Below are 922,746 nucleotides of genomic sequence, written 5' to 3'. Positions count from 1 at the left end.
TCAAAAGCTTTATAGGCTATAATATTATTTAAAAAATATATACTAGCAATAGGACCCTTATTGTTATAAGACTTTTTACTATTCATATCATAATAATAAAATGTCCCATCCCATAATAGAATTACGATATTTTTAGTAATTGTTTGATTATTGAGGTCAATAAACTTCTTGTTTTTTTCAACACATCTTTCTTTATTGAGAAAAATGAGAGTATTGGGTATTGAACTTGAATCTATGTGAAATTCTGTATTACTAATTTCTTCAAATTCAATCCCAATACTATTCAGTTTATCTGCGTAATCAGGTACAGTTGTCTTAAGTATTAAAGTATTATTAACGTCATCACATTCATCTGATGACCACTGTATTAACCCAAAAACAACTTTAATCTTATCTAGTAACATATTTAATCGTATTGTGCTCTTTCAGAAATAATATTCTGAATAAGTTCAGGAGAATCAATCACTATAGTACCAGTCTCTAAATTATAAGTTATTTTTTCCGAATCCAAATAATTTAATGGAAAGTTCATACGGATTTTATCAGCGACTATTTGCAAATTAACCAACCTTTTCAATTCAACTGCATGAGCTTTAAATTGATGATCAATATCAATTTGGTTTTTGAGCGTATAATTTGTCATATACTCGGAATCATTATAAAAAAAATCACTAATCTTACGAAGATCTATTTCACTCTTATGAGCCCTAACAAAGTCTACTACTTTGTTTCTAAATTGCTCTCTAGTTAATTGGCTACCGTCTTCAACTGGCAAATCAATACTAGCTATCAATTTATTAAATACTTTTGTTTGATCTAGACTTTTAGCCGTTTCATTTGCACAAATCCATTTTTTAAAGAAAGAAGAATGTTTTGCTCTTTTACCAATAAATGAGAGGTATCTTTGATTAGTATTATATTTATTCATAGATATTCTCGCAGCCATAGCCATTTCTGCTGTATCAATGAATATAGAATCATCTAATTGATAAATGCTATCTATATCGTTTCTTTGGATCATAACTCCATCCTTATTTCTAATAAAGAAGATCGCAACATAATCATATATAGACACTTTGTAATGGGCATATAGAAGATACCCATCTTTTGTATTTAAATTTTTCATCAACTTCAAAACTTTTTCAGAAGTATCATGTGAAAAATTGTAAAAAACATCGTCAGTTTGTTTTTTATAAAATTGTTCAAAGTGATGTTTCATCATACTGTTTTGAGAATCATCAGGATCTTCAAATACAGCAAGAGTTTGTGAAGATTTAGTGTACTTTTCTTCGAGTTCTTTAACTATTTTAATAACTCTATTATCAATAGTTAGTAATCTGGCTGACGGTAATTTTCTTGCACTTCCATCATCATTTTTAATAAGTTGGTGGACTACCGCTCTTTTTACTTCAATCATGGGTTTGTTTGATTAAATGGGTTAATTCTTAGATGAAAGTTTATAGTGGATACATTCACTTGCTTACTTCCTAATTGGCATACTCCGTCACTCGTCCATCAGGCCCAACATTGATAGTAATCACTTTCTCTTTGTTCATGTTGAGTAACGCCATGATTAGCCATACGGTTAGCCAGAGCCCACACGTAACCAAGGACAGAATGATGTGAAGGGTGTTGTTGATGGAAGCTTTCTTTTTGACGACGGCCGTTACGGCTTGTTCATCTTTGTAGCTCAAGGCATAGCCTCTGGATGCATAGGAAAGTACCGCCTGGTTCAATATTGACAGGCGTTCGGCATCCGATTTCGGATTGGCATTCATACAGTTAAAGGGTTAGATAAATTTTGACAACTATTAAATATCAATTTATAGTATTTTTACTTAATTCACACTTTTAGGTGGTGAGTGGGGTTGGGATACAACACCTCCTAATTGACTGCTATTATAATACACTTCCCGGATTAAAGTTTTTGGCTTTCTTCTTGGGCTTTCTGTTTCTCAGCCTTCTCTTTTTCAAGCAGCTGATCTTTCAAACTTATAATTTCGTCTTTCTGAGCTACTAAGGTTTCAAGTGCTTTCATGTACTTAAGCTCAATTTCTCGCGTATTGATATCTTCATGCTTTACACTACCATTACCTTTCTCTCCTACACCCTTGGTAAGCCAGTCCATACTACAACTATAAGCTTCTGAAATCTTGATAGCTAGATCCATTGAGAGCTTTAGCCTCCCTTTTTCAATTGCACTAATATTTGATGCTGTAACATCTAATGGCAATGCAAATTCTTCCAAAGTCTTGCTTCCCCTCAATTCTCTAATTCTCTGACTTATAGACATATATAGATTTATTTCAAGTTATTGTAAATTTTATATGTTCATTTACTTGATATTTTAAAGCACATGAACATATATTTGTCTCAACATTACGCAAATTAGACGCAAACACAGACTTAAGCAAACGTTTCAGGGCTTGTAGCCCTGAAACGGGGTGAACGGCTATGGACAATGATGAAAAATTGAGCTTCCGGGTTTTATACTTCAAACTGAGTTATCAGATGCGGCAAAGCCTGAAGGTTGATTTCTGTCGTCATTTTGACCTATCGGTTTTTTCTTTCAGAAAACGACTGGAAGGCAAGGTATCCGTTTCCGAAGAAGAGCGTCTATGGGTCGAGAAATTTGTTACCAATCGTCTTGAAAAACAGGAGGCAGTAGCATGAGTACGTTAAAGTTTGAAATCCCCGATTTGCCCAATCTACTGGAGGCCATTGAAGGCCTGAATAAGAAGCTTTCAGCTTACGAATCGGCTCAGCAGGAAGGCATCTGGCTGGATGACGCGGCGGTCATGACGCGGCTGGGTATTTCTAAGAGTACCCTTCGGGAATGGCGGGATTACTATGATTTACCCTTTTGCCAGCTCGGCGAAAACCGACGTTACAAGCCCGCAGAAGTCGATCAGTGGTTTTCTAATTTCCGGAAAGGCAACAAACAGGCCGTGCAGATTGTCAATAATGCCCTGGCTAAGAAAGCTCAGAAAGTAGCATGATTCTCCTACCCTTGTTATTCATCGCCAGTGCCTTTTTAGGCGGGTTCCTGCTGGGTATGATGCACGAGCGTAGGTTCCGATAATGATAATGTACTGATTACCATCAATGTTTTAACCAGAATTTTTATGAAACACGTAAACCTGGGGCTTCTGTCCCACCAATGGACTATGCCCGAAGATTCGAGTAAGAAGGTCATGTTGGCCTTCACGATGGCTGAAATCAAGTTTTTGTCGAATCACCTGATTAGCCATCACAACGACAACGTGGAAGTGGGCCAGTACTGCCCCACCACCGAAGGCCTGCTGGAAAAACTCTCCATGGATGCTAACCTGGAACTCGAGGAGCGATGAAAGCAGAGCAAAACGAACCGGAGGTGCTGAAGCACCGCAAAAAGGAGCTGGTAGCCTCTATCAATCAGCTAATTAATGCGACGGGCCTGCGTACCAGCCGTTTGGCTGAACTCACGCGGGAGCTTAAAGAAACAAATACCCGGCTATTAAAGGCTCAGGGATAGGTATTACACCGATAGGTGTGGGTTGGATTATCGGGGTGCAAACAGCCTTATTCTGTTGCCGGTACTGCCGTTAAACGTTTGAATGGGTAGCTCAAGGGCAGAGCATCCGGTTGAGCGGAAGGCCGGAGGATGTAGGTTCGATTCCTATCCTATTCGCAACCAGACAGGGGCAGTCCTGATCACTAGTCCTCTCTGGTAAGTAACACATTAGGTTAAAGGTTGAAGGTTACGATACGCCCTGGCTCTGCGGGGGCCGTACGTAGGCTTAGCACTCAGGTTCTATGCGTCATCAGGGTAGAAAGCTGGGTAAGAGGTGTCGCTCACCTCCTAAGCCGCCAGCTATCGTATAGGTGCATACGTTAGTTAAAATCGGGTTCGAAACCGGGATGGAAGCACCGCCAGCCCGGTTTTGGAACCGGTCGCTCAAAAACTGGTCTGACAAAGGCCGGAGGGTATTGTTATGTCCCAAAAATCCATTTTTTACCCATTACGCTTTCTATAGAATTTCTATAGAATTCTATCGATAGAACGTTAGAACTATAGAACGTTAGAATATTTTTTATTTTAAATACTTTAGAAAGCGAAATTTTGAAAATTTCATGATTCGCACCAAATCCTCACGTTCGGCGGTTAAAAGTCACCCGGAACAAAGCCTGTTTAAGTTCTCGCTATCCTTCCACCCCACCAGCCAGGAGGCCCTACGCAAGCAGGGAAAACCGTGGATCTGGTATAGCTTCGATCTGCCCGAAGAACGAGCCTTATTTCTGCCTGCCCTGCCCCAAACGCTCCGCTCGCAGTGGCTCGATTTCCTCAGCAGGCTCTTCAAGTACGAAGATCTGTATCTGTTCTTTCGGGATTGTTACCCGCAGGAGGAAGACCAACGGCTCATCATCTACTTTGCCACGGTACGTGCCCCTGAGATTCGTTCGCTTTCGGTTAGTTACGGCGAGTACGTCAGCAGGTGCCTGGCCCAAATGGGATTCAGTGACTTTACCCTTCGACACCAAATCGACCCCGTGCAGATTCCCGGTAAATGCCCTAGCCGTCTGGAAAGAGACTTTTACGGTATTCGGGCTTTCGAAACCAACCCCAAAGTAGTGCAATGGCTGTCCAGCCAAACCCTGCTCAGCGTAAAGATCTACGACAACCGCTGTTATCACCCCGAAAATGAGTACGGAGTAATTCAGGCCCCGCCTCAGCAAGCCAGCAAGGAGAATGAAGGACGAATCATTGAAAATGCGTTCCGCAAAGCCGTATGAAGCCCGTTACGATTATTGCCCAAATCGCTTTTAAAACCCGCCCTATTTACCGGGATCAGGCCAGTAAAGGCATTGTGTTCAGTATCCTCATCCCGGATGATCTGAAGCCCTTCCTGAGCAATCCTAACGCCCGGCAACTCAGTTGCGAAGCCCGGATGTGGAAGGGGCTGAAATGGGGGCAGATGGGCACGGGTGCCGAAGTAGAGCTAACCGGGGAGATCATCACGGGCCCCAAGGGCGGGCAGAAGTTTCACTGCACTAAAATCGGGATCCTGAACGGCGTACCCCGAACCCCTCCAACCGCGAAATTACCCGCCTTCCTGAAGAAACTACAGAAGGAAGCCAAAGCCTTCGATAAGAAGCCTGAAAGTCCACAATTAACCATGTTTTAACCAGTAGAAAATGAAAGAAAAGCCCTCTCGAATGATCCGCTATGGCAAGGCCATCGTGTTCGTGCCCTTTATCCTGATAGGATTTCTGGCCATGGTATTTACCTACCTGGCCACGGGTAAAACGCCCGTTCCAAAGTATTACCGCAAGCGGGAAGGAGGTATGTGGTGATACTTGTTTTAACCCTATACACCGAGGAGTACCATATTAAACTAGGGATAACCGTTGCTACCGATTTCATCAAGATCATGGCCGATCAAACCGATGAAAACGCCCCTATCAACTGTCTACAAAAGTTGACTCAGGAACATTTAGAAGCCGCAAAACAGCTTAAGACGGATGGCACAGCATGTGGATTTTCGGAGGAGTTTAAAGCGAAGTTCATTCAGGTTTTGTCAGCGGCTGTCGGTAAGCATATCTATCTAGACCTTGGCTTTCCACGCCCTGAAGACCAGAGGAATACCATATACGAGCATTTACAAAAGCTAAATGCGGAAGGAGGTAAACTATGAGTCTACTGGAAAAATGCCTGAAAGAAGGCTTAAACGCGGATTTGATAGCTAAAATCAGAAAGGCGATCGCCAGCCGTACGCTTGAAGATTTATGTGGTGAGGAATTCAGGGACATCCGCTGGATTGATCACTTCGAGTTACTGGCGGTAAAGTCAAAAATGGAACAGATGTTCAAAGATCGAATTGTGATGGGCCAGCTTGCCGGTTATCTCCAGCAAATTCTGAGAACCTTACCCAACTTGCCTACGCCTAATGGTAGCTCATGAACTAATTAAGCTGGAGAAGGTAACGTTTTACCTGACCGCTTTCGAATTACGCCACCTGCACCATTACCTCCGCATTTACTTGAAAAGCCATACCAGCCCGGTAAAGGCACACTTGGCCAATCAGCTCATTTACGAGGCCCTGGAGAAAGTACAGCTACGACTGGAATCCTTCCTGCGATCGGAACGATGGCGAAAACTGGAAAGCCAACCGGAAAAGCTCGTGGCCATTAAGCTGCCACTTACGACGGTCTGGCTGATTCAGAGCTTCTTACAGGCGGTGTCGCTCTCTGTACTAACCCGTTTGTCAGGTAATTTAACCGAAGTTCTACGCAACTATTCAGACCTTTTCATTTCCTAATTTTTCACCCTAATTTGTTTGATCAACATGCAACAGTTTGAAGATTTAAAAGCCCTGATTGCCACCACGGAAGTAGACGTTCAGAAATTCAACAAGGGTAACAAAGCCGCTGGCGTGCGGGTAAGAAAAGCCATGCTTAGCGTTAAGAAAGTAGCCCAGAGCGTCCGGGAAGGGGTTCTGGAAGCCAAAGAAGCTTAGGGAAAATCAGCCCGGCAGTAAAACTGTCGGGCTGATGCTATTATGCTCTTGTAAAGCAGGAATCAGGTGAGTTTCAAAGGTATTAATTTTCCTGCACATAGAATGATTAAGACTCGTGTACCCATAAGGGATCCTTTTGTCCGCCGTTGGGTAATGAACCGCTACGGTGACGGTACGGCCGTCATTGACGTCACCAAAAAATCGTTTCTCGGCATCATCGTAGAATTGGGCTCTGAAAAGATTGCTCATCAGCACGTACTACCTAAGTCCATGGAAGATGAATCCATCTGCATTACGCTACTCATGCCCGATTCGTTGAAGTCCAGCTTCGTCAACCCGGACAAAGCCTTTGTGATGGCCCGGGCCTTCGAACGGATGTACGAGGAGACTTTCAAAGAGGTAGTGTCGGCTTTTGTGCGAGTGGGCTATTCGGATTACGACGCAGTAACCATGTTTGTAACCACTTACTTTGGCAACGGAGCCGAAGACGATAAACTGGCCGAAAAACTTCGCAAAAAATGGAGGGATCACCAGAACTGGTTGCGGAAGAAAATTGCAAAAAATTTAGCGGCTTAGTTCGTCAGTTTTCGGCAGTGTTCACCCCTTTTCAGGAGTACTTCACCAGTTTAGGTGAGTTCTTCACGCCGGAAAACCCGTCCTGAGATACCCTGGAAAGGGTTTTCACACTTTATACCCCCTCGAAAATCGTCCTAATCGTTCACCCGATCAACGGCTACTTTTGAAGCCTATGAAACGGATGAAGGGCATCAGAAATCAGCCAGGCGAAGCAAACGTAGACGGCCTGCTACAGTTGAAAGTAATCGACACTTTCGATGTACTGGCATTTCATGACCCGGCCACGTACCGGGACGTGGCTATCCTGATGGGTGAAGGTCCACTGCCAGCCGGCACATTTTTCCTGAAACCGGGTGCTTCTTTCAAGGAAATAAAGTTTCCGGCCTATCAGGGATCATTCAACGAAAAGCTAACCGAAGGTGAGGTTTGGATGAAAACCATTACCGTAACCGTTCCTCGCGACTCACTTAACGTACACTACGAAACGAGTCGCTACCGGGGACGCCGGCTGATGGCCATCCTGCTCGACGCTAACGGCTACGCCCGGCTGGTGGGTTCTCCTGAATTCCCCCTGTATGTATCCGTTGAAGTCAAGACCGCTCAGGCGGTGTTGACCCTTACGGGTACCGCTCCTACCCGTTCCTGCTTTCTGCCTGGCTACTCCGAGCCGGAGTTCTTAGGCCCGAGCGATTTTAACTCAGACTTTTCATTCGATTTTGCTTTATAAATGGCAGCACCTACCTACGCTCAGATCATGGCCGAACTGGCCGACTGGGAAGCCAACCCCAATAAACGGTACATCACCGGGCCGAGACTCATCAGCCTGATGAAACAATACCTGAATCACCTGACCAACAACGGGGCCTACGATCCGGGAACGTTCATGCAACAGGTGGTGGGGGTCATTGGTGACTTTCCTAACCGATTCAGTTCGCTTTCAACGACGCTGTATGTCAATCAGGCGACGGGTAATGATAACAATACGGGTACTGCAGCGGCACCACTCAAAAGCCTGACACGGGTGTCCCAGATCGTAAACGAAAAATTTCAACGGGTTACGGTTTTCGTGATCGGGAATTATACCCTAAGCGAGAATGTCGGATTCAATGTAGAAGAACTGTATATCCAGATGCAGGCGAATTGCTCTTTTACCTTCGCTAAGCGGGTGTATCAGGGTGGATTCGTGGGAGAGACCAACTTTTGTGTAATGTTCATAGGTCGGTCTATATGCTTGGCAGGTACGGGTTCTAGTAATATAATCGTAGAAAATAACGCGGGCTATTCGTCTGGGGACTTGTACACTTGGAAAGACAATCAGGGAGTCATCAAGGCAGGCTATAACAACCGCCTCAGCTTTTACGAAACGACCGTAGTTTTCTGTGTGTTCAATACCATTCAGATAGGGAACAACGCCAGCCTGGTCACCGGAATGAAAGGGCTGAATTATCTGGATGAGAAGCCCCGGTTCACCGTTGATTTTCAGTATATCAATAGCTATCAACAGGGTACCAATTCTTTCATCAATCCTTTTGCCCGCCGTGGCATTTTCCGAAAATCCATTCTGTTTAATAATTCCGCCGCATGGAAAACCGTAGCTGACCAGACTGAACTGAATCTCGAAACGGGGACCTACGCCCTTCGCTTACTCCTATCTACCTCTGGTAATGGTGGTTCCATTTTCGCGGGGGTCTTTTCGGGGGTTTTTAGCTGGTATGGTGACGTAGCGGGCGATTCGAATTCCACCCCGGCCGAAATCACGCTCCACAGTATGGCCCACAATCTGAATAGCAAAACCATACGCTTGCGAACCATCAACACGCCTAACGGCGTACCACAACGAATTGAAGCCCTTCTAAACGAAACGTTGTCTTCGGCTTGCCTTCTGCAATTTTCATTCACCAAACTAGACTAGAAACATGGAGCTCTTAAACCGCCTCACTACTCCAGAACAGGTAGCTGCTGTATTCAGCGTATTGACCGAAGCCGAACTGGAAGCGAGGGGCTTTCGCCGCGACTTCCGGGGACGGCTCATCATCGACCTTTCCCGCCAGTTTCACTCCGGTAGTGTTCAACTTGAGAAAATATGGAAAATGCCGATCGGCGAAGGCGAGAAACAGCACTGGCAACCCATAGCCGCTGAACCTTCCGACGAATCGGAAGTACCCGCAGACTTTGTGCTCTATATATTCGGAGCTGCCTGCCAACACCCCTGGTTCAAGGCTCGTCTGGAAGCCTATTACGGAGCGATCCCCGAGGTTGATCTATGAAAATCAAGGTTGAATACGATACCAAACACCCGAAACCAGATCAGTTTCGGGTGACAAAAGCGTTCAGGCTTCAGGCAGACGATGGTCAGAAATTCACGGTTTGGGCTGGCATTCTTACCGATGGTGCCAGCATTCCGAGCCTTTTTCAGAGCCTGGTGCATCCCATCAGCCGTGATTTTCCGGCTGATGCCTTTCACGATGCCTATTATATGCTTAATAATAGTCATCATTTTTCGCGGCTTCAGGTTGATCTCTATTGGCTGGAATTCATGAAGCGTCTGAACCCCAACCGCCCCTTTCGCACCTACACGAAATTCCTGATCGTGCGAATCTTTGGCGGGTGCAACTGGCGTTACTACAACAGACTGACGCTGAAACAACAGATTGATGAAGCCTTCGAGTAATCGAGGGCTTTTTTCGTCCTATCCTGTTGCGATGAAAGAGTGAATCATTGTACCGTGATTATTTGAAACGAAACGATGAACGCACTATGTGAACGATACTGGGCTATGCAACCGGGGGCTGCTGCCGCCCTGATGCTGGGTGTACAAGCCAACGGACTGAAAATTGAAAGCCGGAAAGCCAACATGAAAACCCTGAGGGTTGCTCAGGACAATGAAACCGTTGGTGGGAATGCCATCCAGGGCAGAGCAGGGCAAGTAGCCGTGATTTCAATGATGGGTGCCATGACCCGGTACGGTGATCTGTGTGCGTTTGGTACCGACGAATACATTGACCAGATCAACCAGGCCAACGCGGACGATTCGGTTTCTGCAATCGTAATTCGGGCCGATTCGCCCGGTGGTACTGTGAACGGCATCGAGACGCTCGCTCTGGCCGTTCGCAATTCTGCCAAACCCGTGGTAGCCTGGGTAGCCGGAGGTTCTTTCTCCGCCAATTACTGGGTTATTTCTCAATGTGCTGAAATCTTTCTGGAATCCAAAATCTCGTCTGAAGTAGGCTCCATTGGCGTCTATAGCATTCAAGAAGATTGGACAGAAGCCCTGCAAAAACAGGGTCGGAAAGTTACCATCGTGCGAGCTGAAGGATGCGACGAAAAAGTAGCCCTGAACCCCTTCGAAGTTGCCCCTGAAGGTGCGTTAGAAGCCGAACGAGCCGTGGCAACGTCCATTTTCAAACTGTTCAAAGCCCAGGTAAAAGAGGTGCGTCCGCAGGTGGATGACGAAGCCATGAAAGGCCGTACTTATCAGGGCTTCGAAGCTTTGAAAAACGGGCTTGCTGATAAAATCGGAACATTGCGGGAGGCCATGAAACGGGCCGATCAGCTCGGACGGCAAAAGCGACGCCAACATTCTTAATTCATTTATACCCATGTCAACTACGACAAAATTCGCATTGCTGGCCGCACTGTTAGCCGGAACGGAAGTTACTCTGGAGGAAGGCTTAGCGGCTGAAACCATCGAAGGTGGTTTACAAGCTCTGACCGATCAGCTCACCGCTGAGAAAGAAGCTCATACCACTACCAAGAACGCTCTCACTGAAAAAACTAACCAGTTAGCCACCCAAGACGACGAGCTGACGCAGCTTCGGGAATGGAAGAAAAATCAGGCTGATTCCTTGAACTTACCTCCTAAAGATGACTTAGCACAGCAAAGAGGTGGCAAGACTGCTGAAGATGAAAAAGACGAAGCCCGTGCTGAAGAATACGACCGTCTGAAAACTCAGTATCCTGGCTTAATGAAAGGTTTATAATAGCCTTTTAATCAGCATTTAAAACACACTTCATCAACAAAATCAACATCCGAAGCGATGGCAAATTTAGTGAACGTTGAAGCTCTTTCCCAAAACCTGAAAGAGTCGAAAAAAGACTACGAAAAAATCTTCAGCTTGAAAGTGGCCAATGGCTTTGATGCCAAGAAAGATTTTGTGGTAGCCCCTGTCAAACAGGGCATGGAGCTGATTCGGGATGAACTCCGCACGTTAACTCAGCCTGGCCGTACGAACCAGATCAACCCTACGCCCGGCCCGATCTTAACTCAGAAAAGCCGTAAGCCTGTGCTGGCTCCTGCAAAAGTGGATTTACTGCTGGACGAACAGCAGTTGTATCAGTTGTCGATTTCGTACCTAGGCCAGCGTCAGCCTGGTGATCCATCTGATTTCGCCAGCTTTGCCGGTCGTGCCTATTTGATGGGTCGGATTTTCGACGGTATCGGACAGGAGGTCAACAATGCCATTTATGGAGGTCAACTTGGTTATCAGGCATCTGGTAATGCTACGGCATTTCAGGGTGGTTTGAACTTGTTTGACGGCTTAGGGCTAAAATTCCTGACCGGCTATGCAACCTCTGGTACCGGTGCGGTGGGTGATATTCCAGGAGTGAACAAAGTAACCAATCCCGTTGCTACCCTAACGGAAGCCAACATTTTAGGTGAGCTGAAGAAGATCGTCACGCTGATTATTTCTAACAAAACGCTCGTCCGCTATAAGAATGCTCCGGCTTCTTTCTTCATTTCGGATACCCAGGAAATGTTGATCCTGAACGCTCTGGACAACCTGCCTTATAAGGCCGATCAGGTGGTAACGTACAAGGATGGTGTACTGAAAATTCAAGCTGTTACCTAACACGGAAATCAAAGCTCGTGACTGGATGGCTGACGCGGGTGACCAGATGTTCTGGACGCTGAACGACAACATCTTTTACCTGCACGCCGACAATACCGCCAACGGCGATATTACTTCAATCAAGTTCCAGGAGGTGGGCCGTGGCGTTCAGATCCTCATGGACTGGGAGAACAGTATGGATTACGCGGATGGCCGTTTGATCGTGCTGTACAAGTAATTTCCTTTCCCCATTACCTGACAAACCGGGGTACTCCCTTCTTAAGTGAGTACCCCTTCTTTCTAAAAAGGTTTTTCACTCAAAAAATATAAGGCTATGCCTAGTTCATTTTCAGCCCTTAAGTACCGTGCTCGTGGCGAGGCCAATATTGGCGGCATTGCCTCGATCCTCGTATTCTCGACGGAAGACCTAACCGCCGAATGGCCTACCAAGGCAGTGATTGCGTCAGGTAAGATTACCACGCTCCCCCCTTTTGTCACGGGTAAGTTTCCCGCAACACTTACGGGTGATATTGATTCAGCGAACATCAAACATGCCCGTAAAGGAGCTTTAGGCTATCAGAATCACTCGCACGAAGGGGGTGTAAAATTCGCGGGTATTTCTGCCGAGCAGATTACCGCTGCCGAAGCTACCTTCAACACCGGGGGTATTGTGATTGCCATCGACATGGAAGGCAGACGCTGGGTGTTAGGATCTCGCCTTCGTCCGCTGACCTTCGAATACGACACACAGACGGGAGCGAAGGCCGATGATGCCAAACAACTTGACTTAAAATTCAAGGGAGACGGTTACGCCTGGCCTATTCTGGAATTAACGGATACGCTGGTCATCCCAACTGCTTAACATTTTTAGAGTAGGTGATTCGATAGTTTATAGCCAATGAGTAGCGAACTGGCCGGCAGTAATATCGGTCAGTTCTTTAATTCGAAAGATTATGTACCAAGTGATTGAAGGACAGGAAGGCGTAACGTTTCCATTTCAGGAAAACCCCGTTACCCTATCGAAACATACCTCTCAGGAGGATTTAAAGCGGGTGTATGAACATCCGCTTGGACCAGGCTTCGTTCAGTTCTCCGAAGAGCAGGAACCCGTTTCTGCTGATTCGGCCACCGAACCCCTGACGCCCACGCCAGAGCAGGTTCAGGAGTTTCAGGAAGCAATCAACGAAATTCTAACCGAGCCTAAAAAAGCTAAGAAAGGAGGTCAGGCGTAATGAGTACGACAATAGCTATTAGCCAGGTCAAAAAGACAATCAGCACCCTGAAAATGGCGGCTAAAAATGCCGGTAAGCTACTAGCCGATTTGAGCGGCGGTGAATACGAACCCGGCGAAGATGTAGTATCTGAGGTTCCTCTGATTGCTCACCAGCTTCAGCGGTACGTGGATCACGACGCAGAACAGCAGCAATACGCGGGCAAAGAGCCGCACGAAATCGCGGCTGAGAAAGAGCAGGAAAGAGAGGAAGCTATTGCGAAAATGCAGCAAGCCGCCGCCGAGCAATTGAATGCTCGTGTACAAATACCAGAACCCGAGGTTGAGCCTCAAGAGGATACAGAAGAAAGCGGTGAGGATTTAAACGAGGATACCGAGAAAGAACCTACCGACGAAAATTTAGGTCAAGATAATGGGGATTCAAACGAGAACCCCGAAGGCGATCAGCCGGAAAATTCGGACGGTCAAAAACAGGGAGATGCTGAAACCCCTGTAGAGTAAGCTGTAGGCGGGAAGTAGTAGAGTTTGCCGACTGAAACGGAGTTTAAAAGCCTGTTCTTGCTTAAAGGACAGGCTTTTTGCTTATATTTGTAACGCTAACAATAGTTTAATTACCATACATACAACGCTGTCTGGCAGGTCTTGCCGGTAAGCGTACCGGTGAAAGTCCGGTTGCAGGCGTTGTATGTATATATGACTATTGTTAGCAGCGACTTACCGGCTCTATTATGCCCTGTGTTCCTGCTCCCAAACGCTTCCCGGATTTTCGAGACTTCCTGAAACAGAACGGAATTAAACCTTCGTCTCTGGCATCCCTGTTAGATTATTATTTGAGTTTACCCGAAACATCACCGCATGAATTGCGTGATGACTGGATGGAACACTTTGAACAGGTTGAGTACCGAAGAGTCATTGAAGATTTCAGAAGTTTTCTCTTCACTAGCAAAGAACAGGAAGAAGAAGAACTATTATCCGAGGCAGATTTCATCGCTCAGATTCATTTTCTTGCCGACAGAGGAGACATTGACTAGCTCCAGATCATGAAGTGAATCCTGAGTCCTTTTCGAAGGTTTCTTGCCAGGATAATGTTGCTTCATGAACACGATTCTCATCCAGCAAAAGAAAGCGGCTGTATCCATGCTTCAGGCACTTGTTCGCACAGGCCGGGCTAAACAGGCCGATTTGGACAGGGCTGAAATTGAGTTGGCTGATCTATTGAAAGAACAGCCCAAGGTTTTACTAAAAACACAGGAAAATTATTCCCAAAAAACGGAAAAAATTATTCCTAAGCCTGTAAATCCCTCGAAACCAGCTACTCTGAGCCAAACGGCTGAAATCAGTAAAGAAATTGACCGTCTGCAACGTCAGATGGCTGAACTCTCGAATGAGCTGCACAACATTCCTGAGACCGTCCCCTGCCCGGGACTAACTGGGCAGATTATTGCTTTGAAAACCCAGATTGAAAACCTGTGGACGCAAAAGCTATTGATTGAACGTAACCGAACTGCTGCACCCCTACCCAGTACCGTGGCAGAACCTGAAACAAATCCTGATGACGAAGTACTATTACTCCAGCTCACCCATGAGCGGCAACGCCTGACGGATAAGCGTTCCAAACTTCGTAAGAAGCTATCGGACCCTAAAAAGTCAATCGCGAACACTACCAAATGGGAAATTGAGCTGGCAAAAGTTGAGTATGAACTTAATGCCAAGGGCGTAGACATCCAGTTGGTGAGATCGCGATTATGACAGATTTAATTCCCCTTCAGTGGACGACTGAAAAACGCCGGGTCTCCGATCTGGTGGAATACGAGCATAACCCTCGTAAAATGACGACTCAGCAAATGAAGAAGCTGAGAGAATCCCTCGAAAAGTTTGGTTTGGTAGAAATCCCGGTGATCAATCGGGACGGCGTTTTGCTGGCCGGGCATCAGCGTTGCAAGGCCATGATTGCTCTGGGTCGGGCCGATGAAATTATTGACGTGCGGGTTCCGAACCGCCAGCTTACTGAACTGGAACTGAAGGAGTACAACATTTCCAGCAATGCCATCCATGGAGACTGGGTGGATGAGATCCTGAAAGAACACTTTCAGGAAATTGATCTGGCCGGGTTTGATATTCAACTGGAATCGCTCGAATCGGCACACGCTGCGGCCATGGAGGAACCAGCGAAAGCCCCGGAAATGCCGATCGTACCGAAGTTCTCAGAAAAGTACACGGCCTTCATTATCGTGACTAACAATGAGATTGACGAGAATCACATTGCCGAATTATTGCAGGTAGATCAGGAGAAATGCTACAAAAGCTCGAAGATCGGCCGTACTCACGTTTTACTAGGTGAAGAATTCATTCAATTATGGAAATCTGCAAAGTCGTAATTCCCTCGCATAAGCGTGCGACGCGGGTGCTGACCACGCAGGCCGTCGATAATGCTATTATCTGCGTTGCTGAAAGCCAAGCGGCCCTATACCGGGCCTGTAATCTCGGTATTGAGATTGTAAGCCATCCCGATTCAGTGATCGGCTTGCCTTTGAAACGTGAATGGATCAGAAAACATTTCGGCTCGGTATTCATGCTCGATGATGACATTACCGATTTAAAAAGAGTGTACACGGGTAAGGGCGAAGACGCTACGGTTGATCCCGACGTCGCCTATGACATTATCCAGATGACCGCCGATGCAGCACGCCAGGCCGGAGCCTTCGCGTTCGGCTTTGGCGTCTCCCCTAACCCGATCAACTACAATTCGCTGGCCCCGATTCGCATGAGCGGTTACCTGACCGGCTGTGCCCATGGGATTTTGGCCGGCAGCCGGTTGTGGTATAATCCGGAAGTGTTCAACGAAGACTACTGGATTTCGCTCCTGAATGCCTACGAGCATCGCATGATCTGGAGGGACGAGCGGTTTTACTGGGCCCAGAAAGATACATTCGTCAATCCCGGTGGATTGAGCGAGTTTCGGAATATGAATGTGGAAGAAGAAGACTTCAAAACTTTACAAAGAATCTTTGGAAAAGAGGTAGTTACCTTGAAAAAGCAAACAACAAATTCTAAACTGAAGCATCCATTTCAAAAAACGCTCAAACTTCCTTTCTAGTGAAAGATCCTTTAGTGGACTAATTTTGGGTATTAACATAGAAAGTTATCCACTCATAAAAAGCTCGGTGTAAATCCAGGCTTTTTTGTTTTAGTTTGGTACCAATTATTATACTGATATAACCAGACTTCGAATGCGTAACTTACTTATTGCTTTAGGACTATCAATACTTGCATTTATAATCTACCTGTTGACTGTCCACTATTTCGCAACTCATTTTTATAATACAACCATAGGCAAAAATGTAACTGCCACAGGATCACTTGGAGATACTATTGGAGGCTTGATGTCGCCTTTCATTGGCATAGTATCTGTAATATTTATTTGGCTTTCTTATAGCGAGCAATTGGAAGTTAATAGAATGTCAATAAATAACGACAATTATCAGATCGTTAAAGAATCAGTCGATGATTTGCTTAGAAGGCATACGGATGATTTTGATATTACAGCATTTGATATTTTGCAAAGAATCTATATTGGCTGGACTGAGCCTGCCAATATTCTTGACCCACCTGGTTCAGATGGACATTTCATCTTTCCTGATACCACAAGCATAGTTTCTATCCACTGGAATTTCAGAGAAGTTATAGCTAGGATAATTAATGATTTGACCTTTGCACAAGCCATATCAGAAAACTTACGAACGCTTCCTGTGAATCCATTGCAGCGTAGCACTATTGAAAACAAACTGGACGAATATTTAAATTCAAGAACAATATCGACTTTAGTTGAAAGCTTATTAGTAAATGGTCGTAGATTCACTAGAGAAGGCTATTTACAAGCTTCTGCTGGTGATGGTCTAGTAAAATTTGGAGCTATGTTTAATAATGATTTCCCTCAGACAGTATTAGAGAGAGAAGATTTGATAATTAGGCTTTTAACACAGCTTAGGTCAAGACCAAGAGAATAGAGAAAAACCTGGTAATAAGCCAGGTTTTTCTTTTTAAACCCAGTGTGAAAAAGTTGATGTAATCATATATTTTTTCTCAAAAAAAACGATTTTCTGCTTTTTATTCTTGCCAATCCGTAAGAGGTTTACAGCACAATAAGTCATTAATAATCAATGCTTTAACCACTTAATTACGGATTTATGCACACTGCGACTGTAGTACCCACGACCCCCCAAATTTCCCGCAAAAATATAGATCGCTTCATGGCCGCGACCGGCAAGACTGAAGCGGAGTACTATGCCTATGCCACCGAGGTTGGTCAACGCATGCACATCAACAGCCTGGATAAGTTGATCTGTGCCAAATACGAGCTTTACACCGTCAGTCACCTGGCCTTCCGCACGCTATCTATTCCTGAAGGCATCGACCCTGACAAAATAGATGAGTACATTTTAGAGAATAGCCAGAACCCTCTGGAACTGGCGGTTCTCTGGAAAAAAACGAAGGCAAATGCCGAGTCATGGATCAGTAAAGAAAGCGAGCTGAGTGATTTACTGAAGCCATTCCCAAAAGGTGATTTTGAAACCCACGGCGACCCCAACTGGCTACCTGACGTTAGCAAGAGCTGGTTTAAAAAGCAGGGTGCCAATCTGGATGTGCAGCTGATGGAAATCAACGATACCAGCAGCCTGCTTTTTACCATGGACGAAGTGATTGCCTTCGTGAGAGCCTACCGACCTGCCAGCTACGTGAATCCTGAGCAACAACGTTTACAGGTGATCGAGGAGAAGTTCAAGGAACTGACCACGTTTCGAATCAAGCCTTACTACGTGGAGCACCTGATGAAAAGCTGCAACTACTCCGAAACCATCGCTTCCGAAGATCTTCCGTTCTAAACCACTGAGCCCCGCCCGACAGCGGGGCTTTTTCTTTCCTACATCATGCCAAAATCAACCGAGGTACCGGCTGAACTCAAGGAGTTTAACCGCGTATTTGAAGAACTATGCTATCACTTCCAATATGCTGATACATTCAATGACTTTCTTGATTATTCCATCGCCTGTTTTCTGCCTACTGGCGATAAGGAATTAGTCGCCCGTCTTGAGAAAAAATACGCTCACCGGTATACGCTATTCCGTCAGCTCTTCAGCGACTGGATAATAACTACCAATCGAGTCCTGCAAAAACGCGAGTGGTATGATGCCCTGGGCTGTTACTACGAAGTGCTGTCCAGTGAATCCAAAGCTAGTGCCTTAGGGCAGTTTTTCACTCCACACGAACTCTGTGACGTCATGGCCGGCCTTCAGTATTCAGGCGTAGAAGCAGGTAAGACCGTGTACGACCCTGCGGCGGGTTCTGGACGCTTACTGCTGGCCGTAAAGGTGCTTTCGCCCGGAGCCGTGTTCTACGCCTGCGATATCGACTATCTGTGTGCGAAAATGACCGCCCTGAACATGGTGATTCACGGTTGTCAGGGGCAGGTAGTATGTGGCGATAGCTTTTGGCTCGATCAGGATTGGCGGTTCGGCTACCAGATCAACGCCTTACTGAATATAACCGGCTACCCACACCTGGCACCCATTGAAAAAGAACAGTGCAGACAGGTAAAAACGCTTCAGGGCATGGTCAAGGAGGCTAAAGCTCAACCCAAACCTTCCGTCAAACCGCCCGAATTCCAGCCCTCTAAAACCACGTTTGGCGAGCAACTTTTTTTATTGTAAAACGCTGAAAATAAACGACTTAACGCTTTTTATTCTTGCTTTTCCGTAAGAAGTTTATAGTACAATAAGTCACTCATTATCAATGTTTTAATCAGTAAAAAAATGCAAGAATCAACACAAGCTCTGTTCAAATCTTCAACGGATTTTGCCATCGGACTAATCAACGGTGCTTTAGCCCTAGGCCAAATAGATGAAAAGGTAATATTCGTAATTACCGAGGCCGTTATGAAAGCTTACGGGATGGAAATGGACACCGCCCTATTGGTAGTTGAATACGCTTCAAAAAACTACTAATCATGAAAGCATCTCTTCGTAACCGCCTTAGCTCCATCATGCATAAAGCCTGGACATTGTTCAGAAACGGAATAGTGTCTTTCAGTCTATCGCTGAAGCTTGCCTGGAAAATTGATAAAAATCAGATTCCTCGTAAACACCGGGAACGCTTACGCCAACTCCTAAAACCATGAAAAAGAAACCGAAACGTACCCCATTGGAGCAACAGTTGCTTCGGGAGCTAGCTACTACGCAACCCCTCCGGGTTGGTCCAGCACGTAGTCAGTATAAAGGGTGGAGTGATACGCCCCTATTTAAATCAGCCGCAGAAGACCGACAAACCAACCTATTCTAAAAAGAAAGCCCCGACCGAAAGGAAGGGGCTTATCTGGCAATCAATGTTTTAACCAGTATGTAAATACTGATCTCTGTAAAGATACCATGAGTAAGTACGAAATCAAAACGAAACGAGGGTACGACTTCTATGAAGTAAGTTCAGCCTTTCAAAAATCAATCCGTCGGGGACTGGAAGAAGATGCCATCTTCTGGGCCGTAGAACTGTTTGAAAGCGGCTTCGGTGAGTACGTGATGAAACGCATTCGGATTATTAGTTCCGAGGATATTGGACTAGCTGAACCGAACATCAGCAGCCAAGTCTGGGCCTTATACGAAATGTACCGGGAGCAGGCCAAGAAGAAAGACGATAAAAACCACCCTGAGCGGCTATTTCTAATTCACTCAGTCTTGCTACTAAGTAGATCCCGCAAAAGCCGTTTGATCGACTGGACATTGATTTGGGCTTGGTTCACTCATGCTTTCAGACGCTTAACTATCCCTGATTTTGCTTTTGACAAGCATAATGAAAAAGGCCGGAGGATGGGCCGCAGTTGGCATCACTTCTTTTCAGAGGGTACCCTTTTACATCCTCATTTTCCTATTGAAAAAGAGGAAGAAATGAGGGAACGGGCTCGCAGGGCTATATCTGACCCATCAGGAGTCAGTTTGTTCTAATGAGATGGAGTTCATTATATGTTGTGAACTCCATCTTATCAACTCACATTATTCAATTTTTTACTAAATCTTTAAGCTTTTCAATATTAAATGTTTTTGATAAATAAACATTATATAGATAACCAGAATTCGTATTCTGTCTAAAGTCGACTCCTAATGTTAAGTCTAATGTACTTTTTCTTTCAGTAAGCTCAACGTTAAACCAATTGGAAATACCTACTTTAGGTAATATTATCATACCCCGATCGGGAGATGAATTTGTAGAAATTAAGTATCCAAGTTGATATTTAATTCTAAAATCGGCAATTTCATTCGTATTATCAATAGTAAATCCTATACCACCGTAAAGCTCATTGTTAATAACTACCCTTTTTGTCAAAGTAGTTATTGATGGACGTATAGGGTTATAGATACCCCTTATAGTATCTGAATCTACTAATTCGTAATTATAATTGAGGTCATACGTACGTTTCACATATTCAAACCCCAAATTCAGAAAATATTTTGTATTCCCCATTAGATTATTTTCACCTAAGCATTTTAGGTAGCTTAATCCAAAACCAAATACTTTATTATTTTGCTGTGTTACTCTATTGTATATACCTCTCACATATTTAGCGGAATCGTTAAAATTCAAGCCTTGGCCTGGAACCCTGTAAATATCCGAAATTCTGTTACCTTGACCTAAGGAATCACTTTTAGATGTATTAAAATTATTTTGATATAGATAGAAATGCACTCCTTGTTTACTATCTAATAATTTAGGTATAAATGCATCAATTTTAAAATAAGAAATAACTGCATTTTTTGTTTTATTATCCTCTAAGAAATCGAAAGAGTGACCCATCAATATTCTTATATTGCTAAGTTTTTTAACCTTATCGTTAACTATATTTTCTTTCTTTGTAAATATTATCTTCATGTGATCTAAAATACCCTGTGAGTCCAAGATCAATTCTATTGAATCTTCTTTAGCTTGACTCTTATTTACTGTAAATGGAATTTCAAAACCAGATACCCCAGGTTTTATAGTAATATTAACATCATTAAAATCATATACTGATTTTAAAAGATTATTCTTTTTTATTTTTACATCAGTATCAATTTTAATGTCACTAATTTTTAATTTTATATAGTTTGTAATATCTTTTTCTTCACTCACTATATACGTAACTTGCCTATTCTCAAATTTAATTGTTTGCGAATATCCAATGCATGATGCAGTAAACCAGGCAATGATAAATGTTGTGAAAAAATAGATCTTCTTCATAAGATTAAGTTAGTTTTTTAAGCAAATCTATCTTTCATCCATTCTTAATGATATACCTATAAATGGTAACATTTTTCGTACAATAGAGAACGTATGTTTTTGTTTGATGATTTAATGTTTCCTTTTTAGTCCTATACAGAGACTAAGCCTGTTCAAATATTCGTAGCATAGCATTTTCTGTACTATGAATACCCCTCTGACTTTAGTTGAGAATGATTTCGAAAAAAAATCGGAACATCGGCTCGACAAATACTTAGATTACTTCAACCCAGCATCCGCAAAGAAGGAGTTGAAGAAAAAGGAACTGGATTATGTAGAGAAGATGCGAAAGGCATTTGCTCTACGTACCCGCCTCTTCTCCCCTGAGCACGTCCGCAAGGCTATTGAGACGGAATACAGCCTGAGTTATAGCCAGGCTTGCCAGATCTATTCGGATATGGAGTATGTGTTCGGAAAGCAGGAAGAAACCGACAAAGCAGCCCTAAAACGCTTTCTAACCGAACATTACTACACGGCGATCGCCCTGGCTGTCAAGCACACAGTTGACGATCCTTTGAAAGCCGCTGAAATGATCATGAAAGCCTCGGAGAAGCTGGGAAATCTGCATGGCTTGAATGACGGCACGTCTGCCCTAACTCCAGAGCAGCTCATGCCCCCTCGTAATGTTACCTACGTCATTCAAAACGCTGTGATCGGGGGCGACGTAGCAAAGGAGGTGAGTAATGGCTGATGTAACCGAAAATCTGATTGTCAAGCGGAATCCCAAGCAATTGGAGTTCCACATGACTGTTATGAACAACACAGCCGATGGAAATGAAAAAGGCGAAAAGTACTCTGGTGGATTTAGGGGAACCTATCAAGCAGGTCGTGGTTCTGGGAAAACCAATGAATTGCTCCAGCTTATTACTGACAGTGCTTTCGCCTTGCCTCGGGCCACGGCAGGTTTAGCGGGTCTTACGTACCGTCAGATTCAGGATATCATCCTGAGTCAGAGCCAAGCTCTTTTCGAGGCCAACCGGCTGTATGAGTACAACAACCAATCGAAGTACGGACATTACGTGATCAACCGGCGTCCGCCCGATCATTGGTATAAAGCCTGGAATGCTCCAAAATCCTACGAAAACTGTATTGCCTTTGCCAACGGGTACACGGTTCAGATGCTTTCTGCCGACCGGCAGGAAACCCTTCGCGGGATGAACCTGGATCAATTGTTCATTGACGAATCAGCCACGTTAAAGGAGGATTTTTTCAACAAGATTCTCCGACCAACCCTACGAGCTAACAAAGGGAGGTACCGAGATCCACGCAAAGGAAGGGAAGGCTACAACCACCCCTTGCACTGGCTGGCAGTTGATTTTACCAGCTCACCCTGGCTACCCGAAGGGCAGTGGATTTTCAAGACTGAGGAACTGATGCTCAAGAATCCACGGAAGTATTTCTTCATGGAGTCCACGGCCTTAGATAACCTTGCCTTTTTACCAGCCGATTACATCAAGGAACAGCAAGAACTCTATAATCCGCTGGTCTTCGATGTAGAGATTATGAATAAGCGTTTAACCAAACTACCTAACGCTTTTTATAGCTCGTTCGAGGCTTCTGTACATACCTTCTCACCCGCCTACAATTATGAGAGGGATGAAAAAACGGGTATCCTAACTTCTAAACGTAGGGACTATGATCCGTGGAAGCCGCTGGAAACTGCGTGGGATTTCAATGCCTATTTTACTTCCCTATTAGTAAGTCAGGAAATAGATAAGGAACAGCGATTTATTAATAACCTATATGTCAAGGATGCGAATGGCAGTACCCTTGTGGAACGCCTGGCTAATGACTTCTGTGATTATTACCAGCACCACCTAAAGAAGGAGGTCCACCTATACGGGGATAGAGGGGGTAACAATAAGGATGCAGGACGCAAGCCTTTCTTTGACACTATCAAAGATATCTTCCATAAGCGTGGATGGAGAACCATTGACTATACCGAACGCTCATACCCAAAGTATCAAGTTCGTTATCAAGTTGTCAACGCATTGCTCCAACGAGCCAACGAACGCTTGCCTAAAATCACCATCAATCAGACTGAATGTAAAGCTTTGATTATCTCACTCCAGAACGCACCATTGGATGGATCGACATTTGAGAAGGACAAGAAGAGCGAGGGCAAAGCAACGATCGCTCAGGAGTATGCAACACACTTGTCTGACTGTTTCGATTACATTCTATTCAAGAAGTTCGCACGTTTCATCGAAGTAGGATCCACTCGAAAATCTGGAATGCGAATGGCCGGCTGACCCCTAGCCCGATCAGTTCAGGTACCCACCTACCAAAAGGGCAGGTCCCCCCTTTCATATAATCTCTTTTTCCGATTGGCGATCGCCGAAACGTTAAAGGGCGGGCCATGACTATAGTGTACACCGGAATAAAAAGGGGTGGTTTTCGGGATAAGTCGTTGACCTCTTGAAAGTTGCCCTTTTTGCTCACCGGAATCACCCCAAAAAACTGACCCTATTTTTTTCCGTCCTACTCATCGTCCTGTCTTCCCCGGATCATTGTATCAAAAAAGTGAATGGTTTTCGGAATTTATCTCAGCCAGGTATGGGCTGAATATCGTCAGCTCGGAGTGAATGGCCGTGATACTCCGATCTCCATCACCTACCGCAAAGCCGGTGGGGAATTTGGAGAAAAGCACAACATCACCCGCAGGGCTGGTAGTGATCCTTCCGGCACAAAGAAGGATCATTCCTCGGTACAGCACGAAGTGAAGACCGCTGGAAAAATGCACTTCACCGTGAACGGTCAGCCCTTCGAAATCTGGATACCACTCCTGTTAAGCTGGAACGGAAAAAAAATTGATCATCGGTTTTGATGGAAAAGTTAGGAAACACACGATTCAACTTCGAGCGAAGTGCTGAAGTCACAATCACGGGCGAGCAGTTCGATGACAATACCGGCGTAAAAGGCAAGGGTGGCAGTACGGTCACCATCGCAAAAAAGACCTACGACGTATACAAGTGGGGTTCTAACAACAAGCTACCTAACGAAATGATCGCGTTGCTCCGTTCAAACGGGGATATAGCCAACTTGATCGACACGTCGATTGACTTCTTTTTCGGTGCCGGCGTAGGTGTATTCCAGCATACCGTGGACAGCACCGGCACGCTGATCATGACACCCAAAGACGATTGGGAAACGCGGGAAAAATTGATCGAGGCCGAAATCCCTACGCTCGTGGATGCCTTCGGCACTTCGATTTGGGAGACTGCCAATGCGTTCATTAACGTATCAAACGATACAAAGGGCACAATCAAGCGGAAAGTAAAGGTTCTCGACCCGCTCACCGTTCGATGCGAGAAAGTGAAGGAAGGCTCGAAAAAGAAGATTTTCCTCACGTCTGCCGATTGGACGGGTTGGAACAAAAACGCCAACGCCGTTCCGGCATTTGACTATTCAAATCCGAACGCTCAGGTCGAATCCATCCTGCAATGCCACCGCTTTCAATCAGGCCAGTTCTACTATGGCTACGCCCGATGGTGGGCGGCGGCTGACTGGATTAAGCTCGCTAACCGTATCCCGAAAACGCACAATAATAGCCTCGATACCGAGTCAAACTTGGGTTACATCGTTCGGATTGCCAATGATTACTTCGATACCATGTTCCGCATTGAGAACATTTTGGACGATGAAGAAGCCCAAGCCAAATACCGGGACGCTTTTTATGCCATGTGTGACACGCTTCTACACGGTGGCGACGGAAAGCTTCGGATCATTTACGATGAAGTACCAATGGGCATCGATGGTAAACTACAGGAATACATCCGCTTTGACGCCATTCCACGGCTGATGACCGGTAAGGAATACACCGAGCTATACAGTGCCGCCGTGATGGCCTTCGCTAACGCCGGGGGCATTCTATCTAGTCTAGCCGGAGTTTCAGATGGAAAGATGATGGGCGGTTCCGGCTCCGAGCTTCGGGTTGCCGCCGAATACCAGCAATTCTACCGTACTCCTCGCAGTCGTCAGATGCTGCTCGACGTGCTGAACCGCATCATGCGAAAGCCGCTCGGATTGAAAGACAACGAATTTTTCGGCTTTAATAACATCCTGCTGGAAACCCTCGATAAGAGCCCGACCGGCTCCCGCACGGTAAAATCTAACAACGCATGATCGTAAAAGACATCGATGAAATTCGCCTGTACCTGGGCGGTTCCATATCCGCAGGAGCTACGTTCGCTCGCTTTGAGGCGGCAATGAAGGACGGTGAACGCACGATTCGCAAAATCGTTGGCGATGCGATCATGAACAGCCTCACTCAGCAGTACCAAGCCGGCACCTGGACTGATCCCAAATTCGGAATTCTGTTCAGCTACGTTCAGCGGGCTACCGTCTGGTGGGGGTATGCCGACTTCTTACCCATGTCTGCCGGGACGGATGGAGATAACGGCCTCGTAGAAAATACGACAGCCGACAACGGCCCGATCCGGCAAAGCGTGCTAGAAAAACGCATCAATAAAGCGGCTGATAAGTCGGCCGAAGCCATCGAAGAATTGCTCCAGTACTTATTCAACAACGCAGACAAATTCGACGACTGGCGTAATTCATCAGCTTATGCAGATGCGACGGAGTTGTTTGTCAATTCGGGTACCGCTCTAGCTCGCTATATGCCTCAAAGCAACGGTTCTTACCGAATGTGGCTAACGCTCAAATGGTACCTGCGTGAATCGGAAAGCTCGGTTCTGGCCTTAACCGGACGGCCCCAATTCGATGATCTGAAGGCTAAACTGAAAGCTCAGTCTTTGCTTACCAGCGTTGAAAAGGAACTGATAGAAAAGATTGGCAGGGCGTCAAGCTGGGTGGCCTACAAAAACGCTCTCCCTTATCTCCGAATCGTTTCGCTTCCCACGGGCGGTTTGCGGGTTTTATCGGAATTCGACGGAATCAATAACGCCAAAGCCCCTACCAACGAGCAGTTCCAAGAGTATAAAAATCTGGTGAAAAGTGAAGCAGAAGGCGAATTGAGCGAATTGAAAAAATTCCTCCTGGCAAACGCCGACCAGCTCCCTCTCTATAAGAATTCGACTGCTTACAAGCCCCCTTCCAATCAGTCCATTTTCGACAAAAACAAAGACTATACGCAGGTCATCCGAATGCGTTAACCCATGCACAATCACAAACACCGGTACCACGGGCCTCAGGTGCTTCGCGGTTCAGACCAAACAACTATGGAATCATCAAATCAATTTCCTGAAAACAAGCCTGTAACCTTAGAAGAGTTACAAGCTGAGTATGAGCAACAGAAGGTTCAAATTGAAGCCCGGCTTCAGCAAGAAGCTCAGGAGCTTCGCACCAAAAACATTAATCGCCGAAATGAATGTATTTCGAAAGCAGAAACCCTTCGTCAGTTAGCCCGCGAAACGAAAGATCCTGAAACGGCTGTCAACTACGTCAACGAGGCTAAAACTGCGGAAGCCGAAGCCGCCCTACTTGCATCAAACCTGGGAATCATCATCCCGGAAGCCCCTGAAGAAATGCAAGAAGAAGAATCGACTAGCCTTCTTTCTACCACCAAAGGCATTTGGGGATTGATCGCCTGGGTGATCGGCACGGCCATCTTATTCTGGATGGTAGGGACAAGCCTGGTCCAGTCGGAGGACAATGATTCGGCTTCACGGATGATGAACAGCGTGGGTTTGCGGCTAATCACCAACATCCTGCCTTTCGCTCTCACGTTTCTGGCCGTAATCGTTACCCTCAAACTGCTTTTCCCGGATCAGTATCGTTACTGGAATAACCGCCTTCAGTCTCCTTTCTCACTCCAAAACGACTTACAACAAGTTGAGCCATGGCAACGTATCGCCTTCTTTTCCTTCTCGGTAGCCTTGCCTGCCTGGGTTTTCACTATGCTGATGCAGGTAATCTTCGGATAGACCCCGATTCGGCACGGGCAAAAGTTGTAAAAACCGCCAAATCCTTACTCTACGTAAAGGAAAAGCACAACCACAACGACCATCCCATGATTACCGAGATGTTCGACAAGATCGGTTATCCGGGTATGAAGAAGGCATCCTGGACGTCCCGTATGTGGTGTATGGCCTACGTAACCTATTGCTTTACCGAAAACGGCATCAAGACCGGCATCCCCGGTCCCGCTGCGGTTCGCAACTGGAAGGCGGCCAAATCCAAACGGGTACCCACAGGCAAAGCCATTAAGCCCGCCGACGTCGCCATTTTCACCTGGGGAAGCCACGGGGGGTTGGTCGTCGAAGCTCACCCCAATCCGGGCTTTCCATTCGTCTATACTTACGAAGGCAACACCGGAGCTCCCAGGGGTGAACTGAATCAGAACCAAGGCGTATGGCCTAAAACCCGGCTGAGACGGGAAATTCTCTGTTTCATCCGCATCATTAACTAATCATGAGACGCCTTTGGATTAAGTATAAGGAAATCGTTCTCGTATTCAGTGCGATCGCTGTTCTAATTGCCCTGGTTGCTGGCGTACAAACCTGCCGGAGCATTAATAAAATCGGCGATCGCATCGCTGATAAGATTGAAAAGGAAACGTCTCCTACTGTTGTCGTTCACAAATATGACTCCGTTACCGCTAACAAAATCATTCAGATCGAGGTGGAAAGGAAGTTGGATCATGCTCGCGTGGATAGTCTGCGTGATACTCAGCTTCAAGCCGCCCTCGATAGCGTGTTCAACTATCGCCGTCGCTGATTCGCTCCCCCCAACTACGTCCAGCCTTCAGAAGCTCATGCCTCGAGGCTTTTACGTCATGACGGAAGAAGGAGCCAAAGCCGCCCTTAAAGCCAAAATTGATGCAGACGCGAACTGGGCTTTAAAAACGGAAGCGGAAAGAGCATTGCTACAGGCAAACGGTACCATCGTTGTTTTGACCATCGAAAACAACAAATTCAGGGAAGTGGTACGGGTAAAAACGGAAGAGTTCAAAGCCCTTCGCTGGGTCTTGCTTAAAGCAAATCTTTGGAGATGGGGTTCGGTTGCCCTCAATATCTTTCTGGCCGGGAAGCTGGCTAAATTCTACTGACGTTTTCGTCCTATTCACACGTGCATGAGGAAAGTAGGTTTGTCACCACACAAAACTCTACTTTCCTCATGCTTTTTATCCCATTCCTGGACGGCCTTGCTCAGCTTATCGGCTATTGTATCATAATACCAATAATCCTCCTTATTGTCGTTTTCGGCATTTCTTATACTTCTCATAGTGTCCGGCACGCACGATACCGAAAAGAGCTTCAGACCCAACACGCCCGCATGGTTCAGCTTCATAAAGAGCTGAATCTGGACGCTCTGTCTACCAGTGATCTGGTATCCATTCTCCTGCGTTTTCAGGAGACAATTAAAAATATGCCAGAGTCTGACCCTTCGTATGCAGACCTCCAGGCCCGAATTGAAGTGACTCAGAATAAACTTTCAGACCTTCAGCGGCCATGGGTAAAAAAATAAAGTTCGTCAACAAAGGCAAGTCTAACACCTTTCTGGTACCGGAAAGCTGGCAAGAGTGTAAACCTGAACAGCTTCGCAAACTGGCTCCCTTCAATATGTTACGGGAAGAACTCCGAAACCGGCAAATATGGGAACACGTCGTACAGATCATGCTTCGATGCAAGCCCAATTTCTGGAAGAAACTCGTCATGAGTCTCGACGAATGGTGGTGGCTCAAGGAGCAGTGCAAATGGATTTTCGAGGTGCCTTTACAGCAGCAACCCTTTGCGTTTTTCACGATCAAAGGCGTCAACTATCACCTGCCCGCCCCGGCCTACGGCAATACATCTGCTCTGGAATTGGCCCTGGCTAACATTGCCTTCACCGAATACGCTCACCCGGACGAGCCTAAAAAAGAGGCACTCGATCAGCTCATTTTCATTCTATGCCGACCCGAACGGAAGAACCTAAAAAAATTCAGGGCTTCTAACGACTGGAACGGCGATGTGCGGGAACCCTTCAATGAGGCAAAAATGCTCGATCGCTCCCGCCGTCTGGCATTGCCCCTCGATGACAAAATCGCCATTCTCAACTACTTCGTCCAGATGAATAACGGATTTCTGGAAATGTACCCGGAATTTTTTGGCAAGAGCGGCAAAAAAGAGCCTCGGTATAAAGACGGTCGGGGTTGGGTGCTGATGCTCAAAAACGTAGCAAAAGAGGGTGGTTTTGGCGATTTTGATAAGGTTTGTGAAATGCCTGTACACCTGCTTTGGGCGTCCCTGCTGGATGATTTCATTACCAACGAAGAACTACAGGCCGAAGCCGAAAAACAATACCAATAATGCCTCTTATCACCGATCTGGTTACGCTCGATGCGTACCTCAAAACCGTTCAGGAATCCATCCCTGAGCTGAAAGATTACCAGTACCTCGATGCCGGCGACGACTTCGAAAAGGAACTTCAGGGGTATTTCAATCAGCGTTACAAAGGCCCCGTCCTGTTCTTGGGTATGTTCGAGGCTACCCTCATGAACAACCAGGCTCAATACTGGGAGAACACCTTTCAGGCTCACCTTTCCGTGCAGGTCAAAGCGGCTGGCGAAAAACCGGCTGACAAACTCAAAGCTCGCAACGATGCCTGGGCTTTGCTCCTAAAGGTGATCGGAAAAATCCGCATGGATTACGAAGACTCGGTTCGCGTTCCCGGCCAACCAAAATACATTTTTAGAATCTACGAGGATACCCTCCGGGTTACCGATCGCGTCGGTACCATCACCGCTTACGGCTGGGACATTGATTTTCAACTAGGGATTCCCGTCAACACGCATTTATTCAGCTAAGTATGGATTTGATTGCTAACTACCTGACTTACCTGCCCCTGCGGTTATCGCGAAACCCGATTGACGTTGTGGTAGATGCCGCCAGCGAAAGCGTCGTGGATCGCAGTGGGCTTTCTTACCTGCTTGAAATCTGGAAACCCCGAGCCTTTCAGTCAGGAGCCTATGAACTGTACAATACGCTCACCGGCTCCGAAATCCCACCCCGAAACGACAACGGCCTGATGATTCTGGAAGGCTGTCGATTCGAGATCCACTCGTTTATCGATGCCCTGCTCGACTGGAATCCCCCCACGGCCAACCAGACCGCCATCACGGTTTGCCCGGGGCTGACCATGCCGTATTTTCTCTATTCGCAGATTAATCCGGTACCCAGTTCGGAAGTGTTCGGCGATATGGAAATTGCGATCAAGGCCAAATTGCACGAAGACCAGTTTCCCGGCTGGAAGGATTTGTTTTTCGTCAACTGGATTGGTGAAGGCAAACGCTTTCTCACCTGGCAGGAAGATAACAAGCTCGTCGAACGCGATCAGCCGGAGTTTCTGTACTTTCTCATCAACATGCAGCCCAAGCCCGAAGAGCTGCGGTTGCGTTGCCGGATTCAGTACACCGATGGTTCCTACGAAACCCGCACCGTGAAGGTCGCAAAGGACATCATACAAAACTGCGTGTACTGCATTCCTGTGGGCCTTCAATCCCTGTCGCTTGAGACCTGGGCGTTGAGTGCAAATAAGCAAATCGACTCCTACGAAGTGTGGCTTAACAATGAAAACGACGATCGCATTTCAGAAATCCGTACCTATATCCTCTCGGATGAATACAACCGGAATGTGCGTTACCTCATTTTCCAAAACTCCCTGGGCGGTTTTGATACGCTGCGTTGCTACGGACAGGCTTCAACCTCGCTTAACGTAACCACAAATCTGGCTCAGAAAACACTGGAATCGGGTTATTTACCCAGTTCGGAGGAATTATTTGTAACCAGCAAAAACGGCGATCGCACGATTACGCTGAATACCGGATACCAGAAGGGAATCGCCCTTGATTACATGGAAGAACTGGTCTGGGCCGAAAAAGTCTACCTCGTTACACAGGAGGGCTTCATACCAATCATAGCGTCTAGCCAGAACTACCAACCCCAACAGGACGACGAACACCTGAACGGGCGTAGCTTCACCTTTCGCCACGCCAAAGAAGCCACAGCCTTCAGCAAGCTCCCCCTCGCTCAGGCATCCAGCACCCGCCCCACGGTGTGGGTTCCCGAACAACCCTACTGCCAGATTGATTCGAGTACGGGCCTGCGGAACGGATATCAGGGAGCCGCCAAACTGCGGCTGTACTATCAGGACACCATGCAGCCCGTTAAATCGGTCAGCACCAAGCCTAACGTACCCGGCACTGAAGGCTATTACCCGCCCCAAAAGTCGCCCGCCTGCGACGCCGGTACCACGCCTTTCAAGAATGCGGAAATTCGAAAAGCGGGCACCTTCGTGCGAAATAATTGCACGAACGCTACGGGTACTGTAGGCGAAGTGTTCGTTCTGGCGGGACGTTTCGGCTCGGAAATCAGCCAGGCCGATGCCGACAAGAGAGCCAGCAACGAGTGGGATCGCATCAATACGCAGGATTGGGCAAATCAGTATGGTTCTTGCCTGGCCGGGCCTGAATTCTACGAAATGTCGAATATTCCTGCGAATAAATTCAATGCTCGTTTCGGCTATATCTCAGGCGTTAACTGTGGTATTTCAGCAGGGCAAGCAATTATTACGGGCTCGCCCGATGCAGTGATTTACTCGAATGCGTGGTTTGCCGGCTACAGCCAGAACCCTAATTCGATTATCTATCCGGTTGGATCAAACGACATCAAACTACCCTGCGACCCCGGAACGGCTTACCGACTGAACATGACGACCAACAAGCCCATACGGATTCAGGTATACGTCAACGGTACCGAGATTTTCAATCGCACGTATCAGACCGACGAAAACGTGATTATGATTAATGAATCGAACGGGCCAAACCCACCAACGATCGCTAATCAGGGAAAAATGTACATCAAATTCACGCCCTTATGATGAATTTTGAAGTGCGAATCGACGGCAAAACGGTCGATCTGGACCCGAATACGGGCTATGATCTGGAGATTCTCAACCCCATGTCGGGTTGGGATTCGTTCACCGGATCAAAAGCGACCAACATTCAGCTCCCCTTTCACTCCCAGCGAAACCACGAGATCATGCACTGGCTGGCCGATACGCAGGTACAAACCAGCCGGGAGTTCTTTTTATGCGAAAAATACCTCAATACCAGCCTGATTGAAAAGGGCTGGGTAATCCTGCGAGATGCGACGGAATCCTACAGCCTTGATTTTACGGTAAATCTGAAGGAATTTTTCGGTACCCTGCAATCGAGATCTCTTTCCGAAATTGATCTGGGAAGCATTCCGGTACCGGCCTCTTATTCGGCTACGTTAGAAAATAGCTGGAATAACGGAGGTTTTGTTTTCCCGACTGTCCTCAACCCGGATTATTTTGGCGGGCAAAACCCTGGTAATTTTACTGGAAAAGTGAATGAGTATGGCTCTGGCGACTACACAACTTCGGTAAAAGTACCCTACTTCTTTGCCAAATGGGTGCTGAAAAAACTCGCTAATCTGGCCGGAATCACCCTTCACGGAGCAGCCTGGGAAAGCGAGCTGCTCAACCGGGTTCTCATCGGCAACACGCGGGCCATCGAAGGAGCTACGATTCAGCCCCGTCTGCACCTGCCTAACTATACAGTAGCCGGGTTCCTCGTTAATCTGTTGAAGGTCTTTCGGATTGTGCCTTTTTTCGATACCCACCGGAGAAAGCTTCGGCTGGAATTTGGTGCAGAACGGCTTCGGGGCATCACGGCTCTGGATTGGACGGAAAAGATGCAACGCAAACAGGGGGGTACCCCTTCCGGCGTGTCGGGTCTGGAGATCAGCTATACCCTGGATTCCAACGATGCCATGACGAAAGACGAGTACTTCTTTCCTTACACCACCCCCGGCATAACCGCCAACGACGTGGCTGGCAGTCTGCTCAAAATCCAGATCGGTTTTGCACCGTATCTGATGCAAAACGGACTCCCCTACTCCAAACAACCCGGCATCGTCAACAGTCAGAGCGATAAAACCTTTGGCCCCCGGATTGCCTTCTGGCACGGACTCGTGAACGGCGTTCCGCTGGCTTCTAACACTTGGAATGGCTATGATTTGCGGCTAACGGGGAGTAACGGGTTGGCTCAAAAATGGTGGTCGGTGGAAGAAAACTTCCAGATCAACGCCCTGAAAATCGTCCGGGACGTAGCCCTTTCGCCCGCTGATCTGGCCAAACTCTCGTCCATTTTCCGGGGGGAGTCTGCCGAACGCCCGATCGTGTACGCCCACGGACGCAACTGGTTCATTGAAAAAGTAGTGGTCCCTTCGGACGATCCCAAACTCTCACAGGTAACGCTTTGCAGATTATGAGTGGCATTTTAGAAATCACCAAGCAGGAATTTGACGACGCGATCAATGCCGAGCTGGAGGGCATCACCAAAGAGGCCGAACGTCAGTTTGCCGCAAAAATCGAGCTGTACGGCATCCGGATGACCGACGAGCTCCTGAAATCCTTCCGCCATTTCATCCTGAACCAGTCGGTATCCATGGTAGCGAAAGTCTCGATCGAGTTCTCAGCCTATGGCCGGATGAAGGACATGCGAAGGCTCCAGTGGCGAAGCCATGCCCCGCCCGTTTCGGAGATGGAATGGTTCGTCGCCAAGACCGGTCTCGAGAATTTCCAGTTCTTAAACGGCTACAAGCGTCACCACGCGGGCTGGTTTGCCACCGACCGCACGGCCATTCGCCGCTTAGCCTGGTCCATCGCCATGTCCCGCAAACGCTTTCCCAGCGTCAAGCGAAAGTACCGGGGAAGCTGGTACAATGCCGAAAAAGGCCGATTTATGGCAAATGTCCGGGATCGGCTACGCTGGCGAATCCAGTCGGCTGTCACTAATGCTTTAAAGGACGAGTATACTAGAGCATCTGCAAAATATAATTAGACAGCATAGTAAACTTTAAATAGTATTTTAAAACAATCAGATGTCTATTATATCAAGTCGAGTATTATAAGATTCAGGATAAGTGATTCCTTCAATAAAATATCTCAAAATGTATTTATCAAAATCGTCTAAAAAATACGAATTAATAAGTTCATCTTTATTTAAGTTATTGAAAAACTCTATTACTGAATGTATTGTTAAATGTTCATCTTCAAAATTTATTATTCCATGTAAATGCAACTTTCTAGAAATCATCCTTGGAAGACCATATTCTTCCAATTGATAAACAACAGAGGGCAAAAATACATGAGACAATCTAGAAACAAATGGTGATATATCTACATGATAGTCCAGTATTTCTTTTTGAAGTATATTAACATCATTTGCAATTGAAGAAAACTTGAAAGATATAATTCTTTCTAATTTAAAAAATCTATCAATACCAACATTAAGATTTTCAGATTGCTGCAAAAGTATTGGTATAGGATGAATCCAATTATTGGTAAGTATTTTTAAAAATCCTAAAAAATCTCCATACTTAACTTCGAACTCTTTTTGTAACTGCCATATTCTGTACAACAACGATGATTTCCAATCATTTGGATTATTTGAGTTTAAAGTTCCTAATCCTTTCCAAAAAGAAGGATTTTTAAGCATGTCTGTAGCTAGAGATTTAATAAATTCTGAATCAGAATTTTGAAACACATTTTGTTTCAAAAGTTTAATATACTTTTCTTTACCTAACAAATCAAACATTTCTTTCTTAAAAGAAACTATTTTATCAATATGCTCTTTAGATAAATTGTCTTTATATATTTCTTCATCTAAATCTCCTACTATACTATTTGAAAACGTAATATTTAACTGTGTTTGTGACTCAATTGGAGGTTTTTCGAGCAGATAAACTTTACCAACAAAATGTTTAAACATCCTACCGCTTCGCCCTATAATATTTTTGAATGTAAACTCATTTAGATTATGATTACCATCTTTATTTTTCCAAATAATGACATTTTCTGCTGAAGTATTAACACCTTCAACTATTGAAGAAGTAGATATTATAGTATTCAAGCCATTAACTTCTTCAAAAAGCTTTATTTGAATTTGACTTATGGATCTATGCAATTGACCATTATGTATACCTACCCCTCTTTTCACTAAATTAGAAAGTTTCCAATTTATATCATAGTTAGAAGACAGCCAATTAGAAAAGTTTAACAATAAAAATTCCTTTTTGGTATCTAGTTTTTCAAGTAATAAATTACCAACTTTTTCAATATTACTAAAATTACCGGCGTATATTAAACTCTTAGCTTGTGAATTAATTAATATACTTACAAGTGCATCACTCTTTTTTATTTCGTCACCATTAATATTTTCGTAAGAATTAATTCTATCTAAGAATACTGTATTAAAGTTTAGCTTATCTTCAAAAATAACATCTTTAGTAAAAATATTATCCTTGATATGAGTAATATTAGGAGCAAGAAAATATTTCTGCTTAGCAATTTTACCAAGTTTAATTAAAGCTTTTAATAAAATAGGTGATCTTTCTTTATCAAAGTCTGAACTAATTTTATAAAATTCATCGATAATAAGTATATCAATATCTTTAATTTTTCCTATGTAACTAATTGCTCTCTCTTGTGGAAAAATAAAAATATTTTTATTTGATAGCTCAACATCTGTTGTAGTAATAATTTTATACTCATTAGAAAATTTTCTAAAAATTCTTCTACGAGTTTCATCCGTTAATGCTATAGTTGGAACTATTACTACTACATTTTTAGGTTTACTTAGTGCAATAAATGCATCTATAACAAAACTTTTTCCAAAACTTGTAGGAGCACTTACAGCAATATTACTACCATTAATTAACTTTTTAAGGAGTGATGATTGTTCTCTGTGCAATGTCATAACGTTACCGCCGCCAACATCTACTTTGAAAGCTTCATAAACAAATCTATCTTGCCAGGAAGCTTGCTCGTAGTTCAAATAAGGATATAGTCCTGTTTCCCGTATTAAATGATTTATTAATAAATCATAAGGTATTTCATTTATTTTTAAAAAATTTAAAAGTTTTATTAATACATCTCGAGCTTCGTTTTCATTATCAGATACTAATAATGAATTTATCTTTCCGCATGTTTCGAAAATATCCATATTAATTATTTTTATAAAATTCTAAATTTCTATTAAATTTTTCAATAATTTTATCTTTTTCAGGAACAGGAAATAATATTATGTGAAATGAAATTTCCGAGTATAGATGAACAGATTTAGACATTTTGTTAACTTGTTTTTTAAAATACGAATTAGCTCTGTCTTTATGATAAGCAATAATTTCATCTTTATAATTCTGAGTCATTAAAGAAGTTTTATTAGTTATACTACACTCATGCAACAATAAGATAGGAATATGAAGTTTTGCTTTATATAAATCAATAGAAGTCTTTTGGTCTAAAATATCTAAGATAGATTTCCTCATGTTTGTATCTTTAACTAAATCATCTAGATCTTTGACTCTAGATATAATATAGTTTTCTTTTTTCAGTTTATCGGCATTTACAGAGTCACTTACAGAATTGACAATATCGTATAATCTACTATCTTGTATATCATTATAAAATTTAGCTTCACCAAGCCAAATTGAAAAATCATTACTATTATCAATTACAATATGAACACTGTCAGCACCTTTTGCATTATCACTATTGTTTTGTTTATAATAAATTTTTGGCACTACAGGTAAAGCCCCATAATGATGTTTCATTATGCCGTAAAGTAATACTTCTGCAAGCTCACTTGCTTGACCTATTTTAGCATTTTTATCTATAAATCTTAGATTTTTAGCTGCCGCAAGTAACAAAGATTGATTAATTAGACTTTCCCTTTCTCTTGAAGAAAGAGCTGTCTCTGCAATATTATCCCATATAAAGTTTTGAAAATCCTTATAACGCCATAGCCCTTCTTCCCATCCATTGATTAGGCTCAGAACCTTTTTTTTAGATATCGGAGTTAATTTCGCATCTATGTTGATATTTGTAAAGAAATCATCTATCAATACATCAAAACATACGTTGTTGGATATTTGCATATAAAAGTGGGGGTAGTTAATTACATTTCGACTGTAACGGATTGTTTTTAGAACATGCATCCCGGCACTAATTTATCGATTGTAAAGCAAAAAATTTATATTATTTATTTATTTATATACATTCAATTAATTACAATTACTTATTATACAAGATAAATTAGGTAGTTATAATTAATTAAATTTACATAACGTAGAAAATTAATATTAAAGAACAGATTCTTTGCTTTTCACGTCCTATCTATTTATGTTTTAATTAAGTCTTTTAGCCATCTATAACTACAAATAGATGGAACTAAGGGACAAATCAACGTTGGACCTGTACATCAACGGCGAAGCTGCTATCTCCCAACTCAATAAGCTCGATCAGGAATTTACTACCCTGAAACAGAAGCAGAAGGATTTAGCGGATGCCATGCGGGCCGAAGGCACTGATGAACAGACCATTAAATCAAGCGAGGCTTACCGGGAATTGGGCAAGCAGATTGCCGCCAACCGTAAGGAACGGGAAGCCCTACGCAAGGAAATGGACATCGAATCACTCTCCGTTAAGGAATTAACGGGTTTGATGCGTGACCTGAAAAAACAATATGATTCTGCCGTCGATCCGGCCGTTCGCGAAGAACTCGCCAAACGGATTGGTGCCGTTAAAGACCAGCTCGATGACATCAAATTGAATGTCAACAAACAGGAAAACGTTTGGGGTAGTCTCAAGCAATGGATCATCGGGGCGTTCACTGTGACCGCCGCCATTGAGGCCGGACGGGCCATTCTTTCTTACCTGGGCGATGCGGTTACCGCCGCCCGAAAAGCCGAAGATGCGTATGCCGACATGGCAAAATCGACGGGTCTGTCTGCCGATGAAGTCAAAAAGCTCGATACTAATTTAAAAAGCATCGATACTCGCACGTCCACGGAGGACCTGCGTGCCATGACCATAGTCGCGGGTCAGCTCGGTATTGGGTTAGATAGTGCCGGAAAAGTTACCGCCCAAACCCGAACCGAGATTGAAGGCTTTACCCGTGGAATCGACAAAGCAACGGTTGCCCTGGGCGATGAATTCTCGGGAGGAGTCGAAGAAGTAGCAAAGGAGATCGGCACGGTTCAAAAACTCTTTAAGGAGACAAAAGATATGAAGGTGGAAGAAGCGATCGAGAAGATCGGTTCGACCATTAACGAGCTTGGTGCGGCTGGTTCAGCTCAAGGGCCGCAGATCACGGACTTTACCCGAAGAGTGGCTCAGATGGGCGAACTCGCACCAAAGTCCGTAGCAGAAACGATGGGTTTGGGTGCAGCCATGATCGAGTTGGGTTCTTCCGCTGAAATTGCGGCCTCTGGTTACAAATCTGTTATGGGAACTGCGGCCTCCAGTACGGCTGACTTTGCCAAGCAGGTTGGTTTGACGGAGAAGGAAGTCCGCAACATGATCAATACCGATCCGAACAAATTCCTTCTAACGCTGGCAAAGTCATTTGAAGGGGCCACTCCTACCAACATGGCCGTGCAAATGGGTAACCTGGGTATCAAGAGTCAGGAAGCTCAGGGCTTCATGATGATGCTCGCTACGAAAACTGAGTTTGTTGCTCAAAAGCAGTTGTTAGCTAATGACGCCTTCAAAGCAGGTACCTCTCTCCAGGACGAATTCAATAAGAAGAACGAGAACGCGGCGGCTCAATACGAGAAGTTACAAAAGCAACTGGGTAACATTCAGGAGGAAATTGGTCAGGCTCTCTTACCTTCTGTTGGGAAACTCATCAGTGGTTTTTCGGACCTTATTAACTGGTTTAAATCTGCCACCACAGAAGGCCAACCGCTAAGTGTGGTATTCAAAAGCCTGGGAGATGTTGGTAAAATACTCTGGCAGATCATTACAGGAGTTTGGGACGTTTTTGTTGATTTGATCAGCATTTTCAAACCACTCACGGGTGGTATGGACGGAACGACCCTCGTCATTAAACTTCTGGCAACCGCCCTTCTTACCATTGTATCCACAACCAAAGCCGTATACAGTGCCATTCTCGTCATCATTGATGGTTTTAAGGTTCTCATTACGGCCGTCGAATCGGCTTATGGCGTTCTGAAAGGAGACATCAGCGTAACCCAGGGTATCAATAATATCATGGGTGCGGTCGGTTCACTGACCAGTCATGCGAAAACTAACTTCGGAAGTATTGCAACGGACTTTAAGAAAATCTGGGCTGATAGTGCCGCTGAATCTCAGAAAGCCACTTCTGCGGTAAATGCTCACGGCAAAGCGGCCGCAGACAATGCGAAAGCCCAGACTGCCCTTACTAAGGTAGAACAGGCTGCTCAGACCGCTAATCACCTCGAAGAACTCAAAAAACGGGGCGATAACGAGACTACTAGTGATGTAAAAATTCTTTCGGAAAAGGAACAGCGGGCTATTAATACCCAGAACGCCAGGGAAAGGCGGGAAGATGCCAGGCGAGATCGGGAAGAGAAAAAAGAGCAGGAAAAAGACGAGAAGATTGCCGCCGAAGCCATCAAAAATCATCAGGAAACGCAGGCCAAAATTGATCTGGCTAATATCAAGCAGATCGAGGATGAGAAAACCCGTAAAATCGTTCAGTTGGGCTGGGAGTACGAACAGAGCTGGATTAAAAACCAGAAGGAAATCAAGGACAAAGAGCAGTTTCTGGAATGGGAAAAAACCGCTCAGGCACAATTGAACTCGGATATCGCCCGGGTTAATGCCGAAATGAACGAGAAGAAGCGGAAGGAAGACGAAGCGACTCTGAAAAAGCAAAAGGAGAATGCCGAAGAGTTGGCCCGTACCGAATTCGCTACTTCCAAATCCATCATCGAGCGTCAATTACTTGATAAAAATCTTTCCGTTGACCAACGAAAGCAGTTGGAGATGAGTCTTCAAAATCTTCAGACCAACTACGAGCTGGAGCAATTGCGAATTCGTCATGAAGCTGCCGTGGCAAAGGCCAATCAGTCTGGTCAGGACACAACCGCGTTGACTGCCAAATACAATGCTGAAAAAGAATTGCTGGAAGCTCAGAGCCAGGCTAAGAAAAAGGACATCGAAGCTCAAAATCTGGAACAGCGGAAGCAGAACCAGCAGGCTTTTTTCTCAGCAATTAAAGGGTTAATGGATGGCGATTTTAGTGGATTCATGGATATTCTGAATAAGAAATTCGCTAATGAAAAGGCTAAAAACAACGCTGAACTTCAGCAATTCAACGCCAAAACGCAGGAAATCGGGGCGATGGCCGTGCAGGGTATGCAGCTTTTGCAGGGTCTGAATCAGAAGTTTCTGGAGTCGCAATTGGCGAAGATTGCTAAGGAGAAGGACGCTCAGCTCAAATCGTGGGAAGCTCAGTACAAATCTGGGAAAATCGACAAGCAAACCTACGAAAAAGAAGTCGCCCGAATTAACGACGAAGCTCGTGAAAAGGAGAAGGAAGCTAAGTTGAAAGCCTGGAAACGGGAACAGGCGTTGAACATTGCCATGGCAATCGTAAACGGTGCGATGGCAGCACTGAAATCACTAGCAACAATGGGCTTCCCGCTCGGTTTAATTGGTGTGGCCGGAGCCGCGATTGCAACGGGTATCCAGATTGGTATCATTAAGGCTCAGAAACCTCCGGAGTTCAAGGAGGGCGGCATTTTGCGGAAAATCTACGAAAAAGGTGGTAAGTACATTCGCAACGGTGGTGTCCCCGAAGGTCCCCGGCACGGAAGCCGGTACGGTGAATCGGGTATTAGCCTGGTACGCAGGGATACGGGTCAGGAAGTGGGAGAAATGGAAGGCGACGAACCTATCATGATTCTAAGTCGAAATACCTATCGAAACAACCGGCCTGTTATCGACAAACTACTCGACAGCTCCCTGCACAAAAACGGGGCCCCGATCTACGAGAAAGGCGGCTGGATGGGTTCAGACGGCGGCGACTACCGCGATTATCTGGAGAAACCGCAATTTGGTCAGCAATATCTTTTCGGTTCAAAACGAAGGAAGGCAGAAAGAGCCGCCCGCGAAGCTGAAGCCCAGGCCAATGCGGCGGCCGCAGAAGCTCAGGAAGAAGCCGACGCGGCTCTGGCCGAAGCTCAGTCCGCAGCAAATTCAGCGGGGGCAGCAGGAGGCGAAGCCTATGATGATGCGGTGGCGAGTAGCCAAGCAACGATGGATAACGTAGACTCCAACACCGGCGAAACCGTTGACCTTCTGAAACAGGTAAATGAAAAACTCAGTGAAATGGCTTCACGGCAGTCTTCACAGTCAGATGTAATCATAGGTTCACTGAACGGTATTATTAACAAGATCGGCGAAAGCAATTCGGCCCTGTGGAGCATCAACAGCAAGCCTTCGGTATCAAGTAGAGAAATCTCAGACGCGATCAACCGAAGTTCGGCTACGGCCAGCCAGAGTACGTTTGGTTAGTTTATGAAGAGCGGTTATCGGTTATTAGATAACCGCTCTATTTTTGTAAGTATCCATTCATTCTTAACCTGCTCAAATGAAGAAGTATTTACTGTTCATCTGTTTGTCCACCCTATTGTTTAGTTCTTGTAGAAAAAAGAAAGATGATCCTAAACCCCCTGTTAATGAAACCATTATAACAACGTCAGCTCTCGGAAGGATTTATTCATTGAATGCCCATACATGGAATGTAAATTGGTCAACAGAAGAATATTATACCAATACGGAGCCAGCTATCTTTAACAATATTGTATATATAGGAAAACAAAACTATTATGGTCCTAGCTATGTAGTCGGATATGATTTAAGTACAGGAAAAGAAGTCTTCAAAGTTTTTTTAGAACCTTCCTTACGTATCAGAACATCTTCTTCAAATTTAACAGTAACCGATAAATACATATTTGTTCATACAGAATTTAATCTAGTTGCCATCGATAGAGTTCAGAAACAGATGGTTTGGAAATGGACTTCCGAAGAAGGAAGGGGGGTAAGAATCATTTACAGTGATGATACAGTATATGCTGATACCGGTTATTTTCTATATGCGATTAATCCCCACTCAGGCAAGACAATCTGGAAGTCCCAGGGTTATGTAGGAAGTAATCACCTAGTAGGTAATTATAAAAACCTACTTTATGTAAGCCCTATATCAAGCGACAACGAACCTTTATACGCTTTCGATAAACAAACAGGAGCTTTAAAGTGGAAAAAAAGTGAAGCTAACAATGCAACATCAGTTGTATTACACGAAAATTCACTATTTGTTGGTACACGTCAGGGGGATTTTTACGCACTTGACCCCCTTACAGGTTCAACCCAATGGAGTATTCATTTGACAGATAACGAATTCAATAATGCTCCTTGTGTTACTGGAAATTACGTTTTCATCGCGAATAGTAAAACCACCTACGCCATTGACATAAAAGCTCGAAAAGTTAAGTGGACCTATGATATCATAAGTCCCCCAAATCATATTTATTCTATATCAGACCCCGTGGCTGCTAATGATAAAGTATATCTCAAAGCGGGTAAACTCTTTGCTTTTGATATCAATACAGGACTGCCAGAAATCATCTCTAGTCCTGATACTGAGGAGTTTTACGGGACCGTTCCAATAATAGTTATTGATTCTAACAAAAAAATTCACTGTTCATGGAACAGTGAAATGAAATCTCAATACTAAAGCGTACTTGATTTATTTTTTTACGGGAGCTACAATCTGCGATAGTTTGTCAGCTCCCGTTTTCAATTCTTTATTGAAGTAACCTTCTGTGATGCTAACCGAGCTATGCCCTAAACCCGCAGAAATAGAATAGATATCGTTACCCGTCAGCTCACGCGATACTTCCGCAAAACTATGGCGGGCTACGTGTGTACTGATGTGCTTCTCAATTCCTACTTCCCTAGCAACCTCTTTCAGCAAACCATTGATTTCTGCCGTCCAGCTCTGCACCAGTTTATGATGCTCTAACTTTCTCGGATTTTGTGATAGAAAGGGAAATACGTAATCGCCGGGTTTTACCTGCTGTGAAAAGTACTCCTCCAGAATTTTCCGAATGGGTTCCGTGATCAGGATATCCATTTCTTTTCCGGTCTTGCTCATCACGTAAGTAAACCGGCTTTTATCCGGTTTGACCATCTTCCATTTCAACTCCAGAGCATCCCGAATCCGCATGCCCCGCGAATAAAACATCAGCACGAAAATATTGCGGGCATGAAACAGTGACTTCGCATCCGAAAAATCTTCGGCCGCCATCCGTTCCACTTCTTTCAGGGTAAGCTTCGCCTTGGGAGTCACTTTCCCACGGGTGAATTTTATTTTAAGCCAGGGATCTTTCGGAGGATCGAAGACATCGGAATTGACGGCTTCGAAGTAGATCACTTTGATATTCTCCAGATTTTTCGAAGCCGTAGACGCCGAGTTTCCGAGAGTATGAACCATATACCGCTGGTAGCTGCTGATAAACTCGTAGGTGATTTCAGCAAACAGAAGATCCTGCTGATCGAGGTACTTTTTAAGTTTGTTCAGTACCGACTGCACCTTATCACGAGAGGACGCATTGGCAATACGTTTTACATACTTCTCGGCAAAGGTTAGAAAGCTCTCCCCTACTACTTCATTCCGGGCTTTCCGCTGAAGATCGCGAGCAGATATACTTTTATTCTGCACATCCGCCTTACTCACCTCAGACATCAGCTTGTTTACCTTCTCGCGAATGGCGGCATTGATAGCGGATGCAATGGGATGGCCTTTCCGGACTTCGTGCTTATCGGTATTCCAGAATTTCTCGTGGACGCTGTATTCGGTAGCTACTCTGCGGTGTTTTTTATTCTGGGTAATGCGAAGCTGGATGCGTTGGGTACCGTCTTTAAGTTTTTTACTATTCAGTTCGGGGGTAATGGATATATCACTCATGAAGGTTGGTAGATTGGGTGTAACAATTAGGTGTAACTTTTCCCCAATTGTGGCAAACACTGGCAATCGCAAATAAACAAAAAAACGTCCTAGAAACTTAATTTCTAGGACGTTAGAATGTGTGACCTTTCGCGAGTAATCTAGGAAGTGATCCCAGCAGGACTCGAACCTGCAACCTACTGCTTAGAAGGCAGTTGCTCTATCCGGTTGAGCTATGGGACCAGACTCAGCCGGTTTCAGCAATGGTTCGCAGTATTTCTGAGAACTGGTACTGGTCAATGTGTCGGGGTGGCCAGATTCGAACTGACGGCCTTCTGCTCCCAAAGCAGACGCGATACCGGGCTACGCTACACCCCGAAAAACTAAACGTACTCTAATTTACTTGAGAGACTGCGGAGAGGGCGGGATTCGAACCCGCGGTACGCTTTAGGCGTACGACAGTTTAGCAAACTGCTCCTTTCGGCCACTCAGGCACCTCTCCTGTTCCGTTTCGGTCTGCAAATATAGGGTTATAAAATCGCCGAACGCAAGTATTTCTTAAAAAAAAATCCGTCTTTTGTGTTTTTCACTGCCTGCCACCCTATGATTTTTAACCGCGATTGGAGCCGGACTGAGCTGATTTTCATTGCCTTATTTGTCATTTTTTACCTCATTTATTTAGGTAGAACTTTTTGGTATGCTTATCAATTAAAAACCTCTGCCCGCTCTGCTGCCCTGAAGTTTTTCCTACGTTCTACCGCCATGGGTGCTCTCATCATTGGTTTGCTGGAACCTTCCTTCGGTGATCCCGAACGCGAACTCCAGGCTGTAGGTAAAGATATTTTTCTAGTCGTAGACGTTTCTCGCAGTATGGATGCCACGGATGTGCAGCCCTCCCGACTGCAACGCATCAAGTTTGAACTGAATCGGCTCATCAATACCTATCCAAGCGACCGCTTCGGGATGATTGTTTTTTCGTCGGGAACGTACCTGCAATGTCCGCTTACCTTCGATCGGAATGCTCTGACCATTTTCATTGAATCGCTCAATACTCAAATGCTCACCGATCAGGGAACGGCTTTTCAGCCCGCTTTGGAAATGGCTCTGGACAAGCAATCAACGGATACGAGATCCAATGCTTCCAAAGTAATCCTGCTCATTAGCGACGGCGAAGATTTTAGCAGCGTCAATACTAAAACGCTCCGGGCCATTCGTCGGCAAGGCATTCATTTGCTTTGCCTGGGCGTAGGCACTCGGGAAGGCAGCCGAATCCCATCCAACGGGAGTTACGTTAAAGACGAGGACGGCAATTTTGTGCGAACAATGTTGCAGTCCGAATCACTGGAAAAAATCGCAAGCGAAGCGGGGGGTTCTTACTTCGAAATCACTTCGGTTCGAAATGATTTTCCACAATTGAGTCAAAGCATTCAGCAAATTGCCGGGCGACTCATTGACCAGCGAAAGGTGTCTATTACCTCCAACCGTTACTATTATTTCGTAATTCTGGCCTTAATTTTGCTGAGCTTCGATATTATGATTACCGTTCGAACGTTCCGACTATAAGAACTGCGAGTTATGAATATATTCTGGCTGAAAATTGCCATCTGGCTGACGACCCTGGGCTGGCCCAACCAGATCATCCAGCGAAACCAAGCCAAAACCATTGCTGAAAATGCCTATCGTCAAAAAGATTACGATCAGGCTCTGGCGTATTACGAGTATCTGGAACGCACACAACTTGTTCCCGAACCGGATGTCATCCTGAATCTGGCTCATGCGGCTTTTGCTAAAAAAGACACGGCTTTGGCTATCAGCCAATACCGCCGGCTGGCTCGCGTTTCGAATGCGGGCATTGCATCAACAGCTTTGAATCAGTTGGGCGTTTTGTTATGCTTTTCCGGCGATACCCTCCAGGCCGAAGCTCAGTTCCAGGAGGCGATGGTTCGTAATCCAGACAACGACCAGGCCCGGTTTAATTATGAGTTGGTTCGAAGAAAACACCTGACTCCACCGCAAGGGAGTCCGCCGCCAGAAACTCCGAAATCTTCCGAGACGCCACCTCCACCCACTCAATCGGCAGAAGTAAAGGTTTCTACCCGAAAGGAACAGATTTTAAAATCCCTGACGCAGTATAACCTCACGGAAGAACAGGCGACACGATTGCTGGAGGCTTCCCGAAATCAGGAAATCCAGTACATCCAGCAGCATCCGCATAAACCCGAGAACACGATGGAAACCAAGGAGAAATGGTAACCGCCTTCTTTTTTCCAAACGTTCATCAATCAGGATTACGGCTGTTTCCTTGCTAAAGTTGGCATTTGACGCTCCGCTGGTTAATTTTGCAGCTTGTAACTTATTTTCAGGTTCATGCCTATCTCCCGTACTGATTTCCAATTTCCCGGTCAGACCGGCCTGTATCATGGCAAGGTTCGTGACGTATATTTTTTCGAAGATTACTTACTGGCCATCGCCTCCGACCGGATCTCGGCCTTTGACGTAATTCTTCCCCACCCCATTCCTTATAAAGGACAGGTGTTGAATCAGTTAGCGGCTCATTTCCTGCGAGCTACGGCGGATATCGTTCCGAACTGGTTACTGGAAGTCCCGGATCCGAACGCTAGTTTCGGCTGGCGTTGCGAAGCGTATCCCGTTGAAATGGTAGTTCGCGGTTATTTAGCCGGACACGCCTGGCGTACCTATCGTTCCGGCAAGCGGGTGCTGTGCGGCGTTACTTTGCCCGAAGGGCTAAGAGAAAATGATCGCCTTCCCCAGCCGATTATTACCCCCACCACGAAGGCTCACGAAGGTCATGATGAAGACATCTCGCGGGAAGACATTCTGAGCAAAGGCTTAATTTCCGAAGAGGAATATACGCAACTGGAGCAGTATACGCTGGCTTTATTTGAACGCGGCACGCAAATGGCCGCCGACCAGGGGCTGATTTTGGTGGATACCAAATACGAATTTGGCAAGCGTGGTACGGAGATTTACCTGATTGACGAAATTCATACACCCGACTCCAGCCGTTACTTTTACGCCGAAGGTTATGCGGAGCGGCAGGCCGCGGGTGAAGCTCAGCGACAACTTTCCAAGGAATTTGTTCGCGAATGGCTCATTGCCAATGGATTTCAGGGACAGGAAGGCCAAAGCGTTCCTGAAATGTCTGAAGAGTGGATTAATCAGATTTCTCAACGATATATTGAGTTATTTGAAAAAGTAGCGGGTGAAACGTTCACGCCTACGCCCGATCCAAATCCACTGGCCCGTATTGAAATGAATGTGAACCAGTTATTAGCTTCAAGAGCATAATTGTTGTTTGTTGTTTGTTGTTTGTTGTTTGTTGTTTGTTGTTTCTACAAATAAGATTTTATAGCATTATTAACCTGACAACCATCAACTAAAAACTATATAAAGAACGATGGATTTAAAAATTGAAAAAAATCAGCAGTACGTATTAATTGACATCCCACAGGCGACGATTGATACCGAAGCTTCTCAGGCTCTTTCCAAAAGCGTTGCTTCACTCTGGAAAGAAGGATATACTAACATGGTTATCGATTTAGCTCAGGTTCAGAACATTGAACAGGACGGATTCTCTGTACTTCGTAAAGCCAACGAACTGTGCTTACGGGATGGTGGTTTGTTTGTTCTGGTCACCAAAGACGATGAGCTTACGGAAGAACTGGACGGGGCCAAAATCCGCGATCTGACGATTCTGCCAACCGTTGAAGAAGCCGTTGATGCCGTCTTCATGAATGAGCTGGAAGGCGAATTTCGCGAAGAAGAAGACGATGAATACGATTACGGCGGAAGTGCCGATGAAGAAGGCAGTTCCAGCAGCAAGGACGAAGAATATTAAGGGAAAGCCGACCGCTGGGTCGGCTTTTTTGATTCAGGAATAATTCTTTTCTTGCCTTTTGCAACATAAACGAAAGGAAGACGCTTTGCAATTTCAGGTCACGATATTAGGAACAGGTTCTGCCACACCAACGCTTCACCGAAACCCAACAGCCCAGTGGATTACGTACGAAAGCGAGCATTTTCTGGTGGATTGTGGAGAAGGTACACAGTTGCAGTTACTTCGGCATAAAATGCGGCTCAGTCGGCTGTATAATATCTTTATTTCGCATTTACACGGCGATCATTACTTTGGTTTATTTGGGTTATTAACCAGCATGAGTTTGGCCCAACGGCAGGAGCCACTGGCAATTTACGGTCCCCATGGGCTGGACGATATTATTACTACCCATTTCAAATATTCCGATACCCGGCTTACCTATCCGCTTGAATTTCACACCACGAATCCGCATCAGCAGGAACATATTTTCGAGAATGAACACCTGACGGTCGAGACGGTTCCGCTGAAGCATCGCATTCCGTGTACCGGTTTTATTTTCAGGGAAAAACCCAAGAAACGAAATCTCATCAAAGGCTTGGTTCCAGAAAAAGCCCTGCCGGAAGAGCTTATACAGCTTAAGTCAGGGAAAGACGTTTATGATGCGAATGGGAATCTCAAATACAGCTTCGAAGCCCTGACCACGCCGCCACCACCGTTGCGGAGTTATGCTTTTTGCTCGGACACTTTATACCTGCCCGATTTAGCCGAAGTTGTTAAAAACGTAGATGTACTATATCATGAAGCCACCTTTGCGAACGACCTGCATGAACGGGCCTTACGAACGAATCATTCGACGGCGGGACAGGCGGCTCAGGTAGCCAAAGATGCTCAGGCGGGGCAGTTACTATTAGGACATTTTTCTTCCCGCTACCGGGACGTTACCCAAATTTTGCTGGATGCTCAGGAAGTCTTTCCTGCATCCATTCTGGCAGAAGAAGGGAAAACGTATGAAATCGGAATTCACCCGGTCAGCAACGATCATCAGATTTTTTAATCCTTCTATTTCAGTACAGTCAGAGACTAACCCATATCTCTTCCAATCAGATGTAACGTTAGCTGTTTCTAAAAAGGAAAAAATTAGAGTTGAGCGTGGGGTCCTGGGAAGTCGGTCTGATTTCCCATAAAACTAGCAGGCCATCTACTTTTCAGCTTCAGATCACTCGAAAGCGAAGTATAGAGAAGATCATCTTTAAAAGCATTCGGCTTCCCAAGTATTATTTTATGAAAAAGACACGGCCTGTTTGGTCGTGTCTTTTCGTATGCGAAATCCACTAAAATTTCAGATTTGAACTCATTTGCCCACTTTTTGTTAGGTACAGCAAGAGATTTTATACAGAAAAGATAGATTTTTTTACAAAAAACTTACTTATAAGCTTAATGAAACATTAAATCGGAGATTTCACCAGTTTTATTTTAATTTCTATTAAATCCGAAACCTCTAAATCAGTATTTTCAATTTTTCAATAATTAATTCTTCAAATTGAAAACCTGTAAATGTAATTATCAAATTTTTAACGATTTTAGTGTTTTGTTAATAATATGATAATCCTAACTGAAAATTTCATTATTTCTGCACTTCAGAAAAAATCCAAATTTTATATGGCTAACACTATTTTTTACCAATTATTTTTTGCACTATCTTAGCAGACCAGTTTAATATCTGTGGTACTTATTCTTATTTACACAGATTTTCTTCTGAACCTTTTTTCCTTATTGCATTACCGATTTTTGAATTTTTACCGAGCAAACCGTTAGGGATATGTCAAACCAGCCTAACCAGCAACCTCTGGGCCTCTATCGCCCTGAATTTGAGCACGATGCCTGTGGCATTGGCTTTATTGCCAATATGAAAGGCCGTAAATCGCACCGCACGGTTCGCGATGCCATCCAGATTCTGGAACGCATGGATCACCGGGGTGCCTGCGGCTGTGATCCAAACTCCGGTGACGGAGCGGGTATCCTGTTACAGATTCCTCACGAGTTCTTTCTGAAAGTATGTGCCAAAGAAGGCATCAGTCTTCCCGCTTCCGGCGATTATGGCGTTGGGATGACCTTCTTCCCGAAAGATGACGCTGTACGCAAAGAGTGCAAGGAAGTGATTCACCGTCAGGCTCTTGAGTTAGGGCTTGAGATTTTAGGTTACCGCATTGTTCCCGTGAATAACACGGACATTCAGGGTGCCGATTCGGGGGACTCCGAGCCTCAGATGGAGCAGTTATTCATTCGTAAGCCCGCCCACCTTACGGGTGAACTGGACTTCGAGCGAAAACTGTACGTATTCCGTCAGTTAGTTACCCGCGTGGTTAACGAAGCCGTGCGTGGCGTTAACGAGAAGTTTTATTTCTCGTCACTTTCCAGCCGCACGATCATTTACAAGGGTATGCTCACGACGATGCAAACCCTGCCTTATTTCCTGGATTTACAGAACGAATCGGTAACGTCAGCATTTGCTATCGTTCACAGCCGTTTCTCTACCAATACATTCCCTGAATGGAAGTTGGCTCAGCCCTTCCGTTTTATCGCTCACAACGGCGAGATTAACACCGTAAAAGGGAACGTAAGCTGGTTCAAGGCAACTTCAGCCCTGTTCAAGTCAGACGCTTTTTCGGATGAAGAACTGAAAATCATTCGCGAAGCCCTCTGTCCTGCCGGGCAGTCGGATTCGGCGAACCTGGATAATGCCATTGAGTTACTTTACCTCGCGGGTCGTTCATTACCTCACGTAATGATGATGCTGATTCCCGAAGCATGGGACGGCAATACCGAAATGGACGAGCAACGCAAAGCATTCTACGAATACCACGCAGCTCTGATGGAGCCCTGGGATGGGCCAGCTTCGATCTCGTTCACGGACGGTAAAATCATCGGTGCTACGCTGGATCGTAATGGTCTACGTCCGAGCCGTTTCTGGGTGTTGGATGACGATACCGTTATCCTTTCTTCGGAAGCCGGGGTTCTGGACATTGATCAGTCAAAAGTAGTTTCGAAAGGCCGTCTGCAACCCGGTCGTATGTTCGTAGTGGACATGGAGCAGGGTCGCATTATTCCTGACGAAGAACTGAAATCAGAAATTTGTGCGTCTCAGCCTTACCAGAAGTGGCTGAACAAGTACAAAATCACGCTGAACGATCTGCCCGAGCCTAAAACGGAGTGGAATACCCCTTACGATAAAGATCTGGTTACCAAGCAACAGGTATTCGGAATGACGACGGAAGACGTTCGGATCATTCTGACTCAGATGGTAGAGACGGGTAAGGAAGCCCTTGGTTCGATGGGTGTGGATACGCCTCTGGCCATCCTTTCGGATCAAAGCCAGCACCTGAGCCATTACTTCAAGCAATTGTTTGCTCAGGTAACCAACCCTCCCATTGACCCCATCCGCGAACGTACCATTATGTCGCTGATGAGTTATGTAGGTGGTTACGGTAATATTCTGACGGAATCTCCCGAACACTGCAAGGTGCTGGAATTGCGTCAGCCAGTACTGGATAATACCGAACTCGAAAAGATTCGGAACATTGATACCCGTCACTTCACGAACAAAACGGTTTACATCACCTTCCGGGCTAATGGCGGCGAAGGTGCTCTGAAAAAAGCCCTGAAACGCATTTGTGAAGACGTGGAATACGCAGTTAATGATGACTACCAGATCATTACGCTGTCGGACCGTGGCGTTGATTCTAACCACGCTCCAATTCCATCCTTACTCGCTACTTCAGCCGTGCATCAGCACCTGATTCGCAAGGGATTACGGGCAAAAGTTGGTCTGATTGTTGAGGCTGGAGACGTATGGGAAACGCATCACTTTGCTACGCTGATTGGTTTTGGTGCGGCGGCTGTGAACCCTTACATCGCTTTCGAAACCATCTCGAACATGCGGGACAAAAATCTCGTGTCGGTTCCTTACGATTTCGATAAGCTCTGTGCCAATTACACGAAGGCGGTTAATGGAGAATTGCTGAAGATTTTCTCTAAAATGGGAATCTCAACGCTTCAGAGTTACCAGGGTGCTCAGATTTTCGAAGCACTGGGTATCTCTAAAGAAGTGGTGGATGAATATTTCACCGGCACCGTTACCCGCATTGGCGGACTGAATATCGAAGGTATCCAGACGGAAGTATTGATTCGTCACCACCAGGCTTTCCCCGAAGTTCACGTGGGTAACCCTCGCCTGGAAGTAGGTGGTTTCTACCAGTGGAAACACCGCGGTGAATTCCACTTGTTTAATCCCGAAACCGTTCACGCTCTGCAACAGTCGACGAAAAAGAATGATTTCGAGTTATTCAAGAAATATACCAAAGCCATTGACGATCAAACGCAGAAAACGGCTACGTTACGTGGTCTGCTTGATCTGAAATTACTGCCCCAATCGGAATGGCTGAAAGACGAAGAAGTAGAGCCGATTGAAAGCATCATGACTCGTTTTGCTTCGGGTGCGATGTCCTTCGGTTCCATTTCATGGGAAGCTCACTCTACCCTGGCAATTGCCATGAACCGGATTGGCGGTAAGTCCAATACGGGTGAAGGCGGTGAAGATCCGAAACGTTTTTATACGGTATTCGAAAACGGTGATTCGATGAACTCTGCCATCAAGCAGGTAGCTTCTGGCCGTTTTGGAGTAACAATGGAATACCTGACGAACGCCAAAGAATTACAGATTAAAATGGCTCAGGGAGCGAAACCTGGTGAAGGTGGACAGTTACCTGGTCATAAGGTAGATGCCTGGATTGGTAAGACGCGTCACTCTACGCCCGGCGTAGGTCTGATTTCGCCTCCTCCTCACCACGACATTTACTCCATTGAAGATTTAGCTCAGCTCATTTTTGACCTGAAAAATGCCAACCGTCAGGCTCGTATCTCGGTGAAACTGGTTTCTGAAGCCGGTGTAGGTACCGTAGCTACGGGCGTAGCCAAGGCTCACGCCGATCACATCCTGATCGCCGGACACGATGGAGGTACGGGAGCTTCTCCCCTGTCATCCATCCGTCACGCAGGTCTGCCCTGGGAGCTTGGTTTGGCTGAAACTCACCAAACGCTGGTTCGGAACCGCCTGCGTGGTCGCGTAACGATTCAGACGGATGGTCAGTTAAAGACGGGGCGAGACATTGCCATCGCCGCTCTGTTAGGTGCCGAAGAATTCGGTGTAGCCACGGCTGCTCTGGTAACGATGGGTTGCATCATGATGCGTAAATGTCACCTGAATACCTGTCCGGTTGGGGTGGCTACGCAAAACCCTGAACTCCGTGCCTTATTTACGGGAGATGCCGATCACGTGGTAAATCTGTTCCGCTTCCTGGCGACTGAAGTTCGTGAATACATGCGTAAGCTTGGTTTCCGCACGATTTCTGAAATGGTAGGTCACGTAGAGCGACTGAAAATGCGGGAAGGCGTTCAGAGCTGGAAAGCCAAAACGGTTAACCTCAAGTCCATCCTTTACCGCGATCCAATGTACGATACGGAGCCGATGGTGAAAGTAGAAGAGCAGGATCACGGCCTGGACGTTCAGCTCGACTGGGCGATGATCGAAGCAGCGAAAGCCGCTCTTGACAATCAGGAAAAAGTAACGGGTGAATTCAGTATCATCAACGTAAACCGTACCGTGGGCACCATGCTCTCGAACGAGATTACGAAAAAATACAAAGCCAAAGGATTACCTGCGGGCACGATCCACTACAAATTCCGTGGTACAGCCGGACAAAGCTTCGGAGCTTTCGGTACAAACGGGATGAAACTGGAACTCGAAGGTGACGCCAATGACTACGTAGGAAAAGGCCTTTGCGGAACGGAGTTGATCATTTACCCCGACCGTAACATCCGTCCCGATTTCATTCCTTCGCAAAACAGTATCGTGGGTAACGTTTGCTTCTACGGAGCTACTTCGGGTGAAGCCTACATTCGCGGAATGGCTGGTGAACGGTTCTGCGTTCGTAACTCCGGTGCGAAAGTTGTGGTTGAAGGAATCGGTGATCACGGTTGTGAGTACATGACGGGTGGTCTGGTGATTATCCTGGGTAATACAGGCCGGAACTTCGGTGCCGGTATGAGTGGTGGAGTAGCTTACGTCTGGGACAAAAACGGAGACTTCGCCGAGAAGGTTAACCCTGAGATGATTACGCTGGAAAAATTATCCAGCGAAGATCACAGCATCGTACGAATGTTTGTAGACAAGCACCTGACTTCTACCAAATCCAAAGTAGCGGCAACGGTATTAGATAGCTGGGACGTCATCGCCGATCAGTTTGTGAAGGTAATGCCAACCGATTTCAAAAACGCTCTGGCTAACAAGGGTATTTCCCTTAGCGATCAGATTGCTAATAAAGAGATCGTATACGGTGACTTTGTAGCTGACGTGCTGGCCAAATAGTTTGGACGGAGCGGATACGCTAATGTATCCGCTCTTCTCCTCCCCTCATTTACTTTTCCAAATTGATCATTCCTTACTGCCTAGGCAGTGATTACAATATAAGACAATGGGCAAACCAACTGGTTTTCTGGAATTTACGCGTGAAGTACCCACCAAGCGTCCGGTTGCTGAGCGTAAACTTGATTACAAGGAAATTGATATTGATCTGTCTTTTGAGCAGGTGCAGACGCACAACGCAGCCCGTTGTATGGACTGCGGAATCCCTTTCTGTCATAATGGCTGTCCGCTGGGAAACATCATTCCTGAATTCAACGACGCTGTGTATGAAGGCAACTGGGCTTTAGCGTACGAAATTCTGAGTTCAACGAATAACTTCCCCGAATTTACGGGCCGTATCTGTCCTGCTCCCTGCGAGTCAGCTTGCGTTTTGGGAATTAACAAACCCGCCGTTACGATTGAATACATCGAGAAATCGATCATCGAATATGCGTTTTTACATAATCTGGTAAAACCGAACATTATCGATGAAAAAGACCGTACGGGCAAATCTGTAGCAGTAATCGGTGGTGGTCCTGCGGGTCTGGCAGCCGCTGCTCAGCTTAATAAGGCGGGTCACTGGGTAACCGTTTATGAACGGGCCGATCAGGTAGGTGGCTTATTACGTTACGGCATCCCCGATTTCAAACTGGAGAAATGGACGATTGACCGTCGTGTGGAAGTAATGAAAGCCGAAGGTATCGTCTTCAAAACGGGTGTTAACGTTGGTGAAGATGTTTCCGGCTCTGAATTGCTGGAACAATACGACTTAGTATTACTCTCGGGTGGTTCAACAGTAGCCCGTGGCATCAATAAAACCTGGGATGGCAAGGATGTAATTGGCTGGGATACGTACCTGAACAAAGGTGTTCATCCTGCCATGGAATTCCTGAGTCAGCAGAACAAACGCGTGGCCAACATCGACCGCGTGTACGATCACCGGGGAGCGAAATACCAGAATGGCGAATTAATAGCTACGGGTAAAAACGTAGTAGTAATCGGTGGTGGTGATACAGGCTCTGACTGTATCGGAACTTCTAACCGTCACAGTGCGGCGAAGGTAACGCAGGTAGAAGTAATGCCTGAGCCTCCAAAAGATCGTCACCCAGGTACGCCCTGGCCGCTGTGGCCCAACATGAAACGTACCAGTACGTCCCACGACGAAGGTTGTGAACGCCACTGGAGCATTTCAGTGAAGGAATTCATCGGCGATGGCGAGAAGTTAACGCATTTACGTATTGCTGACATCGTACTTACTGTAGTTGACGGAAAAGCTCAGAACGTTGAGCAAAACGAACGCGTGATTGAGTGCGACCTAGCTCTGATTGCGGCTGGTTTCTTACATCCTCAACGCGAAGGTTTATTAGCTCAACTGGCAGAAAATGGCTTAGAGTTCGATCCTCGCGGAAACGTTCTCTCAGAAAACTATCAGACGGGTATTGACAAAGTATTCGTCGCGGGAGATATGCGTCGCGGACAATCGCTGGTAGTTTGGGCCATTTCCGAAGGTCGCGAAGCAGCCCGGGCGGCGGATTGCTACCTCAATGGTGGTACCTCCAAACTCGAAGCCAAAGCGAAATCTATGTTCTCAGTAGTGTAGTTTTCTAAGATTAGGAATAAAAGAAAAGCGGTTAGCAGAATCTTCTGTTAACCGCTTTCTTTGTAGGATGGTACCAGGAAAACTCTTCTTCTGTCATCCAGAGCGAAGGATCTTACTCCTCTAGCAAGTTCTTTGCCGAAGACGAAACCACTTGGTTATTCCCAACTCATCTTATACAATCCGTAAAGTCTCTCAATGTGTTCAACAGGGCAGGCGGAGTTAACCCGAAGTTCATAGTAGGTTGCTGTTAACTTTCTTTGAAGGAAGATGTCTAATCCATGCACCTGTGAAGCAAAATGAATCTGCCATTCCTGTTCGGTGTTGCTGTGAATTGAGAAGCCTCAGAGTGACCTTTCTGCAAAGCCTTTTTTCATTGAACTATCTATTTACTATGCCTGTCTAATAAATTAGTTTACATCTCCTTTGATGGTTATCTTAAACTAAAAAAGGAACGGCTAAGTTTAGCCATTCCCCGATTATCCCGTAACTTTCAATGACTGTATAAATCCATCTTTTATTTCTAACTGATAATTTAATACCGCAGGACTTCCATTAAATTTTCCGGAAATCTCTGCCTTTAAAAGGCTTTCCGTTTCTTTTTCTTCAAAGCTGACAGGCTTCATAACAGCCTCATATCGCTCGTTAGCATCCGCAATCCAATGTTCTATTTCCTTTCGGCCCTTATGCGTTTTGCCTTCATCAAACACTACTGCCGTTTCTAAAAAACAATTGGCATAGGCCACACTATCAAAGTTGTTTTGTGCTGTTACTAAATCTGTCAGTACTTTCGGTAAATTCATGGTTTTGTCTTTTAAAAGGTTATTAAACGGTAGGAACAGTTCCACCATCAATTACAAATTCAGTTCCGGTGAGATAGCTCGCTCGAGGTGAAACCAGAAATCCAACCAACTCTGCTACTTCTTCGGGCTCTGCCGGTCTTCCAAAAGGTATTCCTCCCAAAGCATTCATAACACTTTGCTCTGCCTCTTCCACAGAAGTATTGGAAGCATGGGCAAGTCGTTCCAACCACACTTTGACATTTTCCGTCCGGATCCATCCCGGCGAAACCGTCAGCACGCGAACGCCCTTGGGCGTAACTTCATTGGACAAACTTTTGCTGTAATTGATCAGTCCTGCTTTGGCGGCGGCGTAAGGCAACGTAGAAGCATACAGGGGTAATTTGCCCTGTATGGAAGCAATGTGAATAATAACGCCACTTTTTTGCTCGATCATTTGCGGGAGGAATCCCCTGTCCAGTCGGACGGGAGCAAGCAGATTGGCCTGCAGGGTTGACTCCCAGTTTTCATCCGATAATACGGCGAAACCACCCGCGGGTGTTTCAGAAGCCCCCAAGTTGTTTACTAGAATATCTAGCCTCCCGTACGTTGAGAGTACTTCATTAATTACCTCTTGTGCTTCGGGTGCCTTGCTTAAATCAGAGGCAATGAAATGCAGCCTGCTGTCCGCTTCTTGCGGTGCGTTTCTTGCGGTGATGATAACGGTTGCACCCGCCTGTAAAAGCCTTTCTGCAATGGCTTTACCCGTTCCCTTTGTACCGCCGGTTACCAGGGCAATCTTGCCCGATAACTCATTGTTGAAATTAAATGGCTCCATTTATTTTGTCCTATTCAAAAATTGTTGATAGGACAAAATTGAACCCTAATTGAAGTTTACACAAGTACGGAATCAGGATTCATATAGGGATAAGTTTTTCCCCTATTGCACAAATTCAGCCATACGTTTACTTTCGCAGTATGTATGAAAGAAAAATAATACCGAACCTGAATTGTGGACTTGATCTGATCGGTGAAGTGTTGTATGGCAAGTGGAAAATTCGTTTGCTATGGTTTATCAATCAAGGTTATAAACGGCCCAGCGAGCTGCAACGTAAAATTCCCGACGCTTCACGCAGAGTCTTGAATATTCAGTTGAAAGAACTGGAAGAACACGAATTGGTTGAGAGAAAAATTTATCCTGTTATACCACCTAAAGTAGAATACAGCCTAACTGAATTCGGACATACGTTAATTCCCGTAATTGCCACTTTAGGACAATGGGCCGATGAACACGAAGAACATTTACGGGAGGTAATTATAAAGCAACTGGTAAGTTTTGATTCGGCGAATATTTCTAATTAACTAATTGCCTGATTATTGATGTATTTATAGAGTTACAATTATTATTGAAATTTATCCTCTTAGTTTTTCTACTTAAGCCTATACCTAAACAACACTTTTGATACGCTGTTCGTCCGCTTAAAAAATGCGGACGAACAGCAAGCTACAACACCGGAGCAGCGGGTTGTCGCGTGAAGATCATTTTTGACTGCACATAAGGAACCGTAGCAATGGCCAGCATAGTAACGCCAATAAGGGCCGCAATCACCAGGTAATAATCCATAGAAAAACGTAATTGCGTCTGTAAATCTACCGTTTGTCCGAGTAACTTATTCGCCATCAGTCCCGCCTGATCAGCCTGCACTCCCCGGTGAATCAAACTTTCCTTATAGGCCGTCAATCGTTGAACCGTATACGGATTGGTGGAAGTAACTGCATCTTGTAATCGGTGGTAGTGTATGCTTTTCGAGAACAATCTGGTGAAATTCAATAAGGCCATACTTAGACTAAAACCCGTATAACGCACCAGAATGCCTACCGCCGAAGCCGAACCACTGATAGGTGCCGGAACCGATGAGACGTAATAGTTAATAATGGGCACCATTAAAGTTGCCGCCCCTAGTCCCTGTAGAAACAAGGGAATTACGTAGTAAACAGGCTCAGCGGTATCAGAAAAAAGGCTATACATCCAAAGATGAAAGATTCCTAAAAAGGCAAAACCTGTCAGCAAAATCATCCGTAGACTCTTGTTCTGCAATACAAAACGGGAAACGACAAAAGATCCCACCACAATGCCGACCAGGTTAACAAGCATCAGTTCAGCTACGTGAATAGGGTCCATTTTTAGAGCCGTCCCGAAATACGAAGAGGTCAAGCCCAGGGCTCCCCGGCATACGTAGAATACCAGCAGAATTAACAGTCCCAGATTAAAAGCCGAACTTCGGAATACGGCCAGATTGATGTAAGGACGTTTTAATGCTCGCTGACGCAGTATGAACAGAAGTATTAATAACAGATTGAAAGCCAGGCAAAGAACTATTTTCGGCGAATCCAGCCAGTTTTCCTGCTGACCATACACCATCATATACGCCCAGCTAATCAGGGCTGGGACGAGCAAAACAAAACTAATCCATTCCACCTGCACCAACGGAATTCGGCGTTTCAGGCGAACGTTATTCATGATTCCGAGTAATAATAAAGCCCCAGGAATCTGAAGGTAAATCATTAGTTTAAACAGCACATTGAACTCCACGTATTGCAAGGCCCAGGACACAAAAACGGTAGATAAGGGAGCCGAAGCCAGTAGCATGCCGTAAAAAACGGTATAACCCATTACCCGAATCCTTTCGGAAGTCATCCGGGAAAAGATCAGGTTCATGGACGTGGCAATTACCCCACTGATGCAGATTCCCTGCAAAAATCGAAGCACATACAGATAAATCGGTTCTCGCACAAAGTAGAGCAGAACATTTAATCCGATGGTTAGACAAAGGCCCATCAGGAAGTAATGTTTGGCCATGAAGTAACTCACCAGTCGTTGTTCAAGTGAGAAAAAACTGGCCAGAGCTACGTAATACACCAGCACCGAGAATTGTACATCGGCAGGCTCAATTCCGTAAAATCCGACCGTTTCATTTACGTTTCCGGCAAAGATTCCCAGTAAAAACATGCCGGGCATAATAACGGTGAAAATCGTCCCACGAATGAGCCATTCAGGCACCCAGCCTTTAAAAACGGGCATTTTCTCGTTCATCTCAGACTCCTTTCTTAATCGTTACCACGGCGTTCATTCCCGCCCGCAGCACCTGCGTTTTCTTTACATCATCGGTCAGTTTGATACGAACCGGAACCCGTTGGATAATCTTCACGAAGTTTCCTGTTGCATTATCTGGGGGTAATAGGGAAAACCGGGAACCCGTTGCCGCCGACAACGATACGATTTCACCGTGGAAGACTTCACCGGGAAAGGCGTCCGTCTCGATATCTACAGTCTGCCCCAGGTGCATGTGCCGAATCTGGGTTTCTTTATAATTGGCTACCACCCATTTTCCTTCTTCGGAGTCTACCATAAAGGCCAGCGTTTGTCCGGCCTGAATCAATTGCCCTTTCTGTATGGTTTTCTTACCCATTTTTCCGTCGTAAGGAGCCGTAATGACCGAATAGGAAATTTTTAGATTAATCTCATCCAGCACTGCCTGCCGACGCTTGATTTCTGCCAGGGCTACGGCCTTTTGGGCGGTAATATCATCCGTTTTTGACAACGAAGTTTCGTAGGCTTTTTGCAAAGCTTCGTATTCTGACTTCGCTACATCCAATGCCATTTTTACGTTCTCAAACTGCTGCTGCGTGATGGATTCCGTTGCTAATAACTTTTCGTACCGTTCAAAATCCTGCTGCTGTTTCACCAAGCGGGCCTTCGCCGCTCCGATTTGCAATTGATTCACTACCGCGTTTTTATCCGAGGTAACGGTATTACTACTGAGCACCCCAATCTGGGCTTTGGCCGTCATTAAAGCCGCTTCGGCTTCCGCTTTCTGAATCCGGTATTCGTCATCATCTATCACGACCAACGTATCTCCTTTTTTTACTTCCTGGTCATCCTCGTAATATACTTTTCGAACATAGCCCGTCACCCGACTGGTTACGGGGTTGATGTACTCATCAATCTGAGCGTCATTCGTAGCTTCGAAATGGTATAAATCCCACACGGTAAAGCCGCCCCAAGCTACTAATCCAATGATAATAAGTCCCGCAACCCAGGCCGTGATCCGGGTGATTAACTGATCAGTACGGGTATATTTTGACGTGTTCATGATTAAAGTTTTCCTAAGGTATTTAAGAGTTGATAGTATTGAAGACGAGCCGCTAAACGAGCCGAAGCCAGGTCGTATTGACTTTGGAGTAACTGCGTATCTGCGTCCAGTAAATCGGTCAATAAAGACAGTTGATTGAAGTACGTGTTATGAACAATGCGGTAATTTTCAGCCGCCTGTCTGGTACTTAATTCCGAGACTTCAATACGATGTAAAGCCTCTCCATAACGCACATAAGCTTCCTTAACCGCCTGCCTTACCTGATCTTCCCTGTCAGATTCAATTACTTGTTGCCGCTGGATTTCAACCATAGCCGCTTGTTCACGGTGCTTATTATGATAAAGTGAAGAAAGTGAATACGAAGCTTTCAACCCCGCCATGCCAAAGCCGTATAAAGCTCCGGCGTAAGGGTAAAAAGTAATCTGGGGATAAGCATAGGTATACTCCGCAAAAAGTCCGACTTTAGGTTTATAATCCGCCCGAACTTCTTTCAAGTGTAATTCACTTATTTCTTTTTGCTTACTGGCAATTTTTAGCTGGTAAGCGTGATCAAACGCTTCATCCAGAAAAGATTCATATCCTTTTGCCAGAGAATCGCTGGCGGGAAGCGGTGCTGGTATCACGATAGTAGTATCAGGCAATCCAATCATTAAATCCAATTTTTGATTGGTAATAAGGATGGAATTTTCAATTTCATGAAGCGTCATTTTCTGACGGGAAAGCTGTAACTCTGCCCGTAATAAATCGCTTTTCAAGACTACTCCATTTTTATTCAACTCCCTGATTTCAGTCAGACGCTTTTCGGCTTCTTCGATGTTCTTCAGCATCAAATCTTTATAAATCAGATTTCGTTGCAAATCCAGATAAACCGCCGCTATCCGAAGCTTAACTTCAGACTCCGTCTGCTTTTTTTCTTCTTCTACCAAGGCATGTTCCGTCTCTTCTGCTTTAATTTTTGTCTGAAGTTTTTTGCCTTCGTACACCTTAAAATAAGCCTCCGTTTTCAGTTGAAAAAAGTTGTGTAAAACGGGATATTGAAAAGGCGTATTCAGAATACCCCGCTCGTAAATGGGTAGGTTACTGACCCGGGCGTATTGCGTACTCGCTCCTAATTCGGGGAGCCGTTCGCTTTTCGTTTGCTCCAGTCTTTCATGACTAATCTTAAGGCGAAGATCTTGTTCCAGAATCGTCTTGTTGAACTTTTCAGCTTTTTGCCAGGCTTCAGGAAGTGACAAGGTTTGTTGCGGGGAAGGAGTCTGGGCCTGGATAATCCCCAAGGTAATCAGCCAGATTACGATGGTTTGGGGTACTAACTTCATTGCATTTTTTCATTTACATCCGATATGCAAAATTAGAATAATGCAAAACGCTTCTTTTTGTATAAATTGCCAATTATTTGTTCATTCCAGCCAAGCCCTTTTTACTATGAATCTCTATACTGCTGACTATCTGAGTAACATTGATTTATTCAAAGATTCAATTTACTTGGTCAATCAAAAACAAGAACAGACTTTCCCCTACCATAATCATCAAAAAGGACAATTTACGTACATCGAAGGTGGGATTTCTTATCTGAATACCAGAGACAAAGCCTATTTTTTGCCCGCCCGACATTACATCTGGATTCCTCCGCAGCTTGAGCATTTTGTATTGCATACTTCGTCTACTCTGAAGGTAGCTAACATCTATTTTACGGATGAACATGATTTGGAGCATCCCTTTTTCAGTAAAATGGGCATTTATCCCGTTAATGATTTATTGCTGGAGATGTTGGTCTTTACGGAACGATGGAGCAGAACCATCCGTCCCGGTGGATTTGATTATGAATTTCTGATGACGCTAAAGCATCTATTACCGGAAATTAGCCAGCATCCCCTACCTATTGCCCTTCCTACCACGCATCACGAACGGCTGACGCCGGTACTTGAGTATCTGCAACGGAACGTTTCACAGCCTTTGCATTTACCAGAAGTAGCTCACGAATTCGGCTTAAGTGCCCGAACGCTCTCCCGAATTTTTCATCAGGAATTAGATATGTCTTTTCTTCAATACGTGAAAATGTATCGCATCATTCGGGCCATTGAAGACTTGTTACAAACGGATAAATCAATTACTGACATTGCTTACGATGTAGGGTATACGAGCTTGTCAACTTTTAGTAATACCTTTCTGCAAATGGTGAATCGACGACCCGCAGAGTTTAGAAGCAAAAAGGCCTAATGATGAAACAGAGATTTACGACACTTGATATTTTCAGAGGGATTTTAGCGTCATTCATTGTATTATTCCACATGTCTTTTTTCTCAGATACGCTCGTTCTTAATAATCCATTTATGCAAGGAACTGACTTATTTGTTGATTTTTTCTTTATCCTAAGTGGCTTTATCATTCGTTACAATTATTCAGAAATTACTAACCTGCAACCGCTTATTACTTTTCTTAAAAAGCGTCTTTTACGAATCTACCCTTTACACGTCATCCTCCTACTCATTTATTTAATTCTTGAACTGACTAAATATTTCTTTTCTGGAAGCAATCTTATCAATAATCATTTCAATACAGATAATACAATCACAACATTTATTACCAATTTATTTCTCCTTAATTCTATTCCATGGTCTGGTATTACTAATGTAAGCTGGAATAATCCTAGTTGGTCAATCAGTGCGGAGTTACTATCCTATTTTCTGTATGCGATCGTTACTTATCTGATTCTCTCAAATGCAAAAATGCGTTTCAAATCTGCCGTCTATATAAGTATTATTCTCTTATCCTTTTCTATATTGTATGGCTTAACTGGTTCAGCGAGTATTGTTTACACATATAACTATGGATTTCTTAGAGGCTTCATCGGATTCTTCACGGGCGTAATCTGCCTCAATACTTATAGTTACTTGTATAGGTATTTTAATAAATCAAGTGACTATTTTTTTACTTATTTAGAAGTAAGTATTCTTATAATTTTAGGTCTCACTATTCCTTTAAAAGAAAAACTAGCAGACATTACTGTTATTTATGAAGCTCTTTTCTTTATAACTATTCTTATTTTTTCCTTTCAAAAAGGATTCATATCTCATTTTTTAAACAAAAGCAGAGTATTAAAAAACATAGGAACCTACAGTTACTCCATTTATTTAACCCACGGATTAATTAATACTTTCTTTAATGTCTTATTCATTCGAATATTAAGGTTTGCTCCTAGTGACTATTCTTATTTATTTGTATTGAATTACATCCTGGTTTTTTATATCTCGCGTTGGACCTACACTACTATTGAAAGACGTTTTTATAAACCTCAGACCATTTATACTTTGTAACCGGAAACGGCCCACTTTCGCGGGCCGTTTCCGGTTACAAAGTATCGTTTATTTGTTATAGACGAACAGGCTCACCCGTTCGAACAGATTCGTCACAGGCAAAGGCAATGCGTAAGCTGTTCACCGCATCCTGCAAGTGATCCGTCAGATCCGTATTTTCCTCGATTGCTTTCAAAAAATACTTCTGCTCCCGCTCGCAAAGTTCGTTGTGATCAGGTTCATCGGTCAGGTTAATCCATTCATCCTCCTGCACAAACTCATCGTCTTTGTTCAGATTCGCCCGGTGCACGCGTAAAGATTCCGTTTTGGTGTGCGAATCCACATCATCCGATTTCCCCGCAGCTCCTGCATTTTTGGCTACAATGGATACACAACCCTTCGGCCCGATGACGTCTTTCACAAAAAAGGCCGTTTCACTCATCATCGGCCCCCAGCCCGCTTCGTACCAACCTACCGAACCGTCTTCAAAGCGAATCTGTAACTGACCGTAGTTATAGTTGGAATCGGGTATTTCATCGGTGAGACGAGCTCCAATGGCATTCACCTGAACGGGTTTCGAGCGGGTCATCTGACACATGACATCAATGTAATGCACGCCACAATCCACAATGGGACTCAGACTTTTCATCAGATTCCGGTGAACCGTCCACATATTGCCGTGGCTTTGCTGGTTCAGGTTCATCCGCATCACCAAGGGCTTGCCCATGTCCTGAGCAATTTCCACGAATTTTTCCCAGCTTGGATGGTGACGCAGGATATAGCCTACCACCACTTTTTTACCTGCCTTCTCCGCTGCGGCCACCACTCGTTCAGCCCCTTCAACGGTATCCGCCAAAGGCTTTTCAATGAAGACGTGAGCCCCCTGCTCCAAAGCCAGAATAGCGTAGGCTTCGTGGGTATCGGGATACGTCGAGATACAAACCGCGTCGGGCTTGGTTTCTTTCAGGGCCGTTTCGTACTCATTGTATAAGGCATACCCGCCACCCAGCTTTTCGTTCAGCACTTCCTTGCTCTTGCCCGTCGATACAATCCCACAAATGTCGAACCCTTCCAGATTCTGATAGGCTAGGGCGTGGGAGGTTCCCATGTTGCCGCAACCCACTACTAAAACGCGAATGTTACTCGTTGTTGATGCCATAAAAGATTAGAGGTAATAAGCACAATTTCAGGGATTATGTCCCTATGGTGAATAACTTCAAATGCCTTTCTGATGGTTCCAGCACGTTTCCGACAAAATATTCTACTGATTTTATAGAATATTCTGAATGAATCGCTTCATCTTTCCCCAAATGTCGCGAAATTGCGAGCCTCATCCGAAGTTTTGAATACATATTTTAAAATAATTTAGTTTCTCGGTTCGTAACCTGAAAACTAAATTTTCAGTGTCCTATTACCAGACTTTTGCCGCGTATGGCTTTTTACAAATCGACTCGACTGGATAGTTTGCGATATGAAATTCGTGGACCCGTGTATGAAAAAGCTCTGGAGCTGGAAGCTCAGGGCTACAAAATCCTCAAACTGAACATCGGTAACCCCGCCCCTTTTGGGTTTGACGCTCCCGACGAAATCATTCACGACATGATCGTGAACATTCGGGATGCTCAGGGTTACTCGGATTCCCGGGGACTTTTCGCGGCCCGTAAGGCAGTCATGCACTATACGCAAAGCATTGGCATTCCGGGAGTCGGCATTGACGACGTGTACATCGGTAATGGCGTGAGCGAACTGATTCTGCTTACCATGCAGGCATTGTTAGACGACCAGGATGAAGTGCTAATTCCTTCGCCCGACTATCCCCTATGGACTACGTCAGTTGCCTTAGCGGGTGGTAAACCCGTCCATTACATCTGCGACGAAGAATCCGATTGGAATCCTGACATTCAAGACATTGAACGTAAAATCACCCGTCGCACGAAAGCGATTGTGTTGATTAACCCTAATAACCCCACGGGAGCCGTTTATTCCAAAGACGTGCTTACCCGCATTGCCCGCATCGCAGAAGAGCATCAATTAATGTTATTCTCCGATGAGATTTACGATAAAATCCTTTACGACGGAGCCGTCCATTATCCGATGGGCACACTCGCTACGGATACGCTTTGTCTGACGTTTGGTGGCTTATCGAAAAATTACCGGGCGGCTGGTTTTCGTGGAGGCTGGCTGATTTTGAGCGGTGCCAAGTATAAGGCAAAATCCTACATTGAAGGGTTGAATCTGTTAGCCAGTCTGCGGCTTTGCGGTAACGTTCCCGCCCAATTCGCCATTCAAACGGCTTTGGGTGGTTATCAGAGTATCAACGATTTGGTAATTCCCTCGGGTCGTTTATACCAGCAAATGCAGTTCATTTATGATCGCATTACGTCCATTCCAGGGATTACCTGTGTGAAGCCCAAAGGAGCCTTATACCTATTTCCGAAACTGGACCTGAAACGCTTCAGTTTCGCTAATGATGAACAATTTATTTATGAATTGCTGGTGAATGAGCGGGTCTTACTCGTTCCGGGCACAGGGTTTAATTATGGTAAAGACGATCACTTCCGCATTGTTACGTTACCGCCCATCGAGCAGTTGAATCTGGCCGCGAATCGAATTGAGAATTTCCTGTTAAACGGATCCGAAAAAAAGGCCGTACTAGAACCACAGGAGGTTACTCCACTGGCCTGATTTCTGAATTATATCCATAAACGTTCGCGTCTTTTTACAAGATATTTTGTAAGAAGACGCGAACGTTTTTTCAGGAAAAATGGCTTTCTTGTCAGTTCAGACCGCTTTTCTCAGCTCCCATTTGTATATGAAAGACCAGGCTTTATTTAGCTCTAAACGACAAATTCTTTTCTTCGTTCTGTCGGGATTTTTTATTTGTAACGCCCTGGTTGCGGAAATCATTGGTGGTAAAATTTTCTCCGTCGAAGCCGTTCTGGGCATGAATCCAGCTAATATTCCAACTCCCTGGGGCGATAAATGGTCTTTCAATCAGGCCGCAGGAGCGTTAAACTGGCCCATTGTCTTTATCATCGGCGATATGATTAATGAATACTTTGGTCGAAAAGGCGTTCGCTGGTTATCCTTTCTGACCGCGGGTTTAATTACCTATTCATTTTTCATTATCTACACCGCCACCACCCTACCTCCCGCTCAGTTCTGGATGGATATCAATAAGGGCGATACTAATTTCAATATTGACTTTGCCTACAAAACGATTTTCCGGCAGGGACTCGGCATTATTATCGGTTCAATTACGGCGTTCTTATTAGCTCAATTTCTGGACGTTACGGTCTTCCAATACCTTCGCAAACACACCGGACACAAGCATATCTGGATTCGGGCGACGGGTTCCACACTGGTTTCCCAGCTCATTGACAGCTTCGTTGTCGTTTTCGTAGCCTTTTACATTTTCAGTAACTGGACGGCGAAGCAGGCCCTCTCGGTCGCTCTGAATAATTACCTCTATAAGTTTATTATTTCAATTTTGATGATTCCGGTTTTATACGTTGTACACTACCTGATTGACCGCTGGCTAGGTGAAGATAACGCCCGCAAAATGGCCGACGATGCCGCGACAGAAATGCCCGTTTCGTTTTAGAAAGGAGTTTTGGGGATTACCGCCTATCTCGGCAGTCTCCCGCAGTCGCTCGGCTCTGCCGAGTGACTAACTAGCTCATAGGCCTCTAGCCGGTCTCAGCTAACTAGTTATCTTAATAAGAGCAAACTCCCCAATCCAAAATTAACTTACAGAAGATCCCGCCTGAGGACTATAGTTACGGCTTCACTCCTCGCCGCCAGTTATCCAACACAATCGCCGTTGCAATACCCGCATTCAGCGACTCCGCTTCTCCGAAACGGGGAATTGTTATTTTCTTCGAAACAAACTTCTCATTTTCAGGACGAATCCCATTCGCCTCATTACCGATAACAATGTATCCTGAATCGGCGAATGTCAAGTCATAGATCGACTCTCCACCCAGAAAAGTACCGTAAATAGCTTTCGTCTGTTCCTGCTCTAAAAAAGACTGTAATGATACGTAATACGTCTGAACGCGGGTAAACGATCCCATCGTTGCGGAAATTACCTTGGGATTATACACATCCACGCAGGTTTCCGAGCAAATCACCTTCTTTATACCGTACCAATCCGCAATCCGAATAATAGTGCCCAGGTTTCCGGGATCGCGAATATCATCCAGAATTAAAGCAAATTCCGAGCCTTCCACACGCAGCGGACGGTTCTCTTTCGTTTTAGCAATGGCCAGGGCGGCGTTATTACTTTGCAGCGTTCCAACCTTCTCCAGTTCCGATTCCTCAACCAATTCAAAGGAAAAGGGTTGCTCATCGAGCAGCTTTTGGTTTTCTTTGTAAAATGTGTCCGTGAGAAACAGAGCCTGAATCGTAAAATCAGCCTTTAGTAACTCCAGAACGCTCTTGCCGCCTTCCACTAAAAAAGCTCCCAGCTCCTGCCGGTGTTTTTTTTGTTGAAGTAAGCGAATTTGTTTTTGCCACTTTTGTGAGATCATTATCCCGTATACTTATGCCATTCCTCCAAAGGAACTCTGTTCTTCAGTTTTTGATGATAGGAATGGCTTTTATTAGTTTTTTAGCCGCCTGTACGCGAGGTACCGAATTGCGTCGGGGCGAGTATTTACTCGCCAAACAGACGATCAAAGGTAACAAGGAAATTCCGAATGAAGAGCTGGAGGCCCTGTTACCCCAGGAATCCAACCGCGTGCTGATTACCCAACCCATTACGCCTTTCCTATGGGTTTATCAAATTGCCCGACCTGATTTTCTAAAGTATAAAAAGCCTCGTTTCGAGCAGGAAATTCGGGAGTATCAGGCTGAAATGAATCAACTCCGGAATGGCCCGGATTCCATCCAGTCCAAAAGAACTCTAAAGAAAATTGATCGCCTAAGTCGAAAAATTGACCATAATCGACTCGCCATTGAACAAGGACACTGGTGGATGCGGGTAGTGGGCGAACCTCCGGCCATTATCACCGAAGAAGATGCCCGTCAGAATGCAGCCAACATTCAGGCCTTTTTACGAACCAACCGTGGAATGTTCGATGATTCGGTTCGTTATAAACTGGATACCGTTAAGTTTCGCCGGGTAAAGGTTTTGTACGAAGTGGAGCAGCATAAACCTTACCTGATCGACTCGATTCGTTTAGTTACCCAGGATGCCCGCATTGATAGTCTGATTCGTAATACGCGGGGTATTCGTTTTTTAAGAAAGGGTACCCGCATTGACGAGCGTAATTTCAGTGCCGAACGGGATCGCATCGAAGCCCTCCTCCGCGATCAGGGATACTACGGATTCACAAAGGAAAACATCACCTTCACGGGCACCTACGACACCTCGCTGGCCGAGCCGATGAAACACCACATGCAAGTGACCATGGTGATTGATTCGATGCCCGCTCAGTACCCGTACTTCAAGATTAATGCGGTTACCTTTGTTGTGGATGGCCGGGACGGAACCGAAACCAATCCGAGTATTGACTCTACCAGCTTCCGGGGGATTCGGTACATCTTTGCTGGAAGAAAATATTCTACTAAACTGCTGGATAGTAAGGTCAAGGTAAGACCTAACATGACCTATAGCCAGACCTTAAACAACGAAACCCTGCGGATGCTGGGGACGCTGGATCAGTTTAAATTTCCCAACATTACCTACGATACTACGGCTGACGGTACCTTAAATGCTCTGATTTTTGCTCAGTCTTTGCAACGCTATGAGTTATCCTCGGAGGTGGGTATGAACGTGTATCAGGGACTGCCGGGCCCCTTCCTTAACGGAGCCTTACGGATTCGTAATATTTTTCAGGGACTGGAAACCCTGGAAATTGCCGGGAAAGCGGGGTATGACGGACAGCCAGGCTTCACCCAAAGCTCTCAGAACCTGGCCTTTAAAGATCAGAACTTTGAAGCAGGCATTAATACTTCGCTCATTTTCCCGCAGCTGTTATTACCCGCCAGCATGCGAATTCGGTATGCGAACAGTACACCCCGCACACAGGTCGGGATTGGTTATTCGTTCAGTGATCGAAAAGATTTTCGCCGGACGGGTTTGAAATTGGCCGTGAACTATTCCTGGCAGATTTCACCGAAGGAGACCTTCTATTTCAGCCCGATTGACATTAACCTGATTAATACGAGCCGCCAGTCATCCGAATTTGAAGCCTTTTTAAGAGAGCAGCAACTTGCGGGTAATAACCTGATTTACACCTTTAATCGCTCTTTTGTTTCGAGCATCAGTGGTTCTTACGTTTATAATGATAACAACCTGAACCTGAATACGTTTCGAAAAACAAAGTACCTGCGAATTTTCATGGAATCGGGTGGAACGACACTTAATTTGCTTTCACAAAAAGCTCAGCAGGCACTAACGGATAATGAAAACTTACGCTTTTATAAATTCCTGAAAACCAGCGTCGATTACCGCCTTTACGTGCCTTTGCGTCGTCGGGGGCGTTCGATGTTTGTCTTCCGGGGCTTCGGGGGCCTGGGCTGGGAATATTCGAAAAACGGCGGCATTCTCCCTTACGAAAAAGCCTTTTTTGCCGGTGGAGCCAACTCCATGCGGGGCTGGAATCCGCGTAAATTAGGTCTGGGCGGACGGGCGGCCAGTTACGATACGCTGAAATCGGGAGTTGTAGTGCCAAGCTATAAATTCGAACGTCCGGGCGGTTTGCAGTTGGAGTTTAATGCGGAATGGCGATTCCCCTTATTTAAACTTTTTGGCGATTTCAACGGAGCTTTATTCGTTGATGCGGGTAACGTCTGGTTACTACGTCAAGGTCAGGAAGAAGAAATTTTCAAAGTAAAATCTTTCATTGGTCAAACCGCTCTGGACGCGGGTTTTGGCCTCCGTTTTGATAAATCATTTTTCATCCTGCGAGCCGACTGGGGTATTAAACTCTACGAACCTTCCCGCCCCCGTCTGGATGGTGGCACGGGCCAATGGGTCATCAAAGATTTATTCAGCGAACGTCTGGAAAACCGATATAGGCCTCAGTTGCGATTTGGGATTGGGTATCCATTCTAAACGCATGATCAATCTGAAAACTGATATTACTTAGCGATTGCTATTATCCTGCGTTTTACTATTGCGTTTATGGATCATACGCGGATTGCCTTCCTAGTAAGTAATAGCATTGCCATTAGTATGGCTGTGTGCAGTTTAAAAAATGTCACCCTGGCTCGCTATTGTTACGCCGTTATGTTTTTTGCGGCAGCGATAGTTAATGCCTATACTGCTTTCACCACGCCCGAAGCTTACCAATCTTTTGCTGATTTTGCTTTCTTCTCTTTCTACAAAGTCTTTATCAATGGCTTTTTTAAATCGCACGCTACTACCCTTTTGCTATTCATAGTCGCAGGTCAGTTGGTTATTGCTATTTCATTAGTGAAGAAATCTTTAACCATAGGTTGCTGGGGAGGTATTTTATTCTTCTTTTGCATCTCCCCCCTTGGCTTTGCGGCTGCGTTTCCTTCGCCTTTATTCTGGATAGTGGGGTTATTTATTATTTACCGGAAGTCCTTATAGCCTTCTTGGGAAAGTATTTTGTTCGAGCGAATTAACCCTTGGTTATGACGAGCTTTCGTTGGTAATTCCAGATCACATTATCCAGTAATCTTGGATTCATCTCGTACCCCTGCTCACACAGCAAGTTCGACGCCTCTGCTAGTAGGTTCTGAGATTCCGTAAGTGTACATTTTCTACCAACTATATCCTCAAGAAAGGCTTCTACCATTCGGTCAGGTTTAATAAGCGTATCGTTACCAGCCAGCATGAAAAAGTAAGAAAGGCAAATTCCACTAGCTTGACCGGGAATCCTTTTTATATCCTTCTTAAAATCCCCGTTACCGATCAGCTTAGTTACATCCTGAAAATAGTCAACTTCATATTTTACTAATACCTCAAGGAAAAGGTTAACCGCTTCGGCTTTTAGAATTCCGTTTTGACTAGAGGTGCGTTGCTTGTTACCATATACGTGAGTTGCCAGTTCTTCAGGGGTGTGATTTGCTAACTTTCTCCGAAATTCAGTAATCGAAATCTGATCGGCAGTACTTTTAGGTTCAGATCCAAATTCGCGGTAGGTGGTATTATGGAAGAAACCTTTTATTCGAGTCACAACATTACGCACCGATTCATATTTTACTCCCATAGAAAACACACTATCAACCACGCATAAAGGCAGATGAGCATAATAGTATTCCCGGTCCAATTTTGCTTGATCTAAGTCAGTAAAGTTGTTTAGGCAAAAATTAGCTACCAATGCAGGAGATGTAGAGTGATTCATCGTAAAGTTGCGTTTTGCTTAGTATGGTACAAAGTATTCGAAGGTTATCATTCAAGCTATTTATCCTCTGAATACCTAATCAGCCTTCCGCTTTTTTAAACAAGTATTTAAAAATCACTTCCTCCTACTGTCTGACAGATTGTCAGTTTTTTTGTAGCTTTGTGGCTTCGTCTGAACTCCATATTTATCACATAAGCCGAAAGCCTGAGGCTCAAGGCTCCGAGCATCCATGAAGACCTTAGAAATTCTAACTCCCGAAGATAAGCAAGGCATTGATCTTCCCCGTTTACTGGAAGATGAACAAGGTGCCCAGGGCAAAAAGAAGTTATATATTGAAAGTTACGGTTGTCAGATGAACTTCTCTGATAGCGAAATCGTAGCTTCCATCATGCGTGAAAAAGGCTTCGCCACGACTTCCAGTCCAGATGATGCCGATTTAGTGTTACTGAATACCTGTGCCATTCGCGATAACGCCGAACAAAAAGTGCGTAATCGGTTAAGTACGTTTGTCAGTCTCAAACGTCGCAAGCCTGATACTACCATTGGCGTGTTGGGTTGTATGGCCGAGCGGCTGAAAGCTAAGTTATTGGAAGAAGAAAAAATTGTGGACATGGTGGTAGGCCCCGATGCTTACCGTGACCTGCCCCGCTTGCTGGAAGAGGTAGAGACGGGCCAGAAAGCCGTGAACGTTTTTCTTTCCAAGGAAGAAACCTACGCCGACATTGCTCCCGTTCGTCTGAATACCAATGGGGTCACCGCGTTTATCAGCATCATGCGGGGTTGTGACAACATGTGCAGCTTTTGCGTAGTGCCCTTTACCCGGGGCCGCGAACGTTCGCGGGATGCTCATTCCATCGTAAAAGAAGCAGAAGAACTGTTCAACCAGGGTTACCGCGAAGTAACACTGCTGGGACAGAACGTAGATAGTTATAAGTGGACTTCCGAAGATGGAACCGAGCACGTCAACTTTGCCCATCTGCTGGAAAAAGTAGCTTTGGTTCACCCTGATTTACGCGTTCGTTTTAGTACCTCGCACCCTAAGGATATTACCGACGAAGTGTTGTACACTATGAAAAAGTACGACAACGTTTGTAACTACATTCACTTGCCCGCTCAAAGTGGTAACTCCCGCGTGCTGAAAATCATGAACCGGACTTATGACCGGGAATGGTACATGAATCGGGTGGATGCCATTCGTCGGATTCTGGGTGAAGACTGCGGTATTTCTCAGGATATGATCGCTGGTTTCTGCACGGAAACGGAAGAAGAACACCGCGATACCCTGACGCTGATGGAGTATGTGAAGTATGACTACGGTTATATGTTCGCTTATTCCGAACGCCCCGGCACACCAGCGGCCAAGAAATTCGTGGACGACATTCCCGAAGAAGTGAAAAAGCGTCGTCTGAATGAAATCATCGCTCTTCAGCAACAACATAGCATGGAGCGTAACCAGATGGCCATTGGTAAAGTACACCGCGTGCTGGTTGAAGGCACATCCAAGCGTTCCACCGAACATTTGCAGGGACGTAACGACCAGAACAAAGTAGTCGTTTTCCCGAAACATCATTTTGAGAAAGGACAATACGTCAACGTATTGGTAACCGATTGCACGGCAGCCACTCTGTTAGGCGAACCCGTTTTATCAGAGGATTGAGTTTGAATAGAGCGGACCGAAAACGCAGGAAGATTTCCGGTCCGCTCTCCCTGTATTTTCTGCTCCTTCACTCTTTACACTATTTGCATGTCGCCTCAAGAAATTCAATCTATAAAATCCCGGTTTGGGATCATTGGCGATTCTACTTCCCTGAATTATGCCATTCAAATTGCGGCTCAGGTGGCACCAACCGACCTGACCGTTCTTATTACCGGTGAAAGTGGTAGTGGGAAAGAATCTTTTTCAAAAATTATTCACCAGCTTTCTACCCGTAAACACGGCCAGTTTATTGCCATCAACTGCGGAGCTATTCCCGAAGGAACCATTGATTCTGAATTATTTGGTCACGAAAAAGGGGCATTTACCGGGGCAGTCGATGCCCGGAAAGGCTATTTTGAAGTAACCGACGGCGGAACTATTTTCCTCGACGAAATTGCAGAAATGCCCCTGAGTACGCAGGCTCGTCTGTTACGGGTGCTGGAAAACAAGGAATTCATTCGGGTAGGTTCGTCCAAAATTATGAAGACGGACGTTCGCGTAGTAGCCGCAACGAATGTGAACCTCATGCAGGCCGTCGAAAAAGGACGTTTTCGGGAAGATTTGTATTACCGGCTCAATACCGTTCCCATTTTTGTTCCGCCGTTGAGAGATCGGGGGAATGATGTTCTCATGTTATTCCGAAAATTCACGGCTGATTTCAGTGAACGCCAGCGGATTCGTCCCATTCAGTTAACCGAAGATGCTCGTGAAGTATTACTAAGTTATCGGTTTCCCGGTAACATTCGTCAACTGAAAAACCTAGCCGAGCAGGTTTCAATTCTGGAAGAAGAGAGACTCGTGAATGGACGTACGCTTCTGAAATACATTCCTGACGCTCAACGCTCTTCGTTACCCGACGTCTTCCGGGATCAGCAATCGCAGAATCAGGATTTCAGTGAACGTGAAATTTTATATAAAGTCCTTTTCGATCTGAAACGCGACGTTACCGAACTGAAAAAGCTTTTCGTTGAAATGGCTCAGAACGGTACCGGAGATGGTGAAATTTTGCGTCAGCACGCCAATCTTTTTCAGGGTGTTCACGACGAACCTGTTAATTTTAGTGAACCCAATACCCCAACGCGGTATTTACCCGTTTCTACTACCAGCAATCAGAGCCCGAGCGTTTTTTCGATTGACTCTTCCAACGAACCGTCCTTTGTGGATGTAACGGAAGAAAGCGAGGACGAATCGCTTTCCCTGGAAAAGAAAGAAAAAGAAATGATCATTAAAGCTCTGCGAAAAAACGGTAATAAACGAAAAAATGCAGCTCAGGCTCTTGGCATCTCCGAACGTACCTTATATCGGAAAATCAAACAGTATGAAATCGACGAAGAGTAAGAGCTTTCGCTCGCTTATCATGGTCCTTTTAATCCCGGTTCTGTTTTCGGGTTGTGGCCCTTATTCCTTCTCTCCGGGCGGGAAGTTATCGTCCGATTTGAAAACGATCACGATTAATAACTTCGTCATGAATGCTGCCGGTGGGCCCGCTACGCTACCAACGACATTCACGGAAAGTTTAAAAGAATATTTCCAGCGAAACACGAGGTTACAATTACGGCCTGAAGGCGACGGAGATCTGGTTCTGGAAGGGGCCATTACTAACTACGAAGTAACGCCTCAGGCTCCAACGGCCCAAGATAAAGCGGGTCTGAACCGGCTGAACATAACGGTAACCGTTCGGTTTACGAATAACAAGGACGAGTCCAGTAACTTTGAACAGCCCTTTTCTTTCTTTCGGGATTTCCCCCAGAATCAAAGTTTAAATCAGGTCGAAGCCCAGTTAATTCCACCCATCCTGGATCAGATTATTCTGGATATTTTCAGTAAAACGGCTGGAGACTGGTAGAAATAGTTATTTTTATTTAAAAAAAGTTGTCCGAAGAATTTTCGGACAACTTTTTTATTTTTAGCTGTTTATAATTTCTTAAATAAACTTTAACTTTAGAATATAGAAGTTTAGTACACAAGCAGACTATTGATTATCGATTCGTGAATGATGTATCTTAGAAGTTAATCTTTTCGAATTTTCCCTGGTGCGGTAGGCAATTATGCAACGTGATACTTTTTCATACCTCGTAACAAATCCGAGCGAACTCTCCTCTGATGATCTGGTTTATCTGGAGCAATTGGTGGAACATTACCCTTTTTGTCAGACTGGACACGTCCTTCTGGCAAAGGGTTACACGCATGACTCGAAGTCAGCCGAGGCGAGCCTGCGTAAAGCAGCGGCCTATGCTCTGAGCCGAAATGCGTTACGTAAATTCATGGAAGGCGATTTTCCTCAATCCACCCCAACGACGGATCAGGCCCTACCCTTCACCCGCCGCCACGCCCGGGAAGTGGTGGAAGTAAGTACCAAACCATTTTTCGAAGAAATTAATCCGGTTCAGGCCCTGCGGGGTCTCGATTATTCGGAAGTCTTGTTAAAAAAGAACGAAGAAAAACCAGAAACCGAACCCCAGGAAAGTAATCCTCTGGATCAGCTTTCTATTATTGACCGCTTCATTCAGGCTGAGCCACGCATTGGGCCCTTACGGGCTAAACTAGGTCAACCCGAAGAAATTCAGGTGGATTTAGCTCAAAAACCACAGCAATCCCATAGCACGCCAGTTACAGAAGCCTACGCGAAAGTTTTGGCTCGTCAGGGAAAAACTGAAAAAGCGATTGAAGTTTATGAAAAACTACAGTTGAAGTTTCCCGAAAAAAAGACGTACTTTGCAGAAAAAATAGAGGCCCTAAAAAACAACCCGCCTTTATCCTAACCGGACATTAATTTTTTACTTTCATAAAATGTTTGCTACTCTGATTATTGCTTCCATCGTATTTGCCGCTTTACTGGTTCTGGTGGTGTTGATTCAAAATCCTAAAGGTGGTGGTCTTTCTCAATTTACGGGAGCAGGTTCACAACAACTTTTTGGTGTAAAGAAAACGGGTGATTTGCTCGAGCAACTGACCTGGGGTTTCGGTGGTGCCATTGCTGTTTTCGCTCTGGCTTCTGTATTCTTCCTGAATGGTCAAAGTGTTTCTTCAGGTATGGATGATGGCCTGGGTAACGTAGCTCCTGCGGCTACCGTACCAGCTCCCCGCCCAACAACGCCTGCTCCGGCAACAACGCCAGCACAACCTGCTCCGGCTCAGCCCGCACAGCCTCAGAAGTAATCGTAAGCTTTCTAGATATAAAGAAAAAGCCCTCGCAAGGAATTGTGAGGGCTTTTTCTTTAGGTGCTTATTCTACTTCCTCGGCGATCTTCTGCCGGGCAATGGGTAATAACGTTTCATCGATAGGATAACCCAGCCTGCTTTCCACCAGATACGAAGCCGGGTTTGGCAGATTCCGATTTTTACGTACTAACTCCAGCTTTATACTCTCAAACGTAGTCGTATAATTCTTTCGTCGAGCTTCCACCAAAGTCGTTTCAACCCGACGTCGGGGTGGAACGTGCGATTCGAAGAGTTGTACGTTATACTGATAAATGCGTAAATCCCGGTTGGTACTTTCGTACACAAACAAATACCCTTCTTTACGAAAAAGCGGCATGATCCCAATCGGTTGAATGGATAACTCCTGCTGAACCGTCTCCAGCAATTCCGTTCCTTTCGAAAGCGTTGAACCGAGTCGCGGGATGGCGTAACTAAGAATATCGTCTAATTCCTGCAACGGAGCTAGTTCTTCAAATTCGCTGGCGTAGGTCAATTGCAGTTTTTCCGGATCGATTCCGATTAATTTTTTCTGAATCTGAGTTGACCATTTCAGTTGCTGTTTCTGCAAAGTCACACTTTCCTGGTAATGATTCTGCAAATCTGACAGTTCAGGGTATAATTTTCTGGCCTGAAACGAGTCGTTGACATGCTGTAGATACCCCAGAAGCTGATATTTTTTGTACTCGAAATCAAGTAATCCATCAGTAATCCAGGTTTTTTGTAACTTTTTCATAAACTCCTGGTTTTCGTTTATCCTTTTCGAAGCTACTTCTTTTTCAGTAATATCCAAATTTTTCTACTTCATCTTTCGAAAGAACTAGGTATTCCTTTGGTTTATAGGCAGTTTTGTGATTTTGGCAGAAGGCTCTGCAAAATTGACAGACTATCTGGTTTGGCACGACAATCATAGGAATGCATACCATAACCAGATGGTTAATCAAAAAAGTTAACAAATCTATCTTACACACATATGTCAGTAAACGTTAAACCTTTGGCAGACCGCGTTCTTGTTGAACCCGCTCCAGCAGAAGAGAAAACTGCATTTGGAATCATCATTCCCGATACGGCCAAAGAAAAACCTCAACGTGGAGTAGTTGTAGCCGTAGGTCCTGGTAAAAAAGATGAGCCTGTTACTGTAAAAGAAGGCGATACCGTATTGTACGGTAAGTATTCTGGTACCGAGATCTCTTCGGACGGCAAAGACTACCTCATCATGCGGGAATCAGACATTCTGGCGATCCTGACTGCTTAATTTTATTTTCCTTTTTACATCACAACGTGAAGATTGCTTCACATTCCAACACATTATAAATTCATTTTAGCTATGGCAAAGGAACTCTTTTTTGACACCGAAGCCCGTGACCGTCTGAAGCGTGGCGTTGACGCTTTAGCTGACGCAGTTAAAGTTACCCTCGGACCTAAAGGCCGTAACGTAATCCTCGATAAAAAATTTGGCTCCCCTACCATTACTAAAGATGGTGTTTCGGTAGCGAAAGAAATCGAGTTGAAAGATGCTCTGGAAAACATGGGTGCTCAGCTCGTGAAAGAAGTAGCTTCTAAAACGGCTGATCAGGCAGGTGACGGAACGACTACTGCAACGGTATTAACGCAGGCGATCTACTCGATCGGGGTTAAAAACGTAGCTGCTGGTGCGAATCCTATGGATTTGAAACGCGGTATTGATAAAGCCGTTGCAAAAGTTGTAGAAAACCTGAAGTCACAATCACGTGCCATCAGCACTTCTAAAGAAATCGCTCAGGTAGCCACTATCTCTGCTAACAACGACCACGAAATCGGTACTATGATTGCTGATGCGATGGACAAAGTTGGTAAAGAAGGGGTTATCACTGTTGAAGAAGCTCGCGGTACTGAAACGGAAGTAAAGACCGTAGAAGGTATGCAGTTTGATCGCGGTTACCTGTCACCTTACTTCGTGACTAACCCCGACAAAATGGAAGCTGATCTGGAGCGTCCTTTCATCCTGATCTCTGAGAAGAAAGTTTCTTCTATGAAAGAACTTCTTCCTGTACTGGAGCAAGTAGCTCAAACCGGTCGTCCTTTAGTAATCATTGCGGAAGACGTGGATGGTGAAGCTCTGGCTACCCTGGTAGTAAACAAAATCCGTGGTGCCCTGAAAGTAGCAGCTGTAAAAGCTCCTGGTTTCGGTGATCGTCGTAAAGCTATGCTGGAAGACATCGCGATCCTGACGGGTGGTACGGTTATCAGCGAAGAGCGTGGTTTCAAACTGGAAAACGCTTCTATCGAATATTTAGGTCAGGCTGAGAAAATCATTATCGACAAAGACAACACGACGATTGTAAACGGCGTGGGTGGCAAAGACGATATCACTGCTCGCGTGAACCAAATCAAAACTCAGATCGAAAACACTACTTCTGATTACGATCGTGAGAAACTTCAGGAACGTCTGGCGAAACTGTCAGGTGGCGTAGCTATCCTGTACATTGGTGCTGCTACTGAAGTAGAAATGAAAGAGAAGAAAGATCGCGTTGACGATGCTCTTCACGCGACTCGTGCTGCGGTTGAAGAAGGTATCGTAGCCGGTGGTGGTGTAGCTCTGATCCGTGCCGTATCGGCTCTGGAAGGTTTCAAAGGCGAAAACGACGACCAAACGACAGGTATCAACATCATCCGTCAGGCGGTTGAATCTCCTCTTCGTACCATTGTAGGTAACGCTGGTGGCGAAGCTTCTGTAGTAATCAATGCCGTGAAACAAGGTACGGGTGACTACGGTTACAATGCTCGCGAAGATCGTTACGAAAACATGATCGAAGCAGGTATCATCGATCCTACGAAAGTAACTCGTCTGGCTCTGGAGAACGCTGCTTCTGTAGCAGGTCTGCTGTTAACTACCGAATGTGTAGTAGCTGACAAGCCTGAAGATAATCCTGCTCCTGCTGCCGGTCCTGGCGGAATGGGTGGCATGATGTAATCTCAGCTTTCCAATATTAATAAAAGCCCCTTCAGAAAACTGAAGGGGCTTTTTGTTGGCTAATATCTAGGTTAATTCAGTCGATACCACTGATACCCATACCCCTCCAGCGTAACCGGATAGGTATCATTGGAAGTGGAGGGTACCGATGCATTACTCATCAGATTTTGCAGCTTTTTACCTTTCCATTCGCTCAAACCCAGCGTAATCGATTTTTTGTCTTTACTGAAATTATGAGCTACGATCACTGATTTTCCTTTCCAGTCGTATTTCATCACCAAAACCTGATCCGTTGAGGCGGGCAAAATCGTCCATTCCCCCAAAGCAATTTCTGGACATTCTTCACGTAGCTTCACTAACTTCTTCACGTGATTCAGTAACGATTTAGGATCTTTTTCCTGAGCACTTACATTCACTTTCTGATAACCATATTCGCCCTGGTTAATAACCGGATGAAAAGGCTGATTAGAAGTAGAAAAACCTGCGTTTTTAGCCGTTGACCATTGCATTGGCGTTCGTACTGAATTTCGTTCTTTCAGACTAAGGTCATCTCCCATGCCAATTTCTTCGCCGTAACGCAAACTAGGTGTGCCTGGTAAAGAGAATAACAAGCTGTACGCCAGATCAATGTGTTTCCGATCATGCAGCATCGGAGCCAGTCGCCGACGAATCCCCCGATCGTATAACTGCATATTCTTCTGAGGTCCAAATCGAGCATAGACCTTTTCGCGGTCTTCATTACTCAGTCGTCCTAAATCAATTTCGTCATGATTTCGCAGGAACCAGGCCCATTGACTCGTCGGAGCAATCTGACGGGTATCCACCAGAGCCTTGATAAATTTCTCGGTATTCTCCGTAGCCAGAGCCGCAAACAAATACTGGTTTGCGTAAAAGTTGAAAATCATCTGAATACCTTCACCATATTTACCGATAAATTTTTCAGTTTCTTTCGGATCGACATTGGCTTCGCCTAAGAGCACAGCCTGCCCATTTTGCCATTGAATAAATTGCCGCAATTGATACAGCAGATCAAACTGCAAGGTTGGATTCTTGATATTGGTTTTGGGGATTTCCATGTAAAATGGCACAGCATCAAGCCGAAACCCAGCAACGCCTAAATCCAGCCAATGCTTGACGATTTTTCTGATCTCCGTTTCAACTTCTGGATTCTGAGCGTTCAGATCCGGTTGAAAATCGTAAAATCGGTGAAAGTAATACTCCTGAGCCAGTGAATCATAAGTCCAGGTTTCTTTTTGCACGCCGGGGAAAACCATTCCGTCATCCGCATCTTTCGGGCGTTCCTTCGACCAAACGTACCAGTTACGATACGGAGAGTTTTTATCCTTCCGGGCCGATTGATACCAGGGATGCTGGTTGGAAGTATGATTAATGACCAAATCCGTAATAATGCGGATGTCACGCTTTTTTGCTTCCTGAATGCACTGTTTAAAATCCTCTTCTGTACCCACTCTGGGGTCAACTTTATAGTAATCGGCAATGTCGTACCCATCGTCTTCCAGTGGTGAAGGATGAAACGGGGCTAACCAGACAACGTTCACTCCCAGTGATTTCAAGTAATCCAGTTGTTGGGTTAATCCTTTGAAATCTCCAAAGCCGTTTCCATCTGAATCTTTAAAAACTTTCACATCCAGGTTATAGATCAGAGCCTTTTTGTACCATAATTCCTGCATGAAATCGGTAGGCAAAGGTGCCGGAGGAGCCGAAGGTTCAGATTGCGAAAAGGCAAGCGTACGGGTAAGAACTGACAGTAGAACTATCCATTTTTTCATAGAGTGCGGAGAAACAGGGTTAAGACCTTTTTTTCATGATTGATTTATCATTTCTCTATAAAAAAATGATACGAACGGTCTTTCCCATACTAATGAAGAGCAAAGAAGGGTGGCTTCGTTACTTGACTTTGAAGAGGCTTATTTTAAGTCTGAATCTTTTGAATATACGGCCCTCTCCTGCCAGCGTGACCGCTGCCAGCTTTTTTCTAGGAGCATTAACTCAGACCATGAAATCATAGCATTGTGAGGAAATGGTTGCTACCAGCAGAAAAGCTGGTCGGGCCACGTTGGTAGCGGCATGACCTACCTATTCTTCCTGCAATAATTTAGATGGCCGCTGCCAGCTTTTTCGCTGGCAGCACTAACCCAGGCCATGAAATCATAGCTATCATGAGGGAGTGGTTGCTGCCAGCATGCCCCGACCAGCTTTTCCGCAAAAAATGAATAGAATTAATTGTTCGCTTACAATCAAAAACTAATGGCGAGTCGTAGAATGCTTTGATTTGGTCGAATTAAATCTTTTTCTTTTCCTCGTTTTTCCTTATTTATGGGTATGAAACGGGTTATTTTCTTCCTCAGCACTTTCTTTACTTGGTCTATGGCCTCCGCCCAACAAACTATTTTCGAGCAGTCGAAAGGAGCCGAAACCCCAACTTACGAGCAGGGTATGGCTTATTTTCAGCAACTGGATCAGCAGTATCCACAGGTTCAGATGCGAACCATGGGGCCAACTGATTCGGGCGAACCCGATGGTGTGGATGCCTGTCAGTTATTACTTCGGAATCTATTAACCGAAAAAGATGGATTAAGGCTGCCAGACCATCTGGTGCTGTGTATAATTCCGTTCTACAATATCGACGGAGCTTTGAATCGGAATTCCTTTAGTCGAGCGAACCAGAATGGGCCTCATGCGTACGGGTTTCGGGCCAATGGGCAGAACTATGATTTAAACCGGGATTTCGTAAAGGCAAATAGTAAAAATGCGACCTCCTTTGCCGAAATTTTTCATCAGGTTGATCCTGATGTATTTGTAGATACGCACGTAAGTAACGGAGCTGATTATCAACACGTCATGACCTTGATTGCCACGCAGCATAGTAAAATGGGCGGTGTTTTAGGGGAGTTCCTGCATACGAAAATGGAGCCTTACCTCTATCAGAAAATGCAGGAGAAGGGTTATCCCATGACTCCATACGTGACGAATTTCGGCCCCAATGTTACCAAGGAAGGATTCAGCGGATTTATTGATTACCCTCGCTACTCAACGGGTTATGCCGCTCTGTTTCAGACGCTGGGATTCATGCCTGAAACACACATGCTGAAGTCTTACGACCAGCGGGTAAAGTCTACGTATGAGTTATTAAAAATCTATCTGGACTTCACAGTAACAAATGCTAACGAAATCCTAACCCTGCGAAAACAAGCCAAAGAAGCCGTGAAAACGCAGCAAATCTTTCCTTTAGCCTGGAAGAAGGACACTACCCGTTCGCGTACGATTGAGTTTCTGGGTTATGAGAATGGGTATAAGCCCAGCGAAGTTTCGGGTCAACCCCGGCTGTATTATGATCGCTCCAAACCTTTTCAGATGAGCGTGCCGTATTATGATTATTTTGTACCGACGGTTACCGTTCAAAAGCCCAAAGCCTACCTTATTCCCCAAGCGTGGTGGCCTGTGATCGAACGTTTGAAAATGAATAAGGTAGTCATGAAGCGTCTGGAAAAAGATCAGACGATGTCTGTGGAAGCCTATCGTATTGAATCTTACCAAACTTCCCCACGAGCGTATGAGGGCCATTACCCGCACACGGACGTGAAAGTGAGTTCAAAAACGCAGGAAATTCATTTCCGAAAAGGTGATTATTACATCGAATGCAATCAGGACAAGAATCGGTATATCATTGAAACGCTGGAACCTACCAGCCCCGAAGGTTTTTTTGCCTGGAACTTCTTTGATTCCATTTTACAGCAAAAAGAAGGGTATTCAGATTATGTTTTCGAAGACCTCGCGGCGGAGTTCCTCAAGACCCATCCCGAAGTAAAAAAGCAACTAGAGGAAAAGCGGGCGAATGATCCTGCCTTTGCTAAAAATGGTCGGGCTCAACTGGATTTTGTGTATCGGCTTTCGCCCTACTACGAACCCGAACACCTCCGTTATCCCGTATATAGAGTACTCCGTTAAAGTCAAAGTTATCGTTATAAAGGTTGAAACCGGGGAAAACATCCTCGGTTTTTCTTCGTTCAGCCTAGTAACTACACGTTCGTTTATCTTCGCTTGCATCCGTCAACACTTACTTATTTAGTGCTTATGAAGTTATTTTCGATCTTACCTTTTCTTCTCATTTCGATGGGCGTTTTTTTCAATGACGCCACCGTTTACGCTCTTGATTTTAAGTCATTACCCGATTCCAGTGCTAATACGAAAGGCGATACCTTACCCCCTGGCGTTGAAAATTTCCCGAGTCTGGTACAGGTAACTCGTCCACCAGCAGATACACTCAAGCATTTTACCTACGCCGTTACACTCGGTGGGGATTATCGTTCGGGTAACGTACAGCGTTCGCTTTATACCATTAATACCTCTTTAGACTACCTGAATCCGAAATCTATCGTTGGATTTTACAGTTCGCCCCGGTATACATACGGACGCATCAGTGGCGAACTTCAGGAACGAGAGTTATTTGTCGATTTCAACACGACGCTCTGGTATAGTCAGAATGATGCCTATTTGATGGCTTTCGGGGTGCACGAAGAAAGTAACCTGCGACAAATTCCAGCTCGGTGGTATGGGGGATCGGGAATTGGCTGGCGAATTTTTGGTGGGAAAAAACGCCCGAATACACTAATTAAGCTTTCTATGACCAATGCTATCGTTTTCGAATATACCGATTTTATTACCATGCAGGACATTCGGGTAATCCGAAACTCAACCCGTGTTCGGATCGGAACGACGCTTAACAAAATGGCTTTCAATAGTACGCTTTTCGTCCAACCCGCTCTGAATGAAGCCAACCTTCGCTGGAGTTCGCTAAGCACGCTGGCGTATGCTTTGGGCAAAAGACTGGCCTTGTCTTTAACTGCCGATCACACCTATGAAAGCGTAGTATTGCCCGGTCGAAGACGAACCGATTTTCACTGGGCCATTGGCTTAACGTTTAAAAACTAGAAAACCGAAGGGCGGCAGATACAAATCTGCCGCCCTTCTTTATTGGTAGAGACGCGACTTTATTGCGTCTGGGTAGAGGTGATTCCTCGCAGTCGCTCGGCTCTGCCGAGTGACGAAATAGATTATAGGCCTCCGGCCGGTGGTATTGAAAATCAATTAGGTCAGGCAATTATTTAGGTTATCCATATTTTTTTTGAATGAGACGGCCAGAGGCCTACAGCTACGTAGTCACTCGGCAGAGCCAAGCGACTGCGGAAGGCGAACCGATTTTCACTGGGCCATTGGCTTGACGTTTAAAAACTAAAAAACCGAAGGGCAGCAGATACAAATCTGCCGCCCTTCTTCATTGGTAGAGACGCGACTTTATTGCGTCTGGGTAGAGGTGATTTTCAATACCACTTAGAGCTTATTTATAGATGTTGCTTCCCCGGATTTCATCCGGGGCTATCCTTGTTTAACCCCTCTGGGGTTATGGATCGTAAACCTATTGTAATAACAACCCCAGCGGGGTTCAATATGAAGAGCCCTGGTCTGGATGGACCCAGGCTGGATAGCCCCGAATGAAATCCGGGGACACGGTTGGTAATTAGGTCCATTCCCGCAGTCGCTCGGCAGAGCCAAGCGACTGCGGGAATTAAATTAAATTCTATCTCCTACCCAGACGCGATGAAGTCGCGTCTCTACCATATTAGGATTAGGCAATCTATTCAGAAACAATTCTTCCGTCCAGCATTTCCAATTTCCGGTCAGCCATCTGGGCTAATTCTTCGTTGTGGGTTACCAATACAAAAGTCTGATTGAGTTCGTCGCGAAGCTGGAAAAATAATTCGTGTAATTCACGAGCATTTTTAGAATCAAGATTACCCGAAGGTTCATCCGCAAATATGACTGCTGGTGCATTAATCAAAGCCCGAGCTACGGCAACTCGTTGTTGCTCGCCGCCCGAAAGCTGGCTGGGGTGATGACTCTCCCGTTGGGCCAATCCAAGCTTCGCTAATAGCATCCGGGCACGCTCTTCGGTTTCTGCCGTTTTCCCAGCAATCCAGGCGGGCATGCATACGTTCTCCAGGGCCGTAAATTCTGGTAACAGATTGTGAAACTGAAAAATAAACCCAATGCGACGATTGCGGAATTCCGCCAGAGCCCGGTCCTTTAGGCTACTAATTTCCTGCCCATCCAGGAAAATCTGACCAGAATCAGGCCGATCCAGGGTGCCTAACAGGTGGAGCAAGGTACTTTTCCCGGCCCCCGAGGCTCCCACGATAGAAACGATTTCTCCGGGCTGAATCTGTAGATCAATTCCTTTCAGGACGGGTAAGGAACCGTATGTTTTTACGAGTTGACGAGCTTCAAGCATATTAAATATATCAGGCAAAAATAGGCCGTAATTCCTCTGTTAATCAGTTCGTTAAATGAATTACACCCGAACCGACGAACGAAGGCAGCTATAGTTTGTTGAGCAAAGTTGTAAAACTTTGTCCAAGATAACTCAAAGACTTTATCGATTTCTGCCTAATTTTCGGGCTGTAAAGTGAAACCTCACTCAACTTCCTAATGAACATACACGAATACCAGGCGAAAGAGATCCTCAAACGTTACGGAGTACGTATTCAGGAGGGCATCGTCGCTGACACACCCGACAAAGCGGTAGAAGTAGCCCGCGAACTCAACATCAAAACGGGTACGAAATGGTTTGTGGTAAAAGCTCAGATCCATGCCGGTGGCCGTGGTAAAGGCGGTGGCGTAAAGCTGGCTAAGAACTACGAAGAAGTCCGTGAGAAATCAGGACAGATTCTGGGCATGCAATTAGTTACCCACCAAACCGGTCCCGAAGGTAAGAAAGTACATAAGATCCTCATCTCTGAAGATGTGTATTACCCCGGAGCTACGGAGCCCAAAGAATTTTATCTGGCTATTCTTTTAGATCGTACCAAAGCTTGTAACGTCATCATGGCGTCTACTGAAGGTGGTATGGATATCGAAGAGGTAGCGGAGCATTCTCCCGAAAAAATCATCAAAGAATGGATCGATCCTAAAGTGGGTCTTCAGGGCTTCCAGGCTCGGAAAATCGCTTTTGCTTTAGGTCTGGAAGGCGATGCTTTCAAAGAAATGGTGAAATTCATCGGCTCTCTCTACAAAGCATATATCGATACGGATGCGTCTCAATTCGAGATTAACCCCGTGTTGAAAACGTCTGATAACAAAATTCTGGCCGTTGATGCAAAAGTTAACCTGGACGACAACGCTCTGTATCGTCACACGGATTTAGCTGAAATGCGTGACGTTCGCGAAGAAGATCCTCTGGAAGTAGAAGCTGGTCACCACAACCTGAACTACGTGAAACTGGACGGCAACATTGGCTGTATGGTAAACGGTGCAGGTTTGGCCATGGCTACGATGGACTTAATCAAGCTTTCCGGTGGTGAGCCTGCTAACTTCCTCGACGTAGGGGGTGGAGCCAACGCTCAGACCGTAGAAGCTGGTTTCCGTATTATCCTGAAAGATCCTAACGTAAAAGCCATCCTGATCAACATCTTCGGTGGTATCGTTCGTTGCGACCGTGTAGCTACGGGTATCGTTGAAGCTTACAAAGCAATCGGTAATATTCCTGTACCTATCGTCGTTCGTCTGCAAGGAACGAACGCGGAAGAAGGAGCAAAAATCATCGACGAGTCAGGTCTGGAAGTACACTCTGCGGTACAATTAAAAGACGCTGCTGACCGTCTGAAAGACGTTTTAGCTACCCAATTCTAAGAAGCTTTCAGTTTGCGGTTCTTAGTTTTCAGTAACTGCAAATCGGATATCTTCAAAATAAAGAAGGCCACTCTTGGAGAGTGGCCTTCTTTATTTTGAATCGTTCGCAATTTCCTTTTTCTACCCAAACCACATTATTCCAACCACTGAAAACTACAAACTAACCCTATCTGCGAGCGTAATACTTCTCCGCTTCAGGTAACAATTTCTTCAAATCGTTAATCCGCTGCTGATCCGAAGGGTGTGAAGATAATAACACGGGAGGTTTCTGAGCATTTTTGCTGGCTTCAGCCATGCGTCCCCAGAAAGTAATAGCCTCTTGGGGATCGTAACCCGCCATCGCCATAAAGATTAAACCCAAGTGATCGGCTTCGCTTTCGTGCTGACGGCTGTATCGCAGAATGGCTAAGTTAGCTCCAATAGGTGCCGCTACGTTAAAAACCGAACTCCAGATGTTATTAGCTCGGGAAGGATTGCTGGCATTTGCCACACCTAAGGCTACCTGTCCACCCGTTAATAACCCCTGAGCTACGTATTGCTGACTTACCCGCTCAGAACCATGCTTGGCAATGGCGTGAGAAATCTCGTGTCCCATTACCGTAGCCAGACCTGCCTCTGTCTTCGTGACAGGCAACAGACCCGTGTAAACAACTACCTTACCACCAGGCATACACCAGGCGTTTACCTGATTATCCTGAACAAGGTTAAACTCCCAGTGATACCCGTCCAGGTATTCAGGGTGTTTGATTTCGTTGAAGTACTTCGTAGCCGCAGCAGCAATTCGCTCCCCTACTTTCTTGACTAGCTGGGTATTAGCGTTACTGTTGGAGATGACTTTGTTAGTATCCAGAAACTGCTTGTAACTTACCAGAGCCTGCTGGTTCATTTCAGCGTCAGATACTAATAATAATTGATTCCGGTTTGAAATAGGGACACGACTACAAGCCCAGACAGTGGCTGCCAGTACAATACCCAGGGCGAAGGTTCTTTTCATGTTGTGGAAATGCTAAAAATGTTACTTACTCATAGAAAATCCTGTACCGAGCCTGTAAAGTATATTTGTTCGCTTAGCTTTGCAGGATGTCTCAGTTAAGGCCGCAAAATTGAGGAATAAAACTCATTCAATTACGCTGGGTTAGTACTGTAATTAAACATTTTTATACTATGCGAATTTTTTGCATCGGGCGAAACTATGCGGAGCATATCGCCGAACTTCAAAACGAACGTCCGACCGATCCTGTCATATTTACGAAACCAGATTCAGCATTATTACGAGAAAACAATCCTTTTTATTTGCCGGACTTTACCGAAGACGTGCACCATGAACTGGAAATTGTTCTTAAAATCAACAAATTAGGTAAGAATATTCCCGTGCAATTCGCGGATAATTATTACGAGGAAATTGCACTGGGTATTGACTTCACTGCCCGGGATATTCAGGCCAAACAAAAGGCCAAAGGTCTGCCCTGGGAAATTGCCAAAGGCTTCGATGGCTCGGCTCCTATTTCGAAGTTCGTACCCAAGAGTCAGTTCGCTGAGTTCCCGAAACTCACCTTCGATTTGAGCGTGAACGGCGAAGTTCGTCAGCAAGGAGACACAACCATGATGCTGTGGTCATTTGGGGAAATCATTGCCTATCTTTCTAAATTCTTTACCCTGAAAATCGGTGACCTGATTTACACAGGAACACCCGCGGGTGTAGGTCAGGTGCATATTGGAGACCGCCTCGTCGGTCGTCTGGAAGGGCAGGAAATGTTCAATTTTGAAATCAAGTAAGCGTTGTAGGTTTTCAGTTAAGTTGCTTTCTATTCTTAATAAGTTAACGTATAACCCAACTTCCCGAAAGTTCAGAACTTTCGGGAAGTTGATCACCTAAGCCTTAACACTTACCTTAAAGGTAAACTTAGGCAACAGGGACATAATGTTGCCAGCAAAAAAGCTGGCAGCGAGAGGCCTGTAGTGTATTTCGATCACAAACCCCTCGGTAATGGATTTATTATCCGTCAATAATTGCTATAAACCAGCCCAACTCTAAACCTTTTATCGTCACTATTCCCTTGGTTATTCGTTATATTCTTTTCTTTGCTTTAGTTAGTCTGTCTGCTCAGGCTCAGCATTCTTATCTTTTTCCGATTCTTCCCGGTGAAAACGCTCTATTAGCTGGAACCTTCGCCGAGCTACGTCCGCAGCATTTTCACGCCGGAATGGACATTAAAACCCAGCAACGGGAAGGCCTCTCGGTCAAGTGCATTGAGCGGGGTTACGTATCCAAAATCATTGTTAGCCGAACCGGTTACGGAAATGCGATTTTTGTAAAACATACCACAGGCGAAACCAGCGTTTACGCCCACTTACAGCAATTTAACTCCCGCATTACCCAATACCTCAGACAGCAGCAATTAACTCAGGGCACGACCGAAATCATGGTAAACCCGAAAGCCAATCTATTACCGCTGCAACGAGGAGAAGAATTAGGGCTGTCCGGTAACTCCGGCGGTTCGATGGGACCGCATTTGCATTTTGAAATACGCAATGTTCAGGGACTTAATGTAGATCCGTTGAATTACTCTTTCAAAGAAATTCAGGATGATATTCCTCCCGTCATGGAAGCGTTGGCTATTCGTACGCTTTCAGGCGACTCTCGTATCCAGGGAAGATTTGGTCGAATGGAATACAGTCTTGTTCGGGAAGAATCGCCTAAGCCCTCGGTACACCTGTACCGCATGCGGGATACCCTTCGAGCCATCGGCGAAATAGGGCTGGAACTACTGGCTTACGATCAAAGTAGTGGTTCGTCTTCCAAAAATGGAATCAGTTGTCTGGAAATTCACGTCGATGGTCGGGAGTTACATTACCACCAACTAAGCCAGATTCCAGAGGCCTTTACCGATGATATTAACATTCATACCGATTATGCGACCTATTATGAAACGGGCAAATTCTTCCAGCGGTGTTACAAAGCCGACGGTAACGACCGGGTTCCGATTTATTCTACGGGTTCGGGGAGATTGAGCGTGACAAACAAGGCCGTTCATCAGGTTACTTTAACCATTTGGGATCATTTCCAGAACAAAACGCAATTACACCTGATCGTAAAAGGCGAAGCAACGGAAGGAAATTCCCCCGATCCTAACCTGCGTTGGTCGGTGGAAGAAAACTGGCTGGTCATCAAAGGATCATTACCTGACTCCCTTAATGTATACTTACCGAAAGGGCAGCAAACCTTAACGGCAGTTTATCCGGGGTGTTACCTCTGGGATTTGAGAAAAGGGCTTCCCGATTCGCTTGACGCGGGGACTAAACGCATTCGATTCAACTTTGTTGGGACGGCTTATCCTCAGCAACAAGGAAAGATATTGAATGATCGGCTAACGCTGGAATGGAAGCCCGGCAGTTTATACGATACGCTTTACGTTATGCTTCAGGAAAAGGATGGCAAGTTACTCGTTGGTGAGCCGACCACTCCATTGAAAGGTAAAATAACCATTCATTATCAGCCCAAGTCGCCCATTTCACTCTATGAGAAAACGGCTTTATACCGGGAAGATAAACAATCCGTTTTTGTGGGTGGACACTGGAAAGACGGGCAGTTACACGCCGAAACCAGGTTCTTTGGTACTTATTACCTTGCTACCGACACGCTAGCTCCCACCATTACCCCTGTAAGTATTTCCAGCCGTCAGTTGCGTTTTAAAATTAGAGACAATCTTTCGGGTATAAAATCCTGGAAAACCCGTATAGGTACTGAAACGGTAATTCTGGATTATGACGAGAAGAATAATTTGCTCTTTTCAGAAATAAGAGAAGAAAATCGCCCTTTCCGTGGTGAATTGAAGCTGGAGATAACGGACAATTCAGGAAACAAAGCTACTTTTGGCAGACCGAATCTGAACTAGAAGACAGGTTAGCTTTTCGGAGCTGATTCCAGGAATCTTATTCGGAGATACGTCGTTCTGATAACACATTACTTTCAGCATCCAACCTATCGGACTGCTATCAATTAATAAACTTATGTCTCTTCAAAAAGGTGATCTGGCTCCGGCCTTTGAAGCGGTTGATCAAGACGGTAACCTCGTCAAGCTCAGCGATTTTACTGGCAAGAAAGTCGTTTTATATTTTTATCCCAAAGACGATACGCCCGGTTGCACGGCTCAGGCCTGTAACCTTCGCGACAACTACGAAGCTTTATTAAAGTCAGGTTTTGTGGTATTAGGCGTAAGTGTCGATGATGAGAAGTCTCATCAGAAATTTGCCAAGAAATACGAGTTACCTTTCCCCCTTTTAGCGGATACTGACCACAAAATTGTGGAAGCTTACGGCGTTTGGGTGGAGAAAAATATGTACGGTCGCCAGTACATGGGTACTGCACGGACTACTTTCGTTATTGATGAATCAGGACTTATTGCTGAGGTAATTCAGAAAGTAGATACCAAAGAGCACACCAGTCAGATTTTAAAGTAACGTAGCTTTTCTGCTTTTAATTATTCCAGGGTAATCGCCTAAATTTAACCTCTTTCTTTAGAGATACCCTTTATTGTTTCGCTTATCTATACTTATGAATCTTCAGGACATCGCTTCTCAAGTTCGCCGTGACATCGTACGGATGGTACACGGAGTCAAATCAGGCCACCCCGGTGGATCCCTCGGCTGTACTGATCTGCTCGTGAGTCTTTATTTCAAACACATGGAATTAAAGACCGACGATCAGGGTCAGGTTGTTTTCGATATGGAAGGCAATAACGAAGACGTTTTCTTCCTTTCAAACGGTCACATTTCTCCCGTTCTCTACTCTGTTCTGGCTCATCGCGGTTACTTCCCCGTACCCGAACTGGCTACGTTCCGTAAGCTGGATTCCCGCTTGCAGGGTCACCCAGCAACGGCTGAGCACTTACCCGGCATTCGTATTGCTTCTGGTTCGCTGGGTCAGGGGCTTTCGGTAGCCACCGGAGTTGCTCTGGGTAAAAAACTCAAAGGCGATTCGCATCTGGTATACGTCCTGATGGGCGACGGCGAGCAGCAGGAAGGCCAAGTCTGGGAAGCAGCGACGTTTGCTCCTCACCACAAAGTAGATAACCTGATTGCATTCATTGACTTCAATGGTCAGCAGATCGATGGTCCTACGGAAAAGGTAATGAACAATCGCGACCTCGGAGCTAAATACGAGGCGTTTGGTTGGGAAGTGCTGCACATGGATGGTAACGATTATACTTCACTCGATACCGTTCTGACGCAGGCCAAAGGTTTAGCCGGACAAGGCAAACCCATCATGATCATCACGAAAACTGAAATGGGTCAGGGTGTTGATTTCATGATGCATACGCACAAATGGCACGGCACCGCTCCCAACGACGAGCAATTAGCCAAAGCCCTCGCTCAACTTCCCGAAACTTTAGGAGATTATTAATAAGTTGTCAGTTTACGGTTGTCAGTTGTCAGTTCATAAGCTGATCATCAACTGAAAACGGTAAACAGAAGACTGAAAACTGACTATAATGAAACAATATCCCTATACCGATAAAAAAGATACTCGTTCTGGTTTTGGTGCGGGTATGACCGAACTGGGTCGCACCAATCCTGATGTGGTTACCCTTTGTGCTGACTTAGTGGGTTCGTTGAAAATTGATACGTTTATTCAGGAAAACCCCGAGCGTTTTTTCCAGTGCGGTATCTCTGAAGCAAACATGATCGGCGTTTCGGCAGGTCTGGCCATTACAGGAAAAATTCCTTTTGCGACGACTTTCGCTAACTTCGGTTCCAGCCGCGTGTTTGACCAGGTTCGTCAATCCGTTGCTTACTCTAACAAAAACGTAAAAATCGCCGTTTCGCACGCAGGTCTTACCCTGGGTGAAGATGGAGCCACCCACCAGGTACTCGAAGATCTGGCCATGATGAAGGCTCTGCCCAACATGACCGTGATTAACCCCTGCGATTATAACCAGACCAAGGCAGCCACCATCGCCAGTGCGAACTACGAAGGTCCCGTTTACCTGCGTTTTGGTCGTCCGGTTATTCCCGTATTCATTCCTGAAGATATGCCTTTCGAAATCGGTAAGGCTATTACCCTGAATGAAGGCACAGACGTGAGTATCTTCGCTACAGGTCACCTGGTTTGGGAAGCTCTCCAGGCGTGCCAGCTTCTGGAAGATGAAGGTATTTCTGCCGAAATCATTAACATTCATACCATCAAGCCCCTCGATACGGAAGCCATTCTGGCTTCGGTGAAAAAAACGGGCTGCTGCGTAAGTGCTGAAGAGCACCAGATTAACGGTGGTTTAGGCGAGAGCATCGCTCATACGCTGATAACGAATTACCTGGCTCCTCAGGAATTCATTGGCGTGAAAGATACCTTCGGTGAAAGCGGTACGCCCGATGAACTGATGGAAAAATACGGACTGAAAGCCGCCAGCATTGTAGAAGCTGCGAAGAAGGCAATTGCCCGTAAGTCAAAATAAGATATCGTTCTTCCAACGATTTCAGAGCTAGAGATTAAAGAAATTCTAATCTCTAGCTCTCTTTTTTTCCATTTACTTTACGGTCTGTTTTTCCCTTATTTCACTGATTTTAACATTTCGACAGGGATTTTGCCCGAAACTCGCTTGCAGTGAGGGGTCGTAAATGCATATAATTGCTTTTCCATCACCAATTACCAGACCATGACCGATCAGGAACTGCTTGATAAATTTGCGAACCCGGAGACGCGGAACTACGCGTTCAACCTGCTGGTTCGTAAGTATCAGCAGAAGGTGTATGGGCTTATTCGTAAAATGGTGATCGATCACTCCGATGCGGATGATCTTACTCAGGAAACCTTTATTAAAGTCTGGCAACACCTCGAAACCTTTCGGGGCGATTCGCAGCTGTATACCTGGCTTTACCGAATTGCGACGAATGAAACCTTCAATTTCCTGAATAAAAAACGTCGTCGCTTCTTTTTATCGCTGGATTCGGTAGACCATGAGCTGGAAGCTAAAATTGACGCCGATCCCCTACTCTCGGGCGACGACATTCAGAATAAATTGCAAAAAGCCATTCTTCGGTTACCTGAAAAACAGCGACTGGTCTTTCATCTACGGTATTACGATGAAATGCCTTACGAAGAAATGTCCGAAGTGACCGGCACCTCCGAAGGAGCTCTCAAGGCTTCCTATCACCATGCGGTAAAAAAAATTGAAGAATTTTTAAACGGTAATTAAACTTTAAGAGCTTAGTTTGTTCCAAAGGCAAAATATCAACAAACTGATAATCAGTCATTTCATTTTAATTATCCGCTGATTTTATTGGATATATACAATGGATAATAAAAGAATTCGTTTGGAAGACATTCCAAAAATTAACCCCGTCCATACACCTGACCACTACTTTGAAGATTTACCGCAACGAATTCAGGCTCGTGTGCAGCAAAATCCCACCAAAGTACTCAAACCTCACTGGACGGCTCGCCACAGCTGGCTTACCGCAGGAGCGGCCGCTTCAGTTGCTATTCTGATGTATCTGAGCTGGCCCACCCGGCAGGATTCCATCGGCGTAGAAACGCTTAGCCAGCTCAAAACCGAGGACATTGTTCAATACCTCGAACACGAAAATGTTTCTTTGCAGGATCTTTCCGATACGGAAAAGAACAAAATGCTGATTGATAGTTTAGGTAACCAGCCTTTACCTCAGGTGAAGATTTCCAATAAAGAAATTATGGAACAGCTTTCGCTGGAAGATTTTGAAGACGTTATTTAGTACCATTACCCACCGTTGCCACGGTTTTTCCCTAAGCACTATGAAACTCTGGATCGCAGGTAGTTTATTTTTCTTTTTGTCGCTGACGCTTCAGGCTCAAAACAAGGGTAGAGAAGGCCAGCAACAAGTCCGGGCCGCCAAAATCACGTGGATTACCAACCGATTGAATCTTACGCCCGATCAGGCCAAAGATTTCTGGCCTTTATTTAACGAATACGAAGACAAGCGTCGGGAAGTTCGTCACCGCATTCGCCGATTAAATGGTGAAACGAATAATTTATCCGCCAGTGATGAAGCCATCCGCAAGAACCTGAAAGAGATCATCGATCTACGCCAGCAGGAAGTGGATCTGGAGCGGGAATATCAGGCTAAATACCTGAAAGTGATTAATGTAAAACAGTTATCTGAGTTATATAAAGCGGATCAGCGATTTACCCAGATGCTAATCGAACGCCTTAATCATAATCGACAACCCCGGGAGAAAGATTCGAACTAGGCCCATAATGAATACCTTTGAAGCAATGCATTTTGAAAATGCATTGCTTTTTTTATACAACAAAATAGCCCGAAAACCAGTTAGTTACCGTTAATCAAAGCCTGCATCCGAAACAATTTTTATGTATGGTAAAGTCTGTTGCGTGTAAACTTACGTTCATATGTAAAATGAAAGGCTTTACCTATATCTGCGTTCACTTTATGTCAGGAATTACCCTACCATCTTATCTCAACCAATTCTATCACATGCGTTCGTTATTCATTGCTCTAGGTCTGTTGTGGGCCGGTGTAGCTTCCGCTCAAAGAGAAAATATTTCCATTGGCCCTATGATTGGAGGGACTTATTCAACGCTTCCGAAGCTGGCCGGTAACGGTCTGACGACTAAATACAAAGCAGGTCCAGCCGCTGGTGTTTTCATCAACTATAGTATTAAAGAACATTTTGGTTTATCGGCCAATGTCCTTTACATGCGATGGGGAACAACCATCGAAACGCCCGCACCATCAGCAAATCTAAATCTCGATTATGTTCATGTTCCAGTGTTGGCGACTTACTACTTTGGCAATGACATGGGTCCCGGAGCTGTCCGCCCTAAAATTTTCATTGGCCCATCGGTAAGTTTTCAGACGGGCCAATCAGGAAGTGCTATAATAAATAATTCCGCTTTCAATAAAGTAGATGTTGGAGCAACTGCCGGAGCTGGTTTAAATATTGGTTTTGCTCGTCAACAATGGTTAAATATTGACGTTCGATACAACCTTGGCTTTAGTAAGGTCTATAAAAATATTCCTATGTATAACGATGTTCATAACCAGTCCTTCTCTTTACTCGTAGGCTATAGCTTCCCTCTGGGTTCTTACGATAAAAAGAAGAATTCCTTTTCAGGGAAAAGACGTTAGTTATTCGTGCTTAAGCAAAAACGACCCGGTGATGAGCCGGGTCGTTTTTGCTTAAGCACGAATATTAGTTTAATCTGGGATCGGTAGGATAATGGGAAAGTACACGGTAAGCTCCCCCCATATTCCGTAGCGTAACCCGCCAGAGCTGATCTGTTGACGTATCAAACAGATCGTTTGTATTAACCTTTGAGATAATCCAGGAATCGCGACTTAACTCAGAAGTAAGCTGTCCGGCATTCCAACCCGAGTAGCCGATGAAAAATCGAATGTCTTCGGTTTTCAGCGTACCCAGATTCAAGAGTTTCTTTATCTGTTCAAAGTTTCCACTCCAATATAAATTTCCATCCAACTGAATCGAATCTTCAATCAGATCAGGCCTCCGGTGAATGTAGTGAAGCGTATTTTTCTCCACCGGGCCTCCTACAAACAGAGGGATATCGGGGTAAATGTCTTCTTCAATTACATCATCCAGTAAAAGCTCCGTCGTTTGATTTAACACCAGTCCGAAAGAACCTTGCTCGTTATGTTCACAAATCAACACCACACTTCGCTCAAAATTTTCATCGCCCAAAAAAGGTTCAGCCAATAACAAACAGCCCTTGGTAACCTTCGTTTGAGCATTGTTTTTTCCGGGTAGAAAGTCGCTCAATTCCTTCATGGTCAGTTCTCATTTAAAAATCACTGAAAAACGGTGCTTAAGCAAGATAACTTAATTTTTCAGCATAAACGTGTGTGATATCCGTAAAAAAATCTGCCAAAAGCGAAAAATGGTTATGCGTTTGAAGTTTTGGGTTGGGAGTTAAGCGTTTTGAGTTTTTAGAATTACGCCTCCCGCAATCGCTCGGCTCTGTCGAGTAACGAAATAGATGAACAAGCCGGTGGCATTGAAAACATTTAGGTCAGGCAAACATTAGCTCCCCTATCTCTTTTAAAAAGACAGCCAAAGCCTACAGTTTATATGATAACCCCAAAAACATGCGATTCTTCACGTAGAGACGCGACTTTATCCCCTTTATGCCGTGGTTGGTGAGACACCAACCACAATTTGCGTATAAATGACTGGTGAGGTGAGACATTAGCCACGGCAGGGAAAGCCAGACGCGATGAAGTCACGTCTCTACCTAATGATTTCTCTCGTAGTTGCTCGGCTTTACCGAGTGAGGAAATAGATGAATGGGCCAGTAGAATTGAAAAATGGCTGGATTTGGTAAATCATTTAGCTTACCTCTATTGTCTTTGGGAAACACGGCCACAGGCCTACAGTTAAGTCGTCACTCGGCAGAGCCGAGCGACTGCAAAAGACAGAAATGTAATAAAATCAGTATTCAATCATTCATTCCCTCAATCATTCAAAACTGAACCCCTCACCAGATTTCTACGCCTTTATTGAGGTAAGATGACAAGTTTTCGGTAGGAGCCTGCGACGAGGTTATTAATAAATCCAGCTCTTCGTAATCGCACACTTTACAGGTTTCTGCGGTATTAAACTTATCCTTCCAGGCCGTTGCGATCACTTTCTTGGAAACCTGAGTCATTTTCTGTTTCACCAGAGCCTCTTCCCAGTACGGCGTCGTCACACCGAGTTCATGATGAATGGAACAAACACCCATGATGCACAAATCCGGGCGAAGTCGTTCGATCATATTAATCACTGCCGCTCCGAGGGTTACCTGAGCCCGTTTGAAAATCCAGCCCCCCATCAAATGAACTTCCACATTGGGGTGTTCGCTCAGAATTTGAGCAATGGATAGACTATTCGTAAATATCTGAACCTGAAGTTCTGGTGGTAACGACCGGGCAATTAACATGTTGGTAGATCCATTATCCAGAATAATCGTTTGCCCGGATTCAAATAAGGCCAGTGCTTTTTGTGCAATCTCCTGTTTTTCGGTTTGAGCATAGGCAATCCGTTCCGTCAGTTTCAAGGGAGCTGGAGCTTTAGGAACCGCCGGAACCGCCCCGCCGTGGACTTTTTTCAAAAGGCCATCCTTCGCCAGTTCATTCAAATCCCGGCGAATGGTATCATCCGAAACGTTAAGCTCCTGACTTAATTCCACGGAACTTACCCGTTGTTGCTGAACCAGTTTCTGAAGGATGTATTGAAGGCGTTCTTCGCGGAGCATTTCGTTTTTATTCGTTTTTCTTCCCAAAAGTAACACATATTTAATTTGGAAGTATGCGTTTTGTTACGGTTTTTTGTTGAACCAAATCGTATTAACGAAAAATAACGCATGAAGCTAGTCATATTCGATATGGATGGGGTTTTGGTTGATAGTGAACCCATCTATCATCATTTTCATCCTTATTACTTTGAAACTCAATTAGGCATTACCTTGAGTCAGTTGGAGCTGGATAGCGTCACGGGCGTGGCTCCGAGAGAAATTTTCGGACGGTTTAAAACGATTTATCCCGATCTGCTTCCTGAACCAGCCGTTGTGTACGTTGAACGGGAGTATGATTTGTTGATGGAAAAATTCGCCCGTCTCGATCCACTTCCTTTAGTAAATGGCATTTCAGACGTTCTGAAAAGGTTGGATGAAGAGAATATTCCTATGGTTCTATCCTCCTCCAACCAACGGCGGATGATCGAACTATGCCTGGATCGCTCGGGTTTTCGACCCTACTTTCAGAATATTCTAAGCGGCGAAGATGTACCCCGGTCCAAACCGGATCCTGAGATTTTCCTGCGGCAGGCCGCTTTTTACGGAGTAAAACCCGAGGAATGCCTGGTAATTGAAGATTCTACCAACGGCTGCCGGGCCGCCAAAGCTGCCGGAATGGCTTGTCTGGGTTATGTCAATCCCAATTCCGGGAACCAGGATTTATCGTTAGCCGACTGGCGAATCGACTCCTGGAATGAAAATACCATTTCTCAGTTATTAACCATTCTAAAAAGGGCCGATTTACAAACTGCTTTGTAGGATATGAAACGAATTCTGATTGACATGGACGACGTTCTGGCAGATGCTTCTGGACGTTTCATCGAATATTGTATTAATCGAGTAGGAAAAACGGTTACCCGTGAGTTGTTGCAAGGCTCTAATTGGGCAGAAGCGGTTGATATTCACGCCGATACTGTTAAAACCTGGGTTCATGAACCAGGCTTTTTCCGGGGAATGCAGGTTATGCCCGATGCTCAGGAGGTGGTAAAAAGATTGATGGATCACTACGAAGTTTTCATCGTTTCTGCCGCGATTGAGTTTCCCAATTCACTCAAAGAAAAAGTGGATTGGCTGGCAGAGTATTTTCCTTTCATCGATTGGCGGTATATTGTCCTCTGTGGGCACAAATGGATGATTGAAGCGGATTACCTCATCGACGATCACGAGAAAAATCTGAATACCTTCCGTGGCACTCCAATTTTGTTTGATGCCCCACATAACCAAACGCTGGAAGGTTATCAACGCGTAAAAACCTGGCGTGAAGTAGAGCGGTTACTATTACCTGCTCCCATTGAAGCGTAGACCTTACGACATAAAAACGACCCTATGGTTTCGTCTGAAATCACCCAAACAGACCCATTGAATTACCCGGCAGCTCGCCTATCAGTAAGCACCTTTTTCTTTTTAATGGGACTGAGTTTTGCTAGCTGGGCCGCCCGTATTCCCGACATTCAGCAAGCCATGCACCTTAGTCCGGGGCAGTTAGGTTCTGTTTTATTGGGTATGCCGCTGGGTTCGCTGGTAGCCCTGGCTCCGGCGGGTTGGCTGGTAACGAAAATTGGCAGTCGGACGGTAACCTTATGGTCATTGATTTTTTACGTGGGTATCCTCCCCTTCCTGGGATTTATGGATACGGGCTGGCAACTGGCTCTGGCCTTGTTCTGCTACGGAGCCGCTGGTGATGTAGCCAATATCGCTGTAAACACGCAAGTAGTAAGTGTGGAAGCGGGGTTTGGCAAACCCATCATGTCTTCCTGCCATGGTTTGTTCAGCCTGGGAGCTTTCGCTGGTTCTGCTCTGGGTGGTATTGCGGGGGCCCTGCACATTACTCCCTTTTATCATTTTCTGGGAGTCATGGCTCTTTCGATTTTAATTGCCTTATTGGCTTACCGATCATTGATTAGTACGGATCGGAAAGAGCAAACAAGTTCAGAAAAGACACCCATGTTTGTCCTGCCCGACCGTGCTTTATTACTGCTGGGATTGATTTCGTTCTGCTGCATGCTGACCGAAGGAGCCATGGCCGACTGGTCGTCCATTTATTACCGTCAGAGTGGTGGAGCAGTGGCCTCTATGGGTTACACCGCTTTTACCATCACCATGGCTACGGGTCGGTTTATGGGGGACTGGTTAACGGTTCGATATGGTATTCGAAAAATGCTGCAAATGAGTGGATTAGGCATTGCTCTCGGCATGGCTCTGGCCGTAGGCGTATCTTTCCCGATTGCGGTTATTATCGGTTTCTTAATCATCGGATTTGGGGTCGCGGCAGTCGTTCCCCTGGTGTACTCAGAAGCGGGTCGCTCCGAAACCATGTCTGCGGGAATTGCTCTGGCGGCGGTTTCTACTGTAGGTTACACCGGATTTCTGATGGGACCGCCTCTCATTGGTTTTATTGCCGAAGCGGCTACCCTACGAATAGCTTTATTCTTGGTCGTGATACTGGGTTTAGGCATCTGGTTTTTAGCTCATCGAGTCAAACGCTAGGAGATTCTAGCTGAAAACGCTTGGGTACATCAGAAGCTTAACAGCGGTAAAATGCCCGTACGTTTTTCTGAAAATACTATCGTAGCTGTTTTTTCATGCCTGCTGATAAAGAAAAAACTCCGCTCAAACGAGCGGAGTTTTTCAACCTTCCCACTATAAACTACTCTGATAAAATCGTGTATATCGCGAAGAGCCGAAGCTCTATTTCTCTTCTTAGGGTCATAAGCTCAGAAAAGCCGTTTCCTGATGCTAGGTTTGATGATTTATGGACGAAAAAGTCAATTGAGAAATCTGCTTTTAATCTCGAATGATTGATTTTTGATGCCTCATCTACATCTTCGAAAACCCCTTCCTTCCTTCAACTAATCAAAAACTAATTGTCACAATACCAGACCGGGTTTGAATTACGCAAGGAGCCTTTTTTTAACAAAATCTCTAAGTCGATTTTAATCCTATTTTAAGTTAAGCATGACTTAAAATATACGCTTTCTCAGCGGCTTCATCGGCAATCTAACACGTACTCCCTGTGGATTCCTGTACCTTTGCTTCGCTTTTTTCAATGCTATGAATCACACGTCTACTCTGAAAATCTGGTCAGGATTACTTTATTTATACCTGGCCTGGGGAAGTACCTATTTGGCTCTTCATTACCTCGTTGAAACCGTTCCTCCGCTAATGGCTTCTGGCATTCGAAATTTTTCGGCGGGGATTATTATGATGATTTGGGCAAAAGTTACCGAACCCAACGTTCGTCTGAGTTCCAAAGCCTGGCTTACTTCTCTCCTCATCGGAACCTTGTTGCTGGGTGTAGGGAACGGGGGTGTAACCATCGCTTTGGCCTGGGTTCCTACGGGTTATGCAGCTCTCATTGTCGCAGCCGTACCGATCTGGCTGGTTCTGTTGCAGTGGCTCTGGCTAAAAAATATCCCAAGCCCCATGGTCATCATGGGCGTATTAATCGGGCTCGTCGGCGTCGGTTTATTACTTGATTTCAATTCATTCTCGCTGGAAGGCGATTCGGCTCAGTTCACATTGGGCATTATCGCGTTATTAACGGCTACGTTTTGCTGGAGCCTGGGGATGGTTATTTCTCAGCGAGCTCAGCTACCTTACTCGGCAGCTTACCTTTCGGCCATGCAAATGTTGGGCGGCGGGACTGTAACCTTATTAGGAAGTTTGGTGGCAGGTGAGTTTCCTCTTTTTAATCCATCGGGTTTGAACGCCAGCACTTGTTATTCCTTTTCATACCTGCTTATTTTTGGTTCGCTCGGTGGATTTACCGTATTCAGTTGGTTATCCCAACGTACGTCACCCACGTTACTGGCGACTTATAACTACGTTAACCCGCTGGTTGCTTTGCTATTAGGTTACTTATTTGTTAACGAACCTCTGTCATTAAAAGTAGTATTGGCCGCAGGAATTATCATTTCGGCTGTCATTCTGATTTCGGTGGGGCAGCGATTGAAAAAACGAGCAGAGCCTGTTTCTCAGGAATCATAAATTCAGGATCATTTGAAAAGTGGCGTTCGTAAGGTTAATTGCCCCCTAGTATCGTCTCATTTCAGATGCATTGAACAGAACTTTAATCTCTATTGATCCTATGAAAAAACCATGGTTGGTTTTATTAAGCAGTATGCTCTTTCTAAACGTGCAGGCTCAACAGGTTATCCCTCTTTACGACTTCAGCCCGATTCCGAATCAGGGCCCCAAAGCTTCTCTGACCGATGAAATTGAGGAAGGGTCCGGGAAAGATTCTTTCCATCGAATCAAAAATATAACGAAACCTTCCATTACCGTTTACAAGCCCGCCAAACCTAATGGTACGTCAGTTATTATTTGTCCCGGTGGTGGTTACTACATTCTCGCCATTGACCACGAAGGCGTTGACGTAGCGAAAATGTTCAATGAAGCGGGCGTTACGGCTTTCGTATTGAAATATCGACTTCCTTCTACGGCGAACCTGATGGAGGTAAATGAGATTGGCCCTTTGATGGATGCCCAGCAAGCCATCCGTCTGGTACGTTCCCGAGCGAAGGAGTTCGGGATTAATCCTGATCGCATTGGAATTATGGGCTTTTCAGCGGGGGGTCACGTAGCGTCAACGGCTGGAACACATTTCGAAAAACCCGTGGGTAACTGGAAAGGTCGGTCAGACGTTTCGGTTCGCCCGGATTTTATGATCTTGTTATACCCCGTTATTACCATGGACCCATCCTTTACGCACATGGGTTCACACGATGCCTTGCTCGGTAAAAAGCCAACGGCTGAACTGGAAACGGAATATTCTAACGAAAAGCAGATTACTTCAAAAACGCCACCAACGTTTCTGGTTCACGCAGCGGATGACAAAGCCGTTCCGGTTAATAACTCCATCAGTTTCTTTCAGGCTCTGGAAAAAAACGGCATCCCCGTCGAGCTACACGTCTATCCGAAAGGCGGCCATGGGTTTGGAATGAATAATAAAACCACTCCCGATCAATGGACTGAACGGCTGAAGAACTGGATGAGTACACTCTTCAAAGACTAGTCATAGCGTAATAAACCAGAAAGGCTCCGACGTCCGAACGTCGGAGCCTTTCTGGTTTATTAACTCCGTTGAGAAGATCGCCGGACCACCAAGTCGGTTTGTAAAATCCGGGTTTGGTAACGAATGGGCTTCCCCTTCTTTTCGATCAAATCGATTAATAATTCCGCGGCCTGTTGCCCCATTTCAAAGCCGGGCTGAGCCACCGAACTCAGCGGCGGATCTAACAAGGGAGCAATCGGAGGATCTGAAAAGCCAATCAATGAAACCTGATCGGGCATTTTCATGCCTACCTCCCGAATGGCTAAATGGGCACCCAGAGCGATGCTCGTACTCGCGGCCAGAATTCCGTCGGGATGATCTGTCAAGTCTGAAAATAACTCCTTCGTTAACTGATTCCCACTTATTTGCCGAAAGGGCCCTTCCACCAACCATTCACTTCGGATAGGTAAATTATGCTTTTGTAAAGCAGCTTTAAAACCCGCCGTTCGTTGTTGCACAATAGGTAAGTGCTGAGGTCCGGTTAAGCAGGCCAGTTTTCGGCATCCCTGTTCAATCAAGTGTTCCGTGCCCCGAAAAGCTCCGTCAAAATCATCGACAATCACCTGATGCGTTTGGAAGTTTTCTACTTTCCGATCGAAGAAAACAACCGGTATGCCCTGCTCCTGTAACGTATGAAAATGATCCAGATTACGAATTTGGCTGGCGGTAGAAACGATTAACCCATCCGCCCGACGCACCAGAATGTTTCGTACATCGGTTACTTCGCGTTCCACTGAATCATGGCTTTGATAAATCATGATGTAATAACCCATCCGGTACGCCACATCTTCAATCCCGCTAATAACTGAGCTAAAAAACGAATTCGCAATTTCAGGAACGATAATGCCAATCGTCTGGCTACGACTTCGTTGCAAACTCAAAGCAATAGGGTTAGGCGTATAACTCAGCTCCCGGGCTAGTTCCAATACACGTTTTTTGGTTTCGGCTCCAATCTCACTGCTGTCTCGCAAAGCTCGGGAAACGGTCGATTTAGATAAGCCCAAGCGTCGGGCAATTTCTTTCAGTGTAATGATGGGTGTATTCGCCATAGGAGAAAGCAGCCTTTCTATAAATAATACAATTTATTTCCTACCCATTAAAAGGGCTATTGTTAAAGGCTTTTGAATTGAAATTGAACTTTACCAAAAAAAAACTGAAGTAAATATAGTTCCGGGAACGGTTTCGGGAACGGTTGCGTGAAAATATTTTCATATTCCTTTGGTAGACGGTTCATCACTCCGCTAATATCATTCCATGATTTCGCCAGAATTTGATTCGGTAAAAATCAGATTTCCAGGAATAATCGAATGTGATATCTACTAACCTCAGGTCTATGAACAGCACGTCCCGCCGTCCTACTTTACGCTCAACAGTGGCAAAATCGAAGGTCACTACTGCTCAACTGTTCGAACGTTTCATTCAAAATGCCGACGCTACCGCTTTCTCCGACCTGTACCATCGGTATCACAAGCGGTTATTGGTGTATGCAACCAAGATTCTGAACTCAACTGAGCTGGCTGAAGAAGTCGTATTGGACGTGTTTATGCACTTCTGGACGAATCGTTCCCGTTTGCAAATTCATACCTCATTTGAGTCCTATTTATTCCGTTCGGTGCGTAACCTGGCTTTCGATTATTTAAAACATTACCGTCACGAATTACATTTACACGAAATTACTCCAGAAGTAGCCAATTCGCTGCCTCTGTCTGAAGACCGTCTGGCAGATCAGTACGATTACCAGATTGTTAGCAATTTCATTGAAACCAATATTTCAGCTTTGCCTAAACGCTGCCGCTTGATTTTCCGCATGAGCCGCGAAGAAGGGTTGATGTATCGGGAAATTGCAGAAAAACTAAACCTCTCGATTAAAACCGTAGAAGCCCAAATGGGCCGGGCACTGAAGATGCTACGTTCTGCCTACGAACAACAATTTCAGGCCGTATAAGCATACCAACCCACTGTAAGATTGCCCAAAAAGCCGTTGCCTAGTAACGGCTTTTTTGTTGTTTATTCACTTCCTATAACCTAACCTGTCCTCTCGAACAAAGTAACAGAATTTTTCCACACCTGGTTGGTGTCCTCACCAACCAATAGGCTTTTTCTAATGGCTGGTGAGGACACCAGCCAGGGTGAAACCTGTTATTTCGGACGAAATAAGAGAATTCATGAAGGAATGGGAATACCTGTGGTTTACGAAAGTCTTGTATAAAAGGAATGGGTTACTTAAAAGACGAAAGGGCCTTCGCTACGCTCTGAATGACAGATGTAGGCAAAAACTCCTCTGGGGTTAAATTTAAACGTTTGCCTAGGTTATCACTTGGGTCCATCCAGATCGGATTTATCTACCTTGCATCTCACCCCGGGTTGCACCCGGGGCTATTGATAATTAAACCCCGCTGGGGTTATACCTTCCATTTCCAAACGTCTTGTCTAACTTTACAGGTTCTCCCTTTCCAACTCAAAACTCAAAACCGTAGCGACGGTCGCTCAAAACTGAAAACTCAAAACCGCAGCGGCGGCCGCTCAAAACTGAAAAACTAAAAATAAACCGGATGCACCTTTATTTTGAACTTGGGAGGAACCTTAGAAACCCGGAATTCTACCGCTGGAGCCGGGATTTTGAAGCAATTGGCAATAAAAAGCAAACTGCGGAGAAGGTTAGAATGCGTAGGAATTCGGGTTAAATCCAGGTCAGGAGAGATGAAAAACTGCCGAACCGGGCGACGGCCCATCGCCACACTTTTCTCGTAATCGGCAGAAATCATATTATCAATGCCGTACCCTACGGCGATGTTCATCAGCTTAGGCCAGCGAATCTGACGATCATCTAGTTTCTGAAAAGAAGCAGGATTTACGGACAGCCAATACGTTTGCCCGTTGTAATCTTTCAGCCAGCTTTCATTCCAGCTTCTTCCTAATAATTCTGGACGTTCCCGGGCGAGTTTAGTGGAGTGAACACTCCACTTGGGCGTGAAACGAACTTCTCCCCAGCTTAACTGCTGAGCAACCAATAGGGCCGGGCCCGTTACATTCGCCGCAATGTCACCCAGAGAAAAACCGTATTCGGGCGAAAACCCATCCAGGACTTCGATGGGTAACATGAAGGTAATTCCGCTGGTAGCTCCCGAAACGGCAGCCTGCTTATTATTCATTCCCGCCCATTGGTAAGCCGCCATTCCGATGCGGGCGATCTGGTAAGCGGTATACGCATGGCCGGCCTTGTCAATCTGCAACCACTCCTGATTGTCGTTGAACGTATGGAAGTTTTTCAGCGGCTTTTTATACCAAGCCTTACTCAACCCATAAATCGTTCCGGCGAAACCTACCCCCTGCCCGATTAATAATCCATTCAGTCGATCCTGCCGAATCTGGCCGAAAACCGATGATGTGGTCACTAAAAGGATCAGGAAAAGTATACGCATAGGAAACATTCTGAGTTGCAAATAAAATACATCCCAGCCAAGTGCCTGCGTATTATTCAGAATTGGCCTCTTTTAGAAGTTAGGAAAAGGAATGAATCAAGTATTTATAAACAAATAATCTCAAACCCACCCCTAATAACTCCCAAGGTATTTCCGAACGCCCCATTCCAAAGCCAACAGCGTAATAAGAATGAAGAAAATCCAGCGTAAGTTAATGGGTTCACGGAGGTCTTCCGTACTGGTAAGTTTATCGGGTAAATCGCGGCTTACTAATGCTTTTTCAAGGTTATCTAGTTGACTAGCCGTAAAAAACTGTCCACCTGTCTGCTGGCTCAACTGGCGTAGGCCATTATAGTCAGCGGTGGTATTGGCTAGCTCCAGTTGTTCATCCCGAATGATAAATTCACCCGAAGCCGTTTCGTCTTTGCCCAACACTTTTGCCGTTGCCGTATATTTGTAAACCCCAACGGGTAAGTTACTGATTTCAAATCGACTGGCAGAAGAAACATAGGTATACTTGCGAGTCTGTCCTTTTTCATCCGTTACACTTAGGGCTACTTCCGGACCATAAATTCGCTCGTAGAGATCGTTATAAATTTCAGTTTCCAAGGACACTCTATCTTCAATCTGGAACTGATGCTGCGTGGGATATATCCGCAATTTTCGCTTATCGTCTTTTGCCGATAAAAACTGAATAATTTTCGTAAAAAGATCATCTACGGCTTCCTGTTTTTCGGTTAACCGATACTCCTCCAAACGCCATTCCCATAGCCCTTCTCCTAGTAATATTGCCCCGCGTTTAGCCCCCGTATTCAACACTAACAGAGGTTTCGTGGTCTCGATGTTATTCTTTTTCTGATACAGTACGACTTCCGAATTGGCCAGCGGCTTCACTTCCCCAAAAGGCACCGTCATAGGTGGGAGCCGACGCAGTAACTCCATCGTTTCAGGGTTCAGATTCAATCGGGTAAAATTACGGTTGTAGAATCCGGTTACCTTATCCACCTGTCCCGGTTGCGACTGAATCTGAGCAATCTGCTGAGCATTATTTAAGGGCGTTGTACCCGTTTGACTGGCCACAATCCAGAAAGCTGGAACACCCGTATCCAGTAATCTTTTGATATACGGTCCAGCCGAATTAAAGGCATCCGGTTGCTGATGAAAGATTATTAAATCATATTTTTTGTCAGAAGGCTGAGCCGGAGAGCTAGGGTTAACAATCTGAAAATCAAATTCAAAATTGTCATTTTTTTCAATAATACTACGAATGGCTTTAATGTCCGGGTGCGGAGCAGAAGCCACTACTAATATCTTTTGCCGACCATCAATGACTTCGATGTAAACATCTTTTCGGTTATTCCGAGTATTGAATTCACCAGGTAATGGCAGTACTTCTACCGTCAAATGCTGAACGCCTTTGGCCGAAGCCTGAGTTGTGAAATTAACCGTCGCTAAAGCATTTTCTTTATCAAAGCGAACGGTTTGCTGGCTTAAGGTTTGCCCGCCTTTCCGAAGGAGAACGGTCGCCGTTTTTCCGGCATACCCATCCGCTACTACATCCGCTTGTAACGGAAACTGATTTCCCAGATAAGCAATTTGATTAGCCGAAAGAGATTTCAGATTAACGTCGCGTTTTGGAGTCGTATCTCCTACCGCCAAGGCATGAATGGGAAAGGGGTAAGAATTGAAAGTCGGTGAAGCTCCGCGATTAATAATGCCGTCTGAAAGCAGCACTACGTCCGTCACGTTTCGGCCTTCAAGATTGGTTTTGACATGACTCAATAAGCCGGAAAGATCCGTCGATTTTTGGGTAAATTGCACAGAGTCCAACGTTGAAACAGGCGTTTCCCGTAGGGTTTGCAGGGCGACGGTATAGCCCTTATCCTGTAAAGATTCACTCAGTTTTTTCAGTCCTGCCTTCAGATTTTCGCCCAGTTTTCCTACCGAAGCGGAATTATCCAGAGCTAGAACCACCGTTTTCTTTTCTATACTAACTTCCGTTTGCCTCAGTAATACATTGAGCAATAACAAACATAGCGTAGACACTACTACGAACCGAAGCCCGGCTAAAGCCAGATTAGCAGGTTTACTCCAGGAAGACTTGGGTTGATAAAGAAGAAAAGCGTAGAGTCCACCCACCAAAAGGCATAACGGAATCCACCACGGCGACGACTGAAAAACGAAGTTCAAATGGGTTAGCGTTTTGGGTTTGGGGTTTTGAGTTTCGAGTTTGGGTTATTAGTTATCAGTACAAGACGTGGTGGCAGCCTTTATCTACTTTTAACTAATAACCCAAAACTCAAAACCTATTAACTCCCAAACACATTTCCTAGGTCAATAAACCACCGTTTACGTGGATCGTTTGACCTGTAATATATTTTGACATATCAGAACCCAGGAATACGCAGGCGTCGGCCACTTCTTCAGGCTCGCCACCGCGTTTCATAGGGATTGAGTTCATCCATTCTTCTACGGCTTTCTCGTTTACTTCACCCGTCATTTCGGTAACGATGAAACCGGGAGCAATGGCATTGGAGCGAACGTTACGGCTGGCTAATTCCAGGGCAACTGATTTCGTAAAACCAATGATTCCCGCTTTAGAAGCCGCGTAGTTAGCCTGCCCTGCATTTCCACGAACGCCAACGATAGACGTCAGGTTGATGATTGAACCGCTCTTGGCTTTCATCATAGTGCGAGTAGCCGCTTTCGTCAGGTTAAATACGGACTTCAGGTTCACCCGGATTACTTCGTCCCAAGCCTCTTCCGTCATCCGCATCAACAGACCATCTTTCGTAATACCAGCGTTGTTAACCAGCACATCCAGCGTTCCGAAATCAGCCACAACCTGTGCAACGAGTTCTTCCGCCGCCTTGAAATCAGAAGCATCTGAACGGTATCCCTTGGCTTTAACGCCCAGAGCGGCCAATTCTGCTTCAAGAGCCTGACCTTTTTCTACACTCGACAGATAAGTAAAGGCTACGGAAGCACCTTCCTGAGCGAAGCGTGTGGCAATGGCCCGGCCAATTCCCCGGGAAGCTCCCGTAATCAGGGCAACTTTTCCTTCTAATAAAGGCATAACTAATAAAAGTGTTTGAAGTACAAGTAACAAAATTAACCGCACAAAATTAGAATTCAGTTTGGAGTTAGCAGTTTTCTGTTTTCTGTTTACGATTTACCCTTCGTCCCGAAAAGAAAATCCACCAGTAAAGACGTAGATTTCTCACTTGATTGTGGATGGTTTTTTATCTCTTATTTCATTAAAGCTCCCTGACGTGCAGGCCATACTATCCCTGTACTCAAATGTCATTAATTAAAATTTCTGGATGACCCGGGGCTATTCATGTATGATTCCCACGGGGTTATTACTTGCCTTTTCAAAACGCCATTACGGGTTTCTCTTTCTCTGTTTTTGTAACACCAACCCCGGCATTCTCCCCAGCTCGTCATCCATCCGCCATGGTTGGTGTATAGTGATCAGTGACGGATCGTTAGGGTCGGCCCAGTTATGATTCCATCACCCTGGTTGGTGAGGACACCAACCACTATGCTTTATATGGATGGCTGGTGAAGATACCAGCTAGGGGGAGGGTCCATCTATAGGGAACCCCGGATTGTTATCCGGGGCTATTCAGGTTCAACCCCTCTAGGGTTATGGTTCCCTTTTCAAACCCCTTCCCTACCTTTATAGGTTTCCGCCCTGGTTGGTGTCCTCACCAACCACTATGCTTTATACGAATGGCTGGTGAAGACACCAGCCAGGGGCAGGGTCCGTCCATGGGGAACCCCGGATTGTTATCCGGGGCTATTCATATTAAACCCCTCCGGGGTTAAGATCTCCATTTCCAAACGTCTTGCCTACCTTTACAGGTTTCTCTTTCCAAACTGAAAACTGAAAACTGAAAACTGAAAACTGAAAACTGAAAACTGAAAACTCAAAACTCAAAACTGAAAACTCAAAACTCAAAACTCAAAACTCAAAACTCAAAACTGAAAACTCAAAACTCAAAACTCAAAACTCAAAACTCAAAACCGCAGCGGCGGCCGCTCAAAACCCCTTACCTTTGCTATTTCAAGTGAATACTACGAATTACTATGAATATTGGAGATCGAGTTCGGTTAGTGCATGGCCGCGAAGAAGGCATTATTACTAAATTCCTGGCGGGAGATTTGGTAGAAGTAGAAATTGAAGCCGGTTTCCGGATTCCCGTGCAAAAGCGGGAAGTATCGCTGATTTCACCAGAAGAGAAAAACCGGTTCCGGACCGTTCCTGCTCAAAATACGGATGCGATTAAGCCTCGTCATTCGGAAGTTGTCGCCAACAAAGGCTTATACCTGGCTTTTATTCCCGTAAATGACCGGGAAATGACGATGTATATCGTTAATAATACGGATTGGGACGTTCCTTTCTCAGTTATCAATGGTTCTGAACCTCATTTCAAAAGCCTGGGATCAGGCATTCTGAAAGCTCGCAGCAGCCAGAAAACGGGCGACTGGCAGGTAAAGGATTTTGAAAGCTGGGGCGTATTTACCGTTCAGGCTTTATTCTCTCGCCTAGCCTTTATGCAGGTACGGCCGCCCTTGGAAAAGAAAATCCGTTTCCGGGCAGGGACTTTCTTTAAAACGAAGCAGCGGATTCCCGTGCTTGACCAGGTCGGACACTTATTTCAACTGGATGAAGAAAATATCCAGCCCGAAAAACTGAAAGAAAGTCTGACAGAGAAGAAAGTGGAAGAAGTAAAGCCGGTACTCGAAAAACCCGAAACTACGGTTGATCTGCACATTGAAAAGTTAACCCGTCATTTCCTGGCGATGGATAATGCCGAAATGCTGGAGCTTCAGATGAAAACGTTTAATACCGCCCTGGAAAACGCCGTTGCTCACGGTCTGGACGAAATCATTTTCATTCATGGCGTTGGTAATGGGACTCTTCGCACGGAGATTCACCGCAAACTGGGTCGTCACCCCCACGTAGCGTTTTTCTCTGATGCTCAGAAAGAGAAGTTTGGATATGGAGCTACCCGGGTGAAAATTAAATAGTTTCCCATTTACTGTTTTCAGTTTTCAATACAAGATAAAAGTAGGTTCGTCGTGGCTGATTCTTTCCTACGTTGTTCTGGATTATAAATCCCAAACAGATCGCTTTCGGATTACAAATCCGAAAGAGCGTGCAGCCACGACAACAGCGTTTTACACTCAATGCATCGCATCTTTACCCAACTGAAAACGGTAAACCGACAACTGAAAATTCAAAAATTTACTGCTGGTAAAATCTTTTAGGGAATAAATGTATTGATTCATTCGTACTCCTATCATATTCATTATTCCATCATTCCGAATTCCCTAAGTAATGCATCATTATCAGTGCCGTTTTCCTTTTTCCAGTGGTTTTTGGGCGGCAATTGGATTCCTTTTTTTGATTTCGCTCGGGGGCTGTCAACCGAAACGTTCGGTGTCCAGCAATCCGCCAGCCCCCAAGGAATCGTATCTCTACACGAAGAAACAAGTGGAAAGTCGTCGATACCTCTCAACTATTAATCTTCCCGTTGACATTTCATTACTGGAAGTAGAACGTCAGATTAATGCCAATTTAACAGATTTGATTTATGAAGACCTGAGTTACGAAGATCAGGATGATCTCATGGCCCGGGTCTGGAAACGAGGCCGTATCCTGGTTACACCCGGAGCCAGCGTCGCGAATGAAAGTTCTTTGAATCTGAAGGTTCCGCTAAAAATCTGGATTAAAACCCGTTATAGCGTTTTGGGGTTATCTACCGAAAAAGAGCTTAATTTCGAGATTGACGTTCGTTTGTCGACGCGGTTTATGATTGCTCCCAACTGGGATGCCCATACGACCACCAAACTAGAGGGGTATGACTGGGTGACCAAGCCCGTTTTGAAACTCGGCCCCCTTTCCATTCCGGTCGCAGGATTGGTAGAAAAGGCTCTGAATTCAAAAAAATCTACGCTTGAGAAAGGTATTGATGACGCAGTTGCGAAGAATATTGAAGTAAAAAAATACGTCATTCAGGCCTGGAATGCGGCTTTACAACCCTACCAGGTATCCGAAAAATACAGAACCTGGTTAAAAATAACACCGGTTTCCATTCAGATGTCACCCCTGCGGACGGTGGGCAAGACGATTCAATCGACCATCGGTATTCAGACCTATACGGAGACCGCCTTTGGTGAAAAGCCTGTTATTCAGAACGTCACTCAGGTTCCAGATTTAAAATTGGCGACTCAGGCAACCGATGAGTTTAAAATTGGTTTAGTTAGTGAACTCTCCCACGCCGAGGCCGAACGAATGGTATCAGACACCGTCGTGGGACAGAAGTTTACGTATGGTAACTATTCCGTGGAAGTGACTTCCATTAAGCTTTATGGAGATGCCAATGCATTAGCCATTCGGGCTGGCTTGAAAGGAAGCATTGATGGATTTATCTATTTCAAGGGTATTCCTTATTATGATCCAGTAAGCAAATCGGTTACTTTGCGAGACATGGATTACGATCTGGAGACACGTAGTTTCCTCTTTAAGACGGCGAACTGGTTATTGCAAAGTCGTTTGCGGAAAACGTTACAGTCAGCTTTAACTTTTCCCGTTGGCGAACCCATCGTAGAAGCTCAGAAGCAAATTCAGGCTTTATTAACGAAAAATCAGGTAGCCAAAGGAGTAACCCTAACGGGTAAAATTGAGTCCATTACCCCCGATCAGGTGTACCTGACTTCGGGATCGATATACGCCGTAGTGTTTGCAAAAGGAAAAGTCCAATTGCATGTCGACGGACTTTAGTTTAGTGATTAGTGGACTGTTTTCCGTGGTCATTTTCAGGTAACATCATACATTTTCACTCCTTTACTCTGTGGTTAATAGAACAGCGTACTACTGAAATTAACGGAAAACTGGAAATCGAAAACTGAAAACTAACCACTCACTGCTTACCTTTGTAGGCAGCAAGCCATCTTATCGCTTCCTTTTTAACCGAAGGAAGAGGAAAGTCCGGGCAGCGTAGAGCACCGTGCTACCTAACGGGTAGGCAGTTAACTGGCGACGGTTAACTGACAGCTAGTACCACAGAAAAGATACCGCTTTTCTTCGGAAGAGTAAGGGTGAAAAGGTAGGGTAAGAGCCTACCGCTCCTTTGGTGACAAAGGAGGCAGGGCAAACCTCACGGGCTGAAAGACCAAATAAACCAGCGGTACCCGCAAGGGTCGAAGGGCTGCTCGTCCGGTGCTGGTGGGTAGGTCGTTAGAGGCGTCGGGTGACTGGCGTCCCAGATAAATGATAAGACGTTTTTGTGTAACAGCAAAGATGACAGAACCCGGCTTATCGGCTTGTTTTTTTCTAGTAAAAAGAAGTGAGTTCAACCTGTTCAAAAGCTATTCATAGCTCCTGGTCAAGCATTCTCCTCAACCGGAATCGCTTTCTATTTAATGTGCACATGAAAAGAACCCTTCTGTCGATTACGCTTTTAAGTTTATTGGTGCGGCCCCTGATGGCTCAAACACCTGACAAAAAATACCAGACTCCTCAGACTCTGGAAGAGCAAAACCAGCAGAGAGTATTAGCTGAAGCTGAAAGTAAACGGCTGCATCGCTCCTATGAAGGTTTCAACAAAATGAATACCTGGTCGGTAAGCGTGCATGGCGGCATCAGCAAGTTTTACGGTGACTTACAAACGGGTAATTTCTTCGCTAAAGGTCCCGGAGAGAAAGTACCTTTCTTTGGGGGCGTTTCCGTCAATAAACAGCTTTCGCACATTTTCGGCGTATCCGCTGAATTTGGAATTGGACAGCTCAGTGGTAGTAAGGATCGTACTACTTATACCGATCACAATAGTGTTTCCCCCAGCATTTCTTACGTACCGAGTTATTTCAACTCTGATGTTATGCAGGGAGCCTTGACGGGAAGTGTGAACCTTAAATCGCTTCTTTTTGGTACGCGTAAACTTCGTCGGCTGAAATTCGACGTTTTTGCGGGTGTGGGTTTCCTCTATTATAACACTCGGGTCTATTCTATTTATGCCCAGTCGTTTGTTAACTCACTGGGTGAGAATATTACCTACGAACCCAATGATCAGATTCGGTTTTCTAACGGCCCTAACAGTTCAAAAACTGCCGGGGTCTGGGGTGGCTCAGGCTCTAAATATACCCGTGATCTGGTGATTCCTACGGGTGTTCACCTGGTGTATGAATGGTCCCCTAACCTGGATTTAGGTATTCGCTACTCCTTCAACCATACATTCTCCGAAAAGCTGGATATGACTTTGGGTGGATATGATAACTCATCAGCCAGTCAGGTTTTCTCTTCGGTTAATAATACCTCTTTTCGTAAGGGAGAATCTGCCAACGATACGTACGGTACCCTGGGAATTGAGGTTACCTATAAATTTGGTCGGAAAGCGGGTCGGGTAAAATCAGATGGCACGTATGAAAAAGACAAAGTCTATCATTTACGCTGGACGGACCCTAAAGATCTCATTGAAGCACCTTATAACCCTACACTTGATACCGCTCTGGCTCGGGTAAAGGCCATTATGCCGGGCGAAGTGGATCCTCGCCTATACACTGATTCAGATGGCGATGGTGTGGCGGATCTATTTGATAAAGAACCAGACACGCCCGCCAATAGCATCGTTTCAGGCTCTGGTGTGGCCATGAATCTTCAGGAATTATTGCAACCTTTTGTGGACGCCAAGGTTCCGAAAGACGTTTGTACGCAGATTTTCGGTAACGTAGAATTCAAGACGGATCAATCGACGCTTTTACCCGAAGCCAAACGTCTGCTGAATGATGTAATTTCGTATTTGAATAACGCAACTGATTGCCGTATCGTGGTTGTTGGTCACACCGACCGCCGGGCTTCTGACGCCTACAACATGAAATTATCCCGTCGGCGGACGCAGGCTGTGAAAAAATATTTGACGAGTTATGGTTTGAAAGATCCCAGCCGGGTAACGGTCGAATGGTACGGCGAATTCCGCCCTGTAGCTCCGAACGATCGTCCGAACGCAGGTATGCAACGCAACCGCCGCGTAGAGCTGAGAATTTTACCGCTGAATAACTGGAAGAATTACCCAGGGAATTAGGTTAGTTTTCTGTTGACAGTTTTCAGTTTAGGGTTTTGGGTTGATTTGTTCAGCTCAAAACCCTTTCTCTTTTAGGTACATTGTTGGGTTTGGAGTTTTTTGTTCAGCGTTTTGGGGCTTATTCAAAATCAAAACCTCTAGTGTGAGATTCCCTTTTGTTCCTACTCTAACGGCAGTTTCCTACCTGCCATGATTTCTGTTGAACGGTCATCCACAGCAAAGCGAAGGACCTCATTCTCCCCGGGTTACACCCGGGGCTATTCGTATTCAACCCCGCTGGGGTTATTGTTCTCTTCTCAAGCAACTCTTCTACCTTGTATAGGTTTTCCATCCGCCCTAGTTGGTGTCCTCACCAACTTCTACGCTTTTAGTAAGGGCTGGTGAAGACACCAGCCAGGGCGGGAGAATAAGAACTGTGAAATCAAACAGAAACCCCGGATTTTCATCCGGGGCTATCCAGCCTGGGGCTATCCATGTTGAACCCCTCCAGGGTTATGATTCTCATTTCCAAACCTTTCCCCTACCTTTACCAGTTTTTCCTTTCCAAACTCCAAACTCCAAACTCCAAACTCCAAACTCCAAACTCCAAACTCCAAACTCCAAACTCCAAACTCCAAACTCCAAACTCCAAACTCCAAACTCCAAACTCCAAACTCCAAACCGCAGCGGCAACCGCTCCAAACTGAAAAACTCCAAACAATAAACTGAAAACTGAAAACTAAGTCTTATCTTTGCGATCCGATTCGGAAACCGGGGGACGGGTTCCCCCACAAACCCAACTATAATGGTAAAAATTCGCTTAGCTCGTCGCGGTCGCAAAAAACATGCAATGTATGATGTCGTTGTTGCAGACGCTCGTGCACCCCGTGATGGTCGTTTCATCGAGAAATTAGGTACTTACGATCCTAACACTCAACCTGCAACTATTAACCTTAACGAAGCTAGTGCTGTTAAATGGTTATTAAACGGTGCTCAACCTACGGATACGGCTCGTGCCATTCTTTCGTATAAAGGTTTGATGCTGAAGAAACACCTTCAGGTTGGTGTAAACAAAGGAGCTATTTCTCAGGAACAAGCTGATGAAAAATTTGCTTCATGGAAGCAATCCAAAGATGCTCAAGTAGTTGCTGCTACAGAAGGTATCGCTGGTAAAAAAGCAGAAGACAAAAAATCTCGTCTGGAAGCTGAATCTAAAGTTAACGCTGCTCGTGCAGAAGCTTTAGCTAAGAAAAACGCTCCAGTAGTAGAAGAAGCTCCTGCTGAAGAGGAAGCTGCTACCGAAGAAGCTCCGGCAACTGAAGGTGAAGCTACTCCAGAAGCAGCTGAATAAGCTTCTTCCCTGGTAAACGATTTTGGCAAGTCTGGCGGGTTTCCCGGCGGACTTGCTTTATTTTTGAGCTATAGAAAATCGCTCACTGGTTATAGATCGCTTTAAAAGAGCATGACAAAAGAAGATTGTTACGAATTAGGACGGATCACCAAAGCCCACGGCCTGAAAGGCGAAGTGCAGATGCTTTTTGAGGTGGACGATCCATTTGAATATGAAGAACTGGACAGTGTGTTAGTCGAAGTGAAAGGGCAGTTAATTCCTTTTTTCATCGAAAACATCAACATCCAGCCCAACCGTATTATCACCAAGTTTGAGGACATCAATACCATCGAAAAGGCCATGCCTCTCGTAGGGGCCAAACTTTGGTTGACGCTCGATAATCTCCCCGATCTGGATGACGATCAGTTTTACTTTCATGAAGTAGTGGGTTATCAGGTTATTGACACCAACTTAGGGCCTCTGGGTAAGGTTCGTGAATTTGCGGCCCTCTCCCACCAGGATCTGATGGTGATGGATTACGAAGGGAAAGAAGTTCTGATCCCTGTTATTGATGAAATGATTGGTGGAGCCGATCATGAGGCTCAGACCTTAACCGTTACCCTTCCTGAAGGCCTGCTCGATATTTACATGAGCGAAGCGAAAGACTCGGAAGAACGGGATGACGACGAAGAGGAAGAAGACGTTTAATTTCGTTGTTAGTTCATTATTACTTGTTGTTAGGCTATGCTGATTGAGGATAGTTCCTTTTTCAGTTTCAATGATTATTACCATGCGTTTGGATATTATTAGTGCCGTTCCTGAATTGCTGGATAGCTTTTTTCAGAACTCGATTGTAAAACGGGCTCAGGAAAAAGGCCATGTCGAGGTTCATATTCATAATTTGCACGACTACGGCATTGGTAAATACAAGCAGATTGATGATTATCCCTTTGGCGGCGGTGCGGGTATGGTCTTGATGATCGATCCCATTGCTCAGCTGATCCGCAAACTACAATCTGAACGTACTTACGACGAGGTCATTTACACAGCCCCCGACGGAGAGCGTTTCAACCAGCGAACGGCGAATACGCTTTCCATGACCGAAAATCTGATCATTATCTGTGGTCATTACAAAGGCATTGACGAACGGCTGCGAGAGATTTTTGTAACCAAAGAGATCAGCATTGGGGATTACGTTTTATCGGGTGGTGAATTAGCAGCTTCGGTAATTTCAGATGCTATTATTCGTCTATTACCCGGCGTTTTAGGCGATGAAACCTCAGCACTGACGGATTCTTTTCAGGATAACCTTCTTGCCCCTCCCGTCTATACGCGGCCCTCGGAATGGGAAGGGCATAAAGTCCCGGATGTATTACTCTCCGGACACGATGCCAAAATTCAGGACTGGCGACATGAACAGGCCATTGAACGAACCCAACAAAGAAGACCTGATTTGTTAGCATAAAAAGAAAATCCTCGACCTAACTTTTAGGCGAGGATTTTTCTTTTTATATTATTTTAAGGTTTTCATCCTTTGCAAAAAATTGGTAACATTGACCTTAATAACCTACGAAAGTTAATCTACCATAATCGTCTTTAATCTTACACGCCATGAATCTTAAAGATCTTCTAACTATTGCTAAAAATGAACTTAATGGTTTGTCTACTCTCGCTAATCCAGATTTCAGATTAGAACAGGCAGAGTATAAAGAAGATGAATCTATCTGGGAAGTCGTTGTTTCTTATCTAGTTGAAAATACGAATAAGCGTGTAGCTGCCACACCTCTTGCTCAACTAGCGTCTGATTTTCAGTACCATAGAATTTATAAAAAATTAAAAATCAATGCAAATAAGGAAGTGGTAGGTCTGTATATATACAATAATTGAAATGATTTTAATTGATACCAATGCTTTGGTTCTGTTGATAGTTGGGTTAATTGATAATAATCTAATTGGAAAACATAAACGAACTTCTATATACGACGAAGAAGATTTTCAATTACTGCTACAGGTAATTGGTGATCTCAATCAGTTAGTTGTTTTACCCAATATATGGACAGAAGTCGATAACCTTTTGAATAATTTCGGTGGAACCTATAAGTACCCTTACCTAGAAAGAATTACAGAAATCATAAGCGTTACTTCAGAAAAGTATCTTGATTCTGTAAGTGGCACAAAAACTCATTCATTTTATGAGCTGGGGTTAACCGATTCTTTGATTTTAGAATATGCAAAAGAATGTAAATTTCTAATAACCTCTGACTCTAAATTGTCTGATTACGCTACAGCCAGTGGTATAAAAGTATATGATATGGTAAAGCAGAAAAACACACGAATAGAAAATTATTAGTAATGTATCGAAACGGATTGTGGTTAGGTAGAGATGCTAACCACAATCTATTTATCAATAACGAACACCTATTTCATCTTATACACTTCGCTTCCCGCCAGTAAAAAACAGCCTAAGCCATAATCTTCAAAATCAGGCTTACTGCTTACCGTTACGGGTTGACCGTCTTTGGGTTCTTTGCCCGTACCCTGGACGTACCCTAAAAATCCGTTAGGCTGAACGGATTCTTTTACCAGAGCATTCCAGGCTTTCAAAACAACGGGCCGATAGGTTTTTGCTGGAATAATCCCCTGATTAATGCCCCAGGCCATGCCATATACAAAGAGAGCAGTTCCGGTTGCTTCTTTTCCACCGTAATTAGTAGGGTCATGAAGGCTGGCATTCCAGAAACCGTCCGTCCGCTGAATTTTTGGTAAGACACTTAACATATCTACCAGCATTTTCTGGTATTCTTCGCGGTGGGGAGCATTTTTAGGAATGATTTGTAATACCCGAACTATTGCGGCAACAACCCAGCCATTGCCGCGTGACCAGTAACAATCTTCGCCGTTGGGTTCTTTGTAGGGAGGCACAAAGTCCTTATCCCGCCACCAAAGTTTATCCTGTGGATTATACAGTCCCTTCCCTCCTTCTACGTCTTTAGAATGTTTGTACATTTCATACATGCGTTCGTAATACGCTGGGTTATTGGTCAGTTGCCCCAGTTTGGCAAACACAGGCATCGCCATTTGGATGGCATCAATCCAGGTCCAGTCGTTTACTTTGGATGTAGCCATCATGCTGTCGATACTAGCCTTGATGTCATGCATACATTCCTTTTTCGAAGGATTCATTTCATACAAAGCCAGGTACGTCTGACCGCAGCACTGGTTATCGGCATTACGGGTTTTGATCCCGCCACGCAGGCCCCATTTGTGGGATTCTCCCCAGGCATAAGCATAATCCAGATACTCTTTTTTCTTATCGATTTCGTGTAAGGCTAATAACCCTTCGTAGTACACCGCCCGAGTCCAGATGTTACTGGGGCGAGCTATATTCGTTACTATTTCTTTACCCGTATCCGGCCATTTTTGCATAAAATAGGCATTCGCCCGCTGCATGGGCTCCAGAATATCTTTAGTCTTCGAAAGCTTCTGAGCCTGCACACTGATGCTTAAGGCAAACAAGCCAATCGTGGCTAGGAATCTTTTCTTCATCATCTAATAGGTTTAGAATAAGACAGGAATCGCACTAGGTTAACCCGTAGGAATCGTTATTTTTTACTTAAGAATTGATCCAGTTTTAATCCTTTTGCAGCTTTTATTCCTTCCACTAACGAAGTTGCGTTAAGTCTCGCTCCTTCCAGTGACGTATGCGTGTGATCGATTTCCGTAAAGTGTTGCTTACTTACTTTCTCCTGCCCCGTTTCTTCGTAATGCTTTGCCACTATTTCATTCAGGTCAATGAACGTAGCTCCAGTTTGTTCGGCCACTTGTTTCGCCCAAAGACCATAATCTGAAGAAGCCCGAGTTACTTTCCCATCTTTCCAGTTATTACGAGGCACCAGCGATAAAACCACCGGAATGGCCCCTTTGGCCTGAGCTTCGGTAATGTACTTCTTCATGTACCACCCATAGGTATGCACAGTCTCAGGTCGTTTCTGAATAGGGTTATAAATGTCTTGGGTCTCCTCTGCGATACCCCGAATACTGCCACGAGCACGAGCAGTATCGTCCAGAGCTCCGGCATCGTTATGACCGAATTGCATCAGTACATAATCACCGGGTTGCAAGCGAGCGACGATCTTTTCCCAACGGCCTTCGGTCTGAAACGTTCGGCTGGAACGGCCACCAATGGCGTGATTTTCGATGTAAAGACGAGTAGTATCAAAAAATTCCAGCAAAAAATGACCCCAGCCCCAGAGGCCTTTGTCTCCATTATCAGAACCATTTTTTACGGTAGAATCTCCAATCAAATACAGGGTGGGTTTTACTTTGGAATGGGCCGCCAGAGCAACCGTTAACACCAAAGCAAAAAGAAAAAGTCGCTTGAGCGTTTGCATAGTATTAGGTAGATATCGAACCCTCGTCCAGCCATTAGAAGATGTTTAATAAATGGATTGCAGATTAATTACCGTCAGGTTGGATCGTCTCCACCAATGGACTGGCCGGGAATTTCCATTGCTCAGCCAGCGGCGGATGAGCTGGATCAAACCCGGGCAACTCTGCTACCAATTCTTTCGCCAGATCCAATTGAGCTGATTTTATTCCGTTCACCACACACTGAGCAAGTAGATAAGCTCCGTAGTTACTAAAATGAGTATTATCATGAATGTCCTTCGTTACCCCCGGTAAGCTACCTGCCGCAATGTGGACAAACGCCTTTTCGGATTCCCGAGGTCCGAGAGCTTCCCATAGTGTTTTACTCATGGCGTTCAGATCAATCAGAGGAACGTTTTCCTCCTTCGCTGTCTGTCGCATGGCTTCGGGAAAATCCCCCAACGTATTAACAATCTGACCTTTCGCATCAAAATTTCTTCGATGCATGGATGTAATCAAGACGGGCTTCGCTCCTTTGTCACGTGCGGCAGCGATGTACTTTTTCAGCAATTCTTTATACCCCACAAAAGGCAATAAGTCTTTCTGTTTCTGATCGTTATGAGCGAATTCAATAAAGAGGTAGTCATTTGGTTTGATTACACTCAATATCTTTTCCAGTCTTTTTTCTGCCAGAAAACTCCGTAACGATTCGCCCGACTCTGCGTAATTGGCGATCACAACTTTGGCTGGCTTGAAAAAACGGGGAATCATCTGTCCCCAGGCCGCATAAGGTTCCTGAGGCTGATCGACTACGGTAGAGTTACCTGCCAGAAAAATCGTTTGGGCCTTTGTGTTTCGGCGGATTTCCAGAGCGGCCACTTTGGGTAAGGCATCCGTAAATTCGAAGGTTAACTGATTATCCCAGTGCCTATAGTCCTTTTCGCGAGGCTTCAAACGAACCGAATCCTGATCCGAAATTCGGGCAGATTTAAGGTTAACCGTGAATTCTTTCCAGACGAGTTTGCGAGGTTTTGTTTCCACTTTTTCCAGCATCAATCGACGATTTTCGACTTTAATGGTTGTATAGGAAGCATCTTTTTCATCGCCCAGTAAAACCTTCACATCGTAGTTACCTTCCGGCAGATTCACCGAAAAAAAGAAAGGCTGAGAGCTGGTAATGTAATCCCGCAGGTAACGAACAGCGTAAAAACCCTGCACGGACGAGCCGGGCAGAAATCCATACCCTCGTTCAGAGGTATACTTCATATCCGCTGTTACTTTGGTGTAGCCACGAGCTGCCGGACCCGCCCCAAAATCAAAGCGATACGACTGGGCAGAGGTCGTTCCTAGCCCAAGAAAAAGAATTCCGGCAAGTACGGAACGTAACATAGGTTTTTCAGTAACAGACACAATGGTAGAAAAAATAAGGGGTTACTAGCAACCCGTACTATCAGGGCTTCGGTTTTAACTAAAAGAGTATGCTCCATTAGATTATACCTAAGAAAAAAGCCTTAATCTTTCGATCAAGGCTTTTGATTTTTTGATTATAGATCAAAATGACAATTAATCCATTCTTCATCCAGCTTGGCTCCGAACTTTTTATAGAATTCAATGGAAGGTTCGTTCCAGTCAAGCACCTGCCACATGAGGCCGGAACATTCGGTTTGTCTGGCTTCTTCTACCGTGGCTTCCAGCAAACGTTTTCCTAAACCATACCCTCGGAAGGCTTCTTTGATGATTAGGTCTTCCAGATATAATCGCTTGCCTTTCCAGGTAGAATACCGATAATAATACAAGGACATTCCCACTACTTCTCCTTTTACTTCGGCTATGATTGCTCCGAATAAGGGATTTTCGCCAAATCCGTCTTTCAATAATTGCTCCGGTGTGTTAATGACTTCATGTAAGGCTTTCTCGTATTCCGCTAGTTCTACAATTAACTGGTAAATGGAGGGAACATCTTCGGGCGTCGCCTTTCTAATGATGGTACTCATGGGAAAACGTTTGAGTTTAGGGTTTTATGTGTATTGAGTTATTACAGACATCCGATCTATCCAGACTGGGTCGATCCAGACTGGGTCTATCCAGACTGGGTCTATCCAGACTGGGTCTATCCAGACCGGGTCCATCCAGTAGGTAACCCCGATGCAACCCCGGGTTTTACCCGGGGCTATTCAGGTTTAACCCCTCCGGGGTTACATCTTCCATTTCGAAACGTCTTGCCTAACTTTACGGGTTTATACTTTCCAACCAACAACCAACAACCAACAACCAACAACCAACAACCAACAACCAACAACCAACAACCAACAACCAACAACCAACAACCAACAACCAACAACCAACAACCAACAACCAACAACCAACAACCAACAACCAACAACCAACAACGTTAAACTTGGCTATACGCTTCCCACTTGTCCATAACGGCCTTAATATCCGGGGCTAACTCGGAATCAAACTGAAGCCATTCTTTCGTTTTAGGATGCTCGAAGCCGATGGACTTGGCGTGTAGAGCCTGTCTGGGACATAGGGCAAAACAATTTTCAACAAACTGGCGATACCGGGTAAAGACCGTTCCTTTGACAATTCGATCGCCGCCATACATGGTGTCATTAAACAAGGGATGCCTCAGGTATCGCATATGAGCCCGAATCTGGTGCGTGCGTCCGGTTTCCAGGTTACATTGAACCAGACTGACGTATTTCAAATTTTTCAGTACTTTATAGTGGGTAACGGCATGTTTACCGTATTCTCCATCGGGAAACACATCCATTACTTTCCGATCGCGGGAGCTTCGACCAATATGCCCCTGGATGGTTCCGCTTTCTTCTTTAGGTTCGCCCCAAACCAATGCATAGTAGGTACGTTCGATGCTGTGTTCGAAAAACTGACGAGCCAGGTGACTCATCGCATAATCGTTTTTTGCCACAACCATTAATCCCGACGTATCTTTATCAATACGGTGCACCAGACCGGGCCGGATGTCACCATTTCTGCCCGTCGGTAAATTCTGAAAGTGATAAATTAAAGCATTCACCAATGTGCCGTCCCAGTTCCCGTAAGCCGGATGCACCACCATGCCGGCAGGTTTATACAACACCAGTAAATCGTCGTCTTCATAACGAATATCCAACGGAATATTCTGAGGGATTAACTCCGTTTCGGCTCTCGGGGGTTGAGGTAAGGAAATAACGATTTCATCCAGCGGTTTTACCTTATAACTCGCTTTGATTGCTTTCCCATTGACCTTTACCCCTTCCGTTTCAATACCCGCCTGAATTTTGGATCGGGTAGCATTCGGAATTTTTTCTGTTAAAAACTGGTCAATCCGGGCTAGTTTCTGACCCGCATCCACCAGAATTCGGTGATGTTCAAATAACTCGTCTTCTAACTCTTCTGCTTCTGTATTCATACGTTACAGGTATTGTTAAAACAAAACCCCACCTTCTGAAAAGGTGGGGATGTTTACTGATATCAGGAAAGAGCATCAACTAATGCCCATTACGTGACTGTAAAAGATCAATAACCATGTCCATTTTACCGGATAGACCATCAAATTTACCAGACAGATTATCTACGCGGTCGGTTAATGTATCCATCCGATCCGATAGGGTGTCCATTCGATTTGATATGGAATCCACCCGGTCTGATAGGGTATCCATCCGAACAGACATCGAATCCATTCGGTCCGACAAAGTATCCATCCGATCCGATATAGAATCCACTCGGTCTGATAGCGTATCCATTCGAACAGACATCGAATCTACGCGATCCGATAAAGTGTCCATTCGGTCTGATATGGAATCCACCCGGTTAGATAACGTACCCATCTGAATGGACATCGAATCTACACGATCTGATAACGTAGCTACTTGATCTGACACAGCATCCACACGACCAGATAATGTATCTACTTTGACTCCAATAGAATCTACCCTACCAGATAACGTATCTACTCGATCCGTTAAAAAACCAAGCTTTACGTTAAATTCAGCCTGAGCAATGACCAGTTGATATTGACCCGCTTCCAGGCGATCCAATCGGTTTTCTACCCGATCAAATCGTCGGCCCATGTCAGTAGTCAACTGACCTAAGCCGTGAGCGATGGTGTCTATCTGTTTAACGTGGTCCACAGTTAAATTTTCTAGTTGTTCTACTCTTTGTTCCAAATACATTGAAGGTCCGATTGATTGCATTACACGTTCATGAACTGGCGGTATAATCTATAAATCGGGCGGTACAACTAACTAGTAATCCAATTAACCTACACTTCCTTCCAGGCTGATTTCAAGCAGTTTTTGTGCCTCAACAGCAAACTCCATCGGAAGCTGGTTCAATACTTCTTTCGCATAACCGTTTACAATCAGAGCAACGGCTGCTTCGGAAGGAATACCCCGCTGGTTACAATAGAATAACTGGTCTTCGCCAATCTTCGAAGTCGTTGCCTCGTGCTCTACGGTTGCGGTATTATTTTTAACTTCAATATAAGGGAACGTATGTGCTCCACATTTATCACCTAATAACAGGGAATCACATTGGGAGAAGTTACGAGCATTTTCGGCTCTCTTCATTACCTCCACTAATCCCCGGTACGAGTTTTGCGAACGTCCTGCTGAGATACCTTTCGATACAATACGGGATTTAGTATTCTTCCCGATGTGAATCATTTTGGTTCCGGTATCTGCCTGCTGGAAGTTATTCGTAACTGCAACTGAATAAAACTCACCAATGGAATTATCGCCTTTCAGGATGACCGAAGGGTATTTCCAGGTAACAGCCGATCCCGTTTCTACCTGAGTCCAGGAAATTTTAGAATTCGCTCCATCGCAGATTCCGCGTTTGGTTACGAAGTTATAAATACCCCCTTTTCCTTCTTTGTCTCCGGGATACCAGTTTTGTACGGTTGAGTATTTAATTTCAGCATTTTCAGCTGCGATCAATTCTACTACCGCCGCGTGAAGCTGATTTTCATCCCGCATGGGAGCGGTACAACCTTCGAGGTAACTCACGTAACTTCCTTCGTCCGCCACAATCAGCGTACGCTCAAACTGACCCGTTCCAGCCGCATTGATACGGAAGTACGTAGACAGTTCCATCGGGCAACGAACGCCTTTGGGAATATAACAGAACGAACCATCCGAGAAAACAGCCGCATTCAACGCTGCAAAGAAGTTATCTTTAGGAGGAACTACCGATCCCAGGTACTTTTTAATCAACTCAGGGTGTTCCTGAATCGCTTCCGTCATCGAACAGAAGATAATACCTCGTTCGGCCAGGTCTTTCTTGAAAGTAGTAGCAATTGAAACCGAGTCAATCACTGCATCCACCGCTACGCCTGACAGACGCTCTACGCCCGCGATACGCTCCTGCTCTTTCAGGGAAATACCCAAACGCTCGAACGTACGACGTAATTCTGGATCAATATCATCCAGGGATTCAACCGTTTTTTTCTGTTTCGGAGCCGAGTAATATTTTACCGACTGGTAATCTACTTTTTCGTAATGCACGTTCGCCCACGCGGGTTCTGTCATTTCCAGCCACATGCGGTAGGCTTTCAATCGCCACTCCAGCATCCACTCGGGTTCATTCTTTTTTGCGGAAATAAAACGCACTATATCTTCACTAAGCCCCGCCGGAGCTTCGTCAGCTTCGATCAGGGTCTCAAACCCATATTTGTATTCGGAACTGGTGATTTCGTCTAGGATATCTGCTTCCTTCGCCATGTTTGCTTGTCAGAGATTTATGCAAAAATATAACAAAACCTGCGGTGGAACGTTCAATGCAATGGATAAATTTACCCATTTGTTAATTCTGCAAAGGGAACGGGTCTGGAAACACTCTCTTCCAGAGATATAAAGGTCTCGGTTCGCTGAATACCGCCTACTTTCTGAATTTTATCGTGTAACACTTCCCGCAGGTGTGTCGTATCCCGGCAAACGATTTTCGCGAAAATAGAATAGATGCCTGTGGTATAATGAATATTCACGACTTCAGGAATAGCTGCCAGTTTTTCGGCTACCTCAGCGTATAAAGAACTTTTATCCAGATAAATCCCTAGAAAAGCGGCAATGTCCCACCCTAGTTTGGTGTGATCAATCATCAACGTAGAACCCCTCACAATACCCATTTGCTCCATTTTACGCATCCGAACGTGTACAGTACCCCCGGAAACGAAGATTCTCTTACCAATTTCGGTATAGGGCATGGTGGCATCCTGCATCAGCAGACCCAATATCTTCAGGTCTACGTTATCAATCTCATAATTTTTATCCATTGCTTTGGCGTTTCTATTTAAAACTAAGCAATAATACAGACCAATTATTAATAATATCGTAAATTTTTTAATTTTTTTATACAACTCTTGCAAAACGGCACTTCTGTACATTACCTTTGTAACATCAAACGCGATAACGCTGTTCCACACTGTAGGGTGATGAAATTGGCAGCCATGCCCTCCTGTCTCGGGGGTGAAGAGTCCAGGAAAAAATCAGTATAAAGCCGGGCAAGTCCGACTGGGGTTGACCACCAAATTTTGTGCTGTATCTAACTGCTTCGTGGAGGTTCGAATCCTTCTCCTACAGCTCTAAGTACCATTTATTCCCATTCTTTCAAGGCTAGGCTTCTACGGATCATTGATCCGCCTAGTGTTTTTTTATCCGGTGAAAGCGGGATTTCGAAGAAATGGCAGTATTTTTATTTGGTTTTTAGTTTGTTGATGAAGTGTAATTCTGACACGCAACCTTTCTGAGGATTGCGTGTTTTTTTTGGAATGATTTCTTATCTTTTCCTGGTTTCGCCAAACATTTACCAATCCTTTCCCGTTATTTCGCGTTTTTTATTTCCCCATTGACGTCTTCATCAAATGGTATCAAACTACGCGGTTGTTTTAGGCATTTTATGTTCGGTTCTAGGATTGATCTTCTATACCTCTACTTTTCCTTCCCTCAAAAAATTTTACGATATCATCCCCCCAGTTCTTCTGAGCTATTTCATACCCGGTTTATTAACTACTGCAGGGGTCTTTGCACCCGAAGTGGTCGGTGATGATTCTGCGATTTATAAAGTCGTTTCGCAATACCTGCTTCCCGCCACGCTGGTATTATTTACCCTGTCAATGGACCTGAAGACCTTAAAACGACTCGGCTTTAAAACGGTAATGGTTTTCCTGGCGGGTATCATCGGCGTCGTAACTGGGGGGCCCATTGCCGTCTGGATTGTCAAGCAATTTTCGCCCGCAACGGTGGGCGGCGAAGGAGCTGATGCCGTCTGGAAAGGCCTAGCCACCATTGCCGGAAGCTGGACCGGCGGCGGAGCCAATCAGGTGGCATTAAAGGAAATTTTCAAACCGTCCGAAAAACTCTTTTCCCAAAGCGTTTCAGTAGACATTATCGTTGGTGAACTCTGGATGGCCCTCATGATTTATGGAGCGGGAAAATCCCTTGCCATCGATCGATTCTTTAAAGCCGATGCCTCAGCCATTACCGAAGTGCAGGTAAAACTGGAAGCGTACCAGGCCCAGAATCAGCGAACTCCGCAGCTTCGCGATTTACTGATGATCATTGCCATTGGTTTAGGGGTTACGGGCTTTGCCCATGCCATTGCGGATACTATTGTGCCCATTTTAAAAGAATACCCTGGCCTCGAACGCTTTAGCTTAACTTCTAAAGTTTTCTGGATTATTTCCATGGCAACGATCGTGGGGATTACTCTTTCCTTCACCCCAGTTCGTCAGCTCGAACACGTAGGATCCTCCAAAATTGGCAGTGTTTTTCTGTATTTGTTAATTGCCACCATCGGACTAAAAATGGACTTATGGGCCATCGCCGATAACCCCGGGCTTTTCGCTGTTGGCGTGATCTGGATTCTGATTCACGGCGTTTTTATTGTCCTGGCAGGCCGACTTTTCAAAGCACCATTTTTCTTTATGGCCGTCGGATCGCAGGCGGCCATCGGTGGCCCGGCTTCGGCTCCCGTCGTAGCCGCTGCCTTTCATCCTTCGCTGGCCCCCGTTGGAGTTTTATTAGCCATTCTAGGTTATGCCATTGGTACGTACGCAGGCTATATTACCGGGTTACTTATGCAATGGGCCGCCTATTAAGCTCAGATTACAGAATAAGGGAAAGGCTCGTCAATAAGCTTCTTTATTAGAAAAGCGATCGTTACCTGTTAACTAGAATATGCAATCCTCTAGACTTTTACTTAGCCTTCTGGGAATTCTGCTGGCGGCAACCACCTGGGCTCAACCACTTCCCTGGTCTGAACGCATGGCTAATTCCATCATGACTACCCGCCTGGATTCTGCTGAAATCAAAGCAGGTAAGCTTACGCAATGGGGTTACGAAGAGGGGGTTATTCTGTATGCCCTAAGCCGGATGGCCGAGCGTTCTGGGGATGGAAAATACTTCCATTACATGCAGCGGAATATTGATTCTTACCTCAATGACCAGGGAGAAATTCGAGGCTATCGTTTCGAGGATTATAACCTGGATAACATCCCTTCCGGGCGTTTACTGCTGAAATTGTACCTGGACACGGGTAAAGAGAAATACTGGAAAGCTGCTCAGTACGTGCATAGTCAGTTGGAATCTCAGCCTCGCACGAAAGAAGGCGGTTACTGGCACAAAAAGCGGTACCCCAATCAGATGTGGCTCGACGGCCTTTACATGGCAGAGCCTTTCTCCGCCGAATACGCCCTGATTGCCAAAGAACCTAAGTATCTCGATGAAGTTGCCAATCAGTTCATCTGGATGGAGAAAAACGCCCGCGACGCTAAAACGGGCTTGTTATACCACGCCTACGACGAAAGTCGCGAACAGAAATGGGCCCATCCACAAACCGGCGTTTCGCCGCATTTCTGGGGTCGTGCCGTAGGCTGGTACGTCATGGCTCTAGTCGACGTGCTGGATTATTTCCCGAAAGATCACCCCAAACGCGGTCAACTAGAGGAAATTTTCCAGCGATTAATGCCCGCCGTTGTCAAGGTTCAGGATCCTAAAAGTGGTTGCTGGTGGCAAATCCTGGATAAAGGCACCGAAAAAGGGAACTACCTTGAAGCTTCGGCTTCCAACATGTTTGTGTATGGACTAGCCAAAGGCGTTCGCAAAGGTTTACTGGATGCCTCTTTCCTGAAAGTGGCACAAAAAGGGTATCAGGGTATCCTGAAAGAATTCATTACTACGGATGAAAAAGGATTAGTTCATCTCGACAAAACGGTAAGCGTAGGTGGATTAGGTGGGGATCCCTACCGCGACGGCAGTTATGCCTATTACATGAGTGAGAAAATCCGTCTGGATGATCTCAAGGGCGTAGGGCCGTTCATTCTGGCGAGTATTGAGATGGAAACCCTTCCTGAATTGTCCTATGCGAAAGGCAAAACGGTAGGCTTGGATTATTTTTTCAACAACGAATACACCAGTAAAGGCGAGCGGTACCATTATACCTGGGACGATTACCGTGATTCAGGTTATTCGTTATGGGGTAGCATTTTCCGCGATTATGGAGCCAAAACGGTATCCGTTCCTGAGGCTCCTACGGCGGCATCGCTGAAAAAACTGGATGTGTACATCATCGTCGATCCTGATACCAAAAAAGAAACGGCGAAGCCTAACTACATGACGGAAGCTTACGCCAAAGTCATTGCCGACTGGGTGAAAGCGGGTGGAACGCTGGTATTGTTAGCTAACGATACCTCTAATGCAGAGATTAAAAACTTCAATATTCTGGCAGGGAAGTTTGGTATTCAGTTCACAGGCCAAAACGTGAACATGGTCAAAAACAACATATACGACCAGGGGAAGCTTCTTTTTGATGGTAACCACCCGATTTTCGGCGATGTAAAAAAGGTGTTCATCAAAGAATTAGTTACCTTAAAAACCAAAGCTCCTGCCAAATCGGTATTAACGGCCAACGGCGATGAAATTATGGCCGTAGCTCAGCTTGGCAAAGGTCGTGTTTTTGTCCTTGGCGATCCCTGGATTTACAACGAATACCTGAACGGTAAACGATTACCAATGGAATACGAAAACTTCAAAGCCGCAAAGAATCTGAGTAAGTGGCTTTTGAAGAAATAAGCATCCACACTAACAGAAGCTTTTCCGACGTGCAAGTCCGATGCCAGCAAAACTATCTGGGCCATACTGACTGCGGTTACTCCATTCCGCAACTTATGCGAGATTACTGTCTCGTACTTACCTCATACTTACTTTTTGTATGTTGTTGTAGAAATGCGATCAATCGCGGCTCTATACCGTGGCTGGTGTCCTCACCAGCCACAGGGGTAGCTTTTCTTCGTTCTGGCTATCCCTCACGCTGATCACAATTGTTTTCGTTACCTCTAAATTAATTCCATTCCTAAGCCAGACGCGATCAATCGCGGCTCTACGTTCTTATCCTTTTAAAAATAATCTGCCGTGGCTGGTGACGACACCGTCCACGGGGTAACTCCCTTACTGATGTCCTCACCAACTACTAAATCCATCAGTTATTTTTTCAAATGACATAAATCACAGCTAAACTCAAAAGGCTTTGGTATTTTTGTAGGAAATGACTTTCCCCGGTTAGACCGGCTCTATTTTCTGCGTATGACACTGCCTCTTGATTCTATTCTTACGCTACGACTCGTGTTGGGTGAGATTTTAGCTGAACAATTACCCCAAGCCGGTCGCCAATGGCTGGATACGAAAGTAAATCTCACGAACCCCGTCAGCATTCAAACGGCTTTTGTAGCGGCTCCGCGTTTTACGGGGAAACAGCCGGTCTCCTTAAGCCCCGAACGTCGCCAGCAAATCGCTGAGCTGCGTTCCCATTTCAGTATACTGGCCTGGCCTCTGGATCGGGTTACTCGCTTATACCTGCTTTTGCACCTTCCTCTGGAGCAAAAAGAGTTATTCATTCAATCCATCGAAACCCTGTTTGAAACGGCGGAGATGAATGAACTCGTTGCCCTATACGCTTCACTTCCCGTATTACCTTACCCCGAAGCCTGGGTTTTTAGAGCCACAGAGGCCGTTCGTTCCAACATGGGGTTGGTTTTCGATTCACTGGCCCTGGGGAATTCCTACCCTTCCGAGCAGTTTTCCGAACTGGCCTGGAACCAGCTAGTCATGAAAACCATTTTTAATGATAAATCAGTAGGTGGTATTTTAGGGCTGGAAAAACGTAGTAACCCTGCGTTAGCACGCATTCTAGTGGATTTTGCCCATGAACGCTGGGCCGCTGGTCGTTACGTACCCGCCAGAGCCTGGCAGGTGGTGGTTCCTTTTGTCAATGAATCTATGTTAGCTGACATTCGGCATTTGTTCCACTCCAATCGAGCCATTGACCGCGAGGCGGCTTACCTTATTTGTACGGAAACGAATTTTGCCCCGGCCCGCCTGTTACTACAGGAATATACCAGTGACGTTCCTGAACATCTTACCTGGCATCAGCTCGATACGCAGGTTGCTTAATTCATATTTTATCAGGTTTTCAAAGCCGCTATTTCTATGTGCCAGCACGAATTAAATCCTTCTCATTTCGAAGAAAATAAAGAAGAAGTTACGCATAGTAACCTGGAATTCACGCAGTACCGGGATCTGATCAAGGGCATGAAGTTCTTTGATCCCCACGTACACATGACTTCCCGCACGACCGACGATTATCAGGCCATGGCCGATGCCGGAGTAGTAGCCTTGATTGAACCCGCCTTCTGGCTTGGGCAACCCCGTACGGGCGTGGCTTCGTTTAAAGATTATTTCAGCAGTCTGGTGGGTTGGGAACGTTTTCGTTCGTCACAGTTTGGGATTAAGCACTACTGTACCATCGGCCTCAATTCCCGCGAGGCTAATAACGAAGCTCTGGCGGAACAGGTAATGGAAGTATTACCCTTGTTTGTGTACAAAGAGGGCGTGGTAGGCATCGGCGAAATTGGTTTTGACGACCAGACCGCTGCCGAAGAACGCTTTTATCGCCTGCAACTGGAACTGGCCAAAGAAGCCAATCTTCCCGTTCAGATTCACACGCCTCACCGCGACAAAAAACAGGGTACCGAACGCAGTATGGCTATCGCTCTGGAACACGGTCTGGACCCTGGTATGGTCATTGTTGATCACAACAATGAAGAAACCGTAAAAAGTGTGCTGGATCAGGGCTTTTGGGCAGCTTTCACCATCTACCCTTTCACTAAAATGGGAAATGAACGTATGGTGGAAGTCGTAAGACAATACGGCCCTGAGCGGATTATGGTGAATTCGGCGGCAGATTGGGGCATCTCCGATCCGCTGGCGGTTCCCAAAACGGCGGCTCTGATGAAAATGAAAGGCATTTCTGACGAAGCGGTTCGACTGGTTACCTATCAGAATGCCCTCGATGCCTTCGCCCAAAGCGGACAAATTGATGAAGCTGATTTCGGACAGGAAATTGACCAAAGTCAGAAATTCAATGGCAATACCATTCTTCGCGGTGGTCAGCAGCCCCGCATTGACAAAGATTCAATTTTTATTAAGTAATACCTATTGCATTACGTTCTTCTAATTATTCAATACTATATGGTTCGGTTATAAAATACTGACTATCCATTGGTCCACTGACAACCAAAAACGGTCAACTATTTACCTTTGCTACCGTGGTCTGTAACACGTAAGAATGCGTCCTATCATTCTGCGTGCTACGGACCACGTTCGTGTTCAGAAAAACAAACTTATTTTTATGGACCTTTAGGAAACTATTAAGTCTTATTGAAATCTTAATTTTGTCGATAGAGATGAATTCCGGTACTGCTTTTGTTAACCATGTTGACTAAATTGCCTGTCTGTTTCTGAAAAGGATTTTTCGAAACCTGCTTTATCACTGCTTTTCTAAGCTCTAGAAGAATACTATTTTGAACATCAAGGCATTTATTCAGTTAATGCGACCGGCGAACCTCGTCACGGCAGTCGCTGATGTCTGGGCCGGAGCAGCCATCGCCGGAGCTATTCCTCCCGCGTTTGACTGGCGTTCTTTTCTCACCCTCAGTGCAGCCACGGTTGGTTTATACGGAGGCGGTGTGGTTTTTAATGACGTTTTCGATGCTCAGCTCGACGCTGTAGAACGTCCCGAACGTCCCATCCCTAGCGGACAGATTTCCATCGAAGCTGCCATTTTTCAGGGAACCGTTCTGCATTTATTAGGCATCGGAGCCGCCAGCTTATGTAGCCTTGAAAGTGGTATTATTGCCGCCGCCATCGCTATCCTTACCCTAAGCTATGATCGTTTTGCCAAGCATGACGCTATCCTTGGGCCTTTAAATATGGGCCTTTGCCGCGGACTAAACTTATTATTAGGCGTAAGCTTAATTCCTGAGTTACTCAGCGATTATTACGCCGTCGGTTTTCTACCCATTATTTTCATTGCAGCCATTACCATGATTAGCCGGGGTGAAGTGCACGGCGGCCACTCCCGCACCATGCTTTTTGCCGGGATATTATATGCCGTGGTAGAAATAGCTCAGTTGGCCTTTGGCTACATGCAGGGACATTTACTGGAAGCTCTACCTCTGGTTCTGATTCATGCCTTTATGGTTTTCAAGCCCTTACTAACGGCCTATCAGAATCCTATTGGCCCCAATATTGGTAAAGCCGTGAAAGCCGGTGTATTGTCTTTAATTATTATGAATGCTGCCTGGTGCATGGCTTTCGGAGCCTGGCCGCTGGGACTGGCAACTCTCCTCTTGTTACCTTTTTCGCTACAGTTAGCCAAATGGTTCGCCGTAACGTAAGCGTTGTAAGTTTTGGGTTTGGAGTTTAGGGTTAGGGGTTATTTCAACCCTAAACTCCAAACCCAAAACTCACAACGCTAAATCATCCACTAAAGTCCATGGAAACCATACAGCAGAGATTCACGGTCACGTTTTCGTATCCGGTTTTTTTTACCCAGCAACTTTTCGATCCTGAGAATTCCCAGCTTCGGGATTTTCTTAGTCAATACGGCGAAAGCGATTTCCACAAGAAGATTTTCTTTTGCATCGATTCCGGCGTGCTGGAAGCTCACCCTACGTTACCCGATCAGATTGCCCATTATTTCCGTTCGGTGAAAGGTATTACCTGCGTTCCCGAATGGCTGGTTATTCCCGGCGGGGAAGCCTCTAAAAACGATCCTGATTTATTCGAACAGATTGTCGATGCTGTGGATCGCTTTGGCATTGATCGTCACTCGTTTGTAGCCGCCATTGGGGGAGGTGCCGTTCTGGATTTGGTAGGTTACGCTGCCGCCGTTTCGCACCGGGGCGTGAAACACATTCGGATTCCTACGACCGTACTTTCACAGAATGATTCGGGCGTAGGTGTGAAGAACGGTATTAACTACAAAGGCAAGAAAAACTTTCTGGGCACTTTTGCTCCACCAATTGCCGTTTTCAATGACAGCGATTTTCTGCGTACGCTGAACGACCGTGACTGGCGTTCAGGCATTTCGGAAGCCATTAAAGTAGCTCTCATTAAAGATAAAGCCTTTTTTGAGTGGATTGAAGCGAATGCCTTTGCTCTGTCTCAGCGGGGTACCGAAGCAATGCAATACCTCATCCACCGTTGTGCGGAGTTACACATTCAGCACATCAGCAGCGGAGATCCCTTTGAAAGTGGCTCGGCTCGGCCGCTCGATTTTGGGCACTGGTCGGCTCATAAACTGGAATATCTGACCAATTTTGAAATTCGTCATGGCGAGGCCGTAGCCATTGGTATAGCTTTAGACACGTATTATTCCTTACTCGCGGGTCGGTTAAATCAAGCAGACACGCAGCGGGTGTTAAGCGTATTAACGCAGCTAGGTTTTGAATTATACCATCCGGCACTGGCAGAAAATGATTCGTTCCATCTGATTAACGGACTCCGGGAATTCCAGGAACACCTCGGTGGACGATTAACCATTACCTTGCTCGATGCGTTGGGTAAAGGCGTAGAAGTGCATGAAATGGATAACGAATTAATTCAGAAATCCGTAGCGGCCCTACAGGGAAATACGTTTGAAAACGTAAGCGAAGTACTTTAAATGAATACTAGCCCGGGATAATCACCTGGGCTTTCTCAATAATCCTCTAACCCAAAACAGGACCAGTCTATGAAAACATCTTTGGGTCACTTAACTTATTGCAGCAATATTCACCCCGGCGAACGTTGGGATGACCATTTCGACGCTTTAAAAGCCAGCATTCCCAGCATCCGGCAATCCCTGGCTCCGCACAAACCTTTCGGCATAGGCTTACGAGTGGCAGGTCTGGCAAGTAAGGACTTGTTACTGGAAACCAATCTCAGGCCTTTTCAGGAATGGCTGAAAGATCAGAACGCCTATGTCTTTACCATGAATGGGTTTCCCTATGGCGGTTTTCACGATACCCGTGTCAAAGAAAATGTCCACGCTCCCGACTGGATTCAGCCCGAACGCCGCGACTATACCCTTCGTCTGTTTCAGATTCTTTCGAAGTTATTACCCGAAGGCATGCGGGGCAGTATTTCGACTTCACCCCTGACCTACCGCCACTGGTGCCCGCAGGAATCTACCCGGACGGAAGCCTTTCAGCAGGCGACGCATCATATTTTGGAAGTGGTGCTGGCTTTAATTCAGATCAATCAGGAAACGGGCCAGGTTTTACACCTCAATCTGGAACCCGAACCGGATGGATTACTCGAAAACTCCACCGAGTTCATCGCCTGGTTTAACGATCAGTTACTATTCGACGGGGTTCCTTACCTGGTTCAGAAGGCCGGATTAAACGAAGCCGAAGCCGAGGCAGCTCTTCGCACGCACGTGCAGGTTTGTTACGATGTCTGCCATTTTGCCGTAGAATTTGAGAACCAGACTCAGGCCATTGATCTATTTGAACAGGAAGGCATTGGTATTGGTAAAATTCAGATTAGCTCGGCCCTGAAGGTTGATTTTGAGGATCAAATCGAAGAGAAACTGGAGTTACTCCAACGTTTTGACGAACCTACGTATCTGCATCAGGTCGTAGCTAAACATCAGGATACATTACTCAAGTATCCCGACCTGAACACCGCTCTCTGGGAGGCCGATCCAACCGGACAATGGCGAATTCATTACCACGTTCCCCTATTTCTGGAACAATACGGATTGCTGCAATCGACGCAGCAGGACATTATTCAGGTGCTCAATCGGCAGAAACGTAAGCCTTTTACGGAGCACCTCGAAGTCGAAACCTATACCTGGGGCGTATTACCCTCCGAATCGCAATTACCCATTACGGAATCGATTACCCGCGAAATGAAATGGGTGCTCGATCACATTGAACTCGGCACGCGGATTGATCTTAATTAAGCCCCGACCTTATTGCCTAACTCCTGTTGAAAATCATGCAAAAGACGGTTGTCATTGACGTAGTTGCCCTGAGTCAGAGTGTGATCGGGGAACATACGCCTTTCCTAAGCAATTACCTCAAAACCAGAAATATACAAACCATAACTCCCGTTTTCCCGGCGGTTACCACCACTGCACAAAGTGTGTATGTTACCGGAAAATGGCCGAGTGAAAACGGTATCGTCGGCAACGGCTGGTACGACCATCAGGATGCCGAAATCAAGTTCTGGAAACAGTCGAATCACCTGGTAAAAGGTGAGAAAATCTGGGAAGCGGCCCGCAAAGTCGATTCCAAATTTACCGTTTCCAAGATGTTCTGGTGGTATAATATGTACGCTTCGGCAGACTGGTCGGTTACGCCCCGCCCCCAGTATCATGCCGACGGCGTAAAGGCTCCCGATTGCTATAGCTACCCCCCGGAACTACGAGATCAGTTACAGGAACAATTAGGGCAATTTCCGCTCTTCAGCTTCTGGGGCCCGAATGCGAATATTAAATCAACGCAGTGGATTGCCGACGCTTCCATCTGGGTAGACCAGCGGAATGATCCCACATTAACCCTGATTTACCTGCCGCACCTGGACTATTGCCTGCAAAAATTCGGCCTGGATTTTGATCATATCAAGCAGGAACTCGGTGAAATTGATCGGGTATTAAAGCAATTGATTGAGTATTACCAGCAGAAAAATGCGAAGATTATTCTGCTTTCGGAATACGGTATTAATGATGTGAGTCGTCCCGTTCACCTGAACCGCATTTTGCGGGAAGCCGGGTTAATCTCAGTGCGAACCGAACGTTGGTACGAGTTACTCGACGCAGGTGTATCCGAAGCCTTCGCGGTGTCCGATCACCAGATTGCACACGTGTATGTGAAGGATAAATCGCGAATTCCTTTTGTGAAGCAGTTACTTGAAAAAGTACCGGGCGTAAAGCTGGTATTAGACGAAGCAGGAAAACGCGAGCATCACATCGATCATGAACGTTCGGGAGATCTGGTACTAATGGCTGAAACGGATAGCTGGTTTACCTATTACTACTGGTTAGACGATAAAAAGGCTCCCGATTATGCTCATCTGGTGGATATTCACCGCAAGCCGGGGTACGATCCGGTAGAGATGTTCATGGACCCCAAGAATCCATTCATCAAGCTTCGGGCGGGGTATAAGCTGGCTCGCAAGTTATTAGGCTTCCGGTATCTGATGGATGTCATTCCGCTGGATGCGACGCTGGTTAAAGGTTCTCACGGAGCCATTTACGCTCCTAAAGCATTCCATCCCGTGTTTATCTCGGATCAGCCCACGGGAAAAACTGAAATACTGGCTACCGATGTTTACGATTTAATCTGGCAGCATTTGAATAGCTAGAAGGGGAAACCTTGGCTACTTCATTCCTAACCGCAGTCGCTCGGCTCTGCCGAGTGACCACCTAGCTATAGGCCTCTGGCCGATCTCATTCAAGTACTATATAAGATAAAGCACATACTTATCTATAAAAGCCATAAGCCCGATAGTTAATCGGGCTTATGGCTTTTAAGTGAATAACCGTTAGTATCTACTATAGAGTTGCCAATACCTTTCTCTAAGACTTAAGCTGATAGATCTTCCCTTCAATAGAATAACTCAGGCTTCGGCACCCTGAAGTAAAAGTTTTCCAGGACTGTCTCATCATCCATAAGTAAACATAAGCAAAGCTAACCGCCTTATCTTTTTTTAATTCTTAATCACAAATACTTTTCGTTGATTTTAAGTAGGACCACTAGAAGAACTTCTACGATAGAAATAAAAAGATTTTCTATCGACAAAATTCTAAAATTTCTCTACACAAACACAGCCTCAGCCGTTACCAGGGCTAGTTGACCAGATTTATACTACTATCTGGCAAAATATCAACCCATCCATTCCTGCACTTTTCCTGAATATTGCATCTATTATCCAATGATAATTTTGCATGGATTTATTCCGATCCTCCATTGAAATAAGCATAGATACCTTTCTGTACCCTTTATCCATCCCTGTAATCTATTATTCTATCGCATGAACTAACGCTAGAATCTACATTCATCTACCTCAGGGCGTGATTTTTCACTGACCCGGAGTAGCAATAAATAAGTTAAAATAGCTAGAGCTTACCCCTATTGAACTCCGTTGACTTTTATCCCTGTACAGCAGCGTTTCTGTTTTCCGTATAAATAAGCCCCAACTATCACCCTTAAGACTGTTACAGACACGACCCTTGTTCAACCTGAAAACTCTTCAACTATCCCACCCCCATCAAACAGCAGCCAGGGGCTTGGTAGAATATCCTTATCCTTCCATCATCGTAAACCCGAAAGCTATCGACTGAACATATACATCCTCTCTACCCAGGCTTGAGCTGAGGCTCTCCGATCACCCCTTCCTCGGTAAGCTTCCCAGAAGTTCGGTAGTCTTTTCATCCGGCATAGGCCCATTCCTTAGTGACAAGGGTCTTACACTTTTTCGTAACAAGAGCTCGGTTCTAGCAAAACTCTACTAGCTCTCTGACAGGTAGCTCCCTCATTCATTTATCACCTTTTTTAATCCATTTCATACTACAGTAACCCAACTCAGCAACCATGAGAAAACTTAGAATCACTGCCCTATCAGCCATGCCGCCGATGGCCAGACTGGCCGCACTGGCATAACCCACCAGACAGGAAACCGTGAAAACCCCGGCCGGGGAGGCAATAAACCATCTGATCACCGTATAATGAATGCATTTAAACACAAAAACACGATGAAAAAAATCATACAACAGCTAATCGGTTACGTGGCTGCGATGCTGCTCGTGCTTTCCACCACGAACACATTTGCCCAGTATATCAGTAACCCGAGTTTTGAAACACCAGCCCCCCCCTATGATCATGCTACCGGACATGATCAAGTGGACAGGTGTAAAGATTGGTTTAGACCATCATATGCAAGTTCAGACTATTGGGACAAAGGAGGCCACTTTGTGATGCAAATTTCTCCCAACATCAACGCTGGACCTTATTCATATAAATATGCTCAACATGGCGACCGCCATGTAGGGATGTTTATGGAAACAGATGGTCATAATCAGAAAGAATATGTCGCCACCATGCTTCCTCAGACACTGACTGCAGGTGTTACATATACCATCAAATTCTATACACTGCATGTGTACCAAAGCATGATAGACGATAATGGCAACTTCCAGTCAGACATTGAGTATAGGGACTTACCTACATCACTCCGAGGCTATCTGGGGGTTGGTTTTTCTGCAACTAGTCCCGAAGCAGGTGGTGTATTTTCAGCAACTTTAGGGGGGGTGTTGGATTCATGGAACCCAACTAAGAGGGCCCTGGTTCCGGCAAGTAACCAGCAAGTGTATGGGACAGCAAGCCGCAATACCTGGGTGCCCGTAACCTTGACATACACCGCCGATGGTACGGAAAACTACATGATGGTAGGGCAATTTAATCAACTAACCGCAACCGGACTGAATGGTGGTGTCGTATACTACGCTTTCGATAATTTTTCGATGGAGCCAGCGGCAACTACCCCCGTAGCTACCGGCACGAATCCCACCACCCCGACTGGTACGGGTAGCGTCAGCCTGAGTGCCGCCACGGGTTCCTATCCCGCCAACACGCCTGTAACGGTTACGTATACCAAGCCTGACAACACCACAGGTACCTATACGGGCACTACCGATGGCACAGGCAAGATTACCATTCCCAATTTGCCTGTAGGTACATATCCAGGGTTTGTTGTATCAGTCAATGGTGGTCCCGCGTCCAACCCGTCCAACTCGGTCACCCTGGTTGCACCACCGGCCACACCTGTGCCAACAGGTACGAACCCCACCACACCGGGTGGTACGAATGGCAGCGTGAGCCTGAGCCCCCCTTCCGGTTCATCCTACCCAGCCAACACGCCCGTGACGGTCACCTATACCAAGCCTGACAACACGACTGCTACCTATTCGACTACCAGCGATGGCACGGGTAAGGTTACTATTCCAAACCTGCCGGCCGGTACGTATACTAACTTTACGGTCGCATTTAATGGTGGCCCAGCTTCCGCTCCATCTAATTCGGTAACGCTGGTTGCACCACCGGCCACGCCCGTGCCAACCGGCACAAACCCTACCACACCGGGCGGTACGAATGGCAGCGTGAGCCTGAGCCCCCCTTCCGGTTCATCCTACCCAGCCAACACGCCCGTAACAGTCACCTATACCAGACCCGATAACACGACGGCTACCTATTCAGGTTCCAGCGATGGCACGGGTAAGGTTACTATTCCAAACCTGCCGGCCGGTACGTATACTAACTTTACGGTCGCCTTCAATGGGGGTGCAGCCTCTGGCCCGTCTGGTCCGGTCACGCTGGTTGCACCACCAGCCACACCCGTGCCAACAGGTACAAATCCAACCACACCGGGCGGTACGGATGGCAGCGTGAGCCTGAGCCCCCCTTCAGGTTCTACCTACCCAGCCAACACGCCCGTGACGGTCACCTATACCAAGCCTGACAACACGACTGCTACCTATTCGACTACCAGCGATGGCACGGGTAAGGTTACTATTCCAAACCTGCCGGCCGGTACGTATACCAACTTTACGGTCGCCTTCAATGGGGGTGCAGCCTCTGGCCCGTCTGGTCCGGTAACACTGGTTGCATCTGCAGTAGCCACCGTCGATTGCCCCAAAACACAGATCACCCCAGCTCCCGTGCAAGGTACCCCTAATCAAATGTTCCTGATCGTGACGGCTAACGTCACTACCGCGGGGACGTTCCCCGTTTCGGTTTCGGGTAGTGGATTTAGCCTTTATGGCGTGAACAGTGTTTCTACAACCACGACGGGTGTACAAACCTTCAAAATTCCCGTTCAATACGACGGTTCTACCCTGGGTACCCTTACGTTCAACTTTGGCTCTGGTTCCTGTACAGCCAACCTGAATCAGAACGAGGTAGTCAATACCAATTGTAATACCTGGACCTTGGATAAATGTACGCCTCAGGTAGTTGCACCGGTTCTCAAATAGTACCTGCCCGCTGTAGTAGCTTTTTGCTTTCTTCTTACCAAAGAGAGCCTCTATCACTATTGCTGAACATGTACTTAACCCATTAGACAATGAACCGACTCATCAAACATACCCTCTTTCAGGCTTGGCTGGCGTGGGCTATTCTCCCGCTTTCCGTCCTGGGTCAGGCCACGATCAATCTCAATGATCATGCTCCTACCACCGCTGCTCCCGTGGCGGGGGCTACCCTCAACTGGTATACCGATGCCGCAGCAACCACGCCGGTAGCCAATGCAGCCAGTGCCCCAGCCGGGTTATATTACGCTGCTTACACCTTCACGGGCCTAAATGGCTGCGTAGGTAAATCAATAGCAGCTCCGTTACGCTATGTGACTAAGGCCTGCGGAAGCTCGTCGGTTAATCTGGCCGATTACGTAGAAACTACGGGTATGCCCACAGGCTATACCCTGAGCTACCACTCGGGCGTGCCCGCTTCAGCCAGCAATGAGCTACCCAGCTCTACTGTGAACCCCAGTAGCCTAACTACCTATTACGTAGCCTACAAAAGTAGTTCCTGCTACCATGCGGCCAGCCCCATCGTGGTAGGTTTTGCCTCCTGTACCATCACCATATCAGGAACGGTTTTCTCGGATGGTAATGGCAATGGCCTCATCGACACCGGCGAGATGGGCTCCAACCTGGGTTCTTCCTCCCTCACCGTTTACCTGGTCAATGCCGCCGATCAAGTCGTTGACAAAGCCTCCGTCAACGCCAGCACCGGTGCCTATACCCTCAGCGGTGCCCTCAACACCGCTTACAAAGTCGTGCTGAGTAATGCTTCGGCGGCCAACCCCGGAGATAACGCTCCAGCGGCCTCCCTGCCCAATGGCGGTACCATGCCCTACCTCAACACCCGCGAAAACTACGGCACGAACAACGCCGCCGGCTCCGGCGTGGAAACCCCCAACACCCTTCCCGGTGTAATTGCCGTCAACCCCTCGGGTAATGTCACTACCCTTACCTTCGGTATCAACAGCAAGCCCCTGGTGCAAAACGCCACCGCTGATAGCTCGCCCAATCCCGGCGGGACCCTTCAGGCCGCTCTGGCTAGCTCCCTCTTCACCGGTCAAGACCGCGAAGACGCCCCAGCTGGCTATGCCTCGAACCTGACGGGGCGGAGTGTGATCCTCTATTCCGCCACGGGTGGTACGCTCTACTACAACGGTAACGCGATCACCAGCACCAACCAGACCCTGAGCAGCGGTTCCCTTCGCGTGAGCTCCGTTAACGATGTCTCTGCCATCGCCGGTACCACCAGCATCCCTAACTTTGATCCCTCCAAGCTAAGTGTCGATCCCACCGATCCGGGGGCGACCCAGACCACCTTTGACTATGCCGTCATCGATAATGCCGGCGTGGCCTCCGATCCCAAAACCGTGACCGTGCCCTTTACTGATGCGTCCCTGCCCGTGACCCTGGTCAGCTTCCAGGCTAAAGCGGTCAACACGGTGGCTCAGCTTACCTGGGCTTCTTCGGTGGAAACGAATACCGACCGCTTCGAGATTCAAACCAGCACCGATGCCGAACGTTGGCTGACCCTGGGTCAAGTCAAAGCCGCCGGAGGCAGTACTTCAATGAAGTACTACGCCTTTACTCACGCTCAACCGGCCCCGGGCCTCAACTACTACCGACTCAAGATGATTGACCTGGATCAGACCTTCGCCTTCAGTCGGACCCTTAGCGTTGCCTTCGACAAGCTTATGGCGAGGTCCTTGGTCTACCCCAACCCGGCTACCGACCGCCTCCAACTCGGCGGAGTCGAGCCAAGTAGAGTTAGTAAAGTCGAGCTCATCAATGGGCAGGGCCGAGTCCTCTACTCGGCCCCGGAGTGGAGCCCCGAGGGCTTGAAGGTCACGGCCTATCCCAGCGGCGTCTACCTGCTCAAGCTTTCGCTCTCCGACGGCTCGGCTCATACTCATAAAGTACTCATCGCCCGCTAGGGGAAAGCAAAGAGATCCTTAGATTTTTGTCTAGTTTTTTCACCTTTCCAGTATCCAGAGCCTCGTCGTTTCGGCGGGGCTCTTTTTGCGGGCTTGGTTCACTCAAAACCCCTTTTCGCCAACAATGGCGTTTCGCCCCCAGCCCGCTAAGAAGCCAAACCGTAACCTGTTTATCTATTTTTCTTTAAACCCCCGCCCCGCTTGCCATCAAACTTTCATTAAAACCCCATTTTTTAAACCTAGACAAGATTTTAGTACTAGTTAGGCAATTTTATCCCTATTCCCTTCTAAAAAAATGCTGGAACATTGTCTCACGTTTAAAAGGGCCTTGCCTGATTGCTAGGCTCTACTCACCCAACGATTGATTGCTCATCCCCAACCCTACTTATTTTTTTCATCATGCCTGGCTATTCCTCTCTCCTGCCTCCCCTCACCATTGCCATCCTCGACAACCGGCCCATGTTCACCAGCGGACTGAAACAGGCTCTGGAAAGGGAGGCCCACTCCGTGCTCGAAGCCAGCGACTGGGCCGAGCTCGAAGAAAAGCGAAGCGATACTCCTTTGGACCTGCTCTTGTTTAGTGCCCATGCCTGCTCCGATCAGCAGATCTCCCTGCCCCTGGACTCCTTTCGCCTCCACAACAAATCCTGTAAAGTGGTCATGTACGGCTACCGTAATCCCATTAGCTCGCTGCTGCCCTTTTTTCACGGACGAATCCAGGGCTACCTGCCCGAGACTTTTACCCCCATCGACCTGGAGGCCTGCCTCCGGCAGCTCCAAAGCGACCAGCTCTACATCAATACCGACCTGGTCTATGACCTGCTCTTGACCCGGCTTGCTGACCCCACTAAAAAAACCGTCATCCTCAGCCGCATGGAAAACACCGTCGCCGACTACCTGTTGAAGGGCATGAGCATTTCCAAAATTGCCGAGCTCATGAACCGCAAGGCTCCCACCATCAGCACCGTCAAGAAAAATATCTTCCGCAAAACCAACGTCGATAACATCCTCGACCTGGCCAGAATCCTCAAACCTCACTAAATACCGCTTGGCAATCACTCTGCTCTACCAAGCGGTTATCAAAATAAAGGCTGGTGGGAACACCAGCCTTTATTTTGTTATTATAAATAAATTACAAATAATAATTTCAATAATTATAAATTATACTTATCATTGTCATCGGTTACCTGTTCCTCTACTTCTATTTATTGAGCTATGGCACAAATCAAAGCTTATCTAATGTTTGGCGGTAATTGCCTGGAAGCGATGACTTTCTATAAGCAATGCTTCGGTGGTGAATTTGATTGTATGACTTACGAAAACTCGCCGATGCCTATCCCGGATGATGTTAGATCGAAAATCATGCATTCGCGGTTAAAAAATCATTCACTCGAACTGATGGCGGCAGATGACGTACAGCACAAATCGGTTCATTCAGGCAATATGGTTACTCTGAATGTCACCTGTGGTTCGCAGGAAGAGATCAAGCGAATTTTCAAAGGCTTGTCTCAGGGTGGGCGTGTGACGATGCCTTTACAGGATACCTTCTGGGGTTCGAAATTCGGAACCCTGACGGATAAATACGGCATCAAATGGATGCTTAATTGCGATTAAACCTCTAATTACCTTGATACGAAGTTCTGGATAGCGACTGATTAGTCGCTATTTTTTTTATTCAATAACTACATAAAACAATCATTTTGTCTACATAACTGATTTTTTGATCTGTTTTTATATACATTTGATCAAAATTTACAGCCATGGGTATGAATGATTACCTCAAAGGTCGCGGAGCTCAGCTCAATACGGCCAATCGATTTTTGAAACAGCGTTTGGAAGCAGAACCGGATGAGGAAATACAGCCTTCGCCGCAAACGCAATTTTTTACCGAAACGCCAAAGAAAATCATCAGTACGTTTTCGAGCCCTGACTTACCCATCGGCAAATCCATCAATCCCTATCAGGGTTGTGAGCACGGCTGCATTTATTGTTATGCCCGTAACTCGCACGAATACTGGGGCTTTTCAGCCGGACTTGATTTTGAGACAAAAATCATGGTGAAGAAAAATGCGGCACAGTTGCTGGAAGAACAGTTTCTCAGGAAAAGCTGGGAACCCGCCCCCATTGAGTTATCAGGAAATACGGATTGTTACCAACCCGCCGAAAAGAAATTCGAGTTAACCCGAAGTTTGCTGAAGGTGTTCCTGAAGTATCGAAATCCGGTGGGAATGATTACCAAAAATGCCCTCATTCTAAGGGATATTGATTTGTTAAGCGAGCTGGCCGCTCATCGGCTGGTTCACGTCTACATTTCCATTACCAGCCTCAACGAAAATCTGCGGCAGGCGATGGAACCCAGAACGGTAACGGCTCACAAACGTTTGCAGGTAATCGAGCAGTTAACCGCGGCAGGTGTGCCCGTTGGCGTTATGTCGGCCCCGATTATTCCGGGGTTGAACGATCAGGAGATTCCTAAAATTCTGGAAGCTGCTGCTCAGGCCGGAGCTTTGACGGCGGGTTATACCATCGTGCGACTAAACGGAGCCATTGCTGAGTTATTTGAAGACTGGATTCATAAAACCTTTCCCGACCGGGCCGAAAAAGTATTAAATCAAATTCGGGATTGTCACGGCGGACAGTTGAATGACAGTCGCTGGAATGTTCGGATGATGGGGGAAGGAAAAATAGCTGAGCATATTCGACAATTACATCGCATTTCGCTGCATAGGTACATGGCCCAACGGGTAATGCCTCCCTATGACATTACTCAATTCCGTAAGGATGGCATGCAAATGAAGTTATTCTAACTAAAAAAGGCCACAAACTTCCGTTTGCAGCCTTTCCCATAAAATCTAAGATAATTACTTAGGAACAACGTAGAAATTCAGGTAAGAACCTGCTGGTAACGATTGCCCAAAAGCTTGTGCTCTTGCCACAATTAATGCATCAATTCCGGTAGGATTTGTTACGTTAATATTGTATTTGAATGTAGCACTATTAGCTGTCACAGGATCTGCTACGTAAGTCAAGGTCGCTCCAGTCGAAGTAACCATGGTAATCGTTTTGTTGTCAGAACCTAATGTCCACGTTCCTGTTTCAGGTTGTGTAGAGCTTGGGTCTAATGAGCTTCTTTCAAACTTACCGTCGCTTTTGAATGTCACGTAAAATGTACCTAAAGCATCAATTAAATTAGTAGTACTTCCTTTAGTGTACACATTAAGCGTAATTCCCGCTGGAGTTTTCCCCTCCACTTTTTGAGCTTGCCAGCTTTTGGTAAGATTTGCTTTTACTGTTGCTGACGAATCCGTTTCGTTATCCTTCTTGCAACCAAAAACTAAAGCGGCTGATAAAGCCAGGAACATTAAGCTCTTTTTCATCTAATTTTTTGTTTCGTTTGTGGGGGATTGGAGATCAATCGCTAGCGAACTGAAAAGACTTCCTTTCCGGGGTTTGAGTTTAGTATGTACGTAAAAAGCTTTGAAATAGCTTTAAGGCTACCCTATTCAGTTAAAAACCTCATAAGACAGTCGATTGACGACCAACCTTTCAGGTCTTTAACGTTTGGTTGAGCCCGCTTATTGAATGGGTTAGTGGGCTTCCAGCCAATTTTGTCCAACGCCCATGCCTGTTTCCATTTTCACAGATAACGGTAAGGCATGAACCATCAAATCATTAACCCTTTCCCGGAGGTACTCTAGTTCGCTTACATGTGCGTCGAAAACCAATTCGTCATGCACGGTGAGAATCATGCGGGATTTCAGTTTTTCTTTTCGGATAAAATCCTGCACTTTCACCATGGCGACCTTCATAATGTCCGCAGCCGAACCCTGAATGGGAGCATTAATGGCGTTACGCTCGGCATACCCCCGATCCGTCTGATTACCGGAGTTAATGTTTGGCAAATAACGGCGACGACCTAAAATGGTTTCGGCAAAGCCCGTTTCGCGAACTTTACTGATGCTTTCATCCATGTATTCCTTAACCGCCGGAAATTCACGGAAATAGTTATCGATCAGTTCTTTAGCTTCCGTCCGAGATACCTCTACCTGCTGTGAAAGTCCAAAGGCTGACACGCCATAAATAATACCGAAGTTTACCGTTTTGGCTTTCCGCCGCATGTCTGAGGTAACCTCTTCCAGCGGCACATGGAATACCTTACTGGCTGTGGCCCGGTGAACGTCCAGTCCTTTGTTAAAGGCGTCGGTCATGCTGGCGTCGCCCGAGAAAGCCGCCATGATGCGTAACTCAATCTGCGAATAATCGGCAGAGAGAATAACGTGATCGGCATCGCGGGGAATAAAGGCTTTTCGAATTTCCCGACCTCTTTCCGTCCGAATCGGAATGTTCTGCAAGTTTGGATTCGTGGAAGAAAGCCGTCCCGTAGCCGTCACGGCCTGATTAAAACTGGTATGTAGCCGTCCCGTTTTGGGAGAAATAAGAGCCGGCAAAGCATCGACGTAAGTGGATTTTAATTTCTGCAACTCACGGAAATCCAGAATCTTACGTACAATTTCATGCTTGGACTCCAGACTTAGCAGGACATCTTCCCCCGTCATGTATTGACCCGTTTTGGTCTTTTTCGCTTTAGGGTCAAGATGCAGTTTTTCGAATAGAATTTCTCCTAATTGCTTCGGGGAGGAAATATTGAACTCTTGTCCGGCCAGCTCCCAGGTTTTTTGCTGCGTGTCCCGAAGGTCGGTATCGAGTTGATGGGAAAGCTCGCTCAGGAAGTTTAAATCCAGCCGAACCCCTTCCGATTCTACCTCAGACAGCACCCGGGCCAGCGGCATTTCCACTTCTTCAAATAGCGAAACCAGTTTCTGATTCTGTTTGAGTATGGGATTTAAGACTTCCTTCAGTTGCAGGGTAATATCTGCATCCTCAGCGGCGTATTCCTTGATTTTTTCCAAGTCAACGTCCCGCATATTCCCCTGATTCTTGCCTTTCTTGCCAATCAGTTCTTCAATGGCAACGGGTGTATAATTCAGATACGTTTCGGCCAGAATGTCCATACCATGCCGTTTTTCCGGCTCAATCAGGTAATGGGCCAACATCGTATCATAGAGCTTTCCTTTTACCTCAATGCCGTAGTTGGCCAGAACGGTCAAGTCGTACTTGATATTCTGAGCAATTTTCTCGACTGCTTCGTTTTCAAAGACCGACCGAAAATCTTCTACAATGGCCTGAGCCTCTTCCTGATTTGTGGGAACAGGGACGTAGAACGCCTCCCCTACGCGATAGGAAAAGGATATACCGATTAATTTCGCTTCGATGGCTGACAGATCGGTGGTCTCCGTATCAAAGCAGATCGCCTCCTGTACATTCAGGTAATGAGCCAGCGACTGGCGTAATTCGGGCGTATCGATTAACTGATAATCATGAACCGTATCGTGAACGGTTCGGCGAACGGTGGAAGTTTCCCATTGCGTAGCGACTTCCGCACTTGCTACTTCCGTTACGGGGGCGGCTCCAAACAGATCCATCTGAGCCGTGGGAGCTTTGGCTTTGGGTGCTTTCGCAGCAGGCTCAGGGGAGGGTGTTTCATCGCCTAACATCCGTTTGCGAAGCGTTCTGAATTCCAGTTCGTCCAGTAAAGCTGACAGCATTTCCCGATTGGGTTCGCAGATTTTCAGAGCTTCCGCATCAAACTCAATCGGCACGTTTTGCTCGATTAACGCCAGTTCTTTCGATAATAAGCCCTGCTCCGCAAACGTGCGTACATTTTCCGCCATCTTGCCTTTTAACTGGTCAACGTTCGCAATTAGGTTTTCAACGGAACCATATTCGGCAATCAGCTTTACCGCCGTTTTTTCTCCAATGCCCGGAATGCCCGGAATGTTATCAACCGCATCGCCCATTAGGCCCAATAAGTCAACTACCTGATCGACATTGGTAATGCCCCAGCGTTCACAAACCTCTTTGGGACCCATGATCTCGACATCCTTACCCATAAAGGCAGGTTTGTAAAGCTTTACGTGCTCCTCCACTAACTGACCATAGTCTTTGTCGGGAGTCATCATAAATACCTCAAAATCGCCAACGGCTGAAGCTTTTTTTGCCAGCGTTCCGATGATGTCATCTGCTTCGTACCCATCCAGAATCAGAACCGGAATGCAAAGGGCTTCACACAAACGCTTCACGTAAGGAATGGCAATGGTAATATCTTCCGGCTGTTGCTGACGCTGAGCTTTATAAGCCTCAAAACGCGTGTGCCGAAAGGTGGGTTTGGGAGTATCAAAAGCAACGCCCAGGTGCGTTGGATTTTCTTTACGGATAACTTCTAATAAGGTGTTTGTAAAACCAAAAACGGCACTGGTGTTCATGCCGGAGGTGGTAATACGGGGAGTTTTGGCGAAAGCGAAGTGTGCCCGGTAAATCAGGGCCATCGCGTCCAGAAGAAATAGTTTTTTCATGCAATCGCTGCGTTTCTGGCTTGCAAGTTAAGGTATCCCAAGCCGCTTTCAGTTATATAGATGGGAATGAATTTCGTGAGGCTTTGGTGATCTTTTTCAGAAAAGAAGGGGTTCTGCCCTTACCTATCTTTTATTCGAATGAAAAATACCCACCAAATCCTTGCCATTTCTGGCAGTTTACGTGCTGCTTCAGTTAATAATCAGATTTTAGAGAAACTCTCCACTCAGATTCCGGCAACCATTACCTGGAATAGTTATAAGGAATTAAAGCAGATCCCAGCTTTCAATCCTGATTTACAAGTATTACCGGAGTCGGTTGAGCGTTTCAGAAATCAGTTATTACAGGCCGATGGTATTCTGATTTGTACGCCTGAATACGTATTCGGTATTCCCGGATCACTCAAAAATCTACTGGACTGGACGGTCGGTTTTTCATCGGGCGAATGGGCCGAAAAACCAACCGCTTTGATTACAGCCTCAACTTCGGGTGAAAAAGCTCATGAATCACTTCAGTTTATTCTGAATGTATTAGGAACGCAGATTTCTGAAGAGACCAGCGTATTAATTTCCAACGCTCGCAAGCGATGGAATGATGCGGCTGTCGAACAGCAATTAACTTCCGTTTTAGATACATTGATTCAGCATATACAGAAGCGATAAAGTCAAAGAAAAACCCCGACCAGCAGGCCGGGGTTTCGTAGTAATGATCGGGAAGCCTTACTTCTTCGGTAATGCCTCCACGTGTATATCTTCAAACTTAGTAACCCCACAGGAACCACAGCCTTTCGCACAACCGCCCGACTTTCGCAGGCTAAACTGCTTTCTGAACTGATTACCCATGTAGGCTAAAGCTCCCAGAAATAAAAGGATAATGATAGCGGTTTCCATAGTCTTCTTAATTTTTCAGACAACGTTCAAAAGGATTCTTTTTGTTCAGAAAAAGGTAATAATCTTCAAACACCTCAGAATTCAAACCTTTTCAAACCCGATTACTCTCCTAAACTTTCCCGAATCATGCGAACCAGCTCGTCATGCACCAGGCCGTTCGAGCTGATGATTTCGCCGTTGGCCAGGTAACTGTCGCCGCCTTTCATATCGGTTACTTTACCCCCTGCTTCTTCCACCAGTAACACCCCAGCCGCAATATCCCAACTATTGATGTTATACTCAAAATAACCTTCAAACCAGCCCCGAGCGGTATATGCCAAATCCAGAGCCGCCGAACCGATGCGACGGAACCCGTGCGATTCGCGGGTGATTTTCAGAATCATGTCCATGTACGCATCCGTTTTCTGATTCTGGCGGCTGGGGAAACCACAAGCCAGCAGGCTATGACGAATTTCGCTTACTTTCGAAACCACCAGTTGTTGCTTGTTCATCCAGGCTCCGCCGTCTTTCCAGGTATAGTACATTTCATCGCGGAAAGGCTCGTAAATTACGCCTGCTACGGGTTTACCACCCTGCAATAAGCCAATACTCGTACAAAACTGCGGATAGGCGTGCAGAAAGTTAGTCGTGCCATCGAGCGGGTCGATTACCCACACCAGATCCTGATCTTTGGCCTGCTCTACGGTGCCTTCTTCGGTAATGAATCCTGAACCCGGAATCAGCCCCGATAACCCTTCTACCAGACGCGTTTCAGTTTCTTTATCGACGTAGGAAACCAGATTAAAGTTCTCGCCATATTTATGCTCAATTCGGGTAGAATCAAAATGTTTCAATTCGGCTAACATGAACTCCCCGGCAGCTTTGGCCAACTTGGTGACTTCCAGGGTAATTTTCTCAAAACTCATAGGGTATCGTGATTTAACAATTGCTTGCGGCGTGTCTTTAAGTTCTTGTCATTATTTAATGATAGATGGTTCAGTTGTAAAACCTGAATATCAATCCATTAACAACCGCAGCGGCGGCCGCTAAAAATAATTAACTATTTAGTATCGCTGGTAACGAATCATCCATCGACTCGTTTGTAAAGACAAAGTAACGATTATTCAAATGAACCTGCCCTTTCCGAATCGTATTAAGTTAAAACCAGGTATTGTTTTTTAAGAAATCGTACTGCCCTTATCATTAAAAATGGTAAGCTTTGCCCGTCTGGCCATTCACGAACGTTATTCCTTCAATTCTACCCCTTATGTCATCCATATATACCCCCAAACAGCAGCGTTATCTGCTTATTTTTAGTCTGATCGTTATTTCAGGATTTATCATTGCCGGGTTACGTCAGTATATTACGGCTTTCTTCGGAGCCGCCATCCTATACGTTATTTTTCGTCCCTGGCTTACTAATCTGGTTAATAAAAAGAAGCTTAACCGTACGTGGGTTTCCGTAGGCTTATTACTCTTTTCAATCATCGTCATTATCATTCCCTTTCTGGTGCTGAGTTTGTTACTGGCCGACCGGGTGAGGTATTACAGTCAGAATTATGAAGATATTCTGAAACTGGTAGAAAAAATTGAGGATCTGACGGGGATTTCCATTACTGATCAAAACAATATAAAATCCCTCATTCAACAGGGAGCTGGCTGGGCCAGTCAGCAGTTTCCCAGCATCATTGGAGGCACGCTGGACGTATTGATTATTCTTGGCCTACTCTTCTTTACGCTTTACTACATGTTTACGCAGGAAGAAAGTTTTCTCAATGGCCTGAAGCGTTACCTTCCCTTTGACTCCAATACCGACCAGGAACTAGGCGAAAGCTTGAAGAACATGGTGAATGCCAACATCCTTGGTCAGGGCCTGATTTCTCTGATTCAAGGGATTTTAACAGGAATTACCCTCTGGATTTTTGGCACGCCCGACGCTGCTTTCTGGGGAACCGTTACTTTCTTTTTGAGCTTCATTCCCGTTTTAGGAACGCCTATTGTCTGGGGACCTGCCGGGTTAATCGCCATCTCTCAGGGTGATACGGGCCGGGGCATTGGAATTTTGTTGGTAGGAGCGATTGTGTTAACGAATGTCGATAACGTCTTACGCATCATTCTGGCTAAACGGATGGGCGATGTTCACCCCCTTATTACCCTGACCGGCGTGGTATTGGGCGTACCACTTTTCGGAATTCTGGGATTGGTTATTGGTCCCCTTTTAATTGCATACCTGATTGTTTTATTCAAGGTTTTTGAGCGAACGAATCGGCAATTAATCGCGGAAGAAAAGCAGGAAAGGACTATTTTTAAGGGGCGAGATGAATGAGAATAATCCTAACTGTTGCTTATGAAGCCCTTATATGTTTTACTGATCGTCACGTTACTTACCTTACTTGTGCTCTGGCTGGCCTCGGGAGAATGGCACCTTCGCTTTGCTGGTAATGTAGGCATGAGCGTAATGCTCCTCTTTACGGCACTGGGACATTTTATGTTTCCGAAAGGCATGGCGGAGATGTTACCTCCTTTCGTTCCCTATCGGGTTCCGCTGGTTTATGTAACGGGCGTTATTGAAGTAGCCGCGGCCATTGGTTTGATGATTCCCAGCTTTCGTCACTTGACTGCTTTGTGGCTTATGCTGTTTTTCATTCTGATTTTACCAGCCAATATTTACGCGGCCTTTCATCGTATCGACTACCAAAAAGGCACAACCGACGGCCCCGGCCTTGCGTATCTTTGGCTCCGAATGCCGCTGCAATTGTTCTTCATTGGCTGGGTCTGGTTTTTCAGTTTTTAGTTTACGGTTTTCAGTACCCTCTAAATAATAATCAGAAACCTTAGAAATAAGTTGATTGTCAGATTTTTTCAGTACCCTCTAATAATAATCATAACCCTGGAGGGGTTTAATCTGAATAGCCCCGGGTGGAACCCGGGGAATCTCGTAACAACAAACGCATTACCCCAGATTGTTATTTAGATTGGTCTTATTTACAGAAACCCCGGTCTGAATGGAACCCAGATTATCATCCGGGGCTATTCATAATTAACCCCTTCCGAGGTTGTCTATTCTCTAACCCAAAGAGGCCGGTTTTCACCGGCCTCTTTGGGTACCAACGCAATTGAAAACTGAAAACCGTAAACGGAAAACTACTTCAATTTCCACTCCAGAAACAGGTTTGGTAACTCCAGATCCTGGTGCGGGGAAGACGGGTCGTGCAATTGCCAGCTTACGTCATTACTCAGTTCCAGAGGAATCCGATCCAGTCGTTTCCGATACATGACCTGTGGTACCTGATCGGTAATGGACAGCGGTACCTGCTCATGGTAACGATTATAAAGTTTCACCAGTAACTGATTGGAACCTGTTTTCAATTTAAGTAAAACCAGATCACGGGTAGAGTCGGTTTTGGCCCGGTTGCTATGGAGTAAAAGCTGCTCGCCGTTCAGCCAAACCCCGATACCATCACCGCTTAAAATTTCAACCATCAAATTCTGAGGGCGGTCGGTAGTTAACTCCTGTAGTACGAACCAGCTTTGTGAAGGTTCGGCAGGAAGCTGACGTACTTCACTCCGGTTAATTTCCTTCCAGATCGGACCTTCCCGCAGGGGCCAGCCCTTGGATGGATCGATCGTTAATACACTTCCCCAGCCAATGCCCGTTCCTTTGGCCTGATTCAGATACGTCGGCCCCCAGGTTACCTTTCCGGTTTTGGCCATCTGATAAGGCTCACCATCGTCAAGAATGATGGAACGACGTACCCCATTTACATCCAGATCAATGCTTTTTCCTTTTTCTTCATCCGAAAAAACAACCAGGGGATGAACGGCAGTAGTTTTTGGAATTTCAAATCGCCAGGATTCCTTAACCGTAGTTCGGTAATAACTGTTGTAATCTACCCCACCAATGCTGTACTCATGCTGAGCATTGGCATGGGATAAAACCAGATTTTTCTGAATGGCATTCACCTGAATAACATTAGCCGGAGCTACCTTAAAGTCATCGCTAAACTCAACCACTACTACCGGAATATCTTTAACCGACTTGATTTCAGCGGGTAAGATGATCTGAATATCGTTACCAACGCGTTTGAAAGAAGCTGTCTCACGGGGTTTGCCGAGCACATGGATAATCTGCAAATTTCCCGTAATTCCGGGCAGAGTAATCGTTCGGCCAGCGGGCATGCCCAGCAGCGACAAATACAGCTTACGTCCTTTCGTCGTTACCTCACCCCACTTGAATGGATTCGGGAAGGGATCGGCCTTAGTGCCATACACCGCCTCGCCATTTTGACGGAGCCAATCCCCCATTTTCAGTAATACGTCCCGCTCAAATTCTACTACGGTTCCATCGCCACGAGGCCCGATGTTCAACAGATAATTTCCGCCCCGACTCACTACTTTCAGTAAACTCACCAATTTTTCACGAGCTTTATCATCCGCCGAGCCGTGCTCCTGCCAGGAACGATACCCCCAGGTTTCATCATAGATCGAAGCGGGCGTTTGCCAGGGCGTCGCGATTTTATAGTTCGGGTATTCATTATCTCCCATCACGCAGAAATCCCCGGCCTCATTACCAATGCGACCACTAACCATACAGTCCGGCTGTAGTTCGTGCACTAAGTCGGCCAGTTCCTGGCTTTGAGTCGGGGTTTGCGAACCCATGTCAAACCATAACTCGGAGATAGGTCCGTAATGGGTTAATAGTTCGCGAACCTGATTTTTGTTGTACTCGTGATGAGCCGCCGGAATGGGATCAGAGTTACTGCTGGAAATGGGATAAGCTGCCGGAAAATGCCAGTCAATGATGGAGTAATAAAGCCCAAACTTCATGCCTTGGCGTTCACAGGCCTCGGCCAGCTCTTTCACTATATCACGTTTATACGGAGTAGCATCCACGATGTTGAACTTCGTGAAAGCGGATTTAAACATACAAAAACCATCATGGTGCTTGGATGTTAATACCACCGAACGCATCCCCGCGGCTTTCGCCAGAGCTACGACTGAATCAGGATTCCAGAGTTTAGGATCGAAGTTTCGGACCACGCCTTCATACGTATCGCTGTATAAGCCAGGTGCATGGGCCCTAATTTGTTCACTATATCCCCGGGTTACGGGCTTTCCTTCCCAAACACCCCCCAAAGCCGAATAAGCCCCAAAGTGAATGAACATGGAATATTTGTCATTCTTCCAGGTTTGCAAGGCCTTCGACGCCTGCTGGGCCCAGGAACTAAAGCTGCAACAAAGGGTTAAAACAATCAGTACTATTCGGTTCATAAAGACAGCAGGTTTAATGGGTTTGAACTGGTTTGAAGGCTTCCTTTCGGGTTAAATTGCTAGCATTGCGGTGGTTACAATTACATCCGCAAAACCTAAGAGCTGGATGTACATGAGGTCTGATTAACTAATGATCAGTCCTTTCCAACCCCATCAAACTTCAAATTAACGCTAACCTCCTCAAACTAAATCAACCCATCTCCACAGGCGGAGTGGTTAGTATTGTAGGTAATCGAATGGCGTATGCTTTGTTTAATTAATTCGTGAATTACCGATTTATTTTCATCTCTTGGAACATTTCTTTTTGCTCTGTTCTCTTAGAATCTGCCTCTATTATGAAAATCAGCCCTTTCTTACTCTCTATTTTTTTGTTCTTGCTGGTTGTTTCGGGTTACGCTCAGGAAATTCAATACCCCTACCCCGTCCATATTTTTCGCGTTAATCAGGAACAGAAAACGGTAGACATGGCCTACATGGACATTCCGGCCCAAGGAAAAGCAAATGGAAAAACGGCCCTGCTTTTTCACGGAAAGAACTTCAATGGTATATACTGGCGGGAAGTGATTGCTTTTCTAAGTCAGGCAGGTTACCGTGTTATTGTTCCCGATCAGGTCGGTTGGGGTAAATCCAGTTATCCCGATTTGCATTACAGTTTTCATGCTTTGGCGAGTACGAATAAACGATTACTGGATTCGCTGAATATTACTAAGGTAACCCTGATTGCTCATTCCATGGGTGGCATGCTGGCTACTCGCTTTACGTTGATGTTTCCTGAAAAAGTGCATCAGCTCATTCTGGAAAACCCGATTGGTCTGGAAGATTACCGAACCATGGTGCCTTATGCTCCGCTGAACGAGTTATATACCAATGAATTATCGGCCACTTACGAGTCCTATAAAAAATACCAGCAGAGTTATTACCCGCAATGGAAACCCGAGTATGAAGAATGGGTGAAGGTGCAGGCTTCGGCGTTGAAAGATCCCCGCTTTAAAGAAATTGCCTGGGTTAATGCTTTGACCTACCAGATGATTTATGAGCAACCCGTTTGTTATGAATTCAACCGCATCCGTGTGCCGACGTTATTAATCATCGGTCAGGAAGACCGAACGATTGTGGGGAAGAATCGCGTCCCCAAAGAGCTTGTGAGTCAATACGGACAGTACCCGGCTCTGGGCAAGCGTACGCAGCAGCAAATCAAAGGCAGTAAGCTCGTGGAGTTGCCCGGCGTAGGCCACATTCCGCACATCCAGGACTTACCAGCATACACGAAAGCCGTTTTAAGTTTCCTAAAGTAATCAATTAAATTCCTGAAGTTCTTCTTTAGGAATTTGTAAACCTACTCCACATGAAAGTTATCATTACAGGAGCTACCGGAATGGTGGGCGAAGGCGTTTTGCATGAATGCCTGCTTCACCCAGCTGTCACGAAGGTTTTGATTATTAACCGAAAACCTTCGGGCATCAGTCATCCGAAAATGCAGGAGATCGTTCATCCAGATTTTTTTAACCTTGCTCCCATCGCTCCACAGTTGAGCGGTTACGATGCCTGCTTTTTTTGCCTTGGCGTGTCGTCGCTAGGCATGAAAGAACCGGAATATCGACGAATTACTTACGACTTAACGATGCACTTTGCGGAAACGCTGGTGCAACAATCACCGCATCTGGTCTTTACGTATGTTTCGGGGGCAGGTACGGATCGCTCGCTGATGTGGGCCAAAGTCAAACGCCAGACCGAAAACGATCTGGCGAAGTTGCCCTTCAAGAATACCTACGCTTTTCGTCCGGGTTTCATGAAACCCACACCAGGGCTCAAAAATACGATTGGCCTCTATACGTTCATCAACTGGCTTTATCCCGCCATGCGGAAGTTTTTCCCAGACTCCGTAAGCACACTGGCCGAATTAGGTCAGGCCATGATTAATTCCGTTTTGAAGGGTTATCCTGCTCGGGTATTAGAGGTTCGGGATATCGTAAAACTGGCTCACGCTTAGCCAACTCGTTGTTTTTCAGGATCGAAAATCATTCCCGTACACAAACAATAACGTCCCTGGGTGCGAGTCAGGATGTCGTAATTTTTACAAATCTGACAACCCTTCCAGAAGGCGGGATCATGAGTTAGTTCATCGAACGCAACAGGCTGAAAACCCAGTTTCGTATTTACTTTCATTACGGCGGTTCCGGTCGTAATCCCGAAGATTCGGGCTTTAGGAAAAAGCGAGCGACAATACCCAAACAGTTTGGTTTTCAATAACTCGGCCAATTTTTTACCCCGAAATTGTGGAGCTACAATCAGGCCGGAATTGGAAACAAATTTTCCCTCTTCGTACATTTCCCAGAAACAAAATCCCGCCCAACGCCCCTGCGAGTCTACGGCGACTAAGGCCTGATGCTGCTGCATTTTCTGACGAATATCTTCCGGCGAACGATCACCAATGCCCGTACCCCGAGCGACGGCACTTTCCCGCATGGCTTCACAAATTTGTTCGGCCCAAACGAGGTGTTTGGTGGAGGCTTCCTCTATTATAAACGGTTGGTCTTCCATAATTTTAAGGTAATGAATGCGTAATCTGACGGCGGTATTCTTCGTGTAAAGCGTAAGGCATGAGCCGAAGTAATACCTCACGGGAGTTGGATTGGGTATACAGAAGATTCTCCAGACCGTATACGTAAACTGAACATACAGCGTTCTGAGTAGAGCTGGAACCTTCGGTTAAAAGATCATTGGCCACCAGAAAACAATGCCGAACGGCGATGAAATCGTGCGTATCGGCATAATGCCGGGTGAGCTTTAATAGTTGAGTAGTAAGTCGATAGGCACTCAGGTGACACGAGTCATTCTCGAAATCGGGAAGATGCGTTTTCAGCAGATGCCATAAATCCAGTTGCAAAGCTTCCATCGTAATTAACTTTGATTTGCCTCTACTCTTACCAAACAACAGCCAGCCCGCAGTAAATTTTATAAAACGTTATTAGTCAATTCATTACTCTTTTCTTTAGTAACCAATGGCTTTCCGTTTTGAAAGGTTTTCTTTTTCAAAATGAAAAAAAGAAGGAGTCACCGCCAGGACAGCCTTACTTTTGAAATCCATTATTAACACTTCTGTTCTGTGAAAAAACTGATTGCACTGCTGGGTTTGCTAGCCTCCAGTCCACTCTTCGGACAAGATTATCTTCCCTCGACGGATCGTATCTCAACCCATATTAAAACCTTGGCCTCGGATCAGATGAAAGGCCGTGGAACGGGTAGCAAGGAAAATGATAAAGCCGCTCAGTACATTACCAAAGAGTTTCGAAAACTGGGCTTATTACCCATGGGGTCAGAGGGGTATTGGCAACCTTTTACGGCTCGAGTGAAGAAAATAGTGGTAACGGATAGCTTGCGTAAAGCCAAGAACGTCATTGGTTTTATCAATAATCGGGCGGCGAATACCATTGTCATCGGTGCTCATTACGATCACCTCGGCATGGGTCGGCAAGGCAGCTCGCTGGAACCTAACCCCGAAGGTAAAATTCATAACGGAGCGGATGATAATGCTTCTGGTGTGGCGGGTTTGCTGGAACTGGCTCGTTATTTCTCGAGAAATGGGGTAAAAGAAGAATATAACTTCCTGTTCATTGCTTTTGGTGCTGAAGAGCTTGGCTTGCAGGGTTCGCGTTACTTCCTGAATAACCCTACGGTACCCCTCGATCAACTCAATTTCATGATCTGCATGGACATGATTGGTCGCTACAATCCCGAGCGAGGTGTAGGCGTGGGTGGTGTAGGCACCAGTGACGCCTGGCCGGGAATCTTTGAAGGCCAGGAGGCTTCCATCAAATATTTCACGGATCGGGCCGGAAATGGCGGCTCGGATAATGCGGCTTTTTATGCGAAAGGCATTCCAGTTTTATTCTTTCACACGGGCGGTCACGAGGATTATCACAAACCTACCGACGATCCCGAAAAGATTGATCTGAAATCAGAAGCGGGCATTCTGGATCTGGAGATTAAGGTTATTGAAAAGGCCCTAAAATTGCCAAAAATGACCTTCACCACAGTTCAGTAATAAAAAACGGGAATCGATCATACCTCGATTCCCGTTTTTGTAGAGACGTCCATTTATGGCGTCTTTGCCGGGAAATGGCGATAATACAAAAGGTAACCAAAACCGCCTTTCTATCACTAGTGCAAGATGGGAATCTCGCACTAGTGAGTGTTTTCAAACGTAGAGACGTCCATTTATGGCGTCTTGTCTGGGAATAATATTAGTTTAAAAATACCCAAACCCGCCTCTACCCAGACGCGATGAAGTCGCGTCTCTACCTTAATATTTAACCGGCAGGTGAATCTCCGCAATCATGCAACGAGCCGAACCGCCACCGTTGCTTTCGATGATGCTCAGGTCCGTGTGTAAAATCTGGCAGTAGTCGTCAAGCGAATCAATCTGTCGGGGCGTCAGGCTTTCATAGGCCTTCGTCGACATCATCAAAATCTGCTCTCCTTTCGTATTGCGAATCTGGAGCATATTACCCGCAAAATGCTTCATCTGATCCAGTGTAATTTCAATAATCTGCCGACCGGATGTTTCCAGTGAACTCCGTACGATAAACTTCTCGTCAGGATCGGGAATCGCATCCAGACAAATGACTGCGAACATGTCACCAATGCACATCAATACGTTGGTATGGTAAATGGGGCGACCCAGCTCATCTACAGCGTGGAATTTTACCACTTCGTAGTTCATCTGCAAGGCAAAGGCATCCAAAACTTCTTCGTTCGTACGAGGAGAAAGGCAGGCATAAGCAATCTTGTATTTCCGATCCAGAACCATCGATCCGGTACCTTCCAAAAACTTGCCTTCGTTCTCAAAAGCCGTTAAATCTACCCGGCGATTGATGTAAAAATGCTCTTCAATCTGTTTCAGAATATCCTCCCGTCGCTCTAGCCGACGGTTTTCCGCCTGCATCGGATAGGTAATCACCGTTCCGTTGAAATGGAAACTCACCCAGTTATTCGGAAAAATGGAGTCGGGCGTGTAGGGTTCAACCGTATCCTCAATGACCAGCACGTTTACGCCTTTGGCATGTAATAAACGCACCATTTCGTCAAACTCTTCGAGAGCTTTCTGCTGGGCAATTTCTTTGGTTTCATCCGCCGCGTGAACATCCTGAAAAGCGTTGGAAGACGCGGTTTGTTCGTTAAATCCAAACCGTACGGGCCGGATCATTAATAGGTTACTTGTGGACTGCGTTCTCATGGTATTAAATAAGTGCTAGCTACGCAATAAAGGCATTGACATACAGTGCGAACCACCCCGGGCCCGGGATAATTCGGCACTGGGTAACATAATAAAGGTATCCGTCAGCGTGTCGGGTGAAGTAATGCCCTGCTCAAATTCCTGTAATAAATCAGCCGCCCGAACGGTACGAAATCCCTGCTGACGGAACGCTTCAAGGGTTTTATCGTTACGATCGTACCCAATCACTACGCCTTCTTTCAAGGCCAACAGGTTGCAGGAGTCCGTCCATTGCTCACGGGCCCCGTAAGGGAATTCGTTATTACCCGAATAGATAAACCTTACCTCCTCCGGCGAGCAGCCTAAATCTTCAACGCTGATTTGAATGAGTAACTCTTCCAGACTAGCCAACTCGCGGGTAGCCGTTTCTCCTTTAAAAAACTGAACAATTTTTACGTCATCATCTAACTTAGGCGGAATCAGCCCACTCATGGTGGGATCAATCTGATCTTCGCCGTGGCGGCCTTGCTTGAGTAAGGACCCTAACACCACCCAGACGTTTTTCTTTACCTGCGTACAAACCGTATCGAGGTGCATATAATCCCGCTTGAAGGGAATTTTCACGACGGTAATCTTATCGACTACGTGCTTCTCAAACAGAATTTTAATGGCCTGCTGAGCCGCAAAAACCGTCGTCCGTTCCGAAACGCCAATGACCAGGTGATTTGGTGCAACGATCATTACGTCGCCGCCTTCCAGCGTGGTTTTGTTGTAATTCTTTTCGTTATCGGGTAACAAAAAGTACAGTTCATTGTCGGGTAACTCAATAATTTTCCCGCGAAGATCGGCGAAAACCGGGTGCGTATAAAAGATATATTGAGCTAGTAAGGCTTCCCGCGTGCGGGCCTGTTTGGCCGGTTTATTCAGCAGAAAATGGTCATTGATGGTAATACCAATGTCCCGCGTAAAAATGAAATTTGGTACGGGAGCAAAAAGCATTTCGCCTGCGGGTGTTGTTCCCGAAATCAGCGTTTTGGCCAGTTCCACGGAAGACAGTTCACTCAACTCATTCTGCGTGGTGTACCATTCGTGTTCAACGGCACAAATCGCCGCGATGAGTTTGGTTTTTACCTGATCATTATCCAGGATATCGGCCAGCAGTTTCTGAAATTCAATGACTCTGCTGGAATTGAAATATTCAGGATGATCGGGTTTATAAAAGGATCGCTTGGGGTCAGCATCAATAGCGGCAAGTTTGCCCTTGATTTTCTCAGGATCGAGAAAGTATAGAAGAATTTTAACGTAATAGTCGTACTCGTCTTTTCGCATCGTATCCAGATGCACAATGTCTTCGAATAGCCAGTCCTGAGCCTTGGAAGGGACTACCTTCCCTAATCCTGAATCTGGACTGTGAATGAGCAGGCGTTTTAAGGTTCCTACTTCACTCGAAACTGAAATGGATTGCATACACTACATTTTTGGACGGGAATCAGGCGGTGATTAAGGACAAGATTTGCTCGTCGGTTTATTAGGTTTTCGTTGATACCATCTTTGACTCCCTATACATGGTTGGCCGCAAGTTAAACGCTTTCTGCAAAGTGAAAAATTTCATCTCCAGCTCAAATCGCCAAAAATGGGCCTATTGCTTTTAAACCCAGAAAAAAGTTTTCGGGATGATCATTCTTAAAAGGCCGAAATTCGCCTACTGAGGGGATTTTGGGGTCATTTGGCTAACGCTTGCCAGCCCTGTCGGGGCTTAATCTGAATGGCTCATATGCCAAGCAACACGGTTACTTGGCGAAACCCTTATTGTTTTTCTTTATTCAAAACCCCAGCGGGGTTAAACTATGGATAGCCCCGGGGAAGACTGTCAGTGGCCCGCATTACATACGGGTCCTCCAAATGGAGGTTATGAGAACAGAATAAATCAAGGTTATCAGGTAGATCATGGTATGGGTTTCCCTTTCCCCGCTTGAATAACCCCGGAGGTGTTATACTTCTATTGTAGGAATACCCCCTAAAAATCTTCATTTAATCCCCCCCTATTTTTCTCTTTATCCACCAGTAACTTCCTGATTTTAGGAGAACCAATCTTTTCAAAAGCAAGTTATCCTTTCACAAACAGCGTTCTTTTAACTGAGAACCTGTACCTTTGCAGTTTAGAACCACTTACTTGACACAAAGCAGCTATGCTTAAAATAGAGAACCTTCAGGCATCCATTGGGGAAAAGCAGATTCTGAAAGGCATCAATCTGGAAGTGAAACCCGGTGAAGTTCACGCGATTATGGGCCCAAACGGCTCGGGTAAGAGTACCCTGGCTTCTGTTTTGGCGGGTCGTGAAGACTACGACGTAACGGGCGGTAGCGTACTTTTTGAAGGCAAGGATTTGCTCGAACTGGCTCCTGAAGAACGGGCCGCGGAAGGTATTTTTCTGGCATTCCAGTATCCAGTAGAGATTCCCGGTGTATCTACCACCAACTTTTTGAAAACGGCTCTGAACGAGATCCGAAAATATCAGGGTCAAGAGCCACTCGATGCGGTAAGCTTCCTGAAACGCATGAAGGAAAAAATGAAGCTGGTTAATATTGATCAGTCTTTATTGAGCCGTTCCCTGAACGAAGGCTTTTCCGGCGGTGAGAAAAAACGCAATGAAGTATTCCAGATGGCAATGCTTGAACCCAAGCTAGGCATTCTGGACGAAACGGACTCTGGTCTGGATATCGATGCCCTGCGTATCGTGGCAGAAGGCGTTAATACCCTCCGCGATGGCGAACGCTCGTTCATCGTAGTAACTCACTACCAGCGTTTGCTAGATTACATCGTCCCTGACTTCGTTCACGTTCTTTACAAAGGCCGTATCGTGAAATCCGGTACGAAAGAACTGGCTCTCGAACTGGAAGAAAAAGGTTACGACTGGATCAAGGCGGAAGTCGACGCTCTGGTTTAATTGATTATGAAGAATGGACCGTGGAGAGAACTCTCCATTCAACATTCTCAATTTTACATTCAACGATAGTAATGACTACTCCGATTGATTTTAAAGCCCAGTTGATCGCCGAATTTCAGCTCAACGAAACCCGACTCAACGGTGAAAGCCGCAGCTCGCTTCATCAGCGACGCCGGCTCGCCCTGTCGCGTTTCGAGCAGTTAGGTTTTCCGACGATCAGACATGAAGAGTGGAAGTATTCGAACGTCAAAAATCTCGTTAGTCAGGAGTTTAATATTACTCCTTCGGCTGAGATCTCGCACGACCATCTGACTTCCCTCGAAATCCCGAATCTGGCAGGAAATATACTTTACTTTATCAACGGTCAGTATCAGCCCCAGCTTTCGACCATCGTGTCGCCCGCTGACGAAGTGGAGATTCTGACCTTTACCGAAGGATATAAAAAATATCCCGCGTTAGTTGAAGAGCACTTCGCCAAATATGCCGACGATTCAAATGATGCTTTTACGGCTCTGAATACGGCTTTTGCTCAGTACGGTGCTTTTATTCACGTGACCAAAGGCAAAGTTGTAGAAGCCCCGATCATTCTGCGGTTCATTTCTGATGCCCGTACCGAAAATGTAGCGGTTCAACTGCGTAACCTGATTATCGTGGAAGAGCGAGCTTCGCTGAAAGTAGCTGAATCGTTTCGAACGTTGGGAGAATTTGCTTCATTCACGAACACCGTTACGGAAGCCTTTTTAGGCAAAGAAGCCAATTACGATCACTACAAGGTTCAGGACGAATCAGAAAAAGCCTTCCACATTGGCACCACTCAGGTTCACCACAGCGATAAAGCGTTGAGTTACGATACAACCGTAACCCTCAACGGGGGCTGGGTTCGTAATAACCTGAATCTGGTTATGGGTGGAGAGTACGTAGAAGCTCACCTGACGGGCCTGTACCTGCCTAATGGCAAACAACACATTGATAACCATACCCTGGTAGATCACGCGATGCCTAACTCCTACTCAAACGAGTTGTACAAAGGCATCATGTTTGATAAATCGACGGGTGTTTTTAACGGTAAGATCTTCGTTCGCGAGGATGCCCAGAAAACCAACGCCTACCAGAGCTGTAAAAACGTGCTGGCTTCTCCAGATGCCACCATGAATACTAAGCCTCAGCTGGAAATCTACGCCGACGACGTGAAATGTTCACACGGAACGACGACGGGTCAGATGGACGAAGAAGCGTTATTCTATTTACAGTCCAGAGGTATTCCTAAAGACAAAGGTCGTGCTTTATTAATGCTGGCTTTTGCAGAAGATGTAGTGGAGAAAATCAAAATCCCAGCCATCCGGGAATATCTGGAATCCGCTATTGCTAAAAAAGTAGGCGAAGTCTAATCACCTGATTCCTTTGTCTTGTGACCGAAACGATGGATTTTCCCAATCACCAATCGTTTCGGTCATTTTTTTAGAAAATAGGTTACTCTAGTAAAAAGATAGACTCTTACAGGTAATATCTTCACCTTTCGAAACTCTTTTCAAGCAATCTTGATTAGTAGAGTTAGGTTAGTGGAGTTTAGAGTTTTGGGTTAATTTTATAAGCCATTACCAAGCGTTCTTAACTCCAAACCAACTGTAAAGTAAAGAATCTTGATTAAGTGTAGGGGGTTCATAGCGTTCGCCGCTGTGGTTTTGAGGTCTTGGGAAAATTAACTCAAAACACGAAACCTTTAACCCCAAACGCATCAGCAACCAATTCCCAGTATGATGACTACAACCTCCGCAGTTAGTTTTGATATTGAACGCATCCGGGCTGATTTTCCCATTCTGGATCAGGAAGTAAACGGCCGCAAACTGGTTTACTTTGATAACGCCGCTACGACCCAAAAGCCCGTCGCGGTGATTGAGGCTCTGATGAATTATTATCGGGGCTATAATGCCAATATTCACCGCGGTATTCATACGCTGGCTGAAAAAGCTACGGCTGATTTTGAAGCGTCCCGTCGGGCCGTTCGTGATTTTCTGAACGCTCCTTCGGCAGAAGAAATTATTTTTACCTCCGGCACCACCATGGGGATTAATCTCGTGGCTCAAACGTATGGTCGTCACTTTCTGAAAGCAGGTGACGAAATCATTATTTCCGGGCTGGAGCACCATTCCAACATCGTTCCCTGGCAAATGCTGGCGGGTGAAAAAGGGTTAACCGTTCGGGCGATTCCCGTTCTCGAAAATGGAGAACTGGATATGGAAACGTTCGATACCATGCTTTCCGACCGCACGAAGATCGTTGCGGTGAACCATGCTTCCAATTCATTGGGCACGGTGAACCCCGTTAAGGAAATCATTGCCAAGGCTCACGCCGTCGGTGCGGTGGTATTAGTAGACGGAGCCCAGGCCAGCAGCCACCTTGAAATTGACGTCCAGGATCTGGATGTCGATTTTTATGCTTTCTCGGCTCACAAACTCTACGGCCCTACGGGCATCGGTGCCTTATACGGCAAGCGGGCTTTACTCGAAGCCATGCCTCCATACATGGGTGGCGGGGAAATGATTAAGGAAGTAACGTTCGAGAAAACGACTTTCAATGATCTTCCTTATAAGTTCGAAGCCGGTACCCCAAACATTGCCGACGTAGTTGCTCTGAAAACCGCTCTGGAATACATTAATTCCATCGGTAAATCTACTATTTCGGCTTATGAAAATCATTTACTGACCTATGCAACAGAACAGGTAAGTCAAATAGAGGGTGTTCGGATTATTGGTCAGGCGAAAGAAAAAATCTCGGTATTGTCCTTCGTTCTGGAGGGTATTCACCACCAGGACATCGGTATCATCCTGGATCAGCAAGGCATTGCCGTTCGAACGGGTCACCACTGCACCCAACCAGTCATGGATCGTTTCTGTATTCTGGGAACCACACGGGCTTCGTTCGCTTTTTACAATACCATTGAAGAAATTGACAAATTAGTAGCGGGTTTACACCGGGTGAAAAAGCTCATGGCTTAATTTAGTTATTGGTTGATAGTTGTTTGTTATTGGTTTTTCAAACAACTGTTAACTAACAACCAACAAATTAGTAGCGGGCTTACACCGCGTAAAAAAGCTCATGCTTTAATTCAGTTATTGGCTGATGGTTGTTTGTTACTGGATTTTACAAACAACTATTAACTAACAACCAACAACAAAATATGACTATTAACGAAACCCAGGACGAGATCATCGAAGAGTTTGAGTTATTTGATGATTGGGAAGGGAAATACGAATACATCATTGATTTAGGGAAAAAACTGGCTCCGTTTGAAGAGCAGTTCAGAACTGAAGATCACATCATTAAAGGTTGTCAGAGTCGGGTTTGGTTACACGCTGAACTTAACGGCGACAAAGTTGTTTTTACCGCAGACTCCGACGCTATTATTGTGAAAGGTCTGATTTCGATGCTGGTGAAAGTTCTTTCCGGGCATACCCCCGAAGAAATCATCAATGCTGATCTGTACTTTATGGAGCGTGTGGGTCTTCAGCAACACTTAGCCCAAACCCGTTCCAACGGTCTGGCTTCGATGCTAAAACAAATGAAAACCTACGCACTGGCTTTCAGTGCATTGAAGAACTAAATTAGTTTTCAGTTTTCGGTTTGCAGTTTTCAGTTAAAACTTACTGAAAATGAGTAACTGAAAACAGAAAACTCTAAACTGCAAACGAAAAAGATGAATGAAGAAGAATTACGGGAAAAGGTGGTTGCGGCTCTGAAGACCGTTTATGATCCCGAAATTCCGGTGGACATTTACGAACTGGGTCTGATTTACGACATCAAGATTTTTCCCGTTAATAACGTATACGTACTGATGACGCTCACCTCCCCCGCCTGCCCATCTGCGGGTGAAATTCCGGGAGAAGCCGAGCAGAAAGTTCGCGAGATTGAAGGGGTTTCGGATGTTTCCGTGGAATTAACCTTCGATCCTCCTTATTCGCAGGATATGATGTCCGACGTAGCGAAACTCGAACTAGGATTCATGTAATTTTTTAGTTGTTCGTTGATGGGTATTCGTTGTTCGTAAAATTCCAACAACCATCAACAAACAACCAACAACTATACTATTTCAAACTAAAAAAAATAAAGCAATGTCAATGTACCCTGCTGAACTCGTACTTCCCATGCGTATGGACATCACTGAAGGTGGTTTCCAGGAATTACACTCGGCTGAAGATGTAAATAAGGCCATGGCTGAAGCGGAAGAAGGAACGACGCTGGTCTTCATCAATTCTGTTTGTGGCTGTTCAGCCCGCACGGCTCGTCCCGGTGTAAAATATGCAGTGAATAATTCTCAGGCTAAACCCGACCGTCTGTATACTGTATTTGCAGGGGTGGATATGGAAGCTACAGCTAAGGTTCGTGAGTTTACGCTGCCTTATCCTCCAAGCTCACCAGCTATTGCGTTATTTAAAGACGGTGAACTGGTGCATTTCGTAGAGCGTCACCACATCGAAGGTCGTCCTGCTGAGATTATTGCTCAACACCTGGAAATGGTTTTTGATGAATTTTGTAATTCCGCTGAAGCCTAAGAAAATCAGCAATAAAGATTGGATAAAATAAAAGAAGCCCTTTCGAGTTAATATCGGAAGGGCTTACTTTTTGACGGGAAGTGTTAACTTCGCCCTCATCCGCCCGCTAGGCAGGAATTTTACGCACACATGGAAAAAATTCGCGGCTTTTTCAGGACGCTCTGGAAGATCATTACTTTCCCCTTTATCTGGGCTTTTTCGAAGCTCTGGAGCCTGATTCGTATGGCATTAGTACGAATTTTCGGTACCTCTTATACTCGAGTTGAGACCAATGTTTCTGACTTCTGGTTTCATCGCATTCGAGCCCCTTACCGGGCCTTTCGCCGGAAGCATCCCTGGCCCGGCCGAATTGTTGGCTTTGGCCTAAATCTATTCGTTTTATTACTAGCCTACTGGTTTGTACTGGAAACGAACTTTCTGTACCTCACCGGGGAAACGCCTAGTACAGAAGAATTGGCGAACCCAAACCTAGCTGTAGCTTCCGAGATTTATACGGCTGACGGAAAACCGCTGGGTCGTTTTTTCACTGAAAACCGGACGCCCGTCCGCAATTTTGAGGAACTTCCCAAACATACGGTTGAAGCTCTGATTGCTACCGAGGATGCCCGTTTTTACGAACACGGTGGCATTGACTGGCCTGCGATGGGTCGGGTGGCTTTTGGAGTCATTACCGGCAACCAACGCGGCGGTGGCTCAACCATTACCCAGCAGGTAGCCAAAAACTTATTCAAAATCCGCAAGAAAACGGGGATCGCCCGTAAAGGCTTACTAGGCTCTATTCCAGTAGTAGGGCTTTTTGTGATTAAATCCAAAGAGTGGCTAACGGCCCTGAAGCTGGAGCGGCAGTATTCAAAAGATGAAATTTTGCTGATGTATTTCAATACCGTAGATTTTGGTTCTAACACCTACGGTATTCGGACCGCGTCACGGGTTTATTTTGGAAAACAGCCCCAGGAATTAAGCGTACAGGAAGGAGCCGTTCTGGTTGGTTTACAGAAAGCTACTACTACCTATAATCCCTACATCAATCCCGAGCGGTCCAAAGAACGCCGGAATGTGGTATTAGCCCAGATGGCTAAGTACGGTTACCTCACGGAACCCCAGGCCGACTCCATCGCCCGTCTGGATTTAGGCGTGAGAACTGACCGCGAGAAAGCTCTTCAGGAAGAAGAAGCCATTGGTTATGAAGGTTACTTCAAAAAATACATTGCCGAAGCCGTTGCCAAATGGGCGGAAAGCAATGACGAGCGTATTGATTTATACACCGATGGGTTGAAGATTTATACCACCATCGACTCCCGGATGCAGGCGGATGCCATTAAGGCTCTAGTAGGAAATATGCGGCAGACGCAACGGGAATTTAAGAATCACTTGGGCTCGCGTAATCCCTGGATTTACGAGAACGGCCAGGAGATTCCAAACTTCCTGGATTCGGCCATGAAACGTACCGAAGCCTATAAAGCTTTAGCGAAACGTTTCCCCGGACAGCCGGATTCGATCCGTTATTACCTGACCAAGGTTAAACACCCCGTTCGTGTGTTTGCCTGGAATGATAAGGCCAAAGAAGGTGACCCTCAGATTACCCGCCGTCAGGAAGAGTTTACTTCCATGGATTCGCTGGGTTATTACAAGCGGATGCTTCAAGCCGGTATGATGGCGATGGACCCTCAAACGGGTTACATCAAAGCCTGGGTTGGTGGACTGGACTATAATTATTTCAAGTACGATCACGTTCGTCAGGCCAAGCGTCAGCCGGGTTCTACGTTTAAGCCCATTATGTATTGTGCCGCTATCGATGGCCCACGTGACTTGAGCCCTTGTTATACCGTGAGGGATCAGCCCTTCACTAAAGAATATGAAGAAAACGGGGAGAAGAAACGCTGGTCTCCGCAAAATGCGGAAGGTTACTTCACTTACCGTGAGATGACCTTACGCGAAGCAATGGCTCGTTCCATCAACTCCGTAGCGGCTCAGGTAACGGATCTGGTAACCCCAGACACCGTTTCTCAATACGCTCATAAATTAGGCATCAAGAGCCGAATTCAGGCTGTTCCTTCTGTCGGACTAGGATCGGAAGACGTTTCGCTTTATGAAATGGTAGAAGCCTATTCAGCCTTTATTAACGGTGGTTATCGCATTGAACCTCAATTGATTCTTCGAATTGAAGGTCGTGATGGTGAAATCATTGCCGATTTCAAGGATATGGCTGTAAAAAACCGGACGCAGGTCATTCGTCCAGAATCAGCTTTCTTGTTGCGAAATATGCTTCAGGGTGGCGTTTCAGGCGGAGGAACCTCTTCTCGCCTCCTCTGGCAATTCAGTCCTAAAGGCGTTTCCCGCCAGACGTTATATGATTCCTTTGGTGGAAAAACCGGAACTACTTCCAATTATTCCGACGGCTGGTTCATGGGAGTAACCTCTGATCTGGTGACCGGAGTCTGGGTGGGAGGTGATGACCGAAGTATTCACTTCAAGGGTCGACGCGGCGAAGGAGCTCAAACCGCACTTCCGATTTATAAGGACTTCATGTTACGAATGCTGAACTCGGGAGCCTACACACTGAAGCCTTTCCCAACGGCGGAAGAAATGAATCTGTCGATTTCGAAAGAATACAAATCCTGTCAGTCTTATTACGCTCCGATTCAGAGTGATACTACTAATTATTTTGAAAACGATTCACTGGAAGATCTGTTCGCACCTCCCACTATCGATATACGACCCGATTCATTGAATCTTTAAAGACAAATTCCGGCATGGCCGTTATAGATAAACAGGAAATTTCCGAGTATTTTAAAGGATTACAGGACCACATTTGCCAGGAACTAGAGAAAGCCGATGGCCTCGCCAGGTTCCGGGAAGACCTCTGGGAACGCCCCGGCGGCGGCGGCGGTCGCTCCCGGGTCATTGCCGACGGTGTTGTTCTGGAAAAAGGGGGAGTCGGTTTTTCAGCCGTATCGGGAGAAATTCATCCCAAGATGCGGGCTTCGCTGGGAGTAGAGGAAGGGACCGAATTTTTTGCCACGGGCGTGTCCATCGTTCAGCACCCGGTAAATCCAAACGTACCGATTATTCACATGAATGTTCGGTATTTTGAATTGTCTACAGGCACCTGCTGGTTTGGCGGCGGTATTGATTTAACGCCTCATTACGTCGTTGAAGAAGATGCCCGCTGGTTTCATCAACAGTTAAAGTCGGCCTGCGATCGCTTTTCGCCAGACTATTACCCCAAGTTCAAAACCTGGGCGGATGATTACTTCTTCTCTCCTCACCGGGACGAAACGCGGGGCATCGGGGGTATTTTTTATGATTACCTGAAGCCCTCCGAAACGCAGTCGAAAGAGCATTTATTCGAGTTTACGAAAGCCATCGGCGAATCATTTGCTCCGATTTATACGAGCTTCATGGCAAAGCATAAAGACAAAGCCTATACCGAAGCTCAACGCGACTGGCAGTTGTTACGCCGGGGACGTTACGTTGAATTTAACCTCGTTCACGATCGGGGTACTAAGTTTGGTCTGGAAACCAACGGTCGAACGGAGTCCATATTAATGAGTTTACCGCCACTGGCTCGCTGGGAGTACGATCATCATCCTGAGCCAGGTAGTGCTGAAGAAAGAACCCTGCAATGGTTACGTAAGGGTATTGACTGGGCTTAATACTTACCAGCTCAACTCTTCCGGGTTGAGCTTTTTTCTTTTTCCGTAGAGACGCGACTGATCGCGTCTGGGTAAGAGGCAGTTTTGTTACCTTCAAATTACTCGCATCTCTACGTTTGTTTTAATGGTGCCATTGATCCTTAACCGTGTATACACTCCTATGAAAAAATTTACCCTCCTTGCTTTGGGTTTGCTTAGTTACCAGCTTTCGGCCCAAACGGTTTTGTTTGATAGCACTGCCATGAAGTTAACCGAAGCCGGAGCGTCTCACCTGGCTCAGTTACCTTTGCATTGCATTACGCAGGTATTACCAAACAAACCGAACCATACCTATGAGTTTGAGGCGGACATGAGCCTGACACCTCAGCAGTTACACCCTTCGTTTTATGGCTGTCTGGATTGGCATTCGTCTGTTCACGGTCACTGGATGCTGGTGCGATTACTGAAAATGTACCCAAACCTAAGCGAGCAAAAGGCCATTCGTGAGGTATTGAATACCAGCTTTCAAGCCGAAAAATTACAGGCCGAAGCCGCTTATTTTGATAAATACAAAATTGCCAAAGGTTTTGAGCGGACGTACGGTTGGGCCTGGTTACTGAAACTGGACGAAGAGTTACAGGCCTGGAATGATCCACAGGCAAAACAATGGCACCAAAATCTGAAGCCCTTAACGGCCAAGATTCTTACCTTATGGAAAAACTTCCTCCCCAAACAAACCTATCCCAACCGTACGGGTGTTCACCCCAACACGGCGTTTGGTTTGGTTTTTGCTCTGGATTACGCCCGTTCTGTGAAAGACACCGAGTTTGAGGCCTTAATTATTCAACGCAGTAAGGATTATTACCTCGCCAATAAAAACGCTCCGGCCATCCAGGAGCCCGACGGAACGGATTTCCTTTCGCCTTCGCTGGAAGTGTGCGACTTGATGCGTCGGGTCCTTTCACCGAAAGAATTTCTGACCTGGTTCAATCAATACATGCCCGCCGAAGGACTGGATAATGTCATGAAGTTACCCTTCGTAAGCGATCGAACAGATTATTCCATCGTCCATCTGGATGGGCTAGCGTTAAGTCGAGCCTGGTGCATGAAAGGCATTGCCTCGGCTTTACCCGAGAAAGACAAACGCCGGAAGAAGTTACTGGCGAGTGCTCAGGAACACCTCAGCAAAACCTTACCTCAGGTAGCTGGAGGTAACTATGGCGGCGAGCACTGGCTGGCCTCTTTCGCGGTGTACGCTCTGAGTGTCGATTAATTTTGGGAAAGACTGGCTGGTAAATCGTACAACAGCCAGTCTTTTTTTCTGATAGAACTGGCGTTGGTTTTAATTAACTTAATGAAATCAGCGATGCCTACGGGTTCGTTTCCATTGGGGTGAATTAATACAATGCTGCCCGGTTGCACCTTCTGCCCTTTCGCCAGCCAGGCGTCACTACCCAGGGGTAATAATCCCAGATTAAGGACATCATCAAAAATTGATTGATCAGAAATTAGGCCGGGAAAGCGAAAAAAGATGGAAGGCAGCAATCCGTTCTGAATCATGGCCTGCTCGTTGAGTAATACCTCACTCGCCATATTGGTACCTTTGGATAGCAGGAAATTACGAGTCAGCGGCAACTTCGGATCGTACTGGTGATGAAAGGAATGATTAACCCAAGTTATTCGTAAATCTCCACGTTTTTCCAGATTTTTCAGCCATTGCAAATCATCCGCATGGCTCTGCATCCATAAACCCGTGATGGTAATTGTGATCGGTACGGGCTTTTCTTCGGGTTCGAAAGCCGCTATCAAATCTTCGAAAACGGTTCGTGTCAGAGGTTTGTGCGAGGGGCATAAGTCCATTGTCAGGCTAAAGCCTTTCTCGTTGGGTTGCGTTCGGGTTAACCCGGCATCCTGCAAAGCTCCAGCCCTCGTTTGTTCTGTATACAAAGCTCGACCATAAGGCGTTCGACCTACCCAGCTCCGGGCTTCGTTTTTATCCATTGGCTTGACAGTAACGTTTTCCAAAACCATCGTTTGCAAGGTTTTCGGATGCACCGCCCAGTATTTTTCCGTCGAACCTTCTTTCCATTTCCGCAGGATCAGGTATTCGTTAAACTGAGCGATAAAAGGTTGATATTCGCTGAGTTGAGCAAAACTCAGCGTAACGCTGAAGAATAGAAACAGGGTGGTAATAAGGGCCTTCATGAACTAGTTTACCGTTGTTGGTTTTACTTGGGTAATGGTGAGGTAAAGTAGTGAATTGTTGGTAATAAACACTATCGTTTCATTTTCTAAAATAACCAATCCTTCATCAAATCTGATCATAGCTTGTGGCCAAACCTTTAGTCAGGTTATCAGGCCGCATCTCGATAAACGCAAAACCCTGGGGATAAACCGGGGAATCATCCTGGATTTCACAGGGCACTTATCAAGGGCTATCTTCCCTGAACTTGACCATTGATTGTACGATCTTAGCTTTTTCAGAAAGAAAAATTCGCACTCCTCCCCTACTTCCCGTAAGTTTGAGTTTATCTATTCTATTGCAACGTACTCATGAGCCAATTACGACCCATCCGCGAAAACGAACGAACCCTGATTCATTACCTGCTGGAACAATTGAATCTGAAACGCGAAGATTATCCCTTCAACGAACTGGTAGATGAATACGAGGGGGGGAAAATGGGTAGCATTTCACTCGGCGGCGACCCTAATGCGTACGATGGCGATCTGATTCAGGTAGACTATACGGATTCTGACGAAACGCCCGTCGTAATTACCCTTACCAAAGACACACAAGGCCGTCTGCTGGATTTAGATTTCTGGAAAGTAGACTTTTCTAAATTGCTGGAATACCCAACGCCGGAGAAGGTTAGCATTAAGTCCTAGATGAAAGCTTTAACTATCTTTAATCTCATTGCAGATCCATGCCTAAACGTCTACTACTGTTTACTATTCTTTATTTTTTTATTGTCCATACTTCTTACTTCTGGTCAGGCAGATTGAACGTATTTTTTCTACCTGTATTTTTATCTTTAGTCATATCTTATGTTGTTTTAGTTGTAAACTTATTTATTCAGATTTATAAATCAATTAGCGAACGATTTCATAACAAAATCAGAATTCAAGTCATTGAAATTATGTTTCCCTTACTTTTTCTGACTTTTATTTTTCCTGAAGGAGTTATCGATTTTAGTAAATATGAAGGCGTTGATGTATTAGTCGCCACTTATGAAGGAGTTGCAAACTGTACCGACACAATTACCCTAAAGGATAGCGGTTTAACTAAGTCCAAAAGTGTCTGTTTTGGAATAACTGAAGATATTGGTGAGTATTCTTTTATTAATGACACTATCTACATATCGTATAAAAAATCCATATTTTCGAAAGAACGGACTTATAAATTTGGAATAATAAGGCGTCATCCTTTCACTAAAGAGAAAGATAATCTTATTGTTTTTAGTGATAAAAAAGATTCAGTTGGAATGACTTATTTAATACGTAAAAACCTTTTATCGACAAACCAATAACTCCCCCCGCAATCGCTCGGCTCTGCCGAGTGACGTAATAGCTATAGGCCTCTGGCCGATAGTATTGAAATACATGGGGGTAAAATCAGCTCTCGCAGTCGCTCGGCTCTGCCGAGTGACGCAATAGCTATAGGCCTCTGGCCGATGGCTACAAGTATAGTTTGTTTAGGAAAGGTTTCTAGTAACTAGCTACTGGCTCGCATCTTACCGGCCAGAGGCCTACAACCAGGTAGTCACTCGGCTAGAGCCGAGCAACTGCGGTAGGATCAGCTCGTACGTTTCTCTGGATGACAGGCTTTGGCCGCTAACGGCAGGTTCTCACCTGTCGTTAGAGTAGGAACAAGATGGAATCTCGCACCAGAAGTGACTGCACATTCCTTACTCCCCCCAGTCGCTCGGCTCTGCCGAGTGACGTAATAGCAATAGGCCTCTGGCCGATAGTATTGAAATACATGGGGGTAAAATCAGCATTTAATTACCTTGGCTTTTTTGAGTCAGACGGGCAGAGGCCTGCAACCAGGTGGTCACTCGGCTAGAGCCGAGCGACTGCGGTAGGATCGGCTCGTACGTTCCTTCTCTGGATTCACTCCGGGTGAAACAAAAAATATTACTTAATAATCTAACAGTCAGAATTTTAACGCAAAAAATTCCATTACTTACTCAAAGTATACGCAAGGAATATTCCCATATGAATACTGGGAGTTATGATTTTCCCGGATTCTTTTTCGAATCTGCTTGTGCTTATATTGTTATACTGGGTTATGTATAGGTATTCTTTTGATCGAAGTCCGAAACCTCCGAAAGGCGTATAGTATAATTTATGTCCATTAGGCAAGGATAGTAATGGACTATTATATCCGATCAGTAGTTTTCCTCCCCTTACGTCCATGTGCTCGCTTTTTATACTTCCATAACTATTAGTCGTTTTGTGATAATCGGATGGTACGTTATTGAACCACCAGTATCTCACAAAAAGCTCCGCTGAAATAAAAAGTGTTTTACGAGGATTTAAGTAATAACGGGGGGCAATAGACAATCTAAGTCCATGATAAGGAGGATTAACCACGTTTCGAAAACGATAATCGGCGGCCATCATACTAATTAACTCTCCAATCTCTGATGGTTGACCTCTCTTCGGAAATCGATAGCCGGCTCCTAGTCCAATAGTTAATCTTTTTGCGACTGTTTGTTCATATTGCAGAGCCAATTCCCGGAGTAACACCTGCGATGGTTGAATTCTCAGGTAATTATTTTTTAATGTATCTACCTGAGCAAAACAGTTACAGGAAATCAATAGAAAAAATAGAAATACTGACTTTTTCATAGCTGAAAGTGGGGTTAATACCAGATTACCGGGTGAGCAATATACCTTTTAAAGATTATTCTGCCATGCTTTTTTGACAGTGGTGTATTGACTAGATTTGGACGTTTATACCTCATACATTTCAGATCACTATGCTTTCCTCTACCCTACGCACATGTACCTTACTTACCGCCGCCTTCGGCCTGGTAAGTTTTATGACTTTCGCTGACGATCAAAAGCCTGCTCCTACCGCCAGCTCGCTCGAAGGCCGCTGGGACCTTTCGGTGCAGTCCGAAGGCAAAACCCTACCTTCCTGGCTGGAAGTAACACACTCGGGTCATAGCACGCTTGTGGGCCGCTTTGTGGGGAGTAGCGGCAGTGCCCGCCCCATTTCGAAAGTCAATTTTACGGATGGAAAGATTAGTTTCTCCATTCCTCCACAGTGGGAAAGAGCCGACCAGGATTTAGTGGTGAATGGCATGCTGGAAGGCGACAAACTTACCGGAACCATGGTAAGTCCCAACGGAAAAACCTTAACCTGGACGGGCGTCCGTGCTCCTTCGCTGGCTCAAACCAAATCGGTTACCTGGGGAAAAACCACTGAGTTATTCAATGGTAAAGACCTCAAAGGCTGGCACGCCATGGGCGAAACGAATCAGTGGGTCGTGGAAAATGGCGTTTTGAAAAGTCCCAAGTCAGGCTCCAACATCCAGACCGATCAGGCTTTTTCTGACTTTAAACTGCACATTGAATTCAAGTATCCAAAAGGTAGCAACAGCGGCGTTTACCTGCGGGGACGGTATGAAGTACAAATTGTAGACAGTAAAGGCATGGAACCGCAAATAGATATGCTGGGTGCCGTGTACGGTTTTCTAACCCCCAACGAGCTTCCCGACAATAACGCCGACGAATGGCAGAGTTACGATATTACATTGGTAGGACGCCGGGTAACCGTAGCTTTGAATGGCAAGACGATTATTTGCGACACCACGATTCCGGGCATTACTGGCGGTGCTATCGACAGCAAAGAAGGCGAACCCGGCCCCATTTACCTGCAAGGCGACCACGGACCGATTGAGTTTCGGAACATTCGGATTACGTTACCGAAATAAGCCATAAGGATTATTGTTCGTTTACAAACCACGGTAGCATTACCGTGGTTTTTTAGTTAGAATTAGAAATTAAATTCTACTCTTGCCAGAATATATCTTGCAACTAACTGATAGGTAGACTGGCTGATTAAAAAGTTACTTAGCTGACTATACGTAGCCGTTGGGCTGCCTAATAAATTCTTTCCGGAGAGTTCATATACGACCCGTTTTCTCAAAGGGGTAAAACGAACCAGAGCATCGAGGAAGTAAAACTGGTTTTGAGAGGTATTATTCCGCAGATCAGTCCATTCGGAAGTCGTAATGAAATACCAGCTTTTCGAAGGCGTCATTTTGATTCCCGCTATCGGTTTTCTCAAACGATTATATCCCAGTGAAATTCCTGATTCCTGAATATCCGACCAGTGGTCTTCATACCCCACTTCAAAATTAACGATACCATCAAAAGCCGTTCGCAGGGTTAGTTTTCCTCCCAGCGAACGAATCGTACCTTTGGAAATCAGGGCTGAGTTCAGAGCACTTTGGTAGGAATTCCAACCCGCATTTAGCTGAAGCGTGCTATTAATTTCCAGGGCTGACAGGTATTTGCTCAGGTCAGAAGCCAGCTCATACGATTCATTACGGGCGGGTGAAGGCACTTGCCCCATGAACGTAAACTGATCATTGACAAGAACCTGACTTATAGAAGGAGATTTTTCCGAAAGGTACGTGACACTGGTGTGCATGGAAAACTGCCGGAGCCAGTCTGAGTTGGAATAACTGAATGTAAATACATCTGACTGAGGGCGATTAAGCCCGGCATACCCCCGCTGAAAGGCCCGGTAATTGGTCAGGACATAGCCATTACTCAAATCCATTGCATTCGGCTGGCTCTGGTTGCGACTGTAATAAGCCCTGAGTTTATTTTCCTGATTAATGCGGTAGGTAAATCCGATCATCGGATTCAGGAAAACAAACTTCGCACGCAAACCAAGGGATTGCTCCTTTAACTGAACAAAGTTCAAAGAAATTCCTGCGTAAAAATCCAACCGTCCCAGCGGAATCGCGGTATTGGCTTCCAGCGACCCCTGCCACTTCTGGTAGTTCAGTTGATTCCTATACAATGAATCGGTCACTGAACCAGCTTCCGTATTTAATCCTGAAGTAAAACCTTCGCTCAGATAAGACCCTTTTCCTAGAAGTGCATACTTTTGTTTGCTGGGTAAAGCCCCCATCCACCGGGTTTGTATACCGTAGGTTTGAACCTCATTACGAACCCTTTGAGTCACGTTTCCTTCAGTAGTCGGGAAAAGTGAGCGAAACCTTCCCGATTCTACCAACAATTGCTGGGGCCGATTTTGATGCTGGTAATAAGCATCCAGCGTTAAAGCCCGGCTCCGGGGAAAGCGATGAATATAACCCAACTCTTGCTGAATACCCTGCTGACGAGTTGACATCCGTTGCTGTAGCTTCTCGGAAAAATCAGGGTTATGAGAGGCAATTTGATAGAAAGATCCATCCCGCTGGCCCTGCCAGTTCCCCCGCCATTTGAGTAAGGTTGTTTGGTTGGGAGTATACTCCAAGGCAACCTGACTTACCCGCAGGGAGGGTCGAATTTCCAGTCGTTGGGTATCACTAACCACCAATGACTTTCCTTCCAGTAAATATTCGTAACGGTTACTGATTTGCTGCGTATTTCGATCGCTTAACTGATAAGTAAAGGCCTTTACCTTCAGCTTTGAGGTAATGTTAAGATTTAGATTAACCGCTCCCAGCCAAACCCGATTCTGGTTAAACCGCTCTTCAGAAATGCCCGGAACAGCAATGGGCTGGGCCTGCAAAAAAGGTCTACTCGGATGCTGGCTCTGCCCATCGGAAACGTCCGGGTTTTCATTACCCAAATCATAGTTTAGCTCCGGTACCGGGTTTTTCCCCGTATTGTTAGCCGATCCAATAATACCCAGTTTCAGCCGATCTACCAGCGAAAAAAGAGTGGCCCGACCTTCGTACCGACGGGTAAGCCCAGCGGCCAGATCAGCCGTTCCAAAAGCGGTTTTACGACGATCTTCCTTCAACTTTAAATTCAGAACCGTTTTATCCGACCGTTCAATTCCTTTCAGTAAAGGCGTGTTGGAAGCATTTTCAATCGCCTCGACTTTATCCAGTAAATCAGCAGATAGGTTTTTAGAAAGGATCCGATAATTTTTCGCAAAAAATTCGTCTCCTTCCAGCAAAATTTTGTCGATGGGCTTTCCCTTAAACGAGATTCCGCCCTTATCGTCCACCCGTACACCGGGCAGTTTTTTAAGAATATCTTCTACCACCCGCTCGGTTCCATCGGCAAATTTCTGAACAGAAAATGATGTAGTATCTTCATTCACCCGAATGGGCAAAAGATCCCCTTTCACCGTAACCTGACGGAGCTGCGTAGGCTCTTGCTCCAATTGAAAATGCTGCGTTTGACTTCGGGCCATAATCCATCTACTCTGGCTGATATAACCCAGGTTATTCACCGTTAATAGGTAATGAGAAGTATCGGCCTCTAATTCAAAGGTATACTCACCTTTCTCATCTGTCGTGGTATAACTTACAATGCTTGAGTCTGCCTTGGAAATAATAAGTATCCCTCCAGCCAAAGGTTGGCTGGAGGAATTTGTCACTTTTCCCTGAATACTAAAAGTAAGTTCTTTATGTTGACCGAAAGTTTCCTGTAAAAAAGCCATCAAACACAAGCCCAAAATCAGGAATCGTAGCGTCATTGGCTAAGAAAGTTTTCTTTAGAAAATGTATTTACATTGAATTCATACCCGCCACCAAACTGAGTCATCTTACTTTCAAATGATTTTTTTGTATCTCGAAGTACTTTTTTTCTAATTTCTACGAAATCAGCCAGCGTCATTGGTTTCCCATAAGTTTTGAGGATGGCAATCTTTTCGTTTTTAGGATTGAATATCAAAGATTCGAAAAGGAATTTCACTTCTCCATCTTCTGATTCAGCTTCGAGTATCAAACCGGGTAATCCCTGCAGTTTCCAGGGGCCAGCCAGACTCGGAATTTCAGTAGTAAACCAGGCCATATAATTTCTGTCTCGGTAAAAAGCCTTAGCTTTCTGGCACTTGAAAGACCCTATTTTTTTATACTCTTTCGTAATTACCCATTTAGGAACTACTATTTTTTCTTGTACAAAGTATTTCCTTGAAAAAATAGCTTCATTAGATGACAACTTTTTTGATTGATAATCTTGATAATTAAAAAACACTAAACCGTCATTTCCCGAATCCAATTCAATATTTTCGACATTATCATCTGCCCCTGATTTTAGATTAGAAACTCTATTTTTAGAGGTCTCGTAGTATAAGCTCTGGGAAGAATTAAATAAGAGGATGCAATCCACATCCCTTTTAGCCGCTGCATTTTGCTTGGGGATTTCCTGTTGTCTATACAAAACTTTCGCAACGACATTCTGACCATTACTTTTGATACATACAAGCAAATAGATAATTAAAAATAATACCTTTTTCATAAGCTCAAAAAACAAAGATTCATATACCATTCAAAAATAATAATACTCGTTAACAGGTATTTTATCTTGTTTTTTTATAAACCCCATTAAGCAAACTCTAAGAAGAGAAATTTAAGCGTCATTCGTTAGGGAAATTTTCCACGCTAAACGTATTCCATACAGTCACCCCATTATTCTTAAAACTTCCAGTGGCCATACCTGCCTTCTTTAAACGGTTAAATTTTTCTTTTCTAAACGTTACAAACTGAGACAGTGTCACGGGCTTTCTACTCTCTTTAGGAGCATTTAACGCTGGCCCAGCGGGGGTTAACTGGATTGATTGAAACAAAAACCGGACAACTTCGTCACTGGAAGTAGCTTCCAGAATTAAACCCGGCAGTCCCCATAATTTCCAGGGACCGGCACTGATGGGTATCGCCGGTGTAAACCAAGCAGTGTAGGTTCTATTTCGGAAAGTAGTTATGGCTTTTAAGCAATCATAATTACCGATTTTACGCTTCCCCGGAACCATCTTCCAGTTAGGCTTAATAAGAGTATCTTTTACAGGAAAATACTTAGCTAAGATTCGCTCATTCGAAAGGATTTGCCGGGATGAAAAATTGGTATATATATAATCTACATTAGATGTAGAAGGTTTACTATATACTCGCGTTTCATTCGTCTCCCCATTTGTTTCAGAGCCTTCTTTGTCAGCCAGTACACTCTTCTCCGTATACATCGAATTTGTTTTGGAGAATTTCAATATTCCATTTCCTGTATAGTCAGGATCCGATGGTTGTTTTTCTAATTGTAAATAATTCACCATTCCCAATTGAGATTGGGCGTATGAATAAGTGCTTAAGAGAATAAAGTATACAATCAGACATTTCATACCCGCCTTTTTAAGTTTTATATTGGTAATCAACTGATAAAATCGAACCTTGATCCAGTGGGACCAAAGTTCGATTTTTTAATTAACAGTCTGCATCATGTAAAATAGCTCTACCCCAAAGCTGTCCTTCAGTGTATGCTTTATTACAATCTTCTGCATACCCTGTATGACTTCCTACTTGACGTCCATTACAATAAGCTCTTACTGTATACTTACACAAATATTTTTCAGATGATTTTGTAGTTGCACTTGCAAACATTGATACAAATGCCATTGCTAACAATGTGAAAGTTGTCTTCATTTTGAAAGTATTTTAAAAGGTTTACAATAAAAACTATCACACCTCGGCCGCCGTGTAATCATGCAAATATTTAGTATTAAAACATTAAAACAAATACCCGTTAACAAGTATTTTAGCCCATAATTAAGTTACTTATTGTCTATATTGCTGTGCCTTATTGCATACAAAGCCAAAGCATTTTTCTTACCCGTAAGTCCCAGCTTTGCTTTGATATTCCTTCGATGCGTATCGACTGTGTTTTTACTAATAAAGAGCCGGTCAGCAATGGCCTGGCTGTCTAACCCAAGTGAAAGCAGAGAAATGACATCTTTTTCACGCTCTGATAAGGTTGGCGATGAAGTTGAGGTTGTCATAAATTAAGACAGGTTAGGTTGACATATGAATTATTTTATCAATCAATTGGGAAAAGGTTATGTAACCATACAACTACGAAAATTCATATGAATATCCTTAAAAATAAGTAATTTTTTTTAAATATTTATACTCAAATATAGCAATATAATATACTTAATTGTTATCAAATTTAGCTTTTACACAATAATGCAGAGCCTGAGACAACAGCTAGGTCATGCATAAACCCCTATCACTGGATGCCTCAGGATTATCCCTACCGTCCTCTTCATGTATTTATTACAAAGGTTTCGGGAGGAAATTCCTGTTTCTGGCATCAAAATTTATATTTTCACAGCGTTCAACTTTAAAACTTCAATCTATGCGTTGGTTAGGTGGTCGCGAAAGCGATAACGTCGATGATCGTCGGGGCAGTGGCCGGGGCGGTCTGATTGTTGGTGGCGGTATCGGCACCATTGTTATTGCCCTGATTGTTACTCTATTAGGCGGAGATCCTTCGAGTATTTTAACGACTCAAAACGCCACGGAGCAAGCTCCTGTAAACCAGCAGGCCGACGATGCCGCAGCTCAGTTTACACGAAAGGTATTAGCCAGTACTGAGGATGCCTGGACCCAGATTTTCGCTGAACAAAATTCTCAGTATCAAAAACCGGTATTGGTCATGTATCGCGGGGTTACTTCCTCGGGTTGCGGAACGGCTCAAAATGCCATGGGCCCGTTTTACTGTCCGGCTGATGAGAAGGTATACATCGACCTTTCCTTTTATGACGAACTCGCTCAGCAATTCAAGGCTCCCGGTGAATTTGCCATGGCTTATGTCATTGCCCATGAGATTGGTCACCACGTGCAGCATCAGATGGGCATTACTGACAAGGTAGATGCCATGCGGCAACGCCTCAGTGAAAAGGAATACAATAAACTTTCGGTTAGGCTTGAATTGCAGGCGGATTTCTTCGCAGGGGTTTGGGCCAATCGGGCTCAGGGGCAAAGCGTGGCTTTGGATGAGAAAGATATTGAATCGGCCATTCGGGCGGCAAATGCCATTGGTGACGATAAAATTCAACAGGAAACTCAGGGACAGGTCGTTCCCGACGCTTTCACACACGGCACTTCCGCCCAGCGGGTGTACTGGTTCAAAAAAGGCTTAAAAACGGGCGATATTAACCAGGGAGATACGTTTACTAGTAAAGAAGACGCCAATCTTCAGTAAGTATAAAGTTTAATTAGTCAGGCTGATATGGATTTTTTGAAGAATCTGTATCAGCCTTTTTTTATGTCGGCAAACCCCTCGGTTTTGCGTGACTGAAAAACGCCTGTTTTTTCTATCTTGTAGCTATGAAAAAACACTTCCTCTTAAGCCTTACCTGCTGGTTCGCAGCTTTGCACTTCGGTTCCGCTCAAAACAATCTCCCTCGCGTCGCCATTGCGGGCCTCGGCATTGAGTCCAGTACGTTTTCTCCCGCCGTTACCCATGAAGAGGCCTTCCATGCCAAAACCGGCGATCAGGTGTTTACCTCCTACCCTTTCATGAAGGATGAGTCCCCTTTGAGAAAACAGGCTCAGTGGTTTCCTTCGCTGGTCGGGAAATCCATTCCCGGCGGTGCCGCTACGCGGGAAGCCTACGAGTCTTTGGTCACGAAAATGCTGGATTTATTGAAGAAAAATGCTCCTTACGACGGTCTTTACCTGGACATTCACGGAGCCATGAGCGTACAGGGTCTCGACGATCCCGAGGGCGATCTCATTACCCGAATCCGGCAGGTGGTCGGTTACAAAACCCTAGTATCCACTTCAATGGACTTGCACGGTTGCGTAACCAAACGGCTGGCTCAAAATACGGATTTAATGACCTGTTACCGCATGGCTCCGCACGAAGATGCCATGCAAACCAAGGAACGGGCCGTGCAGCACTTACTGGATCGCCTGAAAAGTGGAAAAGGAAAACCGGCTTACAAAGCCTGGATTCCGGTTCCGATTCTGTTACCCGGCGAGCAAACCAGCACGCGTATTGAACCGGGCAAAAGCCTGTATGCCGAAGTATCGCCCATTGCCGATAACAACGCAGGCATTGTGGATGCAGGCATCTGGATTAGTTATGCCTGGGCCGATGCTCCGCGAAATCACGGGGTGGTGATGGTAGTCGGCGACGACAAAGAAAAAGTGGCTACATCGGCTGAAAAGCTGGCTAAACACTTTTGGGATGTTCGCTCAAAATTTGATTTCGTTGCTCCCGTGGGTAAGCTGGACGAAGTCCTGAACAAAGCCGTTGTGAGTAAGAAGAAACCCTTTTTTATCAGCGACACAGGCGATAACCCCACGGCAGGAGCCGCGGGTGATGTAACCTGGACGATTACCGAAATTCTCAAACGTCCTGAGTTTCAGAAAGCCGATGGACCCGCATTAATCTATGCTTCGATTCCTGATCCAGAATTTGTGAAAAAAGCTCAGGCGATTGGTGTGGGTGGAACCATTGAAGGCACCGCCGGAGCCATTGTGGATCATCGTTTTGCTAAACCCGTTCCTTTGAAAGGAACGATTGAATCCATCGTAGAAGGCGACCGGGATGGCGTGGTGGAAGTGGTAGTCAAGGTGGGCAGCGTTCATGTGATTGTCACCCAGAAACGGAAACCTTACCACAAGGAAAAGGACTTCGAACGCCTCGGACTCAAGCCCCGCGAAGCAGACATAGTGGTGGTGAAAATCGGTTACCTGGAGCCAGAGTTATATAACATGCAAAAAGACTGGATCATGGCCTTAACACCCGGGGGCGTCGATCAGGATTTGTATCGCCTCCCCTATAAACACATTCAACGCCCCATGTATCCGCTTGACAAAGACATGAAAACGCCGAATTTATCGGCTCAGTGGATTCCAGTTTCGGGAAAATAATCCTATTGATCGCGTCTTGTTTCTCAGTCAAACTGTTCCTGTCTCGCCCATTAATTTGTTTGTCAAGGCCAAGCCATTTTAGCCGCAGAGAGGATGAGACGCGATCGACGCCCGTGGCTGGTGTCCTCACCAGCTACAGAAACGGAGAGATTAGATACGGTAAATCTAAAAAGCGGCTGGTGATGACACCAACCACGGGAACGGGCAATGGTTGTTAAATCCGTAGAGACGTCGATTGATCGCGTCTTGTTTCTCATTCAGACTGTTTCTGTATTGTACATTAATTCGTTTATAAGGCCAATCCATTTTGCCTAAGATGAGACATCAACAAAAGTGGCTGGTGAAGACACCAGCCACGAAAAAGAGAAAATCGACGTCTCTACGAGGTGTTATTCTGATTCCACAAAGCGATTTTCAAATCGCTGATATTGTTTTTCAAACTGACTTTCGTAGGATTTCGCCAGCTTTTCCTGTTTGGCTTCCTGCAATTGCTGTACGACCCGATTCATTTGAAAAAGATTCATCCGTATGTCTTCCCGGTCGCCGCGAGTGGCGTAGTAATAATTTAGGTTTTCGTCGCAACGCCGCATAATCGTCTGAGCCATTTGCAGGGCTTTAGATTGCTCTCCCACCGCCATCAGCGGCCCAATGAAGCTTACGGAGACCTGATCGTAGGGAAGTGAACGATCAGGCATTACTTCCAGACAACGATTAAGGGCCGCTTTGGCCGTGTCCAGCTTGCCTTCCTGAATGAGTTGGGTTGACAGGCGGTAAAAAGCCAGTCGGGCCGAAACCACCGGAGCCCCGCGAATGGTATCATCGTAATAAACGTCAGGGTTATTCATTTCCCGCCACGACATTTTATTCATCATCTTGTCGTACATGAGGTCCGTATTCACAAAGCCGTCGGTAGCACCCGACACTTTAAACGGCATCAGCCGGTATGCGTATCCTTCAATCTGCATGTATTCTTTCAGGCCCAGGTAATTAGCCGAAGCCAGCGTTGAGGCAAAGTAAACGGGCCGTTTAAACTGATTTTGAGCGATAATATCAAGCTGGATGAGTCGATCTTTGATAAGGTCGCTCGTGCCGAAATCCCAGGTCATGCGATCTTCGGTGAAGAAAGGTTCCATGCCCTTAGCAATCACGCCTGACTTTTGAATGGTATCCCGATCCAGCTTCAATGAAAAAATTCGCGACGGTAACACATTCAGCGAGCCGATACTCGTCTCTACCTGAATAGCTGGGTTATTTTCCTTGACCAGCTTCAGGTATTCCACCAGATCAATACCCGCTTTTACGTTCGGATTTTCCGCAAACATAATCTGGTCGTTAATGCCTTTGCGGTAGTTATCCATTTCCAGTGAAATGGGCAAAGGCTCCGAACCATCGGCTTTTTCCTTCATTTGCTGAATGTACCATTCCGTACCTAACAGCGACAGACAACACACCCGAACATCCTTCCGAAAACCTTCGACTTCCTGCACGTACCAAAGGGGAAAAGTATCGGTATCTCCCCCCGTAAATAAAATGGCATTGGGAGCACAGGAGTTCAGCAAATTACGAGCAAAATCAGCCGCCGCATAACGATGGGAACGGTCGTGATTATCCCAGCTTTTCGCCCCCATCAACATAGGCACAGTTAACGCCAAACCTCCCGCCAGCGAAGCGGCCAGCATTGGTTTTTGGGCTATTTTCTGTAACAGATTTTGCAGAGCCAATACGCCCAATCCCGCCCAGAGAGCAAAGAAGTAAAACGAACCCGCGTAGATGTAATCCCGTTCACGTGGTTCAATGGGTGGAGCGTTCAGAAAAAAGACCAGGGCCAGACCCGTCATCAGGAAGGCCAAGGCAAGAACTAACCCATCTTTTTCCCGTTTCATAAACTGGATACCAAAACCCAGTATACCCAAAATCAGCGGCAGGTAATAAAAGTTATCATGCCCTTTATTGGTTCGGATGCTTTCGGGTAAGTCTGAAATTTTTCCCAGTCGCGGATACCAGTCTGCCCAGATGACATCACTTTCACGGCCCACGAAATTCCATAGGAAATATCGCATGTACATAAAGCCCATCTGGTGACTGAACATATACTGAAGGTTTTGAGCGAAGGTGGGTTTGACGTAACGAGACGGGTCAGTCGGGTCTTTGGGTAAGCCCAGCGAAGCCGCGTAGGCATCATCATGGCCGGGTTGGTTTGAACCTAAGCGAGGCAGAAACGTCAGTTGATCTTTTTCCCAAACGTAAGCGGGTTCGTAATCGTAGATTTTATAGCGATTCCCGTCCTGTTTGTACTGCGGCGTTCCGCGTTTAAAATCCGTTACCCGAGCCGTAAACTGTGGCCCGTACAACAATGAGCGACTTCCGTACTGATCCCGATTGAGGTAATGCAGGTAGTTAATGAGATTTGAAGGATCGTTCTCATTAATTGGTGGGTGGTAATTAGAGCGAATCACAATCGACGTGTACGAACCATAGCCAATCATAATAAAAAGTACGGATAACAGGGCCGTACTGAGCAGGGATTTCTGTCGCTTTTGCGTGAAGTAAATGCCATAGCCCAAGATTCCAAAAAACAGGATGACCGTTAACCAAACGCCGGAATTAAAAGGCAGTCCCACGGAGTTCACCAGGAAGCGATCCATCGCAAACATCACCGCACTGAGGCCGGATAATAAGCCTCCATTAATCAGTCCCAGCACGAGTACTCCGGTAATCATCGCCAAGATGCTTTGAAAAAAGGATTGATTGGGCTTTTTGCGGTAATAATACATCAGAGCTAAAGCCGGGATAATGACCAGATTAACCAAATGAATACCAATGGAGATACCGGTAAGGTAAGCCACCAGAATGAGCCAGCGGTTGGCGGTGGCTTCGTCCTGAATTAACTCCCAGCGAAGCATGGCCCAAAAGACCAGAGCGGTCAGGAAAGAGGATAAGGCATACACTTCCGTTTCAACAGCGGAGAACCAGAAGGTATCACTGAAGGTATACACTAATGCCCCAACCACGCCTGCTCCAAAAATGCCCAGGGCTTCGCTGGTGGTCAGATTTTCAGCCGTTTTTCCAACGATCTTCTGTCCCAGCAGCGTAATCGTCCAGAACATGAAGAGAATGGTAAAGGCACTGGCTACTACCGAAACCATATTAATCCAGTAGGCTACCTGCGTGACGTCATTCCCCGCAAGTAAGGAAAACAATCGTCCAAGCATCAGGAAAATGGGGGCTCCGGGCGGGTGTGGCACCTGTAGCCGAAAGGCACAGGAAATGAATTCGCCGCAATCCCAGAAACTGGCCGTAGGTTCTACGGTAAGGGCATACGTAAGAAGGGCAATGCTAAATACCAGCCACCCAAGCAGGGTGTTTGTTCGTAAAAAGTTTTTCATAAAGAGGAGTTAATCTGATCGGTTTTAGAAAGGCTTCATAAAAGCACCGAAAGTATAACTCTACTTTAAGCCATTAAAAATCAGAATGTTAATAGTTGTTAAGGAGAGTGTTAAAAGTTGTTAGAAGTGGCGGATTACAAATCCTTAACAGATGGCTTTCGGATTGCAAATCCGAAAGAGCAGAAGTAGCAATTACGGCTAACGGTTTACGTATTGGCGATGGTGCGGCATTTGAAAAACGTCAGCTCAACATTTTCACAAATGCCCGATAGAAGCACAAATGTTGAGTTTATTACTGCCAGCCCCACTATTGCCAATACGATGTTAGCCACAGTGCATTTTTGTTGCGTATCTTTTTCTTTATTATAAGTTGTCAATGTAGCAGTCAAAAAAAGGTCGCTCTCTATGAATTACAGCATCTTTATAATCGTCAGGGTGTTCAAAAAATGGAACTTTATGGCTTCTTAATTCTCCTGTTTTTAAAACGTAGCTGTGATTAATGATTTCTTCAATGTCGTCAACCGAATAGCCGACTGGCATTTGAAAAAATTCCCAATGGAAAGTAGTTCCAAAACCAAAATGTTTTCCATCTTTCATTTTAGCAGCAAAACCTGTCCAACCCATTGTGGTCTCGCCACGAATTTGGCTTTGTATTGTCAATGGAAATGCATACTTGCTTTTTTCAACTCTGTCAATGTCGTAGTCATTAATGCAATTTCCTTTTGTTACAAATGTTTTTACGATGTCATAATAACCAAGTCCCAATGAACGGCTAAAAATGCTTTTGCCTGTGTGTTCTTCCTTAAATCGTCTAATAGCTAAATTCACAGTTGTCTTTGGATTGCGAAAGATGACGCAAGGCAAAAATGTTCCGTCTGTCAAATACACAGAAGCTCTGTAACCAAGTCCATAAGCATTGTCGTCCAATGGCTCAATATTGGCTTTTAGGAATTTGATAATATCTTCAGTCTGTTGTTGTCTCATTGCATTGTGGCTAACGTTAAAGCATTGGCGATGGTGGGGCATTTGAAAAACGTCAGCCGAATATTTGCACAAATGACCTTAGAATTACAAATGTTGAGTTTAAAACTGTCAGCCCCACTAATGACAATACGATGTTAGCGGTTCGGCTTTTTGTCAGTATGTCTTTATTTTTTTCCAAGAAACTTAAATATGTTGTTTATGTTTACTCCGAGTTCCCGCAATGTTCGGTTCAAGAATTATTGTGTCGTTCAATATTTTTCCGATACCACCTTTCAACTCCTTTTTCACCTTAAAGTCTTTTATTTCCTTTTTGTCTTTAATGTCTTTAAACACCTTTTCAATCAGTTTGATTACGTCTTGAGGTGTCTTACAAACCTTGGCAATTTCAATAAATACTAATTTGTCCTCTGGAATTTTTCCTCCGATTGATTGATTGTCGTTTCCCTCTAAAAAGTATTTCGGGTGAATTGTTGTAATCATCAAAGCAGGAAGAAGTTCTTTCGGGTCAATTCCGTTCACAGATTCCCAAGACATAAGTTCGGAATAGAAATGACTTTCAGGAATTGCTTGTACAGCTACAGACTCTTTTTCTGCAGCGAGTTTTGCAATCTTGTCAAAACTAAACTGTCACGCAATGTCTTACTAATCGGTTCATCCCAATTGTAATAGTCAAGAATATAGAGATAGTAATTTCTTTCTATATTCTCTGGAATCGCTGCAATTGTGCTAATTTTTAGTCCCATTTCTTTTTGTATTGTCTGTTCCTAAGCTGACCGCTAACGAGCAGGGCTTTATGCAGGTTGGGAATTAGCAATCCGTCAGCCGACAACCGCTGCCGATTGAAAATATAAAGTTGAATTTAAGAACTAAAGTTGAGATATATTCGTCCAGCCCGACCCACAGCCTGGATTTGCAATTCGTTGATGTTTGCTGGTCATGCCCAACTTGCATAAAACCCAATGTTGCCTGCAGGTTTAGTCCACAAGGCTAAACCTTTTTGTCCTAAAGTCAATTATTACTATGTGGTCAAGGAAAAGTTTATTCCCAATAGCACCTGCTACTTTTGCCTCTTCAAATATGTCTGATTCTCCTTTCTCCAAATAAACAGTCATGTTCTTATATGTGTTCCCTAAAATTTTTACTTGCTTGTCTGTCTTGCCACCTACTGCGTTATAAACCGTGCCAGATTCTCCGTTGTTGATATTATAGAGTGTATCTGTCAGTTGCTTGGGTGCAAACGACTTTGAATATTTAGGAGTTGCGTTCAGAGTAAACATACTTGCACCGCAGTCATACATGAAATTTATTTTTTCATTTCCGATTTGCACTGGCAAAATAATTCTGTTTTTATAAAATTGAAATGGGGAAGAGCTTATTTTTTGTTTGTAAAATCCCTTTGTTAAATTATCGCAGTAACCAATTTTTTTATTTTTAAAGTCAAGAATTAACACTTTGTCTTTAAAAATGTCAACACCAATTGTCCCAATACTAAACCCTTTGTATTTATCAAGTAAGTCTTGTGAAAAACCTCCACCAATTTTATCATTTTTTAAAATTATAGATGGCAAAATTTGTTTTTCAAATTTGAAAGGTGGTGTAAATATCTTATACCAGTTACCATTGCAAACTGTGTCCACGCGTTTTATTTTGTCAGCTAAATATGGAAACTTATTAGTGAATTTTTTAAAAGTTCCACCTTCAAGATAAGTGTAAGGACTGCCCGTGTCAAGTTGCCAACGAAAAAAATAGTCGAGTGTGTCGAGCCTTGAGGTAATGAGCATTACATCTTTGTAATCAGGGTCAGCCCAGTCAAAAGCTACCCAAATAACTTTCTCCTTTTTAAACTTAGATTGTCCAAATGAAATTCGTCCGAGAAAAAGTAGTAATGTTATTACAGTAAAAATTTGTTTCATTTTGATGGTCGTTAAAACTTGCAGACAACGGTTCGGGGCTTGCCGAAGGCGGGGATTTTTAGCACAAAAGTTCAATAGAATTACTAATGTTGAACCTTGCACAAATACTCAGTCGAAGAACTTCAGCCCCGCTATTGGCAAACCCTTGTTAGTGGCTGATGATTTTCCTTGCATCGAGATTCGTTTTTTATCCCGCCTTTACTCCTGGCATTGAAACCTCTTTTATTCTAGTGTTATATAATTCCGTGTAGATTTCCATATAATGAGCTTTTTTTCTTCTTTATTAAAATTTTCTGGCATATTTCCATAGAAGGAAATTTCCGCTAGAATAATTAGGTATTCGTGTCGCATTTGTCTGTGATAAATCCACCGTGCTCCCCAATTTAATGCTCGGTCAATTGCAACTAACATTGCTGCAATGCCTGATATTATTTTTAGGTAGAATATGTCTATTGGCAGCAATGCTGCTAAAGATGTCATAACTATAGCTAAAATAGTTGTACTGTTATAGATAAACCCTCCCAAACACCATATTTATTATACTCTACAATACTGTCATTAATTTCTTTTCTTAGGTCTGTAAAGTCGTAAGTTATTACCTTGTCCATATGGTCATTTGTTAAATTGATTGTTTGTTTCAGTTGTCAAATTTTTACTTAGATGGTCGCTTTGCGTTCGGGCGGGTTTCGAAGCACAAAGTTTCAATTTATTATTAAAGTTAATTAGAAGAACTCAGTCTCAATTTTGCACATCAGCCCGCCTGACGCAAAACCCATGTTAGGCGTTCGTTATTTTACTTTCGCAGCAATTTCATCGAATTTTTCATTCAATAAAAATCCATAAAATTCTGAAACTTCCTTCCAATCTTTTACCCGATGTTTGATTTTCTGTCCTCCGAAAATTAATGAAAGTGTTAAATCTTTATTCACTTCAATCACATTTTCGTCATCGGTTATAACAGAAACCCAAAATGCTCCGTGTTCGTCATCCATTAGTTGAATGTCAGCAATAGCTTTTGCTATATCTGTTTCATCAATATTATCTTTTTGATAACCGCTAGCATATTGTATATAGTTTTCTATCATTGCGTTAACTCATATGATTCCAAAACATGCTCAGGTCATTGTCCATATAGGATTTCAAAAGAATTCGAAAATCTTCGTTGATATCAAGATTGAGTAAGTCTTTTGATAGATCGGGTCTTATTGCCCATATCCAGCAATAAATTTCCTCTTTAAGTGGCGGTTCATTGTATGGAATAAACTCGATAATGTCTTCTGAAACTCCTATCGTATTTACAACTAAAGTGTCAACAGCTGAAAGTCTTTCGTCAAAATTGTCGAAATCAATTATGTCTGTATAATTAACAATCGTTGGATATGATTCTAATATTTTATTTAGTTCTGTCTCCATATAATGACGCCTAACGTTGAAGCATTGGCGATGTGGCAGTATTCTGTGTTCCGTCTGCCCGGTGCCGCTGCTGATTAAAGATACAAAAGCTCATTGTTTATTCTATTGTTCGGAGTTATTCGTCTGCCAAAACCGAAGCTAATTAGCAAACAAAAAGCTGAGAATATATTCATCGCCCTGCCATATTGCCAATACAATGTTAGCGGTTTTTCTTCTTCTCAGGTGGTCTTGTCGCTATCAAAGCAGCCTCTGGTGTTGCATATGGAACAATCCAAAAATTGGTTCATGTGTGAATTTTGGAAATTTAGAATACGCCGTTTCTATTGTTTTACCTATGAGGTCATCAAACTTTTTGACGCCTTACAATTCAAAAGAGCAAATCCAATTTTGTACAAACACTTAAAACTTTCTTCTTCTGGATTCGACTTCTCTCTGCCATGAAGATAATCACTTACCAAATCGTAAATCTCGTTTAAGTAAAGATATGATTTAGCAGGAAAGTTATCATAGCTAACTGAACCTGCCATTTCAATACCTACGCTGTTCTGGATTTGCAATCCAGAACCAGTCTGTTACGGATCTGTGATCCGTATGTGGGGATTATAAATCTATAGCCTCGCACTTTCGGATTGCAAATCCGAAAGTGCAAGGTTTTGATTCTCTACTAACCATTTCTGGTAGGTAAATGCGTCCATCCTCCCAACTCAAGCCATTGCTAGTTACCCCGTAGAAACGCCTATGAATCGACGTCTCTACGGAGTAACTGCCTACCAGTAACTACAAAAAATACAACTCATATAAATTTATACAAGAATATACAATTAGCAAGAACTGGATTTTCTAATTCCCAGCCAACTTCCATATTCGTAGATCAAAAAAATAAAAATATGGAAATAAAAAAATGCTTACTGACCGATACTAATGAAATCTTGTCACTACATGAAGCAGCAAGAATTCTTCAGATGCAAAGAAAAATGGTAGTGTGGCCTTTATTTGATAAATCATTTATTGAAAATGGCATAAAGGAAGATCGGCAGTGGAAAATTGTAGTTGAAAATGTAATGGCTTGCAGTTGGGCTATTACTTTTGAAGATAAGGAAATTTGGGGTAATAAAGACCAGAATAATTCCATATACATTCACCGAATATGTAATAATCCTACCCTTCGAGGAAACAGATATATTGACAAAATTGTTGAATGGGCTAAAGAATATGCGTTACAATCAGGTAAACGATTCGTACGCCTTGATACCTTAGGAAACAATACAAAATTGATTGAGCATTATACTTCCGCAGGATTTAATTTTCTAGGAATATTTAAACTAACAGAAACCTCAACCCTCCCCAGTCATTACCATGACGAACCTAACTGTTGTCTGTTTGAGATTGATTTACAGGCAAACGTGAAGGGCAATAGTTAACCTAAGTAATTTATAAACCGATGGATTGGGTTAATCTTGTAAAAACAAAAAGTGGCTGGTGTCTCCACCAGCCACGAAAGTAAATCATTACTTCACCTCATTTCTCGGATCAGCCACGCTTTTAATCAAATATTCTTTCGGTGGCTCGGCTCCCAGCAAATGCCGCACAAAGTAATCCCAGCGGCGACGCATCATGTAGTTGGAATACGCTCCAAACCCATGACGACTATTGGGGAAAATCACCAGATCATAATCTTTATTCGCTTTTTCCAGAGCTTCAACCACCAGCAGGGTGTTATATGGTGGTACGTTATCGTCTAGCATACCATGAGCCAGCATAAGCTTACCCTTGAGGTTCCTAGCGTGCACCTGATTGGCCTGATTTTCGTAGTTTGACTTGCCATCTTTACCCTTCGTTTCCAGACCAATGTATCGCTCGCCCCAGTCGTCTTCGTAGTTGCGGTTATCATGGTTCCCCGATTCTGAAATGCCTACCTTAAAGAAATCAGGATACCTGAACATGGCACAGGCCGTTGCAAAGCCACCGCCCGAATGCCCCCAAATCCCGACTTTGCTGGTATCCATATAAGCATAAGTTGACGCGAGTTGCTTGATAGCCGAAATCTGATCGGGTAAGGTATTTTCTGCCATGTTTCCATAACTCATGTCATGGAAAGACTTCGAACGTTTGGGGTTACTGGTGCCTTCGAGTTCCACCACAATAAAGCCTAACTCAGCCAGGGCCTGGTTATCCCGACGGGAAGCCGCAAATCCCCAGTTACCTACGCTACCGCCCTGCGGACCGGGGTAGATGTAATCAATCACCGGATATTTCTTATTCGGGTCCAGATGAGTCGGTGTGTAGAGCAAGCCGTAGACATCCGTTTTGCCATCATGAGCTTTCGCTGAAAACGGAATCGGAGCTTTCCAGCCCGCTGCTTTCAGTCGGGTTACATCGGTTTTTTCCAGTTGGGCTACCAACTTGCCACTGGTGTTTCGAACCGTCAGGACGGAAGGAACATCGGGCTGAGCGTAGAGGTCGCTGAAGTAATTACCCGACGGGGAAAGTGAGATCTGGTGATTACCCGGCTCAGGAGTTAAGGAAACCAGATTTTTTCCATCAAAACCTACCTTATAGAAATGAGCAAAATACGGATTACCCGTTTCCTTGCCACCCGCCATAAAGTAAATCGTCCGGTTTTTCTCATCCACATCGGTCAGGCTTAATACGACCCAGTCCCCTTTGGTAATCTGGTTTTTAAGCTGCCCGGTTGTGGCATCGTAGAGGTACAGATGGCCCCAGTTATCGCGTTCGGAATACCAGATGAGTTCTTTCGTTTTCGGCAGGTACTTCCAGCTAATGGCCGTTTGACCCGATTCGAATTGCGTGGCTGACGTTTCACCGAAAACCTCCCGAACGGCACCCGTTACCGCGTCGGCAATTCGTACTTTTTCCTGCTTATGGTCACGAGACGTGGACACAAACGCCAGTTGAGAACCGTCTTCACTCCATTGCACATCGTTCAGCTCTCCTCCCCGACTAATGTCATCACCCAGGGTCGAACGGTGTGGGTCTGGACTCACCTGCAATCGAATAACTTTCGGATTTTCTACCTCAATGATTACCCGGTGAATCATCGCAATGGCACTATCGCCGGGCAAAGGATATTTCCAGGCTTCGAGCGTGGGATGGCCTACGTTTGTTGTAGCCAGATACATATCCCCCACGGCCCGCTCGTCCTGCTGGAAGGTAGCAATTTTTCTGGAGTCAGGTGACCACGTTACAATGGCCCGATCCGAATGTTTCCAGCCCGCATTGTCCGTTGCGTAGCCAAAATCCTTTACGCCATCTTTAGTAAGCTGGGTTAGTTGCCCAGTGCTGAGGTCCCGAAGCCAGAGGTTATAATCTTTGATAAAAGCGGCCTTTTTTCCATCAGGAGACAGCGTTTCATTGCGACGGTCAGCCCGGTTTTTCGGGGTCGTATCAGCCGTAATCTGATACGATTTCAGATCACATTTCCAGGACTTTCCATGGGCAGAAAACGTGATAAACTTTTCATCCGGTGCATACGTAAACTCCTGAAAGGGTAACATCCATGCCGTGTACTTTGTATTCGTAACACCAGAAAGACTTTCCGCCAGTTTCTGTTGATCGAAGGCGGGCGTTCGCGTTCCTTTCGCGGCATTGACCAGTATAAATTCGCTACCCTCAGCGATCAGGTTTCGGTACCAGAAACGATCTCCCGAAAGCCAGGTGGGACGTCCCGGCACATGATCGACGTACTGTTGCGTAGCCGTCAGAAAACGCTCGGCACGAGCGTAATCCTGCGTGGTCATTACGGGCCTCTGCTGGGCATATACACTACCGAAAAGCAGTGCTGGCACCAAAAAAGTACTCCATTGTTTCATACAGCGGGGAAAAGAATGTTTGGTTAATGAAGAAGCTAACGATGCAAAATACGCTTTAAGGAACAACTTGCCTATCTATAATAGATGAAATCGCCAGATTCATCGCAAGCTCATTTATATTGCCAGACGATCATCCCATTCGTAACTCATGAATTCAGAACCAGTCCGCTATTTACTAGCCACCTTACCTCCTGAAGACCTAGCTCAACAGGTCTGGTTTTATAAACGTCACGTAGCAGAAACTTACGGCAGCGTTCGCGGTATGCGGGTGTTGCCTCACATCACTTATATTCCGCCTTTTACACTGCCTGAACAAGATGTGACAATGGTGGAGCAAGGCCTTGCAGGACTCATTCAATCGTTTCAAGCCGAGTCTGTCAGCCTGGAGGGATTTGGGTACTTTTCAGGAAAGAAAAGTCATGTCATTTACGTAGCTGTTGAAAAGACGGAATTCATGCAGCAGCAGTATACAGAGCTAATGGCTTATGCAGTCGAAAACTCACTCTTGTCAGAATCCCAGCTTCGCCCGTCTTTCACCCCTCATCTGACGATTGCTTACCGTGATTTAAGTGAAGAAAAATTTCAACTAGCCTGGCCTTATTTCAAAGATCGTCCCTTTTCAGAAACCATATTTTTGGATCATCTCTGGTTATTGAAGCACGAAGGAAAGAACTGGGAACCGATGACTCGGTTTGATTTTCGTGGGTGATGAATTTGTTACTAATGTCTCTTCAAACGTTGGGAAAATTCGACCTTCCATCCAGAATTTACCAATGTCAGGTACCGCTTAGAGTTAGGGCAATACCCGTAAAACTAAAACCGTCCCGTTTCCAAAGAAGGTCTCTCTCTGCGTTCGAGATGACAGGAAGAGAAAATGAGTAAATAAAGGGTTTGGGTTATAATGGTACCCATCGCGATGTAAGACGTAACCCCTGCTCTGCTATCCCGAGTGAAGCGAAGGATCTCATGGGTGTTAGGAACGTACTTAGGTTTAGGAAAACGTTCATGTGACTAAACAGGGAGGTTATGACTCCGCTTTCGAGCTGACGGCATTAGTTTTTACTTTATTATAATCCGAACAGCCTCAGTACCCCTTATCACTCCTTCTACAATGACAATTCTCTAAACACCTACGCTGTTCTGGATTTGCAATCCAGAACCAGTCTGTTACGGATCTGTAATCCGTATGTGGGATTATAAATTTCTAACAAATCGCTTTCGAATTGCAAATCCGAAAGAGCGAACAAACGTAGAGACGCCGATTCATCGCGTCTTATTTCTCTATCAAACTGTTTTTATTTAGGCGAATTCTATTCATCCGTCCAAAGTGAAGCAGTTTTGCCTAAGAGAGCGAGACGCGATCAATCGGCGTCTCTACGGTAGATTTAGAAACGTGTTTTCTGCCCAAACAAAACGTGGCTGGTGAATACACCAGCCACGGAAATAATAAATACCTTTACTCTTCAAACATTAGCGGAGAATCTCTTCCAAGGCACTTCTATCTTTTATTAACGATATCCATTCAATAGCTCCGGGTTTGTAAGTCCCTTTTTGGTCAATAAAGGCATAACCGGGATACCCGGTAAACGAAAAGTATGCGGCAAGCTCGGCATCCAAGGCCTCATCAATAAAGAAGTGAATGCCCGGCAATTCTAATTCGAAAATTTTTCGCTTCCATTTTCCTTCATCTGAACTACTAGCTGTACAGGCATAGATAAATACCACGGGTAAGTCCTGAGCTTCCTGCTGAAGTTTTTTGCTATGAGGCATCTCTTCCAGGCAGGGTCCACACCAGGTGGCCCAACGATCCAATATGATGGCTTTCCCCGCAAAACTGCTTTTGAGTTTGGCCAGAAAGTCCGTAGCCCTCACCCCCGATACTTTGTAGAGGGTCGCTCCAAAGCTGGTTTTCTCTAAGACCTTACCCAATGCATCTGAGGTCGCAGAGGAACGATCTGAAGCAGCCAACGCCTGGTTTACCTGGTCTACCCTCGCTATCGTTTGAGCGTATTCTTTCTTAGCTATCGCTCGGCACCAGGGTGTAGACATACTTGGAACGATTTGCTGTAAAGCTATTTTCTGCTCCTCGATGTCCTTATCCTGATTAAATAATAATTTTATTATATCTGCCTTGACGGGGGTAAGAAGACTGTCGGCTAAGCGAATGTTTCGCTGCAGTTCCCGCTCGCTAAGCACTTTCAAAATTCTGGGTTTTACTTCTTTATACCACTCAAGCGTCCTGGGATGAGACCTAGCATAATTCTGGGTAGCTCGTAAGGAATCAATGGCCGCCTGTTCCACCTGGGTAAGATCAGGGAAATGAGCGACTTCTTTCCAGCCAACCATAATCTGTGGACCTGGGTAATGACGAATATAATCACACAGATATTGATAAAAGAATCTACTATTACCGGACAATATATACGTCTTATAGTCTCTAATCTTATTAAAAAGACTATCCTCCATCACATAATCTTTAGAACTTAAGCAAATCTGTGCATAGAAACCTAATTGGTGTTCATGTTCCAGTATCCAGCTATAAGGAGACGGATGCTCATGTATAAATTCCTGCTGGATGGTTTTTAGTGAATCAAATACAGGTTTGTAAACAGAAAGAATCTTCTTAGTATCAGGGTACTTTAATTCAGAGAGTTGACTTAAACGTTTTTCAAGAGGCATTTTTTGTTCTACCTTGAAAAATAAATCTTCAAGACAATAGCTATTCAGAGAGGCATCCGTTCCTGTATAAGTGATTCCTTCAGCAAAAGAGCGAAATGAGGACGTTGGTAGTTTTTTCTTACTCTTATCAAACGTGACATGAAGATCACTATTAGCATAGATGCCAGTAGTAAAAAGACCACCAATACCTATAAAAACCTGCTGATAAGGAAGCGGATTTTCTAATTCTAAAGTAAAGCGACCATCGGCATTGATACGAGCCGTTTTCATTTTCTGACCCGTAAGGTTACTAATTGCATATTGAATGGTAAGCTTTTGTAGCTCTTCTTTGCTAACGTGAATAAGCTGGCCCGTCACTTTAGGAATAGACCGTTTAGCAAACTGTTGGTTAAAAGCGGGATCTTCAAAAGCAATGGGTTTAGGGGATTGAGCTATTCCTGTAAAGAAAGGAAGAAGGAAAAGAATGGTAATTAAATTTTTCATAAGCACAATTATTAAGTAGATAAGTAGATGGATTTAAGCGAAGGTATTCTGAATTTTATCAAAACAATACATTATCTAATTAAAATTCATAAAACGCTTCTATATAACTATAAATCAATACTTTACTAATCAATTTTTATTTAAACTTAAAGCGTAAAACAAGCATATCAATAACTTTAATTTGCAACTATTTCAGTATTTTTATTAATTAAAAAATTTAATATTAACCCAATCATACTTATTACCTAATAGAACACCTTTGTTATGATTACCTTCTAAAATAAATGTTATAATCCAGCTCCTACGCTGTTCTGGATTTGCAATCCAGAACCAGTCTATAACGGATCTGTAATCCGTATATGGAATTATAGATCCCCAACAAATCGCTTTCGGATTGCAAATCCGAAAGAGCGAACAAACGTAGAGATGCCGATTCATCGTGTGTTATTTCTCTATCAAACTACTTTTATTCAGGCGAATCCTATTCATCTGTCCAAAGTGAAGCAGTTTTTCCAAAGAGAGCGAGACGCGATAAATCGGCGTCTCTACGGTAGATTTAGAAATATGTTTTCTACACTAAAAGTGACTAATGAAGAAAACAGAGAGATGGTTGATATAGAGAGAGAGATGCTACACTGTTCTGTATCTATCTGTGATCCGTATATGGAATTATAGATCCCCAACCAATCGCTTTCGGATTGCAAATCCGAAAGAACAGAAAGACTTATTACAATAAAACCCGTAACAAACATTACGGGTTTTATTGTAATAAGTCTTATATTCTACTACTCTTACTGCTGAATAAACCAACTAGCAGGAATGTCCTTCGGTTCTGAACCATTGAGGCTGTATTTCAGCTTGAGAGTAAAACCACCCCCACCTTCGATAAAGTCAGCTTCGAAAGGATGAGCCCCTTTACTTAAGGCTACCTGCCCACTTTTTTCGATAGGGAAATGGTTACCGTCGTTATCAACTACCATTCGGTCAGCGATGCGGAGAATTCCGCCGTCGTCGCAGGTATAAAAGAAGCTATACACGCCCGTTTCGGGAACGTTAATCAAACCCCGGAACTGAATTCCGAAACTTGGAGCGGTTACCGTTTGGGGCACCTCCACATTCGGAACCGTAAACGTGCTGTCCGATTTCTCACGCTGCATCAGCTTCGTTGATCTGAACGCTTTTTTATATAAACTTCCTTTTAAACCAGCCGTTTTGCTCGTTACCGTCACGGGCTTGGCATAGGCTTGTTGCTGATACTTCAACGTATACATATCTCCGCGTAAACCCGTCGAAGTAAAAGCCGCCAGCTTAATGGTTTGGGGTTTCGTAATCGTCAACCCTTTACCCAGTTCAGGTGAATTTTTCTCCGGGAACGAACCATCCGTGGTATAGCGAATGGTGTAACTTTCCAGCGGCTTTTTGATGGTTAACGTCGCCTTGTCTACGAAAACGTTCTCTTCCGTGAAACCCGTCAGGTCAGGCAGGCGGTAATGAATGTTGCTTTTCTCCATCATCGGGTAATGCTGCAACAGGCGTTTCTGAAATGAATCGTAGTTCTTCTTATTCGTCCAGACTACTTCCGAGAGGGCTGTCATGCGGGGCATGTAGAGGTATTCAGCCCGGCTTTCGGTGGGAACGTATTCCGTCCAGAGGTTGGCCTGAGCACCCAGGAAAAGTTTCTTCTGCTCGGGCGTAATGCCTTCGGGAATAACCTCCAGATGATACACATTCGATACAGACTGAATGCCTGGAGGGCTATCAAAGTAGAGCGTACTTACGGGCGTCATGATGATTTCATTCCCATTTTTAGCCGCTTCGTAAGGAGCTTTTTTCACCCAGGAACGCCAGTACATTAAAGTCGCCGAAGCATCAATGCCGCCTTCCAGTATTTCATCCCAGCCAATGAGTTTTTTACCCTTGGACGTAAAGAATTTCTGCATGCGGTGAATGAAGTAACTTTGCAATTCCTCCACGTTTTTGATGCCCTCTTTCTTCATCAACTCTTTACAAGCCTCCGAGTTCGCCCAGGTTGTTTTTTCCACTTCATCCGCTCCGAGGTGCACGTATTTACTTGGGAATAAGTCAAATACTTCACTAAACACATTTTCAGCGAATTCATACGTCTGTTCATTACAGGGGCAGATGGGCGTTGAAAACGTTTTGCCCCAACTGGCATCCGTCGTACAGCTCAGGTAAGGATATTGCTTAATGGCCGCCATCATGTGACCGGGCATATCGATCTCAGGAATGACCTCGATGGAGCGTTCCGCTGCATACGCTACAACCTCCTTAATTTGTTCCTGCGTATAATACCCTCCGTATACCTGCTTCCCGTCTTTCATTTTGAGGAAGCGGGGATCAATGATAAAATCTGGATTGTCTTTTGACTTGGCAATGCACGAAGAATCCTGATTATTGAGTGTCCGCCAGGCTCCTTCCTGAGTTAATAAAGGATATTTTTTGATCTCTATCCGCCAGCCCTGGTCGTCGGTGAGGTGCCAGTGAAACTTGTTGAATTTATAGAAAGCCAGTTGGTCAATGTATTTTTTGATGAAATCTACGGTAAAGAAGTGCCGCGACACATCCAGGTGCATACCCCGCCAGGAATACGCGGGCTGATCCTTAATGACTAACGAGGGAATTCGTTTCGCCGCTCCAGCCGAAACAGGCAGTAACTGACGTAGGGTCTGAATACCCCGGGTTATACCTACTGGGGTTTTACCTAATAATTTAATGGTTGAAGCACTTACTTCCAGCGAGTAAGCTTCGTCGTTCCCTAATGAAGCATCAAAACCTAAAACAATCCGATTAGCCGAACCAGCCGCGTTCCCGCTAATGCCTAACAGCGACTTCAGTTGACTAACCTGTGAGGTTAAGGGAGCATCTGCCGGAAAAATCAGGCTGGTTGAAGCCTTCACTTCAAAAAAACCGGCTCCGGGCTTGAGCGACGCTGGGTATGGAATAAGCGGATAAGAATTCGTTTGAGCATGCGTCAACCCGCTAAAAAGCAGGCAGGCAAGCACCAGCAGTTTTTTCATTACATTCGTTTAATGGTAAAACAAAACCCTGGAAGGGGCTTATGGTGGAGGAAGACCCAAAGATCGGGATCATACTCCATCATCGTTTAAAGAATGCAAAGAAAGGGTTTCTACGGCCCGAAACGAGCATTATTACCTGTGTTTTGTTACCCCTACCTGCTCACAGAATTCCAGCACCGGGCATTTGGAACATCGGGGTAAGGTTCCTGTACAAATATGTTTTCCGAACGGCATCAGCAAGCGGTTAATATCAATCCATTGACTCTGAGGAACTTTATTTTCAAGTACGTTCAGCGTTTTTTCGGGCGTGGTGGTTTTTACAAATCCCCAGCGATTCACCACGCGATGTACGTGGACATCCACACTAATAGCGGGGACTCCCGTGGCTACGCCCAGAGCCAGATTGGCACATTTGGGACCGACGCCTTTCAAGGCAGTTAACTGGTCATAATTCGCAGGTAACTTACCGCCGTATTGTGTAATAGCAATTTGGGCAATGGCCCGCATCGTCTCCGCCTTTTGTCCGGGGTATTGACTACCCACCAGCATTTCGGCCAGTTCTTCAAAGGGTATGGCTACTAACTGCTCCGGCGTTCGGGCTCGATTAAAGAGTTTTAACGAAAGCGGAATCGTCGTTTCATCGAGTGTACGGATGGAAATCAAACAGGAAATGAGCTGCTCAAACAGGGTATTATAGCCCCGCTCGGCCAGTTCAAACATAGCGGCTTTGGGATAAGGGGCAATGGCTTTTTCAATGCGGGGTAGCATTTCATTTAAATCAAAGGCACGTTTCATAGGGTTGCTCGTTTCAGATCACCATAGAAAAACCTTTGCCAGTCCTGATTTGGAGAGGCGGCTTTTGTTACGATTCAAATGATTCGCATTTCCCAGCTAGACGCGATGCAGTCGCATCTCTACCTATATCAGGCATGAATGGCGTGATCCGTGGGCAGGTTTTCGCCTTTCTCCCAAATGCGGCGACTCGTCCAGTCAGTCGCTGGATTAGCCCAGAAAGGATCGGTGGTGGGTAATCCTAAAGGCAATAAGGCCGTTGCCGTCAGGTATAAACTTCCGGTAGAAATATATCCTTCACCCAAATCGGGCTGATGGCCGTTAAGGCCAATATACAACCAGCCTTTGCTGTCGTAATTTTTAGGGTTGTCGAGGGTTTTATGCAGAACAGCGGTTAACGCACTGCGAACCTGAGCGGGTATTATTTCAGGAGGTAACTGCTTTAGAAAAGCCGTATTAGCCAGGTGATGGAAAGCCCCGGCCCGGTAACAAATGGAACGTCCAATGACGGGAAAAGTACCATCCGTGGCAATCAATCGCTCTTGAACAGCGGCGTAACGGGGGGCGATTTTATCCATCCGTTTTTTCAGGAAATCGTAACTGTTACCGGGTAAGGTTCGCAGGATATCCACCATGAAAGGCTGGATTACGTAGCTGTTGTAATAATCCCAGTGAAAGTCCGGCCCGTCTCCGAAAATACCGTCGCCTTTGTACCATTGCTCGTGCTGACGCAGAGCATAATCTAGTCGCATTTTGTCGTACTCTTCTCCAATAAAAGCAAAGAATGCTTCGATCATAGCACTGAATAACAACCAGTTACTAAAATAAGGTTGAATCGTCCGGGTTTGTCTGAAAGCGGTCAGTACCTGTGTTTTTACTTCCGTAGGTAAGCTTTGATAGAGCTTCGGACAACGGATTAAACCCTGAGCCAGAAAGGCAGCATCCACCAGCGGCTGACCGCCCTTGGTATAATTCAGGTAATCTTTCGCATTTGGATTGACGGCATTTGCCAGCCCTTTCTGGGCCAAAGAAAAATACTTTTGCCGTAAGGCTTTTTCTTCGGCTGAATCCAGCTCTAACCAGGGACCTATGCCCGCTAACAAACGCCCAACAGCTTCCAGATAGGAGTAATTTTTGCGGTCTGCTTCCTGACCTGGTTTCGATTCCACCGGCATTCGAACTTTCAGCTGATCTTCCGCCAGGGCCGTTAAGACGGGTTCCGCCAGTTTTTGCAAAATACTAACCCAGTACGCCCGATCAGAAGTGGGAGCTGCTGTGGCAGGACTGGCTAAAGTTTCCAACGGATTCAGGGTGCTGACTAATCCCACCCCGCCCAACTGGCGAAGAAAAAATCGACGAAGCATAGGTTACTAGTTTAGTAGTTCCGGGCTTGGCCGGAGGTATTATTGATAAGACCACGGGTTTCTTCATTAACCCTAAACTATTTTTCGGGTTAACTGCCGGAACCGTGATCGTCTCTCGTTAAGCCTAGCGGGCTTGAATATGAATAGCCCCGGATGTCAATCCGGGATAATGGATTTGCAAAACAACCTCCTTTACTCTCCCTTCAGAATTTGCACTGGACCAAGTAACCCGCTCTCCAGCAACTCCCACTCGGGGCGAATCAGGATATTGGTTTGAGTGAATCGCTGGCTTTGCGGTTTGCCACGGTCCCCTACCAGTCGGTTACGCCAGGAGTTTGTGACATCGATTTCCAGCATGTTATTTTTGGCTCGCAGATACCCCTTCACCGAAATTCGATACGGAGGGCACCAGAGTACGCCGAGATCCTTGCCATTCAATCGTACGTGAGCCACCCCTACGTCCTGCACATCACCCAAATCCAGGTAAGGGTTAGCGGGCGTTGGGCTATCAAACGTAATCTGATACGTCGCCTTTCCTGAGTAATACGTAATGCCCTCTTCGGGCCGTTTCGTCCAGCTCGTCAGGGTTTTGAATGCTGCTTTTTCCGGACCACCCCACTTCTGATTAAAGCTTACGTTCCAAGTTCCTTCAATTGTTTTTACGGGCTGGTAACTAATGAAATTTGAAACAGCATTACCCTGTTTGGTTTCAGGAATGGGCGTACGGAATAACACAATCCAGGAGCCATTCGGCGTAAACTCCAGCGGAATGATGGTCCTCCCTTTCTCCTGACGAAAATTTGTTATCGGACGAATTTCGCCCGTTACGGCATTCCAGAGTTCAGGCTGTTTGCCAGTCATACGAAATTCTACTTCGGATTTCTGAGCTTCTTTCTGTTGACTTGAAACGAAATACCAATCCGCCTTACCCCATTGGTAATGAATGTAATCCAGCTTTTTATCAGCAGAAAAATCGGGCTGAATGCCATCCTCCTGCAAGACTTCCCGAGCCGTTTTTCCCCAGATTGTCCGACCTTTCCCGAAGGTATGCTGACCCGAAGAAGTCGATGCCGCCCCCCATAACTCGTCCGCCAGTTTTTTCACTTCGGTTTCGCTGGCGGGGTAATTTTCCAGACTCACGGTATGGGTCGTTTTGCGCCCCAGAACGGTCGCTCCATTTTTCACTAACTCGTGAATCTTACGAAGGGCTTTCAATGATAGTACTCCATGATCGGGAATTACCAGTAAGCGGTAATGCTGACCGTGCTCAAAGGTAACTTGGCCGTCTTTCACGGATAATGCCAATAACCGATCTTCATTGGTCAGATCGTAATCATAACCAGGTAATACTTTCGCCGGATCGTCTTCTTTCAGGCGACCAATATTAGGCACATGGTCGCCATAGTAATACAACACATCGCCCACAAAACGGCTATTTTGAGCCATATACTGAATCCGACTCAGGTACTTTACAAAAGCCCCGGATTCATTCCACCACGTTACGTTCGGATTAAAGTGCGTTCCAGCAAAATATTCCTGACCCGGCAATCCCATTTCGCGGGGCGAGCAGGTAAAAGTATGCAGGAAAATCAGGTTCAGTCCCGAGCAGAACTCATGGTCAGCACTGGGTTTCATCGAGGCCCAGATCACATCATTCCAATGCGGACCGATGGTTGTGAACGACTCCGCTCCAACGAACGGTACATTATAAATGTGAGCGGCACTGGCGGCCTGTTTCACAAAAAAGCGACGTTCAGGCGTGGGTCGGTGCGGCGATGGAGCCCAGAATTCACTCATCATCAGCGAGCTATGTCCGTAGTTCTTCAACCCATCAAACGGACCCGCGTGTGGTCCGGCTGATTCGGGCTGAATGCCCATTCCAAAGGCCCTCGCCCGTTTGGCAAATAACCCGTAATGATGTTCGGAGATACAGTCACTGACCGTTTTACGAAAATCCGCCAGGAATCGGGTCGTTACCTCTCGATTCTCTATAATTTTTCCCGCCAGAATCGGCAAGTAAGGCGTGATCTCATACCCCCGAAACTTTTTGAATTCTGCGGCGAAATCTTCCGTCCAGTTAATACCACCCAATTCCCAGCTATCGGTCTGTAGATACTTAACCGTCTTGCCTGCCGCCGGGCCAATTTCTTTCAGTAAGGGTTCTACGTGCGTATCCCAGTAACGATTGAAATGTTTTTCACTCATGTGATCCAGCACGCGGCCCTTCCACTGGCCGCTCGACGTAGAAACCTCGGCTTCTGAAGGCGTGTACCCCAACCGAATTATGGTCCACTCACCCGCTGGAGCATCCCATTCCAGCACGCCGTTTTTTACCTTATCCGTCAGGGTAATGACATTTTTCAACGTAGCGTCCTCTTCACCGAGCACCGCAGGTTCGTCGGTTAATAAGGGCCGGGTATCCGGAATATTCGACCAACCCACCTCTTCGGAAGCATTTTTAAACTTAAAATCTTTAATGGGTTTGCGGTTATGATTCGCTTTAGCGGGGTAAGCCATTACCGAAATTTCGCGGTAATAGCCATCCTTGATTTTCGGCATGGGTAACTCCTGACGAATCTTGCCGGGCCCTTTTACTTTCGTTTCGGACCAGGTTAGGTGTTTGGTAGCTTCTTCGGGGGTAATATCGGGGCCACCCAGATTCCAGCCACTTTGAATACTCAAACTTAGGGTTAGTCCCAGCCGACTAGCCTCTTTTACGGCATGACGGTATAAATCTCGCCAGGCGGGTGTTCCGAACATCGGGCCTTCAGGTACATCGGCATTATCCCGCTGATTTTGCCCACCGGCATCAAACAAACAGGCTCCACTGAAGCCCTTGGCTTTCATTTCTTCCAGATCACGGGTGATGGCTTCTTTGGTTACGTTGCCATTCAGCCACCACCACCAGCAACGAATGCCGTATGATTGAGAAGGATTTTTAAACTGTTCGTCAGAAGGCCCGGAATCGGGTTTGAAACTTAATGCGGTGAGGAGAAGAAAAAGAGAGAGGTACAGACGGTTAATCATTTCGAAGTAAAGGAATAGCTACAGAAGAGACGAAAGATAACAGGTGCGGCCCGTATCCGCTAACGCCTTTTCTCTAAAACTGTCCTGCTTCATCCTTGTCTAAACCCATTCATTGAACCAGACCTTTCAGTTGAAAAAAGGTCTGGCAATCCTTTCACCGATTCAACAACATTGAGATTCAGACTTTACTAACCTCTTGAATAAAGATTGTATTGGTGATGTCTATTCCTCCTCTTAAGGCTTACCCGCTCAATGCTTATTAAATAGTATGAAAAAAGGGTAACAGTTTTTGACTGCTACCCTATCCAATTAATTCCTATTCGTTACGTCGTCACAGGTGTTTTCTTTGCCATGACTCGTGTGGCTTTACTCTGAGGTTTCTTTTTGTTACGTCTGCCCCACCAGAGAAGCGTTCCGGTAATGGGTAAGCTGGCACAGATCAAACTGGCAAAAAAGGCCAGAATCTTACCGGGTAACCCCCAGATGGCTCCTACGTGAATATCGTAATTCATCCGGCGGAGTAACTGAGCGACATTGGCATCGGCGTACTTACCGCTGTACGGACCAGTAGCCGCGATTTCTTTGCCTGAATGCTGATCAAAATAGTGATAATCCACTTTATAGTAAGTTCCAGCCCGGTAATTTACGTAAGAGAAAATCGAGCTTACCTTATCTTCTGGAAAGGAAATATTAAGTCCCTGATGATTGGGATGCTTCAGGCTATAATCCCGCCAAATCTGGTCGACGCGACCCATTAATGGCGTAGTGGCCAGTGCCGTGGTATCAGAAGGAGGAATGAGATACGCGTCGGACCCTTTCCCACCCGTGGCGGTGTACAGTCCCTGCGAAAACCACTGAAAACCCCAGACTAATCCCGTAATGGCAAAGACCATCCCCAGAGCCATAACGTAGAAACCCAGCACATTATGCAGATCGTAGTTTTTACGTCGCCAGGCAGCATTCCATTTAATGGTGAAGCGTTGTTTGGCTGCACTTTTGTTTTTAGGCCACCATAATATCAATCCGGTAATGGTTAATACCAGAAAGATCAGGGTTGCGGAAGCTACAATGGGCTGGCCGATTTTCTCGGGCAACCATAGGTAATAATGGCCGTGTAAAATGAAGTGGAAGAAATCGTCGTCTTCATTCCATACGTGCAGAACTTTACCCGTATACGGATTGATGTAAACGACGTAATAATATTCAGGATCGAAGTTATAAAAACCGACTTCAGCACTGCGATTGGGCAATCCATACAATACGCCATCGGCGGCTTTTCCAGGTAGAGCTTTCTCGGCGATGGTTCGTAAAGCAAAAGGAGCTAAGGGAACGGCCTGAGCAGGCTTCTCAACGAATCGATAGGGTTGTGTTACATTCTTAATTTCCTGTTCAAAGGCTAGTATGCAACCCGTAATAGCCACTACAAAAACCACTAAACCGGAGGCTAACCCCAGATAAAGGTGTATCCAGCCTATCCATTTTTTAAAGCTCATTGCGTTCGGTCTGATTTTACAAATCAGGACAAATTTATCAATTCTGATCTATTTATAATTGGTCTAAGAAAGATTTATAATAATAAGGACTGGATAACTGGATACGAGAGGGTCGATTTGTCAGCCATTCAGCCGAAGCAACAAGTAATCGAAAGAGATTCCCGCATTCGCTTGGCTCTAGCCGAGTGACTAACTAGCTCTAGGCCTCTAGCTGGTAGAATGCAAACTCATAATTAGTTACAAAACAGCTTTCCCAAGCAAAAACAAGCTTGCAGCCATCGGCCAGAGGCCTACCAGACTACATCATAGCTCGGCTAGAGCCGAGCGACTGCGGGGAAGTAATCTAATGAGACATACTAGTAGAGAGTACACCATAACCATACATTAACCACCGATCCAGGTTTATCAATTGGTAGTTAATACTTATTTTTCGGTACGATTACTTCTTAGGGTATCACGTAATTTTCGGTTCAAACGCACCTAAGATGACCGAAGATTTCATTCATTACCTCTGGCAATTTCAGAAATTTGATCGTACTGATTTACAGACCTGTGCGGGTGAAAAGCTGCAAATTCTATCAGTGGGGCAAGCTCATACCCACGCTGGACCCGATTTTCAGAATGCTCAATTGATTATCAATAGCATCAAATGGGCTGGTACCGTGGAAATTCACAGGCGATCTTCCGACTGGATCAGACATACCCACCAAACCGACGAAGCGTACGAAAACGTCATTCTTCATGTCGTCTGGATTCATGATCAGGCTATTTTCAGGAAGGATGGATCGGAAATTCCAACGCTTGCTCTTCAAAATCGTACGGATGAAACCTGGCTACAGCGTTATCGCTCGCTCATGGATGGAAAGGAAACCCTGGCTTGTGGAGCTCAGTTTGCTTCCTCCAACGAGCTCTCCCGACGAATGATGCTGGATCGCACGCTGATTGAGCGGTTATCCGTTAAATCACAGAAGGTGCAACAAATTTTGGAATCAACTCAAAATGATTGGGAAGAAACGAGTTGGCAAATGCTGGGAAGGTCGATGGGAGCTTCGCTCAACGCAGATCCGATGGAATGGTTAACTCGATTGGTGCCCCTGAAAATTCTCCGCAAACACCGCAATCAGCCCTTTCAAATGGAAGCTTTGGTGTTTGGAGCCTCTGGATTGATTCCTGAAAATCCCACCGATACCTACGTGATTCAATTGCAAAAAGAAGCCCATTTTTTGATGAAGAAATATCAGATTGAACCGCTTCCTAAATCAGTGTGGAAATTTTTAAGATTACGCCCCGCCAGTTTTCCTACCGTTCGTATGGCTCAGCTCGTTCAGTTAGCCATTGAGCCCCTACCTCTATTTTCATTTATTCTTAGCTGCAATGAAACCCTTAGCATCGAAAAGCAATGGCAAGTCCGCCCTTCGGCCTACTGGCAGTCGCATTATACCTTCGAAAAACCTACGAAACAGGGCATTACTCAGCTCGGGAAAGACACTATTCAGCGGATGGTTATTAACGCCGTTGTTCCCTTACTAACCGCGTTCAGCCACTACAAAGACGACCCTACCTTTCTGGATCGAGCCATTGAATTACTGGAAAAACTACCTTCAGAAACGAATACGTGGATAGATACCTGGAAAAAATACGGTTTGAAATGCCAGAATGCTGCCGATTCACAGGCCGCTCTGGAATGGGTGCAATCGTACTGTAACCAACGCAAATGTTTGAATTGCAGCGTGGGAATAGGTGTCTTAAAAGGATAATCCATTTTCTAACCCTGTAGAGACGAGATTGATCGCGTTTGGGTAGAGGCGGTTTTATTACGTTTCACTGACTAAAGGGCAGTTTTGTTACCTTCTAACTCATTCCCCGGCCAGATGCGATGAAGTCGCGGCACTGCATAAAAAAACGGCTCTAACTGGAAAATCCAAGTAGAGCCGTTTTTTAACATCCAATCACTAAAACTTATACTGTTTCGAGAATGCGACCTTTGCCGCCATTTTCTACAACTACCTGATTAGCAAATTCTTCTGCTTTACGGGATTTATAATTCCACCAGCGTTTACCGAAGTTTTTCTTCATTAAATCATCGAACGTCCGCATGGCCGTGATGTTGAAGATCCCTTCTGCACGCGTTGAAATGGATGGATCGAAGGCACGAACGGCCAGAGCATATCCCCCTTCCAGGTAATTCATGTAATGCCACACGCCGGAAGGAATGTATAACATATCCCCATGTTCCATGATGCAATCGTATCCTTCCAGATAACGCATGGCCGGGTGTTTCTCGTAATCAGGGTTTTCGGGATCCACGTAACTCAAGATACCGTAGGGCATCCGATAGAGGTGTTTCGAATATTTCTGATCAAACAGGATTACCCGTTTTTTACCGTGAAACTGCGTCAGGAATACATTCGACAAGTCCATATCGTAGTGCAAATACACGATTGAACCGGCACCACCGAAGAACATCATCGGATACTTCTTGAGGAAGCCTTTCATGAGATGTTCAGGGAAGGTAAAGTCATTACACAGATCAGGGATGTGATCAAAGATATTGAACAGGAACATTCGCAAATCTACTGGTCCTGAAGCAATTAAGTCCAGATATTCTCCAAACTTCATCACCTTGTCAGGCTGATTCAGCTTCGAACTCGGCGTAGGTTTGGAGTTATCGTACAAAGGTACTTCGATATTTCCCGCCAGGGTCTTGAAGTAATCCAGACGCCACTTTTCAAAAGCAGGCCACTTTTCGGTGATACCCCGCAGAATAACCGGGCGATGGGTTTTTAAATATTTTTCGCGAAACTCTTCACCAGAGATGTCCGTAACAATGTCGACAGGCTGCAGCTTCATATTGGTATTACTAAATTGAATTTATCGGATAGAAATGGCAAAAGTAACGCATTTTCATTGCATAATTCCAATACGTTTTTTGAAAAGATTGTTCCCTTTTCAAAGTAATTATTTTTAAAAGACGCTGTTCTTTAGAAAACGTCAACTCTAACTTTTCAATTCTGCCCGTTGATTCAATTCAATCTATACTTAATTCCGCATCATGTTAACCCCCGTAATGAGAAACACGGTTCCTACTAAAAAAGGCACTAGCGATTCCCATTGGGAGATTTTCCAGCCCAGCGTGGTCTTCCCATCATTAAGAAAAGCAACACAGGCGAAAAGAATAATCATGGTTCCTAAAATCGTAAAAAAAGCCCCAAAAAACCGAGTCATGGGATTGGGCGTGGAAGGCTGCATGGATGTGATGAGTTAATGGTTTACTTACGAATTCTTTTGGACAACGTATTGATTTATCGACGGTTATCATCGCCCTGTAACATTCCCAGATAACTGTGATAACGGCTCAGGGCAATCGTTTCAGCCTCTACAGCATCCCGCACCGCACAGACGGGTTCATTCACATGAAGGCAGTTATGATACTTACATTCATTGAGTAACTCCCGCATTTCCGGAAAGTAATGACTGATTTCAGACGGAGCCATATCAATTAACCCCAGTTCTTTAATCCCCGGTGTATCAATCAGATACGTACCCGATTCGAGTTCAAACATTTCGGCGAAAGTCGTGGTGTGCACGCCTTTATTAGCGAAAGTAGATACTTCGCTGGTGCGTAAATCCAGATCGGGAGCGATGGTATTCACCAGCGTTGATTTACCCACCCCCGAATGGCCGGAAATCAATGATACTTTGTCTTTCAACAAAGCTTTTAACTCCTCGATTCCTTCACCCGTCAAGGCCGAGGTACGCAAGGTACCATACCCCAGATTAGCGTACATGTCCATGATGGGCTGATGCTGATCGCGGCCTTCTTCATCGAAAATATCCTGCTTATTAAAGACGATTAATACCGGAATTCGGAACGATTCTGCTGAGACCAGAAACCGATCAATAAAACCAAGCGACGTGCGTGGGAAATCAAGGGTAACAATCAAGACGGCCTGATCGACATTGGCAGCCAACAAGTGAGCCTGACTAGTTTTATGAACCGATGCCCGGGCGATGTAATTATCCCGATCTTCTATCTCGTTAATGATGGCCGTATTTTCATTCTCATTTTCAATGTCCATCCTAACCCGATCTCCCACCGCCAACGGATTGGAGGTTTTCAGACCTTTGAGCTTAAATTTCCCTTTCAATCGAGCCTGCCAAACATGGCCTTCTTCATCCCGTACATCGTACCAGGAGCCCGTTGATCGTATGACTATTCCTTTTTCTGACATCTATTTCATGACTATAAAGTAAGTTTGATCTGGTTTGAGGAGGTTTGATGGAAAACGTTTGAGACTCCTATCGAACCGTTCAAACCTCATCAAACAATTACCTAACTCCTACTTCAAACCCTATTCAAACTTTCTCGAACTAACTTCAAACTTCTTCAAACCTACTATTAAACTACTTTCAAACAATCCATTCATACTTCAAACCCCATTCAAACCTCCTCGAACCAATTTCAAACCCAGTTAAACTTTTAAACTACGCATAATCTGCTCCGTAGCTCCGATTTTGCTGTATACATACGCTCGGCTGGTTTTGGCTTCGTGCTGGTATAGATCAGGCTGTTGTAATATGTTTGTAAATATCCTCGTAAATTCCGTACCATCCGCTACCGCATGAGCCGAACCTAAAGCTAGTAAATCGTGAGCTTCCTGAAACTTTCGGTATTTCTTGTCACCAAAGAACAGCGGCATGCCCCAAACGGCGGCTTCTACGATGTTGTGTAACCCATTTTTATAAGCCCCACCCACAAAGGCAAAATGCCCATACCGGTATAAGCTCGCCAGCATCCCAATGTTATCAATCCACAACAAATCGGCCTGCTGAACGGCTTCGGTAGTTGCCTGAGAATACCGAACGGATTTTACGGACACTTCATTACTCCATTGCTCTATTTGTTGAATATCAATCTCGTGCGGAGCTATAATACACTTTAGTTTATGTTTCCCAACGTATTCATTTATGCAATAAGCTATCGTTTTCCAGTCTTCCGGCCAGACCGACCCACCGACTAATACCTTTGCCTCTCCACAAAATTGCTCAACAACAGGAAAGCTTTTAGCCTCCCGGGCAATCTCCACCACGCGATCAAAACGGGTATCTCCCGATAAACTAACATTGGTAATAGAAATGCTTTTGAGTAATTTCAGCGACTCTTCATTCTGTACGAAAAGATGCGAAAAGCATTTCAGAATCGTTCGGTAAAAACCGCCGTACGACTTGAAGAAAATTTGATCGGGACGGAAAATGGCGGAAAATAGAAGGACTGGAACATTCCGTTTTTTGAGTTCATGCAAGTGATGATACCAGAACTCATACTTCACCCAAAAGGCCATTTTGGGTTGAATAATGTCTACAAATTGTCGGGCATTTTTGGCGGTATCCAGTGGCAGGTAACAAACTAAATCTGCCTGGTTATAATTTTTCCGAAGTTCATAACCCGAGGGTGAAAAAAACGTCAGAACAATTTTCCAATCCGGGTTTTCTTTCCGAAACGTCTCGAGTACGGGCCGGGCCTGTTCAAACTCTCCCACTGACGCACAGTGAAACCACGCGGTTTGAGGTGACGGCTGGTAATGCTCCAGTTGACGCCAAAGCTGTTTTCGTCCCTCAATCCACAGCCGGGCTTTGGGATGAAAAAAAGCGGCCAGGCGAAACCCCAACTGCATAAAAAAGACAGAAATAGTATAAAAGAAAGAATACAAGGTCTGGAATAAACTTTTTACGCACCAAAAATAGAACTTTGTCGGCGTATTCGAACGTTCGAGGTTGAATACAAACTTATTCAAAGACATCTTTTTATATTCTTAATTTCCTATGAACTGGCAAGCCATTACTGAACTGGAACAATTAGAAACGATTGCACAAGCGTCTTTTGATCATCCGGTTCTCATTTATAAACACAGCACAACCTGCTCCATCAGTGCCACAGCCAAGTCCCGACTGGAACGTCAATGGGATGACAGTCAAGGCATTGAAAGTTATTACCTAGACTTATTACGCTACCGTCCTATTTCGCAGGCTATTGCTGAAAAATTTGAAGTACAACACGAATCGCCACAGGTATTACTGATTCGCGATGGCAAATGTGTTTATAATGAATCGCACTTTGCCATTCAGTTTGGCGAGATTCTGGCGAATGCTTAGAATTGATATTTTTGATACAAGAAGAACCTGCATGGCATTTATTCCCATGCAGGTTCTTCTTGTATCAACCCAAAAGGCTGTTCAATTCTCTCATCGTCGACCTTTATCTTTTGCTCAAGATAACAAACATCCAAGCTGTCAGCTCGAACACAGAAAGAGAACTTAGGCCGGATGGGGCGACTTTTACGTTTGCTAAAGGTCCCTCAGGTTCAAGTAAATTCGAGACGGTAATTAGGTTCTTCCCTTCACTCTGGATGACAAGGTCAGGGGTATAACGGCAGGTGAGAACCTGCCTTTGCTTTAGGAACGAGATGGAATCTCGCACCAGAGGAGTATTTTATTTAAAGACAGCTTCTCTTAGGAAACATTTTTTCGATAGATCAGGTTATATTCTTCCCTCCTTACAAATGGTCTATGAAAAAATTGCAATTACAGGTAAATCTGACCTCCTATTCTTCTGAAAATGAGCTCCCCGAAGCGGAGCAAAAATTGGTTCAGCAAGCAAAAGAAGCGACTTATAAATCTTACGCTCCTTATTCAAACTTTCATGTAGGAGCCGCTCTATTACTGGAAGATGGTAACATTATCACCGCTAATAACCAGGAAAATGCGGCTTTCCCATCGGGTTCCTGTGCAGAGCGTTCGGCTATTTTCTGGGCTGGAGCGAATTATCCAGATATAAAAATCAAGTCGATTGCGGTATTGGCTCGCCCCGGCGAAGGCTCTGTTTTTCAGCCCGTGTCCCCTTGTGGTAATTGTCGGCAGTCAATGCTGGAATACGAACATCGGCAGAAAGAACCCATCCGATTGCTCATGCTCCAGCCCGGCGGTGGTATTATTGCTACAGAATCCATTGCCGATTTATTACCCGTGAAATTTGACGCGGATGATCTCTTTGGGAAGTAGCATTCACCCAAAAGCTACTCAGCGTTTTTGCACAGAGGTTACTAAGTTTCGCTATTCTTTGCTTCATTGCTATTCCAGACTTGCCATCTGGAGTCGATTTGTCGCAGATTGATGGTCTGTATGCGGGGATTATCCATCCCAAAAGTAACCCCATCGGGGTTGCATAGGAAGAGCTCCAGGCTGGATGGTCCTGGGCTAGATAGCCCCTCCGCCTTGGTTGGTGTCCTCACCAGCCAGGGCGGGGGAATTAATAAGTGCATCAACCTACCCGCCCGTCCCCCGGATTTTCATCCGGGTCCATCCAGACCGGGGCTATCCATGTTGAACCCCTCCGGGGTTATGCCTCACATTTCCAAACCTCTTCCCTACCTTTACGCCTTGATTGGTGTCCTCACCAACCTCTATGCTTTTAGTAAGGGCTGGTGAAGACACCAGTCAGGGTGGCAGAAATGTCCAGACTGGTTACCCCGGATTATCATCCGGGGCTACTCATATTAAACCCCTCCGGGGTTATCACTTCCATTTCCAAACCTCTTCCCTACCTTTATGGGTTTTCTATTTTCAACTGAAAACTGAAAACTGAAAACTGAAAACTGAAAACTGAAAACTGAAAACTCAAAACTCAAAACTCAAAACTATTTATAAATAACCACTGGCCCCAATAAGCCCGAAGGTTCTAGTTCCCATTTGGAAGCGTCGAATGGCTTATACTGAATGCTTACAAAATTGATATCGTAGAACTTCCGCCAGGGAAATTTATCCGTATCCAATTTTCGAATTCGGTTAGCCGAGCTATTGGTTACGTCTACTTCCAGCGTATTCTGGGCTTTCAGTAACTGGGCAGGAATCTGAATTCGGTAAGGCAAGCTCCAGAGTTTGCCGAGTAACTGACCATTCAGACGAACCGTGGCCGTTTCCCGGACGGAGCCTAAATCCAATACTCTATTTTCTCCCGGTTCCCAGTTAGCAGGTAATTTGAATTGAATAGAATAGCGGCCCGTTCCACTAAAGCTCTCACTTTCAGAATGGTCCAGCTCCGTCCAGGAAACCAGTCGGGACGTAGCCAATGGCGGCGGCATTTGCGGCTGACCTTCCAGAAAATCAATTTTCCAGATGCCCTTAATGCTTAACGTATCTTTCGCCAGCGGATATTCTGGCCAAGCTTTTCCTTTTCGCATGGAAGCAAAAGTTTGCAGAAATACTGACTCTCCGGGTTCCAGAGCCAGTTCAATTTCCGATGTACTATCCGCCTGAGCCCTTACCGGAACATACCCCTGACGATTTCTCAAGGGATCCGTTACCTCTACGGAACGAGCCGCACTGGCTAACCGCAACGTTCCCCGATGAAATTCATTCCCTAAATTAGTAACGAAGTATAAGGTCCCTTCTGCATTTTTTTTCCGAATGTAGGAAAGCCCCAGCTCAGCCATATTTTCCTGACGAATCTTCCATGCTTTCAGCTTTTGCAGGTAATCCGCCGCTACGAGTGGTTGTAACGGTTTGGAAAGCTCGGTCCATTGCTGTTTCCGCGTTTGCCCGTTGTGGTAACCGCTGGCCTGAGCAGGTAATGCCTTCACAAAAACAATTTTCGCTCCCTGTTTACTTAGTTCCTGAAGCTTCGCCAGCGTTTCAATCGGCATGTATTTCGTTTCTGGAATAACCAGAGCGGGATACACCGTTCCGGCCTCGGAAACAAGTTTTCCATTTTTCACCGAAAAGCGATGTAACAGACTATCCGACACAAAATCGGACTGATACCCGTGCATCCGAAGTTCGGAAGCTGTAGCACCAAAAGGCGTATCATTCAGCCAGCGACGGGCATTTGCATGAACATCCAATAAAAAGGGAGCCTCGCCCGCTGCTACGCCATGCCAAACGTCCTGAATCGGGAAGTATAGCAATACACTGGCATCAGGTTTGGCGGCCTGTAATCGCTCCTGCCCTGCGGTAATGTATCGGTTCAGTTCCGGTAAATCTTTCCAGAAATGGCTTTGCTGGTTATAATTAGTCGAAGCATAAAATAGCCAGCCGGGCCATTTTTCTTCGGGTGGGGAATAGGGTATGCCGTGATAGAAGATGTGATTAACTCCGCCCGTAAATAACTCATCCACAATGGGTTTAATCTGCGAAAGTGATACCCGAAAATGTTCAGCCAACCAGGTTGAGGTTTCGGAAGATACCAGCGTTTTTCCCGTCAGGTGAGCCGCTGATGAAGCAAACTGCATGGTTAAGGTTCCGGGAACGCCAAAGCGGGTAGAATCATAGTCGGGGTCTAAACGGTAATTAGGAATTTTATACTGTTTGCTACCGAAGTATTCCGTTTCAGGTATGTCCGCCAGAGCGTATAAATCAATGATATTTCCGGGAGAACCGTGGGCCTGATCGCGGGTAATTTTTCCATTTCGCGTCGACCATTTCGTCCATAAACTAGTAAAACGATCCCTTAGCAGTTCGGATAAAGTCGTATGGTAATCGGCCCACTGCTGGCGTTCTTCCTCTGTTAAATTCTCTTTTCGTTTTAAAATCGCCGGATTAAAGTCATAGCCTCTGCGACGTTTGAATTCAGGTAAGAAATCATTGGTCCAGGTAGCCCCGTATACTTCGTACGAGTCGTTATAATAGGAACGTACTTTGTTGTTTTTGAGAAGGTTCTGCTCAAAATGAGTCAGGTAATTGCGAATGGCCGTTTCGTCGAAAGGGTTAACGACGAGTCCTTCGCCACCGGGAGCCGCCCGTTTTACCTGTTGTTTTGTGGGTAAGTTTAGTAAGCTATCCCCTTGAAAGTCAAACTTCCGGGCCCCATCGCTTTCCCTTACCCAGGGGCCTCCATAAGGCCAGCCCGTCCCCAAGCTTAAGTCAATGCCCAACCCTAATTTTTCGGCTTCCTTCAAGGTAATGTCCAGAGCCTTATTCCATGATGGACTCAGAAAGGGCAGGAATTGCTGCTCGTACCCCTTCACTCCGTAGATGGGAATGATGTGTAAACCTCCCAGCCCCGCGTCAGCGTAGTCTTTCAGGTTTTTACGGATTCCCTCTTCGGTGACCGCACTCCCCATCCACCACCAGTACGCCCAGGGTTTTGCCGTATTGATCTTGGTTTGTGCCAGGGAAGAAAGCGGCAGCAGCAGCAAGCAGGCGTAACGAATAAACTTCATTATATTCAAATTAATCCTCTAAAAAACACAAAATAGAGCAATTGCCCTTGGGTTTTCTGGTTTTCTTTTGGATAAAGACGATTTGAACGTTAGTGCCTCGTACGATTGCTTACAAAAAAAGCCCCTGTTCTTTCCAGAAAGGGGCTTTTCAACGATGAAATCTAACTTCAACAGCTTATCCTTCAGCTCCGGCACCGTCCTGCACGTCGAAGCACAGGGAAGCAGCACCCAGAAGTCCGGCATCATTTCCGAGCGTAGCCCGTTTGATTTCCATGGTTTCCAGGTTATAAGGAGTCAGCCAGTATTTGAGTTGTTTCCAAACAGCAGGCATAATGAAATCGAAAGAGGCCGATAAACCACCACCGATCAGGATCAGGTTAATATCTAGGATCCGTACCAATGAAGCCAGACCATCTCCTAAAATTTCGCCTACGCGTTCGAAGATTTTCAGAGCCAGTTCATCATCAGCCGCAGCCGCAGCTACCAGACCTGTCGTTGAGATCGTGCCATCACCGGGTAATTGCGTCGCTCCGGCGTAGTCTTTCCGCATGCCATTGGCCAGGTTGAGTAACTCGTTTTTACCGATGTTACGCTCCAGCACTTTCCCATTTACGGAAGGAATATGACCGGGTTCCATAGCGTTTCCGTTCCCGCCCGTGAATACACGACGGTTCAGAATAGCCGCTCCACCTACTCCCGTTCCGAGGGTAATGAAGATATAGTTCTCGTCGATTTTCTCTTCGCCAAAGTAAAATTCGCCTAACGCAGCCGCATTAGCATCATTTTCCAGATAGAAAGATACTCCGGCAAAACGACCGCTCAGGTACTCAACCAACTTAACGTTATTTAATTCAGGGATAGCTGTAATCTCGAGGGGTACAGTACGCTTATTATTAATCATTCCCGGCAGGCCAATACCTACTTTCGTCAGAGAAGGATTATCAAGTAATTGCAGCGAAATGGCATCCCCCAGCCTTTCTTCAAAGTGGCCAGATTGCCGCCAACTCAGTGTATCGTGGCTGTAAAAGTTGGAAATTTTACCCGTGTTTGCGTCTACGATGCCCATTTTGACGTTCGTTCCGCCCACGTCTATGCCTAAGTACTGGTTATCAGCCATGAAAATTGGAAACAGGTTTTGGTAAACAATTGCAGAAAACTGGGGCGAAAATAAGGTTTCTCTTTCTTAATTTATTCTTTTTATCCCCATTACATTCATTAAAAAATAAAATTTTTTAAAAACAAATCTTTTCGAAAGAGAATTACTGTGTTTTCCGTTTGCTATTGTCTGTTTTCAATGCATATCTATCCTGTAAATACGAATTATTGGCCCTCAACGAGTTTCGTCAAGTATAGCTAGTATTTCCTCTCGTATTACAAATTTACAATCCGGCTTCACACTAGTGGAATTCTACAATACGCAAAAGCGTTAAGCTCATGATCTGTCAAATTACAGGTTTGATTGGAATCCACCCCAATTGAAAACGGCAAACCGAAAACTGACCACTCATCAAATATCCCCTAATTGTGGGCGGATCAGGATTTCTTCTACTACTGCCGAAGGTGACAGGTGGTAACTTGTCCAGAGTAATTCGGCTACGTCTTCAGGTTGCATAAAGCGACTTTCGGGTAGGTCTGTCCCGGCCCAGCTGTTGGTGTATACGGCTCCGGGTAATACGGCAGTTACTTTAATGCCTTTCGTTTTGAGTTCTTCCCGTAGCACTTTGGTCATCCCTAATAACGCAAACTTGGAAATGCAGTAAGAACCCCCGTTGGTATACGCCGTAATACTTGCCGTTGAACAAACATTCACAATATACCCCCGCTGGCGTTCCAGCATGTTTGGTAACAAAGCCCGCGTCAGGTGGTAAGCAGACGCGACGTTTACATTCATCAGAAATTCAAAGGTTCCTTCTTCTTCCTGATGGATTTCGCCCGGCAGAAAAAGCCCAGTGTTATTCACCAGTAATTCCAGTGGTCGATTCTGGCTTTTCACGTAGGCTACGAAGGCTTCCAATTGGGAGCGTTCCCCCAGGTCTGCGGTATAGGTTAATAAGGTACTGCCGGGAAACTCCTGCTCCGTTTCTTTTTTGAACTGTTCCAGGTCTTCGGCGTTGCGTGCTACGGTAATGGCATCAAAACCATCCTTCACAAATCGTCGAATGATTGCTTTTCCAATTCCTTTGGTTCCACCCGTTACCACAATCCAGGGTCTTCCAAAATGACTTCCTACCGAAGTGTGCATGGCATTATCAGATTTCAAATCACTCATTATCAGCAAATTATTAATTCCGTATACGAAAAAAAGAAAAAGAACCTTTTCTTTACCGCATACAGTCAGGTGTTCTGGTGCTTAATTCGTAAAAAATTTATATTCCCATGCGAAAATACGCCCTGCTTTTGGGTTTCCTCCTAATCGGTACCTTTCTACACGCTCAAACTCCGTTTTACGTGAAGGTTGGCGTGGGGCCAAGCATTCCTTATGGGAAGTTCGAAGATTCTGATACGCAGGAATTAGCCGAGTTGGTCAATATCGGCCCTAACTACGGATTGACGCTTGGACATGACTTTTCGCCACATTTCGGAATAGCCCTGACCGGAACCTACTGGACGCATTCGGTTAAACAAGCCCAAATGACAGAATATCTGAGGAATCGGTATCTACCAGCAGGTTATGCTCCGCTGGTTAGCGAACTTCGGGCAACGGCAGAAAATTTCAGATTTGCTTCGGCTTATCTTTCGCCTTACTATACTTTTGAGCTGGGATGCCGGTTTCGCGTTGACCTGCGATTAAATGGGGGCCTCCTTTTCGTGAAATTTCCCGGCATTGTGGGCGAAGGCAGAGCCGTTTTTCCGCTGGATAATAATACGTACGATTTACGGGTTTCGACCCCTCAAGTCAGTTCACAGGCTTTAATGTATGGAGTCGGAGGAAGTCTTCATTATGAACTAACACCAACAGTTAAGCTGTTCGTCGATGTGGATGGTTTGCGTTCGCGTCCGGTTTTCGATGATATTCCCATTCAAGCGACGCTTGGCCCGGTTAGTTTAAACACAGCTCGGCCCGCCTTTACGCAAACTGCCGGAACACTCAGTGCCCGATTGGGCGTTGGTTTGTTTTTTTAATTAAATCAGTAACCTGAAATTTGGGAACCGTGCTTCGCCGCCATTCCTGATTTCTACCCTTTACTTTAGCTACGTTTCAGCCATGAATTTACTTACCCGACTCGGGCGTTACTTCATCTTTATTAGTTTGCTTTTCACCCGCCGCGAGAAAGTGAGCGTATACGTAAAGCAAATACTAGAAGAAGCCGTTGCCATCGGCATCGATTCCATTTTTATTGTCTCCATTGTGTCAACCTTCATTGGAGCCGTAACCTGCGTTCAAACAGCCTATAACCTCGTCAGCCCCTTCATTCCGGATTACGTCATTTCATTGATTGTTCGGGATATGACCTTACTGGAGCTTGCTCCTACCATTACTTGTATCGTTCTGGCCGGGAAAGTAGGCTCTAACATTGCCAGCGGTTTGGGCACCATGCGAATTTCAGAACAGATTGACGCACTCGAAGTGATGGGCCTTAACTCTGCTTCATACCTGGTATTACCCAAAATCATTGCCGCTGTACTGGTCTTTCCCATGCTTATTACCATGGCAGGTTTTCTTTCCATTTGGGGAGGTTACGTAGCCGGCACGCTTACAGGAGCCATCACGCCGGAAGATTACATCTACGGTATCCGGGCCGACTTTATTCCTTTCAACGTACCATTTGCTCTGATTAAAACCGTCGTTTTCGCCTTCCTGATTACCTCCATTTCGGCTTTCAGAGGCTATTACACCGAAGGAGGAGCACTGGAAGTAGGAAGAGCCAGCACTACCGCCGTTACTAATAGTTGTATTGCCGTACTGGTGGCCGATTATTTACTGGCTCAGTTACTGCTTTAAGTTTTTGAATGCATTCCGTTGGATGATTCCAATTATGATGGAATCGTTCGGGGAAGGGAGAAATGATAGTCATGATCGAGATAAAAGATATACGCAAAGAATTTAATGGTCGGGTCGTTCTGGATGGCATTTCAGGCAAATTTGAACCCGGTAATACCAGCCTGATTATCGGTGGTTCGGGTACGGGGAAATCCGTATTGCTGAAATGTATTGTGGGATTGATCAAACCCGAAAGTGGTCAGGTTCTTTACAATGGCCGCGATTTCTGGTCGGGAGATGCGGATACCAAGCGGGACATTCGCCGGGAAATGGGCGTACTTTTTCAGGGTGGAGCTCTATTTGATTCGAAGACCGTGCTTGAAAACGTGAAGTTCCCGCTGGATATGTTGACGGATCAGTCAGAAGAAGAAAAAACTGAACGGGCTGAATTCTGTTTGAAACGGGTGGGCCTAGACAACGCCGCCAAACGGATGCCTTCCGAGATTTCGGGTGGGATGAAGAAACGCGTAGGTATTGCCCGAGCCATCGTAATGAATCCCAAGTACTTATTCTGCGATGAACCCAATTCCGGACTAGACCCTTTAACCAGCGTTAAAATCGATGAATTGATTCAGGAAATTACGGATGAATATCAGATTACGACGATTGTGATTACCCACGATATGAACTCGGTGTTAGGCATTGGAGAGGATATTAAGTTTCTGCACAAGGGCGTGAAACTTTGGGAAGGAACTAACGAGAATATTCTGGATACGACGGTGCCCGAACTGGAAGAGTTCCTGTATTCGAGTCAGCTCATTCGTCGGATGAAACAATCCAAGAAATAACTCCCTACCAAACCTTTATTCTACCTACCTGTATGTTACAGTCCATTCATCACGTTGCCATTATCTGCTCCAATTACGAACGTTCCAAGCATTTTTATACGGAGGTATTAGGACTGGAAATTGTGCGGGAAGTCTATCGAGCGGAACGTAATTCCTATAAGCTTGATCTGGCCGTTAATGGTCTGTATCAGATTGAATTATTCTCCTTCCCTAATCCGCCAGCCCGACCCAGTCGGCCCGAAGCTCAGGGTTTACGACATTTAGCCTTTGCCGTGACGGATCTGGAAGCAGCTATTACCAAGCTAACGCACCAGGGTGTAGAAACCGAACCCATCCGAATCGACGAATGGACCCAACGCCGCTTTACCTTCCTGGCTGATCCAGACGATCTGCCCATTGAACTGTATGAGGTTTAGTTATTATTGTTAGTTGTTAGCGGCCGCCGCTGCGGTTGTTAGTTGTTTATTCAACTTCCCGAAAGTTTTAAAACGGGACACGAAGTTTTTAGGTAGAAACGCGACTTCATCGCGTCTGGGTAGAGGCGGTTTTGGTGACGATTGAAATGATTTTCATTCCCCGGCTAGACGTGATAAAGTCGCGTCTCTACCCCAACATCAATCCCTGAAAGCTCTATCATTCTATCATTACAAAAAATCCCCGGCGAAACGAATCGCCGGGGATTTTGTACTATGAGCACAAATTAATTATTTCGTTGTAGCCAGATTTACGTCCAGTTCGAAATCATCATTGATGGCTTTGTCTCCAAGGTTATCGAAGAAGCTTTTTGAACCGTAACGGATGTCATATTTCGCACGGTCAATTTTGATTTTCGCGGTACCTACACCCGTTTTAGGATCAACCGTTGCGGGGAATGTTACTGGGTTTGTTTTTCCTTTGATGGTCAGGTCGCCCGTTACTTCGTAGTTGTTACCGCCTTTAGGAGTAACTTTTGTAATTTTTAATGTAGAAGTAGGGTGAGTAGCTACGCTGAAGAAATCATCATTTTCCAGGTGACCTTTCAGTTTGGCGTTCATTTTTTCGTCTTTTACGTCCGTAACTTTCAGGGTCTTCATGTCCATTGTGAAGTTACCACCTACCAGTTTACCTCCGTCGAGTATCAATTGGCCATCTTTCAGAGCAATCGTTCCTGAGTGTTCTCCAGTTACTTTTTTACCCAACCAGATTACTGAAGATTTTGCTACATCTACTTTAACAGGCGTAGGCTTTTTAGCAGCATTTACGAACAACATACCAGCTGCAAGAGCAGCAACGAAGAATTTAACTGTTTTCATTTTTGATTAATTGATTTGGGAGAATAATTTTAGTTAACGGACTCGTGTTCAGGAACAACTTCATTTCCATCGCAATCGGTGCTGGTGGAGTTTCCACGCATTTTATCCAGCAAATGGCTTAATAATTCGGCTTCTTCGACCGTCAGTCGACCCGTAATTTCGCTTTCCCAACCCGACATACCCTTGTCAATCTCACTCAGGAGAGCCAAGCCTTTGTCGGTAATCCGAACATCCACTGCACGGCGATCATTCGGACAAACCAGGCGACTAACCAGGCCTTTAGCTAAAAGCTTATCTACTAACCGACTGGCATTTGACATTTTGTCGAGCATCCGGTCAATGATGGCGTTCACTGTAATGGCATTTGGATGTTGCCCACGGAGAATACGTAATACGTTGAACTGCTGAATGGTTAATCCAAACGGTTTTAAATCTTCTGAGTTTCTCGAAGTTATCCAGTTATTAGTATAAATCAGGTTTACCATAACCTTATGAAAAGGACTGGTAAATGCCGCTCGTTGTTTTATTTCCGTTTCAATTGACATGGTGTTACTGAAATACGTTGCAAATATATTCAACTACATTTAATGTATATACATACTTGTTAACTTTTATTTCGACTTTAACGTTCATTAACACTTAAAAGTCTTGTAGCGAACCTTCGAAGATATAGTCTTTTTTCGAAAAAAATATATCCTATTAGACTGTTATCCAGTTTATTATGTTCAACTAGGTTATTTAAACGTTTCTACATTTATTACAATCCTTTTGCTTTCATTAAAATCTTCCCCTAATAAAATTCTAGTTTTGTGTATGGAAGCAAGAATCACTCCCCTGACTTTATCAGAAATCTGGATTTATCCTATTAAATCGCTCGCTGGTATTTCCCTGACGGAAACGGAACTGACTTCCCGGGGGCTGAAATATGATCGCCGCTGGATGTTGATAGACGCAAATGGTAAATTCATGACTCAACGGAGTTTGCCTGCTCTTGCCCTGATTGATGTAAAAATTGAAGGGGAATCCTTACTCGTATCGCATCGTCAGAAAAATCTCCTTCCTTTGTTAATCCCTTTCAAGAATGACAGCTCCGAACCATTAACGGTTCAGGTTTGGGACGATACTATGGAAGCCCTTTCTGTTTCTGCGGAAGCGGATCGCTGGTTTAGTGAAGCATTACAACCTTGCCGCTTGGTTTTCCAGCCCGAAAGCACCCAACGGAAAGTAGACTCCCGCTATGCTTCTCACGGAGAGATTACCAGTTTCTCGGATGGTTATCCTTTTCTGTTGATTGGTCAGGAATCGCTCAATGATTTGAACGCTCGTCTGGAATCGCCCGTTCCCATGAATCGCTTCCGGCCTAATCTGGTTTTCACGGGGGGAACTCCGTATGAGGAAGATACCTGGGCAGCATTTAAGGTAGGTCCGCAGGATTTTTTTGGAGTAAAGCCCTGTGCCCGCTGTGTGTTAACTACAATTGATCAGACAACGTCTGAAAAAGGAAAAGAACCGCTGAAAACGCTGAGTAAATACCGAAACTGGAATAATAAAATTCTCTTCGGCCAAAACTTACTTCCCGGAAGTATTACTCAAAGCATTAAAGTCGGTGATTTGATTGAGGTATCAAAAGTTAAGGAAGCTCCTCTTCAGGTGGAAGTTTAATGAATTGCTCTGCTCTTTTGTATTGGCAATTCCAGCACAGCCCATACCAACACCTTGCGTGGAGAAGCGACTTCATCGCGTATGGGTAAGGGGCGATTTTTTGGCTTATAAACATTAAGAATAACTGAACACATCCCACCCCCGAATTAACATAGAGGGTCTATCCAGACCGGGTTCATCCATTAGGTAACCCCGATGCAACCCCGGGTTTTACCCGGGGCTATCCATGTTAAACCCCTCCGGGGTTATGATTCTCATTTCCAAACCTCTTCCCTACCTTTATAGGTTTTTCCTTCCCAAACTCCAAACCGCAGCGGCGGCCGCTCCAAACTCCGCTTAGCTTCTTTTATAGGCCGACCAAAATGAATGCGATGTTATCATCCTCGACGTAAATCTCCCGGTCGTTTGCAGCTCTATCTTACATACGCTTACCCATCCAAATTCAGCAATTACCCAGAGCGGAGTGGTCTGAATTTGTGGCCAGTAATAACCCTTCCGACACAGCTCCGTTCTTATTCTTGAATTTTATTAAAACATATCTCCCCTTTTTCGACTTTCTGGACTAAAAAGCTTTCTACTTTTGGGCTTTGAAAAGTATTAGTTGTGGGAGTACGATCTGTATTACAAAGAATTCATTGGCTTAACCTGGATATAGTAGCCGGTGCCGTCTTAAGTGCCGCTGCCGGTAGTAGATTACCCGACGGAAGAGGAGAAGTTAACTATTGGGCCTTAGCAAGTCTGGGCCTGACAACCTGGTTTATTTATACGCTGGACCGTTTACTGGATATTCGCAGAAAACCAGTCCCTAACACCCCTCGCCACCAGTTTCACTTACAAAATGCCGCCCTTTTGTGGAAGGCTACTATTGCCGCTGGAGTATTGGCGGCAGCGATCACTCCTTTTTTACCCCTTTCGCTCATTCGCTGGGGTTTGATTTTAGCCGGAGTAGTAGCCTTGTATTTATTTATGGTCAATCGCCTTGGCCCTAAAAGCAAATGGTACTTCCTGAAAGAGCCCCTTACTGCTCTGGTTTACACGGGCGGCGTATGGGGAGTGGCCTTTGCCAATCAACCCGATATTTCCTGGCAGGATAAAAGCTTGTCTGTTATTTTTGGCCTGATCGCCTTTCAGAACCTCCTGTTATTCTCCTGGATGGAAACGAAAGAAGGTAAGTTGTCCTCACCCAATTTTTCCAGCATCTTCCGGGATGGCTTACCCAACATTGTCAACTTCCTAATTCTAGCCAGCATTCTTATTCTATTCCTGAGCATCAATTTTACCGATCTGTTTCCTTATCAACGTCGGTTTGCATTTACAGAAATCCTGATGTGTCTGGCCTTACTCCACATCCGCTATGACGCTGATTTTTTTCTAAAAAACCAGCGGTATCGGTGGATAGGTGATGGTGTTTTTCTCTTTTCTCTGTGGTTACTGTAGAGTTCCGCAGTCGCTCGGCTCTGCCGAGTGATCACCTGGCAGTAGACCCCTGGCCGTCTGAGGCAAAGCACATAGGAGTATATTCGTTTATCACAGTCTTTTGGTAAAGCCGAGCGACTGCGATAGCCTTAATGCCGTATTTCTTTCGAAGGCTTTCGTTCTTCGGGAATCGGTCCGGTGATGGTAAGTTTAACGGTATCGATTCGGGCATCTTTCATCTCCATAATCTGGAATTGAAAAGGATACATCACCACGACTTCGTTGGGCTGGGGTAAGTCTTCATTGATGGTAATGATCAACCCGCCGAGCGTATCATAATCACCTTCGGGGAAATTCCAGGCGTATTTATCGTTCAGGTAGTCGATTTCATGACGGGCCGAAAGCAGATACGTGCGGTCATCGATTTTCTTTTCCACCCAGTCTTCCGAATCATCATATTCATCCTGAATATCGCCAAAGATCTGTTCGATAATATCTTCCAGACTAACCAATCCCGAGGTTCCCCCAAATTCATCGACAACGAGAGCAACACTTTTTCGCTCCTGCGTAAACTTGATCATCAAATCCTGAGCCGACATGGCTTCCGGCACAATCAGAATCGGATTCAGAATACTTTCAATGTCTTTCGGTTTTTTGAACATCGCCAGCCCGTGACAGTAGCCAATGACATCTTCAATGGATTCTCGGTAAATCAGAATTTTTGAGTGTCCGCTGGCCTGAAGCATCTTTTTCAGGCCTTTCATGCCTTCTTCAATGTCTATCGCAACGATCTCCGTCCGGGGAATCATACAATCCCGCACTTTGACCTGCCGAAACTCCAGAGCGTTATTGAAAATCTTGGTATCCACGTCGGCTACTTCTTCTTTTTTGCCTTCGGGAACGTTAATATTCTCGAGGTAATTCGATAAATCCGTGACGCCAAAAATGGGTTTTACTTCCGAATATTTTAACCGTAATACATTAATAATGAACCATTTGGAAGCCGAAACAATGGCATATACCAGTGGATACATCAGGTAATAAACCAGCCATATTGGAATGGCTAATACTTCCAGAAAAACATCAGGATTAAGCAGGAATAATGATTTGGGCGTAAACTCCGCAACGGCCAGAATCAGGATTGTTGCCAGTAAAGACGGCAGAATAATTTGAACGAAATCGTTATGCAGAAAACTCAGAGATTCCGGTAACTGAGAAAGCCAGATTTCGAACTCATGGTGGAGGAAGCCCTCCATGTAAATCCCGTAAATCACCAGAGCCAACGTGTTTCCAATCAGCATGGTGCCGATAAATTTGGAAGGCTGCTTCAGGAAAGCAGAGATGATCTGCCCGGTGACAATGCCTTGTTTGGCCTGAAGCTCAAAGTATAATTTATTTGCTGACACATAAGCCATTTCGATGCCCGAAAAAAAGGCAGAGGCCAGCATGGAAAGTAAAATGATGAGAAATTCCTGGGAAGTCATCCGTTAGCACAGGCAGTCGCCTGCAGAAGTTTGCTGCAAAATAGTCATTTTTTAGTTTACAGTTTTCGGTTTGCCGTTTTCCGTAAGATTGATTTAACCTACCACTGATGTAAGATTGCTAGCCCACTGGTGCGAGATTCCTACCTCGCACTTATAATTCAGCAGTTTTTAACTGCCTTTCACAGGGTTAACAGATAGAAATCGGTCCTATTTTGGGTACGAGATTGGAATCTCGTACTAGTGGTTTTCTCATCAATTGTTATTAATAAAATCGACTTTTACCCAGACGGGATGAATCGCGTCTCTACGGAGGTAGGGTCATAAAAAAGCCCTGTTCTGAGAACAGGGCTTTTGATTACTTTTTCTTACGAGGCTTAACCTCTGGTGCCGGAGGCGTCTGGTTTTTCTCCCGCATCACCCGCTGGTTTTTGTAGTACTGAAACCCCAGCAAGCTTACCACCGAGAACATAAGCCAGAAATAGGAATCCCGCCAGTTGACCCGACCTGAGATGATTTCTCCCACCCAGATCATCAGAAAACCTACGGATGCCGATAGTAAGAGTATTTCTTTGAGTGTGAACCCTTTCATGCGTATTCCTTATTTGCTCTCCTTAAAACGGCGAGTCGTCGACAGGAACATCCCCACCACTAGCAATCCTGTACCAATCCACAGTAGGTTAATATGTGGTTTTTCCAGAGCTTTCATGACAATGTAATCCCGTTGAGAGGTATTAATATTGAAGGTAAACTGACCCGTTTTAGGATCAATCTGAGCTAGCTGTAAGCGTAACCCTAGTTCATCACTGGTAGCCGCTTTCAATCCTACGGTGCGGTCTTTAATAAAGTAAATAGGCTTCACTGCCACACTACGTCCGCTCTTATCAAACACTTCAACGTCCGCCTGTACGGCTGCGTCCTGAGGACCGAGCGTTACCCCATCCACTTCACGAACGGGTTCTACACCGCGGAACATGGCTACGTAATCATTGAGAATCAGGGTGTCCCCTACTGATACGGTTTGCGTCTCCGTGGCACTCCATTGTTTCTCCTGATTGGGCATCGGAGCATCCGTAATGTGCGTGTAGACATCGCGGGTTAACTCATGACGAATGGAAGGCGAAACCGCATTTCCCATCCTTGGATTCACCTGAACACGAGGGAACAAACTGAAAATCTTTCCATCCTGCTGACGGTATTCTACTTCGTAATACGTGTTTTCAGGGAAAACCGCCAGCGTATCGCCTTTCTTGTAATAGGTTTTACCATCTTTCACGATGTCCTGTTTCGCTACGGCATAAAAGTCGTTTTCTATCAACTCTACCCAAGATTTAGGTAAATAACCCGGCACTTCCCGTGCTTCCAGGAACTGACCTTTATAGGTTACCAGGTATTTGTCCAACTGTTGTGGCTGATTCATCCATAGCAACTGATTATCAACGTTTTCTTTGGTATCAACCTTTTTATCGTTAAAAATAATCAGTCCTGATCTATTCTGAGAAACGACCTTAGAATACCCCGAAGAGAACAGAACGCCAATCAGCATTAAGGCAATGCCTATGTGCGAAACGGCTCCACCAGAGAGTTGCCATTTACCTTTCAGTACCGTTAGAATCGTAGAAAAGTTAACTACTAGCGAGAAAATAGCCGCTAGTAATAAGACCAGATAGATCCAGTTCCAGGCTCCTACCTGCATCGCTACAATCAGAATTGCCGTTAAGACAAACGTGATCATCAGAGGTGTTGAGAATACTTCCCAGGCACCCAGGTTGAAACTCATTCCGCGAGTAACCAATACGTTCCCTTCGACTTTAGGTTCCGTCTTTTCAACCTTTACTTTACCCCACCAGAAGTATTGTCCGATGGCATTCAGAATTACGATGACTACGAAGAACCAAAGCTGGAAGTCCGTATAGTGCTTCACCTGATCGGCGGGTAAAGCGATGTTTGACTTAATACCAAAGTTGGCTAATAATGCATTGTAAACCGGAATAGACGTCGTGGTAATCACCTGGAATGCTGCCAGACAGATAACCGTTGCTCCGCAGAAAATCCAGAATTCACGGCTATAGGTCGAGATTTCTTTATCTGAACTCGGCATGTCTTTCCAACGCCACGATAATAACCCAATGGATAATACCGTAAACGTCAACAGGTAAATCAACAACTGACCCGAAAGTCCTAAATCCGTAAAAGAGTGCACGGAGGCATTCCCCAGAATTCCGCTTCGCGTCATAAATGTCGCGTATAAGACGAGGATGAACTGAGCAATCACCAGAATGCTGGAAATCTTAAGGGTACTCTTATTGTTTTGGTAAATAATGAGCGTGTGTAAAGCCGCTACCAGTACTAACCAGGGCACATAAATGCCGTTTTCAACGGGGTCCCAGTTCCAGTAACCGCCGAAGTTTAGCGTTTCATACGCCCAGATGGCACCCATCATGATACCCACCCCCAAAATCAACGCTCCCAGAGCCGTCCAAGGCAAGGCAGGCTTGATCCAGCTTTTGTATTCTTTTCTCCACAAACCGGCAATACAGAAAGCAAAAGGCACCAGCGTTAGGGCATAACCCAGGAACAAGGTCGGTGGGTGAATAACCATCCAAGGATTCTGGAGCAGTGGGTTCAGCCCATTCCCATCTTCAGGGATAAATTCGGGCTTTAAGGCCCAAACCGGCCACTCCGGGTGAGCTTCGCGTAGCAACAGAAAGGGCGAAGAACCAATTTTCATTTCCAGGCCCGGAATCACCACACCCAGAATCATCGAACAAAGGAATGCCTGTACCAGACCGAAAATAGCCATGGTCGGAGCTTCAAATCTTACCTTCTGTTCGAGTTTATTATTTTTAAAATAAGTAATCAGCGAAATTCCAATGACCGCCAGCCAGAATATCCAGAGCAGGAAGCTTCCTTCCTGATCCTGCCAGAAACTGGAAATTACATAATATGCTGGTAATGAACGCGATGAGTTATCCCAAGCGTAGTGATATTCGTAATAATGATTGTAGATAATCCAGTACAGACTGGCTACCACGGTAACTACGGCTGCGGCGTGAGCGTAGAAGGAATACCGGGCAAATCGCTGCCAGGAGCTGGCCTCCAGCGTATTTTGTGATGCCTTCGTGTAGGCAAACGTCGCCACCAGTGCTGTCACGAACGATGTCAGGATAGCCAGGTGACCCGTATTTCCAATCCAGTAATGCATAATTCAATGATTGAATGCGTGAATGATTGAATAAGGGAATAACCCACTTATTCAATCATCAATTTATTTCATTGCCGTTGGGGCTTTGGCGTCGTTGTACTTCGAAGGGCATTTGAGTAATACCTGATCGCAAACGAAGATTCCGTTTTCCATACGGCCTACGACAACCACTTTCTCCGATTTCTCGATGTCCTGTGGTTTAGGCTCGTGGTAAATCACTTTACGCTCCACTCCCAGATCATCTACCAGCGAAAACGTTAATAGATTGGCATTCACTGCAGGATTGTATTCCATGTCCAGAATTTTTCCGGCCATGTCCTTTTTAAGGTTACCTACTACGTGTACTTTACTGTCGTCACCACCTTTTGCCATCTCCTCAGCCTTTGCGAAATCAACATACGTACTGGCGTCACCCGCCGTAGAAAGAAGAATGAAAATAGCCGCAGCAATAACGGCGATACCTAAGAGGTGTATTTTTTTCATCGTGATGCTCGAAATTATTGGTAAATCAGGGGTACTACTTTTTAATTTCTTTTTCCAGTCGGGTCAGCTTCCGATCTAGATTCAGGAGGTAAATGATCAAACCGATCAAAACAACGGCAATTACGGCTACAACGACGTAAATTTTGCCGTTTGAACGCATGGTATCGGCCATTTCAACGTCCTGTTGAGCAAAAAGGTTGCCTGAGAGAAGAGTTAACAGTAAAAATAATCCTGCTTTTTTCATGTATTCAGTGGCTGGAAATCAAGTCTCCTAACCTTAACTTTTTAAAATAGTCAGCTTAGCTGAGTGGATGTAAAAAACAAAGAGACAACACAAATCCGGCTTCACCAATGATTTTGCTTAGTTCTCTTCTACAATGGCGTTCAGACGACGGTAACGAATCCGAAGCGTTGAAATCCAGTAACCTAATAGGATCATCCCGATGATCGCCGGATAAAAAACGAACTTCATGGTATGATCAGAATCGTAAATCTTAAAACCGGGGTTGCCACCGTTTCCAGGATGCAACGAGTTTGTCGATAAACGGGGTAAAATGATAGTCAGAGGAATGAAAGCGGCAAAGGCGAAGATGTTATACACCGCCGAAATACGAGCCCGCTGCTGATCGTCGCGGAAAGAACCTCGTAAAACCCAGTACGCCAGGTAAATCAGCATGGCAATTTCGGTCGATAATAACTTGGGATCTTGCGGTAACGGACTCCCCCAGGTGTAATTTCCCCAGATGGCTCCGGTAATAAATCCTAAAATTCCAAAAACCAGACCTGTGTTCGCTAACTCAACCGACTGAAGATCATCATCCATATTACCCTTACGAAGGTATTTGATGGCGTACCAGACCGATAACACCAGCAACAGAATCATCGCAAACCATAAAGGAACGTGGAAGTATAAATTCCGGGCTGTTTCGTAGAGGATCGGTTGGTGCGGTATGGGTAACAGCAAACCTCCCGTGTAGACGTAAAACAGCAAAAACATACATACATATTTCCACCAAGCCATAGCAATCTAGATAAGCAATTAATTAAAAATTCAGTTTGTTGAATGTTTCCCAACATTCGGGATGATGATAGAGCTACACTGGTTTCAGTAACGTAACTAATGATTATTCGCAGAGAGATTTCCTTGAAAATCAGCTTTTCCAAATAAACGGGAATAAAATCAGGGATAGTATCCAGACAATTCCATTCAGAGCCAGTAGGGTTAATATTTCGTCGCTGCTGGAATTCCAGTCCAGACCATCCAGGGCATTTTTGGAAAGTTTCAGCAACATCAGTAACATGGGAAGGATAATGGGAAAGCTTAACACGGACATCAGTGTAGGCGAGTTTTCGGCTTTGCTGGCTATTCCTGCTACCATAGTCAGCGTTCCGGCAAAACCCATCGCACCGAGCACAATCGACACCAGATACATTCCCAGATCGCCGACGGGATTTCCCATCACAAAAGCGTATACGCCAAATCCTACCAGCGACAAACCCAGCATCAAAGCCGTGTTATAAATCATCTTGGAGAGGATCACTCCTACCGGACTCGCCAGGGTATAATAATATAACAATCGACCAGCTCTTTCCTGCGTAAAACTCTTGGCGATAGCACTTACCGCCGTGAAAAGCTGAATAATCCAGAAGAGCGTATTCCAGGTAATGGGTTCGAGTTTATTCACCTTCAAACGAAAACTCAGGTAGCACACGAAAATCGTACTCACCAGATATAACAACATCCCATTCAGGGCATGACGCTGCCTCCATTCGAGACGTACTTCTTTCGCTATCAGGGCATTAACTTCCCGCATACTTTACTAATTACTGGTACGCTCCGGTTCCTTTTTCCGGTGGCTTTTTACCTTCCTGTACTTTCCCGCAAAGGTACAGCACAATTCGGCTGGTTGTTTTTATTTTTTAGAAAACTCATAGCTGGCATCAGAAATAGTTATCTATTTATCAGGCTTCGTTATATGCGTAATTATCAAAAAAACTGGTTCACGTTAGGAACTATTTCCTACTTTTGAGATTCTTTTAGAATGAATATAAATAACAAGTAGACGTTTTTCATTAACGAAGTGCTATGGCTGCTCGGAACTTATCGCAATTGAAGCTTGGAGAAAAAGGGGTAATCGCCGGTTTCCATGATCCTAATCTCGCTCTTAAGTTACTCGAAATGGGTTGCCTCCCAGGCACAGAAATTCGTCTGACGGCCATTGCTCCACTCGGCGACCCCATTTGTCTGCAAGTGGGCGATTATACGCTTTCACTACGACTGGATGAGGCGTCTGTTGTTGAGTTACAATAGTTTAGTTCTTCCGAAACCCTTCGGATTTCATTCGAATTACCCATTGTAAATGAATAAGAATCCCAAAATTGCTCTGGTAGGTAACCCCAATTGCGGCAAGACCTCGCTTTTTAATGCACTAACGGGCCTTCGACAAAAAACCGGAAACTTTCCCGGTGTTACCGTCGATCGTAAAATTGGTGTTACGCGTCTGGACAAAACTACCGAAGTTGACGTTATCGATTTACCCGGTACGTATAGCTTATATCCTAAATCGCTGGATGAGCAGGTGGTACTTGATATTCTGGCGAACCCCGCCAGCAAGGATTACCCGGAAGTAGTAGTCATGGTTGCCGATGCTTCTAACCTGAAGCGTAACTTGTTATTATTCAGTCAGGTATCTGATCTGGGTTTTCATACCATCCTGGCTCTGAACATGGTTGATGTGGCGGAAGCTCACGGTTTAACCATTAATGCCGATCTACTTTCAGAACGACTGGGCGTTCCCGTTGTACTGATTAATGCCAAGTCAGAAGAAGGATTGGAGAACCTAAAATTTGCCATTAAAGGTGAGTTGATCGAGCATTCGGAGTTACCCAAACCTGTGCTTCGATTAGATACGGTATCGAAAGAATTTATTCAGGAAATCAAATCCCAGTTTAAAGTTGCGAACGATTACCTGGCCATGCTCATGGCAGGTCAGATTGAAAAGTTACGCTTCCTGACTTCCGAAAATCGTACCTTATTAGTAGACATTAACCGTCGGCATAGCTTTCAGCAAGTTGATTTTCAGACGAAAGAAACGGTTAATCGATACAAAATTCTGGGAGCCATTGCGGATGAATCCATTCGCAAGAAAGACAATAAGCCTCAAGAAACGTTCACCCAGAAACTGGATAAAATTTTATTACACCCCATCTGGGGCTATGCCAGCTTTTTCGCCATTCTTTTCCTGATCTTTCAGTCCATTTTTTCATTAGCGGAATATCCGATGGACTGGATTGATTCTGGCATGGCTTCGCTAAATGAGTGGCTGAAATCAAACTTACCCGAAGGCTTGTTAACCAGCTTATTAACCGATGGGCTCGTGGCCGGCATTGGCGGCGTGGTGGTGTTCATTCCTCAAATCGCCTTCCTCTTTACCTTCATTTCCTTACTGGAAGAATCAGGCTACATGGCTCGGGTCATGGTTTTGATGGATAAACTCATGCGGAAAGTCGGGTTGAATGGCCGAAGCGTTGTGCCCTTAATCTCAAGCGTAGCCTGTGCCGTACCAGCTATTATGGGTAGCCGAACCATTCAGAGCTGGAAAGATCGGCTGATTACCATCATGGTTACTCCATTGATGAGTTGCTCTGCCCGTCTGCCCATTTTTACGATTATGATCGGCCTGGTGATTCCTGAACGAACCATTTTAGGAATTTTCAATTTACAAGGACTTGCCTTGATGCTACTTTACCTACTCGGTTTCGTTTCAGCTTTGTTATCCGCCTGGGTAATGAAGAATTTAATGAAAGTGAAAGAACGCAGTTTTTTCATCATGGAAATGCCTGTGTTTCAGTTACCTCGAGTTGATCACGTTGTGATGGCCGTTTGGAATGCCGTAAAAGCCTTTGTACTGGAAGCTGGGAAAGTGATTGTCGCCATTTCGATTATTCTCTGGGTATTAGCCAGCTACGGCCCCGGCGATTCAATGGAACAGGCTGAACAGCAGGTCATTAAGGAAAATCCGACTTTAAGTCAGGAAGAGTTAGGGAATGCGATTGCCTCTGCTCAGTTAGAAACTTCGTACGCGGGTCGCTTTGGTCACTTTATCGAACCAGCCATTCGGCCACTGGGGTATGACTGGAAAATTGGGATTGCTTTATTAACCTCTTTCGCTGCTCGTGAAGTATTTGTCGGAACGATGTCCACGATTTATAGTCTCGGCGGCGACGATGATACGGATACAGTAAAAAATAAAATGAGGACGGAGATTAATCCCGAAACGGGCGGTCCACGCTTTACGCCTGCGGTGGCTTTCTCGTTATTGATCTTCTACGTTTTCGCCATGATGTGTATGAGTACGCTGGCAGCCACTTACCGCGAAACCAAGTCGTGGTTCTACCCTGCCGTACAATTTACGTATATGACGGCCATCGCCTACGTAGCTGCCTGGATTACATTTCAGTCCCTGTCTTAAGTTAATTCGTTTGGGATTGAGCAACCCTTATAAAAAAGCCAGATCGATATAACACGATCTGGCTTTTTTATTTTCCAGTTAGTTATAAATGAATGCTATAAATCTGAAGCACCAAGACTTTCCAACGTGGCCGCTGCCATCGAAAAGCAGGCAGCACTACCCTAGGCCATGATATACCAATCCTCAACAGATGAGTTTTGGACTATTAATCCAACAAAAGCAAGGTTAACCCTTAGTTATTTCCATCTCTAAGCCAGAAGCGACTAATCGATTCTCTATGTCAGGGTTGTCTTTGTTATTTTCTTTATAATTTGAATAGGAAAGGCTATTCATTTATTCTATCATTCACTCCTTCTCTCATTCAAAACTGATATATAAAAAGGAAAAGTGGTCAGTTAACACTGGCCACTTCTCGAAAAAACCTAATGTCTGGAAAAGTAATAAGAGTACTCGTATTAGTTACCCATCTTTTCCAATTACGCTCGAAACTTGATTTTCCGGAAATACATTCTGCATTGTTTTGCTCTCAGGAGTCGAATTAACAGTTTCTTATGTTGAACATATAATCCTGTGTAACTCGTGAACAATACAGGGGCTCCAGTTTTCAAACCATCTTGTAAACGTTATTACCTTTCTATGGCTTGACGAAAATCCTTATTTAGCCTCTTTTGAAATTCCTCAGGGATTTTCTCAGGATAAATAAGTGTTTCTTTTTCGTTTTATAACATCTGGTTTACGATTCTATAGTATCAAAATGACGTGCCAAACCAAAAACCAACTTACAAATTCTATAAAATACTGATTATCAATGTAAAAATTAGTAATTATCAAATCAATTGTAGGAAACCGTCTACAGAATAGCCTAAGCTTTTTCTCATAATAAGTAAAATTTTTCCTTTTATTATTACATCAAATAACTCCTATAGATTCTAGCTCTATACCCTCTATTTTCTGCAAACGGCCTGCCACGGATTCGGACAAAGACAGCCGAATGGTAAACTCAATCAGGCACTGGTTATCGAATTCCTGCTTTAGAATGGCTACGGATTCTTCCTTCATCACCCGCATCACATCATTCATCTGTAAATAATCAAATCGAAGAGCGTACTTTTGCTTAACCTGTTTTTCAACCACTTCCGCTGCATTTAAAGCTTCCTGGGTAGCTGCTTTATAGGCATTAATAAGTCCGGGTACTCCCAACAGAGTGCCGCCAAAGTAACGAACGACTACGACCAGAATATTCGTAACATCATTCGACAATAAGGTATTGAGGATTGGCTTACCCGCTGATCCTGACGGTTCCCCATCGTCATTGGCCCGAAAAATGCTGCGGTCGGGCGTTAAACGATAAGCCCAGCAATGATGCCGGGCTTTGGGATGTAAATCTTTTAACTCGGCAATGCGGGTTTTTAGCTCTTCTTCGTCCGTGAAAGGATAGGCGTAGGCAAGAAACTTACTTCCTTTATCCTTAAATAACCCTTCAGCGGGCTGCTCTATTGTTTTATAGGTATCTCCCAACTTGATCTACAACTGAAAAATTTTATCCATAATTACCCACTTCTCACCGGGCTTGGCAGCGGGAATCGCCTGCTGATACTTCCACATGAGCTGTTCCCACTCCTGCACTTTCGGATTCGCCGAATCGGCTGCCGATTTTTTCTCGAAACTAAACGTTTCATCCACTTCCATGATCATAAACAGACGATTCCCCGCCCGATAAATTTCCATGTTCGTAATGCCCTGACTGGTAATGCTTTCGTGTATTTCCGGCCAGATGGTTTCATGGTATTTTTCGTATTCAGCGATCAATTGTGGATCATCAACGAGGTCTAGAGCTAAAGCGTAACGGGACATATCTTAATGAATGGAATGTGATTTAATGAGCTCCTGAGCCAGTCGGCGGGTTTCCGTGTCCGTTTGCACGTAGTCTTCATACGTCGGACTTTTCACGAAGGAAACTCGATTCATACAGTCTTCAATCAGGTCCGACATTTCCAGAAATCCAATCCGATCGTTTAAAAACTCAGCTACGGCAATTTCATTGGCTGCGTTCAGAATGCAGCAGGCATTCCCTCCGCGTTCAAGGGCCTGGTAAGCCAGAGCCAGATTTCGAAACGTCTCGGCATCAGGCTGTTCGAAACTTAGCGTCGGGTAGTCAAGGAAACTAAATCGGGGAAAATCAGAAGGCATTCGATTGGGATAACCCATCGCAAACTGAATCGGTAATCGCATGTCAGGTAAACCTAACTGAGCTTTGATGGAACCGTCCTGAAACTGTACAAGCGAATGAATGATACTCTGCGGATGTACCACTACATCAATCTGCGGCGTATCCAGTCCAAACAGCCATTTGGCTTCGATTACTTCCAGTCCTTTGTTCATCAGACTGGCGGAATCGATGGTAATCTTCGCCCCCATTACCCAGTTCGGATGTTTGAGAGCCTGAGCTTTGGTAACGGTTTTCAAAAACTCCCGGTCTTTTCCACGAAAAGGACCGCCCGAAGCCGTCAGGATAATTTTTTCGATCGGGTTATGAAACTCTCCTACCAGACATTGAAAAATAGCCGAATGCTCGGAGTCGACGGGGTAGATATTGATGCCTTTTCGGCGAGCGGCTTCAGTAACCAGCTCTCCCGCCACCACCAGCGTTTCTTTATTCGCCAGAGCGATGGATTTGCCCGCTTCAATCGCTTTCAGCGTGGGTAACAAACCAGCATATCCCACCATTGATGTTAGCACCAGATCAATCGTGTCCATCTGTACCACATTAGCCAGAGCTTCAATGCCGCAGTAAACTTTGATATCCAGTGAATCAAGGGCCGATTTTACCTTGTCGTATACATCTTCATTACCAATTACCACCACATTCGGACGAAATTCGACCGCTTGTTCTATTAATAAGGTTGCATTATTCTGAGCGGATAACACTTCAACCTGAAAGGATTCGGGATTAGCCCGAACCACGTCCAGTGCCTGTGTTCCAATCGAGCCCGTCGAGCCCAGTATAGCAATACTTCGTTTCTGCATGGGGGAATTATTGGTATTTTCTGTTGGCGTTTTTTTGTTCTTACGCACCTAAACCCACCGTGGTTGGTGTCTTCACTAATCACTTCCTTTTACAATTGGCTGGTGAGGACACCAGCCAAGGCAGGAGAGTTACTCTGGGGGAAACGTTGGGTTGATTCTATTTTATCATCCAGATCCATCCAGACCGGGGTAATTTAACTTGTACCTTACCCCGGGTTGCACCCGGGGCTATTCGTATTCCCCACCGTGGTTGGTGTCTTCACCAACCACTTCCTTTTACAATTGGCTGGTGAAGACACCAGCCAAGGCAGGAGGTTCTTACTTTTGCGTTCGTTCTAATCTGGGACGGGACGGGTTTACCCCCTGTTCTGGTGGCTTTAGATTTGGTTAAAAAAAACTAACCCCGGCCTTCTCCCCGGATTATCATCCGGGGTTATCCAGCTTGGGTCCATCCAGACTAGAGCTATTGATATTGAACCCCTCCGGGGTTATGTTTTCCTTTACGGGTTTTTGTTTTTATGTTTTGTGACACAAACCCCGGATTGTCATCCGGGGCTATCCATATTGAACCCCTCCGGGGTTAGTATTCTCATTTCCAAACCTCTCCCCTACCTTTGCGGGTTTTCTCTTTCCAACTGAAAACTGAAAACTGAAAACTGAAAACTGAAAACTGAAAACTGAAAACTGAAAACTGAAAACTGAAAACTCAAAACTCAAAACTGAAAACTGAAAACTCAAAACTCAAAACTCAAAACTGAAAACTCAAAACTGAAAACTCAAAACTGAAAACCGTAGCGACGGTCGCTCAAAACTCAAAACCGTAGCGACGGTCGCTCAAAACTCAAAACCGCAGCGGCGGCCGCTCAAAACTAGTGAAACCTGCCTAATTCGTCGGCGATCTTACGGTCGTTTGCCAAACGAGGTACTTTATTTTGTCCGCCAAGTTTTCCCTGACTCTTCATGAAGTCAATGAACGCTCCCTGACGCAGACTATTAATCTTTAAAGGCTGCAAAATGTTTCCCGTAATCAAATCGTCATAATAGACATTGAGCTTGGTTAACTGCGTATCCAAATCCTGCCGAAACTGTTCAGGGTTTTGAGGAGGATTAGCAAACTCAATCAGCCATTCGTGATAAGGCAATCCCCCTTCGGTGGGTGTTACCTGCGGAGCTACTGTAAATTCCACCACCTGCGTTTCGGGCTGGCGACTCACGGCATAAGCCATGGCTTTCTCTACTTCTTCTCCAATCACGTGTTCGCCAAAGGCCGAAATGAAGTGCTTGATCCGGCCCGTTACCAGAATGCGATACGGATCTTTGGAAACAAATTTCACAGTATCGCCAATGTTGTACCCCCAAAGTCCGGCATTGGTATTCATAATGACTACGTAATTCTTGCCCAACTCTACCTCGCCAATTGTTAACCGGCGGGGGTTTTCATTATAGAATTCCTCTACCGGAACAAATTCGTAGAAAATACCCTGATTGAGAAGCATCAATAAGCCGGGATTCGTCTGAGAATCCTGGTAGGCGATAAAACCTTCTGAAGCAGGATAGGTCTCGATGGAGTCTACCTTCTTCCCAATAGAATCGAATAACTTCGCCCGATAGGGCTCGAAATTTACGCCACCATATACGAAGACCTGAAAATCAGGAAAAACATCCTTGATTTTTTTCCCTGTACGAGTTTGAATCCGGTCAAAATACATCTGCACCCAGGGCGGAATGCCGGAAATTAGCGACATGGGTTGATGAATGGTTTCGTCAATAATACGATCCAGTTTGGTTTCCCAATCTTCAATGCAGTTGGTTTCCCAGCTAGGTAACTGATTGGTGCGAAGGTAAGACGGAACGTGGTGATTGGAAATTCCCGAAAGCCGTCCTACGTGAACGCCATTTTTCATCGTCATTTCCGGACTTCCTGAAAGAAAAATCAGCTTTTTGTCCAGAAACTCGGCTCGTCCTGTTTCGTGAATGTAACTCAGCAGAGCATCACGGGCACCGGAGATGTGGTATCCAATGGATTCTTTGGAGATGGGAATGTATTTAACCCCTGAAGTAGTACCCGAAGTTTTGGCGAAGTATAAGGGCTTTCCGGGCCATAGAATATCCTCTTCCCCGTGGGTAACTTTCTCAACGTAAGGCTTTAGCCCTTCATAATCCCGAATGGGAACAGCCTGACGAAAATCGGCGGGGGTTCGAATATCTTTAAAATAGTGATTCCGCCCAAACTCGGTGTTCCGGGCGGAATCCAGTAAGTTTTTAAACCATACATTCTGCGTTTCAGCGGGTTTTAACTCCCACTGACGACGCTTTGATATAACCCAGGCCGCGAAGGGCTTTGCTAATACTGACCGAATGGGTACCATGCATTAATGATTTCTCAGACTGCAAAAGTACGACAAACTTTAGCTAGTTCGAGCGGCTAGGCACAATTCCCTGTCAGTTGCGAAGCTAGCTGATCCAGGGTCGCCGCGTCGGTGAGGCCTTCGTGCCGCCAGATTTCGCGACCTTTTCGAAGCCCCAATACCGTCGGGTTCGACTGAATCTTATAGCGTTTAAATAACTCATCTTCTCTTCCACAAGCCACTCGCAATAAACGGGCTTCTCTGGGGTGCTGACTAACAAAGCTTTCCAACACACGTTCTGATTGGCTCACTTGGGGGTTGTATTGCTGAAACACCAGCATAAGAACGCACCCATCGCTCTGAAGAAATTCTTCCAAAGTCATAATCTTTCCGGATTAAACTGATTTGACTACTAAAACTGAACTCTGCCAATGAGGCTTTTGCTGGTCATTCCGGGTATGATGCGACCTTATCATGCCTGATAGAATGCCTTCAAAGCCATCAAGAGTAATTCCCCGCTTTTCGGCATTAAGGAATACAAACGCTGGTTAACTAATGAACTCGACTAATAGTTAATACGTGCTTTCTCTAAATTTCGTTGGATACCGATGATTTAGATGTTTTAGTTTTAATGAGGGAGAGTACTGGAGCTAGTTTTATAAATCAGGCAGCCGATTTCAGGAACTTCGCTACGCGTAATCAATAGTAATCCGCCACTACCTACCTAGCAGCGTTCTAAAAGTAATACAAAAACAATCGTAATAAAAGTTTTTTATCATTTTATCGCACAATAATTACATTTTTAATGAGCTTATAATCCTTTTTTAAGCTTAGATTTATAAATTATCTAAGACACTGTATTTTTAATAAGCTGATAATGAATTATTCCCCATAAAAACATTGGCATAAATCGGAAATGATTGCAGTTGAGGCTTGCCAATTGCTGATCCATGCCTAATTTTGAAGGTCTTTACGAAGACTTTCAAGCTGGACATACGACAGAAACTCTGAACATGAGAGAATTACAATTTCGGGAGGCTCTTCGCGAAGCTATGAGCGAGGAAATGCGACGTGATCCCCGCGTTTTTTTAATGGGCGAAGAAGTTGCTGAATACAACGGTGCGTACAAAGTATCTCAAGGGATGCTGGATGAATTCGGACCAGAACGCGTAATCGATACTCCCATTGCCGAATTAGGTTTTGCAGGAATCGGTGTGGGTGCAGCCGCCAATGGTCTGCGTCCTATTATCGAGTTCATGACGTTCAACTTCTCATTAGTAGCGATTGATCAGGTGATCAACTCAGCGGCTAAGATTTACGAAATGTCAGGCGGACAATATAACGCTCCTATCGTATTTCGTGGCCCCACCGGTAACGCGGGTCAGTTAGCGGCTCAGCACTCGTCTAACTTCGAAAGCTGGTACGCAAATACACCCGGTTTGAAAGTGGTGATTCCCTCAAACCCCGCCGATGCCAAAGGTTTATTGAAATCAGCCATTCGCGATAACGATCCCGTGATTTTCATGGAATCGGAGCAAATGTACGGTGACAAAGGTCAGGTACCCGACGGAGAATACCTCATCCCCATCGGTGTGGCTGATGTAAAAAAAGAAGGAAAAGACGTTACCATCGTAAGCTTTGGTAAAGTAATTCCTCGCATCGTAATGCCTGCGATTGAAGAACTGGAGAAAGAAGGTATTTCGGTTGAGTTAATCGACTTACGCTCTGTTCGTCCAATCGATTACGGTACGGTAGTTAAATCCCTCAAGAAAACGAATCGTTGTGTGATCGTTGAGGAAGCAGCTCCTCTGGCCTCTATTTCTTCGGAGGTGGCCTATCACCTGCAACGGTACGCATTTGATTACCTTGACGCTCCCGTCGCCCGTGTAACCAGCCGCGATGTACCTCTGCCTTACGCTCCTACGCTGATTGAAGAGGTATTACCCAATCCTAAGCGTGTAGTATCAGCGGTGAAGTCCGTTTTATACCGGAACTAGTCGCTCGCTCCATCACTTCATACAAAAAGCTTCGATCTGACATCAGGTCGAAGCTTTTTCTTTGTAAGTAGTTGATAGTTTATGGGTCGGCAGGTGATCGATGCTCTTTAGCGTTCTACCACTAAACAATGTATCATCAGTTACAAGAGCTTACTATCTTAAGATGGTATTTTGAATAAAACCAGGAAGAAGTGCATAGGCTTGTCCTTCGTTGAAGCGGGCCATCCGAAGTGTCGTTACCCTGCAAGCCTGTCATCCAGAGTGAAGGGACTTTCTTGTCTTTGCGAACTCACCTGGTCATTAGGTGTACTTAAAATGTATCCCTTTCTACACCCTGTTCTCTCACTTCGTCCAAGATAACAGGTATAAAAATTCATTCATACCTCGATCATTCGAATGAAGATACAAATAATTGCAAATTTTAGAAAGTCTCGTGTAATAAGAATATTCACCTTCGCGAAAAAGGAGCATTTCAAGACCCAAAAATGAAGGAGAGTAAAACTGGAAAGGCTATAAAATAAAAAATGGCAAACCACGAACCGCTACAACCGTCTACCCTTGCTTCGGTCAAGACCTGGGGGATTCAACAGGAGCTGGCCTGATTTGCCGCTGCAAAGATCGTTTTATTTTGACACGATGTCAAGTCAAAGCGTAAATTGCAGCATGAAAAAATTTCGTCTGCTCCATCTACCTGCCCTTATTTTAGGTCTATCTCTTTGCATATCAGGCTGTAACTCTTCTAATAAACATTTGGAAGAAGGGCGAAAATTACTGCGGGAAAATAAATTAAACGAAGCCATTCTGGAATTAAACCAGGCCGTAGAGGCTAATCCGAAGAATGCCGAGGCTCTCAATGCCCGTGGCGTCGCCCATTATCAGCTTAAAGATTTCAGTAACGCGATGATGGATTACGATCAGGCTATTCAGGCGGATTCGTCCTTATACCTGCCTTTTTTCAATCGTGCCAAACTTCGCATGGCTCAAAGCGATTTTGAGGCGGCTATTCATGATTTAACGAAAGCAACTACCCTTGCTCCCGACTCGGCTGAGATTTATCTGAACCGTGGCTTTATTTATGCTGAATTAAAGTTACCCCAAAAAGCCACGGTCGATTTTGATAAAGCCGTTCAGTTGGCTCCTAAGAACGCCGAGACGTATTTCGTTCGAGGAAATCTCTATCTGGAACAAAAAAACTACCCCTCCGCTATCCGCGATTATGAGCAGGCGGTTGGTCTGCGTTCTGAATTTCCACAGGCCTTTTTTAACATGGGACTGGCTCAAAATCTGGTAGGAAACCGGGAGGCCGCTTGTCTGAGCTTTCAGCAATCTAAAAAACTAGGCTATGCCGAAGCCGCCGATGCGGTTGACACTTTCTGTAAATAATTTCGTATGAAGTACTTCGCATTACTACTCGTTCCCCTTTTCATTCTGTTTGCAGGCTGGCAATACAACGATCCCGATCCTTTGCTTTGGGGTACCATTTACCTAATCGCTGCCTACACAGCCTTACGGGCTTTTCAGGGTAAGTTTAATCAAGAGCTCTTACTAGTGCTACTGATTTGGTCAGCGGCCTGGGCTATTAGCTCCTGGACACAAATGACCGCCTGGGAAGGTTTCTTCAGCGAAAATGAAGGATTAACGATGAAAACGCCTAATCAGGAATTAGCCCGCGAAGCCTGCGGTTTGGGTATTGTAGCCGTGGCTTATTTGCTGTTTTTAGGAATGAGTTATTCGCAGAGAAGACGTTAGTTACCTAATCGTCTCATCTATCATTTCTCACTACGTTCGAGATTTTCAGTAAAAATGGGACGAACGTTGGGATAGGTTAGTAACCCTCTGTTACTAACCTATCCCAGTCCTAAAATAATGCTCTCCACTTCTCTCTATCTGGCTGGAAGAATAAAGGGATTCATGTAGCTTTGTTACCTTTCATTGATTTCCATCTCCCGGCCAGACACCATGAAGTCGCGTCTCTCCATTTGAAGGTCCTCATGCTGAAACCCCAGCCTTCTTCATCGTCCCGGTTGTTGCTAAGCGGGTATGCCAGCTAAAAGCTTCTTCCAGTACGTGCGGCGTGTGCCCCCCGCGTTCGCAAGCTCGATCAAAGTACGATTGTAATTCTTCCCGATAGTCAGGATGCACGCAATTGGCAATAATGGCCTTCGCCCGTTCTCTGGGAGCCAATCCCCGTAAATCCGCCAAACCCTGATCCGTCACCAGTATATCTACATCGTGTTCGGTATGATCCACGTGCGAAACCATTGGTAATACGTGAGATATAGAATTATTCTTCGAAGCCGCCTGCGTCACGAAAATGCTCAGAAAGGCGTTGCGGGCAAAGTCTCCCGAACCACCGATGCCATTCATCATTTTGGTACCGCTGATGTGCGTAGAATTCACGTTTCCGTAAATGTCAAACTCGATGGCCGTGTTAATACCAATTACGCCCATCCGACGGATTACCTCGGGAGCATTACTGATATTCTGGGGACGCAGCACAATCTTATCACGATACTTATCAATATCCTTCATCAGTTTCGTATACCATTCATCAGAAACGGTAATTGACGAAGCCGACGCATAAATCATTTTTCCGGCATCCATTAACTCAAACGTACTATCCTGTAACACCTCTGAGTACATCGTGAGATTCTCAAAATCACTATTGATAAAGCCCGATAACACAGCATTTGCTACTTTGCCAATACCGGCCTGCAAGGGTAATAATGATTTTTTAAGCCTCCCCTGGCTGACTTCCCGATTGAAAAATTCCAGTAAGTGCGAAGCAATAGCCGTCGTCTTTTCATCGGGCGGTACGATTTGAGCCGGACTATCTTTGACGCTGGTTATAACGATTCCCACGATTTTCTCTGGATCAACCGGAATGGAAGTGCGTCCCACGCGGGAAGACGGCGAGGTAATGGGAATAATAGAACGGTCTGGATATACGCCTGCCATAAACACATCGTGTAGTCCGCAAAGCGAAAGTGGCATTGACAGGTTAACCTCTACAATAACTTTATCGGCCAGAGCCGCAAAGTGAGCGGAGTTTCCCACCGAAGTAGTCGGCACGATGCTGCCATCTTCTTCAATGCGGGCGGCCTCAATAACGGCTATATCTAATGAAGGTAAATGCTGGTTTTGCAATAGCTCAACGGTCTCACACAAGTGGTGATCCATGAACATAACCTCCCCTGAGTTAATACTCTTTCGTAATACCGGATCTACCTGAAAAGGCATCCGGCGATTCAATGCGTGGGAGTTCGCCAGGGCGGCGTCGGTATCCTGGCCCAGTGAGGCCCCGGTAATCAGAGTGATTTTCAGAGGTTCTGTTTTCGCTCGCTGGGCTAAGGCCAGTAATACGGCTTTGCTGTCTCCAGCCTTGGTAAAGCCGCTGGTTCCCACCACCATTTGATCTTTGATAAACGAGGCGGCCTCATCTACGCTTATAATTTTGTCACGCAGATCTGCTCGTAATATTCGGTCTTCATACATACGCGTACTTGTGATTGAATGGGTACTACATGATTCAACATATACTTTCCATGACCAATGGGGTACGGGCAAATGTATTCTTTATTAAGTGTACTTATATGATAAAATCGTTTTATCTATAATAAATAACCAAGCTTTCGTAGGAGTTTAGTTTGAGGTTTTGATTTATGCGTTAAGAATCTTAAAGTATTGCTGTCGCATAAAAAAGCCTTTCCAACTTTCGCTGAAAAGGCTTTTTTGTTACTAAGGTTGAAATCTTAGTGCTTAATTTCGCGGATTTTGATATTACGGAACCATACCGTATCTCCGTGATCCTGAAGGCAAAAATGACCCGTTGCAAACTTGGCAAAATCAGGCATGGTTTTGAATTTAGACTTTGCAACCATCTCGGTAAACTGAGGCGTGCTCATGTCCGTTTCTACCACTTTTACGTCGTTTTGATAGATCACGAATTTACCCTGATCCAGCACTACCCGCATGGAATTCCATTGTCCGGCTGGTTTCGCGTTTTGAGGATTAGCCGGGATCAGATCGTATAAACTACCCGCCCGGTGGCTTTCCAGTTTGCTATCCGAGTGACGTTCGTTGTCAATCACCTGAATTTCGGGACCCGTCAACCAGGGGTATTTGTATTTATCACTTTCAACAACGTGAAACATCACGCCGCTGTTACCGTTTTCAGCAATTTTGGAATCGTATTTCAGTTCAAAATCCTTGTATTCACCGTCGGTAACGATATCGCCAGCCGTCGCTCCACCTTTGCGGGCGTCAGCATCCAGTTTTAGGGCACCTTCTTCTATTTTCCAGGCCGTACCTATGCCTTCACCGTTGTATTTATGCCAGCCATTAGTGGTTTTGCCATCAAAAAGTAATTTGAAACCTGCTTTTTTTTCCGCTTTGGAAAGAGAATTGGGGGATTGGGCAAGACAGGTAACTGTAACCAGCGACAGAATACCGATGAGTGTCTTTTTCATGAATCTGAGGTTAACTTGTTGAAATGTACGGTTTTACTGAAAATTATTTACTTAGGGAAACTTGTTTTCACGAAATTGCCTTACCCTAAGCAAATGATAGTCAACAAATCTAGTGGCAAAAATGGAATTGGTCGTTTTGCAAATCTATTTATTAATCAATAGTAGCAATCCGGTACTTCCAACTCACTTTTTTGAATTGGTTTTAAAAACTATCTGGCTTACGCCATGAGCTTTAATCGAAGAAGTCTATCTTTACAGCCCTTCTTCTTCGTTTCTCATTGTAAATTTTCGCCACGGAAACTCGTTAACGGAAAGAGCATCAGGCACCGTTCTTTCATTACCCATACATATTTATTTCGTTTATGCCATCATCCCAGACTTTTAACCATAAACATATATTAGTTTGCCGAACTGACGCCGTAGGAGATATGGTGTTAGCTATGCCCGTCTGCGGTCTGATTAAGGAAAAATATCCCGATTCGAAAGTTTCTGTTTTAGGAAGAACGTATACGCGTGACATTGCTCTGGCCAGTGAGCATATTGACGGTTTCGTGAATTTTGATGACTGGACGGGAAAAACGTCAGAAGAGATCAACCAGTTACTAGCCAAGGAAAAGATTGATGTAGCAGTTCATTTGAAAGATTCGGATGTGGTGGCGAAGCAATTGAAAAAAGCGGGTATTGAGCGAAGAATCGGTACCATGAATCGTTTTTTTTTCTGGTATACCTGCAACAAACTGATCCCCTTAAGTCGCAAAAACTCTGGTCTGCACGAAGCTCAGTTAAATGTGAAGTTATTAAGAGGATTAGATATTTATCGGCAGCTTTCCTGGAATGAAGTTACGGACTATTATGGACTGACTCGCTTCCAACCTCTAAATCCAGAGTTTAAAGCTTTATTATCAGACGATCGCTTTAATCTGATTATTCACCCCAAGTCGCATAAAAACAGTAAGGAATGGAGTTTGGAAAACTACTCCCAACTCATCCGGCAAATTGATCAATCAAAATTCAAAATCTTTATCAGCGGGTCAGCCAAGGAGCATGAAGAACTGGAGCCCTGGCTTGCTCAGCACGCGGAAGAGGTAACTGACATTAGTGGTAAAATGCCGCTGAGCCAGTTTATTACGTTTATCAGTCAGGCTGACGGGTTAATTGCCTGTAGTACGGGCCCCGTTCACATCGCCGCCGCTTCGGGCATTTATACGCTGGGTTTATACACGGATATCCATACCAAAGATGCTGGTCGCTGGGGACCGGTTGGTAAAAAAGCGGAATCTCTTACTTGTGTAAACGCAGATATGGATACGATTAAACCAGAAGACATTTTAGGCAGGATTAATGCCTGGTTAGAGCAGAATAAAGTACACGCCTGATACGCTATAATTAACTATAAAAAGAGCCTTTCTGATGCTGTCAGAAAGGCTCTTTTATTTTCGCTACCAGCCGCAAAACTGGTAGTGGAACTATAAACCTAATACCTTCTTATTGAAAGCTTCATCAGCCCCCGTTCCAGCGAAATCGTCGAAGGCCCGTTCGGTTACACGAATCATATGATCGGTAATAAACTGAGCTCCTTCAGCGGCACCTTGCTCGGGGTGTTTGATGGCACACTCCCACTCCAGCACAGCCCAGCCATCGTAGTCATACTGAGCCATTTTGCTGAAGATGGAACTGAAATCTACCTGACCATCCCCTAAAGAACGGAAGCGGCCTGCCCGCTCTACCCAACCCTGATAGCCACCGTATACGCCTTGCTTGCCAGAAGGATTGAATTCAGCGTCTTTTACGTGGAATGCATAAATGCGATCGTGGTAGAAGTCGATGAATTGCAGGTAATCCAGTTGTTGCAACAGGAAGTGGCTGGGGTCATAGTTAATACCGGCCCGTGGGTGATTATTTACTTTTTCGAGGAACATTTCGAAAGTAATTCCGTCGTGTAAATCCTCACCGGGGTGTAATTCAAAGCCTACGTTCACGCCTGCTTCATCAAACGCATTCAGAATTGGAGTCCAGCGTTTAGCCAATTCCGTGAATGCCATGTCCACTAGTCCAGCCGGACGCTGAGGCCAAGGATAGACAAAGGGCCATAATAAGGCTCCAGAGAAAGTTACGTGTGAAGTAAGGCCCAGATTCTGACTGGCTTTAGCCGACCAGATTAACTGTTCTGTAGCCCATGCCTGCTGGGCAGCCGGATCATTCGCTACTTCTTTCGGCCCAAAGCCGGAGAACATCGTTGAATAAGCCGGGTGAACGGCTACTAACTGACCCTGTAAGTGCGTAGAGAGTTCTGTTACTTCCAGACCAATGTCAGCCAGCTTGCCTTTATACTCGTCGCAATACGTTTTGGACTCAGCGGCAGTTTTCAAATCAATCATCCGGGGATCGCCTGAAGGAACCTGAATTCCTTTGTAGCCCAGATTTGCCATGTATTTGGCAATACTATCGATTGAGTTAAACGGCTCCGCATCACCAATAAATTGAGCCAGAAATATTCCGGGACCTTTTAAGCTTTTCATGGTTTAAAGATTAGTTATAGAATAATGGTAAGAGGATATATTTCAAGTAATCCTATTTCCAGTTCTTTCGTAATAAAGTGCTGAATTCTCTCTTTTTGTTGTATTAAAATACGAGCAATTTCATCGGTTTGACTGTTGCCGATCTTTAACCAAACTACTTTCGGTGGAGCCCCCCAAACCAAATGAAATTTCTCGAAATCATCATCCTTAGTTACGATCGTATAATCGAATTCTTTGGCATATTCCCAAATTACCCGATCCGTTGCATCCCGCAGTCCGACTTCACGGACATGCGTAGCTTCGGCAAAATCAGCACTGATTTTGGCAATGATCCGGTGAGAAATATTCTGATCGAATAGTAATTTCATATAGCAATTCGATGGCTATGCTGCTCTTTTGCTGCTGCAAACGCCAGCACAGCCAGAATATCATCCTGGGTAAGGTCTGGATAATCATTCAGAATTTCTTCAAAAGTCATTCCGGCAGCTAACCAGCTCAATACGTCACCTACAGTAATACGCATCCCACGAATACAGGGTTTTCCACTCCGTATTCCTGGTTCTATGGTTATTATAGATCGGTAGTCTATCATTTTATTTCAGCTAAAAAGGATAGCGATGTTTTTACAAAGCTATCCTTTCAATCATTCAAAACTAGATCTGAACCCAAGCTTGTTTCTGATTTGATTCGAGGATTTTCTCGCAAATCAGTAACTCACGGTAGCCGTCCGCGAAGGTCGGGAACGTTGGATTTTCGGGCATTTTACCGGCTTCTACTGCTGCATATACCTCTTTGAACATTTGCTTGGAAGTATCGGCAAAACCTTCGTTATGACCACCTGGGAAGGTAATGATGGAACGAACTTCGGGGTGAACCAATGAAGGATCACGCATCAATACTTGGTTATTGCCATCCCGCTTACCAATCCATAACTCGTTAGGAGCTTCAGAATTCCAGGCAAAAGTTTGTTTCGAACCAGCAATTTCCAGTTTCAACTGATTTTTACGACCAGCCGATACTTGCGATACCGTAATTACGCCACGATTTCCGTTATTGAAACGCAACAGAACGTTCGCGTGATCTTCCGTAGTAATGTCGATATCTGCGTAATCTTCGGGCTGAAGCATTTTACCTGAATAGGTCTCAACGGGCTTCAGAGGCTTCTTACGCGTTTTGTGGATGATGTTAAAGTCAGCCAATACTTCCACCGTTTTTAGTCCGGTGATGTACTCGATGATGTCCATCAGGTGAGACCCGATGTCCGCAATAGCCCGGCTGTTTCCTGACTTATCGGGCTCCAGACGCCAGCTATAATCTGTTTCGTAGAACAGCCAGTCTTGCAGGTAAGAACCCATGATGGAATAGACTTCACCCAGTTCACCTTTTTCCTGCATGGCTTTCATCTGACGAGCCAGAGGGTAGTAACGCAGGTTGAAGTGCACCGCATTCACCAGACCTGTCTGAGCAGCTAACTCTACCAATTCTTCGGCTTCGTGCAAATCTTTTGCCAGAGGTTTCTCGCAAACCACGTGCTTACCCGCTAACAAAGCAGCTTTAGACTGCGAGTAATGCAAAAAGTTGGGGGTACAGATGTGTACTACCTGGATGTCTTCCTGCTGTAATAATTCATCAAACGTATACGAACGGGCAATACCTAGCTGAGCAGCTTTGGCGGCGGCTAATTCAGACGTTACTTCGCAGAGAGCAGCTACTTCTACGTTAGGCAATCGGCGTAAGGCTTCGATGTGAGCGGGGCCAATAAATCCTGTTCCAACAACGCCTACTTTAATTTTTGTCATCAGTGAAATGAGCTATTGAGAAGGTTTAAAAATGTTTAATTAAGAGTTAAAATGTTTGATTATTTGAAAAGGTTTGAATCCGTTTATACTTCAGTAAAAAACTGATTTTCAATATTCAAAGTCTGATTATTTCCATAAGAAGTCCTATCCTCCTGAACTTTATACCTAATTCCATTCATTTCCGACTTCTTTAAATGTTCGATGAAGGAATAAAGCATTTTAGCCAAATTCAAGCATTTGCTTTGGGCTGATTCAAACGCTTCAGTAGTTAAATACTTTGCATCAAAAGCCCGATAAAGCTGTGAGCGAGTTTCGCCAATAGAACCTTTTGCAATAGTTAAAAACTGAATAAACTCTTTTCGACTACCACGTTCAAAGCCTTCTGCAATATTATCCATTCCAGAACCAGATGACGCACGAATCTAATTTTTTAAAGTATAATCATGGTTGAAATCTGCCCGGTTCGTGTATGAATAAGTATCCTGTCACAATTCGCGAGCTATTTTCCAAACTAATAATTCTTCAAAACGATGGGCTGTCGGCATCTGAGATTAGTTAATCTACAAGATTAGTAAGGTTTGAAGACGTTTACCAACTTCTTCAAACCTTTTCTAACATTAATCAAACTTTATCTAACTATGTCCAATCTTATCAAACTACTCAAATTTAGTCCAGACGGCTCCGTTAGAGCTGGATTTTAAAGCAGTGTTAATGAAGGCCATGCCCCGAATACCTTCCTCAATACCCGGAAAATCATAATCAGGATCGGGTTCCTGACCAGCTTCTTTGGCCCGAACGGCGAAAGCGAAGTTCCGATAGAGGCTAGCGAACGTTTCTACATACCCCTCGGGGTGACCCGCTGGCTGACGCGTGTGCACCTGAGCCGCTCTCGATTCGGCATTTACGCCCGTACGGATGATTCTTGATCCTTTTTCCTGATTCGTCCACACCAGTGTGTTTGGCTCCATTTGTCGCCATTTCAGTCCGCCAAGTTCTCCGTATATCCGGATGTTCAGATCATTTTCCTCACCATTGCAAATCTGACTGTTATGCAGAATTCCCTTCGCTCCGTTCTCGAAATGAAGTAACATATTGGCATCGTCGTCCAGCCGACGGCCTTCAACAAAGGTGGTCAGGTCAGCGAGTAACTCCGTAATTTTTAACCCTGTAATATACTCCGCCATATTTTCAGCGTGCGTTCCAATGTCACCTACGCCACCAGCCGCTCCACTTCTAGCGGGATCAGTCCGCCAATCGGCCTGTTTATTCGTACCTGAGCTTTCAACCATTTTGTACAGCCAGCCCTGCGGATATTCCACAATTACCTTGCGAATCTTACCAATAGCTCCCGATTTAACTAAATGGCGGGCTTCTTTCACCATCGGATAAGACGTGTAATTATGCGTCAGGCAGAAGACCAAATTCGTTTTTTCCCAAATGGCTTTCAGCTCTTCGGCTTCGGCCCGGTTTAGGGTAATGGGCTTCTCCAAAACAACGTGAAACCCGTTCTCAAGAGCCATTTTGGCGGGAGGGAAATGGGCGTGGTTGGGAGTAACAATCGACACGAAGTCCATTCGTTCGCCTTCAGGAAGTTCTTTTTCGCGAAGAATCATTTCTTCAAAACTTCCGTATACGCGATCTTCGGGTAAATAAAGGGCTTCACCCGTTGCTTTTGACTTTTCAGGATTTGAACTGAACGCTCCGCATACCAGCTCAATTTCGCCATCTAAAGCAGCTCCCCGACGGTGAACGGAGCCAATGAAAGCGTCCAGGCTTCCACCGATCATTCCCATTCTGAGTTTTCTGGCCATGGTTAGAGGTGTTTTTAAGACGTAATGAATAGTTAATGGAAAGACGGAATAGGGTCGGTTGTGCATTGCCTACACCCTTTTTCTTCAAGACCTGATTTATCCGTAAATGTTCAGAAAACCACGTATTTAAGCAAAATACATTCCGTCCCCCGCCTAAATTAAGGCTGCCAAAGTTTGACAAGAAATTGCAGATTTCAAATGAAGAATCGACATAAGCCGGAGAAAGTAGTATACATTCCAGCCGCATCCCCCCTTTTTAGCTCAAGAATAAACCCCATAAATTCTAGCTAAAATGTATATATTTTCGTTTTTTAGCCGAAAAATTTAATAACCCTCCCAGCGTTTATTACGCTAACTACGTCATTACAAACACCATAAACCCTATTTCTAAACCTCAATAGCTATGACCCAATCCATTAACCGGAGCCGCTTATTAGTTGCAAGCTGTTTTGGGATTATTACTACCGCCATGATTTTCGCCATTCGGGCGGGTGTCCTTACCCAGTTAGGTACTGAATTTAATCTTACCTCCAAAGAGCTGGGCTATGTCAATCAGATGGCATTCCTGGGTTTTCCCATCGCTATGATTTTTGGTGGTCCTTTATATAACATCATTGGCCCCCGTAAAATCATCTGGGTAGCGTTCGTTACTCACCTGATTGGGATCATCTCCACCATTTTCGCGGACGGTTTCTGGACTTTATTGCTTTCTACTTTCTTCGTTGGTTTAGGTAATGGTACTGTAGAAGCCGCTTGTAACCCCCTGGTTGCTGACATGTATGAAGGCAAACTGAAAACACAAATGCTGAACCGTCTCCACATGTGGTTCCCCGGTGGTATTGTGATTGGTAGTTTGGTATCAAAATACATGACCGAAGCGAGCTTAGGCTGGCAATTACAAATGGGAATTATTATCATTCCTTTGGTGATTTACGGTCTCCTGTTCGCGGGACAGGCCTTCCCTGAAACAAAAGCAGAAGAAGGCGTATCGAACGTTACGAACATTAAGGCAATGCTAAGCCCGCTGTACATTTTCATGCTGCTTTGCATGGCTCTGACTTCCATTTCAGAATTTGGTACTACCCAGTGGGTAGAGCCTATCCTGGGTAAAGCAGGAGCTAGCCCACTATTGATTCTGGCTTTAGTAACGGGCTTAATGGCCGTTGGACGTTACTTCGCAGGCCCACTGGTGCATAACCTGAACCCAACCGGTGTTCTGTGGACTTCCGCTTTAATCACGACGATTGGTATTGTCTTGATGAGCCAGTCTACCGGCACGATGGTGTACGTTTCGGCCGTAATTTTCGCGATTGGCGTGTGTTATTTCTGGCCAACCATGATTGGTTTTGTGGCTGAATACATTCCCAAATCAGGAGCCTTCGGACTTTCCATCATGGGCGGTATGGGGATGTTCTCGACTTCCATTTTCCAACCTATCATTGGTGGCTGGATTGATGATGAAAAACGTAATGCTGCCGCTCGGGGCCTTACTGGCGATGCAATGGAACTGGCCGCTGGTCAGGAAGTACTGGACAATATGGCCATCTTCCCCGCCATTCTGATCATCGCTTTTGGTGTACTTTGGTTCATGATGCGTAACAAAAAACCAGATCACCAACAGGACGAAACCCTAGTTGCGGAACAGCCTCAACTTTAATTTTTGACTGATTAGTAATACGCACAGAAAGGCTGGTGAAGGAAACTTTTCCAGCCTTTCTTTTTCAACCCTAATTCATTCTACGTATGAAAAATCTTCTGGCCGCAGGCGGTTTATTACTGGCTCTATCCAGCTCTGCACAAACCCGACTCGAAAAGCTTTGGGAAACCGACAGCAATCAGTTTCTCACTCCAGAATCTGTTCTGGTTGATTCAAAAACCAATTCCATTTATGTGAGCAATATTGACGGAAAACCCTGGGAAGCTGACGGTAAGGGATTCATTTCGACCCTGGCCGCCAACGGAGCCGTACAGACATTAAAATGGGCCGATGGACTGAATGCCCCCAAAGGTATGGGGATTTCCAAGGGTAAATTATACGTAGCGGACATTACCGAAGTAGCCGTAATTGATGTCCGAACGGGCCAAATCAAAGAGAAAATTGCCCCGGCTGGAGCTGTTAACCTCAATGACATTGACGTAGCTCCCAACGGCGAAGTTTATGTAACCGATTCGGGCTCCGACCGGGTCTATGTAATAAAAGGCAAAACTGCTTCCGTTTTTCTGGAAAGTCCCGAACTAAAGCGTCCGAACGGCATTAAGTTTGTTGGAAACAAAATGTACATTATTTCCGCAGGCGGTGGCGATTTCTTTGAAGTTAATCCCGATAAAACGTTAAAAAAACTGGCCGAAGGAATGCCGTCTGGCGATGGCATCGAACCCGACGGGAAAAACTTTTTCCTTTCCCGCTGGGAAGGCGTTTTACATTATTGGCACGCCGCCGATGGAAAGCTGGATCAATTACTGGATACCCGTCCCGATAAAAAGAACTGTGCGGACATTGGCTTTGATAAAAGTAAGCGAGTGATCTACGTTCCGACGTTCAATGGGAACACGGTAGCGGCTTATCAAATCAAGTAATTTATTCGGGAGAATTGCCTAACGGGGGATTCTCCCTTTTTTTGTTCAAAACTGCCGTCCCTACTCATTTTTATTAGACAAAACCTATAAATCGAATAAACTTTAAAAGAATATCATCTTTTTTCAGGCCAACACTTGCGTTCGCTTTCAAAAAACCTCTATATTTGCACCACGTTAAACGAAACGACAACAAAATCGCCGCTTAACAACATAAAATGGTCCGTTCGTCTAGGGGTTAGGACGTATCCCTTTCACGGATAAAACACGGGTTCGATTCCCGTACGGACTACTGGCAAGAGCTAAATAACTTCGGTTGTTTAGCTCTTTTTTCTTTCCTACCTTACCCTCCCTTTTGCTTCTTTTGAATTCAATTATTTTCGGTTTATAAACCGTGATTGATTGGCTGTTGATCCCTCTATTCCTATGAAAAAGTTCTTACTTCTTTATCTGTTACTCCTGTTGGGTTTAAGTTCTTTCAAAGGCCCGGCTCCAGTCAAAGTGGACGGCGGCTTGATTTTGGGAAGCCTGCACGAAAAGATATGTATATACAAAGGCATCCCTTTCGCGGCTCCTCCCGTTGGTCCATTACGCTGGAAAGCTCCGCAAGCCGTGATTCCCTGGAAAGGCATTCGGAAATGTACGCAATTTGGTCCCAGTCCCATGCAGGCCTCTCCGGCCCCATTCAGTATGTGGAGCGAGGAATTTTTAATTCCTAAACAACCCATTCGTGAAGATTGCCTCTATTTAAACGTCTGGACGGGAGCCCAATCAGCCCAGGAAAAGCGTCCGGTTTTGGTCTGGATTTATGGCGGTGGATTCATGGGTGGTGGCAGTGCCGTGCCCATTTATGATGGCGAAGCGATGGCTAAAAAGGGTATTATTTTCGTCAGCATCAATTACCGGGTGGGAAACTTCGGCTTCTTTGCTCACCCCGAACTGACCCAGGAATCGGGTAATCATGCTTCCGGGAATTACGGATTAATGGATCAGATTGCCGCTCTAAAATGGGTTCAGAGAAACATCCGAAACTTCGGTGGTGATCCTGACCGGGTAACCATCGCCGGACAATCGGCGGGTTCTATGAGCGTCAATGCACTAGTAGCCAGTCCACAGGCAAAGGGCCTTTTTAAGCAGGCTATCGCCGAAAGTGGAGCGAACTTCACCTCCCCTCATCCAAGTCTGGCTCAGGCGGAAGAAGCCGGTATCAAGTTCATGCATTCGCTCGAGGCAGCATCGCTAGAAGAATTACGTAAGAAACCAGCGGAAGCCATTCTAAAAATGGATGCAGGCCTACGCGGCCCCATTCTGGATGGGTACATCTTACCCGAGCCGATCGCTCAGATTTTTGCTTCCCATCAGCAAAACCCCGTTTCGCTGTTAACCGGGTGGAATGAAGAAGAAGGTATCCTGCGAGGCCCCTTACTAAAGGCAGAAGATTACCAGCATTACTTGTATCAGCAATACGGTTCTGAGGGCAATGCCTTTCTCAGGCATTACCCCGCCTCAAACGAAGCAGAAGCTACTAAATCCCAATATGAGCTGGCACGTGATTTAATTTTTGGCGTACAGAATTACGCCTGGGCAAATGCTCAAAGTCGGCAGGGCCAGCCCGTGTACGTGTATCGCTTTACCAGAAAAGTACCCGGAACGGGCGAATATGCGAAGTATGGAGCCTTTCATACGGGTGAAGTCGCGTATGCCTATGATAACCTTGCCTTCCTCCATCGTCCGTGGCAATCCACAGACCGCGATCTGGCCCGGATCATGTCTACCTATTGGCTGAATTTTATTACGACGGGAAACCCAAACGGAAAAAACGTGCCAAACTGGCCCTTGTACACCACTCAGGATAAAAAGATTATCAATCTCGGTAAGGAAGTAAAAGCAGAGGTTTTGCCTGATGCGGAGCGGCTGGATTTTTTGTTTGAGAAGGTAAAGAAGTAACTGATACGAGGCTTTGGTTGTATTGCCTTTTGAGTAATACTCTGCTCTTTCAGATCTGCAATCCGAAAGCGATCTTTTGGAGATTTATAATCCCCACATACGGATCACAGATCCGTAACAGACTGGTTCTGGATTGCAAATCCAGAACAGCGTAGGTACTCGTTTTGTTGAGGTAGGCCATCTTGATTAATAAAGCCTCTTAGACGCTTTCCCTGCAGTCAAGTGAATAGCTGGCCTCTAGCTGATAGGATGGGAAACACTGTCTCGTCAGACAACACCTTTTCCCAAACGAAAACATTCCTGCTACCATCAGCTAGAGGAATACCAAGCTATTACGTCTCTTGTGTTGTTTTCGACACGTTTTCAGGCAATGCATATTCTAAATACCTAAAAAATTGATACTTATGCATATACATGAATGGTATGCATAAGATATATATTTGAAAGATAGATGCAAGTATTACGTCTATTAGATAGTTAGCAGTAATTTAAACGAGCAGACGTACACAATGACTAAAAAGGCCCTTTGGATATTATTTGCAACAATGGCAATACTTATTGGACTGTATCCAACGCTATATTTATTCTTGGATAAAAAATTTGGACTACTTAACACAAAGGATAATGGGCTATTCAAGAACATTTTTTGGAGCTTATCATTTTATATTCACATCATTTCAGGAGGGCTTGCGTTACTTATCGGTTGGACACAATTCAGTACAAAAATAAGAGTAAGAAATTTAACTATACATAGACAGATAGGTAGCGTTTATGTAATCTCCGCATTAATAAGTGCATTGACAAGCCTTTACATTGCCCTATACGCAACAGGCGGACTTTTTACATCTTTGGGGTTTATTTGCTTAGGCTTTATATGGTTTTACACAACCCTGACAGCATTTCTTCAGATTAAAAAAGGAATGATTGCTAATCACGAAAAAATGATGTTATACAGTTATGCTTTGTGTTTTGCAGCAGTAACTCTTAGAATTTGGCTTCCGCTTTTAGTAATTTTATTTAATGACTTTATATCCGCTTACCAAATCGTTGCTTGGCTCTGCTGGATTCCCAATTTATTGATTGCGTTTCTAATTATTAAGAGAATTGAGAAACGAGAAACAATAAGCTACCGTTAACACGAGTTTTGCATCAGACGAGCTGAATTGTAAGATTCAACAGTAGTTTTCAATTGAACCTCAGTACTCATATCAGCCTTTATCCTTCAATTTTCTGCTCAAACATAAAACCCTATTCGTTACAATAATTCTACAAAACCATGAGAGCAAGATGCTCCCGCAGTCGCTCAGCTCCTGCCAAGTGACTACCTAGCTATAGACCTCTGGCCGGTAGGATGCGAAACATTATCTCATCAAACAACACCTTTTTTTCAATGCATTTAAGATTTTTAATATGGTAAATATTCAATCGTGAGTGCTTTGTGGTATGAGCTGTACAAGGGAATGTCATGAAAAGATGTATATTTGAGAGTATAGATGTCCGAGTTGCGTTTAATTGGATGATTGTATGGTAATTTTAAACTACAACCATAATTGAAATTCATAAAGTATTCATTTTAATGTAAAAACGGAAAATGAACAAAGAAAAACCTAAATTATTTAGAAAAGTAAACACTAAAGCATTTAATGTTGATCATTATATTGGTGGAGATTTTAAAAATACACGACACAGTAAAAGAGAAACTTTAGAACAAACTAAAGGAAAAATGTTTGGGAAAAAGGAACGAGGGTTAGACTATACTCCACTTTATAGATTTTTATTATCAAAAGTTGGCTCTAACTGGGACGAAATTTTTAGTGAAGCCAAAGCTAGACTGGATAAAGTTGAACCAATATATGGGATGGTTGCCTTAATAGAAGATAAAAAAAGAGATTTCATAAGAACTGGCGAATCGTCCTATTTCTCTGGCTTGTTTGTTGATGATAATAATATTTTACAATTATCAAATCCAGATCTAAAAGCAAAAGATATGAAACCATTTTGTACTTGTTGCACTCATACATTTAATGGAAAATTATTTGGAACTGAATAAAAACTACAACCATCAGTAGCTAGTAACAAGACCCCTTTCCCGAACTTATGCTTGCTAACTTTGGCCAGAGCAAAGCACAAAACCTTATTTAGAGTTTAGAAATTACCCATACTCTTGCAGTCCCCGCAGTCGCTCGGCTCCTGCCGAGTGACTACCTAGCTATAGACCTCTGGCCGGTAGGATGCGAAGCACTGCCTAGTTAGACAACACCTTTCCCAACAAAACCTCCTTGTTGACATCGGCCACATTACATCCTCACTCGGTTCTAGCCGAGCGACTGCAAGGATTACATAAGCCCTCCCTACATTCGAGAGGATAAACGGAATAATCAACAATATCTTACATCTATCTTCATACCAAAATACATATATAATTTTTCCATGAATTTATTAAATATACTTCAAGTAGAATATAAACATTCAAATAATTTATTAATCAATTTAGGGTAAATGGCTGGGTTAGCGTACTTACACTATGAACACGCAAGCATGCCTTTTCTCTTATGAATCTGGTTGAATTCCGCACCCTGCTCCGAAACTACCTGAACGGCCAGCAAAGCCCTCAGGAAGATCGTCGCCTTGACCGATGGTATGAGGAAATGGGGGCAGACCTTGAGCTTTCCGAAGAAGAGCTAACTGCCGCCCGGAAGCGGATGAAAGCAGTCATTGACACGAGAACGCAGGAAAAAAAAACGCTCTGGCTTTTTACCTCTACGGCTCGCTGGGTTTCTGCTGCCGCTGGGCTTTTTATCGTGATTAGCCTGGGCATTTTCTGGAGCATGGATGATTCCGTTACCTATACCAATACGTCCTCGAAGCCCGTTACCGTATCACTTTCCGAGGGAACAACGGTTGAAGTAAATCCTGGAGCTACGCTGGTGTATTCCAAATCCTTTCCTTCGGATCGGCGGGAAGTTTCGCTGGCAGGTCAGGCCTTTTTCAAGGTATCGAAAGATCCCTCGCGGCCCTTTCGGGTGTACGCCTCAGGAACCATTACGGAGGTACTTGGCACCAGTTTCTGGGTAAGAAGTTCGGAAAAGCAGCTTCAGGTAGAGGTTCGGACGGGAAGGGTGCAGGTTTCTCAACAAGCCAAGCTTCAGCCCATTTCGGTTTTATTGACCCCTAACCAACAGGTCGTCGTAAACCTTCGTACGCAACGCTGGGTCAGTGGGCTGGTAGAGCAACCTCAGACTACCCTGCCCTCGAGTTTTAGTTTTTCCAATGCTCCAGTGAAAGCCGTGATTGATTCGTTAGAAAAAGCCTATCATATTCCGGTTCTTTTGGCTAAGACGCCTCTGGAACGTTGTACGTTTTCAGGCACCCTGGCAGACTCTACCTTCTACGGAAAGCTGGAGTTACTCTGTAAAACCCTTAAATGGTCGTATCGCATCGAGCAAAAAACTATAGTTATTGACGGACGACCCTGTCCTACTTCCCCATAAAAACCCCGAAATAGACTTTATACTTTAATTTACGCTGATACCGTTGAGGTTGCTTTGGTACCCGTGGACACGCTGTAGAATGCCTGTTTTTCAACAGGTCCTGATACTTATTGTCTTTAGCTGCACCTTAACTTATGCCCAAGAGTCTCCGTTAGAAGAATCGATTAGCCTGCGTATGCAGGATACGCCACTCCAAACCGTACTAACGAAAATGGAAAAATTGACCTCTGCCCGTTTTCTATATAATCCTGATGCCATAGGCGTACGCCGAAAGGTTTCTGTACGGGCCCACCAGGAGCCGTTACGTTTGGTGCTGGATCGCTTATTCAGGCCTTTGTCGATTCATTACGAACTCATCAGGGGGAACCTTATTCTCACGGCTCAGGACTCCGTTCCTCAAGTACAGGAAACGTTCTTTAGGGGAATGGTCAAAAACTCAAAAGGAGAGCCGATCTCCGATGCTTTTATACGAATCAAGGGAAGTTTGCAGGGCACCACCACCCAGGCAGACGGTTCCTACCAGTTATCAGGTTCTGAACCCGCCACCCTCCTGTTTTCTCATCTAAGTTATCAGTCTACGCAGATCATGGGAAAGCCCGGCCTGGTGCCGACGGTCATTCTTCAGGAAACGACGGTCGCTCTTCCTGAAATTGCGATTGTGGTGTTCTTACGCGAGCCCCCGCTTGCGTCTGGATCGGTCCGTTCCCGTAGACGTGCTCACTTCAGATCAGTTACAGGCTACAGGTCAGTTGGAACTGGCTCAACAGTTACAGTTTACTTCTCCTACGGTTCAGACTCTGAAAACGGGAATCAACGGCGTGGCCAATTATGCCGACCCGATTACCTTACGCGGACTTGCTCCCGATCAGGTGCTGGTTCTCGTGGATGGCAAACGCCGCCATCCTTTTTCCGGCATCAATCTTAACCAGACGGTAGGATTGGGTACCGTAACAACCGACTTGAATGCCATCCCAACCCTGGCTCTGGAACGCGTGGAGATTCTTCGGGACGGAGCCGCAGCTCAGTACGGATCAGACGCTATTGCGGGCATTATTAATCTGGTTTTGCGAAAAGAAACGCAGGGAGGGTTAATTCGAAGTTCCGTAGGGAGTACCAGCCGAGGAGATGGGACCTTCTTTACAACGGGCCTCCGCTGGGGAACGGGGCTGGGAAAAGCGGGTAGTAACCTGACCCTGAGCTTACAGGTGCAATCCGTTGGCGTTACTAATCGGTCTGATGCTTATACCGGGCGTATTTACGCCAGCGACTCTACCACTGATAACCGCATTCGTCAGAACCGAGGGGTTTGGCAACCGCCTTTCAGAGTGGGAATCTACGGCAGTAACGGCTCTACCACGGTGCAGGGTTTGTACAAAATTAGTTACCCGGTTCATAATTACTGGACCTTTTATCAGACCGGAAGCTATTCCAACAAATACATCGTGGCTTATGGTTTCTTCAGAAATGCCATCCCTGACAACGCCAATTCAAACCCCGACTTATACCCGGATGGCTATACGCCGGAGTTACCGGGCAGGACCGTCGATTTTTCACAGGTCATCGGTCTGAGTCGCCAGATCCCTCAGGGATGGCAATGGGATTTTAGCGGTAGTTACGGTTCCAACCGACTAGACCTGTGGGCCAATCACACCAGCAATCCTTCGCTGGGAGCGATTTCCCCCACTGATTTTTACGTAGGTCGAAGTTACTTTGCTCATACCCTCGTGGATGCAACGGCAACCCGGCTGTTTCATGCCCCCAACACGAGCTGGAATGTGGCTCTGGGGAGTCAGTTTCGGCGGAGTGAATTTCAGTTACGGGCGGGAGACGCGGCAGCTTCGGAACAAGGTCCACTGATGAATAAAGCTCCCGGAGCAAGTGGTCGGCCTGGAATCGCCAGGGCCGACGAAGTACGGGCGTTCCGTTCCAACTTGGGTTTGTATGGCGATGTAGAAGGCGAATGGAAGAAACGAATCCTGGGTAGTATAGCTTTACGGCTGGAGTCCTACAGCGATTTTGGCAGCAATCTCTCGGGTAAGACTTCCATTCGTTATCGGATGAATTCCCGGCTTTCCGTACGAGGTTCCATCAATCGGGGGTTTCGGGCTCCCTCCTTACAGCAGAATTTCAATCGGCTGGTTACGTCTACGGTTCAGGCTGGATCCATTGCTCTCACCCGTCAGATTTCGAGTCAGGATCCCCGAATGGCTGAACTAGGCTTTCCTCCTATTCAAGCCGAAAAATCCTGGAATTATACCCTGGGCCTAGCGGGAGAAATACAACCCTCATTCACTTTTGCCTTGGATGCCTATCAGATTTCTATTCGTGACCGGATCATCCTGAGTGACCGACTTTTCGTTGCTTCCATCGCCTCGCTCCAGCGGTTGTTTCCTGAACTAACGGAAGTTCGGTTATTTACGAATCAGTTGTCCACCCGAACGAAAGGCCTCGACGCACAATTAACGTATAGCAACAACCGTAAGAAAAATACCTTCCTGCGAGTCTCGGCTATTTTTTCCTATAACCAAACCCAGATCACCCGTATCAAACCCACGCCCGCTGCTTTTCAGGAAGGTACGGCTTCGGCTATTTCTCTGATTGATACCATTGGCCGAGGGCTTATCGAAACCGCTCAGCCTCGGGAAAAATTTACCATTTCCGGTGAGTATCGACACCATCATTGGAGCGGGTCGGTGCGGGCGACGTACATTGGAGCGGTGACGGGCTGGATCAAACCGCTGACCCAACCTTATGAATCTCAGACCTTTCGGGGAAAAACGTTGTTTGATGTCACCATCGAATATACTCCTACCCAGCACTGGCAGTTTAGTTTGATGGGCCTGAACCTGCTGAATACGTATCCAGATCGCATTTTGAGCAATCAGGCGGCCTATTCTAATGGACAAACCCCTTATCCAAGAAATGTAAGCCAGTTTTCAGCGAACGGAGCTTCCGGCCAGCTTCAGGTAGCATACAGATTTTAATCCCTGGTACTGACCCCATTCCATTTCTGTCATTTTTAACACACAAAACTTTACATGCCTCATCAGTAGTGACGGGTAACGGCCCGGTTAGCTGCTCTTTCACAACTAAACATATCCTATCTATGAAATTTGCTTCAGCTGTACCCATAGCCGAACGGGATCGTCTTGTCCTGAAACAAGCCGGCTTACCAGAAACGACGAAAGTTTATTTGAACTTACCTGCGGAAGCATTGGTCGAAAAAGCCCTGCTGAACGGGGAAGGCGTACTAGCCAATACCAAAGCCCTCATGTGTGACACGGGTGTTTTTACGGGTCGCTCGCCAAAAGATAAATACATCGTTCGGGATGAAATGACCGCCGAAACCGTCTGGTGGGGCAGCGTTAATCATCCTTTGGAAGAATCGCATTTTGAGACCTTACACCAGGATATGCTTACGTTCCTGGACGAGAAAACTGTGTATGTTCGCTACGCTCAGGCTTGTGCACTGGCCGAAGAACAGGTATCGGTTTGCATCATTACCACGCAAGCCTGGCATAACCTCTTCTGCCACCACCTGTTCATTCGCCCGGATCAAAAGGCTATTGCCCAGTTTTCACCCGAATGGACCATTTTGAATATTCCAGAATTCAAAGCAGATCCTGCCGTTCACGGCACCCGTAGCAGCAATTTCACCATCATTGATTTCAGCCGAAAAATCGTCCTGATCGGTGGTACGGGCTACGCGGGTGAGATGAAAAAGGGCATTTTCTCCGTGCTGAATTATACCCTTCCCCAGAAAGGCATCTTATCCATGCACTGCTCTGCCAATGTAGGAGAGAAAGGAGACACGGCTCTATTTTTTGGCTTGTCAGGCACAGGAAAAACAACGCTTTCGGCAGACCCCAATCGTCAGTTAATCGGGGACGATGAGCATGGCTGGGCCAAGGAGAAGGTATTTAATATCGAGGGCGGCTGCTACGCCAAAGTCATTGATCTGACGCAGGAAAAAGAACCGGAAATTTTTGGAGCCATCCGGGAAAATTCTATTCTCGAAAACACCCGCTTTTTTCCGGGAACGAAGGAGGTCAATTACGAGGATAATTCCGTGACGGATAACACCCGTACCGCCTACCCGTTGCCTTTTATTGACAATGCTCTCATTCCTTCCGTCGGAAACTCGCCCCAGCACATCTTCTTTCTTACGGCGGATGCCTTTGGGGTACTCCCGCCGATTTCACGCCTGACGACCGAACAGGCGATGTATTATTTTATTTCAGGATTTACTTCCAAACTGGCCGGAACCGAAGTCGGTGTGAAAGAACCGCAACCTACATTTTCGGCCTGCTTTGGGGCGGCTTTCCTCCCGCTGCATCCTTCCCGTTATGCTACGTTGCTGGGGGAAAAATTACAGCAAAATCAGGTCAATGTCTGGCTGATTAATACCGGCTGGGTAGGTGGCTCGTACGGGGTTGGCGAACGGATTAAACTCCGCTATACCCGAGCCATGATTACGGCAGCGATGCAGGGCGAGCTGGATCAGGTAGCCTTTCAGTCTTTCGCTCCTTTTCATCTGTCCATTCCGCTCGAATGCCCCCATGTTCCGTCCGAACTTTTGAATCCCCGAGAAAACTGGTCCGACCCGATTGCCTACGATCATCAGGCCCGTCTGTTAGCTCAGGCTTTCCAGGAAAACTATCAGCAATACCAATCGGATACTACTCCGGCCATTACTCAGGCAGGGCCCATCCTTGATTAATTCTACGTCTTCGCACGCCGCGGCGACTGGTCGCAAGCTTTTCAATTCTAATCCTTAATACTATGAAAAAGTGGTTCAGTAATTTGACATTCTGGGTTTTAACGGCCATTACGGCGGGTATACTTCTGGGTCATTTCAAACCGGAATGGGCCTTGCTAAAAGTACTCGATGAACCGCTCAAGGGCCGATTCATGGGACAAGAGTTAAGCATTGGCATTACCCTTAGTGAGGTATTCAGTGGCCTTTTTATCAGTACCGTCAAACTCTTCATTAACCCTATTATTTTCCTGACAATTACCCTCGGCATCGTCAGTATGGGTGACCTGAAAAAAGTAGGCAAAGTAGGAGCCAAAGCCTTGCTGTATTTTGAAGTAGTTACTACCCTGGCCCTGGTGATCGGCGTGGTGATTGCAAATCTCATTAAGCCGGGTCATGGCGTGGTGACCAATCAGGTCAAAGGTGGGGATATTTCGAAATACACCCAGAAAAGTGCGGACTTTAGCTGGCTCCATTTTCTCCAGGATAACGTAACGCTGCAAGTATTGATTGTAGCGATTCTGGCTGGCGTTCTGTTCAGTCAGTTACGTTCCAAGGACGTGATTGTGGCTGGAATGAATCGGGTGTCTAAAGTTGTTTTTAAAGGACTGCATAAAGTCATGTTATTGGCCCCCATTGGAGCGTTTGGTGGAATGGCCTATACGATTGGCAAGTACGGGCTGGAAACCCTCTTTCCTTTAGCCAAACTGATGGGTACGGTTTATACCACGATGGCCTTGTTTATCTTCGGTGTGCTGGGTATGATTTTACGTTCGTGTGATATCCGAATCGTGGATTTTCTCCGGTATATCCGGGCGGAATTGCTAATCGTACTGGGGACCTCCTCGTCGGAATCTGCCTTACCCTCATTAATGGAAAAACTGGAAAGAATGGGCTGTGCCAAACCCGTGGTAGGGCTGGTCGTGCCTGCGGGTTATTCATTCAACCTTGACGGTACCACGATTTACCTGTCGATGGCGACCCTGTTCCTGGCTCAGGTGTTCAACGTTGATCTAAGCCTGACTCAACTCCTCACGATCATCGGTATTCTTATGGTTACTTCCAAGGGAGCCGCTGGGGTTACCGGAAGTGGATTTGTGGTGCTGGCTTCTACGCTGACGGCGGTAAAAGTGATCCCCATTGAGGGACTGGCTCTCTTGCTTGGGGTGGACCGCTTCATGTCAGAAGCCCGCAGTATTACCAACTTTATTGGTAATGGCGTAGCCACCATCTGGATCGCTAATCACGAAAAAGCTCTGGACCGTGAGCAAATGAACCGGGCGTTTGGGCTTATTCCTGAAAAGGCATCCACGGTTGCGTCTGACACGCCCACCCGTCCTTCGGCAGTGGTGTTGAACAAATAGAACGGTATTGACTTTCACCCAAAACTTAACAATAGTTGTATGCAAGCTGCTGTAACCGTACCTTCCGTAGGCATCACCCTGGATCGGTTTATTCTCCGAAAACAGAAAACGTTTCCGTCTGCCACCGGAGATTTATCCCAGGTACTGCGGGATATTGCCCTGGCCGGTAAAATCATTAATCGTGAAATCAATCGTTTTGGTCTGGCTGATATTACGGGAGATACGGCTACCGATAACATTCAGGGAGAAATTCAGCAAAAGCTGGACTGGATCGCTCACGTTCGTTTCATCCGGGCACTCGTCAACGGCGGCGAAGTATGTGGTATCATTTCGGAAGAAGAAGCTGGTATTATAGACACGGGTAACCCGGAAGGGAAATACGTTATCGCGATGGACCCCCTGGATGGTTCCTCCAACATTGATGCAAACGTAGCCATTGGTACAATCTTCTCGGTCTATCGACGGGTTTCGCCGCTGGGTACTTCGCCCACCGTCGAGGACTTTCTGCAAGGCGGTCGGCAGCAGGTAGCCGCAGGGTATATTCTCTATGGCTCTTCCACGATGCTGGTGTATTCAACCGGTTGCGGAGTCGATGGATTTACCTACGAACCTACGTTGGGGGAATACATCCTTTCGCACCCCAATCTGACTTTCCCGGCTTATAGCAAAACTTTTTCCTGTAATGAAAGTAACCAGCGGGATTTTCCACCCTTTGTGATGCAACGGATTCAGGAATTTTACGAGCAGCGATTCAGCAGTCGTTACATCGGTTCATTTGTGGCTGATTTTCATCGAAATCTAATCAAAGGAGGCATTTACCTATATCCCCCTACGCAAACCCATATTCAGGGAAAGTTACGATTGATTTATGAATGTTACCCCATGGCTTTTCTCGCCGAACAAGCCGGAGGGAAAGCCATTGACGGTCAACAGCCCATTCTAGACATCATCCCTAACCGATTCCACCAGCGTACGCCCTTATACATTGGCTCCTCCCACCTGGTAGACTATTTCGAGATTCCTTCCTAACGATAATCCAATCGTTTTACTGCCATTTGTTGCTGGCACCTCAGACGAGCGTGTCGCCGTATCGCTTTATCTAATTAAAAATATAATTTATCAAATATTTAATATAATTATTATGAAATACATTTTTCTTCTTCTACTGACTTTCAGTGCATATACGGGGATGGCTCAACTGGCCTTGAATTCCGTAGTGTCTCTGGACACACTTCACTCGTCGAGACCCATTCAGGCTGTTTCGGGCAAAGATACAACCCGCGTGAAACCATCCATTCGCCCTGTCACTCCCCCCTACGAAGGGCTGAAAATCAAACTTAGCCCCGATGGAGCCAAGTACCTGGCCTTTAATCTGTGGAGTCAGGTATGGATTCGTTCCATTGAAAACAATCCGGGAACGCTCGTAAATGGAATTCCGCAGGATCATGTCTGGGACGTCAGCCTTCGCCGTACCCGGGTTCGGGTCATCGGGCAGATGTCGCCGCGTTATTTATTTGTGATTCAGTTTGGGATGAACAACCAGTCTTTTAACAGCGGTGGTGGCAGTGGTACCGGGGCCAACGGTTTAGGTAAAAAGCCTCCGCTTTTCTTTCAGGATGCTTACAGTGAATTTGTGGTGGTTCCCGCTCTAAACCCGGTTACTAAAAAACCGGCTGACTTTTCACTATCCATGGGAGCCGGGTTGCACGCCTGGAATGGCGTCAGCCGCCTGACCAGTCCGGGTATCACCAGCAGTCTCACGCTGGACGTACCCATTTTCCAATGGCCCAATATTGAAGTCTCTGACCAGTTCAGCCGTCAGCTAGGCGTTTTTGCCAAGGGCATGTGGAAGAATGTAGCATACCGTTTTCATGTCAACAAACCTTTCACCACTACGCTGACCCCCAGCGTTGGTGGGGCAGCCGTTGATAACAATCAGGATGGAAAACCGGCCTACGGAGGCTACGTTAATTACCAGTTTAAGGATAAAGAAAGTTTGCTGACGGCCTTTTTCCCCGGTACGTATCTGGGTTCCAAAAATATCTTCAACATTGGACTCGGCTTTTACTATAATAAAAATGCAACCCTCTCCCAACCCGAAGCGAATGTTTTCAGGAAACACGATGAACTGACGCTAGCGATGGATGTCTTTTGGGATCGACCCATTGGCGATCCGGCCAAACGGATGGCCGTGTCGATTTACGGCGGCCTGTATCGGTACGAATTTGGGCCCAACTACATTCGCACTTCAGGTATCATGAATCCCGGTACAGTGAATCCAAATTTTACTGAACAACGAGCCGCAGAAGGCCCCGGCAATGCCCGGTATCTATCCGGCACGGGTACGCTTACTTACACCCAGCTAGGTTTTGTTCTTCCACAATTCACTTCAGCCGTGCGTGTTCAACCTTACGTTGCTCACAGTTACAAAGATTTGCAAGCTCTTCGGCAGCCGGGCCACTACTATAACATTGGTACTGCTTTTCTACTGGACAGTCATCAGGCTAAAATTACGGTCGAATACAATAGTCGTCCGCTGTACAGCCCGGTAACCAAACAGATCTTTTCCCGAGCGGGTGAACTAATCGCCATGGTGCAGGTATCGCTGTAAGACTTTAGCTACGGTTTACTTTAGGGTTAGTTTAGAACTTGAATGCTAAAACGTCAAACCTGTAAGAACCTTACAAACCTGCTATACTCAGCCTATGTAATGGCGATTTTATAAGTTGCGGGAAGCGTGTATTTTTCATCACAAAGCATGGAAATATTTACTTAAACTTCTTAAACTATAGTACTATTTGCATATTTAGTTTACATTTAACGTCATAATCAAGTATGTAAACTTTTTCAACTAGTACGTTGGCAGCCCTGAATCGCTGGAGTGATGCAGAATTATCGCAAGCTCTGCAAGAAAATAATCGAGCCGCTTTTTCTGAAATTTACGAACGGTACTGGAAGCCTCTCTACCGAGCGGCTTACCAGAAAACACGTTCCAAAGAAACTGCTGAGGAATTGGTCCAGGATCTCTTTGTCAGCCTTTGGCAACGCAGAGAAACGGTTCAGATTCAGGAGCTGAAACGTTATTTGTTTACCGCCCTTAAGTTCTCAATCATCCGACTGATTGAATCCGAGCAGGTTCACGAAAAGTTTGTTAACTATTATCAGTCCTTTCTGGCTACGGAAGACCGGGATACGGAAGAACTACTGGATTTCCAGGATTTGTCAGAAGCCATTGAACGAAATCTTCGGGAATTGCCTGAGAAATCACAGGAGGTCTTTCGACTCAGTCGTTTCGAACAGCTTTCCATACCCGAAATAGCCCAGCGACTTCAGGTGAGCGAAAAAGCCGTTGAGTATCACCTTACCCGGGTACTCAAGCACTTACGCACGCACTTACACGAAATAGCTTTGGGGCTGATGCTCGGCCTTTGGAGATAATCCCCTTTGCTGATCCAACTCTTGGTATTGGATTTATCTTTTACAGGGTTTTGATTAAACATACGATTCGGTTCGCTTCTTCAAAACCAAGCTTCTGGTGGAAGGCCAGACTTTCTGCATTGTCCAGTTCCGTATCCGAAGCCATTTCCTGGCAGTGTTTTTCCCGAGCCCAGCCCTCCCCCGCCTGCATCAGGTACCGACCGATGCCCTGGTGCTGAAATTCCGGTTTTACGTATAAGCCTTCTACATAAGCCACTGGTGAGTGCGAAGCTCCCTCCACGTAATCCGTTCGGAGTGTCAGATGAATGAATCCGAAATAGCTCGTTCCTTCTTTCGCCAGGTAACAAACTTCATCGGTAGCCGTAAGCAGACGCTGGTAACTCTCCCGCTCCTCTTCAAACGAGCATTCCGGCCATAGGGCTACTACTAGGTTGACTAATTCGTTAAGGCTATCGGCAGAAACGGGTTCGATGGACATCAGGAGGATAATTTTTATGAAAGACGACCGAAGGTAAGGATTTAGAAGACATTCGCGACATCAGTTGCGGACGAACGGAAATCCGTACTTCAGACGGGCTTCCCTTGTGACCTGGTTACCTGACGCATATACCAGATCATCATCACCATTCCCAATATCGAAGGGCCTAGCTGGCTATAGGGCTGACATTGTGGTAACACGTTTCCCGCAAAGGCAGATAATAAGGCACTAAAGGCCGAGAGCATTTTATAAATGTGTTCGTACAGCCACCCGCCTTTCAGGGATTCATGCAACCAGTAATGTTTGACCAGATCGTAAGTAGTCACCAGCGATAACGCTCCAAAGGTGGAGTAAATCACGGACGGATTCCAGCTCGCGTCCGAGGTTTTGGCAATACCTAGAAAAAATAATCCAGAAGTAAAGGCCAGTAATGCACAAGCCACATCACGCGTGGAACTACGCTTTTCGCGAAGCCTGACGATCCGCCATCCGGCATAACTCACGTAACCCGCCAGCAGCGTAAGCATGACCAGAAACGGACTGGCTCGAAATAGAATTGCCCCCATTAATCCCGTTTCCAAGACTACACTGATGGCATACAAAAAGTAACGACCAAACCGGGTATGCGGCCCCCGCTTTTTAGGAGCCCTTAGGGCAACTACGCCGAGTCCCATCGCGGCCAGACCAAAAGAGATGTGAATGATTAGGTTAATGGAATGAAGAGTCTCCATCGAAAAGCTTTAAAAGTGAAAGCCCTAAATTGCCGTCCTTTTCTCCTGATTACCTGTTTTCTGTGACCAGATGATTTAGCTAGTGACCAAGTTATTTCGTCAATATTTACTTCCAAACCACCCAGACCAGCTGTAACTTGCCTGCATGGAGAAAGTCTTTCGTTCAGTCGTCGTTCGTAACCTGCTGGGTCTGCTGGCTTTGTTGGGTGTCCATTACGTGTCAGACCGGTATTACTTACAGCAACGAACGGGCATGAATCAGTTGCTACCCTACCTTTTTCTGCTGGGCTTATACGGTTGGCTGGTTTTTCATAACCGAGTCCTCTTCGAACGTTTTTACCTCCAGCAACGCAAACGCCAATATATACGCTGGACGCTGCTCATTATGAGTCTTAACACGCTAAGTATGTATGGCTTTCTAACGCTGCAATTTCAGGTTACCCACCCGCTTCCCCCGATCCTCAGCTTCTGGGTACATACCCTGGCGGGCTTTGGCATTTACGCTTTTTATCGCAGTACGCTGGCTGTTTCAGCTCCCCTGAAATCCAATCTGCCGAAAGTAATACCCCCAGTGGATTTGGGTGAGTTCATCTGTACGGTGGACGGCGAAAAGCAGGTGATTCGCTACGAAGAAATCCGGTATCTGGAAAGTCTGGAAAATTATGTAAAGGTCGTCACACCCCGAAAAACGCACGTAACCCGACTGACGATGAAGGAAGCCGAGGAGCGATTACCCAAACCAACCTTCGTACGCATCAGTCGCTCGCACCTGATTAATACTTCACACGTGGAGATACTGGAAGCGGATAGCATCACCGTTAGCGGAAAAAGTTTGAAAATTGGAAAGGTTTATAAACGGTACGTGAGCGAGTTACTGACGGAGACTGGGGTAAGCTGAGCGGGAGTTGCTACAATGAATCCTATTTTTCTTTTCGTGCTCTCATCTACTTAATTCCCTTGATTTCGTAATTGCTCGGTTCTGCTGAGTGACGAACTAACAAGTAGGTGTATACTATACCTAATGGGTCACGAAAAGACCTGTCTTATCTAATTTTTCGGGGATACTTCACTAATCGGCAGTAATGGTAGAGGAACACCTTTCCCAGCCTGTCATGCACAGCCAAACGATGCAGCTTACCTTCGAATAGCTAATCACTTCGTTAGCTTTAGATTCATACTTATTATCTTACCACTAATCAATCATCCCATTACTTAGGCAATAAAATAAATCTACCTAATCTATTTATCCTATTGATACATAGCATTAAATAAACACTATCATCAAATGATGAATAATTAGTATACTACCTATTAGAGCAATCCAACCAAACCATTTTTAGAAACTAAAATATAATTATTTAAGGACTTATTTGACCTACTTTTAACTAAGTATTTTTACATAAAAAATTGGTGGTAAAGTACCAAACTAGCCTCTATAGTCATATTAAAATTGATTTAAAATATATTTTTTTGAATCTAATAAAGCACGTTAAGTATATTTACCTACTTCAATTTATGTGTAGTACTAAAATAGTTATTTAGTACTTCTACTAAGTAAATGTTAGACCTATGAAAAACCTATTTATAATCTGTAATTTTAATAATTACTTAATATAAATTTAGAGTTAACTATTCATAACTTTACAATTCCCAAAACTGAATTTTATAAATTAATCACAAACATGTGTTTCTTCACAAAAGTTGTCCGCTATGTTCTTTTCTTTTTACTTGCTTTAAACGGAACCATACTAGCACAAAGTTTACCCGTAGTTAACGTAGATGTATGTGTGTATGGAGGAACCTCTGCTGGTATTATTGCTGCCTACACGGCCCAGAAACTAGGCAAATCAGTCATTTTAGTGGAACCTACTACCCACCTAGGAGGTCTAACGACAGGAGGACTTGGTTCCACTGACGTAGGCAAAACTGAAAGTATACAAGGCCTAGCCAGAGATTTTTATAATAGGGTTGGAGCTATTTATGGTAAGAAAGTAGCACAATTTTCGTTTGAGCCTAAGGTTGCAAAAAAAGCCTTTTCTTATTACTTGCAGGACCTGCACGTTCAAACAAATTATCGCTTGCAAAGTGTTATAAAATCAGGAAATACCATAAAAAGCATTACAGTACAGAACGTATTGGTATCGAGTAAAACCCAACAAATTAATGCTTCAGTATTCATGGACTGTAGCTACGAAGGCGATTTGATGGCAAAGTCAGGAGTAAGTTACACATACGGCCGAGAGGCAAATACCACCTATAAGGAAAAATACAATGGAGTACAAATAACAGGTGGTCACCAGCTTCCAGACCACATTGATCCTTATAAAACTCCAGGTGAAGCCTCTTCAGGCCTAATATGGGGAGTAAGTAACAAACCTTTGGCGGCAAATGGTACAGCTGATAATAAGATTCAGGCATATAATTTCAGGGTCTGTTTAACCAATAACTCTGCCAATTTTATTCCCTTCTCTCAACCCTCAGATTACGATGCTAGTAAATATGAGCTACTAGTGCGACTAATGTCGGTTCAGCCAGAGAAATCATCACTTCATGATTACTTCATCTGGAATGTATTACCTAATAAAAAAGTGGATCTAAACAATTTCGGTGGATTTTCTACGGATATGATTGGCATGAATTACAACTACGTGGAAGGCTCTATTGAAGAAAGAAAAGCGGTAATAGCAGCTCATGAGTCCTATACAAAGGGGCTTTTATACTTCTTTGCAAATGATTCAAGGGTGCCCGTCAATTTGCGAAAACAGATGCAACAATGGGGATATGCAAAAGACGAGTACACCGACAACGGCAATTGGACCCCTCAACTTTATGTCAGGGAGAGTCGACGGATGGTAAGTGACTATGTCATGACCGAAGCCAACTGTATGGGTACTGTAAGTGTAAATGATGAGATTGCTCAAGGTTCTTATACAATGGATTCTCATAATTGTCAACGAATTGTATACGTGAAGGGGGGGAAAACAATGGTAAAAAACGAAGGGAATGTAGAGATTGCCGTAAAAAATCCGTATGGTATTTCGTATCGATCAATTATACCTCGTCAGAAAGAATGTCAGAATTTATTGGTTCCCGTTTGTCTTTCAGCAAGCCATATTGCTTATGGATCTATTCGCATGGAACCCGTATTCATGATGCTGGGGCAGGCGGCAGGCGTAGCGGCAGTGATAGCCGCTTCTAAGAAACAACCCGTCCAGTCTATTGATATACAAACCTTACAGGAAGAAATTACGACAAATCCGTTGGTGGAACGTACATTCGACAATCCGGCTCCTCTTCCTGTACGCTGGCTTTATTTCAATGCACAACTTAATTCAGAGGGTGTTTTATTAAAGTGGGCCACTACTTACGAAAAGAATACACAGAAATTTTTTATTCAATATTCATTCGATTCCTTAAACTTTGAAACTATTGATGTAATTAATGGATCTGGCAATAGTATTATGAAAGAAGAATATTCATATTTAGATAAAAAGACGGCATGGTATAATAAAAAAGTAATTTATTATAGATTAAAGCAGGTAGATATGGATGGTAAATTTACTTATTCAAATATGGTATCCATAAATCCAGCGATTGATAACGAGGCAATATCTATCAAAGCCTACCCTAACCCATTTAATGATAATATTAGTATTGAACTATCTCGTGCCCCTACAAGCCTGGACGATAATAACGTAACTCTATTTACTCAGGATGGCAGACAAGTATACTATAAAAAAATAAATGAAATAACATTACCAGCAATTTCAATAAACGATTTATCAACACTAAGGCCTGGTTATTATTTAATGAACGTCATAATAAATCAAAGGAAATACACTTTAAGGATGGTTAAAATATAAAATCGTTAACTTATTTAAAATTCCAAGTGCTTTATTTGTAATATAAAGCAGGATAACATCAAAAGTTAAACTTTATTATCCAAACTTATTGACTGATATAGTTATTGAAACATACCTAATTTATAAGACAAAGCCACTTATTTTGCAATAGTAAGTGGCTTCGTCTTATAGAAAATAACTTTCTAAAGCTTAAAGAACTCAAGAATAAGGACAGTTATTAGCTATTATTCAGTAAATTATTTATAAAATAATTTACTGAATAGTTTGAGGGAACAAATCACCTAAGAAGTAATAAATTGCTATAGTAAAGCCCTTCATGACAGATCTATTATTAAATCAAACAACCCAAAATCAGCTCCCTTGATAGATTTTATCCTTTTACCATTGCCCGTAACATATTAAGTACCTAGCTATTTATGCTTCTAGAAACCACCCCTAACAAAAGATAAACAACCTTTCTTAGGCTACCCCGAGTAAAAGAATCTACCCAATTCTGGACTTATATTATTTGACAGCGAATTGCTTAACTACCTAATATTCACCCATTTCCCAATAGTATCTCTTGCTACGTTCGCAATGACAGTTTATTAAAGACAAATATTTTCCATTCGCATTCACTCGGTTCTGCTGCGTATCGAAATAGCTTTACACCTCTAGCCAATGGACTACGAGATAAGTTATTGATGAGACGTTACTAAATACCAACGACGAAGCGAGAAGATATTTGTGACCTAAGTTTCCCCCATGACTGTCATTCCTGAGCAGAGCGAAGAACCTTATCTAATTTTACGTATATAAATGATGGGAAGAGAAATTATTTGTTCCCCTCTAAGATCAATAGTATTATCCAATAAAGTCTCGCACTTCGGTTGAGATGACAGTTTGTTAAAGAATCTAGCAGTTTACCATGCCCAGCTACTTTGCAGTCGATCAGCTCTGCCAAGTGACAAAGTAATAAACATGCCTCTAGCCAGAAGGTTACGGAATGAATTATTGGTGATGCTTCTCTAATAATATCAGTTACCTTAATGCATACAGCACCTAATATTAGCTTATTTAACCCATCCAATTTAATCATTCTAATTTCATAATGAGCAAAGAAAAAATATTTAAAACCAAAACTGGATTTTGCCATATTCTTCCAGATAAAATAATCCTTACACGAGGTGGGTTATAAAAATATACAAATAACTAAAAATAATATTTTCAGTTATTTATTAATTTACTGTATAATTTCTGCCATAGCACTCTATCAATCCTATTTTTATTGTTTAAAGAATGAATTAGTTCCTTCTATTTTTTTTGGAATTATAGGAATTTATTTGATATATGGAACAATAATAAGTTTAAATAACTCTACTGCATCAATTATCGATCGAAGTAGTATTGTAAACATAAAATTTAAGAGAGCGATTATTGGTTTAACACGTTCTAGATTCGAAGTATTATTTAAAGATGATCAGGGAAAAATAAAGAAGCGATTAATAATGTTACCAGGCTCTTTATTTGATGGCCAATCAGTCACCCTAATAGCCCTAAAAATTATGACTGAAGAAAGGCTATTAGTGAATAGCGAAACATCAAAACTATAATGCCTATATTGAGCAAGCCCACTCTCCTTCAAATGTTAGGCAAAATATCATTTAGAATTGCCGTTTGCAAAGTCATCAGTTATAGACTAAAGTCTATCCATCGTTTTAAGTGAGACCAGTTCCAAACAAAAAGGTAATCGCAGCCAGCTACGATTACCTTTTTTATTACCCTAAACTCAATTCTTTAATACGTATACCGAATCGTTACCCCATACATCCGTTGATCACCTACGATGCCAGCGTATTGGCCGTAGCTACCGGGAGCGGCTAGTAACATTTCGTAGTAATTCTTATTGAATACGTTGCGAGCCCAGGCAAAGAACGACAATCCATTAGAACCGCGGAAGCCTAAACGGCCATTAGTCAGCGAATACCCGTCAATGTTTAGGTATTCCGAAGGCGAAGGACTCGACGAGAATTTCGAGCGATAGAATACGTCGATGCCCAGGAAGTAGTTACCCTTCAGGCCAAGGAATGTACCATTCGTATGGGTCTCACCCCCTACTGATCCCGACCATTTTGAGATGCCCGGTAACACTCCACCCGAAATGTCCTTGAAGGCTTGAGCTCCGCCCACTTCTTCCAGTGGCACGGGAGCGTTCGTGAATTTCAGGTATTTACCATCCGTATACGCCAGAGCAGCATTCAGATTTAATTTCGTAAAACGGATGCTTCCGTCCAGTTCCGCACCCTGCACACGAACTTTCTCGGCATTCGCCAGATACCCCCGGTTTACCCCTGGTTCCGGTGTTTGTACTTGCGTCTGGAAATCGCGGATGTCCGAACGATAGAAGGTCAGGTTCAGAATGGAGTTTAATGAAGGCTTCGTTTTTACTCCAAATTCCTTATGATCTACGTATTCGGGCTTTACGTTGGCCAGTTCAATCAACGTCTGGCCGTTCGCCGTTGGCAGGCCACCTACGTTTACGCCAATGGGCTTATAACCAATGGAATAAGTGGCATATGCATTAAACTTACTATTGGCTTTATACTGCAAGGAAATCTGCCCTGAGAAATTACCCTGATCGTAATCGGTGTTAAAGGCCTGATCGGTGTATACCAGCCGTTTCAGAGCCAACAGAGCAGCATCCGTCGTTTGCAGACCACCGTAAGTCACACGGTTATAATCCACTACTTTTTTATCGTAGTTGTACCGAACGCCGGGTTGCAGGTGTAACTTATTGGTAATAGACCAGTCGGCCTGAGCAAATACGGCTAAGCTGGTGCTACGAATGCGGTTTGTTGTACGGATACCGAAGTTATCAAACAGACCGGGTGTTTTCCAGAGGGCACTGGTGGTGCTTTGGGCAAACCGCCACTGAGCCGAACCTGCCTCTTCCGTCTGTACGGGATCGGATTTCAGATCCTGCCACAGGCCGAATAAACCTACTACGCCACTCAGTTTCGGTGAAATTTTACCCGAATAGCGAATCTCCTGCGACCACTGATCATGGGCTGAGTTACCCGAAGAAATTGTAAACACGGGCAGACCGATGTAATCGCGGTCGTTCAGGGGTACCCACTTCCAATAACGCCAGGCCGTAGTAGAGGTCAGCGTTCCGTTTCCGATTTTAATATCCGCATTGACCGAAACACCCCCTAACTGGTTGTCTGCTTTGGAAGGCGTATCAAGGTCCACTTTACGTTCAAAGGCACTCTTGTAAGGTAAGGCATAACCCAGATCAGCAATGATGTTATTGAACTGACGATAAGCCGCCCGTTTTGTCGGAACAACACCCGCTACGGGCCAGCCGTATCCATTGGGTTTTTGATCCGAAATGTCACCAATCAGCGTAATTTTTACGTTATCCGTCGGCGTGTATAAAAACTGGCCACGAACGCCAATGTTATTGATGTCGTTGATGGGAAGTTGCGTATGTACGTTGTAAAATAAGCCATTCCGCTGCGTTCCGGTAAACGATAAACGAGCGGCCAGTTTCTTACTCAGTGGCCCCGTTAAAGAGGCTTTAGCTTGTACGAAACCGTAGTTACCGTAGCTTAATTCGGCATTAGCTCCGGGCGTGAAGCTGGCTCCGCGAGTGGTAATGTTAAAGGCACCCGCCGTAGTATTTTTGCCAAACAGCGTTCCTTGAGGGCCGCGTAATACTTCAATACGGTCAATATCAATGAAATCCAGAGCCGTGGCCGCCGGACGAGCATAGTATACTCCGTCTACATAGAAGCCCACGCCGGGGTCAATACCATCGTTTGTTAAGCCGTAGGTAGAACCTAAACCCCGGATGTTTAGCGTAGTATTACGAGCATTGGATACGTATAACTGTACCGTAGGCACCAGCTCTTTCAGACGGTTTACGTTAAAAGCTCCCGCGTCTTCTGCAGTAGATCCACGAATGACCGAAATGGGGATAGGCACTTCCTGAGCCGATTCCTGCCGACGGCGAGACGAAATAATCACGTCTTCGAGTTTATTCGCTGCCTGTTCGAGGGAAATGGTCACCTGCCGATCTCGAACGACTATTTCTTTCTGAGTATAACCAATGAAGGATACGATCAGTGTGAAAGGTAATTTTTGGCCGGTTCTTAAATTAAACTGACCATTCCCATCGGTGCTGGCTCCATTGGTGGTGCCTTTGATAATGACCGTAGCTCCTACTAAGGGCTCGCCCGAAGTGGCATCCAGAACAGTACCCGAGACGGTGGCGTTAATAATGGGCTGTTCCTGAGCTTGGGAATAAAAAAACGTCAATACTAAACTGACGGTTAGAAGTATAGTTGTAGCAATAGCTCTCATAAGAGAATGAAACGTCGTAAGGACAGATGATGATTGGGATGAAATAAGGAAAAGGCTGAAGGCTCAGCAATGATTTCAGAGTGTGCTCAACAATAAGGTATAATTCGTGGCTTCATGAATGGCTTTTGAAAGGTCCGGCACAAAACTAACAATTTAAATTATAAAGTATATAGATTTAGTAGACTTTATAATCTAAATTATGTTACTTTTATCCATCCATTATTTTCGATTACTACCATTCTGGTGCAGGATTCTATCCTGTACCAGATGCTAGCCCATCACCTTATAATTTATATGGGTAGTATCACCTCTAATAATAGGATGTCCTTTTCCATAATAATTCCGAGCTGAACTGTATAACCAATCCTCCGAACGTTCTACAAGAACCCTGCAATCGGATGTACCCCGTTCTGCCAGAACTGATACTTCATATTAGAAGAATTCTTGCGTCCAGCTCGTTCAAACATCCATAACATCCAATCCTTTCGACTTTCCTTCGGATTTTTAGAAATGGCGTTTAAAATTTGTTTAGCCGTAAACTTTTTTAAGCCCCTGAATATACCGTCCAGCCTTTTTTCTTTCGAGCCAACGATGACATGTACATGATTAGTCATGAGGCAAAAGGCCTATAACTCCAGCCCTTTCTTGTTCTGACAATACCTCGAACTTTCAATAATAATATCCCGAGCTCAGTGGAGTCTTGAAAGTTGTATTTCCTACTCATTTTTATAGTCAAAGTTGAAGCTCCTGAAAATAGCTCTTCTTTTCAGCCTCCGTAATGCCGTTTGATAAGTTAGGCTCTAGGGCAAACTGGACACTGCTTTATAGAGATTCTTAAAATGACACCTTGCACCAGTAAACGCTGACTTGCACACTCCTTTGAATTTTATACTTTTACCTCCATGAAAAGAGAAGATTTATCGAGCTTCTACGAGCGAATTAATTATACCACTCAGGAGCAAGTTTCTGCCGAACGTTCGCACATCAATTTATTCGAACGGGCTAGTTGCCAGGGCATGCATCCCTACTCCCGGCGGGATTACTATAAGGTTACACTCATTATTGGAGAAGGTCGACTGGAATACGCCAACCGTACCATTAATATTGACCGTCCGGCTTTGCTGTTTTCCAATCCGCTGATTCCTTATCTGTGGCAACCCTTATCGCAGGAACAGGAAGGGTGGTTCTGTATTTTCAATAAGGCTTTCGTTCATCAGCGGGACGAACTTCTGACGGAATTGCCCATGTTTCAGTTGGACGGACAGCATATATATTTCCCCGAGGAATCAGTCGTCAACGAAATTTCGGAGCTTTTCCGAAAGATGATGGCTGAAAATCAGTCAACGTATCCCTTTAAACAGGATGTGTTGCGTAGTTATCTTCACCTTATTGTCCACCAGGCTCTGAAAATGCAGCCTGTGAATGACTACGAGCCACCGCTGAATGCTTCTTCCCGCATTACGTCCCTTTTTCTGGAATTACTGGAACGACAGTTTCCCATCGACTCCATGCAAAACCAGCTTCAGTTACGCTCGGCTACGGATTTTGCCCGCCAGCTTTCTGTTCACACCAATCACCTGAACCGGGCCGTTCGTGAAATAACAGGCAAAACCACGACCGAACATATTGCCTCCCGAATCATCGTGGAAGCCAACGAACTGCTCACCCACAGCGACTGGTCCGTAGCCGAAATTGCCAGTTCACTGGGTTTCGAATATGCCAGCTACTTCAATAATTTTTACAAGAAAGCTACGGGAAAAACACCCCGGGAAGTTCGAATGGGCTGTGTTTGAATTTTATAATTTTTCGTTTGAATCTTCTTTTTCTCCCGTTGTAATCCGCTCTACTTTTGCCGCAGTCACTACAAAACACATAAGTCATGGATTACAGAGCTTTAGGAAACACCGGAGAAAAACTATCCGCAATTGGACTAGGCTGTATGGGGATGAGCTTCGCCTACGGCCCTACCGATGAACAGCAAAGCATCGCTACCCTGGAGCGAGCCCTTGAAAGGGGTATCAATTTCTGGGATACGGCTGACATGTACGGCAATGGAGCTAACGAAGAGTTGCTATCAAAACTGTTGACTTCGCACCGCGATCAGATTTTCATCGCTACCAAGTTTGGTTTTCGCTTTAAAGACGGAATCGCCCGCAGCAGTGCCGCAGCAGGAACCTATTTTGATGGATCGCCTGAGTGGGTAAAAACTGCCGTAGAAGCGAGTCTGAAACGTCTGAAGATTGATACCATCGATTTATACTATGCCCACCGCGTGGACCCGAACGTACCCATTGAAGAAACGGTAGGTGCCATGGCAGATTTGGTGCAAGCGGGTAAGGTACGCTACATTGGTCTTTCGGAGGCTTCAGCGGCATCCATCCGCAAGGCCCATCAGGTGCATCCCATCACTGCCCTGCAATCCGAATATTCGCTTCTAAGCAGAGATTTGGAAACGGAAATTTTACCAACCATTCGTGAACTGGGCATTACACTGGTTCCCTACTCGCCACTGGCTCGGGGCCTATTTGATAACATTACCCAAGCCGATCAGCTCGCTCCAGATGATTTTCGTCGTTCCATCCCTCGTTATCAGGCAGAATACCTGGACAATAACCGCAAGTTGGCCGAAGGTTTACAGCAACTCGCTGCCGAGAAAGGGTTGAAAGGCACGCAGTTAGCTCTAGCCTGGGTATTAGCTCAGGGCGAGGATATCATACCTATTCCCGGTACCAAACGGATTAGCTATCTCGAAGAAAACATTGCAGCTTCCGAAGTACAGCTTTCCGCCGAAGATTTACAACGCATCGAAACGCTCCTCCAACAATACCCTAATACGGGTGAGCGATACAGCGAAGGGTCGATGAAACTGGTAAACCATTAATAGTTACTCCATCGTAACCAACAAAAAAGGATAATTGCAGACGATGCAATTATCCTTTTTTGTTTACTCCATTCGACAAGTGTAAAAATACTTTATTTTCACTGGTACAGGATTGGAATCCTGTACCAGTAGTTCGCACTTCCATCCTACGGTTTCCCAATCACTACTTCATCAATATAAAACCGTGTGGGTGACGTGGGAATATCTGCATTGGGTAACGGCGGATCGTTAGTTTCATTAGGCGTTTGCCGATTGGGTAAATTTCGGTAGGCTCCCGTTCGAAGCGATAGACGTTCAATGGATTTCACTGCCTCCGCTAGCTGAGCTTTTGCAAGCACGATTTTTCCATTGATTTTTACCGAAAAATGGCCCTTCAACGTCGCCAGGGTTTGTACTTCCAGGTCATACCACTGCCCTTTCTGGTATTCCTGTAGCACTTTCTCGGTACTGCCGTCGGTGGCGATGATCTGATTTTTTTCGTTAAACCGAATGCGAACGGGACGATTGCCGTACTGATCCGTCAGATCAATTTCCAACACCCCGGTATTACTGGGGTCTGCGTATACTTTTAGTTTCGTCGTTAGATGCGTGCCTTCTTCGAATACCCGAATGGCCCGGGCATAATCGTACAAGTCCTTGTCTTCCAGTAACAGACTTTTACCCGATTTTCCGGGCGTCTTCGCTACTGATACCGGAGCCCACTTCGGAGCATAGATGTTCCAGTTTGGCACCGCCCCATCCAGTTCCAACTGGTCAAAGTGATCTTTAACGGTCCCTTTCACTGCGTAAGTAACGGGCGTTGGAATTCGGCTGATCCAGATATCTTCTTTATTCATGCTGTAACTCAGCCACATATCATTTCCCGGCGGGTTACCATTGCCTTCCTCAATGCCCCGCATGTAGCAGGGCCCAAAATCTTTCCAGCGACCCGTAAACCGACGGACGGGTAACTCCCCCTGCACCAGTAACATATCATCGAAAATGATTCCATCGTCACCCGTAATCACCACCAGTGGGAAACGATACTGCGTCTGTTCGATGGGGTTATAACTAATGGCATAACGACCATCGTCCGTTTTCTGTCCCCATTGTTTCCCCCCTGACATAAGCAGAGTCGGTACTTTTACGGGTTTGGAAAAGGTTTTTCCTTCATCGGAAGAAAGAGCCGTTAATGATTTTTTCCAGAGAGCCACTACTTTCCCGTCTTTGCGGTGGTAATAGGACAAAGCTTGTCCGGCTTCCTTTCCTCCATAAAAACCATCCAGTCCATGATCCTCGTCATACCACTGAAAAGTCATTAACTGATCTTTCAGCAGATCGTCGCAGGCTTTGACAAAACCCGCATCCGTCGATTTTTTATAGAAGGGATAACTTGTGTTTGACTCATTCCAGTCAGCGTGGCTCGTGTAACGAATGAAGTAAATCGGGCCGAAAGAACCGTCTTTATAGACTTCCCGTACCACCCGGCCAATGCCGCCTTTTCCGAAGGGATCTTCCGTGTGACCGTAAAAAGCCAACATTAATAAACGCCCATCGGGGGCAACGTAAAAGCCCATCCGCTGATGCATCATGTAGCCTTTGTACCCCTTAGGAATTTCTACACCTTTCGGAGCCTGATAGGGCGGAAAAACTACCTGTGGCTTATTCCAGTGGCGACCATCGCTGGAGGTCATCAGAAGCGTTTGTCCCGGAGCCACATGCTCGTCTACGGGGTTACTGAGGTATTGCTGAAAAAAGGTATTGTTCCAGTAACAGAGGTTTGAAGCATGGTTATACGTCCAGCCGTAACCATCGGATTCTTCGGGATGGGTGCGGTTAGCCCGCATGGTTTGTCGATTTTCGGTGCCGATGGCATACCGAAGTCGGCCTTCGTGCAGACTGGGATCTACGGTTACTCCACCCACATAACGAACCGGCTCCTGCGGGCTCCCCGTCTGAGCCTGTCCCAACTGAGTCAGGCCCAGGGCCGCTCCCAGCATCATAACTGAACGTTTCATAATCAGGAAAGAACCCTAAAACGGCTTTATACTCGATTCAGGGCATTTTTTAATCACAAAAAAAGCCCTGACTGAATTCAGGGCTTTCTACACAATCGTCTTGCTTATATCTTTCGCCAACCGACTTTCTTGAGGTAATTTGCATACTTGCGAAAGGTCGGTTCAGTCACTTCACTTAGTCCTAAAGAACCTCTGAGCATACCGGATCGATGATTGCCTTCCACAAAATACTCGCAACCGGGCTCTACATCCAGGGTTACCTGTTCACGTAATCTTGGCACAATGGTTAAGCCGCTCAGGGCTGTCTCGATATGCACCGTACCCGGTTCCAGTTTTAGGGCCATGCTGCCCCAGTTGTCCAGTTTACCGATGTACTTACCATTAATCCAAATCTTGAAACGACGGAAAAAAGCTTTTTTCTCCCCTACTCGATACAGATAGATGGTCGCTTCCTGGGCGGGCAGATCCTCTTCAGGTTTGCCCCAAACTAAGCCCGAAAGCCAGGAAAGTGGATGAAGCGTCTCGTCCATACTCGTTATGATTAATTCTATTCGTCATTTAAAGGTACAAAGTGGGAATGGGAATAAAAAAATATTCCTCTCTATAATACCAACGAACCTTTCTGAAGAATGTTTGCCTAACGTTGAATCCGAACGCTGCTCATGCGTCTGATGAGCGAATCAGCCGCAAAATAGTTAGCTTCAGGTTCGAGATCAGGCAGAGCCTTAGGAGTGGTAGCTCCGCCCAGGCGTAAAATACGGATGGTCACCTCGCCAACACCTTTTCCCAGAAACCCAAGCAATCTGGCCCCTGTTTCCGATAGGTCAATCAAACGATGATGCCTGTAAGGCCCTCGATCATTGATCCGAACAATAATCGATTTTTTGTTATCGGGATTAATGACTTCAATGAGCGAATTAAACGGTAAGGTTTTGTGGGCGGCGGTTAGGAAAGACTGGTTAAAGAGCTCGCCCGCGGCGGTTTTCTTACCTTCAAACTTTGAGTGATAAATTGACGCCAGGCCCGTTATCTCCGCCACACCCTGAGCTTTTGCTTTGCAAAAAGTCATACAACTCAACAGAGCCGAAATCTTCAATACTGGTAGTTTCATGCCAAATATGGGGGTTTCGGTAAGCAGCACAAAAATGGCTCGGATTGACTGAACTGCCAAATTATTATTCCGAGCATTCTTTATTACGCATGGTAATTGCCTTAAATTCAGCTATATACTATAACTGATTCTGGACCTATTTAGTATAATTAACTTTAAAATATTCAATTTTCTTTGTAATCATTCATTCTCGCATTCAAAACCTCCTTTTTGCCATTCATATAATTATTACCATAAATTATTTACCTGTGATTATAATTAAATTCCGTAAAAATCATATTTAGCAAAATATTGTCCCGTTTTACATAAAAAATAAACTTCATAATTTGGTTTTTATAAAAAATACATATAACGTTGTACCTATAAATAGTTCAAGAATTAGAACTCTCTTCTGAAGTAAGTTTGCCTGGCCGCACTATGGAGAGCTTGCTTTAGTCAGGAAGGAAAGAAATCAGTTGATGACGGATTGATTTACTACGTGAATCAACTAACGTATAACCTATGCGTTAGTGTGGTTACCTGACTAGTATAGAAATTGACTTATACTTTACTAATGAAGTAACGTAACACGCCGCTTGTTACGCTCTGACACTGAGTGACATGTTTTCCGGAAACATGATCACGCAGTTTACGTTACGGTTCCACAGGTCAATCGGAAAGATTGCGGCCCTTTCCCTGACCTGTGGCCGTACGTATGAAATTTGTTTCCGCAATCGTTTTTTCCACTATAACTAACGCACTACTCGGAACATCTACTCATGCAATACCTCTTTTATCCCAAGTTTTAGGTTCTGACGCTACATCCTTTCCAGCGGCAGTGGGCCTTGATTTACCTGCCCTTTTCTGTACACCCGTGTATTCTTTTTGTTCAACTACAAATGGTTGAATCTCCCATTTATCACGCTTGACCAAAATTATTTATGAAGAAAAATCTACTATGGCTTCTGGCCTTGTTGATGGGCTGGTCTTTTACGGTTTCGGCTCAGAGTCAGATTCTTAGCGGAAAAGTATATTCGGATGATGACAAGCTGGGGCTACCCGGTACGTCCGTATCCATCAAGGGTACTACGATAGGCACTACCACTGACAGCGATGGACAATTTAAACTGACGATTCCCGCCGGTGGAGCCACTCTGATCGTTTCTTTCATTGGTTACATCAAACAGGAAGTAACCATCACCACCCAAACCTCACTTGAGGTGTATCTGAAACCAGAAGCGGGGCAGTTAACGGAAGTAGTAGTAACGGCATTAGGGATTCAACGGGAGAAAAAAGCTCTGGGCTACGCCCAGCAGAGCCTCAGCGGAAAAGCCGTAGCCGAGGTTCGTCCTGCAAACGTGGCCAATGCCCTTTCGGGAAAAGTGGCGGGGTTACGCATACAATCTGGCACCGGGCCGGGCTCGGGTTCAACGATTCAGATTCGGGGAGCTTCTTCAATTACCAATAACAACCAGCCACTGATCGTTGTGGATGGCGTTCCGATTGAACAAAGTTTCAGCAAACGCCTGGGCGGTGGCATTGCGGATATTAACCCGGAGAACATCAAGGATATTTCGGTTTTGAAAGGCCCTTCGGCCTCTGCCTTATACGGCTCACGAGCAGCGAATGGCGTGATTCTGGTCACAACGAAAGATGGCTCAGGGCAACAGGGTATTGGTATAGAAGTAAACACGAACTACACCGTCGAACGTCCCTGGATTTCTCCAAACTTCCAGAATACCTACGGCGGCGGCAACGGCTACCGTACCTGGTACCACGACGGCTGGAGCGGTGCCATTACCGATCCGAATGAGATTGCCCAGTACCGGGCTGCCTATGGCCCTTATGCTCCATTGACCGGAACGGAAGGCACCGATGAAAGCTGGGGTGCTCCGATGGACGGTCGACTGGTTCGCCAGTGGTGGACGGGCACGGACGTAGCTCCTTTGGTCCCCATGCCTCATAACTATCAGGACTTCTGGCAAACCGGAAGTACCTGGTCAAATAATATTGCGATTTCGGGCGGTAATGACAAAGGCAGCTTCCGGCTGGGCTTAGGTCGGCTGGATCAGAAGGGCATTATGTATTACAATGATTATCACCGGAATAATTACAAACTCAATACCAATTATAACTTCACCCCAAAACTTAACGTATCACTTTCTGCGGAATACATTCAAAGCGGCTCTGGCAACCGGGGTTACTCGGGTGGCCAGGAATTTATTTGGTCACACCGCCAGACCGACTGGAATAAGATTCGCAACTGGCGGGATTATACCAGCGTCCATATCCAAAAAGCGGGCGACGGTAACCCACCCAACTGGCAGCATACCTTCTTCACGAACCCTTATTACATTCAGGAAATGTTACCCAGCAGCGACACCAAAGATCGGTTAGTGGGCAATATGGCGATGACTTACAAAATTCTTCCCGACCTGAGTGTGATGCTTCGTTCCGGTACGGATTTGTGGACGCAAACCGCTATTAACGTCGGTAATTTCGAACGCGTTCGAAACGGTACACGAGTATACGGAGCCTACTCGGAGGAAGTTATTCGCCGCCAAGAGAACAATACCGATGTCATTTTTACCTACAAAAAAGACATTACCGAAGCTTTTTCGCTGAACGCTACAGCGGGTGCTCTTTTACGGACGAATTATTACAAACGAAATTATACAAACGTGGGGCAGTTGGTCGTGGACAGGGTGTATAACCTGGCCAATTCCATCGCCACGCAAAACACAGTTGCCAGCCGCATTGAGCGAAAAGAAAGTCAGTCGGTATTTGGAGCCGTGAACCTCGGCTGGCAAAACATGCTCTTTCTGGATCTTACCGCCCGGAATGACTGGTCTTCTACACTGCCCGCCAGTAATCGCAGTTACTTCTATCCTTCGGCGGCTTTAAGTGCGGTAGTTTCCGACATGGTGCCTTCGCTGAAGAATGGCGTGCTTTCGTTCCTGAAAGTTCGGGGTAGTCTGGCTCAGGTAGGTAACGACACCGATCCCTATCGCCTGATGCCAAGTTTCACACCAGCTACGTCCTGGAACGGCTCCTTACCCGAGTTTTTTGAACCCACCCGTAAGCCCAATAACCTTCTGAAACCTGAAATCACAACGGGTCAGGAAGCCGGTCTGGAAGCCCGTTTCTTCCGGGGACGTCTGGGTCTGGATGTAACGTACTACTCTCAAACTACAAAAGATCAGATCATTCCCGTTCAGTTATCAAAAGCAACGGGTTACAACGAGGCCATTCAGAACATTGGTAAAATGCGAAACCGGGGTATAGAAATCAGTATTACCGGAACGCCGCTGAAACTCAAGAACGGCTTTTCCTGGGACGTGAGTCTGAACTTTGCCCGTAACCGTAACATGGTGATTGAGTTATTGCCAGGCGTCCTTAATAACCTGGTTATCAACGAAAGAAGAGGATTAACGCTGGAAGCACGGGCCGGACAGCCTTATGGCACCCTATATGGCTATGGGTTTGAACGTGTACAAAGCTCTGACCCTTCAGCGGCTTATTATGATCCCAGCGGTCAGTATACCGGGCAGTTGGTGCTGAATAATGGCTTACCTGTCCGCTCAACAACGCAGAAAATCCTTGGTAATGTTCAGCCTAAATGGACGGGCGGTTTCTCAAATACGTTCTCCTTCAAAGGATTTATTCTCTCCGCACTGATTGATGCTAAAATCGGCGGCGATATGTACGATGAAGGAACGGCCAACGCCCGCTGGACGGGTCAGTATGCGGAAACTGCGATAGGTCGGGAAGAAGGCGTGATTGGTCAGGGTGTTAGTGCCGTTCGCGGAGCAGACGGCGGCTACACCTTTACCCCAAACTCAACCATCGTGGCAGCCAATCAGTATTATGGCTATAACAACCCCCGTAACTATCACGAAGCCGCCATTTTTGACGCTTCCTATGTCAAGCTTCGGGAGGTTTCTTTCGGGTATCAGATTCCTTCGGCAATTATCAAACGGCTTCGCTTGCAGTCCGCCCGCCTCTCCGTGGTGGGTCGCAATGTGGCGATGTTATTCCGAAATCACCCCCACGCTGATCCTGAAATTGATGCCAATGGCGGCAATGCCCAGGGCTTTGGTTATGGTGAACTGCCCTCTTCCAGAAGTATGGGCTTTAACCTGAGTCTTGGATTCTAACGAGCGGATCACCCGTAACTCGCTTGATGATTAATCACCGATAATCACTGAAAAATGAAGCTACTTTCACTGAAAAATATAACCCTAGCAGCCGGAATTGCCCTGATCTCTTCCGCTTGTACGAGTCGATTTGATAACATTAACAAAGACCCCAACAGTCCTACTACTATTTCACCCCAGTATCTGTTAACCTACGGTCTGGAGAAATCTATTGATCGCTATTGGGGCACTAGTACCCGTTTTGAACGACTGAATCTAGATGCGGCTGAGTTATGGATTCAACACCTGGGCCGGAATATTTATTCCAATGAAGGCGATAACTACGAAGCTTCGCAGGCCCTGATGCTCAATAACTGGCAGTCGTTCTTCAATGATTCGCAGTTGAATTTTCAGCGAATCCTAACGATCACCGCCGAAAATGGCAGCCAGCCTCATACGAATTACTACGGCGTGGCTTTGGTGATGCGAACCTGGGTTTTCTCTTTATTAACGGATACGTTTGGAGCTATCCCTTATTCCGAAGCTCTCAAAGGCGGCACTGACTCCCCGATTTTAACACCTAAGTACGATTCGCAGGAAGAGATTTACACGCAAATGCTCGCGGATTTGAAAACGGCAAATGAAAAGCTTTCGGTTACGGGCCCGGCTATTTCGGGAGATATTGTTTACAGTGGCAGCATTCTGAAATGGAAGAAATTTGCCAACTCCCTGCGGTTGCGGTTAGCAAATCGTCAGGCGGCTAAGAAACCTGCCGCCTCCCGGGCCATTATGAAGGAAATTCTGGCTGACCCTACGACGTACCCCATTTTCACCAGTAATGACGATAATGCGACTTTAAAAACCACCACGTCTCGCCCTTCCAATAACGAATGGAATGAAACCATGATTTGGGGGAGCCGGACCGACTGGAATTTATCGAAAACGCTGGTTGATAAGTTAGTTTCCCTGAATGACCCCCGGCTCGATGTTTACGGTACCCAGCAGGGTAATGTCTGGCAGGGCGTTCCTAATGGCTTACCCGATGCCATCGCAACGACTTACCTTTCTACAGCGGCTAAAATTGGAACCACGTTTACCAAAGCCGATGCTCCAGAAGTAGTAATGACGCTGGCCGAACTCAACTTCATTCTGGCAGAAGCGGCCATCGACGGTGACATTGATGGTGGAACAGCGACAGCAAAAGATTACTTCGAGAAAGGCGTGAACGCCTCCATGGCCCAATACGGCTTAACTACGCCCGCCAGCTATTTCACGACGGTGGGAACAGTTACTCGCGAAAAAATTATGGAGCAAAAATGGATTAGTCTCTTTGCCAATGGCGTAGAAGCCTGGGTAGAATGGCGTCGGACGGGCTTGCCCGTTTTCCCCGCCAAAGATCCTCGTTCAGTTTTTGCGAATGATGGTGTCTTACCCACTCGCCTGACGTACCCTGGCTCGGAGGCTTCTCTCAATGGTGTGAACATGAAAGCAGGTATTGCCCTCAACGGCGGTGCCGATGACTTCAAAACCAAACTCTGGTGGGCTGAAAAGTAAACAACTTTTCAGCAGGTATTAATCTCAGCAATGAAGCTTAAGCGACAGATTTCATGAAAAAATTCTTCACTCCCCTCACCTTCCTGATTGGTTTTGGTTTCATAACGGCTTGTCAAAAAGCGGAAGATCCCTTTGTTCCCCGGGTAGTTTCGCCCGTACTGGTGCAGGTAATGGGAGCCCCTTACCAAATGGATTTTGCCACCGAACCTACGGTAACACTGGACGGTACCAAAGCTACTACGCTAATCGCCCGAATTCTGGAGCTGGACAAGACGAATATTCTGGATCATACCAAAGGCATTGATTCCATTCCGGTAGCCAATTTACCTGTCAAATTAACCCTTCGCAATGGCACCCAGATTGGCGAAGCAACGACCGATAGTAAAGGTATTGTAACCTTTGCAATGACCTGGGCTCAACTGGGCATTTCGACTCCGGCTTCGGGGAATCGGGCGGCTATTAGCTGGAAGGGCGAATACAAAGGGCAGGCCTTTACGCGTCTGTCAGCCGTTCAGGTCAAGTAAAATACATCAATCTAACATACACGTCTAAACTTATGCATCGATGAACCGTCGTAACTGGCTTAAATCCGGGGCTTTAGCTATTGCCGGAGCCACCGTACCTGATTTCTGGCGACCCGCCGAAGCAGCGGAAGTCGGCTTGCCTCACCTGGCAGGTATGGCTGTGAAGGCTCGTCTGAATAAAAACGAAAACCCTTACGGTCCTTCTCAAAAAGCTCAGAAAGCTATTGCCGATGCCGTTTCCAGCGGCTGGATGTACCAGCACGAAGCGGCGATGGCCTTCCGTAAAATGATTGCTAAGGAAAACGGCGTTACGGAAGCACACGTCATGCTTGGGGCTGGCTCGGGTGAGTTACTGATGGCTTCGGGGATTTATTACACGATCAAAGGCGGTTCGGGCACCAATATCGTCGGCGGCGACCCAACGTATATGCAATTACTGCGGGCCGCTTCTGATCTGGGTAATACGTTCAAGAAAGTCCCTGTTACCAAAGACTTCACTTACGATTTCAACGGAATGGCGGCGGCTGTGGACAGCAAAACTTCACTGGTTTATCTCTGCAATCCGAATAACCCGACGGGTGTGCTGGAAGATGCTTCTAAAATGTCGGCTTTTTGTGAAGATATGGCTAAGAAAAAACCCCTCTTCATCGACGAAGCTTATATTGACTACGCCGCTGACCCCAAAGCCAGCAGCATGATGGAACTGGTTCGCAAAGGCCATAATGTCCTCATCGCCCGCACTTTCTCAAAAGTTCATGGTTTTGCAGGACTACGCATTGGTTACCTTATTGGGCAGCCCGAAACGTTGAGAGAAATTAATAAATATTGCACGGGCGGCGGCAGCATTTCAGCTACGTCCATGAAGGGAGCCATCGCCAGCTACCTGGATGAGGATTTTATTACTTACTCCAAAGCCAAGTGCAAAGAATCGAAAGAATATCTGTATAAAGTCTTGAAAGACAAAGGGTATGAATACCTGCCTTCGTCTTCCAACTTCGTGCTTTTCCCACTCAAATCGGACGGTAAATCGTTCGTTGAAAAAATGGCTCAGAAAGGGGTTGCCATTCGAAACTGGGAATTCGCCGGCCAACACTGGTGCCGCGTCTCCATGGGTACGCTCGACGAAATGAAGGCGTTTGGAGAAGCGTTCGATACTCTTGCTTAATCAACCTCTGCTCTATATGTCTGAACCGCTCTGTTTTCAGGGCGGTTTTTTTTCATTTACTGTTTTCGGTGGTCTGTTTTCAGTTTTTACTCAGTATGACAATAACCCCAGAGGGGTTGAATACGAGTAGCCCCGGATGATAATCCGAGGATTAATATAGGAATTACATCAAAATAAACGGTTTCGATTTTTACCTCAACTTCTATTCAGCCCCCCGGGTTGAATATGAATAGCCCCGGTCTGGATGGACCCGGTCTGGATAGACCCAGGCTCCATTCACAGAGGTTACTTACAACAACCTCTGGTGGGGTAGAAATAACCGACTAGTCCCCCGGATTATCATCCGGGGCTATTCATATTGAACCCCTCCGGGGTTGTCTTTTCAGGGTTGTTGTATAATACCTCAATTTTTATTACGAACCATTAATTAATTCACCTATCCGCTTAGTTTTCAAAACTTTATTACATATTGCAAAAGTTAATTTCTCAAATCAAGCGGTTCATTTTTCACTAATAAACCGTGTCTCAACCTAAATCTCCTAACCTTCTATGAGTACTGTACCACCTTTCCCAACCGATTCCTCTTTCAACACACCACCCAAGCCCTATAACTGGCTGGTTCCGGCAATTTTGGTTACTCTTTTCTGCTGCAATTACCTAGGCGTTGTAGGGGTAGTTTATGCAGCCCGGGTTGAAACCAAGTATAATCTGGGTGATTATGCAGGTGCTGACAGTGATGCCCGTCAGGCTAAACTCTGGACACTCGTTCCGCTGGCCGTTGGCGTGGTATTATGGCTAGGTTTGGTGATTTTCTACGGAGCACTTATATCAAGTACCCTCAAGAGTGGTGGCGTTCCCAGCACTTACTAATCCATGGTTTCTACTTTACGACTTTTTATTTACTGGATAATGGCGGCTATTCTGGTAGCCGTCATTTTTCTCTATTATGAATTTAACCCGGTAGAGCACGCATTCTTTCCGCCCTGCCTCTTCTATAAATATACAGGTCTTCACTGTCCCGGATGCGGAGCTCAGCGAGCGTTGCATCAATTACTACACGGTAACTTTCGGGAGGCATTCCGATTTAATGCTTTGCTGCTACTGATGATCCCTTACCTCAGCCTTGGATTCGTACTGAGTATCCGAACGCACCTCCTCGGTTTAGGATTTGAAACCTTACCCCAAGCGTACCGAAACCCCAAGGTCATTTCAGGTTTACTGACGCTGGTTTGTCTTTTCTGGATTCTTCGCAATATTCCTATGGCTCCCTTCAACTGGCTGGCTCCTCAGTAAATGAAATGCCTTAGCTTCTCTGGCAAAAGTTCATTACCAGTTGCCATTCTATATTCCACCTATTCGCACATTGCCAAACTTTTCTTTCATATTCCAATTCATACACCTAATTTTATACGGATAATTATTCATCCGACTGATTAGTTATTTTACTATTCCCTTGATCTCCTGATCTCTCTTTCCAATGAAAAATCTACTATTACCTCTCCTGGCCTTTGGTGTTACGGGGCTGGTTCAGGCTCAGACCTTAACGGGATTTACCCCCGCCCGCGAAGCCACCGAACTTAAAATGGAAGCGGAGTTCAAAAAGCTACAGTCTTCAGCTGCCTATCGCAAACACCTGGAAATGCTGACTAGCACTCCGCACGTGGCCGGAACACCCGAGAACGAAAAAGTTCGGGATTACATCGCCGAAACCATGCGGAAAGCAGGCTGGCAGGTAGACATTTATCCGCATGATATTTACTTACCAAAAGGTCCGGGAGACGTAGCAGTAGAAGTAGTGACTCCGATTCGTCAGCCACTGAATATCAGAGAATATCTTTTCCCCCGAAGATAAATACGCCGCCGATCCGCGACTAATGCCCGGCTGGAATGCGTACTCCGGTTCGGGTGATGTTACTGCGGAAGTAGTATACGCCAATTATGGTCGGAAAGAAGATTTTGAGAAGCTCAAAGATCTCGGCATTTCCGTCAAAGGCAAGATTGTTCTGGCTCGTTACGGCGGAAATTTCCGGGGCTATAAAGCTCAGTTTGCCCAACTCCACGGTGCAGCCGGAGTCATCATTTACACGGACCCCGCCGATAATGGCTACATGAAAGGATTAACCTTCCCCGAAGGCCCTCAGCCCAGTGAAAGCGTGATTCAACGGGGTTCGTTACTAACAGTGAACTACACCGGCGATCCCCTCACTCCCTTCGAACCAGCCTTACCGATAGATGGGAAAGTAAAGGTTAAACGCCTGGACCCTAAAGATGTTGATCTGCATAAAATACCCGTCACTCCCATTCCTTATGCTTCAGCTCTGGAAATCATGAAGCAAATGAAGGGAGTAAAAGCCGTTCCCGGCGGCTGGCAGGGCGGCTTACCATTTACGTATCGCCTGGAAGGGGGAGCGGATTTGAAAGTGCGTTTGAAAGTAAAACAAGATATTGCCATTACCCGAATTTACGAAGTGGTAGGAACGCTCACGGGCACCGATTATCCCGACGAATGGATCATTGCGGGTTGCCATTACGATGCCTGGGCTTACGGTTCTACGGATCCCAATAGCGGAACAGCGATGCTTTTGGGCCTGACAGAATCTTTAGGAAAGCTGGCGAAAAACGGACAAAAACCCCGCCGCACCATCAAGGTGGCTCACTGGGATGCTGAAGAATTTGGAGTCATAGGTTCGGCGGAATGGGCGGAACAATTCCGGGATGAACTGACGCAGAAAGCCGTCGCTTACATGAACTTCGATGCAGCAGTATCGGGTAAGGTTTTCGGAGCAAGTGCTTCGCCTTCTCTTAAAAAGCTGGTAATCGAAGCTGCCAAATCCGTCGATTACCCAGACTCTAATAAAACAGTATATCAGCACTGGATGGCTCAGGGCACGCCCAAAGGCGGCAGCACGGTAGGCATTGCCTCTTCTGCTCCGGCATTGGCAGCCAACGAACCCATCATTGGTAATCTTGGGGGTGGCTCCGACCACATTGGCCCTTACATGCACGTAGGGGTGCCTTCGCTGAGTGCGGGCGTGGGCGGTCCAACGCTTTACCACTCTTCTTATGATGATTTATTCTTCTATCATAAGTTCGTGGACTCGACTTACAAAATGGGCCCAATGGTGGAGCAGGTAGTAGGGACCATGGCCTTACGACTGGCCAATTCAGATGTATTACCCTATGACCTCGTTCGATATGCCAGTGATTTAACCACGCACCTGAAAGCTGCTGAAAAAGCCATCAAAGCTTATTCGCCAACTTATACGATTGATCCTATTCTTTCTGCCGTGACTGAATTGAAAAAAAATGCTGAAGCGGCGGAGGCAGCTCGGCAACATTACCTGGCAGCCGGACGTAAGGATAAAGTTGCTGAACTTAACAAGGTCATGCAGCAATTAGAACAATCCTTCATTGATAAAAAAGGCATGGCTTTTGGTCCTTGGTACCGCTCCTTATACGCTTCTTCGGATCCGTACAGCGGCTATGCTTCCTGGATGTTACCCGCTCTGCTTTACGAAGCTTCCCTTAAATCAACGGCTAATTTGCCTGAGCTAGAAGCCCGTCACATCAAAGCCATTCAAAGTTTAAGTACGAAGTTGGCTACCCTTACCAATACGATGGAAGGTACGGGCGGATCATCCGTGGGAGGTAAACCCTAACCTATTCCAGCTACTCACAAAAAAAGGCAAGCAGAAGCTTGCCTTTTTTTGTGAGTAGTAGTATTAATAACCAGCCATACCATACGTGTGCAAACATTAAATGTATATAAATATCATGTTATTATAAAGTATTTGTTACAGATCATAGAGCAATACAAACCTTTTAGAGTAATAAACTTACCATTTATCTAAGCATAATCACTCAATTATTATCCCCTTATACATTTGTAAAACGATTCACAACAGAAGTCCCGAATACGGTCTATTGGTCACCTTCAACCTTAATACGTAGTAACTAGTGCCAACTCATCATTGCATGCATATGAGTCCTGCGTTTTTCAAATCTATTTTCCATACATTCTGCCTATTCTGAAAATAGATTTGAAACTCGGCTCCGTCTACCAACTCACGTTAACGATTAACCGGCGGAAATCTAATTAATAGAAACTATTCAACCTTCAATTTTATTAAGACTAAAGGAGCTTTTACTCATCCAACCCAGGGTAAAAGCTCCTTTTTATTCATTTTTGCCAAGAAGTAATACGCCAGTCTCCGTAAACAGGGTCTTTGGCAGGTAGCTCAAGTGCAGCTATGTTTTGATCTGCTTGAGGTCGTTCGCCTTTTTCTCCCTTCAGTAAATCCCAGTCTTTCCCTTGCGGATACGCTCCTACCACTCCGAAATCGGTACTGGCTTCTATCTTTTTATGGCCCGTTCCCGCCGGAAGAATCAGCACATCTCCCGCTTGTACGCTTAATACCTGGCCTTTTTCGCCCCCCAATTGCAGTTGAGCCTGGCCTGAATAAATACCCAGAACTTCGTGCGAAGTGCTATGGTAATGATGAAAGGGATACACGCCATTCCTCCACGAGTTGGTCCAATCATGACTGGCAAAACGATCTTCGAGCCATTGAGCGGCTCTATTCCCGGTTTCTTCAGTTACTTTTCGATAAATAACTACGGGGAGTTTGTTATTAGGAATCACGCCGTCGTCTTTGAAATACAGCAATTCTGGTTCCATAAGCATCTTTTTAAAAAGCAGATTTAACGACTCCGCCATCTACCCGCAAAGCCGCCCCATTGGTTGCCGATGACAAAGGACTCGACACATACGTAACTAGATTGGCCACTTCTTCGGTCGTTGCGAAGCGTTGTAACAATGACGTAGGACGGTATTTTTTAAAAAATTCCTGCTGAGCTTCCTCAACGGTAATGTTCTCTTTCTCCGCGGTTTGTTTGACTCCCTTTTCATTGCCTTCCGACCAGGTCGGTCCGGGCAAAACGGCATTAACGGTCACCTCCGTTCCCTTGGTTAACTCCGCCAAACCTCGGCTAATCGCCAGCATAGCTGTTTTTGTCATCCCGTACTGAATCATGTCTTCCGGTATTTGAATGGCCGATTCGCTGGAAAGAAATATAATGCGGCCCCAATTCTGAGCCAGCATTTTAGGGAAATAATATCGGGACAGTCGAACACCACTCAGCACATTGACTTCGTAATAGTTCATCCATTCTTCATCGGTAATTTCTGCGAACGGTTTTTGTCCGAATATGCCGACATTATTAATCAGGATATCTACTTCCGGGACTTCTTCCAGCAGAGCATTCACCTCCTTTACTTTGGAAAAATCAGCGGTAACACCTTTCAGTTTCGCGTCTGGAATAGTGGCTTTGATCGTTGAGATCGCTTCTTCGACCCGCTCCTGCGTTCGGCCATTTACGTACACGGTTGCTCCTTCCCGAGCTAATCCCTGAGCAATTGCCAGCCCAATGCCCGCCGTTGAGCCCGTCACCAAAGCTACTTTTTCAGTCAACTTTAAATCCATTGTATTACATTTTAAATGGTAGAAAAAGATAAGGTACTGGTATGGCTTCCTCTTATGCTTTCACTCTTTCAGCGAAAGAAACGTACCAGTCCATCGGATTGAGTACGTAGCGAATTTTAGGGTTCCCATCGCCAAAAGTTTCCTTTCAATCCCTAAGCCGTAGGCGACCTCAACGCCTTCGCGTGAATCGGCGTATGGGCTGTTAAATCATTCCAACGAAAACCGTGAAAAGAAGAACTGCTCCCCTATTATTAGCTCTGTGCCTTGGAATGGGCCTTTTTGCCTGTAAAAAAAATACCGAAGATGCCACTCCCGACACTAACTCAAAGGAGCATGTAGCCGGTAATCAGTGGATTTATGAACAAATGGCGAGTTACTATTTCTGGGCCGACAAGCTCCCCAGCGAAGCTAATACTGACCAGACGCTGGAGCCAGAATCGTATTTCACCTCTTTACTAAACACTTACAATGCCACCTCCAATCCCGATGGAGATCGCTTCTCTTATTTCTCCTCGGACGCAGCAACGCTGGAAGCGGCTTTGAATGGCGAAAGCCTCACCACGGGCATGCAATTTCGATTGTTCTATCGCGATAATGCTCGGGTAAATATCGTTGGACAGGTATTATATGTGCTGAAAGGTTCTCCGGCAGCGGCGGCGGGCTTCAAACGCGGCGACGTTTTCACGAAAGTTAACGGCACCACCCTTACCACTACCAACTATGAGTCGTTACTGTACGGGTCAACCACTTCTTACTCGTTTACCCTGGGAACCGTCAGTACCAGTAACACCATCGAGGATACCAGCACGATACTGGCCGTAACCGCCACGACTTTTCAGGAAGATCCGGTGTTTTTGGATTCCACCTATACGGTTAATGGAAAGAAGGTGGGGTATCTGGTCTATAACCAGTTTGTTTCCAGCCCGAATAACTCTTCCAGCAATGCCTACGACAATCACCTGCGTCAGATTTTTGGAGATTTTAAATCGGCGGGCGTTCAGGAATTAATTCTGGACTTGCGGTATAACCCCGGCGGTTCAGGTGCGACGGCTACTACTTTGGCGAGTCTGATTGTGAAGTACAGCGGAGCTTCGCAGATTTTCTATAAAGAAGAGTATAATAGCCAGATGAATCAGTACCTCCAGCAACAATATGGCAGCGACGCTTTCAACGCCTATTTTACGAATGAACCCAACAATGTTGGTAATCAGATTAGTAAGGTTACGATTTTAACTTCGGAGTGGACGGCCTCTGCCAGTGAGCTGGTTATCAATGGGCTCAAGCCCTACATGACGGTTAATCTGATTGGAGAAACCACTTATGGGAAAAACGTAGGCTCTACCACTTTAACCGACGATACAGGTAAATATTCATTCGCATTACAGCCCATTATCGTGAAGGTATATAATAGTCTCGGGGCATCCGATTATACGGCTGGTTTTACGCCTAATACCTCCCTTTCAGAGCCTTTTAATCTGTATGCCTTAGGAAATACGCAGGAAACTTTACTGAATGCAGCCTTGTACGGTACCACTACAGGAGGCCGGCAGGCGGCAGGAGTGGCTAGTCTTTCTTCGTCGATTACGAAGAAAGCGACTTTTGGAAAGCTACTCATCCGCGACAAAGACACTGCGGTAAAGAGTTTTATGAAGAAACAAACTTCTGTTTTATAACCCATACCACACGTATTTAGTAAAACAAAAGCGATGGACTCTTCGGAATCCATCGCTTTTGTTTTACTCAGCTTTTATTAATTCAACACGACAACTTCAGGAGTGGCCGTATCAGCTGGTTTTTCTTTCTCATCAGGGAAAACGAACTTGATCGGACGATCCACTTTTTCTTCCAGTAAGGCCGCCTCCAGTACTTCTTCTACGCGGTCTACATAATGGAAAACCAGATCCTGAACGTACGAAGGGTTAATCTCTTCGATGTCTTTGCGGTTTTTCTTGCAAAGAATAATCTCCTTAATACCTGCTCGCTTCGCCGCCAGAATTTTCTCCTTGATACCGCCTACGGGCAATACTTTACCCCGAAGTGTAACCTCTCCCGTCATGGCCAGGTTAGATTTGACTTTCCGTTGCGTAAAGACTGAAACCATCGACGTAATCATCGTAACCCCGGCAGAAGGTCCATCTTTCGGCACCGCCCCGGCAGGTACGTGTACGTGCAGGTTGTAGTGTTCGAATAAACGGTGGTCAATATTCAACTCGTCGGCGTGGGCCTTGATGTAACTCAGAGCAGTAATAGCAGACTCTTTCATTACATCACCCAATTGTCCTGACAGGGTAAGCGTACCACGACCCCGGTTCAGGCTAGATTCCACGAAGAGGATTTCACCTCCTACGCTAGTCCAGGCCAGACCCGTTACCACTCCGGCGGTATCGTTATTATCGTATTCGTCTTTATCGAAAAATTCGGCTCCCAATAACTTTACCACGTCTTCCGTACGCAGTGTCTTGGGATACTCCTCTTCCAGAGCAATGGCTTTGGTAATCTTCCGAACGATGGAACCAATCTTCTGTTCCAGCGAACGAACGCCCGATTCACGCGTGTAGCCTTCGATTACTTTCTGAATGGCCGCATCCGTGAAATTCAGCATTTTTCCTTCCAGACCGTGCTCCTGTTTCTGTTTAGGAACCAGGTATTTTTTAGCAATCTGTACTTTCTCTTCCATCGTATAGCCCGTCAACTCAATGATCTCCATCCGATCCCGAAGGGCGGGCTGAATGGGTTCCAGCGAGTTAGCAGTAGCAATGAAAAGTACTTTCGATAGATCGTACTCTACTTCTAGGTAATTATCCTGAAAGCTACCGTTCTGTTCAGGATCAAGTACTTCCAGCAATGCCGAAGAAGGATCACCCCGGAAATCGCTCGATACCTTATCTATCTCATCCAGAATAAATACGGGATTGGAAGATTTTGATTTACGAATGTTCTGAATCACCTTACCGGGCATCGCACCAATGTAGGTTTTCCGGTGACCCCGAATTTCCGATTCGTCATGCACGCCACCCAGAGCCATTCGAACGTACTTGCGTCCCAGAGCTTTCGCAATGGAACGGCCCAGGGATGTTTTACCTACCCCCGGAGGACCGTAGAGACACAAAATCGGGGCTTTCATATTTCCCTTCATTTTCAGTACGGCCAGGTATTCAATAATCCGTTCCTTGATTTTCTCCAGTCCGAAGTGATCCTGATCGAGGATTTTCTGGGCTTTTTTCAGATCAAAGAAATCTTTGGTATAATCATTCCAGGGTAAATCAACCATCAATTCCAGATAGTTCATCCCAATCGGATACTCCGGCGACATGGGGTTCGTCCGGCGTAGCTTACTGATTTCTTTCTGGAATTGGTCATTTACCTCTTTACTCCATTTTTTCTGAGCCGCTTTGGCCTGAAGAGCATCAATTTCCTGCTCGGGCGAATCAATACCCAACTCTTCCTGAAGCACCTTGATTTGCTGACGGATGTAATAATCCCGCTGTTGCTGATCAATTTCGCTGCTGGCTTTGGTCTGAATTTCCCGCTTCATTTCCAGTAACTGAATATCCTTCAGCATTACGGCCAGCAATTTTGTGGCCTGCTCTACGGAATCAAACGTTTCCAGCAGCCCCTGTTTTTCGGGCTGATCGGCGTTGGTATTGGCAGAAAGGAAATGAATGAGGAAGTTATTCGACTCAATGTTGTCCAGAGCGATCTGAGCTTCTCTTGGAATTTCAGGATTCAGATTCAACGACTTATGAGCGGCATCCCGCAACGACTGAATGAGAGCTTTGGCTTCCCGATTCGGTTTTGCTGGAAAATTGTCGTCGATGTAATTTACCTGAGCCAGAAAATGAGGCTCTTCTTTCAGGAATTCCTGAATCTGGAAGCGTTTTTTCCCCTGCACAATGATCGTAACGTTCCCATCGGGCAACACAATCATTTTCAGAATCTGGGCGAGCGTTCCTACGCGGTAAAGATCTTCCGGTGTAGGTTCTTCCTTTTGCGGGTTAGCCATAGCAACCACGCCCACTACCTTATTTTTAGCTTTGTATTGCTTCTTTACCAGACGGATAGACTTCTGACGCCCGACCGTTACCGGAATCACCATCCCTGGAAACAGCACAATATTGCGAATGGGCAATATGGGTAACTGTTCGGCATAATCCGCAGGATCATCATTTTCATCAAAATCGCCAGCTGACAGAGGAATCATCTCCATGCTGTCAAATTCAGACATTTCGACTAGTTGTAGGTTGGTGAGTGAACTGGGCTTCTTTTTATTCATATAGCAAAGACCTGTCATGTTGGCAGGCAAATATTCAATAGTGAAACGAAACTACTACAAAAGTTTCTGATAGGTAATAGGTGAAAGGACTATGCCAACACTTAATTATTATTTGGTTCATCTAAACTACACTTTAAACCTATACTTCATTCTGACAAGAGAAAAATTTTATCTTACTTTTTTTGAAAACGATGCACAGGTAAGCTTTTCGGTTGCCGTATCTTTACTCGATGCCTTTAATTACTCATTCTTCCTATAAAGCCCCCAAGGGATTCAGAAATCCACATTTGTCGACGATTTATCCCAGTACGTTCAGACGGGTGCAGGGGGTAACGTATGTACGTGAACGTTTAGAATTAACGGATGGTGATTTTCTTGATTTAGACTGGAGTTATGCTACCGGAGATCACCTAGATAACACACTGATTTCCAGCACCAAAAGGCCATTAGCAATTATTTCACACGGTTACCTCGGAAATACTACCCGTCACTATGTGCTGGGCGGTGTTAAGTCCTTTAATCTGGCAGGTTATGACACTTTGGCTTGGAATCATCGGGGCTTGGGGGGCACCTGCAACCGACTGGAAAAGATAACTACTCACGGCAGCACGGATGAATTAAAGGAAATCATAAGCTATGCTTTAACGCGAGGTTACACCTCCCTGATTCTGGTAGGCTATAGTAAAGGGGGTAATCAGATTTTGAAATACGCTGGCGAACTGGGGGCTGCTCTCCCCAAGGCTATTCAGGCAATGGTGGCCATTTCTACCCCAACCGATATGGCGGGTAGCATGGCGGTGTGTCGGGGGACGTTTTATGAATGGTATTTTATGCGGAAGCTTCGGAAATTCATGGCTACCCGTCAGCATTTAATACCCCCAACGCAATACGCCGAATTTGCCCGGTATCGTACGCTCGACGACTTCACGAACGAATACGTTTCCCCTTTGTTAGGCTGGAAAAATTACGCGGAAGCCACCTCTGCCCTGCCTTTTGTCGAACACATTCAGGTTCCAACGTTGTTATTAAATGCTCAGAATGACCCCATTCTTTCGCCGAGTTGTTCGCCGGAAGCCTTAGCCCGAAAATCGGATTACCTCTGGCTGGAAACGCCTCAGATGGGCGGTCACTGTGGCTTTTATGAAAAACCGACCGACGGCCTGTGTTGGGCAGATCGTCGGTCGGTTGAGTTCGTTTCGCAACTCATTTATTCCAGGTAATCCAGCTCTTTGCCAAACGTCTCTTCAACGCTCCAGTTGGAAAGGAAGGCCAGTCCCAGGCAAACCAGACCAACCGTCAAAGCCGAACCAATCAGGCCCAACGAAGGAATAAAGCTCTTGAATAACAAACTAATAGGAATAACGGCTCCGCGAACGAAGTTTGGGATCGTGGTGGTTACCGTTGCCCGAAGGTTAGTGCCAAATTGCTCCGAAGACATCGTCACGAACATGGCCCAGTACCCGGCAAAAAAGCCCAACACGAAGCAGAGCCAGTAAAACTCCTGCGAGGAAAGTCCTTGCGAATACATATAATACACCACCAACACCGTCAGCGAAGACAGGTAAAGGTAAATGGCTTTTTTACGACTCCGAATCTGCTGACTGATTAACCCTACAACCAGATCACCGATGGAAAGTCCGGCGTAGAGATACGCAATGGTCAGGTTGGGACGAATGTGCTGAATACCTAAAGCCTTTACCAATTCTGGTGCAGAAAGGACTAATACCGAAATAACATACCAGATTGGAATACCGATGAAGATACAGGCCAGGTACTTTTTAAAGCGTTTCTGATCGGTAAACAAACTCAGAAAATCGCCTTTCTTGACGTTACTATGCTCCGCTTTTTCGAATAAACCGGATTCGTAGGTTCCAATTCGCAGGGTTAATAGAGCCAGTCCCAAGCCACCGCCAATGAAATAGAGGATTCGCCAGTTGGGAATAAATTCGGGTAATAGAGCGGCAAAAACGGCTCCTGAAGCTCCAAAACCCGCCACAATCAGCGTACCATACCCCCGTTTTTCTTTCGGCATGGTTTCATTAATCAGGGTGATTCCTGCTCCCAGTTCACCAGCTAGCCCAACCCCGGCAATAAAGCGTAAGGCGGCATAAATGGTAAGATCGCTGATTAATCCATTGATCGCATTGGCCAGCGAATACATTAAAATAGAGCCAAACAGAACCGACTTTCGGCCTTTCTTGTCTCCAATAACACCCCAAAAAATTCCGCCCAGCAGCATACCAGCCATCTGCCAGTTAAAGAGCGTAGTGCCCTGAGCAAGTAACTGATTTTCAGGAACTCCTAAATCTAATAAACTGGGGTTACGGATGACTCCAAACAGAATCAGGTCATATACATCGACAAAATACCCCAGGGCCGCCACCAGAATGATGGTATATGCGGAACGGGTGGTGCTCGTCGTCAGAGAGCTGGAACTAGACATACTTTTAAGAAGGGGGATGTTAAAATAGCCGCTAAAATTACATGATCTGTAAAGTATTATCCAAGCCGATATTCTTTTTTATTCACTCTTAAGTCCTACTTTTTATTTGGTCAATACTGATTCCCGGATACACTTCCTTCCGTCTCTAATCTATTTGGGTAGTAAACAAAAATCGCCGTGACTAGCTTAATCACTAATCACGGCGAGCCTTATCAAACCTGAGTATTACCCCATATTACGTCGGGAAATATCCAGGTAGCCCAATACATTTAAAACGATGAAATATCCCAGACTAACCCATTCGTGAAGAACCAGAAAATCGTTGGACTTTCTCATAGAGGATAACAAGGGAAATGCATACGGAAACCAGTCCACGTATTTCCATTGCTGCATTATTAACACACTGGATAATACGATACCCATCAGGGCAATACCAATAGGCACAATGATATTTTTGATACGGGTAGCCAGCCAGTAATGAATGCCTGAAACTCCCAGGGTGGCAATAAAGGTTTTAACAATAAATTTCAAAATGATATCAAAGCTGGGTATATGATTCGCAAAACCATAGTTAGAATCTATGAGAGCTAAAATCCCTCCGGCTACCAGCGTTAAGCTATTAAAAACCAGAAAATGCAGGAGAATCAAGCTTTGGATGAGGAGTATCTTCCCAACCCAGACGGAACTTTTCGGGAATGGTTGCGTGAATACATACTTCCAGGTGTTGGAACGATGCTCGATATTGACAATCAAGCTGTTCATAAGTACCGCGTAAAAAGGGATAAACACCGCAATTTCAGCCTGCCAGCAACGCCCGATGAATAAATCCCAGGCATTTATTTTCGCTCCAACGTAACCAATTTCAGGTTTGGACAAGTATCCGATAAAGAGAATTGCTGGAGCAAAAAGTGATCCAATAAAGGTTAGCCATAGGGCCGAAGTATTTCGCGTTTTCAGGATTTCAATCCGAAAGGAAGCAGGTATATAACTTAATAACATCGTTTTGTGAAGGTGAAAGATTGATAATCAGCGGGTAATATTCAGGAACATTTCTTCCAGGTCAGCTCCCTGAATGTTTAGTTCGTACACATCAATTCCAGCCGTTACTAGTGAATGATTAAGAGCCGCGACCTGAGCTTTACTTTCAAAAGGAACGGTTAACTTACCTGCCACTAGCTGAGGTTTCAGTTCCGACAAAATTGACTGAGCCTGTTCGTGATTATTGGTATCAATATAAATCATTCGCTGCTGTGCCTGAGCCGTTTGAAGCTCCTGAATACTTCCCTGAAAAAGCAGATTACCCTGATGAATAATTCCTACATGCGTACACATCCGCTCGACCTCTGCCAGCAGGTGACTTGACACGAAGAAGGTAATTCCTAAATCCCGATTCAACTGTTTAATCAGCTCCCGCATTTCAATGATTCCACCCGGGTCGAGGCCATTGGTAGGTTCATCCAGAATCACTAACTCAGGTTGATGAAGTAAGGCCATGGCCAGCCCCAGCCGCTGTTTCATTCCGAGCGAATAGGCCCCGGCTTTTTTAGTAGCCGCGTGCTCCAGCCCTACCATTGCCAGTACTTCGTTAATTCTGGATGCGGGCTTCTGCGTATAGTGTCGGGCAATTTCAAGATTTTGTTTACCCGTCAGGTGCAGGTAAAGGGAGGGCGATTCGATGAGGGAACCTATTTTCTGAAATAAGGCACTTCGGTTGGATCCCAACTCCTGTCCGAAGATTTCAACCGTACCAGATTTTGCCTGCAATAGTCCTAATATCAGCCGGATGGAGGTGGTTTTACCGGCTCCATTGGGTCCTAAAAATCCAAATATGGATCCTTGCGGCACCTGGAGATCAATACTCCGGACGATGGGCTGATCTTTTCGAAAATAAAATTCAAGTTGTTGAGTTTGAAGGATTACCATAGGTATAACGGATTGTACATGCCATTATACAAAGATCCTCTATAGCTGAATATTCCTTTGGGCTGAAAGGCTCCATAAAAGTTCTGACGGCAAGCCTCTAAACCCGAGACATAATCAGTGAACGCTGGGAGTCGAGTTTTAAAAAGATGAAAAGCAGGATGGTAAACGACCATAACCCCGAACCTCCATAACTAAAAAAGGGCAGCGGAATACCGATCACAGGCATGAGTCCAATCGTCATGCCTATGTTAACCAGAAAGTGAAAAAAGAAGATGGATACTACCCCATACCCATACACTCGGGCGAACTTAATTCGCTGTCGTTCAGCGAGAAATATTAAACGAAGAATTAAAGCTATTAACAAGCCAATGACCACGAGGCTCCCGAAAAATCCGTGTTCTTCCCCTACTGTACAGAAGATAAAGTCCGTACTTTGTTCGGGCACGAAATCAAACTTCGTTTGTGTGCCTTGCAAGAAGCCTTTGCCAAAAACGCCCCCCGAACCAATTGCAATTTTTGACTGAATGACGTTCCAGCCCGCCCCCCGTTTATGGCTGTTGGGATCAATTAATACCTCTATCCGTGAACGCTGGTGCGGAGCGAGAACATTATGGATGAAGAAGTCGGTAGCCCAGACTACGGCCAGACAACCCACATAAATAAGTCCTATGGTAACATACGTTTTCCGAGTTCGCTCATACCGGGGCATAAAGAATAAGACCATACCAGCAATGACAGCAAGAACAATGGCGATAGTCAGGGTATCGACCGTAAGAGCCAGAATCAGTAAGGTCGCTGAAACGATAATAATGGAGGGGTAAATGCCCGGTAACCCTTCCCGATACAGCATCAATACCAGCCCAACAATCACCAGCGTTTGTCCCGTTTCTCTCGATAACAGAATCAGCAGAATGGGAATTAACATGAAAATCGCCACCGTAAACTGATCCTTAAACTTGGCTAAATTCGTTCCCGGCGTGCTCAGATACTTGGCAATGGCCAGGGCAGTAGCCATCTTGGCAACCTCCGCCGGCTGAAAGCCAACCGGCCCGATTCTAAACCACGAGTGCGAACCTTTAATATCAGCCCCCAGAACCAGAACGCCAACGAGTAATAAGAGAATAAAGCCGTAGATATAAAAAGCAAACGTCTCCCAGAATCGGTAGTCAATCACCAGAATGGCGATAATAAGTAATACCGAAAAACCCGCAAAGACCAATTGCTTACCTGAGTTTGTCTCAAAATTAAAGATACTTATGGGTTGCTCGGGGTTATATACGGCGGCATAGATATTCAGCCAGCCGATTACCACACAAGCCAGGTACAGGGCTATCGTAACCCAGTCAATTCGATTTAAAATGCTATTCTCGCGAGAAGCCAATTTCGTAGGGTATTAGAATCAGTGAAGTACCTGCGGCGATCAATATAAATCGGACAGGAAATCGTTAACTGAGAAATTCGGTAGTGCCTTGGGGGTTGCCGGAATGGCAATTACTTTACCGTTTTGCACGATGAGCGTTTGCTTCCCTGCTTCAGGCTTTGCCAGCAACTTTTTCTTTTTTGACGGTTCGGGTAAACGTAACAAATACTTATTCATCATTTCCCGTTCCAGGCCTTTGTGCGTTACCGTGCCTTTGATATACTTCTCGGCTACCATCATGGCAATGGGAGCAGAAGTTGTCCCTCCCCACCGGCCATAATCGACGATGGCCGCGATAGCTATCTTGGGGTTATTCCGGGGGGCGAAGCAGATAAAAACCGAGTTATCATCCTGACCGGGGCGGTTTTGAGAAGTACCCGTCTTTCCACAGATTTCCAGATCAGGAATCACTGCCGCCCGCATCACCGTACCGTTCCGCACCGCGTCTGACATGCCTGCAATCAGCGTCTCGAAGTGCCGGGTGTCGATGTCCACTGAATGTTTTTCCCGGTATTGCGGGAGCGGATCGTTTTTCGGAGAACCCACGGCCCGCACCAGGTGCGGGGTAATATACCAGCCTCGATTGGCAATAATAGCCGCTACATTAGCCAGTTTAGTGGGGGTAACCAGCAACTCACCTTCCCCAATCCCTACGGAATAAATATTGGAAAATTTCCAGTTATTCTCCCCTTTGTTTCGCTTGTTGTAGTAATCAACGTCGGGTAATAAGCCCGTTTTTTCGTAAGGTAAATCTACCCCCAGCTTCTGACCGATTCCAAATTTTGCAACCCGATCATGCCAGCGGGTTAAGCCCACTTTCGATTTTTTGTAAACGTCTTTTTCGTCGTTGTTATAGATAATCCGACGAAATACGTGATAAAAATACGGGTTACAGGAAAGCTGAATGGCCCGGTGCAAGTTACTCGAACTTGCACCACAGTGGCAGTTCATCCGAATGCCGGAGTGACCTAATACCGTACTGGGGCTAATGGCCCCATCCTGTAATCCGACCAGTGTTTCAATGGTCTTAAAAGTTGACCCCGGACGATACGTTCCCTGTAAAGCCCGGTTTAACAAGGGATTAAAGGGATTCAAAGCCAACTTGGCGTAATTCTTCGAATAGTTACGTCCTGACAACAATTTAGGGTCGTACGAAGGCGAGGAAACCATAGCCAGAATCTCTCCCGTATTGGGCTCAATCGCAACCAGACTTCCTGATTTATTCTGAAATAAACTATCCGCGTATTGCTGTAAATCCAGATCGATGGAAGTATAGAGGTTTTTTCCGGCGATGGGCGAAATATCCGCACTTCCCCCCTTCCAGGGCCCTTTCACAACACCGTGTACATCCTTCATGATGTACTTCATGCCGCGTTGCCCCCGCAGGGTTTCTTCGTAATAACGCTCCAGTCCACTCTGACCGATGTAATCCCCCTGACGGTAGTAACTCTCACCTTTTTCTTCCTGGTCTTCCAGTAATTTAGGACTTACCTCCGCTACATACCCCAGGGCATTAGCCATAGTGGAAGTATTATACGTTCGGAAAGCACTGGTTTCAAAGGTAAAGCCGGGGTAGTCTACCATCGCATCCTGAATGCGGGCAAAGTCTTCTACCGATAATTGACGCATGAATAAAGACGGCTTGAACTTGGAATACGTCCGAGCCACCGAATACATGCTATCAAACTGCATTTTCGTAACACCCAGCAGATTACATAACCGAAGCGTATCCGGTATTCGGGCTTTTTTAGGCGTGATGTATAAGTCATAGGTAGGGGTGTTATACACAATCAGATTACCCTTACGATCATAAATTTGACCACGATACGGGATCTGTACTACCTTCTCAATTGCATTATTCACGGCAGCTTCCGAGTACCCCTCGTCCACCACTTGTAAGTAAAATAACTTCGCCAGATATACAAGGGCCACCAGCACTACTACCCCTTGTATGATTCCTCTTTTAACTTCTTGCATATTTCCCCGAAAAATTCTCGGAATCAGTCAATTTCCTTTACAAAATTTGTAGTTTTTAAAGGATTTGGCAAGTGGAAAGTTCAAACTTTATAAAATTTAATTTGAACACCCTAAAGCCGATCTAAGCTCTAACGAAGAAGGTACTTCCGTTATTTCAGAGTTATTCCTCATCCGCGTTTCGCTCGCCCGTGCTTTTCTACTCGACAGTAACGGTTCTCCAGGCTTTTCCTGACAAATTTTCCGATTTACAGTTTGAATTTACTTACTTTAAAAAAGTTATTGAAAGAGGCCACCAAACAACCATAACAAACTATTATTCAGTTGTTTACCAATAAATCCTCATCAAGTAAATCCTCAAAATTTTGACCATTTAAACAAAAATAGTGAGGTATCCAGGTTGCTAGAATAATATTTGTAAGTAAAAGTGAATATGTGAAAGAGTCAGGCTTTGCCCTGGGCTCATGGAAAGAAAACAGCATTGGAATGTCAAAAAATCTCGAAGCTCTTACGCCCCGCCAGATTGTAGCGGAATTGGATAAATACATTATTGGACAACACGAAGCGAAAAAGAACGTAGCCATTGCCCTGCGAAATCGCTGGAGACGCATGAACGCTCCGGCAGAAATGCAACGGGAGATCATGCCGAACAATATTCTGATGATTGGACCCACGGGTTGCGGTAAGACCGAAATTGCCCGCCGTCTGGCTCAACTGGCTGATGCTCCTTTCACGAAAGTGGAAGCGTCCAAATTTACCGAAGTAGGGTATGTAGGCCGCGATGTTGAAAGCATGGTTCGCGACCTCGTAGAGCAGGCCATTCATATGGTTCGGGCAGCCAAGAAAGAATCCGTAAAAGAGCGGGCGGCTCAGGCTGTGGAAGAAGTGATTCTGGATGCCCTCATTCCTTCGGTGAAACAACCCGCGGGCTTCCACCCTCATTCGGCTTCTATTACTTCCGAAAACATTGAAAATGCGTCAGACGCCGAACTGAACGAACGCACGCGGGAACGTTTTCGGGAAAAAATCAGATCCGGCGAGATTGATGAACGCAAGATCGACATCGACGTACAGCAAAGTGCTTCGCCGAACATTGGCGTCATGGGCGGCCCGATTGACGATAACTCCATGATGAACATTCAGGAGATGATTTCCGGCATGATGCCCAAACAGCGGAAGAAACGCAAGGTAACCATTGGCGAAGCCAAGCGAATTCTGCTGGACGAAGAAGCCGCCAAACTCATCGACATGGATGAAGTGAAGGACGAAGCCATTCGCAAAGCAGAAAATCTGGGAATTATTTTCATTGATGAAATTGATAAAGTAGCGGCCAAAAGTGGCGGCTCCGGCCCGGACGTTTCCCGCGAAGGGGTGCAACGGGATTTATTACCCATCGTAGAAGGCTCCACTGTCAATACGAAGTACGGGGTTATTCACACGGATCACATCCTGTTTATTGCCGCCGGTGCCTTCCACGTTTCGAAGCCCAGCGATCTTATTCCTGAGCTTCAGGGTCGTTTCCCGATCCGCGTAGAATTACAGCCCCTAACGCAGGCCGATTTTGTTCGGATTTTACAGGAACCCCGCAATGCCTTAACCCGTCAGTATGAAGCTATGCTTCGGGCCGAAGGCGTGGGATTAACCTTCAATGACGAATCACTTCAGGCTCTGGCGGAAGTCGCCTTCCAGCTTAATACCGAAGTAGAAAACATCGGTGCCCGCCGATTACAGACCGTAGTAAGTCAGTTGTTGAATGATGTATTATTTGACATTCCCGACCAGATTGGTCCCAATGCTCAGGTAGTAGTTACGAAAGAACTGGTCGATCAACGGCTGGCCGGACTGGTGCAGAACCGCGATTTGAGTCAATATATTCTTTAAATCAAAAGGAGAGCACCCCTCTCCTTTTTTACCCGACCATGGTTGTTTTTGGAGTTATCATTATTATTCTCGGAGGCATGGCCTTCATGATTGGCTGGACGATTTTGAATAAACGTCGGGACTGGATGAAAAACACCGCCCGCGTATTAGGACTGGTTGAAGAAGACCGGATTGTCTATGAAGTGGATGGAAAAAGCTATGCTCTTCGGGTAACCAGCACCAATATCAAAGGCCGCAGTTTACCCATTCGGTATTCGCTTCAAAATCCGGGTCAGGCTCGGGTGGATGCTCCTTTGGCAACCTGGCTGGCTCCGGCCTTTTTTATGTTACTCGGCTCAGGCTTACTCCTGACGGGCATTGGCATGGTGAAGGGTTAATCACATGCATCACCTAACAAAAGAGCCGGCTGAGAAATCAGTCGGCTCTTTTGTTTATCTCCTTTTATTCTTCAGAAAACCAAAAATTCCTCTCTTCTCGGTTTCAGGGTAACACTTCAATTGTGATTCTGGCGGTTTGCGGTAAATCGGAATCTGTAGGCCGAAGTGAAATTCCATGCCTTTGGGGTTACCAATATTGAACGTAGGAAGGATGTTATCAGAACCCACATACAAAATTCCGGCTCTCGCTCCAATCCCCATTGCTACCCGGCTGTAGTTGTCGGTTAATGAAAACGGTACGGCTACTTCAAACCATTTGGCTTCATATCGAGGCGTAACCGCCAGTAGAGACGGCATCGTAAAGTTTACATTCCTGTTCGAAACAAATCCTTGTATAACCATTGCATTTACATAAACCTTGTCCTTTACCAGATAGTCCACGCTGGCCTGCAAACGGGTTGGTAGCAGCGTTCGGTAAACAGAAACCTGATCCTCAGGCGATGACCTCAAAGTTTGATTTAACCCATCCATGACTCCTGGTAAGCCCGGCGACTGGCGAAAGTTGCTTTCATTCAGAATCAGCCCTGACCTTTGTAAATCATAAGCTTCTACATAGTTGGGGTTTTTATACGAAACCCGGCCAATGTCCAGCAGGGAAACACTCACCCGATACAGATATTTATTCTTGCTATTATCCTTCAGCATTTGCCCTTTTTCACGGTAGGAATACTTTCGAACATCCGGACGGTATTCATATACGAAACCCAGATCTGCTCCCCAGCCACTGCCCGCCGAGGCATTTCCTAATAACCAGGCGGGACTAAAACTGGCATTACTATAGGCTCCTTCGTTCGTCATTCCATACTGAGCCGAGAGATTGTTCAGCCGAACGTAGGCTCCATTAGGTACGCTGGGATCGGTGATGTACTCATAGTTAATATTCTGACCATGAATATGGGATTGCTGTAAACTGATCAGACGTTTGGCGGTAATACCTACTTTGATAAACTCTTCCTCATCATCCAGCAGCACCCGGGCGTAGGTTCCCGAAAGTTCAACCAGAGCATTGGTATTAGCATGTAAATGAGCCCCAAAATCCTCAGGTTCAATTCGACCACTGACGACCGTTCCGTTTTTCAAAAGCCTTGCTACGGATTCAGAAACGTTCGTGGCGGCAGCTCCTACCCTCAGGCGAGAGTTGATGGAGATTGCATTTTTGTTGTTAATCGTAAATAGCACACCAGGGCCCCGAATTTCGGCCCCAGCCCGAACGTGCTTGTCTCTTCCGTTTAACTTCTCCCGCAAATATTCCTGATCCCTGAAAATAATGCCGTTATTTGGCCCCCGGTATTTAGAAGGTACGGTATTGGTCATCATCTGAAAGGGCGAATAAGGAGCCTGCCATACCAGATAATTATTGTAGAAGTACGTTTCAAAACCCGCTAGGTGAATTTGAACCTTATAACGAGAGTCAGCAGCCGTAGCCGGATTAAGGTAAACACCATGCACGCCGGCGTAATTACTGCTACTCTGACCGAGTAAAAACTGGGCTTGCACCCGTTCACCTGAGGTGATACTGAAAAGTATTAAAATAATGGGAAGGACTCGTTTCATACGCACAGACCCTATCACTTTGGCTTGAGCTTCGGGTAAAAGGCAAAAGATTTTATTGGATTTATTTAAGAACGATCATTTAGGTGGATTTGTTGAAAAGACCTGATAAACTTGTTTATAGGTACTTAGAATTCAGCAAAAAAAGTTTGTTTCTTATTAAATTACCATGAACTCCCGGTTTTTTAAACTTCACTAAACCAATAGACTGAAAGAAGCTGTAAATTTGCAGAAAGTTTAGAGGGAACCTAGTGAAAATTTTCCAAAATCCCATTTACAACCAATAATTAAACACGGGCTTGACCACAAATATGAAGCGTATTGCAGTGTTTACCTCCGGAGGAGATGCTCCAGGCATGAACGCCTGTATCCGGGCGGTAGTCCGGGGAGCGATGTACCATAAAGTAGAAGTTTTTGGTATTCGTCGGGGGTACAGCGGCATGATCGAAGGCGATATCTACCCTATGACATCCCGCGATGTCTCTAATATAATTCAACGAGGCGGTACTATTCTGAAATCGGCACGCTCTCGTCGCTTTATGACGCCAGAAGGCCGTCAGGAGGCTTATAATAATCTTAAAGCACTGGGTATTGAAGGTTTAGTAGCCATTGGTGGCAATGGAACCTTCACCGGAGCAGAGATTTTCTTTAACGAATTCAAAATCCCTACGGTAGGTGCTCCTGGTACCATCGATAATGATTTATACGGAACGGATTATACCATTGGTTACGATACAGCGGTAAATACCTCCCTCGATGCCATCGATAAAATTCGTGATACGGCTGATTCTCATGATCGCGTTTTCTTCATCGAAGTAATGGGTCGTGACTCGGGTTATATTGCGATTCAGTCAGGTATTGGCGGCGGAGCCGAGTTTGTAGTGGTTCCCGAAGATCATTCTGAACCCGTTTCTGCAGTTATTAAAACGCTGAAACAAGGTTTTGTAAAGAAAAAATCTTCTTCTATCGTTGTGGTAGCTGAAGGTGAGAAGGAAGGTCGTGCGACCGAAATCGCCGAAAAAATCAAGAAAAGCATCGACGTTGAAGTAGACATTCGCGTAACTACGCTGGGTCACATTCAGCGGGGTGGTGTTCCTTCAGCTCAGGATCGTATCCTGGCCAGCCGTTTAGGTCTGGGAGCCATTGAAGGCTTACTACGTGGACAGAAAAACGTAATGACAGGCGTAGTCAATAACCGTCTGGTTTATACGCCTTTCATTGAATGTATTACCAAGGATAAGCCCATCTCTGACGATCTGCTCCGAATGGTTCACATTCTTTCTTAAGATCAAAAAGAGCTGGCAGGGTTTCCTACCAGCTCTTTTTGATCTTTCTTGGAACTGCATTACGCATAACCCAACACCGAATACACGACATAGCCCAGCATTTCGTGCACAACCCGATAGAGGCAATACAGGTTATACTCTTTCGGAACCAGTAATTGATCCAGCGTATATAACTTGTCACTTGCGTAAAAATCCGTTGGGTAAGGGCTTATCTTGAGATTAACTTTTTCGAAGCAGCCTACGGCCCTCCGCATGTGATAGGCAGAGGTGACTAAAACGATTTTCTGCTCCTTCCCCCCTAATAACTTCGCAGTATTAACGGCGTTTTCCCGCGTGTTACGTGAGGTTCCTTCTAGCATAATATCTGCTTTCGGCACACCTGCCACTTCCAGTAAGTACGCGGCAGCCCTACCTTCCGAAGCCGAATCCGCCTGAGCGGAGACTGAGCCCGAACCACCAGAAATGAGAATTTTTTTGACCTTCCCTTCTTTGTATAAAAATAGAGGCTGAAGAATCCGATCGGCGGAATTTCCAAAAAACATCTGGTCACCTTTCTTGTCGGCAATGCCTCCCGTTAGTACCACCGCCAAATCGTATTTTTCCTGAGGCCCCATCGTTCTTGGAGCGTACTCCCACATACGTAAAACCTGATTTACAAAAAAGCCATTACTCATCACGTACAAGCCAATCAGGGTAGCAATCACCGCCCGTTTTCTGCGTCGGGGTGATTGAGTTGACACAGCCATCACCAGTCCGTAGAACAGAAAGCTGATGGGCATTAATAGGTAAAAGAAAATTTTAGAGAGTATAAAGAACATAGATTATGAAGGTTTTCGTTGTAGGAAAAAGGGCTTCCTTAGCAAAGGTCCGCAACTTTATTCGATTAACCCTTACCTTTGGCTATCCATTTCTTTTACTCTATGCGTTACGTTTTCTCCCTCATCCTGCTGACTTTCTTCAGTTATACGCTCTCGGCCCAGTCAGGCTACAAGATTACCGCACACATCAAAGGGTTACAGGACAGCACCTGTTATCTGGCCTATTACACAGGCCTGGGGAACGGGCAGTTTTTCGTTCAGGATACGGCCAAAGCCGATGCTGAGGGAACCATTACGTTCACCGGAACCCAAAAATTACCCGAAGGCCTCTACGTGATTTCCATCAGTCAGTGGCGGCTGTTTGATGTCATTGTTGACGCCGATCAGCAATTTGAGTTGTTCACCGATAAGGAAAGTGTGGCCGAAGGAAATCCGCCCAAGAACATGAAGGTAACGGGCTCGATGGAAAACACGCTTTTCTACGAGATGAATAACCAGATGAAAGCCCGGATGACAGCCCTGCAACAATTACGCCCCCAGGCTCAGACCGATCCGAAGGCGGCAGAGCAGGTAAAGACTATTCAAAAAGAATTACTGGATTATCGTAAAAAATTCATCCGTGAACATGCGGGTTCGTTTACTGCCCAGTTATTCAAAGCCGCCGGAGAACCTGAAGTCCCTACCGCTCCCAAGTTACCTAACGGGAAAACTGACTCTACTTTTGCCTATCGTTATTATAAAAAACATTACTTCGACGGGGTTGATTTAACCGATGAACGTTTGTTACGCACACCATTCCTCCAGCAAAAACTAGATTATTACTTTGATAACCTCGTGCATCAGCTTCCCGATTCACTCATTAAAGAGGCCGATTTCTTAATGTCGCGGGCGAAGGGGAACGAAATGCGTCGTTATGTGGCGTATCGCATTACCAGCAAGTACGAGCAATCACGGGTGTTAGGCACCGAAGCTCTTTTCGTGCACATGGGCGAGAAGTATTACGTCGGTGAACCGGTACTTTGGGACTCCAGCACGGTAAGTAATTTTAAAAATCGAATCAAGATTCTTAAACCTTTGCTGACTGGCAACAAAATCCCGAACATGTATCAAACCGACACCCTGGGTAAGCCCCTGAATTTGTATGACGTAAAAGCAAATTATACGATTCTGGTGATTTACGCAGACGATTGTAGTCACTGCCGGGAATCAACGCCGAATCTGAAAAAGTTTTATGAGAAGTATAAAAGCAAAGGTGTAAAAATTTACGCTACAGATTTACGACGCGATGTGAATGAATGGAAGAAGTTCATTCACGAGTTTAAAACTCAGGATTTTATTAACGTAATCGACGTTCATAAAGACGCCCAGGGAAAAACCGTTCATTACACGGATTATCTTAATACATTCGATGCCCAGGCTACGCCAACCATTTACGTGCTGGATAAAGACAAGAAGATCTTAGCCCGTCGTTTCCCCGTTGATGAACTGGATAAATACTTTGAGTTTTTGCTTAGTCAGCCGGGTAAGAAGTAGGTTGTTCGTTGTTAGCGGCCGCCGCTGCGGTTGTTAGTTGTTTATATTTTTTCTTTCGTATTATAAAGGTTGTTTAAGATTTATACTCACCGCAGTCACTCGGCTAGAGCCGAGCGGCTGCGGAAGCTTAGGAACGAGATGGATTCTTGCATCAAGAGATTAGTTATTATTTTAAATGTCATTTTTAGACAGACAAGAAAATGCTGGCCGAAAAATCGGCCAGCATTTTCTCATTTTCGTGCTTTGCTTATAGTTTCTTCAAGTAAGCGATGGTCTGAGGTACCTGCTTATTTACATTCGGACTTTCGTCTTCGATGTAATAATGTTCAATGGCCGATGATTTCTTGGCTGCTTTCATAATGGCGGGTAAATTCAATTGGCCCGTTCCTAAGGCCACATCATTTTCCACGGGCGTTCCACCGGATAAGTTACCCTTCACTCCCTTTTTCAAATCTTTCAGGTGCATAAGCTTGAAACGTTTGCCGTATTTTTCCAGAATAGCCACGGGATCATGTCCGGGAAAAAACGTCCATAGAATATCCATCTCAAAACTTACGTACTTGGGGTCCGTTTTCTGAACGATGTAATCGAAGAGTGTACCGTTTTCGTAAGGTTCAAATTCAAAGCCGTGATTGTGGTAACAGAAGGTCAGGCCGTGGTTTTCTTTCAACAACTTCCCTACCCGATTAAAATTCGCAACGGTTTCTTCCGCCATTGCCAGCGTAAAGGGACCATTATGAGGAATCCAGGCTACCCGCACGTATTTAGCTCCCAGAGCTTTCGCATTCTGGGCTACTTCATCGGTTTTGTTCAGAAAATCGTCGTAGCTCACCCCAAAGGAAGAGCATTGCATTTTTCGTTCATCCAGTAACTGGCGGATATCCTGAGCCTTACGACCAAAGAGGTTCGAGAATTCCATGTCTGTAATGCCAAAAGCCTTGATCGTATCCAGCGTAGCGGCAACGTCTTTTGCAAAACTGTGCCGATAGGTATACGATACCATGCCTGGTTTCTGCGGAGAAGAAGGCTTTTGAGCGTAACTCGACAGGGACGCTAGCAGGAAAAGGGGTACTAATTTTTTGATCATGGTTCAGACGAATTACGAATCAGGAGCGGTGTATCACACACGCGGTTAACGCATTTTTGACCGCTTTACTAAATAAGACGAAAGAATGGGGTCAAAACCCTGCGAAATATCTGCTTCGATGAAGTCGATTTTATACTGGTTACATTTCATCCGCAGTTCATAATAAAATTTCTGAATGGCCGTCCGGTAATAGTCTTTCACCTGTCCGGGCTGCACCCGAACTTTCTCGCCACTTTCCAAATCAATAAACTCATACGGACGCTCCTCAAAATCAAATTCCTCCTCCGTTTTCCGATCGGTTACGTGGAAGAGAAGCACCTCGTGGCGGTTATGCTTGAGGTGTTGTAACGCCGCGAAGATTTTATCTGCGTTTTCAATATCATCGAACATATCGCTGAAAATAATAACCAGCGAACGACGATGTACCTGTTCGGCAATCTGGTGAATCACTTCCGCAACAGCCGATTTTCGGTTCGGTTTCGGCTGCTGTAGTAGCTGTTGCAGACTCACAAAAATCTTATGAATGTGCGAAGCGGTAGATCGGGTGGGCAACTGTAATTCTACGGCATCTGAGAAAGTCGTCAGTGATACCGCGTCGCGTTGCTTTTGTAGTAAGTAAGATAAAGCCGCCGCTGCCAGAATACTGAAGGTAATTTTCCCATGCGAAGGCTCCGGGTAATACATTGAAGACGACGTATCAATCAGTAAATGACAACGCAGGTTCGTCTCTTCTTCGTAGCGTTTCGTATAGAGTCGATCCGTCTTCCCAAACACTTTCCAGTCCACGTGACGCGTGCTCTCGCCGGTATTGTACAGGCGGTGCTCGGCGAACTCCACTGAAAAACCGTGGAAAGGAGATTTATGCAAACCAGTGATAAACCCTTCAACCATTTGTCGGGCCAGAAATTCGATATTACCGTATTCGCGAGCTTTTGTCAGGTCCAGAGCCATGCGGTGGGTTTAGAGTCGTTCGAAATTTGAAAACGAATGCATTTCCAATATTTAATAACGGAAAAACGCGGGAAAGTTTTGAGACAAGGCAGGAAAATTCTTTCGGAAAGGTCAAAAAAGAAACCGCAATTTTCGGGAAGTTTCAAGAGACTGAACCTTTTATCTCTATTCACTAACGAAAATTGCGGTTAAAAAAAGCTGCCGCTGAAACATTAAATTGGTACACTTTCTGTACCTCCCTTGTAATTAATCTACTCTCGTGCTGCCATGTCCGCTCTGGCGGTAATCGTGGAGTTATCTTCGAGAAGATAGTGTTTGGGTCGTAATAAAACTACTCCGTTTGTACCAACGACCCTAAGGTTTACTTTAACGATGCCATCTTGGGTCATGCCCAATTTTCGGGCGGCATCATAGGAAAGATCAATATCGCGATTCTTTCCAAATGGCCCACGGTCAATTACTCTGACAATGGTTTTGCGGCCATTTTTGAGATTTGTCACTTCGATCATGGAGCCGTATGGTAGTGTCTTATGAGCACAGGTACCATTTTTTAATCGTTCTCCACTGGCAGTGACTCTACCAAAGTATTGTTTGCCGTAGTAAGTAGCTCGCCCTTTATATTCTTTTCCCAGCGGTTTTTTTACTGGGGGATATTTAGTGTAATATACCGAATAATGAGCCTGAGCAATACAGGGTAAAATACTTAGGTTCAGTAACAATGCTGTTACTGCTCTACGTGTCCAGCTATTCATAGGCAGTTCGTTTTGTGGTTCAAAGAACTAACGTTATGCTTCAGCAGCGGCGGGAGCACTTTGGGCGAATTGCCATGAACTGAGTAGAGTTCATGCACAAAGGTAACACCTATTTTTAAAACGGAAATAATTTTCTCATTTTTACACAAAAGATTGTTCAAAAAGTTATACGTTTCTAAGAGGTTGACGATTGACATTTGCTTGCTTTAATAGTATATTGGGCGTGAAGGATTTAGCCAATAATTCTTCTGTTCAATGCCTGTGCACTAAAATTAACTTTTGAATAAGAAAAAGGTTTTAAATTTATTCGTTAGATACATATTTTACTCAAGCTGTCCTTTTCATTTTAATACTCATACTTACATATTCTATCGTTTTTAGAAAACAGTCCCTTATTTTCTACGTTTTTTTTGCGTCCAAAGGCTTTCTTTCTATTTTTACGAGCGATCAAACCATAAACTTCCAAAATTGTGGCTGAAAAAGAACGAGAAGAACTCTACTCGAAACGTGTAAAGGCTGGCAAGCGGACTTACTTCTTCGACGTGAAATCCACCCGTGCCAACGATTACTACATTACTATTACTGAAAGTCGTCGTTACCCTCAGGGAGATGGTTTTGCTTACGAGAAACACAAGATGTTCCTGTACAAGGAAGATTTTGACAAGTTTGTTGATGCTCTCAAAAATGCCGTGGACCATGTGAAGACGGAACTGATGCCTGAATTCGATTTCTCTCAATTCGCTGCTCGTGAAGAAGATGATGAATATCGTAGCGATCTGAAATGGGATTAACCACAATCGTTCCCTTATGATTAACTGATACCCCTAACAGTTTTATCTGATTGTGAAGATCTTGAGAAAGCCTTTGCCGTGGCGAAGGCTTTTTTGTTGGTTTATAGTTGTACCTTTGCGGTTCTGATTCGTACGCTATTCAAACTAGTTTTGTTTCAATCGAGTCAGTCGAACTGATTATCACTGATTTTTAAATCAATATCTTTCGCCAACCATGGGTTTGCAATGTGGAATCGTGGGCTTGCCGAACGTCGGAAAGTCAACGTTATTTAGTGCTATATCAAGTGCCAAAGCCGAAGCGGCTAATTATCCTTTCTGTACGATTGAACCTAACGTTGGAGTAGTAGAAGTACCCGACGAACGTTTGAAAGATCTGGAAAAACTGGTTAACCCCCAGAAAGTAATCCCAACAATCATTGAGTTTGTGGACATTGCCGGGCTGGTCAAAGGAGCTAGTCAGGGTGCAGGTCTGGGTAATAAATTCCTGGCGAACATTCGGGAAGTTGATGCTATCATTCACGTGGTTCGTTGCTTTGAAGATGATAACATCGTTCACGTAGAAGGCCGGGTTAACCCCATTTCTGATAAAGAAATCATCGATTATGAGCTTCAACTGAAAGATTTGGAAGCCGTAGATCGGAAGCTGCAACGCATTGAGAAAGCCGCTCGCACGGGTGGTGATGCCAAAGCCAAAGCGGAAGTTGAAGTATTATACCGTTTCAAGAAAACGCTGGAGCAGGGCAAATCAGCTCGTACGGTTGAAGTTTCAGAAGAAGAGAAAGGTGCCGTTGCAGATCTGCACTTATTAACGATTAAGCCCGTTATCTACGTTGCCAACGTCGATGAAACGAGCCTGACGGAAGGTTCCAACGAATTTGTGGAACAACTGAAAGCCGCCGTTGCCGAAGAAAAAGCAGAGGTTATCGTGATCTGTGCGGCCATTGAAGCCCAAATTGCCGAAATTGAAGATCTGGAAGAACGCCAGATGTTTCTGGAAGAATACGGTTTGCAGGAGTCTGGTCTGAGTCAGTTAATCAAGGCTTCTTATAGCTTGTTGAACCTGATTACTTACTTCACCGCTGGCGTAAAAGAAGTACGGGCCTGGACCATCCAACGGGGCTGGAAAGCTCCTCAAGCTGCCGGGGTTATTCACTCGGACTTCGAGCGTGGTTTCATCCGGGCTGAGGTAATCAAACTGAGCGATTACAATCAGTATAAAACGGAGCCTGCCATCAAAGAAGCGGGCAAAATGGCGGTTGAAGGCAAAGAATACGTGGTTCAGGATGGTGACATCATGCACTTCCGTTTCAACGTATAAGCAGCCTCTCTAAGTTAGGTTCATAACGAAAAAGAGCGACCCGATCAGGTCGCTCTTTTTCGTAGTGTCTGAAGAGATCACTCCATTTAATTATGAATCACCTGATAGCCTACCAGTTGATCAGCCCGACTACCGGGAGCCCGATGATAGATAAAGATTTCGTACGTATTTTGAGTTACGGAATACGAGCCTTCAATGGGCTGTTCTTCCGCCTTTTTACCATCTGCACTGGGCAAAGCGTACATGTAGTTATACACGCCCTGTTTGCACAGAATGGTGGCCTGATACCCTGCGGCGGCCTGCTCATAGTGCATCTGATTTTCTTTCCTTAACTCAAAGAAATTAAAACCACCCACCACATAAGGTGTTTTCCCACCCTCCCAGGGTTCGGAACGCAGCGTAAAGGTTACCGGGAAATAATCCGGATCGCCGAAATCATCACGGGTGGAAATGGCGAATTGCCCGTCCAGGTCGTTTTGTTGCAGGTAACTTTTACCCGCCTGCAAATCGTCCGGGAACAAATAAACAGCATTGTAATTAGGCGTAAAATCCAGCTTGGCTACGCCGATGCCTTTGATCTGGCGGCTGCGAATATCAAAAACCCGAAACTCGTTACTTCCCGGAAAGACATTTTCATTGTTAAAAAACCGATATTCCAGCATCCGGTCAAATTCCTGCACCATATAAGGCTTCAAACCAGCGATGGTGCGGTCCCAGCGATAATTCTGCCGCAACACTACGTATAAATCCTGCTTGGGGTTGAGGACCGGGTAATTCCCATATTTCACGGAAAAATCGAGTTGCTGATGACTATTGCGGAGGGGAATATCCTGAGCAAAACTAATTCTCCCAGCCGCTATGATTTGCTGGTTAAAGGCCATAAACCGACGCGTAAATACAACATCCGACTCCCGACGGCCTTTGTAAACCACTACTACGAAGTTACCACTGACTTTCACCCTCGGTAACTCCAGCCAGTAATGAGCATAGCCCACCTTGGTTCCCTGAGCAATTTTGACGTCATAAATCGGGAATTCATTGAAATCCGGCAAAAACTCTACGTCGTTCAGAGCGGACGGCTTCCAGTCGGCATTACAATGCAGAATTTTAGCCCGGAATTGAGGCTGCTCCTTGCCGAGCCAGTCGAATTCCAGCCGCATCGTTCCACCCTGATTCAGGTCCAGCACGGGCGGTTGTAAAATATCATTACTACTTACGCCACCCGTAGGGTACACCAGCGGCGTTTTAATGGATTCATCGTAGATGAAATCTTCATACGAAATCGTACCGCTCTGGCGACGTGTTTCGATTACCTGAGCAATGAGCTGGTTAACCAGAAAAATAAGGCCAATGGCAAGTATGAACGGGGTTAGCACTTTCATAACAGGCTTTATAGGGTGAATAAAAAACGCTGACGAAACCAATGTCAGGCAAAAGTTTCATCAGCGTTTTCAAGGATAAGTAGTTGATCAATTGATAGTCAATATTTTACAACCTAACCAGGCATTCTATAACTAATGATTCGACTCTAAATCATTTTTTCCAGACTTTCTACTTCCATCATCGCCTCTTCCCAGGCATCGTTCGCCTGAACCAGCTGCTTCTTGATGTCTTCGTAAGACTGCTGAATTTTTGTAAACTGTTGAGTGTCGCTGTAAATCTTAGGATCGGCCAGTTGAGCTTCCGCATCGGCCTTTTTAGCTTCCAGCGTACTTACTTTCTTTTCCAGTTCTTCTACCTGCTGCTGCACCTTTTTCAGTTTCTGCTGCCACTGCTTTCGCTCGGCATCCGAAGCAGAGGTTTGAGGCTTGGCAGGCTTCACTTCCGCTGGTTTCTCCGTTTTCACCGGAGCTGATTCCTTACGATTTGCTTCGCGTTCTTCCTGCCAGTTTACATACTCATCATACGTACCGGGGTATTCCTTGATCTGTTCATCTTCGATGTACCAGATTTTAGTCGCTACTTCCGAAACGAAGAAACGGTCGTGAGAAACAATGACATACGTTCCTTCGTATTGTTGCAGAGCCTGAATCAGAATGTTCACCGAGATCATGTCCAGGTGGTTGGTGGGCTCATCTAATAACAGGAAGTTGGCTTCCGAAAGTAACATTTTCGCCAGAGCGACCCGCGATTTTTCACCCCCGGAAAGTACTTTAATCTTCTTGAACACATCGTCGTTCGAAAACAGGAAACAGCCCAGAATGCTTCGTAACTGAGCTTCCGTCTTATCCGTCCCCATTTCCCGAAGTTCTTCAATCAGCGTATTATCAATGTTCAGCGACTCCAACTGGTGCTGAGCGTAAAACGCAAAGGCCACGTTGTGCCCCAATTGCCGTTTCCCCTCGATGGGTTCCGTTCCGGCAATGATTCGCAGTAACGTGGACTTACCCTTTCCGTTGGCTCCAATCAGAGCGATTTTATCTCCACGCGAAATGAAACTATTCGTATCCGTCAGAATTCGTTTTTCGCCGTACGCTTTTGATACATCCTGTAACTCGAAAATATTCTTCCCGGGCTGAGTCGCCAGGGTAAACTTGAAGTTTACCCGAGCCGTTTCGTCAATCACGTCATCCACGAAATCCATTTTCTCAAGGGACTTCACGCGGCTTTGCACCTGACGAGCCTTACTGGCTTTGGCTTTGAAACGTTCAATAAAACGCTCGGTCTGGCGAATTTTCGCCTGCTGGTTTTCGTAAGCTCCCTTCTGGATTTCGTTTCGTAAAGCCTTTTCTTCAATGAAGAACGAATAGTTGCCGGGGTAAAAATTCAATTTACCGCCCGTTACTTCCACGATAGCGTTTACGCAGTTATCCAGAAAGAACCGGTCGTGGGAAACGATCATTACCGCTCCTTCGTAGTTACGAACGTAGTTTTCTACCCACTCAATACTCGGTAAGTCCAAGTGGTTGGTAGGCTCATCTAAAAGCAACAAGCTTGGTTTTTGCAGGAGCAATTTCGCCAGCATCACCCGCATTCGCCAACCCCCGGAGAAGCGTTCCAGAGGAGTATTGAGGTCTTCGGTTTTAAAGCCTAGCCCTTCAAGAATTTCTTCGGCTTTCGACTGAATGGTGTAGCCATCCAACGCTTCGAATTCTTCCTGGTAGTTGGCTAATTTGTCAATCAGCTCATCGCGATAGTTCGTTTCCATTTCGTGAAGAACCTCGTCGATTTTCTTTTGCAGAACCATTTCCCGCTCAAACGCCTGCATGGCTACGATCAGGATGGATTCCTTGGATTCATAACTCAACAAATCCTGATTTAAGAAACCAATCGTACAATCCCCAGACTTGGAGATGGTTCCTCCGTCGGGCGTATACTCTCCTACGATTAGTCGCAGAAGCGTGGATTTTCCCGTTCCGTTCGCCCCAATCAGGCCGATCCGATCTTTGGGTTTAATATGAAGAGAGGCCTCGTCGTATAATGCCCGACTGCCAAAATAGAAGCTTAGATTCGTGATGGAAAGCATAAGAAAGAAACGGACGGCCCTTCGCACCGCCCCGAATGAATATCAAAAGTACAAATCTGCCGTCAGAAGTTTGATATAATGTACAGGAGTTTACGTAGAATCATTAAAAAGTTTGCTCAGAAAAAGACTTGGAGTGTTTTACTTTTCAATCACATTTTATTGGATAAATATAACATTTTCAATAACACAGCATTTCTTGAAATAATTCAACGAGCGGCAGGATGTCTGTGAAGCTAGACCATATCTGCTCTTGTTTTTATTAAAATATTAATTTTCAAATATAAAAGACACTTTTTCTTAGAGTACCCCCACCAAATTATTTAGCATAATATCTTATTTTCTTAAAATATTATAAATAACTTCTTCATGAGTTATATATTTATATTCCCTACCTAGACAAAAGTCCACTCTATTCCATTTCCGATTTTATTAGTACTTTTATGTGCCCTTACTAAAATCAATTTATATCACATGAGAAAACTGTTACTTCTATGTGCCTTTTTAGGCATATTACTGAGCGGTTATAGTACAATTGCTCAGGATCATGTTGTGACCGGAAAAGTAACTTCTTCCGAAGACGGTACAGCATTAGTTGGCGTAAGCGTTCAGGTCAAAGGCTCCAGTCAGGGAGTAAACTCCAATGCCGACGGTGAATACCGTATTTCAGTATCCCCCAATGCTACCCTGGTCTTCAGTTTTGTGGGCATGAGCCGCAAAGAAGTAGTGGTGGGTAACCAGACCGTTATCAACGTAGAGTTAGGTACCGACAATCAGCAACTTTCTGAAGTCGTGGTAACGGGTTTTGGTTCGCAGATTAAGAGAGAGGTAACGGGTAATATTGCCAAAATAAAAGGCAGTGATATTACTAACATTCCTGCTGTAAGTATTGAATCTGCCTTACAGGGCCGGGCTGCTGGGGTTGTTATCAACCAGGGCAGTGGCAAGTTAGGTCAGGGAATTCAGGTAAGAGTACGTGGGGCTTCTTCGCTTAGTGCCAGCAGTCAACCTTTATACGTAATTGATGGAATTCCGGTTACCTCTACTGACCAAAGCAGCTTTGGTGGAGCAACAAACCCTTTAGCTGATATTAACTTCAACGACGTAGAATCAGTAGAAGTATTAAAAGATGCATCGGCGGCGGCTATTTACGGTTCGCGTGCGGCAAACGGCGTAGTTTTGATCACGACCAAAAGAGGGAATGTGGGCAAAACCAACATTTCTTTCAACTATCAGTTTGGCGTTAGTAATCCAACGCGTAAAGTACCCTTCTTGAGTCCCAAGCAGTATGTAGATTTTTATCGAATGGCGGCGGGGAATGCGGATCGTTTAGATGACATAGATCCCTCGGACCCTGGTTCTTCTACTGCCTACATGGAATCATTTTTTGAATCCTATTCGTTAGGGCGTTATAACAACGGGGTCAATGAGGCTCTTAATTCAGGAGCAGACTATACTCGTTTTGTCCAATCAAGCGACTTAGCCACGGGCACTAACTGGCAGGATGAAGCCTTCCGGAAAAATGCTGGTTCTCAGCAAGCTGACCTGACCTTTAGTGGTGGTAATGAAAAGACTTCGTTCTATATTTCTGGTCAATATCTGAATCAAACGGGTATTATCATTGGAAACAATTTTGAGCGTATTACTGGTCGCATTAATCTGGATCATAAGGTATCAAATATTCTTAGTATCGGGATGAACATGAGTTTGGCTCATACCTTAAACAAGCGTTTGTCTGGTGACCGTCAATTCAATAACCCCATCCAGGCGGCAGCTCTTACGCCCTTGTCTCCCGCTTATGATCCCACCACAGGGTTACCCACGGGTACTCCTCCGGGTAATACAGATGTGCCTAACTATTATAACCCCTTAATCAACTTAGGAAACATCATCCAGAACCAGGAGGTTATCAGAAACCTTTCGAACGTCTACGGTCAGATTAATATCTTACCATCTTTAAAATTCAGGTCTGAGCTAGGTATTGACGTCTTATCTCAGCAAGAAGAACGTTATTTTAATTCCAAAACCATCCGTTTGACAGGACAGCAGAATGGTACTGGTGATAACCTTTACACCGGGGTTATCAATTACAACACAAACAACTATTTCAATTTTGATAAGTCTTTTGATCTGCATACGCTTAGTGCAACAGTAGGTATGTCGTATCAAAACTCAGCAACAAAAGCGAATTCGGTTTCTGCGATTAACTTCCCTAGCGATGCCTACCGCTCCATTGAAAATGCGGGTACGATCTCAGGCGGTAGCTCTTCTACTACCAATTTCCGATTCTTGTCTTATTTCTTACGGGCGAACTATAAGTTCAATGATCGCTATTTACTTTCTGCCAGTGGCCGGATTGATGGTTCTTCTCGTTTCGGTAAAAATTCGAAGTATGGATTTTTCCCAGCGGTCTCTGCGGGTTGGGTAATTTCTGAAGAATCATTCCTCAAGTCAAATACGAATACAGCTATCAGCTTCCTGAAACTCCGTGGTAGTTACGGCTTGACGGGGAATGCCGAGATTGGAAACTTCCCTTCTTTGGGTCTTTACAGCTCCGCAAACTATGCAGGAACAGGAGGGCAGGCTCCTATTCAGTTAGCTAACCCTAATTTGAAATGGGAAACAACTACGCAGGCTGATTTTGGGTTGGATTTTGGTTTCCTCAATAACCGTATCAATGGAGAATTTGACTATTATGTCAAAAAGACTTCCGATCTTTTATTAAACGTAAACGTTCCGGGCACTACTGGATTTTATACTCAAACTCGCAACGTAGGTAGTCTGGAAAATAAAGGTTTTGAGCTGGTTATTAACTCGCAAAACTTTGTAGGTGCCTTCCAATGGTCTACCAGTCTGAATCTTGCAACCAACCGAAACAAAATCACCAACATTCAGAAGCAGATTGTAGAAGCAGGTATATCTTCTATGAGCCGTGCCGTAGAAGGACAGCCTATTGGTACCTTCTTTACGGTTGAATACGCCGGAGTTGATCCTACCAATGGCGATGCCCTGTATTACAAAAATGCGGCAAACGCTGACGGTACTATTGATCGCTCGACGACAAATGTTTATTCGCAGGCTCAACGCGTGGTGGTTGGTAATGCTATTCCTAAACTAACGGGTGGTTTAAATAATACGTTCTCCTACAAAGGAATTGACCTAAGCGTGTTCTTAAACGGCGTTGCCGGTAACAAAATCAACTTCTATGGTGTAGGTCAGTATTCATCCGCAAACGGTATTTATGAAGATAACCAGACTGCCGACCAGATGAATGCCTGGACTTCAACCAATACGAACACCAAAGTTCCTGAAGCCCGTCTGTTCTATTCTAATGGCAATAACCCTTCTAGTCGTTACATTCAGGATGGTTCTTACTTACGGTTACGGACCGTCACTTTAGGTTATAACTTACCTCAGACGGTAGTTAATCGTCTTAAATTAAAAGGCATTCGCGTATACCTGACAGGTCAAAACTTACTTACCTGGACCAAATACACCGGATGGGATCCAGAAGTTAATGCCGATGATATCGTTAGCAGTGTTGCTCAGGGTTATGACTTCTACACCCCTCCTCAAGCAAAAACTTTCTTAGGCGGTATTAACATCAAGTTCTGATCCACAACCGTACATCCAACTTTTTATTCTAAGACATTCTTATGAAAAGACATAGTTTTTTACAATTAACAGCGGCTATGCTCACCGGATTTATGGTCTGGGGATGCGGTGACCGACTCAATGTTGATCCTGTTCAGTCGGTAGATGAAGATAAAGCATTACAAACCTCCAGCGACGTCCTTGGTGCTGTGGTAGGATGCTATGATGGATATGGAAGTACTGAATTTGGCTCTGGAGCCGTTCAGTATATCGCTGATTTATTAGCCGATGACGGCGACGTTCGTTTTGCCGGAACCTTTGCCACTCATCAGCAATTCTGGCGGAAGACAATGATTGCTACTAACTCGCAAATCAGTCTAACCTGGAGAAACGGTTATAGCACCATTAATCGAACGAACAACGTTCTGGAAAATCTGGGCAAACTGGATACAGACGCTCAACGTGCCGCAGCCGAAGGAGAAGTTCTCTTCATTCGTGGGCTTTCTTACTTTAACCTTGTACGGTTGTTTGCTAAGGCTTGGGGTGATGGCGATAATACGGTTAACCCTGGTGTACCCTTAGTATTAACGGCAACGAAAGCCCCCATTACAGAAGCTAACTCTGTGCCTCGGAATTCTGTTTCTGCCGTATATACGCAGATCATTGCTGACTTAACTAAAGCAGAAGCTGATTTAAAGAATGGCCCCGTTACTGCCAACGGTGCCAATGCCGCTGCTGCCGCTGCTATTCTTTCGAGAGTTTATCTGATGCAAGGTAACTATGCAGCCGCTCGTGATGCAGCTAACCGTGTTATTGCTTCGGGCCTGTATTCTTTAGAAGCTGATTATTCGAAAGTCTTCAATGATTACAAAAATCGTAGAGGGGTTCCCAGTTCTGAGTCTATCTTTTCAACGCTCATTACCATTCAGGACGGAACTAACAGCCTGTTAACTTATTATGGCTCCAGTGCTAACGGAGGACGTAATGATGTACGTATTCAGGCTAAATTACTGAATGAGTATGCCGCTTATGGTGATAAAGTGCGAGGCAATTTCTTTATTCAGGATGGCATTGGTCGGATTTTCACAGCAAAATATCAGGATCAATACGCCAACGTTACGCAGGTTAGATTAGCTGAAATGTATCTGACCAGAGCAGAGGCAAACTTCATGCTCAATACGCAGGTAGGTGCTACTCCACTTGAGGATATCAACCGAATTCGTAGCAGAGCAGGTTTAGCAGCGTTAACCAGTATTACTCGCAGTGATATCCTGAAAGAACGTAAGCTGGAGCTTATTTTTGAAGGAGAATACTTACACGACCTTCGCAGAACTCGCCGTAACATTAGTTCTTCGATCCTTTACAATGACGCCCGGCTTGTACTACCTATTCCTCAGAGAGAGATAGATACCAATACATTATTGGTTCAAAATCCAGGGTATTAATTTAATTCATCGAAAAGGCCCCTAAGTTTTAAAGCTTAGGGGCCTTTTTCTATTTAATAAAAACTATTAAAGATGATTCAGTGTAGCTGAAAAGGTCTTTATAGTTTAAACACGAAAGGGTATATTATAATTGAATCAACAGCTAATCTGCTCTCGCAGCTTCTCTAGTTGTGGGGCCATTTGTAGCGTGTATTCATAGCCAATCCTGAAAATATCGCGGGATTTTTTGGTGTCGAATACATTGAAATTCTGTAATTGTGGGGGCTCTATGAAGACATCAAATCGCTGAGCTTTCAGATGGCTGGCTTTCGCCGTTGCCAGATACAAGCTCCGCATTAATACGGATTTCATGGAAGTAATCGGCGTATCCAGATACCCAACGGGATTGCAATGGCATCCGATCAGTACATCGCAATGACTTTCTAGGGGCTCGTAGGGCATGTGGTTCAACACACCTCCATCAATCAACTGTCGCTGATTAATCGTTACTGGTTCAAATAAACCCGGCAAGCAGCAGGAGGCCGTAATCGGTCGAATCAGCGGGCCTGAACCAAAGAAAACCTCCTCTCCTGTCGTCAGATCTGTGGCATTCACCGTCAAAGGCAAGGCTAACTCTTCGAAGGTTTTGGGCAAATGTTGCTGAAGTAAATCCTCGACTTTATCCAGTTTCAGAAATCCCATGCGGCTAAAGGCCAGCTTCAGGTAACTTTTGTAATTGCTTCGCTCGATCAGGTCATAGGCTTCTTCGGCATCTACTTTGCAGGCAGCAAAGGCACCCACAATCGAACCAGCACTAACGCCAGAAATATGTTCGGGGAAAATCCCCATTTCATGTAACGCTTTCATAATGCCCAAATGAGCAAATCCCCTCACTGCTCCCCCCGAAAATACGATTCCAACTTTCATCAGTAAATAGCTTAATATCTGGGTTTTCTTTTAAATAAGGGCACACTTAATCCGGCGTAGACATCCATTCCCCGGGGGGCAATTCTGCGGCTATTGCTGAATAAGCCAACCATGTTATCTGTTCCGGCAAAAATAGGCCCTAATCGCATGGCTATGCCCGGAGAGAACGTATTAAACATCCAGTTCAAAGGTACGGCAATTTCCAGGCCCGAAGCTGATTCCCAGCGTGGCGTTACCGAAAAAACAGTAGGCTGACGGGCGGATAATGCATTCACTGAACGCAGGTCTTTAATATAAGAAACATTCACGAAAATCTCTTCGCTCAGTCGCAAATCAGCATTGGTATTCAGAGCCATGGGTAATCCCGTCACAAAACTGGTTTTAGCTTCACTGGGTTGCAATTCCATTTTCGACTCAATCAACCGAACCAGTTCATCGCTTCCTTTGACATTATCAAAATCCTCCTGACGTATCGTCTTATTAGATCTTAGAATAGTATATCCCCTGATCTGGGAAGGGTCTTCGTAACGAACGGTCCCAACATCCATGACAGAAGCCGAAAGTCGTAAGTTATACCGGCCCGACTCGTCTTCCTCTGCATTATACTCATAAGCAAAACCCAGATCGAAACCCCAGCCCGAACCAGGCATTTTCTGACCTAGAAACTTCCGTAAGCCTACGCCGTCATTAATCGGTTCCTGTAAAGTATATCCAAAATCAGCGTCGAAGTTATCCATGACGAAGAGTCCTTTTCCGGGCCGTTCGGGATCTTCTATGACTCGGTACTTCAAATCCCGGTTTCGAACGTGAGCGGAATAAAACCCTACAATTTTTTTGGCGGTGATCCCCCCCTTCAGGGTATGAGGTCCCGCTTCGATCATGGTTGCCCCGTAAGTCAAGGCTACTTCGCCATAGATATTTCCATTGATGGAAAATTTGTTATCGACATTGGCGATATTCCAGAGTGTAGCAAAATCGAAGCCCTGCCGAACGAGGGAAAGCAAGTTTTCCGATACCCCAAACGCCTGGGCAGAAGCTCGGGCCCGAGTGGTGAGGGCAATGCTGTGTTTAGGCCCGAGAGCAACTAATAAGCCCGGCCCGCGAATTTCGGCGGTACCCGTTCCGTTTTTAGGTTTTCCGTCCAGGTTTTCCCGAAAATATTCAGGTTGCAAAGCTGGACGGCCATCCGAGCGAAGGTATTGCTGAGGAATTCCTCCAAAAATGAGGCGATTAAGTTTATAAGGACCTACCCACTCGGCGTAGTTATTATAGACGTTTGCATTTCCTGCAAACAAATTGATATGAAGCTTATACTTAGACCCGGCAATTAAGGCCGGATTCGTGTAAACATTATGAATACCAGCAGAAGTACTGTGGGCAAAGCCATTGAAATTTTGAGCAAAGCTGGCCAACGGCAGGCCTGCCAGGAAGATTGACCACCAATATTTTTTCATAAACAGGGAAGGTTTTGAACGTAAGTAACGCAAAAGCAAAGATCCTTGATATATCTCTAGAAAAGAATGCCAGCCTATTGCTCACGAATGGGCAAAAAAAAACTCCCACAGGGCTGTGGGAGTTTTCCTTATACTAAATTTCTTATTTAGTAGGCTTCACGAAGATTTTCTCATCGATTGGGCCATTGACAGTAATCTTGTTAGTGGTAACTGTCATATCTCCACCCATGGGCGAAGCTGTTTCCATCGTATGAGGGAATTTGATTCCCGATACTTCCTTGTAATCAGAAAAATTCATTTCCTGACGTACGTCCTGACCCTGCATATTGAGGCTGGCCACTTGCTTGGTCAACAGGAAAGTATTCGCATCCAGGAAGTAATCTACCAGCGTTCCTTCTTTAGTTGTCACTTTCAGGTGGTAGTTTTCCTTCTTATCAACGGGTTCTTTACCTACCAGTTCTACTTTGGTGCCTTTTTCTTTGTAATTAAACAACGGTCCGGCAGGATCAAGCTGGCTGGTTGAGCTTTTGATCTGATCGGCTGGCAGGTCTTCGGGCTCTCCCGTTCCACCCATCATAGCCGGACGAATAGCCCAGCCTTTCGTACCGTCGATGGCCGTAATCATTTCGTTACCCATCACAGAAATTTCCATCCGCAAGCCACGACCCGTTGCGATCATCTGCTTCATTGGGATTTCCATTCCCTGCATCGTCATTGAGTTTTCAATGACCAGCGTCTTGATGCCTTTCAGTTTTTCAGCTCCACCCCGGGCTTCAATGTGCTTGTTTACGATCTCATCAATACTCTGAGCTTGAGCGTTGATGGTAAAAACAACGGCTGCCGCAGCAGCGAACATGCGAAATTTAGACATGGTCAAGAATTAGTTAAACGTGCGTTATGCTTGTTCAAAAATAACGACGTTCGCGAATTTATCGCTCTTTTTGGGTTTAAAGGAGTTTACAATAGTTAAGCGGACTCCTTGTGCTTTGAGCCAGTAAAGAACGAAAAACTCTCCCATTCATTATACCTAGCCTGCCGATAAAAATCGTCTACCTTGGCTGATGACGGGTTTTGCTTTTTCGATAGCCTTCTGCAACTGTAATTCAGTATTGGCTTTTTCCAGAACAGCCTGCACTTCTAGCGATTTCGTTCGGAGCTGGGTTAATTGCTGGAGTCTTCCTGAACGATTACTTCCCGCATTCTGCAACATCTGAATTTCCTGATTTAATTCGTCAACCTGCATCGTAATCTGATCCGTCCAATCCTGTTTGTATCGCATGAAAGTATCTACAGGCCTGGACTGGGCTTTGGGGTTAGGCTTCAGGATGCGAAGTGAATCAGGGATTCGTTCGTTTTTATTAATTACATTTCCTCTGGTTTCTACCTTCGGACTCGTTTTATTAACCAGACGTACCCGCCGTTCAGTGACGGTTGCTGTTGCCGCGTTATCTACGCTTACGTATTCTTCTACCACTCTGGCTTTCAGGGTTTGCCTAACCGTATCAGCCACCAGGTCCTGAGCAAAACCAGACCAGGCTATTGTATTGAGAAACAGGCATATTATCGTTTTCATACGTGTGCAGATTTAGATGAAGCCTTTGTCTATTCGCTTTGTTATGATACGTAGATTAGCTTCAAAAAACGTGCTATTCCGAAAACGGGTAATGTTTTACTCAACGCAATAATGAAATGAAAACTTCATCGAGCTTGGAGGCTGTCCGAACCTTGATTTTGTATTGATCCAGATCCAATCCTTTCGCATTATATCGGGAAATCCAGATTTCTTTGAAGCCTAATTTTTGAGCTTCCGCAATACGGTTTTCAATGCGATTAACCGCTCTAACTTCTCCTCCCAGGCCGACTTCCGCCGCAAAACAAACCGAAGGTGGAATGGATATATCTTCGTAAGATGAAACCAGCGAGGCACATACGGCCAGGTCAATCGCCGGATCTTCTACTTTCAGACCACCCGCAATGTTCAGGAACACATCCTGGGCACCGAGGCGAAACCCACCCCTTTTCTCCAGCACGGCCAGTAACATATTAAGCCGTTTGGCATCAAAACCCGTGCTGCTCCGTTGCGGCGTTCCGTAGGTAGCAATGGATACGAGGGACTGAATCTCAATCAGTAAGGTGCGATTACCTTCCAGCATCGTACCAATGGTAATACCGCTTAAGGCATCTTCCCGCTGTGAAATCAGAATTTCGGAAGGATTGCTTACTTCTCGCAAACCGGTCCCCTGCATTTCGTAGATCCCTAATTCTGAGGTACTTCCAAAACGGTTTTTCGTTGTTCGTAAAATTCGATAGGCCAAGTGGCGGTCGCCTTCAAACTGGAGGACGGTATCCACCATGTGTTCCAGCACTTTCGGTCCGGCCAGATTTCCGTCCTTGGTAATATGACCAATCATGAATACCGGCGTGCCCGATTCTTTGGCGAATTTCATTAACTCAGCCGTACACTCCCGCACTTGCGAAACACTTCCCGCTCCCGATTCAACCAGATTGGATTGTAGGGTCTGGATGGAATCGATCACTAGAATATCCGGCTCGAAGTTTTCAATCTGTTTGAAGATATTCTGCGTTGACGTCTCCGTTAAAATGAAGCAATCGTTAGAATTATTCCCCAGCCGTTCGGCCCGCATCTTGATCTGCTGATCCGACTCTTCACCCGACACATACAATACGCGGATACCGGGCAGGTTCAGGGCAATCTGTAACATCAACGTGGATTTACCAATACCCGGTTCTCCGCCAATTAATACCAATGACCCCGGCACAATTCCACCCCCGAGTACGCGATTTAATTCCGCATCGGGCGTTAGTAAACGGGGTTGTTCGCTGTAATTAATTTCGGAAATTGCCTTCGGTTTAGACGCAATAACGGGTCCTGAAGAAGCGGGTCGCCAGCGGCCTTTCTCGGGTTCAGCTTTCTGAACGATCTCCTCCACCATGGTATTCCACTCGCCACAGGCCGGGCAACGGCCCAGCCATTTAGCCGCCTGATACCCACAATTCTGACAGAAATATGAAGTTTTAACTTTTGCCATAAAACAATACAAACAGCCGTTTCAGAGGCTGCTACCAAGTAATTTACTCAACAATACGTATATATCAAAAAAATACTTTTCGTTTCAAGAGTTCATGCATAACAAAATACCACTGGAATAGCGTTTTATAAAAGTTCTTCAACTTATTCCTTATTATAACCATGAAAAAGTACTTTTTACTCTGCTGCTTCCTAGTCCTGTCGGCAGCTTCAACCTTTGCTCAAAACGACAGGCCCTGGTTTCAGCTAGGAATCAAGGCTGGAGCTAACCTTTCCCAACTCAAAACGGGTAACTTTATAGCAAATGGACGATACCAGGGTTCTACGCTTCGTGAAAATCTGAAAGAAAGCCTGAATACCCGTACCGGGTTCGTAGGTGGCGTGTGGATGCGTTTTGGACGTACCCTGTACATTCAGCCGGAAGCTCTTTACTCGGGCAAAGGTGGTTCGTACATGGTTCAGGTAATCGATGCGAATGGTAACCCCACGGGTACACCAATGGAGGTGAAGGTAAAAACGGAAAACATCGACGTTCCCCTACTGGTAGGGCTACGCCTAGGACCATTGCGGGTAAATGCGGGTCCGGTAGCCTCATTCATGATTGGATCCAACGAAAGCATCAAGGATGCCATTACCAAATACACCAGTGGCAGTATTAACGACACCTTCAAACAGGCAGCCTGGGGTTATCAGCTGGGCGGTGGAGTTGACATTGGTAATTTCTCGCTGGATGTTCGTTATGAAGACAGTATTTCAAACGTACGCTTTGTGAACATTGAAACGCCAAATGGTAGCGACCCATTCAAGCAAAAATCTAAAAACTGGCAGGTAACGCTGGGAATCAAGGTCTTTTAGAGCCAACCAAGTCATTGCCTACCCAAAGAAAAAGCCGTCGGGGAAATCCGACGGCTTTTTCTTTGGGTAGGATAACGGCAAATCATGCGTTCGCCGCTATGGGAATGCACCTAATCAATAAAAAAGTAAGACTTAATTTCTACGTGCATGCTGACGCATGAACTGATCGAATTCATGTTTGCGGCGACGGGCAATAGACAGAATATGTCCTGTTTTGAGCCATACGCAATCTTCTCCGCGTACATCATATCGCTGCACAAACCGCCTATTAATTAGATAGGATTTATGTATTCGGAAAAATGGGGAATTCTCACCTAATAGTTTTTCATAGTCGCGGAGGGTTTTGGAAACCATAATACGCCGACCGTTGGTGCAGGAAAAGTTGGTGTAGTTACCGTCGCCCTCAATCATGATGATTTCATCAACAGGTACATACTGAATACGACGATCAAAGACGGGAATAGTACCGTCGGGAACAGCCCATTTTTGTGAGGCTGCACCTAATGCAGGGTTACTGTACATAATCGATTGAAGGTTGAAGTATAAAATTACTTAAGACAAATATGAAAAAATGAGCAATTCGATCCAAACAATTCTCCTTCAAATTTGTTCAAACACGTATTTTTACGTAATCACGGCGAAAAACAAAAGATCACATCCGTTCGCCCGAGCAATTGCATTATTTTTGTGTCATGATAGAGCAAGTCAATGAAGTTCGTCAGCAGATTGCTGACTATACCATTACCACGAAAGAACAGCTAGAAGAATTCCGGATTGCCTATGTAGGCCGTAAAGGTGCCGTGGCTGGCCTGTTCGAGTTACTGAAAAATGTTCCGGTGGAAGAGCGTAAAGCCATGGGACAGGAATTGAATGGATTGAAAAATCTAGCTCAGGATAAATTTCAAACTGCTCAGGATCAGCTCGAAAATTCGCAAAGCCAGAAGGTTGCTCCTGATGTTGATTTAACCTTACCTACGATTCCGAACGAAACCGGCAGTCAGCATCCGCTGAGTTTAATTCGTCAGCGTATCGTCGAAATTTTTGCTCGCCTGGGCTTTAATGTTTCGGATGGACCCGAAATTGAAGAAGACTGGTACAACTTTACCGCTCTGAATTTCCCCGAAAACCACCCGGCCCGCGAAATGCAGGATACGTTTTTCATTGAGAAGAAAGGCCACGGTAAGGATATTTTGTTGCGTACGCACACGTCTAACGTACAAATTCGTCTGATGCAGAACCAGAAACCTCCGCTGCGAAGCATCATGCCCGGTCGAGTGTACCGCAATGAAGCGATTTCAGCCCGTGCTCACTGCTTTTTCCATCAGGTGGAAGGACTTTATATTGACGAAAACGTAAGTTTCAAAGATTTAAAAGATACCCTGTACCAGTTCACACGGGAGCTATTTGGTCAGGAGTTCAAGGTACGTTTCCGTCCCTCTTACTTCCCCTTCACCGAGCCCAGTGCAGAAATGGATATTTCCTGTACGATCTGTAAGGGCGAAGGCTGCTCCATGTGTAAGCACACCGGCTGGGTAGAAATTCTGGGTTGCGGAATGATTGATCCTAACGTGCTGGATAACTGCGGTATTGACTCGAATAAATACACAGGCTTTGCTTTTGGCATGGGTATCGAACGAATTGCTAACCTGAAATACCGGGTTCGTGATTTACGCCTTTATTCAGAAAACGACGTTCGTTTCCTGCGTCAGTTTGAAAATGCCTAGTTAATAAGGGGTTGGGTTGGATTAGGTTTGAAAATTTGATCTGATGAATACCCCTAGTATAAAAAAGAAGAGGCTCCGACTCATCGGGGCCTCTTCTTTTTGCATTTGGAATCAAATGAATACTAGGACTGATCGGGTAATAAATCTAACACACCTACCACCCGGCGAATGCCCGCAAAACGGTTTTGGTAATATCTTTCCTGGTCGAGCCAGTCAAAACGAACACCACCATTGTAAGCAGAATGAATGAATTTGATTTTACCGTCCTTCACTTCAGAAATAATGCCTACATGACCGATGTTACGGCTTCGTGAATTACTTCCTTTAAAGAAGATGAGATCTCCGGGACGGCACTCGTCCACTCCTACGGCGTGGCCCATGGAACCCATGGAGGCACTGGAGTGGGGTAATAACATACCAAAGTTTTTGAAGCAAAAGCGAACGAAACCGCTACAATCAAAACCACCTTTGGTAGTTCCGCCGGACCGATAGCGAATGTGAAGATGCTGTTCGGCGAAATCAAGTACTTTGTTGGTAAAACCTTCGACTCGGGTAGCTTGAACCTGATTACTGGCCGCTTGTTGAGCAAAAGATACATTCAGGAAGCAAGTAAAAATACCTGCCAGAAGAACTTTTCTTAGCATAAAATTCGGTTAGTTGTCACAACGAGGTTCATAAAGATAGCCCACAAAGGCTAGAATAAAAAAAATCTTTCGGCGGCTTTAAGGCTATTTTAAGCCTCAAATTCACCGAAAGATTTTTTGTAAAATATTTTATTTACTAGAAACCAGCTAGTTAACAAGCCACTTCTAAAGCGTCGATTGAGATATAACTTTTTTTATTTTTGTATAATTTTTCTCATTTTAACCTGAGATTTCCTCAAAATGAGGCGGCTTTTTCTATTTGGCCTGCCCAGAAAAAGTTATACCACAGTTAAGCATTTGCTACAGCTCCTTGGCGAAGCATACACAGATGGTTTCGTCCGTAATCTCGCCAAAGTTGGGAATCCGATGATAACCCGATACGTGGTACAGTTGAATGGCTTCAGGCTGCTTGGTACCCGTTTCCAACACGATCTTTTGATACCCTAACTCCCGGGCCGTTTGCTCCAGAAAAGCCAGAATTTGCCTGGAGATCCCTTGCCGACGGTAGGCATCCCGAACAAACATTCGCTTGATCTCGACCGAGTCCGCCGTTTCAAAGGGACGTAAAGCTCCACAGCCTACGGGTACTCCATCCAGACGGGCGATAACAAAAGCGGCTCCCGTCTGATCGGCTTCGCTGGCTGCATATTCATTGGCTTCAAAGCCGGGGTAACGCCGCCTTAACTCCTGCACGGCTTCACCGATTAATAAAGTAGCATCGGCTGAATGGGCAGATTCTCGCTGAGTTTTGATCATAAACAACAGAAAGGGTATTGACCGTTACCAGCCAATACCCCTTATTCAAAATGGTACGATTATAATTTTTCGAACACGCGTTCAGGTGAAACCGCATGGCCGATGATGCTCTTCAATTCAGAAATAGCTACGCGTTGCTGTTCTGTCGTGTCCCGGTGACGAATGGTTACCGTGTTGTCTTCCAGCGTCTGGTAGTCAACGGCAATACAGAAAGGCGTTCCGATCAAATCCTGACGGGTATAGCGTTTTCCGATACTGTCACGCTCTTCGTAGAATACGTTGAAATCGTATTTTAAGGCATTCTGGATTTCACGAGCTTTGTCAGGCAACCCATCTCTCTTCACGATGGGCAGAATAGCAGCCTTGATCGGAGCGATAGCAGGGTGGAATTTCAGATACGTGCGAGACTTTCCGTCTTCCGACGTTTCTTCCGTATAAGCATTACTCAACACCGCCAGGAACAGACGGTCCGCTCCTACGGATGTTTCAACCACGTAAGGAATGTAATTGCCATAAGGCTTACCCTCTTCGTTCAGGTCGTTATCGAAGTACTGCTGCTTCTTGCGGGAAAGCTCCTGGTGACTGCTTAAGTCGAAATCGGTACGCGAGTGAATTCCTTCCATTTCGCGGAAACCGAAGGGAAACTTGTATTCAATATCCACGGCAGCGTTGGCGTAGTGAGCCAGCTTATCGTGGGGTTTGTAACGCAGTTTATCCGCTGGAATTCCGATAGCCTGGTGGAACTTCATGCGGGTTTCTTTCCACTTGTCGTACCATTCCATCTCGGTACCAGGGCGGCAGAAAAATTGCATTTCCATCTGTTCAAATTCACGCATCCGGAAAATGAACTGACGGGCTACGATTTCGTTTCGGAACGCCTTACCAATTTGGGCGATACCGAAAGGAACTTTCATCCGGCCCGTTTTCTGAACATTCAGGAAGTTAACAAAGATCCCCTGAGCCGTTTCGGGACGCAGGTAAATCAGGCTGGCATCGTCCGACACGGCACCTACCTGAGTCGAGAACATCAGGTTAAACTGACGTACTTCCGTCCAGTTGTCCGTTCCAGAAATGGGGCACTTGATTCCTTCTGAAATAATCAGCTCCCGTACACCTTCCAGATCACCTGCGTCGAGCAGACGGCCCATTTGGTGTAATAAAGCATCCCCACGTTCGGTATGACCGTTGTTGGCATACTCTTCGGCTTTTGCTTCGAGTAACTGGTCGGCCCGATATCGTTTTTTTGAATCCTTATTGTCGATCATCGGATCGTTAAAGGAATCAACGTGACCAGAAGCTTTCCAGGTAAGGGGATGCATAAAAATGGCGGCATCAATCCCTACCACATTATCATTCAGCATCGTCATGGCTTTCCACCACAGCGATTTCAGGTTATTTTTTAGTTCAACGCCGTATTGACCGTAGTCATACACAGCTTGTAATCCGTCGTAAATTTCTGAAGAAGGGAAAACAAAGCCGTACTCCTTGGCATGGGCGATGATGTCCTTGAGCGAGCCAGCGGGTTCTTGTTGTTCGGCCATAAAAGGTCTTTCGAAAAATCGAATGTTTAGAAAACGTAATTCGGGGGGCAAAGATACAGGAAACCGTTAAAAACGCGACAGTAAAAAGCCCATTCTATTACAGACTAAGCAGGAATATCTTCGTTTGAATACGAATTTTTTATTAATCGGCCATAAGAAGTGATTCTGGCTTAGTAATCTAGCGAGATTTAATGTAGATAGCCTTGGGTTAACGAAGGCATAGCTGTTCCATTAAAATTTGGGATTACAAATCCCTGACAGATGGCTTTCGGATTACAAATCCGAAAGAGCAGCCTCTGTTCAACCTACCTCGTAACTCCAGCGGGGTTTAATTATGAATAGCCCCGGGGACAACCCGGGGAACTGGTTGATGATTTGAAATTACAAATCCTCCCGCCTTAGCTGATGTCATCTCCAGCTATTACTAAAAGCATACTGGTTGGTGAGGACACCAACCAGGGCGGAAAAAATCCGAAAGAGCAGAGAGTATATTCTGTTCAACTTACCTCCATAACCCCAGCGGGGTTTAATTACGAGTAGCCCCGGGTGACAACCCGGGGAACTGATTGACGATTTAGGATTATAAATCCTCCCGCCCTGGCTAGTGTCATCTCCAGCTATTACTAAAAGCATACTGGTTGGTGTCCTCACCAACCAGGGCAGATGAGCAGAGAGCAGACCCTATTCAACTTACCTCATAACCCCAGCGGGGTTTAATTACCAGTAGCCCCGAGTGACAACCCGGGGAACTAATTGACGATTTGGAATTGCAAATCCGAAAGAACAAAGCAGCACATTAAAATTTTCTAATAGGAAATTCCGCAAAACTTAAACCGACTTTAAAACAACTCTACTACCCAGGCGTTGTTTTTTAGTAAGCTGTGTATCAACTCATCACCCTATGGAACTCTATTACACCTTCTCTGTACTTATCGTTGTCTCTGCCATATTTGCCTATCTCAACTTAAGGTATCTCAAACTCCCCGCTACGATTGGGATCATGGTTATGGCTCTGGTTTCATCGCTGTTTCTGGTAAGCGTGGGCCGTTTTTGGCCGCATTTATTCGATAATGCTGCCCGCTTTATTAAAGGTGCCAACCTTGAGGAAATCCTCATGGGAGCAATGCTAAACTTCCTGCTCTTCGCCGGAGCCATCCATATTCACATTAATGATTTACGGGAAGAAAAACGATACGTCATTGTCTTCTCCACGATTAGCGTTGTCCTCTCTACCTTACTGGTGGGCGGACTTATGTACCTGGCCCTCAATTGGTTGAATATGGGCATTCCCTTTGTACAATGCCTAGTGTTTGGAGCTTTGATTTCTCCCACTGATCCCATTGCCGTGCTGGGTATCCTGAAAGCAGCCGACGTTCCTAAATCACTGGAAACCAAAATTGCGGGCGAATCTTTATTTAATGATGGCGTAGCTGTAGTCGTTTTCCTGACGCTGCTGGAAATGGCCCGGGAAGGCGAAACCAACTTTTCTTTAAGTACGATTTCCTTATTATTAGTGAAAGAAGCGATAGGTGGTTTGGCCGTAGGCCTGGTGCTGGGCTTTATCGGTTCTAAAGCCATCAAAAGAATCGACGACTACAAAGTTTCCGTCATGATTACGCTGGCTATTGTGATGGGAGGTTACCTCCTGGCTCAAGCCATGCACATCTCGGGTCCGCTAGTGATGGTAGCCGCTGGCTTGGTGGTAGGTAACTACGGAAAAACGCAGGCCATGTCGGAAGTTACCCAGGATTATCTGGAAAAATTCTGGGAGCTGATTGATGAAATCATGAACGCTTGTCTGTTCCTGCTCATTGGTTTTGAACTCTTGTTGATCCCCGATCTGGGTAAATACTGGGAAATTGGGCTAATTAGTATCGTTGTTGTGTTACTGGGCCGACTGATTTCCATCGCGGTGCCTTCGGCGATTATTCCTTTCCGTGAAAAACTGGATCGTCAGTCTATGATTATTCTGCTCTGGGGAGGACTTCGGGGCGGGGTATCCGTGGCTCTGGCCCTTTCCATTGACGAACACCTCAATAGCGATTTATTTCAGGCCATTACCTACTTCGTTGTCGTATTCTCGCTTATTGTTCAGGGGCTTACGGTGGGTAAGTTAACCCAAAAACCTAAAAGTGAGCTGGTAAACTCCGTGTCTGATCATGAATAAGGAGTTAAAAACATCCCTTATATTGCAGCATTATTGAGCTATGCTCAGGAACATTCAAAAGATGTTTCGCTAAAAACCTGGTATAAATAAAACAACACTTCATGAAATTCGGGAAACGTACGGCATCCGTAATCCTTACCATCCTGTGCCTCACGGGACTTTCGTATGTTCAAACCAGTTGCCAGAGTAAGTCAAAAACCGATACTGCCGAAACAACTGCTTCTGCTGATTCCGTAAAAACTACCGCCGAAGCGGGCGATTTCCCCCTGCAAACGCTGGACGGTAAAACCACTAACCTGAGTAATCTGAAAGGGAAAGTAGTTTTCATGAACGTATGGGCTACGTGGTGTCCTCCCTGCCGGGCGGAGTTACCAGACATTGAAAAACTCTATAAGAAAATGCAGGGGAAACCCGTTGAATTCGTGATGCTAACCGTAGACGAAGACATCCAGGCTGCCCGCGATTTCATGAAAAAAGAAGGCTTTACCTTCCCGGTTTATGCTCCAACGGGTAACTTACCCAAGCAGTTTGAAACGCAGGCTATTCCGGTTACTTTTCTGATTGACTCCGAAGGTAAAATCGTTTACAGAAACGAAGGGATGGCTAATTATAACAGCGACGAATTCGTAGAGCAGGTAACGGCTTTATTACCTAAATAATCGAAATACAGGATCTTTACGAAAAGGGTTACGAAAACAGATTCGTAACCCTTTTCTATTTACTGATAAGGCTCAATCATTTCGAGCCCTCCATCAGCGGTGTGTTTGATTTCCCGGACTTTAATGTTTCGCAGATGCGTTTTACCCGATAACTCCGAGTCGTGGTAAAAAAGGTACCACTTGCCTTTAAATTCAACAATGGAATGATGCGTAGTCCAGCCTTTTACGGGGTTCATAAACGTGCCTTTATACGTAAACGGACCATAGGGCGAAGAACCTACGGCATAAGCCAGAAAGTGCGTATCGCCCGTGGAATAACTCAGGTAATACTGCCCCTTGTATTTGTGCATCCAGACCCCTTCGAAGAAACGACGGTCGTGGTCTCCTGCTTTCAAAGGGTTACCCGCATCATCCACAATCTGAGCGTCCCGCCCTTTCTCCTCCAGCTTCAAAAAGTCTTTCGTTAACCGACCCACTTTCGGACTCAACGCCGCTTCATCCTTTCCAGGTTCGGTGCCTTTTGCATCATATGTTCCCGTTCGCCAACGTTGCAACTGCCCTCCCGAGATGCCACCCCAATACAGGTAAGCCTGGCCGTCATCATCCGTAAAAACAGCAGGATCAATACTATACGTCCCCTCCATCGGCTTAGCCTTGGGCTTGAAGGGACCACTGGGCGAAGGACTTGTAGCTACGCCCATTCGAAATACATCCTGCTTGTCTTTTACCGGGAAATAGAGGTAATACGTTCCGTTGACAAAAGCCGCGTCGGGAGCCCAAAGTTGCCGCCCCGCCCAGGGAATGTCTTTAATATCCAGAGCCACGCCGTGATCGGTTACTTTTCCCCCCACACTATCCAGCGAAAACACGTGGTAATCTTTCATTCCAAAATGCCCTCCGTCTTCATCCTGTTTCGCTCCGGTTTCAATGTCATGCGAAGGATAAATGTAAATTTTTCCCTCAAAAACATGAGCCGAAGGATCAGCCGTATAAAGCTCAGTGATCAGAGGTTTGGGTAAAGCTTTCGTTGAATCCTGACTTGCCTCACTGGCTTTGGGGTGGGTTTGACAAGCCATCATACTCAAAGCCAGCGAGTAGACGCTGTAATGAATTAAAATAGATCTCATTGCAAATGGTTTAGAAGCGATTTTTATCGAAAATAGATGATTATTCTAACGTATGAACTTATGGCTGCATAATAAAAAAGGTAACTGGTTAGGTTACCTTTTCATTCAATAAAATCTTCCCGCATGGGCGTAAAAACATCCACTAGAACACCCGGTTCCCGACAGACTGCTCCGTGCAGAATATTCGGTGGAATGTAATAGGCGTCACCCTTATGCAAGACCTTTACTTCTTCACCAATGGTAATTTCAAACACTCCGCTTTCTACGTAGCTCACCTGCGTATGGGGGTGCTGGTGCATGCTTCCTACAGCTCCCATTTCAAAGGCTACCATGGTCATCATTAGGTTTGCATCGTAGGTGAATACCTTGCGTCTGAGTCCATCTCCTACGGTTTCCCAGGGAATCTCATTCGCTTTTACAAAGCGTAATTCTTTCGGATTGAGTGTCATAATCTTCTTAGATAGAGGTTAGTTGCTGTAATTATAGTGGCTGATTTAATGCGTAATAAACCGTTCCATACAAAAGGAGAAGCGATTGATCGCGTCTCTTATTCAGAATTTTCTTATCCAAGGGTATTACTTGCCTTCTCTTACTTTTTTGGCTTTTGAAATATCGGTATGTAATAACTCAACGTCTTTTGAACGCTCCCCGGAAACTTTTAACAACAGATCCGATGAAGGTTTATAACCCATTTTATCGAAGGTAATGTGCTGACTATTTTGCACGTACAAAACGGGCGTTTGTTTCGTTAATAGCTGCACGTTTTTCAGGGTAATGCGTTGTCCTTCAATACAGACTAACCCTCTATTACTTTCAATTACGGAGTTTTCAATGTAAATATCCTGAATATTCATTTCGGGTAATCCGCGAATTAAAATGCCCGTTTCGGCTCCTTTACAGACTACATCTCGAACATAAAATCTGCGAAATTGGGGCGTTCCTTCGTTCAAAGGTTCAGGTTGAATAGCCAGTGGATCAGCCTTTTCACCCGTTAATAATACCGGATCTTTCGCCAGGTAATACATGTCAAAAAGAATAGCTTCACCGGGAATGTTCGTCATCTGAATATCCGCCACGTAGACGTCTTCCACGATACCTCCCCGACCGCGAGCCGTTTTAAAACGTAGTCCCACGTCCGTTCCTAAGAAGTTACAGTTAGACACGTACAGATTCCGGGCCCCTCCCGACATTTCACTACCTACTACAAAGCCCCCATGAGCATGAAAAACCGTACTATTTTTTACAATCACATGTTCCGTGGGTACTCCCCGCTTGCGACCTTCGGCATCACGACCAGATTTGATACAAATGCCGTCATCTCCGACATCAAACGTACAGCCATCAATCAAAGCATTTTTGCAGGATTCCAGGTCAACACCATCGCCATTCTGAGCGTACCAGGGGTTACGAACCTTGAGGTTAATCAGACTGATATCCTGACAGAGCAGTGGATGCAAACACCAGGCGGGGGAATTCTGAATGGTAACTCCTTCCAATAAAATATTCTGGCAGTTGGTTAGACTCAGCAGGTTGGGACGTAGGAAATCCCTGATTTCGGCTGACTTTCTCATGTCAAATCCGTTAGCAATGCTAACCGCAACCTTCGATTTTGCTCCCTTTAAAAACTGCTCGGAAGGATACCAGATGTCGCCATCGACTACCCCACCTGAAGCCACCCGTTTATCCCAGGCCGGAGCTGTTTGCTTACTTTTCTTCACGGCCCGCCAGACATCGCCTGCTCCGTCGATGTAACCCTCGCCGGTAATGGCAATGTCGTGCACATCTTTCCCATACAGCGGAGCCTGACAACGAATGGCATTGAGTCCTTCCCAGGTCGTTTTGATGAGTGGATAATGATCCTTGTTTTCGCTGAATTGCAGCACAGCCCCACGATCAAGGTGAAGATTCACGTCGCTCTGAAAGATAACCGGACCCGTCAGCCAAAGGCCGGAAGGAATCACGACCGTTCCGCCACCCGCTTCGCTACAGGCCTTCATCGCCCGATTAATCGCCTCTGAATTCAGCGTTTGCCCGTCAGCTTTTGCTCCGTATGTAATAATATTGAAGGTATCTTTCCGAAAAATGGGTTGATAAATGATCGGTAATTCGTACGCTAGTTTCTCTGCAAACGGACTCTTTTTCAAATGATTGGCTAAGTCTAACTTCTCTTCTTGGATACCACCTGCAATCAGAGCGGCCATCGTGCGGGCACCGTATTCGGAGAAGTGGGTGTCGTCTTTTACGCCCTCCCGGCGAGTGGCGTAATACCCTTTCGTATACCATAAGAACAGCTTTTTCGATTCCTCAACCCCCATTTTCTCGATAACCTGGCGACTCTTGGCATGTAAATCAATCAGGGGTACTTTCTGCTCAGTCGCTACGGCTTTAACCGCTGCGGGATAATCCCCGTGCGTATCTTCAAACTGGCCTTTTTCATTAAACTTTCGACGCATCACCGGCGTAATCAGCACGGGGTTTGCTCCCTTTGCCCGAGCTTCTTTGATGAAACGTTTTAAATTGTCACGATAAGTACTCTGCGGGGCTGCGTAACGCGAAGTATCCTGGCTTTTTTCGTCATTATGCCCAAACTGAATCAGTACCCAGTCGCCCTTATGCAAGCCTTCTACGACCTTTTTCCAACGGCCTTCGTTAATAAAACTTTTTGTACTACGACCGTTAACCGCATGATTCTGAACGCTTACCTTTTCGTCCAGAAATTCAGGTAACACTTGTCCCCAACCGCGTTCGGGATCGGCGGGATTGGGTTTATTGGACACGGTAGAATCACCGATGAGGAATACCTGCGTCGGACTCTCTTTCAGTTGAAAAGCCAGGGTTGCCAGTAATAGAATTAGAATCAGTAGTTTTCTCATGGGCATTCTTAGGTTCTTACTCAAGACGATTTCCGGCCCTCTTTCCCTTTCAATCAACCAACTGATTCCGTAGATATTTCACCCCAGCCAATGTTACTGGCATTCACTTTTCTGGGTTTATCACCCTGATAACCATTCCATTAGCCATGAAAAGATTTGTTTATAATGTATGCCTCCTTGCCTTACTGATTGGGCTCCATAGCTGTAAAACCGGCCCGGGTATTCAGGCATTACTGGGAGAGCAATCTCCCCGGGACGAATACATTCGAAGTTTGCGTAAGCAGAAAATACTGGAAACCGAGGCAGTTCAAACCTGGATGCTGGCGGGCGAGGCGGCTCTCGCTGATTCGTTAATCATCTCCCTTCCTTTTCGTGAAGACGGTGTTTTTCCAGCCGGGGGCCAACGGGCTTTTAGTTACCAGTTTACCTTACCTGCTGGTCGGCGGCTGGAAGCTCAGTTGTTTCATTCTGATAGTCTGTATTTCCTGGATTTATTTCGGCTCCAGACCAATGGTAAGCCTCAGCGACTAGCCTATGCCAAGCCTAAAAATGAGGTTATTACCTACGAAACCACCGAAGATCTTCCACTGGTTTTACGCGTACAAATTCCTGTCGATCAGCCCAAAAAAGATTTTTCGCTTCGCCTGAGTACGCAGCCTATTCTCAAATTTCCAGTGGCCGGAAAATCGACTCAGCATATCATTAGTTTCTGGGGAGCGGCCCGTGACGGCGGAGCCCGTTCGCACGAAGGTATTGACGTCATCGCTCCCCGAGGCACCCCTCTGATTGCCTCCGTCCCCGGAACGATTACGAACGTTGGCGTTAATAATCTGGGAGGAAATGTAGTTAATCTATCCGCTGACCGATTGAATCTTTCGCTTTATTACGCTCACCTGGACCAGCCCCTAGTGCAGTCAGGCCAACGGGTACAAGCCGGAGATACCCTTGGAACCGTAGGGAATACTGGTAATGCAATCACCACCGCCCCGCACCTTCACTTTGGCATTTACCGTCGCGGCTCAGGGCCCATTAACCCGCTGGCTTTTGTGGAACCTTCACAGTTACCCGCTGCCACCGTAACCCGGCGGCTGGGAGATACGCTACGGACTCGGGAAGCGACCCCACTCTTCAGCAGCCTGCCTCCTTCAAAAGTAACCCGGCAACGGCTTCCTAAACATACAATTGTCTGGGTAGAGGCTTCGACTAAAGGTTACTACCGTGTAAGTACGCCCGATGGCATTCGTGGCTATGTTCTGGCCACAAGTATGCAATTACCCGAAAAACGGCTGACTCGCCGGAAACTTTCGACGGATGTGTTCTTCCGAACCAGCTGGGACGCCACCACCGAAGACACGCTAAAATCAGGCACTTCAGTAGATCTGTTGGGGATCGCTTCTTCCTATGAATTCATTCGATTATCCGACGGAAGGAAAGGCTGGATTCAGCCTTTTTCAGAATAAAACCAGCCCTCATTTACCAGGTTTGTTTCTTTAATAAGTACTATTGTTCAAGAGCAGGATTTACAATCCAATAATTTTCAAAATCAACTCATTAAAATACTGACAGACAATCACTTATATAGATAAAAAATATTCATTATCAGGGAACACGAAGCAGGCAGATTTGGTTATATTAATCCATAAGCCTACTTGAAAAAATGCAAGAAAATCAGCAACAGTTATCGATCCTTCAGGAAGACGACGAACAGTGGCGGCAATCCATCGCAGCCCGCGTTTTTCTGAACCATTTTTTTGGAATTCATTACCACATTCGGGAAACCGAAGCCGCCGGAAAACTCTCCGATCTGGAGCGTTTCCGTAACTTCTCTCCCCGTAAGAATGATACTACGCTTGAAGTAACCAAACGAATGTTAATCAACGCGTGGAATACGGAATACGCCCTGCGAAATACCGCAACGATGGGTGACGATTCCTTTTTATCCAATGCCTTACACTGGACCTTCCCACAGGCTTATTACTGTGTCTGGTACGGTCTGCGAGCATTCCTGGCCACTCAGGGCGTATTAACGAGCGACGAAGCAAACATTCGCCGTCGTACCAGCAGGCTGGTTGCTAATTCGTATTACCCTCGTTACCTAAGTTTTTACGCCGACGGCCCGCTGGATCATTACCACGTTCATCGTTTACCGAAAGGCCAACGGAATCCCGGTCTGGTATTGGCCGATAGTCCTTTTGAGGCTCAGGCTCAGATCGGACAGTTTTTACGGACTACGCGTACCCTACAATTACGGTCGCTGCGTCAGAAATTACAGAGTAACCCGGCACTGGCCTTGCGAAGCGAACGGACGGGTAAAATTCTGGAGAAATTCAGTGCCCAACACTGGCAGGAGTTATCGGAACGGGTAGGTTTAACCACCTTCCTGGATTTGTTCTCCCGCCTGCGGATTTCGTCAACTAATCGGGAGATTGAACGCTTCGTCAATGTGGATGTTGATTTCAAACTTTTTCACGTGTCTTTACTGGATATTGTGGATCATATCAACGCCATCCACGAAGCTTATGTAGTAAAAGCCATGGGTGTAACGGCCTACCGCGAGTTTCTGGGCACACTACCCGATTATTTAAAAAATGGTTTTGTACAACGGCGGTTTACCGAACGAATTAAACCGGAATTAGACATGCATTTAATTTCATTACCCGGTCGTCGGGCAGCATAGTCATACTTTAAGTGAAGGGCATTATCAAAACCTAGAGTAATGTTCTTCACTTATTCATCTTTTTAAATGTAGTTATACCTACTTATAAAATTAAAGCCATGAATCAGGAACCCATTTTTATGAAATCAAAAGGCGGCGGGCAATATTTTAAATGCCAGGGTGAGGAGGTGAAAATTATTTGTCTTTATGAGTTTAATCCTCTGGTAGAACGTACTCGTATGAGACCTGATACTTTGGGTAAATTAGCCTGTGATCCTTGTAGTGAAAGTGAATTTAGAGAAGCAGAATTAAAAGTAGCCCGTTTATTGGATTTACCCGTTTTAATTACTGAAGAAACAAGGGCTTAATTCACGTGAATAGCTTTTTTTACTTATTAAAGTATATCTATCATCAAATTATTTTAATCAAATTAATTCTTTGTTAAAGAATAATATTTTTACAATACATTAAGTACATAGTATCAATATTTTATTATTGAATAATACCTATTGTTTTTAAAGTACCTTCTATTTTTATTAGTTATAAAACAAAAAGCATCGATGTTAAAAACATCGATGCTTCCCTCGTTATTTATTAAAGCTAAGCCGCCAACTTCGCTTTAATTAGCTCTTATTGCTGAGTTCGTAATTTAAAGAGCATGTACAAATATAGACTGTTTTTTAAAACAGTCTATACAAATCTCTCTTTTTTATTAACAAAAAATATTAATTAAGAATAATTACGAATTAGAAGCTATTATTTTGACTTAAATCGCCTTTTAAATTACTAAGCTGCCATTTGGAATGGGTTATTTCCTATTGGATAATCAAACCCTAAATGTCGATACGCTTTCTCGGTTGCTTCTCTTCCTCGAGGTGTTCTCATCAGATAACCTTCCTGAATTAAAAAAGGCTCGTATACTTCTTCAATCGTTTCGGCTTCGTCTCCAATCGCAGTGGCAATCGTAGAAAGTCCAACCGGGCCACCTTTAAATTTTTCAATAATAGCCAACAGAATTCGGTTGTCCATTTCGTCCAATCCTCCTTCGTCTACTTCCAAGGCTTTTAAAGATGTTTCTGCAATTTTCTGGCTGATCGTACCGTCGCCTAACACCTGAGCAAAATCGCGGGTTCGGCGTAGTAAATTATTAGCAATACGTGGCGTTCCCCGACTCCGGCGGGCCAGTTCCAGAGCTCCTTCAGGCTGAATGGGGGTTCCTAACATGGATGACGACCGGGTAATAATTGTAGATAACAAGTTGGCATCGTAGTACTCCAGTCGGCAGTTAATCCCGAAACGAGCCCGCAAAGGAGAAGTCAGTAAGCCCGCCCGCGTGGTCGCTCCAATTAAGGTAAAAGGATTGAGACCAATCTGCACCGTCCGGGAGTTCGGACCGCTATCCAATAAAATATCAATTCGATAATCCTCCATTGCTGAATATAGATATTCTTCTACCACAGGATTCAGTCGGTGAATTTCATCGATAAACAACACATCCCCTTTCTGCAAGGTTGTTAGCACCCCCGTCAAATCGCTGGGTTTTTCTAATACTGGTCCCGTAGTAGCCTTCAGCCCGGCTCCCATTTCATTAGCCAGAATATGAGACAAGGTAGTTTTGCCCAAACCCGGAGGGCCGTGGAGCAATACGTGATCCAGGGTTTCCCCCCGTTGCCGGGCGGCCTGAACAAATATCTTTAGGTTTTCAAGCACTTTATCCTGCCCCGTAAAGTCATCAAAAGAGAGCGGTCGAAGAGCCCGCTCGAATTCCCGATCTTCTTCCTTGACGGATTTCTGCCGAACAATGTTATTCTCCATGTTGACCATTATTTTTATTCAAATATACAAAATTTATTACCTATATTTTCAATTTATATTCATTTAATGTGAATAAAATCTAGAATAATTAATCAAATAAGGTAAATAGTTATTATATTTGTATATAAACTTTTGACTAATCCAATCATGACTATTCAACGAGATTTGTTCTATCAGACACCCGACGGAGAGCATTTTTTCCGTCATACGGAAGGTTTCGTAACCATCGTTGCTTTGCGTGAAGATTGCCCAGCCATTCAACGACTTCGTTACTGGCCCGGTATGCTATATGCTTATGGATGCTTACCTACTTCGGCTGCTGCCTATGCAGATGCTTTTAATCAGACGGAGGCACTGTTACGGGAACTAGCTCCCAAGCAAGTGGACGAGATTCCTTTTGCCACGACTAAACTGGCTTCCTAACCCCTCAAGTCCTGTATGTCTACCAAATCATTCGCATTACTATGCATTCGGCAGGAAGTGGCCACTCACGGTCACCTGACGCCTGAAGGGATGAAGATTTACCGGGAATATAAATTGTCGGCCCGTGAGCTGTCAGAAGCGACGGCTCAGGGTTTGCACTTGTATCAGCAATGGAAACATCGATGAACGAAGACGAATACCGGCAGTTACGCCGCATTTCGAACAGCGATTTAAGTCGGTTCAGGGATTACCTGTTCGGACGTAAATCCTACATACCACCCCGGACAGCCACTTTTGGTCGGGCTTTACATGCTACTTTGCTGGAGCCGCACCGCCCGGAGATTCCCATTCATACGGAAGATCAGGAGCGTTTGACGCGTCTGGAAGCCAATTTGCGGGCTCATAAAGAATTCAACTGGTATCGTCAGTATTCGAAGAAAGAGCACGCTCAGTTATTCACGGACGTAACTACCTCTCTTCCCTGCAAAGCCCGCCTAGATATGGTGTTCAGAAATCAGGTGGTTCTGGATCTTAAAACGACTTCGGCGAATTCATTTGCTGACTTTGTGAATCAGTGCCATAACCTGGAATATGACCGACAGGCAGCTTTTTATTTGGATAGCCTAGGAGGTTCGGGTAAAGAATTCATTTTCGTCGGCGTTCAGAAAAAGGAACCCTATGACATTTTCTGGTTTAAAACCAGCCCTGAGTTTTTAGAACAGGGTCGGAAGAAATATCAATTTTTAATAGAAACCTGGAAGGAGGTTCAATATGATTTTACTGAAGGGAAGCCGTGGCATTTGGCTGCTTAAGGCTGAAACCATTGAAAGCGTTGAAATTGAATCGGATACCTCGATTATTACTACTGCAACGCAGCAAATTATTGTAGAAACCAAACTGAACTGGCAGGCTCTCAGCCAGTTATATCCACAATTGGATATGAGCCAGCTAGTAGCTCATACCAGCACCCAGCCCGCTTTTTAATAGCTACGGAAAAGTACAGATTAGCTTACGTACTTTTCCGTAAACTCTTTTTTCTGCTGTAAGTAATCAGGATTTTGCCGGGCTTCGTCCCAATAATGCTTGAAAATAGCCGCCGCTTTCGCCTTTTCGCTGGTTAAAGCATCTTCTTCCTGGGGGCGAATCTCATTTCCTTTGTGAATACTACCCTGTGAATACGGATATGATTTTTGCTCACCTTTTCCATCGTCTTCTTTTTCCGTATATTTTTTACCGCTGGCGTGATTAGCATAACGCCGAGCACGGGTAAATCCCATCTGCAAATATTTTCGGGCCATATCTGCCCCTACAAAATCTTTTTCATGCAGGTATACTTTAAACTTTTCATAAATAGCTTCTGCCGATTCTCTGGCCATGAGCTCCGTTCGAAATCGCCATAAAGGTAATAGTTCAGACTTGTAGGGTTCCACCAGCAATACCCCCTGTTCTCCCACCCCAACCCGGTATAATTCGGGATGTTCACGAAAGTCTGTTTGCTTAAAATCAAGTGTATAGTTGAAGGCCTTGGTTACTTTTTTCTTCGTCATATGCGGATTGCTTTTTGGGACTAATAAAAAAAATGGCCCAGCCAGAAAATCCTGACTGGGCCTGTTTTAGGCGGGTGGAATCAATAACGTTATACAATATACGCTTACCAAAGCTGCTTCAATCCCTGCGAACGATAAGCCTCAAAATGACCATCTGGAGAAATTAAGGTGGCCCCTATGGCCAAAGATTGAGCTACCAACCAGCCACAGGTAATGCGGCTGGCAGCGTTTGGTAAAGCGGAAAGGTTCCGGTATTTCTCCAGAGCCAGAGCATCCATGGGTAATAATTGTAATTTATAATGAGTCATTACCTGGTTCATGAATTCACCAAAGCTGACATTGATTTCATATAAATCACGTTTCATCTTTTCGGCCAGTTCCAGCCAGGAGCATTCACTCACATAGCAGGTAATGCCAGGCTCATTGATTGCCACCACCGCCGTCTGCGACAGTCGGTAAGCATCCCGAATGAGGTAATCCAGCGTTGGCGTATCTAGCAGTAAGTACTTGGGCCAACGTTTGGGTTCTTTAAAATCGGTCTTTAACGGTTGTATTTCCTGCCAAACCTGAGCAGACACCTTGCCTACGAAATCTTTGGGCACTTTGGGAGCTTTACGCGTACGAGCAGCCACCGGGGCCATTACCTCAACAGGAATAACCGAGGATGTAACTAGTTTTGAAGGCATGGGAATAAAGAATTAAAGGTTCACAAATCATTAGGCCCTTTGTGAGTAGGCAGGATTTTTCTCGGAATAGCTTCCGTGGAAGCGTTCCAGGTATTCAGCCCGACGCTCAAAGTGAATATGCAAAAGCTGGATGATTCGCCGACGGCTCAAGGGCCTTCTCCAGCGACTAACCCGACTGCGGACTTCTTTAAACGCCACTACAAATTCACGATAACTTTCGTATGGAAACTGCTGGGCCAATTCTTCAGCTAAGCTTGTAATTTGAGCGGGAAATAAACGGCAATCCGCGTGGGCAATCTGTGACAAATCCGCCAGCGTAATCGCTAAAAGCTTTGTTACCGTATCTTTTCCCAGTTTTCTACTGATTTCACTACACTTTGGAAACCGCCAGGCCGTTCCAAAAGTGGAGTTTTCCCGAACCTGTTCATACAACTCCAGCAATGCCGGAGACGGGGTAGCCACCTGCCGAACCGTTAAGGGTTGAATTTCCCGTAATAATTGATATTCGATAGATGGAAGCGTGGCCAAACGGCCTATCGCTGGCTCTTTATGCACTTTGATCATTTCAATTTCGGGAAAACCCCATTATTTTAGAAATATCAAAAAATTATTGAGCATTTTCAGCAATAATTTAAAAATCATTTGACTACTTTTGCTGAAGTCCACAAAAACTCTTGCACGGATATGGAACAAACCTCAATGGCAACTATCTACGAACGGTTATCTCACCTAATTCAAAGTAAAAAACTGACTCCTTACCGGTTTAGTCAGGAATTAGGCTTCTCAAAACCTGCCAAACTTTACTCCATTTTAAAAGGTAAAACACAACCGAGTTACGATACGTTATTGTCGATTGCTTCCGTATACGATGATCTTGATTGCAACTGGTTACTTCGGGGAACGGGTAATATTTTTATTCAAACCCTCCCTACTTACCCCTCTGAAGCCATCAATGCCGAAACGAATGGACCCCTTTCTGGTCTGGAGTTATTACAAAAACAGATTCAGTTTCTTGAAAAACAAGTTCATGATCGCGACGAGGTTATTGCCCTCCTTAAAGAACAAATCGTTGTTCTTCGTGACGTTATCGGTAGCATTAAGCCTGCTCAAACCGAAAACAGTCTTTAGTAATTAGAAAGAACCGCCAACTTCACTTTCTCACGAGTCTTTTCCAGCTGGCGGTCTTTCTTTTTGTGGTTAGGCCGCTTTGCTAGCCAATTCTTTCGGCGATTCTGGCAAAGAAACCAGTTCAGCTTCGGGTAATCGGTTGTAGAATTTAGACACAATCCGATGTAAAGCTGAATCCGTCAATGTTTCGGCCCGATACAAATGATGATCCCGGGCAAAATCGCGGTATTCTTTCGCAAGCTCTTCATTGCCCGTCCGGTACGAGAACCGAGCGATGTACCAGGATTTTCCTGAATCTGCTTTGCTCGTCACTTTCTCAGGTTTTACTGTAATGATTAAATCACACAGCGTTTTTCTTTCGTAAAAAACGGGTTGCATCATACGGTACAACTCTGAAACGGATGTGTTATTAAACATCAGCGAAGCCACGCAGTTATCCGAATCTACAAAGAAAAACTCCGCCCATACTTCCTGCTCACTTCTGGTAAAGAGCGTATCTTCAAAAATCCGGTACGCGATGGGTTGAAATGAAAATTCAGTAACGGGCTTACCGATGGAATCCGTCAGGATTCGTTCTCCGTATAAATTAAACTGGCCATTCTGACCGTTAAATCGATATTCGCGTGGGTGGCCTTCCAAATACAGAAACTTGCTTTCTGCAACCATTGCTCCCGTTTCTTCATCCACTCGCTCAATCTGATACGATTTGAGATTTCCTTTTTCTGACGAAGCAAGTGCTACTGGGTTCGATGAATTCATAGCCATAGTGTTTTTTTAGCGACTCAATAAAGTCTATATCTTTTGTACAAATATAAAATAAAAATTTAAAGTTATACAAAAAATAAAGACATTTATTCACTTTTTTTATACACTACTCGGAAAGCCGCTGAATAGGGAAATTATTTTCACAAAATAGCCCGCGAAACGCCATAATTCCCGAATATCTTCCCGGCGAACGGGATAAGGGGCATAGCGATCATTCAATGACTTTAGTACAAGCACTCCCTTTTCGGCAAGGTAGTTATAAATCATTTTTAACACGACTCCTTCATCCTGAGTAACGACCAGACAAATCGAACCATTCTTGACCGCTTCCCAATTTTCAATGTATTCCCCAAAGACTACCGCTCCATCGCGTAAAGGAGGCATGGACTCACCCTCGTAAGGGAAGGCCCGGTATTTACGATCGCGAGCCAGAAAAGGCAGGTGAAACGTAGGTAATTTCCCAATAAAATCCAGATCGCCGTAGCCTTCTGCATACCCACCTAAAGCCTTAACATGAACAAATTCAACGTTTTCCTGATCCTGCGTATCTACCGTTGTGGCTAATACCCGAAGTTCAGGAACTTTAGGCATGTTTACAGGCTCTTTACTGAGATCTTTCCGAAGTAGGTCATCTACGCTTACCTGAAAGAAATCTGCTACTTTTACTAAATCACCGTAGCGAGGCTCCGCCCGTCCAGATTCATAAGCAGCCCAGGTTGACTTTTTTAATCCTAATTCATCCGCCAGACGTTGCTGAGAAACCTTCCCCTCTAATCGACCGCGTAACTGAACTAGATTTCTGGAAAAAAAGTCCGGTTGTGTTAGCTCTTCAGCAGATATATTATCCATTTTTTTTAGTCAATTCTTATAACTTTTGAACAAATATAGAATTATTTTCTCGTATCGAACAAGAAACGTACACATTTTTTGGTTCAAAAATTTCAATAAGAATTATATAGTAGTAATTATGCTTTTCTATAGAACTTTACTAAGGTAGGAATAGCTGGTCGTTATCGATAATGGATGATGCCTACAAATGCTGCTTCCAGCGGCAAAGATTGTAACCTAGCGACCGAATTGCTGTACAAGTCTATGTTCAAAACAAAACAAGCTAGTAGCCTATAACGCCGCTGCCAGCGTAGCCCGGCCAGCTTGCTGTATAATTCCGTGCTCAAAACAATAATAATTCAACAGCCTACTAGTCTATAAACGCCGCTGCCAGCGTTTCCGCTGGCAGCAACCACTCTTCCATACCATTTACAAGCCGACAGCGGCAAAAGTCATTACAATTTCAACGAGATTCCACTCGTCACCCAGCGACCGGGTTGCTGTACAAATCCGTGTTCAAAGTAAGACTGATTCAACAGGTTATTGGCATCGACGAATAACCGGAACTTCGGACGATTCCAGGAGAAGCGGGTATCGACCAGGTGAATCGTGGCGTAAGGCTCGGGGGCGGTAGTGGCATCCCATTGGTATTCACCCTCGCGTTTTTTGAGCGTATACCAAAGATCCAGCGAAAGATCTTTGGCCAGCCGTACATTCGCTCCTACACTCAATTTATGCCGCAGGTAATTCAGGGTATAAAACGACTGGAAGTTATTTTGCTTCTTATCCGCCCAGATGTAGGCATAATTGAAAGTTAGTCGTTGAAACCAATGTTTCTCATTACCCAACACCTGAGCCATTCTTAAAGTATACGCTACTTCCGCCCCAATCGTGTTCAGATTATTAATGTTTTCAATGCGGGGAACGGCCTGATCGGGACGTTTGATTTTGTCGATAGCCGTGCTGCTTTGCCGATAGAAAACAGAAAGAGTCGTTTGGTCAATCGCGGTAAATCGCTTCGTTCCTACCTCATAACTCCAGGCTTTTTCTGGCCGCACATTGGGGTCAGCAATAACGGTAGAGGTATTACCATACATCTCCGTAAAAGTCGGGTAACGCACCGCCCGATTCACACTTCCATAAATGTTAAGTGTTTCAGAGAGCGAATAAGAAGCGTCCAGTCCGGGGTACCATTCGTTACCAAACTGCGAGTTAATGTTAAACAGCGTCCCAGCCACCAGCGTCAGTCGATCCCAGCGTTTGAATTGCTCCAGGTAAAAGTTGACATTATCCCGGTCTTTGCCTAAAGTGTAGTTATTACCGAAAAAACCCGGCACTTCCCGCGACTTTGCTAAAGCATCTCCTAGACGGTTACTAATGATGGATTCCCGCCGCCACTCGGCTCCAAAGGAAGTGGTACCCCAGGCATTTGTCCACTTGTTACGCCATTCGATATCATAGACGTTAGTTTGGTGAAAGTTAATAGAAGCCGGTTTGGTGTAGCGATAGTTATTGAAATCGTACATATCATAATGCCGCCGCCAGGAACCCGTCAGGTTTGAATACCAGCTTTTGGTTAGCTGTCGGTCAGCTTGAGCCACCACAAAATACTGCTTTACCTGCTCGTATTGATTGTTGAATTTGGGATGATAAAAATTGGAAGCTCCAAACTGATTATCCATAAAACCGCCTTGCAAGGCCAGCGTCGTCCGGTCTAAGTGGAAAGCCGTTCTTCCGTACAGATTATGTCGGTCAAAAGCGGTGTTATAGGCATATCCATCGCTATGAATTTTTTCAGCCGCTACGAGTGTTGTCTGTTTTTCGGTGGTTAACCCAACCGCTGTATTTAATTGATACAGACCATATTGACCTCCGGCGGCTCCAATTTGTACCTGACTGGGCTGATTCTTTTTGGTAATGATGTTAATAACCCCTGAAAAAGCACTGGGGCCAAACACACGCGAAGCTCCGCCCTGAAGAATCTCTATTTTCTCAATCATTTCCAATGGAAAAGGCAAATTGAGCGAATGGTGGCCCGTCTGCGGATCATTCATTTTAACACCATCCACTAAAATCAGCGTCTGATCGAAGTTCCCGCCGCGAATACTCACGTCGGCCTGTACACCCAGCGGAGCTCTCGACCGCACGTCGACGTTCAAAGCGTATTGCAATACGCCATCCAGGGTCTTAACGGGAGCTTTTTCGATTTCCTGAGCGGTAATAACGGTGACATTACGGGCCGTTTTCCGAATATCCGTTGATTGTAGGTTAGCGGTCACTGTAACTTCCGATAAACCAACGGTTTTAGTGGAATCCTGAGCGTACAAATGGGCAGAAAGGAGAAATGCAACGATGTATACTATACGTTTCATGTAATAAACAAAGCATAAGGACTCAGCAAGAGTTAAAATGGATCATTCATGAATGCCTGGGCACTAGAATTCCATCACACTTCTGTGAGTGAGTTAAGAAAAAGAAAAACAGGGTACAATCGGGTAAAGGCTAGTGAACCCTGAAGATTCACAGCAAAGGAACAACCCGATCAATCGAACTTAACGTTCGAGCGAAGCAAGGGAATCTTCTTCGGAAAAAATCCGAGCAACAGCCTGATAATCAATCTTTCCATTATCTTTTCGGGGAAGATTGCGTAACTCCAGAATACGTCTGGGCTGTTTGAACGTAGGTAAGGAATGTAATAAATGGGTTTTTAGCTGCTGGCTATAATTTGCCTGAACATGACCCGGGTAACTGGCACTAAACACCAGATAGATATCGTGCGAAAGGTCCTCCCGAAGCAAGCCTACGACGGCGACTTCGGTAACAAAGGGTAGCAGTTTCGCACTGTTTTCTATTTCTTCAGCAAAAACGTTCAGACCCCGACGATTAAACATCCGGCCCGAACGGCCCATCAGAATCAGGCGTCCGTCTTCGATTAACCCTAAATCAAAAACCGTATTAACGCCCCGGTAATCGGGTGATACATAGTCACTTTCAACCAAAATTCGCTGATCAACGATTTTGATTTTCACGCCGGGAAAGGCCTGTCCCACCGCGTAACTATGCTGAATAATCTCCTGATTCTGCTGGTAACTGACGTGCCCTAACTCGGCAGCACCGTAATACTCGGTCAATAAAACGTCGGGGCAACATGCCAGCAGAATTTCCGCTAATGAAGCCTCCAGCTTTTCCCCCGCACTAACCAGTGACCGGATTCCTGGCAGCGATAATGATTTTTTTGCCCAAAGCCGATAGTGCGAAGGCACCATAAACACTGAGCTAATCTGCTGCTCCTGCATTTGTCGGGGCCAGCTGGCAGCCGACTTCAGTGAAGTCATGACCACCGTCCCTCCCTGCCAGAGCATATGCAGCACGCTGTTCAGGTTAGCCGAATAACTCAGGGCATCCAGTACAAACAGACGGTCGTCCGGGGTAATGCCAAATACGTCACTTTGATGCGGGAAAGCCGTTACCCAGCTCTGGTAGTCTTTCCAGATTACTTTGGGAGTTGACTCAGTCCCAGAGGTTAATACACCAAGGAATCGATCTGTCAAGGTAGCGGACTGTATTTCGGTCAGAGCTACGCTTTCCTGATTTCTTGGTGGTAAAGTCGTCGCTTCTTCCTGCTCGAGCAAGCCCTGAATTTGCTCCTCATTTAGCTGAGTAGAAGCCATAATACTGGCTTTCCCAAGAGCCATTAACGCCAGTAAATCCAGCAGATTTTCCAGCGAATGGGCGTGCGTCAGGATAACTTTGGGGGCAGTGACTCGGTGCTGGTAAGCCCCCCCCCGATACTTAATCTCCTCACTCAACTCGGCATACGAAAGACTCCGCAGGCCGTACACGATGGCCTGCTTTTCAGGAAATTTTTCAGCGGTATGAAGAATTCTCTGAACGATCACGCGTTGAGATTTTCGATCATTAGAGCGATTCCGAGTCCTCCGGCAACACCGACCGTTACGAGTCCAAATCGCTTGCGGGTATGTTCGAGAGCCCGCATGAGGTGAATTAAATTAATGATTCCAGAGGCTCCGAACGGATGTCCGTAAGCCAAATTGCCCCCAAAGATATTCACTTTTTCTTCGGAAATATTCCAGTGCCGCATAAATGCGAGTGGTTTTACCGCAAATGACTCATTGATTTCGAATAAATCAATCTCCTGAATCGACCTTTTACTTTGGCTTAATAACCGCTCCGTAGCCCAGATTACCCCAGCCGGAGCCATCGTAGGTACCCCCCCTGCAAGAGCCGAAGCTACAATCCTGAATTTGGGCTGAAAATCAGCTTTTCCCGGTGCATTGATTAACAGAACTCCGGCAGCTCCGTCATGTAAATGAGCGGTATTGGTATGGTCAATTAAAGCTGAGGTTTGCGTTGCCCATAACTGAGATTCCAACAGATTTTTGCGGATGGGCTGATCGCTGAAAAAATTTTGATACGGAAGACGAATTTCCTTCAATAGCTGTTCCGACTGGCTGGCTAACTGATGGCTGCGAAGCGTCCAGCGGATCATTTCTTCTTTCGTGATGCCATACGTTTCAGCAACCAGACGAGCCGCTTCGGTCAATCGCGAATCACCCCAACTTTCGGGAGCAAAGGTGGCCTGCGTATAGTACGTGTCTTCATCCTGATACCGAAAATCACGAGTGTGATACTGTCTTCGGGGGGCTAGGCTGTTGCTTTCCATACCTCCCGCAATCACACACTGACTCATTCCACTTCGAAGCTGGGCTTCGGCCATGATCACCGACCGTAGGCCCGCTCCGCACTGCATATCAATGGTCGTAGCCGGAATAGCTACTGGAAGTCCGGCTTCTAGTAAGGCATAACGGGCCATGTTTCCACCCGTCCCCAGGGCATTTCCAAGCATTACTTCATCCAGCGTTGCCGAAAGAGAAGGATATTTACGAAGAAACTCCCGGAGTATTTCAGCCATTAATCGCTCAGGAATTTCGGTCTTGTAATAGCCATTTGCTTTACCCGTAGGCAGACGAAAACCTTCGACGATGTATGCTGACATTGGATGCAATTAATCTTGAATAACCCTGCGAAGGTAGAATCTTATTCAAAAAATGCCGTAATCCAGGTTCTGATTACGGCATTTTGCGGGAGTAACTATTTGCCTGTCACGAAAAATGAATCGCTATTAGATCGCCTTTGTACGTGACACTAAGCAGGTAAGTATTCTTTGCGTGCTTCTTCCACGAGGGGTAATAACGCATCTATGCGTACCTGCACCTCATGTACCAACGGTTGAACCAGGTTGATATCCGCACCTTTGGTACCATACTCCTGTAGCTTGATAAATGTAGGGGTCAGTTCTTCTGCTCCAATCATCTGAACGGGCGATTTTAGGGCATGGGCAATTTTACCCACTTCCTCCACATTCCCCGCCTGCAAAGCATCATTCATTTTTTGGAGCTGTAGAGGTGTTTCTTCTAAAAATACGGTTAATAAGTCCGCCATCGATTCGTGATCTCCGCCGGTTACATCGTTCAAATAATCAAGATTAAGTGTAGGAGCCATCATTTTTGGATCGTTTTTTAGAGCATTTTCAGAATGTACAAAGGTAGGCGTATTTATCTGAAGCATCTTCCGAACAATTTTATATAAATCATTCATCTGGAAAGGCTTGGATACGAAATCATTCATACCTACCTGCAAACAATGCTCCCGTTCTCCCACTAGGGCATGAGCCGTCATGGCTACGATCGGCACATCCAGTTTCAAAATGGTTCGAATTTGACGGGTAGTTTCATAGCCATCCATTTCGGGCATCTGAATATCCATCAGAATCAGATCGTACTTGTTCGATTTTAATTTCTCGAGGGCTATTATTCCATTGCCTGCCACTTCGGACGAATAACCCATTCGGCTCAATACGGCAGTAGCCAGCTTCTGATTCATAGGATTGTCCTCTACAATCAGGACTTTAATATGCAGATTGGACTGACTACTCGAAGAAGCAACCTCTGATTCTTCGAGTACCTCCTGCCGGGCCACTTCGTAGGGAATGTCGACAGTAAAGGTAGAGCCCAATCCGGGCGTGCTAATCACTGCAATAGAGCCTCCCTGCATCTCTACCAGCGAATGAACGATATTTAGTCCTAAACCCGAGCCGCCGTACTGACGCGTAGTAAATGAACTTTCCTGCCGGAATCGTTCAAAAATGTGGGGTAATACATCTGTGGCAATCCCAATGCCTGAATCTTTCACAACCAGTTTCACCCAAGCTACGTCACCTTCCTGGCGGCTATAATGAACACTAATGTGTATTTTCCCTTTCTCGGTAAACTTGATAGCGTTTGAAGCCAGGTTTAGTAATACCTGGGTTAATCGCGTTGGATCACCCAGTACCACCGAGGGTAAATTCGGATCAATCTGCACTTCCAAAGCCAGTTGCTTATCGAAAGCCGCTGGTTGAAGCATAATTTTAATGGACTGCACCAAAGCAGTAATGCTGAATGGTATTTTCTCGAATTGAAGCATGCCTGCTTCAATTTTAGAAATATCCAGAATATCGTTAACAATGGTTAGCAGATTACGGCTAGCGGTATTGACAGCTCTTAAATATTCAATCTGCTCCTGAGTTAACGGACTAGTTTCCAGCAAGTTTGTAAATCCAATAATCGAGTTAAGGGGCGTTCTGATTTCGTGGCTCATGTTTGCCAGGAAGTTTTCCTTCATCAAAGCCGCTTTCTCAGCCATTTCCTTGGCTTCCCGCAGTCGCGTATGTGACAATAATCGATCTGTAATGTCAACATAACTCGAAACAATATACTGAATATTTCCGTCTGTATCATACACAGGGACGGCTGAATTCAATAACAAGGTACGTTCTTCTCCAATCCGCAACTCCATATCGTCCACCTGAACAGCCCGTCCTTCGAGGGCCTTGAAGTAAGGTCGTTCTTCATGCGGGTATTCCTCGCCAGTTGGAAAACGATAAATTTGTAAGGAGCGGAATAAGGTATGGTACGAATCAAAAACCGACTGTTGCCTCAGCATCGTACGCGTGTTTTTGTTGGTATAAAACACCTTTCCCTGCTGATCATATACAATAACGGCGGCTGGAATGGCATCCAGAATTTCCTTCAGTCGTTTTTCGTTTTCCTGTAACTCCAGGTTAAGTTTCGTTCGGCTTTTCAATACCCGAAACAGCAGAAAAACGGCTCCGAGAATAATAATAACCGCCACAAGTGTTCCAACAAAAATGCTTAGAATTGCTTCGCTCGCCGACTCTTCACTCTCCTGTACGCGTTTGGCAAGCAGAGTTTGTTCATCGTCCTGAATTTCAATTAACAAAGCCCGCAATTCATAGGTCTTATCCAGATAAGCCCGGCCCGAATCCAGCTTTTGCATACTATCCTGCATACCCGTCTGAAGGAATAGCTGCTGCCCTAAGTTTAGTTTTTCAAGAAGCTTCTGATTAAAAAAACGTAATCTCTTTTTCTGGAGGTCCGTTCGGGCGAAGTCATTCAGATCTTTCGACTGATCAATCAGATCTTTTGCGTTTCGATTAAAATCTGCTAGGAAATAGGGATTTTTACTGAGCAAATGTCCCCGCAAGTCATTGTCGATATGCGTCAGTCGAGTGTCAACCTGTTCCGCTTTTTCGAGAATCACGTGCGTATGAGTAATCCAGTTATTGGTCGTTACCAGCCGTTGGATCGTCTGATGCCCATTAATTCCCAGAAGGACTTCTATAAGAAACCCTCCCCCTAACATTAAACCTATCCAGAATTTAAGTCGCATCCGTGAATGTGCAGTCGTATTGAATATTTTTAATTTATAGTTATAATAGAGCTATTTAGATGATATATCAGTTAGTAAAGACAATAGGGCTTGAGGACGCAGAGGCTTCATAATGTAGCCATTAACGGCTTCAGAATTCAATATTTCTTCCGTTGGCACATCTCCAGACATAATGTAGATCTGCACCTTAGCATCAAATGATCTGATTTCTTTGCTGGCTGTAAAACCATCCAAATCAGGCATTTGGATATCCATTAAAATTAAATCGAAAGACGTTTTACGAGCCAATTCTATGGCGGCTAACCCGCCCTCTGCTGTCTGGACCAACGCACTCGTTTTGGCGACTACCCGCTGGGCTATCTGTAAATTAAAAGGCTGGTCGTCTACCAATAATACTTTTAGCACAGGAAGATCAGAACTAGCTAAAGATTCGGACATGTTCTTGTTGAAGGTACAAACGTTATAAATCCAGTTGTAAACAATATGTACTCTTAATAAACGCAGCAAAGCACGAAGTTATCGATTAAGCTACAAAATAAAAATAATTGTTCCTGCGGAGTCTGATTCCGCTGGTTCGTAACCCAATTCGGGTTCTAAAAGTTCTGTTTTTTGAAAGTCTTAGAGGTGGGCTAAATTGATCTTTTATTATAAGTTAGAGACCCTGCTTGAGTCTCGCGTTTCATTGCTGCAAACCCCGTCGTCTTCCTCCAAAGCGAAGAATCTTCATTACCTTGAGAACGTATTAGATCATACGATACCTTTAAAAACACCAAAGTCGCCTCTTTCTACAAAAGTGATCAGCACTGGTGCGAGATTCCATCTCGTTCCTAGCCTAATAAGCAAGTTCCCACCTACCGATATTCTTCAAGCCGATCAGTCACAGCAAAGATTATGAAGGCTTTAAAAGTGATAATTCGTAGTATAAAACAGGCTTTGTTGATCAGGCTGCATTCGCTGAAGAATAAAAAAGAGTCCTCCAGGTCAATGATTTTAACCTAGAGGACTCTTTATCAAAGTATGATGTATTTACCACATAACCCAGGTGTCTTTACTTCCGCCACCCTGCGAAGAGTTTACTACCAGCGAACCTTTATTCAAAGCTACACGGGTTAAACCTCCGGGAATGACGTTAACGTCTTCACCATAAAGAATATAAGGTCTTAAATCTACGTGACGACCTTCAATGGCACCGTCTACCAGGCAGGGTACCCGTGACAGAGAAATGGTAGGCTGAGCAATATAATTTCGGGGATTTGCTTTGATTTTTTCCCGGAAAAGAGCATGATCTTCTTTCGTGGCTTTGGGACCAATCAGCATGCCATAACCGCCTGCTTCATTGGCTTCCTTTACTACCAGATTTTCAATGTTCTCCAGCACGTAAGCACGGTCTTCTTCTTCCCGACAGATGTACGTCCGAACGTTAGGAATAATAGGCTCTTCATTCAGGTAATATTTGATGATTCGAGGTACGTAGGCGTAGATTACCTTATCATCCGCAACGCCCGTTCCAGGAGCATTCGCCAGGGCTACTCTGCCTTTTTTATACACATCAAAAATCCCGGGAATGCCAATCAGTGAGTCTGGATTGAAGGCCTGAGGGTCCAGATAGGTATCGTCAATGCGACGGTAAATAACGTCTACTACCTGAAAACCCTTGGTAGTTCTCATTTTCACGTAGCCATCGTGAACTACCAGGTCACGGGCATCTACCAATTCTACGCCCATTTGCTGAGCCAGGTAAGAATGCTCGAAATACGCTGAATTATAAATGCCCGGAGTTAACACGCAAACTGTAGGATCTGGCCGTCCCGAAATGTATTGTAGCATCTGCAACAATCGGCTTGGGTAATCGGAAACCGGACGAATGTCGGTACGGGCAAAAACTTCGGGGAAGGTCTGCTTGAGTAACTCCCGGTTTTCGAGCATGTATGAAACGCCTGAAGGACAACGCAGGTTGTCTTCCAGTACCATGTATTCGCCGTCGTCGCCTTTAATCAAATCCGTTCCGGTAATGTGGCACCAGATTCCTTTGGGTGGTTTCAGGCCCTTGCAGGCGGGTAGAAAGCACTTCGACGATTCAATCAAATCGCGGGGAACAATGCCATCGTTCAGGATTCGCTGTTCATTATAGACATCATCGATGAACATATTAATGGCCTTAATTCGCTGAATCAGACCTTTTTCCAGCTTGGCCCAGTCTTCATTCGGAATAATACGGGGGATAATATCAACGGGCATGATACGTTCGGTACCTTCATTTTCAGAATATACATTGAACGTAATACCCATGGCCATCAATGACCGCTCGGCGGCTTGGTGTCGCCGAACCATTTCTTCATAGGTTAATTGCTCGCTTCGTTGCTTAAAAGCTTCGTATCCTTTCCGAACGTTTCCGTCGGCATCAAACATCTCATCGAAAAAACCTTCCGTCTGATAATTGTCATAGGAAAATTCCATAGGTGTCCAGTTGTTATAAAATCTAAAAATTCCTTAAACAATTATTAAAACCTCTACATAATCGGAAAAATAACCAATTAAGTATAAGCATACAATAGATATACCAAATCTTATACCGAATTACTCTACAAATTTGGGTATGAGAAAAAAGCCCTCTGGTTGGAAAAATACAAAAAAGACCAGCAGTTCTCTGCTGGCCCTGGGTAATTATTTATTTCGTTCAAACAGTAAAGCCGCCGAATTAATAGTGTACTTCAATCGCCCCGGAGCGGAGCCATCCGGCGTAGACCGCCCCAGGTAAGCCCCGCAACGACTGCAAGTCAATTCATTACCTCGGCCACCGGGCATTTCTGTTTCCTCTACATTACGAGGATTGGCTACCCGCGAAAACGTGGGCCAGCCACTACCATTATCGAACTGGGCATCCGTTTTGAACAATTCAGCATTACAACATACGCAGCGATAGCTTCCTTTCTCCCGATTGTTCCAGAACTTTCCGGAAAAAGCCCTTTCCGTCCCTTTCTGCCGGGTTACGAAATACTGCTCGGGAGTGAGAATTCGCTTCCACTCTGAATCCGTTTTTTCAACCGGGTATCGCTTAACCGGATTCTGAGTCAGTAGGGTGCCCACCAAAGGTGTTACTAAACAGAATTTAAGGAAGTGTCTTCTTTCCATTACACAAATCAATCCGTCTTAATAATGCAGGTTTTGGAGTGATATTCTCGTTGATACTTAGGCAACCTATGAACGCGTAAAAGGTTTAGTAGTACTTGATCTTTTTAGCTTTTTTATCGCCTCCAAAATCTTAATCAACTACCTTCTTTACCAAATACTTGTTCAAAAAGATACGCAAAACGGACTGGTATCGTGCGATGTTGAGCTTTTTTAACAATTCTATGATTCCTGCTTACTCATTCGGGACAACATTCCTTCCTTCATGGCGTACATCGAAACGCGGATATTTTTCAGACCGTATTTCCGCAGGAGGAAGGCAATGAGGCAACTGGCTACCACGATCATATCCGCCCGATACGCTTTCATACCGGGAATTTCCAGGCGTTGGTCATGATCAGAAGTAATGAATTTTTCGTAGGAATCAATGAACGAAGCCAGCGGCAACTCTCCGCTAGTTAACGATGGATCAGGCAATTCGCCGGTTTCACGAATGGAATGAATGTCCAGTAAAGTCTCGAAAGAACCTGCCGATCCAATCAGCTCGTGGGCTTCGTACTGGTGTACGGCGTTGGTTAAAGGCACCAGTTGCTGTTCCAGGTATTCATTGAGCTTACTAATCGAATCGGGCAAAATTGGATCGGTTTGATTGAAGCGATCCATCAATCGCTGCCCGCCAATTTCAAAACTTTGTTTCCAGAACAGTTTCTCGTTGTTGCAAAGAATAAATTCTACACTTCCACCGCCAATATCCACGATGAGTGACGTTTCTTTTCTAAGCTTCATTCCGGCTTTTACTCCTTCATAAATCAGGCCTGCTTCTTCTTCGCCTTTGATGATGGTAACCGTTATGCCGGTTTCTTCCAGCACTCGCTGGGAAAATTCAGCCTGATTGGAGGCATTGCGAATGGCACTTGTACCCAGAGCCGTAATTTTCTCAGGCTCAATGTTATATTCATCCGTAATCTGTCGAAACTGTTTCAATACCCCGATGGCCCGACGGATCCCTTCATCTGAAATTTTACCTTCTGAAATTCCGCCTTCGCCGATTTTGGCGGGTAAACTGGAATCGTGCAGAATTTTAAAATTCCCCTGCTCCATTTCCGCTACCATCAACTGAAAAGTATTCGTACCCAAATCTATGATCGCCTGACGTTTCATGTGTCGTATGCCTTGATGATGAGGCTATTTACCTATAAATAAAAAGAAAAAGGTAGGGGCTATGCCCAACATCTCCCGCGGAGAATTCCCTACTGATCGAATCCTTCGCCAAAGTTGTTAATAAACTATTGAAATTTTGAAATAGAAGCGTATATTTGCAATCCTGTTTTGGAGTTGAACCATTCAAATTGCCGAATAACACACATGATTATCGTTCAAGTTAAAGAAAACGAAAGCATTGACAAGGCTCTCAAACGTTTCAAGAAGAAATTCGAAAAAACGGGCGTAATGCGTGAACTTCGTTCTCGTATGGCGTTTACGAAGCCATCAATCACTCGTCGTCACCAGGTCATCAAGGCGGCTTACCGTCAGAAGATGCAGGAAAGCGAGCAACAATAGTTGCAGTAACGGATTCAACAATCCCTTACGACGGCATATTTAGCCATCCTTTTGACGGGGATGGCTTTTTGCATTATAGCCCTTCAGGAGAACTAGATAAAAATGTAGAAGGTAGTTCCGCAGACGATAGCCCCTAATAACAGTCCCACCAGAATCTGCCGGGGAGTGTGAGCATTAAGGTACAAACGGGCACTCATCAGAAAACCCGTTAATAACGTAACGATCAGGAAAGGAATGAGTAAACTGCTCAATCCCAGCTTTAGGGTTAAGGCCAGTAAGCCGCCCAGCACTCCGCCCATTCCTGTGGCATGAGCTGAAATTTGCCAGTAGAGACTGATAAAAGCGACACAGGAAATGGAAAAGGTTATACTGGCCATTACTACCGTTACCTCGGGTAACAACGCCATGTAGCGAAACGAAGCATAGGAGAAAATGGTATACAGCATTACAATGACCAGGTAAGGCAATCGCCGGTCCTGTAAATTCTCCATGGTGAGGCTTTTAATCACTTTCAGCCGATACAGCACGTATAATAAATAACTGGGAATCAAAAAAGTAAAAAAGAAAACCAGTAACAATAGCCCTGCTCTGAAGGATAATTTGATACCAAAAAAATCGATGGTTTGCTCGCCATTGAACGCCGCCAGATTGGCAACGGCAGGCGTGGCTGCGTAAAAAATAATTCCGAATAAAACGGTCGGAATTAATAAGGGATGCAGAACAAACGAAAGGAAACGGGCAAGGGCGGTATTCAAGTGTTAAGGTCTAGTTTGTGATTCGACTAACAACAAAGGTAATTTCCCGTACGCCCTTCACCAAAGAGCAAAGCTGGTCTGAGGTGATTTTTAATACATTCCTTAGGATTTATTATCTATTTGATACCCGAATCCTTCTTCTTCGATCTATTTTTTCCTTAAAACCTACATAAACCATTGCTCATTACTGGATTTTTTTTCTCTGGTAACAGGAAGTAGCTAATTTTGCGACCATTACAGGCGGACGAGTGTTCCGCCGCTGATCGAAGTTCATCATGAAATATCAAATTAAAGATTACCTCCGTCACCACGGTTTTGTGGGTCAGACCCTAACGGTTCAGGGGTGGGTTCGAACCAAGCGAGAGAGCAAGAATGTCAATTTTATTGCTCTAAATGACGGCTCGACCATCAATAACCTGCAAGTTGTGGCTGAAGCGGGCGTGATTTCGGACGATATTCTCAAACTCGTAACGACCGGCTCTGCCATTGCAGCTACCGGGGTACTGGTCGATTCGCAGGGAGCGGGCCAGTCAGTTGAATTAAAAGTTGAGTCCATCGAAGTATACGGCACAGCCGATCCTGATCTGTATCCGCTGCAACCCAAGCGTCATTCGCTGGAGTTTCTACGGGAAATTGCTCACTTACGTCCTCGTACCAATACGTTTTCGGCGGTGTTCCGGGTGCGTCATGCCCTGGCTTTCGCCGTTCATAAGTATTTCAGTGATAATGGATTTTTCTACTGGAACTCTCCCATTATTACGGGATCGGATGCCGAAGGAGCGGGTGAAATGTTCCGCGTCACCACGCTGGATCCTAAAAATCCACCTCTGAACGAAGATGGTTCGATTAATTATAAAGAAGACTTTTTCGGCAAAGAAACCAACCTGACGGTATCCGGGCAGTTGGAAGGCGAATTAGCGGCTTTGGGTCTGGGTAAAATCTATACGTTTGGTCCTACGTTCCGGGCCGAAAACTCAAACACGACTCGTCACTTAGCGGAGTTCTGGATGATTGAGCCCGAAATGGCGTTCTTCGAACTGGAAGATAACATGGCTCTGGCCGAAGATTTCGTTCAGTACGTGATTAAGTACGCTCTGGAAAACTGCCAGGACGATTTAGCTTTCCTCGAAAAACGGTTGCTTGAGGAAGAAAAGAACAAGCCCCAGAACGAGCGTAGTCCCATGCCTCTGCTGGAAAAGCTCCAGTTTGTGGTAGAAAACGAGTTCGAACGTCTGACTTATACGAAGGCTATTGAAATTTTGCTTCAGTCGAAGCCTCACAAAGAGAAGAAGTTCCAGTACCCTGTAGAATGGGGTATTGACCTCCAAAGTGAGCACGAGCGTTACCTCGTTGAAAAGCACTTCAAGAAACCCGTCATCCTGACGCATTATCCCCGGGCGATCAAGGCTTTCTACATGAAACAGGAAGTGGATCGTCCCGAAGACAAAGGACCGACGGTACGGGCCATGGACGTACTATTCCCCGGTATCGGTGAAATGATTGGCGGAAGTCAGCGGGAAGATAATCTGGAAAAACTCGTGGCCCGGATGGAAGAAGTAGGCATCGATCCTCAAAGCATGGACTGGTTCCTCGACACGCGTCGATTCGGTTCGGCTCCGCACTCGGGTTTTGGTTTAGGTTTCGAGCGTCTGATTCAGTTTGTAACGGGTATGGGTAACATCCGCGATGTGATTCCTTTCCCCCGTTTCCCTAAATCAGCAGAGTTCTAATACCCGATTTTCTCTAGTTGTGAAGACCGTTTCTCCTAAGAAACGGTCTTTTTTAGTTCCATTCTAAATTAATCCGAGCATCGGCTTAGATTTGCAGCGGGAAATTCCCAAACCTGTAAACGTGTACTATTTTGCTTCCTGCTTTACTGATATGCCTCGCCCTGACTCTTGCTACGGTTGTAGTGGGAGTATACGCTGAACGAAAAATTTCGGGTTTTATTCAGGATCGCCTCGGCCCTACCGAAGTGGGTCCATATGGCTTACTCCAGTTATTTGCCGATTTATTGAAGTTACTCCAGAAAGAAGACATTGTGCCCAAACTGGCAGATCGCTGGATGTATCTGGTGGCTCCCTGTCTGATTTTTGTGGCGATTTTTCTAGGTTATGCCGTCGTTCCGCTCGGCCCCGACTGGATTGGCTCCAGTACCGCCATTGGCGTTTTCTGGCTCATGGCGATCGTTTCACTCGATGTGCTGGGTATTATCATTGCAGGCTGGGCTTCTAACAATAAATATTCCCTGTTTGGAGCCATTCGCTCAGTAGCTCAGATTGTGAGCTATGAAATTCCGCTGGGGCTTTCAGTGCTGTGCGTAGCCATGATTTGCCAGAGCCTTGATTTACAGGAAATTAGTTTTCAGCAAGGTATTTATTCTCAGGAAAATGTCTATTTCTTCGGTATAAAAAGCTGGGGATTGGACGTAACGGCTAACGGCGGTTTTCTAAGCTGGAATATTTTCCGAATGCCACTTTTCTTTATCGCCTTTATCATCTACTTCATCGCCTCGCTGGCCGAATGTAATAGAGCTCCTTTCGACTTACCCGAAGCGGAATCTGAGCTGGTAGGTGGCTTTCATACGGAATATTCCGGTTTCCGCTGGGCCCTGGTTTTCCTTAGCGAGTATGCCATGATGATGCTGGTTAGTATTCTCGGTGTAGTGTTGTTTCTGGGTAGCTGGAATACCCCCTTACCTAACATAGGTCCGGTAAAATTAGCCGACTGGACTTCCGGTGCACCGGGAACGCTGTTAGGTAACTTCTCAGGTATGTTCTGGTTACTGGCCAAAGCTGCTTTGTTAATCCTCGTTCAAATCTGGGTTCGCTGGACTTACCCTCGCCTTCGCGTCGATCAGTTAATGTATTTAGGATGGAAAGTCTTAACGCCTCTTGCTTTAGTGATGGTCGTCTTATCTGGCGTATGGCGTTTATTGATGGTTTAACATCTGATAATAAATAAGTTATAACTAATGACCATCCTTAAGTAGGGTGGTCATTACGTTTTATTATACATTCATCAATATAATCGATTTTACTTATCGATTTCTTCCTTATACTTTTGTCTCAGTTCTTACTTCAAAATCACTAAGCAAGCGATGGATCAACAAAAATTAACAACCGCTTCAGGACGCCCCTATGCTGAAAACGAAAACTCACAAAGCGTAGGTCCCCGTGGTCCTTTATTGCTACAAGACTATATTTTACACGAAAAAATGGCTCACTTCAACCGCGAGCGAATTCCAGAGCGGGTAGTGCATGCCAAAGGTTCTGGTGCTTTCGGTACCCTGACCATTACCAACGATATTACAAAGTATTCTCGGGCAAAAGTATTCAGTGAAGTTGGGAAGCAAACGCCTTTATTTCTGCGTTTTTCGACCGTAGGTGGCGAAAAAGGCTCTGCTGATACTGAACGCGACCCTCGCGGTTTTGCTCTCAAGTTTTATACCGAAGATGGTAACTGGGATTTAGTAGGTAACAACACACCCGTCTTCTTCGTCAAAGATCCCAAGAAATTTGGTGACTTCATTCACACGCAAAAGCGGGATCCTTTCACTAACCTGAAATCACCTACCATGATGTGGGATTTTTGGTCGCTGAACCCTGAATCCTTACATCAGGTTCTGATTTTGATGTCTGATCGCGGCACGCCTTATGGCTACCGTCACATGCACGGATTTGGAAGTCATACGTTTTCGTTCATTAATAAAGAAAATGAGCGTTTTTACGTAAAATTCCACTTCCTAACTAAACAGGGCATTAAAAATTTCACTGGTAAAGATGCCGATGAAATGAAGTCGAAAGACATGGATTTTGCTCAGCGTGATTTGCTGGAACACATTGAAAAGGGTGACTTCCCGAAATGGTCGATGCAGGTTCAGATCATGCCCGAAGCGGAAGCTAGAACATACCATATCAATCCTTTCGATTTGACCAAAGTATGGCCTCACTCCGATTATCCGCTGATTGAAGTCGGTGAAATTGAATTAAACCGAAACCCTGATAATTACTTCCAGGACGTAGAACAGGCGGCCTTTGCTCCCGCTCATGTGGTGGATGGAATTGGTTATTCGCCCGACAAGATGTTACAGGGCCGTCTGCTCTCGTATCCTGATGCTCAGCGGTATCGTTTAGGAGGTAACTACGAACAGATTCCCGTAAACCGTTGTCCTTTCGCTACCACTAACTACCAGCGTGACGGACAAATGCGGGTTGATGGTAACGGTGGCCGTAATCCCAACTATTTCCCTAACTCGTTTGATAACATTGTAGCAGATCAAAGCTATCAGGAACCTGCCTGGGAACTGGATTCGAATATAGCTGGCTGGTACGACCGCAACGGCGAAGGTGAGAACGACCACTACACCCAACCTGGTAACTTGTATCGCAACGTTCTGGACGATGAGCAAAAAAGCCACCTGGTAGAAACCATCGTGGGTGCTTTGGGCGGCGTTACGGGTCCTAAACGTGACGAAATCATTAACCGTCAGTTATGCCACTTCTTCCGGGCCGACATTGGTCTGGGGATGCGTATTGCTCAGGGCTTAGGCGTAAACGTAGAAAATGCAATGCCTAAAAAGCATGAAGTTAACTAGCGAGAAGGTTTACAAAGTTTGAGCGGGTTTGAGGTAGTTTGAAGTTTGATTTAGGTTTGAAAAGTTATTTGTAACCTGGCGGTTTAGGATCAAATCCACCTAACCAATCAAAACGTTTCTAACCAAGTCAAACTATCTCAAACCTGACCAAGCATTAATTAAACCTGCTCAAACTTAACCAAACTTCAAACCTTCCTCTTCCGGGGAAGGTTTTTATATATGTAGAACGGCAAAGATTTCCGACCTTTGCCCCCGAAACGCCACGAGCGAAGAAGAGATAGACAGAACGTATTTTAAGGTTACATCTATTCAGGTAACCCTCCAAACATGCAGGTCACAGAATTAGCGTCCACTCGCACGACTCAACAACTGAAAACGGGTATTTTACTGGTTAACCTGGGTACACCCGATAGTCCCAGTGTACCGGACGTACGTAAATATTTACAGGAATTTTTGATGGATGGCCGTGTCATTGATATTCCTTTCATGAATCGCTGGGCTTTAATCAACCTGATTATTGCTCCCTTCCGGGCTCCCAAATCCGCTAAAGTGTACCGGGAATTATGGGAGGAACGCGGCTCGCCACTCAAGTTTTACGGAGAAGATATTAAAGAACTGGTTCAACAGCGTCTGGGTGAAGATTACGAAGTAGAGCTGGCCATGCGTTACCAGAACCCCAGCATTCAAGCTGGTCTGGATCGCTTTCAAAAGTTAGGACTGAAGAAGATTATTGTCGTTCCATTCTTCCCTCAATATGCTTCTGCTTCAACGGGTTCGGTGTATGAAAAGGTCATGGAAATTGTAGGTAAATGGCAGGTTATTCCTGAAATTTCCTTTACCAACACCTTTTACGATCATCCCAAATTCATTGAACATTTTGCGGAAACGGCTCGCAAGTACATGCGTGAACACGAGTACGACTTCTTCCTGTTCAGTTACCACGGCTTACCCGAACGCCAGATTACCAAGGGCGATCATACGGGTAATACCTGTAAGTTTGGCAGTTGCTGCGATCATATTCATAAGGACAATCAGTATTGCTACCGGGCTCAGTGTTTCGCCACTACTCGCCTGCTCGTAAAGGAGTTGGGCTTAAAAGAAGGTACGTATACCACCAGTTTCCAGAGCCGTCTGGGAAAAACGCCCTGGATTAAACCCTACACCGACGAGGTGATTATTGATCTGGCTAAACAAGGAAAGAAAAGCGTATTGGCCTTCAGCCCTGCGTTTGTAGCCGACTGCCTCGAAACGACGATTGAAGTAGGCGAAGAATATAAAGAGTTATTTGAGGAAAACGGAGGTCAGCACTGGCAACTGGTAGAAAGTTTGAATAACAGTCCTTTATACGTTGATTTATTAATTGATTTAATCAACAAACAGGCTTAAATGAATCGCCCCGGTCACCATCGGGGCGATTTTTTTAGCGTGCGTATTATATTTATCAAACCTACGCTAACGCCTCAAACGCTAATGATAAACCGACCGATTTATCTGGACTATAACGCAACCACACCCGTAGACCCTCAGGTGTTGGAAACGATGTTACCCTGGTTTTCGGAACAATTCGGAAATGCCGCCAGTCGCACGCACCTTTGGGGTTGGGAAGCCGCCGAAGCGGTTGAAAATGCCCGTCAGCAAGTAGCTCAGATCCTGGGGGCTCAGGATAAAGAGATCGTTTTTACCAGCGGAGCCACTGAATCGAATAACCTGGCTTTACTGGGTAGTTTTGAAGCTTCTTCCAGCAAAAAACACCTTATTACCGTTCAGACCGAGCATAAAGCGATTCTGGACGTTTGTAACTATCTGGAAAAACAGGGTGCGGAAGTTACCTATCTACAGCCGGATTTTCAGGGATTAGTTACCCCGCAACAAGTTCAGGAAGCCCTTCGGGAGGATACCTTACTGGTTTCCGTGATGTGGGTCAATAATGAAACTGGTGTGATTCAACCGATTCGGGAAATTGGTCGAATATGTCGCGATACTGGCGTTTTATTTCACACCGATGCTACGCAGGCTGTAGGCAAACTCCCCATTTATGTAGAGGCTGATTTCATTGATTTACTCAGTCTTTCCGCCCATAAACTTTACGGCCCGAAAGGAGCTGGAGCCTTGTACGTTCGCAGAAAAACGCCTCTGGCCATTCAAATGCACGGCGGCGGACACGAACGCGGACGACGTTCAGGAACACTGAATGTTCCGGGAATTATTGGTTTAGGAAAAGCCTGCGAGCTGAGTTACGAGAAGTTACCTACCGAAAGTAAGCGTTTGGCTGATTTACGGGATTACCTCGAACGCACGATTCTGGAATTCATCCCCAACGTTCAGGTGAATGGCTCGGTTACGCATCGTTTGCCGCATGTTAGTAACCTGGCTTTTGGTGGCGTTGATGGAGAAGCTTTGTTATTAAATCTGACAAAAATCGCCGTTTCTAATGGCTCGGCCTGTACTTCAGCTTCGGTTCATCCTTCGCACGTGCTGAAAGCTATGGGGTTAAGCGATGAGCTAGCCCATGCATCCGTTCGGTTCAGCCTGGGACGTTTTACTACCGCTGAAGATATTACACTGGCGATTCGGTACGTTACTGAAACTGTTGCCCATACCCGAGCCCATTTCATAAGCCTTTGACCATTCATGGAGCTTTTTGAGTTATACAACGAACAGAACCTTCCCTTCTGGCAAACCAAAGTACGGTCGGATGTACACCGCGACGGCGACTGGCACCGCAGTACGGAAGTGTGGGTTATTAATCAAAATCAGGAGCTGTTACTGAACCTACGCCACCCCGACAAAGACCTTTTTGCCAATCTCTGGGATGTTTGCATAGCGGGACATTTAATGCCGGGTGAAAACTATCGCACGGCGGCAATCCGGGAAGTCAAGGAAGAGTTGGGCATTCAGGTCCCCTCTTCAGCTTTACACTTCGTTGATGTCTGGACTATGGATGGGTTTGATGCAAAAACGCAGTCTTTTGATCGGGAGTTTACGGGTGTTTTCGTCTGGAAAACGCAACTCGAATTATCCTCATTTACGCCCCAGGCGGAAGAGATTGCAGAACTGAAATACGTTTCACTAACTGAAGTAAGACAAATGCTGGAAAACCCCGGCTCTGGCTTATCTTTCATTCCGATGGAATCCATTTTTTTGAATATGATGGATCGAATTGAAACTACTATCCTCCCACAGTTGTGACCTCTGATTTTGACGAAATATCTTCTATTCAGCCCATTATTATTCAGAAAGTTAGTCTGAACGAGTCGGTTCAAACCTTACCCGATGTATTAGCGGTAGAAGAACCCCTGGAAATTGTACTGGCCTGGAAAGAGAATGAAAAATGGCAGCAGAAAAGTCTGTCCGTAACCATGCGAACGCCGGGTCAGGATGAAGAACTGGCTCTGGGTTTTCTCTTTTCGGAAGGCTTATTACTGGATCGCTCGGAAGTGCAGAAAGTACGGGTTAGCTCGCTAATTAATAAGGTTTTTGTAGAAGTATTACCCATCGTAGCCGAACGATCCAAACGGTTGCAACGTCACTTTTATACGACTTCGAGTTGCGGCGTCTGTGGCAAAGCTTCACTGGAAGCCGTTCGGCAAACGGCTCGTTACCCCATTTCAGAAGTAACTCCTTTGATGCATTGGGAGACGCTTTTTCGATTACCTCAACTGCTCCGGGAGGCCCAATCAACTTTTGATCAAACTGGCGGTCTTCACGCCTCGGGTTTGTTTGATAACGAAGGTAATTTATTAATACTCCGCGAAGATGTAGGTCGTCATAATGCCCTGGATAAAGTACTGGGTTATGCTTTGAAAACTAACGATTTACCCCTCAGTAACAAAGTCTTACTGCTGAGTGGACGTATTAGTTTTGAGCTGGTTCAGAAAGCTGTCATGGCCGGTATTCCTTTGATTGCCGCCATTGGGGCTCCTTCCAGTCTAGCCGTTTCACTGGCTCAGGAACATGGTCTTACCTTAATAGGCTTTCTTCGGAATTCTCACGCCAATATTTATAGTGGGGCGGAGCGGTTAGTTTAGCGTACGCTAGGTAGTTGATCGTTTTTAGCGGTTGTAAGTTGGTAGATTACTATTCAACCTTTTACAACAAAAAATACATCATTAACTTAACTCTTTGAGAGACTGTCTAAAACTAAGAGTTAGATAAAGGGGAATAGGTCTCTCCTCACTTCGGGAGGACCATTGGAGGAAGAGTTTATACAGCGATCTGTCATCGAGAGTGAAGCGGAGAAGCTTCGGGAATGCTGCTTCCCCGGATAAAATCCGGGGCTATTCGCGTTAAACCCCTCCGGGGTTAATGGTCGTAACCCAATTGCAACAATCTTGACAACAACCCCAGCGGGGTTCAATATGAGTAGCCCCGGATAAAATCCGGGGACACGGTTGTTAATAATAGTTATCTCATACCTAAATGATACATCATTACGTGATCATCAGCCTCTGTCATTCAGAGCGAAGCGAAGAATCTTATGCTCTTTTTCGAGCTTGTTGGGGCATGCGGTAACTTGAATAAATCAACCCCACCCCATTCGGCAGAAGGTCTCTCTCTTCGTTCGAGATGACAGTTGGGGATTAATCACTGGTGTGAGATTCTATCTTTTTTCTTAAATAAGGCAGGTTTTACCTTCCGTTCTCCCAAGGCTATTAGCCCTAGCAAAGCCAAGGATCGCATTCCGATTTGCAATCGCTCAAGATTACAGAAACCCTGATTCGTATCAAGGTCTTCTAGTATAAATGTTAGACAGCTTTTGAAAGTTGAGAAATAAAAAGCTACCCGAAAAACGATTCGGGTAGCTCTACTTGTACACCTGTAATCTGAACCTACTAACTTAATCAGGGCTTTCACCAACGGTAACGGGCTCCAGTTGATTTAATTCTTCTTCCGTAAATAACCGTGATCGGATTAGGAAACGTACTCCCAAGGGAATTTCCGCCGAAAAACTAGCCCCACGTCCGGGCACCACGTCAAGCGTCAGTTGGGTATGTTTCCAGTATTCAAATTGAAAATCGCTCATCCAGAAATCGCAGCCATGTACATTCCCTAACAACACATCGTGACTACCGATTTTAAAATCTCCCACGGGAAAACACATGGGCGAAGATCCATCACAGCAACCTCCGCTTTGGTGAAAAAGCAATTCGCCATGTACCTCTCTTAGCTGATCAATAATGGCCTTTGCCGCATCGGTAACTAATACACGAGATACCATAGCAGTTTGAGGTTTGGGGTTTTGAGTTGAGGGTTTTGAGTTGAGAGTTAGCCCATTAACTCAAAACCCTCAACTCAAAACTCATCAAAAGAATCCTAACTTATGCTTATCATAGGAAATCAGCATGTTTTTGGTTTGGCGATAGTGACTTAGCATCATTTTGTGCGTTTCGCGACCAAAACCTGATTTTTTGTAGCCACCAAACGGAGCATGTGCGGGGTAAGCATGGTAGCAGTTCACCCAAACGCGTCCGGCCTGAATGGCACGGGGCACGGTATACAATTCGTGAGCATCACGCGTCCAGACTCCTGCACCTAATCCGTAAAGCGTATCGTTCGCAATAGAAATGGCTTCTTCCGTATCCTTAAACGTAGTTACGGATAAAACCGGACCGAAGATTTCTTCCTGGAAAATCCGCATTTTGTTGTGTCCTTTCAGGATGGTTGGCTGGATGTAATAACCATTTTCCAGACCGCTATTCTGATGGAAGGCCGCTCCGCCGGTTAATACCTGAGCTCCTTCCTGCTTACCAATTTCGATGTAAGACAGAATTTTCTCGTACTGATCTTTCGAAGCCTGAGCTCCAAGCATGGTATCTGCCGAAAGTGGACTACCCATCTTGATTGCTTTTGTCCGGGCAATTACTTTCTCAATGAACTTTTCGTAAATGGACTCATGCACCAGTAATCGCGAAGGACAGGTACAGATTTCTCCCTGATTGAGAGCGAACAATACGGCTCCCTCGACGGCTTTGTCCAGGAATTCATCATCTTTATCCATCACGCTGGGGAAGATGATATTGGGCGATTTACCCCCTAATTCCATTGTAGCTGGAATCAGATTCTCAGCCGCATATTGAAGAATCAGACGGCCTGTGGTCGTTTCACCCGTAAAGGCTACTTTCGCCACCCGATTAGAAGAAGCCAGTGGTTTACCTGCTTCCAGACCAAAACCATTCACTACATTCAGTACGCCTTCAGGTAATAAATCACCGATTAATTCCAGTAAAACCAGAATACTCGTTGGCGTCTGCTCGGCTGGTTTCAGCACAATGGTACATCCCGCCGCCAGGGCCGGAGCTACTTTCCAGGTAGCCATTAGCAATGGGAAGTTCCAGGGAATAATCTGGCCTACTACGCCAATGGGTTCGTGAATGTTCAGCGAAACGGTATTTTCGTCCAGTTCTGCCACCGAGCTTTCTTCAGCCCGAATTACCCCTGCATAATACCGGAAGTGGTCAATAACCAGTGGTAAATCCGCTGCGGTAGTCTCACGAAGTGGCTTCCCATTATCAATCGTCTCTACCTTGGCGAGATAATCCAAATTCTGCTCAATGCGGTCAGCAATTTTCAGCAGTACATTACTACGATTCGCTACTGATGTTTTGGACCATTTCGGGAAAGCCGCATGAGCCGCATCCAGGGCCGTTTCTATATCTTCGGCAGTCGATCGGGCTACCTGGCAAAATACTTTCCCATCGATGGGAGAAATGTTATCAAAATATTGACCGCGAGCCGGAGCTACCCATTTTCCACCAATGTAATTTTCGTATCGTTCTTTAAAGGTCGGACGATCCGTCCGTACCGGAGCTTCGAGTGTCGCTTCCATAATCCAATTGTTTAAGAGGTTTACTAAGACAAAGATCAGGAATTAGTCTATTTTTTATTGGATTGATCCTATCAAAGAAAGTAACGATTCTATCAATTTGAGGCGAAGTGAAAGAAATGATCCTAATCAAAAATTAAACTTCGCTCAGCTTTTCCACTGGCAACAAGAACCGTTAGTAAACCTACAGAAATGCTTTTCGTAACTCTCAATATTCTAGAAGCAAAGCCACCAACAGAAAAACTGGACTTCCGCTACCAGCTTTTTCGCTGGTAGCATGAGTTACTAGTAAACCCAGTAAGCTGAATCTGAAAACTTTCAACAACCGCTAACTAAGAACATACCCGTAAAACAACCGCTGCCAGCAAAAAAGCTGGCAGCAAATCATAAATCATATCAAGGAAAAACTGATCTTCCGCTACCAGCTTTTTCGCTGGTAGCATGAGTTACTAGTAAACCCAGTAGGTTGAATCTGAAAACTTTCAATTAGCATCAAAGCAAGGCCACCAGCAAACCACAAAAAAAGCCAGCGAATTCGCTGGCCTTCTCAAGAACGAATACGTATCCACTAATTAAGCCGATACTGAACGGGCGTGCTTTGCGTATAGCGTTTGAAGAGTTTCAGAAAATGATTCAGATTATTAAATCCGCAGGCTACGCTAATATCACCAACGCTCCGATTGGTTGTTTTGAGTAGTCGCTGAGCCAACTGTATCCGTTGCTGATTAATAAACTCCAGTGGCGATAGGCCAAACTGAGCTTTAAACTGTCGATAAAAACTAGGCTCACTCATGCAGGCCTTATCGGCTAACTGTCTGACATTAAAGGTTTCATGTAGGTGATCCTTAATGTATTGAGTAATAAAAGCCAGTCGATTCGTACTGCTGTGTTGCTGACTGTTTTCAATTAATAACCGACGAGCCTGCGTTTGAATCAATCGCATGGTTAATTCTTTCATTACCAGATCAGCGAAGAAATCTTTAGCCGGATTATTCTCCGTAAAAATGTCTATCAGCCGACTAATCAAGCTATTTACCGTCGAAGAATTCGTGAAGTAAAAACTGCTGTCCGACCATCGCCATCCCGAGGGTGAATCAACGAGTGGAATGTTTTCATTTAAAAGATCCGTATACTTCGCAATCTGATCCTGACCAATGGCCAGAGCCAGGCATTGCGTTGGCGTTGAAAAAGTAGCTTCCGGGAAATCAATTCGCATGGTTCGATTACCCGGAACCAGCACCGACTCTCCCGGATGATAGTCAAAATCCGGGGTATCTTCGAGGTGCATGACTTTCTTGCCCCGAATCATACTCGTCAGCACCGGACTGTGAAAAGTTAACTCTACGGCCCGGGCCTGCGAATGCGTTTCGTAAATATTCAGTTCAGCGGTATCCAGCGTATAAGCCGTTCGATTTTCAACGACCTGCTCTAACCGGCGATTTCTCAAATGACTTCTGAGATCAAACAAAGAATCCGATTTCATAGCATTACGATCTTCTGAAGTTCAGAAGTATTTCTTCTGAAGGCTGGCAATATACTTACAATATCCAATTTATTCTAACTATAATATAAAACGTTTTATATCGCGGAAAAGTTATACTTATGAGTTTAATAATTGGTTTTGGTGATTAGAATTATTACCTCTATCTGATGGCTCAGAGTTTTATGTACTGTATCAGCCTTCCATTCCATCATCATTCCTTTACTCATTCAACATTTAATCCGCTCTATGTATTTTCGAATCGCTCTACTGATTAGTTGCATACCTATGATTACTCAGGCTCAGGACAGCCTGCGAACCCGCGATTTGAAGCCCGTAGAGATCCAGTCTACCAGACTTCAAACTGCCGAAAACCGGAGTCCATTTTCGGTGTCCGTATTGAATCAGTCCCGCCTTCAGATTGGACAACCTCAGCTTTCGCTTTTCGACGCGATGGGGACTATTCCGGGTGTTTTTTCCCAGAACCCAGACAATTTTGCCCAGGACTTACGCATTTCCATTCGGGGTTTTGGAGCCCGTTCTTCTTTTGGCATTAGGGGATTGAAAGTATTACTTGACGGCATTCCCGAATCAACGCCCGACGGCCAGGCCAAGGTGAATAATTTTGATGTAGGAAGTTTGGGGCAACTCGAAGTTATTCGTGGGGCTTCTTCGGCTTTGTATGGAAATGCTTCTGGCGGTATTCTTTCGTACACCACGGAAACGCCAGCGTATAATTTTGTGGAAGCTCAGGCCGTAGCAGGTAGTTATGGTTTCCAGCGGTATCAACTGAAAGTAGGTCAGAAATGGAAGCAGTCGACCTTGTTGCTGAATGCCAGTCGTAACCTTCAGGATGGATACCGGGACTATTCTTCCATGAATAACTGGTTACTAAATCTAAAATTCCAGCACGAATTTACGGCTTCCAATAAGTTAACCATCCTCTACAATCTTTCAAAAAACACAGCCGAAGATCCCGGCGGATTAACTCTTCAGCAAGTCGGAGAAAACCGTCGTATGGCTCGTCCGCAAAACGTGCAGTTCCAGGCTTTTTCGGGAGCTACTCAACAGCGTATCGCAGCTATTTATGACCATTTAATTGGTAAAAAACATCAGTTTCAGGCCCGCACATTCTGGACCAATCGAGACTTTGAAAACCGGCTGGCTTTTCTTGCCGGGGGCAACGTTCAGTTTCTCCGTAATTACATGGGGGGTGGCGTTAGTTACCAATACACCGATCAATTTGGGTCCGTTTCATACCGTTTAAAAACAGGGGTTGATATTGAAAACCAACAGGATAACCGGAAACGATATAATAATATTGACGGTCAGCAAGGCCCGCTCTCACTGGAACAGGTAGAAACCTTTCGTAACATTGGAGCGTATGCTTTACAGGAGTTTGGCTTGCTGAAAAATACTTTATTAACCATCGGTACGCGTTACGATGCTATTCGCCTGAACGTTAATGATGAATTCCTGAGTGATGGCGATCAGTCGGGTAGCCGGAATTATCACCGCTTTAGCCCAACCGCTGGTCTGAACTGGGAGTATCAGCCCGAACGCAGCGTTTACGCCAATTTCTCTACCAGTTTTGAAACCCCTGCTTTGACAGAATTAGGTACGAATCCAAGTAATCTGGGCGGCTTTAACTCCGAACTCGGGCCAATGCGGGCTCAGAATTTTGAAGTGGGAACGAAGGCTACTTTTAACAAAGTAAAAGTTGATGTAGCCGTCTTTCAGGTTAATGTTCGGGGTGAAATTGTCCCTTATCAGTTAAGCGAGTTTGCGGGCCGTACTTTTTACAGAAATGCGGGTAACTCCCGCCGTCGTGGCGTTGAATTAGGGCTGACGGCTCAGCTAGTGGAGGGATTAACTGCTTATGCAAATTACACGTATTCCGACTTTAAATACCTGAATTACACCACGACTTCCGGGACTTTTGATGAAAATCAACTACCGGGTATTCCACCGCACTTTGGATACGGCGAACTACGTTATTTTCGTCCCAAAGGCTTTTATGGAATCGTTCAGTTCCGTAGAAACGGCACGTTCTACGCTGACGATGCCAATCAGGTAAAAACGGAAGCTTTTAGCTTGCTGAATTTACGTTTTGGCTGGCAAATCAAGTGGAATAAATGGTCGCTGGAACCTTTTGGCGGGATTAATAACCTGTTGAATCAGAAGTACTTTGCGAATGTACAAATCAATGCTGCCGGCGGCAGATACTTCGAACCAGCCACGAGTCGAGCCTTTTTTGGTGGGGTGAAGGTGAGAGTGTGGTAGTTGACTGTTGTTAGTTTTCAGTTAAAACTGGTAGTATATGTTTCGCCTCAGATTCGTGAGAAGAGCATCTGGGACGCTAAAGTTTCCGCCGTGGTTGGTGTCCTCACCAACCAGTATTCTTTCTGCCATGGTTGGTGTCCCCACCAACCATTCATATAAAGTACAGCGGCTGTTGGAGACACCAGCCACGGCGGGAAACGGCTGATGAAGACACCAGCCACGGCGGGTATTAAACACCAAACATTATCCCGGATGATAATCCGGGGCTACTCAGAATTAACCCCTCTGGGGTTATTACATTCATCGTCAAAAGTCTCCCCTACCTTTATAGGTTTTCCCTTTTCAACTGAAAACCCCAAACTGAAGACGGTAAACAAACGCAATGAAAGAAATAAAGTCCATAATCGAGCATTACTTAAAAATTGATTTTTCGACAACGCGAGCGGCTCTGGCAACAGTGGTGCGGGTGGAAGGTTCGTCTTATCGCCGGGTCGGGGCAAGAATGCTGGTTACCGAAGACGGACAATGGATTGGAGGTATTTCAGGCGGATGTCTGGAAGGCGACGCTCTCAAACGAGCCAGACTGGCTATGTCAACGGGTAAGGCTTCCATGGTCACGTACGATACCACAGATGACGATCCGTATCAGATTGGTGTTGGACTCGGTTGTAATGGAATTATCGATGTATTACTAAGTCCACTGGATCCGAACGATACCCATAATGCCGTTTTGCAGTTACAGCCGCTGGTTTTCCGTCGACAACCCTCAGTAGTCATTACCGTGATTGATAGTGTTTTAGACGAGTTACCCAAAGGCTCCGTCCATCGCTTTGAATCACAGGAAAACTTTGAATTTCCGATTGCAAGAAAAGAGGTAATGGATTGCATCCACACTTGCTTAACAAACGAGAAATCAGCTCTACAAACATTAACGGGCGATTTTGGCAGCATTACCCTTTTACTGGAAATCATCCCGCCGCCTATTCACCTCTTCATTCACGGTGGCAACTATGACATTTTCCCACTTGTTCGGCAGGCAAAAGAGTTAGGCTGGCTAAGCACCGTTTTCTGTAATCCTCAGAAAATCAATAAATCTTTGTTCGATTGGGCCGATCATGTTGTTCAGAAACACACCGAAATTAAACCCGACGATTATACCGCTGTGGTTCTAATGGCTCACGATCTGGAAACGGATTTTCAGAATTACCAACGTTACATCACGGCAACTCAGGTGCCTTACATCGGCTTATTAGGTCCCAGAAAGCGTTTTGAGAAGATGATTCAGCGATTGGATGACGAAGGGATTACGCTTTCTACCGAACAATTTCAGCGAACCTATAGTCCAGCCGGACTGGATACCGGAGCAGCCACGCCCGAAGAGATCGACTTATCCATTTTAGCGGAAATCAGAACGGTTTTCTCGCATCGCGAAGGCGGTCAGCTCCGCAAACGAAAAACTCCGATTTATAGCGAAGAATCCTGATACTAGTTTGAGTGTTTGACGTGGAGAAAGTTATCCCTGATAAGCAAAAACATTCAATCATTCAATCATTCAATCATTCAATCATTCAAACTCATTTACTTACTTCAATACTCCATTCATTACCGCTTGCTATCTTGAATTTTTCGGCGAAGTTATCCATATTCAGGGCTAGTGAAACTTGTAATAGACTGTTCAGATAAACTAAAGGTTGCCCTTCTTTGACGGCTCCAAACGTCTGAACATAGGGCATTTTGCCTTCGTACTTCTTTTTTTGATTCTGATAAATCCGAACAGTTAACAGCTCACCCGTTTTCACACCTAGTTCCTGAAATAACGTTGCTGGAATATTGGTCCAGACGTTCCCGTATTGAACATCCAGAATCGAAATATTCCCTTTCAGAACCGAACCTTGTTTACTGGCTTTCTGGTAGGGAATCATTACGACCTGTTTAGGTAAGACCTCTCCTACCTCTTCAAAGTTTATAACTCCAGCGGCCAGCCGGGCAGCGGTGTAAGCGTAGACATCCCGACCGTGAAACGTGTAGGACTTACCCGAATCCTTCCGGCGATTCACCGCTTCGTTAATTTCTCTAACCTCATCAATTCCTTCCGATTCGGCTAGTAACGTCAGCGTTCCGTTATCAGGCGTTACTATATAATGACCCGCTTTTGTCTTTAGTACTACCGACTTCCGGCTGGTCCCAACACCGGGATCCACCACTGAGACAAATACAGTTCCTTTGGGCCAGTACGGTACGGTTTGTTCCAACCGGTAAGCGGCCTCCCAAATGTTATAAGCCGGAATTTCGTGCGTTAAATCAAATAACTTCAACTCCTGAGAAACGCCCATTGCTACGCCTTTCATGGCCGAAACAGCTCCGTCTTTCAGACCAAAATCGGATTGAAAAACCACGATTTTCTGTTGAGCGATACCCAGGTTCGCCAATCCAAGAATTACAATAAGCGATTGTAAAAAATAGCCTCATCATCTAGTTTTTCGCTGCCTTACCTTATTATTTCGTTTTTCGTTAGTGTACAAACGTCCCAACCTGACCCTCGAATGAATATCCTATGCAATTAAACAATTTTCGACTATTAATCACTCGACTCGTTAGTCTTGAAGAAGACAAAGAACAAGAACAGGAGATTGTTCAGTCCATCAAAAAAGGAGCCGTTCTGTGGGGAACTAACCTTTGGGTTCTGGTGGCAGCCGTTTTCATTGCATCCATTGGATTGAACATTAACTCCACGTCTGTCATCATTGGGGCCATGCTCATTTCCCCGCTAATGGGCCCGATTTATGGCATTGGTTTAAGCCTGGCGACTTACGATTTTGCCTTCTTTAAAAGTGCCCTTCGCAACCTGCTGATTTTCGTTCTTTTCAGCTTAGGTAGTTCAACCATTTATTTCTGGCTGAGTCCTTTGAAAGAAGTACAACCCGAAATGATCGCCTATACACATCCCAGCGTTTGGGACGTTTTGGTTGCTCTGATTGGTGGGGTCGCTGGGATCGTAGGAGCCTCCCGAACCCGAAAGGGAACCATCGTTACGGGTGTGGCTATCGCTACCGGAATGATGTTACCGCTTTGCACAGCGGGTTATGGGATCGCCAATCAAAACTGGTCTTTCGTGGCGGGAGCTTTCTATCTGTTTACCATTAATGGAATCTGCATCGCATTCTCTACCTATCTGGTAGTGCGTTACCTCAATTTTGAACCGTATCAATACGTAGAAAAAGAAACGCAGAACTGGGTACGCCGAACCATGACCTGGCTGATGATTCTGACTTTGCTTCCCAGTATTTATTTAGCTTATCAGCTCGTGGCGGATTCCATTTATCGCAGAAATCTCAAGCTTTTCATCGACGAAAAAATCAGGGGTAATAACCATTACGTCATTCAGCAAACGGTTTTGCCTTCGGCTCGAGGCAGAAAGGTGGAGTTATTAATCGTGGGTCAGCGTATTTCCAGCCAGGAGTTAGACTCGCTAAAAAGTCAGTTACCTCGTTATCGACTAGATCATACCGAGTTATCCTTCCGCTACGGCTTTGATGATACCATTCTGGCGGAAACGTCCCGGAGTGTATTAACCGAAACGGAAAAGCTATTACTTACGCAACGGATGGAGATGGATTCCCTCCGAAAAAATAGCCAGTTGGAAACACAGATTCCGCAAATTGCTCAGGAACTAAAAGCCATTTACCCGGAAATTGTAGAGGTGTCCATCGGGAAACACCTATCGACTGATGGCACCACCAATCAAGAGCAAACGGTTTGTTTACTAAAAATGGCAAAACCAGACGGGAGCTTACTACCTAAAGTACAACATTGGCTGGCCATTCGACTTCGAAAACCAGAAGCGGCGATTACCGTTTTGATCAGAAAAATGTAACTGGATGGCAGGTTTGTGAAATAAAGGCAGGTTCCCACCTGCCACTTGGAAGGAACGAGAGGGAATCTCGCACCAGTCGGTCTTAGTTAGTTAAACCAAAATTCTTGATAAAGCAGACTACATTACAAGTTCCCAAGTAGAGACGCGACTTCATCGCGTCTGGGTAAGAGGCGGTTTTGGGTTACCTCTGTATTGCTTCCTACGCCGTGGTTGGTGTCTCACCAACCACTATTTGCGTACCCATGATTGGTGGACTGGTGAGACACCAGCCATGGCGGGAATACTATTTCCATCTCCCGGCCAGACGCGATGAAGTCGCGTCTCTACCCTTTTAAAACCAAATCTCGGATTTAACTACGTTTACTACCTCACAGATTTTCTTAGAGTCACTCATCTCTATCCGAGTGACTCTAAGAAAAAGAAAGGTACAAATCCATAGACTTCAGCCCAACCGATGCCAGCTTTTTTACGCCGTGGTTGGTGTCTCACCAACCACTATTTGCGTACCCATGACTGGTGGACTGGTGAGACACCAGCCATGGCGGGGAATACTATTTCCATCTCCCGGCCAGACGCGATGAAGTCGCGTCTCTACCCTTTTAAAACCAAAATTTCGGGTTTAACTGCATTTACTACCTTACAGATTTTCTTAGAGTCACTCATCTCTATCCGAGTGACTCTAAGAAAAAGAAAGGGGCAAATCCATAGACTTCAGCCCAACCGATGCCAGCTTTTTTGCTGGCATCATTCGTCTAATATCCAATTGTTAACCCATCGCAGTCGCTTAGCTCTAGCCGAATAACGCTGTTTTAGGATGGAGAAAGATACTTTGTTACTAGCTACCGTTTCGCCTCCCAACGGCCAGAGGCCTAGAACTAGGTAGTCACTCGGCTGGAGCCGAGCGACTGCGGGAGCCTTTAAGATTTGAAATAATAAAACCGCTTTCAACTCTGTCTTAGAGTTAAAAGCGGTTTTATTATTTAGATCAGTAAAGTAAGTCTTTAGCCTCTTTCAATAAGCGAGCGTTGGAGCCAGCCATTTTTCGGCTTCCTCAAGCGTCATGCCTTTGCGTTTGGCATAATCTTCGACCTGATCTTTCTGAATTTTACCAATTGTAAAGTAACGGCTGTCAGGGTGACTGAAATACCAGCCACTAACCGAACTAGCCGGATACATGGCAAAGCTTTCGGTTAGGACAATCCCCAACTCCTCTGCTCCTAACAGATCAAACATCGTCCGTTTTTCGGTGTGTTCGGGACAAGCCGGATACCCCGGTGCCGGACGAATCCCCTGGTATTTTTCGTCAATCAGAGACTCATTATCCAGCTTTTCATCGGAAGCATACCCCCAGAATTCCTTACGAACCCGGGCGTGCATTAACTCCGCAAAGGCTTCCGCCAGACGGTCGGCAATGGCCTTAACCATGATGCTGCCGTAATCGTCGTGATCCTTTTCGTACTTCTCGAGTAAGGCTTCAATTCCAATACCCGCCGTCACCGCAAAGCCACCGATGTAATCCGTATGAGCACTTTCCAGCGGAGCAATGAAATCAGCCAATGAGTAATTTGGCAGATTTCCAGCCTTCAGACTTTGCTGACGTAACTGATGTAAGGTCGCCAACGCAGGGGTCGCTATTACGTCCGTTTCATCGATCTTACCTTCCTGAGAAGCCCGACTGATTTTGTATTCCAGATGCGTATGCGAGCCGTGGCGTTCGCAGGCTACTTCCTTCCTGATCTCTTCGAAAGGATGCAGAATAATATCGTCTTCGTGACTATTGGCAGGCCAGAAACCAATAACGGCTTTTGCTTTTAACGATTGATCGTGAATGATTTCCAACAGAAGATTATTCGCGTCTTCGTACAATTTCTTGGCTTCATCTCCTACCACCTTATCTTCAAAAATGGCTGGGTATTTGCCGTGCAACTGCCAGGTTTGGAAGAAAGGCGTCCAGTCAATGTATTGGGCAATTTCGGCCAGCGGATAATCTTCAAATACCTTCGTACCTAAGAAACTCGGTTTGTAAGCTTTGAAATTATCCCAGTCGATCTTCACCTTATTTTGACGGGCGGCTTCAATCGTTACGAAGTTTTTATCCGATTTACGCTTGGCGTGATCTTCCCGAAGCTTGGCGTATTGCTGCTTGATTTCGCTGTGAATTTCCGCTAATGTTTGCTTATTCTGCGTCAAACGACCTGCCACCGGAACCGAACGCGAAGCATCCAGCACGTGAATAACCGGCCCGGAATATTGCGGATCAATTTTCACGGCTGTATGGATTCGGGAAGTGGTAGCACCGCCAATGAGGAGGGGCATTTTCATACCCTGACGTTCCATTTCCTTCGCCACACCCACCATTTCGTCCAAACTGGGCGTAATCAAACCGGATAATCCGATAATATCAACATTATGCGTTTTGGCAGCTTCCAGAATTTTATCCGTTGGCACCATTACCCCTAAGTCAACAATTTCGTAGTTATTACAGCCCAGCACTACGCCCACGATATTCTTACCAATATCGTGCACGTCGCCTTTTACGGTTGCCAGCAAAATGCGTCCGGCAGTAGAACCAGCCTCTTTGCTTGCTTCGATAAAAGGTTGCAGGTAGGCTACGGCTTTCTTCATCACGCGAGCCGATTTTACCACCTGAGGCAGGAACATTTTTCCTTCACCAAATAAATCACCGACGATGTTCATGCCATCCATCAATGGACCTTCGATCACCTCAATGGGTTTTTCGTAAGCCTGGCGACATTCTTCTACGTCTTCATCAATAAAATCGGCGATGCCTTTCACCAACGCGTGCGATAAGCGTTCTTTTACGGGTAACTGCCGCCAGGAATAATCCGGGCCCGTATCGGTTTTGCCTTTCGACTTTACCGTTTCCGCAAACGCCACCAGACGTTCCGTTGAGTCAGGGCGACGGTTGAGGATAACGTCTTCAACCAGCTCCAGAAAATCCTTGGGAATTTCATCGTAAATCGTCAACTGACCCGCGTTTACGATTCCCATATCCATACCCGCCTTGATCGCGTAATACAAGAATACGGAGTGAATGGCTTCGCGAACGGGTTCGTTCCCCCGGAAACTGAACGACACGTTAGACACCCCACCCGACACTTTAGCGTAGGGTAAGTTTTCTTTAATCCAGCGAGTGGCATTAATGAAGTCTACGGCGTAATTGTTATGTTCATCAATCCCCGTCGCAACGGTTAGGATATTGGGATCAAAAATGATGTCCTGTGGAGGGAAACCTACTTCGTCTACCAGAATTCGATATGCTCGTTCGCAAATCTGAATTCGGCGTTCGTAGTTATCAGCCTGGCCGTTTTCATCAAAAGCCATGACCACAGCAGCGGCTCCGTACCGTTTGACGGTTTGGGCGTATTCCTTGAATTTTTCCTCCCCTTCTTTCAGCGAGATCGAGTTCACAATGGCCTTGCCCTGCACACATTTCAGTCCGGCTTCGATCACTTCCCATTTGGAAGAGTCGATCATAAGGGGAACTTTCGAAATGTCCGGTTCAGAAGCAATCAGGTTCATGAAAGTCGTCATGGCTGAAGCCCCGTCAATCATCCCTTCATCCATGTTTACGTCAATAACCTGAGCTCCACTTTCTACCTGCTCACGAGCCACAACCAGTGCCTCATCGTATTTATTTTCCCGAATCAGACGAGCGAATTTCTTCGAACCGGTTACGTTACAACGTTCACCGATGTTCAGGAAGAGAACTTTTTCCTTGGTTACTTCAATGGGTTCCAGTCCGGAAAGCTTCAGCACGGGCTCTTCCACGGGAAGATGACGAGGCTGATGTTTTTCCGCGATTTCAGCAATCCGACGAATGTGACCGGGGGTAGTTCCGCAACAACCCCCAATGATGTTAATCAAACCATCTTTCAGGAAACCGTTAATGGTTTCGCCCATTTGCTCGGGCGTTTCGTCGTATTCTCCCATCTCATTCGGTAACCCTGCATTGGGGTGAGCCGAGGTAAAGAAAGGGGATTTGTCTGCCAGGGTTTGTACGTAAGGACGCATCAAATCGGCTCCTAACGCACAGTTCAACCCAACGGAAAGTAAAGGTAAATGGGAAACAGAGGTCAGGAAGGCTTCCGTGGTTTGCCCCGAAAGCGTTCGTCCCGAAGCGTCGGTAATGGTGCCTGACACCATAATGGGCACTTCAAATTTCTCTGCCTTTGGAATATGGACAGGCCAGGGTAGCTTACCGCTGGTTACATCCTGGTAATAGGTATCAATAGCAAACAGAGCCGCTTTCGCATTGAGTGTATCGAAAATGGTTTCAACCAGCAGAATATCGCTACCTCCTTCTACCAGAGCCTTCGTCTGTTCGTAATAGGCTCCGACGAGCTGATCGAAAGTAATGGCCCGGTAACCAGGGTTATTTACATCCGGCGAAAGGCTGGCGGTACGGTTGGTTGGTCCCATAGAACCGGCTACGTAACGCGGCTTCTCAGGATTGCGAGCCGTGTATTCATCCGCTACCTCGCGGGCAATGCGGGCCGATTCATAGTTCAGTTCATACACTAACTCTTCCATCCCATAATCGGCCATGGCAATCCATGTACCTGAAAATGAGTTCGTTTCTACAATATCAGCCCCGGCTTCGTAGTATTCACCGTGAATGGTTTTGATAATGTCGGGTCGGGTTAACACGAGTAAATCGTTGTTACCCTTAAGCGGATGGGGCCAGTCGGCAAAGCGAGAGCCCCGATAGTCTTCTTCTTCCAGCTTATACCGCTGGATCATCGTACCCATCGCTCCATCAAGGATTAGAATACGGTTTTTAAGAAGCGTACGGATGTCGGGTTTTTGAATCGTAGTCGTCGTCATAAGTCACGAAACGATGCCGGATTGGAGTCGGCGTTGTGTCCAGAAATTGAAAGTATAGAATGAAACAACATGCAAAGATAGGGTGAGTTTAGCATTTGCTTTGGACCAGTTCCAGTGTTTTTGTGATTAACCAGAACCTATCAAATGTTGAACTCTAAAAGTAGGGTAATTTGTTCTTGCTCGCCAAAGACTTTGTAAAGGTAATAGCTTAGCTAGTCGGTTTTTCTATTTATCGGTAATGACCAGGGATTTTATATCCTACCAGATCATGGATTTGTAGCCTTTATGCTCTAGAGATTTTTATTACGTCTGGGAAGAGTCGGTTTTTCTTACATCCGCCCATCCAACCAGGGTGGAAGCATATACCTAAAACAAAACCCCGGATTGTCATCCGGGTCCATCCAGACCGGGGCTATTGATATTGAATCCCTCCGGGGTTAGTATTCTCATTTCCAAACGTCTCTCCAATCGCCCTGGCTGGTATCCTCACCAGCCCTTAGTAAAAGCCTAGTTGTTGGTGAGGACACCAGCCAGGGCGGGGGCTTGTACCTGAAACAAAAACCCCGGATTAATATCCGGGGCTATCCATATTAAACCCCTCCGGGGTTAAGATCTCCATTTCCAAACGTCTTGCCTACCTTTACGGGTTTCTCTTTACAACTGACAACTGACAACTGACAACTGACAACTGACAACTGACAACTGACAACTGACAACTGACAACTGACAACTGACAACTGACAACTCATCGAATCATTCCCAGCGTACTTTCCAGCCCCATACCCCTTGAACCTTTAATGAGGAAATGGGTGTCTGTCATGGGGTGTTCTTCCAGCCAAACATGGAGACCGAATTTATCGGGGAAGTAATACGCCCGGGGTAAGTATTTCAGGGCGTGTTGCATCAATGGGCCTGCCAGCAACACATAATCAAAATGGCATTCGGAGATGAGTTTACCCATCATTTCGTGCTCGTAAGGGCCTTCTTCGCCCAACTCAAACATATCGCCCAAAATCACCAGTTTTTTCTCAGCTTTCAGAGCTTCGAAGTTTTTCAGGGCTGCTCCCATCGAACTCGGATTGGCGTTGTACGCATCCAGCCAGATCGTGTTACTCCCTTTTTCAATGATCTGCGAACGATTATTTTCCGCCACATACCCCGCAATGGCTTCATGAATCTCCTCTTCCGCTACTCCGAAGAAGCTCCCCAACGTCATGGCCGCTCGCATGTTAATGAAGTTATAATCTCCCATTAAATGCGTCTCGATCCGATTCTCCCCCTGCTGATAAATGACATTCGGATTACTTTCCACTAGTTCGACATCGGTTCGGTAAGGCAAGATTCGTTCCGCAGTAGCCTGACGTTCCTGGAGCATGTCCATGAGTGTTACGTCTTGCTGATCTACAAAAATCTGACCATTGGTTTTAATGAGGAAATCATACAACTCGCCTTCACCATCACGAACGCCCTGCAAGCCACCAAAACCCTCCAGGTGCGATTTACCAATATTGGTGATCAGGCCAAGTCCGGGTTCACAAATACGAACTAACTCATCAATATCCCCTTTCTGATTTGCCCCCAGCTCAATAATGGCCAGTTCAGCGTCTTTCGGTAAGGACAAGATCGTCAATGGAACGCCGATGTAGTTATTGTAATTTCCGGGCGTTGCGAAGGTTTTATATTTCTTTGATAATACCCGATTAACCAATTCTTTGGTCGTCGTTTTTCCATTCGAACCGCCAATTCCGATAAAAGGAATCTGAAGTAACCTGCGGTGATGTAAGGCCAGTTTCTGAAGGGCATGTAAGGTATTCTCCACCACCAGGCAACGCTCATCTACGGCATATTCGGCGTTATCCATCACGACGTAGGCCGCTCCATTTTCCAGGGCTTTTGCCGCGAAGGTATTGGCATCGAACTTCTCTCCTTTCAGAGCAAAAAACAGGGCTCCCGGCTCAATTTTACGGGTATCAATCGAAACACTGCTGCAAGTCAGGTACTTTTGGTGAAGTTCTGTAATCATCATCTGAAATTCGTATGGAAGAAGCGTCTGGCCGTTTATTCAATCTAAACTTTAAACGCTAAACCGGAGTTCTGTTCGTTTTACTACTGATTCGACAAAGATGCAATGAAAAACCATTACCTGTTAACCGCCCTTGGGCTGCTTTATTGTTTTATTTCGTTCTCTACCTCTGGACAGACTTTTTCCTTTGCCTTTGATACCACCGCTCAGGTAAGTATTCAGGGCCGTACGCTTCCTAATGCCTGGGCGGGTGGACTGAACGCTCCCCAATTTTCCAAAATGCATCTGAATCAGGATACGGTGGAGGATTTGGTGGTGTTTGATCGTACTACCAGTAAAGTTTTCACCTTCGTAGCCGTAGCTCAGGGAGGCAGTTACGTCTGGCGTTATGCTCCTCAATACGAAGCGATTTTTCCAGAGATGGATAGCTGGATGCTGCTGCGTGATTTTGATCAGGATGGTCGAAAAGACTTATTCGCCCGCCATACTGCTGGCGTGCAGGTGTACCGGAATGTAGCCACCAGCGATGGGAACTTTAAATGGGAATCCGCCGCTGTTCCCCTAATGACGCAGGGGTTTTCCGGAAAAGTGAACCTACAGATTTCCTCACCCGATATTCCGGGCATTGAAGACCTTGACGGCGATGGCGATATAGACCTGGTATTGTTCGATCCTTCGGGAAACTTTACGGAATACCACCAGAACATGAGCGTCGAGCGAACGGGCAAGGCTGGGCTTGATTTTCAAAAGATTGGGTATTGCTGGGGTAACTTCATTAAGGAACACTATGGCGACATCTGCTTTAATATGGATTGTAACACAGGCATGAGTCACTGTGCCGATACCAGCAATGTTACCAACCCCGGCGGTCGTCCCAAGCATACGGGGAATACGCTGTTACTCTGGGATTTTAACGGCGATGGACTGAAAGACATTTTTTTTGGACACGTGACCCAAAATCGCATTGCCTATATGCCGAACGTAGGTACGAAGCAAACGGCCAAATTTGCTTCCGCCGACTATAACTTCCCCAATGACCACCCCGTTGATTTTTATATTTTCCCTTCTTCTTTTGCGGAAGACGTTACTTTCGATGGAAAACCAGATTTCATTTCAGCCATTAACGTTTATCAGGACGATCAACTGAAACAAATCAATTTTCGGAAATCGGCCTGGTTGTATGAAAACACTGGCACCTTCGCTAAACCTGCGATTACCTTCCGAAAAGAAAATTTTCTTCAGGATGAAATGGTAGACCTGGGCACTAACGCCACCACCGCCCTGGCCGATATTGACGGCGATGGCGATTTGGATTTGCTGGTGGGTTACGCTGGTGTACGTTCAGATCAGGGGTATCGCGGAGGAATTGCCTTATTCCGAAATACGGGAACGCCTCAGAAAGCTCATTTTGTGCTGGAGACAGAAGATTACCTTGGATTGGCCGCTCAGATTCAGAGTAAAGAAAATCTATTAATTACGGAGGTGAAGGTTTTCGTAACCGATCTCACGGGCGACGGCATCCCGGATCTGGGTTTTACAGCTGAAACGTTTGTGAGTTCAATGATTCGTTACATTCCTAATAAAGGCAGTCGAAACGCTGCTTTTCAATTGAACAGTACTGACTTAACTTCCTTACCCTTGCCCGATGGTTATTACTTTGGGGCAGTTCCGGTGTATCAGGACGTAAACCGTGATGGAAAAATTGATGTGTTACTGGGCACGTATTACGGAAGCATTCAGTATCATCGAAATATCGGAACAAACACCCAGCCAGTGTACCAAGTCGAAACGAAAACGTATGGTGGTTTGCAGGAAAATTACCTAAACCGGGGCTTTTCCATTACCTCCGCGGATGTCAATGGCGACGAACGTCCTGATTTGCTGGCTACCTATTCCAATGGATCGATGAGCGTTTTTAATGATTTTTTGAATCAGTCGGAGCTAAAGGCGGATACCAGTGCCATCACAGGTTCTATCGCTGGTATTACTTCGCTTCGACTCAGCGGTCCTGCTTCCATTGCTGCCGGAGATCTGGATAACGACGGCCTGCCCGATCTGATCGCTGGGACGGCTACGGGTGGATTACGTTTCCTGAAAAATAAATCTGAAAAGCTAAAGCCTACGCCGAATACGGGTTCGGAAATGGTAAAGATTTACCCCAACCCGATTAATCCCTACGAGCAGCAACTGGTTATTGAAACCGACGCTGAAGCTCAGGTTCAGGCTTATAGTATGTTGGGGCAATGGCTGGGTCAGGCCACACGCGTGACCGCTCAACGTTATACCTTAGATTTAAAAGGCCTTCCTACAGGCATGTATCTTATTGAAATTCAGACCGCTACCCGTGGAAAGATTACGCGTAAAGTGGTAGTAAGATAGCGAAAATTGGTAAAAGCCGCCTCAACCTAAGAAATACCCTCTATTTTTACCGCCTGAAACTCCTTTCTGCATGTTAAACTATATTGTCTGGGACGTTAACCCCGAAATTTTCAACATCGGATCTTTTTCGGTTCGTTGGTACGGGTTATTATTCGCCCTCGGTTTTCTGATTGGTCAGCGAATCATTCTGCACATTTTCCGCAAAGAAGGTTTACCCGAAGACTGGGTAGATAGCCTCACCTTATACATGGTACTGGCAACCGTAATCGGTGCTCGCGTGGGTCATTATATTTTTTACGAATATCCCATGTTCTTTGCCAACCCCTGGCGTTGGTTCAAGGATATGTTACTCCCCCCCTATGCGGGTCTGGCAAGCCACGGAGCAGCCATTGGTATTTTTACGGGATTATATCTCTTCGCCAGAGCCAAAAAAATTCACTTTTTCTGGATTACCGATCGTATCGTCATTACCGTTGCCCTGGCGGGTTGTTTCATTCGTTTGGGTAACCTTATGAATTCTGAAATCGTTGGCAAAGCTACGAGTGTGCCCTGGGCCTTTATTTTCGTTAATAACACGGAATTTTCTCCCGTGCCGCGTCATCCTTCGCAGTTATACGAAGCCATTTCCTGCTTCATTCTCTGCATCGTGCTTTACCTGATCTGGCGTCGATACAAAACCAATTTACCACAGGGTTTAACCACTGGAATTTTCATGGTTGTGGTTTTTACACTTCGTTTTGTGTACGAATTTTACAAAGAAAATCAGGTAACGTTTGAAGACCAGATGACCTATAACCTTGGTCAGCTTCTGAGTGTTCCAGCCGTGTTGTTTGGTTTGGTTGGTATTTTCTGGGCCATTCGCCGTCACGAAACCAGCATTTTCCTGAACTCGGCTCCGCAGTCAGTTCGTCAAAATGAATCAAAATAATTGCTCCTGATTACCCATAAAAAAAGAGCCATCGGTTTACACCGATGGCTCTTTTTTTATGCCCTCACTGGCTAATTATTTGACGATTCTCCAGTTAAAGGGGTATTTGTAGTATTCACCATTATTTGCTTTAATCGCAGCGATTACTACGAAAACAACATCAATGACTACAATAACAGGAAAGACTGCAAAACCCAGTCCACACGTAACAACGCCGAGTATGACACCACCAATGATGACAATCGACATCAGGATCTGAAAGTTTAAAGCTTCTTTACCGTGATAATCAACGTAGGACGAACGTTCGCGAAAAATGAGCCAGACAATCAGCGGTCCGAGGAAGGCCATGCCGCCTAGAAAGCTGGCAATAATGCTGCTCAAGTGAGCCAGCATCGCCCAGGTACGGGAATCAGGATCACTCAAGGGTATTGGGGTTTGAGAGTACGGTTGATTTTCCATAGATAGTCAGAGATAAGCAGATTGATTATGAGGCAATTCTATGCATTTTATTAAACAAGCCCAAAGAACTGCGGGTCTTTCCTTGCACAGAAAGGATAAACGGAATGATCCAAACTTATTTTGGTTCAAAAACGGTTTTGATCTGAAAATGGCGTCTGGCAAAAGTAAGTTGTGTGGAGTAGCTAGGGATCTAGTGCCCTCTTGGTAGCGACGCGACTTCATCGCGTCTGGCCGGAAAATGCGAATCCTTTGAATCGTAACAAAAACTGCCTCTTACCCAGACGCGATAAAGTCGCGTCTCTACCTGAATGCTTGATTGCTATGCTTTTTCAAATTGGCAATCATCCGCCCTCCTCCCTGGTTGGTGTCCTCACCAACCACTTAAGTAATGGCTGGTGAGGACACCAGCCAGGGCGGGAATGCGTAATCCTTCGAATCTTAACAAAAAACCGCCTCTTACCCAGACGCGATGAAGTCGCGTCTCTACCTGAATGCTTGATTGCTATGCTTTTTCAAATTGGCAATCATCCGCCCTCCTCCCTGGTTGGTGTCCTCACCAACCACTTAAGTAATGGCTGGTGAGGACACCCGCCAAGGCGGGAATATGTACCTAATATACGAAAACCCCGGATTGGCATCCGGGGCTATTCATATTAAACCCCTCCGGGGTTATACTCCCATTTCAAAACGTCTTCTCTATCTTTACGGATTTTCTCTTTTCCAAACCCCAAACCCCAAACCCCAAACCCCAAACCCCAAACCCCAAACCCCAAACCCCAAACCCCAAACCCCAAACCCCAAACTGCAGCGGCGGCCGCTCCAAACGCTAAAGGTAACTATTCTGCCGAGCCACCAATAATGCCCCGCGAACTACCGCTTCGTCGGCTAGTTGAGCCATGGCAAGTTTAGGTAAGGGACGGAAAGCTTCTACTACATACGTGGGCAATATCTTTTCAATAACCGATCGTAAATGATCGCTTAGGGGCAAGAAACCACCGCCGATAATAATCAGATCAGGGTGTAATAAATGAATCACGTGCGAAAGTCCAAAAGCTAGATGATCTGCCGTTTCCTGCATTACCTGCGTTGCCCAGGCATCCTGCCCGATGTTCTTGGTTAGGTAATCGTTTACGTTGTTTTCAGAAAACGCTTTTGCAAGATCTGTATCGGGATGTTCTGTTACTTCTGTCTTGATTTTTTCTACGATCGACCGAATAGAAGCTACATTCTCAAGCGTCGTTCCTGAGCGATCCAGACGTATTTTTCCAATTTCAGATTCTCCGGGTCGGGCACCGTGGTAAATCTGGCCTTTTTGAATCAATCCTCCCCCAATGCCATATCCCAATTTCAAGTAGAAAACAGTTGGATAATTCTTTCCTGACCCCTGCAAAGCTTCAGCCAACGCGGCCAGATTTGCATCATTTTCAATTTTACAGGGACACCGTAGAATATCTTCCAGCCAGTCACTCAAATCAAAATTAGCCCAGCCATTTACCCGATACGATCGAATGGTTTTACCCTGCTGCCAATCTACCGGGCCACTAAAACCCACGCAAACCGATGCAAACCGATACCGAGTATGTAAATCCCCAATGGAGGTTTCCAACAAATTTCGATGATCATCCGCCGTTTGTTCGGGAGTGACAGCGTGACGAATCTGTTCCAGAACTGTATTCGTCTCATCCGCAACGGCCAGGTGTAACTTGCCCGAACCAATTTCAATGCCGAGGTAATACTTCATAAGTCAAATAGGTAATAACAACTGGAGATAGCCTCGAAAGTAAGGTATTTTTTCGAATAAACTCCCTCCGTTCACTAACGACTGCAACGAACGCTCAGTACTTCCTGATAATCCTCGTAGCCGGGAAAGAAAATAGAATTTAGACTAATGATTTGATTCAAAGGAATGGTCTGCCCCGTGGCCAGCTCTAGAAATTCTCCTTTTTCGTTTGTAATCAACTGCTTCAAGGGAGAATCCGCGAGTTTATACTCCCGGTATTCGTTGAAATATTCCAGTCTATTTTTATTACCAATGGCCTTTTGCAGTAATTCTACATAAGCCGGAGCCAGCGTCTGATACGTTTCCATGTTTCTTCTGATTAATGAAGGTATTCATTTTTACCACCTTCTATTTAGTTGACCCTTGTACTACTAAAAACATTCTTGCCAGCCCAATGAATCGAATCGTTCAGGGTAACTCGGTAGGTACGTAATCAAACGGTAAGGAGTCAGCTACTTTCTGATGCGAAAAGGCCCCCGAAACCAGCAGGTCCATTACCGGGAAAAATTGTCCGTTAGGCTTGATCTTTACCATCTGACTCATCAACTCAACTACGCTTATCTGGTCTCTCCGGCTATTGACCTCCCCGGTAGCACTTCGATTCTTTTTCTCCACATAACTTACCTGCAGGCCCCCCTGAAAACTTAAAATAGTTTGTTCTTTGGTAGACAACCGGGCAACCACAATGGCCGAAGCGGGTTGAAATTCGGGAATTACTTTGTACCGTTCGAAGCCCGTGAGGACAGGATTGCTGAGTTTTTCACTCTGCCAGAGTAAGGCATTCAGCGGCGAACTCTTCAACTCCACCATTTGCTGAATTTTAAAACCCGCCTCTTCCATTTTGCCTTCATGTATCGATCGCAAAAAATGGGTTAACGAACCGTAGTAAGCCATCGCCCGATTTTTTTGCCAGGTGGTCGAATCAGAGCTTCGTTTAGGCGTCATTTCTTCGTAAACCGGGTAACCGATGTATGTTAAATACCCCTGTTTCTGGTGATAGGCAAAGCCTTCCAGTTGGTATTTAATTCGATACCCCAGAGCCGGACATTCAATCAGCAGAGGCTCTCGACTGCCTACGGTTATCCAGGTTTTGGTTGAATCTTCATTAATCCAGACCGCTTCAGGATTCAGAATTTTTGTTCTTCTGGCATTTTCCGTCGTTCCCAGAAATAAGCTCGTGAACTGCTCGTAACGCTGATTCCAGTTTTTGTCTAGTTTTGATTTAATTTTAATTTCTGCTAACTGATTAGGGTTAGGTTTGAGCTTGATTTCCAGGCTTTGCTCTGAGTTATTGGCTTCGATGCGAAGCGTTTGCGTTTGAAAACCAACGTAAGAAACCACTAACTCCTGCGTTCCGGCGGGAATCTGGGTCAGGGTAAATGCACCCGCATCAGAAGTAGTCGTTCCTTTAGTAGTGTTCGCCAGAAAAACATTAGCAAAAGGCAGGGGTTTCTGGTCTTCAGCATTAATTACCCGGCCCTTGAGTGTTCCCTGGGCAAAGAGAAAATTAGGAAAAGTCACTAAAACGAAAAGCACTAACAACGATTTCATAGCTACAAAGTGCGTATTTTTGTCCCATGTACCAAGCTCTGATTCGCCCCATTCTCTTCTGCTTCGATCCTGAACAGGTTCATTACTTTACATTCAACGTACTGAAATTTAGTGCCAAGATACCTTTTGTATCCGCATTAACCCGTCAGTTTTTTACGATAAAAGATCCCCGGCTGGAACGCGAAGTTTTCGGATTACGCTTTCCAAACCCCGTTGGACTAGCAGCTGGGTTCGATAAAAATGCCGAATTGATAGACGAACTCGCAGACCTGGGTTTTGGATTTATTGAGATGGGCACGGTAACGCCCCGCCCTCAGCCCGGTAATGACAAGCCTCGTTTGTTTCGCGTGAAAGTTGATCAGGGTATAATTAATCGCATGGGTTTCAATAACAAAGGAGCCCGGGTAGCTGCCGAGAAACTCAAACGCCGGAAAAGTAAGGTATTAATTGGCGGAAATATTGGTAAGAATAAGGTAACGCCCAACGAAAATGCCGTTCAGGATTATCTGGCCTGTTTTCACGATTTGAAGGAAACGGTGGATTACTTTGTGGTAAACGTAAGTTCGCCCAATACGCCTAACTTACGGGCCCTTCAGGAAAAAGAACCACTGACGGAATTGTTAATTACCCTGCAAACAGAAAACCTGAAACAGGCCAAACCCAAGCCTATTCTGCTGAAAATTGCTCCAGATCTGACGGATAGTCAGTTGGATGATATCATTGAAATTGTACAAACCAGCGGCATTGCCGGAGTCATTGCCACCAACACGACGATTTCCAGAGAAAACCTAAAAACGCCTGCTTCCGTAATTGAAAGCATCGGAGCAGGCGGATTATCCGGTAAACCCGTTCGGAATCGTTCTACGGAAGTCATTCGTTACTTACACCAGCACTCAGGTGGCTCGTTTCCCATCATCGGCGTTGGCGGGATTCATTCACCGGAAGATGCCTGGGAAAAACTTCAGGCCGGAGCCAGTTTGGTACAGGTCTATACGGGTTTCATTTACGAAGGCCCGGGTCTGGTGAAGCGAATTTGTAAGTATTTACTACAGAATCCCGCTTAATTAAAATTTATCTGGAACATAAATTCATTTCGCCAGTTTACTTTTGTAAATTTTCGATCTTAAATCAGACCGTTCCTCCCACTGATAACGCTAGTTCATTTCTAGGGTTTCGCTTTATTATTAGTATCCATACATGGCAAAAAAGGTAGATTCTGCTAAAAAATCTTCCTCAAAACCAGCTAGTCTAGCCGCTAAAAGCTTTAAGCCCAAAGCCCCTGGACCCAGTACGCGGCTGGTCGTAGGAGGATTGACCATATTACTTTCGGTATTACTGTTTCTGGCTTTTTTCTCGTACCTCATTTCGGGTGAGGCCGATCAGAGCGTTGTGGGCTCTGCTTTCAAGACCTCCATTCACGAATCCGGGCAAAAAGTACAAAACTGGCTGGGTTTAACCGGAGCCGTTGTTGCTCATTTTTTCGTGTTCCAATGGTTCGGAATCGCTTCTTTTCTGATCATTCCGGTATTACTGGTGGCGGGTATAAAAATGACTTTTGCCCGGGAAATTTTTCCGTTAAAGCGGTTAACCTATCAGGCCATTTTCTATACGCTCTGGGTTAGTTCAGTTCTGGGCTTTGTGGTGTTATACTCCAATTCTCAGGCAAACCTCAGCACACTTTCCGGCGGCATTGGCCTATTAATCAACCAGTTACTGTATAATTTAATTGGTTGGGGCTCTATTGCAGTCATTGCGGCAAGCTTGTTTGTTTTTGTGATTTATTTCTACCGGGTTGATTCACTGGAACACGTTGCCGAGAAAGTCGAAGGAATGAAGGTTCCGAAGCCCAGCATTAGTAATCCGTTTAAAAATTTATTCAAGGAATTAGAAGAAACAGAGGAAGAAGAAGAACTAGAACCGGAAACAGAAAAACCCACTCCGGTTGCAAAGGAAATTCCTAAACCTGCCCCCCGTATACCGTTTGCGGTGGAACCCAAAATAGAAATTGAAGAAGAACCGGAGCCAGAAGAACCCGAAGAGGATCTGGAGCAGATTCAGCTGGAAAAAGTAAATCGTCTGGCTGAGGATGCCCGACGGGTGCTGGAAACGCCCGTTCGTCTGCCCGTAGAGCTGAAACCTGAAGTTGAGCCCGAACCGGAGCCTGCTTTCGAGGAAGTAGAAGCCTATGTTCCTCCGGTAACGGTTAATGGTAGCGGGAATAAATCCACCCCCAAGGCAGGAAATGCCGAGCCAGATTTTATCATTGAACAGGTTCCGGCAGAAGAAATATTACCTCAGAAGAAAATTGAAAAACTCGATACCAAGCCCAACGAAAATCTAATCAAGGAACTGGGTTTATACGATCCAACGCTTGATTTGGCTCGGTATGAGTATCCAGGAGTTGACCTGTTGAAGGAATATGCCCCGGATAAAGCTCAGGTTTCGGAGGAGGAATTAAAGTCGAAAAAAGATACCATCGTTCGCACCCTGAGTGACTACGGCATCAGTATTGCCAGTATTAAAGCTACGCCAGGGCCAACCGTTACCCTGTATGAAATCATTCCTTCGGCAGGGGTAAAAATCTCCCGGATTAAGTCGCTGGAAGATGATATTGCCCTGTCGCTGGCAGCTTTGGGAATTCGGATTATTGCTCCGATGCCCGGAAAGGGAACGATTGGCATTGAAGTTCCGAACAAAAACCGCGAAATGGTTAGTATTCGGGCGGTAGTGGCAAGCGAGAAATTCCAGAAATCAACGGCTGAGTTACCTGTGGTTCTAGGCAAAACCATTTCCAACGAAATCTTTGTAACCGATCTGGCAAAGATGCCTCACTTACTCATTGCCGGGGCTACCGGACAGGGTAAGTCCGTAGGGATGAACGTTATTCTGGCTTCTTTACTCTACAAAAAACACCCTTCTCAGCTCAAACTGGTATTGGTCGATCCGAAGAAGGTGGAGTTAAGTTTGTTCAGTAAAATCGAGCGACACTTCCTGGCGAAATTACCTGGTACGGAAGACGCTATTATTACAGATACCAAGAAAGTTATTTATACGCTCAATTCGCTTTGCGTGGAAATGGATTCGCGGTATGAGTTACTCAAAAATGCCGGTTGCCGGAACCTGAAAGAATACAATCAGAAGTTCATTGAACGTCGCCTGAATCCCGAAAAAGGGCACCGTTTTCTACCGTACATCGTGTTGGTGATTGATGAGCTAGCGGACTTAATGATGACTGCGGGAAAAGAGGTAGAAACGCCCATTGCTCGTCTGGCTCAGTTGGCTCGGGCCATTGGCATTCACCTGATTGTTGCTACGCAGCGTCCTTCGGTGGATATTATTACGGGTAAAATCAAAGCTAACTTCCCGGCTCGTTTGTCTTTCAAGGTAACCCAGAAAGTCGATTCTCGGACGATTCTGGATACCAGCGGAGCAGATCAGCTCGTAGGCCAGGGCGATATGCTCTTCCTGCAAGGCTCAGACATGACGCGTCTGCAATGTGCTTTCGTGGATACGCCCGAAGTAGATGCGATTTGCGATTTCATTGGCGAACAGCAGGGGTATTCGGATGCCTACTTATTGCCTGAATTTGAGGGTGACGAATCCGGTAATGAAGAGAAAAATGTAGATCTTGCTCAGCTCGATCCGATGTATAAAGACGCGGCCCGACTGATTGTTATTCATCAGCAAGGCTCTACTTCTCTGATTCAACGGAAAATGAAACTCGGGTATAACCGGGCGGGCCGTATCATGGATCAGTTGGAAGCCACGGGCGTGGTCGGTCCCTTTGAAGGTTCAAAAGCCCGCGAAGTTTTGATTCAAAGCGAAGAACGGCTGGAGGAGTTATTTAAAGAATTGCGATTATAATCCTTCTCTTTTCAGAAGACTTCAAATAGCCACGGATGAACGTCCGTGGCTATTTATGTGTAACCATCCGTTGGTTCACAATTTTTAACATTTCCCCAAAACCAAGTAATGGCCCATTCCGTTACTTTCTGTAATCCATGAAACGATATACCATGAATATTCAACGTCTGTTTGTTGCAACCCTCCTACTCATTTCTCCAATCATTAGCCAGGCCCAGGATGCCAAAGCCGCTGCGATTCTGGATGCCATGAGCAAAAAATATCAGTCTTTTTCTTCCTTCACTGCGGCCTTTAACTATGGTTCAGACGCGGGAGTCATCACGACTAAAGGAGGAAAATATCACCTGAAACTAGCAGGTCAGGAAGTTTTTAATGATGGCAAGACCGTGGCTACTTACGTGAAAGAGGCCAATGAGGTGAATATCTCCACCAACGATCCGGCCAGTAATGAATTCAGTCCGGCGAATATTTACAACATCTACAAAAATGGGTACAGTTATAAACTGGTGGAAGCAGGAAAAGCTGGTAACGCAGTAATTGACCTAACGCCAAACAAAGGGAAGTCTTCGAATGTATCTAAAGTACGACTGACGATTTCTCAGAAAGATAACACGCTCAAAGGCTGGCAAATTACGGATAAATCGGGCCGGGTACAGCATTTCAAAATCAGCAAATTTACACCTAATGTAGCAGTGGCAGATAATCAATTCACCTTCAATAAAGCCAGATACCCAGGCGTAGAAGTGATTGATTTACGTGATTAATTGCTTTTTCCTAAACATAACAAAGGCCCGACATTGATCGGGCCTTTGTTGTGTTTAGGAAAGTACTTCCTGTACTATCTTCCTGATGGTACGAATCAGATCATTGGGATTAACGGGTTTTTCGAGGTATCCGGCGGCCCCTAAACGCATAGCCTCGGCAACACTGGCTTCCTGCCCTAGACCCGATAATATGATTACCGGAATGTCGTTCCCCAGCTGCTCTTTTACATACGTTAAGACCTCAATACCTGTGTGATGGGGCATAAGCAAGTCGGTCAATACCAGATCGGGTGTAGACTCACTTAGTAATGCCAAAGCTTGCTTGCCATCCGATGCCGAACGTACTTCAAAGCCTTCTTTTTGCAGACGATAGGTTAACATCTTTAGCGTCAAAGCCTCGTCTTCAGCTATTACTATCGAAGGAGATTTATAATTCATACGAACAAGGTCAGAGCCTACGATCAATCGATTCTTTTCTGGTTGAATGCTTCAAAATCATGCTGTTTACGCATGAAAATTTCTTCAACAGATCCGCTGGATGAATCGCTTGTACTATCAATTCTCTACTTAAATACAAAATAATCTCCGGTAGATGCAATTGATAATCGTTGAGCAGATTATAGACAGCAATCTACCTATTTTCTACGATTTTACTAAAATACCTTTTGCTTTCCTTCACAAATGTTTACCTCGTGCGTAATTTGCCGTTCTGATGGTGTACTTCCATCAGTAATCCTTTCTTCTCAGAGCCTGGTTTATGAATTCGATATCTGCTAAAAGTAAAGTTAATTTAATTTTTATTCTTGGAATTTCCCTATTAATTGTGGTGGGAGTCTTTACTTATCGCACGTTTCTGAAACAAGCGGAAGACTCCGATTGGGTTACCCATACCTATCAAACAATCAACCACCTGGAAAACTCCCGCCACCTACTTCAGAAAATGCACGTAGCTCAGCGGGATCGACGGGTTAATCCGCTCAATAAAAACTCCACGAAGGAGTTTACCCTTGCTCATAACCAACTGGAAGCTCAAATCAAGACGTTGGAGCAACTGATGGCTGACAACGCCGCTCAGACCGTTCACCTTTCCAGAATTGAGGATGCCCTACAAGCAATCCTTAGGTTCTGGTCACTTCCAGAAAATTCAATCCATAACCTCAAAACCATCAATGACGAAAGTACTCGCATCAATGCCATTCGTTCGGGCATTGATAAGATGATAAGCATTGAAGAAAACCTACTGAAAGAACGGCAAGCCACTCAGGCTTCGGCTTTTCGGGTGGCGGCCATTACGATTCTGATTTCCATGGCCATCGCCATCCTCATTGCCTCCTTATTCATCTATTTGATTTTAGCAGAATTAAAACAACGTCAGGCTACCCAGAAGGAGTTGAGCCTTAAGTTGGATGTGGTTTCCAAACTTAACGATGAAGCCGAACAGAAAAACTGGTTATTAACGGGCGTTTCCATGATTAATGACAGTTTACACGTTACGCATAATACAGAATCCCTGACGAATACGGTGATTAATGAGTTGGTTTCATACCTGAATATTCAGGCTGCATCATTGTATGTGGTTGAGGGAGATAAATTATTACGCAAAGCCGCCATTGGTCTTCCTCAGAATGCTCCTATCGAATACCTTTTAGGAGCCGGGTTAATTGGCAAAGCTGCTCAGCGTAAGCACTTACAACACTTGAATCAGGTTCCGGCTGACTTCTGGCGTCTGGAAGCAGGGCTAGGTTCGGCTCTTCCGGGAGAATTGGTCTTTGTGCCTTTATGGGTAGATCATAAACTAAAAGGTATCATTGAGCTAGCTTCGTTCCAGCCTTTCAGTGAGGCGGCTCTGGCTTTATTACAAACGGTAGAAGATAACATTGCCGTTGCTCTGGATGCCAGTTTGATTCAAGAGGCCAATAATCTGTTACTTACGCAGGTTCAGGAGCAGAAGAAAGTACTGGAAGACCAGCAGAACTACCTGCGGGAAACGAATGAAGAATTAACCCGTCAAACCGAAGCTCTTCAAGCTTCGGAAGAGGAAATGCGGGTACAGGAAGAAGAATTGCGGCAGGTTAACGCTGAACTCGAAGAGCGTAACGAAGCCATGGAATCGGCCCGACAGGCTCTCGCCTCTAAGGCTCGTGAACTGGAAATGACGAGTAAATACAAGTCGGAATTTCTCGCTAACATGTCGCATGAGTTACGTACACCGCTGAACAGTGTGCTGATTTTGGCCCGTTTATTGGCGGATAATAAGCCCGGTAACCTGACAGAAAAACAGGTGGAACACGCCCGGGTCATTTTCAAATCGGGTAATGATTTGTTAACCCTGATTAATGATGTTCTGGACTTATCGAAAATCGAAGCAGGGAAAGTCGACGTTATTCAGGAGGAAGTATATTCGGCTCACATCCTGAGAAATATGCAGGAATTATTCGGTGCATTAGCTGATGAAAAAAGTATTCAGTTCCAGGCCATTCGTGGGGAAGTGGCTCCACAAAGTTTTGCCAGCGATCAGCAACGCATTGAGCAGATTATTAAGAATTTACTTTCCAATGCCTTCAAATTTACGCCAGCAGGAGGCACGATCAAGTTTAGCATTGATTTGATCCGACCCCGCAGTGGTTTCTTTACCCATAACCTCAACGAAGCCCGTGAAGTCCTGGCTCTAAGTGTTCAGGATTCCGGCATTGGTATTCCCGCCGAAAAACAGCAGTTAATCTTTGAAGCCTTTCAGCAGGCCGATGGCTCAACCAACCGAAAATACGGCGGAACGGGCTTAGGATTATCCATTTGCAAAGAGCTGGCTCATCTGCTAGGTGGGGAAATTCGCGTAGAAAGCACGGTCGGCAAAGGAAGTAAGTTTACACTTTACCTGCCTTCCCTGACTTACAAAGCCTCTACGCCTGTTCCCGTTCCCGAAAAAGAAGCAGAGCTGGAACAGGTCACTTTCCCTGAACACCGAACAGAGCAGGACGTAGTGCATGATGACCGGGATTCGATCCAGTCGCATGACCGAAGTGTTTTAATCGTTGAAGACGATCCGCTTTTTGCTCATTTACTACGCGATTACGTCCGTACCAAAGGGTATAAAACCATCGTGGCTATTAGTGGTGAAGAAGGGCTGTATTACGCCCGCAAATTTTTCCCGTCAGCCATTTTACTGGATATTCAGTTACCCGGCATTAGCGGCTGGGAAGTGCTGAAATACCTCAAAAGTGATGCTCTTCTCAAACCCATCCCCGTTCATATCATTACCTCGGAAGACAAGCCACGGGAAGTAATCGAAGGGGCCGAAACTTATACGAATAAAGCCTCCGCTCATGATACATTGAATGAAGTATTTACTCAGTTTGCGGATGAGGTTCCTTCCAACGAGAAGAAGTTATTGATTCTGACGGAGAATAAAACCCTGGAAAATTCCATTGGCAAATGGCTGGAAGAGCGTGACTATCACATCCATACGCAGTTTGTTACCACCCTTGAAGAAGCTTGTAACCGATTAATGAATCAGGATTTCCATAGTATTCTGGTGGACGCAGGCGATTCGGCTGAAAAATCTTTTCAAAACCTTCAGTCCATTCAGCTAGCCCGGGGTACGCGGCGGATTCCGACCATTTTATTCATGAATCAGGATTTATTACCTGCCGACGAAGCCAAATTGAAAAAGGTGTCAGACGTCATTATTCGGAACTCCCAATTGGCTAAAGATCGTCTGCTCGACGAGCTGGAACTGTTTTTGTTTAAAGTAGAAAATCCGCCGGTATTACCCAAAGCTCAGGCCATTATTCCTGAAAAAGCTTTGAAGGGCAAAAAGATCTTGGTGGTCGATGATGACATGCGGAATGTCTTCTCCCTGAGCACGTTGCTGGAAGAACACGAAATGCATGTGATTACCGCTGGTGATGGTCGGGAATCGCTGGAATCGCTGGAAGATAACCCCGATACAACGCTGGTGCTGATGGACATTATGATGCCGGAAATGGACGGGTACGAAGCCATGCGGCACATCCGGGCCAACAAACGTTTCGAGAAACTGCCCATCATTGCCCTGACCGCCAAGGCTATGCAGGGAGATCGGGAGAAGTGCATCGAGGCTGGGGCTTCTGATTACATTACTAAACCCATTGACAGTAAACAATTATTATCCCTAATACGAGTCTGGCTTTCACAAGGTTAACCCAGCTGTTGGCTTGTGAAAAAGCATTAGCCAAAGCGATTTATGAATGAATGGATTGATATTCTACCGGAACAAATAGACGATATTATTCAGATTATACGAGAACAATACGGCTATGATTTTGGAGATTACTCCCGAGCTTCTTTCACCCGGCGGGTCAAGCATTGCATGCAGGCCGCTAGTGTGAAAACCGTTTCCGACTTGCAGCATCATTTACTAAACGAACCTTCGTTTTTTAACTGGTTTTTGCAAACCCTGACGGTAAATGTTACCGAGATGTTTCGGGATCCAATTTTTTACAAGGCCCTGCGAGAAACGGTGATTCCACGGCTGGCCTCCTACCCGATTATTAAAATCTGGCACGCCGGGTGTGCTACGGGCGAAGAAGTTTTTTCCATGGCGATTCTGTTGAAGGAAGCTGGCTTACTCGACCGAACCCGCATTTATGCAACGGATCTAAATCCGGCGAATCTTGAAAAAGCCCGCCGGGGCATTATGCCGCTGAACGCCCTGAAAGAGTACACGGCGAACTACCTACGCTCGGGCGGAACGGAGGATTTTTCGTCCTATTACGAAGCTAAACGCGATCATGTTATTCTGGATTCCAGTTTGTTGAAAAACGTACTTTTCTCGCAACACAATCTGGTAACCGATCAGGTTTTCAATGAATTTCAGCTTATTTGCTGTCGAAATGTTTTGATTTATTTCAACAAGACTTTACAAAACAGAGTTTTGCACTTGTTTTACGACAGTTTGGTCCCGCTGGGATACATGGCCCTGGGGATGAAAGAATCCTTGTTATTTATGGATGTACGTCCGAAATTTGATACCATTAAAGACGAAGCCAAGATTTTCAGACGTAAAAGCTAGCTAACGTCCGTAGATTTGAGAACGAAAATACTACCGGAAATAGTCGTGATAGGCGGTTCAGCGGGATGTTTTCCGGTGGTTTTAAAATTCCTCGAACAATTACCTGAAACCTTTCCTTTTGCCCTGATACTGGTGCTGCATCGACAAAAATCCGGCCCCAGTGAAATGGATAAGGTGCTGAGTTTAAACAAACATACGAAGGTTATCGAGCCGAACGATAAAGACCCGATTCTACCGAATCAGGTTTATCTGGCTCCTCAGAATTATCATTTACTGGAAGAAGATAACCGAAGTGTTAGTCTGGATTATTCGGAAACCATCCATTACAGCAGGCCCTCTCTGGACCCTACGTTTGAAAGTGCCGGCGATGTGTATGCCCATCGGGCCGCCGGAATTTTGCTGAGTGGCTCTAATCATGACGGAGCCGAAGGCCTGGCTCATTTGGCTAAAATGGGTGGTCAGGCCTTTATTCAGAACCCTGCATTCAGTTCATTTCCGGCTATGCCCCTGGCAGGCCTCCAGTTAGTTCCCAACGCGACTTTAGTGAAGCCTTCGGAGCTTATAAACTCTCTTTTTTCTATATAAATCTATAAGTTACCTCATGACCAATACCGATTCCTTAACTGATTTTGTCATTCTTCTGGTAGATGATCGGGAAGAAAACCTGATTTCGCTGGAAGAAATGTTGGCACAGAATAATCGGGTTTTTATAAAAGCTTTATCAGGAAATGAGGCTTTGAAAATAGTTCTGCGTAACCCCCAGATCGGGCTTATTATGCTGGACGTACAAATGCCCGAAATGGATGGATTCGAGGTAGCTCGCATCCTGAAATCCAACCCTAAAACCCGGGATATTTCCATCATTTTCGTTACCGCTCTCAATAAAGAGCAGCAATACGTCCTGAAAGGGTACGGGGAGGGAGCAGTTGATTACCTCCAGAAACCCCTTGACATTCGTGTAACCCAGGCCAAAGTCAGTGTCTTCGAAAAGTTATACCGATACCAGAATCAGCTAAAAAACACAGCGGATGCTCTTCGCCGAACCAATAAGCAACTAGAGAATTTCGTCTACATTGTGGCTCACGACCTCAAGTCACCCCTGAACGGCATTATCAGTATGCTTTCTTTACTGGAAATGCAATACGAGGACGGAAGTTTGAGTAAGGAAGAGTTTCGGGAATACATGGACATGTCCCAAAAGGCGACCTATCACCTTTCAAACATGATTACTGAAATTCTGGATTATTCCCGAAAAAGCTTGGCTGAGCAAACAGTTGAAGAGGTCAATGTGCAGGAAATGGTAGAGCAGATTTTCAAATTGCTATTCCCTCCCCGAACCATCAAGACCAACATCCAAGGTGAAATGCCTACTTTCTTTACCCGGAAACTGAAGTTACAGCAGGTATTTCAGAATCTGATCAGTAATGCAATCAAGTATAATGATAAGGCCGAAGGACTGGTAGAGGTGGGTTGCCACGAGATGCCTAATGCTTATGAATTTTACGTCAGGGACAACGGTCCGGGTATTACGCAGGAAGGCCAAGATAGTCTTTTCGAGCTATTTGGCGTCAACGATACGCCTTCGCAAACGGGCGACGTCAAAACAGGGGTTGGCTTAAATATATTAAAAGTGTTAGTGGAAGAACAAGGCGGAAAATTCCGGCTCGAATCCACCCCCGGCGTTGGCAGCACTTTCTACTTTGATTGGTACAAGTAATAAAAAGAGATCTGATTGGTAACCAGATCTCTTTGCTACATACTTTATAAAGTTACTGTTCCGTGCTGACCACTTTCAAATTTAGTGCCGGTGATGGCGGCTTTCAGCATTCGGAAACCGTTCACCAGCTTGTTGGAAGAACTGTCCCAGAACTCAGCTTCTTCCACATTTACTTTCAGCAGAGCTAACTCAGGATCATCTATACCATCGGGGAACCAGGCTTTCAGGACCGGCGAGTAAAGCTCTTCCAGTTTTGCTTTGTCCGTAACCACTTTGGCCCGTCCCTGTACGCTCACGTATGTATTACTGTTGGGATCGGCGTAGGATACGCTTACCCGATGATCCTGCTCGACCTCGTCCGTTTTACGGGAATGTTCTTTCGTGAAAAACCATAAGGTCCCATCCTCTTCCATTTCGGTAGTTGCCATGGGACGGCTACGTAACCCCTCCTCATCGTTGAAGGTAGTTAACATCGCCACTTTCACTTCTTTGATTTTATCTTTAAGTAAGGCGATCTGTTCGCTTTGGGATAACTCTTTTACTTCAGCCATAACTGTATTTCTTTAGTTTCCCTGGAAGCTCGAAAATCCCGTACCAACTTCAGTCAGGCAGGGGTAAGTGATTTCCAAACACGTAAAACCGATCCATATCCAATACAAACTTCTGCCCATCCTGCTTGGGTAAGGTGATGGTTTGCCACTCCTGAGTAGGGTATAACGTCTGGTAACGATCGCCAAAGGTTACCCGCATCGGCATTTTAAAGCCCGGTACCCGCGAACGCCAGCGGTAGGTCAACTTGTAACGTCTGGGGTTGTCCACCGCCATAAACTCAAACACTGGCGGGTCAAGTTGAAACAGGTAATGATTGAAGAAAGGGGTACAGTCGATCCCTGATTGCTGATTCAGATAGCGTACCAATGCTTCGTTGGTGATAAGCTGGTGAGCAAAATGCTGGGGAATGTCCCGCATAAGGGCATACCATGCCGAATCATCGTTAACGATTTTTCGGAGCGTATGGATGATCCAGGCTCCTTTATAAGCCGGGTCCTGATCAGAACGAATCTGAACCGTTGGGGAAAGGCTCGCCAGCGGAGCCGCGTTTTTAATATTCTTCCGGTACTTTTTGAGGTACTCCAGAGCATCTACGTAGCTCTTTCGGCGTTCGATGAATAAGGCTTCCGCGTAAGTAGAAAAAGCTTCGGGAATCCACAAAGCTACCTCGTTTTCATTGCTGATGCTATTACCAAAATACTGAGAAGCCGTGCCGTGTAGCAGGGTATAATCCACGTTTTGTTCGGGAATATTCCGGTAAAAATTGGCGTAAGGAATAAGTCCGTGTGCATAGACGCCCTGAAACGGAGTATCAACAACCGTATATCCGTCCCGCCAGAAAGGATACTTTCCCAGAATCCGCTCGTACGTTCGTAAGATGGTTTTTACCTGCTTGAAGTGAGCTCTGGCTTTGGCTTCGTTAGTGGGTAAGACGTAGTAACTCAACTCCAGATTTCCGTATTCATCGGACTCGTAGGTATCTTTGATGAGAACGTAATTGCTGATACTCAGCATAACATTCGTCGTCTGAATGGGCTCACTCACCTTCCACTGATACGACCAGAAACCATCCGAACGATTTTTCAGTACGCTGGTTAATCGGCCATTCGAAACGGCTATTAACTCCTTCGGAACCACAATTTTAATACGCATGGAATCCGCCTGATCGGAAATATGATCCTTACAGGGCCACCACCCACTCCCTCCGGTTTGCTGGGGAGAAACGGCAATCCAGTCTTTTCCCGATAGGTTTTGCCGCCAGTCGAAGCCGCCCTGTTGAGGAGCATTCTGGGTCATTGGAGGCCGCCCTTTATACTCAATCCGAATCGAGGCTAACCCTCCTTTGGGAATTGGTTCCAGAAAATCAACGAAAATAGCTCGATCCTGCCGCTTGAATGCTAGCTTGTGTTTTTGGTAAGTAATCGTAGAAACCTCCAGATTCTGATCCAGATCTACCTGCAAGCGAAGAAGATTTTCGAGTGTCTGAAAATGCATCGTTACGGTACCTTCCAGCGACTGTGTCTGAGGTATAACCTTTACCTCAAGCTCATAGTAAGTTACATCATAATTACTACGAAATTGATTCAGATTCGCCCGCAAATTTTCCTCCGGTGATACCTGCGACCAGCCCTTGGAAATAGCCAGAAACATACAACCGAGTATAACTATGAGTTTTTTCATGAAGGAGGAAAAAGTCAATCATTAACCTAACACAAAACCACAAATACAGTGCAAATAAAAAAAGAAAAGCCAGGCCTTTCATACAAGAGCCTGGCTTTTCAATCCATTTCGATACGATTAGTAACGATACTGATCGGATTTAAACGGACCTTCTACCGTTACGCCGATGTACTCAGCCTGAGCAGGCTCCAGCTTTTCCAGTTTGGCACCAATGTGGTCCAGGTGAAGAGCCGCTACTTTTTCATCCAGGTGTTTCGGTAACACGTATACTTTCTTCTCGTATTTATCAGTGTTCGTCCACAATTCGATCTGAGCCAGTGTCTGGTTCGAGAACGAGTTAGACATCACGAAAGAAGGGTGACCCATGGCAACGCCCAGGTTCACTAAACGACCTTCAGCCAATACGATTACTTCTTTACCATCAATTTCGTACAGGTCAACCTGTGGTTTGATCTGTGTTTTGGTAGAACCGTAAGCACTGTTCAACCAGGCCATATCGATTTCGTTATCGAAGTGCCCAATGTTACAAACAACAGCCTTGTCCTTCATCGCCCGGAAGTGACGCTCCTTAATGATGTTAACGTTACCCGTAGCTGTTACAAAGATATTAGCCCGGGGAGCAGCGTCGTCCATGGTTACTACTTCATAGCCATCCATAGCAGCCTGAAGAGCACAAATAGGATCGATTTCGGTCACTAATACGCGGCAACCTGCTCCACGAAGTGATTCCGCAGAACCTTTTCCTACGTCACCATAACCAGCAACAACGGCTACTTTACCCGCCAGCATTAGGTCCGTACCACGACGAATGGCATCTACCAGCGACTCTTTACAACCGTATTTGTTATCAAATTTAGATTTCGTTACCGAATCGTTTACGTTGATAGCGGGCAGATATAAGGTTCCTTTACGGAAACGCTCGTACAGACGGTGAACACCCGTAGTAGTTTCTTCAGAAAGACCTTTGATGCCGTCGATCAGCTCGGTGTATTCGTCAAAAACCATATTGGTTAAATCGCCACCGTCATCCAGAATCATATTCAGAGGCTTGCGATCCGGGCCGAAGAACAAAGTCTGCTCGATGCACCAGTTGAACTCCTCTTCGTTCATGCCTTTCCAGGCATAAACAGCAACACCTGCGGCGGCAATAGCTGCGGCAGCGTGATCCTGCGTTGAGAAAATATTACAGGAAGACCAGGTTACTTCGGCACCCAGTTCCACTAAAGTTTCAATCAAAACAGCCGTCTGAATCGTCATGTGCAGACATCCGGCTATGCGAGCACCAGCAAGTGGTTTCTGAGGACCATATTCTTTACGAATAGCCATCAGACCTGGCATTTCAGCTTCGGCCAGGCGGATTTCTTTGCGACCCCATTCGGCCAGCGAAATGTCTTTTACTTTGTAAGGGATGTACGTTTGCGTAGCTTCCATAGCTTAATTCGAAGACCTAACAATAAAAAGTGATAGAGACGATTAGTTTCAAAGGTGTAAAAGGGTGAACAAAACTTGTTAATAGTCAGCTCATTACTGCTAACGCTCAGTAAACTAATCGATTACGGGTAACTTATTTTCATACAAAATTAGCCTGTATCTACGAGCTTTCCAAAGCGGGCTATCGGAATTGAGTCAAATTCGATGCTTTTGACTTTTGTTAAAGTGACGCAGTATTTAATTTGCAAACTATTTGTCTGAATGTTTGTTTTAAAAGTACCTTACATTTATTCCCCCAAACTGGAACGGTTTCATTTTTCGTTTACAAGCTAAACCGAAGACTGAAAACAGTAAACTGAAAAACTAGTGTATGATTAATACAGCGTTTACGAATCAACCCATTGTTCAGGTCATTAATGCGGACATTTACCAGGCGGGAAATAAGCTTATCCTGGAGAATGTGAACTTCGCCATTGGTAAGGGCGAGTTTGTGTATATGATTGGAAGAACGGGCAGTGGCAAAAGTTCTTTACTAAAAACGCTTTATGCGGACTTACCCCTGACGAAGGGTTCAGCTCAGATTGCCGGGTATGAGCTTAATTCCATCCGTCGGTCGAATATCCCTTTTTTACGTCGGAAATTAGGCATCGTTTTCCAGGATTTTCAGTTATTCATGGATCGTAACATCACTCAAAATCTGGAGTTTGTGCTGAAAGCTACGGGATGGACGGATTCTATGAAAATGAAAACCCGGATAGCCGAAGTATTGATTCGGGTAGGTCTTAGTAGTTCCATGAATAAAATGCCCTATCAGCTTTCCGGTGGCGAGCAGCAACGCGTAGGCATTGCCCGGGCCCTGCTGAATGATCCTGAGATTTTACTGGCCGATGAACCTACAGGTAACCTCGACCCGGAAGTTTCGGAAGAAATCATGCGTTTATTTCTTTCCATTAATAAATCGGGCATGTCGGTATTGATGGCTACGCACGACTTTGACCTGATTCGCAAGTTTCCGCAGCGAATGCTACGTTGTGAAAATAACCGGGTTTTTGAACGGAATGATTACGTAGGTAGCTAAAACTGCCTCTACCCAGACGCGATGAAGTCGCGTCTCTACCCAAGGAAAACAAAAGCATTAATTAGTAACGAAAAGGGACGGCTCCAAACGAGGCCGTCCCTTTTCCCAAGTAGAGACGCGACTTCATCGCGTCTAGCTGGGAGATGAAAGTACTATAGGGATAATGAAAATGCCTTTTCATCCAACTAATGTAATAATATCGCCTCTACCCAGACGCGATGAAGTCGCGTCTCTACCCAAGGAAAACAAAAGCATTGATTAACAGTGTAAAGGGGTAAACTCATTTTAACCAATGTAGAGCGAAGAATTCTATTTCTTCGCTCTTCTCATTAGAAAGTCCCTGTTTTACGAAAACTAACAAATCCGCCTAACGTAGAATCCAGAATTCGTCCGTCATCATAGGCGACAGCTCCGCTAAGTTCTCCTCCTTTCAGCCATTTAAGCTGCGTTCCGATGCGTAAATATCCTGAAAACTGGTCTAGGGTTTTATAATAAGGCATGATGTAGGTACCGTAATTCCGGCTGGCCGAAAGCTTTAACTCCCAAGAGGTTCTCCGATGAATCCGACCCGCTAGTCCCAGGTGCCCTACCTCTACCCGATTATTGGTGAAACCCAGGGCATTTCTTCGCACGCTTTTCTTTAACTCACTGTCAGGAATGATAAATGGAGTGCCAAGTGTTCTTCCAAAATACATCCAGCCATCCTGATACTGACTGTTATTGAAGTAATTGTCTCGCCCCCGTTTTCTGGGATCCGTATCCATAAATTCAGCTCCGCCCTGATCAATCGTGCTCAGAAATTCTACAGTAACTCGACTCAGGTAAAACGCAGGATCAGATCGTTTTTTATTAAGCCAGCGAAGTCCGTTGAAGCTATCGGCGGCCTGTAGCCGATAAAATAAAGATCCATCTTCAAACATAATTTGCCGATAGGCAAACAAATCAAATGCTTTGAATCTGACCTGTAGGCCTAAATCAATCGTGCCCAGATGATTACCAACGCGATTTTGGTCAAAAACAATAACCCGACCGGGATAAGCAACGGCGTACTCGGCCATACTCATCCCGCTAACAACCCCACGATACCCCAGCCATGAATTCTCATAGTAGCCATAGCGGGACATGGCACCATTATCTTGCCTGAATGTTTCGGCGTACCCTCCCCATTGTACTGAATGGTTAACTCCGGCGTGTAAAACGAGGGGGGACTTGTTTCCGCCTAATCTTACGTACAATCCTTTCTGATGCAGGAGGGCGTTTTTAACAAAAGGGCGGCTATTCTCAAACCAGCCATGAACCCAATACCCTTTTACCCAAACCCACTTTCCAATAATGGGTATAAAGTCGTACGTCCCAAATCGAACCTGTGGAATAGGTAAGGCATTCGTGGAAGAAACCATGGAGCCCATGCCTAGCAGTGTATCTGACAACCCTATGTACTCCCGCTTACGTCCGCCGTACAGTTCCCATTTCTTGAACTTCAATCGCAGGTATCCTTCTGAAATAATTCCCTTGTAATCAGGATTATTACTTTGACCTACACCTGCTACCGCAGCATCAATAGTCCATTTTTTTGACAATGGAATGGCATAATATACCCCGGCTGAAAGTAGAGCATTCTGCGGCGTTGAGGGAATAATCCCATATTGATTAGCCTGTAACCAAAAGGCTGTGCGATTGCTGGTAGAGAGAGCAGTGGTTGCGAGTTGAATAAAGTACGTTCCTGAAGGGCGATATTTGGTAGTATCCTGTGCCTGTACCCATAAGCTGCAAAAAAATAATAAGAAGATACTTCGTTGAAGGGGTTTGTGATACATTTAAATGGAGGAATAATTAACGAATAGTGGTTAATTCATAAACTATGTATAGAGCAGAACTAGTAACTATTTATAATGTTTTAATCCTCTGTATCTTTCAGTAGTTCCGTTACAGGTCATGCATTTTTACTACCTGAGTCTTAATGACCCAGGCAATCAAAACGCATGAAATAGGATAGAATATTTCTAACGAGCTCTTCCGATTAAGCCCGTTTTGCGGATACTTAAATAGGCTCCGAAGGTGTCATCATACATCTGGCCTTTGTCGTAAGCCAGAGCACCCGAAAACTCGCTTCCCCTGAGCCAGGGCATTTTTACCCCTATGCGGATTAAGCCCGAAAACTGTTTGAATGGGCCGTTTACGTAAGGCTCTTCTCGCATGTTATTATAAGTACCAAAATTCCGGCTGTAAGAACCGCGAATTTCCCAGGTTGTCCGTTTTTTGTATTTACCCAGAAAGGTAAGATTAAAGACCTGAACCCGGTTATTGGGCATTCCACGCACATGGGTCTGAATATCCTTTTTCAAATCACTATCCGGCTGGACGAAAGGGGTTCCAATCGAACGATCAAAATACGTCCATCCATCCTGATACTGACTGTGATTAAAGTAGTTATCCCCGCCCCTTTTCAAAGGATCGTCAATAATAAAGTCATTTCCGCCCTGACTAATCGTGCTTAAGTATTCAAAACCAACCCGTTCCAAATGAACGTCTGAAGCCTGCTGTATATGGTTAATATACCGCACTCCATTCAAGCCATCATCAATATTAATGAGATAGTATAGGGAGCCGTCATCGAACATACTTTGACGGTAGAAAAATAGGTTAAAATCACAATGTTTCACCTCAAGTGCGGCGTCCACTGTCCCTAAATGGTTCCCGATCCGGTTTACGTCAATCGAAATAAAATCATCAAAAGGATACCCCTGATACCCGTATTTAACCTGCATACTTTTGGCCAGCACCACTCCATTCCAGTAAGCAAACCAGGAGCCATTGAACTTCCCATCTTTAGACAAAATGCCCGGGTCGCCTTTCAGAGATGGAGCATAACCGCCCCACTGAACAAAATGGCTTAATCCACCATACAAATTGATGAGCCAGTTTTCCTTACCAAATTTTAGGTAAAATCCTTTTTGATGGAGGTAAGCATCTTTGGTAAAAGAATTATAGTTTTCGAACCAGCCGTGGGCAAAATAGGCTTTGAATTTCAGCCACTTGCCAACCAAAGGAACGGGGACAAATTTTTTAGTACCGAGATGAATCTGAGGAATGGGCAGGGAGTTACCAGACCAGTTCAAAGAACCCGTCCCGGTTAAGGTATCTGACAAACCAACGTATTCTCTTTTTCGCCCCCCGTATAATTCCCAGTTTTTAAAGTTCAGACGTAAATATCCTTCCGTAATGATTCCTTTCACATTAGGATTTTGCGTTTGAAGAAGGCCTTCGAAAGCTCCATCCACAGACCAGTGATGGGTATGGGGCGAAAGGGGGACGTGGTATTTAGCACCGATCGTGAATAAACCACCCTGGGGTTTAATTGGAATAGTTCCGTATTGATTGGTTTGCAACCAGAACGGGGTTCGTCCTGACGTAGAAAGAGCCGTCGTAGCGGCCTGTACATAATAAGATCCTGAAGATTTACTTTCGTCGTCGTCCTGAGCGAAGACCGGGTTGAAAAAGCCTAGTAGAATACCTAAAGACAGGTAGGTAAAAAAACGCATAAAGCATGGGTTAGGTGGATACCATAAAGATATAGGATTGTACAAAACTCCTTACCTTATTAATGTATGCAAAGTAAGAAATTTTAGCTCACACTAGGCTCTCTCGACTATAACCTTAAAAATATATTATTCTGGGGTATACAATTATACCCATTGTGCGTATGACCATTCCCTAGCAGTGAAGGCACAAAAAAAGAAAAAATTCTAACATTTCCCCTCGCAAAACTTTCGAATAGGCCCATCATTTTGATCTAAAATACAGCGATTAGCAATCCAAAATCCTACCAGTCATCTGCGATTTGTTTATACGCACAGCGGGTTATAAGAAAGTTTCATTAAGTAAGACGCGACTTCATTGCGTTTAGCTTTCCCTGCCATGGCTGGTGTCTCACCAGCCATTTGTACGCAAACTGTGGTTGGTGAGACACCAACCACGGCGTAAACCTTAAAAATATATTATTCTGGGGTATACAATAAATAGCTATAAAGCCCATTCAAAGATAAGAATGGGCTTTATAACTATTCAGAAACAGGGCGTTTATTTTGCTTTTAACTGTACTACCGGCACAATCACTTCTTCCAGCGACACTCCTCCGTGCTGGAAAGTGTCTTTATAATAATTGACGTAATAATTGTAGTTATTAGGATAGGCAAAGAAGTAATCTTCCATGGCAAAGACATATGCCGAAGAAACGTTAAATTTCGGTAAGCCAAAGGCTTCGGGACGGCGACAAACCAAAACGTGATCTTCATCAAAATTCAGGTTTTTACCCTGCTTATAGCGAAGATTGGTATTCACGGAACGGTCGCCAATGATGCGAACGGGCTTCTGAACCCGAATCATTCCGTGGTCGGTTGTCAGTACCACTCGTCCTCCTTTTTCCGCAATCTTTTTCAGGAAATCCAATAAAGGCGAGTGCTGGAACCAGGAATTAGTCAGGCTTCGATAAGCTGATTCATCGGCAGCCAGTTCCTTAATCATCGTCGAGTCCGTCCGAGCGTGGGAAAGCATGTCTACGAAATTGTAAACTACTGCGATCAGATCGTTATTGGAGACATTGTTAAAGTTTTCGACGAGTGCTTTTCCCTGATTGACGTTCAGAATTTTGTGATAGGACATTTTAATATGGCCTAAACGACTTTTCTGCAATTGCATTTGTAGAAACTCTTCCTCATGCACATTCAGACCTTCTTCATCATTTTTCTGATCGCCCTCAATGTCGTGTACCCAGAGACGTGGGTATTGTTTCTCTATTTCGCTGGGTAATAAACCCGAGAATATGGAGTTACGGGCAAAGGAGGTCGTTGTGGGAAGAATCGAGTAATAGTGACTTTCTTCATCAATGGTGAAGTATTCCGTCAAGGTTCGCTCGATGAGTTTCCACTGATCATAGCGAAAATTATCAATCAGGATAAAGTATAAGGGATTACCAGCCTGCAAATGTGGGAAAACCTTTTTCCGAAGTAACATATTCGAAAGAATTGGTTTGTCGGCTTTGGGCTCGTTAATCCAGTCTTCGTAATTATCTTCAATGAATTTACAGAAGTTTGCATTAGCTTCCGACTTCTGCATATTCATTACTTCTTCCATGCTTTTATTAGGAGTATCATCAATTTCTAACTCCCAATAAACCAGCTTCTTGTAAATATCCGCCCATTCTTCATGGCCAATACGATCCTGATACTGCATGGATAACTGACGGAATTCCTGCTGGTAACTCAAATTGGTTTTTTCCTCTACTAATCGTCTTGAATCCAGAATCTTACGTACCGAAAGCAGAATCTGGTTCGGGTTGAGTGGCTTAATGAGGTAATCGGCAATTTTAGAACCGATAGCTCCCTCCATAATGTGCTCTTCCTCGGACTTGGTAATCATGACCACCGGAAGATTTGGCCACTGCTGTTTAAGTTGAGCAAGCGTTTCAAGACCCGTCAAACCGGGCATCATTTCGTCCAGGAAGACTAAATCGAACGTATTATTTTCGAGTTGTTCCAGGGCATCGGCCCCTGAGTTAACGGGAGTTACCTCATAGCCTTTTTGCTGTAAAAAAAGAATATATGGTTTTAATAGGTCAATTTCGTCATCGGCCCAAAGGATGGAATACTTTTGCATACGTATAAACTGAAGTTTTACTCAGTTGAAAGAATGGAAGGTTAAGCCAGAAGGAACCTTATCCTTCTGCTGGCAAGTTAAGGAAGCTTCGCTGCTTTCAATACACCTGTATAGAAGTAACGGCAGCGAAAAGCATAAGATTGTTAATTCAAAATTTTTATTCCAGTGTATCGGTATGCAGCGTCTTGAATTTTCCCATCCCATCTATAAAATTTCTCCAGATCCCTATGATCCCTATGTAGGCATCGAAATTCGGGATTCGGAGCAACGAAAGGCTTACGTCCAGTCACTGGCCTGTGCTGAAGATGGGCATTTTTTCTCCCAAAATCAGACTCCTCTGGTAGAGGTTGCTTGGTGGGTTAATATGCTGGGCTGTTTTCATGGGGTTATTTTGTATCATTCATTCGAAGAACCGGAAGTGCCCCGCCCCACTGCTTTACACGCTTTGGATGGACGTACGGGAGAACTCCTCTGGACGGTACCTAACCGAATCTGGCAGGAAACGCTGGATGCAATCGTTCGGGTACAGTCCGGGGAAGAATCTTATGAGTTTCTGGATTTGCGAACGGGACAATCCGTTCCCCAAATGCCTTCTCAGTCTGCTCTGCATGAAATCCGCCTTCCGGTTCATTACCCGGAAGGAAATGTGCACCTGGCGACTTTACAGAAATTAATACGTTATACCACTGAAAACCACCCCATCGGTGCCTGTGATTATCTGGAATTAACACCGTTGATCATTATTTCTTATTATTTTTACGAGTCTGAAAAGCTTAAAAACAACCTCTTAGTCGTTACTAATACGGGGCAGGTTCAGTTTCATGAGCCGCTTTCACTCGGCGATGCACAAGGGCATACGACCTTTATCAACTGGCGACACCAACTCATTTATATAAAAGATCAGGTTTATCTTTGCTGCTATGCGGTATCATAATTTTTTCATCCCCCTCTTCGGCCTTTTTTGTCTTCATTCGTTACAAACTTCCGCCCGATCCATTCCTTTGGATTCTATCGGGACGGAGTGGAAGAATGGTAAAACGCTGATTGTGTATCAGGTAACGCCCGGACAGACTTTATATAGCCTCTTGAAGAAGTATAACGTCACCCTGGATGAATTCAAAGCCGTTAATCCTGATTTCTCGGGTAATCTGCGGTCAGAATCCGTTGTACGAATTCCCCGACCCTGGCGTCGTTCAGATCATGCCGCACCAGCTACGGCAACTTCCGTTGGGGCAACCTCCGTTGGGGCAACTAATTCGGTAGCCAAAACGCATAAAGTAGAGTCCGGTCAAACGTTATTCAGCATTGCCCGCAAGTATGAAGTAGGAACGGCTGAATTGAAAAAATGGAATAATATTCCAGCCGACGGTACCGTAAAATTCGGTCAGGTTTTGTACGTTTCGGATCCGGGTAAATCTGATTCTGGTAAAACGGAAGTAGCGGCAGCTCCCGTCAAAACACCCGTAACGGAACCCCGTAAACCAGAACCAACCAAAGCAGAGCCCGTAAAAACGGAAGCACCCAAAGCTCCTGTCGTAGTAAATAAACCCGAAGTAGCCGTTCAGGAACCCCCTAAAAAAGCGGATACGACGACAAAAACGAAGCCCGAAGCCGCCCCTCAACCCACGGGGAGCAAACCCGTTACCACTCCCAAACCAGAAGCCGAAGTATTAACTCCCGTTCGTACCGAAAATGACCCCGTTCCCAATGCAAGCACGGGAGCGAAGAAAGTTACAGAGATCGGTTTGTGCGAGTTAATTGATGCTCAGGATAAATCGGGTAAGTATCTGGCCTTGCACCGCTCAGCTCCCGTCGGAACGATGTTAACCGTTCGGAATGAGGCGAATAACCAAAGTGTGATTGTGAAAGTAATTGGCAAGTTACCCGATACGGGTCCAGCAGGGGGCGTGATTGTGCGACTTTCAGCCCGGGCCTTTGAGAAACTCATGCCTACAGACCGCCGCGTCCGTGCAGAAGTAAGCTATCTGGCCGTTGAACAATAATAATTATCCTGTAAATCAGCATTTAAAGCCTTAACTGGCTGATTCATAAAAAACTCAAATCCTGACCGGAACCTTTCTTTCGTTCTATCGTTACTATCTTGTAAAAACACACGTATATGATCAAAAGACCCGAACGCTCCAAATACATAACGCCCGGTGCCATTATTTTCAACATCATTTTTATTTTGGCTTACCCCATTATTGCGGTTTTCTATTTAGCGTTTAATGTACTTGTTTGGTTTTTATCCATTCCTTCCCGGATGTGGGCGTACGTGGCAAAGCTGATTCGTAAATAAAGTTTCTCCGAAGATAGTTAAACAAAAGAGCGATCAGAAGGCTGTCTTCTGATCGCTCTTTTGTTTGGTAGATTTCTAGAGTTAGGCTAACGTTTCCAACACCTGGGTGTAGGTTTCCTGAAAGATGTTAAACTCATCTTTAATGGGTGGAAATTCAGTAGCAAAGGTGCTGAAGTTACCCACTTTTGTTTTATGCTCCAGCGTTTTCACGGCTTCATGTAATCGCGTGATGCCCAGCGTTCCGGCATTACCTTTCAGGGTATGCAGGTTCGACTCAACGCCCTGAAAATCCTGCGTCTCGAAAAATTCCTGGGCTAGTTTGATTTGCTCGATTGCTTCCTGTTCAAATTCGGCAAATACCTGCTCGACCATTTCTTTTCCCGCCAGTTCGGCTAACTGGTTGACGACCGCAAAATCGTACAGCTCGTTCAGTTCAGCAGAGGCTGGTTTTTGTATAACAGGCTCAGGCTCTTTTACTTTGGTTTCTAATCGAACCGCTTCCCGCTGGCGACTGGCCATTCGATCTACCCATTCTTTCACCTTCAGCACCAACATTTCGGCTCGGATGGGTTTGGACACGTAATCGTTCATGCCTTGACTCAGGAACCGCTCGCGGTCTTCTTTCATGGAATAAGCCGTCATGGCCAGCACGGGCGGCAGTTTTTCTCCGAACAACCGCCTTAACTCATGCGTCGTTTCCAGACCATCCATATCGGGCATTTGAATGTCCATCAGAATGAGGTCATAGCGTTCCGCTTTTTCACTGGCATCGACCAACTGAATAGCCTTCCGCCCAGAATCGGCTGTTTGAACCCGGCAACCCGCTTTGGAAAGAATTTCACTGGCTACTTTCCGGTTTACTGCGTTATCATCCACCAGTAAAATATGGGGATTTTCCTGGGCCAGGTAATTCAGAATCTGAAACTCTTCCGCGTATTTTTTCTCCTGAAACGGAGCAATCATGGTTTCCTTTAATTCCACCGTAAACCAGAAGGTACTTCCCCTTCCCTACTTCTGATTCCACGCCCATTTCTCCCTTCATCAGTCGGGATAACTCGCGGGAAATCGCCAGCCCCAGACCCGTTCCTCCGAAGGATTTGCGAGTCGTATTATCCAGTTGCTGGAAGGCTCCAAAAAGCTGTTTCAAGCCTTCAGAAGAAATTCCGATGCCGCTATCAATAACCTCAACCTTGATTTTGTGCCACTTGCCGTGCGTCGACAAATTGGTTACCCGTACCTGAACCGAACCATGCTCGGTAAATTTCAGAGCGTTGGAAGTCAGGTTGGAAAGAATTTGCAGTAACCGCGTTTCATCCGCAATGATGTACTGCGGAAGATTTTCGCCCAGGTCGTAACTCAGGGTATTGTTCCGGTTTCGGGCAGTCTGTCCAAACAGGCTGGTTAACTTATCGAAAATACTTCTGAACTCGAATGGAGCTTCGTGCAGCACCATTTTTCCGGCTTCGATTTTTGATAAATCCAGAATGTCATTCAGAATATTAAGTAACGTTTCCGAAGATTTTTTAATCGTATGAACGTATTCCCGCTGCTCTTCTTCCAGATGCGTACTGCTCAATAAGTCAATCATCCCGATAACCCCGTTCATGGGCGTACGGATTTCGTGCGACATGTTCGCCAGAAACCGTTCTTTTACTTTCAGCGAACGCTCGGCTTCTTCTTTGGCCTTCAGTAACTCGCGGGCAGATCGCTTCAACGGCGTAATATCCCGGGCAATACCTGCTACTTCTTCAATGCGACCATCGGCCAGCAAAATGGGGTTCAGGTATACCTCCAGCCAGATATCTTCGCCGTACCGGATGTTATCCATGTGTACTTCATACGACTCGGCTTTTCCCCGAAATGCCCCTTTATACTTATCCTCCATGATTTTCCGGTTCGCCGGATTCATCAGTCGCCAGGCAAACTGGTCGGTCGTGACGTTCACCTGCGGTGGTACATGAAGCTGACTTTGAATCAGGTTCAGGTAATTATCATTGAAGGAGGTTAGCTGCAAACGACGGTTCACCGTCCACATCAGGTGACTCGATGATTCAAAAATGGCATGCAGACGAGCCGTTTGTTTAGCCAGATCCGATTCCGCCTGCTTTCTTTCAATCGCAACGGCAACCTGACCCGAAATAAACTCCAGTAACTCCAGATCCCGGATATCGTATTTGTTGGTACGCTCGTAGGATTTAACCCCGATAATCCCCGTGACCCGATCTCCGATCCGAAGCGGTACGCATAACATTACCTTCGGAATTTGTCCGTAGATGTATAATACTTTCTGACGGGCCAGTTCCTGGATTTCTGTTTCCGTTAGCATCAAAGGCCGGTTGGCCACAATGGCGTATTCGTTTAATCCATTCCCCAGTTTCCGCTTTGTAAATCGAATATTCTTATCAAAATATTCATCCACGTAATACGGAAAATAGAGGTAACTTTTAGAAGGATCGTAAAGCGAAATGAAGAAGTTTTTGGTATCAATTACTTTCCCCAATTCCTCATGAATGAACTGATACAGATCGTCCAGACTTCGCGTACTCAAAGTCGAGTTGGCAATCTGGTAATAAAGATTCTGAGCATTTTCGGCCCGGTTTTTGGCCGTGGTATCGTGAAAAATACACCGAAAAACGATGGGATTACCATTTTCATCGTACCGACAGTTAACCGAACCAGACACATACACCCGGCGACCGTCTTTCCGACGGTAAACCGCCTCAAAATCAGGGATTTGCTCCCCATTCTTCACCCGGTCAAATCTACTCAGTGTCTCTTCCATAAACTCCGGGTGAATAACATCCCGAAGATTCATCTGATTCAACTCCGCCGACCGATAACCAATGGTATCTTTCCAGGCTTTGTTTACGTACAGAAAGCGTCCCTGTAAATCAATCATCTGGATCAAATCCGTGGTATTACGGATCAGATCCTGTAGTTCTGAAGAGGCCGAGCTCAGGGGTAACCCCGGCGAAGTTTGTCGCAAGGTTGAAACAGGTTCGGCCATACTAACTTTACTCATGTGTTATGATGATAAAACGCCCGGTTAATCGCAGACGTTTAGCTTTTTCGTTTTAAAATAATGACAATTGGCCTTTCTCTGCATTTCGCTGTTCGTGTTGCAACAGCCAATGTTTCCGCCAGATTTCCCAGGCGTAACCTACGGGGTTTCCATCCGAACCAATCACCCGATGACAGGGAACAATCAAAGCAATCTGGTTCTTGGCATTAGCCGCCGCTACGGCTCGGGTCGCTTTTTCATCGCCCATCGTGCAGGCCAGATTGATGTAGGAAATCGTTTCGGCGTAGGGTAACTTCCGCAATTGCTGCCAGACGCTCTGTTGAAAAGCCGTTCCGTTCAGATACAGCGGCAGGTCAAAATCCTTCCGTTTTCCAACGAAATATTCCTGCAATTGTCGCTGAGCATCCTTCAGGAGTGGCGTTAGCCTCTGCTGGTCTTTTGCCGTTACAAACCGTGCCGAATGTAACTGTTCTGCCGAAGCTTTCAACTCCATCCAACCCAGCGGCGATTCGTAAAATGCGATATACTCAGGTATCAGCATCTGATTTACGGATTATAACGTCCCATTTTCGTTAAAACTACAAAAATCAGGGTAATTTTGGCCTACATTTCAATAACGGCTTTCAAACTAAACTAAAGTATATCTAAATTTAATTCTTTTTATTAAAGATTAAATCCAGTTTTTGAGTTCAGTAACAAGCCAGGATTCGTATTCAGAAGGAAGCACGACTGAATATTTTACTAACTTCTTGAATGAAAGTAAAAGCAAAAAAGCATTTAGGGCAACATTTCCTCCGCGACTTACACGCTTGCGAGCGAATTGCTGATTTGCTGTCGGGATATCAGAACTACCGCACGGTACTGGAAATCGGCCCGGGGATGGGAGTATTAACGCAGTTTCTGCTGAAGAAACCGCAGTTTGAAACGCACGTTGTGGAAATTGACCGCGAGTCGGTGGATTACCTGAACGTCCATTTCCCGGAGTTATCACCCCGAATTCATAACTACGATTTTTTACGCTGGAATCTCAACACGTTCTCCACGGAGCCTTTTGGGGTGATTGGAAACTTTCCGTATAACATTTCCAGCCAGATTTTCTTTAAGGTGCTCGAACACCGGGATCTGATTCCCGAGGTTGTTTGCATGCTACAAAAAGAAGTAGCTCAACGCATTGCCTCACCTCCGGGGAGCCGGGATTACGGCATTTTAAGCGTGTTACTTCAAGCTTTTTACGACATTAAGTATCACTTCACCGTTCCTCCCGGAGCATTTGATCCTCCACCAAAAGTACAATCCGGCGTAATTCGTCTGGAACGCAACGCCGTAGCCGAGTTAGCCTGTGATGAGAAACTGTTTTTTAATGTCGTAAAAACGGCTTTTAACCAACGCCGCAAGACGCTTCGGAACGCTCTTAAGCCCATCGGTGTGATCTTCGATCATCCTTTGCTGGATAAACGGGCCGAACAGTTAGGGGTAGCCGAATTTGTGGACATCACGCAAACCATCCAACAGGCCAAAAAAGCTCAGCCTTAAATTTCTGACCACTTTTTTATCCTTTCTTCCACCCTTCAAATAGCCCCTTTTGTATGGCTTTCGAGCTTACTAAAGAGTATATTGAACAGCTAAGTAACGCCGTTGATCAACGAGATGAGGTTTTTATTCGGCTGGAACTGGAGCATCTGTTTTCGGCGGATATCTCGGTATTACTGAGTGAACTCGAACCCGAGCAGGCTTACTATGTGCTTCAATTGCTGGATATTGAAACGGGAGCCGAAATTCTGGCGGAAATGGATGCCAGTATTCGTCGGGACTTACTGGCTCTGTTTGACTCCGCTCAGATGGCCCGGTACGTCAATGTGCTGGACTCGGACGATGCCGTTGATTTATTAATCGAGCAATCCGTTCGGATTCGGGAGGAAGTTATTGCCCTGATTGAAGACCGTGAACAGGCCCGTTTTATTGTAGATCTGTTACCGTACGAGCCCGACACAGCCGGAGGGCTGATGCAGAAGGAGTTAGTAAAAATCAACGTTCGGCAAACGGTTACGGAATGCGTTGAGGAAATTCGTCGGCAGGCCGAAGAGGTAGAGAAAGTATACACGGTTTACGTGGTTGACGACGAGAATACCTTACTCGGTATTGTTTCTCTAAAGGATATTATTCTGGCCAAACGAGGCAGCAGCATTGAACAGATTTACGATCATGAAGTAATTTATACTTCTACTTATGATTCCGCCGAAGACGTAGCCGAGCTCATGCGACGCTATGACCTGGACGCCCTGCCCGTAGTAAATGTTCAGAAACGCTTACTTGGACAAATTACAATTGATGACGTCATTGATGTTATTACCGAGCAGGCACAGGAAGATATTGCGGCCATTACCGGGGTTTCGGAAGAAGTCGAAGAGGACGATTCCGTCTGGAAGATCACGCGTTCGCGTTTACCCTGGCTGGGCATTGGTATGATTGGCAGTTTGCTGGCAGCCAAGTTCCTCGGTATTTTCGAGCATGACCTGCTAATGATGGTTCCGGCTCTGGCTTTGTTTATTCCCATTATCGGTTCAACGGGCGGAAATGTAGGTATTCAGTCTTCCTCGTTCATGGTGCAGATTCTGAGCGACAAGTCGGGTTTTACGGGTGAATTCTGGCCCCGAATGCTTAAAATCGCCACAGTTGCCTTACTAAAAGGCGTGATGATTGCAGCATTTGTATTTCTGATTACCTATCTGATTCTTTCCCACCCGGTTAAGCTCTCGCTGGTGGTAGCTGTTTCGCTGATGGCCGTGGTATTACTTTCATCCTTCACCGGAACTGTTACGCCCATCATTCTGAATCGATACGGCATTAACCCCTCTGTAGCTTCCGGGCCTTTTATCACCACCGCCAACGACTTTCTAGGCTACAGTGTCTATTTTGGAATTGCTTATTTGCTTTATAATTGGTGAGGGATTGTTAGTTGTTAGCGGCCGCCGCTGCGGTTGTTAGTTGTTAGTTGTTAGTTGTTAGTTGTTAGTTGTTAGTTGTTTATCAAATAAATTTATTTCTCAAAAATAGTCTTTACTCTTCCGCTGCCAGCGGTATAACAACCTAATTGAGAGAAAAGGAAACATGTTTATAGACTATAATTCATTTCGTAAATGACTAAGCATCAATAAATAAATCGGCATATGGTCATTACAATCTGAAAACGAACCTCTAAAAACTAACCCTACCCAGACGCGAGCAATCGCGTTTCTACCACTGAAAACGGAAAACGGAAAACCGTAAACGGAAAACTAAATTATGATTGCAGTGATTCAACGGGTTACTCAGGCTTCTGTGACGATTGACGGACTCATCAAAGGTCAGATTGACCAAGGCTTACTGGTGTTACTGGGCGTTACCCATACCGATACGGAAGAAGATTTGCAGTGGCTCGCCCGGAAAATTACAGGCTTACGCATTTTTGGGGATGAAGAAGGAAAGATGAATCTGGATTTAAAATCCGTCAATGGTAATATTCTATTAATCAGTCAGTTTACATTATTTGCCAGCACCAAAAAGGGTAACCGCCCAAGTTACATTGAGGCTGCCCGACCCGAAGTAGCGATTCCTTTGTACGAAAAAATGATTCTCCAACTGGAAGAAGAGTTAGGACAATCCATTCAAACGGGCGAATTTGGGGCGGATATGAAAGTCGCCTTGTTGAACGACGGTCCCGTTACGATTATCATAGATTCAAAAAACCGCATCTAAATGACCTTAGAAGAAGCTCAGAAAACCGTAGACGAATGGATTACAACCGTCGGTGTTCGTTACTTTAATGAGTTAACTAACACGGCTATTCTGATGGAGGAAGTCGGCGAAATGGCCCGGATTATGGCTCGCCGCTACGGAGAACAATCCGAAAAGGAATCCGACAAAGGCAAAGATCTGGGCGATGAAATGGCTGATGTCCTCTGGGTATTAATCTGTCTGGCTAATCAAACCGGAATTAATCTGACGGAAGCTTTTGAGCGTAACCTCGAAAAGAAAAACATCCGCGACGCGACCCGGCATTTGAATAACCCGAAACTTCAGGGTTAAATTTTTGGTTAGATAGGGTATCAGAAGGTACATAAAGTCCTGTAGGTAATGTAACAGGATGCCTGTAGACCCGCTGATTATTTTTATTTGTTTTTCTGAAAGACAAGCTACTGTCAACCACGACTTTATCTTTACGTTTTTGGAAATACACCCACAGGACAGGACGATTCCTTTTTATTTTTTTGAAGGTTCTCCGGTAATTAGCTGTTATTTCGCTTTATCATTTTACTCCGAAACCCAATATTTCGACAATGGCCTTCAAACGCGTTCTTATTGCTGAAGATAGCTCCGTCATTCAAAACCTGGCTAAGAAAATCCTGGAATTTCAGAATTTCGAGATTACTTCCGTGAAAAACGGCGAGCAAGTTTTACAACTCCTTGAAAAAGAAAATTATGACGTGGTGTTGTTAGACATCAACATGCCCGTTATGGATGGAATGGAATGTGCCCGTCAGATTCGGAAATTACCCGATGCAAACAAGGCCAAAACCCCTATTCTTGCCATCACAGGTAATGCCCGCAATTATTCTCCCGAGGAGTTCAAGTCTGCTGGTTTTGACGACATTCTGATCAAGCCCCTTAACTTTGATGCTCTCGTAGCTAAAGTTCGTGAATACACGGGTGGCGTTGTAGAATAGTTTTTTTCTACCTCGATTTATCCATCATTCTTTAGAAGATGAGCGGAAGCTTCCGCTCATCTTTGCCTGTTTTGTATGCAAGTCACTTTCCTTGGTACGGGTACTTCTCAAGGCGTTCCGGTCATTGGATGCGACTGTGTGGTCTGCCGTTCGCTTGATTTTCGGGATAAGCGTCTACGCGTTTCCATTCACGTGGAAGTCGAAGGTCGTAGTCTGGTTTTTGATACCGGACCAGATTTTCGCATGCAAATGCTTCGGGAGCATATTCTGCATCTGGATGCGGTTGTGTTTACGCATGCTCACAAAGACCACACGGCTGGTCTGGACGATGTACGTCCTTTCAATTTTCGTCAGAATTCGGATATTCCTCTGTATGGTCAGCCTGAAGTACTGGAGCAGATTAAAGTTGAATTTGCCTATGCTTTCGCTGAAAAAAAATATCCTGGCATTCCCCGTCTGGAACTAAATCCCATTCAGAACGAGCCTTTTGAAGTGTTAGGTCTCACCCTCACACCCATTCAGGTCATGCATCATAAGCTGCCCGTCTTTGGTTACCGGATTGGCGATTTCTCCTACATTACTGACGCTAATTTTATTGCGGAAGAAGAACTGGAAAAGCTGAAAGGTACGCGGGTTATGGTTATTAATGCCTTGCATAAAGGCCCCAAACATCTTTCGCATTATACCTTACCAGAAGCTCTAGAAGTAATTGAGCGGGTTCAGCCCGAAACCGCTTACCTTACTCACATTAGCCACAACATGGGACTACACGCGGCTGTTGAGGCCGAGCTACCTCCACACGTGCATTTGGCGTATGATGGGCTGAAAATTACCTTGGAATAATCTATTCCTTCTTACCTATTTCTTTGTTTCTTGCATTTACTCAGCGATCACTTCGACCCGAGTGGTACCGATTTTTTGTTTCCTGATTTTAGAGACTGGTCTGAAAAAGACATTTTAATGAAATAGAGAGACCGTACATTCTCTTTCCATTCATTCGAGGAAGCATTTTCATTCCTCACTGTCATCCAGAGCGAAGGAGCCTGCTGGTTTTCTCTATGTACTTTCAATTAGGCGTTATTCCGCGTTTCCAACTCGGATTCGCAAAAAAGAGCTGTTTGTAACGCTGAGCGTCGCAGATGAACAGAGAAACCTTCCGATGCTTAATCGGTAAAGGTTTCAGAAACCATCACTCGTAGTATGGTTTTACGATTATACATTTTAGATAATTTCTCAAAACATTCATTGCATGAGTATTTTACCTGATCCCACTACCCTTGCCGCTCTCTTTGACATGGACGGCGTGATTGTCAATAATATGCCTTACCACGAAACTGCCTGGCGTATATTCTGTGAAGCTCACGGGTTTGCTTTCAGTAAGGAAATGTATTATACCCAGCTCAATGGCAAAAACTCATTCGATTCTTTTGCGTTTCTGCTGGGTCGTGAGCCTTCAGCCGAAGAACTTCGGGAGATGTCCATTGAAAAAGAAGAAATGTATCGGAACAATTATGGCCCTCACCTGGAACCTGCCGAGGGTTTGATTGGCTTTCTGAATGTCTTACGTGAACACGGGGTGAAATGTGCCGTAGCTACTTCTGCTCCTATCGAAAACGTAGCGTTCACGCTGGATGGAACGGGCTTACGTCCACTTTTTGATGTAGTGGTCGATGCTTCGATGGTTCAGAATGGCAAGCCTGCTCCCGATATTTACCTGAAAGCAGCGGAGTCAGTAGGAGTTCATCCCAAAAATTGCGTTGTTTTTGAAGACGCCTTATTGGGAATTCAGGCTGGGAAAGCGGCAGGTATGCCCGTCATTGGGGTCTCTACTAGTCACAGCGAAGACGAACTCGCACCCATTACTTCGGCGGTCATTGCCGACTTCCGGGAAATTGACTGGAATCATTTTGAAGCCGTTGTTAACCGATAATATCCATGCAGCAGCCCGAAACATACCTGGAATTCATTCACGATGTACTCATTACGGTTCATAGTGGCATCCACGAACTTCGGGATCGCCTGGCCTTCTGCGATCCTTCCGAACGGGATTATATCGAGGGACGCATTTTTAGCTATACCGAGCTCTTGCAAACCATTCAGGCCAGTGCCAAAGCATTTGGACTAAGTCATGAAATTGGTCTCTAGTCGCTGTAGCTATAAAGCAAAAGAAACCCGACGACAACCGTCGGGTTTCTTCGTTATTCACCTGAAGTAAGCTTATTAAAGCGTAGCAACTACTTCTTTAATATCCTGAATAATCTTTTTAGCCAGATTTTCTGCTTTCGTCATAAAGTCAGATTCTGAATAAATCCGAATGATGGGTTCGGTATTTGACTTACGTAAGTGAACCCATTCGTTACCAAACTCAATTTTCACCCCGTCTTCGCTATTAATCGGCTGACGAGCGTATTTGCTTTGAATTCGCTCCAGCACTACATCAACGTTCAGTTCTGGAGTTAACTCAATCTTGTTTTTTGAGATATAATAATTTGGATAGGAACGACGCAGCATCGAAACAGATTTACCAAACTTAGCTAAGTGCGTCAGAAAGAGGGCGATTCCTACCAATGCATCGCGTCCGTAGTGAAGCTCAGGGTAAATGATACCGCCATTTCCTTCACCCCCAATCACGGCTCCTACTTCTTTCATTTTGGTAACTACGTTCACTTCGCCAACGGCAGCCGAGTAATGAGTACCACCGGCTTTTTGGGTAACATCTCGCAAAGCAACAGTCGATGAAAGGTTAGAAACCGTATTACCTACGTTGTTTTTGAGGATGTAATCCGCGACAGCAACCAGCGTGTATTCTTCACCGAAAGGTTCGCCATCTTCAGCCACAAACGCCAGACGATCTACATCAGGATCTACGACAATACCCAGGCTATGCTTTCCAGAACGAAGTTCTTTACGAATATCGGTCAGGTGTTCGGGTAAAGGCTCAGGGTTGTGAGCGAAGTAACCCGTTGGTTCACAGTGAAGTTTTACAATTCTAGTTACCCCCAAAGCTTCCAGAATCATAGGAACGGCAATCCCTCCTGAAGAGTTGACAGCGTCCACAACGATACTAAAATTAGCCGCAGCGATGGCCTCTTTATCTACCAGCGGCAGAGCCAGAATGGCATCAATGTGCTTCTGAAGATAGGTATCATCCTGCTGGTAGCTACCTAGTTTTTTCACTTCTACGAAAGAAAAAGATTCTGCCTCAGCAATTGCCAAAACCTGAGCTCCTTCTTCGGCTGAAATAAATTCGCCTTTTGCGTTTAATAACTTTAAAGCGTTCCACTGGATCGGATTATGACTGGCCGTTAAAATAATACCACCAGCAGCCTGCTCGGCGGGAACAGCCATTTCAACGGTTGGAGTCGTTGATAATCCCAGATCAATCACATTTAGTCCAAGTCCCTGCAAAGTAGCAGAAACCAGACGTACGGCCATTTCACCCGAAAGACGGGCGTCACGTCCAATGACAATTTTTTTATTCTCGGGAGAATTAAGTTTTAACCACGTTCCGAATGCTGCGGAAAATTTAACTATGTCAACGGGGGTTAGGGATTCACCCACGTTTCCACCAATGGTTCCCCGGATTCCGGAGATAGATTTAATCAACGTCACGATGCTCTCTATTTTGAGGAAGAACTGTTGGGGATATATGGCAAAAGTAAGAAAATATTCACTTTAGCGATCCATTTTTTTCATAGAACGTTTCATTTCTAAGAACTGATTTCCCGCTTTAACAATTACTTTAAAAATAAACTACCCTACTATACCACACTTATGCGTAGGTTTTTGATCATTCTGGTGCGAATTTATCAGGGAGCTCTTTCCCCTTACCTGGGTAATTCCTGCCGTTATACGCCCACCTGTTCTCAATACGCCATTCAGGCCATTGAAAAATACGGTCCCTGGAAAGGTGGCTGGCTGGCGATTCGCCGCATTGCCAGTTGTCATCCCTGGGGTGGTCATGGACATGATCCAGTACCTTGAATTAAAGGGCGGCAGGTAAATAAAAAGTAAAGCAAGTGCCCTGACCCAACTGACTTTCAGCGGTAATGGTACCTCCACAGAATTCTACGATTTTTCGGCAAAGGGCCAACCCAATGCCCGTACCCTCAAACTCGGAACGTCCGTTCAGGCGTTGAAAAACCTGAAAGATGCGTTCCTTATATTCCGGCTCGAAACCAATACCGTTGTCCTTAACGGTTATTTTCATCCACTGAAAATGAGTTGATAACCCTTTTTCGCGGGCCTCTTCCAGCGGCAAAGGCGTGGCCTTTAGTTGAATATGCGGCACGCGGGAAGGGTCCGTAAACTTAAGAGCATTTCCCAGTAGGTTATAAAACAACTGCCGCATCTGTACGGGTACCGCTTCTATCGTCGGCAGCTCGTCTATCTCAATAAAGGCTTTTTTCTCGGATATCTGAGTGTCCAGATCATCCAACACGTCCTGCACGATATGAGCCAGGGAAACGCTTTCCTTGACATTTCCCTGTCGGGTTACCCGCGATAATAAAAGCAATGCATCAATAAGGCTCTTCATGCGGTCGATAGCCTGTAGCGTGCGTCGCATGTAATCTTCGGCTTCGTCTTCTAGCGTATCCCCTAATTTGGCCCGCAGTCGCGTAACAAAGGATGAAATCTTCCGCAGGGGTTCCTGCAAATCATGCGAAGCCGCGTACGCAAACTGTTCCAGCTCACCGTTCGAACGCTGTAACTCTTCTATTTTCAATCGCAACTCCTGTTCGTACTGGCGGAGCATAGTTATGTCCGCAATACTTCCTACCAACAGGCTTACCGTGCCGTTTTCATTCAGTACGGGGCGACCCACCACCATTAATACTTTTTTCTTGCCCGATTGAGTCAATACCCGGTGTTCCAACCGAAAAGGTTGATGATTTCGAATAGCTTCCTGCACCGTCTGGCTCACCATCGTGTCATCTCTCTTGTCCAGAAAAGTGAATAGTGAGGTGTACTCTTCGCAGTTAGTACTCATCATTTCCGGCGGATGACCCATGATTTTATACAGTCCATCCGAACAGACTAACTCCCCGGTTTCCAGGTTTTTCTCCCAACTGCCGAAGTGGAAAGCCTGTTCAGTAATGCGGTGCATTTCCTGTTGCTGCAAAAGGGTCTTGTAACGATTTACCTGCTCGGTTATATCTTCCGAAATCCCGATTAACTCCAGCGGATTGCCGTGTTCGTCTTCCCGAAAAATGGTAAGCCGGGTTTTATAGGTTCGCTCGGATTGGTCTTTGTGTCTCAGTCGGGTTTCGCACTCGATCGCGTTTAGTTCTTTCCGTAATAAAGCTTCAAGCTTTTCCTCTTTCTGGGACCATAAATCATCGGGCAATACGGGCACTTCCAGATTACCCTCCCACTCCTCCAATTCCTGTAAAGAATACCCTAATAACTCCGTGAAACGATGGTTGATGTAGATAATACGGCGGGTTTCAAGATCGTACACGTGGACAATCCCCGTAAATAGCAGATTCAGTTTCTCAAGCATTCGGACTTGCTCGGGAAATTCAGCTGGATACTGAAACTGGACTGATTTGCTATTCATATACTTTAGTTGAGCCCAGTAAACTATCGTATAATCAATAACTTACTTTATGCCCTTTAATTCCGAGAACTTCTGGTATCTGTGAAAAAAGTATGCCGATACAATGCTCTTCTCATACCGCTCCACTGGATTGCCCAGATTGCGTAATGTTTTAATCTCTTTTCGTTTGCGGTGCCATTTGGGCAATTCGGCATAAAAGGAAAAATGAGCCTGAACAATGGCCCAACAAGAACGTGGGAAGCCCGCGAAAAAGTATCGGATTCCAGCAGTACCATCCAGCACCAGTCGAATGAGAATCAGGCGATACAAGTGATGAGCAGGTAAGTTTTTATATAACATCGCCAGGCTATTGCGAAAATTCAGAAAAGTCTTTCGCGGATTCTGGTAATCCAGCGTGCCGCCCCCGACGTGGTAGACGGTTGATTTCGGCGTCGCCCAGACCTGATAGCCTAGCAACTGAATTCGCCAGCACAGGTCAATCTCCTCCATGTGAGCAAAAAAGTCGCTATCAAATCCATGCAAGCCTTTGAAAATATCCGCCCGAACAAAAAAACAGGCTCCAGAAGCCCAGAAACATTGTTTATCGGTATCGTATTGCCCCAGGTCTTCTTCCCGAAAATTAAACATCCGTCCTCTGGTAAAAGGATAACCCAATACGTCCAGATACCCCCCAACACCACCGGCATGCTCAAAGTGTTTACGGTAGTTATAGTCCAGAATTTTGGGTTGAACCGCCGCAATTTTTTCATTATTCTCCAGTAAACTCAGCACCGGATCAATCCAGCCCGCCGTTACTTCCACGTCTGAATTCAGAAGGCAGTAATACTTCGCCGAAATCTGTTTCAGAGCTTCGTTATACCCTCCGGCAAAACCTAAATTGGAAGCATTGACGACCAACCGAACCTGCGGAAAATGTTCTTTCAGCCAGTGAACAGAATCGTCCGTCGAGCCATTATCAGCCACATAAACTGCGTGCTCGCCGGAATGCCTGACAACCGAAGAAAGGAATTTTTCGAGGTAAGCCTTACCGTTGTAATTAAGAATAACAATGGCTAAAAGATCCATATCATGTTGCGGGGCCTGATAGCCGAGCAAGGGGGAAATAAACTCAAAGAGAAAAGACCGATAGCAGCCTTTTCTCTTTCTGAAATATATAAAGAATGATTACTTACCAAACAGACTGTCCATGCCGGGGATATTGGGTAATAATCCGTCGGTAGCCTGTTTCAGATGATCTGCTACTTTGGCCTCAACGGCTTCCAGAGCTTTATTGGTGGCAGCCACGATCAGGTCACGAAGCATTTCCGTGTCTTCGGGTTTCACCAAATCAGGGTCAATTTCCAAATGAATCAGTTGCTTACGACCGTTCACGGTTGCCTTTACTAATCCGGCACCGGCTTCGGCTGTTTCCGTAATGGAAGGCAGAGATTCCTGAGCGTCTTTCATGCGGGCTTGCATTTCTTTCATCTTGCCCATCATGCCCATCATATCAAACATGTGCTGTTGTCGTTTTTGTTAACTAATTGCAAAAGTAGGTAATTCAGCATCAAAAAAGTCCTGCCGCCGAATGCAGACCTGACAATAGGACATTCCTCCCTTACCGAATGAGCTGAAAAACGCCTCTTTTGGTGAAGGAGTTACCGGCATCGTTACGAATATCGACCCGATACGAATAACTACCTACTGGAGCCGGGGAACCATTCACCAAACCATCCCAACCCCGATTCATATCCTCCGAAGAAAAAATGGGATTTCCCCATCGATCAAAAATGACCATTTTCATCTGGGTTACGTTCAGCATTTTCGGCAGAAAAATGTCATGCTGGGCATCCCCATTGGGAGAAAAAGCCTGCGGAACGTAAATCCGAACGGATTCGAAAAGGGGAATGGTATTGGAAACGCTTACACGCCCACTCTCCGAAAGGGCCTCAATCCGGTATTCGTACCCCGACTGAATCGGAATGGTTAAACTCGTTAAACTGACTTTCGTTTGCAGCCCTACGTTCTGAGAACCGACGACAGTTCCCTGAGCATCGACCACCTGAACCCGGTACGAGACCAGGTCACTTGTAAAGGGATTAGCGGAAGTCCACTGAATGTAATTGTCTTGTTGACTGGCAAAAATAGTGCAGACAGATGATGAAAAATCGGAGTTGGTACGGCAGGCACTCTGGTAAGCCACCTGATAACAATAGGATAAGCGATTGACATCCACGGCACTATCCGCAAACGGTTTTTTAACCTGACTGGCAGGAATGTCCTGAAAATTTCCGCCACCATTGGCCTTCCGAATACGTTCGCTTAAGGCTTCTCCACCGCCAGGAATGCTCCAGTCTACCAGTACTCCCTGTTTGGCTACTGTTGTGTATAAATCCGAAATGGATTCGGGCTTATCATTAGAATCTATTTCTTTACATATAGCATCTGAAATAGACTCTACCCCCTTTACGCTAGCTACTACCCGATAGCAATAAGACTTCCCACAAACTACATCTGGATCAGTAAAACTCAGCTTAGTGATATCTGTAATAACGGCTACCTCTTTGTTATCTTTATAAACGGTATATGACTCAAAATCTGGAGCATTAGGATACCCTTTCCAGTTAATATCCATTTTTTGAGAACTGGCTGATACCGTTAGGGGAATCGTGCAAACTTCGGGCGAAATGCCGCTATTCCCGCAACCCGCTGGCACTTCCGTCCTTACCTGAAAGCAGTATTGCTTCGCTGGATCTAACTGATTAACCGTTAACGAAGTAGCTCCCCCATTTCCTGAGCCCAAACCCGTTGCCTGATACATTCCATTTACTTCTTTCTGGTAAATGTTTTGGTTAAAAGCTGTACTTCCTACAAACTGAATGGTTACGGCTTTCTTATCATTAGCAAGCTCTAATTGCGTAATAGCCGGGGTAAACGTAGCGGGTGTGTTGATATTAACACTTAAAGGGTCGCTGTTATTCGTACAGGCACTTCCGGTGTATCCCCCCGACACAATTATGTTTACGGTATTGGGGGTACTTGCGGTGTACGTATAGGTTTTGGTATAAGGTAATTTGTCCTTGGTGAGCGTTTCGGAAGTTCCGTCTCCCCAATTGATAATGAACGTATCGTAAGGATTCTTCGAGGCATCCTGTGGAATTTCTATAGTTACCTGACGATTGGAGCAAGATTTGGCGGTAAAGATGGGTTTAGGGTTATCTGTAACTTGAACAGTTTGACAAGCATAATGTCCGCCATTTAAGGAACTACCAGTAAGAATAAGTGCATAAGTTCCTGGCGTATTATAGATGTAAGAATTACTGGTTACCTTTCCTGCTGGTTCTCCATTTCTTAAATCAAAAGCTTGGTTACTATACTCAAAGTAATATCCAGACAAAGAAGGATTATTATTAGTAGACTGATCTTCAACATATAAGGTATTACCCCTACAAATTTTGATTACATCAGTAGCAGTTCCTGATACTAGTTTGGCCGTAGCCATCTGGCTATTAATCTTAATACTTAACTTTCCGGTTTGTTGAGTACCTAACACCTTATCTGGTGTCGGGCACTGAGCCCAGCTTTTACACGCTATTCCTAAAATCAAAAAAAGTATCCGTATTCGCATCTGAAGGTTGTGTCAAAGCTGTATGGCGAATCAAATTTCCGTTAATCCTGCCATCATTCCAAAATAGGGCCGTAGTTTTGAATATCCAAACACCATTTTTTACCGACGAAACCTAACGCCAATTTTGCGTGTTCAGTGTAGTCACAACGCATCAGATCGCCTCAGGCGTATATTTTAAAGCTGATTTTGGCAAAACCCGACATTAAAACTCCGATTATAGGTAAGCAGCCATGGAAGAGAGTCCCATTCAATTAGATCGCATCGAGGATGCTATAGAAGACATTAAAGCCGGAAAGATCATTGTTGTTGTTGACGACGAAGATCGTGAAAATGAAGGCGATTTAATTTGTGCCTCGGAGTTGATCACACCCGAGATGGTCAATTTTATGACCAAGGAAGCCCGGGGCCTCATTTGTGTTCCCCTGACGGAAGAACGTTGCCGGGAACTGGACCTGGATATGATGGTTGGGAATAACACATCCAATCACGAAACAGCCTTCACTGTTTCCGTTGATTTATTAGGGAATGGCTGTACCACCGGAATTTCAGCCTCTGACCGGGCTAAAACGATTCGGGCTCTGGTAGATTCCGAAACGAAACCCGAAGATTTAGGTCGCCCCGGCCATATTTTTCCCCTGAAAGCTCGGGCAGAAGGCGTTTTGCGTCGTCCCGGCCATACCGAAGCTGCAATTGATTTTGCCGTTCTTGCTGGTTTGAAACCTTCCGGTACGCTCATCGAAATTCTGAACGAAGACGGCACGATGGCTCGCTTACCTCAGCTTCGAGCCTTCGCCGATAAATTCGACATGAAACTGGTAAGTATCAAAGATTTGATTGCTTACCGTTTACGCACTGAATCCCTCATCAAACGGGAAATTGGCGTGGATATGCCTACTGAATGGGGCAATTTTAGTCTGATTGCCTACACGCAGGTAGCCACAAACGACACGCATCTGGCTTTGGTGAAAGGCACTTGGGAGGAAGGTGAAGCCATATTGACCCGCGTACACAGCTCCTGCGTAACAGGCGATATCTTCGGCTCCTGCCGTTGTGATTGCGGGGAACAGTTACACCGGGCCATGCAGATGGTAGAAAAAGAGGGCAAAGGTGTAGTGCTCTATATGTTTCAGGAAGGCCGTGGTATTGGTTTGTTGAACAAGCTGAAAGCCTACAAGCTTCAGGAAATGGGCCGCGATACCGTTGAAGCTAACCTTGAGTTAGGCTTCCAGATGGATCAGCGTGATTACGGCGTAGGAGCTCAGATTCTTCGCGATCTAGGCGTTAGCAAACTCCGTCTGATGTCTAATAATCCCAAAAAGCGTTCGGCTTTGGCAGGATATGGAATCGAAATTGTAGAAACCGTGCCCATCGAAATTCCTTCTAATCCCCACAATGAGCGTTATCTGACAACGAAGCGTGATAAAATGGGTCATTTACTGAATGGACTTAAGCCTTTGATTTAATAAGTACTTGATTGATAGTCAACGTTTTACAACCGTACCATGTATGGTTCAATGATGCTAAGAACTTACTTATTACATATATCATTAAATGAAAACGTCTTCTCAAGTTTTGGGAAGACGTTTTTTTATGAATTAATTCCCCTATTAATAACCCCTAACCCTCTGAAAATAAGGACTAAAAAATCGATATTTTCTTTGGAAGTAATCGATAAATTTTGACACATTTGTTTAATTAATCCAATTTTTACTTTGACAAGTACAAAATAAATCAAAGATTATTGGGTATAATACAAAAAGTACCTCTAATAAATTTCTTCAATTCAGTTTCTGAGAAATATTTGCCATGAAAACGTTTACTATCTTAAAATTTGCTTTGGTCAATTGTTACCTTTTGATTGCTACCTTAAGCTTTGCACTTTCAGACCCTGAAACCCACTGGAACTCTGGAAAGGTGCAATTACAAAATGGGGAATGGCTGAGTGGAGAATTGCATTTCAATGCCGATCTGGGTCTTCTGGAGTTTAATCTTGATGGCGTTACTACTGTACTTTCGGCTCATAAAGTAGCGTCCTTCTACTTTTTCGATTATCAGGCCAATCGAATGCGAAATTTCGTCGTCGAGTCTTTCAAGCATAACGATCACTTCGTTCCCACCTTTTTTGAGTTGTTAGTAGACGGGCGAATTCGCTTACTTGGTCGGGAACAAGTCATTCGTGTACCTTTTCAGGAAGAAAAACAAAAGCGGAATGTTTATTACTTCCAGCAACCGAATGGAGAAATTGTAAAGTATAAAGGCCGCCTCAAACAGATTTATAGAACACTAAATGACCGCCGGGAAGACGTAGCTTTTTTTGTTAACCGCGTGAAATGGTACAACTTCGACGAAAAACCCGTGGTAGAGTTATTTCGCTATTGTAACTCTTTGTAGTTGTTCGTTGATGGGTATTAGTTATTGGATTAACAACTAATAAATCACTGGTGCGAGATTGCATCTCATTCCTCAAAAACGCCACGTTCCTGCCTGCCATTCTCCTGAAGCCTGTCATTCAGAGCGAAGCGAAGGACCTTATTGACTTAAGGAACTTACTTGGTCTTGAAAACTGCCAAAGTCGTTCGGCTCTAGCCGATAGGAGGCGAATCAGTAGCTATCCACAAAAAACGGGCCACGCTGGTAGCAATAAAGCATGTCCCTTTTCACCTCTGGTGTGAGACTGCCTCTTGTTCCAACAAAAACGGCAGGTTTTCACCTGCCGTTAGTCTTTTATAATTATCCCAAAGTGTTTCCCCTTTTTAGTTCAGTAACTACAACCTACTTCAGCAAAAATCAGGGTTTTGGAATGGCGTTTTCCCGTTTAAAAACCGTTGATCGGCGACTGACCGCCGAAGCTCCAAACCAGCCCATCGCTCTTGGGCCATCGGCTCTTTTGTTGGAGATATTGGTGGGAACGTTGGCTGGAGCCGTAGCAAACAAGCCTTGATTTCCCGCCTCTGACCGAACTGCGTTAATAAATTCGTGCGTGGCTGGGGTAATACTAAATAACTCTACCCGAAGGGAGTCATTTTCGCTGAACAGCTTATTCAGATTGATGGACCGACGAATCGGGAGAATAAAAACCAGACCATCGGTGCTTCCGCCTTTGCTGAAGCCACCATCGTAAGAAATGTTCAGGTCGGTTGCTTTTCTATCGTACCGTGTTCCGTTTTTATAGGCTTTAATCCAGTAACAATCATCGGACCCTTTAAAATCAGTACTGTAAAACTCGGCTACATAGCCTTCTTTCGGACTATCCTCAGCCACGAAAGTGGGCTTATCATAATAATACGTGATCGAGTCAATGGGGGGCACGCGTTTTACCTGCGTTTGAGCTTCGTAGGTTTCGTTATTATACATTACCGTCAGTTTGTAACTACCCCCTACGCGACCAATCGCTTCTTTGGCGACAGGCTTCCAGGTATACGTTCCATTCCGGGCCTCATCCAGAAAAGTATACACTTTCCCCTGATCATCCGTAACCGTTACGGTGGCTCCAGTGGCGGGTAAAGCCCGTGAGTTATCAAAGTAATTCTGAGAAAGTGTTAACTTAATATACTGAGGTGCAGACTGATCGGTTACCCAGCCATCGATTACTAATCGGGTCGGGGCCGTTTCAGTTTTTAAGTTAATAACGTCCTCACAAGACATCAAAGAAATGCTCAGTAAAAGCAGAAGAAAAAAACTATATCGTTTCATGGTTGAATCAGAACTTAAAGTTGTAGGTAATAGAAGGAATCAGCGAGCCTAGTACGGCATAACGAACGGCTTCGGTGCGAAGCGGATCGTTCTCATTCTGCCGAACAAAAACCGAGAAAGGATTCCGACGATTATAAACGTTGTAAATCGAATACACCCACTCGGCATCGCCTTTGCCAAAGAGCTTCTTCTTCGCCTTACGCGTTACCGATAAATCCAGTCGATGGTACCAGGGAATACGGCTTCCATTACGGCTATCGTAATAGTTATCGCCGATGATGATTTCCTGACCCGGTTCTCCCCCACTCCATTCACTTCGGCTGGTGGGATACGTGGCAGGCGTTCCCGAGGAAGCAGCGAAGTTTGCCGAGAATGAAAGCCGGTCGTTCACTTGATAAATTCCTACGGCTGTCAGGTTATGCGTTTTATCAAAACGAGCCGCAAACCAGTTATTATTATTGATCCCGTCCACCAGACGCTCCGTGCGAGCCAGCGTATAACTCACCCAGCCCGTCAGTTTTCCTTCGTTTTTCTTGAGGTAGAACTCGGCTCCATAAGCACGACCTTTGCCGTATAATAAATCTCCTTCAACAAATCGATTCAACAACAAATCCGAACGACGCACGTAATCAATCTGATTTTGCAGGTCTTTGTAATATCCTTCAATGCTAAATTCGTAAGCGTTATTTTTAAAGTTCTGGAACCAGCCCAAAGCTACTTGGTCGGCCAGTTCGGGTTTGATATTCGACGAAGAAAGGGTCCAGACATCCAGCGGTGACGAAGCAGCCGTGTTGCTCAGTAAATGCAGGTATTGAGCCATACGGTTGTAACTCATTTTAATCGATGCATTCGAGTTGACCTGAACTTTGGCTGAGAATCGAGGCTCCCAGTTACCATAGTTCTTCAGGACACCACTTTCCACGCGAGTGCCGGGCAATTGCGGTTCCAGGTGATCACCGGGCGTGGTGGGAAGGTAGGTAATCAAATCGCCCGGAGCCAGACTTCTGAACATGGAATACCGAAGTCCATATTGCAGGGTTAATAGCTTTCCTATGCGTTGCTCATTAGCCACGTATAGAGCCGACTCATCTCCTCGGCGTCCTTCCAGACTAATATCAACGGTTTCTCCTACCGAACGGGCGATGGCCTTACCCGGAGCTGAATCATAATAAATGTACTGTCCCCCGAAGGTTAACTGATTACTGGGCGTCAGGAAGTACGTGAAGTCTGCTTTGCCACTCGCACTTTTGATTTGCGAATTCCACTTGAAGCTATCCCGTGGACTGGTATCAGCTCCTAAAGAATACTTGTAGTTGGAGTAATAACCGGTTACATTCAGGAACAGGCGGTTACTAAAGATGTGATTCCAACGCGTCGAGACGGTACCATTTCCCCAGTTAAAACCAAAATCACCGCCACCAAAGTTATCCCGGCCAAAGTAACCCGAAACGTAGAAGGTATTATTGTCATTAAGCTGGTAATTACCTTTAGCAGTCAGATCGTAGAAATTAAAAACGGCCCCTTTCAAATCTCCCTTTAAAAAGGGTTTAGCCAGAATATCCGCGTACGAACGGCGACCTGCCACAATGAAGGAACCCTTGCCATTAAAAATGGGACGTTCGTAAGTTAACCGGCTGAAGATTAATCCAAGTCCCCCTTCAATCTGCTGTTTCTTAGAGTTTCCTTCTTTCATCCGAACATCCAGAATTGAAGAAATCCGGCCCCCGTAATTGGCGGGAATTCCGCCTTTGACAAGCTTTACATCTTTAACGGCATCTGGGTTGAAAACGGAGAAAAAGCCAAACAGGTGTGAAGAGTTGTAAACCGGAGCTTCATCCAGCAAAATCAGGTTTTGCCCTACATCGCCACCGCGAACGTTAAAGCCGGAAGCTCCCTCGCCCACCGTCGAAACGCCCGGCAGCAACTGAATACTTCGCACTAAATCGACCTCGCCCAGCAAAGCAGGCATTTGTTTAATCGTCTTGATGTCAACTTTATTAACCGACATCTCCACCGATTTTACGTTTTCGTCTGCTGCCTGACTTCGTACGACGACATCCTGTAGTTGGATGCCTTCATCCTTCATTTCCAGGTTTAGCGTAACGTCCTTTTGAGTCAAATCCACTTGCTTTTCCTGACGCTGATACCCCACAAAACTGTACACCAGCGTATAGTTTCCTTTGGGCAGGGTAATGGAGTAAAAGCCGTAGCTATTCGTAGCGGCTCCGGTGGCTTTTTCTTTCACGAAAACCGAAACGCCAATGAGTCCTTCGCCGTTAGCGGCATCTTTGACATAACCGGAAATTGTTGCTTTTTCAATAGATTGGCCCAAAGCTGTTTGTACGAAAAAACAGCCCAATAACCAGAGGGGAAGAAGTTGTTTCATAAGTTGTTGATAAAACCAGGGGGTTATGGCTTTAAAAACCACCCTAGCGGATAGATTGTAAAATACGACCAAAGATGGGGCGTATGTACTGAAGGTTGTACTTTTTTGTGATAACTGGAGAATACCAGCGATTGCTGGATAAAAAAAATCCCCGGAGCTACCGGGGATTTTTTTATCGATTGCGATTGGTGTAGTAAAGCACGAGCCTTACCCGATCGGAGGAATAATTTCGATTCCCCAGCGATGTTCGCGAGAAATTCAGATACTGTTGAGCTCCTACGCCGGGTGTCAGAATGATGGGAGCTAACTGCGTTTTGCCCGACATCAACTGATTAAAGTAGTTCGTTACATTGAATGTGTAATGATCTTTTGTTTCATATATCGAACTTTCCGTCGTATAGGTGGCCGAAACGGGAGTTAACGAATTAGTGATCGTTTCGATAGGCTGACTGGTAAGGATATCATTTACCGCATTCGTCTTGTACAAGTACAAAGTATTGGGAGGCAGTGCATTATCTCTAAAGTTCGTTCGAACGGGATCGAATATTAACTCCGCCCGATTCACTCCTAAGATCGCATCTCTACTCATCAATACATTGTCGAAGTAGGGGAACTCAACCCGCGTCCGTAAAGGTCCGCCCTGCGTAATGTAAGCGACATTTCCAGTCAGTGAACTATTCACAGCATCCGAACGATTTTTCAGATTTGCCAAGGGCGTACCTTTATAATCAAAGCCGTAACGTGTATAATGCTTGTAAGAAAAATCAATGTCTATTTTCTCTGACGTTACGGTCGTAGAGCTATTATCATGGAAATAGAGTCGGATGAGACTTCTACCCGTATTGACACCAAAGCCTACGATAACATTTCCAGCCGAAGATCCTTTGAACGCTAAGCCAGGTAAGACCTGCTGAAGCGTTTCATCATCACGAATGGTGCGAGTCTTTAATCGGTCAAAAAGAATGGCTCCCAATGAATCCTTACGGATGCGAACAGTGGGGGTTCCTCCTTTGCCGGGATAAAAGCTTTTTTCTGCCAGCGGTTGCGTTGCATAACGAGCAGACGTATTCGTATTGTAATAAAGCGTACCGGAAGCTAAGGGCGTCGTCATGACGTGAGCACTTAGCTTAAAGGTCTGAACACTATCCCCATACGAATAAGACAGGGGTAAAATCAGAACGGTAGAGTCAAGTACAATTGAAGATGCTCTGGTATTCAGAGTATTACTGGGAAATGTAGGAGAAGCGAAAGCGGTAAATTCCTGCACACCCGTATTGGCATCCCTCCAACGACCTGCATATATCATGGAATCCGCAGAAGTTATAGCCGTATCCGTTACGGCTACTGTGGATAGTTTTACGGTAAACGTATCAACCATCACCACCGAAAGATTCGCGTCAGGAATAACTTCAGAACCTAAATTAAGGTCTCCTTTCTGGCAACTCCCTAATACATAGAGCAAACTTGCTACAAAGCATAGCAATAGCCAGGATTTCCTATTCTTCATTGATTATTTTTTGAGTAAACAAAACCGGGAGCAGGCAATCTACCCACTCCCGCTTTTTACTTGCTTAGGGTATTTCTACACCCAGTTCCTTAAGTTCTTCAACTGTTAGTGAAGGAGGGAATTCTTGGTTTTCTATTTTATGCAGAACCAGTTTACCGGCAGCTTCTGCCTGTTCTGCATCTTTGAACCCTTTTTCACCATCAATGCCCGGAATCATGGGCTGACGGATGTAAGGTTTCCCTTGGTTACTGATCTGATATCCCCAGCCGATGTCCGTCTTAAAAACAGAGACTTCATAAGAAGAGGAACGGGATTTCCAGAAATAGAAACTTACCGCGACCAGGCCAATAATGAATAAAAACCAAACCCAACGCTTTCTAAACATGGCTATTATTCAGCAACAACCCGCTGTTTGGAAGGATCGAAAGCATAAATATCATCATAACGGGTACTTGAACCACCCGTAGTGATGTATCCAATGTTATTAATGGAGAAGCTTACGGCTAAAGATCTGATAGATGGCTTCACTTTCCAGGAACCTGTAGAAATATCCTGAACTTTTGTCCAGATATCAGTAGCGGGATCATAAGACCATACGAAAGAATCTCCACCTTCACCCATTAACAGATAACCGATGTTTCCAATTACAAAAGTACTAGCATTTCTGCGGGCAATCGTGGATTGATCAGAAGTAAAGTCCAGTTTTTGCGTCCAAACTTTCGTGGCTGGATCATATACCCACCAATCTCTCTGGCTAGAACCGTTGTTCTCACCCGTGCCAACGTAAGCAACATTGTTAATAACCATTGACACTGCTCCGCGACGTTTCACACCAGCGTAGCTCGTTTCTTTAGTCCAGGCGTCAGCAGCGGGATCATAAGAATAGATATCGTTCACATAGTTACCATCATAACCTGTTCCAACATATCCTTTATTATTGATTACAAACGATACAGAACCAGAACGAGCACTACCCATATAATCGGCAATTTTCGTCCACTTATTCGCTGTGGGATCGTATGAATAAAAGTCTTTTAAGTATTGGTTGTTCGCATTTTGACCCAAGCCAACGTAACCTTTGTTATTGGCAGTGAAGCCAGATCCTAATGCACGGGCAACACCGGGGAAGTTCGCTTTCTGAGTCCAGGTATTCAACTGAGAATCGTACTCCCACATGTCAGATAAACGCTCACTGTTGCTATTTAAACCTGTGGCAACATATGCCTTCGTTCCAATAACAAAGCTGGCAGCACCTCCACGGGCTACTCCTTCAAAGTCTGATTTGCGAGTCCAGTCACCAAACTCAGTGGTGTCGTTGTTTTTGCCACAAGAAAAACCGATGGCTGCTAAACCAGCAATCATTAAAAGGGAACGGTTCATAGACCGGAATCCACGAGAAATACTACGCACAGAGGTGGGATTTGAAAAAATAGACATCATTGAAAAGTCAGACCGTTTCATTTAATTCGGTATGATGAAAAAGTTGATTAATAGATTAGTCCACTCGTAAGCTCCGCTTGATCGGTACCTTCGCTTTCTAATCCGGGAATGTATGTAATGGAGTGATTCACTGGAATCATGCTCAGTTATACAAATCCTTTTTACTTGTCAGCTTTCGCCTAATAAAAACGCAAAAGTAATCTTATGTTTTTAGGAAATAAAACCCTCAGTCGAAAAGCTGCTTCCGCTCGTCATTTTCAACTCCGATTTATCGCCCTTCTTTCCTTTGACCTTTTCCCGTTTTCTAGGATGCAGCTTTGATAAACTACTGATTAAAAGAACATTACCCATTAAAAAACAATAACTCTCTTACCTTTAAGTATCCTTTCCCGAAAACTTCATTCTTTTCAGGACTCGGAAATAAATTCTACTTCAGGCTAATCACTAGCTTTATTAACGTTGCTGGCGGCTTTTATTGTACGGTTTTTCCGAAAAAAGCTACTCGTGTTTGTTTACCTGTAACACTTCCAGTATCTGAGGCAGGTACTGTTCACTGACCGGAATGCTGTTCCCTGCGACGGTAATCTTCAGTTTCCGAATGGCATCCACCCGATCGGTCGCAATGATGTACGAACGATGCACGCGTAAAAATGCCGGAGCAGGTAATATTTCTTCCAGGTTTTTTAGGGTCATCCGGGTAATAACCGGGCGACTATGAACCGTGGTATGAATCTTCACATAGTCTTTCAGTCCTTCAATGTATAAAATCGTTGGAACCTGGATTTTCACCAGTGAGTAATCGGCATGGACAAAAAAATGGTCTTCCGCCGGAGCCGTCGTCACCGCAGCCTTCGTGCGGCTAAAAAATTCTCTGGCTTTTTCTGTCGCCTGTAAAAAACGAGCCATTGGTACGGGCTTCAGCAGGTAATCGAGGACATTCAGGTTAAAACCTTCGAGAGCGTATTGCTCATAAGCGGTCACAAATATAACCTGAGGCCGTTGCGTCAGAGATTTCAGAAATTGCGTGCCCGTGAGGCCCGGCATCTGAATGTCCATGAACAATAAATCAACCGTTTCACGATTGATTACTTCCAGTGTTTCCAGGGCATCTTCGCAGGTGGCAACCAGCTCCAGGTACGGTACTTTGTTAATATTATCGGCGAGTAAGGCCAAAGCCAGTGGCTCGTCATCTACGGCTACGCAGCGGATTTTATTCATGAAAACATTAGGGTTAATTGAACTTCATACCAGCCCTCCGACTCCACGATGTTGAGTTCGTGTTGGGGATAGAGCAAATTCAGTCGTCGTTCTACGTTTTTCAACCCAATACCAGAACGATGATCTTTCGGGTCATCAGGTTGCATGCTTACTTTATTTTTTACCAGAAAATACAAAATATCCTCTTCAATGCTCAGTTGAACACTAATCGTAGGCTGATGAATCATGCCGATTCCGTGCTTGAACGCATTCTCGACAAAAGGAATCAGTAACATAGGTTCAATCGAATGATTCCCGTTAATGGGCCCCGTGTTAAAGCCTACCTGTACTTTTTTTCCCAGACGGAGGGTTTGCAGATCAATGTAACTTTTCAGATAGCTAACTTCCTTATCAATTGGCACTTTCGCTTCATCCGATTCGTATAGCATGTATCGCATTAACTCGGCTAGCTGAATAGTGGCGGGCTCTACAGACTCGGGTTTGAACCGAGCCAGCGATACAATACTATTCAGAATGTTAAAGAGAAAATGAGGACTAATCTGAGAACGGAGAAAACTCAGTTCAGACTTGAGCCGCTCGTTTTCACGTTCTTTCTCGGATTGTTGTTTTCGGTGAAAATCGTTCAGAATCTGATACGTCGTACTTAACGAAAAAATGAATAATACCGGAAAAATGGTTCCCAGCATAAACCGGACGTTGGTCAGATCAGACTCCAGGGACTGCGAGCGTAACCCCACCGAAATCAGAAACATCACCAGCACCGAACTGGCTACCGTTACCAGGTACACGCCAATGCCTCTTTTCTCCAGTACTTTAGGAATCAGTATCTTGGTATTCAGATAGAAGAATAGAACCGCCATCAGGTTTAGGGCCACCATGTAACTGGGTTCGGGCGGTTTGCCCGACGGTGGCCGATGAGGTCTGGGCTGCGGCGGAAATACCAAAGGCCAAACCACGAACAGGCTCCAAAATAGCACCTGAAGCAGGCTTCGCCAGGCTCTTGAAATACGTATTGAAAAAGGGGTAACCATCTAAGGGTAAACTACTTATTCGATTTGAAAAGTATGTAAGTTCCACAAAAGATGCCATACCCCCTGCATCCCGCGATGAGAATCTTCCTTTTTTCGACGGGAATACCTAAAAAACCGATCAGCTCTAAAAGACTTTGCAAAATCCATAATCGACGAACGCTATGTAAGTCATGGCTTTTAGAACCTTCATCAGTTAAAAATGGGAAGGCAAGTAAGTGCCTTCGCTTTGTGATGAAAGAGCAGTGGGGTATAAACAACGCTCCTTAAACTGTCCTCTCGAACGAAGTGAGAGATCTTCTGTAGAATGGGACGGCGTGAGGGGTAGTAAAGTTTCTATAGAGTCAAGTAAGCTCGTAAACCTATTATAAGGTTCTTCGCTTCACTCTGAATGACAGACTCGGGGAGATGGCAGACAGGAACCTGCCTTTTTAGAAAAGAAATGGAATCTCGCACCAGTGGTGCAGGGAGACGGTTCGATAATCTCCCTGCTTTATCCAAATTGTCATATTCAGACCCTGTCTAAGGCCAAAACGGCTTTTCTTAGAGCTGATCGGCTTTTATACTAGGAATTAATCCCGGCGTACTGTACTTCCGCCTGAGCTTTGCACATCCATTCTGGGATTACCCCGGTACCATAATGCACTGGCTCCGGCGGCTCTTACTTTCAGATTTTGAGAAGCGGTTACTTCGGCCTTACTCGCCCCTGACAAATCCACGGCAGCATCATAGACTGGAAACTCAAAGGCATCCAGCTCCGAAGCTCCCGACAGAATAACATCCATTTGGTTCGCATACCCCTCTAATTCCAGCTCGCTGGCTCCCGAAAGATCTGCGGTGAGAAAGTCAACTGTTCCACTAAACCATAGCTCAGAAGCTCCTGAGAGTCTTACATCTACCTGAGGTTCCTGCTCAAAGCCTGTAATATCGGCCTCTACTGCTCCCGAAAAATCTACCGATTCCAGATAAGGCATGGTAATCTCCAGCTCCATGTCATACTGCCGATTACGATTATGTCGGTAACTAATGCGTAACTCATCATTTACTTTTCGAACATCCAGATCATCTACATCGGCCCGGTGACCGTGGGCAACGATGCGATACGCATTCCCCTGAACGACAGAAACCTTTAAGCCATTACTCATGGCGAGGCGATCGAAGTTGTTCAGCGAAAAATCGGCAAAGGTTTCATCATAAGGTCCAACATTATCCCGGCTACAGGAATTCAGGGCGAGGAGGGTAACGCCCCAGACTAGATACTTTTTCATGGCTTTATCAGAAACTATAGATAGATTGAATACATAAACTTCTCTCGAAACGCATCATTAGTCTACGTTATTGGGATGAATAACTAGTTTTCTTGGGTAAGTGGTTTTTTGAAAAGTCGTTTTATACTCCCTTTTTCATTCGGCTCTGCTTATATTTCGTTTTCCAATCAACCACTGGTATGCGTTTACTTGTACTAATCTGTCTGGTTTTCCTTTCTGAAATTGCTTCGGCTCAGTTAGAAGCAGCGTATAGCTCCTACCCTTTCAACCCGCTGGCTATTAACCCCGCTTACGCCGGAAGTCGCGACGTAACGAGTCTGACGTTCATCAATCGCCGTCGCTCGGTGTTTTATCGAAATACTTATAGTTCTCAATATTTTGCCTTTGATGCTCCGGCGGGAGAAAAGTTTGCGGTTGGCTTCCAGGCTTTCCGGGACCCTTATTCCGTTGCGTCTGTAGGTTTTTACGGAACCGGAGCCTATCGTCACCGGATTTCGGAAAATGAAATGCTATCAATCGGAGCTCAGGTGGGGATAACGCAGGTGGTTCCACCCAACAATTTTATTGGTAATAATGTGTATCCCGTCAGTGCCGGATTAGGGGTTCAGTATAAAACGCCACGTTATTACGCCGGACTTTCAGCCCAAAATCTGGTCGGTTCTAATAATTACTACGATAATCTTCGACCTGTTTTTCTGACGGGTGGCTATCTTTTTGATGTGTCGGAAGAAGTAAAGCTCAAGCTAGCTACGCTCGTTCGCGGACAGACACTTGAATCCCGTTTTAAGGCCAATGCTGACGTTAATGCAACGGTGTGGATAAAGCAGGTTGGGATTGGACTTTGGTATCAAAGTACGCTCAAAACGCTGGGTGGACGAAGTGGCATTCTCGGAACCGCCGAAGTTCAGTTGGGGGATCGCTTCCGCGTAGGAGCCAGTTACGATTTCAATTCTACCCAAACCGGAAGCTTCGGCTTTAATACCACAGAAAGTACGATCTGGCAGTTTTTCCTACGGTATGAGTTTGACAACGGAACTGGTAAAGTCGGACAGATGCGGTATTTTTAATGCACTCACTGATTCAGGAATTCAGTAACTTCTTTTTTCCATTTATCCGTTTCATGACGGCAGAACGACTGGTGACCCGATTCTTCGTAGATCACCAGTTTTTTGTTTGTAGAGCCCAGGTTCTTGAAAATACGGCCCGTTTCAGCCTGCGAAACCCGTGGGTCACTGCGGCCCCATTGCAACAATACCGGCATCTCAAACTGTTTTGCGTAAGTGGCAGGCTGATAGGCCGCCCCATCCATATCCCGCTCCAAACTTCCGTAGAAAAGTAACAGACTCGTGATGGGTTGCACCGGAATATGCAGCGACCGCAGTCGACCTTTAATGGCCTCTTCCAGCGTTCCGAAAGGACATTCAATGATTACCTTTTTAGGTTTTAATGCATACTCCGGTACGGCTTTTAAAATGGTAGCCGCTCCCATCGACATCCCCCAAAGGATAATATTCGATTCGCCTCTGGCTTTTACCCAATTATACACCGTTCGAAGATCATCGGTTTCCTTGTATCCAATCGTACAGATATTTCCCTCGGACTGCCCATGAGCCCGAAAATCAAAGAGAACCGTCTGGTAACCTGATTTATGAAAAGAACGGGCTTCCGCCAGCACCCGCGATTTATTGGAACCATGTCCATGCCAAAGAATAACCGTGCCTTTCGATTTTCCCCGAGCCGGACTAACCCAGCCCACCAGTGTTTGCTGAGCCGTATTCTTTAAGCGAACGGTTTGATAAGGGAAATCAGGCTTTTCTTTCACCGGACGCTTAGGAGCCCGAAAACCAAATAAGGCAGCAGAAATTTTCTCTCCGGCAGACATCTGCTCAGGGCGGCGAAAAACAGCCTCCTGCGGCTCGTAGAAATACGTAAATCGATACGCCTGAAAAGCCATCAGAACGTTGAAAAACAGGAAAAGAACCAGCAAAAACCAGCCAAGAAAACGTAACGTTTTTTTCATGATTAATACGCTGCCCTCTGAAATAATAAGTAGTTAATCGTTTTTAGCCGCTTCAGTTATTAGTTTACAGTCTAATAGTCAGCATTTTATAAACGAACCTTCTCTTATTGAGTTATTACAAGAACTTAACTGCAACTATTTACCAGTAAATCCTATCCCTCTCTATTTGACCATTTCCATCTGTAAACGAGTCTCCTCGATATCCAGCTCGGCTTCTATTTTTCTTAAAATCTCTTCGCTTACTGTTCCTTTACGATGAAGCTGGCTAATTACTTTTCGCTCCACTTCAATAACGTCCAATTGTACTTGCGTGAACTGATTGAAAACCCGCAGGGCCCGGTTATCAGAAGTAGCCCATTCGGTCCTGGGAAGTTCGGTATGCTGAAGCCGTTCAAAACGATTCTGGTAACTATTTCGAATTCGATTTAACACTACATGATCAATGTCCTGCAAGTTATTTTCGATGTGTACCATTACTTCGCTGATGATCTGCGAACGTACCTCGTATTCTTCCGCCAGCAGGGAGTATTTCGGAATTTTCAGCTTACGAATAACCCAGGGAAGCGTTAATCCCTGAGCCACCAGCGTAACCATAATCACGCAGAATGTCAGAAAAATAATCAGGTTTCGGTTCGGGAAAAGCTCTCCTGAAGGAATGGTTAAGGGAATGGACAAAGCAATGGCCATGGACACTACCCCTCGCATGCCTGACCAGCCGATAATAATCAGGTTCCGGCGGTCCAGCAACTCCCGTTCGTCTTTTTTATGAAAAAGAAATTTCGGTCGAATAGACGCAGGTAATACCCAGATAAACCGAACGACGATCACCGTTAAGCTTACTAACAAGCCATATTTCATAAGAATGAGCGTGCCGTGAGTCGTTACCATGTCCAGATCCGTCATGACTACCCGAAGCTGTAAACCCAAGAGAATAAACACGAGTCCGTTCAGGATAAAGCCCACCACTTCCCAGACGGAATTGGCCTGAATCCGGGATTCGGTCGAGAACATTTCCGAAGAACGATACGATAAGTACAAACCGGTAGTTACTACCGCCAGAACGCCAGAAGCGTGGAAATGCTCAGCCAGCAGGTACGAAGCGAAGGGGGTTAATAAGGTAAGCGTTACTTCGACCAGAGACTCGCAAACAAAATATTTATGGATCAGGTACAGGACATAACCCACCAGCAAGCCACAAGCTACGCCAACAATTACAACGATAAAAAACTGTAATCCGGCATCCCAGAAATTAAAAGCTCCGGTTAAAATAGCGGCCAGAGCGTAGCGATAAACAATCAGTCCGCTGGCATCATTCAATAAGCTTTCTCCTTCCAGAATGCTGATGATCCGTGGGTTCAAGCCTAAGCCTTTCGTAACCGACGAAGCAGCAACGGCATCGGGAGGCGACACAATAGCTCCTAACAAAAAGGCCTCCGCCCAACTGATATTCGGGATCATGGAATGCACCACCCAGCCTACGCAAAGGGTGGTGAAAACAACCAAGCCGACTGCCGCCATGGTTATCGGGCGGATATTGGCCTTGAATTCATGCCAACTGGATTTCCAGGCCGCTTCGTATAGCAAAGGCGGCAGGAAAATGAAAAAGATAATGTCGGGATTCAGAACCAGCGTTGGTAAGCCGGGAATCTGGCTTACGATAAGGCCCACCAGAACTAAAGCGATGGGAAAGGGAAAATGACTACGAAAGCTAAAAACGGCTAGAAAGGTGACGCCAAAGAGTAATAATACGATAAGCTCAACAACCTCGATACCCATGAATGTTCGATTAATGATCCTGGAATTAGGCGGAAATTTTAGCTGAAATGAGGGTTAACGATGATGCCCAGGCAATTCCCGAACGGATCCCAGACGGTAGCCACCCAAATATCTCCGCCTACTTCATGCGGAGCTTCGTGTTCGGTGGCTCCCAGCGATACTAACCGTTGATAGGACTCATGAATGTTTTCAACTGCCCAATAGGTGATTACTGAAGCTTTTTCAGGATACGGCGTATCGGTCGGGTGCAATCCTAACTCAAAACCTCCGACGTTGAAACCCACATAGAAAGGCTCATCGAAATAGGGAGGTGTTGCTAACACTTCGGAATACCAGTTTTTAGCTTTAGAAAGATCATCAACGAGATAAACGGTGGTACGGAGTCCCTGAAGCATAGATTGATTGGTTTGATGACCTAAAGTAATAAGATTTTCGATAGTAAATGAAACAAGATATGCTTAATACAGGCCCATTAACGCAAAAGCGGCTCGCCCTTAGGGGCAAGCCGCTTTTTATAACTTTCAGAATACCTTAAGCTAATTCTGCTTCTCTTGAACTTCTTCTTCTCTTTCTCGAGATTTCCATCTTTACCGGTTCGTTATCAGGAGTACTTTCTCGTAAGAAAAAAGTTCCGCTACAATGCCGACAACGGTAATACTTCAAAGGAATAAAGCCCGCCAGTTTTTTAACATGTTCAGGGCGATTGATTCGCTCAATGTGAATAGATGTTTTGCAGCTTTTACATTCGCACTTGCCTTGCATTTTTGAAACTAACCACACCATGTAAATAACATAGCCACTTAGTAATGCAACGCCTCCGATAATAAAGATCCCAGTCATAGTTAAACTTATAGTGGACGGACAGATGATAGGAATCGCCTAAAAAAACTGTACTACACAGTAGTATAAATACGATCTGGAGGTCCTTTTGGTTTATCTTATAGGATAAAAATAACGAAAAACGCGACGAAATCACGAATGATGTCGTCGCGTTAACAAATATCAACTCTATTCCTTAGTATTTCCAGCGTACAAAAGCTTCCACAGCTTCATACTCCGCTAACCCCAGTTTGTTGTATAAATTCGCCGTTGCCTGGTTCCGATCTTCTGCTCGTTGCCAGAATTCACGGGAATCTGTACCCTGATACACAACACCATCTTTTTGTGACTGGTGTTTGAAAATACCGTGACGTTTTTTCAATACCTGATCAGGAGACATGGGAACGGCCATTTCGATCATATCGATTGCCCATTCATCCCAGGCACCTTTGTATAACCATACCCAGCAATCCTTCATGAACGCTTCGTCTTTCAAACGACGAACGGCTTCCATTACCGCATCCAGACAAACTTTGTGCGTTCCGTGTGGATCGGCCAGGTCGCCGGCAGCGTAGATTTGATGAGGTTTGATTTCACGAATCAGATCCATCACAATTTGAATATCTTCTTCGCTCAGTGGTTTTTTCTGCACTTTACCCGTTTCATAGAAAGGCATTTTCATGAAGTGAGCATTTTCAACCCCATTTCCTACGAAACGGCAGGTTGCTTTTGCTTCACCTTCCCGAATAATTCCTTTTACTTGACGAACTTCAGGCGTATCACTTTCTGAGTCTTTTTTCGTCCGCAGGTGTTCCGCAGCATTTTTGAAGATTTCTTCTGCTTTTGGACTATCGATGCCAAACTGACGGTTATAATCCACAACGAAATCAATGAAACGCATGGCTTCATCATCCGCTACGGCAATATTACCAGAGGTTTGGTAACCTACGTGAACCTCGTGTCCCTGATCTACCAGACGCTGGAACGTACCACCCATCGAGATAATGTCATCATCAGGGTGAGGACTGAAAATCAGACAACGTTTTTGGGTAGGTAACGCACGTTCTGGACGATTGGTATCGTCGGCGTTAGGCTTGCCACCGGGCCAACCCGTAATCGTATTTTGTAATTGATTGAAGACTTCAATGTTCAGATCGTAAGCCTGACCTACCTGAGCCAGCAATTCTGAGAGTCCGTTATCGTTGTAATCACGGTTGGTTAACTTCAGGATGGGCTTATTCAGGCTGAGAGAAAGCGTAGTGACGGCTTTCTTAATCATGTTTTTGTCCCAGGATACCTCTTCCACCAACCAGGGCATCTTGCGACGGGTTAAGTCAGCCGCCGCAGATTCGTCCAGTACGAACTGTACGTTGGGATGTCCTTGCAGGTAACTGGCAGGAACCTGATCCGTTACCGGACCTTCAATAGCCTGGTGAATCATCTTCGCTTTGTGCTCACCCCAGGCCAGCAGGATTACCCGCTTAGCTTTCATGATCTGATTTACACCCAGCGTAATGGCTTTCTTAGGAACATTGGCCAGACCACCAAAATCCAGAGCGGCATCCGCACGAGTGGTTAAGTCCAGAGTCATCAGACGAGTGCGTGAGTTCACGTGAGAACCAGGCTCGTTGAAACCAATGTGACCATTACGGCCAATCCCTAATAATTGGAAATCAAGTCCGCCTAATTCGTCGATCTGACGTTCGTAGTTCTGGCAGAACGCAGGAATCTGAGCAGGAGACAGCGTTCCATCCGGAACGAAATAGTTATTCTTTGGAATGTCTACGTGATTGAACAGTTGTTCCTGCATGAAGCGAACGTAACTCTGCTGTCCATCAGGCTGCATAGGGTAGTACTCATCCAGGTTGAAGGTAATCACGTTGTAAAAGCTCAAACGCTCCTCGCGGTGAAGACGGATCAATTCTGCGTATACTTTCTTGGGTGAAGAACCAGTGGCTAAACCCAACACGGCAGGTTTTCCCTGTAATTGTTTGGCACGAATGATTTCGGCGATTTCACGAGCTACGGCTGCTGAAGCATCATTTGAATCGGCGTAAATCTGAGTAGGAATACGTTCAAACGCGATGGGCTGATTCAGCGTCGGAGCAGCTAATAACGTGTCTGTTTCGGGCAGCATGTGATTGGGATTAGGCTTAGTTTTACAACGCAAAAGTAAAGCATTTCCTGAACAACCCAGACACGTGAAGCCGACAAATACGGTATTTTTTAAAAAAATTTAATAATTTATTTTTTTACGTCATTTCCAGAGGCTGATCTACGGGACAGAAGTACGTGGTTCGCCCCCCTACCTTTGTAATTTGTAGCTTTTGATGACAAACCGGACATAACAAATGCTGCTTTGCGTCTGCATAAGGCGACACCGCCCACTCGCGGGCATGAATGATGAAACGTTCGGGAAATAAGGCATAATTAGCCTCGCAATCAATCGCCGTTTTTAGCACCAGTTGAATGGCTTCATGGAGATGCTTTACTTCCATTTCGTCCAGCGAAGCAGCCAGCCGTTCCGGGTGAATACGAGCCTGGAATAATACTTCATCAACAATCCAGTTACCAATGCCCGCAATCACCGACTGATCCAGTAACACCGGTTTAATAAATGCCTTTTTCTTCGCCAGCGTCGCCGCGAGCGTGGGAATGGAAATGGCCAGAGCGTCTGCTGCAATACGTTTTTTCCTAAGGTATTCCGGCACGTTCTCGACGATACCAATTCGCTCGAATTTTCGCGGACAGATAAAGGCCAGCTTATACCCCGTCTGAAAATAAAAGACGATTCGGGAAAAACGGGGGCGTTCTTCTTCGAATTGATAATAGGCCAGATCGCCCGTCATGCCGAAGTGAAAATGAACATAAAAACCACCATCGGTTTGCACAAAGAGGTTTTTTCCAATTCGCTCGGTTGCAATGAATTTCTTCCCGCGTAAGCTGGCCACCAGCAAATCATAATCCGTAGTTAATAGTTTGGTATCTTCTACAAATACATCCTGAATGGGTTGATTCAGACACGTTTCCTCAAAATAGCGACGATAAGTTTCGACTTCGGGTAATTCTGGCATGAGTTTAGGAAAATAATATCCGGGCGATATGGAGCTAAACGTGTAGCATTCAGCGATTGTTTCCCGAACTTTGTCCGATGGCACTTTTTGAAAAAACCGATACTCCCGACTGGCTTTATAACTTACTGGAAGAGAAAGTACAGCAGTATAACCAACCCAATTTTATTCCTAACGATCCGATTAGTATTCCGCATCAATTCACGAAAAAGCAGGATATTGAAATTATGGGTTTCTGGGCCGCCGTTCTTGCCTGGGGTCAGCGAAAAACGATTATTAATAAATGCAATGAACTGATTCGATTAATGGACGGAGCTCCCTATGACTTTATCCGTAATCATCAACCTACGGATTTAAAGCCTTTTTTACACTTTAAGCACCGCACATTCAACGCAACGGATACGCTATATTTCATTCACTTTTTCCAGCAGTTTTACGCCAAACATGACTCGCTGGAAGAAGCTTTCGTGGGGGAAACGCCTGTGAGCGTTCAAAAGAAAGAACCGATTCGGCACGCCGCTTTTCAAACGGAGCAGGCATTGGTGCGTTTTCATGAAGTTTTCTTTGGACTGGAAGATGCTCCCGCCCGCACCCGAAAGCATGTGGCTACTCCCGCCCGAAAATCATCCTGCAAACGCCTCAATATGTTTCTCCGCTGGATGGTTCGAAACGATACAAACGGGGTAGATTTTGGAATCTGGAATCAGCTTTCCCCCGCCGCTTTGGTTTGTCCCTGCGATGTGCACGTCGATCGCGTTGCCCGAAAATTAGGCTTACTCCATCGAACTAACACCGACTGGCAAGCCGCTTTGGAGTTAACCGAAAACCTACGCAGTTTTGACCCACAAGACCCGGCTAAATATGACTTTGCTTTGTTTGGCTTAGGCGTTGAAGGTGAGATGTAACTAAGTCTTAAGCTTGCTATGACGAGGAAGAGATGCGACGAATCACGTCTCTACACTATATTATTCTTAACTAAAAAATCCGGGGAGTTAACTTCCCGGATTTTTTAGTTAAGAATAATGGAAAATACAGTTCTTCTATTTATTTAATATCTATTCAGCTATAAAACCTAAATATCAACCCATTAACTAATAACTTAAAACTATCAACTACTCAGTAGCCCATCTCATTCAAGGCCGCCTTTGCCTTCCCATCCACTGAATTTTTAGATTCGTGTTTTTTGAAACTCATGGCTTTCTCAAAATAGCTTTTTGCCTTGGCTTTCTCATTGCGTAACTGATAAATATACCCTATCTGAAGGCAGGACGACGGAGCAAAATGCCAGTTTTGTTTCTCTCCTAACTCCACCGCCCGCAGGTACAAAGGCAGAGCCGCAACAAAATCGTTCATCCGGTGATAAATCCGGGCTTTGCGGTAATTAAACTCGGTTTGATCGTAAAGGTCCGTAAAGCTGGCTTCTGTCAGATTTTTAAGCATTCCCAGGGCCTGCTCGTAGTAACCCCCATCGCTGGCGAAACGAGCTTTCATTACCGCCCGCTGATTCGCCGTGAAGGTTACGTAAGGTTTATCACTGGCTTTTTGGGCCGTTTTGTCCGCTTCATTATTGGTTTCGCCAACGCTTTTTATTTTAGAAAAATAAGCCTGAGCCTGTTTACTGTTGCTATCCAGTTCGTAGCAAAGGTATTGTTTGTAATAGGCATCCTTAATGAAATTTCCAGAGTTATGCTGTTTCAGAAATTGCTGGTAAGCCAAGATGGCCTGGTCATAATCGCCTTTTTGCAGTAATATTTCACCTTTATGATACGTAAAGAAAGGAATAGAGAGGTATTCCCTGGAAGCAGGATGATTATTGGCAATCGCCAGGGCTGCTTCACCGTATCCTTCTTTCATTAAGATCGAATTGCCAAAAAACTGGATCAGCAGGTTATCGTCATTCTGATTCAGGAATTTTTGAAAGTCAGTAACTTCGCTTTTACTTAAACGCAAAACATACGCCTGCATCAGGTATTCTATTAACTGAGCTTCAGGTTTGAATAAAGGCTCTTTCACGGCTACCGAATGAATTTCCTGCAAGCCTTGCTGAATGTTTCCGCGTAAACCCAGCAATTTGGTAACCCAGCGGTAACTCTCGGGCGTGGAGCCAATCAGCACGTGCAACATTCCCAAAGCTTTCTTGTTGTAGGTGAACTGTGGGAATTTTTTAGCATTCTCGTCCAGCAGCTTATAGGCTTTAATTACATCCCAGGCTCCCGGTACTTCTTTGCCAAATTTGATCTTCACAAACGCCCAGTGCATTTTAATTTCGGCCCGCAAACAGCGATTCCAGGGTGATTCCTGATCCATATCCTCCAGCCGCTCCAGTCGCTGTTCTCCTTTTTTCACCAAAGCCTCGTACGAACGTCGGTCTTCCGTTAGCAGTAGGTATAACATATCAGCGTAATCATCCAGATACAGAGCTACGCCGTTGGTGCCGAGTTCAGAGCTTAACTCCTGCTGGCCTTTGGTAAGTTTCAGTTTAAAAATATCTAGATAAGCCTGCTGAGTTTTGGTATTCCATTCAAAATCAGACGAATATCCATGAAAAGATGCAAAGAAAAGGGTAAAGAAAAGTAGCCGTTTCATACCGTAGGGAAAAGGTTAAAACAAGAAAAACCCGTCGAATATTCGACGGGTTTAGAACATTTCAATTGGTGTTGCAGTACTTAAATATTACCGTCGTGAAGTAGTAGCAACCGTTACAGGTGCATCTTCAACGTCAGCTAAAATTCTACCACAGTGTTCGCAAATGATGAGTTTTTTCTTCTCGCGAATGTCAGCCTGACGCTGGGGAGGCACCACGTTAAAACAGCCGCTACAGGCAGCCCGGCGAACCGTAACTACCGCCAGACCGTTCGACGAGTTATCACGAATACGCTGATAAGCCACGCGTAAACGCTCTTCTACTTTCTCAGCCTGTTTTTCACGTTGCTCAGCGAGTTTTTTCTCATCTTCCTGGCTTTCACCCAGAATTACGTCCAGTTCTTTACGCTTCGCGTCCAGATCTTTCTTACGTTCTTCCAGAGCAGCCTGCGTGCTACGAATTTCTTCTTCTTTCAAACGTACTTTTTCGCTGGCCTCTGCCGTACGCTTGTCAGCCAGTTTCATTTCCAACTCCTGAAATTCGATTTCCTTGTTAATGGCATCGAACTCACGGTTGTTACGAACGTTGTTCTGCTGATCTTTATACTTAACGATTAATTTCTCGGCATCACGTTTCGCCTGGCGGTATCCGTGAATTTCCGAATCGAGTGTATCGATGGTATCCTTGTGACGTTTGATGCGGGTTTCTAATCCGATAATGTCGTCCTCAAGATCCCGAACTTCTTCAGGCAAATCCCCACGAATTTTCTTGATTTCGTCTAATTGAGAATCTATGGCCTGTAATTGGAGGAGAAAATCGAGTTTTTGAGCTACCGTTGCTTCCATGAATGAGAGTTTCGAATCTATAGTTTCCAGTTTCTAGTTTAAAGACTTAAGCAGGTAATTGCTGTACTTTAAACTTCAGACTGTACACCATTACACGAAATAGTGAACCGGATTGGTGTCAGTTTTAGACAAAAGTGTCGCAAAATTAGGGAAATTTTTCGTTAGAATCTCACTTAGAAGCTCTTTCGTGAAAACTTCGCTCTCATAATGCCCAATATCGCAAATGATGAGCCGATTTTCAGCATCGAAAAACTCATGATATTTGAAATCTGCGGTTACAAATACGTCTGCCTGATGGCGTACAGCATCTTTCAGTAAAAAACTGCCCGCCCCTCCACAAACAGCAACTTTTTGCACCGTTTTGTTCCGTAAAGGCGTATGCCGAATCACGTTCAGTTGCATCTTATTTTTAAGATACGCCAGCCAGTCCATTTCTGACAGGGGTTCGGGTAACTCACCTATCGCACCAGAGCCCACGGTTTGATCTTCGTTTTCGAGCTGGTGGAGGTAATGAGCCACTTCTTCGTACGGATGGCTTGCCCGCAAGACCCGCATGATCGAGCTTTGCAAATGGGCCGGAAATATCACTTCAATCCGGTGTTCGTTTACCTCCTCGGTTTCGCCCGGTTTCCCGATAAAAGGCTGAGCAGATTCCGTAGGTAAAAACGTGCCCGTTCCTGATGTACGGAAAGAACAGTTTTTATAATCCCCGATCTGTCCAGCTCCTGCCGCATACAATGCCTGCAATACCTGAGTGGTGTATGCTTCAGGAACAAAAGCGGTAAGTTTCTGTAAAGTCTGTGGTTTGGGCGAAAGTACCTGAATATTAGTCAGGCCTAACTTCTCCGCAATTTTCCAGTTCACGCCCCCTTTTACGCTGTCCAGATTCGTGTGAATGGCGTAAATAGCGATGTCATGCTTGATGGCTTTAATAACTGTTTTCTCAACGTAATTCTTTCCGTTGAACTTTTTCAAGCCTTTGAAAACAATGGGATGATGGGCTACGATCAGGTTACAATTCCGCTCAAGGGCCTCATCCACAATTTCCTCCGTACAATCCAGACTTACTAATATATTCTGCACTTCCTGACGGGGATCTCCCACAATCAGGCCGGCGTTATCGTAACTTTCCTGATAAGCCAGCGGTGCTTTTGATTCGAGTAATCTCGTAACTTCCTGTATGGTAATCATAGGATCTAATCTTCATTACTCCTTCCTGTCTCTACTTTCTTGCTTAAACCAGCCCGTATCGTTCAGCCAGGACATTCAAATGATGTCGCTCGTGTCCGGCAATCATGGTAACCAACGCTCGGGCAGATAAAGGATAGTTACTACAAACGCCCATTCGAGTCTGATCTGCTTCCGTAAAAGTCTCGAACAGAGCAACATTACTTTGCCGGGTAAGTCTGTAAATTTTAACTAAACTTGCAAGTGTCATGTCACCAAAGTGGGAATAATGCATATACTCATCCTGATCGAAACCGGGTAAGCTTTGTTTTTCACCCCGGGCTATACACAAAGCACGGTAGGCAAAAACCCGTTCGGTATCAATCATGTGTCCCAGCACTTCTTTCAAACTCCACTTTCCTTCGGCGTAGCGATAGTTCCCCTGCTCTGGGTCTTGCAGAGACTCGTATCGGGTCAATAACTCGTCTGCCTGATTTTGAAGGCATTCCAACACATTTCCTTCCGAAATTAAGGTGATGTAACCCGAAGGAAGGCTATTTTGAGGGTACTCTGAAAACGATGGAATATTCATAAGTTATCAAAAACAATCGAAGCAAAGGTAAGAAAAGGATTAGCTTTCGATTTCATGTTTTATTCAGGAAGCAATGGCTAAGTGAGAAAACCATTCCCCGACCAAATGGTTCTATGTATAGTTGTCTATTATTTCTACACGATTACCATAAAATATGTTCGGAATGATACCCAGTTTAGCTACGGTATATTTTTTTGCACTTTTATACTAATTAGGCTCTTCATGCCCCTTTTTTCTATTAATGCGTAGCTTTTATGATTGACAATTCTAGCCTGCATATTTTACTAGCCGACGACGACGTAGACGATCAGTTTCTCGTTAAAGAGGCCTTTACTGAAGTTAGTAAAAATGTTCAGTGCGAATCTGTTAGTTCTGAAAAAGAATTGTTTGCCCGGCTGGAATCAGGAAATCATTTACCTGACTTAGTAATACTGGACTGGAACCTGCGACCCGGTGCGGGTTCGGACATCGTCCAGAGTATTCGCAGAAACCCGGTTACTTCATCCCTTCCCATTCTGGTCATGAGCACATCTTCCGTGACGGAAGACATTAAGCTGGCGTATTTGCAGGGAGCTAATTCTTATATCATTAAGCCTTCCAGCTATGCCGATCTGGTGAGGACCTTTGCCAGCCTTTACGATTTCTGGGCAAATATTGTCAAGCTACCGCCTCATAACTAATCAGTAGGCTATCTATTTATTGTACGCATACCTACATTTTTTAGGTATATAGTCTTAATTATTACCTAAAAACTATCTTATTCTGCTACTTATCGAACATTTCATACCAATGGACGAAAAAGGAAACCCTTTTTTTACTACCACTATACATTTGTATCACAAGTCAATTAATCAAATGGCGGTTTGATGATTGATCTTTGAGTATTACAAAGATTAGTCCATGGCGGTGGAACTAATTTACTCTAATCGAACCCATCCAGCTTCCTGAGCTCGATGGGTTTTCCTTTTTCATTCTTTCCTTTCTTTTCTCTTCTAAATGCCTGAAACATTTGAAACAGGGGTTTCTAAGGGACTCTTCTGCTTTTCAAGTCATTCCATAAAACTACGCCTCCTAAGGTCTACGTAAACCTCTAAACTATGCAATTAGCTATACGCCTAGCCGGACTCACGTCCATTTTCGTAGCCTCCGTGGCGATTCCTTCCTTCGCTCAACGAAACGAAACCAAAGCAACTGACGCAGACACCCCCCTCCATTTGCTTCAGCCCGATTATCCGGTTCCTTACGGTTTGGTTAGCATTGAAAATACAACCAACGTTTTAAACCGCGTTTACGATTACTTACAGCACGTAACGCCCGCTCAACTCGTTGATAAACAAACCAATAAGACCATCACCGACTACTCCAAAATAGATGCTCATTCAACCTTTGCCAAAGCAGATTTTCGCTTAACGAGTTACGAATGGGGAGTTACCTATGCTGCTTTCTTACAAGCCAGCGAAGCCACCGGTGATCACAAATACAAAGCCTATACCGACGAAAGACTCCGATTTCTGGCCGAAATTGCTCCTCATTTTCAGCCTTTATTAACTGCCGACCCCAAAAATCGACTGGCGATGCGAGCCTTTCTGGCTCCACACGCTCTGGACGACGGAGGTGCTCTAACGGCTGCCATGATTAAATCGCTACGGGGAGGAAATACGGCTTCGTTACGCCCATTAGTGGATCACTTTCTGAATTACATCCTGACTAAGGAACATCGCCTCAGCGATGGCACGCTGGCCAGAAATCGTCCGCAGGCTAACTCGCTTTGGCTGGATGATCTGTTCATGGCCGTTCCCGCCATTGCTCAGATGGGCAAGCTAACGGGTGACAAAAAATATTATGATGAGGCGGTAAAACAGGTACTGCAATTTTCAAAGCGAATGTTCAATCCCGACAAAGGCTTGTATATGCACGGCTGGGTGGAAGGCATGACGGCTCATCCACAGTTTCACTGGGCACGGGCTAATGGCTGGGCTATTCTGACGAAGGTAGAATTACTGGAAGTATTACCCGAGAATCATCCCCAGCGAGCCAAAATTCTGGAGTTACTGCGGGCTCACGTTCAAGGATTAACTTCTTATCAGTCGGGATCGGGTTTCTGGCATCAGCTCATTGACCGCAACGATTCATACCTGGAGACTTCCGCTACGGCTATTTATACCTATTGCATTACCCGGGCCATTAACAAAGGCTGGATTGATAGATTAGCCTATGCTCCTGCCTGCCTGCTGGCCTGGAATGCCGTGACAACTAAGGTTAACCCGAAAGGACAGGTGGAAGGTACCTGCGTAGGAACAGGCATGGGCTTTGAACCCGCTTTTTATTACCACCGACCCATTAGTCCATACGCCGCTCATGGCTATGGCCCCGTGATTCTGGCGGCTTCTGAAATTATTAACTTACTGAAAAAGAATCAGTTTGAAATTAATGATAGTTCCGTTCAGCTATTATTGAAAAAGTAACTCCGAACGGGACTTACCAGTAATGGCTGACGGGGTTTGAGAGACCTTCTGTAGAAGGACGGTGCTGGACTAGAAAATTTCCCCGAAAACCAAGTAACAGACTTAGGAGAGAACGGCAGGTTTTACCTGCCTTTGCTGTAGAAACGAAATGGAATATCGTACCAGAAGAGGATGTCTCTACCTGTCATCTCGAACGAAGGGAGAGAACTTCTGTAGAATGGGGCGATGCTGAGGCTAATAAAGTTTCCCAAAAACAAAGTAACAGCGTTAGGAGATGACGGCAGATTCTACCTGCCGTCATTACTAGGAACGAGATGGAATCTCGCACCAGTGGAGTCATAAAGCTAAATACAAGTACTATTACTTATTTCCCGGCAACCATTTTTGCAGGCTCATCTTCTTACTTAGGCCATCCAACCTTTGTTTTGATGAAGCCTAACCTAAATCGCTGGATTCGTGATTATTTCGGATTTAGCTCTTCTGAATCGCGGGGATTTCTCGTGCTCCTTTTCGTAATAGCCGGATTATTACTAACGCCCTTTCTCCTTGATTTTCTACCCGATAAAGTTCCTCCAGCCAACGATTCTCAAAAGCTGGATTCTGTGGTAGCACAGTTGGAAGTTTCAACACCAGAAGAATATCCTTACGAAATAAAAGAAAAGCATTCGCGACGCTCTGATTACCACTCTGAAAAAGCCGTTTCGGTACGTCTGTTTCCCTTTAACCCGAATACCATTTCTGCAGAACAGTGGCAGCAATTAGGGTTACCCCGCTGGATGGCCGAACGAATTCTGAAATACCGGGCCAAAGGGGGGGCTTTCCGAAAAAAAGAAGATTTACTCCGCATTTATGATTTTCCCCGGGATACCTATCAGAAACTTGAACCTTACATTCAGTTACCTGAGCTAGCCAATACTAAGTCTTCCGATTTTGCCCCCTCACCTAGCCTTCCTGCTTCAACCCTTCCTTATTCTACCAGTCCTAAACGGGAAAAACTAACCCGTTTTGACTTGAACGAGGCTGATACCTCACAGTTGAAAAAAGTGTACGGCATTGGCTCCAAACTAGCCAGCCGGATCATCAGGTTTCGGGACAATCTGGGCGGTTTTGTTCGGGAAGAACAAATCAGAGAAGTCTGGGGGCTCGACTCGACAGTAGTGCTGGAGTTGTTAAAACACGGTCATATCTCCAATCCTACTACCATCCGAAAAATTCGCATTAATGAGGTGAAAGCCGAAGAATTCCGGCATCCGTATTTGAAACCTTACGTTGCCAAAGCGATCATGGCCTACCGAAATCAGCACGGGGCTTTTCGTTCTGTAGCAGACCTGAAAGCGGTGAAGCTACTGGACGAACAAACCCTGAAAAAATTGGAGCCTTACCTGGCCTATTAAACCAACAAAAGAGGCAACCTTGCGGCTGCCTCTTTTTATAACTGAACGAATTTCAACTAAAAATTAGGTTTGAGCATATACCGGGAATAGAAACGCTGAATGACTTCAACGGCCTCGTCTGCGGTATCTACAACGTTGAATAAGTGTAAGTCCTTGGGATTAATGTAACGGTTTTCTTCGCACATGGTCGTCTTTAACCAGTCTATCAATCCGCTCCAATACGATCTACCCACCAACACAATCGGGAACCGACCAATTTTCTGGGTTTGAATCAGGGTTAAGGATTCAAATAACTCATCCATTGTTCCGAAACCACCGGGCAGGGCAATGAATCCCTGAGCGTATTTCACGAACATTACTTTTCGCACGAAGAAAAAATCGAAATTGATGCTTTTATCGTGGTCAATATAAATATTGGGCTGTTGCTCGAAAGGTAGTTTGATGTTTAATCCAACTGACTTACCGCCGTTTTCTTTTGCCCCTTTATTACCGGCTTCCATGATACCGGGACCACCGCCTGTGATTACTCCATAACCCAGATTTACCAGCTTGGCGGCAATTTCTTCCGCCATCTTGTAGTGAGGGTGATCCGAGCTGGTACGAGCTGATCCAAAAATCGATACGCAGGGACCAATTTTAGCCAGCCGATCAAAGCCTTCCACAAACTCAGCCATTACTTTAAAAATGACCCAGGAGTCGGCACTTTTAATCTCGGCCCAGTCATGATTCTCGAAGGCTTCACGAATCCGAGCTTCATCTTCCGTGACCGCCGGATTCATCAATGATACATCGGTCAAAGGGTGGATATTTTCTGTATTTTCGGGCACCGGGGGCAATCCGGTGGGCTTAATTCCATTTACTTCTGACATAATCTACTCGTTTACTTGAACATTTCTTGATCGATACAAGGGTTTTGATTGAAGGCCCGTACTTTTGCAAAACGGGAAGGATATAACGATAATCCGACGCGTAATGTTGCAGTTTTTACTTAAACTTCCGAATATCTTCTATGAAAATTGCTATTGGCTCCGACCACGCAGGTTTTGACTATAAAAAACGTCTGGCAGATTACTTAGCCAAAGAAGGACATGAAGTAACGGATTTCGGGACCTATTCAACCGATTCCGCCGATTATCCCGACTTTGCTCACCCGGTAGCTTCTTCCGTAGAAAATGGCGAAGCTGATTTTGGCGTCCTGTGCTGCGGTAGCGGTCAGGGAGTTACGATTACGGCCAACAAACACCAGGGCGTTCGGGCGGCTCTGGTCTGGGATCGTGATCTGGCGGAGTTATCCCGTCAGCATAACAACGCAAACGTCATTTGCATTCCCGCTCGCTTCATCGCGTATGAATTAGCCGAAGGTTGCGTCAAAAAATTCCTGGCAACGGAATTTGAAGCCGGTCGCCACGCCACCCGAGTAGGGAAGATTAGTTGCTAATGATTGATCATAGAAAGGAGTCGGACTTATTACATTTCTCTTCCCTGAGCTATAGTAATAAGTCCGACTCCTTTCTTATTGAGTGATTTACACCCGACGATAAATGCCCTTTTCAATTTCCTGGTACCGTCGGGCAAGAGCTGGAATTCGCTTGAACAACGTCGGAACCAGGTTTTTTCGATCAATCAGATACTCAGGAGGGTCTTTCTCAAAGTTTCTGAGAATGTTAATAACGTTGTTATAGTTGTTCAGATTTTCCAGATCAAAACGGGACAAATTCCAGTTTAGATACGCCGTTGCTGGGTAGTTATCCAGATACTCTCCCATGCTTTCCCCAAAGACCAGAATTTTCTTATTTTTAATCTCGGCGGGTAATCGAACGGGCTTTACCGTCAGGTTTTCCAGTTTAACAATGCTATTGGAAAAAGCGGGCATTAATGTCAGGTAAAACAATACGCCTACCCCTCCCGCAAAAACCACCAGCATTAACTCAGGAATCCATCTTTTACGAGTATACGTTTCGAAGAAATAAACGGTAAAATACGCCAGCCCCGGTGTGAAAATCACGAACTGCATGGGAGCCAGATAAGACATTAACCCTACCGATAACAGACATCCTCCCAGATACAGAGCTACTACCTGCTGCACCCGCGACTGAAAATTGGTATAACGACCATAATTAAGAATCTTGAGAAACCCGAGTACCGCAAAAATGACAGGCAGGGCAATAACGGCCAGCAAGGTCTGAAAATCGTTTAGGTCGTATTGCCGAATCTGGAAGATGATACTTAAAAAATTTCTCGTGAACGCTTCATAATGTCCATCCAGATAGAAGTATAGGTTGACAATGACAATCGGAAACAGAAACCCTAATACATTGATGATGTGCTGACGAAAACTGGCCCCGCTGTATAATAATAATGATAAAACGACCCAGAGGATAAACACCATCGAAGGCGGATAAAACAGGGTGGCAATGCTGATATAAAAGCCTACTTCCAGTAACTCGTCTTTAATGCCCTCTCGATCCAACTGCTTTAATAAGGTTCCCAGAGCCAGCAACAGGAAGGTAGTAGCCATCAGGGCCGGCGAAAGCGTGGTGTAATCAAAGGAAATATTCATAATGACCAGGTATATAAAACCTGGCACGTAATTCCGTTCTGGAAAGATGCTTTGCCGACTCATAATCAGGTTAAAATAAATAACCTGAAAAGCCGTAATGATATAAGCCAGAAAGTGATAACTTATTTCTGAACGCCCAAAAATCCAGTGCATACCAGCGTAGGCCATTGCCGACAAAGGAGCCGTACTATCCCAAATCTGTTCGTATAGGATATATCCTTTACTAAGTTGCTCGCCCAGCAGGGTCCACTGCATTTCAGGAATCAGTAGGGGCGTGTTTCCCAGTAACACCGGAATTCGAACGAGAAACAGGATAATTAAAAGTATAAAAATCTGATAGGCCGCATTTACTCGAAAAAAACTAAGCAAAACCGTATGACGTTAGGATACGTAATGACAAAACCAGATGGTCTGATTCTTTAGGTAACTTCTCTGGAAAAATTAAGCCGAAAGCCCTACCTTTCTTTACCCGAAACCCACGCTTCAGACCTAATTTTTTCAAAATTAACCACTCAATTCCGAAACCTACGCTATCTTACCCCAAGTCAGCCGGAAAATTCGGATATTTGTAGCCGCGTGGCCTTTTTGAGGATTCAGCAGGATTCCTTTAAGTCCGCCATAACGCATAAGTTTATAGTATGGAATCAAAAAGACAACAGAAGTTTGCCCGGCAAGTACAAAAAGACCTGGGAGATATTTTTCAGAAAGAAATGCGTAATCAATTTGGTAACGCATTTATTACCATTACCGATGTAAAAGTAAGCCCTGATCTGGGCCTGGCCCGGGCGTACCTGAGCTTCCTGCTCACAGACGATAAGGATCAGCTTTTGAAAAATATTCAGGAAAAGACCAAGCAAATCCGTCAGATCCTGGCGAATAAGATTCGTAATCAGGTTCGTGTCATTCCCGAATTACAATTCTTTCTGGATGATACGGCAGAATACGCCGCCAAGATGGATGCTCTATTTTCGGGCATTGTTATTCCTCCTGCGTCCGAAGATGACGCTGAAGAAGAATAATGTTTTTGATTAGTCCGGTTGGTAATCCTGACCGGACTGATCGTTTTATTGACTATTACTTCTGGAGTTCCGGCATGAACCTGCCCTTACTGATTGCTCGCCGTTATTTTCTTTCCAAGAAAAAGACTTCTTACATTAACCTGATTGCCATTATTTCCATGCTGGGTGTTTGCATCGGGACCATGGCTTTGGTAGTGGTACTTTCCGTTTTTAATGGCCTGGAAGATTTTAACCGGCAATTATTTAAAACGCTTGATTCCGATCTTCGCATTATCCCGGCTAAAGGAAAAAGCTTTACGGTCAGCGATTCTCTCTGGACGAATTTGAAAAAAATTCAGGGCATTGAACACATTACGCAGGTGTACGAAGAAAATGCTCTGGTGCAATACCAGGATCATCGCACTGTAGCCACGATCAAAGCGGTGGATGATAATCTCTCCACGCACCCGGAAATGGATACGACCCGTATTGCCGGAAGCCTGCAACTGCAAAGTCAACACCAGAATTTTGCCGTTTTAGGCGTGGGTGTAGCTCGTATGCTGGGAGTTAGTCCCGAAGATCCGCTTACGGCCCTGGAAATTTGGTATCCGCGTAAAAACGCCAATCTTGCAGCTCCGGGTCTGGAGGCATTCAACGAAGCTACCATTCAGCCGGGCGGCATTTTTAGCATTGAACAAAGCATCGACGATCATTATATCTTCGTTCCGCTTCGGTTTGCAGAAGATTTATTTGAAACGGAAGGAAAACGTACTGCTCTGGAGTTTAAGGTAAAACCTGGCCTGGACGTCGAACCGATCCAAGGGGAAATGCAGCGGATTGTAGGTGAAAATTTTAAAGTCCAGAATCAGGATGAACAGCACGCTAGTTTATTTCGAGCCATTCAGATTGAAAAACTATTTGTTTTCATTACCCTAACGCTCATCATTGCCATCGCTTCTTTCAACATCTATTTCTCGCTCTCTATGTTAGCGATAGAGAAAAAAGCGGATGTAGCGACGTTACTTGCCATGGGTGCCTGGCCGGGACTCATCCGACGTATTTTCCTGGCCGAAGGGGCTCTGGTAGGATTCAGTGGAGCCATTGTCGGCCTGGTGCTGGGCGTTGCTTTGTGCTGGGCTCAGGAAGAATACGGCTTTGCCAAAATGCAATTGGTAGGATCGCTGGTTGATGCCTACCCCGTTCGAATGCAGATTCAGGACTTGATTGGCACTGTCATTGCCCTCATTATCATTACGCTGGCGGCCTCCTGGATGCCCGCTCAGAAAGCCGCCCGTCAGGAATTATAACTTATTGAACAAAGGAAATTTCTTTAATATCGAACAGTCGAACATCGGTTTCTGTTTCTACCTGCAATTGCCCAAACTCAGCTACGCCGATAATTTGACCATTAAAAGTTTTTCCTGACGTATCCTGAAAGCGATGCCATTCTCTGAAACGGTACAGCCGCTGGAGGTATTCTATTTTTTGCTGGTTATAGCTTCCGTCTTTCAAGGCCAGATACCGCTCTTCCAGCCGATTGCATAACTGTAACAGCAAAGCCTCCAGTGAATATTCCTTACCTGTAATCTGCCGAACGGAAGTAGCTGTGGTCATGGAAAAACTTAACTGATTAATATTCAGACCAATACCAATCACAGAACCGGTCAGGTGGGTACCCATCAGGGAATTTTCGATTAATACACCCCCTAACTTTTGATCTTTGTAATAGAGATCATTGGGCCATTTTAGCTTCACTCCGTCGTATAGTAACTCCGTTAAGAAATCATGGATTCCCAATGCGACGGCAATGCTAAGACGAAATTGCTCGGTAGCTCGCAAAAAAGTAGGATGAACGATAAACGAAAAAGTAAGGTTCTCCCCTGTATTGGTCCTCCAGACATTGCCACGCTGACCCCGCCCCGCCGTCTGCTCATCCGTCACGTACAACGTACCTTCGGGGGCATCATTACGCAAAGATTCGGCGGCCAAGTCATTGGTTGAGTGACAACTTGGCAGATATATAATTTTTTGCCCGATAAATTGGGTCTTAGGATAGGATTTGTACAATTATTTTTAGTTTTAAGGGAGTAAATTTACGAATCAAACGTTATAGTAAGGATAAGACACTTCATAAGTGCCGATTTTCGCCTTAATTCGTAACCTAATAGCAAATCTTGATTCGTAATGGCTAAAGCTTTCGAAAACTCTCTTAGCCATGAAACGATAATCTTTTGAAGAATGATTGAAACTGCAGAACGCGTAAAGCAAAATGACATCCCGGCGGAAGATATCTGCCAACTAGTAGTGAAGGGCATGCAGGAGAAGAAGGGTGTGAACATTATTGTTCTAAACCTAAAAGGAGTAAAAAATGCCATTGCTGATTACTTTGTCATTTGCTCAGGAAAATCCGATACCCAAGTTGACGCACTTGCTGACTCGATTGACGAGGAAGTACATAAGGCTTCCGGTGTGAATCCATGGCACCGGGAAGGCAAAAACCAGAAAGAATGGATTCTTCTCGATTATGTGGACGTAGTGGCACACGTCTTTAAACAGGATCGGCGAGATTTTTATCGTCTGGAAGAGCTTTGGGGCGACGCGGAGATGACGGTTATCGAAGACGAGGCCTGATTTTTGCCGCTTACCCCTAAATTCTGCCATTCGACCCAAGTTGAATTTAGGCATGAAACCATTCCTTCAACTTGGGAAGTTACTAACACACCTCTGGACTTCGTTCCAGTTTGATTTATCGCCGACACACCATCGGTATCTTAGAAAGAAAGACAGAATATGGCTGAAGAAACCTCAAATAAACCCAAGCTACCAAAGCCCCCCCGCCGTCCAGGTTTTCAGGGTTGGCTTGTTGCGGGTTTGGTTGTTGCGATCATTACTATTATGGTCGTAAGTAAAAATAGTGGCGTTCGAAGAATTAAAATGAAACAATACTTCGAAATGGCCGCTAAAAACGAAGTAGATCAGACGGTTGTTGTTAATGACAAACTGGTAGAAGTTACCCTGAACCGGGAAGCTCTCCAGAAACCTGAATACAAAGGTCTTACGAGTGAAAAAACGTACTTCCCATCGACTCCCGGACCCCATTTTGCGTTCCCGATTCCGTCTACCGAAATTTTCAATGATGACGTAAAGGAATTTAACAAAGTACACCCTAACAATCAGATCGATTACACCGTTGATGAGCGGGCAGGCCTGGTTGAATTTTTCTCAACCTGGGGCTTACTGATTCTGATCGTGGTAACGATGTATTTTATGATGAGTCGCGTGACTGGCGGTGCTGGTCCTGGTGGACAAATCTTCAATATTGGTCGTTCGAGAGCTACGTTATTTGACGCAGAAAACAAAGTAAAGATCACGTTTGACGATGTGGCAGGTCTGGATGAGGCGAAGGAGGAGATCAAGGAAATCGTAGAATTCCTTAAGAATCCTAAGAAATTCACGGATTTGGGGGGTAAAATTCCGAAAGGTGCTTTGCTGATTGGCCCTCCAGGTACAGGTAAAACCCTGTTAGCGAAAGCGGTGGCAGGTGAAGCAGGCGTTCCTTTCTTTTCTTTGTCAGGTTCTGACTTCGTAGAAATGTTCGTAGGGGTAGGTGCTGCTCGGGTACGTGACCTCTTCAAACAAGCGAAAGAAAAAGCTCCCTGTATCATCTTTATTGATGAGATTGATGCGGTAGGTCGTTCGCGTGGACGCGGTGCCATGCCCGGTGCTAATGATGAACGTGAAAACACGCTGAACTCGCTGCTGGTAGAGATGGATGGGTTTGCAACAGATTCAGGGATTATCATCCTGGCTGCCACCAACCGTCCTGACGTTCTTGACTCCGCCCTGATGCGTCCGGGTCGTTTTGACCGTCAGATTTCTATCGACAAACCCGATATTATTGGTCGCGAAGCAATCTTTAAAGTACACATGTCCAGCCTGAAACTGGCGGCTGATGTAGTAGCAAACAAGCTGGCTGCTCAGACTCCTGGTTTTGCCGGTGCTGAAATCATGAACGTTTGTAACGAAGCGGCTCTGATTGCCGCTCGTAAGAACAAACATGCGATCGACATGCAGGACTTTCAGGATGCCATGGACCGTGTGATTGGGGGTATGGAGAAGAAGAACAAGATCATTTCTCCGCACGAAAAGAAAATTGTGGCTTACCACGAGGCGGGTCACGCTGTAGCAGGCTGGTTCCTGGAACATGCGGATCCCCTGGTTAAGGTAACCATCGTTCCCCGTGGGGTGGCGGCTTTGGGTTACGCTCAGTATTTACCGAAAGAGCAGTTCCTGTACCGCACCGAGCAATTAATCGACGAAATGTGTATGACCCTGGGTGGTCGTGCTGCCGAGGAAGTTGTTTTCGGTAAGATTTCGACGGGTGCTTTGAGTGACCTCGAACGAGTAACCAAAATGGCTTATTCTATTGTAACGGTTTACGGTATGAATGAGAAATTGGGTAACATTTCGTTCTACGACTCCAAAGGAAACAATGAGTATTCCTTCAACAAGCCTTATTCAGAAGAAACTTCACGGATCATTGATGAAGAAGTTCGACTGATTGTAGATGCCGCTTACGAACGCACGAAGGCTTTGTTAACCGAAAATCTCAAAGCTCTGGAAATCATTGCTCAGCAATTATTAGATAAAGAAGTGTTATTCCAGTCTGATCTGGAAGAACTGATTGGCAAACGTCCGTTTGAGCAGGAAACTTCTTATCAGGCTTATATGAAAGGAAAAGAGTCAGCTCCGACGGAAATTCCCGAAGATGCTACTCCCGATAACTCAGAAGTAGTTCCTACCGAAGAGCCAACGCCATCCGCTGAATAAGCTAACTTTATCCATAAAAAAGCATTTCTGGCCTAATAACCGGAAATGCTTTTTTTATGACCTCAGGTAAGCTATATTCTATCCAGTAAAGTGATACTTCTGGCAAAGCTCTATCTTTGTCTTTCCATCAGCGTTGTTTTACCAATTTTCCCGTTCTAATGAACGAAATTCAGCTTCTCCCCCATAAGAAAATATTCTTTGCCTCTGATTTCCACTTAGGTAGTGTCCCTCTGGATCGTAGCGTTGCTCGCGAAAAGGCCCTTGTTCGCTGGCTTGATCAGATCAAATCAGAAGCTCAGGTGATCTTTCTGGTAGGTGATATTTTTGATTTCTGGCATGAATACAAAGAAGCCGTTCCGAAAGGTTACGTCCGATTTTTGGGAAAACTAGCTGAATTAAAAGACGCGGGGATCGACATCCAAATTTTTACGGGTAACCATGATTTATGGATGCGGGACTATTTCCCTACCGAATTTGGCATTCCCGTTCACCGCAAACCCATCGAATTTAAAGTGACCTCAGCGGGTAAAGAGACTCGTTTCATGCTGGGTCATGGCGATGGATTAGGTCCGGGAGATTATGCGTATAAGCGGGTTTTGAAGCCCATTTTTACGAACCCTGTTCTTCAGTTTTTCTTTCGCTGGTTACATCCAGATGTGGGTATTACGCTGGCTTATCGCTGGGCTCACCACACGCGGGCTTCAAAAGCAGGTAAACCTCATGAGTTTTTCAAAAACGATGAAAGCGAATGGATTTTTCTGTATTGCCGCGAAATAGAATCCCAAAACCATCACGATTATTATGTCTTCGGCCATCGGCATTTGATTTTGGATATGCAGGTGTCACCCACCAGTCGTTACATTAATATTGGCGAATGGATTTATACCCAGTCCTATGCTCACTTTGATGGTAAGGATTTTACAATGGCCATTTTTGAGAATGATCCTTCTCTTTTAAAGGCGGCGAATCATAAGTGATTTTCAGTACTTATTTGCTGCATTTCACCCCAAGCTCACCTATTTGACTTTGCTTGGGTTGTTTCTTTCTGTATGCAAAATCAGTAGGCCTCTTTTGTTGGAGAGGAGAAAACTCGTTTATCTCTGTCATCCAGAGCGAAGCGAAGGACCTTACTGAACCTGCGGCCCTATTCCCGCCATGGCTGGTGTATCACCTGTCATTTGTACGCAAACCCTAGTTGGTGAGCCCCCAATCACGGCGTAACTAACTTAATAACCCCAAATCCATCCCATTCTACCTACAGTTTCTCCCTTCGTTCGAGATGACCGTGAGGGTTAACTAAATAGTGCGAGATTCCATCTCGTTCCTAGGCAATGGCAAGTTTCTACCAACGTCAGCACCCCGGGTTTTCACCCGGGACTAATCTTATTTGACCCCGCTGCGATTGTTTCTTTTTTTATGTAGAATAATCCTAACGGAGCTAATCTGGATATAATCAAAACAGCCTCACTTATGAAAAGTGAGGCTGCTTTGCTTTCCAGGCTGAAGGTTCTGTCTATTTAGTTACTACCCTGATTGACCCGACCTGCTTCGCTTTCCAGACCTGTGCTGCGACGGCGGGAGGCCTGAACTTTTGAGTTACCAAAGCGATATGAGAAAGTCAGGTTCGCTACGCGGTTTTCCCACTTGTTACTGATCTGCATATCCACGTTTCCAAATACGAAGCTTCCCCGGAATTGTTGCGTCCAGAAAATATCCCGCACGTTGAGTTTCAGACTAGCTTTCTTTTCCCAGAATTGCTTCTGAAGGCCCAGCGAAACTTGCCACATTGGCTTTCCTTTGATCGTTCCTTCAAGGAATCCGCTCATATAAAAACCACTGATTTCTGCTGACCAGTTATTGGGTAAGGTAAACTGGTTCTGCGTATTGAACGTCGTCGTTACAATGCGACCATCGAATTCGCCGCCATTCAGTAACCCAACAAAGCGGTTACGGTTTACATTGATATAGTTTATGCTCATCCATTTTTTGGTAATGGGAATATTAGCAGAAACAGCTACGCCATAATTCTCACGGAACCCAAAGTTTTCTTTGTTAATATAGGTGGTTCGGGCTGCGTCATTCTGACGTAATACTTCAGTAATGATGCCATTCGAGCGACCGTAGTTCAACGTGGTATTGATGAATCCCATGAACGAATGCGTTACTTCGGCTACGTGCGAAAATTGAGGTCTCAGGTAAGGGTTACCTTGCTGATAGGTATACAAATCCAGGAAGTAAAGGAAAGGATTCAGATCCTCATAATCCGGGCGGTCAATGCGGTAACTATACGACATTCCCAAACTATTTTTCTTATTCAGTTCCTGACGGATAAATACGCTGGGAAATAAGTTTAGGTAATTCCGGCGGAAGCTGGTGTCGGAGGTTACCTGGTTTCCTTTCATGACCGTTTGCTCACCTCTAAGGCCTAACTGAATTGAAGTTTTCTTGATTTGCGTACTGTAATTCAGATAGGCCGCATTAATTGTTTCGCGGTAAATAAACTGGTTCGTACGTCCCGAATCCAGACGAGCGACATCCCCCTGCTCAATCGTGAATTTCATGTTGTTGTTCGTCGTTACCAAAGCTGTTTTCAAACCTGCTTCCAGTTTTGAATTTTTGCTTAAGGGATGCGTGTAATCAATCTTGGCGGAATATATGTCTACGATTCCTTTCGTATTACCCATATCGAACCGAGGAATGGCAAGATTTACTCCGGCAGGATTCACGGTCGTAATTTTGTATTTCTGATCCGAACGATTGTCATAACGGGCATAATCCACGTCAGCCGTTAACTCTTTCCCGGTTGAGTCAATCGTATGCTTCAGGTTCAGGTTAGTAGTCAGGCTTTTCCAGGTATTCTTAAAATCCTGTCCCGTAGTGGTTATTTTTTCCAGTGTCGAGGTACCCTGATAGATTTTAGTAATGTTATCGCCCGTGCTACCCCAGCTACCCGTGTTGGTATTCACAATAGCTCCTATCGTCGTCTTTTTTGAAGCAAAATAATCAGCTCCTAACTTGACGTTGTTATTATGATTGCGGGTGATATTCTCAGCACTTTGCTCGAACAAAGCAGTTACTTCTTCTCCTTCGCGGAATCTGCGGGTAATTCTTTGATCTCTCCAGTTTTTACGGGCACCACCTGAATAATTACCGTACACATTCCATTTATCTTTCCGGTAGTTGAGGTTTAAACTGGCGTTACCCTTCGGATTTAAGCCATAGCCCACTCCCAGCGTTGCCGAACCATTCATTCCCATGTTCTGATTCTTCTTCGTACGGATGTTAATAATTCCGGCATTACCCGCCGCATCGTATTTTGAAGAGGGATTCGTCATGATTTCAATCTTCTCCAACTGATTGGCCTGCGTATTACGGAGCAGGTTGGCTAAATCTTCACTCGACAGATACGTTGGTTTCCCGTCAATCATTACCCGCACCTGAGCTTTGCCCTTCAGCGAAATATTGCCATCCCGATCGACGGTAACGCCGGGAGAACGCTCGAGTACTTCCAGGGCATTATTACCCGCAGCAACGATACTGTTTTCGACGTTAACCACCGTTTTATCAATCTGCTGCTCAATAAAAGGCTTGGCAGCAGCAACTTTCACTTCTTTCAGTTCCTGAGAAACAGGATCCATAATCAAAGCCGCCAGCTTTACTTTCGGACTTTCTGCATTGAGAATGAACGGAGGCGTCAGCTTTTTGGCAAAACCCACCTGGGTAGTGGCAACCAGGTAACGTCCTTCGGCAATGCCTTCTATTTCGAAATTACCATCCGCGTCAGCGACGCCACCTTTCACCAGCGTAGAGTCCTTGCTTTTCAGGACCATAACGGTAGCGAACTCCACCGCTTTACCCGTTTTGTCAATGATCTTTCCAGAGACACTCCCTTTAAAAGTGCTCTGAGCGTGCCCTAGACTTAGACCGCAAATGAAGAGAATCAGGGTGTATATAAATGTTTTCATGACTTTAGGAAAAGACAGTTTCTGTAGGTGTGTTTTTTGCTCTTGTTGATGAGACAAAGATGAAGGCAATTAACAGTACTTTGCAATACAAGCTACCTTGAATAGCCAAATAATGTGATGAACGGTAAAGAAGATGGGGTGAGTAGAAAAAGAGAAGAATGCCCGGGAATTCTAGACGGAGGATGCAAAGTCAGAGAAACACGTTGCATGGTCCCACAATTATTTTTGCGGAACTGTTAAAAAGATGCTACTACTAACTAGCTGGAAATGAATAACAAAGGAGAAGACTATTCCCGGCGGGGTTTGCGGGGAGAATTATTTTCCTCTTCAACGGAGATTTTCAGGTTGGTAGGATCATCCATCACTTTCCCTACATCCTTGATGAAGTGAATGAATTTTGAAAATCCGCTTCGGGGTTTTTCACGCGGTGGCTGTTCGTCCTCAATTACCTCAAATTTCAATTTTGAAGGGTTATCGATTGCTTTCCCGGCCTTTTTAATAAATCCTAATACTTTGGAAATCCCACCACCAGAAGCAGGTTCTTCTAACGTAGGGTCCGTACGCTGCTCCATCGGCTTGCTTTGAGCCCCTGAAGACAGGCCGCAACCGATTAAAAAGAAGAGTAAGCAGATACGTTTTAACATGAGTAAGTGGAGCTACTATCGTACAAAAGTAAAATCGAAGTTTCAGAAAACGTCAAACTATTGTCCTTTTAAGTTTTTTTAATGTTATGAATCAAACAAAAAGCCCGCTTCATGCAGGCTTTTTGTACTATACTGAAATTAAATATCGCAAAAATAAGCTCTAAGCAAATTTGCTGGCATCTTCCAGAAATTTCTTCAAGCCAGAATCCGTGAGCGGATGATTCAATAAGGAAGTAATTACTGAAAGCGGGCAGGTGGCTACGTCTGCTCCAATTTCTGCACACTTCAGAATATGAACAGGATGGCGAATGGACGCAGCCAATACCTGCGTCATAAATCCATAGTTTTCAAAAATTGAAACGATAGACTCAATTAACTCGATGCCGTCGTACGAAATATCATCCAGGCGACCAATAAAGGGCGAAACATAGGTGGCCCCGGCTTTAGCCGCCAGTAACGCCTGACCTGCTGAAAATACCAGCGTACAATTCGTTTTAATTTCCTTTTCCGAGAAATAACGTAACGCTTTGACACCGTCCCGAATCATGGGTACCTTCACCACAATCTTCTCATCGATTTCGGCCAACTCTTCCCCTTCCCGAATAATGCCCTTGAAATCAGTGCTGATGACCTCGGCACTTACGTCTCCGTCTACACTATCGCAGATGTCTTTATAATGCTTGAAAATGTTATTTTTCCCCTTTATCCCCACTTTCGCCATCAGCGAAGGGTTGGTGGTCACGCCATCGAGCACGCCCAATTCATAGGCTTCCCGAATTTCGTCGAGGTTAGCGGTATCAATGAAAAACTTCATAAGTTACTGATTAATAGAGTTAAAAATTAGAGGTAAAGTCTTTGCATACGTCATAGGTTTTCAATTTCTACTTAAAGGAAGAGCAGGTTACTAGTAACAGAGCGTACTTCAAGATAGCTTCTTGCTACCCCTTGGGTCGATATTTATTCTACCCATCTATCCGCCACGAAACTTCAAAAATTACGTCGCAAAACTACGGGAGTTTTTCATACTCCTCCCCCACTTGGTCTTTGGATTTTCCTTTTCATTCATCTGCCCCCTCGTTTTTAAAGAATTAAGCCCAAAAAAGCGTTAATTTCGTCCAATAGTAAACCCTGCAAACCTCCATTATCTAACGTGTCCCGGTGCTTGACTCTAAGCCGGTATTTGTTTAAAATTTATCTATGAAATCCTCAAGTCTGGTTCGCTGGTTACTCGTCGTTGCAATCGTTGGCAGCATTGGGTATCTGGTTTATGGTAAACTTAACCGTATTGAAAAAAAGAAAGCTGGTAATGAGTCCAAATCTGCTGGTGCGGGGGGCTCAAAAGCCCTGACGGTTGATGGTTACATTGCCAGTACCGAAAAACTCGATAATACCATCGTGACGAGTGGTACTCTACAAAGCAATGAAGAAATTTCGCTGCAATCCGAGCTGAGTGCCCGCGTCATCAAGATCTATTTTAAGGAGGGTCAACTCGTTCCCAAAGGAGCTTTGCTGGTAAAATTATACGATGCCGACCTATCGGCTCAGGCCTTAAAGGTACGGACCCAACGTCAGTTGGCTCAAAAATCACTGGAACGTTTGCAATACCTGCTGGAACGCGAAGGCGTTAGTAAACAGGAAGTAGATGTGGCCCAGTCACAAGTAGATGCTTTTGACGCGGATATGGCCGTAGCCAAAGCCCAATTACAGCGTACGGAAATTCGGGCTCCTTTTGCCGGAAAAATTGGCCTTCGCTACGTGAGTGAAGGAGCGATTGTAACCCCAACGACGGTCATTGCCAGTTTTCAGCAGACCAATCCCCTGAAAGTTGATTTCTCTATTCCTGAAAAATACACGGATCAGGTGCGGGTGGGTGATGTCGTTAGCTTCAATGTTGCCAGCGAAACGAAGGCTTATCAAGGCAAAGTGTACGCCATTGAACCCAAAATTGACCTGGCTACGCGTACCGTGAAGTTACGGGCTCTGGTTCCGAATGCCTCCAATCAGATTCGTCCCGGTCAGTTTGCTCAGGTGAAATTACGTTTGGGCGAAACCCCACAGGCGTTAATGGTTCCTTCGCAGGCCATTATACCCGGGACCAAAGAAAAACAGGTCGTCATCTCCCGTCAGGGAAAAGCTTCGTTTCAAACCGTAGAAACGGGAACACGTACGGATACCAAAGTTCAGATTATAAGCGGGATTCAGGCCGGCGACACGGTTATTACCACCGGAATTTTACAAATCAAACCTGATCAGGTATTAAAAATCAGGAGCGTAAAAAAATAAGTTTGATTCTTCTTTTCTACCGATCTGAAAGCGGCGGAGCCCTGGTATAGATATTTCATAAATAACTGACCTGTAAACCATTATGGCTCTTCCCTACTAATAAAGAATATCTGAATTAGCTATTAGTCTAAACCAGTTAAGCATGAGTTTACCCTCTTTGTCGTTGAGCCGTCCGGTGCTAGCCATTGTGATGAACATCATTATTGTGCTATTCGGATACGTAGGGTTTACATTTTTGGGTGTGCGGGACTTCCCTGCCATCGACCCTCCCATTATTAACGTTCGGACCAGTTATGCCGGAGCGAACGCCGACATCATTGAATCCCAGATCACCGAACCCCTCGAAAAAGCCATTAATGGGATTGCCGGGGTACGTTCGATTTCTTCCACCAGTAGTCAGGGCACTAGTAATATTACCGTTGAGTTTAACCTGGAAGCGGATTTGGAAGCGGCTGCGAATGACGTGCGGGACAAAGTTTCGCAGGCTCAACGCCAGTTACCCAATGACCTTGATGCTCCACCGGTGGTAAGTAAGGCCGATGCTAACTCGGACGCAATTATTACCATGACGGTGCAAAGCTCTTCCCGGAATATTCTTGAGCTGAATGACTACGCTACCAACGTTCTACAGGAACGTCTGCAAACCATTCCCGGCGTAAGTGCAATTCAAATTTGGGGCGAGAAACGCTACGCCATGCGTCTCTGGCTGGACCCGGCCAAACTGTCGGCTTATAACATCACCGCCGTTGATGTACTGAATGCTTTGTCGCGTGAAAACGTCGAATTGCCTTCGGGGAAAATTGCGGGGAATGCAACCGAGTTAAGTATCCGTACGTTTGGTCGACTCACTACTGAAGAAGAGTTTAACAACATTATCCTTCGCAATACGAACAGTCAGGTAGTTCGTCTTTCGGACGTGGGTGAAGCTGTACTGGGGCCTGAAAATGAGGAAACGGCCATGCGTGGCAATGGGATAGCCATGGTGGGGATGGCCATTGTCCCCCAACCCGGCTCTAACTACGTATCCATTGCCGATGAATTCTACAAACGTCTGGATGAAATCAAAACGGATCTTCCCAAAGATTTAAGTCTGAACATTGCTCTTGATAACACGCGTTTCATCAAGAAATCCATTACTGAAGTAGAAGAAACGCTGCTCATTTCGCTGGTGCTGGTGGTGATTATCATCTACCTTTTCTTCCGCGACTGGGCCATTGCCTTCCGACCCTTGATTGATATTCCGGTGTCGTTGGTGGGAGCATTCTTCATTATGTACATTTTTGGCTTTACAATCAACATTCTGACCATGCTGGCCATCGTACTGGCGACGGGTCTGGTAGTAGATGATGGGATTGTAGTTACCGAAAATATCTTTAAAAAGCTGGAAGCGGGTATGCCCCGAATGCAGGCCGCCAAAGAAGGATCCGAGGAGATTTTCTTTGCCGTTATATCTACGTCCATTACGCTGGCCTTCGTGTTCCTGCCCATCATCTTCCTGGAAGGTTTCGTGGGACGGTTATTCCGGGAATTCGGTATTGTTGTGGCCGGAGCCGTATTGATTTCGGCTTTTGTATCGCTGACGTTAACGCCGGTTCTGAACGTGCTCATGTCGAAAAAGAAACACAAAAATTCGTGGTTCTACGACAAGACCGAGCCTTTCTTCCAGTCACTGGATCGGGGGTATCAGCAAACGTTGACCAGCTTCATGAAAGTAAGATGGATGGCCTGGGTGATTATTGCGGGCTGTTTTGGTCTGGCATACGTGCTCTACAATAACATCCAGTCCGAATTGGCTCCCCTGGAAGACCGTAGCCAATTCCGGCTTTCGGTCACTGCTCCCGAAGGAACGTCCTATGATTACATGGACGATTACATGCAGCGGTTGAGTCAGTTTCTGATGGATTCCGTACCCGAAAGCCGGATTGTCATGAGTATTACCGCACCCGGTTTCTCAGGAGCAGGTTCGGTTAACTCGGGAACCATTCGGATTGGATTACCTGAAATTAACGAACGCAGTCGCAGTCAGCAGCAGATCGTTGACATGATTAATCGTAATACCAAGAATTTCCCAGAAGGAAAGGCCTTTGCCGTTCAGGAACAAACCATTGCCGTGAACCGCCGGGGTGGCTTACCCGTTTCTTTCGTGATCCAGCACAACGATTTTGAAAAACTGAAAGCCATTCTTCCCAAATTCATCGATGCGGCAAACCAGAATCCAGCGTTGCAGGGGGTTGACATCGATTTGAAATTCAACAAGCCTGAGTTACGCGTGGAAATTGACCGGGCCAAAGCCAGTGAACTAGGGGTATCTGTAGCGGATATTTCTGAAACCATGCAGTTGGCTTATAGTAACCGTCGGTACGGGTACTTCACGATGAAAGGGAAGCAATATCAGGTCATGGGCGAAGTGTACCGAAAAGATCGCTCTCAGCCCGTTGATTTACAGACGCTATACGTTAAAAACAGTCGGGGCGAATCCATTCAGTTGGATAACCTTGTTCGGATCACTGAATCCACCACTCCACCGCAGTTGTATCACTATAACCGTTATAAATCGGCTACGATTTCGGCAGGTTTGGCACCGGGGATGACCATTGCGGATGGGATTAAAGCCATGGAATCGGTTTCCAAGCAGTTGAAATTGACGGAACAGGGCTTTGCTACTGCTTTATCAGGGGCATCCAGGGATTACGCTGAAAGTTCATCGAATACATCTTTCGCCTTCCTGCTGGCTCTGGTACTGATTTACCTGATTTTGGCAGCTCAGTTTGAGAGCTTCCTCGATCCTATTATCATTATGATTACCGTACCTCTGGCTTTGGCAGGTGCCTTGCTTTCACTCTGGCTGTTTGACCAAACCATGAATATCTTCTCGCAAATCGGGATGATCATGCTGGTGGGTCTGGTCACGAAAAATGGTATTTTGATCGTAGAATTTGCGAATGAACAACGCAAAGAAGGTTTGAATAAAGTCGATGCGGCGATTACCTCTGCTACGATGCGTTTACGCCCAATTCTAATGACAAGTTTGGCGATGGCCCTGGGAGCTTTACCTATCGCCCTTTCGCTCGGGGCGGCAGCCACCAGCCGGATTCCGTTGGGTATTGTGATTGTAGGCGGTATTATGTTCTCGTTGTTGCTAACGCTGTACGTAATTCCAGCCGTATACACGATGATGTCCCGTCGGAAAGACGAAGAAAAACCATTGAAATCGAATGAGAAACCCGTTGAACCCGAAATGTCGCTGGTGTAATCATTCCATAGTTAAATGAAAGCAAAAGCCTCGAATCTCGTGATTCGAGGCTTTTGCTTTCATTAGGGTTATCCATCAGAACTTGAAGACTACTCGGCAAAAAACTCGTCTGCACTTTCAATCTTATTTTCCTCTTTCGGATACACTACGCAGGGAAAACCAAACAGGCATTTATCCTTAATCATCGTAGCTACTTCATCAGGAACGTATTGTTCCCAACCATCCTCACCCGACTTAATCATAGATAAAACCTGATCGGAAAGGATGTGAAGATTTTTCTTGTTAAAGCTCCGAATATCCTCAATTTTATTATTGGAAATCAGGTAACTAAACAAATCCCGAAGATGGAAAGGTAACTGAAACTTGAAGCAGTTCGCCAGCGTTCCGTCGGGTCGTAAAGCCGGATACACATAGAGCTTCACCTTCCGGCTAAAGAGCGTCGCAAAGGCCTCCAGAATTCCCCCCGGCAAGTTGGCGTAATGCTGCTCATCGAAGATGAATTCCAGGTTCGGAATACCCATGATGAGGCCAATTTTCAGCTTGGTCAGCTTCGCCAGATAGGCGATTAGCTTGTAGTATTCCGTATAGTTGGATACCATGACCGTCAGACCCAGTTTCCCAAGAATATCTACCCGATCCAGGAAGTCTTTCTCGTTAATATCGTCGCCGTCACGTAAATTCTGGAGCGTTAACTCCGTCAGTACAACAACCCGGTTAGGGTCTACTTCGGGGTCTTCCAGAAACTGGGCCACGCCATTTTGTAGCATATCCTGGTGCACCAGGGCAAACGGGCGAAAACGTCCACGAATAACGGCAATGTGTTTCTTATACAGGGTATCGGCAGGCTGTAAATTCTGACCATTGGGGCCGAACAAAGCTGCATTCGTAAACCCATGTTTGACCAGATAAAGGCTCATGAGACGGTTATCTACCGCCTTAAAGTCGGGACCATTAAACCGAATCATATCTATTTCGATACGTTCGGTTGTTAAGTCATCCATCAGCGAACGCAATAACGTTTCGGGCATCTGATGGTAATAATAACAGCCGTACATCAGGTTAACCCCAATGATTCCCAAAGCCTGTTGCTGAAGAATGGTGTCATTATCCAGCATCCGAACGTGAATAATTACTTCATTGGGTTCGGATTGTGGCGATAACTGAAAACGCAGCCCCACCCAACCATGTGACTCATTGGTTTTATGGTAATTGAGGGCTACAACCGTATTAGCAAACGAAAAAAAGCAGGTTTCCTCACCCCGCTTTTGGTCCAAACGCTCAATAAGTAAGTCGTACTCATGACGTAACATCTTGACCAGTCGGCTTTCTACGACATAACGACCGCTTTCTTCAGGGCCGTAAATGGCGTTCGAAAACGTCATATCATACGCTGACATCGTTTTAGCAATAGTCCCGGAAGCACCGCCTGCCTTGAAAAAGTTAGCTGCTACTTCCTGACCTGCTCCAATCTCGGCATACGAACCGTAAATTCGTTTATCAAGATTTATTTTAAGAGCTTTTTGTTTGGTCCCCAGGTACTCGTACGTTGATGATGGCATAATTAAACCGGTGATTTCTGTGATTTCCAGTCCGCTAGGTAATAGCCACGGATTCAGCAGAGCTCGTTGTCCCTTGTTTCAGCACTCTAAGTTAGACCCTACGGGTTTACCGTGTCAATAATAAAAACGGTTTCTTGCTAAACGATTATACCTATTCTCCTAACTTTTGTTTTTAGTACTGGAAAATCTAAAGTTTTATAAAAAAATTATAATTCTGCTCCACTTTCATTCATTCCCCAAACGGAGGAACATCTTCCATCCGTTCCAGTTTGCCCTGTTTAGTGAACCTAAAAATGAAATGTTCCATTCCATTACTCAAAGCTAGAAAAGGAGCCTGGATCACATGGTTGTAACGCATGGCCTGCTCCAGCACTGACGGGGTAATCTTCACCTCGGGAGCTTTACATTCTACTAACAAAAAGGGCAAGCCATCGCGACTGTACATCACCAGATCCGAGCGTTTGGCAGTACGGTTCAGGCTTAAGCCTCCTTCAATTTTCAATAAACTTTTAGGGTAAGCATAATGACTGGTCAACAAATGAACAAAGTGCTGCCGAACCCATTCTTCGGGAGTTAACACCAGCCATTTCTTACGTAAGATACAGAAAATAAAATACCCTTCTTCGGTTTTTCGAGCCTGAAAATCGTACGATGGCAAATTGAGTTCAATCATAACTTTCAGGCCATTTTTTTGGCCGTATAATATCTTTATATTAAATTTGCTGAATTTTACTCATTCCAAACATCCCAAATAAATCAGAACCTGTATACTTGCCTGATTTATAAAAGTGATACAAGAAAGATATGAAAACTAAAGACGAAATAGTTAGTAACTGGCTTCCGCGTTACACCGGAACACCTCTGGAAGAATTCCGGCCTTATATTCTTTTAACGAATTTCCATAATTACGTTGAAATGTTTGCTACCCGTTATGGCGTTGAAATTCGCGGCGTTGGTAAGGCTATGCAAACGGCTTCAGCTGGACAAATTACCATCATTAATTTCGGTATGGGGAGTCCGGTAGCCGCGACTATCATGGATTTACTCTCGGCCATTCATCCCAAAGCCGTGTTATTTCTGGGTAAATGCGGAGGCTTGAAAAAGCATACGCAACTGGGCGATCTGATTCTGCCTATTGCGGCCATCCGGGGCGAAGGTACCAGTAACGATTACATGCCTCCCGAAATTCCCGCTCTTCCTTCCTTCCGTTTACAACGGGCCGTTTCGTCCATGATTGTGAAAAACGGAATGGATTACTGGACCGGAACGGTTTATACCACCAACCGCCGGGTGTGGGAACATGACGAGAATTTCAAGGAATACCTGCGTAATACCCGGGCTATGGCGGTTGATATGGAAACAGCAACCATTTTTGCGGTAGGCTTCGTCAATCAGATTCCGCACGGTGCATTGTTGCTCGTATCGGATAACCCGATGATTCCTGAAGGCGTTAAAACGGAAGAGAGCGATAAGAAAGTAACGACTCAGTTTGTTGAAAAACATCTTCAGATTGGTATCGATTCGCTGGAAGAATTGGCCCAGTCGGGAGCTTCAGTTAAACACTTACGTTTCGAGTAAGTGAACAAGGAGGTTGTGAAAACAGCCTCCTTATTTTTTACTACAGTATTGTTTTTGAGCCGCTACCGCCAGTTTATAGCCTAACTCTACGGCTTTCGTTAAATCCAGACACCCGTTTTCTTCGTCCCCCTGACTGTACCGAATGAGCCCCCGCAGGTAATAGGCTTCCGCGTGACGGGCATTGAAACGAATCGCGTTGGAGCAATCCTGAATGGCTCCCATCTGGTCGTTAGCCGCAGACCGGGCCATGGCCCGGCTGAAGTAAGCATCTGGAAAAATCGGATTTAATTCCAGAGCCCTCGATAAATCTGCGATAGCTGCCTTGTTGTCACCTACGCGTGCTTTACTAATGCCACGCACATAATAGGCTTCGGTTCGGTCATTGCTTAGTTCGATAAAGCGGCTGTTTTCAATAATGGAAACTCTCAAATTGTCAAGCACATTTTTGGTAATCAAACCCGTAAACGTGGCTCTGTTTTCCAATGAATTATCAATTTCAATGGCCTTCGTTAAATCGTCGATAGCCTCCCGGGAACCTCCGTTTCTTGACTTCACCAGTCCACGTCCGTAAAAAGCTGCGGTATTCTGAGGATCGAGGGTCAGAGCCTTTTCAAAATCAGCCATGGCTCCGATATAGTCAAAGGCCTGATATTTACCAAAACCCCGCTGGCAATAGGAATTGACATCTTCAGGGTCCAGAATAATGGCCCGCGTATAATCGTCAACGGCAGCCCGGCTATTATTCAATTTGACATAAACCGCCGCCCGAGCGATGTACACGTGAGCAAGTTTATCATTCATATGAATAACCTGGGTAAAGTCTTTTAAAGCAGACTCATAATCTCCCAGTTTCGTGCGGCAGACCCCACGGGCGTAATAGGCCTGAGCATTTTCAGGTTCCAGTTCTATGACATTATTAAAATCCTGAATAGCAGCCTGGTAATACTGAAGCCGACTGCGAATCATCCCCCGCTTTAAATACGCCCGGCTATCGGTCGCATCCATTTCTATAGCTTTAGCAAAATCTTTGAGAGCATCCTGCGTCTGCTCCTGCCGATCGCGGCTGTCTCCACGAGCCAGCAAAGCATCGTAATAGTCTGCCTTCAATGCAATGGCTTTATCATAATCCTGAATGGACCCGGGATAATCTTCCAGTAAAGCCTTGCATAGTCCGCGATTATAATAGGCCTGCGGGTTTTCCGGGGACATGGTTATCACCTGAGTAAACTCCGTTAACGCTCCTTTAAAATCCCGGTTTTTACTTTTTTGCACCCCTCGACTAAAGAATTCAGCGGGAGTTTGAGCCCTGGCAATCGGAATAAATAATAGAGTAAGAATAATAGCTGGGAAAAGTCTTTTCATTAAGCACCAATCAATAGTTAATACTGTATATAGAGCTATGGAGCGAGTATAAAGTCTGGGCTAAACACAAATGTAAAAAGTAAGCCTCAATGCAGAGGCTTTTTTAACATAGTTCTGAAAATTAGATGGATTATCTTCCAACCGAAATCTTTTACAAAAGCTGCCCGACTCCAAAAAGAATGACAAACAGCAAAGTTGAAAGAGCCATGCGTTTCAGATAGGGGTCGATCTCTTCAGGTCGCTGCCCTTTCTGAACGCCACTGGCTATTTTCCAGAATAAGGGTAAGGTCAGTAAGAACAGGTAGCTACTCCAGTTCGGATGGAATAATAAGACGTAGACCATGGCACAGATTAACCCACCCGTCAACAGAAACCAGTGGTACACCTTCGCCTTCGCAGCTCCTAAACGCACAGGTATTGAGTTTTTTCCATTCCGGCGGTCATTATCAATGTCTCGTATATTATTGATGTTCAGCACCCCAACAGCAAAAGCACCGCAACTGGTGGCGGGTAATAAAATACTCCAGTCAAGCGAGCGGGTGTGCAGGTAATACGTGCCCAGAACGCCTACCCAACCAAAGAAGATTAACACGGAAATATCGCCCAGCCCAGCATATCCGTATGGTTTTTTACCCACGGTATAGGTAATGGCGGCAATGATGGAAAGTACACCAAGTCCCAGAAAATACAGAAATTCCTGAGCGGTGCCCCCTTCCAGAGCGATGTATAACAGTAATAATCCCGTTCCAAAGGTTAATACGGAAAACAGAATAATTGCCTTTCGCATTTGCTCTTTGGTGATGGCTCCGGTCTGGACAGCCCGAGTCGCTACTTTTCGCTCGTCGTTATCAAGGCCCGAAACGCTGTCGCCATAATCGTTAGCGAAGTTGGATAATACCTGTAATAGAACGGTAGTGAGTACGGCCAGACCAAAAACCGACCAGCGAAAACCACCCTGAGCAGCCGAAAGAAAGCTTCCCATCAGGATGCAGGAAAGGGACAAAGGCAGGGTGCGGGGACGGGCTGCCGAAAGCCAGGAACGCATATTCAAAATTGGAGTTAGTAATAATGGGCGAGAGAAAGCCCTCCGCACAAAATTACGACAATGAAATGGATTAGCTCACAACCAAAACTGCCAGCCTGAGGCTGGCAGTCGTCTATTACTCAAATAGCATGCAATTACTTGATTGCCTGGAGAAACTCCGGGCTATCAGGTTTTACTTTTGAAGCGAAGAAATGCGTCAGCTCGCCTTTTTCATTCACGACATACTTGCAGAAATTCCAGGTAGGAACTTTGTCATTCCATCCGTTTAATTCTTTCGTAGTCAACCATTTGTATAAGGGAGCCTGACCGTCACCTTTAGTTACTACTTTCGAAAACATAGGGAAGCTTACGCCATAATTTTTCTGGCAGAACGCTCCAATTTCTTCTTCTGAGCCGGGTTCCTGTCCGCCGAAATCATTGGAAGGAAAACCCAGGACAACGACTTTCTCTTTGTTAGCTTCATAGAATTTCTCCCAATCTGCGTACTGAGGCGTAAATCCGCACTTTGAAGCCGTGTTAAGAATGATTACTTTTTTGCCTTTATACTGGGCAAGGTTTACTTCTTTTCCTTCCAGCGACTGTACTTTAAAATCGTATAAGTTTTGTTTGGCCGGAGCAAAGCTCTCGGGACGGCTTGCGACTTCATTTTTATCCGCAAATAAGCCAGTAAACAGGGTTCCAAGCATAAGCAGGAGCTTTACCATCTGGAGTCAGATTAAAGTTTATAAGGTTTGATTAATAAACGAATGGAACGTCAATTAGTTCAGCAATATAGTAGTTTTCCGTGGTCGTTTTCCAGTTTTCAATGATTAGCAATTGAGAATTGCTAAGCTACTACAACTTACCTGATTGCTGGTAGCTTTTCTGCTCGTAGGCTATTTTCTTACTCCCTGGCTTATTGCTGCCAGCGAAAAAGCTGGCAGCGGCTACGTGGGTGGCAGCGGCAAGAGCTAGAAAGGCTAATAATCCTTAATGGGATGTTCTTTTCTTCTAATCCATAGTTGATAAACAACCACTCTCGCTAGCAGCAGAGGAACAAAAAGCTGGCAGTGGCAGGAATTAAATTTATTACATAGTGGTCGAGAGCGTCTACCTTTGCAGCATAATCCAAGTTTCATGCAGAAAAAGAATAGCAACGCCTACGAAAAAAAAGAAGATACTCGCTTTGCCGTCACCGAACCGGCTGAGCTTATGACTTTTTTGTTACAGAAATTTCCGTCGAAAAATCGCAATAATATCAAGTCACTCCTGCGGGATAAGCAGGTGCTGGTGAATGATAAGATTACCTTTCAGTTCAATCATCCGCTTGAGGTCAATGATGCCGTTCGCGTTCGCTGGACGAAAGCTCCCGCCGAAAAACAGTACGAGGGTATTAAGATCGTTTTTGAGGATGAACACCTGATTGTCATTGAAAAAGAAGAAGGAATTTTGTCGATGGCTACTGAAAAAGAAAAGCGGAAAACGGCTTATAGCCTGCTGAGCGAGCACGTGAAAAAGCAGAACCCCAAAAACAAAATTTTCATTATTCACCGATTGGACCGCGAGACGTCAGGATTGATGATGTTCGCCAAAAGCGAAACGGTTCAGAAAAAAATGCAGGAATCCTGGCAGTCTACGACTAAGGAACGGGTTTACCTGGCTGTCATTAATGGAAGTCCAAAGAAAACAGAAGACACCATTACGTCTTACCTGGTGGAGAGTGAAAAATCGATGATGGTGTATTCCACCCAAAACGCCGAACGTGGACAGAAAGCCGTTACCCATTACGAAACAGTTCAGCAAAACCGCTATTTCTCCATGTTGAAGGTAAGTCTGGAAACGGGACGTAAAAATCAGGTTCGGGTGCATCTGCAAAGCATTGGACATCCGATTGTGGGCGATAAGAAATACGGCTCCAATAGTAACCCTATTAATCGACTGGCCCTGCACGCCTGGGTACTAGCCTTCCAGCACCCCATTACGAAAGAACAAATGCACTTTGAAACGGCAATTCCGACGAAGTTTGCCAGTTTGATGAACCGATAATATTCAGGAATTTCCTTATCGCTGTTTCGGATTTGTAATCCCTCCTTAGCTGAGGTTATTTACCTTCATAGGTTACGTCTTCGACGTTCAGGTGCTATAAAACTCAAGTTCCCGAAAGTTTTAGAACTTTCGGGAACTTGAGTAACATCTAAAAACCAATTACATACGTTCAGGAACTGTTACGCCCAATAAGCCCATTGCCTTGCGAATGACTTCAGCAACGGCTTTGGACAGTGCCACCCGGAATTGTTTTTTATCCAGATTTTCTTCCGCAAAAATCGGCACTTCGCTAAAGAACTGGCTGTACGTTTTCGCCAGATCATACGCATACTGAGCGATCAGAGCAGGACTGTACATAGCACCGGCATCCTCCACGCGTTGTGGGAACTGGCTGAGCGTAAAGATGAGATCACGCTCGCTGGCATGCAGGTCAATCGTAGTGGGAGCCGTTGGTGTTAACTCCAGCTGGTCCGCTTTGCGAAGGATGGAACGAATCCGGGCGTGGTTATACTGAATATAAGGCCCAGTGTTGCCCTGAAAATCAACGCTTTCCTGGGGATTAAATAACATCCGTTTCTTTGGATCCACCTTTAGCAGGAAATACTTCAAGGCACCCATGGCCAGTGTATGATACAGAGCTTTGGCTTCTTCTTCCGTAAATCCGTCGATTTTGCCTAACTCTTTCGTCATTTCTTCCGCAGTATCATTCATTTCCTGCATCAGATCGTCGGCATCCACCACCGTTCCTTCGCGGGATTTCATTTTACCACTGGGTAAATCGACCATCCCGTAGCTTAAATGGTATAAACCAGCTGCGTAAGGACGCCCCAGCTTCTGCATAATCAGGAATAATACTTTGAAGTGATAATCCTGCTCATTGCCAACTACGTACACGGATTTTTGCATCGGAAAATCTTCCGCTTTCAAATCCGCCAGACCTAAGTCCTGGGTGATATACACCGAAGTTCCATTGGAGCGTAACACCAGTTTTTCATCCAGTCCGTCGGCAGTCAGGTCAATCCAGACCGAGTTATCAGGACGGCGGTAGAAAACCCCTTTCTCCAGCCCTTCTTCGATAATGTCTTTGCCTAATAAATAGGTATCCGATTCGTAATAAATCTTATCGAAGTTGACGCCCATTTTTTTATAGGTCTCGTCAAAACCAGCGTATACCCAGCTATTCATCATTTCCCAGAGACCAATCGTCGCAGGGTCGCCTTCCTCCCATTTCAACAGCATGGCTTCGGCCTGTTTCAGAAGCGGAGCCTCTTTCTCTGCCTTTTCCTTCTCCATGCCGCCTTCCACTAATTCGGCAATCTGAGCTTTGTATGCTTTATCAAACTCTACGTAATACTTCCCAACTAAATGATCCCCTTTTATATCGCTGGTGGCGGGAGTCTCATTATTACCAAACAACTGATAGGCCAGCATGGACTTACAAATGTGAATACCCCGGTTATTCACCACGTTGGTTTTCATTACTTGATAGCCACCCATTTTCAGGATTTCAGCGATGGAATACCCCAGGAAGTTATTACGCAGGTGTCCTAAATGCAAAGGCTTGTTCGTATTGGGTGATGAGTATTCCACCATTACTTTCTGGCCCTTGTCGGGTAACTGACCGTAACTTTCGTTCCCGTGAATGGTCGCAAAAAGCTCCAGCCAAACCTGATCAGAAATGCTAAGATTCAGAAAACCCTGTACGACGTTAAACGCTGAAACGGGGCCGTTCTGAGCCACAAGGTATTCGCCCAGCTTCGTCCCGATTTCTGCCGGGCTTTTTTTCAATTGCTTGGCATAAGGGAAACAAACGAAGGTATAAAAACCTTCAAACTCCTTCTTGGTAGGCTGCAAAGCCAGATCGGCAGCGGCCACTTCAATAGCAAACTCCTGTTTCAGAGCGGCGGCCAAAGCCCCCTGTATGTATTCGTTGAGATTCATAGTCAGTCAAAAACTCTGCAAAACTACACGAATTGCGGTATTGACGCTAGGCTTTTTCCTGCATGGCCGTAATTAGCTCTATTAATGCATTCAGTTAATCAGTGGATTATAAAGATTAAAATGTTAAATACAGTTAAAACGTATAGTTGCTATCGAACGCCTATTATTTTTAATTTTTCTATGGTTCAACCACTTTAAAAAGCTTATGAAAAAAGTATTTTTTACTCTTTCCAGTTTTTTCCTATCTAGTATTTCACTGTTTGCACAAATTCCTGCTAACACAAAAATTTTGGGGTTTGGAGGTTCCTTTCGCTATGGTAATATGGCATACCCCAATGCCGATATTCATAATAGTTCTTTAAATTTCTCCCCAGAACTTACATCAGGCAAATTCACTAAAGAAAATACGGCTGAAGGGTGGATCGTTAATCCCAGTGTAATGTATAATTATACCAATTGGAGCCCTGCTTTATCTATTCAGCATTTCAACAGAAAATACGTATCGCTTACCCCTGGATTTTACTTATTTGGTGAAGCAACTGCAGGAACTCAAGCTAACCTACGTTTCATGGAGCGTAACGCTGTCTATCAAACTTATCAGGTATCAGCGGGAGTAAATCTAGGACTAACTTATTTCTATAAAAATGATTGGTCACTAGAAGCTAAGGCAAATGTAGCAACTGTATATGCCTCGCATTACCGTTCTCCTATTACTCCTACTCAAAACTTGGTCAGTCTACAATCCAATCTTCCTACTAATTTTTTTGAATTAAGCCTAGTAAAATACATTGGAAGTCAAAACGAAAAATCTACTCTATTAACCAGTAAGCGTGACAGTCTATATCAGGTTAATCAGCGTTTCATCACAGGGGATATTTCTGCTACTGCTCTATTTAATGAGAATAATAATTATCTTAATAACAATACACAGGCCCTTCAGGCAGGGTTTTCAATAGGAAGATTTGTTACCACTACGTATGCGAAAGGGTTTGGAATTACAGCCAGATTTAACAAAGCTCCAGAGTATACATCAATCGAAGAATGGTATCCTATCAACTCAAAGACGGCGGGTTTTTCAATCTACAAGTTTCACGAATATTACTTTCCTATTGCTAAAAAATTATCTCTGGTTGCTAACGCCCGAATCAACGCTTCTTATGCCTATGCAAAAGAAGAAGCAAGAGAACAAATAACTACTCATAGTTTGACGTTATTCCCTTCCATTATTCCTGCCATTCAGTATCAGATCAATGATCGCTGGGCTCTTACGGGTCTCATAGGTTCATTTCAAATAGGATCAGTTCATGCTTCTTATGAAAAATCTGCATGGAGAGGCGACTTAATAAGAGGTGGAATTTCTTTCGATCCTAACTATACATTGAATAACTCTGGCGTTTCGCTTCGCTATTTTCTTAAAAAGTAAATAACTCATTTTTAAGTTAAAGGCAGGTAGGTTTACCTGTCTTTTTTGTTTGAGGTGTAAAGAACTGCTGATATATGCTCTACATTTGAAGAGGTCAACTTTCAATATTACATCTCTGTAAGTTACTGTTTTATGAAAAAAATACCTTTACTAACCCTATTACTCGGCCTGTCTGCTCCTCTTTTTGCTCAAACCTCCGAAGGGAATCGCTTCATGAGTTATACAGGAAATTTGAGTTTTTCGGGTAGCAAAACGGCTTCTGATCTGACCGTCCCTACCCGGGAGCGTACGTATGACATTAATCTGGAATTCAGCCGGGGTAAGTTTATCCGCGATAATGTCGCTCATGGCTGGAATGTAGGTCTGGGCTATAATCATTATAAAATTCTGGAATCTGACTATGCAAGTTCAACTCCCTTTTTATCAGCTAATTATCTAATCAGAAGATACGTAGTCCCCTCGGAACGGGTACGGGTTTTTGCTCAGGGAACGCTGGGAGCTTCGTACAGACCAAGCATAGCTGACGGAGAAATCACCTTAAATACCTTCGGTGCCGGGGCCTCTCTTGGGCTGGGACTTACTTATTTTTATAAGAAAAACTGGGCCTGGGAAGCGACGGCTAATCTGGCTGGTTTAAACGTAACCCATGCCCGAAAGGAAGATGAGAAAGTAGTTACCAATGTGCAGCTCAATGGGTCCTTTGGCGTCAGTTCTTTCAAAATAGGGCTGGCTCATTATTTCGGTTCCAGCAGCTCGGCTTTTGAAGAGCCACCCCAGCAATCGCTTTACGCCGTGGGGACGGGTTATCTGGCAGCCGATCTTTCGACCCTTCATACCTCTTATCCTATGGCTAATACCACCGGAGTTGGCGTAGGTTTTTCGGGAGGAAAATTTGTCTCGCCCCGAAAGCTAGTGGGTATTGGTCTTCACGGAAGTTATGCTACGGCTAACTCATCTTCAGAAAATGTTTTAAACTCCTGGGGAGCCAATGTCAGACCTTTTGTAGAATATTACTGGCCCATTGCAGGGAAGTGGAGCATTTTTGTAAACAGCGGCATTGCCCTGGGTTATAATTCTACCAAAACGACCGACACCGATGGTAAACGTACGAATCAAAGCTATTCCGCTCAGCCTAACATACGGCCTGGTATTCAGTATCAATTAACTACTAAATGGGCTATTGCTGCTATGATTGGCAATCTCGATTTAAAAGGATTTTACGCTAGTAAAATGGAGTTAAAACAGTCGAATACCACTACGACTAATACTACGTTTAACTTTGAAATTGACCCTACTTATCAACTAAATACTACTTCCTTATCGTTGCGTTTTTATCCGGGACGATAATTGGATAAAGGTTAATATAAAAGGCGGCCTGAACACATGCAGGCCGCCTTTTATATTAAATCCCCAGATTACTCCTAAATAATTTAATGGCAATAGCGAGTAAAATAACACCGAATATTTTCTCCAAAATCCCCGTACCGGCAGGCCCTATTTTTTTCTCAATCCAGGATGAAGACTTCAAAACCAGGTAGATTAAAGCTAGGTTTACGAAAATTCCAACCAGAATATTAATCTCCTGGTATTGGGCTTTTAGGGAAAGAATCGTAGTCATCGTTCCGGCTCCGGCAATAATGGGAAAAGCCAGGGGAACAATCGAAGCAGCTCGGGGCTGAATATCCGTACTTTTAAAAATGCTACGTCCCAAGGTCATTTCCAGACCAATCAAAAAAATAATCAATGCACCCGCCACTGCAAACGACTGAACATCCACCCCAAATAACTTAAGAATCGACGTTCCTATGTATAAAAAAGCAATCATAATTCCACCCGAAACCAGCGTGGTAGTGGCGGCATGGATATCTCCAATTTTCTTCCGAATATCCAGTACAATTGGAATAGCTCCAAGAATATCAATCACGGAAAATAATACCAGAGTTACCGATAATACTTCTTTAATATTAAACTTCATAGGCGGGACCTTTCTAAATAGAACCGTGATTAACTCTGTGTAATAAAATGCTTTACTATTGAAAATTCATTGTCCGTCAAAGCCGGAAAATTGGCAATTCTAAAGGTATTTTCTTTCCACTTTCCATACCCATTGCCCAACATAATCCCGTGAGATTTAGCGTTGATTTTAATCTGGTTAATTTTTTCTTTTTCTCCCGTAATGGCCAGTACCGTATCTGACTGGATCAGCGGATTTTCAGCCAAAATTTCCCAATGCGTTTCCTGATTGAAAAATTGAATCATTGCCTGAGCCCGATTTTTCAGGTGTGTTGCGACCTCCGACAACACGGGAACCTGCTCTAGCATCCGCTTTAAAAGATAGATATTCAGCACATTAGGCGTATAATGCGTCTGAAATTTCGCCGCATTTTCATGAATAAACAAGAGACTATTGTAATGATTCCGCTCGTTTATTTCTTCAGCCCACCTCAACGCTCGTGGACTATAAATCATAATTCCTAAACCAGCGGGTAAGCCAAAACATTTCTGCACGGAAGCAAACCAGAGGTCGCCGAGCTGCCAGTTAAAGGCTACTCCCGCCATAGAGGAAGTGGCATCCAAAGCGATTAATCCCGTGGTTTGCTCCCGAATTTTTTCGAGCGTAGCCATTCGGATCTGTGTTCCATTGGAGGTCTCGTTCTGAGTTAAACAGATGAGTTCTGCGTCTTCCGTCAGCTCACATGCATCGTTTAGGTCGAAGGGTTTAGGAATGACCTCTACTCCCAGCTTCTGCGTATACTCCGCCCATTTTTGTCCGAATGCTCCATTATAAGCGTGTAAAGACTGTTGGCGGGTTAACGATTGGGCGATGATTTCCCAGCATTCGGTAGCCGAAGAGACAAAAGCAATGGAGTACTCCGCCGGAATTTCCAGCTTTTCATGCAACAGACGATACGTTTCTTTTACCATTTCCATAGCCTCCGCACTGCGGTGGTTTACGCTCAAAATCCCCGATTGATACGCATCCTGCAAATACGTGGCTACTTGCGGATAGACTTTCGATGGTCCTGGATAAAAAGAAAGAATCATTGTATTTGCTTTTTCTGGTACTAAAGACGTGACGAAACCTCGTCTATTATTGCTTTTTTATAATAGCGACCGAATCGCCATTTCGTAGCCTTTCAAACCGAAGCCAATCACTATTCCGGCGGCTTTGGGGCTGATATAACTATGATGACGGAAAGCTTCCCGGGCGTGAACATTCGAAATATGCACTTCAATCACGGGTGTTTTCACCCCTGAAATTGCATCGGCCAGGGCTACGCTGGTGTGTGTATAGGCTCCAGCATTAAGGATAATCCCGTCATAGGAAAAACCCACTTCATGAATTTTATCCAGTAATGCTCCTTCGTGATTCGACTGAAAGTATTCCAGTGTTACTTCTGGGAATTTTGGTAACAGGGTAGCAAAATAGTCTTCAAACGTCTGCGAACCGTACACTTCGGGTTCCCGGCGTCCGAGTAAATTTAAATTAGGGCCGTTGATAATCAGGATGCGTTTCACCTTTTCTTTTTGTTTAGAGTCAAACCCCTATTTCCGGTGTTATATTTAAAAATGTTCGGTGCGAAAAATGAGTTATTCCCGCCGTAACACCTCACTACTATCAACCCTTTAGGAAAATAACGGTTCATCAATGCTTTGGCAAAGCTATCTTAAAAACTTCAAATCTTACCTGACGCTCGAACGCTCTCTTTCCGAACATTCGATTGAGGCGTATTTACACGACGCTCAAAAGTTTATTCAATATCTGCAACTATCTGGACAGGAGAAGCTTTCGCCAGAACAGGTTACCGACGTTCACTTGCTGGATTTTTTATATTACCTCGGTGAATTAGGCATCGCTTCTACCTCCCAGGCTCGTATTTTATCCGGTATTAAGGCCTTTTTCAAATTTATGTTGCTGGAACAGGTCATTCCCACCGATCCGGCTTCGTTGATTGAATCGCCTAAACTAGGTCGAAAGTTACCAGATACCCTAAGTTTCCCAGAAGTGGAAGCGTTACTGGCAGCCATTGACCTTTCTACGCCCGAAGGTACCCGAAATCGAGCCATCATCGAGGTATTATACGGCTGCGGATTACGGGTTTCGGAGTTAACCGACCTGCGGGTTAGTGAATTGTACTTTGACATTGGCTTCATTCGGGTCTTTGGCAAAGGGGGCAAAACCCGGCTGATTCCCGTTGGTCGCGACGCGATCAAGTATACGCAGATTTACCTGGATGAAATTCGTCGGCATCTGGATATTCAGAAGGGTTCGGAAGATATGCTTTTCCTCAATCGTCGTGGGAAAAGCCTTACCCGAATCATGATCTTTTTGATTATTAAGGATCTCGCGGCTAAAATTGGCTTGCAGAAGAACATTTCTCCGCACACCTTCCGCCATAGTTTCGCCACACACCTGATTGAAGGCGGGGCCGATTTACGAGCTGTGCAGGAAATGCTGGGTCATGAATCCATCACCACCACTGAAATTTACACTCACCTTGACCGGGATTATCTGAAAACGGTCATTACGGAATATCACCCCCGTGGACGTTAATCTTTGCCAAAAACCCGCTGAGGATGTCTTGCATTTTACTCAAAATCGAGTAAATTACTTCCAGGATAGGCTCTGGCAAAAGATTTTCTGAACCGAAGACCAGGACCGCTTGTTATGTCCATACTTATACTAAAACCCCTTATTCTACTGAATGCCATTTCCAACACTCACGGATTTATTAAGCCAATCGGAAGGCTCTACTCTTGAATTTAAACGCACCATTGAAGCTCCCGGTCGCATCGCCAAAACGCTGGCGGCTTTTGCTAATACTTCGGGTGGCTGGCTGGTGATCGGTGTGAACGATGATCGATCGGTGAAAGGCATTGAATCGGAAAAAGACATTGTTCAGCAACTCGAAGCGGCTTCGGATTTATTCGTTCAGCCAGGCGTTTTGCTCCGTTACAAAGCCGTTGAGCATCACGAACGCCGCGTGCTGATTGTTCGGGTTGATGAAAGCGAGGATAAACCTCACCAAGCAAAAGACCATCAGGGACAATGGCAGGTGTACGTTCGGGCCCGGGATAAATCAGTTCCGGCAACCAAGCAGATGGGCAAATGGTTGCAGGAACAGGGAGAAGTTTCCTCTGAATTACTGCAACAGCACAACGTCAAACGGTTGATCTCTTATCTTCAGAAGCATAAGCAGATTTCGGCCAAACAGTTTGCCCAGTTGGTAAATATCTCCGAATACCGATCTGATAAATTGCTGCAACAATGTACCCGTGAAGGCTTGTTACTCACCCTTCATAATCAACAGCCCAAGACGTTTACTTTACGGAAATAATAGGTTGTTAGCGGTTGTTAGTTGTTAGTTAATATAATAATATTCAGATTTTTATAACTGAATGTTATTATATCAAAAAAGCCGCTGGAATCAGTTCCAGCGGCTTTTTTGATAACAGATAAGAGCATTCTAATCTGACTATTTCATGCTATCTCTAATTTGCTTTACATGGTTCAGGTGTTCTTTTACCACACCTGAAGTTTTAGTAGCAAATTCTTTCAGTTGCATATCTTTACATTCGGTAGCGGCATCGCTGAAGGCTTTATCATCCATTTCGTGGGCATCTACCATCAGGCTTACGTATTTCTTGTCGAATTCTTTGCCTGAAAGCTTGCTCAGCTCATTGTATTTTTCCTGATGATCTTCACCCATTTGAGGAGGCAGAACAATTCCTTTGGCCGAAGCGATTGCCATCAGTTCTTCATTAGCTTTGCCGTGATCTTTTACCATCATGGCAGCAAATTCTTTCACTTTAGGATTCATTCCTTTTTGTTCAGCCAGTTTAGAAGCTTCTACTTCAAACATACCGCCGCTTGCCGCTTTCATGGCAAAGTCAGAATCCTTACTGTCTACCGTTTGCAGACTATCATTCATATTTTCAGCCTGATCCATGGAAGCATCAGCCTGTTCTTCAGAAGCTTTTTCTGTGTTTGATTTATTTTCACAAGCCTGGAATGCAAGGGCACTAGCCGCTAGCATGCATAACATCGTTACCTTTTTCATCGTGTGTAGCAATTAATTAAGAGTTAGTCTCTTCGGTTGAAAATTCGAATACTTAAAAACTTCTAAAAATCCCGTACCTGATTATTAAAATCCTATTAAACACCCAATTCTATTGATTCTGAGTCCGTAGTGGGAGGAAATTTTTCCGCAACATCTGGCAAGTTTCTCTATAAAAGCGAACAGGTTCCCGAGATCATCGGGAACCTGTTCGCTTTTAGCTTCTAAGCTATTAGTTACGAGGAGCTTTGCCGCCCGTTAATACCTGCTGGATTCGCTCCAGGGTTTTAAGTTCACCACTCAAACTCAGAAAGGCTTCCCTTTCCAGATCGAGCAAATATTGTTCAGAAACAAGCTGGGGCCGATCCAGATTTCCACCCGAAATGACATAGGCCAGTTTTTGTAAAATGAACTGATCGTGTTCAGTAATAAAATGAGCCGCCCGCATTTGGGCAATACCCGCTTCGAAAGCCGCTATTCCTTTTTTCCCCATAACCTGAACATCGGTTCGGGGCGAAGCCTGGGTATAACCTTGATCGGCCAGCTTCACTACTGCATTACGAGCTTCGGCAATCAGCCGGGAACGATTCAGCACGATCTGATCCTTGGATCGCAAGAAATTCATTTCTAAAGCCTCCTGAGCCGAACCCGAAACTTTTGCGGTGGCAATAGTAGTGAACGCTCGTTGCAGAGCCTCTTCGTCGCCCTGCTGGTGTAAATCCGAGCAGCGAAGAGCCATTTCTTTCGTGCCTCCCCCCGCCGGAATCAGACCCACCCCTACTTCTACCAGCCCCATATAAGTTTCGGCCGCTGCTACTAACTGATCGGCGTGAAGGCTGATTTCGCAGCCACCACCCAGAGCCAGCGTGTGCGGAGCTACCACCACCGGAATAGAGGAGTAACGCACCCGCATCATCGTTTGCTGGAAGCGATTAATCATCTGATTTACTTCCTCCCATTTTTGCTGGGAAGCGTAAACGAATAACAGTCCAAGATTAACCCCCGCCGAAAAAGCTTCGGTCGAATCGTTCCCAATGACTAACCCGCGATGATTTTTCTCGGCGAGTGTAAGGGCATATTCCAGGGCATCCATCAGAGGCAGACCGAAGGTATTCATCTTGGAATGAGCTTCCAGACCTATCACACCCTCGCCTAAGTCCCACAGATGACCCTCGGCATTACTCCAGATTTCTTTATTATTTCGTAAATGATCGAGGATAATGATTCCTTCCTGACCAGGAATAAGCTGATAGGTTTGGGAAACGATGTCGTAGTAATAACGCTTCGTATTTTCAAGGGTATAAAAACGACCTTTTCCTGCCTGAACTAACGCATACACCCAATCCGCTGGTTTTTTACCCAGGCTTTCGATGAGTTCAATCCCATTCTGAATACCTATGGATTCCCATAATTCAAACCAGCCATAGTGCCAGTCCAGACCCGCCTTCACCGCTTGGTCAATCTGGTATAATCCGTCCGCAATTTCAGGAATGCGGTGACTTACGTAGGCTAAGTTTTCAGCAAAAATCGTTCGGTAAAACTCACCTATTTTCCCCTCTTCCTTCCATAATATCGAAAGTCGGGCTTCGAGACTGGGAGCTTTTTTGATGGCTTCCAGTACGGGTATCTTCAGCTTTTGGACAGAACGATAATCAAGCGAGGGAAGGTCCAGGGCCTGTATAACGGACGCCCCCTTTTCGGTTTTTTCTTTCTTGTAAAACCCCTGACCCGTCGAATCTCCGAGCCATTTGTTTTGCAACAAGGTCTGCAAAATGCCCGGAAGCTGAAAACCATTTCGGGATTCATCTTTACTCAATACCTGAGCCAAGCCCTGTGCGGCATAGGCCAGCGTATGAATACCAAGCGTATCCGCTGCCCGGAAAGTGCCGGCTTTGGGTCTACCCAGCGGAGCGGCAGTCAAGAGATCTATTTCTTCAACGGATAAACCCAGTTTTTCGGCTGCCCGAATGTTCTGAAGCAAGGAATACATCCCAACCCGATTCGCTATAAAAGCTGGCGTGTCTTTGGCCAGCACTACGGTTTTTCCCAAGTGATACTCGCAAAAATGCTGAAGGGAATCAATTACTTCAGGGGCTATTTGCGGTGTTGGAATGAGTTCCAGTAGCTTTACGTAACGAACGGGCTGAAAGAAGTTCGTTACGCAGAAATTTCGCCGGAAGTCTTCGCTACGTCCTTCAATTAATCCCTTAATGGGCAACTCTTGCGTAGCCGAACTGACGATACTGCCCGGTTTTCGATGCGTATCTACTTCCTCAAAAATGTTTTTCTTGGTCTCCAGTTTTTCCTCGACGGCTTCAATAACCCAGTCACAGTCCTGAATTTTATGGAAATCCTCTTCCACCGTTCCCACCAGGACCCGCTTCGAAAAACTTCGGGCATACAACGGATGAGGCTTGGTTTTGCTAACCCGCTGTAAAGCCTCCCTTAGTACGGAGATTCGTTCAGAAGGATTAATATCTGGAGCAGTCGTACCCAGTAACAACACTTCAAGGTTGGCATTAGCCATTTGAAAGGCAATCTGGATACTTAACTCACCGCTGCCTAAAACAGCTATTTTCTGGATAAGACGATGCATACTATCAAGATTCGCTGGATTTGCCCTGTTTCTTCCGGCGGTCGATCCAGCTCATAACATCCCGCAAACGTTTTACGGTCGACTGGTGGCCCAGAACGTGCTCCATGTCCGACAGTTCGATTTTTAAGGCTTCAATGGAAATAGTAATTTCAAAAACGGAAATGGCCAGAGCTCCGGCCTGCATAAAAAGGGCAATGCCGAAAAGCCAGCCTGCGGTTACCTGATATTCCAGGTAAATGGCAATCATACATAAGATACTTACGAACAAGCTACTAACCCCCAGAAATTGCATATTACGAATCAGCAGAACCCGAAATTGCAGGGAGCGAATTTGCTCGATGAGTACGATATTATTCAGGGAAGTCGGATTAACCCGATATTCGGCGTGTAAGTCTCTGATTACTTTGGCCGTAGCCGTAAAGCGATTGGTAAATCCAAGCAGCAGCAACGATGCCGTTGAGAACAAAAGTGCTGGAGTGGATAAAGCTAATTCCATGGTTTTGATTTGAAAATTAGTTACTCTCGGCCCGAAGGCTGTTGTTTTCAGCATCAACGAGTCGCTGAATTTCTTTCATGGTTTCGAAAAAAAACTGAAGCTTCTCTTCACCAATCCGTTGATATACAACCGAATTGAAACGTAAAACCCCTTGCCGAGCCACGTCTCTTTTCAGTTTTCCTTCTTCCGTCAAAAAAACATTAACCACCCGCTTGTCGTGCTCGTCCATTTTTCGAAAAATCCAACCTTTCTCTTCGAGCGTTTTTAGCATCCGGGTGAGTGAACGGGGCTCTAATCCCAGTAATGGAGCGATTTTAGTAGCGGGCGTGCCGTTTTTATCGATATTCAGCAGTACATATCCAACGGCCATACTCATGTCCGACCTGGCAGCGTTGGTATTATACATCCGACTAATGGCGTACCAGACGGTTTTAATGTGATAATCAACGGTTTTTTCCGCTTTCATGAACATCAGGTTTGTGGGGAATGCCTTATTTCATCAAAGGTGGTGAAAAGCGGAACAACGGACAAATACTCCCTTCTTCTAACCCTCCTTTCCTGTGCTGCTTTGGGGAAATCGGACCTTATTTTTCGCTGACATGCATAGCTAACTCCATTTTTTCGCGGTTGAACTCTTTCTCATTATTCGCGATCCAGATCGTAGCTACGCCATTTCCAATAATATTGGTAATAGCCCTTGCCTCGGACATGAAGCGATCTACGCCCAGTAACAAAGCCAGCCCCTCCACGGGAATTACTTTCACCGCAGTTAAGGTAGAAGCCAGGACAACGAAACCGCTTCCGGTAACCCCGGCGGCACCTTTGGAGGTCACCATGAGAATACCAATAATCGTCAGAATCTGTTCCCAGGTCAGGTGCACCTGAAATACCTGAGCCAGAAAAATAGTCGCCATAGAAAGGTAAATCGTAGTGCCGTCCAGGTTGAAGGAATAACCCGCCGGAACAACCAGACCAACCACGGGTTTCGAGCAGCCCATGCGTTCGAGCTTTTCCATGATGGAAGGCAAGGCAGCTTCTGAAGAGGACGTGCCTAACACGATCAGTAGCTCTTCTTTAATGAACTTCAAAAAACGCCAAATGCTGATCTTGTACGTACGCAGGATCAGGCCCAATACCCCAAAAATGAAACAGGCCATAGTCAGGTAGACCGTTACCATGAGTTTGCCCAGGGGAAGTAACGTATGAATGCCGTACTTACCGATGGTATAAGCCATTCCGCCAAAAGCCCCGATGGGTGCCATCAGCATGACTTTATGCAATCCCCAGAAAATATATTTGGAGGCTTTTTGTAACAGATTCACGATTGTATCCCGACCCGAGTAACGACTCAGCAATGCTCCCAGCACAATTGCAACTACCAGTACTTGCAAGGTAACGTTATCACCAAAAAAGGTCCACCAGTTGAATTCACTGGCTGAATTGGTATATCTGGAAATATCTCCGCCTTTTACCTGATTCGTCACTACTCCGTCACCGGGGCGTAAGAGTTGAGCCAACGCTACGCCAATGATCAGAGCAAACGTAGTGACAACTTCAAAGTAAATCAGAGCCTTGGCTCCTACTTTGCCGACTTTCTTCAAATCCCCCATGCTAACGATGCCTAGGGTAATCGTCAGGAAAATAATGGGGTTAATAAAGAGCTTGACAGTGCTGATGAATATACCACTCAAAAACTCACTAATGGTTACGCCCAGACTTAATTCCTGACCCATGAAATGCCCCTTAATGGGCTCTTCCATGATTCGGTATAAGGCGACTTCTGGAAAAAAATGCCCGAGCAAAATCCCTAAAGTAATCGCAGTAAGTACCCAGAAAGTCAGGTTAGTAAAGAGTTTTTTCATTTTCACAGGATAGAGACAAAGCCGAAATATACCAAATTTATAAGTACTAGCTGGGGAATTAACGAAAAAAACCACAACCCGAAGGCTGTGGTTTTAGAATATTCTAAGCTAGTTAGATCTTACCACCAGGCTAATTCCAGACCTAAACCGTAGATCGTCAGGATCCAGCCAGCAACCCAAGCTAGAGAAATCAGAATCCACAGACCGCTGCTCCAAACAGCTGCGGCACTGATGATACTCAAAATCAAAGCAGCCGCCAGGATAATTACCCCGATACGCAGGTATTTATTCCAATCAGAAAATGGCTTTTTACCTTTTGCCTGAGCTTTTTCAGCCTTTAAGATTTGCTTGTTTACTTTCTTAACTACTAACTTCTCAACAGCCGTCAGTTTTTTGCCAGCTTGAGCCACTACGTTCACATGACCTTGTTCGTCTTTCTTGAACGCAATTTTGTTCATCAGTTTTGCAGCTCTCTTATTAGCTACCACACCCGTTTTTGTGGAAGCAACCGCCACAGGAGCTTCTACTTTAGCAGCCGTTTCTACAGGTTTTGCTGCTTCTACCAACGAAGGAGTCACTACTTCTTCAGCTACAGGAGCTACTTCCACAGGGGCAACCACCTCAGCCTGAGGAGCTTTAGCCTTGGCTACGTGCTCAACTGCAGGAGTGCTTGACTTTTGGAAGGTCGTGTACTGAGTACGCTGACAAGAGGTAAGAGACAGGGCCATCAGGCCGACAGCCGAAGCGAGTAAATGAAGTTTTTTCATTTTTGGAGTTTGTTTTATAGGTTGAACACCGCCACATAATTAGGGATTTTCCCTTTTCCATGCAACGCCTTCACTAAAATTAGTGTATTAAAATACTTAACTGTTGAAGTACAGAATAAGTTTTAGACTTTATAAATCAAGCCATTACTAAAAAAGCGGATACCTGAATCAGGTACCCGCTTTTTAGCTTTATATGAATTGTACTTAGATGACTTTACGCTTCGACGGCCAGTTTAAATTCAGAAGTCAAATGGAATTTAATATCGGGATTGTTCTGGATATTCATCCGCAACATCCATTCCGATTCAGCCAGGAATACCGCGTGATCGTCTTTATCGTAAGCAATCTGCGTTCCTTTGAGGCGAATGTACTCGCTGAGCTTCAACGGATTATCGCTGGTAATCCAGCAGGCTTTCGAAATGGGCATGTTATCAAAGCGACATTTCGCTCCGTACTCATGCTCCAGACGGTACTGAATTACTTCAAACTGTAATTCACCAACGGTTCCCACTACTTTCCGGTTACCGGGCTGAATCATGAACAACTGAGCCACGCCTTCATCCGTTAACTGCTGGATACCCTTTTCCAATTGCTTGGATTTAAGCGGATCCATATTGATTAACTCCTTGAAAATCTCGGGGGAGAAACTTGGAATTCCCTGGAAGAATAAGTCTTCTCCTTCCGTTAAGGTATCACCGATTTTAAAGTTACCCGTATCGTACAGACCCACTACATCGCCCGGGAAAGCCTCGTCGATAACGTCTTTCGATTGAGCCATGAAGTTATAGGGGTTCGAGAAACGAACGCCCTTATCGAGCCGAACGTGGTGGTAAAACTTGTTCCGCTCGAACGTACCTGAGCATACGCGTAAGAATGCGATTCGGTCGCGGTGTTTAGGGTCCAGGTTTGCATGAATTTTGAAAACGAAGCCCGTAAATTTCTTCTCCGTTGGTTCAATAATCCGTACGTCCGTCTGGCGTTCCTGCGTAGCCGGGGCTATTTCGCAGAAGGTATCCAGCAATTCCTGCACGCCGAAGTTGTTCACCGCCGAACCGAAGAACACCGGAGCTACTTCGCCTTTCAGGTAAGGTTCAGCATTAAATTCGTCGTAAACACCTTCGATTAATTCTACGTCCTCGCGTAACTGATTGGCATCGCGTTCGCCCACCTGTTTGTCCAGAGCAGGAGAATTGAGGTCTTCAATCGCCACAATATCCCGTTCGATCCGGGTTTTGTTTACACTGAATAAGTTCAGTGATTTATCGTACAAATTATAAACGCCTTTGAAGTTCTGGCCAATGTTAATAGGCCAGGTCAGCGGACGTACTTTAATCATCAGTTTTTGTTCCAGTTCGTCGAGCAGATCGAAAGGATTTTGGCCTTCACGGTCCATCTTATTGACGAAAATGATTACCGGCGTATTCCGCATCCGGCATACTTCCATCAAACGTTCGGTCTGTTCCTCTACGCCTTTTACGCAGTCAATAACCAGAATAACCGAATCGACCGCCGTTAAGGTACGATAGGTATCTTCGGCAAAGTCTTTGTGACCTGGCGTATCGAGAATATTGATTTTAAGGTCATTATACTCGAATGTCATCACCGAAGTAGCCACGGAGATTCCCCGTTGCTTCTCAATCTCCATAAAATCGGAGGTAGCCGATTTTTTAATTTTATTGGACTTTACCGCTCCTGCGGTCTGGATGGCTCCCCCGAAAAGCAGTAATTTTTCAGTAAGCGTTGTTTTCCCGGCATCGGGGTGAGAAATAATCCCGAAGGTGCGACGTTTCGCAATTTCTTGTTCTATCTTGGTCATAATCAATAGGATTACCCTATATCTATCGACAGGTTCAGTGCCTGTGTCCCTCTTTTCTTTCGATTCGAAAACGGAAAACGGCTCTGCTCGAGCCGTTTTACAAAATTAACCATTTTCCGGGGTATTATTGGAAAATTGCGTTCAATCGCCATGAATTTGTAGGGGTAACTTATCTTTCTTTCAGAAAAATCGTAGGTTTGATTAAGTAGTATAACCTTATCCAATGACTAAAACGCTATATCTGGTTCGTCACGCCGAAGCCGAACAACCGGCAGGTGGAGCCTACGACTTTCAACGTTCCCTAACCGCTCAGGGCTTAATTGACTCGACCCGGATGGGGCGGGTGATGGCTGAAAAACAGATTGTTATTCAGACCTTAATCAGCAGCCCTGCCGAACGCACCCGCATGACTGCCCAGGTTTTTGCCGAGCAACTGGGCTTTACTTTCGAAAAAACACAGTTCATTCAGGACCTGTACGAGGGAGCACCCCGGTATTATCTGGCGGCGATTAATCAGATTGCAGAGGATATTGATTCGGCCATGCTTGTGGGGCATAATCCCAGCATTACCTATCTGTCGGAATACCTCTGCCATGAAATTCTGGGCACGGTTCCGACGTGTAGTATCATTGCCATTTCTTTTGAAAACCTGACCTGGGCCGAGGTTTCTAACCGAACGGGAAAATTACTTTTCTATGATTCCCCGGAAAAATTAGCAGGTTTTGATTATTGATCCTCTAGTAAGCACAAGGCCCGTCCAATGGAACGGGCCTTGCTGTTTCAGTTAAGGGATTCGGCAGTTTATCTGGGATAAAACTATGCGTTTCTTCTTGAAAAAATAATACAGCGGTAAAATATTTTTTAGATTCAAACGTTAACGAATCCCTAAAAAGCGACGGCGATGCTTAAAATTTCCACGAATTCTCTTCGAAAAGAAAGTACATTTTTTCGGTCAGCCGTACCTTTGCTCGGCTCCTCGCACTTATTTCCGGGGTGGCATACGCTATGAATCGTCAGAAAAAAATATTCTTCATTGGCTTACTTGTCTTTACCTTAATCGTCATTGCGATTACCATAGACATGGCCCGCCGAACGACGGCTCCCTGGAATCGTAAAAAAACGATTGACCGCGTGCTACCCATTACACCAGACAGCACCCGGAAGTAGTTATTCCCTAGCAAAAAAGGGAGCTGATACCAGCTCCCTTTTTTACATTAGCATCTCCCTCTATTACCAGATTTTCGCCCGAATATCTTCTGGACGATACATTTTATCACCAGGTTTCACGCCGAACGCTTCGTAAAAAGGCTCAAAGTTGGACAAGGGGCCATTGGTACGGAACTCGCCGGGGGAGTGTGGATCGGTATTGACGCGTAAACGCAGAGCTTCATCCCGCGTTTTTGTACGCCAGATCTGAGCAAAAGCCAGAAAGAACCGCTGATCGGGCGTAAAACCGTCAATTTTTTCGTTGGATTTACCCTGCTTCGTGTAGGTTTTGAAGGCTGCATAAGAAACAGACAAACCACCCAAATCCGCCAGATTTTCGCCCAGCGTTAACTGCCCCTTCACGTGCAGGTTATCGAGAACAGTATAGCCATCGAACTGATCGATTACCAACTGAGCCCGTTGCTTGAACTGATCGGCGTCTTCTTTTTTCCACCAGTTTTTCAGCATACCCATGTAGTTATACTGGCGGCCCTGATCGTCGAACCCGTGCGTCATTTCGTGACCAATTACAGCTCCGATAGCCCCATAATTAAAGGCATCATCCGCTGTAGGATCAAAGAAAGGCCATTGCAGAATTCCAGCGGGGAAAGCGATTTCGTTCCGAACGGGGCTGTAATAGGCGTTAACCGTGGGTGGCGTCATGCCCCACTCCGTTTTATCCACGGGTTTTCCCAGACGATTGATCATTTCGTCGTAACGCCATTTACTCAGAGCCTTGATGTTACCGAAGTAATCATCCCGCTTCACCGTTACGCCTTCGTAGTTTTTCCATTTCGTAGGATAACCAATTTTAGGCGTGAAGGAATGTAACTTCTTGAGGGCTTCCTGCTTGGTTTCCGCCGTCATCCATTCCAGAGCATTGATACGCGTTTCGAATACTTTCTGGAGATTGGCTACCAGCTCGTCCATCCGTTTCTTGGATTCGGGCTTGAAATATTTGGCAACGTATAACTGCCCCAATAAGTCTCCTAACATCCCGTCGGTCTGGCTTGAAAGGCGTTTCCAACGATCCTGTTGTACTTTCTGGCCATTCAGGGTTTTACCTACGTATTCAAAACTGGCATTCACGAAAGGACTACTCAAATTCGAAGCTGCTGAACTGATGACCGAAAACTTCATCTTCGCTTTCAGCGTTTCGATGTTTTCAGCGGGTAACATGGTGTTCAGGTATTCGTAATACTTCGGCTGACCTACGATGATGGTATCGGTCTTCATTCGCAGTTTGGTTAATACCATCGGTAAATCCAGATTCGGGATTTTTGCGGCAAAATCTTTCGTTGCAAACTTATTATACTGAGCAATGGGATTCCGCATTTCGATGCGTCCCAGGTGAGAAGCCGCAATTTTTGTTTCCAGAGCCAGAATATCATCCGCCGTTTTCTGAGCCGCGGAAGCTTCCGTTCCGGTTAAGGTAAAGAGCGTCGCAATGTATTTTTTGTAGGCTGCCCGCACTTTCTGCGTCGCCGCGTCGTCCTTGGTATAATAATCCTTCTCAGGTAAGCCTGTTCCGGTTTGACGCATACTCACGATGTACGCATCGGGATTTTTAGCATCAGCTCCAACGCCAATGCCCAGGAACGTTCCTCCACCTTCGAGCGGATGCGTAGCTGAATAGGCTAGTAAATCTTTGTAGTTTTTGATCTTGTCAATCGCTACCAGTGTCGCCTTAATGGGTTCGTATCCACGCTTTTCGATGGCTACGGTGTCCATGCCCGAGGCGTAGAAATCTCCTACGCGTTGCTCGATGCTTCCTTTGGCAGCTTTGCTTTTTGCTGCGGCTTCCAGAATTTCGTGAATGTGCTTATTGTTTTCGTCCCGCAGGATGTTGAACGAACCCCAACCCGTTTCTGAAGCCGGAATTTCCGTATTCTTCAGCCAGGTGCCATTGGCATAGAGGAAGAAATCTTCACGAGGGCTAACCGACTGATCCATACCGGAAATGTCCAGGCCTTTACGCTTGGGGTCATCCACGGGTTTTGCTACGAAAGCCGCCGCACTCAAGGCCGCCAGGCCCAGTACCAGAACGTTACGTTTTTTCATATTTGTTGATGAACTAATGGAAATCAAACTCACAAAAATCACTAACTCTTTAGCAATCTCTCAAGCATTTGCGACTAGTTTCCCGATTTCGGCTACTTGTGTGAGCGTTTGGTCTAGTTGGATAAAGTTTGAGAAGTTTGATTGAGTTTGAGGACGTTTAAATAGGTTAGCGAAAGCCCCACACGCCCCGGGTTATCACCTGAATCCCTCCAGACCAGGACTACTAACGAGGTTAACCACGCTGGGATTTAAAGCAGGTGGTAGCCCTGCCGTTGCCAGCTTTTTTGCTGGCAACATGAGCTATTGGAAGAAAGTTGCTAAATCATCGAGTTTGATCGTACCACCTAGGTTAGTACCCGGACTTACCTAGAATGGCTCCATCCAGACCGGGTCCATCCAAACTACTAATGAAGTTAACCACGCTGGGGTTATTAAGGCATTTCAAACCTCCTCAAACACCATCTAACGCTTTCGAACCTCCTGCACCCTTCTCAAACTTATGAAAATCAAACACCCTCCCTTACTAGGTGCCGATCCCTGAAATATTACTTATCTTTGATTTATCACTGCGAGCTAATCCCCTACTATCTAATTCATTATGGCACAAACGAAACTTACGGTCAATGGTAAAGCTTATACCATTGACGTCGATCCTGAGATGCCACTTCTCTGGGCTATTCGCGATTTTGTAGGTCTGAAAGGCACCAAATTTGGTTGCGGTATGGCTCAGTGCGGAGCTTGTACAGTTCACCTGAACGGTACCCCCATTCGCTCCTGCTCCACTCCCGTTTCGGTAGTAAAAGGTCAGAAAATTACCACCATTGAAGGCATCGGTACCCCCGATCATTTACACGCCGTTCAGCAAGCCTGGATTGATGAGCAGGTAACCCAATGCGGTTATTGCCAGTCGGGCCAGATTATGAGTGCGGTAGCTTTATTAAAAGAAAAGCCCAAACCCACCGACGAAGACATTGACCTGTACATGCAGGGTAACATTTGCCGTTGCGGCACCTATCAGCGGGTTCGGAAAGCCATTCACCGGGCGGCGGAAAGCGTTCAAAACACGACGGTTCCTACCAGTAAAAAGACGGCTAGTCTGGAAAAATAATCGCTCGTTCCACCCTTACGCTTCAGGCAATGAAATCATTAGCAATCAATCGTCGGAATTTTCTTAAAACCGGAGGCTCGGCCAGTGTGCTCCTGGCTCTGGGGTTTTCAATTCCGGCTCATTCTGAGGACGTTGTCCTCCATAAAATCCCCCAGACGACGTTAGGTCTGGAATTCAGTCCGTATATCCTTATTGACGATACCGGAAAAATTACCATTCTGAATCCACGCCCCGACATGGGCCAGGGAACGTATCAGTCGATGCCCGCTTTGGTGGCAGAAGAACTGGAAGTTTCCATGGATCAGATTCACATCAGCCAGACCAATGGGCAGGGTAAATACGGTTCGCAGCTTTCGGGCGGCAGTTCGTCGGTTCGTACGCGTTGGTTACCCATGCGGAAAGCTGGTGCGGCGGTCAAGGAAATGCTCATTCAAGCCGCTGCCAACAAATGGCAGGTTTCGCCCGAAGAATGCTACGCGAAGGAGGCAAAGGTGTTTCATAAGCCTTCCGGCAAATCTTTTACTTATGCCGAACTGGTAGGGGATGCTTCCAAACTGGACGTTCCTAAAAATCCGAAACTGAAAGACCCAAAAGATTTCAAACTACTCGGTAAAAGCATGCCGAAACCCGACGTGCCGTTGAAGGTCACAGGAACGGCTGAATTCGGGATTGACGTGGACCTACCGGGCATGCTATACGCCAGTATCGAACGTTGTCCTGCCATCCACGGAAAAGTGGAATCGTTTGATGGAGCCGCCGCTCTGAAAGTACCCGGCGTGAAGAAAGTATTAAAAGCCGAGCGGGCCATGCCTCATAAGACGGTAGAAACGGTAGCCGTATTAGCTACTAGTTACTGGGCGGCTTTGCAGGGACGTAAGAAACTAAAAATCAAATGGGCTGCGGTTGACAACAACGTATTATCAACCGAGAAATTTTCCGCCCAGATGCACGAACTGGCGAAACAGGACGGGCATGATTTTGAAGGAAATCAGGGCGATTTTGCGAAGGCTTACGGGGAAGCACCTAAGAAAATTCAGGCGACTTATGAAACCCCCTTCGCGGCTCACGCCGCGATGGAACCCGTGAATGCTACAGTTTGGGTAAAGGATGATTCCGTGGAAATCTGGGCTCCCGTGCAGGGACCGGACGGAACCATTGGTGAACTTTCCCAGTACCTCGGCCTGAAACCTGAACAGGTGAAGGTCAACGTAACTTTCCTGGGTGGAGCCTTTGGCCGGAAAGCGTATCTGGACTTTGTGAAAGAAGCTGCTTATTTATCCAAACAGGCGAAAGCTCCGGTAAAACTTATCTGGACGCGGGAAGACGACATGACCCAGGGACCTTACCGTCCGGCCATGCTGAGCGTGCTGGAAGGCGGCATTGATGCAAACGGCCAAGTAACGGCCCTGCACCATAAGATCATCTCTGAGTCTATTCAAAAACAGGTTTTCAAAGCAAACATCACGGGTAAGGCCGATGGCTGGGCGGAAGAAGGCGTTGGAGCCAAGGACAGCCCGATGGCTATTCCCAACATCCGCCGGAGTTATCTGAATGCCTCCACGGATTTACCCATTCTCTGGTGGCGTTCGGTGTATGCGTCTACCAATGTATTCGGTCATGAATCGTTTGTAGATGAGTTGGCTCACGCCGCTGGGAAAGATCCGCTGGACCTGCGACTGGAGTTATTTAAAGACTCGCCCCGTTTCGTGAAAGTTCTGGAGACGGTGGCCGAAAAGTCGGGATATCGCGAACAGTTGCCTTCGGGTAAAGCTCGCGGCATGGCTATTGCCCGTTCGTTCAGCACCATTTGTGCCCACGTGTTTACGGTGGCAAAAACGGCGGATGGAATCAAGATTGAGAAAGTAGTATCGGTGATCGACTGCGGTATGACGGTTAACCCGGATAACATCAAGGCTCAGACTGAAAGTAACGTAGTGTATGGTCTAACGGCAGCTTTAAAAAGCCCCATCGTCTTTGCCAACGGAGCCGTCCAGCAGAGTAATTTCCATAATTACCCGGTACTTCGAATCAACGAAATTCCGCAGATGCAAGTACATATCATTGAAAATCAGGAAGCCCCCGGCGGCGTGGGCGAACCCGGCTTACCGCCCATCGCTCCCGCTCTAGCCAATGCACTGTTTAACCTGACGGGAAAACGGCAGCGGAAGTTTCCTTTGGAGTTGGTGTAGGTTTATCTATTCAACTTTAGGAAAGTTTTCACGGATGCTTACCAGTTTCCCCTCATTCACTTGGTTCTGCCAAGTGAATGAGGGGAAACTGTCTTTTTTTGCAGTCGCTCGGCTCTGCCAAACGACTGCAAAATAGATTTTCTCTTCTCTGGCATCTCGAACGAAGAGAGAGAACTTACTGGGCGTTTGGAATTTGCTTGATGAAAAACCGAAACCTTTTTTGAACTCTAAGCAAGGTCCTTCGCTTCAATCTGGATGACAGTTGGATAGTTAGCTATTGATTATTGAAAATGAATTTAGTTCAGCAGGTTATTTTGACTTTTCAACTTTGCTCCCTTCATAGCAGGTTTCTCCACCAGCCATTTGCATTCAAAAGCGGTCCATATAATGAGTCAACATTCCCCAACGATCTATTCCTTTTTCATAGTAATTAGCTGAAGACCAGCTATACTCCTCTGGATGCTTCGAGAGGTTCCAATGTGCTTGTAAGGGATTTAAATGAATATACTGAAGCTTTTGTTCACATACAGTCCTACTATACATATTTACAGCTAAAGGATCTCTCTGCCAAAATTGATAACATCTATCTTTTTTTTCGACAGAAAATCTTTCTAAAACTACTGGATGATTAATCCTTAGATCTGCCTGAAGTTGATGGGCAGTCCATTTCATAAAACTAGTGTTGGGTAATTCTTTCCCATTCATATCTAACATTTCCCATACTAGATGCACATGATTAGGCATGATTACAAATCCATAAACTTTGATTTTTCTGCGAAGAATTAAATTTGTTAAACTACTAATTATTAATTCTTTATACTTATCTGGCTTTAGAAGATGCTTCCATCCTACAATACTTGCTGTCCAGAAATATACCTCATTTAAGTACATTTTTGATATTCTCTTCTCTGTGACTGAACTGCTACTATTTATGGTCATAATAAGGTTGCACTGATTAACTTCTCAATATATTGACATTATCTATTAGTACTTTTCTCTCAATCTGATAGTTATCAAACGGTACTTACATAAAAATGGCTGGTGAGGACACCAGCCATGGTAAACACGTTAACCTGCCGCCATGGTTGGTGTCCTCACCAACCATCATTCCTTCTCATAACAAGCCTTATTTAACTTCCACTAAAATGGCTGGTGGGGACACCAGCCATGGGAAAATACGTTAATCTACCGCCATGGTTGGTGTACTCACCAGCCATCATTCCTTCTCATAACAAGCCTTATTTAACTTCCACTAAAATGGCTGGTGGGGACACCAGCCATGGGAAATACGCTAACCTGCATGGTTGGTGTCCTCACCAACCCTCACTCTTTCTCATGAAAAACCCTACCTAACTTCCACTAAAATGGCTGGTGGGGACACCAGCCATGGGAAAATACGTTAATCTACCGCCATGGTTGGTGTCCTCACCAACCATCATTCCTTCTCATGAAAAACCCTACCTAACTTCCACAAAAAATGGCTGGTGAGACACCAGCCATGGGAAAAGAGCTAAGCTTTCTAACAACTCGTATCCATCAACTCACAACCAACCGCCGTTCCAACTCCTCCAAGTGATCATCATGCAAATCCAAGTGAGTAACCATGCGAACTTTATCTTTTCCGAATACAGCACAGCGAATGCCTTTTTCGTTCAGTTTCTGCACGTAATCAGTAGCCAGTAAACCTTCGGCCAACTGGAAGATAACTATGTTGGTATGAACGGGTAATACCTCAACTACCTCGGGTACGCGGCGGACCATTCCTTCGATAACTTTGGCCCGCTGATGATCTTCTTTTAGCCGATTCACGTGATGATCTAGAGCGTAGATTCCGGCTGCGGCGAGGTAACCTGCCTGTCGCCAGCCACCGCCAAAGCGTTTCCGCACCCGACGAGACTTCTTAATAAACTCTTTGGTCCCTAATAGCAGCGAACCTACTGGACAACCCAGGCCTTTGGACAGACAAATCGAAATCGAATCAAATACTTCGCCGTACTGAGCCGGACTCTCCCCCGTTTCTATCAAGGCGTTAAAAAGACGAGCACCGTCTAAATGCAGGCTTAAGCCATTTTCTACACAAACCGTCTTAATCCGCTGAATTTCGGTAAGGTCGTAAAAACATCCCCCACCTTTATTTACCGTATTTTCCAGCGAAACCAACCGGGAAATGGGAGCGTGAATATCATCCGCTTTGATGCTATCGCGGACTTGTTCGGCATTAATTCTGCCGTAATCGCCCGTTAATAAAGTTGCCGAAACCAACGAATTACTCATCATTCCACCCCCTTCGTACAGATAAATGTGCGACAGAGCATCACAGATCACTTCGTCACCCGGCGTGGTATGTACTTTAATAGCAATCTGGTTGGTCATGGTGCCGGAAGGACAGAACAAAGCCGCCTCGTAACCAAAAAGTCGGGCGGCTTTTTCTTCCAAAGCATTCACCGTTGGGTCATCCTGAAAAACATCATCCCCTACCGGAGCCGCAAACATGGTTTCCAGCATCTCTTTCGTAGGACGGGTAAGGGTATCGGAACGCAAATCAATCGTCATGGGAAGTCCTTATTCAAATACAACTGTCTTATTATTCTTCACAAAAACCCGATCCTCGAAGACGAGCTTAAGGGCTTTTGCCAACGCCATTTTCTCCACATCACGGCCCGCTGCGGCTAGTTCCTGCCAAGTTTTGGTGTGATTAACCGGAATCACTTCCTGGGTAATGATGGGGCCTTCATCCAAATGCTCATTAACAAAGTGTGCGGTGGCTCCAATGATTTTAACGCCCCGCTCAAAAGCCTGCCGGTATGGATTGGCTCCTACAAACGCGGGCAAAAACGAATGGTGAATATTAACCATCCGATTCGCAAAGTGCTGCTGGAATTCAGGGGAAAGAATTCGCATGTATTTTGCTAATACCACATAATCAGCCGGATAGGTTCCCAGCACGGATAAGACGGCGGCTTCGTGCTCTTCCCGCGAGAGGCCTTCGTGCGAAATCAGATGGAAAGGTAGGTTGAATTTCTCGACCAGCGGTCGCAACACATCGTGATTGGCCACTACCGCCAGAATGTTGAAATTCAAATCTTTATACGCATTCCGTATTAACAAATCACTTAGACAGTGGTGCTCCTTAGTAGCGAGTATAACCACGTCTTTCGGACGATTGGTATTCAGAGAAATGGTTACCGAATCAGGCAAAATGCCTCCTAAGGCATTCATAATTTTCTCTTCCTGGCACTCACCAGAGAATTCCGTACGCATGTAAAAATGGCCGTGCGTACGATCTACGAATTCGTCGTTACGAATCAAATTCAGCTCGTGGTGGTACAACACCCCGGAAACTTTATGAACCAGTCCTTTTTCGTCAGGACAATCAATGCGAAGAATATACAAGGAACCGTCTTTTTAATAATGACAACTTCTTACAAAAAACGTCAATCCTGACGGTGTGTACAAGTAGTTTGGTCTGAGTAAGTTTGATTTGTTTGAGAAGGATAAGCCTAGTTTGAGCGGTTGGATACAGATTGAATTGTTCGATAGGTAGGACTTATCCAACCTATTCCTTACCTCTCCTGTAGATATGGCTGGCAGCGAAACTTAACGGCATTCCTGAAATCAATGGGTTGCCAAACTTTCTCTACTCCGCTGCCAGCACTACCCTTTTGATAACCTACATGCCCACTAAACACTGCTGCCAGCGAAACTTAACAGCATTCCTGAGATTAATGGGTTGTCAAACTTTCTCTGCTCCGCTGCCAGCTTTTCCGCTGGCTGCACTACCCTTCTTCAAACCCCAAATCAACTAAACATAACTGGCAGCGAAACAGCGAAAAGATGGCCAAACGTTACGACTCGCTACATGCCTTCACAGTAAGCCCTTAACTCTTTCTGATCTGAATCGAAGGAGAACTGATCGTAAATAATTTCGAAATTAGAACGATCAACTACTGAATCCCAGCCCAGTTTAGCTACTTCCAGCCTCTCTTTTGGAGTATCAAACTGCTTAATGATCTCGGTTAACTGCTGCACATTGAATACCTGTTTTGCCAGCGTTTGCTTCATAAAATCCAGCCGCTTTTCCTTCGCAGTTCGCTGGATCGCTTTGAGGTATTGCTCCAGTTGATCGGCAGTCATTACCTCGTCAGACTTAGCTGGCATTTCCTGGGAACGATTCTGCTTCATAGTTTCTTCCGTGGGCTTACTTCCTGGCATTAACCGATTCGCGTTTGGATTCACATTTTCATCTGGTAGCTGCCGCATCTGATCCGGCTCCTGTTGAGGTTGATACTGGTAGGAACGGTTCATTTCGCCCGTATGGACGGGTATCGTTTTCTGAATTCGAAAGCCGTACTGCGGGTGTAAAATTGCCATCGTCCGGGTTTCAGGATTCAGCATTACGACCTGCCGAAACATTACGTTTCGGCCCTGATAAACCGTAACCTGAGCTCGTCCGGGATCCAGATCAAAAAAGCGATAGCGTCCCGTTGCGTTGGTAATGGACTGATCATTAACCATAACGGTTAGCCGCCCCCCGATGGGCGTTTCCAGAAAAAATTCCACATCCGCAAAGGCATTGCTCCAACTGAGCATTGCCAGCAAGGCAGAAAACACAATTAATTTCTTCGTTCTCATGGCTGTAAAGGCTTCTTTTCATTTTGACCAAAACTACCCCATTTCGTTCAACCTCTCCCGTTAAAATGACTTAAAATCGATGGGGCTATGCCGGGACTCTCCTTACCAGACCCATTCCCGCGACTACGCAAATTGGACTACAGCGAAATTGTAGAATCAATCTGCATTTCATTGATGAAAAAAAGGTCGTGAGAAATGATGAGCATCGCTCCTTTAAAACTCTTTAACGATTCCGTCAGTACTTTCTGACTTTGCACATCCAGATTGTTTGTCGGTTCATCCAGAATTAAAAGATCTGTCGTCTCTGTACTAACCGATAAACAACACAGGCTCAGTTTCATCTTTTCCCCACCGCTTAGGCCCTCACATTTCCGATCCCATGCTTCTTTTGGAAATTGATGTTGGTGCAGTAGCATCTTCAGTTCATGCTCGGGTACATGGCGACTGTTATATTTTTCTATTTGTTCAATAATCGTCAAGCCATTGTCAATCATAGCATATTCCTGATCAAGGTAAAGAAACTTAGAATCGACTTTAAAAATTTCACCTTCAGCGGGTACTAAATCACCCATCAACAGCTTCAGTAAAGTAGTCTTGCCAGAACCATTGTTCCCAGAAATTCGAATTCGTTCCCCCGAACGAATCTGAATAGTTAAAGGCTTCTGCCAAAGCATTTGATCCTGATAACTGAAATTGATACTTTTGGCCTCAATCAGTAGCTTACCCGGATGCAAATCGGAACTTCCCAAATCAATCCTTAAGGTTTGGTAATGCTGAATTTGAGTTCTGATCGTTCTCAGATGATCCGTCAATTCATTCATTTTCTCCTGATGTACTTCCTTCAGTTTAGCCGTACTTTGTTCCGCCTGACTTTTTCTTCTACTTGCAAGTATTTTAGGCAAGGCTAGTTTTTGTCCGTGAGCTTTCCCACGGGCTTCTTTTTTATTGCGTTGTTCGGCTACTTCGCGGGCTTTTTGCTGGGTTTGTTTTAGCGTTTTTTCATTTTCTTCTAACTTCGATTGAAGAGCATTTAATTTCCCTTCTTTCTGAGCTTCATAAAAAGCATAGTTCCCTCCATACACTTCGATTCCGTTTGCACTTAATTCTAGCGTCTGATCGAGCAGATTTAACAACGTTCGATCGTGACTAACTACCAGCATAGTGGATTTACTCTGGTTAACAAACTCATAAAGCAGCTCCCGGCTTTGTGAATCCAGATGGTTAGTGGGCTCATCAAGTAGCATAACTTTGGGGCTAGCCAGAGAAGCTCCCGCAAGAAAAACCTTGGTTTTTTCACCTCCACTCAAGTTTTTAATTTTCTCAGAAAGAGCCAGATACTCTATCTGCCAATACGCCATTGCTTCCCGAACCCGTTCTTCGATCTCCCAGTCATCTCCTAACTCCGCGAAATTTTCTGCTTCGACATGGCCTGCTAAAATCGCGTAAAGGGCCTTCAATTTTTGGTCAATGCCTAATAATTCCGCAACGGTATATGCATCGTACTGCCCTAGTTGTTGCGGTACGTAATAGGGTTTTTCCAGAAAAATGCTTTCGCCTGCCGAAGCCTTTAAATAGCCCGCAATGATTTGTAATAAAGTAGATTTTCCCGACCCATTATTCCCTACTAAAGCGGCTTTTTCTCCCGTTTGCAGCGAGAAATGAAGGTTATGAAATAGAGGTTGGTAATCGGGATGTATATAGGAAAGAGCATTCACGATCATACTCATGATGTGAGAAATTTAAAGCCTGAACAATAAAGAAAGTATATTGATTAATTCTCAGGAATTAACCTAGAAACGACACCAAGGGGTGTTTCGAAAAGAAGGAATTCACATGAATCTAAGTATTAGCCACGCCAGATTAAGAGGCGTCGGCGAATTGGTATTGTTACCAAAACATTCTGTTCTTCAGAATTAAAGACGGCAGGCACCATCTATTACTTAGATCTCACATACAAAAAGAAAAGTTGGATATAATACTGCAAAAGTAATACAAAAGGCCTTCTATTAAAATAACAGAGCCAAATTTCATTTATAATGGGCTCATGCTCAGGGCAAGACTAATTAAACTACCCTTACTTCAAACGAAAGGAATAGTTTGAATCCATTTTTATGATATTTTTGCCTGTACCCTTATTGTAAAAACAAATTACGGTTAGTCCACCGAGTTGAACCCTTTTGAGAGTCTTAAACCATTCTCAAAAAACCACCTAATTTAATCTCTTTCATGAAAAAATTTCTAGTACCTCTTCTAGTGCTCAGCATTAGCCTAACCAACTGTACTACAATTATCAATGGATCCAAGCAATCCGTTAGCGTTCTTAGTCGCCCTACGGGTGCAGACGTGTATGTGGATGGGCAACTGGCCGGGAAAACGCCCATGTATGCGAATGTGAAACGGAAAAATGGTCATGCAATCCGAGTAGTGATGGATGGTTATGAGCCTTACGAAGTGGGCCTTACCCGTAAACTGGATGGTTGGGTGTTTGGTAACATCATTTTCGGAGGAATTATTGGCTTAATTATCGATGCTTCTACGGGTTCCATGTATAAGCTTACGCCAAATGAAATCAAAGCCCGATTAGCAGGAGGAGATACGCAAACTACTTCGGTTGAGCACCAAAAAGACGGCGTTTATATTCTGGTAACTATGAATCCCGATCCTTCCTGGGAAAAAATTGGAACGCTGGAAAAAGCGAAGTAACTCATCCGTATTTTCGTTAGTGCAGGTCATCAACTAAAAATGAGCGGGGTATGACCCCGCTCATTCACTGAAAACTGTAAACCCACAACGAAAAACTAATTTACGTCAAACCAAAGTTTGGTCGTCAGTAGATCCGTTCCCTGATTGGCTACAGCGGCTTTATAACTGGCATTATTCAAGGCCTGTTCTCCCGTCGGATACGTTAGACGAACGGGCATCTTTCCATTCAGAACACCCGCATACGCTGGTGTTAACTGCGGATAATCCAGACGACGCCATTCCGCAAAAGCTTCCTGACTTTCGCCGAACAAAGCCAGCCATTTCTGCTCGCCAATTGACTTCTTATAATTTGCCGCATTATACGCCACCGAAGGCTGAGCCAGATACGTAGTAATAGCCGTAGAAGCTACATTGTATTGCTGTAAAGATGCTGTAACAGCCTGCTGGTATAAAGTTGCCGCGTTGTCCTGAATGAGGCCACGCTGGGCGGCTTCGGCCAGGTTAAATAATACTTCGGCATAATTCAGAAATACCGCCGGAGCCGAAGGAGCTGTGAAGTAATCGCCCAGCTTTGACGTTCGGGTAAAGCCTAATCGGGCGGCTGAGTCAGCGGGTAAGCCGTTCGTTACACCTACATAACCTAGTGGTGTAGCATCTACCGTGCGGTTTACGTAAATGCTCAATCGAGGGTCATTCAACTGCAATAGCTTATCAACGATGCTTTTACTCACCCGGTAATCATCCCGCGTTTCCCGATCCCGGCTCACGGGGTTTTGGTTCGGAGAAGTCAGATACGTGAACTTCGCGTTTTCGTCATTACTGGCAATCAAGTCACTTTTCGCTAAGCCTGCAATAACCGTCCGGGCTGCCGTAGCATCCCGATCCGCCAGACGCAGGGCAATCCGCAGACGCAGGGAATTTGCAAATTTCTTCCAGCGAGTCATGTTACCATTATACACCACATCCCCCGAAATCGTATTCGCTCCGCTAACGTCAATCAACGAAATGGCTTTCTGTAAATCATTCAATAAGCCAGCGTACACGTCTTTCTGAGCATCGTATTTCGGCGTCAGGTAGTCGTTAATATTCAAAGCCTGGCTATAAGGAATATCTCCGTATAAATCCGTTAGCATCTGAAATGACCATGACTTCATGATGATACCAACGGCCTGATAATTCGGATTATTTGCCCGTTCTCCCAGCTTAATGACCTCCGCAAAGTCATTGATCCCCTGGGTATACGTATTCGTCCAGATGTTCTGAATATTTGTTGGACTCGTCGTATATTTATCTACGTCAGTATACTGAATCTTCGCCCAATATTGTACAAACAGCGTCGTCGTTTCCATCGAAGCATCCGAACCCATTACTAAATCGGCACTGGATTTCAGAGCATTCGTTAATAGGTAATCGGGTTGAGCCACCGTGGCTTCGTTGGGATTTCGATTAATATCTTCCAGTTCCTTCTGGCAGGCCGTTAACCCGGCTACCAGCGTCAGCGGAAGGATCAGTTTCGTGAAACTCTTGATTTTCATAACAATGAATATGTTGAAGTAAGGCTGAGCTTACGTATGATTTTCCCTAGAAATTGATATTCAGATTAACGCCGTAACTTCTCGTTGAAGGCAACTGTAATGATTCCAGCCCCTGAGCATTGCCCGTATTGAAAGCTGTTTCAGGGTCGATGTTGGGAGCATTCTTCTGGAGGAAAGCCAGGTTACGACCAATCAGCGATACCGAAGCTCCCTGCAAATGCAGACGACGCACAAAATCCTGAGGAATGGCGTACGTCAGGCGTACTTCGCGAAGCTTAATGAATGAAGCATCGAACACACTGGCTTCATTTACCCCAGCACTGTTGCTATACAGATATTTGTAATAACGCTCGGCGGGAACGATCACTTTGTTAGCCGAACCATCGGCCGCTACGCCATTGAAAATAATTCCGTCTGAATACACGCGTTCGCCACCCGGAGCCGTCGAACCCGTCACTGGAATCGGCGTAGAGGAGGTGTTATTTCCAGCGTAGTAATACGAAAGTCCACCGTGCTCAGCGTCCCGACCGGGTAAGGTCGATTCCAACACACCCGTATAACGTCCGGTAGCGTTGGTGGCCGAGTAAATCTGACCGCCCTGTTTGGTATCAATCAGAACACTTAGATTCCAACCTTTGTAGCTGAATGTATTGGTAATACCGCCAATCCACTTCGGCGTGAAATATCCCAGCGTTTTCTGGTTTGGATCTTTCTGAGGTAACCCATTCGCTCCTACGACCACTTCACCGCGTTCGTTACGTTGATAGGCGGTACCATATAAAGCTCCGTAACGCTGACCCACGCTGGCTAATACCCGCGTAGTACCGTTGCTACCCAATACATATTGCTTTAGTAAACCCGCTTTATCCAACTCTACCACTTTACTTACGTTCCGTGAAAAGTTAACCGTCACATTCCATTTAAAGCCACCAGAAGTTTGTACGGGCGTGCCACTTAACTGCACTTCAAAGCCACGGTTATTGATCTTACCCGCATTGATTAACTGTTGCTTGAAACCCGTGGCCGGGCTAATATCGGCCTGCAAAATCTGATTGAAACTGTCCGTATTGTAGTAACTTACATCAAATCGAGCCCGATTTTTCAGAAACGCCATTTCCAGACCAATTTCGCTCGACTGCGTAATCTCTGGTTTCAGGTTTGGATTCAGGAATACGTCCGATACCGTCAGTAACGGATTACTTCCAAAAGGCTGATTGAAAGGATAGGTATTCACGATTTGATAAGGATCGGTATCCTTACCTACCTGGGCCCAACCTCCGCGAATTTTCGCAAATGACAGCCAGTTAGTTCTGATGTTCAGGGCTTCCGTTAAGACCACACTCGCATTTACCGAAGGATAGAAATACGAGTTATTGGCCGCAGGTAACGTCGATGACCAGTCATTCCGGGCCGTTAAGTTTAAGAAGGCATAATTACGGAAACCGACCTGAGCTGAAGCGTATAAACTATACACCCGACGACGCGTAAACTGGTTACTGGAAACCAGCGGATCGCGTGAGTTCATCAGCGTATACAAATCGCTAACCGCCAGACGTGGAGCCTGCTGATAGTTTCGCTCGAAGAAATTACTGCGAACGTTACCCCCCACCAGACCTTCCAGATCAAAATCATCGCTGAGTTTACGATTAAAATTCAGTGCAAAATCTGTGTTATTCTCGTTTACGATGTATGCATCTTCCGCATAAGAGCCGAAAGGCGTACCATTCGTGCCATAGGAAATTTTGGATTTACGTTTATCAACGTAAAAATCATTACCCGTCCGCACCAGTGCTGAAAGCCAGTCGTTGATTTTATAAGTAACGTTCACATTTCCGAAGAAACGGTCCCGACGCTGTCCGTTGGTGTTTTCGTAAAGTAATAAATACGGGTTGCTGTAATAACTATGGTTCCAGTTAAAATCACGCTCTCCATTGGCCCGGTAATCTTTGAGTAACTCTGTATCAACCTGACGACCGAACCACAGGAATTGCAGCATTACGCTGGAACCACGTCCACCCAAAGCCGAAAGGTTATCCGATTCTGAACGAATGAAGTTCGCACTGGTATTGATGGTAAGTCGATCATTTAACCGATAGGACGCATTAACTGCGAAGTTATTCTTGGTAATGTCCGTGTTTGGAATCACCCCGGTTTGACGGGTATTATTGAACGAAAAGCGGTAATCAAACTTCTCATCAGATCCCGCTACGGATACGCCTAAGTTCGTCGTATGCCCTTTCACGAAGAAGTTCTTTACGTTATCGGGGTGAGCGACGAAGGGTACTGCCTGCCCTTTCGAAAAGAACTGCGGTAATAAACGACCATCCATTTTGGGCCCCCAGCTTTCGTCGGTGCCGTCATTCAGCCCGCCGCCTTTTCCGTCTTTGTACGAAAACAAACCGCCCGTTCCCTGTCCGTATACGTTCTGGTAATCAGGTAATACTAATAAACTTTCTACCGTATGACCAGCGTTCAGAGTAACTCCTAAGCCTTTTTGCTGACCACTGCGACCGATTTTAGTTTTGATCAGAATCACACCGTTAGCCGCCCGCGAACCATACAGAGCCGCCGCGTTGGGGCCTTTCAGTACGCTGATGCTTTCAATGTTATCAGGGTTAATATCCGCGATGGCATTGGCATAATCGCGGTTCGTGCCGGTGCTTCCAAACTGTGAGTTATCAACCGGAATTCCATCGACAATGAACAGGGGCTGGTTATTGCCTGCAATAGACGTTTCTCCACGAATGACGATCCGGGAAGAACCCATGTTACCCTGGCTGTTTGTGATGTTAACCCCGGCAATTTTACCAGATAAAGCATTGACCAGGTTAGGTTCGCGAGCCTGAGCTACGTCGTTACTTTTTAATTCCTGAACGGAATAACCCAGTGATTTTTTCTCTTTGGCAATCCCCAAAGCGGTAACCACGACTTCTTTCAAGGCCGATTCTTCTGCGTCCAGCGTAACGTTCAATACACCAGAAGCCGGTACCGCCAGTTCGACGGCTTTATAGCCAATAAATGAAAAACGAAGGGTTTCGCCCGATTGAGCAGTAACGGTATAGTTTCCTTCTGCGTTGGAAACTGTTCCGCGGGTTGTGCCTTTCACCTGCACAGTGACTCCCGTTAAAGGCTGATTATCAGCTTGCGACCGTATTGTGCCCGTTATTTGTTGGGCTAAAGCAGCCTGTACCTGTACCCATAAGAGTACTGGCAACAGCACTTTTAAAAGTTGTTGCATAAAAAGTAATAAAGTATAGAATGAAGAAAGGAGTTAATGAACGCGAAAGCTCAAAAGGCCAGTCAATTAACTAACGGTTAGTCAGACTTTTAATAACAAAGTCCCCTAACACCAGTACGAAAGAATTACTTTTTTTAGTAGACTCGATCGGGATACGGAAAGCAAAAAAGGTACACAGTAATTCATGGCTTCAAATAGACTATTATTTCTATAGACAAAATAAATATTTATTAATCTATCAAACAAGTAGATCAATAAATATTTATAAAAATTTACGATTGCCTACGCAATCCATAAGTATTAAGTATCTGTAAATCAATACTCTATAATTAGTTCAGATTAATTACTGTGCAATTTTCAAAGTAATAAGCGGTAATCTATACGTATGATTTTAAGGATAAGTAATCATTCCATTTTATATTTGATTATTCTTATTTAGAAAGAGTTTAGTTTCCAGTCAGAATTGTTGTTGAAAAACGGGCCGTTTGCTGCGGCGAAGCTTCAATTAAAATTCCTGACACCCAACTCATCTCAACTTTCATTCTACTGAAATCATAATCGTTTATGAGAAGACTTTTCTCTATTTCGTACACACTCTCTTCTATCAACTGGGCTACGCTGATTCTTCGCGTAGGATTTTCTCTGGCCATGCTACCGCACGGGTATCAAAAGCTGTCGAATTATGACCAGATGAGCCAAAAATTTATGAATTTCCTAGGTCTTGGAGCTCCTACGTCAGCAGCTCTGGCCATTTTTGCTGAATTTTTCTGCTCGATCTTGCTTGCTCTGGGCCTTTTTACTCGGATAGCTACTATTCCTCTGATTATTACCATGCTGGTAGCAGCTTTCATGGTCCACGGGGGTGATATTTTCGGTGAAGCAGAGATGGCCTTTCATTACCTGATTGCCTATGTTGTCATCCTGATTCTTGGCCCTGGCGATTTTAGCCTGGATAAAGTACTGAATAAGAAAATCTAGGAATCACCCGCAAAAAGCCCCTGAGTAATCATGCACTCAGGGGCTTTTTGTTTGCAATGGTCGGTCATTTAAATCACAAGAAAAGTCACCTCTACTCAAGAAAAACAGCCTCTTACCCAGACGCGATAAAGTCGCGTCTCTACTGGATCGTTGGATTGCTAGGATTTTTCGGATTGGCAATCTTCCGCCGAGGGGGGTGTCCTCACCGACCACTAGGCTTTTTTCTCAGGATCAGACCATGTCAATCCGTAGGTAACTCCGGATTACATCCGGGGCTATTCAGGTTGAGCCCCTCTGGGGTTTTGGCTCCCTTTTCAATCAACTCCCCTACCTCCACCGTGGCTGGGGAGGACACCAGCCACGGTGGGAGATTGGCGTACGGGCCCGTCCAACGTTTACCCCGGATTGCATCCGGGGCTATCCATGTTCAACCCCTCCGGGGTTAGTATTCTCATTTACAAACGTCTTGCCTACCTTTATAGGTTTTTCTTCCCAAACTGAAAACTGAAAACTGAAAACTGAAAACTGAAAACTGAAAACTCAAAACTCAAAACTGAAAACTCAAAACTCAAAACTGAAAACTCAAAACTCAAAACTGAAAACTGAAAACCGTAGCGACGGTCGCTCAAAACTCAAAACCGCAGCGGCGGCCGCTCAAAACTCAAAACGCTAAACTCCGAACCCTCTAAATTCCCGATTCATCCGACTCAACTCGTCATTCGTCGGTTATGATTTTCAAATACATCTGCTGTACCTGATTTTTGTAGGGGAGTAAGGTCGGACTTCCTCTGATCTCCCAAAACTTTGAAAGCAACCCCATGGCGAATCGTTTGACATCCATCCAAAAGTGGCAGCTATCGCTGAGTCTCGCGTTAATTTATACCTTAACCGTGATTTACGCGACTACGACCGACCCACTGTTAACCATGGATCGGTTCTATCATGAACTACGGTTCGCTCTTCCTTTTTTCACGATCTCTTTCGGTCTCTTCTATATTTGGCTGAGCATTACCGATTGGCTTCAGCTCAAATTTTTTAATTATTTTGGTGAAAATTACCTGCTGGAATTTAAGCTTCAGCCCCAAATCATTTCGCTGCTGGTGTCGCTGGTGCTAGCCTTCCTTTTTAATTTTTTCCTCCATAAAAGTCTTCGCATCGCGATGGAAGCCATTTTTCATGTCTTCCCTCCACAAAACACACCCATGCCCAAACGTTCTGCCGAAATGTGGGCCTTGGTAGTTCGGGCAAACAACGGGCTTTCGGTGATGATTATGCTTACTGCTTTTTACCTTATCGCGGCAGTGCGGGCTACTCAGCGGGTGCAGGAAATACAGCTTCGTTCCGAGAGATTGGAAAAAGAACACGTGCAGGCTCAGTTTGCGGCTCTGAAAAATCAGGTTAATCCTCACTTTCTCTTCAATAGCCTGAGCATTCTGTCTTCAGTGGTACACATTGATGCCAACTTATCAGAGAAATTCATTGCCCAGCTCTCCAAATCGTACCGCTATATTCTGGAGCAGAAGGATAACGATCTGGTGTCTTTGAAGACCGAACTTGAGTTCATTCAGTCGTATGCTTTCTTACTGGAAATCCGTTTTCGGGAGAAGTTTAGCGTCCAGATTGACGTGCCGGAATCCGCTCAGCAACTCTATAAAATTGCTCCCTTGACCTTGCAATTACTGATTGAAAATGCCGTCAAGCACACTCGCATGTCCAGCAAAGAGCCGTTAACGGTTTCTATCAAAATTGAAAATCAGGAGTTGATCGTTGAAAATGGCTATCGCCCTCGCCTACAGCCGGAAGTATCTACCGGGTTAGGGCTAAAAAACATTACGGCTCGTTATAGCCTGCTAACAACCCACGCGGTCTGGTACGGACATATTGGAGATTCATTTGTCGTTAAAATTCCCTTATTAGCATGAACGTAGTCATTATTGAAGACGAGTATCTGACCGCTGATCGGCTGGAAAATCTCATCCATAAATACGATTCGTCGATTCAAATTATCACGAAACTTCCTTCGGTTTCAGAGGCGGTAGAGTGGTTTAGTGAAAACCCTGCTCCCGATCTGGCTTTCATGGATATTCACCTGGAAGATGGGCTAGCTTTTGCCATTTTTGATCAGATTTCGCTGAAAGTCCCGGTCATTTTTACCACGGCTTACGACGAATATACCATTCAGGCCTTTAAGGTAAACAGTGTAGATTATTTATTAAAACCTATTGATTTTGAGGAGCTAAGAGCGGCTTTGGATAAATTTAAATCGCTACGCCAGCCCGCCCCCGATCTGAGGAACATTCTTCAACTGATTCAGAAACCCCAGGAAACGGAATATAAAACCCGCTTCATGGTGTCCATCGGTACGAAAATTCATAGTATTGAGATCAATCAGATTGCTTACTTTTTTTCAGAAGAAAAAATCACGTTTCTGGTTACCCACGACGGACAAAAGTTACCGCTGGAACTGAGTCTCGACAAACTGACACAGGTAACGGACCCGTCTCGTTTTTTTCGGGTGAATCGGCAGTTTTTGGTAGCCTTTCAATCCATTGACTCCATTCATACCTACTCAGCGGGCAAACTAAAACTGGAGTTAAAACCCGAAGCACGGGCGGAAGTATTTGTGAGCGGTGACCGCATTACTGATTTTAAGAATTGGCTGGGGCGGTAAAACACCTCCATTCAAGGAATTAATCAGGCACGTCCTATCAGACAGAATAGTGTACAACAGCTATGTATGTTATAAAAGATCACTTATCAATCCATTCATAATCTGTTGATTACTTAGCAGACAAGGCCAGAAAACAGTAGATTTTGCTAGTAATCATTCGTAACACGAAAGCTTTTACAGCAAAGCAATTTTTCAAATTTGAAATCCCCTTACCTAATTTTTCATTCAAATTTAGGATTGGTCCACCCCATTACGATGTCACATTCAAAAGTATTAGTGTCTATCCTTATTCTGTTTCTCAAACGTCCTTCTCTGACAAACCCTATTTTCGTATAGATATCAATAGCTTTCGAGTTAGACTCTCTGGCAAATAGTTCTACTCTTAGTATATCTCGTTTATAGTTAGATACAAACTCCAATAAGGTTTCAAATAGCTTTTTACCTAACCCCATACCCTGATAATCAGGATCTATCGCAATTGTGAGATCACTTAAAATGTGTTTAAATACCTTAGGTTCTGGCTTGTAACAATGAATTTCTCCAACCACCCGGTTTTCTTTCGATTGGTCTATCACCACAAATTGTAACCCATCTTCAATCGATTTCCTCGTAAAATTTTCTACGTAAGCTTGCGTTATCTCATCTTCTTCTCGAGCTAATCCTCCTTTATTTCGTGCTACATTTTTGTATAGGCTTACTATTTCCATACTATCTTCCAGACATGATTTCCTTATAATAAAGGTTAATTTTTGATCTGTCTTTGCCATAATCTGCTACGTCTTATTCGTTCAATAGACAAACACCTTTTACCGTATTTGATACTTAACAAGTATAGCGATTACTTCCAATATTTGTTACATTGAGACGTTATCGTAACTTTTTATTTTACATTCTTTTTTCATTTTTGAAAACACTATCGATGATTCTTCAAATTAATCAAGACCTTACCCTTGAGTCACTCGATAGGGTTCATAGCTCATCTATTTTTCAACTGGTAACGGAAAACAAAAACTATCTCAGTCCCTGGTTACCCTGGGTCGGCTTGGTGCGGGCTCCTTCCTTTTTTGATAACTATGCAGACGCTTCCCAGCTACGAAGCAAACACGGAGGAGAATTTGCCTTTGTTATTAAAGAAAACGATACAGTAGTCGGAAGAATCGGGATTTATAAGATTGATACACAAAACCATAGTGGAGAAATCGGCTACTGGATTGCCCCCTCCAGCCAGGGTAAGGGCCTCATTACTCAGGCTACCCAGCGTTTGTTGAAGTTCGGTTTTGAGGAGTTACCATTAAATAGAATCGAGATTAAGTGTGCGATAGGGAACACTAAAAGTCAGGCCGTTCCTGAGCGTTTAGGGTTCACCAAAGAAGGCATTTCCCGACAAGCAGAATTTCTCCACGGGCAATACGTGGATATTGTGGTTTACTCGAAGCTGAAAAGTGAATGGGTTTAACCGTAGGATGCTGGAGACGTCGCAGACGCTTTTCTCAGGATCCGCGTTGGAAACGTGGACTAACTAATCACGAACTGCCCATAATTAGCAAAACTGTTTGCTGCCCAGACGCGATGAATCGCATCTCTACCTGGTTGTTATTAGGCCTTTTCAACAAAAAAGTCCGGCGGAAAACCACCAGACTTTTTAACTATACACCTATAAAACTAATAGTTCTATTTCCAGCCACCGCCCAGTGCCCGATATAGCGACACTACTGATTGCAATTGCTGTAGCCGATCACTGACGCTACTCAATTCTGCCGACAGCAGGCTTTGTTGAGCTACCAGAACTTCGGTATAGTTGGCTGAGCTGTATTTTAATAACTCTTTCGTATAATCCACCGACTTTTGCAGGGAATTCAACTGACGACCGCGAATCATAGCACGCTCCGTAGCCGTTTGATAGGCAAATAATGCATTAGATACTTCCTGACCTGCGGTTAATAAGGTTCCCTGAAAGTTCAGCAAAGCGTTTTCCTGATCGGCCTTGGCTGTCCGTAAACGCACTTTGTTGGTTCCCCGGGCAAAAATAGGCTGAGCTATACCCGCCGCGAGGTTACCAAAGATGGATGTCGTTGAGAATAAACCGCCCAGTGAAAGAGCCGAAAGACCTCCGTTGGCTGTCAGGGTTAATGATGGATAGAAGTACGTCCGGGCTACATTCGTTATTTCAAAGGCACTTCGATACGAATATTCCGCCGCCTGTACATCCGGACGATTACCCAGCAACTGAGCCGAAACGCCCGTATTTAACGTTTCCATGGGTACCTGAGCTTCCAGCGTGGTGCGGGTAATGGCACCGGGAGCACGAGCCAGCAATACGCTCAATGCATTTTCAGTTTCCCGAATGGTTTGCTTCAGGGTAGGAATCGTTACTTCCGCCGCATACTGACTGGCTTCACTCTGCACGACGGCGGCTCCGGTTACTACGGCGGCCTCTTTCAAATCCTTCATCGTCTCTACGTTCGATACCCAGATGTCCACGTTTCTCTGCGTAATGGCGAGCTGGGCATCCAGGGCCAAAAGCGAATAATAGGCGTTGGCAATGTCCGCAATTAACTGTGTCTGCACCGCACGTTTCGTAGCCTCGCTTTGCAGTAATAAAGCCAGGTTTGAACGTTTGGCACTTCTCAATTTACCCCAGGCGTCTGCTTCCCAACTGGCGTTGGTATATAACTGAAACTGGCGTCTGGCAAAACCCGTCGCTGCACTGGGTACGTTAGGTACCTTAGCAAAAACCCCCGTTCCATTCCCCGTCACGTTCGGGAAAAAATTCATCCGGCTTTGGTACAGGTTTGCTTCCGCTACTTCAATCCGGGTAATTGCTGACTTTAAGTTCAGGTTATTATTCAAACCTTCCTGAATCAGGTTTTGTAACGTAGTATCGGAAAACATGTTTCGCCAGGGCATATTTGCCATACTGGTGGTATCCGTGCCCCCGTCCCGATACAGGCCCTCTGTACTTACATTAGGCCGGTTATAATTCTGCGTTATTTTGCAGGCAGCAAGTCCTTGCAGAAGAATGAACACCGCGAACGACTGCCACAAAAGTTTCCTATTCATATCTATTAAAATGTCAATGGTTGACCGAAAAAGCAGGTTCCTTTTTCACGTATCGCCTCGCCTGCTTTTTCATTCCTATTAACGTCCCTGACCGGCCATCAGATCCGCGTGTGATTTTTCCTCGGTTTGCAGTTGCTTGGGAGAACCGCTGATTTTCTCCTGCAAGGTCTGGAAGATGATAAACAGTACCGGGATAATAAATACCCCGAGTAAGGTACCAATTAACATCCCGCCAACGGCTCCTGTACCAATGGAACGGTTCCCCAGGGCACCCGCACCAGACGCCAGCATCAACGGCACCAGACCCAGAATAAAGGCAAATGAAGTCATCAAAATGGGTCGGAGACGAGCTTCGGCCCCATCCACGGCGGCCTTCACAATGTCCATTCCGTGTCGTCGGCGTTCAACGGCGTATTCTACGATCAGAATGGCATTTTTCGCCAGCAGACCAATCAACATGATGATTGTAATCTGAAGGTAAATGTTGTTATCAATGCCAAAAATGCGGGCAAAGATGAACGTTCCGGCCAGACCGACGGGCAGTGAAAGCAATACCGCCCAGGGCAGAATATAACTCTCGTACTGAGCACTCAACAGGAAGTAAACGAAGGCCAGACAAAGCATAAAGATGTAAATCGTCTGTCCGCCACTCTGAATTTCTTCCCGCGTCATACCCGAGAATTCGTAGCCATAACCGGCGGGTAACTTCTCAGCCGCCACTTCCTGAATGGCTTTAATCGCATCCCCGGAACTGAAACCAGCTTTGGGCGTACCCGTGATGGAAACCGAAGTAAAGAGGTTAAATCGCGTAATTGTTTCTGGACCATAAACCCGATCCATCGTTACGAATTCCGAGATGGGAGCCATCGTTCCATTCGCATTCCGAATGTAAACGGAGTTCAGACTGGACGGGCTAGCCCGGTACGCAGGATCGGCCTGAATCATGACCCGATATTGCTTGCCAAACTGGTTAAAGTTAGACGCATACACCCCACCGAAATATCCCTGCAAGGCACTCAGTACTGCGTTCACCGTCAGACCGGCTTCTTTCGTCCGGGCCACGTTCACATTCACCATGTATTGCGGGAATGTTGGGTTGAAAGTCGTGGTAGCAAACTGAATTTCAGGGCGTTTCAATAGGGCCGCCATGAAGTCTTTTTCCACTTCAAAAAGTCGGTCAATGGTTCCACCGGCCCGATCCTGTAACTGTAATTCAAAACCGTTACTGGTACCAAAACCCTGAATGGTTGGAGGCGAGAAGAATACGATTTCGGCCCCACGGATATGGCTGGTTTTGGCAAAAAGATCCCGGATTACGGCGTTAATATCCTGATCGGGACGTTCTTTCCAGTCCTTCAAACCGATGATTACCATCCCGTACGAACTCCCGTTACCACTGATGATACTCCGACCAGCCAGACGCGTCGTGAATCGAACGGCGGGCATTTCCCGGGCAATCTTATCTACTTCATTAGCAATGGCCGTTGTCCTTTCTACGGAAGAAGCAGGGGGTAAAGTGATGTTAGCAAAGATGGTTCCCTGGTCTTCGTTCGGAACGAAACCGGAAGGCGTGGTGCGAAGTAACCAGACGAAAATTCCGGCAAACACCGCAATAGCACCCAGAGCCACCCATTTCTTACCGGAAAGGAAAGTGACCGAACGGGCATATTTTGTAGTTACAGCATCAAAACCCGTGTTGAAGGCCGTATAAAACCGCTGCATGAATCCTTTTTTGTGCTCCTTATCGTGCGGTTTGAGGAACATAGCACAAAGAGCCGGACTCAGCGTCAGGGCGTTAATGGCCGAAAGGATGATGGAAATTGCCAGCGTCAGACCAAACTGTTTATAAAACACCCCCGTTGAACCACTGATGAAACTTACCGGCACGAATACTGCCGCCATTACCAACGTAATCGAAACGATGGCACCACTGATTTCACTCATCGCATCAATGGATGCTTTGCGAGCGGAAGTATAACCCTCATCCAGCTTGGCGTGCACCGCCTCTACTACTACGATGGCATCATCCACTACGATACCAATCGCCAATACTAATGCGAATAGCGTCAGCAGGTTAATCGTAAATCCGAACAGGTTCAGGAAGAAAAATGTACCGACAATCGCTACCGGCACCGCAATAGCGGGAATCAGCGTCGAACGGAAGTCCTGAAGGAAGATAAATACGACAATAAATACCAGAATAAAGGCTTCGATCAGCGTGTGAATTACTTTCTCAATCGAGGCATCCAGGAAGTTATTGGCATTTAGCAGCTCGGCGTAATGTACCCCGGGAGGGAATGACTTTTCTGCTTCCTTGATTACTTTTAGTGAGTTTTCGATTACCTCCTGAGCATTTGAACCCGCCGTTTGGTTAATCGCCAACGCTACCGATGGATACCCCTGTGACGTTGAAATACTGGCGTAACTCTGAGCACCGAGTTCAACCCGGGCGATGTCCCGTAAACGCAAGACCTGGCCGCCGGGCGTTGAACGGATAATCATATTCTCAAACTGAGCCGGATCTTTCAAACGACCGGGATATTTGATAATATACTGGAAAGACTGATCGCTGCTTTCGCCAAACTGCCCCGGAGCTGCTTCCACGTTTTGTTCCGCCAGAGCCGCCGAAACGTCGTCAGGAATCAGACCATACGTTGCCATCACATCAGGTTTCAGCCAGATCCGCATGGCGTAATCGCGTAAACCAAATGCACTGGCATCCCCTACCCCGGTTACCCGTTTGAGTTGAGGCACAATGTTAATGTTGGCGTAGTTTTGCAGGAACGTCTGTTCGTAAGCTTTGTTTTCGCTGTAAAGTGTGAAAATCAACACGTTACTACTCTGACGCTTACTGGTAATAACCCCCGCCCGGGTTACTTCCTGAGGCAGCAAACTCGTTGCCCGCGACACCCGGTTCTGCACGTTTACTGCCGCCAGGTCAGGGTTCGTTCCTAGTTTGAAGAAGATGGTAATCGTAGCGGTACCGTCGTTGGCAGCCGTAGAAGTCATGTAAGTCATGTCTTCTACCCCGTTGATCTGCTCTTCGAGCGGTACAATCACACTACTTAATACTACACTCGCGTTAGCCCCGGTGTAAGTTGCCTGCACCTGAACCGTTGGCGGAGCAATTTCAGGATATTGAGAAACGGGTAAGGTTACCAGCCCCAATATCCCCAGCATGACAATAATGATGGATATAACGGTGGATAATACCGGCCGTTCAATAAATCTCTTAAGCATAAAAATGTTGATTTTGGGCTTGTTAGCCAGGGAATCCCTTTACCTCCTAACCTACTGAGCGTTGGCAGTGGTGTCTGCCTTCACTGCTCCCGGCTTAATTTCCATGTCATCGCGGAGAGCCGTAATTCCTTCTACCACGATCTTGTCACCCGCTTTCACTCCTTGCGTAACAATGAATGACTTCCCGTCGGTGGTTGGTTTCACCTGAACCTCCACGCTCTTCACTTTGTTACCCTCCGCTACCAGATAGGCCAGGCGTTTACCCTGTAACTCGTAGGTAGCCTTCTGAGGAATAATCAAGGCGTTTTCAATGTGTGAAGTAACCCGAACCTGACCCGTGCTCCCACTCCGTAGAAAACCATCTGTATTAGGGAACGTTGCCCGGAAATTGGCCGAACCCGTTTCAGTACTGATCAAACCACTGGCCGTTTCTACGCGACCTGGCTTTGAGTATACCGAACCATCGGAAAGCACGAGTGACACACTAGGTAAAGTCGCCAGTTTCTGCTGAAGTGTGTTGCCTTTGGTATCCCGGAAAAAATCAAGTAATTGTTTTTCGTTAAGCGAGAAATAAGCGTAAACGTTACCAATGTTGGCTACAGTCGTTAAGGGCGTTGTGGTAGACTGGCTTACCAAACTTCCTAACTTCAGGGGTAACAGACCAATTACGCCATCGACAGGGCTGGTTACCCGCGTGTAGCCAAGATTAATTCTAGCATTAGCGAGTGTAGCTTTTGCCTGAGCCAGTGCAGCCTGTCTGGATTGAAGGGTATACTCCGCCGATTCCAGTTCATAATGGCTGATGATGTCTTTTTCTACCAGCGGCTTTACTTTATTTACTTGCATCTGAGCGGCGTTTACGTCAGCTTCGGCAATTTTGATGCTGGCCTGAGCCGTACGCAAATCTTGTTCATATTGGGGAGCACTGATCTGAAACAGCACCTGACCTTTCCGAACTAATGCTCCTTCATCTACGAAAATACGTTCAATATATCCGTCAATTCTGGGACGAATTTCTACGTTCTCCTGGCCTTGCAAGGTGGCCGGATAATCTGTATAAATATCCGTGGCACGAGCCTCAATGGTCATGACCGGGTATTCTTTAGGAGCGGCTGGCTGTTGAGCCGCTTGCTGTTTTTCATCTTTTTTCCCACAGGAAAAAGCAAAAATCAACATAAACAGACCCATGCCTGCGGCAATCCTACGGTTTGCAAATGGCGATCGAAATGGGATAAAATGCATTACTCTTCGGCTATTAAACTTGTATTATTCTGTGACTTACAACCGAGCGTCTTTAAAATTTGTTTCGTCAGGTCGGCTAAAACTAGTTTTCACTGATTTCAGCGTTCAAATAAAAAAACAAAATCTGTCGAGATTCTGACGGATTTTGCCGCTTCTCGACAGATTTTGCTTACTTATTAATTTTCAGGAGACTATAATTTTATTCTCCCCAACTAATGCGGATGCAATGCTGCAAATGCCGATATTCATAAACACAGGAAAACTCCAGCGTTTCACAAATGGCCTCGACAATAGCCAGTCCCAGACCCAGTCGGCCATCATCAGTAGATTTTGTATGATATCTGGAAAAAATGTCTTCCCCCATAGGTTGGTTGACTACGCCTGTATTACTGATTTCGAAGCCCTGTTTCTGATGGGTAATTGAAATTTTCCCTTCATTCACATTATGCTGAATGGCATTTCGGATCAGGTTGTCAACCATGATTCGCACCAGTTCTTCATTGGAGAAGATTCGGTTTGGGATGCCTTTGTCGTGCTGGACTTCGAGGTTTCTGTATTCAATTAACTCTTCGTAAGTTTCCAGACTCTCGCTGATGATGTCATTGACCTCCAGCTCCGTTTTGGCAATTTTTCCGGCATACTGAATGCTGCGAATGCGGGAAAGCAGGTTCAATCCTTTATGAATGCCCGAAAGCCGGACGATGGTTTTCTTAATGTCCAGTAACTCTTTTCTTTCTTCGGATTTCAGCTCGGTTTGCTTCAAAATCAATTCTACCTTAGCCAGCAATATGCTTAACGGCGTTTGCAGTTCGTGGGCCGTATTTTCGGTAAATTCCCGTAGCTCATTATAAGCAGATTGCGTTTTATTCGTAAAATCAAGCACGGCCTGATTGAATAATTCAAACTCGCGAACGCTGGTTTTCTGTAAAAGCAGAGGTTCCTTATTACGAATATTGTAGGACTTGATCCGGCGTAAATTATTATAAAACGGTCGCCAGAGGTTATACGAAACGCGATTCAGGTTGATCTGAAAAAAGGCCCAGTTCAGAATAAAAAACAGCACTAAGCTAAAGACCACCGCAAAAATTACGGCCTCACTCTCTGGCCCTCCCGGCTCATTCATGGTTACTTCCGTAACCGTTACTTCATACAGTCGGTTTTTGACCGGAACAGTGCGGATGTATTCTTTTATCCGTTTATTATTCAGGTGTTGATTCAGCGAAAAAATCGTCCAGAAATTAAACGAACTGTTTACGTCTTCCAGGTCGTAAAACTGATAGGTAAAGTAGGAATACGGCTTGGCATCCGGGGGTAATAACTGATACGCAACGCCATCCCGAATGGGCAGTTTCCCGGTTTTCTTAACCGCAGAAGCAATTTCTTCGACCTGATTTTTAAACCGAATTCGATAAAAAATCCGGTAATAAACATCGATAACGTAGTTGTTAAACAAGATAGTTAATACCAGCAGAATGGGTAAGGCTACGATGTAAACCTTTTTGATTTTCGTGATAAAACGCTTGCTATACTGACTGGTTGCCATCTGCTTTCTTTAAGGTATAACCCATTCCGTACATTGTGACGATACTGACTTCGCAGCCTTCTTTCTTCAGTTTTTGCCGGAGATTTTTAATGTGGGTATAAATGAAATCGAAGGAATCAACCATGTCGATATTATCCTTTAATACATAGTCCGACAGCGATTCTTTGGAAACCGTGCGGTTTTTGTTCATCAGTAAGTAATACAGAATCCGAAGCTGGCTGTGGGTTAATTTCAATTCCTGCCCATTGACTTTCACCTGGTTATTCATCAGATCGTAGGACAGGTTATAGTACATCATTTCCTCTTCTTCCTGCGGATGCCGACGACGAATGATGCTTCGAATTCGGGCGATTAATTCATCCAGATGAAAGGGTTTCACGAGGTAATCATCCGCCCCCAGATTGAGTCCCTTGAGTTTATCATCAAGACTGTTACGTACCGAAATAATGAGCACGCCGGGGTGCGAATCCATGCTCTGAATATCGGCGAAGAGGTCGAAGCCCAGACCACCGGGCAGGTTGATATCCAGGACGACTACGTCATAAATTTTATCCGTCAGTTTTTCGCGGGCCTCCAAGAAGGACAAAGCCGTTTCGCAGGAAAAACCTTCCTGAACCAAAGCCGAGCGAATGCTGTCGGAAAGCAACTTTTCGTCCTCAACCAGTAGAATTTTCATAATCATTCAATTTCTAAAGGACGAAGTAAAAAAACAATTCTGTCTAAATTCTGTCAGTTTGATTTTCGGTTTTTAGTTGGCTGTTTTCAATGATTCTGTGAAGCCGCTTCCGCCGTGGTCGGTGTTTTCATGCAACACATTCTTTTACAATCGGCTGGTGAGACACCTGCCGTGGCGTGAAAAGATAGGGGAACGCCTTTTACCCAGACGCGATCAATCGCGTCTCTACGTAATTATGTTCTGTCTGCTATTCCCGTAACCTCGCAGGGACCATTGTTTCCATTTCTTCCACCGTGGTTGGTGTCCTCACCAAACACTTCCTTCTGACAATCAGCTGGTGAGACACCTGCCGGGGCGGAGGTCTTCACCAACCTACGCTCTTTCGGATTTACAATTCCTAGTTCCAGCCATCTTCGATTTTCCGGTGTCTTCACCAACCACATCCCTACAATTGGCTGGTGAAGACACCAGCCAGGGAGTGAAGACGTCCATCCATTCAGATCAGAGTGAATGGTAACCTTATCAGAAGGCCTTTTAGGCTTCTTCGAAAGTATTACCGTACCTATCAACCCAAAGAATGGCTTTTTGAAGGACAATATGGGAACCAACCCTATAGTACTCGAAGTTTGCTGCAGATTTTTCATCGAGTGAAGACAATAGCTGCAATTCGACAAGGGGTCACCTTTTACAGTCTTAGGCATAGCTATGCGACCCATCTACGAGAGAGAGAAACTGATATTAAGCTCATTCAGGAGTTATTGGGTCACAACAACTTAAAGACAACCTTACCATATACCGACGTGAGCCATCGCTCTTTAGAATAAGTCAAAAGCCCTTTTAATGATTTAAGCATAAAACAGATCAAGGAATAATATGCATATAAGACTGCCCCCTAAGGATAGTAATTATCTATATTGGAATAAAAAAATCAAGACAAAACTTGCGTATATTTGGGAATTAGCAGTAATTGTAAAACGACCCGATGACGAAAGAAGGTTTTCAAAAATTATGGACTTTAAATTACCCAGACACTGTACCGATTTCGTATCTGTTTAAACACGACTATTCTGAAAGATGGTTTAGAATTCATAGTTTGCCCAATTCTAAACGTTATGCAGAAGACGAAAGCGAATGGCAAATTCTACTTTCACGACAAAACGAAATAATTACAGATTTCTTTGGTCTTGAAACGCCAATTTTAATTGTAGCAGAAGAATATAATTGGGGCGACAACAGACAAATACACATTACTGACGAAGAAGACATATTCAAACCGTTTTCTTTTGTACGGCTTGACAATATTGAATTGAATAAAATCGACTCTGAAGAATATAACGAGCCAGACATTTACAGACCTGCCTTTGCACTGACTATTTGGAAACCAAAGTATCATGACAACCTTTTAAGAGAAATCGCCAATGACAATATCAGGGCGTACTTCATTTCGTTTGACAAGAATGTAATTGTTGCACCGTATGATGGTGGCGTTGACTTTGTCCTTAAAGATATTGCAACAAAAGAGAATTATAAGAACAAGTATAGACAATGGCTATCAGAACGAGAAGATGGACTTTAAAAATGAAATAGAAATAACTACTCTACTGCCAACAAGGTACGGTCAAAAGCGAGGCTGAACGGCTTCGATTGGGCATTTGTGCCAAGTTCAACATTCGTTCTTCGATTCTACTTTTGTACTAAAAATCCCCGCCTTCGGGAATATATAAACCGTTACCTACTATTATAGAGCGACATATTTCAAATAACAATGGGATTATTTGACAAAATATTTAAACGAAAAACAAATACCAAAATGAATGAAGAAAATTTGCCTTCATTTTGGGAAGACGATTATTGTCAAATTGAAATAGTTCCAAGAAAGAATATTGAAAATATTATAAACTCAATTAAACAAATAGGCGATTTCACTGAAAAGACAAGAACTGAATATGGATTTACTGACATTTTTATAAGAGAAGACTTACCTTTTCCAACGATAAATGAAGAATTAAGAATTGACTTTTTTGAAAATTTTCTAACGGAAAAAAGATTTGAAAAAGCTAAACAAATTCATTATGATGAATATACGATAATTAGCTGTTCTTCTACTACTTTTAATGCGTTCAGTTTGCCTTGCTTCAATTTTTTTTACGACTGCAAAGACGAGTTTGTAAAAAATATTTGGATTTCTACTTCTCTAATTACTTCAGCTGATTGGTTTAGCAAAATTGAAGAAGCACTTTACGAATTAGGTGAAAGTTGTGAAATGGTTCTGATTAATTGGAACAGTTCTGAATTAATAGACTTAACAGACAGAACCCAAATTAAAGACTATTTAATGAACTATTGGAAATAATGATTAGCGATAAACAACTACGCTCTTTCGGATTTATAATCCCTAAAGCAACGCTAACCACCTCTTACCCAGACGCGATGAAGTCGCGTCTCTACCTAAAATGCTTGCTTGGTATGCTTTTCCAGATTGGCAATCATTCGCCCAGGTTGGTGTCCTCACCAACCCCTATGCTTTATATGAATGGCTGGTGAAGACACCAGCCAGGGCAGGAGATTAGCGTATGGGCCCGTCCAACGTTTACCCCGGATTAGCATCCAGGGCTATTCAGGTTGGGGCTATTCAGGTTCAACCCATCCGGGGTTATATCTCCCATTTCAAAACGTCTTCTCTATCTTTACGGGTTTTCTCTTTTCCAAACTCCAAACTCCAAACTCCAAACTCCAAACTCCAAACTCCAAACTCCAAACTCCAAACTCCAAACTCCAAACTCCAAACTCCAAACTCCAAACTCCAAACTCCAAACTCCAAACTGCAGCGGCGGCCGCTCCAAACTCCAAACCGTAGCGACGGTCGCTCCAAACTCCAAACCGCAGCGGCGGCCGCTCCAAACCCAAAACCCGTCATTCGTCGCTAGTTATTGGGCACTCGGTAAGTTTCATTTCGTCAGTATACGGCTTCGTGGCACCTTTGTATCGTTCTATTTCCCGTACGACAAAAGCGATGAAACGATACTATATTTCTTCAATCTTACTTTCGACTCTGCTTGGACTTGCCAGTTTCAGTCAGAGTTCCGCTCAGGTGGTGACACCAGCCCCTGATTCGTTGAAAACCACTGCTCGGGATTCGGCACAAACGGCAACACCCGCTCCACTAGTTACGACAAACCCTACGGTAACGGGTTCTCTCGTAGATTCTACTTCTGGTAAACCCGTTGAATTCGCCAGCATCGCTCTGTATAACAGACAAACTAATCAACTTATTACCGGAACTGTAGCCGATGGCAAAGGCCAGTTTGCCATTGGTAACGTTACTCCCGGACGGTATCGCTTAGAAGTAACCTTTGTAGGATACGAAAGCAAACGGATTGACCCAGTTACCGTAAGCGGTCCACTGGCACTGGGAGTTATCAGGTTAAAATCTGATTCGAAGACTTTACAGGAAGTAACCGTTACCGGGCAAAAAGCTCTGATTGAAGAGAAGGTAGACCGTCTCGTTTATAACGCTGAAAAAGATATTACTTCCAAAGGTGGCGATGCTTCCGACATTCTGCGGAAAGTCCCTATGCTATCCGTCGATCTGGATGGTAATGTTTCAATGCGGGGAAGTAGTAACATTCGGGTGTTGATTAACAATAAGCCTTCCACCATCGTGGCTGGTAGCGTAGCCGACGCTCTCAAGCAAATTCCTTCCGACGAAATTGCTACGGTGGAAGTGATTACTTCTCCCTCCGCCAAATACGATGCCGAAGGTTCTGGCGGGATTATTAACATCATTACCAAGAAAAATAACCTTCAGGGCTTTAACCTGAACCTCGATACGGGCGTGGGTAACCGGGGCTCCATGCTGGGTTTACGCGGAAATTATCGAACGGGCAAAATGGGCTTTACACTCGGTGGTTTTGGTCGGGCAGAATATAATGTAAAAACCCGCTCTTCGTTGGATCAGACTAGCATCATTGATAATAATTCAATCCTGACCCGTCAGACGGGTGATGGTATGAACCGGGGGTTAATGGGCCGTTATAGTCTGGGCTGGGATTTTGATATCTCGAAAAACCAGAGCCTTTCGGCGGGCATTAATTACGGCGTTCGCAACCGGACGACTGACCAGGATTATATGACTCAAATCTTTACCAACGGTGTAGCTGGAACCGTAAAGAATCGAGACGTAACTTCTAAAAATAACTCCGGCACGATTGATATGAACCTGGATTACATCCATACGTTCAAGCCTCAACAGGAATGGAGTATTTCTGCTCTGTATAGCCGTAATGACCTGATTAATAACTTCGATGCTAATTTATTAAATGTCAATGAATTAACGGGTCGTCAACGAAACCTGAACGATAACCTGAACCAGGAGTTTACTCTGCAAACGGATTACCAGACGCCAATTAAGAAAAATCAGATGCTGGAATTTGGGTTGAAAGGCATCATGCGGAAGGTGAACAGTAACTATGAATACCTCCTGGCGGGCCCAACGGGTGGTTATTATCAGCAGGAAAATAATCCCTCTGGCTTCCTTGATTATAGTCAGAATATCGCTGCTGGTTACGCTTCTTACACGTATACGACAAAGAATAAAATCACGATTAAAGCGGGTACCCGTTTCGAGCATACCGTCATTGACGCTCAGTCGAATACCAGTTCCAACATTGCCATTCCCAACTACAGTAACTTCGTACCGAGTTTAAATCTTTCGAAAATGTTGAAAGATAACTCGATGATTAAACTGGCTTACAACCGCCGGATTCAGCGTCCAGGTATTCAGCAGTTGAACCCTAACTTCAACGCAGCAAACCCCCAGAATATCACGATGGGTAACCCTTTGCTCCGTCCTGAATTAACGGATAACGTGGAGTTAGCTTTAAGTAAAACCATTCACAAAGCTTACATTAATGCAGCCCTGTTTGGACGGATAACGAACAACTCCATTACCCAGGTTCGGACGCCACTGGATACACTTGCCGGTGCCATCCTGACGACGTATCAGAATATTGGTTCGGAACACGCTGCCGGAATCAACCTTTTCGCCAAATACGACGTGAGCTCCAGCTTCAGCTTTGACTTATTCACTAATACGTTCTATACTCAACTGAAAGGTACTACCACAGGCGTAGACGGATTATCCCTTGACGTGAAGAATTCAGGAGTTAACTTCGACGTGGGAGGTCGTATTCAGAGTACCTTCAAAAATGGCTGGGGCCTACAGGCCTTCGGGATGATGAAAGGTCCTCAGGTACAGCTACAAGGTCGAATGGCTGGTTTTGGATTTTACTCTTTAGGTGTGAAAAAAGACTTCGCGAACAAAAAAGGAAGTATTGGTATTGCAGCCGAGAACTTCCTGACCTCCAACATTCGGATGCGTACGGAACTTACATCGCCTCAGTTTACTCAGGTTAGCGATATGTACATGTACAATCGTGGCGTTCGCTTAACCTTCAGTTATAAAATTGGAAAAATGAATATCCAGGCTCCCCGTAAGAAAACGAAGTCGATTCAAAACGATGACATTAAAAGTGACGGCGGTGGTGCCGACATGAACAATACTCAGGGCTCAGGCAGTAGCGGAGCAGCTCCTGCGGGCGGTGCTCCCGCGGGTAACAAACCTCCCGTTTCTACCCCTAAACGATAGTCGTTTTTTTATACATAGAGTTTGACGTCAAACGCCTCCGGCTGTGCTGGGGGCGTTTACTGTTGGTACTAAGTTCTGGGAAAGTAATACCTTATCTACCTGGCATTTAGTAGGCCAGAGCATTTTTTTCTTACTACTGTTCTGTCATTCAGAGCGAACGAAGAATCTCATACGACTTTGCGAACTTCTAGCGGTCATAAGGAAACTTTACTAACCTTGGCACCGTCTCATTCGACAGAAGCTCTCTCCCTTCGGTCGAGATGACAGGCCAGGGGGTGTTACTTTCCTTTTTACCTGTCCATTGCTTCTTCCACTATCATTCAACCCTGCCAAAGACTGTTCTCTGAGTTTAATCTGATAGCTTCCTAAATTCATAGATTACCAGTCTAGACATAAAAAAACATCCCCAAAGTTTTAAAACTTTGGGGAAGCTAACGGAGATGAAAACATCAATTCTGATGGTCATCACTCACTACTTCATAATCTTCAATCGACTCTGTACCGAAACATTCCAGACGTCAAGTTCACCTTCCAGTTTCCGAACTAACTCTTCGGGAAATTTATTTTCTTTGATTAACTCGACCATTTGATTTCGCTGGAAGTTGATCACCTCCAGTTCTCCAAAAATATACTTTTTGAATTTCTCCCGTTTTTCTTTCAGCGAAGGTTCTACGCCATCCGTCGGAATGGACCCGTATAAATAACGAATCTGCTGTTCAAAACGATTCCGTAGTCCAGCACCAATTTCCTCCTGATCAATGAGTTTTGGCAGCTCCTGCTCAATAAATTGGATGGACGAGCGAGCCATATACAGACGAAGTTTTCGCTCCAGAGCAGCTTCCTTATCAGGGTCTTCACTGACTTTCAGTCGCTTCACAAAATAAGGCAAGGTAAGTCCCTGTAAAACGAGCGTTACCAGAATTACGATGAAGGTAATGAAGAGAATAATATTCCGATTGGGAAAGGGCTCCCCATTCGCTAGGGTTAACGGCAAAGCCAGGGCCGTTGCTAGAGAAACCACGCCCCGCATGCCAGCCCAGCCAATGATGAATAACTCGCCCTTGCTTTGCTTGGCTCCGTTTCGATAACCAAACTCAAAGGGAAATTTGGCGATAACAAACAGCCAGGCCATACGAATAAAAATGGCCGCAGCACTTACTAATAAGCCATAAAGAATCAGGGTACCTAGCGATTGATTGGGAATGTCTTGTAAAATCCAGGGGAGCTGTAGCCCAATTAAAATGAAAACGAATCCATTGAGCAGAAAGCCCAGCAATTCCCAGAAGTTATTACTCAGAATACGTCCCTGAAAAGAGAACACTTCCGACGAACGCCAGGAAACAAACAAGCCCGTCGCCACAACAGATAATACGCCTGATACCTTAATGTGTTCGGCAAAAAGGTAGGATACAAAGGGAATCATGATGTTCAGGCTGGCCTCAACTGTGGCGTTGCCCTGTACTTTCCGAAAAACCCAGACGAAGGCGTAACCAATGGCCAAACCGGCCAGAACGCCACCAATGGCTAGTATAAAAAACTGAATACTGGCCTGCCAGAGCACGAAGGTTCCACTGGCAACAGCCACCACGGCATACCTATACGCAATTAGGGCAGACGCGTCGTTCACCAGACTTTCGCCTTCCAGAATTGTTGTAGTTCGGCGAGGTAATCCTAATCCCTTGGTGGCACTGGTAGCGGCTACCGCATCGGGTGGCGAGACGATGGCTCCGAGCACAAAAGCCAGCGGCCAGCTAAAGCCAGGAATGCAGTAATGAGCCACAACGGCAATAACCGAGGTTGTTAAAAAAACTAACCCGATGGCTAATCTGGAAACGGGTTTTCGGTGGGTTTTTAGTTCCTGCCAGGAAATTTTCCAGCTGGCTTCGTATAGTAAAGGTGGCAGAAAGATTAGAAAGACGACGTCCGGCTCGAGGCGAACGTTAGGTAAACTAGGCGTAATTCCGACTAATAGTCCACCAATAACCAGCACAATTGGGTAAGGGACTTTTAGTTTGGGAGCCAGAGCTGACAGACCTGCCAGGATAGCCATTAAGATTAAGATAGGTTCAAGTATCTCCATGGAAACAAAAGGTAATCTGAAGGTATAAACTATTGGAAGGCTATTTATACAAGACCTGTCGTCACCTGAAAGTTCCGCATGTTTTTTACTTTACTACTTTTTATTGTGGTCTAAAGAAACAGACCTAAATGCTGGCAGAGTAACCTTAGTATAAATTGATACAATTATCAAAGCTGGCCTGCACTGTCAATGTAAACTGGTGAGAATAATTGGGTTGATGAGGTATACTTTTCAGATTGATAACCTCCATTTGCAGATTCTAGAGAAATGCAAGTAGGCTTATTTTTGAAAAGGAAACCTTACCCCTAAAGAGGTCTACGCTCTTTAGGATTTGAAATCCGAAAGCCCTCTGTAAGGGATTTATAATCCCTACGGTAACACTAACCGTCTCTTACCCGGATGCGACTTCATCGCATCTCTACCTGAATAATCGCCTGTTATTGGGGATTGTTAACTCAAAAACTCCGTCATGGTTGGTGTCTTCACCAACTACCAGGCTTTTAGTAATGGCTGGTGAGGACACCAGCCAAGGCGGAAGATTGGCGTATGGGCCCTTCCAACGTTTACCCCGGGTTTTACCCGGGGCTACCCATATTCAACCCCTCCGGGGTTAGGGTCTCGATATCCAAACGTCTTGCCTACCTTTATGGGTTTTTCCTCCCCAAACTCCAAACTCCAAACTCCAAACTCCAAACTCCAAACTCCAAACTCCAAACTCCAAACTCCAAACTCCAAACTCCAAACTCCAAACTCCAAACTCCAAACTCCAAACCGCAGCGGCGGCCGCTCCAAACTCTAAAGCGTAACCGTTCCAGCCACGACCTGATGATACGGCAGGCTCATTTTCCAGGTTTTGTTTTTGTAACGACACAGGATGTTCTGGACTTTTCCTTCTTCCAGACCAGGACGATGGGCGGCTACTACTACTAACTTATTATCCAGCACTGCGGCTCGAACACCCATCGGATTGGGATCTTTATACATATAATCAAACCAACTGATGCCTAGTTTCTGAGCTTTCGCCTGCCAGTTTTCAATATCGTTGGTCCAGGTTTCACCGTTGTCCAGTGAAAATTCGATGTGTAGGTTATACTCTGTTTTCGGATTTTCCCAGAACTTGTTAAACTGCGAAGCCCGCCACTTTCCTGCTTCCAGAGCATAATCAGCGGCATTTAAGTCTACGCCCGGATTCCAGTTACATAGCCCTCCACCCGAGCGAGCAGCTCCGCTTACTAACATCAATAATGGTAAAGATTCACAGATGTGGGGAGCAATCATTTCCAATCCTCCCCCTTCGTAACGCGTCATTACCCAACTGAAACCCCGGTAATTTTTATCAGCAGCATAAGGAGCTCTGGGATCAAGCCATTCCAGACATTTTTTTATGTGCAAACTGCTGCGTTTAGCGTAATCCTGAAAATTAGCATAGGGTTTTCCCTGCCCAATTAATACTTCCTCGTAATGGGCATAAGGCATCATCTCGAAGTAGGTAAATCCATTTTGCTTATACAGATTATAACGGGAAGTACCGCCGATCTGGCCGTAAGGATTAGCAGGGCCGCCATTCCCTTCCGGGTACAGATTACCCATCCCTGAAGCATACATTCCAAATTCAACGTTAGGATGTTCCTGACGTAATAGCTTCACTCCTTCCGCCAAAACCTGATTGTTTTTCCAGGCTGCTGGAAAACCCTCTAAATCAAGATCGAACATGATTCTGGCATTTCCCCAACCATAATTTTCCGCCCTTGAATACCACCAGCCCATGAGGTAGTTTTTCACATCAACGGGCGTCACCGTTACTGGATTCGTCCATAACCCGTGTAAAGCCCCCTGGCTTTTGCATAAATCATCATCACCTAGCATTTCATACAATCCCGTTCCCGGTGGGAGGGTCTTCAGAAACGCTCTGCCCTGAGCATTCGTAATCTGCTGATACGCCTCTTTTTCAACCAGTGTCCGAATGGGAAAAAAGGTATTTCCTTTTAATACAAACGCCCTTTGTTGGTCGATTTTATCCGGCGAGAGTTTCATGGCAGCCCAGAAAGAACCTTTGGGCATTTCGAAATCAGGAATTTCGGACAAACTTAGTTTCGTCAACCGCAGGGCATTGACGGGCTGAAAAGTAGCCGCTGTATACTGCGTAGTTTGCTCGGAAGAATTCGTACAGGTATCAACGCGGGGAGTTACTCCTAATAAAATAAATAAGGCTAATGAATGTATTTTCATGTAGTCAAGGAAGGTATGTTCGGTATAAGTTCAACGTACGAAACTTGCGATTTGTTGGTTCAACTCGCTTTTTCTGAATTTCCTTATCCGTTTTCATGCCAGACGACATCTTTAACCAGTGGAGAGGTCTGAATCTGACGAATCAACCCAAACATTTCCTGACCGGAAGCCAAGGTTTTGATTTTCAGATAAATAATTAACTCTTTCGATTTTTTCTCAGTGCTTAGGTAAGAGATTGTAACTCCCTGATCCGTTAGAACCTGTTGCAGTTGATCTAGTACTGCTGGCCCAGCTTCTGCTTTTATTTTGATCACCTGCTGGTGATGTTTGGTGAAGAATAGTTTTTGCAAAGGCTTTAATCCCAATAAAATAAACAGTATGGTAATAGTAGTTAGAAAAGCCGCGAAATACATGCCTCCTCCCGCAGCTAACCCTACCGCCGAAACGGTCCATAAGCCAGCCGCAGTAGTTAGCCCCCGTATAATTTCGTTTCTTAAAAACAGAATTGTACCTGCCCCAATGAAGCCAATCCCACTCACGACCTGAGCCGCCACCCGCGAAGGGTCCAGCGAAACGTGTTCAACACCCCGAACATCCTCAAAACCATACGTAGATACCATCATCGCCAGACAGGAACCTACGCAAACCATCATATGGGTGCGTAGGCCAGCGGTCCATTCTTTGCGTTCGCGTTCCATTCCTACCAATCCACCACACAAAGCTGCCACGGCAATGCGTGTAACTACGGTTGTCCATTCGATCATAATAGCTCTGATTTTACAGAAAGAACGGAAAAGATCAGACCAGTAATGGCTTAGCTTTACTGGATTATCCCAATTGAGTAGAAAAGGTTCATGTTTCCCAGACGCTAGTGCTGCCAGTGGAAAAGCTGGCCAGGCTACGCTTGTCTTTTTAATGTAACCCCACTTAAGATACCTATGACAATGAATGAAATGTTAACCAAGTATCAACTCCCTTAGAAACTAGTGCTGCCAGCGAAAAAGCTGGCAGCGGGCATAGGGAAACTATTAAACTTAATATTACTTTCTGACTTCAAAAAAGTCGCCCTTATTCCAGGTTGGTCGGGCTGGGTTTTGAGCGATTTGGTAACTAACCAGAAAATTAACCTGCACGTATTTAACTCCGGCTGACCATACAAACGAATCGTTTAGATTGTCAGAAACTTTGTGGTAATGGGCATCCCGCCAGATTCTCACCTTCTCAGCCAGATTCAAAGCTGGATTTGCTTTCGCATAACCATATTTAATGTGCAAAGCCGGAATACCTGCTTTCACGAAATTATACTGATCACTCCGCACAAAGCGACCCTCGCTGGGATCAGGATCGGTTTCTACCTGTAAATGCAGAGCCTGGGCGGCGTTTTCTACAGTTGTTAACAGGCTACTATGTTCAGCTCCCAACGGAGCAACCGATTCCAGTGGAGCTAATAGCGTAGGCATATCGGTGTTAATATCTGCTACGATTTGTTTTTGGGGAACAGTTGGAAAAGCCGTAAAATACCCCGAGCCCAGCAAGCCCATTTCTTCGGCGGTTGCCATTAAAAACAACAATGAACGCTTGGGCTTTTCCTTCAGATTCGCATACATTCGGGCAACTTCCAGGGCACAGGCTACGCCCGAAGCATTGTCGTGAGCCCCATTGTAAATGGAATCGCCGTTAACGGGTTTTCCTACCCCAAGGTGATCCAGGTGGGCAGAATGAATGACATATTCTTTCTTCAACTTCGCGTCAGAACCTTCAATTTTCCCGATGACATTGTAACTCAGCAGATTAGTAAATTTACTCTCATAATGCCCTTTCACTTTACTTTTTAGCGGTCGACTTACGTATTCGCCCCGTTCCAATTTTAGCCAGAGTTCATCCAGAGCAATGTTTTCGGCCTGCATGAGTTGCTGCAAAGCCTGCACGGAAAGGCCCCCTGCTACCTGTATTTTTCCTCCCAAAGCCGCCGCCGAACTTACCCGTTCGCCGGATTTTGAAACCGATGCATTAATGCCATTCAGGCTATAATTCGTTGCTGACGTTTTAAAAACGACCGGGTTGTTCGTGTAGTTACAAACCAGTACACCGATAGCTCCGTGTTTGGCTGCAAAGGCCTGAGCCGTAGCCGGATAATTCAGGTGAAGTTTTACGTTGGCCGCCGCATCTTCCGGAATTTTACGCAAAACGACGACGATTTTTCCTTTCACATCAATATTCCGGTAATCTTCAAAATTGATTTGTGGTGTATCAAAACCCGCCCCAACGAAAACCAGTGGAGCATTGAAGTCTACGGATTCTTTTTCGGGATGTGGCGTGAATACATAATCAACGCCCCATTGCCATTGTTTCTCCTCGCCCGAAGGCAAAGTCAGGGTTAAGGCCGCCGTGGCAGGGTTAATTTTTGAGTTTCGCAGGTACACTTCCTGAAGATATCCGCCTTTCTCTCCAGCGGGCTGTAAACCCATCTTTTTATACTGCTCTACGACATAATCAACGGCCATTTTATACCCAGGCGAACCGGCCTTCCGGCCCAGTAATTGATCGTCAGCTAAGTAGGCGACGTGAGCTTTAATCCGGTTGGAATCAACATTGGAAAGATCATTTAAAATAGATTCAGGAATCTGGGCGGAAGCCGTCAGCGAAAGAACGCAGCTGAACAGCCCAACGATTTTTTTAATCATGCGTGATAAAGTGCTTGAGTGGAAATCTAAACAAAGCGGAAGAGGCAAGATACAAAAAGCCCCGCATATAGCCGAAGTACTAGGTTTGGGGCATAAAAAAGCCGCCCGTCGTTCGTGACGACGGGCGGCTTTGCCTGTATAGGAGATCAACCCTTCTTTCTAGTTCATCAACTCCGTATAGAGTGAATAAAACTTGTCTGACATTTCTTCCTGTTCTTCGGGTAACTCTACCTTCTTCTCAGGATTATCGTTCAGGATTTGATTAACGCTTTCGCTGTAATCTTCAACGGCTTTAATTACTACATCAGCGTATTGAACTCCGATTTTAATAAAGCCATCGTAATCTAAAGAACTAAGACTTAAAAGCATGTCGTCATTAATGTCGAGTGCTTTTACTTTGTCGAGTAATTCTTCGGTAAATTTATAATTGAATGAATTATTATAAACCGAGAACACTGACTTGGTATCTTTGAACATCGGATCTTTCCGATACGTTGTTTTCAGATACAGGGGAATCAGAGCCGTCATCCAGTCATTACAGTGAACAATATCGGGTGACCAGCCTAATTTACGAACCGTTTCAATGACGCCTTTGCAAAAGAAAATGGCACGTTCGTCGTTATCTTCGTAGAATTTCTCATCTTTATCGAAGAACACTGATTTCCGGTGGAAATAGTCTTCGTTATCAATAAAGTAGACCTGCAACTTGGCACTTGGTACGGACGCTACTTTGATCACCAGTGGTTTTTCATCGTCGCCTACCGAAATATTGATCCCGGAGAGACGAACGACTTCATGAAGGCGATTTTTACGCTCATTGATCAGTCCAAAACGAGGAACCAGTATTCGGATTTCCATGCCCCGCTCCTGCATAGCCTGGGGAAGTTTTCGCACGTATTCGGCAACGTCTGTGATTTGAAGAAAGGGATTGATCTCACTGGCAACGTACAAAATCCGGAGTTTACTCATGGGGCTTCAAGAGTTTACGAAATGGGTAAGGATATTCCAAATTCGCTTGCAAAAATATAAAAAAAACGCCTAAAATCCATGAATTAATTTATAAAAAACTATACTTGCAAGTTTTTGACGAGCTGAACTTTTGTACCCTGTTCATAAGTTCACTTCTTCATTAAACCTGACTCTCAGGACTTCAGGCATACGCACTTTTGAAATTTATTGCAGTCCATGCATCTCTTTACTACTATTGCCGAGTTACGTTCCTTTCTCGCCCAGCAGCCCCAATCCATCGGATTTGTGCCCACCATGGGAGCTTTACACGAAGGACATTTACAATTAATCCGAAAAGCCCGGGCGGAAAATGAACGGGTGGCTTGTAGCATTTTTGTAAACCCCATTCAGTTTAATAACGCTGAGGATTTAGCCCGTTACCCCCGTACTCTGGAGCAGGATTCTGCCTTGCTGGAAGCCGCCGGATGCGATGTCATTTTCGCTCCCTCAGCCGAGGAAATGTATCCCTCCGCTCCAGTTATGACTTTTGACTTTGGTCCGCTGGAACGAGTGCTGGAAGGGGCCTTTCGCCCCGGTCACTTCAATGGCGTAGGCATTGTGGTTTCCAAACTTTTCCACCTGGTGCAACCTACGCGGGCGTATTTTGGGCAGAAGGATTTGCAGCAATGTCTCATCGTTCGTCGGCTGATTAATGACCTGAGTTTCCCGATTGAGTTAATCATTGCTCCTACCGTTCGGGAAGCTGACGGATTGGCCATGTCTTCCCGCAACCGCAACTTAACGCAAGAAGAAAGGGCTTTGGCTCCGTTCATTCAGGCGGAATTACAAAACGCCAAACGTGCCCTGGAGGCCGGGCTGAGCGTACCTCAGGTAAAAGCAGCCTTACTTCACGCTTTTACCGAGCAGCCCGCATTTAGTCTGGAATATTTTGAAGTAGCCAATATCGAAAACTTACTTCCGCTGGAAGTTTATACTCCCGGACAACCCGCTGCATTGTGTCTGGCAGCACACTTGGGGAAAGTTCGGCTGATTGATAATGTATTAGTAAATGCATAATACTAAGTAAGCCCGGCACTTCACAAAAGTGCCGGGCTTTGATTTTTAAACAGAACTCTTTTTAAAATTACTTCGCAAACCAGAGTTTAAGTTGCATGGTATTACCTCCTCCCATGCTAGCTAAAGCCGCTTTCATATTGGCACCGTTTAGGTTCTCTTCCGAAGAAGGATAAGGTAAACGTGTAGGGATCATGTTGCTGTTGTAATTAATGGCAGGAGCCTTGAGAGCTGGAACGCCCGTTCGGCGAAATTCCGTCCAGGCTTCTATACCCTGACCGAACAAAGCAATCCACTTTTGCTCTAAAACTTGATTGATTGCCTGATTAGTATCAGAGCTCAAGGTAGTAGTATAGGTGGAAGGGATGCTCAACCCATACTGATCCATAGAGGCTTTGATTCCCGCCGCATAGTTTGTTTCAGCAGTTCCGGCAGCCGTCACACCCCGTAGAGCTGCTTCGGCCTTGATGAAATTCAATTCAGCAAAGGTCATGAGAACCGAAGGCGAAGTGGCCGCTACAAAATAATCCCCTACTTTAGAAGTCTTGGCTAACCCAAGTGCCCCGGCTTCCGTATTAGATAAGCCATTGGGAACGCCCACATAAGCTCCGTTGACTTTATTGGCGTAAACCGCCAGACGAGGATCATTCAGAGCTTGCAGTTTATCCGTGAGTGTTTTCGACACTCGATGATCATCTCTGGTTTTACGGTTCTGATTGATCGGGTTGTTGTTGGGAGCATCCGTTAAATACACCAGTTTCGCATTATCACTCACCGCAGTCATCACCGGATACTTCGTGGGGTCACTCAAGATGCGGGTCATTTCAGCTTTTACATCAATAGGAGCATCCGACTTGGCAAGCATTCGGTTCAATAAACGCAAGCTCAGGGAGTTGGCAAATTTTTTCCATTTGGTCATGTCTCCTCCGTAGATTAAATCTGCGGCGGTGTTCACCGTTTTGGTATTAATTAACTCACTGGCAGTTTTTAAATCTTTCACTAATCCCGCATAGACATCTTTCTGAGCGTCGTATTTGGGGTAAGTGGTACCCTTGGTTCCTTTCAGGGCTTCCGAGTAAGGAATGTCGCCGTAAATATCCGTTAACTGGGAAAAGAAATACGACCGCATGATTAAACCAATGGCCTGATAATTTTCATTTCCACCCGCTTTACCCAGGTCAATAATCTTCTCGAAATCAGCATTCGCTTCAATGTACAGGTTTTGCCAAGGCGTGTCTTGTACGTCCGTGGTGAAGTTGTACTGATCAATTTCCGTATACTGAATACGAGCCCAGTGCTGGGACCAGCCCGATCCTACGTCCTGTCCGAGTGATCCACCCCAAATCGTATTCACGCCTACGCGAATTCCGTGTGGCATCAACAATTCGGGTGGTAAAGAAGTAGGATCATTAGGGTTGGTATTGATTACATCAAAGTTTTTTTCGCAACCGCTTGCCAGAAATAACCCTGCTATTAAGGCCGCTGAGTACGAAAGTTTATGGAAAAATTTCATATAAATACGATGTTTCGAGTACTGTTAATTCGAATAAGTTCCCAGTATTTCCTGCTTTTGAAATACGTTTTCTCCCTTTTACAAACCGAATCCGACATTGAATCCAATGCTCCGGGCTGAAGGCAGGTTACCATTCTCGAAGCCCTGAACGTTTCCGTCTCCGTAATAGCTGGTTTCAGGATCAATGTGTGGTACGTTACTGTACAACAGAGCGAGATTTCGTCCTACTGCCGATACTGTAATGTTACGGAAGGGTGTTTTGCTAACCCAACGGCTAGGAATGGTATAGCTTATCCGCAGTTCACGCCACTTTACGTAACTGGCGTCAAACATGTAATTCTCGTTATTATTGCGATTATAGAAATTGTGGTAATAGTTTTCGGGAAGTACAACTGCCTTCGTATTCTTGGTATAAGTAGTTGAGCCGTCTGCATTCTTGGTTTCAGTAACCCCAGGAGCTACGATATTACCTGTTTCTCTGCCGGGTAAGGTTTCTTTCAGCACACCTGTGTAACGACCAATGTTAATCCCCTGCGAGAAAATCTGACCGCCGAAACGCATGTCGAACAGGGTGCTAACCGAGAAGTTTTTGTAAGTAATGGCCGTTTGAAGACCTCCCGTCCATTTAGGCATAATGTTGCCAATTACTTTGCGGTCGGAAGACATAACAGGATAACCACTAGCATCGATAATGGCCTGTCCGTCAGGAGCACGACGTGTATAGGTACCGTAGAAATTTCCGTATGCATACCCAGGACGAGCTTCCAGAATGACATTACGCAACAAAGATCCGGTGTTGATTTGGTAGCTGCTAAGCCCCCCTAAATCCACTACTTCAGAGCGGTTACGGGCATAGTTCACGGTTACATCCCAGCGAAAACCGTTGTCCAGCTTAATCGGTGAAGCAGAGAGTTCAACTTCAATACCTGAGTTACGAATCTTTCCACCGTTAATTACCGTGTTGTAGTAGCCAGAGCTTTGAGGAACGTTCGCCCGTAAAATCTGGTCAGACGTAGATTTGTCGTAATAGGTAATTTCTAGGTTGATTAAGTTCTTAAACAAACGGGTTTCAATCCCAGCCTCAAAAGCCTTCGTCATTTCTGGCTTAAGATTACTGTTATAGATTAAGTTGTTTTCTGAGAAAGTAGTAACTGACCCCCAGGCATCTTCAGCCTGGTATACCTGCTGGGTTGCATAAGGATCCGTGTCGTTTCCTACTTGAGCCCAACCGGCACGAGCCTTCAGATAAGACAACACTGGAGACTGCAAATTGAGAGCATCCGTCAGGACCGCACTTCCAGAAATGGAAGGATAGAAATAGCTAGGATTGGCGGGTAATGTGGAAGACCAGTCATTACGGGCAGTCAGATCCATAAACAAGTAATCGCGGAAGGAGAAACTAGCTTGTCCGTAGACAGAGTTAACCACTTTCTTCGTGTTACGATTGTAAACGTTTGGACGTACAGCAGAGTTGGCAATGTTGTACAGGTTAGGAATTCTTAACTCAGGAGCCTGTAAATAATCCCGCTGGAAATAATTGTAACGATGGTTCCCTCCGACACTGACCGTAGCCTGAAAATCACCGAATTTACGATCACCCGTCACTAAGAAATCCGTGTTCGTTTCCTGAACGTATACATTATCCTCCGCAAATTCACCGTTAACCAGTCCTACTCCCTTCGCACGTTTAGTGATGCGTCGATCCATTCCGAAATCAGTACCCGAACGACCCATTACTTTAAGCCAAGGCAATAACTGATACGTTAATTGCACGTTCCCTACCACTCGATCCTTATCGTTGGCATACGTCTGACGATTTAAAACGTAGTAGGGGTTATTCCAGTAATTGGAGTTCCAGTTTCGTTGTACAGGCCATTGGCTGGGATCTGTTCCCGGCACCACATCCTGCTTCAGGTCTTCCAGATCTACCTGACGGCCAAACCATATCCAGTAGAGATTGAGGTTCTGACGGTTATCCGACCCGTCTTTGATGTAGTTTACCGCAGCTCTGGCGTGTAGTTTCGGGGTCAGGTTATAGCCTGCGTTAAATGACAGGTTTTTCCGCTTGTAATTGGTGTTGGGGTACATCCCCTTTTGATACAAATTGGTAAAGGATAAGCGAAAATCCCCTTTATCACTGCCACCTGTGATGGCTACGTTATTGGTTGTGGTTAAACCCGTTTCATGGAAATTCTTTACGTTATCAGGATGAGCTACCCAGGGAGTTGGAATACGTTTACCCGTTGCCGGATCAATAGGTGAATTAAACTGAGCAATGAGTCGACCGTCCATTTTAGGACCCCAGCTTTCATCTACGCCATCATTTATTCCACCACCTTTGCCGTCTACATATTCAAAAACGCCGCCGCCGTAGGTTCCATCGGAATTTAATTTACCAAATCCCTGTCCGTATTCATTTTGCCAGTCCGGGAGGCGAAACGGACGGTCAAATGTCACGTTGGAATTTACTGAGATACCAATTCCTTTGGAGCCTTTTCCTGATTTGGTAGTAATCAAAATAACTCCATTCGCAGCCCGCGATCCATACAAAGCCGCCGCATTTGCTCCTTTCAGTACAGAAATATTATCAATGTCATCAGGGTTAATGGCAGAAGCTCCGTTTCCGTAGTCTACCGTTACGTTATTCGTATTAGTAGCTGAAGCATTAGCGGCTGTATTGTAGCTTCCATTATCAATGGGAATACCATCCACCACAAACAAAGGCTGGTTATTACCACCAATGGAGTTCGCTCCGCGTATCATAATCCGGGAAGAGGCTCCAGGCTGGCCATTCGAGTTTGTAACCTGAATACCCGCAATTTTCCCCGAAAGAGCATTGACCAGGTTAGTAGGCCGGGCCTGCGTAATTTCTGAGTTCTTTAAATCCTGAACATTATAGCCTAAGGCCTTTTTATCTCGCTCAATACCCAAAGCGGTTACTACTACCTCACTTAAACTGCTGGCACTCATTTGCAGCGAGACATTTAGCTCACTTTCGTTACCCAGATTAACTTCTTTCGTAACAAAACCTACATAACTAAAAACTAGAACACTACCAGATCCCACGTTGATCTGATAGGCCCCGCTGCCATTGGTCGTGGTGCCTTTGTTCGTTCCTTTCACCGAGATGGAAACTCCGGGCAACGGCTGACCATCTTCTGTCGAAGTAACCAGCCCGGTCAGTTGCCGATCCTGAGCGGATACTTGCAACCAGAGATTAGTCAGCAGAAATAATAAAAAAGATAAACGTTTCTTCATAAGTATATGCTACTCGTTTATAAGTGGAAAATAAGGAGTCAGCCCACTTCTCACCTGAGAAGCAGAATCAGAAAATCAAAGCAGAAAAAGAGAAGAAGCCTAACTTAGAAGAGGCAGAGAATTAATATAAAATTGTTGCATAATTTTGGTTAAAACTAAATGGAAGAAAGACGTTGCGACTACAAACACATCCGAATGCAAGTCAATATTACAACAACATCATCTATTTTCAAATAATATTTCAGTAAATATTGATTTTCATTACATATAACACATATTAAATACGTTTACACAGAATAAAAATCTAAAATGAACATATGATAGTTACATATTATTCTAATCCATTGATTTATATTTTTAAACCTCTTTTTAGAATAATTGTATAATTATTTAAACATATGCATCATTTAAAAACCAATCTAAAGCCATTTTTTAAATACCAGCAATAATACAGGCCTATAGAAACCTAACAATCAAAACCCATAAACAACAAAAAAAGCCTTTCTGGATTAGAAAGGCTTTCCACATAGTAAATAGTTATTGTATCATACAGTTAATTCACGGAACAGTGCTTCCAGCGATTTTCCCGTTTGTTTCAACGATTCAATGGTATCGTTCGCCACTAGTTTTCCGCGTTTCAGGATAATGGCCCGGTCACAGATGGCTTCTACTTCCTGCATGATATGCGTTGAAAATAATACCGTTTTTTCCTGACCAATAGCCTTGATAACCGACCTGATCTCCACCAGCTGATTCGGGTCTAGCCCCGTCGTGGGCTCATCCAGAATCAATACCTGCGGATTGTGTACCAGAGCCTGAGCCAGCCCTACCCGTTGTCGATAGCCTTTCGAGAGCTGCCCGATGCGTTTATGCTGCTCCTGCCCCAGGCCTACCTGCTCAATTACGTCTTTTACCCGGTGCGTCAGTACCTCCCCTTTCAATCCGTACATTTCGCCAACAAACCGCAGAAACTCTTTTACGTACATGTCCAGGTACAGCGGATTATGCTCGGGCAGGTATCCCAAATGCTTCCGAACGTCCATTGAATGCTGCGTAACGTCATAGCCCGCCACTTCCACCGTTCCACTGGTAGGGTGCAGATAACCCGTAGCAATTTTCATAGTCGTGGATTTTCCAGCTCCGTTAGGGCCCAGAAAACCGACGATTTCGCCCGGCTTCACTTCAAAACTGAGCTGATCCACTGCTTTTTGCGGACCGTATATTTTGGTTAGATCTTTGACAAGAATAGACACGCGAGAAGGCTCTAGTAAATGGAATGTTCTCTAAATCAATTAAGGATGCAAAGTAAAACGCGAAGCCTGGAAAAACTGATATATCTTTCCACAATTCCCAGAATCTCGGCATTTCGTCGACCTCCAGTCTTGAATGCTTAACGGGATTACCTATTTTTACCTGAATATTCACTTCGTCGCGAGCAATTTTCTACTTTTTCTGGAAAGAATAGGTTCATTTTCAGACCCTAAGGCATTGAAACAGTCGAGTGCTCCCATATACCTTATCACGAAACACCTTTAGCAGCCGTGGCCAACGACTCCCTTTTTCGTAAAAAATCAATTCAACAAGTTCTGAACAACGACGCCACGGGCGAGTCACACGGCTTGACCAAAATCCTCGGTGTTCGGGATTTAACCTCGCTGGGTATTGCGGCTATCATCGGAGCCGGGATTTTCAGTACCATCGGTCGAGCCAGTTTTGACGGCGGCCCTGCCGTTTCCTTACTTTTCGTCTTTACCGCGATTGCCTGCGTTTTTACGGCTTTAAGTTACGCTCAGTTTGCCTCGACCGTTCCGGTTTCGGGCAGTGCTTATACGTACGCTTATGTGTCTTTCGGTGAAATTTTCGCCTGGATTATCGGCTGGGCGTTGATTCTGGAATACGCCGTTTCCAACATGGTAGTTGCCATTTCCTGGTCGGAATATTTTACTTCCATGCTGGCGGGCTTCGGTCTTCATCTTCCTGACTGGTTAACCTCTAATCCCTTCTCGGCCAGCGAGGCCGCTCAGGCTTCGGCCCCTACCCTCGGCGGCATAAAGCTGATTCTGGACCTTCCCGCTGGTCTAATTACCGTCTTGGTTACCGCTCTGGTTTACATCGGTATTAAGGAATCCAAGAACGTGAGTAATATGCTTGTAGCTCTGAAAATGGCGGTTATTCTACTGGTCATCGGAGCCGGAGCTTTTTACGTAAAACCCGAAAACTGGTCGCCCTTTGCCCCGAACGGCGTGGGTGGTGTGCTTAGCGGAGTAGCCGCCGTTTTTTTCGCTTTCATCGGATTTGACTCGATCTCAACCACCGCCGAAGAATGTAAAAATCCCCAACGCGACATGCCGCGGGCGATGATCTACTGTCTGATTATCTGTACAATTATGTACGTCCTGATTACGCTGGTGTTAACGGGAATGGTGCATTATAAAGAATTGAACGTTGACGATCCACTGGCGTATGTTTTCCATAAAGTAGGTTTTGATTTCATCGCCGGGGTTATCTCCGTATCGGCAGTAATTGCCATTACCAGTGCATTATTAGTGTATCAGTTAGGTCAGCCCCGCATCTGGATGACGATGAGCCGCGATGGACTGTTATGGCCCATGTTCTCCAGAATTCACCCCAAATTTCATACGCCTTCGTTTGCTACGATTGTAACCGGTTTTGTGGTTGCCATTCCTTCCATGTTTTTCGACATGGGTTTCTTCATTGACCTGACCAGCGTGGGTACGTTCTTCGCGTTTATCCTGGTTTGTGGCGGGGTATTGTACATGGATTATCAGGGCTTAAGCACGTATTCCAAGTTTCGAGTGCCTTACGTGAACGGGAAATTTATCGTAGGAATTGGCTTTGTAATTGCCCTGGCCTTTGCCATTTACTCGGGTCATTTTGTACTGGCGATGGAAGAGAAACCGCTGTTATTCGTATTCTGGCTGGTTTTTGCTACGCTTTCGGTGATGAGTTACCGTTATAACTTTTCATTACTTCCCGTTTTAGGCATTCTTACTAACCTCTACCTGATGACCGAACTCGGCATTCTGAACTGGGGGGCGTTTGTGGCCTGGCTTATTATTGGTCTGGTGATTTACTTTAGTTATGGCCGTCAGCATTCAAAACTGGCGAAGTAAGTTTTATTCTTTCCCTATAACGCTGAACGTATGATTCGTCGCTTGCTTCTGATTACGTCTATTCTTGGGTATTCCAGCTTTGCCTGGGCTCAAAAGAAAATTCATCATTCAGAAATGGCCCCTGCCCCCATCGGTCCTTACAGCCAGGCTGTGGAAGCCAATGGTTTGGTGTTCGTTGCCGGACAAATCGGAATTCACCCGAACACTAAAAAGCTGGTAACGGGTGGCGTAGAAGCCGAAGTTCCTCAGATTATGGAGAACATTTTAGCCATTCTGAAAGCCGCCCACCTGGATTATACAAACATTGTTAATACGACCATCTACGTCAAGGATTTGTCCGATTTTCAACGAATCAACACACTTTACGGAAAGTACTTCCAAAGTAATTATCCCGCTCGTACCACCGTCGGTGTGTCTGATTTACCTGCCGGAGCAAATGTAGAAATTACGGTTATCGCTGCCCGAATGAAATAAAAGAGGTCACAAAAAAAGACGGCTGGGATTTAGCCAGTCGTCTTTTTTATAATTTATAAGTTTCTTTCTTTCGGCTAAGGCCAAAAGCCTTTCCTAACCGTTAAGAAGTTTCCAGTCGTTAAAGAACTTATCTCCCGAAACACTCATCGGTAAGCTAGGCTTACGAAGAACTTTGGTGTTTCGAACTGGTTTAAAAACTAAACCAAGTTTGATAAATAAGCGACGAGTAGCGAAGGAATAATTCATGGCTTTTACGGTATTGAATGGTTATAATATCAATGAACGTCTTTAGCTCGTCTGATAGTATTCTTCACATAACCAAAATACTATGCCAAAGCTCTTTTTATCGACGAAAAACCATAAAAAAAAGTCTGACCCTCACGAGTCAGACTTTTTTGTGGTAGCTCCCTCAGGGATTAATCATTACGGCGACCACCCATTAACAAGCTAACATAGTACAGTAAAGTGGCCAAAGAACCAATGGCAGCTACTACATAGGTGCGAGCCGCCCATTTCAGGGCATCCGCCGCCATCGTGTGTTCCCGAGGAGTTACCGTCCCGGTGCGTTCAATCCAGGCCAGAGCCCGGTTCGATGCATCGTACTCAACGGGAAGAGTAATGAAGCTAAACAGCGTGGTGGCTGCGAATAAAGCTACCCCAATAGCCAACGGGATGGGTGTGGTATTGAGTAAAAAAATACCCGCCAAAATGATCCATTGCATCCAACTGGAAGCAATACTCAGGAAAGGTACCATTGAACTTCGGAATTGAAGCCAACTATAAGCCGTTGCGTGCTGTACAGCGTGACCGCATTCGTGAGCAGCTACGGCGGCGGCAGAAACGCTTCTTCCGTAATAAACGTCATTACTCAAATTTACCGTTTTATCGGCGGGGTTGTAGTGATCCGTCAACTGTCCTTCTACGGACAACACCCGAACATCGTAAATGCCGTTATCATGCAGCATTTTTTCAGCAATTTCTTTTCCTGAAAGGCCATTAGCCAATCCTACCTGAGAGTATTCCGTGAATTTACTTCGCAGTCGCCAACTCACTAACGAACTGACAATCATCACGACTATACCAATTAAATATGCTCCTGCCATAGTTATAGTGATTTATTAACTTGCTTTGCTTGAGTTTGAGGGTTTGATTCTAATGTAACAACGTTTGAATCAATCATAGAAAGTTAGCCAACTAGATTATACTTTCTCCAACTATATCAAACCCGGGGTTCTATTAAACTTCCTCAAACTCATCAAAAGTTATTCTTGATTTTCTCAATTAACGAAGAAGTCGAAAAACCTTGTACTAGAGGTATCGTTTTCACTTCTCCTCCATTACTTAACACAAAATCCGAACCAACGATAGTTTCTACGCTGTAATCGTCGCCTTTGACCAAAATGTCAGGATTAATGGCCTCAATCAGCTCTTTTGGCGTGGGTTCATCAAACAAAATGACAGTATCCACAAAAGCCAGAGAAGCAATCAACCGGGCACGGGCATACTCATTAACTACTGGTCGAAGTGGTCCCTTGATTCGGGAAACCGATGCATCGGTGTTTAACCCCAGTACCAGACGATCCCCCAGATTGCGGGCTTTTTCCAGGTAATCCACATGGCCCAAATGAACGATATCGAAGCAACCGTTAGTAAAGACAATTTTCTGGCCGCTCGTTTTCCATTCTACTAACTGGGGAATGGCTTCGGCAACGGTTTTAATCTTGGAAGCGGTATTCATAAGGCTTGCTTTCTATGGACAATACTCGTGGATTAAATCACGATTCTGATTCCTTAAGTAACTCTATAATAACTATTCCTCAGCAATTGTTTTCGGGCTAGACCGCGTTAAAAGCGATACAACCAGGAACACTAAGCCAATCGCCAGGGTGCTGATCATTTGCGAACTTTGGATAAAGGTAGCCAAAGTACCGCTGTCAGCTTCGGGTATTTGATAGATGGAATGCAAGGCAAAAGCTACAAACGCATTAAACGAACCCACGCCGCCGGGTGTAGGCAAAATCATGGCTAAGGCTCCGGTCGTTAACGTAGTTAGGGCGACCAGCGGCGATAGATCAGCAAACTTGGGAATGGCGAAAAACAAAACGTAACCCATCAGCCAGTACATGCCCCAGATCATGCAGGTATAGAACAGAAACCAGCCCGGCTGACGGAGATTGCGGATGCTCAATAACCCCGATAACAGCCCTTGGCCTGCCTTGGCAAGTTTCTGAACAACAGCCAGTTGAAGCAGACGTTCCCAAAGAAAGAAGACGGCTATTCCTCCCATCACAACGATTCCTAATACAATCCAGATCAACACCGGCACGCCCGAATCCGATTCTGGAGTAGACGAAGTTGCCCCCTGAATGAATGTCAGTAATCGGTTAAAGTCCAGCAGGAGATTCAGGCCTAATAATAAAAAGAGAGAAACCACGTCGAAAATCCGTTCGGTAACGACCGTTCCCAAAGACTTTTCAATGGGAATACCATCGCTTTTGTAGAGCGAACTGCAACGGGTTACTTCACCCAGACGAGGGACGAGGTTATTCGCAAAATACCCCAGCCAGACAGCCGTATTGGTGTGAAAGAACGAAGGTGTATACCCCATGGGTTCCAGCAGAATACGCCAACGGGCAGCCCGGCTACCGTGGGCCACAAAGGTTAGTAGAATCATTAATCCAACCCAGCGAAAATCGGCCTGCGAAACATCCGCCCAAAGCTGCTGCGGGTTAATGGTGCCGGAGTGAATGGCAAACCAGATCAAGCCCACAGCCAGGCCTACAAATACTAAATATTGAAGTGCTTTCTTCATTGTTCTTAATTACTATCGACAGGTTTCCGGCAAAAATAAACGAGGTGACCCGTTTCCGAATCACCTCGCCCTAAAACTCTTGCGGTCTTTTCACGATCAGAAGAAAAGATTCTTCGCTGAAAAGCTCCTTTTTATTTAACCAAACGATTGTTAGCATCTGGGAATACCACCGTTGGCTTATGCACTTTTGCTTCTTCGGGCGTCATCAGAGCGTAAGCCATGATGATAATAATATCTCCCACCTGGGCCCGTCGAGCAGCGGCTCCGTTGAGACAAATGGTCCCACTTCCTCGTTCGCCAACAATGACGTATGTCTCAAAACGCTCGCCATTGTTGTTATTAACAATCTGTACTTTTTCGTTTTCCAGCAGGTTAGCAGCCTCCATTAAATCCTGGTCAATGGTAATGCTACCTACGTAATTCAGCTCCGCCTGCGTTACCCGAACGCGGTGAAGCTTTGATTTCATAATAGTCAGGAACATTCGTGTGTATTGTTTCCAAACCCCCAAACGCGTCAGGGGCCGGCAAAGTTCGGTAAAGTTTTTCAGGAATAGTCATTCGCCTAAAGAAAAGACCTTATCCACTTTGATTCAGTCAAATTAATATCAAATAGAACCTATTTATAAAAAGCCCATTCATTAACCCTTTTAAAACCTATTTTAAACCACTGATACCAAATATTATTTTGCATTATCTTCTTAAAACAGATCTATTATTTCAGGAAGTTCTTAAGCAGCCAGATTATAACCAAGTCCTACTTCGTACTTAGCGTAGGCATAGAAAAATTATTATTATTTGTGCAAACGGTTGTTCATCCCATAACAAACGTTTGCACATTCATAGAAGCTGCTTTTCGCCGTTTCTGAGCTCTCAGAGCCTATTGCATTCCGTCTTTTGCTTCGTAATTTCATAGCAGAAACACCTGACAATTGCCATTCATTTGCTTTGTTATTAATAAAACTAATGCGGGAAATTACTCTACTCTAAACCTTATTTAATTAGTACCGGAGATACACATAGAACTTTGCTCTGATGGGTATCTCCGCTTTCACCCTGGTGCTGACTGTCTGCAGCATTCACGCCTCCGTACTTGAAATGTACCATTACCAAGCCCATCCAGAAGTGTGCTTAAGGGGAAGATTATATCCCAATTTTTCTGATTGTTCTATTCACTGATCTACTTAAAACCATGAAACAATTCTCCCTTGTTTTACTTGGGCTGATGATAAGTCTGTGCAGTTACGCTCAGCAGTTATCACTCTCAGGAACCGTTCGTGACGATACCGGACAGCCTTTACCGGGTGTAAATATTCTGGTTCGGGGCACCACGCAGGGTACAACGACTAACGCCAACGGTCAGTTTACGCTTCAGGTCAGTTCGGCAGCTACGCTGGAATTCAGCTCGGTGGGTTACCAGACGTTGTCTGTAGCAGTCGAAAATCGCACTTCGCTGGACATTTCCCTGCAAAAATCAGATACGCAACTGAATGAAGTTGTGGTAATGGGGTATAGCTCCACGACGCAGAAAAACATGACGGGTTCGGCTCAGGCGATCACGCCCAAGAACCTGAAAGATGTAACGGCCAACAGCGTTTCACAGATGCTACAGGGAAAAGCCGCGGGAGTGCAGGTGGGAACTAACTCGGGGGATCCACGAAGTGCTCCCAAGATCATCATCCGCGGGGTGGGAACGCTTACGGCCAGCTCTGACCCCCTGTACGTGGTAGACGGCGTTATCGGTGGCATTCCGAACCCGAGTGATATTGAATCCATTACGGTCCTGAAAGATGCTTCCGCCACCGCTTTGTACGGAGCAAGAGCTTCCAATGGCGTCATTGTTGTAACTACCCGTCGCGGGGCAGCGGGAAAAACAAAAGTAACCGCCCGCTTCAATAAAGGCGTGGGTCAGTTGAGTCTGGGAAATTTCCGGTTGATGAATGGCCCGGAATTATATGCCCTGCAAAAACAGGCTTTTGAACGCGACCGCCCCGGTCAGAATGTGAATGACTTCTTGCCTACTCCCGAAGCCAATGCGAATACCAACTGGTTTGATCAGGCTTTTCGGACGGCTTCTAATACGTTAGCCGAACTCAACGCCTCGGGCGGATCAGAAAAGAGTCGATTTTTTGTGAGTGGTAACTATTATCAGGAAGAAGGTATTCTGAAAGAAACGGGTCTGGATCGTTTCGGAGCACGGCTGAACTTCAACCATGACGTAACCCATAAACTGCATTTCACCGTTAATGCCGCCGGAACGTATACCCGTGGGTACGACAACAGCGGTGGTTCGCTGTACGGAGCATACACGTATTTGCCTTACGACGATCCTTATTACGAAGGTCAGCCTTATAATCCTATCACCGGGGCCAAACGCTGGTACGGACGCGACAACGCTAACTTCATTTATAACCAGCAGTTTGAAAAATTCAATGAAAACACTCTGGCAGGCGATTTGCTTTTCAAAGCTGAATATGAATTATTACCCTGGCTAACGCTTTCTACAACCAATCGGGCCCAGACCAGCATTTATTACAGTGAAAGTAGCCAGGATGCCCGTGGCAATAGTGCGGCTGACGTGCAAGGCCGTCTGAGTCAGTTTAATAGTCGGAATTACACGTTATTAACCTCCAATTTATTACGCTTCAAACATGAGTTTGCGGGTGGTCACAGCCTCGACGGACTGGCGGGTTATGAATACCAAACCTATTATTACCAATCGCTCGGAGCAACGGGTAAGGGTATTTACTCGGGTCTCGACATTCTGGATGCAACCTCCCAGCCCGAAAGCATCGAAGGAACTAAGACCGATAACGCCTTTTCCTCCTATCTTTTTCAGGCTAATTACGGGTACAACGACAAATATATCGTAACGACCTCTTTCCGGCGGGACGGTTCTTCCAAGTTTGGCCGAAGTAAGAAATTCGGGAATTTCTACGCCGTCGGCTTAACCTGGAACGCCAGTAACGAGGCTTTTCTAAGTAATAATCAAACCATTAGCTTACTGAAATTTCGGGCAAGTTATGGAACCACGGGTAACGCCGACGGTATCAGTGACTATGCCGCTCAGGGTTTGTATGATCTGACGGATCAATACGCGGGCGTTCCTTCAGCTTACCCTATTCGTATCGAAAATCCGAATCTTTCCTGGGAAGTCTCCAATAACGCTAACCTGGGGGTAGATCTAACGCTATGGAAACGCCTTTCGATCACCGCTGATGTCTATAACCGACTGACCAATAATCTTTTATTTAATCGGCCTTTGCAGGGAACCAGTGGTTATGCCTACATCACCGAAAACATCGGAGCCGTTCGTAACCGGGGTCTGGAGCTCGTTCTTTCGGGCGACATTATCCAGAAAAAGGATTTTAAATGGCTCATGGAAGTAAACGCAGGTATGAATCGCAATGAGTTAACAGAGCTTTACGGCGATCGCACGTTCGTTGCGAATGGCTTACGCCCCTTTGCTCTGCATCAGCCGCTGAATAGCTGGTACACCCGTCGCTGGCTCGGCGTGGATTCACAAACGGGCAGCCCCACCTGGGAAAAACGAAATACGGACGGTAGTACCAGCTCTACCACAAACTATAACGAAGCCACCCTGCAATTCATCGGCACGAATGCGAACCCCAAACTATTTGGCGGTATTCGGGAAGTTCTTACCTGGAAAAATCTGGAGCTGAACGTCTTCTTTACTTACTCAACCGGAGCCATGATTTACAACGGCGACCGCCAGTTATTCGACAGTGACGGAGCTTATGATCGGTACAGCCTGATGGCTTTATCGAACGGATGGTCCCGCTGGCAACAACCGGGCGATGTCGCCACGCATCCTAAATACGTGCTGGGTGGTAATAATAACTCGCAGCGACCTTCTTCGCGGTTTATTGAAAGTGGTAATTACCTGCGGTTACGTAACATTAGCCTGAGTTACGATTTCCCGTCAGAACTCATGCAGAAGGCCAAACTGGCGGGTCTTCGCCTGACGGCCTCGGCGGATAACTTATTTACCCTCACGAAATTTTCAGGAATTGATCCTGACGTTCCCGGTACGGGCGAAGTAGGGACGAAATATCCCTTCAGCAAAAAGTTTGTCTTTGGTGTTCAACTTAGTTTCTAATTCAGCGATGAAGACTTTTCATACCTTACGAATCTTCCCTCTTTGTCTGGTCCTGCTGAGTTCATGCAGCATTGACAAAAAGCCTTACGACGGCCTTTCAGAGTCGGAGTTATTAACCAACACCCAAGGCTTGCGGGCCGCTACGGATGGTAACTATTCCATCATCAAGCAACAGGATTATACCCGGAACCTGTACATTATGAATGAGTATCAGGGGGATAATATTACGCTCAGCGGAACGACGACGGATCCTTTATTTCTGACTTACACGTATCGCCATACTTCTGATCAGGCGAATGCCTTACAAATTTACCGGAAAGCCTATGCCGCCATTATTGGCTGCAATAAAGTTATCACAGCGGTTCGCGAAGGGCAATCGACGGAAACGGATCAAATTCTTGGGGAGAATCTTTTTCTGCGGGCCATGATTCATTTCGACCTGGTACGGCTTTTCGGAAGACCTTATACCCAAAGTCCCGAAAGTAATCCCGGAGTTATTATTAAAACGGATTTAACGCCGGATGATAACGCCAGCCGGGCTACGGTAAAGGAAGTATACGACTTCATTGTAACGGACCTCAAGAAAGCGGCAACGCTAATGACGGTTGATAAAACCAGTAGTTATGCTTCGGCAGCAGTAGCTCACGCCTTATTATCAAGGGTTTATTTGTATCAAAACCAAAACGATCTGGCTATTCAGGAAGCGGATTTAGTTATTAATAGCGGACGATATACCTTGGCTACGCCCACGCAGGTTCCTGATTATTATACCCTTGAAAATCAGCAAAATCCTGAAACTATTTTTGCGATTACGCATACGCTGAAGGATGATCGAACCTGGAGTGCCATCGGTTCGATGTATTATACCTCGCCGGGCGGCGTAGGCTGGGGAGAGGTATATGCCTCACAGGCGTATCAGGATTTGATTAATCAATTTTCTAATGATAAACGTCGTTCGTTTCTGGTTCGGAAGTTAACTTCTACGGGTGCTCAGGAAAAGCGAAATGGGATTGATAAGGTTTACATTACCAAGTTTTCCAATCAGGGTGGCATTCCGACTTTAAGTTCTCCCGTAGTGTTACGTTTATCAGAAATGTATCTTAATCGAGCCGAAGCGTACGCAAAAAAAGGGCAGAATGAACAGGCCATTGCAGACGTTAATAAAATCCGCACGCGGGCGGGGCTGACGGGTAACGAGCTTTTTACGACGGGTAATCTGAAAGGCTTAGCTACCGTTCTGGACGTCGTATTGCAGGAACGTCGGTTAGAACTTGCCTTTGAAGGACATCGGGCTTTTGATTTGTATCGCAATAACCGAAGTTTGGTGCGGAATTATCCAGGGTATCACAACACCCAAACCGGCCAGCAAACGGTTCCTCCCACGGATAAACAGGTAGTGCACTTAATTCCTGAATCAGAAATCGTATTGAACCCGAATCTGAAGCAAAATCCATTATAGTTGTTAGTCTTCGGTTGTTAGTTTTCCGTTTTCTTTACCCTTAACAATCGACCTGGCAGTATAAGCAGGATGACACTAAGTAACTGCTGCCAGCAAAAAAGCTGGCAGCGGCAGCAAAGAGATAGACTTGATTTTAAGCTTGTTTTCTACTGTTCTCTATTTCTTTGCCATAACCTCTCGGTCTATCCGCTGCCAACGTGGCCCGGCCAGCTTTTCGCTGGCAGCATAAGCTGGTCAACCAAGTAACTGCTATCAACGAAAAAGCTGGCCGAACCACGCTGCCAGCGGCATTAAAAAGAGAGGCTCGGTTCAAGAACCGAGCCTCTCTCTTATTCAACTCAAAGTAAAAAACTCAAAACATTAACACTCTATTACCATACTTTAAACACTACGCCTGATAAAGGAGGGATGTTGATACCGATGGAATAAGCTTTACCCTGCCAAGCGATTTCTTCGGCCATATACGTTCCATTTTCATACTGACCCGTACCCCAGAAACGAACTGAATCTGAGTTGAAGATTTCGGTGTACATTCCTTGCATGGGTACACCCACCCGGTAGTTCGTACGCGGAACGGGCGTCATGTTGAGGGCTATTACCAGCGTTTCTTTCGGGCTATTGCCTTTACGCGAATAGACTACTACTGTGTTTTCTTTATCCTGCGTATCTATCCATTCAAAGCCGTCGGCAGTAAAGCTTTTCTCGTATAAGGCTGGCTCTTTTTTATAGAGAGCATTAATTTCCGAAATCAGGTTTTTCATACCCTGATGCGGAGCATATTGCAATAAATGCCAGTCAAGCGATTGCGTGAAATTCCATTCGCTGGTTTGCCCGAATTCACCACCCATGAAAATCAGCTTCGTGCCAGAGTGCGTGAACATGTACGTATACAGCAACCGAAGGTTTGCAAAACGCTGCCATTCATCGCCGGGCATTTTAGAAACCAGGGCTTTTTTCCCATACACCACTTCATCGTGCGAAAGCGGTAACATGAAGTTTTCTGTAAAGCCATACACTGTGCTGAACGTAAACTGATCCTGGTGGTACTTCCGGTAAGCGGGATCTTTTTCGAAGTACTTGAGGGTATCGTTCATCCAGCCCATCATCCATTTCATTCCAAAACCTAACCCACCGGTATACGTGGGACGTGAAACCCCAGGGAAAGCAGTTGATTCTTCAGCAATGGTTTGAGTATCAGGATACTCCCGGTAGATGATAGTATTTAGTTCCTTGAATAACGAAATCGCTTCCAGGTTTTCTCTTCCACCAAAGACATTGGGAATCCACTCGCCCGCATTCCGTGAGTAATCCAGGTATAACATCGAAGCTACTGCATCAACCCTCAAGCCATCGACATGGTAACGGTCCAGCCAGAAAATGGCGTTTGAAAGCAGGAAACTTCGAATTTCGTTTCTTCCATAGTTGAAAATATACGATTTCCAGTCGGGATGATACCCCTGACGAGGATCTGCGTGCTCGTACAAGTGTGACCCGTCAAATCGATAAAGACCCGTCAAATCGCCGGGGAAGTGACTCGGTACCCAGTCAAGCAATACGCCGATTCCGTTCTGATGCAGTTTTTCAATCAGCATCATGATTTCCTGCGGAGAACCGTATTTGGTATTTGCTGCGTAATACCCCGTAATCTGGTAACCCCACGAAGGTTCGTAGGGGTGTTGCATGATGGGCATGAACTCCACGTGCGTGAATCCACATTCCTTGACATGCTCCACCAGACGATCGGCAAATTCAGGAATGCGTAAACGGCGATCGGGTTCGTTCGGGTCCCGAAGCCAGGAACCTAAATGCACCTCATACACGGACATCGGGGCATTCAGTTTATTCTTTTCTCCCCGTTCTTCCAGCCATTGGTAGTCCTTCCATTCATACCAGGTATCCCAAACCACACTGGCGGTAGAGGGTGGCTCTTCCCAACGCAGGGCGTAGGGATCGCCTTTTTCCATTTCTTCGCCCGAGTTGGCTACAATGAAATACTTATACACTTCGCCATTGCCTACGTTTGGAATCCATCCCTCCCAAATTCCTGAGCTATCAAGACGAACATATAACCGATGCGTTCCGCGATCCCAGTAATTGAAATTCCCAATGACTGATACGTAACGGGCGTTGGGTGCCCAAACGGCGAAATACGTTCCCGTTACGCCCTCATGCTCCATTACGTGTGAGCCGAATTTTTCGTAGAGTTTAAAGTGTTTGCCTGAAGCAAACAGGTGAATATCAAATTCCGTAAACCGACTGATGGGTTCTACTGGTTTGAAAGTTACAGGTATTTCTGCCGAAACTTCGGGAATAATCTCCTGAGGTTGAGGTTTAGTGTTTGACTTCGCCATAAGGATGGGCTGCAAATGAATAAACGAATCTTTGGGATGAAAAAGATAGCATTACCGACCGGCGTAGGTTCTACTTCCAGTGTAAGTAACTAAAATGAATCGCTTTGGTTAAAAATGCATCATTCTCTTTGTATGATCGTCTGGTTACTTAAAAACGCTGAACCAGTATTTCCACTTGTAAAGCTGCAAAATAGCACTTTCCTGTGAATCTTCTGGGTTGTGCTAAATAAAAGGGGGCGAAGTTATTTCTGAGTCGAAATAACCCCGCCCTCTCTTAAACAAGTGGCCCTAGTTTTACCCAGAGTTGGCTAACCAGTTAACTGCTTCGAGGTGGTTAGCTAAAAAGCATGCGTAACTATTGTCATTACAATTTTGTCCTTGTAATGACCTTCTTACTTCATTTCAACAATGGTAACCCCTGCTCCACCCCGATCCGGGTGCTCGTCGGTCATGCGGCCTACCTGCGAATACGTACGCAAGTGATTGCGGATGAGCTGGCGTAAAATACCGTCTCCTTTTCCGTGAACGATTCGTAACTCAGGATAACCCAGCATGATGGCATCATCCATGAAATTATCAACTTCAACCATGGCCTCTTCGCCACGTCGTCCGCGAATGTCCAGATTAAACGAGAAGTTTACTGCTTTTTCATTGAGGTCAACGCCGGTCAGCTTGGCCCGGGGTTTTTCCTCACCCGTAGCGGCCTTGAATTCTTTACGGCTCACTTTTTCGAGGCGATTAACCTTGAGCGTAGTTCGTAAATCACCAATCGCTACGACGGCATCTTTGCCTTTCAGCTCCAGTACTTCACCCACGGTATTCTGGCCTTTCACTCGAACCAGCGAACCCGTCGTAATGACTCCGCCCACTACTTCCACTTCATTCACCGGAGCCGCTTTCGGGGGAACGATCACTTCTTCCTTGAGCTGTTTGCTGGAGAAATCCGTTAACTGCTGACGAATTTCTTTCGTAGCCAATTTTTCAGCTCCCTGTTCCCGAATTTCACGAATCGTGTTTTCGATCTTCGCATTAGCTTCCCGCAGCAATTCCTTCGCCTGAGCCTTAGCCTCGTTGAGTAAACGTTTTTTCTCGGTATCGAGGTAATTCTTCAGCGTCTGGTATTGTTCGGTTAACTTATCCAGTTCGTTTTGCCGCTGTAAATTCTGAGCATTTCGATCCTGAAATACCTTTTTCTCGATCTCCAGCTCTTTCGAAAGTTTTTCGAAATTAACCTGATGCCGATCCAGCTTCTGGCGGGCCGCATCAAGTACAGGCTTGGGTAATCCAATTTTCCGACCAATTTCAAAGGCAAACGAACTGCCGGGCTTGCCCGTCTCCAGTTGATAAAGAGGCTCCAGGTGTTCGGCATCAAAACGCATGGCTCCATTTACTAGGCCATCCGTCCGGTCTGCGAAGGTTTTCAGGTTGGAATAGTGCGTGTTAATCACGCCATAGGCTCCCGAACGATTGATTTCGTTTAGAATACTTTCAGCAATGGCTCCGCCCAGGCTCGGCTCGGTTCCCGTTCCAAATTCATCGATCAGGAACAACGTTTTCTTATCCGAATGAAGCAGAAAATGCTTCATATTGGTTAAGTGTGACGAATACGTCGAGAGGTCATTTTCCAGACTCTGCTCATCACCGATGTCCATGAATAGATTGCGGAAGAGTCCAATCGTAGAGAAATCATCTACGGGAACCAGTAATCCGCATTGGAACATATATTGAATCAGACCAATGGTTTTCAGCATTACTGATTTACCCCCGGCATTGGGGCCGGAAACCAGTAAAATCCGTTCTTCGTGATCCAGTTTTACGTGCAAAGGCACTACGTTCCGGCCCTGTTTCTGATAACTCATCAGTAGCAAAGGATGCCGGGCTCCGTGCCAGTCAACCAGCGGTTTCTGCACGAAATGCGGGGCATTCGCGTCCATTTCCAAAGCCAGTTTTGCTTTAGCCCGGATAAAATCAACAATCCCAAGGAAGGTGTAGGCTCGCTTGAGTTCTTCGGTATAGGGCCGGACTTTAGAAGTTAACTCCATTAAAATCCGCACAATTTCCCGACGTTCCCGCGATTCCAGTTCCCGGATTTCGTTATTCGATTCTAAGGCATCGGCAGGTTCCAGAAAGACCGTTTTTCCTGAATCGGATTCATCCTGCACGAAACCACGAATTTTGCGTTTATGCTCCGCCACCAGTGGAATTACCATCCGGCCATTCCGCACCGTCATGGTAGCCCCTTCGGGCACCCAGCCGTTTTGCTGAGCTGTCCGAAGCATGGAGTCGAGCGTTCGCCGCAGACGGCTCTGTTCGGCAATTAACTCCCGGCGAATGTGCTGCAACTCCGCCGAAGCATTATCCCGCAGGCGACCGCGATCATCGATAATCCGGTCAATCTCTTTCAGTAACTGCGACAATTCATCGCTTTTGCTGCGACGGGGTTTGTCGTCATCGTCTGTTTTACGCTCCTGAAAAGCCTGCGTGGTCAGCTCCCGTAAATGCGGAAAACTGGGTTCTTCTTTAGTCTCAAAAAATCGCTGAATGCTCTGAATCGTTCGCAGCGATAATTTAAGATCAAAGAATTCTTCTTCGGTTAAAAAAGCCCCTTCAATACGAGCTTTGGCAATTTGCTGGTTAACATCAATGTAATTTGACTGCGGAAAATCGGGCTCGTGAGCCACGACTTCCTTCATTTCTGCTACCTGCCCGACCATCTTCTGAATCTGGTCAAAGCGGTCAGAAAAGCGTATTTTCTCCACAAACGACCGCCCCAGCGAAGACAGACAAGCCTCGCTAAGCATCTGACGAATCCGGTCGAATCCGAGTTTTTCTTCTATGTTTTTAGGATAAAGCAACGTAGTTGAGTTGTTTGTTACTAGTTGTTTGTTGTTGGGTTAAAAAGGGCGTTTAGCCAGGTTACAAAACGAATGGCTAATTCGTGGTTGTGATTCAGATACGATTTAGTAATACCCAAACCCATCGGCGTTCCGGGATCTTCTTGCCAGGCTAACCAGGTATGTATTAAAGCCTTTGCTTTGTGAATATCTTTATAGATAGCTTTTCGGGGAGCAGTTTCTATTTTAATCAATACTTGCTCTACCTCCATCAATAATTCATCCTGCTCTGGAATTAATACTTTAGCGAAATCTTCCAGCATCCCAGAATTCTGTAAGTTATCAGGAATCAGCAATTTGCCGTACCAGCACTTCGTTGATTCTCACGTAACTTTCATGTGTCCATCCGGCTACGTGGGGGGTAAAAATGACGTTGGGTAACTGGACTAAGGTATCAAAAACTTCATCCGGTCCGGCAGGTAACTGGTGCAGTTTTTCATTTTCCAGCACGTCCAGACACGCTCCTAATACCGCCTCTGATTGTAAACCTTTCAAAACCGCCGCCAGTTTCACAATTTCGCCCCGCGAGCAGTTGATCAGGTAAAATGGCTTTTTGAATTGAGCAATGAATTCTTCCTTCACCAGATAATTCGTCTCTTCCGTCAGCGGGATGTGCAGACTCAATACGTCGGCTTCTTCAAAAATCTGCTCCATCGTAGCCTGCTCGGCGTAGGCATCGGAATAGTTGTCGCGGTATTTGTCATACGCCAGCACCTTCACATTAAAGCTACTCAGGCGTTTGGCAAAGGCCGAACCGTTATGTCCATAGCCAATCAATCCCACCGTTTTACCGCCCAGCTCGGTCCCACGATTGGCTTCACGTAACCAGATTTTCTGACGTACTTCCCGGTCAGCCGTGTGAATGTGGTTCATCAGAGCCAGTAACATGCCCATGGCATGCTCGCCAACAGCATCCATATTACCCGCATTGGCAGCAAAGAGACGAACCTGATGCCGGTCACACGCTTCTTTGTCAATCAAATCCAGCCCAGCTCCGGCTCTGCCAATGAATTCCAGTCTGGAAGCAGCCTGCAAAAAGGCTTCGTCCACCCGCGTTTTATTACGGATCATCAGTCCTTCGTAGGAGCCAATCTGCTCCAGAATCTCTTCGCGTTTGGCTTTAGGTTGATAGCTATAGTCAAACCCCGCCGTTTCGAGCATTTCAAACAGACTGGGGTGCATTTCATCACAAATGAAAATTTTCTTCATGGTAAAGGGGGCTCAGTCGTTGAGCTGAGCTTTCATAACATTCAAAAAGTAACGGTGCCTGCTTAGGATAACCTCAATAGCAATCTCCAAAGTTCGCTCGATTTTATAAAAAAACCAGCAATCGGGGTTGGGTTTGAATGGTTTGATCTAGTTTGAAGGTTTGAGTATTGTTTGAGGTGGTTTGATCTAGTTTTGAGTAAAGTTTGAAAGTTTGATCATTGTTTGAGTGATTTGATTAGCTTTTGAACGTCAGATAAGTGAGCGTTGTGTCCTCTAGCTATTGATTGGATACTCAGTGAAACCTGGTCCTCAGTAGCTTTCAAACCTTTTCAATCAGTTATCAGACGCTCAGTCAAACTTCCTCAAACTTTCAAACTACCTCAAACGTTTAAACCTTTTCAAACTACATCAATCTCCCTTTATTCGGCTTAGAATTTCCGAAAAATCCGCGAACTGGTCTAATTCTTAGGTGGATGGTGTAACTTCGCTTTACGAACTGCTTATTTACGTCAGAAAATGGAATAATCTGACCGGATGAAATGATATGAGCGAGCAAGCACAAAAGCCGATAATCGGCATCAGTATGGGTGATTATAACGGCATTGGCCCCGAGGTAATTCTCAAGGCCTTGCATGGCAATCACCTCAATAAACACTTCACGCCCGTGATTTACGGATCGATGCGGGTTCTGAATCGTTACAAGCACTTGTACGATATGAAAGACTGGCAACTGAACCCGGCTCCTACAGCCGATCAGTTGAATCATAAAATGGTAAACGTGATTACCTGCTTTGATGACAGTCAGACCAATGTCGAACCGGGGAAGGTGCAGCCGGAGGCCGGACAGGCAGCCTTTCAAAGTTTGTCCAAAGCGGTAGAAGACCTCAAAGCTGGTCTGATTTCGGCTCTGGTCACGGCTCCGATCAACAAGTATAATATCCAGTCCGAGGAGTTTAAGTTCCCCGGCCATACGGAGTATCTGGCGGAAGCTTTTCAGTCCTCTGAATACCTGATGTTCATGGTTTCAGAACGTCTGAAAATTGGTGTAGTTACGGGTCACGTTCCATTGGGACGGGTTCGTTCCAACATTAGTCAGGAGGCCGTTTCCAAGAAACTCAATCAGATTATCAAGTCTTTACATAAAGATTTTGGAATCAACAAACCTCGTATTGCCGTCCTGGGCCTGAACCCACACGCAGGAGAAGACGGACTGCTGGGGAATGAAGAAAAAGAAGTCATTATTCCGGTTATTGAACAATACCGCAAAAATAACCATCTGGTGTACGGACCTTTCCCCGCCGATGGCTTCTTTGGAGCGAGTAACTGGAAGAAATTCGATGCCATTCTGGCCATGTATCACGATCAGGGGCTTATGCCTTTCAAGATGCTGGCCTTTGAAGATGGCGTTAACTTTACTTCGGGTTTATCCATCGTTCGCACCAGCCCCGATCACGGCACGGCTTATGACATTGCCGGAAAAAATCTGGCGGATCACAGCTCGATGTTACATGCCATTTATACGGCCCTTGACATCGTACGTAACCGGAAACAGTGGGATGAAATTGAAGCAGATAAGGCCGAACGGGCTAATGCGACCCCTCCCCTAATCGAAATCCCGACCCAAGAAGAACGCGATCCCAAATTGGACGATGAGATCCCTCGCGAGCGTCCGCAAAGTCGGGAAGATCGTCCGCAGCGGGAGGAGCGGAAACGAGATAATCGCCCTGCCCGCGAAGAGCGTCAAAAACGGGAAGATCGTCAGCCTCGCGAAGAACAGGTAATCGTTGCTTCAGAAGAAGTGATTATCGAAGTAACTCAGCCTACGACTGATGAGGTAATCGAAACTACCTTACCTACCCTAGCAGAAACGCCCGTTACGGAACCACCTTCGCAGGCTCAACAGCCGCGTCGGGAGGAACGTCAGAATGATCGCCCCCGCCGGGAAGATCGTCAGAACCGTAACAATCGTTTCCAGCGTAATACGAATCAGGAACGGCAAAACGATCGTCAGAATCGTTCGGAGCAACCCACGCCACCAGCGGCTACGAATTCGGAAGATTCTCAACAACCCCGCGAGCGTCCCCGTCGGGAAGATCGTCAGAACCAGAACCGTGCAAATCGCTTCCAGCGTAATACGAATAACCAGGAAAAACGGGAAGAACCGCAAAACCGTCAGGAACGCCGGGAAACTCCTCGTCAACCCAAACCGGGTTACCAGCGAAATCAGGAAACACCCGAAGAAACCCAGCGAAAACTGCTGGAAATCTCGCAGTCGTTACTATTTGCAAAAACGCCCTCTAAACCTAAAACAGACGAGAACCCTGAAGCATAAGCCGTTCCCGTTATTATCCGTTTTGTTATGTTAAAATCCATGACCGGCTTTGGTCGGGGCGTGCTTGAAGCAGATGGCTTACAGGTTACTGCCGAAATTAAAACTCTAAATTCCAAAGGTTTAGATATTTTTTGTCGATTACCCCGTAGCTTATCCAGTCGGGAAATTGAATTACGTAACCTGTTATCTACGGAACTGGAACGCGGTAAAATTGAACTTTCCGTACAGGTCGTCAAGACGGCTCAGGCAGAAGCTTCGGTTTCGGTGAACCGCCCTCTGGTCAAGACTTACTTTCAGGATTTGCGAGAAAGTTTTTACCACGTAACGGAGTCGTTCGATGATCTGGAAATGTTCAAAATTGCCATGGCCTGGCCCAATGCGTTAAATACGGAAACCGTGACGGAATCCTCTGATGACGAGTGGCAGACGGTTTTACAGGCCGTTCGCATTGCTCTGACTGAATGCCAGGAATTCAGAAACCGGGAAGGTCAGGTATTAACAACCATTTTTGGAGATTGCATCAACGGCATTGAAAATGGTTTGAAGCAGGTAGCTGAGCAGGATAGCCTGCGAATTCCGGCTGTTCGGGAGCGGTTACTTAAGAGTATTACCGACCTGCTCGGCGAAGATGGTTTCGATAAAAATCGCTTTGAGCAGGAATTGGTGTATTACGTTGAAAAATACGACATCGCCGAAGAAAAAGTTCGCCTTCAGACCCACCTCAATTACTTCCGGGAAGTACTGAAAGAAGGTAACGGCAAAAAGCTTGGCTTCATGGCTCAGGAGATTGGCCGAGAGATTAATACCATCGGTTCAAAGGCCAACGACGCTACGATTCAGCATTTAGTAGTGGGGATGAAAGATGATCTCGAAAAGATAAAAGAACAGACGGCAAACGTATTATAAGCCGATTTACCGAAACGCGGGGTACGGAATTTTATTCCTTACTCCGCGTTTTCTTTTAGCCTTTTTAAAGTACTTCTTATGCCGCTGTCAACCGAATTTTATGAACAACCCTCGCTGGATTTAGCCCGAAATTTATTAGGATGTGTACTGGTCCATGAAAGTCCAGAGGGCCGTACGGCGGGTATTATTGTTGAAACAGAAGCTTATCTTACGGGTGATCCAGCCTGCCACGCCTATCGTAACAAAACCACCCGGAATGCTCCTATGTTTGGTCCCGTGGGCATGATTTACGTTTATCAGATTTACGGTCAGTATTATTGCGTAAATATTTCCAGTGGTGGAGAAGGCATAGGCGAAGCGGTATTGATTCGGGCTTTGCAACCTACCGAAGGACTGGAGTTGATGGCTCATCGCCGCATTGCTGCCCAGCAGCGTATTCAGCAATTTTTCGGAAAAACTTACGCCGAACGAACGTTGAAACCCACGCAGTTATGCAAAGGCCCGGCCAGTCTGGTACACGCCATGGGCATACATAAGGAAATGAACTACTGGATGATTCAGGACAGTCCACTTCGTATCGAACCAGCGATTCTTCATGATTTTGAAGTCGTGCAAACGACCCGTATCGGTATTAAGGTTGGCGTAGAGTTACCCTATCGGTTTTACATCAGAAATAATGCTTTCGTTAGTAAAAAAGGATAGCTTGTTTTTATCTTGCTACCATGAATTCCACCTACTCCATTCATGTATATCCATTTCCAGAAACCGTTTCGCAACCACTCTTCGAACGATTTCTTTTTAACGAAACATCCCACCTGAAAACTCAGGCCCAACCCGGCGATCAGGTGCTTACTTTTTTATTAGAAGGAGACGGTTTTACACACGCCCGACTAGTCATCTTTGTAGTTAATGACAAGGGCATGAGCCCCCGACGAGCTACTTTCGGCGGGATTGAAAGTTACCCGGAAATTCCTTCGGAAACGCTTCTGTTTTTTATTCAGGGAGTTCTCGATCATTTAAAAAAACAAGGCCTGACTCGTCTATTGATCAGGTCTTTACCCGATGGATTAAATTCCTGAATTAGCCGCTCTCTTACACCGTACTTACCTTCAGGCGGGTTTTACAGTCATCACGACTGAGCTAAATCAGCATCTTCCCGTTAACGAACCATCTATTGACCACCTTCTACACAATTCTACGCATCGTCGTTTGAAGAAAAGCCTTCGCGAAGGGTTGCATTTTGAAGAATGGCTGAACCCGGACTGGGCCATCGTTCACGCTTTTATTACCGCCGCCCGCGAACGGAAGCAGCGTCCCATGACCATGTCGCTGGAAACTTTGTTTGCATCTGTAACTCAGTTACCAAACGTTTTTCAGGTTTTTACGGCTCGCTTTCAGGGAAAACTTGCTGCCCTGGTGGTCACCGTTCGGATTAATGAAAGAATTCTTTACACCTTATACCCAGCCGACGCTGCTGAATTTCTGGACTTAAGTCCTTTAATTTTGGTCAACGCCGGACTTTATCAGTATTGCCTTACTAATCAATATCAGATTCTGGATTTGGGTATTTCTACTGAAAATGGTGTTCGTAACGAAGGGTTAATCCGATTCAAGAAAAACTTAGGAGCGATTACCTCGGAAAAACATAGTTACCAGTTTTTGTTTGAATAGCTATCTCCTTTTCTAGGCCAGACACGATGAATTGCGTCTCTGCCTTAGGAACTGTATAAAATTCTACGTTTTGCGGTTATTCATCCCTTTTTGCTGCGTCTCTATCTACTCTCTTTAGCCACAAGTATTACTTCGTGCCTTTCTATGCGTTCTTACTACAGTTTGCACAGCATTCTTTTCGGGTGCAGATACACGTATTCGTTTTGCGTGAAGTATAGAAAAAGGTTGAAGGTTCGTCGGAATGCCACTTGTTCATGACAAGTGGCATTTTTCATTACTCGAAAAATTCAACCAAACACACGAAAAACCCTATTTCCCTGACAGTACGGGATGGTGAAAACCCCGGAACTTCCCTAGCTTTGAGCATTAAGTATACCTCTACATCTTAATTTATGCAGGCTCTCTTAGGTGTTATTTTTCACTTCATTGGCGGTTTCGCTTCCGGTAGTTTTTATATTCCTTTCAAACGGGTGAAAGCTTGGGCCTGGGAAAGTTACTGGATTATTGGCGGTTTATTTTCCTGGTTGATCGCTCCTTACGTAGCTGCCTGGCTGACTATCCCAGATTTCATGTCGATTATTAAAAGTACTGATTCGGATACGCTTTTATGGACGTATGTGATGGGGTTGCTATGGGGAATTGGCGGACTTACTTTTGGGTTATCTGTTCGTTACCTGGGTTTATCCTTGGGGCAGTCCGTAGTATTAGGCTTCTGTTCCGTTTTCGGGGCTTTGATTCCTCCCATTTACCGTGACCTGTTCACTTCCACTACCGAGGGCACTATCACTCAAATGATGAACGCTACGGGTGGCCAGGTGGTATTATTGGGCGTGGTAGTTTGCGTAATCGGTATTGTGATTTGTGGCAAAGCAGGGGTGATGAAGGAAAGTGAACTTTCTGAGGAAGAAAAGAAAGCCAGTATTCAGGAATTCAACCTCTGGACAGGCCTCGTCGTTGCTACCTTCTCTGGTATCCTGAGTGCCTGTTTTAACTTCGGGATTGAAGCCGGAAAACCCATGGCCGTCAAAGCCGTTGCGGCGGGTTGTAATCCTTTATTTCAAAATAACGTCATTTTCGTTGTCGTACTCTGGGGCGGTCTGACGACTAACCTCATCTGGTCTGTTTTGCTGAATATTCGCAACAAAACGTACGGTAACTATACTGATTCAAAAACGCCTTTACTAAACAACTATATCTTCTCAGCTCTGGCTGGTATCACCTGGTTTTTACAGTTCTTCTTCTATGGAATGGGGGAAAGTAAACTGGGCAACGGAGCCAGTTCCTGGATCTTGCATACGGCCAGTATCATCATTATCTCTAATCTTTGGGGACTATACCTAAAAGAATGGAAAGGCGTTCGTCCGGCTACGTTCCGCACCATTCTGACGGGCATTGGCGTCATTATTCTTTCCGTCATGATTGTAGGTTATGGTAATTACCTGAGCGAATAGTCCTGTCCAAAACAAAAAGCCCCCGGTTATTTGAAGTAACCGGGGGCTTTTTATGAAACGGTAAGGATCATGATTCCCCTACTGCGGGCAAATCGCTGGTATCTGATAATTCGGGCGGTGCAATGATTTTGCCCGTTTGCCGGCCATACCAGATAAGTCCGCCAGACATGATAACGTTTGTGGCTATGATCGTAAATAATAATACGCCGCTGAAATCCGGTAACACCATTGTTGCCGGGATACCGAAGAATATTAATACCGTAATCAAACCCCGGGGTGCAATGAATACTTCTGGTAACAGAGGAATATTCAGTATCCACTTCAGATACATGGCCCGCATGGCGTATAAACACACTACCATAATACCGCCAATCAGCCAGACTTTGGGGTTGGTCAGCGAAGCCAGATCAATAGAGAAGCCAAAGAGAACGAAAAAATAAGTTCGAATCAGAAAGGCACTTTCCGCCGTAATGGATTTAAAAATGGGTAACTCTTCCTCCAGTTTTTCCTGAGCCAGGTATTTCTGCAGGAACGAGGGAATCACCAGATTTATATTGTTCATCATCAGACCAAAAGCCAAAATCAGTAACAATGGCGAAAGGTGAAAGAGCTTGGCCAGTGAATAAACCAGGATTAAGAGAGCAATAATCAAAAAGAATTTAACGTGCTGGGTAATGCGACTCGTGAGGTACACCAGAACAATGCATCCCAGCGTACACATGACCAGAATTAAAACGACCTCACCCAAAAAGTGTCCTAAAGACCCCCAGGTGAAATCGTCGTTAACCAAGACAAAATTGAACAGCATGATCCCCAGAATATCCGAGAAAGAACTTTCATAGGTAATAAACTCCTTTTTATGCGGATCTGCCAAATGAGCTACACTGGGAATGGCAATGGCACTGCTGATTACGGCCAGTGGCACGGCATTGAGTAAGCCCCGATGAAAATCCCCGTAGGCTATAGCCAGCGGAGTGGCCATGGTAAAAGCGGTGGCCAGCAAAATGCCCAAAGCCGCCGCCAGCGACTGCCAGATTAACTTACTTTTTTTCCGGTCGAGTTCTAGCTCCATGGCTCCTTCAAGCACAATCAGAATCAGTCCAACTGTTCCCAACACGGGTAAAATATCATTGATTCGGCCTAGCGTAAACCCTTTGCTATCGGCAAACAAACGCATGCCTATCCCCAGGCCAATCAGCAATAATACCGACGGAATATTAGTTTTCTTTGTAATAAAATTGAACAGATAAGAAATCAATATCAGACTACTACTGATGATCAAAACCCAATTGGAATTCATTCGCTGAAACTTTTATGAGGACAATGTGATTGTAGCTATATCCCTGGTTGCATACATAAAAAATCATACAGAGCGGTCGGTCTCTTCCGCCCGCTTCACGGCCCTAGTTATTGATCTAACAAAGTACTTTTGCCGGTATCGCCAGTATTAATTTGAGTAAAAATAATCTTTTCTCAACGTGACGGAAGAAAAAGTTAGTGGTAAGATCGTAGACTGGGACATCATCAAACGATTGTTTCAGTTCATCAAGCCTTACCAAAGGAGATTTATCAGCCTGGTGGCTCTGATATTATTAGGAGCAATTCTGGCTCCTTTAACCCCACTATTGATTCGTTATACCATTGATCATCACATCACTACAGACGATCACGCGGGCTTAACTACCATGATGGCCCTCATGATTGCTGTATTGGTGGTTCAGGGTATTACTCAGTTTGCCAACAGTTATTTATCCGGCTGGTTAGGCCAGACCATTATTCGAGACATTCGGGTACAACTTTATGAAAAAATCCTTTACCTGCGTTTAAAGTTTTTTGACGATACCCCCATTGGTCGGCTCGTCACCCGCACCATTTCTGATATTGAAACCCTGGCCGACGTTTTCTCGGAAGGCCTGGCCAATATCGCCGGTGATATTCTTCAGTTGATCCTGATTATCAGCGTTATGTTCTACACCGACTGGCGGCTTTCGTTGATCAGTTTGAGTACCGTTCCTCTGATGCTGGTATCCACTTATATTTTCAAAGAAAAAGTCAAGAAGTCCTTCAATATTGTTCGGACAGCCGTTTCTAATCTAAACTCGTTTGTTCAGGAGCACATTACGGGCATGAGTATCGTGCAGATTTTCAGTGCTGAGCCCATTGAACACCAGAAGTTTGAAGCTCTCAACAAAGAGCATAAAGATGCCAACATTAAGTCCATTCTTTATTACTCGGTGTATTACCCGGTTGCAGAAGTCATCTCGGCCATGGCGACGGGTTTAATTGTCTGGTACGGAGCGAAAGAGGTTATTGGCCTGACAACAAGTTACGGTACGATTACGGCCTTCATCATGTTCATTAACCTGTTCTTTCGCCCCATTCGCATGCTGGCCGATCGCTTCAATACTCTTCAAATGGGCGTAGTCAGTACCGACCGTATTTTGAAACTGCTGGATTCGGATGAGTATACCCAGAACGAAGGCACTTATACACCCGAAGAACTGCACGGTAGAGTAGAATTCCGAAACGTATGGTTTGCTTATAATGAACCGGAATTCGTTCTGAAAGACATTAGTTTTACCGTTGAAGCGGGTAAAACCATCGCTTTAGTCGGAGCTACGGGAGCGGGTAAGTCTTCAACGATTAACCTATTAAGCCGTTTTTATGAAATTCAGAAGGGGCAGATTCTCATTGATAATGTCGATCTGAAAAATTATGAACTAGGCTGGCTCAGAAGCCGGATTGGCGTGGTCTTGCAGGACGTTTTCCTGTTTTCGGATACCATTGAACGTAACATTACGCTCGGCGATCCGAGCATTACCCGGGAACAGGTGATTGAGGCTGCCAAGCTGGTCGGAGCTGATGAATTTATTCAGAAGTTACCCGGTACCTACAGCTATAACGTTATGGAACGCGGAGCCACGCTTTCGGTGGGTCAGCGTCAACTCATTTCGTTCGTTCGGGCACTGGTTCGTAACCCCCGCATCCTGATTCTGGACGAAGCCACCGCTTCTGTCGATACCGAAACCGAAGAACTGATTCAGAATGCCATCACGAAATTGATGAAAGGCCGAACGGCTATCGTTATTGCCCACCGACTGAGCACGATTCAAAACGCTGATCAGATTCTGGTGTTGGAAAAAGGTAAGATCGTCGAGGCAGGTAATCACGAAGAGTTACTAGAAAAAGAGGGGCATTATGCGAACTTGCACCGGATGCAGTATAAGGAATTAGTGTAGGGTTTTGATTTAGGGGTTTATATTAGGGCTGGTGAATACACCAGCCCTAGTTTTTTGTAAACGTTTCTGTCGCCATGGTTGGTGTCACCACCAACCATTACTCCTTCTCATAACAAGCCTTACCTAACTACAAAAATGGCTGGTGAAGACACCAGCCATGGCTTTGAAAATAACCCCAGCGGGGTTAAATACGAATAGCCCCGGATGCTAATCCGGGGTAACTGTAGATAGGACAAAACGTTAGTTTTTTCGCCATGGTTGGTGTCACCACCAACCATCACTCCTTCTCATAACAATCCTTACCTAACTACAAAAATGGCTGGTGAAGACACCAGCCATGGCTTTGAAAACAACCCCAGCGGGGTTAAATACGAATAGCCCCGGATGCTAATCTGGGGTAACTGTAAATAGGACAAAACGTTAGTTTTTACACAAGTAGATTATTACTACCCCTGTCTTTCTGCATGGTCACTCGGATGTATCCAGAACAGAGCTACCAATAAATCAACCCTGCCGGGGTTAGCGTTTTACAATGAAAACTCCAAACTCTATCGTATTTTTGCGTTCGTGAGTAAGAAAACCAAATATTACGTAGTCTGGCAGGGACGGCATCCGGGGATTTTTGATAACTGGGAAGACGCTAAAGCTCAGATTGAGGGCTTTAATGGAGCTCAGTATAAATCCTTTGAAGACAAACAACAGGCCGTTATGGCCTTTCGGGAAAATCCCCGGAAGTACATCGGTACGGCTAAAAAAGTCGAGTCAACTCCCAAGAATTCGGCCCTGGTCGGAAAGCCCATTACCCCTTCCCTAGCCGTCGATGCAGCCTGGAATACGGCTACTGGCGTTATGGAATATCAGGGCGTTGAATACCCTTCCGGCACGCTGATTTTTAGAATGGGACCTTTTGCCGACGGCACGAATAATGTCGGCGAATTTCTGGCGATTGTCCACGGATTGGCTTACCTCAAAAAAGTAAACAGTCAGCTGCCGATATACTCCGACTCCAGAACGGCCATTAGCTGGGTTCGTAACAAAGTCGCCAATACCAAACTTCCCGAAACGGAAGCCAACAAAATCCTGTTTGAATTAATTGATCGGGCTGAAACCTGGTTGAAAAATAATACGTATTCAACCAGAGTACTCAAATGGGAAACCGAATACTGGGGTGAAAATCCCGCCGATTTCGGACGTAAATAATTCCCCTTTTCATTGTACGCACTTACGTCATGGCCCGTAACTCTTTCTTTACATTCAAGCAATTTACCATTCATCAGGACCAGACTTCGATGAAAGTCTGCACGGATGCCTGCGTGCTGGGAGCCTGGACAAAAGTTACGAACACCCATTCCATTCTGGATATTGGCACCGGCACCGGCCTTTTACCGCTCATGCTGGCTCAACGCATTCATGAAGCAGAATATCGGATTGATGCCGTAGAAATTGATGCAAACTCAGCCGAACAGGCTCGACAAAATATTGCTCTGAGTCCCTTTCCCTCGCAGATTACTGTCATTGAATCGGCAATTCAGACACTAGAAGTAGACCGGAAGTATGAATTAATCATTTCAAATCCTCCTTTTTTTCAAAATTCCTTACGCTCACCGAAAGAAGGACGTAATCGAGCCGCTCACGACGAACGTTTAAGTTTTGCGGAATTAGCTCAGGCGGTTCATCGGCATTTATTACCCTCAGGAAGATTTACGGTTTTATTACCCGTTTTCGAAACTGAATTGTTAAGTAAAGAATTAGCCCCTTTGAATTTTTATCTACAGGAACAGCTAGTTTTGAAAAATTCCCCGGCTAAAGCTCCCTTCCGACTGGTCTCAACCTTTAGCAAAAGTCAAAATCGGAAGGAAATTCCAACAGAAACGCTTTGTATCCGCAATGAAGCGGACGAGTACACGCCGGAATTCGTAAATTTGCTAAAAGATTATTACCTGATTTTCTAAATAAACCCTCAGAGTAGATCAAATTTGTACCTGTTCACGTTACTCTACATCTGAATTTTCGCTGAGTTTATTTAGAAAACTTTCATTCACAGGATATTACGAGAATGCCACCATACCTTTATCAGTTATCCATTGTCATCCCCCTGTACAATGAAGAGGAGTCACTTCCTGAACTTTGTGCCTGGATTGAGCGGGTAATGAATGAACATCAGTTTACGTATGAAATCATTCTGGTGGATGACGGTAGTAACGATCACTCCCTGGCGGGTGATTCGCCAGCTTTCCCTCCAGAATCCGCACATTCGGGGCATGCGTTTTAGCCGCAATTATGGGAAATCAGCCGCTTTATATACGGGTTTTCAGGCCGCTTTAGGTCAGGTAATCATCACAATGGATGCTGACCTACAGGACAGCCCCGAGGAAATTCCTGAACTGTATCGCCTCATTACTGTCGAAGAATACGATCTTATCTCGGGCTGGAAGCAGAAGCGTTACGATCCACTTTCCAAGACGCTTCCAACTAAATTATTCAATGCCGTTTCCCGCTGGGTTTCAGGTGTTCAGTTGCATGACTTCAATTGTGGACTGAAAGCCTATGACGCTCCTGTGGCGAAATCCGTACGTTTGTACGGCGAAATGCACCGCAATATTCCCATTCTGGCCAAATGGAATGGCTTTTCTAAAATTGGAGAAAAGGTAGTACAGCACCGGGCTCGGAAATATGGCAAAACCAAATTCGGGTTAGAGCGTTTTATATACGGATTGCTGGATATGCTCACGATTGTGTTCGTCAATCGTTTTGGGAAGCGACCCATGCATTTATTTGGTACTTTTGGAGTAATTTCGTTTTTACTTGGATTTGTCGCTACGACTTGGCTGGGTATTGATAAGATTTACAGCGTTGCTGCAGGGCATAAATTTCGCAACCTGACTGACGATCCGAAGTTTTTCCTGGCCTTAACAGCTATTATTGTAGGCTCACAATTATTTCTGGCCGGCTTTCTCGGTGAGTTAATGGCTTCCAATGCTGAACGAACTACCGAATACAAGATTCGGGAAAAAGTAGGAATGGAAGAAAAAGTATAAGTGTTCTAGTGCTGAGTTATTTATAAAACATATTTGATTATTTTTAGCGACTATTGTCTGTCAAACCGCATTAAATCGGTTATTATCCTATGAGTTTTTCGACCCAAATTGCACACCCCTGGCACGGGGTTCCCATCGGGGAAAATGCCCCTGAAGTTGTTACCGCCTTCATTGAGATTGTACCCACGGATACGGTTAAATATGAAATTGACAAAGAAACGGGCTTTTTGAAAATTGACCGTCCTCAGCTTTTCTCTAACTATATGCCTTGTTTGTATGGCTTCCTGCCCCAAACCTACTGCGGCGATGCCATCGCTCAGTACGCTACAGAGCAGTCAGGTCGTAACATTCCTGAAGGTGATGGAGATCCGCTGGACATTTGTGTATGGGCAGAAAAAACCATCCCTCACGGTAATATCATCCTTCAGGCCATTCCCATCGGCGGTATTCGTCTGATCGACAAAGGCGAAGCGGACGATAAAATCATCGCCGTTCTGAAAAATGACGCCGTTTATGGTAGCTGGACTGACCTGAACGATTGCCCTAAAAGCGTATTAAACCGTCTGGTTCACTACTTCCTGACGTACAAAAATATTCCGGGCGAAGCCAAAGCTGTAATCGAAATTGATACGGTATATGGTCGTGATGTGGCTCACGAAGTAATTCGCAAGAGCCGTCAGGATTACCAAACCCTGACTTCGAAAACGGCCCTTATTTAAGGATAACCGTTCTCACGTCCTTTCATCCGCGGGAAATCCCGCTCAGACTTATTTCAAGCCCGTTGCAAGACGGGCTTGTTATTTTTATAGAATAACAATAGCTCATTACTACTTTTCCAAAACATTCTATAACACACCTTATGCTACAATTTCTGAAATATGTACTTGCTACCATTGTGGGCCTGTTACTCTTTTCGGTCGTTGCGTTTTTCTTAATTATTGGCATTGCCTCGGTTGTTGGCTCGGCTAGCGAAAGCGTAACGCTGGATGATAATTCTGTTTTAAAACTAGACCTGAACAAAAGCTTTACCGAACACGATAACGTATCGAATCCCTTATCTGATTTTAGTGGCCCTTTCATCAGCAACAAAAGTCAGGTGGGCGTAGTCCAATTAAAGCAAGCCTTAGCCTACGCTAAAACGGATTCAAAAATCAAGGGTATTTACCTGAAGGCCAACTCCCCCAGCACAGGATGGGCCGTTCTTGAAGAAGTTCGTAATGCCTTAATTGACTTCAAGAAATCCGGAAAATTTGTTTACTCCTACGGCGAAACATACACCGAGCAGGGTTATTACCTTTCTTCCGTAGCCGACAAAATTTACCTGAATCCATCCGGGGGAATTGATTTTAACGGATTGAATGCCGAATACGAATTCTACAAAGGCACCTTCGATAAGCTTGATATTAAACCTGTAGTCTTCCGTGTGGGTAACTACAAAAGTGCCGTGGAGCCTTTCCTTCGTGAAAACATGAGTGAAGAAAACCGCGAGCAGACCAAGTCTTTCCTGAACTCCATTTACAATCAGGTTTTGGATGAAGTGTCCAAAAGTCGTGGCGTGTCCGTGGCAGAATTGAAAACCATTGCCGATTCTCTGAAAGCTTACGAACCAACGGACGCTTTGAAGAACAAGATCGTCACTAACGTAGGTTACTACGATGAGTTTGATACCGCCATTCGTAAAGCCTTGAAAATTAACGAAGACCAGAAGGTTAATTACGTTAATCTGGACAAATACCAGAAAACGATTTCTGCGGATAAAGACGCTCCGAATACAGATAATAAAATTGCCGTTATCGTTGCCGAAGGTAGCATCGTAGACGGGAGCGACGACAGCGACGGACAAATTGCTTCCGAGAAAACAGCCGCTGAAATCCGTAAGGCTCGTAAGGATAAAAACGTGAAAGCCATTGTTTTACGAATCAATTCCCCCGGTGGTTCTGGTCTGGCGTCAGAAGTAATGTGGCGGGAGATTCAACTGGCTCGTGAGAAAAAACCAGTCATTGCGTCGATGTCTAATTATGCAGCTTCCGGTGGTTATTACCTGGCCATGGGTTGTAACAAAATCGTAGCTCAGCCCACGACGATTACGGGTTCCATCGGCGTATTCTCGCTATTTTTCCGCGTGGACGAATTCACGAAGAATAAGTTAGGAATCACTTTCGACCGCGTTAATACAAACGCTCACTCGGATTACCCTACGCTGACTCGCGAAATGGACGATTTCGAGAAAGCTCATTTCCAGCGTTCAACGGATCGCTTTTACGAGGTATTCACCAACAAAGCAGCTCAAGGCCGTAAAATGCCCGTTGAAAAACTCAGAGCTCTTGCGGGTGGCCGCGTGTGGTCTGGTTTGGAAGGCAAACAAAACGGATTGGTTGATGAATTAGGAGGTCTGGACAAAGCTATCTCACTAGCAGCTTCGGAGGCAAAACTGAAATCGGGTGAATACCGGGTTCGTTACCCTGCTAAAAAAGAATTCTTCGAAACCTTATTTGATACCGTAGATGCCGAGCAGGAAGCCCGCCTTATGAATTCAACTTTTGGTGATCTGGTTCCTTACGTTCAGAAACTGAAAAAATTACAGACCATGAATGGTTTACAGGCTCGTTTGCCTTACGAAATCAATATTCATTAAGACTAAAAATTTTCACCAATCAAAAGGGTCGTGCATTCCTCATGCACGACCCTTTTTTATTAAGTAATCCTATTCAATTATTAAAAACAGATTAAAAACCAGCAGTTAATAAGCCAACTTATCTTTAGTAGAAATGAGCTGATATACCTTTGTTTTTAATTAATCTAAATTAATTAAACTCTATGGTCAAAAAAATATATCTCCCATTTGTCTACTTCAGCTTATTATTAGTGCTTCTAACTCAAGCTGCCTTTTCGCAGCAAAAGCAAATGGACTTGGCTCCCGGAACGATTCACGGAGTCATTAAAACCGTCGCTGGCGAAGGTTTGGAAGGCGTTCACGTCATGGTTTCTGCTTCTAAAACAGGAACGACTACCGACGGAAATGGTCATTTTCAGTTATCGCTGGAACCCGGCAAATCCTATACGCTACATCTTTCCATCGTAGGGTATGAATCTGCTGTTCATCACATTAAAACCTCAACTTCAGGCGGCGTAGCATATACGTTCACACTGAATTCTGGCAGTACTGCTTTGCAACAGGTAGAAATCATTGGTCGGAAAGAGACGACGTACAAAACTTCGACCACCTTCATTGGTAGTAAATCCGCTACCAACCTCAAGGATCTGCCTCAATCGGTTTCCTACGCCAGTAAAGAACTCATCGCTGATCAGGGGGCGATACGAGTGGGTGAAGTGGTCAAGAACTTCAGCGGCGTTACTCAATTTACCTTTTATGACGACTTAACCATTCGTGGTTTTCGAATCAATGGACAGTCTAATACTCAGTTAATCAACGGTCTACGCACCAGCACGGGATTTTGGAAACAACCCCTGGTCAATTACCTGGAACGTGTAGAGGTACTGAAAGGCCCTTCTTCTGCTCTATTTGGAAACGCCAGCCCCGGCGGTACGGTCAACCGGGTCACTAAAAAGCCATTGGATGAAAATCGTAAATCACTGAGTATATCCTTAGGAAGTTTTAATAATTTCCGGGCTTTAGCCGACTTTACCGGCCCCGCCAGCAAGGATAGCACCTTGTTGTATCGTCTGAACTTGGGATATGAGAATGCCCAATCTTTCCGTGATTTACAGTTTGACAAAAACCTGATCATTGCCCCATCCTTCTCTTTCCTGCCCAATGATAAGACCCGTATCAATTTTGATCTGGTGTATAATGATTCAAGAAGTCGTCTGGATCGCGGGCAGTCGGTGTTTGGTAACAGTGATCTATATTCTACGCCAACGTCCCTCTCACTGAATACCGGTAACGACTATCTGAATGAACAGACTTATAACGTCTCACTATCGCTCAGTCGGAAGCTGACTAACTGGCTTAGTTTCAACGCGGCCTACATGAAAACTGGCTATTCGGAAGACTTGTACGAACACCGTTCAGCCAATGGATATGGCGTAGATGCGACAGGGGCTGCGATACCTGACAAAGTAGCCATGCAGGTATTCATGCGGAAACGAAACCGATTCATTGACAACTTTTCTGGATACTTCAATGTGGAAGGCTCAACGGGCCCTTTGGAACACCGTCTGATCCTTGGGTATGATTACGGTAGTGAAAAACTGCCCGTAGGGGGTTCGCAATTGCAAGCCGTTGGTTACCGCAATGCTGCGAATAACGGATTTATTGCTAGCTACAATCCGGCTAATAAGTCTCGCTATTTACTTGATGGCAGCGGTAATCCGGTGCCGAATGTTCCCCACTTTGATCTGAGCAATATTCTGAATTCACAACGCATTCAGGATGATAGCAAGCTGTTCTACACCCAACGTTCATTTGATCCCACGTACTATTACCTCAATGCCGCATACCTTCAGGAACAACTTAAAATAGGCCGTTTCCAGGCTCTACTGGGGGTTCGTTATGAAAACTATACGGACTTTGATAAGTATAAAACTTCCAGCCAGAAGAAGACCAACCAGTCGGTATGGTTACCTCGTTTTGGTTTAGTGTTTACCGCGAATGCAAACGTTAACCTGTATGCTACTTACGTTCAGGGATATAATCCACAGACTGCTTCATCCATTGCCAATCCGAACGCTGGCGGACCGTTTAAACCCATGGAAAGTAATATGATCGAAGCCGGAGCAAAATCCAGTTGGCTTGAAGATCGTCTGACGGCTTCTTTCGCGGTTTATCAGATCAGACAAACGAATACGCTTTACAACGCTAATGACGCTCAGAACCCTGATTTATTACGCCAAGTGGGAGCAGAAGTGTCTCGCGGAATTGAATTTGACGTAATCGGACGAATTCTGCCGAACTGGAGTGTCATTGCTTCGTATGCCTATAACAAAGCCCAAATTACAGAGACATTAATCGAAGCCGAACGTAATATTCAGAAGCCAAATGCTCCCCGCAATCTGGCTAACTTCTGGACGCGTTATTCCATCGCAAACGGTGACTTCAAAGGCTTGGGGTTTGGTTTAGGAGCCAATTTTGTAGACAAGCGTAATCTTTCCATTAACCTCACGCAGACGATTCCTTCGTATCTGTTGTTCAACGCAGCCGTATATTACAATGTGGGTAGGGTTCAGCTTCAGTACAACCTGAATAACATTACCAATAAGACGTATTGGGTAGGTGGTTACGACTACATTCGCCTCTTCCCCGGTGCTCCGTCCAATTCGCTGTTAACGATTAACTATACGTTCTGATTTCATAAAACTAAAAGGACGATTGGCAAAAGCTAATCGTCCTTTTATGTGAACATTACTTGGCCGCAACCCGCCAGACTTTACCACCCCCATCGTCAGTTACCAGCATAGAACCGTCTTTCAAGTAGAACGTTCCTACCGGACGACCGTACACTTCTCCTGATTCAGGATTAGCAATAAATCCGGTTAGGAAATCCTGGGGTTTTCCAGCAGGCTTTCCATTCTTAAAGGGTACAAATACCACCTTATAACCCACCAGTTCCGAGCGATTCCAGGAACCATGTTGCCCTACATAGGCTCCCTGACGGAAGGCCGCCGGGAATTTATCTCCTTTGTAGAACGCCAGGCCCAGCGAGGCCGTGTGCGAACCCAAATCTACGTCGGGTACAACCGTTTTCTTCACAGCTTCGGGATTTTCACCTTTGCGGCGGGGATCTTCGTGCGGGCCCCAATAAGCAAAAGGCCAACCGTAGAAAGCACCTTCTTTTACCTGAGTCAAATAATCAGGCACGAGTTCGTCGCCCAGTTCATCCCGCTCATTTACTGCCGACCAGAGTTTTTTCGTGTTAGGCTCCCAATCCATGCCAACGGGGTTACGAATGCCGCTCACGTATATTTTTTCGCCGGAACCATCGGGATTAATTTCCAGGATACTAGCCCGACGCACTTCGTTTTCCATGCCGTGTTCAGCTACGTTACTTCCTGAACCTACAGAAACATAAATTTTCGAGCCGTCACTATTGGCTAGCAGGTTACGCGTCCAGTGGTTGTTATAACCACCCGCGGGTAAATCCAGGATTTTTTGCCCTTTAGCTGTAATCTTGGTATCTCCTTCTTTGTAAGGAAACTTCAGAATGCCGTCGGTATTAGCTACGTAGAAATCATTTTTGATTAACAACATCCCAAAAGGCTGATTGAGGTCTTTCAGGAAAATTTCACGCACATCGGGTTTACCGTCTTTATTAGTATCGCGGAGGAGGGTAATGCGGTTGGCACTAAGTCCGTCATCCGAACGGGATTTAATCTTGCCGGAAACCTGCTCCTGTACGCGTTTGGCACCTTTGGTTTCGGTATTAGATTCTACAATCAGTACATCTCCGTTAGGTAACTGATAGGCCCAGCGTGGGCTTTTGAGGTTACCAGCGTATTCAGTTACCACAAAGCCTTCGGGAGCTTTGGGCATCTGCCCATCAGACCAGCCAATGATATTACTGTATTTATTTTTAGGCTTGGATGGCTCCGGTAAATTTACTTTTTGAGGCACCTCTTCCGTTGCCACCGTCTGGGTAGAATCGGCTTCGGCTTTTTCGTTCGAAGATTTCTGAGCACACTGCACACAGGTAATAATGAAGAAACCCGTGACTATTATCGTTAAGGCTGAAAAGCTGGAATGAAATCGGTTTATCATGGGATGTTTTGATTAATTCAAAACATCCCCGAAAAATAAATGTGCCAGTATGGAAGTGAGGGGGTTGATAGGGTTGGATGTGTTTGAGTTAGTTTGAAAGTTTGATTGTCGTTTGAGCCTTTGAAAACGTTTGAGCCAATTAGAGAGTCTTACCCTACTAGATCATACTTGCTCAAACTAATTCAAACCTGATCAAACCTAACTCAACCCTGACTACTAGAGCGAGTTTCCATCTAGTTCCTACCCCAACGTGCAGGCAGAACCTGCCGTTCCCACTCCAAGTCTGTCATCCAGAGCAAAGGAACGTATATACTTTTGTAAGCTTACCTGGCTTTGGAAAAGCTTTACTCCCCTAATCTACAGAAGCTCTCTCTACCTTCGAAAGAACAGTGAGGGTAGTTTATTGATGACTAGATCACACTTTTTCAAACCGATTCAAACCTGATCTAACTCCTCAAACCAAAGCCTTCCGCATGGTATAATGCTGAATTTCGTTGAAAAGCAGGTAACTCGTTTTTGTGATTTCGTAACCGATGGATTGGTAGAAAGGCACGGCATTTTCGCGGGCTTCCAGAATGATCTCGGTTAACCCCTGCCCTAAAGCCAATGCCTCCAGGTAACTCATTAGCTTTTTTCCAACCCCTTTACCCTGGGCAGCCGTTGACACCGCTACACAGCGTACCTGCCCTACACCGGGTTCGTTGGTTTGTAAGCGGGCTACACCTAGTATTTTTCCGCCTTCATCAAAAGCAGCGGCGTGAATGACCTGATCTTCATCGGCTAACCTTTCACTGCCCGGCGGCTGATTCCAGGGATCGCGAAGGACGTCAAATCGCAGTTGGTAATAAGCTTTCCACTCTTCGGGAGTCTGAGGAGAACGAACTATAATCATAGCTACTGAAAATGTAAATAATTGAGCAATTTCTGAGGAAGGTACGGCCTGAGTCAACGTAAATCCAGCCTTTTCAAACACTTGCTTTAGTTCTGATGCGGTAAACAAGGGCTTACCACAGCCTTCATGCCGTTCGCCCGAAAACTGAGCGATTTGTTCCTCGACAAAAACAGAACCATTTTCCTTCATAACCCGTCTGATTTCCTGAAGCATCGCTGCCTGTTCGGAGAACTCATGAAAGGCATTACTCAGGATGAGTTTATCTAAACTTTGGTCGGATAATGGAATTTTCTGCGGGGTGTTGATTATAACCTGAAAGCGACTCGTATTGAGTTTCGAGTAATGCTTTTCCCAATAACCAACCGCCGCCTGCACTTCTTCTTCATTAAGAATTTCAGGATTAATATCCATCAAAACGAAGTTCAGGTTCCCTAGCAGTACTCCCAAGCCAATTTCCCAGATTCCCCCGCCGCAACCTAAGCTACCTATTTTTTCGTTCGGCTGGAAGTTAAATGTCTCGAGAAACTGATGCATAGAAAGGATATTAAACAGCGAAGGCCGGTCAAAACCAGCCTTCTACGTATCATAATCAATCAGGGATTATAGAAGTAATCCGGCGATGGTTGCACTCATGTAACTAGCCAGCGTTCCGCAAATCAGAGCTTTAAAGCCCAATTTAGCTAAATCCGAACGACGGGTGGGAGCTAACTCTCCAATTCCCCCTACCTGAATAGCAATGGAACTGAAGTTTGCAAATCCACACAAAGCGAAACTGGTAATTGCAATCGTTTTGGGGTCCAGCTCGCCTTTCATTTTAATCAGATCCAGGTAAGCCACGAATTCGTTCACTACCATTTTAGTACCCATCAACGCACCCGCTTGTTCAATATCCTGACTCGGCACCCCCATACACCAGGCAAAAACGGAGAAGATTTTTCCTAAAAACCAGTTCAGGCTCAAGTCACCCATGCCAAAGATATAGTAACCAATTCTCCAGAAAATCGAATCGACCAGAGCAATCAGAGCAATGAAACCGATCAGCATCGCCACCACGTTGAAAGCCACTTTCAGACCCTCGCCCGCACCCGCCGCAATGGCATCCAGCAAGTTGGCGTGGTGCTTTTTCACTTCCAGCTTTACTACACCTTTGGTAGCGGATTCTTCCGTTTCAGGAAATACGATTTTTGAGATCACCAAAGCTCCGGGAGCCGCCATTAAGCTAGCGGCCAGTAAGTACGAAGCTTCTACGCCCAACTTGATATACGTTGCCATAACGCCCCCGGCAATACAGGCAAAACTACCCGTCATGGAAGCCATTAACTCCGACTTGGTCATGTCTTTCAGGTAAGGCTTCACCATGATCTGAGCCTCAACCTGACCTACGAAAGCACTGGAAACGTTCGAAAGAGCCTCGGCTCCACTCACGCCCATTAGCCAGTACATTCCCCGGGCTAATACCGAAATAATCCGCTGCATCAGTCCAAGGTGATAAAGCATGTTTACCAGTACTGCCACAAAAATGATGGTGGGGACAATCTGAAAAAAGAAAATGAAATTATTGGACGCACCAAAAACGCTCGTCAATAAGGGAGAATTGACTAAAGGGCCAAACACGAAAGTGGCTCCTTCGCTGGCTTTATCCAGTAATTTTTTAACCAGTTCACCTACGAATCCAAAAACTTGCTGACCCAAAGATGTCTTCAAAATGAAAACGGCCAGACCAATTTGTAGAGCCAGACCCACGCCTACAGTTCGGTAATTAATGGCTTTACGGTTATTGGAAAGGGCAAAGGCAAGGCCTAAAATTACGGCAATGCCAATCAAGCCGGTGAATCGATCCATGTGGTAAGGGGAAAAATATAATGCTTAAGTGTGATGAAACCCTGCGAAAATAACCGATTCTGGCTCTGATACCAAACGAATTAGTGAGTTAACCGCTTCTTTAATTTTCCTTACGTTTCAGAATTTTCCAAGGGCACAGGCAACTTTTCTGCCCTTCTCTACGAGTAAGGAGTCGGTACTATTTCAAACTTCAAGACTCCTTTTTGTATGCTATTCAGAAAAATTATGCTCTCTGTGCTGTTCCTGGCTGGAATGGGGGGAATGTCAGCTTGTAAAAAATCATCGGAAGAAACGCCTCGTATGGACGTTTCCATCCAGCAAACCGGTCTGGGAGACGTGCTGGTGGATAAGCAGGGAAAAACGCTTTATCTCTTTGCCAAAGATGTAGCCGGGCCTTCTACCTGTACCGGCGGCTGTCTGACCGCCTGGCCCGCTTTCTACCAGGAAAACCCTACGCTGGGAAATGGATTAGCCGCTGCTGATTTCGCCACTATTACCCGCTCGGATGGGGCTAAACAAACGACGTATAAAGGCTGGCCCTTGTATTACTTCCAGGGCGATGCAGCCAGCGGAGATACCAAGGGCGATAAAGTAGAATCGGTTTGGTTTGTGGCCAAGCCTCATTTCAGCCTCATGATTGGGGCCGGGCAATTACTGGGTAATGACGGGAAGAATTATACTAGTGCCTACGCCGAAGGAACAGGCCAGACCATCTATCTGGTTGATAGCGTAGGACACACCTTATATGCCTTTGCCCCCGATAAAAACGGAAAAAACACATACACTAAATCAGACTTTAGTAATAACGCCACCTGGCCACTGGCTGAGTTTTCGGCTAAAAATGTTCCTTCTTTGGTAAGTGCAGATGATTTTAAAACGATTACTGTCTTTGGTCGTACGCAATTAACTTACAAGGGCTGGCCCCTTTATTACTTCGGACCAGACAATAGCCAACGCGGGAGCACAAAAGGCTTGAGCGTTCCCCGGCCCGGCGTTTGGCCCATTGTTAATCAGAACTCTAGCGTAGCTCCGAACTAGTGCGTTTTTTTCGCAGAAAGAAGAATAAAATCCAGGAAAGGACGAGCAGGGCAATGGTTATCTGCAAAGGTAAATTGTGCTGCTCGTCCAGTTCTTTAACCCGTTTCCGGTAATTTTCCAGATCACGCCGCAGCAATTTATTTTCTTCCATTAAGGCTCCGCTTTCGCCTAAATAAGAGTTCGCCTTCTGAGCTACATCGGAATTCCGGCGACGTAACTCGGCGACCTCCCCCTGCTTCATTCGATTCAATTCTGCCAGAATTTCGTTGTCTTTCGCCAGAATATTCTCCAGTGTTTCAATGATGTTGCGTAAATCTTTCTTCGACTGTCCGCCGAAAAAAGCATTACGTTCCTGTTGATCCTGAGCCCATTTTTTATACAAAGTTCCGCGTTGTCCTACCAATACATTAAGCACCGAATCAGGATGAGCAACGTAGCTGTATCGCATATTTTGCGAGTAGCTGGTGAGAGAGAATAGCAGAAGGCCGAGAGCAAATATTAATCGCATAGGTCGTTTAATTTTGGATTACCTATACTTACTAAAAAGCGATTAGGATTGTTTAAGCCCTTCTGAAGATCTGCTTAAACAATCCTAATCGCTCGTATGCTATGTTTGAGGGGTACCTAAAAAAGCAATTGATCCGACAGACTTTCTTCCGTTACCTCGTAAAACTTCTGGTGAATATTGAAAGGTTCTTCATCCGCTTTCCGGGGACATTTTTTATAACTGCCATCCTCTTTCAAGGTGTAGGCATTTACATTGTCCTTCAGGTTATAATCCAGAATCAGAACGGCCTGCTGCTGAACTTTCGGATCGATTAAGCGGAATAAAGATTCAATCCGTTTGTCAAAACTCCGAACCATCAAGTCTGCACTGCCACCGTAAATTTTAGGTTGGCCATCATTATGGAAATAGAAGAGACGGGTATGTTCCAGATATTCCCCGACAATCGAACGAACCGTAATGTTTTCCGATAACCCTTCCCGACCGGGCCGCAAACAGCAAATACCCCGAACAATTAATTTGATAGGAACACCCGCTTGCGAAGCCAGGTATAACTCATCAATGGTTTCCCGATCTTCCAGCGAGTTAATTTTCAAACAGATCCCTGCCGTTTTTCCTTCCTTAGCGTTCGCCGCCTCGGCTCGAATTAACTCAATGAGGTTATTCCGCATATCGCCGGGAGCCGTAATCAGGTTTTGATAACTACTGGGCAGTGAATGCCCGGTAATCACGTTAAAGAATTCGGCTACATCGCTTGTATACTTTTCGTTGGAAGTTAATAACCCCACGTCAGTATACAATTTGGCGGTGTCTTCATTATAGTTACCACTCGACAAGTGAGCATAACGTTTCACGCCATCCCCTTCAGCCCGTACGATGAGTAATAGTTTCGTGTGGGTTTTGTAACGGCCAATGCCGTGAATCACGAAGCAGCCAGCTTTTTGCAGACGCTCAGCTTCACGAATGTTATTCTCTTCGTCGAAACGAGCCTTTACTTCAAATAATACGGCTACGTTTTTGCCATTTTCAGCGGCTTTCAGTAAGGCTGCCGTTACCCGGGAATTTTTTGCAACCCGGTAAATCGTCAGCTTAATACTAAGCACATTGGGATCTTCTGCCGCCTGTTCGAGTAACTGAAGAACGGGTTCGAAATTATTATAGGGGTGATGCAAAAACACATCACGGTCTTTCAGCGATGAGAAGATTCCGTCCACCCCTCCCCGAGGCATCCCCAACGGAGCCACGGGCATGGGCGATTTCGGTAACTCGTCGCGGAACTCGGGATGGCGGATGATTTGCCACATGGACGAAAAGTCAATGAGCCGATCCGCGTAGAAAATGTTCAGGTCATCAATTTCCCATTTCTTCTTGAAGATATTAATAACCCATTCGGAACAGTTTGGCTCAACAGCAATTTTCACCACCCGACCTAACCGACGGTTTTTTACTTTCTGACGAATTTCATCAATGATATCGTCTTCTACGTCGTCAATATCTTCTACTGAAAAATCGCCGTTACGAATGATTCGTAATAAGCTGACATTCAGAATTTCAATATTGCGGTAAAGCTTATAAATTTCGTGACGAACGATTTCTTCCATCGGTAAGAAAACCACTTCTTCACCCCGGTCAATGACATAAAAACGGGGTAGATTTTGTGGAATCTGGATGAAAGAAAGTTTCTTCTCGGCCTGATCTTTCTTGGTAACGTTCTGGTTTTTGGTAACAACCGTAAACGTCAGCGTCTTGGGAATAAGACTGGGAAAGGTGTGCGTCTGGTCATACACCATTGGCGTCAGCATCGGAAAAATCGTCCGATCAAAGTGACGGATGGCTGATTCGGCTTCTTCTTCGGTTAAATCTTCCCACTGGGCTAATCGTAATTCATGCTCTGGGAACTGAGGTAATAATTCGTCCCGGAAAATGCGGCTACGTTCTTCGTGAAAACGCTGAATAGCCGAAAGTAGCGTCTGACGGAAAGGCCATTCCCGAAGACCCGAGTAATCTACCCGTTCTTTCTTATAATCCAGATAGTTATATAAACTTCCTACCCGGATGGAAAAGAATTCATCCAGGTTTGAAGCGGTAATAGCCAGAAATTTCAATCGGTCAAATAAGGTACGCTGCGAATCACGAACCTGGTCAAGTACGCGTTCATTAAAAGCCAGCCAGCTTAAATCCCGGCTTATATAGGCGGATTGCCCGATAGTAGAACTTACTTTTTCCTGGCTACGAGCCAGACGTTTTTGGTCTTCCATAAAATTACGAAAACGGATCAGTCGCCGAAAAAACGACAAAAGGCCCGAAGATCGCGAGCCTTTCGATAAACGGTGCACTATGGTGTTTCTTCTAGACACAAAACAAACCTATTTTATCGCTGAGCTTATTTTAAACAATATTATCCTTTTGTTAACAAATAAGCGATTCGCATGATCAGAATACTTACTTATCAGAAACGGAGTTTTTTACTCAGTTATTATTATGCAACTGAGACTTGACTGCGGCATATTCTGAGCCAATTGTCGCCATTTCCTTAACCAGAAAAGTCTGCAATTGTTCGTTAAAAACGGCCTTTTCTTCCACCGAAAGCGAGGCATATAAATCCTTCAATTCCTGATTAATAACGGCTCTTTCGGCCTCATTTTCAGCCTTAATGGAACGAATATGGTAGGATTTAAAATCGTAGGTCATGCTTGTATAAGGTTTGATGGTTCGAGTCGTTTAAGTTTTCATCTTCATTTGGCACATACGCTGTTGCATATGTCGATCCGACTGCTGGAATATAAATTCAAAAGCACTTTCCCACATAGAGAAGCGACTTCATCGCGTCTGGCTTTCCCTGCCATGGCTGGTGTCTTACCAGCCATTTGTACGCAAACCGTGGTTGCGTGGTTGGTGTCTCACCAACCACGGCGTACTTTTCAAGTAACAAAAATACCTTTTACCCAGACGCGATAAATCGACATCTCTACGAAAAGAATAAAAAAAGTGGTGGATGTTTTCATCACCCACCACCCTTATGAATCATCCGTTTATGGACTAGATATCAATCTTCGCGTACTTCGCATTGCGTTCGATGAATTCCCGACGGGGAGCAACTTCGTCACCCATCAGCATCGAGAACACGTGATCAGCATCAGCCGCACTTTCAATCGTTACCTGCTTCAGCGTACGGGTGTCGGGGTTCATGGTTGTTTCCCACAACTGTTCAGCGTTCATTTCACCCAAACCTTTATAGCGTTGCACGCTTACTGAATCCGGGCGATCTCCACCAATTTCCAGCGTAGCCCGCTCGCGTTGTTGCTCCGTCCAGCAATAACGGAATTGCTGACCTTTTTTCACCTGATACAGCGGCGGTTGAGCAATGTACACGTATCCCTGATCGACCAGATCTTTCATATAACGGAAGAAGAAGGTCAGGATCAGTGTACGAATGTGACTCCCATCGACGTCGGCATCGGTCATGATTACGATCTTGTGGTAACGCAGCTTGTCCAGATTGAGGGCTCTTTCATCGCCTTCTTTTCCAAACTGTACGCCCAGAGCGGTAATCATGTTCTTAATCTCTTCGTTTTCGTAGATTTTATATTCCTGAGCTTTTTCTACGTTCAGGATTTTACCACGTAATGGAAGAATGGCCTGGAAATTCCGGTTACGACCCTGCTTAGCCGTTCCCCCTGCCGAGTCCCCCTCAACGAGGAATAACTCACACAGTTCCGCATCCGATTCTGAGCAGTCGGCCAGCTTACCAGGTAAGCCACCGCCCCCAAGAACCGTTTTACGCTGAACGGCTTCACGAGCTTTGCGAGCGGCAATCCGGGCCTTGGCCGCAATGATTACTTTATCAACAATGACTTTGGCTTCTTTCGGATGTTCTTCCAGCCAGGTTTGTAACATATCCGCTACCACCTGAGAAACCGCACCCGCTACCTCGCCATTCCCTAATTTCGTTTTTGTCTGGCCTTCAAACTGAGGCTCGGCTACTTTCACTGAAATAACTGCCGTCAGACCTTCGCGGAAATCTTCGCCGGAAATTTCAATTTTTTCCTTCGCCAGCATTCCGTTCTTATCCGCATAGTTTTTCAGTGTACGCGTTAACGCACCCCGGAAACCAGCTACGTGAGTACCGCCTTCAATTGTGTTAATGTTGTTTACATAACTGAATACGTTCTCTGAATAAGAGGTATTGTAAACCATGGATACCTGAACCGGAATCGAAGCTTTCTCTGATGATTCCATGTAAATAGGATCAGCTAACAGAGCTTCACGCGTTCCATCCAGGTATTTAACGAATTCGATCAGACCACCTTCTGAGTAAAACTCCTCGGTCAGGGGTTCTTCGGCTTCGTTTTTATCCCGCATATCCGTCAGGTAAATGCGGATCCCTTTATTGAGGTACGCTAATTCCCGCAGACGTTGGGCAACGGTTTCAAATTTGTATTCCGTAACCGTAAAAATGGTAGCATCTGGCTGAAAACGAACCGTGGTACCGGTGCGATCCCCAGCTTCACCTATCACGCGAACGGGATATTGAGGAACCCCGATTTTATACTCCTGCTCGAAGATTTTACCTTCGCGGTAGACGTTCACTTTCAGGTCCGTTGACAGGGCGTTCACGCAGGAAACCCCCACTCCGTGCAAACCACCGGATACTTTGTAAGAACCTTTATCGAACTTACCACCGGCGTGCAAAACGGTCATTACTACCTCAAGAGCCGACTTTTTCTCTTTCGAGTGCATTCCCGTAGGAATACCCCGGCCATTATCTTCAACGGTAATCGAATTGTCTTCGTTGATGGTAACCCGAATGGTATCACAATGACCCGCCAGAGCTTCGTCAATCGAGTTATCTACTACTTCCCAGATTAAGTGGTGAAGCCCTTTTGCCCCTACATCTCCAATGTACATGGAAGGACGTTTCCGCACGGCTTCGAGCCCTTCCAACACCTGAATATTATCGGCACCATAGTCATTGCGGGCCGTTACGACCTTATCTTCTTCCAAAACTTCGTTGGTCATAAATACTTGGTTTTTAGACTATTAGGCAAACTATTATAATCGCCCCTCCATTCGAAATAAACTTGGTAAAAATACAATTTTTTAGCCAGAAAATGGCCTTTTTTTCAAAGAAAATCACAAAAAAACAAAGACTTTCAGGTGAATTTGAAAAGACCAGAACTGAAACTCGAAATTCATGTACCTTTCGCCCAGTTTATTACGGATTACCCGGTACGGATAACGTAGAAAACCTGAAAATCGTGTTCAATTATATTTCTGCTGTCTTTCGAAACGCCAAGCGAAGACAGCCTGTTTTCGGGAGATCTAACGCCCGGTAACTCCTTATTAATCAACCATAAAAAACCTTTAATAATTCCCCTTTTGCCGATGTTCACCAGTCAGAAGCATTTGTTCTCACTGGACGACTCCGTTCATTACCTGAATGGAGCTTCCATGTCGCCCTTGTTGAAAAGTGTAGAAGAAGCGGGCATTAAAGGCTTGCTCCGAAAATCGCAGCCCCAATCCATTGTTCAGGATGATTATTTCACGGATGTAGAAACCGTTCGAAGGCTCTTTGGGCAACTTATCCAGGCCCCTACGGAACGCATCGCCATTATCCCTTCCGTCTCCTACGGAATGGCGAACGTAGCCAAGAACCTGAAAGCCCAGCCGGGTCAGCATATCCTGGTCGTGGAAGGGGAATTCCCCTCCGATGTATACGCATGGGAGGAAGTTTGCGAAACGCAGCAACTGGAACTGATTACCATTGATCGAACCGAAGATGGCCCCAGCTGGAGCGAAGCAATTCTGAAGGGCATATCCGAACGTACTGCTTTGGTGTTATTAGCTCCGTTACACTGGTCAGATGGCCTGTTATTTGATCTGAAAAACATTGCTCAGCGTTGCCGGAAAACGGGCACGCTTCTAGTGATCGATGGCACACAGGCCGTTGGGGCCATACCTTTTGACTTAAGTGAGATTCAGGCAGATGCCGTGATTGTGGCGGGTTATAAATGGCTGCTGGGCACCTACGGAATGGGACTGGCCTATTACGGCCCAGCCTTTGATGAAGGTCGTTCCATCGAACAGAGTTGGATTAATCGCAAAGGCAGCGATAATTTCCGGTCGCTGATGAGTTATACGCAGGAATTTCGTCCGGGAGCAAGCCGGTATTCCATGGGCGAACAGAGTAACTTCATTCAGATTCCTATGCAGAAAGTCGCGTTACAGCAACTTCTGGACTGGACCCCACAAGCCGTACAGCATTACTCCCGTACCCTGGTTAATCCCTTTGTAGAACGCTGGCAGGAGCTTGGTTTTCAACTCGCCGAGGAGTCTCAACGAGCTTCGCATTTGTTTGGTCTGCGGCACAACGTCCTGAATCACGAACGATTGAAGCAGGAATTAAGTCAGCGAAAGGTATTCATTTCAACCCGGGGAACAATCCTGAGAATTGCAGTCCACGTCTATAACGAACCGCAGGATCTGGAAGCCTTAACGGAAGCCCTGGAAGCGAGTTTAGGAAAGTAGTTTGATGAGGTTTGATGCGGTTTGGTTTTGTTGAAAGGTTTGAACGAATGTATACTAATCCTAGACCCTCTTTTCAAACCTCAAACTTTTTGCTCAAACCCATCAAACCTCAAACGATAGTATTAATCTTCAGGATAAGGAATGAAGATAAACTTGGTAAATTCTTGGTCGATGATGAAAAGACAAGCGAATTCGGCGGGGTCTTTGTAGTTTTCCTTGAAAAGCTCTTCTCCGTCTTCGCCAATGATTTCACGCTGTAAGAACTCTTCCAGAAACGTGGCATAATAATACCATTCGTTCCCATTCATTTCGCCACGACCAATCAAAGCCGAGCCAATGGGTTGCGTTTGTTGACAGGCTACAAAAATGGGGTAATTTGAAAAGCCCCGCTGACGAATCTGGTGGGCGGCTTCCTGAATGAATTCAGAAACTTTCACGAAATCAGCGGTGATACTTCCCAGGTATTTCCCGCTCAACTCAGGCGAGTTAGGGGCATTCGATAATGCTTCGGGTTCGTCGATCATTTTACTCAGTTTTCAGTGGCTTGTTTTCAGTTTTCAGTTAATGCTCACTTCTAGAGAATAACACTTTCCAATCGCTAAAAACTTGCCCTATTTTTAATTTCATTAGTGAAGTTTTCGTTGCTGCATGATCAAATAACTGAAAACCGTAAACAGACAACTGAAAACTAAACTTATCTTCTCGCGGCTAGTAGTAGCCCTAGGTCTTTGTATCTTAAATTAAAAAGTCTTGCGATGTGAGCGTTGGTTACCGATCCATTATGTACGTATACGCCCCGCATAAACCATTTGTTAGCAAACATCATTTCTTCGATGCCACCTAGTGTTCCGGTCTTTAGCAGAAAAGGCAGAAATACATTACTCAGAGCCATACTCGCCGTGCGGGCTACGCGACTGGGAATATTCGGCACACAGTAATGAATGACCCCGTGTTTCTTATACGTCGGATTTTTATGACTGGTCATTTCTGACGTCTCAAAATTACCGCCCTGATCAATCGATACATCAATAACGACAGAATTTGGTCGCATCCGGGCAACCATTTCTTCGGTTACCACCATCGGGCTACGGCCTTCTTCGCTCCGAATTGCTCCGATCACGACGTCCGCTCGCTGAATAGCATCTGACAGAATATCCGAATGAATAATGCTCGTATAAATCGGCTGACCCACGGCATATCGTAATCGCTGCAAGCGGTAGGTATCTTTATCAAATACCTGAACCTGAGCCCCTAATCCGATTGCCATTCGAGTAGCGTATTCAGCTACTGTCCCCGCTCCCAGAATCACTACCTTCGTTGGGGGGACACCCGTAATACCACCCAGAATAATTCCTTTTCCCGAATGAACGCCGCTGAGATACTCGGCCGCCACCATCATCACCGTACTCCCCGCAATTTCGCTCATGGTACGAATAATAGGCTTTGCTCCCGACTTATCTTCAATGTATTCAAACGCGATGGCCGTTACTTTTTTCTCATTCAAAGCCGCAAAATATTCCTGCGTACGGTTGGGTAAGGTCAGGGCCGAAATCAGGGTACTTCCCGCTTTCAGGTATTTATATTCCGCTTCGGTAACGGGTTCTACCTTCAGAATGACATCCGCCGCGTAAGCTTCCTCGGGCGAATACACGATACGGGCACCAGCCTCCTGGTAATCGTGATCACTGAACTGGGCACCATCGCCCGCTCCGCTCTCCACGATCACATGATGACCATTACGAACCAGTAAGGAAACCGCCTCAGGAACTAAAGTAATCCGATGATCCAGAAAGGAAATTTCTTTAGGTAACCCTATTTGTAGTGTATGCTCTTGGGTCTTGAGAGGGGCCAATTGCTCTTGCGGATACAAAAGCGTCTGCTGGGCCAAAGCCTCAAAACCTGTTTGTTGTACTTTAGGAACGCTCATAATGAAGCATTTAACCCGTTTTCTTTAGAATAGCTGTATGCTAAAAAGGTATCCAAGTAATAATTATAGTCCGATCTGGACGCTGCCCGATCGGCTTTACTTTGGCAAAGATACGCTTTTACGCGGGAAGGCTCGTTTAAGTTTTTGGCTCCCGATAAACTCAATCCATAAAAATGGGGTTAATTTTAGTAAGGGAACCGTAGCTTACTGCCTCCTGTTCTCTGGTAACTATCGCAAGGGCTCTTTTCCAACCACAAGCTTAACCTGATCAACGTTTATGCTCGGCCATCGTTTTTCTGATTTTGTACCTGATATTCAACAGGATTCCCAGCAGGCCAAGTTTGACCAGCTGCTCAATATTTTCAATCAATTACTAACCATGACCAGTGGCGACGTAGCTCAGGCGATGTCCTGGCTGACGCAACTGGATAAACAATACAAACTCACCGACGAAAATTACGGCATCGGTGATTTCTTTGAAGACCTGAAAAAGAAGGGGTACATCACCGAAGAAAACGCCGAAGGCGAAGTCGGATTAACCTCGAAAGGCGAGCAATCCATTCGCAAGCAATCATTAGATGAGATTTTCGGGAAACTGAAAAAATCCCGTTCGGGTGGTAATCACCGTACATCGCAGGCGGGTCAGGGTGATGAAGCCACGTCAGATCGCCGTTCATTCCAGTTTGGGGATTCACTGGAATCCATTGCCATGACGGAATCCATTCGTAATGCCCAGATTAACAACGGAATTGGTGAGTTCATGATGACCGAAAACGACCTGGAAATTGTCGATACGGAATTCAAGGCCCAAACCAGTACCGTGTTAATGATCGACATTAGTCACTCGATGATTCTCTACGGTGAAGACCGCATTACTCCTGCTAAAAAGGTGGCGATGGCTTTGTCGGAGTTAATCATGACGAAGTATCCGAAAGACACGCTAGATATTATCGTGTTTGGGAATGATGCCTGGCAGATTCAGGTCAAGGATTTGCCTTACCTGGAAGTAGGTCCGTATCATACCAACACCGTGGCGGGGCTGGAATTGGCGATGGATTTATTACGCCGTCGGAAGAACAAAAACAAACAGATTTTTATGATTACCGATGGAAAACCTACCTGTTTGAAAGAAGGCATTCGGTATTATAAAAACAGCTTCGGACTGGATCGTAAAATTCTGAATAAAACGCTGACGTTAGCGGCCCAATGTCGTCGAATTAAAATTCCGATTACCACCTTTATGATTGCCCGCGATCCGTATTTACAGGATTTTGTTCGCAAATTTACGGAAACTAATAATGGTCGGGCGTATTACTCCAGTCTAAAGGGTTTAGGGGAATTCATCTTCGAAGATTTCGAGCGAAATCGGAAGAAAAATGTGCGATAATTCGCAATTAAGCCCTTCGGTTTCTAATAAAAGACCCGGTTAGAAGATTCTAACCGGGTCTTTTATTAGAAAAATAGATGTCTGATTTTTTCCCTTTCTTGCTCAGATATATCTTTTTTAGGAATGGGGTAAAGATTAGCTTTATTGAGTTGAAGTAGAAAAAAGTCTTTCGTTTCCTCTATGTTACTTAACTCTTTCTTTAGTAACTCCGACTTCATTTCACCAATTGATATCTTTATTCGATCAGGGAAAAAGGTGTAAATCACTTCACTGTTCAATATTGGGCTAACCTGAAAAGACTTTCGAGAACCCCAAAAAGTTAACAAAGGAATAAAAAGGATGAAAAACATCCCAAAAAGAATTCAAAATTGAAAGGAGCCGGTTTTATAACCGCTATAGTAATGAGCAAAATACCTACGATTCCCAAAAATATATTGACTTTTTTTCGATACGTCAACTCATACATTAACTTCAGATAAGCCATAAATTCAACTCGGGTACGAACTTCAATCATAGTAAAAATCAATGGTAGATTTGAATAGAGTAGACTTCAAATATACTTATTCATTTATTAAGTCAACTCATCTAGGTTCCGCTTTTAACGCTTATTTTCCTTTACTCACTGCCGGGTTTGAATTCCCATAAAATCCCCTTTTCTTGGCAGCGTAATCTTTAACTTTTCCCTTATTGCTATGGCAAACCCGCTTTTTTCAGAAAAAACCTTTAACAAAATTACCCTTGCGTCGGATGATGTCATGACGTTGCAGGGTACCTTAAACAAAATTGCTCTCTTACTGACGGTTACCATCAGTGTAGCAGCAGTAACCTTTTACGCGGCCATTCAGGGACAGCCTTGGAGTATGCTCATGTTACCCGTAGGGGCTATTGGCGGCTTAATCATTGCCCTGATTCTGGTGTTCAAACCTACGCTGGCTCCCACATTGGCTCCTGTATATGCCATCCTGGAGGGTGCATTTGTGGGTGGCATTTCCAGCCAGTTTTCCGGTTTGGCTTTTATGGCTGCGGTATTAACCTTTGGCGTATTGGCCCTGATGTTAGTAGTTTATTATACAGGCCTTATTCGAGTAACGCAGGGATTCATGCAGGGAGTACTCGTGGCAACCGGAGCCGTAGCTTTGCTTTACTTACTAACCTTTGCTCTGAGCTTCTTTGGTATCATGGTACCTTACATTCACGAAGCTGGCTGGATTGGTATTATTTTTTCGCTGGTAGTGGTAGGAATCGCTGCGATGAATTTGCTGGTTGACTTTCACCTTATTGAAGCAGGTGTGGCACAGCAGGCTCCCAAGTACATGGAATGGTATTCGGCCTTCAGTTTACTCGTAACGATTGTCTGGTTGTATCTCGAAATTTTGAAACTCCTCGCCAAGCTTAATCGTAAATAACTCCAAACACCCCGATTGCCAGCAACAGTCGGGGTGTTTTTTTAAATAATAATACTATTACTTCGAATATCCTTAGATTCAGGGTAAGTCAATCAAACTCGTCTCTTTTATACTTAACCATCCGTTAAGCATTCTCTAAACCTTATGAAGCTCTACAAAACCCGTCTGGGCATCGTTCTTGAAGCCGAAAATCAGTTTTATTTCCTCTCCGATCTTGATTGGGATACGCTAATTAATCAGGATAACCTGCACGAAACGCTGACTTCCTATACCCAAACCCTCACGGCTTCCGATGAATATAAACTCTGGCTCACTACTGATGTACTAGCTCCGCTGGGACGGCAGGAAATTTGGGCGGCGGGAGTTACGTATCTCCGCAGTCGTGATGCCCGTATGGAAGAATCGCAGGATGCAGGTGGAGGCAGTTTTTATGATCGGGTCTACGACGCCGAACGTCCTGAAATTTTCTTCAAGGCCACTCCTGAACGCGTGGCGAATCCGCTGGGTCAGGTTCGCATTCGAAAAGATTCGCAGTGGAACGTTCCTGAACCCGAGTTAACGTTATTCATTACCTCTTCGGGAAAAATTGTAGGGTATACCTGCGGCAATGACATGAGTTCACGGGATATTGAAGGCGAAAATCCGCTCTATCTTCCCCAAGCCAAGTCTTACGACGGCAGTGCAGCCATTGGTCCCTGTTTGTACGTGCCCTCCGCTCCTATTGATCCCGGCACAGCTATTCGTCTAACTATTCTACGAAATGATTCTCCGGTTTTTGATCAGCAGATTGCTATTAGTCAGATGAAACGCCAGCACACGGAGCTCGTTTCCTTTCTGTTCCGCGAGTGCTCCTTTGCCTATGGCTGTTACCTGATGACGGGTACGGGCATCGTTCCTCCCGATGATTTCACTTTACAATCCGGCGATGAAATTCATATTCAGATTGATGGCATTGGCACGTTGATTAATACAGTAGCTTAAATACCATTCGTCGTGACTGGTAAAACGCTAGTCACGACGAATAATACTTATTTCTTTCCCTTTCTGGTCCAGTCTCCATTATTCGCATAAAGCGTATAGTTAGGTTCTTTTTCCGTTTCTTTTAGATACTTTTTATAGTCTTTGTTGGTCATTAAATCAACCTGATAATAATGCTTCCCATAATTAATGGCGTTTTTTTCCAGCTTACTAACGGAAACAACTGCAAAATCTTCCGGTTTGTATTTGTTTAATATTTCATTAGAAACTCGTTTGCCATCAATCCAGACTCCATTCATTTTAGGATTCTTCCAACTATCAAGTTGCTTTTGCGTAGGGTAAGGCGTCTGAGGAAAGGGTGGTATATACTTGACTACTATCTCCTGCGAATTTCTCTGTTGCTGACTCATCTGATCGAAAATAGATTTCATTCTGGCTCTATCCGTTTCGCTAAAATGTCTGATTTCATATCCATTTTTTCCTTTAACCCAGGATCGATCTACAATCGATTGGTATTCTTTCAGTAAATCATCCGATACTCCTTCCTTACTGGCGGGATTCTGAGATTTAGTAACGCCATCAGTATCTGGCCGTACCATCGTTGGAGCGGTCTGAGCTTCAGCGTATTCGACGGAACTAAACAAGGCGACGGCGATTCCAAGCACTGGAAGCACACTCAGTTGTATCACAAACGTGCGAAAACGGGAGGTCATTCTGGTCATCATCTGTAGTCTTTTTTTAGTGATTGCATAATTAAAAGCACTGGTAAACGATACACGTTGACTGACTTTACTTAATAATAAACGCTGATAATTTTTCACTTCGGGATACGCCACTAAAACCGCCTCATCCGCCAGAAACTCATGATTCATTTTTATATTTTTCCGATACAAGTAAACGCAGGGATTGAACCACCAGAATACCAGTATAAGCTCTATAAATAAAATATCCAGTGTATGTTTTTGTCGAACGTGTGCGAATTCATGTCGCCATATTTCAGGTTCGATTGTATGGTTATCGTAAGCCTTTTTGTTAACAAAAATGTAATTCAAAAAGCTGTAAGGTAACGTCTCTTTTGGTAGTAAAACAATCCTTATTGAATCCTGAACTATTACGTTCGAATTCTTTACATAACCAATCGTTAGCAGGCTTTTCATAAATCGAGCGAGTAATACCACTGTAACGATTCCGTATCCTATTCGCCAATCTATTTCAAAACCCGAATCGGCTGAAACAGTCGTTTGATTCGTCTGAGTCAGGTCTGTATGATAACCTGCTACTCCACCCAAATTTTCTGATGCAGAAGGAATTACTGCTTCAGGTAATTGGAAGGTTATGAAGGGGATCAGCAGTGAACCAGCCAGACTTAGCAGTAAGTAGAACCGATTAAATACGAACATTTTTTCTCTCTCCAGCAATACCTGATAGACCACCAGAAAGATGAATGAACATAAAATAGATTTGAGGAGGTATTCCATTACTTTTTCTTTTTAGTAATTTCTTCATCAACTATTTTCTTTAAATCTTCTAATTCATCTACTGATAAATCGGAAGATTCCGTGAAAAAGGAAGCAAACTTTAAGGCTGAATTCTCAAAGTAACTTTTGATGATTCCCTTTACCTGTTTAGCGAAATAGTCATTCTTATTGACCAGAGCATAATACTGGCGGGAATTTCCGTATACGGTATAATCCACAAATCCTTTTTCCTGCATTCGTTTCAATAAAGTAGCAACGGTAGTAACGGCAGGCTTGGGTTCGGGATATAATTCCAGCAGGTCTTTCATGAATACTTTTTCCTGTTTCCAGATCAGTTCCATGAGCTGTTCTTCGGCTTTCGTCAACTGCATTTATTCTACGTTTATAGATTTTACTCTACAAATGTAGAATATAAAATTTCTAGTCCAAACAACTGGGTGTTTTTTTATATGCTTACGATAGATTTTAAATTTCTATTCGTGTGGTTAGGGCACGAACATGAAAGGAGACGTTAATAATACTGGTGGCTGAAGCAAAAGGTGGCTAAGTTCCTAGAAGAACGTGTTATTTAATCCTATAGTAAGTTCCTTCGCTGTGCTCTGGATGACAGGGGAAAAGAAAAGGGCATTATTGCTACCAACGTGGCCTGGCCAACGTGTCCCGGCCAGTTTTTCTGCCGCAGTCGCTCGGCTCTAGCTGAATGGCGATATAGCCTGGCAGGCCTCTGGCCGATAGTTGCAAGTATGTTTTTATTAGGGAAAGGGATTCTCTTACCAGATACTAGTTCGCATCCTACCGGCCGGAGGCCTAGAGCCAGGTGGTCACTCGGCTGGAGCCGAGCGACTGCGGCAGAGACAGCTTAATTTCCAGTAAAAAAGTATTATCAATTCTAAGGAAGTTTCTTCACTTTGCTCTGAATGACAGTTTTAGTAAGTGTATAGCGAAGGTTGTGCGAACACCAGCCAAAGTATTCGATCATTAGCCACAGGAATAGAGAAACGCTATTCAAACCTTTTTTACTTTGTCAGCGTTACCCATTTACTAGCTAAACCCCTTTTAGATGTCGTATCACTCGCTTCCTGTTTCCGATAAATTACAACTTACTACGCTCGGTCAGCTTAAGGCGGCTGGCTACCAACCCGAATCTATTAAAGACGAACTTCGTCGGAATCTAATTGCTAAAATGCGTTCAGGCGAGCCTGTTTTCCCCGGTATTTATGGATACGAAGACACGGTAATTCCCGACGTGGAGCGTGCTCTTCTTTCCCGGCACCACATTAACCTGCTAGGTCTTCGGGGTCAGGCCAAAACCCGGATTGCCCGCTTGATGGTATATCTGCTCGACGAGTACATTCCTGTCGTAGAAGGCTCTGAATTGAATGACGATCCACTGCAACCGCTGTCTCGCTTTGCAGTAGACCTTATTGCGGAGAAAGGCGACGACACACCCGTCACCTGGCTGCACCGGGAAGAACGTTACACCGAAAAACTGGCCACACCCGACGTATCCGTAGCGGACCTCATTGGTGACGCTGACCCCATTAAAGCCGCAACGCTGAAGTTACCCTATTCTGACGAGCGGGTGATTCACTTTGGGCTGATTCCCCGTTCGCACCGGAGTATTTTTGTCATTAATGAATTACCTGATTTACAGGCTCGTATTCAGGTTTCGTTATTTAATATTTTACAGGAAGGCGACATTCAGATTCGCGGGTTTAAACTGCGATTACCGCTGGACATTCAATTCGTTTTCACGGCTAACCCGGAAGATTATACGAACCGGGGCAGCATTGTAACGCCTCTGAAAGACCGGATCGACAGCCAGATTCTAACGCACTACCCACGTACCCTGGAAATTGGCAAGCGTATTACTAAGCAAGAGGCCAAGGTGAAAGAAGGTCAGGAAATCGTGACGATTAATGAAGTGACGGAAGACCTCATCGAACAAATTGCCATTGAAGCCCGTCAGAGCGAATATGTTGATGCGAAATCGGGAGTATCCGCCCGGATGACGATTTCAGCCTATGAAAATCTGGTATCGGCTGCCGAACGTCGGGCTTTATTGAATAATGAAGAACGTACGTTTGTTCGCATTTCTGATTTATACGGCGTTATTCCCGCCATTACAGGTAAGGTAGAATTGGTTTACGAAGGCGAGGTTGAAGGCCCGTACATTGTGGCTATGAACCTGGTCAGTAAGGCCATCAAAACGCAGTTTCTGAATTACTTCCCCGATCCTGAAAAGCTTAAAAAGCAGATCAAGAATAAGAAAAATCCCTTCCAGAAAATTCAGAACTGGTTCAGCGAAAACTCGCTGGACTTACTGAGTGATTTGTCAGATAAGGATTACCAAAACCGACTGCTGGCCATTGATGGGCTGGATGATCTGGTGGAAGAATTTCATACCGACATCACGGGCAATGAGAAGTTCTTCTTCATGGAATTCGTCCTCCACGGCATGGCAGAATTTTCGCTCATCAGCAAAAAACCACTCGATACTGGTTTGCAATTTAAAGACCTTACCGATAGTCTCATGTCAGGTTTAAGCTTTGACGATGATGAAGAGGAGGATGATGATGAAGATTTTGGCCGACGTCGTTAGTTGTTAATTCGTTGTTAGTTGTTACTTATTTATTGTTAGTGAAAAGGACGGCTTCTTGCAGAGCCGTCCTTTTTCTATAACCTAATTGACGTAGAGACGCGACTTTATCGCGTCTAGCTGGGAAGTGAGAACTTGTTTAACTGGTAACAAAACTGCCTCTCAACCAATGAAATGTAATTAATTGGGGTTCGAAACCGCCTTTACCCAGACGCGACTTAATCGCGTTTCTACCAACAAACAACCATCAACTAACCACTATAACTAAACTGATTTTCGCACAATTAACCTAAATGGATTTGCAATCTGTTCCGTTGAATTTTTCAGGATTAACTCAGCCGCCTGCTTGCCCATGGCTTCAAAATCAGTAGACAACACGGTGATGCCATCCAGAATAATTTCCTTGAGCGGGCTTTCGTTGTATGAAATAATGCCAACGTCCTGCCCTACCATAAGTCCACTCGATTTCGCCTGCTTCACCAGCGTTACCAGATCATCTTCCATCAGGTTAATGTACACATCGCCGGGCGACATTAACTCCTTCGAAACGTCGGAAATAATTTTATAAGGGAACCCAAATTCGGTACAGAATTTCTGGAAACCGATCAGAATTTCGCGGGCGTGATAGGTATGTAACGGAAAGATCAACTTCAACGTCTGATACTTCCGCAGTAACTCTTCTCCTTCGGTCAGTGCCGTGAAAATGTCCTTTTCAAAATCCTGATACACTGACGCGTAATCCCCTTCTACCCCCGGAATCAATTTATCCAGAATCAATAACTGTTCTTTGGGTAAATGATTTACCAGCTCGGCTGCCGACTCACCTCCTTCCAGAAAGTGAGCAATAATGACGTAGTGGGTATAATGACCAGCCCGGTTCTGAATCAGCTCCTTGAAAAGTCGAAAGTTGTTATTATAGACGTAAAAATCGACGGCTGTTTCCTCGCCCAGCACTTCAACCATCGTATCATAAATGATCTTTTTATGGGGGCTTAGTTTATTAAACAGTAAAAAAACCCGGCGTTTCTGACGGTAACTCGCACTAGCAATGTAAAAACCTTTTCCTGGTACCGAACCTAGAATTCCTAGCTTTTTTAGCTCATTATAAGCCTTTTCTGCCGTATCTCTGGAAATGTCGTACAACATCGACAATTCATTGATCGACGGCAACCCCTGGTTCGTTTTCACTAACCCTCGTTCAATAGCCGAGATAACCGAATTGACGATTTGTTTGTATTTAGGAGTAGTCGAATACTCGTCAATCTGAATAATTTCGAAAACCTGCCGAACCGTTTGTTTCATAGACTACCTGTGTGCTAACTAGCTGTAAAGGCCGTAAGTTAACCGGAAATGGAATGAGTACTATCTTTTTTTGTATGGTTCTGAATAGATTCTTTCCTTTGGGTTATGGCTACTTTGAACTAGCTGTTCTTAACTCTCTAAACTATGATCCCTTATTCATTACGTCTCAGTCGATGGCTCCTGCTTGGTTGCTGCCTCTTCGTGAGTGAGTTACTCCAAGCTCAAAATGCTCCCCAAAAACTTCGATTTGAATACGGCGATATTCGGCTGGGCACGGGTGTAACCCAACCCCGGTTGAGCTGGCAACTCGCTAATACACACCCCGGCGTTCGACAAACGGCTTATCAGATTCTAGTGGCTTCTTCACCCGAAAAACTAGCCCAAAATGAAGCCGATCTCTGGGATTCAGGCAAGGTTAAAACCAGCCAGTCGGTGTATGTCGATTACCAGGGTAAATCGCTGGAAAGTCGTCAGCGTTATTTCTGGAAAGTGCAAACCTGGGATGAAAAAGGGACCGCCTCGGGCTGGTCTTCGGCAGATTGGTGGGAAATGGGTTTACTCGATAAAAAAGAATGGAAAGCCGACTGGATTGGGATGGCTGGAATTATTGGCGAGCCTCCTCGCTCGACGCAGGCTCGCAAAGATTTTTCGGTAAAGAATAACCTCGTCAAGGCCCGGATTTATGCCACGGGTTTAGGCGATTATGTGCTAAAGATTAATAATCAGAAAGTAGGCGATCAACTTCTCGCCCCCGGCTGGACGGATTACCTCAAGAAAGTATACTACCAGACTTACGATGTTACCTCTTTATTGAAAAGTGGTGAAAATCAGTTGGATGCTTTTTTGGGTAACGGTTGGTGGAGCGGTGGACTGGGCTGGGGCGGTGGTTTTCATCGCTATTCTCAGGGGCCACTCCGCTTATTATGCCAGTTGGAATTGACCTATGCCGACGGTAGCACGGAAGTAATTGCATCTAATAAAGACTGGAAAATTCGCCTTTCGCCCGTGATTTACGATGCCATGTATCACGGCGAACATTACGACGCCCGGCTGGAAGCCAAAGGTACAGACGCCGACGGATGGGTTACGCCTGTGGTGTTAAATGATGCCAAAAACCAAACGACGCTTTTTGGGCCGAATAAAGATCCGAACGTAGGCGAAAAAGCGGACATTTTCGACATGAAGAAAATGGAAGTAGTGGCTCAGGAAGCCCCGCCCATTCGGGTCACAGAAACGAAAAAAGCGGTGACCGTAACCGAACCCAAACCGGGTCATTTCGTTTTTGATTTCGGTCAGAATATGGCCGGAATTGTCCATTTAAGTATTCCGAAGGCTACGTATAGTCAGGAAGTGGTCTTGCATTTTGCGGAGTTGTTACACGAAGACGGCACCGTTGCTCAGGAAAACCTGCGTTCGGCCAAGTCAACGGATCGTTACATCTGTAAAAGCAACGGCGAAGCAGAAGAATGGGAGCCGATGTTTCTTTACCACGGCTTTCGTTACGTGGAAGTCGTCGGATTCCCCGGTAAACCAACCGTTGAAAATGTAGTAGCAAAGGTAATCCATACCGATTTCCAGCCCATTGGTGAGTTTTCGGCTTCCGAAGAAATTCTGAATAAAATCTACTCCAATGCGAAATGGACCCTGAAGAGTAATGCGTTATCTATCCCCACCGATTGCCCCCAACGGGACGAACGATTAGGCTGGATGGGTGATGCTCAGATTTTCGTGGCATCCTCCTGTTACTTGATGGACATCAATAGTTTCTGGGCGAAATACGCTCGTGACATCGCGGATTCTCAGCACCCTTCCGGTTATGTCTACGATGTAAATCCGAAGATGGTGGTGGGTGGTCCTTCCAAACCCGCCTGGGGCGATGCAACGCTAATTGTTCCCTGGACGACGTATGAATTTTTCGGGGATAAACGCATTCTCGAAAAGAACTACGAAAGTATGAAAGCCTGGGTGGAGTACATGAATACCCACACTTCCACCAAAAAAGCAGGGATCTATTACTTCTCTGATCCTGATGAAAAATGGTTTGGTTATGGCGACTGGGTTCCCGTCGTGGCTTCTCCGGGCAAGCCTATCGGCGGAGCGTATCAGATTTACTCCAATACCTTACTAGCCAAAGCGGCCCACGTATTAGGAAAAACAAAGGAGGCTGAAACCTATGCGGCTTTAGCTAAACAGTATACTACAAAATATAATGAACTGTATTTCAAGGATAATAACTACGAAGGAAAAACGCAGGCAGCCAATTTGATGCCGCTTTCCTTTGGCATTGTTCCTGAAAAATTGAAACCCGTCATTGCGAAAAACGTGGCCGATGATGTCAAAGCTCATCAGGATCATTTGACGACGGGCTTTATTGCTTCGCAGCAGATTTTACCCCGATTAACGGATTACGGGTATAATGACCTGGCCTACAAAGTGGCCACTCAGAAAACCTATCCAAGCTGGGGTTACATGGCCGAAAATGGAGCGACAACCATGTGGGAACTCTGGAATTCAGACAAGGAACGTCCTGAAGGCATGAACTCCCGAAATCACTTTGCGTATGGTTCGGTAATTGAATGGTACTTCCGTTACCTGGCTGGGGTAGAACCCATTGAGCCGGGGTTCAAAACCTTCCGCATCGCCCCTAAGCCCCCGAAGGGTTTGAATAGGGTTAACTTCTCGTATCAGTCTTTATACGGCCCAATTGTTTCGAATTGGGAGCGTAAAGATGGAAAGTTAATTCTAAACGTAACCATTCCGCCTAACACGGTAGCTGATCTAGAATTACCCCTACAGGCGGGACAATCGGCTTCGCTGGAAGGCAAGAAGTTAAAGAAAGGCGTTTCCAAGCTTCAGCCAGGCTCTTATCAGATTTTGATTCAGTAACCGTCACGGTTGCAACTTTCTTCGATTACGAAATTTCTAACACACCTTTCCGAAAGTTTAAAGCTTTCGGAAAGGTGTGTTACCGCTGTTCCGGGTTTGCAATCCGTTTATCGGAATTATAAATCCCATACAGATGGCTTTCGGATTGTAAATCCGAAAGAGTGACCCTCAGGGAACCTTAACCTTCACAGAGCAGGACAGTTCACCCTAACAGACCATGACGGCTCATTCTTTTTCCTTTGGTTCATTTGTACCGCTAACTAAGAATCTGTTTCATTTTTATATACAATCATGACTGAGACTACCTCTTTTAAACATGTAAGTTATTTGTGGGACGACGCGAAAGCAGCTGAACTCGCTGGCGACGAAGTAGCTCTCCTCATTTACCGTTCCAACCTCCTTGGAGCGGATCTTCGCTTGACGAATTACGGCGGTGGTAATACTTCCTGTAAGGTTACTTCTCCCGATCCATTGACAGGCCAGGACACGCCCGTAATGTGGGTAAAAGGCTCTGGTGGTGATTTAGGAACTTTGAAAAAATCAGGTCTGGCGGCTTTGTATCTGGACCGTCTGCACGCTCTAAAAAACCGTTACCGAGGGCTGGAATTTGAAGATGAAATGGTCAACTTATTTAACTATTGCATCTACGACCTGGACTCCAAAGCTCCTTCGATTGATACGCCCTTACACGCTTTTTTACCCTTCAAGCACGTCGATCACCTGCACCCCGATGCAGCCATCGCCATTGCGGCGGCCAAAGACGGCGAACAAATCGTTAAAGACTTATTCGGTGGAACTCTAGGTTGGGTTCCCTGGCAGCGTCCTGGCTTCGACCTCGGTTTGCAACTAGAGCGTTGCTTGGCTGAAAATCCTGGCATTCGCGGCATTTTTCTGGGTAGTCACGGACTATTTACCTGGGGTGACACAGCTTACGAAAGCTACCTTAACACACTGGAAGTAATCGAGCGTTGTGCTGAATACCTGGAAGAAAACTACGGCAAAAAAGGGCCCGTTTTTGGTGGGCAAAAAGTAGAAACAGTAGCGAATCGTAAAGAACAGGCTGCCAAACTGGCTCCCGTGTTACGCGGATTTTGCTCAAGTTATGTTCGTATGGTCGGTCACTTTACCGATGATGAACGCGTGCTGCAATTCATCAACTCTAACGATCTGGACAAACTGGCTCCGCTGGGGACTTCCTGCCCTGACCACTTCCTTCGTACCAAAATTCAGCCGCTTGTTCTCGACTTACCCGCGGATGCTGATCTTTCAGATACCGCAGTATTGAAGGAAAAGCTGGCTCCGGCGTTTGAAGCTTATCGTCAGATGTATACGGAGTATTACGAAAACTGCAAACGCAGCAACAGCCCTGCCATGCGTGATCCAAATCCAGTAGTGATTCTGTGGCCGGGCGTAGGTCAGTTTACGTTTGCCAAAGACAAACAAACGGCTCGGGTTGCTTCTGAGTTTTATGTGAATGCCATCAACGTGATGCGTGGAGCAGAAGCCATCTCTGAATACACCTCCTTACCTCGGCAGGAAGCTTTTGATATTGAATACTGGTTACTCGAAGAAGCAAAACTGCAACGCATGCCCAAACCGAAACCTTTGTCGGGGAAAATCGCTCTGATTACGGGTTCTGCGGGAGGTATTGGCAAGGCCATCGCGAAGAAATTACAGGCAGAAGGTGCGGTTATTTTCCTGAATGATAACGACTCTGGCCGTCTGGAAGGAGCGAAAGAAGAATTCCAGAAAAACTACGGTAAGGATGCTTTCAACGCAGAACTACTGGATGTAACTTCTGCTGAATCCATCGAAAAAGCATTCGATGCCTGTGCTCTGGCGTTCGGTGGCGTAGATATCGTGGTTAATAATGCCGGTATATCCATCTCTAAATCCATCGCCGATCACACGGAAAAAGATTGGGATTTGTTATTCGACATCCTCGTCAAAGGCCAGTTCCTGGTTTCGCAGGCTGCCGTTGCCATGATGCGGAAACAAGCTTTAGGTGGCGATATTATTAACATCGCTTCCAAAAACGCCGTAGTAAGCGGTCCTAATAACCTGGGGTATGGTTCGGCGAAAGCCGCTCAGGCCCATGGTACCCGCCTGCTGGCGGCGGAAGTGGGTCCCGAAAAAATCCGCGTCAATACAATTAATCCCGACGCAGTCATTGCTGACTCTAAAATCTGGGCAGGTGCCTGGGCCGAGGGTCGTGCAAAAGCCTATGGTATTACGGTAGAAGAGTTACCCGCTTTCTACGCAAAACGCACTTTACTGAACGAAATCATCCTGCCCGAAGACATCGCCAACGCCTGCTTCGCGTTTACTGGAGGGTTACTAAACAAGTCCACCGGCAACGCCCTCAACGTAGACGGCGGCGTAGCCATGGGCTTTTACCGATAAGAATCGTTTTCCGTTTGCTGTTTTCAGTTTTCAATCAGGGATTGCCACAAAGGCTCTAGGACACGAAGATTCACGAAGCATTTTACTCGTTTTACTCTGTGCCGAACACTGAGCAACTCTGTGGTTAAGCTCAACTGAAAACAGCAAACTAACAACTGAAAACCAGCAAGCTTATGCCTCGTGTTGCTTTTAAGATGCAGTTGTTTCCTGGAAATGTGGATGAATACAGACGCCGCCACGATGAAATCTGGCCGGAGTTGGTAGAATTACTGCAAACCAGTGGCATTCATCACTACTCCATTTTTCTGGATGAAAGCACGAATACGCTGTTCGGCGTTCAGGAAGTGGATGACCTCGAAGTTTCAGGGAAATTACCCGAAAATCCCGTCATGAAGAAGTGGTGGGCGTACATGGCCGATCTCATGGAAACCAACCCAGATCAATCGCCCGTACAGGTATCTTTACCCGAAGTTTTTTACCTAAAGTGAGTTTGGAGTTTTGGGTTTCAGGTTTTGAGTTCATGCTACTAAAGTGTTTTATACAGAGAACTTTAAAACAAAAATGAAGTAGTAATAACCCTTAACTCAAAACCCTAAACACCCAACCCTAAACTCTTCAAAAACACTAACCACATATGCCTCTCGAATCTTATCAAATTGCTCAATATAACCAGCAACATGAAGCGGCTCACCGTCGGAAATTTGAATTTCTGGCCGGAGAACTCGGAGCCGACCTTACCGAACGCATACTGGCGAAGCTGATTGACTTTCAGATTGCCATTCCTAGCTGGGCTTTAGGTACGGGCGGAACCCGTTTTGGTCGTTTTGCTGGAGGTGGGGAACCCCGCAGTCTCGAAGAGAAAATTGCAGACGTAGGTCTATTACACGCCCTCAACCGCTCCAGCGGAGCAATTTCACTTCACATTCCCTGGGATATTCCAACAGATGGGGAGGCGATCAAGCAACTGGCAGCCAGTCATGGGCTGGTTTTTGATGCGATGAACTCGAATACCTTCCAGGATCAGGCCAACCAGGAATGGAGCTACAAATTTGGTTCGCTTCAGCACACGGACGCAGCCGTTCGGAAGCAAGCCATTCAGCATAACATCGACGTCATTCGTCACGGCGAAGCTCTGGGCTCCAAGTCATTAACCGTTTGGTTATCAGACGGTTCCAGCTTTCCCGGTCAGTTAAACTTCCGCAAAGCGTTCCAACGCACGCTGGAAGGTTTACAGGAAATCTACGCCGCTTTACCCGAAGACTGGAAACTCTTCGTGGAATACAAAGCCTTCGAACCTAACTTCTACTCAACCACCGTTGGGGATTGGGGCCAATCTTTCCTCTACGCCAGCAAGTTAGGCCCTAAAGCCTATACCCTCGTTGACTTAGGACACCACCTGCCCAATGCCAACATTGAGCAGATCGTTTCGCTGCTCTTGATGGAAGAAAAACTGGGTGGATTCCACTTCAACGATTCCAAGTACGGGGATGACGATTTAACGGCGGGTAGTATGAAGCCTTACCAGTTATTCCTGATTTTCAATGAATTGGTAGAGGGCATGGATGCTCGCGGTATGAATCACGCGACCGATTTAGGCTGGATGATCGATGCGTCTCATAACGTCAAAGATCCGCTGGAAGACTTACTACAATCCGTAGAAGCCATCAAACTGGCTTACGCTCAGGCCTTATTAGTAGACTGTGCGGCTCTGGAAGACGCCCGGAATAACAACGATGTCGTAACGGCTCAGGAAATTCTGCAAAATGCTTTCCGCACGGATTTACGTCCGTTACTGGCGGAAGCCCGCCTTCGCGTGGACGCGGCTCTGAATCCCGTAGGCCTGTTCCGTGAACAATCGCTTCGTAAAAAACTAATCGAAACCCGTGGCATGAAAGCCGTTTCTACGGGTCTTTAATCACACTAAAACGGCGTAATGCCAACTGCTGTGTTACGCCGTTTATCATCCAACTTCTGCCTTCAGAACATTATGTCGTCTCCCTGCGTTGCCATTTTTGATATTGGAAAGACCAATAAAAAACTCCTGGTTTTTAATCAGGATTACCAGATTGTGTATCAAAAACAGACGCCTTTTGAAGAAATCCCCGATGACGATGGATTTCACGGAGACGATTTGCAGTTGCTGACTAACTGGATGATTGATAGCCTGGCAGAGCTGCTCAATGAAGGTCAGTTTACTATTAAAGCTCTGAACTTTTCTGCTTACGGAGCAAGCTTTGTTCATGTGGACGCCGAAGGAAAGCCCGTTACGCCTCTCTATAATTACCTGAAGACGTTCCCGTTTGAGCTTCAGCAACGCTTCAACGATCATTACGGACCTGAACTGGAATGGGCGGCGAATACGGCTTCACCCGTATTAGGAATGCTCAATTCCGGCATGCAGTTATACTGGCTAAAGTATCAGAAACCGGATAAATTCTGGCAGATTGAGCATTCGTTGCACTTACCCCAGTACGCCAGTTACCTCTTCACCAAACGAGCCGTTTCTGAAATTACCAGTGTCGGTTGTCATACCGGACTTTGGGATTATAAACAACGCAAGTATCACCGCTGGGTGTTTGACGAAGCTTTTCATTCGCTCGGCCAGATGGTGTTACCTTCTTTTGTTACTTCCCCGGCATTGGCTAATCCCGATATGCAGGTGGGTGTAGGCATTCATGATAGCTCGGCGGCTCTGGTCCCTTACTTGCGGGTGTTTGGACAAGAACCTTTTCTGTTAATCTCGACCGGAACCTGGTGCATTACCATGAATCCATTCAGTAAAGATGAGTTAACTATTGGCGAGTTACGACAGGATTGTCTGAGTTACTTAACCTATCGGAGCGACGCTGTGAAAGCCTCCCGCTTATTTGCTGGGAATGAGCACGAACGGGCCGTCAAACATCTGTCGGAATATTTTGGTACTGAACTTTCGTATTACCAACGGGTATCTTTCGATGAAAGCCTTCTTTTGTCCTTACGTAGCCGTTTCCGTCAGGCCTCGTCCGAGCACGTTCAGTTAGGAACTTTACAGGATTCTACCTTTTCAGAACGTAATCTGAATGAGTTCACCAGCTACGAAGAAGCTTACCATCAGCTCATAATGGATTTGATGGCTCAGCAAATTGCTTCCGTAAAACTGGCAAAAGGCACCACCGACGTGAAACGGATTTTTGTGGATGGCGGTTTTAGTCGAAACGAGATTTACCTGCATCTGCTGGCTCAGGCTTTCCCGGAAAGTGAAGTGCTGGCTTCTGAAATTGCCCAGGCCTCGGCTCTTGGAGCCGCCCTGGTTATTGAAGAGGCCTGGAATAAGGAAAAACCTTTTGACGGAAGTTTATTTACGTTAAAGAAAACAGTTTACACGGAATTATAAATGGCTATTGGCCATTGGCGATTAGCTCCTGGCTTCCACTGATCTCAGGTCAGTCTTAGTTAACGATAGCGAATCAATCGAGTACGCAGGTACCCTAGCCAAAAGCCAATAGCGACAAGCTAAAAGCTGATGAAAGTTGCTCTTTTTGTTCCCTGCTACGTCGATCAATTTTATCCTCAGGTAGCCATTGCAACCCTGGAATTATTAGAAAAATTAGGCTGTGAGGTAGATTTCCCGAAAAATCAGACGTGTTGCGGGCAGCCCATGGCCAACTCCGGCTTTGAGCATTTAAACACGGGTTGCGATGCCAACTTCATTGCCAACTTCAAAGGATATGATTACATCGTGGGACCTTCCGGCTCCTGCGTTTTGCACATTAAGGAACACCTGCACGCTCCTGACCAATCCGTAGCCGATACCGTCCGGCATCGGGTTTATGAACTTACCGAGTTTTTAACGGATATTCTGAAAGTCGAAAATCTTACGGCTCGGTTTCCGCATAAAGTGGGCGTACACCAGAGTTGCCACGGTCAACGTGGGCTGAAAACATCCCAAATGACCGAACTGAACTGCCCTGCTTTTTCCAAGCCAGGCAAGTTATTGAGTATGGTGAAGGATCTGGAACTGGTTGAACTGGATCGGCAGGACGAATGCTGTGGATTTGGCGGCACCTTTGCCGTCAGTGAAGAAGCCATTTCTTCGAAAATGGGGAAAGATCGCGTGGCTGATCACCAACGTCACGGAGCAGAATACATCACGGGCGGGGATGTTTCCTGCCTGATGCATATGGAGGGGATTTTGAAACGTCAGAAAAGCCCGATTCGGGTCGTGCACATTGCTGAAATTCTGAACGCTCAGCTCTAAAAAAGAACATCCCGCCGGTTTTCACCAGCGGGACGTTTGTATGGGGGAATTCAATTCTAGATTAGTTACGAGCTAAAACAACGCGGTTGGTTTGCGTAGAGATTTCGAACGATTGAGTGTAACGGTTTTTGCCTCCTAATACTTCGAAAGTGTATTTACCATCACCTAACGTTGAAAGATCAAATAAACGCAGGTAAGCTTCGCTAGTGGTCGTTTCAGTAAACAGCGTAGTATTTTCCTTATCCTTGATAGCGATTGTTAATTTCTTTTTATCAGGGTTTTGGAACGTAAGTTGGAAACGCAGTTGAGAATCCTGAGCTAATTGAGCATTGTAAGGATTAGCTTTTACCGTTTCCTTCGCAGGATCAGAAGTGATGGCAGCAGTTGCATTGAATGCTAATGAGCTAAATGCTACGAAAGCTGCAAGGATGAAGTTGATTGACTTTTTCATGGGATGTATGAGTTTCAAATGGGAATAATACAAAACAAATCAAATCGGCTTTTGAAAGTTTGTTTCTGCCGTTTGGTTGATACAAAGTTGCACACTATTTGATTATGAGTCAATTACCTAAATGTTAAGAACGAAAAGTTCCTTTCACGGTGCCACCCAAAACTTGAAAAAGTACAATGATTATGCTATTTATTATGCAAGTTGTTTAAAAAGTACAATGCTTTTTTTTAATAAAATTTATTAATTCCGACAAGAGGTAGGTTAATTAAACAAGAATAACTAACTAAAGTACAATTTATATTTCCCTACAACAGGTTAACCTATTATGCCAAAGGCTGATTTTTAATTATTTACTATGGCTATATCTTATGATTCGACACCATTTTTATTGGAAACTAATACTTTTTCAAAATAGAGCTTATAAATTTTAACCGGAAAGCAATCCAGGAAAAGTTAAATATTCCGTTTTAGCGTTCAGGACTAAAATTAGGCTTCGTTTTTATCTGAATAAGGAAAAGTGCAATTTACAGGCCCTTTTCCCCTTTGAGCACAACAACTATGAGTCAGCATACATTGGATCACGCCGCCGCTTCCGAGGTGTTCAACCGGGACGAACCCCGGGTCGACTGGCACGATGAAACGCTCTGGTGGGTTCGCCAGAAACGTGACCGGGCTTCTAAAGGCATTCCTGAATGGGAAGACCTTCGCGAAGCTGCTTCGCGAATCAAGCACCATGTACTTTCGAACATGGACGTTTTGCTAGAAACATTCGAACGGAATGCTCAGAACAATGGGGTGACGGTTCACTGGGCAGCCAATGCTCAGGAGCACAACGAGATTATCCATTCGCTGCTGGCTAAAAAAGGCATTGATCGGATGATCAAGTCCAAGTCCATGTTAACGGAAGAATGTCACCTCAATGATTTTCTGCGAAGCAAAGGCATCGAAGTCATTGATACCGACCTGGGGGAACGCATCGTTCAGTTACGACAGGAACCTCCGAGTCACATTGTATTACCCGCCATTCACCTCAAAAAATCGGACGTAGGCGATACCTTTCACGAACACCTCGGTACCGAAAAAGGGGCCACCGATCCGCAGTACCTGACTGAAGCCGCTCGTCAGCATTTGCGGGAAACGTTTCTGACCCGCCGGGCGGCTCTGACGGGCGTGAACTTCGCCATTGCCGAAACGGGTGGTTTCGTAGTTTGCACCAACGAAGGCAACGCCGACATGGGAGCTCACCTTTCCGAAATTCACATTGCCAGTATGGGTTTCGAGAAGATTATTCCCAAAGCTGAGCATTTGGGCGTCTTTTTGAGACTGTTAACCCGGAGTGCGACAGGACAACCGGTTACCGCTTATTCCAGTCACTTCCATCGTCCTCGCCCCGGCCAGGAGATGCACATTGTAATTGTAGACAATGGTCGGAGTACACAGTTGGGTCGTGAAGATTTCCGTAACTCTTTGAAGTGTATTCGTTGCGGAGCCTGCATGAATACCTGTCCAGTATACCGTCGTAGCGGCGGGCATAGTTACCACAACGCCGTGGCTGGTCCAATTGGCTCGATTCTGGCCCCGAACCTCGACATGCGAAAAAATGCAGACTTACCCTTTGCCAGTACGCTTTGTGGCAGTTGTAGTAACGTATGTCCCGTAAAAATCGACATTCACGACCAGCTTTATAAGTGGCGGCAGGTTTTAGCGAAGGAAGGCTACGTGGGGGGCATGAAGAAAACCAGCTTACAATTAGCTGCGAAAGTACTCGCCTCGCCTACCCTGTTCAAGCTCAGTTTTAATACGGCTCGGGCGGTTCTGCGAATGGCTCCCTGGGCAGCTAATAACCCGCTGAATGCCTGGAGTATCCACCGCGAATTACCCGATGCCCCGAAGGAGAGCTTCCGGCAGTGGTACGAAAAGAACCGAAAGTAATATCCTCATCTGAAGGCCCATGCCTTCTATATTATTAGGTATATGTCAACGAGTCGTGAATCTATATTAAGTGCCATTCGAAAAAACAAGCCGGATTTATTACCCCTGCCCGACAAGTTCACCTTCGAATCGAATTACCCCGATGTGCTGGAGCAATACCAGCAAACCTTGCAAATGATTGGCGGAACGGTAGAGGTCGTTCCTGACTTACCCACCGTATCGCAACGCATTGGTGAGTTATTTCCCAATTTTAAAGAAGTAGCCGTCACGATTCCTGACCTACGTTATCTCGCTGATGTAAATCTGGAAAACATAACTGATCCCCATGAATTGGAGGATATTAACCTGGCGATTATCCCCGGGCGTTACGGCGTAGCCGAAAACGGAGCCATCTGGGTAACCGAACAGGAAATGAAACAGCGGGCCTTACCCTTCATTACGCAACATCTGGTACTGGTAATTCGGGCGGAAACCATCGTTCCGAACATGCACGAGGCTTATAAACGAATTCAGGTAGATGAAACGGGCTTCGGTACCTTTATTGCGGGTCCATCCAAAACGGCTGATATTGAACAGTCTCTGGTAGTAGGAGCTCACGGAGCCAGAAGTCTGGTAGTGTTTATTATTAAGTAAGGAGCTTACGCATTTAACGATAAAAGCCCCCGGCTCGCTGTCAATTAGCGAGCCGGGGGTTTTGTTTTTATACACGTATCTTAATAATAATTATCATTTAAAATTTAACAAAAAAGCTATAGTTAATAAATAAAATTGAGATTAAAAATCTAGTCTTGATTATTCTTTTTTTTTTATATATCTACTTACCATAAAAGTGTTTTTCATATCATTTTTTTAATAAAAAGGGCACTTTTTTGAAGAAATTACAAAACAATCACCTCTAGGTAATTTTAATTTTTGAAATTAAACAAACTATTTACTACGTTTGCACTAGATTATCCAAAATAATCAACAACTCCTTAACCAAACAATATGAGAAAAATTCTACTGGCGACAGTCATGTTGCTCAGTACGCTTGCTATGCATGCGTATGGCCAGGATCGAATTGTGATAGGCAAAGTTACTTCAAGTGATGATGGAGCTCCTATCCCTGGTGTAAACGTAACCATTAAGGGCACTTCACGCGGTATCTCTACAAATCCGAATGGAGAATACAAGCTCAACGTTACAAACAACACTATCTTAGTTTTTACAGCAATTGGGTTTCTCAAGCAGGAAGTAGCTGTTGAGAATCGTACCGAAGTCAACGTTACTCTTAAAATTAGCAATGACGATCTGCAGGAAGTAGTAGTAACGGCTTTGAATATTGGCCGTGAAAAAAAAGCTATTAACTCCGCTATTCAGGAAGTAAAAGGTGCTAACCTTGCCATTGCCCGTAACAATAACGTAGCGGATGCCTTGGCCGGTAAAGTTGCTGGTGTACAAGTATTTAGTCAATCTGGTGCTAAATTTGGTACTCCTGCTATCCGTATTCGTGGTGTAAACTCCCTCACTGGTGGTGACCCTCTGTATGTGGTAGATGGTACGGTTACAGATGTGAACTATGTCAACATGGATGATGTAGAATCATTGAACGTACTGAAAGGCCCTGCTGCATCTGCTTTATACGGTAACCGGGCTTCTGCTGGGGTAGTAGTCATTACTACGAAAAAGGGTAAGAACCAACAAGGTTTAGGAATTGATGTTAACCACAGCACCACTTTCGACAATGTTTCATTGTTACCTAAGTATCAAAACGAATATGGCGGTGGTTATTCGCAGGAATTTAGCAAATTTGAATACAATCCTGCCATCCACCCTGCTAGTTGGGCTTCATTTAACGGACAGAATCTGATTGATTACTCAGCTGATGAAAGCTGGGGACCTCGCATGGATGGTACACTCTATAGACCCTGGTATTCCTGGATTCCTTCAGATCCGGATTTTGGGAAGCAGGTTCCTTTTTCTCCCCAGCCTAACAACGTTCGCAGCTTTTTCCAAACGGGAGCAACTGTAAACACAAACATTGCTATCAGTAAGTCGACGGAACTTTTCAACGCCCGTGTGTCCTATACCAATTACAATGTAAAAGGTACTATTCCTAACAGCCAACAACATCGGGACTATCTTTCTGGTAAGTTAGGTATCAACATTACGCCCAAATTTACGGCTAATTTGAATGTTAACTATTCAACGGAAAAAACGCGTAATCGGCCTGCTGATGGCTACAGTGGGCAAAACCAGACCATTGGTTCATTCAACCAGTGGTTCCAACGTCAGTTGGATATGACCCAGCTCCGTAATTACAAAAACCCAGATGGTACTTATCGCAGTTGGAACATCACAGGTCCTGAAAATACTACCCCTTTATATTGGGATAACCCTTATACGCAAGTATACGAAAACATTAATAACGAAAAGAATGAACGCCTTTTCGGTGACTTTGGTCTAACTTACAAGTTTTCGGAGGCTCTGAGCCTTATGGTAGTAGCTCGTCGTGACTTCCTGAACGCTTATTATGATCGTCGTATAGCTTCTTTTACTAAAGGAACAGCATACTACGGAACATCAAATGATAGTCGTCGGGAGGATAACTACGAAACGTTACTTTCTTACAATAAGAAGTTTGGCAAATTCACCGTGAATGCCAATGCGGGTGGAAACATTCGGAAAAATACCCGGGATTATCTGGCGATGAATACGAACGGTGGGCTTTCGATTCCTAACTACTATAACATCATTAACTCTGCTACTCCAGGGTCATTCACTAATTATAACTCCAGAAGAGAAGTTAGAAGTGTCTATGGTTTGTTGAGCTTAGATTACAATGACCTGTTATTTATTGAAGCAACTGCCCGTAACGACTGGTCCTCAACGCTGCCTGTAAATAATAACTCGTATTTCTACCCATCCGTAACAGCTGGTTTGATTTTCTCTGAATTCCTGAGTAACAAACGTATTCTTTCCTATGGAAAAATTCGTGGATCCTTTGCTCAAGTAGGTTCAGATTTGGACCCCTATCAAATCTATACGGTATTTAATACCGGTACAAAATACGGTAGTAATACGACGCAATCTATCCCGACTCAATTACCTAACCAAAACCTTAAGCCAGGATTATCCAGCGGTTATGAAGGAGGAATTGACCTGAAGTTCCTTAATAACCGAATTGGTTTAGAGTTTACGGTGTACCGTCAGGATAACACGAATCAGATTCTTCCCTTGGCCGTTCCCGGTTCTAGTGGTTACAGTACTGCTCTGGTCAATGCAGGTAACATTCGCTCACAAGGGATGGAATTACACATCAACGCTGTTCCAGTTAAGACTAAAGACTTTACCTGGGACTTTGATATTAACTTAGATCGCAGTCGTTCAAAGGTTGTTGAACTAGCCGCTGGCTTAAAAACCTATGATTTACTCCAGAACTCGTTATTTAATGGAGTTCCTCGTTTCGGTGGTACCAGTTTAGGTTTCATTGCCAGAGAAGGCTCAGACTGGGGTACTATCGTTGGACGTCAATTCCAGCGGTATCAAGCTGTTGATGCTAACGGTAATAAGATTGACAGCCCAAGCAACGGTAAAATCTTAGTAGATGCAAATGGTTTGCCTCTCTCAACAGCCGGCCAGGATCTGGCTACTGTGTTACCAAAAATGAAAGGTGGTTTCCTTAGTACGTTTAACTACAAAGGTGTTACACTGCGTTTTAACATTGACTGGTTATTAGGTGGCAAGTTTTACTCAACCACACGCATGTTCTCGGCTGGTTCGGGCATAAGTGCCGAAACGGCTGGCTTGAATGATAAAGGAAACCCCAAGCGTGATGATCCCGCTAATGGTGGTGGTGTCTTGTTCCCTAATTCGGTAAAAGCTGACGGAACACCTAATACAACCTACGCAGATGCTCAGTCACTCTACGAAACACGCCTGTTTGATTTGAATGAAAACTGGATTTTCGACAAAACGTATGTCAAACTTCGTGAAGTTAACTTGGGATATAATCTGCCCGTAGCCTGGATTCGTAATACCCCCTTCAAAACGGCTTATGTAGCCTTTATGGTTCGCAATCCTTTCTTAATCTACAGCAAAGTAGGTGGTGGAATTGATCCCTCTGAAACGCAAACATTCTGGGGCGAAGGTGGTCAGCAAATTCCAGTTCGTTCAGTTGGTTTCAACGTGAAATTTGGACTTTAATCATTGCATTTAAAGGCTTGATAGAGTATTCAGGAATATTTCATGGTCTCTATCAAGTCTTTTAGACATAAAAAATAATATGAAAAAAATAGCATTCAAGAAACCCATTGTTGGTCTATTAGGCTTAATGGCTCTTGTTTCGTCCTGTAGCGATTTTGGCAACATGAACGTAGATCCTAACCGAGCTTCGGTCGCCAGTACTGCCGCATTACTTTCAGGAGCAGAAGTTAATTTTGGTGCAGCAGTTACAGCAAGTGATGCCCAGCCCATTCTATATGCTCAGCATTGGTCTGAAATTACTTATACGCAAAACTCTCGTTATCAAGGTACTTCGTTCAACTATAATGGGTTTTATACCGGTCCATTAGTTGCTCTCAATTACATCATCAAGGTAAACTCAGATGATGCCACTAAATCTGGTGTAACGACCAATGGTTCTAATGCCAACCAGATTGCTGTAGCCCGAATTATTCGTGCTTACTTCTTTTCCGTACTCACCGACCGCTTTGGTGACATTCCGTATTCAGAAGCATTAAAAGGCAGTCAGGATTTCACGCCTTCTTTTGATGCTCAGAAAGATATTTATACGGATTTGTTCAAAGAGTTGAAAGAAGCAGCAGCTCAATTCGACGGCGGAACAGCGGTAAAAGGAGATATCATTTTAAGTGGAAACGCTACTCGCTGGAAGAAATTCGCAGCCTCTTTACGAATGATTTTGGCTTTACGCTTGTCAAAAGTTGATCCAACCAAAGGTGAATCTGAGTTTGTAGCTGCTATGCAAGATGGCCCACTGGCTTCTAATTCTGACAACGTTCGTTACAATTACAACGATACGTACCCTAACCCCTGGTTTTCCAGTTTTGTGACTTCAGGTCGTTTGGATTTTGCGGTCAGTGCACCTTTGATTAACTACATCAAGCCACTTTCCGATCCTCGTTTACCAGCATTTGCTGACAAATCGACTAGTAAACAAGACTACGTTGGGATGCCTTACGGTATCACAAACCCTGGTGTAAAAGCTGCAGACGTTTCATTACCAGCTGCTTCATTACGTACAGTCATTTCTGCCCCGGCCAATGTTATGACCTACTCGCAGGTGCTGTTCAGCCAGGCGGAAGCGGTTAAATTAGGCTGGATTACGGGCAATGCCAAAACTCTGTACGAAGCCGCTATTAAGGCTTCTATGGATCAATGGGGAGTATATTCAGACGCGACATACACGGCTTATATTACTAATGCTAACGTTGCTTATTCAGATGATAAGGCTCTGGAACTGATTGGTACCCAAAAATGGGTGGCCCTTTACATGCAAGGTTACGAAGCTTGGTCAGAATGGCGTAGAACAGGATATCCTAACTTCCTCAAGCCTGCACCCGGAGCAGTTAATGCGACCAAACAGATTCCTTTACGTCAGGCATACCCTACGACTGAGCGTGATTTGAACTCAGATAATTATAACGCAGTTATTTCCCGTCAAGGTCCAGATACGGATGCTACACCTGTTTGGTGGGATAAGTAATATTCTTCTGTACTACAGTTTACCAAAAAAGCCGGGCATCCACCCGGCTTTTTTGTTTTCTAAAACTCTCTGGCTAAGTTAAATCGAAAACCGCCTACGCCATCTTTAGTAAAAGCATAGTGGATTCTGAGAACGCCATTATACCAGGTTACAAAATCGACGCCTACGCCATAACCCAGAAGAAATTTGTTCGCAAAACGGCTGTTATAATAGCCTCGGTACTGATTCCAGGACTGTCCCGCATCGATGAAGGCATTGGGGTAAATTTCCAGTGGAATGGTATTAAACTGCCGGATTTTTCGAAGTGGTTTCAGGAAAATCTTTTTATCGAGCAACTGATACCGAAACGTGTTTTTCAGGTAAAAATAATGCTGGCCATCTATGGTAAATAACTCGTATCCCCTCACCAGATCGCTGAGATAACCCAAGCCTCTCGTCTGTAAGTAAGGTTGCAACTGCGGATAGGACGTTTTTCCTTCGACTACGGCTCCGTAATACCATTTCCCACCCAGCGGCTTATACCGGGCAAAGCCTACCGTCAGATCCGTCAGGTTGATATCATCGCCTGGTAACAGCCCATACCGATTGAGTAAGGCTCCGAATACAAAACCTCTGAGCGGATACTGGGCCTTGTCCCGAAAATCATAGGTATAGCCATAGGAAGCCAGAAAGTACTTTTGCCGCGTTCGGCTTTCCAGAAAATAATTAGGATTTAAAGCCGCAATGGTATCCGCAACCACGTTTGAGGCATAACGCAATTCCAGCGTCTGAAAATCGTAGTAATGGTTTCGACGCCGGAAGATGATGTTGGTATAAAAACGATCCCTCAATAGTTCATCGCTTCGCAAATACACCAGCTTATCGTGATTGGTTCGATAAGGTAAGTTCTTTGTGGTGTTGTAAGAAACGCCCAGCGTCACGCCAATTTTCTGCTTTTTATCAATATAAGGAATGTAATACGACAGGTCGTAATACTGAGCAAAGCCAAATTCAAGATTAATTTTCAGTTGCTCTGCCCTACCCCGAACGTTATAATGCCGCAGGTTAACGCCGTAAATCGTTCGGCTTAAGTCGCGGTTTCGCTCGGTCCACCATTCATTGAAATTCCGATCCGCTAATTGAAACACCGGAAAACCAAGAATATACCATTGCTCGCGTAAGTCGAATTCAATCTGAGCAAGGGTGGTAGAATCAGGGCTTTGGTGAACATTAACTTTCGTTTCAGCGGTAACGAAGAGATTGGTATTAAAGACTTTTCGCCGATTTCGCTCCAGCCGATCCATTAAGGTCGCGGTAGCTAACGTATCACCTTCCCGAAAATCCAACTCTCTTCTAATAATGAATTCTTTGGTCCGGCGATTACCCGTAAACTTGATTTCCTGAACAATAACATAACTGGAATCAGGTAACGAAGTGCTAACTGACTGAAAATGAAGAAGTGTACTAAGTAAAGTAGCAAGCATAAAGGGCGAACAAGTCTTCAAAAGTATCCATTAATCTCAGTTCGAGCTCCTTACCACTTTAATTGATTCGAACATTGAAAAAAATTACGCAAAAAAATTCAAATATTTCTTTGTATGATTCAATATTGTATGTATTATTGCATAAGATATTTCTGGGACAGCTAAAAGCACCAGAAAATTGGAATGCCTATTCACGTTGCTATTCATGCACATTAGTAACGTTCAAAATATGGTTTTCAAATGGGAAGAAAGACCAATAACGGATTCGCCGAACCCTCTGGGTTCGGCGAATTTTTGTTTATAGATGAGTTAACTAAAAATCTCCTGTTGGTCTTCGATTCAAACTAGACGCCATTCCCAATGAGGATTGAAAACGAAAAGCGAGCCAGGTAAAACCCAGCTCGCTTTATTCAAACTTTCAAACAAAATCAAACTTCAAACAAATGTTACTGTTGAGCCATTTTCATGGGCACGTATCCATACGCCAAAGCGGGATATTGGTCCATGATGCGACGGGTGGCCGAACGAACCTGACTTTCAGGTATTGCCTGCGTTTTTTCAAAAAGCCCGGAAGCATACCCCATCCAAACCGAACGGTTCAGGGTTTCGTCTACCAAGTGAATTAATAAGGTACCTTTTTTCAATTTGCTGGCCGAGTAAGCCGGGTCCGTTTGTTTAAGTCGGAATGCGTCTGAATACACCGAAAAGAGTACGGATAAATCTCCTTTTTCTTCCTGATAGGTATATCCTCGAGCACGCATTTGTCGCTCGATTTCATCCACAATGATCTGCTGATTTTCTTCATCAAAACCCTGTAGTCCAGAACTTTTCAGAATAGAATAGGTCCGATTATAGGCTAATGAAACCCGCTCATCGAGGGTAGTCTCTACACGAACTTTGCTAGTGGTGCACGAGGCTAAAGCAAAAAGGCATAAGGCTGTATAGAAAATTGTCTTCATCGCGAAACTTAGGTTAACCCGGATTGATATTCGAACTTAACCATAATTTCATCAAAAATTAACAATTTGATAACATTGAAAGTAAAATTTAATATTGGAAAAGTATTACTAAGGCCTAATTACCTATTGATCAGAACATTACCAGCGAAGTGATTCGGCAACATCTCCGGCCTTTAGAGCTACAAAGCCATATTTTGCCGCTGCCCGGTCCCCTGCTTCGCCGTGGCGATAAACGCCTAGTATGGCAGCTTCCTTGGGTTCTAGTTGCTGAGCCAGCAAAGCGGTAATAACGCCAGTCAGAACGTCACCCGTGCCACCCGTGGCCATGCCAGGATTGCCCGTTGAATTAAAATGAAACTGGCCATCAGGCGTTGCTACCACGGTATGCTGCCCTTTTAATACTACTGTTACCTGATGTTTTTCGCAGAACTCCCGCAGTAACTCCAGTTTTTCGTAATCGTTTTTCCAGGGCTTACCGAGTAAGCGTTCAAACTCTTTAGGATGAGGAGTAAGGACGGTTTTTTCGGGTAATAGATTCAATAAATCCCGCTCTTCTGACAGTATGTTCAAAGCATCCGCATCAATTACACAGGGGATTTTCTGAGTTTTGGAAAGAAAATGACGCATAAAAGCTTTGGTTTTCTCTGATTTCCCCAGACCTGGACCAATCCCAATGGCCGAATATTTCGACCAATCCTGGCTAGTTGTTATTTCTTCCCTGTCCTCATCAACCATACACATCGCTTCCGGTACGGAGGTTTGCATAATGTCATACCCGCACCGAGGTACCTGAACGGTGAGCAGACCCACGCCACTCCGCAGGCAGGAACGGGAGGCTAGTACAGCGGCTCCGATTTTACCTAAACTTCCTGCAATCAATAAAGCATGACCAAAGTTTCCCTTATTTGCGAACCCACTCCGTTCGGGTAATTGAGGCAAGGCTAAAGCATTGGTAAAGAACCAGTTGGTAGGGGTTTGTTCTGCATAGACCGCATGTAAACCAATATCTACCGTTTGCCATTTGCCTACGTACTGCACATTTTTGGGCTGAAGAAAAGCCAGTTTGGGGGCCTGAAAGCTTACGGTGTAAGTAGGTTTAATAATGACATCTTCTTCGGCATTGGCCTGATTGGCAAATAAACCAGAGGCAATATCCACTGAGATAATTTCTGCCCCGCTGTTATTTATTTTCTGAACTACTTCTGCCAGTAAACCTGTCAATCCGCGGCTCAGACCTGAGCCCATTAAGGCATCAATGATTACGCCACTGGGTGAGAAATGTAACTCGTCGCTCTGGCTCACCCAATGCACCGTATCCAAATGTTCGTAACGGCCCAAATTGACTTCAAAGTCCTCAGAACTTCGGTCGGTGTGTTTAACGATAGATACCTTAGGCAGATATCCAGCCTGCTTCAGTAATCGGGCGATAGCGAGACCGTCGCCACCGTTATTACCCAGTCCGCAAACAATTGAAATGTCATGATGCGTTTCCACCATACCCGTGCGGAGCAACCATTCGGTAAAAGCAAGAGCGGCTCGTTCCATGAGATCAATGGAAGTAATAGGCTCGTGTTCAATGGTATAAGAATCCCAACGGCGGATCTGATCGACAGAGAAGATTTTCATAGGTTAATGTTTTGAGTTTGGGGTTTAGGTTTTGAGCTCCTAGTCCCCAAGACTTTATTCAAATCAATACCTATAATAACGAAAAAACCCTGCCTTAGCTTTTGGAGCCTTGGCAGGGTTTTTCTTTTTGACGGTTACTTTACTTTTTATTATTCCTGCATTTCTTCTTCGTGATTTATGGAACTGCCACCCGAATGGCTTTCTTCCACTTTCGCGTTGCCTTTGTAGTTAATCTGGCTAGCTCCTGAAGCTGTAGCGTTCAGGTTCGTATTCGCGGTTACGTGAGCTTTGGAAGCTCCTGACGCATCCACTTGCACATCATTGGCTTTAAGAGCAAAGGCCTCCAAACGTGACGCTCCGGAAATATCGGCTTTCAACTGCTGGGCTGACCCTAATAAAGTCAGGCGGGCGGCTCCGTGCACATTTACATCCACTTGTTCAGCATTCAAGCCAGAGAAAGTAGACTTGGAAGCTCCGGCCAGTTCGATTTTTTTCACCTGATCGAAACCTTTCACCGTTGCTGATATTGCTCCCACAAACTCAACCTCTTCCAACGCTGGCATTTCGATGCGAATGCTCTCCCGGCTGCTTTTAAAGCTAAACCCTAGTATATTTTTGCGTTTGATAACCAGTGTATTACCCGAAACTTTCACGCTTACATCATCCAGCTTACGTTCATTCTCAGCGTAGACCGTTACCTTGAAAGCCGATCCGCGTTTGACTTCCACAGCATACCCGCCCGAAATGTCCAGATTTGTAAAGCCTTCCAGGTTATACTCCTGCGGTACACCTCGGCCAATGCTCGACTCGTAAGAGTGGTCACTGTCATCATCATTCATATACGTATCTTCCTCCTGAGGCACCGAACGATTCAGGCAGATCAATTCACCGTCGCGAGTATACTTCCAGATTGATCCGGCAAACATATTCTCATTAAACATCTCATTCGGGAACCGATTCGTTACGTATCTCGCAAAAGACTCTGTCATGCTGAATTCTTTCTCATAGGGAATGAACACCTTTATGTTCAATTCAGGTTTACGGAAAGGAATGTCATCAGGAGCCTCAAAATTTTTTGCAATGGTTACCAGAGAATCCTTCTGCGTGATCTGATGCATTAACTGAGCTGCTCGCTCTCGGGCTTCTTTGGTGGTACGACCTCGGCTTGAAAATTCTTCTACTAACTTAATTTCCGTGCCTTCGTACCCTTCTAAGGTTACCTGTGAGCTGTACAAGTCATCAAACTCGTCGTCAACCTGTTCATCAATATCAAAAACTGGTGTTTTGTCCCCATCAATAAATCGTGTTTTCTCTACGACTCCCCGACGGGCGAAATTAGAAATGTATTGTGGAATCATAATTCCTGAACCGATGGAGCCAACCAGGAATAAACCCAGTAAAGTCTGCCAAACCAGCGGTTTAAAATAATTCTGTTTCGTTAAGAGTGATAAACCAGCCAGGCCCATCGCCAAAGCAGGCACCACCGCCGCCAGAAATGTTAACACGAACATCCAGGGGGAGGCATCCCGAATGAATTTAATGGGCATACCTACCTTTATGGGGACATCTTCCCACCCTGACAATCCAATGGCGGCACCTAGGGCAATCAGCAGGCAAATCACACAGGCCATCCCGCAACCCAGCAGAATAAGGCCCACGACGATACGTGCTAATACCAGCAGGAAACGAAAGAATGGTCCCAGACCTTCGAAAATCGCAGCTAATGCCCGAAAGGGAAACAATAGCACTTTCGTAACCGTACTTTCAACCGTCTGATTTTCAACATTCAGAGTCCGCTTAATATTGGTTTCGATGTTATTCAGCGTAATGGGTTCGCCCTGCATTTTCATACGATCCGTCAGCGTTTTTGCCGTTGGAGTAATGATCCACAAGACTAAATACAGAATCAGACCCGTGCCGAAAAACAGTATGCTAATGACCCAAACAAAGCGAATGATTGCTAAATCCCAGCCTGTATACGCGGCTACCCCGGCAGCAACGCCGCCCAGAGCTTTTCGCTCGGGATCGCGGTAGAGTTTACGCAATTTTTCGTCTTCTTCCAGATTCGCATTCCCGGGAAATGAAACCCAGCAGGCAATATAAACAATGAAGACAATACCGCTCAGAGGACCAAAGAAGTCTCCCGTATGAGACCATCCACCAAAAATAGGCAGTCCAATGAACAGGAATAAAGTTGCCAGCCGAACCCACAACGGGTCGAAGTTAAGGTAATGGGCGATGCCCGCACAAACGCCACCTAACACTTTACGCTTGGTATCCCGATACAGCCGTTTCTGAGCTGGTGGGAACGCCTGCTGTGCACTCGTAAAGGTTGAACCAGCCTCTGCGTGGGCGTACGTTTGCTGATTTTCTGCACTGGTCTGCGTATACGCTGATTTCGAAGCACCAAAATCTTCTTCTTCTTCGATGGCCTCAAAGTCAGCTACGGTTCCCATAGACTGAATCAACTGATCGACGTCTTCGGAGGTAATGGCCTGTTTTTCTTCTTTTTTGACCTTGTCATAAAATTTCTCCGCAATACGGGCTTCGATATCTTCAATGATCTCGGCACTGCCTTCGTACGCAGAAAAATAGCGTTTAATGGACTCCAGGTAGCCTTGCAGACGGTCGTAGCCGTCTTCCTCAATGTGGAAAACAACTCCTGCAATGGTGATGGATATAGTCTTTTTCATTGGTTCAACGAATGAATGTTAGCATGATGGAATGGTAGAATCCGAGAAGAGAAGTGGGGTTATCGCTGCATTCTCTTCCACTATTCGCCCTTCGATTCGTTTGTAACAATTTGATTTACTGACGTTTGGAGCTCCTCCCAGGTGGTCTGAAGTTGTACCAAGAATTCGCGGCCACTATCCGTCAGAATATAATATTTTCGTGGGGGGCCCGACGAGGACTCTACCCACTTGTAATCCAACAGCCCTGAGTTTTTCAGTCGGGTGAGCAGTGGATAAAGCGTCCCTTCAACGACCATGATTTTTGCCGCTGTTAGTTCCTCCAGCATGTTTGAGGCATAAACCTCTCCCCGCGAGATGATATGCAGAATGCAGAATTCAAGGATTCCCTTCCGCATTTGCACTTGAGCATTTTCCAGGTTCATTTCGCGTATTGTTTAAACAGGTTCGGGTTCGATGACCTCAGTACTAAGGATTTCATCAAAGCCAGAATCCTAATCCGGTTTCTGAGACAAAAGTAATAGCAGGTACTTTGCAATGCAAGGTAGTTGGTAAAATATTTTTTTAGGCTACTATCAAATGTCAAAAACAGGGAAGTATTTTTGAAGGGGTGTTATGCCCCTTCCTTACTTTATCTTATCTGTTACTCAGCGTCTTATAATCATGAATTGGTACTAATCTTCCATTCAGAACAGTATAGCTTTTAGGAGGAAAGATAGTATAGGATAAGTTGCCAAGCTTAGACAAGACCAAGCATAGGAATTGCAGTCTAGCATCGCATGGTGTATTCAAAGTACATTTTTGTAAAGGCAATCATTAACTAAGTCATAATTAACTTCGCCTAACTTAATAAGATTTTTATGCTAAAATTAATAAACAACTATAAACTACTATTACTGAGTATATTTTACACAATTTTAGTTATAGGAACCGTTTTCATTATGCCTGACTATGGAAGAACTCCAGATTCTTACGGGTATTTAGAATCTGCTGTTTCTATGGCAGAAGGAAATGGCTATCAATACAAATCGATCTGGAACTCTTTATGGCCTATCGGTTACTCAACTTGCATATTAGTCATTTATTCCATTCTTCCTATATCTGTCTTATGGGCGTCTAAAGTAGTCAATATCATCTTTTTATTACTAATGATATTATTCTTCTATAAAAAACACCCTAGAAGAGCATTCGTTTTTGCATTACCCGTAGGATATTTATGTAAAATGGCTGCTTATTCGTGGTCTGAAACTCCCTACATTGTTGTTCTTACTGTTAGTATTTATACATTGCATGATTACCTTAAAAACGATAACAACGTATTTTTATTTAACCGAATAAAATTTTTCATAGTAGCTTATGCTTCTTTCCTGATCAGATACATTGGGCTTTTCATGGGAATCTTTACAGGAACTTTATCGGTCTACTACTTTTGGAAAAGAGATTTTAAAAGAGCCAAATGGACCTTCTTAAATTCAATTTTACTTTTCGTAGGCTACTATGCATATTTTTTACTTAATAAATACAAAGGTCAGTTAGTTTGGGGAGGCAATAGAATTGATGAAATTAAGCCCTGGAAAGAAGTACTTATCTTAATCATTCCAGGCCTAATCAATGAGTTTATCTTGTTAAGAGATGTAAGTTTACCCGACCCATTAGCCTGGATAGGATTAGTCATTCAGCTTACATTAATGGTTTATCTTATTAAAATTTATAGAAAAGAATTACTAGGTATTTCATTTACCTTATCCAGGCCCAAGCTCCTATTCCTGGCTGGGTTACTCTACCTATCAATTATTTTTTATTTACGTTTCTTCAGTGCCTTTGATATGCTATCCTATCGTCTTCTGGCTCCTACAACCTTTCTTTGGCTAATTGCGGGGCTAGACTGGCTCTCTAACCCTGTCCGTTCTAATCTCTGGCAGAAAGTAGAAATCCCGGTTACTTTGTTTTTATTAACAACGACTATTACTAATCTGCTTCCTAAAAATTTATCTAAAATAGAAGCCTTGTTTAATAAATTATAACCATTTTCAAAGTACAACAATAGTTTATGGTATAGGATACCTATTTTATTACTACCCCCTATTTATATTCTAAACCTTAAGCAACTAATATGTTATTAACCAGTCAACGTAAGCTCTTGCTTCTTTTTATATCAGTCACGGCATTATCACTAGTAAGGATACTAATGTCTAGTGATTATTGCCTGGTAAATGACTCTCATTATTACATCCAGACTGCGGAGAGGTTTAAAGCAGGGTTGGGGCCAACGATTGTATTAGAAAGTGGCAAAATTGTATACAATTCCATTTGGCCTCTTGGTTATCCATCATTCATTCTAATTGGGTTATATCTCGGACTAAATGGCATATGGGCTTCAAAACTTGTCAACCTGATCGTCATTATTTGGGTATTGTATGAATTAAATAAAACCTGGGCAGACAAAGCTCCTATCCTGGCCTTATCGCTGCTTGCTTTCATTAAAGTATTAGCTTTCAGTTGGTCAGAATCCTTATTATTCGCTTTTACACTTTCTTTTACTCATGGAATCTGGCATGCCTTCCATAACCAAATGAATTTTCGTCTATTCTTTTGGATTTTCATAACTGGATTTGGTATGTTCTTTACCAAATACATTGGAGGTATTTCAGCAGGATTAATTTTTATAGCTGCTTTACTTGCGTACTTTACTAATAAAAAAAAATTAATGTTTCAGTTCTTAATTTTAGGGTTATTGTTAATCTTAAGTTTCGGCGGATATTTTTTTATTAGTGAAAAACTCAGTAATCATATTTGGGGCGGTACTCGTTTTATTGCCGTTGAACCCTGGCCTGAATGGACATTAATGGTTTTAAGTTCTTTAGCGAATGAGTTGTTACTTATTCGAGATTGGGATAACTTTTATTCTGTTGATTTTATAGGTTTACTAGGTTTTTTTATTCAGGGGTATATCATCTATAAGCTTTTAAAAATTAGAGTATCCACTCCTGAAAAAGCCAATCCCCATTCCATTCAACTTACTTATTGGTACTTAGTGGTAGCTCTGGTATTAGGCGTTACATTAATTATCCTACGGGCATTTTCTCCTTTTGATCCTCTGGATATTCGCTTAATGGCTCCTTCCACTTTTTTTCTACTTCTCTTCGTTCTCGGGCATTTTGCAGCTTTACCTATCTACTGGAGAAAAGTTCAACGCTATATATTTTTTATATTTGCCCTATCATCCATTTGTGCCCTTTTACCTAAAAAATTCAATCCATTAAAGCCTTTGGAAAAACTATCCATCCCCACCCAGAAGATTTATTTACTATTCATCCTAATCGGCCTGTTTTCCCCGTTTCTGGCATCGGCTCAGACTTTCGGGAATGAATGGATCAATTATGAGCAATCCTATTTCAGAATTCCAATTGCTCAAAAAGGGGTGTATCGAATTACCTCTGCTGAATTACAGAAGGCCGGATTCAATACGGGCATTGATCCCCGCATGATCCAGTTGTACTGGCGAGGAAAAGAACAGTCGATTTTTGTAGAAGGCGAACAAGACCGAAAACTCGATGCCTCCGACTATATCGAGTTTTATGCCGAAGGAAATGATGGAGCTCCCGACTCATTATTATACATTCCCAATAGTGCTCAGCCTCATCCTTACTTTAGTCTTTATTCCGATTCGACGGCTTATTTTCTAACCTACTCTACCACTGGAAAAGCCGGGAAACGAATGGATTCTTACCGGGATACGGATTATTCCTCTTTAACTCCCGAAGCATATCATCTGGAAGAGATTCTGAAACTTTATACGTCTGACTATCCCGTTGGTTTTGCCCGCCCCGTAGGAACGCTGGCAGGAGCCATGCTTTTCAGCCATTATGATTACGGAGAAGGCTGGACAGGTCCCGTAAGGTCTATAAACGAAGAATGGCAGGAAAACTTTACCATTACCGATCTGGCTACCTCTGCGGCAACAAAACCCCGAGTAGAATGGCTAATGACGGGGCGATTACCTGATAATCACCGACTTGTTTTTTCAGCAGGCTCCGCTTCCCGAACGCTCGGAGAAGGTTTTTTTGAATATTATTATACAAAAAAATTCAGTTTCCCACTTGAGTTTTCAGACATCAGTAACCAGACATTAGTCTTAAAAACGGTTTCCAAAGGGGTTAATAACGGCTCTCGGGATGCGTATTCAGCTACCTACGCCCGAGTAACTTATCCGCAGCTCACTCGCATGAATGGCTTGGGTTCTAAGACATTCCAGTTGATTCCTCAATCAGCCGGTCGCTCTTATCTTTCAATTCCCGGCAGTAACAATGCTTCGCTCCTTGCCTACGACATTACGGATAAAAATGAAGTTCGCCGAATTGGCGGCTTACCTTCAGATACTGATTTTCAGGTTATTGTCAGAGGAACTCAAGCGGCTCGAAAAGTTCTGATTACGCGGGAGTTTAAATCTGTACCTCTTATTTCGCGAACCTCTTTCCGAAACATCAATCCCAAATCACACAACTATTTAATCATTACGCATCCGGCTTTACAAAAACCTGCGGGTAGTGAGTCAGATGCGGTTCGGGCGTATGCCCGTTACAGAGCCTCCGAAGCGGGTGGAAAATACGATACCTTAACGGTTTCCATTTTTCAGTTATACGATCAGTTCAATTACGGAGAAACGAGTCCGCTGGCCATTCGGCGTTTTCTGGATTTTATGCTCAGAAAAGGAAATCCCCAGTCTGTTTTCCTAATCGGCCAATCTACCGATCCGCAAGGGTTAAGATTTAGTCCTAATCGGAATCAGATTGACATGGTTCCTAGTTCAGGCTGGCCTGGCTCCGATATTACCATGACTATGGGATTAAATGGCAAAGGAATTTACGAGCCCGCTATCCCCATTGGAAGACTTCAAACCAACAGTCCACAAACTGTTTTAGACTATCTGGCTAAAGTCAAGGAGCATGAGTCCAAACCCATGACCGACTTGTGGCAAAAAAACATTTTACACTTGAGCGGCGGACGTAGTTCGTATGAATTGCTTTCTTTTCGAAACAACTTAAATCAGTTACAGCAAACCGCACAGAATAAGCTTTTAGGCACCCGGGTAGAATTAATGGGCAAGAAAACCGATGAACCTGTTGAGTTTTTGAACATTCAGGAACAGGTTAATAGTGGTTTATCGATGATTACTTTCTTCGGACATTCCAGCCCTACGGTTTCGGACATTGAGATTGGCATGGCCTCAAATGAGCAGTTAGGGTATCGTAATAACGGGAAATATCCGCTCATCTTTATGAATGGTTGTGCCTCTGGTAACTTTTACTTCCAGAATTCTAAAACCTTTGGGACAGACTGGGTAAACACCCCTAATAAAGGAGCGATTCTATTTTTAGCGTTAACTGACATTGGTTATCCTTTTGTTCTGAAAGAATATGCGGACCAGATTTACAATGGTTTGTTCTCAGACAGCACCACGTTTGCCAAACCTTTCGGCTACATTCAGCAACAGGCCGTGAAACGCTTTCTGGCAAACAATAGCGATTTTTACCACGTTGCTCACGCCGAACAATTTACCCTTCAGGGAGACCCAGCTATCGTTTTGTATCCGGCTTCCAAGCTGGATTATGCCATCAAGTCCCAAACGCTTTTTGTTCAGGGCCTGGACAAGAAAGCACTAACCATCCCAGCCGACTCTTTCCGGGTAGGTATTGTCATTAGCAATCTGGGTAAAAATGTAAAGAAACCTTTTTCGGTAAACCTGAAAAGAACACTTTCCAATGGTCGTGAAATTGATCTGGGGACAAAGCAATACGCCCCTATTGCCTATCAGGATACGATTTATTTTACGGTTAACAACCAAGCCCATGCGGGTGGGAACACCCGTTTCGATGTAGTTATTGACGCGAACAATCAACTCGACGAAATTTCAAAACAGAACAATAAAGCCAGTCTGAATGTAGTCCTTCCCGGCTCACTAGCCCGGCCTTTGTTACCTCATGACTTTGCCATTATAGGTACTCAGGAAAATAACACGCCTACCGCTCGACTCGTAGCCGAATACACGCCAGTCGCTACTATCAGCGGTACGCCTCAGATTATATTCGAACTGGACACTTCCGCAGCATTTACCAGCTCGTTCAAGAAAACGACGACTTTACCCATTAGTAATACCGAAGGCTGGAAGGTGTCTTTATTAGCTACCGACAGCACGGTTTATTTCTGGCGGGTTCGGAGTGCCGATCAGGCTTTGAGCAATAATAATCAATGGTCTACCGCTTCGTTTACTTACATTAAAGGGAGTACGGGCGGCTGGGCTCAGAGTAATGCAACCCAGTTTGATAACGTACTTACGGATTTCGCCGTGCTTCAGAATAACCGCTGGAGTTTCACCGGAACGGCAACGGCGGCAACGCTGAGTTCGGCCCTCATTGGCCCGGCAAATCAATGGGGTGCTATTCGTCAGCAGGTAACCCGGAATGCTCAGCAGAAATCATCATTAGATGTGTATGGCGTGGATAACCAGGGAAATGAAACGCTGCTTTACGCCAACCTGACTTCTAGTCTGACCGATATTAAAAATGGTGTTGATGCTAAAAAATATCCTTACCTGCGACTGCGTGAAAAGATCAGCGGCCCAACGGCTCCGCAGCTCAATCGGTGGTTAGTATCGTATCAGGAAGTACCCGAAGGAGCCCTCCACTTGAAGGGGCAGTCGGCGTATGTACCCAATACAACAACTTACCTTACGGAAGGAGCCCCCTACACGCAAAACCTGAGCTTTGACCTGGCCAGTACGCAGCTATTTGCTGATTCGCTGACAGTCACAGAAGTAGTTACGAATGCCACTTCCGGCCTGAACCAGACCAGACAGTATAAAGTCAATTCGGCCAAGACTATTCCACTTAGCATTGCCTATGCTAATCTGGCCACTGGAGAAAACCGCATTGCCGTAACCGTGAACCCACAAGTTTTACCGGAAGTAAGCTATACGAATAACCTGATTACCCTGATCGCCCACGTCCAGCCCGACCGCTCGGCTCCGATTCTGGAAGTTACCTTTGATGGAAAAACCATTCCGAATGGGTCTTTCGTTTCGGCAAATCCAACCATTGCTATTCGGTTAAAAGACGAAAATAAATACGTCCTCAGAAAGGATACTTCAGGCATTGACATGTATCTGCAACGTCGCTTCCCTGACACCACTGCCCTGCAACGGATTTCGTTTCAAAATCCCAACGTTAGCTGGCAAATGGTATCCGAAAATGATTTCCGGGCTACCTATCAGCCTAAGAATTTACCCGAAGGCACGTATTATTTCCAGGTGAATGGTTCGGATGCAACGGGTAACCTGGCCGGTTCAACCCCGTATAACATCACGTTTGTCGTTAAAAACGAAACGGGAATTCAGCAATTGGTGGTAAGTCCGAATCCGCTGACGTATTACACCCGCTTCAGTCTAAACCTGACCGGAACAAGCGTTCCCGATGCGATGGCCATTGAGATTTATAACCTTCAGGGACAATTGCTACGGATCATTTCCAATGAAAATCAGAAGCTTCAGATCGGACAAAACGATTATTACTGGGATGGCACTGACCAGCGGGGCAGTCGTCTACCAATTGGGACGTACATTTATAAATTAAAGATTCAGGAACAAGGGCAGAGTTACCCCTTCCTCGATCCTAATACGAAGACGTCAGGCCGGGTGATTATCGTCCGCTAATCATAAAAAAACCGGAGAGTGATCTCCGGTTTTTTTATGAATCATGTAGTTACTAATCAAGATCCGGTAAAGGAAAAATGAGCACCGGTACCGGACTGTGGAGCAGTAATTTTTTCGTTTTGCTGGGGTTTACCAGTTGCGTAAACAAATTACGGTGATGTGTACTCATCACTAATAAATCAGCTTCGGTATCCTTCACTAGTTCCAGAATTCCCTCCTGAATCGAACTGGTTTTACGCTGAAGCAAGGTAATATGGTGTTCAGGGAACTGAGCCTGAATATTCGCCAGCATCTCGTCATCCGAGTTCACATTGGGTTCGTGGTCCGACTGTACGTTAATGAGTTGAACCGTCGCTCCCAAGGCATTAGCCCATTGATAGGTTTTCGCCAGACTTTGCGTCTCTTCAAATTCAAGCTGGGTGGCGTAGGCGATTCTTTTGAACCCATAGTGCGTTACTTCACCGGGGACGACCAATAAAGGAACGCCAATTTCATCGAAAAGCTGCGTTGAAGAGTTGCCAAACAAGTCAGAAAACCAACCACCCGATTCGCTGGACTCCGTGCGACCCATAATGACCAGATCAACACCCTTATCTTCGGTAAATTCCTTAACAACGGGCGTCAAAGGTCCTAATTCCAGATACGCCGTCACGATTACGTTTCTGGCTTTTAATTCTTCTGTTAATTTATCAATTTGCTCTTGGGCAGAATTTCGGTAAGTTTCCTCCCACTCTACCGTTAGCGGCGGGCCCGTTAAGGTCTCCGTCATGGGATAAACCGGCAGGTACGTATGCAGGAGGTGTATAGTAGCGGACTGTCTGGAGGCCAAATAAACGGCTGTTTCTAAAGCCGGACGAGAATTTTCAGTAAAATCGGTTGCAACGAGGATATTTTTCATGGTAGTTTGAAGATTAATGGCCGAAAAGAATACTTTTTTCGTTAGTATAACAAAGATATACGATTAAAAAATTATCATCATTTCACTAAAATCACAGGATATGATGATGTAATTCATATTTAATTTCGGGAAGGTGCTTAATTTCGCCTTTCCTAACGAGCCGCACCGCGTATGACGGAAGATACAAAAGAAGTTAAGTCCTTAAATTTCCTAGAAGAAATTGTTGAAAACGACCTCCGAGAAGGTAAAACCGGAGGACGCCTGTTAACCCGATTTCCACCCGAGCCGAATGGATATCTGCACCTGGGCCATGCAAAAAGCATTTGCCTGAATTTTGGTTTAGCCCAAAAATATGGTGGACAGACCAACCTACGCTTTGATGATACGAACCCGATTACGGAAGATACCGAATACGTGGATTCGATCAAGGCTGACGTTCGCTGGCTGGGTTTTGAATGGGCCGCCGAATTATACGCTTCTGACTACTTTGCTCAGTTGTATGAATTCGCAAAAAAATTGATCCAGCAGGGCCTAGCTTATGTAGATGATTCGACGGCTGAAGCCATTGCCAGCCAGAAAGGTACTCCTACGGAACCCGGCCAGGATAGCCCCTTCCGTACTCGTTCGATAGAAGAAAACCTGGCATTATTTGAAGGCATGAAAGCCGGAAAATATCCCGACGGTAGTCGCGTATTGAGAGCCAAAATTGACATGGCTTCGCCCAACATGCACTTCCGGGATCCGGTTATTTATCGAATCAAACACGCTCATCACCATCGCACGGGCGATCAGTGGTGTATTTATCCCATGTATGATTTCGCTCACGGTCAGTCCGACTCAATTGAGCAAATCACGCATTCGATCTGTACGCTGGAATTTATTCCGCACCGTCCGCTCTACGACTGGTTCATTGATAAGCTGGATATTTTCCCTTCGCATCAGTACGAATTTGCCCGCCTGAATCTGACTTATACCGTGATGAGTAAGCGGAAGCTGAAACAACTGGTGGAAGAAGGGCACGTAGCGGGATGGGACGATCCCCGGATGCCAACGCTTTCAGGTGTGCGTCGTCGCGGCTATACTCCCGAAGCCATTCGCGATTTCTGCGAGCGGATCGGCGGTGGCCAAACGCGATAACCTGATTGACGTAGGTTTACTGGAATTCTGTGTTCGCGAACACCTGAACAAGATTGCCACTCGCGTCATGGTAGTACTCGATCCTGATCCAATCAAGGTCGTTATTACCAACTATCCCGAAGGACAAACCGAAGAGCTTTCGATTGAGAACAACCCGGAACAACCCGAAGAAGGCAGCCGAAATGTAACATTCTCCCGCGAAATTCTGGTGGAACGCGAAGATTTCATGGAAAATCCTCCGAAGAAATTCTTCCGCCTGGCTCCTGGTAATCGCGTTCGTCTGAAAGGAGCGTACATCATTGAATGTAACGACGTAATTAAAGACAGCGAAGGCAAAGTAACCGAACTGCATTGTACGTACGTTCCCGAAAGTAAATCAGGATCGGATACCTCTGGACTGAAAGTTCAGGGAACGATTCACTGGGTGAACGCAGCAACGGCCCTTCCTGTGGAAGTTCGTCTCTACGATCGTCTGTTCCAGGTCGAAGATTTGAGCGAAGCCGAAGGCGATTTCAAAGATCACCTGAATCCTAATTCGCTGGAAATTGTACATGCCTTTGCCGAGCCCAGTCTGAAAGAAGCAACGGGTACGTATCAGTTCCTGAGAAAAGGCTATTTCTGCCTTGATTCGGATTCTTCGTCTGAACGTCTGATTTTCAACCGCACCGTAGGTTTGAAAGACTCCTGGGCGAAAGATCAGAAGAAGAAATAAGTAGTTGATCGTTTGGGGCCGCCGCAACGGCGGTCAGTTTTCAGTTGATAGTCTACGTTTTACAACTGAACCATAGATTATAACTAACTACAAGAGCATAGACTAAAAAAAGCCACGACTGATTGTCAGTCGCGGCTTTTTTTAGTCTATGCTCTCCTTTTATAAAACTGCTTTAATGACTACGGGTTGGTGATCGGAGAAATATCTCTGGTCTTTCGCATCTACCAATACGCCGTATTTCAGCACTTTAATTCCTTTGCTTGTGAAAATATAGTCGATACGGGTTTTCAGCGGAGCATCAAATTTAAAAGCGTTGAACGTGCCTTCAGGGCCGTAGGGGGCCATTTCTGTTACACTGCGGGAGTCATTCAACAAGGTTTGAATTTCCTTGATTTGCTCGGTGTCGGGCGTTGAATTGAAATCTCCCGTCAGAAAGGTGGGAGCTCCTTTCGTTATTTCTTTAATCTTCTTCACCATCAGTTTGCCTGATTCCCGACGAGCGACTACGCCCTCGTGATCGAAATGTACATTAAAAAAGTAAAACTGCTTTCTTGACTGTACATCCTGCAACTTCACCCAGGAGCAAATGCGGTTACAACAGGTAGCGTCCCAGCCTTTACCAGGTTTTTCGGGCGTTTCGCTTAGCCAGAAATTACCCGAATCAAGTACTTTAAAACGATCTTTTTTGTAGAAAACAGCCGAATGCTCGCCGCCTTCCTTTCCATCATCGCGACCAGCACCGAAGTAGGCGTATTCTTTCATTTCCAATAAATCCTTCAACTGACCGATTAAGACTTCCTGCGTTCCGAAAATGTCAAAATCATGGTAACGAACCTGAGCTTTTACATTTTCTTTCCGATTGGGCCAGGCATTCACGCCGTCGTTGGGCGTATTATAACGCAAGTTATAGGAAGCAACCGTCAGCGTTGACGTTTTTTGTGCGAAAGCACCGGGAATCAAAGTCATTCCCCACCATAAAAGAACGAGTACTTTTTTCATATAAGAAATTCAAAAAACGCATCAACTGCGATCATCAGCCGCCAATGCGTAGGGTTTAGAACTACAAACGTACCAATCTTCGCCCATTACCAACCGGAGTTTTGACCTAAAGCCAGATTCATCAGACGATCTGCCTCCGAAATCAGACTCACAGCCCAAATGCTTTTCGTTTTAGTCGATAAAGAGCGATCCATCCTGATTGAATTGGTTTTAAAGGACCATAGAATTAGCCTCTCGGATTGCGGAGAAGCGATTGTTCTAATAGAAAATAAGATGATTTAGTAGTGGTTCTAATAGAAAATAAGATGATTTAGTAGTGCATTAGAAGTACTCTGGCAGCAAAGTTCATACGGTAATGAAATAACCTTTCATAGACTTCAATTGAGAAATCAGAGGAGAAGGTCAAAATGAAGCCACGAAATTAGGGAAGCAAAGGACCTGAAATATTACCCTAACATTACGTTCAATTATTAAATTGTTACCTAAAATAAGTCTCTAATAAAACTAATAAAGAGTGCCCCCGGATTTTATCCGGGGACACGGTTGATAATTATCTAATACCTAAAAGGATACATCATTACTTGATCTTCAGGATCTGTCATTCAGAGCAAAGCGAAGAACCTTATGCTCTTTTTCGAGCTGATTAGGTCATGCGTTAACTTGACTAAGCCAGCCTCGCCCCATTCTTCAGAATGGTCTCGCTCTTCGTTCGAGAGGTCAGGTGAAGAAACACGCCTACTACCCACGGGTGCGAGATTCCATTTCGTTCCTACCCTAAGGCAGGTTCCACCTTCCGTTCTCCCAAGCCTGTCAGCCCTAGCAAAGGCTTGAATTAAGGTTCTAAATTTTAGATAGCTTTTAAAAGAGCGTACGATTTTATATAAGTAATAGCCAGATTTAGAATCCTCTTCGCTGATTGCACCTAGGGAAATCTAAGGATGCACTTTTCATCCGCTAACGTACATATGCCTTACAATCGGCTAGCATCTGCCTGACTTTCATTTAGTTTCAGCCGATTAGCCAGCCAGCCCAGCGTGGTTCCCTGCAATAGCACTGAGATAATGACGACCGCAAAAACGGTGTTGAAGATTACATCCGCTACCCGGACGCGGGAGATGAGCGGGATGAGGCTAAACACAATGGGTGTAGCTCCGCGAAGGCCTACCCAACTAACGAAGATCTTTTTCTGCAAGCTAGCCCGAAAAGGCGTGAGCGTTACAAACACACTTATGGGTCGGGCTATTAAGACCAGGAATCCAGTGATAATCAGAGCCTGGGGCAGAAAATCCAGCATGTTTCTTGGAAAAACCTGCAAACCCAAAATTACGAACAGACTAATTTCCATGAGCCAGGAGATACTTTCAAAAAAGAGATACGTTTCTTTCCGGCCCAGCCATTTTTCGCGGTAACTGCTCAGGACCATTCCTGTTACGTACATGCCCAGTAATACGTTCCCGTGTAGAATCGTAATTCCACCAACTCCCATCAGGATAACGGCCAGAATGAATACGGGGTACATTCCACGGGTATTCAGTCGGATTCGCTGGAGCATAACACTCGCGATCCAGCCAATCATTCCACCCATGATTAAGCCTACGGCCATTTCTTTGAAGAACATTTCAATCCAGTAAACAATGCTGGTATCCGAATCGCTTAACAGACTGGTAAAGGCCGTGGTAAGAAAGAAAGCCATGGGGTCATTCGTACCCGATTCTAATTCAAGGGTTTCCGAAATGTGTTCTTTCAAACGCAGTCCTTTCGAATCCAGAATGGAAAAGACTGCCGCTGCATCCGTTGAAGACAAGACCGAACCCACGAGTAAGCCCTCGAGATATCGAATTCCGAAAAGGGTATGCAGAAAAACCGCAATCAGGCCCGCGGTCAACATAACACCAACGGTTGACAGGGCCAACCCTCGGCCCAGAATCGGTTTAATGTGCTTGAAATCCGTTTCTAATCCTCCAATAAAGAGAATCAGAGCTAGGGCGACGTTGCTATAAGAAAGGGTAAACTCCGGGAAATCATACACAAAATCGAAAGGACCACCATTCCCGATAAACACGCCCAAAGCCAGATATAGAAGAAGGCTAGGCACGCCAAAGCGATGGGAAGATTTTGTTAACAAAATTCCCGATAACAGAAAAAATCCAAGTAATAAACAAATCCAGGGAAAGGTGAGCATCATGGCCGTACTAATAAACACTGGTAGTGCGTAAAATGTATGCCAGTAGCCCGAATCATTACCTCTTAAAAAAGAATAACCCGGGAGCTGAAGCTTCCGGGTTATCGCAATTCACGATGCATTTTCTAGAAATCGTGTCCCAACGAAATATGTAAAATTGGGGTTTGAGTCGTCTTGTCTTCTACGCCCCAGGCAAAATCACCTTTGACGTAATAACCCAGGAACAACGTCCGAACACCCACACCATACCCAATCAGATACGGATTTTTGAAGTTATTAACCGTTGCCGTCCAAACGCTTCCGGGGGCACTGACAATTTCCGTATTCAAACTGTTCTGACGACTGAAAGGGCCATTTCCGGTCCAGGCCGTTCCCACATCCGTAAAGGCCGTTAACTGGAAGTTTTGCAGGAACGTCGAAGTAAGCGGGCCTCGACTTAACACACGGAACACGGGCCAACGTAACTCGGCATTGAACAGCAGATAACTTTCGCCGGATAACTTGTTCATGCGGAACCCCCGCAGAGGCGTTACGAAATCGGTGAAGAATACATTTCGATAATCGGTGGTATAAGGACTAAGTGGGTTTTCTCGCATTTCGCACTTCCCGAACATTGCCAAAAGGAATCCAGTTATCAACGCCCCCCAGAATGCTTTGTTTGGGAGCTGCTCCGCCAGAGTTACCAAAGGAAATTCGCGTTGCCAGCGTCAGATCACGATAGATCTTGGTGTAATTGCGGGCATCCAACGTGATTTTGTAAAAGCTTTCCGAACTCAGCCGCATTCCCTGCTGCTGTTGGGCCCGCAGTTTGACGCGAGAGCCTTCCAGCAAATTTCGGCCATTGGTGCGGGTGTTATCAAACACCACTTCGCCCTGCAAGCCCACGAAACTGGACGAAGCATTGGGTATTCCAGAACTTCCCTGCGAACCATCTACCCGATTCAGCAGCGTAAACATGGGCGAGGCCGAAACCCGAAGGGCTTCGTTAATGGGATAAGATGCCGTAAGCGTCAGTCGGTTATAGCGGTATTTTGTAAACATTCCCGTTCCGACGGTAAATGTGTTATCAGCGAAAGCCCGACGATCAAAGCGGGCACTAAAATCAATGCGATGGGCCAGATACTGATATTCCGCAAAAATTTCGCTGGTACGGAACGTTGGCGTAATGAACAAACCACCTTTGATGATGTTGTTTTCCAGCATATCATTGATGGTAATGGTGTTTTGCCAGCCAAAACCGCTGCCGGGTGTGGTTAAATAAGGCAAGACCAGAAACTGGTTATCTGTCTTGTTCACCACAAACACATCTTTGTAATTGGTTGGCCCTTTGAGACGGGTGGCATCCCGACGAACGACCGTAGTGCGACTTCTCGAATTGGTAATAACCCGGGGAGCATTGCCAGCAGGCTGATTCGTTCGGCGTTCGGTTACTTTCAAACCTTCCAGATCAAACTGATAGTTATCGGTATCGACCTCTCCCGGTCTTAGTTTAATTCTGGAAGCATTTCCTACCCCCACGGGAGCTTTCGTAGGATCTGCCACTGCGGCTCCCTGAGCTTTGTTTACGCCACCATTCAGACGGATATTACGGATCGTTGAAGCATCGGGGTTAATAGCTGACGAAGATAATCCAGGCAGGAATTTCAATACCTGCTGCCCTTTTTCAAGGCTTACGTATGCTAAAGCTCCGCTGTTGGGGTTATAATCAAAAGCATTAATACTCTCGGCAAACTGACTCAGAGGACGAACCTGCTGAGCGGTAGTATCCAGTACGTAAAGGTTCTGGATGCCCTGTTCGTCACTCAGGAAAAATACTTTTTCACCATTCGTAGAGAAGGGCTGAGTCGCTCTGGATGCCAGTCGCTGTACGGTATTGGCCCGGGCATTTCCTTCGTGCAGGAACAGATTGAAACTGGTTGGTAAAGGCGTAGGAACGGGCTTAGTAGAAAGCGTATCCGTGGTCCGATTGGAAGTAAACAAGACTTTACTATTCGAACGCCCTACGAATGACGGCGTTAAGTCGTCATATAAGTCGTTCGTCAGTTGAGTTACGCCATTACGGCTGATGTTATATAGGAATAAATCGCTTTGTCCTTTGCGGTCGCCGCTGATGGCCAGCGTTGAGCCATCCTGCGAAATATCAAAACCAGCAATCTGATTAAAACCCCGAACGAAGCGGCGGGCCTTCAGCCGTAATCCTTTTTTAGAACCTGGTACGTACTGCGACAACAGGATGCGATCATCCTGCTGAGTTAGAATGTTCAGTGTTCCGTTATCCTGAAAGGCTAAGAGAGGAGCATGAATGGGCAATTCTCGCGTTAAAAAACGATCACCCCCTACCAGTAACTCTTCGGGTTTACCTCCCTGAGTGCCTGTAACGTATACCCGATAACGTCCGTGATCAATCATGGAATAAACCACCATGCGACGATCAGGACTAAGTTTGACCTGTTCAATTTGCTGACCAGAAAACAAATTATAACCCGCCAGTTTAGTACCTCCGGCAGGCTGAAAAGAACCTGCGGTGGAAGTAGCCATTTGGGTATAATAATCTTTCCAGTCGTTCACAAAACGAGCATAGGAAATCCCAAGCGTGCTGGAAATACTGGTTTGCTCCGTGCGAATGATGCGGGTCAGGTTGAGGATATTGGAGATATTATCCCGTCCGTAACGTTCGGCAATAAAATTCCAGATGGACTGCCCTATACGAGTAGCCTCATCGCCCGTTAACTGGGTTGGTTTTTTAAATTTCTTGTTCAACGCCACGTCCCGCATGTAATCATCCAGATCCCGGCTCCAGCCTTCGGCAACGTAAGCCGTGATTCCTGAAATGAACCATTCGGGTAAGGAAAGTAGCAATTGGCTTTGAAGGGCATCCTTCAGGCTTCCACCGTACAGCATGTCGTACACAAACACCGAAGAAACCTCTTTCGCGAGTTGCTTGCGGAATTCCATGTGATTGGCCGTAAAGGCAATCTGAACACGGGACTTGGACAGGTTTTCTTCCCGAATTTCAGCAATAGAGTTCAGCGAAACGCCGATATTACTCTGCTTTAAATCCGCGGGAGAATCATAGAGAAAAATCTTGGTGCGGCTGTAAGGGGTATAACTCAGCAGATCGGTAATGCGGTCAAATTCTGACTCGGCCATCTGGGCTGTATAAGTGGCCAGCGAGCGACTATTCCCGTGGAAATAAATTTCAAAGTTAGAGGTGGTCAGCACCTGCCAATCGTATCGTTCCCGCTGAATTCTGTTCTTTCCGAACTCTTCCATGGTTGGCATATAGACCTGTGCCTGGACGGTAACCGCCCCCAGAAGTAATCCACTCAACAAAGAAACTTTAAAAGTATTGGTCCAATCCATGGCTTAGGGCTTAGGGTACTCCGCATACTCACCCGCTGAAGCATACGGCTATTCGTTGATTTAGCTGAAATATAACGTATGGAATCGCTGAATATTCGCTTCGGGATGAAGTTCTTTCCTATCAACCAGAAAATCAGCGAATTGTTTGGCTAAAAAAGGGGCCATAGAGGTGCCTTTTGAGCCTAATCCATTAAAAATTCCGAGGGTCGAATGGCCCGGATGAACCCCGATGAAAGGTCGCCGTCCCTGCGTGGCTGGCCGAATCCCGGCCACGTGTTTTTCGATCTTAAAAGGCACTTTAATTAACTTCGAAAACTTATCCAGTAAATACGTTTTGCCCTTTTCTGAAGGCTCCCAGGTCAGATCGTTCCATTCGTAATTGGAACCTGCCCGGTATTTTCCGTTGGGATGAGCCTGAATCCAGACGCTCTGGTTCACAATGCCCGGAAACGATGGCCCCGGAATATCAAGGTTCATAATTTCACCCTTTACCACTGCCCAGGGTAACCAGTTAAAATGAGGATTGAATCGACCATAAGCCCCTTCGCAACTGATAATCATCTTCGCTTCATACGAACGCCAGCGAGCGGTTTCAGGGGTTAATTGCACTTCGTCCCACTGAAATTCCGTTTCTTCAAACGAATCTTCCTGCTCTAAAATTTTATGAATTTCGGTTAATAAAACGGGTAAATCTACCCAAGCCGCCTGTAAGGTCTCTAGACCGCCTAATTCGTTATGAATCAGTGGAGAATAGGCTTCATTTTGCTCGGAAGGTTTGACGTAACCTTCCAAAACCGGATTGGCCGTCTGAGCAATGAAGAAGTTCTGTTCCTCAATGGATTGATAAGGACGATACAGAGGAACCGGATAAAAAAATCGAGCCTGTAAGCTCTCTTCCAGTGCACTGTAGAAGGAATGTAAGAATGGGAACAACTCATCCGCGAGCCAGGTTTTCGCCAGCTTTCGTCCGGTAACCGGGTTACATATCCCCGCGGCCACCCGCGAAGACGAAGGTCGCTGATCGTCGATGACCCGGATTTTACATCCCCGACTCCGCAGAGTCCAAGCCAGCATTGACCCCGCAATGCCCTGACCTACGATCAGATAGTCTATTTTTTGCATGTGATTCTACTCAATGATGCTTCAAAATACGGCAGAAAATCTTAGTAACGCTTCTGACTACTTTTCAAGCCTTTTACTCAACAGCCAGCAATTCAGAATCTTATTTTATCCAATCCGCAATTGTCCATACATAAAACTAAAATTTGACGCTATGGTAAAAATTTATATGGCATAATTGACTTTTAAGTTTTGTTTAAATACGAATAATTTCCTAACATCAGTGTTTCGTTGGTTGCTCTCGCCCCTATTGAATAATTACCACTTCTTTTATCATTTTACGCATGAAAAAACGTATTACTTTCCTTTTTTGCCTCAGTCAGATGGCTGGTGCGTATGCCCAGCGTTCGTACTATGAAACGGAGAAAAAATGGCCTGAGCAGGACACCACCAGTAAGTTTTACAGCGTCAGGGGCGAACGACACGGTATTAGTTTCTTTAAAAAGCATCAGTTCAAAGACGTCGAATATCAGCCCGGGAAAACGCTCGCGTTCAATACTTATCATTCGCCTGATGTGATGTATTACTGGTGCAAAAAATGGGCCGAGCAGCATCCCAATCTGGTTGATTTGTATGAGGTAGCCAAGAGTTATGAAGGTCGCCCTATTTTGCAATTGACGCTGACCAATAAGAAGACGGGAAAACATACGGATAAACCAGCGGCGTATTTTGAAGGCGGTCGGCACAGCGGTGAGGTAACCAGTAGTGAATCAGTACTTTGGCTGACCAAATATCTTTTAGATAATTACGGGAAAGATCCAGCGATTACGAAATTACTGGATACCAAAACCGTCTACCTCCGTCCGCAGAATAACCCGGATGGATCGAATATGTATCTCTTCACGGCTCAGCGAAACCGTAGTTCCATTCGTCCGCATGATGACGACCGGGATGGCTTATTCGATGAAGATCCCGAGGAAGATTTGGATGGCGATGGAGTCATTTATCAGATTCGCAAAAAAGCAACGACCAAGGCCGATCTTGAGAAAGCCAATTACGTACTCGATCCCCGCGACTCCCGCCTGATGAAACGGGTGCAGGAAGGAAAAGGGCAATGGTTGGTTTATACAGAAGGCATTGACAACGACGGCGACGGAAAATATAATGAAGACGGCATTGGCGGGCTGGATATTCACCGGAATTACCCCGAAAACTGGCGACCCGATCAGGGCGGAGATTTTACGGGTCGGGGTTATACTCAGAATGGAGCCGGAGCTTACCCATTGAGTGAAATAGAAACGCGTTCGACGGTACTATGGCTATTGGGACATCCGAATATTTCGGTTGTCAACTCCATGGATACCCGCGTTCCGATGCACCTGCGACCACCTTCGACTTCCAAAGATACGGAAAGCATGTTCCCGGAGGACTTGAAGATTTACCGTCACATGGACAGTCTGGGCTTAGCCAACACGGGTTACCCCTGGGCAGGTGATGTCTATAATACGTACGCAACTCGTAGCAAGACCAATCGCTTAACGGGCGATCCAACGAAACCCGAACCGCTGTTCGGTCACGGTCCAGATTTTGGCTACTTTTATTACGGTTCGATTTGGTACGGGGATGAGTTATGGAACGGCGGAGCCATGAAAGATTATGACGGCGACGGTCAATACGATGAATATGACGGGATTCGCTGGGATGATGAAGCGAACGGAAAGAGGGGCTTCAAACCTTGGACGAAGTTTACGCATCCGCAGTTGGGTGAGGTCGAGCTGGGTGGGTTTCACCCGAAATTCTTCGCTCAGAATGGTCCGGCCTCAGTATTAGAAATGTGGATTTCGCGGCAGGCTAAATTCAACCTCGGCATGGCCTTCGAGTTACCGCAAATTGAACTAACGAACGTAAACGTGAAGCCACTTGCCAATAATGAATACGAAATAAAGGTAAACTGGAAAAACACTGGTAAGCTGCCCGTTGCCCTGGAACAGGCGAAACGCATCAAAATTGTTCAGGAAGATCGGGTAACACTCGACATTGATAAGGCTTTATTGAAAGAAAGTCCTGAGGCAAAAGTAGTAATTACGGAACCAGCTTTGTTCGATAAAACTATTTACGCGGGTTATACCACCGCTGGAGAACAGAAAGAAGCGACGTTTAAAGTAAAAGTAAACCAGTCTGGCTCGATTAAGGCGAAGGTAAAATTACTTTCCACCCGAGGCGGATATGTGGAGAAGGAGATTGTGGTTGGGAAGTAAGTTAGTTGTTAGTTGTTAGTTGTTAGTTGTTAGTTGTTAGTTGTTTATCAACTTCCCGAAAGTTTTAAAATTTTCGGGAGGGGTTAATTAATAGTTACAGGAAAGTGAAGCTTTGGTTCTTAGCTGGGACAAACAACAGAAAACCCCGGATTGACATCCGGGGCTATCCAGCCTGGGGCTATCCAGGTTCAACCCCTCCGGGGTTAGGTTTCCCTTTTCAAACAACTCCCTACGCTCTTTCGGATTTGTAATCCGAAAGCCCTCTGGAAGGGATTTATAATCCCTAAAGTAACACTAACCATCTCTACAGAAATGACCGCCTGTTATTGGAGATTGTAAACTCAAAAACCCCGCCGTGGTTGTTGTTCTCTTTTCAAGCAACTCTCCTACCTTTACAGGTTTTCTCTTTCAAACTGAAAACTGAAAACTGAAAACTGAAAACTGAAAACTGAAAACTGAAAACTGAAAACTGAAAACTGAAAACTGAAAACTGAAAACTGAAAACTGAAAACTGAAAACTCAAAACTCAAAACCGTAGCGACGGTCGCTCAAAACTCCAAACCGCAGCGGCGGCCGCTCCAAACTGAAAACCCTAAACGCTTTCCCCCATTCGTTCTTCCGCCCAGGATTTAATCAGAGCCACCTGTTCGTCGAAGGTCATAAATGAGTTATCCAGTACCAATGCATCTTCCGCCTGCCGCAGCGGTCCTTCGGAGCGAGTCATGTCAATGTGATCGCGTTTGGTTAAGTTCTCCAGTACTTCATCCAGAGAAATCAGATCTCCTTTTTCGAGTAACTCCGCTTGCCGTCGCTGAGCCCGAATCAACGGATCTGCCGTCATAAATACTTTCAGTTCTGCCTGCGGGAATACCATGGTGCCAATATCCCGACCATCCATGACAATGCCCTTCTGCTTTCCCATTTTCTGCTGTAAAGCCACCATCGCCCGACGCACTTCTACCACGGCACTTACTTCGCTTACCCGCTGGGAGATGTACATTTTTCGAATTTCATCTTCCACACACAACCCATTCAGATACGTTTCGTTCAACCGTTTTTCGGGATTAAACTGAAACGTAATGTGAATATTTTCGAGGGCCTTTTGAACCTCATGAGGATTAGTGATGGTTACATAATGTTGGTAAAAATACAGGCTAACCGCCCGGTACATGGCACCAGTATCGATATAACCGTATCCTAACTGAGCCGCGAGAACTTTAGCCGTTGAGCTTTTTCCGCAGCTTGAATAGCCGTCAATGGCGATGATGATTTTAGACATTTTATCAGAAATTGCTACTGAAAGCAACCGGGAAGTCATTTCATTGTAGAACTTTGGCAAAGGTAAAAAGTTTAGAGGAGTGATGCAGGGCTTATGCTGCGTATAAAGTTTGAAAGGTTTGAGTTCGTTAGAAAAGTTTGATACCGGAATGCTTTAGTTACTTTCTCCATTGGTGCACATTCCGATCCGTCGGGCAAGCAAGAGGGGCATCTGTTATCAACTAAAAACAGCAAACCGACAACTGAAAACTAAAAATGATGAAAGAGATTAGTGGCCAGCTTCTGGATATTCCCGGTCGGCAAATTCGTCCGGTTACGATAACGGTTGATAACCATACCATCACTCGCATTCAGGATAACCCTGAGGCTCCCGAACAATACCTGTTACCGGGTTTTGTGGATGCTCACGTACACGTGGAAAGCTCCATGCTCAGTCCGGCTCAGTTTGCCCGGTTGGCAGTGGTGCACGGAACGGTTGGCACCATTTCGGACCCGCACGAAATTGCGAATGTACTGGGGGTAAAAGGAGTAGAATGGATGATTGAAAACGGTCGTAAAGTCCCTTTTCACTTCTGTTTTGGAGCCCCTAGCTGCGTTCCGGCGACGCCTTTTGAAACGGCAGGAGCCATCGTAACCCCTGAAGATGTACGGTATTTATTAACGAATTATCAGGAAGTAGGTTATCTGGCGGAAGTGATGAACTTTCCCGGCGTGCTCAATCATGACCCGGACATGACCGCCAAAATCGGCATTGCTCAGGAATTAGGTTACCCCGTCGATGGACACGCCCCCGGACTTCGGGGCGATGCCGCCCGCCGATACATCGAAGCTGGCTGCCAGACGGATCATGAATGTTTTACCGCTGAAGAAGCCCTCGATAAGCTTTCGTTCGGCATGAAGGTGTTAATTCGGGAAGGTTCAGCAGCAAAGAATTTCGATGCCCTGATTCCTCTATTACCCGAGCATTACCAGAACCTAATGTTTTGTTCGGATGATAAACATCCCGACGGACTTGTACTCGGTCATATTAATCTGTTGGTCAAACGGGCTCTGGCGTTATATCCCGATCATTTGTTTGAAATTCTTCAAATGGCGTGTCTGAATCCGGTAGAACATTATGGCTTGGCGGTTGGGCAATTACGCGAAGGTGATTCGGCTGATTTTATCGTTATTGATTCTCCGAAAGAATTTACTATTCTTCAAACCTATATTAAAGGGGAGCTGGTTGCCGAAAACGGTACTTCACTTCTCACGAGTTACCTCAGCGAGCCTATTAATCAGTTTAATGCTCTGGAGAAAGCACCCGCTGATTTTCAGATCACTTCATCACAAAAAGAAGTTTCCGTTCGGGTCATCGAAGCATTGGACGGTCAGTTGATAACCCCCGCCCGAATCGAAAAATTAAACGTTCAGAACGGCGAGTTAACTTCTGATACCGAACAGGATGTATTGAAAATTGCCGTCGTTAATCGGTACGCTGACGCTCCGCCAGCAGTAGCTTTTATCCGAAATTTCGGCCTAACTAAAGGAGCTTTGGCTTCCTGTGTAGCCCACGATTCGCATAATATCGTAGCCGTTGGTGTGGATGACGATTCCATCGCTCAGGCCGTTAATTTGATTATTCGTGAAAAAGGTGGGATCGCAGCGGTCCACGAAGCAGAAGAGCTGGTGCTGCCCCTGCCCGTTGCGGGTATTCTCAGCGGCGAAGATGGGTACTGGGTAGCTACTCAATACGCCACGCTCGACGCTTTTGCCAAGCAACAACTGGGCTGTACGCTGAGCTCGCCCTTCATGTCGCTTTCGTTCATGGCTTTACTCGTCATTCCTAGTTTAAAATTAAGTGACAAAGGCTTATTTGACGGGGAAACCTTCCAGTTCACCTCCGTCTTTGCCTAACCCCTTCTTGTATGAAAATGAATCGATTAGGTCTGTTTCTGGCTGTTATTGGATTAGGTCTTAGCTCCTGTAGTAATTTCGAAATTCCGCAGGATGAGGTTACCCAAACGCTAACCGATTACGGAAAAGAGCACCCCGAAAATGTAGTAAACATCCATACCCGATTCGGTGATATTGAAATTACGTTATATAAGGAAACGCCCCTCCACCGGGCTAATTTTCTACGGTTAACCAATCAAGGCTATTACGATGACCGAGGCTTTTATCGTTCGGTAAAGGGTGTTTGCATTCAGGGCGGCGGCGAGCAACGCGATCAGCTCAGCTATACCATTCCCGCCGAATTACGTCCGAATCTAATTCATAAACGAGGAACCGTCTCGATGGCTCGTTATTCAGAGAATAATCCAGAGAAACGCTCTTCGTCAACGGAGTTTTTCATTGTTACTAAAGGTATTTATTACAATGAAGAAGAGTTGGCAAAGTACCCACCAGCATTGAAAGATATTTATCTGAAACAGGGCGGAGAAATCATTTTCGATCAGGAATATACCGTCTTCGGTGAAGTCACGAAAGGTATGGACATCGTAGAAAAAATCGCCAAAATACCCCTCGGCGACTTCGAACGACCCACCGAAATCGTAAAGTTTTCAATCAACAGTAAATAACAAAAAGGGAAGGCAAGCCTTCCCTTTTTTGTTACTCTGTCATTCACTCATTCGACCATTCAGCACTGATTTTCGCACCATTCTCATCATGGATTCTTCGTCATTATGAAGGCGAACTTCGTTTAAAGGAATCCATTTGATCTCGTTAGATTCTTCATTGATGAGTAACTCTTTCGTGGCATCGGCCCGGAAAAGAAAACGAACATCATAATGCAAATGCTCCGGTTCCTGCTTACGAGCGGGAATGGTATGAATGTCAATATCAAAAATGCCGTCACCGACAGGAGTTACTTCGGCTCCGGTTTCTTCCCAAGCTTCCCGCTGAGCCACTCCCTGCACATTCGGATCCCCATCACAATGTCCTCCTGGCTGAAACCAACGATCAAGTTTTCGGTGGTGCATGAGTAAGGCCTGCGTTCCGGTTTCGTCCAAAATCCAGGCTGATCCGGTGACATGACCGATTAATAAGGTTCGATCAAAGCAATTTTCGTGCGTTTGAACGAATTCCATCAGACGCAACCGCATGGCCTCTTCGTTCGCGTCGGTGGTTTGGTATTGCTTTAATAAATCGAGTAATTGCTGCATTCTATTTTCTACACTTGAGCCTGCAAAGTAACCTATTTTCAAAAAGAAACGCTTCGCCTATCAGGGATTACACTGGCAGCGTAGGCATAATAACTTGTTGAAATGTCTCAATTATTTTCAGAGCAATGGAAGCCTCTTGAACAACCGCTACCAACGTGCTCCGGCCAACTTTTCTATAAACTAACTTGCCCTAAAAGACTGCTGCCAGCGAAAAAGCTGGCAGCAATGACTCTCTTTCTATAAAGCAGCTTGGCCTAAAACAAATACTAGCAGCGTAGAAACACTAATCTGTTCAAGAACTATTGGCCGGCATTCTTCAGCGAATCACGTTTGGCTTTTTCTGCCGCTCTTTCCTGTCTGCGGAAAAACGGACGCGTCAGGAAGTTATGCTGTAAAGCTTCCATGTTCTGATCCAGTTTTCGGCTGCTGCTTTCCAGGTATTGTAAGGTCGTTTTCAAATCGCCAGCAGTTTTCTGATCGTTGAGTAACAAGCCCAGAGCATTATCATTCTGATTCAGTTTTTTCGTAGCAGTTACTACGTTGTCAGTCGCTACAGAGGCTTTGTCTACCACTTGCTGAGCCGACTGACTCATCTGTTTCAATTGATTAGCCGAAGATTTGATGCTGGCAAAAACCGTCGTATCGGTTACCAACTCGTGGGCCAGACTTCCTTTGGTATTTAAACGATTGGAATAAGCCGCCAGCGAACTCGACATGCGATTAGCGTTCTGAGAAGCTCGTTCAAGGTGATTAACCGTAGCTTTAAATTGCTCGGCCAGAATTGAATCCGTCAGAACGGCTCCAATGGTGCCCTTCCCACGGGCAATTTTTGAAACGAGTCCTTTGAAATCAGTCGTAATTTTCAGCAGGTTTTTGTTATTCTCCTGCAAGGTTTCCATGATCTGATCGGTGCCTAAAACGGCTTTTGCCCGAATGACATCCCCATCGTCAACCGAAGCCAGTTGGGGCGTTCCTCCTTCAATAACCACGATCTTATTGCCAATGAAACCCTCCGAGCTAATTTCCGCCTGAGCATCTTTATGAATGTATTGCTGAGCTTCTTTTTCGATGTTCATGGTCACTTCCACCTGTGATTTTCCGTAGAATTTTACCGATTTTACAGTACCCACTTTTACCCCGGAAAACCAGACGTTATTACCCGTTTTCAAACCTCCTACATCATCAAAGATGGCTGCTACCTCAATACTTTTGATAAAGCGTTTTTGTTGACCGCCTAAAAACAATACGCCGACAATAAATATGACGAGGCCCAGGAATACAAAAATTCCTACCTGAACTGATCGTTTGTTTTCTCCTGTGCTCATTTAGTCAATAAAATTATATTCGTAAAATTGTTTAACCCGCTCTTCGTCCGAAGCAAAAACTTCTTCGAAAGTGCCCTGACGCTGGAACTGGCCGTCCAATAACATGGCGACCCGATCTCCCGTAGTTTTAGCACACGTCAAATCGTGGGTAATGATGATCGAAGTGGTATTATGCTGTTCCTGAACCTGATTAATCAAATTATTGATCTCTCCGGATGTAATCGGGTCCAGACCAGCCGTTGGCTCATCGTAAAGCATAATTTCTGGCTTCAGAATCAGCGTGCGGGCAATACCAATTCGCTTCCGCTGTCCGCCCGAAAGCTGCGAAGGCATCTGACGGATCGTCTGGGATAAACCTACATCCTCCAGGGCTTCTTCAATAGCCAGATCAATTTCTTTTCTGGTCAGATTACGCACATTACGAATCAGGGGAAACTCCAGATTCTCGTACACCGTCATACTGTCGTATAAGGCACTATTCTGGAAGGAAAACCCAATTTTCAGTCGCAACGCATCCAGCTCTTTGGCAGATAACTCACCGACTTCCTGACCCAATACTTTAACGGACCCTTCATCGGCTTTCAGTAAACCCGAAATAATCTTAATCAAAACGGATTTTCCCGTGCCGGAACGACCCAACACCACCAGGTTTTCGCCTTTGTAAATGTCTAGATCCACCCCTCTCAATACCGTCAGACTACCAAAGGATTTTTTCAGCCCACGAATTGAAATGACTTTATCGCTGGTATCTATGTTTGCTTTTCTCTTCATAGGATCAGGAGATTAATGCCATTACGATTTGCAGGGAAAGTAACTCTTCAATGAAAATCAGGAACATGGAAAGTACCACCGAAGTATTGGCCGCTTTTCCGACGCCCTCCGTTCCTTTAGAAGAATGAAACCCCTTATAACAACCTACGGCTCCAATGGTAAATCCAAACACAACGGATTTAGCCAGCGAAGCAAATACATCCGTAAACGTGACGGTATTAAACACCTGCGTAAAGTAGGTTTGAAAACTCGTGGCCTCGTTCTGATGAATATTAATGAATCCCCCCAAGAGAGCTAACATCGTGGTATAGACAGTAAGGATGGGAATCATAGTAGTGGTAGCAATGACCCGACTTACGACCAGAAACTTGAACGGATTCGTAGCAGAAACTTCCATCGCGTCGATTTGTTCAGTTACATTCATCGAACCTAACTCGGCTCCGATGTTTGAACCTACTTTACCCGCCGCAATCAATGAGGTAACCAAAGGAGCCAGAGCCCGCACAATAGCAATGGCAATGAGCGAGGGTAACCAAGAAACAGCTCCAAACTCAGACAGCGAAGGTCTCGACTGGTTTACGAATACAATGCCCGTAATAAAACCAGTGAGGGAGATCAGCGGAAGCGATTTTACACCTACTTCAAAGCACTGCTTAACAATTTCCTTAAACTCGTAGGGAGGTAAGAACGCTTCCTTAAAAATTCGGACAACAAATAGAAAGACGTCATGCAAATCCAAGAAAAAGCGATTAATCCGGCTTACGCGTTTGCTGCCATCTTGGGTATCAGTTTTATTCATTCGATAGGATGGTCAAAATAGAGCACAGTTGAGTAAGCACTCAACGCCTCCGGGGATTTTCACGGCTGCAATTTGTCAATAATTTCCCGCCAGATACTGTCAGTTTTTTCTTGACTTTTTATGATAAAAAATCATACCTAATCGGCTAGCTGAAAAACCTGTCAGTAATGAAACGGAATTCTATTGATCTCGCGAAGATACGACGAGGTGGCAATGGCTCTACTATGGGCTGTCGAATTTCCACGCCTAGTGGTCTATTTTAAGCGTGTCTTTACTATTGAATTTCTAAAATAAGTATGGATTGAGACATAAATCGTTACCTGGAAGACAGCCTTTACTGATCCGAATAATCGAGCGGTAATAGGTCTCCTACTTTCTCCCAACCCCAGTAACCTTCAAACATAACGCCTAGTGGAGGTAATATACTTCCGTTTTCTTCCAGTAGCACAGATTCCGTTCTCAGGGAAAATACCGAAGTCTGAAACATGGGCTGACGGTTTCGATGACGGCTCTGGCTCATGACATAAGTGGGTTCTTCTTTTTCGCCAACGTATACCACCTGAAAAAATCCCTCAAAAGTCAGTTGGTCGTTTTTCAGGTATTCATCATACGCAACCCGGGCCGTATCCAGTTTTTCCAGGATTTTTGGCAAACTAGCCTTCGCCAGGATTTTCTCCAGTGGGTCATCTTTTCGTAAACCACCCTGCTCTCTGATTTTCTGACGGATTGCTTTTAACTCTTCCTCCGTGGGCCGATTGGGATTGAGCATCCGAATCAGTCTTCGAAGATTAAAGCCTTCTGCTTCTAATTGCTGATTTCGCAGGCTTCGTACAAAATGCATGATCGAGCCTTTATACGCCCGCTGCCGATTCTTGGCCCAACGTCTTTGCCGGGACTTATTTCCTTCCATGAGCTGAAAGTTCGGATAACCCAGGTAGGTAACATACCCCTGCCGCATGTCGTATTTGAATTCCGCCAACAGATAATTGATACGATACCCCAGTTCCCGGTTTTCGATTTTCAGTACTTCGTCGGACTTTACCTCCAAAAAAGCTGTTTGGGGATCAAAGACAATAACGAGTTGGTTTTCATTGAGTATGCGACATTGCTGAGCTGTTTCGCTACTACCTAGAAACTGCTCTTTGAAAATCTTGAGGTTATCGTACCACGAGCTATCGCGTTTCGCCTTCACCCCAACGGTTTGAAGTGAATAGGTTTTCGGCTGAATTTTAAACAGGTAAGAAACCGCCCGTTTCTGGCGGGTATCCAGAGCATAGACCAGCGGTTCATAACCTACCATGGAAACAATGACTTCGTAGTTACCCGCTTTCACCGACAAAGAAAACTCTCCTTTTTCATTGGTTAACGTGCCCGTCGTAGTCGTACTAATGAACACCGATGCAAAAGCAACGGGTTCGTTCGTCTTTTCGTCTAGTACTCTCCCCTTTAAAATCTGATCCTGAGCCCCTAAGGAATGAATAAAGCAGCAAAAGAGAAGAGTAAACAGGTATTTCATAGTAATTACGATTTTTTCGTAATGTTACTAAAATTTCGTAATTCTTCTGTAAAAGAAAACCCCGGCGTTAAACCAGGGTTCTCCCATGTATTCGTTAGAAAGCTCCGTAAGCTCGTTCGTTGCCTTTACCAATCATGTAATTTACAAAAGCCCGGTTCACCACTTTATTACCTCCCGGCGTTGGGTAATTACCCGTAAAGTACCAGTCGCCCGTATGGTTTGGACAAGCCGTATGTAAGCCATCAACCGTTTGATAAATGATAGATACTTCAGCCTGACAGTTTTTAGGCGTTACGATTTCGGCAATTTTTTTGGAAATCTGTTCGTCGGTGAAAGGTTCATAAAGAGCTTTCACGTAGTTCTCCTGAGTGGCGTACCCATTTTCAAGAGCATCTTTACAACGAGCAAAAGTTTCCTCCAGCAGCTCTTCGCGATTGTGTTCTTCCAGTAACTTCAATACTGCCCGGAAAGCCACGAAATCTTTCATTTTTGACATATCAATTCCGTAGCAATCGGGGTAACGAATTTGCGGAGCGGAGCTGACAATGACAATTTTCTTAGGCTCCAGACGATCCAGCATACGGAGGATCGAACGTTCCAGAGTAGTTCCGCGAACGATAGAATCGTCAATCAGAACAATCGTATCCTGTTTTTTCTGGATTACCTCAAACGTTGTTTCATACACGTTTGAAACCATCTCGTCGCGTGCCGTATCGTTCGTGATGAACGTACGCAGTTTCACGTCTTTTGAAATGATTTTCTCGGTACGGGGACGGAAGGATAACAAACGATCCAGGTCTTCTTCAAACAGGACACCTTCGCGAATGTGACGCTTGCGTTCCTGAACCAGATGCTCGTCTAAGCCTTCTACCAGACCGAAGAAAGCAGTTTCGGCAGTGTTAGGAATATAACTGAAAACCGTATTCGCCAGATCATTATCAATTTCCTTGAGAATTTGGGGTAATACGAGTTTACCTAAATTTTTACGTTCCCGGTAAATGTCTGGATCAGATGCTCTTGAGAAATAAATACGCTCGAATGAACAGGATTTTTTCTCCAGAGGCTCGCGGAATTCCTGTTCGCGGAAATCACCGTTGGTTTCGATGATTAACGCATTACCAGGCTGAATTTCAACGATTTCATCATAGTCGCAGTTAAACGACATTTTGATAGCAGGCTTTTCTGAAGCAACCACGATCACTTCATCATCCGCATAATAATAAGCGGGGCGAATGCCGGCGGGGTCACGGGCAACAAAAGCCGCTCCCGAACCTAACATCCCGCACATCGTATATCCACCATCGAAATCCCGGCAGGAACGCTGCAACATACGGGCAACGTCAATATTAGATTCGATTAAAGACGTAAGCTGCTGATTATCTTCAGGGAATAAAGGCTTGAAACGGTCAAACTGGCGTTGCACTTCTTCGTCCAGAAAGTGGCCAATTTTTTCCATTACCGTTACCGTATCTACTTTGTCTTTGGGGTGCTGACCCAGCGAAACCAGCTTATCAAAAAGCTCGTCAACGTTAGTCATGTTAAAGTTACCCGCAACGACCAGATTCCGGCTCCGCCAGTTATTCTGACGCAGGAAAGGGTGGCAGTTTTCGATTTCGTTTTTGCCGTGCGTACCATATCTCAGGTGGCCCAGCCAAACTTCACCCGTGAAGCCGTAGTTTTCCTGAAGCCATTCGGCATTCATGAATTGCTTCGGATCTTCTTTTTCTGCTTTCCGGTATTTTTTGTTGATTTTCTCGAAGATGTCTTCGATGGGTTTCGCTTCTACCGAACGATACCGACTGATGAAGCGATACCCTGGAGAAACATTAAGCTTAATATTCGCCACCCCGGCACCATCTTGTCCACGATTGGCCTGCTTGTTCATGAGCAGGGCCATCTTGTTTACGGCGTACAAAGGCGTGCCGTATTTGTCGATGTAATACTGGAGCGGTTTGCGGAGACGGAGAAGAGCGATCCCGCATTCGTGTTTGATTTCGTCGGACATTTAGGATGTCGTTTTGACTGCTCGCTTAATGAAGTAATCTGTTTTCGATGAACCGAAATTACAACTTTAAGCTCGGAATGGTTCAAGAAATGTTCACAAAAAATTCACACTCGCTTCAACGTCCGAATTGGACTTGGAATTGTTCAATTTTCGTAACCTTCAGCCCTAAAAGCATCTACTCTACTTCCACACGACTGTATTTTTAATAGAAATTTCAGTAAAATAATCAGACCAACCAAATATTTTCACCGCAAAAAATGCCATTATCCCAATAAAATATCCCTATAACCCCGATATCCAGTTTATCAGCCAATCGGTTTTGAGGAATAGCAGAATGATGGGGAGAGTCAATACCAGACTTAAGACGGTTACTCCCCAGCTCAGCGTTACGACTGGCGTTTCTTCAGCTGTTTTTCTGAAAAACAAAGCAAAAGGAATCTTCAGGTAAAAGGCCAGCGAAACAGCGGTGTTCAGTAATCCAAAAACGAAAAGGATCAGGAATAGATTCTGGCTACTTTGCTGGTAAGCTTCCCACAAAGAACTAAATACGAGAAGTTTGGCCGAGAAGCCCACCGTTAAAGGTAAGCCGACCAGGGACAGAAAAGCAATGGTTAAAAGGACAGCAGCCAGCGGCTGTTGCCTTCCAATGCCGTTAAAACTGGAAATGGATACGCTGTTTTTGCTCAGGGAAGGCGATAAGGCATCAATCAATAAGAAGCTCGCCATGGTTCCGAATAAGTACGTAGCCAGATAAAAGATGGCAGTTTGGTTCCCCAGACTTGAAAAAGCCACTAAGCCTACCAAAACGAAACCCGATTGAGCAATGGATGAATACGCCATGAGCCGCTTAGCGTCGGTTTGCCAGAGAGCGGAAAAGTTACCAATGGTAATGGTTACCAACGAGATAACGGCCAGCACGGGCTGAAAATTCAGCGGTAATACACTGAACAAACGCATTAATACCAAAAAAGCCACTGCCTTGGGAGCCACCGAAAAGAACGAGACTACGGGCGTGTCTGCCGCTTCGTACACGTCAGGATTCCAGATTTGGAAAGGCACAGCCGAGATTTTGAATAGTAACCCGCTCATCGCCAGGATCAGAGCCGAAGCCGATACCAGCGGATCAACATTTACCAGAATTCGTCCAAAGGCTGGATTGGTAAAATCAAGCGTGGTGGTTAAGCCATAGAGCAAGCTCATGCCATACAACATGAGTCCCGAAGCTACGGAACCAAACAGCACGTATTTCATCCCTCCTTCTGAGCTTTTACGATCGCCACGGAAGGCGGTAAGGATATAGCTGGAGATGGAAACTACTTCAAGCGATACATACACCATCAGTAGATTCGTAGCCATGGAAAGCAGAAATAAACCGAAGACCATCCCCACCAAAATGGAGAAAAACTCCCCCGACCAGCGACGTTTCATTACCCAACTATGCAGCACCGCAATCAAGGCTGAAAACGTAATGAGTGCTTTGAAGAACAGAGCTTTACCGTCCAGTACCAGCATCTGGTTGAATAAAGGACCCGGCGACTGGGTTTGCCATTGGTGGTAAACAAACAATCCCAGAATAATAAAAACGAGACAGGTAAGAAAATGGAAAAATCCACCACGCCCCTCTTCGTTTACTTCAGTCGTTACTAAATCCCAGCTAATAAGAGCCACAAATGCCGCCATCAGCCAGACTTCGGGAGTGAAGCGGGCCAAACTGGCTATGATGTGGTCGAGTTGTTCAAGCATGTATTCAATCGCCGTGGCTTTCGCGAAGGCTGTTAAATCTGAAGAAATTTGAATTTCTGGCGGCTAACCGAAATGCTTCATGAATTCCATGACGTACCCTTCGGTAATACTAAAGACGGTTCCGGGTAAAATTCCGAAGAAAAGGGAAAGCAGAGCCAGGGGCACCAGCATTATCTTTTCCCGGAAATTCAGATCGGGTAACAGACTCTCTTCGTATAAAGACCAGCGTTTTCCTAAGAATACTCGCTGGAAGGTCCAGAGGAAGTAACCTGCTCCAAGAATTAATCCAAACCCCGCTAAAACTACCATCCAAACCGGGATATAAATGGAATTAAACGCTCCTAAAAGACTAAAAAATTCGCCTACAAAACCAGAAAACCCGGGTAATCCTAAGGAAGCAAAAAAGGCAATAGCCGTTAAGCCTGTATACGCGGGCATGCTTAAAGCCAAGCCCTGGTAATGATCGATGTTACGGTCGTGCGTACGGGCGTACACTACTCCCACGACGAGGAATAACATGGGCGAAAGGATGCCGTGTGAGAATAACTGATAAATCGCGGCGTTGGCTCCTTCGGGCGTTAAAGCAGCTAAACCCAGTAACACAAAGCCCATGTGTGAAACGGACGAATAAGCGATTAATCGCTTCATATCCTTCTGACTTAAGGCGTTGAAGGCTCCGTACACAATGCTTAATACGCCTAAACCCGCAATCCAGGAAGCGAAATAAATGGCTCCATCAGGGAAAATTTCATAGGCAATTCGGAAGAACCCATAGCCCCCAATTTTCAGCAAAATACCAGCCAGTACTACCGAAATGGGCGTAGGGGCCTCCACGTGAGCATCGGGTAACCAAGTGTGTAAGGGCACCATGGGTAGCTTCACGGCAAAACCAATGAATAAAAGCAGAAAGGCAACCAGTCGGGCCGATAAGCCAAAGATTTCGTGTCCGGCTAGGGTGCTTAGTAGCGATTCAGGTACGAAATTCCGACCGTCATTCAGGTACGGAATCTCAAAGGTATGCACTAACTGAGCCGGGTCGATTTGCTGGCGGGCAATCATCGTTTGCACCTGAGCAACCACATCTTGCGTAATTTCTGAAGGGTTGGAGACCAGTCCAATGCTCAGACCCGTTTCCGCTGGATCGATGACGGACAGGTATAAACCGATCATTACCAATAGAATAAATACCGAACCAGCCAGCGTGTAAATAAAGAATTTCAAACTCGCATATTCGCGACGAGGCCCACCCCACAAACCGATGAGGAAGTACATCGGCAAAAGCATGAACTCGAAAAAGAGGAAGAACAGAAATAAATCCAGAGCCACAAAACAGCCTACGACGGTTCCCATTAATAACAGGTACAGAGCGTAATAAGCCTTTTCGTTCGTTTTTATTTCAAAAGAAGAAACGGCACCTACCAACATCACCAAGCTCGTCAGCCAGACCATCGGTAAACTTAGCCCATCTACCCCTAAAGAATAGTCGATAGAGACGATTCCAAACTGCCCGAGAGCCATGGTAATCCAGTCGGTATTTTCGATGAATTGATGCCCTACCAATTGCGGATCAAAGGTATGCCAGATCCAACTGCTTAAGACCAGATGTGAAACGCAAAGGATAACCGTAACCCAGCGATACGTAGCCCTGAGTGCCTGCGGAAGAGCAAGCAAGAGCAGGGAGCCAAGTATGGGTAAAAATATAAGTGTAGTCAGTATAGGCATTGTTTCGAATTACCAGGTCCACCAAATTAATAAAGCTGCTAAGCCCAGCATCGTTGCCACGATGTAAGACTGCACTTGTCCGCCCTGAAAACGACGGGTTACTTTTCCAACCGTACCCACGACATAGGCCGTCCCAGTCGGGATTCCATCCACAACGTACCGATCCAGCCACCCTAGCAAATGTGCCAGAATCACCTGCGATTTGGCACTGGCATTCACGATTCCATCCACAATAACCCGATCAACCCAGGTACAGAAATCAGCGAATTTCAGAAAAGGATTAACAATAAGGGTATGATATAACTGATCCAGCGTCAGTAAAGGCACATCTCTTATCTGGTCCAATCGCTCAATGGATCGATAACGAATCCAGGCCATCACAATTCCGATTAGGGCCACCGCTGTCGATCCCAGAGCCACGCCTAAGTCCAGGTGTTCTCCTAAAGGATTCCATGAAAACAGAAAAGGCAGGGACAAAGCTGCCAGTAATACCAGCGGGAGTTTCTGTAACCAGGATGATTCATGAACACTCTCCAACGAAAGGTGGTCATTCCGCCAGTTTCCAAAAAATACCAGCCGCCATTGCTTAGCCATGTAAAAGGCCGTCAAGCCCGCCGAAATCGTAGCTGCTACAGGAAAAACAAGTTTCCAGGAATGAGCGGTTGCGTGGAAAGCTTCATGCAGAATCTCGTCTTTCGATAAAAATCCAGATGTGAAAGGCAAGCCCGATAAAGCTGCCGCACAAACGGTATAGGCAATAAAAGTAACGGGTAATTTTTTGCGAAGCCCACCCATAAGCCGCACATCCTGAGCATCAAAACCGTGTCCAGCGTGGTGCAACGAATGAATAACCGAACCCGAAGACAGGAATAACCCGGCTTTAAAAAAGGCGTGGGTAAACAAATGGAACATCGCTGCGTGGGGGGCCCCTACGCCAACGGCCAATACCATTAATCCCAACTGGGAAACGGTAGAATAGGCCATTGTTTTTTTAATATCCGTCTGAGTCAGGGCGTATAAGGCTCCCATGACCATCGTAATCGTACCAATAATGGCGATTACGATCAGGGCTTCCGGTGTGAGAATAGGGAAAATCCGGGCGAGCAGGTAAACGCCAGCGGCTACCATTGTCGCGGCGTGAATCAGAGCCGAGACGGGTGTGGGGCCTTCCATAGCGTCGGGTAACCAGACGTGCAACGGAAACTGAGCCGATTTGGCCAGGGTTCCACAGAAAAGTAATAAACCGATGGCCGTCCAGTAAGGGTCGCCTATGAATTCAGGCGTGGTTAATGCCGTAAAATCAAGCGTTCCCAAGCGGTTATAAACACCAAAAATGCCCAAAGCAAGCCCTACATCACCAATGCGATTGACCAGAAAGGCTTTTCTTGCCGCCAGCACGGCTTCAGGTTTGGTATACCAGAAACTGATGAGTAAATATGAACTTAAGCCTACTAACTCCCAGAAAACATAGAGAATCAAAAGGTTATTGGCCAGTAAAATTCCCAGCATTGAGCCTACAAACAATTGCAGGAAAGCAAAATACCGAAACCGGGATGAATCTTCCCGCATGTATTCCAGCGAGAATAACTGCACGAGGGAGGCAATAAATAACACCAGTAATAGCATTTTCTGGGTTAAATCGTCTGCCCGGAGGGTAAAGGGTAAGGCTTCTGAAATCCAAGTATGGGTAACTTCAATGGTCGGAAGTTGAGTAGTACTGAAACTTAAGCCAAAGCCGACTAAAGAAAAGCCCAATCCCAGCCAACCCGCCCAGGTATTAGCACTTTTTCCCGAAAGTATGAGCAGTAAAAACCCAGCGAACGGCAGGAGAAGGATAATCCAGAGCAGTAGTTCGGGGTTCATGAATAGAAACGATTCAGAGATATTAGAACATTACATGGGAAATAATGTCCCGTAAAGCTTGTTAATTCGCTGGCAAATATCCGTTCTGATGCTGGTAAAACCAATTGATTTAGTAGACAAAAGCAGTTCTTTTTTCTTTATTTAGTCTATTTATAAATTAATCCCTTGAGTGTCACCTAACGAGCAAGCCCTTGGAACCAAAACCTATTTCTTATTCCCAGACCACCATTACCGAATTGATGATTCCGAGTTACGCTAATTTTGGCGGTAAGATTCACGGCGGTATTCTTTTGTCATTAATGGATAAAGTGGCCTACGCCTGTGCATCTAAGCACGCTGGTACTTACGTAGTTACGGTAGCAGTGGAACACGTCGAGTTTCTTCAGCCCGTTGAGGTTGGGCAACTGGTGTCTTTGCTCGCTTCCGTAAATTACGTTGGAAAAAGTTCGCTGATTGTGGGTATACGTGTCATCGCAGAGTCTATTAAAACGGGGGTAAAAGTGCACACCAACACCAGTTATTTCACGATGGTGGCAAAAGATGAGGAAACGAATCAGCCCACACTGGTGCCTCCTTTATTACTTGAAACCCGCGAAGAAGCACGGCGTTTTCTGGAAGCTGTCAAGCGAAAGGAGCTTCGGAAAATGTATCAAAATGAATTAAACAATGCTAAAACGATTCTGGAGGTAGAAGAAAGTTTACCTTTACTGGCAAATGAACGCTGCGTTTTTTCGGAATTTGAACGTTAGATAGTCAGTATCCGCTTTCATTGCCTTTTGCATACATCAGCATCCATGAGAAAAGTATTAATTACTCTAGTCGTCATACTTACCCTTACCGGGACCGGATATTGGAGTTATAAACATTATACCAAGTCATTCAGTCAGGAATCTCACGCTCAGTTTAATCAGGCTGGGTTGAAAGTACAGGTGGACTACTGCCAGCCTGCCAAAAAAGGCCGATTGATTTTTGGTGATTCATCCAAGGCCTTGGTTCCTTATGGCAAAGTATGGCGGACAGGAGCTAATGAAGCTACTCTGCTGGTGATTAATAAAGACGTAAGTTTAGCCGGAAAGCCGTTGAAAGCCGGAGAATATACCATCTGGACTATTCCCGGCCCTAAGAACTGGCAAGTGGTAATCAATCAGGAAACAGGGCAATGGGGCACGGAATACGATGCCAGTAAAGATTTGTTTCGGGCGACGGTTCCTGCCTATCAGGTTCCTCAATCGCAGGAGTTATTCGAAATAAGCTTCGTTCCAGAACTGGACGGTACGAATATGTTACTCCACTGGGACCATACGGAAGTAAGGGTGCCTATTAGAGTACAATGAGAGTTCATGGGTTTTGAGTCTCGTGTTTGGGATTTTGAGTTAAAAAGGAAGCGGTCGTTAGAGATGATTCTAACGACCGCTTCTTTTTAATTAACCACGGAGTTTCGGACGGAGAGCACTGAGTCTAACTTTATCAAATACTCAAACCTCAATTCAAACCCTGCTTAATCTTTCATTTCTGCGACTTCATCCAGATGGACGGTATTGAAATGCTGGAAGACTTTGAGCACGATGGCTAAGGCTACCACAATTTCGGCGGCGGCTACGATGATGACGAACAGACTGAAAAACTGCCCCGTCAAATCAGGATCAAAACGGCTGAAAGCGACGAGATTCAGATTAGCAGCATTCAGCATCAATTCCACTCCCATCAGTACTACAATGGCGTTGCGTTTGATGATGACAATGGCTAGTCCAATACTAAAGAGCAACGCCGCCGTTAGCAGAAAATAGGATAAAGGAATCATCAGTATTTTGAGTTTAGGGTTTTGAATTACTAAGTCCCCCTCTTCTTTTTTCTTTACTTATTGCCTATACTTTGGGCCTTACCGGATAAATAGGCAGCCCCTAACAGAGCAATCATTAATAAGATTCCAGCTACTTCGAAGGGCAAAACGTAATTCGTCATTAGTCCAACGCCTAAGTCATGAACCGTTGTTTTTCGTTCGATAGCCTCGTAATGATCCAGCTCAACTCGCTGAAAATGAGCTTTCGACAGGATTGTCGATAAGATCGCGAAAATTCCACCAGCCGCCAGAATTCCCCAAAAGGTTCGACGGTGTTCAGTTTTTACAGTATTTGGTTGATTCGTACCCCGGTCGGCTTTATTACGGGTCAACATGATTCCGAAAACGAGTAATACCAGAATCCCCCCAACGTACACCATAATTTGAGTAACCGCCAGGAAATCAGCTCCAGCGAAGACGTATAAGCCTGCAATTCCTAAAAAGGTAACCATCAGACTAAAGGCTGAATAAAGTACGTTCCGACTCACCAGCACAAATACCGCCGAACCGAGCGTTAGTATCATGAAAAACAAAAACACAAAAGCCTGCATCGTTACTCAGGTTTGGGACGTTTGAAAACGGGTTTGAAAGACTTACCACCACTCGGCTTCGAAGCTTCTTCCGCAGGCCTTTCGGCATCCGATTCACTTCCCTCAGGAGCTGGTTCCACGGGCGTTTCAGCGGCAGGTTCTTCTGTTACTTTTTTCTTGAATACAGGCTTAAAACTTTTCCGGACGGGTTCTTCTTTCGGCTCTTCCGTCACTTCGTTCTCAGGCGATGAAGGTTGTAAAGGAGATTCAACGGGTTCCGCCGCAGGCTTTTTGAATACGGGTTTAAAGCTTTTTCGAACCGGTTCTTCCGTAACTGCTGGAGCCTCCAGTTCTTCATTTTTCGTTTCTGCGGGTAACTCCGATAATTCCTCTACAGTCTTTTTCTTAAAGACGGGTTTGAAGCTTTTGCTCCCTCCCGCAGTCGGTTCGGCTGGTTTTTCTTCAACTTTTGCAGCCTCTCCTACAAGATCGGGTGACTCTGGTTCTGCCGTTTTTTTCTTGAAAACGGGTTTAAAACTTTTGCCGCCGGTAGTCGCTGGTTCTTCTGACTTTTCCTCTGATTCAGGAGCTACCGATTCAGCATTGGCCTTTTTAAAGACCGGCTTAAAGCTTTTACCGCCAGTAGCAGGTTTTTCTTCCGTTTTCGGTTCTTCAATCGTAGGCTCTACTGGCTCCGCTTCCGGTTTTTTAAAGACGGGTTTAAAACTCTTAGGGGCGGGAGTTTCTGTTTCTGGTTTGAGGGCTTCTGCTGATGCCTCTTTATCCGCCGAAGGTTCGCTTTCTTTTCGTTTAAACGAGGGTTTGAAACTCGTCGATTTCTTAGCCGGTTCCTCCGTAATGGCTGGTGTTTCTTCTCCCGAAGCTTTTATGGGTTCGGAAGTCTGTTCTTCAGCAGCCGATGTTTTCTTAAAGCCGGGTTTAAAAGCAGGACGAGCCGCAGGTTTCACTTCCTCAGAAGCGGTTTTCTCTGCTTCGGGTTCTTCTACATTTTTCTTAAACCCAGGCTTAAACGCCGGACGAGCGGGTTTCGCTTCTTCCAATTTTGCCTCTACTTCCTGAGGAGCTTCGGTTTCGGTCGTTTTCTTAAAGCCGGGTTTAAACGCCGGGCGGGCGACGGGTTTTACTTCTTCCGTTACTGCTTTGGCAGCAGGCTTGGCTACTTTAGCCGCTTCTTTTTCCGCCAGGAATTGATCATATAACTGTTTTTTCTCTTCGGCTTTTTCGGGAGTCAGATTCGTATAATGGTACACCATATTCCGAATGTCAAACTCCGAATAGTCGTAGGTTTTGGTCATGGTCAGGCATTCCGTGGGGCACACCGTCGTGCAAAGTCCACAGTAGCAGCACTTAGCCATGTCAATATCAAATTTGGCCGCATACAAACGTATGGACGAGCCATCCGAAGCCTTACCTACTTCACCAGTTGCCCGAATGGGCTCAATTTCAATACAATCCACGGGACAAACCTTCGCACATTTATCGCAGACGATGCAATCGTCCATTTCATTGTGCAAACGGTAGCGTCCATTATCCGGTACGGGAATGGCCTCGTAAGGATAACGCAGGGTGACCATTCCGGTATCCTGCTTAAAATAATTGGGATCGTCTACATATATAGGTTTACGACGACGGGTCGAATCCTTCAGATGTCGCAGTGAAATTTGAAGCCCTTTCAGGCTCGTCTGGATTCCCCGTTTAATCGTACCCCAGTAAGATTCATCTCGTTCTTGCATCAGATAAACTAATTTCGACTCATCTATAGTTAACCCCTGGCTCGGCTGGGGAGTTCCCCCATTTCTTGAGTCGACTTACCCTATATTCTAAATACACCTTCTTCGCAAAAGTACACTTATAAACACAAATGCCCACCCTTTTAGATAGCCATAGTTAATCTTTTTTAGAATAGTTCTTAATAGAAGGATTTGTATAGTTAGTCTACAGAACCATTCTATCCGCTACCAACGTGGCCGGGCCACGTTGGTAGCGGATTAAGTAGATGACTCTCGCACTAGTAATGGTAAGCCAACACTACCCTGTTTGCCGCTGCTAGTGGTCAAGTGAATAGGTTTTCTGACGATAGCTTGTTAAGCTTTCTTCATTACCCATTCCAGCAATTCCAGTGGTCCGCGAAAGATTTGTATCCTTAGTAGAGACCAGAAATTCGCGTTACCTGTAGCTATTCCTAGGTGACTCAGACTGGTTACTGTAAAAATTGTTATGGAAACCCAGCGTACTAACGCCGCATTTTGTTGGCATAACAGATCACTTACCCAGAGTAATAACAAGCCTGTTACCAAAAAACTCAGAGCTAATTTTCGCGTGAACTGTAAGCTATATACCCAATATAAGCTGATTACCACCATAGCGACGTTTAGCTGAATATCAGGAGTGAGGCATACCCCAAGCGAATAGGTGTAAAGGCCTGTAATGCCACTCATGAACCAGAACATAATAACCAAAGCTTTGACTACTGAACGCCCGGGCTGCGTTTTGTCATGAAAAAGGAGTGAATTCATAAGCTATTATTTTTTACATAAGTAGCGATGAATTCACTCCCAGACATTACCGCTTATTCAAAGCAGTGGAATAACTTAGTTAATGGCCCGTTACCACAATTCCCAATTCTTTTGCCAAAGCCTGATCAATTCGTTTCATTTTCATGAATTGAATTAGTAACTCTTCCTGTTCATTGGCCTGGGTTACTACCGTCAATTTATGTTTGATTTCGTTCATCCGCTGATCGTTGAACGCTTTCTTTAATCGCAGAATACAACCGTGAGCAATCTTATCGAGTAAATCCCGTTCGTGTGGAATGTAGATTTCGTGCATTTTTGCCCAGTTTTCGCTTAAAGGATGGCGTTCTGAGACAAAATCAATGCTGGTTTGTTGAATCAGTTCTTCGGTATGGTTCAGAAAAAAATTAGTATCAGGATACATCTGTTGCTGATCCGCTGCTCGAAATATGGTCATAAATTGCTGATACACAGGCGTTTCAAATTCCAGATCATATGTCTGCCCAACCATGTATTCCATCAGTGAAACCTCATGGTTACCCTCTTCCCGAATTTCTGTTTCAATAATGATCGTACCGTATAAAACCAGCAATCGGCAAAACTCTTCTTCCTGATAAGATAAAGGCGAACGCTTGGGTGGAGCGGTAGGTTGCTTCACCTGCTCAACTGCCATTAACTCAGCAAAATCCGGCTCGTCATCGCTATTAAAACCACTCACACCGGGTGGCAAGTCGATGGGTGGCGAAGGAGATTCCTGTTGCCGCTCTTGCCGCTCACGGGTCTTACTATCGCTCTTGATTCGCTCCCGCACCCGCTTGTTGGCTTCTGCAATGAGCGTTTCTTCGGATAAATCCATCAACCGAGCGGTCTGCTGGAAGAAAATCTGACGGGTAATGGCATCGGGAATTTTGGAGATGCTCTCCACCATTTCCTTGATCACGCCTGCCTTTCGAAAGGGATCGTCTCCGGCGTCCTGCAATAATACCTCGGCCTTGAACCGAATAAAGTCAACGGAGTTTTTTTGTAAGTAGGCTTTAAACGCTTCTCCGCCAATTTTCCGAACGTAACTATCCGGGTCTTCGCCTTCGGGAAAGGTGCAGAGCTTTACGTTCAGGCCTTCTTCCAGAATCAGATCCAGTCCGCGTAAGGAAGCTTTGATACCAGCGGCATCCCCGTCGTATAATACCGTAATATGCTGGGTAAAGCGACTAATCAGACGGATTTGCTCAACAGTCAGGGCCGTTCCTGACGAAGCCACGACATTCGTAATACCCGACTGATGTAGCGAAATAACGTCGGTATACCCCTCCACCAGATAAGCCATGTCTTCATTACGGATGGCATTTTTAGCCTGATAAATTCCGTACAGAATATTGGACTTGTGGTAAACTTCCGTTTCCGGCGAGTTAAGGTATTTCGGCTGATTTTTATCGGCTTTCAGAATCCGGGCACCAAAGGCAATGACCTTACCCGAAACGTTATGAATCGGGAAGATTACCCTCGCCCGAAAGCGGTCAAACACGCGGGCATCGGGCCGTCCATCCAAATCACGGCGGATGGATAAGCCTGCTTTTTCCAATAACTCAATTTGAAACTGATGCTGAAGAGCATCTTTGGTAAAGGCATCCCAACTTTCGAGAGCATACCCCAGTTCAAACTGATTGATCGTCTGCGTATGAAAGCCTCTTTCCTGAAAGTAACTCAGGCCAATGGATTGCCCTTCGTCCGACTTCAGTAACTTATTCTGATAGAATTTTTTTGCGTAATCGAGAACAATGTATAAGCTCTCCCGCTCATTCTGCGACTGAACCTCTTCGGGCGTTTGCTCCGTTTCTTTTAACTCAATGCCGTATTTTTTGGCCAGATGACGCAGAGCCTCGGGGTAACCAATACCCTCGATTTCCATGATAAACTTAACGGAATCCCCGGCCTTTCCACAACCAAAACATTTAAAAATGCCCCGGGATGGGTTCACGTTAAACGAGGGTGTTTTCTCGTTGTGAAAAGGGCAACAGGCAATCATATTCGCCCCCCGCTTTTTTAGGGTGACGTAATCATTCACAACATCAACAATATCGGCGGTTTCCTGAATCAGTTGAACCGTTTCCTGAGGTATTCGCATAATCAAAGATAGTGAGTTGAGGGTTGTCTGTTTGCCGTTTGCCGTTTGAAAATTTCCAGATTCTGGTATAAACGCGAATCATCGCGGCTGACCGGGAATGGGAATCGTTTTAAACAAAACAGAAATCATCGTTTAAATAGACCCAATCAATCTCCTACCAAAGATGCCAATACAATAGAAACCGCCTTTATATCCAGACGCAATGAATCGCATCTCTACGGGGCATGGTATGGGCTTTTCTGAAAATTTCTGCTCTTGGTTCGGTACGGGTGCCGTGAAAGTTTTAGTACTTTGCAAACGAACTAGAGCTCATTCCTCTTTAGCTTATCATTAATCATTCTATAACATCCATGAATCTGTCTTTCTCTGCTGAAACTTCTAAAGCTGAACTGTTCGATAAAATCGCTGCCGAACTTGCCAGCCACGGACTAACTATTGCTACTCAGGATCAGACTCGTCCCTGGGGCGGTTTTTTCGTTATTGATGAAGCCCAAACGGAGCAGTTTGTCAGCACGTATTTTCCTATGGTTCAAATGGAAGACCTGAAAGGTTTCGCCAAATTGAGCCCTAAAATTCTGGTAGTAGGTCCCGAAAAACGTCTTTCCTGGCAGTACCACTTCCGTCGGGCAGAAATCTGGCGGGTAGTAGCCGGAACGGTTGCGGTCATGACCAGCCCTACTGACGAAGAAGGTGAAACTCGTAGCTACGAACCAGGCGAATTAATTACCCTGCAACAAGGCGAACGCCACCGTCTGATTGGCCTGGAAAACTGGGGTATCGTAGCCGAAATCTGGCAACACACCGATCCAACGAATCCTTCTGACGAAGACGACATCGTTCGCGTTCAGGATGACTTCCAGCGGAAATAAAGAATAGAGTTTGAGTGGGTTAGATAAGGTTGGATTATTTTTTCGCTTTATTCATTAAGAGGTAACTTCCAGAAGACTTAAACTTTCGAGAAGTTTTATTCACTTCAAATTTTCTCAAACAAAAAAGGTGACCCCATTATGTTGGGGTCACCTTTTTTACTACCTATTCAAACAGACTAGTTCAACGATCCTTTCAGATAAACCTGTCCGGTTGGGCCAGCTTGCGGACTTCCTCCTTCGGGTTCCAGAGAAATCGCGTAGGCACTAGCTCCGTTGATACTTTTTACTTTCTGCATACTGGTGGCCTGATCGAATAACCCGGCGTCTACAGGTTTTCCATCCACGATGGCCCAGATTTGATACTGCTTGCCCGTTGGAGCCGATGGTAACTGTACATTAGCCATATACGTCTCCCGCTTGGCATCGTTCCAGTATAACATCGCAAAGGCCGTTGGAGCAATCGGTTCACCCTGGAGCTTCATCATTTTCGTACCAGGATTCTGTAATACCGCAATTTCCTGGCGGGCCTGCATAAAGCTGGCTTTGTTTACTTCAAGGTTTTTAGCCAGTTGGGTGTTATTAGATTCCAACGTAGCTACCATATCTTCCGAAGCCTTTAATTCTTTGAAAAGAAAGATATTTCCTACAACACTCAATACCATAATTACCGCAGCGGCAGCTACCCAGTTACGGGAAGACACCAGCGTTTTGGTCACCGATAGGCCGGGACGTTGGTTGGTCAGATTATGCAAAGATGACCTCGTCATCGGAATAACCTTGCCTGCTGCCAACTCCTGAATACTTCCTAGTACTTTCTCCCGTACAGCCACCGGAGGTTCAATGGCGTGCTGCCACGCGAAGGATTCCAGTGATTCCCGAATATCGTCGACCTGTGACTGATATTCAGGGTGCGTTGATAAAAGTTTTTCCACTTGCGTGGTTTCTTCTTGCGAAGTAATTCCCAGCACATAGCTTTCCAGCAAGCCAGACGAAACTATTTCATGCTCATTCAATTTTTTTAAGAATTAATGTAGGTGGTGAAATACAAAAACATCAAAAGGAGAGTAATCAGTGTTCGGAGTTGAGCCAGGGCCGCTTTAACCCGAGTTTTCACCGTACCAAGGGGAATATCGAGTTCTTCAGAAACTTCGGCTTGAGTATAACCCTGAAAGTAAACCAATTCAATAATAGAGCGGTACTCAGGACGAAGTTGACTGACCACTTTTCGAACTCCAATGGCATCAACCTGATGCTCTACTGGATTCTCTTCTTCAACAACACTTACGAAATACTCAAGCGGTTGGTTTTGAGTATTTTGTTGATAATCCTGAGATCTTAGTTTATCGATGGCTGTATTTCGGGCTACATTCAAAATCCAGGTGAATAAACTGCCTTTTGAACGCTCGTAGGAATCGATATTTCGCCAAATTTTTACAAATGCTTCCTGCATGACGTCAGCGGCTGTTTCTTCAGACTTGACGATCTTAAAAATAACCCCGTAGAGGGCGGAAGAATAATTATCATATAAGATAGTAAATCCACGTTGATCCCGCTCACGGAGCAGGCCAACTAGATCATTTTCAGCGACAACAATGCGTTTTTTTCCCAAAAGAAAGCTCACTTAAGATATTCTGAACAAAACTAACAGGATGAGAGGTAAAATTCAATTAATCATACTATTTCAGGTCCTGCTTAGTTTTAATAATGATCTCCTTTTTTAAATTTTCAACTCCATAAGCCTAAAAAGACAAAGGGCCCCTATAGAGAAGCCCTTTGTACCGGAAATGAATTAACCCACACCTTTAACTTACTACTCAAGCCTTACCGAAGTAAACCATTGAGCAGTTTCGGTTGTCCGATTATAGATACGGGATTTCTTTTCCTGTCGGATTTAATAAGATGCTAAATTTTTTCATAAAATATTCAAAATCATCATTAAACACCTGACTATCAACACAAAATAAAAGGAGATAAGTTCAAAACTTATCTCCTTTATACCTTTACTAGCGGTAAACTTTTATTATCTGACTCCTTTGGCAGCAGCTTTCTGCTGAACTTCACCTTTCAGGAACATGGTCACTGTGCTATTTTCTGCATTGCTATATACCGTGATCTGCTTATTGAAAGGCCCTACAGAAGCGGCATTATAGGTAGCACTTACCTTGCTGGTTTTACCAGGAAGGATTGGAGCCTGTGACCATTTCGGAGTGGTGCAACCGCAGGAAGCCGTTACGTTACTGATTACGACAGGAGCTTTACCCGTGTTCGTTACCACGAATTCATGCGTTACGGGCGTGCCCTGAGCAATTTTGCCGAAATCTTTCGTCTCAGCGTCTACTTTAATTTTGCCCTGAGCAAAAGCACCAGCTGAAATAAGGAAAAAGGCCAGTAAGAAGAAAAGTTGCTTTTTCATTAGATTGAAATAAAATGGTTTGGTTACAAGAGTATGATCGAAACAAAAGTAAGGGGAACTATATCCCACACAAAATCGTCGGGTGTTAATGATATGTTAATGGATATTTTCGGTAGAACCCTCTCGTTTGGAATGCTCGATTCTTTTCCTTTATTTTTACTTTTACAAACATCGTACCTGAGTTTAAAAATTCCTTTTGCTAAAGGAAAATCTTTTTAACACGAGGTTACAGGGCAAACTTTTCATGTTGAAATTCATTTGCCTGATTTGTATTCACCTGACAAACCGCTTTTTTCGATGGAACAAGCCACCCTTGACAGCGTTGTACTTTCTAAAGAGCAAGTTCTCCTCGATTACCGCATCGCCTGGGAAAGTCGTCATGCCAGTTTGTTAGCCCGTAAGGAAGTGTTCATGGGCAAAGCAAAGTTCGGAATCACAGGGGACGGCAAAGAATTGGCCCAAATTGCACTCGCCCATGCTTTTCGCAAAGGTGACTGGAGATCAGGCTATTACCGCGACCAAACCGTTGTTGCAGCCCTGGGCGAATTAACCTGGCAACAGTACTTTGCTCAGATTTACGCTCATACCGACGTTGAAGCTGAACCCAACACGGGCGGCAGAATGATGAATGGCCATTATGCCTCGCGTCATCTGGATGAGCAGGGCCATTGGTTACCGCAAACGCCCCGCTATAATATCGCTTCTGATATTTCTCCCACAGCCGGGCAAATTCCCCGGTCCATTGGTTTAGGTTATGCATCAAAGCTCTACCGCGAAAATCCTGAATTACATTCGATTACTGACTTTTCCATTCATGGAAATGAAGTTTGTTTTGCTACCATCGGCGACGCTTCGACCTCCGAAGGCATGTTTTTCGAGGCTATTAATGCCGCTGGTGTTTTACAAATACCGGTAGTTTTCTCGGTTTGGGACGATGGTTACGGCATTTCGGTTCCGGTACGTTACCAAACCACTAAAGAAAGTATCTCCGAAGCATTGGCTGGTTTTCAGCGTACAGCCGAAAAACCGGGTCTGGAAATTATAAAAGTAAAAGGCTGGGATTACGCGGGGTTAGTCGAGGCCTATCAAAAAGCCGCCGAACTGGCCCGCACCGAACACGTCCCCTGTCTGGTTCACGTGCAGGAAGTGACTCAACCACAGGGCCACTCGACCTCAGGCTCACACGAGCGGTATAAATCCGCCGAGCGACTGGCCTGGGAAGTGGAAATGGACTGTAATCGTCAGTTCAAAAGCTGGATTCTTGAAAATGGCTTTGCTACGGAAGAAGAACTCGCAGCCATTGAAGCCGAAGCCGCCAAAGCCGCTAAAGCAGGCCGCGATGCCGCCTGGAAATCCTATCTTGAATCCCTCCAACCCGATCTGAACGAAGCTCTGGAAGCTCTGGCAAAGGCCGCTCGATCCAGCCGTTCAGGGGATGAAATTCTGGCTATTCGGACCCAAATTCAGCAAAAAGCGAATCCGGTACGGTCCGATGTTATTGAAGGCGTAAAACGGGCCGTTCGTATGCTACGATTCGAAGACTCGCCCGCCAAGCACATCCTGACGGAATGGTTAGACCGAACGAAGAAAGACAACTGGAAACGCTTCAATACGTTTTTATACAGCCAGTCCGACGAATCGCCTTTGCAGGTGCCTACTGTCGCTCCTGTGTATGCCGATGACGCTCCTTTACTGGATGGCCGGGAAATCATAAATAAAAATTTTGAAGCTCTTTTCGCCAATGACCCCCGCATTTTTGCTATCGGCGAAGACGTGGGTAGAATCGGCGATGTAAATCAGGGCATGGCGGGCTTGCAGGCCAAATTCGGCGAAATTCGGGTAACTGATACTGGTATACGCGAAACCACGATCATTGGTCAGGGAATTGGAACCGCCTTGCGTGGGTTACGCCCGATTGTAGAGGTTCAGTACGTAGAGTACTAGACTACATGCTCTACACATTGGCTACACTTTCGGATGACCTGGCCTGTCTGCATTACCGCACTGCGGGTGGACAAAAAGCTCCGGTTATTGTCCGTACCCGTGGGCACCGACTGGAAGGCGTGTGGCATTCCGGCTCCCCCATGGCGGTGCTACTCCATGCCTTACGCGGCATGCACTTCGTTGTTCCCCGAAACCTGACGCAAGCCGCTGGTTTTTATAATACGTTATTACGCGGCGACGATCCTGCTCTGGTTGTTGAACCCCTGAATATGTACCGTAGCAAAGAGAAATTACCCTCCAATTTGGGAGAATTCTGTTTGCCTCTGGGAAAACCTGAGATTCTTCGGGAAGGAACCGACATTACCATTGTTACCTACGGATCGATGTGCCGAATTGTGCTGGAAGCAGCCGAGCAGTTAGCAAAAGCAGGAATTGAGGCAGAAGTCATTGATGTACAGACCTTAATACCTTTTGACTTAACGCATACCATCGCAGAGTCAGTGAAGAAAACCAATCGTCTGATTGTAGCCGATGAAGATATGCCCGGTGGAGCTTCAGGCTTTATGCTACATAAAATTCTGGACGAACAAAAGGTATTTCGGTATCTGGATGCCAGCCCGCAAACGCTCACGGCTCATCCGCATCGCCCGGCTTACACCACCGATGGTGATTATTTCTCGAAACCCAATACCGAAGACGTGTTTGACGTAGCGTACAACATCATGCACGAATGCGATCCTCGTCGTTTTCCGGCCCTGGGCTATGAAATTAGCGACTGGACTTTTTCAGGCGGTCGCTGGTGGAATAATCCTTAAAACAATACCATTAAAAAGGGAGCCCCTAACAAGGCTCCCTTTTTAATGGTATTGTTTCATTTTTTCATTAGATATTTGACAAAAAAGGAATCCGACTGCCCGAGGTATTGACGCTCGATATGTTCTTTTTTTTCAGCCTCATTTCTTCCGGTAAATCGGCTCATATCTTCTCCAAATTGATGAGGATCACGAATGTTAGAACCTATATTATTTTGCTGCTTAATAAACAGTTTATTATAGAATAAGAAAGTAAAATTTCTCACTGGTGTTAATAGACCTAAGAATATAATAAAACTTAATCCTAAAAAAGAAATGGACTTCTTGGCAGGGATTTGCTTCCAGATGATCCATGTCATACAATAGAGATAAATGAAAGCAGGAACAGATACTCGGGTCAGCCAATCATTGTAATAGCCTACATAAATAAAACTTACCAAAATTAACCAGCTCACCACTAAAGAGAGCGGAATCAAAAATTGATTTCTTATTAGCCGATATGAAGTAACGCCTAAAACCAGCACTAATAAGCCGAAATTCAATCCGATAAATAGTAGATAATAAGCAAGATTTGAAAAAGTAGTAAAGCTACTAAATATACTACCAACCTGGGTTTGTGGAAAATGGGAAAGATAGTAACTTCCTATGCAGAAGGCATACATCACACCTGCCGCATTTTCCCAGCTCAGTACTGTTTTCCATGGGGTTTTATACATCAGAAAAATTATAAACGGCGTGAATCCCACTAAGGTAAAGGGCGACCATAGGGCTAACAGCGAAGCCATTAACACTATATCCTGATTTCTACGTTCCTGAAGGCTTTTACTGATCCATCCGAGTCCTAGTAAGGCGGGAATGAAATGCTGTGGAACGAAACATAACTGTGACCATAGCATCTCGTACCTTAATAAAATTTCTGTATTACCTTGCTGCAAAACAATACCCGGATTCAGCGAATACTTTAGAAGGTATTGATCTAACACATTCCCATTTAATGTCTTTTCATCGGAAGAAAAATTCATGTTATACCCGCAATGCAATCCCCAATATCGAATTAAATCATACGCATAATTGATTCCGGCCATAAGCCATACGCCCAGCACTACCCAAACACTACGGGTCATGCGTAAAAGCCAGCTTAAGCCCAGCCACAAGCCAATTGAAGTCCAGATGAATGCCGCCCACTCTGACCCAGTAAAAGAAAAATGCTTGCCTATCCAGGCAATGGGAAGATAATAAGCGAGGTAATAACAAAGAATGGGGTTATGGTAATCTTTATTTACATAAGAAACAGGCCATGGGTTTACAATCAAATCATGAATCAATAGATTATGCTTAAAATAATCAGATTCCTGCGGCTGCATTCCACCTACGCCCGCATAATAACAGAATCCAGCTGCTAAGAACCATAGGAAAATGTGAATACCTGTAAAAGAACCGTTACTACTATTCTTTTTAAATAAGGAGGATTGGTAGAAAATATATAGAAAGAATAGGGATAGGAATACAGAAATGAAAGGGTTTACCCAAGCCAATAAAAAAATCAGATTAGGTATTACTAAGTAGAAAAAAGTAATAATCCAGAGTAAATCTCTTTTCATAAATCATCTAATAATGGGGCTATGAATGTAAAAATATATAGTTCATATAAACAAATAAAACCCGCCTTTCGACGGGTTTTATGAAAATACTTTCAGAGCTACTATACAAAATACTTGGTAACCCCCGGAACTGCTACTGGATATAAGCCATTAGAATCGGGATTTAAAGGCATTTTCGCATCCCAACTGTATTCAGAAGGTTGCAAACTCAAACCTGACATCAGAGCCGTATCCCATTCGATGATTTGACCTGAATAGGTTGCCAGACGGCCCAGAATGGCCGTCATCGTTGACTTGGCTCCATTTTCGGCATCGGCGAATTTGTATTCACCTTTGGCAATGGCGGCGAATAACTCATCGTGCTCGGTTTGGTACGGGTTATTATCCGTCTTTTTGTTGAATTGGAACAAAGGTTTTCCTTTGTAATCCACGATCTTGGCGTCATCGCAAAGGATTTTTCCTTTGGTACCCAAGATGATTTCGTCTACTTTCGCCCAGGTACCTTTGATATGCCGACACTCTGAATTCAGAATGGTTCCGTCAGCGTATTCAAATTCTACGTGGTGGTGATCGAAAATCTCGCCGTAGTCCTTTCCTTTTCGCACTTCGCGTCCGCCTGTACCTTTAGCTCGAACGGGATAACCACCTTTGAACCAGTTAAATACATCGATATTGTGAATATGCTGTTCGTTGATATGATCGCCACATAACCAGTTGAAGTAATACCAGTTACGCATCTGATATTCCATTTCGGTCTGGCCGTCTTTTCTTGGATTTACCCAAACACCATCGTTATTCCAGTATACATTCCCCGAAACGATGTCTCCGATCATAGCTTTGTTTTTCAACAAAGCCCGGTACGAATTCTGATAATGACGTTGTAAACCCACCACGACGTTCAGCTTTTTCTTCTTCGCTTCAGCCGCCGCCGTTAATACTTTCTGAACCCCCGCCGGATCGGTCGCTACGGGTTTTTCCATGAAAATATGCTTTCCCTGACGCACCGCTTCCTCAAAATGAATGGGGCGGAAACCGGGGGGCGTGGCCAGAATCACTACATCAGCCAATGGAATGGCTTTGGTGTAGGCATCGAAACCAACGAATTTGTTATCACCAATGGCAATGCGGTTGGCATTACCAGAAGCCGTCAGATTTTCGGTAATATTCTTAACGGCATTTTCCAGACGATCAGCAAAGGCATCGGCTACCGCTACCAGCTTTACGTTTTGCTTGGTTAACAAGGCCTGCACGGCAGCTCCAGAGCCACGGCCCCCGCAACCAATCAGGGCAACTTTGATTTCGTCGGCAACGCTGCTATTGAAGAGATTACCAGCGTTTGAAGTTAGCGGAGCGGCTAAAAGTCCGCCCGCTAGAAATGATCCTGCTTTCACAAAATCACGGCGAGATTGAAAATCTTTGTTCATAGAACGGTTTGGTTTAGAAGATACTTTTGAGGTTGCTGGTTAATGAGTTGTTGGTTGCCAATGAAGCATCTACTGAATTTTTACTAACCACTCTCAACCAATAACTATCAACGAGAATTACTGTCCAAGCATTTTGGCAAAGAAGGCTTCGGCTTCTTCCTGGCTGGGTTGTTTCACCGGGCGGACAATACGGAAACCTACGTAATCACCATCGGTAAGCCACCACTTGGAACGGGGTACCTGCGGATCCCGACGGTTCCATTCTTCCACCTGAGCTAAACGCTCGGCACAACGTAAGTCGGCGGCTTTACTCTGATAACTCCCGCCGCGAGCGGTGTGATACGCCCGGGGTGAAGTGCGTTGAATGAAGAAACTGCTTTCAGGTTTGGCAGCTAGTTTCTCAAAATATTTTGCGTCGTACATGTCCATCGTCCATTCGGCGACGTTTCCGAGCATGTCGTACAAACCAAAGGCATTCGGTTTTTTCTGAGCTACTTTGTGGTAAGCCTCCTTACTGTTGCTTTCATACCAGGCGAACTGGGCCATCGTAGAAGCCTGCACACCCGTAGGATACATGGTTTTGCTTCCCGCCCGGCAGGCATATTCCCACTCGGCTTCGGTAGGTAAGCGGTAGAAAATTCCGGTTTTTTTCCATAACCATTTGCAATAGGTAATAGCCGTGTAAGGCTGCATGGAATTGGCGGGGAAACCACCTTCTTTACCCATGCCCCAGGTTAAGTCAATGTATTGAGCCGTAGGCCGGGAAATGGCGTCGGGCTTGGGTTGAGCGTCTTTATCGTCAAAACGGAAGGGGAAAAACTGATCGTGCGTAATTTCAGTGGCGGCCATCCAGAACGGTTCGACTTTCACCTTTACCTGTGGTCCTTCATCGGGGTGCCGACCCGTTTCCGTCGCCGGACTTCCCATCAGGTATTCTCCAGCAGGGATGGGCTGCATTTTTATTTTGATCGGTAAGCCCGGAAGTTCCTGTTCGTAAGGTTTTCCTTCAACCGCCTGAGCCTGAACATTTGAATATGATAATCCTAGTACAAACGCACCGCAGGAGAGCAAGCGAAACGTATTTCGAGCAAAAGTGAACACAATAAAATGTTTAAGAGGTTTACGAACGTTGTGAGTTTGGAGTTTAGTGTTTTGAGTTCATTACCTCTGGCAACCCTGAACTCAAAACACTAAACTCCAAACTCACAACTCTATGTCAGTAATAGAAAACACTGCCTGAAAACTACTCTTCTTTGAGCAGTTTTTTAAAACCTTCGGAGGCTATAGTTTTAAAACCCGATTTTTGCTTATCGATAATCAGAATTTCGGCCCGTTCGGATTTCGCCAGTTGCATAGCTTTTTCAGCGGGTAAAAGGTAACAGGCCGTTGATAACCAATCGGCATGAGCCGCATCTTTCGACAATATCGTCACCTGACGCTGATACGTAACGCCCAATCCATTTTTAGGAGAAACGATATGAGCATACGTCTTGCCGTTAATGGTCACCGACTGATAGACATCGCCGGAAGTAGAGATCGCCGTTTCGTTTAATACCAACCAGTTTTCCAGTAACTGATCCCGTTGTCCGGGCCATTCCACGCCAATCTTCCAGCCACCTGAAGGATTTTTGCCAATGGCCATGTTCCCCGCGGCATCACACAGGCTTTCCTCGAAACCCGCCTTTTTCATCATTTCCAGCATTCGCTGAGCAGCATATCCTTTGCCAATCCCCCCTAAATCCAGTTTCGTTCCAGGTCGTTTCAGTTGAACGGTTTGTTTGGCTTTATTTAGTAGCAAAGACTCCGCTCCAACCGTTTGAATAGCCTTTTTCAAGGTTTCTACCGGAGGCAACTTTTTCTCTTTTCGGGATTGTCGCCAGAGCAGGGTTAACTGTCCAACGGTTACATCAAACCACCCTGAGCTTTTCTCCCATGCTTCTTTGGATATACTTAAAATATCCCACAGAGCAGGCGAAACCTTTACTTCGGTACTGGAACCCGCCGTTCTGTTTAACTTACTTAATTCAGAGTCAGGGTTGTAATCACTAAATACTTGATTTAGGGAGTCAACCATCAGAAAAGCCTGGCTGGCAGCGGTGGCGGCTTTAAGGGAATCGGAGGACCACACCTGAATGGTAAACATTGAGCCCATTTTAGGCTGCTGGAAGATAAGCTTACGGCGTTGAGCCCACGTTACATTATTCAGGCAGAGTAAGATAACTCCGAGGCAAAGAGTTTTTTTCACTGGTTAGATCAGAGGATTTAAGCCTACGAAAGTACAGATAAGTGAGCGTATAATAGAAAAAGTTACCCGCGAATACAGGTAACTTTTTCTTCAATTCTTTATATAATTACTTATTTCTGGAATAATTCACGCAATACCTCCCGATCATCGAAGTGATTTTTTACGCCTTTGATTTCCTGGTAGGTTTCATGTCCTTTTCCAGCTACCAGGATGACATCTTTGGGTTTAGCCATCGCAACGGCTTTAGCTATCGCCTCTTTACGATCCACTATAATGGTAACTTCGGCGGAGGTATCCGACGGAATTCCTTTCTTCATATCCTCCAGAATGGCTTCCGGTTCTTCATTGCGAGGGTTGTCCGAGGTCAGAATAACCTGATCAGAAAACTGGCAGGCAATGCGGGCCATTTCAGGACGTTTGGTGGCATCCCGATTTCCGCCACAACCCACTACAGTGATGACTTGCTCGTTGCCTTCGCGTAATTCAACGATGGTTTCCAGCACATTTTTCAGGGCATCGGGCGTGTGGGAATAATCCACGATGCCGACGATATGATCGGGAGAAACGACTTGCTCAAAACGTCCGGCGGGTGGATGAATGGCGGATAATTGGGTTAAGGTTTCTTCGGGATCTTCACCTAACAATATTGCCGTTCCATACACACCGAGTATGTTATAGGCGTTGAAATTGCCTATTAACTGGAAATGAACCTGTTTTTGGTCTACTTCCATTTCCAGTCCGTAGATGGAATCGGAGAGAATTTTACCTTTAAAACTGGCTCCGGTTTCTAAAGAGAACGTCTCGCGGCGAGCTACCGTATTCTGCACCATAATCCGGCCTCGCGGATCATCAGCATTCACCAGTGCAAAAGCTGTCTTGGGCAACTGATCGAAAAAGCCCTTTTTGGCTTTGATGTAACTGTCGAATGTCTTGTGAAAATCGAGGTGATCGTGGGTAATGTTGGTGAAGATGCCGCCCGCAAACTGCACGCCCGCGATACGCTCCTGCACTACGGCGTGGGAAGATACCTCCATGAACACATGCGTGCAGCCTTTGCTCAACATTTCTGCCAATAAGGCATTGAGTGTTAACGAATCCGGGGTGGTGTGTGTGCTCGGTATTACTTCGTCTTCTACCTGATTCTGAACGGTAGAAATCAACCCACACCGGTGGCCTAAAGCCCGAAATAAGCGAAAAAGCAGGGTTACCGTGGTCGTTTTCCCATTCGTTCCGGTAACACCAATGAGCTTTAATTTGGTGGAAGGCTGACCGTAGAAATTAGCCGCCGCAAAGCCCATCGCTCGGGAGGCATCCTTCGACTGAATGTAGGTAACGTTTTCGTGTAATTCTTCGGGCAGGTGTTCGCACAAAATGGCACTGGCTCCCAGTTCAATCGCTTTGGGAATGAATTGATGGCCATCGACCTGCGTTCCGGGAATGGCTACGAATAAACTTCCGGGAACGACCTTACGCGAATCGAAGGTAATGGTATGGATTTCCAGATCGGTGGAACCCGCCACCGCCTCCAGTGAAACTTTATAAAGGATGTCTTTTAGAAGCATAATACAGGCGTTGATCCACAGCGTGACGCTGTGGGATGCTCAAAAGTACGGAGCAGTTTTTAAGTTTGCTGTTTTCGGTAGGCAGTTTTCCGTTGAATGAACGGTTTATCCGCTTTTGTAGAGACACGATTTCATCGCGTCTGGCTGGGGAATGGAAATCATTTAAATCGTAACGAAAGCCCCCTCTCCGCCCTGGCTGGTATGCTCACCCAACACTAGATTTTTAGTAATGGCTGGTGAGGACACCAGCCAGGGCGGGGGGAATTCGTAAGTGCGTTAACCTACCCGCCCGTCCCCCCGGATTAACATCCGGGGCTATTCATATTAAACCCCTCCGGGGTTACTATTCTCATTTCCAATCCTCTCCCCTACCTTTACGGGCTTTCTCTTTCCAACTGAAAACTCAAAACTCAAAACTCAAAACCCAAAACTGAAAACTGAAAACTCCCCTTACCTTTGTCTCGTGAAAAAAACAATTGCGATTATTGGTGGTGGAGCTGCCGGATTCTTTGGGGCGATCAGTGCTGCCGAGGCCTTTCCAGAAGCTCGGGTGGTCTTATTTGAAAAAAGTAGAAACGTACTTTCCAAAGTGCGGATTTCGGGCGGCGGGCGTTGCAACGTGACCAATGCCGCGGCGACTATTCCAGACTTGCTCAAGGGTTACCCCAGAGGAGCTAAATTTCTCAAAAATCTCTTCCCCCGCTTCTCCAATCAGCACACCATCGAGTGGTTTCAAAGCCGGGGTGTTCCCCTCAAAACGGAACCCGATGGCCGGATGTTCCCCGCTTCCGACTATTCTGAAACCATTGTTCGATGTTTACAGCTCCAGGCCAAAAACGCGGGTGTTGAATTGCATCTAAGTACGGCTATTAAAGCCATCCAGAAAACGGAAGAAGGTTTTCGGTTAACGCTTAATGAAGGACAAATTTTTCAGGCGGATCGCGTGCTGGTTACCACGGGTGGACATCCACAGATAACCGGGTATGACTGGCTGAGTGAGCTTGGGATTGCCATTACACCTCCTGTTCCTTCCCTTTTCACTTTTAATCTACCGGATTCCTTTACACGTGATTTATCAGGAATTTCGGTCAATGAAGCTCTCGTTCGTATTTCCAGTACCAAGTTCCAGCACGAAGGACCTGTGCTCTTAACCCATTGGGGATTAAGCGGCCCGGCGGTTCTGAAACTATCGGCCTGGGCAGCTCGCGAACTGGAAGAGAATAATTACCGATTTACTTGTCTGGTAAACTGGACGAATCAGAAGTCGGAAGATGCTCGAACGGCTCTCGAAGCGTTTAAGAAACTTAATTCGGCCAAACAATTAGGTACCGTCGCTCCTTTTCAGATTCCAAATCGACTTTGGCGAATGTTACTGGCGGAGGTAGAAATTTCAGAGCAGTTACGGTGGGTTGATCTCAACGGAAAACCGTTCAATCGCCTCTTCGAAATGCTTACCAATAATGCTTTTGAAGTACAGGGTAAAACAACGTTCAAGGAGGAATTTGTTACCTGCGGCGGCGTAACTCTCTCCGAGATTAACGCTAAAACGCTGGAAAGCAAGATTGTTCCGGGCTTATTTTTCGCGGGTGAAATACTTGATATTGACGGCATTACCGGGGGCTATAACTTTCAGGCTGCCTGGACAACGGCCTGGATAGCGGGTCAATCTATTGGATTATAATCAATCGTAGAAACGTCGATTTATCGCGTCTGGGTTAGGAGCATTTTACTTTAAATGATTCCCCAAAGACTTTACGCAAAAAAAGACGCGATCAATCGCGTCTCTACGTATTAGTTCAGGAATCGGCATGTTCAATTCTTGGAGGATTTTCCTCATAACTCACATCTGAGAACAGGTGTATATAGATAATCCTTGAGGCCCGAAAAGTAAAAGGTACGGACAGAACGATTAAACTAATAGAAACGCCAATGTATACAAAAGGAGAAGGGTCGTTGAATAAGTAAAAGAGCACGACAGCCGTAGCCAGAATAATTCCTGTTGTTAGCCCATAACTAACGTACATGGCTCCGATAAAAAAGCCCGGTTCTCGTTCGAAACGTAAGCCACAGGTAGGGCAATATTTGTGCATCTGGTCGAACTTTGTCAGTTTCCAGACAGGGTATTTAAATAGCTTTCCTTCGCGACAACGGGGACAACACCCGCCTGCTACGGCTTCTAATTTACTCCGTTTCATAAGTTCTGATGTTTGACGGTTGGGTTTCAATCGCCGTGGAATACGCTACAAGGTTACGGCTGATCATCATTTTAATCAATGATAAATATCACTTTAGGGTAAATACCGCCGTAGAGCTCCGTACGTCCAGGTTCCTGCCAAAGCAGCAAACAAGGTAACGATTACCACGCTATAACCCGCTCCGATTTGAGCGAACAAAGGGCCAGGACAAGCTCCGGTCAAAGCCCAGCCGAAGCCGAATAATAAACCTCCGTAAATCTGACCGGGCTGAAATACCTTCGCCGGGATTACGATTTTCTCGCCCGTTAAGGCTTTCGCATGATAGCGTTTTATGAGGAATACTGAAATCATACCCGTCATCACTGCCGAGCCAATCACCCCATACATGTGAAAACTATCCAGCCGGAACATTTCCTGAATTCGGAACCAGGAAACAATTTCTGCCTTCACAAAAACAATACCAAAAAGAATGCCGATGACTCCATACGCCCAGAGCGGTCGTAATGAAACCTCATTTGGGCGTTGCGTCTTCACTTCCGGGGTAAATTCTTCCGTTTTTGTCTCCATATTTTTAGAGAGTAAGAATGTAAGGTAAACCAAACCAGGTCATGATAAATCCACCAATCATAAAGCAAATGGTTGCAATTAACGAAGGCCATTGCAAATTAGACAAGCCCATAATGGCATGACCAGACGTACAGCCTCCCGCCCAGCGAGTTCCGAATCCCACCAGAAAACCACCCACTACCATTAGAATAAAGCCGCGAGCACTTGTTAACGCCGACCAGTTAAATACGTCTTCCGGTATCAATCCCTGAAAATCATGCACGTTCATCGTTTGTAAGCTTGCTTTCGTTGCTGAAGCTACTACGATAGGCTCTGGGTTTTTCAGGAAAAGTCCGGCAAGAATACCACCCACCAGAACTCCGGCTACAAACATCAGATTCCAGCTTTCTTTTTTCCAGTTATACTGAAAGAAAGGAATTCCGGCGGGCAGACAGGCCGCACAGATGTGACGCAGGGAAGAAGAAATTCCGAAGGTTTTATTGCCTAGCAAAAGCAAAGCCGGAACTGTTAGTCCAATCAGTGGCCCGGCCACATACCAGGGCCAAGGTCGGGTGAGCCATTCCATCATTTTGTTAGAAAAATGGCCCGCATGAAACATACGGGCCGTGAGTTTTAGGAAATCATTTCTCCACTTTCGGTCGCTACACTCGTTTTCGCAATAGCTCCAAATCCGCCGGCTACTTCCCGAACCTGATCGTATCCCCGAGCTTTTAGAATAGAAGCCGCAATCATAGATCGATAACCGCCGGCACAGTGTACGTAGAAAGGCTGATCTTTGGGAAATTCAGCCATATGGTCGCTCAAGGATGCTAAAGGCGTATTTTCCGCACCCGCTACGTGAGCGACTTCGTATTCGGACGGCTTCCGAACATCTTTAACGATTACCTCTTCGTTTGCAAATCGTTCAGCAAATGTTTCCGCGTGAATAGATTCAATGGCATCGGTTTCTCTCCCGTCCGCAAGCCAGCTATCCATACCGCCCTGCAGGAAACCTAATACCTGATCGTACCCTACGCGACTCAGCCGAGTGATTACTTCTTCCTCCCGGCCAGGGGCAGTCACCAGCAATAGCGGCTGATTAATATCGGGAATGAGCGTTCCGACCCAGGGAGCAAAATCGCCGTCAATGCCAATGTTAATACTTCTTGGAATGAACGCTTTACTGAATTCCTGCGGTTTGCGGGTATCCAGCACCAACGCTCCTTCAGTATTAGCTACGGCTTCGAACGCTTCGGGGGACAAAGGCTGATTACCTCGTTTCAATACTTTCTCCACCGGTTCAATGCCTTCTTTGTTCAGACGAACATTTTCCGGGAAATAAGCCGGTGGTGGAGTTAACCCATCCGTCACGGCTTCAATGAACTGTTCTTTGGTTTGTGGTTGCAAAGCGTAGTTAACCTCTTTCTGGTGACCCAGCGTATCGAAGGTTTCTTTGCTCATATTTTTACCACAAGCTGAGCCCGCTCCGTGAGCCGGATAAACGATTACCTCGTTAGGTAACGGTAACAGCTTGGAACGCAAGGATTCATATAAAAATCCCGCCAAATCATCCTGCGTAAGATCCGCTTTCTGGGCTAAATCGGGCCGGCCTACGTCTCCAATAAACAGGGTATCTCCAGTGAAAATGGCTTTTTCCTTACCCGTTTCATCCAGTAATAAAATACAGCTGGACTCCATCGTATGTCCGGGTGTATGCAGTAATCTCAGGGAATGATCACCTAATTTAAATTCTTGCCCGTCCGTTGCAATCGTGGCTTCAAAAGCGGGTTTGGCGTTCGGGCCATAAATAATGGGAGCTCCGGTTTTAGCCGACAAATCCACGTGGCCCGACACGAAGTCAGCGTGAAAATGCGTCTCAAAAATGTACTTGATCGTAGCTCCGTTGCGAGAAGCCTTGTTAATATAGGTCTGAACTTCGCGAAGCGGATCAATAATGGCCGCTTCATTTCCTACCTGAATGTAATAGGCTCCCTGAGCCAGACATCCGGTATATAATTGTTCGATGATCATAAGGTAACTGATGAAGGGTGAGGCAGGCAACTACTCCTGCCCCTAGGTTAGTTCCTCGCATTTTGTCGGACCACCTGCTCGATCTGTTGAGCAGATAACACGCCCGACTGTCGCCAAAGCTGCTGGCCCCGCTGGTATAACACCATCGTGGGAACCGACTGGATTTTTAACTGGGAAGCCAGAGCCGGGTTTTTGTCAATATCAATTTTGACAATCGTCAGTTCTTCTCCCATTTTATCTTTTACCGCTTTGAGGTAAGGGGCCATCATTTTACAAGGCCCACACCATTCGGCGAAAAAGTCAACTAATACGGGTTTCTCAGAAGCGATGAGTTGCTGAAAGTTACCATTCATGGCTTTGTTCGTTTAAGAGTTGATGTTTTAGGTTTATCTGTTTAGGGTTTTGAGTTTAAGAAGCATGACTCCTGAATAACAACCCTAAACACAAAACCCACAAACCCTAAACTCATTCTACTAAAATCGTACCTTTTCGCGAATGATTCGTTCCAGCTTATCAGCGTACACACCACCCGCCTGACGCCAGAGTAATTTACCCCGTTGGTATAAAATCAGCGTAGGTACTGAATCGACTTTCAGGTGCTTCTTCAACGTCATATTCTTCTCAGCATCAATCTTGATGATCGTCAAATCCTGCCCGAAAATCTCGGCAACCGTATTTAAATGCGGGGCCATCTTCTTACAGGGCTTACACCATTCCGTGTAAAACTCCAGTAATACAGGCTCTTCTGAGTTGATAATTTCTTCAAATGTTCCGTTCATATTAATCCGTAGGCCGTAGCCTTTTCAATTACAAAATCTATACTTAAAAGTGATTTAAAAGACTAACTCTTTTATCAGTATCCCCGTTCCCATCAGGAGCGTAAACCAGCCAAAAGCGGGTTTCAATACCTGTCCCGGAATTTGCCGGGACAAGCCCGTTCCGACGACGACCCCCAGCCAGGTTAAGCTGGTAAACTTCAGCAAAAACAGCCAGTCCATCTCATGCTGACCCAGATCGCCGAGAAAACCAATACAGGAGTTAATCGCGATAATCAGCAAAGAAGTTCCAACGGCGAGTTTCATCGGTAACTTTACGAAGTTGGCTAATACCGGAATAATCAAAAAGCCACCGCCCACGCCCACAAAACCCGTTAAGGTTCCTACTAATAAACCTTCCACGAAAATCAGTGGGTAATTCAGCCGTTTGCGAATTTCTTCGCCGGTATCCACTCGTTCCTTCCGCCGTCCGCGAATCATCGACTGAGCCGATAATACCATCAGCACGGCAAAGAGTAACATCATTAATAAATCCTTCGTCAGTACCCAGTTTCCAGACTGCCAGATCACTTCGGGCAAAGCCGGAACAAGAAATTTTCGCGAAATAAAGACCATCATAAACGATGGAAACGAGAAGAATAAAGCCGTTTTCGGGCTGGATAATCCCCGTCGCAAATAATCAATCGAACCAATCAGTGAGGCCGAGCCTACAATTAAGAGGCTATACGCCGTGGCAATCGGTGGAGGTACCTTGAATAAATATACCAGCACGGGCACCGTCAGAATGGACCCACCGCCACCTAACAAACTCAATAACAGTCCAATCAGGACGGCTATTGCTAATCCTACTAACTCCACCATCCTACATACTACACTCACAGTTCTCAATGCAGGCGATCAGCTTTAGTACGTCGCGTTCTTTCAGCGAATAATACCGACTCTGACCTTCCTGTTCAGCCTGTAGGATTCCTTTGAGTTTCATGTTAATGAGATGATGCGACAACAGCGACTGCTCGCAATCCAGCAAGCGACTGAGTTCATTCACGCTGAGTCGATCGTTGGTTCCCAGTAGTTCAATAATCGCCAATCGAGTCGGATGGGCGACGGTTTTTAGAATAAAGGCTGCTTTTTCAAGCTTCTCTTTACTGTTAATTTTTTCGGTAATCGTCATAAATAGTGCGTAACAATCGCCCCAAATATATGAACATATTTTCATATAATCATATTCCTGTGATTGTAACTTATACCCGCTAGTGCGAGATTCTTATCTATTACCTGATCTATGGCTGATTTCTATCGGCCGTAAAACCAGAAAGTAATGAAGAAACTACCGAATTGTGGGGACAAGACGGCCATCTCGCACCAGTCTATGGAATTGCTATTATTTTTACTTTTCGTTTGAAAGCATTAACCCCTTCCCGATGCTCATTGCCTCTATTATTCTTTATTTAATCCTGAACCTCGGCGTGGGTCTGTGGGCTTCTCGGCGGGTTAGTAATACGGAAGACTTTGTATTAGCGGGAAGGAAACTGGGGTTTGGTCTGGCTTCGATGGTAACCTTCGCTACCTGGTTCGGTTCCGAAACCATGATGGGAGCACCGGGACGATTTGTGGAAGAAGGGTTCCTGGGTGTCATTGAAGACCCGTTCGGGGCAGGGTTATGCCTCATTCTGGTCGGCTTATTTTACGCCCGAATTTTTTACCGCTGGAACATCATTACCTTCTGCGATTTCTTCGGTTTACGCTTTGGCAAATCTGCTGAGCTACTTTCGGCTTTACTCATTGTCCCGTCCTATTTCGGCTGGATCGCCGCTCAATTGGTTTCGATGAGTATCATTGGACAAACGGTTTTTGATTTACCCATGACCACGGGCATCTGGACGGGAGCGGGTTTGGTGATGATTTATACCTTAACGGGCGGTATGTGGTCAGTGTCGATTACGGACTTTCTGCATAACATCATTCTTATTACTGGATTAATCATTCTCGCCATTATTCTTTTAAATGAATCCAATGGGCTTTCGGCGGTTATTCAGCAACAACCCCAAGGTTTTTTCCGGGTTATTCCCCGAAGTTTTTCCCTGAACGAATCCCTGGAATATTTCGTAGCCTGGATTACCATCGGGTTGGGTTCCATTCCCCAGCAAGATGTTTTTCAGCGAGTAATGGCCGCAAAAGATGCGAAAACCGCCGTTCGCTCCGCCGTAACTGCGGGAGTATTATACTGGACGGTTGCTTTATTCCCACTTTTCATTGGTTTGATGGCTGTGCAATTACACCCCGACTTATTAAAGGGCGATTTGCAGATGTTACTGCCCAATATGGTTTTACAGCACGCCCCTATGGCCGTTCAGATTCTGTTTTTCGGAGCCTTGATTTCGGCTTTACTAAGTACCACTTCGGGGGCTATTCTGGCTCCGGCAGCCGTCATTGGGGAGAATCTGGTTCGCCCTTTTCTCCCCTCTCTATCCGATCAGAAATTATTACTGACCATTCGTCTTTCGGTAATCGGCGTTACAGCAGCTTCGGTCCTGATGGCTCTGGACCGGCAGAATGTGTTTGAGTTGGTGGGCGAATCCTCGGCGTTTAGTCTCGTTTCGCTCTTTATTCCCATGACAGCGGGTTTATATTGGAAGAAAGCCTCGCTTGCAGGTTGCCTGCTTTCCATGAGTGTAGGGCTTATAGCCTGGCTCGTAGCCGTCGCCGCAGAAACCAGCATTAACCCGATTTTATACGGGTTGGCCGGAAGTGTTCTGGGAATGGTCGTGGGTTCGTTTGTGCGGAAATTTTCTTTCAAAACGGCCTAATCTCGCTTCCCCGGATTAGCATCCTGTTTTTTTTGATAGCATCGAGCATTCCTGTAGAGACGCGACTTCATCGCGTCTGGGTAGAGGCGGTTTTGCTACGATTTAACGTATTTTCATTTGCCGGCCAGACGCGATGAAGTCGCGTCTCTACATAGCACGCTCTTTCGGATTTGTAATCCGAAAGCCATCTGCCAGGGATTTTTAATCCCAATTAGTAACTAAAACCGCCTCTACCCAGACGCGATAAAGTCGCGTCTCTACCTTCGTGCACAAATTATATATAACCTACGCCAGAGATAATAAAGAAATAGGTTGAGACGAATAACCAGCAACTATTAATTCCATTAATCCACAATCATTTTAAAGCCTTCGCCGTGAAGATTAATGAGCTGAATGCGTTCGTCGGGCCGTAGGTATTTACGAATTTTCGTCAGATACACATCCATGCTTCGGGCGTTGAAATAACTATCATCACCCCAAATGGCTTTCAGGATATAACTACGGCTCAGCGGCTGCCCGAGGTGCTGGCAGAAAATCTTTAGTAACTCCGCTTCCCGGCTGGTCAGTTTTTGCGACTCTTCGCCGTGCGTCAGGGTTTGCCGTTCCGAATCAAAAGTCAGGTTACCAATCTGGAAAATACGGTTCGATTTCTGGTCTTTCTGATCATTTTTCTGACTCCGTCGAAGAATGGCTTCCATCCGGGCGACCAGTTCTTCCATATTGAATGGCTTCGTCAGATAATCATCCCCACCGAGTCGGAAACCTTGCAGCGTATCCTCTTTCATTGCCTTGGCCGTCAGGAAAATAATGGGAATATCGGCGTTCGCCTGACGGATTTCTTTCGCCAACGTGAAGCCGTCTTTCTTAGGCATCATTACGTCGAAAATACAGAGATCATACTCCTGCTTGACAAACTGATTCAGGGCTTCGTCCCCGTCACGGGCCAGATCAGCGGGATAACCCTTCAAAGTCAAATATTCCTGTAATAAGGTTCCGAGGTTTGGGTCGTCTTCAGCGAGCAGGATTTTCATAGTTGCTGTCATTAATTAACTCCGATGTAGACACTTATCAAAAAATAGGTTGTCTTGTTATCAATCGGTAGTGTCAAAACACTTTTTATTATTCAAACGGTAAGGTAATCTCAAAAGTACTTCCTTTTCCGGGCGTGCTGTCTACTTTGATCGTGCCCTTGTGTTCATCCACAATCTTTTTAACGTAACTAAGCCCTAAACCAAAGCCTTTTACGTCGTGCACATTACCCGTGGGAACGCGATAAAACTGTTCAAAAATGTGTTTCAACGCTTCTTTATTCATCCCGATTCCCTGATCAGCAATCGTAATTCTTAAGCCCTGAGTGGTATTGTCAGTACTTACCAGCACATCCGTTACTTCGCCGGAATACTTAATGGCGTTATCGAGCAAGTTAAAAATTAGATTGGTTAAATGCACTTCATCGCCCACAATCGTGGGGTTACTTGCTCTTAGGTAAGTTTGTAAGTTACCATTTCGGGCTTCAATTTGCGGGCTTAAGCTATGAACTACGGTTTCAATCAGCTCATGCATATCGGTTTTCTCCCGATTCATTTTCACTTCTCCCCGATCAAAACGAGCTGCCTGCAATACCTTTTCAACCTGAGAGCCTAACCGCTGGTTCTCATCACGAATAATACCCAGGTAACGCCGCAGCATCGTCGGCGACGCGGCAACAGCGTCATCCTCCAGCATTTGCGTGGCCAGCGAAATGGTCGAAACCGGCGTTTTGAATTCGTGGGTCATATTATTGATAAAATCATTCTTCATATCAGACAGTTTTTTCTGACGAAGAATGGTGCTCATGGCGAAGTAAAAACAGCCTCCCATGACTAGAATTAATATGACAGAGCTTATCAAGGTCGTCCAGATTTGTTCCGCCAGATAACTTTGGCGTTCAGGAAAATACACAAACAGTACATTGTCGGTTGCCAATAAATCAGAAGGGAAAAGCTGCATGCTATACCCTGCTAACAAACGATCTTCCCGGTAACCGGGCGATGACGTATAAACGAAATCATGGGGATGATCATCGGAGCGATACCCATACTCAAAAGGCAGGTCAATGCCCCGGGCCACGAATTCATGCCGTAATAATGAATCGAGAATATCCGTATCAATCCGCTGATCTAAAGGTCGGTCATTCGTCAACAGGTCCAGAAAGACCTCCCGCATAATCTGCGATTTCTGCGTCGCTTTTTCGTATTCCGTTTTCTTTAGATTTCTGGTAGAATCAATACGTTTCAGTCGGCGGGTTACCGCAGTTTTGGATTTAGAAGCAGTAGTGGTTCTGGTCGTTTTTTGCTCTTTCGGGGCGGCCCTTTTACTCTTTCCAATCACCCGACTTGATAAAAGTCGTCCCAACGAATCCTTTCTACTTTTGGCTATCTGTAGGTCCCGGGGCAGGTTTCGGAACACCGTTTCCTCATAGGTTTTTTCCAGCTCCTCCCGCGAACGTTCGGTTGACTGGGTAGGAATGTCATTCCGGTAATATTCTTCGATGTAATGTAATTCTGCATCGGTTAATACACCTCCGGGCCGGCCTAATACGTCTGAAGAAACCTTGGTTCGTCCATAAAACTCAAACTGCTGCACAATGGGAGATGAAGTGGCGTATCGTAAGATCGTCGCCGGATCTGCCGACTTATCCGTTTTCTCGGCATGCTTCGAGCGTTTTTTCTTCTGGGCAATGACCGGAGCTTTCTCAGGAACCTGAGGAATGGCGATGTGCTGTAACTGCTCCCGGCGGCGTTCGGCTTCAATTTTTTTATTCGTCAAAACGCTCACTTCCGTTTTTTCCAGTTTATGCACTACCGCATCCATGGCCTCAGTTACCGTCGCATCAAACTGTTCGGCTTTGGCGTTTAGCGTTTCCCGCAGGCCAAACACCTGAAAGGCCACCAGCCCAATCAGAGCCAGCGACATCAGAGCTACTAACCAACGGATCTTCTGCTGCGTCATTCTTTAGTACTTAACCGTTTGAAAGAGTTTGATTTTGTTTGAGAAGGTTTGATGATACTTATCCATCTGAACTTCCCCAAGGGCCGTGTGCCCCGGTTTTAAACTTTCGAGAAAAAGATTTAGCTACCGCACTGTCGAACCTTCTCAAAAACTCAAACTTATCAAACCTCCTCAAACTCTATCAAACATTCAAACCATTATTAAACTATCCTCTAAACAACGAATTTACCCCCTGAATCTCTCAAGGAGAACAGGCCAAAGTTATACCTTTAAGCATTTTTAACAAGTATGCAGGCAGGGTACTCAAGAAAATCCTCCTTCCCATGCAACGTCATCAACGGCAGGCTTGTCTTTGAGGCATCTATAACCAAACCGATATGACTATGCGTTTACCCATGTTAGCTCTCGCTACTATTATTGCTACCGCCGGCACGGCTCTGGCTCAGCAAGAGTCATCCAAAGAAAATAAAAAACTTCGTCTCCATTACGAACGTTCGGGGAATGGTCGTAGCCATATCATTGATCGTTCCTTTGAAAATCAGGTAAAGCTGGACGCTTTCCTGGACTCACTAAACGCTACTTCCTCTTCAGATAATGATCGTGTTCGCATTACTGTTGGATCTGAGGGAGATTCTAATTTTAATCAGGAAAACCAGGAATTCAGCATTCAGTCTTTCCGTTCTCCGAAAACTCCAACCCCACCCAGAACCCCTAAAGCTCCGCGTGCTCCCAGAGCTTACCGCGATGATGAGCCTTTAGCTCGCGGAGAATGGGAAAAGTTTGATAAGGAAATGGAACGTTTTGGCCAAAACATGGAACGCTGGGGCAAGAACTTTGGCGATCAATTCAGCCAGTCTTTCCGCTACTATGCACCCAATCGAAACTCCTTACCTAAGCTTTCGCCGCAGGTTTTCACCTGGGAAGGCACCAGTTCATCCAAGACCGTCCGTAGTCTGAATGTGTATCCCAACCGACCCTTTAATCAAACCCTGAATCTTCGTTTTACCTCTCCCACCAAAGGCGATGTAACGATTCTGGTAACGGACGTAAAAGGTCGGGAAGTGGCGAAAGAAACCGTGAAGGATTTTGAAGGCGAATACGTAGGTCAGATTACGCTGTCGAAAAAAGCGGAAAAAGGTACTTACTTCGTTACGGTAACGCAGGGCGAAGACGGAACTGTGAAACGAGTAGTGATTGAATAAAACTGGAAATTCATCGATACAAAACGCTGACAGGACAACTGCTCAGCGTTTTTTTATTTTTTGCCTCCCTGTTGCATGCCCCAATCGGCTATCTTTGCCCCATGCGGATTTGTTCACTCTTGCTGGCTTTCTACATTCTGATGCTTTCGGTAGCTCCCTGTACCGAGCATCACCATGAGCCTGTACCTGAGCGTTCAACCGTTCTGACCCAGTTAACTCCGGCTGATCATCCCCATCACAACGACTGCGAACATGCCCTTTGCTCGCCCTTTTGTGTTTGTCATTGCACGGGAATTTTCATTCACAGCGTCCTGCAACTACCCGAGTTAACGGTTACTGAATCCTATTCCTTCCATCCCAAGGCTACCTTCTGGTACACGCTTTCCCAGCCTCAGGGATATTCCTTCGCCATCTGGCAACCGCCCATGCAATCCTAGCAGGGATCAGTGCGTCCATACGTTACGTTTTTGGTGGTTAATCAGGCCTTCTCAGGCCCGTTTGAGCCTTTCTGAACTACGCTCGCTGATCTTTTTTACGCTTTCCTACGGTTCATTTTAGTACCTTAATTTTCTTTCCATGCTGGATAAAATCATTCGATTTTCGATTGACCATAAACTCATCATAGGCCTCTTCACGCTGGCTCTGATTGGCTGCGGTGCCTATTCGCTGAGTCGATTACCCATTGATGCCGTGCCTGACATTACCAACAATCAGGTGCAGGTCATTACCCTCACGCCTTCGCTGGCGGCTCCCGAGGTGGAACGGCTCATTACCTTTCCCATTGAACAAACGATGGCTAGCGTACCCGAAACGGAAGAAGTTCGCTCGATTTCCCGCTTTGGTCTTTCAGTAGTAACCATCGTTTTTCACGAAGACGTAGACATCTACTGGGCCCGGCAACAAGTAGGGGAACGGTTGAATGAAGCGAAAACGCTCATTCCTGCCAATGTCGGTAACCCCGAGTTAGCCCCCATTTCAACCGGACTTGGAGAAATTTATCAGTATACCGTTCACGCCAAAAAAGGCTACGAAAACAAATACGACGCCATGTCGCTTCGTAGCATTCAGGACTGGTACGTACGGCGGCAGCTCATCGGGACACCCGGGGTGGCCGAGGTGAATAGCTGGGGCGGTTTTCTGAAGCAATATGAAGTAGCCGTAGAACCCGAAAAACTGCGGAGTTATAACCTGAGTGTAAGTGACATCTTCGCTGCTCTGGAAAAAAATAATCAGAACACCGGCGGAGCCTATATCGACAAAAAACCAACGGCTTTGTTCATTCGCTCGGAAGGCTTAATTAACTCGCTGGACGACATTGGCAAAATTGTCATTAAAAACACCAGCGGTGGCACACCCGTTTTGATTCGAGATGTCGCCGAGGTTCGTTTTGGGTATGCCAATCGCTACGGAGCCCTCACCCGCAACGGCGAAGGTGAGGCCGTTGGCGGACTGGTAATGATGCTGAAAGGGGAGAACTCCAACGAAGTCGTCAAGCGGGTTCAGGAACGCATTACCCAGATTCAGAAGACCTTACCCGAAGGCGTGGTGATTGATCCTTTTCTCGTACGGAGTGAATTAGTGGGGCGGGCCATTGGGACGGTAACCCAGAACCTCGTGGAAGGAGCCTTGATTGTCATTTTCGTACTTGTGGTTTTCCTGGGTAACTGGCGGGCGGGATTAATTACCGCTTCAGTGATTCCTCTGGCCATGCTCTTTGCGTTTACCCTCATGAAATTCTTCAACGTTTCGGGTAACCTGATGAGTCTCGGAGCCATTGATTTTGGACTGATTGTCGATGGAGCGGTCATCATTGTGGAAGCTACGCTGCATCATTTTAGCTTACGAAAATCCGGTCGGTTAACCCAATCGGAAATGGATGATGAAGTCTACGAATCAGCGAGTCGGATTCGTAGTTCGGCGGCTTTCGGTGAGATTATTATTCTCATCGTTTACCTCCCTTTGTGGACGCTTTCGGGTATAGAAGGAAAAATGTTCAAGCCGATGGCTCAGGTTGTCAGCTTCGCCATCCTGGGAGCTTTTATTCTTTCGCTAACCTACGTACCGATGATGACGGCTTTGCTTCTGAACAAGAACATTACCCACAAAGTCAGCCTTTCGGATCGCCTGATGGGCTTCTTCCACCGAAAATATACCCCCCTTATCAAGGCCGCTCTACGTTTCAAATTAGCCATTGTACTCCTTTCTGTAAGCTTACTTGGCATTTCGGTCTGGACGTTCACCCGCTTAGGTGGTGAGTTTTTACCCACGCTGGAGGAAGGCGATTTAGTAGCCGAAACCATGCTGTTAACGGGCAGCTCCCTGACTCAGACGGTCGATAAAGTAACCCAGGCTTCGGATTTATTAATGAAACGTTTCCCGGAGGTATCGCAGGTCATTGGAAAAATTGGAGCGGCTGAAATCCCTACCGACCCCATGCCCATGGAAGCCTGTGATTTGACCATTAAACTCAAACCCAAAGAGGAATGGACGTCGGCCCATACCCGAGAAGAACTTGCTAACTTAATGACTGAAGCCCTGGAAGACATTCCCGGCGTCAATTTCGGCATTTCCCAGCCCATCCAGTTTCGTTCCAACGAGTTAATCTCCGGCGTTCGTCAGGATGTAGGCATCAAGATTTTTGGCGAAGATCTGGACGAGCTAAGCCGACTTCAACAGCAAATCGTTGGTCTGGTTTCTTCGGTAGACGGAGCTAAAGACATTTATCAGGAAAAAATTTCTGGTCTACCGCAAATCATCGTCAACATTAACCGCGATAAACTGGCTCAGTTTGGACTCGACATTGAAAGCGTAAACCGGGCCATTAGCACGGCTTTTGCCGGAGAAGTAGCGGGACTGGTTTACGAAGGCGAAAAGCGTTTCGATCTGGTGGTGCGTTTTTCTCCCGACCATCGTCAACGCATTGAAGATGTTCAGAATCTGTTTGTGACCACGGCTAACGGAAATCATATTCCTTTACAACAGGTCGCGGATGTATCGTTAAAACTGGGGCCAAATCAGATTCAACGCGAAGATGCCAAACGCCGCATTATCATCGGTTTCAACGTTCGAGGCCGTGACGTGCAAAGCGTCGTTCGCGAGTTACAGGCCAAGATTGACGGTCGGGTTACCTTCCCGCCGGGTTATTATGTTCGTTATGGAGGACAATTTGAAAACTTACAGGAAGCCACGGGTCGTTTATCCATTGCCGTTCCCATCGCCCTGACGCTTATTCTGGCCCTACTCTACTTCACATTCCATTCCATTCGGCAATCCTTGCTGATTTTTACGGCCATTCCCATGGCGGCCATTGGTGGCGTTTTCGCTCTGGTTCTACGGGATATGCCCTTTAGTATCTCGGCGGGTGTGGGCTTTATTGCTCTGTTCGGAGTGGCCGTTCTGAATGGAATTGTATTAATTGGTGAGTTTAATTTCCTGAAAAAATCAGGCATTCAGGACATTACCGAAATTATTCTGAAAGGAACCGAGACTCGCTTACGCCCCATTCTCATGACGGCCACCGTCGCTTCACTCGGCTTTTTACCCATGGCTACCTCCTCGGGAGCGGGTGGTGAAGTGCAGAAACCACTGGCAACGGTCGTCATCGGCGGTCTGGTTACTTCTACGTTATTAACCCTTTTCGTCATTCCCATCTTGTATATGTATCTCGAAAAAGGTGTTCGACTGAAACATAAGACCGTAACAATGATTGCTTTCTTATGCATCTTACCGGTGCTCAGTCAGGCTCAGGGCCCCCTTTCACCGGAGCAGGCCGTCAAACTCGCGTTAGAAAATAACCGCTCATTGGCCGCCGCCCGAACCGATGTAAAAAGTCGTCAGATGTTGGAACGAACCGCGAAGGAGTTACCTAAAACCGAGCTTTCGATTTTGGCGGGACAATACAACAGCTACAAATTCGATCAGAATGTTACCCTGAATCAGAGTATTCCGAATCCGGCGGTTTTTAGAGCCCGTTCGCAAACCTTGCAGGCTCAAACCCAAAGTGCTCAGTTACAGGTACACGTCACCGAAAATGATCTGGCCTATCAGGTAAAATCAACCTGGTATGAACTGGCTTATCTTGGTAACCTTCAAAATTATTACCAGTCACAGGATTCACTGTATGCGAACTTCCTGCGGGCGGCCCAGATTCGCCTGCGTACGGGCGAGGCAGGCTCGCTGGAATCGACAGTTGCCCAAACGCGTTTGCGTCAGATTCAGACCTTACGTACGCAGAATGAAGCGGATGTAGCCATCGTTCAGCGGCGGCTACAGACCTTACTATTTGCAGAGGGGCCCCCGGAAATTACGAGTAACGCGAATCTAATGATTCGGAAGTTACCCGATACCCTGAATCATGCAACCAATCCATTAGTAGCCTGGTACGCTCAGCAAATTAAGCTGGCTGAAACGGAAAAAAACCTGCAAAAAGCCAATCGCAAACCGGATTTTTCAGTGGGATACTTCAACCAGAGTTTGATCGGAGCCGTCAAAATCGGAGCACCCACGACGGATGCTACTTCAAGTGCAAATCGCTTTCACGGTGGACAGGTCGGTATTAATTTCCCTTTGTTCGGAAAACCTTACCGGGCTCGCATCAATGCCGCTCAACTAAACCAACAGGCTCAGCAACAGCAGTTTGACCAGCAACAAAAAAACACTGAAAGTGAGATTGCTTCGGTGGTACAGGAAGTACAGAAGCTTCAGCAAAACCTGGATTATTACCAAAACTCGGCCTTACCTCAGGCTCAGGAAATCAGACGGCAGTCTAACCGTGGTTTTCAGGCGGGTGAAATTGGTTACGTGGAGTATTTGCAAGGCATTAGCACGGCCAACGAGCTTCAACTTGGTTACCTGCAAACGGTTCAGTCATACAACCAGAGCATCATCCGCCTCGAATGGTTATTAGGCATTCAGTAGTTTAATCTTCTCAAACATGAAAAAGCATTTTTTAACATATCTTCTTCTTTCAGGCTTAATGATGGCTTTTCCGGCCTGCAAAGAAAAAGCCGACAGCCATGAAGGGCACGATCATTCGGGACATTCGCACGAAGAAGCAAGCCAAGAAGGCCATACGCACGGCGAACACGATCACCACCATGAAGAAGGGCACAGCGAACATGAAGAAGAGGAAGCCGAGTTAACGGAAAGTCAGTATAAAGCCATTAACGTAATGCTGGGCTCCGTAGAAAGTCGCTCGCTCTCGGGAGTTATTCAGGCGACGGGCTCACTCGTCATGCCCCCTCAGCAACAAATTAGCCTTTCGTTTCCTTACGGCGGTATTGTTCGTTCGACCACCTTATTACCCGGTAAATGGGTCAATAAAGGCGAAACCGTCGTTACACTGGAAAATCCAGAATTCATTACCCTTCAACAGGAATACCTGGAAGCGGCCAGTCAGTTGACGTATCTCGAACAGGAAAACCGTCGTCAGGATGAGTTGAGCCGTGAAAACGTGGCCGCCGCTAAAGTTTTCCAGCGAACCAATTCAGAACTGAAAACGCTAAACGCTCGTCTGGAAGGATTAAAACAGCGGCTCAGTTTACTTAATATCAACACTAACGCCTTAGGAAAAGGCATTCGTCGAACCGTAGCGGTTGTTGCTCCCGCCAGCGGCTACGTGACACACGTAAATGTGAACATGGGTAAGGCCATTCAGGCCAACGAAATGCTGGCGGAACTGGCAGACACTCGTTTTGCCCAAGCAGAACTGAACATTTTTGAGAAGGATTTATCGCGTCTGAAAATCGGTCAGCAGGTACACGTTCGGTTAGGGAATGAGTCTACCGATCGGTTGGCTACGATTTACCTCATTGGCCGCGAAATCTCACCCGAACGCATGGTAAAAGTTTTGTGTAAACTCAGTCAAACCAACCGGGATCTGGTTCCGGGTACGTATTTAACGGCTCATCTTGAAACGGGCGGAACGCAGGTGAAGACCCTACCCGATGCCGCCGTAGTTCGTTCGGGGGATAAGCAATATATTTTCGTTTCGGAAGGGAAACACAACGAAGAAGGCAGCGTGCATTATCCCTTTAAACGGGTAGAAATCCGTACGGGAATAAGTCAGAACGGATACGTAGAAGTATTCCCTCCTGCCGATGTAAAGGCCAATACCATCGTTGTCAAAGGAGCTTACGATTTATTATCCGTGATGAATAATAGCGAACACGGGCATTCGCATTAATAGGTTTTTTGTTGTTGGTTGTTTATAGAGACGTTGATTGATCGCGTCTCATCCGACTATATAACTTTCTTACTTCTGTGACTGGTGTCCTCACCAACCACCCAATTCCAATTTGAGTTATTTAAACGAAGATTTGTAAATAAAAAAGACGCGACATAATCGCGTCTTTTTTATTCGGGTAAGTACGATAAATAATCTCTTACTTTTCAGCAATTAACTTGTCCATTAACAAGTTAAAATCTTCGACGAATTTGTCGTAATATTTACCCGTTCCAGGGCCAGAGAAGCCCGTGTGAATTTCGCGGACATTTCCTTTACGATCAATGTAAATCGTTGTAGGATAACCCATAATTTTATTTAGCATGGGTAAGCTCGCCGAAGCAGACTGATCCGGTACGCCCGCTAACACCACTGGATAAGGAATTTTAAAACGATCAATCATCTTGATTAACTTGGGTTGTGATTCCTTGAAATCTGCACTTCGTTCAAAGGAAAGACCTACAAATTCTACCCCACGTTTTTTATTTTTGTTGTACCAAGGTACCATAAAATTCGTCTCGTCCATGCAGTTGGGGCACCACGAACCCATGATTTGCAACACCACTACTTTACCCTTAAATCGGGGATCATCCAGACTTAATTTTTGTCCCGTTTTCGCTTCGGGAAACTCAAATGTAACTTTCTCGTACCCGGGTTTCAAGAACGTCAGTGACTTTTCATCGGGCAGTGAAGCCGATTCATCTTTTACTGAAACGAACGTCGATTTTCCGGTAGGACCGCTGAAGAAATCACCCGAAATTTTATCTTTCTCCAGCTTAGCTTTGAAGAGAAATAAATGCGAACCATCGTAGGTAGAGAGGAAAAGACTATCGCCAATAATATCACCGTCCAGATACCGATAATCCCCCGTTGGTGTCAGGAAACTAGCGGCCACTTTACTTCCTTTCTGTTCGAATACGCCCACCGCTTTAGAAGCTTCGCCAAAGGTTGTGGCGTATTTACCCGCAATATCCCAAGTCGTAGGTTGAGGGGTTGGAGCGAAACGATAGCTTTTGCCGTATTGAGCCCGGAAAGGAATCGTCACGTATTGTTTGCCTCTTTTTTTCTTATAAACACCCGTCAGTTCTTTTCCCGAAACTTTACCAATCAGCTCGGCATCAAACAGTTCCATAGGAATGTGTAAAGAATCGCCTTTGAGCGTTGATGGGTCCATTTTCAGACGTTCTTTCCCATTGATGACATACACCGTGTAGGTATTAGCCTTACCAGCGGGTTCGATCTCCAGTCCAAAGGGTAGCTCTCCTCCTTTATTTACGACTACCGCCCGCCAGGTTCCTTTCTGAACCGAAGTCTGGGCAAACGCCGAGAGTGATAACAATAAACTTAAACCAATCGAAAAGATTTTTTTCATACAGGGAAGTTGATTTTCAAATAGTTAAGTGCGTTAATAACCTGATTTCGAAAAATGATTTCAATCAAACTTGATTTACATTTGTAAATTTTGTTAATCTTGTAATCTCTTTTTACTCTCCACCAAATTTTTTAAAGAAGTCAAAAATGAGCAATGAAAGTTCCATTGCGAAGGAGGACGTATTATTTTTAAAGAATTTTTAGATTAGCGTGCAAAAGCGTTCTGCTTTTATCGCTCTAAAGCATTCACTTTTAAAGCCTTATTACCCTAAGTTCATGTCTTCAACGCCAACGCCCGATTACCACCAGCCCGTTATGCTCCAGGAATGTCTGGAGGGACTCAACATTCGTCCGAACGGTATATACGTAGACGTGACTTTTGGCGGCGGCGGACACTCCAGAGCCATTCTCAAGCAACTCGGGCCGGAGGGTCGCCTGTTAAGTTTTGATCAGGACCCTGATGCGAAAGCCGAATCTAAATTTATTGAAGATAAGCAGTTTACGTTCATAGAAGCCAATTTTCGTTACCTGAAAAAATTTCTGCGTTTGAATGGCGTTCGAAAAGTAGACGGCATTCTGGCAGATTTAGGCATTTCTTCCCACCAGATCGACGTACCCGAACGAGGGTTTTCTACTCGCTTCGATGGTCCGTTAGACATGCGGATGAACCCGGAGGCCGAGTTTTCAGCGAAAGATGTAATCAATACTTACGACGAAGCTCAGCTTCACAAGATTTTTGGATTATACGGCGAAGTAAAAAATGCTCGTACGCTGGCCAATGCCGTGTATGCCGCCCGACAAAACGGAGCCATTGAGACCGTTCAGGAGCTGAAAGCCGTACTTCAGAAATTTGCTCCACGCGGGAAAGAATTCAAATATTTCGCCCAGGTTTTTCAGGCCATTCGGATTGAAGTCAATGAAGAAATGAAGGTGCTGGAAGAATTTCTGGAACAGGTACCGGAAGTATTAGCTCCCGAAGGCCGATTGGTAGTCATGAGTTACCATTCGCTCGAAGATCGGTTGGTGAAAAACTTTATTCGTTCGGGCAAGTTTCAAGGAGAGGCCGAGAAAGATTTATACGGCAATGAACTGAAGCCTTTGAAGTCGGTCATCCGCAAACCCATCGAAGCTACGGCGGATGAAATTGCCCTGAACTCCCGGGCTCGCAGTGCACGTTTGCGAATAGCAGAGCCTAATTAACGATTCATTACCCTCTGAAAGACGACTCCAAAACAACCTTCAATAGATGTCATCCAACTCCGAAAAAAAGAAGCCCATTCAATGGCTTGAACCGCTCTTTAAGCTTCTGAGGGTCAGTCAGTGGAAAGGTCAGTCCAATCCCAATCAGAAGTTATTCAACGCCTTATTGGTGGTGGTTCTAATGATTAGTTACGTTGCCTGGGTCTTACACGGAGAATCATTGATTCGGGAGACCGATACGAACCGTCGTAAAATCAGTGAATTGAATGCGGAGTTAACCTACGAAAAATCGAAGTTAATGCAGGAGTCCCGTCAGTCCCGGATCATCCAGAAAGTGGCTCCGTTGGGTTTGCGTGATTACCGTAACGAGCAACCTCCCATTAAAGTAGTAATGCCTACCCACAAGGCTGACCAGCAAGCTGTCAACCCCTAGAACCAACCTATTTTTGATTTATTTCTATGCCTGAAGCTCTGAATCTTAAACGTCGGATTTTTCTTCGCAGCATCCTGGTATCGGCTGGTTTGCTGGTCTTTAGCATCGCCATTGCTACCCGTATTGCCTACGTGCAGCAGGTGGAAGGTCCTGAATGGAAAAGTAGAGCCGAAAACACCCGATACCGAATCATTCCGGCCACCCGAGGGAATATTTTCTCGGACGATGGAAGCCTGCTGGTGACTTCGGTACCCGAGTATCGCGTCGGGATTGATCTCAGTGTTACGGTTCGCCATTCTGCTGATTCAGCCCATTTTTTCAAAAACCTCGATTCGCTAACGATTCATCTGGGTTATATGCTCAATGAATCGCCCAAGGCCATTGAAAAACGCATTTTATCCGCTCGTCGGAAACTGCTGAATGTCATGGCTTACAACGAAGCCCAGACCGATACTTCGCTCTGGAAACAGGAACCTCGTTACCTGTCGATCAGTCCTAAACCCATTACTTACGAAAAGAAAAAGTGGCTTTTTGAAAACACCAAGTGGGCGGCTATCCGTAAAGCTACGAAGCAGGAAAAACTAGAGGACCAGGCTCTGAATCGCAAAAAATTCAGATTCAAATGGATGCCGCTGGATAGCGTGAAGTTATTCTCCACCGGGCTCAATTTCGAACTGGTTCCAAACCGGGATAAACCCTTCAGAAATACAGCTTCCCGTTTGCTAGGCAAGACGGATGACATCATTATCAAAGATCCCAACGGTCAGGGAATGGAGGTAATGCGAGGGATGACAGGTATTGAAAAAAGCTTTAACAAAGAGCTATACGGACAGGAAGGGCATGGCTGGTTTGAGAACTTACGCGGCAGTTGGCGACCCTTGAACGAATCCGAAGAACACCATCCCATTCCGGGACTGGATCTGTATACTACCCTGAATATCAACATGCAGGACGTTACGGAAGCGGCCTTACTGAAAGCGGTGAAATACTACAAGGCCAAGTACGGAACGGCGATTGTGATGGACACGCAAACCGGTGAAATTAAAGCCATTGCGAACCTTCACCATACCAAAGACACTACGTATGTAGATGATCAGAACTTTGCGGTTAATTATCGCATTGCTCCGGGATCAACCTTTAAACTGGCTACGATGATGGCAGTTTTTGAGGAAACGAATGTATCTCCTAATGATTTGGTATCCACGACAGGCCAGTACCTGCACCTGCATGACTCCAATAATATGGGATATGGTGTCATTACGATTGAAGATGCCTTTGTCCGCTCTTCCAATACGGGAATGGCCCGCGTGCTGGTGCAGCATTTCTCGAACAAGCACGATAAGTTTATTGACTATCTGGAGAAGTTTCACCTTGCCGACAAGCTTGGTTTTCAGGTAGAAGTAAGCAAGGGGAATGAAATGCCGGAGTTTCACCGAATGGATCATCGGTTGTATAGTAAAAAGACGCTTCCTACCATGTCCATTGGCGAAGAAATGCGTCTGTCGGCTCTACAAATGCTGGCTTTTTATAACGCCGTAGCCAACGATGGGTACTGGGTTCAGCCCATTGTAGTGAAAACCGCCAAACGCGGTGATCTGGTTGAAATTGATTATACCAAGACCCAACGCCGCGATTCCGAACGAATCTGTTCGGATAAGACGCTGAAAATCGTCAAAAAAATGCTGGAAGGGGTACTGGAAAGCCCTCACGGTACGGCTCGTAGTATTCGGAGTTCTAACTATCGCATTGCGGGAAAAACGGGGACCTCTAAGAAATTTGACGGCAAGCTAAAAACCAATAAATATTACTCCTCATTCATTGGTTACTTCCCCGCTGAAAAGCCGCGTTATACCATTCTGGTAGCTTTGGATGAGCCACATAACCCAGAAACGGGTACCTCGGCCTACGGTGGTACCGCAGCCGCTCCAGTCTTCCGTGAGATTGCGGATAAAGTACACGCCCTGGATTTAAAAATGCACCGAACCTTACGCGGGAACCCCGCCTTTGCCAGCGAATGGCAGTCCGAATTAGGGAACTCTCACCCGAACGATGTACGGATCATTTCCAGCAGTTTTCAGATTCGTACCAACGCCAGTGGCTGGGATGAAGCTCCAAGAGGAAGCACGAAAAAGGTTCCAAATTTAAAGGGAATGACCCTGCGGGATGCTTTATACGTGCTGGAGAACCGGGGTTACAAAGTTACCTATCACGGTCGGGGCCACGTCGTGAATCAATCGCTGGAACCCGGCACTGAACCCCTTGATCGCCGCATTTCTTTAGAACTGCATTAGTATTTCGTTAAGATTACTCCACGCTGCCAGCTTTTCTACTAGCAGCATTTATTGAAAGCTACTTTCTACTGCCAGCCTTTTGCTGGCAGTTTTTATTTATAACCAGTCGGTAACCTTGATACGGCCCCACTTCACAATTTGCGGCTACTTCTCTCTTTAGTCCCTCTCATTAACAACCGTTAACTAATAAAATTACAATAAGCATTAATACTTATTAAGTTACTAATACATTGAGTCAAGTTAATCCAACCTACTTACACTTGATTCATGCTATTTCGAATTTATCTACTGGTTTTGTCGCCAGTATTAGTGCACGCACAAGGTATTCTTACCAATGCGGAGACGTATGAAACGTCGGTCCGCTTAACCGCCGCAGGTTCCGTACCGTTCTGGATGCAAGCCCGTCAATACGGAGTAATGCCATCGAAAGGCTCTTTTTTACAGACTTCTTTTCTCATTCATTCCGATTACCAGAAGCCCAGCAAAACGCGGCCTTACCTCCAAAACAAACGTCTGGATTGGGGATATGCCTTGGAAGTAACGGGTAACGTAGGAAGAAATCCTCAGCTCTTTTTACCGCAGGCTCACCTTAAGTTCAAGTACAAAAATCTGGAGTTGTACGCGGGTAAACGCAAGGAGTTAATAGGTATTGCCGATTCTACTTTAGGCATGGGGCCTTATAGCTGGTCGGGTAATGCCATGCCAGTTCCTAAAATTCAACTGGGTTTGACGCAATGGACTTCTCTTTTCACACCTCATCTTGCCATTCAGGCGTCAATGGCCCACGGCTGGCTGGATGATCGCGAAGCTTACGTTCGTCGTGCGTATCTGCATCAGAAAAATCTATATTTTCGCTTCGGTAAGCTTCAGGCAAATGTATTAGGCTTTGTGGGGATCAACCATCAGGTGCAATGGGCGGGCACTTCATCCGTAGTTCCAGCAAACACAAATTACTTTCAGTTAGACGGCAGTCTTCCCCGGGGTGCTGCGGCTTTTCTGAGTGTACTAACCGGCAAACGAGGGTTCGGAAAAAACTATAACCCCTACGATCATCAGGAGCGAGTAGGAAATCATCTGGGCTCAGTTGATTTAGCCCTGCAAATCCAGTCTGATGCTCACAGGATATGCATTTACCGCCAGCAGCCCTACGAGATGCCCTCCCTAATATATCTGTCTAATTTGCGAGATGGACTTTGGGGGATTAGTATCCATACTCATGCAACAGGCTACCTTCAGACCGGCCTCCGAAACGTAGTTTTTGAAGTATTATCAACGCAGGATCAGGGTCGAAAAGGGCCGCTTTGGGGCACTAAACCCATCTGGACGGAGCAATATTTTAATCACCTTCAGTACAAACAGGGTTGGTCGTATCAGGGAAGAACGATTGGCGTACCGTTTATCAATCCCTCCACCAACCAGAGTTACTTCAATAATAACAATCTTCTCACCGTTTACCACTTGGCGGCAGAAGCTCGGGTCACGAGTCAATGGCAGGTTACTGGCCGACTATCGTATCTAACCTCACGGGGTAATCCCGATCATCTCTATACACATCCCAGGCAGCAACTTTGCTTTCTGATTGAAGCTCAGCGAATGATGTGGTTTCTTAAAGGCTCCGCTCTTCACGCCAGCATGGCCGGAGACGCGGGCGATCTTTACCCCAGCTCTCTGGCCTTTTCCGTGAGTATTAAAAAACGCTGGGGTTTTGTTGACGAAAGTATCCCTGAACTGGAGCGGTATCGACTACGGTATCGTCGATAATACAAAAGAGCCTGATCGTTCAAGAACGATCAGGCTCCTGCCTTCAGAGGTAAAGACCTTACTCAGATAATTCCATCCAGCGGAATTCTTTATCTTCCAGTAAGGCATTGATCTCTTCTATTTCTTTGGCCCACAATGCAATCTGCTGGTAATCTGCACTACCAGAGTTCATTTGTTCCGTTAATACGGCTCGCTTGTTTTCCAGCTCGGGAATTTCCTTATCCAGACTTTCCAGTTCTTTTTGCTCCTTAAAACTCAGTTTTCGTTTGGCTGGAGCTGGCGTTACTGCCGCTGGAGCTGGCTCGGCTTTAGGAGCTTCCGACTTAGGCTTGCTAGCCTCCACCGGAGCTGCATTACTGAGCGATTCGCGATAATCGGTATAGTTACCGGGGAAATCCCGAATCTTTCCCTGACCTTCAAAAACGAACAAGTGTTCGACCAGCCGATCCATGAAGTAACGGTCGTGAGACACCAATACCAAACAGCCTGAGAACTGAAGCAAGTAATCTTCCAGCACGTTCAGGGTCTGAATGTCCAGATCGTTGGTAGGCTCATCCAGAATCAGGAAGTTCGGGTTTTTGATTAATACCTGAAGTAACTGCAAGCGGCGTTTTTCCCCCCCTGAAAGTTTCTCAACGTCGGTATATTGTCGCTTGGGTTCGAATAAAAAGTGTTGCAGAAACTGGCTGGCCGTGATGGTTTCTCCCGATCCCAGCGTTACCACTTCAGCAATATCTTTCACCACATCAATGACCCGCTGGCCGGGCAAGAAGGTGGGTTCACTCTGCGTATAATAACCGAAACGAACGGTTTCACCCACGCTAATTTCGCCGGAGTCTGCCTGCTGTTCGCCCGTCAGAATGTCCAGAAACGTTGATTTACCAACGCCATTTTTCCCAACGATACCAATTCGTTCTCTCCGCCGAAAAATGTATTGGAAATCCTCGACGATTTTCAGGGGCCCAAATGCTTTTTTGATATGATCCAGCTCGATTATTTTACTACCTAACCGAGCCATACCAATGTTTAATTCAACATTCGATTCCTTCCGGCCCTGATTGGCTTTGTCCTGCAAATCATAAAAAGCATCGATACGATACTGAGCCTTCGTTCCCCGGGCTTTCGGCTGACGACGCATCCATTCCAACTCCTTCCGAAGCAGGTTTTGAGCCTTATCTACACTGGAAGCTTCGGAAGCATAACGTTCCGACTGACGCTCCAGGAAATAGGAATAGTTACCTTTGTACCGATAAATCGACCCATCGGCCAGTTCCAGAATTTCGTTACACACCCGATCCAGGAAGTATCGGTCGTGGGTCACCAGTAATAACGTGGTATTAGCAGTACCCAGGTAATTTTCCAGCCACTCGATTGCTTCCAGATCCAGGTGGTTGGTAGGCTCATCGAGAATCAGTAAATCGGGTTCTTCCAGCAGGACTTTCGCCAGAGCCACGCGTTTACGCTGCCCTCCGGAAAGTTGACCGATTAATTTGGTAAAGTTTTCTTCGGCAACTCCTAAACGCCCTAACACTTGCTTTACTTTCGATTCGTAATCCCAGGCTTTCTGAGCTTCCATTTCCTCCGCTGCATCCGAAATTTCCTGATCATTTCCATCAATCAGGGCTTTCTCGTACGAGCGAATGGCCTGTAACAAAGGGCTGTCTCCCAGAAAAAGAATATCCAGAACGGTTTGATTTTCATCCAGAGCCGGATTTTGGCTGAGGTAGCCCAGCCGAACTTCCTTTCGGATACTGATTACTCCTTCTTCAGCCGTCTGTAAGCCCGCCAAAACATCCATTAATGACGTTTTTCCGGTACCATTCCGGCCAACGAGGGCTACTTTATCGCCCTTACTCAACCCGAATGTTATATTTTTAAACAGCCAGCGTTCTCCCGTTGATTTCGAGAGATTCTCGGCAGATAAGTAATTCATTAGTTAACCCTCCTAGCCTGATTCAACAAATAAAAATCTACTAATACCAAGGCCGCCATGGCTTCCACAATCGGCACTGCCCGGGGCACTACGCAGGGATCATGCCGTCCTTTGCCGGAGACGACCGCGGCGTTGCCCTGTAAATCCACCGATTCCTGGTCCTGCATAATCGTGGCTACGGGTTTGAAAGCCACGCGGAAGTAAATATCCTCCCCATTAGAAATCCCCCCCTGAATGCCCCCAGACAGGTTAGTCCGTGTACGAACTTTTCCGGCTTCATCGGTGTAATAAGCATCATTATGCTCGGAGCCGAATAATTCAACTCCTGCAAAGCCCGAACCATACTCAAAGCCTTTTACCGCGTTAATTGACAGCATGGCTTTGCCTAATTCGGCGTGCAGCTTATCGAAAACCGGTTCGCCCAGTCCTACGGGTACACCCGTACAAACGCACGCCACGACTCCACCAATGCTATCCCCTTTTTTGCGGGTTTCGTCAATGTAGTCGAACATTTGCTGAGCCATCTCAGGATCGGGGCAACGAACGGCGTTTTCTTCGGCTAAAGCCAGGTTCAACTCCTGATACGATTTTTCGAGCTTTAGCTTACCCACTTGCGAAACATAGGCCTGAATACTAATACCCAGCTCTTTTAATACCAGTTTAGCCAAAGCTCCGGCGGCGACACGGGCAGCCGTTTCGCGGGCGGATGACCGACCACCACCCCGATAATCCCGAAAACCATACTTGCTGGTGTAGGTATAATCGGCGTGAGAGGGGCGGAATTGCTCGGCAATGTGGCTGTAATCTTTTGACCGTTGATCTTCATTAGGAATGACCAGAGCAATGGGCGTTCCGGTGGTTTTGCCTTCAAAAATTCCGGAAAGAACCTGAAACTCATCCGCCTCCCGACGCTGGGTAGTAATACGCGACTGGCCGGGTTTGCGGCGGTCTAACTCTTCCTGAATGAACGCTTCGTCAAACGGAATCCCAGCGGGGCATCCGTCGATTACTACGCCAATAGCCTTTCCGTGCGATTCACCGAAGGTGCTGATTTTAAATAAAGTACCGTATGTACTAGACATAAATTCCTGACATTTTATTCGTATCCGAACGGTGCAGATACGTAAGATTTTAAATCCACTTGGGGGATTTCCAACTATTAAAAGGAGGCGTTAGCCCCGTCTACTTCGTACGAAAATATAGGCCATTCCTAAAACCATGATTGCTAGCAAGCCGTTCGCCAGACTCATAATTGTCGCCTGAACATTGACAAACGGTTTTGTACTATCCACATTTTCCAGGTTACTGAAAATGGTGCCAGCCAGGCCGTCGGTATCAGTGTTGGTTACCCGCTCTCCCTGCGTTTTCAGAACCAGGTCTGATTTCCACCTTTGGTACGCTTTCGTACGGGGGTTGAAAAATATCCAGCGAAAATACATGCTTAATGGGAAGTTTCCGGCCTGTTTGGGAATGATCTGAAAGGTAAATGTTTTCTCACCACTGACCCGCCCCCGCCGACGGACAACGGACTGCTGGATGGAGGGTGGATAAAAATCGAAAAAATTATCGTTTTCGGGCGTCGGAATCAGAATTGGCGTTAGGTTACCCGTTCCGCTGATGATGATTTTATATTGAACGCTTTTGCCCGTTTGTACCACCTGAGTACTGAGCTCATCCCGAACGGTATAATCCCCGGTCACGGCCTGGTTTTGCTGCGGGTCTTTCGGTAAGGCAATGGGCTGAATAAAAATGGGCTTACTTGAAAAGGTTAGAAACTCCTGTTTTCCCGCTTTTTCATTCTTCACAATCATTTTCAAACTGACCGATGGGAACTGGATCCTTTCCGTATTAAGCGGAAAATAGACGGCCTGAAACAGGCGATACTCCGTGTATTTACGGCCCTTAATGGTTGTCTCAAAAATTTGAGGTTCTCCGCGAATACCAAAATTTTCTTCCCAACAGTTCGCCGGACGAATTTGCTTAAGAATAGCTCCTAATTGTAAGTTAAGAGCATAAAAATCCATTTCTAAAGGGTTATCATCCGCAACAAAAAATCCCAGACTCAAGTTAAATCCTTCGCCTGTGTATACCTGATTACGATTGGCACTCAGCAAGAGAAAGGCCGAAGCTTTGGCGTCGGGAAGCATAGGTTCAACGACCTCTTCTTCCTCTTCCAGCTCTGCCTCTTTGACAATCGCATCGGTCACAATGACAATTCCACCCATCGATTGCACGCTTTGTCCATTCACATTCATTGTAAATGGCGTGACTACATAATTTCCGGGTTGGTTTGGAATATAATTTTGAGTGATTCGTTGTACTATCTCAGAACGATTGCCAACAGTCGTTGTTGAAGTGGTTGTAGTAGTGCCCCTGCGACTCATGCCAATGATATCTGGGAAGCGATCATATTCGCGATCTTCGCTACCGGTAATGACTACAGAAATCGTGTAGGGCTTACCTAAAGGCACCGAAGAGGCCCCTAATTCAATGCGAATATTGTTTTGCTGGGCAAAAACAAAAATTCTTGAAAAAGAACAATAAAAAATTATTATAATTAAATATATTTGTTGAGGCTTCATCGTTACAAAGATAGGCCTAAAAACTTTGGCTTAATTGTCATTGATTTAACCTTAAACCACCGCATCGTCATGTCTATTACCTTATTAGAATATATTAAGATCATTCTCCAGAAAGTCAGTTTCGACGCAAAGTTATTTGAAAAAGAGCTCCGCAAAGCCTTACGCCAACTTGTTCCGGCTCAGGTGAAAGAACTCAAACTGTGGTGTTATTCACTGTTTGGAAAAATATACTACCGTATTTTACGCCGATGCTTCGCTACGGTTCGTTTCCGTCGCCTGAAGCTCGCTCAAGAATAGTTTGTGATGATTTTAGGGATGCCAAAATCCTCACCGGAATTCCGGTGAGGATTTTTGTTACCTGGATAACGTATTTATATTCAGGATATTGAATAATATCATTCTTCACTTTTCTTTTTGAAAGGATTACAGAGCCGCAAAGGTCATACGCTCCCCCTGTTTGCTTTCGTAGAAGTTTCCATCTGCATAGGCTAAGTGACCGGATACAATGGTATGCGTTATAGCCGAACGCAGGGTATATCCCTCCAGCGGAGACCAGCCACACTGAAAATGCAGGCTATCTTTCGTAACCAGATTCGGACGATCCAGATCTACCAGCACCAGATCCGCCCAATACCCTTCCCGAATGTACCCCCGTTTATCAATTCGGAAACAATCAGCCACCGCGTGTGCCATTTTCTGGGCGATTTTTTCCAGGGAAATTTTTCCGTCCTTGTAGAATTCCAGCATCATCAATAAAGGGTGCTGAACGAGCGGTAAACCCGAGGGAGCCTGCCAGTAAGATTGCTGCTTTTCCTCCCAGGTATGCGGAGCGTGATCCGTCGCAATGACGTCGATGCGGTCGTCCAGCAGAGCCTGTAATAAACGTTGTTTGTGACCATCCGCTTTGACGGCGGGGTTACATTTAATCTGGTTACCCAGTCGCTCGTAGTCGCGGGCATCGAACCAGAGGTGATGCACGCAAACTTCTGAAGTTATACGCTTCTGGTTCTTCCGTTCGTTACTTGTAGCGTCGGTGTAGCCGTAGTAACCTTTCTCAAAAAGCTCCGTTTCCTCCCCCGTTGTCAGGTGAAGAATGTGCAGGCGAGTATTGTATTTTTTGGCTAACTCAACTGCCATCGAGCTCGACTTATAGCAAGCCTCTTCGTTCCTGATTTCAGGATGTACCCGAGCCGGAGCGTCGTCGCCGTATTTTTCTTTGTAAGCGGCTACATTCGCTCGAATCGTAGCTTCATCTTCGCAGTGCGTAGCGATCAGGTAAGGGGCATTGGCAAATAACTTCTCCAGAACGGGACGACTATCCACGAGCATGTTACCCGTAGAAGAACCCATGAAGATCTTCAGTCCACATACCTGAGTAGGGTCCGTTTTCATGACTTCCTCGTAATTATCATTGGAAGCTCCCATGAAGAAGGAATAATTCGCCAGTGACGTAGCCTTCGCGATAGCGTATTTATCGGCTAGTAATTCCTGCGTAAGGGCATTCGGAACAGTATTGGGCATTTCCATAAAGCTCGTTACGCCACCCGAAACTGCCGCTCTGGCTTCCGAACGAATGGTAGCTTTGTGGGTTAATCCAGGTTCACGAAAGTGCACCTGATCGTCGATAACTCCCGGAAGAAGGTATTTTCCCTGGGCATCAATGACCTGATCTGCCGAGAGCCCAGACAAACCCGAGCCGATTTTTTCAATAAAACCGTCTTTGATAAAAACATCCGCTTCCCGGATTTGGCCCTCATTGACGAGTCGAGTATTAAGAAGAAGAATGGAGTTCAATGCAAAATGTATTTAAGTAGTAGAGTGCTACAAATTTACATCGCTTCCTTCCTGCTCCAGCGAGTTCTTTACATTTTCTAACGAAGGTATATACTGATAGGGAAAAACAAATGTCCGTTTGACCCGCGTTGACCGTAAGAAATAAGGGATCCATACGGCAGTGATAAGGATGGCTCTTAAAAGATCATTGTAGCTTTCTTTACCATTAGTAGTTGCTGGCATCAAAAACTCTGTGATCATCACATCAAAACAGCAAAGAAGCAGATTACTACCATAAAGAATGATAATGTAATGAGGAAGCGTATTTCTCCGTTGAAAAAATTGAATCAGACACAGAATAGTCCACTCCAAAAGGAAAACATTAGCGATTTGCTCCAGTAATATAGTCAGTTTTAAAATTCCCGAATTAGGTAAAACGTCCATCGCTGCCCAGATTTCAGGAGTAACGATACCGCATATAGTAATGATAAGTAAAAGTGGACTTATTATTAACGACAGCATTGGTAAAACCAGCCAACCCCCAATTTTTTCCGGAGAATTGATTCGGTATTCGTCAATTGGAAGTGAACGGGAACGGTGTAGGCGAATTAATCTAACAGCTAAAGCAATACCAAGAAGAATCAGTAACCCGATATAATATTTTGCCCTGCTACCAAGATCAGACTGACCTAATTCAGGATACCAGGTAAACTCGTAACCGCTTACATTAACTAAATCATTTCGATCTTTAACGTACTCGTTTAATTTTCCTGCTTCGATAAAATCTTTTTTAGCAGTATATTTAAAAGACATGGTAAATATAGACCCCAAGCTTTTATAACTTCCTTCGTAATGAAGCTGATAAGCATCTCTATTAAGTGTCAAATGAGATGGTTCAAGGCTCCATTCTTCCGGAAAATGTACTTTCACTACATAATCCATCTGATTGGGATAGTTCCAGGCAAAGGGGTTTTTACGGGGTTTATCAGGCATTTCATAAAAAACATTTCGAATCTGATCCGCTATAACCGAAGTCGTAAATAAGCGTTCCGAAGAATCTGCCAGTTTCCAGACTTTCTCCAGAACATATTCTTCATAAACCGTAATTTTATTTTCAGTTTTATGTTCATCAAAACGCAGGGAATCTTTCATTTCTATGGATACGCCCTGATACATATTCTGATAATAATCCCTATAGTCTTTCTCTAGCTCATTCATACTTTTTTGGGCAAGATTCGCTCGCATTTGGTCGGCTGCCCGGCCCCAATAAGTAGATTTTACGAATAAACGACCTTTACTATTCCTTGAACCAAGGTAATAGTCTTCCTCGACAGTAACATTTCCCCCGGGTACAATTGGAGTGGTCTGAAGCGATTTTTCGCCTGTCTTAATAACGAGAACTTTACCGTAATCAGGGATATAATTAGCTTTAATCGAGCCTTTCTGATGAGAAATTGTCGGGTCAATCCAGTATACTTCCTCACCAATTTTAGCCCAGACAATAACGTGATTAAAGACCCCTGGAGAAGGTAAATACTGATTCAGGTTTTTTCCATAATAAGTATCTACATCCACAATAGCTGCTTCTATCCCAGCACTTCGCAGTAAGGTTACCAGCAATAATGATTTGTCTTTACAATCTCCTAATCTCTTCCGAAATACTTCAGACGGAACATGAGGACGGTGCGAATATTCTCCAATCTCAATACCCGTATACCGAATCTCGTTCTGAATAAAACGCGTGGCCAATTCCAGCAAATAAACTGAATTACCTGATGACTGAGCTTTCCAGCTTTCTACTTTTTTCAACAACTCAGCAGGTAACTGACCCATTGAGGGTAGAATGCTTAGCTCCCAGTTTACCACATCTTCCCAAGACTTATACTCCGTGATCTGCCAAAAGGGTAGATTGTTATACCAACTCGGCGTATTTTTTTCATTTTCCAGCACAGCAGGTTTATCCAGATTCCAGCTATACGAGACCTGACCTCCTTTTATTTCTTTATGAGCTGCCGGAGCATTATTAAATCGCTTGAACTGGAGGTCACGTTTAGAGGAATGTATCAGACTTTTAAAAATCTGCCCAAAGGGGGAATAAGTATAGAAATACATTTCATTAAAGTAACGATCTCCAAAGATCGGATTGCGTCCTTTTAGGCTATAAGAAATAATTATTTCGTCCCCTTTTCGTATATCATTTAGGGTAAGACTGGCCGTATAAGTACCTCGGTAAATAAACTGATCCCGCTGAGATTCTTCCTGAATTAATTTAAACGCTTTTAGATCCAGACGGTCTTGTAATTCACTACCTCTTTTTACTTTTATTTCATGGAAAATTAAACTTTCATAAGAGGGGTTAACTTCAATGGAAACTTCTGATCCATTTTGTACACCTTCTTCTGAAAGAATAGCTCTAATTTCCTGATAATAAGTTGTTTTTTCTTCAACCTGCGTTTGTGTTTCCCAAAGCTTGATATAATATCCATATTGAACCTGCCGAAGATTCACCTGCTGATTACTTTTGGGTAAAGGCAAAATCCAAGTAGGTTTTACAGATTTCTTTAATTGAGGAACAGTAGCAAAAACACTTTCTGAAAGAGAAATCAGACAGATAACGAGGAGAAGTAAAGAAACACGCATAGAGCCAGAACAATGAGTACTTGTTCAGAATTATTCAGAATACAATGGATACGTATGTAAAGTTAATTCTTTTCATTAAACCCCTTTATAAAATTTATGTATTCAACTTTAGTATGATTTTATACACTTTGATTATTGATAAATAAAAAAGACCGCACGTAAAGATTACGTGCGGTCTTTTTTATTTATCAATAGGTATTTTATCGACTTAGCTCAGCAAATTCTTTCGCAAAATACGTAAGAATAATTTTAGCTCCGGCTCTTTTGATGGAGGTAAGCGTTTCCAGCATTACCCGGTCGCCATCAATCCAGCCTTTCTGAGCGGCGGCTTTAATCATGGAGTATTCACCGGAAATATTATAGGCCGCAATCGGTAAAGCGAAGTTATCGTTCAGCATTTTGATGATGTCGAGGTATAACATGGCAGGCTTTACCATGAGGTAATCGGCACCTTCCGCAAAATCCAGCTCAGCCTCAATCAACGCTTCCTTAATGTTCGCCGGATTCATCTGATACGTTTTCTTATCCCCGAACTTCGGAGCGGACTCCAGAGCATCGCGGAAAGGGCTGTATAAAGCTGAAGCATACTTAGCCGTGTACGACATAATAGCTACTTTAGTAAAGCCCGCGTCATCCAGCTTTTCCCGCAGGTAACCTACCCGACCATCCATCATGTCCGAGGGGCCCAGAATATCTGCACCCGCCTGGGCCTGGGCGATACCCATTTTGCCCAGGTATTCCAGCGTTTCATCGTTGAGAATTTCTCCATTTTCAACGTAACCGTCGTGACCATCAGAGCTGTAAGGGTCCATAGCTACGTCGGTCATAACCACTACCTCAGGATATTTACTCTTGACGGCATGAATGGCTTCGAGGTACATACTGCCTTCCCGCCAGCTCTCGCTTGCCGTTTTATCTTTTTTGGACTCATCCAGTCCGGGAAACAGGTCAAAAGCTTTAATTCCCAAATCCTGGCAGCGACCAATTTCGTCCAGCAGGTTATCCAGCGAATGCCGATATACTCCCGGCATGGAGGCTACTTCTCGCTTTACGTTTGTTCCTTCTACCACGAAAACGGGTAGAATTAAATCATTTACTGAAACCGTAGTTTCTTCCACTAAAGCCCGCACGGCTGCACTGGTTCTCAACCGACGAGGGCGACGTAATATATGCATGGCTATGAAATGTAAGCGTGAAAACTTCCACAAAGGTACGGTAGCTTGCCTTTGGTCATGATAGAAAATTTGAATTCGTTGGAAGGCTAATTCTTTACTTCCAAATGCCCGCGATGGCATAACCAATCATTACCAGACAGAGTAGTACTTTCATGAATATCCCTGCCATGAAGCCCAGAAAAGAACCAAAAGCCGCTCGCATGGCTCGGCCAGAGGCCATCCCGCCGAAGATTTCTCCCACGAAAGCTCCTACAAAGGCTCCTACGAAAATCCCACCGGGAATGGGTAAGATTAATCCAACCAGCAAGCCGATAGTCGTGCCCCAGGCTCCCCGGGTTGTTCCGCCAAATTTCTTTACTCCCCAAATAGGTACGAGGTAATCCAGCACTGCAACGATGGCTGTAAAGACTCCTAAAACAACCAGAGTGGTCGTGGAGAACGTAACCCGACCGGACCAGTGCAATAATAATAAACCCAGATAGCTTAACGGTGGGCCGGGTAAAGGCAAGACGGCTCCGGCTAATCCGACCAGCAAAGCAATGATCCCGAGGATCACTAACAAGATTTCCATAGGTGATAGAGGTGCTGAGATTTCATATAAAAAAAGCTGCCTAACTCAGGCAGCTTTGCTAAAAATCAATACCAATTAACTCACCGGTTTGGCCAGATTGAGTTTCTCAACCGCTTTTTCAGAAGCCGATTGCTCAGCCTTTTTCTTGTTAAAGCCCGTTCCGGTGGCGAAAACTTCGTTATCTACGACTAGCTCCGCGATAAACTCTTTATGACGGGCCGAACCTTTTTCGGTAACGTCAAACCGAAGCTCACGTCCTTCGCGTTGAGCCCATTCGATGATCTGGGACTTGTAGTTAATGTTTGTCTCAACGACTTTATCCAGATCAAAATAACTGGATAACAAACGCTTGAGGATAAACTTCTTGGTGAAAGGAAATCCCTTATCCAGATAAATGGCTCCAACAAAGGCTTCCAGTGCATCGCCATACATAGACGTGCGAGCCAGTACCGTCCGTCGATTGGGGTCGTATTCCACCAAGGTATCAAGCCCCAGCTTGCGAGCCACCAAGTTCAGTGACTCCCGGTTTACGATTCGTGAGCGAATTTCCGTCAGAAAACCTTCGTCTTTGTAGGGATATTTTTTGAAAAGATACTCAGCCACAACCATGCCCAGCACGGCGTCACCCAAGTATTCCAGTCGCTCATTGGATAGTCTCAGATCCTTACCCGCCACGGCTTTGCTAGCCGAGGTATGCATAAAGGCGAGCCGATATAGCTCCACATTAGACGGTCGGGTTCCAATAAGCGTAGCTACCGCCTGCTTCAGCTTTTTCTCCTTGTCGGATTTAGATCTGAAAAGTTGGGTCAGTGGGTCAAAGACCGTTGAAACAAGCAGCGGTAACGGTAGCAGCACAGGATCAAAATTTATGAGAAGAGCCGTATGCCAAAAGCCTACGGCTCTCCCGACTATATTTTCTTAAATACAACGCAAGTGTTGTGTCCACCAAAGCCAAACGTATTGCTAATCGCAACGTCTACTTTACGAGCTTGTGCCTTATTGAACGTGAGGTTCAAGTTAGGATTAATTTCCGGATCATCCTCAAAATGGTTGATCGTTGGAGGCACAAGCTGGTTTTTGATGGCCAAAATAGCCGCTACGGCTTCAATCGCAGCAGCACCTCCCAATAGGTGGCCCGTCATCGACTTCGTTGAGCTGATATTCAGCTTCGATGCATGCTCGCCAAACAGACGCTCAATGGCTTTTAGTTCCTGAGGATCACCAATCGGCGTTGACGTACCATGGGTGTTGATATAATCCACCGCTTCCAGAGGCAATTCTGCATCTTCCAGAGCCAGTTTCATACACATATAAGCCCCGCGTCCTTCGGGATGAGGAGCCGTAATGTGGTAAGCGTCCGAAGACATGCCACCACCCATAATTTCGCAATAAATTTTAGCTCCACGGGCTTTAGCATGCTCGTATTCTTCCAGAATAAGAGCCGCCCCACCTTCGCCTAATACGAAACCCTCACGGCCTTTATCGTAAGGACGGGAAGCTGTTTTAGGATCGTCATTCCGTTCCGAAAGTGCCTTCAGAGCGTTAAATCCACCTACACCCGCCTGCGTAACGGCGGCTTCCGAACCCCCTGATACGCAAATATCCATTTTACCCAAACGGATATAATTAAACGCGTCAATCAGGGCATTTCCTGAAGAAGCACAGGCAGAAACAGTAACGTAAGTAGGGCCACGGAACCCATGACGAATGGAAATCAGACCCGCTGAGCTATCAGCGATCATTTTAGGAATAAAGAACGGATTGAAGCGGGGAGATCCATCGCCACCGCCAAAGTTCAGCACTTCTTCTTCAAACGTTTTTAATCCACCAATACCAGCACCCCAGATCACACCAATGCGGTCCAGGTCTACTTGTTCTTTATCGAAAGCCGCATCTTTGATGGCTTCATCAGCGGTAACCACTGCATACTGGGTAAACCAGTCCATCTTACGGGCTTCCTGGCGAGGAATGTGTGCCTGTACGTCAAAGTTTTTAACCTCACAGGCAAACTTTGTACGGAAACGGGTGGCATCGAATCGAGTAATCGTATCGGCACCGCTGACCCCGTTAATCAGGCCATCCCAGTATTCCTCTACCGTATTTCCTATGGGGGTAAGAGCTCCTAGTCCAGTGACAACAACTCGCTTTAATTGCATAGTTTAAAGTTTTTGGTAATCAGGTCAGGTTGTTTTTACCTGTTTACGACGGGTACATAGAACCTACAAGTAAACAAGAAAAAACCTGAGCCACAAAATCAAAAAAATGTGCTAATCCGAAAAGGGACATAAATATGCCCTTTTTCAAATTAGCACCGCAGATAGATGTTACTTACTTGGCGTGTTCTTCAAGATAGGTAACAGCCTGACCGACCGTAGTGATCGTTTCAGCCTGATCATCGGGAATAGACACATTGAATTCTTTTTCAAATTCCATGATGAGTTCCACGGTATCGAGCGAGTCAGCTCCAAGATCGTTCGTGAAGCTAGCCTCTGGAGTAACTTCAGATTCTTCTACGCCCAATTTGTCAACGATAATCTGCTTGACTTTAGCTGCGATTTCTGACATTGTGTTTGAGTGATTTGGTTCAAAAAACGTCGCAAAGAAACTGACTTGATGTCAGATTGTCAAACATAATTTTTTCGACAAAGCTTTATTCTCCAATGTTCGATCAGGAAAAACCACACTTAAATCATTTTTAAGGGGCTTATTCACCTCATTCTTAAGGACAATCTAATTCTTTACCTCCTCAAACTTTGGTTGAATGCAACTTTTGGAATATTGTTTAAAATTTGAAAAATTATTCATTTCTCACCGAACTAGCCCCTGATGTATTGGCATTTACGCTCGGATTTCCCCGGTAACGCACCCGACTGGCCCCGCTGGCTTCGGCTGATAATTTTTCTTTTACGTAAAGGCGAGCATTACTGGCTCCCGACACATCGATAGTAGCCTGGCTCACTTCGAGCCCTTCCGCTTTAAAAGACGAAGCTCCTGATATATTTCCCTGAAATTTTTGAGTGTTGCCCGTCAGGGTTACATTCGAGGCTCCAGATACATCTACATCCAACGTTTTGGCTTTCACTTCAATGCTGGCCTGAGAGGCTCCGGAAATATCGACACTCATTTGGTTTTCGGCTCCAAAACCCGTTATGGATGAACGCGACGCACCACTAAAACTTACGCCTTTCAAAGCCGGCATGGTAATGTGCACCTCCACCCGTTTCCGATTGGAGTAACGGTCAGAATCGTTATACCGAATGCGTAATTTCCCATTGCTTACTTTCGCCTCCAGATCATTAATGTCACTTTCCTGCCCTTCTACTTCTACCTTGAATTTACCGGGATGTACATCGATAATGAAGGCAGAACCTAAATCCAGTTGGTCGAAATTACTAACATTAAAGGTTTTGCTGGCCTGAGCAGAGGCTCCAAGGCTGCTAATCAGGATAAGTCCGGTTAAAAGGTTCTTTTTCATTATTGAAAAGGTTTGATAAATGTTCGTTACAAAACTCAAGGATGATACTTTGGAAAAAACTGTTGCACAGGTGATTAAATAAAGTAAAACTCTTGCAGTCCCAGAAAATTACCGTATTTTTGCGGCTCATTTCGGCAACCGCTCGACCTGTGGGATTCGATGTTGCCGATCTATCAATGAGTTAGACCATTTTAACAAAACTCTTACAGAGGTCATGAGTGATCTGATCAAACTGGTTGAAGCTGACAATTCAGCTCGCCGGAACGACATCCCCGATTTCAAATCTGGTGATACCCTTAATGTTCACGTTAAAATTCGTGAAGGTAACAAAGAGCGTATTCAGGTTTTCACCGGTACGGTGATCCAACGCAAAAACTCAGGTACAAACGGTGAAACGTTTACCGTTCGTAAAGTATCTAACGGCGTTGGTGTAGAGCGGATTTTCCCTGTTCTTTCTCCTAACATCGACAAAATCGAAGTAGTACGTCACGGTTTAGTTCGTCGTTCACGTATCTACTATCTGCGTGGCAAACAAGGTAAAGCTGCGAAGATCAAGGAAAAGAAGAAATAAGAACCTTCTTACGGGTTTTCATAAAGGCTGTCTCTTTCGGGACGGCCTTTGTTTTTTCTAATTTATCAGTTTTTGATTGTACTTTTACCTTAAATCATATTGCTTTACCCCACTATTCAGCTAATTTCTACGGATGAAAATTGATTCGCATCAGCATTTCTGGGTGTTTGATCCTGTACGCGACGCCTGGATTACTTCCGACATGGAGCCCATTCGCCGGAATTTTTTACCGAATGATTTGCAGCCCGTTCTTCAACAAAATAACATCGATGGATGTGTGGCCGTACAAGCGAGTCAGTCTGAAATTGAGACGGATTTCTTAATTCAGTTGGCCGAGCAAAATGACTTCATTAAAGGAGTAGTCGGCTGGGTAGATCTTCGTTCTGAACTCGTGAGCGAACGCCTGGAATACTTCAGGCAATTTCCCAAATTAAAAGGATTCCGTCATATTGTTCAGGGGGAGCCGGATGATCTCTTTCTGCTTCGTACGGAATTCATGGACGGAATCAGAGCTCTGGAAACGTACGGATATACCTACGACATTCTCATCTATCCTAAGCACTTACCTACCGCCCGCGAGTTTGTTACCCGTTTACCCCATCAGCTTTTTGTGGTCGACCATTTGGCAAAACCTTACGTGAAAGCGGGTGAAATTGAAAAATGGGCGGCAGATATTCAAAGCCTGGCTAAACGCGAAAACGTCTGCTGTAAAGTATCGGGTCTGGTAACGGAAGCCGACTGGGAGCAATGGACTCCCGAACAGTTACGGCCCTATCTGGACGTAGTTTTTGAAGCATTCGGTCCCGAGCGGGTTATGTTTGGCTCCGACTGGCCCGTGTGCCTGGTGGCTTCTTCTTACGAACGCTGGGTGCAGGTATTACAGGAGTATACCGGCTCTTTATCCAGCTACGAACAGGAGAAGTTCTGGGGCGGTAATGCTAAAGATTTTTATAGTTTATAAGGTTATCATTCTATGCTTTTGATCTTCTTTAGGAAAGAAATTGAGGTTTAATGAAATTTTGACCGGAGATTTGACGTACTCAACTAGCAAGATCAAAAGCATTCTCTAATGAATCTAAACCTTTCCAATAAAGTCATTATCGTTACGGGCGGTGCCAAAGGCATTGGCGAAGGCATTAGTAAAGTATTAGCCTCTGAGGGGGCCATTCCCGTGATTGTAGGGCGTAGTGAGACTGATAATCTGAAAGCCGTCGCCGAAATTGAAGCCGCTGGCGGACAGGCTTTTCAGGTGCCTGCTGAATTAACACAACCTTCCGAATGCGAAAAAGCCGTTCAGCAAACGCTAGATAGATTCGCAAGAATTGACGGACTGGTTAATAATGCCGGGGTTAATGATGGCGTAGGACTGGAAAATGGCTCCTACGAAGACTTCGTTGCCTCACTTCATAAAAACGTCATTCATTATTTCCTGATGGCCAAACACGCCCTCCCTGCCTTGAAAGAATCCAAGGGAGCTATTGTTAACATTGGCTCCAAAACGGCAGAAACGGGTCAGGGTGGTACTTCGGCTTATGCCGCTGCCAATGGCGGTCGGAATGCCTTAACCCGCGAATGGGCCGTGGAGTTACTAAAATACAGCATCCGGGTAAATGCCGTCATTGTGGCGGAAAGCTGGACGCCCCTTTACGAACGCTGGATTAACGGCTTGCCTAACCCCGAAGAAAAGCTGAAAGAAATTACCCGTACCATTCCCTTCGAGCAACGCATGACGACTACCGAAGAATTAGGGAATACTGTCGCGTTTCTGCTTTCGGAAAAATCTAGCCATACGACGGGACAGCTTATTCACGTCGATGGTGGTTATGTTCACCTGGACAGAGCTCTGGCTAATGCCTAATATTCAGATGAATTCGATTCATCTATTTCATTTAGCTCAACCCTATTAATCATTTTATACCTCCTCTAATCCTAATTTTCATGGCACTTGGACCTTCGTCTGAAAAAGTAACTATTAAAAATGGCTCTGCTTCCGGCAGTTATTTGATACCTCTGGCTCTCGTTACGAGCTTGTTTTTTTTATGGGGTCTGGCCAATTCACTCAATGGCACACTGATCAAACAATTTCAAATTGCCCTGGACTTAAGCCGATTTCAGGCCGGTATTGTTGACTTTGCTTTTTATCTCGGTTACTTTTTCATGGCTCTGCCCGCAGGTTACGTCATGCGAAAGTTCGGTTATAAAAAGGGAATTCTTCTGGGCCTGATTTTATACGCCGCCGGAGCTTTCCTGTTTTATCCTGCGGCCAGTGCCCGCGTGTACGTTTTCTTCCTTTTCGCCCTGTTCATGATTGCGAGCGGCATTGCATTTCTGGAGACAGCGGCTAACCTCTACGTAACTGTTCTGGGAGATCCTGAAACTTCCGAATGGCGGCTTAATTTCTCGCAATCTTTCAATGGCATTAGTCTCATTATTGGTCCCATCATTGGTGCTCTCTTTATTTTTTCCCAAACGGAATACACCCCGGAAATGCTGGCTAAGCTACCCGCAGCCGAAGCAGAGGCAATTCGGGTGCAGGAAGCTCTTTCCGTACAGGGACCTTACCTGGCCATTGGGTCCATTGTGGCTCTCGTGGCTTTGGTTTTTGCCGTAGTGAAAATGCCGGAAGTAGGAGCTGAAGAAGAAAAGTCAGCCGGAAAAATTTCCATTACGCATTTATTCCGTCACAAACATCTGGTATATGGTATCATTGCCCAGTTTGCCAATGTGGGAGCTCAAACCGTTTTGTGGGGGTACTTCGTAGACTTTAAAATTGATTTTTCCCGGGAAAAACACTGGGTACTGGCGGAAGGATGGATGAAAATCGTTAGTAGCATCAGCGGACTGGATCCTTCTTCACTTTCCTATACTCAAATTGCCGGTTTTCACGCGTCCTTTGCTCTGGTTTTATTCATGCTGGGCCGTTTCGTAGGCACTTCCCTCATGGCTCGCATGCCTGCTCAACGCGTGCTGGCGATTTACTCCGCCGCTGCGGTAGCATTTGTGGCCATTGCTGCCCTCTCTGGTGGTCTGGTTGCGGTTATCTGCCTGAGCTTTACCTATTTCTGTCAGTCTATTATGTTCCCAACCATCTTTGCACTGGCAACTAAAAACCTGGGTGTAGAGGCGAAGATGGCTTCATCACTGATCATTATGAGTATCGTAGGCGGTGCCGTTTTACCGCTGGTCGCTGGCTTACTTTTCCCTTCTGGAGCAGCAGCAGCCTTGCTGGTACCCTTTGTTTGTTTTGCTTATGTAGTATTCTTTGCCGTAAAAGGATATCGTGCCGATTATTAATCGTAATAGATACATCTCCATTCCAAGAAGCCAGACTAACCCTCTGGCTTCTTTTGCTCAATACCTTTCCTTATCTCTAAATTTTTCTTAAAGAGAATCCTTTCCCCCTATCTTTGTGTTATCTCAATAGTTTACTGTCTTCAGTTTACCGATTATTTAGAAGAATATACAGGTACGGTTCGTTGTTAACCTAGTGATTCATGAACGGATCATTGAAAACAGAAAACCGTACACTGACAACTCAAAAAAACGCAAAACAAATCGAATGAGTGGATGGATTATGGCAGGGCAATTATTGCTTGGCCTTTCAATACTGGTAGGATTACACGAGTTTGGACACTTCTTCTTTGCCAAGCTCTTCAAAATTAGAGTTAATAAATTCTACATCTTTTTCGACTTCCTTTTCCCGCTTCCCAACGTCGGAAACTTTGCTCTCTGGAAAAAGAAAATTGGTGATACCGAATACGGTATTGGCTGGTTTCCTCTGGGCGGTTACGTGCAGATTGAGGGCATGGTGGACGAAACGCAGGATGCAACCCAGCTTTCTTCGGAGCCGAAACCCTGGGAATTCCGGGCTAAACCCGCCTGGCAACGTTTGTTGGTAATGCTGGGTGGTATTATTGTGAATATCATTACGGGGATCATCATTTTCTCGGCCCTTTCCTACCAGAATGGGTACAACTATATTCCCGTTTCAGAGGTAAATAAAAACGGGATTGTGGCTGGTGAATTAGCCCGCGAAATTGGCCTTCGTACGGGTGATAAAATCCTGAAAGTGAACGGTCAGCCCGTTAAAGATTTCCGGCAGGATGTAGTGGGCCAGGTATTGCTGGAATCCAATAGCACCTATACAATCGACCGCAATGGTCAGGAGTTAACCATCCCTGTTCGTAATGATCTGGCTGGTTTACTGGCTCGCGATAACAACCCCGAACGCTTCCTGAGCACCTTTGCTACGCTTGATGACGTAGCCCGTGTAGCCGAACCCGAAAAACCCGGTCTTTTTGCTCGCATTCTGGGTAAAAAAGAACAGAGCTTCCCAGCTTTCGAAGCAGGGTTTAAGGAGGGTGATAAAATTCTCTCCATTAACGGCACACCCATCAAGTATTACCACGAATTTTCGGACGCTCTGGCGGCTAATAAAGGTAAAGTAGTGGACGTCGTGGTTAACCGAAAAGGTAAAACTCAAACGCTGAAGCCCAAAGTTACCCCCGAAGGAAAGCTGTTATTATACCTGAACCGCACTCCTTTGCAGAAACCTGCTCACGAAGACTACAACTTCGGTCAGTCCGTGGCAGCAGGTACGTATGATGCCTTTGATGTAGTAGCAAAAAATGTAAAAGGCTTTGGTAAAATCTTTAAAGGTGAAGTAGCCGCCAGCGACGCCATTAGCGGTCCGGTGGGTATTAGTAAACTTTACGGAGAAATCTGGGACTGGAATCACTTCTGGACGGTAACGGGTTTGCTTTCCATGGCTCTGGCCTTCATGAATGCTTTACCCATTCCGGCTCTTGACGGGGGCCATGTTATCTTCCTGTTGTATGAAATGATTTTCCGCCGGGCTCCTTCCGAGAAATTCCTCGAACGTGCTCAGCAAATCGGTACCATCCTGCTGTTAGGGTTAATGGTATTTGCTGTCGGAAATGACCTGTTTAAGTAATAGATGATGGTGAGTAAGCTAAACCGTTGGCTGATTTATTCCCTGCTGGTCATTGGGTTTTCGGGAATTACCGCTTTTGATTCGGGCAAGCATGATTTTCATAATAGCCTGACTGAAATGCGTTATAATCCGAAAAACAAAGCTTTTGAAGTAGAGATCAAGCTCTTTACCGACGATCTGGAAACGGCTTTGAATCGGGGTAATAAAGGTCCAAAAATTCGTATTCTGGATAAAGATGCGAACGACAAGTTAGTTGAAGCCTACGTTCGGAAACATTACAAGTTTACCAACGCAGCGGGAGTTATCAAACCTTATCAGTACGTTGGCAAGCAGAATGAAATGGATGCCACCTGGGTATTCATCGAAATGCCCTTCAGCGATCCAATCAAAGGTTGTAAGCTTCAGCAATCGGCCTTAACCGACGTTTTCGATGATCAGCAGAACATCGTTAATCTGAATTTTAACGGCGATAAGAAGTATTTTCTATTCAATGAGAAAGTGCCTGTTCGGGTAATTGAGTAAAATACGGATTAAATAAAAAAACTCCCTCTAATGTTAGCTCATTGAAGGGAGTTTTTTATTTTTAATTTAGTGTCCGCTTATCAGTTACTGTTCTATAACTTTCTGATATTCAATCAAAATTCTTACGATATGCAATCGATTTTGAAGATTATCTTTCTATACCTAAGTATCATAACTCTAGCCCTTGCATTAAGTGAATGCAAAAATAAGGAAGATGTTTTTGTTGATCAGACTATTTTAACACCAACTTTATCTCTAGGCTCAGGACTAGTGCCCTATAAAACCACTGTACATTTTCAGTCCAATCAGACGAATGCCATTCTAGAATATTCATTAGATAATGGAAAAAGCTGGCAAACGGGAGATAGTGTGCAATTGGAAAGTTCCGTGAATATTCAGGTACGCAATAGAATTGATAAAAATGTATCTACAACAGCTACCAATAGTTACACACTCAATTTTGAAAAAGTACTTATCATTGGCAATAGCATTACTCGCCATAGTCCAGCTCCAGAAATAGGCTGGAAAGGCGATTGGGGAATGGCTGCTTCTGCTGCTGATAAAGATTATGTTTCTTTAGTAAAAAAGTATCTGTCTAGTAGGAATTCAACTACCCAGTTTCTAGTGACTAATAAAGGAAGTTCTTTCGAAGTTAATTATGGTGATAATTTTGATTGGAGTTTATTTAATAATGAATTAGCTTTCAAACCTGATTTAATAATTGTAAGGATTGGTGATAATGTCGAAGATAAAAAAGTAAATGAACGCCAATTTGAGGTTCATTTCGAGAAGTTAATAGCTTACCTGACCAATTTTGATTTTCAGGGAAAGGTAATTTGCACAGGAAGTTTTTGGGAACGATGGGAAGCAAGCTCCGCCATAGAAAGGGTTTGTAAGCGGAAAGGGTACTCCTACATAGAGCTAACTTCCCTAAACACCCAGAAAAATACGGCCTATAATCAATTTATAAACCAAGCCGTTTCTTCTCATCCTTCAGATCGGGGTATGGAAGAAATTTATAAACGATTAACCCCCTACTTTTAACCCTATGAATCAAACCTATACCTTCAAAAAAACTCAAAATAATTTCGATTTTATTCGATTCATCGCGGCGGTAGGTGTACTCTTTTCTCATAGTTACGACTTACAGAAAAAAGATTCTCTTGAACCTCTACGAAATCTAACTGCCAACCATCTATCCTTTAGCTTTTATGGTGTACGGATTTTCTTTATCATCAGCGGATTCCTGATCCTCAAAAGTGCTCTCAATAGTAGCTCCTTTGTCAATTATCTTACCAAAAGAGCATTAAGGATCTTTCCCGGATTGTGTATAGCTCTTCTAATTTCTGTTTTTCTTTTCGGTTTATCCGTAACGCGACTACCTATTTTAGATTATCTTACTCAGCCACAAACCTATGCGTATCTGTTAAATCTTTCATTGTATCATTCCCAACAGGGATTACCCGGAGTTTTTGATACAGTGAATAATAGTCCCATTGTCAATGGATCGCTCTGGACGTTAGTATATGAATTTACCTTTTATTTATTACTCTATTTCGCCTTACGTTTAAAATTACTTAGAACCTCTTTTGTTTTGCTTATTACTTTTTGTCTATTGATAGTACTTGATCTAAAACTTCAGAATACAGATATAATTAATAATTACTATCCTAGCCTAAATATGTCTCCCGGTCCTTTCATAGAATTTTCTATATACTTTATGGCGGGTATGCTATTTCAGTATTACCAGGACAGATTTCCTATAACCAAAAATCTCGGTTCTACTGCTGTAGCTTTATTTATAGCTAGCAACCTTTTTTTAGACTTTCCTTATAGCCGAGTAATAAATTATTTGTTACTCCCTTATGTAGTTTTTTATCTATCCTTCATCAAGGGATCTCTGAATAATTTCGGCAAATATGGCGACTTCTCTTACGGTATTTATATTTATTCCTTTCCTCTACAGCAAATCTTACTACAATTATTACCAGAAATTTCAGTTGCTTTATTTGCTTTTTTATCTCTAATAGTTGTTAGTCCTTTTGCCTATTTCTCTTGGTTTATAGTTGAAAAACCCATGATTAGGTTAAAAAGTAGAAAAACTATTATATACGAGAATCCTATTTCTTTACCAGTGTAGTCTTCTGGATCAGCTCATAGACTTTCTCCAGATCTGGATCAAGGTTACCCATGAAATCCATCGAAGTGAAAGCGACCGGGTAATCGGGCATTACGCCCCGACCTTGGTTAGTATCTGTTACCGCAGTTAGAGCCTTAAAAAGTGGGATCCGAATACGAACCTGACTTTCGGGTAAGGTCATGTAAGGAATGGCCCAGGCCGTACAGCCGTTACGCCCCCCGCCTGTTTCTCGTCCAATTACCACGGCCCGTTTCCAGAATTGAAGATTGGCAGTGGTTATAGAAGAAGCGGAGAATGAGCCTCCATTGGTAAGGATGTATAAGTCGCCGTGAAAACCGTGTTTTTTCTTAGGCTTTTGCACTCTCGTGGCACTGCGAATGACGAGCCGCCCATCGTCCATTTTTTTGCAAATTACCTTCATCAGGATCATTCGGGCAACCCGCTCATTGGTGTAACGATTGTACTCTTTTTTAATAGGTAAACTTTCTACGGATCGGTAAGCCTGAAACGGCTCCTGCATCAGATACCGCATCAGCAAGTTACTGGCGGCTACTTTGCCTCCTCCATTGTTGCGTAAATCGAGAACCAGATGCTGAATGTGATTCCGCTCAATTTCACGGAATAACTTCCGGTATAGTTTGCGGTAATTACCCATACTAAACGTGTTCAGGTCCAGCAAGGCCAGACTGGAATCGCGTTTGGAAATAGATAATGTGGCATTCTTGCTGCCGTATATTCGAATCATGGCAGGCTCAGGAGGCCGCACCTGCCCCGTAACGGGCGTGGTGGGTGTGAGTGGAATGTTCGCAGGTCTAACCTTTTTCTCGTTTTTCTTTAACGCTACGAAATAACTTTTCTCCTGCTTCAGCGAGTCCAGAATAGTCACCTCATATTTATCTTTTTCACCGTACCAGTAGCGGTAATACATCGGGAAATTGTTAAGAATAGTCGTATTCTTAAACGTTTGGTTATATCCATCCGAAATCACGATTTTCCGCAACGAGTGGTAGGTATCTAATGCCGGACGGCCTTCGATTTTCACGATTTCTTTGCCTTTATAAAGCTCCGGCTGATTACTCATATTCGAGGAGATAAAAATTCGGTTGTCTACCTCGAAAACACTCAGGGGAAAGTCGTTTGGCGTATGGTGCTTCCGCCAGCGTTCGAAGCCTTTAGAACCCCGAACGGTATGTATGACCGCAGTGTACCATTTCAATCAGCGGATCCAGCAGTCGACGAAAATCTGCCTCCGTCATGGGTTGCGTGATGGCTTGAGCGGTAGCGTCAAAAGCCGAATCCAGTTGGGCTTTTGGGGTATACCAATACAAACCCGGATGTCCCGACTCGAGTCCTTTCCGCATAATCTTCAGGTCTTTTTGAAGTTGACTTACTTCGAAAGTTCGTTGCGGAGTATAGGCTCTTTGGGAACAGGCTGAAATGCTGAGCAGAATAAGAAATAGCCAGAAGATATTTTTCATACACCCTAATAATACTTCAGAAAACCGTAGGTATGATTTAGTAACGTTCCCTGATTCAACTATTGTATTTTCCTGGTAGACAAGGTAACAGGAAGTCCCCAATATTGAATAAATTCCTTTTGAATTTACAAAAAGTAACCCATTTTCAGCAATATAATTCCGGGCTTTTGTTAATTTTATTAAAGTCACTTTCAGCAACGCACTATGGCCAATGCATCGCTTCGCTTACTAACGGCTCTTCGCCGGACAGCTCAGAAACTTCAGCAGGGTTCTCCTTATATGTGGGGACACATGGGTTGCTGCAATTGCGGTAACCTCGCTCAGGAATTAACTCAGTTAACCAAAGCGGATATTCACGAATTTGCATTACAGGGCCGGGGAGACTGGCGGGAACAAATAGAAGAATATTGCCCTACCAGCGGGTTACCCATGGATTTGCTAATTGCAGATTTATTAAATCATGGCTTAACCACCTCTGATCTCCAACACCTGGAACGGCTCTCTGACCCTAAAATTAAAGCCCTGATTCCTCTGGAACGGAGAAATCAGATGCGGCATAACGTTCGGGAAGATGTTGTTTTATATATGAAAACCTGGGCTTCTTTGCTCGAAGAAGAGTTGCTCAGCAACGTTCAGCTTCCTGAGTTACTTCCTGTTGCTGAGGAGGTTTGATAAAGTTTAAGTGGGTTTGAAATTTCGTAGTCACTCGGCTGGAGCCGAGCGACTGCGAATGGGGTTCTCCGAACGCAACAAGAGACCTTGGGTAGAATGCGACGGGGCTAGTTTAGTCAAGTTACCGCATGACCCAACCAACTCGAAAAAGGTCATAAGCTTCTTCGCTTCGCTCTGAATGACAGACACTGATGATCAATATAAAATGGACTTACTTACTGAAACCCACGAGGCTGGGCTCTTTCGAAGTAACCAAAATCAGTTTGTGAATTTGCGGTAGTAGCCAATATTCGCCGGGTATTGATGGTTTTCACCGTTTTTCGAATAATGGATTGTGAAGAATACGCTCCGCCGGGAACGTACTTATAAGAAGCATCCAGGCGGACGGGTACCTTTCGGGGATACGTTTGGGTTGACGAAGGCTGTAGCTCCACGCCATCAATCAGATAAGTAGTAGGAATCTGGAAATTGTAGAGTGTATTAACCGTAATCGTCTGAACCGTAGGCAGTGGTATTCGGGGCCACTCCAGAAGGTTTTGGGGAGCTTTGAAAATCACCACCGCATCCAGCCCCTGCGGAGCCATTTCCAAATCGCTGGCATTGGCATTGATGATAGTAACATTAGGAACGGCTGGATTATCCACGTCAGAAGGACGAATACCCCGGTAAAATTCAAAATTTGCCTGACTCAGATCTACCGTCAGGCCTGCGGTTTTGGTGGGGATCATTTTCCCGTCCCGACCCACATAACCCGTTTTATGATTTTGAGCATTTTGAGCAATAATGATACTTTCTCCGGGCTTGACGGGATACTGACTACCATTTCCCGGAATCATCACTAACGTATGAGCGTAGACATAATCGGTATTAGCCTTATCTCTCAAAGCAGCTGGGATATTCAAGGATTTACTCCAGTCATACTGCCCGGTTTCGGCTACCAGAAACTCAGACAAAATACTCCGGCTTCGCACCCCTTGCAATAAGCCCACACACAAACTGTCAGCGTATAATTCGGCGTTCGAGTTATTATAAATTTCAATGAACTGGTCCCGAATTCCAGCTCCATTCAGGGTGTCTGACCCCGCGTAATAGACTTGCTTAATAACCCAGTTCCCCATCGGATTTACTTTCAGCGTAAGCCTTGTCGGAATCGTGTTACTGGCGGTAAAATTTACGTTTATCAACGAATCTATCAGCACCACGTCCTGATCAACGGGAATGCCCGTATAACTTGAATATTCCTGCATTTGAACAAGTCGCCGGGCAATGACCGAATACACCCCGCCTACTACTCCCGGAAAGGTGACTCTCCCCGAAGCATCCGTTGTGGCCATCCACTGCTGTCCGGCATTCCGGTCCTGAAGTAATACCTGCGTATTTACCGGAGATAGGCCCGCATTTTTCAGACTTTCTTCCAGTTCGATCTGAATTTGCACGTCCGTAGCGTCCAAAGCCGGGTCCAAGGTTAATTTACAGGAGGTTAGGAAGGCACCCAGGCCCAGAATCAACAGGCTTAATAAGGCGTATTTTCTGATTTTCATGGAAGGCGGTTCATACTTTCTACGGTCCTCAAAAGTAATCACAAAAGGCCGGAATGAAAATTTACCTCTACCTTTGCCCCGTTCCTCTAGCCTGGACAGCGTTATGGTTACCCTGGCTGGAAAAGCTTTTTTATAGAAAAGAAAACAACAACAGGCTTGAACTGGGCATGATTATGCACATCTTCGGCTGATTTTTTTATACAAACTCTAATTACTAGTCTCATGGCAGCTCAATCTGGCGACAAGGTTCGCGTTCACTACACAGGTAAACTCACCAGCGGTGTTGTTTTCGATTCTTCTGAAGGTCGCGACCCCCTTGAATTCACGCTGGGTAGCGGTATGGTTATCGCCGGTTTCGATTCAGGTATCACCGGAATGCAGGTGGGCGAAAAGAAAACCGTTCACATTCCTGTGGCTGAAGCCTATGGCCCTTCTGATGATAATCTGGTTTTTGAGTTTAACCGCAGTGACCTTCCCAAAGACATTCCTTTTGAAGTAGGTATGCAACTCAATATGCACGCAGATGGCGAAGGTCAGGTTGTTCCTGTAACCGTAACCAGCGTTGCTGATGATAAAATTTCAGTAGATGCCAACCACCCTTTGGCTGGGCAGGATCTGGTTTTTGAAATTGAATTAGTAGGGATTAACTAATTCCTATCTCAGTTCTGGAACAGAAAATAGCGGAAAATAAAAGCTTCCGCTATTTTTTTGTTTCAGGCCTTCTCTTCCTTCCGCGTTTTTCGTAAATTAGTAGGCCCTTTTTTTGCCCCCTAAGTAAAGTCTATGAAACAACGCGTTTTTTTGGCGGACGACGATGAAGATGACCGTTTCTTCGCAACCCAGGGTATAAACCCTGACGCAGACTGCGAGCTTACGCTTTTTACGAATGGCGAAGATTTGATTCATCACCTGGAAAAACTTCCCACTAGCGAGCAACCCACTCTGATTTTTCTGGATTTGAATATGCCTCGGATGAATGGCTTTGAAACCCTGGCGATTCTTAAAGAAAAATGGAAACATATTCCAGCCATTATCTTAACCACTTCTGACCATGAGCGGGATCGGGAAAAGGCGGCTCGCCTGGGGGCTGATGATTTCCTCACCAAACCTGACAATTTTAATCGGCTGAATGAAGTATTAACTTCTATTAGTTCCTGCTGGAAAGCCTGATTGGTCAAGCAACTATAATAAATCCGGTTTACGCACATCTTTATTGATTAAATCACTTTCAATAATTCCGTCGCGAAGTCGGATGATTCGATGCGAATACAGAGCAATGTCTTCTTCGTGAGTAACCATCACGATGGTGTTCCCCTTGGAGTATAACTGGTCGAACAGATCCATAATCTCGTAACTGGTCTTGGTATCAAGGTTTCCCGTGGGCTCATCAGCCAACAAAATCGAAGGATCATTTACCAAAGCCCGAGCCACCGCTACGCGTTGACGCTGTCCACCCGAAAGTTCATTCGGGCGGTGATGAGCCCGGTTTTCCAGCCCTACTCCTTTCAGCGTTAACATGGCTTTCTCAATACGATCGGCTTTGGAATAACCCGCGTAAATCAGCGGTAAAGCCACGTTTTCGAGGGCCGTTTGACGAGGCAATAAGTTGAAGGTCTGGAAAACAAAGCCAATTTCCTTATTGCGAATTTCAGCCAGTTGATTCTCTCCCATCCGACTTACATCGTGACCATTCAATACGTAAGTTCCTGAAGTTGGCGTGTCCAGGCAACCTACAATGTTCATCAGCGTACTTTTCCCTGAGCCCGACGGCCCCATAAAGGCCACGTATTCCCCTTTCTGAATAGAAATGGTAATATCTTTTAACGCCTCGACCACTTCGGTCCCCATGACGTAGCGTTTCTGTATGTGTGTGGTTTCAATGATGTTCATAAACCCAAGTCCAGTTATCGGCTTACCCGATTGGATAAACTTACTGACTCATTGAAAGTCTTGCTGACGTTTTTCGATTAAAGCTCGTTTTTGCTGATAGACGGGCAAGAAACTTTCGTATTGTTCCGGAAAATCATTTTGCAGTATTTTCAGTTTGTCTTCGGCGTACAGGGTCAGGCTTAATTCCAGGCTTTGCAAAATGTACAACTTCAGAATTTCGGGCGAATCCTGACGATAGTTCAAGGCGTTGTACAAAGCATTATACGCTTTCTGCGGCTCTTTTCGCTGATTGGCTTCGGTGGTGTAGCGTTCCAGCACTTTAATGTTAAGCGGATTACGCATCAATTCTTCCGAACCATCGCCCGTCCAACGGGTGGGCGGAGCCTGTTCGTTTGCTACTTCGCGATTCAAAAAGGCCGCCAGCGGCTTCCGCCAACGGTCACCGGAAGCGGCGGTATCGGCCATCGCTCGAGCAGATAGGATGTCCAGTCCCTCCAGTTTATTGCCGTCATAATACGAAACCAGGGCATGCAGATACTGTAAATCGTCGAAATAAGCTGCATTACCTTCTTTCTCAGATAAAGTACGTAACGCTGAACCTGTCACGGGGGGCGTTTTTCCGGCTTTAATATCCGATAAAGTAGCGTTTGATACTAAAGCGAACTGAGCGAGAGTCAACACCGAATCCGCCCCGATACTAATCTTGGTTTCGGACGATTTTCCATTCAATAACTCAACGGCTTTCTGGTTTACCTGCACCGAAACGTAATCCGAAGCCTGTTCACTGGCTAATTTTTCAGCCGCTGGCAGGTCTCCTTTACGCAGATACAAAGCCATCAGATTTGTCGCAGGTACTCCTGATTGTCTGGTTAATTCAATGGCTTTTGCGTAATAATACTGAGCAGAATCCAGACCGTTCGCCTTAGCGTGTAAGTACGCCAGATTGGACATTAATTCACCATTGTTGGGAAACCGTTTCTGTCCATCCCGAGCGGTAAAGAAGGCATCAAACGCCAGTTCTTCATTTGTCAAACTTCGGGTTAACCCGGCATAGGCATAAGGCGATGGATTTTTAGCCACAGCCTGACGGAAGAAACCCGCAGCTGAAGCAAAATCGCCCTGAATCCAGGCCAGGGAAGCCAGTCCGTAATTAGATTTATGGTTTTGAAAATCAAAACCCGCCCCCTGTTGATAGAAGGTTTCGGCCAGGCGATAATCCTGCCTGGCTGCAGCCAGGTCGCCCTGAGCGTTATAATAACCAGCCACTCCTTGCTGAAAGACATAATAATTGTTGTAATACATCAACACCACGCACAGAATGACGGAAAGTCCGCGAGCATGGAAACTGGCAATGTAAGCGGGTTTGAACAGCACAATATGCACGGGTTTCCCTTCACGCATCTGCGGCCCGAAGTTGAGCAATACGTAAAAGAAGAACAGAACGCCGCCCGTCAAATGGGCATAGTTAATTCCCTGAGAAAGGGATTCAATCGCGGAATCATTTGCCGTGCTATTTACGTAGGCCAGAACGGATACGGCAATGGTTACTAACCCCAGATATAAACTGGCTCCCTGCGGCTGAAAAGACCAGTAACTGGCTCGTTGGTCGTCTCTTTTCTTTTGTCCCCACAATCCCAGAATGATAGAAATCGCAAAAACCACGAAGGGATTCAGGTATAACAAATCCCAATCGATTCGGCGGCTGGCATGCAAGTCTGTTAAGAGCAAGTTACCCAGGTAAAATAGACTCAAGACGGTAAAACTAGGCAGGCTGTTTCGTTCCGACTGATTGGTAGCCAGCCAGGTTAACCCAATCATGATTTCAAAAGAAACCCAGAAAGCTACCAGAATAACCAGCACCATTCCGGCAGGGTAACCGTAGGCCAGAAGATCAGCGGGCGTTGCTTTTCCAACCGTACAAAGCAAGGCCACGCTGACCACAATTAATGCTTTAAAAACAATAAATCGAATGAGTAAACCTGCGTCCCATTTAAAGGCTTGAAAGTAAAAGCTAACGCCCACAAAGACGGTAACCAGGATTATAGTAGCCAGTCGGTCGGTGCGGCCCAGAATGGCATCTATTTGTAAGGAACTGGTTAGCAGAATAAAAGCCGTCATGGCTCCGAAATACCAGAGCCGGGGTAAGGCCGACGTTGCCATTAAGGTGATAGCCACACCCACTAAAGCCAGAATGAGACAAACCCAATCGGTCAGAGGATGGTTTACTGACATGGGGGAAGCCACAAACTGCTCGGTCAGGGCATAAGCCGTCGCCTGAATCTGGAATTTTGAACCATTGGCCTCAAATTGATCCAACCCAAAAGGCATTTCTCCCAGCTCACTCAGCACGTCCCAGTGAATAACCGAGTCAACGCCCTGATAGGCAAAAAAAGCCCATGCTATTAAACCAACTACGAATCCGAACAATCCAATGTAAAAAAGCCTCTGGTAAGGTCGAGGCCATGCACTCCAAAAAATAGCTGCCTGCATGCAAGTAGGGGTAACCGTTTCCGGTGGTAATAAAATTATTCGTAATTAAAACGACACAAAGAACGTTTCTATTGACTATTAGCCCTTCGGTTGACGTACTTTGTTTTTATAATTTCCTCCCGTTCATTCATGTTTTTAACTAAATCCCTCCCCCGCCTGTTCAGTTCCAGTGGTTTTTTACTGGTGGTTCTCTGCTTCTTCTTCAACTTCATGACCATCAGTTGCAACCACGAACCCGTAGCCACGATCACGGGCTGGAGTTTGGTAAAGGGCGGAAAGCCACAAGCCGTCGTGCCCAAATGGGCGGAGGGATTAAGTAACGAGGATATCAAAGAATTGGGTCAAAACGGAAATGCGGCCCTTACCCAATCCCGCCGGATTCCGATGCAACCCGCCGCCGCTGCCGTGGTGTTATTGTGTGTATTAGGCATTGGCATGAGCTGGGCTCCCGAAAAAATCACTCTGTATGGTAACAGTATTGCTTCTGGCTTAAGCATTATTCTGCTGGTCATGTTGCGTTACTTTTTGTCAGATTTTGATACTATCCTAAATACGGCTACGGTAGACCTTAACCCTTTGTCGAAGGAAGATTTACAGTTTATTCGCCTCTTTTCCATTGACTGGAACTGGCCCTACTGGCTGGCTTTAGGTATCCTTCTTGTGATTTTTGGCAATACAGGTTACCAGCTTTTACGAAAACGCTCCTAGTTTTGTCGGAAAATTGGTTGATTATTTTACTCTTTTTCAGCCTTATTAAATGGAATATATGTCACAGACTGAAGTAGAATACCGTCACGTTGTTGCGAGTTGTAAAGATCTTTTCCTGAAAAAAAATCGGGATTATGGCACTGCCTGGCGAATTTTACGCCTGCCCAGCCTGACGGATCAGATTTATATCAAAGCCCAGCGAATCCGTCAGTTGCAGGAAACGGGCGTTTCCCGCGTGGGAGAAGGGATTACACCGGAATTCATCGGCATTATTAATTATTGCGTGATGGCCCTGATTCAGCTTCAGTTAGCCGACGATCCAAGAATGGATATTCCAACGGATGAGCTTTCGGCTCTGTACGATCAGGAAATCAACGAAACCATTCACTTATTACTCAACAAAAATCACGATTACGGCGAGGCCTGGCGGGCGATGCGAGTGAGTTCGATGACAGATATTATCCTGATGAAACTCCTTCGTACCAAACAAATTGAAGACCTCGGCGGACAAACGCTGGTGTCGGAAGGCGTGGATGCCAATTACCGGGATATGATTAACTATTCCGTTTTCTGTCTCATTCTGATGGCTCAGCAACAGTCCGAGCAGTAACTTTTCAACCGCCGCTACATGATCCGTTTTTTACTTTCTTGCTGGCTGGTACTGTTTTTCTTCGGTACCTCACTGGCTCAACTTGACTCCACACGTCGGAAACCCGTCTGGAAACCGTTCATTGCTCCAGTTAGTCTGATGACGGCAGGTTTGGTAACTCAGGGAAGTATCAGCCGGGAAATCCGTCGGAGCGTTCGGCAGGAGTTTCCAAACTTTCAGACCAAAGCCGATAACTACCTGGAATTTGTTCCGACGCTTGTTCCACTGAGTTTGGGAGCACTCGGCGTTAAAGGGAAACACGCGTTCAAAGATCAGTTGGTATTGATGGTGTTATCGCAGGGGGTAGCTAACTCCCTTTCGTATGGCTTAAAACGGATTATTCAATATCCCCGTCCCAACGGTGATGATAACCTTTCCTTTCCCTCCGGCCATACGTCGGTAGTGTTTACGGGAGCGGCGGTATTATCGAAAGAATACGGCGAACAAAGTGTCTGGTACAGCATTGCGGGTTACGGCATCGCCACGAGTGTGGCCGGGATGCGGGTGCTAAACGACAAGCATTGGGTCGCTGATGTTTTATTCAGTGCCGGTTTAGGCATCGCTTCCACCGAAGCCGTGTATGCCGTTTACCCCTGGATTCAGCGGAAAATCTTCAAGCAAAACAAACTCGCCGTTATGCCTTTTTACTCGGGGCAGACGTATGGGCTGGCGATGGTCGCACCACTTTAGGTAGTTTTCAGTTGTCGGTTTACTGTTTTCAGTTATTCTTTTACGCCGTGGTTAGTGTCTCACCAGCCATGGCGTAAGGGGAGAGCCAGACGCGATGAAGTCGCGTCCCTACAATAAAAAGGCCCGAAACGCTTAAGCATTTCGGGCCTTTTTATTCAATTCTATGGTATTAGAAAGGATAACCTACGGCAATGTTCAGGACCAGGTTCTCTCTCCGCCAGTTCCGATCACGGAAGTTGATTTTGTCTAATACCCAACGATTTTCTTCAGCGAAAGTAGGATTACGGAGAGGAGTTGCCAGATCAAAACGTAGTACAAAATAGGTAACGTCGATTCGCAAACCAACCCCGGCCCCTACGGCTACTTCCTTCATGAAGTTTTTAGAGAACACAGCCGCTTCAGTATATAAAGTCGGATCTTTATACATCCAGACGTTACCCGCATCAACAAATAATGCCCCCTGCAAAAACTTATTAAATTGGGTACGTAATTCGGTGCTGGCTTCCAGTTTAATGTCCCCTCCTCCATCTTGTAAAAGCACCTGAGTCCCATCAGGACGCACGTAAGCTCCCGGACCAATACCACGCGGACGGAAAGCACGAATACTGGTGCTACCCCCAACGAAGTATTGTTTCACAAAAGGAAGGCTAGTAGAATTTCCGTAAGGTATACCGGCTCCCGCAAATACTTTAGAAGCCCAGGTTGAGTTTCTTGAAATTTTCAAATAATGCCGACTGTCTACGTCTGCCCGCACGTATTGCGAAAAGGCTACATTAAATAACTCTTTCTGTCCATTACCATCGCCATCCTTGAAAAGTAAGCCTGCCAAATTCCCGGCTGGCTCAAAATTAAAGATGAACTGTTGGGAGTGTCGACTTTGGCTTTGAAGAGATGAATTAAAGTGAAGAGAGTATAAACTACTTGGAATTAACTGCACGTTCTGCACAATGGCATTGTACTGAGCAGCCAGAGCATCATCCGTTAATGCTTCATAATAACGATCACCTAAACTGCTGGAGGGAACATAGACGTACGTTAAACTAAAGGGAATAATCGTATGCTCTACTTTCTGATTTCCCCGGAAAGAGTATCCAAATGTTCCCGTAAATGAATTCAGACGGTATAGTTGAGTACGAGAAATAGCCTGATAGCCTAACGTTACTTCCGTTTTAGGTAATACTTGCCGACGATCATAATCAATCCGAATGGGGCTTACCAATCGCGGGAAAGTAATGGACGCATTCAGACCATAACTGATATTGGTTAAGCCTTGCCCTCCCGCATTGAATTGGGACTCAATCCCGCCCGTTGCGTTGATGGTTAGCAGCTCAGCTCGTTTGAAAATGTTTCGGTTTCGCCAGCTAATCGTAGCCTGCGAACCCGTCAAACTATTGGATTTAGACGTTCCGGCAATTTCCAAACGTAAAGACTTTTTGGGATAGGGCGTCAGGTAATAATGTACATCCAGCACGGTAGAATCTCCCTGAACAGCCGGAGCAAACCGATTTCGGACGAATTTGAATGTCCCTAAGTTAATCAGACGAGAAAGTGTAATATCCTGAACCCGGCTATTATACCGACGACCCGGCTTGAACCCAATGACGTCCTGAAAAAGTCGATCATCGTAGGTACGGTCTGGATCCACTACCTGAAAGCCGGAAATCGTTCGGAAAGCTTCACTCCTATTGGTATCCTGAGCAGCGGTATTTAGCGTAAAATTAGGATAGATATAAACGTTTCGGATATGGTATTGCTGTCCAGCCGCCACGGGCATTTCTGGCTTCAAGGCCAGGTATAGTTTTGCTTTGTAATTGTTGCGGGACGTATCGCCTAAAATGGCTACGTAATCAGGAATAAAGTAATAATACCCTTTTCGCTTCATTTCCTGGCTGATTCGCTCGCGTTCGAGCTTCAGATTTTCCAGTCGGTAAGGAACGGGTGGTTTGAGTAAGGTTTGCTGCTGGGCCAGTTTGAAGTCTTTCCCAACCTGAGCGGTGTCGGTAATAAACTGAACCGAATCCAGAGTATAACGGCGGTGTACCGTTACCTGATAAACGCCCTTTGCCTTATAGCCTTTTTTATCTTCTTCAATTTTTCCGGCTACTTCCGAGTGAAAGTATCCTTCGTTTTCCAGAAAAGACTTCCACACATTCGCATTCGTTACCACAGAGCGGGCACTGGCAAACACAGGTTCACGGCCCAGTTTCCGGCGAAGCGTCGCCCGAAAGCTGGAATCCTTCTTAGGCTCACCAATGACATAATACAGCCAGACCCGGTAAGGAAATCCAAAGATCGTGCTATTGGGCTTAGGTCGAGCCAGACCTTCCAACTCACTTTTAAGAGCCTTCCGGTCGCTACTGCTTACCCCGTCAAAAGGTAACATTTCAATCTCCGTTCCGCTATAAAGCCGTTCGTTGGCGGGCAGGTGCTTCGCCACGTTACAGCCCGATACCAGAGCAGCAAAGCTGAGTAAAATCAGATATATTTTAAGAGAGTACTTCAATGGATGAAAGGGTTAAACGAGTTAATCAAAATGCTTTTATTCCACTTTCTTCTTGCCGAAGATTTGATTGAACGTATTGTAATCCAGGTTAATCACAAAGCCCAGCCCTGTTTCAATGACGTAGCCTTCCAGAATATTTTCCAGCTCGTTTACCCGGTACGCCCGAACCATGTAACGGCCATCACGGGTGATGTTGTAGTTCACAGAGATATTGTCGAATACCTGAGCATTATTTCGCTCCACTCCTGTGTTATCTTCTAAGACGAAGTTCTTACCAACACTTACCGAAAGACGACCGTTGAAAAAGCTTTTTGACAAACCAATGTTCAAATCCGTCTTAGTAGCCGTTGAACCAGCGGTTTGAGCATTCTGGCCTGCGTTATTGTTGGCATAATCACTGGAGGAATTCAAACCTACATTTAAGTCAACTCCTTTAATCACATTAGAAGCCAGCCGATCTAATTGCTGAGAAAGAATCTTACTAACACTAGTACGGGCCAGATTTTCGGCATTGATTAAGCTACCGCCACCGCTACTGCCAGAGAAGAAGTCAAAGGAGTTTTCAGGTAAGAAACTTCCTAATACTAAGAGGGCAAAAACCTGTTTGTTAATTTCAGAAGGGTCTTTTCTGAATTGAACCAGCTTTGCCTGCACCGCTTCCTTAATCTCAGCAGAAGGAACCGTTGCTCCTTCAGGTAACATTACATCAAAACTTAATTTTGGGGCTGCTAAGTTGCCTTCCATCTTCAAGGCTACATCAAAAGGTAATTTATTGGCATAAAGGTTGCGACTGGTTCCAATATCTTGCCCATTCGTTTGACCTGCGATCAACTCTGAAACCCGAGCCTGAATGCGATAAAGTGCCGTAATATCCAGCGTAGCTTTCAAAGGATCTCCAGAGAATACGATACTGCTTCCCTTTTCGATTTCAAAGTCCCGCTTTAATACCTGATAAGTTAACGAGTAAGCTCCTTCCGTCACATCATAGCGTCCGAAGAGGCCAATATTACCGGCATCATCCATCGTTACGTTCAGACGGGCATTACCCTTGGCTCTCAGGTTATCCCCGCTTTGCTCATCTACAATGACATTGAATTCCGTAGCATCATTGATTTCTACGTCAATGGAAATGTTCGAATTTGCGAGCTGATCGAAGGTTATTTTAGTATTAAGCGTATCTGCTTTAGGCTTGCGGAGGTACTTCGCTAAAGCCGTACTGTCGTTGGGTTGAATGAAGGTAATGATGCCCGCCGACTCTTCGGCGGATGGTCCCGAGTCAGGAATTACCATTGTGATTTTGCTGCCGTCTTCTACTTTCAGATTACCGGTAACCGAAGGCGTTGACCCAGTTCCACGAATCCGAAGATTAGTTGTTAACGAAGCATTTCCATATACCAGTTCATTATCCCGACGAGAGGCATTCAGGACGTTGAATTGATTGGCCGTTACTTGAAGGCTATAACTAACGTCAGGTAAGTTGGCGATGTTCACCGTTCCGTCCGTCGTAAAGGCGTGGCCTTCGCGGTCTTTTAAATCGAATTTATTGAATCGAATCGTTTGGTTATCGAAGACAATAGCCTCGTCATTAATGGTATACGATTCATTCACAAACTTGACATTGAAACCTACATCATTAAAGTTAATCTGGCCGTTCAGTCGGGGTTTATCCACGGCTCCCTTCACCGTCATTTCACCCTGCAAGGCTCCCTTCGTCTCGCGTAACTGACCGAAACTAAAGGCTTCGATGGTACGAGTATCCAATCGACGTAATTCTACATTCAAATCCAGAGCCTGGTCGGTGGAACTTGGGTTATAAAACCCACCTACATGAACATCGTTCATTTCGCCCACAAGGGTTACATCCGCCTGAATCCGGTCGTCAGTCATGTTAGCAAATTTCGCCTGAAGGTTACCCAGGTTCTTTTGCATGACATTCAGACTGTCTACTTTCAGGTCTCCCGTGAAGCTCAGCTTTTTGTTGGTGCCTTCGGTACCGAGGTAATCTTTTACTACCACGTCGCCATTCAGCAAACCACCAGCCATCGTGCTATCCTGATTCGCCAGTTTCAGCAGATCACCAATAACCAGGTTTTTCAGTTCTACGTGTAAAGGAGCATTTGGGGTGGGCTCGGTACTGTTCACAATCAAGGCCTGATTGTTGGTTTCCAACCGGAATTTTTCCGCCACTACGCCTGCTTTGTTGTATCGGATATAACCCGTGGTATCAGAAGTCCAGTATTGGTAATTGGTTAATAAAGCCTGCCGATCCAGATGTAATTCGTAGGCATCGCCCTGAATCCCCACCCGACCTGCAATTCCGAAACGATCATTGTTTACAGAATCCTTATTCATTACTTTGAACTGTAACTGATTCTGAGCCGCTGACGCCGTGATATTCGTTGGGTATAAATGAAGCGACTGTTTGCGGATTTCACCGACTTGTCCCTGTAATACCAGTTTTCCATCCGTAGAAGCCAGTTTCAGATTAGCTCCCGCAACCAACATCGTATCGTACTCAATAGGCCCGGCAGTAACGGAAATATTCAGGGTAGAATCTGCTCGTTTGCTATCCAGCGTAGCCTCAATTTTAACGGGCTCCAAGCGAGTCAAGCCAGGAACGAAAGCAAGTAATAGAGGATGCTGACGAACCCGCATTTTCAGCGTAAAGTCCGTTGGAGCTTTGGGAGCTTCCACCTTCATATCAGGAATCGTCACGTATTTATTAACCTCCGTCAGAGCCGCCGCTGCCAGATCGGCATACTGGAAGTTACCGCCCAGATCAAGCTCCGCGAAAGGGGTGCGAGCGATAATGGTTTTGCTCGTTCCTTCAGCATTCGCCGTCAGGTATAACGAATCCACCGGATAATTTTCCCCTTTCAGGTTAATATTTAGATTCTCCGTCCGCAACGTTCCAATTAATTTTTCAGGATTGGTTGAAGCAAAATCCATCTGAATATTTCCTTGTACCTGGAACGGATCGGTGTATAATTTCAGGGCGTGTAAATCCAGTTGTTCAATTGCTACGGTACCCTTTACCGTCGGAAATTCTCCCTTCATGTTGGCATTTGCCACCAGATTTAAGCGGGCATTGGGATCATTAATACCTCCTTTTACATCTAGCAAACCCTGATTTAAACTTCCCTTCGCCGCAAACTGACGATAAGTATACCCTTGCAACATGGCCTCGGGTACGTTTACATCGAAGGTAGTACTCATGGTTTTGGGGTCAATTCCCCTTCCGTTAACCGTTGCCGTTGCAGTGATTGCTCCAAACTGTTGCGGTTGCATCAACCATTTTCCTAAATCCAGTTGCTGAATGTTAGCCGTCCCGGCATAGGCCTGATTTTTCCCGGTTACGAAATTTTTAAGCTGTCCGTCAAAAGACAGATTTCCGTAAGAAGAATTCATGGCAATGTCCAGATCAATCGCATTCAATCGACCTTTTGCCGTTCCGGCCAGTTTCAATTGAGCCGGAATGCTGATGGAATCGGGCAGAGAACCTTTAGGAGCCAGTTTCTTCACATCCGCCGAACTCGTCGTTGCATTTTCCAGCACAATGTTCAGCCCCATTTTTTCGGGATCAGTCGGATACGACACCTTCCCGTGAGCCTTGACTTTTGTAGAAGACAGAATGGAGAATTCTACCAAGGGTAAATTCAAATCCGCCAGCGAGCCTTTGGCCTGAATGGAGGCATTTAAGACGGCCTTTTCATTGCCTTTGAGGGGCGTGGTTTGAGCCAGACTCGGTACTAGCGTGATGATGTCCGCAAAAGAGATCCTATTCTGCGTCATGTTTACATCCACCAGCACTCGTTTGGCCTCAGCCGCTCGGGTAAGTTGTCCAAGCGAATCGAATTTGATGATTAATTTATCCTTCAACAGCGTACCTGGCGTCTGTACTATAAAGTTCGTTAATCCAATTTGCTGCGGACTGTAGAAGACATCGGCATCAAAACGCTGGAGGTTCACCCCACTTTTTTCCCGGAATTTACCCTGACGCAATTTTCCAGAGATCAGGTTAGGTTGATACACCAGTTCTTCTCCCGCCAACGTAAATCCTTTAATATCAATGTGGCTATAATCCAGCCCTTTGGGTTGCCGGGGGTTGTTATCGTTATCGAACTTAATGTCATTATTAGCAAAGCGAACCCGACCAATTTTAGCCTTCCAACCCGCATTGGGGTCCTGGGGTTTTTCTTTATTATTCGGAGCGGGAGGGGCTTCAGGTTGCGGAGCCGTTTTATCTAACGTTGCCGTGATCTGGGAATTCATTAACTCCAGCGAACGAATAAGGGCCTGCTGTCCTTCCAGGTACAACTGATCTCCGGCTAGGTTCAGTTGTCCTACTTTTCCAGTACTACTAAACCCTGCTTCTTCAGCTCTAATATTCCAGGCGGTACGACTGAGTTGCCAGTCGCCCATGCGTAAATCCATGGTATCGCCCGGTACGGTTGCCGCATCGTTCACTTTTCCGGGGATGTCTATTCCCTTATAAATCCGGGCTTTGGCTACCAACCCACTGGACTTGATTTCATTCACATGGTAACGGGATTCAGCGGGGTTGATTTCATCAAATTTTCCGGTAAGCGTATCAACGGCAAAATGAATATCAGCCCCGGCGATGTCATCGACGTAATGAATCCGAACGTCGTTCATCCCTACTCCCGACAGGCTTAGAGCCAGGGGAGCCGATGACGTATCCGCCGGATCGGCAGGAGCACCAGAAGAAAATGCGTCGATTAAGAAATTGAAGTTAAAAGCCGTATCTGGCAACGTTCGGGTTACGTTCAGACGAATCTTGTCAAGCTCAATCTGATTCAAAGCTACCCGACCCTGAATCAGACCCAGCATATCCAGATCGACCCGCAAGCGACCACCGCTGAGTAAGGTATCGCCTTTGGGCGTTTGGAAGTATACATCTTCCAACTGAATCCAGTCGGGAATCTGGTAACTAATTTTACCGATTCGAAAAGGGGTATTGAGTTTGCTGGACAGATAGCGATTGGCCTGTTTGGTAACAAAGTTCTGCCCCCAGGGGGTTAGGCCCAAAACCAGCAGAAAGGCAATTACCAGTAGTAAAAGCCCTCCAATGGAAGCCAGCGAAATTTTAAGTATTTTTCTTATATTCATATGTGTCAACTCGACAGCGGGAAGCCGAGACCCTACTTTTGTCTAAAGGGGTAATCCATTCCAGAATAAACCGTAAAACTGGGGAAATAGCTAGATATAATATGAACCATTACCTCAAGTTGTGGATTTTTTTACACTATTTTTTACAATCTAGTTCAAGTTGATTTTTGAAAAGAATTTCGTTAAAAAGGTGCTTTGGTCACCTTGCTTAACCAGAAATGTGCATTCAGGCCCGCTTTTCCTTTCTTTCTAAATGCTTCGAGTTTACCTTTGTCTACTTCCGTTCGAGGAGTATGATTTCCGTTGATGAATTAGAAAGCAGCTTCGCCTCCAAAGTTGCGTTTGAACACCTATGAAAATCTTTGCCCATTTTTGCCGACTGCTGGTTGGTGTCATTTTCATCTTTTCGGGATTAATCAAGTTGAATGATCCCGTTGGCACCCAGATTAAACTGGAAGAATACTTCGAAGTTTTTGCTCAGGATTTCTCCGGTATGGCGGCATTCTGGGAAGCTCTCGTTCCCTATGCTCTCTACTTTTCAATAGTACTGTGTTCGCTGGAAATTCTGGCCGGAGTAGCCCTATTAGTGCAGTGGAAACTACGCCGAACGGCCTGGTTCCTGGTATTACTCTGCACCTTTTTTGCCTTTCTGACTTTCTATTCTGCGTACTTCAATAAGGTTACCGACTGCGGCTGTTTCGGAGAAATGATCAAACTTCAGCCCTGGACTTCTTTCTGGAAAGACATTGTTCTGCTGGTATTATTACTAGTTGTCCTCTGGCAAAGAAACCTCTTCCGGGATACCCACACTACAGCAGTAATGGTTCTGGCCGTATTATTCTGTCTCGGTTTGGCTATTTATGCCGTTCGTTACCTGCCGCCTTACGACGGGCTAGCTTACGCCATTGGTGAGAATATTCCTGCCAACATGAAAAATCGGGAACCCTTCCGTTTTAAATACCTGGTCACTAAAGACGGCAAAGAAACCGAATTCGATCAGTATCCAACGGACACTACGTATCAGTTCAAGGAAATGATTGGACCGCTCAACCCAGAGGCTGGCCCCCGCATTACTGACTACCGTTTATGGAATGGAGACACCGATTTTACCCAGGCTTCTTTTCAGGGAAATCATTTGTTTTTGATTATTCAGGACGTTAATAAGGCCAATCTCAGTACGATTGATAACCTTCGGGCTTTGCTGAAAAGTCTGGAAGGATCATCCGTGCAACCCGCCATTCTTACTTCCTCCCCCGAAGACGATTTCAATGCTTTCCGTCACGAGTATCAATTAGCCGTTCCTTATTATTTCGCTGATTTCAAAGTTCTTAAAACCATTGTCCGTAGTAATCCCGGTTTGTGGCTGTTATCCAATGGTACGGTTCGGGGTAAATGGAGCTTCGCCAGCGTTCCTTCCAAAGAAACCATCCTTGAAAAAGTGAATCCATGAGGCCTTCCATTCGTTACCTTTGGCCTGCCTACCTTTTGTTTCTGATCCCCATATTTACTTATGGCTGGTTTCTGAATGCATTTGCGATTAATCTTCCCTGGGCGGATGATTCGGCTTTTATGCTGTATATCCATCATCGTTCATTACCGAGCGATACCTGGGCTACGTTCTGGGCGGATACCTTCCGCCAGCACATTGACCACCGCATTGCCACGCCTCGATTATTGATCTGGCTGACCACTCTGCTTCAGGGCGAACTGAATTTTCGCACAACAATTATTCTTGGAAACCTAAGTGTGCTGGCTTCGGTGGGTTTGTTATACCGTTCCTTTCGTCGCAGCGGTCATCGGTTCTGGTTATTTGTGCCCGTTTGTTTCCTTATTTTTCAGCCTGTTCACTACGTAGATTCCCTCTGGACGATCTGCGTGTATCAACATAATTTTCTTATTTTCTGGGTATTACTAGCTCTGGAGTGCTTACAGTCTTCACGGACCTGGGCTTTTGTTCTGGCCATTCTTGCTGCTCTGGCGGCTACTTATTCGGGCGGAAACGGCATGTTCCTCTGGTTACCCGGATTGCTCGTATTACTCATTCAGAAAAAGTACCGCTGGGCTGGCCTTTGGGCAGTGATCGTCGGGGTCGGTGGCATTATGTACTTTATTGGCCTACAAACCAGTCAGGAAACGCACATTAAAGAGAGTCTTTCCCAGCCCCTGGAAGTCATTAAATGTGCAGCCGTTTTTCTGGGCGGCATGACCTCAGCCTTTAGCTTGGCCAATACTCCAGCAATCGGATTAGGGTTAGTCATCAGTTTGATTCTTGTGCTGTCTCTCTTATTGGTTACCCGTAAAACGCTATCCTTATCAACGCTGGGGTTATTACTTTTTCTGGCGATGTCCGCTGGAGCCGTAGCCCTTTCCCGTTCCTGGAGCGGCATTGCTATTACGGATCGTTATCAGATCTACGCCGCATTTGCTCTGATGGCGGCCTACCTGCTTGTTATTGACTTGCTACGTCCTTCGCTTCGGAACAGCATGGGGGTAGCCGCTATTTTTGCTTCCATTCTTTTCTGGATTTCAGCCTGGTACGAAAAGTATCCGCTCCTGATTAAATACCGGGATTCTCTCCTCTGTGAAAGCTCCAACTGGCAGCGAAATGGCAGATTTCTGGATGTATTACTTTTCCATAATCAGGCTTTTCAATATGCCTACGTTCCCCTCATTACCAAACAGATTTACCAGTTCCCCGCAGCTATTCCCATTCCTGATTCGGCGGCATCAACGGTTCTCAAAGACACCCTTGCTCTTCAGTATGATCCTTCTTTTCCTGGAAAACTTATTACTGTCAAATCTGAGCAGATTGATTTAAATTCAGGCCCGGTTTATCTAATTCTGAAATCCGCGAACAGTCAATGGCTGGCTCCCTTTCTGGCTAAACCGAATGGCAAGGTTCAGTTTCTGAAAACGGGTAAGCCTTTGTTTCAGGGTGGTACGGCTCAGTTCATGACGGAATCCTTACCTCGGGGCATGTATCAGTTAGGGTTTGTTCAACAGCATAAGTTATACTGGTTACCACAGTACTTTACAAAAACAGATTAGGATCTCTAAACCAGCCTAACAGAATTAAAAGGTATTACATGAAGAATATTTTTTTACTAGGTATGCCCTCTTCCGGCAAGAGCACGCTGGGACGAAGCCTAGCCCGTGAAATTGGCTACGAGTTTGTGGACATGGATAAGCGAATTGAGATTCGTGAGTTACTGACAATTGCTGAAATTTTCAATTTAAAAGGAGAACCCTATTTCCGAACCGTAGAAAGTGAAATGCTTCGGAGCTTTCCGGCTGATGCGGGTCTGGTTGTTTCGACGGGTGGTGGCGTTCCGTGTTTTCATGATAACATGGACTTTATCAGGGAAAATGGCGTTAGCCTTTTTCTGGATGTTCCCCCGAAAATTCTGACGGACCGGATCCTTCACACCAAAAAAAATGATCGGCCTCTGCTGGTTACTGAAGACCCGGTGGAGTTACTAGCGGCCCTAGAAACTAAAATTGCTAACCGTCGAAACTACTACGAACAGGCAGACGTAACCATCGCCGGAGAAACCGATGTGCAAACGATGCTGGAAATTTTGAGGCACCTTCAGGTAATAAGTAGTTGATAGTTTTTAGTTTATTAACTGATAATCAACATTTTATAGCAGGACCGTAGCGTAGTAACTAATTACAAAATTTAGAGGCTGTCTAAAATAAGATTTAACTAAATTAAGAAAGCCTCTCCCTGCTTTGGGGGACCATTGGATGGAAGAGTTTATGAAGAATGTCCCCGAATTTCATCCGGGTCTATCCAGACCGGGGCTATCCGTGTTGAACTCCTCCGAGGTTATTTCTCGTAAACCTATTGTATCCACAACCCCAGCGGGGTTAAATTATGAATAGCCCCGGATTTCATCCGGGGACAACGCGGCGATACGGTTGATAATCATAATTATCTCATACTTACAAGGATACGTCATTACGTGATCATCAGCGTCTGTCATTCCGAGCGAAGCGAAGAATCTTATGACCTTTTTCAAGTTGGTTGGGTCATGCAAAAACTTGACTAAACCAGCCCCGCCCCATTCTACCCAAAGTCTCTTGTTACGTTCGGAGAACCCCATCCGCAGTCGCTCGGCTCTAGCCGAGTGACTACCTAGCTCTAGGCCTCTGGCCGGTAGAGGGCGAACCAGTAGGGGATCAGCCAACAATTTTTTCCCCATCAAAACAGACTTGCTAACATCGGCCAGAGGCCTACCAGACTACAGCGTCACTCGGCTAGAGCCGAGCGACTGCAAAGGGACCATAAAAAAGACGCTGTGAAATGATCACAGCGTCTTTTTACTTGTATTGTAACTCTGAATTAGAAATACGTTCCAATGGTTAAAACGGCACTGGTCGTTTGGTTTTTGATACGAGCCGAAGCGTAGGTAGTAGCATCCGCCAGAATATAAGGTGAGTAAGCCGAGTTTTGCTGACTATACAGCACCGTTCCGTCGATGTAGAAGTTATTAGTTTTGTAACCAACCCCTCCCGAATACACAACACGACTCCGATCCAAGTTATTAAATTGAGCTATCTGCTGATAGGGATCCTGATAGTAGCTCGCTCCCGCTCTGACGCTAACATTGCTGATTCGGTATTCACCCCCTACTTTCAGATTAACAACGTTACGATAGGTTCTCTTGATTACACCTGTGTAATAGCCATCCCGTAAACCGCCATCAGCATTATTATCATTCGAAGATAATTTCATTCCAGAATATCCTACGTACTCCGCATCGGCAGAAATGAAACCTGATTTGCCGAAGAAAATTCCAACACCACCGTTCAACCTCATAGGCGTACGAAGTCGGTAACGAGACTCAAAAGGAAGGATAGATAAGTTTGGTACGCTAGTAATTAATGCAGAAGTTCCCTGATAGCTAATACCGTATCCCGCTGACCGCAACGCAGTTGGTAAATTATTGGTATACTCCGGGTTAGTTTCTGCATTAATCAGGAAAGGCCGTGCCAGACTTGTTTGCAAGCTTTGACCCGCTGATTCACTAATGGTATACCAAGTGGGGCTAGTTACAGAAACGCCTAATCGAATCACATCATTCGGACGATAAATAAGGCCCCCTTTTAAGGTAAAACCATTCCCAGAAGTAGTCAAGTCATTGGTATAAGAAAAACCACTGATGGCTGCTGCGTTTTCAAAGCTTTCATTCATGGTTTTCGTATTGGTATAATTCATTCGAGCCAAGGAAAGACCAAGTCCTACATAAAGTTTGTTACGATAGTTAGCTCCGTAAGAAAGATTCCAGCTACTGGTGAATCCTGTACTGGTTGAAAGGAAAGATTGGTTAGCAGCTTTTCCCTGTTCCGTTCCGACATAGGGATATCCGTCCCTGGTGGTTGGATCAATCAACAGGCCATAATAAAACATGGATGTTGGATAATCGAAAACGCTACCGTTATTCTCCAAATCTTTTCTAAAATCATCTACCACAACCCCCTGACTTGAACCCGTAGCTTCGTTATTAGCTAATTCAGCAAAATAGTCAGCCATGGAGCTTTGGTTGTTACGTCCACCAAACCTGATTGAACTTTTGAACAAGTTCTGTCTTGAATAGCCAAGTCCCCAAGCTCCTCCCTGCCAGCCCCCTGAGTAAACTGGGTTACGGTTTTTCCCCGCAAAAACAGCCGACAGGTTTCCAACAGAAAACTGACTGGCATTACTATTCTGCGTGTTATTGAGATACTGAGAAGAATTAGTAATCTGATTGAACTGAGGGGTAATGCTCAATTCTGAACGAGTGTAAAAGCCCAAACCCGCCGGGTTACCGGTGATGTTGCTAATATCTGCACCAATAGCCGAGTGATTTCCACCCATAGCCTGCATACGAGCCGAACCTTGTGGATTACTCTGAGAAAAAAGACGGGACAATGATTCATAACTATTGTCCTGTGCCATTGCTGCCTGTGATACTACTAACAAAGCAGCGACATAGAGAAGACGTTTCATGGTCAATATATAGGCTCGATCAAAATATAAAATAGCTTACGGAAAAAGCAGTGCCAGATATACTCCAGGCCAACTACACGGTTAAATAACGAAAACCCCGTCAATTCTGTTGAATTAACGGGGTTTAATGTGCGTTAAAGTTTGTTAAGCGAATTATCTCGGTCCACGGGAGCGAGCTCCGCCACCACCACCGCCGCCACTATTCATGGAAGGAGCTGGAGCTGAGTAACTCCGGGCCGGAGCTGAGTTATTCCAGGAATTCGAGTTATTGTTCCAGCTATTCGAACGGCTGTTGTTGTCATTATTCCAGCTACGTGAGTACGTGTTATTCTGACGATCTACCGTTCCGTTTCCACTACGGTAGCTATTCGAATTGTCTGAACCAGAGTAGCCTTGCGTCTCACGTCGAGGACGTGAATAATAGCTGTTGTTATCAGAAGAGCCGTTGTAAGCACTCCGACCACCACGGGCATTATTTGTTCCTACACTTGCTGAATTCCGGTTAAAATCGCCGTTGTAAGCCGATTGTGAACGACCATAGTTAGCATTTCTTGGACGGCTGTAAGAGCTATTACCATTATCAATAGGTTGCGTTATGACTGTTCCGCCGCCATAATAACCTCCTCCATAATAAGGATAACCCAGGCCACCATAACCCCAGCCACCGTAGTAAGGGCTACCCCATCCACCATAACCAAAGCCATAGGGATTGTAAGCCCAGCTACTGCCATACCAGGGATCATACAGGCTGCCCCAGTAACCTCCACCCATGCCCCACATACTCCAGGGACGGTAGAAGCTGCTGCCAATGCCTAGACCAATCGAAAGACCGGGGCCGAAACCACCAAAGCCATTGTACAGCCCACCGTAATAAGGCGAGCCAAACATGCTGTAGCTATTCCAGGAATTCCATCCATATGGATTCCAGTTCCCAAAGCCTGAGTTATAGGCGTAGTTGTTATTGTAATTATTATAGCCGTACAGATTGTCGTATACGCCGTTTCCTGCGTAATGACGATTGTTATATTTATCGGCCAGTGTCTGGTTGTAATATTCGTTCCCCGCGAGGTTCTCCCCTTTGGTCTGATCTTCTACAACGTCATTTTGTTTATTACTGTAGGCCATGGCCCGGACATCCGAAGAAGAAGAATAAAGGTCGTCATACACGAAGGAACGTTGGGTAGATGGACTACATCCCCAAACACCCGCCAGAAGGGCTACCGCCAGGTATTTTGAAACATTCCTCATTTTCATGATCTTATGGGTTTTGAAGTTAATTTTTACCTTCAATGTGACAGTATTCGTTGCGACTGTTACAAACTTAATGCTAAAACGTATCTTTGCAATCCTCTAAAAAGACTTTAACTTTTATTAACGACAATTTTAACATTTGACTTCGTTAGCATTGATTTCACTTAGTTACCGATTGACAATCAATCTACTAAGTTTAATTAACTAACAGTCAATTTCTCAGAAAAATTCCATGAGCAAAGGCATTACATCCCGCAATGAAGATTACTCCGAGTGGTACCTTGACTTGGTCAAACGGGCCGATCTCGCTGAAAACTCTGCGGTACGGGGCTGCATGGTCATCAAACCCTATGGTTATTCCATTTGGGAAAAAATGCAGCGGGCTCTCGACGACAAGTTCAAAGAAACTGGACACGTTAATGCGTACTTCCCGCTGTTTATTCCTAAATCTTACTTATCAAAAGAAGCGAGCCACGTCGAAGGCTTCGCCAAGGAATGTGCGGTTGTTACCCATTACCGTCTGAAGAATGCCCCGGATGGTTCGGGAGTAATCGTTGATCCAGAGGCTAAACTGGAAGAAGAACTCATTGTTCGTCCTACTTCTGAAACAGTGATCTGGAGTACTTATAAAAACTGGGTGCAGTCGTACCGTGACCTGCCATTGCTGATTAACCAGTGGGCCAACGTTGTTCGCTGGGAAATGCGTACGCGTCTGTTCCTTCGCACGGCAGAGTTTCTCTGGCAGGAAGGCCACACCGCTCACGCTACTTCAGAGGAAGCCGTAGCAGAAGCAGAACAAATGCTGGAAGTGTACGCCAAATTTGCGGAAGAATGGCTGGCTCTACCCGTGATTCGTGGGGTCAAAACGCCGAACGAGCGTTTTGCCGGAGCCGTGGAAACATATTGTATCGAGGCCATGATGCAGGATGGGAAAGCTCTTCAGGCGGGAACTTCGCACTTCCTCGGTCAGAATTTTGCGAAAGCGTTTGACGTACAGTTCCTCGGGAAAGATAATAAACTCGAATACGTATGGGGAACAAGCTGGGGCGTTTCTACGCGTCTGATGGGTGCGTTGATTATGGCTCACTCGGATGATCAGGGTTTGGTATTACCTCCCAAACTGGCTCCAATTCAGGTGGTTATTGTTCCTATTTTCCGGAATGATGAGCAATTGAATGCTATCTATGATCGTCTGGAACCCATCATCAAAGAACTGAAAGCCAAAGGCATTTCGGTGAAATTTGATGATTCCTCTGCGGAAAAACCAGGCTGGAAATTTGCTGAATATGAGCTTCGCGGCGTACCCGTTCGGATGGCCATTGGGGCTCGTGATCTCGAAAATGGAACGACGGAATTAGCTCGTCGCGACACCAAGGAGAAACAAGTGGTTGCCATTGACGGCATCGTTGAAACTATCCAGAACTTACTGGAGGACATTCAGCAAAACATCTATAACAAAGCTCTGAAATTCAGAGAAGAAAACACGTTCAAAGTCGATACCTGGGAAGAATTCCAGGAGAAAATCGAACAGGGCGGATTCCTGCTGGCTCACTGGGACGAAACCTCAGAAACCGAAGATCAGATCAAGGACGCAACGAAAGCAACCATCCGTTGTATCCCTCTGGATTCGCCCGAAGAAGAAGGCGTTTGTATCTTCTCGGGTAAACCTTCCAAGCGTCGCGTCATCTTCGCCAGAGCGTACTAGTTTACCGTTTTCTATGGTTAGTTTTCAGTTGTTATGAAAACTAATATTTCAATAGCCTCTGTACATGGCAGAGGCTATTTTTGTTTTAGAACTCTAAACACTTGTTCTATGAAATGGGCTTTTCTGTCTTTAGTACTGTTGCCCTCATTTTCGCTACACGCCACCGTAACACCGAATAGTCTATTCAGCGATCATTTGGTATTACAACGCGGCGTTGAGGTACCCATTTGGGGAACCGCTACTTCCGATGAATCGGTCACGGTAACGGTTGCCGGACAAAGCGTTCGGACACAGTCGAAAGACGGCAAATGGATGGTAAAACTCAAACCCTTACCCGTCGGTGGGCCTTATACCATGACCATTCAGGGCTCTAACCTGATCACCATTTCAGACTTACTCGTAGGGGACGTCTGGATTGCCAGCGGGCAGTCCAACATGGAGCGGCAACTAGGCCCGCGTGAAGGGCAGAAGCTGATTGATAACTGGGAAAAAGAACGCGACGCGGCTTATTACCCGCAAATTCGGCAATATGCCCTAACCAAAAATTACGCCCCGGCTCCGGTTTATGACACCTACCACGAGTGGGTCGTTTGCTCGCCCAAAACCGTGAGCGATTTTACTGCCGTGGGCTACTTCTTTGCCCGTGACTTATACAAGACCTATCAGGTACCCATCGGTATTATTCTGACGGCTTACGGCGGTTCTCCGGCTCAAAACTGGATGAGCCGGGAAGCCCTGGAAGCTACGCCCGAACTGAAAAAGCTGGTAGAAGCCTACGATAAATCGTTGCAATACGAGCCTAATACCGTTAGTTCATTGAATAAAAGAATGGAACCCCTCTGGGCTAAATACCGGACTGATTCTTTACAGGCGGTTCAGGAGCAAAAGTCCTTACCCAAACGCCCCGTACAGCCTTACCATACGCAGCAGGGATCTTACGTCAGCGGTTTATATAACGGAATGCTCAAGCCGCTGATTCCTTATGCAATCAAAGGGGTAATCTGGTATCAGGGTGAAAATAATGCTCATCAGTCGAAGTTATATCAGACCATGTTCCCGGCCCTGATTGCCCAATGGCGGTCGGAATGGCAGCAGGGAGATTTTCCTTTTTTATTCGTACAAATTGCTCCATTTAAGATGATGCCACCCGAGATTCGGGAAGCCCAGTTGATTAGTTTAAAAAAGACGAAAAATACGGCGATGGTCGTGACTACCGACTGTGGTGACGTAAACGATATTCATCCTACGAATAAAAAGCCCGTAGGTGAGCGATTGAGCCGGGCAGCCAAGGTGTTGGCTTATGGTGAAAAAATGGAATACTCCGGCCCGATTTATGAGTCCATGCGAGTAAAAGGGAATCTGGTTATCCTTAAATTCAGTCACACAGGCAGGGGACTAATAACCCCTGATACCGCGTTGAAAGGATTTACCATCGCTGGAGCCGATCAGAAGTTCGTGCCGGCTCAGGCCCGAATCAAGGGAAAGACAGTGCTTGTTTTCAGTGAAAGAGTACCCAATCCCGTTGCCGTTCGCTACGGCTGGACGCAAGTGCCTGACGTGAATCTCTACAACAAAGAAGGGTTACCTGCTTCACCCTTTCGGACGGATGGATGTAACGAATGAAATCGTTTTCATCAAAAGGGTATCTATCCGTTTATTTTCTCTGTGTTACTTAACTATTGCTTAGCATCTCTGGAACTATCAATCGTAAAACTAAATCTTTACCTATCACAGCCTTATGTTTCAAAAGTTACTCACCTTTTCCCTGCTGATCACTAGTTCGCTAATTAGTTATGGACAATCCGAAAAACTCTGGTACAAAGCCCCCGCCGAAATATGGACAGAAGCCTTGCCCGTGGGTAATGGACGAATCGGCGGTATGATTTTCGGTCGCCCCGAGCAGGAACTTATTCAATTAAATGAGTCTACGCTTTGGTCAGGCGGGCCTGTTCAGCCGGGTGTCAATCCGCAGGCAGCCTCATACTTACCGCAGGTTCGGGAAGCTCTGGCGGCGGAAGATTACCCCAAAGCAGTGGCTTTGCTCAAGAAAATGCAGGGTCATTATACCCAGAGCTATATGCCCATGGGTGATTTGAAGATTATTCAATCGGTATCTTCCCCCCAGAATTATTACCGCGATCTGGATCTTAATCAGGCCTTGGCCACTACCCGTTTTACGAGTAATGGGGTTACGTATACCCGTGAGATCTTTACTTCTGCTCCCGATCAGGTCATGGTTATTCGGCTAAAAGCCAGCAAGCCGGGGGCTCTTTCTTTTGATGTTCAGAGCAGTAGCCCATTGCGGTTCAGTAAAAGTTCCAGAGGCACGAACGAACTGGTTATCCATGGAAAAGCTCCTGCTCAGGTAGACCCTAACTACTATAACTCGCCTTCACGCAAACCCATCATTTACGAAGACGCTTCGGGTTGTAAGGGCATGCGATTTCAGTTTCAGGTTCGAGCCCTTACGAAAACAGGTCAAGTTCAGGCGGATACGGCTGGAATTCATGTCAAAAACGCCAGTGAAGTGGTGTTGTTAGTATCCACCGCGACGAGTTTCAACGGGTTTGACAAATGCCCCGACAGCGAAGGTAAAGACGAAAAAAAGTTAGCTGATACTTACCTAAATCAGGCCGCTTCTAAAGCTTATGAAACGTTACTCGCCCGCCATATTGCTGATTATCAGAAGTACTACAAACGGGTTACCTTTCAGCTAAACGATTCGAATACACCTTCTATTTTAGCTTCCAATGAGCGACTGGATGCCTATTCTCAGGGAGCGAAAGATCCTTCCCTGGAAACGCTTTACTTTAATTACGGTCGGTATTTGCTCATTTCCAGCTCTCGTCCGGGCGGTGCAGCGGCTAACTTGCAGGGCATCTGGAATCATCACATGCGGGCTCCCTGGAGTTCAAATTATACAATCAACATTAATACCCAGATGAACTACTGGCCGGCAGAGGTTACTAACCTTTCCGAGCTGCATCAGCCTTTATTTGAACTGACGAAAAACATTTCGAAGACGGGTGTTCAGACGGCCAAAGAATATTATAACCTGCCCGGCTGGGTGGCTCACCACAACTCCGATATCTGGGCAGCCTCTAACGCTGTGGGTGATGTGGGCGATGGCGATCCCATGTGGGCCAACTGGAACGAAGCCGCCGGCTGGCTTTCGCAGCATTTGTGGGAACATTACGCCTTTACCCGCGATAAAAAGTTCCTGAAAGAAACGGCATATCCGGTCATGAAAGGGGCCGCTACGTTTTTGTTAGGTTACCTGATCGAAGACAAAGACGGTTACCTCATCACATCGCCCTCCACTTCTCCCGAAAACTCATTCATTAATTCCGATGGGAAACGGGCTTATGTAACCGTCGGTTCGACGATGGATATGTCCATTATCTGGGATTTATTTACGAATCTCATTGAAGCTTCGGAAACGCTGGGCACTGATGCAGAATTCCGAAAGGTATTAATTGAGAAAAAGAAGAAATTACTACCCCTGCACATTGGGCACAAGGGTAACTTGCAGGAATGGTATAAAGACTGGGAAGATGAAGATCCGCATCACCGTCACGTGTCGCACTTATTTGGCTTACACCCCGGTCGGCAGATTTCGCCCCTGGCTACCCCCGATTTTGCCAAGGCTGCCCGCACCTCGCTCGAACTTCGCGGCGACGAAGGAACCGGCTGGAGTAAAGCCTGGAAAATTAACTTCTGGGCCCGACTGCTCGACGGTGACCATGCCTATTCGCTGATTCGTCAATTACTGCATTATACCCGCGAAAACGGCACCGCCTACCAACGCGGTGGCGGCACGTATCCTAACTTCTTTGATGCTCACCCCCCCTTCCAGATTGACGGTAACTTTGGTGGTACCGCTGGTATGACCGAAATGTTACTGCAAAGTCACCTGCACGAGCTGCATTTATTAGCCGCGTTACCCAAAGCCTGGTCTGAAGGCCGGGTAACGGGGTTGAAGGCTCGTGGCGGTTTTGAGGTAGATATGCGTTGGAAAGACGGCCAGTTACAATCGGGTCGCATCCTTTCGCTTCAGGGAGAGCCCTGTAAAGTAAGGACCGCTCATCCCATTCAGGTGAAAGGCATTTCTGCCAAACCACAACAGGAAAACGGCTATTACCTGCTAACCTTCCCAACCCAGAAAGGGAAGATTTATGAGATTAGTGGTTTGAAGTAGTTATCGTTTGAGAAGTTTGATTCTGCTTGAGAAATCTGGCTTTGTTTGAACATCGTTTGAATGAGTAAGGGGTTTGAAGGTTGGAGTAATCATCCAACCTTCAAACCCTTTCAAGCTTTCTATCCCTTACCAAAGTCTCTTACAAAGAGAACTTTTCAGAAGCTGTCTAAAATTTATAATCAAAGACCTTATTGCGAATCAGGGCTTCTGCAGGCTTGAGAGATAACGGCAGGTGGAACCTGCCTTAGGGTAGGAACGAGATGGAAACTCACACCAGAGGATAGCAGGCTTATTTCTTCCCTCTGTCATCTCGAACGAAGAGAGACCTTTTGAGGAATGGGACGGGTTTAGTCAAGTTACCGCCTAACCCAACCAGCTCGACAAAGATCATAAGTTCCTTCCTTGGCAGTCGCTCGGCTCTAGCCGAGTGACGCTGTAGTCTGGCAGGCCTCTGGCCGATGGTAGCAAGTCTGTTTTGATTAGGGAAAAATTATTGGATGACCCCCTACTGGTTCGCCCTCTACCGGCCAGAGGCCTAGAGTCAGGTAGTCACTCGGCTAGAGCCGAGCGACTGCGGAGGTGGAACCTGCCTTAGGATAGGAACGAGAGGGAATCTCGCACCAGTGGTTGAAAATAGAAACCTTCCCTCTGTCATCTCAAACGAAGAGAGAGACCTTCTGAGGAATGGGACGGGGTTAGTCAAGTTACCGCATGACCCAACCAGCTCGACAAAGGCCATAAGATCCTTCGCTTCGCTCTGAATGACAGACGCTAAATATGAGTAGCCTCGGTCTGGATGGACCGAGGCTACTCATATTTAATCCTGCTGGGGTTATTGTTAAAACAGTCTTACGAAAAATAACCCCGGAGGGGTTAAACATTTAATAGCCCCGGATGAAATCCGGGGAGGCAACCTCAGATTACACCCTAAACTCTTCCTCTAATCGTCCCCAGAAGTAGATAGAGGCTTACTACTTTTATTGAAACCTTATTTTTCAAACCAGATCAAATAATAGTCAAACCAAATCAACCTGCTCAAACTGTTTTCAAACCTTTCAAACGCCAAAATCCACCCCTGCTGGCTATCTTTTTTTAGGGGTTTTTACGTCATTACAATCACCCCAGAAATTATTAGAAGTTGATGAGAATCTTTTCTTTAGGAACCGCCAGATTTAGTTTTGTCGTTATGGTAAATGGCAAAGAATGTTAGTACGTCATTTCTGAGCCTGCTGAAGTTTTGTTTCCCATGTTTTTAGTACAACTACTACCCTCGCATTGATTCTTTAAAAATTATGACGATTCATGTATTAAATCACACAGTTCGGAAACTGGCCGAGCTGTTTTTCCCAGATAAGCTCACTCATTCTTCAACCAAACATCTCATTGAATCGGCAAAAGCTTATCAGGCAGAATCGCTGGAGGCTTTCATCGCGGATTTAACAGAAAAGGCCTTCACCGTTGATCTGGCTTTAGTAAAGCACGAAAAAACCGAAGACGATTTCTGGAAATGGAAAGAAGAAAGTGAACATCCTTTTGTCTTTTTCGAGAAAACGGAGGATGGTTATCGACCCATCATTGCCGGAAAAGATCTAAAAAAGGGGAAGCCTTACCATTTTTCGATTGAAGAATCGGGCGAACAAACCATTACCGGAGAAGGGATTAACCCCGTCAAAAACAAACATGGTAAAGTAGTCTTTCTCACGGCGTTTCCTATGCACCCGCTCACGAAAGAAGGCGGTAATAACGAAGAGGCCGAACACGTCAACCCCTGGCGACGCACCTTACAGCTCTTCAAAAACGAACGTCGGGATATCTATTACCTCTATCTTTACGCCATTGTTTCAGGTTTAATTGCCCTGAGCTTACCCCTGGGAAGTCAGGCTATTGTAGGTCTGATTCAGGGAGGATTGGTCTTTTCTTCCGTATACCTGCTAGCCGCTCTGGTTATTGTGGGAACCTTAATCACAGGTATCTTACAGATCGTTCAGGTTTCGATTGTGGAGGTTCTTCAGCAACGCATTTTTGCTAAAGCTGCTTTTGAATACGTCTACCGCATTCCCCGCATTAAGATTGAGTCGCTGAGCAAGTATTATGCTCCCGAGTTGATGAACCGCTTTTTCGATATCCTCACGATTCAAAAAGCCCTGCCGAAAGTACTGATTGATATTACAGGAGCCGTCATCCAGATTTCCTTCGGTTTGTTACTGCTCTTTGCGTATCACCCGATGTTCATCGTCTTCGGAGTAATGACCATTATCCTGATCTTCTTTATCTTTCGGGTGAATGCCAGTAAAGGTCTGGAGACCAGCCTTAATGAATCCAAGTACAAGTATAAAGTAGCTCAATGGCTGGAAGACATCGCCCGAACGCTGAATAGCTTTAAAGTAGTGGGAAAAACCAATCTTCCTTTACAGAAAATGGACGATCTGGTGAGTCGCTATCTGCTGTATCGTGAGAAGCACTTCAAAATCCTGCTCCGCATTTTCTACTACATGGTTGCCTTTAAAACGCTGGTCATCGCGGCTCTGCTGATTTTGGGTATCTTCCTGGTCGTAGATCGCCAGATTACGTTAGGACAATTTGTGGCTTCTGACATCATTATCGTCCTGATTGTAAGCTCCGTAGAAAAGTTAATTACCAGTATTGACACGATTTTTGACTTGGTCACAGCAACGGAGAAAATGAGTGCAGTAACGGACTTACCACTAGAAAGAACCGGGGGTATTAACGTTCCCATTCGTGATCAGGAATTTTCGATGCAGATGCACAATCTTTCCTATCGTTACCCCGATGGTAAACGGGCTATTCTCCAGGGCCTCAACCTTTCCATCAAAGCGGGTGAACGCATTGCCGTCACTGGGAAAAACGGCGGTGGGAAAAATACGTTGCTCCGGGTTTTAAGCGGTATTCTGAATGATTACGAAGGCAGTATTTCGGTAAATGGGTTTTCGTTGCGGGACATTCAGTTAAATGATTTCCGCAATGCCGTAGCCAAAAACGTTTCCCACGAAGAAATTTTCGACGGTACTATTCTGGAAAACATTACCATGGGCCGGACAAACATTACCATAGAAGATGTTCGCTGGGTTATTGAAAGTCTGAATTTAACGGAAAAAATCAGTCAGTTACCCAATGGTCTGGACACTCAGATGCTGTCTTCGGGACAACGTTTCTCGGAAAGTTTCAACGCTAAGATTACCGTAGCCCGTTGCATCGTGGAGCGGCCTAAGTTGTTGATTTTCTCTGATTTTTACGGATTACTGGATCGGGAAGAAAAAATACAGCTCATCAAGTTTGTCTGCGATCCTTCTCATCCATGGACATTCATTACCATTTCCCACGACCCTGAAATTCTGTCGGCCTGCGACCGGGTTTTAATTCTGGAAAATGGCAAAATTGTTAGTGACGGACCTTATTGATTTCCTAGCTCCCGTGTAGTTTACAGACCTGTTTGACACAGAAACTACCCACAGTCAATTATTCTATAAAGATGCTGAATATATCTCCCAAGCGAGTCGATCCAGATATGTCTGAGATCGAAATCAATTCACTAAAAACGCTTTCGACCCACCGGACGGGCCGCAAACTGGCCCGCTGGATTATTGGGATTCTACTCATTCTGTTCATTGTTCTGTTTATGCCCTGGCAGCAGAACATCAACGGTACGGGTACGGTGACGGCCCTTACCCCGCAGGATCGGCCTCAGACGGTGCAGAATATTATTGCCGGAAGGATCGAAAGATGGCACGTCCGGGAAGGTCAGGTTGTCCAGAAAGGCGATACCATTCTGACGCTTTCCGAGGTTAAGGATGAATACTTCGACCCGAATCTGCCCGAGCGATTAACGGAACAGGTTGGAGCTAAAGAAACGGCAGTAGACGGTTACGAAAGTAAAATTGACGCGGTTGACAATCAGTTAAGTGCCCTGCGAAATGCCCTGCGACTAAGTCTGGACAAAGCTCGAAACAAAGTATTGCAAGCCCAGGCGAAAGTGCAATCAGACAGCGTAGACGTGTTAAATGAGCAGATTCAGTTCCGAATCGCCGAAGTTCGTTTTGAACGTTTCCAGCAAGGGTACGCTCAGGGGCTTTTCTCGAAAACAGAACTCGAAACCCGTGAATTAAGCTTTCAGGGCTCGCGGGCTAAATTAGTTGCGGCCCAAAATAAACTGGCGATTTCCCGTCAGGATTTGATTAACTCCCGCATCGAATTGAACTCGATTAATGCAGATTATCAGAAAGAAATAGCCAAATCGCTTTCTGACCGTAGTTCGGCAGTTTCTTCCCTGGGCGATGGCCGCAAGGAGCTTTCAGAGTTACGGAATAAAGTAGCGAATGTCGGGGTTCGTCGTAATCAGTACGTATTACGAGCTCCTCAAAATGGTATTGTCGTTAAAACCCTGAAAGCTGGGGTGGGCGAAACCATCAAAGAAGGCGAGCCGATTTGTACGCTGCAACCGCAAAACCCTCAAATGGCAGTAGAACTATACGTAAAAGCCATGGACGTTCCGCTGATTCAGAAAAACCGGGAAGTACGGATTCGTTTTGACGGCTGGCCTGCTCTGCAATTCTCGGGTTGGCCCTCGGTCAGCGTGGGTACGTTTGGTGGTCGCGTCGTGGTTATTGACCAGGTGAACTCTCCCAATGGTGAATACCGGATTCTGGTAACACCCAAGCTGGAAGAACGTCGGGATCACCCCTGGCCTAAGCAGTTACGTTTAGGCTCAGGTGTATACGGCTGGGTTATGCTGGATAGCGTTCCGGTATGGTATGAAATCTGGCGTCAGTTGAATGGCTTCCCACCTAGCCTGAAAGAAGAACCGAAAGGAGACTACGAAGGGAAGGGAGGTAAAAAATGATGAATTCAGTCTTCCGTTTTCGGTGTTCAGTGTTCAGTTACTGGAAGTTTTTCCGAAAGCTATTTTTTCTTTTGATCCTGATGGGAAGTTACAGTTTTGCTTCTGCTCAGGATTCGGTTCGGATTTTTACCTTTTCGGATTATGCGGATTTGATCGTTAAAAACCATCCCGTGATCAAACAATCCGAGCTGATTCCGGCGGATGCCCGTACGGAATTGATGCAGGCTCGGGGGATGTTCGATCCTAAACTGGCTTCGGATTTTAGTCGAAAAGAATATAAGGACCGGGAGTATTACAACCACTGGGAAAACTCGCTGAAGATCCCAACCTGGCCGGGTATTGACCTGAAGGCCGGTTTTGATCGAAATACGGGTCCGTACATTAACCCTCAGTATCGCACACCCGACGCGGGTTTAGTATACGCGGGTCTGAGCGTTCCGCTGGCCCAGGGGTTACTGATTGATGCCCGCCGTTCTACCCTTCGACAAGCCCGATTATTACAGGACATTGCCGAAGCTGATCGTCGGAAATTGGTTATCAAGATCATGTACGATGCCGCCAAAACTTACTGGGACTGGTACTTTGCGTATCAGCAATTTCGATTTACTTCGGAAGGGTTAGACCTGGCTCAGGTTCGGTTTACGGCGGTGAAGCAACGCGTAGAAATCGGTGATTTGGCTCCGATTGATTCCGTACAGGCTAAAATTACGGTTCAGGAACGGCAGGCATCCTATCAGGAGGCTCTCATGGAATTTCAGAACACGCGGCTGGGCATTTCCAATAACCTCTGGACAGCAAACAACGAACCCGCCGAACTACCCGAGAACGCGATTCCGGGCGGTGTTACCTTACCCGAACCAACCGAAGAACAGTTGAATAACTTACTGGCCCGGGCCAATCAACAACACCCGGAGCTAATTAAATTCAATTTCAAGTTACAGCAACTGGACATCGAGCGACGGTTTCGGCAGAACCAGTTACTACCCGTCGTTAATGTGAGTTATAACTTCATTCGTGAGCCGGTTAATATGGGTTCGTACGATGCGGGCTGGTGGATGACCAACAATTACAAGGTTGGAGCCGAAGTAAGTTTCCCGCTGTTTCTGAGAAAAGAACGCGGGAAACTTCAGCAGGTTCGTATCAAGCAACAGGACCTTCGTTTTGATCAGCAACAAACCCAGCGAACCATTGCTACTACGGTACGTCAGGTCTTTAATCAGGCCCGATCCTATCAACAACAGGCTGAATTTCAGCGATTGGCTACCGAAAATCAGGCGGTTTTGGTGCGAGCGGAACAGCAGAAATTTACTATTGGGGAGAGTACTTTATTCCTGGTAAACACGCAGGAAACGAAATTGATCGACATGCTAATCAAGACGGAATCGCTACGAACCAAATACGCCAAAGCCTGGGCTAACAGCCTGTATGCCGCCGGTAGTAATCCTCAATAAGCCCATTTTAGTAAAGTTCGAAGCTTAACATCTCCTTAAAACCGGATGGTTTTGAAACTAATTTGCTTATTTTTGGTATTTAATTTCGACGAACACTAAACAACCAAAGGTTTTAGTGTCTAATTTTATAACTAGAACTTATTCACTAAAAACGACCATCATTATGTTTGGAATGGGAGGACCCGAAGTTGCACTTATTGCTGTAGCCTTCGTACTGTTATTTGGAGCCAAGAAAATTCCTGAACTGGCTCGGGGACTAGGAAAAGGAATCCGCGAGTTCAAAGACGCTTCTCGCGAGATCAGAGAGAACATCGAAAATCCAGGGAAAGAGTAATTGCTCTCCTAACCATATAAAAGTCAGCTCCAATCGTGAAGCTGACTTTTTTGGTTTTGGTGGATTGCAAATCCACCACAGATGGCTTTCGGATTATAAATCCGAAAGAGCACTTATAGTAACCCATGTAGAGATGCGACTTCATCGCGTCTGGCTGGGAAATGGTAATTTATCACCAGTGGTACAAATCGCCTCCTACCCAAATTGTTCCGACTATGAAATGCCAGACGTCACATCAAAACAGTTTAGGGGGCTAATGACTATTAACTAAAGCACCTGCAAAGCCTAGGACAGGAAAGCAAGTGCTACTCAGCAGGCTTGATACCCCCAGAATTTACAGATGTTTTTTGATAACATCTGTAATAAAAGCTTAATTCTCAAAATTTTTGATAGATAACATATCCTTTATTCACTTTCAATATATATGTCGTAAATATCATCTTCATAATTAAGCCCACTAATATTATGAGCTTCAAGGGCATCTATTAAACGATTTGATATGTATATTTTACTAGTTAAAAATTGAGTGACCCATAAATCCAACTGGTTATTAAAATTTTTATTAAGTATTAAATCATTAACTAATACCGCAGATCCAGTTTCATTGTATATACTAATATAATCTTCGTAATTTTTTATGTCACTTTTTTTATAATTAGTAAATCCTTTTGAAATTAAATACTTAAAATTATAACTGCATTTCTGGAAATTAACAGTATGTTCTCCTATTTCAAGATTAAAACATAGCCACTTATAGCCCGATATGATTTCTCCATTTTTATTGAGTGTTATATCAAAATAATTATGATCTGGTAAATTGAAATCATTTAAAATATTTATTACTCTTTCACTCACTATAAGTCCTCTTCTTAAGCCTGCGATATATAAAATATCTGTTTTTCTAGCACTATTGTACAATTGTATATTACGGAGTTGTTGTCCATATTCTTTCCAAGAGGCCCATTTTTTCCATATATCTAGTGGCCATCTGTCATTGTAAATAAATAAGTCTTTGTATAAAGGATGATTGCTATAAAATTCTTCATCTAGGAACCCTTGCCCAGCTCCGTGTTTTACACCTACAATTTTAGGATCAACCTCATTCCTAAGTGTTTTGTATGTATTCATAATTTTGTTTATTCGAAAGATTAATTCTTAAATCATTCCAATTATTAGGCTCTTAATCGTCACTTGAAACGCTGGATAAAAGCAATTTGTAATTGACGTTATTATAAGTGAATAATTTATATTGATTACAAAAAATAAACTAGAATAATCCACAAAGTACTAAAGATAGGGTTTTCTGGATCATGAAAATATTAACTCAGTAGAACTATATCCTAAAAATTCTGATCGTCTTTTGTCTCTTTCGGGTGAAATAGCTTCGTATCCTGTTATCCTATTAGCTTCCATCTTTTTTAAGAGCCTATCAGAAATATAGTTTTTAGACCCTAAAAATTGCATCCCGAATAGGTCTAATTCTTGGTCAAAGTTTTGATTAAAGACTAGTTTTGAAACGCCTACGGCACTACCGGTTTCATAAAACACATTCATGTATTCTTGATAAGTTTGAATATTAACCGCAAAATTTTCACCAAAGTTGCGTTTATGGTAACGCAAATCATATTCGCACTTAGCAAAGTCTACAGTTTGTTCGCCTGTGTCCATGTCATAGACAAACCACCAATAGCCATCTACAATTTTTTCTTTTTGTATAAAGGTCGTTTGTAAGAATTTATGATTTTGTGGTAAATGGCTACTCTCTAAGATTTCACGTAGTTGATTATTAACAGCAAAACCTCGCATTGAAAAATCAATATAGTCCGTATGCTTTGCTTTCTTTTCCATGAACACCTTGTATAAAGGTTGAGCATATTTTGTAATTTCTGCCCAAGGTTTCCACCAGTCTTTTCCAGCTAATTCTGTTTCATGAAAAATAGATTTGTACCATTGGTTTCTTTCTAAAAAATCACCAACTTCAATATGTACTTGACCAGCCCCATCTGTAACTCCTACTATTTTAGGGTCTACAGTGTTAGTTAACCGATAATATATCATTTAAAAATTATTTAATGTTATATATATACAATAGGGCATTAGTTATTAAAAGTTATAGAAACATTGCGTTCCAATAGCACCGCCCTATATTCAAGAAATAGATAGTCATCTACTAAAATATACCTACAGCTATCGTTATACAAATGTTCCCTATTGTTAGTTATGAACTAACGCTCTTTCGGATTTGTAATCCGAAAGCTATCTGTAAAGGATTTATAATCCAAGATAGAAATAGAGCTTCTAATCAACAATAACGTCAATTAAGCCTAGTTTCCGAGCATAATTTCGTGCAGAACTATACAAGTATTCGTCTGGATGCTCAACAATTCCAGCTCTTACAGGATTATCATGCAGCTAAGTTAGCTTTTGTTGGTAAAATTCAGGGGTAAGAATCTCTTTAGCCTCGCTTCCATCCTGCCAGAATTTATAAATTTTATTTTTAGGTTCATATTTTCCTGCATATTCAAAGCGATACAATAACCAGTTCCGACGACTCTCCCGTTCCAACTGTACTGCTTCTACTATCTTTTTAGAGGTATACTTCTTAAAATCTCGTAAGATGTCAGACATCGTTATTTCTCTATTTCTGCAGAAGCCATTAGATGTAAATGATTTGTCATTAATACCCAGCCGTAAATTTCCAATCCTTTCGCTTGCTGACAGTACTTAAGAGCATTTACAATAATGTCCTTATAAACAGGTCTGGTAAATACATCTACCCAATCTACAACTGTCATCGTCATGAAATAGGTATATCCTTCGTGAATTCTGTTCTTTAAACCCATGGGTTGCTCCTTGTGATAATTTAAACTTCAAAGAGCATCATTTGAGCGAATTTCAAAAACCGTTTGATAATCATTTGTATGTTATGGATTGCAAATCCATAACAGCATGCGATTCCATTGTACGTTGAATGGATAGTGGTCAAAAGCAGGTTTTCTCCATAGAACTTATGCAAAATAGCATTCGATGGTCGATGAGGCTTTGCTTCAAACCAACAGTAGTTGTGGATTGCAAATCCACAACAGACGGCTTTCGGATTATAAATCCGAAAGAGCATCTGGACGCGACTTCATCGCGTCTCAACGCAGAAGGGCTGGAATTATAGCGATCTGCCTTGAATTGGTAATCCAACATTATCTCACGCTAGCCAAACCTTTTTGGCCCATAACGCACCACAGTTTGCGGTATCTTCTATTTTTGTGCTTTCTATCTCTGTACGCATGAAATCCACGCTTAGCAAGTTACTCCCTCATTTACTCGCCGTTCTGGTTCTGTTTGTACTGGCTGCTCTCTATGCCTCGCCTAGTCTTCAGGGCAAAGTTCTGGGCATGCACGATATTCAGCAGGCTCAGGCCGGAGCTCAGGAACTCAACGAATTCCACAAAGCCACGGGCCGCTGGGCTCTCTGGACCAACTCCATGTTCAGCGGAATGCCTGCCTACATGGTTGCAGGCGATTACCCGTATACATTCGTCGGTAAAACCGTTTCCATTGCCTTATCTATCATTCCAGAAGCCATTCGGATCATTTTCCTGATGATGCTGGGCATGTACATCTTACTGACTACCATGGGCGTTCGTCGCTGGCTGGCAGTGGTGGGAGCTCTAGCTTTCGCCTTCGGTTCGTACAACATGATCTTCATTAAGGCCGGTCACGTTTCTAAAATGTACGCACTGGCTTACATGCCGGGAATTCTGGCTGGGGTGATGCTGGCCCTTCGCGGACGTTACTGGATCGGCGGAGCCGTTACCGCTCTATTTGTCTGTCTCGAACTAGCCGCTAACCACTTACAAATCACGTATTACTTCGCTCTGGCTCTGGTTCCGTATATCATTATGGAGACCATCGTGCAGATCAAGGAAGGTCGTCTGAAAAATCTCATTACGGCGGGTGTGGTTCTGGCCATTGCTGCCGCTGTGGGCGTAGGCAGTTATGGCGGTCGTTTAATGGTTACGCTGGATTATACGAAGGAAACCACTCGGGGTACCTCTGAACTTTCACTGCCCAAACCCGCCGCTCCCGGAGCTGCCGCTGCTGCAAATACCCAAAATGGGCTGGATTATAACTATGCTTTTGAATACAGTTACGGGATTGGTGAAACGTTAACGCTGCTAATTCCCCGCGTCTACGGTGGTGCTTCGGCGGAGCCGCTTACCACGGATTCCGAGATTTACAAAATCATGACCCAACGCGGCATGGATCCTGCTCAGGCCAAGCAAATTGTAGAGAATGGATTTTATACCTATTGGGGAGGATTACCCATCAACGGTGGACCCGCCTACGCCGGAGCCGTAGTGCTTTTCCTCTTCGTATTAGGTTTGTTCATCGTCAATACCCGCGTGAAATGGTGGATTGCCGGAGCTACAATTTTAATGCTATTCATTGCCTGGGGCAGTAATTTTTCTGCCTTTGGTAACTTCATGTTCGATCACTTCCCGCTCTATAATAAGTTCCGGGCGGTTACCATGACGCTAAGTATCGTTCAGTTTTTAGTGGCGTTACTCGCCGTTTTAGCGGTACAAACCCTGATTGATCGTAAACCCACCTTTGCTGAACTCCGTCCGGCTTTGCTTGCCAGTGTGGCCCTGACGGGTGGTTTGGCTTTGTTGGTATGGTTGCTTGGGCCTTCCGTTATGGAGTTACGCAAGCCAAACGAAAGCGTACAGTTAGGTCAGATGTTCGGTGATCCTGCTTTCGGTACGGAAGTCCTACGAGCTCTGGTCGAAGATCGGGGTTCTTTATTACGTTCGGATTCCCTCCGCACGCTGATTTTTGTACTGATTGCGGCGGCTCTGGTCTGGTTATACGTAACGAACAAGATCAAGGAAACTATTCTGATCGTTGGTCTGGGCGTGATTGCTTACTTCGATTTGTTCTTCGTGGATAAACGTTATTTCAACAACAAAGATTTCTCCAGCAAGAGCGAAGCTCAGGCCCGTATTACTCCTACTCCGGTAGACGAGCAAATTCTTCAGGATAAAGGGCTGAGTTACCGGGTACTGGATAATCGGGGTTACTTCATGAGCGATGCGAGTGTATCCTATTTCCATAAATCACTCGGGGGTTACCACGCCGCCAAGCTGAAGCGTTATTCGGAGTTAATGGAGTACGCTTTGCCAAAAAACTTTATGGGTGTAATTAACATGCTGAATGCCAAGTATGTGATTCAACGCGATCCGCAAACGAATCAGGATGTGGTTCAGCAAAACCCGGAAGCGTTGGGGAATGCCTGGTTCGTTCAGAATTACCGACTCGTGCCTAATGCCAACGAAGAAATGAAGGCAATGGAAACGCTTAATCCAAAACAGACGGCGGTCATTGATCAACGTTACGCAAACGACTTGAAAGGATTAACCTCCATCCAGTCGGATTCTACCAATTCGATTAAACTGGTTGCTTACGAACCTGATCGGATGAAATACGAGAGCAAGGCGGGCAGTGAACAACTGGCCGTTTTCTCGGAAATTTTCTATAAAGGTAATAACGACTGGAAATCGTTTATCGATGGTAAAGAAGTTCCTCACATTCGGGTTGATTATCTGTTGCGAGGCTTACGCGTTCCGGCGGGTACCCATACCATTGAGTTCAAATTCGATCCTCCCGTCTGGAAAAAAGGCATGACCATCGACCTGATTTCCAACATTGCCCTGATTTTATTAGTGATTGCGGGCGTGGTCATTGAAGTTCGTAAACGATAATTCCTCGAATGTTCGCTTGAAAATGGCTGGTGCATGCATCAGCCATTTTCCATTTAGTTAACCCGTATGCTTATTACCTTGCTCCTCTGGCTATACATGTCCATCCTCTGCCTCGCGGCTGGTGATTTGGTATGGCTAGCCTTCCAACGTTTGGGACGTTCTCCTCAGGAGTTACCACTCCCCGCTCTAGCCTTCATCGGTTGGGCCGGATTAACCAATGTATTAGGTTATTTCTGGCTCTTCAGTTCGATTGGAATGGAGGTTCATGCAGGGCTTTTTATCGCATTAATGGGCTGGTTAATCCATCGACGTTCGTATTGGAGCACTCGAATACAGAAGATTACTTTGCCTAAATCACTTTATTTCTGGGGAGCCTTTCTACTAGGGTTTCTGGTCATTCTTACCCGTACTACGCACCTGCCACGAGTGGCCGATACGGGGGGGTACCATGCTCCGATGATTCGATGGATTTCGGAATATGCCGTCGTCCCCGGACTGGCAAACGTTAATTATCGCTTTGGATTTAATAACGCCTCCTTTCTGACGGAAGCCTTTTTCAATCTTCGTTTTCTTACCGGAGAATCGTATCACGTGCTGAATGGTTGGCTGATGCTGGTACTTTTCGGGTGGGGATTGAAGTCCCTTCTTCACAAACCCCAGCGAATGAACGACTGGCTGATACTAGGAATGGGGGTTCTCTTTCTCTGGCATGCTCACTGGCGGCTGGCCTCGCCCAGTCCCGATCATCCCGCTCAGATTCTCGTCGGACTCGTCTTTTATTTGATGACCCGGCAAGTAGAAGGCTCTGGTGCATCGTCCGAACGCCTGTTGATCGTATGGTTAACGCTGCTGGCCTTTACCATCAAAATGAGCACGCTTATGGCCTTGCTGGTTCCTGTCGTCCTATTTGTTGATTGCTTTCGAAAAAGGAGTTACCGTCAGGCTAGCTTACTGGTCGTGGTCGGACTTATTCCGCTTCTCTGGTGGCTGGGAGCCAATCTGATTTTAACGGGCTATATTCTTTACCCTACCACTTCACCATTAATCGACTGGTTTTCTTTTGACTGGAAAGTCCCAACTTCCGTTATTGAGCAAGGCTTAATTAATCTTTCTGGGGGAACCAAATTGAGTCCGGTCAACGGTTTATTTGATTTTAGCTGGATACCTCACTGGTTCGCTTCGCAGTTACTCCCCGATCAGGTATTACTTATTTTTCTCTTTGGCTGGCCGCTGGCGGCAATGATCCAGTGGAAGCGGACGGTGCAGTTTCTCATGCAATATCCTAACTGGTTCTGGTTATTATTGATGTCTTTTGCGGGAGTAATTTTCTGGTTTATTAATGCTCCAGAATTCCGGTTCGGAATGGGCTTTATCGTTGCCGCCTTGCTGATTGGGTATGCTCCTTTTCGCAGACCCGTTCCCAAGCTGTTCAGTTTGGGAGCAGTTGGATTCCTTAGCCTTACCTTGGTATATGCTTCCTTTAAACGGCAGTCTCCCCCCCTAATAACTCCTGATTCTTACCCAGAGGCTTCCGTAACGGTTTACCCCTTGCCTCCGCTTCAACTATACGTAGCCAACGACGACCCGCGAGTAGTGCATGGCATCAAAGGGTATTGGAGTAACTGTCAGGATACGGATTTACCCTGTAGTCCTTACTATAATCCGGCGTTGAGTATGAGAGGAGCAACCCTTCAGGACGGGTTTAAAATTCAACCCTAATTCCGTAGAGACTCGACTTCATCGCGTTTGGGTAAATAGTTAATAGTTTTTAGTTGTTGGTTAATAGATTAATATTCAGTGTTTTCCCCTCCCTGGCTGGTGTCTTCACCAGCCAGGGAGGAAAGAATTTAAGAGGCTTTGCTACCATTAAATTTCAATGCTTAAGAGGCCATTTTGTTACTATCTAAATTATTCTCATTTCCCAGCCAGACGCGATGAAGTCGCGTCTCTACGTTTCCCTCCCTGGCTGGTGTCCTCACCAGCCAGGAACAGTGGTTGGTGAGGACACCAACCAAGTAATAGAGGCCAGTGTTTCCACTAGCCTCTATTACTTACTACTTCAATTACCCTACTTCTTGGTCACAATTAATTCTACCCGGCGGTTTTGTCTTCGTTGCTGATCGTTAGTTGAGTTTACTAACGGTTTTGTATCGCCAAAACCCTGCGTTTCAATACGGCTGGCTTCAATTCCATTGTCAACTAAATATTGCTTCACCGTTGTAACCCGATCAATCGACAGCTTCATGTTTGCTTTAGAATCTCCAATGGCATCCGTGTGGCCTTCCAAACGTATCTCTACCGTTGGATTTGCTTTCAGCCATTCTACTACCTGCGTTAGCCCTTCAATGGATTCGGGTAACAGGTCCGCTTTTCCGGTTTCAAAAAGAATGTTTTTCAGTTCAACCTTTGCCCCTACTTCAGCCTTCAATTCTTCCGCCGGGGCTTCTTTAGGAGTAGGCTCAACGGGCGGTGGAGTCACTTCAGCCGCTGCGGGTTTAGCCCCCGTGGCTCTTAGGTAAAAATCCTTCTCAACCGCATTTTCCTTGACAGTTACCGTCGCCGTAGCAGGCTCATAACCCGGAGCAATGACGGTTACCTGATACGTAGCGGGCTTCACATTTTTTCGGTAAACGCCTGTGCTACTGATGGTTTTCAACGTATCGTTTTTAGCTCCCGGTTTTTGAAGAACGATCCGTCCGTCGATCACCTCTTTGGTCGTAGCATCGTAGACCTGTCCACTTATTAAAACGGTTAAAGGAGGAATAGTGGATCCCGCTTCTTTCTTCGCCACTACCGGAGCAGGCGTTTTCTTTGCATTTTTCTTAAGAGCCGGATTTTTTATGTGGATATGGTAGAAGTTCCAGCAGTGCCAGTTATCCATACCATCCCGACATTCAAAGAGATTGAAGTCTTCCAGTCCTGGATCAAGTCGTTCGAAATACACGACAAATGACACCACATCGCCAGGGCGGACGTCACGTTTGGCGGGCCTTACCGGAATACCTTCGGCCTTAATAAACTTGAACGAATAGAGTTTACCCTTACTGTTGACTTGCAGATCACTTTCCGGATCAATGGCAATGTTGGATGCCGTCATACTGGGGTTCATTCGTCGCAGGTACCGATCTTTTATACTTGGAACGGGATCTTCATACCGCAGGGAGATGATCGTGTATTGGCTAGTCAACTCCACTTTGGTAATCGTCACATCTTCGGACGTTCGACCTTCCACCCGTGGGTTTAGCGTAACCTGAGCCTGAGCGATAGTTGCGAACAAGATGCTGAATAGAGCGATGAATACTTGCTTTTTCATGGTTAAATCAAACAACATACGGGTATTAACGTAAATTCAGGTTGAATATTTTCAGGCTAAATTTACTCAGGAATGGGCAAAAAAGAAGTCCCGCAGGTAAAGCTTACCTACGGGACTCGTCTTTTTTCTTAAGCGTTACAGAATGGCTTCTGCCAATACGAGGATTTTGTTGTTCAATACCTCTACGACACCGCCATCTACTGTATACGTCTTTTGTCCGTCTTTCGTCTCGACAACCACCGGACCTTTACCGATCGTACTCACTAAAGGAGCGTGGTTATTCAAAATCTGAAACGAACCCTGGGTGCCCGGAAAAGAAGCCGAAACCGCTTCACCAGCAAACACCTTTTTATCGGGAGTAATAATTTCGATGAACATGGTCAGTCTTCTGTTTATAGTTTTCCGTTTTCAGTTGGCTGTTTTCAGTTTACAATCTAATCAAGAACTGTAAACTAAAAACCGAAAACTGTAAACTATTTAGAAGCTTCGGCCAGTAATTTCTCGCCTTTTACTACTGCGTCTTCAATCGTACCTACGAGGTTAAAGGCTGCTTCAGGCAGGTGATCGTAATCACCAGCGATGATTTTGTTAAAGCCTTTAATCGTTTCTTCGATGGAAACGAATACCCCTTTCAGACCCGTAAACTGTTCAGCTACGTGGAAAGGTTGAGACAGGAAGCGTTGTACGCGACGAGCCCGTGATACCGTTTGCTTATCTTCTTCGGATAATTCGTCCAGACCAAGGATGGCGATGATATCCTGCAATTCGTTGTAGCGTTGCAGAATCATTTTCACGGCCATTGCACAGTTATAGTGAGCATCACCTAGTACTTCGGGGCTCAGGATACGGCTGGTAGAATCCAGAGGATCCACCGCAGGATAGATACCCAGCGAAGAAAGTTTACGGCTCAATACCGTAGTTGCATCCAAGTGAGCGAAAGTCGTCGCTGGAGCGGGGTCAGTTAAGTCATCCGCAGGTACGTAAACGGCCTGTACAGAAGTAATAGAACCACGCTTGGTTGACGTAATACGCTCCTGCATGGCACCCATTTCCGTAGCCAGCGTAGGTTGGTAACCTACCGCTGAAGGCATACGACCTAACAGAGCGGATACCTCAGAACCAGCCTGAGTAAAGCGGAAGATGTTATCGATAAAGAACAGGATATCGCGACCCTGACCTTCACCATCGCCATCACGGAAGTGTTCCGCTACGGTCAGACCTGAAAGGGCTACCCGTGCACGTGCTCCCGGAGGTTCGTTCATCTGTCCGAACACGAGCGTAGCTTTGGAATCTTTCAGAGATTCGTCGTCTACTTTAGACAGATCCCATCCGCCTGCTTCCATGGAATGGTTGAACGCTTCACCATACTTGATTACGCCTGACTCGATGAATTCGCGGAGAAGGTCATTTCCTTCACGCGTACGCTCACCAACACCAGCGAATACGGAAAGACCACCGTATACTTTCGCGATGTTGTTGATCAATTCCTGAATCAATACCGTTTTACCTACCCCGGCACCACCGAAAAGACCAATTTTACCCCCTTTTACGTAAGGAGCTAACAAGTCAATTACTTTAATACCTGTAAATAATACTTCGGTTGAAGTAGCCAGTTCATCGAACTTAGGAGCCGCCCGGTGAATAGAAAGGCTGCCTTCTCCACTGGGCTGTGACATACCGTCAATAGCCTCACCAACGACGTTGAACAGACGGCCACGAATGGCATCGCCTGAGGGCATGACAATGGTTTTACCATGGTGAAGTACCTCAATACCCCGATAGAGACCTTCGGTCGCGTCCATAGCGATCGCACGTACGCGGTCTTCGCCTAAGTGCTGCTGAACTTCCAGAATAACTTTCTGACCGTTGGATTTCGTTACTTCGAGGGCATCAAGGATAGCCGGCAGGGATGAACCTTCTTCTTCGAAACTCACGTCCACAACCGGTCCGATCACTTGGGTAATCTTACCTTTATTGACTGCGTTTGCCATTGAATATGAATAGTTACTGGGAGATTGCAAATTTTCCCGCAAAATTAGATTACGATTCGCGTAATCCCAAAGTCAATATTGGATATTTCCGCGAAAAAAACTGAATAACTATAATAAGGTACGTAGAATTGTATTCAAAGTTATCCTAAGGGCCTTTCTGAACGTATTTTTACCCCATGCAAGAACCTGTTTTTTCTTCTTTCGTTCCGACGACCCTTAACTGCCGGGGTCGATTAGTTTCGATTCAGACGCCCGTAGTGATGGGTATTATCAATATTACCCCCGATTCTTTCCACGCTGGAAATCGATTTGGCGATCCCGAAGGGATTCGACAAAGGGCCGAAAAAATGCTTTCCGAAGGGGCTACTTTTCTGGATATCGGTGGCTATTCTACCCGACCTGGAGCGGATGATGTGCCCGAAGAAGAAGAGATCCGACGGGTGTTACTGGCCGTGGAAACGATTCTCAAACATTTCCCGGATGCCTTGCTTTCCATTGATACGTTCCGGTCGAACGTAGCCCGCCGAGCTATCGAAGCCGGAGCATCCCTGATTAACGACGTTTCGGGTGGTTTGCTCGATGAAGCCATGTTTCAGACAGCCGCCGAGCTGCAAGTTCCTTACGTGCTGATGCACATGCGAGGCACTCCCCAAAACATGGCCAGCCTGAATCAGTACGAAAATCTGGTAACTGAAGTAATAGATGAGTTACTGGTTCGGGTAACTCTGGCTCGGGAAGCGGGCATTAAGGATATTATTCTGGATCCTGGTTTCGGCTTCGCGAAAAACGCCGATCAGAATTATGAGTTACTGGCTCAGGCGGAAGCTTTCGGCGTCTTTGGTTTACCCCTATTAATTGGGCTATCACGGAAAAGCATGGTCTGGAAAAAACTGGGAATTCCACCCTCCGAAGCTCTCAATGGAACGACGGTTCTGAATACCATCGCCTTGCAAAAAGGAGCAACTATTTTGCGGGTACACGATGTCCGGGAAGCCATGGAAACAATTCAGATTATGCAATGGCTAAATCGGTATTAATCGTTACTCACAAAACCCTGAAGGGGTTTATCAGGCTTCCCTCAGTTTATACACCAAAAGAATTATCTTTAGCCCCAATTATTTTCTTCTTTCATGGCAGCTACTTTTTTCCTTAATGGCGAATTTCTTCCCGAAGAACAAGCCAAGCTTAACATCACGGATTTAGGCCTGTTGCGGGCCTACGGAATCTTCGATTTTTTCCGGTGTATCGACGGGAAACCCATTTTTCAGGAAGATCACCTCGACCGCTTTAATCGTTCGGCGGAGCTAATGGGCTTGAACATTCCAGCCAGTCGCGAGCAGCTACGGGAAATCATTGCCGAGCTGATTCGCCTCAATCCTCATGCCTTATTAGGTCTGAAACTGGTACTGACGGGCGGGTATTCTCCCGATGGTTTTGCCCCCGCCGAGCAATCAAACTTTTTCGTAATTGCCAAGCCCTTTGAGTTTAAAGATCCCGAAAAAGGGCTGCACTTTATGAGCGTAGAACACCAGCGACAACTCGCCGAAGTAAAGTCACTGGATTACCTGCTTCCCATTTATTTATTGCGGAAGCAACGCGAAATGGGAGCCGACGACGTATTATACTATGAAAACGGTCTGATTACTGAATCTTCACGTTCCAATGTTTTTGTGGTCAAAGGCGATACCCTGATTACCCCAGCCGAGGGAATGTTACGCGGGATTACCCGGAAGCACATCCTGAATTTTGCTCAGCGTGAACTGAAAGTAGAAGAACGTGAAGTAACGCTCGAAGAGACTCTACAGGCGGATGAATTATTCACCACGGGTTCAACCAAACGCATTGTTCCGGTTACCAAAATTGATAATCGTCCCATTGGTTCAGGCCAGCCCGGTCCCATTACACGTCAGTTGTACGAGCGGTTTTTAACGTACGAAAAAGAAACGAATTGAAGCGATTTATTGGCCTATACCTGATTTGGGGAGCTATTTTTCAAGCCTGCGGGCAAGCTCCCCCAACCTTACCTTCCTGGCAGTCCAGCACCTGCGATAGTTCCCGGCAAGTAACTAGCCTGAGTTTATACGACCTCATTACGCCCGTCTATAAAACCGACAGTTTACGCGAGCAGACCCTGGGCGTGAGTCGCGTGCTGGCTTTTGTCAAAGACGAACCCGGCACTTTCCATTTTTTGGGTTCGCATCGTTCCGGCTCACCTACGGACTCTCTGCCTGCCCCTACGTCCCGACTGGATAGTATGCAGCGACACGCCTATTTTACGGCCATCACCGAGGACCCGCTGTACTTGTACAACCGCTGGGCCTGGCTACTGGATACCACCCGCCAGGCTTTTCTGGTTCGTCGCGACTCACTGGTGGATTCACTTCGGCGGCAATTGCCGAATTATGAAGTGAAGGTTATTTCTGATTTACGAAGTGCGGAGTTACAAACCAAACTGCTGGGACGAGGCCGCAGTATGGCTCCCATTTCCTTTCATCAGTTAGGGCTGGCGGCAGATTTAGGCTTCTTTCGGCATGGCAGACTCGTTCGTAACGCCGGACCTTACGAGGCTATTGGTGACCTAACCCCCTATTACCAGTTAATCTGGGGCGGAAATTTCGTGGGCTTTGTTGATCCGCCGCATTTTCAGCTATACCGAAATGCTGCCGCTTTCCTGAAAGACTTCCCTTTGTTACGCTTTGAATTTGAGCCTTTCTATGATCGTTACCTCCAACGCGTTCAGCAAAAAATCGAGGCAAACAAGGAATACGAGGTAGAAGATACCAAAGAGTTATTATCCACCCTCAATGAGTATCGAAGTCAGTTTCCCTGTCCCTGCCAGTCCATTGCGGTTATGGATACGACCAGGCTTCAATCGCCAAAAATAGCTACCCTTTCTGCTGATGATCTAGTCATTGTGGGTGATTTAAAGGAACAGCGTTTAAACATCTGGCGAGGAAGCCATTTACTAGTTTCTTACCGCCTTGGAATCTGGCGGTAATATGTTAAGATTTGAAAAATAATACTTAATTTTCCGCAGTTCTGTTTCTGGAATACTATTTTTCAGAAATCAGAACGGTAATAAAAATTCAACCTTAACACAGTAGTATCATGGGATTGATCTCATTCATGAAGGGAGTCGGCGAGAACCTCTTCGGCAGTAAAGAAGAAGAAACGAAAGTAGCTCAGGCAAAGCCCGAAGAAGTAGAACCGCTACGGGCTGGAGCTTTACTACAAAAAGTAAAAAGTCTGGGCTTGACTTACAAAAACTTAACCATCAAAACAGCCGGTTCTACGGTCGTGTTGGAAGGTGAAGTAGACAACCAGGAAGACGCCGAAAAAATTGCTTTGACGGTGGGTAATGTTACCGGAGTAGAGCAGGTAGACAACCGCATCCGGGTAACGGCTCCCAAGCCCGAAGCTCAGTATCACACCGTTGAAAAAGGCGATTCATTGTCAAAAATTGCGGGTAAATTCTACGGCGATGTCATGAAATACCCCATCATTTTTGAAGCAAACAAACCGATGCTGAAAGATCCTGATCTGATCTATCCTGGTCAGGTATTACGGATTCCACCGCTGGAAAGCTAGGATTATAACCTATTCAACAAAACGTCCCGTTTTTCTGAAACGGGACGTTTTGTTTTTAAACATCTTCTCAGATTTTGGGCTTTATTATACGGATTCATCTATTCCCCTACGGCCCATGCGTTCAACCAAACAATACGTTAATCTCAGTCATAATAAAGTTGAAAATCACCTCAAAACCTTACAAAACGAGTTTGAGGAAACGGTTACCCCTACGGATACGGTTACCTATAAACTACGTCAGTTTTTCTGGTCAAACTTCTTTGGCTTTGTATACCATTACTTCAAAAGTCGTTTCGGCAAACGCTATCCTTACCAGTCTTATCCGAAAGACGGCGATTCGGGGGTTTACCAAATCCCGGAAAACACGACCCTAGCTCTGCTTTCCGACTGGGCAACGGATACCGTTGAGTCGGATTTGGTGGGACGACTCGCGGCACGCTACAACACCGATTATACCCTGCACCTAGGCGATGTTTATTTTGTAGGAGCACCGAAGGAACTTCGGGCCAACTTCCTGAACCCCGATGCCTCCTGGCCCTGGGGAAAGAACGGAAGTCTGGCCCTGTCAGGTAACCATGAAATGTACTCCAACGGACGGGGTTATTTCGAAGAATTATTACCCCGCATGGGCGTTGATCAGGCGGGCGTACGGGTGAGTCAAAAGGCAGGTTTTTTCTGTCTGGAAAACGCACACTGGCGGATCATTGGACTAGATACGGGTTATACTTCCGTTCGGAATCCGATCATGGAAATCCTCAATCCACCGGATTGCCGCCTGAAAGACGTGCAGATCCAGTGGTTAAAAGAACAAGTCAAGCTCGGTGATCCGAACGATCCACGCGGGATTATTTTCTTAAGCCATCATCCCGTTTTCTCCGTATTCAGAAATGCCTTCCCCAAACCCGGCGAACAGCTTCGGAAAATACTGGGCAATGGAGACCGTCCGGTAGCCTGGATTTACGGACACGAACACCGAATGGTAATTTATCACACCCAGAATTTACCGAACAGCCTCACCGTTCACGGTCGTTGCATTGGTCACGGCGGTATGCCCGTGGAACTCAAAGCCCCCGAAACCCACGATCCGATTTACTTCATGGACGACCGCATCCGCGAGCGACTCCGCCGCCGAAATATTAGCTACAACGGCTTTGCCTATCTGGAATTAAAAGGCCCCAAAGCCCTCATGAAATACATCGACATGGAAGACACCATGATTTTCCAAGAAAGCTGGCGAGTGGAAAATGGGGCAGTGATTGTGGAACAGGCTGACGCTACGTAGAGACGCGTCTGATTTCTTGCCTACTTATTAAGGTGATATTCAGGGAAACGCTAGTAAGCTTTTAACCCTCCCTTTGTTGGTGGACGCTTCGCTAAACACCTAACGACGGCGAGAAAAGGCTATCAGAAAAATCTGACAGCTTTTTCTATTTAAACTTACTCTTCTCTATTAATCCTTTATTAGGTGAAAAATTTCACCTAATAAGATGTTTTGGACTTGGATTTGGAAACCAGTCCTTTGTATTTTTGAAGATTATCAGTGTCACTGAACAGTGATATCGGCAACAGGAAATGGTTCTGAAAGACATGTTGCGTATTACATAGAATTACCTTTTCTGCCATGGCATTTAATGAAGATTCGAGGGTAAAAATACCCGCCATCCTGCACTTGTGTAGAATGGGTTATACCTATATCCCTAAACGTCAGCAGAATAGACTAGAGGAGAATAATATCTTCCCTGAAATTTTCAAAAAAAGTATCGCTGCCATTAATGACATTTCCGAACATGAAGCGGAGGTGGAATTACAGGAACTTAGTATCAAGCTGCATTCAGACGACCTCGGACGGGACTTCTATCGTAGGCTGGTTAGCACGTCAGGGAAAAAGCTCATCGACTTTCAGAATTTTCATCGAAATACGTTTCATGTTACAACAGAGCTTACCTATAAAAACGGAGACGAAGAGTTTCGGCCAGACATTACCTTGTTGATCAATGGAATGCCTCTGGTATTTATTGAAGTAAAAAAGCCAAATAACCGGGAGGGGGTACTGGCCGAACGCAGCCGTATCAATACTCGATTTGCCTTAAAGGAGTTTACTACTTTTACGAATATTACCCAGTTGATGCTCTTCTCCAATAACATGGAGTACGAAGATGGCGTAACCGATCCGGTTATGGGAGCCTACTACGGAACACCATCTAAAACTGGGGTGCTTTTCAATTATTTCCGCGAAGAAGAAATTCTGAATTTAACTCATCTGCTGAAACCTGAAGACACAGAACTGGAAAATCTGGTGCTGAAGGATAACAATATAGTAGCAATCAAGCATACCGATGAGTTTAAGACCAATAAGCATTTTGACACCCCTACCAATCGTTTGCTGACTTCTCTCTTGAGTGGGGAGCGACTAGCGTTTTTCCTGCAATTTGGAATTGCCTACGTAGAAGATGATAAAGATGGAAAGCTGGAACTGCAGAAACACATCATGCGGTATCCGCAGTTGTTTGCAACGAAAGCCCTCGCTCAGAAGCTGGATGGTGGTACGAAGCAAGGGATTATCTGGCATACGCAAGGAAGCGGCAAAACCGCTTTGGCATTTTTCAATGTGAAGTTTCTGACCGATTATTTCCAGAAAAAGAATACAATCCCGAAATTTTACTTCATCGTCGATCGGCTGGATTTGGCTAACCAGGCTAAAAATGAGTTTCGTTCCAGAGGGTTATCCGTTCGGCTGGTCAACTCACGCGAAGAGTTTATCCGGGATATGAAGCGAGTTGGAGCGGTACAGAACCACTCGGGAGAAATGGAAATTTCGGTGGTAAATATTCAGAAATTTACTGAAGACACGAAAGTGCTGGAAGAGCTGGATTACGACCTGAATATCCAACGGGTGTATTTTATTGACGAAGCCCACCGAAGCTACAATCCAAAAGGCAGTTATCTGGTTAATCTCCTAAAATCTGATACGAAATCCATTCGAATTGCCCTGACTGGAACACCACTACTGAAAGAAGTGGCGAAAGACTACGATTCCAAAGCATTATTCGGCAATTATATCCATACGTATTATTACAACCGATCCATCGCCGATGGATACACGCTTCGACTCATACGGGAAGGCATTGATACGACGTACAAAATGCAAATGAAGGACGTCATTCAACAGATCAACATCCTTCAGGGGGAAATTTCCAAAAGCGAGATTTTTGCCCATCCCCGATTTGTGGAGCCGATGCTGGAGTACATCGTGAATGATCTGAAGACGTTCCGGAAAACAAATAACGATTATACGCTTGGCGGAATGGTCGTTTGCGACAGTGCCGATCAGGCAAAAGAACTCTTTGCCCAGTTTGAAGGTCGTCAGCGTTCCGAAGCGTCTTCCTTGCCAATGGCGGCTGAAGGAATCGAAGTATATGCCAGCAAACATGATTTAAAAGCCAGCCTGATTCTCCACGATGTTAATAGCAAAGACGACCGTGAGAAAGATATTAAGGCATTTAAACGTGGGGAGATTGATTTGCTCTTCGTTTATAATATGCTGTTGACGGGTTTCGATGCCAAGCGATTGAAGAAACTGTACCTGGCTCGCGTGGTAAAGAACCACAACCTGCTTCAAACGCTGACTCGGGTCAATCGTCCGTATAAAAATTATCGGTTCGGGTACGTGGTCGACTTCGCCGACATCACGAAAGAGTTTAGACTGACGAACCAGAATTATTTCGAAGAATTGCAGGGCGAATTGGGAGATGAATTCCAGAACTACTCCAATCTGTTTAAGTCTCCCGAAGAGATTACCAGCGATATCGAAGGTATTCAGGAAAAACTCTTTGACTTTGATACGCACAACGCCGAAAAGTTTCGGTTGCAGATCGACGAAATCAGGGATAAAAAGCAGTTGCTGGAACTGCAAAAAGTACTCACGCAAGCAAAGGAACTCCGTAATATCATTCGCCTACAAGGGCAGGATGAGTTACTGAAACTACTTGATTTCAATAAACTGAATCAGTTATTGGCAGAAGTACAGCGACGGCTGGATATTCTGAATCTGGTAGACGACCTGAATCAGCACGAAGAAACGTCAAACCTACTGAACCTGGCTTTAGAAGATATTTTCTTCCAGTTTACCAAAGTTTCGGAAGAGGAAATGATCCTGGCCGATCGTCTGCGAAATCAGCTTCGCAAAACTCGGGAGGAATTACAACGTAACTTTGATCCAAAAGACCCGGCTTTTATATCCCTGAAAGAAGAACTGGAACGTATTTTCCGAAACAAGAATCTCGATGAGGTTTCGCAGGAGGACATGCGGGAAAACATTGGTTTGCTGAACCGTATTTACGACGAAGTGAAAGAACTTAATCGTCAGAATGCCCTGCTGAAAGCGAAGTACGATGAGGACGAAAAATACGCCCGCGTACATAAACGGCTGATGACCGATTATAAAATTTCGGCTCCTAAAATGCAGGTTTACGATGCTCTGATGAGTACGAAAGCTCAGGTAGACGGCATTTTCCTGAACAATATCAATCTGTTGCAAAACGATGCGTATTTCAGGGATGAAGTGATGAGCATTGTGATTGACCAGTTCATTGATACCAAAAAGATTGATCTGGATTATAACACTACGGAATCCATCAATCACCTCATTGTGAAAGAATATTTACACCAATACAAATAGTACAGATGAGCGAAAGTGAATTTAAGAAGAAGACCAAAGTACTCATCGACGACCTGAAGAGTGTTTGTGCCAATTACGGTCTTGGCAATCATGCCAGTGAATTTGACATCATTACGCAGGTGTTTTTGTATAAATACCTGAACGATAAGTTTATATACGAAGCCAAACGGATTAATCCAGTACTGGCCGAAGCTGAAAACTTTCAGACCGCTTACGAAGCAATGCCCGAAAGCGAGCGGAAATTTTTGCTGGCTCGTATCGGCAACAAAGCGGCCCGTCTGCAACCCGAGCAACTGATTTCGTACCTGTACAATAACTCGAATCAGCCTGACTTTGCCGAGGCGTATTTCGATGGAACCCTACGGAGCATCAGTGCGGATAATGTGAACCTGTATTCCGTCAAATCAACGTCGGGTGCGAAGGACAAAATGTTCGATGACATCAGTCTGTATATTAAGGATTCGTCGGAACGGGATGCCTTCTGTCGGGCGTTAATTAATAAAGTCGTTGATACGAATTTTGAGCGGATGTTCTCGGAGAAATACGACTTCTTCGCCGAAATTTTTGAGTACCTCATTAAAGATTACAATAGTGACAGCGGCGGGAAATACGCCGAGTACTACACGCCCCACGCAGTAGCCCGTATCATGGCGGCTATTCTGGTGAACGAAACCGACGTGCATGGCGTGAAAGTGTATGATCCCAGTGCAGGGTCAGGCACGTTGCTGATGAACATTGCCCATGCCATTGGCGAAAAAAACTGTAGTATTTACTCGGAAGATATTTCGCAAAAGTCGGCGGGTATGCTGCGACTGAACCTGATTCTGAATAGCTTGTCGCATTCCATTCCGAATATTATCAAGGGGAATACCATTCTTCAGCCTTCCTATAGTCAGGAACGATTTGATTACATCGTATCGAATCCGCCCTTTAAGCTCGACTTCTCCGATTACCGTGAAGATCTGACCAAAGACAGTTTCAAAGACCGATTCTTTGCGGGTATCCCCAACGTACCCAAGGCTAAGAAAGAGAGCATGGCCATTTACCTGCTCTTCATCCAGCACATTATGTACAGCCTTTCCGAAAAAGGAAAAGCGGCGGTGGTGGTTCCTACGGGGTTCATCACGGCCCAGAGTGGCATTGAGCGGAGCATACGCGAGGCACTAGTGCAACGCGGCTGGCTGCGGGGCGTGGTGAGTATGCCCAGCAATATTTTTGCCAGTACGGGCACCAACGTATCCATTGTATTTATGGATAAAAATGCCGACAAAAATCAGGTGGTGCTGGTGGATGCATCTAAGCTGGGCGATACGGTCAAGGAAGGGAAAAACCAGCGAACCGTATTGACCCGAACGGAAGAAAACCAGATCATCGACGCCATGAACCAGAAACGGGCCATGGAAGATTTCTCGGTAGTGGTAAATGCGGAGCAAATTGAAGAAAAAAATTACAGTTTATCCGCCGGGCAATATTTTGATGTAAAGATTGAGTACGTTGAGATTACAGCGGATGAATTTGCGGAGAAAATGACTGATTTTGAAAATAATTTGTCGAAGTTTTTCAGAGAATCTAGTATACTAGAAGAAAATATTAAGAATACAATCAATAAGCTAAAATATGTCTGAGTTTACTTTATACAAATTTTGCAATTTATATGAAATGAGTTCTGGAATTTCGTCTACTCCTGAACAAGCTGGTCACGGCTTCCCATTTCTTTCCTTCAGTGTAGTCTTTAATAATTATTTTCTACCTAGTAAACTGCCCGATTTAATGAATACATCGGACAAAGAGAGAAAAAAATATTCAATTAAGGAAGGGGACATTTTTCTAACTAGAACAAGCGAAGTTTTAGATGAATTGGCAATGAGTTCTGTAGCCACTAAAGATTACGATAATGCTACTTATAGTGGTTTTTTAAAAAGGTTAAGACCTATTCAGAAAAATATTACATACCATAAGTTTATGGCATTTTATCTTCGAAGTAAATTCTTTAGAAAAACGATGGAGAATAATGCTATTATGACATTAAGAGCAAGTTTTAATGAGCAAATATTTTCTTATATAAATTTATTAATTCCTCCATTTAGTGAACAAAAAAAAATTGGAGACTTTCTATTTACAATACATCAAAAAATAGAATTAAACAACCGTATCAACACCGAACTAGAGCAAATGGCGAAAACGCTGTATGATTACTGGTTCGTACAGTTTGATTTTCCTAATGAAGAAGGAAAACCGTATCGTGCTTCTGGTGGTGAAATGGTTTATAATGAAGTACTAAAAAGAGAAATTCCGGCGGGTTGGGAAGTTGGAACATTAGAGGAAATTATAAACTTAGAATATGGTAAACCTTTAAAGGAAAGTGATAGATCTGGCAATGGCTTTCCTGTTATGGGATCAAATGGAATAGTAGGTTATCATGAAAAATTTCTTGTAAAAGGTCCTGGAATTGTTGTAGGAAGAAAAGGCTCTGCTGGAGAAATAACGTGGGTTAATAATAATTTTTTTCCAATTGATACTACCTATTATATCACAGATAAAAGAGGACTTGACTTTTTAGGTTTTCACTATTACTTATTAAAAAAAGTTAATCTTAAGAAAATAGAATCAAGTTCAGCGGTTCCAGGTTTGAATAGGAATGTTGTTTACTCAATAAAATCTGAGATTCCTATTCTTTCTATTGTACAGAGATTTTCTGAATTAGTAAAACCGTTTTTTGACAAGATTGCAATAAACGAGCAACAAAACCAGCAACTCGCCAGCCTCCGCGACTGGTTATTACCTATGTTAATGAACGGTCAAGTTACTGTCGGAGAATAAACATGGCAAAAGTCTTTAAAGAAGTTAATTACCCCTTACTTACCCTGATTCAGCAAATAGAATTAGGCATCATTGGCTTACCCGATTTACAGCGTCCTTTCGTATGGCCTGATACTAAAGTCCGTGATCTTTTTGATAGTTTGTATAAAGGGTACCCCGTGGGCTATTTTCTGTTCTGGGCCAACGCCAATGTGGGTGGACACAAGGGTATCGGTACGGATCACAAACAGAAACACCCCGATCTGCTGATTGTCGATGGGCAACAACGGTTAACGTCGCTGTATGCCGTGATGAAAGGACAGGAAGTCATCCGGGAGAATTACGACAAAGCTACCATACGGATTGCCTTCAATCCCCTAGAGGAGAAATTTGAAGTTCCTGACGCTTCCATTCAGAAAAACCCGCGGTACATCCAGAACATCTCGGTGCTCTGGCAGCCGGATACGTATCTGGACGAAGTGATGGATGAATACATTGAGCGATTAAAGAGTAGCGTAGAACTCAGTCGCGATGATATCCGGAGAATCAAACGCATCATCAATGATCTGAAAAACCTGGAAAACTACACCTTCTCGGCACTGGAACTTTCGCATACGATTTCGGAAGAGCAAGTCGCGGACGTGTTTGTTCGTATCAATTCACAGGGAAAGAAACTCAATCAGGCCGACTTTATTCTCACGCTCATGAGCGTATTCTGGGAAGACGGCCGCCGCGAACTAGAAGAATTTTGCCGACAGTGCCGACTGCCCAGTAAAAATACACCGTCCCCGTATAACTACCTCATTGAGCCTGATCCGGATCAGCTGTTACGGGTATCCATTGGCCTAGCCTTTCACCGGGCCGCTCTGAGGCATGTATACAGCATTTTACGGGGCAAAGATCTTGACTCGGGTGATTTCAGCACGGAGCGTCGGGACGGCCAGTTTGAAAAGCTAAAAATCGCTCAAGCGAAAGCCCTTGATCTGCAACACTGGCACGAGTTCATCAAAGCCATTAAACAGGCCGGGTTCGCCCATGCCAACTACATCAGTTCGGCTAACAATCTGCTGTATGCGTACGTACTTTTCCTGATTGGTCGGGAAGAGTACCGCATGGAACTCTACGAGCTCAAGCGACTCATGGCCCGCTGGTTTTTCATGTCATCTCTGACCGGACGGTATACGGGTTCGCCAGAATCCATGATGGAAGGAGATTTGACCCGCTTGCGTAGCATCACCGATGCAGAAGGTTTCCGAATGGCATTGGATGAAATCATCGATAGTAAACTAACGAACGATTTCTGGGATAAAACCCTGCCGCTGGATTTGGCTACCTCGTCTTCTCAAAGTCCATCCCTATACGCCTATTATGCGTCCCTGTACATCTTGGATGCGTATGGCTTATTCTCAAAACTCAAGGTTTCTGATCTGCTACAGGAAGGACTGAAAAGTAAAAAATCAGCATTGGAACGGCACCATTTGTTTCCGAAAGCCTGGTTGCAGCGGAATGGTGTCACAGAAAAGCGGGATACGAACCAGATAGCCAATTATGCATTGGTTGAATGGAGTGATAACATCTCCATTGCGGATACGCATCCAGCCGGATATTTACCTGCATACATAAGTCGACTCACTACGCAGGAACAGGAAAAAATGGCTTATTGGCACGCCTTACCCGAAAATTGGGAAACGCTTTCGTATACTGATTTTCTAATGCTTCGCCGACAAAAAATTGCTCTGGTCATTAAAGATGCGTTTTTGATGTTAAAAAGTTGATTAACGACAAAGAGCTGCCTCTTGTCTTGAAGTAGCTCTTTGTCGTTGAATGATCTAATACTCGTCAATCCATTTGATTTAAGCAGGTTGTCAGCAACTGGGATAGTAATTTAGATTAATCCCTATGCTATAATTTTAAATTCATAAATTAGGGAATTCGATCTTTATACCAAGGTTTAGAATTTAAATGAGGAACCTGCCAAAAGCGTTTTTCTTACTTCGCCAACTCCTCTTCCAAATCAATCTCCGTATAATCTTTCACGCATTTACGAACACTGGTAAAGGTTTCGAATTCTTCGGCTTTGTGCGTGGTGGTCAGGATGATGGCTTCCATACCCGCGTTGAAGGCCGTGCGGGCTCCCGTGGGAGAATCTTCGAATACCAGACAGGCTTCCGGTTCCACGCCCAGCGTCTGAGCTACCTGAAAAAATACGCTCGGGTCAGGCTTGCCTTTCTTGACATCGCGGTCACAAACGATGGCTTTGAAGTAGTGCCGGATGTTGAGGTTATCGAGCACATAATCCACGTTCTCGTAGCGGGCCGCCGTGCCAATGCCCATTGGAATATTCAGCTCTGCGGCTTTCGCCAGTAACTCGGGTAAGCCGTCAATGAGGCGAAGCTGCTCCAGGAATATCTCCCGATACCGGGCTTCTTTCTCCGCTGAAATACGATCTCTTTCTTCAAACGTATACTGATCACCGAAAATCCGTACCAGAATATCATCGTTCATGCCGTGGCAGGTAGCAATGACCTCCTCCAGGGTCAACTCCTTCCCTACCTCGGCCAGTTTCGATTGCCAGGCGTGGTGGTGAACCATCATGTTATCCACCATCGTCCCATCCATATCGAAGATTAAAGCTTTCTTTTTCATGAGGCAAAGGTAGTTTTCAGTTGGCTGTTTACCGTTTTCTGTGGACGTTAATAATGAAATCTTAATCCTGTACATGGCCTACCGTACTTAACCACAGAGTTCCTCAGAGTTATGCACAGTGTTACTCTGTGTTATAACTCTGAGGAACTCTGTAGTTAATTTTAACTAACTGAAAACGGTAAACCAACAACTGACAACTAATAGAAGACTCCGTAAATTGTCAGAATCAGGCCTGTGATGGTTAGGGCTCCGATCAGGAAGGGCGTGGATACCTTGAACCAGTTGGATTCCACCATAAAGGCTTTGGGGTTATCTTTGCCTTTGGATTCGAATAAGCTAATCGCTACGTGAACGACTACGCAAATCCAGAATACGGTACCCATGCGGTTCAGGAAAGGCATATCAGGAGCCTGGTATTTGAACAGCGTGGACAAAGGAATACTCAACAGGGCCGATACTAGAGCTCCATTGGTAGTCGCTTTTTTCCAGAAGAAACCTAATAGGAAAATCGCCAGAATACCCGGAGAAATGAAGCCAGTATACTCCTGAATGTACTCAAAACCCTGACCGAAATTCCGCAGCAAAGGACTCAGGATTAACGCGATACCAAAAGCAACCACAATAGAAACCCGACCCAGCCAAACGGTTTGTTTCTCATCCAGATTGGTATTGAAGAATTTCTTGTGAATGTCCAGTACGTAAATAGTGGAGATACTGTTTGCCTTTCCCGCCAGCGAGGCTACAATAGCCGCCGTCAGAGCCGCGAACGCCAGTCCTTTCAGACCTGCGGGTAATAAGTTTAGCAATACGGGGTACGAGTTATCAGGCTTCACAATTCCCCCCTCGGTAATTCCCTGAACGATGGACGGATCGGCATTTTCCTGAAACAATACGTAAGCCGCCAGACCGGGTAATACCACGATGAAAGGCATCATTACTTTCAGAAACGAAGCAAAAAGCAAACCATTACGGGCCGTACTCAGATCCGCACCCAGAGCTCGCTGGGTAATGTACTGGTTACAGCCAAAGTAGTTGAAGTTCACAATCCACTGACCGCCGATGATGAACATCATCATACCGGGTAACTGGTTATAGGCATCAATAAACCCACCGCGACCATCGTGCACGCTATACTGCCCCGGTGAAAACACCATGTGCATGTGGCTGTCGGCCTTTTCTTTCAGCAGGCTTAATCCCTCCAGCACACCGGAACCCGTACCTACGCGATCCGAAAGTAAATCCAGAGCCAGATACGTAGTGGCTAAACCACCCACTACCAGACAAACCACCTGAATAACGTCGGTATAACCGATTACCTTCATCCCACCCAGGGTAATAAATACGGCAAAGACCGTCAGGAAGATGGCGGACGGCATGAAGCCAAAACCCGTCATTTTTTCGAGACTAATTGCTCCCAGGTAAATGATGGAAGTCAGGTTAACGAGAATGTACAGTAACAGCCAGAATACCGCCATGATCGTCGCTAGTCGCCCGTCGTACCGAATCTGGAGAAACTGCGGCATGGTGTATATCTTGTTTTTGATATACATGGGCAGGAAGTAAATGGCGATGATAATCAGCGAGAAAGCTCCGGCTAACTCGTACACTGAAATAGCCAGCCCTAATTGAAAGGCCTGCCCGCTCATGCCAATGAACTGTTCTGCTGAAATGTTGGAAGCGATGATAGATGAACCAATGGCCCACCACGTAAGCGACCCTTCAGCCAAAAAGAAGTCCTTGGAATCGGCGGTTTGTTTGCCTTTATTTTTGAAGACCCAGTAACCGTAAACGGCCACTATCACGAAATAAATCAGAAAGATCGCGTAGTCAATGGATTCAAGTCCCAGCGTTATCATGCAGGCTTAGAGGATTTGTTAGGATAGAGATAAGTGCTTTTTAACTAACAGCCTTGACCATAATAGGCATCTTTGCCATGCTTACGGAAGAAGTGCTTGTCAATCAGGGTTTGTTTCAGTCGGGGAACGTCTGGGCGAAGCGTGCAGGACAGATAGGCCATTTGAGCAACGGCTTCGAGAACACCGGCGTTGTAAACCGCTTTTTCTGCCGTTTTTCCCCAGGTAAAGGGAGCGTGATTACCGAGAAGGATCATCTCTACTTCTTCATACGAAAGCTGACGACGCTCAAACTCATTCAACACCTGAAAACCCGTTTCGTATTCGTAGTTACCCTTAATCATCTCGTCTTCCATGGGCGGAGCACAGGGAATGTCCGTGGTGAGGTGGTCGGCGTGGGTAGTTCCGAGGATGGGAATATCAAGCTGAGCCTGAGCCCAGGCGGTAGCGTACATGCTGTGCGTATGCACGATGCCGCCAATGTTCTCCCAGTGTTTGAAAAGCACGGCGTGGGTTTTGGTATCCGGAAGAAGGACGCTTGGTTCCTTCCACCACCTGAGCTTCATAATCACAGATGACGATGTCTTCAGGTTTCAGAAATTCGTAGGGGACACCGGAGGGTTTGATGGCAAACACACCTTTTTCCCGATCCACCACCGAGGCATTACCGAAGGTAAAAACCACGAGATTCAGTTTGGGAAGCATCATGTTTGCTTCGTAACACTCCTCTTTTAGACTTTTATAACTCATACCAATGGGGAGTTTTAAATGTTATTGCTGAATATTTTGATCAGTCCTTCGGCTTAGGAATGCCGCTGCCAGCCTTTTCGCTGGCAGCCCACTCCTTTCTTCTTCATAACTTTATTACTTCAAGTAATGCTGCCAGCAAAAGCTGGCTGGATACTACTTATAGCTCACATCATTCCAGCGAAGTTCATTCTTCAGCTGACGCAGATTGGTATCTTTATCGATTACCACCAGTTCGGTACCAAACATATCGGCGAAGTCCTCGATGTATTCGGTCGTCAGGTTTTGGCTGTACACCGTGTGGTGAGCTCCACCGGCCAAAATCCAGGCCGCACAGCCCGTTTGCATATCCGGCTGGGGTTTCCAGAGTACACGGGCTACGGGTAACTTAGGTAATTCCTCCTGAGCTGCCACGGCTTCTACTTCGTTTACCAAAATCCGGAAACGGTTTCCTACGTCGATAACGGACACGTTCAGAGCGGGGCCACCGGCTGCGTTAAATACCAGACGTACAGGATCAGCCTTGCCACCAATGCCCAGCGGGTGAATCTCACAGGAAGCCTGACCATCCGCGATGGAAGGACAGATTTCCAGCATGTGTGAGCCCAATACGAGGTTATTACCAGGACTGAAGTGATAGGTATAATCTTCCATAAAGGAGTTACCCCCTTTCAAGCCACTCGCCATCGTTTTCATGGTACGAACCATGGCCGCCGTTTTCCAGTCGCCTTCGCCACCAAACCCGTAACCCGCCGCCATCAGACGTTGCGAGGCAATACCGGGTAATTGAGCCATACCGTGCAGATCTTCGAAGGTATCCGTATAGGCTTTGTAGTTTCCATCTTCCAGGAAGGCCTTCATGCCTAACTCAATACGAGCAGCTTCGCGAAGGGACTGACGGAATTCACCATCCTGACGTAACGAAGCAGCTACTTTATATTCGTCTTCGTACTCCGAAATCAAACGATCAATTTCAGCGTCGGAGATTTGATTAACGACCTGAACCAGATCACCAATCCCGTGGGTATTCACCGAATACCCAAAGGTCATTTCAGCGGATACTTTGTTACCCTCCGTTACGGCTACATATCGCATGTTGTCGCCAAAACGAACGACTTTCATGCCTTGCATTTCGTAACGAGCTACCGATACCCGAGCCCAAACGCTGATTTTTTGAATCACGTCTTCCTGCTGCCAGTGGCCTACCACTACTTTACGATTCATCCGCATCCGCGACATGATGAAACCGAATTCGCGGTCGCCGTGAGCAGACTGGTTCAGGTTCATGAAGTCCATGTCGATACTACTCCAGGGGATATCGCGATTGAACTGCGTGTGCAGGTGCAACATGGGTTTCTGAAGAGCTTTCAGACCCAGAATCCACATTTTTGCTGGAGAAAAGGTGTGCATCCAGGTAATAATGCCCGCACAATTAGGAGCTACGTTGGCATCCTGAACGATGCGGTAGATTTCTTCGGTAGTTTTAACAACGGGCTTGAAAACGACCCGCACCGGAAGAGAAGCATTTAAATGTTCGGCAATGGTTTTGGAATGTTCATCTACCTGACGGAGTGTTTCTTCTCCGTATAAATGCTGGCTACCCGTTACGAACCAGACCTCAAACTGTTTTAAATCGAGCATGATCTTGATTACTGAAAATCAGTTTATTAATTAAGTAAATCGTTGCAATTTTTATGCTGTTTCGGAGTTACAAATGCCTGACAGATGGCTTTCGGATTGCAAATCCGAAAGAGCTTCTTCCGCGACTGCGTCGCTGGAAAAAGGCGTTTTCAATGCCCAGCGTCACAGACGTTTTTCTCAGGAATCCGCGTTTTATTGGCAATCCTCCTAAACGCCTTTTAAGCGTGTCCCAATAAGGCGGGTTCTTCTTTCCCAAACTCCACAAAGTGACCTAAATCCAGGAATTTCTGATAGAGCTTTTTATAGACTTCTACCTTTTCAGGTTGCGGTTCATAAATCGCATCAAAGCCAGAAGACATCGCCGCCTGGGCTTCGCCTACGTTTGCATGAACACCTGCCGCTACGGAAGCAAACATGGCTGCTCCCAACGCACAAGCCTGATCAGACTTGGCAATTTTGATCGGCATATCCAGGACGTTCGCCAGCGTTTGCATCGCAAAAGCAGACTTCCGGGCCACACCACCAATGGCAATGACCTGTTTGATGGGGACGCCTTCATTCACAAAACGATCCACGATATTTTTCGAACCGTAAGCCGTCGCTTCTACCAGAGCTTTAAATACCCGAGCAGTATCACTGCCCAGATTCAGACCCATGATGGCTCCTTTCAGCGTGTGATTGGCATCCGGCGTGCGACGACCATTGAACCAATCAATAGCCACGGGATCATTTTCAGTCAAGGGTAACTGAATCGCTTTTTCCGATAAATGCGGGATTAATTGCTTGCGGATGGTTTCAGCGGCTTCCTCGCCGAGTAATTCCCGCACGGGTTGCAGCACCAGACGTTGTAACCAGGCATAGATGTCACCATAGGCTGACATCCCGGCTTCCATGCCTAACATGCCGGGAATAACAGAACCATCTACCTGTCCGCAAATGCCGCGAACGAGCAGATTACCTATTTCTTCGGTTGGTGCTACGAGCATATCGCAAGTAGACGTTCCGATCACTTTACAAAGCGAATACGCTTCAATGGTTCCCCCCACGGCACCCATATGAGCATCGAACGCTCCTACGCCGATGATCGCCTGATCGGAAATGCCCAGTTTTTCAGCCCATTCCTTAGAGATTTGGCCCATGGCTTCATCTGAAGTATAAGTATCCTGGAATAACCGATCCCGAAGGCCACTTAGTAAGGGATCGAGCTTCGTCAGGAATTCTTCGGAAGGCAGGCCATCGAAGTCTTCGTGCCAGAGAGCCTTATGGCCCGCCGCACAACGACTGCGTTTTAGGGTTAAGGGGTTGGTGTTACCCGTCAAAACGGCGGATACCCAGTCACAATGTTCAATCCAAGAAAAGGCTTTTTCTCTTACTTGCTCATCGACCCGCAGCGTTCGCAGAATTTTTGACCAGAACCATTCGGAAGAATAAATGCCACCAACGTATTTAGTGAAGTCAGGGTCCCAGGAGTGAGCTAAATCGTTGATTTCCTGGGCTTCTTTATTCGCCGTATGATCTTTCCAGAGAATAAACATTCCGTTTGGATTCTCTGCAAATTCGGGTAATAAAGCCAGCGGAGTTCCATTTTCATCCACCGGGCCGGGCGTTGAGCCTGTAGTATCTACGGAGATTCCTACGACGTTCTGACGCACTTCTTCGGAAGCTCCTTTCAAGGCTTCCTTGATGGTATATTCCAGCCCTTCGAGGTAGTCGAGCGGATGCTGGCGGAACTGCGAATGCGGGGCATCGCAGTACAAACCCTGTTTCCAGCGAGGGTACTCATAAACGGCGGTTCCGATTTCTTCTCCCGTTTGAGCATTCAACACGAGTGATCGTACTGAATCGGTCCCATAATCAACGCCAATCACGTATTTTGCTGCCATTATTCATTTAAAGTGTTAAGCTGACACATTCTAAGTATTTCATTAGTCAAAGACTACATTTATTTCAAATGACCTTAAAAGTCAGAGATAAAATTCAGGAACGCATTGAATTGCCGTTGATACCGCTCCTGATCCAGCCGATACAGAATGGCTTTTTTAGTAGCCCCCTGCTCGTTCTTCTCTCCGGTATCCAGTAAAAGCTTGGTAGACAAAATTTTACGACTAAAATTCCGTCGGTCGAACGTGTTACTGTAGATGGCTTCGTATAGACGCTGGAGCTGGGGAATGGTGAATTTTTCGGGTAATAATTCAAAGCCAATCGGGTGTAAGGCGGCTTTGTAACGAAGCCGCTGCAAGGCCATCGTTACCATTCGATCATGGTCGAAAATGAGTGAAGGTTTTTTATCCAGACTTACCCAGTAGGCATTGTTTGCACGGGCTAGCTCAGTATCGTGGTCATGAATATTAATGAGGGCGTAAAAACTCACAGAGACTGTCCTTTCTACCGGATCACGCTTCACTTCTCCAAAAGCCTGCAATTGCTCCATGTAGACGTTCTCCAGCCCTGTTAATTCGTGCAGAATACGCTTTGCTCCTACTTCAAGATCCTCGTTCTCATTCAGAAAACCTCCCATTAACGACCACTTGCCTTTCTCGGGCTCAAAATTTCGTTTGATGAGCAAGACTTTTAGATCTTCTCCATCAAAGCCAAAGATGATACAATCGGTGGCGACCAATACGCGGTTATCATGAGGATACTGTTGAAGCATGGATTCAATACAACATAGAGGAATAATCGTGTCGAAATAACACATTAATTTTGAAATAAACCATAATTTAATTTAAAAATTCCATTAAATTATTTGTTTTCCGTAAGTATGGGCCAGCCCTTTTTATAGGATAGGGATAAGCGTTTTTGCTTCGATTTGCCGTTATCCTCCGCATCGTAGTAATGAATCGATACCTGTTTCTTCTCCTTCAGTAAACCCACATGACCCGGACCAATATATCGCCCCGACGTACGAAGAACCAGGGTGCCCCCACCTTTGGTTAAATCCTTTCCTTCCGCATCCAGAAAAGGCCCCAAAGGATGTTCCGAACGTCCCACCACAATGTAATACGTGCTGTTTACCCCTTTGCAACATTGGCCGTTATTCACAAAAAGGTAATAATAGTTTCCTTCCTTGGTCAGACAGGCAGCTTCCCAATCCGAGGCATTTCCTCCGGCTACTCTCGTGACGCTGGCTCCGTCTTTTATCTTTCCCGTTGAAGCGTCCAGCTCTACCGTTCCAATCCCCCCAAAAAAGGAACCATAGGTCAGATATACCCGTCCATCAGTATCCTGCAAAAGGCTGGGATCGATGGCATTAAAACCCTTCCGATCTTTGGATTCGATTACCATTCCTTCGTCTTGCCACTGGTAATCCGGTGATTTTTGATCGAGGGTCACGTTGGTCGCTAACCCTATGGCGGAGGTGGAAGAACCGAAGGTTGAGCAGGAATAATAGAGGTAATACTTCCCATTCATTTTCAGGACATCGGGAGCCCAGAAGTGTCCTTTAAAGCCCGGAACGCTGGTATTCACCCACTCCGGCCAGCTTCCCTTTTTGAAGACGGACTCGGCTTGCTGCCAGTTTTTCAGGTCGGTGGAAGTTTGAACCGTAATGCCGTGACCCGTTGAGAAAAAGTAATACTTGCCTGCGTCATTAATGATTGTGCTGGGGTCGTGCGAGGCAGGGTCCTGAGCGAACATTTTTAACGGTAATACCAGTAATAAGAGGCTACGTAACATGAGTTTTTAGATGTAGAGGTTGTTCAAAATGGCATTTTTATATAAAAGAGGAAGGTCGCTTATATCCTAAGATTATCATCCATAACGAAGCTAGGGACCTTGTTACCTTTACGATTTACCTGAGGATGAGATTTACATTACGCCTCTGCTAAGCTCCTTCGCTTTACTCGGAATGACAGGCTAGGTTATAAGGGCAGGTGGGAATCTGCCTCAGAGTAGGAACGAGATGGAATCTCGCACCAGTGATACCCATGCACTCATATTCTTCTGCTTTATCCCGTTATGAATTGCTCACAATCGTATGGCTATGAGTCTAGCGAAATGAATAAAATTCACTAGAATTTTTACGAACATATTATCATTTAACAATATATTAGCTTACTATTCAACTAGTAATTACCTTCTAAAACATCAGGTAGTATCGATTTATCTTACTACTAATCATCTTCAATCATGGGAAAATTTGTAATTAAAAACCGCAAGAATGGTGAGCTCCAGTTTGATCTTAAAGCGGGTAATGGGCAGACTATTTTAACAAGCGAAGGGTATACTACGAAAACTGCTTGCTTAAATGGTATTGAGTCAGTAAAGAAAAACGCTCCTGACGACAGTAACTATGAACGGAAAACGTCGTCTAACGGAAAGCCTTATTTTAATTTAAAAGCGGGGAATGGCCAGATTATCGGTTCCAGCGAAATGTATGCAAGCGAAGCGGGTCGCGAGAATGGCATCGAATCAGTAAAGAAAAATGCTCCTGATGCTTCCGTTGAGGAGGATCTCGGTGCATAAGTTAGTCCTCAGGGATGCAGCCACTGGTATCAGATTTCAATCCTGTACGAGTATTACTCTGTTTTATCCCTATTTATTTTCATCAAAAACGAAGGCCGGGATTACCAAACCCGGCCTTTTCACTTAACCAACCTAACCAACTACTATTTCACTACTTTTACCCGAATCACGGAGAAGGATTGAGGAGCCAGGGTCAGGTTTAGTTTGGTACCTTTCACGGCTAATTCTTCTTCGGTAGGACTTACCTGTTTCGGATTTTCAAAACTATTTTCAGAATCTAACTCTGCTCCTTTCATCGTCCATCGTTTGGCCTTGCTGTCCAGTTTCTTCACTCCTTCCAGGTTAATTGTTTCGGTCTGAGCCTGATCGGACGTATTAACCAACTTCAGAATGATTTCCTTCGTAGGTTCATCCCAGGTGGCCGAAGCGTAGAGCTTATTTTTACCCGCTACCCACTCGTTATTAGCGGTAATGGGTAATACTTTCGTTCCTTTATTAGTCGAGTATAATTTCTGAACGTAATAATTAGGCGTTCCGTAGGATTGCAGGTTATTCATCCAGATCAGGTCGGGCGTCCATTGCCAACCATCGGCATGAGCGAACAAGGGAGCATAGGAAGCCATATGAACCATATCCGCATTCCGTTCCAGACCAGTCATGAAAGCTGCTTCTGACAAGGCACATAACCAAGTGTTTTTGTTATTCTGGCTGGCAATATCTTTGCTTTGAGAAGCATATTCACCCGCAAAGATTTTAGGACCCTTCCGGTCATAATCATCGTAGCGATTGGCGTTTTCCATGAACCACTGAGGGCTGCGGTAGTAATGCTCATCCACAATGTCCGCCTTTAACTCACGTAATTTTCCGCTCAGAAAACCGAAGACTTCGCCATCGGGATTAGGTCCAGCACTGGAAATCAGACGTACATTAGGGTATTTTGACTTGATCGCTTTTTCAAAAACCACGTAACGATCAATGTATTGAGGGCCCCACTGCTCGTTACCAATGCCTAATAATTTCAGGTTAAAAGGCTTGGGATGGCCCATTTCAGCTCGTAGTTTTCCCCATTTCGTATCCGTTGAACCGTTTGCAAATTCAATCAGATCCAGAGCGTCCTGCACATAAGGATCGAGTTCATCGACAGGAACTACCTCACCCGAGTTATACTGACAGGCCATACCACAGTTCAGGATGGGCAAAGGTTCGGCACCGATGTCTTCCGAAAGCTGAAAATATTCAAAGAAACCCAGGCCAAACGTTTGGAAGTAATCGGGAGTCAGGCGGTGTTTGAATTCAGTATTCCAGCGGTTAATTTCCCCTTTACGGGCTTCAATCGGCCCTACCGTATTTTTCCACTGATACCGCCGATCCAGGTCATAGCCTTCCACGATACATCCACCGGGGAAACGCAGAAAGCCAGGTTTCATATCGGCCAGTAACTGTACTAAATCGGCCCGTAAGCCGCCCGGACGGTTCTTCCAGGTGTCTTTCGGAAATAGGGAAATCATATCCAGATCAGCCGTTCCTTTTCCTTCAAACCAGATATTCAGCTTCGCTTTAGGTTCAGTCTTGCTGGCCGTAAAGCTAACCGAATGTTTCTTCCAGTCATTACTCGTCAAAGGCAGCGATGCTGTGCCTAACACCTGACCTTCCCCGTTCACCAGTTCCAGTTTCAGCGTCAGGTTTCCTTCTACATTTTTAGATAAAATCGAGAAGTCATAACCGACACCCTGTTTGATGCCCATTCCCCGGAAGCCTTCGTTAATCAGGCCGTATTTCTCCCCGTCGGTTTTTACCCGAAGGAATCGGGGATTAGCGGGCTGATCTGCCCGATTAATCACCAATACACTACCGGTACTTTTTGTACTTCTGCTTTCCCGCCAGCCCATTAAGGGTGTCGTAAATTCAAACGAACGGTTTTTGACTAATTCCGCATAGAGCCCGCCGTCGGCTCCCATGTTAATGTCTTCAAAAAACAGCCCCCACATGGTAGGTTGAACATCCGCTTTGGGCTTATTCACCTGTACCACCAGAGGGGTCTGGGCTGCTACCTGCCCTGCGAGTCCCAGGGCTATTAATGTTTTATACAGTTTAGGTAATTGCATTGGATTTTTGTTAATGATCTTACTTCAATTCCAGCACTACGACAGAAGCAGGGGGAAGTTTCACTTTCAACTGAGCTCCTGAAAGGCTGGCACCTTTGAAATCGGCGGGTTGTATTTTTGTAGGATTCTCGAAGGTATTATAATCCTGTAATTTTGCCGAAGTCAGCACACGACCCGTCACCGTTTTCAGATTCAATCCTTTTAAATCAATGGTTATATCCTGTGCTTTTTTCGGGTCAATATTCACCAGTGAAACGTGCGTCAATCCATTTTTATCTTTAGAAGCGGAAGCTGATACGGCCTTCAGCTTATCCGCCTCAAAGGAATAATCATTACTTTTTAGCTCCACTGGTAGCAAGGTAGCATCCTGATGCACATTGTACATTTCCATAACGTGATAGGTCGGCGTAAGTAACATCTTTTCGTCCTTCGTTAAAATCACGGACTGCAATACATTCACTACCTGAGCCAGATTCGCCATGCGAATACGGTCGGCGTGGTTATTGAAAATGTTCAGCGTCACCCCGGCAATCATTGCATCACGAATGGTATTTTGCTGGTACAGAAAACCGGGATTTGTGCCGGGTTCTACTTCATACCAGCCGCCCCATTCATCCACCACCAGGGCTATTTTCTTCTTGGGATCGTACTTATCCATGATAGCACTGTGCTTCTGCACGAGTTCTTCCATGAACAAAGCCTGCTTCATGGTACCGAAATATTGCTTCTCATCAAATTCGGTAGATGGGCCTTTATGCTGCCAGTTTGTTACGGAATAATGGTGCAAAGCTACCCCCGAAAGCATTTCGTGAGGAATATCCCGCATGAGTACTTCCGTCCAGTGATAATCCGCCGAGTTAGCTCCCGAAGCAATTCTGAACAGTTTCCCGGTATTATTCCAATCCGACATGAAGGTGGCGTATTTCCGGTATTCGTTGGCGTAATATTCCGCTTTCATGTTCCCACCGCAACCCCAGGCTTCGTTCCCTACGCCCCAGAATTTGACATTCCAACTCTTTTCCCGGCCATTTTCTTTCCGAAGACTAGACATCGGACTTTTTCCGTCGAAGTTTACGTATTGCACCCAATCGGTTAACTCCTGAACCGTGCCGCTACCCACATTTCCTGCCAGATAAGGTTCTGTGCCCAGACGCTCGCAGAGATCGAGGAAATCGTGCGTTCCGAAGCTATTATCTTCCGTCACGCCGCCCCACCAGGTGTTTACTATGGAAGGTCGTTTTGCTTTGGGGCCAATGCCGTCTTTCCAGTGATAGGTATCCGCAAAACAACCACCGGGCCAACGAAGGTTTGGAATTTTCAGCTTCTTCAAGGCCTCGACTACATCATTCCGTACCCCTTTCTGGTTAGGAATTTTGGCGTCCTCACCCACGTAAATCCCGCCATAAATGCAGCGGCCCAGGTGTTCGGCAAAATGGCCGTAAATATGTTTATTAATGGTAACGTTCTCAGAAGAATTACTGATCGTCAACTGATTTTGAGCAAAAGTCAGGCTCGAAGCCAGAGCTAAAGCCAGGGTAGTAACTATTTTTTTCATGCAGCAGTAAAAAGGAAGAGGCAAGTGGTTTATTAAAAAGACATTTTCGATCATGTCATAATCACTCCTCCAAAGTTAGACAAATAACGAGGGCATGACTCCCTATGATTTACCTTTAAATTCCTTTATTTTGACATTAATATTGATTAATATATTATTTACTGTCAAAATAGTAGTTAGAACCGCTTTAAACAAAACTTCCCGAAAGCAATTACTTTCGGGAAGTAAGAAAAACCTGAACTACTAAACTACCACTTGATTTCCTGAACGGGCGAATACAGCATCTCCCCTACACCAGCCGTTTTGACTCCAATCCGACCGTAGGCGTAAGCTTTACCCAGATTATTGGGGACGTTTAGCGTAAGGGTCAGATTTTTACTTAAGTCAGCGAGAGCAGTTCCGGTTAAGTCTACACGGGCGGCGTTGTTGTTAATGTCCACAAACTGCGTGGCTCCCAGATAAAAGGTTACCCGCTCAATGGCTTGACTAGCCACTACCTGATTGATTTTCGTTATAGCCGTAATGGTATTTCCATTTTTCGTGTAAGTAGCCGATCCGACCGTGTAATAAGGCGTCACGGGCACGTTAACGGTCATATTCCCCCGGAGGTTTACCTGAATGGTATCACTGTTAGCCACCCAGGGACCGTTACCTCTCAGTAACACCAGCTTATAATCACCATCAAATAGGGTCGCCGAAAACGAACCGTCCTGATCGACATAGACGGGGACTTTCGTGAACGCAGCGTAGCCATGTTGCCATAACTCCAACTGCACACCGTTACTCCTTACCCCCACGGGCAGGTTATTGTACACCACCTGCCCCGTGAGGTTAGATTGTGGAGCATCAAAATTATCTTTTACGCAGCCCGCCAACCCAACTAAAGCCAGCAAACTACCCAGAATTAACTTCTTCATATTAATGGAAAGGATTGCGTACGATTTTGGGATTATTGTTGATAACGGACTGGTCGATTGACGAATAATAATTGCCTAACTGAAACAGACGCGGAGCCCGGTACCGGGGTGCCGCCAATTTCTCGAAAATGTATTTTCCATCTTTCGGGTCACCCGGACGCACGACGCGATAGGGATACAGGGCAAACGCCATGGCGTCGGGGTTACTCGTACTGCCATTCCAGATTTCATGGGCAATCCGCCAGCGTTTCAAATCCCAGACACGGTGATCTTCGAAAGCCAGCTCCACGCGACGCTCGTTCTGAATTTTCTGAATATTCAGCGTTTTCAAACTATTCGCCGGGAAACCCGCCCGCTGACGAAGGGTATTCACATACTGAAGAGCATCGGCGGTTTGTCCGAGCTCAAGAGCGGCTTCGGCAGCGTTCAGATACATTTCGCCCAGCCGGAAACGCACCCACCACATATCGCTCCGAACACCGCGGGTGCTCGCCATCGGGGCAGGGTCAATGTATTTACGCAGATAAAAACCAGTGTTAGACACTTCCGTTTGTGAACGCTGAGGGCCTGAGGTTCCCGTTATCAATTTCCCATCCGTATAGTTTGCTCCCAGGGTGTTGGATTCTACGTTCTGATAGGCACTCCCATTCCAGACTTTTACCCCCGCCTGAATCTGTACTTCCTGTCCGCGAAAGCTGGTTCCCGGATAGATAATTGTTCCGTACAAACGAGCGTCCTTGTTGGCAAAAATGTCCTGTGGACGGTCGTAATAGATGTAATCGCTGTTATCAGCCGTGCGATTTTTCAGTTCACCGGAGCTTCCATCCAGGTATTCATAATCCTCTACCAGATTTAGCGTAGGCGTTACCGCCGACGAACCGAGGTTATCCTCCCGAACCCCACGAGCGATGTTATCGTAAGTAAATCCGTGGCGTTTATCCTTAGCCGTCAGGAAGTCCTGAGCCATGATTACCTCGCGGTTATTTACTTTTTTAGTAATCGCCTCAAAGAAATTTTCACCCAGGTTCGGATTTGACTGATACAGCGTATACGCTCCTGAATTGATGATTTCCTTCGCTGCCGCCAGAGCTTTCGTGTAATAGTCCGTCGCCCGATTGGCCGGAATGCCTACTTCCCCGTTGGGTAAGGTAATGGGAGCGGGCATCTGGTTATTGTACTTGGCAATAGATCCCGCGTACAGCATCGCCCGGCTTTTCAGAGCCAGAGCGGTATACTTGTTAGCCCGGGTGTTACTACCTGAGTTACCCAACTGATCCTTAACGGCATCCAGTTCAGAAGCAATGAAATCATACACTTCGGCTTCCTTATTGCGAGGCTGTTGCAAAGGCGTTGGATCGCCGCTGAAATCGTAGATCAGTTGTTTGGTTACCAGCGGAACACCCCCCATACGTTTCACTAACTCGAAGTACTGATAGGCCCGCAAGAAACGTAACTCCGCCGAAAACTGAGTCTTCTGGGCAGCAGTGAGGGTATTTCCGTATCGTTCAATACTTTCCAGAGCCAGGTTAATGTCCCGAATCAGGCTATAATCCCACAGCCGCCAACGTTCAAAACCATAGGAAATGATGTTGTTTCGTCCATCATCGTTACCCGACCACATGGCCTCATCATAAGATGCGAATTCGGCCCACCCGTTATCAAGCTGAGTGTGTGCAGGTAAACGATTGTAATAGTTAGCCAGCAGGCTGGTAATCATTTTTGCGTCATTCCAAACCTGTTCTTCGGTAATCAGCGTGGGTGACTGTCGCTCCAGCCAATCCCCTTCCTTACAACTGGAAACCAGTACTACTAAAGCGGCCAGAATGAGTTGTTTATAGTTCAGTTTCATGGAAATATCAATTAAAGATTTAAACTAAAGCCTGCATTTACCAGCCGCTGCTGCGGATAAACCAGACCATTTCCTGAAGAAATTTCGGGGTCAATGCCAAACTTCTTGACGTTATCAATCGAGAAGAGGTTTGTCCCATTGATGTACACTCGTAGACCCGAAAGTTTGATTTTCCTCAGCACTTCAGTCGGGATATTATAAGCCAATTCCAGATTCCGAAGGCGGATGTAACTTACGTTCGTTAACCAGAAATCACTTTTGCGGAAATTCACGTGACTAGGGTTATCCTTGCGGATAGCAGGATAGGTTCCGGGTACCCAGGGACTGTCGGGGTTGAAGGGATCTTCGCGGTGCCAGCGATCTTCCAGCATGTAATCGGGCGAATTACCGTTGTTCTGGAAAGGAATTTTCAATTCCCAGTCCCGCTGGAAAGTCTGCATGGTGGCTCCGGCAAAATCAAACTGTAACGTAAAGTTTTTCCAGGAAACACTACTGTTGATACCAAAACTTACATACGGGTTGGCTCCCTCGGCAAAACCAATGGGGCGTTCGTCTAGTCCGTTAATGATTCCATCACCGTTCACATCTTTGTAGATGAAGTCTCCGGGTAACTGGGTACGGTTGCCCTGGCCATCGTTGTTTACCCCGTAGTTATCAATTTCCGCCTGCGACTGGAAGCGACCAATCACCTGGTACCCCCAGTTGATGTTAGCCCAGCGTTGATTCCAGGAGTTACGATACTCATCCCAGGAGTTACCAAAACGGGGTTTGTAAATCCCCTGCACATCCCAGCGACGAGCTACTGTTCCGTTGACGCTGAAGGAATACTGCACATCATTCCACTTGTTCCGATAGGTTAAAATGCCCTCAAAACCCCGATGAGAATCAGAATTCAGGTTTTCATTAGGAAGGGAATACCCCACTTCACTGGGTAACAGAACATCGTAACGAGCCGCAGGCAAACCCTGACGAAGACGCTCGAAGGCATCAAATGTCCCCGAGAATTTTCCGTCGAAGAACGAGAAATCAACGCCGATGTTCCGGTTGGTATTGGTTACCCATGATAGGTTAGTAATAGGTAATCCGCGAGGCTGTAATCCTGTAATCAGGTTGCCATCAAATACCGCCGTTCCGCTGTTCCAGTTATACCCTGGAGAGTAGCTGTAGGGAGCCACAATAAAACCGTCGTTAATCAGATCGCTACCCGTTTTACCATACGAAACCCGAAGTTTCAAATCATCCAGAAAATGGGCAGTATGATCTTTCAGGAATGGTTCCTGCGATAGCCGCCAGCCCAAAGACACACCGGGGAAGAAACCATAACGCTTGCCGGGGGCAAAGAGAAAGGAACCATCGTAACGCCCTACGATCTCAGCCAGATACTTCTGTTTGTAGTTGTAATTAAATCGACCAATGTAACCTGCCCGGGCCTGTACGTTCCACTCGTCCGCCAGATAATCCTGGTTGGCGAAATACTGAATGGGGATGTAGTTATTGGGCGGCACGGTATGCACAACCATGTATTTATTATCCTGATCGTACCGCTCATACGCAGCCACTGCTGACAGGCTATGGTCACCCAGTTGCTTGTTATAACTCAACTGAACCTGAGCAAATCGGTCGATAATATTACGTTTCCGACGTTCTCTCCAGGGATTCTGATTACCGCCCCCCGGTACCAGGTTATAGGTATCCGTCGGCTCATCATAACGATAAGCATTATACGTATATTCAAATCCATCAAAATCGAAATTAGTAAAAGCATACGAATACGTTCCTTTTACAGACAGCCCGAAATCAAAATCGTACTGAGCGTAGAAGTTTCCTTTTCCGTTCATCCATACTTCATCGACGTAACCCGTCACATCTTTTTTATACGTAGCAGGGTTTACGTTTACGTTGTGAGTCTGATTGATGTAGTTAGGGTTATCGTTTGCATACGGACGCTCCGTAGGCCACATGGTGAAGATACTCAGGAACGGATTGAAGTAGTCGTCCAACCCCGGAACCCCCACCTGACTACGTAACTCCCGACGGGCACTAAGCTGAGTACCAATTTTGAAACGCTTCGCCAGAGCCACTTCTACGTTGGTTTGCAGGTTGGTCCGGTTGAATTTATAGTCTGGGATTAAAGCCTGCTGATCCAGGTGTCCGATTGACACATAATAGTTTACCGTTTCATTGGCACCTGAGGCATTGGCATTCAAAGAATACTGCGGTACGTTAGGTCGCATGACCATATCATAATAATCGAAGCTCCGATACCCTTTTTCAGTACCTGCTTTCCACTTAGCTAGTTCTTCGGGAGTCCACGAAGTGGTAATTCGCTGATTCTGATCTGATTCGATCAATCCACGAACGTATTGATAGGCATTTGCAGGTCTGGGATAACGGGTAAAATTCTGAACGCCATAATACCCATTGATGTTGATTACTGGCTTAGAGCCCGCTTTTCCACGCTTGGTTGTTACCAGTACTACCCCATTGGAGGCCCTCAATCCGTAGACCGCGGCAGAAGCATCTTTCAGGATAGAAATGTTATCAATATCATTCTGCCCGAGGTTATTGAAATTACCTGCATCTGAAGGAACGCCATCAATGATAAACAGAGGCGTCCCCATGTTCCGAATCTGAATGCTCGTGCTGGCACCCGGACGGGCATCTGCCTGACGAGCCGTAATCCCCTGAATTTTACCCACTAAAGCTCCAGAAGTAGTGACTGCTGGCGTACGAAGCAGGTCGGATGACTTCAAGGTTCCAACCGCACCCGTTACCGTTGCCCGCGACTGGGTGGTGTATCCTACCACCACTACTTCGGTCAGGTTTTTGGTATCCTGCTGTAACGTAATGGTCATTTGCGTCAGCGACCCTACCGCCATTTCCTGTGGGGTATAACCCACAAAGCTGAAAATCAGTGTAGCATCACTATCCGGTACGTTGATCCTGAATTTTCCTTCTACATCCGTAACTACTCCACGGGTTGTTCCTTTTAATAAGACACTTACGCCCACCAGGGGCTCACCACTGGTATTAATCACGGTTCCCGAAACGGGGACATCTGCCGCCTGCACTACGGCCAGATGAAGACTGAAGAAGAGGAATACAAGTAACCAGCGAAAGGGGTCACTCCTCCGTAAAAGTCGACGCATAGAAATAAGGTTTATAGAGTAATTGTAAGCAATAGGATTCCACTCACTCCGCCTGGCGAAGTGTGAAAAAAGGTAATTAGGCGTGAAGTTCAAGAAGAGAAAAACGTTAGTTTTTCCAGGTTCTTGGAAAACAGGTTTTAAGTCATAGTGGAAAGGTTAAAATCCTGGGCAGGTCCTTTTGAGGTGTAGACGTCTTCTTATAATATTCACTATCTAAGAAATTTATGAACTTATCTACTATGCAAATATATTATCCCACGCTAACTCTAACTCCCTGAAATTTGCTATCCACTGACTGTATTTTGATTATTTATATAATAATTACTATATTTTTTTGCACATAAATTTACTTATGACACTAAAAAACCACCTTTGCAGGTGGTTTCAAACACTTCATGAAAGATTCGTTACTCTACTGTAACTGATTTTGCCAGGTTACGCGGCTGGTCTACGTTACAACCTCGCATGACAGCGATATAGTAAGACAATAATTGCAGAGGAATTACTGATAATAGCGGCGTCAGAATCTCGTGCGTGATCGGAATTTCAATGACGTGGTCTGCCATGGTTGGAATTAGCTTGTCGCCCTCCGTTACTACCGCAATTACCTTCCCTTTCCGGGCCTTTACTTCCTGAATATTCGAGACAATTTTTTCGTAAGACTGGTCCTTTGTCGCAATGAAAACGACGGGCATATCCTCATCAATCAAAGCAATCGGACCGTGTTTCATTTCAGCCGCCGGATAACCTTCGGCGTGGATATAACTGATTTCTTTCAGTTTTAAAGCACCTTCCAGAGCAACCGGGAAATTGAGTCCGCGACCGAGGTAAATAAAGTTACGGGCGTTGCTGAACAAGGCTGAAATCTGCTCGACTTTTTCGGCATTCTTCAGCACTTTCTCAATTTTCTCGGGAATGCGTTCCAGTTCGAACAGGAATCGGCGGAAGGTATCTTCGTGCAGACTGCCTTTCCGACGAGCTACCGCAATGGCCATCTGAGTTAATACCGACACCTGAGCGGTAAATGCTTTGGTAGAAGCAACGCCAATTTCAGGTCCGGCGTGGGTATAAGCACCCGCGTGAGAAATGCGGGGAATGGAAGCTCCGACCACATTACAAATACCCAGAATGATGGCTCCTTTTGACTTAGCCAGCTCTAAGGCTGCCAGTGTATCCATTGTTTCACCAGATTGTGAAATGGCAATGACCACGTCCCCCTCTTGGATGATCGGGTTTCGATACCTGAATTCAGAGGCATACTCTACTTCAACGGGAATCCGGGCCAGCTCTTCAAATATATACTCAGCTACCAGCCCAGCATGCCAGGAAGTTCCACAGGCTACAATGACTATCCGCTGGGATTTGGCAATGTCATCCAAATATTCGCGAAGTCCACCCAAAACCAAGTGGCCTTCATCAGCATTCACCCGCCCTCGTAAACAATCTTTCACCGAACGCGGCTGTTCGAAAATTTCCTTGAGCATGAAATGTTCGTAACCGCCTTTCTCAATCGCCTCCAGCTCCATTTCAATATGCTGGATGTAAGGCGACTGAATAATATTTTCGATATTCTTGACGGTTAACTCGCCATTGCGAACCACCGCAATCTGAAAGTCATCCAGGTAAATAACGTTGTTCGTATACTCAATAATCGGTGTAGCATCGGAAGCGAAAAAATACTCTTGCTCTCCTACGCCAATCACCAGTGGGGAACCTTTGCGAGCTGCGATGAGCTGATCGGGATGCTCTTTGCTCATTACTACAATGGCATAAGCTCCAACCACTTCCTGCATGGCTAACCGGATGGCTTCTTCAATCGAACTATACGTTTCTTTCTGAATGTCTTCAATAAAATTTATGAAAACCTCTGAATCAGTGTCCGAACGAAACTCGTAGCCTTTGTTCTGTAAATTCAGCTTAATAGCTCCGTAATTTTCAATAATGCCATTGTGAATAATGGCCAGGTTTCCCGAGTGAGAATAGTGGGGATGGGAGTTCCGGTCGCTAGGTTCGCCGTGGGTAGCCCAGCGAGTATGCCCGATACCGACGTTACTTTTCAGATTTTCATCGGTTAGCGAAGCCTCCAGATCACTTACTTTTCCCTTCTTTTTATATACCTGTAGACCGTCTCCGGTATTTAAAGCGACCCCTGCGGAATCATAGCCTCGATATTCTAAGCGTTTTAATCCCTTAATAATGAGCGGATAGGCATCCCGGTGTCCCACATAAGCTACAATTCCACACATACGTTTAATTTTTGACTCTTCTTGGTTAATAAAAACGGGGCTGGATAGTAAGAAAAGAACTCATATTATCATTAGATATTCTTAATTACTAATTCGTTGCTTCAAAAGAACGACATCCCGTTTATATTCAAAAACAAAAAGCCAATAATTTTACTTAAATACCTTAAAATCAAACAATTAATTAATTATTTTAAATTTATATCTTGGAATAATAAAAAAATTTAAATAGAATAAATTGCTTTATTTTCAACGCTTATGTATCAGATTATCAATAAAAAAGGCGATTCCATTATTGGAATCGCCTTCTATTCTTAAGACAAAATGCCTATGAATCTACTAGTCTAGTTTAGCGTGCAGATCACGGTATTTTTTCACCGCATCATGCGAATCTTTCAGCTTAGCTTTCTGAGTGCTAATTAACTGACGGATATCTGTCGACATGTTTGCATCTGATTCAAGAGCCGTTTGATAGGCTTCCTGAGCGGCATCTTCACCGAACTCGCAGTTTTCCAGAATCGCTTTACGGTCTTTGCCAGTAAACGCTGCTTTCACGTCCATCCATACCCGGTAGAATTTACCTGAGGTAGTCGTTTCGTCGGTTGGCGTACCGCCCAGATTTACGATTTCGCGGCTCAGTTCATCACGGTAGGTACGGCTTTCATCCGCAAAGCGGTTAAAAAGAGCCTTCAGATCTACGTCTTCGAGTTCTGTTTCGTTTACTGCTTTTTCGTATCCTGAAATCCGGTCGTTATTAATACGTACCAGATCATTTAAAACATCTACTAATTTTTCGTTGGTTACTGTAGTTTCCATGACTTATAAGTTTTATGTGGTTGATAGTCACGATACTAAAGGTTAAAAAAGCAGACCTATTTCATTAATCCCTGAAAATCAAACACTTAATTATATATAAGTTATAAAAATTTGTAGAAAACAGTTCCCGAACGAGTAGAAGTGGGCAATTGACTTCTGTCAATCTACCCGTTATTTAGCCGCCAGCATTTCTTCTTTTTGTAGCGTAATTTTTTCTACTTCCTTTACCATATTCGTTGATCCAATGCATAAAGCACTTCGCTGATGTAAATTCTTAATTTTTACCTCCATTAATCGCTGTTTACCGTCAGTAGCTAAACCGCCCGCCTGTTCAATGATAAAAGCTAACGGATAGCACTCATACAATAAGCGTAGTTTCCCGTTAGGGGTTTTAGCCGTTGGAGGATAGAAATAGATCCCTCCTTTCAAAAGGTTCCGGTGGAAATCTCCTACTAATGAACCGATGTACCGGGAAGAATAACGACGGGTACGGCAGGTGTCCAGGTAATCGGAAATAGGCTCTGGAAAGTCCAGAGCATTGCCATCATTAATGGAATAAATGGACCCGTCTTCGGGAATTTTGATGGTTGGATACGACAGAAAAAACTCACCGAGCGAGGATTCGTAAGTGAATCCATTCACACCGTGTCCAGTAGTGTATACCAGCACGGTTGAGGAACCGTATAATACGTAGCCCGCCGCTACCTGAGCATCGCCACCCTGTAGAAAATCATCCAGGGTTACCTTCGTTCCCACAGGGCTCAGGCGACGATAGATGGAAAAAATGGTTCCGATTGAAACATTCACATCAATGTTGGAAGAGCCATCGAGCGGATCAATTGCCACCACATAGCGGGCATCGTCGTTCCCCGTCATTACGATATTTTCTTCTTCTTCAGATACAATTCCTGCCACTTCTCCCCCATTACGTAGAGCCCGCATAAAGCGAATATGAGCGATCATATCCAGTTTCTGCTGCATTTCACCCTGAACATTAGACGTTCCGATGGCACCGGTCACATCCACTAATCCAGCTTTGTTGATTTCACGATTGACAATTTTGGCGGCGATGGCAATGTCACGTAATAACTGCGACAATTCCCCGGTAGCAAAGGGAAAAGCATCCTGGTTACGTTTGATAAAGCGATCCAGCGTAACGCCTACGGGAAGAGCGATGGTTTCATCCAGAAAAGTCATAGGTTATGCTCGTCTTTGGGTGGTTATAACTAGTTTATAGAGATATGGATTTTACTCAGCACTACGATTTCACGAGCAGAGCTTCGAAAAGCCCAGACCCAATCGATTTCTGCGAACAGAAATAACCCTGATCGATTTATTAAAAAAATTAAATAATATACTGTAGGAAAGAGGCTAGTAACTGCTGATTATAAGACGTTTAATTAATCACAATACCCTTGCTTTTTCTAAGAAAAATCTAATGCTTTTTTTACAGAAACTGATACTAATAAGCATGACAGCATGTATCAGGAAAGCTTTCCAGTTGTTTTTTTCTTCCAGGCTATCAGTACGCCTCCGCTGATAATCAAAGTAATGCCTAAACTCATGACGAAGGAAGGAAGGGGGTCGCCCAGAATGATTCCGAAAAGTAGAGAAAAGACAATATTAGAGTACCCTACCGCTGAAACGCGACCCGCTTTATCCATACTTAGTGAACGGGTCATGCATAATTGAGCAAGTAAAGCGGCCAGTCCCATCATTAACAGTATCGCCCATTCCCAACCCTGAGGCCAGACGAAGCGACCAATCAGCCAGTGATTAACGTCAGGGAACAAACTTCCCGTTAGCATAGAGAGAGCCGGGAGAATCAGCCCTGATAACATAAAGGAAAGAACAATGGCCCGCGTATCATAATACCGATTCAGGCTGCGAATGGACAGGTACGAAACGGCAGTTAATATCGCACAACTCAGCCCGATCAAATGCCAGCGGAGGGGCATGGTAACGTCCGGTCGGAAAATGAGTAGAATTCCCAGGAAACCCAGCCCGATAGCCAACCATTCCCGACGATTTAGTTTCTCGCCGAAGAATAAAAAGGAAAGAATGCTTAAAAAAATGGGATAGGTATATTGATAAGCCGAGGCCGTTCCCAGACTCAGGGTCCGAACGGAATAGAAAAGCATATACAAAGAGGCCGTTCCCACTACACCCCGAAAGATTAACAACAGTGGCTTTCCGCCCGGCTGCTGCATGGGTTTCTGTCTTAAGCTGATCAGGATGGAAATAACTCCCACGAGGTTTCGGAAAAATACCAGTTCAACGGCCTCAAATCGGGAACTCAGTTGCTTGGCTATCAAGGTCATTCCAGCAAACAGAAACGAAGCCAGTAACATTAATGCAATGGCTGAGGACGCATAGCGTTGGTAAAAAGTCTTTTTCGCAGGAGTAACAGTTTCGATCATGAACTAGGGAGAAAGGGTATTGGCTCAACTCATTTTCTCCCCTGCTCGTTCCCAAAAACGCATCCAACGCGGAAACATTGATTGTCTGGCATCTTCGGGCTGGTCGTCTCCAATCAATATACCCCAGGGTTCGAGGCCTTCTACCCGATCAAAAACTACCTTCATTAAAGCAATAGCTGGAATGGAAAGGAACATTCCTGAAACACCCGCCAGAGCACCTCCCACCAAAACCCCCACGATAGAAACCAGAGCATTCACTTTGACTTTTGAACCCACAATCATGGGAACCAGAATGTTATTGTCAATGAACTGTACCACTAGAAAAACACCCACAACTCCCAGTAACACGCCAGGATCGGGGTTATTAACGAAGGCTATTAATACGGCCAGAATGGTGGCAACAATGCCGCCAATGTAAGGAATCAGGTTGAGGATGGCGGCGATAGCACTGAGCATAATAGCGTATTCAACCTTTAAAGCCAGTAACCCTACTGCATTTAAAATCGCTACACAGAGCGTTTCCAGCAATAAGCCAACTACGTAACTTTGAATCACAGTCTTCACCTGCCCAATGATTTCCCAGACTTTTTCCGCCGCTTCTTCAGCGAATAAGGATACAATGAATTTGAGCAACATGGCCCGGTAATAGAGTAACAGAAAGATGTAAATGGGTAATAAGGCCAGCGTTCCTAATGGACCGGAGATGGCTGAAATAGCTCCGTCACTCTGCAAGCTCTCCAGCGTTTTTTCCTGCACCTGTTTTACGTACTGGGCCTGCTTGCCGTAACTTACCCGGTATTCACTGCGAATCCAGCGGCGGGCATCGCGGTAAAAGTCATTGATATGGGCCTGAAGCTTGGGAATATCGTCCGAAAAATCCGCGATTTGTACGGAAATAAAGAAACCAACGGCGATTAGAAAAGACATGGCCAGAAAGAGGGTCATACAAATGGCAATGACTTTATGAAAACCCCGCCTCATGAACCAGGCTTCGACGGGGCGTAACAGGATGGCAAGTAAACCCGCCAGTGCCAGCGGAACAATTATTTCTTGACCAATGTAGATTCCGTACGTCAAAAGGGTAAGAATGATCAACACGTGCGACATACGGTGATACAAAGGACGACTGGACGAAGGCATGGCGTTGCAGTAAAATGTGGAACCGAATACTAAGGTTAGGTAATATAGACACCCCAAAGGCGTTTTTTACGAACCTGACCTGTTTTAAATTTTAACAAAAACTCAATTCTAATTAGAAAGTTTTAAGGAATCAATCTCGTCGAGTTTATCCGAAGAACTTCGAGGATTTTTATATCTTGCCTCCTTAATTACTTGTTTCGAGACCAATGAAAAAGCAGATTATTTTCACCCCTAATGCTCCCGCACCCATCGGCCCTTATTCCCAAGCCATAAAAATTGACGGTAGAGTATATGTTTCAGGCCAGATTGCAGCCGATTTAGCCTCTAGTGGAGCCGGCGTAGCCGCCGAAGCTCGTCAGGTTATGATTAGCATCGGAGAAATCCTACAGGCGGCTGGTATGAATTACCATAACATTGTTAAAACCAGCATTTTCTTAAAGGACATGAATGACTTTACCGTAATCAATGGTATTTACGGTGAATTTTTCTCCGGCGATTATCCCGCTCGTGAAACCGTTCAGGTATCTCGCCTGCCCAAAGATGTATCGGTAGAAATCTCAGTAATTGCCATGGAAGACTAAGTTCTTCTTCCGTTGACAGTTGATTTGAGGTAGTATACGCGGCCTGTGGAATCCACAGGCCGCTTTTTTATTTTATGGGTAGAGCCGTGATTTCATTGCGTCTGTTTAGGAAACAAAAATCATTGGAATCGTAACAAAAGCCGCCTCTTCCCCAGACGCGATGAAGTCGCGTCTCTGCCTGAAATGCTTGTTCCACCGTGGTTGGTGTCCTCACCAACCACGTTTATCATTGGCTGGTGAGGACACCAGCCAGGGCGGGAGGAATTCGTAAGTGCGTTAACCTACCCGCCCGTCCCCGGATTAACATCCGGAGCTATTCAGGTTCAACCCCTCCGGGGTTAAGGTCTCCATTTTCAAACCTCTTCCCTACCTTTCCGCCCTAGTTGGTGAGAACACCAACTACTATGCTTTTTGGCTGGTGAAGACACCAGCCATAGCGGGAGCATGTACCTCATACCCAAAACCCCGGATTATCATCCGGGGCTATCCAGACCGGAGCTATCCAGGTTCAACCCCTCCGGAGTTAGCCCGCCCCCGGATTATCATCCGGGGCTATTGATAATTAAACCCCGCTGGGGTTATAACTCCCATTTTCAAACCTCTCCCCTACCTTTATGGGTTTTTATCTTTCCAAACTCCAAACTCCAAACTCCAAACTCCAAACTCCAAACTCCAAACTCCAAACTCCAAACTCCAAACTCCAAACTCCAAACTCCAAACTCCAAACTCCAAACTCCAAACTCCAAACTCCAAACCGTAGCGGCGGCCGCTCAAAACTCAAAACTGTTAATACCTGTTAATTGCATTCCTAATCCACTAACATTCAGTTACCTTTGGCTAGTCGACCTTAATCTGCATTAGCTATGAAACCCATCCTATACTTATTTATCTTTTTAATCAGTACGGCCTGCCACAGGTCCGCTATTCGGCTTAACTCGCTTACTCCCGATACCCATCAGGAAGATGGACTTCAGGTAGCTCGCCAAGTAGGACGTGATTTGAAAGTAGTTACCTCTTTTGAAAGTGTTTATGAAAGCCGTCAGCGGGGAGCGAAGATAGAATACCTTATTTTCGATACGGAAGTAACCAACCTCAGCGAGCATCCCATCGAGATTAAACCTAGCGATTTTGAGATTTCTGCCCTTGATACTAAAAAGAATCTGCTTCCCTCTTTCAACGGTTACTCGGGCTCCTGGAACCGAAAAGGGCTGGATCCTGATCAGGAGTTAGTTCGGATAGATCAGCAGATGCGACAGGAACAGAAGGTGCTGAAGTTTAATAAAGTCTTCAATACCGTTTTATTGATAGGCCTGGTAGCCGCTGATGTTTCCAATCAAACGAATACCCGTCAGAGCTACCGGGAATTTGCTTCCAAAAGTGCAGGCATTGCAGGCGGCTGGCAAACCCTGGCTATCAAACGGGTAGCCGATCATCAGCGATTTGCCAATCGGATGGATCAGTTAAGTTGGGAAAAGGGAAATTTTCAACAGGAAACCTTTCGTAGAGCAGTACTTAATCCCGGGGAAGCATTGCGGGGCAAACTGCTACTGGAATCCAATCGGGACGCCGCCTATTACCGAATTGACTATCCGGTTACTTCCGAACCCATTAGCTTTTTATTCGAGCAAAAGTTAGTCAAACAGAAACGTCGTAGATAACTATAAACTAAAAGAGAGCCTCGCGAATACGAGGCTCTCTTTTGGTTTACTAGCTCAATCTATTTGGCGTAAGCTACGGATCGCATTTCCCGAATAACGGTCACTTTAATCTGACCAGGGTATTGCATATCCTTCTCAATTTTCTGTGAAATATCGTAGCTCAACTGGCTTGCTTTCTCGTCGGTTACATTGTCCGAATCAACAATCACCCGCAATTCCCGGCCGGCCTGAATAGCGTAGCATTTGTCAACGCCATTAAAATTCAGGGCCAAAGCTTCGAGGTCTTTCAGACGCTGGATATAGCTTTCCATCATCTCGCGACGAGCTCCAGGACGTGACCCGCTGATGGCATCGCAAACCTGAACAATCGGTGAAATCATGCTGGTCATTTCGATCTCATCGTGGTGAGCTCCAATGGCATTGCATACTTCGGGGTGTTCCTTGTATTTCTGAGCCATTTCCATACCCAGAATCGCGTGAGGCAACTCGGGTTCTTCGTGCCAGACCTTACCAATATCGTGGAGTAAGCCCGCTCGTTTGGCCAGTTTTGCATTCAGTCCTAACTCAGAAGCCATCGTAGCACAAAGCTTGGCTACTTCGCGAGAGTGTTGAAGCAGGTTTTGACCGTAAGAAGAACGGAAACGCATCCGGCCTACCATCTTGATTAACTCAGGGTGTAAGCCATGAATGCCTAAATCGATTACCGTACGTTCACCAATTTCAACGATTTCGTCTTCGATGTTTTTCCGCGTCTTTGCTACCACTTCCTCAATGCGGGCGGGGTGAATCCGACCGTCCTGAACGAGGCGGTGTAAGGATAAGCGAGCAATTTCCCGACGAACAGGATCAAATCCCGAAATAACGATGGCATCTGGGGTATCATCGACGATGATTTCTACACCAACCGCCGACTCCAGCGTACGAATGTTACGTCCTTCGCGACCAATGATTTTACCTTTAATATCGTCAGATTCGATGTTAAACACCGATACGCAGTTCTCAATCGCCTGTTCAGCAGCCGTCCGCTGAATGGTTTCGATTACAATTTTCTTCGCTTCCTTGGTTGCCGTCAGTTTGGCTTCCTCCACGATATTCTTTACGTAACTCGTCGCCCGCGTTTCTGCTTCTGCTTTCAGGTTATCCACCAATTGCTGGCGAGCCTCATCAGCGGTTAATCCGGCAATGCGTTCCAGTTGAGCAATCGCGTTTAAACGAGCTTTTTCAGCTTCTTCCGTCTTCTTTTTGATCGAATCCTGCTGTTGAGAAACCTGCTGTTTTTGTTTTTCCAGCTCGTCTTCTTTCCGCTTCGCCTGCTCACGCTGCTGATTAATCTGACGTTCGAAGTCCTTTAACTTGGCTTCGTTTTCCTGAAGAATACGCTTCCGTTTATTCGTTTCTTCTTCGAATTCGCTCCGGCGTTTCAGGAAATTTTCCTTTGCTTCAAGAATCCGCTGATTCTTAATATTCTCGGCCTTTTCTTCCGCGTTTTTGATAATGTCTACAGCTCTGATCTCAGCTTCGGCATCCCGATTTTTAATCGTTTTTCCTAAAAAGTACCGAGTTAGCAAGAACACTATGGTCGCAGTAACGAGGGTATCGAGTAAATACGATAGAACATTACTATCCTGCATTTCTCTGTATGGTTATATTATAGTGAAACCAAACAGTCCTCTGCCGGAAGCCGTCAAAAGTAAAGAAGAGAGACTTATTTCCTTATCAATCAGTTCCTTAAAATCGGACTGACTAATTCATCCATCATTTCGAGTTGGGCAAAAGCCTGATGCTGTAACGCATTAAGTTTCAGGTTAGTGACCATGCAAAAAAGCATTACACGCGTCATCCGCTCGTGCATGCTATGTACGTTTTCCTTCTCGAGTAACTGTTGCATTTGCTGGTTCAATAATCTGGCTGCTTCCCGAACGTAGAGTTCATCTTCCTTCGGAATATTCATTTCATATTGAGTGCCTGCTAGCTGTATGTGGATGGTACGGTTAGTTCCCATGCAATGGTAGTTATGGCTTATAATCGCTCTAACTGCATTTTTCTTCGGTCTTTTAATCGGCTGTGGGGCCGGTCAGATGGCCTGTATTACAATCTAAACTTTTACAAGTTTAGTACTTTAAAATGAAATAATACAAATTGAAATCAGTCTATTACGTTTCAGACTTCATTTAAAGTTACAATAAAAAGGCGATTAAGTGTCTATTTAATCCTTAACCTTACTCATTGTGAACCTTCTGAATCGGTATTATTTCTTTTCCTGCCAGTTAAAATTAACCCTGAAATTTTTCTATTCTGATAATTTCTTAATGGCTTTATCAACTTCCTGAATGAAGTGATCCACCTGAATTCGTAAGGCCTCTGGGTTATCAGGGTTTAACGAATCCATAGCAATCCGACTCATGCGGCCTTTTTGATCGCTTCGTTTACGTAAATCGGCCAGCTCCAGTTTTTGCTTCTTGATGAGTTCATCCCGCTCTTTCAATAAGGCGTGCAACCCCTCTAGCTCCCGTTGCTTATCCTGCAACACCATATTCATTTGTTCCACCTGAGAGATTACCGTGCGTATTCTCAATTCCAGATGCTGCCCCTTGGCACGTAATCGGTCTTCCAGTTCATCCGCCGAGCGGGAGGTATCTAGGGGATTCATGTTTGAAGGTTTGTGTTTAGAGTTAGTTATTCTGTAAAGGCTGGTAACTCCCCGTCAGGAATCACCAGCCATTCAAAATGCTAAGCTTATTTTCTGATCACTGCTTCTAATTCTTTCTCAAAACCAAGCATTAACTTATTCATGGTTTTGTCAATCTGCGTATCTGTTAGCGTCTGGGTAGAATCCAGCAGGGTAAAACTTACTGAATACGATTTCTTCCCTTCGCCCAGGTTAGGCCCCTCGTAAATGTCAAAAACATTCAGACTTTGCAGGAGGTTTTTCTCATACTTACGAGCTACTTCCTGAATTTGTTTGAACGAAACGTTTTTATCGATCACCAGCGATAAGTCGCGACGTACTTCGGGGAATTTTGGAATCTCCTGGAACGTCACTTCCGTCGTATAACGATCTACCAGGGCGTTCCAACTCAAATCGGCAAAGAAAACTGCCTGCTTCAATTCTGCCCGTTTCGCCAGATCACTTCTTACCAAACCAATCGTGGCCAGTACTTGTTTACCCACCAGGTATTGCAAACCATAAGACCAGACATTACCGGCTTCTACTTCCTGCAGCGAAACGCCTTTGATTTCCCATTTTCTTGAAAATCCGGGTTACCGCTGATACCAGGTCGTGGAAAGACACGGGGCGACTTTTTTGCTGCCAGGATTCTGAAACCACATTACCCGTGATGTATAGAGCGAGGTGACGGGTTTCCGTGTATTCGCCCTCTACTTTGTGATACGTCTTACCAAATTCAAAGAACTTCAGGTCACGCTGACGACGATTGACGTTGTGAGCCAGAGCTTCCAGACCGGAAAAGAGCATACTCTGACGCATAACGCCTAAATCTTCGCTCAATTTATTCAAAATCTCAACATTTTCACCAGGAAGGCTATCTTTTATACTTTCAGCATAAGCGGGTTTAGTCAGAGAATTCGTGAAAATTTCCTGAAAACCAGCCCCTGCCAGCAATTGAGAAATTTTGAAAGGAACGTTTTCCCGATCCTTTGAAGGTACTGGGAACTTTGCCAGATAATCCGTTTGTAAGTTATCCGATAAAGCGATGTTGTTCAGGCCGTAAATACGAAGAATTTCTTCTATAACGTCCGCTTCACGCGTTACATCGACGCGATACGCCGGAATCGAAGCGGTGAAGCCTTCGTCCGTACCATTCCAGACTTTAATGTCCAAATCCGTCAGGATTTGGTGAATTTGTTCGTGAGGAACTTTCTGACCAATCAGTCGATCAATATTCCGATACCGCATTTCTACCTGAGCAGGCTTGAACTGAGCCGGATGCGTATCCACTACTTCACTGGTAATTTTACCCCCCGCAATTTCCTGAATCAGTAATGCCGCCCGTTTCAGGGTATATAGTTTGAAGTTAGGATCCGTACCGCGTTCAAAACGGAAGCTGGCGTCAGTCTTCAGCCCGTGACGCATCGACGTTTTACGAACCCAGTCCGCTGCAAAATAGGCTACTTCGAGAAACACACGAGTCGTGGTTTCTTTGATTCCAGAATCCTGCCCACCAAATACACCGGCAATGCCTACGGGTTTTTCAGCATCGCAAATCATTAAATCTTCCTCCGACAGAATGCGTTCTACGCCGTCTAGCGTAGTGAACTTGGTGCCAGTTGGTAAGGTCTTTACTAGGATTTTCTGTCCTGCCAGTTCATGCCAGTCATACGCGTGCATGGGTTGACCCAACTCATGGCAAATGAAATTGGTAACGTCTACGATGTTGTTGATAGGACGTAAACCAATCGCCAGCAAACGCTGCTTCAGCCAATCCGGCGATTCAGCTACTTTCACGCCATCGATCGTTACACCGCAGAAACGAGGGCAGGCCTCTGTATTTTCTACGGTTACCCCAATCGGATACTGATTGGAATCGGCATAGAAATTATCCGTAGAAGGTAATTTTATTTCACGGTGCAAGAGAGCTTTCAAATCACGAGCGACCCCTACGTGCGAAGCCGCATCGGCCCGGTTAGGCGTCAGGCCAATGACAATCTGATAATCTGGCTCTAATTTGAAAAATTCAGCCGCAGGTGTGCCATTAGGTACGTCCGTGGTTAACACCATTATACCGTCGTGGCTGGTACCGAGACTGAGTTCGTCCTCGGCACAAATCATGCCTTCCGAGGGATGGCCGTATACTTTTCGTTTTCCGATGGTAAAAGGCTCACCATTGGTTGGGTAAATCGTGGCTCCCACCGTGGCTACTACTACTCGCTGACCCGCCGCTACGTTAGCTGCTCCGCAAACAATGGTAGCGGGTTCATCCGTACCGATATTCACCGTGGTCAGGTGGAGTTGTTTTTCCTTCACCATAAAAGGCTCGCAGGTCAGTACTTCACCAATCACGACTCCCTGAAGGCCACCAGGAACCGAATCGATTCGTTCAATTTCTTCAACTTCCAGTCCACATCCGGTGAGCAGTTGATCTAATTCTTCGGGTGACTCGTTCAGAGAAATATACTGTTTGAGCCAATTGAGGGAAATATTCATAACACTAAGACAATCACTTGAAAAAAGCCCGGTATAGTTGAGTAATGGGCCGGGCAGACAAACGTCTATTTTGCAAAAATAACTAATAAACCTGTTTAGCCTTTAGCCTTTTGTGTTTAGAGTCGCAGAGTTTCTTTGAATTATTACCTTTATTTTTATCAATTGCGTCTAAATCTACACTTTTTCAAGCCTTTTTAGCCATGCCAGCTTCGCATCCAGCCTTGGGTTATGCTTTTTTGACTCCCTTTTACGAATGGGCCATCTGGCTGGGCGTTCCGGAAAAGAAAATTCGGAAAGAGTTAATCTCCAGAATCAAACCCAGTGATTCTGTTCTGGACTTTGGCAGCGGAACGGGTACATTTCTGAAAGATTTGCTCGCGTATAATCCCTCGCAAGCCGTTTGTGGACTTGATACGGATGCCTACATGGTGAAAACTTCCCGAAAAAAAGGACTTCCCGTGGATTTCTATACGGCGGGTAGTTTGCCCTACCCCGATCAGAAATTTGATGTTGTTACCAGCACCTGGGTCTTTCAGCATTTTTCCGAAGAAGAGGTTCTCTTCTATTTCCAGGAGATTCGAAGAATTCTAAAACCTACTGGTGTTTTCTGGCTTGGCGACTGGGGACCTTCGCAGGGACCTATTCAAGCCGGGTTGAGTAAACTGGTTCACTGGATAGACCCGACTCAGAACGGATACGGCCCGGCTGACTTATGGCCCGGCTGTTTATTAAAGTGTGGTTTTCAAAAGGTAATCCGAAGCGAGCCTATTCTGACCCGGCTGGGCACTTTCTATTACTGGCAATGCCTACCTTAGAATCAATACTCAAGATCAGTTACTTTGCTACTGCTCAAAGCCGGAGCTCTTGAAACACTTTCATGAAAAAGCGGTTGAACTGAAGAGAATTAAAAAAATCTATGGTTTAAGAACATTTGTAGTCGTTTTTTGTAAAAAATGAGATGTTGGTTAGCTAGCTTTTTCCTGAATGCTTTAACTAATACACATTAAATCGTTTTAATTTCCTGAAAGATCCTGGCTTGATTTTATTACTTTTTAGTGAAAACAAAGTCTGTTATGCTTTTGGGTAACTCTGTTAAAATTTCAGAATTTGAACTAGTTCTGAAGTCTAACAAGGTTAATTGAAGATCATTTTACGTTAATTTTCGTTAATACTAAAAGGTATACTTGCTGAATTCCGAATAGTCGTTCATTTTCGGTATCCGGTTTTGTTGATAGGCCGCGATGGAAATTAACTCCTATAATTCTAACTCACGACCTATTGATTTTCCAAAACGACTGCCATGAAACCGTTTTGTTTGTTTTTGCTCTTTGTATTTACCCAGCAAGTGCTGGCTCAGGATATTACTACGGATCGGCTCAAAGGAGTCTGGGTAGCCAAGCGGGTAGAATACCGCAATGGTTACCAGATGATGAGCGACACGGAAGTAGATCAATCCAATATCGTTTTTGTGTTTGAAGACAAACGCTTACGCTTCTACACGAACGAACGTTCTACATCCGTGAGTTATACGCTCAGTGGTAACCGCATTCGTACGGCTCAAAATGCTATTTATCAAATTGACAAGCTAACTGATTTTGAGCTTCAGCTATCAGAGCAAACCTCTTCGGTCATGCGAACTGACCAGTTACGTTTCATTTGTTCCCGTCAGGATGCGAGCAGTTACGATGATTACATCCGAAAAAAATTCATTTTACCGGCGGCTCGTTTTGATTCTGACACGTTTTATGTGATGAACGAAACGATCTTCCCGAAATTCCGTACCCGTCTAATTGACAGCAGTTTTTACGAATCGTATCGAAATTCCTACAATTTCATTGAAGATGCATTCCGGCAACTGGCTCGCCCTCGACGGGATCGTTTTCGGGTTAGTTTCATCGTTAATGCGACCGGGCAGGTTGAAAACATTCAGATTGTAGAAAGCTCCGATCCTAAAAACGACGCGAACCTTCGCAAAGCCATCAAGGCCTCGGAAGGGATGTGGATTCCGGCCCGGATTTCGAACAAGCCCGTGCGAACGCAGGTGAATTATGAATTTCCGTACGGTATTCCTGAAAATAAACAATTATCGCTGGACGATATTAAGGCTCTGAAGGCAAAGGATTTGTTTGAAACGGGATTACAGCATTTCAATCGCCAGCGGTATGCCGAAGCTCTGGAAGTCTTTAATCAATGCGTGGATTTAGATCCAGGAAACGTGTCCATTCGCTTCAACCGGGCGGCTGCTTTATTCAAGCTCAATCGCACACAGGATGCTTGTAAAGATTGGAAGCTCCTGGAAAAAGCCGGAGAAAAAGAAGCAACCAAGTGGCTTAAGAAGTATTGTCAATAAGAGAAGAGGTCAGCATTTTGAATGCTGACCTCTTCTTATTTTTAACTTCCTGAATTTCAAATCTCTAAACGTATTACTTACGCCTTATCTCCACCCATATCGCGGCGAGCGTTGAAGTAACCCTTCACCACCGTAAAAGTCGTAATGGCCAGGAAGAAAATGATGATGTAATGCACGTAGTTAATAATACCGGGAAATTTCTCTCCTAGGTAAAAACCACTTCCACACAGTAACAAACTCCACAAAGCTCCTCCGATGATGTTATACGTCATAAAATGGGGAAAGTCGAGTTTGATCATGCCCGAAAGAATGGGAGCAAACGTGCGAACAACGGGTAAGAAACGGCTAATAATTAAAATACTGGAACCGTATTTCCGAAAATACTGACGTGTCGTTTCAATATTCTTCTTTTTGAAAAAGAGCGAATCCGGTCGATTTTCAAATTGCGTTCCGAAAAACTTTCCGAATAAGTATCCCGTAAGAGAACCCATCACCGCCGCTCCAAAAATGCAGAGTAATAGTAAGAGTAAGGTAACGTTCAAGACACCCGTTCCGCAGAAAACGCCCGCCAAAAACAGCAGGTAATCGCCCGGAAGGAAGAAGGCAAAAAAGAGACCGTTTTCTGCAAAAACGATCAGGGTGATGACTACCAAACCTCCCGTACGGATAATCTCCTGGGAGTCAGTAAGCATAGTCAACCAGTCTGGTAAATTCATGGTTTGAAAACGTATTTTTGACGAAGGTAGGCACTTGTCTGATTATAGACGATTCAATTTCCTGAATTTTAGCAGAAACTACATCAGCGGTATTTCTATTCTCAGGTTCTTCCTACTTTTGTTCTCAGTTCCCTAAAAGTTTATACCTTCCCACTGCATACTTCATCAACCAGCATTTATTATCCGAACATCAACGGCTTTGATTGAACCGAAATTTGCCTCCGACTCCTTAACCACCATGACCGAAATGGTCTTTCCCAACGATACTAATAATTTGGGAAACCTGATGGGTGGTAACCTCTTACGCCTGATCGACATCTGCGGTGCCGTGGCTGCTCAGAAGCATTCCCGCCGCATTGTGGTAACGGCCTCAGTCGATAACGTAGCTTTTAAAGATCCCATTCCGCTGGGTAGTGTCATTACGCTGCGAGCCTTCGTTACCCGGGCTTTTAATTCTTCAATGGAAGTCTTCATTGACGTACATGCCGAGAATATTCCTGCGGGTGAACGCATCATGACGAACCGGGCCTTTTATACCTTCGTTGCGATTGGAGACGATGGAAAACCGACTGAAGTACCCGCCGTGATTCCTCAGACGGACGAAGAAAAACTATTCTACGAGGCCGCTCTCCGTCGCCGACAGTTACGTCTGGTATTGGCCGGACGCATGACGCCCGCCGAAGCTACCGAGCTGGCTAAGTTATTCGAGTTACCGACGAGTAACCTATAAGTTAAATAAGGTTCGCCATTAGTTTGAGTAGGTTTGAAAAAGTTAGAGGGTTTGAACGGGAGTTAATTACCCATTCAAACCCTCTAGCTTTTTCAAAACATCAAACGATATCAAACTCTTCTAGCCTATTTTCCCGGAGTTTCTACCCGAAACTGCTCCATTCCTTTACGGTCTTGCAGGGTTACGTAAACCGTTTTTTTATCCTTCCCTCCAAAAACGAGGTTACTACAGCTCTTTCCTTTTAAGGGGATTTCCCGAATCAGCTTTCCTGCCGGGCTCAATACTGCAATGGTGCCTTTGCCGTGACGCGTGCAATAGAGGTTTCCTTTTTTATCACACTTCATGCCATCCATTCCAAAATCAGTAAATTCGTGAAAGAGCGTTTTATTCTGAACGTTACCCTCCGCATCCAGATCATACTTCCAGATTTTTCGCTGAGCACTTTCATTCACATACAGCGTTTTCTCATCGGGACTCAAGGTAATGCCGTTCGTTGTGCCGAGGTTTTCCAGTAATAAGATCGTCTTCCCCTCCGGCGTTACTTTCCAGAGCTTTCCGGTATTATCCTTCCAGCTAGGATCAGAAGCGTAGATTACATCTTTTTTCGTAATACAAATGTCGTTAGGCTGGTTAAAACGATCATCGTGAGCAAAGACGCTTACTTGCTTCGTTTGCATATTCACTTTCAACACGTTATGATTTACGAAATCGGCCAGTAGCATTTCCCCTTGCGAGTTAAACTGAATGGCATTAGCGATACTCTTGTTAGGTAAAGTCACAAACACTTCACCCTGTCCATTTGCATCTATTTTCCCGAGGGTTCCATCCTGCCTGAAATTTACCACGTAAAGATGCCCCGCTTTGTCAAAACTCGGCCCTTCAATGTTAGTACTAAACTGATTTTCAGCCGTAAAATCACGACTTACGTACAGGTCTTTTTTGGAAGAATGAGCCGTACTGGCCTGACGGTTACAACTAGCAAAGGCTAGCGGAATTAATACTAGATAAGAAAGTTTCATCGATGTCTATGGTAATAAAAATAATGAGGTTCTCATTTTCATGAAAACCTCATTAGTCAGGTAGTGACTAGCTATTATAACGGTGTTTCTGGCGTTTCGATATCCGTTGGTTCTACTTTTTCATCTGTCGTATTCACTGCCGATTTGGCTCCCGTAGCGGGTACTTTTGAGCCGCTCGGTTTTGCGGCGGGTGCCGCAGGTTTGCGAGCCGGAGCTTTGGCAGCGGGTTTAGCCGCGGGTGATGGCTTCTCGTCTTCTACTTTCTTTTCAGCATCAACCTTCTCTTCCGAAGGTTTTTCTTCTTTCTTTTTGGGAGTTGGTGCTGGTTTTCCAACCGTTTTTTTGGCTTGTTTTTCTAGTTTCTTCTTCGCATCCTTTGCCTCTTTCTCTCCTTTCTCCTTCTCTTTTTGCTGTAACTTACCAAACTTTTTAGCTAGCTCTTCGGCGGCTTTTTCAATTTGCTTGGATAATTTTTTACCATGTTTGGGATTCAGACCTGCTAGTTTATCAGCTAAGACAGAAGTCAGTTCGGAGGTGAGTTTTTTGTCGGGTTTCATAAACGTACTTGTTTCGAGAGTATTAAGCTTAAATCAGGGTTTTGATGCGAATCGTTTATTGACAAAGTCCCAGCAAACAATGCCAGTAGTAACGGCAATATTTAAGGAATGCTTCGTTCCGTACTGAGGGATTTCCAGGCACTCGTCGGCAATTTCAATTATTTTATCATTTACTCCAAAAACTTCATTCCCGAAAACGAAAAGATAATAGTTACCTTCTTCGGGCTGAAAGTCGGGAAGCTTCAGACTTTCCTCTACCTGCTCCACGGCAATGACCTTTACTCCTTTCGCTTTCATCATTTGGCAGAACTCAACGGAGTCCGGCACATGAACCCATTCTACGGATTCATCGGCCCCGAGGGCTGTTTTGGTAATATCCCGATGAGGAGGCGTTCCCGTAATTCCCCCCAGATACAAAGTAGAAACCCGAAAGGCATCCGAAGTACGAAAGACTGACCCTACATTATTTAGACTTCTGACGTCATCCAGTAAAATAGAATACGGAAATTTTTCCGTATCCTTGAACTCTTCAACCGACATACGGCCAAGTTCATCCATTGAAAGTTTTCCCATAGAAAATCAGGGTTTTTACCCTTAAAAAGGGTCTTTTCCTGCGAATGGATTTTTAAAATCCGGGGGTAAAGTTCGTGAACTTCCGGTTTTTGACACTCAATTTTTTCATTTACCAGCCGCTAACTCCTTTCGTTTGAGGCTTTTTCCTTTCATCCTCATCACTTTAAACCTTCATCTCAGGTGCTGATTGAAACGCGAGCGTACGCCCGGGCCGGGCTTTTAGGAAATCCTTCTGATGGTTTTTTTGGTAAAACATTATCTATTTCTGTACGAAATTTTGGGGCTTCCGTAACCCTATGGCAATCGCCGGAACTGCATATTGAACAACAGGAAGCCGACGCGAATACCTTCCGCAGCATTTTTCACCTGTGCGATACCGTTGGCCAGATTGGCTATAACGGGGGCATTCCACTGATTAAAGCAGCCATCCGGAAATTCACTACTTATTGTGTCGATCAGGGGATACGTTTGTCTAACCGGAATTTTACCATTCGTTACAGTAGCTCTATTCCAAGACAGGTGGGCCTTTCGGGCTCCAGTGCTATCATTGTTGCCACGATGCGGGCTCTGATGCAGTTTTACAAGGTAGACATTCCCATTGAATATTTACCGACGTTAGTTATGCAGTCGGAGACGGAGGAACTGGGCATAACCGCTGGTTTGCAGGATCGGGTTATTCAGACTTATGAAGGCTGTGTGTACATGGACTTTGCCAAAGACTTACTCGACAGCCGGGGTTATGGCCATTACGAACGGGTAAATCCGGCCAAACTTCCCAAACTCTATTTAGCGTATAATACCGACATGAGTAAGGTTTCGGGGAAAGTGCATAACGACGTTAAAGCCCGATTTAACCGTGGCGAGCCCCTGGTGGTGGAGACCATGCAGAAAATTGCCCATCTGGCTACGCTCGGAAAAGAGGCCGTAGAAACTCAGGATTACGAACAGCTCAATCACCTCATCAATCAGAATTTTGATTACCGGACGCAGATTTATAATATTCATCCCGTAAATATCAAAATGATTGAAACGGCTCGTCAACTTGGAGCTTCGGCTTCCTTTACGGGTTCAGGCGGAAGTATTATCGGCATGTACGAAAATGACGAAATGCTGAATCGCCTATTTGTCGAACTAAAAAAATTAAACACCCGGGTTATCAAGCCTTATGTGATGTAATTTCTGGTTGTTGGTGGATAGTTAATGGGTTGTTATGCTAATGCTGTTTTTAGATTTACAATCTATAAATAGTAATCTAACAACGATCCAATTCACCAACGACGATCAACCATACTTAAACATGATCAAAAAAGCGATTATTCCTGCCGCCGGTTTTGGAACCCGGTTTCTTCCTGCTACCAAAGCTCAGCCGAAGGAAATGTTACCCATCATCGACACTCCTACCATTCAGTATGTAGTGCAGGAAGCCGTGGATTCGGGCATTGAAGATATTCTGATTATTTCTGGGAAAGGAAAACGTTCCATTGAAGATCACTTTGACCGGAACTTTGAGCTCGAAACCCGTCTGGCCGAAAAAGAAGACGAAATGCTGCACGAGTTACGCCGCCTCTCCGACATGGCGAATATTCACTTCGTGCGTCAGAAAGAACTCAACGGTCTGGGTGATGCTATTTACTATGCCCGTCACCACGTGGGAAACGAGCCCTTCGCCGTATTACTCGGCGACACCATCATGGATTCGGTTATTCCCGTGACGCAGCAGTTAATGGATACATTCGCGACGTACCGTTCGTCAGTAATTGCCGTGGAAACCGTTCCTGCCGATAAAGTAAATCGGTACGGCATTGTGGGGGGTAAAGAACTAAGCGATAGCATTATGCAGTTGGAAACGCTGGTTGAGAAACCTGCCGTGGGCCAGGCTCCTTCCCATCTGGCCATTGCCGGACGGTACATCCTAACGCCCGAAATTTTCCGCATGATTGAACAAACCCCCAAAGGCAAAGGCGGAGAAATTCAACTTACCGATGCGATGTTGTTACTACTCGCCCGCGAAAACCTCTATTCCCACCGGATTGAAGGCAAACGCCATGATATTGGGAACAAACTCGACTTCCTCAAAACAACCGTAGAGTTCGCTCTGAAACGCAAGGAATTTGAAAAACCCTTCCTGGCCTTCTTAAAAGATATTGTTCAGCAATACGAAGCTTGATAGCTTATCGTTTCTACCGCAAAATGCCCAAGCCCTAATGGTTTGGGCATTTTTTATGCGTTTCCATTCATCCCTCATTTTCACGCTTCTGACCTTATCTAACTAGGTTTTAGAGGTATATTTTCGTTATTTTAACTGTTTTTATTCTCTCATCATCATATGAAAAAAATTCTCCTCTTTGGACTCTGGCTGGGAGCCTGCCTTCCGGCTCTGGCCCAAACTACCCCTAAACCGCCCATTACCTGGAAAGACGTCACAAACTGGAAAGCATTATCGGCCTTTGGCGGCACGCAACTCTCTCCCGATGGTCAGTGGATGGCTTATGTTTTGATGTCGGTAGCGGAAGGTGACGCGGATCTCATCATCCAGAAAACTTCGGACACCACGCAATATAAGTATCCTATTGGAGCAGCGACGTTTGTTCCCATGAGCTTCTCTGACGACTCCCGATTCTTTGCATTTAAAGTCTTTCCAACGGCGAAAGAAAAAAAAGCAGCCGCGAAATCGCCCGGCAAACCTTTACTAGAAAAGGCATTTCTGATTGAACTCGCGGGTAATAAAAAAACCGAATTCGAGCGGGTTACGTCTTTTGCCTTCAACGGCGAACAATCTTCGCATCTGGCTTTATTACTAAGCCCGGCAACGCCGTCGGCAGGTCCAACGGCTCCCAAAGGACGCGATTTGTTACTCTATGATTTAGGCTCCGGCAAAACTCAAAACATTGGGAATATTTCGGAAATGTCCTTTAATAAGAAGGGGGACTGGCTGGCCCTTACCATTGATGCCAATGAGAAAGCGGGTAATGGTCTTCAGGTTCGTAACATGAATACGGGCGTAACGACGATCATCGACAGCGATAAAGCCCGGTATCAGTCGCTGAACTGGACAGAAAAAGGCGATGGTCTGGCAGCTCTGAAAGGCGTAAAAGACGACAAGTATAAAACCGATGTGATGAGTGTGGTAGGCGTAAAGAACTTCGCTACCAAACCTGAACTAACTGAATATAACCCCAAGAAAGATAGTCTGAACTTTCCGAAGGGAATGAAAATAAGCCCTAATCGCCGTCCCTATTGGACGGAAGATCTGAGCCGTTTGTTCTTCGGCATTCATAAAGAAGACCTGGTTAAGAAAGATACCAAAGGCACTGCCAAAGCAGATACCGCCAAGAAAGCGACTCCAGCTCCCAAGCCTGTTTCTGATGTTGAAAAATTAGCGAAGATTAAAGCCGATACCAGCATCAAATCGCTGGACGATTTACAGAAAGCCCTCGCAAAAATTAAGACGGATTCGGCCAAAGTGGCTCAACGGGGAGGTAATGTACCCAACCTGTCGGGAGCTACGGATGATCTTGACAAACCCGAAGTAACCGTATGGAACTGGCAGGACAAACGTCTGCAATCACGGCAGCAGGTTACTGAAATGCAGGATAAGCAATTTAGTTTTCTGGCGATGTATGACGGTAAGAAATTTACCCGTTTGACCGATAGCACTCTTCTGAACATCAATCCGGCCCCGAAAGCTTTATATGCGATTGGTCTGGAAGACGCTGCCTACGAATTGGATGCCAGCCTTGATGGCCAGAATTACGCTGACGTATACGTAGTTGATTTAAAAACGGGAGCCCGTACCAAGGTATTCGAAAAGTATTATCTGTCGGGTTACGCCAGCACGCCTACGCCTTCGCAGGATGGAACCAAATTTTTGTACGCGAAAGACGGTCATTATTACGTATATGACATAGCGTCTAAACAAAGTTTAAACCTAACTGAAAAAATTCCGAGTAGTTTCGTTGATACGGAAGACGACCATAACGTAAAAAAACCAATGGTTCCTATGCTGGGTTGGTCTACAGATTCAAAATATGTGTTGCTTCGTGACCTTTGGGACATCTGGAAACTATCCGTAGATGGCAAAGAGGTAGTGAACCTGACGAAAAATGGCCGTCAGCAAAAAATCCGTTATACGAGTCGTTACAAGCTTGATCCTGAAGAAAAGGGCATTAATCTGAAGCAACCTTTATACGTTCGGGCATATGGCGAATTCACAAAGAAATCGGGAATTGCTCTGATCGAGGTAGATAAAAAGGGAAATCTGATTCCAGGCGTGAAGTCTTTACTCTGGGAAGATGCCAACATTGGCAACCTCAGTAAAGCTAAAAAAGCAGCCGTTTATACATTTACCCGTGAGTCATTCACTGATCCTACTGATTTTTTTGTGAGTAAATCAGAAAAATTAACAGATAGCAAGCAGGTAACTAAAAACACTCCAGATTTTAATAAATTCAGTTGGAGTTCGGGAGTGCAGCTAGTCGATTATGTATCGGATAAAGGTGATACTTTGCAGGGAGCTTTATTCTTACCTGCTAATTATACCAAAGGCAAAAAGTACCCAACCATTATCTATTACTACGAAAAACTCTCGCAAACACTGAACGTTTACACGAACCCCAGCTTCAGCGGCACGGGCTGGAATCCGAACGTTTATACATCAAATGGGTACGCTGTTTTCATTCCAGATATCGTCTATAAACTCAACGATCCAGGAATGTCGGCAGTATGGTGTGTGTTACCTGCCGTGAAGGCGGCCCTCAAAACGGGCGTGATTGACGAGACCAAAATGGGTATTCACGGGCACTCCTGGGGAGGGTATCAAACCAGCTTCCTCATTACCCAAACCAATATGTTCAAAGCTGCCGCTGCCGGAGCTCCGCTGACGGATATGGTTTCGATGTATAACCTGATTTACAAGAACTCAGGTACGAGTAATGGGCAGATTTTCGAAGCTTCACAGGGTCGCCTGGTGGCTCCCTGGGATAACTGGGAAGCTTACTTCCGAAACTCTCCGCTGCATCACGTGAAAAATATTCAGACGCCTTTATTATTGTTACACAATGATGCTGACGGAGCCGTAGACTTTACACAGGGTATTGAATATTACACGGCCATTCGTCGTTTGAAAAAGCGCCGTGGCCTTAGTTCAGTATAAAGGAGAAAACCACGGTCTGGCGAAGTTGGTGAATCGCAAAGATTATGCTATTCGTATGATGGAATTTTTTGACTATCACTTGAAAGGCAAGCCTGCTCCTGACTGGTGGCAAAAAGGCATAGACCGCCTGGATATGGAGGACCACTTAGAAAAACGCATTGTATTTGACAAATAACCAAAAGCCCTCGTTGCGACGAGGGCTTTTTTTGTAGGTTCTTCATAACAATTCGCAAAATCATAAAAAAAAATATTCATTATTATCCGCTTAATAAACATTTATCTATTTACTTTACGACATCCCAATGTATGCTACTGACTCGCTTATACTCTATTAACCGTTAACTAATTAAAGTATCTTATTTTTTGGTAATAGAATATTAATTGCGTTACTTAGCATAGATTAAATTAGATATTCTATATAGTATTAGTTATATATTACATATCTAATTTAACAATTTCACGAGTTATGAGTTTATGCAATACCGAGCTCTGTTATCCCTTTAGTCAAGAGATAACATTTGCCAAAATTCATCTAAGGAATTTAACCCGCTAATAACTTATTCAATCTGCTAATGAAAAACTCTACTTTATGTTTTTGTATTCCGCACCTTTCCAGGCCCGTACAAATCTCTAGCTGATTTTTAATTCAGCTTGTTCGTATTTTTCTGCTCTTTACGGTCTTCCATGTCTCATGAGAAGAAGTGGTCGTTATTTGGCTTCAATAACGAAATGCCATTTACTGAAATTCATCTAAGTAATCTAATCCGCTAATAAATCATTCAATCCACTAATGAAAAACACTATCCAACCTCCCTGCATTACTTTCCTTCCTTAGGTCCGTACGAATCCTTAGCTGAGTTTTAATTCAGTTTATTCGTCCTTTTCTGCTCTTTACGGTCTTCCATGTCTCATGAGAAGTAATGTTTTAGTATGCCTATCTCTCTAAAACATGATTAATGAAGTGTGCCTAACAGTAACCTTTAATTCGCTAATAAATGGAAATTTTTACTTTACCCAGGTTTCAACCTAAACCAAAGCTAATAGCTTCTATCTGGCTATTAGTCATGAGTATCACTCAATTAACTCAGGCCCAGACTAAAACTTATTTAGAGGGCACTAAAACGGGTAATTACATTCAGGCCGGTAACCTCATCAGCCTGGGCACTGGTAGTGCGGGGCTATCAGCCCCTATGCAAGATCACACGGCCTTTCTCGCACACCGATTTTTTTATGGTACTACAAGTATTCTAACAGGAACTAATACAACTACTCCAACCACCCTAACAGCCTCACGAGACGTAGGGGCCGCGGGCCTTCTAGGAGCTGGAGCAGATGTCTATTTGCAATTTAGAAACACAGGTAATACAACTATTCCAGCGGGCACCACAACGTATTTTTATCTTAAAAATAGTCCTACCAATTCTGGCATTACACTGGCAGTAGGCGGGTTGTTAGGGGTAGTAGGTGCTAATAGCATTACAGGTAGAGGGTACGCAAACGCAGGCAATTATGCATTAAACACTGGTACATTTTCTTATAATGGCAATGAAAATGTAGGAACCGCAGTTGGTACAGAATCTGGAACAGAATCCCGTTTATTGATAGATAATACGGGTGAATGGTATGCGGCAGTAACTCCAAATGCAACCTATAATTCAGTTCGACTGAATGTTGCCTTTCCATCTGACATTAGCGTAAACTTGACAAGCCAGATCAAGGCAACGGTTTACAATGCCTTTACTCAATCAAATGGTTCTGCCTGTAATGCCAGACCTCAATTTACAAGCCCTGGTGAAGCATCTGGTATTACCTTATTAAGCTCTAACTCCGGCTTAGCTATTAATCAATTGGTGGCTAACCCTGAACGTGCTATCAACAACAACCCAAATGACTATTCGTCATTTAGTTCTGGTGTAGCAAGCGTTGGTGTAGCAAGTACAGTTTCTCAGACTTTTTACTTTGATCATCTTTCATCAACGAATGAAGGGGTTAAAGTTAAACTAGGTTTTTCCGAATCGTTATTAAATCTAACCGCGTTAGGAAATTCCGTACAGTTTACCTTTTATAATGGCACAAGTCAAGTAGGTAGCACCCGCACCTTGGGAGGAAGTCTTATCAGCCTTAATTTACTTGATCTTATTACTGTCAATAGTGGATTTGGAATTTTAAGCACGACGATAAACCCAGGCGTTAGTTTTGACCGCGTAAAAGTCTCCTATTCTCCTGGATTACTTTCGACTGGAGTTTTAGGCGACTCATTCAGAATTTATGATGTAAACCTTGCTCCAAGTAAACCAACTATTACCCCAGCCTCACACATTGTCTATGTATACGCTGGTCAGACTCCCAATGCAACGGCTACTTCCGCAGGTAATCAAATCACTTGGTATAATCTGAATGGATCGGTTGTGGGCGGCCCTGCTGCTTCACCTTATGCGTTCCCAAGTGCGGTAAGCGTCAACAGCGATTACTATGCTCTGGCAAGCAGTGCCAGTTGTCCAAGTGTAGTATCAGATTCAACCCGTCTGAAAGTTATTGTGCGTACGCTTTCTTACACCAATCCTCCAGCCGGAAAAACGGGTCAGGTATATACAGGTAGCTTATCGGCTACGGTAACCAATCAAAATGGTCGTATTTTAAATTACGCTCTGGCTAACGGTTCCACCTTACCTCAAGGTTTAACTTTAAATTCCGACGGCACTATTACGGGCACCATCGCCTCTAGTGTAACTCCTGGTGATCAAGCATTCAATGTTGTGATTACAGATGTTACGAATGGGACAAACAATGCTATTCCCGCCGGAACGCATACGTATACGTTATCAGTAGCTCAGGGTCTTACTTTAGCAGCGGCCACGCTAGATCCAGCTCAGGTAGGAACACCTTATACTTCTGCGACGCTTCCAGCAGCTACGAATGGCACAGGTACCATTACGTATACCTCCACAGGACCCGTGAATGGCTTATCGTATGATCCTGCTACTCGCACGATTACGGGTACACCTACGGCTACGGGTACGGCTACATTCACAATAACGGCTCAAGATCAATCTACTCCTGCTCAGACGGCTACTCAAACCTATTCGGTGACGATTGGATCTCCAGCATTAGCACAACCTGCAGCTACCTTACCTTCAGGTCAGATTAATCGCCCTTATACCACTACAATTCCTGAAGCAACAGGTGGTACGGGCACCAAAACGTACGCTGCAACAGGCCTGACCAACGGATTAAGCTTTGACCCTTCCACTCGTGTGGTTTCTGGTACTCCTACTGCTGTCGGCTCGGTCAACTTTACAGTAACGGTAACCGATGCCAATAACCAGACGGCTAGCCAGAACTATACCATTGTAATCAATAATGCTCCCGATTTAACGGTAAGCGGAGAGATTGATAACAGCGAGTTCACACAACCCGGTCAGGCTAACGGCCATGGCTACCTCGTCACCCTCTACGAAATCAAAGGCGTAGCCACTTCTGACGTGATCACTTTTATCATCCAGCGGCCCGCCAACTGGAGCTTTGACTACTCCGCCAACGCGACTACCATCAATGTCAACGGCGGTACTACGGTCGATAATGCCAACTGGAACTTCTCTGTTTCGGATCGCTTTCTCACCGTCACTTCCAAACCGGGCGTGAGCATTCCGGCCAATGGCTCCGTTAGAATCGGTATCAATTTCTTCGTACCTACCGCTCTGGCTGAAAACACCACCCAGAACGTAACCATCAACATTAACGCCGGTACTGGCGGCGGGGAAACGCCCTCCTCCAATAACCTCGCAGTTACCGCTTTGACCTTCAACTAAGCATAGCCAACCGACCCGGTTGCCTAGGTAACCGGGTCGTCTTCCTTCTTTTCACTCATGAAAAAAAACTATTTTCTTACCCTGGCCCTGCTTGGCTCAGCTTTGGGGCTGCGGGCTCAGGATATGAGCGTCGAGCTCGCGGCTAACTCCCCTGCCGTGGTGCAGGGTGGAACCGATTTCATCACCCTCCGACTCTGTAACAACAGCTCCAGCATTCCCCTGGCCGCCAATCGCATTCGCCCCCGCGTCAGCTTTCCCTCGGAGATCACCACGCCCACTACCGTCACCAACGCCGACGGATCGCCCCTGACGGGTTTCAGTGAAGAAACCCGCCTCTCGACCAACGTCGTTCGTCTGATCAATACCTCACCCATCGCCGGAGGCACCTGCGTCAACCTCCGCCTTTACTATGAGGGAACTCAGGCCGGCAGCCAATCAGCTACTGCCAATACGGCCTGGCAGGGAGCTCCCCCCGTCGAAAACGATGCGACCAACGATAACGCGACCCTCACCCTCAACGTTACAGCTAGTACGCCCGTCTCGCTGGCGGCCTTTACCCTGCGAGCTCAGGGGCATAACGCCGAGCTGAGCTGGAGCACGGCTCAGGAGCGAAACAATGCCTTCTTTGAGGTACAGCACTCCACCAATGGCCGCAGCTTTGAGACCGTGGGACAGGTCGCTGGCAAGGGTACCACTGCCCAGCGGCAGCAGTACCACTTTACCCATGCCGAACTCAACCCCGCTCTGACGCATTACTACCGCCTCAAGCAGGTAGATTTCAACGGTAAATCAGAGCTGAGTGTGGTGCGTTCGTTGCAACTCGAAGGCTATCAGGGCATTAGTTTGTGGGCGACTACCCAGAGTGATCGCACCGTCAAAGCGGTGGTGAATTATGGCGATGAGGAGCTGGCCAAAGCCGCCCGGGTGAGTCTGCTGGACTTATCGGGTCGCACGCTGAGTACCCAAAAACTTGATCTGGTGAAAGGGATCAATGCCGTCGAATTCCAGACGTCTTCGCTGGGTTCAGGTCTGTACCTCATCCGACTGGAAAACCCCAGCAAAACTCAGGCCGTTAAAGTGGCTCTGCCTTAATAGTAATCATACGATCATACAGCCCTCATTATTCAGTTAATGGGGGCTGTATGCATTTATGCCTCGTTCCTTATTTATTAATAGACAGAACTTCTATTTTTACCCCATAATAGATAAGAACGTATGAATCCTCTCTTTCCGGTTTTTCTGAAATTAGACCATCTTGATGTATTACTGGTTGGCGGAGGAAACGTAGGCCTCGAGAAGCTCAGTGCCATACTGGCGAATAGCCCTCGATGTGCAGTAACGGTTGTGGCTACTTACATTCGCGAAGAACTTCGTACCCTTGCCCAGTTACATCCACAAGTTCAGTTGCTGGAAAGGCCCTATCAGGAAGCTGATCTGGAAAATAAAGACCTGGTTATTCTGGCAACTGATAACCCCAGCTTGCACGTGTCTATTAAAGAAGTGACGCGTCAACGTAGAATCCTTACCAACGTAGCTGATACACCCAACCTATGCGACTTTTACCTGGGCAGCATTGTTCAGAAAGGCGATCTCAAAATTGCCATATCTACCAATGGTAAATCGCCAACCCTGGCCAAAAGACTTCGGGAATTGCTGACGGAAGTCATTCCCAACGATATCCAGTTACTTTTAGATAATCTGGTGGTGATTCGGGATCGGATGAAAGGAGATTTTCAATCGAAAATAACGCAGCTCAACAAGCTCACTGAAAGCCTGGTCAATAAAGAAGATCCCTCCGATTCATGAATTAATTACGAGAAGTAAGGGTTGAGTAATCATGAAAGATTTGATTGCTCAGGTTCGAAATTGCCGCTTATGTGAGTCTCATCTCCCTTATTACCCTAAACCCATTATCCAGGCCCATCCTACGGCCCGTTTACTTATTATTGGTCAAGCTCCCGGGCAGAAAGCTCACGCTTCGGGAATACCCTGGAACGATGCCAGTGGCAATCGGCTCCGAAACTGGCTCGGTCTCGACACCGCGACATTTTACGATTCTTCTCGGGTGGCTATTATGCCTATGGGATTTTGTTACCCCGGCAAAGGCACTTCGGGTGACTTACCTCCCCGCCCCGAATGTGCTCCACAGTGGCATGCCAAGCTCCTGCAACAATTACCCCAGTTGCAATTAACGCTTTTAATAGGTCAGTACGCCCAGCACTATTACTTGCCTCATGCCAAAAGCCTGACTGAAAATGTTCGGATGACGGATCTTTTCCTGCCAAATTTCTGGCCATTACCCCACCCGTCCCCCAGAAACCAGTTCTGGTTACGGAAAAATGAATGGTTTGAGCAGGATATTATTCCCAGCCTGAAAGCGACTATTCACCGCATTATCCACGAAAAAAGAGCCTGATTACCAAAGGCACTCAAGCTCTTTTCCGTTACCAGGTAGGATTATAATTCAACCCGTTTGGGAAAAATATCTTTTAATCGGCCATCGTGCGTTACTACGACCAGGCTTGCCCCCAACTGAGCAGACTGTTTCTTCAGTAACTCTACCACCAGATAACAATTTTCATCGTCTAAACTGGACGTGGGTTCATCAGCCAGAATTACCTGAGGGTCGTTCATTAAGGCCCGGGCAATACCTACCCGCTGCAATTCTCCCAGACTTAACTGATTGGTTTTCTTGGATAAGTGATCGGCAAAACCCAAACGCTCGGCTAGTTCTCGGGCTTTGTCCGGGTTGCTTTTTTCACCGGCCAGGTAATTGGCCAGTAATAAATTATCCAGTACGGAAAGAGATCTCACAAAGTGGGGCCGCTGATAAATCAGGCCTACATGTTTAGCACGAAAAGTAGCGGCTTCCGAAGCAGATAAGTTCGAAATATCCTGATTGCCAATGCGAATTTGGCCAGCCTTTGGGGATAATAACAGTGCCAGAAGGTGAAGAAGGGTAGTTTTTCCGCGGCCAGAGCGTCCTAGAATCAACAGCGTGTCGTGATCGGGACAAGTAATATCCGGAAAACTGAATTGTTTGGCTGGACTGTAAGCAAAAGTCAAATTCTGCGTCTGAATCATAGCTATTCTTCGGTTAAAAACTTCCCGAAAGTCCGAGAACTTTCGAGAAGTACCAAGAATTAGCTTAAGACTTTTTCTCTTCAACGGCAATTCTTACGAGTTCAACCGTGTTTTTCACTTTCGTTTTACGAAGCATATTCGCCCGGTGATTAGTTACGGTACGAATACTAAGGCCCAGTTTATCAGCGATTTCCCGACTATTTAATCCTTCAGCAATCATCGTCAGAATTTGTCTTTCTTTACGAGAAAGCTTGCTCAAAGGAGTATCATCGTTACCTCTGCTGGAAGATCGGCCACGGCTACGACCTAACAAAGCATCCACAAAAACTGAAGAAATCGTGGGAGGAAAATACTTATCTCCCTGCGATACTTTCTGCAAAGCCAGCATGATTTCTTCCTTATCTGTGTCTTTTAACAAATAGCCAGAAGCTCCACTTTCAACTGATTTTAAAATGTAATCCTGATTATTATGCATGCTAAACATCAGCGATTTAACCGTTGAATATTGCTGGGCGATGGCTTTAGCAGCTTCGATGCCAGATATTTTGGGCATACTGATATCCAGTATAACGACGTCGGGCTTAGTTTCAGAAATTTTATCCAAAACTTCCTGGCCGTCGGAGGCCTCACCAACGATTTCAACTGAATCTTCATCAGCCAAAAGCATTATCAGGCCTTTCCGAACTACCGTATGATCATCTGCTACAAGTACCCTTATTTTTGCCATTAGTTTAATTTACGATTTTATGGAACGAACACCTTAAGTAATCTCGCGGGTGGACAATAGGTGGATTATACCCCAAAGTAACAAAACAGTTTACTTTGAATAGTACTATCTACTTCTTTTATTTTAAAATAGTGAGATTTAAACCTTTAATTCTATTTTAATAGTAGTCCCTTTACCTATTATAGAACTAATCTCGAAAGTTGATCCGATGGATTCAGCTCTCAATTTCATGTTTCCTAAACCTGAATGTGCGATTGCCTTTTTCGCTAATTCTTCAGGATTGAAACCTATGCCGTCATCTTGTATACGTAAATTTATTTTCCCTTTTTTTTCCGTCAGCGTAATATCAATTACGCTGGCCTTTGCATATTTCAGACTATTATTTATCGCTTCCTGAACGATCCTATACAGGTTTACTTCAATTGCAGAAGACAAGCGAATGGGGAATTCCCCTGAGTTAAATCTGACTTTTATCCCACTAATTTTAGTGATCTTTTCACTCAGTAAACGTAGAGCTGAAACCAATCCAAAATCCGTTAGTACGCTAGGCATCAAATCATAAGAAATCTGCCTAACCGTTTCTATGGTTTCTAAAACTAATTCTTTAAGTACCTGATAGCTGATTTTTTCTTTATCTGTATACGAGGCATTTTGTAATAACTCTATCTGTAACCTAATTCCAGTTAATAATTGCCCGACTCCATCATGAAGTTCCTGAGCTAAACGTTTTCTTTCCTCTTCCTGACCTTCCAACAAGGCAGCAGTTCGAATACGAGAATCAATTGAACTTGCTTCCTTTTTCATACACACACCTATTAGTTACTAAGATAATTTCTTCTCAAATTATACACCTTGTGAAAAGTATTATCCGTACCATTTATTGATTTTATACTATTACTAATCCTATTTTAATTAAACCTACCTCTAAACCTACCTCCACTTTATCAACCTGATTTCTACATAAGAATAATACTAATTCTCGTACAGTCTTTCTCTCCAGAAAATTACTTGTGAGCTTAAAATTATTTAACAATACTCCTAACATTTTACTGAATATATACAAAGGATTGGATTTTATCGATAAACAGTTGCAATGACTCTACCATGTACTCGACTTTTTAGTTGATCTATGATAAAAATAAAATCACTTCAAGCACTGTATCTGTTTTTTTGCAACTTTGTAGCATGAACGTAATCAAGATTTCACTGGCTAATTTGCGGGATAAACCGCTGAGTACATTTCTAAGTACTCTATTGATGGCCCTCGGAGTTGGCCTGATTTCTTTACTACTTCTAATCAGTCAGCAATTAGAAGATAAATTCACTCGTAATCTAAAAGGAATTGATTTAGTGGTGGGTGCGAAAGGCAGTCCACTCCAAATTATCCTTTCTTCGATTTATCAAATTGATTCACCCACGGGCAATATCCCGCTTTCGGATGCTATGATGTTGGGGCGTAACCCCATGGTTAAGGAAGCCATTCCACTAGCTATGGGTGATAACTATAAATTGTTCCGAATTGTTGGAACAAATTCTAAATACTTTTCACATTTTGAAGCAAAACTAACCGAAGGGCGTCTGTTTGAGAAGCCTATGGAGGCAGTCATTGGAGCAAAAGTAGCCCGGCAAACGGGTCTGAAATTGGGCGATACTTTCGCTGGTGCTCACGGCTTTGACGAAGAAGGACACGTCCACGGTGATGCCAAATATAAGGTAGTGGGTATTGCAGCTCCTAATAATTCGGTAGTTGACAATATTATTCTGACGCCGTACGAAAGTATCTGGCAAGTACATGAAGGGCAGGAAGGAAGTCAGGGTAACGAAGTGATCAGTGAAATGATTAGTAGTCCCGGCAGCGACTCAACCGCCGACAACGAGCCCAGCCACGAAATTACTTCCCTGCTGATCAAATTTCGGAATCCGATGGGGAACGTCATTCTTCCCCGGATTATCAATGAAAATAGTAAACTTCAGGCGGCGTCACCCGCTCTGGAGATCACCCGAATGCTGGATTTACTGGGCGTTGGTGTGGATACCATTCGCTGGATGGCTCTGGTCATCATTGTCATTGCGGGAATCAGCGTTTTTGTATCCCTTTATAATTCCCTGAAAGAACGTAAATACGAAATGGCTTTGATGCTCGCCATGGGAGCCACTCGCAGCAAGCTGTTTTTGATGTTATTACTGGAAGGGATGATTATTAGTATTCTGGGGTACATCTTCGGAATCATCATGAGCCGTGTTGGGCTGGCCGTTCTTTCCGCTGGAGCCGACCAGAGTTTCCATTATAGCTTTGAAGTGCTGGCCATCTCACCTCTGGAAGGAATTCTGTTAGGAGGTGTGTTAGTACTTGGACTGCTGGCCGCTGCTCTTCCTTCTTTAAATGTGTATCGTCTGAATTTATCAAGAACTCTGGCGGAAGAATAGGATTTTACGGTTCCTTCTGCAACAGTGTTGAAAAATTTATTCTTTCAGGTAACTTTGTTTGCAGAATTTGCGTTACGATTTAAGAAGCTGAAAAACATTTCCATATCATGAATATTTTAAAGATTTTCTCTCTGTTTGTCGCTGTTGGACTCTTCGTAGCGGCAACGACCGATACAAAGGTTGCCACTGCGGCAGATCCTTCAAAGATTAGCTGGGAGAATCTGAAGGATGTGAAATTTCAGAAAAAGTGGTATCCTGAAGAGAAGATGTATATTCTCTACCCCAATTTCGGTCCCGGTGTACAGAAATTGAATAATAAAGAAGTAATCATCAAAGGTTACTTGGTTCCAGTGGACATCACTTCTAATACCTTCGTGCTTTCGGCTTACCCGAACTCGATGTGTTTCTTCTGTACAGGTACGGGTCCTGAAACGATTATGGCTCTGAAAATGAAGAAAAATCGTCGTTTTAAAGTAGATGAAGTACAAACCTTCAAGGGAACCCTCAAGCTGAACGCCAACGATATTTACGAGCTTAACTATATTCTGGAAAACGCTGAAATTTATCAGGGCGAATAATCCAGAGCATTCCTTAGTATCTTTACCCCACCCCTTTCGGTGGGGTTTTCTTTTGTTCATAACGCAGGTCTTATGAAGTTTTTACGCATCATTACCAAGGTTTCTCTTGCTCTTATTATACTGATTTTAGTACTTCTATTAGCTACACTCACTACCGTTGACGAAACGCCCTATACGCAGACCGAGGCTTATCAGCAAACGCAGCAATCGCTGGAGCAGATCGATCAGCAACTAGCCCTACAACGGCAGGATTCGACTAAAAAACAGAAGAATTTACAAGTAGGATGGGCCAAGGTGAACATTACCCCCGATCATGCGACACCGCTGGCAGGCTATGGAAATCGCCGGGGTAAAGTGTCTACTGGTGTTCGGGACTCCCTTTGGGTACGGGCCTTTGTGTTTGACAATGGAGTCTCCCGCGTGGCGATGGTTGCTTCTGATTTATTGATTATTCCTCCAACCATTGTGGCCGCGGTGCAAGCAAACTGGCCCAAGAACCTGGGTTTCCCTGCCGATCATATTTATTACGGAGCCATTCACAGCCATAACAGTGAAGGCGGCTGGCAGGGAGGCGTAGGTAGTGAGTTAATTGCGGGAAAATATGACCCGCAGGTGGTTCAGTTCCTTGCCAAACAGATCATTACGGCCCTTACCCATGCCACGCAGCAGTTAGCTCCCACCGAAATTGGTTATGCTCAGATCAACGAACCCACCCGACTCGAAAACCGCTTGGTAGGGAATGAAGGTACCGTCGATCCATACATTCGTTTGATGAAGATGAAAAAACAGTCGGGTGAAACGGCTTTGCTGGTAACTTATGCTGCTCACGCGACACTTCTGAACGGAGATAATATGGTCATTTCGAGGGATTACCCCGGTGTGTTAGTGGATTCGCTGGAGAAAAGTACGGTTACCTTTGCCGCTTACATGGCCGGGGCCGTCGGCTCCATGCGACCCGTAGCCGAAGGGAAAGACGACGATGAAGAGTTGAATAATCAGGCCCTAGCCCTACACCGTGACATTCAGAAACAATACGATGCTATAGTTACCAGACCTGAACAAACCCTGGAGTTTGTAACCGTGCCCGTAAGTTTGCGGAAGCCTCAGCTTCAGATTGCCAAAGGCTGGAAAGTACGGCAATGGGCCTGGGATATGCTGTTCGGACTGGCAGACGCGGATATTAAAGCCCTGCGAGTAGGAAATATTGCCTTCTTAGGAATGCCTTGTGATTTCTCGGGTGAACTGGTTCCCGAACTTGAATCCGCCGGATTAACTAAAAATCTTCACGTGGTAGTAACCAGTTTCAATGGAAATTACATCGGTTATATCACACCCGACAAATACTGGACTCGCGACACCTATGAAAGTGTGGCCATGAATTGGTTTGGTCCTAACACAGGAAGCTACTTCGTCGAGACGGGGCGAAAAATTTTAATTAAACTGTGATTTAATATAAAATTAAGAAAGGACTAAGGTAATATTTATATATTAATTAGAATAATTCTAAAATAGTATGATTTTTTGGTGAAGCAGGCAAAAATGCGATTTTTGTAAGTAAAGAAAGTACAATTCTAATATCATGTAATTGACTCACATGATGTATTAACCTCGTATCGGATTTACTTATGTTATTGGCTTCCCTACCCTCAGATTTCGCACCTGTTTTGGTGCAATTCCTCGCCGCAGCCGGCTTTATTGGCATGACGATGGTAGCTACGCACCTCCTGACGGGGCGTCGGAAGACTACCAGTACAGCTCGAAAAGAAGATCCCTGGGAGTGCGGTATCCCTGTGTATGGTGATGCCCGAACGCCCATTTCTGTAAAATATTTTCTTACCGCTATTCTCTTCGTTCTCTTTGATGTAGAGATCATTTTCATGTATCCGTGGGCAGTGAATTTCCTTAAGTTCAAATCCCAGGGAATGGGCATGCTGGTGTTTGGAGAAATGATTGTCTTCATGTTACTTCTGCTGGCGGGCTTTTATTACGTAATTAAAAAAGGGGTATTAAAGTGGGATCAGGACTAACCTGCATCCTTAGATTTACTTTAATCCACATGGAAAATCATGAGCGAAAGACCGAATAATATTAAACTGGTGGATGCTCCTGACGGCTACGGCGGATCGGGTTTCTTTGCCACCTCTTTTGAAAAAGTAATTGCCCTGGCCCGTAGTAACTCACTCTGGCCGCTTCCCTTTGCTACTTCCTGCTGCGGAATTGAGTTCATGGCAACGATGGGAGCTACGTACGATCTGGCCCGTTTTGGTTCAGAACGTCCCAGCTTCTCACCCCGTCAGTCGGATATGCTGTTGGTGATGGGTACCATTGCCAAGAAAATGGCTCCCATTGTTCGGCAAACGTATATCCAGATGGCTGAGCCTCGCTGGGTTATTGCGGTAGGAGCCTGTGCTTCTTCCGGCGGTATTTTTGATACCTATTCCGTACTTCAGGGTATTGATCGGGTGGTTCCGGTGGACGTATACGTGCCGGGTTGCCCGCCCCGCCCCGAGCAAATTCTGGATGGCGTGATGCAGTTACAGGAGATCGTAAAAAACGAGCCGCTGCGTCGGCGGGATTCGCCCGAATACCAGGCTTTGCTGGAATCTTACGGAATTATCAAGTAAACGAAAGGCAGGAATCCGTTCCTCTTTCTTTCATTCTTTTTGATATGCTGACTAATCAGGAAATAGCCGACGATCTGCTTTCGCAGTTTGGAGATAAGATTGCTGGATTTGAAGAGCACCACGAAATCATGAGTGTCTTTACTACGGTAGAGACGGCCAAACCCATGATTGAGTATCTTTATAAACACCCGACCTTTCAGTTTCAGTACCTGACGGATTTGGCGGGCATTCATTACCCTGATAACAAGGGCGGCGAATTAAGTGTGGTTTATCACGTTCATAGCTGGACGAATAACCACCGTCTGATGGTTCGAATCTTCGTCCCCATCGATGCTCCCGACGTACCAACCCTCGTTGACGTTTATAAATCAGCTAACTGGATGGAACGCGAAGCCTATGATTTCTTCGGAATCAATTTCGTGGGCCACCCTAACCTGATTCGAATTTTGAACATTGAGGAAATGGATTATTTCCCGATGCGTAAAGAATACCCGCTGGAAGATGCTACCCGGCAGGATAAAATCGATGCCCTTTTCGGCAGATAATGTTCAGAGACAGATGAGCGAAGATATCACCACTCAAAATACGCTTACCCAACGTAACCAGACGGCTGTGATGGGACCGCAGGTCGGTAACCTGGCCCTGAAAGACGGAGTACCCATTGTTTCGGAAGATGGTCGCGAATTAACGACGCTGAACCTCGGCCCGACGCACCCCTCCACCCACGGTATTTTCCAGAACATCCTGACCATGGATGGGGAAAAGATCGTTTCAGGCGTGCCAACGATTGGCTATATCCACCGGGCGTTTGAGAAAATTGCCGAACGCCGTCCGCTGTATCAGATTACGACGCTGACGGACCGGATGAATTACTGCTCCAGCCCAATTAATAACATGGGCTGGCACATGACGGTCGAGAAGTTACTTGGCATTGAAGTGCCCAAACGGGCTCAGTACATCCGGGTAATTATGATGGAACTCGCCCGCATTGCCGATCACCTGATTTGTAACTCCATTCTGGGTGTAGACTCAGGGGCCTTCACGGGTTTCCTTTACGTCATGCAGAAACGTGAGGAGATTTACGAGATCTACGAAGAAATGTGCGGGGCCCGTCTCACGACAAACATGGGTCGTTTTGGGGGCATGGAGCGTGACCTTTCGAAAGAAGCCATTCGTAAAATCCGGGAGTTTATTCAATCCTTCCCACCCGTGATGCAGGAGTTTGAAAAAATGCTGAACCGGAACCGGATTTTCATTGATCGTACCGTAGGCGTTGGTCCTGTTTCGCAGGAAATGGCTTTGCAATACGGCTTCAGTGGTCCTAATCTTCGGGCTGCCGGTATTGATTATGATGTTCGGGTCATGAACCCCTACTCTTCGTATCAGGATTTTGAGTTTGATATCCCCGTAGGTTATACCGGCGATACGTATGACCGTTTCATGGTACGTAACGGTGAAATCTGGGAAAGCTTCAAGATTATTAAACAGGCCATCGAGAATTTACCCGAAGGCCCCTTCCACGCCGATGCTCCCGAGTTTTACTTACCTCCCAAGCAGGAAGTATATCGAAACATGGAAGCCCTCATTTATCACTTCAAAATTGTGATGGGTGAAATCCCGATTCCGGTCGGCGAGGTATACCATGCTGTAGAAGGCGGTAATGGTGAGTTAGGTTTTCACCTGATTTCGGACGGTGGCCGTAGCCCGTATCGACTGAAAATGAGACGTCCCTGTTTCATTTTTTATCAGGCCTACCCCGAGATGTGTAAGGGAGTGACCCTTTCCGATGCCATTATCATCATGAGTAGTATGAACGTTATTGCTGGTGAATTAGACGCGTAAGATTATGATTGAAACCTCCGATAAACCTCGCATAGAATTTACCCCCGAGCGTCTGGAACGGGCGAAGGAACTACTTACGCATTACCCTGAAGGTCGTCAGAAATCGGCCTTACTTCCCCTACTCCATTTGTTACAGGAGCAGGAAGGCTGGACACCCACCGAAGGCATGGACTACATCGCTGAATTTCTGGGTATTCAACCCATTGAAGTATACGAGGTAGCCACTTTCTATACCATGTATCACCTCGACCCCGTCGGTAAGCATGTCATTGAATACTGCCGGACGGGGCCGTGTATGCTCATGGGAGGCGAGGAAGTCTACGCTCACCTCAAACAGAAAATCGGTGCTCAGGACGGTGAAACATCGGCGGATCAACTTTTCACCATTAAGCCCGTCGAATGTTTGGCGGCTTGCGGCTGGGGGCCCTGCTTTCAGATTCGTGAAAAATACTACACGCACCTGACCATCGAAAAAGTAGACGAAATCATTGATGAACTCAGAAAATAGTGATGTTTGGAGTTTTTCCGTTTAGGGTTTTGAGTTCATTAACTCTCAACTTTAAACACAAAACCCTAAACTCTAAACCCTACTTATGACTAGCGAGCGTCCTAAAATACTTACGGATAAAACCCATATTCCGGGAATTGAGACCTTTGACGTATACCGCAAAAACGGTGGGTATACCGCCGTGGAAAAAGCCCTGAAAACCATGACCCCCGACGAAGTGGTGGAAGAGGTGAAAAAATCGGGCGTTCGCGGTCGCGGAGGGGCAGGGTTCCCGATGGGGATGAAGTGGTCATTCCTGGCCAAACCCGAAGGCGTTCCCCGTTACCTGGTTTGTAACGGCGACGAATCCGAGCCCGGCACATTCAAGGATCACTGGTTAATGAAAACCATTCCTCACTTGTTAATCGAAGGAATGATCGTTTCCAGTTATGCTCTGGGTGCCAATACGAGTTACATCTACGTTCGCGGGGAGTTAATGTACGTAGTTCGTATTTTGGAACAAGCCATTGCGGAAGCAAAAGCAGCCGGCTTTCTGGGTAAAAACATCCTTGGTTCCGGCTACGATCTGGAGTTGTACGTACAACCCGGTGGCGGAGCTTACATCTGTGGCGAAGAAACTGCTCTACTGGAATCGTTGGAAGGAAAACGCGGGAATCCCCGTAATAAACCTCCTTTCCCTGCCGTCAAGGGTTTATACCAATGCCCAACGGTAGTAAATAACGTAGAGTCAATTTCTACAACTTCCTGGATTGTCAACAACGGGGGCGATGCCTACGCAGCCATCGGTATTGGCCGATCAACGGGAACGAAACTAATTTCTGCGTCCGGTCACCTGAAAAAACCCGGCGTTTATGAAATTCCTTTGGGCTTACCCGTTCAGGAATTCATCTACTCGGACGAATGGTGTGGCGGCATTCGGGATGGTCATCATTTGAAAGCCGTCGTGGCCGGAGGTTCTTCCGTCCCTATTCTTCCTGCGGCCATGTTATTAAAAACGGCCAACGGCGAAGATCGACTCATGTCTTATGAATCGCTTTCGGATGGTGGATTTGCCACGGGTACCATGATGGGTTCGGGCGGATTCATTGCCATGGACGAAACGGCATGTATCGTAAAAAATACCTGGAATTTCTCCCGCTTCTATCACCACGAATCCTGCGGACAATGTTCCCCCTGCCGTGAAGGAACCGGCTGGATGGAGAAAGTATTACACCGCATCGAACACGGTCACGGCTCCATGCACGACATTGACTTGCTGGTCGACGTAGCTAAAAAAATAGAAGGAAATACCATTTGTCCCTTAGGGGATGCGGCAGCCTGGCCCGTAGCCTCGGCGATTCGCCACTTCCGGGATGAGTTCGAATGGCACATTACCCATCCCCAGGAAGCCACTCGCCCCGGAGCCATCTATAAAGGACACATGGAACTGGTTTAATGAGTGAATTTTGAATGATAGAATGATTGAATAACTCATTCTATCTCAATCTAATAATGATGAATACATAGAACTTGACTGGTGATTTAGATTCACTCATTCTATCATTCACTCATTCAAAATTGTAATAGACATGAAAGTTACGATTGATAATATTACGATTGAGGTTGAACCTGGAACTACCATTCTTCAGGCGGCTCGTAAAATTGGCCCGGAGGTAGCCCCGCCTGCCATGTGTTATTACGAGCCCTTGAAAGCTTCGGGAGGTAAATGCCGGGCCTGTCTGGTGAAGGTCACGGCGGGTTCTGAAAAAGACCCTCGTCCGATGCCCAAGCTGGTTCCTTCCTGTATCACGCAGGTTCAGGATGGTATGATCGTTGAAAATACGGTTAACGAACAGGTGCTCGAGACTCGTAAAGGAATTGTTGAGTTCCTGTTGCTTAACCACCCGCTCGATTGCCCCATTTGCGATCAAGCGGGCGAATGCCATTTGCAGGATTTTTCCTTCCAGCATGGGGTACAGCAAACCCGTTACGAAGAGGAACGCCGCACGTTCGAAAAACAGGATCTAGGTCCGAATATTCAGTTACACATGACCCGGTGCATCCTTTGCTACCGTTGTGTGTTTACGGCCGATCAGATTACGGGCAAACGCGTTCATGGCGTACTAAACCGGGGCGATCACGCGGAGATTTCAACGTATATCGAAAAAGCCATTGATAATGATTTTTCGGGGAATGTTATTGACGTTTGTCCGGTAGGTGCCTTAACTGATAAAACGTATCGCTTCAAAAATCGGGTCTGGTTTACTAAACCTGTGGATGCTCACTGCGATTGCGAGAAATGCTCGGGTAAAGTCACGCTCTGGTATCGCGGTGACGAAGTAATCCGGGTAACGGCTCGGAAGAATCAGTGGGGTGAAGTACTGGACTTTATCTGCAACACCTGCCGCTTTGAACGTAAAAATACAGCGGACTGGACCATTGAAGGTCCAACCAAAGTAGCCCGTCATTCGGTCATATCAGCGAATAAATACGGAGCGAATAAGATTGTTCCCGAGTTTGCCCGCCGACTGGCCGCCTCGCAGTATAAAGACGTACACGAAGGTCGGGACACCAGTCAATTAACGATCAAACAGTTACCCGAAGAACGGTTCAAGCAACTCATTCCACCCGCCGGCGAATCAGCCGTAGCAGGCATCCGTTCTATCCAAAACTGGGCAGAAGACAAGTAAGATGTTTTGAGTTTAGGGTTTTGAGTTACCAGTAGCATTTCACAACTGAATAAACGCAAAACTCCAAACTAAAAACTCTAAACTCCAAACCTAAATACTGATGGACATATTCTGGATTAAAGCAATTATTGTTCTGGTCATCTTTGGGCTTTCGCTCGTGGTGGCGATGTACTCTACCTGGGCCGAACGGAAAGTAGCCGGGTATATGCAGGATCGGCCCGGTCCGAACCGAGCTGGATGGGGCGGCTTATTACAACCGCTGGCCGATGCTGGAAAAATGTTCTTCAAAGAAGACTTCATTCCCGCTCAGGCCAATAAATGGCTTTTCATCGCTGGCCCCTGTCTGGCGATGCTCACGGCTTTATTATCTTCTGCCGTTGTTCCCTTTGGCGATACCATCATCGTGGGTTCAGACGAAGTACAGGTGCAGGGCATTGAGGTTAATATTGGAATTCTCTGGGTTTTCGGAATCGTTTCGCTGGGCGTTTACGGCGTAATGGTCGGAGGCTGGGCTTCCAATAACAAATTCTCCCTGCTTGGTGCCATTCGTGCGGCTTCTCAAAACATTAGCTATGAGTTGGCTATGGGTTTGTCCCTCATTGCAATCATCATGATGACGGGCAGTCTGTCGGTGCGTGACATTATAAATACCCAGCACGGCGGTTCCTGGAATTTGTTGTATCAGCCACTGGGCTTCATCATTTTCCTGACCTGTGCCTTTGCGGAATGTAACCGTACGCCCTTCGACTTACCCGAATGCGAGGCCGAATTGATTGGTGGGTATCACACCGAATATTCGTCGATGAAACTGGGTTTCTATCTCTTCGCCGAATACATCAACATGTTCGTGTCCTCCTGCGTGGTTTCAGCCCTTTACTTTGGTGGATTTAATTATCCCTTCATGGACAAAGTAGCGGAAGCTTTAGGTACTGATGCTACAGGGCATAACATCGCCACGGCCATTGGCTTCGGCGTGTTCTTTGCCAAAGCTCTGTTCTTCGTTTTCTTCTTCATGTGGGTTCGCTGGACCCTGCCCCGTTTCCGTTACGATCAGTTAATGAATCTGGGCTGGAAGAGTTTGATTCCCTTAGCGATTCTAAACATCGTTGTTACCGGCATTGGGCTTATGTTCGAAATCCGCTGGTTTAGCTGGGTAGCCGTTATTTTAATTGTTGGCGTAGCCCTTGTTCAGGCTGCCCTTAAACCCAAAGCCGCCCGAGGCATCCTCGAAGCCGCTCCCGTAAGATGAGTTTTCAGTTGTTAGTTTACCGTTTTCAGTTCGTATGCTGGATTCAATAGAGCTAACAACTAAGATTGTGTTTTCAATAGTCCGTTTGCTATTTTCAGATCATTATACTGAGCACCGAAACTGACAACCGAAAACTGTAAACTGACAACTAACATCATGCAATTAACCAATAGATCCAAGAAAATTGACAAGAGCGAGATGTCGCTGGCGGAGCGGATGTATCTTCCGGCGATTGCCAGTGGGATGGCTATTACGCTCAAGCACTTTTTCAAGAAAAAACCGACGATTAACTACCCCGAGCAAAAGCGTTACCTCGGCCCCGTTTTTCGCGGACATCATATTCTGAAAAAAGATGAAGCCGGTCGGGAACGCTGTACGGCCTGCGGACTTTGTGCCGTAGCCTGCCCAGCCGAAGCTATTTCGATGGTAGCTGCCGAACGTAAATCAGGGGAAGAGCATCTGTATCGGGAAGAGAAATACGCCGCTGTGTATGAGATTAACATGCTGCGTTGTATCTTCTGCGGTTTCTGCGAAGAAGCATGTCCCAAACAGGCCATTTACCTTCGCCACGATGAGTTTGTCCCCGTTTTCATGTCACGTGACGAGGTGATTTACGGCAAGGACAAGCTCGTAGAAAACATGGATAAACGTTACCTCCGCGAAGGCTGGAAGTAATGAATCCAGATTTGCTTTTTCAAAACTGACCTTTATTAGTTTATGCCTATCACTGCCGATAAAATCTGGTATATTCTGACGGCTCTGACTCTAATCTCCGCATTAGCAGTCATTCTGGTCAGAAATCCGATGTATAGCGTTCTTTCGCTGGTCCTTACGTTTTTCCTGCTTTCCTGTCATTATTTTTTACTTAATGCACAATTCCTCGGCGTAGTAAACATGATTGTTTACGCCGGGGCGATCATGGTACTTTTCCTCTTCGTCGTGATGTTCCTGAACTTGCGGGAATACCGGGAAGAAACGAAAAATAACCTGACCAAAATTGGAGCCTTCGTCATGGGTCTGGCGATTCTGGGAGCCATTATCGCTTCGATTCGCCGCCTGCAATACCCCATGCCTCCAAGCGAGCAGTTCAATATTAAAACGGGTTATGTCGAAACCCTGGGTGATCTGTTATTCCGGGATTATCTGCTTCCTTTTGAATTAGTTACCGTCCTGTTTTTCATTGCTATGGTCGGGGCAATTATCATTGGAAAGCGTGAAAAAGGAGAGCGTCACTTCTAGGTTACGTTCTTATTCATTAGTACCAAACCCCGTATCCTCCACAGGTCTGCGGGGTTTTTCTTTTATTGCTCGCTCCTTTTTCGGTTTTTTGCGATTCGATTAGTGGATTACCCGTTTCAGCTTTTCCTGCAAACGCTAAACTCTCAACGTTTAAGAATGAAATTGTGGCAAAAAGAAGGCGTTTCGACTTCTGAAAAAATAGAAAAATTTACCGTCGGTCGGGATCGTGAAATGGATTTATACCTGGCTCCCTTCGACGTACTGGGTAACCTCGCTCACGCCCGCATGCTCACCTCCGTAGGTTTGCTGGAAGCAGCCGAACTGGGCGATCTGGAACGTGAACTGAAGGAAATCTATCAACAGATTCAGGCGGGGAATTTTGAGATTGAAGACGGCATCGAAGACGTTCACTCACAGGTAGAACTGATGTTAACCCGCAAACTAGGCGACATTGGCAAGAAAATTCACTCTGGTCGCAGTCGTAACGATCAGGTTTTAGTCGATCTGAAACTTTTCACCCGGGATCGCCTGGAGCAGATTACCCAGGAAACCAAACGTGTATTTGACACGCTGATGAAGCGTTCAGAACAGCACAAAAACGATTTGTTACCCGGTTATACGCACTTACAAATCGCCATGCCTTCGTCTTTCGGCTTGTGGTTTGGAGCTTACGCGGAATCACTGGTGGATGACGTGGCTTTACTACAAACGGCTTACCACTTCGCCAACCGTAACCCCCTGGGAAGCGGAGCGGGTTATGGCTCTTCCTTCCCGCTGGATCGTCAGCAAACGACAGATTTACTGGGTTTTGAAGGATTGCACTATAACGTCGTTTACGCCCAGATGAGCCGGGGAAAAACAGAATGGATGGCTTTAACGGCCATTGCGAACCTCGCCCAAACGCTTTCGCGACTGGCAATGGATGTTTGTTTATACAACTCCCAAAACTTCGCCTTCCTGACGCTACCCGATGGATTAACAACGGGCAGCAGCATCATGCCGCACAAGAAAAACCCCGACGTGGCGGAGTTATTACGCGGTAAAACCAATCGACTGAAAGCTCTACCGATGGAGGTAACACTGGTGCTGAGTAACCTGCCTTCGGGGTATCACCGCGACATGCAGTTACTGAAAGAAATCCTGATGCCCGCCATCGAAGAAATCTTGGATTGCCTGGACATTACGGCTTATATGCTGGAAAATATTCAGGTAAAAACGAAATTGCTAAAAGACGAAAAATACGACTTACTCTTCAGCGTCGAACGTGTGAATGAGCTGGTGATTGAAGGTGTTCCTTTCCGGGATGCCTATCGTCAGGTAGGAAAAGAAATCGGCGATGGCAGTTATACCGCTTCCCGCGATCTGAAACATAGCCATTTAGGAAGTATCGGTAACCCTGCTAATGAACAAATCACGGAGCTAATGAACGCTCAATTGCAAGGCTTTGGCTTCGAGCAGGTGCACGCCGCGATTGAACAGCTATTAGCCTAATTTGATAGAAGATTCTCCGCTGCCAGCAGAAAAGCTGGCAGCTTTGTTTTGCAATTTAATCCCTCATCGTCATGGCCTTAATTCTTCCCGTTCAGAATCATAAACCCGAATTCGGGCAAAATTGCTGGCTAGCCCCTAATGCTACCATCGTTGGAGATGTAATTATGGGTGAAGACTGTACCGTTTGGTTCAACGCCGTCATTCGGGGAGACGTGAATGCTATTCGGATTGGTAACCGCAGTAATATTCAGGACGGAGCTGTGATTCACTGTACGTATCAAAAGAGTCAAACCATCATTGGCGATTACGTCAGCATTGCTCATAATGCCGTCGTACACGGCTGCACCATCGAAGACCGCGTGCTGATTGGCATGGGGGCCATCGTGATGGACGGAGCTGTGATTGGTACCGGAAGTATCATCGCCGCCGGAGCCATCGTTACCCAAAACACGATTGTTCCTCCCGGAAGTATCTACGCGGGTAACCCCGCCAAACTGTTAAAACCTGTCTCCGAAGCCGCCGCCGAGGTTTTTGACCGTACCGCTAATAACTACGTCATGTACGCTGGCTGGTTCAAAGAACAGGAATGGTAAGTCTATTTTCCGGGCGTTCTGGTCTTGTTACTTGATAAGAATAACGTCTTCTTAAAAACGAATCCCATTTCTCGTCAGATTTTGCTTTAAAATCACCAACTTTGCAGCCGCTTCTCTGGCGATTTACTTTGCCTGAAAACAAGTTTGATCCTATTCATTAAAAAGGTTTTCCTGTAAACTCGGTTATCCAGCGGGATAATCCGACTTGGAAACTACCTAATGCTACTACACACATGGAGTTGTATCTTGATTCTGCTGATTTAAAAGAAATTAAAGAGGCTTTTCAACTCGGTTTCCTGACCGGCCTTACCACTACCCCTACTTTTATGCACCGCGAAGGTGTTCGTGATCTCGACGCGACCATCGTGGAGCTTTCTAAAATTGTTCCTGTTCTTCAAATCGAAGCTTTAGGTGAAACAGCAGAAGCCATCGTAGCGGATGCAGATCGTCAATTGGCTTTAGGCTTAGACCCACAACGTACGGTTTTCAAAATTCCAGTATCGCTGGAAGGTGTAAAAGCCTGCCGTATGTTGGTAGATCGGGGTTTGAAAGTAAACGTTCACCTCGTTTATACCATTCAACAGGCGTATATGGCAGCCGTTGCCGGAGCAACGTACATCTGCGTACTGGCCGGACGAATGCAGGATCAGGGGTACGATGCCCTGACGCTGATCGGAGACGTAGTGGAACTGGTAGACGCTTACGGTTTCGATTCGAAAGTAATGTTCTCGTCGGTTCGTAACACCGAGCACGTTCGTAACGCCATCGATCTGGGATGTCACACCATTACTGTGCCCTGGAAACTGATGAAAGCCCTGACTGAAAATAACTTCACGGCCATCGGAACGAACCAGTTCATTGAGCATACCCGTCTGATTACGGTGACCGTAGGACAGGCTATTAATAGCATCAATCCTATCGTTACAGAAGATTTATCGGTAACGGAAGCCATCGTTAAAATGACGGAATTTGGTTTTGGTTGCGTAACCGTAGTAGACGCCGCAGGTAACCTGAAAGGCGTATTCACGGATGGTGACCTTCGTCGTAAACTGGCTGAATTCGGTCGTGATATTCTTTCAAAAACCATGGGTGATTTCGAATACGGAACACCGATTTCTATTGAAAGTACACAGTTACTGGATGCGGCTGCGGCTATTTTCAAGAAAACCAGCGTTGATACCATTCTGGTGACTGAAAACGGCAAACCTGTAGGTATGCTGGATATTCAGGATCTGAAAAACGACTAAATCTTTTTAGTTCGATAAAGCAATTGCCTCCTTTCGGATTTATGTCAGAAAGGAGGCAATTTTGTCATTACCTCATCCGTTACGATTTTCCAAAACTATGGTACTCGGAATTATCCCCGCCCGTTATGCCTCTACCCGCTTTCCGGGTAAACCCCTGATTGATATTCACGGGAAGAGCATGATTCAACGTGTCTATGAAGCCACGAAAGCCGCTAATTTCATTGATGTCATTGTGGCTACTGATGATATTCGCATCGCCGAACACGTGCAGGCTTTTGGCGGAAAAGCCGTCATTACCCGGGACGATCACGTCAGTGGTACGGATCGTTGTGCGGAAGCTCTGACTATCTATCTGGAAACTCACCACACAGGCGATACCGAGATTCAATACGTAGTTAATGTTCAGGGAGATGAGCCTTTCATTAATCCCATTCAGATTAATGAACTGATTGCGGCTCTGGATGGTAATGTAGAATTAGGCACCCAAATGCTGAAAGTAACGAATGCCGAAACTCTTTTCGATCCGGGTGAAGCTAAAATCGTGCTGAATGCCCAGGGAGAAGTGATTCTCTTTAGCCGTCAGGCCATCCCTTACCTGCGAAATATCGATCCTGCCGAGTGGCATTTACACCATACCTATTACCGTCACGTAGGCATGTATGCCTATCGCAAGGATATTCTGGCTGAGATCACGAAACTAGCTCCTTCTCCTCTCGAAAAAGCGGAATCTCTGGAACAACTTCGCTGGCTGGAAGCAGGCTATAAAATTCAGGTCGTTGAAACCACTTACGATTCTCCCTGTATCGACACTCCTGAAGATTTGAACAAGCTTACGCATCTGTTCAACTCCTAACCGGACAGTACCTTACAGGAAAAATTGTCCGAATGCTTTCTGTTTTCAGGCTGTGTTGTACCTTTGCTGCCCTGAAAAAATCGTTTCATTCTGAATATCAACAAGTCTCATGCTTAATTTGGTACTCTTTGGCCCTCCGGGAGCCGGGAAAGGAACCCAGAGCGAAAAATTGATTGACAAATACAAGCTCGTCCATTTATCCACCGGCGATCTGCTTCGCTCTGAAATCAAAGCAGGTACCGAACTGGGTCTAAGGGCCAAATCACTGATGGATCAAGGATTACTCGTTCCTGATGAAGTAGTGATTGGCATGATCGACAACAAGCTGAAAGAGAACAAAGAAGCCGCTGGTTTTATTTTCGACGGGTTTCCCCGTACGGTAAAACAGGCAGAAGCTTTAGATACCCTTTTGGAAGAAAATGGCACGGCCATTTCAGCCATGGTAGCTCTGGAAGTAGAAGCGGAAGAGTTAACCCGCCGTTTACTGGAGCGTGGTAAAACGTCTGGCCGTCCCGACGATCAGAATGAAGAACTGATCCGCAAGCGGGTTCAGGAGTATAATGACAAAACCCTTCCGGTAGCGAATTACTACCAGAATCAGGGCAAATACTCTTCCATCTACGGAATCGGAGCCATCGAAGCTATTTTTGAGAAAATCTGCACGGCCATAGAAAGAGCTACCATTTAGTTCATCTAAAAGGCTGGGCATCGTAGGCTGTTTCGGGAAATTTACTTCCGAAACAGCCTATTTTCATTCAAAACATTTTAATCATCAGGTAGGTTTTAAAGGTAATTAACTTGCCAAAACCGCCTAATCACCTTTTCAATAGAAAGACCGCACCAAGCAGCTATCGCGGTAGCTGAGGGATAATCCTGTATCTTTGTGCAAAATTTCATTGCAAAGCAACCATAATCTTCATATCGGTGTCAGAATAACCGGATATGAGTACTTAACGAGGCTGTGACTACTAACTTTATTGATTACGTAAAAATCTGTTGCCGTTCAGGTCCTGGAGGAGCTGGATCTTCCCACTTTCGTCGGGAAAAACACGTCCCGCTGGGTGGCCCAGACGGTGGCGATGGCGGACGAGGCGGACATATAATTCTTCGTGGCAGCACGCAGGTCTGGACTTTATTACACCTTAAATATCGGAAACACGTTATTGCCACTAAAGGTCAACCCGGTGAAGGCGGTCGTCGCACGGGAGCCCGGGGGGAAGATGTGTTTCTGGAAGTACCGCTGGGAACCGTAGCTAAAGACGCGGAAACGGGAGAGGTTTTATTCGAAATTACCGAAGATGGCCAGGAAGTGATTCTGCTGGAAGGCGGTCGAGGTGGCCTGGGCAACAGCCACTTCAAAACCTCCACAAATCAGGCTCCGCATACCTCACAACCCGGCGAAGAAGGGCAGGAAATCTGGTTCATTCTGGAGCTGAAAGTGTTGGCTGATGTAGGTCTGGTAGGATTCCCTAATGCGGGTAAATCAACCTTGTTATCGGTAGTATCGGCAGCAAAACCTGAAATCGCTGATTATCCCTTTACGACCATTGTCCCCAATCTGGGTGTGGTGCCCTATCGCGATTTCCGTTCGTTTGTCATGGCTGACATTCCGGGGATTATTGAAGGGGCCTCTCAGGGTAAAGGGCTGGGGTTACGCTTTCTGCGACACATTGAACGCAACTCTATCCTTCTGTTTGTTATTCCTTCCACCTCTGAAAATGTAGGCGAGGAATACGAAGTATTATTGAATGAATTAAGGGAATACAACCCGGAATTACTCGATAAACAGCGACTATTAGCCATTTCAAAAATGGACTTAATTACCGAGGAAGAGAAAAAAGATATCGAGAAACAAATACCTGCCGGAATACCTCATTTGTACTTCTCGGCAGTCACTCGCGAAGGGTTACGTCCTCTACTGGACTTAATCTGGGAGACGTTAAACGCTTCTCCTGCTAGTATCTAGTTTTTATAGATCCTGATTATTTATCAGGATCTATTCATTCGTTCAGCCTCAACAATCATTACCCTTCAATCAAATGCTTGCTATATCGAAAGATACTAACAGTTTTAAATGGGTTATAGTATTAAGCATTATTCCTATATTACTATTTTTTTATACTTTTTTTAGTTACGTTAGCAATATACCTTTTCAGGACGATTATGATGCCTTATTAGAACCCGTTACGGCTTTTAAAAATATGCCTCATTTTTCCTGGAATGAGTTTGTAAAAATAATCTGGACCCAGGACGACGAGCGTAGAATTGTACTGGATCGGGTTATTGCTTTACTTATTTATGCCGTTCATGGAAGTCTGGATTTACGCATTCAAATGTTCGTGGGTTTGCTTTCCATTATTGGGTTATTATACTTCTTTTATACGATTATTAAAGGAGCCCAGTTGCCTGCTATTCTCCTCCTTTGCTGTGCTTTATTATTATTTCATATTCAGTATTACGAAGCCATTTTCTGGGGAATGATTCCCCTTCAGCATATCATCGTTTATTTTTTTGCGATTGGTACTTTTTATAATCTGTATTCCCCCACGCCCGTTCGAATCATTACCGCTGTCCTGATGGGAATACTTGCCATTTTCAGTGATGTAAGCGGAACCTTTGTTTTACCCGCTGGCATCGCCGTTCTGATTCTACAAAGACAGTGGAAGTACGTTGCCATCTGGGTGATAGCTATGGGTGCCATGATCTGGCTTTATTATCACAATCTAGAAATTCCGGCTTATCGGCCCAAGTTATCTGATAACCTTGCTCATCCCAAATTAATTATCTATAACTTTCTAGCGTTCAGCGGTATCTCAGCCGATGCCAACACTTTATTTGCCCATACCAACCGGGTAACCCTCATCCTGTTTACGGGGATGATCCTTTGGGGAGTGCTGTTCTATTATGCCTTTTTATTACTAAAACACAGCTTCTTCTCGCACGATATTTATGTTTTCCCTCGCTGGAAAATTACCCTTTGGGGAAGCATTATTCACCTAAGCATTATCATTATTGCTTTTGCTGTAGGTAGAGCGATGGACGGTCCGGAGGCAGTCTTAATCAGTCGCTACAAACACATTGGATTTATCTGGTTAATCCTTATTTCTATTCTGGTATTTACCCATCTTAAATCTAACTATATACAGCTAGGAAGTAAAATTTGGCTGGGGATCAGCCTCTGTATTTTTGGCTTCAGTTATTTTGAATACCTCGCCCCACTGGACTTTTATTACAAAGAAAGGAATACAGATATATATGGTTGGCAGCACAATCGGGCATTGCCTAGTTCGCCCATTTATGTGAGTCTAAAGTCTGCCGTTGATACGATTACTGAACAAGCCATAGCTTCAGGAATTTATCAATTGCCAGAACCTTATTTTTTCGATCAACCCTATCAAGTCGATTCAAGTCGTTTTCCTTTAAATGTGGATTACAATGATTCGATACTTTCCTTCCATAACGAGACCTATACGAGGAACACGGGAAAAAACGATGGGGCTTACATTGTCCTAAAAAGTGCAACTCAGAATCATATTATTCCAGGTCGTCAGAAGCGTTTCTCCTTGAAGTCTTACTTATTTTCAATGGGTAATAAGTACTACGCAAACGGATTTACAGGTAGTTTTTCAGCGGCTTATCTTTCACCAGATCAGGTCTATGATATCTATATTGTCACTATTGAAGGTCATAAAAAGCTCGTTCATCCCACCAAATACCAGATCTCAAACATTAATAGTCAAATCAGCGTTAAAGAGATTTAGGGTGGGTTCAGGTAAAGAATTTCGAACGTTGACCATCTGTGAATGAATTTTATTCGTTTATACTCAATGGTAATCATGGAATGCCAGGAAACTGAATAGCTAGTAAGCGATTCTATTTCCTAATGGTTATTCATAATTTTGTTAGTGAGGGCTGCCAAAACTGGTTACTCTCTTTTTTTTGAAAACCTTTAACTCATGAGGTCTTTTCTCTATACTTTTATTTTTCTTCTGGGTTACTTATTCATTCCCTTTGCTTCTGAAGCTCAGGTAGTTATTACTTTCCCAATGGAACGAATCGTTTTTCAGCGAGATAATTCCAACAAAGCTACCGTTCAGATTTCCGGTAACTATTACCAATCTGTTGATCGAATTGAGGCAAAGCTTACACCCGTTAATGGGGGAACTGCCATTGATTGGACTACCATGTCACAGGTTTCCAATGGCTTTTTTTCAGGCTCCGTTTCGGTGACAGGCGGCTGGTATAAACTTGAAGTTAGGGGCGTGAGCGGCAGTACAATTGTGAATGCTCAGGCAGTTGAGCGAGTGGGCGTAGGCGAAGTTTTCGTTATCGCTGGACAATCCAATGCTCAGGGGATCACTGACTCCCGCGTTACCCCATCTGAACCAAACGATGACCGGGTTACTATTGCCGATGCTTCCAACTACGCAAATGGCTCTAGCAGTACTGAACCTAATTTTTATTTATACAATAGTAATACTGCGGCTTCTTCAAGTTACCCCCAAATGCCTAGCTATAAAAAGCTGTCAGCCAACGATCGTGTTGCTCCGGTAGGACTAACGGCCTGGTACTGGGGAAAAGTAGGAGACGCGTTAGCTCAAAGGCTGAATGTACCCATCCTTTTTTATAATGCAGCCTTCGCTTCTACCACTGTTAAGAACTGGCGAGAGTCCTCTGAAGGAAATCGTACTCAAAACCGTTATTGTACCACTTGCGGTGAAGCTGGTTATTTCCCGGCGGGCTATCCCTATAACAATCTTAAAAACACGCTGAATTATTACGTTTCGTTAACGGGTGTACGTTCCGTACTCTGGCATCAGGGTGAAGCTGACGATGCAACCTCCCAAACTCCTACAGCCCAATATGTCAGTGACTTGACCTCGGTTATTCAAAAAAGTCGGACTGATATGGGTTACAATCAATTGAGCTGGGTAGTAGCCAGGGTAAGCTATAACTCTGGATTAACCTGGCAGCCTGTTATTAACGCCCAGAATCAGATTATTTCTTCAGTAGCTAATGTATACGCAGGTCCCAGTACGGATAATGTTGATATTCCACGTCTGGGACCTCCATATGATGTACATTTTACAACTAATGGTCTATCATCAGCAGCTGAGGTTTGGGTTAACTCCATTCTAACGTCTAACGTACTTACCAACTCTACTCCCAAGCTGGCTAACCCTCTGGTGAACATAACGGCTACCTGTGCTTCTAATAACTCGCTTACGCTCAGCGTCCCCAATCAAAATCCATATAGCTGGAGTAACGGACAAGCAGGAGCTAGTATTACCGTCGGTTCCGGAAATGCTTATATGGCCAAGATCAAAAACGGTAACACTACTATTTTTTCTTTCCCCTATAAGGTGCCCGATCGTCCGGCTATTGGAGGGAATATCTTGCAAGACGGCTCAAGTGTTTATTATTGCGAAGGAGTAACGCCAACCCTGGCGTCTAACTATAACACGGGTAATACCTGGAGTACTGGAGCAACTACTCAGAGCATCACTGGAGCGACTGGAGAAACGTATACGCTTACGTATAAAGATGTTCTAGGCTGTACTTATACTTCTGAATCCATTACCCTGGGACAACGCCCAAGACCATCCCAACCCAGCATCACGGCTGATGGAGCTCTCAGTTATTGTGCGGGAACAGATCGCACGCTTACAACGACGCAGGATGCTGCGGGTTATATCTGGAGTAATGGGGCCAATACCAAGAGCATTAAACCCCAGACTAGCAGTACCTATTCCGTACAAATCATTGATGCGAATCAGTGCCGCTCGGTTGCCTCTGCCGGCATTCAGATTACAGTTAATCCCATTCCGGCGAAACCTACCATTCAGGCTAATAGAACTATCGATGGCACCCGTACAGTAACGATCTGTGCTAACGAAACCGTAGAGTTAACCTCCAGCACTTCTGAAGGAACTTATCTATGGAATTACAACAATGCTACTACTTCCAGTATTACGACCAACACCGCTCGTTCTTACCAGGTTCAGACCATTAGCACAGCAAATTGCCCCTCGCCTAGCTCTGATCCTGTGTTGGTAAAAGTCAACGCATTACCAGCCAAACCAACAGCTACTGTAGTTTCAGGCGTTTTAGCTTTTTGTGAAGGCGGTACCGTAACACTCCGAGCAAATACCACTCAAACTCCTTCCTGGATATTGGCTGAACAAACGGTGTCGTCTACGGCTCTGGTTACGGCTAAAATTAGTGGTGACTATTACGCTCAGGCTACGGATGCCAATGGCTGTAAAAACCGTTCTGACAAGGTAACGGTATCGGTTCGTCCAAACCCAGACGTTCCTAAAATTGCTCAGGTAGGTCCTTACACCTTACAGGCTCAGGCTAATGTGCCCGGAACCCGAAATTCATGGATTACTGGCTCTGATACCAGTACATTTAATTCCGTGTTTTTCAAACCGTTAAAAGAAGGAACTTACCGGGTAAAAAGCGTGATTGAATATAACATTGCTCCCGTCGGTAAATTCGAATGTACTTCGGCCACCTCAGCAGCATTTACTTATGCTTACGATGCTAATCAGGATGGATTTGTGGTTTATCCAAACCCGAGCCCAACTGGAGCATTCACACTCGAAACGAAAGAAAACTGGCAAGGGGCTGAGGTAAGCGTTACAACGATGTCAGGAACTGTAATTTATAATGGCCGGATCAATGAGTTCAACGAACGTAAATTCATCGATCTGGGACGCTTACCGGGTATTTACATTATACGGTTAAAGGCCGACGGCTTTGAAAGAAGTAAGCGTTTGACAATAGTACCTTAGAAATAGTACTTTACGAAAAACCGGACGCTAGTAACGTCCGGTTTTTTTATGCCCAGCCTATTAATCTAGCGGAACAGAAACTGGTCTTTGCCTATCGTTAACTCTTGACCTTGTGTATTTTTCATGCTATCCATCTCCTACTCCAACTATATACCTTGCTAATTACATATTCGAGTGGTTCATAGCGGAACTATGAATATTGATGTTAATACTATCGTGACGTAATTGGTAACGGATATTCATGCAGTGCTATACTTGTTATAAGTCATCTTTGAGGGTCAGCTTTTGTTTCTTCTTTGCGTCATTCGTTTATTAGCTCGTTAAAACAGAAGCAGCTCATCTTTCGATGAGCTGCTTCTGTTTATAAAACTGCCTAAGTATTAGTTCTTAGCAGGAGCTGTAGATGCTTTAGCACCAGCTTTTGGTTTTGCCGTAGCCTTAGGCTTCGTCGCAGGAGCGGGAGGATTCAGGATACGGTTAGCTTCCGCGTTCTCAGGATCAAGTTCGAGAATCTTTCTCATGTACTCTTTTCCTTTGTCATTATCCTTCGTTACGAGGAAGTGATAAAGAGCGATATAACGGTTAGCTTCAACCATCTCACGCTTATTCTTCACGCTATCAGCTTGCGTAAGATACTTTTCGTAATAAGGTAACGCAATGCTTCTGTCACTTAAGATGACATTGGCACGTGCTTGCCATAACGGTGTAGAGTTAGCAATGGCCTGAATAGCCTCTTTCTGATCTTCCGTTAACTGCGTATTGCTCTTAACCGTACTATCAGCTAATCTACCCATTTTGTCAAAGGTAGCAACTGCCTGAGGAATCACAGTTGAATCTTTCGACGTCGAAATGTAGTAATAGTAAGCTATTCCTTCGCGGTAGTAATCCGCATAGGTAGGCTTACGATCAGGACGACTTTCTTTCCAAGCAATTGATTGCTCGTAAGCTTTCACTGCATCACCATAACGCTTCTGAGCTTGACGAATCTTCGCAATCTCTTCGTAGTTATTGAAAACAGTATCACCTAAAGCAGCAGCTTTTTCAAAATTTAAAACGGCTAATGAATCTTGCTTCAGCTCACGGTAATCAATTCCTAAGTAACGGTGATCATCTGGATACACCTTCTTAGGATTAGATTTCAGAAGCGTCTCCAGGTTGTTAGCACCATCCTGGTATTGACCAAGCTCCGTCAAAGACCAACCTTTGATACGAGGCAGATCGGGATCATTTACTTTACCTTCAATTTTAGTCAGAGCGTCTACCACTTTCTGATATTGCTGGGCAAGGAAAGCAAATTTCACGTAACGAAGCGTCACGTCTGGCGACTCTTCTGAATACTGAATATACTTATCTAAGTTTTCTGCCGCATTCTTGTAATTACCAGCAAATAACCAAAGCTCAGCGAATTCCCAATAGACAGGAGCGAATTTTTCGTCAGCTTTAATGGCATCGTTAAAAGAGGTTTGGGTATTAGCGTAGTTTTTACCACGCTTCCAAACACGTCCCATACGAGTATTGGCCAGAGCAGCCATTTGGGGATCTGTTTGCAAACGAAGAGCTTCTTCGAAAGCAGAGATAGCAGGGCCACCTTCGTTTTTAATCAGGAACGCATCTCCTTTTACCAGTTGATACTCAGGACGATCTTTGTGCTTCTTTAAAGCAGCAATCTGATCGATGTAAGTTATCGCCTTACCAGGGTCATTAGCTTGTCCTTTTTTAGTGAACAAGGTATACATTTCAGCAGCACGCCACAGAACGTCCTCATCACGGCTTTTTGTCTCCGCCAGAGCCTGATCAATCAGAGCCGTAGCTTCTGGTAATTTACCCTGACCTAATAAAACGCCAGCTTGTCCTACCTTGTTAAGTGCAAACTTGCCCTTTGGATCATCGGCTACTCCTTTGTCAAAAGCAGCTTTAGCTTTGTCTAGGTACTCAGCAATTTTTGGACTGCCTTCCTCTTCGGCACTAGCCAGTCTTAAGTAGTAGTAACCTAAATAAAACTGATTTTCAGCAGAGGGAGAAGAAGTCGCCGCCTTTTCAAGAGCCTCGCGGGCTGAACCAAGACGGTCTCCTTCTAGTGCTTTTAGAGCTCCTGCAACTTCGGGAGATTGGGCAAAAGAGCTCGTTACACCCAAGGCCAGCATCCCGGCTACCAGTAACAGCGATTTGAATTTCACTCTCATCGTAGAAGAAAATTGGGTTTTGGGAAGGTGATACCTTACGTTAAACAATTTAAAATAAACAATTCGAAATTACTGCAATATACAGTGATTCTGAAAAAAATTAAATAATAATCTTTAGTTACAACACTTACGTTGCCAAATGTAATTACTATTCTAACGAATAAACTAAAAAAATAGTTACATTTTTTATTAAAAAAGATTAATTTTTAATTCTCCTAGCATTTAGGTCTTCAGCCTGAATGCTAAAAATTACGGGTCTCAATGAGTCTAATCACTTGGGTGGCAGGTAAAAGACCACTTTTTAGTACAATCCGTTGTCCGGGATCAGAGAGTACGTAGTTGATGAAACCTGTACCTAAGCCTCTTTTGGCTTCTTTTGTGATCAGATAAATATTTCTACTTAGGGGGTACTTCTTCAATGCAATGGCATACTGGTAAGGCTGAATATAGTCTTCCAGATTTGCCGAATACTTTGGAGCAACTCCCATTACTTTAATTCCTTTGGTAAAGGTGGGGTGTTCGGGATCATCAATATCACTGATCCAGTTCACTCCTATCACACCAACGGCTCCGGGTGTTTTCTGTACATACTCAATTACTTCCTTATTGGATTTAACTGCGAACAAAGGAGACTGTTTTTTATCCGCAACTTGTAACGTATCTAGTAAATATTGAAGGTTACTAGAATTATCGTTATCCAGCACCAGCGTGATTTTACTGTTGCTTTTACCGTATTTAAGCTGATTCCATTTCGTAATCTTTCCATGCATTACCTCTTTCAGCTCTTCGACTGAAATCAGGGTATCTTTGGATGAACCATGGGTAATGAAAGCAATGGCATCCGTAGCCATGTGCAAAGCTCTATACTTCAGGTTCGCTTTTTCAAAGACTTCTTTTTCGTCCGGCTTTAAATGGCGGGTAACCACAGCCAATCGAGTGGAATCCTTTAACATTAACTGAATGGCTGCTAGCTCAGGTACGTAGACCGTATTAACCTTCGCATACTTGGTCTTTGCTTCGAAGGCTTCTTTTTCCGCCTGAATGATAGGCTTCAAAGATTCATCAACTGAAATCGTAATTTCTCCTCTGGAAACAGTTTCTTCTGATTGTTTATCTCCAGACTGGCAGGCCGTCAAAGCCACAGTCATTAATAAGAGGCTTTGAGCAAGATAAGACTTCACAGTTTTCATGACGATTAAGTATACTATTGTTCTTTTTGATTTCTTAGCCATCGGCGATAAGCCCAATAAATCTTTAAAAGACTATACCCAATGAATAATCCTCCTAAAAGCTGGGCGACTGGTTCCGATAAAATTCCGCTAGCGGCAAAAGTAGGTGCTGAGTCAATCAAATAGAAGCCCATTGCACCGTATCCTAGGGGAATAATAAAGCCAATCAAATCATTAATCTGTTCATTAGCTGGTCTAGGCATCGCTTTCTAGAAAAAATGGGTCAGATCCAAAAGATGCTGACCCATTATTATAATAAAGTAACTATTGTCTACTACTCAAGTACGAATGAAATCGGCAGGTTAAAGCGAGATTTCACAGCACGACCTGATTGACGACCTGGCTTCCAGCGTGGCATAGACTTAACTACACGCATAGCTTCCTCATCACAACCAAAGCCTAAGCCTTTTTGTACCTGGATATCAGAAATACTTCCATCAGGAGAAACGATGAAGCTTAAGAACACTTTTCCCTGTACGTTAGCACGCTGAGCGGCTGCGGGGTACTTGATGTTTTTACTTAAGAACTTGTACATTTCAGATTCTCCACCAGGGAATTGAGCTTGTTGCTCTACTACTGTAAAGACTTCTTCTTTAGCAGCAGGCTTCACCTCAATTACTTCTTCTTTCTTCTTACCAGTTCCTTCCTCGATGGCTACAATTTCCACAGCGTTAGGATCTCCTACTACTGTTTCTTTACCAGCCTGAGCATCAACCAGCTCCGTTTGCTTGGGAGGCTCAACATCGGGTGGAACTTCGGTATCCTCCTTAATTTCGGGAGGCAAGAACGCCGTTGTACTCATCACCGGAACTTCTGGTGGTGGTGGTGGTGGTGGTGGCGGTGGTGGTGGCTGATTTTCTTGTTCTGGCGGAGGAGGAAGCTCTGACATTTCAGCCAGCTTTACTTCTACCTCTTTTTCTTCACCTGCAATCGTTGCAGCAAGCAAACGAGCAGCAAGGAAGGCCGCAACAATCAAAAGAGCAATACCAGTGGCGATCAGGGCATTACGAGACGTCCGGCGACGGAGGTCGTATGCACCATACTCCTTATTACGATCTGCAAAAATCAGATCCTCTAAGGTGGTATCGTTGGTTATTTTGATTATTCCTGCCATGATAATTAGGCAAATTGTTTAAAGTTCTAAGATATTGACTCAAAGTTAAAACTAATAATTTAGTTTTACAACTATTTTATTAGTTTTATTTGATTACTTACCTGCTTCTGCTTTGTCGATAATTTTAATATCGTTCAAATTGATATCGGTAATACCGTATTTGTCGATTTCAGAGATCGCCATTTCGTCGAGTACATCTACTAAAGATTTGTACGAAGCCTCATCTTTAGATTTGATAACTACGAAAAACTTGTCTCCAATTTCAGCCTTTTTACGACGAAGAACGTCACGGAGACCTCCGCTAGCAGCAAAAGATGTCTTCTCAACCTGGGTTGTTGCTACATCTTTACCCGTTCCCTGATACCAATACACTGTATCTTCGCCATCTTTTTTCGCCAACAATACGGTGATTGCTTCGGATTCCTTGATGGGAGATGTTTCTACTTTTTCTTTTTCCTTGTCTTTAGCCGGCATACCCAAGAACATGGTCACCGGTTTTTGTAAGGTAGTAGTCAGAAGGAAGAAAGTAATTAATAAAAAGCCCAAGTCTACCATGGGGGTCATATCTACACGGGTAGATACCTTTTTACTGCGGACTTTACCACCTTTGTCATTCCCACCACCTTGTGCTATCTCTGCCATTGCGTTGTTAGTTTAAAGAATTTGAAAGCGAACTTTCAAGTTCTACATGGAAGTGGGTTTAGTTTCCTGACCTGTGATCAAATTAAAGTTGTTCACATCCTGCTCCTGCATAGTAGCAATTACTTGCTTCACAACTTTATAGGGAGCATTTTGATCTGCTTTAATCAACACTTTATACTTAGCACCCTGGCTGCCGAAATACTGACGAGCGGTTGCAACCCAGTAGAAAAGTTCGTTACGAACGGAATCACTAGGAATACCTGGCTGTACGCCGGGCTTGTTACGCTCAGCAGGATCCATATCCAAGATCTGTTTCATGTTAGCCATTGGAGCACCGAAGTTTTCTGATAAACGGAAAGCTTCTTTTTCGGGATCCGTGAAGGCCACATTATAACGCTTAGACATTTGTTCCAGCATACCCAGACGTACCTGGTGGTTATCAACCCCCATGAAAATCTTTCCATCAGCCGAAACCAGAACCGTAATCACATCGATTGCGGCTAAGGGCTCCTGGGCTACGGAGTTAGGAGTAGTAACCTGAACAGCCTCCTGAGGACGCATCTTCGCTGTTAAGATGAAGAATGTTAACAGCAAGAAAGCTACGTCACACATGGCAGTCATGTCCATTGATACTCCATGACGTTTTACTTTAACCTTTGCCATCGCTACACTGTTTTTATTTTATAACTAAACGTTTCGTTGATCAAAATTATTGGTTCTTCTGAGAAAAACTTCATAACTCTGACAAATTTTAAAGAAGCTCAAACTTCTTTAACAACGCCTAGTAATGAGCAGCGTAGTTGTTAGTGATGCTCAGACCAATTTCATCGATGTTGTAAGTGATACCGTCGATGATGCTGGTGAAGTAGTTATAAGCGATCAAGCAGATAGCAGAAGTACCGATACCTAAAGCTGTGTTTACAAGAGCCTCAGAGATACCAGCAGCCAGAGCCGCTGAATCCGCACTACCTGACTGACCCATGGCAGCGAATGAACGAAGCATACCTAATACCGTTCCGAGCAGACCGATCAGCGTTGCTACCGAAGCAAGCGTTGCAATGATCGTCAGGTTTTTCTCTAAAGAAGGCATTTCTAAGCTTGTAGCTTCTTCGATTTCTTTGCTCAGAGCAACCAGTTTTTGTTCTTTGTCTAATTCAGTGTCAGTAGTCAGTTGCTGATATTTTTTCAGAGCAGCGTTTACTACGTTACCAATAGAACCTTTTTGTTTGTCACACTCTTTCAATGCTCCGTTGATGTCATTTTGGTTCAACAGAACTTGTACTTTACGAACGAACTCATCGATGCTGCTAGTTCCTTTCGCTTTGCTAAGCGTGAAAAGACGCTCAATTGTGAAAGTTAAAGAAGTTAAGAAACAAGTAAACAGAATGGGTACGATAAAACCCCCTTTGTAAACGATACCGAAGAAATCGCCTGGCAGTGGCTCATTGTTATGATCTCCTCCTTCAAAGTGGCTACCATCGCCTAAGTACAGGTGATAGAAAGCTTCAGCAACAATAAACAGAATCAGGATAATTAAACCAGACGAAATGCCCCCCGACTTCTTCTTCGGAGCAGCAGCAGGCTTGGCAGCGGGAGTAGGGGTCTTGGTAGTGTTACTCATTAGTTTGGTAATTTTAGGGTTTAGTGAAACTTTGGTTTGTTGGTGTAAAGAAAAATAAAATTTGATGTTCTACGCAACTACGAAAGATAATTTTGTTTTTGTTCCTCAAAACCGAGTAATGATTCAGCAAATCTACTGTTTTTTTTCTCAATCCCGACGTTAAGGTTTTGTGAAAAATTTTATGAGTTTTTAATAAAATTGTATTAATTAAAGAATATCACAGTGATAAATCGACCAAATCAGTATTTTTCTGAGACGACAAATTCTGTGAGTTTAACACATTTTTTACTGGACCAAACGTCTTTCGGTGCCAATCGGTTACTCCAAACTCTAATAACCCCTTCAAATGCTTCGCTGTAGGATAGCCTACATTCTGCTCCCAGCCGTACATTGGATACTCCAGAGATAGCTTTTCCATGAACGCATCCCGATAGGTCTTTGCCAGAACCGAAGCGGCGGCAATTGACGCATAAATTCCGTCACCTTTGACGATACAGGTATGCGGAATCATAGGATAAGGAGTAAATCGGTTTCCGTCGACTAGTAGATGCTCGGGCTGGGCTTTAAGTTGCTCCACGGCCCGATGCATGGCTAAATAACTTGCCTTGGCAATGTTAAACTGGTCAATCTCAGCGACACTTGCTTCCGCAATTACCCAGGCTATTGCTTCTTTTTCAATTTCTAGTCGTAACCGTTCCCGCTGGGCCCGTTTTAACTGCTTGGAATCGTTTAAAAACTCATTACTATAATCTTTCGGTAGAATCACCGCAGCGGCAACCACTGGCCCTGCTAAACACCCCCGTCCTACTTCATCGAGTCCTGCCTCAATGCTCCCCAAATGATAGAATGACTTTAACATGAATTCTATGCGTTGGTTCGAAAAGTGGGTCTAAAACTAATGTATAAACAGCTAAATATTCAACAATACTATCATAAACTTCGTAATCATAATACATTTTTTTACTAAAAAAATTATTTTTTCTGCCAATAAACTGACTTTCAGCGGGTCTTTGGCTCTCAAAAAACTAAAGCGTAAAGCGAATAAAGCAGGATTATTTGAATTTTACTATATTAATCTTCCAAGATATTTCCAATGAAGGTAGATTTTACCAGTAGGCCCAGCAATAGGAAGCTTATTGCCCACTTCAGATAAATATGATAAAAGTCTTTAATATCCTGATAATAAGAAGACTTGATGTCTACTTTTTCTAACTGATTGATCTGTTTAAAAACTTTTCGAAGGGCCTCTGCATCCTCCACCTGAAAAAATTTCCCCTTGCTCTGGGCTGCAATTTCTTTGAGCACCCCAATGTCCAGTGTTTCCATAGACATGCCTGTGGTATCTTGTTCGATGGTAGCATTTTCACGGCCAATGCCAATGGTATAGACCCGAATGCCGTAAGCATTAGCTAACTGAGCTGCCGTAACCGGGTCTAGGTTTCCGGCGGTATTATCTCCATCACTGAGTAAAATAGCGACCTTACTTTTCGACTCAGTATCCCGCATCAGATTTATGCTATTAGCCAAGGCTGAGCCGATGGCCGTTCCTGCGGTGCTAATGATATCGGGTTTTATCGAAGCTATTTGCTGTTTTACTAATTCATAATCGGTCGTGAGTGGGCAAAGAAAGAAGGATTGTCCGGCAAATACTACCACTCCGATTTTATCCCGAAATCGGCCATTAACGAATTCAGTAGCAACTTTTTTAGCCGATTCCATGCGGTTTGGTAATAAATCCTTCATGAGCATGGAATCTGACACATCCAGAGCCAGTACGATTTCAATGCCTTCAGCGAGGCGTTCTTCCGTTTCAGTAATTATCTGTGGTCGGGCCAGCGAGACTAATAAAAAGCTAATACCTAACCCAATGAATAACCCCGGCAGATGCCTTAGGTATTGAACCCAGCTTGTCTTGACTTCTTTAGGTAGAAAAGCAACATTAAGCCGCTGACGGGCTTTTCCATGAAAAATTCTTCTTAAGAAGAAGAGAAGAGGTACGGCAATAATTCCATACAAAAAATAAGGTTCGGCCCAGTGAAAACTGGTTAACGTATTGAATGAAAGCCATTTGAACGAATACCACTTATCCATAAAATCCTTAATCCCGACGCTTCAAAACGGTTAATAACTTATGACTTTTTTTCCAGAATAACCTCACGCTGCTTAATATATGTCCGTACCGCAAGATCCCGCAAGATCCGAAGGGACTCCTGGGTCTGGGGGGAGGTCACTCCCCCATATACGACGGCATCCGTTTCCCTCAGAGCCTGTTCTAACTGCCGGGATTGTGAAAATTGTTCGACCGTTTCTTTGGTCGTAAACGTAGTATAAGGCTTTCCTTCCAGTCGTTCCAGGTATCTTTTCCAAAGTACCACCGCTCGCTCTACATTGATAACCGCCTGCCGGGAATCGGTAGCACCTCTCAGATGCCTTTGAAAATTTCCGCGAAACTCCAGGTGCCTACGCCATAATTGAAACTGCCGCCAGCGTCGCCGAATTCTGGCTCCGAAAAGCCAATAGATTAATCCGCCAAGAACACCTGCGAAAATGAGAATAATAAAATATAGTGGATAGTTAATCTGATCGTCCAGTAAAACCAGAGCGGTATTGGATTGCAAACCCGCCTTTTTTGATTTCAGATTTAATAAAGATCGAAGTGGAATGGATTGCAAGCCCGAGTAGAGGGCTGTACAATCTTTTTGATTCATTACATACACCGGCAGCTTCAAATACTGCATGGAATCCACTTCAAACGATACCAGTGTATATACGACACTATCCAAACTACCCGAGGCATTGGTTCTGGTGGAATAGTAGTCTCTTTTTAGAAATTGAAAGGGCGTAAAATCATAGGTAGAATCAGGAAAAAAGACATCCAGTCTAGGATCATGCCGATAACTTAACGCGTACTGCACGGGCTTACCTACCTTAATTTCTTTCGACAGAAATTTTCCCTCTGGTTGAGCAAGCACCGGAGATACTAGAGAGAGAGAGAAAATGATAAGAAGAAACAATCCGTTTCGCACAGTGGTAATAGAGTTACTTGACTCGAAATAGTTTGATTAGTTTAGGAATATAATCTTCCTGCGTATCGACGGATAAATAATTGGCTTTATACTGCTTGCAAAGCTTCTCCAGCCGTTGTTGATTTTCTTCGAAAACGATACGCGTCGTTTTTCGAAACTGGGCAGATGACGTATTTACCCACATCATGCGGCGACTTTCTTTATCATAAACCGGAATAATTCCCAGCCTGGGCATGTTTACTTCCCGGTCATCATACAAGTGAATCACCACCAGATCGTGCTTTTTAGCCAGAGCTTTTAAATTCTGTTCGTAATCGGTATCGATAAAGTCAGAAATCAGGATCACTACACTTTTCCGGTGAAGAATATTCAGAGCAAAAAGAATAGCATCCGATACATTGGTTTTGAGTGATTCGGGTTTGAGTCGAAATAATTCCAAAATCATCTGATACCCATGCTTCATACTATTAGCCGGGCGAATGTATTTTTCCTTCTGATCTGAAAAACAGTATAAGCCTACGTGGCTAGCTTCGTGCATGGCCGAAAGAGCCAGCACACCACAGATTTCTTTGGTCGTATCCAGCTTCGAACGCTCTTCGCGACCGATATCCTGCGAAGCACTTACATCCACCATGAAAAAGACCGTCTGTTCTTTTTCTTCCTTAAATATCTTTAAAAACAGACCATGCCCCTTCGATGAAGCGTTCCAGTCTATAAGTCGGATGTCATCGCCGTACTGGTATTGTCGTAAATCCGTAAACTCCAGCCCCGAGCCTTTAAACACCGACTTAAAGTTGCCGTGCATCTGCGAATCGACCGCTTTTCGGATTCGGATTTCATAATTCCGAAGTTTTGAAAGGAGCTCGTTCATTTTGATTTTTTGGTAAATAAACCGGATTGCAAACGCCAAAGCCCTTGCCTTCCGCCAAAACTACCTAACTTTACCCAACTATTAAACATGAAAACGCGTCTACTTCTCCCTTTATTGGCTCTGCTCATGGCCTGTTCGAATGCTCCGTCTCCGCCAGAGAACCTCATTCCGCAGGATAAAATGGTACAAATTCTTAAAGATGTACACCTGGCAGAACAACGAATCATACGGTTACGTCTGGGTTCGCAGGATTCATCTATGGTTGCTTTTCAGGTTTTGGAAAAAGATATTCTGAAAAAATATCAGGCTGATACCGGAACGTACCGGGCCAGTTACCGCTACTACATTGCTCAGCCCGATAAGTTCAAAGATATCTACAAAGCAGTAGTGGATAGTTTAACGGTACTGGAAGAGCGAGAGAAGAAAATGGCCCGTGCCGACTCCAGCAAATCCGCCCAAACCCGCCCGGACAGTACGAAGTTACAGGTTCAATAATCCCTTTTGGTTATGGTTACTGATTTTGGTTCTATTCTTCTGTTCTTTATAACGGGAGTAATTTTTCTGGTCGTTATGCTGGGTATTGCTCGCCTGATTCGCCCAAACCGTCCGAATCCTGAGAAACTCAGTACTTATGAGTCAGGAGAAGAGCCGGAAGGAAACGCTAACGTCCAGTTTAATATCCGTTTTTATATTGTTGCTCTGATCTTTTTACTTTTTGACGTTGAATTAGTCTTTCTATTTCCCTGGGCTACCGTATTCGGACAAGAATCTCTGATTCAGGAAACGAATGGTCGCTGGGGTGTGTTTGCTTTACTGGAGATGTTTCTCTTCGTAGGGATTCTCGCTTTAGGTCTTGCTTATGCCTGGCGAAAAGGACATCTTGACTGGGTACGTCCACAAGCTAAAGTTTCTGACATTCAGTCTAAAGTACCTATGGATCTTTACGGAAAAGTAAATAAGAAGTATCAATGAAGAGTTTTCTTGATAGCCGATTTAAAACCGGCGAAGGCGGCCTGATTCTAACCACGGCGGAAGATTTGCTCAACTGGGCTCGTCTTAACTCGCTCTGGCCTATGGGTTTTGGTCTAGCCTGTTGTGCTATTGAAATGATGCAAACCTTCGCATCCAGCTATGACCTGGAACGATTCGGAATTTTTCCCCGGCCTTCTCCCCGTCAGTCGGACGTAATGATCGTTTCTGGAACGGTAACCTTTAAAATGGCCGACCGAATTCGCCGCTTATACGAACAAATGGCAGAACCTCGTTATGTCATCTCCATGGGCAGTTGTTCGAACTGCGGTGGCCCTTACTGGGAACACGGCTACCATGTGGTAAAAGGCGTTGATCGCATTATTCCCGTGGATGTGTACGTGCCTGGATGCCCTCCCCGCCCCGAAGCTCTGATTGGTGCCATTATGAAATTACAGGACAAAATCAGAGGTGAAAGTGTGCAGGAACCTACTGCTGCGTTATCCCTCGTTGAAAAATTTGAAAAACCAACATTTGCATGACTTTCTCAGAACTTAAATCCCTGCTCACGCATGAGTTTGGGACGGAAGCTTTGATTGGCGAAGAAGAGTTGGTACTTATGCCTAACTTAACAGTTCGCCCTGAATCACTGGTTCCTATTTGTGAGTTCCTACGGAATGATGAACGAACGTATTTCGACTCGTTATCCTGCCTTACCGCACTGGATAACGGAACGGATACTTTTGAAGTTGCTTATAATTTGTTCTCCATTCCTTACGAACACGCCCTTTGTTTGAAAGTAAAATTGCCTCGTCAGGAAGGCACACAGCCTGCGGTTAATAGCGTCAGTGAAATCTGGCGGACGGCCAACTGGCACGAACGCGAAGCCTACGACCTGATGGGCATTCACTTTGAAGGCCACCCGGATTTACGTCGGATTTTACTTCCCGAAGACTGGGAAGGCCATCCGCTTCGGAAAGATTACACTGAACAGGAACGTTATCACGGCATTACCGTCAAATACGAAGCCTAACCAAAAGAGCACGTTTAGAAGCGTGCTCTTTTTTGTTAGTCTGCAGCTCGGTTTTTCCACCATTGCCGACTCCAGATGCGGCGGTAAGGCCAGCCTTTTCTTTGCAGACTCATCGGGAAATAAGCGTGTGCTTCTTTTGAACTCAAGCTTTGATAATACAGATCATCGTCGGTTAGAATCAATCCTTCATAAACCGTTTTCTCTTTCTTGACTAAATCTGCGAAGGGTAATTCTTTAACCCAGGAAGGATGCATGCGTTCAAGCTGATCTTTCAGCAACTGGCTTGACTTCAGCTCTTGCACCGCTAAAGGTTTGGGAAGGTATTCTCCCGAAGAAACGCTACGGGCAAAGTTTAAATACGCTTTTAGCAAACGGGGCCCTTCGTTCATAGCCTCTTCTACTTTCAACTGCTCGGGCCACAAACTCGTTACCACATAAATCCGTTGACGGGCCCTGGTAATAGCTACATTCAGTCGGTTTTCCCCTCCTATCTGGTTCAGCGACCCAAAGTGGGCTGACACTTTACCCTGTTCATTAGGGGCATAACCAATGGAGAAAATGATTACATCCCGTTCGTCACCCTGTACGTTTTCCAGATTTTTGATAAATAAAGGTTCTGCCTGAGCCGAAGTAATGTCCAGTTTATCTTCCAGTAAACGCTGCTGGGGTGAGTTGAACGTAACCACCCCCACTGATAAATCCGGCTCCTGGCGAGTTAAGGTCTGAAGCAGAGCAACCACAGCCGCCGCTTCGGGTTCATTTTGCTGATCTTTCCATTCGCCTTCTACTTTTATATAGTGAATAGCCCCTGAGTTACGGTTCATTTCCTGGAAATCAGGTAGTAACTTCAATCGATTTTCGTAAAAATGCTGATTCGAAAATTCAATTAAATCCAGCGAACGACTGCGGTAATGGCCTTGTAAAAGTACCTGCGGCAAATAACGAGCCATCAGATCCAGCAGGCTGGTTACTTCTAGTTCAGGAATATCATCGGTGTCCTCGTCTAGTCGAACGCGGTACAAATCAGAAGGTTGCAATTGCTTGCTATCCCCTGCAATTACCACTTGTTTTCCCCGAAACATGGCGGGTAAGCCCTGCTCAGCAAAGCATTGCGAAGCTTCATCAAAAATAACCAGATCGAAAAAAGGCTCTTCCGTTAAGGGAAATATGGCCGAAACCGTTTCGGGCGAAGCTAGCCAACAGGGTACCAGCGTTAATACCTCATCCGTGAAATGACTTAACACCTGCCGAACGGGCCAAATCAGACGTTTTTTAGTAACCTGATGCCGTAAATCCCGGTAAGTTGTCACTTTACCCAGACGGTTCATTTCGAGCGATTGATACGTTTGCTCGCGTAACTGTTTCCGGCCAATTTCTCCGGCCAACTCCTGTTTTCGCAGCACGGCCTGCTGCAAGTCTTCCTCCATCTGCTGCATTTTCAGCCCGGAAACACTTCGCAAAAGGGGCATTTTCAATTCCAAATGTTCAATCCAGGCGAGTTTGAGGGAGTTCACAAACGTGTCCAGTAACTCATGGCCTGCTCCTCTTTTAATCACTTCGCTCTCCGCCGGACTCAGTTGGTTTTGCAGGGTATCAAATTCCTGCAATAGTTCAAAATCGTTGGTTAATGAGTCCAGTAAAAGGCTGGTTTGCTGAGGCGTCGCCTGAGTAATCCAATCCATTTGAGAAGCCGTCAGGTATCTTTTCCAACTTTCCTGTTTTTGCCCTAGCTGTTGAAGCAATTGAATAATCTGACTGATTTTATCAGCAAAATTGGTCTGATTCGACTCGGAATGGAATCGGTATAACTCTCCAATCAGTGAATACGATTTTCGGATGTGCTCATACTGAGTCGAAGCCTCCGCTACCTGCGAAGTTACCCGCTCCCAGTTCTGCCGGGTCTGACTCCATTCTTCCTGCTGAACCCGAATGTGTAACGGCTCTGCCCATTGTTGCATTAACCATTCTACCTCCAAACGATTCAGGACTATTTGTCTAAGCTTTTGTAGATCAGTGTGTTCAAGCGTCAACCCATACGGAGAAGCCTGTTTTTGTAAACTTTCTTTTTCCGAGAAAAATAACCATTTCAGTAAAGAAGGACGGGCCTGAATAGCGGTTTCCAGGGTTTCCAGAAAAGGGCGTAACTCTGAACTTCTAAAACTTTCGCTGGCTATTCCCTGGTTAATCAATTGTTCGATCTGCCTACGAATGGGCCATTCTTTCCAGTCAGAAATCTGGCGATAATGCAACCGACGAACCCAAATTTCCCGTTCTGGCGTGAATTCTTTGAGCAACCGTACTAACGCCCTTTCCTCTTTTTGCAGGCTTCGTACTTCTGCCCAACTCACTTTTCTTCCTAAAAAAGCCTGAATCTGTTGCGTAATCTGTTCGATTACCGCGGGGATTTCCAGCACGGTGGACTTAATAGCTGGCACGTCCTGAAAGGTAAACACGCTAAAATCCTGACGATCCTGCCAGGGGTGATTCTGACCGATTCGACTTTGATAACTTTCGTATCGCTTTAACTTTTGCGTCGTTTCTTCGAGCGTATGTAAAGGAAAAGACTGGTACAAATCCTGAAGCTCGATTCGAGGTTTGTGTGGATCGGAGGTTAGGTAAAGCTCTTTTGCTGACACGCCACATGCACTGGTATCGAAGAGAGCTTTTTTGAAATCGTCCAGTTCTTCCTGAATGCGATCAATCTGATTGGAATGCTGAGTAAATTCCCGATCCAATAAAATTGCATCCAAACTGGTATTCAATCGTTTATACTCGTCAATGCGATCAATTTGGCCCGTAATTTGGGTATATAAACTTTTTCGATCATGCTGAAAGTCATGCAGGTTTGCAGCAAAATCCTGCCAGTGGGCTCGCGATAGTCGGTCATAGACGGTATCCAGAGCCGCTCGTTTCTGACTCACCACCAGCACTCGCTTTCCCTGGGCCGTAAAATCTGCGATGAGGTTACAAATGAGTTGGGATTTACCCGTACCCGGCGGCCCCTGTACCACCAGCGATTCACCTTTTTTTACCCGCCGAAAAGCCGCTTCCTGCGAAGCATCCATCGGGAAAGGCGTTAAGATGTCGGCCTCACGTATTTTTTTAGAAAGATGGTCCGTGACTTCTGATTGAAACGGTGAAAAATTATCGGCCTCAACCCGCTGTAATAAGCTCTCATAATCACGAACGAGGTACGAACCTGCCTGTGGGAAAATGCCTATAATGGCATGCGGTACCAACCGCAACTCGCCAGCTCGTTCCGTTCTTTCGAGATCACTTTTCAGTAGTTTCGGAAAAAATTGCAGTTGATCTTCAAATAAATCGGAGTTGTAATTAAGCTTAAGTGGTGTTGTTTTTAGCCATTCGTACAATTCCGTACGGAAATGCAGTGAATCCTTGGGAAAGTCTTCAAAGTCTTTTTCAAAAACTTCTTCCAGTACTTTCAGCCCATTGAAATGAGCGTAAGCCATTGCTAGGGAGCGATTCAGCACCAGCGGCTCATCCCGACGATCCATCACCCACTGGTTTTGAGGATTTACTCGCAGGCTCACTGGCCAGAAAAGCAGAGGAGCCCGAACGACGGTTCCGTCAGCGAACTTCCCCTGAACCAGGGGCCAGCCCAGGTATAAATCTTCGGTTCCTCGCTCAGCTTCAATGAAACTGGCTGTGCGAGCAATGAGTCGCAGGCGGCGGGAGATGTCGTTGACTTTCTGGTCACGCGGGTCAAGCACTTCGCACAGCGGCAGATTGCTCTTTCCGGCAATGCACCCTTTGATAAGATGAAACGAAGAAGACCCAGAAAGGAAATCCAGTTCATGAATATCCAGAAATTGTTCTTTAGGCAGGGATAAAAGCACTAAAGAACGGTTTCTTGGGCTCAAGTTTACCAGCCGTCGCTGAAAAATTCGTAAGCTATTTTTCGACCAGAACGAATTCATGAAAGAGTAATTCAGGAGTAAAATATGCAATTGATGGGCTGGCTGTAAATGAACCATCCTCCCTTAATAAAACCAAATCCTGGTTCGTTTATCTGCTTTTTCATTATTTGGTAACAAAATACAGAAACCAAGAATAATTATCTATTAATCAGATGTTTATATTCTTATCTAAAACCCTAATGCCCTTTTTCGGTTTTCATAAAATAATGCAAACTTAGGCTCTTCCGAAATTGGTATGTAATTTCAAGGTTTGAAACCATCTTTGCGACCCACTGTTTGCCAAATTCAGCCTTGATTTGAGACCTGTCGTTAGTGTCTTTTTCACCTTATGTACAACAATAAAAAAGTAATCGTTGTCATGCCCGCCTACCGGGCCGCTCTTACCGTAGAACGTACGTATCGGGAAATTCCCTTTGATTTAGTGGATGAAGTGGTTCTGGTTGATGACCATAGCCCTGATAATACCGTTGAAGTGGCACGTGCACTGGGTATTAAGCATGTCATTCGGCATGATATCAACAAAGGCTACGGCGGTAACCAGAAAACCTGTTACAAAAAAGCCCTGGAATTAGGTGGTGACATTGTCATCATGCTACACCCCGATTACCAATATACGCCGCTCCTATTGACGGCTATGATTTCCATCATTGGTAACGATTTATATCCGGTAGTGTTTGGCTCAAGGATTTTAGGAAAAGGAGCGTTGAAAGGTGGTATGCCGATGTACAAATACATTGCCAACCGTTTCCTAACCTTTACGCAGAATGTGCTGTTGAATCAGAAATTATCTGAATATCATACAGGTTACCGGGCTTTTTCACGCGAGGTACTGGAAAAAGTGCCCTTTGAAAAATGCGACGACGATTTCGTTTTCGATAATGAAATGATCGCTCAGATTTTCTGGAAAGGATTCGAAATTGCAGAAGTAACCTGTCCAACAAAATACTTTGACGAAGCTTCTTCCATTAACTTCATGCGGAGTTCCAAATACGGTTTAGGCGTATTGAGAACGTCATTATTGTACCGCTTCTCGAAATGGGGTTTAGGTAAATGGAAAATTCTGGATTAATCGATATAGAGTAACAAAAAAGGCGAGCTATTTCTGAAGTAGCTCGCCTTTTTTGTTACTCTATATCTTTATTTCACGTACACCGTTTCTCGGTTATAACGCTTGAAGAAACTATCTATCTTTAACTGAACAACCCCAAGAAAAGCTTCCTTGAAAATTTTGGGAGACATTTTGGAAACGCCCTGCGTCCGATCCGTAAATATAATGGGGACTTCTTTGAGCTTGAACCCAAATTTCCAGGAAGTGAACTTCATTTCAATTTGAAAGGCATAGCCCACAAACTTGATTTTATTGAGGTTAATGGTTTCCAGCACAATCCGACGGTAACACTTAAAACCAGCGGTAGCATCCATAATCGGCATTCCGGTAATAAAGCGAACGTAAACGCCGGCGAAGTATGACATTAACACACGTCCCATGGGCCAGTTCACCACGTTTACCCCCTGAATATAACGCGAACCGATGGCTACATCATTACCATCCATGGCACAGGCTTTCCATAAACGCACAAGATCGTCCGGGTTATGAGACAAGTCCGCATCCATTTCAAAAATATACTCGTATCCACTGGAGATAGCATATTTAAAACCTGCGATGTAGGCAGTACCTAAACCTAGTTTTCCTTTCCGCTCCAGCAAATGAATTCGGTTGTCTCCAAATTCATCCTGCATCTGACGAACTTTCAGAGCAGTGCCGTCCGGCGAACCGTCGTCTACAATGAGCAAATCAAACGAAGGTTCGAGGCTCATTACGCGACGAACGACCGTTTCAATATTCTCAATTTCGTTATAGGTTGGAATGATAACCATCCGATCTTTCGAATGATTCATGGTCAAACATGCAGAAGTATCTGTAAATACAGAGACTGTTTCCATGTATTACTTGGTTAGGAAATGAATAAATTTTTCAGCAATGCTGAATCTATACTACTAACGAATCTTTGAATCAAAATCATTCATTAAGACGTCTTAAAATCCTTTCTGTCAAAAGGATAATGGTGCAATTTCGGCTATTTTTTTTAATAAAACTAACTCATTTCCAAGACCCTGACTTACATTTCTTTCTTTACCTTCTTAAAATAAGAAATAGTAACAAAGAAAATATTTTGAGGCATTCTCGAAGAACTTTAAGAAATTAGCTTTTGATTTTGGCTTGTGCCTGGACAATAAAGTACTGATTAAAAGGAGTTTATTGGTTTAGGTAAAGAAAAAGAGCTTCGGCGGCACTGGGAATTATCTAAGCGGCTGGACTTATTTTGCCAACTTACCACCTCTTTTTAAAGTTATATCCAGATGACAGACCGCTCTGACTTTTTCAACCTGAGTTATGAATTCAGTCTGCTTCAAATCATTCGTTCGAAATGTCAACAACGCCCATACACTTGCAGGAAGTAGCTAAGAAGCAGGAGACCTATTTTAACCAGTTAGATGGAATCCGATTCTTCGCT

General features: G+C 45.2%; 757 protein-coding genes, 5 tRNA genes, 1 other RNA gene and 6 pseudogenes (2 of these 769 only partly in view). 397 read left to right on the top strand and 372 right to left on the bottom strand.

The genetic code is table 11. The features are described 5' to 3' along the window. From QE357_RS08825 to QE357_RS08810, 4 genes are all read right to left on the bottom strand, one after another. Positions 1-404: the start of a hypothetical protein gene (locus QE357_RS08825; protein WP_309706772.1), read on the bottom strand. 811 nt of this gene lie to the left of the window's left edge; the window shows 404 of its 1,215 coding nt (coding positions 1-404); its start codon is at positions 402-404; its stop codon lies beyond the left edge, outside the window. A gap of 2 nt (positions 405-406) precedes the next feature. Beyond that, on the bottom strand, positions 407-1,417 hold the full coding sequence (locus tag QE357_RS08820) for a nucleoid-associated protein (RefSeq protein ID WP_309706771.1): 1,011 nt from the start codon (positions 1,415-1,417) through the stop codon (positions 407-409). Between the two features lie 70 nt (positions 1,418-1,487). Further along, entirely contained in the window at positions 1,488-1,778 is a 291-nt protein-coding gene (locus tag QE357_RS08815) for a hypothetical protein (protein ID WP_309706769.1), read from the bottom strand. A 140-nt stretch (positions 1,779-1,918) separates the two neighbouring features. Beyond that, positions 1,919-2,293: a helix-turn-helix transcriptional regulator gene (locus tag QE357_RS08810; RefSeq protein ID WP_309706767.1), complete on the bottom strand. Its 375-nt coding sequence runs from the start codon at positions 2,291-2,293 to the stop codon at positions 1,919-1,921. Between the two features lie 161 nt (positions 2,294-2,454). Between QE357_RS08810 and QE357_RS08805 the strand changes: the two genes are divergently transcribed. From QE357_RS08805 to QE357_RS08635, 35 genes are all read left to right on the top strand, one after another. Beyond that, positions 2,455-2,673: a hypothetical protein gene (locus QE357_RS08805; RefSeq protein ID WP_309706764.1), complete on the top strand. Its 219-nt coding sequence runs from the start codon at positions 2,455-2,457 to the stop codon at positions 2,671-2,673. Beyond that, on the top strand, positions 2,670-2,999 hold the full coding sequence (locus QE357_RS08800) for a helix-turn-helix domain-containing protein (protein WP_309706763.1): 330 nt from the start codon (positions 2,670-2,672) through the stop codon (positions 2,997-2,999). The genes QE357_RS08805 and QE357_RS08800 overlap by 4 nt, the downstream gene beginning before the upstream one ends. A gap of 126 nt (positions 3,000-3,125) precedes the next feature. After that, a complete protein-coding gene (locus tag QE357_RS08795; RefSeq protein ID WP_309706761.1) occupies positions 3,126-3,350 on the top strand; it encodes a hypothetical protein in 225 nt (74 codons plus the stop codon). Next, positions 3,347-3,514 carry a hypothetical protein gene (locus QE357_RS08790; RefSeq protein WP_309706759.1) on the top strand — a complete coding sequence of 56 codons (168 nt, stop codon included), beginning with the start codon at positions 3,347-3,349 and terminating at the stop codon, positions 3,512-3,514. Before QE357_RS08795 ends, QE357_RS08790 begins: the two co-directional genes overlap by 4 nt. An 80-nt stretch (positions 3,515-3,594) precedes the next feature. Continuing rightward, positions 3,595-3,670, top strand: a tRNA-OTHER gene (locus tag QE357_RS08785). 443 nt (positions 3,671-4,113) lie between these two features. Beyond that, a complete protein-coding gene (locus tag QE357_RS08780; protein ID WP_309706757.1) occupies positions 4,114-4,773 on the top strand; it encodes a hypothetical protein in 660 nt (219 codons plus the stop codon). Further along, positions 4,770-5,165, top strand: a complete 396-nt coding sequence (locus QE357_RS08775) for a hypothetical protein (RefSeq protein ID WP_309706755.1) — start codon at positions 4,770-4,772, stop codon at positions 5,163-5,165. The genes QE357_RS08780 and QE357_RS08775 overlap by 4 nt, the downstream gene beginning before the upstream one ends. 10 nt (positions 5,166-5,175) lie before the next feature. Continuing rightward, the gene (locus QE357_RS08770; RefSeq protein WP_309706753.1) at positions 5,176-5,334 is read left to right on the top strand and encodes a hypothetical protein; all 159 of its coding nucleotides are present in this window, start codon (positions 5,176-5,178) and stop codon (positions 5,332-5,334) included. Positions 5,335-5,411: 77 nt separating this feature from the next. Further along, complete coding sequence (locus QE357_RS08765) at positions 5,412-5,675, top strand: hypothetical protein (protein ID WP_309706751.1); 264 nt, start codon at positions 5,412-5,414, stop codon at positions 5,673-5,675. Further along, positions 5,672-5,941, top strand: a complete 270-nt coding sequence (locus QE357_RS08760) for a hypothetical protein (protein WP_309706749.1) — start codon at positions 5,672-5,674, stop codon at positions 5,939-5,941. Before QE357_RS08765 ends, QE357_RS08760 begins: the two co-directional genes overlap by 4 nt. Beyond that, entirely contained in the window at positions 5,928-6,299 is a 372-nt protein-coding gene (locus QE357_RS08755; protein ID WP_309706748.1) for a hypothetical protein, read from the top strand. The genes QE357_RS08760 and QE357_RS08755 overlap by 14 nt, the downstream gene beginning before the upstream one ends. A 27-nt stretch (positions 6,300-6,326) precedes the next feature. Further along, a complete protein-coding gene (locus tag QE357_RS08750; RefSeq protein WP_309706746.1) occupies positions 6,327-6,497 on the top strand; it encodes a histone H1 in 171 nt (56 codons plus the stop codon). Between the two features lie 102 nt (positions 6,498-6,599). Further along, a complete protein-coding gene (locus QE357_RS08745; RefSeq protein WP_309706744.1) occupies positions 6,600-7,073 on the top strand; it encodes a hypothetical protein in 474 nt (157 codons plus the stop codon). Between the two features lie 172 nt (positions 7,074-7,245). Next, positions 7,246-7,800: a hypothetical protein gene (locus QE357_RS08740; RefSeq protein ID WP_309706742.1), complete on the top strand. Its 555-nt coding sequence runs from the start codon at positions 7,246-7,248 to the stop codon at positions 7,798-7,800. Continuing rightward, positions 7,801-8,985 carry a hypothetical protein gene (locus QE357_RS08735; RefSeq protein WP_309706740.1) on the top strand — a complete coding sequence of 395 codons (1,185 nt, stop codon included), beginning with the start codon at positions 7,801-7,803 and terminating at the stop codon, positions 8,983-8,985. 4 nt (positions 8,986-8,989) lie between these two features. Then, positions 8,990-9,340, top strand: coding sequence for a hypothetical protein (locus tag QE357_RS08730; protein ID WP_309706738.1), 351 nt, complete (start codon positions 8,990-8,992; stop codon positions 9,338-9,340). Next, positions 9,337-9,744: a DUF1353 domain-containing protein gene (locus tag QE357_RS08725; protein ID WP_309706736.1), complete on the top strand. Its 408-nt coding sequence runs from the start codon at positions 9,337-9,339 to the stop codon at positions 9,742-9,744. The genes QE357_RS08730 and QE357_RS08725 overlap by 4 nt, the downstream gene beginning before the upstream one ends. 75 nt (positions 9,745-9,819) lie before the next feature. Then, the gene (locus tag QE357_RS08720) at positions 9,820-10,659 is read left to right on the top strand and encodes a S49 family peptidase (RefSeq protein ID WP_309706735.1); all 840 of its coding nucleotides are present in this window, start codon (positions 9,820-9,822) and stop codon (positions 10,657-10,659) included. Between the two features lie 13 nt (positions 10,660-10,672). Next, entirely contained in the window at positions 10,673-11,053 is a 381-nt protein-coding gene (locus tag QE357_RS08715; protein ID WP_309706732.1) for a hypothetical protein, read from the top strand. Between the two features lie 57 nt (positions 11,054-11,110). Continuing rightward, positions 11,111-11,923 carry a hypothetical protein gene (locus QE357_RS08710; RefSeq protein ID WP_309706730.1) on the top strand — a complete coding sequence of 271 codons (813 nt, stop codon included), beginning with the start codon at positions 11,111-11,113 and terminating at the stop codon, positions 11,921-11,923. 25 nt (positions 11,924-11,948) lie between these two features. After that, positions 11,949-12,140 carry a hypothetical protein gene (locus QE357_RS08705; protein WP_309706728.1) on the top strand — a complete coding sequence of 64 codons (192 nt, stop codon included), beginning with the start codon at positions 11,949-11,951 and terminating at the stop codon, positions 12,138-12,140. Positions 12,141-12,236: 96 nt separating this feature from the next. Beyond that, on the top strand, positions 12,237-12,764 hold the full coding sequence (locus tag QE357_RS08700; protein WP_309706726.1) for a hypothetical protein: 528 nt from the start codon (positions 12,237-12,239) through the stop codon (positions 12,762-12,764). A 91-nt stretch (positions 12,765-12,855) separates the two neighbouring features. Further along, complete coding sequence (locus QE357_RS08695) at positions 12,856-13,134, top strand: hypothetical protein (RefSeq protein WP_309706724.1); 279 nt, start codon at positions 12,856-12,858, stop codon at positions 13,132-13,134. Continuing rightward, complete coding sequence (locus tag QE357_RS08690; protein WP_309706722.1) at positions 13,134-13,634, top strand: hypothetical protein; 501 nt, start codon at positions 13,134-13,136, stop codon at positions 13,632-13,634. The genes QE357_RS08695 and QE357_RS08690 overlap by 1 nt, the downstream gene beginning before the upstream one ends. A 227-nt stretch (positions 13,635-13,861) precedes the next feature. Continuing rightward, positions 13,862-14,164 (top strand): hypothetical protein, encoded by a 303-nt coding sequence (locus QE357_RS08685; RefSeq protein ID WP_309706720.1) that lies wholly within the window; start codon positions 13,862-13,864, stop codon positions 14,162-14,164. Between the two features lie 64 nt (positions 14,165-14,228). After that, a complete protein-coding gene (locus tag QE357_RS08680; RefSeq protein ID WP_309706719.1) occupies positions 14,229-14,882 on the top strand; it encodes a hypothetical protein in 654 nt (217 codons plus the stop codon). Then, positions 14,879-15,511: a ParB N-terminal domain-containing protein gene (locus QE357_RS08675; RefSeq protein WP_309706717.1), complete on the top strand. Its 633-nt coding sequence runs from the start codon at positions 14,879-14,881 to the stop codon at positions 15,509-15,511. Before QE357_RS08680 ends, QE357_RS08675 begins: the two co-directional genes overlap by 4 nt. Further along, on the top strand, positions 15,490-16,230 hold the full coding sequence (locus QE357_RS08670; protein WP_309706715.1) for a hypothetical protein: 741 nt from the start codon (positions 15,490-15,492) through the stop codon (positions 16,228-16,230). Before QE357_RS08675 ends, QE357_RS08670 begins: the two co-directional genes overlap by 22 nt. 133 nt (positions 16,231-16,363) lie before the next feature. After that, a complete protein-coding gene (locus QE357_RS08665) occupies positions 16,364-17,140 on the top strand; it encodes a hypothetical protein (protein WP_309706713.1) in 777 nt (258 codons plus the stop codon). 180 nt (positions 17,141-17,320) lie between these two features. Further along, positions 17,321-18,016: a hypothetical protein gene (locus QE357_RS08660; protein ID WP_309706712.1), complete on the top strand. Its 696-nt coding sequence runs from the start codon at positions 17,321-17,323 to the stop codon at positions 18,014-18,016. Positions 18,017-18,061: 45 nt separating this feature from the next. Then, entirely contained in the window at positions 18,062-18,841 is a 780-nt protein-coding gene (locus QE357_RS08655) for an N-6 DNA methylase (protein WP_309706710.1), read from the top strand. Positions 18,842-18,943: 102 nt separating this feature from the next. Further along, positions 18,944-19,135 carry a hypothetical protein gene (locus tag QE357_RS08650; RefSeq protein ID WP_309706709.1) on the top strand — a complete coding sequence of 64 codons (192 nt, stop codon included), beginning with the start codon at positions 18,944-18,946 and terminating at the stop codon, positions 19,133-19,135. Positions 19,136-19,137: 2 nt separating this feature from the next. Next, on the top strand, positions 19,138-19,308 hold the full coding sequence (locus tag QE357_RS08645; protein WP_309706707.1) for a hypothetical protein: 171 nt from the start codon (positions 19,138-19,140) through the stop codon (positions 19,306-19,308). After that, positions 19,305-19,469: a hypothetical protein gene (locus QE357_RS08640; RefSeq protein WP_309706705.1), complete on the top strand. Its 165-nt coding sequence runs from the start codon at positions 19,305-19,307 to the stop codon at positions 19,467-19,469. Before QE357_RS08645 ends, QE357_RS08640 begins: the two co-directional genes overlap by 4 nt. An 86-nt stretch (positions 19,470-19,555) precedes the next feature. Further along, positions 19,556-20,125 (top strand): hypothetical protein, encoded by a 570-nt coding sequence (locus tag QE357_RS08635; RefSeq protein ID WP_309706703.1) that lies wholly within the window; start codon positions 19,556-19,558, stop codon positions 20,123-20,125. A 52-nt stretch (positions 20,126-20,177) separates the two neighbouring features. On the opposite strand, the gene QE357_RS08630 is transcribed toward QE357_RS08635, so the two are convergent. Then, the gene (locus QE357_RS08630; protein ID WP_309706701.1) at positions 20,178-21,395 is read right to left on the bottom strand and encodes a hypothetical protein; all 1,218 of its coding nucleotides are present in this window, start codon (positions 21,393-21,395) and stop codon (positions 20,178-20,180) included. A gap of 184 nt (positions 21,396-21,579) precedes the next feature. On the opposite strand from QE357_RS08630, the gene QE357_RS08625 reads away from it, so the two are divergent. The 15 genes from QE357_RS08625 to QE357_RS08555 all read left to right on the top strand — a co-directional run bounded on the left by QE357_RS08625 (position 21,580) and on the right by QE357_RS08555 (position 34,245). Beyond that, positions 21,580-22,125, top strand: coding sequence for a hypothetical protein (locus tag QE357_RS08625; RefSeq protein WP_309706699.1), 546 nt, complete (start codon positions 21,580-21,582; stop codon positions 22,123-22,125). Next, positions 22,118-23,686 carry a terminase large subunit domain-containing protein gene (locus QE357_RS08620; protein WP_309706697.1) on the top strand — a complete coding sequence of 523 codons (1,569 nt, stop codon included), beginning with the start codon at positions 22,118-22,120 and terminating at the stop codon, positions 23,684-23,686. Before QE357_RS08625 ends, QE357_RS08620 begins: the two co-directional genes overlap by 8 nt. A gap of 275 nt (positions 23,687-23,961) precedes the next feature. Continuing rightward, positions 23,962-24,261 carry a hypothetical protein gene (locus QE357_RS08615; protein WP_309706695.1) on the top strand — a complete coding sequence of 100 codons (300 nt, stop codon included), beginning with the start codon at positions 23,962-23,964 and terminating at the stop codon, positions 24,259-24,261. Beyond that, positions 24,261-25,559: a hypothetical protein gene (locus QE357_RS08610; protein WP_309706693.1), complete on the top strand. Its 1,299-nt coding sequence runs from the start codon at positions 24,261-24,263 to the stop codon at positions 25,557-25,559. Before QE357_RS08615 ends, QE357_RS08610 begins: the two co-directional genes overlap by 1 nt. Beyond that, positions 25,556-26,548: a DUF6712 family protein gene (locus QE357_RS08605; RefSeq protein WP_309706691.1), complete on the top strand. Its 993-nt coding sequence runs from the start codon at positions 25,556-25,558 to the stop codon at positions 26,546-26,548. The genes QE357_RS08610 and QE357_RS08605 overlap by 4 nt, the downstream gene beginning before the upstream one ends. A gap of 66 nt (positions 26,549-26,614) precedes the next feature. Beyond that, complete coding sequence (locus tag QE357_RS08600) at positions 26,615-27,319, top strand: hypothetical protein (protein ID WP_309706688.1); 705 nt, start codon at positions 26,615-26,617, stop codon at positions 27,317-27,319. Beyond that, a complete protein-coding gene (locus QE357_RS08595; RefSeq protein ID WP_309706686.1) occupies positions 27,235-27,804 on the top strand; it encodes a CHAP domain-containing protein in 570 nt (189 codons plus the stop codon). The genes QE357_RS08600 and QE357_RS08595 overlap by 85 nt, the downstream gene beginning before the upstream one ends. 2 nt (positions 27,805-27,806) lie before the next feature. Then, entirely contained in the window at positions 27,807-28,112 is a 306-nt protein-coding gene (locus QE357_RS08590) for a hypothetical protein (RefSeq protein WP_309706684.1), read from the top strand. A 37-nt stretch (positions 28,113-28,149) separates the two neighbouring features. Then, positions 28,150-28,443, top strand: coding sequence for a hypothetical protein (locus QE357_RS08585; RefSeq protein ID WP_309706682.1), 294 nt, complete (start codon positions 28,150-28,152; stop codon positions 28,441-28,443). 68 nt (positions 28,444-28,511) lie between these two features. Continuing rightward, on the top strand, positions 28,512-28,862 hold the full coding sequence (locus QE357_RS08580) for a hypothetical protein (protein ID WP_309706680.1): 351 nt from the start codon (positions 28,512-28,514) through the stop codon (positions 28,860-28,862). Then, the gene (locus QE357_RS08575; RefSeq protein ID WP_309706678.1) at positions 28,847-29,686 is read left to right on the top strand and encodes a hypothetical protein; all 840 of its coding nucleotides are present in this window, start codon (positions 28,847-28,849) and stop codon (positions 29,684-29,686) included. Before QE357_RS08580 ends, QE357_RS08575 begins: the two co-directional genes overlap by 16 nt. Then, positions 29,686-30,183: a hypothetical protein gene (locus QE357_RS08570; protein ID WP_309706676.1), complete on the top strand. Its 498-nt coding sequence runs from the start codon at positions 29,686-29,688 to the stop codon at positions 30,181-30,183. The genes QE357_RS08575 and QE357_RS08570 overlap by 1 nt, the downstream gene beginning before the upstream one ends. Before the next feature lie 2 nt (positions 30,184-30,185). Next, positions 30,186-32,255, top strand: coding sequence for a DUF5977 domain-containing protein (locus QE357_RS08565; protein ID WP_309706674.1), 2,070 nt, complete (start codon positions 30,186-30,188; stop codon positions 32,253-32,255). Further along, on the top strand, positions 32,252-33,673 hold the full coding sequence (locus tag QE357_RS08560; RefSeq protein WP_309706672.1) for a hypothetical protein: 1,422 nt from the start codon (positions 32,252-32,254) through the stop codon (positions 33,671-33,673). Before QE357_RS08565 ends, QE357_RS08560 begins: the two co-directional genes overlap by 4 nt. Next, positions 33,670-34,245 (top strand): hypothetical protein, encoded by a 576-nt coding sequence (locus QE357_RS08555; RefSeq protein ID WP_309706670.1) that lies wholly within the window; start codon positions 33,670-33,672, stop codon positions 34,243-34,245. Before QE357_RS08560 ends, QE357_RS08555 begins: the two co-directional genes overlap by 4 nt. 36 nt (positions 34,246-34,281) lie before the next feature. On the opposite strand, the gene QE357_RS08550 is transcribed toward QE357_RS08555, so the two are convergent. Together QE357_RS08550 and QE357_RS08545 are read right to left on the bottom strand one after the other, a co-directional pair. After that, positions 34,282-36,408, bottom strand: a complete 2,127-nt coding sequence (locus QE357_RS08550) for a DEAD/DEAH box helicase (RefSeq protein ID WP_309706669.1) — start codon at positions 36,406-36,408, stop codon at positions 34,282-34,284. A 1-nt stretch (position 36,409) separates the two neighbouring features. Further along, positions 36,410-37,342 carry a DUF1837 domain-containing protein gene (locus tag QE357_RS08545; protein ID WP_309706668.1) on the bottom strand — a complete coding sequence of 311 codons (933 nt, stop codon included), beginning with the start codon at positions 37,340-37,342 and terminating at the stop codon, positions 36,410-36,412. A 286-nt stretch (positions 37,343-37,628) separates the two neighbouring features. Between QE357_RS08545 and QE357_RS08540 the strand changes: the two genes are divergently transcribed. Both QE357_RS08540 and QE357_RS08535 read left to right on the top strand, forming a co-directional pair. After that, positions 37,629-41,750 (top strand): phage tail tape measure protein, encoded by a 4,122-nt coding sequence (locus tag QE357_RS08540; RefSeq protein ID WP_309706667.1) that lies wholly within the window; start codon positions 37,629-37,631, stop codon positions 41,748-41,750. A gap of 76 nt (positions 41,751-41,826) precedes the next feature. Then, positions 41,827-42,972: a PQQ-binding-like beta-propeller repeat protein gene (locus QE357_RS08535; RefSeq protein ID WP_309706666.1), complete on the top strand. Its 1,146-nt coding sequence runs from the start codon at positions 41,827-41,829 to the stop codon at positions 42,970-42,972. A gap of 12 nt (positions 42,973-42,984) precedes the next feature. Here the strand turns inward: QE357_RS08535 and QE357_RS08530 are convergent, their stop codons facing one another. From QE357_RS08530 to QE357_RS08515, 4 genes are all read right to left on the bottom strand, one after another. Next, positions 42,985-44,205 (bottom strand): site-specific integrase, encoded by a 1,221-nt coding sequence (locus QE357_RS08530; RefSeq protein ID WP_309706665.1) that lies wholly within the window; start codon positions 44,203-44,205, stop codon positions 42,985-42,987. Positions 44,206-44,353: 148 nt separating this feature from the next. Beyond that, positions 44,354-44,427 (bottom strand) — tRNA-Arg (locus QE357_RS08525). A gap of 61 nt (positions 44,428-44,488) precedes the next feature. Then, positions 44,489-44,562 (bottom strand) — tRNA-Pro (locus tag QE357_RS08520). Positions 44,563-44,598: 36 nt separating this feature from the next. Then, positions 44,599-44,686 (bottom strand) — tRNA-Ser (locus QE357_RS08515). Positions 44,687-44,787: 101 nt separating this feature from the next. Between QE357_RS08515 and QE357_RS08510 the strand changes: the two genes are divergently transcribed. The 7 genes from QE357_RS08510 to QE357_RS08480 all read left to right on the top strand — a co-directional run bounded on the left by QE357_RS08510 (position 44,788) and on the right by QE357_RS08480 (position 56,082). After that, positions 44,788-45,747, top strand: coding sequence for a VWA domain-containing protein (locus QE357_RS08510; RefSeq protein ID WP_106637679.1), 960 nt, complete (start codon positions 44,788-44,790; stop codon positions 45,745-45,747). A gap of 12 nt (positions 45,748-45,759) precedes the next feature. Further along, complete coding sequence (locus QE357_RS08505; RefSeq protein ID WP_307142721.1) at positions 45,760-46,437, top strand: tetratricopeptide repeat protein; 678 nt, start codon at positions 45,760-45,762, stop codon at positions 46,435-46,437. 114 nt (positions 46,438-46,551) lie between these two features. After that, positions 46,552-47,493: a phosphoribosylaminoimidazolesuccinocarboxamide synthase gene (locus QE357_RS08500; protein WP_309706664.1), complete on the top strand. Its 942-nt coding sequence runs from the start codon at positions 46,552-46,554 to the stop codon at positions 47,491-47,493. A gap of 109 nt (positions 47,494-47,602) precedes the next feature. Then, positions 47,603-48,043 carry an STAS domain-containing protein gene (locus tag QE357_RS08495; RefSeq protein WP_307142719.1) on the top strand — a complete coding sequence of 147 codons (441 nt, stop codon included), beginning with the start codon at positions 47,603-47,605 and terminating at the stop codon, positions 48,041-48,043. 58 nt (positions 48,044-48,101) lie between these two features. Then, positions 48,102-49,076 (top strand): ribonuclease Z, encoded by a 975-nt coding sequence (locus QE357_RS08490; RefSeq protein ID WP_232793772.1) that lies wholly within the window; start codon positions 48,102-48,104, stop codon positions 49,074-49,076. A gap of 765 nt (positions 49,077-49,841) precedes the next feature. Beyond that, entirely contained in the window at positions 49,842-54,446 is a 4,605-nt protein-coding gene (gltB, locus tag QE357_RS08485; protein ID WP_309706663.1) for a glutamate synthase large subunit, read from the top strand. 106 nt (positions 54,447-54,552) lie between these two features. Further along, entirely contained in the window at positions 54,553-56,082 is a 1,530-nt protein-coding gene (locus QE357_RS08480) for a glutamate synthase subunit beta (protein WP_106637673.1), read from the top strand. Between the two features lie 476 nt (positions 56,083-56,558). Here QE357_RS08480 and QE357_RS08475 read toward each other — a convergent pair whose 3' ends face one another. Then, positions 56,559-56,882, bottom strand: coding sequence for a nuclear transport factor 2 family protein (locus QE357_RS08475; RefSeq protein WP_309706662.1), 324 nt, complete (start codon positions 56,880-56,882; stop codon positions 56,559-56,561). A 22-nt stretch (positions 56,883-56,904) separates the two neighbouring features. Beyond that, positions 56,905-57,696, bottom strand: coding sequence for an SDR family oxidoreductase (locus QE357_RS08470; RefSeq protein ID WP_309706661.1), 792 nt, complete (start codon positions 57,694-57,696; stop codon positions 56,905-56,907). A 140-nt stretch (positions 57,697-57,836) separates the two neighbouring features. Between QE357_RS08470 and QE357_RS08465 the strand changes: the two genes are divergently transcribed. Beyond that, complete coding sequence (locus QE357_RS08465) at positions 57,837-58,220, top strand: helix-turn-helix domain-containing protein (protein WP_106637670.1); 384 nt, start codon at positions 57,837-57,839, stop codon at positions 58,218-58,220. A gap of 142 nt (positions 58,221-58,362) precedes the next feature. Here the strand turns inward: QE357_RS08465 and QE357_RS08460 are convergent, their stop codons facing one another. Genes QE357_RS08460 through QE357_RS08450 form a run of 3 tightly spaced genes read right to left on the bottom strand, consistent with a single transcriptional unit; the run spans position 58,363 to position 62,331 of the window. Next, on the bottom strand, positions 58,363-59,952 hold the full coding sequence (locus tag QE357_RS08460; protein ID WP_309706660.1) for an MFS transporter: 1,590 nt from the start codon (positions 59,950-59,952) through the stop codon (positions 58,363-58,365). A gap of 1 nt (position 59,953) precedes the next feature. Then, positions 59,954-61,012: an HlyD family secretion protein gene (locus tag QE357_RS08455; RefSeq protein WP_309706659.1), complete on the bottom strand. Its 1,059-nt coding sequence runs from the start codon at positions 61,010-61,012 to the stop codon at positions 59,954-59,956. Between the two features lie 2 nt (positions 61,013-61,014). Beyond that, complete coding sequence (locus QE357_RS08450) at positions 61,015-62,331, bottom strand: TolC family protein (protein ID WP_309706658.1); 1,317 nt, start codon at positions 62,329-62,331, stop codon at positions 61,015-61,017. A gap of 106 nt (positions 62,332-62,437) precedes the next feature. Here QE357_RS08450 and QE357_RS08445 point away from each other — a divergent pair, with 106 nt between their 5' ends. Both QE357_RS08445 and QE357_RS25000 read left to right on the top strand, forming a co-directional pair. Further along, complete coding sequence (locus QE357_RS08445; protein WP_106637667.1) at positions 62,438-63,232, top strand: AraC family transcriptional regulator; 795 nt, start codon at positions 62,438-62,440, stop codon at positions 63,230-63,232. After that, complete coding sequence (locus QE357_RS25000; RefSeq protein WP_409050235.1) at positions 63,232-64,329, top strand: acyltransferase family protein; 1,098 nt, start codon at positions 63,232-63,234, stop codon at positions 64,327-64,329. The genes QE357_RS08445 and QE357_RS25000 overlap by 1 nt, the downstream gene beginning before the upstream one ends. Positions 64,330-64,384: 55 nt before the next feature. Here the strand turns inward: QE357_RS25000 and QE357_RS08440 are convergent, their stop codons facing one another. Continuing rightward, positions 64,385-65,467 (bottom strand): Gfo/Idh/MocA family protein, encoded by a 1,083-nt coding sequence (locus tag QE357_RS08440; protein WP_106637665.1) that lies wholly within the window; start codon positions 65,465-65,467, stop codon positions 64,385-64,387. Between the two features lie 272 nt (positions 65,468-65,739). On the opposite strand from QE357_RS08440, the gene QE357_RS08435 reads away from it, so the two are divergent. Both QE357_RS08435 and QE357_RS08430 read left to right on the top strand, forming a co-directional pair. Next, positions 65,740-66,993, top strand: coding sequence for a pyridoxal phosphate-dependent aminotransferase (locus QE357_RS08435; RefSeq protein ID WP_106637664.1), 1,254 nt, complete (start codon positions 65,740-65,742; stop codon positions 66,991-66,993). A 127-nt stretch (positions 66,994-67,120) separates the two neighbouring features. Beyond that, positions 67,121-67,912: a queuosine precursor transporter gene (locus tag QE357_RS08430; protein ID WP_106637711.1), complete on the top strand. Its 792-nt coding sequence runs from the start codon at positions 67,121-67,123 to the stop codon at positions 67,910-67,912. Positions 67,913-68,087: 175 nt separating this feature from the next. Here QE357_RS08430 and QE357_RS08425 read toward each other — a convergent pair whose 3' ends face one another. Beyond that, positions 68,088-68,840, bottom strand: coding sequence for an RNA methyltransferase (locus QE357_RS08425; RefSeq protein WP_106637663.1), 753 nt, complete (start codon positions 68,838-68,840; stop codon positions 68,088-68,090). Between the two features lie 62 nt (positions 68,841-68,902). Here QE357_RS08425 and QE357_RS08420 point away from each other — a divergent pair, with 62 nt between their 5' ends. After that, positions 68,903-71,371 (top strand): BamA/TamA family outer membrane protein, encoded by a 2,469-nt coding sequence (locus QE357_RS08420; RefSeq protein ID WP_309706657.1) that lies wholly within the window; start codon positions 68,903-68,905, stop codon positions 71,369-71,371. Positions 71,372-71,440: 69 nt separating this feature from the next. Then, positions 71,441-71,872: a hypothetical protein gene (locus tag QE357_RS08415; RefSeq protein ID WP_106637661.1), complete on the top strand. Its 432-nt coding sequence runs from the start codon at positions 71,441-71,443 to the stop codon at positions 71,870-71,872. Positions 71,873-71,903: 31 nt separating this feature from the next. Here QE357_RS08415 and QE357_RS08410 read toward each other — a convergent pair whose 3' ends face one another. Beyond that, positions 71,904-72,629 carry a hypothetical protein gene (locus QE357_RS08410; RefSeq protein ID WP_309706656.1) on the bottom strand — a complete coding sequence of 242 codons (726 nt, stop codon included), beginning with the start codon at positions 72,627-72,629 and terminating at the stop codon, positions 71,904-71,906. 229 nt (positions 72,630-72,858) lie between these two features. Between QE357_RS08410 and miaB the strand changes: the two genes are divergently transcribed. The 5 genes from miaB to secG all read left to right on the top strand — a co-directional run bounded on the left by miaB (position 72,859) and on the right by secG (position 77,484). Beyond that, the gene (miaB, locus tag QE357_RS08405) at positions 72,859-74,286 is read left to right on the top strand and encodes a tRNA (N6-isopentenyl adenosine(37)-C2)-methylthiotransferase MiaB (RefSeq protein WP_307142708.1); all 1,428 of its coding nucleotides are present in this window, start codon (positions 72,859-72,861) and stop codon (positions 74,284-74,286) included. An 87-nt stretch (positions 74,287-74,373) separates the two neighbouring features. Beyond that, positions 74,374-75,663, top strand: coding sequence for a sigma-54-dependent Fis family transcriptional regulator (locus QE357_RS08400; RefSeq protein ID WP_106637658.1), 1,290 nt, complete (start codon positions 74,374-74,376; stop codon positions 75,661-75,663). Then, on the top strand, positions 75,644-76,171 hold the full coding sequence (locus QE357_RS08395) for an LptE family protein (protein ID WP_232793771.1): 528 nt from the start codon (positions 75,644-75,646) through the stop codon (positions 76,169-76,171). The genes QE357_RS08400 and QE357_RS08395 overlap by 20 nt, the downstream gene beginning before the upstream one ends. Before the next feature lie 202 nt (positions 76,172-76,373). Then, positions 76,374-77,087: a hypothetical protein gene (locus QE357_RS08390; protein ID WP_106637657.1), complete on the top strand. Its 714-nt coding sequence runs from the start codon at positions 76,374-76,376 to the stop codon at positions 77,085-77,087. Between the two features lie 28 nt (positions 77,088-77,115). Further along, positions 77,116-77,484, top strand: a complete 369-nt coding sequence (secG, locus tag QE357_RS08385; protein ID WP_106637656.1) for a preprotein translocase subunit SecG — start codon at positions 77,116-77,118, stop codon at positions 77,482-77,484. Positions 77,485-77,551: 67 nt separating this feature from the next. On the opposite strand, the gene QE357_RS08380 is transcribed toward secG, so the two are convergent. Continuing rightward, on the bottom strand, positions 77,552-78,259 hold the full coding sequence (locus QE357_RS08380; protein ID WP_157830405.1) for a hypothetical protein: 708 nt from the start codon (positions 78,257-78,259) through the stop codon (positions 77,552-77,554). Between the two features lie 237 nt (positions 78,260-78,496). Between QE357_RS08380 and groES the strand changes: the two genes are divergently transcribed. Next, on the top strand, positions 78,497-78,778 hold the full coding sequence (gene groES, locus QE357_RS08375) for a co-chaperone GroES (RefSeq protein WP_106637654.1): 282 nt from the start codon (positions 78,497-78,499) through the stop codon (positions 78,776-78,778). A gap of 72 nt (positions 78,779-78,850) precedes the next feature. Next, complete coding sequence (gene groL, locus QE357_RS08370) at positions 78,851-80,476, top strand: chaperonin GroEL (RefSeq protein ID WP_106637653.1); 1,626 nt, start codon at positions 78,851-78,853, stop codon at positions 80,474-80,476. A 71-nt stretch (positions 80,477-80,547) separates the two neighbouring features. On the opposite strand, the gene QE357_RS08365 is transcribed toward groL, so the two are convergent. Beyond that, positions 80,548-82,266, bottom strand: a complete 1,719-nt coding sequence (locus QE357_RS08365) for an alpha-amylase family protein (RefSeq protein ID WP_309706655.1) — start codon at positions 82,264-82,266, stop codon at positions 80,548-80,550. A gap of 598 nt (positions 82,267-82,864) precedes the next feature. On the opposite strand from QE357_RS08365, the gene QE357_RS08360 reads away from it, so the two are divergent. Together QE357_RS08360 and QE357_RS08355 are read left to right on the top strand one after the other, a co-directional pair. Then, positions 82,865-84,445 (top strand): M14 family zinc carboxypeptidase, encoded by a 1,581-nt coding sequence (locus QE357_RS08360; protein WP_309706654.1) that lies wholly within the window; start codon positions 82,865-82,867, stop codon positions 84,443-84,445. A 126-nt stretch (positions 84,446-84,571) separates the two neighbouring features. Beyond that, complete coding sequence (locus QE357_RS08355) at positions 84,572-85,429, top strand: DUF481 domain-containing protein (protein ID WP_106637651.1); 858 nt, start codon at positions 84,572-84,574, stop codon at positions 85,427-85,429. Positions 85,430-86,132: 703 nt separating this feature from the next. On the opposite strand, the gene QE357_RS08350 is transcribed toward QE357_RS08355, so the two are convergent. Beyond that, entirely contained in the window at positions 86,133-86,786 is a 654-nt protein-coding gene (locus QE357_RS08350) for an ABC transporter ATP-binding protein (RefSeq protein WP_106637650.1), read from the bottom strand. Between the two features lie 197 nt (positions 86,787-86,983). Between QE357_RS08350 and sucC the strand changes: the two genes are divergently transcribed. Beyond that, positions 86,984-88,183 (top strand): ADP-forming succinate--CoA ligase subunit beta, encoded by a 1,200-nt coding sequence (gene sucC, locus QE357_RS08345; RefSeq protein WP_106637649.1) that lies wholly within the window; start codon positions 86,984-86,986, stop codon positions 88,181-88,183. 166 nt (positions 88,184-88,349) lie between these two features. On the opposite strand, the gene QE357_RS08340 is transcribed toward sucC, so the two are convergent. Then, positions 88,350-89,177 (bottom strand): M48 family metallopeptidase, encoded by an 828-nt coding sequence (locus QE357_RS08340; RefSeq protein ID WP_106637648.1) that lies wholly within the window; start codon positions 89,175-89,177, stop codon positions 88,350-88,352. Between the two features lie 170 nt (positions 89,178-89,347). Between QE357_RS08340 and QE357_RS08335 the strand changes: the two genes are divergently transcribed. The 9 genes from QE357_RS08335 to QE357_RS08295 all read left to right on the top strand — a co-directional run bounded on the left by QE357_RS08335 (position 89,348) and on the right by QE357_RS08295 (position 97,306). Next, positions 89,348-89,959, top strand: a complete 612-nt coding sequence (locus tag QE357_RS08335; protein ID WP_106637647.1) for a fumarylacetoacetate hydrolase family protein — start codon at positions 89,348-89,350, stop codon at positions 89,957-89,959. A 281-nt stretch (positions 89,960-90,240) separates the two neighbouring features. Beyond that, positions 90,241-92,079, top strand: coding sequence for a M23 family metallopeptidase (locus QE357_RS08330; RefSeq protein WP_309706653.1), 1,839 nt, complete (start codon positions 90,241-90,243; stop codon positions 92,077-92,079). Positions 92,080-92,194: 115 nt separating this feature from the next. Next, positions 92,195-92,644: a thioredoxin-dependent thiol peroxidase gene (bcp, locus tag QE357_RS08325; protein ID WP_309706652.1), complete on the top strand. Its 450-nt coding sequence runs from the start codon at positions 92,195-92,197 to the stop codon at positions 92,642-92,644. Between the two features lie 94 nt (positions 92,645-92,738). Continuing rightward, a complete protein-coding gene (locus QE357_RS08320) occupies positions 92,739-93,587 on the top strand; it encodes a transketolase (protein ID WP_106637644.1) in 849 nt (282 codons plus the stop codon). Between the two features lie 88 nt (positions 93,588-93,675). Next, positions 93,676-94,635: a transketolase family protein gene (locus tag QE357_RS08315; RefSeq protein WP_307142698.1), complete on the top strand. Its 960-nt coding sequence runs from the start codon at positions 93,676-93,678 to the stop codon at positions 94,633-94,635. 201 nt (positions 94,636-94,836) lie between these two features. Beyond that, positions 94,837-95,376, top strand: a complete 540-nt coding sequence (locus QE357_RS08310) for an RNA polymerase sigma factor (protein ID WP_106637643.1) — start codon at positions 94,837-94,839, stop codon at positions 95,374-95,376. 97 nt (positions 95,377-95,473) lie between these two features. Beyond that, positions 95,474-95,911, top strand: coding sequence for a hypothetical protein (locus QE357_RS08305; RefSeq protein WP_106637642.1), 438 nt, complete (start codon positions 95,474-95,476; stop codon positions 95,909-95,911). Positions 95,912-95,951: 40 nt separating this feature from the next. Further along, the gene (locus QE357_RS08300) at positions 95,952-96,407 is read left to right on the top strand and encodes a hypothetical protein (RefSeq protein ID WP_106637641.1); all 456 of its coding nucleotides are present in this window, start codon (positions 95,952-95,954) and stop codon (positions 96,405-96,407) included. A 245-nt stretch (positions 96,408-96,652) separates the two neighbouring features. Beyond that, complete coding sequence (locus QE357_RS08295) at positions 96,653-97,306, top strand: porin family protein (protein ID WP_309706651.1); 654 nt, start codon at positions 96,653-96,655, stop codon at positions 97,304-97,306. A 64-nt stretch (positions 97,307-97,370) separates the two neighbouring features. On the opposite strand, the gene QE357_RS08290 is transcribed toward QE357_RS08295, so the two are convergent. Both QE357_RS08290 and QE357_RS08285 read right to left on the bottom strand, forming a co-directional pair. Further along, entirely contained in the window at positions 97,371-97,964 is a 594-nt protein-coding gene (locus QE357_RS08290) for a YqgE/AlgH family protein (protein WP_307142694.1), read from the bottom strand. A 706-nt stretch (positions 97,965-98,670) separates the two neighbouring features. Further along, the gene (locus tag QE357_RS08285; protein WP_307142693.1) at positions 98,671-99,429 is read right to left on the bottom strand and encodes a DeoR/GlpR family DNA-binding transcription regulator; all 759 of its coding nucleotides are present in this window, start codon (positions 99,427-99,429) and stop codon (positions 98,671-98,673) included. 108 nt (positions 99,430-99,537) lie between these two features. Between QE357_RS08285 and QE357_RS08280 the strand changes: the two genes are divergently transcribed. The 5 genes from QE357_RS08280 (at position 99,538) to QE357_RS08260 (ending at position 104,482) form a co-directional block, all read left to right on the top strand. Continuing rightward, complete coding sequence (locus QE357_RS08280) at positions 99,538-100,227, top strand: HAD family hydrolase (protein WP_309706650.1); 690 nt, start codon at positions 99,538-99,540, stop codon at positions 100,225-100,227. A gap of 3 nt (positions 100,228-100,230) precedes the next feature. After that, the gene (locus tag QE357_RS08275) at positions 100,231-100,770 is read left to right on the top strand and encodes a 5' nucleotidase, NT5C type (protein WP_106637635.1); all 540 of its coding nucleotides are present in this window, start codon (positions 100,231-100,233) and stop codon (positions 100,768-100,770) included. A gap of 24 nt (positions 100,771-100,794) precedes the next feature. Then, the gene (locus tag QE357_RS08270; RefSeq protein WP_106637634.1) at positions 100,795-101,955 is read left to right on the top strand and encodes an MFS transporter; all 1,161 of its coding nucleotides are present in this window, start codon (positions 100,795-100,797) and stop codon (positions 101,953-101,955) included. A 564-nt stretch (positions 101,956-102,519) separates the two neighbouring features. Beyond that, on the top strand, positions 102,520-103,455 hold the full coding sequence (locus tag QE357_RS08265) for an EamA family transporter (RefSeq protein WP_309706649.1): 936 nt from the start codon (positions 102,520-102,522) through the stop codon (positions 103,453-103,455). Between the two features lie 100 nt (positions 103,456-103,555). Continuing rightward, entirely contained in the window at positions 103,556-104,482 is a 927-nt protein-coding gene (locus QE357_RS08260; RefSeq protein ID WP_309706648.1) for an alpha/beta hydrolase, read from the top strand. 59 nt (positions 104,483-104,541) lie between these two features. Here the strand turns inward: QE357_RS08260 and QE357_RS08255 are convergent, their stop codons facing one another. Continuing rightward, positions 104,542-105,570 (bottom strand): LacI family DNA-binding transcriptional regulator, encoded by a 1,029-nt coding sequence (locus tag QE357_RS08255; protein ID WP_106637630.1) that lies wholly within the window; start codon positions 105,568-105,570, stop codon positions 104,542-104,544. Between the two features lie 284 nt (positions 105,571-105,854). On the opposite strand from QE357_RS08255, the gene QE357_RS08250 reads away from it, so the two are divergent. Further along, positions 105,855-106,466 carry an RNA polymerase sigma-70 factor gene (locus QE357_RS08250; protein ID WP_106637629.1) on the top strand — a complete coding sequence of 204 codons (612 nt, stop codon included), beginning with the start codon at positions 105,855-105,857 and terminating at the stop codon, positions 106,464-106,466. Between the two features lie 592 nt (positions 106,467-107,058). Here QE357_RS08250 and QE357_RS08245 read toward each other — a convergent pair. The 3 genes from QE357_RS08245 to fabG form a co-directional block, all read right to left on the bottom strand. Further along, the gene (locus QE357_RS08245; protein WP_309706647.1) at positions 107,059-107,943 is read right to left on the bottom strand and encodes a DUF2279 domain-containing protein; all 885 of its coding nucleotides are present in this window, start codon (positions 107,941-107,943) and stop codon (positions 107,059-107,061) included. Between the two features lie 132 nt (positions 107,944-108,075). Next, a complete protein-coding gene (locus QE357_RS08240) occupies positions 108,076-110,133 on the bottom strand; it encodes a VWA domain-containing protein (protein ID WP_309706646.1) in 2,058 nt (685 codons plus the stop codon). A gap of 139 nt (positions 110,134-110,272) precedes the next feature. Beyond that, entirely contained in the window at positions 110,273-111,019 is a 747-nt protein-coding gene (gene fabG, locus QE357_RS08235) for a 3-oxoacyl-[acyl-carrier-protein] reductase (protein ID WP_106637626.1), read from the bottom strand. Between the two features lie 1,016 nt (positions 111,020-112,035). Here fabG and QE357_RS08230 point away from each other — a divergent pair. From QE357_RS08230 to QE357_RS08190, 9 genes are all read left to right on the top strand, one after another. Then, positions 112,036-112,980: a Smr/MutS family protein gene (locus tag QE357_RS08230; protein WP_106637625.1), complete on the top strand. Its 945-nt coding sequence runs from the start codon at positions 112,036-112,038 to the stop codon at positions 112,978-112,980. A 310-nt stretch (positions 112,981-113,290) separates the two neighbouring features. Beyond that, on the top strand, positions 113,291-114,736 hold the full coding sequence (locus QE357_RS08225) for a DUF4403 family protein (protein WP_309706645.1): 1,446 nt from the start codon (positions 113,291-113,293) through the stop codon (positions 114,734-114,736). A 158-nt stretch (positions 114,737-114,894) separates the two neighbouring features. Continuing rightward, positions 114,895-115,289, top strand: an RNA gene (gene rnpB, locus QE357_RS08220) — RNase P RNA component class A. Positions 115,290-115,385: 96 nt separating this feature from the next. Then, entirely contained in the window at positions 115,386-117,032 is a 1,647-nt protein-coding gene (locus QE357_RS08215; protein WP_309706644.1) for an OmpA family protein, read from the top strand. Between the two features lie 781 nt (positions 117,033-117,813). After that, on the top strand, positions 117,814-118,362 hold the full coding sequence (locus QE357_RS08210) for a 30S ribosomal protein S16 (RefSeq protein ID WP_106637623.1): 549 nt from the start codon (positions 117,814-117,816) through the stop codon (positions 118,360-118,362). Positions 118,363-118,473: 111 nt separating this feature from the next. Further along, the gene (rimM, locus tag QE357_RS08205; protein WP_106637622.1) at positions 118,474-119,049 is read left to right on the top strand and encodes a ribosome maturation factor RimM; all 576 of its coding nucleotides are present in this window, start codon (positions 118,474-118,476) and stop codon (positions 119,047-119,049) included. 82 nt (positions 119,050-119,131) lie between these two features. Next, a complete protein-coding gene (gene trmD, locus QE357_RS08200) occupies positions 119,132-119,806 on the top strand; it encodes a tRNA (guanosine(37)-N1)-methyltransferase TrmD (protein WP_309706643.1) in 675 nt (224 codons plus the stop codon). A gap of 146 nt (positions 119,807-119,952) precedes the next feature. Beyond that, on the top strand, positions 119,953-120,228 hold the full coding sequence (locus QE357_RS08195) for a hypothetical protein (protein ID WP_106637621.1): 276 nt from the start codon (positions 119,953-119,955) through the stop codon (positions 120,226-120,228). A gap of 1 nt (position 120,229) precedes the next feature. Beyond that, positions 120,230-120,691, top strand: coding sequence for a PIN domain-containing protein (locus QE357_RS08190; RefSeq protein ID WP_106637620.1), 462 nt, complete (start codon positions 120,230-120,232; stop codon positions 120,689-120,691). Between the two features lie 68 nt (positions 120,692-120,759). Here QE357_RS08190 and QE357_RS08185 read toward each other — a convergent pair whose 3' ends face one another. From QE357_RS08185 to QE357_RS08150, 8 genes are all read right to left on the bottom strand, one after another. Beyond that, positions 120,760-121,890 carry a glycoside hydrolase family 88 protein gene (locus QE357_RS08185; RefSeq protein WP_309706642.1) on the bottom strand — a complete coding sequence of 377 codons (1,131 nt, stop codon included), beginning with the start codon at positions 121,888-121,890 and terminating at the stop codon, positions 120,760-120,762. A gap of 53 nt (positions 121,891-121,943) precedes the next feature. Continuing rightward, positions 121,944-122,732, bottom strand: a complete 789-nt coding sequence (locus QE357_RS08180; protein WP_309706641.1) for a rhamnogalacturonan acetylesterase — start codon at positions 122,730-122,732, stop codon at positions 121,944-121,946. A 64-nt stretch (positions 122,733-122,796) separates the two neighbouring features. Beyond that, positions 122,797-124,098 carry a rhamnogalacturonan acetylesterase gene (locus tag QE357_RS08175; RefSeq protein WP_309706640.1) on the bottom strand — a complete coding sequence of 434 codons (1,302 nt, stop codon included), beginning with the start codon at positions 124,096-124,098 and terminating at the stop codon, positions 122,797-122,799. A gap of 155 nt (positions 124,099-124,253) precedes the next feature. Next, entirely contained in the window at positions 124,254-124,703 is a 450-nt protein-coding gene (locus tag QE357_RS08170; protein ID WP_309706639.1) for a GNAT family N-acetyltransferase, read from the bottom strand. 398 nt (positions 124,704-125,101) lie between these two features. Further along, positions 125,102-126,124, bottom strand: a complete 1,023-nt coding sequence (locus tag QE357_RS08165) for an RluA family pseudouridine synthase (protein ID WP_309706638.1) — start codon at positions 126,122-126,124, stop codon at positions 125,102-125,104. 79 nt (positions 126,125-126,203) lie between these two features. After that, positions 126,204-126,845: a hypothetical protein gene (locus QE357_RS08160; protein ID WP_309706637.1), complete on the bottom strand. Its 642-nt coding sequence runs from the start codon at positions 126,843-126,845 to the stop codon at positions 126,204-126,206. 126 nt (positions 126,846-126,971) lie between these two features. Continuing rightward, a complete protein-coding gene (gene sufB / locus QE357_RS08155; RefSeq protein ID WP_106637614.1) occupies positions 126,972-128,435 on the bottom strand; it encodes a Fe-S cluster assembly protein SufB in 1,464 nt (487 codons plus the stop codon). Positions 128,436-128,506: 71 nt separating this feature from the next. Next, complete coding sequence (locus QE357_RS08150) at positions 128,507-128,986, bottom strand: Lrp/AsnC ligand binding domain-containing protein (RefSeq protein ID WP_307142680.1); 480 nt, start codon at positions 128,984-128,986, stop codon at positions 128,507-128,509. Positions 128,987-129,574: 588 nt separating this feature from the next. On the opposite strand from QE357_RS08150, the gene QE357_RS08145 reads away from it, so the two are divergent. From QE357_RS08145 to QE357_RS08110, 8 genes are all read left to right on the top strand, one after another. Next, entirely contained in the window at positions 129,575-130,810 is a 1,236-nt protein-coding gene (locus QE357_RS08145; protein WP_106637613.1) for a DUF819 domain-containing protein, read from the top strand. 79 nt (positions 130,811-130,889) lie between these two features. Next, a complete protein-coding gene (locus tag QE357_RS08140; protein WP_309706636.1) occupies positions 130,890-132,782 on the top strand; it encodes a glycoside hydrolase family 88 protein in 1,893 nt (630 codons plus the stop codon). Positions 132,783-133,292: 510 nt separating this feature from the next. Further along, positions 133,293-134,159, top strand: a complete 867-nt coding sequence (locus QE357_RS08135) for an EboA domain-containing protein (protein WP_309706635.1) — start codon at positions 133,293-133,295, stop codon at positions 134,157-134,159. 138 nt (positions 134,160-134,297) lie between these two features. Then, positions 134,298-135,197 (top strand): TatD family hydrolase, encoded by a 900-nt coding sequence (locus tag QE357_RS08130; RefSeq protein ID WP_369804201.1) that lies wholly within the window; start codon positions 134,298-134,300, stop codon positions 135,195-135,197. A 371-nt stretch (positions 135,198-135,568) separates the two neighbouring features. Continuing rightward, on the top strand, positions 135,569-136,444 hold the full coding sequence (gene eboC, locus QE357_RS08125; protein ID WP_309706634.1) for a UbiA-like protein EboC: 876 nt from the start codon (positions 135,569-135,571) through the stop codon (positions 136,442-136,444). A gap of 98 nt (positions 136,445-136,542) precedes the next feature. Next, positions 136,543-137,712: a 3-dehydroquinate synthase gene (locus tag QE357_RS08120; RefSeq protein WP_309706633.1), complete on the top strand. Its 1,170-nt coding sequence runs from the start codon at positions 136,543-136,545 to the stop codon at positions 137,710-137,712. A gap of 69 nt (positions 137,713-137,781) precedes the next feature. Continuing rightward, positions 137,782-138,996 carry a metabolite traffic protein EboE gene (eboE, locus tag QE357_RS08115; RefSeq protein WP_309706632.1) on the top strand — a complete coding sequence of 405 codons (1,215 nt, stop codon included), beginning with the start codon at positions 137,782-137,784 and terminating at the stop codon, positions 138,994-138,996. A 35-nt stretch (positions 138,997-139,031) separates the two neighbouring features. Next, the gene (locus tag QE357_RS08110; protein ID WP_309706631.1) at positions 139,032-140,399 is read left to right on the top strand and encodes an alkaline phosphatase family protein; all 1,368 of its coding nucleotides are present in this window, start codon (positions 139,032-139,034) and stop codon (positions 140,397-140,399) included. Positions 140,400-141,573: 1,174 nt separating this feature from the next. On the opposite strand, the gene QE357_RS08105 is transcribed toward QE357_RS08110, so the two are convergent. After that, positions 141,574-141,756 (bottom strand): hypothetical protein, encoded by a 183-nt coding sequence (locus tag QE357_RS08105; protein ID WP_309706630.1) that lies wholly within the window; start codon positions 141,754-141,756, stop codon positions 141,574-141,576. A gap of 33 nt (positions 141,757-141,789) precedes the next feature. Between QE357_RS08105 and QE357_RS08100 the strand changes: the two genes are divergently transcribed. The 5 genes from QE357_RS08100 (at position 141,790) to QE357_RS08080 (ending at position 148,852) form a co-directional block, all read left to right on the top strand. Next, complete coding sequence (locus QE357_RS08100; RefSeq protein WP_309706629.1) at positions 141,790-144,066, top strand: hypothetical protein; 2,277 nt, start codon at positions 141,790-141,792, stop codon at positions 144,064-144,066. An 89-nt stretch (positions 144,067-144,155) separates the two neighbouring features. Continuing rightward, positions 144,156-146,045 (top strand): T9SS type A sorting domain-containing protein, encoded by a 1,890-nt coding sequence (locus QE357_RS08095; RefSeq protein ID WP_309706628.1) that lies wholly within the window; start codon positions 144,156-144,158, stop codon positions 146,043-146,045. A 399-nt stretch (positions 146,046-146,444) separates the two neighbouring features. Next, complete coding sequence (locus QE357_RS08090; RefSeq protein WP_309706627.1) at positions 146,445-147,086, top strand: LuxR C-terminal-related transcriptional regulator; 642 nt, start codon at positions 146,445-146,447, stop codon at positions 147,084-147,086. Between the two features lie 174 nt (positions 147,087-147,260). After that, a complete protein-coding gene (locus QE357_RS08085; protein WP_307142673.1) occupies positions 147,261-147,659 on the top strand; it encodes a VOC family protein in 399 nt (132 codons plus the stop codon). Between the two features lie 152 nt (positions 147,660-147,811). Then, positions 147,812-148,852, top strand: coding sequence for a PA0069 family radical SAM protein (locus QE357_RS08080; protein ID WP_309711345.1), 1,041 nt, complete (start codon positions 147,812-147,814; stop codon positions 148,850-148,852). A gap of 54 nt (positions 148,853-148,906) precedes the next feature. On the opposite strand, the gene QE357_RS08075 is transcribed toward QE357_RS08080, so the two are convergent. Both QE357_RS08075 and polA read right to left on the bottom strand, forming a co-directional pair. Further along, positions 148,907-149,422, bottom strand: coding sequence for a hypothetical protein (locus QE357_RS08075; protein WP_309706626.1), 516 nt, complete (start codon positions 149,420-149,422; stop codon positions 148,907-148,909). A 210-nt stretch (positions 149,423-149,632) separates the two neighbouring features. Beyond that, a complete protein-coding gene (gene polA / locus QE357_RS08070; RefSeq protein WP_309706625.1) occupies positions 149,633-152,458 on the bottom strand; it encodes a DNA polymerase I in 2,826 nt (941 codons plus the stop codon). Positions 152,459-152,596: 138 nt separating this feature from the next. Between polA and QE357_RS08065 the strand changes: the two genes are divergently transcribed. Further along, positions 152,597-153,118, top strand: a complete 522-nt coding sequence (locus QE357_RS08065) for an NADPH-dependent FMN reductase (RefSeq protein ID WP_309706624.1) — start codon at positions 152,597-152,599, stop codon at positions 153,116-153,118. 57 nt (positions 153,119-153,175) lie between these two features. Here the strand turns inward: QE357_RS08065 and QE357_RS08060 are convergent, their stop codons facing one another. Both QE357_RS08060 and QE357_RS08055 read right to left on the bottom strand, forming a co-directional pair. After that, positions 153,176-153,346, bottom strand: coding sequence for a FeoB-associated Cys-rich membrane protein (locus QE357_RS08060; protein ID WP_106635670.1), 171 nt, complete (start codon positions 153,344-153,346; stop codon positions 153,176-153,178). Positions 153,347-153,447: 101 nt separating this feature from the next. Then, the gene (locus QE357_RS08055; RefSeq protein WP_307142668.1) at positions 153,448-154,251 is read right to left on the bottom strand and encodes an inositol monophosphatase family protein; all 804 of its coding nucleotides are present in this window, start codon (positions 154,249-154,251) and stop codon (positions 153,448-153,450) included. A gap of 341 nt (positions 154,252-154,592) precedes the next feature. On the opposite strand from QE357_RS08055, the gene QE357_RS08050 reads away from it, so the two are divergent. Beyond that, a complete protein-coding gene (locus tag QE357_RS08050) occupies positions 154,593-155,651 on the top strand; it encodes an AI-2E family transporter (RefSeq protein WP_307142667.1) in 1,059 nt (352 codons plus the stop codon). A gap of 21 nt (positions 155,652-155,672) precedes the next feature. After that, a complete protein-coding gene (locus tag QE357_RS08045) occupies positions 155,673-156,119 on the top strand; it encodes a DoxX family protein (RefSeq protein WP_106635645.1) in 447 nt (148 codons plus the stop codon). A gap of 350 nt (positions 156,120-156,469) precedes the next feature. Here the strand turns inward: QE357_RS08045 and QE357_RS08040 are convergent, their stop codons facing one another. Then, entirely contained in the window at positions 156,470-158,596 is a 2,127-nt protein-coding gene (locus QE357_RS08040) for an alpha-L-fucosidase (RefSeq protein ID WP_309706623.1), read from the bottom strand. 335 nt (positions 158,597-158,931) lie between these two features. Between QE357_RS08040 and QE357_RS08035 the strand changes: the two genes are divergently transcribed. Beyond that, the gene (locus tag QE357_RS08035; RefSeq protein ID WP_309706622.1) at positions 158,932-159,891 is read left to right on the top strand and encodes an alpha/beta hydrolase; all 960 of its coding nucleotides are present in this window, start codon (positions 158,932-158,934) and stop codon (positions 159,889-159,891) included. Between the two features lie 50 nt (positions 159,892-159,941). Further along, complete coding sequence (locus QE357_RS08030; RefSeq protein ID WP_307142663.1) at positions 159,942-160,586, top strand: epimerase; 645 nt, start codon at positions 159,942-159,944, stop codon at positions 160,584-160,586. On the opposite strand, the gene QE357_RS08025 is transcribed toward QE357_RS08030, so the two are convergent. Continuing rightward, entirely contained in the window at positions 160,583-161,137 is a 555-nt protein-coding gene (locus QE357_RS08025) for a GNAT family N-acetyltransferase (protein WP_309706621.1), read from the bottom strand. The two genes, QE357_RS08030 and QE357_RS08025, sit on opposite strands and share 4 nt — an antisense overlap. 4 nt (positions 161,138-161,141) lie before the next feature. Continuing rightward, positions 161,142-161,492, bottom strand: coding sequence for a hypothetical protein (locus tag QE357_RS08020; protein ID WP_307142661.1), 351 nt, complete (start codon positions 161,490-161,492; stop codon positions 161,142-161,144). A gap of 210 nt (positions 161,493-161,702) precedes the next feature. Here QE357_RS08020 and QE357_RS08015 point away from each other — a divergent pair, with 210 nt between their 5' ends. After that, positions 161,703-162,641, top strand: a complete 939-nt coding sequence (locus QE357_RS08015; protein WP_309706620.1) for a M20/M25/M40 family metallo-hydrolase — start codon at positions 161,703-161,705, stop codon at positions 162,639-162,641. A 258-nt stretch (positions 162,642-162,899) separates the two neighbouring features. On the opposite strand, the gene ctlX is transcribed toward QE357_RS08015, so the two are convergent. Both ctlX and QE357_RS08005 read right to left on the bottom strand, forming a co-directional pair. Further along, positions 162,900-163,832, bottom strand: coding sequence for a citrulline utilization hydrolase CtlX (gene ctlX, locus QE357_RS08010; protein WP_307142659.1), 933 nt, complete (start codon positions 163,830-163,832; stop codon positions 162,900-162,902). Between the two features lie 15 nt (positions 163,833-163,847). After that, positions 163,848-165,278 carry an arginine deiminase family protein gene (locus tag QE357_RS08005; protein ID WP_106635638.1) on the bottom strand — a complete coding sequence of 477 codons (1,431 nt, stop codon included), beginning with the start codon at positions 165,276-165,278 and terminating at the stop codon, positions 163,848-163,850. A gap of 722 nt (positions 165,279-166,000) precedes the next feature. Here QE357_RS08005 and sufC point away from each other — a divergent pair. The 9 genes from sufC (at position 166,001) to QE357_RS07960 (ending at position 176,217) form a co-directional block, all read left to right on the top strand. Then, positions 166,001-166,759: a Fe-S cluster assembly ATPase SufC gene (gene sufC / locus QE357_RS08000; RefSeq protein WP_106635637.1), complete on the top strand. Its 759-nt coding sequence runs from the start codon at positions 166,001-166,003 to the stop codon at positions 166,757-166,759. A 71-nt stretch (positions 166,760-166,830) separates the two neighbouring features. Continuing rightward, positions 166,831-168,147 carry a Fe-S cluster assembly protein SufD gene (gene sufD, locus QE357_RS07995; protein ID WP_307142658.1) on the top strand — a complete coding sequence of 439 codons (1,317 nt, stop codon included), beginning with the start codon at positions 166,831-166,833 and terminating at the stop codon, positions 168,145-168,147. Between the two features lie 369 nt (positions 168,148-168,516). Further along, complete coding sequence (locus QE357_RS07990; RefSeq protein WP_369804071.1) at positions 168,517-169,755, top strand: cysteine desulfurase; 1,239 nt, start codon at positions 168,517-168,519, stop codon at positions 169,753-169,755. Positions 169,756-169,937: 182 nt separating this feature from the next. Further along, entirely contained in the window at positions 169,938-170,360 is a 423-nt protein-coding gene (locus tag QE357_RS07985; protein WP_307142656.1) for a SufE family protein, read from the top strand. A 93-nt stretch (positions 170,361-170,453) separates the two neighbouring features. Continuing rightward, positions 170,454-170,765 (top strand): SUF system Fe-S cluster assembly protein, encoded by a 312-nt coding sequence (locus QE357_RS07980; protein WP_106635633.1) that lies wholly within the window; start codon positions 170,454-170,456, stop codon positions 170,763-170,765. 109 nt (positions 170,766-170,874) lie between these two features. Next, positions 170,875-171,309, top strand: a complete 435-nt coding sequence (locus tag QE357_RS07975; protein ID WP_106635632.1) for a BrxA/BrxB family bacilliredoxin — start codon at positions 170,875-170,877, stop codon at positions 171,307-171,309. Positions 171,310-171,438: 129 nt separating this feature from the next. Continuing rightward, the gene (locus QE357_RS07970; protein WP_309706619.1) at positions 171,439-174,048 is read left to right on the top strand and encodes a transglycosylase domain-containing protein; all 2,610 of its coding nucleotides are present in this window, start codon (positions 171,439-171,441) and stop codon (positions 174,046-174,048) included. Positions 174,049-174,062: 14 nt separating this feature from the next. After that, positions 174,063-174,965 carry an oxygen-dependent coproporphyrinogen oxidase gene (gene hemF, locus QE357_RS07965; RefSeq protein ID WP_309706618.1) on the top strand — a complete coding sequence of 301 codons (903 nt, stop codon included), beginning with the start codon at positions 174,063-174,065 and terminating at the stop codon, positions 174,963-174,965. Between the two features lie 160 nt (positions 174,966-175,125). Beyond that, positions 175,126-176,217 carry a DUF2891 domain-containing protein gene (locus QE357_RS07960; RefSeq protein ID WP_309706617.1) on the top strand — a complete coding sequence of 364 codons (1,092 nt, stop codon included), beginning with the start codon at positions 175,126-175,128 and terminating at the stop codon, positions 176,215-176,217. On the opposite strand, the gene QE357_RS07955 is transcribed toward QE357_RS07960, so the two are convergent. Then, positions 176,214-177,149, bottom strand: coding sequence for a polysaccharide deacetylase (locus QE357_RS07955; RefSeq protein ID WP_309706616.1), 936 nt, complete (start codon positions 177,147-177,149; stop codon positions 176,214-176,216). The genes QE357_RS07960 and QE357_RS07955 overlap by 4 nt on opposite strands. 348 nt (positions 177,150-177,497) lie before the next feature. Here QE357_RS07955 and QE357_RS07950 point away from each other — a divergent pair, with 348 nt between their 5' ends. Together QE357_RS07950 and QE357_RS07945 are read left to right on the top strand one after the other, a co-directional pair. Beyond that, the gene (locus QE357_RS07950; protein WP_307142653.1) at positions 177,498-177,830 is read left to right on the top strand and encodes a DUF6984 family protein; all 333 of its coding nucleotides are present in this window, start codon (positions 177,498-177,500) and stop codon (positions 177,828-177,830) included. Between the two features lie 38 nt (positions 177,831-177,868). Then, positions 177,869-178,471 (top strand): hypothetical protein, encoded by a 603-nt coding sequence (locus tag QE357_RS07945; protein ID WP_309706615.1) that lies wholly within the window; start codon positions 177,869-177,871, stop codon positions 178,469-178,471. Positions 178,472-179,123: 652 nt separating this feature from the next. On the opposite strand, the gene QE357_RS07940 is transcribed toward QE357_RS07945, so the two are convergent. Beyond that, complete coding sequence (locus QE357_RS07940; protein ID WP_309706614.1) at positions 179,124-179,795, bottom strand: hypothetical protein; 672 nt, start codon at positions 179,793-179,795, stop codon at positions 179,124-179,126. Positions 179,796-179,926: 131 nt separating this feature from the next. Between QE357_RS07940 and QE357_RS07935 the strand changes: the two genes are divergently transcribed. Beyond that, positions 179,927-180,886: a DUF1080 domain-containing protein gene (locus tag QE357_RS07935; RefSeq protein ID WP_309706613.1), complete on the top strand. Its 960-nt coding sequence runs from the start codon at positions 179,927-179,929 to the stop codon at positions 180,884-180,886. 62 nt (positions 180,887-180,948) lie between these two features. Here the strand turns inward: QE357_RS07935 and QE357_RS07930 are convergent, their stop codons facing one another. The 5 genes from QE357_RS07930 to QE357_RS07910 all read right to left on the bottom strand — a co-directional run bounded on the left by QE357_RS07930 (position 180,949) and on the right by QE357_RS07910 (position 185,910). Then, the gene (locus QE357_RS07930; RefSeq protein WP_309706612.1) at positions 180,949-183,621 is read right to left on the bottom strand and encodes a carboxypeptidase-like regulatory domain-containing protein; all 2,673 of its coding nucleotides are present in this window, start codon (positions 183,619-183,621) and stop codon (positions 180,949-180,951) included. Continuing rightward, complete coding sequence (locus QE357_RS07925) at positions 183,618-184,385, bottom strand: GLPGLI family protein (protein ID WP_309706611.1); 768 nt, start codon at positions 184,383-184,385, stop codon at positions 183,618-183,620. Before QE357_RS07925 ends, QE357_RS07930 begins: the two co-directional genes overlap by 4 nt. 118 nt (positions 184,386-184,503) lie before the next feature. Further along, positions 184,504-185,256, bottom strand: a complete 753-nt coding sequence (locus QE357_RS07920) for a GLPGLI family protein (protein WP_309706610.1) — start codon at positions 185,254-185,256, stop codon at positions 184,504-184,506. Positions 185,257-185,338: 82 nt separating this feature from the next. Then, positions 185,339-185,530: a hypothetical protein gene (locus tag QE357_RS07915; RefSeq protein WP_309706609.1), complete on the bottom strand. Its 192-nt coding sequence runs from the start codon at positions 185,528-185,530 to the stop codon at positions 185,339-185,341. Between the two features lie 155 nt (positions 185,531-185,685). After that, the gene (locus tag QE357_RS07910; RefSeq protein WP_309706608.1) at positions 185,686-185,910 is read right to left on the bottom strand and encodes a LuxR C-terminal-related transcriptional regulator; all 225 of its coding nucleotides are present in this window, start codon (positions 185,908-185,910) and stop codon (positions 185,686-185,688) included. A 359-nt stretch (positions 185,911-186,269) separates the two neighbouring features. Between QE357_RS07910 and QE357_RS07905 the strand changes: the two genes are divergently transcribed. Both QE357_RS07905 and QE357_RS07900 read left to right on the top strand, forming a co-directional pair. Next, the gene (locus QE357_RS07905; RefSeq protein WP_106635621.1) at positions 186,270-187,118 is read left to right on the top strand and encodes a neutral zinc metallopeptidase; all 849 of its coding nucleotides are present in this window, start codon (positions 186,270-186,272) and stop codon (positions 187,116-187,118) included. 125 nt (positions 187,119-187,243) lie between these two features. Then, positions 187,244-188,797, top strand: coding sequence for a M81 family metallopeptidase (locus QE357_RS07900; protein ID WP_309706607.1), 1,554 nt, complete (start codon positions 187,244-187,246; stop codon positions 188,795-188,797). Between the two features lie 389 nt (positions 188,798-189,186). On the opposite strand, the gene QE357_RS07895 is transcribed toward QE357_RS07900, so the two are convergent. The 7 genes from QE357_RS07895 to QE357_RS07865 form a co-directional block, all read right to left on the bottom strand. Next, positions 189,187-192,183 carry a DUF2723 domain-containing protein gene (locus QE357_RS07895; RefSeq protein WP_309706606.1) on the bottom strand — a complete coding sequence of 999 codons (2,997 nt, stop codon included), beginning with the start codon at positions 192,181-192,183 and terminating at the stop codon, positions 189,187-189,189. 363 nt (positions 192,184-192,546) lie between these two features. Next, positions 192,547-193,167, bottom strand: coding sequence for a hypothetical protein (locus QE357_RS07890; RefSeq protein WP_309706605.1), 621 nt, complete (start codon positions 193,165-193,167; stop codon positions 192,547-192,549). Between the two features lie 183 nt (positions 193,168-193,350). After that, positions 193,351-193,701 (bottom strand): hypothetical protein, encoded by a 351-nt coding sequence (locus QE357_RS07885; protein WP_309706604.1) that lies wholly within the window; start codon positions 193,699-193,701, stop codon positions 193,351-193,353. Positions 193,702-194,141: 440 nt separating this feature from the next. Then, entirely contained in the window at positions 194,142-195,080 is a 939-nt protein-coding gene (locus tag QE357_RS07880; RefSeq protein ID WP_309706603.1) for a hypothetical protein, read from the bottom strand. A 222-nt stretch (positions 195,081-195,302) separates the two neighbouring features. Further along, entirely contained in the window at positions 195,303-195,560 is a 258-nt protein-coding gene (locus QE357_RS07875) for a hypothetical protein (protein ID WP_106635613.1), read from the bottom strand. Between the two features lie 308 nt (positions 195,561-195,868). Then, positions 195,869-196,165 (bottom strand): hypothetical protein, encoded by a 297-nt coding sequence (locus QE357_RS07870; RefSeq protein WP_106635612.1) that lies wholly within the window; start codon positions 196,163-196,165, stop codon positions 195,869-195,871. Positions 196,166-196,169: 4 nt separating this feature from the next. Next, positions 196,170-196,493 (bottom strand): hypothetical protein, encoded by a 324-nt coding sequence (locus QE357_RS07865; protein ID WP_106635611.1) that lies wholly within the window; start codon positions 196,491-196,493, stop codon positions 196,170-196,172. An 887-nt stretch (positions 196,494-197,380) separates the two neighbouring features. Here QE357_RS07865 and QE357_RS07860 point away from each other — a divergent pair. Then, a complete protein-coding gene (locus QE357_RS07860) occupies positions 197,381-197,914 on the top strand; it encodes a GNAT family N-acetyltransferase (RefSeq protein ID WP_106635610.1) in 534 nt (177 codons plus the stop codon). 87 nt (positions 197,915-198,001) lie between these two features. On the opposite strand, the gene QE357_RS07855 is transcribed toward QE357_RS07860, so the two are convergent. Continuing rightward, on the bottom strand, positions 198,002-200,323 hold the full coding sequence (locus QE357_RS07855) for a DPP IV N-terminal domain-containing protein (RefSeq protein ID WP_309706602.1): 2,322 nt from the start codon (positions 200,321-200,323) through the stop codon (positions 198,002-198,004). Between the two features lie 148 nt (positions 200,324-200,471). On the opposite strand from QE357_RS07855, the gene QE357_RS07850 reads away from it, so the two are divergent. Then, entirely contained in the window at positions 200,472-201,032 is a 561-nt protein-coding gene (locus QE357_RS07850; protein ID WP_309706601.1) for a 2'-5' RNA ligase family protein, read from the top strand. 761 nt (positions 201,033-201,793) lie between these two features. Here the strand turns inward: QE357_RS07850 and QE357_RS07845 are convergent. The 6 genes from QE357_RS07845 to QE357_RS07820 form a co-directional block, all read right to left on the bottom strand. After that, positions 201,794-203,485, bottom strand: coding sequence for a TlpA disulfide reductase family protein (locus QE357_RS07845; RefSeq protein WP_309706600.1), 1,692 nt, complete (start codon positions 203,483-203,485; stop codon positions 201,794-201,796). Between the two features lie 791 nt (positions 203,486-204,276). Beyond that, positions 204,277-206,523 carry a family 20 glycosylhydrolase gene (locus QE357_RS07840; RefSeq protein WP_309706599.1) on the bottom strand — a complete coding sequence of 749 codons (2,247 nt, stop codon included), beginning with the start codon at positions 206,521-206,523 and terminating at the stop codon, positions 204,277-204,279. A 132-nt stretch (positions 206,524-206,655) separates the two neighbouring features. Further along, a complete protein-coding gene (gene nth / locus QE357_RS07835; protein WP_106635605.1) occupies positions 206,656-207,318 on the bottom strand; it encodes an endonuclease III in 663 nt (220 codons plus the stop codon). 128 nt (positions 207,319-207,446) lie between these two features. Further along, a complete protein-coding gene (locus QE357_RS07830; protein WP_309706598.1) occupies positions 207,447-208,679 on the bottom strand; it encodes a DUF2264 domain-containing protein in 1,233 nt (410 codons plus the stop codon). A 192-nt stretch (positions 208,680-208,871) separates the two neighbouring features. Beyond that, a complete protein-coding gene (locus QE357_RS07825) occupies positions 208,872-211,706 on the bottom strand; it encodes a glycosyl hydrolase (protein WP_309706597.1) in 2,835 nt (944 codons plus the stop codon). Between the two features lie 323 nt (positions 211,707-212,029). Beyond that, positions 212,030-213,199, bottom strand: a complete 1,170-nt coding sequence (locus QE357_RS07820; protein ID WP_106635602.1) for a PepSY domain-containing protein — start codon at positions 213,197-213,199, stop codon at positions 212,030-212,032. Positions 213,200-213,684: 485 nt separating this feature from the next. Here QE357_RS07820 and QE357_RS07815 point away from each other — a divergent pair, with 485 nt between their 5' ends. Beyond that, entirely contained in the window at positions 213,685-214,956 is a 1,272-nt protein-coding gene (locus QE357_RS07815) for a DUF2851 family protein (protein WP_106635601.1), read from the top strand. Between the two features lie 202 nt (positions 214,957-215,158). Here QE357_RS07815 and QE357_RS07810 read toward each other — a convergent pair whose 3' ends face one another. The 4 genes from QE357_RS07810 to QE357_RS07795 all read right to left on the bottom strand — a co-directional run bounded on the left by QE357_RS07810 (position 215,159) and on the right by QE357_RS07795 (position 218,874). After that, positions 215,159-216,049 (bottom strand): cupin-like domain-containing protein, encoded by an 891-nt coding sequence (locus QE357_RS07810; protein WP_106635600.1) that lies wholly within the window; start codon positions 216,047-216,049, stop codon positions 215,159-215,161. A 189-nt stretch (positions 216,050-216,238) separates the two neighbouring features. Next, on the bottom strand, positions 216,239-216,448 hold the full coding sequence (locus tag QE357_RS07805; RefSeq protein ID WP_198555145.1) for a hypothetical protein: 210 nt from the start codon (positions 216,446-216,448) through the stop codon (positions 216,239-216,241). 53 nt (positions 216,449-216,501) lie between these two features. Beyond that, the gene (gene rsgA / locus QE357_RS07800) at positions 216,502-217,431 is read right to left on the bottom strand and encodes a ribosome small subunit-dependent GTPase A (protein ID WP_309706596.1); all 930 of its coding nucleotides are present in this window, start codon (positions 217,429-217,431) and stop codon (positions 216,502-216,504) included. A 240-nt stretch (positions 217,432-217,671) separates the two neighbouring features. Next, on the bottom strand, positions 217,672-218,874 hold the full coding sequence (locus QE357_RS07795) for a glycosyltransferase N-terminal domain-containing protein (RefSeq protein WP_309706595.1): 1,203 nt from the start codon (positions 218,872-218,874) through the stop codon (positions 217,672-217,674). A gap of 148 nt (positions 218,875-219,022) precedes the next feature. Between QE357_RS07795 and ytxJ the strand changes: the two genes are divergently transcribed. Both ytxJ and QE357_RS07785 read left to right on the top strand, forming a co-directional pair. Beyond that, the gene (gene ytxJ / locus QE357_RS07790; protein ID WP_106635598.1) at positions 219,023-219,352 is read left to right on the top strand and encodes a bacillithiol system redox-active protein YtxJ; all 330 of its coding nucleotides are present in this window, start codon (positions 219,023-219,025) and stop codon (positions 219,350-219,352) included. 414 nt (positions 219,353-219,766) lie between these two features. Further along, on the top strand, positions 219,767-220,258 hold the full coding sequence (locus tag QE357_RS07785; protein WP_106635596.1) for a cytidine deaminase: 492 nt from the start codon (positions 219,767-219,769) through the stop codon (positions 220,256-220,258). A 635-nt stretch (positions 220,259-220,893) separates the two neighbouring features. On the opposite strand, the gene QE357_RS07780 is transcribed toward QE357_RS07785, so the two are convergent. The 3 genes from QE357_RS07780 to QE357_RS07770 form a co-directional block, all read right to left on the bottom strand. Continuing rightward, positions 220,894-223,413, bottom strand: coding sequence for a glycosyl hydrolase (locus tag QE357_RS07780; protein ID WP_309706594.1), 2,520 nt, complete (start codon positions 223,411-223,413; stop codon positions 220,894-220,896). A 175-nt stretch (positions 223,414-223,588) separates the two neighbouring features. Further along, positions 223,589-224,530, bottom strand: coding sequence for an ROK family protein (locus tag QE357_RS07775; RefSeq protein ID WP_307142629.1), 942 nt, complete (start codon positions 224,528-224,530; stop codon positions 223,589-223,591). Between the two features lie 390 nt (positions 224,531-224,920). Then, on the bottom strand, positions 224,921-225,682 hold the full coding sequence (locus tag QE357_RS07770) for an SDR family oxidoreductase (RefSeq protein WP_232793581.1): 762 nt from the start codon (positions 225,680-225,682) through the stop codon (positions 224,921-224,923). A gap of 107 nt (positions 225,683-225,789) precedes the next feature. Between QE357_RS07770 and QE357_RS07765 the strand changes: the two genes are divergently transcribed. The 4 genes from QE357_RS07765 to QE357_RS07750 all read left to right on the top strand — a co-directional run bounded on the left by QE357_RS07765 (position 225,790) and on the right by QE357_RS07750 (position 228,599). Further along, entirely contained in the window at positions 225,790-226,536 is a 747-nt protein-coding gene (locus QE357_RS07765; RefSeq protein ID WP_106635592.1) for a hypothetical protein, read from the top strand. Between the two features lie 82 nt (positions 226,537-226,618). Then, complete coding sequence (locus QE357_RS07760; protein WP_106635591.1) at positions 226,619-227,356, top strand: ABC transporter permease; 738 nt, start codon at positions 226,619-226,621, stop codon at positions 227,354-227,356. A gap of 71 nt (positions 227,357-227,427) precedes the next feature. Next, entirely contained in the window at positions 227,428-228,183 is a 756-nt protein-coding gene (locus QE357_RS07755; protein WP_106635590.1) for an ABC transporter ATP-binding protein, read from the top strand. Positions 228,184-228,215: 32 nt separating this feature from the next. Next, positions 228,216-228,599 carry a VOC family protein gene (locus QE357_RS07750; RefSeq protein ID WP_309706593.1) on the top strand — a complete coding sequence of 128 codons (384 nt, stop codon included), beginning with the start codon at positions 228,216-228,218 and terminating at the stop codon, positions 228,597-228,599. A gap of 288 nt (positions 228,600-228,887) precedes the next feature. Here QE357_RS07750 and QE357_RS07745 read toward each other — a convergent pair whose 3' ends face one another. Together QE357_RS07745 and QE357_RS07740 are read right to left on the bottom strand one after the other, a co-directional pair. Continuing rightward, positions 228,888-229,475 carry a YceI family protein gene (locus tag QE357_RS07745; protein ID WP_106635589.1) on the bottom strand — a complete coding sequence of 196 codons (588 nt, stop codon included), beginning with the start codon at positions 229,473-229,475 and terminating at the stop codon, positions 228,888-228,890. Between the two features lie 29 nt (positions 229,476-229,504). Then, a complete protein-coding gene (locus QE357_RS07740) occupies positions 229,505-230,020 on the bottom strand; it encodes a MarR family winged helix-turn-helix transcriptional regulator (RefSeq protein ID WP_106635588.1) in 516 nt (171 codons plus the stop codon). A 268-nt stretch (positions 230,021-230,288) separates the two neighbouring features. On the opposite strand from QE357_RS07740, the gene QE357_RS07735 reads away from it, so the two are divergent. Next, positions 230,289-231,137: an MOSC N-terminal beta barrel domain-containing protein gene (locus tag QE357_RS07735; RefSeq protein ID WP_309706592.1), complete on the top strand. Its 849-nt coding sequence runs from the start codon at positions 230,289-230,291 to the stop codon at positions 231,135-231,137. Between the two features lie 603 nt (positions 231,138-231,740). Then, entirely contained in the window at positions 231,741-232,574 is an 834-nt protein-coding gene (locus tag QE357_RS07730) for a hypothetical protein (RefSeq protein WP_106635585.1), read from the top strand. A 128-nt stretch (positions 232,575-232,702) separates the two neighbouring features. On the opposite strand, the gene QE357_RS07725 is transcribed toward QE357_RS07730, so the two are convergent. From QE357_RS07725 to QE357_RS07695, 7 genes are all read right to left on the bottom strand, one after another. Beyond that, a complete protein-coding gene (locus QE357_RS07725) occupies positions 232,703-234,037 on the bottom strand; it encodes a hemolysin family protein (protein WP_307142623.1) in 1,335 nt (444 codons plus the stop codon). Positions 234,038-234,392: 355 nt separating this feature from the next. Continuing rightward, complete coding sequence (locus QE357_RS07720; protein ID WP_307142622.1) at positions 234,393-234,626, bottom strand: hypothetical protein; 234 nt, start codon at positions 234,624-234,626, stop codon at positions 234,393-234,395. A gap of 9 nt (positions 234,627-234,635) precedes the next feature. Further along, positions 234,636-237,239, bottom strand: a complete 2,604-nt coding sequence (gene ccsA, locus QE357_RS07715; protein WP_309706591.1) for a cytochrome c biogenesis protein CcsA — start codon at positions 237,237-237,239, stop codon at positions 234,636-234,638. Between the two features lie 63 nt (positions 237,240-237,302). Further along, on the bottom strand, positions 237,303-237,722 hold the full coding sequence (locus tag QE357_RS07710) for a cytochrome c maturation protein CcmE (RefSeq protein WP_106635583.1): 420 nt from the start codon (positions 237,720-237,722) through the stop codon (positions 237,303-237,305). 34 nt (positions 237,723-237,756) lie between these two features. Continuing rightward, positions 237,757-237,966: a CcmD family protein gene (locus QE357_RS07705; protein ID WP_106635582.1), complete on the bottom strand. Its 210-nt coding sequence runs from the start codon at positions 237,964-237,966 to the stop codon at positions 237,757-237,759. A 117-nt stretch (positions 237,967-238,083) separates the two neighbouring features. Next, a complete protein-coding gene (ccsA, locus tag QE357_RS07700) occupies positions 238,084-238,743 on the bottom strand; it encodes a cytochrome c biogenesis protein CcsA (RefSeq protein WP_307142619.1) in 660 nt (219 codons plus the stop codon). A 130-nt stretch (positions 238,744-238,873) separates the two neighbouring features. Beyond that, on the bottom strand, positions 238,874-239,536 hold the full coding sequence (locus tag QE357_RS07695; RefSeq protein WP_106635580.1) for a heme exporter protein CcmB: 663 nt from the start codon (positions 239,534-239,536) through the stop codon (positions 238,874-238,876). Between the two features lie 272 nt (positions 239,537-239,808). On the opposite strand from QE357_RS07695, the gene QE357_RS07690 reads away from it, so the two are divergent. Further along, positions 239,809-240,033, top strand: a complete 225-nt coding sequence (locus QE357_RS07690; protein WP_106635579.1) for a FeoA family protein — start codon at positions 239,809-239,811, stop codon at positions 240,031-240,033. Positions 240,034-240,082: 49 nt separating this feature from the next. Continuing rightward, positions 240,083-242,194, top strand: coding sequence for a ferrous iron transport protein B (feoB, locus tag QE357_RS07685; protein WP_309706590.1), 2,112 nt, complete (start codon positions 240,083-240,085; stop codon positions 242,192-242,194). Positions 242,195-243,103: 909 nt separating this feature from the next. Here the strand turns inward: feoB and QE357_RS07680 are convergent. From QE357_RS07680 to QE357_RS07660, 5 genes are all read right to left on the bottom strand, one after another. After that, a complete protein-coding gene (locus QE357_RS07680; RefSeq protein ID WP_309706589.1) occupies positions 243,104-243,712 on the bottom strand; it encodes a YigZ family protein in 609 nt (202 codons plus the stop codon). 6 nt (positions 243,713-243,718) lie between these two features. Further along, positions 243,719-244,048, bottom strand: a complete 330-nt coding sequence (locus QE357_RS07675) for an L-rhamnose mutarotase (protein WP_307142616.1) — start codon at positions 244,046-244,048, stop codon at positions 243,719-243,721. A gap of 3 nt (positions 244,049-244,051) precedes the next feature. Continuing rightward, positions 244,052-245,221, bottom strand: a complete 1,170-nt coding sequence (locus tag QE357_RS07670; protein WP_309706588.1) for a 1-deoxy-D-xylulose-5-phosphate reductoisomerase — start codon at positions 245,219-245,221, stop codon at positions 244,052-244,054. Between the two features lie 869 nt (positions 245,222-246,090). Continuing rightward, positions 246,091-247,590, bottom strand: a complete 1,500-nt coding sequence (locus tag QE357_RS07665) for a GH3 auxin-responsive promoter family protein (RefSeq protein WP_309706587.1) — start codon at positions 247,588-247,590, stop codon at positions 246,091-246,093. Positions 247,591-247,646: 56 nt separating this feature from the next. Continuing rightward, a complete protein-coding gene (locus QE357_RS07660) occupies positions 247,647-247,952 on the bottom strand; it encodes a co-chaperone YbbN (RefSeq protein WP_106635574.1) in 306 nt (101 codons plus the stop codon). A gap of 567 nt (positions 247,953-248,519) precedes the next feature. Between QE357_RS07660 and QE357_RS07655 the strand changes: the two genes are divergently transcribed. The 3 genes from QE357_RS07655 to QE357_RS07645 all read left to right on the top strand — a co-directional run bounded on the left by QE357_RS07655 (position 248,520) and on the right by QE357_RS07645 (position 251,315). Further along, a complete protein-coding gene (locus QE357_RS07655; RefSeq protein WP_106635573.1) occupies positions 248,520-249,566 on the top strand; it encodes a pyruvate dehydrogenase complex E1 component subunit beta in 1,047 nt (348 codons plus the stop codon). 663 nt (positions 249,567-250,229) lie between these two features. Then, complete coding sequence (locus QE357_RS07650; protein WP_307142613.1) at positions 250,230-250,949, top strand: tetratricopeptide repeat protein; 720 nt, start codon at positions 250,230-250,232, stop codon at positions 250,947-250,949. A gap of 6 nt (positions 250,950-250,955) precedes the next feature. Then, positions 250,956-251,315, top strand: a complete 360-nt coding sequence (locus QE357_RS07645) for a transmembrane 220 family protein (RefSeq protein ID WP_309706586.1) — start codon at positions 250,956-250,958, stop codon at positions 251,313-251,315. Positions 251,316-251,555: 240 nt separating this feature from the next. On the opposite strand, the gene QE357_RS07640 is transcribed toward QE357_RS07645, so the two are convergent. Then, positions 251,556-253,061: a succinate CoA transferase gene (locus QE357_RS07640; protein WP_309706585.1), complete on the bottom strand. Its 1,506-nt coding sequence runs from the start codon at positions 253,059-253,061 to the stop codon at positions 251,556-251,558. Between the two features lie 257 nt (positions 253,062-253,318). After that, entirely contained in the window at positions 253,319-254,035 is a 717-nt protein-coding gene (locus QE357_RS07635) for a DUF1080 domain-containing protein (RefSeq protein WP_106635569.1), read from the bottom strand. 428 nt (positions 254,036-254,463) lie between these two features. Between QE357_RS07635 and QE357_RS07630 the strand changes: the two genes are divergently transcribed. Continuing rightward, a complete protein-coding gene (locus tag QE357_RS07630) occupies positions 254,464-255,411 on the top strand; it encodes a glycosyltransferase family 9 protein (protein ID WP_309706584.1) in 948 nt (315 codons plus the stop codon). 90 nt (positions 255,412-255,501) lie between these two features. Here the strand turns inward: QE357_RS07630 and QE357_RS07625 are convergent, their stop codons facing one another. From QE357_RS07625 to QE357_RS07600, 6 genes are all read right to left on the bottom strand, one after another. After that, complete coding sequence (locus QE357_RS07625) at positions 255,502-256,554, bottom strand: sugar phosphate isomerase/epimerase (protein WP_106635567.1); 1,053 nt, start codon at positions 256,552-256,554, stop codon at positions 255,502-255,504. Positions 256,555-256,568: 14 nt separating this feature from the next. Further along, positions 256,569-256,922: a DUF5615 family PIN-like protein gene (locus tag QE357_RS07620; RefSeq protein ID WP_106635566.1), complete on the bottom strand. Its 354-nt coding sequence runs from the start codon at positions 256,920-256,922 to the stop codon at positions 256,569-256,571. Further along, a complete protein-coding gene (locus QE357_RS07615; RefSeq protein ID WP_106635664.1) occupies positions 256,919-257,143 on the bottom strand; it encodes a DUF433 domain-containing protein in 225 nt (74 codons plus the stop codon). The genes QE357_RS07620 and QE357_RS07615 overlap by 4 nt, the downstream gene beginning before the upstream one ends. 64 nt (positions 257,144-257,207) lie before the next feature. Beyond that, the gene (locus QE357_RS07610) at positions 257,208-258,353 is read right to left on the bottom strand and encodes a Gfo/Idh/MocA family protein (protein ID WP_106635565.1); all 1,146 of its coding nucleotides are present in this window, start codon (positions 258,351-258,353) and stop codon (positions 257,208-257,210) included. 83 nt (positions 258,354-258,436) lie between these two features. Further along, complete coding sequence (locus tag QE357_RS07605; protein ID WP_198555143.1) at positions 258,437-258,751, bottom strand: four helix bundle protein; 315 nt, start codon at positions 258,749-258,751, stop codon at positions 258,437-258,439. A 258-nt stretch (positions 258,752-259,009) separates the two neighbouring features. Further along, entirely contained in the window at positions 259,010-260,164 is a 1,155-nt protein-coding gene (locus QE357_RS07600) for a Gfo/Idh/MocA family protein (protein WP_232793578.1), read from the bottom strand. 403 nt (positions 260,165-260,567) lie between these two features. Here QE357_RS07600 and QE357_RS07595 point away from each other — a divergent pair, with 403 nt between their 5' ends. The 14 genes and pseudogenes from QE357_RS07595 (at position 260,568) to QE357_RS07530 (ending at position 277,734) form a co-directional block, all read left to right on the top strand. Next, entirely contained in the window at positions 260,568-261,821 is a 1,254-nt protein-coding gene (locus tag QE357_RS07595; RefSeq protein ID WP_106635563.1) for a sugar MFS transporter, read from the top strand. 86 nt (positions 261,822-261,907) lie between these two features. After that, positions 261,908-262,741 (top strand): SMP-30/gluconolactonase/LRE family protein, encoded by an 834-nt coding sequence (locus QE357_RS07590; protein WP_106635562.1) that lies wholly within the window; start codon positions 261,908-261,910, stop codon positions 262,739-262,741. Positions 262,742-262,958: 217 nt separating this feature from the next. Beyond that, positions 262,959-263,030 (top strand) — tRNA-Glu (locus tag QE357_RS07585). A 134-nt stretch (positions 263,031-263,164) separates the two neighbouring features. After that, a complete protein-coding gene (locus QE357_RS07580) occupies positions 263,165-264,685 on the top strand; it encodes a carboxylesterase family protein (protein ID WP_309706583.1) in 1,521 nt (506 codons plus the stop codon). A 509-nt stretch (positions 264,686-265,194) separates the two neighbouring features. Next, a complete protein-coding gene (locus tag QE357_RS07575) occupies positions 265,195-265,821 on the top strand; it encodes a DUF2306 domain-containing protein (protein WP_106635560.1) in 627 nt (208 codons plus the stop codon). 455 nt (positions 265,822-266,276) lie between these two features. Continuing rightward, on the top strand, positions 266,277-266,735 hold the full coding sequence (locus QE357_RS07570) for a hypothetical protein (protein ID WP_106635559.1): 459 nt from the start codon (positions 266,277-266,279) through the stop codon (positions 266,733-266,735). Positions 266,736-267,237: 502 nt separating this feature from the next. Then, positions 267,238-268,176 (top strand): FecR family protein, encoded by a 939-nt coding sequence (locus QE357_RS07565; protein ID WP_106635558.1) that lies wholly within the window; start codon positions 267,238-267,240, stop codon positions 268,174-268,176. A 79-nt stretch (positions 268,177-268,255) separates the two neighbouring features. Beyond that, a pseudogene (locus QE357_RS07560) lies at positions 268,256-268,750 on the top strand (STN and carboxypeptidase regulatory-like domain-containing protein); the annotation flags it as partial. Between the two features lie 139 nt (positions 268,751-268,889). Beyond that, positions 268,890-271,160, top strand: a complete 2,271-nt coding sequence (locus tag QE357_RS07555) for a TonB-dependent receptor domain-containing protein (protein ID WP_309706582.1) — start codon at positions 268,890-268,892, stop codon at positions 271,158-271,160. 122 nt (positions 271,161-271,282) lie between these two features. Beyond that, complete coding sequence (gene pckA / locus QE357_RS07550) at positions 271,283-272,896, top strand: phosphoenolpyruvate carboxykinase (ATP) (protein WP_309706581.1); 1,614 nt, start codon at positions 271,283-271,285, stop codon at positions 272,894-272,896. Between the two features lie 62 nt (positions 272,897-272,958). After that, positions 272,959-274,296 carry a cation:dicarboxylate symporter family transporter gene (locus QE357_RS07545; RefSeq protein WP_309706580.1) on the top strand — a complete coding sequence of 446 codons (1,338 nt, stop codon included), beginning with the start codon at positions 272,959-272,961 and terminating at the stop codon, positions 274,294-274,296. 39 nt (positions 274,297-274,335) lie between these two features. Beyond that, a complete protein-coding gene (gene fbp, locus QE357_RS07540) occupies positions 274,336-275,325 on the top strand; it encodes a class 1 fructose-bisphosphatase (protein WP_309706579.1) in 990 nt (329 codons plus the stop codon). Positions 275,326-275,437: 112 nt separating this feature from the next. Further along, positions 275,438-276,907 (top strand): porin, encoded by a 1,470-nt coding sequence (locus QE357_RS07535; protein WP_309706578.1) that lies wholly within the window; start codon positions 275,438-275,440, stop codon positions 276,905-276,907. Between the two features lie 248 nt (positions 276,908-277,155). Next, on the top strand, positions 277,156-277,734 hold the full coding sequence (locus QE357_RS07530) for an RNA polymerase sigma-70 factor (RefSeq protein WP_309706577.1): 579 nt from the start codon (positions 277,156-277,158) through the stop codon (positions 277,732-277,734). Between the two features lie 40 nt (positions 277,735-277,774). On the opposite strand, the gene aac(6') is transcribed toward QE357_RS07530, so the two are convergent. Both aac(6') and QE357_RS07520 read right to left on the bottom strand, forming a co-directional pair. Further along, entirely contained in the window at positions 277,775-278,212 is a 438-nt protein-coding gene (aac(6'), locus tag QE357_RS07525) for an aminoglycoside 6'-N-acetyltransferase (protein WP_309706576.1), read from the bottom strand. 89 nt (positions 278,213-278,301) lie between these two features. Beyond that, positions 278,302-278,943, bottom strand: a complete 642-nt coding sequence (locus tag QE357_RS07520) for a hypothetical protein (RefSeq protein WP_309706575.1) — start codon at positions 278,941-278,943, stop codon at positions 278,302-278,304. A gap of 145 nt (positions 278,944-279,088) precedes the next feature. Between QE357_RS07520 and QE357_RS07515 the strand changes: the two genes are divergently transcribed. After that, a complete protein-coding gene (locus QE357_RS07515; protein WP_309706574.1) occupies positions 279,089-279,841 on the top strand; it encodes a LytTR family DNA-binding domain-containing protein in 753 nt (250 codons plus the stop codon). Between the two features lie 784 nt (positions 279,842-280,625). Next, on the top strand, positions 280,626-282,806 hold the full coding sequence (locus QE357_RS07510; protein ID WP_309706573.1) for an FAD-dependent oxidoreductase: 2,181 nt from the start codon (positions 280,626-280,628) through the stop codon (positions 282,804-282,806). Positions 282,807-283,620: 814 nt separating this feature from the next. Here QE357_RS07510 and QE357_RS07505 read toward each other — a convergent pair. After that, positions 283,621-283,941, bottom strand: a complete 321-nt coding sequence (locus QE357_RS07505; protein WP_309706572.1) for a hypothetical protein — start codon at positions 283,939-283,941, stop codon at positions 283,621-283,623. 31 nt (positions 283,942-283,972) lie between these two features. Here QE357_RS07505 and QE357_RS07500 point away from each other — a divergent pair, with 31 nt between their 5' ends. After that, positions 283,973-284,398 carry a phosphoribosylaminoimidazolesuccinocarboxamide synthase gene (locus QE357_RS07500; protein ID WP_309706571.1) on the top strand — a complete coding sequence of 142 codons (426 nt, stop codon included), beginning with the start codon at positions 283,973-283,975 and terminating at the stop codon, positions 284,396-284,398. Positions 284,399-284,582: 184 nt separating this feature from the next. Here the strand turns inward: QE357_RS07500 and QE357_RS07495 are convergent, their stop codons facing one another. Continuing rightward, complete coding sequence (locus QE357_RS07495) at positions 284,583-287,150, bottom strand: TonB-dependent receptor (protein WP_309706570.1); 2,568 nt, start codon at positions 287,148-287,150, stop codon at positions 284,583-284,585. A gap of 377 nt (positions 287,151-287,527) precedes the next feature. Next, a complete protein-coding gene (locus QE357_RS07490) occupies positions 287,528-287,764 on the bottom strand; it encodes a hypothetical protein (protein WP_309706569.1) in 237 nt (78 codons plus the stop codon). A 288-nt stretch (positions 287,765-288,052) separates the two neighbouring features. Between QE357_RS07490 and QE357_RS07485 the strand changes: the two genes are divergently transcribed. Continuing rightward, positions 288,053-288,943: an AraC family transcriptional regulator gene (locus QE357_RS07485; protein ID WP_106635544.1), complete on the top strand. Its 891-nt coding sequence runs from the start codon at positions 288,053-288,055 to the stop codon at positions 288,941-288,943. 86 nt (positions 288,944-289,029) lie between these two features. Next, positions 289,030-290,031: an aldo/keto reductase gene (locus QE357_RS07480; RefSeq protein ID WP_309706568.1), complete on the top strand. Its 1,002-nt coding sequence runs from the start codon at positions 289,030-289,032 to the stop codon at positions 290,029-290,031. 146 nt (positions 290,032-290,177) lie between these two features. On the opposite strand, the gene QE357_RS07475 is transcribed toward QE357_RS07480, so the two are convergent. From QE357_RS07475 to QE357_RS07465, 3 genes are all read right to left on the bottom strand, one after another. Next, positions 290,178-292,028 (bottom strand): hypothetical protein, encoded by a 1,851-nt coding sequence (locus tag QE357_RS07475; RefSeq protein WP_309706567.1) that lies wholly within the window; start codon positions 292,026-292,028, stop codon positions 290,178-290,180. 104 nt (positions 292,029-292,132) lie between these two features. Then, positions 292,133-292,558, bottom strand: coding sequence for a DUF2846 domain-containing protein (locus QE357_RS07470; protein WP_106635541.1), 426 nt, complete (start codon positions 292,556-292,558; stop codon positions 292,133-292,135). A gap of 107 nt (positions 292,559-292,665) precedes the next feature. After that, on the bottom strand, positions 292,666-293,139 hold the full coding sequence (locus QE357_RS07465; RefSeq protein ID WP_106635663.1) for a septal ring lytic transglycosylase RlpA family protein: 474 nt from the start codon (positions 293,137-293,139) through the stop codon (positions 292,666-292,668). Positions 293,140-294,059: 920 nt separating this feature from the next. Between QE357_RS07465 and QE357_RS07460 the strand changes: the two genes are divergently transcribed. The 7 genes and pseudogenes from QE357_RS07460 (at position 294,060) to QE357_RS07430 (ending at position 304,156) form a co-directional block, all read left to right on the top strand. Next, entirely contained in the window at positions 294,060-297,275 is a 3,216-nt protein-coding gene (locus QE357_RS07460; protein ID WP_309706566.1) for a SusC/RagA family TonB-linked outer membrane protein, read from the top strand. Between the two features lie 54 nt (positions 297,276-297,329). Next, positions 297,330-298,808 (top strand): SusD/RagB family nutrient-binding outer membrane lipoprotein, encoded by a 1,479-nt coding sequence (locus QE357_RS07455; RefSeq protein ID WP_309706565.1) that lies wholly within the window; start codon positions 297,330-297,332, stop codon positions 298,806-298,808. A gap of 53 nt (positions 298,809-298,861) precedes the next feature. Then, positions 298,862-299,332, top strand: a complete 471-nt coding sequence (locus QE357_RS07450; RefSeq protein ID WP_309706564.1) for a hypothetical protein — start codon at positions 298,862-298,864, stop codon at positions 299,330-299,332. A 40-nt stretch (positions 299,333-299,372) separates the two neighbouring features. Beyond that, a complete protein-coding gene (locus QE357_RS07445) occupies positions 299,373-300,497 on the top strand; it encodes an aminotransferase class I/II-fold pyridoxal phosphate-dependent enzyme (protein ID WP_309706563.1) in 1,125 nt (374 codons plus the stop codon). Between the two features lie 549 nt (positions 300,498-301,046). Beyond that, positions 301,047-301,367, top strand: a complete 321-nt coding sequence (locus QE357_RS07440) for a CD225/dispanin family protein (protein WP_309706562.1) — start codon at positions 301,047-301,049, stop codon at positions 301,365-301,367. 3 nt (positions 301,368-301,370) lie between these two features. Further along, a complete protein-coding gene (locus QE357_RS07435; protein ID WP_309706561.1) occupies positions 301,371-301,790 on the top strand; it encodes a DUF2752 domain-containing protein in 420 nt (139 codons plus the stop codon). Positions 301,791-301,974: 184 nt separating this feature from the next. Next, positions 301,975-304,156, top strand: a pseudogene (locus QE357_RS07430) (M28 family peptidase). A gap of 521 nt (positions 304,157-304,677) precedes the next feature. On the opposite strand, the gene QE357_RS07425 reads toward QE357_RS07430, so the two are convergent. Further along, entirely contained in the window at positions 304,678-305,175 is a 498-nt protein-coding gene (locus tag QE357_RS07425) for a cupin domain-containing protein (RefSeq protein WP_309706560.1), read from the bottom strand. A gap of 10 nt (positions 305,176-305,185) precedes the next feature. Beyond that, entirely contained in the window at positions 305,186-305,980 is a 795-nt protein-coding gene (locus QE357_RS07420; protein ID WP_309706559.1) for an SDR family oxidoreductase, read from the bottom strand. Positions 305,981-306,204: 224 nt separating this feature from the next. On the opposite strand from QE357_RS07420, the gene QE357_RS07415 reads away from it, so the two are divergent. Then, a complete protein-coding gene (locus tag QE357_RS07415; protein ID WP_232793576.1) occupies positions 306,205-307,653 on the top strand; it encodes a S41 family peptidase in 1,449 nt (482 codons plus the stop codon). A 77-nt stretch (positions 307,654-307,730) separates the two neighbouring features. Here the strand turns inward: QE357_RS07415 and lon are convergent, their stop codons facing one another. Beyond that, positions 307,731-310,205: an endopeptidase La gene (gene lon / locus QE357_RS07410; protein WP_369804068.1), complete on the bottom strand. Its 2,475-nt coding sequence runs from the start codon at positions 310,203-310,205 to the stop codon at positions 307,731-307,733. Positions 310,206-310,483: 278 nt separating this feature from the next. On the opposite strand from lon, the gene QE357_RS07405 reads away from it, so the two are divergent. After that, a complete protein-coding gene (locus QE357_RS07405; RefSeq protein ID WP_309706558.1) occupies positions 310,484-311,473 on the top strand; it encodes an alpha/beta fold hydrolase in 990 nt (329 codons plus the stop codon). Here the strand turns inward: QE357_RS07405 and QE357_RS07400 are convergent. From QE357_RS07400 to mrdA, 5 genes are all read right to left on the bottom strand, one after another. Continuing rightward, positions 311,461-312,696 carry an MFS transporter gene (locus QE357_RS07400; protein ID WP_309706557.1) on the bottom strand — a complete coding sequence of 412 codons (1,236 nt, stop codon included), beginning with the start codon at positions 312,694-312,696 and terminating at the stop codon, positions 311,461-311,463. The two genes, QE357_RS07405 and QE357_RS07400, sit on opposite strands and share 13 nt — an antisense overlap. 225 nt (positions 312,697-312,921) lie before the next feature. Next, positions 312,922-313,695, bottom strand: coding sequence for an ABC transporter permease (locus tag QE357_RS07395; protein ID WP_309706556.1), 774 nt, complete (start codon positions 313,693-313,695; stop codon positions 312,922-312,924). 27 nt (positions 313,696-313,722) lie between these two features. Continuing rightward, positions 313,723-314,619 (bottom strand): ABC transporter ATP-binding protein, encoded by an 897-nt coding sequence (locus QE357_RS07390; RefSeq protein ID WP_309706555.1) that lies wholly within the window; start codon positions 314,617-314,619, stop codon positions 313,723-313,725. Between the two features lie 97 nt (positions 314,620-314,716). Beyond that, the gene (rodA, locus tag QE357_RS07385) at positions 314,717-316,000 is read right to left on the bottom strand and encodes a rod shape-determining protein RodA (RefSeq protein ID WP_309706554.1); all 1,284 of its coding nucleotides are present in this window, start codon (positions 315,998-316,000) and stop codon (positions 314,717-314,719) included. Positions 316,001-316,039: 39 nt separating this feature from the next. Further along, a complete protein-coding gene (mrdA, locus tag QE357_RS07380; RefSeq protein ID WP_106635525.1) occupies positions 316,040-318,016 on the bottom strand; it encodes a penicillin-binding protein 2 in 1,977 nt (658 codons plus the stop codon). A gap of 483 nt (positions 318,017-318,499) precedes the next feature. On the opposite strand from mrdA, the gene hslU reads away from it, so the two are divergent. Then, complete coding sequence (hslU, locus tag QE357_RS07375; RefSeq protein ID WP_106635662.1) at positions 318,500-319,894, top strand: ATP-dependent protease ATPase subunit HslU; 1,395 nt, start codon at positions 318,500-318,502, stop codon at positions 319,892-319,894. Between the two features lie 38 nt (positions 319,895-319,932). Next, positions 319,933-320,271 carry a DUF3592 domain-containing protein gene (locus QE357_RS07370; protein ID WP_106635524.1) on the top strand — a complete coding sequence of 113 codons (339 nt, stop codon included), beginning with the start codon at positions 319,933-319,935 and terminating at the stop codon, positions 320,269-320,271. 54 nt (positions 320,272-320,325) lie between these two features. Here the strand turns inward: QE357_RS07370 and QE357_RS07365 are convergent, their stop codons facing one another. After that, a complete protein-coding gene (locus QE357_RS07365; protein ID WP_309706553.1) occupies positions 320,326-321,885 on the bottom strand; it encodes a DUF5723 family protein in 1,560 nt (519 codons plus the stop codon). 308 nt (positions 321,886-322,193) lie between these two features. Here QE357_RS07365 and pfkA point away from each other — a divergent pair, with 308 nt between their 5' ends. Beyond that, positions 322,194-323,168, top strand: coding sequence for a 6-phosphofructokinase (gene pfkA, locus QE357_RS07360; RefSeq protein WP_106635522.1), 975 nt, complete (start codon positions 322,194-322,196; stop codon positions 323,166-323,168). A gap of 59 nt (positions 323,169-323,227) precedes the next feature. Here pfkA and QE357_RS07355 read toward each other — a convergent pair whose 3' ends face one another. Further along, entirely contained in the window at positions 323,228-323,986 is a 759-nt protein-coding gene (locus tag QE357_RS07355; RefSeq protein ID WP_309706552.1) for a YdcF family protein, read from the bottom strand. 102 nt (positions 323,987-324,088) lie between these two features. Here QE357_RS07355 and QE357_RS07350 point away from each other — a divergent pair, with 102 nt between their 5' ends. Beyond that, positions 324,089-325,519 (top strand): redoxin domain-containing protein, encoded by a 1,431-nt coding sequence (locus tag QE357_RS07350; RefSeq protein ID WP_309706551.1) that lies wholly within the window; start codon positions 324,089-324,091, stop codon positions 325,517-325,519. A 247-nt stretch (positions 325,520-325,766) separates the two neighbouring features. Here QE357_RS07350 and QE357_RS07345 read toward each other — a convergent pair whose 3' ends face one another. The 3 genes from QE357_RS07345 to QE357_RS07335 form a co-directional block, all read right to left on the bottom strand. Continuing rightward, complete coding sequence (locus QE357_RS07345) at positions 325,767-326,606, bottom strand: sugar phosphate isomerase/epimerase (RefSeq protein ID WP_106635519.1); 840 nt, start codon at positions 326,604-326,606, stop codon at positions 325,767-325,769. A 45-nt stretch (positions 326,607-326,651) separates the two neighbouring features. Next, a complete protein-coding gene (locus QE357_RS07340; protein WP_106635518.1) occupies positions 326,652-327,557 on the bottom strand; it encodes a DUF58 domain-containing protein in 906 nt (301 codons plus the stop codon). Between the two features lie 251 nt (positions 327,558-327,808). Next, positions 327,809-328,309, bottom strand: a complete 501-nt coding sequence (locus QE357_RS07335) for a septal ring lytic transglycosylase RlpA family protein (protein ID WP_106635517.1) — start codon at positions 328,307-328,309, stop codon at positions 327,809-327,811. Positions 328,310-328,779: 470 nt separating this feature from the next. On the opposite strand from QE357_RS07335, the gene QE357_RS07330 reads away from it, so the two are divergent. Then, the gene (locus QE357_RS07330) at positions 328,780-329,100 is read left to right on the top strand and encodes a DUF3276 family protein (protein ID WP_106635516.1); all 321 of its coding nucleotides are present in this window, start codon (positions 328,780-328,782) and stop codon (positions 329,098-329,100) included. A gap of 214 nt (positions 329,101-329,314) precedes the next feature. Then, positions 329,315-330,418 carry a redox-regulated ATPase YchF gene (ychF, locus tag QE357_RS07325; RefSeq protein ID WP_106635515.1) on the top strand — a complete coding sequence of 368 codons (1,104 nt, stop codon included), beginning with the start codon at positions 329,315-329,317 and terminating at the stop codon, positions 330,416-330,418. Between the two features lie 86 nt (positions 330,419-330,504). Here the strand turns inward: ychF and QE357_RS07320 are convergent, their stop codons facing one another. Further along, positions 330,505-331,800, bottom strand: coding sequence for a DUF5103 domain-containing protein (locus QE357_RS07320; RefSeq protein ID WP_309706550.1), 1,296 nt, complete (start codon positions 331,798-331,800; stop codon positions 330,505-330,507). Positions 331,801-331,946: 146 nt separating this feature from the next. After that, positions 331,947-333,884, bottom strand: a complete 1,938-nt coding sequence (locus QE357_RS07315) for an ABC-F family ATP-binding cassette domain-containing protein (protein WP_309706549.1) — start codon at positions 333,882-333,884, stop codon at positions 331,947-331,949. A 471-nt stretch (positions 333,885-334,355) separates the two neighbouring features. On the opposite strand from QE357_RS07315, the gene QE357_RS07310 reads away from it, so the two are divergent. Both QE357_RS07310 and QE357_RS07305 read left to right on the top strand, forming a co-directional pair. Next, positions 334,356-337,496, top strand: coding sequence for a TonB-dependent receptor (locus tag QE357_RS07310; protein WP_106635512.1), 3,141 nt, complete (start codon positions 334,356-334,358; stop codon positions 337,494-337,496). 41 nt (positions 337,497-337,537) lie between these two features. Continuing rightward, the gene (locus tag QE357_RS07305) at positions 337,538-338,920 is read left to right on the top strand and encodes a RagB/SusD family nutrient uptake outer membrane protein (RefSeq protein ID WP_309706548.1); all 1,383 of its coding nucleotides are present in this window, start codon (positions 337,538-337,540) and stop codon (positions 338,918-338,920) included. 135 nt (positions 338,921-339,055) lie between these two features. On the opposite strand, the gene QE357_RS07300 is transcribed toward QE357_RS07305, so the two are convergent. From QE357_RS07300 to radA, 5 genes are all read right to left on the bottom strand, one after another. Next, positions 339,056-339,826 (bottom strand): patatin-like phospholipase family protein, encoded by a 771-nt coding sequence (locus tag QE357_RS07300; protein WP_106635510.1) that lies wholly within the window; start codon positions 339,824-339,826, stop codon positions 339,056-339,058. 11 nt (positions 339,827-339,837) lie between these two features. Then, a complete protein-coding gene (locus QE357_RS07295) occupies positions 339,838-341,280 on the bottom strand; it encodes a DUF5723 family protein (RefSeq protein WP_309706547.1) in 1,443 nt (480 codons plus the stop codon). Positions 341,281-341,422: 142 nt separating this feature from the next. After that, positions 341,423-342,151, bottom strand: coding sequence for an outer membrane lipoprotein-sorting protein (locus QE357_RS07290; RefSeq protein ID WP_106635507.1), 729 nt, complete (start codon positions 342,149-342,151; stop codon positions 341,423-341,425). 156 nt (positions 342,152-342,307) lie between these two features. Beyond that, positions 342,308-342,853, bottom strand: a complete 546-nt coding sequence (locus QE357_RS07285) for a hypothetical protein (RefSeq protein WP_106635506.1) — start codon at positions 342,851-342,853, stop codon at positions 342,308-342,310. Positions 342,854-342,953: 100 nt separating this feature from the next. After that, positions 342,954-344,330: a DNA repair protein RadA gene (gene radA / locus QE357_RS07280; protein ID WP_106635505.1), complete on the bottom strand. Its 1,377-nt coding sequence runs from the start codon at positions 344,328-344,330 to the stop codon at positions 342,954-342,956. Positions 344,331-344,491: 161 nt separating this feature from the next. Between radA and QE357_RS07275 the strand changes: the two genes are divergently transcribed. Next, positions 344,492-345,184, top strand: a complete 693-nt coding sequence (locus QE357_RS07275; protein ID WP_106635504.1) for a porin family protein — start codon at positions 344,492-344,494, stop codon at positions 345,182-345,184. A gap of 132 nt (positions 345,185-345,316) precedes the next feature. Here QE357_RS07275 and QE357_RS07270 read toward each other — a convergent pair whose 3' ends face one another. Continuing rightward, the gene (locus tag QE357_RS07270) at positions 345,317-345,706 is read right to left on the bottom strand and encodes a LytTR family DNA-binding domain-containing protein (protein ID WP_106635503.1); all 390 of its coding nucleotides are present in this window, start codon (positions 345,704-345,706) and stop codon (positions 345,317-345,319) included. 170 nt (positions 345,707-345,876) lie between these two features. On the opposite strand from QE357_RS07270, the gene pheS reads away from it, so the two are divergent. After that, positions 345,877-346,908 carry a phenylalanine--tRNA ligase subunit alpha gene (pheS, locus tag QE357_RS07265; protein WP_309706546.1) on the top strand — a complete coding sequence of 344 codons (1,032 nt, stop codon included), beginning with the start codon at positions 345,877-345,879 and terminating at the stop codon, positions 346,906-346,908. A 122-nt stretch (positions 346,909-347,030) separates the two neighbouring features. Here the strand turns inward: pheS and QE357_RS07260 are convergent, their stop codons facing one another. The 3 genes from QE357_RS07260 to QE357_RS07250 form a co-directional block, all read right to left on the bottom strand. Beyond that, positions 347,031-347,552 carry a C40 family peptidase gene (locus tag QE357_RS07260; RefSeq protein ID WP_106635501.1) on the bottom strand — a complete coding sequence of 174 codons (522 nt, stop codon included), beginning with the start codon at positions 347,550-347,552 and terminating at the stop codon, positions 347,031-347,033. A 300-nt stretch (positions 347,553-347,852) separates the two neighbouring features. Beyond that, positions 347,853-348,308 (bottom strand): GNAT family N-acetyltransferase, encoded by a 456-nt coding sequence (locus tag QE357_RS07255; protein WP_307142560.1) that lies wholly within the window; start codon positions 348,306-348,308, stop codon positions 347,853-347,855. Between the two features lie 59 nt (positions 348,309-348,367). Beyond that, entirely contained in the window at positions 348,368-349,849 is a 1,482-nt protein-coding gene (locus QE357_RS07250; protein ID WP_309706545.1) for a glycine--tRNA ligase, read from the bottom strand. 901 nt (positions 349,850-350,750) lie between these two features. Here QE357_RS07250 and QE357_RS07245 point away from each other — a divergent pair. Both QE357_RS07245 and QE357_RS07240 read left to right on the top strand, forming a co-directional pair. Continuing rightward, positions 350,751-352,016 carry a sodium:proton antiporter gene (locus tag QE357_RS07245; RefSeq protein WP_106635498.1) on the top strand — a complete coding sequence of 422 codons (1,266 nt, stop codon included), beginning with the start codon at positions 350,751-350,753 and terminating at the stop codon, positions 352,014-352,016. Between the two features lie 101 nt (positions 352,017-352,117). Beyond that, entirely contained in the window at positions 352,118-352,675 is a 558-nt protein-coding gene (locus tag QE357_RS07240; RefSeq protein ID WP_309706544.1) for a TlpA disulfide reductase family protein, read from the top strand. A gap of 59 nt (positions 352,676-352,734) precedes the next feature. Here QE357_RS07240 and QE357_RS07235 read toward each other — a convergent pair whose 3' ends face one another. The 3 genes from QE357_RS07235 to QE357_RS07225 all read right to left on the bottom strand — a co-directional run bounded on the left by QE357_RS07235 (position 352,735) and on the right by QE357_RS07225 (position 356,675). After that, positions 352,735-353,802, bottom strand: a complete 1,068-nt coding sequence (locus QE357_RS07235; protein WP_409050232.1) for a glycoside hydrolase family 43 protein — start codon at positions 353,800-353,802, stop codon at positions 352,735-352,737. 101 nt (positions 353,803-353,903) lie between these two features. Beyond that, on the bottom strand, positions 353,904-354,251 hold the full coding sequence (locus QE357_RS07230; protein ID WP_309706543.1) for a cupin domain-containing protein: 348 nt from the start codon (positions 354,249-354,251) through the stop codon (positions 353,904-353,906). Positions 354,252-354,377: 126 nt separating this feature from the next. After that, positions 354,378-356,675 (bottom strand): glycosyl hydrolase family 28 protein, encoded by a 2,298-nt coding sequence (locus tag QE357_RS07225; protein ID WP_309706542.1) that lies wholly within the window; start codon positions 356,673-356,675, stop codon positions 354,378-354,380. A gap of 146 nt (positions 356,676-356,821) precedes the next feature. Between QE357_RS07225 and QE357_RS07220 the strand changes: the two genes are divergently transcribed. The 3 genes from QE357_RS07220 (at position 356,822) to QE357_RS07210 (ending at position 359,699) form a co-directional block, all read left to right on the top strand. Continuing rightward, positions 356,822-358,135: a peptidoglycan DD-metalloendopeptidase family protein gene (locus QE357_RS07220; protein WP_309706541.1), complete on the top strand. Its 1,314-nt coding sequence runs from the start codon at positions 356,822-356,824 to the stop codon at positions 358,133-358,135. A gap of 197 nt (positions 358,136-358,332) precedes the next feature. Then, positions 358,333-359,352, top strand: coding sequence for a hypothetical protein (locus QE357_RS07215; RefSeq protein ID WP_309706540.1), 1,020 nt, complete (start codon positions 358,333-358,335; stop codon positions 359,350-359,352). 98 nt (positions 359,353-359,450) lie between these two features. After that, positions 359,451-359,699 carry a hypothetical protein gene (locus QE357_RS07210; RefSeq protein WP_106635492.1) on the top strand — a complete coding sequence of 83 codons (249 nt, stop codon included), beginning with the start codon at positions 359,451-359,453 and terminating at the stop codon, positions 359,697-359,699. 418 nt (positions 359,700-360,117) lie between these two features. Here QE357_RS07210 and ruvB read toward each other — a convergent pair whose 3' ends face one another. After that, a complete protein-coding gene (ruvB, locus tag QE357_RS07205) occupies positions 360,118-361,146 on the bottom strand; it encodes a Holliday junction branch migration DNA helicase RuvB (protein WP_106635661.1) in 1,029 nt (342 codons plus the stop codon). A 147-nt stretch (positions 361,147-361,293) separates the two neighbouring features. On the opposite strand from ruvB, the gene QE357_RS07200 reads away from it, so the two are divergent. Genes QE357_RS07200 through QE357_RS07185 form a run of 4 tightly spaced genes read left to right on the top strand, consistent with a single transcriptional unit; the run spans position 361,294 to position 362,553 of the window. Beyond that, positions 361,294-361,569, top strand: a complete 276-nt coding sequence (locus QE357_RS07200; RefSeq protein ID WP_106635491.1) for a hypothetical protein — start codon at positions 361,294-361,296, stop codon at positions 361,567-361,569. A 15-nt stretch (positions 361,570-361,584) separates the two neighbouring features. Then, complete coding sequence (locus QE357_RS07195; RefSeq protein ID WP_157830215.1) at positions 361,585-361,755, top strand: hypothetical protein; 171 nt, start codon at positions 361,585-361,587, stop codon at positions 361,753-361,755. Beyond that, a complete protein-coding gene (locus QE357_RS07190; protein WP_307142555.1) occupies positions 361,752-362,381 on the top strand; it encodes a PD-(D/E)XK nuclease-like domain-containing protein in 630 nt (209 codons plus the stop codon). Before QE357_RS07195 ends, QE357_RS07190 begins: the two co-directional genes overlap by 4 nt. Next, entirely contained in the window at positions 362,341-362,553 is a 213-nt protein-coding gene (locus QE357_RS07185; protein ID WP_106635489.1) for a hypothetical protein, read from the top strand. Before QE357_RS07190 ends, QE357_RS07185 begins: the two co-directional genes overlap by 41 nt. Positions 362,554-362,573: 20 nt before the next feature. Here QE357_RS07185 and QE357_RS07180 read toward each other — a convergent pair whose 3' ends face one another. From QE357_RS07180 to QE357_RS07170, 3 genes are all read right to left on the bottom strand, one after another. Then, the gene (locus QE357_RS07180) at positions 362,574-363,116 is read right to left on the bottom strand and encodes a DUF4385 domain-containing protein (protein ID WP_309706539.1); all 543 of its coding nucleotides are present in this window, start codon (positions 363,114-363,116) and stop codon (positions 362,574-362,576) included. A 104-nt stretch (positions 363,117-363,220) separates the two neighbouring features. Continuing rightward, on the bottom strand, positions 363,221-363,802 hold the full coding sequence (locus QE357_RS07175) for a hypothetical protein (protein WP_309706538.1): 582 nt from the start codon (positions 363,800-363,802) through the stop codon (positions 363,221-363,223). Positions 363,803-363,832: 30 nt separating this feature from the next. After that, positions 363,833-364,366, bottom strand: coding sequence for a hypothetical protein (locus QE357_RS07170; protein WP_106635486.1), 534 nt, complete (start codon positions 364,364-364,366; stop codon positions 363,833-363,835). A 120-nt stretch (positions 364,367-364,486) separates the two neighbouring features. On the opposite strand from QE357_RS07170, the gene QE357_RS07165 reads away from it, so the two are divergent. Beyond that, positions 364,487-364,930, top strand: coding sequence for a helix-turn-helix transcriptional regulator (locus tag QE357_RS07165; protein WP_106635485.1), 444 nt, complete (start codon positions 364,487-364,489; stop codon positions 364,928-364,930). 69 nt (positions 364,931-364,999) lie between these two features. On the opposite strand, the gene QE357_RS07160 is transcribed toward QE357_RS07165, so the two are convergent. The 10 genes from QE357_RS07160 to QE357_RS07115 all read right to left on the bottom strand — a co-directional run bounded on the left by QE357_RS07160 (position 365,000) and on the right by QE357_RS07115 (position 378,565). Then, on the bottom strand, positions 365,000-365,689 hold the full coding sequence (locus QE357_RS07160; protein WP_106635484.1) for a hypothetical protein: 690 nt from the start codon (positions 365,687-365,689) through the stop codon (positions 365,000-365,002). 105 nt (positions 365,690-365,794) lie between these two features. After that, the gene (locus QE357_RS07155; RefSeq protein ID WP_309706537.1) at positions 365,795-366,544 is read right to left on the bottom strand and encodes a LexA family transcriptional regulator; all 750 of its coding nucleotides are present in this window, start codon (positions 366,542-366,544) and stop codon (positions 365,795-365,797) included. A 434-nt stretch (positions 366,545-366,978) separates the two neighbouring features. After that, positions 366,979-368,895, bottom strand: coding sequence for a TonB-dependent receptor domain-containing protein (locus tag QE357_RS07150; protein ID WP_309706536.1), 1,917 nt, complete (start codon positions 368,893-368,895; stop codon positions 366,979-366,981). A 180-nt stretch (positions 368,896-369,075) separates the two neighbouring features. Then, entirely contained in the window at positions 369,076-370,422 is a 1,347-nt protein-coding gene (locus QE357_RS07145) for an AMP-binding protein (RefSeq protein WP_309706535.1), read from the bottom strand. Further along, a complete protein-coding gene (locus QE357_RS07140) occupies positions 370,419-371,540 on the bottom strand; it encodes a thiolase family protein (RefSeq protein WP_309706534.1) in 1,122 nt (373 codons plus the stop codon). Before QE357_RS07140 ends, QE357_RS07145 begins: the two co-directional genes overlap by 4 nt. Positions 371,541-371,689: 149 nt before the next feature. Continuing rightward, positions 371,690-374,275: a response regulator gene (locus tag QE357_RS07135; RefSeq protein ID WP_309706533.1), complete on the bottom strand. Its 2,586-nt coding sequence runs from the start codon at positions 374,273-374,275 to the stop codon at positions 371,690-371,692. Positions 374,276-374,326: 51 nt separating this feature from the next. Continuing rightward, on the bottom strand, positions 374,327-374,713 hold the full coding sequence (locus QE357_RS07130; RefSeq protein ID WP_309706532.1) for a response regulator: 387 nt from the start codon (positions 374,711-374,713) through the stop codon (positions 374,327-374,329). A 588-nt stretch (positions 374,714-375,301) separates the two neighbouring features. Further along, entirely contained in the window at positions 375,302-376,732 is a 1,431-nt protein-coding gene (locus QE357_RS07125) for a circularly permuted type 2 ATP-grasp protein (RefSeq protein ID WP_309706531.1), read from the bottom strand. A 207-nt stretch (positions 376,733-376,939) separates the two neighbouring features. Further along, complete coding sequence (gene msrB, locus QE357_RS07120) at positions 376,940-377,407, bottom strand: peptide-methionine (R)-S-oxide reductase (RefSeq protein WP_309706530.1); 468 nt, start codon at positions 377,405-377,407, stop codon at positions 376,940-376,942. 219 nt (positions 377,408-377,626) lie between these two features. Further along, a complete protein-coding gene (locus QE357_RS07115) occupies positions 377,627-378,565 on the bottom strand; it encodes a phosphatase (RefSeq protein WP_106635476.1) in 939 nt (312 codons plus the stop codon). A 204-nt stretch (positions 378,566-378,769) separates the two neighbouring features. Here QE357_RS07115 and rpsU point away from each other — a divergent pair, with 204 nt between their 5' ends. After that, positions 378,770-378,964, top strand: a complete 195-nt coding sequence (gene rpsU / locus QE357_RS07110; protein ID WP_094811467.1) for a 30S ribosomal protein S21 — start codon at positions 378,770-378,772, stop codon at positions 378,962-378,964. A 92-nt stretch (positions 378,965-379,056) separates the two neighbouring features. Here the strand turns inward: rpsU and QE357_RS07105 are convergent, their stop codons facing one another. Next, complete coding sequence (locus QE357_RS07105) at positions 379,057-379,719, bottom strand: phosphatase PAP2 family protein (RefSeq protein WP_309706529.1); 663 nt, start codon at positions 379,717-379,719, stop codon at positions 379,057-379,059. Positions 379,720-379,994: 275 nt separating this feature from the next. On the opposite strand from QE357_RS07105, the gene asnS reads away from it, so the two are divergent. The 7 genes from asnS (at position 379,995) to fdhD (ending at position 388,344) form a co-directional block, all read left to right on the top strand. Next, complete coding sequence (gene asnS, locus QE357_RS07100; RefSeq protein ID WP_309706528.1) at positions 379,995-381,449, top strand: asparagine--tRNA ligase; 1,455 nt, start codon at positions 379,995-379,997, stop codon at positions 381,447-381,449. A gap of 131 nt (positions 381,450-381,580) precedes the next feature. Continuing rightward, entirely contained in the window at positions 381,581-382,666 is a 1,086-nt protein-coding gene (locus QE357_RS07095; protein WP_106635473.1) for a complex I subunit 1 family protein, read from the top strand. A 153-nt stretch (positions 382,667-382,819) separates the two neighbouring features. Beyond that, positions 382,820-384,316: a catalase gene (locus QE357_RS07090; protein WP_307142538.1), complete on the top strand. Its 1,497-nt coding sequence runs from the start codon at positions 382,820-382,822 to the stop codon at positions 384,314-384,316. 327 nt (positions 384,317-384,643) lie between these two features. Then, positions 384,644-385,702, top strand: a complete 1,059-nt coding sequence (gene hemH / locus QE357_RS07085) for a ferrochelatase (RefSeq protein ID WP_106635471.1) — start codon at positions 384,644-384,646, stop codon at positions 385,700-385,702. After that, positions 385,703-386,941 (top strand): cysteine desulfurase family protein, encoded by a 1,239-nt coding sequence (locus tag QE357_RS07080; protein ID WP_409050231.1) that lies wholly within the window; start codon positions 385,703-385,705, stop codon positions 386,939-386,941. A gap of 6 nt (positions 386,942-386,947) precedes the next feature. Next, positions 386,948-387,505: an NUDIX domain-containing protein gene (locus QE357_RS07075; protein WP_309706527.1), complete on the top strand. Its 558-nt coding sequence runs from the start codon at positions 386,948-386,950 to the stop codon at positions 387,503-387,505. Continuing rightward, positions 387,502-388,344 carry a formate dehydrogenase accessory sulfurtransferase FdhD gene (gene fdhD, locus QE357_RS07070; protein ID WP_309706526.1) on the top strand — a complete coding sequence of 281 codons (843 nt, stop codon included), beginning with the start codon at positions 387,502-387,504 and terminating at the stop codon, positions 388,342-388,344. Before QE357_RS07075 ends, fdhD begins: the two co-directional genes overlap by 4 nt. Positions 388,345-389,153: 809 nt before the next feature. Here the strand turns inward: fdhD and QE357_RS07065 are convergent. The 3 genes from QE357_RS07065 to QE357_RS07055 all read right to left on the bottom strand — a co-directional run bounded on the left by QE357_RS07065 (position 389,154) and on the right by QE357_RS07055 (position 392,622). Beyond that, the gene (locus QE357_RS07065; RefSeq protein ID WP_307142534.1) at positions 389,154-389,534 is read right to left on the bottom strand and encodes a DUF779 domain-containing protein; all 381 of its coding nucleotides are present in this window, start codon (positions 389,532-389,534) and stop codon (positions 389,154-389,156) included. A gap of 84 nt (positions 389,535-389,618) precedes the next feature. Further along, a complete protein-coding gene (locus QE357_RS07060; RefSeq protein ID WP_106635468.1) occupies positions 389,619-391,142 on the bottom strand; it encodes an aldehyde dehydrogenase family protein in 1,524 nt (507 codons plus the stop codon). 565 nt (positions 391,143-391,707) lie between these two features. Further along, positions 391,708-392,622, bottom strand: a complete 915-nt coding sequence (locus tag QE357_RS07055) for an AraC family transcriptional regulator (RefSeq protein ID WP_106635467.1) — start codon at positions 392,620-392,622, stop codon at positions 391,708-391,710. Positions 392,623-392,868: 246 nt separating this feature from the next. Here QE357_RS07055 and QE357_RS07050 point away from each other — a divergent pair, with 246 nt between their 5' ends. Together QE357_RS07050 and QE357_RS07045 are read left to right on the top strand one after the other, a co-directional pair. Next, the gene (locus QE357_RS07050) at positions 392,869-394,902 is read left to right on the top strand and encodes a TonB-dependent receptor (RefSeq protein ID WP_309706525.1); all 2,034 of its coding nucleotides are present in this window, start codon (positions 392,869-392,871) and stop codon (positions 394,900-394,902) included. A 382-nt stretch (positions 394,903-395,284) separates the two neighbouring features. Beyond that, positions 395,285-396,385 (top strand): XdhC family protein, encoded by a 1,101-nt coding sequence (locus QE357_RS07045; RefSeq protein WP_307142532.1) that lies wholly within the window; start codon positions 395,285-395,287, stop codon positions 396,383-396,385. A gap of 91 nt (positions 396,386-396,476) precedes the next feature. On the opposite strand, the gene QE357_RS07040 is transcribed toward QE357_RS07045, so the two are convergent. Then, complete coding sequence (locus tag QE357_RS07040) at positions 396,477-397,331, bottom strand: S-adenosyl-l-methionine hydroxide adenosyltransferase family protein (protein WP_309706524.1); 855 nt, start codon at positions 397,329-397,331, stop codon at positions 396,477-396,479. Positions 397,332-397,456: 125 nt separating this feature from the next. Between QE357_RS07040 and QE357_RS07035 the strand changes: the two genes are divergently transcribed. Further along, positions 397,457-398,776 (top strand): DUF389 domain-containing protein, encoded by a 1,320-nt coding sequence (locus QE357_RS07035; protein ID WP_307142530.1) that lies wholly within the window; start codon positions 397,457-397,459, stop codon positions 398,774-398,776. 1,011 nt (positions 398,777-399,787) lie between these two features. On the opposite strand, the gene metH is transcribed toward QE357_RS07035, so the two are convergent. Further along, a complete protein-coding gene (gene metH, locus QE357_RS07030; RefSeq protein WP_309706523.1) occupies positions 399,788-403,624 on the bottom strand; it encodes a methionine synthase in 3,837 nt (1,278 codons plus the stop codon). A gap of 745 nt (positions 403,625-404,369) precedes the next feature. Beyond that, positions 404,370-405,650: a UDP-N-acetylmuramoyl-tripeptide--D-alanyl-D-alanine ligase gene (gene murF, locus QE357_RS07025; RefSeq protein WP_309706522.1), complete on the bottom strand. Its 1,281-nt coding sequence runs from the start codon at positions 405,648-405,650 to the stop codon at positions 404,370-404,372. A gap of 102 nt (positions 405,651-405,752) precedes the next feature. Between murF and QE357_RS07020 the strand changes: the two genes are divergently transcribed. Both QE357_RS07020 and lgt read left to right on the top strand, forming a co-directional pair. Then, entirely contained in the window at positions 405,753-408,026 is a 2,274-nt protein-coding gene (locus QE357_RS07020) for a T9SS type A sorting domain-containing protein (protein WP_309706521.1), read from the top strand. A 70-nt stretch (positions 408,027-408,096) separates the two neighbouring features. Then, positions 408,097-408,954: a prolipoprotein diacylglyceryl transferase gene (lgt, locus tag QE357_RS07015; RefSeq protein ID WP_309706520.1), complete on the top strand. Its 858-nt coding sequence runs from the start codon at positions 408,097-408,099 to the stop codon at positions 408,952-408,954. 75 nt (positions 408,955-409,029) lie between these two features. On the opposite strand, the gene QE357_RS07010 is transcribed toward lgt, so the two are convergent. From QE357_RS07010 to QE357_RS06995, 4 genes are all read right to left on the bottom strand, one after another. Next, positions 409,030-409,413 (bottom strand): DUF4870 domain-containing protein, encoded by a 384-nt coding sequence (locus tag QE357_RS07010; protein WP_106635457.1) that lies wholly within the window; start codon positions 409,411-409,413, stop codon positions 409,030-409,032. A gap of 826 nt (positions 409,414-410,239) precedes the next feature. Further along, entirely contained in the window at positions 410,240-411,154 is a 915-nt protein-coding gene (locus QE357_RS07005) for an ROK family protein (RefSeq protein ID WP_106635456.1), read from the bottom strand. Positions 411,155-411,228: 74 nt separating this feature from the next. Continuing rightward, complete coding sequence (locus tag QE357_RS07000; protein WP_106635455.1) at positions 411,229-411,501, bottom strand: hypothetical protein; 273 nt, start codon at positions 411,499-411,501, stop codon at positions 411,229-411,231. A 100-nt stretch (positions 411,502-411,601) separates the two neighbouring features. Then, on the bottom strand, positions 411,602-412,744 hold the full coding sequence (locus tag QE357_RS06995; protein ID WP_309706519.1) for a carboxypeptidase-like regulatory domain-containing protein: 1,143 nt from the start codon (positions 412,742-412,744) through the stop codon (positions 411,602-411,604). Between the two features lie 26 nt (positions 412,745-412,770). Here QE357_RS06995 and QE357_RS06990 point away from each other — a divergent pair, with 26 nt between their 5' ends. The 3 genes from QE357_RS06990 (at position 412,771) to QE357_RS06980 (ending at position 417,372) form a co-directional block, all read left to right on the top strand. Further along, positions 412,771-413,808 carry a quinone-dependent dihydroorotate dehydrogenase gene (locus QE357_RS06990; RefSeq protein WP_309706518.1) on the top strand — a complete coding sequence of 346 codons (1,038 nt, stop codon included), beginning with the start codon at positions 412,771-412,773 and terminating at the stop codon, positions 413,806-413,808. Positions 413,809-413,941: 133 nt separating this feature from the next. After that, positions 413,942-416,608, top strand: a complete 2,667-nt coding sequence (locus QE357_RS06985; protein WP_309706517.1) for a DNA translocase FtsK — start codon at positions 413,942-413,944, stop codon at positions 416,606-416,608. Between the two features lie 137 nt (positions 416,609-416,745). Then, positions 416,746-417,372 (top strand): outer membrane lipoprotein carrier protein LolA, encoded by a 627-nt coding sequence (locus QE357_RS06980; protein WP_309706516.1) that lies wholly within the window; start codon positions 416,746-416,748, stop codon positions 417,370-417,372. Between the two features lie 54 nt (positions 417,373-417,426). Here QE357_RS06980 and QE357_RS06975 read toward each other — a convergent pair whose 3' ends face one another. Next, positions 417,427-417,810, bottom strand: a complete 384-nt coding sequence (locus QE357_RS06975) for a response regulator (RefSeq protein WP_309706515.1) — start codon at positions 417,808-417,810, stop codon at positions 417,427-417,429. A gap of 319 nt (positions 417,811-418,129) precedes the next feature. Between QE357_RS06975 and QE357_RS06970 the strand changes: the two genes are divergently transcribed. From QE357_RS06970 to QE357_RS06955, 4 genes are read left to right on the top strand one after another with little or no spacing between them, the layout of a single operon-like run. Then, positions 418,130-421,552: a response regulator gene (locus QE357_RS06970; protein WP_309706514.1), complete on the top strand. Its 3,423-nt coding sequence runs from the start codon at positions 418,130-418,132 to the stop codon at positions 421,550-421,552. 42 nt (positions 421,553-421,594) lie between these two features. Further along, positions 421,595-422,422 carry a protein-glutamate O-methyltransferase CheR gene (locus QE357_RS06965; RefSeq protein WP_106635447.1) on the top strand — a complete coding sequence of 276 codons (828 nt, stop codon included), beginning with the start codon at positions 421,595-421,597 and terminating at the stop codon, positions 422,420-422,422. A gap of 15 nt (positions 422,423-422,437) precedes the next feature. Further along, on the top strand, positions 422,438-423,007 hold the full coding sequence (locus tag QE357_RS06960; protein ID WP_309706513.1) for a chemotaxis protein CheB: 570 nt from the start codon (positions 422,438-422,440) through the stop codon (positions 423,005-423,007). Between the two features lie 16 nt (positions 423,008-423,023). Then, complete coding sequence (locus QE357_RS06955) at positions 423,024-424,139, top strand: ATP-binding protein (RefSeq protein WP_106635445.1); 1,116 nt, start codon at positions 423,024-423,026, stop codon at positions 424,137-424,139. A 44-nt stretch (positions 424,140-424,183) separates the two neighbouring features. Here the strand turns inward: QE357_RS06955 and QE357_RS06950 are convergent, their stop codons facing one another. The 3 genes from QE357_RS06950 to ahcY all read right to left on the bottom strand — a co-directional run bounded on the left by QE357_RS06950 (position 424,184) and on the right by ahcY (position 427,802). Further along, positions 424,184-424,690, bottom strand: a complete 507-nt coding sequence (locus QE357_RS06950) for a pyridoxamine 5'-phosphate oxidase family protein (RefSeq protein ID WP_106635444.1) — start codon at positions 424,688-424,690, stop codon at positions 424,184-424,186. A gap of 49 nt (positions 424,691-424,739) precedes the next feature. Continuing rightward, entirely contained in the window at positions 424,740-426,371 is a 1,632-nt protein-coding gene (locus tag QE357_RS06945; RefSeq protein WP_309706512.1) for a M1 family metallopeptidase, read from the bottom strand. A gap of 117 nt (positions 426,372-426,488) precedes the next feature. After that, positions 426,489-427,802: an adenosylhomocysteinase gene (gene ahcY, locus QE357_RS06940; protein WP_307142515.1), complete on the bottom strand. Its 1,314-nt coding sequence runs from the start codon at positions 427,800-427,802 to the stop codon at positions 426,489-426,491. A 370-nt stretch (positions 427,803-428,172) separates the two neighbouring features. Between ahcY and QE357_RS06935 the strand changes: the two genes are divergently transcribed. Beyond that, positions 428,173-428,880: a cell division ATP-binding protein FtsE gene (locus QE357_RS06935; protein WP_307142514.1), complete on the top strand. Its 708-nt coding sequence runs from the start codon at positions 428,173-428,175 to the stop codon at positions 428,878-428,880. Positions 428,881-429,209: 329 nt separating this feature from the next. Here QE357_RS06935 and QE357_RS06930 read toward each other — a convergent pair whose 3' ends face one another. The 3 genes from QE357_RS06930 to QE357_RS06920 all read right to left on the bottom strand — a co-directional run bounded on the left by QE357_RS06930 (position 429,210) and on the right by QE357_RS06920 (position 434,535). Next, positions 429,210-430,697, bottom strand: coding sequence for a capsule assembly Wzi family protein (locus QE357_RS06930; RefSeq protein ID WP_309706511.1), 1,488 nt, complete (start codon positions 430,695-430,697; stop codon positions 429,210-429,212). 186 nt (positions 430,698-430,883) lie between these two features. Then, positions 430,884-432,422, bottom strand: coding sequence for a capsule assembly Wzi family protein (locus tag QE357_RS06925; RefSeq protein WP_309706510.1), 1,539 nt, complete (start codon positions 432,420-432,422; stop codon positions 430,884-430,886). A gap of 538 nt (positions 432,423-432,960) precedes the next feature. Beyond that, the gene (locus QE357_RS06920) at positions 432,961-434,535 is read right to left on the bottom strand and encodes a PglZ domain-containing protein (RefSeq protein ID WP_309706509.1); all 1,575 of its coding nucleotides are present in this window, start codon (positions 434,533-434,535) and stop codon (positions 432,961-432,963) included. Positions 434,536-434,710: 175 nt separating this feature from the next. Here QE357_RS06920 and QE357_RS06915 point away from each other — a divergent pair, with 175 nt between their 5' ends. The 3 genes from QE357_RS06915 (at position 434,711) to QE357_RS06905 (ending at position 436,834) form a co-directional block, all read left to right on the top strand. Next, the gene (locus QE357_RS06915) at positions 434,711-435,469 is read left to right on the top strand and encodes a DUF4905 domain-containing protein (RefSeq protein ID WP_309706508.1); all 759 of its coding nucleotides are present in this window, start codon (positions 434,711-434,713) and stop codon (positions 435,467-435,469) included. 67 nt (positions 435,470-435,536) lie between these two features. After that, positions 435,537-436,538 (top strand): LysM peptidoglycan-binding domain-containing protein, encoded by a 1,002-nt coding sequence (locus QE357_RS06910; protein ID WP_309706507.1) that lies wholly within the window; start codon positions 435,537-435,539, stop codon positions 436,536-436,538. A 116-nt stretch (positions 436,539-436,654) separates the two neighbouring features. After that, positions 436,655-436,834, top strand: a complete 180-nt coding sequence (locus QE357_RS06905) for a hypothetical protein (RefSeq protein ID WP_106635436.1) — start codon at positions 436,655-436,657, stop codon at positions 436,832-436,834. 81 nt (positions 436,835-436,915) lie between these two features. Here QE357_RS06905 and QE357_RS06900 read toward each other — a convergent pair whose 3' ends face one another. Genes QE357_RS06900 through QE357_RS06890 form a run of 3 tightly spaced genes read right to left on the bottom strand, consistent with a single transcriptional unit; the run spans position 436,916 to position 440,397 of the window. Beyond that, positions 436,916-437,797 carry a response regulator gene (locus QE357_RS06900; RefSeq protein WP_309706506.1) on the bottom strand — a complete coding sequence of 294 codons (882 nt, stop codon included), beginning with the start codon at positions 437,795-437,797 and terminating at the stop codon, positions 436,916-436,918. After that, positions 437,703-439,856, bottom strand: a complete 2,154-nt coding sequence (locus QE357_RS06895) for a PAS domain S-box protein (protein WP_309706505.1) — start codon at positions 439,854-439,856, stop codon at positions 437,703-437,705. Before QE357_RS06895 ends, QE357_RS06900 begins: the two co-directional genes overlap by 95 nt. Positions 439,857-439,908: 52 nt before the next feature. Further along, positions 439,909-440,397, bottom strand: a complete 489-nt coding sequence (locus QE357_RS06890; protein WP_309706504.1) for a methylated-DNA--[protein]-cysteine S-methyltransferase — start codon at positions 440,395-440,397, stop codon at positions 439,909-439,911. 212 nt (positions 440,398-440,609) lie between these two features. Here QE357_RS06890 and rsmA point away from each other — a divergent pair, with 212 nt between their 5' ends. The 8 genes from rsmA to QE357_RS06850 all read left to right on the top strand — a co-directional run bounded on the left by rsmA (position 440,610) and on the right by QE357_RS06850 (position 446,704). Next, positions 440,610-441,389 carry a 16S rRNA (adenine(1518)-N(6)/adenine(1519)-N(6))-dimethyltransferase RsmA gene (gene rsmA / locus QE357_RS06885; protein WP_106635433.1) on the top strand — a complete coding sequence of 260 codons (780 nt, stop codon included), beginning with the start codon at positions 440,610-440,612 and terminating at the stop codon, positions 441,387-441,389. Between the two features lie 53 nt (positions 441,390-441,442). Next, positions 441,443-442,801 (top strand): magnesium transporter, encoded by a 1,359-nt coding sequence (gene mgtE, locus QE357_RS06880; protein ID WP_309706503.1) that lies wholly within the window; start codon positions 441,443-441,445, stop codon positions 442,799-442,801. A gap of 337 nt (positions 442,802-443,138) precedes the next feature. Continuing rightward, positions 443,139-443,591 (top strand): D-aminoacyl-tRNA deacylase, encoded by a 453-nt coding sequence (dtd, locus tag QE357_RS06875; RefSeq protein WP_106635431.1) that lies wholly within the window; start codon positions 443,139-443,141, stop codon positions 443,589-443,591. Next, on the top strand, positions 443,592-443,921 hold the full coding sequence (locus QE357_RS06870; RefSeq protein ID WP_106635430.1) for a nucleotide pyrophosphohydrolase: 330 nt from the start codon (positions 443,592-443,594) through the stop codon (positions 443,919-443,921). It abuts the gene before it with no gap. 251 nt (positions 443,922-444,172) lie between these two features. After that, the gene (locus tag QE357_RS06865; protein ID WP_106635429.1) at positions 444,173-444,559 is read left to right on the top strand and encodes a response regulator; all 387 of its coding nucleotides are present in this window, start codon (positions 444,173-444,175) and stop codon (positions 444,557-444,559) included. 75 nt (positions 444,560-444,634) lie between these two features. Next, the gene (locus QE357_RS06860; RefSeq protein ID WP_106635428.1) at positions 444,635-445,402 is read left to right on the top strand and encodes an MBL fold metallo-hydrolase; all 768 of its coding nucleotides are present in this window, start codon (positions 444,635-444,637) and stop codon (positions 445,400-445,402) included. Positions 445,403-445,808: 406 nt separating this feature from the next. Continuing rightward, a complete protein-coding gene (locus QE357_RS06855) occupies positions 445,809-446,489 on the top strand; it encodes an HAD family phosphatase (RefSeq protein ID WP_309706502.1) in 681 nt (226 codons plus the stop codon). A gap of 5 nt (positions 446,490-446,494) precedes the next feature. Continuing rightward, entirely contained in the window at positions 446,495-446,704 is a 210-nt protein-coding gene (locus tag QE357_RS06850; RefSeq protein ID WP_309706501.1) for a hypothetical protein, read from the top strand. A 75-nt stretch (positions 446,705-446,779) separates the two neighbouring features. On the opposite strand, the gene glmM is transcribed toward QE357_RS06850, so the two are convergent. Continuing rightward, positions 446,780-448,171 (bottom strand): phosphoglucosamine mutase, encoded by a 1,392-nt coding sequence (gene glmM / locus QE357_RS06845; RefSeq protein WP_106635425.1) that lies wholly within the window; start codon positions 448,169-448,171, stop codon positions 446,780-446,782. A 162-nt stretch (positions 448,172-448,333) separates the two neighbouring features. Between glmM and yidD the strand changes: the two genes are divergently transcribed. Next, positions 448,334-448,543, top strand: a complete 210-nt coding sequence (gene yidD, locus QE357_RS06840; RefSeq protein WP_106635424.1) for a membrane protein insertion efficiency factor YidD — start codon at positions 448,334-448,336, stop codon at positions 448,541-448,543. A 1-nt stretch (position 448,544) separates the two neighbouring features. On the opposite strand, the gene QE357_RS06835 is transcribed toward yidD, so the two are convergent. The 4 genes from QE357_RS06835 to QE357_RS06820 form a co-directional block, all read right to left on the bottom strand. Continuing rightward, entirely contained in the window at positions 448,545-450,119 is a 1,575-nt protein-coding gene (locus tag QE357_RS06835) for an ATP-binding protein (protein ID WP_309706500.1), read from the bottom strand. 42 nt (positions 450,120-450,161) lie between these two features. Then, positions 450,162-451,184, bottom strand: coding sequence for a glycosyltransferase family 2 protein (locus QE357_RS06830; RefSeq protein ID WP_309706499.1), 1,023 nt, complete (start codon positions 451,182-451,184; stop codon positions 450,162-450,164). A gap of 99 nt (positions 451,185-451,283) precedes the next feature. Beyond that, entirely contained in the window at positions 451,284-451,616 is a 333-nt protein-coding gene (locus QE357_RS06825) for a YbaB/EbfC family nucleoid-associated protein (RefSeq protein WP_106635421.1), read from the bottom strand. A gap of 100 nt (positions 451,617-451,716) precedes the next feature. Beyond that, positions 451,717-453,726, bottom strand: a complete 2,010-nt coding sequence (locus tag QE357_RS06820; RefSeq protein ID WP_309706498.1) for a T9SS type B sorting domain-containing protein — start codon at positions 453,724-453,726, stop codon at positions 451,717-451,719. 230 nt (positions 453,727-453,956) lie between these two features. Between QE357_RS06820 and QE357_RS06815 the strand changes: the two genes are divergently transcribed. Further along, positions 453,957-455,189, top strand: a complete 1,233-nt coding sequence (locus tag QE357_RS06815; RefSeq protein WP_106635419.1) for a bifunctional 3,4-dihydroxy-2-butanone-4-phosphate synthase/GTP cyclohydrolase II — start codon at positions 453,957-453,959, stop codon at positions 455,187-455,189. A 343-nt stretch (positions 455,190-455,532) separates the two neighbouring features. Next, a complete protein-coding gene (locus QE357_RS06810) occupies positions 455,533-456,117 on the top strand; it encodes a hypothetical protein (RefSeq protein ID WP_309706497.1) in 585 nt (194 codons plus the stop codon). A gap of 396 nt (positions 456,118-456,513) precedes the next feature. On the opposite strand, the gene QE357_RS06805 is transcribed toward QE357_RS06810, so the two are convergent. From QE357_RS06805 to QE357_RS06770, 8 genes are all read right to left on the bottom strand, one after another. Continuing rightward, the gene (locus tag QE357_RS06805; protein WP_309706496.1) at positions 456,514-457,419 is read right to left on the bottom strand and encodes a DUF4249 domain-containing protein; all 906 of its coding nucleotides are present in this window, start codon (positions 457,417-457,419) and stop codon (positions 456,514-456,516) included. Positions 457,420-457,426: 7 nt separating this feature from the next. Next, positions 457,427-459,805: a TonB-dependent receptor gene (locus QE357_RS06800; RefSeq protein WP_309706495.1), complete on the bottom strand. Its 2,379-nt coding sequence runs from the start codon at positions 459,803-459,805 to the stop codon at positions 457,427-457,429. 172 nt (positions 459,806-459,977) lie between these two features. Beyond that, on the bottom strand, positions 459,978-461,312 hold the full coding sequence (locus QE357_RS06795; protein WP_106635415.1) for a DUF4270 family protein: 1,335 nt from the start codon (positions 461,310-461,312) through the stop codon (positions 459,978-459,980). A gap of 64 nt (positions 461,313-461,376) precedes the next feature. After that, on the bottom strand, positions 461,377-461,697 hold the full coding sequence (locus tag QE357_RS06790) for a DUF4907 domain-containing protein (RefSeq protein ID WP_106635414.1): 321 nt from the start codon (positions 461,695-461,697) through the stop codon (positions 461,377-461,379). Between the two features lie 5 nt (positions 461,698-461,702). Then, positions 461,703-462,692 (bottom strand): kelch repeat-containing protein, encoded by a 990-nt coding sequence (locus QE357_RS06785; RefSeq protein ID WP_232793571.1) that lies wholly within the window; start codon positions 462,690-462,692, stop codon positions 461,703-461,705. A 558-nt stretch (positions 462,693-463,250) separates the two neighbouring features. Further along, positions 463,251-463,970: a response regulator gene (locus QE357_RS06780; protein ID WP_309706494.1), complete on the bottom strand. Its 720-nt coding sequence runs from the start codon at positions 463,968-463,970 to the stop codon at positions 463,251-463,253. After that, positions 463,967-465,001 carry a histidine kinase gene (locus QE357_RS06775; protein WP_309706493.1) on the bottom strand — a complete coding sequence of 345 codons (1,035 nt, stop codon included), beginning with the start codon at positions 464,999-465,001 and terminating at the stop codon, positions 463,967-463,969. The genes QE357_RS06780 and QE357_RS06775 overlap by 4 nt, the downstream gene beginning before the upstream one ends. A 569-nt stretch (positions 465,002-465,570) precedes the next feature. Continuing rightward, a complete protein-coding gene (locus QE357_RS06770) occupies positions 465,571-466,266 on the bottom strand; it encodes a head GIN domain-containing protein (RefSeq protein WP_106635411.1) in 696 nt (231 codons plus the stop codon). Positions 466,267-466,445: 179 nt separating this feature from the next. Between QE357_RS06770 and QE357_RS06765 the strand changes: the two genes are divergently transcribed. Continuing rightward, on the top strand, positions 466,446-467,333 hold the full coding sequence (locus QE357_RS06765; RefSeq protein WP_309706492.1) for a PorP/SprF family type IX secretion system membrane protein: 888 nt from the start codon (positions 466,446-466,448) through the stop codon (positions 467,331-467,333). A gap of 5 nt (positions 467,334-467,338) precedes the next feature. On the opposite strand, the gene QE357_RS06760 is transcribed toward QE357_RS06765, so the two are convergent. From QE357_RS06760 to QE357_RS06735, 6 genes are all read right to left on the bottom strand, one after another. Further along, positions 467,339-468,286, bottom strand: coding sequence for an alpha/beta fold hydrolase (locus QE357_RS06760; protein WP_309706491.1), 948 nt, complete (start codon positions 468,284-468,286; stop codon positions 467,339-467,341). A gap of 162 nt (positions 468,287-468,448) precedes the next feature. Continuing rightward, entirely contained in the window at positions 468,449-470,062 is a 1,614-nt protein-coding gene (locus QE357_RS06755; protein ID WP_309706490.1) for a Na+/H+ antiporter, read from the bottom strand. Between the two features lie 38 nt (positions 470,063-470,100). Next, positions 470,101-470,457 (bottom strand): VOC family protein, encoded by a 357-nt coding sequence (locus QE357_RS06750; RefSeq protein WP_106635408.1) that lies wholly within the window; start codon positions 470,455-470,457, stop codon positions 470,101-470,103. Between the two features lie 136 nt (positions 470,458-470,593). After that, entirely contained in the window at positions 470,594-470,902 is a 309-nt protein-coding gene (locus tag QE357_RS06745) for a hypothetical protein (RefSeq protein WP_157830210.1), read from the bottom strand. Between the two features lie 175 nt (positions 470,903-471,077). Beyond that, complete coding sequence (gene nagB / locus QE357_RS06740; protein WP_106635407.1) at positions 471,078-473,018, bottom strand: glucosamine-6-phosphate deaminase; 1,941 nt, start codon at positions 473,016-473,018, stop codon at positions 471,078-471,080. A gap of 115 nt (positions 473,019-473,133) precedes the next feature. Further along, positions 473,134-473,955: a DNA-formamidopyrimidine glycosylase family protein gene (locus QE357_RS06735; protein ID WP_309706489.1), complete on the bottom strand. Its 822-nt coding sequence runs from the start codon at positions 473,953-473,955 to the stop codon at positions 473,134-473,136. A gap of 77 nt (positions 473,956-474,032) precedes the next feature. Between QE357_RS06735 and QE357_RS06730 the strand changes: the two genes are divergently transcribed. Next, complete coding sequence (locus QE357_RS06730; RefSeq protein WP_309706488.1) at positions 474,033-474,857, top strand: TIGR02757 family protein; 825 nt, start codon at positions 474,033-474,035, stop codon at positions 474,855-474,857. A gap of 211 nt (positions 474,858-475,068) precedes the next feature. On the opposite strand, the gene QE357_RS06725 is transcribed toward QE357_RS06730, so the two are convergent. The 4 genes from QE357_RS06725 to QE357_RS06710 all read right to left on the bottom strand — a co-directional run bounded on the left by QE357_RS06725 (position 475,069) and on the right by QE357_RS06710 (position 479,140). Then, the gene (locus QE357_RS06725; protein WP_309706487.1) at positions 475,069-476,538 is read right to left on the bottom strand and encodes a tetratricopeptide repeat protein; all 1,470 of its coding nucleotides are present in this window, start codon (positions 476,536-476,538) and stop codon (positions 475,069-475,071) included. A gap of 87 nt (positions 476,539-476,625) precedes the next feature. Further along, complete coding sequence (locus tag QE357_RS06720; protein WP_307142484.1) at positions 476,626-477,381, bottom strand: zinc ribbon domain-containing protein; 756 nt, start codon at positions 477,379-477,381, stop codon at positions 476,626-476,628. A 90-nt stretch (positions 477,382-477,471) separates the two neighbouring features. Further along, the gene (locus tag QE357_RS06715; protein ID WP_309706486.1) at positions 477,472-478,572 is read right to left on the bottom strand and encodes a Nif3-like dinuclear metal center hexameric protein; all 1,101 of its coding nucleotides are present in this window, start codon (positions 478,570-478,572) and stop codon (positions 477,472-477,474) included. A gap of 43 nt (positions 478,573-478,615) precedes the next feature. Next, positions 478,616-479,140, bottom strand: coding sequence for a DinB family protein (locus tag QE357_RS06710; RefSeq protein WP_309706485.1), 525 nt, complete (start codon positions 479,138-479,140; stop codon positions 478,616-478,618). A 254-nt stretch (positions 479,141-479,394) separates the two neighbouring features. On the opposite strand from QE357_RS06710, the gene QE357_RS06705 reads away from it, so the two are divergent. From QE357_RS06705 to QE357_RS06695, 3 genes are all read left to right on the top strand, one after another. Then, positions 479,395-479,820 carry a response regulator gene (locus QE357_RS06705; RefSeq protein ID WP_309706484.1) on the top strand — a complete coding sequence of 142 codons (426 nt, stop codon included), beginning with the start codon at positions 479,395-479,397 and terminating at the stop codon, positions 479,818-479,820. Positions 479,821-480,237: 417 nt separating this feature from the next. After that, complete coding sequence (locus tag QE357_RS06700) at positions 480,238-481,605, top strand: glycoside hydrolase family 88 protein (protein WP_309706483.1); 1,368 nt, start codon at positions 480,238-480,240, stop codon at positions 481,603-481,605. 428 nt (positions 481,606-482,033) lie between these two features. Continuing rightward, positions 482,034-482,999: a helix-hairpin-helix domain-containing protein gene (locus QE357_RS06695; protein WP_309706482.1), complete on the top strand. Its 966-nt coding sequence runs from the start codon at positions 482,034-482,036 to the stop codon at positions 482,997-482,999. A gap of 56 nt (positions 483,000-483,055) precedes the next feature. Here the strand turns inward: QE357_RS06695 and QE357_RS06690 are convergent, their stop codons facing one another. Beyond that, a complete protein-coding gene (locus QE357_RS06690) occupies positions 483,056-483,778 on the bottom strand; it encodes a TIGR00730 family Rossman fold protein (protein WP_309711334.1) in 723 nt (240 codons plus the stop codon). A 230-nt stretch (positions 483,779-484,008) separates the two neighbouring features. Here QE357_RS06690 and rpiB point away from each other — a divergent pair, with 230 nt between their 5' ends. Then, positions 484,009-484,437 (top strand): ribose 5-phosphate isomerase B, encoded by a 429-nt coding sequence (gene rpiB, locus QE357_RS06685; RefSeq protein ID WP_307142478.1) that lies wholly within the window; start codon positions 484,009-484,011, stop codon positions 484,435-484,437. A gap of 87 nt (positions 484,438-484,524) precedes the next feature. Here the strand turns inward: rpiB and QE357_RS06680 are convergent, their stop codons facing one another. Then, on the bottom strand, positions 484,525-485,928 hold the full coding sequence (locus QE357_RS06680; protein WP_307142477.1) for a DUF6427 family protein: 1,404 nt from the start codon (positions 485,926-485,928) through the stop codon (positions 484,525-484,527). A 269-nt stretch (positions 485,929-486,197) separates the two neighbouring features. Between QE357_RS06680 and rbfA the strand changes: the two genes are divergently transcribed. Next, a complete protein-coding gene (gene rbfA, locus QE357_RS06675; protein ID WP_307142476.1) occupies positions 486,198-486,578 on the top strand; it encodes a 30S ribosome-binding factor RbfA in 381 nt (126 codons plus the stop codon). Beyond that, positions 486,578-487,864, top strand: a complete 1,287-nt coding sequence (locus tag QE357_RS06670; RefSeq protein ID WP_309706481.1) for an FtsX-like permease family protein — start codon at positions 486,578-486,580, stop codon at positions 487,862-487,864. Before rbfA ends, QE357_RS06670 begins: the two co-directional genes overlap by 1 nt. 1 nt (position 487,865) lies before the next feature. Here the strand turns inward: QE357_RS06670 and QE357_RS06665 are convergent, their stop codons facing one another. Beyond that, positions 487,866-488,624 carry a biotin--[acetyl-CoA-carboxylase] ligase gene (locus QE357_RS06665; protein ID WP_309706480.1) on the bottom strand — a complete coding sequence of 253 codons (759 nt, stop codon included), beginning with the start codon at positions 488,622-488,624 and terminating at the stop codon, positions 487,866-487,868. A gap of 171 nt (positions 488,625-488,795) precedes the next feature. On the opposite strand from QE357_RS06665, the gene rsfS reads away from it, so the two are divergent. From rsfS to QE357_RS06650, 3 genes are all read left to right on the top strand, one after another. Further along, positions 488,796-489,188: a ribosome silencing factor gene (rsfS, locus tag QE357_RS06660; RefSeq protein ID WP_307142473.1), complete on the top strand. Its 393-nt coding sequence runs from the start codon at positions 488,796-488,798 to the stop codon at positions 489,186-489,188. Between the two features lie 159 nt (positions 489,189-489,347). Next, a complete protein-coding gene (gene ftsH / locus QE357_RS06655) occupies positions 489,348-491,387 on the top strand; it encodes an ATP-dependent zinc metalloprotease FtsH (RefSeq protein ID WP_307142472.1) in 2,040 nt (679 codons plus the stop codon). 158 nt (positions 491,388-491,545) lie between these two features. Beyond that, entirely contained in the window at positions 491,546-492,364 is an 819-nt protein-coding gene (locus QE357_RS06650; RefSeq protein WP_307142471.1) for a UDP-2,3-diacylglucosamine diphosphatase, read from the top strand. A gap of 540 nt (positions 492,365-492,904) precedes the next feature. On the opposite strand, the gene QE357_RS06645 is transcribed toward QE357_RS06650, so the two are convergent. From QE357_RS06645 to fsa, 3 genes are all read right to left on the bottom strand, one after another. Continuing rightward, a complete protein-coding gene (locus QE357_RS06645) occupies positions 492,905-495,352 on the bottom strand; it encodes an outer membrane beta-barrel protein (RefSeq protein ID WP_309706479.1) in 2,448 nt (815 codons plus the stop codon). A gap of 287 nt (positions 495,353-495,639) precedes the next feature. Beyond that, positions 495,640-495,996: a hypothetical protein gene (locus QE357_RS06640; protein WP_309706478.1), complete on the bottom strand. Its 357-nt coding sequence runs from the start codon at positions 495,994-495,996 to the stop codon at positions 495,640-495,642. Between the two features lie 160 nt (positions 495,997-496,156). Continuing rightward, a complete protein-coding gene (gene fsa / locus QE357_RS06635) occupies positions 496,157-496,810 on the bottom strand; it encodes a fructose-6-phosphate aldolase (RefSeq protein ID WP_307142468.1) in 654 nt (217 codons plus the stop codon). A gap of 383 nt (positions 496,811-497,193) precedes the next feature. Between fsa and QE357_RS06630 the strand changes: the two genes are divergently transcribed. Then, positions 497,194-498,279 (top strand): efflux RND transporter periplasmic adaptor subunit, encoded by a 1,086-nt coding sequence (locus QE357_RS06630; RefSeq protein ID WP_309706477.1) that lies wholly within the window; start codon positions 497,194-497,196, stop codon positions 498,277-498,279. A 142-nt stretch (positions 498,280-498,421) separates the two neighbouring features. After that, a complete protein-coding gene (locus QE357_RS06625; RefSeq protein WP_307142466.1) occupies positions 498,422-501,532 on the top strand; it encodes an efflux RND transporter permease subunit in 3,111 nt (1,036 codons plus the stop codon). Between the two features lie 89 nt (positions 501,533-501,621). Here QE357_RS06625 and QE357_RS06620 read toward each other — a convergent pair whose 3' ends face one another. Further along, entirely contained in the window at positions 501,622-503,091 is a 1,470-nt protein-coding gene (locus QE357_RS06620) for a TonB-dependent receptor (protein ID WP_307142465.1), read from the bottom strand. A gap of 229 nt (positions 503,092-503,320) precedes the next feature. Further along, a complete protein-coding gene (locus tag QE357_RS06615; RefSeq protein WP_309706476.1) occupies positions 503,321-503,764 on the bottom strand; it encodes a type I restriction enzyme HsdR N-terminal domain-containing protein in 444 nt (147 codons plus the stop codon). 131 nt (positions 503,765-503,895) lie between these two features. Here QE357_RS06615 and QE357_RS06610 point away from each other — a divergent pair, with 131 nt between their 5' ends. Beyond that, complete coding sequence (locus tag QE357_RS06610; protein ID WP_309706475.1) at positions 503,896-504,669, top strand: AMP nucleosidase; 774 nt, start codon at positions 503,896-503,898, stop codon at positions 504,667-504,669. Positions 504,670-504,699: 30 nt separating this feature from the next. Here the strand turns inward: QE357_RS06610 and QE357_RS06605 are convergent, their stop codons facing one another. From QE357_RS06605 to QE357_RS06595, 3 genes are all read right to left on the bottom strand, one after another. Next, complete coding sequence (locus QE357_RS06605) at positions 504,700-506,031, bottom strand: tetratricopeptide repeat protein (RefSeq protein WP_309706474.1); 1,332 nt, start codon at positions 506,029-506,031, stop codon at positions 504,700-504,702. Between the two features lie 151 nt (positions 506,032-506,182). Next, positions 506,183-507,076: a 1,4-dihydroxy-2-naphthoate polyprenyltransferase gene (locus tag QE357_RS06600; protein ID WP_309706473.1), complete on the bottom strand. Its 894-nt coding sequence runs from the start codon at positions 507,074-507,076 to the stop codon at positions 506,183-506,185. Positions 507,077-507,210: 134 nt separating this feature from the next. Beyond that, on the bottom strand, positions 507,211-507,780 hold the full coding sequence (locus QE357_RS06595; RefSeq protein ID WP_309706472.1) for a glutathione peroxidase: 570 nt from the start codon (positions 507,778-507,780) through the stop codon (positions 507,211-507,213). A 412-nt stretch (positions 507,781-508,192) separates the two neighbouring features. On the opposite strand from QE357_RS06595, the gene QE357_RS06590 reads away from it, so the two are divergent. Then, positions 508,193-509,101, top strand: a complete 909-nt coding sequence (locus QE357_RS06590; RefSeq protein WP_309706471.1) for an RluA family pseudouridine synthase — start codon at positions 508,193-508,195, stop codon at positions 509,099-509,101. A 159-nt stretch (positions 509,102-509,260) separates the two neighbouring features. On the opposite strand, the gene argS is transcribed toward QE357_RS06590, so the two are convergent. Further along, positions 509,261-511,042, bottom strand: a complete 1,782-nt coding sequence (gene argS, locus QE357_RS06585) for an arginine--tRNA ligase (protein ID WP_309706470.1) — start codon at positions 511,040-511,042, stop codon at positions 509,261-509,263. A 205-nt stretch (positions 511,043-511,247) separates the two neighbouring features. On the opposite strand from argS, the gene QE357_RS06580 reads away from it, so the two are divergent. Then, complete coding sequence (locus tag QE357_RS06580; protein WP_309706469.1) at positions 511,248-512,465, top strand: hypothetical protein; 1,218 nt, start codon at positions 511,248-511,250, stop codon at positions 512,463-512,465. A gap of 132 nt (positions 512,466-512,597) precedes the next feature. Next, complete coding sequence (locus QE357_RS06575) at positions 512,598-513,812, top strand: hypothetical protein (protein ID WP_309706468.1); 1,215 nt, start codon at positions 512,598-512,600, stop codon at positions 513,810-513,812. Positions 513,813-513,867: 55 nt separating this feature from the next. Here QE357_RS06575 and QE357_RS06570 read toward each other — a convergent pair whose 3' ends face one another. From QE357_RS06570 to aroQ, 3 genes are read right to left on the bottom strand one after another with little or no spacing between them, the layout of a single operon-like run. Further along, complete coding sequence (locus tag QE357_RS06570; protein WP_309706467.1) at positions 513,868-514,440, bottom strand: MarC family protein; 573 nt, start codon at positions 514,438-514,440, stop codon at positions 513,868-513,870. Positions 514,441-514,469: 29 nt separating this feature from the next. After that, positions 514,470-515,510 carry an aminotransferase class V-fold PLP-dependent enzyme gene (locus QE357_RS06565; RefSeq protein WP_309706466.1) on the bottom strand — a complete coding sequence of 347 codons (1,041 nt, stop codon included), beginning with the start codon at positions 515,508-515,510 and terminating at the stop codon, positions 514,470-514,472. 57 nt (positions 515,511-515,567) lie between these two features. Next, positions 515,568-515,984: a type II 3-dehydroquinate dehydratase gene (gene aroQ / locus QE357_RS06560; RefSeq protein WP_307142452.1), complete on the bottom strand. Its 417-nt coding sequence runs from the start codon at positions 515,982-515,984 to the stop codon at positions 515,568-515,570. A 130-nt stretch (positions 515,985-516,114) separates the two neighbouring features. On the opposite strand from aroQ, the gene xerD reads away from it, so the two are divergent. Further along, positions 516,115-517,020: a site-specific tyrosine recombinase XerD gene (xerD, locus tag QE357_RS06555; RefSeq protein WP_307142451.1), complete on the top strand. Its 906-nt coding sequence runs from the start codon at positions 516,115-516,117 to the stop codon at positions 517,018-517,020. A 151-nt stretch (positions 517,021-517,171) separates the two neighbouring features. Continuing rightward, positions 517,172-517,804: an ATP-binding protein gene (locus QE357_RS06550; RefSeq protein ID WP_309706465.1), complete on the top strand. Its 633-nt coding sequence runs from the start codon at positions 517,172-517,174 to the stop codon at positions 517,802-517,804. A 138-nt stretch (positions 517,805-517,942) separates the two neighbouring features. On the opposite strand, the gene QE357_RS06545 is transcribed toward QE357_RS06550, so the two are convergent. The 7 genes from QE357_RS06545 to QE357_RS06515 all read right to left on the bottom strand — a co-directional run bounded on the left by QE357_RS06545 (position 517,943) and on the right by QE357_RS06515 (position 526,061). Next, positions 517,943-518,527: a DUF4142 domain-containing protein gene (locus QE357_RS06545; protein WP_309706464.1), complete on the bottom strand. Its 585-nt coding sequence runs from the start codon at positions 518,525-518,527 to the stop codon at positions 517,943-517,945. Between the two features lie 229 nt (positions 518,528-518,756). Then, entirely contained in the window at positions 518,757-521,120 is a 2,364-nt protein-coding gene (locus tag QE357_RS06540) for a 3-hydroxyacyl-CoA dehydrogenase/enoyl-CoA hydratase family protein (RefSeq protein WP_309706463.1), read from the bottom strand. A gap of 4 nt (positions 521,121-521,124) precedes the next feature. Beyond that, on the bottom strand, positions 521,125-521,616 hold the full coding sequence (locus tag QE357_RS06535) for a DUF2721 domain-containing protein (RefSeq protein ID WP_309706462.1): 492 nt from the start codon (positions 521,614-521,616) through the stop codon (positions 521,125-521,127). A 16-nt stretch (positions 521,617-521,632) separates the two neighbouring features. Continuing rightward, complete coding sequence (locus QE357_RS06530; protein ID WP_307142446.1) at positions 521,633-522,082, bottom strand: MarR family winged helix-turn-helix transcriptional regulator; 450 nt, start codon at positions 522,080-522,082, stop codon at positions 521,633-521,635. 118 nt (positions 522,083-522,200) lie between these two features. Next, on the bottom strand, positions 522,201-523,478 hold the full coding sequence (locus QE357_RS06525) for a cation:dicarboxylate symporter family transporter (protein ID WP_307142445.1): 1,278 nt from the start codon (positions 523,476-523,478) through the stop codon (positions 522,201-522,203). A 119-nt stretch (positions 523,479-523,597) separates the two neighbouring features. Continuing rightward, positions 523,598-524,245 (bottom strand): hypothetical protein, encoded by a 648-nt coding sequence (locus QE357_RS06520; RefSeq protein ID WP_309706461.1) that lies wholly within the window; start codon positions 524,243-524,245, stop codon positions 523,598-523,600. Between the two features lie 214 nt (positions 524,246-524,459). After that, on the bottom strand, positions 524,460-526,061 hold the full coding sequence (locus tag QE357_RS06515; protein WP_307142443.1) for a peptide chain release factor 3: 1,602 nt from the start codon (positions 526,059-526,061) through the stop codon (positions 524,460-524,462). Between the two features lie 223 nt (positions 526,062-526,284). Between QE357_RS06515 and QE357_RS06510 the strand changes: the two genes are divergently transcribed. After that, positions 526,285-526,794 carry a histidine phosphatase family protein gene (locus QE357_RS06510; protein WP_309706460.1) on the top strand — a complete coding sequence of 170 codons (510 nt, stop codon included), beginning with the start codon at positions 526,285-526,287 and terminating at the stop codon, positions 526,792-526,794. A 272-nt stretch (positions 526,795-527,066) separates the two neighbouring features. Next, a complete protein-coding gene (locus tag QE357_RS06505; protein WP_307142441.1) occupies positions 527,067-527,228 on the top strand; it encodes a hypothetical protein in 162 nt (53 codons plus the stop codon). Positions 527,229-527,291: 63 nt separating this feature from the next. Here QE357_RS06505 and QE357_RS06500 read toward each other — a convergent pair whose 3' ends face one another. Further along, positions 527,292-529,328 (bottom strand): M13 family metallopeptidase, encoded by a 2,037-nt coding sequence (locus QE357_RS06500; RefSeq protein WP_309706459.1) that lies wholly within the window; start codon positions 529,326-529,328, stop codon positions 527,292-527,294. Between the two features lie 598 nt (positions 529,329-529,926). On the opposite strand from QE357_RS06500, the gene QE357_RS06495 reads away from it, so the two are divergent. Together QE357_RS06495 and QE357_RS06490 are read left to right on the top strand one after the other, a co-directional pair. Continuing rightward, on the top strand, positions 529,927-530,436 hold the full coding sequence (locus tag QE357_RS06495) for a 2Fe-2S iron-sulfur cluster-binding protein (protein ID WP_309706458.1): 510 nt from the start codon (positions 529,927-529,929) through the stop codon (positions 530,434-530,436). A 29-nt stretch (positions 530,437-530,465) separates the two neighbouring features. Further along, positions 530,466-532,625: a molybdopterin cofactor-binding domain-containing protein gene (locus QE357_RS06490; protein WP_309706457.1), complete on the top strand. Its 2,160-nt coding sequence runs from the start codon at positions 530,466-530,468 to the stop codon at positions 532,623-532,625. Positions 532,626-532,994: 369 nt separating this feature from the next. Here QE357_RS06490 and QE357_RS06485 read toward each other — a convergent pair whose 3' ends face one another. From QE357_RS06485 to QE357_RS06465, 5 genes are all read right to left on the bottom strand, one after another. Then, positions 532,995-533,564: a transposase gene (locus QE357_RS06485; protein ID WP_309706456.1), complete on the bottom strand. Its 570-nt coding sequence runs from the start codon at positions 533,562-533,564 to the stop codon at positions 532,995-532,997. Between the two features lie 597 nt (positions 533,565-534,161). Then, on the bottom strand, positions 534,162-535,178 hold the full coding sequence (locus QE357_RS06480) for a GntG family PLP-dependent aldolase (protein ID WP_309706455.1): 1,017 nt from the start codon (positions 535,176-535,178) through the stop codon (positions 534,162-534,164). Between the two features lie 9 nt (positions 535,179-535,187). After that, complete coding sequence (purU, locus tag QE357_RS06475; RefSeq protein WP_307142435.1) at positions 535,188-536,018, bottom strand: formyltetrahydrofolate deformylase; 831 nt, start codon at positions 536,016-536,018, stop codon at positions 535,188-535,190. Between the two features lie 462 nt (positions 536,019-536,480). Beyond that, positions 536,481-537,257 carry a DUF4476 domain-containing protein gene (locus tag QE357_RS06470; protein ID WP_309706454.1) on the bottom strand — a complete coding sequence of 259 codons (777 nt, stop codon included), beginning with the start codon at positions 537,255-537,257 and terminating at the stop codon, positions 536,481-536,483. 137 nt (positions 537,258-537,394) lie between these two features. Continuing rightward, positions 537,395-538,984: an ABC-F family ATP-binding cassette domain-containing protein gene (locus QE357_RS06465; protein ID WP_309706453.1), complete on the bottom strand. Its 1,590-nt coding sequence runs from the start codon at positions 538,982-538,984 to the stop codon at positions 537,395-537,397. A gap of 499 nt (positions 538,985-539,483) precedes the next feature. On the opposite strand from QE357_RS06465, the gene QE357_RS06460 reads away from it, so the two are divergent. Next, a complete protein-coding gene (locus QE357_RS06460; RefSeq protein WP_106636371.1) occupies positions 539,484-539,960 on the top strand; it encodes a PEGA domain-containing protein in 477 nt (158 codons plus the stop codon). Between the two features lie 95 nt (positions 539,961-540,055). Here the strand turns inward: QE357_RS06460 and QE357_RS06455 are convergent, their stop codons facing one another. After that, positions 540,056-541,495 carry a SusD/RagB family nutrient-binding outer membrane lipoprotein gene (locus QE357_RS06455; RefSeq protein ID WP_106636370.1) on the bottom strand — a complete coding sequence of 480 codons (1,440 nt, stop codon included), beginning with the start codon at positions 541,493-541,495 and terminating at the stop codon, positions 540,056-540,058. 46 nt (positions 541,496-541,541) lie between these two features. Next, positions 541,542-544,733 (bottom strand): SusC/RagA family TonB-linked outer membrane protein, encoded by a 3,192-nt coding sequence (locus tag QE357_RS06450; protein WP_309706452.1) that lies wholly within the window; start codon positions 544,731-544,733, stop codon positions 541,542-541,544. A gap of 564 nt (positions 544,734-545,297) precedes the next feature. Here QE357_RS06450 and QE357_RS06445 point away from each other — a divergent pair. The 3 genes from QE357_RS06445 to QE357_RS06435 all read left to right on the top strand — a co-directional run bounded on the left by QE357_RS06445 (position 545,298) and on the right by QE357_RS06435 (position 548,382). Next, complete coding sequence (locus QE357_RS06445) at positions 545,298-545,711, top strand: DoxX family protein (RefSeq protein WP_307142430.1); 414 nt, start codon at positions 545,298-545,300, stop codon at positions 545,709-545,711. Between the two features lie 818 nt (positions 545,712-546,529). Continuing rightward, a complete protein-coding gene (locus QE357_RS06440) occupies positions 546,530-547,633 on the top strand; it encodes a sensor histidine kinase (protein ID WP_106636366.1) in 1,104 nt (367 codons plus the stop codon). Beyond that, on the top strand, positions 547,630-548,382 hold the full coding sequence (locus QE357_RS06435) for a LytTR family DNA-binding domain-containing protein (RefSeq protein WP_309706451.1): 753 nt from the start codon (positions 547,630-547,632) through the stop codon (positions 548,380-548,382). The genes QE357_RS06440 and QE357_RS06435 overlap by 4 nt, the downstream gene beginning before the upstream one ends. A gap of 221 nt (positions 548,383-548,603) precedes the next feature. Here the strand turns inward: QE357_RS06435 and QE357_RS06430 are convergent, their stop codons facing one another. Then, positions 548,604-549,149, bottom strand: a complete 546-nt coding sequence (locus tag QE357_RS06430) for a GNAT family N-acetyltransferase (RefSeq protein ID WP_106636364.1) — start codon at positions 549,147-549,149, stop codon at positions 548,604-548,606. 152 nt (positions 549,150-549,301) lie between these two features. Between QE357_RS06430 and QE357_RS06425 the strand changes: the two genes are divergently transcribed. Next, positions 549,302-549,838, top strand: coding sequence for a GNAT family N-acetyltransferase (locus QE357_RS06425; protein WP_106636363.1), 537 nt, complete (start codon positions 549,302-549,304; stop codon positions 549,836-549,838). Positions 549,839-550,053: 215 nt separating this feature from the next. On the opposite strand, the gene QE357_RS06420 is transcribed toward QE357_RS06425, so the two are convergent. From QE357_RS06420 to QE357_RS06400, 5 genes are all read right to left on the bottom strand, one after another. Then, positions 550,054-551,442 carry an efflux transporter outer membrane subunit gene (locus QE357_RS06420; RefSeq protein ID WP_106636362.1) on the bottom strand — a complete coding sequence of 463 codons (1,389 nt, stop codon included), beginning with the start codon at positions 551,440-551,442 and terminating at the stop codon, positions 550,054-550,056. Between the two features lie 78 nt (positions 551,443-551,520). Continuing rightward, the gene (locus QE357_RS06415; protein WP_309706450.1) at positions 551,521-554,682 is read right to left on the bottom strand and encodes an efflux RND transporter permease subunit; all 3,162 of its coding nucleotides are present in this window, start codon (positions 554,680-554,682) and stop codon (positions 551,521-551,523) included. Positions 554,683-554,733: 51 nt separating this feature from the next. After that, positions 554,734-555,924 carry an efflux RND transporter periplasmic adaptor subunit gene (locus QE357_RS06410; RefSeq protein ID WP_309706449.1) on the bottom strand — a complete coding sequence of 397 codons (1,191 nt, stop codon included), beginning with the start codon at positions 555,922-555,924 and terminating at the stop codon, positions 554,734-554,736. Positions 555,925-556,123: 199 nt separating this feature from the next. Next, positions 556,124-557,467: a HAMP domain-containing sensor histidine kinase gene (locus tag QE357_RS06405; protein ID WP_309706448.1), complete on the bottom strand. Its 1,344-nt coding sequence runs from the start codon at positions 557,465-557,467 to the stop codon at positions 556,124-556,126. Further along, positions 557,448-558,143: a response regulator transcription factor gene (locus QE357_RS06400; RefSeq protein WP_198555206.1), complete on the bottom strand. Its 696-nt coding sequence runs from the start codon at positions 558,141-558,143 to the stop codon at positions 557,448-557,450. The genes QE357_RS06405 and QE357_RS06400 overlap by 20 nt, the downstream gene beginning before the upstream one ends. A gap of 506 nt (positions 558,144-558,649) precedes the next feature. On the opposite strand from QE357_RS06400, the gene QE357_RS06395 reads away from it, so the two are divergent. The 4 genes from QE357_RS06395 to QE357_RS06380 all read left to right on the top strand — a co-directional run bounded on the left by QE357_RS06395 (position 558,650) and on the right by QE357_RS06380 (position 563,790). Continuing rightward, entirely contained in the window at positions 558,650-558,967 is a 318-nt protein-coding gene (locus QE357_RS06395) for a tyrosine-type recombinase/integrase (protein WP_309706447.1), read from the top strand. Positions 558,968-559,125: 158 nt separating this feature from the next. Then, positions 559,126-559,719: a hypothetical protein gene (locus QE357_RS06390; protein ID WP_309706446.1), complete on the top strand. Its 594-nt coding sequence runs from the start codon at positions 559,126-559,128 to the stop codon at positions 559,717-559,719. A gap of 234 nt (positions 559,720-559,953) precedes the next feature. Then, positions 559,954-560,496, top strand: coding sequence for a hypothetical protein (locus QE357_RS06385; RefSeq protein ID WP_309706445.1), 543 nt, complete (start codon positions 559,954-559,956; stop codon positions 560,494-560,496). 660 nt (positions 560,497-561,156) lie between these two features. After that, positions 561,157-563,790, top strand: a complete 2,634-nt coding sequence (locus QE357_RS06380; RefSeq protein WP_309706444.1) for a TonB-dependent receptor domain-containing protein — start codon at positions 561,157-561,159, stop codon at positions 563,788-563,790. Positions 563,791-564,262: 472 nt separating this feature from the next. Here the strand turns inward: QE357_RS06380 and QE357_RS06375 are convergent, their stop codons facing one another. The 5 genes from QE357_RS06375 to QE357_RS06355 form a co-directional block, all read right to left on the bottom strand. Next, the gene (locus tag QE357_RS06375) at positions 564,263-565,870 is read right to left on the bottom strand and encodes a Na+/H+ antiporter (RefSeq protein ID WP_106636352.1); all 1,608 of its coding nucleotides are present in this window, start codon (positions 565,868-565,870) and stop codon (positions 564,263-564,265) included. A 795-nt stretch (positions 565,871-566,665) separates the two neighbouring features. After that, positions 566,666-568,099 carry a hypothetical protein gene (locus tag QE357_RS06370; RefSeq protein WP_307142422.1) on the bottom strand — a complete coding sequence of 478 codons (1,434 nt, stop codon included), beginning with the start codon at positions 568,097-568,099 and terminating at the stop codon, positions 566,666-566,668. Between the two features lie 83 nt (positions 568,100-568,182). Beyond that, positions 568,183-568,863, bottom strand: coding sequence for an MgtC/SapB family protein (locus QE357_RS06365; protein WP_309706443.1), 681 nt, complete (start codon positions 568,861-568,863; stop codon positions 568,183-568,185). 276 nt (positions 568,864-569,139) lie between these two features. After that, complete coding sequence (locus QE357_RS06360) at positions 569,140-570,783, bottom strand: M20/M25/M40 family metallo-hydrolase (RefSeq protein WP_309706442.1); 1,644 nt, start codon at positions 570,781-570,783, stop codon at positions 569,140-569,142. A gap of 159 nt (positions 570,784-570,942) precedes the next feature. Continuing rightward, positions 570,943-571,752, bottom strand: coding sequence for a glycogen/starch synthase (locus tag QE357_RS06355; protein ID WP_106636348.1), 810 nt, complete (start codon positions 571,750-571,752; stop codon positions 570,943-570,945). 216 nt (positions 571,753-571,968) lie between these two features. On the opposite strand from QE357_RS06355, the gene panC reads away from it, so the two are divergent. After that, positions 571,969-572,808, top strand: coding sequence for a pantoate--beta-alanine ligase (panC, locus tag QE357_RS06350; protein ID WP_309706441.1), 840 nt, complete (start codon positions 571,969-571,971; stop codon positions 572,806-572,808). A gap of 67 nt (positions 572,809-572,875) precedes the next feature. On the opposite strand, the gene QE357_RS06345 is transcribed toward panC, so the two are convergent. From QE357_RS06345 to gldA, 3 genes are all read right to left on the bottom strand, one after another. Then, positions 572,876-574,318: a SusD/RagB family nutrient-binding outer membrane lipoprotein gene (locus QE357_RS06345; RefSeq protein ID WP_309706440.1), complete on the bottom strand. Its 1,443-nt coding sequence runs from the start codon at positions 574,316-574,318 to the stop codon at positions 572,876-572,878. Positions 574,319-574,396: 78 nt separating this feature from the next. Next, positions 574,397-577,576, bottom strand: a complete 3,180-nt coding sequence (locus tag QE357_RS06340; RefSeq protein WP_309706439.1) for a SusC/RagA family TonB-linked outer membrane protein — start codon at positions 577,574-577,576, stop codon at positions 574,397-574,399. 545 nt (positions 577,577-578,121) lie between these two features. Further along, the gene (gene gldA / locus QE357_RS06335; RefSeq protein WP_106636344.1) at positions 578,122-578,829 is read right to left on the bottom strand and encodes a gliding motility-associated ABC transporter ATP-binding subunit GldA; all 708 of its coding nucleotides are present in this window, start codon (positions 578,827-578,829) and stop codon (positions 578,122-578,124) included. Positions 578,830-579,117: 288 nt separating this feature from the next. Here gldA and QE357_RS06330 point away from each other — a divergent pair, with 288 nt between their 5' ends. Together QE357_RS06330 and QE357_RS06325 are read left to right on the top strand one after the other, a co-directional pair. Then, the gene (locus QE357_RS06330; RefSeq protein WP_106636343.1) at positions 579,118-580,710 is read left to right on the top strand and encodes an amino acid permease; all 1,593 of its coding nucleotides are present in this window, start codon (positions 579,118-579,120) and stop codon (positions 580,708-580,710) included. Between the two features lie 30 nt (positions 580,711-580,740). Further along, positions 580,741-581,184, top strand: coding sequence for a Rid family detoxifying hydrolase (locus tag QE357_RS06325; protein ID WP_307142415.1), 444 nt, complete (start codon positions 580,741-580,743; stop codon positions 581,182-581,184). 93 nt (positions 581,185-581,277) lie between these two features. Here the strand turns inward: QE357_RS06325 and QE357_RS06320 are convergent, their stop codons facing one another. The 5 genes from QE357_RS06320 to panD form a co-directional block, all read right to left on the bottom strand. After that, positions 581,278-581,430, bottom strand: a complete 153-nt coding sequence (locus tag QE357_RS06320; RefSeq protein WP_157830284.1) for a hypothetical protein — start codon at positions 581,428-581,430, stop codon at positions 581,278-581,280. A 170-nt stretch (positions 581,431-581,600) separates the two neighbouring features. After that, entirely contained in the window at positions 581,601-582,287 is a 687-nt protein-coding gene (locus tag QE357_RS06315) for a zinc metallopeptidase (RefSeq protein ID WP_106636342.1), read from the bottom strand. 152 nt (positions 582,288-582,439) lie between these two features. After that, positions 582,440-582,922 carry a D-glycero-beta-D-manno-heptose 1-phosphate adenylyltransferase gene (gene rfaE2 / locus QE357_RS06310; RefSeq protein ID WP_106636341.1) on the bottom strand — a complete coding sequence of 161 codons (483 nt, stop codon included), beginning with the start codon at positions 582,920-582,922 and terminating at the stop codon, positions 582,440-582,442. A 72-nt stretch (positions 582,923-582,994) separates the two neighbouring features. Beyond that, a complete protein-coding gene (locus QE357_RS06305) occupies positions 582,995-583,996 on the bottom strand; it encodes a lysylphosphatidylglycerol synthase transmembrane domain-containing protein (RefSeq protein ID WP_106636340.1) in 1,002 nt (333 codons plus the stop codon). A gap of 131 nt (positions 583,997-584,127) precedes the next feature. Next, positions 584,128-584,478, bottom strand: a complete 351-nt coding sequence (panD, locus tag QE357_RS06300; protein ID WP_106636339.1) for an aspartate 1-decarboxylase — start codon at positions 584,476-584,478, stop codon at positions 584,128-584,130. 707 nt (positions 584,479-585,185) lie between these two features. Here panD and QE357_RS06295 point away from each other — a divergent pair. Together QE357_RS06295 and QE357_RS06290 are read left to right on the top strand one after the other, a co-directional pair. Continuing rightward, entirely contained in the window at positions 585,186-588,113 is a 2,928-nt protein-coding gene (locus QE357_RS06295; RefSeq protein ID WP_309706438.1) for a TonB-dependent receptor, read from the top strand. A gap of 7 nt (positions 588,114-588,120) precedes the next feature. Then, on the top strand, positions 588,121-589,572 hold the full coding sequence (locus QE357_RS06290; RefSeq protein ID WP_309706437.1) for a RagB/SusD family nutrient uptake outer membrane protein: 1,452 nt from the start codon (positions 588,121-588,123) through the stop codon (positions 589,570-589,572). A gap of 371 nt (positions 589,573-589,943) precedes the next feature. Here QE357_RS06290 and glgB read toward each other — a convergent pair whose 3' ends face one another. The 4 genes from glgB to QE357_RS06270 form a co-directional block, all read right to left on the bottom strand. Next, a complete protein-coding gene (gene glgB, locus QE357_RS06285) occupies positions 589,944-591,923 on the bottom strand; it encodes a 1,4-alpha-glucan branching protein GlgB (protein ID WP_106636337.1) in 1,980 nt (659 codons plus the stop codon). Between the two features lie 392 nt (positions 591,924-592,315). Continuing rightward, positions 592,316-594,778, bottom strand: coding sequence for an endonuclease MutS2 (locus QE357_RS06280; protein ID WP_309706436.1), 2,463 nt, complete (start codon positions 594,776-594,778; stop codon positions 592,316-592,318). A gap of 20 nt (positions 594,779-594,798) precedes the next feature. After that, complete coding sequence (locus tag QE357_RS06275; protein WP_309706435.1) at positions 594,799-595,080, bottom strand: DUF3226 domain-containing protein; 282 nt, start codon at positions 595,078-595,080, stop codon at positions 594,799-594,801. 19 nt (positions 595,081-595,099) lie between these two features. Continuing rightward, entirely contained in the window at positions 595,100-596,026 is a 927-nt protein-coding gene (locus QE357_RS06270; protein ID WP_309706434.1) for an NAD(P)-dependent oxidoreductase, read from the bottom strand. A gap of 544 nt (positions 596,027-596,570) precedes the next feature. Between QE357_RS06270 and pdxA the strand changes: the two genes are divergently transcribed. The 6 genes from pdxA to rhaT all read left to right on the top strand — a co-directional run bounded on the left by pdxA (position 596,571) and on the right by rhaT (position 602,386). Then, the gene (gene pdxA, locus QE357_RS06265) at positions 596,571-598,358 is read left to right on the top strand and encodes a 4-hydroxythreonine-4-phosphate dehydrogenase PdxA (protein WP_309706433.1); all 1,788 of its coding nucleotides are present in this window, start codon (positions 596,571-596,573) and stop codon (positions 598,356-598,358) included. A gap of 27 nt (positions 598,359-598,385) precedes the next feature. Further along, positions 598,386-599,264 carry a YicC/YloC family endoribonuclease gene (locus tag QE357_RS06260; RefSeq protein WP_309706432.1) on the top strand — a complete coding sequence of 293 codons (879 nt, stop codon included), beginning with the start codon at positions 598,386-598,388 and terminating at the stop codon, positions 599,262-599,264. A gap of 78 nt (positions 599,265-599,342) precedes the next feature. Then, complete coding sequence (locus QE357_RS06255; protein WP_106636331.1) at positions 599,343-599,966, top strand: DNA-3-methyladenine glycosylase; 624 nt, start codon at positions 599,343-599,345, stop codon at positions 599,964-599,966. 20 nt (positions 599,967-599,986) lie between these two features. After that, positions 599,987-600,343, top strand: a complete 357-nt coding sequence (locus tag QE357_RS06250) for a hypothetical protein (protein ID WP_309706431.1) — start codon at positions 599,987-599,989, stop codon at positions 600,341-600,343. A gap of 130 nt (positions 600,344-600,473) precedes the next feature. Continuing rightward, a complete protein-coding gene (locus QE357_RS06245; protein WP_309706430.1) occupies positions 600,474-600,935 on the top strand; it encodes a hypothetical protein in 462 nt (153 codons plus the stop codon). Between the two features lie 392 nt (positions 600,936-601,327). After that, complete coding sequence (gene rhaT, locus QE357_RS06240) at positions 601,328-602,386, top strand: L-rhamnose/proton symporter RhaT (protein ID WP_307142403.1); 1,059 nt, start codon at positions 601,328-601,330, stop codon at positions 602,384-602,386. Positions 602,387-602,453: 67 nt separating this feature from the next. Here rhaT and QE357_RS06235 read toward each other — a convergent pair whose 3' ends face one another. Next, positions 602,454-603,686: a cation:proton antiporter gene (locus QE357_RS06235; RefSeq protein WP_106636328.1), complete on the bottom strand. Its 1,233-nt coding sequence runs from the start codon at positions 603,684-603,686 to the stop codon at positions 602,454-602,456. Between the two features lie 178 nt (positions 603,687-603,864). Here QE357_RS06235 and QE357_RS06230 point away from each other — a divergent pair, with 178 nt between their 5' ends. The 7 genes and pseudogenes from QE357_RS06230 to QE357_RS06200 all read left to right on the top strand — a co-directional run bounded on the left by QE357_RS06230 (position 603,865) and on the right by QE357_RS06200 (position 613,970). Then, on the top strand, positions 603,865-605,625 hold the full coding sequence (locus tag QE357_RS06230) for an ABC transporter ATP-binding protein (RefSeq protein WP_106636327.1): 1,761 nt from the start codon (positions 603,865-603,867) through the stop codon (positions 605,623-605,625). Positions 605,626-606,192: 567 nt separating this feature from the next. Further along, on the top strand, positions 606,193-606,825 hold the full coding sequence (locus QE357_RS06225; RefSeq protein WP_106636326.1) for a viroplasmin family protein: 633 nt from the start codon (positions 606,193-606,195) through the stop codon (positions 606,823-606,825). 29 nt (positions 606,826-606,854) lie between these two features. After that, entirely contained in the window at positions 606,855-607,577 is a 723-nt protein-coding gene (locus QE357_RS06220; protein WP_309706429.1) for a methyltransferase, read from the top strand. 104 nt (positions 607,578-607,681) lie between these two features. Then, positions 607,682-608,663: pseudogene (locus QE357_RS06215) on the top strand (glycosyltransferase family 2 protein). An 89-nt stretch (positions 608,664-608,752) separates the two neighbouring features. Next, complete coding sequence (locus tag QE357_RS06210; protein ID WP_106636323.1) at positions 608,753-609,382, top strand: inorganic pyrophosphatase; 630 nt, start codon at positions 608,753-608,755, stop codon at positions 609,380-609,382. Positions 609,383-609,522: 140 nt separating this feature from the next. Then, positions 609,523-611,298, top strand: a complete 1,776-nt coding sequence (gene sppA, locus QE357_RS06205) for a signal peptide peptidase SppA (RefSeq protein ID WP_309706428.1) — start codon at positions 609,523-609,525, stop codon at positions 611,296-611,298. A gap of 230 nt (positions 611,299-611,528) precedes the next feature. Beyond that, positions 611,529-613,970, top strand: coding sequence for a TonB-dependent receptor (locus tag QE357_RS06200; protein ID WP_309706427.1), 2,442 nt, complete (start codon positions 611,529-611,531; stop codon positions 613,968-613,970). A gap of 55 nt (positions 613,971-614,025) precedes the next feature. On the opposite strand, the gene QE357_RS06195 is transcribed toward QE357_RS06200, so the two are convergent. The 3 genes from QE357_RS06195 to QE357_RS06185 form a co-directional block, all read right to left on the bottom strand. Next, positions 614,026-615,378: a sorbosone dehydrogenase family protein gene (locus QE357_RS06195; RefSeq protein ID WP_106636321.1), complete on the bottom strand. Its 1,353-nt coding sequence runs from the start codon at positions 615,376-615,378 to the stop codon at positions 614,026-614,028. A 454-nt stretch (positions 615,379-615,832) separates the two neighbouring features. After that, entirely contained in the window at positions 615,833-616,804 is a 972-nt protein-coding gene (locus QE357_RS06190) for a GNAT family N-acetyltransferase (RefSeq protein WP_309706426.1), read from the bottom strand. 66 nt (positions 616,805-616,870) lie between these two features. Next, positions 616,871-618,112 (bottom strand): NupC/NupG family nucleoside CNT transporter, encoded by a 1,242-nt coding sequence (locus QE357_RS06185; protein WP_106636319.1) that lies wholly within the window; start codon positions 618,110-618,112, stop codon positions 616,871-616,873. Positions 618,113-618,319: 207 nt separating this feature from the next. Here QE357_RS06185 and QE357_RS06180 point away from each other — a divergent pair, with 207 nt between their 5' ends. After that, positions 618,320-619,150: a hypothetical protein gene (locus tag QE357_RS06180; RefSeq protein WP_309706425.1), complete on the top strand. Its 831-nt coding sequence runs from the start codon at positions 618,320-618,322 to the stop codon at positions 619,148-619,150. Here the strand turns inward: QE357_RS06180 and QE357_RS06175 are convergent. The 4 genes from QE357_RS06175 to gyrB form a co-directional block, all read right to left on the bottom strand. Then, positions 619,131-619,658: a hypothetical protein gene (locus QE357_RS06175; protein ID WP_157830283.1), complete on the bottom strand. Its 528-nt coding sequence runs from the start codon at positions 619,656-619,658 to the stop codon at positions 619,131-619,133. The two genes, QE357_RS06180 and QE357_RS06175, sit on opposite strands and share 20 nt — an antisense overlap. A gap of 116 nt (positions 619,659-619,774) precedes the next feature. After that, on the bottom strand, positions 619,775-621,913 hold the full coding sequence (gene ppk1 / locus QE357_RS06170) for a polyphosphate kinase 1 (RefSeq protein WP_309706424.1): 2,139 nt from the start codon (positions 621,911-621,913) through the stop codon (positions 619,775-619,777). A gap of 211 nt (positions 621,914-622,124) precedes the next feature. Beyond that, the gene (locus QE357_RS06165) at positions 622,125-622,346 is read right to left on the bottom strand and encodes a hypothetical protein (RefSeq protein ID WP_106636316.1); all 222 of its coding nucleotides are present in this window, start codon (positions 622,344-622,346) and stop codon (positions 622,125-622,127) included. Between the two features lie 348 nt (positions 622,347-622,694). Then, positions 622,695-624,674, bottom strand: coding sequence for a DNA topoisomerase (ATP-hydrolyzing) subunit B (gene gyrB, locus QE357_RS06160; protein ID WP_106636315.1), 1,980 nt, complete (start codon positions 624,672-624,674; stop codon positions 622,695-622,697). Positions 624,675-625,040: 366 nt separating this feature from the next. Between gyrB and QE357_RS06155 the strand changes: the two genes are divergently transcribed. After that, positions 625,041-626,183: an aminotransferase class V-fold PLP-dependent enzyme gene (locus QE357_RS06155; RefSeq protein ID WP_309706423.1), complete on the top strand. Its 1,143-nt coding sequence runs from the start codon at positions 625,041-625,043 to the stop codon at positions 626,181-626,183. Between the two features lie 122 nt (positions 626,184-626,305). On the opposite strand, the gene QE357_RS06150 is transcribed toward QE357_RS06155, so the two are convergent. Together QE357_RS06150 and QE357_RS06145 are read right to left on the bottom strand one after the other, a co-directional pair. Continuing rightward, the gene (locus tag QE357_RS06150; RefSeq protein WP_106636314.1) at positions 626,306-626,707 is read right to left on the bottom strand and encodes a hypothetical protein; all 402 of its coding nucleotides are present in this window, start codon (positions 626,705-626,707) and stop codon (positions 626,306-626,308) included. Positions 626,708-626,877: 170 nt separating this feature from the next. Further along, the gene (locus QE357_RS06145; protein ID WP_106636313.1) at positions 626,878-628,110 is read right to left on the bottom strand and encodes an alanine dehydrogenase; all 1,233 of its coding nucleotides are present in this window, start codon (positions 628,108-628,110) and stop codon (positions 626,878-626,880) included. Between the two features lie 277 nt (positions 628,111-628,387). Between QE357_RS06145 and QE357_RS06140 the strand changes: the two genes are divergently transcribed. Beyond that, positions 628,388-629,497: a VWA domain-containing protein gene (locus tag QE357_RS06140; RefSeq protein WP_106636312.1), complete on the top strand. Its 1,110-nt coding sequence runs from the start codon at positions 628,388-628,390 to the stop codon at positions 629,495-629,497. Positions 629,498-629,562: 65 nt separating this feature from the next. Here QE357_RS06140 and QE357_RS24995 read toward each other — a convergent pair whose 3' ends face one another. Then, entirely contained in the window at positions 629,563-629,847 is a 285-nt protein-coding gene (locus QE357_RS24995) for a YcxB family protein (protein WP_409050229.1), read from the bottom strand. Between the two features lie 342 nt (positions 629,848-630,189). On the opposite strand from QE357_RS24995, the gene QE357_RS06135 reads away from it, so the two are divergent. Both QE357_RS06135 and QE357_RS06130 read left to right on the top strand, forming a co-directional pair. Beyond that, a complete protein-coding gene (locus tag QE357_RS06135; protein ID WP_309706422.1) occupies positions 630,190-630,903 on the top strand; it encodes a Bax inhibitor-1/YccA family protein in 714 nt (237 codons plus the stop codon). Between the two features lie 144 nt (positions 630,904-631,047). Further along, positions 631,048-631,884 carry a fumarylacetoacetate hydrolase family protein gene (locus tag QE357_RS06130; RefSeq protein WP_309706421.1) on the top strand — a complete coding sequence of 279 codons (837 nt, stop codon included), beginning with the start codon at positions 631,048-631,050 and terminating at the stop codon, positions 631,882-631,884. A 47-nt stretch (positions 631,885-631,931) separates the two neighbouring features. Here QE357_RS06130 and QE357_RS06125 read toward each other — a convergent pair whose 3' ends face one another. Together QE357_RS06125 and QE357_RS06120 are read right to left on the bottom strand one after the other, a co-directional pair. Next, positions 631,932-633,359 carry a M56 family metallopeptidase gene (locus QE357_RS06125; protein WP_309706420.1) on the bottom strand — a complete coding sequence of 476 codons (1,428 nt, stop codon included), beginning with the start codon at positions 633,357-633,359 and terminating at the stop codon, positions 631,932-631,934. After that, positions 633,359-633,730 (bottom strand): BlaI/MecI/CopY family transcriptional regulator, encoded by a 372-nt coding sequence (locus tag QE357_RS06120; protein WP_307142388.1) that lies wholly within the window; start codon positions 633,728-633,730, stop codon positions 633,359-633,361. Before QE357_RS06120 ends, QE357_RS06125 begins: the two co-directional genes overlap by 1 nt. Positions 633,731-634,419: 689 nt before the next feature. Here QE357_RS06120 and QE357_RS06115 point away from each other — a divergent pair. Beyond that, positions 634,420-635,961, top strand: coding sequence for a magnesium chelatase (locus QE357_RS06115; RefSeq protein ID WP_309706419.1), 1,542 nt, complete (start codon positions 634,420-634,422; stop codon positions 635,959-635,961). Between the two features lie 261 nt (positions 635,962-636,222). Here the strand turns inward: QE357_RS06115 and QE357_RS06110 are convergent, their stop codons facing one another. Then, positions 636,223-637,260 (bottom strand): GntR family transcriptional regulator, encoded by a 1,038-nt coding sequence (locus QE357_RS06110; protein ID WP_106636305.1) that lies wholly within the window; start codon positions 637,258-637,260, stop codon positions 636,223-636,225. A gap of 144 nt (positions 637,261-637,404) precedes the next feature. On the opposite strand from QE357_RS06110, the gene QE357_RS06105 reads away from it, so the two are divergent. The 6 genes from QE357_RS06105 to QE357_RS06080 all read left to right on the top strand — a co-directional run bounded on the left by QE357_RS06105 (position 637,405) and on the right by QE357_RS06080 (position 646,786). Next, positions 637,405-640,146, top strand: a complete 2,742-nt coding sequence (locus QE357_RS06105; RefSeq protein WP_309706418.1) for a family 78 glycoside hydrolase catalytic domain — start codon at positions 637,405-637,407, stop codon at positions 640,144-640,146. Between the two features lie 291 nt (positions 640,147-640,437). After that, positions 640,438-642,549 (top strand): bifunctional aldolase/short-chain dehydrogenase, encoded by a 2,112-nt coding sequence (locus QE357_RS06100; protein WP_309706417.1) that lies wholly within the window; start codon positions 640,438-640,440, stop codon positions 642,547-642,549. Between the two features lie 173 nt (positions 642,550-642,722). Continuing rightward, on the top strand, positions 642,723-643,037 hold the full coding sequence (gene rhaM / locus QE357_RS06095; protein ID WP_309706416.1) for an L-rhamnose mutarotase: 315 nt from the start codon (positions 642,723-642,725) through the stop codon (positions 643,035-643,037). A 146-nt stretch (positions 643,038-643,183) separates the two neighbouring features. After that, entirely contained in the window at positions 643,184-644,464 is a 1,281-nt protein-coding gene (locus QE357_RS06090; protein ID WP_309706415.1) for a TIM barrel protein, read from the top strand. 18 nt (positions 644,465-644,482) lie between these two features. Further along, positions 644,483-645,922, top strand: a complete 1,440-nt coding sequence (locus QE357_RS06085) for an FGGY family carbohydrate kinase (protein ID WP_309706414.1) — start codon at positions 644,483-644,485, stop codon at positions 645,920-645,922. Between the two features lie 129 nt (positions 645,923-646,051). Further along, positions 646,052-646,786 (top strand): (Fe-S)-binding protein, encoded by a 735-nt coding sequence (locus QE357_RS06080; protein ID WP_106636296.1) that lies wholly within the window; start codon positions 646,052-646,054, stop codon positions 646,784-646,786. Between the two features lie 61 nt (positions 646,787-646,847). Here QE357_RS06080 and QE357_RS06075 read toward each other — a convergent pair whose 3' ends face one another. Beyond that, positions 646,848-647,237, bottom strand: a complete 390-nt coding sequence (locus QE357_RS06075; RefSeq protein WP_106636295.1) for a hypothetical protein — start codon at positions 647,235-647,237, stop codon at positions 646,848-646,850. 558 nt (positions 647,238-647,795) lie between these two features. On the opposite strand from QE357_RS06075, the gene QE357_RS06070 reads away from it, so the two are divergent. The 4 genes from QE357_RS06070 to QE357_RS06055 all read left to right on the top strand — a co-directional run bounded on the left by QE357_RS06070 (position 647,796) and on the right by QE357_RS06055 (position 654,873). Beyond that, positions 647,796-649,169, top strand: a complete 1,374-nt coding sequence (locus QE357_RS06070; RefSeq protein ID WP_106636294.1) for a lactate utilization protein B — start codon at positions 647,796-647,798, stop codon at positions 649,167-649,169. Between the two features lie 42 nt (positions 649,170-649,211). Continuing rightward, entirely contained in the window at positions 649,212-649,802 is a 591-nt protein-coding gene (locus QE357_RS06065; RefSeq protein ID WP_309706413.1) for an LUD domain-containing protein, read from the top strand. A gap of 354 nt (positions 649,803-650,156) precedes the next feature. Next, positions 650,157-653,354, top strand: coding sequence for a SusC/RagA family TonB-linked outer membrane protein (locus tag QE357_RS06060; RefSeq protein ID WP_106636292.1), 3,198 nt, complete (start codon positions 650,157-650,159; stop codon positions 653,352-653,354). A gap of 79 nt (positions 653,355-653,433) precedes the next feature. Continuing rightward, a complete protein-coding gene (locus QE357_RS06055) occupies positions 653,434-654,873 on the top strand; it encodes a SusD/RagB family nutrient-binding outer membrane lipoprotein (protein WP_309706412.1) in 1,440 nt (479 codons plus the stop codon). A 59-nt stretch (positions 654,874-654,932) separates the two neighbouring features. On the opposite strand, the gene QE357_RS06050 is transcribed toward QE357_RS06055, so the two are convergent. The 5 genes from QE357_RS06050 to QE357_RS06030 all read right to left on the bottom strand — a co-directional run bounded on the left by QE357_RS06050 (position 654,933) and on the right by QE357_RS06030 (position 662,036). After that, on the bottom strand, positions 654,933-656,336 hold the full coding sequence (locus QE357_RS06050; protein ID WP_309706411.1) for a BamA/TamA family outer membrane protein: 1,404 nt from the start codon (positions 656,334-656,336) through the stop codon (positions 654,933-654,935). A 446-nt stretch (positions 656,337-656,782) separates the two neighbouring features. Then, positions 656,783-657,295: a DUF4136 domain-containing protein gene (locus QE357_RS06045; RefSeq protein WP_307142377.1), complete on the bottom strand. Its 513-nt coding sequence runs from the start codon at positions 657,293-657,295 to the stop codon at positions 656,783-656,785. Positions 657,296-657,433: 138 nt separating this feature from the next. Beyond that, positions 657,434-658,921 (bottom strand): NAD(P)H-hydrate dehydratase, encoded by a 1,488-nt coding sequence (locus tag QE357_RS06040; RefSeq protein WP_106636288.1) that lies wholly within the window; start codon positions 658,919-658,921, stop codon positions 657,434-657,436. A 149-nt stretch (positions 658,922-659,070) separates the two neighbouring features. Beyond that, positions 659,071-661,614, bottom strand: coding sequence for a PspC domain-containing protein (locus QE357_RS06035; RefSeq protein ID WP_309706410.1), 2,544 nt, complete (start codon positions 661,612-661,614; stop codon positions 659,071-659,073). A gap of 80 nt (positions 661,615-661,694) precedes the next feature. Further along, a complete protein-coding gene (locus QE357_RS06030; protein ID WP_106636286.1) occupies positions 661,695-662,036 on the bottom strand; it encodes a PadR family transcriptional regulator in 342 nt (113 codons plus the stop codon). A gap of 435 nt (positions 662,037-662,471) precedes the next feature. On the opposite strand from QE357_RS06030, the gene QE357_RS06025 reads away from it, so the two are divergent. Next, on the top strand, positions 662,472-663,635 hold the full coding sequence (locus tag QE357_RS06025; RefSeq protein ID WP_309706409.1) for a hypothetical protein: 1,164 nt from the start codon (positions 662,472-662,474) through the stop codon (positions 663,633-663,635). 683 nt (positions 663,636-664,318) lie between these two features. Further along, a complete protein-coding gene (locus tag QE357_RS06020) occupies positions 664,319-669,319 on the top strand; it encodes a C25 family cysteine peptidase (RefSeq protein ID WP_309706408.1) in 5,001 nt (1,666 codons plus the stop codon). Between the two features lie 52 nt (positions 669,320-669,371). Here QE357_RS06020 and QE357_RS06015 read toward each other — a convergent pair whose 3' ends face one another. Continuing rightward, positions 669,372-670,217, bottom strand: a complete 846-nt coding sequence (locus tag QE357_RS06015; protein ID WP_106636282.1) for a universal stress protein — start codon at positions 670,215-670,217, stop codon at positions 669,372-669,374. 171 nt (positions 670,218-670,388) lie between these two features. On the opposite strand from QE357_RS06015, the pseudogene QE357_RS06010 reads away from it, so the two are divergent. Next, positions 670,389-672,066, top strand: a pseudogene (locus QE357_RS06010) (glutamine--tRNA ligase/YqeY domain fusion protein). Positions 672,067-672,225: 159 nt separating this feature from the next. Here QE357_RS06010 and QE357_RS06005 read toward each other — a convergent pair. The 5 genes from QE357_RS06005 to QE357_RS05985 form a co-directional block, all read right to left on the bottom strand. Then, a complete protein-coding gene (locus tag QE357_RS06005; RefSeq protein WP_309706407.1) occupies positions 672,226-673,065 on the bottom strand; it encodes an endonuclease/exonuclease/phosphatase family protein in 840 nt (279 codons plus the stop codon). Positions 673,066-674,035: 970 nt separating this feature from the next. Continuing rightward, positions 674,036-675,250, bottom strand: coding sequence for a potassium/proton antiporter (locus tag QE357_RS06000; RefSeq protein ID WP_106636279.1), 1,215 nt, complete (start codon positions 675,248-675,250; stop codon positions 674,036-674,038). Positions 675,251-675,372: 122 nt separating this feature from the next. After that, entirely contained in the window at positions 675,373-675,843 is a 471-nt protein-coding gene (locus QE357_RS05995; protein ID WP_309706406.1) for a BamA/TamA family outer membrane protein, read from the bottom strand. After that, on the bottom strand, positions 675,824-678,610 hold the full coding sequence (locus QE357_RS05990; RefSeq protein WP_309706405.1) for a hypothetical protein: 2,787 nt from the start codon (positions 678,608-678,610) through the stop codon (positions 675,824-675,826). The genes QE357_RS05995 and QE357_RS05990 overlap by 20 nt, the downstream gene beginning before the upstream one ends. 60 nt (positions 678,611-678,670) lie before the next feature. Beyond that, positions 678,671-679,732 (bottom strand): FAD-binding oxidoreductase, encoded by a 1,062-nt coding sequence (locus QE357_RS05985; RefSeq protein ID WP_307142370.1) that lies wholly within the window; start codon positions 679,730-679,732, stop codon positions 678,671-678,673. A gap of 281 nt (positions 679,733-680,013) precedes the next feature. Here QE357_RS05985 and QE357_RS05980 point away from each other — a divergent pair, with 281 nt between their 5' ends. Next, positions 680,014-681,927 carry a M14 family metallopeptidase gene (locus tag QE357_RS05980; protein WP_309706404.1) on the top strand — a complete coding sequence of 638 codons (1,914 nt, stop codon included), beginning with the start codon at positions 680,014-680,016 and terminating at the stop codon, positions 681,925-681,927. A 592-nt stretch (positions 681,928-682,519) separates the two neighbouring features. On the opposite strand, the gene cmk is transcribed toward QE357_RS05980, so the two are convergent. Further along, a complete protein-coding gene (gene cmk / locus QE357_RS05975) occupies positions 682,520-683,206 on the bottom strand; it encodes a (d)CMP kinase (RefSeq protein ID WP_309711331.1) in 687 nt (228 codons plus the stop codon). A gap of 257 nt (positions 683,207-683,463) precedes the next feature. On the opposite strand from cmk, the gene ade reads away from it, so the two are divergent. After that, positions 683,464-685,101, top strand: a complete 1,638-nt coding sequence (gene ade / locus QE357_RS05970) for an adenine deaminase (RefSeq protein WP_409050262.1) — start codon at positions 683,464-683,466, stop codon at positions 685,099-685,101. 11 nt (positions 685,102-685,112) lie between these two features. Then, positions 685,113-685,766 carry a peptidylprolyl isomerase gene (locus QE357_RS05965; protein ID WP_106636274.1) on the top strand — a complete coding sequence of 218 codons (654 nt, stop codon included), beginning with the start codon at positions 685,113-685,115 and terminating at the stop codon, positions 685,764-685,766. 39 nt (positions 685,767-685,805) lie between these two features. On the opposite strand, the gene QE357_RS05960 is transcribed toward QE357_RS05965, so the two are convergent. The 9 genes from QE357_RS05960 to nuoL all read right to left on the bottom strand — a co-directional run bounded on the left by QE357_RS05960 (position 685,806) and on the right by nuoL (position 698,095). Further along, on the bottom strand, positions 685,806-686,351 hold the full coding sequence (locus QE357_RS05960) for an NUDIX hydrolase (RefSeq protein ID WP_309706402.1): 546 nt from the start codon (positions 686,349-686,351) through the stop codon (positions 685,806-685,808). 299 nt (positions 686,352-686,650) lie between these two features. Continuing rightward, positions 686,651-687,676 (bottom strand): MlaD family protein, encoded by a 1,026-nt coding sequence (locus QE357_RS05955; protein ID WP_106636273.1) that lies wholly within the window; start codon positions 687,674-687,676, stop codon positions 686,651-686,653. After that, complete coding sequence (locus tag QE357_RS05950; protein ID WP_106636272.1) at positions 687,677-688,447, bottom strand: ABC transporter ATP-binding protein; 771 nt, start codon at positions 688,445-688,447, stop codon at positions 687,677-687,679. A gap of 4 nt (positions 688,448-688,451) precedes the next feature. Beyond that, positions 688,452-689,246, bottom strand: coding sequence for an ABC transporter permease (locus tag QE357_RS05945; RefSeq protein ID WP_307142366.1), 795 nt, complete (start codon positions 689,244-689,246; stop codon positions 688,452-688,454). A 334-nt stretch (positions 689,247-689,580) separates the two neighbouring features. Further along, entirely contained in the window at positions 689,581-690,762 is a 1,182-nt protein-coding gene (locus QE357_RS05940; RefSeq protein ID WP_309706401.1) for a carboxypeptidase-like regulatory domain-containing protein, read from the bottom strand. A 94-nt stretch (positions 690,763-690,856) separates the two neighbouring features. Continuing rightward, on the bottom strand, positions 690,857-692,767 hold the full coding sequence (locus QE357_RS05935) for an amidophosphoribosyltransferase (RefSeq protein ID WP_307142364.1): 1,911 nt from the start codon (positions 692,765-692,767) through the stop codon (positions 690,857-690,859). Positions 692,768-693,049: 282 nt separating this feature from the next. Beyond that, positions 693,050-694,510, bottom strand: coding sequence for an NADH-quinone oxidoreductase subunit N (locus QE357_RS05930; RefSeq protein WP_309706400.1), 1,461 nt, complete (start codon positions 694,508-694,510; stop codon positions 693,050-693,052). Between the two features lie 63 nt (positions 694,511-694,573). Next, positions 694,574-696,232: an NADH-quinone oxidoreductase subunit M gene (locus QE357_RS05925; RefSeq protein WP_309706399.1), complete on the bottom strand. Its 1,659-nt coding sequence runs from the start codon at positions 696,230-696,232 to the stop codon at positions 694,574-694,576. 9 nt (positions 696,233-696,241) lie between these two features. Next, positions 696,242-698,095 carry an NADH-quinone oxidoreductase subunit L gene (nuoL, locus tag QE357_RS05920; RefSeq protein ID WP_309706398.1) on the bottom strand — a complete coding sequence of 618 codons (1,854 nt, stop codon included), beginning with the start codon at positions 698,093-698,095 and terminating at the stop codon, positions 696,242-696,244. Between the two features lie 191 nt (positions 698,096-698,286). On the opposite strand from nuoL, the gene QE357_RS05915 reads away from it, so the two are divergent. Next, on the top strand, positions 698,287-698,844 hold the full coding sequence (locus tag QE357_RS05915) for an acyl-CoA thioesterase (protein ID WP_232793652.1): 558 nt from the start codon (positions 698,287-698,289) through the stop codon (positions 698,842-698,844). A gap of 45 nt (positions 698,845-698,889) precedes the next feature. After that, a complete protein-coding gene (locus QE357_RS05910) occupies positions 698,890-699,429 on the top strand; it encodes a DUF2911 domain-containing protein (protein WP_106636267.1) in 540 nt (179 codons plus the stop codon). 164 nt (positions 699,430-699,593) lie between these two features. Here the strand turns inward: QE357_RS05910 and nuoK are convergent, their stop codons facing one another. The 5 genes from nuoK to dnaG all read right to left on the bottom strand — a co-directional run bounded on the left by nuoK (position 699,594) and on the right by dnaG (position 705,121). Further along, complete coding sequence (nuoK, locus tag QE357_RS05905) at positions 699,594-699,896, bottom strand: NADH-quinone oxidoreductase subunit NuoK (RefSeq protein WP_106636266.1); 303 nt, start codon at positions 699,894-699,896, stop codon at positions 699,594-699,596. 53 nt (positions 699,897-699,949) lie between these two features. Then, positions 699,950-700,459 carry an NADH-quinone oxidoreductase subunit J gene (locus tag QE357_RS05900; RefSeq protein WP_309706397.1) on the bottom strand — a complete coding sequence of 170 codons (510 nt, stop codon included), beginning with the start codon at positions 700,457-700,459 and terminating at the stop codon, positions 699,950-699,952. A 29-nt stretch (positions 700,460-700,488) separates the two neighbouring features. Continuing rightward, on the bottom strand, positions 700,489-702,219 hold the full coding sequence (locus QE357_RS05895; protein ID WP_309706396.1) for a 4Fe-4S dicluster domain-containing protein: 1,731 nt from the start codon (positions 702,217-702,219) through the stop codon (positions 700,489-700,491). 351 nt (positions 702,220-702,570) lie between these two features. Then, on the bottom strand, positions 702,571-703,002 hold the full coding sequence (locus QE357_RS05890) for a hypothetical protein (protein WP_309706395.1): 432 nt from the start codon (positions 703,000-703,002) through the stop codon (positions 702,571-702,573). A gap of 79 nt (positions 703,003-703,081) precedes the next feature. Then, positions 703,082-705,121, bottom strand: a complete 2,040-nt coding sequence (gene dnaG, locus QE357_RS05885; protein WP_309706394.1) for a DNA primase — start codon at positions 705,119-705,121, stop codon at positions 703,082-703,084. A gap of 350 nt (positions 705,122-705,471) precedes the next feature. Between dnaG and QE357_RS05880 the strand changes: the two genes are divergently transcribed. Then, the gene (locus QE357_RS05880) at positions 705,472-705,990 is read left to right on the top strand and encodes a phosphoheptose isomerase (RefSeq protein ID WP_106636263.1); all 519 of its coding nucleotides are present in this window, start codon (positions 705,472-705,474) and stop codon (positions 705,988-705,990) included. Positions 705,991-706,166: 176 nt separating this feature from the next. Here QE357_RS05880 and QE357_RS05875 read toward each other — a convergent pair whose 3' ends face one another. The 3 genes from QE357_RS05875 to QE357_RS05865 all read right to left on the bottom strand — a co-directional run bounded on the left by QE357_RS05875 (position 706,167) and on the right by QE357_RS05865 (position 708,403). Continuing rightward, positions 706,167-707,003 (bottom strand): anti-sigma factor domain-containing protein, encoded by an 837-nt coding sequence (locus QE357_RS05875; RefSeq protein WP_106636262.1) that lies wholly within the window; start codon positions 707,001-707,003, stop codon positions 706,167-706,169. A 5-nt stretch (positions 707,004-707,008) separates the two neighbouring features. Then, positions 707,009-707,599 (bottom strand): RNA polymerase sigma factor, encoded by a 591-nt coding sequence (locus tag QE357_RS05870; RefSeq protein ID WP_106636389.1) that lies wholly within the window; start codon positions 707,597-707,599, stop codon positions 707,009-707,011. Between the two features lie 411 nt (positions 707,600-708,010). Beyond that, on the bottom strand, positions 708,011-708,403 hold the full coding sequence (locus QE357_RS05865) for a DUF1573 domain-containing protein (protein WP_106636261.1): 393 nt from the start codon (positions 708,401-708,403) through the stop codon (positions 708,011-708,013). A 297-nt stretch (positions 708,404-708,700) separates the two neighbouring features. On the opposite strand from QE357_RS05865, the pseudogene QE357_RS05860 reads away from it, so the two are divergent. Then, a pseudogene (locus QE357_RS05860) lies at positions 708,701-711,162 on the top strand (thiamine pyrophosphate-dependent enzyme). A 56-nt stretch (positions 711,163-711,218) separates the two neighbouring features. On the opposite strand, the gene QE357_RS05855 reads toward QE357_RS05860, so the two are convergent. The 5 genes from QE357_RS05855 to QE357_RS05835 all read right to left on the bottom strand — a co-directional run bounded on the left by QE357_RS05855 (position 711,219) and on the right by QE357_RS05835 (position 717,991). After that, positions 711,219-712,760, bottom strand: coding sequence for a hypothetical protein (locus tag QE357_RS05855; RefSeq protein ID WP_309706393.1), 1,542 nt, complete (start codon positions 712,758-712,760; stop codon positions 711,219-711,221). A gap of 101 nt (positions 712,761-712,861) precedes the next feature. Continuing rightward, positions 712,862-714,184: a Gfo/Idh/MocA family protein gene (locus QE357_RS05850; RefSeq protein WP_106636258.1), complete on the bottom strand. Its 1,323-nt coding sequence runs from the start codon at positions 714,182-714,184 to the stop codon at positions 712,862-712,864. Between the two features lie 117 nt (positions 714,185-714,301). Beyond that, positions 714,302-715,285: an SUMF1/EgtB/PvdO family nonheme iron enzyme gene (locus tag QE357_RS05845; RefSeq protein WP_232793651.1), complete on the bottom strand. Its 984-nt coding sequence runs from the start codon at positions 715,283-715,285 to the stop codon at positions 714,302-714,304. Between the two features lie 142 nt (positions 715,286-715,427). Then, positions 715,428-716,429 carry an FAD:protein FMN transferase gene (locus QE357_RS05840; RefSeq protein WP_309706392.1) on the bottom strand — a complete coding sequence of 334 codons (1,002 nt, stop codon included), beginning with the start codon at positions 716,427-716,429 and terminating at the stop codon, positions 715,428-715,430. Positions 716,430-716,539: 110 nt separating this feature from the next. Then, the gene (locus tag QE357_RS05835) at positions 716,540-717,991 is read right to left on the bottom strand and encodes a UDP-N-acetylmuramoyl-L-alanyl-D-glutamate--2,6-diaminopimelate ligase (protein ID WP_309706391.1); all 1,452 of its coding nucleotides are present in this window, start codon (positions 717,989-717,991) and stop codon (positions 716,540-716,542) included. 463 nt (positions 717,992-718,454) lie between these two features. On the opposite strand from QE357_RS05835, the gene QE357_RS05830 reads away from it, so the two are divergent. After that, complete coding sequence (locus QE357_RS05830; RefSeq protein ID WP_309706390.1) at positions 718,455-719,672, top strand: NAD(P)/FAD-dependent oxidoreductase; 1,218 nt, start codon at positions 718,455-718,457, stop codon at positions 719,670-719,672. A 115-nt stretch (positions 719,673-719,787) separates the two neighbouring features. Here the strand turns inward: QE357_RS05830 and QE357_RS05825 are convergent, their stop codons facing one another. From QE357_RS05825 to QE357_RS05790, 8 genes are all read right to left on the bottom strand, one after another. Continuing rightward, on the bottom strand, positions 719,788-720,186 hold the full coding sequence (locus QE357_RS05825; RefSeq protein ID WP_106636254.1) for a DUF983 domain-containing protein: 399 nt from the start codon (positions 720,184-720,186) through the stop codon (positions 719,788-719,790). A 93-nt stretch (positions 720,187-720,279) separates the two neighbouring features. Further along, positions 720,280-720,753, bottom strand: a complete 474-nt coding sequence (locus QE357_RS05820; protein ID WP_309706389.1) for a DUF6691 family protein — start codon at positions 720,751-720,753, stop codon at positions 720,280-720,282. A 4-nt stretch (positions 720,754-720,757) separates the two neighbouring features. Beyond that, on the bottom strand, positions 720,758-721,321 hold the full coding sequence (locus QE357_RS05815; RefSeq protein WP_309706388.1) for a YeeE/YedE thiosulfate transporter family protein: 564 nt from the start codon (positions 721,319-721,321) through the stop codon (positions 720,758-720,760). Positions 721,322-721,365: 44 nt separating this feature from the next. Beyond that, entirely contained in the window at positions 721,366-722,763 is a 1,398-nt protein-coding gene (locus QE357_RS05810) for an MBL fold metallo-hydrolase (protein WP_309706387.1), read from the bottom strand. A gap of 47 nt (positions 722,764-722,810) precedes the next feature. Further along, complete coding sequence (gene trxA, locus QE357_RS05805; RefSeq protein WP_307142346.1) at positions 722,811-723,116, bottom strand: thioredoxin; 306 nt, start codon at positions 723,114-723,116, stop codon at positions 722,811-722,813. Positions 723,117-723,236: 120 nt separating this feature from the next. Continuing rightward, positions 723,237-723,542 (bottom strand): co-chaperone YbbN, encoded by a 306-nt coding sequence (locus tag QE357_RS05800; RefSeq protein WP_106636251.1) that lies wholly within the window; start codon positions 723,540-723,542, stop codon positions 723,237-723,239. 54 nt (positions 723,543-723,596) lie between these two features. Further along, positions 723,597-724,400, bottom strand: coding sequence for a sulfite exporter TauE/SafE family protein (locus QE357_RS05795; RefSeq protein WP_106636250.1), 804 nt, complete (start codon positions 724,398-724,400; stop codon positions 723,597-723,599). A gap of 1 nt (position 724,401) precedes the next feature. Beyond that, entirely contained in the window at positions 724,402-724,710 is a 309-nt protein-coding gene (locus QE357_RS05790) for a helix-turn-helix transcriptional regulator (protein WP_106636385.1), read from the bottom strand. Positions 724,711-724,960: 250 nt separating this feature from the next. Here QE357_RS05790 and QE357_RS05785 point away from each other — a divergent pair, with 250 nt between their 5' ends. Further along, entirely contained in the window at positions 724,961-726,346 is a 1,386-nt protein-coding gene (locus tag QE357_RS05785; protein WP_309706386.1) for a sodium:solute symporter family protein, read from the top strand. Positions 726,347-726,690: 344 nt separating this feature from the next. Here the strand turns inward: QE357_RS05785 and QE357_RS05780 are convergent, their stop codons facing one another. Together QE357_RS05780 and QE357_RS05775 are read right to left on the bottom strand one after the other, a co-directional pair. Beyond that, a complete protein-coding gene (locus tag QE357_RS05780) occupies positions 726,691-727,377 on the bottom strand; it encodes a response regulator transcription factor (protein ID WP_232793650.1) in 687 nt (228 codons plus the stop codon). Between the two features lie 88 nt (positions 727,378-727,465). Then, a complete protein-coding gene (locus QE357_RS05775) occupies positions 727,466-729,337 on the bottom strand; it encodes a HAMP domain-containing sensor histidine kinase (RefSeq protein ID WP_309706385.1) in 1,872 nt (623 codons plus the stop codon). 377 nt (positions 729,338-729,714) lie between these two features. Between QE357_RS05775 and QE357_RS05770 the strand changes: the two genes are divergently transcribed. The 4 genes from QE357_RS05770 to QE357_RS05755 all read left to right on the top strand — a co-directional run bounded on the left by QE357_RS05770 (position 729,715) and on the right by QE357_RS05755 (position 736,723). Beyond that, a complete protein-coding gene (locus tag QE357_RS05770; RefSeq protein WP_106636246.1) occupies positions 729,715-730,539 on the top strand; it encodes a T9SS type A sorting domain-containing protein in 825 nt (274 codons plus the stop codon). Between the two features lie 101 nt (positions 730,540-730,640). Continuing rightward, positions 730,641-730,976 (top strand): DUF6660 family protein, encoded by a 336-nt coding sequence (locus tag QE357_RS05765; protein WP_309706384.1) that lies wholly within the window; start codon positions 730,641-730,643, stop codon positions 730,974-730,976. Between the two features lie 139 nt (positions 730,977-731,115). Then, positions 731,116-735,456, top strand: coding sequence for a CusA/CzcA family heavy metal efflux RND transporter (locus QE357_RS05760; protein ID WP_309706383.1), 4,341 nt, complete (start codon positions 731,116-731,118; stop codon positions 735,454-735,456). Between the two features lie 16 nt (positions 735,457-735,472). Next, positions 735,473-736,723: an efflux RND transporter periplasmic adaptor subunit gene (locus tag QE357_RS05755; RefSeq protein ID WP_309706382.1), complete on the top strand. Its 1,251-nt coding sequence runs from the start codon at positions 735,473-735,475 to the stop codon at positions 736,721-736,723. Positions 736,724-736,922: 199 nt separating this feature from the next. Here QE357_RS05755 and QE357_RS05750 read toward each other — a convergent pair whose 3' ends face one another. Then, a complete protein-coding gene (locus QE357_RS05750) occupies positions 736,923-738,134 on the bottom strand; it encodes a TlpA disulfide reductase family protein (protein ID WP_309706381.1) in 1,212 nt (403 codons plus the stop codon). A gap of 275 nt (positions 738,135-738,409) precedes the next feature. Between QE357_RS05750 and rsmH the strand changes: the two genes are divergently transcribed. The 4 genes from rsmH (at position 738,410) to QE357_RS05730 (ending at position 743,818) form a co-directional block, all read left to right on the top strand. Continuing rightward, entirely contained in the window at positions 738,410-739,333 is a 924-nt protein-coding gene (gene rsmH / locus QE357_RS05745) for a 16S rRNA (cytosine(1402)-N(4))-methyltransferase RsmH (protein WP_307142339.1), read from the top strand. 46 nt (positions 739,334-739,379) lie between these two features. Then, the gene (locus QE357_RS05740) at positions 739,380-739,766 is read left to right on the top strand and encodes an FtsL-like putative cell division protein (protein ID WP_106636242.1); all 387 of its coding nucleotides are present in this window, start codon (positions 739,380-739,382) and stop codon (positions 739,764-739,766) included. A 26-nt stretch (positions 739,767-739,792) separates the two neighbouring features. After that, positions 739,793-742,057 carry a penicillin-binding protein gene (locus QE357_RS05735; RefSeq protein ID WP_106636241.1) on the top strand — a complete coding sequence of 755 codons (2,265 nt, stop codon included), beginning with the start codon at positions 739,793-739,795 and terminating at the stop codon, positions 742,055-742,057. 267 nt (positions 742,058-742,324) lie between these two features. After that, complete coding sequence (locus QE357_RS05730) at positions 742,325-743,818, top strand: capsule assembly Wzi family protein (protein WP_309706380.1); 1,494 nt, start codon at positions 742,325-742,327, stop codon at positions 743,816-743,818. Between the two features lie 58 nt (positions 743,819-743,876). Here the strand turns inward: QE357_RS05730 and QE357_RS05725 are convergent, their stop codons facing one another. The 3 genes from QE357_RS05725 to QE357_RS05715 all read right to left on the bottom strand — a co-directional run bounded on the left by QE357_RS05725 (position 743,877) and on the right by QE357_RS05715 (position 748,333). Beyond that, the gene (locus QE357_RS05725) at positions 743,877-745,751 is read right to left on the bottom strand and encodes an ABC-F family ATP-binding cassette domain-containing protein (protein ID WP_309706379.1); all 1,875 of its coding nucleotides are present in this window, start codon (positions 745,749-745,751) and stop codon (positions 743,877-743,879) included. Continuing rightward, a complete protein-coding gene (gene aroC / locus QE357_RS05720) occupies positions 745,751-746,833 on the bottom strand; it encodes a chorismate synthase (RefSeq protein WP_106636239.1) in 1,083 nt (360 codons plus the stop codon). Before aroC ends, QE357_RS05725 begins: the two co-directional genes overlap by 1 nt. Before the next feature lie 90 nt (positions 746,834-746,923). Then, positions 746,924-748,333, bottom strand: coding sequence for a BatD family protein (locus tag QE357_RS05715; RefSeq protein WP_309706378.1), 1,410 nt, complete (start codon positions 748,331-748,333; stop codon positions 746,924-746,926). 69 nt (positions 748,334-748,402) lie between these two features. On the opposite strand from QE357_RS05715, the gene QE357_RS05710 reads away from it, so the two are divergent. Beyond that, the gene (locus QE357_RS05710) at positions 748,403-748,630 is read left to right on the top strand and encodes a hypothetical protein (RefSeq protein ID WP_106636237.1); all 228 of its coding nucleotides are present in this window, start codon (positions 748,403-748,405) and stop codon (positions 748,628-748,630) included. Between the two features lie 126 nt (positions 748,631-748,756). Here QE357_RS05710 and QE357_RS05705 read toward each other — a convergent pair whose 3' ends face one another. From QE357_RS05705 to QE357_RS05670, 8 genes are all read right to left on the bottom strand, one after another. Next, on the bottom strand, positions 748,757-750,127 hold the full coding sequence (locus QE357_RS05705; RefSeq protein WP_309706377.1) for a dihydroorotase: 1,371 nt from the start codon (positions 750,125-750,127) through the stop codon (positions 748,757-748,759). 27 nt (positions 750,128-750,154) lie between these two features. After that, positions 750,155-752,746: a DUF3857 domain-containing protein gene (locus QE357_RS05700; RefSeq protein ID WP_309706376.1), complete on the bottom strand. Its 2,592-nt coding sequence runs from the start codon at positions 752,744-752,746 to the stop codon at positions 750,155-750,157. Between the two features lie 200 nt (positions 752,747-752,946). Next, positions 752,947-753,921, bottom strand: a complete 975-nt coding sequence (hemB, locus tag QE357_RS05695) for a porphobilinogen synthase (RefSeq protein ID WP_106636383.1) — start codon at positions 753,919-753,921, stop codon at positions 752,947-752,949. 94 nt (positions 753,922-754,015) lie between these two features. Further along, the gene (locus QE357_RS05690; RefSeq protein ID WP_106636234.1) at positions 754,016-754,492 is read right to left on the bottom strand and encodes a DUF456 domain-containing protein; all 477 of its coding nucleotides are present in this window, start codon (positions 754,490-754,492) and stop codon (positions 754,016-754,018) included. Positions 754,493-754,567: 75 nt separating this feature from the next. Beyond that, positions 754,568-755,347: a ribonuclease III gene (gene rnc / locus QE357_RS05685; protein ID WP_232793647.1), complete on the bottom strand. Its 780-nt coding sequence runs from the start codon at positions 755,345-755,347 to the stop codon at positions 754,568-754,570. A 53-nt stretch (positions 755,348-755,400) separates the two neighbouring features. Continuing rightward, positions 755,401-756,648 (bottom strand): beta-ketoacyl-ACP synthase II, encoded by a 1,248-nt coding sequence (gene fabF, locus QE357_RS05680; RefSeq protein WP_106636233.1) that lies wholly within the window; start codon positions 756,646-756,648, stop codon positions 755,401-755,403. A 172-nt stretch (positions 756,649-756,820) separates the two neighbouring features. After that, entirely contained in the window at positions 756,821-757,057 is a 237-nt protein-coding gene (locus QE357_RS05675) for an acyl carrier protein (RefSeq protein WP_106636232.1), read from the bottom strand. Positions 757,058-757,289: 232 nt separating this feature from the next. Then, entirely contained in the window at positions 757,290-757,967 is a 678-nt protein-coding gene (locus QE357_RS05670) for a head GIN domain-containing protein (RefSeq protein ID WP_106636231.1), read from the bottom strand. Positions 757,968-758,181: 214 nt separating this feature from the next. Between QE357_RS05670 and rplS the strand changes: the two genes are divergently transcribed. The 8 genes from rplS to QE357_RS05630 all read left to right on the top strand — a co-directional run bounded on the left by rplS (position 758,182) and on the right by QE357_RS05630 (position 766,154). After that, positions 758,182-758,538 carry a 50S ribosomal protein L19 gene (rplS, locus tag QE357_RS05665; RefSeq protein ID WP_106636230.1) on the top strand — a complete coding sequence of 119 codons (357 nt, stop codon included), beginning with the start codon at positions 758,182-758,184 and terminating at the stop codon, positions 758,536-758,538. Positions 758,539-758,671: 133 nt separating this feature from the next. Next, positions 758,672-759,499, top strand: coding sequence for an amidohydrolase (locus QE357_RS05660; protein ID WP_106636229.1), 828 nt, complete (start codon positions 758,672-758,674; stop codon positions 759,497-759,499). A 108-nt stretch (positions 759,500-759,607) separates the two neighbouring features. Continuing rightward, positions 759,608-760,396 (top strand): SDR family oxidoreductase, encoded by a 789-nt coding sequence (locus tag QE357_RS05655; RefSeq protein WP_309706375.1) that lies wholly within the window; start codon positions 759,608-759,610, stop codon positions 760,394-760,396. 80 nt (positions 760,397-760,476) lie between these two features. Continuing rightward, on the top strand, positions 760,477-761,832 hold the full coding sequence (gene fucP / locus QE357_RS05650) for an L-fucose:H+ symporter permease (RefSeq protein ID WP_309706374.1): 1,356 nt from the start codon (positions 760,477-760,479) through the stop codon (positions 761,830-761,832). A gap of 265 nt (positions 761,833-762,097) precedes the next feature. After that, entirely contained in the window at positions 762,098-763,492 is a 1,395-nt protein-coding gene (gene rseP / locus QE357_RS05645) for an RIP metalloprotease RseP (RefSeq protein WP_307142329.1), read from the top strand. Positions 763,493-763,495: 3 nt separating this feature from the next. Further along, the gene (locus QE357_RS05640; protein ID WP_309706373.1) at positions 763,496-764,014 is read left to right on the top strand and encodes a DUF6702 family protein; all 519 of its coding nucleotides are present in this window, start codon (positions 763,496-763,498) and stop codon (positions 764,012-764,014) included. Positions 764,015-764,143: 129 nt separating this feature from the next. Continuing rightward, entirely contained in the window at positions 764,144-765,058 is a 915-nt protein-coding gene (locus QE357_RS05635; protein ID WP_309706372.1) for an SGNH/GDSL hydrolase family protein, read from the top strand. Between the two features lie 4 nt (positions 765,059-765,062). Continuing rightward, positions 765,063-766,154, top strand: a complete 1,092-nt coding sequence (locus QE357_RS05630; RefSeq protein WP_309706371.1) for an acyltransferase — start codon at positions 765,063-765,065, stop codon at positions 766,152-766,154. Here the strand turns inward: QE357_RS05630 and QE357_RS05625 are convergent. Both QE357_RS05625 and QE357_RS05620 read right to left on the bottom strand, forming a co-directional pair. Further along, positions 766,135-767,370, bottom strand: coding sequence for a S41 family peptidase (locus QE357_RS05625; RefSeq protein WP_309706370.1), 1,236 nt, complete (start codon positions 767,368-767,370; stop codon positions 766,135-766,137). The two genes, QE357_RS05630 and QE357_RS05625, sit on opposite strands and share 20 nt — an antisense overlap. Beyond that, positions 767,327-767,632 (bottom strand): hypothetical protein, encoded by a 306-nt coding sequence (locus QE357_RS05620; protein ID WP_309706369.1) that lies wholly within the window; start codon positions 767,630-767,632, stop codon positions 767,327-767,329. The genes QE357_RS05625 and QE357_RS05620 overlap by 44 nt, the downstream gene beginning before the upstream one ends. A gap of 204 nt (positions 767,633-767,836) precedes the next feature. Between QE357_RS05620 and QE357_RS05615 the strand changes: the two genes are divergently transcribed. Continuing rightward, complete coding sequence (locus QE357_RS05615; RefSeq protein WP_309706368.1) at positions 767,837-768,304, top strand: hypothetical protein; 468 nt, start codon at positions 767,837-767,839, stop codon at positions 768,302-768,304. A 215-nt stretch (positions 768,305-768,519) separates the two neighbouring features. Here the strand turns inward: QE357_RS05615 and QE357_RS05610 are convergent, their stop codons facing one another. Next, on the bottom strand, positions 768,520-769,845 hold the full coding sequence (locus tag QE357_RS05610) for a DUF4876 domain-containing protein (RefSeq protein ID WP_309706367.1): 1,326 nt from the start codon (positions 769,843-769,845) through the stop codon (positions 768,520-768,522). A 53-nt stretch (positions 769,846-769,898) separates the two neighbouring features. Between QE357_RS05610 and QE357_RS05605 the strand changes: the two genes are divergently transcribed. From QE357_RS05605 to QE357_RS05595, 3 genes are all read left to right on the top strand, one after another. Next, positions 769,899-770,036 (top strand): hypothetical protein, encoded by a 138-nt coding sequence (locus QE357_RS05605; protein WP_307142324.1) that lies wholly within the window; start codon positions 769,899-769,901, stop codon positions 770,034-770,036. Between the two features lie 31 nt (positions 770,037-770,067). After that, positions 770,068-770,496, top strand: coding sequence for a peptidylprolyl isomerase (locus tag QE357_RS05600; RefSeq protein WP_106636219.1), 429 nt, complete (start codon positions 770,068-770,070; stop codon positions 770,494-770,496). 132 nt (positions 770,497-770,628) lie between these two features. Continuing rightward, positions 770,629-771,015, top strand: coding sequence for a response regulator (locus tag QE357_RS05595; protein WP_106636218.1), 387 nt, complete (start codon positions 770,629-770,631; stop codon positions 771,013-771,015). A 12-nt stretch (positions 771,016-771,027) separates the two neighbouring features. Here the strand turns inward: QE357_RS05595 and QE357_RS05590 are convergent, their stop codons facing one another. Beyond that, on the bottom strand, positions 771,028-771,735 hold the full coding sequence (locus tag QE357_RS05590; RefSeq protein WP_106636217.1) for an ABC transporter ATP-binding protein: 708 nt from the start codon (positions 771,733-771,735) through the stop codon (positions 771,028-771,030). A gap of 48 nt (positions 771,736-771,783) precedes the next feature. Next, complete coding sequence (locus QE357_RS05585) at positions 771,784-774,225, bottom strand: hypothetical protein (protein WP_309706366.1); 2,442 nt, start codon at positions 774,223-774,225, stop codon at positions 771,784-771,786. A 129-nt stretch (positions 774,226-774,354) separates the two neighbouring features. On the opposite strand from QE357_RS05585, the gene QE357_RS05580 reads away from it, so the two are divergent. From QE357_RS05580 to QE357_RS05570, 3 genes are read left to right on the top strand one after another with little or no spacing between them, the layout of a single operon-like run. Further along, entirely contained in the window at positions 774,355-774,933 is a 579-nt protein-coding gene (locus QE357_RS05580) for a hypothetical protein (protein WP_309706365.1), read from the top strand. A 58-nt stretch (positions 774,934-774,991) separates the two neighbouring features. Beyond that, positions 774,992-775,543: a DUF1599 domain-containing protein gene (locus QE357_RS05575; protein WP_106636214.1), complete on the top strand. Its 552-nt coding sequence runs from the start codon at positions 774,992-774,994 to the stop codon at positions 775,541-775,543. Between the two features lie 18 nt (positions 775,544-775,561). After that, entirely contained in the window at positions 775,562-776,272 is a 711-nt protein-coding gene (locus QE357_RS05570; protein WP_309706364.1) for a phosphatase PAP2 family protein, read from the top strand. Between the two features lie 169 nt (positions 776,273-776,441). On the opposite strand, the gene QE357_RS05565 is transcribed toward QE357_RS05570, so the two are convergent. Both QE357_RS05565 and QE357_RS05560 read right to left on the bottom strand, forming a co-directional pair. Next, positions 776,442-778,775, bottom strand: coding sequence for a BamA/TamA family outer membrane protein (locus QE357_RS05565; protein ID WP_309706363.1), 2,334 nt, complete (start codon positions 778,773-778,775; stop codon positions 776,442-776,444). A gap of 36 nt (positions 778,776-778,811) precedes the next feature. Beyond that, the gene (locus QE357_RS05560) at positions 778,812-783,905 is read right to left on the bottom strand and encodes a translocation/assembly module TamB domain-containing protein (protein WP_309706362.1); all 5,094 of its coding nucleotides are present in this window, start codon (positions 783,903-783,905) and stop codon (positions 778,812-778,814) included. A gap of 352 nt (positions 783,906-784,257) precedes the next feature. Here QE357_RS05560 and QE357_RS05555 point away from each other — a divergent pair, with 352 nt between their 5' ends. From QE357_RS05555 to QE357_RS05545, 3 genes are read left to right on the top strand one after another with little or no spacing between them, the layout of a single operon-like run. After that, on the top strand, positions 784,258-785,355 hold the full coding sequence (locus QE357_RS05555; RefSeq protein WP_307142317.1) for a BT_3928 family protein: 1,098 nt from the start codon (positions 784,258-784,260) through the stop codon (positions 785,353-785,355). After that, a complete protein-coding gene (locus QE357_RS05550) occupies positions 785,352-786,953 on the top strand; it encodes a hypothetical protein (RefSeq protein WP_309706361.1) in 1,602 nt (533 codons plus the stop codon). The genes QE357_RS05555 and QE357_RS05550 overlap by 4 nt, the downstream gene beginning before the upstream one ends. A gap of 38 nt (positions 786,954-786,991) precedes the next feature. After that, positions 786,992-787,513, top strand: a complete 522-nt coding sequence (locus QE357_RS05545) for a shikimate kinase (RefSeq protein WP_309706360.1) — start codon at positions 786,992-786,994, stop codon at positions 787,511-787,513. Positions 787,514-788,250: 737 nt separating this feature from the next. Here the strand turns inward: QE357_RS05545 and QE357_RS05540 are convergent. Next, the gene (locus QE357_RS05540) at positions 788,251-789,897 is read right to left on the bottom strand and encodes a hypothetical protein (RefSeq protein WP_309706359.1); all 1,647 of its coding nucleotides are present in this window, start codon (positions 789,895-789,897) and stop codon (positions 788,251-788,253) included. Between the two features lie 153 nt (positions 789,898-790,050). After that, entirely contained in the window at positions 790,051-791,151 is a 1,101-nt protein-coding gene (locus QE357_RS05535) for a hypothetical protein (protein WP_309706358.1), read from the bottom strand. 229 nt (positions 791,152-791,380) lie between these two features. Here QE357_RS05535 and proS point away from each other — a divergent pair, with 229 nt between their 5' ends. The 7 genes from proS (at position 791,381) to QE357_RS05500 (ending at position 803,694) form a co-directional block, all read left to right on the top strand. Then, entirely contained in the window at positions 791,381-792,853 is a 1,473-nt protein-coding gene (gene proS / locus QE357_RS05530; protein WP_106636202.1) for a proline--tRNA ligase, read from the top strand. Positions 792,854-792,961: 108 nt separating this feature from the next. Then, the gene (locus QE357_RS05525; RefSeq protein ID WP_309706357.1) at positions 792,962-794,476 is read left to right on the top strand and encodes a sialate O-acetylesterase; all 1,515 of its coding nucleotides are present in this window, start codon (positions 792,962-792,964) and stop codon (positions 794,474-794,476) included. A gap of 115 nt (positions 794,477-794,591) precedes the next feature. Continuing rightward, the gene (locus tag QE357_RS05520) at positions 794,592-797,051 is read left to right on the top strand and encodes a glycoside hydrolase family 95 protein (protein WP_309706356.1); all 2,460 of its coding nucleotides are present in this window, start codon (positions 794,592-794,594) and stop codon (positions 797,049-797,051) included. Between the two features lie 1,292 nt (positions 797,052-798,343). After that, positions 798,344-800,470 (top strand): ATP-binding cassette domain-containing protein, encoded by a 2,127-nt coding sequence (locus QE357_RS05515; RefSeq protein WP_309706355.1) that lies wholly within the window; start codon positions 798,344-798,346, stop codon positions 800,468-800,470. 71 nt (positions 800,471-800,541) lie between these two features. Further along, positions 800,542-801,909: an HlyD family secretion protein gene (locus tag QE357_RS05510; RefSeq protein WP_106636200.1), complete on the top strand. Its 1,368-nt coding sequence runs from the start codon at positions 800,542-800,544 to the stop codon at positions 801,907-801,909. Between the two features lie 80 nt (positions 801,910-801,989). Continuing rightward, positions 801,990-803,360: a TolC family protein gene (locus QE357_RS05505; protein ID WP_309706354.1), complete on the top strand. Its 1,371-nt coding sequence runs from the start codon at positions 801,990-801,992 to the stop codon at positions 803,358-803,360. Between the two features lie 163 nt (positions 803,361-803,523). Further along, positions 803,524-803,694, top strand: coding sequence for a twin-arginine translocase TatA/TatE family subunit (locus tag QE357_RS05500; protein ID WP_106636198.1), 171 nt, complete (start codon positions 803,524-803,526; stop codon positions 803,692-803,694). Positions 803,695-804,099: 405 nt separating this feature from the next. On the opposite strand, the gene QE357_RS05495 is transcribed toward QE357_RS05500, so the two are convergent. The 4 genes from QE357_RS05495 to QE357_RS05480 all read right to left on the bottom strand — a co-directional run bounded on the left by QE357_RS05495 (position 804,100) and on the right by QE357_RS05480 (position 806,537). Then, positions 804,100-804,822 (bottom strand): hypothetical protein, encoded by a 723-nt coding sequence (locus QE357_RS05495; RefSeq protein WP_309706353.1) that lies wholly within the window; start codon positions 804,820-804,822, stop codon positions 804,100-804,102. A 180-nt stretch (positions 804,823-805,002) separates the two neighbouring features. Then, positions 805,003-805,752, bottom strand: coding sequence for an imm11 family protein (locus QE357_RS05490; protein WP_309706352.1), 750 nt, complete (start codon positions 805,750-805,752; stop codon positions 805,003-805,005). A 354-nt stretch (positions 805,753-806,106) separates the two neighbouring features. After that, complete coding sequence (locus QE357_RS05485; protein WP_309706351.1) at positions 806,107-806,322, bottom strand: hypothetical protein; 216 nt, start codon at positions 806,320-806,322, stop codon at positions 806,107-806,109. Between the two features lie 2 nt (positions 806,323-806,324). Then, positions 806,325-806,537 (bottom strand): transposase, encoded by a 213-nt coding sequence (locus tag QE357_RS05480; protein ID WP_309706350.1) that lies wholly within the window; start codon positions 806,535-806,537, stop codon positions 806,325-806,327. A gap of 438 nt (positions 806,538-806,975) precedes the next feature. On the opposite strand from QE357_RS05480, the gene QE357_RS05475 reads away from it, so the two are divergent. Together QE357_RS05475 and QE357_RS05470 are read left to right on the top strand one after the other, a co-directional pair. Continuing rightward, complete coding sequence (locus QE357_RS05475; protein WP_309706349.1) at positions 806,976-809,453, top strand: hypothetical protein; 2,478 nt, start codon at positions 806,976-806,978, stop codon at positions 809,451-809,453. A 66-nt stretch (positions 809,454-809,519) separates the two neighbouring features. Then, entirely contained in the window at positions 809,520-811,172 is a 1,653-nt protein-coding gene (locus tag QE357_RS05470; RefSeq protein ID WP_309706348.1) for an LIC_10190 family membrane protein, read from the top strand. 349 nt (positions 811,173-811,521) lie between these two features. Here QE357_RS05470 and QE357_RS05465 read toward each other — a convergent pair whose 3' ends face one another. The 3 genes from QE357_RS05465 to atpD all read right to left on the bottom strand — a co-directional run bounded on the left by QE357_RS05465 (position 811,522) and on the right by atpD (position 814,757). After that, positions 811,522-812,766 (bottom strand): OmpA family protein, encoded by a 1,245-nt coding sequence (locus QE357_RS05465; RefSeq protein ID WP_309706347.1) that lies wholly within the window; start codon positions 812,764-812,766, stop codon positions 811,522-811,524. A gap of 135 nt (positions 812,767-812,901) precedes the next feature. Continuing rightward, positions 812,902-813,144: an ATP synthase F1 subunit epsilon gene (atpC, locus tag QE357_RS05460; RefSeq protein WP_106636192.1), complete on the bottom strand. Its 243-nt coding sequence runs from the start codon at positions 813,142-813,144 to the stop codon at positions 812,902-812,904. A gap of 95 nt (positions 813,145-813,239) precedes the next feature. Continuing rightward, positions 813,240-814,757 (bottom strand): F0F1 ATP synthase subunit beta, encoded by a 1,518-nt coding sequence (gene atpD, locus QE357_RS05455; RefSeq protein WP_106636191.1) that lies wholly within the window; start codon positions 814,755-814,757, stop codon positions 813,240-813,242. Between the two features lie 176 nt (positions 814,758-814,933). Here atpD and folP point away from each other — a divergent pair, with 176 nt between their 5' ends. From folP to QE357_RS05410, 9 genes are all read left to right on the top strand, one after another. Beyond that, positions 814,934-815,794, top strand: a complete 861-nt coding sequence (gene folP, locus QE357_RS05450) for a dihydropteroate synthase (RefSeq protein ID WP_309706346.1) — start codon at positions 814,934-814,936, stop codon at positions 815,792-815,794. Positions 815,795-815,887: 93 nt separating this feature from the next. Beyond that, positions 815,888-816,709 carry an aminotransferase class IV gene (locus QE357_RS05445; protein WP_106636189.1) on the top strand — a complete coding sequence of 274 codons (822 nt, stop codon included), beginning with the start codon at positions 815,888-815,890 and terminating at the stop codon, positions 816,707-816,709. Beyond that, the gene (locus QE357_RS05440; protein WP_309706345.1) at positions 816,706-817,755 is read left to right on the top strand and encodes a M15 family metallopeptidase; all 1,050 of its coding nucleotides are present in this window, start codon (positions 816,706-816,708) and stop codon (positions 817,753-817,755) included. The genes QE357_RS05445 and QE357_RS05440 overlap by 4 nt, the downstream gene beginning before the upstream one ends. Positions 817,756-817,865: 110 nt before the next feature. Further along, positions 817,866-818,345, top strand: a complete 480-nt coding sequence (lysM, locus tag QE357_RS05435; RefSeq protein WP_106636188.1) for a peptidoglycan-binding protein LysM — start codon at positions 817,866-817,868, stop codon at positions 818,343-818,345. Positions 818,346-818,460: 115 nt separating this feature from the next. Continuing rightward, a complete protein-coding gene (locus QE357_RS05430) occupies positions 818,461-819,627 on the top strand; it encodes a metallophosphoesterase (protein ID WP_309706344.1) in 1,167 nt (388 codons plus the stop codon). Positions 819,628-819,966: 339 nt separating this feature from the next. Next, the gene (locus tag QE357_RS05425; protein ID WP_309706343.1) at positions 819,967-823,023 is read left to right on the top strand and encodes a DEAD/DEAH box helicase family protein; all 3,057 of its coding nucleotides are present in this window, start codon (positions 819,967-819,969) and stop codon (positions 823,021-823,023) included. A gap of 5 nt (positions 823,024-823,028) precedes the next feature. Then, positions 823,029-824,648 (top strand): class I SAM-dependent DNA methyltransferase, encoded by a 1,620-nt coding sequence (locus QE357_RS05420; RefSeq protein WP_309706342.1) that lies wholly within the window; start codon positions 823,029-823,031, stop codon positions 824,646-824,648. Further along, entirely contained in the window at positions 824,641-825,843 is a 1,203-nt protein-coding gene (locus QE357_RS05415; protein WP_309706341.1) for a restriction endonuclease subunit S, read from the top strand. The genes QE357_RS05420 and QE357_RS05415 overlap by 8 nt, the downstream gene beginning before the upstream one ends. Positions 825,844-825,845: 2 nt before the next feature. After that, positions 825,846-827,597 (top strand): DUF262 domain-containing protein, encoded by a 1,752-nt coding sequence (locus QE357_RS05410; RefSeq protein WP_309706340.1) that lies wholly within the window; start codon positions 825,846-825,848, stop codon positions 827,595-827,597. A gap of 214 nt (positions 827,598-827,811) precedes the next feature. Here QE357_RS05410 and QE357_RS05405 read toward each other — a convergent pair whose 3' ends face one another. From QE357_RS05405 to QE357_RS05375, 7 genes and pseudogenes are all read right to left on the bottom strand, one after another. After that, a complete protein-coding gene (locus QE357_RS05405) occupies positions 827,812-828,468 on the bottom strand; it encodes an HAD family phosphatase (RefSeq protein WP_309706339.1) in 657 nt (218 codons plus the stop codon). A gap of 197 nt (positions 828,469-828,665) precedes the next feature. Then, a complete protein-coding gene (locus tag QE357_RS05400; RefSeq protein WP_232793641.1) occupies positions 828,666-830,324 on the bottom strand; it encodes a sodium/sugar symporter in 1,659 nt (552 codons plus the stop codon). Between the two features lie 44 nt (positions 830,325-830,368). Further along, positions 830,369-831,071 (bottom strand): annotated as a pseudogene (locus QE357_RS05395) (L-ribulose-5-phosphate 4-epimerase). A gap of 153 nt (positions 831,072-831,224) precedes the next feature. Continuing rightward, a complete protein-coding gene (gene araA / locus QE357_RS05390) occupies positions 831,225-832,709 on the bottom strand; it encodes an L-arabinose isomerase (RefSeq protein ID WP_106636184.1) in 1,485 nt (494 codons plus the stop codon). Positions 832,710-832,927: 218 nt separating this feature from the next. Continuing rightward, entirely contained in the window at positions 832,928-834,592 is a 1,665-nt protein-coding gene (locus tag QE357_RS05385; protein ID WP_106636183.1) for a ribulokinase, read from the bottom strand. A 74-nt stretch (positions 834,593-834,666) separates the two neighbouring features. Continuing rightward, positions 834,667-835,362: an NrtR DNA-binding winged helix domain-containing protein gene (locus QE357_RS05380; protein WP_106636182.1), complete on the bottom strand. Its 696-nt coding sequence runs from the start codon at positions 835,360-835,362 to the stop codon at positions 834,667-834,669. A gap of 89 nt (positions 835,363-835,451) precedes the next feature. Continuing rightward, a complete protein-coding gene (locus tag QE357_RS05375) occupies positions 835,452-836,384 on the bottom strand; it encodes an arabinan endo-1,5-alpha-L-arabinosidase (RefSeq protein WP_309706338.1) in 933 nt (310 codons plus the stop codon). A gap of 450 nt (positions 836,385-836,834) precedes the next feature. Between QE357_RS05375 and QE357_RS05370 the strand changes: the two genes are divergently transcribed. After that, entirely contained in the window at positions 836,835-837,173 is a 339-nt protein-coding gene (locus QE357_RS05370) for a YegP family protein (protein WP_409050261.1), read from the top strand. Positions 837,174-837,316: 143 nt separating this feature from the next. On the opposite strand, the gene QE357_RS05365 is transcribed toward QE357_RS05370, so the two are convergent. The 10 genes from QE357_RS05365 to QE357_RS05320 all read right to left on the bottom strand — a co-directional run bounded on the left by QE357_RS05365 (position 837,317) and on the right by QE357_RS05320 (position 853,367). Then, positions 837,317-839,278, bottom strand: coding sequence for an alpha-L-arabinofuranosidase C-terminal domain-containing protein (locus QE357_RS05365; protein ID WP_309706336.1), 1,962 nt, complete (start codon positions 839,276-839,278; stop codon positions 837,317-837,319). Between the two features lie 19 nt (positions 839,279-839,297). Continuing rightward, positions 839,298-840,833: an alpha-N-arabinofuranosidase gene (locus tag QE357_RS05360; protein ID WP_309706335.1), complete on the bottom strand. Its 1,536-nt coding sequence runs from the start codon at positions 840,831-840,833 to the stop codon at positions 839,298-839,300. Positions 840,834-841,081: 248 nt separating this feature from the next. After that, positions 841,082-841,750, bottom strand: a complete 669-nt coding sequence (locus QE357_RS05355; RefSeq protein ID WP_309706334.1) for a DUF3823 domain-containing protein — start codon at positions 841,748-841,750, stop codon at positions 841,082-841,084. A gap of 1 nt (position 841,751) precedes the next feature. Further along, positions 841,752-843,599 carry a RagB/SusD family nutrient uptake outer membrane protein gene (locus QE357_RS05350; protein ID WP_309706333.1) on the bottom strand — a complete coding sequence of 616 codons (1,848 nt, stop codon included), beginning with the start codon at positions 843,597-843,599 and terminating at the stop codon, positions 841,752-841,754. 11 nt (positions 843,600-843,610) lie between these two features. Next, entirely contained in the window at positions 843,611-846,748 is a 3,138-nt protein-coding gene (locus QE357_RS05345; protein ID WP_309706332.1) for a TonB-dependent receptor, read from the bottom strand. Between the two features lie 407 nt (positions 846,749-847,155). Continuing rightward, entirely contained in the window at positions 847,156-848,994 is a 1,839-nt protein-coding gene (glmS, locus tag QE357_RS05340) for a glutamine--fructose-6-phosphate transaminase (isomerizing) (protein ID WP_309706331.1), read from the bottom strand. Positions 848,995-849,330: 336 nt separating this feature from the next. Further along, positions 849,331-849,807: a PA2169 family four-helix-bundle protein gene (locus QE357_RS05335; protein WP_106636174.1), complete on the bottom strand. Its 477-nt coding sequence runs from the start codon at positions 849,805-849,807 to the stop codon at positions 849,331-849,333. A gap of 171 nt (positions 849,808-849,978) precedes the next feature. Next, entirely contained in the window at positions 849,979-851,004 is a 1,026-nt protein-coding gene (gene fbp / locus QE357_RS05330) for a class 1 fructose-bisphosphatase (protein ID WP_309706330.1), read from the bottom strand. Positions 851,005-851,291: 287 nt separating this feature from the next. Next, complete coding sequence (locus tag QE357_RS05325) at positions 851,292-852,227, bottom strand: DMT family transporter (protein WP_309706329.1); 936 nt, start codon at positions 852,225-852,227, stop codon at positions 851,292-851,294. Between the two features lie 24 nt (positions 852,228-852,251). After that, complete coding sequence (locus tag QE357_RS05320) at positions 852,252-853,367, bottom strand: AI-2E family transporter (protein ID WP_309706328.1); 1,116 nt, start codon at positions 853,365-853,367, stop codon at positions 852,252-852,254. A 206-nt stretch (positions 853,368-853,573) separates the two neighbouring features. On the opposite strand from QE357_RS05320, the gene QE357_RS05315 reads away from it, so the two are divergent. Together QE357_RS05315 and QE357_RS05310 are read left to right on the top strand one after the other, a co-directional pair. Continuing rightward, a complete protein-coding gene (locus QE357_RS05315) occupies positions 853,574-853,948 on the top strand; it encodes a Rid family detoxifying hydrolase (RefSeq protein ID WP_106636171.1) in 375 nt (124 codons plus the stop codon). A gap of 863 nt (positions 853,949-854,811) precedes the next feature. Then, positions 854,812-855,606 carry a hypothetical protein gene (locus QE357_RS05310; RefSeq protein WP_309706327.1) on the top strand — a complete coding sequence of 265 codons (795 nt, stop codon included), beginning with the start codon at positions 854,812-854,814 and terminating at the stop codon, positions 855,604-855,606. Between the two features lie 59 nt (positions 855,607-855,665). On the opposite strand, the gene rny is transcribed toward QE357_RS05310, so the two are convergent. The 5 genes from rny to pheT form a co-directional block, all read right to left on the bottom strand. After that, the gene (rny, locus tag QE357_RS05305) at positions 855,666-857,237 is read right to left on the bottom strand and encodes a ribonuclease Y (protein ID WP_307142285.1); all 1,572 of its coding nucleotides are present in this window, start codon (positions 857,235-857,237) and stop codon (positions 855,666-855,668) included. Between the two features lie 89 nt (positions 857,238-857,326). Then, positions 857,327-857,608, bottom strand: a complete 282-nt coding sequence (gene zapA, locus QE357_RS05300; protein WP_307142284.1) for a cell division protein ZapA — start codon at positions 857,606-857,608, stop codon at positions 857,327-857,329. Between the two features lie 288 nt (positions 857,609-857,896). Further along, positions 857,897-858,256 carry a hypothetical protein gene (locus QE357_RS05295; RefSeq protein WP_307142283.1) on the bottom strand — a complete coding sequence of 120 codons (360 nt, stop codon included), beginning with the start codon at positions 858,254-858,256 and terminating at the stop codon, positions 857,897-857,899. An 86-nt stretch (positions 858,257-858,342) separates the two neighbouring features. After that, entirely contained in the window at positions 858,343-858,789 is a 447-nt protein-coding gene (locus tag QE357_RS05290; RefSeq protein ID WP_309706326.1) for a hypothetical protein, read from the bottom strand. A 16-nt stretch (positions 858,790-858,805) separates the two neighbouring features. Next, a complete protein-coding gene (gene pheT / locus QE357_RS05285; protein WP_309706325.1) occupies positions 858,806-860,770 on the bottom strand; it encodes a phenylalanine--tRNA ligase subunit beta in 1,965 nt (654 codons plus the stop codon). 200 nt (positions 860,771-860,970) lie between these two features. Here pheT and QE357_RS05280 point away from each other — a divergent pair, with 200 nt between their 5' ends. Together QE357_RS05280 and QE357_RS05275 are read left to right on the top strand one after the other, a co-directional pair. Further along, positions 860,971-861,585 carry a class I SAM-dependent methyltransferase gene (locus tag QE357_RS05280; protein WP_309706324.1) on the top strand — a complete coding sequence of 205 codons (615 nt, stop codon included), beginning with the start codon at positions 860,971-860,973 and terminating at the stop codon, positions 861,583-861,585. A 485-nt stretch (positions 861,586-862,070) separates the two neighbouring features. Beyond that, positions 862,071-863,120: a tetratricopeptide repeat protein gene (locus tag QE357_RS05275; protein ID WP_309706323.1), complete on the top strand. Its 1,050-nt coding sequence runs from the start codon at positions 862,071-862,073 to the stop codon at positions 863,118-863,120. A gap of 77 nt (positions 863,121-863,197) precedes the next feature. Here the strand turns inward: QE357_RS05275 and QE357_RS05270 are convergent, their stop codons facing one another. Then, the gene (locus QE357_RS05270) at positions 863,198-863,836 is read right to left on the bottom strand and encodes a DedA family protein (RefSeq protein WP_309706322.1); all 639 of its coding nucleotides are present in this window, start codon (positions 863,834-863,836) and stop codon (positions 863,198-863,200) included. A gap of 199 nt (positions 863,837-864,035) precedes the next feature. Between QE357_RS05270 and QE357_RS05265 the strand changes: the two genes are divergently transcribed. Further along, the gene (locus tag QE357_RS05265) at positions 864,036-864,566 is read left to right on the top strand and encodes an acyl-CoA thioesterase (RefSeq protein WP_307142277.1); all 531 of its coding nucleotides are present in this window, start codon (positions 864,036-864,038) and stop codon (positions 864,564-864,566) included. 125 nt (positions 864,567-864,691) lie between these two features. On the opposite strand, the gene QE357_RS05260 is transcribed toward QE357_RS05265, so the two are convergent. The 3 genes from QE357_RS05260 to QE357_RS05250 form a co-directional block, all read right to left on the bottom strand. After that, complete coding sequence (locus tag QE357_RS05260) at positions 864,692-865,585, bottom strand: SMP-30/gluconolactonase/LRE family protein (protein ID WP_309706321.1); 894 nt, start codon at positions 865,583-865,585, stop codon at positions 864,692-864,694. Positions 865,586-865,659: 74 nt separating this feature from the next. Beyond that, on the bottom strand, positions 865,660-866,142 hold the full coding sequence (locus tag QE357_RS05255; protein ID WP_309706320.1) for a hypothetical protein: 483 nt from the start codon (positions 866,140-866,142) through the stop codon (positions 865,660-865,662). A 33-nt stretch (positions 866,143-866,175) separates the two neighbouring features. Further along, positions 866,176-866,715, bottom strand: a complete 540-nt coding sequence (locus QE357_RS05250; RefSeq protein ID WP_307142274.1) for a TrmH family RNA methyltransferase — start codon at positions 866,713-866,715, stop codon at positions 866,176-866,178. A gap of 180 nt (positions 866,716-866,895) precedes the next feature. On the opposite strand from QE357_RS05250, the gene QE357_RS05245 reads away from it, so the two are divergent. The 8 genes from QE357_RS05245 (at position 866,896) to QE357_RS05210 (ending at position 878,092) form a co-directional block, all read left to right on the top strand. Then, complete coding sequence (locus QE357_RS05245; protein ID WP_309706319.1) at positions 866,896-867,891, top strand: GHMP kinase; 996 nt, start codon at positions 866,896-866,898, stop codon at positions 867,889-867,891. A 121-nt stretch (positions 867,892-868,012) separates the two neighbouring features. Further along, positions 868,013-868,882: a UTP--glucose-1-phosphate uridylyltransferase GalU gene (gene galU, locus QE357_RS05240; RefSeq protein WP_307142272.1), complete on the top strand. Its 870-nt coding sequence runs from the start codon at positions 868,013-868,015 to the stop codon at positions 868,880-868,882. Between the two features lie 159 nt (positions 868,883-869,041). Continuing rightward, entirely contained in the window at positions 869,042-871,867 is a 2,826-nt protein-coding gene (locus QE357_RS05235; protein ID WP_309706318.1) for a prolyl oligopeptidase family serine peptidase, read from the top strand. After that, positions 871,848-872,042 carry a hypothetical protein gene (locus QE357_RS05230; RefSeq protein ID WP_309706317.1) on the top strand — a complete coding sequence of 65 codons (195 nt, stop codon included), beginning with the start codon at positions 871,848-871,850 and terminating at the stop codon, positions 872,040-872,042. Before QE357_RS05235 ends, QE357_RS05230 begins: the two co-directional genes overlap by 20 nt. 889 nt (positions 872,043-872,931) lie before the next feature. After that, positions 872,932-875,676, top strand: a complete 2,745-nt coding sequence (locus tag QE357_RS05225) for a putative Ig domain-containing protein (protein ID WP_309706316.1) — start codon at positions 872,932-872,934, stop codon at positions 875,674-875,676. A gap of 57 nt (positions 875,677-875,733) precedes the next feature. Then, a complete protein-coding gene (locus QE357_RS05220; RefSeq protein WP_309706315.1) occupies positions 875,734-876,768 on the top strand; it encodes a T9SS type A sorting domain-containing protein in 1,035 nt (344 codons plus the stop codon). A 123-nt stretch (positions 876,769-876,891) separates the two neighbouring features. Beyond that, a complete protein-coding gene (locus QE357_RS05215) occupies positions 876,892-877,482 on the top strand; it encodes a bifunctional precorrin-2 dehydrogenase/sirohydrochlorin ferrochelatase (RefSeq protein ID WP_106638480.1) in 591 nt (196 codons plus the stop codon). 31 nt (positions 877,483-877,513) lie between these two features. After that, on the top strand, positions 877,514-878,092 hold the full coding sequence (locus QE357_RS05210; RefSeq protein WP_309706314.1) for a uracil-DNA glycosylase family protein: 579 nt from the start codon (positions 877,514-877,516) through the stop codon (positions 878,090-878,092). Between the two features lie 41 nt (positions 878,093-878,133). Here QE357_RS05210 and QE357_RS05205 read toward each other — a convergent pair whose 3' ends face one another. From QE357_RS05205 to QE357_RS05195, 3 genes are all read right to left on the bottom strand, one after another. Beyond that, positions 878,134-878,760 carry an ABC transporter ATP-binding protein gene (locus QE357_RS05205; RefSeq protein WP_307142267.1) on the bottom strand — a complete coding sequence of 209 codons (627 nt, stop codon included), beginning with the start codon at positions 878,758-878,760 and terminating at the stop codon, positions 878,134-878,136. Between the two features lie 64 nt (positions 878,761-878,824). Continuing rightward, complete coding sequence (locus QE357_RS05200) at positions 878,825-879,487, bottom strand: response regulator transcription factor (protein WP_106638483.1); 663 nt, start codon at positions 879,485-879,487, stop codon at positions 878,825-878,827. A gap of 138 nt (positions 879,488-879,625) precedes the next feature. Continuing rightward, complete coding sequence (locus QE357_RS05195) at positions 879,626-880,291, bottom strand: sensor histidine kinase (RefSeq protein WP_309706313.1); 666 nt, start codon at positions 880,289-880,291, stop codon at positions 879,626-879,628. A gap of 381 nt (positions 880,292-880,672) precedes the next feature. Here QE357_RS05195 and QE357_RS05190 point away from each other — a divergent pair, with 381 nt between their 5' ends. The 21 genes from QE357_RS05190 (at position 880,673) to QE357_RS05090 (ending at position 903,604) form a co-directional block, all read left to right on the top strand. Next, a complete protein-coding gene (locus QE357_RS05190) occupies positions 880,673-881,914 on the top strand; it encodes an ABC transporter permease (protein WP_106638485.1) in 1,242 nt (413 codons plus the stop codon). Between the two features lie 107 nt (positions 881,915-882,021). Beyond that, on the top strand, positions 882,022-882,492 hold the full coding sequence (locus tag QE357_RS05185) for a DUF3299 domain-containing protein (protein ID WP_106638486.1): 471 nt from the start codon (positions 882,022-882,024) through the stop codon (positions 882,490-882,492). A gap of 72 nt (positions 882,493-882,564) precedes the next feature. Further along, positions 882,565-883,938, top strand: coding sequence for a neutral/alkaline non-lysosomal ceramidase N-terminal domain-containing protein (locus QE357_RS05180; RefSeq protein ID WP_309706312.1), 1,374 nt, complete (start codon positions 882,565-882,567; stop codon positions 883,936-883,938). Positions 883,939-884,117: 179 nt separating this feature from the next. After that, entirely contained in the window at positions 884,118-884,519 is a 402-nt protein-coding gene (locus QE357_RS05175) for an NADH-quinone oxidoreductase subunit A (RefSeq protein ID WP_106638488.1), read from the top strand. A 39-nt stretch (positions 884,520-884,558) separates the two neighbouring features. Continuing rightward, positions 884,559-885,116: an NADH-quinone oxidoreductase subunit B gene (locus tag QE357_RS05170; protein WP_106638489.1), complete on the top strand. Its 558-nt coding sequence runs from the start codon at positions 884,559-884,561 to the stop codon at positions 885,114-885,116. A gap of 44 nt (positions 885,117-885,160) precedes the next feature. Then, positions 885,161-885,661: an NADH-quinone oxidoreductase subunit C gene (locus QE357_RS05165; RefSeq protein WP_106638490.1), complete on the top strand. Its 501-nt coding sequence runs from the start codon at positions 885,161-885,163 to the stop codon at positions 885,659-885,661. A 13-nt stretch (positions 885,662-885,674) separates the two neighbouring features. After that, positions 885,675-886,958 carry an NADH dehydrogenase (quinone) subunit D gene (gene nuoD, locus QE357_RS05160; RefSeq protein ID WP_232793861.1) on the top strand — a complete coding sequence of 428 codons (1,284 nt, stop codon included), beginning with the start codon at positions 885,675-885,677 and terminating at the stop codon, positions 886,956-886,958. 4 nt (positions 886,959-886,962) lie between these two features. After that, complete coding sequence (nuoE, locus tag QE357_RS05155; RefSeq protein WP_106638491.1) at positions 886,963-887,466, top strand: NAD(P)H-dependent oxidoreductase subunit E; 504 nt, start codon at positions 886,963-886,965, stop codon at positions 887,464-887,466. A gap of 85 nt (positions 887,467-887,551) precedes the next feature. After that, positions 887,552-888,901 (top strand): NADH-quinone oxidoreductase subunit NuoF, encoded by a 1,350-nt coding sequence (gene nuoF / locus QE357_RS05150; protein WP_307142263.1) that lies wholly within the window; start codon positions 887,552-887,554, stop codon positions 888,899-888,901. Positions 888,902-889,034: 133 nt separating this feature from the next. After that, a complete protein-coding gene (locus QE357_RS05145; RefSeq protein ID WP_106638493.1) occupies positions 889,035-890,135 on the top strand; it encodes a 2Fe-2S iron-sulfur cluster-binding protein in 1,101 nt (366 codons plus the stop codon). A 100-nt stretch (positions 890,136-890,235) separates the two neighbouring features. Continuing rightward, positions 890,236-891,384, top strand: coding sequence for an NADH-quinone oxidoreductase subunit NuoH (gene nuoH / locus QE357_RS05140; protein WP_106638494.1), 1,149 nt, complete (start codon positions 890,236-890,238; stop codon positions 891,382-891,384). A 156-nt stretch (positions 891,385-891,540) separates the two neighbouring features. Continuing rightward, positions 891,541-892,059 carry an NADH-quinone oxidoreductase subunit I gene (locus QE357_RS05135; protein WP_307142261.1) on the top strand — a complete coding sequence of 173 codons (519 nt, stop codon included), beginning with the start codon at positions 891,541-891,543 and terminating at the stop codon, positions 892,057-892,059. A 42-nt stretch (positions 892,060-892,101) separates the two neighbouring features. After that, positions 892,102-892,623 (top strand): NADH-quinone oxidoreductase subunit J, encoded by a 522-nt coding sequence (locus QE357_RS05130; RefSeq protein WP_106638495.1) that lies wholly within the window; start codon positions 892,102-892,104, stop codon positions 892,621-892,623. A 156-nt stretch (positions 892,624-892,779) separates the two neighbouring features. Beyond that, the gene (gene argH / locus QE357_RS05125) at positions 892,780-894,114 is read left to right on the top strand and encodes an argininosuccinate lyase (protein ID WP_309706311.1); all 1,335 of its coding nucleotides are present in this window, start codon (positions 892,780-892,782) and stop codon (positions 894,112-894,114) included. A 71-nt stretch (positions 894,115-894,185) separates the two neighbouring features. Beyond that, a complete protein-coding gene (locus QE357_RS05120; protein ID WP_307142259.1) occupies positions 894,186-894,707 on the top strand; it encodes a gamma carbonic anhydrase family protein in 522 nt (173 codons plus the stop codon). A gap of 233 nt (positions 894,708-894,940) precedes the next feature. After that, positions 894,941-895,954, top strand: coding sequence for a transaldolase family protein (locus tag QE357_RS05115; protein WP_106638498.1), 1,014 nt, complete (start codon positions 894,941-894,943; stop codon positions 895,952-895,954). A gap of 97 nt (positions 895,955-896,051) precedes the next feature. After that, positions 896,052-896,807 carry a 3-deoxy-manno-octulosonate cytidylyltransferase gene (gene kdsB, locus QE357_RS05110; protein ID WP_309706310.1) on the top strand — a complete coding sequence of 252 codons (756 nt, stop codon included), beginning with the start codon at positions 896,052-896,054 and terminating at the stop codon, positions 896,805-896,807. Between the two features lie 109 nt (positions 896,808-896,916). Continuing rightward, entirely contained in the window at positions 896,917-897,495 is a 579-nt protein-coding gene (locus QE357_RS05105; RefSeq protein ID WP_309706309.1) for an adenylate kinase, read from the top strand. A gap of 273 nt (positions 897,496-897,768) precedes the next feature. After that, complete coding sequence (obgE, locus tag QE357_RS05100) at positions 897,769-898,773, top strand: GTPase ObgE (protein ID WP_106638501.1); 1,005 nt, start codon at positions 897,769-897,771, stop codon at positions 898,771-898,773. A 73-nt stretch (positions 898,774-898,846) separates the two neighbouring features. After that, positions 898,847-900,568, top strand: a complete 1,722-nt coding sequence (locus QE357_RS05095) for a hypothetical protein (RefSeq protein ID WP_309706308.1) — start codon at positions 898,847-898,849, stop codon at positions 900,566-900,568. Positions 900,569-900,763: 195 nt separating this feature from the next. Further along, positions 900,764-903,604, top strand: coding sequence for a sialate O-acetylesterase (locus QE357_RS05090; protein WP_309706307.1), 2,841 nt, complete (start codon positions 900,764-900,766; stop codon positions 903,602-903,604). 380 nt (positions 903,605-903,984) lie between these two features. On the opposite strand, the gene QE357_RS05085 is transcribed toward QE357_RS05090, so the two are convergent. From QE357_RS05085 to QE357_RS05035, 11 genes are all read right to left on the bottom strand, one after another. Continuing rightward, entirely contained in the window at positions 903,985-905,787 is a 1,803-nt protein-coding gene (locus tag QE357_RS05085; RefSeq protein ID WP_106638505.1) for a tetratricopeptide repeat protein, read from the bottom strand. Positions 905,788-906,029: 242 nt separating this feature from the next. Then, entirely contained in the window at positions 906,030-906,977 is a 948-nt protein-coding gene (locus tag QE357_RS05080) for a substrate-binding domain-containing protein (RefSeq protein WP_309706306.1), read from the bottom strand. 14 nt (positions 906,978-906,991) lie between these two features. After that, a complete protein-coding gene (locus QE357_RS05075; protein ID WP_106638507.1) occupies positions 906,992-907,219 on the bottom strand; it encodes a hypothetical protein in 228 nt (75 codons plus the stop codon). A 71-nt stretch (positions 907,220-907,290) separates the two neighbouring features. Then, entirely contained in the window at positions 907,291-908,130 is an 840-nt protein-coding gene (locus QE357_RS05070; RefSeq protein ID WP_307142253.1) for an energy transducer TonB, read from the bottom strand. Positions 908,131-908,223: 93 nt separating this feature from the next. Next, positions 908,224-908,772 carry a biopolymer transporter ExbD gene (locus QE357_RS05065; protein ID WP_106638508.1) on the bottom strand — a complete coding sequence of 183 codons (549 nt, stop codon included), beginning with the start codon at positions 908,770-908,772 and terminating at the stop codon, positions 908,224-908,226. Between the two features lie 42 nt (positions 908,773-908,814). Continuing rightward, positions 908,815-909,435 carry a biopolymer transporter ExbD gene (locus tag QE357_RS05060; protein WP_106638509.1) on the bottom strand — a complete coding sequence of 207 codons (621 nt, stop codon included), beginning with the start codon at positions 909,433-909,435 and terminating at the stop codon, positions 908,815-908,817. A 118-nt stretch (positions 909,436-909,553) separates the two neighbouring features. Then, positions 909,554-910,393, bottom strand: a complete 840-nt coding sequence (locus QE357_RS05055; RefSeq protein ID WP_106638510.1) for a MotA/TolQ/ExbB proton channel family protein — start codon at positions 910,391-910,393, stop codon at positions 909,554-909,556. A 217-nt stretch (positions 910,394-910,610) separates the two neighbouring features. Beyond that, positions 910,611-911,252 carry a ribonuclease HII gene (locus QE357_RS05050; protein WP_309706305.1) on the bottom strand — a complete coding sequence of 214 codons (642 nt, stop codon included), beginning with the start codon at positions 911,250-911,252 and terminating at the stop codon, positions 910,611-910,613. Positions 911,253-911,464: 212 nt separating this feature from the next. Continuing rightward, entirely contained in the window at positions 911,465-912,484 is a 1,020-nt protein-coding gene (locus tag QE357_RS05045) for a VWA domain-containing protein (RefSeq protein WP_309706304.1), read from the bottom strand. A gap of 38 nt (positions 912,485-912,522) precedes the next feature. Then, a complete protein-coding gene (locus QE357_RS05040; protein ID WP_309706303.1) occupies positions 912,523-913,365 on the bottom strand; it encodes a LapA family protein in 843 nt (280 codons plus the stop codon). Between the two features lie 67 nt (positions 913,366-913,432). Continuing rightward, entirely contained in the window at positions 913,433-914,290 is an 858-nt protein-coding gene (locus QE357_RS05035; protein WP_307142250.1) for a DUF58 domain-containing protein, read from the bottom strand. A gap of 87 nt (positions 914,291-914,377) precedes the next feature. On the opposite strand from QE357_RS05035, the gene QE357_RS05030 reads away from it, so the two are divergent. Genes QE357_RS05030 through QE357_RS05015 form a run of 4 tightly spaced genes read left to right on the top strand, consistent with a single transcriptional unit; the run spans position 914,378 to position 916,292 of the window. Next, positions 914,378-914,785, top strand: coding sequence for a DUF4296 domain-containing protein (locus tag QE357_RS05030; RefSeq protein WP_307142249.1), 408 nt, complete (start codon positions 914,378-914,380; stop codon positions 914,783-914,785). A 12-nt stretch (positions 914,786-914,797) separates the two neighbouring features. Further along, positions 914,798-915,262, top strand: coding sequence for an NADH-quinone oxidoreductase subunit A (locus QE357_RS05025; protein WP_309706302.1), 465 nt, complete (start codon positions 914,798-914,800; stop codon positions 915,260-915,262). Continuing rightward, entirely contained in the window at positions 915,259-915,801 is a 543-nt protein-coding gene (locus tag QE357_RS05020; protein ID WP_106638517.1) for an NADH-quinone oxidoreductase subunit B, read from the top strand. Before QE357_RS05025 ends, QE357_RS05020 begins: the two co-directional genes overlap by 4 nt. After that, complete coding sequence (locus tag QE357_RS05015; RefSeq protein ID WP_307142247.1) at positions 915,798-916,292, top strand: NADH-quinone oxidoreductase subunit C; 495 nt, start codon at positions 915,798-915,800, stop codon at positions 916,290-916,292. The genes QE357_RS05020 and QE357_RS05015 overlap by 4 nt, the downstream gene beginning before the upstream one ends. Positions 916,293-916,327: 35 nt before the next feature. On the opposite strand, the gene QE357_RS05010 is transcribed toward QE357_RS05015, so the two are convergent. Continuing rightward, the gene (locus QE357_RS05010; RefSeq protein ID WP_309706301.1) at positions 916,328-920,230 is read right to left on the bottom strand and encodes an AAA domain-containing protein; all 3,903 of its coding nucleotides are present in this window, start codon (positions 920,228-920,230) and stop codon (positions 916,328-916,330) included. A 328-nt stretch (positions 920,231-920,558) separates the two neighbouring features. On the opposite strand from QE357_RS05010, the gene QE357_RS05005 reads away from it, so the two are divergent. Then, entirely contained in the window at positions 920,559-921,299 is a 741-nt protein-coding gene (locus tag QE357_RS05005; RefSeq protein ID WP_106638519.1) for a glycosyltransferase family 2 protein, read from the top strand. Between the two features lie 68 nt (positions 921,300-921,367). Here QE357_RS05005 and QE357_RS05000 read toward each other — a convergent pair whose 3' ends face one another. Then, positions 921,368-922,129: a polyprenol monophosphomannose synthase gene (locus QE357_RS05000; protein WP_106638025.1), complete on the bottom strand. Its 762-nt coding sequence runs from the start codon at positions 922,127-922,129 to the stop codon at positions 921,368-921,370. 530 nt (positions 922,130-922,659) lie between these two features. On the opposite strand from QE357_RS05000, the gene QE357_RS04995 reads away from it, so the two are divergent. After that, positions 922,660-922,746: the beginning of an acyltransferase gene (locus tag QE357_RS04995; RefSeq protein WP_309706300.1), read on the top strand. 1,050 nt of this gene lie beyond the right edge of the window; 87 of the gene's 1,137 nt are visible here — the first part of the coding sequence; the start codon lies at positions 922,660-922,662; its stop codon lies beyond the right edge, outside the window.

Origin of the sequence: Siphonobacter sp. SORGH_AS_0500, from assembly GCF_031453245.1 — a bacterium.
In the GTDB taxonomy this organism is placed as follows: Bacteria; Bacteroidota; Bacteroidia; order Cytophagales; family Spirosomataceae; genus Siphonobacter.
This window is presented reverse-complemented; position numbering and strand designations above follow the sequence as displayed.

Bases quoted from the DNA above. Each gene is read 5' to 3' on its own strand.
- QE357_RS08820 (WP_309706771.1), bottom strand. From the start codon at position 1,417: ATGATTGAAGTAAAAAGAGCGGTAGTCCACCAACTTATTAAAAATGAT.
- QE357_RS08815 (WP_309706769.1), bottom strand. From the start codon at position 1,778: ATGAATGCCAATCCGAAATCGGATGCCGAACGCCTGTCAATATTGAAC.
- QE357_RS08810 (WP_309706767.1), bottom strand. From the start codon at position 2,293: ATGTCTATAAGTCAGAGAATTAGAGAATTGAGGGGAAGCAAGACTTTG.
- QE357_RS08805 (WP_309706764.1), top strand. From the start codon at position 2,455: ATGGACAATGATGAAAAATTGAGCTTCCGGGTTTTATACTTCAAACTG.
- QE357_RS08800 (WP_309706763.1), top strand. From the start codon at position 2,670: ATGAGTACGTTAAAGTTTGAAATCCCCGATTTGCCCAATCTACTGGAG.
- QE357_RS08795 (WP_309706761.1), top strand. From the start codon at position 3,126: ATGAAACACGTAAACCTGGGGCTTCTGTCCCACCAATGGACTATGCCC.
- QE357_RS08790 (WP_309706759.1), top strand. From the start codon at position 3,347: ATGAAAGCAGAGCAAAACGAACCGGAGGTGCTGAAGCACCGCAAAAAG.
- QE357_RS08780 (WP_309706757.1), top strand. From the start codon at position 4,114: ATGATTCGCACCAAATCCTCACGTTCGGCGGTTAAAAGTCACCCGGAA.
- QE357_RS08775 (WP_309706755.1), top strand. From the start codon at position 4,770: ATGAAGCCCGTTACGATTATTGCCCAAATCGCTTTTAAAACCCGCCCT.
- QE357_RS08770 (WP_309706753.1), top strand. From the start codon at position 5,176: ATGAAAGAAAAGCCCTCTCGAATGATCCGCTATGGCAAGGCCATCGTG.
- QE357_RS08765 (WP_309706751.1), top strand. From the start codon at position 5,412: ATGGCCGATCAAACCGATGAAAACGCCCCTATCAACTGTCTACAAAAG.
- QE357_RS08760 (WP_309706749.1), top strand. From the start codon at position 5,672: ATGAGTCTACTGGAAAAATGCCTGAAAGAAGGCTTAAACGCGGATTTG.
- QE357_RS08755 (WP_309706748.1), top strand. From the start codon at position 5,928: ATGGTAGCTCATGAACTAATTAAGCTGGAGAAGGTAACGTTTTACCTG.
- QE357_RS08750 (WP_309706746.1), top strand. From the start codon at position 6,327: ATGCAACAGTTTGAAGATTTAAAAGCCCTGATTGCCACCACGGAAGTA.
- QE357_RS08745 (WP_309706744.1), top strand. From the start codon at position 6,600: ATGATTAAGACTCGTGTACCCATAAGGGATCCTTTTGTCCGCCGTTGG.
- QE357_RS08740 (WP_309706742.1), top strand. From the start codon at position 7,246: ATGAAACGGATGAAGGGCATCAGAAATCAGCCAGGCGAAGCAAACGTA.
- QE357_RS08735 (WP_309706740.1), top strand. From the start codon at position 7,801: ATGGCAGCACCTACCTACGCTCAGATCATGGCCGAACTGGCCGACTGG.
- QE357_RS08730 (WP_309706738.1), top strand. From the start codon at position 8,990: ATGGAGCTCTTAAACCGCCTCACTACTCCAGAACAGGTAGCTGCTGTA.
- QE357_RS08725 (WP_309706736.1), top strand. From the start codon at position 9,337: ATGAAAATCAAGGTTGAATACGATACCAAACACCCGAAACCAGATCAG.
- QE357_RS08720 (WP_309706735.1), top strand. From the start codon at position 9,820: ATGAACGCACTATGTGAACGATACTGGGCTATGCAACCGGGGGCTGCT.
- QE357_RS08715 (WP_309706732.1), top strand. From the start codon at position 10,673: ATGTCAACTACGACAAAATTCGCATTGCTGGCCGCACTGTTAGCCGGA.
- QE357_RS08710 (WP_309706730.1), top strand. From the start codon at position 11,111: ATGGCAAATTTAGTGAACGTTGAAGCTCTTTCCCAAAACCTGAAAGAG.
- QE357_RS08705 (WP_309706728.1), top strand. From the start codon at position 11,949: ATGGCTGACGCGGGTGACCAGATGTTCTGGACGCTGAACGACAACATC.
- QE357_RS08700 (WP_309706726.1), top strand. From the start codon at position 12,237: ATGCCTAGTTCATTTTCAGCCCTTAAGTACCGTGCTCGTGGCGAGGCC.
- QE357_RS08695 (WP_309706724.1), top strand. From the start codon at position 12,856: ATGTACCAAGTGATTGAAGGACAGGAAGGCGTAACGTTTCCATTTCAG.
- QE357_RS08690 (WP_309706722.1), top strand. From the start codon at position 13,134: ATGAGTACGACAATAGCTATTAGCCAGGTCAAAAAGACAATCAGCACC.
- QE357_RS08685 (WP_309706720.1), top strand. From the start codon at position 13,862: ATGCCCTGTGTTCCTGCTCCCAAACGCTTCCCGGATTTTCGAGACTTC.
- QE357_RS08680 (WP_309706719.1), top strand. From the start codon at position 14,229: ATGAACACGATTCTCATCCAGCAAAAGAAAGCGGCTGTATCCATGCTT.
- QE357_RS08675 (WP_309706717.1), top strand. From the start codon at position 14,879: ATGACAGATTTAATTCCCCTTCAGTGGACGACTGAAAAACGCCGGGTC.
- QE357_RS08670 (WP_309706715.1), top strand. From the start codon at position 15,490: ATGGAAATCTGCAAAGTCGTAATTCCCTCGCATAAGCGTGCGACGCGG.
- QE357_RS08665 (WP_309706713.1), top strand. From the start codon at position 16,364: ATGCGTAACTTACTTATTGCTTTAGGACTATCAATACTTGCATTTATA.
- QE357_RS08660 (WP_309706712.1), top strand. From the start codon at position 17,321: ATGCACACTGCGACTGTAGTACCCACGACCCCCCAAATTTCCCGCAAA.
- QE357_RS08655 (WP_309706710.1), top strand. From the start codon at position 18,062: ATGCCAAAATCAACCGAGGTACCGGCTGAACTCAAGGAGTTTAACCGC.
- QE357_RS08650 (WP_309706709.1), top strand. From the start codon at position 18,944: ATGCAAGAATCAACACAAGCTCTGTTCAAATCTTCAACGGATTTTGCC.
- QE357_RS08645 (WP_309706707.1), top strand. From the start codon at position 19,138: ATGAAAGCATCTCTTCGTAACCGCCTTAGCTCCATCATGCATAAAGCC.
- QE357_RS08640 (WP_309706705.1), top strand. From the start codon at position 19,305: ATGAAAAAGAAACCGAAACGTACCCCATTGGAGCAACAGTTGCTTCGG.
- QE357_RS08635 (WP_309706703.1), top strand. From the start codon at position 19,556: ATGAGTAAGTACGAAATCAAAACGAAACGAGGGTACGACTTCTATGAA.
- QE357_RS08630 (WP_309706701.1), bottom strand. From the start codon at position 21,395: ATGAAGAAGATCTATTTTTTCACAACATTTATCATTGCCTGGTTTACT.
- QE357_RS08625 (WP_309706699.1), top strand. From the start codon at position 21,580: ATGAATACCCCTCTGACTTTAGTTGAGAATGATTTCGAAAAAAAATCG.
- QE357_RS08620 (WP_309706697.1), top strand. From the start codon at position 22,118: ATGGCTGATGTAACCGAAAATCTGATTGTCAAGCGGAATCCCAAGCAA.
- QE357_RS08615 (WP_309706695.1), top strand. From the start codon at position 23,962: ATGGTTTTCGGAATTTATCTCAGCCAGGTATGGGCTGAATATCGTCAG.
- QE357_RS08610 (WP_309706693.1), top strand. From the start codon at position 24,261: ATGGAAAAGTTAGGAAACACACGATTCAACTTCGAGCGAAGTGCTGAA.
- QE357_RS08605 (WP_309706691.1), top strand. From the start codon at position 25,556: ATGATCGTAAAAGACATCGATGAAATTCGCCTGTACCTGGGCGGTTCC.
- QE357_RS08600 (WP_309706688.1), top strand. From the start codon at position 26,615: ATGGAATCATCAAATCAATTTCCTGAAAACAAGCCTGTAACCTTAGAA.
- QE357_RS08595 (WP_309706686.1), top strand. From the start codon at position 27,235: ATGGCAACGTATCGCCTTCTTTTCCTTCTCGGTAGCCTTGCCTGCCTG.
- QE357_RS08590 (WP_309706684.1), top strand. From the start codon at position 27,807: ATGAGACGCCTTTGGATTAAGTATAAGGAAATCGTTCTCGTATTCAGT.
- QE357_RS08585 (WP_309706682.1), top strand. From the start codon at position 28,150: ATGCCTCGAGGCTTTTACGTCATGACGGAAGAAGGAGCCAAAGCCGCC.
- QE357_RS08580 (WP_309706680.1), top strand. From the start codon at position 28,512: ATGCTTTTTATCCCATTCCTGGACGGCCTTGCTCAGCTTATCGGCTAT.
- QE357_RS08575 (WP_309706678.1), top strand. From the start codon at position 28,847: ATGGGTAAAAAAATAAAGTTCGTCAACAAAGGCAAGTCTAACACCTTT.
- QE357_RS08570 (WP_309706676.1), top strand. From the start codon at position 29,686: ATGCCTCTTATCACCGATCTGGTTACGCTCGATGCGTACCTCAAAACC.
- QE357_RS08565 (WP_309706674.1), top strand. From the start codon at position 30,186: ATGGATTTGATTGCTAACTACCTGACTTACCTGCCCCTGCGGTTATCG.
- QE357_RS08560 (WP_309706672.1), top strand. From the start codon at position 32,252: ATGATGAATTTTGAAGTGCGAATCGACGGCAAAACGGTCGATCTGGAC.
- QE357_RS08555 (WP_309706670.1), top strand. From the start codon at position 33,670: ATGAGTGGCATTTTAGAAATCACCAAGCAGGAATTTGACGACGCGATC.
- QE357_RS08550 (WP_309706669.1), bottom strand. From the start codon at position 36,408: ATGGATATTTTCGAAACATGCGGAAAGATAAATTCATTATTAGTATCT.
- QE357_RS08545 (WP_309706668.1), bottom strand. From the start codon at position 37,342: ATGCAAATATCCAACAACGTATGTTTTGATGTATTGATAGATGATTTC.
- QE357_RS08540 (WP_309706667.1), top strand. From the start codon at position 37,629: ATGGAACTAAGGGACAAATCAACGTTGGACCTGTACATCAACGGCGAA.
- QE357_RS08535 (WP_309706666.1), top strand. From the start codon at position 41,827: ATGAAGAAGTATTTACTGTTCATCTGTTTGTCCACCCTATTGTTTAGT.
- QE357_RS08530 (WP_309706665.1), bottom strand. From the start codon at position 44,205: ATGAGTGATATATCCATTACCCCCGAACTGAATAGTAAAAAACTTAAA.
- QE357_RS08510 (WP_106637679.1), top strand. From the start codon at position 44,788: ATGATTTTTAACCGCGATTGGAGCCGGACTGAGCTGATTTTCATTGCC.
- QE357_RS08505 (WP_307142721.1), top strand. From the start codon at position 45,760: ATGAATATATTCTGGCTGAAAATTGCCATCTGGCTGACGACCCTGGGC.
- QE357_RS08500 (WP_309706664.1), top strand. From the start codon at position 46,552: ATGCCTATCTCCCGTACTGATTTCCAATTTCCCGGTCAGACCGGCCTG.
- QE357_RS08495 (WP_307142719.1), top strand. From the start codon at position 47,603: ATGGATTTAAAAATTGAAAAAAATCAGCAGTACGTATTAATTGACATC.
- gltB (WP_309706663.1), top strand. From the start codon at position 49,842: ATGTCAAACCAGCCTAACCAGCAACCTCTGGGCCTCTATCGCCCTGAA.
- QE357_RS08480 (WP_106637673.1), top strand. From the start codon at position 54,553: ATGGGCAAACCAACTGGTTTTCTGGAATTTACGCGTGAAGTACCCACC.
- QE357_RS08475 (WP_309706662.1), bottom strand. From the start codon at position 56,882: ATGAATTTACCGAAAGTACTGACAGATTTAGTAACAGCACAAAACAAC.
- QE357_RS08470 (WP_309706661.1), bottom strand. From the start codon at position 57,696: ATGGAGCCATTTAATTTCAACAATGAGTTATCGGGCAAGATTGCCCTG.
- QE357_RS08465 (WP_106637670.1), top strand. From the start codon at position 57,837: ATGTATGAAAGAAAAATAATACCGAACCTGAATTGTGGACTTGATCTG.
- QE357_RS08460 (WP_309706660.1), bottom strand. From the start codon at position 59,952: ATGAACGAGAAAATGCCCGTTTTTAAAGGCTGGGTGCCTGAATGGCTC.
- QE357_RS08455 (WP_309706659.1), bottom strand. From the start codon at position 61,012: ATGAACACGTCAAAATATACCCGTACTGATCAGTTAATCACCCGGATC.
- QE357_RS08450 (WP_309706658.1), bottom strand. From the start codon at position 62,331: ATGAAGTTAGTACCCCAAACCATCGTAATCTGGCTGATTACCTTGGGG.
- QE357_RS08445 (WP_106637667.1), top strand. From the start codon at position 62,438: ATGAATCTCTATACTGCTGACTATCTGAGTAACATTGATTTATTCAAA.
- QE357_RS25000 (WP_409050235.1), top strand. From the start codon at position 63,232: ATGATGAAACAGAGATTTACGACACTTGATATTTTCAGAGGGATTTTA.
- QE357_RS08440 (WP_106637665.1), bottom strand. From the start codon at position 65,467: ATGGCATCAACAACGAGTAACATTCGCGTTTTAGTAGTGGGTTGCGGC.
- QE357_RS08435 (WP_106637664.1), top strand. From the start codon at position 65,740: ATGGCTTTTTACAAATCGACTCGACTGGATAGTTTGCGATATGAAATT.
- QE357_RS08430 (WP_106637711.1), top strand. From the start codon at position 67,121: ATGAAAGACCAGGCTTTATTTAGCTCTAAACGACAAATTCTTTTCTTC.
- QE357_RS08425 (WP_106637663.1), bottom strand. From the start codon at position 68,840: ATGATCTCACAAAAGTGGCAAAAACAAATTCGCTTACTTCAACAAAAA.
- QE357_RS08420 (WP_309706657.1), top strand. From the start codon at position 68,903: ATGGCTTTTATTAGTTTTTTAGCCGCCTGTACGCGAGGTACCGAATTG.
- QE357_RS08415 (WP_106637661.1), top strand. From the start codon at position 71,441: ATGGATCATACGCGGATTGCCTTCCTAGTAAGTAATAGCATTGCCATT.
- QE357_RS08410 (WP_309706656.1), bottom strand. From the start codon at position 72,629: ATGAATCACTCTACATCTCCTGCATTGGTAGCTAATTTTTGCCTAAAC.
- miaB (WP_307142708.1), top strand. From the start codon at position 72,859: ATGAAGACCTTAGAAATTCTAACTCCCGAAGATAAGCAAGGCATTGAT.
- QE357_RS08400 (WP_106637658.1), top strand. From the start codon at position 74,374: ATGTCGCCTCAAGAAATTCAATCTATAAAATCCCGGTTTGGGATCATT.
- QE357_RS08395 (WP_232793771.1), top strand. From the start codon at position 75,644: ATGAAATCGACGAAGAGTAAGAGCTTTCGCTCGCTTATCATGGTCCTT.
- QE357_RS08390 (WP_106637657.1), top strand. From the start codon at position 76,374: ATGCAACGTGATACTTTTTCATACCTCGTAACAAATCCGAGCGAACTC.
- secG (WP_106637656.1), top strand. From the start codon at position 77,116: ATGTTTGCTACTCTGATTATTGCTTCCATCGTATTTGCCGCTTTACTG.
- QE357_RS08380 (WP_157830405.1), bottom strand. From the start codon at position 78,259: ATGAAAAAGTTACAAAAAACCTGGATTACTGATGGATTACTTGATTTC.
- groES (WP_106637654.1), top strand. From the start codon at position 78,497: ATGTCAGTAAACGTTAAACCTTTGGCAGACCGCGTTCTTGTTGAACCC.
- groL (WP_106637653.1), top strand. From the start codon at position 78,851: ATGGCAAAGGAACTCTTTTTTGACACCGAAGCCCGTGACCGTCTGAAG.
- QE357_RS08365 (WP_309706655.1), bottom strand. From the start codon at position 82,266: ATGAAAAAATGGATAGTTCTACTGTCAGTTCTTACCCGTACGCTTGCC.
- QE357_RS08360 (WP_309706654.1), top strand. From the start codon at position 82,865: ATGGCCTCCGCCCAACAAACTATTTTCGAGCAGTCGAAAGGAGCCGAA.
- QE357_RS08355 (WP_106637651.1), top strand. From the start codon at position 84,572: ATGAAGTTATTTTCGATCTTACCTTTTCTTCTCATTTCGATGGGCGTT.
- QE357_RS08350 (WP_106637650.1), bottom strand. From the start codon at position 86,786: ATGCTTGAAGCTCGTCAACTCGTAAAAACATACGGTTCCTTACCCGTC.
- sucC (WP_106637649.1), top strand. From the start codon at position 86,984: ATGAACATACACGAATACCAGGCGAAAGAGATCCTCAAACGTTACGGA.
- QE357_RS08340 (WP_106637648.1), bottom strand. From the start codon at position 89,177: ATGAAAAGAACCTTCGCCCTGGGTATTGTACTGGCAGCCACTGTCTGG.
- QE357_RS08335 (WP_106637647.1), top strand. From the start codon at position 89,348: ATGCGAATTTTTTGCATCGGGCGAAACTATGCGGAGCATATCGCCGAA.
- bcp (WP_309706652.1), top strand. From the start codon at position 92,195: ATGTCTCTTCAAAAAGGTGATCTGGCTCCGGCCTTTGAAGCGGTTGAT.
- QE357_RS08320 (WP_106637644.1), top strand. From the start codon at position 92,739: ATGAATCTTCAGGACATCGCTTCTCAAGTTCGCCGTGACATCGTACGG.
- QE357_RS08315 (WP_307142698.1), top strand. From the start codon at position 93,676: ATGAAACAATATCCCTATACCGATAAAAAAGATACTCGTTCTGGTTTT.
- QE357_RS08310 (WP_106637643.1), top strand. From the start codon at position 94,837: ATGACCGATCAGGAACTGCTTGATAAATTTGCGAACCCGGAGACGCGG.
- QE357_RS08305 (WP_106637642.1), top strand. From the start codon at position 95,474: ATGGATAATAAAAGAATTCGTTTGGAAGACATTCCAAAAATTAACCCC.
- QE357_RS08300 (WP_106637641.1), top strand. From the start codon at position 95,952: ATGAAACTCTGGATCGCAGGTAGTTTATTTTTCTTTTTGTCGCTGACG.
- QE357_RS08295 (WP_309706651.1), top strand. From the start codon at position 96,653: ATGCGTTCGTTATTCATTGCTCTAGGTCTGTTGTGGGCCGGTGTAGCT.
- QE357_RS08290 (WP_307142694.1), bottom strand. From the start codon at position 97,964: ATGAAGGAATTGAGCGACTTTCTACCCGGAAAAAACAATGCTCAAACG.
- QE357_RS08285 (WP_307142693.1), bottom strand. From the start codon at position 99,429: ATGCTCCGCGAAGAACGCCTTCAATACATCCTTCAGAAACTGGTTCAG.
- QE357_RS08280 (WP_309706650.1), top strand. From the start codon at position 99,538: ATGAAGCTAGTCATATTCGATATGGATGGGGTTTTGGTTGATAGTGAA.
- QE357_RS08275 (WP_106637635.1), top strand. From the start codon at position 100,231: ATGAAACGAATTCTGATTGACATGGACGACGTTCTGGCAGATGCTTCT.
- QE357_RS08270 (WP_106637634.1), top strand. From the start codon at position 100,795: ATGGTTTCGTCTGAAATCACCCAAACAGACCCATTGAATTACCCGGCA.
- QE357_RS08265 (WP_309706649.1), top strand. From the start codon at position 102,520: ATGAATCACACGTCTACTCTGAAAATCTGGTCAGGATTACTTTATTTA.
- QE357_RS08260 (WP_309706648.1), top strand. From the start codon at position 103,556: ATGAAAAAACCATGGTTGGTTTTATTAAGCAGTATGCTCTTTCTAAAC.
- QE357_RS08255 (WP_106637630.1), bottom strand. From the start codon at position 105,570: ATGGCGAATACACCCATCATTACACTGAAAGAAATTGCCCGACGCTTG.
- QE357_RS08250 (WP_106637629.1), top strand. From the start codon at position 105,855: ATGAACAGCACGTCCCGCCGTCCTACTTTACGCTCAACAGTGGCAAAA.
- QE357_RS08245 (WP_309706647.1), bottom strand. From the start codon at position 107,943: ATGCGTATACTTTTCCTGATCCTTTTAGTGACCACATCATCGGTTTTC.
- fabG (WP_106637626.1), bottom strand. From the start codon at position 111,019: ATGCCTTTATTAGAAGGAAAAGTTGCCCTGATTACGGGAGCTTCCCGG.
- QE357_RS08230 (WP_106637625.1), top strand. From the start codon at position 112,036: ATGAATATTGGAGATCGAGTTCGGTTAGTGCATGGCCGCGAAGAAGGC.
- QE357_RS08225 (WP_309706645.1), top strand. From the start codon at position 113,291: ATGCATCATTATCAGTGCCGTTTTCCTTTTTCCAGTGGTTTTTGGGCG.
- QE357_RS08215 (WP_309706644.1), top strand. From the start codon at position 115,386: ATGAAAAGAACCCTTCTGTCGATTACGCTTTTAAGTTTATTGGTGCGG.
- rimM (WP_106637622.1), top strand. From the start codon at position 118,474: ATGACAAAAGAAGATTGTTACGAATTAGGACGGATCACCAAAGCCCAC.
- trmD (WP_309706643.1), top strand. From the start codon at position 119,132: ATGCGTTTGGATATTATTAGTGCCGTTCCTGAATTGCTGGATAGCTTT.
- QE357_RS08195 (WP_106637621.1), top strand. From the start codon at position 119,953: ATGAATCTTAAAGATCTTCTAACTATTGCTAAAAATGAACTTAATGGT.
- QE357_RS08190 (WP_106637620.1), top strand. From the start codon at position 120,230: ATGATTTTAATTGATACCAATGCTTTGGTTCTGTTGATAGTTGGGTTA.
- QE357_RS08185 (WP_309706642.1), bottom strand. From the start codon at position 121,890: ATGATGAAGAAAAGATTCCTAGCCACGATTGGCTTGTTTGCCTTAAGC.
- QE357_RS08180 (WP_309706641.1), bottom strand. From the start codon at position 122,732: ATGCAAACGCTCAAGCGACTTTTTCTTTTTGCTTTGGTGTTAACGGTT.
- QE357_RS08175 (WP_309706640.1), bottom strand. From the start codon at position 124,098: ATGTTACGTTCCGTACTTGCCGGAATTCTTTTTCTTGGGCTAGGAACG.
- QE357_RS08170 (WP_309706639.1), bottom strand. From the start codon at position 124,703: ATGAGTACCATCATTAGAAAGGCGACGCCCGAAGATGTTCCCTCCATT.
- QE357_RS08165 (WP_309706638.1), bottom strand. From the start codon at position 126,124: ATGAATACAGAAGCAGAAGAGTTAGAAGACGAGTTATTTGAACATCAC.
- sufB (WP_106637614.1), bottom strand. From the start codon at position 128,435: ATGGCGAAGGAAGCAGATATCCTAGACGAAATCACCAGTTCCGAATAC.
- QE357_RS08150 (WP_307142680.1), bottom strand. From the start codon at position 128,986: ATGGATAAAAATTATGAGATTGATAACGTAGACCTGAAGATATTGGGT.
- QE357_RS08145 (WP_106637613.1), top strand. From the start codon at position 129,575: ATGGTATCAAACTACGCGGTTGTTTTAGGCATTTTATGTTCGGTTCTA.
- QE357_RS08140 (WP_309706636.1), top strand. From the start codon at position 130,890: ATGCAATCCTCTAGACTTTTACTTAGCCTTCTGGGAATTCTGCTGGCG.
- QE357_RS08135 (WP_309706635.1), top strand. From the start codon at position 133,293: ATGACACTGCCTCTTGATTCTATTCTTACGCTACGACTCGTGTTGGGT.
- QE357_RS08130 (WP_369804201.1), top strand. From the start codon at position 134,298: ATGAAGTTCTTTGATCCCCACGTACACATGACTTCCCGCACGACCGAC.
- QE357_RS08120 (WP_309706633.1), top strand. From the start codon at position 136,543: ATGGAAACCATACAGCAGAGATTCACGGTCACGTTTTCGTATCCGGTT.
- eboE (WP_309706632.1), top strand. From the start codon at position 137,782: ATGAAAACATCTTTGGGTCACTTAACTTATTGCAGCAATATTCACCCC.
- QE357_RS08110 (WP_309706631.1), top strand. From the start codon at position 139,032: ATGCAAAAGACGGTTGTCATTGACGTAGTTGCCCTGAGTCAGAGTGTG.
- QE357_RS08100 (WP_309706629.1), top strand. From the start codon at position 141,790: ATGAAAAAAATCATACAACAGCTAATCGGTTACGTGGCTGCGATGCTG.
- QE357_RS08095 (WP_309706628.1), top strand. From the start codon at position 144,156: ATGAACCGACTCATCAAACATACCCTCTTTCAGGCTTGGCTGGCGTGG.
- QE357_RS08090 (WP_309706627.1), top strand. From the start codon at position 146,445: ATGCCTGGCTATTCCTCTCTCCTGCCTCCCCTCACCATTGCCATCCTC.
- QE357_RS08085 (WP_307142673.1), top strand. From the start codon at position 147,261: ATGGCACAAATCAAAGCTTATCTAATGTTTGGCGGTAATTGCCTGGAA.
- QE357_RS08080 (WP_309711345.1), top strand. From the start codon at position 147,812: ATGAATGATTACCTCAAAGGTCGCGGAGCTCAGCTCAATACGGCCAAT.
- QE357_RS08075 (WP_309706626.1), bottom strand. From the start codon at position 149,422: ATGAAAAAGAGCTTAATGTTCCTGGCTTTATCAGCCGCTTTAGTTTTT.
- polA (WP_309706625.1), bottom strand. From the start codon at position 152,458: ATGAAAAAACTATTTCTTCTGGACGCGATGGCCCTGATTTACCGGGCA.
- QE357_RS08065 (WP_309706624.1), top strand. From the start codon at position 152,597: ATGAAAAATACCCACCAAATCCTTGCCATTTCTGGCAGTTTACGTGCT.
- QE357_RS08060 (WP_106635670.1), bottom strand. From the start codon at position 153,346: ATGGAAACCGCTATCATTATCCTTTTATTTCTGGGAGCTTTAGCCTAC.
- QE357_RS08055 (WP_307142668.1), bottom strand. From the start codon at position 154,251: ATGAGTTTTGAGAAAATTACCCTGGAAGTCACCAAGTTGGCCAAAGCT.
- QE357_RS08050 (WP_307142667.1), top strand. From the start codon at position 154,593: ATGTCATCCATATATACCCCCAAACAGCAGCGTTATCTGCTTATTTTT.
- QE357_RS08045 (WP_106635645.1), top strand. From the start codon at position 155,673: ATGAAGCCCTTATATGTTTTACTGATCGTCACGTTACTTACCTTACTT.
- QE357_RS08040 (WP_309706623.1), bottom strand. From the start codon at position 158,596: ATGAACCGAATAGTACTGATTGTTTTAACCCTTTGTTGCAGCTTTAGT.
- QE357_RS08035 (WP_309706622.1), top strand. From the start codon at position 158,932: ATGAAAATCAGCCCTTTCTTACTCTCTATTTTTTTGTTCTTGCTGGTT.
- QE357_RS08030 (WP_307142663.1), top strand. From the start codon at position 159,942: ATGAAAGTTATCATTACAGGAGCTACCGGAATGGTGGGCGAAGGCGTT.
- QE357_RS08025 (WP_309706621.1), bottom strand. From the start codon at position 161,137: ATGGAAGACCAACCGTTTATAATAGAGGAAGCCTCCACCAAACACCTC.
- QE357_RS08020 (WP_307142661.1), bottom strand. From the start codon at position 161,492: ATGGAAGCTTTGCAACTGGATTTATGGCATCTGCTGAAAACGCATCTT.
- ctlX (WP_307142659.1), bottom strand. From the start codon at position 163,832: ATGAGAACGCAGTCCACAAGTAACCTATTAATGATCCGGCCCGTACGG.
- QE357_RS08005 (WP_106635638.1), bottom strand. From the start codon at position 165,278: ATGCAATCCATTTCAGTTTCGAGTGAAGTAGGAACCTTAAAACGCCTG.
- sufC (WP_106635637.1), top strand. From the start codon at position 166,001: ATGCTTAAAATAGAGAACCTTCAGGCATCCATTGGGGAAAAGCAGATT.
- sufD (WP_307142658.1), top strand. From the start codon at position 166,831: ATGACTACTCCGATTGATTTTAAAGCCCAGTTGATCGCCGAATTTCAG.
- QE357_RS07990 (WP_369804071.1), top strand. From the start codon at position 168,517: ATGACTACAACCTCCGCAGTTAGTTTTGATATTGAACGCATCCGGGCT.
- QE357_RS07985 (WP_307142656.1), top strand. From the start codon at position 169,938: ATGACTATTAACGAAACCCAGGACGAGATCATCGAAGAGTTTGAGTTA.
- QE357_RS07980 (WP_106635633.1), top strand. From the start codon at position 170,454: ATGAATGAAGAAGAATTACGGGAAAAGGTGGTTGCGGCTCTGAAGACC.
- QE357_RS07975 (WP_106635632.1), top strand. From the start codon at position 170,875: ATGTACCCTGCTGAACTCGTACTTCCCATGCGTATGGACATCACTGAA.
- QE357_RS07970 (WP_309706619.1), top strand. From the start codon at position 171,439: ATGGAAAAAATTCGCGGCTTTTTCAGGACGCTCTGGAAGATCATTACT.
- hemF (WP_309706618.1), top strand. From the start codon at position 174,063: ATGGCCGTTATAGATAAACAGGAAATTTCCGAGTATTTTAAAGGATTA.
- QE357_RS07960 (WP_309706617.1), top strand. From the start codon at position 175,126: ATGAAAAAATTTACCCTCCTTGCTTTGGGTTTGCTTAGTTACCAGCTT.
- QE357_RS07955 (WP_309706616.1), bottom strand. From the start codon at position 177,149: ATGAAGGCCCTTATTACCACCCTGTTTCTATTCTTCAGCGTTACGCTG.
- QE357_RS07950 (WP_307142653.1), top strand. From the start codon at position 177,498: ATGAGCCAATTACGACCCATCCGCGAAAACGAACGAACCCTGATTCAT.
- QE357_RS07945 (WP_309706615.1), top strand. From the start codon at position 177,869: ATGCCTAAACGTCTACTACTGTTTACTATTCTTTATTTTTTTATTGTC.
- QE357_RS07940 (WP_309706614.1), bottom strand. From the start codon at position 179,795: ATGAAAAAGTCAGTATTTCTATTTTTTCTATTGATTTCCTGTAACTGT.
- QE357_RS07935 (WP_309706613.1), top strand. From the start codon at position 179,927: ATGCTTTCCTCTACCCTACGCACATGTACCTTACTTACCGCCGCCTTC.
- QE357_RS07930 (WP_309706612.1), bottom strand. From the start codon at position 183,621: ATGACGCTACGATTCCTGATTTTGGGCTTGTGTTTGATGGCTTTTTTA.
- QE357_RS07925 (WP_309706611.1), bottom strand. From the start codon at position 184,385: ATGAAAAAGGTATTATTTTTAATTATCTATTTGCTTGTATGTATCAAA.
- QE357_RS07920 (WP_309706610.1), bottom strand. From the start codon at position 185,256: ATGAAATGTCTGATTGTATACTTTATTCTCTTAAGCACTTATTCATAC.
- QE357_RS07915 (WP_309706609.1), bottom strand. From the start codon at position 185,530: ATGGCATTTGTATCAATGTTTGCAAGTGCAACTACAAAATCATCTGAA.
- QE357_RS07910 (WP_309706608.1), bottom strand. From the start codon at position 185,910: ATGACAACCTCAACTTCATCGCCAACCTTATCAGAGCGTGAAAAAGAT.
- QE357_RS07905 (WP_106635621.1), top strand. From the start codon at position 186,270: ATGCGTTGGTTAGGTGGTCGCGAAAGCGATAACGTCGATGATCGTCGG.
- QE357_RS07900 (WP_309706607.1), top strand. From the start codon at position 187,244: ATGAAAAAACACTTCCTCTTAAGCCTTACCTGCTGGTTCGCAGCTTTG.
- QE357_RS07895 (WP_309706606.1), bottom strand. From the start codon at position 192,183: ATGAAAAACTTTTTACGAACAAACACCCTGCTTGGGTGGCTGGTATTT.
- QE357_RS07890 (WP_309706605.1), bottom strand. From the start codon at position 193,167: ATGAGACAACAACAGACTGAAGATATTATCAAATTCCTAAAAGCCAAT.
- QE357_RS07885 (WP_309706604.1), bottom strand. From the start codon at position 193,701: ATGTCTTGGGAATCTGTGAACGGAATTGACCCGAAAGAACTTCTTCCT.
- QE357_RS07880 (WP_309706603.1), bottom strand. From the start codon at position 195,080: ATGAAACAAATTTTTACTGTAATAACATTACTACTTTTTCTCGGACGA.
- QE357_RS07875 (WP_106635613.1), bottom strand. From the start codon at position 195,560: ATGACATCTTTAGCAGCATTGCTGCCAATAGACATATTCTACCTAAAA.
- QE357_RS07870 (WP_106635612.1), bottom strand. From the start codon at position 196,165: ATGATAGAAAACTATATACAATATGCTAGCGGTTATCAAAAAGATAAT.
- QE357_RS07865 (WP_106635611.1), bottom strand. From the start codon at position 196,493: ATGGAGACAGAACTAAATAAAATATTAGAATCATATCCAACGATTGTT.
- QE357_RS07860 (WP_106635610.1), top strand. From the start codon at position 197,381: ATGGAAATAAAAAAATGCTTACTGACCGATACTAATGAAATCTTGTCA.
- QE357_RS07855 (WP_309706602.1), bottom strand. From the start codon at position 200,323: ATGAAACAATGGAGTACTTTTTTGGTGCCAGCACTGCTTTTCGGTAGT.
- QE357_RS07850 (WP_309706601.1), top strand. From the start codon at position 200,472: ATGAATTCAGAACCAGTCCGCTATTTACTAGCCACCTTACCTCCTGAA.
- QE357_RS07845 (WP_309706600.1), bottom strand. From the start codon at position 203,485: ATGAAAAATTTAATTACCATTCTTTTCCTTCTTCCTTTCTTTACAGGA.
- QE357_RS07840 (WP_309706599.1), bottom strand. From the start codon at position 206,523: ATGAAAAAACTGCTGGTGCTTGCCTGCCTGCTTTTTAGCGGGTTGACG.
- nth (WP_106635605.1), bottom strand. From the start codon at position 207,318: ATGAAACGTGCCTTTGATTTAAATGAAATGCTACCCCGCATTGAAAAA.
- QE357_RS07830 (WP_309706598.1), bottom strand. From the start codon at position 208,679: ATGCTTCGTCGATTTTTTCTTCGCCAGTTGGGCGGGGTGGGATTAGTC.
- QE357_RS07825 (WP_309706597.1), bottom strand. From the start codon at position 211,706: ATGATTAACCGTCTGTACCTCTCTCTTTTTCTTCTCCTCACCGCATTA.
- QE357_RS07820 (WP_106635602.1), bottom strand. From the start codon at position 213,199: ATGAGCTTTAAAAAATGGATAGGCTGGATACACCTTTATCTGGGGTTA.
- QE357_RS07815 (WP_106635601.1), top strand. From the start codon at position 213,685: ATGACCGAAGATTTCATTCATTACCTCTGGCAATTTCAGAAATTTGAT.
- QE357_RS07810 (WP_106635600.1), bottom strand. From the start codon at position 216,049: ATGAAGCTGCAGCCTGTCGACATTGTTACGGACATCTCTGGTGAAGAG.
- QE357_RS07805 (WP_198555145.1), bottom strand. From the start codon at position 216,448: ATGCAGCCTTCCACGCCCAATCCCATGACTCGGTTTTTTGGGGCTTTT.
- rsgA (WP_309706596.1), bottom strand. From the start codon at position 217,431: ATGTCAGAAAAAGGAATAGTCATACGATCAACGGGCTCCTGGTACGAT.
- QE357_RS07795 (WP_309706595.1), bottom strand. From the start codon at position 218,874: ATGCAGTTGGGGTTTCGCCTGGCCGCTTTTTTTCATCCCAAAGCCCGG.
- ytxJ (WP_106635598.1), top strand. From the start codon at position 219,023: ATGAACTGGCAAGCCATTACTGAACTGGAACAATTAGAAACGATTGCA.
- QE357_RS07785 (WP_106635596.1), top strand. From the start codon at position 219,767: ATGAAAAAATTGCAATTACAGGTAAATCTGACCTCCTATTCTTCTGAA.
- QE357_RS07780 (WP_309706594.1), bottom strand. From the start codon at position 223,413: ATGAAGTTTATTCGTTACGCCTGCTTGCTGCTGCTGCCGCTTTCTTCC.
- QE357_RS07775 (WP_307142629.1), bottom strand. From the start codon at position 224,530: ATGGCTGATAACCAGTACTTAGGCATAGACGTGGGCGGAACGAACGTC.
- QE357_RS07770 (WP_232793581.1), bottom strand. From the start codon at position 225,682: ATGAGTGATTTGAAATCTGATAATGCCATGCACACTTCGGTAGGAAGT.
- QE357_RS07765 (WP_106635592.1), top strand. From the start codon at position 225,790: ATGCGAAAATACGCCCTGCTTTTGGGTTTCCTCCTAATCGGTACCTTT.
- QE357_RS07760 (WP_106635591.1), top strand. From the start codon at position 226,619: ATGAATTTACTTACCCGACTCGGGCGTTACTTCATCTTTATTAGTTTG.
- QE357_RS07755 (WP_106635590.1), top strand. From the start codon at position 227,428: ATGATCGAGATAAAAGATATACGCAAAGAATTTAATGGTCGGGTCGTT.
- QE357_RS07750 (WP_309706593.1), top strand. From the start codon at position 228,216: ATGTTACAGTCCATTCATCACGTTGCCATTATCTGCTCCAATTACGAA.
- QE357_RS07745 (WP_106635589.1), bottom strand. From the start codon at position 229,475: ATGAAAACAGTTAAATTCTTCGTTGCTGCTCTTGCAGCTGGTATGTTG.
- QE357_RS07740 (WP_106635588.1), bottom strand. From the start codon at position 230,020: ATGTCAATTGAAACGGAAATAAAACAACGAGCGGCATTTACCAGTCCT.
- QE357_RS07735 (WP_309706592.1), top strand. From the start codon at position 230,289: ATGGAAGCAAGAATCACTCCCCTGACTTTATCAGAAATCTGGATTTAT.
- QE357_RS07725 (WP_307142623.1), bottom strand. From the start codon at position 234,037: ATGACTTCCCAGGAATTTCTCATCATTTTACTTTCCATGCTGGCCTCT.
- QE357_RS07720 (WP_307142622.1), bottom strand. From the start codon at position 234,626: ATGAAAGGGTTCACACTCAAAGAAATACTCTTACTATCGGCATCCGTA.
- ccsA (WP_309706591.1), bottom strand. From the start codon at position 237,239: ATGCATTACTGGATTGGAAATACGGGTCACCTGGCTATCCTGACATCG.
- QE357_RS07710 (WP_106635583.1), bottom strand. From the start codon at position 237,722: ATGAAAAAAATACACCTCTTAGGTATCGCCGTTATTGCTGCGGCTATT.
- QE357_RS07705 (WP_106635582.1), bottom strand. From the start codon at position 237,966: ATGAAAAAAGCAGGATTATTTTTACTGTTAACTCTTCTCTCAGGCAAC.
- ccsA (WP_307142619.1), bottom strand. From the start codon at position 238,743: ATGGCTTGGTGGAAATATGTATGTATGTTTTTGCTGTTTTACGTCTAC.
- QE357_RS07695 (WP_106635580.1), bottom strand. From the start codon at position 239,536: ATGCGGGAAGTTAATGCCCTGATAGCGAAAGAAGTACGTCTCGAATGG.
- QE357_RS07690 (WP_106635579.1), top strand. From the start codon at position 239,809: ATGGCTGCTCGGAACTTATCGCAATTGAAGCTTGGAGAAAAAGGGGTA.
- feoB (WP_309706590.1), top strand. From the start codon at position 240,083: ATGAATAAGAATCCCAAAATTGCTCTGGTAGGTAACCCCAATTGCGGC.
- QE357_RS07675 (WP_307142616.1), bottom strand. From the start codon at position 244,048: ATGTCCCGTTACGCTTTAGCTCTAGACCTCGTTGATGATCCACAATTG.
- QE357_RS07670 (WP_309706588.1), bottom strand. From the start codon at position 245,221: ATGCAGAAACGAAGTATTGCTATACTGGGCTCGACGGGCTCGATTGGA.
- QE357_RS07665 (WP_309706587.1), bottom strand. From the start codon at position 247,590: ATGGTACCCATTCGGTCAGTATTAGCAAAGCCCTTCGCGGCCTGGGTT.
- QE357_RS07660 (WP_106635574.1), bottom strand. From the start codon at position 247,952: ATGACTTTGGAAGAATTTCTTCAGAGCGATGGGTGCGTTCTTATGCTG.
- QE357_RS07655 (WP_106635573.1), top strand. From the start codon at position 248,520: ATGCCTAATTTTGAAGGTCTTTACGAAGACTTTCAAGCTGGACATACG.
- QE357_RS07650 (WP_307142613.1), top strand. From the start codon at position 250,230: ATGAAAAAATTTCGTCTGCTCCATCTACCTGCCCTTATTTTAGGTCTA.
- QE357_RS07645 (WP_309706586.1), top strand. From the start codon at position 250,956: ATGAAGTACTTCGCATTACTACTCGTTCCCCTTTTCATTCTGTTTGCA.
- QE357_RS07640 (WP_309706585.1), bottom strand. From the start codon at position 253,061: ATGTATGAAGACCGAATATTACGAGCAGATCTGCGTGACAAAATTATA.
- QE357_RS07635 (WP_106635569.1), bottom strand. From the start codon at position 254,035: ATGAAAAAGACACTCATCGGTATTCTGTCGCTGGTTACAGTTACCTGT.
- QE357_RS07630 (WP_309706584.1), top strand. From the start codon at position 254,464: ATGGTGTTAGCTATGCCCGTCTGCGGTCTGATTAAGGAAAAATATCCC.
- QE357_RS07625 (WP_106635567.1), bottom strand. From the start codon at position 256,554: ATGAAAAGCTTAAAAGGTCCCGGAATATTTCTGGCTCAATTTATTGGT.
- QE357_RS07620 (WP_106635566.1), bottom strand. From the start codon at position 256,922: ATGAAATTACTATTCGATCAGAATATTTCTCACCGGATCATTGCCAAA.
- QE357_RS07610 (WP_106635565.1), bottom strand. From the start codon at position 258,353: ATGACAAAAATTAAAGTAGGCGTTGTTGGAACAGGATTTATTGGCCCC.
- QE357_RS07605 (WP_198555143.1), bottom strand. From the start codon at position 258,751: ATGGATAATATTGCAGAAGGCTTTGAACGTGGTAGTCGAAAAGAGTTT.
- QE357_RS07600 (WP_232793578.1), bottom strand. From the start codon at position 260,164: ATGGCCAGAAAACTCAGAATGGGAATGATCGGTGGAAGCCTGGACGCT.
- QE357_RS07595 (WP_106635563.1), top strand. From the start codon at position 260,568: ATGACCCAATCCATTAACCGGAGCCGCTTATTAGTTGCAAGCTGTTTT.
- QE357_RS07590 (WP_106635562.1), top strand. From the start codon at position 261,908: ATGAAAAATCTTCTGGCCGCAGGCGGTTTATTACTGGCTCTATCCAGC.
- QE357_RS07580 (WP_309706583.1), top strand. From the start codon at position 263,165: ATGAAAAAGTTCTTACTTCTTTATCTGTTACTCCTGTTGGGTTTAAGT.
- QE357_RS07575 (WP_106635560.1), top strand. From the start codon at position 265,195: ATGACTAAAAAGGCCCTTTGGATATTATTTGCAACAATGGCAATACTT.
- QE357_RS07570 (WP_106635559.1), top strand. From the start codon at position 266,277: ATGAACAAAGAAAAACCTAAATTATTTAGAAAAGTAAACACTAAAGCA.
- QE357_RS07565 (WP_106635558.1), top strand. From the start codon at position 267,238: ATGAATCTGGTTGAATTCCGCACCCTGCTCCGAAACTACCTGAACGGC.
- pckA (WP_309706581.1), top strand. From the start codon at position 271,283: ATGAAATTTGCTTCAGCTGTACCCATAGCCGAACGGGATCGTCTTGTC.
- QE357_RS07545 (WP_309706580.1), top strand. From the start codon at position 272,959: ATGAAAAAGTGGTTCAGTAATTTGACATTCTGGGTTTTAACGGCCATT.
- fbp (WP_309706579.1), top strand. From the start codon at position 274,336: ATGCAAGCTGCTGTAACCGTACCTTCCGTAGGCATCACCCTGGATCGG.
- QE357_RS07535 (WP_309706578.1), top strand. From the start codon at position 275,438: ATGAAATACATTTTTCTTCTTCTACTGACTTTCAGTGCATATACGGGG.
- QE357_RS07520 (WP_309706575.1), bottom strand. From the start codon at position 278,943: ATGGAGACTCTTCATTCCATTAACCTAATCATTCACATCTCTTTTGGT.
- QE357_RS07515 (WP_309706574.1), top strand. From the start codon at position 279,089: ATGGAGAAAGTCTTTCGTTCAGTCGTCGTTCGTAACCTGCTGGGTCTG.
- QE357_RS07510 (WP_309706573.1), top strand. From the start codon at position 280,626: ATGTGTTTCTTCACAAAAGTTGTCCGCTATGTTCTTTTCTTTTTACTT.
- QE357_RS07505 (WP_309706572.1), bottom strand. From the start codon at position 283,941: ATGGCAAAATCCAGTTTTGGTTTTAAATATTTTTTCTTTGCTCATTAT.
- QE357_RS07495 (WP_309706570.1), bottom strand. From the start codon at position 287,150: ATGAGAGCTATTGCTACAACTATACTTCTAACCGTCAGTTTAGTATTG.
- QE357_RS07490 (WP_309706569.1), bottom strand. From the start codon at position 287,764: ATGACTAATCATGTACATGTCATCGTTGGCTCGAAAGAAAAAAGGCTG.
- QE357_RS07485 (WP_106635544.1), top strand. From the start codon at position 288,053: ATGAAAAGAGAAGATTTATCGAGCTTCTACGAGCGAATTAATTATACC.
- QE357_RS07480 (WP_309706568.1), top strand. From the start codon at position 289,030: ATGGATTACAGAGCTTTAGGAAACACCGGAGAAAAACTATCCGCAATT.
- QE357_RS07475 (WP_309706567.1), bottom strand. From the start codon at position 292,028: ATGAAACGTTCAGTTATGATGCTGGGAGCGGCCCTGGGCCTGACTCAG.
- QE357_RS07470 (WP_106635541.1), bottom strand. From the start codon at position 292,558: ATGGACGAGACGCTTCATCCACTTTCCTGGCTTTCGGGCTTAGTTTGG.
- QE357_RS07465 (WP_106635663.1), bottom strand. From the start codon at position 293,139: ATGAAACTACCAGTATTGAAGATTTCGGCTCTGTTGAGTTGTATGACT.
- QE357_RS07460 (WP_309706566.1), top strand. From the start codon at position 294,060: ATGAAGAAAAATCTACTATGGCTTCTGGCCTTGTTGATGGGCTGGTCT.
- QE357_RS07455 (WP_309706565.1), top strand. From the start codon at position 297,330: ATGAAGCTACTTTCACTGAAAAATATAACCCTAGCAGCCGGAATTGCC.
- QE357_RS07450 (WP_309706564.1), top strand. From the start codon at position 298,862: ATGAAAAAATTCTTCACTCCCCTCACCTTCCTGATTGGTTTTGGTTTC.
- QE357_RS07445 (WP_309706563.1), top strand. From the start codon at position 299,373: ATGAACCGTCGTAACTGGCTTAAATCCGGGGCTTTAGCTATTGCCGGA.
- QE357_RS07440 (WP_309706562.1), top strand. From the start codon at position 301,047: ATGAGTACTGTACCACCTTTCCCAACCGATTCCTCTTTCAACACACCA.
- QE357_RS07435 (WP_309706561.1), top strand. From the start codon at position 301,371: ATGGTTTCTACTTTACGACTTTTTATTTACTGGATAATGGCGGCTATT.
- QE357_RS07425 (WP_309706560.1), bottom strand. From the start codon at position 305,175: ATGGAACCAGAATTGCTGTATTTCAAAGACGACGGCGTGATTCCTAAT.
- QE357_RS07420 (WP_309706559.1), bottom strand. From the start codon at position 305,980: ATGGATTTAAAGTTGACTGAAAAAGTAGCTTTGGTGACGGGCTCAACG.
- lon (WP_369804068.1), bottom strand. From the start codon at position 310,205: ATGTCTGAATTTGACAGCATGGAGATGATTCCTCTGTCAGCTGGCGAT.
- QE357_RS07405 (WP_309706558.1), top strand. From the start codon at position 310,484: ATGCCTTTAATTACTCATTCTTCCTATAAAGCCCCCAAGGGATTCAGA.
- QE357_RS07400 (WP_309706557.1), bottom strand. From the start codon at position 312,696: ATGTCTAGTTCCAGCTCTCTGACGACGAGCACCACCCGTTCCGCATAT.
- QE357_RS07395 (WP_309706556.1), bottom strand. From the start codon at position 313,695: ATGTTATTAAGTTATATACCTGCTTCCTTTCGGATTGAAATCCTGAAA.
- QE357_RS07390 (WP_309706555.1), bottom strand. From the start codon at position 314,619: ATGGTAATCCTTCAAACTCAACAACTTGAATTTTATTTTCGAAAAGAT.
- mrdA (WP_106635525.1), bottom strand. From the start codon at position 318,016: ATGCAAGAAGTTAAAAGAGGAATCATACAAGGGGTAGTAGTGCTGGTG.
- hslU (WP_106635662.1), top strand. From the start codon at position 318,500: ATGTCAAAAAATCTCGAAGCTCTTACGCCCCGCCAGATTGTAGCGGAA.
- QE357_RS07370 (WP_106635524.1), top strand. From the start codon at position 319,933: ATGGTTGTTTTTGGAGTTATCATTATTATTCTCGGAGGCATGGCCTTC.
- QE357_RS07365 (WP_309706553.1), bottom strand. From the start codon at position 321,885: ATGAAACGAGTCCTTCCCATTATTTTAATACTTTTCAGTATCACCTCA.
- pfkA (WP_106635522.1), top strand. From the start codon at position 322,194: ATGAAGCGTATTGCAGTGTTTACCTCCGGAGGAGATGCTCCAGGCATG.
- QE357_RS07355 (WP_309706552.1), bottom strand. From the start codon at position 323,986: ATGTTCTTTATACTCTCTAAAATTTTCTTTTACCTATTAATGCCCATC.
- QE357_RS07350 (WP_309706551.1), top strand. From the start codon at position 324,089: ATGCGTTACGTTTTCTCCCTCATCCTGCTGACTTTCTTCAGTTATACG.
- QE357_RS07345 (WP_106635519.1), bottom strand. From the start codon at position 326,606: ATGATCAAAAAATTAGTACCCCTTTTCCTGCTAGCGTCCCTGTCGAGT.
- QE357_RS07340 (WP_106635518.1), bottom strand. From the start codon at position 327,557: ATGGCTCTGGACCTGACAAAAGCTCGCGAATACGGTAATATCGAATTT.
- QE357_RS07335 (WP_106635517.1), bottom strand. From the start codon at position 328,309: ATGAATAGCTGGACACGTAGAGCAGTAACAGCATTGTTACTGAACCTA.
- ychF (WP_106635515.1), top strand. From the start codon at position 329,315: ATGGGTTTGCAATGTGGAATCGTGGGCTTGCCGAACGTCGGAAAGTCA.
- QE357_RS07320 (WP_309706550.1), bottom strand. From the start codon at position 331,800: ATGAAAGTGCTAACCCCGTTCATACTTGCCATTGGCCTTATTTTTCTG.
- QE357_RS07315 (WP_309706549.1), bottom strand. From the start codon at position 333,884: ATGCTTTCCATCACGAATCTAAGCTTCTATTTTGGCAGTCGGGCATTA.
- QE357_RS07310 (WP_106635512.1), top strand. From the start codon at position 334,356: ATGAGAAAACTGTTACTTCTATGTGCCTTTTTAGGCATATTACTGAGC.
- QE357_RS07305 (WP_309706548.1), top strand. From the start codon at position 337,538: ATGAAAAGACATAGTTTTTTACAATTAACAGCGGCTATGCTCACCGGA.
- QE357_RS07300 (WP_106635510.1), bottom strand. From the start codon at position 339,826: ATGAAAGTTGGAATCGTATTTTCGGGGGGAGCAGTGAGGGGATTTGCT.
- QE357_RS07295 (WP_309706547.1), bottom strand. From the start codon at position 341,280: ATGAAAAAATATTGGTGGTCAATCTTCCTGGCAGGCCTGCCGTTGGCC.
- QE357_RS07290 (WP_106635507.1), bottom strand. From the start codon at position 342,151: ATGTCTAAATTTCGCATGTTCGCTGCTGCGGCAGCCGTTGTTTTTACC.
- QE357_RS07285 (WP_106635506.1), bottom strand. From the start codon at position 342,853: ATGAAAACGATAATATGCCTGTTTCTCAATACAATAGCCTGGTCTGGT.
- radA (WP_106635505.1), bottom strand. From the start codon at position 344,330: ATGGCAAAAGTTAAAACTTCATATTTCTGTCAGAATTGTGGGTATCAG.
- QE357_RS07275 (WP_106635504.1), top strand. From the start codon at position 344,492: ATGAAAAAGTACTTTTTACTCTGCTGCTTCCTAGTCCTGTCGGCAGCT.
- QE357_RS07270 (WP_106635503.1), bottom strand. From the start codon at position 345,706: ATGTACAGTAACCCTGCATTAGGTGCAGCCTCACAAAAATGGGCTGTT.
- pheS (WP_309706546.1), top strand. From the start codon at position 345,877: ATGATAGAGCAAGTCAATGAAGTTCGTCAGCAGATTGCTGACTATACC.
- QE357_RS07260 (WP_106635501.1), bottom strand. From the start codon at position 347,552: ATGCTAAGAAAAGTTCTTCTGGCAGGTATTTTTACTTGCTTCCTGAAT.
- QE357_RS07255 (WP_307142560.1), bottom strand. From the start codon at position 348,308: ATGATCAAAACTCAGCGAGAATCTGCCCATTCAGCCGATGCTACTTTA.
- QE357_RS07250 (WP_309706545.1), bottom strand. From the start codon at position 349,849: ATGGCCGAACAACAAGAACCCGCTGGCTCGCTCAAGGACATCATCGCC.
- QE357_RS07245 (WP_106635498.1), top strand. From the start codon at position 350,751: ATGGAACTCTATTACACCTTCTCTGTACTTATCGTTGTCTCTGCCATA.
- QE357_RS07240 (WP_309706544.1), top strand. From the start codon at position 352,118: ATGAAATTCGGGAAACGTACGGCATCCGTAATCCTTACCATCCTGTGC.
- QE357_RS07235 (WP_409050232.1), bottom strand. From the start codon at position 353,802: ATGAGATCTATTTTAATTCATTACAGCGTCTACTCGCTGGCTTTGAGT.
- QE357_RS07230 (WP_309706543.1), bottom strand. From the start codon at position 354,251: ATGACACTCAATCCGAAAGAATTACGCTTTGTAAAAGCGAATGAGATT.
- QE357_RS07225 (WP_309706542.1), bottom strand. From the start codon at position 356,675: ATGAGAAAACTACTGATTCTAATTCTATTACTGGCAACCCTGGCTTTT.
- QE357_RS07220 (WP_309706541.1), top strand. From the start codon at position 356,822: ATGAAAAGATTTGTTTATAATGTATGCCTCCTTGCCTTACTGATTGGG.
- QE357_RS07215 (WP_309706540.1), top strand. From the start codon at position 358,333: ATGCAAGAAAATCAGCAACAGTTATCGATCCTTCAGGAAGACGACGAA.
- QE357_RS07210 (WP_106635492.1), top strand. From the start codon at position 359,451: ATGAATCAGGAACCCATTTTTATGAAATCAAAAGGCGGCGGGCAATAT.
- ruvB (WP_106635661.1), bottom strand. From the start codon at position 361,146: ATGGAGAATAACATTGTTCGGCAGAAATCCGTCAAGGAAGAAGATCGG.
- QE357_RS07200 (WP_106635491.1), top strand. From the start codon at position 361,294: ATGACTATTCAACGAGATTTGTTCTATCAGACACCCGACGGAGAGCAT.
- QE357_RS07195 (WP_157830215.1), top strand. From the start codon at position 361,585: ATGTCTACCAAATCATTCGCATTACTATGCATTCGGCAGGAAGTGGCC.
- QE357_RS07190 (WP_307142555.1), top strand. From the start codon at position 361,752: ATGAACGAAGACGAATACCGGCAGTTACGCCGCATTTCGAACAGCGAT.
- QE357_RS07185 (WP_106635489.1), top strand. From the start codon at position 362,341: ATGATTTTACTGAAGGGAAGCCGTGGCATTTGGCTGCTTAAGGCTGAA.
- QE357_RS07180 (WP_309706539.1), bottom strand. From the start codon at position 363,116: ATGACGAAGAAAAAAGTAACCAAGGCCTTCAACTATACACTTGATTTT.
- QE357_RS07175 (WP_309706538.1), bottom strand. From the start codon at position 363,802: ATGCCTTCAAAACTAGTTACATCCTCGGTTATTCCTGTTGAGGTAATG.
- QE357_RS07170 (WP_106635486.1), bottom strand. From the start codon at position 364,366: ATGATCAAAGTGCATAAAGAGCCAGCGATAGGCCGTTTGGCCACGCTT.
- QE357_RS07165 (WP_106635485.1), top strand. From the start codon at position 364,487: ATGGAACAAACCTCAATGGCAACTATCTACGAACGGTTATCTCACCTA.
- QE357_RS07160 (WP_106635484.1), bottom strand. From the start codon at position 365,689: ATGAATTCATCGAACCCAGTAGCACTTGCTTCGTCAGAAAAAGGAAAT.
- QE357_RS07155 (WP_309706537.1), bottom strand. From the start codon at position 366,544: ATGGATAATATATCTGCTGAAGAGCTAACACAACCGGACTTTTTTTCC.
- QE357_RS07150 (WP_309706536.1), bottom strand. From the start codon at position 368,895: ATGAAACGTATAGTATACATCGTTGCATTTCTCCTTTCTGCCCATTTG.
- QE357_RS07140 (WP_309706534.1), bottom strand. From the start codon at position 371,540: ATGTCAGCATACATCGTCGAAGGTTTTCGTCTGCCTACGGGTAAAGCA.
- QE357_RS07135 (WP_309706533.1), bottom strand. From the start codon at position 374,275: ATGCGACTTAAATTCTGGATAGGTTTAATGTTAGGGGGAGGGTTTCTT.
- QE357_RS07130 (WP_309706532.1), bottom strand. From the start codon at position 374,713: ATGTCCGAATCTTTAGCTAGTTCTGATCTTCCTGTGCTAAAAGTATTA.
- QE357_RS07125 (WP_309706531.1), bottom strand. From the start codon at position 376,732: ATGGAATTTTCCTATGACAATTATCAGACGGAAGGTTTTTTCGATGAG.
- msrB (WP_309706530.1), bottom strand. From the start codon at position 377,407: ATGGAAAGAAGACACTTCCTTAAATTCTGTTTAGTAACACCTTTGGTG.
- QE357_RS07115 (WP_106635476.1), bottom strand. From the start codon at position 378,565: ATGAAACGTCAGGCGATCATAGATTTGGGTACGAATACTTTTCAGTTG.
- rpsU (WP_094811467.1), top strand. From the start codon at position 378,770: ATGATTATCGTTCAAGTTAAAGAAAACGAAAGCATTGACAAGGCTCTC.
- asnS (WP_309706528.1), top strand. From the start codon at position 379,995: ATGAAATATCAAATTAAAGATTACCTCCGTCACCACGGTTTTGTGGGT.
- QE357_RS07090 (WP_307142538.1), top strand. From the start codon at position 382,820: ATGGATCAACAAAAATTAACAACCGCTTCAGGACGCCCCTATGCTGAA.
- hemH (WP_106635471.1), top strand. From the start codon at position 384,644: ATGCAGGTCACAGAATTAGCGTCCACTCGCACGACTCAACAACTGAAA.
- QE357_RS07080 (WP_409050231.1), top strand. From the start codon at position 385,703: ATGAATCGCCCCGGTCACCATCGGGGCGATTTTTTTAGCGTGCGTATT.
- QE357_RS07075 (WP_309706527.1), top strand. From the start codon at position 386,948: ATGGAGCTTTTTGAGTTATACAACGAACAGAACCTTCCCTTCTGGCAA.
- QE357_RS07065 (WP_307142534.1), bottom strand. From the start codon at position 389,534: ATGGTATCTCGTGTATTAGTTACCGATGCGGCAAAGGCCATTATTGAT.
- QE357_RS07060 (WP_106635468.1), bottom strand. From the start codon at position 391,142: ATGGAAGCGACACTCGAAGCTCCGGTACGGACGGATCGTCCGACCTTT.
- QE357_RS07055 (WP_106635467.1), bottom strand. From the start codon at position 392,622: ATGAAATCGGATTCTTTGTTTGATCTCAGAAGTCATTTGAGAAATCGC.
- QE357_RS07050 (WP_309706525.1), top strand. From the start codon at position 392,869: ATGTATTTTCGAATCGCTCTACTGATTAGTTGCATACCTATGATTACT.
- QE357_RS07045 (WP_307142532.1), top strand. From the start codon at position 395,285: ATGAAAGAAATAAAGTCCATAATCGAGCATTACTTAAAAATTGATTTT.
- QE357_RS07035 (WP_307142530.1), top strand. From the start codon at position 397,457: ATGCAATTAAACAATTTTCGACTATTAATCACTCGACTCGTTAGTCTT.
- metH (WP_309706523.1), bottom strand. From the start codon at position 403,624: ATGACGACGACTACGATTCAAAAACCCGACATCCGTACGCTTCTTAAA.
- murF (WP_309706522.1), bottom strand. From the start codon at position 405,650: ATGATGATTACAGAACTTCACCAAAAGTACCTGACTTGCAGCAGTGTT.
- QE357_RS07020 (WP_309706521.1), top strand. From the start codon at position 405,753: ATGAAAAACCATTACCTGTTAACCGCCCTTGGGCTGCTTTATTGTTTT.
- lgt (WP_309706520.1), top strand. From the start codon at position 408,097: ATGTTAAACTATATTGTCTGGGACGTTAACCCCGAAATTTTCAACATC.
- QE357_RS07010 (WP_106635457.1), bottom strand. From the start codon at position 409,413: ATGGAAAATCAACCGTACTCTCAAACCCCAATACCCTTGAGTGATCCT.
- QE357_RS07005 (WP_106635456.1), bottom strand. From the start codon at position 411,154: ATGAAGTATTACCTCGGCATTGAAATTGGTTCGGGCAAGTTACACCTG.
- QE357_RS07000 (WP_106635455.1), bottom strand. From the start codon at position 411,501: ATGGAAACGTATCAGACGCTGGCTCCGGCTTATGTAGAATTACTGCAA.
- QE357_RS06995 (WP_309706519.1), bottom strand. From the start codon at position 412,744: ATGAAATCGTTGTTAGTGCTTTTCGTTTTAGTGACTTTTCCTAATTTT.
- QE357_RS06990 (WP_309706518.1), top strand. From the start codon at position 412,771: ATGTACCAAGCTCTGATTCGCCCCATTCTCTTCTGCTTCGATCCTGAA.
- QE357_RS06985 (WP_309706517.1), top strand. From the start codon at position 413,942: ATGGCAAAAAAGGTAGATTCTGCTAAAAAATCTTCCTCAAAACCAGCT.
- QE357_RS06980 (WP_309706516.1), top strand. From the start codon at position 416,746: ATGAAACGATATACCATGAATATTCAACGTCTGTTTGTTGCAACCCTC.
- QE357_RS06975 (WP_309706515.1), bottom strand. From the start codon at position 417,810: ATGAATTATAAATCTCCTTCGATAGTAATAGCTGAAGACGAGGCTTTG.
- QE357_RS06970 (WP_309706514.1), top strand. From the start codon at position 418,130: ATGAATTCGATATCTGCTAAAAGTAAAGTTAATTTAATTTTTATTCTT.
- QE357_RS06965 (WP_106635447.1), top strand. From the start codon at position 421,595: ATGAATGAATGGATTGATATTCTACCGGAACAAATAGACGATATTATT.
- QE357_RS06955 (WP_106635445.1), top strand. From the start codon at position 423,024: ATGACCAATACCGATTCCTTAACTGATTTTGTCATTCTTCTGGTAGAT.
- QE357_RS06950 (WP_106635444.1), bottom strand. From the start codon at position 424,690: ATGGCTGAAGTAAAAGAGTTATCCCAAAGCGAACAGATCGCCTTACTT.
- QE357_RS06945 (WP_309706512.1), bottom strand. From the start codon at position 426,371: ATGAAAAAACTCATAGTTATACTCGGTTGTATGTTTCTGGCTATTTCC.
- ahcY (WP_307142515.1), bottom strand. From the start codon at position 427,802: ATGGAAGCTACGCAAACGTACATCCCTTACAAAGTAAAAGACATTTCG.
- QE357_RS06935 (WP_307142514.1), top strand. From the start codon at position 428,173: ATGATTAATACAGCGTTTACGAATCAACCCATTGTTCAGGTCATTAAT.
- QE357_RS06930 (WP_309706511.1), bottom strand. From the start codon at position 430,697: ATGTATCACAAACCCCTTCAACGAAGTATCTTCTTATTATTTTTTTGC.
- QE357_RS06925 (WP_309706510.1), bottom strand. From the start codon at position 432,422: ATGCGTTTTTTTACCTACCTGTCTTTAGGTATTCTACTAGGCTTTTTC.
- QE357_RS06920 (WP_309706509.1), bottom strand. From the start codon at position 434,535: ATGCAAAAGTATTCCATCCTTTGGGCCGATGACGAAATTGACCTATTA.
- QE357_RS06915 (WP_309706508.1), top strand. From the start codon at position 434,711: ATGCAGCGTCTTGAATTTTCCCATCCCATCTATAAAATTTCTCCAGAT.
- QE357_RS06905 (WP_106635436.1), top strand. From the start codon at position 436,655: ATGATCAAAAGACCCGAACGCTCCAAATACATAACGCCCGGTGCCATT.
- QE357_RS06900 (WP_309706506.1), bottom strand. From the start codon at position 437,797: ATGATTGCTCCGTTTCAGGAGAAAAAATACGCGGAAGAGTTTCAGATT.
- QE357_RS06895 (WP_309706505.1), bottom strand. From the start codon at position 439,856: ATGAGTAAAGTTAGTATGGCCGAACCTGTTTCAACCTTGCGACAAACT.
- QE357_RS06890 (WP_309706504.1), bottom strand. From the start codon at position 440,397: ATGCTGATACCTGAGTATATCGCATTTTACGAATCGCCGCTGGGTTGG.
- rsmA (WP_106635433.1), top strand. From the start codon at position 440,610: ATGAAAGTAAAAGCAAAAAAGCATTTAGGGCAACATTTCCTCCGCGAC.
- mgtE (WP_309706503.1), top strand. From the start codon at position 441,443: ATGGCTTTCGAGCTTACTAAAGAGTATATTGAACAGCTAAGTAACGCC.
- dtd (WP_106635431.1), top strand. From the start codon at position 443,139: ATGATTGCAGTGATTCAACGGGTTACTCAGGCTTCTGTGACGATTGAC.
- QE357_RS06870 (WP_106635430.1), top strand. From the start codon at position 443,592: ATGACCTTAGAAGAAGCTCAGAAAACCGTAGACGAATGGATTACAACC.
- QE357_RS06865 (WP_106635429.1), top strand. From the start codon at position 444,173: ATGGCCTTCAAACGCGTTCTTATTGCTGAAGATAGCTCCGTCATTCAA.
- QE357_RS06860 (WP_106635428.1), top strand. From the start codon at position 444,635: ATGCAAGTCACTTTCCTTGGTACGGGTACTTCTCAAGGCGTTCCGGTC.
- QE357_RS06855 (WP_309706502.1), top strand. From the start codon at position 445,809: ATGAGTATTTTACCTGATCCCACTACCCTTGCCGCTCTCTTTGACATG.
- QE357_RS06850 (WP_309706501.1), top strand. From the start codon at position 446,495: ATGCAGCAGCCCGAAACATACCTGGAATTCATTCACGATGTACTCATT.
- yidD (WP_106635424.1), top strand. From the start codon at position 448,334: ATGCGTAGGTTTTTGATCATTCTGGTGCGAATTTATCAGGGAGCTCTT.
- QE357_RS06835 (WP_309706500.1), bottom strand. From the start codon at position 450,119: ATGAATAGCAAATCAGTCCAGTTTCAGTATCCAGCTGAATTTCCCGAG.
- QE357_RS06830 (WP_309706499.1), bottom strand. From the start codon at position 451,184: ATGGATCTTTTAGCCATTGTTATTCTTAATTACAACGGTAAGGCTTAC.
- QE357_RS06825 (WP_106635421.1), bottom strand. From the start codon at position 451,616: ATGTTTGATATGATGGGCATGATGGGCAAGATGAAAGAAATGCAAGCC.
- QE357_RS06820 (WP_309706498.1), bottom strand. From the start codon at position 453,726: ATGCGAATACGGATACTTTTTTTGATTTTAGGAATAGCGTGTAAAAGC.
- QE357_RS06815 (WP_106635419.1), top strand. From the start codon at position 453,957: ATGGAAGAGAGTCCCATTCAATTAGATCGCATCGAGGATGCTATAGAA.
- QE357_RS06810 (WP_309706497.1), top strand. From the start codon at position 455,533: ATGAAAACGTTTACTATCTTAAAATTTGCTTTGGTCAATTGTTACCTT.
- QE357_RS06805 (WP_309706496.1), bottom strand. From the start codon at position 457,419: ATGAAACGATATAGTTTTTTTCTTCTGCTTTTACTGAGCATTTCTTTG.
- QE357_RS06800 (WP_309706495.1), bottom strand. From the start codon at position 459,805: ATGAAACAACTTCTTCCCCTCTGGTTATTGGGCTGTTTTTTCGTACAA.
- QE357_RS06795 (WP_106635415.1), bottom strand. From the start codon at position 461,312: ATGAAGAATAGGAAATCCTGGCTATTGCTATGCTTTGTAGCAAGTTTG.
- QE357_RS06790 (WP_106635414.1), bottom strand. From the start codon at position 461,697: ATGTTTAGAAAGCGTTGGGTTTGGTTTTTATTCATTATTGGCCTGGTC.
- QE357_RS06785 (WP_232793571.1), bottom strand. From the start codon at position 462,692: ATGAACCGTTCCCTTTTAATGATTGCTGGTTTAGCAGCCATCGGTTTT.
- QE357_RS06780 (WP_309706494.1), bottom strand. From the start codon at position 463,970: ATGAATAAAATCCGCTGCGTAGCCGTAGATGACGAGCCACTGGCTTTG.
- QE357_RS06775 (WP_309706493.1), bottom strand. From the start codon at position 465,001: ATGGTTACCCCTTTTTCAATACGTATTTCAAGAGCCTGGCGAAGCCTG.
- QE357_RS06770 (WP_106635411.1), bottom strand. From the start codon at position 466,266: ATGAAAAAGTATCTAGTCTGGGGCGTTACCCTCCTCGCCCTGAATTCC.
- QE357_RS06765 (WP_309706492.1), top strand. From the start codon at position 466,446: ATGCGTTTACTTGTACTAATCTGTCTGGTTTTCCTTTCTGAAATTGCT.
- QE357_RS06760 (WP_309706491.1), bottom strand. From the start codon at position 468,286: ATGAAAAAAACGTTACGTTTTCTTGGCTGGTTTTTGCTGGTTCTTTTC.
- QE357_RS06755 (WP_309706490.1), bottom strand. From the start codon at position 470,062: ATGGGTATCGAGGTTGTTGAGCTTATCGTATTATTACTCTTTGGCGTC.
- QE357_RS06750 (WP_106635408.1), bottom strand. From the start codon at position 470,457: ATGCTTCAGGGACTCCGTACCACCGTTTATCTCGTTGATGATCTTTCT.
- QE357_RS06745 (WP_157830210.1), bottom strand. From the start codon at position 470,902: ATGACTGGGATCTTTATTATCGGAGGCGTTGCATTACTAAGTGGCTAT.
- nagB (WP_106635407.1), bottom strand. From the start codon at position 473,018: ATGCTGCCCGAAACAGACACGTTATTAGCTGCTCCGACGCTGAATCAG.
- QE357_RS06735 (WP_309706489.1), bottom strand. From the start codon at position 473,955: ATGCCAGAATTACCCGAAGTCGAAACTTATCGTCGCTATTTTGAGGAA.
- QE357_RS06730 (WP_309706488.1), top strand. From the start codon at position 474,033: ATGGCACTTTTTGAAAAAACCGATACTCCCGACTGGCTTTATAACTTA.
- QE357_RS06725 (WP_309706487.1), bottom strand. From the start codon at position 476,538: ATGAAACGGCTACTTTTCTTTACCCTTTTCTTTGCATCTTTTCATGGA.
- QE357_RS06720 (WP_307142484.1), bottom strand. From the start codon at position 477,381: ATGGAAGCAACGGTAGCTCAAAAACTCGATTTTCTCCTCCAATTACAG.
- QE357_RS06715 (WP_309706486.1), bottom strand. From the start codon at position 478,572: ATGATTACCATACAGGAAGTTACGAGATTACTCGAATCAAAAGCACCG.
- QE357_RS06710 (WP_309706485.1), bottom strand. From the start codon at position 479,140: ATGAATATTCCATCGTTTTCAGAGTACCCTCAAAATAGCCTTCCTTCG.
- QE357_RS06705 (WP_309706484.1), top strand. From the start codon at position 479,395: ATGATTGACAATTCTAGCCTGCATATTTTACTAGCCGACGACGACGTA.
- QE357_RS06700 (WP_309706483.1), top strand. From the start codon at position 480,238: ATGCAATTAGCTATACGCCTAGCCGGACTCACGTCCATTTTCGTAGCC.
- QE357_RS06695 (WP_309706482.1), top strand. From the start codon at position 482,034: ATGAAGCCTAACCTAAATCGCTGGATTCGTGATTATTTCGGATTTAGC.
- QE357_RS06690 (WP_309711334.1), bottom strand. From the start codon at position 483,778: ATGAATCCGGCGGTCACGGAAGATGAAGCTCGGATTCGTGAAGCCTTC.
- rpiB (WP_307142478.1), top strand. From the start codon at position 484,009: ATGAAAATTGCTATTGGCTCCGACCACGCAGGTTTTGACTATAAAAAA.
- rbfA (WP_307142476.1), top strand. From the start codon at position 486,198: ATGGAATCAAAAAGACAACAGAAGTTTGCCCGGCAAGTACAAAAAGAC.
- QE357_RS06670 (WP_309706481.1), top strand. From the start codon at position 486,578: ATGTTTTTGATTAGTCCGGTTGGTAATCCTGACCGGACTGATCGTTTT.
- rsfS (WP_307142473.1), top strand. From the start codon at position 488,796: ATGATTGAAACTGCAGAACGCGTAAAGCAAAATGACATCCCGGCGGAA.
- ftsH (WP_307142472.1), top strand. From the start codon at position 489,348: ATGGCTGAAGAAACCTCAAATAAACCCAAGCTACCAAAGCCCCCCCGC.
- QE357_RS06650 (WP_307142471.1), top strand. From the start codon at position 491,546: ATGAACGAAATTCAGCTTCTCCCCCATAAGAAAATATTCTTTGCCTCT.
- QE357_RS06645 (WP_309706479.1), bottom strand. From the start codon at position 495,352: ATGAAAACATTTATATACACCCTGATTCTCTTCATTTGCGGTCTAAGT.
- QE357_RS06640 (WP_309706478.1), bottom strand. From the start codon at position 495,996: ATGTTAAAACGTATCTGCTTACTCTTCTTTTTAATCGGTTGCGGCCTG.
- fsa (WP_307142468.1), bottom strand. From the start codon at position 496,810: ATGAAGTTTTTCATTGATACCGCTAACCTCGACGAAATTCGGGAAGCC.
- QE357_RS06630 (WP_309706477.1), top strand. From the start codon at position 497,194: ATGAAATCCTCAAGTCTGGTTCGCTGGTTACTCGTCGTTGCAATCGTT.
- QE357_RS06625 (WP_307142466.1), top strand. From the start codon at position 498,422: ATGAGTTTACCCTCTTTGTCGTTGAGCCGTCCGGTGCTAGCCATTGTG.
- QE357_RS06620 (WP_307142465.1), bottom strand. From the start codon at position 503,091: ATGCCATCATCAACGTACGAGTACCTGGGGACCAAACAAAAAGCTCTT.
- QE357_RS06615 (WP_309706476.1), bottom strand. From the start codon at position 503,764: ATGATTGAACTCAATTTGCCATCGTACGATTTTCAGGCTCGAAAAACC.
- QE357_RS06610 (WP_309706475.1), top strand. From the start codon at position 503,896: ATGAAAACTAAAGACGAAATAGTTAGTAACTGGCTTCCGCGTTACACC.
- QE357_RS06605 (WP_309706474.1), bottom strand. From the start codon at position 506,031: ATGAAAAGACTTTTCCCAGCTATTATTCTTACTCTATTATTTATTCCG.
- QE357_RS06600 (WP_309706473.1), bottom strand. From the start codon at position 507,076: ATGCGTTCCTGGCTTTCGGCAGCCCGTCCCCGCACCCTGCCTTTGTCC.
- QE357_RS06595 (WP_309706472.1), bottom strand. From the start codon at position 507,780: ATGGTAAAGCTCCTGCTTATGCTTGGAACCCTGTTTACTGGCTTATTT.
- QE357_RS06590 (WP_309706471.1), top strand. From the start codon at position 508,193: ATGCAGAAAAAGAATAGCAACGCCTACGAAAAAAAAGAAGATACTCGC.
- argS (WP_309706470.1), bottom strand. From the start codon at position 511,042: ATGAATCTCAACGAATACATACAGGGGGCTTTGGCCGCCGCTCTGAAA.
- QE357_RS06580 (WP_309706469.1), top strand. From the start codon at position 511,248: ATGAAAAAAGTATTTTTTACTCTTTCCAGTTTTTTCCTATCTAGTATT.
- QE357_RS06575 (WP_309706468.1), top strand. From the start codon at position 512,598: ATGAAAAAAATACCTTTACTAACCCTATTACTCGGCCTGTCTGCTCCT.
- QE357_RS06570 (WP_309706467.1), bottom strand. From the start codon at position 514,440: ATGAAGTTTAATATTAAAGAAGTATTATCGGTAACTCTGGTATTATTT.
- QE357_RS06565 (WP_309706466.1), bottom strand. From the start codon at position 515,510: ATGATTCTTTCTTTTTATCCAGGACCATCGAAAGTCTATCCGCAAGTA.
- xerD (WP_307142451.1), top strand. From the start codon at position 516,115: ATGCTTTGGCAAAGCTATCTTAAAAACTTCAAATCTTACCTGACGCTC.
- QE357_RS06550 (WP_309706465.1), top strand. From the start codon at position 517,172: ATGCCATTTCCAACACTCACGGATTTATTAAGCCAATCGGAAGGCTCT.
- QE357_RS06545 (WP_309706464.1), bottom strand. From the start codon at position 518,527: ATGAAAAAGGTAACGATGTTATGCATGCTAGCGGCTAGTGCCCTTGCA.
- QE357_RS06540 (WP_309706463.1), bottom strand. From the start codon at position 521,120: ATGCATCGTCTTATCCAGAAAATAGCTGTTTTAGGCAGCGGTGAGTTA.
- QE357_RS06535 (WP_309706462.1), bottom strand. From the start codon at position 521,616: ATGGAATTAGCTTTATCCACTCCAGCACTTTTGTTCTCAACGGCATCG.
- QE357_RS06530 (WP_307142446.1), bottom strand. From the start codon at position 522,082: ATGAAAGCGGAAAAAACCGTTGATTATCACATTAAAACCGTCTGGTAC.
- QE357_RS06525 (WP_307142445.1), bottom strand. From the start codon at position 523,478: ATGAAAAAACTCTTTACTAACCTGACTTTCTGGGTACTTACTGCGATT.
- QE357_RS06520 (WP_309706461.1), bottom strand. From the start codon at position 524,245: ATGAAAAAACTTCATTTACTCGCTTCGGCTGTCGGCCTGATGGCCCTG.
- QE357_RS06515 (WP_307142443.1), bottom strand. From the start codon at position 526,061: ATGACCAAGATAGAACAAGAAATTGCGAAACGTCGCACCTTCGGGATT.
- QE357_RS06510 (WP_309706460.1), top strand. From the start codon at position 526,285: ATGACTAAAACGCTATATCTGGTTCGTCACGCCGAAGCCGAACAACCG.
- QE357_RS06505 (WP_307142441.1), top strand. From the start codon at position 527,067: ATGAATCGTCAGAAAAAAATATTCTTCATTGGCTTACTTGTCTTTACC.
- QE357_RS06500 (WP_309706459.1), bottom strand. From the start codon at position 529,328: ATGAAAAAACGTAACGTTCTGGTACTGGGCCTGGCGGCCTTGAGTGCG.
- QE357_RS06495 (WP_309706458.1), top strand. From the start codon at position 529,927: ATGGCACAAACGAAACTTACGGTCAATGGTAAAGCTTATACCATTGAC.
- QE357_RS06490 (WP_309706457.1), top strand. From the start codon at position 530,466: ATGAAATCATTAGCAATCAATCGTCGGAATTTTCTTAAAACCGGAGGC.
- QE357_RS06485 (WP_309706456.1), bottom strand. From the start codon at position 533,564: ATGACCATAAATAGTAGCAGTTCAGTCACAGAGAAGAGAATATCAAAA.
- QE357_RS06480 (WP_309706455.1), bottom strand. From the start codon at position 535,178: ATGACGATTGATTTGCGTTCCGATACCCTTACCCGTCCTACGAAAGAG.
- QE357_RS06470 (WP_309706454.1), bottom strand. From the start codon at position 537,257: ATGAGAACGAAGAAATTAATTGTGTTTTCTGCCTTGCTGGCAATGCTC.
- QE357_RS06465 (WP_309706453.1), bottom strand. From the start codon at position 538,984: ATGAGTATGATCGTGAATGCTCTTTCCTATATACATCCCGATTACCAA.
- QE357_RS06460 (WP_106636371.1), top strand. From the start codon at position 539,484: ATGAAAAAATTTCTAGTACCTCTTCTAGTGCTCAGCATTAGCCTAACC.
- QE357_RS06455 (WP_106636370.1), bottom strand. From the start codon at position 541,495: ATGAAAATCAAGAGTTTCACGAAACTGATCCTTCCGCTGACGCTGGTA.
- QE357_RS06450 (WP_309706452.1), bottom strand. From the start codon at position 544,733: ATGCAACAACTTTTAAAAGTGCTGTTGCCAGTACTCTTATGGGTACAG.
- QE357_RS06445 (WP_307142430.1), top strand. From the start codon at position 545,298: ATGAGAAGACTTTTCTCTATTTCGTACACACTCTCTTCTATCAACTGG.
- QE357_RS06440 (WP_106636366.1), top strand. From the start codon at position 546,530: ATGGCGAATCGTTTGACATCCATCCAAAAGTGGCAGCTATCGCTGAGT.
- QE357_RS06435 (WP_309706451.1), top strand. From the start codon at position 547,630: ATGAACGTAGTCATTATTGAAGACGAGTATCTGACCGCTGATCGGCTG.
- QE357_RS06430 (WP_106636364.1), bottom strand. From the start codon at position 549,149: ATGGCAAAGACAGATCAAAAATTAACCTTTATTATAAGGAAATCATGT.
- QE357_RS06425 (WP_106636363.1), top strand. From the start codon at position 549,302: ATGATTCTTCAAATTAATCAAGACCTTACCCTTGAGTCACTCGATAGG.
- QE357_RS06420 (WP_106636362.1), bottom strand. From the start codon at position 551,442: ATGAATAGGAAACTTTTGTGGCAGTCGTTCGCGGTGTTCATTCTTCTG.
- QE357_RS06415 (WP_309706450.1), bottom strand. From the start codon at position 554,682: ATGCTTAAGAGATTTATTGAACGGCCGGTATTATCCACCGTTATATCC.
- QE357_RS06410 (WP_309706449.1), bottom strand. From the start codon at position 555,924: ATGCATTTTATCCCATTTCGATCGCCATTTGCAAACCGTAGGATTGCC.
- QE357_RS06405 (WP_309706448.1), bottom strand. From the start codon at position 557,467: ATGGCAACCAGTCAGTATAGCAAGCGTTTTATCACGAAAATCAAAAAG.
- QE357_RS06400 (WP_198555206.1), bottom strand. From the start codon at position 558,143: ATGAAAATTCTACTGGTTGAGGACGAAAAGTTGCTTTCCGACAGCATT.
- QE357_RS06390 (WP_309706446.1), top strand. From the start codon at position 559,126: ATGACGAAAGAAGGTTTTCAAAAATTATGGACTTTAAATTACCCAGAC.
- QE357_RS06385 (WP_309706445.1), top strand. From the start codon at position 559,954: ATGAATGAAGAAAATTTGCCTTCATTTTGGGAAGACGATTATTGTCAA.
- QE357_RS06380 (WP_309706444.1), top strand. From the start codon at position 561,157: ATGAAACGATACTATATTTCTTCAATCTTACTTTCGACTCTGCTTGGA.
- QE357_RS06375 (WP_106636352.1), bottom strand. From the start codon at position 565,870: ATGGAGATACTTGAACCTATCTTAATCTTAATGGCTATCCTGGCAGGT.
- QE357_RS06370 (WP_307142422.1), bottom strand. From the start codon at position 568,099: ATGAAAATACATTCATTAGCCTTATTTATTTTATTAGGAGTAACTCCC.
- QE357_RS06365 (WP_309706443.1), bottom strand. From the start codon at position 568,863: ATGATCGAATGGACAACCGTAGTTACACGCATTGCCGTGGCAGCTTTG.
- QE357_RS06360 (WP_309706442.1), bottom strand. From the start codon at position 570,783: ATGATTAAAAAAATCGTTGGGCTGTTCAGCTGCGTTCTTTCGCTGACG.
- QE357_RS06355 (WP_106636348.1), bottom strand. From the start codon at position 571,752: ATGAGTAAACTCCGGATTTTGTACGTTGCCAGTGAGATCAATCCCTTT.
- panC (WP_309706441.1), top strand. From the start codon at position 571,969: ATGCATCTCTTTACTACTATTGCCGAGTTACGTTCCTTTCTCGCCCAG.
- QE357_RS06345 (WP_309706440.1), bottom strand. From the start codon at position 574,318: ATGAAATTTTTCCATAAACTTTCGTACTCAGCGGCCTTAATAGCAGGG.
- QE357_RS06340 (WP_309706439.1), bottom strand. From the start codon at position 577,576: ATGAAGAAACGTTTATCTTTTTTATTATTTCTGCTGACTAATCTCTGG.
- QE357_RS06325 (WP_307142415.1), top strand. From the start codon at position 580,741: ATGATTCGTCGCTTGCTTCTGATTACGTCTATTCTTGGGTATTCCAGC.
- QE357_RS06320 (WP_157830284.1), bottom strand. From the start codon at position 581,430: ATGAATTATTCCTTCGCTACTCGTCGCTTATTTATCAAACTTGGTTTA.
- QE357_RS06315 (WP_106636342.1), bottom strand. From the start codon at position 582,287: ATGGCAGGAGCATATTTAATTGGTATAGTCGTGATGATTGTCAGTTCG.
- rfaE2 (WP_106636341.1), bottom strand. From the start codon at position 582,922: ATGAATACCGCTTCCAAGATTAAAACCGTTGCCGAAGCCATTCCCCAG.
- QE357_RS06305 (WP_106636340.1), bottom strand. From the start codon at position 583,996: ATGAAGAAAGCACTTCAATATTTAGTATTTGTAGGCCTGGCTGTGGGC.
- panD (WP_106636339.1), bottom strand. From the start codon at position 584,478: ATGTTCCTGACTATTATGAAATCAAAGCTTCACCGCGTTCGGGTAACG.
- QE357_RS06295 (WP_309706438.1), top strand. From the start codon at position 585,186: ATGAAACAATTCTCCCTTGTTTTACTTGGGCTGATGATAAGTCTGTGC.
- QE357_RS06290 (WP_309706437.1), top strand. From the start codon at position 588,121: ATGAAGACTTTTCATACCTTACGAATCTTCCCTCTTTGTCTGGTCCTG.
- glgB (WP_106636337.1), bottom strand. From the start codon at position 591,923: ATGGCGAAGTCAAACACTAAACCTCAACCTCAGGAGATTATTCCCGAA.
- QE357_RS06275 (WP_309706435.1), bottom strand. From the start codon at position 595,080: ATGCTGGAAGATTTCGCTAAAGTATTAATTCCAGAGCAGGATGAATTA.
- QE357_RS06270 (WP_309706434.1), bottom strand. From the start codon at position 596,026: ATGAAGAAAATTTTCATTTGTGATGAAATGCACCCCAGTCTGTTTGAA.
- pdxA (WP_309706433.1), top strand. From the start codon at position 596,571: ATGAGCGAGCAAGCACAAAAGCCGATAATCGGCATCAGTATGGGTGAT.
- QE357_RS06260 (WP_309706432.1), top strand. From the start codon at position 598,386: ATGTTAAAATCCATGACCGGCTTTGGTCGGGGCGTGCTTGAAGCAGAT.
- QE357_RS06255 (WP_106636331.1), top strand. From the start codon at position 599,343: ATGCCGCTGTCAACCGAATTTTATGAACAACCCTCGCTGGATTTAGCC.
- QE357_RS06250 (WP_309706431.1), top strand. From the start codon at position 599,987: ATGAATTCCACCTACTCCATTCATGTATATCCATTTCCAGAAACCGTT.
- rhaT (WP_307142403.1), top strand. From the start codon at position 601,328: ATGCAGGCTCTCTTAGGTGTTATTTTTCACTTCATTGGCGGTTTCGCT.
- QE357_RS06235 (WP_106636328.1), bottom strand. From the start codon at position 603,686: ATGAATTCCAATTGGGTTTTGATCATCAGTAGTAGTCTGATATTGATT.
- QE357_RS06220 (WP_309706429.1), top strand. From the start codon at position 606,855: ATGGCCCGTAACTCTTTCTTTACATTCAAGCAATTTACCATTCATCAG.
- QE357_RS06210 (WP_106636323.1), top strand. From the start codon at position 608,753: ATGAGTTTTTCGACCCAAATTGCACACCCCTGGCACGGGGTTCCCATC.
- sppA (WP_309706428.1), top strand. From the start codon at position 609,523: ATGCTACAATTTCTGAAATATGTACTTGCTACCATTGTGGGCCTGTTA.
- QE357_RS06195 (WP_106636321.1), bottom strand. From the start codon at position 615,378: ATGATAAACCGATTTCATTCCAGCTTTTCAGCCTTAACGATAATAGTC.
- QE357_RS06190 (WP_309706426.1), bottom strand. From the start codon at position 616,804: ATGCATCAGTTTCTCGAGACATTTAACTTCCAGCCGAACGAAAAAATA.
- QE357_RS06185 (WP_106636319.1), bottom strand. From the start codon at position 618,112: ATGGATCGATTCACCGGCTTGATTGGCATTGCCGTAATTTTAGGCCTT.
- QE357_RS06180 (WP_309706425.1), top strand. From the start codon at position 618,320: ATGCTATTCAGAAAAATTATGCTCTCTGTGCTGTTCCTGGCTGGAATG.
- QE357_RS06175 (WP_157830283.1), bottom strand. From the start codon at position 619,658: ATGCGATTAATATTTGCTCTCGGCCTTCTGCTATTCTCTCTCACCAGC.
- ppk1 (WP_309706424.1), bottom strand. From the start codon at position 621,913: ATGGAAGACCAAAAACGTCTGGCTCGTAGCCAGGAAAAAGTAAGTTCT.
- QE357_RS06165 (WP_106636316.1), bottom strand. From the start codon at position 622,346: ATGACCTACGATTTTAAATCCTACCATATTCGTTCCATTAAGGCTGAA.
- gyrB (WP_106636315.1), bottom strand. From the start codon at position 624,674: ATGACCAACGAAGTTTTGGAAGAAGATAAGGTCGTAACGGCCCGCAAT.
- QE357_RS06155 (WP_309706423.1), top strand. From the start codon at position 625,041: ATGTTCACCAGTCAGAAGCATTTGTTCTCACTGGACGACTCCGTTCAT.
- QE357_RS06150 (WP_106636314.1), bottom strand. From the start codon at position 626,707: ATGATCGACGAACCCGAAGCATTATCGAATGCCCCTAACTCGCCTGAG.
- QE357_RS06145 (WP_106636313.1), bottom strand. From the start codon at position 628,110: ATGAGCGTTCCTAAAGTACAACAAACAGGTTTTGAGGCTTTGGCCCAG.
- QE357_RS06140 (WP_106636312.1), top strand. From the start codon at position 628,388: ATGCTCGGCCATCGTTTTTCTGATTTTGTACCTGATATTCAACAGGAT.
- QE357_RS24995 (WP_409050229.1), bottom strand. From the start codon at position 629,847: ATGTTTTTCATCCTTTTTATTCCTTTGTTAACTTTTTGGGGTTCTCGA.
- QE357_RS06135 (WP_309706422.1), top strand. From the start codon at position 630,190: ATGGCAAACCCGCTTTTTTCAGAAAAAACCTTTAACAAAATTACCCTT.
- QE357_RS06130 (WP_309706421.1), top strand. From the start codon at position 631,048: ATGAAGCTCTACAAAACCCGTCTGGGCATCGTTCTTGAAGCCGAAAAT.
- QE357_RS06125 (WP_309706420.1), bottom strand. From the start codon at position 633,359: ATGGAATACCTCCTCAAATCTATTTTATGTTCATTCATCTTTCTGGTG.
- QE357_RS06120 (WP_307142388.1), bottom strand. From the start codon at position 633,730: ATGCAGTTGACGAAAGCCGAAGAACAGCTCATGGAACTGATCTGGAAA.
- QE357_RS06115 (WP_309706419.1), top strand. From the start codon at position 634,420: ATGTCGTATCACTCGCTTCCTGTTTCCGATAAATTACAACTTACTACG.
- QE357_RS06110 (WP_106636305.1), bottom strand. From the start codon at position 637,260: ATGAAACAAACGGTTCGGCAGGTTTTCGAAATTATTCAGATTGACGAG.
- QE357_RS06105 (WP_309706418.1), top strand. From the start codon at position 637,405: ATGATCCCTTATTCATTACGTCTCAGTCGATGGCTCCTGCTTGGTTGC.
- QE357_RS06100 (WP_309706417.1), top strand. From the start codon at position 640,438: ATGACTGAGACTACCTCTTTTAAACATGTAAGTTATTTGTGGGACGAC.
- rhaM (WP_309706416.1), top strand. From the start codon at position 642,723: ATGCCTCGTGTTGCTTTTAAGATGCAGTTGTTTCCTGGAAATGTGGAT.
- QE357_RS06090 (WP_309706415.1), top strand. From the start codon at position 643,184: ATGCCTCTCGAATCTTATCAAATTGCTCAATATAACCAGCAACATGAA.
- QE357_RS06085 (WP_309706414.1), top strand. From the start codon at position 644,483: ATGCCAACTGCTGTGTTACGCCGTTTATCATCCAACTTCTGCCTTCAG.
- QE357_RS06080 (WP_106636296.1), top strand. From the start codon at position 646,052: ATGAAAGTTGCTCTTTTTGTTCCCTGCTACGTCGATCAATTTTATCCT.
- QE357_RS06075 (WP_106636295.1), bottom strand. From the start codon at position 647,237: ATGAAAAAGTCAATCAACTTCATCCTTGCAGCTTTCGTAGCATTTAGC.
- QE357_RS06070 (WP_106636294.1), top strand. From the start codon at position 647,796: ATGAGTCAGCATACATTGGATCACGCCGCCGCTTCCGAGGTGTTCAAC.
- QE357_RS06065 (WP_309706413.1), top strand. From the start codon at position 649,212: ATGTCAACGAGTCGTGAATCTATATTAAGTGCCATTCGAAAAAACAAG.
- QE357_RS06060 (WP_106636292.1), top strand. From the start codon at position 650,157: ATGAGAAAAATTCTACTGGCGACAGTCATGTTGCTCAGTACGCTTGCT.
- QE357_RS06055 (WP_309706412.1), top strand. From the start codon at position 653,434: ATGAAAAAAATAGCATTCAAGAAACCCATTGTTGGTCTATTAGGCTTA.
- QE357_RS06050 (WP_309706411.1), bottom strand. From the start codon at position 656,336: ATGCTTGCTACTTTACTTAGTACACTTCTTCATTTTCAGTCAGTTAGC.
- QE357_RS06045 (WP_307142377.1), bottom strand. From the start codon at position 657,295: ATGAAGACAATTTTCTATACAGCCTTATGCCTTTTTGCTTTAGCCTCG.
- QE357_RS06040 (WP_106636288.1), bottom strand. From the start codon at position 658,921: ATGAAAATCTTCTCTGTCGATCAGATCCGCCGTTGGGATTCTTATACC.
- QE357_RS06035 (WP_309706410.1), bottom strand. From the start codon at position 661,614: ATGAAAAAGACTATATCCATCACCATTGCAGGAGTTGTTTTCCACATT.
- QE357_RS06030 (WP_106636286.1), bottom strand. From the start codon at position 662,036: ATGAACCTGGAAAATGCTCAAGTGCAAATGCGGAAGGGAATCCTTGAA.
- QE357_RS06025 (WP_309706409.1), top strand. From the start codon at position 662,472: ATGCTAAAATTAATAAACAACTATAAACTACTATTACTGAGTATATTT.
- QE357_RS06020 (WP_309706408.1), top strand. From the start codon at position 664,319: ATGTTTCAGTTCTTAATTTTAGGGTTATTGTTAATCTTAAGTTTCGGC.
- QE357_RS06015 (WP_106636282.1), bottom strand. From the start codon at position 670,217: ATGAAAAATATCCTCGTTGCAACCGATTTTACTGAAAATTCTCGTCCG.
- QE357_RS06005 (WP_309706407.1), bottom strand. From the start codon at position 673,065: ATGAAAAAAGTACTCGTTCTTTTATGGTGGGGAATGACTTTGATTCCC.
- QE357_RS06000 (WP_106636279.1), bottom strand. From the start codon at position 675,250: ATGATGCTCACCTTTCCCTGGATTTGTTTATTACTTGGATTTTTTCTG.
- QE357_RS05995 (WP_309706406.1), bottom strand. From the start codon at position 675,843: ATGCGAGAAAACCCACTTAGTCCTTATACCACCGATTATCGAAATGTA.
- QE357_RS05990 (WP_309706405.1), bottom strand. From the start codon at position 678,610: ATGGATTGGACCAATACTTTTAAAGTTTCTTTGTTGAGTGGATTACTT.
- QE357_RS05985 (WP_307142370.1), bottom strand. From the start codon at position 679,732: ATGCAAAAAATAGACTATCTGATCGTAGGTCAGGGCATTGCGGGGTCA.
- QE357_RS05980 (WP_309706404.1), top strand. From the start codon at position 680,014: ATGAAAAAACGTATTACTTTCCTTTTTTGCCTCAGTCAGATGGCTGGT.
- cmk (WP_309711331.1), bottom strand. From the start codon at position 683,206: ATGTCTAAAATCATCATCGCCATTGACGGCTATTCAAGCTGCGGAAAA.
- ade (WP_409050262.1), top strand. From the start codon at position 683,464: ATGAAAGAGATTAGTGGCCAGCTTCTGGATATTCCCGGTCGGCAAATT.
- QE357_RS05965 (WP_106636274.1), top strand. From the start codon at position 685,113: ATGAAAATGAATCGATTAGGTCTGTTTCTGGCTGTTATTGGATTAGGT.
- QE357_RS05960 (WP_309706402.1), bottom strand. From the start codon at position 686,351: ATGCAGCAATTACTCGATTTATTAAAGCAATACCAAACCACCGACGCG.
- QE357_RS05955 (WP_106636273.1), bottom strand. From the start codon at position 687,676: ATGAGCACAGGAGAAAACAAACGATCAGTTCAGGTAGGAATTTTTGTA.
- QE357_RS05950 (WP_106636272.1), bottom strand. From the start codon at position 688,447: ATGAAGAGAAAAGCAAACATAGATACCAGCGATAAAGTCATTTCAATT.
- QE357_RS05945 (WP_307142366.1), bottom strand. From the start codon at position 689,246: ATGAATAAAACTGATACCCAAGATGGCAGCAAACGCGTAAGCCGGATT.
- QE357_RS05940 (WP_309706401.1), bottom strand. From the start codon at position 690,762: ATGAAATACCTGTTTACTCTTCTCTTTTGCTGCTTTATTCATTCCTTA.
- QE357_RS05935 (WP_307142364.1), bottom strand. From the start codon at position 692,767: ATGTCCGACGAAATCAAACACGAATGCGGGATCGCTCTTCTCCGTCTC.
- QE357_RS05930 (WP_309706400.1), bottom strand. From the start codon at position 694,510: ATGCTTGAACAACTCGACCACATCATAGCCAGTTTGGCCCGCTTCACT.
- QE357_RS05925 (WP_309706399.1), bottom strand. From the start codon at position 696,232: ATGCCTATACTGACTACACTTATATTTTTACCCATACTTGGCTCCCTG.
- nuoL (WP_309706398.1), bottom strand. From the start codon at position 698,095: ATGAACCCCGAACTACTGCTCTGGATTATCCTTCTCCTGCCGTTCGCT.
- QE357_RS05910 (WP_106636267.1), top strand. From the start codon at position 698,890: ATGAGAAAAGTATTAATTACTCTAGTCGTCATACTTACCCTTACCGGG.
- nuoK (WP_106636266.1), bottom strand. From the start codon at position 699,896: ATGATTCCTTTATCCTATTTTCTGCTAACGGCGGCGTTGCTCTTTAGT.
- QE357_RS05900 (WP_309706397.1), bottom strand. From the start codon at position 700,459: ATGATACTAACGCTCGGTTCGGCGGTATTTGTGCTGGTGAGTCGGAAC.
- QE357_RS05895 (WP_309706396.1), bottom strand. From the start codon at position 702,219: ATGCAAGAACGAGATGAATCTTACTGGGGTACGATTAAACGGGGAATC.
- QE357_RS05890 (WP_309706395.1), bottom strand. From the start codon at position 703,002: ATGAATTCACTCCTTTTTCATGACAAAACGCAGCCCGGGCGTTCAGTA.
- dnaG (WP_309706394.1), bottom strand. From the start codon at position 705,121: ATGCGAATACCTCAGGAAACGGTTCAACTGATTCAGGAAACCGCCGAT.
- QE357_RS05880 (WP_106636263.1), top strand. From the start codon at position 705,472: ATGAATCTGTCTTTCTCTGCTGAAACTTCTAAAGCTGAACTGTTCGAT.
- QE357_RS05865 (WP_106636261.1), bottom strand. From the start codon at position 708,403: ATGAAAAAGCAACTTTTCTTCTTACTGGCCTTTTTCCTTATTTCAGCT.
- QE357_RS05855 (WP_309706393.1), bottom strand. From the start codon at position 712,760: ATGAAAAGAGATTTACTCTGGATTATTACTTTTTTCTACTTAGTAATA.
- QE357_RS05850 (WP_106636258.1), bottom strand. From the start codon at position 714,184: ATGAACAAAGATTTTCAATCTCGCCGTGATTTTGTGAAAGCAGGATCA.
- QE357_RS05835 (WP_309706391.1), bottom strand. From the start codon at position 717,991: ATGCTTCTAAAAGACATCCTTTATAAAGTTTCACTGGAGGCGGTGGCG.
- QE357_RS05825 (WP_106636254.1), bottom strand. From the start codon at position 720,186: ATGAAACGGAGTAAATTAGAAGCCGTAGCAGGCGGGTGTTGTCCCCGT.
- QE357_RS05820 (WP_309706389.1), bottom strand. From the start codon at position 720,753: ATGGAGACAAAAACGGAAGAATTTACCCCGGAAGTGAAGACGCAACGC.
- QE357_RS05815 (WP_309706388.1), bottom strand. From the start codon at position 721,321: ATGATGGAATGGCTCACCCGACCTTGGCCCTGGTATGTGGCCGGGCCA.
- QE357_RS05810 (WP_309706387.1), bottom strand. From the start codon at position 722,763: ATGATCATCGAACAATTATATACCGGATGTCTGGCTCAGGGAGCCTAT.
- trxA (WP_307142346.1), bottom strand. From the start codon at position 723,116: ATGAATGGTAACTTTCAGCAACTCATCGCTTCTGAGAAACCCGTATTA.
- QE357_RS05800 (WP_106636251.1), bottom strand. From the start codon at position 723,542: ATGAACGGAACATTTGAAGAAATTATCAACTCAGAAGAGCCTGTATTA.
- QE357_RS05795 (WP_106636250.1), bottom strand. From the start codon at position 724,400: ATGGTGGAGTTAGTAGGATTAGCAATAGCCGTCCTGATTGGACTGTTA.
- QE357_RS05790 (WP_106636385.1), bottom strand. From the start codon at position 724,710: ATGACGATTACCGAAAAAATTAACAGTAAAGAGAAGCTTGAAAAAGCA.
- QE357_RS05785 (WP_309706386.1), top strand. From the start codon at position 724,961: ATGCTCATTGCCTCTATTATTCTTTATTTAATCCTGAACCTCGGCGTG.
- QE357_RS05780 (WP_232793650.1), bottom strand. From the start codon at position 727,377: ATGAAAATCCTGCTCGCTGAAGACGACCCAAACCTCGGAACCTTATTA.
- QE357_RS05775 (WP_309706385.1), bottom strand. From the start codon at position 729,337: ATGACGCAGCAGAAGATCCGTTGGTTAGTAGCTCTGATGTCGCTGGCT.
- QE357_RS05770 (WP_106636246.1), top strand. From the start codon at position 729,715: ATGACTATGCGTTTACCCATGTTAGCTCTCGCTACTATTATTGCTACC.
- QE357_RS05765 (WP_309706384.1), top strand. From the start codon at position 730,641: ATGCGGATTTGTTCACTCTTGCTGGCTTTCTACATTCTGATGCTTTCG.
- QE357_RS05760 (WP_309706383.1), top strand. From the start codon at position 731,116: ATGCTGGATAAAATCATTCGATTTTCGATTGACCATAAACTCATCATA.
- QE357_RS05755 (WP_309706382.1), top strand. From the start codon at position 735,473: ATGAAAAAGCATTTTTTAACATATCTTCTTCTTTCAGGCTTAATGATG.
- QE357_RS05750 (WP_309706381.1), bottom strand. From the start codon at position 738,134: ATGAAAAAAATCTTTTCGATTGGTTTAAGTTTATTGTTATCACTCTCG.
- rsmH (WP_307142339.1), top strand. From the start codon at position 738,410: ATGTCTTCAACGCCAACGCCCGATTACCACCAGCCCGTTATGCTCCAG.
- QE357_RS05740 (WP_106636242.1), top strand. From the start codon at position 739,380: ATGTCATCCAACTCCGAAAAAAAGAAGCCCATTCAATGGCTTGAACCG.
- QE357_RS05735 (WP_106636241.1), top strand. From the start codon at position 739,793: ATGCCTGAAGCTCTGAATCTTAAACGTCGGATTTTTCTTCGCAGCATC.
- QE357_RS05730 (WP_309706380.1), top strand. From the start codon at position 742,325: ATGCTATTTCGAATTTATCTACTGGTTTTGTCGCCAGTATTAGTGCAC.
- QE357_RS05725 (WP_309706379.1), bottom strand. From the start codon at position 745,751: ATGAATTACTTATCTGCCGAGAATCTCTCGAAATCAACGGGAGAACGC.
- aroC (WP_106636239.1), bottom strand. From the start codon at position 746,833: ATGTCTAGTACATACGGTACTTTATTTAAAATCAGCACCTTCGGTGAA.
- QE357_RS05715 (WP_309706378.1), bottom strand. From the start codon at position 748,333: ATGAAGCCTCAACAAATATATTTAATTATAATAATTTTTTATTGTTCT.
- QE357_RS05710 (WP_106636237.1), top strand. From the start codon at position 748,403: ATGTCTATTACCTTATTAGAATATATTAAGATCATTCTCCAGAAAGTC.
- QE357_RS05700 (WP_309706376.1), bottom strand. From the start codon at position 752,746: ATGCGTGTTTCTTTACTTCTCCTCGTTATCTGTCTGATTTCTCTTTCA.
- hemB (WP_106636383.1), bottom strand. From the start codon at position 753,921: ATGCATATATTACGTCGCCCTCGTCGGTTGAGAACCAGTGCAGCCGTG.
- QE357_RS05690 (WP_106636234.1), bottom strand. From the start codon at position 754,492: ATGGAAATCTTGTTAGTGATCCTCGGGATCATTGCTTTGCTGGTCGGA.
- fabF (WP_106636233.1), bottom strand. From the start codon at position 756,648: ATGCAATTAAAGCGAGTTGTTGTCACTGGACTAGGAGCTCTTACCCCC.
- QE357_RS05675 (WP_106636232.1), bottom strand. From the start codon at position 757,057: ATGTCAGAAATCGCAGCTAAAGTCAAGCAGATTATCGTTGACAAATTG.
- QE357_RS05670 (WP_106636231.1), bottom strand. From the start codon at position 757,967: ATGAAAAAGAACCTTTTAACCGGACTTATCCTGATTAGCAGCCTTGGA.
- rplS (WP_106636230.1), top strand. From the start codon at position 758,182: ATGAGTGATCTGATCAAACTGGTTGAAGCTGACAATTCAGCTCGCCGG.
- QE357_RS05660 (WP_106636229.1), top strand. From the start codon at position 758,672: ATGAAAATTGATTCGCATCAGCATTTCTGGGTGTTTGATCCTGTACGC.
- QE357_RS05655 (WP_309706375.1), top strand. From the start codon at position 759,608: ATGAATCTAAACCTTTCCAATAAAGTCATTATCGTTACGGGCGGTGCC.
- fucP (WP_309706374.1), top strand. From the start codon at position 760,477: ATGGCACTTGGACCTTCGTCTGAAAAAGTAACTATTAAAAATGGCTCT.
- rseP (WP_307142329.1), top strand. From the start codon at position 762,098: ATGAGTGGATGGATTATGGCAGGGCAATTATTGCTTGGCCTTTCAATA.
- QE357_RS05640 (WP_309706373.1), top strand. From the start codon at position 763,496: ATGATGGTGAGTAAGCTAAACCGTTGGCTGATTTATTCCCTGCTGGTC.
- QE357_RS05635 (WP_309706372.1), top strand. From the start codon at position 764,144: ATGCAATCGATTTTGAAGATTATCTTTCTATACCTAAGTATCATAACT.
- QE357_RS05630 (WP_309706371.1), top strand. From the start codon at position 765,063: ATGAATCAAACCTATACCTTCAAAAAAACTCAAAATAATTTCGATTTT.
- QE357_RS05620 (WP_309706369.1), bottom strand. From the start codon at position 767,632: ATGAAAAATATCTTCTGGCTATTTCTTATTCTGCTCAGCATTTCAGCC.
- QE357_RS05615 (WP_309706368.1), top strand. From the start codon at position 767,837: ATGGCCAATGCATCGCTTCGCTTACTAACGGCTCTTCGCCGGACAGCT.
- QE357_RS05610 (WP_309706367.1), bottom strand. From the start codon at position 769,845: ATGAAAATCAGAAAATACGCCTTATTAAGCCTGTTGATTCTGGGCCTG.
- QE357_RS05605 (WP_307142324.1), top strand. From the start codon at position 769,899: ATGAAAATTTACCTCTACCTTTGCCCCGTTCCTCTAGCCTGGACAGCG.
- QE357_RS05600 (WP_106636219.1), top strand. From the start codon at position 770,068: ATGGCAGCTCAATCTGGCGACAAGGTTCGCGTTCACTACACAGGTAAA.
- QE357_RS05595 (WP_106636218.1), top strand. From the start codon at position 770,629: ATGAAACAACGCGTTTTTTTGGCGGACGACGATGAAGATGACCGTTTC.
- QE357_RS05590 (WP_106636217.1), bottom strand. From the start codon at position 771,735: ATGAACATCATTGAAACCACACACATACAGAAACGCTACGTCATGGGG.
- QE357_RS05585 (WP_309706366.1), bottom strand. From the start codon at position 774,225: ATGCAGGCAGCTATTTTTTGGAGTGCATGGCCTCGACCTTACCAGAGG.
- QE357_RS05580 (WP_309706365.1), top strand. From the start codon at position 774,355: ATGTTTTTAACTAAATCCCTCCCCCGCCTGTTCAGTTCCAGTGGTTTT.
- QE357_RS05575 (WP_106636214.1), top strand. From the start codon at position 774,992: ATGTCACAGACTGAAGTAGAATACCGTCACGTTGTTGCGAGTTGTAAA.
- QE357_RS05570 (WP_309706364.1), top strand. From the start codon at position 775,562: ATGATCCGTTTTTTACTTTCTTGCTGGCTGGTACTGTTTTTCTTCGGT.
- QE357_RS05560 (WP_309706362.1), bottom strand. From the start codon at position 783,905: ATGAATATAAGAAAAATACTTAAAATTTCGCTGGCTTCCATTGGAGGG.
- QE357_RS05555 (WP_307142317.1), top strand. From the start codon at position 784,258: ATGAAAATCTTTGCCCATTTTTGCCGACTGCTGGTTGGTGTCATTTTC.
- QE357_RS05550 (WP_309706361.1), top strand. From the start codon at position 785,352: ATGAGGCCTTCCATTCGTTACCTTTGGCCTGCCTACCTTTTGTTTCTG.
- QE357_RS05545 (WP_309706360.1), top strand. From the start codon at position 786,992: ATGAAGAATATTTTTTTACTAGGTATGCCCTCTTCCGGCAAGAGCACG.
- QE357_RS05540 (WP_309706359.1), bottom strand. From the start codon at position 789,897: ATGAAACGTCTTCTCTATGTCGCTGCTTTGTTAGTAGTATCACAGGCA.
- QE357_RS05535 (WP_309706358.1), bottom strand. From the start codon at position 791,151: ATGAAAATGAGGAATGTTTCAAAATACCTGGCGGTAGCCCTTCTGGCG.
- proS (WP_106636202.1), top strand. From the start codon at position 791,381: ATGAGCAAAGGCATTACATCCCGCAATGAAGATTACTCCGAGTGGTAC.
- QE357_RS05525 (WP_309706357.1), top strand. From the start codon at position 792,962: ATGAAATGGGCTTTTCTGTCTTTAGTACTGTTGCCCTCATTTTCGCTA.
- QE357_RS05520 (WP_309706356.1), top strand. From the start codon at position 794,592: ATGTTTCAAAAGTTACTCACCTTTTCCCTGCTGATCACTAGTTCGCTA.
- QE357_RS05515 (WP_309706355.1), top strand. From the start codon at position 798,344: ATGACGATTCATGTATTAAATCACACAGTTCGGAAACTGGCCGAGCTG.
- QE357_RS05510 (WP_106636200.1), top strand. From the start codon at position 800,542: ATGCTGAATATATCTCCCAAGCGAGTCGATCCAGATATGTCTGAGATC.
- QE357_RS05505 (WP_309706354.1), top strand. From the start codon at position 801,990: ATGGGAAGTTACAGTTTTGCTTCTGCTCAGGATTCGGTTCGGATTTTT.
- QE357_RS05500 (WP_106636198.1), top strand. From the start codon at position 803,524: ATGTTTGGAATGGGAGGACCCGAAGTTGCACTTATTGCTGTAGCCTTC.
- QE357_RS05495 (WP_309706353.1), bottom strand. From the start codon at position 804,822: ATGAATACATACAAAACACTTAGGAATGAGGTTGATCCTAAAATTGTA.
- QE357_RS05490 (WP_309706352.1), bottom strand. From the start codon at position 805,752: ATGATATATTATCGGTTAACTAACACTGTAGACCCTAAAATAGTAGGA.
- QE357_RS05485 (WP_309706351.1), bottom strand. From the start codon at position 806,322: ATGTCTGACATCTTACGAGATTTTAAGAAGTATACCTCTAAAAAGATA.
- QE357_RS05480 (WP_309706350.1), bottom strand. From the start codon at position 806,537: ATGGGTTTAAAGAACAGAATTCACGAAGGATATACCTATTTCATGACG.
- QE357_RS05475 (WP_309706349.1), top strand. From the start codon at position 806,976: ATGAAATCCACGCTTAGCAAGTTACTCCCTCATTTACTCGCCGTTCTG.
- QE357_RS05470 (WP_309706348.1), top strand. From the start codon at position 809,520: ATGCTTATTACCTTGCTCCTCTGGCTATACATGTCCATCCTCTGCCTC.
- QE357_RS05465 (WP_309706347.1), bottom strand. From the start codon at position 812,766: ATGAAAAAGCAAGTATTCATCGCTCTATTCAGCATCTTGTTCGCAACT.
- atpC (WP_106636192.1), bottom strand. From the start codon at position 813,144: ATGTTCATCGAAATTATTACTCCCGATAAAAAGGTGTTTGCTGGTGAA.
- atpD (WP_106636191.1), bottom strand. From the start codon at position 814,757: ATGGCAAACGCAGTCAATAAAGGTAAGATTACCCAAGTGATCGGACCG.
- folP (WP_309706346.1), top strand. From the start codon at position 814,934: ATGCAAGAACCTGTTTTTTCTTCTTTCGTTCCGACGACCCTTAACTGC.
- QE357_RS05445 (WP_106636189.1), top strand. From the start codon at position 815,888: ATGGCAGCTACTTTTTTCCTTAATGGCGAATTTCTTCCCGAAGAACAA.
- lysM (WP_106636188.1), top strand. From the start codon at position 817,866: ATGGGATTGATCTCATTCATGAAGGGAGTCGGCGAGAACCTCTTCGGC.
- QE357_RS05430 (WP_309706344.1), top strand. From the start codon at position 818,461: ATGCGTTCAACCAAACAATACGTTAATCTCAGTCATAATAAAGTTGAA.
- QE357_RS05425 (WP_309706343.1), top strand. From the start codon at position 819,967: ATGGCATTTAATGAAGATTCGAGGGTAAAAATACCCGCCATCCTGCAC.
- QE357_RS05420 (WP_309706342.1), top strand. From the start codon at position 823,029: ATGAGCGAAAGTGAATTTAAGAAGAAGACCAAAGTACTCATCGACGAC.
- QE357_RS05415 (WP_309706341.1), top strand. From the start codon at position 824,641: ATGTCTGAGTTTACTTTATACAAATTTTGCAATTTATATGAAATGAGT.
- QE357_RS05410 (WP_309706340.1), top strand. From the start codon at position 825,846: ATGGCAAAAGTCTTTAAAGAAGTTAATTACCCCTTACTTACCCTGATT.
- QE357_RS05405 (WP_309706339.1), bottom strand. From the start codon at position 828,468: ATGAAAAAGAAAGCTTTAATCTTCGATATGGATGGGACGATGGTGGAT.
- QE357_RS05400 (WP_232793641.1), bottom strand. From the start codon at position 830,324: ATGATAACGCTGGGACTTGAATCCATTGACTACGCGATCTTTCTGATT.
- araA (WP_106636184.1), bottom strand. From the start codon at position 832,709: ATGCTCGATTTAAAACAGTTTGAGGTCTGGTTCGTAACGGGTAGCCAG.
- QE357_RS05385 (WP_106636183.1), bottom strand. From the start codon at position 834,592: ATGGCAGCAAAATACGTGATTGGCGTTGATTATGGGACCGATTCAGTA.
- QE357_RS05380 (WP_106636182.1), bottom strand. From the start codon at position 835,362: ATGCTTCAACAGTATCCTCATGATAACCGCGTATTGGTCGCCACCGAT.
- QE357_RS05375 (WP_309706338.1), bottom strand. From the start codon at position 836,384: ATGTTACGTAGCCTCTTATTACTGGTATTACCGTTAAAAATGTTCGCT.
- QE357_RS05365 (WP_309706336.1), bottom strand. From the start codon at position 839,278: ATGCAATTACCTAAACTGTATAAAACATTAATAGCCCTGGGACTCGCA.
- QE357_RS05360 (WP_309706335.1), bottom strand. From the start codon at position 840,833: ATGAAAAAAATAGTTACTACCCTGGCTTTAGCTCTGGCTTCGAGCCTG.
- QE357_RS05355 (WP_309706334.1), bottom strand. From the start codon at position 841,750: ATGAAGAAGTTAATTCTGGGTAGTTTGCTGGCTTTAGTTGGGTTGGCG.
- QE357_RS05350 (WP_309706333.1), bottom strand. From the start codon at position 843,599: ATGAAACTGAACTATAAACAACTCATTCTGGCCGCTTTAGTAGTACTG.
- QE357_RS05345 (WP_309706332.1), bottom strand. From the start codon at position 846,748: ATGCGTCGACTTTTACGGAGGAGTGACCCCTTTCGCTGGTTACTTGTA.
- glmS (WP_309706331.1), bottom strand. From the start codon at position 848,994: ATGTGTGGAATTGTAGCTTATGTGGGACACCGGGATGCCTATCCGCTC.
- QE357_RS05335 (WP_106636174.1), bottom strand. From the start codon at position 849,807: ATGGAAACTACAGTAACCAACGAAAAATTAGTAGATGTTTTAAATGAT.
- fbp (WP_309706330.1), bottom strand. From the start codon at position 851,004: ATGACTTTTCTGGATGAAACCATCGCTCTTCCCGTAGGCGTTACGCTG.
- QE357_RS05325 (WP_309706329.1), bottom strand. From the start codon at position 852,227: ATGATCGAAACTGTTACTCCTGCGAAAAAGACTTTTTACCAACGCTAT.
- QE357_RS05320 (WP_309706328.1), bottom strand. From the start codon at position 853,367: ATGCCTTCGTCCAGTCGTCCTTTGTATCACCGTATGTCGCACGTGTTG.
- QE357_RS05315 (WP_106636171.1), top strand. From the start codon at position 853,574: ATGAAAAAGCAGATTATTTTCACCCCTAATGCTCCCGCACCCATCGGC.
- QE357_RS05310 (WP_309706327.1), top strand. From the start codon at position 854,812: ATGAAACCCATCCTATACTTATTTATCTTTTTAATCAGTACGGCCTGC.
- rny (WP_307142285.1), bottom strand. From the start codon at position 857,237: ATGCAGGATAGTAATGTTCTATCGTATTTACTCGATACCCTCGTTACT.
- zapA (WP_307142284.1), bottom strand. From the start codon at position 857,608: ATGGGAACTAACCGTACCATCCACATACAGCTAGCAGGCACTCAATAT.
- QE357_RS05295 (WP_307142283.1), bottom strand. From the start codon at position 858,256: ATGAATCCCCTAGATACCTCCCGCTCGGCGGATGAACTGGAAGACCGA.
- pheT (WP_309706325.1), bottom strand. From the start codon at position 860,770: ATGAATATTTCCCTCAATTGGCTCAAACAGTATATTTCTCTGAACGAG.
- QE357_RS05280 (WP_309706324.1), top strand. From the start codon at position 860,971: ATGCCAGCTTCGCATCCAGCCTTGGGTTATGCTTTTTTGACTCCCTTT.
- QE357_RS05275 (WP_309706323.1), top strand. From the start codon at position 862,071: ATGAAACCGTTTTGTTTGTTTTTGCTCTTTGTATTTACCCAGCAAGTG.
- QE357_RS05270 (WP_309706322.1), bottom strand. From the start codon at position 863,836: ATGAATTTACCAGACTGGTTGACTATGCTTACTGACTCCCAGGAGATT.
- QE357_RS05260 (WP_309706321.1), bottom strand. From the start codon at position 865,585: ATGAAACTTTCTTATCTAGTATTAATTCCGCTAGCCTTTGCTAGTTGT.
- QE357_RS05255 (WP_309706320.1), bottom strand. From the start codon at position 866,142: ATGAAACCCGACAAAAAACTCACCTCCGAACTGACTTCTGTCTTAGCT.
- QE357_RS05250 (WP_307142274.1), bottom strand. From the start codon at position 866,715: ATGGGAAAACTTTCAATGGATGAACTTGGCCGTATGTCGGTTGAAGAG.
- galU (WP_307142272.1), top strand. From the start codon at position 868,013: ATGATCAAAAAAGCGATTATTCCTGCCGCCGGTTTTGGAACCCGGTTT.
- QE357_RS05235 (WP_309706318.1), top strand. From the start codon at position 869,042: ATGAAAAAAATTCTCCTCTTTGGACTCTGGCTGGGAGCCTGCCTTCCG.
- QE357_RS05225 (WP_309706316.1), top strand. From the start codon at position 872,932: ATGAGTATCACTCAATTAACTCAGGCCCAGACTAAAACTTATTTAGAG.
- QE357_RS05220 (WP_309706315.1), top strand. From the start codon at position 875,734: ATGAAAAAAAACTATTTTCTTACCCTGGCCCTGCTTGGCTCAGCTTTG.
- QE357_RS05215 (WP_106638480.1), top strand. From the start codon at position 876,892: ATGAATCCTCTCTTTCCGGTTTTTCTGAAATTAGACCATCTTGATGTA.
- QE357_RS05210 (WP_309706314.1), top strand. From the start codon at position 877,514: ATGAAAGATTTGATTGCTCAGGTTCGAAATTGCCGCTTATGTGAGTCT.
- QE357_RS05205 (WP_307142267.1), bottom strand. From the start codon at position 878,760: ATGATTCAGACGCAGAATTTGACTTTTGCTTACAGTCCAGCCAAACAA.
- QE357_RS05200 (WP_106638483.1), bottom strand. From the start codon at position 879,487: ATGGCAAAAATAAGGGTACTTGTAGCAGATGATCATACGGTAGTTCGG.
- QE357_RS05195 (WP_309706313.1), bottom strand. From the start codon at position 880,291: ATGAAAAAGGAAGCAAGTTCAATTGATTCTCGTATTCGAACTGCTGCC.
- QE357_RS05190 (WP_106638485.1), top strand. From the start codon at position 880,673: ATGAACGTAATCAAGATTTCACTGGCTAATTTGCGGGATAAACCGCTG.
- QE357_RS05185 (WP_106638486.1), top strand. From the start codon at position 882,022: ATGAATATTTTAAAGATTTTCTCTCTGTTTGTCGCTGTTGGACTCTTC.
- QE357_RS05180 (WP_309706312.1), top strand. From the start codon at position 882,565: ATGAAGTTTTTACGCATCATTACCAAGGTTTCTCTTGCTCTTATTATA.
- QE357_RS05175 (WP_106638488.1), top strand. From the start codon at position 884,118: ATGTTATTGGCTTCCCTACCCTCAGATTTCGCACCTGTTTTGGTGCAA.
- QE357_RS05170 (WP_106638489.1), top strand. From the start codon at position 884,559: ATGAGCGAAAGACCGAATAATATTAAACTGGTGGATGCTCCTGACGGC.
- QE357_RS05165 (WP_106638490.1), top strand. From the start codon at position 885,161: ATGCTGACTAATCAGGAAATAGCCGACGATCTGCTTTCGCAGTTTGGA.
- nuoD (WP_232793861.1), top strand. From the start codon at position 885,675: ATGAGCGAAGATATCACCACTCAAAATACGCTTACCCAACGTAACCAG.
- nuoE (WP_106638491.1), top strand. From the start codon at position 886,963: ATGATTGAAACCTCCGATAAACCTCGCATAGAATTTACCCCCGAGCGT.
- nuoF (WP_307142263.1), top strand. From the start codon at position 887,552: ATGACTAGCGAGCGTCCTAAAATACTTACGGATAAAACCCATATTCCG.
- QE357_RS05145 (WP_106638493.1), top strand. From the start codon at position 889,035: ATGAAAGTTACGATTGATAATATTACGATTGAGGTTGAACCTGGAACT.
- nuoH (WP_106638494.1), top strand. From the start codon at position 890,236: ATGGACATATTCTGGATTAAAGCAATTATTGTTCTGGTCATCTTTGGG.
- QE357_RS05135 (WP_307142261.1), top strand. From the start codon at position 891,541: ATGCAATTAACCAATAGATCCAAGAAAATTGACAAGAGCGAGATGTCG.
- QE357_RS05130 (WP_106638495.1), top strand. From the start codon at position 892,102: ATGCCTATCACTGCCGATAAAATCTGGTATATTCTGACGGCTCTGACT.
- argH (WP_309706311.1), top strand. From the start codon at position 892,780: ATGAAATTGTGGCAAAAAGAAGGCGTTTCGACTTCTGAAAAAATAGAA.
- QE357_RS05120 (WP_307142259.1), top strand. From the start codon at position 894,186: ATGGCCTTAATTCTTCCCGTTCAGAATCATAAACCCGAATTCGGGCAA.
- QE357_RS05115 (WP_106638498.1), top strand. From the start codon at position 894,941: ATGGAGTTGTATCTTGATTCTGCTGATTTAAAAGAAATTAAAGAGGCT.
- kdsB (WP_309706310.1), top strand. From the start codon at position 896,052: ATGGTACTCGGAATTATCCCCGCCCGTTATGCCTCTACCCGCTTTCCG.
- QE357_RS05105 (WP_309706309.1), top strand. From the start codon at position 896,917: ATGCTTAATTTGGTACTCTTTGGCCCTCCGGGAGCCGGGAAAGGAACC.
- QE357_RS05095 (WP_309706308.1), top strand. From the start codon at position 898,847: ATGCTTGCTATATCGAAAGATACTAACAGTTTTAAATGGGTTATAGTA.
- QE357_RS05090 (WP_309706307.1), top strand. From the start codon at position 900,764: ATGAGGTCTTTTCTCTATACTTTTATTTTTCTTCTGGGTTACTTATTC.
- QE357_RS05085 (WP_106638505.1), bottom strand. From the start codon at position 905,787: ATGAGAGTGAAATTCAAATCGCTGTTACTGGTAGCCGGGATGCTGGCC.
- QE357_RS05080 (WP_309706306.1), bottom strand. From the start codon at position 906,977: ATGAAAACTGTGAAGTCTTATCTTGCTCAAAGCCTCTTATTAATGACT.
- QE357_RS05075 (WP_106638507.1), bottom strand. From the start codon at position 907,219: ATGCCTAGACCAGCTAATGAACAGATTAATGATTTGATTGGCTTTATT.
- QE357_RS05070 (WP_307142253.1), bottom strand. From the start codon at position 908,130: ATGGCAGGAATAATCAAAATAACCAACGATACCACCTTAGAGGATCTG.
- QE357_RS05065 (WP_106638508.1), bottom strand. From the start codon at position 908,772: ATGGCAGAGATAGCACAAGGTGGTGGGAATGACAAAGGTGGTAAAGTC.
- QE357_RS05060 (WP_106638509.1), bottom strand. From the start codon at position 909,435: ATGGCAAAGGTTAAAGTAAAACGTCATGGAGTATCAATGGACATGACT.
- QE357_RS05055 (WP_106638510.1), bottom strand. From the start codon at position 910,393: ATGAGTAACACTACCAAGACCCCTACTCCCGCTGCCAAGCCTGCTGCT.
- QE357_RS05050 (WP_309706305.1), bottom strand. From the start codon at position 911,252: ATGTTAAAGTCATTCTATCATTTGGGGAGCATTGAGGCAGGACTCGAT.
- QE357_RS05045 (WP_309706304.1), bottom strand. From the start codon at position 912,484: ATGGATAAGTGGTATTCGTTCAAATGGCTTTCATTCAATACGTTAACC.
- QE357_RS05035 (WP_307142250.1), bottom strand. From the start codon at position 914,290: ATGAACGAGCTCCTTTCAAAACTTCGGAATTATGAAATCCGAATCCGA.
- QE357_RS05030 (WP_307142249.1), top strand. From the start codon at position 914,378: ATGAAAACGCGTCTACTTCTCCCTTTATTGGCTCTGCTCATGGCCTGT.
- QE357_RS05025 (WP_309706302.1), top strand. From the start codon at position 914,798: ATGGTTACTGATTTTGGTTCTATTCTTCTGTTCTTTATAACGGGAGTA.
- QE357_RS05020 (WP_106638517.1), top strand. From the start codon at position 915,259: ATGAAGAGTTTTCTTGATAGCCGATTTAAAACCGGCGAAGGCGGCCTG.
- QE357_RS05015 (WP_307142247.1), top strand. From the start codon at position 915,798: ATGACTTTCTCAGAACTTAAATCCCTGCTCACGCATGAGTTTGGGACG.
- QE357_RS05010 (WP_309706301.1), bottom strand. From the start codon at position 920,230: ATGAATTCGTTCTGGTCGAAAAATAGCTTACGAATTTTTCAGCGACGG.
- QE357_RS05005 (WP_106638519.1), top strand. From the start codon at position 920,559: ATGTACAACAATAAAAAAGTAATCGTTGTCATGCCCGCCTACCGGGCC.
- QE357_RS05000 (WP_106638025.1), bottom strand. From the start codon at position 922,129: ATGAATCATTCGAAAGATCGGATGGTTATCATTCCAACCTATAACGAA.